General features: G+C 58.1%; 797 protein-coding genes, 3 tRNA genes, 1 other RNA gene, 20 pseudogenes and 4 riboswitches (1 of these 825 running past the window's edge). Of the genes and pseudogenes, 403 read left to right on the forward strand and 418 right to left on the reverse strand.

Annotated elements, in window-relative coordinates; translation table 11 throughout:
- Positions 1-99, reverse strand: partial view of a 3-deoxy-7-phosphoheptulonate synthase AroH gene (aroH, locus tag M2416_RS07390; protein ID WP_259222986.1) — the 5' end (the start) only. Its footprint begins 948 nt before the window's first position; only the first 99 of its 1,047 coding nucleotides appear in the window; the start codon lies at positions 97-99; its stop codon lies off the left edge, out of view.
- A 154-nt stretch (positions 100-253) separates the two neighbouring features.
- Complete coding sequence (gene ppsR / locus M2416_RS07395; RefSeq protein WP_041147670.1) at positions 254-1,087, reverse strand: posphoenolpyruvate synthetase regulatory kinase/phosphorylase PpsR; 834 nt, start codon at positions 1,085-1,087, stop codon at positions 254-256.
- Positions 1,088-1,427: 340 nt separating this feature from the next.
- Here ppsR and ppsA point away from each other — a divergent pair, with 340 nt between their 5' ends.
- The 4 genes from ppsA to M2416_RS07415 all read left to right on the forward strand — a co-directional run bounded on the left by ppsA (position 1,428) and on the right by M2416_RS07415 (position 5,519).
- Positions 1,428-3,806, forward strand: a complete 2,379-nt coding sequence (gene ppsA, locus M2416_RS07400) for a phosphoenolpyruvate synthase (protein ID WP_076947636.1) — start codon at positions 1,428-1,430, stop codon at positions 3,804-3,806.
- A 467-nt stretch (positions 3,807-4,273) separates the two neighbouring features.
- Positions 4,274-4,756 carry an Hcp family type VI secretion system effector gene (locus M2416_RS07405; RefSeq protein WP_259222989.1) on the forward strand — a complete coding sequence of 161 codons (483 nt, stop codon included), beginning with the start codon at positions 4,274-4,276 and terminating at the stop codon, positions 4,754-4,756.
- Between the two features lie 11 nt (positions 4,757-4,767).
- Positions 4,768-5,220 (forward strand): STM2901 family protein, encoded by a 453-nt coding sequence (locus tag M2416_RS07410; protein ID WP_123551553.1) that lies wholly within the window; start codon positions 4,768-4,770, stop codon positions 5,218-5,220.
- Positions 5,220-5,519 carry a DUF1493 family protein gene (locus tag M2416_RS07415; protein ID WP_254846117.1) on the forward strand — a complete coding sequence of 100 codons (300 nt, stop codon included), beginning with the start codon at positions 5,220-5,222 and terminating at the stop codon, positions 5,517-5,519. The genes M2416_RS07410 and M2416_RS07415 overlap by 1 nt, the downstream gene beginning before the upstream one ends.
- Positions 5,520-5,572: 53 nt before the next feature.
- On the opposite strand, the gene rprA is transcribed toward M2416_RS07415, so the two are convergent.
- Both rprA and ydiK read right to left on the reverse strand, forming a co-directional pair.
- Positions 5,573-5,680: antisense sRNA RprA (gene rprA, locus M2416_RS07420), an RNA gene on the reverse strand.
- 184 nt (positions 5,681-5,864) lie between these two features.
- Positions 5,865-6,989 carry an AI-2E family transporter YdiK gene (gene ydiK, locus M2416_RS07425; protein WP_076947632.1) on the reverse strand — a complete coding sequence of 375 codons (1,125 nt, stop codon included), beginning with the start codon at positions 6,987-6,989 and terminating at the stop codon, positions 5,865-5,867.
- 322 nt (positions 6,990-7,311) lie between these two features.
- On the opposite strand from ydiK, the gene ydiJ reads away from it, so the two are divergent.
- Both ydiJ and menI read left to right on the forward strand, forming a co-directional pair.
- Positions 7,312-10,368: a D-2-hydroxyglutarate dehydrogenase YdiJ gene (gene ydiJ / locus M2416_RS07430; RefSeq protein WP_259222992.1), complete on the forward strand. Its 3,057-nt coding sequence runs from the start codon at positions 7,312-7,314 to the stop codon at positions 10,366-10,368.
- Positions 10,365-10,775: a 1,4-dihydroxy-2-naphthoyl-CoA hydrolase gene (gene menI / locus M2416_RS07435; protein ID WP_041146035.1), complete on the forward strand. Its 411-nt coding sequence runs from the start codon at positions 10,365-10,367 to the stop codon at positions 10,773-10,775. Before ydiJ ends, menI begins: the two co-directional genes overlap by 4 nt.
- 54 nt (positions 10,776-10,829) lie before the next feature.
- On the opposite strand, the gene M2416_RS07440 is transcribed toward menI, so the two are convergent.
- Positions 10,830-11,018 (reverse strand): YegP family protein, encoded by a 189-nt coding sequence (locus M2416_RS07440; RefSeq protein ID WP_041146034.1) that lies wholly within the window; start codon positions 11,016-11,018, stop codon positions 10,830-10,832.
- Between the two features lie 166 nt (positions 11,019-11,184).
- On the opposite strand from M2416_RS07440, the gene M2416_RS07445 reads away from it, so the two are divergent.
- Complete coding sequence (locus M2416_RS07445) at positions 11,185-11,433, forward strand: GlsB/YeaQ/YmgE family stress response membrane protein (protein WP_041146033.1); 249 nt, start codon at positions 11,185-11,187, stop codon at positions 11,431-11,433.
- 230 nt (positions 11,434-11,663) lie between these two features.
- Here M2416_RS07445 and M2416_RS07450 read toward each other — a convergent pair whose 3' ends face one another.
- The gene (locus M2416_RS07450) at positions 11,664-11,987 is read right to left on the reverse strand and encodes a hypothetical protein (RefSeq protein WP_076947628.1); all 324 of its coding nucleotides are present in this window, start codon (positions 11,985-11,987) and stop codon (positions 11,664-11,666) included.
- Positions 11,988-12,948: 961 nt separating this feature from the next.
- Between M2416_RS07450 and sufA the strand changes: the two genes are divergently transcribed.
- The 7 genes from sufA (at position 12,949) to ldtE (ending at position 19,621) form a co-directional block, all read left to right on the forward strand.
- A complete protein-coding gene (gene sufA / locus M2416_RS07455) occupies positions 12,949-13,326 on the forward strand; it encodes a Fe-S cluster assembly scaffold SufA (RefSeq protein ID WP_259222998.1) in 378 nt (125 codons plus the stop codon).
- A gap of 2 nt (positions 13,327-13,328) precedes the next feature.
- Positions 13,329-14,816, forward strand: a complete 1,488-nt coding sequence (sufB, locus tag M2416_RS07460) for a Fe-S cluster assembly protein SufB (RefSeq protein ID WP_045858848.1) — start codon at positions 13,329-13,331, stop codon at positions 14,814-14,816.
- Positions 14,817-14,882: 66 nt separating this feature from the next.
- Positions 14,883-15,629 carry a Fe-S cluster assembly ATPase SufC gene (gene sufC, locus M2416_RS07465; protein WP_041146029.1) on the forward strand — a complete coding sequence of 249 codons (747 nt, stop codon included), beginning with the start codon at positions 14,883-14,885 and terminating at the stop codon, positions 15,627-15,629.
- Positions 15,604-16,878, forward strand: a complete 1,275-nt coding sequence (gene sufD / locus M2416_RS07470; RefSeq protein ID WP_076947626.1) for a Fe-S cluster assembly protein SufD — start codon at positions 15,604-15,606, stop codon at positions 16,876-16,878. Before sufC ends, sufD begins: the two co-directional genes overlap by 26 nt.
- Entirely contained in the window at positions 16,875-18,095 is a 1,221-nt protein-coding gene (sufS, locus tag M2416_RS07475; RefSeq protein WP_259223004.1) for a cysteine desulfurase SufS, read from the forward strand. Before sufD ends, sufS begins: the two co-directional genes overlap by 4 nt.
- An 11-nt stretch (positions 18,096-18,106) precedes the next feature.
- A complete protein-coding gene (gene sufE, locus M2416_RS07480; protein ID WP_041146026.1) occupies positions 18,107-18,523 on the forward strand; it encodes a cysteine desulfuration protein SufE in 417 nt (138 codons plus the stop codon).
- 99 nt (positions 18,524-18,622) lie between these two features.
- Positions 18,623-19,621, forward strand: a complete 999-nt coding sequence (ldtE, locus tag M2416_RS07485; RefSeq protein ID WP_076947624.1) for a L,D-transpeptidase LdtE — start codon at positions 18,623-18,625, stop codon at positions 19,619-19,621.
- A gap of 65 nt (positions 19,622-19,686) precedes the next feature.
- Here the strand turns inward: ldtE and lpp are convergent, their stop codons facing one another.
- The 3 genes from lpp to ynhH form a co-directional block, all read right to left on the reverse strand.
- Entirely contained in the window at positions 19,687-19,923 is a 237-nt protein-coding gene (gene lpp, locus M2416_RS07490; RefSeq protein ID WP_001082307.1) for a murein lipoprotein Lpp, read from the reverse strand.
- Between the two features lie 312 nt (positions 19,924-20,235).
- Complete coding sequence (gene pykF / locus M2416_RS07495) at positions 20,236-21,648, reverse strand: pyruvate kinase PykF (protein WP_076947623.1); 1,413 nt, start codon at positions 21,646-21,648, stop codon at positions 20,236-20,238.
- Positions 21,649-21,655: 7 nt separating this feature from the next.
- The gene (gene ynhH / locus M2416_RS27040) at positions 21,656-21,931 is read right to left on the reverse strand and encodes a protein YnhH (RefSeq protein ID WP_421673175.1); all 276 of its coding nucleotides are present in this window, start codon (positions 21,929-21,931) and stop codon (positions 21,656-21,658) included.
- 222 nt (positions 21,932-22,153) lie between these two features.
- On the opposite strand from ynhH, the gene fumD reads away from it, so the two are divergent.
- A complete protein-coding gene (fumD, locus tag M2416_RS07500) occupies positions 22,154-22,369 on the forward strand; it encodes a fumarate hydratase FumD (protein ID WP_041146023.1) in 216 nt (71 codons plus the stop codon).
- 23 nt (positions 22,370-22,392) lie between these two features.
- Here the strand turns inward: fumD and M2416_RS07505 are convergent, their stop codons facing one another.
- Positions 22,393-23,031: a TetR/AcrR family transcriptional regulator gene (locus M2416_RS07505; protein ID WP_041146022.1), complete on the reverse strand. Its 639-nt coding sequence runs from the start codon at positions 23,029-23,031 to the stop codon at positions 22,393-22,395.
- Positions 23,032-23,156: 125 nt separating this feature from the next.
- Here M2416_RS07505 and M2416_RS07510 point away from each other — a divergent pair, with 125 nt between their 5' ends.
- From M2416_RS07510 to M2416_RS07525, 4 genes are all read left to right on the forward strand, one after another.
- Entirely contained in the window at positions 23,157-25,010 is a 1,854-nt protein-coding gene (locus M2416_RS07510; RefSeq protein ID WP_259223038.1) for a bifunctional sugar phosphate isomerase/epimerase/4-hydroxyphenylpyruvate dioxygenase family protein, read from the forward strand.
- A 158-nt stretch (positions 25,011-25,168) separates the two neighbouring features.
- Positions 25,169-26,491 (forward strand): MFS transporter, encoded by a 1,323-nt coding sequence (locus M2416_RS07515; protein WP_076947621.1) that lies wholly within the window; start codon positions 25,169-25,171, stop codon positions 26,489-26,491.
- A gap of 15 nt (positions 26,492-26,506) precedes the next feature.
- Positions 26,507-27,343 (forward strand): shikimate dehydrogenase family protein, encoded by an 837-nt coding sequence (locus M2416_RS07520; protein ID WP_259223040.1) that lies wholly within the window; start codon positions 26,507-26,509, stop codon positions 27,341-27,343.
- A gap of 55 nt (positions 27,344-27,398) precedes the next feature.
- Entirely contained in the window at positions 27,399-28,139 is a 741-nt protein-coding gene (locus M2416_RS07525) for a substrate-binding domain-containing protein (RefSeq protein WP_076947619.1), read from the forward strand.
- On the opposite strand, the gene M2416_RS07530 is transcribed toward M2416_RS07525, so the two are convergent.
- From M2416_RS07530 to M2416_RS07540, 3 genes are read right to left on the reverse strand one after another with little or no spacing between them, the layout of a single operon-like run.
- Positions 28,123-28,872, reverse strand: coding sequence for an ABC transporter ATP-binding protein (locus tag M2416_RS07530; protein ID WP_076947618.1), 750 nt, complete (start codon positions 28,870-28,872; stop codon positions 28,123-28,125). The two genes, M2416_RS07525 and M2416_RS07530, sit on opposite strands and share 17 nt — an antisense overlap.
- Positions 28,872-29,876 carry a FecCD family ABC transporter permease gene (locus M2416_RS07535; protein WP_259223042.1) on the reverse strand — a complete coding sequence of 335 codons (1,005 nt, stop codon included), beginning with the start codon at positions 29,874-29,876 and terminating at the stop codon, positions 28,872-28,874. Before M2416_RS07535 ends, M2416_RS07530 begins: the two co-directional genes overlap by 1 nt.
- Positions 29,866-30,927, reverse strand: coding sequence for an ABC transporter substrate-binding protein (locus M2416_RS07540; protein ID WP_259223045.1), 1,062 nt, complete (start codon positions 30,925-30,927; stop codon positions 29,866-29,868). Before M2416_RS07540 ends, M2416_RS07535 begins: the two co-directional genes overlap by 11 nt.
- A gap of 190 nt (positions 30,928-31,117) precedes the next feature.
- Between M2416_RS07540 and M2416_RS07545 the strand changes: the two genes are divergently transcribed.
- On the forward strand, positions 31,118-31,849 hold the full coding sequence (locus M2416_RS07545; protein ID WP_259223955.1) for a purine nucleoside phosphorylase YfiH/LACC1 family protein: 732 nt from the start codon (positions 31,118-31,120) through the stop codon (positions 31,847-31,849).
- Between the two features lie 15 nt (positions 31,850-31,864).
- Here the strand turns inward: M2416_RS07545 and M2416_RS07550 are convergent, their stop codons facing one another.
- Together M2416_RS07550 and M2416_RS07555 are read right to left on the reverse strand one after the other, a co-directional pair.
- Positions 31,865-33,445 carry a rhodanese homology domain-containing protein gene (locus tag M2416_RS07550; RefSeq protein ID WP_259223047.1) on the reverse strand — a complete coding sequence of 527 codons (1,581 nt, stop codon included), beginning with the start codon at positions 33,443-33,445 and terminating at the stop codon, positions 31,865-31,867.
- 1 nt (position 33,446) lies between these two features.
- On the reverse strand, positions 33,447-34,043 hold the full coding sequence (locus M2416_RS07555) for a cysteine dioxygenase family protein (protein ID WP_123551542.1): 597 nt from the start codon (positions 34,041-34,043) through the stop codon (positions 33,447-33,449).
- A gap of 130 nt (positions 34,044-34,173) precedes the next feature.
- Between M2416_RS07555 and M2416_RS07560 the strand changes: the two genes are divergently transcribed.
- The 7 genes from M2416_RS07560 (at position 34,174) to M2416_RS07590 (ending at position 41,241) form a co-directional block, all read left to right on the forward strand.
- Positions 34,174-35,067, forward strand: coding sequence for a LysR family transcriptional regulator (locus M2416_RS07560; protein WP_076947613.1), 894 nt, complete (start codon positions 34,174-34,176; stop codon positions 35,065-35,067).
- Positions 35,068-35,211: 144 nt separating this feature from the next.
- Positions 35,212-36,297 carry an LLM class flavin-dependent oxidoreductase gene (locus M2416_RS07565; RefSeq protein WP_259223050.1) on the forward strand — a complete coding sequence of 362 codons (1,086 nt, stop codon included), beginning with the start codon at positions 35,212-35,214 and terminating at the stop codon, positions 36,295-36,297.
- 71 nt (positions 36,298-36,368) lie between these two features.
- The gene (locus M2416_RS07570; RefSeq protein WP_259223956.1) at positions 36,369-37,457 is read left to right on the forward strand and encodes an acyl-CoA dehydrogenase family protein; all 1,089 of its coding nucleotides are present in this window, start codon (positions 36,369-36,371) and stop codon (positions 37,455-37,457) included.
- Positions 37,458-37,468: 11 nt separating this feature from the next.
- Complete coding sequence (locus tag M2416_RS07575; RefSeq protein ID WP_259223052.1) at positions 37,469-38,443, forward strand: ABC transporter substrate-binding protein; 975 nt, start codon at positions 37,469-37,471, stop codon at positions 38,441-38,443.
- Positions 38,440-39,477, forward strand: a complete 1,038-nt coding sequence (locus tag M2416_RS07580) for an ABC transporter substrate-binding protein (RefSeq protein ID WP_259223053.1) — start codon at positions 38,440-38,442, stop codon at positions 39,475-39,477. The genes M2416_RS07575 and M2416_RS07580 overlap by 4 nt, the downstream gene beginning before the upstream one ends.
- Positions 39,458-40,453 carry an ABC transporter permease gene (locus tag M2416_RS07585; protein ID WP_135184392.1) on the forward strand — a complete coding sequence of 332 codons (996 nt, stop codon included), beginning with the start codon at positions 39,458-39,460 and terminating at the stop codon, positions 40,451-40,453. The genes M2416_RS07580 and M2416_RS07585 overlap by 20 nt, the downstream gene beginning before the upstream one ends.
- Positions 40,447-41,241 (forward strand): ABC transporter ATP-binding protein, encoded by a 795-nt coding sequence (locus M2416_RS07590; protein ID WP_259223057.1) that lies wholly within the window; start codon positions 40,447-40,449, stop codon positions 41,239-41,241. The genes M2416_RS07585 and M2416_RS07590 overlap by 7 nt, the downstream gene beginning before the upstream one ends.
- A 63-nt stretch (positions 41,242-41,304) precedes the next feature.
- Here the strand turns inward: M2416_RS07590 and M2416_RS07595 are convergent, their stop codons facing one another.
- On the reverse strand, positions 41,305-43,467 hold the full coding sequence (locus M2416_RS07595; protein WP_148250957.1) for a TonB-dependent siderophore receptor: 2,163 nt from the start codon (positions 43,465-43,467) through the stop codon (positions 41,305-41,307).
- Between the two features lie 427 nt (positions 43,468-43,894).
- On the opposite strand from M2416_RS07595, the gene M2416_RS07600 reads away from it, so the two are divergent.
- The 8 genes and pseudogenes from M2416_RS07600 to M2416_RS07635 all read left to right on the forward strand — a co-directional run bounded on the left by M2416_RS07600 (position 43,895) and on the right by M2416_RS07635 (position 51,049).
- Entirely contained in the window at positions 43,895-44,716 is an 822-nt protein-coding gene (locus M2416_RS07600) for an ABC transporter ATP-binding protein (protein ID WP_076947606.1), read from the forward strand.
- Positions 44,713-45,732, forward strand: coding sequence for a FecCD family ABC transporter permease (locus M2416_RS07605; RefSeq protein ID WP_259223063.1), 1,020 nt, complete (start codon positions 44,713-44,715; stop codon positions 45,730-45,732). Before M2416_RS07600 ends, M2416_RS07605 begins: the two co-directional genes overlap by 4 nt.
- Positions 45,729-46,781, forward strand: coding sequence for a FecCD family ABC transporter permease (locus M2416_RS07610; protein WP_076947604.1), 1,053 nt, complete (start codon positions 45,729-45,731; stop codon positions 46,779-46,781). Before M2416_RS07605 ends, M2416_RS07610 begins: the two co-directional genes overlap by 4 nt.
- Positions 46,771-47,750, forward strand: a pseudogene (locus M2416_RS07615) (ABC transporter substrate-binding protein). Before M2416_RS07610 ends, M2416_RS07615 begins: the two are co-directional and overlap by 11 nt.
- Complete coding sequence (locus M2416_RS07620) at positions 47,747-48,646, forward strand: MurR/RpiR family transcriptional regulator (RefSeq protein WP_076947602.1); 900 nt, start codon at positions 47,747-47,749, stop codon at positions 48,644-48,646. Before M2416_RS07615 ends, M2416_RS07620 begins: the two are co-directional and overlap by 4 nt.
- Positions 48,647-48,741: 95 nt before the next feature.
- Positions 48,742-49,509 carry a basic amino acid ABC transporter substrate-binding protein gene (locus M2416_RS07625; RefSeq protein WP_259223066.1) on the forward strand — a complete coding sequence of 256 codons (768 nt, stop codon included), beginning with the start codon at positions 48,742-48,744 and terminating at the stop codon, positions 49,507-49,509.
- A 66-nt stretch (positions 49,510-49,575) separates the two neighbouring features.
- Positions 49,576-50,340 carry an amino acid ABC transporter permease gene (locus M2416_RS07630; protein WP_041146000.1) on the forward strand — a complete coding sequence of 255 codons (765 nt, stop codon included), beginning with the start codon at positions 49,576-49,578 and terminating at the stop codon, positions 50,338-50,340.
- Positions 50,327-51,049 carry an amino acid ABC transporter ATP-binding protein gene (locus tag M2416_RS07635; protein WP_259223958.1) on the forward strand — a complete coding sequence of 241 codons (723 nt, stop codon included), beginning with the start codon at positions 50,327-50,329 and terminating at the stop codon, positions 51,047-51,049. Before M2416_RS07630 ends, M2416_RS07635 begins: the two co-directional genes overlap by 14 nt.
- A gap of 53 nt (positions 51,050-51,102) precedes the next feature.
- Here M2416_RS07635 and M2416_RS07640 read toward each other — a convergent pair whose 3' ends face one another.
- Positions 51,103-52,317 (reverse strand): MFS transporter, encoded by a 1,215-nt coding sequence (locus M2416_RS07640; RefSeq protein ID WP_259223068.1) that lies wholly within the window; start codon positions 52,315-52,317, stop codon positions 51,103-51,105.
- Positions 52,318-52,609: 292 nt separating this feature from the next.
- On the opposite strand from M2416_RS07640, the gene M2416_RS07645 reads away from it, so the two are divergent.
- The gene (locus M2416_RS07645) at positions 52,610-53,776 is read left to right on the forward strand and encodes a M20 aminoacylase family protein (RefSeq protein ID WP_259223069.1); all 1,167 of its coding nucleotides are present in this window, start codon (positions 52,610-52,612) and stop codon (positions 53,774-53,776) included.
- 53 nt (positions 53,777-53,829) lie between these two features.
- On the opposite strand, the gene fdhF (M2416_RS07650) is transcribed toward M2416_RS07645, so the two are convergent.
- Entirely contained in the window at positions 53,830-55,980 is a 2,151-nt protein-coding gene (fdhF, locus tag M2416_RS07650; protein ID WP_259223071.1) for a formate dehydrogenase subunit alpha, read from the reverse strand.
- Positions 55,981-56,264: 284 nt separating this feature from the next.
- A complete protein-coding gene (locus M2416_RS07655) occupies positions 56,265-57,347 on the reverse strand; it encodes a malate/lactate/ureidoglycolate dehydrogenase (protein WP_259223073.1) in 1,083 nt (360 codons plus the stop codon).
- A gap of 212 nt (positions 57,348-57,559) precedes the next feature.
- Here M2416_RS07655 and M2416_RS07660 point away from each other — a divergent pair, with 212 nt between their 5' ends.
- Positions 57,560-57,679 carry a small membrane protein gene (locus M2416_RS07660; protein ID WP_139339464.1) on the forward strand — a complete coding sequence of 40 codons (120 nt, stop codon included), beginning with the start codon at positions 57,560-57,562 and terminating at the stop codon, positions 57,677-57,679.
- Positions 57,680-57,699: 20 nt separating this feature from the next.
- On the opposite strand, the gene M2416_RS07665 is transcribed toward M2416_RS07660, so the two are convergent.
- Positions 57,700-58,665, reverse strand: coding sequence for a helix-turn-helix domain-containing protein (locus tag M2416_RS07665; protein ID WP_115192470.1), 966 nt, complete (start codon positions 58,663-58,665; stop codon positions 57,700-57,702).
- 396 nt (positions 58,666-59,061) lie between these two features.
- Between M2416_RS07665 and nqrC the strand changes: the two genes are divergently transcribed.
- From nqrC to M2416_RS07705, 8 genes are all read left to right on the forward strand, one after another.
- On the forward strand, positions 59,062-59,838 hold the full coding sequence (gene nqrC, locus M2416_RS07670) for an NADH:ubiquinone reductase (Na(+)-transporting) subunit C (RefSeq protein ID WP_259223074.1): 777 nt from the start codon (positions 59,062-59,064) through the stop codon (positions 59,836-59,838).
- A 126-nt stretch (positions 59,839-59,964) separates the two neighbouring features.
- On the forward strand, positions 59,965-61,887 hold the full coding sequence (locus tag M2416_RS07675; protein ID WP_076947595.1) for an FTR1 family iron permease: 1,923 nt from the start codon (positions 59,965-59,967) through the stop codon (positions 61,885-61,887).
- A gap of 33 nt (positions 61,888-61,920) precedes the next feature.
- The gene (locus tag M2416_RS07680) at positions 61,921-62,448 is read left to right on the forward strand and encodes an iron transporter (protein ID WP_123708245.1); all 528 of its coding nucleotides are present in this window, start codon (positions 61,921-61,923) and stop codon (positions 62,446-62,448) included.
- A 108-nt stretch (positions 62,449-62,556) separates the two neighbouring features.
- On the forward strand, positions 62,557-63,936 hold the full coding sequence (locus M2416_RS07685) for a Fe-S-containing protein (protein ID WP_259223079.1): 1,380 nt from the start codon (positions 62,557-62,559) through the stop codon (positions 63,934-63,936).
- 2 nt (positions 63,937-63,938) lie between these two features.
- Positions 63,939-65,222 carry an ABC transporter permease gene (locus tag M2416_RS07690; protein WP_259223080.1) on the forward strand — a complete coding sequence of 428 codons (1,284 nt, stop codon included), beginning with the start codon at positions 63,939-63,941 and terminating at the stop codon, positions 65,220-65,222.
- The gene (locus M2416_RS07695; protein ID WP_259223082.1) at positions 65,212-66,342 is read left to right on the forward strand and encodes an ABC transporter permease; all 1,131 of its coding nucleotides are present in this window, start codon (positions 65,212-65,214) and stop codon (positions 66,340-66,342) included. Before M2416_RS07690 ends, M2416_RS07695 begins: the two co-directional genes overlap by 11 nt.
- 4 nt (positions 66,343-66,346) lie before the next feature.
- A complete protein-coding gene (locus M2416_RS07700) occupies positions 66,347-67,042 on the forward strand; it encodes an ABC transporter ATP-binding protein (protein ID WP_076947590.1) in 696 nt (231 codons plus the stop codon).
- Entirely contained in the window at positions 67,029-67,514 is a 486-nt protein-coding gene (locus tag M2416_RS07705) for a TlpA family protein disulfide reductase (RefSeq protein ID WP_076947589.1), read from the forward strand. Before M2416_RS07700 ends, M2416_RS07705 begins: the two co-directional genes overlap by 14 nt.
- Positions 67,515-67,554: 40 nt before the next feature.
- Here M2416_RS07705 and M2416_RS07710 read toward each other — a convergent pair whose 3' ends face one another.
- Genes M2416_RS07710 through M2416_RS07725 form a run of 4 tightly spaced genes read right to left on the reverse strand, consistent with a single transcriptional unit; the run spans position 67,555 to position 71,553 of the window.
- A complete protein-coding gene (locus tag M2416_RS07710; RefSeq protein ID WP_259223083.1) occupies positions 67,555-68,286 on the reverse strand; it encodes a class II aldolase and adducin N-terminal domain-containing protein in 732 nt (243 codons plus the stop codon).
- Between the two features lie 4 nt (positions 68,287-68,290).
- The gene (locus M2416_RS07715; RefSeq protein WP_259223085.1) at positions 68,291-69,109 is read right to left on the reverse strand and encodes an ABC transporter substrate-binding protein; all 819 of its coding nucleotides are present in this window, start codon (positions 69,107-69,109) and stop codon (positions 68,291-68,293) included.
- A 24-nt stretch (positions 69,110-69,133) separates the two neighbouring features.
- A complete protein-coding gene (locus M2416_RS07720) occupies positions 69,134-70,006 on the reverse strand; it encodes a phytanoyl-CoA dioxygenase family protein (protein WP_259223087.1) in 873 nt (290 codons plus the stop codon).
- 26 nt (positions 70,007-70,032) lie between these two features.
- A complete protein-coding gene (locus M2416_RS07725) occupies positions 70,033-71,553 on the reverse strand; it encodes an amino acid ABC transporter permease/ATP-binding protein (RefSeq protein WP_076947585.1) in 1,521 nt (506 codons plus the stop codon).
- Between the two features lie 499 nt (positions 71,554-72,052).
- Here M2416_RS07725 and M2416_RS07730 point away from each other — a divergent pair, with 499 nt between their 5' ends.
- The 5 genes from M2416_RS07730 (at position 72,053) to M2416_RS07750 (ending at position 78,483) form a co-directional block, all read left to right on the forward strand.
- A complete protein-coding gene (locus M2416_RS07730) occupies positions 72,053-72,967 on the forward strand; it encodes a LysR family transcriptional regulator (RefSeq protein WP_076947584.1) in 915 nt (304 codons plus the stop codon).
- Positions 72,968-73,273: 306 nt separating this feature from the next.
- The gene (locus M2416_RS07735) at positions 73,274-74,101 is read left to right on the forward strand and encodes a phytanoyl-CoA dioxygenase family protein (protein WP_259223089.1); all 828 of its coding nucleotides are present in this window, start codon (positions 73,274-73,276) and stop codon (positions 74,099-74,101) included.
- Between the two features lie 365 nt (positions 74,102-74,466).
- Complete coding sequence (locus tag M2416_RS07740) at positions 74,467-75,555, forward strand: ABC transporter substrate-binding protein (protein WP_041145988.1); 1,089 nt, start codon at positions 74,467-74,469, stop codon at positions 75,553-75,555.
- Positions 75,556-75,638: 83 nt separating this feature from the next.
- A complete protein-coding gene (locus tag M2416_RS07745; RefSeq protein WP_041145987.1) occupies positions 75,639-77,408 on the forward strand; it encodes an ABC transporter permease in 1,770 nt (589 codons plus the stop codon).
- Positions 77,401-78,483, forward strand: coding sequence for an ABC transporter ATP-binding protein (locus M2416_RS07750; RefSeq protein ID WP_259223094.1), 1,083 nt, complete (start codon positions 77,401-77,403; stop codon positions 78,481-78,483). Before M2416_RS07745 ends, M2416_RS07750 begins: the two co-directional genes overlap by 8 nt.
- Before the next feature lie 333 nt (positions 78,484-78,816).
- Here the strand turns inward: M2416_RS07750 and M2416_RS07755 are convergent, their stop codons facing one another.
- On the reverse strand, positions 78,817-79,125 hold the full coding sequence (locus tag M2416_RS07755; RefSeq protein WP_259224014.1) for a hypothetical protein: 309 nt from the start codon (positions 79,123-79,125) through the stop codon (positions 78,817-78,819).
- Between M2416_RS07755 and M2416_RS07760 the strand changes: the two genes are divergently transcribed.
- The 12 genes from M2416_RS07760 to ccmI all read left to right on the forward strand — a co-directional run bounded on the left by M2416_RS07760 (position 79,046) and on the right by ccmI (position 89,554).
- A complete protein-coding gene (locus M2416_RS07760) occupies positions 79,046-79,789 on the forward strand; it encodes a gluconate 2-dehydrogenase subunit 3 family protein (RefSeq protein ID WP_259223960.1) in 744 nt (247 codons plus the stop codon). The genes M2416_RS07755 and M2416_RS07760 overlap by 80 nt on opposite strands.
- Before the next feature lie 2 nt (positions 79,790-79,791).
- The gene (locus M2416_RS07765) at positions 79,792-81,576 is read left to right on the forward strand and encodes a GMC family oxidoreductase (RefSeq protein WP_123708231.1); all 1,785 of its coding nucleotides are present in this window, start codon (positions 79,792-79,794) and stop codon (positions 81,574-81,576) included.
- Positions 81,577-81,586: 10 nt separating this feature from the next.
- Positions 81,587-82,930, forward strand: a complete 1,344-nt coding sequence (locus tag M2416_RS07770; RefSeq protein ID WP_259223095.1) for a c-type cytochrome — start codon at positions 81,587-81,589, stop codon at positions 82,928-82,930.
- Between the two features lie 81 nt (positions 82,931-83,011).
- Positions 83,012-83,632 carry a cytochrome c biogenesis heme-transporting ATPase CcmA gene (ccmA, locus tag M2416_RS07775; RefSeq protein WP_259223097.1) on the forward strand — a complete coding sequence of 207 codons (621 nt, stop codon included), beginning with the start codon at positions 83,012-83,014 and terminating at the stop codon, positions 83,630-83,632.
- Positions 83,632-84,291: a heme exporter protein CcmB gene (gene ccmB / locus M2416_RS07780; RefSeq protein ID WP_041145982.1), complete on the forward strand. Its 660-nt coding sequence runs from the start codon at positions 83,632-83,634 to the stop codon at positions 84,289-84,291. The genes ccmA and ccmB overlap by 1 nt, the downstream gene beginning before the upstream one ends.
- 56 nt (positions 84,292-84,347) lie before the next feature.
- Positions 84,348-85,085 carry a heme ABC transporter permease gene (locus tag M2416_RS07785; RefSeq protein WP_041145981.1) on the forward strand — a complete coding sequence of 246 codons (738 nt, stop codon included), beginning with the start codon at positions 84,348-84,350 and terminating at the stop codon, positions 85,083-85,085.
- Complete coding sequence (gene ccmD, locus M2416_RS07790; RefSeq protein ID WP_259223100.1) at positions 85,082-85,312, forward strand: heme exporter protein CcmD; 231 nt, start codon at positions 85,082-85,084, stop codon at positions 85,310-85,312. The genes M2416_RS07785 and ccmD overlap by 4 nt, the downstream gene beginning before the upstream one ends.
- Positions 85,296-85,754 (forward strand): cytochrome c maturation protein CcmE, encoded by a 459-nt coding sequence (ccmE, locus tag M2416_RS07795; protein ID WP_259223102.1) that lies wholly within the window; start codon positions 85,296-85,298, stop codon positions 85,752-85,754. Before ccmD ends, ccmE begins: the two co-directional genes overlap by 17 nt.
- A complete protein-coding gene (locus M2416_RS07800) occupies positions 85,751-87,706 on the forward strand; it encodes a heme lyase CcmF/NrfE family subunit (protein WP_259223105.1) in 1,956 nt (651 codons plus the stop codon). The genes ccmE and M2416_RS07800 overlap by 4 nt, the downstream gene beginning before the upstream one ends.
- Complete coding sequence (locus tag M2416_RS07805) at positions 87,703-88,260, forward strand: DsbE family thiol:disulfide interchange protein (protein WP_041145977.1); 558 nt, start codon at positions 87,703-87,705, stop codon at positions 88,258-88,260. Before M2416_RS07800 ends, M2416_RS07805 begins: the two co-directional genes overlap by 4 nt.
- On the forward strand, positions 88,257-88,715 hold the full coding sequence (locus tag M2416_RS07810; RefSeq protein WP_076947576.1) for a cytochrome c-type biogenesis protein: 459 nt from the start codon (positions 88,257-88,259) through the stop codon (positions 88,713-88,715). Before M2416_RS07805 ends, M2416_RS07810 begins: the two co-directional genes overlap by 4 nt.
- Positions 88,712-89,554 carry a c-type cytochrome biogenesis protein CcmI gene (ccmI, locus tag M2416_RS07815; protein ID WP_259223106.1) on the forward strand — a complete coding sequence of 281 codons (843 nt, stop codon included), beginning with the start codon at positions 88,712-88,714 and terminating at the stop codon, positions 89,552-89,554. Before M2416_RS07810 ends, ccmI begins: the two co-directional genes overlap by 4 nt.
- Positions 89,555-89,635: 81 nt before the next feature.
- Here the strand turns inward: ccmI and M2416_RS07820 are convergent, their stop codons facing one another.
- The 10 genes from M2416_RS07820 to M2416_RS07865 form a co-directional block, all read right to left on the reverse strand.
- Positions 89,636-90,094 (reverse strand): hypothetical protein, encoded by a 459-nt coding sequence (locus tag M2416_RS07820; RefSeq protein WP_259223108.1) that lies wholly within the window; start codon positions 90,092-90,094, stop codon positions 89,636-89,638.
- Positions 90,091-90,453, reverse strand: a complete 363-nt coding sequence (locus M2416_RS07825; RefSeq protein ID WP_259223110.1) for a DUF2778 domain-containing protein — start codon at positions 90,451-90,453, stop codon at positions 90,091-90,093. Before M2416_RS07825 ends, M2416_RS07820 begins: the two co-directional genes overlap by 4 nt.
- A gap of 11 nt (positions 90,454-90,464) precedes the next feature.
- Complete coding sequence (locus tag M2416_RS07830) at positions 90,465-90,956, reverse strand: Hcp family type VI secretion system effector (RefSeq protein ID WP_259223111.1); 492 nt, start codon at positions 90,954-90,956, stop codon at positions 90,465-90,467.
- A gap of 440 nt (positions 90,957-91,396) precedes the next feature.
- The gene (locus M2416_RS07835; RefSeq protein ID WP_217698331.1) at positions 91,397-91,567 is read right to left on the reverse strand and encodes a YnfU family zinc-binding protein; all 171 of its coding nucleotides are present in this window, start codon (positions 91,565-91,567) and stop codon (positions 91,397-91,399) included.
- Positions 91,568-91,734: 167 nt separating this feature from the next.
- Entirely contained in the window at positions 91,735-92,505 is a 771-nt protein-coding gene (locus M2416_RS07840; protein WP_259223114.1) for a 3-hydroxybutyrate dehydrogenase, read from the reverse strand.
- Between the two features lie 37 nt (positions 92,506-92,542).
- Positions 92,543-93,937 (reverse strand): GntP family permease, encoded by a 1,395-nt coding sequence (locus tag M2416_RS07845; RefSeq protein WP_259223115.1) that lies wholly within the window; start codon positions 93,935-93,937, stop codon positions 92,543-92,545.
- A 43-nt stretch (positions 93,938-93,980) separates the two neighbouring features.
- On the reverse strand, positions 93,981-94,904 hold the full coding sequence (locus tag M2416_RS07850; protein ID WP_259223117.1) for a 3-hydroxyacyl-CoA dehydrogenase family protein: 924 nt from the start codon (positions 94,902-94,904) through the stop codon (positions 93,981-93,983).
- Complete coding sequence (locus M2416_RS07855) at positions 94,901-96,097, reverse strand: acetyl-CoA C-acetyltransferase (RefSeq protein WP_259223119.1); 1,197 nt, start codon at positions 96,095-96,097, stop codon at positions 94,901-94,903. Before M2416_RS07855 ends, M2416_RS07850 begins: the two co-directional genes overlap by 4 nt.
- A gap of 10 nt (positions 96,098-96,107) precedes the next feature.
- Complete coding sequence (locus M2416_RS07860) at positions 96,108-96,764, reverse strand: CoA transferase subunit B (RefSeq protein WP_076948165.1); 657 nt, start codon at positions 96,762-96,764, stop codon at positions 96,108-96,110.
- A gap of 2 nt (positions 96,765-96,766) precedes the next feature.
- Positions 96,767-97,474, reverse strand: coding sequence for a CoA transferase subunit A (locus M2416_RS07865; RefSeq protein ID WP_041145964.1), 708 nt, complete (start codon positions 97,472-97,474; stop codon positions 96,767-96,769).
- Positions 97,475-97,616: 142 nt separating this feature from the next.
- Here M2416_RS07865 and M2416_RS07870 point away from each other — a divergent pair, with 142 nt between their 5' ends.
- The 5 genes from M2416_RS07870 to M2416_RS07890 all read left to right on the forward strand — a co-directional run bounded on the left by M2416_RS07870 (position 97,617) and on the right by M2416_RS07890 (position 102,999).
- Positions 97,617-98,507 carry a LysR family transcriptional regulator gene (locus M2416_RS07870; RefSeq protein WP_259223122.1) on the forward strand — a complete coding sequence of 297 codons (891 nt, stop codon included), beginning with the start codon at positions 97,617-97,619 and terminating at the stop codon, positions 98,505-98,507.
- Between the two features lie 411 nt (positions 98,508-98,918).
- Entirely contained in the window at positions 98,919-100,106 is a 1,188-nt protein-coding gene (locus M2416_RS07875) for a trans-sulfuration enzyme family protein (RefSeq protein WP_076948167.1), read from the forward strand.
- Positions 100,099-101,517, forward strand: a complete 1,419-nt coding sequence (locus tag M2416_RS07880) for a Na+/H+ antiporter NhaC family protein (RefSeq protein WP_076948168.1) — start codon at positions 100,099-100,101, stop codon at positions 101,515-101,517. The genes M2416_RS07875 and M2416_RS07880 overlap by 8 nt, the downstream gene beginning before the upstream one ends.
- Before the next feature lie 27 nt (positions 101,518-101,544).
- Entirely contained in the window at positions 101,545-101,931 is a 387-nt protein-coding gene (locus M2416_RS07885; protein ID WP_259223124.1) for a RidA family protein, read from the forward strand.
- 75 nt (positions 101,932-102,006) lie between these two features.
- On the forward strand, positions 102,007-102,999 hold the full coding sequence (locus M2416_RS07890) for a D-cysteine desulfhydrase (RefSeq protein ID WP_259223125.1): 993 nt from the start codon (positions 102,007-102,009) through the stop codon (positions 102,997-102,999).
- Between the two features lie 107 nt (positions 103,000-103,106).
- Here M2416_RS07890 and M2416_RS07895 read toward each other — a convergent pair whose 3' ends face one another.
- Both M2416_RS07895 and M2416_RS07900 read right to left on the reverse strand, forming a co-directional pair.
- Complete coding sequence (locus M2416_RS07895; protein WP_143716410.1) at positions 103,107-104,417, reverse strand: L-cysteine desulfidase family protein; 1,311 nt, start codon at positions 104,415-104,417, stop codon at positions 103,107-103,109.
- Between the two features lie 287 nt (positions 104,418-104,704).
- Entirely contained in the window at positions 104,705-104,845 is a 141-nt protein-coding gene (locus M2416_RS07900) for a hypothetical protein (protein ID WP_004862935.1), read from the reverse strand.
- A 310-nt stretch (positions 104,846-105,155) separates the two neighbouring features.
- On the opposite strand from M2416_RS07900, the gene M2416_RS07905 reads away from it, so the two are divergent.
- Both M2416_RS07905 and M2416_RS07910 read left to right on the forward strand, forming a co-directional pair.
- Positions 105,156-106,064 (forward strand): VirK/YbjX family protein, encoded by a 909-nt coding sequence (locus M2416_RS07905; RefSeq protein WP_259223129.1) that lies wholly within the window; start codon positions 105,156-105,158, stop codon positions 106,062-106,064.
- Between the two features lie 520 nt (positions 106,065-106,584).
- Positions 106,585-108,990 carry a membrane-bound PQQ-dependent dehydrogenase, glucose/quinate/shikimate family gene (locus tag M2416_RS07910; RefSeq protein WP_259223132.1) on the forward strand — a complete coding sequence of 802 codons (2,406 nt, stop codon included), beginning with the start codon at positions 106,585-106,587 and terminating at the stop codon, positions 108,988-108,990.
- Positions 108,991-109,097: 107 nt separating this feature from the next.
- Here M2416_RS07910 and M2416_RS07915 read toward each other — a convergent pair whose 3' ends face one another.
- From M2416_RS07915 to M2416_RS07965, 11 genes are all read right to left on the reverse strand, one after another.
- Positions 109,098-110,063 (reverse strand): ABC transporter ATP-binding protein, encoded by a 966-nt coding sequence (locus M2416_RS07915; RefSeq protein WP_259223134.1) that lies wholly within the window; start codon positions 110,061-110,063, stop codon positions 109,098-109,100.
- Positions 110,060-111,040 (reverse strand): ABC transporter ATP-binding protein, encoded by a 981-nt coding sequence (locus tag M2416_RS07920; RefSeq protein WP_259223136.1) that lies wholly within the window; start codon positions 111,038-111,040, stop codon positions 110,060-110,062. Before M2416_RS07920 ends, M2416_RS07915 begins: the two co-directional genes overlap by 4 nt.
- Positions 111,037-111,984 (reverse strand): oligopeptide ABC transporter permease, encoded by a 948-nt coding sequence (gene opp4C, locus M2416_RS07925; RefSeq protein WP_076948176.1) that lies wholly within the window; start codon positions 111,982-111,984, stop codon positions 111,037-111,039. The genes M2416_RS07920 and opp4C overlap by 4 nt, the downstream gene beginning before the upstream one ends.
- Entirely contained in the window at positions 111,984-112,943 is a 960-nt protein-coding gene (locus M2416_RS07930; RefSeq protein ID WP_041145957.1) for an ABC transporter permease, read from the reverse strand. The genes opp4C and M2416_RS07930 overlap by 1 nt, the downstream gene beginning before the upstream one ends.
- Before the next feature lie 45 nt (positions 112,944-112,988).
- Positions 112,989-114,692: an ABC transporter substrate-binding protein gene (locus tag M2416_RS07935; protein ID WP_259223141.1), complete on the reverse strand. Its 1,704-nt coding sequence runs from the start codon at positions 114,690-114,692 to the stop codon at positions 112,989-112,991.
- Between the two features lie 163 nt (positions 114,693-114,855).
- Entirely contained in the window at positions 114,856-115,884 is a 1,029-nt protein-coding gene (locus M2416_RS07940) for a methionine ABC transporter ATP-binding protein (protein ID WP_259223143.1), read from the reverse strand.
- A gap of 64 nt (positions 115,885-115,948) precedes the next feature.
- On the reverse strand, positions 115,949-116,725 hold the full coding sequence (locus M2416_RS07945; protein ID WP_041145954.1) for a MetQ/NlpA family ABC transporter substrate-binding protein: 777 nt from the start codon (positions 116,723-116,725) through the stop codon (positions 115,949-115,951).
- Positions 116,726-116,799: 74 nt separating this feature from the next.
- Complete coding sequence (locus M2416_RS07950; protein ID WP_374761789.1) at positions 116,800-117,465, reverse strand: methionine ABC transporter permease; 666 nt, start codon at positions 117,463-117,465, stop codon at positions 116,800-116,802.
- A gap of 10 nt (positions 117,466-117,475) precedes the next feature.
- On the reverse strand, positions 117,476-118,699 hold the full coding sequence (locus M2416_RS07955) for an SfnB family sulfur acquisition oxidoreductase (RefSeq protein ID WP_259223148.1): 1,224 nt from the start codon (positions 118,697-118,699) through the stop codon (positions 117,476-117,478).
- A gap of 225 nt (positions 118,700-118,924) precedes the next feature.
- Positions 118,925-119,566, reverse strand: a complete 642-nt coding sequence (locus M2416_RS07960; protein WP_259223150.1) for a CatA-like O-acetyltransferase, family 1 — start codon at positions 119,564-119,566, stop codon at positions 118,925-118,927.
- A 35-nt stretch (positions 119,567-119,601) separates the two neighbouring features.
- Entirely contained in the window at positions 119,602-119,985 is a 384-nt protein-coding gene (locus M2416_RS07965) for a VOC family protein (protein WP_259223152.1), read from the reverse strand.
- A 91-nt stretch (positions 119,986-120,076) separates the two neighbouring features.
- On the opposite strand from M2416_RS07965, the gene M2416_RS07970 reads away from it, so the two are divergent.
- Positions 120,077-120,847, forward strand: a complete 771-nt coding sequence (locus M2416_RS07970; RefSeq protein WP_041145949.1) for a DeoR/GlpR family DNA-binding transcription regulator — start codon at positions 120,077-120,079, stop codon at positions 120,845-120,847.
- Between the two features lie 125 nt (positions 120,848-120,972).
- Here the strand turns inward: M2416_RS07970 and fdhF (M2416_RS07975) are convergent, their stop codons facing one another.
- On the reverse strand, positions 120,973-123,120 hold the full coding sequence (gene fdhF / locus M2416_RS07975; protein ID WP_259223154.1) for a formate dehydrogenase subunit alpha: 2,148 nt from the start codon (positions 123,118-123,120) through the stop codon (positions 120,973-120,975).
- 240 nt (positions 123,121-123,360) lie between these two features.
- On the reverse strand, positions 123,361-124,806 hold the full coding sequence (locus M2416_RS07980) for a nucleobase:cation symporter-2 family protein (RefSeq protein ID WP_076946694.1): 1,446 nt from the start codon (positions 124,804-124,806) through the stop codon (positions 123,361-123,363).
- Positions 124,807-125,219: 413 nt separating this feature from the next.
- On the opposite strand from M2416_RS07980, the gene ygfT reads away from it, so the two are divergent.
- Positions 125,220-127,160, forward strand: a complete 1,941-nt coding sequence (gene ygfT, locus M2416_RS07985) for a formate-dependent uric acid utilization protein YgfT (protein ID WP_041145944.1) — start codon at positions 125,220-125,222, stop codon at positions 127,158-127,160.
- A complete protein-coding gene (locus M2416_RS07990) occupies positions 127,157-127,633 on the forward strand; it encodes a 4Fe-4S dicluster domain-containing protein (protein WP_259223162.1) in 477 nt (158 codons plus the stop codon). The genes ygfT and M2416_RS07990 overlap by 4 nt, the downstream gene beginning before the upstream one ends.
- A gap of 465 nt (positions 127,634-128,098) precedes the next feature.
- On the opposite strand, the gene ssnA is transcribed toward M2416_RS07990, so the two are convergent.
- Together ssnA and ygfK are read right to left on the reverse strand one after the other, a co-directional pair.
- Complete coding sequence (gene ssnA, locus M2416_RS07995) at positions 128,099-129,433, reverse strand: putative aminohydrolase SsnA (protein WP_259223163.1); 1,335 nt, start codon at positions 129,431-129,433, stop codon at positions 128,099-128,101.
- Positions 129,430-132,534, reverse strand: coding sequence for a putative selenate reductase subunit YgfK (gene ygfK, locus M2416_RS08000; protein ID WP_259223165.1), 3,105 nt, complete (start codon positions 132,532-132,534; stop codon positions 129,430-129,432). The genes ssnA and ygfK overlap by 4 nt, the downstream gene beginning before the upstream one ends.
- A gap of 664 nt (positions 132,535-133,198) precedes the next feature.
- Here ygfK and M2416_RS08005 point away from each other — a divergent pair.
- A pseudogene (locus tag M2416_RS08005) lies at positions 133,199-134,005 on the forward strand (XdhC family protein); the annotation flags it as partial.
- A 56-nt stretch (positions 134,006-134,061) separates the two neighbouring features.
- On the opposite strand, the gene arcC reads toward M2416_RS08005, so the two are convergent.
- From arcC to ygeW, 5 genes are all read right to left on the reverse strand, one after another.
- Entirely contained in the window at positions 134,062-134,994 is a 933-nt protein-coding gene (gene arcC, locus M2416_RS08010) for a carbamate kinase (protein WP_259223167.1), read from the reverse strand.
- A 12-nt stretch (positions 134,995-135,006) separates the two neighbouring features.
- Positions 135,007-136,413, reverse strand: coding sequence for a dihydropyrimidinase (gene hydA, locus M2416_RS08015; RefSeq protein ID WP_259223169.1), 1,407 nt, complete (start codon positions 136,411-136,413; stop codon positions 135,007-135,009).
- Positions 136,414-136,464: 51 nt separating this feature from the next.
- The gene (locus M2416_RS08020) at positions 136,465-137,676 is read right to left on the reverse strand and encodes a YgeY family selenium metabolism-linked hydrolase (protein ID WP_041145938.1); all 1,212 of its coding nucleotides are present in this window, start codon (positions 137,674-137,676) and stop codon (positions 136,465-136,467) included.
- Between the two features lie 62 nt (positions 137,677-137,738).
- The gene (gene dpaL / locus M2416_RS08025; protein ID WP_259223172.1) at positions 137,739-138,938 is read right to left on the reverse strand and encodes a diaminopropionate ammonia-lyase; all 1,200 of its coding nucleotides are present in this window, start codon (positions 138,936-138,938) and stop codon (positions 137,739-137,741) included.
- 60 nt (positions 138,939-138,998) lie between these two features.
- A complete protein-coding gene (ygeW, locus tag M2416_RS08030; RefSeq protein WP_041145936.1) occupies positions 138,999-140,186 on the reverse strand; it encodes a knotted carbamoyltransferase YgeW in 1,188 nt (395 codons plus the stop codon).
- 486 nt (positions 140,187-140,672) lie between these two features.
- Between ygeW and M2416_RS08035 the strand changes: the two genes are divergently transcribed.
- The 3 genes from M2416_RS08035 (at position 140,673) to M2416_RS08045 (ending at position 145,161) form a co-directional block, all read left to right on the forward strand.
- Complete coding sequence (locus M2416_RS08035) at positions 140,673-142,451, forward strand: sigma-54 interaction domain-containing protein (protein WP_115192509.1); 1,779 nt, start codon at positions 140,673-140,675, stop codon at positions 142,449-142,451.
- A 273-nt stretch (positions 142,452-142,724) separates the two neighbouring features.
- The gene (locus M2416_RS08040) at positions 142,725-144,374 is read left to right on the forward strand and encodes an OFA family MFS transporter (RefSeq protein WP_076946705.1); all 1,650 of its coding nucleotides are present in this window, start codon (positions 142,725-142,727) and stop codon (positions 144,372-144,374) included.
- A 151-nt stretch (positions 144,375-144,525) separates the two neighbouring features.
- A complete protein-coding gene (locus tag M2416_RS08045; protein WP_071844942.1) occupies positions 144,526-145,161 on the forward strand; it encodes a carbonic anhydrase in 636 nt (211 codons plus the stop codon).
- Positions 145,162-145,227: 66 nt separating this feature from the next.
- Here M2416_RS08045 and M2416_RS08050 read toward each other — a convergent pair whose 3' ends face one another.
- The 3 genes from M2416_RS08050 to M2416_RS08060 all read right to left on the reverse strand — a co-directional run bounded on the left by M2416_RS08050 (position 145,228) and on the right by M2416_RS08060 (position 147,989).
- On the reverse strand, positions 145,228-146,445 hold the full coding sequence (locus M2416_RS08050) for an MFS transporter (RefSeq protein WP_259223179.1): 1,218 nt from the start codon (positions 146,443-146,445) through the stop codon (positions 145,228-145,230).
- A 223-nt stretch (positions 146,446-146,668) separates the two neighbouring features.
- Positions 146,669-147,553 carry an SDR family oxidoreductase gene (locus M2416_RS08055; protein ID WP_259223181.1) on the reverse strand — a complete coding sequence of 295 codons (885 nt, stop codon included), beginning with the start codon at positions 147,551-147,553 and terminating at the stop codon, positions 146,669-146,671.
- Positions 147,554-147,746: 193 nt separating this feature from the next.
- On the reverse strand, positions 147,747-147,989 hold the full coding sequence (locus tag M2416_RS08060; protein WP_259223182.1) for a hypothetical protein: 243 nt from the start codon (positions 147,987-147,989) through the stop codon (positions 147,747-147,749).
- Positions 147,990-148,078: 89 nt separating this feature from the next.
- Here M2416_RS08060 and M2416_RS08065 point away from each other — a divergent pair, with 89 nt between their 5' ends.
- On the forward strand, positions 148,079-148,264 hold the full coding sequence (locus M2416_RS08065) for a con-10 family general stress protein (RefSeq protein WP_041145931.1): 186 nt from the start codon (positions 148,079-148,081) through the stop codon (positions 148,262-148,264).
- 383 nt (positions 148,265-148,647) lie between these two features.
- Here M2416_RS08065 and M2416_RS08070 read toward each other — a convergent pair whose 3' ends face one another.
- The gene (locus M2416_RS08070; protein WP_259223187.1) at positions 148,648-150,258 is read right to left on the reverse strand and encodes an FAD-NAD(P)-binding protein; all 1,611 of its coding nucleotides are present in this window, start codon (positions 150,256-150,258) and stop codon (positions 148,648-148,650) included.
- Between the two features lie 769 nt (positions 150,259-151,027).
- On the opposite strand from M2416_RS08070, the gene M2416_RS08075 reads away from it, so the two are divergent.
- Entirely contained in the window at positions 151,028-153,295 is a 2,268-nt protein-coding gene (locus tag M2416_RS08075; protein ID WP_259223190.1) for a TonB-dependent siderophore receptor, read from the forward strand.
- A gap of 293 nt (positions 153,296-153,588) precedes the next feature.
- Here the strand turns inward: M2416_RS08075 and M2416_RS08080 are convergent.
- The 3 genes from M2416_RS08080 to M2416_RS08090 form a co-directional block, all read right to left on the reverse strand.
- Positions 153,589-153,665 (reverse strand) — tRNA-Val (locus M2416_RS08080).
- A 3-nt stretch (positions 153,666-153,668) separates the two neighbouring features.
- Positions 153,669-153,745, reverse strand: a tRNA-Val gene (locus M2416_RS08085).
- A 4-nt stretch (positions 153,746-153,749) separates the two neighbouring features.
- A tRNA-Val gene (locus M2416_RS08090) sits at positions 153,750-153,826 on the reverse strand.
- Positions 153,827-154,380: 554 nt separating this feature from the next.
- On the opposite strand from M2416_RS08090, the gene M2416_RS08095 reads away from it, so the two are divergent.
- Positions 154,381-154,704, forward strand: a complete 324-nt coding sequence (locus M2416_RS08095) for a hypothetical protein (RefSeq protein WP_052474542.1) — start codon at positions 154,381-154,383, stop codon at positions 154,702-154,704.
- Positions 154,705-154,790: 86 nt separating this feature from the next.
- On the opposite strand, the gene ydgU (M2416_RS27045) is transcribed toward M2416_RS08095, so the two are convergent.
- From ydgU (M2416_RS27045) to M2416_RS08105, 3 genes are all read right to left on the reverse strand, one after another.
- Positions 154,791-154,874, reverse strand: coding sequence for a small membrane protein YdgU (gene ydgU / locus M2416_RS27045; RefSeq protein WP_455430947.1), 84 nt, complete (start codon positions 154,872-154,874; stop codon positions 154,791-154,793).
- 69 nt (positions 154,875-154,943) lie between these two features.
- On the reverse strand, positions 154,944-155,369 hold the full coding sequence (asr, locus tag M2416_RS08100; protein ID WP_123552168.1) for an acid resistance repetitive basic protein Asr: 426 nt from the start codon (positions 155,367-155,369) through the stop codon (positions 154,944-154,946).
- 188 nt (positions 155,370-155,557) lie between these two features.
- The gene (locus M2416_RS08105; protein WP_115192516.1) at positions 155,558-156,187 is read right to left on the reverse strand and encodes an NADPH-dependent F420 reductase; all 630 of its coding nucleotides are present in this window, start codon (positions 156,185-156,187) and stop codon (positions 155,558-155,560) included.
- A gap of 107 nt (positions 156,188-156,294) precedes the next feature.
- Here M2416_RS08105 and M2416_RS08110 point away from each other — a divergent pair, with 107 nt between their 5' ends.
- Positions 156,295-157,197: a LysR family transcriptional regulator gene (locus M2416_RS08110; RefSeq protein WP_259223198.1), complete on the forward strand. Its 903-nt coding sequence runs from the start codon at positions 156,295-156,297 to the stop codon at positions 157,195-157,197.
- Positions 157,198-157,238: 41 nt separating this feature from the next.
- On the opposite strand, the gene mdtK is transcribed toward M2416_RS08110, so the two are convergent.
- Complete coding sequence (gene mdtK, locus M2416_RS08115; protein ID WP_041145923.1) at positions 157,239-158,612, reverse strand: MdtK family multidrug efflux MATE transporter; 1,374 nt, start codon at positions 158,610-158,612, stop codon at positions 157,239-157,241.
- A gap of 217 nt (positions 158,613-158,829) precedes the next feature.
- On the opposite strand from mdtK, the gene M2416_RS08120 reads away from it, so the two are divergent.
- Positions 158,830-159,468, forward strand: a complete 639-nt coding sequence (locus tag M2416_RS08120) for a riboflavin synthase (protein WP_041145922.1) — start codon at positions 158,830-158,832, stop codon at positions 159,466-159,468.
- 183 nt (positions 159,469-159,651) lie between these two features.
- On the opposite strand, the gene cfa is transcribed toward M2416_RS08120, so the two are convergent.
- Complete coding sequence (cfa, locus tag M2416_RS08125; RefSeq protein ID WP_041145921.1) at positions 159,652-160,800, reverse strand: cyclopropane fatty acyl phospholipid synthase; 1,149 nt, start codon at positions 160,798-160,800, stop codon at positions 159,652-159,654.
- Between the two features lie 297 nt (positions 160,801-161,097).
- A complete protein-coding gene (gene punC / locus M2416_RS08130) occupies positions 161,098-162,282 on the reverse strand; it encodes a purine nucleoside transporter PunC (protein WP_259223202.1) in 1,185 nt (394 codons plus the stop codon).
- 112 nt (positions 162,283-162,394) lie between these two features.
- On the opposite strand from punC, the gene punR reads away from it, so the two are divergent.
- The gene (gene punR / locus M2416_RS08135) at positions 162,395-163,306 is read left to right on the forward strand and encodes a DNA-binding transcriptional activator PunR (protein ID WP_259223203.1); all 912 of its coding nucleotides are present in this window, start codon (positions 162,395-162,397) and stop codon (positions 163,304-163,306) included.
- A 16-nt stretch (positions 163,307-163,322) separates the two neighbouring features.
- Here punR and purR read toward each other — a convergent pair whose 3' ends face one another.
- Positions 163,323-164,348, reverse strand: coding sequence for an HTH-type transcriptional repressor PurR (gene purR, locus M2416_RS08140; RefSeq protein WP_041145918.1), 1,026 nt, complete (start codon positions 164,346-164,348; stop codon positions 163,323-163,325).
- Between the two features lie 294 nt (positions 164,349-164,642).
- Here purR and cydH point away from each other — a divergent pair, with 294 nt between their 5' ends.
- Positions 164,643-164,732, forward strand: a complete 90-nt coding sequence (cydH, locus tag M2416_RS08145; protein ID WP_041145917.1) for a cytochrome bd-I oxidase subunit CydH — start codon at positions 164,643-164,645, stop codon at positions 164,730-164,732.
- A gap of 163 nt (positions 164,733-164,895) precedes the next feature.
- Positions 164,896-166,062: an MFS transporter gene (locus M2416_RS08150; protein ID WP_259223206.1), complete on the forward strand. Its 1,167-nt coding sequence runs from the start codon at positions 164,896-164,898 to the stop codon at positions 166,060-166,062.
- 39 nt (positions 166,063-166,101) lie between these two features.
- Here M2416_RS08150 and sodB read toward each other — a convergent pair whose 3' ends face one another.
- The 12 genes from sodB to M2416_RS08210 all read right to left on the reverse strand — a co-directional run bounded on the left by sodB (position 166,102) and on the right by M2416_RS08210 (position 175,129).
- Positions 166,102-166,683 carry a superoxide dismutase [Fe] gene (gene sodB, locus M2416_RS08155; RefSeq protein WP_041145915.1) on the reverse strand — a complete coding sequence of 194 codons (582 nt, stop codon included), beginning with the start codon at positions 166,681-166,683 and terminating at the stop codon, positions 166,102-166,104.
- 120 nt (positions 166,684-166,803) lie between these two features.
- A complete protein-coding gene (locus M2416_RS08160) occupies positions 166,804-167,688 on the reverse strand; it encodes a C40 family peptidase (RefSeq protein ID WP_076946714.1) in 885 nt (294 codons plus the stop codon).
- Between the two features lie 189 nt (positions 167,689-167,877).
- Complete coding sequence (locus tag M2416_RS08165) at positions 167,878-168,945, reverse strand: tyrosine-type recombinase/integrase (RefSeq protein ID WP_178996639.1); 1,068 nt, start codon at positions 168,943-168,945, stop codon at positions 167,878-167,880.
- Positions 168,923-169,144 (reverse strand): excisionase, encoded by a 222-nt coding sequence (locus tag M2416_RS08170; protein ID WP_071844938.1) that lies wholly within the window; start codon positions 169,142-169,144, stop codon positions 168,923-168,925. Before M2416_RS08170 ends, M2416_RS08165 begins: the two co-directional genes overlap by 23 nt.
- A 62-nt stretch (positions 169,145-169,206) precedes the next feature.
- On the reverse strand, positions 169,207-169,446 hold the full coding sequence (locus M2416_RS08175) for a DUF4060 family protein (RefSeq protein ID WP_041145912.1): 240 nt from the start codon (positions 169,444-169,446) through the stop codon (positions 169,207-169,209).
- Positions 169,447-169,453: 7 nt separating this feature from the next.
- A complete protein-coding gene (locus M2416_RS08180) occupies positions 169,454-169,762 on the reverse strand; it encodes a DUF7740 domain-containing protein (protein WP_178996642.1) in 309 nt (102 codons plus the stop codon).
- Positions 169,759-170,352 (reverse strand): ASCH domain-containing protein, encoded by a 594-nt coding sequence (locus M2416_RS08185; protein WP_178996666.1) that lies wholly within the window; start codon positions 170,350-170,352, stop codon positions 169,759-169,761. The genes M2416_RS08180 and M2416_RS08185 overlap by 4 nt, the downstream gene beginning before the upstream one ends.
- A gap of 43 nt (positions 170,353-170,395) precedes the next feature.
- A complete protein-coding gene (locus M2416_RS08190; protein ID WP_132509869.1) occupies positions 170,396-171,484 on the reverse strand; it encodes a RecT family recombinase in 1,089 nt (362 codons plus the stop codon).
- A gap of 13 nt (positions 171,485-171,497) precedes the next feature.
- Positions 171,498-174,374 (reverse strand): RecE family exodeoxyribonuclease, encoded by a 2,877-nt coding sequence (locus M2416_RS08195; RefSeq protein ID WP_259223215.1) that lies wholly within the window; start codon positions 174,372-174,374, stop codon positions 171,498-171,500.
- A 137-nt stretch (positions 174,375-174,511) separates the two neighbouring features.
- The gene (locus M2416_RS08200; RefSeq protein WP_143716457.1) at positions 174,512-174,670 is read right to left on the reverse strand and encodes a YdaE family protein; all 159 of its coding nucleotides are present in this window, start codon (positions 174,668-174,670) and stop codon (positions 174,512-174,514) included.
- 8 nt (positions 174,671-174,678) lie between these two features.
- On the reverse strand, positions 174,679-174,870 hold the full coding sequence (locus tag M2416_RS08205; protein WP_076946720.1) for a DUF1482 family protein: 192 nt from the start codon (positions 174,868-174,870) through the stop codon (positions 174,679-174,681).
- A 115-nt stretch (positions 174,871-174,985) separates the two neighbouring features.
- The gene (locus M2416_RS08210) at positions 174,986-175,129 is read right to left on the reverse strand and encodes a hypothetical protein (RefSeq protein WP_178996646.1); all 144 of its coding nucleotides are present in this window, start codon (positions 175,127-175,129) and stop codon (positions 174,986-174,988) included.
- Between the two features lie 288 nt (positions 175,130-175,417).
- Here M2416_RS08210 and M2416_RS08215 point away from each other — a divergent pair, with 288 nt between their 5' ends.
- A complete protein-coding gene (locus tag M2416_RS08215; protein ID WP_259223220.1) occupies positions 175,418-175,711 on the forward strand; it encodes a DUF2622 domain-containing protein in 294 nt (97 codons plus the stop codon).
- Here M2416_RS08215 and M2416_RS08220 read toward each other — a convergent pair.
- From M2416_RS08220 to M2416_RS08235, 4 genes are all read right to left on the reverse strand, one after another.
- Positions 175,682-176,005, reverse strand: a complete 324-nt coding sequence (locus tag M2416_RS08220) for a hypothetical protein (protein ID WP_259223221.1) — start codon at positions 176,003-176,005, stop codon at positions 175,682-175,684. The genes M2416_RS08215 and M2416_RS08220 overlap by 30 nt on opposite strands.
- A gap of 401 nt (positions 176,006-176,406) precedes the next feature.
- Positions 176,407-177,306, reverse strand: a complete 900-nt coding sequence (locus M2416_RS08225) for a DUF6414 family protein (protein WP_259223224.1) — start codon at positions 177,304-177,306, stop codon at positions 176,407-176,409.
- A 183-nt stretch (positions 177,307-177,489) separates the two neighbouring features.
- The gene (locus tag M2416_RS08230; protein WP_046881258.1) at positions 177,490-177,903 is read right to left on the reverse strand and encodes a hypothetical protein; all 414 of its coding nucleotides are present in this window, start codon (positions 177,901-177,903) and stop codon (positions 177,490-177,492) included.
- 44 nt (positions 177,904-177,947) lie between these two features.
- Entirely contained in the window at positions 177,948-178,670 is a 723-nt protein-coding gene (locus tag M2416_RS08235) for an XRE family transcriptional regulator (protein WP_259223226.1), read from the reverse strand.
- A 68-nt stretch (positions 178,671-178,738) separates the two neighbouring features.
- Here M2416_RS08235 and M2416_RS08240 point away from each other — a divergent pair, with 68 nt between their 5' ends.
- The 7 genes from M2416_RS08240 (at position 178,739) to M2416_RS08270 (ending at position 183,062) form a co-directional block, all read left to right on the forward strand.
- Complete coding sequence (locus M2416_RS08240; protein WP_046881255.1) at positions 178,739-178,966, forward strand: hypothetical protein; 228 nt, start codon at positions 178,739-178,741, stop codon at positions 178,964-178,966.
- A gap of 32 nt (positions 178,967-178,998) precedes the next feature.
- On the forward strand, positions 178,999-179,538 hold the full coding sequence (locus M2416_RS08245) for a toxin YdaT domain-containing protein (RefSeq protein WP_259223229.1): 540 nt from the start codon (positions 178,999-179,001) through the stop codon (positions 179,536-179,538).
- 128 nt (positions 179,539-179,666) lie between these two features.
- Complete coding sequence (locus M2416_RS08250; RefSeq protein WP_259223230.1) at positions 179,667-180,461, forward strand: ParB/RepB/Spo0J family partition protein; 795 nt, start codon at positions 179,667-179,669, stop codon at positions 180,459-180,461.
- A gap of 17 nt (positions 180,462-180,478) precedes the next feature.
- Complete coding sequence (locus M2416_RS08255) at positions 180,479-181,360, forward strand: hypothetical protein (RefSeq protein WP_259223231.1); 882 nt, start codon at positions 180,479-180,481, stop codon at positions 181,358-181,360.
- A 2-nt stretch (positions 181,361-181,362) separates the two neighbouring features.
- Positions 181,363-182,112: an ATP-binding protein gene (locus M2416_RS08260; RefSeq protein WP_259223233.1), complete on the forward strand. Its 750-nt coding sequence runs from the start codon at positions 181,363-181,365 to the stop codon at positions 182,110-182,112.
- A gap of 7 nt (positions 182,113-182,119) precedes the next feature.
- The gene (locus M2416_RS08265; RefSeq protein ID WP_132509886.1) at positions 182,120-182,386 is read left to right on the forward strand and encodes a DUF977 family protein; all 267 of its coding nucleotides are present in this window, start codon (positions 182,120-182,122) and stop codon (positions 182,384-182,386) included.
- An 85-nt stretch (positions 182,387-182,471) separates the two neighbouring features.
- The gene (locus tag M2416_RS08270) at positions 182,472-183,062 is read left to right on the forward strand and encodes a hypothetical protein (protein WP_227697866.1); all 591 of its coding nucleotides are present in this window, start codon (positions 182,472-182,474) and stop codon (positions 183,060-183,062) included.
- A gap of 181 nt (positions 183,063-183,243) precedes the next feature.
- Here M2416_RS08270 and arsH read toward each other — a convergent pair whose 3' ends face one another.
- On the reverse strand, positions 183,244-183,942 hold the full coding sequence (arsH, locus tag M2416_RS08275) for an arsenical resistance protein ArsH (RefSeq protein WP_123552177.1): 699 nt from the start codon (positions 183,940-183,942) through the stop codon (positions 183,244-183,246).
- Positions 183,943-184,028: 86 nt separating this feature from the next.
- On the opposite strand from arsH, the gene M2416_RS08280 reads away from it, so the two are divergent.
- The 9 genes from M2416_RS08280 (at position 184,029) to M2416_RS08320 (ending at position 188,645) form a co-directional block, all read left to right on the forward strand.
- A complete protein-coding gene (locus M2416_RS08280) occupies positions 184,029-184,349 on the forward strand; it encodes a metalloregulator ArsR/SmtB family transcription factor (protein WP_259223240.1) in 321 nt (106 codons plus the stop codon).
- A gap of 45 nt (positions 184,350-184,394) precedes the next feature.
- Entirely contained in the window at positions 184,395-185,684 is a 1,290-nt protein-coding gene (locus M2416_RS08285) for an arsenic transporter (RefSeq protein WP_115192521.1), read from the forward strand.
- Between the two features lie 12 nt (positions 185,685-185,696).
- Positions 185,697-186,122 carry a glutaredoxin-dependent arsenate reductase gene (arsC, locus tag M2416_RS08290; protein WP_076946774.1) on the forward strand — a complete coding sequence of 142 codons (426 nt, stop codon included), beginning with the start codon at positions 185,697-185,699 and terminating at the stop codon, positions 186,120-186,122.
- A 370-nt stretch (positions 186,123-186,492) separates the two neighbouring features.
- Positions 186,493-186,726 carry a DinI-like family protein gene (locus M2416_RS08295; RefSeq protein WP_178996659.1) on the forward strand — a complete coding sequence of 78 codons (234 nt, stop codon included), beginning with the start codon at positions 186,493-186,495 and terminating at the stop codon, positions 186,724-186,726.
- A gap of 110 nt (positions 186,727-186,836) precedes the next feature.
- Entirely contained in the window at positions 186,837-187,085 is a 249-nt protein-coding gene (locus tag M2416_RS08300; protein WP_227503250.1) for a hypothetical protein, read from the forward strand.
- A 35-nt stretch (positions 187,086-187,120) separates the two neighbouring features.
- Complete coding sequence (locus M2416_RS08305) at positions 187,121-187,717, forward strand: DUF1367 family protein (RefSeq protein ID WP_259223249.1); 597 nt, start codon at positions 187,121-187,123, stop codon at positions 187,715-187,717.
- A complete protein-coding gene (locus M2416_RS08310) occupies positions 187,717-187,923 on the forward strand; it encodes a hypothetical protein (protein ID WP_237373411.1) in 207 nt (68 codons plus the stop codon). Before M2416_RS08305 ends, M2416_RS08310 begins: the two co-directional genes overlap by 1 nt.
- Positions 187,924-187,925: 2 nt before the next feature.
- Positions 187,926-188,222: a DUF1364 domain-containing protein gene (locus M2416_RS08315; protein WP_134526404.1), complete on the forward strand. Its 297-nt coding sequence runs from the start codon at positions 187,926-187,928 to the stop codon at positions 188,220-188,222.
- 81 nt (positions 188,223-188,303) lie between these two features.
- Positions 188,304-188,645 carry an antiterminator Q family protein gene (locus tag M2416_RS08320; RefSeq protein ID WP_134526399.1) on the forward strand — a complete coding sequence of 114 codons (342 nt, stop codon included), beginning with the start codon at positions 188,304-188,306 and terminating at the stop codon, positions 188,643-188,645.
- A 48-nt stretch (positions 188,646-188,693) separates the two neighbouring features.
- Here M2416_RS08320 and M2416_RS08325 read toward each other — a convergent pair whose 3' ends face one another.
- Both M2416_RS08325 and M2416_RS08330 read right to left on the reverse strand, forming a co-directional pair.
- Entirely contained in the window at positions 188,694-189,179 is a 486-nt protein-coding gene (locus tag M2416_RS08325; protein ID WP_134526396.1) for a hypothetical protein, read from the reverse strand.
- A gap of 26 nt (positions 189,180-189,205) precedes the next feature.
- Positions 189,206-189,865, reverse strand: coding sequence for a hypothetical protein (locus tag M2416_RS08330; protein WP_259223261.1), 660 nt, complete (start codon positions 189,863-189,865; stop codon positions 189,206-189,208).
- 510 nt (positions 189,866-190,375) lie between these two features.
- On the opposite strand from M2416_RS08330, the gene M2416_RS08335 reads away from it, so the two are divergent.
- The 5 genes from M2416_RS08335 to M2416_RS08355 are packed head-to-tail and all read left to right on the forward strand — an operon-like array spanning position 190,376 to position 192,010.
- A complete protein-coding gene (locus M2416_RS08335) occupies positions 190,376-190,696 on the forward strand; it encodes a hypothetical protein (protein WP_063267069.1) in 321 nt (106 codons plus the stop codon).
- On the forward strand, positions 190,680-191,204 hold the full coding sequence (locus tag M2416_RS08340; RefSeq protein ID WP_259223264.1) for a lysozyme: 525 nt from the start codon (positions 190,680-190,682) through the stop codon (positions 191,202-191,204). The genes M2416_RS08335 and M2416_RS08340 overlap by 17 nt, the downstream gene beginning before the upstream one ends.
- Entirely contained in the window at positions 191,201-191,590 is a 390-nt protein-coding gene (locus tag M2416_RS08345) for a DUF2570 domain-containing protein (protein ID WP_259223265.1), read from the forward strand. The genes M2416_RS08340 and M2416_RS08345 overlap by 4 nt, the downstream gene beginning before the upstream one ends.
- Entirely contained in the window at positions 191,475-191,753 is a 279-nt protein-coding gene (gene lysC / locus M2416_RS08350; protein WP_218029265.1) for an Rz1-like lysis system protein LysC, read from the forward strand. The genes M2416_RS08345 and lysC overlap by 116 nt, the downstream gene beginning before the upstream one ends.
- A 32-nt stretch (positions 191,754-191,785) precedes the next feature.
- Entirely contained in the window at positions 191,786-192,010 is a 225-nt protein-coding gene (locus M2416_RS08355) for a hypothetical protein (RefSeq protein WP_259223270.1), read from the forward strand.
- A 150-nt stretch (positions 192,011-192,160) separates the two neighbouring features.
- Here the strand turns inward: M2416_RS08355 and M2416_RS26970 are convergent, their stop codons facing one another.
- The gene (locus M2416_RS26970; RefSeq protein WP_367946732.1) at positions 192,161-192,364 is read right to left on the reverse strand and encodes a YnfU family zinc-binding protein; all 204 of its coding nucleotides are present in this window, start codon (positions 192,362-192,364) and stop codon (positions 192,161-192,163) included.
- Positions 192,365-192,958: 594 nt separating this feature from the next.
- Positions 192,959-193,132 carry a YodC family protein gene (locus M2416_RS08365; protein WP_167691608.1) on the reverse strand — a complete coding sequence of 58 codons (174 nt, stop codon included), beginning with the start codon at positions 193,130-193,132 and terminating at the stop codon, positions 192,959-192,961.
- Between the two features lie 124 nt (positions 193,133-193,256).
- Here M2416_RS08365 and M2416_RS08370 point away from each other — a divergent pair, with 124 nt between their 5' ends.
- Complete coding sequence (locus M2416_RS08370; RefSeq protein ID WP_259223271.1) at positions 193,257-194,258, forward strand: terminase small subunit; 1,002 nt, start codon at positions 193,257-193,259, stop codon at positions 194,256-194,258.
- 104 nt (positions 194,259-194,362) lie between these two features.
- On the opposite strand, the gene M2416_RS08375 is transcribed toward M2416_RS08370, so the two are convergent.
- Entirely contained in the window at positions 194,363-194,776 is a 414-nt protein-coding gene (locus M2416_RS08375; protein ID WP_259223273.1) for a hypothetical protein, read from the reverse strand.
- Positions 194,777-195,330: 554 nt separating this feature from the next.
- On the opposite strand from M2416_RS08375, the pseudogene M2416_RS08380 reads away from it, so the two are divergent.
- From M2416_RS08380 to M2416_RS08490, 23 genes and pseudogenes are all read left to right on the forward strand, one after another.
- Positions 195,331-196,548: pseudogene (locus M2416_RS08380) on the forward strand (terminase large subunit domain-containing protein); the annotation flags it as partial.
- Between the two features lie 4 nt (positions 196,549-196,552).
- Complete coding sequence (locus M2416_RS08385) at positions 196,553-197,959, forward strand: DUF4055 domain-containing protein (protein WP_259223275.1); 1,407 nt, start codon at positions 196,553-196,555, stop codon at positions 197,957-197,959.
- Between the two features lies 1 nt (position 197,960).
- The gene (locus tag M2416_RS08390) at positions 197,961-199,073 is read left to right on the forward strand and encodes a phage head morphogenesis protein (protein WP_259223276.1); all 1,113 of its coding nucleotides are present in this window, start codon (positions 197,961-197,963) and stop codon (positions 199,071-199,073) included.
- 105 nt (positions 199,074-199,178) lie between these two features.
- On the forward strand, positions 199,179-199,943 hold the full coding sequence (locus M2416_RS08395) for a DUF6651 domain-containing protein (protein ID WP_041145879.1): 765 nt from the start codon (positions 199,179-199,181) through the stop codon (positions 199,941-199,943).
- 87 nt (positions 199,944-200,030) lie between these two features.
- Positions 200,031-201,167: a major capsid protein gene (locus tag M2416_RS08400; protein ID WP_041145878.1), complete on the forward strand. Its 1,137-nt coding sequence runs from the start codon at positions 200,031-200,033 to the stop codon at positions 201,165-201,167.
- A gap of 42 nt (positions 201,168-201,209) precedes the next feature.
- Positions 201,210-201,422: a hypothetical protein gene (locus M2416_RS08405; RefSeq protein ID WP_259223279.1), complete on the forward strand. Its 213-nt coding sequence runs from the start codon at positions 201,210-201,212 to the stop codon at positions 201,420-201,422.
- Positions 201,423-201,425: 3 nt separating this feature from the next.
- A complete protein-coding gene (locus M2416_RS08410) occupies positions 201,426-201,851 on the forward strand; it encodes a protein singed (protein WP_259223280.1) in 426 nt (141 codons plus the stop codon).
- Entirely contained in the window at positions 201,838-202,071 is a 234-nt protein-coding gene (locus M2416_RS08415; RefSeq protein ID WP_143716476.1) for a hypothetical protein, read from the forward strand. The genes M2416_RS08410 and M2416_RS08415 overlap by 14 nt, the downstream gene beginning before the upstream one ends.
- Positions 202,058-202,441, forward strand: coding sequence for a glutamate 5-kinase (locus tag M2416_RS08420; RefSeq protein ID WP_259223283.1), 384 nt, complete (start codon positions 202,058-202,060; stop codon positions 202,439-202,441). Before M2416_RS08415 ends, M2416_RS08420 begins: the two co-directional genes overlap by 14 nt.
- Before the next feature lies 1 nt (position 202,442).
- Positions 202,443-202,994 carry a hypothetical protein gene (locus tag M2416_RS08425; protein ID WP_135184463.1) on the forward strand — a complete coding sequence of 184 codons (552 nt, stop codon included), beginning with the start codon at positions 202,443-202,445 and terminating at the stop codon, positions 202,992-202,994.
- On the forward strand, positions 202,991-203,383 hold the full coding sequence (locus M2416_RS08430; protein ID WP_143716480.1) for a phage tail terminator-like protein: 393 nt from the start codon (positions 202,991-202,993) through the stop codon (positions 203,381-203,383). The genes M2416_RS08425 and M2416_RS08430 overlap by 4 nt, the downstream gene beginning before the upstream one ends.
- A gap of 23 nt (positions 203,384-203,406) precedes the next feature.
- Positions 203,407-204,579: a phage tail tube protein gene (locus tag M2416_RS08435; protein ID WP_143716482.1), complete on the forward strand. Its 1,173-nt coding sequence runs from the start codon at positions 203,407-203,409 to the stop codon at positions 204,577-204,579.
- A gap of 55 nt (positions 204,580-204,634) precedes the next feature.
- Positions 204,635-205,117: a hypothetical protein gene (locus tag M2416_RS08440; RefSeq protein WP_143716484.1), complete on the forward strand. Its 483-nt coding sequence runs from the start codon at positions 204,635-204,637 to the stop codon at positions 205,115-205,117.
- Positions 205,118-205,284: 167 nt separating this feature from the next.
- On the forward strand, positions 205,285-205,452 hold the full coding sequence (locus M2416_RS08445) for a hypothetical protein (RefSeq protein ID WP_259223288.1): 168 nt from the start codon (positions 205,285-205,287) through the stop codon (positions 205,450-205,452).
- 66 nt (positions 205,453-205,518) lie between these two features.
- Complete coding sequence (locus M2416_RS08450) at positions 205,519-206,202, forward strand: putative periplasmic lipoprotein (protein ID WP_041145870.1); 684 nt, start codon at positions 205,519-205,521, stop codon at positions 206,200-206,202.
- 44 nt (positions 206,203-206,246) lie between these two features.
- Positions 206,247-206,714 carry a hypothetical protein gene (locus M2416_RS08455; RefSeq protein WP_132509916.1) on the forward strand — a complete coding sequence of 156 codons (468 nt, stop codon included), beginning with the start codon at positions 206,247-206,249 and terminating at the stop codon, positions 206,712-206,714.
- Positions 206,715-206,814: 100 nt separating this feature from the next.
- A complete protein-coding gene (locus M2416_RS08460) occupies positions 206,815-210,171 on the forward strand; it encodes a phage tail length tape measure family protein (RefSeq protein ID WP_185954959.1) in 3,357 nt (1,118 codons plus the stop codon).
- Positions 210,171-210,644 carry a hypothetical protein gene (locus tag M2416_RS08465; protein WP_143716488.1) on the forward strand — a complete coding sequence of 158 codons (474 nt, stop codon included), beginning with the start codon at positions 210,171-210,173 and terminating at the stop codon, positions 210,642-210,644. Before M2416_RS08460 ends, M2416_RS08465 begins: the two co-directional genes overlap by 1 nt.
- Positions 210,631-211,113 carry a DUF1833 family protein gene (locus M2416_RS08470; RefSeq protein ID WP_123552190.1) on the forward strand — a complete coding sequence of 161 codons (483 nt, stop codon included), beginning with the start codon at positions 210,631-210,633 and terminating at the stop codon, positions 211,111-211,113. Before M2416_RS08465 ends, M2416_RS08470 begins: the two co-directional genes overlap by 14 nt.
- A 9-nt stretch (positions 211,114-211,122) precedes the next feature.
- On the forward strand, positions 211,123-211,503 hold the full coding sequence (locus tag M2416_RS08475) for a nitrite transporter (RefSeq protein WP_143716490.1): 381 nt from the start codon (positions 211,123-211,125) through the stop codon (positions 211,501-211,503).
- Positions 211,500-214,580, forward strand: a complete 3,081-nt coding sequence (locus M2416_RS08480) for a host specificity factor TipJ family phage tail protein (protein WP_259223295.1) — start codon at positions 211,500-211,502, stop codon at positions 214,578-214,580. Before M2416_RS08475 ends, M2416_RS08480 begins: the two co-directional genes overlap by 4 nt.
- A 76-nt stretch (positions 214,581-214,656) precedes the next feature.
- Complete coding sequence (locus M2416_RS08485) at positions 214,657-216,429, forward strand: GDSL-type esterase/lipase family protein (RefSeq protein ID WP_259223297.1); 1,773 nt, start codon at positions 214,657-214,659, stop codon at positions 216,427-216,429.
- A 1-nt stretch (position 216,430) separates the two neighbouring features.
- The gene (locus M2416_RS08490) at positions 216,431-217,195 is read left to right on the forward strand and encodes a hypothetical protein (protein ID WP_259223299.1); all 765 of its coding nucleotides are present in this window, start codon (positions 216,431-216,433) and stop codon (positions 217,193-217,195) included.
- Between the two features lie 41 nt (positions 217,196-217,236).
- On the opposite strand, the gene M2416_RS08495 is transcribed toward M2416_RS08490, so the two are convergent.
- Complete coding sequence (locus tag M2416_RS08495) at positions 217,237-220,248, reverse strand: SGNH/GDSL hydrolase family protein (RefSeq protein WP_405047857.1); 3,012 nt, start codon at positions 220,246-220,248, stop codon at positions 217,237-217,239.
- 45 nt (positions 220,249-220,293) lie between these two features.
- On the opposite strand from M2416_RS08495, the pseudogene M2416_RS08500 reads away from it, so the two are divergent.
- Positions 220,294-220,434 (forward strand): annotated as a pseudogene (locus tag M2416_RS08500) (helix-turn-helix domain-containing protein); the annotation flags it as partial.
- 282 nt (positions 220,435-220,716) lie between these two features.
- Here M2416_RS08500 and M2416_RS08505 read toward each other — a convergent pair.
- Both M2416_RS08505 and M2416_RS26975 read right to left on the reverse strand, forming a co-directional pair.
- On the reverse strand, positions 220,717-220,989 hold the full coding sequence (locus M2416_RS08505; RefSeq protein ID WP_123552194.1) for a hypothetical protein: 273 nt from the start codon (positions 220,987-220,989) through the stop codon (positions 220,717-220,719).
- A gap of 67 nt (positions 220,990-221,056) precedes the next feature.
- A complete protein-coding gene (locus M2416_RS26975; RefSeq protein ID WP_218029264.1) occupies positions 221,057-221,233 on the reverse strand; it encodes a YnfU family zinc-binding protein in 177 nt (58 codons plus the stop codon).
- A gap of 153 nt (positions 221,234-221,386) precedes the next feature.
- On the opposite strand from M2416_RS26975, the gene M2416_RS08510 reads away from it, so the two are divergent.
- Positions 221,387-221,620 carry a hypothetical protein gene (locus M2416_RS08510; protein WP_095096819.1) on the forward strand — a complete coding sequence of 78 codons (234 nt, stop codon included), beginning with the start codon at positions 221,387-221,389 and terminating at the stop codon, positions 221,618-221,620.
- 19 nt (positions 221,621-221,639) lie between these two features.
- Here M2416_RS08510 and M2416_RS08515 read toward each other — a convergent pair whose 3' ends face one another.
- The 3 genes and pseudogenes from M2416_RS08515 to M2416_RS08525 all read right to left on the reverse strand — a co-directional run.
- Positions 221,640-230,222, reverse strand: coding sequence for a glycoside hydrolase family 94 protein (locus M2416_RS08515; RefSeq protein ID WP_134526374.1), 8,583 nt, complete (start codon positions 230,220-230,222; stop codon positions 221,640-221,642).
- A 155-nt stretch (positions 230,223-230,377) separates the two neighbouring features.
- Positions 230,378-230,536, reverse strand: a complete 159-nt coding sequence (locus M2416_RS08520) for a YnfU family zinc-binding protein (RefSeq protein ID WP_218029263.1) — start codon at positions 230,534-230,536, stop codon at positions 230,378-230,380.
- Positions 230,537-230,698: 162 nt separating this feature from the next.
- Positions 230,699-230,914, reverse strand: a pseudogene (locus M2416_RS08525) (SOS response-associated peptidase family protein); the annotation flags it as partial.
- 434 nt (positions 230,915-231,348) lie between these two features.
- On the opposite strand from M2416_RS08525, the gene M2416_RS08530 reads away from it, so the two are divergent.
- Entirely contained in the window at positions 231,349-231,696 is a 348-nt protein-coding gene (locus tag M2416_RS08530; RefSeq protein ID WP_041145851.1) for a Grx4 family monothiol glutaredoxin, read from the forward strand.
- Positions 231,697-231,748: 52 nt separating this feature from the next.
- On the opposite strand, the gene rnt is transcribed toward M2416_RS08530, so the two are convergent.
- From rnt to M2416_RS08565, 7 genes are all read right to left on the reverse strand, one after another.
- Positions 231,749-232,396: a ribonuclease T gene (rnt, locus tag M2416_RS08535; RefSeq protein WP_041145850.1), complete on the reverse strand. Its 648-nt coding sequence runs from the start codon at positions 232,394-232,396 to the stop codon at positions 231,749-231,751.
- A gap of 106 nt (positions 232,397-232,502) precedes the next feature.
- Positions 232,503-232,910, reverse strand: a complete 408-nt coding sequence (gene gloA, locus M2416_RS08540) for a lactoylglutathione lyase (protein ID WP_041147656.1) — start codon at positions 232,908-232,910, stop codon at positions 232,503-232,505.
- 199 nt (positions 232,911-233,109) lie between these two features.
- Positions 233,110-234,285 (reverse strand): YncE family protein, encoded by a 1,176-nt coding sequence (locus tag M2416_RS08545; protein ID WP_134526368.1) that lies wholly within the window; start codon positions 234,283-234,285, stop codon positions 233,110-233,112.
- Positions 234,286-234,355: 70 nt separating this feature from the next.
- A complete protein-coding gene (locus M2416_RS08550; RefSeq protein ID WP_259223303.1) occupies positions 234,356-236,572 on the reverse strand; it encodes a TonB-dependent receptor domain-containing protein in 2,217 nt (738 codons plus the stop codon).
- 222 nt (positions 236,573-236,794) lie between these two features.
- Positions 236,795-237,559 (reverse strand): energy transducer TonB, encoded by a 765-nt coding sequence (locus M2416_RS08555; RefSeq protein ID WP_259223304.1) that lies wholly within the window; start codon positions 237,557-237,559, stop codon positions 236,795-236,797.
- An 8-nt stretch (positions 237,560-237,567) separates the two neighbouring features.
- Positions 237,568-238,416, reverse strand: a complete 849-nt coding sequence (locus tag M2416_RS08560) for a ChaN family lipoprotein (RefSeq protein WP_405047858.1) — start codon at positions 238,414-238,416, stop codon at positions 237,568-237,570.
- A 250-nt stretch (positions 238,417-238,666) separates the two neighbouring features.
- A complete protein-coding gene (locus tag M2416_RS08565) occupies positions 238,667-239,500 on the reverse strand; it encodes an oxidoreductase (protein WP_076946786.1) in 834 nt (277 codons plus the stop codon).
- A 164-nt stretch (positions 239,501-239,664) separates the two neighbouring features.
- On the opposite strand from M2416_RS08565, the gene M2416_RS08570 reads away from it, so the two are divergent.
- A complete protein-coding gene (locus tag M2416_RS08570) occupies positions 239,665-240,597 on the forward strand; it encodes an AraC family transcriptional regulator (protein WP_076946787.1) in 933 nt (310 codons plus the stop codon).
- On the opposite strand, the gene M2416_RS08575 is transcribed toward M2416_RS08570, so the two are convergent.
- Positions 240,586-241,260, reverse strand: coding sequence for a GntR family transcriptional regulator (locus M2416_RS08575; protein WP_076946788.1), 675 nt, complete (start codon positions 241,258-241,260; stop codon positions 240,586-240,588). The two genes, M2416_RS08570 and M2416_RS08575, sit on opposite strands and share 12 nt — an antisense overlap.
- A 227-nt stretch (positions 241,261-241,487) precedes the next feature.
- Here M2416_RS08575 and M2416_RS08580 point away from each other — a divergent pair, with 227 nt between their 5' ends.
- The 6 genes from M2416_RS08580 to M2416_RS08605 are packed head-to-tail and all read left to right on the forward strand — an operon-like array spanning position 241,488 to position 248,440.
- Positions 241,488-242,348, forward strand: a complete 861-nt coding sequence (locus tag M2416_RS08580; protein WP_076946919.1) for an alpha/beta hydrolase — start codon at positions 241,488-241,490, stop codon at positions 242,346-242,348.
- Between the two features lie 12 nt (positions 242,349-242,360).
- On the forward strand, positions 242,361-243,467 hold the full coding sequence (locus M2416_RS08585; protein ID WP_076946789.1) for a C45 family autoproteolytic acyltransferase/hydolase: 1,107 nt from the start codon (positions 242,361-242,363) through the stop codon (positions 243,465-243,467).
- A 13-nt stretch (positions 243,468-243,480) separates the two neighbouring features.
- On the forward strand, positions 243,481-245,025 hold the full coding sequence (locus M2416_RS08590; RefSeq protein ID WP_259223307.1) for an ABC transporter substrate-binding protein: 1,545 nt from the start codon (positions 243,481-243,483) through the stop codon (positions 245,023-245,025).
- Between the two features lie 18 nt (positions 245,026-245,043).
- Complete coding sequence (locus tag M2416_RS08595; RefSeq protein ID WP_123708164.1) at positions 245,044-245,985, forward strand: ABC transporter permease; 942 nt, start codon at positions 245,044-245,046, stop codon at positions 245,983-245,985.
- Entirely contained in the window at positions 245,982-246,803 is an 822-nt protein-coding gene (locus M2416_RS08600; protein ID WP_259223310.1) for an ABC transporter permease, read from the forward strand. Before M2416_RS08595 ends, M2416_RS08600 begins: the two co-directional genes overlap by 4 nt.
- A complete protein-coding gene (locus M2416_RS08605) occupies positions 246,803-248,440 on the forward strand; it encodes a dipeptide ABC transporter ATP-binding protein (RefSeq protein WP_259223312.1) in 1,638 nt (545 codons plus the stop codon). Before M2416_RS08600 ends, M2416_RS08605 begins: the two co-directional genes overlap by 1 nt.
- A gap of 88 nt (positions 248,441-248,528) precedes the next feature.
- Here M2416_RS08605 and nemA read toward each other — a convergent pair whose 3' ends face one another.
- Together nemA and M2416_RS08615 are read right to left on the reverse strand one after the other, a co-directional pair.
- Positions 248,529-249,626, reverse strand: coding sequence for an alkene reductase (gene nemA, locus M2416_RS08610; protein WP_041145843.1), 1,098 nt, complete (start codon positions 249,624-249,626; stop codon positions 248,529-248,531).
- Positions 249,627-249,679: 53 nt separating this feature from the next.
- A complete protein-coding gene (locus M2416_RS08615) occupies positions 249,680-250,279 on the reverse strand; it encodes a TetR/AcrR family transcriptional regulator (RefSeq protein ID WP_076946794.1) in 600 nt (199 codons plus the stop codon).
- A 143-nt stretch (positions 250,280-250,422) separates the two neighbouring features.
- Here M2416_RS08615 and M2416_RS08620 point away from each other — a divergent pair, with 143 nt between their 5' ends.
- Together M2416_RS08620 and M2416_RS08625 are read left to right on the forward strand one after the other, a co-directional pair.
- Positions 250,423-250,662 (forward strand): DUF1289 domain-containing protein, encoded by a 240-nt coding sequence (locus tag M2416_RS08620; protein ID WP_041145841.1) that lies wholly within the window; start codon positions 250,423-250,425, stop codon positions 250,660-250,662.
- A gap of 48 nt (positions 250,663-250,710) precedes the next feature.
- Positions 250,711-251,607 (forward strand): aldo/keto reductase, encoded by an 897-nt coding sequence (locus tag M2416_RS08625; protein WP_041145840.1) that lies wholly within the window; start codon positions 250,711-250,713, stop codon positions 251,605-251,607.
- 94 nt (positions 251,608-251,701) lie between these two features.
- Here M2416_RS08625 and M2416_RS08630 read toward each other — a convergent pair whose 3' ends face one another.
- From M2416_RS08630 to M2416_RS08640, 3 genes are read right to left on the reverse strand one after another with little or no spacing between them, the layout of a single operon-like run.
- A complete protein-coding gene (locus M2416_RS08630) occupies positions 251,702-253,726 on the reverse strand; it encodes an FUSC family protein (RefSeq protein ID WP_259223314.1) in 2,025 nt (674 codons plus the stop codon).
- Positions 253,726-254,622, reverse strand: coding sequence for an efflux RND transporter periplasmic adaptor subunit (locus M2416_RS08635; protein ID WP_259223315.1), 897 nt, complete (start codon positions 254,620-254,622; stop codon positions 253,726-253,728). The genes M2416_RS08630 and M2416_RS08635 overlap by 1 nt, the downstream gene beginning before the upstream one ends.
- Positions 254,623-254,632: 10 nt before the next feature.
- Complete coding sequence (locus M2416_RS08640) at positions 254,633-254,869, reverse strand: DUF1656 domain-containing protein (RefSeq protein ID WP_076946799.1); 237 nt, start codon at positions 254,867-254,869, stop codon at positions 254,633-254,635.
- Positions 254,870-255,039: 170 nt separating this feature from the next.
- On the opposite strand from M2416_RS08640, the gene slyA reads away from it, so the two are divergent.
- Positions 255,040-255,480 (forward strand): transcriptional regulator SlyA, encoded by a 441-nt coding sequence (slyA, locus tag M2416_RS08645; protein WP_071844932.1) that lies wholly within the window; start codon positions 255,040-255,042, stop codon positions 255,478-255,480.
- A gap of 41 nt (positions 255,481-255,521) precedes the next feature.
- Here slyA and M2416_RS08650 read toward each other — a convergent pair whose 3' ends face one another.
- Both M2416_RS08650 and slyB read right to left on the reverse strand, forming a co-directional pair.
- Positions 255,522-256,877 carry a sensor domain-containing diguanylate cyclase gene (locus M2416_RS08650; protein WP_259223321.1) on the reverse strand — a complete coding sequence of 452 codons (1,356 nt, stop codon included), beginning with the start codon at positions 256,875-256,877 and terminating at the stop codon, positions 255,522-255,524.
- A gap of 223 nt (positions 256,878-257,100) precedes the next feature.
- Positions 257,101-257,568 (reverse strand): outer membrane lipoprotein SlyB, encoded by a 468-nt coding sequence (gene slyB, locus M2416_RS08655; protein ID WP_041145834.1) that lies wholly within the window; start codon positions 257,566-257,568, stop codon positions 257,101-257,103.
- 363 nt (positions 257,569-257,931) lie between these two features.
- Here slyB and anmK point away from each other — a divergent pair, with 363 nt between their 5' ends.
- From anmK to pdxY, 5 genes are all read left to right on the forward strand, one after another.
- Complete coding sequence (gene anmK, locus M2416_RS08660) at positions 257,932-259,056, forward strand: anhydro-N-acetylmuramic acid kinase (protein WP_259223324.1); 1,125 nt, start codon at positions 257,932-257,934, stop codon at positions 259,054-259,056.
- A 91-nt stretch (positions 259,057-259,147) separates the two neighbouring features.
- Complete coding sequence (mliC, locus tag M2416_RS08665; RefSeq protein ID WP_041145832.1) at positions 259,148-259,471, forward strand: C-type lysozyme inhibitor; 324 nt, start codon at positions 259,148-259,150, stop codon at positions 259,469-259,471.
- Between the two features lie 57 nt (positions 259,472-259,528).
- On the forward strand, positions 259,529-260,185 hold the full coding sequence (pdxH, locus tag M2416_RS08670) for a pyridoxamine 5'-phosphate oxidase (protein WP_076946920.1): 657 nt from the start codon (positions 259,529-259,531) through the stop codon (positions 260,183-260,185).
- Positions 260,186-260,433: 248 nt separating this feature from the next.
- Positions 260,434-261,708, forward strand: a complete 1,275-nt coding sequence (gene tyrS, locus M2416_RS08675; RefSeq protein ID WP_045858552.1) for a tyrosine--tRNA ligase — start codon at positions 260,434-260,436, stop codon at positions 261,706-261,708.
- A 61-nt stretch (positions 261,709-261,769) separates the two neighbouring features.
- On the forward strand, positions 261,770-262,630 hold the full coding sequence (gene pdxY / locus M2416_RS08680; RefSeq protein ID WP_041145830.1) for a pyridoxal kinase PdxY: 861 nt from the start codon (positions 261,770-261,772) through the stop codon (positions 262,628-262,630).
- A 46-nt stretch (positions 262,631-262,676) separates the two neighbouring features.
- Here pdxY and gstA (M2416_RS08685) read toward each other — a convergent pair whose 3' ends face one another.
- The 13 genes from gstA (M2416_RS08685) to blr all read right to left on the reverse strand — a co-directional run bounded on the left by gstA (M2416_RS08685) (position 262,677) and on the right by blr (position 274,964).
- Positions 262,677-263,282 (reverse strand): glutathione transferase GstA, encoded by a 606-nt coding sequence (gstA, locus tag M2416_RS08685; protein ID WP_076946803.1) that lies wholly within the window; start codon positions 263,280-263,282, stop codon positions 262,677-262,679.
- A 108-nt stretch (positions 263,283-263,390) separates the two neighbouring features.
- Positions 263,391-264,896 (reverse strand): dipeptide/tripeptide permease DtpA, encoded by a 1,506-nt coding sequence (gene dtpA, locus M2416_RS08690; RefSeq protein WP_041145828.1) that lies wholly within the window; start codon positions 264,894-264,896, stop codon positions 263,391-263,393.
- Positions 264,897-265,495: 599 nt separating this feature from the next.
- Positions 265,496-266,134 (reverse strand): endonuclease III, encoded by a 639-nt coding sequence (gene nth, locus M2416_RS08695; RefSeq protein WP_041145827.1) that lies wholly within the window; start codon positions 266,132-266,134, stop codon positions 265,496-265,498.
- The gene (locus M2416_RS08700) at positions 266,134-266,838 is read right to left on the reverse strand and encodes an electron transport complex subunit E (RefSeq protein ID WP_123552206.1); all 705 of its coding nucleotides are present in this window, start codon (positions 266,836-266,838) and stop codon (positions 266,134-266,136) included. Before M2416_RS08700 ends, nth begins: the two co-directional genes overlap by 1 nt.
- 3 nt (positions 266,839-266,841) lie before the next feature.
- The gene (gene rsxG, locus M2416_RS08705) at positions 266,842-267,462 is read right to left on the reverse strand and encodes an electron transport complex subunit RsxG (protein WP_041145825.1); all 621 of its coding nucleotides are present in this window, start codon (positions 267,460-267,462) and stop codon (positions 266,842-266,844) included.
- A 9-nt stretch (positions 267,463-267,471) separates the two neighbouring features.
- Positions 267,472-268,524, reverse strand: coding sequence for an electron transport complex subunit RsxD (rsxD, locus tag M2416_RS08710; protein ID WP_041145824.1), 1,053 nt, complete (start codon positions 268,522-268,524; stop codon positions 267,472-267,474).
- The gene (gene rsxC, locus M2416_RS08715; protein ID WP_259223336.1) at positions 268,525-270,909 is read right to left on the reverse strand and encodes an electron transport complex subunit RsxC; all 2,385 of its coding nucleotides are present in this window, start codon (positions 270,907-270,909) and stop codon (positions 268,525-268,527) included. It lies immediately after the preceding gene.
- Positions 270,902-271,480, reverse strand: a complete 579-nt coding sequence (gene rsxB / locus M2416_RS08720) for an electron transport complex subunit RsxB (protein WP_041145822.1) — start codon at positions 271,478-271,480, stop codon at positions 270,902-270,904. The genes rsxC and rsxB overlap by 8 nt, the downstream gene beginning before the upstream one ends.
- Before the next feature lies 1 nt (position 271,481).
- Positions 271,482-272,063 carry an electron transport complex subunit RsxA gene (rsxA, locus tag M2416_RS08725; protein WP_025710820.1) on the reverse strand — a complete coding sequence of 194 codons (582 nt, stop codon included), beginning with the start codon at positions 272,061-272,063 and terminating at the stop codon, positions 271,482-271,484.
- 78 nt (positions 272,064-272,141) lie between these two features.
- The gene (locus tag M2416_RS08730; protein WP_045858531.1) at positions 272,142-272,582 is read right to left on the reverse strand and encodes a DUF2569 domain-containing protein; all 441 of its coding nucleotides are present in this window, start codon (positions 272,580-272,582) and stop codon (positions 272,142-272,144) included.
- Positions 272,583-272,761: 179 nt separating this feature from the next.
- Positions 272,762-272,977, reverse strand: a complete 216-nt coding sequence (gene ydgT / locus M2416_RS08735) for a transcription modulator YdgT (protein ID WP_041147653.1) — start codon at positions 272,975-272,977, stop codon at positions 272,762-272,764.
- Positions 272,978-273,339: 362 nt separating this feature from the next.
- Positions 273,340-274,710 carry a GH1 family beta-glucosidase gene (locus M2416_RS08740; RefSeq protein ID WP_259223339.1) on the reverse strand — a complete coding sequence of 457 codons (1,371 nt, stop codon included), beginning with the start codon at positions 274,708-274,710 and terminating at the stop codon, positions 273,340-273,342.
- Positions 274,711-274,826: 116 nt separating this feature from the next.
- Positions 274,827-274,964: a division septum protein Blr gene (gene blr / locus M2416_RS08745; protein WP_076946809.1), complete on the reverse strand. Its 138-nt coding sequence runs from the start codon at positions 274,962-274,964 to the stop codon at positions 274,827-274,829.
- Positions 274,965-275,154: 190 nt separating this feature from the next.
- Between blr and M2416_RS08750 the strand changes: the two genes are divergently transcribed.
- Positions 275,155-276,195: an oxidoreductase gene (locus tag M2416_RS08750; protein ID WP_259223341.1), complete on the forward strand. Its 1,041-nt coding sequence runs from the start codon at positions 275,155-275,157 to the stop codon at positions 276,193-276,195.
- Between the two features lie 65 nt (positions 276,196-276,260).
- On the opposite strand, the gene add is transcribed toward M2416_RS08750, so the two are convergent.
- Positions 276,261-277,262, reverse strand: coding sequence for an adenosine deaminase (add, locus tag M2416_RS08755; protein ID WP_259223343.1), 1,002 nt, complete (start codon positions 277,260-277,262; stop codon positions 276,261-276,263).
- 277 nt (positions 277,263-277,539) lie between these two features.
- On the opposite strand from add, the gene M2416_RS08760 reads away from it, so the two are divergent.
- The 4 genes from M2416_RS08760 (at position 277,540) to metQ (ending at position 280,841) form a co-directional block, all read left to right on the forward strand.
- Positions 277,540-278,490 (forward strand): bifunctional helix-turn-helix transcriptional regulator/GNAT family N-acetyltransferase, encoded by a 951-nt coding sequence (locus M2416_RS08760; RefSeq protein WP_259223346.1) that lies wholly within the window; start codon positions 277,540-277,542, stop codon positions 278,488-278,490.
- Positions 278,491-278,724: 234 nt separating this feature from the next.
- Positions 278,725-278,940, forward strand: coding sequence for an RNA chaperone/antiterminator CspA (gene cspA, locus M2416_RS08765; protein ID WP_076946813.1), 216 nt, complete (start codon positions 278,725-278,727; stop codon positions 278,938-278,940).
- A gap of 537 nt (positions 278,941-279,477) precedes the next feature.
- On the forward strand, positions 279,478-279,666 hold the full coding sequence (gene ymcF / locus M2416_RS08770) for a cold shock small protein YmcF (RefSeq protein ID WP_071844929.1): 189 nt from the start codon (positions 279,478-279,480) through the stop codon (positions 279,664-279,666).
- A 359-nt stretch (positions 279,667-280,025) separates the two neighbouring features.
- Positions 280,026-280,841 (forward strand): methionine ABC transporter substrate-binding lipoprotein MetQ, encoded by an 816-nt coding sequence (gene metQ / locus M2416_RS08775; RefSeq protein ID WP_259223351.1) that lies wholly within the window; start codon positions 280,026-280,028, stop codon positions 280,839-280,841.
- A gap of 44 nt (positions 280,842-280,885) precedes the next feature.
- Here metQ and M2416_RS08780 read toward each other — a convergent pair whose 3' ends face one another.
- The 3 genes from M2416_RS08780 to yedE all read right to left on the reverse strand — a co-directional run bounded on the left by M2416_RS08780 (position 280,886) and on the right by yedE (position 283,045).
- On the reverse strand, positions 280,886-281,332 hold the full coding sequence (locus M2416_RS08780; RefSeq protein ID WP_259223353.1) for a GNAT family N-acetyltransferase: 447 nt from the start codon (positions 281,330-281,332) through the stop codon (positions 280,886-280,888).
- A gap of 271 nt (positions 281,333-281,603) precedes the next feature.
- A complete protein-coding gene (gene yedF, locus M2416_RS08785) occupies positions 281,604-281,837 on the reverse strand; it encodes a sulfurtransferase-like selenium metabolism protein YedF (RefSeq protein WP_041145813.1) in 234 nt (77 codons plus the stop codon).
- Positions 281,834-283,045, reverse strand: coding sequence for a selenium metabolism membrane protein YedE/FdhT (yedE, locus tag M2416_RS08790; RefSeq protein WP_041145812.1), 1,212 nt, complete (start codon positions 283,043-283,045; stop codon positions 281,834-281,836). The genes yedF and yedE overlap by 4 nt, the downstream gene beginning before the upstream one ends.
- Positions 283,046-283,309: 264 nt before the next feature.
- Here yedE and M2416_RS08795 point away from each other — a divergent pair, with 264 nt between their 5' ends.
- Both M2416_RS08795 and M2416_RS08800 read left to right on the forward strand, forming a co-directional pair.
- A complete protein-coding gene (locus M2416_RS08795; protein WP_259223356.1) occupies positions 283,310-284,338 on the forward strand; it encodes a CorA family divalent cation transporter in 1,029 nt (342 codons plus the stop codon).
- Positions 284,339-284,422: 84 nt separating this feature from the next.
- Entirely contained in the window at positions 284,423-284,782 is a 360-nt protein-coding gene (locus M2416_RS08800; protein ID WP_259223358.1) for a TonB family protein, read from the forward strand.
- A 51-nt stretch (positions 284,783-284,833) separates the two neighbouring features.
- Here the strand turns inward: M2416_RS08800 and M2416_RS08805 are convergent, their stop codons facing one another.
- A complete protein-coding gene (locus M2416_RS08805) occupies positions 284,834-286,006 on the reverse strand; it encodes a MalY/PatB family protein (RefSeq protein ID WP_259223360.1) in 1,173 nt (390 codons plus the stop codon).
- Positions 286,007-286,056: 50 nt separating this feature from the next.
- Positions 286,057-287,649, reverse strand: coding sequence for a maltose/glucose-specific PTS transporter subunit IIBC (gene malX / locus M2416_RS08810; protein WP_123708138.1), 1,593 nt, complete (start codon positions 287,647-287,649; stop codon positions 286,057-286,059).
- Between the two features lie 172 nt (positions 287,650-287,821).
- On the opposite strand from malX, the gene M2416_RS08815 reads away from it, so the two are divergent.
- Entirely contained in the window at positions 287,822-288,850 is a 1,029-nt protein-coding gene (locus M2416_RS08815) for a Mal regulon transcriptional regulator MalI (RefSeq protein WP_041145808.1), read from the forward strand.
- 26 nt (positions 288,851-288,876) lie between these two features.
- Here the strand turns inward: M2416_RS08815 and M2416_RS08820 are convergent, their stop codons facing one another.
- Positions 288,877-290,421 carry a YdgA family protein gene (locus M2416_RS08820; protein ID WP_259223362.1) on the reverse strand — a complete coding sequence of 515 codons (1,545 nt, stop codon included), beginning with the start codon at positions 290,419-290,421 and terminating at the stop codon, positions 288,877-288,879.
- Positions 290,422-290,519: 98 nt separating this feature from the next.
- The gene (manA, locus tag M2416_RS08825) at positions 290,520-291,698 is read right to left on the reverse strand and encodes a mannose-6-phosphate isomerase (RefSeq protein ID WP_259223363.1); all 1,179 of its coding nucleotides are present in this window, start codon (positions 291,696-291,698) and stop codon (positions 290,520-290,522) included.
- A 196-nt stretch (positions 291,699-291,894) separates the two neighbouring features.
- On the opposite strand from manA, the gene fumA (M2416_RS08830) reads away from it, so the two are divergent.
- Positions 291,895-293,541, forward strand: coding sequence for a class I fumarate hydratase FumA (gene fumA / locus M2416_RS08830; protein WP_259223365.1), 1,647 nt, complete (start codon positions 291,895-291,897; stop codon positions 293,539-293,541).
- Positions 293,542-293,745: 204 nt separating this feature from the next.
- On the forward strand, positions 293,746-295,146 hold the full coding sequence (gene fumC, locus M2416_RS08835) for a class II fumarate hydratase (protein WP_041145804.1): 1,401 nt from the start codon (positions 293,746-293,748) through the stop codon (positions 295,144-295,146).
- Here fumC and tus read toward each other — a convergent pair.
- From tus to rstA, 3 genes are all read right to left on the reverse strand, one after another.
- On the reverse strand, positions 295,136-296,068 hold the full coding sequence (gene tus, locus M2416_RS08840) for a DNA replication terminus site-binding protein (protein ID WP_259223368.1): 933 nt from the start codon (positions 296,066-296,068) through the stop codon (positions 295,136-295,138). The two genes, fumC and tus, sit on opposite strands and share 11 nt — an antisense overlap.
- A 73-nt stretch (positions 296,069-296,141) precedes the next feature.
- Entirely contained in the window at positions 296,142-297,443 is a 1,302-nt protein-coding gene (gene rstB, locus M2416_RS08845; protein WP_076946822.1) for a two-component system sensor histidine kinase RstB, read from the reverse strand.
- Between the two features lie 15 nt (positions 297,444-297,458).
- Positions 297,459-298,175, reverse strand: coding sequence for a two-component system response regulator RstA (gene rstA, locus M2416_RS08850; RefSeq protein ID WP_041145801.1), 717 nt, complete (start codon positions 298,173-298,175; stop codon positions 297,459-297,461).
- Between the two features lie 127 nt (positions 298,176-298,302).
- Between rstA and M2416_RS08855 the strand changes: the two genes are divergently transcribed.
- Positions 298,303-298,638, forward strand: coding sequence for a GlpM family protein (locus M2416_RS08855; RefSeq protein WP_045858494.1), 336 nt, complete (start codon positions 298,303-298,305; stop codon positions 298,636-298,638).
- Here M2416_RS08855 and folM read toward each other — a convergent pair.
- The 3 genes from folM to ydgH all read right to left on the reverse strand — a co-directional run bounded on the left by folM (position 298,635) and on the right by ydgH (position 301,908).
- Positions 298,635-299,360, reverse strand: a complete 726-nt coding sequence (gene folM, locus M2416_RS08860) for a dihydromonapterin reductase (protein ID WP_076946823.1) — start codon at positions 299,358-299,360, stop codon at positions 298,635-298,637. The genes M2416_RS08855 and folM overlap by 4 nt on opposite strands.
- A 36-nt stretch (positions 299,361-299,396) precedes the next feature.
- On the reverse strand, positions 299,397-300,779 hold the full coding sequence (locus M2416_RS08865) for an amino acid permease (protein WP_259223373.1): 1,383 nt from the start codon (positions 300,777-300,779) through the stop codon (positions 299,397-299,399).
- A 178-nt stretch (positions 300,780-300,957) separates the two neighbouring features.
- A complete protein-coding gene (gene ydgH / locus M2416_RS08870; protein ID WP_045858488.1) occupies positions 300,958-301,908 on the reverse strand; it encodes a DUF1471 family protein YdgH in 951 nt (316 codons plus the stop codon).
- Between the two features lie 521 nt (positions 301,909-302,429).
- Here ydgH and pntA point away from each other — a divergent pair.
- The 3 genes from pntA (at position 302,430) to M2416_RS08890 (ending at position 305,709) form a co-directional block, all read left to right on the forward strand.
- The gene (gene pntA / locus M2416_RS08880; RefSeq protein WP_259223378.1) at positions 302,430-303,959 is read left to right on the forward strand and encodes a Re/Si-specific NAD(P)(+) transhydrogenase subunit alpha; all 1,530 of its coding nucleotides are present in this window, start codon (positions 302,430-302,432) and stop codon (positions 303,957-303,959) included.
- 10 nt (positions 303,960-303,969) lie between these two features.
- Positions 303,970-305,358 carry a Re/Si-specific NAD(P)(+) transhydrogenase subunit beta gene (pntB, locus tag M2416_RS08885; RefSeq protein ID WP_045858484.1) on the forward strand — a complete coding sequence of 463 codons (1,389 nt, stop codon included), beginning with the start codon at positions 303,970-303,972 and terminating at the stop codon, positions 305,356-305,358.
- Positions 305,359-305,520: 162 nt separating this feature from the next.
- Positions 305,521-305,709: a YdiH family protein gene (locus M2416_RS08890; RefSeq protein WP_041145794.1), complete on the forward strand. Its 189-nt coding sequence runs from the start codon at positions 305,521-305,523 to the stop codon at positions 305,707-305,709.
- 136 nt (positions 305,710-305,845) lie between these two features.
- On the opposite strand, the gene uspE is transcribed toward M2416_RS08890, so the two are convergent.
- The 3 genes from uspE to ogt form a co-directional block, all read right to left on the reverse strand.
- Positions 305,846-306,796 carry a universal stress protein UspE gene (gene uspE / locus M2416_RS08895; protein WP_041145793.1) on the reverse strand — a complete coding sequence of 317 codons (951 nt, stop codon included), beginning with the start codon at positions 306,794-306,796 and terminating at the stop codon, positions 305,846-305,848.
- Positions 306,797-306,932: 136 nt separating this feature from the next.
- Entirely contained in the window at positions 306,933-307,685 is a 753-nt protein-coding gene (gene fnr / locus M2416_RS08900; RefSeq protein ID WP_002903394.1) for a fumarate/nitrate reduction transcriptional regulator Fnr, read from the reverse strand.
- 195 nt (positions 307,686-307,880) lie between these two features.
- Positions 307,881-308,396 (reverse strand): methylated-DNA--[protein]-cysteine S-methyltransferase, encoded by a 516-nt coding sequence (gene ogt / locus M2416_RS08905; protein ID WP_076946828.1) that lies wholly within the window; start codon positions 308,394-308,396, stop codon positions 307,881-307,883.
- A gap of 128 nt (positions 308,397-308,524) precedes the next feature.
- Between ogt and M2416_RS08910 the strand changes: the two genes are divergently transcribed.
- The gene (locus tag M2416_RS08910) at positions 308,525-308,791 is read left to right on the forward strand and encodes a hypothetical protein (protein ID WP_254846094.1); all 267 of its coding nucleotides are present in this window, start codon (positions 308,525-308,527) and stop codon (positions 308,789-308,791) included.
- A 456-nt stretch (positions 308,792-309,247) separates the two neighbouring features.
- On the forward strand, positions 309,248-309,811 hold the full coding sequence (gene smrA / locus M2416_RS08915; protein ID WP_076946829.1) for a DNA endonuclease SmrA: 564 nt from the start codon (positions 309,248-309,250) through the stop codon (positions 309,809-309,811).
- On the opposite strand, the gene M2416_RS08920 is transcribed toward smrA, so the two are convergent.
- Positions 309,808-310,614, reverse strand: a complete 807-nt coding sequence (locus M2416_RS08920; RefSeq protein ID WP_045859586.1) for an IclR family transcriptional regulator domain-containing protein — start codon at positions 310,612-310,614, stop codon at positions 309,808-309,810. The two genes, smrA and M2416_RS08920, sit on opposite strands and share 4 nt — an antisense overlap.
- 167 nt (positions 310,615-310,781) lie before the next feature.
- Here M2416_RS08920 and M2416_RS08925 point away from each other — a divergent pair, with 167 nt between their 5' ends.
- From M2416_RS08925 to pcaC, 6 genes are read left to right on the forward strand one after another with little or no spacing between them, the layout of a single operon-like run.
- A complete protein-coding gene (locus tag M2416_RS08925) occupies positions 310,782-311,468 on the forward strand; it encodes a 3-oxoacid CoA-transferase subunit A (RefSeq protein WP_041145789.1) in 687 nt (228 codons plus the stop codon).
- Positions 311,469-311,478: 10 nt separating this feature from the next.
- Entirely contained in the window at positions 311,479-312,135 is a 657-nt protein-coding gene (locus M2416_RS08930; RefSeq protein ID WP_123708122.1) for a 3-oxoacid CoA-transferase subunit B, read from the forward strand.
- A 10-nt stretch (positions 312,136-312,145) separates the two neighbouring features.
- Complete coding sequence (gene pcaF / locus M2416_RS08935) at positions 312,146-313,348, forward strand: 3-oxoadipyl-CoA thiolase (RefSeq protein ID WP_259223392.1); 1,203 nt, start codon at positions 312,146-312,148, stop codon at positions 313,346-313,348.
- Between the two features lie 9 nt (positions 313,349-313,357).
- Positions 313,358-314,710 (forward strand): 3-carboxy-cis,cis-muconate cycloisomerase, encoded by a 1,353-nt coding sequence (locus M2416_RS08940; RefSeq protein WP_259223394.1) that lies wholly within the window; start codon positions 313,358-313,360, stop codon positions 314,708-314,710.
- A complete protein-coding gene (pcaD, locus tag M2416_RS08945) occupies positions 314,700-315,464 on the forward strand; it encodes a 3-oxoadipate enol-lactonase (RefSeq protein ID WP_041145785.1) in 765 nt (254 codons plus the stop codon). The genes M2416_RS08940 and pcaD overlap by 11 nt, the downstream gene beginning before the upstream one ends.
- Positions 315,457-315,846: a 4-carboxymuconolactone decarboxylase gene (gene pcaC, locus M2416_RS08950; RefSeq protein ID WP_259223395.1), complete on the forward strand. Its 390-nt coding sequence runs from the start codon at positions 315,457-315,459 to the stop codon at positions 315,844-315,846. Before pcaD ends, pcaC begins: the two co-directional genes overlap by 8 nt.
- 51 nt (positions 315,847-315,897) lie before the next feature.
- Here the strand turns inward: pcaC and M2416_RS08955 are convergent, their stop codons facing one another.
- A complete protein-coding gene (locus M2416_RS08955) occupies positions 315,898-317,523 on the reverse strand; it encodes a mechanosensitive ion channel family protein (RefSeq protein WP_259223396.1) in 1,626 nt (541 codons plus the stop codon).
- 306 nt (positions 317,524-317,829) lie between these two features.
- Here M2416_RS08955 and M2416_RS08960 point away from each other — a divergent pair, with 306 nt between their 5' ends.
- Genes M2416_RS08960 through M2416_RS08970 form a run of 3 tightly spaced genes read left to right on the forward strand, consistent with a single transcriptional unit; the run spans position 317,830 to position 321,034 of the window.
- Positions 317,830-318,285: a MarR family transcriptional regulator gene (locus M2416_RS08960; protein ID WP_041145782.1), complete on the forward strand. Its 456-nt coding sequence runs from the start codon at positions 317,830-317,832 to the stop codon at positions 318,283-318,285.
- A gap of 24 nt (positions 318,286-318,309) precedes the next feature.
- Positions 318,310-319,488, forward strand: coding sequence for an efflux RND transporter periplasmic adaptor subunit (locus M2416_RS08965; protein WP_041145781.1), 1,179 nt, complete (start codon positions 318,310-318,312; stop codon positions 319,486-319,488).
- A gap of 10 nt (positions 319,489-319,498) precedes the next feature.
- Complete coding sequence (locus M2416_RS08970; protein ID WP_041145780.1) at positions 319,499-321,034, forward strand: DHA2 family efflux MFS transporter permease subunit; 1,536 nt, start codon at positions 319,499-319,501, stop codon at positions 321,032-321,034.
- Positions 321,035-321,593: 559 nt separating this feature from the next.
- Here the strand turns inward: M2416_RS08970 and fumA (M2416_RS08975) are convergent.
- Together fumA (M2416_RS08975) and M2416_RS08980 are read right to left on the reverse strand one after the other, a co-directional pair.
- Positions 321,594-323,243, reverse strand: a complete 1,650-nt coding sequence (fumA, locus tag M2416_RS08975) for a class I fumarate hydratase FumA (protein WP_259223402.1) — start codon at positions 323,241-323,243, stop codon at positions 321,594-321,596.
- Positions 323,244-323,296: 53 nt separating this feature from the next.
- A complete protein-coding gene (locus M2416_RS08980) occupies positions 323,297-324,808 on the reverse strand; it encodes an anion permease (RefSeq protein ID WP_076946836.1) in 1,512 nt (503 codons plus the stop codon).
- Between the two features lie 634 nt (positions 324,809-325,442).
- Between M2416_RS08980 and M2416_RS08985 the strand changes: the two genes are divergently transcribed.
- Together M2416_RS08985 and M2416_RS08990 are read left to right on the forward strand one after the other, a co-directional pair.
- Positions 325,443-328,220, forward strand: a complete 2,778-nt coding sequence (locus M2416_RS08985; protein ID WP_259223403.1) for a flavocytochrome c — start codon at positions 325,443-325,445, stop codon at positions 328,218-328,220.
- 54 nt (positions 328,221-328,274) lie between these two features.
- Positions 328,275-329,228: an FAD:protein FMN transferase gene (locus M2416_RS08990; RefSeq protein WP_259223404.1), complete on the forward strand. Its 954-nt coding sequence runs from the start codon at positions 328,275-328,277 to the stop codon at positions 329,226-329,228.
- On the opposite strand, the gene dcuR is transcribed toward M2416_RS08990, so the two are convergent.
- Both dcuR and M2416_RS09000 read right to left on the reverse strand, forming a co-directional pair.
- Complete coding sequence (dcuR, locus tag M2416_RS08995) at positions 329,209-329,928, reverse strand: two-component system response regulator DcuR (RefSeq protein ID WP_041145775.1); 720 nt, start codon at positions 329,926-329,928, stop codon at positions 329,209-329,211. The two genes, M2416_RS08990 and dcuR, sit on opposite strands and share 20 nt — an antisense overlap.
- Positions 329,925-331,544: a sensor histidine kinase gene (locus M2416_RS09000; protein ID WP_259223407.1), complete on the reverse strand. Its 1,620-nt coding sequence runs from the start codon at positions 331,542-331,544 to the stop codon at positions 329,925-329,927. Before M2416_RS09000 ends, dcuR begins: the two co-directional genes overlap by 4 nt.
- 174 nt (positions 331,545-331,718) lie before the next feature.
- Between M2416_RS09000 and M2416_RS09005 the strand changes: the two genes are divergently transcribed.
- The 3 genes from M2416_RS09005 (at position 331,719) to M2416_RS09015 (ending at position 335,689) form a co-directional block, all read left to right on the forward strand.
- Positions 331,719-332,639: an N-acetylmuramic acid 6-phosphate etherase gene (locus M2416_RS09005; protein ID WP_259223408.1), complete on the forward strand. Its 921-nt coding sequence runs from the start codon at positions 331,719-331,721 to the stop codon at positions 332,637-332,639.
- 265 nt (positions 332,640-332,904) lie between these two features.
- Positions 332,905-334,557: a malate dehydrogenase (quinone) gene (gene mqo, locus M2416_RS09010; RefSeq protein WP_259223410.1), complete on the forward strand. Its 1,653-nt coding sequence runs from the start codon at positions 332,905-332,907 to the stop codon at positions 334,555-334,557.
- Between the two features lie 205 nt (positions 334,558-334,762).
- Complete coding sequence (locus M2416_RS09015) at positions 334,763-335,689, forward strand: LysR family transcriptional regulator (RefSeq protein WP_123708110.1); 927 nt, start codon at positions 334,763-334,765, stop codon at positions 335,687-335,689.
- Here the strand turns inward: M2416_RS09015 and mdcH are convergent.
- The 9 genes from mdcH to M2416_RS09060 form a co-directional block, all read right to left on the reverse strand.
- Positions 335,679-336,581 (reverse strand): malonate decarboxylase subunit epsilon, encoded by a 903-nt coding sequence (mdcH, locus tag M2416_RS09020; RefSeq protein ID WP_259223412.1) that lies wholly within the window; start codon positions 336,579-336,581, stop codon positions 335,679-335,681. The two genes, M2416_RS09015 and mdcH, sit on opposite strands and share 11 nt — an antisense overlap.
- Entirely contained in the window at positions 336,581-337,198 is a 618-nt protein-coding gene (locus M2416_RS09025) for a malonate decarboxylase holo-ACP synthase (protein ID WP_259223413.1), read from the reverse strand. Before M2416_RS09025 ends, mdcH begins: the two co-directional genes overlap by 1 nt.
- 1 nt (position 337,199) lies before the next feature.
- Positions 337,200-338,159, reverse strand: a complete 960-nt coding sequence (locus M2416_RS09030; RefSeq protein ID WP_259223415.1) for an AEC family transporter — start codon at positions 338,157-338,159, stop codon at positions 337,200-337,202.
- A gap of 138 nt (positions 338,160-338,297) precedes the next feature.
- A complete protein-coding gene (gene mdcE / locus M2416_RS09035) occupies positions 338,298-339,098 on the reverse strand; it encodes a biotin-independent malonate decarboxylase subunit gamma (protein WP_259223969.1) in 801 nt (266 codons plus the stop codon).
- On the reverse strand, positions 339,098-339,931 hold the full coding sequence (locus tag M2416_RS09040) for a biotin-independent malonate decarboxylase subunit beta (protein WP_259223416.1): 834 nt from the start codon (positions 339,929-339,931) through the stop codon (positions 339,098-339,100). Before M2416_RS09040 ends, mdcE begins: the two co-directional genes overlap by 1 nt.
- Positions 339,924-340,223, reverse strand: coding sequence for a malonate decarboxylase acyl carrier protein (mdcC, locus tag M2416_RS09045; RefSeq protein WP_041145768.1), 300 nt, complete (start codon positions 340,221-340,223; stop codon positions 339,924-339,926). Before mdcC ends, M2416_RS09040 begins: the two co-directional genes overlap by 8 nt.
- 10 nt (positions 340,224-340,233) lie before the next feature.
- Positions 340,234-341,094, reverse strand: a complete 861-nt coding sequence (locus tag M2416_RS09050) for a triphosphoribosyl-dephospho-CoA synthase (RefSeq protein WP_259223418.1) — start codon at positions 341,092-341,094, stop codon at positions 340,234-340,236.
- On the reverse strand, positions 341,094-342,749 hold the full coding sequence (gene mdcA / locus M2416_RS09055; protein WP_259223420.1) for a malonate decarboxylase subunit alpha: 1,656 nt from the start codon (positions 342,747-342,749) through the stop codon (positions 341,094-341,096). Before mdcA ends, M2416_RS09050 begins: the two co-directional genes overlap by 1 nt.
- Before the next feature lie 205 nt (positions 342,750-342,954).
- Positions 342,955-343,989: an AI-2E family transporter gene (locus M2416_RS09060; protein WP_076946844.1), complete on the reverse strand. Its 1,035-nt coding sequence runs from the start codon at positions 343,987-343,989 to the stop codon at positions 342,955-342,957.
- Between the two features lie 267 nt (positions 343,990-344,256).
- Here M2416_RS09060 and M2416_RS27050 point away from each other — a divergent pair, with 267 nt between their 5' ends.
- From M2416_RS27050 to M2416_RS09075, 4 genes are all read left to right on the forward strand, one after another.
- Positions 344,257-344,424 (forward strand): protein YdgV, encoded by a 168-nt coding sequence (locus tag M2416_RS27050; protein WP_462442466.1) that lies wholly within the window; start codon positions 344,257-344,259, stop codon positions 344,422-344,424.
- Between the two features lie 119 nt (positions 344,425-344,543).
- Positions 344,544-344,906: a multidrug/spermidine efflux SMR transporter subunit MdtJ gene (mdtJ, locus tag M2416_RS09065; RefSeq protein ID WP_041145764.1), complete on the forward strand. Its 363-nt coding sequence runs from the start codon at positions 344,544-344,546 to the stop codon at positions 344,904-344,906.
- Positions 344,893-345,222, forward strand: coding sequence for a multidrug/spermidine efflux SMR transporter subunit MdtI (gene mdtI, locus M2416_RS09070; RefSeq protein WP_259223423.1), 330 nt, complete (start codon positions 344,893-344,895; stop codon positions 345,220-345,222). The genes mdtJ and mdtI overlap by 14 nt, the downstream gene beginning before the upstream one ends.
- Positions 345,223-345,327: 105 nt before the next feature.
- Positions 345,328-347,484 (forward strand): putative bifunctional diguanylate cyclase/phosphodiesterase, encoded by a 2,157-nt coding sequence (locus tag M2416_RS09075; RefSeq protein ID WP_259223425.1) that lies wholly within the window; start codon positions 345,328-345,330, stop codon positions 347,482-347,484.
- Between the two features lie 3 nt (positions 347,485-347,487).
- Here M2416_RS09075 and M2416_RS09080 read toward each other — a convergent pair whose 3' ends face one another.
- Together M2416_RS09080 and M2416_RS09085 are read right to left on the reverse strand one after the other, a co-directional pair.
- Positions 347,488-348,300: a trypsin-like serine peptidase gene (locus M2416_RS09080; protein WP_123552233.1), complete on the reverse strand. Its 813-nt coding sequence runs from the start codon at positions 348,298-348,300 to the stop codon at positions 347,488-347,490.
- 654 nt (positions 348,301-348,954) lie between these two features.
- The gene (locus M2416_RS09085; protein ID WP_259223427.1) at positions 348,955-349,872 is read right to left on the reverse strand and encodes a LysR substrate-binding domain-containing protein; all 918 of its coding nucleotides are present in this window, start codon (positions 349,870-349,872) and stop codon (positions 348,955-348,957) included.
- A gap of 116 nt (positions 349,873-349,988) precedes the next feature.
- Between M2416_RS09085 and M2416_RS09090 the strand changes: the two genes are divergently transcribed.
- Both M2416_RS09090 and M2416_RS09095 read left to right on the forward strand, forming a co-directional pair.
- The gene (locus tag M2416_RS09090) at positions 349,989-350,600 is read left to right on the forward strand and encodes a LysE family translocator (RefSeq protein ID WP_259223428.1); all 612 of its coding nucleotides are present in this window, start codon (positions 349,989-349,991) and stop codon (positions 350,598-350,600) included.
- Positions 350,601-350,653: 53 nt separating this feature from the next.
- Positions 350,654-350,908, forward strand: a complete 255-nt coding sequence (locus M2416_RS09095; RefSeq protein ID WP_041145758.1) for a hypothetical protein — start codon at positions 350,654-350,656, stop codon at positions 350,906-350,908.
- An 11-nt stretch (positions 350,909-350,919) separates the two neighbouring features.
- Here M2416_RS09095 and ydgU (M2416_RS27055) read toward each other — a convergent pair whose 3' ends face one another.
- The 3 genes from ydgU (M2416_RS27055) to M2416_RS09105 form a co-directional block, all read right to left on the reverse strand.
- Positions 350,920-351,003, reverse strand: coding sequence for a small membrane protein YdgU (ydgU, locus tag M2416_RS27055; RefSeq protein WP_095103248.1), 84 nt, complete (start codon positions 351,001-351,003; stop codon positions 350,920-350,922).
- A gap of 69 nt (positions 351,004-351,072) precedes the next feature.
- Positions 351,073-351,498, reverse strand: coding sequence for an acid resistance repetitive basic protein Asr (gene asr, locus M2416_RS09100; RefSeq protein ID WP_259223431.1), 426 nt, complete (start codon positions 351,496-351,498; stop codon positions 351,073-351,075).
- Between the two features lie 174 nt (positions 351,499-351,672).
- Positions 351,673-353,160 carry a carboxypeptidase M32 gene (locus M2416_RS09105; RefSeq protein ID WP_076946851.1) on the reverse strand — a complete coding sequence of 496 codons (1,488 nt, stop codon included), beginning with the start codon at positions 353,158-353,160 and terminating at the stop codon, positions 351,673-351,675.
- Between the two features lie 187 nt (positions 353,161-353,347).
- On the opposite strand from M2416_RS09105, the gene M2416_RS09110 reads away from it, so the two are divergent.
- From M2416_RS09110 to M2416_RS09120, 3 genes are all read left to right on the forward strand, one after another.
- Entirely contained in the window at positions 353,348-354,193 is an 846-nt protein-coding gene (locus M2416_RS09110; protein ID WP_259223434.1) for an AraC family transcriptional regulator, read from the forward strand.
- Positions 354,194-354,230: 37 nt separating this feature from the next.
- Entirely contained in the window at positions 354,231-354,818 is a 588-nt protein-coding gene (locus M2416_RS09115; protein WP_041145755.1) for a LysE family translocator, read from the forward strand.
- Between the two features lie 117 nt (positions 354,819-354,935).
- A complete protein-coding gene (locus M2416_RS09120; RefSeq protein WP_217698319.1) occupies positions 354,936-355,028 on the forward strand; it encodes a KPN_01571 family protein in 93 nt (30 codons plus the stop codon).
- A 33-nt stretch (positions 355,029-355,061) separates the two neighbouring features.
- Here M2416_RS09120 and M2416_RS09125 read toward each other — a convergent pair whose 3' ends face one another.
- The gene (locus tag M2416_RS09125) at positions 355,062-356,315 is read right to left on the reverse strand and encodes an MFS transporter (RefSeq protein ID WP_076946854.1); all 1,254 of its coding nucleotides are present in this window, start codon (positions 356,313-356,315) and stop codon (positions 355,062-355,064) included.
- 117 nt (positions 356,316-356,432) lie between these two features.
- Between M2416_RS09125 and M2416_RS09130 the strand changes: the two genes are divergently transcribed.
- From M2416_RS09130 to bioD, 3 genes are all read left to right on the forward strand, one after another.
- Positions 356,433-357,335, forward strand: coding sequence for a LysR family transcriptional regulator (locus tag M2416_RS09130; RefSeq protein ID WP_041145753.1), 903 nt, complete (start codon positions 356,433-356,435; stop codon positions 357,333-357,335).
- A gap of 124 nt (positions 357,336-357,459) precedes the next feature.
- The gene (gene mlc, locus M2416_RS09135) at positions 357,460-358,680 is read left to right on the forward strand and encodes a sugar metabolism global transcriptional regulator Mlc (RefSeq protein ID WP_041145752.1); all 1,221 of its coding nucleotides are present in this window, start codon (positions 357,460-357,462) and stop codon (positions 358,678-358,680) included.
- A 251-nt stretch (positions 358,681-358,931) separates the two neighbouring features.
- Entirely contained in the window at positions 358,932-359,627 is a 696-nt protein-coding gene (gene bioD, locus M2416_RS09140; protein WP_041145751.1) for a dethiobiotin synthase, read from the forward strand.
- Here bioD and clcB read toward each other — a convergent pair.
- The 5 genes from clcB to M2416_RS09165 all read right to left on the reverse strand — a co-directional run bounded on the left by clcB (position 359,589) and on the right by M2416_RS09165 (position 365,418).
- On the reverse strand, positions 359,589-360,872 hold the full coding sequence (clcB, locus tag M2416_RS09145; protein ID WP_259223439.1) for a voltage-gated ClC-type chloride channel ClcB: 1,284 nt from the start codon (positions 360,870-360,872) through the stop codon (positions 359,589-359,591). The genes bioD and clcB overlap by 39 nt on opposite strands.
- Positions 360,873-361,050: 178 nt before the next feature.
- On the reverse strand, positions 361,051-361,659 hold the full coding sequence (dmsD, locus tag M2416_RS09150) for a Tat proofreading chaperone DmsD (protein ID WP_259223441.1): 609 nt from the start codon (positions 361,657-361,659) through the stop codon (positions 361,051-361,053).
- A 43-nt stretch (positions 361,660-361,702) separates the two neighbouring features.
- Positions 361,703-362,560: a dimethyl sulfoxide reductase anchor subunit gene (locus M2416_RS09155; protein WP_259223443.1), complete on the reverse strand. Its 858-nt coding sequence runs from the start codon at positions 362,558-362,560 to the stop codon at positions 361,703-361,705.
- 11 nt (positions 362,561-362,571) lie between these two features.
- Entirely contained in the window at positions 362,572-365,007 is a 2,436-nt protein-coding gene (gene ynfE / locus M2416_RS09160; RefSeq protein ID WP_259223445.1) for a selenate/tellurate reductase subunit YnfE, read from the reverse strand.
- Between the two features lie 147 nt (positions 365,008-365,154).
- Positions 365,155-365,418 (reverse strand): DUF1161 domain-containing protein, encoded by a 264-nt coding sequence (locus M2416_RS09165; RefSeq protein ID WP_076946860.1) that lies wholly within the window; start codon positions 365,416-365,418, stop codon positions 365,155-365,157.
- 136 nt (positions 365,419-365,554) lie between these two features.
- Here M2416_RS09165 and M2416_RS09170 point away from each other — a divergent pair, with 136 nt between their 5' ends.
- Positions 365,555-366,232 carry a YnfC family lipoprotein gene (locus M2416_RS09170; protein WP_374761788.1) on the forward strand — a complete coding sequence of 226 codons (678 nt, stop codon included), beginning with the start codon at positions 365,555-365,557 and terminating at the stop codon, positions 366,230-366,232.
- On the opposite strand, the gene speG is transcribed toward M2416_RS09170, so the two are convergent.
- Both speG and M2416_RS09180 read right to left on the reverse strand, forming a co-directional pair.
- Entirely contained in the window at positions 366,226-366,786 is a 561-nt protein-coding gene (gene speG / locus M2416_RS09175) for a spermidine N1-acetyltransferase (RefSeq protein ID WP_041145744.1), read from the reverse strand. The two genes, M2416_RS09170 and speG, sit on opposite strands and share 7 nt — an antisense overlap.
- A 70-nt stretch (positions 366,787-366,856) precedes the next feature.
- Positions 366,857-367,198 carry a DUF1283 family protein gene (locus M2416_RS09180; RefSeq protein ID WP_148250013.1) on the reverse strand — a complete coding sequence of 114 codons (342 nt, stop codon included), beginning with the start codon at positions 367,196-367,198 and terminating at the stop codon, positions 366,857-366,859.
- A 148-nt stretch (positions 367,199-367,346) separates the two neighbouring features.
- Here M2416_RS09180 and M2416_RS09185 point away from each other — a divergent pair, with 148 nt between their 5' ends.
- From M2416_RS09185 to M2416_RS09220, 8 genes are all read left to right on the forward strand, one after another.
- Positions 367,347-367,673, forward strand: coding sequence for a YnfA family protein (locus M2416_RS09185; RefSeq protein ID WP_259223450.1), 327 nt, complete (start codon positions 367,347-367,349; stop codon positions 367,671-367,673).
- 222 nt (positions 367,674-367,895) lie between these two features.
- Positions 367,896-369,110, forward strand: a complete 1,215-nt coding sequence (manD, locus tag M2416_RS09190) for a D-mannonate dehydratase ManD (RefSeq protein ID WP_076946862.1) — start codon at positions 367,896-367,898, stop codon at positions 369,108-369,110.
- 10 nt (positions 369,111-369,120) lie between these two features.
- Positions 369,121-370,125, forward strand: a complete 1,005-nt coding sequence (locus M2416_RS09195) for a Zn-dependent oxidoreductase (protein ID WP_259223452.1) — start codon at positions 369,121-369,123, stop codon at positions 370,123-370,125.
- Positions 370,126-370,176: 51 nt separating this feature from the next.
- Complete coding sequence (locus M2416_RS09200; RefSeq protein WP_259223453.1) at positions 370,177-371,553, forward strand: MFS transporter; 1,377 nt, start codon at positions 370,177-370,179, stop codon at positions 371,551-371,553.
- A gap of 217 nt (positions 371,554-371,770) precedes the next feature.
- Complete coding sequence (gene uxaC / locus M2416_RS09205) at positions 371,771-373,177, forward strand: glucuronate isomerase (protein ID WP_259223455.1); 1,407 nt, start codon at positions 371,771-371,773, stop codon at positions 373,175-373,177.
- A 26-nt stretch (positions 373,178-373,203) separates the two neighbouring features.
- Positions 373,204-374,748: an MFS transporter gene (locus tag M2416_RS09210; RefSeq protein ID WP_115192600.1), complete on the forward strand. Its 1,545-nt coding sequence runs from the start codon at positions 373,204-373,206 to the stop codon at positions 374,746-374,748.
- Between the two features lie 179 nt (positions 374,749-374,927).
- Entirely contained in the window at positions 374,928-376,391 is a 1,464-nt protein-coding gene (locus M2416_RS09215) for a mannitol dehydrogenase family protein (RefSeq protein WP_259223457.1), read from the forward strand.
- Between the two features lie 292 nt (positions 376,392-376,683).
- A complete protein-coding gene (locus M2416_RS09220) occupies positions 376,684-377,115 on the forward strand; it encodes a universal stress protein (RefSeq protein WP_045858368.1) in 432 nt (143 codons plus the stop codon).
- Positions 377,116-377,168: 53 nt separating this feature from the next.
- On the opposite strand, the gene M2416_RS09225 is transcribed toward M2416_RS09220, so the two are convergent.
- Both M2416_RS09225 and ydfG read right to left on the reverse strand, forming a co-directional pair.
- Positions 377,169-377,855, reverse strand: coding sequence for a GntR family transcriptional regulator (locus M2416_RS09225; protein ID WP_041145734.1), 687 nt, complete (start codon positions 377,853-377,855; stop codon positions 377,169-377,171).
- An 89-nt stretch (positions 377,856-377,944) separates the two neighbouring features.
- On the reverse strand, positions 377,945-378,694 hold the full coding sequence (gene ydfG / locus M2416_RS09230; RefSeq protein WP_041145733.1) for a bifunctional NADP-dependent 3-hydroxy acid dehydrogenase/3-hydroxypropionate dehydrogenase YdfG: 750 nt from the start codon (positions 378,692-378,694) through the stop codon (positions 377,945-377,947).
- 194 nt (positions 378,695-378,888) lie between these two features.
- Here ydfG and dcp point away from each other — a divergent pair, with 194 nt between their 5' ends.
- The 4 genes from dcp (at position 378,889) to M2416_RS09250 (ending at position 383,710) form a co-directional block, all read left to right on the forward strand.
- Positions 378,889-380,934, forward strand: coding sequence for a peptidyl-dipeptidase Dcp (gene dcp, locus M2416_RS09235; RefSeq protein ID WP_259223459.1), 2,046 nt, complete (start codon positions 378,889-378,891; stop codon positions 380,932-380,934).
- A gap of 625 nt (positions 380,935-381,559) precedes the next feature.
- Positions 381,560-382,297 (forward strand): metallophosphoesterase, encoded by a 738-nt coding sequence (locus M2416_RS09240; protein WP_135184563.1) that lies wholly within the window; start codon positions 381,560-381,562, stop codon positions 382,295-382,297.
- A gap of 234 nt (positions 382,298-382,531) precedes the next feature.
- On the forward strand, positions 382,532-383,470 hold the full coding sequence (locus tag M2416_RS09245) for an omptin family outer membrane protease (protein ID WP_259223463.1): 939 nt from the start codon (positions 382,532-382,534) through the stop codon (positions 383,468-383,470).
- Between the two features lie 78 nt (positions 383,471-383,548).
- On the forward strand, positions 383,549-383,710 hold the full coding sequence (locus M2416_RS09250; protein WP_259223464.1) for a hypothetical protein: 162 nt from the start codon (positions 383,549-383,551) through the stop codon (positions 383,708-383,710).
- Here M2416_RS09250 and blaTER read toward each other — a convergent pair.
- On the reverse strand, positions 383,697-384,551 hold the full coding sequence (blaTER, locus tag M2416_RS09255; RefSeq protein ID WP_259223465.1) for a TER family class A beta-lactamase: 855 nt from the start codon (positions 384,549-384,551) through the stop codon (positions 383,697-383,699). The two genes, M2416_RS09250 and blaTER, sit on opposite strands and share 14 nt — an antisense overlap.
- Before the next feature lie 291 nt (positions 384,552-384,842).
- On the opposite strand from blaTER, the gene M2416_RS09260 reads away from it, so the two are divergent.
- Together M2416_RS09260 and M2416_RS09265 are read left to right on the forward strand one after the other, a co-directional pair.
- Positions 384,843-385,103, forward strand: coding sequence for a hypothetical protein (locus M2416_RS09260; protein WP_115193941.1), 261 nt, complete (start codon positions 384,843-384,845; stop codon positions 385,101-385,103).
- Positions 385,104-385,187: 84 nt separating this feature from the next.
- The gene (locus M2416_RS09265) at positions 385,188-386,276 is read left to right on the forward strand and encodes an AAA family ATPase (protein ID WP_041145727.1); all 1,089 of its coding nucleotides are present in this window, start codon (positions 385,188-385,190) and stop codon (positions 386,274-386,276) included.
- A gap of 28 nt (positions 386,277-386,304) precedes the next feature.
- Here the strand turns inward: M2416_RS09265 and M2416_RS09270 are convergent, their stop codons facing one another.
- The gene (locus M2416_RS09270) at positions 386,305-387,570 is read right to left on the reverse strand and encodes an MFS transporter (protein ID WP_041145726.1); all 1,266 of its coding nucleotides are present in this window, start codon (positions 387,568-387,570) and stop codon (positions 386,305-386,307) included.
- Positions 387,571-387,812: 242 nt separating this feature from the next.
- Positions 387,813-390,920, reverse strand: coding sequence for a beta-galactosidase (locus M2416_RS09275; RefSeq protein ID WP_259223467.1), 3,108 nt, complete (start codon positions 390,918-390,920; stop codon positions 387,813-387,815).
- Between the two features lie 221 nt (positions 390,921-391,141).
- Between M2416_RS09275 and M2416_RS09280 the strand changes: the two genes are divergently transcribed.
- The 5 genes from M2416_RS09280 (at position 391,142) to map (ending at position 395,379) form a co-directional block, all read left to right on the forward strand.
- Positions 391,142-392,206: a LacI family DNA-binding transcriptional regulator gene (locus M2416_RS09280; protein ID WP_076947443.1), complete on the forward strand. Its 1,065-nt coding sequence runs from the start codon at positions 391,142-391,144 to the stop codon at positions 392,204-392,206.
- 682 nt (positions 392,207-392,888) lie between these two features.
- Positions 392,889-393,299, forward strand: a complete 411-nt coding sequence (locus M2416_RS09285) for a Spy/CpxP family protein refolding chaperone (protein ID WP_076947444.1) — start codon at positions 392,889-392,891, stop codon at positions 393,297-393,299.
- Positions 393,300-393,420: 121 nt separating this feature from the next.
- Complete coding sequence (locus M2416_RS09290; protein WP_076947445.1) at positions 393,421-393,849, forward strand: outer membrane lipoprotein; 429 nt, start codon at positions 393,421-393,423, stop codon at positions 393,847-393,849.
- Between the two features lie 551 nt (positions 393,850-394,400).
- Positions 394,401-394,619 (forward strand): ParD-like family protein, encoded by a 219-nt coding sequence (locus tag M2416_RS09295; RefSeq protein ID WP_041145722.1) that lies wholly within the window; start codon positions 394,401-394,403, stop codon positions 394,617-394,619.
- The gene (gene map, locus M2416_RS09300) at positions 394,600-395,379 is read left to right on the forward strand and encodes a type I methionyl aminopeptidase (protein WP_076947446.1); all 780 of its coding nucleotides are present in this window, start codon (positions 394,600-394,602) and stop codon (positions 395,377-395,379) included. Before M2416_RS09295 ends, map begins: the two co-directional genes overlap by 20 nt.
- A gap of 60 nt (positions 395,380-395,439) precedes the next feature.
- Here map and M2416_RS09305 read toward each other — a convergent pair whose 3' ends face one another.
- Positions 395,440-395,772, reverse strand: a complete 333-nt coding sequence (locus tag M2416_RS09305; protein ID WP_076947447.1) for a winged helix-turn-helix transcriptional regulator — start codon at positions 395,770-395,772, stop codon at positions 395,440-395,442.
- A gap of 111 nt (positions 395,773-395,883) precedes the next feature.
- On the opposite strand from M2416_RS09305, the gene gstA (M2416_RS09310) reads away from it, so the two are divergent.
- From gstA (M2416_RS09310) to M2416_RS09320, 3 genes are all read left to right on the forward strand, one after another.
- Entirely contained in the window at positions 395,884-396,528 is a 645-nt protein-coding gene (gstA, locus tag M2416_RS09310; protein WP_259223473.1) for a glutathione transferase GstA, read from the forward strand.
- A gap of 54 nt (positions 396,529-396,582) precedes the next feature.
- Positions 396,583-396,792 (forward strand): hypothetical protein, encoded by a 210-nt coding sequence (locus tag M2416_RS09315; RefSeq protein ID WP_041145718.1) that lies wholly within the window; start codon positions 396,583-396,585, stop codon positions 396,790-396,792.
- Between the two features lie 217 nt (positions 396,793-397,009).
- The gene (locus tag M2416_RS09320; protein ID WP_167691662.1) at positions 397,010-397,171 is read left to right on the forward strand and encodes a hypothetical protein; all 162 of its coding nucleotides are present in this window, start codon (positions 397,010-397,012) and stop codon (positions 397,169-397,171) included.
- Between the two features lie 150 nt (positions 397,172-397,321).
- Here M2416_RS09320 and M2416_RS09325 read toward each other — a convergent pair whose 3' ends face one another.
- Positions 397,322-398,734 carry an aminotransferase-like domain-containing protein gene (locus M2416_RS09325; protein ID WP_259223474.1) on the reverse strand — a complete coding sequence of 471 codons (1,413 nt, stop codon included), beginning with the start codon at positions 398,732-398,734 and terminating at the stop codon, positions 397,322-397,324.
- 98 nt (positions 398,735-398,832) lie between these two features.
- On the opposite strand from M2416_RS09325, the gene M2416_RS09330 reads away from it, so the two are divergent.
- Positions 398,833-399,639: an arylamine N-acetyltransferase family protein gene (locus M2416_RS09330; RefSeq protein ID WP_259223475.1), complete on the forward strand. Its 807-nt coding sequence runs from the start codon at positions 398,833-398,835 to the stop codon at positions 399,637-399,639.
- A gap of 89 nt (positions 399,640-399,728) precedes the next feature.
- On the opposite strand, the gene M2416_RS09335 is transcribed toward M2416_RS09330, so the two are convergent.
- On the reverse strand, positions 399,729-400,976 hold the full coding sequence (locus M2416_RS09335) for a diguanylate phosphodiesterase (RefSeq protein ID WP_259223476.1): 1,248 nt from the start codon (positions 400,974-400,976) through the stop codon (positions 399,729-399,731).
- A gap of 314 nt (positions 400,977-401,290) precedes the next feature.
- On the opposite strand from M2416_RS09335, the gene M2416_RS09340 reads away from it, so the two are divergent.
- Positions 401,291-401,902 carry a glutathione S-transferase gene (locus M2416_RS09340; RefSeq protein WP_076947452.1) on the forward strand — a complete coding sequence of 204 codons (612 nt, stop codon included), beginning with the start codon at positions 401,291-401,293 and terminating at the stop codon, positions 401,900-401,902.
- A gap of 142 nt (positions 401,903-402,044) precedes the next feature.
- Here the strand turns inward: M2416_RS09340 and M2416_RS09345 are convergent, their stop codons facing one another.
- The gene (locus tag M2416_RS09345; RefSeq protein ID WP_076947453.1) at positions 402,045-402,506 is read right to left on the reverse strand and encodes a GNAT family N-acetyltransferase; all 462 of its coding nucleotides are present in this window, start codon (positions 402,504-402,506) and stop codon (positions 402,045-402,047) included.
- Positions 402,507-402,652: 146 nt separating this feature from the next.
- Here M2416_RS09345 and pdxR point away from each other — a divergent pair, with 146 nt between their 5' ends.
- The 6 genes from pdxR to M2416_RS09375 all read left to right on the forward strand — a co-directional run bounded on the left by pdxR (position 402,653) and on the right by M2416_RS09375 (position 407,228).
- Entirely contained in the window at positions 402,653-404,122 is a 1,470-nt protein-coding gene (pdxR, locus tag M2416_RS09350) for a MocR-like pyridoxine biosynthesis transcription factor PdxR (RefSeq protein WP_259223481.1), read from the forward strand.
- Between the two features lie 71 nt (positions 404,123-404,193).
- Positions 404,194-405,015 carry an aminoglycoside phosphotransferase family protein gene (locus M2416_RS09355; protein WP_076947455.1) on the forward strand — a complete coding sequence of 274 codons (822 nt, stop codon included), beginning with the start codon at positions 404,194-404,196 and terminating at the stop codon, positions 405,013-405,015.
- A 340-nt stretch (positions 405,016-405,355) separates the two neighbouring features.
- Entirely contained in the window at positions 405,356-405,541 is a 186-nt protein-coding gene (locus tag M2416_RS09360; protein WP_076947456.1) for a con-10 family general stress protein, read from the forward strand.
- 89 nt (positions 405,542-405,630) lie between these two features.
- Positions 405,631-406,131, forward strand: a complete 501-nt coding sequence (locus M2416_RS09365) for a YciE/YciF ferroxidase family protein (protein ID WP_259223483.1) — start codon at positions 405,631-405,633, stop codon at positions 406,129-406,131.
- A 41-nt stretch (positions 406,132-406,172) separates the two neighbouring features.
- Positions 406,173-406,679: a ferritin-like domain-containing protein gene (locus M2416_RS09370; RefSeq protein ID WP_076947458.1), complete on the forward strand. Its 507-nt coding sequence runs from the start codon at positions 406,173-406,175 to the stop codon at positions 406,677-406,679.
- A gap of 144 nt (positions 406,680-406,823) precedes the next feature.
- Positions 406,824-407,228 carry a YdeI family stress tolerance OB fold protein gene (locus M2416_RS09375; RefSeq protein ID WP_076947459.1) on the forward strand — a complete coding sequence of 135 codons (405 nt, stop codon included), beginning with the start codon at positions 406,824-406,826 and terminating at the stop codon, positions 407,226-407,228.
- 283 nt (positions 407,229-407,511) lie between these two features.
- On the opposite strand, the gene M2416_RS09380 is transcribed toward M2416_RS09375, so the two are convergent.
- Positions 407,512-408,441, reverse strand: coding sequence for an aromatic alcohol reductase (locus tag M2416_RS09380; RefSeq protein ID WP_259223487.1), 930 nt, complete (start codon positions 408,439-408,441; stop codon positions 407,512-407,514).
- 143 nt (positions 408,442-408,584) lie between these two features.
- Between M2416_RS09380 and M2416_RS09385 the strand changes: the two genes are divergently transcribed.
- Positions 408,585-409,487, forward strand: a complete 903-nt coding sequence (locus tag M2416_RS09385; RefSeq protein ID WP_259223488.1) for a LysR family transcriptional regulator — start codon at positions 408,585-408,587, stop codon at positions 409,485-409,487.
- Between the two features lie 27 nt (positions 409,488-409,514).
- On the opposite strand, the gene M2416_RS09390 is transcribed toward M2416_RS09385, so the two are convergent.
- On the reverse strand, positions 409,515-410,156 hold the full coding sequence (locus tag M2416_RS09390; protein ID WP_076947461.1) for an HD domain-containing protein: 642 nt from the start codon (positions 410,154-410,156) through the stop codon (positions 409,515-409,517).
- A gap of 118 nt (positions 410,157-410,274) precedes the next feature.
- Between M2416_RS09390 and M2416_RS09395 the strand changes: the two genes are divergently transcribed.
- Complete coding sequence (locus M2416_RS09395; RefSeq protein WP_310504012.1) at positions 410,275-411,234, forward strand: GlxA family transcriptional regulator; 960 nt, start codon at positions 410,275-410,277, stop codon at positions 411,232-411,234.
- A 36-nt stretch (positions 411,235-411,270) separates the two neighbouring features.
- Here the strand turns inward: M2416_RS09395 and M2416_RS09400 are convergent, their stop codons facing one another.
- Positions 411,271-411,504, reverse strand: coding sequence for a DUF6434 domain-containing protein (locus M2416_RS09400; RefSeq protein ID WP_076947463.1), 234 nt, complete (start codon positions 411,502-411,504; stop codon positions 411,271-411,273).
- 254 nt (positions 411,505-411,758) lie between these two features.
- On the opposite strand from M2416_RS09400, the gene M2416_RS09405 reads away from it, so the two are divergent.
- Positions 411,759-412,307 (forward strand): GNAT family N-acetyltransferase, encoded by a 549-nt coding sequence (locus tag M2416_RS09405; protein ID WP_076947464.1) that lies wholly within the window; start codon positions 411,759-411,761, stop codon positions 412,305-412,307.
- Positions 412,308-412,357: 50 nt separating this feature from the next.
- On the opposite strand, the gene M2416_RS09410 is transcribed toward M2416_RS09405, so the two are convergent.
- A complete protein-coding gene (locus M2416_RS09410) occupies positions 412,358-412,573 on the reverse strand; it encodes a DUF6500 family protein (RefSeq protein ID WP_076947465.1) in 216 nt (71 codons plus the stop codon).
- A 248-nt stretch (positions 412,574-412,821) separates the two neighbouring features.
- On the opposite strand from M2416_RS09410, the gene M2416_RS09415 reads away from it, so the two are divergent.
- Together M2416_RS09415 and M2416_RS09420 are read left to right on the forward strand one after the other, a co-directional pair.
- Positions 412,822-413,583, forward strand: coding sequence for a DeoR/GlpR family DNA-binding transcription regulator (locus tag M2416_RS09415; protein WP_259223494.1), 762 nt, complete (start codon positions 412,822-412,824; stop codon positions 413,581-413,583).
- Between the two features lie 14 nt (positions 413,584-413,597).
- On the forward strand, positions 413,598-414,989 hold the full coding sequence (locus tag M2416_RS09420; RefSeq protein ID WP_259223496.1) for a M24 family metallopeptidase: 1,392 nt from the start codon (positions 413,598-413,600) through the stop codon (positions 414,987-414,989).
- Between the two features lie 329 nt (positions 414,990-415,318).
- Here the strand turns inward: M2416_RS09420 and M2416_RS09425 are convergent, their stop codons facing one another.
- Entirely contained in the window at positions 415,319-415,645 is a 327-nt protein-coding gene (locus M2416_RS09425) for a gamma-glutamylcyclotransferase family protein (protein ID WP_259223498.1), read from the reverse strand.
- Positions 415,646-415,756: 111 nt separating this feature from the next.
- Here M2416_RS09425 and gcvA point away from each other — a divergent pair, with 111 nt between their 5' ends.
- Complete coding sequence (gcvA, locus tag M2416_RS09430; protein ID WP_259223499.1) at positions 415,757-416,665, forward strand: transcriptional regulator GcvA; 909 nt, start codon at positions 415,757-415,759, stop codon at positions 416,663-416,665.
- Between the two features lie 133 nt (positions 416,666-416,798).
- On the opposite strand, the pseudogene M2416_RS09435 reads toward gcvA, so the two are convergent.
- Positions 416,799-417,787: pseudogene (locus M2416_RS09435) on the reverse strand (MFS transporter); the annotation flags it as partial.
- Between the two features lie 165 nt (positions 417,788-417,952).
- On the opposite strand from M2416_RS09435, the gene M2416_RS09440 reads away from it, so the two are divergent.
- A complete protein-coding gene (locus tag M2416_RS09440; protein WP_076947475.1) occupies positions 417,953-418,549 on the forward strand; it encodes a DUF1989 domain-containing protein in 597 nt (198 codons plus the stop codon).
- A 147-nt stretch (positions 418,550-418,696) separates the two neighbouring features.
- On the opposite strand, the pseudogene M2416_RS09445 reads toward M2416_RS09440, so the two are convergent.
- The 8 genes and pseudogenes from M2416_RS09445 to M2416_RS09480 form a co-directional block, all read right to left on the reverse strand.
- Positions 418,697-418,885: pseudogene (locus M2416_RS09445) on the reverse strand (helix-turn-helix domain-containing protein); the annotation flags it as partial.
- A 349-nt stretch (positions 418,886-419,234) separates the two neighbouring features.
- Complete coding sequence (locus M2416_RS09450; RefSeq protein ID WP_259223501.1) at positions 419,235-420,248, reverse strand: LacI family DNA-binding transcriptional regulator; 1,014 nt, start codon at positions 420,246-420,248, stop codon at positions 419,235-419,237.
- Entirely contained in the window at positions 420,238-421,677 is a 1,440-nt protein-coding gene (locus M2416_RS09455; protein ID WP_259223503.1) for an inositol monophosphatase family protein, read from the reverse strand. The genes M2416_RS09450 and M2416_RS09455 overlap by 11 nt, the downstream gene beginning before the upstream one ends.
- A 54-nt stretch (positions 421,678-421,731) precedes the next feature.
- On the reverse strand, positions 421,732-422,835 hold the full coding sequence (locus tag M2416_RS09460; protein ID WP_259223504.1) for an ABC transporter substrate-binding protein: 1,104 nt from the start codon (positions 422,833-422,835) through the stop codon (positions 421,732-421,734).
- 27 nt (positions 422,836-422,862) lie between these two features.
- Positions 422,863-423,942, reverse strand: coding sequence for an ABC transporter ATP-binding protein (locus M2416_RS09465; protein WP_076947479.1), 1,080 nt, complete (start codon positions 423,940-423,942; stop codon positions 422,863-422,865).
- 1 nt (position 423,943) lies between these two features.
- Positions 423,944-425,764 carry an ABC transporter permease gene (locus M2416_RS09470; RefSeq protein WP_259223506.1) on the reverse strand — a complete coding sequence of 607 codons (1,821 nt, stop codon included), beginning with the start codon at positions 425,762-425,764 and terminating at the stop codon, positions 423,944-423,946.
- A gap of 218 nt (positions 425,765-425,982) precedes the next feature.
- The gene (locus M2416_RS09475; RefSeq protein WP_259223507.1) at positions 425,983-427,275 is read right to left on the reverse strand and encodes a histidine-type phosphatase; all 1,293 of its coding nucleotides are present in this window, start codon (positions 427,273-427,275) and stop codon (positions 425,983-425,985) included.
- A gap of 18 nt (positions 427,276-427,293) precedes the next feature.
- Positions 427,294-427,989 (reverse strand): oligogalacturonate-specific porin KdgM family protein, encoded by a 696-nt coding sequence (locus M2416_RS09480; RefSeq protein WP_259223508.1) that lies wholly within the window; start codon positions 427,987-427,989, stop codon positions 427,294-427,296.
- A gap of 84 nt (positions 427,990-428,073) precedes the next feature.
- Here M2416_RS09480 and M2416_RS09485 point away from each other — a divergent pair, with 84 nt between their 5' ends.
- The gene (locus tag M2416_RS09485) at positions 428,074-428,277 is read left to right on the forward strand and encodes a hypothetical protein (RefSeq protein ID WP_259223509.1); all 204 of its coding nucleotides are present in this window, start codon (positions 428,074-428,076) and stop codon (positions 428,275-428,277) included.
- A gap of 234 nt (positions 428,278-428,511) precedes the next feature.
- Here M2416_RS09485 and gap (M2416_RS09490) read toward each other — a convergent pair whose 3' ends face one another.
- Positions 428,512-429,522: a type I glyceraldehyde-3-phosphate dehydrogenase gene (gene gap / locus M2416_RS09490; protein WP_076947483.1), complete on the reverse strand. Its 1,011-nt coding sequence runs from the start codon at positions 429,520-429,522 to the stop codon at positions 428,512-428,514.
- 78 nt (positions 429,523-429,600) lie between these two features.
- Complete coding sequence (locus M2416_RS09495) at positions 429,601-430,581, reverse strand: GlxA family transcriptional regulator (RefSeq protein WP_259223513.1); 981 nt, start codon at positions 430,579-430,581, stop codon at positions 429,601-429,603.
- Positions 430,582-430,991: 410 nt separating this feature from the next.
- On the opposite strand from M2416_RS09495, the gene M2416_RS09500 reads away from it, so the two are divergent.
- Complete coding sequence (locus M2416_RS09500; protein WP_259223514.1) at positions 430,992-431,288, forward strand: chorismate mutase; 297 nt, start codon at positions 430,992-430,994, stop codon at positions 431,286-431,288.
- Positions 431,289-431,477: 189 nt separating this feature from the next.
- On the opposite strand, the gene M2416_RS09505 is transcribed toward M2416_RS09500, so the two are convergent.
- On the reverse strand, positions 431,478-431,960 hold the full coding sequence (locus M2416_RS09505) for a glutathione peroxidase (protein ID WP_076947486.1): 483 nt from the start codon (positions 431,958-431,960) through the stop codon (positions 431,478-431,480).
- Between the two features lie 236 nt (positions 431,961-432,196).
- Positions 432,197-433,114, reverse strand: coding sequence for a LysR family transcriptional regulator (locus M2416_RS09510; protein WP_259223517.1), 918 nt, complete (start codon positions 433,112-433,114; stop codon positions 432,197-432,199).
- A gap of 103 nt (positions 433,115-433,217) precedes the next feature.
- Between M2416_RS09510 and M2416_RS09515 the strand changes: the two genes are divergently transcribed.
- The 3 genes from M2416_RS09515 to M2416_RS09525 all read left to right on the forward strand — a co-directional run bounded on the left by M2416_RS09515 (position 433,218) and on the right by M2416_RS09525 (position 435,857).
- The gene (locus M2416_RS09515) at positions 433,218-434,417 is read left to right on the forward strand and encodes an MFS transporter (RefSeq protein WP_259223519.1); all 1,200 of its coding nucleotides are present in this window, start codon (positions 433,218-433,220) and stop codon (positions 434,415-434,417) included.
- Positions 434,418-434,715: 298 nt separating this feature from the next.
- On the forward strand, positions 434,716-435,288 hold the full coding sequence (locus M2416_RS09520; RefSeq protein ID WP_076947489.1) for a cytochrome b: 573 nt from the start codon (positions 434,716-434,718) through the stop codon (positions 435,286-435,288).
- Positions 435,285-435,857: a YceI family protein gene (locus M2416_RS09525; RefSeq protein ID WP_076947490.1), complete on the forward strand. Its 573-nt coding sequence runs from the start codon at positions 435,285-435,287 to the stop codon at positions 435,855-435,857. Before M2416_RS09520 ends, M2416_RS09525 begins: the two co-directional genes overlap by 4 nt.
- 179 nt (positions 435,858-436,036) lie before the next feature.
- Here M2416_RS09525 and mgtS read toward each other — a convergent pair whose 3' ends face one another.
- The 3 genes from mgtS to ftrA all read right to left on the reverse strand — a co-directional run bounded on the left by mgtS (position 436,037) and on the right by ftrA (position 437,587).
- Complete coding sequence (gene mgtS / locus M2416_RS09530) at positions 436,037-436,132, reverse strand: protein MgtS (protein WP_004102377.1); 96 nt, start codon at positions 436,130-436,132, stop codon at positions 436,037-436,039.
- 172 nt (positions 436,133-436,304) lie between these two features.
- Positions 436,305-436,520 carry a DUF4177 domain-containing protein gene (locus M2416_RS09535; RefSeq protein ID WP_041145651.1) on the reverse strand — a complete coding sequence of 72 codons (216 nt, stop codon included), beginning with the start codon at positions 436,518-436,520 and terminating at the stop codon, positions 436,305-436,307.
- 53 nt (positions 436,521-436,573) lie between these two features.
- Positions 436,574-437,587, reverse strand: coding sequence for a transcriptional regulator FtrA (gene ftrA / locus M2416_RS09540; protein ID WP_076947491.1), 1,014 nt, complete (start codon positions 437,585-437,587; stop codon positions 436,574-436,576).
- Between the two features lie 68 nt (positions 437,588-437,655).
- Between ftrA and M2416_RS09545 the strand changes: the two genes are divergently transcribed.
- The 7 genes from M2416_RS09545 (at position 437,656) to urtE (ending at position 445,035) form a co-directional block, all read left to right on the forward strand.
- Positions 437,656-438,048, forward strand: a complete 393-nt coding sequence (locus tag M2416_RS09545) for a rhodanese-like domain-containing protein (protein ID WP_115192670.1) — start codon at positions 437,656-437,658, stop codon at positions 438,046-438,048.
- A gap of 195 nt (positions 438,049-438,243) precedes the next feature.
- Positions 438,244-439,347: a cobalamin-independent methionine synthase II family protein gene (locus M2416_RS09550; RefSeq protein ID WP_259223527.1), complete on the forward strand. Its 1,104-nt coding sequence runs from the start codon at positions 438,244-438,246 to the stop codon at positions 439,345-439,347.
- A 174-nt stretch (positions 439,348-439,521) separates the two neighbouring features.
- Entirely contained in the window at positions 439,522-440,793 is a 1,272-nt protein-coding gene (gene urtA, locus M2416_RS09555) for an urea ABC transporter substrate-binding protein (protein WP_041145647.1), read from the forward strand.
- A 98-nt stretch (positions 440,794-440,891) separates the two neighbouring features.
- Positions 440,892-442,457 carry an urea ABC transporter permease subunit UrtB gene (gene urtB / locus M2416_RS09560; protein ID WP_135184596.1) on the forward strand — a complete coding sequence of 522 codons (1,566 nt, stop codon included), beginning with the start codon at positions 440,892-440,894 and terminating at the stop codon, positions 442,455-442,457.
- On the forward strand, positions 442,457-443,530 hold the full coding sequence (gene urtC / locus M2416_RS09565; protein WP_133599690.1) for an urea ABC transporter permease subunit UrtC: 1,074 nt from the start codon (positions 442,457-442,459) through the stop codon (positions 443,528-443,530). Before urtB ends, urtC begins: the two co-directional genes overlap by 1 nt.
- The gene (gene urtD, locus M2416_RS09570) at positions 443,530-444,327 is read left to right on the forward strand and encodes an urea ABC transporter ATP-binding protein UrtD (protein WP_041145644.1); all 798 of its coding nucleotides are present in this window, start codon (positions 443,530-443,532) and stop codon (positions 444,325-444,327) included. The genes urtC and urtD overlap by 1 nt, the downstream gene beginning before the upstream one ends.
- Positions 444,328-444,336: 9 nt before the next feature.
- Positions 444,337-445,035 carry an urea ABC transporter ATP-binding subunit UrtE gene (gene urtE, locus M2416_RS09575; RefSeq protein WP_259223534.1) on the forward strand — a complete coding sequence of 233 codons (699 nt, stop codon included), beginning with the start codon at positions 444,337-444,339 and terminating at the stop codon, positions 445,033-445,035.
- 48 nt (positions 445,036-445,083) lie between these two features.
- On the opposite strand, the gene M2416_RS09580 is transcribed toward urtE, so the two are convergent.
- Both M2416_RS09580 and ydeE read right to left on the reverse strand, forming a co-directional pair.
- On the reverse strand, positions 445,084-445,554 hold the full coding sequence (locus M2416_RS09580) for a helix-turn-helix domain-containing protein (protein WP_259223536.1): 471 nt from the start codon (positions 445,552-445,554) through the stop codon (positions 445,084-445,086).
- Between the two features lie 115 nt (positions 445,555-445,669).
- Positions 445,670-446,866: an efflux MFS transporter YdeE gene (gene ydeE, locus M2416_RS09585; protein WP_259223538.1), complete on the reverse strand. Its 1,197-nt coding sequence runs from the start codon at positions 446,864-446,866 to the stop codon at positions 445,670-445,672.
- A 195-nt stretch (positions 446,867-447,061) separates the two neighbouring features.
- Here ydeE and eamA point away from each other — a divergent pair, with 195 nt between their 5' ends.
- Positions 447,062-447,961 carry an O-acetylserine/cysteine exporter gene (gene eamA, locus M2416_RS09590; protein ID WP_259223541.1) on the forward strand — a complete coding sequence of 300 codons (900 nt, stop codon included), beginning with the start codon at positions 447,062-447,064 and terminating at the stop codon, positions 447,959-447,961.
- 43 nt (positions 447,962-448,004) lie between these two features.
- On the opposite strand, the gene marB is transcribed toward eamA, so the two are convergent.
- The 3 genes from marB to marR are packed head-to-tail and all read right to left on the reverse strand — an operon-like array spanning position 448,005 to position 449,074.
- Positions 448,005-448,211, reverse strand: a complete 207-nt coding sequence (gene marB / locus M2416_RS09595; protein ID WP_041145639.1) for a multiple antibiotic resistance protein MarB — start codon at positions 448,209-448,211, stop codon at positions 448,005-448,007.
- A gap of 30 nt (positions 448,212-448,241) precedes the next feature.
- Positions 448,242-448,622 carry an MDR efflux pump AcrAB transcriptional activator MarA gene (marA, locus tag M2416_RS09600; RefSeq protein WP_004862191.1) on the reverse strand — a complete coding sequence of 127 codons (381 nt, stop codon included), beginning with the start codon at positions 448,620-448,622 and terminating at the stop codon, positions 448,242-448,244.
- A gap of 17 nt (positions 448,623-448,639) precedes the next feature.
- On the reverse strand, positions 448,640-449,074 hold the full coding sequence (gene marR, locus M2416_RS09605) for a multiple antibiotic resistance transcriptional regulator MarR (RefSeq protein WP_041145638.1): 435 nt from the start codon (positions 449,072-449,074) through the stop codon (positions 448,640-448,642).
- A 248-nt stretch (positions 449,075-449,322) separates the two neighbouring features.
- Between marR and M2416_RS09610 the strand changes: the two genes are divergently transcribed.
- Complete coding sequence (locus M2416_RS09610; protein WP_076947501.1) at positions 449,323-449,991, forward strand: MarC family NAAT transporter; 669 nt, start codon at positions 449,323-449,325, stop codon at positions 449,989-449,991.
- Positions 449,992-450,055: 64 nt separating this feature from the next.
- Here M2416_RS09610 and M2416_RS09615 read toward each other — a convergent pair whose 3' ends face one another.
- Positions 450,056-451,252 carry a sugar transporter gene (locus M2416_RS09615; RefSeq protein ID WP_041145636.1) on the reverse strand — a complete coding sequence of 399 codons (1,197 nt, stop codon included), beginning with the start codon at positions 451,250-451,252 and terminating at the stop codon, positions 450,056-450,058.
- 201 nt (positions 451,253-451,453) lie between these two features.
- Between M2416_RS09615 and M2416_RS09620 the strand changes: the two genes are divergently transcribed.
- Positions 451,454-452,257, forward strand: coding sequence for a PhzF family phenazine biosynthesis protein (locus M2416_RS09620; protein WP_259223544.1), 804 nt, complete (start codon positions 451,454-451,456; stop codon positions 452,255-452,257).
- Between the two features lie 98 nt (positions 452,258-452,355).
- A complete protein-coding gene (locus M2416_RS09625; RefSeq protein ID WP_128878129.1) occupies positions 452,356-452,838 on the forward strand; it encodes a GNAT family N-acetyltransferase in 483 nt (160 codons plus the stop codon).
- On the opposite strand, the gene ptrR is transcribed toward M2416_RS09625, so the two are convergent.
- Positions 452,792-453,670, reverse strand: a complete 879-nt coding sequence (gene ptrR, locus M2416_RS09630) for a putrescine utilization regulator PtrR (RefSeq protein WP_076947503.1) — start codon at positions 453,668-453,670, stop codon at positions 452,792-452,794. The genes M2416_RS09625 and ptrR overlap by 47 nt on opposite strands.
- Before the next feature lie 118 nt (positions 453,671-453,788).
- Here ptrR and sad point away from each other — a divergent pair, with 118 nt between their 5' ends.
- The 7 genes from sad (at position 453,789) to M2416_RS09665 (ending at position 461,602) form a co-directional block, all read left to right on the forward strand.
- Positions 453,789-455,174, forward strand: a complete 1,386-nt coding sequence (sad, locus tag M2416_RS09635) for a succinate-semialdehyde dehydrogenase (RefSeq protein ID WP_259223549.1) — start codon at positions 453,789-453,791, stop codon at positions 455,172-455,174.
- 79 nt (positions 455,175-455,253) lie between these two features.
- On the forward strand, positions 455,254-456,180 hold the full coding sequence (gene glsB, locus M2416_RS09640) for a glutaminase B (protein ID WP_041145631.1): 927 nt from the start codon (positions 455,254-455,256) through the stop codon (positions 456,178-456,180).
- Positions 456,180-456,545, forward strand: a complete 366-nt coding sequence (locus tag M2416_RS09645) for a DUF4186 domain-containing protein (protein WP_041145630.1) — start codon at positions 456,180-456,182, stop codon at positions 456,543-456,545. The genes glsB and M2416_RS09645 overlap by 1 nt, the downstream gene beginning before the upstream one ends.
- Before the next feature lie 115 nt (positions 456,546-456,660).
- Positions 456,661-458,073 carry a GGDEF domain-containing protein gene (locus tag M2416_RS09650; RefSeq protein ID WP_259223551.1) on the forward strand — a complete coding sequence of 471 codons (1,413 nt, stop codon included), beginning with the start codon at positions 456,661-456,663 and terminating at the stop codon, positions 458,071-458,073.
- Between the two features lie 90 nt (positions 458,074-458,163).
- The gene (locus M2416_RS09655; RefSeq protein ID WP_076947508.1) at positions 458,164-458,694 is read left to right on the forward strand and encodes a GNAT family N-acetyltransferase; all 531 of its coding nucleotides are present in this window, start codon (positions 458,164-458,166) and stop codon (positions 458,692-458,694) included.
- A gap of 103 nt (positions 458,695-458,797) precedes the next feature.
- A complete protein-coding gene (locus M2416_RS09660) occupies positions 458,798-460,249 on the forward strand; it encodes a tagaturonate reductase (protein ID WP_259223555.1) in 1,452 nt (483 codons plus the stop codon).
- A gap of 300 nt (positions 460,250-460,549) precedes the next feature.
- Positions 460,550-461,602: an alpha/beta hydrolase family protein gene (locus M2416_RS09665; RefSeq protein ID WP_076947567.1), complete on the forward strand. Its 1,053-nt coding sequence runs from the start codon at positions 460,550-460,552 to the stop codon at positions 461,600-461,602.
- On the opposite strand, the gene M2416_RS09670 is transcribed toward M2416_RS09665, so the two are convergent.
- On the reverse strand, positions 461,556-462,581 hold the full coding sequence (locus tag M2416_RS09670) for a helix-turn-helix domain-containing protein (protein ID WP_259223559.1): 1,026 nt from the start codon (positions 462,579-462,581) through the stop codon (positions 461,556-461,558). The genes M2416_RS09665 and M2416_RS09670 overlap by 47 nt on opposite strands.
- A gap of 115 nt (positions 462,582-462,696) precedes the next feature.
- Complete coding sequence (locus tag M2416_RS09675; RefSeq protein WP_076947568.1) at positions 462,697-463,707, reverse strand: LacI family DNA-binding transcriptional regulator; 1,011 nt, start codon at positions 463,705-463,707, stop codon at positions 462,697-462,699.
- Between the two features lie 242 nt (positions 463,708-463,949).
- Here M2416_RS09675 and M2416_RS09680 point away from each other — a divergent pair, with 242 nt between their 5' ends.
- A complete protein-coding gene (locus tag M2416_RS09680; RefSeq protein WP_076947511.1) occupies positions 463,950-464,390 on the forward strand; it encodes a GNAT family N-acetyltransferase in 441 nt (146 codons plus the stop codon).
- 204 nt (positions 464,391-464,594) lie between these two features.
- Here the strand turns inward: M2416_RS09680 and M2416_RS09685 are convergent, their stop codons facing one another.
- From M2416_RS09685 to M2416_RS09705, 5 genes are all read right to left on the reverse strand, one after another.
- A complete protein-coding gene (locus M2416_RS09685) occupies positions 464,595-464,987 on the reverse strand; it encodes a tautomerase family protein (protein WP_076947512.1) in 393 nt (130 codons plus the stop codon).
- Positions 464,978-465,292, reverse strand: coding sequence for a carboxymuconolactone decarboxylase family protein (locus tag M2416_RS09690; protein WP_041145623.1), 315 nt, complete (start codon positions 465,290-465,292; stop codon positions 464,978-464,980). Before M2416_RS09690 ends, M2416_RS09685 begins: the two co-directional genes overlap by 10 nt.
- 151 nt (positions 465,293-465,443) lie before the next feature.
- Positions 465,444-466,208: a trans-aconitate 2-methyltransferase gene (tam, locus tag M2416_RS09695; protein WP_259223563.1), complete on the reverse strand. Its 765-nt coding sequence runs from the start codon at positions 466,206-466,208 to the stop codon at positions 465,444-465,446.
- 142 nt (positions 466,209-466,350) lie between these two features.
- Positions 466,351-466,641, reverse strand: coding sequence for a hypothetical protein (locus M2416_RS09700; RefSeq protein WP_041145621.1), 291 nt, complete (start codon positions 466,639-466,641; stop codon positions 466,351-466,353).
- Positions 466,642-466,869: 228 nt separating this feature from the next.
- On the reverse strand, positions 466,870-468,060 hold the full coding sequence (locus M2416_RS09705) for an MFS transporter (protein ID WP_076947514.1): 1,191 nt from the start codon (positions 468,058-468,060) through the stop codon (positions 466,870-466,872).
- A 170-nt stretch (positions 468,061-468,230) separates the two neighbouring features.
- Between M2416_RS09705 and M2416_RS09710 the strand changes: the two are divergent.
- The 3 genes and pseudogenes from M2416_RS09710 to M2416_RS09720 all read left to right on the forward strand — a co-directional run.
- Positions 468,231-468,845, forward strand: a pseudogene (locus tag M2416_RS09710) (LysE family translocator); the annotation flags it as partial.
- 87 nt (positions 468,846-468,932) lie between these two features.
- Positions 468,933-469,373, forward strand: coding sequence for a VOC family protein (locus M2416_RS09715; protein ID WP_259223977.1), 441 nt, complete (start codon positions 468,933-468,935; stop codon positions 469,371-469,373).
- 257 nt (positions 469,374-469,630) lie between these two features.
- The gene (locus M2416_RS09720; RefSeq protein ID WP_374761787.1) at positions 469,631-470,812 is read left to right on the forward strand and encodes a YbfB/YjiJ family MFS transporter; all 1,182 of its coding nucleotides are present in this window, start codon (positions 469,631-469,633) and stop codon (positions 470,810-470,812) included.
- On the opposite strand, the gene M2416_RS09725 is transcribed toward M2416_RS09720, so the two are convergent.
- Positions 470,809-471,651, reverse strand: coding sequence for a LysR family transcriptional regulator (locus M2416_RS09725; protein ID WP_259223565.1), 843 nt, complete (start codon positions 471,649-471,651; stop codon positions 470,809-470,811). The two genes, M2416_RS09720 and M2416_RS09725, sit on opposite strands and share 4 nt — an antisense overlap.
- Positions 471,652-471,743: 92 nt before the next feature.
- Here M2416_RS09725 and M2416_RS09730 point away from each other — a divergent pair, with 92 nt between their 5' ends.
- Complete coding sequence (locus M2416_RS09730) at positions 471,744-472,829, forward strand: NAD(P)H-dependent flavin oxidoreductase (RefSeq protein ID WP_259223566.1); 1,086 nt, start codon at positions 471,744-471,746, stop codon at positions 472,827-472,829.
- A 41-nt stretch (positions 472,830-472,870) separates the two neighbouring features.
- On the opposite strand, the gene M2416_RS09735 is transcribed toward M2416_RS09730, so the two are convergent.
- Genes M2416_RS09735 through M2416_RS09750 form a run of 4 tightly spaced genes read right to left on the reverse strand, consistent with a single transcriptional unit; the run spans position 472,871 to position 476,173 of the window.
- Positions 472,871-473,530, reverse strand: coding sequence for a methionine ABC transporter permease (locus M2416_RS09735; RefSeq protein WP_166793729.1), 660 nt, complete (start codon positions 473,528-473,530; stop codon positions 472,871-472,873).
- Positions 473,527-474,318 carry a methionine ABC transporter ATP-binding protein gene (locus M2416_RS09740; RefSeq protein ID WP_259223568.1) on the reverse strand — a complete coding sequence of 264 codons (792 nt, stop codon included), beginning with the start codon at positions 474,316-474,318 and terminating at the stop codon, positions 473,527-473,529. The genes M2416_RS09735 and M2416_RS09740 overlap by 4 nt, the downstream gene beginning before the upstream one ends.
- A complete protein-coding gene (locus M2416_RS09745) occupies positions 474,315-475,121 on the reverse strand; it encodes a MetQ/NlpA family ABC transporter substrate-binding protein (RefSeq protein ID WP_041145614.1) in 807 nt (268 codons plus the stop codon). Before M2416_RS09745 ends, M2416_RS09740 begins: the two co-directional genes overlap by 4 nt.
- 23 nt (positions 475,122-475,144) lie before the next feature.
- Positions 475,145-476,173 (reverse strand): isopenicillin N synthase family dioxygenase, encoded by a 1,029-nt coding sequence (locus tag M2416_RS09750; RefSeq protein ID WP_076947519.1) that lies wholly within the window; start codon positions 476,171-476,173, stop codon positions 475,145-475,147.
- Between the two features lie 289 nt (positions 476,174-476,462).
- Between M2416_RS09750 and M2416_RS09755 the strand changes: the two genes are divergently transcribed.
- Positions 476,463-476,750 carry a VF530 family protein gene (locus M2416_RS09755; RefSeq protein WP_259223571.1) on the forward strand — a complete coding sequence of 96 codons (288 nt, stop codon included), beginning with the start codon at positions 476,463-476,465 and terminating at the stop codon, positions 476,748-476,750.
- Between the two features lie 44 nt (positions 476,751-476,794).
- Here M2416_RS09755 and M2416_RS09760 read toward each other — a convergent pair whose 3' ends face one another.
- The 3 genes from M2416_RS09760 to M2416_RS09770 form a co-directional block, all read right to left on the reverse strand.
- Positions 476,795-477,145 carry a DUF6404 family protein gene (locus tag M2416_RS09760; protein ID WP_045858188.1) on the reverse strand — a complete coding sequence of 117 codons (351 nt, stop codon included), beginning with the start codon at positions 477,143-477,145 and terminating at the stop codon, positions 476,795-476,797.
- 2 nt (positions 477,146-477,147) lie between these two features.
- Positions 477,148-477,582, reverse strand: a complete 435-nt coding sequence (locus M2416_RS09765; RefSeq protein WP_259223572.1) for a hypothetical protein — start codon at positions 477,580-477,582, stop codon at positions 477,148-477,150.
- A 121-nt stretch (positions 477,583-477,703) separates the two neighbouring features.
- The gene (locus M2416_RS09770) at positions 477,704-478,660 is read right to left on the reverse strand and encodes an AraC family transcriptional regulator (protein WP_041145611.1); all 957 of its coding nucleotides are present in this window, start codon (positions 478,658-478,660) and stop codon (positions 477,704-477,706) included.
- Between the two features lie 109 nt (positions 478,661-478,769).
- Between M2416_RS09770 and M2416_RS09775 the strand changes: the two genes are divergently transcribed.
- Positions 478,770-479,969: an MFS transporter gene (locus M2416_RS09775; protein ID WP_041145610.1), complete on the forward strand. Its 1,200-nt coding sequence runs from the start codon at positions 478,770-478,772 to the stop codon at positions 479,967-479,969.
- A 52-nt stretch (positions 479,970-480,021) separates the two neighbouring features.
- On the opposite strand, the gene M2416_RS09780 is transcribed toward M2416_RS09775, so the two are convergent.
- Positions 480,022-480,471 carry a helix-turn-helix domain-containing protein gene (locus M2416_RS09780; RefSeq protein WP_259223574.1) on the reverse strand — a complete coding sequence of 150 codons (450 nt, stop codon included), beginning with the start codon at positions 480,469-480,471 and terminating at the stop codon, positions 480,022-480,024.
- Positions 480,472-480,540: 69 nt separating this feature from the next.
- Between M2416_RS09780 and M2416_RS09785 the strand changes: the two genes are divergently transcribed.
- Positions 480,541-481,767: an MFS transporter gene (locus tag M2416_RS09785; protein ID WP_259223575.1), complete on the forward strand. Its 1,227-nt coding sequence runs from the start codon at positions 480,541-480,543 to the stop codon at positions 481,765-481,767.
- Positions 481,768-481,782: 15 nt separating this feature from the next.
- Here the strand turns inward: M2416_RS09785 and M2416_RS09790 are convergent, their stop codons facing one another.
- Positions 481,783-482,676, reverse strand: a complete 894-nt coding sequence (locus tag M2416_RS09790; protein WP_259223577.1) for a dihydrodipicolinate synthase family protein — start codon at positions 482,674-482,676, stop codon at positions 481,783-481,785.
- 50 nt (positions 482,677-482,726) lie between these two features.
- Positions 482,727-483,617, reverse strand: coding sequence for a DMT family transporter (locus tag M2416_RS09795; protein ID WP_259223582.1), 891 nt, complete (start codon positions 483,615-483,617; stop codon positions 482,727-482,729).
- Positions 483,618-483,721: 104 nt separating this feature from the next.
- On the opposite strand from M2416_RS09795, the gene M2416_RS09800 reads away from it, so the two are divergent.
- Entirely contained in the window at positions 483,722-485,056 is a 1,335-nt protein-coding gene (locus M2416_RS09800) for an aminotransferase-like domain-containing protein (protein WP_259223583.1), read from the forward strand.
- A 20-nt stretch (positions 485,057-485,076) separates the two neighbouring features.
- Here M2416_RS09800 and M2416_RS09805 read toward each other — a convergent pair whose 3' ends face one another.
- From M2416_RS09805 to nifL, 5 genes are all read right to left on the reverse strand, one after another.
- On the reverse strand, positions 485,077-485,622 hold the full coding sequence (locus M2416_RS09805) for a dihydrofolate reductase family protein (protein ID WP_259223585.1): 546 nt from the start codon (positions 485,620-485,622) through the stop codon (positions 485,077-485,079).
- A gap of 170 nt (positions 485,623-485,792) precedes the next feature.
- Positions 485,793-486,296, reverse strand: coding sequence for a nitrogen fixation protein NifQ (locus M2416_RS09810; RefSeq protein ID WP_041145603.1), 504 nt, complete (start codon positions 486,294-486,296; stop codon positions 485,793-485,795).
- Entirely contained in the window at positions 486,296-487,702 is a 1,407-nt protein-coding gene (nifB, locus tag M2416_RS09815) for a nitrogenase cofactor biosynthesis protein NifB (RefSeq protein WP_259223588.1), read from the reverse strand. Before nifB ends, M2416_RS09810 begins: the two co-directional genes overlap by 1 nt.
- Positions 487,703-487,856: 154 nt before the next feature.
- Positions 487,857-489,431: a nif-specific transcriptional activator NifA gene (gene nifA / locus M2416_RS09820; protein ID WP_259223589.1), complete on the reverse strand. Its 1,575-nt coding sequence runs from the start codon at positions 489,429-489,431 to the stop codon at positions 487,857-487,859.
- Complete coding sequence (nifL, locus tag M2416_RS09825; RefSeq protein ID WP_076947528.1) at positions 489,428-490,915, reverse strand: nitrogen fixation negative regulator NifL; 1,488 nt, start codon at positions 490,913-490,915, stop codon at positions 489,428-489,430. Before nifL ends, nifA begins: the two co-directional genes overlap by 4 nt.
- Before the next feature lie 320 nt (positions 490,916-491,235).
- On the opposite strand from nifL, the gene M2416_RS09830 reads away from it, so the two are divergent.
- Positions 491,236-491,766: a flavodoxin gene (locus M2416_RS09830; protein WP_259223590.1), complete on the forward strand. Its 531-nt coding sequence runs from the start codon at positions 491,236-491,238 to the stop codon at positions 491,764-491,766.
- 23 nt (positions 491,767-491,789) lie between these two features.
- On the opposite strand, the gene nifM is transcribed toward M2416_RS09830, so the two are convergent.
- From nifM to nifH, 14 genes are all read right to left on the reverse strand, one after another.
- Complete coding sequence (nifM, locus tag M2416_RS09835; RefSeq protein ID WP_259223591.1) at positions 491,790-492,590, reverse strand: nitrogen fixation protein NifM; 801 nt, start codon at positions 492,588-492,590, stop codon at positions 491,790-491,792.
- 2 nt (positions 492,591-492,592) lie between these two features.
- Positions 492,593-493,033: a nitrogen fixation protein NifZ gene (locus tag M2416_RS09840; RefSeq protein ID WP_041145597.1), complete on the reverse strand. Its 441-nt coding sequence runs from the start codon at positions 493,031-493,033 to the stop codon at positions 492,593-492,595.
- Positions 493,030-493,290, reverse strand: coding sequence for a nitrogenase-stabilizing/protective protein NifW (locus M2416_RS09845; RefSeq protein ID WP_080773214.1), 261 nt, complete (start codon positions 493,288-493,290; stop codon positions 493,030-493,032). Before M2416_RS09845 ends, M2416_RS09840 begins: the two co-directional genes overlap by 4 nt.
- Entirely contained in the window at positions 493,290-494,432 is a 1,143-nt protein-coding gene (gene nifV, locus M2416_RS09850) for a homocitrate synthase (RefSeq protein ID WP_041145595.1), read from the reverse strand. The genes M2416_RS09845 and nifV overlap by 1 nt, the downstream gene beginning before the upstream one ends.
- 13 nt (positions 494,433-494,445) lie before the next feature.
- Positions 494,446-495,648 (reverse strand): cysteine desulfurase NifS, encoded by a 1,203-nt coding sequence (gene nifS / locus M2416_RS09855; protein ID WP_076947531.1) that lies wholly within the window; start codon positions 495,646-495,648, stop codon positions 494,446-494,448.
- A gap of 30 nt (positions 495,649-495,678) precedes the next feature.
- On the reverse strand, positions 495,679-496,503 hold the full coding sequence (gene nifU, locus M2416_RS09860) for a Fe-S cluster assembly protein NifU (protein ID WP_076947532.1): 825 nt from the start codon (positions 496,501-496,503) through the stop codon (positions 495,679-495,681).
- A gap of 195 nt (positions 496,504-496,698) precedes the next feature.
- Positions 496,699-497,169 (reverse strand): NifB/NifX family molybdenum-iron cluster-binding protein, encoded by a 471-nt coding sequence (locus M2416_RS09865; RefSeq protein ID WP_259223596.1) that lies wholly within the window; start codon positions 497,167-497,169, stop codon positions 496,699-496,701.
- On the reverse strand, positions 497,156-498,541 hold the full coding sequence (gene nifN, locus M2416_RS09870) for a nitrogenase iron-molybdenum cofactor biosynthesis protein NifN (protein ID WP_076947534.1): 1,386 nt from the start codon (positions 498,539-498,541) through the stop codon (positions 497,156-497,158). The genes M2416_RS09865 and nifN overlap by 14 nt, the downstream gene beginning before the upstream one ends.
- Before the next feature lie 10 nt (positions 498,542-498,551).
- Positions 498,552-499,925 (reverse strand): nitrogenase iron-molybdenum cofactor biosynthesis protein NifE, encoded by a 1,374-nt coding sequence (nifE, locus tag M2416_RS09875; RefSeq protein ID WP_041145590.1) that lies wholly within the window; start codon positions 499,923-499,925, stop codon positions 498,552-498,554.
- A gap of 194 nt (positions 499,926-500,119) precedes the next feature.
- Entirely contained in the window at positions 500,120-500,782 is a 663-nt protein-coding gene (locus tag M2416_RS09880; RefSeq protein ID WP_178995004.1) for a NifB/NifX family molybdenum-iron cluster-binding protein, read from the reverse strand.
- A gap of 10 nt (positions 500,783-500,792) precedes the next feature.
- Positions 500,793-501,011 carry a putative nitrogen fixation protein NifT gene (gene nifT, locus M2416_RS09885; RefSeq protein ID WP_259223599.1) on the reverse strand — a complete coding sequence of 73 codons (219 nt, stop codon included), beginning with the start codon at positions 501,009-501,011 and terminating at the stop codon, positions 500,793-500,795.
- 39 nt (positions 501,012-501,050) lie between these two features.
- The gene (gene nifK, locus M2416_RS09890; protein WP_143967114.1) at positions 501,051-502,613 is read right to left on the reverse strand and encodes a nitrogenase molybdenum-iron protein subunit beta; all 1,563 of its coding nucleotides are present in this window, start codon (positions 502,611-502,613) and stop codon (positions 501,051-501,053) included.
- A 55-nt stretch (positions 502,614-502,668) separates the two neighbouring features.
- The gene (nifD, locus tag M2416_RS09895; protein WP_115192713.1) at positions 502,669-504,117 is read right to left on the reverse strand and encodes a nitrogenase molybdenum-iron protein alpha chain; all 1,449 of its coding nucleotides are present in this window, start codon (positions 504,115-504,117) and stop codon (positions 502,669-502,671) included.
- Between the two features lie 16 nt (positions 504,118-504,133).
- A complete protein-coding gene (nifH, locus tag M2416_RS09900; RefSeq protein ID WP_041145585.1) occupies positions 504,134-505,015 on the reverse strand; it encodes a nitrogenase iron protein in 882 nt (293 codons plus the stop codon).
- Between the two features lie 405 nt (positions 505,016-505,420).
- Between nifH and nifJ the strand changes: the two genes are divergently transcribed.
- Positions 505,421-508,936 (forward strand): pyruvate:ferredoxin (flavodoxin) oxidoreductase, encoded by a 3,516-nt coding sequence (nifJ, locus tag M2416_RS09905; RefSeq protein ID WP_259223604.1) that lies wholly within the window; start codon positions 505,421-505,423, stop codon positions 508,934-508,936.
- 91 nt (positions 508,937-509,027) lie between these two features.
- On the forward strand, positions 509,028-509,687 hold the full coding sequence (locus M2416_RS09910) for a riboflavin synthase subunit alpha (protein WP_259223605.1): 660 nt from the start codon (positions 509,028-509,030) through the stop codon (positions 509,685-509,687).
- On the opposite strand, the gene M2416_RS09915 is transcribed toward M2416_RS09910, so the two are convergent.
- The 6 genes and pseudogenes from M2416_RS09915 to M2416_RS09940 form a co-directional block, all read right to left on the reverse strand.
- The gene (locus M2416_RS09915; RefSeq protein WP_259223981.1) at positions 509,684-510,667 is read right to left on the reverse strand and encodes an NAD(P)H-quinone oxidoreductase; all 984 of its coding nucleotides are present in this window, start codon (positions 510,665-510,667) and stop codon (positions 509,684-509,686) included. The genes M2416_RS09910 and M2416_RS09915 overlap by 4 nt on opposite strands.
- A gap of 118 nt (positions 510,668-510,785) precedes the next feature.
- Positions 510,786-510,893: pseudogene (locus tag M2416_RS09920) on the reverse strand (glyoxalase III HchA); the annotation flags it as partial.
- A 349-nt stretch (positions 510,894-511,242) separates the two neighbouring features.
- Positions 511,243-512,004, reverse strand: coding sequence for an amino acid ABC transporter ATP-binding protein (locus tag M2416_RS09925; protein WP_041145581.1), 762 nt, complete (start codon positions 512,002-512,004; stop codon positions 511,243-511,245).
- Between the two features lie 8 nt (positions 512,005-512,012).
- A complete protein-coding gene (locus M2416_RS09930; protein ID WP_259223608.1) occupies positions 512,013-513,113 on the reverse strand; it encodes an amino acid ABC transporter permease in 1,101 nt (366 codons plus the stop codon).
- A 15-nt stretch (positions 513,114-513,128) separates the two neighbouring features.
- On the reverse strand, positions 513,129-514,307 hold the full coding sequence (locus M2416_RS09935; RefSeq protein ID WP_259223610.1) for an amino acid ABC transporter permease: 1,179 nt from the start codon (positions 514,305-514,307) through the stop codon (positions 513,129-513,131).
- A 65-nt stretch (positions 514,308-514,372) separates the two neighbouring features.
- Positions 514,373-515,398 (reverse strand): amino acid ABC transporter substrate-binding protein, encoded by a 1,026-nt coding sequence (locus tag M2416_RS09940; protein WP_041145578.1) that lies wholly within the window; start codon positions 515,396-515,398, stop codon positions 514,373-514,375.
- A gap of 611 nt (positions 515,399-516,009) precedes the next feature.
- Here M2416_RS09940 and M2416_RS09945 point away from each other — a divergent pair.
- From M2416_RS09945 to M2416_RS09995, 11 genes are all read left to right on the forward strand, one after another.
- A complete protein-coding gene (locus M2416_RS09945) occupies positions 516,010-516,612 on the forward strand; it encodes a DJ-1/PfpI family protein (RefSeq protein WP_167691725.1) in 603 nt (200 codons plus the stop codon).
- A 372-nt stretch (positions 516,613-516,984) separates the two neighbouring features.
- On the forward strand, positions 516,985-517,725 hold the full coding sequence (locus M2416_RS09950; protein ID WP_076947545.1) for an amino acid ABC transporter ATP-binding protein: 741 nt from the start codon (positions 516,985-516,987) through the stop codon (positions 517,723-517,725).
- A 10-nt stretch (positions 517,726-517,735) separates the two neighbouring features.
- Positions 517,736-518,434: an ABC transporter permease subunit gene (locus M2416_RS09955; protein WP_076947546.1), complete on the forward strand. Its 699-nt coding sequence runs from the start codon at positions 517,736-517,738 to the stop codon at positions 518,432-518,434.
- 9 nt (positions 518,435-518,443) lie between these two features.
- The gene (locus M2416_RS09960) at positions 518,444-519,199 is read left to right on the forward strand and encodes an amino acid ABC transporter permease (protein WP_076947547.1); all 756 of its coding nucleotides are present in this window, start codon (positions 518,444-518,446) and stop codon (positions 519,197-519,199) included.
- Positions 519,186-520,031 (forward strand): transporter substrate-binding domain-containing protein, encoded by an 846-nt coding sequence (locus M2416_RS09965; RefSeq protein ID WP_259223982.1) that lies wholly within the window; start codon positions 519,186-519,188, stop codon positions 520,029-520,031. The genes M2416_RS09960 and M2416_RS09965 overlap by 14 nt, the downstream gene beginning before the upstream one ends.
- Positions 520,032-520,053: 22 nt before the next feature.
- Entirely contained in the window at positions 520,054-520,575 is a 522-nt protein-coding gene (locus tag M2416_RS09970) for an L-2-amino-thiazoline-4-carboxylic acid hydrolase (protein WP_259223617.1), read from the forward strand.
- A complete protein-coding gene (locus M2416_RS09975; protein ID WP_076947550.1) occupies positions 520,575-521,327 on the forward strand; it encodes a VOC family protein in 753 nt (250 codons plus the stop codon). Before M2416_RS09970 ends, M2416_RS09975 begins: the two co-directional genes overlap by 1 nt.
- A gap of 13 nt (positions 521,328-521,340) precedes the next feature.
- Positions 521,341-522,144: a pyrroline-5-carboxylate reductase family protein gene (locus tag M2416_RS09980; protein WP_076947551.1), complete on the forward strand. Its 804-nt coding sequence runs from the start codon at positions 521,341-521,343 to the stop codon at positions 522,142-522,144.
- 21 nt (positions 522,145-522,165) lie between these two features.
- Positions 522,166-523,053: an alpha/beta fold hydrolase gene (locus tag M2416_RS09985; protein ID WP_259223620.1), complete on the forward strand. Its 888-nt coding sequence runs from the start codon at positions 522,166-522,168 to the stop codon at positions 523,051-523,053.
- Between the two features lie 235 nt (positions 523,054-523,288).
- On the forward strand, positions 523,289-523,837 hold the full coding sequence (locus tag M2416_RS09990) for a hypothetical protein (RefSeq protein WP_254846115.1): 549 nt from the start codon (positions 523,289-523,291) through the stop codon (positions 523,835-523,837).
- A gap of 360 nt (positions 523,838-524,197) precedes the next feature.
- On the forward strand, positions 524,198-525,559 hold the full coding sequence (locus M2416_RS09995) for a YncE family protein (RefSeq protein ID WP_310504011.1): 1,362 nt from the start codon (positions 524,198-524,200) through the stop codon (positions 525,557-525,559).
- Positions 525,560-526,044: 485 nt separating this feature from the next.
- On the opposite strand, the pseudogene M2416_RS10000 reads toward M2416_RS09995, so the two are convergent.
- Positions 526,045-526,473, reverse strand: a pseudogene (locus tag M2416_RS10000) (transposase); the annotation flags it as partial.
- A gap of 245 nt (positions 526,474-526,718) precedes the next feature.
- Here M2416_RS10000 and M2416_RS10005 point away from each other — a divergent pair.
- The 9 genes from M2416_RS10005 to M2416_RS10045 are packed head-to-tail and all read left to right on the forward strand — an operon-like array spanning position 526,719 to position 536,473.
- Entirely contained in the window at positions 526,719-528,293 is a 1,575-nt protein-coding gene (locus tag M2416_RS10005; RefSeq protein ID WP_259223626.1) for an arylsulfatase, read from the forward strand.
- A 48-nt stretch (positions 528,294-528,341) separates the two neighbouring features.
- The gene (locus M2416_RS10010) at positions 528,342-529,637 is read left to right on the forward strand and encodes an anaerobic sulfatase maturase (RefSeq protein ID WP_259223628.1); all 1,296 of its coding nucleotides are present in this window, start codon (positions 528,342-528,344) and stop codon (positions 529,635-529,637) included.
- Positions 529,634-530,632 (forward strand): AAA family ATPase, encoded by a 999-nt coding sequence (locus tag M2416_RS10015; protein ID WP_259223630.1) that lies wholly within the window; start codon positions 529,634-529,636, stop codon positions 530,630-530,632. The genes M2416_RS10010 and M2416_RS10015 overlap by 4 nt, the downstream gene beginning before the upstream one ends.
- Positions 530,632-531,537, forward strand: a complete 906-nt coding sequence (locus M2416_RS10020; RefSeq protein ID WP_259223632.1) for a DUF58 domain-containing protein — start codon at positions 530,632-530,634, stop codon at positions 531,535-531,537. Before M2416_RS10015 ends, M2416_RS10020 begins: the two co-directional genes overlap by 1 nt.
- Positions 531,538-531,978, forward strand: a complete 441-nt coding sequence (locus M2416_RS10025; protein WP_259223634.1) for a DUF4381 domain-containing protein — start codon at positions 531,538-531,540, stop codon at positions 531,976-531,978.
- Positions 531,971-532,948 carry a VWA domain-containing protein gene (locus M2416_RS10030; RefSeq protein ID WP_259223636.1) on the forward strand — a complete coding sequence of 326 codons (978 nt, stop codon included), beginning with the start codon at positions 531,971-531,973 and terminating at the stop codon, positions 532,946-532,948. Before M2416_RS10025 ends, M2416_RS10030 begins: the two co-directional genes overlap by 8 nt.
- A complete protein-coding gene (locus M2416_RS10035) occupies positions 532,945-534,468 on the forward strand; it encodes a tetratricopeptide repeat protein (protein WP_259223637.1) in 1,524 nt (507 codons plus the stop codon). Before M2416_RS10030 ends, M2416_RS10035 begins: the two co-directional genes overlap by 4 nt.
- Complete coding sequence (locus tag M2416_RS10040) at positions 534,465-535,481, forward strand: oxygen tolerance domain protein (protein WP_259223639.1); 1,017 nt, start codon at positions 534,465-534,467, stop codon at positions 535,479-535,481. Before M2416_RS10035 ends, M2416_RS10040 begins: the two co-directional genes overlap by 4 nt.
- Positions 535,478-536,473: an HAD family hydrolase gene (locus M2416_RS10045; RefSeq protein ID WP_259223641.1), complete on the forward strand. Its 996-nt coding sequence runs from the start codon at positions 535,478-535,480 to the stop codon at positions 536,471-536,473. The genes M2416_RS10040 and M2416_RS10045 overlap by 4 nt, the downstream gene beginning before the upstream one ends.
- Position 536,474: 1 nt before the next feature.
- Here M2416_RS10045 and M2416_RS10050 read toward each other — a convergent pair whose 3' ends face one another.
- The 9 genes and pseudogenes from M2416_RS10050 to M2416_RS10090 all read right to left on the reverse strand — a co-directional run bounded on the left by M2416_RS10050 (position 536,475) and on the right by M2416_RS10090 (position 551,827).
- A complete protein-coding gene (locus M2416_RS10050; protein WP_259223643.1) occupies positions 536,475-536,741 on the reverse strand; it encodes a helix-turn-helix domain-containing protein in 267 nt (88 codons plus the stop codon).
- Between the two features lie 473 nt (positions 536,742-537,214).
- A pseudogene (locus M2416_RS10055) lies at positions 537,215-538,351 on the reverse strand (ISNCY family transposase); the annotation flags it as partial.
- Between the two features lie 221 nt (positions 538,352-538,572).
- Positions 538,573-538,917: pseudogene (locus tag M2416_RS10060) on the reverse strand (GNAT family N-acetyltransferase); the annotation flags it as partial.
- Positions 538,918-539,254: 337 nt separating this feature from the next.
- Positions 539,255-540,148 carry a transglutaminase family protein gene (locus tag M2416_RS10065; RefSeq protein ID WP_041145530.1) on the reverse strand — a complete coding sequence of 298 codons (894 nt, stop codon included), beginning with the start codon at positions 540,146-540,148 and terminating at the stop codon, positions 539,255-539,257.
- Complete coding sequence (locus tag M2416_RS10070) at positions 540,145-542,691, reverse strand: circularly permuted type 2 ATP-grasp protein (RefSeq protein ID WP_259223647.1); 2,547 nt, start codon at positions 542,689-542,691, stop codon at positions 540,145-540,147. The genes M2416_RS10065 and M2416_RS10070 overlap by 4 nt, the downstream gene beginning before the upstream one ends.
- A gap of 24 nt (positions 542,692-542,715) precedes the next feature.
- Positions 542,716-546,060 carry a transglutaminase family protein gene (locus M2416_RS10075; protein ID WP_259223649.1) on the reverse strand — a complete coding sequence of 1,115 codons (3,345 nt, stop codon included), beginning with the start codon at positions 546,058-546,060 and terminating at the stop codon, positions 542,716-542,718.
- Positions 546,057-547,007, reverse strand: coding sequence for an alpha-E domain-containing protein (locus M2416_RS10080; protein ID WP_220432865.1), 951 nt, complete (start codon positions 547,005-547,007; stop codon positions 546,057-546,059). The genes M2416_RS10075 and M2416_RS10080 overlap by 4 nt, the downstream gene beginning before the upstream one ends.
- A complete protein-coding gene (locus M2416_RS10085) occupies positions 547,007-548,458 on the reverse strand; it encodes a circularly permuted type 2 ATP-grasp protein (RefSeq protein ID WP_041147625.1) in 1,452 nt (483 codons plus the stop codon). Before M2416_RS10085 ends, M2416_RS10080 begins: the two co-directional genes overlap by 1 nt.
- Before the next feature lie 603 nt (positions 548,459-549,061).
- The gene (locus tag M2416_RS10090) at positions 549,062-551,827 is read right to left on the reverse strand and encodes a LuxR C-terminal-related transcriptional regulator (protein ID WP_310504010.1); all 2,766 of its coding nucleotides are present in this window, start codon (positions 551,825-551,827) and stop codon (positions 549,062-549,064) included.
- Positions 551,828-552,081: 254 nt separating this feature from the next.
- On the opposite strand from M2416_RS10090, the gene M2416_RS10095 reads away from it, so the two are divergent.
- The 4 genes from M2416_RS10095 to lpdA are packed head-to-tail and all read left to right on the forward strand — an operon-like array spanning position 552,082 to position 556,998.
- On the forward strand, positions 552,082-553,041 hold the full coding sequence (locus tag M2416_RS10095) for a thiamine pyrophosphate-dependent dehydrogenase E1 component subunit alpha (protein WP_259223985.1): 960 nt from the start codon (positions 552,082-552,084) through the stop codon (positions 553,039-553,041).
- 11 nt (positions 553,042-553,052) lie between these two features.
- Entirely contained in the window at positions 553,053-554,072 is a 1,020-nt protein-coding gene (locus tag M2416_RS10100; RefSeq protein ID WP_041145526.1) for an alpha-ketoacid dehydrogenase subunit beta, read from the forward strand.
- A 3-nt stretch (positions 554,073-554,075) separates the two neighbouring features.
- The gene (locus M2416_RS10105) at positions 554,076-555,611 is read left to right on the forward strand and encodes a 2-oxo acid dehydrogenase subunit E2 (protein ID WP_259223656.1); all 1,536 of its coding nucleotides are present in this window, start codon (positions 554,076-554,078) and stop codon (positions 555,609-555,611) included.
- The gene (gene lpdA / locus M2416_RS10110) at positions 555,601-556,998 is read left to right on the forward strand and encodes a dihydrolipoyl dehydrogenase (protein WP_259223659.1); all 1,398 of its coding nucleotides are present in this window, start codon (positions 555,601-555,603) and stop codon (positions 556,996-556,998) included. The genes M2416_RS10105 and lpdA overlap by 11 nt, the downstream gene beginning before the upstream one ends.
- A 198-nt stretch (positions 556,999-557,196) precedes the next feature.
- Here lpdA and M2416_RS10115 read toward each other — a convergent pair whose 3' ends face one another.
- The 12 genes from M2416_RS10115 to M2416_RS10175 all read right to left on the reverse strand — a co-directional run bounded on the left by M2416_RS10115 (position 557,197) and on the right by M2416_RS10175 (position 570,390).
- Positions 557,197-558,210: an alpha/beta hydrolase family protein gene (locus M2416_RS10115; protein ID WP_259223661.1), complete on the reverse strand. Its 1,014-nt coding sequence runs from the start codon at positions 558,208-558,210 to the stop codon at positions 557,197-557,199.
- 454 nt (positions 558,211-558,664) lie between these two features.
- Positions 558,665-559,363 (reverse strand): GntR family transcriptional regulator, encoded by a 699-nt coding sequence (locus tag M2416_RS10125; protein ID WP_259223662.1) that lies wholly within the window; start codon positions 559,361-559,363, stop codon positions 558,665-558,667.
- Positions 559,364-559,381: 18 nt separating this feature from the next.
- Entirely contained in the window at positions 559,382-560,608 is a 1,227-nt protein-coding gene (locus M2416_RS10130) for an amidohydrolase (RefSeq protein ID WP_259223663.1), read from the reverse strand.
- A complete protein-coding gene (locus M2416_RS10135) occupies positions 560,601-562,091 on the reverse strand; it encodes a chlorohydrolase family protein (RefSeq protein ID WP_259223664.1) in 1,491 nt (496 codons plus the stop codon). Before M2416_RS10135 ends, M2416_RS10130 begins: the two co-directional genes overlap by 8 nt.
- A complete protein-coding gene (locus M2416_RS10140; RefSeq protein WP_259223665.1) occupies positions 562,091-563,281 on the reverse strand; it encodes an amidohydrolase family protein in 1,191 nt (396 codons plus the stop codon). Before M2416_RS10140 ends, M2416_RS10135 begins: the two co-directional genes overlap by 1 nt.
- A complete protein-coding gene (locus M2416_RS10145; RefSeq protein WP_259223666.1) occupies positions 563,282-564,316 on the reverse strand; it encodes an ABC transporter ATP-binding protein in 1,035 nt (344 codons plus the stop codon).
- Positions 564,313-565,296 carry an ABC transporter ATP-binding protein gene (locus tag M2416_RS10150; protein ID WP_041145518.1) on the reverse strand — a complete coding sequence of 328 codons (984 nt, stop codon included), beginning with the start codon at positions 565,294-565,296 and terminating at the stop codon, positions 564,313-564,315. The genes M2416_RS10145 and M2416_RS10150 overlap by 4 nt, the downstream gene beginning before the upstream one ends.
- A gap of 11 nt (positions 565,297-565,307) precedes the next feature.
- Complete coding sequence (locus tag M2416_RS10155) at positions 565,308-566,276, reverse strand: ABC transporter permease (RefSeq protein WP_143967140.1); 969 nt, start codon at positions 566,274-566,276, stop codon at positions 565,308-565,310.
- Positions 566,277-566,285: 9 nt separating this feature from the next.
- On the reverse strand, positions 566,286-567,248 hold the full coding sequence (locus M2416_RS10160; RefSeq protein ID WP_259223667.1) for an ABC transporter permease: 963 nt from the start codon (positions 567,246-567,248) through the stop codon (positions 566,286-566,288).
- A 120-nt stretch (positions 567,249-567,368) separates the two neighbouring features.
- Positions 567,369-568,952, reverse strand: a complete 1,584-nt coding sequence (locus tag M2416_RS10165) for an ABC transporter substrate-binding protein (protein WP_259223989.1) — start codon at positions 568,950-568,952, stop codon at positions 567,369-567,371.
- 64 nt (positions 568,953-569,016) lie between these two features.
- Complete coding sequence (locus M2416_RS10170; RefSeq protein ID WP_076947111.1) at positions 569,017-569,421, reverse strand: nuclear transport factor 2-like protein; 405 nt, start codon at positions 569,419-569,421, stop codon at positions 569,017-569,019.
- A 69-nt stretch (positions 569,422-569,490) separates the two neighbouring features.
- The gene (locus M2416_RS10175; protein WP_115192769.1) at positions 569,491-570,390 is read right to left on the reverse strand and encodes a polysaccharide deacetylase family protein; all 900 of its coding nucleotides are present in this window, start codon (positions 570,388-570,390) and stop codon (positions 569,491-569,493) included.
- Between the two features lie 199 nt (positions 570,391-570,589).
- Here M2416_RS10175 and M2416_RS10180 point away from each other — a divergent pair, with 199 nt between their 5' ends.
- From M2416_RS10180 to M2416_RS10190, 3 genes are all read left to right on the forward strand, one after another.
- Entirely contained in the window at positions 570,590-570,760 is a 171-nt protein-coding gene (locus M2416_RS10180) for a type 2 periplasmic-binding domain-containing protein (protein WP_259223672.1), read from the forward strand.
- 195 nt (positions 570,761-570,955) lie between these two features.
- Positions 570,956-572,326, forward strand: coding sequence for an MFS transporter (locus M2416_RS10185; RefSeq protein WP_259223674.1), 1,371 nt, complete (start codon positions 570,956-570,958; stop codon positions 572,324-572,326).
- Between the two features lie 13 nt (positions 572,327-572,339).
- The gene (locus M2416_RS10190) at positions 572,340-573,602 is read left to right on the forward strand and encodes a gallate dioxygenase (RefSeq protein ID WP_076947114.1); all 1,263 of its coding nucleotides are present in this window, start codon (positions 572,340-572,342) and stop codon (positions 573,600-573,602) included.
- Here the strand turns inward: M2416_RS10190 and M2416_RS10195 are convergent.
- Complete coding sequence (locus M2416_RS10195; protein ID WP_076947115.1) at positions 573,599-574,825, reverse strand: LysR family transcriptional regulator; 1,227 nt, start codon at positions 574,823-574,825, stop codon at positions 573,599-573,601. The genes M2416_RS10190 and M2416_RS10195 overlap by 4 nt on opposite strands.
- Before the next feature lie 129 nt (positions 574,826-574,954).
- On the opposite strand from M2416_RS10195, the gene galB reads away from it, so the two are divergent.
- From galB to M2416_RS10215, 4 genes are read left to right on the forward strand one after another with little or no spacing between them, the layout of a single operon-like run.
- A complete protein-coding gene (gene galB / locus M2416_RS10200; RefSeq protein WP_259223678.1) occupies positions 574,955-575,695 on the forward strand; it encodes a 4-oxalmesaconate hydratase in 741 nt (246 codons plus the stop codon).
- The gene (locus tag M2416_RS10205) at positions 575,692-576,405 is read left to right on the forward strand and encodes a 4-carboxy-4-hydroxy-2-oxoadipate aldolase/oxaloacetate decarboxylase (RefSeq protein WP_259223680.1); all 714 of its coding nucleotides are present in this window, start codon (positions 575,692-575,694) and stop codon (positions 576,403-576,405) included. Before galB ends, M2416_RS10205 begins: the two co-directional genes overlap by 4 nt.
- Before the next feature lies 1 nt (position 576,406).
- Positions 576,407-577,492, forward strand: coding sequence for a 4-oxalomesaconate tautomerase (locus tag M2416_RS10210; protein ID WP_259223682.1), 1,086 nt, complete (start codon positions 576,407-576,409; stop codon positions 577,490-577,492).
- Positions 577,489-578,367 carry an NAD(P)-dependent oxidoreductase gene (locus M2416_RS10215; RefSeq protein ID WP_259223685.1) on the forward strand — a complete coding sequence of 293 codons (879 nt, stop codon included), beginning with the start codon at positions 577,489-577,491 and terminating at the stop codon, positions 578,365-578,367. The genes M2416_RS10210 and M2416_RS10215 overlap by 4 nt, the downstream gene beginning before the upstream one ends.
- A 215-nt stretch (positions 578,368-578,582) precedes the next feature.
- On the opposite strand, the gene M2416_RS10220 is transcribed toward M2416_RS10215, so the two are convergent.
- Positions 578,583-579,482 (reverse strand): LysR family transcriptional regulator, encoded by a 900-nt coding sequence (locus tag M2416_RS10220; RefSeq protein WP_076947120.1) that lies wholly within the window; start codon positions 579,480-579,482, stop codon positions 578,583-578,585.
- A 267-nt stretch (positions 579,483-579,749) separates the two neighbouring features.
- Between M2416_RS10220 and M2416_RS10225 the strand changes: the two genes are divergently transcribed.
- Entirely contained in the window at positions 579,750-580,961 is a 1,212-nt protein-coding gene (locus M2416_RS10225; RefSeq protein ID WP_259223687.1) for a major royal jelly family protein, read from the forward strand.
- A 77-nt stretch (positions 580,962-581,038) separates the two neighbouring features.
- Here M2416_RS10225 and M2416_RS10230 read toward each other — a convergent pair whose 3' ends face one another.
- Entirely contained in the window at positions 581,039-581,632 is a 594-nt protein-coding gene (locus M2416_RS10230) for a TetR/AcrR family transcriptional regulator (protein ID WP_259223688.1), read from the reverse strand.
- Between the two features lie 73 nt (positions 581,633-581,705).
- On the opposite strand from M2416_RS10230, the gene bdcA reads away from it, so the two are divergent.
- The 3 genes from bdcA to M2416_RS10245 all read left to right on the forward strand — a co-directional run bounded on the left by bdcA (position 581,706) and on the right by M2416_RS10245 (position 583,460).
- Positions 581,706-582,419, forward strand: a complete 714-nt coding sequence (gene bdcA, locus M2416_RS10235; protein ID WP_076947123.1) for an SDR family oxidoreductase — start codon at positions 581,706-581,708, stop codon at positions 582,417-582,419.
- Between the two features lie 139 nt (positions 582,420-582,558).
- The gene (parS, locus tag M2416_RS10240) at positions 582,559-583,002 is read left to right on the forward strand and encodes a type II RES/Xre toxin-antitoxin system antitoxin (RefSeq protein WP_076947124.1); all 444 of its coding nucleotides are present in this window, start codon (positions 582,559-582,561) and stop codon (positions 583,000-583,002) included.
- On the forward strand, positions 582,999-583,460 hold the full coding sequence (locus M2416_RS10245) for an RES family NAD+ phosphorylase (protein WP_259223693.1): 462 nt from the start codon (positions 582,999-583,001) through the stop codon (positions 583,458-583,460). The genes parS and M2416_RS10245 overlap by 4 nt, the downstream gene beginning before the upstream one ends.
- Positions 583,461-583,517: 57 nt before the next feature.
- Here the strand turns inward: M2416_RS10245 and M2416_RS10250 are convergent, their stop codons facing one another.
- The 3 genes from M2416_RS10250 to M2416_RS10260 all read right to left on the reverse strand — a co-directional run bounded on the left by M2416_RS10250 (position 583,518) and on the right by M2416_RS10260 (position 585,202).
- Positions 583,518-583,763, reverse strand: a complete 246-nt coding sequence (locus tag M2416_RS10250; RefSeq protein ID WP_128878208.1) for a DUF2543 family protein — start codon at positions 583,761-583,763, stop codon at positions 583,518-583,520.
- A 174-nt stretch (positions 583,764-583,937) separates the two neighbouring features.
- A complete protein-coding gene (locus M2416_RS10255; protein WP_045855351.1) occupies positions 583,938-584,429 on the reverse strand; it encodes a GNAT family N-acetyltransferase in 492 nt (163 codons plus the stop codon).
- A 95-nt stretch (positions 584,430-584,524) separates the two neighbouring features.
- On the reverse strand, positions 584,525-585,202 hold the full coding sequence (locus M2416_RS10260; protein ID WP_259223695.1) for a transporter substrate-binding domain-containing protein: 678 nt from the start codon (positions 585,200-585,202) through the stop codon (positions 584,525-584,527).
- Between the two features lie 246 nt (positions 585,203-585,448).
- Positions 585,449-585,523: riboswitch (Fluoride riboswitch) on the forward strand.
- 42 nt (positions 585,524-585,565) lie between these two features.
- On the opposite strand from M2416_RS10260, the gene M2416_RS10265 reads away from it, so the two are divergent.
- Complete coding sequence (locus tag M2416_RS10265) at positions 585,566-586,525, forward strand: DHHA2 domain-containing protein (protein ID WP_259223696.1); 960 nt, start codon at positions 585,566-585,568, stop codon at positions 586,523-586,525.
- Between the two features lie 40 nt (positions 586,526-586,565).
- On the opposite strand, the gene M2416_RS10270 is transcribed toward M2416_RS10265, so the two are convergent.
- The 6 genes from M2416_RS10270 to M2416_RS10295 form a co-directional block, all read right to left on the reverse strand.
- The gene (locus M2416_RS10270; protein ID WP_259223698.1) at positions 586,566-587,849 is read right to left on the reverse strand and encodes a citrate synthase; all 1,284 of its coding nucleotides are present in this window, start codon (positions 587,847-587,849) and stop codon (positions 586,566-586,568) included.
- 173 nt (positions 587,850-588,022) lie between these two features.
- Positions 588,023-588,739 (reverse strand): ABC transporter ATP-binding protein, encoded by a 717-nt coding sequence (locus M2416_RS10275; protein ID WP_259223700.1) that lies wholly within the window; start codon positions 588,737-588,739, stop codon positions 588,023-588,025.
- Positions 588,736-589,611: an ABC transporter ATP-binding protein gene (locus tag M2416_RS10280; RefSeq protein WP_259223702.1), complete on the reverse strand. Its 876-nt coding sequence runs from the start codon at positions 589,609-589,611 to the stop codon at positions 588,736-588,738. Before M2416_RS10280 ends, M2416_RS10275 begins: the two co-directional genes overlap by 4 nt.
- Positions 589,608-590,894 (reverse strand): high-affinity branched-chain amino acid ABC transporter permease LivM, encoded by a 1,287-nt coding sequence (gene livM, locus M2416_RS10285; RefSeq protein WP_041145493.1) that lies wholly within the window; start codon positions 590,892-590,894, stop codon positions 589,608-589,610. The genes M2416_RS10280 and livM overlap by 4 nt, the downstream gene beginning before the upstream one ends.
- A 10-nt stretch (positions 590,895-590,904) precedes the next feature.
- Positions 590,905-591,819 (reverse strand): ABC transporter permease subunit, encoded by a 915-nt coding sequence (locus M2416_RS10290; protein ID WP_041145492.1) that lies wholly within the window; start codon positions 591,817-591,819, stop codon positions 590,905-590,907.
- Between the two features lie 106 nt (positions 591,820-591,925).
- Positions 591,926-592,984, reverse strand: a complete 1,059-nt coding sequence (locus M2416_RS10295; protein ID WP_259223991.1) for a branched-chain amino acid ABC transporter substrate-binding protein — start codon at positions 592,982-592,984, stop codon at positions 591,926-591,928.
- A gap of 660 nt (positions 592,985-593,644) precedes the next feature.
- Here M2416_RS10295 and M2416_RS10300 point away from each other — a divergent pair.
- The 5 genes from M2416_RS10300 (at position 593,645) to M2416_RS10320 (ending at position 598,163) form a co-directional block, all read left to right on the forward strand.
- Entirely contained in the window at positions 593,645-594,967 is a 1,323-nt protein-coding gene (locus tag M2416_RS10300; protein ID WP_259223705.1) for a glycoside hydrolase family 10-like protein, read from the forward strand.
- Positions 594,968-595,157: 190 nt separating this feature from the next.
- The gene (locus tag M2416_RS10305) at positions 595,158-595,730 is read left to right on the forward strand and encodes a peroxiredoxin (protein ID WP_076947133.1); all 573 of its coding nucleotides are present in this window, start codon (positions 595,158-595,160) and stop codon (positions 595,728-595,730) included.
- Positions 595,731-595,745: 15 nt separating this feature from the next.
- Positions 595,746-596,978, forward strand: a complete 1,233-nt coding sequence (locus M2416_RS10310) for a protein-disulfide reductase DsbD family protein (RefSeq protein ID WP_259223709.1) — start codon at positions 595,746-595,748, stop codon at positions 596,976-596,978.
- 14 nt (positions 596,979-596,992) lie between these two features.
- Positions 596,993-597,547, forward strand: a complete 555-nt coding sequence (locus M2416_RS10315; RefSeq protein ID WP_041145488.1) for a sigma-70 family RNA polymerase sigma factor — start codon at positions 596,993-596,995, stop codon at positions 597,545-597,547.
- Positions 597,534-598,163, forward strand: coding sequence for an NrsF family protein (locus tag M2416_RS10320; RefSeq protein ID WP_076947135.1), 630 nt, complete (start codon positions 597,534-597,536; stop codon positions 598,161-598,163). Before M2416_RS10315 ends, M2416_RS10320 begins: the two co-directional genes overlap by 14 nt.
- Here M2416_RS10320 and M2416_RS10325 read toward each other — a convergent pair.
- The 6 genes from M2416_RS10325 to M2416_RS10350 form a co-directional block, all read right to left on the reverse strand.
- Positions 598,160-599,479, reverse strand: a complete 1,320-nt coding sequence (locus M2416_RS10325; protein ID WP_259223710.1) for a type II toxin-antitoxin system HipA family toxin — start codon at positions 599,477-599,479, stop codon at positions 598,160-598,162. The genes M2416_RS10320 and M2416_RS10325 overlap by 4 nt on opposite strands.
- A complete protein-coding gene (gene hipB / locus M2416_RS10330; RefSeq protein WP_045855339.1) occupies positions 599,479-599,751 on the reverse strand; it encodes a type II toxin-antitoxin system antitoxin HipB in 273 nt (90 codons plus the stop codon). Before hipB ends, M2416_RS10325 begins: the two co-directional genes overlap by 1 nt.
- Positions 599,752-599,943: 192 nt before the next feature.
- Positions 599,944-600,504, reverse strand: coding sequence for an RNA polymerase sigma factor (locus M2416_RS10335; protein WP_076947284.1), 561 nt, complete (start codon positions 600,502-600,504; stop codon positions 599,944-599,946).
- Between the two features lie 5 nt (positions 600,505-600,509).
- A complete protein-coding gene (locus M2416_RS10340) occupies positions 600,510-600,944 on the reverse strand; it encodes a hypothetical protein (protein ID WP_259223711.1) in 435 nt (144 codons plus the stop codon).
- Between the two features lie 139 nt (positions 600,945-601,083).
- Positions 601,084-602,040 (reverse strand): hypothetical protein, encoded by a 957-nt coding sequence (locus tag M2416_RS10345; protein ID WP_076947137.1) that lies wholly within the window; start codon positions 602,038-602,040, stop codon positions 601,084-601,086.
- 110 nt (positions 602,041-602,150) lie between these two features.
- Positions 602,151-603,389 (reverse strand): GGDEF domain-containing protein, encoded by a 1,239-nt coding sequence (locus M2416_RS10350; protein ID WP_076947138.1) that lies wholly within the window; start codon positions 603,387-603,389, stop codon positions 602,151-602,153.
- 45 nt (positions 603,390-603,434) lie between these two features.
- Between M2416_RS10350 and M2416_RS10355 the strand changes: the two genes are divergently transcribed.
- Positions 603,435-603,623 carry a hypothetical protein gene (locus M2416_RS10355; protein WP_259223714.1) on the forward strand — a complete coding sequence of 63 codons (189 nt, stop codon included), beginning with the start codon at positions 603,435-603,437 and terminating at the stop codon, positions 603,621-603,623.
- 84 nt (positions 603,624-603,707) lie between these two features.
- Here the strand turns inward: M2416_RS10355 and M2416_RS10360 are convergent, their stop codons facing one another.
- The 3 genes from M2416_RS10360 to M2416_RS10370 are packed head-to-tail and all read right to left on the reverse strand — an operon-like array spanning position 603,708 to position 606,971.
- Complete coding sequence (locus M2416_RS10360; protein WP_041145482.1) at positions 603,708-604,814, reverse strand: DUF4056 domain-containing protein; 1,107 nt, start codon at positions 604,812-604,814, stop codon at positions 603,708-603,710.
- A 54-nt stretch (positions 604,815-604,868) separates the two neighbouring features.
- A complete protein-coding gene (locus M2416_RS10365; protein ID WP_076947285.1) occupies positions 604,869-605,828 on the reverse strand; it encodes a hypothetical protein in 960 nt (319 codons plus the stop codon).
- 15 nt (positions 605,829-605,843) lie between these two features.
- Positions 605,844-606,971, reverse strand: a complete 1,128-nt coding sequence (locus tag M2416_RS10370) for a BamA/TamA family outer membrane protein (protein WP_259223717.1) — start codon at positions 606,969-606,971, stop codon at positions 605,844-605,846.
- Positions 606,972-607,273: 302 nt separating this feature from the next.
- Positions 607,274-607,375: riboswitch (TPP riboswitch) on the forward strand.
- 65 nt (positions 607,376-607,440) lie between these two features.
- Here M2416_RS10370 and M2416_RS10375 point away from each other — a divergent pair.
- The 6 genes from M2416_RS10375 to M2416_RS10400 all read left to right on the forward strand — a co-directional run bounded on the left by M2416_RS10375 (position 607,441) and on the right by M2416_RS10400 (position 613,744).
- Complete coding sequence (locus M2416_RS10375) at positions 607,441-608,136, forward strand: TenA family protein (RefSeq protein ID WP_148249895.1); 696 nt, start codon at positions 607,441-607,443, stop codon at positions 608,134-608,136.
- Positions 608,133-608,861 (forward strand): ABC transporter ATP-binding protein, encoded by a 729-nt coding sequence (locus tag M2416_RS10380; protein ID WP_076947141.1) that lies wholly within the window; start codon positions 608,133-608,135, stop codon positions 608,859-608,861. The genes M2416_RS10375 and M2416_RS10380 overlap by 4 nt, the downstream gene beginning before the upstream one ends.
- A complete protein-coding gene (locus M2416_RS10385) occupies positions 608,858-609,598 on the forward strand; it encodes an ABC transporter permease (protein ID WP_041145478.1) in 741 nt (246 codons plus the stop codon). The genes M2416_RS10380 and M2416_RS10385 overlap by 4 nt, the downstream gene beginning before the upstream one ends.
- A 27-nt stretch (positions 609,599-609,625) precedes the next feature.
- Entirely contained in the window at positions 609,626-610,561 is a 936-nt protein-coding gene (locus M2416_RS10390; protein WP_076947142.1) for an ABC transporter substrate-binding protein, read from the forward strand.
- Between the two features lie 306 nt (positions 610,562-610,867).
- Positions 610,868-612,253 carry a diaminobutyrate--2-oxoglutarate transaminase gene (locus M2416_RS10395; protein ID WP_259223722.1) on the forward strand — a complete coding sequence of 462 codons (1,386 nt, stop codon included), beginning with the start codon at positions 610,868-610,870 and terminating at the stop codon, positions 612,251-612,253.
- A 9-nt stretch (positions 612,254-612,262) separates the two neighbouring features.
- Positions 612,263-613,744, forward strand: coding sequence for a pyridoxal phosphate-dependent decarboxylase family protein (locus M2416_RS10400; protein ID WP_175636977.1), 1,482 nt, complete (start codon positions 612,263-612,265; stop codon positions 613,742-613,744).
- Between the two features lie 110 nt (positions 613,745-613,854).
- On the opposite strand, the gene M2416_RS10405 is transcribed toward M2416_RS10400, so the two are convergent.
- Positions 613,855-614,364 (reverse strand): DUF4865 family protein, encoded by a 510-nt coding sequence (locus M2416_RS10405; protein ID WP_259223725.1) that lies wholly within the window; start codon positions 614,362-614,364, stop codon positions 613,855-613,857.
- Between the two features lie 99 nt (positions 614,365-614,463).
- Between M2416_RS10405 and M2416_RS10410 the strand changes: the two genes are divergently transcribed.
- On the forward strand, positions 614,464-615,351 hold the full coding sequence (locus M2416_RS10410; RefSeq protein WP_255313493.1) for a LysR substrate-binding domain-containing protein: 888 nt from the start codon (positions 614,464-614,466) through the stop codon (positions 615,349-615,351).
- Between the two features lie 46 nt (positions 615,352-615,397).
- Here M2416_RS10410 and M2416_RS10415 read toward each other — a convergent pair whose 3' ends face one another.
- From M2416_RS10415 to M2416_RS10435, 5 genes are all read right to left on the reverse strand, one after another.
- Positions 615,398-616,588, reverse strand: a complete 1,191-nt coding sequence (locus M2416_RS10415; RefSeq protein ID WP_259223730.1) for a cytochrome c biogenesis protein/redoxin — start codon at positions 616,586-616,588, stop codon at positions 615,398-615,400.
- 85 nt (positions 616,589-616,673) lie between these two features.
- Positions 616,674-618,035: an ATP-binding protein gene (locus M2416_RS10420; protein WP_259223732.1), complete on the reverse strand. Its 1,362-nt coding sequence runs from the start codon at positions 618,033-618,035 to the stop codon at positions 616,674-616,676.
- Entirely contained in the window at positions 618,032-618,769 is a 738-nt protein-coding gene (locus tag M2416_RS10425) for a response regulator (protein WP_041145471.1), read from the reverse strand. Before M2416_RS10425 ends, M2416_RS10420 begins: the two co-directional genes overlap by 4 nt.
- Before the next feature lie 84 nt (positions 618,770-618,853).
- Positions 618,854-619,846, reverse strand: a complete 993-nt coding sequence (locus M2416_RS10430; protein WP_076947148.1) for an alpha/beta fold hydrolase — start codon at positions 619,844-619,846, stop codon at positions 618,854-618,856.
- 169 nt (positions 619,847-620,015) lie between these two features.
- Positions 620,016-620,804: an SDR family NAD(P)-dependent oxidoreductase gene (locus M2416_RS10435; protein WP_041145469.1), complete on the reverse strand. Its 789-nt coding sequence runs from the start codon at positions 620,802-620,804 to the stop codon at positions 620,016-620,018.
- Between the two features lie 118 nt (positions 620,805-620,922).
- On the opposite strand from M2416_RS10435, the gene M2416_RS10440 reads away from it, so the two are divergent.
- On the forward strand, positions 620,923-621,477 hold the full coding sequence (locus M2416_RS10440; RefSeq protein ID WP_076947150.1) for a TetR/AcrR family transcriptional regulator: 555 nt from the start codon (positions 620,923-620,925) through the stop codon (positions 621,475-621,477).
- Here M2416_RS10440 and M2416_RS10445 read toward each other — a convergent pair.
- Positions 621,474-622,214 carry a glutamine amidotransferase gene (locus M2416_RS10445; RefSeq protein WP_259223739.1) on the reverse strand — a complete coding sequence of 247 codons (741 nt, stop codon included), beginning with the start codon at positions 622,212-622,214 and terminating at the stop codon, positions 621,474-621,476. The genes M2416_RS10440 and M2416_RS10445 overlap by 4 nt on opposite strands.
- Positions 622,215-622,405: 191 nt before the next feature.
- Between M2416_RS10445 and M2416_RS10450 the strand changes: the two genes are divergently transcribed.
- Both M2416_RS10450 and M2416_RS10455 read left to right on the forward strand, forming a co-directional pair.
- Positions 622,406-622,972: a TetR/AcrR family transcriptional regulator gene (locus M2416_RS10450; protein WP_076947152.1), complete on the forward strand. Its 567-nt coding sequence runs from the start codon at positions 622,406-622,408 to the stop codon at positions 622,970-622,972.
- A 66-nt stretch (positions 622,973-623,038) separates the two neighbouring features.
- Positions 623,039-623,785, forward strand: coding sequence for an SDR family NAD(P)-dependent oxidoreductase (locus M2416_RS10455; RefSeq protein WP_076947153.1), 747 nt, complete (start codon positions 623,039-623,041; stop codon positions 623,783-623,785).
- A gap of 36 nt (positions 623,786-623,821) precedes the next feature.
- On the opposite strand, the gene mrdA is transcribed toward M2416_RS10455, so the two are convergent.
- The 9 genes from mrdA to M2416_RS10500 all read right to left on the reverse strand — a co-directional run bounded on the left by mrdA (position 623,822) and on the right by M2416_RS10500 (position 636,524).
- Positions 623,822-625,747 carry a penicillin-binding protein 2 gene (mrdA, locus tag M2416_RS10460; protein WP_076947154.1) on the reverse strand — a complete coding sequence of 642 codons (1,926 nt, stop codon included), beginning with the start codon at positions 625,745-625,747 and terminating at the stop codon, positions 623,822-623,824.
- Between the two features lie 182 nt (positions 625,748-625,929).
- Positions 625,930-627,726: an allophanate hydrolase gene (gene atzF / locus M2416_RS10465; protein WP_259223741.1), complete on the reverse strand. Its 1,797-nt coding sequence runs from the start codon at positions 627,724-627,726 to the stop codon at positions 625,930-625,932.
- Positions 627,723-631,328, reverse strand: a complete 3,606-nt coding sequence (gene uca, locus M2416_RS10470; RefSeq protein WP_259223743.1) for an urea carboxylase — start codon at positions 631,326-631,328, stop codon at positions 627,723-627,725. The genes atzF and uca overlap by 4 nt, the downstream gene beginning before the upstream one ends.
- A 168-nt stretch (positions 631,329-631,496) precedes the next feature.
- Positions 631,497-632,132 carry an urea amidolyase associated protein UAAP2 gene (locus tag M2416_RS10475; protein ID WP_259223744.1) on the reverse strand — a complete coding sequence of 212 codons (636 nt, stop codon included), beginning with the start codon at positions 632,130-632,132 and terminating at the stop codon, positions 631,497-631,499.
- Positions 632,133-632,142: 10 nt separating this feature from the next.
- Positions 632,143-632,871: an urea amidolyase associated protein UAAP1 gene (locus M2416_RS10480; protein WP_259223747.1), complete on the reverse strand. Its 729-nt coding sequence runs from the start codon at positions 632,869-632,871 to the stop codon at positions 632,143-632,145.
- A 4-nt stretch (positions 632,872-632,875) separates the two neighbouring features.
- Entirely contained in the window at positions 632,876-633,655 is a 780-nt protein-coding gene (locus M2416_RS10485; protein WP_259223749.1) for an ABC transporter ATP-binding protein, read from the reverse strand.
- Positions 633,652-634,467, reverse strand: coding sequence for an ABC transporter permease (locus tag M2416_RS10490; RefSeq protein WP_041145460.1), 816 nt, complete (start codon positions 634,465-634,467; stop codon positions 633,652-633,654). Before M2416_RS10490 ends, M2416_RS10485 begins: the two co-directional genes overlap by 4 nt.
- A 24-nt stretch (positions 634,468-634,491) precedes the next feature.
- Complete coding sequence (locus M2416_RS10495) at positions 634,492-635,550, reverse strand: putative urea ABC transporter substrate-binding protein (protein WP_076947158.1); 1,059 nt, start codon at positions 635,548-635,550, stop codon at positions 634,492-634,494.
- A 57-nt stretch (positions 635,551-635,607) separates the two neighbouring features.
- Positions 635,608-635,706, reverse strand: a riboswitch (guanidine-I (ykkC/yxkD leader).
- A gap of 185 nt (positions 635,707-635,891) precedes the next feature.
- Positions 635,892-636,524, reverse strand: a complete 633-nt coding sequence (locus M2416_RS10500) for a LysE family translocator (protein ID WP_259223752.1) — start codon at positions 636,522-636,524, stop codon at positions 635,892-635,894.
- A gap of 19 nt (positions 636,525-636,543) precedes the next feature.
- Positions 636,544-636,624: riboswitch (ZMP/ZTP riboswitch) on the reverse strand.
- A 358-nt stretch (positions 636,625-636,982) separates the two neighbouring features.
- On the opposite strand from M2416_RS10500, the gene katG reads away from it, so the two are divergent.
- A complete protein-coding gene (gene katG / locus M2416_RS10505) occupies positions 636,983-639,160 on the forward strand; it encodes a catalase/peroxidase HPI (RefSeq protein WP_259223753.1) in 2,178 nt (725 codons plus the stop codon).
- Between the two features lie 50 nt (positions 639,161-639,210).
- Here the strand turns inward: katG and zapE are convergent, their stop codons facing one another.
- Positions 639,211-640,236, reverse strand: coding sequence for a cell division protein ZapE (gene zapE, locus M2416_RS10510; RefSeq protein WP_259223755.1), 1,026 nt, complete (start codon positions 640,234-640,236; stop codon positions 639,211-639,213).
- 126 nt (positions 640,237-640,362) lie between these two features.
- Positions 640,363-641,256, reverse strand: a complete 894-nt coding sequence (locus M2416_RS10515) for a LysR substrate-binding domain-containing protein (RefSeq protein WP_259223756.1) — start codon at positions 641,254-641,256, stop codon at positions 640,363-640,365.
- Between the two features lie 142 nt (positions 641,257-641,398).
- Here M2416_RS10515 and M2416_RS10520 point away from each other — a divergent pair, with 142 nt between their 5' ends.
- The 5 genes from M2416_RS10520 (at position 641,399) to M2416_RS10540 (ending at position 646,740) form a co-directional block, all read left to right on the forward strand.
- Complete coding sequence (locus M2416_RS10520) at positions 641,399-641,941, forward strand: sugar ABC transporter (RefSeq protein ID WP_076947163.1); 543 nt, start codon at positions 641,399-641,401, stop codon at positions 641,939-641,941.
- The gene (locus M2416_RS10525; protein WP_259223759.1) at positions 641,928-642,770 is read left to right on the forward strand and encodes an MBL fold metallo-hydrolase; all 843 of its coding nucleotides are present in this window, start codon (positions 641,928-641,930) and stop codon (positions 642,768-642,770) included. Before M2416_RS10520 ends, M2416_RS10525 begins: the two co-directional genes overlap by 14 nt.
- A gap of 178 nt (positions 642,771-642,948) precedes the next feature.
- Positions 642,949-645,066, forward strand: coding sequence for a TonB-dependent receptor (locus M2416_RS10530; RefSeq protein ID WP_259223761.1), 2,118 nt, complete (start codon positions 642,949-642,951; stop codon positions 645,064-645,066).
- Positions 645,067-645,074: 8 nt separating this feature from the next.
- Complete coding sequence (locus M2416_RS10535) at positions 645,075-646,097, forward strand: ABC transporter substrate-binding protein (RefSeq protein WP_259223762.1); 1,023 nt, start codon at positions 645,075-645,077, stop codon at positions 646,095-646,097.
- A 124-nt stretch (positions 646,098-646,221) separates the two neighbouring features.
- The gene (locus M2416_RS10540) at positions 646,222-646,740 is read left to right on the forward strand and encodes a ClbS/DfsB family four-helix bundle protein (RefSeq protein WP_076947167.1); all 519 of its coding nucleotides are present in this window, start codon (positions 646,222-646,224) and stop codon (positions 646,738-646,740) included.
- A 109-nt stretch (positions 646,741-646,849) separates the two neighbouring features.
- On the opposite strand, the gene M2416_RS10545 is transcribed toward M2416_RS10540, so the two are convergent.
- Positions 646,850-646,975, reverse strand: coding sequence for a hypothetical protein (locus tag M2416_RS10545; protein WP_259223764.1), 126 nt, complete (start codon positions 646,973-646,975; stop codon positions 646,850-646,852).
- A 175-nt stretch (positions 646,976-647,150) separates the two neighbouring features.
- On the opposite strand from M2416_RS10545, the gene M2416_RS10550 reads away from it, so the two are divergent.
- Positions 647,151-648,560, forward strand: a complete 1,410-nt coding sequence (locus tag M2416_RS10550) for an MFS transporter (RefSeq protein WP_041145450.1) — start codon at positions 647,151-647,153, stop codon at positions 648,558-648,560.
- A gap of 104 nt (positions 648,561-648,664) precedes the next feature.
- Here the strand turns inward: M2416_RS10550 and M2416_RS10555 are convergent.
- Positions 648,665-649,885, reverse strand: a pseudogene (locus M2416_RS10555) (DUF4158 domain-containing protein); the annotation flags it as partial.
- A 163-nt stretch (positions 649,886-650,048) separates the two neighbouring features.
- Between M2416_RS10555 and M2416_RS10560 the strand changes: the two are divergent.
- Positions 650,049-650,609 carry a recombinase family protein gene (locus M2416_RS10560; protein WP_259223765.1) on the forward strand — a complete coding sequence of 187 codons (561 nt, stop codon included), beginning with the start codon at positions 650,049-650,051 and terminating at the stop codon, positions 650,607-650,609.
- A gap of 64 nt (positions 650,610-650,673) precedes the next feature.
- Here M2416_RS10560 and xisR read toward each other — a convergent pair.
- Positions 650,674-650,805: pseudogene (gene xisR / locus M2416_RS26980) on the reverse strand (excisionase family protein); the annotation flags it as partial.
- Between the two features lie 687 nt (positions 650,806-651,492).
- Complete coding sequence (locus M2416_RS10565) at positions 651,493-652,932, reverse strand: colicin-like pore-forming protein (RefSeq protein ID WP_259223766.1); 1,440 nt, start codon at positions 652,930-652,932, stop codon at positions 651,493-651,495.
- 324 nt (positions 652,933-653,256) lie between these two features.
- Between M2416_RS10565 and M2416_RS26925 the strand changes: the two are divergent.
- Both M2416_RS26925 and M2416_RS10580 read left to right on the forward strand, forming a co-directional pair.
- Positions 653,257-653,672: pseudogene (locus M2416_RS26925) on the forward strand (DUF2931 family protein); the annotation flags it as partial.
- 300 nt (positions 653,673-653,972) lie between these two features.
- Entirely contained in the window at positions 653,973-654,431 is a 459-nt protein-coding gene (locus M2416_RS10580; protein WP_259223769.1) for a hypothetical protein, read from the forward strand.
- Positions 654,432-654,514: 83 nt separating this feature from the next.
- Here M2416_RS10580 and M2416_RS10585 read toward each other — a convergent pair whose 3' ends face one another.
- A complete protein-coding gene (locus M2416_RS10585; RefSeq protein ID WP_076947171.1) occupies positions 654,515-655,396 on the reverse strand; it encodes a LysR family transcriptional regulator in 882 nt (293 codons plus the stop codon).
- A 202-nt stretch (positions 655,397-655,598) separates the two neighbouring features.
- On the opposite strand from M2416_RS10585, the gene M2416_RS10590 reads away from it, so the two are divergent.
- Entirely contained in the window at positions 655,599-656,402 is an 804-nt protein-coding gene (locus M2416_RS10590) for a helix-turn-helix transcriptional regulator (RefSeq protein ID WP_076947172.1), read from the forward strand.
- An 80-nt stretch (positions 656,403-656,482) separates the two neighbouring features.
- Positions 656,483-657,103 carry a LysE family translocator gene (locus tag M2416_RS10595; RefSeq protein ID WP_259223772.1) on the forward strand — a complete coding sequence of 207 codons (621 nt, stop codon included), beginning with the start codon at positions 656,483-656,485 and terminating at the stop codon, positions 657,101-657,103.
- A gap of 48 nt (positions 657,104-657,151) precedes the next feature.
- Here M2416_RS10595 and M2416_RS10600 read toward each other — a convergent pair whose 3' ends face one another.
- The 6 genes from M2416_RS10600 to M2416_RS10625 all read right to left on the reverse strand — a co-directional run bounded on the left by M2416_RS10600 (position 657,152) and on the right by M2416_RS10625 (position 663,801).
- Positions 657,152-659,452 (reverse strand): FdhF/YdeP family oxidoreductase, encoded by a 2,301-nt coding sequence (locus tag M2416_RS10600; RefSeq protein ID WP_259223773.1) that lies wholly within the window; start codon positions 659,450-659,452, stop codon positions 657,152-657,154.
- Between the two features lie 225 nt (positions 659,453-659,677).
- Positions 659,678-660,595, reverse strand: coding sequence for a bestrophin family protein (locus M2416_RS10605; protein WP_259223774.1), 918 nt, complete (start codon positions 660,593-660,595; stop codon positions 659,678-659,680).
- A gap of 247 nt (positions 660,596-660,842) precedes the next feature.
- Entirely contained in the window at positions 660,843-661,718 is an 876-nt protein-coding gene (locus M2416_RS10610; protein ID WP_041145445.1) for an oxygenase MpaB family protein, read from the reverse strand.
- A 152-nt stretch (positions 661,719-661,870) separates the two neighbouring features.
- On the reverse strand, positions 661,871-662,302 hold the full coding sequence (locus M2416_RS10615; protein WP_076947176.1) for an OsmC family protein: 432 nt from the start codon (positions 662,300-662,302) through the stop codon (positions 661,871-661,873).
- 94 nt (positions 662,303-662,396) lie between these two features.
- A complete protein-coding gene (locus M2416_RS10620; protein WP_259223775.1) occupies positions 662,397-662,876 on the reverse strand; it encodes a GNAT family N-acetyltransferase in 480 nt (159 codons plus the stop codon).
- Positions 662,877-662,910: 34 nt separating this feature from the next.
- Positions 662,911-663,801, reverse strand: a complete 891-nt coding sequence (locus M2416_RS10625; RefSeq protein ID WP_076947178.1) for a LysR family transcriptional regulator — start codon at positions 663,799-663,801, stop codon at positions 662,911-662,913.
- Positions 663,802-663,914: 113 nt separating this feature from the next.
- On the opposite strand from M2416_RS10625, the gene M2416_RS10630 reads away from it, so the two are divergent.
- The 4 genes from M2416_RS10630 to M2416_RS10645 all read left to right on the forward strand — a co-directional run bounded on the left by M2416_RS10630 (position 663,915) and on the right by M2416_RS10645 (position 669,055).
- Positions 663,915-664,766 (forward strand): Vmh family MBL fold metallo-hydrolase, encoded by an 852-nt coding sequence (locus tag M2416_RS10630; protein WP_041145441.1) that lies wholly within the window; start codon positions 663,915-663,917, stop codon positions 664,764-664,766.
- A 158-nt stretch (positions 664,767-664,924) separates the two neighbouring features.
- The gene (sra, locus tag M2416_RS10635; protein WP_004861775.1) at positions 664,925-665,065 is read left to right on the forward strand and encodes a stationary-phase-induced ribosome-associated protein; all 141 of its coding nucleotides are present in this window, start codon (positions 664,925-664,927) and stop codon (positions 665,063-665,065) included.
- A gap of 172 nt (positions 665,066-665,237) precedes the next feature.
- Entirely contained in the window at positions 665,238-666,935 is a 1,698-nt protein-coding gene (locus tag M2416_RS10640; protein ID WP_259223783.1) for an NAD-dependent malic enzyme, read from the forward strand.
- A 407-nt stretch (positions 666,936-667,342) separates the two neighbouring features.
- Positions 667,343-669,055 (forward strand): ABC-F family ATP-binding cassette domain-containing protein, encoded by a 1,713-nt coding sequence (locus M2416_RS10645; protein ID WP_259223784.1) that lies wholly within the window; start codon positions 667,343-667,345, stop codon positions 669,053-669,055.
- Between the two features lie 55 nt (positions 669,056-669,110).
- Here the strand turns inward: M2416_RS10645 and M2416_RS10650 are convergent, their stop codons facing one another.
- Positions 669,111-669,710, reverse strand: a complete 600-nt coding sequence (locus M2416_RS10650) for an inorganic diphosphatase (protein ID WP_076947180.1) — start codon at positions 669,708-669,710, stop codon at positions 669,111-669,113.
- A 256-nt stretch (positions 669,711-669,966) separates the two neighbouring features.
- Between M2416_RS10650 and adhP the strand changes: the two genes are divergently transcribed.
- A complete protein-coding gene (adhP, locus tag M2416_RS10655) occupies positions 669,967-670,977 on the forward strand; it encodes an alcohol dehydrogenase AdhP (RefSeq protein WP_076947181.1) in 1,011 nt (336 codons plus the stop codon).
- Positions 670,978-671,019: 42 nt separating this feature from the next.
- Here adhP and M2416_RS10660 read toward each other — a convergent pair whose 3' ends face one another.
- On the reverse strand, positions 671,020-671,589 hold the full coding sequence (locus M2416_RS10660; protein WP_076947182.1) for a hypothetical protein: 570 nt from the start codon (positions 671,587-671,589) through the stop codon (positions 671,020-671,022).
- A gap of 292 nt (positions 671,590-671,881) precedes the next feature.
- Between M2416_RS10660 and M2416_RS10665 the strand changes: the two genes are divergently transcribed.
- The 6 genes from M2416_RS10665 to M2416_RS10690 are packed head-to-tail and all read left to right on the forward strand — an operon-like array spanning position 671,882 to position 678,995.
- On the forward strand, positions 671,882-673,504 hold the full coding sequence (locus M2416_RS10665) for a TIGR04028 family ABC transporter substrate-binding protein (protein ID WP_076947183.1): 1,623 nt from the start codon (positions 671,882-671,884) through the stop codon (positions 673,502-673,504).
- A 10-nt stretch (positions 673,505-673,514) separates the two neighbouring features.
- A complete protein-coding gene (locus M2416_RS10670; protein ID WP_076947184.1) occupies positions 673,515-674,459 on the forward strand; it encodes an ABC transporter permease in 945 nt (314 codons plus the stop codon).
- On the forward strand, positions 674,456-675,307 hold the full coding sequence (locus M2416_RS10675) for an ABC transporter permease (RefSeq protein WP_041145432.1): 852 nt from the start codon (positions 674,456-674,458) through the stop codon (positions 675,305-675,307). The genes M2416_RS10670 and M2416_RS10675 overlap by 4 nt, the downstream gene beginning before the upstream one ends.
- On the forward strand, positions 675,304-676,908 hold the full coding sequence (locus M2416_RS10680) for a dipeptide ABC transporter ATP-binding protein (RefSeq protein WP_259223785.1): 1,605 nt from the start codon (positions 675,304-675,306) through the stop codon (positions 676,906-676,908). Before M2416_RS10675 ends, M2416_RS10680 begins: the two co-directional genes overlap by 4 nt.
- Complete coding sequence (locus M2416_RS10685; protein ID WP_076947186.1) at positions 676,905-677,894, forward strand: putative FMN-dependent luciferase-like monooxygenase; 990 nt, start codon at positions 676,905-676,907, stop codon at positions 677,892-677,894. Before M2416_RS10680 ends, M2416_RS10685 begins: the two co-directional genes overlap by 4 nt.
- Positions 677,895-677,903: 9 nt before the next feature.
- Positions 677,904-678,995, forward strand: a complete 1,092-nt coding sequence (locus M2416_RS10690; protein WP_259223786.1) for an alkylhydroperoxidase domain protein — start codon at positions 677,904-677,906, stop codon at positions 678,993-678,995.
- Positions 678,996-679,037: 42 nt separating this feature from the next.
- On the opposite strand, the gene araJ is transcribed toward M2416_RS10690, so the two are convergent.
- Positions 679,038-680,189, reverse strand: a complete 1,152-nt coding sequence (gene araJ, locus M2416_RS10695) for an MFS transporter AraJ (RefSeq protein ID WP_259223787.1) — start codon at positions 680,187-680,189, stop codon at positions 679,038-679,040.
- Between the two features lie 338 nt (positions 680,190-680,527).
- Between araJ and ppk2 the strand changes: the two genes are divergently transcribed.
- Together ppk2 and M2416_RS10705 are read left to right on the forward strand one after the other, a co-directional pair.
- Entirely contained in the window at positions 680,528-681,346 is an 819-nt protein-coding gene (gene ppk2 / locus M2416_RS10700) for a polyphosphate kinase 2 (protein ID WP_076947189.1), read from the forward strand.
- A 147-nt stretch (positions 681,347-681,493) separates the two neighbouring features.
- Entirely contained in the window at positions 681,494-681,925 is a 432-nt protein-coding gene (locus M2416_RS10705) for a VOC family protein (RefSeq protein ID WP_041145426.1), read from the forward strand.
- 48 nt (positions 681,926-681,973) lie between these two features.
- On the opposite strand, the gene fdnI is transcribed toward M2416_RS10705, so the two are convergent.
- The 3 genes from fdnI to fdnG are packed head-to-tail and all read right to left on the reverse strand — an operon-like array spanning position 681,974 to position 686,566.
- The gene (fdnI, locus tag M2416_RS10710) at positions 681,974-682,630 is read right to left on the reverse strand and encodes a formate dehydrogenase-N subunit gamma (RefSeq protein WP_259223788.1); all 657 of its coding nucleotides are present in this window, start codon (positions 682,628-682,630) and stop codon (positions 681,974-681,976) included.
- Positions 682,623-683,507 carry a formate dehydrogenase subunit beta gene (fdxH, locus tag M2416_RS10715; protein ID WP_076947191.1) on the reverse strand — a complete coding sequence of 295 codons (885 nt, stop codon included), beginning with the start codon at positions 683,505-683,507 and terminating at the stop codon, positions 682,623-682,625. Before fdxH ends, fdnI begins: the two co-directional genes overlap by 8 nt.
- Before the next feature lie 11 nt (positions 683,508-683,518).
- Positions 683,519-686,566, reverse strand: coding sequence for a formate dehydrogenase-N subunit alpha (gene fdnG, locus M2416_RS10720; RefSeq protein ID WP_259223790.1), 3,048 nt, complete (start codon positions 686,564-686,566; stop codon positions 683,519-683,521).
- A gap of 225 nt (positions 686,567-686,791) precedes the next feature.
- Between fdnG and yddG the strand changes: the two genes are divergently transcribed.
- Positions 686,792-687,670 (forward strand): aromatic amino acid DMT transporter YddG, encoded by an 879-nt coding sequence (yddG, locus tag M2416_RS10725; protein WP_041145421.1) that lies wholly within the window; start codon positions 686,792-686,794, stop codon positions 687,668-687,670.
- Here yddG and benD read toward each other — a convergent pair.
- From benD to M2416_RS10760, 7 genes are all read right to left on the reverse strand, one after another.
- Entirely contained in the window at positions 687,667-688,440 is a 774-nt protein-coding gene (gene benD, locus M2416_RS10730; protein WP_076947196.1) for a benzoate diol dehydrogenase BenD, read from the reverse strand. The genes yddG and benD overlap by 4 nt on opposite strands.
- Before the next feature lie 9 nt (positions 688,441-688,449).
- Positions 688,450-689,466: a benzoate 1,2-dioxygenase electron transfer component BenC gene (gene benC, locus M2416_RS10735; RefSeq protein ID WP_259223792.1), complete on the reverse strand. Its 1,017-nt coding sequence runs from the start codon at positions 689,464-689,466 to the stop codon at positions 688,450-688,452.
- A gap of 9 nt (positions 689,467-689,475) precedes the next feature.
- A complete protein-coding gene (gene benB, locus M2416_RS10740) occupies positions 689,476-689,961 on the reverse strand; it encodes a benzoate 1,2-dioxygenase small subunit (protein WP_143716777.1) in 486 nt (161 codons plus the stop codon).
- A complete protein-coding gene (locus M2416_RS10745) occupies positions 689,961-691,343 on the reverse strand; it encodes a Rieske 2Fe-2S domain-containing protein (protein WP_259223793.1) in 1,383 nt (460 codons plus the stop codon). Before M2416_RS10745 ends, benB begins: the two co-directional genes overlap by 1 nt.
- 135 nt (positions 691,344-691,478) lie before the next feature.
- Complete coding sequence (gene catA, locus M2416_RS10750; protein ID WP_041145416.1) at positions 691,479-692,405, reverse strand: catechol 1,2-dioxygenase; 927 nt, start codon at positions 692,403-692,405, stop codon at positions 691,479-691,481.
- A gap of 75 nt (positions 692,406-692,480) precedes the next feature.
- Positions 692,481-692,771: a muconolactone Delta-isomerase gene (catC, locus tag M2416_RS10755; RefSeq protein WP_041145415.1), complete on the reverse strand. Its 291-nt coding sequence runs from the start codon at positions 692,769-692,771 to the stop codon at positions 692,481-692,483.
- 21 nt (positions 692,772-692,792) lie between these two features.
- Complete coding sequence (locus M2416_RS10760; protein ID WP_259223794.1) at positions 692,793-693,911, reverse strand: muconate cycloisomerase family protein; 1,119 nt, start codon at positions 693,909-693,911, stop codon at positions 692,793-692,795.
- Positions 693,912-694,214: 303 nt separating this feature from the next.
- On the opposite strand from M2416_RS10760, the pseudogene M2416_RS10765 reads away from it, so the two are divergent.
- Positions 694,215-695,050 (forward strand): annotated as a pseudogene (locus tag M2416_RS10765) (IclR family transcriptional regulator domain-containing protein).
- Here M2416_RS10765 and M2416_RS10770 read toward each other — a convergent pair.
- Complete coding sequence (locus M2416_RS10770) at positions 695,045-696,544, reverse strand: MFS transporter (protein WP_259223795.1); 1,500 nt, start codon at positions 696,542-696,544, stop codon at positions 695,045-695,047. The pseudogene M2416_RS10765 and the gene M2416_RS10770 sit on opposite strands and share 6 nt — an antisense overlap.
- A gap of 120 nt (positions 696,545-696,664) precedes the next feature.
- On the opposite strand from M2416_RS10770, the gene M2416_RS10775 reads away from it, so the two are divergent.
- From M2416_RS10775 to M2416_RS10805, 7 genes are all read left to right on the forward strand, one after another.
- On the forward strand, positions 696,665-697,252 hold the full coding sequence (locus M2416_RS10775; RefSeq protein ID WP_259223797.1) for a TetR family transcriptional regulator: 588 nt from the start codon (positions 696,665-696,667) through the stop codon (positions 697,250-697,252).
- A gap of 293 nt (positions 697,253-697,545) precedes the next feature.
- Positions 697,546-698,934, forward strand: coding sequence for a NarK family nitrate/nitrite MFS transporter (locus M2416_RS10780; RefSeq protein WP_259223799.1), 1,389 nt, complete (start codon positions 697,546-697,548; stop codon positions 698,932-698,934).
- A gap of 68 nt (positions 698,935-699,002) precedes the next feature.
- Positions 699,003-702,743, forward strand: coding sequence for a nitrate reductase subunit alpha (locus M2416_RS10785; RefSeq protein WP_076947207.1), 3,741 nt, complete (start codon positions 699,003-699,005; stop codon positions 702,741-702,743).
- Positions 702,740-704,266, forward strand: coding sequence for a nitrate reductase subunit beta (gene narH / locus M2416_RS10790; protein WP_041145409.1), 1,527 nt, complete (start codon positions 702,740-702,742; stop codon positions 704,264-704,266). The genes M2416_RS10785 and narH overlap by 4 nt, the downstream gene beginning before the upstream one ends.
- Entirely contained in the window at positions 704,266-704,961 is a 696-nt protein-coding gene (narW, locus tag M2416_RS10795) for a nitrate reductase molybdenum cofactor assembly chaperone (RefSeq protein ID WP_076947208.1), read from the forward strand. The genes narH and narW overlap by 1 nt, the downstream gene beginning before the upstream one ends.
- The gene (gene narI, locus M2416_RS10800; RefSeq protein ID WP_041145407.1) at positions 704,958-705,638 is read left to right on the forward strand and encodes a respiratory nitrate reductase subunit gamma; all 681 of its coding nucleotides are present in this window, start codon (positions 704,958-704,960) and stop codon (positions 705,636-705,638) included. The genes narW and narI overlap by 4 nt, the downstream gene beginning before the upstream one ends.
- 202 nt (positions 705,639-705,840) lie before the next feature.
- Positions 705,841-708,621 carry a UvrD-helicase domain-containing protein gene (locus M2416_RS10805; protein ID WP_259223802.1) on the forward strand — a complete coding sequence of 927 codons (2,781 nt, stop codon included), beginning with the start codon at positions 705,841-705,843 and terminating at the stop codon, positions 708,619-708,621.
- A 63-nt stretch (positions 708,622-708,684) separates the two neighbouring features.
- On the opposite strand, the gene nhoA is transcribed toward M2416_RS10805, so the two are convergent.
- From nhoA to M2416_RS10825, 4 genes are all read right to left on the reverse strand, one after another.
- Positions 708,685-709,530 (reverse strand): N-hydroxyarylamine O-acetyltransferase, encoded by an 846-nt coding sequence (nhoA, locus tag M2416_RS10810; protein WP_259223803.1) that lies wholly within the window; start codon positions 709,528-709,530, stop codon positions 708,685-708,687.
- A 79-nt stretch (positions 709,531-709,609) separates the two neighbouring features.
- Positions 709,610-711,262, reverse strand: coding sequence for an ABC transporter permease (locus M2416_RS10815; protein ID WP_259223805.1), 1,653 nt, complete (start codon positions 711,260-711,262; stop codon positions 709,610-709,612).
- A gap of 78 nt (positions 711,263-711,340) precedes the next feature.
- Positions 711,341-712,309 (reverse strand): ABC transporter substrate-binding protein, encoded by a 969-nt coding sequence (locus M2416_RS10820; RefSeq protein WP_041145392.1) that lies wholly within the window; start codon positions 712,307-712,309, stop codon positions 711,341-711,343.
- Positions 712,306-713,010: an ABC transporter ATP-binding protein gene (locus M2416_RS10825; protein WP_259224002.1), complete on the reverse strand. Its 705-nt coding sequence runs from the start codon at positions 713,008-713,010 to the stop codon at positions 712,306-712,308. Before M2416_RS10825 ends, M2416_RS10820 begins: the two co-directional genes overlap by 4 nt.
- 211 nt (positions 713,011-713,221) lie before the next feature.
- On the opposite strand from M2416_RS10825, the gene M2416_RS10830 reads away from it, so the two are divergent.
- The 3 genes from M2416_RS10830 (at position 713,222) to M2416_RS10840 (ending at position 715,225) form a co-directional block, all read left to right on the forward strand.
- Entirely contained in the window at positions 713,222-713,803 is a 582-nt protein-coding gene (locus tag M2416_RS10830; protein WP_259223807.1) for a flavin reductase family protein, read from the forward strand.
- 133 nt (positions 713,804-713,936) lie between these two features.
- Entirely contained in the window at positions 713,937-714,440 is a 504-nt protein-coding gene (locus M2416_RS10835; RefSeq protein WP_076947214.1) for a MarR family winged helix-turn-helix transcriptional regulator, read from the forward strand.
- Positions 714,437-715,225: a DNA alkylation repair protein gene (locus M2416_RS10840; protein ID WP_259223808.1), complete on the forward strand. Its 789-nt coding sequence runs from the start codon at positions 714,437-714,439 to the stop codon at positions 715,223-715,225. The genes M2416_RS10835 and M2416_RS10840 overlap by 4 nt, the downstream gene beginning before the upstream one ends.
- 13 nt (positions 715,226-715,238) lie before the next feature.
- Here M2416_RS10840 and M2416_RS10845 read toward each other — a convergent pair whose 3' ends face one another.
- Positions 715,239-716,063 (reverse strand): helix-turn-helix domain-containing protein, encoded by an 825-nt coding sequence (locus M2416_RS10845; RefSeq protein WP_259223809.1) that lies wholly within the window; start codon positions 716,061-716,063, stop codon positions 715,239-715,241.
- A 202-nt stretch (positions 716,064-716,265) separates the two neighbouring features.
- Here M2416_RS10845 and M2416_RS10850 point away from each other — a divergent pair, with 202 nt between their 5' ends.
- Genes M2416_RS10850 through M2416_RS10860 form a run of 3 tightly spaced genes read left to right on the forward strand, consistent with a single transcriptional unit; the run spans position 716,266 to position 720,904 of the window.
- A complete protein-coding gene (locus M2416_RS10850; RefSeq protein ID WP_259223810.1) occupies positions 716,266-717,837 on the forward strand; it encodes an alpha-L-rhamnosidase-related protein in 1,572 nt (523 codons plus the stop codon).
- 25 nt (positions 717,838-717,862) lie between these two features.
- On the forward strand, positions 717,863-719,245 hold the full coding sequence (locus tag M2416_RS10855) for an MFS transporter (protein WP_259223811.1): 1,383 nt from the start codon (positions 717,863-717,865) through the stop codon (positions 719,243-719,245).
- Positions 719,246-719,287: 42 nt separating this feature from the next.
- Positions 719,288-720,904, forward strand: coding sequence for a carbohydrate porin (locus tag M2416_RS10860; RefSeq protein WP_041145384.1), 1,617 nt, complete (start codon positions 719,288-719,290; stop codon positions 720,902-720,904).
- 153 nt (positions 720,905-721,057) lie between these two features.
- On the opposite strand, the gene pptA is transcribed toward M2416_RS10860, so the two are convergent.
- The 7 genes and pseudogenes from pptA to M2416_RS10895 all read right to left on the reverse strand — a co-directional run bounded on the left by pptA (position 721,058) and on the right by M2416_RS10895 (position 728,640).
- Complete coding sequence (pptA, locus tag M2416_RS10865) at positions 721,058-721,285, reverse strand: tautomerase PptA (protein WP_076947219.1); 228 nt, start codon at positions 721,283-721,285, stop codon at positions 721,058-721,060.
- Between the two features lie 16 nt (positions 721,286-721,301).
- Positions 721,302-721,439 carry a hypothetical protein gene (locus M2416_RS10870; RefSeq protein ID WP_259223812.1) on the reverse strand — a complete coding sequence of 46 codons (138 nt, stop codon included), beginning with the start codon at positions 721,437-721,439 and terminating at the stop codon, positions 721,302-721,304.
- A gap of 169 nt (positions 721,440-721,608) precedes the next feature.
- A complete protein-coding gene (locus M2416_RS10875; RefSeq protein WP_259223814.1) occupies positions 721,609-722,607 on the reverse strand; it encodes a T6SS immunity protein Tli4 family protein in 999 nt (332 codons plus the stop codon).
- Between the two features lie 117 nt (positions 722,608-722,724).
- Positions 722,725-724,347 carry a lipase family alpha/beta hydrolase gene (locus tag M2416_RS10880; protein WP_259223815.1) on the reverse strand — a complete coding sequence of 541 codons (1,623 nt, stop codon included), beginning with the start codon at positions 724,345-724,347 and terminating at the stop codon, positions 722,725-722,727.
- 3 nt (positions 724,348-724,350) lie between these two features.
- Positions 724,351-726,852, reverse strand: a complete 2,502-nt coding sequence (locus tag M2416_RS10885) for a DUF2345 domain-containing protein (RefSeq protein ID WP_259223816.1) — start codon at positions 726,850-726,852, stop codon at positions 724,351-724,353.
- Positions 726,853-727,344: 492 nt separating this feature from the next.
- Positions 727,345-727,557 (reverse strand): annotated as a pseudogene (locus M2416_RS10890) (glutathione S-transferase N-terminal domain-containing protein); the annotation flags it as partial.
- A 78-nt stretch (positions 727,558-727,635) separates the two neighbouring features.
- Positions 727,636-728,640: a LacI family DNA-binding transcriptional regulator gene (locus tag M2416_RS10895; RefSeq protein ID WP_076947226.1), complete on the reverse strand. Its 1,005-nt coding sequence runs from the start codon at positions 728,638-728,640 to the stop codon at positions 727,636-727,638.
- Between the two features lie 304 nt (positions 728,641-728,944).
- Here M2416_RS10895 and M2416_RS10900 point away from each other — a divergent pair, with 304 nt between their 5' ends.
- Both M2416_RS10900 and M2416_RS10905 read left to right on the forward strand, forming a co-directional pair.
- Complete coding sequence (locus tag M2416_RS10900) at positions 728,945-730,141, forward strand: L-talarate/galactarate dehydratase (protein ID WP_259223817.1); 1,197 nt, start codon at positions 728,945-728,947, stop codon at positions 730,139-730,141.
- Positions 730,142-730,341: 200 nt separating this feature from the next.
- On the forward strand, positions 730,342-731,652 hold the full coding sequence (locus tag M2416_RS10905) for an MFS transporter (RefSeq protein ID WP_259223818.1): 1,311 nt from the start codon (positions 730,342-730,344) through the stop codon (positions 731,650-731,652).
- Positions 731,653-731,717: 65 nt separating this feature from the next.
- Here the strand turns inward: M2416_RS10905 and M2416_RS10910 are convergent, their stop codons facing one another.
- From M2416_RS10910 to M2416_RS10950, 9 genes and pseudogenes are all read right to left on the reverse strand, one after another.
- Positions 731,718-732,584, reverse strand: a complete 867-nt coding sequence (locus M2416_RS10910; RefSeq protein WP_155397543.1) for a transporter substrate-binding domain-containing protein — start codon at positions 732,582-732,584, stop codon at positions 731,718-731,720.
- Positions 732,585-732,607: 23 nt separating this feature from the next.
- A complete protein-coding gene (locus M2416_RS10915; RefSeq protein ID WP_041145377.1) occupies positions 732,608-733,387 on the reverse strand; it encodes an amino acid ABC transporter ATP-binding protein in 780 nt (259 codons plus the stop codon).
- Entirely contained in the window at positions 733,371-734,297 is a 927-nt protein-coding gene (locus M2416_RS10920; RefSeq protein ID WP_259223819.1) for an amino acid ABC transporter permease, read from the reverse strand. The genes M2416_RS10915 and M2416_RS10920 overlap by 17 nt, the downstream gene beginning before the upstream one ends.
- A gap of 9 nt (positions 734,298-734,306) precedes the next feature.
- Positions 734,307-734,816 (reverse strand): GNAT family N-acetyltransferase, encoded by a 510-nt coding sequence (locus M2416_RS10925; protein ID WP_259223820.1) that lies wholly within the window; start codon positions 734,814-734,816, stop codon positions 734,307-734,309.
- A gap of 11 nt (positions 734,817-734,827) precedes the next feature.
- Positions 734,828-737,100: pseudogene (locus M2416_RS10930) on the reverse strand (NtaA/DmoA family FMN-dependent monooxygenase).
- 31 nt (positions 737,101-737,131) lie between these two features.
- Positions 737,132-738,253, reverse strand: coding sequence for a M20 peptidase aminoacylase family protein (locus M2416_RS10935; protein WP_259223821.1), 1,122 nt, complete (start codon positions 738,251-738,253; stop codon positions 737,132-737,134).
- Positions 738,250-739,251, reverse strand: a complete 1,002-nt coding sequence (locus M2416_RS10940; RefSeq protein WP_076947236.1) for an LLM class flavin-dependent oxidoreductase — start codon at positions 739,249-739,251, stop codon at positions 738,250-738,252. The genes M2416_RS10935 and M2416_RS10940 overlap by 4 nt, the downstream gene beginning before the upstream one ends.
- 105 nt (positions 739,252-739,356) lie before the next feature.
- Positions 739,357-739,902 (reverse strand): P-loop NTPase family protein, encoded by a 546-nt coding sequence (locus M2416_RS10945; protein ID WP_041145370.1) that lies wholly within the window; start codon positions 739,900-739,902, stop codon positions 739,357-739,359.
- A gap of 106 nt (positions 739,903-740,008) precedes the next feature.
- Positions 740,009-740,407: a (R)-mandelonitrile lyase gene (locus M2416_RS10950; protein ID WP_259223824.1), complete on the reverse strand. Its 399-nt coding sequence runs from the start codon at positions 740,405-740,407 to the stop codon at positions 740,009-740,011.
- A 109-nt stretch (positions 740,408-740,516) separates the two neighbouring features.
- Between M2416_RS10950 and M2416_RS10955 the strand changes: the two genes are divergently transcribed.
- Positions 740,517-741,404: a LysR family transcriptional regulator gene (locus M2416_RS10955; protein WP_259223826.1), complete on the forward strand. Its 888-nt coding sequence runs from the start codon at positions 740,517-740,519 to the stop codon at positions 741,402-741,404.
- Between the two features lie 188 nt (positions 741,405-741,592).
- The gene (gene ansP / locus M2416_RS10960) at positions 741,593-743,056 is read left to right on the forward strand and encodes an L-asparagine permease (RefSeq protein ID WP_259223827.1); all 1,464 of its coding nucleotides are present in this window, start codon (positions 741,593-741,595) and stop codon (positions 743,054-743,056) included.
- A gap of 57 nt (positions 743,057-743,113) precedes the next feature.
- Here ansP and M2416_RS10965 read toward each other — a convergent pair whose 3' ends face one another.
- Positions 743,114-743,335 carry a YgdI/YgdR family lipoprotein gene (locus M2416_RS10965; protein ID WP_041145366.1) on the reverse strand — a complete coding sequence of 74 codons (222 nt, stop codon included), beginning with the start codon at positions 743,333-743,335 and terminating at the stop codon, positions 743,114-743,116.
- 142 nt (positions 743,336-743,477) lie between these two features.
- Positions 743,478-744,539 carry a 7-bladed beta-propeller protein YncE gene (gene yncE, locus M2416_RS10970; RefSeq protein WP_076947241.1) on the reverse strand — a complete coding sequence of 354 codons (1,062 nt, stop codon included), beginning with the start codon at positions 744,537-744,539 and terminating at the stop codon, positions 743,478-743,480.
- Between the two features lie 260 nt (positions 744,540-744,799).
- Here yncE and pqqU point away from each other — a divergent pair, with 260 nt between their 5' ends.
- Complete coding sequence (pqqU, locus tag M2416_RS10975) at positions 744,800-746,911, forward strand: TonB-dependent receptor PqqU (protein WP_259223829.1); 2,112 nt, start codon at positions 744,800-744,802, stop codon at positions 746,909-746,911.
- A 256-nt stretch (positions 746,912-747,167) separates the two neighbouring features.
- Positions 747,168-748,103: a pyrimidine-specific ribonucleoside hydrolase RihA gene (gene rihA / locus M2416_RS10980; RefSeq protein ID WP_259223831.1), complete on the forward strand. Its 936-nt coding sequence runs from the start codon at positions 747,168-747,170 to the stop codon at positions 748,101-748,103.
- A 199-nt stretch (positions 748,104-748,302) separates the two neighbouring features.
- On the opposite strand, the gene M2416_RS10985 is transcribed toward rihA, so the two are convergent.
- The 7 genes from M2416_RS10985 to M2416_RS11015 form a co-directional block, all read right to left on the reverse strand.
- Positions 748,303-749,427 (reverse strand): T6SS immunity protein Tli4 family protein, encoded by a 1,125-nt coding sequence (locus M2416_RS10985; protein ID WP_076947243.1) that lies wholly within the window; start codon positions 749,425-749,427, stop codon positions 748,303-748,305.
- Positions 749,420-751,039 carry a lipase family alpha/beta hydrolase gene (locus tag M2416_RS10990; protein WP_259223834.1) on the reverse strand — a complete coding sequence of 540 codons (1,620 nt, stop codon included), beginning with the start codon at positions 751,037-751,039 and terminating at the stop codon, positions 749,420-749,422. The genes M2416_RS10985 and M2416_RS10990 overlap by 8 nt, the downstream gene beginning before the upstream one ends.
- Positions 751,040-751,042: 3 nt before the next feature.
- Entirely contained in the window at positions 751,043-751,261 is a 219-nt protein-coding gene (locus M2416_RS10995; RefSeq protein WP_259223835.1) for a hypothetical protein, read from the reverse strand.
- A 3-nt stretch (positions 751,262-751,264) separates the two neighbouring features.
- Positions 751,265-751,657, reverse strand: coding sequence for a type VI secretion system contractile sheath small subunit (locus M2416_RS11000; RefSeq protein ID WP_259223836.1), 393 nt, complete (start codon positions 751,655-751,657; stop codon positions 751,265-751,267).
- Between the two features lie 555 nt (positions 751,658-752,212).
- Positions 752,213-752,431 (reverse strand): DUF596 domain-containing protein, encoded by a 219-nt coding sequence (locus M2416_RS11005; protein WP_083708739.1) that lies wholly within the window; start codon positions 752,429-752,431, stop codon positions 752,213-752,215.
- 90 nt (positions 752,432-752,521) lie between these two features.
- Positions 752,522-753,559 carry an NADP-dependent oxidoreductase gene (locus M2416_RS11010; RefSeq protein ID WP_123707796.1) on the reverse strand — a complete coding sequence of 346 codons (1,038 nt, stop codon included), beginning with the start codon at positions 753,557-753,559 and terminating at the stop codon, positions 752,522-752,524.
- Between the two features lie 64 nt (positions 753,560-753,623).
- Positions 753,624-754,199 carry a helix-turn-helix domain-containing protein gene (locus M2416_RS11015; RefSeq protein ID WP_259223841.1) on the reverse strand — a complete coding sequence of 192 codons (576 nt, stop codon included), beginning with the start codon at positions 754,197-754,199 and terminating at the stop codon, positions 753,624-753,626.
- Positions 754,200-754,404: 205 nt separating this feature from the next.
- Between M2416_RS11015 and M2416_RS11020 the strand changes: the two genes are divergently transcribed.
- Entirely contained in the window at positions 754,405-754,923 is a 519-nt protein-coding gene (locus M2416_RS11020) for a GNAT family N-acetyltransferase (RefSeq protein ID WP_259223844.1), read from the forward strand.
- Complete coding sequence (locus M2416_RS11025) at positions 754,920-755,369, forward strand: DMT family transporter (RefSeq protein WP_041145360.1); 450 nt, start codon at positions 754,920-754,922, stop codon at positions 755,367-755,369. Before M2416_RS11020 ends, M2416_RS11025 begins: the two co-directional genes overlap by 4 nt.
- An 8-nt stretch (positions 755,370-755,377) precedes the next feature.
- Here M2416_RS11025 and M2416_RS11030 read toward each other — a convergent pair whose 3' ends face one another.
- Complete coding sequence (locus tag M2416_RS11030) at positions 755,378-755,611, reverse strand: YdcY family protein (protein WP_041145359.1); 234 nt, start codon at positions 755,609-755,611, stop codon at positions 755,378-755,380.
- Positions 755,612-755,628: 17 nt separating this feature from the next.
- Entirely contained in the window at positions 755,629-757,230 is a 1,602-nt protein-coding gene (locus tag M2416_RS11035; RefSeq protein ID WP_259223848.1) for an ABC transporter substrate-binding protein, read from the reverse strand.
- 269 nt (positions 757,231-757,499) lie between these two features.
- On the opposite strand from M2416_RS11035, the gene M2416_RS11040 reads away from it, so the two are divergent.
- Complete coding sequence (locus M2416_RS11040) at positions 757,500-758,933, forward strand: aldehyde dehydrogenase (RefSeq protein ID WP_259223850.1); 1,434 nt, start codon at positions 757,500-757,502, stop codon at positions 758,931-758,933.
- Positions 758,934-758,961: 28 nt separating this feature from the next.
- Here M2416_RS11040 and M2416_RS11045 read toward each other — a convergent pair whose 3' ends face one another.
- Both M2416_RS11045 and M2416_RS11050 read right to left on the reverse strand, forming a co-directional pair.
- Complete coding sequence (locus M2416_RS11045; RefSeq protein ID WP_259223852.1) at positions 758,962-759,711, reverse strand: alpha/beta fold hydrolase; 750 nt, start codon at positions 759,709-759,711, stop codon at positions 758,962-758,964.
- 72 nt (positions 759,712-759,783) lie between these two features.
- Complete coding sequence (locus tag M2416_RS11050) at positions 759,784-759,957, reverse strand: GhoT/OrtT family toxin (RefSeq protein ID WP_071844920.1); 174 nt, start codon at positions 759,955-759,957, stop codon at positions 759,784-759,786.
- Positions 759,958-760,148: 191 nt separating this feature from the next.
- Here M2416_RS11050 and yncL point away from each other — a divergent pair, with 191 nt between their 5' ends.
- The gene (gene yncL / locus M2416_RS11055; protein WP_071844919.1) at positions 760,149-760,244 is read left to right on the forward strand and encodes a stress response membrane protein YncL; all 96 of its coding nucleotides are present in this window, start codon (positions 760,149-760,151) and stop codon (positions 760,242-760,244) included.
- 51 nt (positions 760,245-760,295) lie between these two features.
- Here yncL and M2416_RS11060 read toward each other — a convergent pair whose 3' ends face one another.
- Entirely contained in the window at positions 760,296-760,589 is a 294-nt protein-coding gene (locus M2416_RS11060; RefSeq protein WP_405047859.1) for a hypothetical protein, read from the reverse strand.
- 617 nt (positions 760,590-761,206) lie between these two features.
- On the opposite strand from M2416_RS11060, the gene M2416_RS11065 reads away from it, so the two are divergent.
- On the forward strand, positions 761,207-761,329 hold the full coding sequence (locus M2416_RS11065; RefSeq protein WP_095097533.1) for a small membrane protein: 123 nt from the start codon (positions 761,207-761,209) through the stop codon (positions 761,327-761,329).
- 777 nt (positions 761,330-762,106) lie between these two features.
- Positions 762,107-762,781 carry a hypothetical protein gene (locus M2416_RS11070; protein ID WP_041145355.1) on the forward strand — a complete coding sequence of 225 codons (675 nt, stop codon included), beginning with the start codon at positions 762,107-762,109 and terminating at the stop codon, positions 762,779-762,781.
- A 56-nt stretch (positions 762,782-762,837) separates the two neighbouring features.
- Here M2416_RS11070 and patD read toward each other — a convergent pair whose 3' ends face one another.
- The 7 genes from patD to M2416_RS11105 form a co-directional block, all read right to left on the reverse strand.
- Positions 762,838-764,262, reverse strand: a complete 1,425-nt coding sequence (patD, locus tag M2416_RS11075; protein ID WP_259223859.1) for an aminobutyraldehyde dehydrogenase — start codon at positions 764,260-764,262, stop codon at positions 762,838-762,840.
- Positions 764,263-764,284: 22 nt separating this feature from the next.
- Positions 764,285-765,091: an ABC transporter permease gene (locus M2416_RS11080; RefSeq protein ID WP_041145353.1), complete on the reverse strand. Its 807-nt coding sequence runs from the start codon at positions 765,089-765,091 to the stop codon at positions 764,285-764,287.
- Positions 765,081-766,010, reverse strand: a complete 930-nt coding sequence (locus tag M2416_RS11085) for an ABC transporter permease (RefSeq protein ID WP_259223860.1) — start codon at positions 766,008-766,010, stop codon at positions 765,081-765,083. The genes M2416_RS11080 and M2416_RS11085 overlap by 11 nt, the downstream gene beginning before the upstream one ends.
- A gap of 1 nt (position 766,011) precedes the next feature.
- Positions 766,012-767,025: an ABC transporter ATP-binding protein gene (locus M2416_RS11090; protein ID WP_259223861.1), complete on the reverse strand. Its 1,014-nt coding sequence runs from the start codon at positions 767,023-767,025 to the stop codon at positions 766,012-766,014.
- A gap of 17 nt (positions 767,026-767,042) precedes the next feature.
- Complete coding sequence (ydcS, locus tag M2416_RS11095) at positions 767,043-768,188, reverse strand: putative ABC transporter substrate-binding protein YdcS (protein ID WP_259223863.1); 1,146 nt, start codon at positions 768,186-768,188, stop codon at positions 767,043-767,045.
- A gap of 300 nt (positions 768,189-768,488) precedes the next feature.
- Positions 768,489-769,907 carry an aminotransferase-like domain-containing protein gene (locus tag M2416_RS11100; RefSeq protein WP_132510554.1) on the reverse strand — a complete coding sequence of 473 codons (1,419 nt, stop codon included), beginning with the start codon at positions 769,905-769,907 and terminating at the stop codon, positions 768,489-768,491.
- Between the two features lie 158 nt (positions 769,908-770,065).
- Entirely contained in the window at positions 770,066-770,773 is a 708-nt protein-coding gene (locus tag M2416_RS11105) for a TetR/AcrR family transcriptional regulator (protein WP_259223865.1), read from the reverse strand.
- A 216-nt stretch (positions 770,774-770,989) separates the two neighbouring features.
- Here M2416_RS11105 and M2416_RS11110 point away from each other — a divergent pair, with 216 nt between their 5' ends.
- The 5 genes from M2416_RS11110 to M2416_RS11130 all read left to right on the forward strand — a co-directional run bounded on the left by M2416_RS11110 (position 770,990) and on the right by M2416_RS11130 (position 775,317).
- Positions 770,990-771,652: a DUF3313 domain-containing protein gene (locus M2416_RS11110; protein ID WP_076947260.1), complete on the forward strand. Its 663-nt coding sequence runs from the start codon at positions 770,990-770,992 to the stop codon at positions 771,650-771,652.
- A gap of 180 nt (positions 771,653-771,832) precedes the next feature.
- Entirely contained in the window at positions 771,833-772,465 is a 633-nt protein-coding gene (locus tag M2416_RS11115) for a paraquat-inducible protein A (RefSeq protein WP_076947261.1), read from the forward strand.
- A complete protein-coding gene (locus M2416_RS11120; protein WP_076947262.1) occupies positions 772,458-773,072 on the forward strand; it encodes a paraquat-inducible protein A in 615 nt (204 codons plus the stop codon). The genes M2416_RS11115 and M2416_RS11120 overlap by 8 nt, the downstream gene beginning before the upstream one ends.
- Positions 773,069-774,718 carry a PqiB family protein gene (locus M2416_RS11125; protein ID WP_259223867.1) on the forward strand — a complete coding sequence of 550 codons (1,650 nt, stop codon included), beginning with the start codon at positions 773,069-773,071 and terminating at the stop codon, positions 774,716-774,718. The genes M2416_RS11120 and M2416_RS11125 overlap by 4 nt, the downstream gene beginning before the upstream one ends.
- A complete protein-coding gene (locus M2416_RS11130) occupies positions 774,715-775,317 on the forward strand; it encodes a PqiC family protein (RefSeq protein ID WP_259223868.1) in 603 nt (200 codons plus the stop codon). Before M2416_RS11125 ends, M2416_RS11130 begins: the two co-directional genes overlap by 4 nt.
- Before the next feature lie 111 nt (positions 775,318-775,428).
- Here the strand turns inward: M2416_RS11130 and M2416_RS11135 are convergent, their stop codons facing one another.
- Positions 775,429-776,052, reverse strand: coding sequence for a TetR/AcrR family transcriptional regulator (locus M2416_RS11135; protein WP_045855221.1), 624 nt, complete (start codon positions 776,050-776,052; stop codon positions 775,429-775,431).
- A 337-nt stretch (positions 776,053-776,389) separates the two neighbouring features.
- Between M2416_RS11135 and M2416_RS11140 the strand changes: the two genes are divergently transcribed.
- The 4 genes from M2416_RS11140 (at position 776,390) to M2416_RS11155 (ending at position 779,318) form a co-directional block, all read left to right on the forward strand.
- Positions 776,390-777,787 carry a cytochrome ubiquinol oxidase subunit I gene (locus M2416_RS11140; protein ID WP_159237298.1) on the forward strand — a complete coding sequence of 466 codons (1,398 nt, stop codon included), beginning with the start codon at positions 776,390-776,392 and terminating at the stop codon, positions 777,785-777,787.
- Positions 777,787-778,797 carry a cytochrome d ubiquinol oxidase subunit II gene (gene cydB / locus M2416_RS11145; protein WP_076947266.1) on the forward strand — a complete coding sequence of 337 codons (1,011 nt, stop codon included), beginning with the start codon at positions 777,787-777,789 and terminating at the stop codon, positions 778,795-778,797. The genes M2416_RS11140 and cydB overlap by 1 nt, the downstream gene beginning before the upstream one ends.
- Positions 778,797-778,922 carry a DUF2474 domain-containing protein gene (locus M2416_RS11150; RefSeq protein ID WP_071844918.1) on the forward strand — a complete coding sequence of 42 codons (126 nt, stop codon included), beginning with the start codon at positions 778,797-778,799 and terminating at the stop codon, positions 778,920-778,922. Before cydB ends, M2416_RS11150 begins: the two co-directional genes overlap by 1 nt.
- A 162-nt stretch (positions 778,923-779,084) precedes the next feature.
- Positions 779,085-779,318 carry a DUF2554 family protein gene (locus M2416_RS11155; protein ID WP_045855218.1) on the forward strand — a complete coding sequence of 78 codons (234 nt, stop codon included), beginning with the start codon at positions 779,085-779,087 and terminating at the stop codon, positions 779,316-779,318.
- 12 nt (positions 779,319-779,330) lie between these two features.
- On the opposite strand, the gene M2416_RS11160 is transcribed toward M2416_RS11155, so the two are convergent.
- From M2416_RS11160 to M2416_RS11180, 5 genes are all read right to left on the reverse strand, one after another.
- The gene (locus M2416_RS11160; protein WP_259223877.1) at positions 779,331-781,295 is read right to left on the reverse strand and encodes a peptidase U32 family protein; all 1,965 of its coding nucleotides are present in this window, start codon (positions 781,293-781,295) and stop codon (positions 779,331-779,333) included.
- A gap of 235 nt (positions 781,296-781,530) precedes the next feature.
- Positions 781,531-782,079, reverse strand: a complete 549-nt coding sequence (locus M2416_RS11165) for a helix-turn-helix domain-containing protein (protein ID WP_259223878.1) — start codon at positions 782,077-782,079, stop codon at positions 781,531-781,533.
- Between the two features lie 49 nt (positions 782,080-782,128).
- Positions 782,129-783,010, reverse strand: a complete 882-nt coding sequence (gene araC, locus M2416_RS11170) for an arabinose operon transcriptional regulator AraC (protein WP_045855215.1) — start codon at positions 783,008-783,010, stop codon at positions 782,129-782,131.
- Positions 783,011-783,096: 86 nt separating this feature from the next.
- Positions 783,097-784,476 (reverse strand): MFS transporter, encoded by a 1,380-nt coding sequence (locus M2416_RS11175; RefSeq protein ID WP_076947269.1) that lies wholly within the window; start codon positions 784,474-784,476, stop codon positions 783,097-783,099.
- Positions 784,473-786,512, reverse strand: coding sequence for a beta-galactosidase (locus tag M2416_RS11180; protein ID WP_259223880.1), 2,040 nt, complete (start codon positions 786,510-786,512; stop codon positions 784,473-784,475). The genes M2416_RS11175 and M2416_RS11180 overlap by 4 nt, the downstream gene beginning before the upstream one ends.
- A 211-nt stretch (positions 786,513-786,723) precedes the next feature.
- Between M2416_RS11180 and M2416_RS11185 the strand changes: the two genes are divergently transcribed.
- Positions 786,724-787,890, forward strand: a complete 1,167-nt coding sequence (locus M2416_RS11185) for a benzoate/H(+) symporter BenE family transporter (RefSeq protein WP_259223881.1) — start codon at positions 786,724-786,726, stop codon at positions 787,888-787,890.
- On the opposite strand, the gene M2416_RS11190 is transcribed toward M2416_RS11185, so the two are convergent.
- A complete protein-coding gene (locus tag M2416_RS11190; RefSeq protein ID WP_259224007.1) occupies positions 787,870-788,736 on the reverse strand; it encodes a helix-turn-helix domain-containing protein in 867 nt (288 codons plus the stop codon). The two genes, M2416_RS11185 and M2416_RS11190, sit on opposite strands and share 21 nt — an antisense overlap.
- Positions 788,737-788,918: 182 nt before the next feature.
- On the opposite strand from M2416_RS11190, the gene M2416_RS11195 reads away from it, so the two are divergent.
- The gene (locus M2416_RS11195) at positions 788,919-789,815 is read left to right on the forward strand and encodes a DMT family transporter (protein ID WP_041145341.1); all 897 of its coding nucleotides are present in this window, start codon (positions 788,919-788,921) and stop codon (positions 789,813-789,815) included.
- Positions 789,816-789,900: 85 nt separating this feature from the next.
- Here the strand turns inward: M2416_RS11195 and M2416_RS11200 are convergent, their stop codons facing one another.
- Positions 789,901-790,569 carry a DUF3313 domain-containing protein gene (locus M2416_RS11200; RefSeq protein ID WP_259223884.1) on the reverse strand — a complete coding sequence of 223 codons (669 nt, stop codon included), beginning with the start codon at positions 790,567-790,569 and terminating at the stop codon, positions 789,901-789,903.
- Positions 790,570-790,703: 134 nt separating this feature from the next.
- On the reverse strand, positions 790,704-792,296 hold the full coding sequence (locus M2416_RS11205; RefSeq protein ID WP_132510582.1) for an ABC transporter substrate-binding protein: 1,593 nt from the start codon (positions 792,294-792,296) through the stop codon (positions 790,704-790,706).
- A 112-nt stretch (positions 792,297-792,408) separates the two neighbouring features.
- Here M2416_RS11205 and pepT point away from each other — a divergent pair, with 112 nt between their 5' ends.
- Positions 792,409-793,638, forward strand: a complete 1,230-nt coding sequence (gene pepT, locus M2416_RS11210) for a peptidase T (RefSeq protein WP_259223886.1) — start codon at positions 792,409-792,411, stop codon at positions 793,636-793,638.
- Here the strand turns inward: pepT and tehB are convergent.
- Both tehB and tehA read right to left on the reverse strand, forming a co-directional pair.
- Complete coding sequence (gene tehB, locus M2416_RS11215) at positions 793,635-794,231, reverse strand: tellurite resistance methyltransferase TehB (RefSeq protein WP_259223887.1); 597 nt, start codon at positions 794,229-794,231, stop codon at positions 793,635-793,637. The genes pepT and tehB overlap by 4 nt on opposite strands.
- 2 nt (positions 794,232-794,233) lie before the next feature.
- Positions 794,234-795,232 (reverse strand): dicarboxylate transporter/tellurite-resistance protein TehA, encoded by a 999-nt coding sequence (gene tehA, locus M2416_RS11220; RefSeq protein WP_076948055.1) that lies wholly within the window; start codon positions 795,230-795,232, stop codon positions 794,234-794,236.
- Positions 795,233-795,343: 111 nt separating this feature from the next.
- On the opposite strand from tehA, the gene ydcK reads away from it, so the two are divergent.
- Positions 795,344-796,330, forward strand: coding sequence for a YdcK family protein (ydcK, locus tag M2416_RS11225; protein ID WP_259223890.1), 987 nt, complete (start codon positions 795,344-795,346; stop codon positions 796,328-796,330).
- A 1-nt stretch (position 796,331) separates the two neighbouring features.
- On the opposite strand, the gene rimL is transcribed toward ydcK, so the two are convergent.
- The 5 genes from rimL to ycaC all read right to left on the reverse strand — a co-directional run bounded on the left by rimL (position 796,332) and on the right by ycaC (position 801,535).
- Positions 796,332-796,904, reverse strand: a complete 573-nt coding sequence (gene rimL / locus M2416_RS11230; protein ID WP_041145334.1) for a 50S ribosomal protein L7/L12-serine acetyltransferase — start codon at positions 796,902-796,904, stop codon at positions 796,332-796,334.
- A gap of 63 nt (positions 796,905-796,967) precedes the next feature.
- Positions 796,968-798,623: a glucan biosynthesis protein D gene (locus M2416_RS11235; RefSeq protein ID WP_076948053.1), complete on the reverse strand. Its 1,656-nt coding sequence runs from the start codon at positions 798,621-798,623 to the stop codon at positions 796,968-796,970.
- 189 nt (positions 798,624-798,812) lie between these two features.
- Positions 798,813-799,586, reverse strand: a complete 774-nt coding sequence (locus tag M2416_RS11240) for a transporter substrate-binding domain-containing protein (RefSeq protein WP_076948052.1) — start codon at positions 799,584-799,586, stop codon at positions 798,813-798,815.
- A gap of 11 nt (positions 799,587-799,597) precedes the next feature.
- The gene (locus M2416_RS11245; protein ID WP_259223895.1) at positions 799,598-800,767 is read right to left on the reverse strand and encodes a pyridoxal phosphate-dependent aminotransferase; all 1,170 of its coding nucleotides are present in this window, start codon (positions 800,765-800,767) and stop codon (positions 799,598-799,600) included.
- A 144-nt stretch (positions 800,768-800,911) separates the two neighbouring features.
- Positions 800,912-801,535: an isochorismate family cysteine hydrolase YcaC gene (gene ycaC, locus M2416_RS11250; protein ID WP_041145330.1), complete on the reverse strand. Its 624-nt coding sequence runs from the start codon at positions 801,533-801,535 to the stop codon at positions 800,912-800,914.
- 189 nt (positions 801,536-801,724) lie between these two features.
- Between ycaC and M2416_RS11255 the strand changes: the two genes are divergently transcribed.
- A complete protein-coding gene (locus M2416_RS11255; protein ID WP_259223897.1) occupies positions 801,725-802,621 on the forward strand; it encodes a LysR family transcriptional regulator in 897 nt (298 codons plus the stop codon).
- Here M2416_RS11255 and M2416_RS11260 read toward each other — a convergent pair.
- Positions 802,560-804,068 (reverse strand): carboxylesterase/lipase family protein, encoded by a 1,509-nt coding sequence (locus M2416_RS11260; protein WP_259223898.1) that lies wholly within the window; start codon positions 804,066-804,068, stop codon positions 802,560-802,562. The two genes, M2416_RS11255 and M2416_RS11260, sit on opposite strands and share 62 nt — an antisense overlap.
- Before the next feature lie 42 nt (positions 804,069-804,110).
- Entirely contained in the window at positions 804,111-805,454 is a 1,344-nt protein-coding gene (gene hglS / locus M2416_RS11265) for a 2-oxoadipate dioxygenase/decarboxylase HglS (protein ID WP_076948048.1), read from the reverse strand.
- 242 nt (positions 805,455-805,696) lie between these two features.
- Here hglS and pcaH point away from each other — a divergent pair, with 242 nt between their 5' ends.
- From pcaH to M2416_RS11280, 3 genes are all read left to right on the forward strand, one after another.
- Positions 805,697-806,437 (forward strand): protocatechuate 3,4-dioxygenase subunit beta, encoded by a 741-nt coding sequence (gene pcaH, locus M2416_RS11270; protein ID WP_259223899.1) that lies wholly within the window; start codon positions 805,697-805,699, stop codon positions 806,435-806,437.
- On the forward strand, positions 806,434-807,054 hold the full coding sequence (gene pcaG, locus M2416_RS11275) for a protocatechuate 3,4-dioxygenase subunit alpha (RefSeq protein ID WP_076948046.1): 621 nt from the start codon (positions 806,434-806,436) through the stop codon (positions 807,052-807,054). The genes pcaH and pcaG overlap by 4 nt, the downstream gene beginning before the upstream one ends.
- A gap of 171 nt (positions 807,055-807,225) precedes the next feature.
- Positions 807,226-808,149, forward strand: a complete 924-nt coding sequence (locus M2416_RS11280; protein ID WP_041145324.1) for a LysR substrate-binding domain-containing protein — start codon at positions 807,226-807,228, stop codon at positions 808,147-808,149.
- Between the two features lie 53 nt (positions 808,150-808,202).
- Here M2416_RS11280 and M2416_RS11285 read toward each other — a convergent pair whose 3' ends face one another.
- The gene (locus M2416_RS11285) at positions 808,203-808,475 is read right to left on the reverse strand and encodes a hypothetical protein (RefSeq protein ID WP_259223901.1); all 273 of its coding nucleotides are present in this window, start codon (positions 808,473-808,475) and stop codon (positions 808,203-808,205) included.
- A 38-nt stretch (positions 808,476-808,513) separates the two neighbouring features.
- Between M2416_RS11285 and M2416_RS11290 the strand changes: the two genes are divergently transcribed.
- Entirely contained in the window at positions 808,514-810,886 is a 2,373-nt protein-coding gene (locus tag M2416_RS11290; protein WP_259223903.1) for a membrane-bound PQQ-dependent dehydrogenase, glucose/quinate/shikimate family, read from the forward strand.
- A gap of 114 nt (positions 810,887-811,000) precedes the next feature.
- Here the strand turns inward: M2416_RS11290 and M2416_RS11295 are convergent, their stop codons facing one another.
- The 4 genes from M2416_RS11295 to cybB form a co-directional block, all read right to left on the reverse strand.
- Positions 811,001-812,119: an S-(hydroxymethyl)glutathione dehydrogenase/class III alcohol dehydrogenase gene (locus tag M2416_RS11295; RefSeq protein WP_041145321.1), complete on the reverse strand. Its 1,119-nt coding sequence runs from the start codon at positions 812,117-812,119 to the stop codon at positions 811,001-811,003.
- Between the two features lie 24 nt (positions 812,120-812,143).
- Positions 812,144-812,419 (reverse strand): metal/formaldehyde-sensitive transcriptional repressor, encoded by a 276-nt coding sequence (locus M2416_RS11300; RefSeq protein WP_041147608.1) that lies wholly within the window; start codon positions 812,417-812,419, stop codon positions 812,144-812,146.
- Positions 812,420-812,523: 104 nt separating this feature from the next.
- Positions 812,524-812,997 carry a GNAT family N-acetyltransferase gene (locus tag M2416_RS11305; RefSeq protein ID WP_076948043.1) on the reverse strand — a complete coding sequence of 158 codons (474 nt, stop codon included), beginning with the start codon at positions 812,995-812,997 and terminating at the stop codon, positions 812,524-812,526.
- A 110-nt stretch (positions 812,998-813,107) separates the two neighbouring features.
- A complete protein-coding gene (gene cybB, locus M2416_RS11310; RefSeq protein WP_045855179.1) occupies positions 813,108-813,635 on the reverse strand; it encodes a cytochrome b561 in 528 nt (175 codons plus the stop codon).
- Between the two features lie 433 nt (positions 813,636-814,068).
- Here cybB and M2416_RS11315 point away from each other — a divergent pair.
- Positions 814,069-814,422: pseudogene (locus tag M2416_RS11315) on the forward strand (S-type pyocin domain-containing protein); the annotation flags it as partial.
- A 149-nt stretch (positions 814,423-814,571) separates the two neighbouring features.
- Positions 814,572-814,847, forward strand: a complete 276-nt coding sequence (locus M2416_RS11320; protein WP_259223908.1) for a colicin immunity domain-containing protein — start codon at positions 814,572-814,574, stop codon at positions 814,845-814,847.
- 42 nt (positions 814,848-814,889) lie between these two features.
- Here M2416_RS11320 and M2416_RS11325 read toward each other — a convergent pair.
- Together M2416_RS11325 and M2416_RS11330 are read right to left on the reverse strand one after the other, a co-directional pair.
- Positions 814,890-815,096, reverse strand: a pseudogene (locus tag M2416_RS11325) (helix-turn-helix domain-containing protein); the annotation flags it as partial.
- A 648-nt stretch (positions 815,097-815,744) separates the two neighbouring features.
- The gene (locus M2416_RS11330; protein WP_259223909.1) at positions 815,745-816,338 is read right to left on the reverse strand and encodes a TetR/AcrR family transcriptional regulator; all 594 of its coding nucleotides are present in this window, start codon (positions 816,336-816,338) and stop codon (positions 815,745-815,747) included.
- Positions 816,339-816,479: 141 nt separating this feature from the next.
- On the opposite strand from M2416_RS11330, the gene M2416_RS11335 reads away from it, so the two are divergent.
- Genes M2416_RS11335 through M2416_RS11345 form a run of 3 tightly spaced genes read left to right on the forward strand, consistent with a single transcriptional unit; the run spans position 816,480 to position 819,354 of the window.
- On the forward strand, positions 816,480-817,535 hold the full coding sequence (locus M2416_RS11335; protein ID WP_259223911.1) for a sugar phosphate isomerase/epimerase family protein: 1,056 nt from the start codon (positions 816,480-816,482) through the stop codon (positions 817,533-817,535).
- Between the two features lie 24 nt (positions 817,536-817,559).
- Complete coding sequence (locus M2416_RS11340; RefSeq protein WP_259223912.1) at positions 817,560-818,456, forward strand: alpha/beta fold hydrolase; 897 nt, start codon at positions 817,560-817,562, stop codon at positions 818,454-818,456.
- On the forward strand, positions 818,446-819,354 hold the full coding sequence (locus M2416_RS11345) for an alpha/beta hydrolase (RefSeq protein WP_259223913.1): 909 nt from the start codon (positions 818,446-818,448) through the stop codon (positions 819,352-819,354). Before M2416_RS11340 ends, M2416_RS11345 begins: the two co-directional genes overlap by 11 nt.
- A gap of 266 nt (positions 819,355-819,620) precedes the next feature.
- Here M2416_RS11345 and M2416_RS11350 read toward each other — a convergent pair whose 3' ends face one another.
- From M2416_RS11350 to M2416_RS11360, 3 genes are all read right to left on the reverse strand, one after another.
- Entirely contained in the window at positions 819,621-820,127 is a 507-nt protein-coding gene (locus tag M2416_RS11350) for a GNAT family N-acetyltransferase (RefSeq protein WP_259223914.1), read from the reverse strand.
- Between the two features lie 146 nt (positions 820,128-820,273).
- Positions 820,274-820,819: a cysteine hydrolase family protein gene (locus tag M2416_RS11355; protein ID WP_076948035.1), complete on the reverse strand. Its 546-nt coding sequence runs from the start codon at positions 820,817-820,819 to the stop codon at positions 820,274-820,276.
- Positions 820,820-821,177: 358 nt separating this feature from the next.
- Entirely contained in the window at positions 821,178-821,324 is a 147-nt protein-coding gene (locus M2416_RS11360) for a hypothetical protein (RefSeq protein ID WP_259223917.1), read from the reverse strand.
- Between the two features lie 394 nt (positions 821,325-821,718).
- Between M2416_RS11360 and M2416_RS11365 the strand changes: the two genes are divergently transcribed.
- From M2416_RS11365 to M2416_RS11390, 6 genes are all read left to right on the forward strand, one after another.
- Positions 821,719-822,585 (forward strand): hypothetical protein, encoded by an 867-nt coding sequence (locus M2416_RS11365; protein ID WP_259223919.1) that lies wholly within the window; start codon positions 821,719-821,721, stop codon positions 822,583-822,585.
- Positions 822,527-823,438, forward strand: a complete 912-nt coding sequence (locus M2416_RS11370) for a hypothetical protein (protein WP_259223920.1) — start codon at positions 822,527-822,529, stop codon at positions 823,436-823,438. The genes M2416_RS11365 and M2416_RS11370 overlap by 59 nt, the downstream gene beginning before the upstream one ends.
- 5 nt (positions 823,439-823,443) lie before the next feature.
- On the forward strand, positions 823,444-823,602 hold the full coding sequence (locus M2416_RS11375) for a hypothetical protein (protein WP_259223921.1): 159 nt from the start codon (positions 823,444-823,446) through the stop codon (positions 823,600-823,602).
- Positions 823,603-823,689: 87 nt separating this feature from the next.
- A complete protein-coding gene (locus M2416_RS11380) occupies positions 823,690-825,570 on the forward strand; it encodes a hypothetical protein (RefSeq protein WP_259223923.1) in 1,881 nt (626 codons plus the stop codon).
- Positions 825,571-825,866: 296 nt separating this feature from the next.
- Complete coding sequence (locus M2416_RS11385; protein ID WP_259223924.1) at positions 825,867-826,439, forward strand: histidine phosphatase family protein; 573 nt, start codon at positions 825,867-825,869, stop codon at positions 826,437-826,439.
- A gap of 177 nt (positions 826,440-826,616) precedes the next feature.
- On the forward strand, positions 826,617-828,197 hold the full coding sequence (locus M2416_RS11390) for a sensor domain-containing diguanylate cyclase (protein WP_259223926.1): 1,581 nt from the start codon (positions 826,617-826,619) through the stop codon (positions 828,195-828,197).
- An 11-nt stretch (positions 828,198-828,208) separates the two neighbouring features.
- On the opposite strand, the gene M2416_RS11395 is transcribed toward M2416_RS11390, so the two are convergent.
- The gene (locus M2416_RS11395) at positions 828,209-828,595 is read right to left on the reverse strand and encodes a hypothetical protein (RefSeq protein ID WP_259223928.1); all 387 of its coding nucleotides are present in this window, start codon (positions 828,593-828,595) and stop codon (positions 828,209-828,211) included.
- A 56-nt stretch (positions 828,596-828,651) separates the two neighbouring features.
- Positions 828,652-828,972: a hypothetical protein gene (locus M2416_RS11400; RefSeq protein WP_076948031.1), complete on the reverse strand. Its 321-nt coding sequence runs from the start codon at positions 828,970-828,972 to the stop codon at positions 828,652-828,654.
- A gap of 631 nt (positions 828,973-829,603) precedes the next feature.
- Here M2416_RS11400 and gap (M2416_RS11405) point away from each other — a divergent pair.
- Positions 829,604-830,602 (forward strand): type I glyceraldehyde-3-phosphate dehydrogenase, encoded by a 999-nt coding sequence (gene gap / locus M2416_RS11405; RefSeq protein WP_045855160.1) that lies wholly within the window; start codon positions 829,604-829,606, stop codon positions 830,600-830,602.
- Between the two features lie 48 nt (positions 830,603-830,650).
- Here the strand turns inward: gap (M2416_RS11405) and aldA are convergent, their stop codons facing one another.
- The 8 genes from aldA to M2416_RS11445 form a co-directional block, all read right to left on the reverse strand.
- Complete coding sequence (gene aldA / locus M2416_RS11410) at positions 830,651-832,090, reverse strand: aldehyde dehydrogenase (RefSeq protein ID WP_259223932.1); 1,440 nt, start codon at positions 832,088-832,090, stop codon at positions 830,651-830,653.
- Positions 832,091-832,291: 201 nt separating this feature from the next.
- Positions 832,292-833,095, reverse strand: a complete 804-nt coding sequence (locus M2416_RS11415; protein ID WP_259223934.1) for a YdcF family protein — start codon at positions 833,093-833,095, stop codon at positions 832,292-832,294.
- A gap of 77 nt (positions 833,096-833,172) precedes the next feature.
- Positions 833,173-834,609, reverse strand: a complete 1,437-nt coding sequence (locus M2416_RS11420) for an amino acid permease (RefSeq protein WP_041145291.1) — start codon at positions 834,607-834,609, stop codon at positions 833,173-833,175.
- A gap of 10 nt (positions 834,610-834,619) precedes the next feature.
- Entirely contained in the window at positions 834,620-835,615 is a 996-nt protein-coding gene (gene astE / locus M2416_RS11425) for a succinylglutamate desuccinylase (RefSeq protein WP_259224009.1), read from the reverse strand.
- Between the two features lie 10 nt (positions 835,616-835,625).
- Positions 835,626-836,966: an N-succinylarginine dihydrolase gene (astB, locus tag M2416_RS11430; protein ID WP_041145289.1), complete on the reverse strand. Its 1,341-nt coding sequence runs from the start codon at positions 836,964-836,966 to the stop codon at positions 835,626-835,628.
- A gap of 22 nt (positions 836,967-836,988) precedes the next feature.
- Positions 836,989-838,455 (reverse strand): succinylglutamate-semialdehyde dehydrogenase, encoded by a 1,467-nt coding sequence (gene astD / locus M2416_RS11435; RefSeq protein ID WP_259223937.1) that lies wholly within the window; start codon positions 838,453-838,455, stop codon positions 836,989-836,991.
- Positions 838,446-839,468 (reverse strand): arginine N-succinyltransferase, encoded by a 1,023-nt coding sequence (gene astA, locus M2416_RS11440; protein ID WP_166793774.1) that lies wholly within the window; start codon positions 839,466-839,468, stop codon positions 838,446-838,448. Before astA ends, astD begins: the two co-directional genes overlap by 10 nt.
- Positions 839,469-839,486: 18 nt before the next feature.
- Positions 839,487-840,692: a bifunctional succinylornithine transaminase/acetylornithine transaminase gene (locus tag M2416_RS11445; protein ID WP_259223939.1), complete on the reverse strand. Its 1,206-nt coding sequence runs from the start codon at positions 840,690-840,692 to the stop codon at positions 839,487-839,489.
- Between the two features lie 527 nt (positions 840,693-841,219).
- Here M2416_RS11445 and M2416_RS11455 point away from each other — a divergent pair.
- From M2416_RS11455 to M2416_RS11480, 6 genes are all read left to right on the forward strand, one after another.
- Positions 841,220-842,494 carry a Glu/Leu/Phe/Val family dehydrogenase gene (locus tag M2416_RS11455; RefSeq protein WP_259223940.1) on the forward strand — a complete coding sequence of 425 codons (1,275 nt, stop codon included), beginning with the start codon at positions 841,220-841,222 and terminating at the stop codon, positions 842,492-842,494.
- 264 nt (positions 842,495-842,758) lie between these two features.
- On the forward strand, positions 842,759-843,190 hold the full coding sequence (locus M2416_RS11460; RefSeq protein ID WP_041145284.1) for a MarR family winged helix-turn-helix transcriptional regulator: 432 nt from the start codon (positions 842,759-842,761) through the stop codon (positions 843,188-843,190).
- Positions 843,190-844,842 (forward strand): MFS transporter, encoded by a 1,653-nt coding sequence (locus M2416_RS11465; RefSeq protein WP_041145283.1) that lies wholly within the window; start codon positions 843,190-843,192, stop codon positions 844,840-844,842. Before M2416_RS11460 ends, M2416_RS11465 begins: the two co-directional genes overlap by 1 nt.
- A gap of 28 nt (positions 844,843-844,870) precedes the next feature.
- Positions 844,871-845,956 carry an HlyD family secretion protein gene (locus M2416_RS11470; protein ID WP_115192911.1) on the forward strand — a complete coding sequence of 362 codons (1,086 nt, stop codon included), beginning with the start codon at positions 844,871-844,873 and terminating at the stop codon, positions 845,954-845,956.
- Positions 845,953-847,338, forward strand: coding sequence for an efflux transporter outer membrane subunit (locus M2416_RS11475; protein ID WP_259223944.1), 1,386 nt, complete (start codon positions 845,953-845,955; stop codon positions 847,336-847,338). The genes M2416_RS11470 and M2416_RS11475 overlap by 4 nt, the downstream gene beginning before the upstream one ends.
- Before the next feature lie 15 nt (positions 847,339-847,353).
- Positions 847,354-848,013, forward strand: a complete 660-nt coding sequence (locus M2416_RS11480; RefSeq protein WP_259223946.1) for an O-methyltransferase — start codon at positions 847,354-847,356, stop codon at positions 848,011-848,013.
- Positions 848,014-848,257: the final 244 nt, after the last annotated feature.

Here is an 848,257-nt window from a genome sequence, read left to right on the forward strand (position 1 = left end):
TGCCGCGACATCGGCAGATACGGGATGCCGCTGGGCCAGCTCCGCAGGCGTTACCAGGCTTTCAATGCGCGCGGTACGCAGTTCGTCTGTTTTATTCATTGGGGTCTCAAAAATCTGTTTCTTCCGCGACGAAACTGCCGGGAAGTGATGCGCATCACGATAAACCAATCCCCGCTTATTGCAAGAGCGGGGGATGATCCTGTATAGGCCACGGGTGATAGCATAAACAAATTTTCAATAATGTACTAGTGTGTTAGTACATTCTTCGATTCAGCCCCATGATGTCCATGATTTTCGTCGCGATTTCCTCTACCGAATAGTTGGTACTATTCAGGCAGGGAATTTTATTTTTGCGATACAGGGCCTCCACCTCGGTGACCTCCATTCGACACTGGCGCATCGAAGCATAGCGGCTGTTTTCCCGACGCTCTTCGCGGATCGCCGCCAGGCGCTCCGGATTAATGGTCAGACCGAACAGTTTGTGCTGGAGAGGTTTGAGCGAGGCGGGCAGGATTAAATTATCCATATCGTCGGCGATAAACGGATAGTTGGCGGCGCGGATACCGTACTGCATGGCCAGATACAAGCTGGTCGGCGTTTTGCCGCAGCGTGAGACCCCCAGCAGGATCACCTGCGCCTGATCGAGATTGCGCAGCGAGATGCCATCGTCGTGGGCGAGGGTGTAGTCAATGGCGGCAATACGCGCATCGTACTTGTTCAGGTTACCCGGCGTCAGGCCGTGGGTACGATGAGCGATCGGCGTGGGGTCGAGGCGCAGCTCCTGCTGCAGCGGCGCCACCAGCGCCTGCACGATATCCTGACAGAATCCTTCACTTTGCACGATAATGTCGCGAATTTCCGGGATCACAATGGAGTAAAAAACCAGCGGACGGATACCGCTTTGCTGATAGATCGCGTCGATTTGCTCCTTCACCGCCCGCGCCCGGCTGATGTTCTCCACGAACGGCAGGGTAACGCTGCTGATAGCGACCGGAAACTGCGACATCACCGCGTGCCCCAGCACCTCGGCGGTAATGGCTGTCCCGTCGGAAATATAAAATACGTGGCGATCTACAGCACTTTCCATTTTGACCATCCGGTATAATGAGTTTAATTACCTGAAAGCAGTTATTAAATTTAAGCATATCCGTTTATGTTTTGTCTCACTTTAAAAATGAAACGCTATTTTTATTTTTAATGAAAAGGTGGGTTCATTTTTGCCTGCTGGTTATTTTTTGTCTCTTATTGCAGCAGATTTAAGAAGAATCATTGAGTTAGCTATATCAGGTGAACTGTCCTAAAAAAGAAAAAATAATTTGCTTGAACGATTCACCGTTTTTTTCAGCCGCGTAAATATGTCAGGATAAATCCCGTAGTTGATCGTGAGTTTTTTATCACTGGTATTAAATCACAAAAGGATTGTCTCGATGTCCAACAATGGCTCGTCACCGCTGGTGCTTTGGTATAACCAACTCGGCATGAATGATGTAGACAGAGTTGGGGGCAAAAATGCCTCCCTTGGTGAAATGATCACTAATCTGTCCGGTATGGGTGTTAGCGTACCGAACGGATTTGCCACCACCGCTGATGCCTTCAATCAGTTCCTGGACCAAAGCGGCGTAAACCAGCGCATTTATGAACTGCTGGATAAAACCGACATTGACGACGTTTCCGCATTAGCGAAAGCGGGGGGACAGATCCGTCAGTGGATCATCGATACCCCGTTCCAGAGCGAACTGGAAGACGCGATTCGCGATGCCTATAAGCAGCTGTCCGCCGACAACGCTGAGGCCTCTTTTGCCGTGCGCTCCTCCGCCACGGCCGAGGATATGCCCGATGCCTCCTTCGCCGGGCAGCAAGAGACATTCCTGAACGTGCAGGGCTTCGATGCCGTGCTCGTCGCAGTGAAGCACGTGTTTGCTTCGCTGTTTAACGATCGTGCGATCTCCTATCGCGTGCATCAGGGTTACGATCACCGCGGCGTGGCGCTATCCGCCGGGGTGCAGCGCATGGTCCGCTCCGACCTCGCCTCGTCCGGCGTCATGTTCTCCATCGATACCGAATCCGGTTTCGACCAGGTGGTGTTTATCACCTCTGCCTGGGGCCTGGGGGAAATGGTGGTGCAGGGCGCGGTCAACCCGGATGAGTTCTACGTCCATAAGCCAACGCTGGAAGCTGGCCGTCCTGCTATCGTGCGCAGAACCATGGGATCGAAAAAAATCCGCATGATTTATGCGCCGACCCAGGAGCATGGCAAGCAGGTGCGTATCGAGGATGTGCCGCAGGCGCAGCGCGATATTTTCTCGTTGACCGACGAGGAAGTGCAGGAGCTGGCGAAGCAGGCGGTGCAGATCGAGAAGCACTACGGGCGTCCGATGGATATCGAGTGGGCGAAAGATGGCCATACCGGCGAGCTGTTTATCGTCCAGGCCCGTCCGGAAACCGTGCGCTCGCGCGGCCAGGTCATGGAGCGCTATACGCTGCATGCCCAGGGGCAGATTGTCGCCGAAGGGCGTGCCATCGGTCACCGCATTGGCGCGGGCCCGGTGAAGGTTATCCATGATATCAGCGAGATGAACCGCATCGAGCCGGGCGACGTCCTGGTTACCGACATGACCGACCCGGACTGGGAACCGATCATGAAGAAAGCGGCGGCCATCGTGACCAACCGCGGCGGGCGTACCTGCCACGCGGCGATTATCGCCCGTGAGCTGGGGATCCCGGCAGTGGTGGGCTGCGGCGACGCCACCGATCGCATCCAGGAAAACCAGAACGTGACCGTTTCCTGTGCGGAAGGCGATACCGGCTACGTCTATGCTGAGCTGCTGGACTTCAGCATCAAGAGCTCCAGCGTGGGCGAAATGCCCGACCTGCCGCTGAAAATCATGATGAACGTCGGTAACCCGGACCGGGCGTTTGACTTCGCCTGCCTGCCAAACGAAGGCGTAGGTCTGGCGCGCCTGGAGTTCATCATCAACCGGATGATTGGCGTTCACCCGCGCGCGCTGCTGGAGTTCGATGACCAGGAGCCTGGCCTGCAGAACGAAATCCGCGAGCTGATGAAAGGCTACGATTCACCGAGAGAGTTCTACGTCGGTCGCCTGACGGAAGGGATCGCCACCCTGGGTGCGGCATTCTATCCGAAACGCGTTATCGTGCGCCTGTCCGACTTCAAATCTAACGAATACGCCAACCTGGTGGGCGGCGAGCGCTATGAGCCGGAAGAAGAGAACCCAATGCTCGGCTTCCGCGGCGCCGGCCGCTACGTTTCCGACAGCTTCCGCGACTGTTTTGCGCTGGAGTGCGATGCGGTTAAGCGCGTGCGTAACGACATGGGGCTGAGCAACGTCGAGATCATGGTGCCGTTCGTCCGTACCGTCGCCCAGGCGAAAGCGGTAGTGGAAGAGCTGGAGCGTCAGGGCCTGAAGCGCGGCGAGAATGGCCTCAAAATCATCATGATGTGTGAAATTCCATCCAATGCCCTGCTGGCGGAACAGTTCCTTGAGTACTTTGACGGCTTCTCTATCGGCTCGAACGATATGACGCAGCTGGCGCTGGGCCTGGATCGCGACTCTGGCGTTGTTTCTGAGCTGTTTGACGAACGTAACGACGCGGTGAAAGCGCTGCTGTCGATGGCGATTCGCGCGGCGAAGAAGCAGGGTAAATATGTCGGTATTTGCGGACAGGGCCCGTCCGACCATGAGGACTTTGCTGCCTGGCTGATGGAAGAGGGGATTGACAGTCTGTCCCTGAACCCGGACACCGTGGTGCAAACCTGGCTTGGTCTGGCTGAGCTCAACAAATAACGCACCTTTGCCCATGCAAACCCCGCCGCTAATGGCGGGGTTTTTTATTTTAATAGCCTCCTGGTCAGGTATTTTGCGGTCAGGCATATAGAGCGGAAAGAACAGTTCGTTTTCCTGGTGCGCCTGTGCCCTTCCTGCCAGACAGCTATATCAAGGCTGAAAGCTTTACAGCGATGAAAAAGGAAACATAGCGTATCGGGACGTACAGAAGGAGATGACGGCCATAAGCTGTTCAACTGTGGCGAAGGAAACAAGTGATAATCAGACTAAATAACTGCGCCTTCGTAGATACAGGTAAAATGATTAAGAAAGTAAATTATGCCGCAACTTTATTCATCAAGATTATGATGGATGCGGCTTTAATTCATCGGTATGTATATTTTTATTTTTCTATAATATCTAATCCTTGAAGTTACCTTCACTTCTGTGATTTATTATGTTCTCAACTTAGGAGAGGGCTAAAAATCATGGCAATTCCTGCTTATTTGTGGCTGAAAGATGATGGCGGCGCGCTTATTAAAGGGGGCGTCGATGTTCTTAATCGAGAGTCCAGCATTGAGATTAAGGGGTTTCATCACAACTTAATGATTCCTACTGATAATGCGACAGGGAAAGTAACAGGTACACGAATGCATTCACCGATGCTGTTAGTGAAAGAGTTCGATTATTCCAGCCCATATCTTTATAAAGCGGTAAGTACGGGGCAAAATCTGACTTCAGCAGAGATTAAATGGTACAAAATTAATGATGCTGGTCAGGAAGTTGAGTATTTTAACATATTTCTTGAGGAGGTACGGATCGTCTCTATTTCTCCCTCTATGGCTTCACCAGACAACCCGAATGAGAATCATATGGAAACCCTGGAGCTTCGCTACGAGAAAATTACGTGGAAACACTGCGATGGCAATATTATGCATACTGATGCGTGGAACCAGCGTCAGACGGCGTAACGGAGGGCTGCATGGACACGACTGAAGAGCTTAACGGCACCTACTTCTATCACGGCCACGCTAATGTTGCGCGGGAAGAGCTGTTTTGGCTTATTTTTCTGGAGATTTTTGCCAGTCGTACCGGTATTGCAATAGAAACGGCTGCTATGATTTTATCCGGGCAGCCTATTTTACCTAAACCTAAAGGATTGGGTAAATCAACGTCTCGGACCAGCATTGCATCAAAAATGGCGCGCCGGATATTTAAGGACAGACGTTTTCCTGAAAATATTCGCGTAGCAACATCCGTTGGTTTTGGAAGTACAAGATATACAACTAAAATGGGTACAGTTGTCGGGCGTGCTGTTCCGTATCTTGGATATGCACAGGCTGTAGTCATTATGATGCACGTTGCTAAAGATACAAGAAACAAATATAACATGATTGCAAGGGCTGCAGATCGTATAGGATGGGCATATTTCTGATGGTTGATGAAAGAGAGATACTTCAATACCTCACCGATAAGTACAGTGAAAGAAAACAGCCTGTACAGAAAAACTGGACGTTTCAAGAGTATTTCAATTTCGTCGATGAAGAACTAGAAGAAATGCTCATGGATTTATTTACCCGATACAATATCAGGTATGATGGCTTCAATTTATATCATTACTTCGAGCCTGAACGTCCCTGGTGGAAGGGTAAGCCTCCTGAAAGAAAGCTTAAACCACTTACCGTAGAAATGATCATTGAATCTGCCAGGGCTGGTGTATGGCTCTATGAGTAAGAAAAGCGTCCATCAGGAGGCGCTCTATCGCGGTGTCACCGTTAGGATTTCAGGCAAAAAAATGCCCATCGTGGGAGATGGGCAAAGACTACACACAGCAATTCGTTGTTTCACTCAGGGGATTTCCATGCTTATAAATCAAGATGTTGATTTATAACCGTGCTCATATAGTAGACACGGGGACTTTTTGCGTCGATCGGATTCCTCTCAATAGTTAAATTGAAGTGAAGAATATGCGTGGGATATGTAGCGAAAGGTACGGTGAGGGCGTCAGGCAGGTATGAATGTATAAGATTTATTTATGTTTAAGGCGGGTTTCCCCGCCTTGATATGCGCTGTCAGTGCTTACTTGTCGCTTTTGATATTGCCGGCATTAAGCTCGGTGAGCTCGGCCAGCACCCGATCGGGGTCTTTCGGCGGCGGCGGAACTTCGTGCACCCAGGCGTCGTACAGTCGCCATGACACGGCGAGCAGGACCGGGCCGATAAACAGGCCAATCATGCCAAAGGCAATCAGGCCGCCGATAACGCCGGAGAGGATCAGGATCATCGGCAGGTCGGCACCCATGCGAATAAGCATCGGACGAATAACGTTATCCATGGTCCCCACCACGCAGCTCCACACCAGCAGCACGGTACCCCAGGTGGTATCGCCGCTGTAGTACAGCCAGATAATGGACGGGATGAGCACAATCAACGGCCCCAGTTGAACGAGGCAGGTGAAGATCATTACCACCGTCAGCAGCGCGGCGTAAGGCACGCCGGTGACCGCCAGGCCGATGCCGCCCAGTACCGCCTGAGTCAGCGCGGTAACCACCACCCCCAGCGCCACGGCGCGAATGGCCTGTCCTGCCAGCAGTACCGCGGCGTCACCGCGCTTGGCCGCCAGGCGGGTGGCGAAATAGCGGAAGCCATAGGCCACCTTTTCACCCTGCCAGTAGAGCAGGGCGCTGAACAGCAGCATCAGCCCGCAGTAGACCAGCAGTTTGCCAATGTGCGCCGCCTGTCCCACAAACCAGGTGGTGGTGGTGCCGATATAGGGCCGAATTTTGGCCATGATCGCCGCGCCCCCCATATCCAGCAGGCCATGCCATGCGGAGTAGAGTTTGCCGCCAATCAGCGGGATGCTGTTCAGCCAGGCAAAATCCGGCAGGCTCACGCTACCGGTGGTAAACATTTTAATCAGCGGCGCGCTGTTATCGACCAGGCTGTTGACCAGCAGCGCGATCGGGATAACGAACAGCAGGAATAACAGCACGGTCATGACCAGCACCGCGAGGGCGCGTTTGCCAAACAGCAGCCGCTGCAGGCGGAGAAGTACCGGCCAGGTGGCAATGACCACGGTGCCTGCCCAGGCAAATGACAGAATAAAGGGCTGTACGACCCACAGGCAGGAAACAATAATCAGGGACAAAAACAGCACCGATAGCAGAACCTGCGGTATATCCCGGGGCTGACGATCGTTAATCATAGAGAAATTTTACCTTTCCAGTGGCGCCAAAAGGCTGACGCAGCGTAATTCCATATACGGATAATAATCCCAATAATTTCACCAGCCTGATTCTGCACATAAATCTGGTGGGCGCATATGAAAAAAATGTGATAAAAAGTTGACTGCACTACGCAATCGTTTAGTTACCCACACGCAAAATCATCCAGGATACCTTGAACCGGCAGGTGAAAGCTCGCGACGTTTGCCTAAGTCAACGTTCGGCGCAGCAAAAGCGGCTGACGAAAGCGCTCCGAAGGATGAAGTTTTTACAACACAACATAGTCAGGCAGGGTCAAGCGTTATGATCCCACAAATTTCTCAAGCACCAGGCGTCGTTCAGCTGGTATTGAATTTTTTGCAGGTACTGGAGCAACAAGGTTTTACCGGCGATACCGCCACCAGCTATGCCGACAGGCTGACGATGGCGACGGATAACAGCATTTATCAGCTGCTGCCGGACGCGATTTTATTCCCCCGCTCCACGGCGGATGTCGCGCTGCTGGCGAGAGTGGCGGCGGATGAGCGTTTTAAAACGCTGGTCTTTACGCCACGCGGCGGCGGCACCGGCACCAACGGCCAGTCGCTGAACGCGGGAATAGTCGTTGATATGTCCCGCTATATGAACCGCATTATCGAAATTAACCCGGAAGAAGGCTGGGTTAGGGTCGAAGCCGGGGTCATTAAAGATCAGCTCAACCAATATCTTAAGCCGTACGGCTACTTTTTCGCGCCGGAGCTGTCAACCAGCAACCGCGCCACCCTCGGCGGAATGATCAATACCGATGCCTCCGGCCAGGGGTCGCTGGTGTACGGTAAAACCTCCGATCACGTGCTGGGCGTGCGCTCGGTACTGATGGGGGGCGATATTCTGGATACCCAGGCCATTCCCTCAGCCCTGGCAGAAACCCTGGCTAACGAGCAGTCGGCAATCGGGCGCATTTACCGCACCGTCTACCAGCGCTGCAAAGCGCAGCGCCAGCTGATTATCGATAAATTCCCCAAACTTAACCGCTTCCTGACCGGCTACGATCTGCGCCACGTCTTTAATGACGATCTCAGCGAATTCGACCTGACGCGGGTATTAACCGGTTCGGAAGGGACGCTGGCGTTTATTACCGAAGCGCGTCTCGACATCACCCGACTGCCGAAGGTACGTCGGCTGGTGAACGTTAAGTATGATTCGTTTGACTCGGCGCTGCGCAATGCGCCCTTTATGGTGGCGGCCAACGCGCTGTCGGTGGAAACCGTCGACTCGAAGGTGCTCAACCTCGCGCGCGAGGATATCGTCTGGCACTCCGTCAGCGAACTGATCGCCGACGTGCCGGATAAAGAGATGCTGGGGCTGAACATCGTCGAGTTTTCCGGCGATGACGTCGAGCTGATCGACGGCCAGGTGGCTGCGCTGTGCCAGCGCCTGGAGCAGCTGATCGCCCAGGGCGAAGCCGGCGTCATCGGCTGGCAGGTATGCGGCGAGCTGGACGGCGTTGAGCGTATCTATGCGATGCGTAAAAAGGCGGTAGGGCTGCTGGGTAACGCGAAGGGCGCGGCTAAACCGATTCCCTTTGCCGAAGATACCTGCGTGCCGCCGGAGCATCTGGCGGATTACATCGTCGAGTTTCGCGCGCTGCTGGACGCCCACGGCCTGAGCTACGGCATGTTTGGTCACGTTGATGCCGGGGTGCTGCACGTGCGCCCGGCGCTGGATATGTGCGATCCTCAGCAGGAAGTGCTGATGAAGCGGATCTCCGATCAAGTGGTCGCCCTGACGGCCAAATACGGCGGCCTGCTGTGGGGTGAGCACGGGAAGGGGTTCCGCGCCGAGTACAGCCCGGCGTTCTTTGGCGACGAGCTCTACGGCGAGCTGCGGAAAGTGAAGGCGGCATTTGACCCGGATAACCGCCTTAACCCGGGTAAAATTTGCCCGCCGGAAGGCGTCGATGCGCCGATGATGAAGGTGGACGCGGTGAAACGCGGCACTTTCGATCGCCAGATCCCTATCGCCGTACGCAGCTCATGGCGCGGGGCGATGGAGTGTAACGGTAACGGCCTGTGCTTTAATTTTGATGTTAAAAGCCCGATGTGCCCGTCGATGAAGGTGAGCAATCATCGTATCCATTCGCCGAAAGGCCGGGCAACGCTGGTGCGCGAATGGCTGCGTCTGCTGGCCGATCGGGGTATCGATCCCAATCAGCTGGAGAGCCAGCTGACGGAGAAACGCGCCAGCCTGCGCGAGCTTATCGAGCGTACCCGCAACAGCTGGCACGCGCGCAAGGGCGAGTATGACTTCTCCCATGAGGTCAAAGAGGCGATGTCCGGCTGCCTGGCCTGTAAAGCCTGCTCTACCCAGTGTCCGATTAAAATCGACGTTCCGGAGTTCCGCTCGCGCTTCCTGCAGCTTTACCACAGCCGCTATCTGCGCCCGGTGCGCGACCATCTGGTGGCGACGGTGGAATCCTACGCGCCGCTGATGGCGCAGGCGCCGAAAACCTTTAACTTCTTTATTAACCAGCCGTGGATGCGCAAGCTGTCGGAGAAGCACATCGGGATGGTGGATTTACCGCTGCTCTCTACACCGTCGCTGAAGCAGCAAATGGTCGGCCACCGTTCGGCGAATATGACGCTGGAGCAGCTTGAAACGCTGAGCGCCGAGCAAAAGGCCAAAATGGTGCTGGTGGTGCAGGATCCGTTCACCAGCTACTACGATGCGCAGGTGGTGGCTGATTTTATCCGGCTGGTGGAAAAGGTCGGCTATCAGCCGGTGCTGCTGCCGTTCTCACCAAACGGCAAGGCGCAGCATATTAAAGGCTTCCTGTCGCGTTTCGCTCGTACGGCGCAGAAAACGGCGGACTTCCTCAACCGGATGGCGCAGCTCGAGATCCCGATGGTCGGCGTCGATCCGGCCCTGGTGCTGTGCTATCGCGATGAATACAACCAGACGCTGGGCGATAAGCGCGGCGACTTCCGCGTGATGCTGGTGCATGAATGGCTGCCGCAGGCGCTGCCTGAAAACGCGGTGCAGGATAACGGCGGCGAGGCGTGGTATCTGTTTGGCCACTGCACGGAGGTCACGGCGCTCCCGGCGGCCCCGAAACAGTGGGCCGAAATTTTTGCGCGCTTTGGCGCGAAGCTGGAAAATGTCAGCGTGGGCTGCTGTGGCATGGCCGGAACCTACGGCCATGAGGTTAAAAACCATGCCAGCTCGCTGGCGATTTACGCGCTTTCCTGGCAACAGGCGATTCAGCGTTTGCCGCGCAACCGCTGTCTGGTGACCGGTTACTCCTGTCGTAGTCAGGTTAAGCGTATTGAAGGCAGCGGCGTACGTCACCCGCTGCAGGCGCTGCTGGAGATTATTGGATGATTTGGAAACGTCAGACTACGCTGGAACAGCTCAACGGCATGGGCGAGGGCAATATGGTGGGTCTGCTGGATATCCGCTTTGATGTGTTTACCGATGACACCATTGAAGCCACGATGCCGGTAGACAGCCGAACCCATCAGCCGTTCGGCCTGCTGCACGGCGGCGCGTCGGTGGTGCTGGCCGAAACGCTGGGTTCGGTTGCCGGCTATTTATGCAGCGAAGGCGAGCAAAAGGTGGTGGGGCTTGAGGTTAACGCTAACCATATCCGTTCGGTCCGCGGTGGTCGGGTGCGTGGCGTCTGCAAAGCGCTGCACGTTGGGTCTCGCCATCAGGTGTGGCAGATTGAAATATCCGACGAGCAGGGGCGTCTGTGCTGCTCGTCGCGGCTGACGACGGCGGTGGTTTAAGAGCGCGCTCGCCGCCTGAGGTGATATATGGGGGAAAGTATTCCCCCATATTCTTTATAGCGATTCATCCTTAATTGTTTCGCTCGGTCCATTCTTCTGCACCGAGGCAATTCCTTTTTTGGCCGCATCCTTCGAGGAATACATTTCACTGGTGGCGATAGTTTCGTGGTTATCGGCCTTCAGTAAGAAATACCAGGGTTGGGACACGCTCTTCTCTGATTTCTTAATGACGTAATACCCCATCTTTTACCTCTTTTGACGTTAACAGCTCCCAATGATATGTAGACCATGGCGGCTTGCGCGGCAAGTAATCGTCTAATAAACATATAATTCATGCTTCACATGCTCCGTATATGCTACTATTTAATCACTATGCACTTGCAGAGCAACAAAGAGGACGGAGTTAACCATGGGTATCATTTCCTGGATCATTTTTGGTCTTATTGCCGGTATTTTAGCGAAGTGGATCATGCCGGGCAAAGACGGTGGCGGCTTTTTCGTCACTATCATTCTGGGGGTCATCGGTGCGGTAGTGGGCGGCTGGATCAGCACCTTCTTTGGCTTTGGCAAGGTTGACGGGTTTAATTTCGGTAGCTTTGTCGTTGCGGTAATTGGCGCGCTAGTGGTGCTGTTTATCTACAGAAAAATTAAGAGCTAATAGCCCTTCAGTATTAGACTGAGTCATAAGATATAAAAGCTGCCGCTATTATTGGCAGCTTTTTTTTCGTTTGTATAATAGCCCTGCCGATGCGTCGGGTGACTAAAAAACCACATAAACCCGGCGGGAAAATCCATTTCGACCGCTAATTTATCGCGCCTGCCGGCGCCGCTCGCAGGGACTGCCAGCGTATTTTATCGTGCCTGCACGGTTTAATTAATCCGACAAAATCACAAGGGTCCGGTCGCTGCCATATCGGGTACGGCGACGACTTCGACATGGACCTCATAATGCCGGGCTTTGCTGGCAGGGATTAATGCGGTGAGCTTATTAATGGTGTCAGTCGGATTATCGCTGGCAACGGTCGCGGAGAAGAGCGCGGGCTTTCTCGGCGGCAGTGGCGGCATGGGCATGGGGCCAAACTCCGGGTTCATCTCAAACGGCGGCTGTCCGGCGTTATCCCGCGCAGGCGGCGTTTCGCTTTTATCCGCGGCGAAGGCGCTGGCGGCGGCAATAGAAACGGTTGCTAACAGGGCAATGATTGTTCTTTTCATCTTCGTTACCTCTTAAGTGTGTGGCTAAAATCTTAGAGGTTAGGTTTTGGGCCGACAATCCCACCGGGGGCGAATCCTCCAAATCTCCTTATTTATTAACGACTGTGGAGGAGCTGCAGGAGGGCGTGCGGGAAGGTAAAACCGAGGGCTGGTTTCATCAGGATACGGCTATGGCCGGCCGATAAGCGGCGAGAATCGGAACAGCGGTGGCAAAGAGTTGTGGCGCAACAGGCTTTCAGTCCAGCAGTACGCTCATCACCAGAAGAACTACCATGCACATCGACATAATACTGATATCTATCATCCGTTACGACAAAAGCTCCAGGTTATCAGCGGCTCCGACATCATGCCGAAACCTGTTGAAATTATAGACGAGGATTGTACACCAGCTTGATCATAGTGATTAAAACTTAATCCCCGCGGGACGGGCGACTTTATAACCAAAATGTCTACGTATAGCCACACAACACCCCTTGTTTTCAGATAATGCTTATAGATTAGGTGTGATATTCGTGAGGTCGGTCAATGCCAGGCGATCGGGCGAGGTTTTGAGCGGCTTAGCTGAAAAGCCGTCGCGCCTTCAGCGTCGCGCCTTCAGCGTCGGGCCGGAATAGGCCAGAGGGGACTGATAGCGCAACGGTGTGACTATATAACTCGTTGAATATCCGATAAGTCACTGAAAGCCGGATTTTTTCATCTCCTATCTCAAAAATCGGTATTTTCGATGCATCTTTTCCATTGCCGCATTTTCTGCCAACCCATATCAGATAACTTATTATTTTTCAGTCTATTAAATAGAAAAAATGAGACCTGATAAGCAGTAAAGCAGGGTCTATGCTTATAAAAAGGGCCATAAAAGAGTCTCAGGGGCGAATACCCCTTCTCCAGATGGGTTGAAGTGATAATCGTTATCACTAACATGGTGAGATGCCCTGATGGCGCCAACCAATGAGGTAGACCGATGGAAGTACAAGCAGGAACCTTTAATCCCGACGATTTTAGCTGGCGTGGCCTGATCATGACGCCCGCCGCCGCCGCCCATATTCGTGAGCTGGTGAGCAAGCAGCCGCCGATGCAGGGGCTGCGTCTTGGCGTAAAAACCAGCGGCTGTGCCGGCTTTGCCTACGTCATGGAGCTTATCGCAGAGCCCGCGAAAGACGATCTGCTGTTTGAGTTCGAAGGCGCGAAGCTGTGGGCGCCGCTGCAGGCCATGCCGTTTATTGATGGTACGGAGCTGGATTACGTTCGGGAAGGATTAAATGAAATCTTTAAGTTTCATAACCCGAAAGCGCAGCACGAGTGCGGCTGCGGTGAAAGCTTTGGGGTTCAGGCGGAGTAATTATGTCTCGTAATACTGAAACAACTGACGATGTCAAAACCTGGACCGGCGGGCCGCTGAATTATAAAGAAGGCTTTTTTACCCGGTTACAGACCGATGAGCTGGCCAAGGGCATCAACGAAGAGGTGGTGCGGGCGATCTCCGCCCGCCGCAACGAGCCGGAGTGGATGCTTGAGTTCAGGCTGAACGCCTTCAGAGCGTGGCTGGAGATGGAAGAGCCGCACTGGCTCAAGGCGCACTACGATAAGCTGGACTATCAGGACTACAGCTACTATTCCGCGCCCTCCTGCGGCAACTGCGACGACACCTGCGCCTCCGAGCCGGGTGCGGTGCAGCAAACCGGCCCCGCCGACTATCTGACCAGCGAAGTTGAAGAGGCCTTCAATCTGCTGGGCGTGCCGGTACGCGAAGGGCGCGAAGTGGCAGTTGACGCCATCTTCGACTCGGTCTCGGTCGCCACCACCTACCGGGAAAAGCTGGCGGAGCAGGGCATCATCTTCTGCTCCTTTGGCGAAGCGATCCACGATCATCCGGAGCTGGTGAAAAAATATCTCGGCACCGTGGTGCCCGGCAATGACAACTTCTTCGCCGCGCTGAACGCCGCGGTCGCCTCCGACGGCACCTTTATCTACGTGCCGAAAGGCGTGCGCTGCCCGATGGAGCTATCGACCTATTTCCGCATCAATGCCGAAAAAACCGGCCAGTTTGAACGCACGATCCTCGTCGCCGACGAGGGCAGCTACGTCAGCTATATCGAAGGCTGCTCGGCGCCGGTTCGCGACAGCTACCAGCTGCACGCGGCGGTGGTTGAGGTCATCATCCACAAAGATGCCGAAGTAAAATACTCCACGGTGCAGAACTGGTTCCCCGGGGATAACAACACCGGCGGGATCCTCAACTTCGTCACCAAGCGGGCGCTCTGCGAAGGTGAAAACAGCAAAATGTCGTGGACCCAGTCGGAGACCGGCTCGGCGATAACGTGGAAGTATCCGAGCTGCATTCTGCGCGGCGACAACTCCATCGGCGAGTTCTTCTCGGTGGCGCTAACCAGCGGCCACCAGCAGGCGGATACCGGCACCAAAATGATTCATATCGGTAAAAACACCCGCTCGACGATTATCTCCAAAGGGATCTCCGCCGGCAAAAGCCAGAACAGCTACCGCGGGCTGGTCAAAATTATGCCGACGGCGACCAACGCGCGAAACTTTACCCAGTGTGACTCGATGCTGATCGGACCGGACTGCGGGGCGCACACCTTCCCGTACGTCGAGTGCCGTAACAACAGCGCCCAGCTGGAGCATGAAGCCACCACCTCGCGAATTGGTGAAGATCAGCTCTTCTACTGCCTGCAGCGCGGGATCAGTGAAGATGATGCGATCTCCATGATCGTTAACGGCTTCTGTAAGGATGTCTTCTCAGAGCTGCCGCTGGAATTTGCCGTGGAAGCGCAAAAACTGCTGGCGATTAGCCTTGAACACAGCGTCGGTTAACAGTCTGGCCCATGCCGGCTGCGCGATGGCGCCGCCCGCAGCAGACTGCCGAATTAAGGAATATACATGTTAAGCATTAAAGATTTGCAGGTATCCGTTGACGATAAAGAGATCCTGCGCGGGTTGAACCTCGATATCCGACCCGGCGAAGTTCACGCCATTATGGGCCCCAACGGCTCCGGGAAAAGCACGCTCTCCGCCACGCTCGCCGGGCGGGAAGACTACGAGGTGACCGGCGGTAGCGTTGAGTTTAAGGGCAAGGATCTGCTGGAGCTTGCGCCGGAGGATCGCGCGGGGGAAGGGATCTTTATGGCCTTCCAGTACCCGGTGGAAATTCCGGGCGTCAGCAATCAGTTTTTCCTGCAAACGGCGCTGAACGCGGTTCGCCGCTATCGCGGGCAGGAGCCGCTGGATCGCTTCGATTTTCAGGATCTGATGGAAGAGAAAATTAAGCTGCTGAAGATGCCGGAAGATCTGCTGACCCGCTCGGTCAACGTCGGCTTTTCCGGCGGCGAGAAAAAGCGCAACGACATTCTGCAGATGGCGGTGCTGGAGCCGGAGCTGTGCATTCTCGATGAGTCCGATTCGGGGCTGGATATCGACGCCCTGAAGATCGTATCTGATGGCGTTAACGCGCTGCGCGACGGCAAGCGCGCGTTTATTATCGTCACCCACTACCAGCGGATTCTCGACTATATCAAGCCTGATTACGTCCACGTGCTGTACCAGGGACGGATCGTCAAATCCGGCGACTTCACCCTGGTCAAACAACTGGAGGAGCAGGGCTATGGCTGGCTTACCGAACAGCAGTAACGCGCTGCAGCAGTGGCACCACCTGTTTGAAGAGCAGGCGGAGCTGAGAACGCCGGAAGCGCACCAGCACCTGCAGCAGGCGCTGCGCCTGGGGCTGCCGACGCGTAAGCACGAGCACTGGAAATATACCCCGCTGGATGCGCTGCTTGGCGGCACCTTTGTTGCCCCGCAGCCCGAGGCGCTAACCGAGGCGCAGCGGGACGCGCTGGCGCTCTCCGTCGATGCCTGGCGGCTGGTATTTATCGATGGCCGCTACAGCGAAGCGCTGAGCGACGCGCTGGGCGACAGCGGTTACGAAGTGAATATCGATAACCAGCGTCAGGCGCTGCCCGACGCGCTGCAGCCGGAGCTGTTTCTGCATCTGACCGAAAGCCTGGCGCCGACGGTGACCCGCATTCGCGTGAAGCGCAACCAGCGCCCCGCGAGGCCGTTGCTGATTATGCACGTAACGCGCGGGCTGGCGGGCGAAGAGATGAACACCGCGCACTATCGGCATCATCTGGAGCTGGAGAGCGGCGCGGAGGCGACGATTATCGAGCACTACGTCAGCCTCAACGAACAGCGCCATTTCACCGGCGGACGGCTGACCGCCGCGGTGGCGGATAACGCCCATCTGCAGCATATCAAGCTGGCGTTTGAAAACGCCCAGAGCTTCCACTTTGCCCACAACGACCTCTCTCTGGGCCGCGATGCGTCGGCCTTTAGCAGCAGCTTCCTGCTCGGTGGCGCGGTGCTGCGCCAGAATACCAGCGTGCAGCTGCGGGGTGAGAACAGCAACCTGCGCATCAACTCCCTGGCGATGCCGGTCAAAAACGAGGTCTGCGACAGCCGCACCTGGCTGAACCATGACGTCGGCTACTGCAACAGCCGCCAGCTGCATAAAACCATCGTCAACGACAAAGGCCGGGCGGTGTTTAATGGCCTGATTAACGTTGCGCCGAACGCGATTAAAACCGATGGCCAGATGACCAACAATAATCTGCTGTTAGGCCGGCTGTCGGAGGTGGATACCAAGCCGCAGCTGGAGATTTACGCCGATGACGTCAAGTGTAGCCACGGCGCCACCATAGGGCGCATCGACGACGAACAGCTGTTTTACCTGCGCTCGCGCGGCATTACCCAGCAGGCGGCGCAGCACATGATCCTGTACGCATTCGCCGCCGAGCTGACGGAAGCCATCGGCGACGTGGCGCTCAGACAGCAAATTCTCGCGCGCATCGGCCAGCGTTTACCGGGAGAGACAGCATGACATTTTCTGTTGAACGAGTCCGCGCAGATTTTCCGCTGCTCGGCCGGGAGGTCAACGGCCAGCCGCTGGTCTATCTGGACAGCGCCGCCAGCGCGCAAAAGCCGGAGGCGGTGATTCGCGCCGAGGCGGAGTTTTACCGTCACGGCTATGCCGCCGTGCATCGCGGTATTCACACTCTCAGCGCAGAGGCGACGACGCGCATGGAGCAGGTTCGCCAGCAGGCGGCAACCTTCCTCAACGCGCGCTCAGCGGAAGAGCTGGTCTTCGTTCGCGGCACTACCGAAGGCATCAACCTGGTCGCCAATAGCTGGGGCAACGCCAACGTGAGGGCCGGGGATAACATCATCGTCAGCGCCATGGAGCACCATGCCAATATCGTTCCGTGGCAGTTGCTCTGCGCCCGGGTAGGCGCCGAGCTGCGGGTGATCCCGCTCAATCCGGACGGAACCCTGCAGCTGGATGCGGTGCCGGGCCTGTTTGACGCGCGCACGCGGCTGCTGGCCATCACCCAGGTCTCTAACGTGCTGGGCATTGAAAACCCGGTGCCGGCGCTGATTGCCCTGGCGCATCAGCACGGTGCCAGGGTGCTGGTGGACGGCGCTCAGGCGGTGATGCATCACGCGGTGGACGTCCAGGCGCTGGACTGCGACTTCTACGTCTTCTCCGGACACAAGCTGTACGGCCCGACCGGGATCGGCATCCTCTACGGTAAAGCGGACCTGCTGGATGAGATGCCGCCGTGGGAAGGGGGCGGTTCGATGATCGCCACCGTCAGCCTGACCCAGGGCACCACCTGGGCAAAAGCGCCGTGGCGCTTTGAGGCGGGGACGCCAAATACCGGCGGAATTATCGGGCTTGGCGCGGCGCTGGAGTACGTCAGCGCGCTGGGGCTTGCGCAGATCGGCGAATATGAACAGACCCTGATGCGCTACGCGCTGCAGGAACTGACAAAAGTGCCGGACCTTATCGTCTACGGCCCACCGCAGCGCCTCGGGGTGATAGCCTTTAATCTCGGGGCGCACCACGCCTACGACGTCGGCAGCTTCCTCGATAACTACGGCATCGCCATCCGTACCGGCCATCACTGCGCCATGCCGCTGATGGACTTCTTTAGCGTACCGGCGATGTGTCGGGCGTCGCTGGCGATGTACAATACGACGGAAGACGTGGATCGGCTGGTCGCAGGACTACAGCGCATTCACCGGCTATTAGGCTAAAGGAAGCAATCATGGCGGCGTTACCGGATAAAGATAAACTGCTGCGCAACTTCAGCCGTTGCGCGAACTGGGAAGAGAAGTACCTCTATATTATTGAGCTTGGCCAGCGGCTGGCGCCGCTGAGCGCCGAGGAGCATACGGCGCAAAATATTATCCAGGGCTGCCAGAGCCAGGTATGGATTGTTATCGAGCAGAGCGAATCAGGCGTGCTCGCGCTGCGCGGCGATAGCGATGCGGCTATCGTTAAGGGGCTCATCGCCGTGGTGTTTATCCTCTATGACCAGATGACGGCCAAGGATATCACCGCCTTTGACGTTCGCCCGTGGTTTGAAAAGATGGCGCTGACTCAGCATCTTACGCCATCGCGGTCGCAGGGGCTGGAAGCCATGATTCGCGCAATTCGCGCGAAAGCCGCAAATCTTAGCTAGAATAAACAGGTAGATTTCATTCTGTTACGTTCGGTGGGAACGCGTTTCCCGCCGATATACAGATCCTGGCGTTTTATTAGCGAAAGAAGGAATCTCAGTATGAAACGCGCGACTCTCCTCACGATATCCCTTCTGACGGCCCTGAGCGCTCAGCACGGCGCCTGGGCGGTAGATTACCCACTTCCTCCTGCTAACAGCAGGATCATTGGTCAAAATCAATTCTGGACGGTACAGGAGGGGGATCGCAACCTGCAGGCGATTGCTCGTCACTTTGATACCGCGGCAATGCTGATCCTCGAAGCTAACGATACGCTGGCGCCGGTGGAGCCTAAACCGGGCACCCAGGTGCTGATCCCGTCGCAGATGCTGCTGCCCGACACGCCTCGGGAGGGGATTGTGGTGAACCTGGCGGAGCTGCGGCTGTACTACTTCCCGCCGGGGCAAAATTTGGTGCAGGTCTATCCGCTCGGCATTGGCCAGCTTGGCCTGGAAACGCCGGAGATGACCACCCGCGTTGGGCAGAAGATCCCCAATCCAACCTGGACCCCGACGGCGGGCATCCGTGCCCGCTCGCTGGAGAAAGGGATTAAGCTGCCGCCCGTTATCCCGGCGGGGCCAAACAACCCTCTGGGACGCTATGCGCTGCGTCTGGCGTACGGTAACGGCGAATACCTCATTCACGGCACCAACGCGCCGGACAGCGTTGGCCTGCGGGTCAGCTCCGGCTGTATGCGCATGAACGCCGCCGACATTCAGGCGCTCTTTAGCCAGGTGAAGACCGGAACGCCGGTACGCATCATCAATCAGCCGGTGAAGTTTGCGGTTGAGCCGGACGGCAGGCGCTACGTCGAGGTACACCGACCGCTGTCGCAGGATGAAAGCGGCAATACCCGCACCATTGCCTATACGCTGCCGGCAGAATTCCATCAGTTTTCCGGCGATAAGTCCGTTGATGAGGCGCAGCTGAAGCGCGCGCTGTCGAGACGAGCGGGCTATCCGGTGGTGGTTTCTGGCGGTGAGCAGAGCAGTACTGGAGGGGCGGTATCGAATTTGTCGGTGCAGAATGCGCCGGTGGATGAGAGCAAAAGAGTGCAGTAAATCGGGCAGAGCAGGGCAAAAAAAAATGGCGCACAATGTGCGCCATTTCTATTACACAGGCACTATTACTTACGGTATTTAGTAGCCTGGTTGTCCAGACGCTGGTTAGCGCGTGCTGCGTCATCTTTAGCAGCCTGAACGTCGGAACGCATTGCGTTCACGTCGTTGCTCAGCTGGTCAACTTTAGCGTTCAGAGTCTGAACGTCAGAAGACAGCTGATCGATTTTAGCATTGCTGGAGCAACCAGCCAGCAGAGTAGAACCCAGGATTACCGCGCCCAGTACCAGTTTAGTACGATTCATTATTAATACCCTCTAGATTGAGTTAATCTCCATGTAGCGTTACAAGTATTACACAAACTTTTTTGGGATGAGAATATTTTTTTACGCTAATACGCCTATTTTTGATCGTTCGCTCAAAGAAACAACGAATTTGGCAGATTAGTTTAAAAAGCCGTGTGAAAACAGGACGCTTCCATCGGATTCATCTTAGATAATCTCTTATTAAATAGTAAATTCCGATTTGCATTTTTATTAAGAGTAGCTAGTGATTGAATAAAAAAAAAGCGCCTCAGGGAGGCGCCTTTAAAAAAACAGCTATTAACCTGTAAATTATTACAGCACGTGCACGGATGCGGTATTGGTTGTTCCGCTAGGAACCAGCGCACCGGAGACCATCACAACAACGTCGCCTTTACGCGCCAGACCGCTCTGCAGGGCCAGCTCTTTGCCCAGACGGTAGAAGTCGTCGGTAGAGGCCAGCTGCTCAACCAACTGCGGTACAACGCCTTTGGTCAGCACCAGCTGACGGGCGGTGGTCTGGTTGGTGGTCAGCGCCAGGATGGTGGCATCCGGGAAGTATTTACGCACGGCGCGAGCGGATTTACCGCCCTGGGTGGCGACGACGATCAGCGGCGCTTCCAGTTTTTCAGCGGTCTCAACGGCACCACGACACACGGCTTCGGTGATGCGCAGCTTGCGGTTGTCGTTGTTGAACTCCAGACGGCTGGTCATCACGCGGTCGGTACGCTCGCAGATGGTCGCCATAATAGTGACGGCTTCCAGCGGGTATTTACCTTTGGCCGATTCGCCGGAGAGCATCACGGCGTCGGTGCCGTCAAGGATGGCGTTAGCAACGTCGCCGGCTTCCGCACGGGTCGGACGCGGGTTCTTGATCATGGAGTCCAGCATCTGGGTGGCGGTGATAACCACTTTGCGCGCGCGGATACATTTTTCGATGATCATTTTCTGGGCGAAGATAACTTCTTCAACCGGGATTTCAACGCCCATGTCACCACGAGCAACCATGATGCCGTCAGAGGCTTCAAGGATTTCGTCGAAGTTGTTCAGGCCTTCCTGGTTTTCGATCTTGGAGATGATCTGGATGTTGTCGCCGCCGTTAGCCTTCAGGTGCTCGCGGATTTCTACCACGTCAGAGCGCTTACGGATAAAGGATGCGGCAACAAAGTCAACGCCTTGTTCGCAGCCGAAGATCAGATCCTGTTTGTCTTTCTCAGCCAGCGCCGGCAGAGCGATAGAGACGCCCGGCAGGTTAACGCCTTTGTTCTCGCCGAGGTCGCCGTTATTCAGCACTTTACAGATAACGTTTTTACCTTCGATGGCGGTCACTTCCATGCCGATCAGACCATCGTCAACCAGTACGGTATTGCCTACGGAGAGGTCAGAGGTAAAACCTTCATAGGTCACGGCGACGATTTCGTTGTTGCCGACCACGGATTTGTCAGTGGTGAAGGTGAAGGTCTGGCCCGCTTTCAGGGAGACGTCGTTGCCGCCTTCCAGCTTGATGGTGCGAATTTCCGGACCTTTAGTATCCAGCAGGATAGCGGCGGTTTTACCGGTTTTGCTCACCACATTGCGCAGGTTCTGGATGCGCTGACCGTGTTCAGCATAGTCGCCGTGAGAGAAGTTCAGACGCATGACGTTCATGCCCGCGTCCAGCATCTTGGTTAACATCTCTTCGGATTCGGTTTTCGGACCGATGGTGCAAACGATTTTGGTCTTTTTCATGAAGGTATTAGTCTTTAAGTTGTGAAGGATTGGGGAATCTCGCTCCGTGGGCGCAGTGCCGTGGAGTCAAACCTGTATTGCGAAAGTTGCTATGGCACGCTCTAAGGATAGGTGACAACAAAAAAGCGTGCAGAAGAATGTGTGCTGGCGGTTCAGCCCATGAAAAGAGGCAATTTTGTATGCTTTTAGTCATGCAGTCCAATGTGCTGAAACCATTCAAGAAAGATTCGGTGTGCATTATACGACGATGAAACAAAAAAGGAAAATGAAAACAACGTTTCATTTTTCGTTATACTAACGCAACAAAACTCACACCAATTACAATCTTATCTGCAACACAAATTTTCGCCAGTCGCTAAGCTAAATCGGCCCCGACGCGCGGTTTTTGCCGCGGTTTGGTTACGGAAATTCGCCATTAGCGAAGAAACGGCGGGCTGGTTTGATTTATACGGAAAACATATCAATAATGATTTGATTGATAATGATAATTTGTGAGCGAAATTCGATGGGAAACCGAGCAAAAGACGACGAGTTATACCAGGAAATGTGCCGCGTGGTGGGGAAAGTGGTGCTCGAAATGCGCGATCTTGGTCAGGAACCGAAACATATCGTGATTGCCGGCGTCGTGCGTACCGCGCTGGCCAATTCAAAAATCGCCCGCTCTGAGCTAACGCATGAAGCGATGACCCGGGTTATTCACGCCTTATCCGGGCATGAATAACGCCGACGGCCGCGCTTCAGGCTTCAGGAGATAACGAAGCGCACCACCGCTTTTACCGCGATATCGCAGTGGTGGGCGACCATCGCTTCATCGTCGATTTCCGGCAGCGGATCGTCGAGATAGAGGCTGTTGAAGGTGTAAAAGTTCGAGACCTGATAAAAGCTAAAGCTGCTAATCAGCCGATGGACGTCCCGCGCCTCAAGCCCGGCCTGAAAAATTCCCTGCTGCTGTCCGCGCTGGAGAATATCCTCGAGGATAGACAGGGCGGTTCGGTTCAGCGGTTTTAGCTGCCCGGACGCCTGCAGCCACTTCCCGCGCTGCATATTCTCCATACAGATAACGCGCATAAAGTCGGCGTGCGTCGCGTGATAGCGCACGCTCCACTTCACCAGCTGAACCAGCGCCTCAACCGGCGGAAGCTGCTCCAGCCCGAGCTGCTGCTCCGTCTCGCGGATGCGGGCGTAGACGTGCTGCAGAACCGCCTGATATAGCTGCTCTTTACTTTTGAAGTAGTAGACCACCATCCGCTTGGTAGTCTGCGCTTCGACGGCAATCTGCTCCATCCGCGCCCCCGAAAGCCCGTGTTCGGCAAATACGGCAATCGCGGCGGCGAAGATCCGCTCTTTCAGGGATTGTGCTTCATCATGAGCAACCACGGACATAACCACTCCTTTATTCTGAGAGACAAAAAATACACATAACGATCACAATTTAGCAACCTCATGTGGCGCGAATGAACCAAATGATACATATTCAGGGCTCACGTCCGCTGATGACACGAGGATCTATGCTGCGCTCAATCGCCACCGTCTCGATTTCCGGTACCTTACCTGAAAAGCTTCACGCCATTGCCGCTGCGGGTTATCAGGGCGTCGAAATCTTCGAAAACGATCTGCTCTATTATACGGGCACGCCGGCGGATATTCGTAACCTGGCGGCTGATTTAGGGCTAAAAATCACGCTTTTTCAACCCTTTCGCGATTTTGAAGGCGCCAGCCGCGCGCAGTTTGCGGCCAATCTGGCGCGCGCGAAACGAAAATTCGCGCTGATGCTCGAGCTCGGCTGCGACACCATGCTGCTGTGCAGCAACGTACAGCCGGATTGCTCCGCCGATATCGCCCTGCAGGTGGCCGACCTTCGTGCTCTGGCGGATCTGGCGGAGCAGGAGGGGATTATCGTCGGCTATGAGGCGCTGGCCTGGGGGACGCACGTTAACCTCTGGCATCAGGCCTGGGAGCGGGTAAAAGCGGTCAACAGCCCGGCAATGGGCATCGTGCTCGACAGCTTCCACATCCTCGCGCGCGGCGATAATCTGGCGCGCCTGCACGAAGTGCCGGTGGATAAAATCACCTTCCTGCAGCTTGCCGACGCGCCGCTGATGAAGATGGATGTCCTCGAATGGAGCCGCCATTTCCGCTGCTTCCCCGGCCAGGGGCAGCTGCCGCTGGTGGATTTTGCCTGCGAGCTGACCCGCTGCGGCTATCGCGGCCCGTGGTCGCTGGAGATCTTTAACGATGGTTTTCGCGCCTCGCCAAACGGCGCGACGGCGAAGGACGGCTACCGCTCGCTGCTGTGGCTGGAAGAGCAGACCCGGCGCCAGCTGGCGAGCAGCGATGCGCCGCTGTTTGACGCGCCGGAGCCCGCGCACTACGCCGGGCTGGAGTTTATTGAGTTTGCCGCCAGCCCGTCCGAGGCGAAAACCCTCGGCCAGCGCCTGGCGCAGCTGGGTTTCCAGCAGGAGGGGCTGCATCGCTCCAAGCAGGTGGCGCTGTGGCGTAACGGTGCGGCACGCGCCATCGTCAACTTTCAGCCGCACAGCTGGGCCGACCATTTCCACCAGCGCCACGGGGTTTCGCTGTGCGCGATGGCCCTCGGCGTCAGCCGCAGCGCGCCGATTATTGCCCGCGCTCGCGCCTACGGCTACGCCACCTGGCAGGGCGACGCCGGGCCGAATGAAAGCCCGATCCCGGCGGTTTGCGCCCCGGACGGAAGCCTGATTTATCTGATTGAGCACGGGGACGATATCTATGCCCGTGATTTCCACCTGCAGCCGCTTGCGGCCATGCGCGATGATTACAGCGGCATCGATCACCTGGCGCTCGGGATGGAGGCGGACAGCCGCGATAACTGGATTATCTTCTTCCGCACGGTCTTCGGCTTTACGCTCGAACACGAACAGACGCTGCCGGACCCGTACGGTCTGGTGCGCAGCCTCGCGGTGCACAGCCCGCAGGGCAACATCCGCCTGGCGCTGAATATTTCTCAAAGCCGCGCGACGCAGATTGCCCGCTCCGTTGCCTGTTATCAGGGCGCGGGGCTGCAGCACGCGGCCTTCGCCTGCCGGGACCTGCCGGCCACCCTCGATAGCCTGCCCGAGGTCTCCCTCGACGCGCTGCCGATCCCGGCAAACTACTACGAGGATTTGGTGGCGCGCTTTGGCGCCGACGAGCGCGCGGCGCAGCTCAAACGTCTGCAGATCCTCTACGACCGCGATGGTCAGGGCGGTGAATTCCTGCATCTCTACACCCGACCGTTCTCATCGGGGCGCTTTTTCTTTGAATTGACCGAAAGACGCGGCGGCTACGCGCTCTACGGCGCGGCAAACGCGGCGGTACGCCTTTCGGCGATGCAGTACGGCTAGATTGTATCAAATGGTTCATTAAGTGCGTATCACCCATACAATAACAACATTCATCTGCACCCCACGCACCGCATCATTCGCGCTGCGCTAAGGCGGCAACGTTCCTGCCGTCCGCGCAAAAGGCGCGGGTGATAAGGTGTCTATGACAGGAAACGACTATGAGTTCTTATAGCCATAACCACGCGGCGACGGCAGAGACCGCGACCACCGTTCGCCGCTCCCGGCGGCGGATCGGGATCCTTTCGCTGCTGGCCGTCGGTACGATGATTAACTATCTTGACCGCACGGTATTAGGCATTGCGGCCCCCAGCCTAACCTCCGAGCTCGGCATTGACGCTGCGGTGATGGGGATCGTCTTCTCCGCCTTCGCCTGGACCTACGCGCTGGCGCAGATCCCCGGCGGCCTGTTTCTCGACCGCTTCGGCAACAAGGTGACTTATTTTCTGTCGTTGACCCTGTGGTCGCTGTTTACCCTGTTTCACGGCATGGCGATTGGCCTCAAGACGCTGCTGCTTTGCCGTTTTGGCCTTGGGGTCAGCGAAGCGCCGTGCTTTCCGGTCAACAGCCGGGTCGTCAGCGCCTGGTTCCCCCAGCAGGAGCGGGCCAAAGCCACCGCGGTGTATACGGTGGGCGAATATCTTGGGCTGGCCTGCTTCTCGCCGCTGCTGTTCTGGATCATGGGCAGCTTCGGCTGGCGGACGCTGTTTATCAGCGTCGGCGCGGTCGGGGTGCTTTTTGCGCTGGTGTGGTGGCGCTGCTACCGCGATCCGCATGAGGATAAGCAGCTGAGCCCGCAGGAGCGCGAGCATATTGCCAGCGGCGGCGGCATGACTAACGCGACGCAGCAGCGGATGGCCTTCAGCTGGCCGCTGGTCCGCCAGCTGCTCGGCAAGCGGCAGATCCTCGGCGCCAGCATCGGTCAGTTTGCCGGCAATACGGTACTGGTCTTTTTCCTGACCTGGTTCCCAACCTACCTGGCGACCGAGCGCCACATGCCGTGGCTAAAGGTGGGCTTCTTCGCCATCCTGCCGTTCCTCGCCGCCGCCGGCGGGGTGATGTTCGGCGGCTGGGTCTCCGACAAGCTGCTGAAGGCCACCGGCTCGGCGAACCTCGGGCGCAAGCTGCCTATCGTTGCCGGCCTGCTGATGGCCAGCACGATTATCTCCGCTAACTGGCTGACCAGCGATCTGGCGGTGATCCTCGTGATGTCCTTCGCCTTCTTTGGCCAGGGCATGGTCGGCCTCGGCTGGACGCTGATTTCCGATATCGCCCCGCAGGGGCTGGGCGGGCTGACCGGCGGGCTGTTTAACTTCTGCGCCAATCTGGCCGGGATCCTCACGCCGCTGATTATTGGTTTTATCGTCGCGGCCTTCGGCAGCTTCTTCTACGCGCTGGTCTATATCGGAGGTGCGGCGCTGCTCGGGGTGGTGGCGTATCTGTTTATTCTCGGCGACGTCAAACGCATCGAGCTGGCAAAATAAGGGCAGGGGCACAACATGGTGATTAGTGGCAACACGCGGCTGATAGCGCATCTTGGCTATCCGACCGCCAGTTTTAAGGCGCCGATGATTTATAACCCGTGGCTGGCAAGCCAGCAGGTGGACGTTAAAGTGGTGCCGATGGGGGTCAAAGCGGAGGATTATGCCGCCTTTATCGCGCCGCTGTTCTCGATGACCAACATCGTCGGCGCGCTGGTCACCATGCCGCACAAGATGGCCACCTGCGACCTGGTGCAGCATCTTAGCCCGGCGGCGGCCATTGCCGGGGCGTGCAACGCCATTCGCCGCGAGGCCGACGGCAGCCTGAGCGGGGATATGTTTGACGGCGACGGCTTCGTTCTTGGCCTCCGCCGTAAGGGTTTTCAGCCCCGGGGCGCGCGGGCGCTGGTGGTCGGCTGCGGCGGCGTCGGTTCGGCGATCGCCGCGTCGCTGGCGGCGGCGGGGGTCAGGGCCCTGACGCTCTACGATAGCCATCCGCAGGCGGCGCAGGCGCTGGCCGGGCGCCTGCTGCAGCACTATCCGGCGCTGGATCTCAGCCTGATGCAGCGCGATCCGCAGGGGCATGACCTGGTGGTCAACGCCACGCCGCTGGGGATGAAGGCTAACGATCCGCTGCCGCTGGATCCGCAGCGCCTGTCGCCCGCCTGCTGGGTGGGAGAAGTGGTGATGACCCACGAAATGACGCCGCTGCTGCGGGCGGCACAGGCGCGGGGCTGCGCGATCCAGCGCGGTACCGACATGCTGTTTGAGATGATCCCCGCCTATCTGCGCTTTTTCAATTTACCGGTGGCGACGCCGGAGCGGCTGCGGGAGCTGGCGGAAATTCGCTACTGAAACGCGCTCGGGCCGGTTACCATAGCCACCATTTCCGGACTTGAGCGAGAGATCTATGACACCGCCTATCGTTCTGCTGGCGGCGGGGAGCCTGAAAGGCGCTTTTGTCCCGCTGCTGGCGCGTTTTCATCAGCTTACCGGCATTGAGGTCGAGGCGCATTTTGGCCCCGCGGGCCTGCTGCGCGAGCGAATTGAGGCCGGGGAGCGCTGCTCGGTTTTCGCCTCCGCCAACGGCCAGCATCCGCAGGCGCTGCGGCAGGCGGGTCTGGCGGGCGAGTGCCGGGCGTTTGCTGCTAACCGGCTGACGATCACCGTACGACGAACCGCCGCCGGCGAGGAGGCCGACTGGCTGACGCTGCTCCGCGACCCGCAGCTGCGGCTGGCGACCTCAACGCCGGGCTGCGATCCCTCCGGCGACTACACCTGGCAGCTGTTCGCACGAATTGAGGCCAGCTATCCGGGAGCCGGACGGCAGATGATGGCCCGCGCCCGGCAGCTGGTGGGAGGAAGAGACTCGCTAAAGGTCCCGCCGGGCAGCACGGCGGCAGCCTGGCTGATTGGCGAAGGGCTGGCCGACCTGTTCATCGGCTACGCCCACTACGCCAGCCAGATATCGGCCGGCGACGCGCTGCGCTGCGTTGTCATTCCGCCGCCGTGGAACGTGCGCGCCGACTACTACCTGACGCCGATCGACGAGAGCGCCGACGCGCAGCGGCTCTGCCGCTTTATTCTCGGCGACGAGGGGCAGGGCTTCCTGCGCGCGGCGGGCTTTTTGCCGCTCAGCGGCGGATCGTAAACTGCGGCGCCAGCAGCGGCACGGGCGAGCCGGGGTGGTCGATTTTGCGGACCGGTAAACCGTAGGCGCGCAGCAGATTGGCTTCGCTCAGCACCTCGGCGGACTCGCCCGCCAGCCATTCGCCCTCGGGCAGCAGGAGTAAGGTGTGGCTGGCTATCTGCAGGGCGTGGGTCGGATCGTGGGTGGTGAACAGCACCGTTCGCGTCTGGCGATGCGCCAGATCGCTAATCAGCTGCAGCACCACCTGCTGGTTGGCGAGATCCAGCGCCGAACAGGGCTCGTCGAGCAGGATATTCTGGCTGGCACCCACCAGCGCGCGGGCAATCAGCACCAGCTGCTGCTGGCCGCCGGAGAGCGCGCGAAAGGCGGCGGCCGCCAGATGCGCAATCCCCAGCTGGCGCAGCGCCTCCTGCACCTGCCGTCGGTCCTCGGCGCCGGGCTGGGAAAACAGATCGACGTGGCGAGCCCGGCCCATCAGCACCACCTCCTGCACCTGCCAGCTAAACGCCGGGCGAAAAGACTGCGGCACGATAGCGGTGCCGCCGATCGATTCAAACCGGCCGCCGAGCGGCGCCAGCACGCCGGTCAGCGTATCAAGCAGCGTGCTTTTTCCGCGCCCGTTAGCGCCCAGGATCGCCCAGACTTCGCCGGAGCGGCAGCGCAGGCTAAGCGGGGCAAACAGCGGCTGACGATGACCATAGAGCAGCTGCGTCAGGCTAAGGGAGACTTCCATCAGGCGGTTCCTCGGTGGCGCGAATGGAAAAGCAGCCAGCTAAACAGCGGCGCGCCGAGCAGGGCGGTGATAATCCCGATCGGGATCTCCGCCTGAGTTAAGGTGCGGGCCAGGCTGTCCACCACCACCATAAAGCCGCCGCCGAGCCAGAAGGCGGTTGGCAGCAGGCGTCGATGGTCGGCGCCGACCAGCAGGCGCGCAAGGTGCGGGATAACCAGCCCGACCCAGGCGATGCTGCCGCTGACCGCCACCTGCGCGGCCACCAGCACGGCGCAGCAGACCAGCACGCTGCGGCGCAGCGCGGCGACCGAGACGCCCAGCCCGCGGGCGTCCTTCTCCTCCAGCGCCAGCAGGTTAATCCGCCAGCGCAGCCGATAGAGCAGGGCTGCGGCGGCGATAATCGGCAGCGCCATCAGCAGCACCTTATGCCAGTTGGCGGTGGCGAAGCTGCCCAGCAGCCAGAAGACGATATTCGGCAGCGTCTCTTCGCTATCGGCCAGATACTGCATCAGGCTGACCAGGGCGGCAAAAAAGCCGCTGAGAATAATCCCCGAGAGGATCAGTACCAGGGTGTTTTCTCGCCCCTGCAGCGCGGCAATCAGGTACACCAGCATCAGCGCCAGCAGGCCAAACCCGAACGTTGAGGCCATCATCAGCAGCGTGTCGAGGCCTAAGAGGATGGCCAGGGTTCCGCCGAAGGCGGAGCCGGAGGTCACGCCGATGATATGCGGGTCGACCAGCGGGTTTTGAAAGACCCCCTGCAGGGTGACCCCGCACAGCCCCAGCGCGCCGCCGGCCAGCAGCGCCATCACCACCCGCGGCAGGCGCACCGACCAGACAATCTGCCCGGCCACGCCGTCGGCGGGCGACAGGTGGCCCAGCTGGCGAAAGACCTCGCCGAGGCTCAGCGGATACTGGCCTAAACAGAGTGAGGTCACGGCAATCAGCAGGGTTGCCAGCGCCAGCCCGCCCTGCAGCAGGGCCGGATGACGATTACTGAGCATCGGGCGTCCATTTTACGCGGTAGAAGCGCTGGTAATAGTCCTGCGCTCTGGCGTCGACGTCGACGGTGCTATAGCGGGACGGATAGAGCTTTTTCGCCATCCACAGTTCGCCGATCGCCAGCGCTTCCGGCATCGGATAGCCCCAGGCCTTGGCGTATTCCGGCATCAACCATACGCGATGGTTTTTCACCGCGTCGATTCCCTGCCACTGCGGATCGGCGATAATCTGTTTCACCACCTGCGGATAGCGGTCCTGGACAAAAATCACCTGCGGGTTCCACTGCAGCACCTGCTCCAGCGACACCTGACGCGCGCCCTTCACCGAGGCGGCCGCCACGTTCAGCGCGCCCGCGTGCTTCATCATCAGGCCGGTATACTTCCCGGAGCCGTAGGTATTGAGATCGGGGTTAGCCATATAGACCCGCACCCGCTGGCCGTCGGCAATGTCGGCCACCGGAGCGTTGGCCTGCGCCCGGGCGCTATAGGTGTAGCGAATCAGCTCTTCCGCCTCGGCCTTGCGATTAACCACCTCGCCAATCAGGCGAATACCCTGTTTCAATCCTTCGCTATAGGCCTGCTCTTCGTCGGCCATCGACGGGTTCATTTTATTCTTTTCACCGTCGGCGTCCTGGCGCAGCGACACGGCGACGACCGGGATCCCTGCATTCTGGATCTGCTGGATCATCGCCTGGGGTGCGTAGTTGGCGACGAATACCACCTGCGGGTGCAGCGCCAGCAGGCTTTCGATATTGACCTGGGTTAAATCCCCCGGCGTTGGCAGCCCTTCGATGGCGGGCATAAAGCGCGCAAAGGCCGGGCCGAGCTGCTTTTTCCAGCTGCTCATGACGCCGACAACGTCGTCGGCGGCGTTAAGCTGCACCAGCAGGTTCAGGGTCTGGTGCTGGAGCACGACGACGCGGTTAACGCGATCGGGCAGGGTGACTTCGCGCCCGGTCTGGTCGGTGAGGGTGCGATCGGCAAAGGCGTTCGCGGCGAACAGCGTGCTGGCAACCAGCGTCAGGCTGAGTAAGAAACGAGGTAGTGTGGACATAGGCGGCTCGCTTAGAGAGTAAAGAATCGTTGTGCATTAAAATATATAGCGTTGGCGGAAGCAACGCTAAACGTCGCATATACCCCTTAAGATCAAGATGTTTTGACGCATGCTCCCGCAGACGGGCCGCCTTGCGCATCCGCCGACTTTGGCATACGGTAAATCATCATTAATTCATTTTGCCGCCATCATGTCCTTTCAATCCCGGTTATTAAGCGCTATTCCCGGCATCGGCTACGCCTTCCTCGACGTGCACGAGACCGCCGCCTTTCCCTACGCCGAGATGGCGCCGGTTAAGCTGGTGCACGGCAATGTTGTCCATCACTATCGGGCCCCGTTGGCCGAACGGCCGCACGCCGACGCGGTGTTCACCGCCCTGAGCGGGCAGAAGGTGGGGGTGGTGACCGCGGACTGCCTGCCGATGCTGATGGCCTCCCGCGACGGGCGCTACGTCTGCAGCGTCCATGCCGGATGGCGCGGGGCGGCGAGCGGCATCGTCGAAAACAGCCTCGCGCTGTTCCGCCAGCATCGGGTGGCGCCGGAGGAGATAGTGGTGGCGATCGGGCCGCATATCCACGCCTGCTGCTATGAAGTCTCCGGCGAATTTTATCAGGCTCTGCTGACGATGCCGGCGGGGGAGCTGGCGCGGCAGCATAGCGACCGCCTGTTCCATCGGCGCCCCGCGCAGCCTGCCAGGGCGGAGCAGGCCCGGGGGACGGAGCCGGAGAGTTTGTGGTTCGATCTGCGGGCCTTTGCCGGGCTGCTGCTGCAGCGCGCCGGCGTGGCGGATGAAAACGTCGAGTGGCTGGGCAGCTGCACCTACTGCACGCCGCAGACGCTGGGCTCCTTCCGGCGGCGCACCCATTTCCCGGCAGCGAAAAGCTTCCAGTACTCGTGGATTATGCGTGCGCCCGCTGCGTGAACGCGGCAGCGCCGGCTAGCGCACCCTAAAGCCGTGGGTGGCGTCGCGCGCCAGCTGATCGACGAGCCCGAACTCCCAGTCCAGATAGGCCTGCATCGCCTCGGGAGAGTTATCCGTTCCCTCGTACGGGCGGCGATAGCGATCGCTGGGTTCGCTCGCCTGCCGCGTATTGCCCCGCTCCAGCGGCAGGTCCGCCGCTATCCATGCCTGCGTGCCGCCGCGCAGCAGCTCTACCGGCTTACCGGTGAGCGCCGCGACTTCGGTGACAGCGTAACGCGCAAGCAGGCTGCTGCCGCAGGTAAGCACGTAGCGCTCGGCGGGCGGGATCGCCTCCAGCGCCTGCCTGAGTTCGGAGCGCACCAGCCACCAGGCGCCGGGAATATGCCGCGCCGCGTAGTTGGCGCTGGTGGTGAAATCCAGCACCGCGGTGCCCGGTTCATTCAGCAGCTCCGCCAGTCGCTGGGGGGCTATCTCTTTCGCTACCGGGGCCGGCGGGACGCTGGCTGCCGGTACGCCGCGCTCGCTAAACGCTGCCGGATTCGTTTCGCGCAGTACCGCGACCTCCCAGCCCATCTGTGCCAGCCAGGAGGCGGTGATGGCCGCGCGAACGCCGTCATCGTCCAGCGCGACGATCCGCGCGCCGCGCACGCTGGCGTGGTGGTCGGTCTCCTGCACCAGCTGTCCGCCGGGAGCGCTAAGGCTGCCGGGCAGGTGGCCGGCGGCGTACTCCTCCGGGCTGCGGACGTCGAACAGATAGGTGGTGCGATCCTCCTGGCGCCGCCAGCGCTGCAGCGTAGTCTCATCAATAAACGTCACCCCGGCGCTTTCGGCCAGCGCGCGCACCTGCTGGCGCCGCGCCGTCGATGGCTGCTGCTCCGGGTCATAGCGCCGCTGCTGGCCGTGCTCCAGAGCGAGTCCGGCCAGCGTCCAGCCGATGGTCCCGTTGCGCAGGGCGTAGACCGGATTACGCACTCCGGCGTTGCGCAGCGACTGGGCGCCGATAATGCTGCGGGTGCGTCCCGCGCAGTTAACCACGATCGGCGTCTGCTCCGAGCCTACGAGGCCGTCAACCCGTAGCGCCAGCTCGCCGCCGGGAACGCTGATGCTGCCGGGAATGCTCATGGTCTGATACTCATCGAAGCGCCGGGCGTCGAGCACCACCACCGGCTGCGGGCCGTCAATCAGCGCCTGAACCTCCTGCGCGCTCAGCGAAGGCGTATGGCGCTGGCTCTCAACCAGCTCGCCAAACGCTTTGCTCGGGGAGTTGACGTCCTGAAACAGCTCTCCACCGCTGCGCTGCCAGCCCGCCAGCCCCCCATCGAGCAGGGCAACGTCGCGGTAGCCCCAGCCGCGCAGGCGTTCGAGAGCGACTATTGCAAGGCCTTCACCGTTATCGTAAACGGTTATCGGCGTCGTCAGGCGCGGCACCCGGCGGCTAATTTCCAGCTCCAGCTTGCTGAGCGGCAGGTTCGCGGCGAACAGCGGATGCGCGGTGGCAAAGTGCGCTTCTTCACGCACGTCGATCAGCGCCAGCTCCGTGCCGTCGAGCAGCGACTGGCGGATCTGTGCGGCCTGGCGTAGGGAGTGTTCGGGCATATTAATTATCCTTAGAGAGATCCCAGAGATTGGGTAAATGGCGGTTGGAGTAGCCGGAGATAAAGGGTTTGCTGAGTCCTTCCGGGGTATACACGGCGCGCCTGACGGCGCCGATATTGCCGCCGTAAACGTGGATGCTGATGGACACGCTATCCGCCAGCGCGTTGCTGACCCGGTGAATATCGCCGTCGCGGGCGGAGACTTTCTCGACCTCGCCGGGGGAGAGGCGCTGGGCGATACCGTCAGCCACCGGCGTGCCGGCGTCGTCGAGGCGGTAGCGCTGATTCTCCTCCGCCCCGCGCAGCATGCCGATCGCGCCCCACACCCGGTGGTCGTGGATCGGCGTCGACTGTCCCGGTCCCCAGACGAAGCTGACGATTGAAAAGCGCTGCCCGGAGTCGGCGTGCAGCAGATACTGCTGATAATGGTGGGGATGCGGCAGGGCGTACTCGTCCGGCAGCCAGTCATCCTGCTTCACCAGCGCCGCCAGCCGCAGGGCCACCGCGTCCAGCAGCGGCTCCGGCTGGCCGATCTCGCGATGCAGGACGTCAACGTCTTGAATAAAATGGCGTAATTTTTCCAGTCGGGATGTGCTCATCATCGGTTCCTGTCAGGGGGGCTGGTCAATACGCTAACAAAGGCGTTAATATTATTTAAATGCAATTTCCGCATATATTAATATGCAAAATAAACATTAAGAGCCTGGCGAGGCCGACTCTAAGGAATCTATGCGCATTGACGACATCGACGCTCTGTTAGCCACCGTGCAGTTCTCCTCCCTGAATCAGGCGGCGGAGTATCTGGGCATAACCCAGTCGGCGATCACCCGTCGCCTGCAGCGGCTGGAGCAGACGCTGAACGTGACCCTGCTGGAGCGGCAGACCCGGCCGCTGACCCTGACCGCCGCCGGGCATCGCGTCTACGAGCAGTGCCTGACCATCAAGCGGGAAACCAAAAAGCTCTACGGGTTGCTGGACCCGGAGGCGGAGCCGCGCGGGGTTCTGCGCCTTGGTCTGCCGCAGAGCGTGGCGGAAATCGGCCTCCAGCCGGCGCTGACGGCGCTGCGTCAGCAGTTCCCGCACCTCCAGCCGCAGGTGACCTGCGGCTGGAGCGGTCAGCTGCAGAAGCGTCTGGAGAGCGTCGAGCTTGACGGTGTGCTGGCGATGGGCCCGGCGCAGCAGGCCTTCGCGGAGGGCTACAGCGGGCGGCTGCTCTGTCCGCTGGATATCGTGGTGATTGCCGGCAGGAGCCTGCGCCTCTCCGCCGGGGCGCTGCGGGAGTGCGCGGCGCACGGCTGGGTGCTCAACCCCGACGGCTGCGGGCTGCGGGCGGGATTGATCCGCGAGCTGCAGGCCCAGGGGCTGCGGCTGCAGCTGAATACCGAGACCGCGGGGGCCCAGCTGCAGATTGGCCTGGTGGCGCAGGGGTTGGGATTGGGTATCGTCCCCCGGGCGGCGCTGGCGGCCAGCCCGTGGCGCGATGAGATTAGTATCCTGGCGCTGGCCGATTTCCAGCCCGCGGTCTGCCTGTGGCAAATCAGCGCCCAGAATCTGGCTAATCTCCAGCAGCCGCTGACTTTTTTTGCCGCCAAAATCGTCCAGCAGCTCGCTTTATCTGACTGAAAAATAGCTGTAATTTATCTAAATGCTTATTTGGCATATTAAGATATGATAAAAATGCATTTTGTTCATTAACCTCCGATGTATAGGGTAACGGTATTGCGCCGCCGCCGCGGCCGGCCCGTTACCCTGACCCAAGGAGTTTGTATGAGCATTCAGTTTCTCGGCATGATCGGCCACCGTCTCGCGTCCGAAACTATCGCCCCGGCAGGGCCGATTTTTGACCGCGACTATATCGTTCGTTTTGCTCAGGCGCACGAGGCCGCCGGCTTTGACCGGCTGCTGGTGGGGCATTGGTCCGATCAGCCCGATGGCTTTCTGGTTACCGCCCTGGCCGGGCTGTCGACGCAAAAAATCAGTTTTCTGCTTGCCCACCGCCCGGGTTTTGTCTCGCCCACGCTCGCCGCGCGTAAATTCGCCACCCTTGAGCACCTGCTCGGCGGGCGCCTCGCGGTGCATATTATCAGCGGCGGCAACGATGCCGAACAGCGCCGCGACGGCGACTATCTCAATCACGACCAGCGCTATGCGCGCACCGACGCCTTCCTTGAGACGGTACGCAAAATCTGGACCGCAGAGCAGCCGGTCGATATCGCCAACGAGTTCTACCAGGCCGAGCAGGCATGGTCGGCCATTCGTCCGCTGCAAAAACCGCATATTCCACTCTATTTTGGCGGCTCCTCAGAGGCCGCCATTCGGGTGGCCGGTAAGCACGCCGACGTTTTTGCCCTGTGGGGTGAATCGCTGGGACAAACCCAGGAGACGGTGAAGCGGGTGCGGGCTGAAGCGGCAAAGCACCAGCGCGAAATTGACTTCAGCGTCTCCTTCCGACCGATTATCGCCGATAGCGAAGCGCAGGCCTGGGAAAAAGCCGAGCATATTTTACACGTTGCCTCCGAGCGCGCGGCGCAGAGCGACGGCGGATTTAAGGCCAAGCCGGAGAGCGTCGGCGCCCAGCGCCTGCGGGCGACGGCGGAGCAGGGGAACGTGGTGGACAAGCGCCTGTGGACCGGTATTGCGAAGCTGGTGGGCGGCGGACATAACTCCACCGCGCTGGTGGGCACGGCGGAACAGGTTGCCGACGCGCTGCTCGACTACTACGACCTCGGGGTGCACAACTTCCTGATCCGCGGCTTCGACCCGCTCAACGATGCGCAGGAGTACGGCAAGGCGCTGCTGCCGATCGCCCGCGAAAAGGCGGCGCTGCGGGCGGCTAAGGCACGGGTATCGTGAGCACGCCTCCCCAGGCTTCGCCTCAGCTGACGGCCAGCTGGCCGCAGCGGCTGACGAATATTCGCCGGCAGATGGCGGAACGGGCGGCAGAACTTGACCAGAGCGGTGAATTTCCCCGCCATAACCTCGACCTGCTGCACCGGGAGGGCTTTCTGAGCCTGGCCACGCCGCGGGGCTACGGCGGCGCGCAGGCGGACCTGCTGCAGCTGCAGGAGGCGATTTCCGCCATCGCGTGGGGCGAGCCGGCGACGGCGCTGATCGTCTGCATGCAGTATCTGCACCATCTGCGGCTGGCGGAGAGCGAAGGCTGGGCGGAGCCGCTGCGCGAGCGGGTCTTTCGCGACGCCGTCGAACGCGGAGGGCTGATCAACAGCCTGCGGGTTGAGCCAGAGCTCGGCTCCCCGGCGCGCGGCGGCCTGCCGCAAACCGTCGCTACCCGCACCGCGCAGGGCTGGCGGCTCAACGGCCACAAGCTCTACACCACCGGCGTTGAGGGGCTGAGCTGGCTGGCGGTCTGGGCGCGAAGCGATGACCCCGACCCGCGGGTGGGGACCTGGCTGGTGCCGGCTAAAAGTGACGGTGTCACCATTATTAAAAGCTGGGATCACGCCGGCATGCGCGCCACCGGTAGCCATGAAGCACTCTTTCGCGACGTGCTGCTGGCGCCGGAGAGCGCGGTGGAGACCTGGCCCGCGGCGACGCCGCCGGGGCCGAATGCCGAACAGACGCGGCTGTTTGCCAACCGCCACGCGGCGCTGCTGGCGGCCATTTACGACAGCGTCGCCCGCGCCGCGCGCGACTGGCTGCTGGGCTGGCTGCATTCACGTATCCCGGGAAGTCTTGGGCAGCCGCTCAGCCAGCTGCCGCGGGTGCAGGAGAAAGTCGGGCAGATCGAGGGCGCGCTGCTGACCAACCGCTGCCTGCTGCAGCGGGCGGCCGAGCTGGGATTTACCACCGCTGAAGCCAATCTGGCGAAGGTGACCATCACCGATAACGCCATTTCGGCGGTTGGCCTGGCGCTGGAGCTTACCGGCAATCACGGGCTCAGCCGCCAGCACCCTCTGGAGCGCCACTACCGCAACGTGCTGTGCGGGCGGGTGCATACGCCGCAGAGCGACAGCGCCTGGCAGGCGGCGGGCAAACAGGCTTTTCAACTATAAGGATAATCACCATGCGCGAACGAAAGAGAACCCCTTTAGCCGCGGCGCTCGTGCTGCTGGCGCTGAGCGCCCATGCGGCGGTGCAGGAGCGCGTCACCCTGCGCATTGCCGATCAAAAGGGCGGCATGCGCTCGCAGCTGGAAGCCGCGAATGCGCTGCAAAACCTGAACTACGACATCAGGTGGGCGGAGTTTCCCGCCGCCGCGCCGCTGGCGGAGGCGCTGAACGCCGGTGCGGTTGATGCCGGGATTATCGGCGATGCGCCGCTGCTCTTCGCCCTCGCCAACGGTGCGCCGGTAAAGGCGATCGCCGTCGATAAAAGCAACCCCGCCGGCACCGCGGTGCTGGTTCCGCCGGGCAGCCCGCTGAAAAGCGCGGCGGACCTAAAGGGCAAACGCATCGCAACCGGGAAGGGGTCCATCGGCCACTTTGTCGCCCTCAAAGCGCTGGAGCAGGCGGGAATATCGCCCAAAGACGTGCAGTGGGTTTTCCTCGGCCCGGTGGATGCCAAAGTGGCATTGCTCAACGGATCGGTGGATGCCTGGGCGACCTGGGAGCCCTACACTACCCAGCTGGTGAAAACCGCTGAGGGGCAAATTCTGGTCAGCGGCAAGGGGCTGCTGCCCGGAAATACCTTCCTTGCGGCCACCGACGCCAGCCTTAAGGATCCGGCTAAACGGGCGGCGCTGCAGGACTATCTGCATCGCCTGGCGGGCGCCGAGCGCTGGGCTTATGCCAATCTGGACAGCTACGGCAAAACCCTCGGGGAGATCATTCGTTTCCCGCCGGAGATCGCCCGGGCGCAGTTCGCCAACCGGCAATCGCAGTGGCAGCGCCTGGACTCGCGGATCGTCGCCCAGCAGCAGGCCACCGCCGATTTTTATCAGGCCAACGGGCTGATCCGCGCCAGGCTGGACGTCACGCCGACCTTTGATGACGGCTTTACCGTCCCTGCACAAACGGCTCATCAGGAGACCACGCCATGATCGAGACCTCTTTTTCCCGCCGCCGTTTTCTTCAGCTGAGCGCCGGTACGGCATTGGCGGCGACGGCCTGGCCGCTGTGGGCGCACGATATGGCGGCGATGCCCGTCGAGGGGGAAAACCTGCCGCTGCGCCTGGCTGAACCCTACAAAATCAGGCTGGCGATCAACAAAAGCGCGGTGTGCCTTGCGCCGGTCGCGGTGGCCGAGCAGCAGAAGTTTTTCAGCAAGTACAACCTCGACGTGGAGTTCGTTAATTTTGGTAACTCGACCGACGTTCTGCTGGAGGCGATAGCCACCGGCAAGGCGGACGCCGGTGTCGGGATGGCGCTGCGCTGGCTGAAGGCGCTGGAGCAGGGATTTGACGTCAAGCTCACCGCCGGGACGCACGGCGGCTGCCTGAATCTGCTGACGGCAAAAAATTCGCCGTTTGGCGGCCTGGAGAGCCTGAAGGGACAGACTATCGGGGTGACCGATATGGCCGGCCCGGATAAAAACTTCTTCGCCATTTTGCTCAAACGTCACGGGATCGATCCGCTCAGCGACGTGCAGTGGAAGGTCTATCCCGCCGACCTGCTGAGCGTGGCGCTCGACAAGCGCGAGATTGCCGCCATCAGCGGCAGCGAACCCTTCAGCTATCGCCTGCTGGAGACCGGCAAGTATCAGCTGATCGCCAGCAATATGAGCGGGGATTACGCCAACCTGAGCTGCTGCGTGCTGGGGGTGAGCGGATCGCTGGCGCGGGACCATAAGCCGGCCGCCGCCGCGCTGACCCAGGCCATTCTGGAGGCGCACAGCTACGCTTCGGCCCACCCGGAAAGCGTGGCGCAGGCGTTTATGGCCCACGCGCTGAATACCAATGAGACCGAGGTCTCGGGGATCCTTCACGGCCAGGGCCACGGCCACCACGCCGTCGGCGAGGCGTTCGTCAAAGAGCTGACCCAGTACGCTATTGACCTGCAGCGGGTGCAGGTGATCAAGCCCGGGACCGATCCTCATCAGTTTGCGGAGAGTATTTATGCCAACGTATTCGCCTGAACAGGCGCTGTCGCGGCCGCGGGCCGGCGGTGCGCTGTGGGCTGAAGGCGCGCTGGCCGCCGCGCTGTGGCTGGCGGGCGGACTCTTTACCCTGAGGTGGCCGGATGCCGGGCGGCGCTGGCCCTACAGCGAAGGCTGGGCGATGACGCAGCTGGCGATCGCCGGCGGGCTGCTGCTGCTGGCGCTGAGCTACCGCTACTGGCGCCAGCGGGGCGGGCGCCTGCAGCATGCCGGGAAATGGCTGGCGCTGCTGCCGGTGCTGTTCGGCCTGTGGGAGTGGCTGACGGCGAAATCCGCGCTGCTGCCGGTGCCGTTTTTTGCTCCACCGCAGGCGCTGATCGAAGTCCTGTATGACGACTGGCCGCGCCTGCTCGATAGCCTGCTGCACTCGCTGGGCCTGCTGAGCCTCGGGGTGCTGCTCGGGACGTCCAGCGGCTTTATCAGCGGGCTGGCCATTGGCTGGTCGCAGCGTATCGGCTACTGGCTGCATCCGGTACTGCGCCTGCTCGGGCCGGTACCGTCAACGGCGCTGCTGCCGCTGTGCCTGTTTATCTTCCCTTCCAGCTTCGGGGCCAGCGTTTTTTTGATTGCCCTCAGCACCTGGTTTCCGGTCACCGTACTGACGTGGTCCGGGGTGGTGAGCATCGATAAAGCCTGGTACGACGTGGCGCGCACGCTGGGGGCCAGCCAGCGTTTTCTGATCCTGCGGGTAGCCATTCCCGCCGCGCTGCCGAACGTCTTCGTCGGGCTGTTTATGGGATTAGGCGCCTCGTTTTCGGTGCTGATCGTCGCCGAGATGGTCGGCGTTAAATCGGGGATCGGCTTCTATCTGCAGTGGGCGCAGGGCTGGGCGGCCTATCCCAACATGTACGCCGCGCTGCTGGTGATGGCTTTTCTCTGTTCCGGCCTGATTAGCGGACTGTTTATTTTACGCGACCGGCTGCTGAGCTGGCAGCGGGGAGGCATGACATGGTAACGACCGCGACCGCGACCGCGACCACGGCGACGTCGGCCGGTGCGGCCATCGACATCGCCCATCTGAGCCACGCCTTTGCGCTGGGCCGCCAGACGGTGCCGGTGCTGGAAAATATCAACCTGCGGCTGCGCCCGGGAGAGAGCGTGGCGCTGCTGGGGCCGTCCGGCTGCGGGAAATCCACCCTGCTACGGCTGCTGGCGGGGCTGGAGGCGCTGCAGAGCGGGCAGGTGCAGATCGACGACCGCCGCATGGGGCCCCCGGGGCCGGAGCGGATCCTGGTGTTTCAGGACCCGACCCTCTACCCGTGGCTGACGGTGCGGCAAAACGTGCTGCTCGGGCCGCAGGCGCAGGGGAGAAAAGGGCTGGAGCCAAAGGCCGACGCGCTGATTGCGCGGATGGGGCTGGAGGCGTTTAGCGCCGCCTGGCCGCGTCAGCTCTCCGGCGGGATGGCCCAGCGGGCGGCGCTGGCGCGGGCGCTGCTCAACGAGCCGCGGCTGCTGCTGCTCGACGAACCCTTAGGCAAGCTGGACTCCCTGACGCGCATCAGCATGCAGCGCGAGCTGATCGCGCTTTGGCAGCAGCAGGGCTATACCAGCCTGCTGGTGACGCACGATATTGAAGAGGCGCTGCTGCTGTGCGAAAGGGTGCTGGTGATGTCGCCGCGTCCGGGGCGAATTATTGCCGAATTTACGCTGCCGTTGCCCTTCCCGCGCCACCGCGATAATCCGCAGCTGGTCGGCCATCGGCAGGATATTTTGCGCATCCTGGGCCAGGCGGAGGACTGGTAGGATTCGCGATGGGGAGTCTCTCCCGGCGGCAACGTTCCGCTGCGCCGGGAGAGCGTCGGGTGCTTAAAAGTCCATCTTCACCGTAAACTGCACTTCGCGCGGGTCGCCAATCTGGTTGCCCAGGTTGTTGGTACCGATTGAAGAGGTGTAGTAGGTCTTATCGAACAGGTTCTTAACGTTAACCTGCAGGGTGACCGGATACTGCAGCTTCATCTTGTAGGCGGCGAACGCGTCCGCGACGCCGTACCCCGGCAGGTAATAGTCCGCGCCGTTGGTGGCGGAACGCTTGCTGACCGCGTGTCCCCCGGCGCCGAGGGTCAGGGTATTGCTGGCGTAGACGTTATGCACGTCATAGGTCATGTACAGCGAGCCGGTATGTTTTGGCACGTTCGGCATCGGCTTGCCGGCGTAGTCCGGATCGTCGAGCACCTTAGCGTCGGTATAGCCGTAGCTGGCGATGATGCTCAGGTTGTCGGTGAGCGACCCGGCGACGTCCATCTCCACGCCCCGCGAGCGCACCTTGCCCGCCGTTTTGGCAATGGTTTCATCCCCGACCGTTTCGTTGTACAGCACGTTGCGTTTATCGATATCGAACAGGGCGATATTGGCGGTCACGCCGCTGAACAGCTCAAACTTGGCGCCCAGCTCATAAGAGGTGGACTCTTCCGGCGGCAGGTTGCCGATATAGCTGGCGATGGACGACTGCGGCATAAACGACTGCGCCACGTTACCGAACAGCGAAATGGTCGGCGTCAGCTTATAAACCAGGCCAAACTTCGGCGTCCACTTCTGGTCGCTGCTGTCGGTATTGACGTTAAACGGCCGCCCCTTGCCGGCGTACTGGGTGTAATACTGGTAGCGCACGCCGGCGACGGCGATCCAGCTGTCGTTGAGGTAGAGCGCGTCCTGCACGTAGGCGGCGTAGCTCTCCTGCTGGATGCGCTGATCGCTGTCGGACGCCGACACGCTGGTGCATTTATCGACGGCGCCGTAGACCGGATTGTAGATATTGAATCCCCTGGTATTCTTACAGCGGATCATGTCGGTGCGCAGCAGATCGTAGTTCTCGTAGGCGATACCGCTGAGGATCTCGTTGTAGAAACCGCCAATCACCACGTCGCCCTGCAGATCGGCACGGGTCGAGTGCATCTTCTGGGTTGAGCCGTGGGTGGCGTCCACGCGGCGGGTCAGGTCGCCGGTGGCCGAATCATAGGCCATGACCCGCGCCTGATCGTCGTTGTAGTGATCCTGGCTGTAGCTGTAGTCAAAGCGGGCGGTCCAGGCCTCGTTAAGCCGGTATTCGGCGTTAATCTGCGCCAGATCGGAGTAGCCGTCGGTAATATTAAATGGCTCGTCGAAGCGAGTTTTACGATCGACGTTGACCGCCTTTTTGGTATTGAGATCGAAAATCGTCCCGCGATCGAACGGCGTACTGTAGTCGCGATGCGAGTAGGCCACGTTGACCGTGGCGCGGTCGCCAAACCAGGTCAGGGAAGGGGCGATAAAGCTGCTCTTCTCTTTGCCAAAGCTGCGCCAGTAGTCTTCATTCTGATATTCGCCGATGACCCGGTACGCGAGGCGCGTCCCGTCGATGGGCCCGGTGACGTCAAACTGACCGGTGCCGCCGCCAAAGCTGGTGGAGGTCGCCGAAATCGAGCCGCCGAAGGTTTTTTCCGGGCGTTTGGTCACCACGTTAATCAACCCGCCGGGATCGAGAATGCCGTACAGCGTCGAGGCCGGGCCTTTCAGCACCTCCACGCGATCGGCGGCGGCGTTGAAGCTGCGCGGCAGGACGGTGCGCAGCCCGTTGGTCATAATAGAACCGTCGCGGTTGGCGCCGAAACCGCGGCGGGTAAAGGCGTCCTGGGTGCCGCCGAGGGTATTGGTCTGCACGACGTTAGCGACGTTATACAGCGCCTCGTCAAGCGAGGTGACGTGCTGATCTTCCAGCACCCGATCGCTGACGGTGTTAACCACCTGCGGGATATCCAGCAGCGGCATTGAGGTCAGCGTTGCGGTCGCGCTGCTGAGGGGCTGATAGCCGCTGGTGGCGTTCTGCTGGCTGCCGTCGGCCACCACCGTGATGGTTTCGTCGGCGGTATTTTTATCTTTTTCCGCCGCGGTTTGCGCGGCGATAATCCCCGGAGAGGTAAAGGAACCCAAAAAAATCAGTGAAAAAAGTGCACGCCCTTTCAATGTCGTGAAAGGGACAGTTGATTGCGTCATTTGTCTGTTTCTCGTGAACGAATCCGTCCTTTGCGGACAGAAAAAGCCAATTAAATCATTGCCCTTAAAAATATTATCTATCCGTTATCCGCTATAATTTGCGCTCAGATATGTAATTGAGAATCATTCAATCACGTAGCAATGTAGTAGTAAACGTTATGTAAGATAAAAAAGCGCTGCCGGCGAAAGCGGCGTTTTGACGGCGGAATGGACAGCGAAAGTAGTATTTATCTTTCTGTTTTTAATGGCTTTAATTAAGGTTGTGTCGCTACGCCAGCCTACGGGTAGCGCCTTTTCGTTGCGCGTAAAACAGAGTATTGACTACTACATTCATTCACATCATGATCAAAAGAGAATGAGATGTATTTTTGTTTGAGTGCAGTCCGAGCGGGCCTAATGCCACGCCGCTGCGGTGCGGGAGCGAGTTATGCCACAGCGGGTGAAGCCTGCAGAGCAGGGGATTGTGCTGGATTCCCTGTCGGCCGGATACGGCCAGACCCTTATCGTCAACGATATTAATCTGACGATCCCCCACGGCAAAATGACGGTACTGGCCGGGGCCAACGGCTCCGGGAAATCGACCCTGCTATCGACCATCGCCCGAATGCTCAAGCCGCTCGGCGGCTGCGTGCGCCTTGACGGTGAGATTATCCACGAGCTGCCCACCCGGACGGTATCGCGCCGGCTGGGGATACTGCCCCAGTCGCCGCTCACCCCGGAAGGATTGACGGTCTTCGAGCTGGTGGCGCGCGGGCGCTATCCCTGGCAAGGGCTGATGCGCCAGTGGTCGAGCGACGACGAGCGGGCGGTGGAGGAGGCGCTGGCGCTGACCGGCACCGCGGAGTTCGCCCATCTGCCGGTGGACAGCCTCTCCGGCGGCCAGCGCCAGCGCTGCTGGATAGCGATGGCGCTGGCCCAGCAAACCGCCACCATTCTGCTCGACGAACCCACCACCTGGCTCGATCTGCGCTATCAGGTCGATATTCTTGAGCTGCTGCAGACCCTGACCCGCGAACACGGGCGCACGGTGGTCACCGTTCTGCACGACCTCAACTTTGCGGTGAACTATGCCGATACGCTGGTATTTCTTAAGCAGGGGCGCATTGCCGGGGTGATTGGTGAAAATGAAACCTGCACGCCGGAGCTGATTAAAACGGTGTTTGACGTTGACGTGCAGATGTCGCTGAACCCGCAAACCGGTAAACCGTTCTTTATGCCCTTTCGCGCCCGCCAGGCGGCCGGACAATGAGCGCCAGCGCGCTGATGCTCCAGCGCCGACGCGCCCGGCCGCGGCTGGCCCTTGTGCTACTGACCCTGCTGCTGGTCGGCGGCTCGCTGGTGCACCTGGGGCTGGGGGCGCGCTGGATTGCGCCGCCCACCATACTGCAGGCGCTGCTCCATTACGATCCGCACAGTTTTGACCAGCGGATTATCGTCGATTTACGCCTCGTGCGCCTGGCCGCCGCGCTGCTTACCGGCGCCGCGCTCGGCATCGCGGGCATGCTGCTGCAGACGGTGATCCGCAATCCGCTCGGCGAACCGCATATTCTCGGTCTCAATGCCGGTGCGTCGCTGGCGGTGGTGGCGACCTCGGCGCTGGGCCTCGGCGAAGCGGCGTTCGGCCGCCCGCTGACCGCCGCCTGCGGCGCAGGGCTGCTGTTTGGCGCCGTGATGCTGCTGGCTTCCTCCGGACGCGGCGGCATGACGCCGCTGCGCATCACCCTGTGCGGGGTGGCGCTCTCGGCCTTTGCGTCGGCGGTGACCGCGGCGGTCCTGATTCTGGACGAACAAACGCTGCTGGCGATGCGCACGTGGCTGGCGGGCGATCTGGCCGGGCTGAAGTGGCAAACGCTGCGCGCGGCGCTGATCCCGGCGCTGGGCGGGCTGCTGATCGCGCTCACCATCGCCCCGCGGCTTAACGTCCTGGCTTTGGGGGATAAGGTTGCCCTCGGACTGGGGGTGAAAATTGCCCAAACCCGGCTACTGGGGCTCGCCGCCATCGCGCTGCTGTGCGGTTCGGCGGTCGCCGTTGCCGGGCCGATCGGCTTTGTCGGCCTGGTGGTGCCGCACGTGGTGCGGCGGCTGATCGCCGAAGACATCCGCCTGGCGCTGCCGCTGGCGGCGCCGGTTGGCGCCCTGGTGCTGGTGCTTGCGGATATTGCGGCGCGCACCCTGGTGGCGCCCCAGGAGCTGGCAACCGGGGCGATGACCGCCCTGGTGGGCGCGCCGCTGTTTATCTTTATTGCCGCGAGATTCTTTAAATGAAAAGCGCCGCACGTCGTGCCGGATTCCGCCCGCTGGCTGCCGGGAGTCGTCATATTCTGCTGCGCCCGGCGGCGCTGAAGAGCGCCGCCGGGCTGCTCGCCGCGATCGCCATTCTCGGCGCGTTTGGCCTGACGCGCGGCAGCTTTCCGCTGCCTTCCGGGACCGTGCTGCGGGCGCTGCTGGATGCGGATAGCCTCAGCGGACAGCAGCGCTTTATTCTGTTCGATATCCGCCTGCCGCGGCTGTTTATGGCGCTGCTGTGCGGGGCGATGCTGGGGATGGCCGGCGCGGCGATGCAGAGCATCACCCGTAACGGGCTGGCGGACCCGGGGCTTATCGGCGTCAAGGAGGGGGCCAGCGTGGTGGTATTGGCGCTGATCCTGTTCTTCCCGGCGACGGCGCTGGCGTGGCGGCCGCTGGCGGGAATGGCCGGCGGCGTGCTGGTGGCGCTGCTGGTGCTGGCCCTGGCGCGCGACTGCTCGCGGCCGCGCTTTATCCTGATCGGTATCGGCGTCTCCTGGACGCTGGCCGCGGCGGTGGGCATTTTTATGACCACCGCCGACGTCCGCGACGTGCAGACGGCGATGATTTGGCTGGCGGGAAGCCTGCACGCCGCGACCTGGCCGCTGCTGGCGGTCGCCGCCTGCTGGGCGCTGCCCGGCGCGCTGATCCTGTTTCTTACCGCCCGCGCGGCGGACGTGGCGCTGCTCGGCGACCGCACGGCTATTGGCCTCGGCGTCCGGCTACAGCAGCTGACGCTGCTGCGCTTTTTTGCCCCGGTGCTGCTGACCTCCGCCAGCGTCTCCTGCGTGGGCAGCCTCGGCTTCGTTGGCCTGATGGCGCCGCATATGGCGCGCTTTGTGCTGCGCGGCGGCCAGGTCTCTCTGCTGTGCGGTAGCGCGCTGATTGGCGCTCTGCTGGTATTAGTGACCGACACCATCGGGCGGGTGGCCTTTGCGCCGCTGCAAATCCCGGCCGGGATTGTCATCGCCCTGGTGGGCTGTCCGTTTTTTATTCTGCTGCTCTGGCGTCGTCGTGATGCCCTGTAACTCTCAAGGATTGCTATGCGTTGGTTAGTTCCTCTGCTGCTTTGCGTGGCCGGTACCGCGAGTGCCGCCGCGGGTCAGACGCAAAAATTTACCGATGATTTAGGTCGGGTGGTGAACGTTCCGCTGCATCCGCAGCGGATTGTCTCGATGCACGATCTGGATATCACGATCCCGCTGATCGAGCTCGGCGTGCCGCCGGTCGCCAGCCACGGGCGTACGCGTCCCGACGGTAGCCACTATCTGCGCTCCAGCGCCCAGCTTACCGGCATCGATTTTGATAACAGCGATATTCAGTTTATCGGCACCGCGGATATCGATCTCGAAGCCGTGGCTGCGGCTAAGCCGGATCTGATTATTACCGAGCCCAGCCGCCACGTCTCCGTGGAACAGCTGGAGAAGATAGCCCCGACGGTGAGCATCGACCATCTGCAGGGCAGCGCGCCGCGCATTTACGCTAAGCTGGCGCAGCTGACCGGCTCCGAGGCGCGGCTGGCGGTGCTCGAGCGGCGCTATCGGGAGCAGATTGCCCAGCTGAAGGCGGCGGTCGATACGCAGAAGATTACCGTCTCGGTGATTCAGGCTAACGGCGGTAAAGTGACCGTCCATCACGCTTATCACGCCCTGGGGCGCGTGCTGCGCGACGCCGGCTTTCGCTTTCCGCCGCTGATTGAGCGTATTCCCGACGGCCAACGCATCGACGTCAGCGCCGAACAGCTGCCGGAGCTGGATGCCGATTTCGTTTTCGCGACCTGGCGCTCCGATACCGGCGGTAAGCCGCAGGACGAGCTGCAGGCGATGGAGACCGTGATGCCGGGCTGGTGCGACTTTATGCGCGCCTGCCGCAGCGGACGCTATATCCTGCTGCCGCGCGAGGACGTGATTTCCAACTCCTTCGCCGCCCTGAGCCTGATGGCGGCCGAAGTGCAGTCGCATATTGCCGGACGTCCGCTGCCGGCGGAGCTGAAATGAAAACGCCGGCCAAACGAGAGAAGGGGCGGGTTGACCTGTTTGGCGACCGTTTTCGCGCCCGGGCGCATCAGCTGTCGCCGCGCCTGCTGGCGGTGGTTAGCTATATCAACGATAACCGCGAGGTGGTGCTCGAGCGCACGGCGATGGAGATTGCCACCGCCACCCACACCTCCGACGCTACGGTGGTCAGGGCTATTCAGGCGCTGGGCTTTGCCGGGCTGCGTGAGCTGAAGCAGACCATGGAGCGCTGGTTCGGCCCGTCGATTACCTCCTCGGAGAAAATGCTCTCGACGGTCAATGCGCTCTCCACCGACGTCAATTCGAGCATCGATTTTGTGCTCGAGGGCCACCAGCGCGCCTGCGAGGTGCTCTCCCGCCCCGACAACCGCGCGGCGGTCGCCCAGGCGGTGGCACTGCTCACCGACGCGCGGCAGGTGGCGATTTTCGGCATCGGCGCGTCGGGGATTCTGGCGGAGTATACCGCCAGGCTGTTCAGCCGCATCGGTCTGCCTTCCTACGTCCTTAACCGCACCGGTTTTAGCCTCGCCGAACAGCTGATCGGCCTGCAGCGCGGCGACGTGCTGATCATGATGGGGCAAAAATCGCCGCACCGCGAAGGCATGACCACCCTGCGCGAGGCCCGGCGGCTCGGTATTCCGACCATTCTGCTGACCCAGGCGGTGGACTCCCGCTTCAGCCAGGAGGCGCAGGTGGTTATCGAGGTGCCGCGCGGCGGCGATAACGGGCGGGTGCCGCTGCACGGAACGGTGCTGGTGTGTCTGGAAATGATGGTGCTCTCGGTCGCCTCTACCGCCCCGCAAAAAACCATGAAATCGATGAAGCGCATCAACGAACTGCATAAAGCGATCGGTAAATCCGGCGGTAAGCGCAGCTAACGGCCAGATAAATCACCGCGGCGCAGGTTTGTGGTTGCATGCCATGCTGAGTGTGTGTATTTTTATGCAAAATAAATGCATAAAAAGGATCTGTCATGGTTAAGAAGTGGATGAAAGCGTGCTGCCTGATGGCGGCAATGATTGGCACCGCGCAGGCGGCGCAGGAAACCTACGTTGTCGGTTCCGGCGGCACCTATCGCCCGTTTGAGTACGAAAACAGCCAGAAGCAGCTGGAAGGTTTTGATATCGACATCATCAAAGCGATCGCTAAGGCAGAAAACTTTGATATCAAGCTGGTCAACACGCCGTGGGAGGGGATCTTCGCGACCCTCAACACCGGCGATCGCGACATTATCATCTCCGGGATCACCATTACCGATAAGCGTAAGCAGATGGTGGATTTCTCCGCCCCTTATTTCCCGGCCGAGCAGTCGATCGTAGTGCCGTCGGATTCGAAGGTGGCCTCGCTGGCGGCGCTGAAAAGCGAGAAGGTTGGGGTGGTGAACTCCAGCACCGGCGATATCGTGGTTTCTGACGTGCTGGGTAAAAACAGCACCGCCATTAAGCGCTTCGACAATACGCCGCTGATGCTGCAGGAGCTGTTTGAAGATGGCGTCAGCGCGGCGGTAGGCGACGTTGGAGTGGTGAAATACTACATCAAGCAGCACCCGGAGAAGCAGTTCAAGCTGGTGCCGGACGCGAAGTTTGAGCGCCAGTACTTCGGCATCGCCGTAGCCAAGGGCAACAGCGCGCTGCAGGCGAAAATCAACGCCGGCCTGCAGAAAATTGTCGCCGACGGCACCTACGCCAAAATCTACAAAACCTGGTTCGACGACAACGTCCCGACGCTGCCAGCGCAATAAGATCTATTTTTTGTCTTACTCACGGCTATCGGCTTTGACGATAGCCGTATTTTTTAGGGAAAGATTATGACGGGATTCCGTTGGGAGATCATCGAGGAGTACGGTCCGCTGTTTATGGACGGCGCCTTGATGACCATTAAATGCACCATTATTTGCGTGATCCTCGGCACCCTGTGGGGTCTGACCCTTGGGCTGGGAAGAATGGCGAAGGCCGAGCACGGGGTGTGGAAATACGTCCTGCGCTACCTGGTTCAGTTCCCGGTACGCTTCTACGTCAGCGCATTTCGCGGCACGCCGCTGTTTGTGCAGATCATGGTGGTGCACTTTGCGCTGGTACCGCTGTTTATCAACCCGCGCGACGGCCTGCTGGTCACCGGCGGGGTGATGAGCGCCGACTTTGCCCGCGAGCTGCGCTCTAACTACGGCGCGTTTCTCTCCTGCGTGGTGGCGATAACGCTCAACGCCGGGGCCTACGTCTCGGAAATTTTCCGCGCCGGCATTCAGTCGATCGACAAAGGGCAGATGGAAGCCTCCCGCGCGCTGGGGATGCCGTGGTGGAAAACCATGCGCCAGGTGATCCTGCCGCAGGCGTTTCGCCGCATTCTGCCGCCGCTGGGCAACAACGCCATCGCTATCGTTAAGGACTCCTCGCTGGCGTCGGCGATCGGCCTTGCCGACCTGGCCTACGCCGCGCGTACCGTCTCCGGCGCCTACGCCACCTACTGGGAACCCTACCTGACGATCTCTCTGGTCTACTGGGTGATTACCTTCCTGCTGGCACAGCTGGTTAACCGTCTGGAAAAGAGGTTTGGCAAAAGTGATTCACATTAACAATCTGCACAAGCGCTTCGGTGACAGCCACGTCCTGCGCGGCATCAGCTGCGATATTCAGCCGCAGGAAGTGGTGTGCATCATCGGCCCCTCCGGGTCGGGGAAAAGCACCTTTCTGCGCTGCATGAACGCGCTGGAAACCGTCAGCGAAGGCGAAGTGGCGGTCAACGGCTTTGCCGTCCACGACCGCACCACCGACCTGAACAAGCTGCGTGAAAGCGTCGGCATGGTCTTTCAGCGCTTCAACCTGTTCCCGCATATGACGGTGCTGGAAAACCTGATCATGGCGCCGATGAACCTGCGCGGCATGGCCCGGCAGGCGGCGATTGCGCTGGCGGAAGAGCTGCTGGCAAAAGTGGGATTAAGCGATAAGCGCGACGCCTGGCCCTCCAGCCTCTCCGGCGGCCAGCAGCAGCGGGTAGCGATTGCCCGCGCGCTGGCGATGGAGCCGTCGATCATGCTGTTCGACGAGCCGACCTCGGCGCTCGACCCCGAGCTGGTCGGCGACGTGCTGGCGGTGATGAAAAATCTCGCCAGCGAAGGGATGACGATGGTCATTGTGACCCATGAAATGGGCTTTGCCCGCGAGGTCGCCGACCGGGTTATCTTTATCGACGGTGGGATTATTCAGGAGCAGGGCCGGCCGGAGCAGATCTTTAGCGCCCCGAGCAACCCGCGCACCGCCGCGTTCCTCAGCAAAGTGCTATAAGAAAAGCGGCCGCCAGGGCCGCTTTATCGTATTGCTGCAGGCGAAACGGCGCGCTACTGCGCCGCTTCGCTAACCTCATCGTCCGAAACCTCATCGTTCGAAACTTCACGCTCGTTAGCCAGCAGCGTCTTCTCGTTTTTACCTAATCCCTGAATCAGCAGGAACAGCAGCCCGCTGGCGAAGAGGGTGACGATCAGACCGTCATATCCCGAAACGCCGATCGCCAGGCTGCTGATCACCGGCCCGGCAACGCTGCCCGCCGACCAGAAGAAGCCCAATAGCGCGTTTATCATGATCAGCTTCTGCCCGGAGAAGGTTTTACCCGCGCGCACCAGCGACAGGGTATAGAGCGCGCCCGCCGCCGCCCCGAGCACCAGGCAGCCGACGAGCAGCTGCATGCGCGAGCCGAGCAGGAAGGGCAGCGCCAGCAGGGCGAGGCAGAACACCAGCGCGCAGCTGAGGTGCACCCGGCGGATGCCAAACTTATCGGCAATCCAGCCGAGCGGCGCCTGGAACAGCGCGTCGCCGGTCAGTACCACCGTCACCAGCAGCACCGCCATCGACTCGTTTAGCCCCTTATCCATGCCGTACAGCGGCAGCAGCGCCAGGATGCTGGCATCGAAGAAGGAAAAGCAGAATACGCCGGAGGCCAGAACCGGCAAAAATGCGCCGAGGCTACGCCAGCTGGCGCGTCCGGCGAGGCTCTCACGGCTGCCGCTCGGCAGGTGGCGCAGCATAAGCAGGCACAGGACGGTCAGGCCGCAGATCGCCAGCAGCGCCCATGACTGATAGGCGGGGCCGGCGGAAATGAGCAGCGGCCCGGCCAGCTGGCAGCCGGTAAAGGCCGAGGCGTAAATCCCGGTCAACGTGGCGCGATTTTTACCCGCCGCCCCGCCGGTTATCCAGCTCTCTCCCAGCACGATAATCACCCCCGAGGCGAGGCCGGTCAGGAAGCGCGGCAGCAGGAGCTGCGGCAGATCGACGGTCAGGCAGGAGGCAACCGTCGCCAGGGCCAGCAGGATCAGGCTTGCGCTGAGCAGTACGCCCATCTCAAAGCGGCGGCACAGCGCGGGCGAGAGGAAGGAGGAGAGCATCATGCCCGCCGGCGGCAGCGCGGCCAGCAGGCCAACGTAGAGGGTATCAATTTGCTGCTGCGCCAGCTCCAGGCTGATAAGCGGCACCGTATAGCCGGTGATAAAGCCTACCAGCGAGGCGGCCATGATCATCGCCAGCGTGGGCGCTAAGCGATTGTGGTCTGGGTTAAACATTTTATTCCCGATAACGGAAGTCAACAGGTGGATAATCTGGCGAATCGCCAACAGCCCTGCATATTAGTTAATCATATGGCTTCTGTCACCGTTGAAATGGCTACCATTAATTGAGAAGAGGGCCGCGCCGCTCGCCAAAGGCCGCCGGGCCGAGGTTTAGCGAGAGTTGTCAGCGCGCTGGCGAAAGGATATAACTCATAGAGCAGCCCGGCGCTCGCGGGGCGCATGGATAAAATGCATACCGATAATAACCCTCGCTCAGCGCTGATGCTGTGCAGGAAAGGAGTACGACATGGCAGTATCGCCTTCATCCATCGCCGAGGCTATTCGCTGGCGACGCGATTTTCATGCTTACCCTGAACTGGGCTATCAGGAACAGAAAACCTCCCGTCGCGTCGCCGAACTGCTGGCCTCGTTTGGCCTGCAGGTGCATACGGGGCTGGCGGGAACGGGGGTGGTGGCGACCCTGGAGAACGGTCCTGGCCCGGTCATCGGCCTGCGCGCCGATATGGACGCCCTGCCGATTACCGAACTCGGCGAGGTCAGCTACAAATCCCGCAATCCCGGCGTGATGCACGCCTGCGGCCACGATGGCCATACCGCGATGCTGCTGGCGGCGGCGGCGCATCTGGCGCGGACCCGCCGCTTTCGCGGCACGGTGCATTTTGTTTTTCAACCGGCGGAGGAGAACCTCGGCGGCGCGCGCAAAATGGTCGAAGAGGGGCTGTTTACCCTGTTTCCAATGGACGCAATTTACGCGCTGCACAACTGGCCGGGGATCCCGCTGGGGCAGGTGGCGATCAACAGCGGCGCGATGATGGCCTCCCTTGATGCCTTCGAAATCACCCTGACCGGCAAAAGCTGCCATGCGGCGATGCCGGAGAGCGGGGCCGACCCGATCGTCGCCGCCGCACAGCTTATTATGGCGCTGCAGACGATTCCATCGCGGCGCCTGTCGCCGCAGGAGTCGGCGGTGGTCAGCATTACGCAGATTAGCGGCGGGGAGGCGATCAACGTCCTGCCGGACAAAGTGGTGCTGCGCGGCACCTTCCGCTGCCTGAGCAACCCGGTTCGCGAGCGGGTAAAAGGGCTGATTGAGCGCTACGTGGAGACGCAGCCGCAGGTCTCTGACGTGCAGGGGGAGATTTTCTGGTATCCGGGCTATCCGGTCACCAGGAACCATCCGGCGCAGGCGCTGAGCGTCCGCGAGGCGGCGATTGCCGCGCTGGGCGAGTCGGCGGTGAACGCTGAGGTCAGCCCGTCAATGGCCTCTGAAGATTTTGCCTGCATGCTGGAAGCGTGCCCCGGCGCCTATTTCTGGATCGGTACCGATGGCGAAACGCCGTCCAAACCGCTGCATAACGCCGGGTATGATTTTAATGACGATCTGATCGAACCCGGGGTGCTGATGTGGACGGCGCTGGTGGAAAAACTGCTGCCGCTGGCCGGTGAAGTCTGACGCCTTCAGTGACAACGTCACGTCAGGGGAGGCGCGCGCCTCCCCTGATGCTTTTAGGCGTTAGCCGCGGCTTTAAGGCGCGCTTTCATCTCGTTGTAGGCGCTGAGCGCAAACTGTTCCGCCCAGCGCTGATCGGCAATGGCCTCGACCTTCACCGCGCAGTACTTGGTCTCCGGGGTTTTCGAGATCGGGTCGAGGTTATCCTGGGTTAGCTCATTGCAGGCCCCCACCCACCACTGGTAGGTCATATAGACGGCGCCGCTGTTGATGCGATCGCTGATATCGGCGCGGGTGATAACCTTTCCGCGCCGCGAGCTGACCCACACCAGCTGCCGGTCGGCAATTCCCATCCGCTGCGCATCGGCGCGGCTAATCTGCACCCGGCCCGGCTCGTCGGCCAGCGACTGCAGCGCCGCGCAGTTGCCGGTCATCGAGCGGCACGAGTAGTGGCCGACTTCGCGCACCGTGCACAGCACCAGCGGATAGTCGGCATCCGGCGTTTCTGCCGGGGCCCGCCACGGCGCGGCGAACAGCTGGCCTTTACCCGTCGGGGTATCAAACTGGTTATCTTTATAAAGCCACGGCGTGCCCGGATGATCCAGCGTCGGGCAGGGCCACTGCACGTGGTTCATGTCGCCCATTTTTTCATAGGTTACGCCGTAGAACAGCGGGCATAGCTCGCGTATTTCGTCCCAGATTTGCTGGTTATCCGCGTAGTGCATCGGGTAGCCCATTTCGCTGGCCAGCAGGCTGATTATCTCCCAGTCGCGCTTGACGTTTCCCGACGCCGGGATCGCTTTTTCAAAGCGCTGGAAGCCGCGATCGGCGCAGGTGAACACGCCGCCGTGTTCGCCCCAGGAGGTCGCCGGCAGCAGCACGTCGGCTATCTCGGCGGTTTTGGTCATAAAGATATCCTGCACCACCACGAAATCCAGCGCCTCGATCCCCTTGCGCACCAGCCCGAGGTCGGCCTCCGTCTGCAGCGGATCTTCCCCCATGATGTAGTAGGCCTTGATCTCCCCGGTCAGCGCCTTGTGGGGCACTTCGGTGATGCGGGTGCCGACCTTATCGTCCATCAGCGCCGGGTCGATGCCCCAGGCCTCGGCAAACTTAGCCCGCACCTGCGGGTCGGTGACCTCCTGATAACCGGGGAAGAGGTTCGGCAGAACCCCCATGTCGCAGGCGCCCTGGACGTTGTTTTGTCCGCGTACCGGGCCGACGCCGACGTGTTCGCGCCCGAGGTTGCCGGTGAGCAGCGCGAGGCTGGCCAGCCCTTTGACCACGTCCACCGCCTGGCCAAACTGGGTCACGCCCATTCCCCACATAATGGTGGCCGAAGGCGCGGCGGCAAACATTCGCATCGCCTGGCGCACCTCCTGCGCCGGCACCCCGGTCAGCGCTTCAACCGCCTCGGGTGAGTAGTCCCGCACCGCTTCCCGGTAGGCCTCAAGGCCTTCGGTAAAGCGATCGACGTAATCATGATTGTAGAGGTCTTCCTCGAGCAGCACGTGCGCAAAGGCGTTGACCAGCGCCATATTGCTGCCGTTATTGAGCTGCAGGTGACGATCGGCAATGCGCGCGGTTTCAATGCGCCGCGGGTCGCAGACGATGATCTTCGCTCCGTTCTCGCGGGCTTTGATCACCCTGCGGGCCACGATCGGGTGGGAATCCGCGCAGTTGTAGCCAAAGACCAGCAGGCATTTCGAGTTTTCAATATCGCTTATCGAGTTGCTCATCGCGCCGTTGCCCAGCGCCTGCTGGAGACCGGCTACCGACGGCCCGTGACACACGCGGGCGCAGCAGTCGACGTTGTTGGTGTTGAGCACCGCGCGGGCAAATTTCTGCATCACATAGTTGGTTTCATTCCCCGTACCGCGCGATGAGCCGGTGGTCATAATGGCGCGCGGGCCGTGCTGCTGCTTGATGGCCTGCAGCTTTTTGGCGGTATAGCGGATCGCTTCATCCCAGGTTACCGGGGTGAGCTTGCCGCCTTTTTGGTAGCGAATCATCGGCTGCTTCAGGCGCGGGGTGAGCAGCTGGGTATCGTTGAGGAAATCCCATCCGTAATAGCCTTTGAGGCACAGCTGGTTTTGGTTGGTCACCCCATCGGCGGCTTCGGCGCGGATAATTTTATCGTTCTCGACAACCAGCTTAAGTTTGCAACCCGCCCCACAGTAAGGGCAAACGCTCGTGATTTTTTTCATCAGTAACAGACCTGTTAACAGTGAATGAAGATCGTCGGTCAGGCCGGGCCCGGCCTGCCATCGTCATTGAGTCCTTGCGTCACGATGCTGACGTCAGGTGTGGCTGTTAAGCAGGAAGCGTGCCAAAAAATAACATATTGATTTTTATTAGGAATTAAACCAGGGGATGCCGGGTCGTCGCGATGTCGTCACTAATGACGATGACGAGCGGCCCGGCCCGACGCCCCGGCGATGGCGGACTCGCGCCGGCCGGCGGCGCGACGGAAGGGGCGCAGGGCGGGGGATCAGGCCATTTTTTGCCGGAAGTGGGCGAGGGTTTGCGCGGCTAAACCGGCCTCCTGCGCCGCGCTGCAGATGGCCTGCCAGCTGCCTTCGTCAAGCGGAATACCCCGCGCCAGACGCTCCTCGCGGTTGGCCTGCTCCCATTCGCCGGGCACCAGAATCGGAGCGTCCGCCTCGTGCGGGGACTGCTTACACCAGTCGATAAAGGCTTCAGTCTCGCTCTGCATCTGCGGAGCATCGAAGGTTTCCGGGTCCAGAATGATGGTGGTCATGCAGTTGAAAATGGCGTCAACGCAGGTTTGCAGGCTCTGCTGGTGGGTTGTCTGCCCGCCGGATACCGCGCCGCCGAGGATCTCGCACAGCGTCGCCAGGGCGTAGCCTTTATGCTGGGCAAAGGTCAGCAGCGCGCCCAGCGGCGAGGTCTGCATCACCGCCGGGTCGTTGGTCGGCTCGCCGTGGGCATCGATTAACGAGCCGGCGGGCACCGCTTCGCCCTTGTGCCAGGCAACGCGGGTCTTGCCGAAGGCGATGGCGCTGGTAGCGTAGTCCAGCAGCAGCGGCGGCTGGCCCCTGCGCGGGAATACTACGCACAGCGGGTTGGTGCCGAAGCGGCTGTCCTTCCCGCGAAACGGCGCAACCATCGGGTCGCCAACGACGCTGACGAAGTGGATAGAGATCATGCCCGCCGCCGCGCACTGCTCGGCCCAGTAGCCTATGCGGCCGATATGGTGGGCGTTGCGCAGGGCGACAGCGGCCATGCCGTGCCGCTGTGCCTTTTCGATACCGATCTGCATCGCCTCGTGGGCGACAACCTGCCCGAACCCGGCGTTACCGTCGAGGGTCACTACCGCCCCGGCGTCCTTCATAATGCTGGCATGTCGGTTAAGCTGTAGATGCCCCGCGGCGTGGGAGCGCACGTAGCTCGGGATCATCCCGACGCCGTGCGAATCGTGGCCGGCGAGGTTGGCGGCAATCAGATGGTCGGCGACGAGGGCCGCTTCGCTGGCGGTGCTGCCGAGGTGGCTGAAAAGGGCGACGACAAACTGATGCAGATCCGTAGCCTGAAAGCGATGTCCGGTAGGCACTGAGTCTCTCCTGTGGTGGGCGGTTAGCGTAGTTATTTTGTGATGTTTGCCGATCCATGCTGCTCTCCATGCCGATGAAGATCAAGCCCTTATGGAGAGTGCTGGCGTGAGGGGCAGAGAACAGAGTTGAGGCTGTCGGGACTGGTCGCCGGAGTGAGAATCATTATGATAAAAATCATATTCTCAATGATATGGAGAAAACCATAATGAACATCAGCTCAATCATTTTAGCCCTCGTCGCCGTTGCCCTGCTGGGTATTTCCGTCTATAGCCTGCTTAGCTATATTAAAGAGCGCCGGGCAATGCGTTTTAAATCGTTTCGCCAGCGCTGAATCACAAAGCCCGCGGCTTATTAACCGGCTTTATGATAATTTTCGCGCCAGGTCTTCGGCGATGTGTGATATTTCTCGCGGAAGCTTTTGCTAAATAACGGATGGCTGATAAACCCGCAGAGCCACGAAATCTGCTCGACCCGCAGCTGAGGTGCGCTCTCCAGCAGCGCGCGCGCGGCCTCTAAACGCCGCTCTTTAAGCACCGTCATAACCGAGGTTCCCTGTTCGTTGAAGGCGCGATCGAGGCTGGATCGCGAGCAGTGGAGCGCTTTTGACAGAAGATCAGGGGAGAGATCGTGCTGCTGATAGTGCAGGGCGATAAACGATTTCGCGCTATTCACCAGATGCCCCAGCTTGCCGGAAGAGATTAATCCCTGCTGTTTCGCGATATCGCTCAGGACCAGCAGCGCCATATTATGCAGACCGTCGACAACGGTTGCCGTCTCCTTTAGCGACAGGCTCGCCGAATGGCTATCGAGCAGCATCATGTGCGATTTCAGAAACATCGCCAGAGGATGATTTTCCAGAGAAACAACCGGACTATTGAGCCTGCCGTTAAAAACCTCTTTGATTTTCTCGCTGCGCGGAATGATATAGAGCTGCTTCACGTCGTCGCACTGATACTGATAATAGTCATTGCGCTGATGAACAATCAGCATTCCGGGATTGACCTGCGCGGAGACGGATTTCTTTCTGCCGCTAATAAGCTGATGTCCCTGCACCAGCAGCGAAATATAGATCGACTGCTCCTCGACGCGATGCGGATCGAAGGTGGTCTGATTTTTCGAACCCATCGCACTACAATAGTCGCCGGAAATAGCGGATATAGTCTTATGCGTGGCAATAATCTCTGCGGGGCGGCGGTTGTTCGCCACTTCTATCCCATAGCAGCCGAGGTTTTGCGATATTTGCTGGTAACGCTCTTCCGGCGCGATATCCGCCGCGCTCAAAACGTGAGGAACGTACAGCGCAGTAGGTCTGGGCATGTTTTTCGCCTTTCTCAAGGTACTGCTGGCAGGTGAATTTTTATCCTTCGATTATAAGATTAATCCTAAGAAAAACCAGCGCCCGGCGGTTTTTTTTACGCATTTTAATCGCCCGCGCGGGCGGGCGTTCTGCCGGCCGGATGACGGGCCTCCTCTTTTCACCAGAAAATAGTTCCCCAGCGCGCTGAATGTTATTTTTGAATTTATTAATGCATATTCATTGAGCGTATAAAATATATTTACGCCGCCTGCCATAGATGAATTATTTCGCGGCTAAACGCTTTATTTAGCCAAAAAAGGCCTGACAACATCGGGCTGGACAGCGGGACGAAAATAATTGCAAGCTATATCGCAGGTAGTGGTCAACACACATCGGCTCACGGGGATAATAAGATCATGGCGAAACGTAAAATTATTGTTTTAACTTTGATGTTTTTTTGTGTTTTATTTTTTGCCGCCGCCGGCGGTTATTTTTTACTGCAGAAAGACAATTTTGCCGAACCCGATGGCGATGAAACCGCCGCCGCCGTTCTCAAAGTGGCCGGGCTCGATGAGAGCGGCCAGCGCGATCCGCAGGCGCTAAGGGTGCAGTTTCAGCGCCGGGTTAGCGTCCGTCAGCTTAATCTCGATAGCGGCGAGCTGCTGGCGCCGGGCAAGGGCCGCGCGGCGCAAAAACGCTGCGCCAGCCTGCCGGCGGCCGGCGATCCGGCGCAAATCAGGCAGCGCTGCGCCCTGGTTGATATCTACCTCGTTCACGCTAGCAACGGAACCATTCAACAAATTATTCTGCCGGTTTCCGGCAAGGGCGCGAAATCGATGATGTATGCGCTGGTAGCCATCGACACCGACGGCCGCACGGTGAAAGATCTCCTGTACTACCGGCAGAACGAGACGCCGCTGCTCGGCGCGAGGGTGGAAGACCCGCAGTGGCTGAGGCAGTGGGCGGGCAAAAAAGTACGCGACGAGCGCGGCCAGCCGGCGCTGAAGGTGACGCAGAATAGCGATGGTCGGCACGATGATTACACGGTTGACGGCATCAGCGGGGCGACCTTAACCTCCAACGGCGTTGAGAAGAGTATTAATTACTGGATGGGGGCGCAGGGCTACGGCAGGTTTCTTCAGCGCATTCAGCAGGATCCGGCGCGATTAGTCGCCGAACCCGCGCGCGATTAGCCCTGCGTTCTTTGCACTATCTGACACAAATTTTCACGGTTTGACATTTTAATGATCTGCGTCATGTACATCGACGGCAAAAATGCCAATGATAATTATTATCATTAAATTTCGATGGAAGGCGTAATGGCTGCTCCTCGTTCTCTCCTGCTGGCTCTGCTTCTTAGCCTCCTGTTCAGCGTCCCGGCGCTGGCGGAGGCCCACTATGCTTCCTACATCGCGGATATCGAGCAGCGGCTGGATAAAACGGCGCAGCTCTATCAGCAGCAGAAAAACGACGAGGCGCGTCGGGAGGTGCAGAGCGCCTACTTTGAAGTGTTTGAAAACCTCGAAGGGCCGATTCGCATTAATATTTCGGCGCGTAAAAGCTATGAGATGGAGAGCACCTTCGGCGACATTCGGCGGATGATTGCCGAGGGTAAGCCGCTGGACGCGGTTCAGGCGCGTATCGACGGCCTGAAGCGGGCGCTGCGCGAAGTCGAGCCGGTACTCGACGGCGGGCATCGGCTGGTGGCGGAGGAGCAGCATACCGCCCTATCGCGGGACGATATCGCGGCGCAGTGGCAGGAGAGCTTTCGCACCATCGACGACCGGCTGGCGCAGGCGGTGAGCGAATATCAGGCCGGCCGCTACTCCCTCGCCAGCCAGCAGATCCAGCAGGCGCACTATCAGGGTTTCAAAAACTCGGAAATGGAAATCGCGGTGCGTCAGAATCGTTCGGCGAAGGACGCGGCGGCGATTAACCAGCAGTTTACCGCGCTGATCGCGCTGACCGCGCAGCCAGGACGGCTGAACGACGTTTCGTATCAGGTCACCGCGCTGCTGCAGGATCTGGAGGACCTTTTGCCCGGCCTGCCTGGCACCCGCGACGACGGGCCGCAGGCTAACCCGGCGGCGGCGGAGGCCTCCGCGCCGAACGCCGACTGGGCCAGCGTGGCGGCGGGAATTAACCAAAGTATGGATGCCGCCCTGGCGCGCTATCAGCGCGGCGAAGCGGAGGGCGCCATTCAGGATATCCAGGATAGCTACTTCGACCGCTTCGAAGCCAGCGGTATGGAGAACAAAATCGGCTCCCGCGACGCGGCGTTCAAAACCACCCTTGAAGCCTATTTCACCCGCATGGTCAGCCTGATGAAGGCCGGCCAGCCGCAGGAGAAGCTGACGGAACAGGCCGCCGCCCTGGCGCAGGATCTGCAAAAGGCGGTCTCCCTGCTCGGGGAGGGGGAAGAGACCCGCTGGAGCCTGCTGCTCTACAGCCTGATGATCATCGTGCGCGAAGGGCTGGAGGCGCTGCTGATCGTGGCGGCTATCGTCGCCTATCTGATTAAAAACGACCAGCGCGACAAGCTGCCGCTGATTCGCCAGTCGGTGGTGGTGGCCCTCGTCGCCAGCGTGGCGACGGCGTTTATCTTCCAGCTGCTGTTCACCAACTCCGGCGCCAGCCGGGAGCTGCTGGAGGGGATTACCATGCTGATTGCGGTGGTGATGCTGTTCTTCATGAGCTACTGGCTGCTCTCCAAAGTTGAGGCCCGCCGCTGGCAAGCCTGGCTGGAGGGCAAACTCTCCCACTCGCTCTCGCGCGGCTCGCTGGTCGGGCTGTGGCTGACCAGCTTCCTCGCGGTCTATCGCGAAGGTGCGGAAACGGTGCTGTTTTACGCCGCGCTGCTCGGCGACGCCCAGGGCGTTGGCGGACACCTCGCCATCGGCGGCGGGTTTATCATCGGCTGCGCGGTGCTGCTGGTGGCCTGGCTGGTGATGCGCTACTCGGTGGTGCGGCTGCCGCTAAAACCCTTCTTCCTGTTCACCGGCGGCTTTATGTACCTGATGGCGTTCGTTTTTGCCGGCAAAGGGGTGCTGGAGCTGGTTGAGGGCAAGCTCTTCCAGCCGACGCTGGTCGGCGGCATGCCGGAAATCGGCTGGCTGGGCGTCTATCCCTACGTTGAAACCCTGATCCCGCAGGCGATATTGCTGATTGCGGCGCTGGCCGCGCTGTGGATCATGCGCCGCCGCGCTCCGGCGCCGGCGGAAGATATAAAAAATAACTTCTGACTTTTTTAATTTTAAGACGAGAGGATGTGCCAGATGAACTTTAAGCAGACCCTGATTATCAGCGCCACCGTTGCCAGCATCTTTGCCGCCCCGGCGGCGCTGGCCTTTAAGGAGTATCCGGCGGGCGAGCCGGTGACCATGAATGAGATGGAGATTGCGGCGGTTTATCTCCAGCCGATCGATATGGAGCCGCGCGGTATGGGGCTGCCGGCGGCGAAGTCGGATATTCATCTGGAAGCCGACATCCATGCGGTGGAAGGGGGCAAAAACGGCTTTGGCGCGGGGGAATGGATCCCTTACCTGACCATCGCCTATACCCTGGTCAACAGCGACACCGGCGAGAAGCAGGAGGGCACCTTTATGCCGATGGTGGCCAGCGACGGCCCGCACTACGGCGCCAATATCAAAATGATGGGCGTTGGCAACTATAAGGTGACCTACCACATCGACCCGCCGTCAAAAGCCGGGATGCACCGCCATACCGATAGCGAAACCGGCGTCGGCCGCTGGTGGAAGCCGTTTGACGTCAGCTACGAGTTTAAGTACGTCGGCCTGAACTAAGCCTGGCGTAGTCGATTTTTCGCGGCCACGGACGCCGCCGCTGTTACGCAGGACGACCCGCCGGCCATCCTGCGGTCTGTTATTTATCCGCCGTACCGAGTTGAAGTCATGAGCTATTTTTTTGTCTCGACGCTACAGGTCTTTTTCTGCATTGCGCTTCTGTCCGCCGTGCTCTGGGGACGCGGCGACGCTCCCGCGCTGCGCCCGCTAGCCTGGACGCTGCTTGCGGCGCTGGCCGTCGGCCTGCTGGCGGGGTTCTTCGTTCGCGGTAGCCAGTCGCTGCAGCTGATCCTCGTCGGCGCTGAAATTCTGCTCTCGCTGCTGTTTTTGCTCAGCTTCTGGTGGGCGTCGCAGCGGGTTCGCTACCTGTGGCAGGGGATCCTCGTTGCCGGCGCCGCCCGCCGCTGGGGGCTGGATCCGAACCTGAGCGGCCTGACCTCAACTCACGTCCTGAATACCGATCTGCTGCTGAACCTGACGGCGATCCTCCTCGCGCTGGCCACGCTCTGCCTCGCCGCCGCGCTCTGCGCGATGCTCCTGCGGCGGATGCGCTGGCTCTACTGGCCGCTGACCCTGCTGCTGATGGTGCTGCTGTGGCTGCCGCTGGGCGGAACCCTGCTGCTGCTGTTGATGAAGCTGCAGGTGGTACCGCTGCTGAAGCCGCTGCTGAGCTTTGTCGCCAAAGTGACCAACAATGCCGCGCTCTACAGCTGGGCCGCCGGCGCCATACTGCTGCTGATGAGCCTGTTCTGGCTCCCGACGCTGCGCGGCTACGCCCGGGCGGTAAAGGCCGCCGAACGGCCGATTGACCGCCGCCTGGCGCTGGCCAAACGCCGGGGCGCCGGCCGCCTGTGGCTCACCACCGTTGGCTGCGCGCTGGTGATTATCGGCGGCCAGCTGTGGTGGGAGCAGGTGGCCTCCCAGCCGCCGCGCCTATCCGAAGCGCAGCCGGTGACCCTCGCCGCCGACGGTCAGGTGCATATTCCGCTGGCGCAGGTGCGCGACGGCAAGCTGCATCGCTTCGTGTGGATAGCGGACGACGGTAAAGCGGTGCGCTTTTTTGTGATCAACCGCTATCCCGACAAGCTGCGCCTCGGCGTGGTGTTTGACGCCTGCCTGCTGTGCGGCGATCAGGGGTACGTGATGGAAGGTAACCAGGTCATTTGCGTCGCCTGCGGGGTGCACATTTTTATTCCGTCGATTGGCAAACCCGGCGGCTGTAATCCGGTGCCGATCGACGGCTGGCGCAATGATGAAACCGAGCTGACGATCCCCGGCAGCGCGCTGGCGACGGGAGTGAACTACTTCTCGACGGTGCTAACCATCAAGGTTACCGACCCGGTGGACGGCTCAAGCCTGACCAATACCGCGGCCGAATTTAAATACAGCTATGGCGGTAAGACCTGGTTCTTCGCCTCCGAAGCCAACTATGACCGTTTTCGCCAGGCGCCGGAGCAGTTCGTTGCCGACGCGGTGAAGGAGGAGTAGCGATGCTGTGGCGAATGATCTACCGCTCATGGGGGCGCAACCTGCGGCGCAAGGCGCTGGCGGTGCTGACCGTTTTTCTCGCCGCCAGCCTGATTTCGGCCCTGCTGGCGGTCTCTATCGACATCGGCGACAAGATGTCGCGCGAGCTGAAGTCCTACGGCGCCAATATCCTGATTGAGCCGGCGGGGCAGGCCGCGCTGCCGGCGCTGTTCAGCGAGCAAAGCAACCCGCTGGCCAGCGATGACTTCCTCGATGAGTCCGAGCTGCCCAATATTAAAGATATCTTCTGGCGCAACAATATCGTCGGCTTCGCCCCGATGCTCGGCGGCGAGGCGCAGGCCAAGGGCCGGGATATCCGGATTCTGGGGACCTTCTTCAGCCAGCCGGTGGCGATCCCGGATGAAGAGGGCTACCAAACCGGGCAGCGTACGGTAAGCCCCTACTGGCAGGTTACCGGGGAGTGGCCGCAGGAGCCGCCGGGCCCGCTGACGCAGACCCTGGTCGGCCACGCGCTGGCGCGCAGCACCGGCTGGAAGCCGGGCGACCGCCTGACGCTGCGGACCGCGGGGCGCGCGCTGACCGTCGAGGTGAGCGGCATTTTATCCAGCGGCGGTGATGAAGATAATCAGCTGGTGATGCCGCTGGGCGTCGTTCAGCAGCTGCTGGGCCTGGCGGGGAAAGTGCAGGCGATCCGCGTCTCGGCGCTGACGGTGCCGGAGAACGAGCTCTCGCGCCGGGCGCGCGAGAATCTCGAGGCGCTAAACGCCGAAGAGTACGACCTGTGGTACTGCACGGCCTACGTCTCCTCCATTGCCCACCAGCTGGAGGAGGCGATCTCCGGCGCCCAGGTGCGGCCGGTGTGGCAGGTTGCCGCCTCGGAAGGGGTGGTTATCGATAAAATTCAGCTGCTGATGGCGGTAGTGACCCTGGCGGCGCTGGCCGCCGCCGCGATGGGGATCGCCTCGCTGATGACCAGCACCATCATGGAGCGGGCGAAGGAGATCGGCCTGATGAAAGCGCTCGGCGCGCGGCAGTGGCAAATCCTGCTGCTGTTCTATCTCGAGGCGGCGCTCGGCGGCCTCGCGGGCGGGGCGCTTGGCTGCATGGCGGGATGGGGGCTGGCTAAGGTGATTGGCCTGATGCTGTTCGCCACGCCGCTTAATTTTGCCTGGGTGGTGGTTCCCTGCGTGCTGGTGATTGCGGTGCTGATTGCGTTAATCGGCACCTGGTTCCCGGCGCGGCGCATCGCCCGTCTTTATCCCGTGGAGGTGCTGTATGGCCGTTAAGCGCGAAATGCTGTGGCTGCTGGTGCGGCGGGCGCTGCGCCTGCGCCTGCAGCGGGTGAGCGTGGTGTTTGCCGCGCTGGCGGTGGGGGCGACCATCGTCACGGCGCTCTCTGCCGTGTGGTTCGACATTAACAGTAAAATGAGCGAAGAGCTGCGCACCTTCGGCGCCAACTTCTATATTGGCCCCGGGCACGGCACCAGCATGCCGCAGCCCGAGCTGCAGGCGATCCTCGACGGCGCGCCGCCGGGGCTGATCCACGGCGCCAGCCCGTGGCTGTACGGCACCGCGCGCACCGAGCTGGAAAAGGTGGTGATGGTCGGCGTGTGGTTCGAATCGCTGCAAAAGCTGGTGCCCTACTGGCAGGTGAGCGGCAGTTGGATCGGCGTCAGCTTTGACGATCGCAACGCGATGATCGGCGTCAAGCTGGCGCAGCGCCTGGATCTGCGCCTCGGCGATAGCCTGACGCTGGTGGCGGGGAGTCAGCGCAAAAAGCTGCTGGTCAAGGGCATCGTAGAGGCCGGCGACGCCACCGATAATATGCTGATCGTCAGCCTCGACGTCGCCCAGGGCTGGCTGCAGAAGCCCGGCGTTATCAGCCACGGCCTGCTGAGCGTCAGCAACGACCTCGGCCAGGTGGAGCGCTACGCCGGCCAGCTGCAGCAGCAGTATCCCGACCTCGAGATCCGCCCGGTGCGCAAGGTCTCGGCCTCCGAAGGCCAGGTGCTGGACAAAATCAAGGGGCTAATGGGGCTGGTCTCGCTGGTTATCCTCGCGCTGTCGTCGCTGTGCGTTAACACCACGCTGATGGCGATCGTGGGCGAACGCGCCCGCGAGTTTGCCCTGCAAAAGGCGCTGGGCGCCAGCAACGGCGATATCATCCGCCAGATGCTGCTGGAAACCAGCATTATCACCCTGGCGGCGGTGGTCTGCGGCTGGGTGCTCGGCTATCTGCTGGCGCAGCTGCTGGGCATGACCGTATTTAATGCCAGTATCTCGCTGCGCCTGCCGGTGCTGCCGATTACCCTGGCGCTGTCTTTACTGGTCGCCCTGCTGGCGGCCATTGTTCCGGTGCGGCGCGCGGTAAGCGTCGAACCGGCGAAAGTGCTGAAAGGAGAGTAACGCCATGACCGTCACGCCCCTGCGTCAGATGGCAATTGAGACCCGTCATTTATATAAGCGATTTGGCGAGGTCACCGCGCTGGAAGACATTAATCTGTGCATCGCCCGCGGCGAGTTCGTCGCCATTATGGGCGCTTCCGGCTCGGGGAAAACTACCCTGATGAACATTCTCACCTGTCTGGATACCGCCAGCGAAGGCCAGGTCATCCTAGACGGCACCGACGCGGCGGCGCTGGATGAAGAGGGGCGCCGCGCCTTTCGCGCGCAGAAAATTGGCCTCGTTTTCCAGCAGTTTCACCTGATCCCGTTCCTCACGGCGCTGGAAAATATCATGCTGGCGCAGCACTACCACAGCGTGGTGGACGAGGCCGCCGCCCGGGCGGTACTGGCCCAGGTCGGCCTTGAACACCGCATGACCCACCTGCCGAGCCAGCTGTCGGGCGGCGAGCAGCAGCGCGTCTGCATTGCCCGGGCGCTGGTCAACGAGCCGCCGGTCATTTTTGCCGATGAGCCCACCGGCAACCTCGATGAGGAAAACGAGCAGCGGGTGCTGGATCTGCTGACCGATCTGCACCGGCAGGGGCGCACGGTGGTGATGGTGACCCATAATCCGGCGCTGGGGCAGTTTGCCGACCGCATCGTGCGGCTGCAGCACGGCAGGTATTTGGGCGAAGAGGTGAACCATCATGCGCATGCCTAAGGCGATTATTATGCTGTTGCTGACGCTGCTGGTCGGCTGCAAAGAGGAGAAGCTGGCGCGCGGCGAGCCGGCCCCCGCGCTGGCGGCCTTCGATCTCCAGGACAACGCGGCCAGCCTTGAGCGCTGGCGCGGCAAGGCCATCTATCTTAATTTCTGGTCCGCCGGCTGCGGCGGCTGCCTGGCGGAGATGGATACCCTGCAGGCGCTGAGCCAGCGCTGGCCGGACAGGGTGGTGGTGGTGGGGGTAAATACCGATCCCGACAGCGTTGAGATCGCGCCGCTGCTGGCAAAGCACGGCATCAGCTACCCGGTGCTGCGCGACCGGCTGAAAATAACCCAGGAGCGCTATCAGGTGATCGGCACCCCGACGTCGGTGCTGATTGATAGCCGCGGGCGGGTGGTGGACCTGCACCAGGGCTGGCGTAAGCCGGAGGCGCTGCAGGCGGTATTCAGCGAGCTGGCGCAGCGCTAAGCGGCTCCCCCGGCGTTGCCCGGGGGAAGCCTGGGGCAGTTTAGTCCAGCAGCGAAGGATCGGCGTCGATCATCAGCTGCTTCATCTCCTCAAAATGCTGACGGGAAAAGTCGCTGATTTTTTCCCAGTCGGCGGCGGTTTTCTCCGCCACCTCATCGGATAGCACCTTCAGCGGCCGGCCGGTTGACCAGGCGGTGACCAGAATCTGGCAGGCGCGCTCGAGGGTCCAGATATCGTCAAACGCCTCGCCGATGGAGCCGGCGGTCACCAGCACCCCGTGATTGCCCATCAGCAGGCGGCGTTTATCCGCCAGCAGCCCCGCCAGCCGCGCCCCCTCGGCGACGGTATCCGCCATCCCGCCGTACAGCGTATCGACCGCCACGCGCTGAAAGTAGCGTGCGGTGTTCTGGTCGACAGGCAGGATCTGCGGATCCTCAAGGCAGGCGACGCTGGTGGCGTAAACCGGATGCAGATGCAGCACCGCCCGGGCCTGCGGCAGCCGCTGGTGAATCTGCCCGTGAATAGCCCACGCCGTGGCGTCCACGTCCGCGCGGTGGGCGTTCTCTTCATCATCGGTGTTCAGCAGCAGCAGATCGCTGGCGCGAATGCGCGAGAAGTGGCGCCACTTCGGGTTGAGCAGAAACGTTTTGCCATCCGCCGACAGGGCGGCGCTAAAGTGGTTGGCGACCGCCTCGTGCATGCCGAGGTGGGCAACAATGCGCAGCGTCGCCGCCAGATCGATGCGCGTTTGTTCTTCAAAAGAGTAGGCCACGGCGTTATTCCACTTTCGGCATCAGGTCGTTGAGGTCCGCCGCGGTCGGCGGCTGGAAGTTATACTTTTTCAGCAGGGCGGCATACTCCGGCGTGGCGCTAAACTTCTTCAGCCCCTCCTCAAGCGCGGTCTTCACTTCGCTGTTGCCTTTTTTCACCCCGAAGCCGTTGAGCACCGGGTAGATCAGCGTCGTGGAGGAGATGGTGATGCGGTCGCCCAGCTTGTCGACTACGCCGCGCGCCACCGCCGCATCGGTGATCTGCGCCTCCACCGCCCGCGACAGCAGCGCCTGGGTGGTTTGCGGGTCGGTGGCGTATTCGCTAAGCGCAATCGGCGGCAGCCCTTTTTTCACGCAGTAGTCGGCGGAGAGCTTTTGCAGCTGCGCCAGCCACGAGGTGGCGCCCATTGAGCCAATCTTATGGCCGCAAAACTCCTCCGGCGTCTTCGGCTGATAGCTGGCGCCCTTGAGGGCGAGGATCGACTCACCGCTTTTCAGGTACGGAACCATATCAATCACCTTCAGCCGTTCGGCGGTGATATACATCGACGAGTTGGTGATATCGAAGCGTCCGCCCTGCAGACCGGGGATCAGATTCGGGAAGCGGGTATCGAGGTTGACCGCCTCGCGGCCCATGGTTTTCGCAATTCCGGCGAGAAACTCGATATCAAAGCCGACGGGCTTGTTGTTCTCAATATATTCGTAGGGGAAAAAGGTCATATCCGAACCGGCAATGATTTTTCCCGGCTGCTGAAAGGCCGCCTGGGCGCTGGCTGCGCTCAGGGCGCCGACGGAGCAGAGGAGCAGGGTAGTTAAACGTTTCATAGAGATCTCCAAAGTGGGGGGCAATCACATGCTGGCAGGGTCGTTTCCGGCCTGCTGTACGAAAAACGAGGCGCCGCGCGGCTTCTGCGGCAGACGAACGTGGTTGGCGGCGCTGCGCACCAGCCCGCTCTCCGTGCCGGCGACCAGCTGTCCGGCGTGGGCGCTGGGCAGCGGGTTGTCGCCGTACGGCAGGGCGTCTTCGGCGGCGTAAACGCTGATAAACAGGGTGCGCGGCAGGTCGGTTTCATTGGGGCTGGAGGCGTGGAGCAGCCGGGTATGCATAAAGCATACCGAGCCGGACGGGCCAAAGCAGGCCTCGGGCTGCTGGCAGTGGGTCGCCACCACCTCGTCATCGACCGCGCCGGTGAAGCGCGACGCCTGCCAGTGCGACCACAGCGGCCCCTTATGGCTTCCCGGCACCACGTTCAGCGGGCCGTTCTCCGGCGTCACGTCGCTAACCATCAGCAGGGCGGTGATGATGTCGTCGTTGCTATGCGGCGTGAAGAGAAAATCCTGGTGCCATTTCACCTGGGTGGCGGTATGCGGCAGCTTGGAGTTAATTTTGCTGTGATGAAAGCGGGTGCCGCTGCCGCCGATAAGCTGGGCGGCAATCGCCGCCATCCGCGAATCCAGCGCCGCGCGCCGATAGGCGGCGGAGATCTCCGTCGGCGAGCTGACGCGGCGCAGCGACGGGTGGTCGGGGCGATGGTCGCTTTCAAGGTCGAAGCGCGGGCGGCCGTCCTCGGTCTCTCCCCAGGCCTCGCCGTGGCGGCGGCTCTCCGCCACCCAGCCGTCGAAATCCTGCTGCAGCCCGGCGATCTCTGCGGGAGAAAGCACCGCCTCAACCACCAGAAAACCCTGCTGATGAAACTGTTCGATTTGCCACTGCGCGATCATATTTTTTCCTTTCACAAACGGAGCGGTTAAGCCAAAGAGACGTCTTTGAGGAAGGCGTCAACGCGCGGGTGATCGCCGTCGCGCATCGCCTGAGGCGTGTCGTCGCAAACCACGCGCCCTTTTTCCATAAAGACAATTCGGTCAGAAACTTTGAAGGCGAAATTCATTTCGTGGGTCACGATAACCATGGTGATCCCCTCATCGGCCAGCGATTCGATAACCTGAAGCACTTCGTTGACCTTTTCCGGGTCCAGCGCCGAGGTTGGCTCATCGAAGAGCATGATTTGCGGGCGCATCATCAGGGCGCGGGCGATAGCCACCCGCTGCTGCTGGCCGCCGGAAAGCTGGTGCGGATACTTCCACGCGTGGTCGAGCATGCCGACCTTATACAGCAGCTCGCAGGCGCGCTGCCTGAGCTCCGCCTCCGCCGCCAGCCGGTGATAGCGCGGGGCCAGCAGCAGGTTGCCGAACACGGTCAGGTGCGGGAAGAGGTTGAAGCTCTGAAAGACCATGCCAATATTCAGCCGGTGCTCGGCGTTCTCCATAAAGCGCGGCTTCTGCACGCCCTGGCGTTCGAGGTGAATAAAGGGCTGGCCGTTGATGCGGATCTCGCCGTTATCGATCTGCTCCAGGCCGTTGAGCAGGCGAATCAGCGTGGTTTTGCCGGAGCCGGAAGGGCCGATAACCGACACCACTTCCCCGGGCTGGACCTGCAGGCTGACGGCGCCCAGCACCTCCACGTTGTTGTAGGCTTTATGCAGCTTCGAGGCCTGCAGCGCCGGCTGGCGGCTATCGATGACGCTGCGGGCAACGGCCGGACGGGCGGCGGTGGCCAGCGCCAGCATCTCGGCGTCGACCGGGCGGTTGGTTTTACGCTGGGTGACGTCGAGCCAGGTCTCCAGGCGCTTCAGCAGGAAGTCAAACACGGTGACGATCAGCACGTAGTAGAACGCCACCGCCGCCATGGTCTCCATCACCAAAAAGTTTTGCGAATAGAGGCGCTGGCCAACCATCAAAATCTCGGTCAGGGAGATGACGGAAACCAGCGAGCTGAGCTTAACGATCGCAATATACTCATTGGCCAGCGCCGGCAGCGCCACCCGCAGCGCCTGGGGAATAATCACCCGCCACTGCGTGCCGCCATAGCGCAGCCCTAAGGCCCGCGCGGCCTCGCCCTGGCCTTTGGCGATGGAGAGCAGGCCGCCGCGATGGATCTCGGCGACGTAGGCCGCTTCGCTGAGCACCATCGCCAGCAGGCCGGCCCAGAAGGGGTCGTTGAGCACCACCGCAAATGACGGCACCGCCTGCGGCAGGTTATAAACGAAGATCAGCAGCACCAGCAGCGGCAGGCTGCGAAACAGCCAGATATAGAGCCGGGCGGGGACGTTAAAGAGCCTGCGCGGCGACTGCTTGGCGAGGGCGAGAATAAAGCCCAGCACAATACTGCAACCCCAGGTCAGCAGACTCAGTTTAATGACGGTCCAGGTGGCCTGCCAAAAATCTGCGTCGCTGAGCAGACTTAACATGTAGTTCCAGTTAAACATCATGGGCTATTTCACTCGCCATAATTAACGGACATGAAGACGATACCGATGTTCTAAAATGGGGCATCGTCACTATTTATCGGGCAATTACACTATGCTGGTACTCTTCGCCATCAGGCAATTAGTAAATTTTTGGTCTTTAAGTTTAAAAAAACTATATAGCCAGATTAATTTCAATAAATTTAAAGCAATGTGCGCGAAACAAGAACTAAACATTAAAAAAACAATTGCTGTTATTGGTCAACGGAATCGGCCTCTAAATTGGGCGTTGTGCCACAATGGGGCGCGCTGAGGATTTATTTGGTGCAGTCTGGTTCATATTGGTGCAATTAATTCATCGGGGCTGGGGTTTTATTATTTCAGCGCGTTTAGCGAGATAAATAATTCATTCGTCCCTGCGGCAATGCGTCTCTTCGCCGGGGAGTGGCACGATGCTTGCAATCGGCCTATCAGGAAACTATGCCGTTTCTGCGAGTGACAATATTTCATAAAGGGTAAGGCTATGACGCGATTCACGCTCAAACAACTTAAATACTTCGTTACCGTTGTGGAGACCGAAAGCATCGCCGAAGCCTCCCGACAGCTGCATATTGCCCAGCCGTCGATCTCGATTGCGATAAAAAACCTTGAGGGCACCTTCGAGCAGCAGCTGTTTATTCGCCACCACGCGCAGGGCGTTTCGCTCACCCCCTGCGGGCGCCGCTTCTACGAGAAAGCCAAGGAGCTGCTGCGCCTCTCCTGGGAATTTGAACAAAACGCGCGCGCCGATAAGGAGCTGGTTTCCGGCACCATTTCGGTGGGCTGCTTTGAGTCCGTCGCCCCGCTGTATATGCCAAAGCTGGTGGCCGGATTTAAAAAGATGTATCCCGAAATAACCCTTCAGCTCTACGATGGCGAGCAGCATGAATTAATGCACGGCCTGCATCGCGGGCGTTTTGATTTAGCCCTGGTCTACGATCTGGAATTAGGCCACTCGATCAGTAAAGAGACGCTCAATGCCCCGCATAATCCCTATGCGTTATTACCGGCCAGCCATCCGCTGGCGCAAAAAAAGAGCGTTACGCTGCAGGAATTAAGCCAGGAGCCGATGATTTTGCTCGATGCGGTGCCGAGTAAAAACTATTTTATTACCATTTTTAAAGAGAAGGGCTACCACCCACAGGTGGCCTACAGTTCCCCGTCAATTGAAATGGTGCGCTGTATGGTCGGGCAGGGTTTGGGCTTCTCGGTATTAGTGACCCGGCCGCTTTGCGATATGACCTACGACGGCGAGCGGCTGGTCCAGCTGGATATTGAAGATCAAATGCCGGCCTCAACCTTAATTATGGCGCACCTCGCCAATAATGAACCTACCCGGCCAACGCAGCTGTTTATGGACTATTGTCGCAGCATTGAGCTAACCCCGGCGCTGGTGTAGCCGGCAACTTCGAGCGCGGCAAAGATATATATTGTCACGCGCCTGAGCGCCTGGCTCGAGGGCTATTTTATTTGTTGTTTTGAACCCGGGCGGCCCGGAGGCTGAGCGTAGCGAGTCAATACTCAGGTATTACGCGTACGCTCCGGTTTCTCCGCGAGCAATATCGCCCGGTGGGGCAGGCTCATAAATTTCTATGACGAGTATCGTTTTATAATAATTTACCATTCGACGCTGGCTAAATAACCTGAGTCCGCTGACGCCCGGCGTCATCAACCCAATCATTTATCCAGCACAGGACGGTTAGCTATGCACAATCAGCGTTATCCGCAGATCGACCGGCAGACGATCGATATCTACCAGACGGATGGAGTGGTGTTACTGAAAGGCGTGTTCACCCCGTGGATCGACGGCCTGGCGAAGGGCGTGGCGGAACTGATGGCCAACCCCAGCGAGTACGGGCACGCCAGAACGGTGGTGCCGAAGGACGGCTCCGCGCCCTTTTTCCAGGACTACTGCAACTGGTCACGGATCGCCGATTTTGAGCAGTTTGTCAGGCAGTCGCCGGCGGCGGAAATTGCCGCCGCCCTGATGCAATCGACCACGGCGAAATTTTTCCACGAGCACACTCTGGTCAAGCCCGCCGGCGGCAGCACGGTCACCCCCTGGCATCACGATCAGCCCTACTACTGCGTTGAGGGGCGGCAGAACGTCAGCTTTTGGATCCCGCTGGACCCGGTTGCACAGGAGATTTCGCTGCGCTGCATCCGCGGCTCCCATCTGTGGGGCGAAGAGTTCAGCCCGACCCGCTTCAACGGCTCGAAGCTCTACCAGCACGGTCGCTTTAAGGAGCTGCCGGACATTGACGCCCATCAGGAGGAGTACGATATCGTCAGCTGGGCGCTGGAGCCGGGCGACGCGATCGCCTTCCACTACCGAACGCTGCACGGCGCCAGAGGTAACGCCACGGCGCGGGCTCGACGGGTCTTCTCCGCCCGCTGGGTGGGCGACGACGCCACCTTTGTTGACCGCGGGGGCGTGACCTCGCCGCCGTTCCCGGAGCTGACGCTGCAGGATGGCGACGCGCTGGTTTCACCGCTGTTCCCGCAGGTCTGGCCGCGCGAAGCGCGGGGCTAATATCGCCGGGCGGCAATCATTAACGGCGGAAAATTATATTGCCGCTGCCGGCCTTCCGGCGGGTTAATTATTTTCCGCCGCCTCGGCGCTAAATCGGTGCCATTTTGCCGGCCAGCCGAATATTCCCGGTGCCGGCATCCCGCTACGAAAATGCCTGCTTAATGTTTTCTTAATATTTCATCTTCAATGATGCTGGCGACTATTCCGTCGACACACTTCTTATCCGTCTATATCGCGCTAAATAAGAGTTAAATTCCGTCAGCATCACAAAAGCCAGAAAAAAACCGCCCCCGGCGTTGCAAGCCGTGAACCCCTCGCTATATGTTAAATTTGTGTTTAATAAATGATGCCTAAGGGTTGGTTTTATGTATAAGAAAATTGGTGGTTTAGTGGTTTCACTGACGGCAGTCTTCTCCGGCTCCGTTTTGGCGGCGCTCCCTCAGGGCTACCCGGCTGAATACCAAAAGGTGGTTGATGCCGGGAAGAAAGAGGGCAAGGTTGTCATCTATTCAACGACCGATACCAAAGCGGCGGGGCCGTTAATTAAAGGATTCGAGGCGCAGTACCCCGGAATTAACGTTGAATATAACGATATGAACAGCACCGAGCTGTACAACCGCTACATCAGCGAGCAGGCGGCGGGCGGCGGCAGCGGAGACGTGGTCTGGAGCTCATCGATGGATACGGCGCTGAAGCTCGCCACCGACTACGCCGAAGAGTACGCCTCGCCCGAGCTGGGCAAGCTGCCAAAATGGGCGGTCTGGCAGCAGAAGGCCTACGGCACCACCTATGAGCCGGTGGTCTTTATCTATAACAAGCGGCTGATCCCGCAGGGCGACGTGCCGGACTCCCATACCGCGCTGGCGAAGCTGATTGCCGGCCAGGCCGACAAATTTAAAGGTAAGGTTACTACCTACGATATCGAAAAATCTGGCCTCGGCTTTATGCTGGCGGTGCAGGACAGCAAGGCCGACGCCAGCTATTTTAGCAACCTGGCGGGAATGGCCAAAGGCGGCCTGACCGTGCAATCCTCTACCGGCACCATGATGGAGCGCGTCTCATCGGGTGAAAACCTGATTGGCTTTAACATTCTCGGCTCTTACGCCGAAGCGCGCGCCAAAACCGATCCCTCCCTCGGCATCGCCTATCCCAAAGACTACGTGCTGGTCCTTTCCCGCGTCTCGTTTATTACCGCCGACGCCGGGCATCCTAACGCCGCGAAGCTGTGGTTCGACTACGTGCTGTCAGAGAAAGGGCAGAGCATCCTCGCCGGTCAGGCCGATATTCCCTCTATTCGTAACGATATCGAAGGCAAAAATGATATCGACGGGATGACCAAAATGCTGGGTAACGCCCTGAAGCCGATTCCGGTGGACGAAACCCTGCTGGAATATCTGGAACCGAAAAAGCGTCTGGAATTTATCAAACAGTGGCGTAGCGCGGCGGCTAAATAATCCTCCTGAGGCGCGACATCTTCCGCTGTCGCGCCCGTTAATACCCGGCAGGCTGTGTTAACGCCTGAGCAAAGGGATCGCATATGAACGTATTACGCCGAAAATGGCAGGGGCTGCCGCGCGGTATTGTGGTGCTGATCGCGGCATTGGCGATCTACGTCCCGCTGTTATTTATTGTGGTGCAGAGCTTTCTCTCGGCGCCTTTTTTTGCGCGTTCGAAAGCGTTCAGCTTTGAAGCCTTCGAATTTATCTTTACCGACCCTGATTTTTATCTGGCGCTGAGGTCCGGCTTTATTCTGGCGTTCGGCCTGGTGGCGATCGCCATTCCGCTCGGGGGGATCCTCGCCTTTTTAATGGTCCGCACCGATTTGCCCGGCCGGCGCTTTATTGAACCCCTGATTCTGGTACCCATCTTCGTCTCGCCGATGGTGCTGGCCTTTGGCTACGTGGTGGCGGCGGGGCCGGTTGGCTTCTTCTCGCAGTGGGCCGAGCGGCTGCTGGGCTTTGTGCCGTGGAACATCTACTCGATGTTCAGCATCGTGGCGATCGCCGGATTAACCCACGTCCCGCACGCCTATCTCTATATCTCCTCCGCCCTGCGCAGCGTCGGCTCCGACGTCGAGGAGGCGGCCAGGACGGTCGGCGCTTCGCCGCTGCAGGTCATGACCTCCGTCAGTCTGCCGATGGTACGGCCCTCGATCCTCTACGCCTGCGTGCTGCTGTTTTTCCTCGGCCTGGAGGTGTTCGGCCTGATGCTGGTACTCGGCGACCCCGAGGGCAACATGGTGCTGGCGACCTATCTCTATAAGCTGACCAATAAGCTTGGCACCCCCTCTTACCACCTGATGGCGGCGGTGGCGGTGGTGCTCATTTGCATCACCATCCCGCTGGTGATGCTGCAGCGTCGGCTGATGCGCACCGCCAACCGCTTTGTCACCATGAAGGGCAAGGCCTCCCAGGCGCGCGCGCTGCCGCTGGGCAAGTGGCGCTGGGTTGCCGGCGTGGTGGTGGTGCTGTGGCTGACGGTGACCATCGGCGTCCCGCTGCTTGGCGTGGCGATGCGGGCGTTTATTTCCAACTGGGGTGTCGGCGTGTCGCTATGGGACGAGCTCTCGCTGGCGACCTTCCGCAATATCTGGCAGCAGCCGAACCTGCTGCGGGCCATCGTCAACTCGATGGCGATCGGTATTTTTGGCGGCGCGCTGGCGGTCGTGTGCTATCTGTTTGTCGGGATCGCCATGCACCGCAAGCCGGACAACGTGACGCGCTTTCTTGACTACAGCGTGCTGGTGCCGCGCGCGGTGCCGGGTCTGCTGGCGGGGCTGGCGTTTCTGTGGGTGTTTTTATTCCTGCCGATGTGGCTCGATCAGTCGCTGAAAAACGGCTGGCTCTCGGCGCTGCCGATGGCCGACTGGCTGCGCGAGCATCTTATCGTGCAGCTGCGGGCGCTGCGCAACACCATTTTTAGCGTCTGGCTGGCCTATACCGTGGTGTGGATGGCCTACGGGCTGCGCCTGATCTCCTCGACGCTGCTGCAGGTGGCGCCGGAGCTTGAGGAGGCGGCCCGCAGCACCGGCGCCTCTCGCGGCCAGGTGACCCGCCACGTCACGGTTCCGCTGTCGCGCTACGGCCTGATCGGCTCGTGGCTGCTGATGTTCCTGATCTTCGAGCGTGAATACTCCACCGGGGTGTACCTGCTTTCGCCGGGGACGGAAACGATCGGCTCCATGCTGGTCTCGCTGTGGGCGGCGGGGGCTATCGATATCGTCGCCGCGCTCTCGTTTATCAATATCCTGCTGGTGGTCATCGGCCTGGGTATCGCCCTGCGCTTTGGAGTGAAATTACATGATTGAGCTATCCGTAGAAAACCTGCACCTGACCTATGGCGACAACCCGGTTCTGAAAGGGGTGTCGATGACGCTTCAGCGGGGGGAAGTGGTGTCGCTGCTCGGGCCGTCCGGCAGCGGGAAAACGACCCTGCTGCGCGCCGTCGCCGGGCTGGAGAAACCCACCGCCGGGCGGATTACCATTGGCAAAACCGCGGTCTATGACGGCAATCCGCGCAGCGAAATCCCCGCCGAGGAGCGCAATCTGGGGCTGGTGTTCCAGTCCTATGCCCTGTGGCCGCATAAGACCGTATTTGAAAACGTTGCCTATCCGCTCAAGCTGCGCAAGGTTGCCAGCGGCGAAATCGCCCAGCGGGTACAGGCGGTGCTCGACCAGCTCGGCCTGGGGAATCTCGGCAGCCGCCATCCCCATCAGCTCTCCGGCGGCCAGCAGCAGCGCGTGGCGATTGGCCGGGCGCTGGTCTACAACCCGCCGGTTATCCTGCTCGACGAACCGCTGTCGAACCTCGACGCCAAGCTGCGCGAAGAGGCGAGGGTCTTTCTGCGCGAGCTGATTATCAAGCTCGGGCTCTCGGCGCTGATGGTGACTCACGACCAGAATGAGGCGATGGCGATATCCGACCGTATCCTGCTGTTGAACAACGGGGTGATCGAGCAGCAGGGCACGCCCCAGGAGATGTACGGCAATCCGACGACGCTGTTTGCCGCCGAGTTTATGGGCAGCAACAACCGCCTGCGCGGTAAGATAACGGCTCTCGAAAACGGCCGGGCGCGCATCGAGGGCGCCAGCTGGGCGCTGTGGGGCATGGCGGGAGAGGGGGTCAGCGTCGGCCAGCAGGCGACGGCGGTGATCCGCGTTGAGCGCCTGCGTCTCGGCTCCTCCCCGGAAGACAACATGCTCGAGCTGCCGCTGCTGACCAGCATGTATCTGGGCGACCGCTGGGAATATCTGTTCCGCACCCGCGGGGATGACTTTGCCATTCGCGCCTACGGCTCGGCGCTGCGCGACGCGGAGCATTGCCATATTACGCTTCCCGCCGACGACCTGTGGATATTCCCGACGCCTCAGGTGACGGCATAAAATCGGTCGCGGCGAGAAGGGCCGACGGTCGAAATAAATAGGGCCGGGCGGCGCGGTTAATGGCTGATAACGCTCGCCCGGCACGGCGCAAATAACCGCCAGACGCCGGGCGAAAGTAAAGTAATTAATATCCGTAATTAACTAACTTAACCGCTCAAATTGTTTAATATTTGCCGACGCTGGCGTTTGCACGCCGCCAGGCAGACATGTACCATAAACAAATAATAACATTTGTGATACATATCACTCTTTTTTTGGCACGGATAAGCACTACGCCTTCGGTGATTCCGCACGAGCTTCTGCATCCAGGTTATTTAATAAACGTTCTCATTATCAAATCCCGGGAATATTTTCCCGTTTCGGCGACGGATTTTGAGAATCGACTAATATCCAAACGATAACGCGATAAATAATCACCTCGCCAACGGCGATTTTTTTGTACGACTTAATGGAATCGAACCGGCAGGTCCCGCAATGCGGAGGCTGAATGGTATCGGTTCCAGATTCGATATTGCTGGGCTTGTAACCTACAAAAGCAGCCATTTTAAATGACAGGAATGTGATAATGTCGAGTGAAAAAACTAACAGCTCGAGGCGTGATTTTTTAGTAAAATCAATGGCCTTGATTCCAACGATCGTCATCGCTGGCGGCGGCGTCGGGGCCATTGGCGCCGCGGCTGAGGCCCAGGCATCCGACGCCGCAGCGGCGGCAAAAACGCCGGCCGGCGAGGGCTGGCAGCCGCAGTTCTTCAACGAGCAGGAGTGGGCGTTTATCAATGCCGCGGTGGCTCGCCTTATTCCGGCCGACGAGCTGGGGCCCGGCGCGCGCGAGGCGGGGGTTCCGGAGTTTATCGATCGCCAGATGAATACCCCCTATGCTACCGGTTCCATCTGGTATATGCAGGGTCCGTTTAACCCGGACGTGCCGAAAGAGATGGGCTACCAGCTCCCGCTGGTGCCAAAACAGATCTACAACCTCGGGATTGCGGACGCCGACGAATGGTGCCGCAGCCAGCATCAGAAGCCTTTTGCCGAACTGACCGCCGGGCAGCAGGACGCCGCGCTGAGCCAGTTTGAAGCGGGCAGCGCCGCGTTTAAGCAGCTGCCGTCCTCGCTGTTCTTCTCTTATCTGCTGCAGAACACCCGCGAAGGATTCTTCAGCGACCCGATTCATGGCGGCAATAAGGGCATGGTCGGCTGGACGTTGATTAATTTTCCCGGCGCGCGCGCCGACTTTATGGACTGGGTTGAACGGGGTGAACGCTATCCCCTCCCGCCGGTATCAATTAATGGGGAGAGGGCGTAACGATGGCCACCGTACTGAAAAAAACCGATGTCGCGATTGTGGGCTTTGGCTGGGTTGGCGCCATTATGGCCAAAGAGCTGACCGAAGCGGGCCTCAACGTGGTGGCGCTGGAGCGCGGCCCGATGCGCGATACCTGGCCCGATGGCGCCTATCCGCAGGTGGTCGATGAGCTGACCTACAACATTCGCCGCAAGCTGTTCCAGGACCTGTCGAAAAGCACGGTCACCATTCGCCATAATAGCGCTCAGGATGCGGTGCCGTACCGGCAGCTGGCGGCCTTCCTGCCGGGAACCGGCGTTGGCGGCGCGGGCCTGCACTGGTCCGGGGTGCACTTCCGCGTTGACCCGATTGAGCTGCGGATGCGCAGCCACTATGAGGAGCGCTACGGCAAAAGCTTTATCCCGCAGGATATGATCATCCAGGATTTCGGCGTCACCTACGACGAGCTGGAGCCGTTCTTTGATAAGGCAGAAAAGGTTTTCGGCACTTCGGGCACCGCCTGGTCGGTGAAGGGGAAGGTGGTCGGGAAGGATCGCGGCGGCAACGTCTTTGCCCCGGATCGCTCGGACGACTTCCCGCTGCCGGCGCAGAAGAATACCTGGTCGGCGCAGCTGTTTGAGAAGGCGGCGCGCGAGGTGGGCTATCACCCGTACAACCTGCCGTCAGCCAACACCTCTGACTCCTATACCAACACCTATGGCGCGCAGATGGGGCCGTGCAACTTCTGCGGCTACTGCAGCGGCTACGCCTGCTACATGTATTCCAAGGCCTCGCCAAACGTCAATATCCTGCCGGCGCTGCGCCAGGAGAAGCGCTTCGAGCTGCGCACCAACGCCAACGTGCTGAAGGTTAACCTCACCCCCGACCGACAGCGGGCCACCGGCGTCAGCTACGTCGACGCCCAGGGGCGGGAGATGGAGCAGCCGGCCGATCTGGTTATCATCGGCGCCTTCCAGTTCCACAACGTGCATCTGATGCTGCTCTCTGGCATCGGCAAACCCTACGATCCGCAAACCGGCGAAGGGGTGGTCGGGCGCAACTTTGCCTATCAGAACATGACCACCATTAAGGCCATCTTCGATAAAGATACCGTCACCAACCCGTTTATTGGCGCGGGCGGCAACGGCGTCGGGATTGATGACTTTAACGGCGATAACTTCGATCACGGCGCCGCCGGTTTTGTCGGCGGCTCTCCGTTCTGGGTCAACCAGGCCGGGACCAAGCCAATCTCCGGCCTGCCGGTTCCGCCGGGCACTCCGGCGTGGGGCAGCAGGTGGAAAGCGGCGGTTGCCGACACCTATACCCACCATCTGTCGATGGACGCGCACGGCGCGCATCAATCCTACCGCCAGAACTATCTTGACCTCGATCCGAACTACAAAAACGTCTTTGGCCAGCCGCTGCTGCGCATGACCTTTGACTGGCAGGAAAACGACATCAAGATGGCGCAGTTTATGTTCGACAAGATGGCGCCGATTGCCAAAGCAATGAAGCCGAAATATATGCTCGGCAGCCCGAAAAACGCCAACAGCCACTTTGATACCACCAGCTATCAGACCACCCATATGAACGGCGGGGCGGTGATGGGCGAGAACCCGAAAACCAGCGCCGTTAACCGCTATCTGCAGAGCTGGGATGTCCACAACGTTTTCGTTATCGGCGCCTCTGCTTTCCCGCAGGGCCTGGGATATAACCCGACGGGAACCGTGGCCGCGCTGGCCTACTGGTCGGCAAAAGCGATCCGCGAACGGTACCTGAAAAATCCGGGTCCACTGGTGCAGGCATAAAGGAAGGCAAATGATGAAGATGCAATGGCTATCTGCACTGGTGCTCGGTGCGCTGAGTTTTTCCGCTTTCGCCGAGGAGGCCCCGGCCGACGGCAGCTTAATTAAACAGGGTGAGTATCTGGCGCGCGCGGGGGACTGCGTCGCCTGCCATACCAACGGTAAAGAGGGCCAGCCCTTCGCCGGCGGTCTGCCGATGGGGACGCCAATCGGCACCATCTACTCCACCAACATTACCCCGGATAAAACCCACGGTATCGGCGACTATACCTTTGAAGAGTTCGACGATGCGGTGCGTAAAGGGGTGCGTAAGGACGGCTCGACGCTCTATCCGGCGATGCCGTACCCGTCGTTCGCGCGCATCAGCGAAGCGGACATGCGGGCGATGTACGCCTACTTTATGCACGGCGTGGCGCCGGTAAACGCGGCGAATCGCGACAGCGATATCCCGTGGCCGCTCTCTATGCGCTGGCCGCTGGTGTTCTGGCGCGGGATCTTCGCCCCCGCGCCGAGCGATTTTGTTGCTAATCCGCAGGCCGACCCGCTGCTTGAGCGCGGCCGCTATCTGGTGGAAGGGCTCGGCCACTGCGGCGCCTGCCATACGCCGCGTAGCCTGACCATGCAGGAGAAGGCGCTGAGCGAAACCGAAGGCGACGATTTCCTCGCCGGCAGCAGCGCGCCGGTGGACGGCTGGGTCGCCTCGAGCCTGCGCGGCGAAAACCGCGACGGCCTCGGCAGCTGGAGCGAAGCGGAGCTGGCGGAGTTCCTGAAAACCGGCCGCAACGATAAGTCGGTGGTCTTCGGCGGCATGAGCGACGTGGTGGAGCACAGCCTGCAGTATCTCTCCGACGAGGACGTGACGGCGATTGCCCGCTACCTGAAATCCCTGCCGCCGCGCGGCGGTCAGCAGACCCCTGCGCCGGTGGAGGACAGCGTGGCGAAAGATCTGTGGAAGGGGGATGACAGCAAGCCCGGTGCGGCGCTGTACGTCGATAACTGCGCGGCCTGTCACCGTACCGACGGCGCGGGCTATAAACGCGCCTTCCCGGCGCTGAAGGGCAACCCGGTGGTGCAGACGCAGGATGCGACGTCGCTTATCCACATCATCTTGACGGGCAGCACCACGCCGGCGGTGAAAAATGCGGTCTCTAACCTGACCATGCCGCCGTTTGGCTGGCGCCTGGACGACGGGCAGGTGGCGGATGTTGTCAACTTCATCCGCACCAGCTGGGGCAACAGCGCGCCGCCGGTCACCGCCAGCGACGTGGCGAAAGTCCGCAAGGACAGGTCGATCGTGCCTGATGAGAAGGCGCTCGGCAGCGCCGACATCTCGAAGCTGCCGGTCACCGGGCAGTAGCGGCCAGGCGTGCGCCGTTCGCGCGGCGCACTCCGCGATTGCCGCTGCCGACTATGGTCTGATTTGAAAGGGCTTGCACTCATGCTGCACGCAGAACAACTCACCTGCATCTACGACGATCGGCTGCTGTTTCAGGCGCTGACGTTCACGGTTAACCGCGGCGAAATGCTGCAGGTGTCCGGCGATAACGGCAGCGGAAAAACCTCCCTGCTGCGGCTGCTTTGCGGCCTGGCGCGGCCGGAAAGCGGCGTCGTCAACTGGCAGGGCGAGCCGCTCTCGTCGGTGCGCGACGCCTTCCATCAGCAGCTGCTGTGGTGCGGGCATAGGCCTGGCGTCAAGGCGGCGCTGACGGCGGATGAAAACCTGCGCTTCTTCTTTGCGCAAACCAGCCCGCGAGCGCGGGAAGAGGCGCTGGCGGCAATGGGGCTGGCGGGCTATGAGGACGTGGCGCTGAGCCAGCTCTCGGCCGGGCAGCAGCGCCGGGTGGCTCTGACGCGCCTGTGGCTGACTTCGGCGACGCTGTGGATCCTCGACGAGCCGTTTACCGCCCTTGACGCCACGGCGGTGGAGCGGCTGACCCGACGCCTGGAGCAGCACGTGCAGGCGGGGGGCAGCGTCATTCTCACCACCCATCAGCCGCTGCGGGCGCTGGCTTGCCCCCTGCGGACGCTGCGCCTCTGCGGCGAAAGGACGGTGGGCTGATGATGCGGGCGCTGTTTTGCCGCGAAATGCGCCTCGCCTGGCGCAGCGGGGCGGAAATCCTCAATCCGCTGTGGTTTTTCCTGCTGGTTATCACCCTGTTTCCGTTCGGCGTGGGCGCGAACCCGCCGCTGCTGGCGCAGATTGCGCCGGGCGTGGTGTGGGTCGCGGCGCTGCTGGCGGCGCTGCTGGTGATGGATCGCCTGTTTCGCGATGACTGGCAGGACGGCTCCCTGGAACAGCTGCTGCTGCTGCCGACGCCGCTGGCGGCGGTGGTGCTGGTGAAGGTGGTCGCCCACTGGATAATGACCGGTCTGCCGCTGCTGATCGTCTCCCCGCTGGCGGCGCTGCTGCTGGGGATGACCGCCCACGACGCGGGCGTGCTGGCGCTGACCCTGCTGCTGGGCACGCCCACCCTGAGCTTTTTAGGCGCGGTTGGCGTGGGGCTGACGGTGGGGCTCAGGCGCGGCGGCGTGCTGCTTAGCCTGCTGGTGCTGCCGCTGTCGGTGCCGCTGTTAATCTTTGCCACCGCCGCAACGCAGGCCGCCTCTGCGGGGCTGCCGGTGGATGGCTATCTGGCGATCCTGGGGGCCTTTTTAGCCGCCAGCGCGACGCTATGCCCGTTTGCCACCGCCGCCGCGCTGCGGCTGACGGTGCAATAACCCGCTGCGGTCTTTCTGACGCGGTGATAAAAAAACAGTCGTGTGAGTAAACGTCTATGTGGAAAGCATTACATCAACTGGCGATCCCCGAACGGCTATACGGCCTGTGCGGGCGCTGGATCCCGTGGCTGGCGACGCTGAGCGCGCTGCTGTTAGCGGTAGGGCTGGGCTGGGGCTTTGTCTATGCGCCCGCCGACTACCAGCAAGGGGAGAGCTATCGCATCATGTATCTCCACGTCCCGGCGGCGATGGGGTCAATGGGGATCTATGCCGCGATGGCTGCCGCGGCCTTCGTCGGCATGGTCTGGCAGGTCAAAATGGCCGACCTTAGCGTCGCGGCGCTGGCGCCGGTTGGCGCCGTCTGCACCTTTATCGCGCTGGTTAGCGGCGCCGCGTGGGGCAAGCCGATGTGGGGTACCTGGTGGATCTGGGATGCCCGTCTGACTTCTGAGCTGGTGCTGCTGTTTATTTATGGCGGCATTATTGCCCTCTGGCACGCCTTCGACGACCGCCGCCTGGCGGGACGCGCCGCCGGGATCCTCGTGCTGGTCGGGGCGGTCAATCTGCCGATCGTTCACTACTCGGTCATCTGGTGGAACACCCTGCATCAGGGGTCGACCAATATGCAGCAGAGTATTGACCCCAGCATGCGCCTGCCGCTGCGCATCTGCATGCTCGGCCTGCTGTGCCTGGTTATTACCCTGACGCTGATGCGCCTGCGCAATCTGATCCTGCGCCAGGAACGCCGCCGCCCGTGGGTGGCCGCGCTGGTGAATAAAGGAGCCTCGAAATGAGTCCCGCTTTTTCCTCCTTCGCCGCGTTTCTGGCGATGGGCGGCTACGCGCCGTACGTCTGGCTGGCCGTCGCCGCCGCGCTGGTGGGCTTTGGTCTGCTGACGGCGCATACCCTGTGGCAGCGCCGGGCGCTGTTCAGTGAAGTTCGGCGCCAGCAGGCCCGCGACCGGCGGATTGCCGCCGCGCGCGTCCGTGACCGGGAGGCCGCAGATGCAGACGCGTCGTAAGAACCGCCTCTATATCGTGCTGGCGGTGGCGGCCGGGCTGGGGCTCGCCCTCAGCCTGACGCTGTACGCCCTGAGCGCCAACATCGACCTGTTCTATACCCCAGGAGAGATTATCTACGGCAAGACGGAAACCCATGACAAACCGCACGTCGGGCAGCGCCTGCGCATCGGCGGCTACGTTCAGCCGGGCAGCGTCAGGCGCAATGCGCAAACCCTGGACGTCAGCTTTACGCTGTATGACGCCCGCGGCACGGTTGAAGTGAGCTATCGCGGCATTCTACCGGACCTGTTTCGCGAGGGGCAGGGCGTGGTCGCCCAGGGCGAGCTGGATTCCCCCCGGCACATCATCGCCCGCCAGGTGCTGGCAAAGCACGATGAAAACTACACGCCGCCGGAGGTAAAGGACGCCATGAGTCCCGTGAATAAGGAGAGCCAGCCATGATGCCGGAGCTGGGCAACTATCTGCTGTGCCTCGCGGCGGGCCTGGCCCTGCTGCTGAGCGTCTATCCGCTGTGGGGCGCTTCGCGTCAGGATCGGCGCATGATGGCGCTGGCCCGCCCGCTGGCCTGCGCGCTGTTTTTCTGCATCGTCGGCGCCTTCCTGCTGCTGGTGCACGCCTTCGTGGTTAACGATTTTACCGTGCGCTACGTGGCGGAAAACTCCAACAGCGCGCTGCCGGTGTGGTATCGGGTGGCCGCGACCTGGGGCGCCCACGAGGGCTCTCTGCTGCTGTGGGTGCTGCTGCTGAGCGTCTGGACCTTTGCGGTGGCGCTACTGAGCCGCCGCATGCCGCTCGACGCCGTCGCCAGAGTGCTGGCGGTGATGGGGATGATTGCCTTCGGCTTTCTGCTGTTTATTCTGCTCACCTCTAACCCCTTCACCCGCACGCTGCCGCTGTATCCCATCGATGGCCGGGACCTCAATCCGCTGCTGCAGGATATCGGCATGATCTTCCATCCGCCGATCCTCTATATGGGCTACGTTGGTTTCTCGGTGGCCTTTGCTTTCGCCATCGCGTCGCTGCTGGCCGGGCGGCTGGATACGGCGTGGGCGCGCTGGTCGCGGCCGTGGACCCAGGCGGCGTGGGTTTTCCTGACCCTTGGTATCGTCCTCGGGTCGGCGTGGGCCTACTACGAGCTGGGCTGGGGCGGCTGGTGGTTCTGGGACCCGGTGGAGAACGCCTCCTTTATGCCGTGGCTGGTCGGCACCGCGCTGCTGCACTCGCTGGCGGTAACGGAAAAGCGCGGCAGCTTCCGCGCCTGGACCGTACTGCTGGCGATCTCCGCCTTTTCGCTGTGCCTGCTGGGGACCTTCCTGGTGCGTTCCGGGGTGCTGGTCTCGGTCCACGCCTTCGCCTCCGACCCGACGCGCGGGGTGTTTATTCTCGCGCTGCTGGTCATTGCCATCGGCGGATCGCTGCTGCTGTACGCCATTAAGGGCGGACAGGTGCGGGCGCGCGTCGAGCATTCGCTGTGGTCGCGGGAGTCGTTCCTGCTGAGCAACAATATTCTGCTGATTGCCGCCATGCTGGTGGTGCTGCTCGGCACGCTGCTGCCGCTGGTGCATAAAGAGCTGGGGCTGGGCAGCATTTCGATTGGCGAACCCTTCTTTAATACCATGTTTACCGCCCTGATGGCGCCGTTTGCGCTGCTGCTGGGTATAGGGCCGCTGGTGCGCTGGCGGCGCGACGCTGCGGCGAAACAGCTGAAGCGCGCGGCGGCTTCAGCTGTCGTTACCCTGCTGCTGGCGCTGCTGCTGCCGTGGCTGCTGGAGGACCGCATTGCGGCGATGGCGACGCTGGGCCTGATGATGGCTATCTGGGTGCTTATCTTCTCGCTGATCGAGGTGCACGAACGCGCTACCCACCGGCACGGATTCTGGCGCGGGTTAAGGACGCTCTCGCGTAGCCAGTGGGGGATGGTGCTCGGCCACGTCGGCGTGGCGGTGACGGTTATCGGCATCGCGTTCAGCCAGAGCTACAGCGTGGAGCGCGACGTGCGGATGAAGGCCGGCGACAGCATTGATATCCACCGCTACCACTTCGTTTTCGCGGGCGTGCGCAACATCGTGGGCGCCAACTGGACCGGCGGCGAAGGGGTGATTCAGGTCACCCGCGGCGGGCGGCCGGAAGCCACGCTGTATGCGCAAAAGCGCTTCTACAGCGCCAGCCGGATGATGATGACCGAAGCGGCGATTAGCGGCGGGCTGACCCGCGACCTGTACGCCGCGCTGGGCGAGGAGCTGGGCGACGGCAGCTGGGCGGTGCGCCTCTACTACAAACCCTTCGTGCGCTGGATCTGGTACGGCGGCGTGCTGATGGCGCTCGGCGGCCTGTGCTGCATGCTCGACCCGCGCTACCGGCTGCGTAAAAAGCTGCAGGAGGCGCAATCATGAACCGCAGATGGCTTTTTCTCCCGCTGGCGCTGTTCCTGGCGCTGGCGGCGGCGCTGTTCTGGCAGCTGATGCGCAACGCCGACGGCGATGACCCGACGACGCTGGAGTCGGCGCTGGTGGGCAAACCGGTGCCGGAGTTTCGCCTCGAGGCGCTGAACGTCCCGGGCCAGCTCTACGATCGCTCGGTGCTGGTCAGCGGCGGGCCGCTGCTGCTCAACGTCTGGGCGACCTGGTGCCCGACCTGTCGCGCCGAGCATCAGTTCCTTAACGGCCTGGCACAGCAGGGGGTACGCGTGGTGGGGCTGAACTACAAAGACGACCGCCGCAAAGCGGTGAGCTGGCTCGATACTCTGGGCAATCCTTACGCCATCAGCCTGTTCGACGGCAGCGGCATGCTGGGGCTGGACCTCGGCGTTTACGGCGCGCCGGAGACCTTTCTGATCGACGGCCGGGGAATTATCCGCTGGCGGCACGCGGGGGATCTTAATGAGCGGGTCTGGCGCGAGCAGCTGCGGCCGCTGTGGGAAAAATATCGCCGGGAGTCGGCCTCATGAAGCGCCTGCTGAGCGGCGTGATGGCGCTGCTGCTGTCGGGCAGCGCGCTGGGAGCCATTGATACCTGGCAGTTTAAGAACGAGGCCCAGGAGCAGGCGTTTCGCGAGGTGACCTCCCAGCTGCGCTGTCCGAAATGCCAGAACAACAGCATCGCGGATTCGAATGCGATGATCGCCGCCGATATGCGGCTTAAGGTCTACGAGCTGCAGCAGCAGGGGCAGAGCAAGGAGCAGATCGTCGCCTATATGGTGGCGCGCTATGGCAGCTTCGTCAGCTATGAGCCGCCGCTGACGGCGGGGACGATCCTGCTGTGGCTGATCCCCGGACTGTTTGTGATTGCCGGCGCCGGGGTGCTGGTGGCGCGCGCCAGGCGCCGCGATACCACCGATGCGGCACTGAGCGAACAAGAGCGCCAGCGGCTGGCGGCGTTACTGAAAAAAGGAAATGATGCATGACTGCGTTCTTAATCGTTGCCGCGCTGCTGCTGGCCGGCGCCCTCGCGCTGCTCTATCTGCCCTGGCAGGAGAAAGGGGCGATGGACCGGGATTGGCTAAACCGAGCGCTCTACCGCTCGCGTCTGGAGGAGCTGGAGCAGGAAAACGGCGCAACCCGCGAGGCGCTGGTGGTGGAGCTGCAGCGCACGCTGCTGGCGGATATTCCGGAGTCAGACGCCCGCGCTCCCCGGCCCCTTGGCCGCCGCGTGCTGCTGCCGGGAGCGCTGGTGCTGGTCTGTCTCAGCGGCGGCCTGTTCCTTAAAACCAGCGATTTCGGCCAGGTGCTGCTCTGGCAACAGGCGCAGCGCCACTATCCGGCCCTGCTGCAGCAGGTGCAAGACCCCGCCGCCGCGCCGCTGCGGATGGATGAGATCGCCGAACTTCGGCTGGGGCTGCGCAGCCGGCTGCAGGATAATCCGCAGGATCTCGCCGGCTGGCAGCTGCTGGGGCGTATCGGCCTGTTGCTGAACGACGGCGAGACGGCGATCGGCGCGTTTGCCCGCGCCCATCGGCTGGCGGCGGACGACCCGGCGGCGACCTTCGACTACGCCAGCGCGCTGGTGCGGGCGGGGGATAGCGGGCAGATGCGGATGGGGGAGCTGCTGCTGCGCGAGCTGCATCAGCGGCAGCCGCGGAGTCTGCCGGTGCTGGAGATGCTGGCGCTGAGCGCGGTACGGAACGAGGATTATCCTCAGGCGGTTGAGGCGCTGCAGGCGCTGCTGGGGCTGTTGCCGCCGGGGGATGCCCGGCGTCGGGCGATTGAGGGTGAGCTGGCGCAGGCGCAGGGGCGGGCGCCGTAGGCTGGCGGGGTGTCTTCAAAACGAGCGGGTATGACAACACGGAAAACTGGCCGCAGAATGACGCCGCGGCCATTCATATCCTTACTGTTTCCGGACGGTTTCCCGTTTTACCTCGGCCCAGGTCTCCTGCATATTGTCCAGGCATGCTTTAGCGGGTTTACCTGCGCTTTCAAGCGCCCGTTGGGCATGAGCAAAATAGTCTTTTAGCTGGTTTAGGGTTAAGCGGGATATGGCTGGCATACTGCATATCAGTGAGGTACCGAAACGCTGCTGTAAGGCATCCGGATACTGCTCTATGACGTTGGTTGCCTTTAGTACGTTAACCGGATCTTTGATCAGGGCCAGGCTGATAGCATACGCCAGCTCCTGCGCCTGCTCATCGCTGAGTTTATCCCCGATGCTGCGTACCCTTTCAGGCAGGAGATGAATCACGTTGCGGTTTGCATCCGCAATGCGACTCAGGTACGTTCCCCAGTCGTCAACGGATGCCTGACAGGAGATAGGCAGCGCGCAGGCCAACATAATCATCCAGCGCTTCACCGAACTACCTCAAGCGTACGATCGGAGGACATAATGACTTTTGATCGGGCGCGCGGACCCATGATAATGCAACCCTCTGATGCAAATCCGGGAGTCGCTGGTGGCTTCCTCTCACCGTGGATACGAAACAAGGAGCGCCCGAAACTTTCACCCGACGTCTGCTTCAGGATGATGGTCATCGGCCCCCTGGAATTGCTGTGCCCGGAGATATGATAAGTCCCTCGGGGAAGCGGCCCCATGCCTTTCACCTGCTGGCGGTCCGGGTTGTTTTTGTTTGTCAGATTACCTGCGTATCCGGTTCCCACCAGCTTACCCTTATGCCAGAGTTCGCCGGTACTTTGATAGTATGTCCATGCCATAATTTATCCCCTTAAGCAGCGCTGCGCTCATTCCAGCTATCTGAGTGAATGATATTTCCGTCCAGATATTTCCACGTGATTTTGTTGTAGGCCATTTCAACTGCTTCCATATGGTCGTAACGATCAAAATCAGGGTCTTTAATATCTTCCATATAAGGAACAACGCTAATAATCTGTGCCCCTTCCATGAAAATATTGAAGTATTCCTCCTCCTGTCCGGCATGGTTAATTCGAAAGAATTTCAGTTCAGCGGATTTTAAGCGCTTTCCTGTACCTGTAAACTGATAGAGATATGGGCTTGATGAATCAACAGCCTTAGTGAATACAAATGATGCATGCTCACGCGTCGCCGTGATTTTGCCGGACCAATCATCTGTTGGTATTGATACGCCATGTGCCAGCGCCGTAATCTCTATGCTCCCTTCACGCTGATGGACGTCAACCGATCCTCTGACTGCATTTCCGACGTCATCCATCAACCACAAATATACGGGTATAGCCATTTTAAATTTCCTTATTTATTTAAGAGTGAATACTCTACACCCGTGAAATTGTGATGCAATCTTAATATTATATTGCTTTGGTTTATTAATTTATTGGTTTTATAGTCTTCGTGAATGATATTTTAAAGTAAATATATATTGCGTATTACCGGAAAGCCTTCCGCCGGTGATTATTTTTTTAGTGGCCATCGAACCTGATCATCCTGGGGTGGCAACCGCGCAACCGGAAAAGTGAGGCACTTCGTCAGCCAACGGTGCTCGTTGCGGGTGACGGAAAAGTCCGCTATGCAAAGAAATACAATATTGATCTATTTAAAACCCGCCGGAGTGCGGGTTTTCTATTTGCCTGAACGGGGTAAAACCGATTGTCTCATTCGACCCAATAATAAGAATTATCTAAATAACGGGGCAAGGCACAATCAGCGTCGGGCATTTAGGGATTAGGCGGCGTTTCTGGGTGATGACTGGAAGAGTTTGTGGCAGTAAGGGCAGATGAGCTGGGCGCCTTTTTGTACTCGGCTAAAGCTATGTTCTGATTCCTGGGAGCAGTTAGGGCAGGAGCATTTTACAAGGTAATTACGGCGAGTTTTCGAGTCTTTTCGATCTGACATATGATTTTTTCCTGATGTAATGGCCTGCAACCATACATCATTCTTCTATCAATAGCTCGAAATGATTTCGTCGCGGGCAAATAAGCGCCTGATTGGTCAACGCTATTTACGCAATCCCAGCAGGGCGCGAGGACGATGCGGCAGCCGCGTCCTGCGCCCCGCGACGGTTATTGCGCGACCCAGCCGCCGTCCATATTCCACGCCGCGCCGCGTACCTGGGCGGCGGCGTCGCTGCAAAGGAATAGCGCCATCTCCCCCAGCTGCTCCGGGGTAACGAACTCGCCTGATGGCTGCTTTTCGGCCACCAGCTGCTCTCTGGCCAGCTGCGGGTCCGTGCCTTCGGCGATGCGTCGGTCGATCTGCTGCTGCACCAGCGGAGTTAGCACCCAGCCGGGGCAGATTGCATTGCAGGTGATGCCGGTTCTGGCGGTCTCCAGCGCCAGGGTTTTGGTCAAGCCGATCGCCCCATGCTTAGCCGCCACGTAGGCCGACTTATCCTTAGAGGCCACCAGACCGTGCACCGAGGCGATATTGATAATGCGTCCCCAGTTGCGTTCGCGCATGCGCGGCAGCGCCAGCCGGCTGGTGTGGAAAATGCTCGACAGGTTAATGGCGAGAATATCGTCCCATTTCTCGACGGCGAAGGACTCGACCGGCGCGACGTGCTGAATACCGGCGTTGTTGACGACGATATCGACGCCGCCAAACTCGCGTTCGGCCCAGGCGAACATCGCTTCGATTTGGCCTACGTCGCGCAGGTCGGCGTCGTGGTAGCCCGGCGCGAGCCCCAGCTGTGCAACCTCGGCGCAGGCGGCCTGGCTATCGCCAAAGCCGTTGAGGATGGTCTGCGCGCCGGCTTTCGCCAGCACCCTGGCGATCCCTAAACCAATACCGCTCGTTGAGCCGGTGATCAGCGCGACTTTACCTTGAAGATTCATCTTATTTTCCTTAGCGTTACCGGTTAAACGGTGTCAGCTACACGATACCGGTTAAATAGAAGACGGCAATCACGAACAGGACCGCCAGGCTCTTAATCACGGTGATGGCGAAGATCCCGCCGTAGGCCTGGCGGTGGCTGAGTCCGGTGATGGCGAGCAGCGTAATGACCGCGCCGTTGTGCGGCAGCGTATCCATCCCGCCGCTGGCCATTGAGGCCACGCGGTGCAGCACCTCAAGCGGAATGTTGGCGGCGTGCGCGGCGGCGATAAAGGTATCCGACATCGCCGCCAGCGCGATGCTCATCCCCCCGGAGGCCGAACCGGTGATCCCGGCCAGCACCGTGACGCTGATCGCTTCGTTCAGCAGCGGATTGGGGATCGCGGTCAGCGCTTTTGACAGCACCAGAAACCCCGGCAGGGCGGCAATGACCGCGCCGAAGCCATATTCCGAGGCGGTATTCATGGCCGCAAGAATGGCCCCGCTCACCGCCGTCCGGCTGCCTTCGGCGAGGCGGCCGCGAATGTTGCGAAAGCCGAACAGCAGCACCACTAAAATGCCGGAAAGCAGGGCGGCTTCCACCGCCCAGATGGCGGTGATTTTGCCGGTCTCGGTGATGATAGGCTTCGCCAGGCCCGGCAGGCTCAGCTCGTGGGTCGGGCCGTACCACTGCGGGATCCAGCGGGTAAACAGCAGGTTCAGCACGCCCACCAGCAGCAGCGGCGCAATCGCAATCAGCGGATGGGGAAGGTTAATATTGTCAGGCGTTTCCGGCTCATTTTGCAGATCCGTCCCGTAGTCTTCGCCGCGAGCCTGCGCCCTGCGGCGCTGGCGATCCAGCCACAGCAGGCCAAAGGTAATAATAAACAGCGATCCAATCAGCCCGAGCCACGGCGCGGCCCAGGCGTTGGTGCCGAAAAAGCTGGTCGGAATAATGTTCTGAATCTGCGGCGTGCCGGGCAGGGCGTCCATGGTGAAGGAGAAGGCGCCCAGCGCGACGGTGGCCGGGATCAGCCGCTTGGGGATCCCGCTCTGGCGGAACAGCTCTGCGGCAAAGGGATAGACCGCAAAGGCCACCACAAACAGCGACACGCCGCCGTAGGTCAGCAGCGCGCAGACCAGCACGATGACCGGAATGGCGTGACGGCGGCCGAGCAGCCGGATCGCCGCGGCGACTATCGAGCGCGAGAAGCCCGAAAGCTCAATCAGCTTGCCGAACACCGCCCCCAGCAGAAACACCGGGAAATAAAGCTTCACAAAGCCGACCATTTTTTCCATAAACAGCCCGGTAAAGGTCGGGCCTACGGCGCTCGGGTCGGTGAGCAGTACCGCGCCAAGGGCGGCGATCGGGGCGAAGAGGATAACGCTATATCCTCGGTAGGCGGCCAGCATCAGCAGCGCCAGTGCGGCCAGGGCAATCAAAACACTCATCACGACTCCTCACTCTCATTGTTATTGTTGGGTACGGTACGAGAAGTTACGGTTTCAGGGCGTGGCGCAGCAGGTGCTCCCGGCGCGACTGAATACGGGCATTGCGCGCCTCATCCCAGCGGTAAAACCCTTGCCCGCTGCGGGCGCCGGTCTCGCCCCTGGCAACTTTTTCCGCCACCAGATCCATCATCTGCGACCCGCTGGCGAGCTCCGGCAGCAGGTGCTGACAAATATCCTTGACCGTTGCCAGCCCGGTCATATCCGCGGCTTCAAGCGGGCCAACCATCGCGTAGCGGCGGCCGAGCGATGAGCGCATTACCCGGTCCACCACCTCCGGCGAGGCGATCCCGCTTTGCACGATGTGCAGCGCCTCGCGCAGCAGGGCAAACTGCAGGCGGTTGCCGACGAAGCCCGGCGCGGCGCGGTTGAGCACCACCGCCTCCAGCCCGGTGGCGGATAAAAAGTCGCTCACCTGCAGCGGCAGCTCCGGGCGGGTGGCGCTGCCGGGAACCACCTCGACGAGCGGAATAAAATGCGGCGGGTGCCAGAAATGGGCGATCAGCAGGCGCTGCGGATGCTTCATCCCCTGCGCCAGCCGATCCGGCGGCAGGCCGCTGGTATTGCTGGCAATCACCGCATCGTCGGCGATCAGCGCCTCAAGCTGCGCGTACAGGGCGTGCTTAAGCGGCAGGCGCTCCGGGATCGCCTCAATCAGCAGGGTGCAATCCGCCACGTCGCTCAGCGCGGTGGTGCCGCAGAGGTTGCCCAGCGCCGCGGCGCGGTTGGCGGCGTCGAACTGCCCGGCATCCTGCAGTTCATTAAGAATGGCGCTGGCGACGGCGGCAATTTCGGCGATCCGCGCCGGATCGGTGTCGTAGATCCGCACCCGATGGCCATGGCGGGCAAAGTGGCAGGCAATGCCGACGCCCATCAGCCCGCTGCCGAGTACCGCGATGTTTGGTTCATTCATGATGCCTCCCGTTCACGTTCAATGGTCATGGCGATGCCCTGTCCGCCACCGACGCAGAGGGTTGCCAGCCCTTTACTGACGCCGCGCCGCTGCATCTCATACAGCAGGGTCACCAGAATGCGGCAGCCGGAGGCGCCGATGGGGTGGCCGAGGGCGATGGCGCCGCCGTTGACGTTCACCTTCCGGCTGTCCCAGCCCAGCGCCTCGCCGACGGCCAGCGCCTGCACGGCGAAGGCTTCGTTGGCTTCAATTAAATCGACCTCATCCAGCGTCCATCCGGCGCGCGCCAGCGCCAGCCGACAGGCGCTAACCGGGCCGATTCCCATCACCGCCGGGTCAACGCCGGCGACGGCGGAGCTCACTATTCTGCCGAGCACCGGCAGCCCCAGCTCACGGGCTTTGTCGGCGCTCATCAGCAGCACCGCCGCCGCGCCGTCGTTTAGCGAAGAGGCGTTGCCGGCGGTGACGCTGCCGTCCTGCGGGCGAAAGGCCGGGCGCAGCTGCGCCAGCTGCTGTTCGCTGGTATCCGGGCGCGGCTGCTCGTCGTGCTCAACCCGCCGCGGCGCCTTTTTGCCCTGGCTGACGCTGACGGAGACAATTTCATCGTCAAAGCGGCCCGCTTCGATGGCCGCCGCCGCCTTTTGCTGCGAGCAGGCGGCGAAGGCGTCCTGGCGCTGGCGGGTAATGGCGAATTCGTCGGCGAGGTTTTCGGCGGTGATGCCCATGTGGTAGTCGTTGAAGGCGTCCCACAGGCCGTCCTGGATCATGCTGTCGAGCAGGGTGGTGTGGCCGAAGCGCAGCCCGGCGCGGGCGCCATCCACCAGATACGCCGCGTTGCTCATGCTCTCCTGACCGCCGGCGATGACGATTTCCGCGTCGCCGCAGCGGATGGCCTGGGCCGCCTGCTGAACGGCCTTCAGCCCGGAGCCGCAGACCAGGTTCACCGTCACCGCCGGGGTATCAACCGACAGCCCGGCCCGCAGCGCCGTCTGGCGCGCCGGGTTTTGTCCGCAGCCAGCGGTAAGCACCTGGCCGAAAATAAGCTCATCGACCGCATCCGCCGGGAGCTGGCTACGGGCCAGCAGGCCGCGCACGACCTCAACGCCGAGATCCACCGCGGAAAGCGTGTCGAAGGCGCCGCGAAAGCTGCCGACCGGCGTTCTGGCGGCGCTGACAATCACAACCTCTTGCATAGGGATATCCTCAGTTGAAGCGCATTTCGCGCACGTCGTCAGGGACGATCAGGCGGCCGGCGGTTTTGCTGACAATCTCCGCGACGCTGACGCCCGGGGCGTATTCGCGCAGCACAAATGCCCCGTCGATAATCTCCAGCAGGGCGAGGTCGGTCAGCACCCGCTGAATGCAGCCGACGCCGGTGAGCGGCAGGGTGCACTGCGCCAGCAGCTTGGATTCGCCATCCTTTGAGGCGTGGGTCATCACCACGATGATGTTCTGCGCCCCGGCCACCAGGTCCATCGCTCCGCCCATGCCCTTGACCATTTTTCCAGGGATCATCCACGAGGCAATATTGCCCTGCACGTCCACTTCGAAGGCGCCGAGCACGGTCAGGTCGACGTGGCCGCCGCGGATCATGGCGAAGGACTGCGCGGAGTCAAAAATTGCCGCGCCGACGCGGGCGGTGACGGTCTGTTTACCGGCGTTAATCATGTCGGCGTCGAGCTGCTCTTCCAGCGGAAAGCCGCCCATGCCGAGCAGGCCATTTTCAGATTGCAGCATCACGTCGATGCCGTCGGGGATGTAGTTAGCGACCAGCGTCGGGATGCCGATACCGAGGTTGACGTAGTCGCCGTCGCGCAGCTCCCGGGCGACGCGCATCGCCATTTGTTCACGAGTCAGCATAGTCAGAGGTTCCCCGCGCGCAGCGTGCGCTGCTCAATACGTTTCTCAAAGTTACCGACGATCAGCCTGTCAACGTAGATGCCGGGAGTATGAATGGTGGCCGGCGGCAGCTCGCCTGGGGGGACAATCTCTTCTACTTCCACCACCGTAATGCGCCCGGCGGCGGCCATCAGCGGGTTAAAGTTTTGCGCGGTGTGGCGATAGATAACGTTGCCGTACCAGTCGGCCTTCCAGCCCTTAATCAGGGCGAAATCGCCGCTAATGGCCTCTTCGAGGATGTAGTGCTTGCCGGCAAACTGGCGTACCTCTTTGCCTTCCGCCACCGGCGTACCGTAGCCGGTGGCGGTATAAAACCCCGGAATACCGGCCCCGCCGGCGCGAATTTTCTCCGCCAGCGTGCCCTGGGGGGTGAGTTCGACGTCGAGCTCGCCGCTCAGCGCCTGCTGGGCAAAGAGCGCGTTTTCGCCCACGTAGGAGGCCACCACCTTGCGCACCTGGCGGCTCTCCAGCAGCATGCCGAGGCCAAAGCCGTCGACGCCGCAGTTATTGGACACCACCGTCAGACCCTGCGTCCCGCGGCGCTTCACTTCGGCGATGAGGTTTTCCGGGATCCCGCAGAGGCCAAAGCCGCCCGCCAGTACCGTCATTCCGTCGGTTAATCCTTCCAGCGCCGCTTCGTAGCTGGCGACGCGCTTATCCAGTCCTGCCATGTTTCACCTCTGCTGGCTTGCGATAGGGTTATCATTGAGGGCGCAGACTGATTTGTTAATTTTGAATTTGTGACCCACTCATTTGGTTTTTTTATTAATTTATTGTTAACTAAATTTTTTCAATTAGTTAACAGGATAAAAAATGAGAATGAGTGTCAAACAGTTACGCGCGTTTTTAGCGGTAGCTCACACTCTGAATTTCGCTCACGCCAGCGAGAGGCTGAATCTTTCCCAGCCGGCGCTCAGTTTGACGATCAAGGGACTGGAAGAGGTTTTAGGCGGCCCTCTGCTGCAGCGCAGCACCCGTAAAGTGACGCTGACGCAGGAGGGCGAGATTTTTCTACCGATGGCCCGCCAGCTGCTGGCGGACTGGGATAACGCCGAAGAGGCGATGCGCCAGAGCTTTACCCTGCAGCGGGGAAAAATCTCCATCGCCGCAATGCCCTCCTTTGCCGCGAACGTGCTGCCCGAGGTGCTGAAAGCCTTCCGCGACCGCTATGCGGCGATTAACGTCACGGTTCACGACGTCATCAACGAACAGGTGATTGAAATGGTTCGCGAAGGGCGGGTGGAGATGGGCATCGCCTTTGAGCCCGCGCCGACCAACAACCTGCTTTTTACGCCTCTCGCTGTAGACCGCTTCGTGGCGATTGTGCCGAAAGCGTCCCCCTTAGCCGGCAAAAGCCACCTTTCATGGCGGGAGCTGCTGACGCTGGATTTTATTACCCTGCAGCGGCCGTCGGCGGTGCGTCTGATGCTCGAGGAGGAGCTGGCGCGCAGCGGGCGTAAGCTCGACGTGGCGCTGGAGAGCCACCAGCTGGTGACGGTGGGGCGGATGGTCGCCAGCGGCCTCGGCGGCAGCGCGGTGCCGGCGCTGTGCCGCTCGCAGATGGCGGCGCTGGGGGCGGTGTGCCTGCCGCTGGATAACCCGCCGATTGAAAAATGCATCGGGGTGATCCACGCCGGACATATGCAGCTCTCAAAAGCGGCGCAGGCGCTGCTGGACACGCTGAAGGGTTTTCTGCCCGCCTGACCGCAGGGACGGTATTTGCCGTAATGCTGACGCAGACCCGGCCTGGGGAATGAATTTCCCCGGGCAAGGGGTAAAGAGTGTGATTTTTCCCCTATTTTTTGTGATTCAAATCACCATTAATAAAAATAGTGATATTTATCAATAAATTACAAAATTACCCTTTTGGGTTTTGGAGAATAAATTTCTCCACTTTGCCCTTGTTTGGGGGAAAATAGGTAAGATTTACTTCGGGCGCTAATATATATTTTAATAGTGGTTGATTTATAAAAATATCTGTGTTGATAGCAGCGGGGTTGGCTATTTTTTTAGCGCTGCGCAGCGTTTTGGTTGCTGTTTTATTAGCCGGCGCTGATGCTGTTAGCGAGATAAATGTTCAATGCCTAATGTCGAATAATAGTTTGAGTATATCCTATGAAAAATAAATTTAAAGATATTGCGACTCTGGTTGTCCATGCCGGGAATCAAATTGATCCGGCGAATAATGCCATATTTACCCCGATTGTTACCGCCAGCTCTTTTATACAGCCGAATCTCAATGAAGGCGGCGATTTTTGCTACTCGAGGGTGTCGAACCCGACCCGTAAGGCTTATGAGTCGGCGCTTGCCGAGCTGGAGGGCGGGATTTATGCCACCGCTACCGCCTCAGGCATGGCCGCCACGAATATCGTTATGGAGCTATTGCCGAAAGACTCACATATTATTGCGATGCAGGGTGTATATGGCGGCACCTGGCGCCTATTCGATAAGCTAAAGGGTAATACAACCGGCGCCACCGTTTCCTATATTGATCTTAATGATGAAGAATGCCTGATTGCCAGTATTCAGGAAAATACGAATTTAATCTGGATTGAAACGCCGACTAATCCGCTGCTGGAGCTGGTGGATATTAATAAAGTGTGCAGTATTGCGAAAGCGCGCGGTATTTTGACCTGCGTCGATAATACCTTCGCCAGCGCCTGGAACCATCAGCCGCTGGAAATGGGTGCGGATCTGGTTATGCTCTCCACCAGTAAATATATCGGCGGCCACTCCGATTTAATTGGCGGGGCGGTGATCGCCCATAGCGAACTGCTCGCCGCCCGGCTTGATTTTATCAAAACGACCATCGGCTCTATCGCATCGCCTTTCGATGCCTACCTGGCGCTGCGTGGGATGAAAACGCTGGATGTCCGCATGCAGCGCCAGTGCAGCAACGCTCAGCGTATCGCCGAGTATCTTGAAAATCATCCGGCGGTTGCTCGCGTCTATTATCCCGGCCTGCCTTCGCATCCGCAGCATGCGCTGTGCAAAAAGCAGATGCGCTCGGGGGGCGCGGTGGTTACCGCTACCCTAAAAGGCGACCTGCAGGGCCTGAAACGCTTTATCTCCGGTCTGCGCTATTTCGTGCTTGCCGAATCGCTGGGCGGCGTGGAGAGCATGATCAATCATTCGGCATCGATGTCGCATGCCGCGATGTCAAAAGAGGAGCGGGAAGCGATAGGCGTCTACGACACCACGCTTCGATTCTCCATCGGGATCGAGAACGTTGAGGATCTGCTAGCCGATCTTGATGCGGCTTTTGCCGCCGGCGCCCGCACACAGGATGGCGATCATGCATGACTATGGCATCTGGACAATTATCACCCCGATGGTCACCATTATTTTGGCGATCCTCACCCGGCAGGTGATCCTCTCCCTGCTGACCGGCATTTTTGTCGGGTATGCGGTGATTCATCAAAGCCTGATCCAGGGCGTTGGCGGCACCCTCAACGGCATCATTGAGACCTTTGCCTCCGCGGGCAACGCGCGAACGATTATCTTTATGGTAATGATCGGCGGCATTATGCGGCTCATCGTGGTAACCGGCGGCGTGCGCAAGCTGGTCCAGTTTCTCTCTGAGAAAAACGACTTTGTCACCAATAAGAAGTCGGTTCAGCTGCTGGCGATGCTGGTCACCTCGCTTATCTTTATCGAGAGCTCGATTAACCAGCTGATTGCCGGGGCGTCGACAAAAAATCTCGCCCGGCGCTATAAGGTCTCGCCGGAAAAGATGTCCTACATCATTCAAACCTCCTGCGTATCGGTCTGCTCATCGGTGATGATCAACGGCTGGGGGGCGGCGATGATGGGGATTATCGGCGTACAGATTGCGCAGGGCTATTTGACCGGCGAACCCTTTGAAGTGCTGGCCAGCTCAATGGTCTGGAATATCATGGCCTGGTTTTCGCTGGCGTCCGTCATCTTCTATATCCTTTCCGGCTCTACCTGGGGGCCGATGAAAAAGGCGGAAGTTCGCTTTGAGTCCTGCCTGATGGAGCAAGAGCAGGAGGAGAGTGAAGCGGAGCAGGACCCGGTGATTGATCATCCGGCATGCGCCTCGCTGCTTAATTTCTTTATCCCTATTCTTTCAACCGTGCTGATGGTTCCGGTGGTGCTCTATATTACCGGCGACGGGCAGTTCTCCAGGGGCAGCGGCTCCATGTCGGTCTACTCCGGGGTGATGTTCGGTACCGTCGTCTCTTTTGCCTGGTTCAGACTACGCGGCATTTTAAACGTCGAGAATTTCTTTAAAGAGCTCTATATCGGCTACGCCAGCATGGTGAAAATTAGCTCAATTATGATCCTCGCCTTTTTGATGGGACATATTTCGGCAGAGCTCAACACCGGGCAGTATATTGCCTCCATTACCTCGGGCGTTATCCCCTCCGGATTTTCGATTGGCTTTATCTTTTTGATTGCGGCAGTCATGTCTTTAGCCACCGGGACCTCGTGGGGAACGTTCGCCATTATGATCCCAATTGGCGTGCAGCTGGGCGTTTCGCTCGGTATCGACCCTCACTTTATGATCGGTGCGGCTATTTCCGGTTCAATCTTTGGTGACATGACTTCGCCTATCTCCAGCGATGCCATCGTGGCTTCAATGGCCACCAACTGCGATCACATTGAGCATATTCGCACGCAGATGCCCTATGCGCTGGTCACCGGGTTCCTCGCGCTCATCGTCTATTTAATCGTCGGGTTTTCGATTTAACGCTCAATACTCATACAAGGATTTATCATGACCAGGATTATCTCTACGCCGCAGGCTCCGGAAGCTATTGGCCCCTATATTCAGGGCGCCCGGGCAGGGGGTTTTATCTTTACCTCGGGGCAGCTGCCGATTCATCCGTCTACCGGCGAGATCGCCGAATGTGCCGCCGGGCAGGCCCGGCAAAGCCTGGGGAATATTAAGGCTATTATTGAAGCCGGCGGATTAGCCCTCGAACATATTTGTAAGGTTAATATTTTCGTTAAGGACCTGAACGAATTTGCGGCAATTAATCAGGCCTACGCCGGGTTTTTTGACCAGCACTCGGTGCCGTATCCGGCGCGCTCCTGCGTGGAGGTTGCGCGCCTGCCGAAAGATGTCAAAGTCGAAATTGAAGCGGTGGCCTGGCAGGGCTAACGACGCCTCAGCGTTATCACAACGGTGGCCGCGTCGCGCCACCGTTTTTATTCCTTCTTATTGAGAGCAAACGTAATGCTGATAAAAAATTATCTGCAGGCGCTGCCGCGCGTTGAGCTGGTAGGGGCGGTGACGCCGATCCAGCACCTCAGACGGCTGTCGGAGTATCTGCAGCGCGATATCTATATTAAGCGAGACGATCTTTCTTATCTTGGTATGGGGGGCAATAAGCTCAGAAAGCTCGAGTTTCTCGCAGCAGATGCGCTTAAACAAGGCTGCGATACGCTGGTGACGGCAGGTGCCATTCAGTCGAATCACGTGCGCCAGACCGCGGCCACGGCCGCGCATCTGGGCCTGAAATGCGCGGCATTGCTTGAAAATCCGATCGCCACGGATGCGCCAAACTATCTCGCAAACGGTAACTATTTACTCTCCTCGATGATGGGCTGTCGTCTGGAAAACGTCGAGGCGCTTAGCGATCCTGATGCGCAGCTGCAGGCGTTTAGCGAGAGGCTCGCTCGCGGCGGAGCAAAGCCGTACGTGATCCCGGTTGGCGGCTCGAATGCGCTGGGATCGCTGGGCTACGTTGACTGTGCGCTGGAAATTGCCGGGCAGTGCGCGCGGATGGATCTCAATATCGGTTCGCTGGTGGTACCTTCGGGAAGCGCGGGAACGCATGCCGGACTGGCGGTAGGTTTTGCCCACTGCTGGCCGGATATAGCGGTGGTTGGAGTGACCGTTTCACGCCTTGCCAGCGATCAGCTGCCTAAGGTGGTAACGCTGCAGAACGAGCTCTCGGCGCGGCTCAACGTGATGACCTCTTCGCCGATAACGCTGTGGGATGACTATTTTGCGCCGCGCTACGGCACGCCGAATAGCGAGGGGATGCGGGCGGTTGAGCTGCTGGCGAGCCTCGAAGGCATCATGCTGGACCCGGTTTATACCGGCAAGGCGATGGCGGGGCTGATTGACGGCGTGCAAAAATCGCGATTCAGCGGCAGCGGTCCGCTGATGTTTATCCATACCGGCGGCGCCCCGGCGCTGTTCGCCTATTGTCCGCAGGTTTAAGCCTCACGCTTTGCCTCGATGCCCCGGCAGCCCTGTGCTGAGCGGGGCGATGATATTGTCAGCGTTCTCCCCGGCGCGGTCGCGTGCGCCGCAGCCCGGGGACGTCGCTAATAGTGCTTGTGCGCCATGATGGTAATAATCTGCCGATCGGTATGCTGCATGGCCTGCGCGGCGAGGGCGCATAAATTACGAATCGAATTTTCCACATCGCGCTCGACGATACCGTCGCTGGCGGAAACGACGGAATTATCCAGCGCCAGCAGGGTTGCTTTCCATGCGCAAGAGACGCTGGTCGAGACCTTCATTGAGCAGCTGCTGGAGGCGCCGTCGCAAATCATACCGCTGATATCGCCAATCATATTGTTGACCGCCATGGCGATATTGTCGTAACTCCCCTCCATCAGCCAGATAATCCCCGCCGCGGCGCCCATTGCGGCGGTGGTGGTGGCGCAGAGCGCGGAGAGGCGCGGAAGCTTGCTGTGGATGTAGATAGCCACGAGATGCGACAGCGCCAGCGCGCGGGTGAGCTGCTGCCGGCTGGCGCCGAGCCGTTCAGCGGCAACCACTACCGGCAGGGTGGCGGTAATGCCCTGATTACCGGAACCGGAGTTGGTCATTGCCGGGAGCGTGGCGCCGCCCATTCTGGCATCCGAGGCGGCGCTGGTACGATAGAGGATTTCGTTAAAAATATCGTCTGCGGCCAGACCCTTATCGACCTGACGCTTAAGGGTTGGCCCAATATGCAGACCCCACTCCTTCGCCAGACCTCTCTTCGAGAGGGCGTTGTTCATCTGCGCGGCGGCTAAAATAAAGTCGATCTCTTCGCAGGGAACGTCGCGAATAAAATCGAAGAGCTGGCGCAGCGAGCTGCCGGCAACCTGGGCCAGCGGCTGCGGCCGATCGCCGCCGGCGGGTTCCGCCGTTTTGACAAACACGGGTTGTCCCATTTTTTCAATCGACACCACGTTGGTATGATCACCGATGATAGTGACCGTCGCGTGCTGGTCGCCGGCATAAACCCTCGCGCGAACGTAGAGCGCCTCCTCGCAGGGCTCCTGCAGGACAATGCGCACGGCGCCGACGGTGAGCAGGGCTTTGGCCGCGGCAATTTGCCGCTGGCTGGCACTCTTAAGCACTTCAAGATTCGCCTGCGGGTCGCCGGCGATAGCGCCCAGGGCTGCAGCAATAGGCAGGCCGAGCATATCCGTGCCCGGCACGGTAACCCCCATTCCATTTTTCATTAAATTGGGCGACACCGATGCCTCAATGCGTACGATGGCCCCGGATAGCTGCCGTGCCGCAACGGCGCAGGCGAGGGCGACGGAGACGGGTTCGGTGCAGCCTAATGCCGGCTTAACCTCTTGCCTGAGGACGGTGATGAAGGCGTTCCATTTTACGCGGGTTTCCCGGTGTGGCATGACTGAGCCTCTGTTGGGTACAGGAAAAGGTCCATCGAGAGAGTGAACGAAGCGGAACCTCAACTCTCCCGGTCCTGAGCATCTCAGCCGTCAAACCAGCATTGACAGTACGGCTGGCGCTTCAGGAGGAATGTTAGCGCACCAGACAGAGAAATAGGTTGCATGTTCGCTATGTAAAAACCGACTTTTAGAGAAAAAAATACTTCTATATGCGGGGTGGGTAGATGGTTTTACTTCTCAGCGGGGAGAGGACATAAAAAAACCGGCCTCGTCGGCCGGTTCAAAAATCAGATTTTGCAGGCGTCGCCGCAATCATCATCGGCAACGATCGCCTCGGCTTTCTTATCCGCGTCTTCAAGGCGTTCAGCGTTACGCTCCTGCGCCTCTTCCAGACCGCTAAAAACCAGGTTGTCGAGATCAATTTCCATGAGTTACCCACTTTAGTTCAGTTTTGACCGTGGCCAGATTATAGGGCAAAACGGGCGAGGGGGCACCTCGTGCCGTCGTTGACAGCACGTAGCGGTAACCCGCGCCCGTTTCCCCCAGCAGGAGATGAATAATAAAGCCGACTGCTAATAATGAGAGTTGACAGGCGGGCTTAATTTAATTTCAGGTTCTACAGAATGATTACCTGGCTATTTATTAAATGAAAGGACAACGAACGGGTAACTAAGCGTTGACTTGAATGATTTATGATATTATTGCCGCGATTATGGTTGATTCTATGGATCTTGATCGATGGCTATAACAGCAGCAGTCGCCATCAAAGAATGGCGAAAAAATAATAAACTCATTTGTAATGTTAAACTCAAATATAAGAAGGTGTTACGTCGATGCAGAGAAATACCTCTGGCAGGGGGCAAATATAGGGAATACCGGGCGCTGTGTGATAAATACGTTTGCGCCAGATTAACCGGCGCCACGGAGGGGCTGGTCAGCTTTCAGGATAAACCCTTCAAAGCCTATTTAAATAAGAAGTTGTCAAAGAGAACCAAACTCGATATCGCCTACGGCTCGTTGATTTTTATGGAAAAAACATTTTCCGCAGCGATCATGCCGCAGCTGTATAACGTGACGGAGTTTGGGTTGACGGTAGCGACCGTTCCGCTGAAAAATGGTACCAGCATTGACGTTAAGCTGCTGGCATCGCCTTTTCAGGAAGAAGGGGAGCTGATGCTGTTAATGCTTCTCGATAATAGACGCATCTACAGTCTCTGTTTTTCCTGTACCGCCGACGGCCGCGCTTATATTGGCGGCATTCAGGGAGGGAAAGACGTGACCGGTGATGAAATTAAAGTCCTGACTAAGGAGCTTCACGGTATCCGACCTAAAAATTTAATTATCACGCTGCTGTACGGTTTTTTACAGCACTGTAATATTAAAGAGATCTATGCGGTTGACAGCAATTTCCACGTTAAAAGCGACAAAGTAATGACTAATTACGCTGCGCTATGGCTGGAAGTGGGCGGTGAGCAGCATCGTCGCGGTTGGTATAAGCTGCCGTCGCAGGAAATAAAGAAAAGCCTTGAAGAGGTCAAAAGTAAGCATCGCAGCCAGTTTATCAAACGTGAAAGTTTGAAGGAGCTGGCGCAGCACGAGCTTGCGGCTTCAATGCAGCAGCTTGGCGGGCGTCTTAGCGCCGGTTAATCTGCTGCGGTGGGGTTGTCGGTCAACAGGGGGCTGTTGGCCGGCAATCTCCCACCATCTCCGGCTATTTCCAGCTATTTATAAGCGTCTCCCGATATCTTCCATCATCGCCGGCTAATGCCCACTCTCTCCCGAACTCTCCCGTACTCTCCCGTACTAGCAGGCACTAGCCCGCAATCTTCCGCAGGCTGCGTATCGCTCCCTCCGGTTCGGGATAGCTTCCTGCTGCACCGGACCACTCCTCACTCTCTTTGACCATCGCGCTATCTTCCGGCCTCGCGGCGTAGTGCTTAAAACCGCTTCGTCTATCAACTTCCTTTTATAAATTAAAAAATTTTAAACATAAAATGCTGGATAGTTTTACATAAAATTTACAAACTCATATACTTTCTTACGTTCTTCGCTCCGCTCAGGAGCGTCCAACCAGTATGTTATGTGGTCTGTGCCTTAATTATGTCAATAAAGCACTGTTTAAAATAAATACATTGGTTATAACGACTAACGTCGTATGGGATGAAATATGGACGAACAACGAGGAAGCGGCAGAGGGATGTTCTTCACCGCCTGGCGCCTGCTATTTGTGTTATTGAGTTTTTGCATTGGTCTGTTCTTAGCTATCTGGGGCGGCAAGCTCCTTTCTCTTGGCGGCAGCGCCTGGTATCTGTTGGCGGGCCTGGCCTACATGGTTATCGCCGTCGGCTACCTTATCCGCAGTAAATACGTTCTCCCTTTCGCAATTATTACCTTCTTTTTGACCCTGGTCTGGGCGCTATACGAAGTCCAGCTTAGCTACTGGGGCCTGATCCCGCGGCTGGTGGTTCCCGCTCTGCTGCTGATGCTGGGCCTGTGGCTGGCCGCGACCCTGCCGCTCAAACGCGCGCAGATCCGCTACGCGAACCGCAGCGCTGCGGTGATTTTTATTGCCCTGCTGGCGACGCTGGTGTCGGCATTCTATCCGCACGGCGGCATCCATAACGGGGTCGTCAAAGCGGCGACCGACGGCAGGCCGACCGAGGCCGCGAAAAGCGATAACTGGGAGTTCTTCGGCCGTGACGCTTCCGGCACCCGCTTCGCGCCTTATGACCAAATCACCCCGCAAAACGTCAAAAATCTGAAGGTGGCCTGGACCTATCACACCGGCCGTCGCCTGACCGGCGCCGGGATTGGGGTTGATGAGAATACCCCGCTGCAGATTGGCGATACCCTCTATTCCTGCACGCCGCTCAACGTGGTGACCGCCCTCGATGCCGACACCGGTAAAGCGCGCTGGCGCTTTGACCCGCACGCGCAGACCGCAGAGCATGTTACCTGCCGCGGGGTGGGCTATTACGATGCGCAGAGCGACGCCTCGCTCAGCGCCGAAGAGAAGGCCAGCCCGTCGCTGCAGCAGTGCCCGCAGCGGATTCTGGTCTCCACCGTTGACGCCCGTCTGCTGGCGCTAAATGCGAAAACCGGTGAACTGTGCGAGGACTTCGGCACTCACGGCAGCGTCGATCTGAAGCAGGGGATGGATAATACCGAAAACAGCAAGCGCTATCACCCCACCTCAACCCCGGTGATTATGGGGCACATCGCGGTGCTCGGCGGCTGGGTTCGCGATATCGTTCACGGCGAGCCCTCCGGCGTGGTCCGCGCCTTTGACGTGCGCAGCGGTAAGGTGGTGTGGGCCTGGGACGTTGGCCAGCCGGAAAACGTGACCGATCCGCAAAAAGGCCGCGTCTACACTCTCGAAACGCCGAACGTCTGGACGGTGCCGGGCTTTGATAAAGAGCTGAACCTGGTGTATCTGCCGACCGGCAACGGTCCGCCGGATTACTGGGGCGGCGATCGTAACGAGGCCAAAGAGAAGTACGGCTCCTCGGTGGTGGCGGTCGATGCCAGCACCGGTGAAACGAAGTGGGTCTTCCAGACCGTGCATCACGATATCTGGGATTATGACCTGCCGTCCCAGCCGGTGCTGTTCCACATGAAGAACGACCAGGGTGAAGAGGTCCCGGTACTGATCCAGACCACCAAAACCGGCCAAATCTACGTCCTTGACCGCCGTACCGGCAAGCCGGTGACCCGCGTAGAGGAGCGGCCGGTGGCGCAGGGCGGGGCGGAAGGCGAGCGTCTCTCCGCGACCCAGCCGTTCTCTACCGGTATGCCGCAGCTCGGCGTCGAGCCGTTAACCGAGAAATCAATGTGGGGCGTGACGCCGTTTGATCAGCTGATTTGCCGTATCGACTTCAAAGAGTCCACCTATCTTGGAATGTATACGCCGCCGTCAGAGAAGCCCTATATCGAATGGCCGAGCCTGCTGGGCGGCATGAACTGGGGCGGCATCACCATCGATGAGCGCACCGGGACGCTGTTTGTTAACGACATGCGTATGCCGCTGAGAATGTCGCTGGTGCGCCAGGAAGATATGGCGAAATACAAGGTCTCCACCGACGAAGTCCCGGGCTTTATGGGTACCGTTCGTCCGCAGATCGCCGGGCCGTACGGCGGCGTGCGGATCGATATTCTGCAGTCCGCGCTGGGCGTACCGTGCAACACGCCGCCGTTCGGCACCATGAGCGCCGTTGACCTCAATAGCCGCCAGCTGCTGTGGCAGGTGCCGCTGGGCTCGGTCGAAGATACCGGTCCGCTGGGGCTGAAAACCCATCTGCATATTCCTCTGGGAATGCCGACCCTGGGCGGACCAACCTCGACGGCTTCCGGGCTGATCTTCTTTGCCGGTACTCAGGATAACTATTTGCGGGCGCTGGATTCGGCGACCGGGAAAGAGCTGTGGCGCGCGCGCCTGCCGGTAGGCGCAGTGGCCGCGCCGCTGATCTACAAATCGCCGAAAACGGGTAAAGAGTACGTGGTTATCTCAGCCGGCGGCGCCAGCCACTCGCCGGACGTCGGCGACGATATCATCGCCTACGCCCTCGACGAGTAGCGCCCGCGGGCTCTCCACGCCTACCGAGGATTAGCTCCCTCTGGGGAACAAAACATGCCGCTGAACGAGCGGCAGGTTTTTTTTCGCCCGCAGCCGGGCCGGACGAACTAAACGGCGTGGCAGGCGACGTGATGCCCCGCGGCGACCTCCCTGAGGACGGGGACCTCCCGGCGGCAGCGCTCGCTGGCCTGCGGGCAGCGGGAGGAGAAGCGGCAGCCGGGCGGCGGGTTTGACGGGTCAGGGATCTCGCCCTGCATCGCGACCGCCGGTTCATGCAGCGGGTCTAAGGTGGGCACCGCCGCCAGCAGCGCCTGCGTATAGGGATGCAGCGGCCGGGCAAACAGCGCGTCGCGGCTAGCGGTCTCCACCAGCTGTCCGAGATACATCACCGCCACGTCATCGCACAGATGCTCCACCACCCCGAGGTCGTGGGAGATAAACAGGAACGTGACCCCCAGGTCGTCGCGCAGGTCGGAAAAGAGGTTAATAATCTGCGCCTGGATGGAGACGTCCAGCGCCGAGATCGGCTCGTCGGCGATGATGAAATCCGGGTTGAGGATCAGCGCCCTGGCGATGCCGATACGCTGGCGCTGGCCGCCGGAAAATTCGTGCGGAAAACGGTTGTAATGCTGCGGCGCGAGGCCGCAAATCTGCATGACCGCAATAGTTCGGTCATACAGCTCCGCCTTGCTGCACAGCCCGTGCTCCAGCATCGCCTCGCCGATGGCGTCGCCGATGCGAATTCGCGGGTTCAGCGAACTGTAGGGGTCCTGAAAGACCAGCTGGATTTTCGGCCGCAGCGCCCGCATTTCGCGCGGGGAGAGCGCGCTGAGCTCGCGGCCGCGATACCTGACGCTGCCCGCGGTTTTCTCATACAGCCCGAGCAGGGTGCGCCCGACGGTAGTTTTGCCGCTGCCGGATTCCCCCACCAGGCCGAAAATGGTCCCCGGACGGATCTTAAAGCTCACGCCGTCCACCGCCCGCAGCTCGCCGGTTTGCTGCCCGAACAGCCCGTCGCGCAGCGGGAAGTGTTTTTTAAGCCCTTCGACTTCAATGACGTATTCACTGCTCATGCCACGACCTCCGCGAGCTCAGGATGAAAACAGGCGACCTGCCGGGCGTTGCCCGCCAGCGGGGGGATCCCCTGGCGGCAGCGTTCGCTGGCGCGCGCGCAGCGGTCGGCAAAGGCGCAGTACGGCGGCAGGGCGGCCAGATCCGGCACCTGGCCGGGGATCGAGTAGAGGCGGCGCCGGCGCTCGCCGGGCACCGGGCGGGAGGCAATCAGCCCCTGGGTATAGGGGTGCTGAGGATGGCGCAGTATCCCGGCCGTCGGGCCCTGCTCAACGACCCTGCCGGCGTACATCACCACTACGTGCTCCGCCATTTGCGCAATCACGCCGAGGTCGTGAGTGATCAGCATCATCGCCATCCGGCTGGCCCGGGAGCGCTCGCGCAGCAGCTGGAGGATCTGCGCCTGCACGGTGACGTCCAGGGCGGTGGTGGGCTCGTCGGCAATCAGCAGCTGCGGTTCGCAGCTCAGGGCCATCGCGATCATGATGCGCTGCAGCATCCCGCCGGAGAGCTGGTGCGGGTAGCTGTTCATCAGGCTCTCCGCCCGCGCCAGGCCGACGTCGCTAATCAGCCGCGTAGCGTGCTGCCAGGCGGCCTTTGCCGATTCACCGCGATGGCGGATCAGCGGTTCGCACAGCTGCTCGCCGATGGTGAATACCGGATTGAGCGCGCTCATCGGCTCCTGGAAGATCATCGCCAGCCGGTTGCCGCGCAGGTCGGCCATTTTGCCCGCCTTCAGGCGCAGCAGATCCTCGCCGTTGAACAGAATCTCTCCGCCGTCGACGCGCGCCGCCTGGGGCGGCAGCAGGCCCATCAGCGACATCGCGGTGACGCTTTTGCCGCAGCCGGACTCGCCGACCACGCCGACGGTTTGCCCGGCATGAATGGCGAAAGAGACCTCCTGCACCGCCCGTACGCGGTTTGTTTCGCCGGCAAAGGAGACCGAAAGCTGGTTAAAGGTGATTAGCGGCGTGCTCATTTGAGCCTCTGTTTCATTTTGGGGTCCATCGCGTCGCGCAGGCCGTCGCCCAGCACGTTAATGGCGATAACGGTGATAAAAATAGCCAGCCCCGGCGGCATCCACAGCCACGGGCGGCGCTGGAAGTCGATCAGGCTGTTGGCGGCGTCCATCATGTTGCCCCACGACGGGGTGGGCGGCACCACGCCGAGCCCGAGATAGCTCAGGGCCGACTCGCTCAGAATGGCGTTGGCGACCGCCATCGTCGCCATCACCACCAGTATCGGAATGGTATTCGGCAGCAGATGGCCAAACAGGCGGCGGCGCGCCGACAGGCCCAGCACCCGGGTGGCCAGCATAAAGTCGCGTTCGCGCAGCGACAGGCACTGGCCGCGCACCAGCCGGGCCAGCTTCGGCCACTCCAGCAGGCTCAGCATTATCACCACCATGTAGATCCGCGACTCCGGGGAGAAATCGAGCTCCGAGAGCATCGCCCCGGCGACAATCAGCAGCGGCAGGCCGGGAATGGTCATCACCAGGTCCGCCAGGCGCATGATCAGCCGGTCGGTCAGCCCGCCGGCGTAGCCGGAGACCGCGCCGAGCAGATAGCCGAGGGTCACCGACAGCAGCATGGTCAGAAGGCCGATAATCAGCGAGATCCGCCCGGCCAGCAGCAGGCGGGTATAGACGTCGCGGCCGAGGAAATCGGTACCCAGCCAGTGTTCGGCGCCGGGCGGCTTGTTGATCATCAGCACGTCGGTGGCGTCATCTTTCCACGGCGACCACAGGGGACCGAGGACGCACCATGCCGCCATCAGCAGCAGGATGAGCAGACACAGCATCGCCAGCCGGTTGCGCTTCAGCGCCTGCCAGGCCTGGCGCCAGGGGGAGGGCGCTATCTGCGCCAGCGTCGGGATCGTCGCTTTACGCAGGCGACGGTTGGTTGAAAACAGGGAACTGAGCATCAGGACCTCACTCGGATTCGCGGGTCGGCCCACGCGTAGAGTACGTCGGCAATCAGGTTGCCGAGGATCGTTAGCACCGCCAGAAACAGGGTAAAGCCCATCAGCACCGGATAGTCGCGGGCGGCCAGCGAGTCGATATGAATATGGCCCGCTCCCGGCCAGTTGAAGACTTTTTCGGTGATGATGGCGCCGGAAAACAGCCCCGGCAGCTCAAAGCCGAGCAGGGTGATAATCGGCAGCAGGGCGTTGCGCAGCGCGTGCCTGAAGATGACCGTGCGTTCGCGCAGCCCCTTGGCGCGGGCGGTGCGGATAAAATCCATTTTCACCACCTCGAGCATGCTGGCGCGAAAGTAGCGGGTCAGGCTACCGGCCTGCAGCATCACCAGCGCCAGCACCGGCAGCGCCAGATGCGCCGCTACCTGCAGGATATAGGCCCAGCCGCGATCGTCGCTGCCGGTGTTGGTCATGCCGCCCGGCGGTAGCCAGTGCAGATCGACGGCGAACCACTTAATCAGCAGCAGGCAGAGGAAAAAGGTCGGGAAGGACATGGCGGCGAAGACGGCGATGCTGACCAGATGGTCGAACAGCGAGTTGGGCTTCATGGCCGAAACGATGCCCACCGTCAGGCCGATGCCCCAGTAGAAAACCAGCGCGACGCTGGCCAGCAGAAAGGAGTTCCACACGTACTGGTTGAGCAGCTGGCTGACCGGGATCTGGTACTGCAGCGAGAAGCCCAGGTCGCCGCGCAGCAGCTGGCCCAGCCAGTGCAGATAGCGGGTGAACAGGGGCTGGTCGAGGCCGTAGATCGCCTTCAGCTCGGCGGCGCGGGCGGCGGTAAGGGTGATATTACCGTCGATAAAGTCGCCCGGAGTTTTAGCGAACAGCATAAAGATGATCAGGGAGGCCAGCAGCAGCATCGGCAGGGTCTGCAGCAGCCGTCTGAGGATAAAATTTCTCATAACATTCTCACGTTCCCCGCCGGTGAACCCCGGCGGGGACGATATTTACCTGGCGATTTTCACGTCCGGCAGGCTGCCGGTCAGACCGTTATAGATATCCGGCTTAAAGCCGCTGACCCTGGCGCTGCTGGCGGAGAGGATCTCGCGATAGCCGAGGAAGATAACCGGCGGGTCTTCCGCCAGCACTTTGTACAGCTGGTGGTAAATCGGCTTGCGCTGGTTGACGTCGAGCACCGAATTGCCCTGGCTAATTAGCTTATCGACCTGCGGATTGTGATAGCCCGACTCTTTCGCCTCGCTGCTGTAGAAGTCCCACACCCCGTCGTGCGGGTCGTTCAGCGTGCTGGTGCTGAAGGAGGCCAGATCGTAGTTACCCGATTTGCGCTGGGCCATCAGGGCGTTGAAGTCCACCACCTGCGGCTTCAGCAGGACGCCAATCTGCTGCCAGTTCTCTTTGGCGATGGGGATCAGCGCATCGTTGAGCACCTTCTTGCTGACCAGCAGCGTCAGCTCCAGGCGCCGGCCGTCTTTCACCCGGATGCCGTCCGGACCGGGCTTCCAGCCCGCCTCATCCAGCAGCTTCTTCGCCTGTGCCGGATCGTATTTATACGGATTGACGCCTTCAGCGTTGTAGGCCCAGGAGATCGGGGCGATGGGCTCAATGGCGACCTTGCCGTAGCCCTGATACACCACGTCAATCAGCTTCTGCCGGTCGAGGCCGTAAATCAGCGCCTGGCGCACTTTGACATCCTGCAGCGCCGGGCGGCGGACGTTGAATTCAACCTGGCTGTAGTCGCTGGAGCCATAGAGGTTGATGTTGGCGAAGCCGAGCATTTTCAGCTGTTCGATATCGTCCGGACGCGAGGTAAAGGCGTCGTAATCGGTCTCGCCGGTCTGGAACAGCTGGAAGTTGGTGGATGGATTGGTGACGCGATAGATAAAGCGCGGCGTCGGCGGCGTACCGCGATAGTAATGGCTGTTGGCGTGGAAGCGGATCTCCTGGCCCGGGAGATACTTATCGTAGACGTAGGGGCCGTTGCCCAGCGGCTTGCCGTGCAGCGTGCGCAGATAGTCGAGCTGGCCACGCTGATATCCCTTGCCGTAGTAAGCTTTGGAGAGCACCGGGCCGCCGATTTTGGCAAGCGTGGTGGCGCCCGGTTCGCTGGTGGTCACCTGCAGCGTCAGCGGGTCGATCACCTTCAGACCGCTCACGCTGTCTGCCGTACCGGCTTTGTATTCAGCGCCGCCGGTAATATTGGCGAGCGTGATGTCGGTATCGCCGTCGTATTTGGGGTCCAGCAGGACGGTGAGCGTAAAGGCCACGTCTTCGGCGGTAAGCGGCGAGCCGTCGCTGAAGGTCAGATTGGGGCGCAGCTTGATGGTGTAAACCTTGTTATCGGCGCTGACGGTCCAGCTTTCGGCCAGCCCAGGGACCAGGTTACCGTGGCTGTCCCAGTCAATCAGCCGCGAAAAAATGACGTTGGTGACGTTTTCGTCCCAGCCGTTAACGAAGAAATAGGGGTTAAAGATGCCCTGCGGCTCGGAAATGCCGGCGACTACGGTGTCTTTACGCAGCTTCGCGGAGGCCGGGATCTGGCTGACATCGGTAGCCGGGGTGATCCCTTCCTGTAAAATATCGTCCGCGCTGGCGGCAGAAGAAAATGCCACCGCGCCGCCAAGGAGCGCGATTTTCAGAGCCAGCGAGAATCGCGAACGTTTGGTTTTTAATCCGGGCAGTAATCTGGACAAAAGTGCTCCCTCATCAAATAATTGCGCTTAAATTTACAATTCATGACGAAAGATAAGAGCCGCACCTCCGGCTGTCTAACATCGAAACGCTATGATTTATAGCGAATTGGAATTAGCAATAATACAGCATTAAAATGCCGGATTTTAGCTAAGGTGTAGTGATTTACGCTATCACCTCCGTGCCGAGGGTGAAGCGGTCCGCTACCCAGCCGTGCTGGCGCAGCGCGGCGAGGTCCAGCGGCTGCGCCAGGCGTACCCGAATCTGGCCGATGGTTCGCCCCTGGATATGCTCGCAGCTGCTGGAGAGCAGGCTGGCCTGGGCCCCGAGCAGGCCGGCGATCTGCTGTAAATTGGGCTCCCGCCCGCTGCTGCCGTCAAAGTGCAGCGTCACCACCTGGCGACCGGCGGCCAGCGCCTCCGGCTCGCCGGGGCGCGCGGGATGCAGCGTCCCGGTCATGCTGCGGGTGACCTCGTGCTGCGGATTGCCAAAAATCTGCCACACTTCGCCCTGTTCAATAATTTTTCCTTGTTCGAGCACCGCCACCCGATCGCACAGCGTACGGATCACGTCCATCTCGTGGGTGATAAGGATAATGGTCAGGCCGAGGCGCTGGTTTATCTCTCGCAGCAGCGCCAGCACGGCGTAGGTATTCTCCGGGTCGAGCGCCGAGGTCGCCTCGTCGCACAGCAGGATCTCCGGCTGGGTGACCAGCGCGCGGGCGATACCGGTGCGCTGCTTTTGGCCGCCGGAGAGCCGCGACGGCCAGCTGTCGCGCAGGGCGCTAAGGCCCACCAGCTCAAGCATTTCGTCGACCCGCCGCCGTCTTTCGTCCCGGGGAACGCCGGCCATTTTTAGCGGCAGCTCGACGTTCTGCGCCACGGTCTTCGTCGACATCAAATTGAAATGCTGAAAGATCATCGCCACCCGGCGACGCAGATCCCGCAGCTGGGTGGGGGCATAGCGGCGGGTCGGCTCGCCGTGAATAATGATTTCGCCGCTGTCGGCGCTTTCCAGGCGGTTAAACAGGCGCAGCAGGGTGGATTTCCCGGCGCCGCTGCGCCCGATAATGCCGAAGATTTCGCCCTGGTGAATCGTCAGGTTGATATCCTGCAGCGCCCGAACGCCGTTGGGATAGGCTTTGCCGATGTGGGTTAACTCAATATGCGGTACCGCGCTGGGCGCATTGGTCACGGTATTCTCCTCCGTTAGCCAGCAAATGGCGGCAGCGGTGGCGCTGCCGGGTGGATGTCAGCGGTTAGAAACCGGGCAGAATTTTGCCCTTATAGCGGGTGAGGATGAAGTTGCGAACCGCCTCGGAGTGCAGGGCCTTCGCCAGCTTCTGGATCCCCGGATCGTTGATGTTGTCGGGGCGGGCCACCAGGTACTCGACGTACAGATCGCTGCCTTTTTCCACCAGCAGCGCCTTGTCGGTATCGATTCCGGCCTCCAGGGCGTAGTTGGCGAAGATAAACGCCAGGTCGACCTGATTCACCGCCCGCGCCAGCATCGCCCCCTCCAGCTCGCGGATTTTAAAACGATGCGGGTTATTGACGATATCCCGGGTGGCCGACTGCGGGTCCTGCGGGTTTTTCAGGGTGATGAGCCCCGCGTTGCTGAGCATCACCAGCGCGCGGCCGGTATTGACCGGATCGTTGGGGATGGCGATGGTGGCGCCGTCCGGTACCTCTTTAATCGATTTATATTTGCTGGAGTAGGCGCCAAACGGTTCGATATGGACGCCCACCACCGGCAGCAGATTGGTGTGCCGGGTCTGGTTGTAGTTATCGAGGAACGGCCGGTACTGGTAGTAGTTGGCGTCGAGGTTCTTTTCCGCCAGCTGCTGGTTAGGCTGAATAAAGTCGTTGAAGACTTTAATTTTTAAATCGACCCCTTCTTTCGCCAGCGCCGGTTTGACGAATTCGAGGATCTCGGCGTGCGGCACCGGCGTGGCGCCGACGGTCAGCGTTTCACTGGCGGCGGCCGAGAAAGAGAACAGGGCCAGCAGCCCGGCGGCGATAAGCGTTTTTTTCATCATCTTTTCCTTTCATGTTTGCGCAACGGATGCCCGTCAACCGGCTGCGGCAGCGGGAAGAGGGCGGGCATCCTTTATTTGTGGCTTATTGACCGCACGAGGCGGTCGCCGCTCATTTGTAATATCTGCACCAGGGCAATCAGCAGCAGCACGGTGACGACCATGACGTCGGTCTGAAAGCGCTGATAGCCAAAGCGGATCGCCAGGTCACCGAGTCCGCCGCCGCCAATCACCCCCGCCATTGAGGTGTAGTCCACCAGCAGAATGGCGGTGACGGTCACCGCGGCCACCAGCCCCGAACGCGACTCGGGCAGCAGGGTATGCCAGATCAGCTGCCAGGTGTTGCCGCCCATCGACCAGCTGGCCTCCACCAGCCCGTGATCGACTTCGCGCAGCGCCGTTTCGACCAGCCGGGCGAAGAAGGGCGCGCAGCCGACGACCAGCGGCGGAATGGTGCCCTGCACCCCCAGCGAGGTGCCGGTAATGAAGGTAGTGACCGGGATCATCACGATCAGCAAAATGATAAACGGCAGCGAGCGCAGCACGTTGACGGCCAGCGACAGCAGGCGGTAAAGCCGCGGGGCGTGCAGCAGCCGGGGCTGGCCGGTCAGATAGAGCACGATCCCCAGCGGCAGGCCAATCAGGACGGTAAAGCCCAGCGACCAGCCCAGCATCGTCAGGGTATCGATAGCGGCCTGCGCGACGTCGCTCCAGTCGATTTCGGCAAAAAATTCCAGCACCGTCGCCACCCTAGTTCCAGTCGTGGCGCTGCGGGCGAACGCCGTTCAGCACCCAGTTGCCCAGCAGCTGATATTTCCAGCGCACCGGGTCGTGTAGGGTATGGACGCGGGCGTTGCGCCAGTGGCGATCGAGGTTATTGCCGCTGGCGGCGGCGCGGGTGCCGCTGAGCTCAAACAGGCGGCTGGCGGCCTCCAGCGCCACTTCGGTGGTGAAGACCTTTGCGCGGGCGACGGCCACCGAAGCCAGGGCGACGTTCTCCTCGTTCAGCGCGTGGCGGTAGCGATCGAGGGTTTTCCCCGCCCGCTCCAGCAGCGCCTCGGCGGCGGCCAGCCGGCTGTCGATCTGCCCGATATGGTAGATGGTGAGCGGGTCGTCGCCGGCGCGTTCTACCCCGGCGTCAATCCACGGCCGGGCGAACTCGCGCACGAACGCCACCGTGTCGTTGAGTGCCGCCCGGGCGATGCCGGCATCGATGGCGGCGGTGGTGAGCTGCGCGAAGGGGCCGGCGAGCGTGGGGGTGGCGTAGGATTGCCACGTCGGAAACAGATGGAACGGCTGGACCGCCAGATCCTCGGCCAGCACCGTCCCGCTGGCGGTGTTGCGCTGGCCGAGGCAGGCCCAGTCGTCGACCACGGTCAGCCCGGCGCTGTCGCGAGGGACAAACGCCAGCTGCGCGTTGTCGTCGGCATCGAGCGCCAGAATGCCGATCCAGTGGGCGTAGAGCGAGCCGGTGCAGTAGCCTTTGCGGCCGTTGATATACAGTCCCTCCGCGCGCGCCTCCAGCCGGGTGCGGATATCGAGAACCGTTTTACCCCCGGTTTCTGAGAGGGCGTTGGCAAAGCGGTGCCCCTGCAGGACGAGGTTAAAGAAGAAGTCGCGCTGCTCATCGCTGCCCTGCAGGCGAATATCCTCCAGCAGGCAGTAGTGGTTCTGCGGGATTTGCCCCAGCGACGGGTCGGCGGCGGAGATAATGGCGATAACCTCCGCCAGCGTAGCGGCAGAGACTTCGGCCCCGCCCCAGCGGCGCGGCACGGTAATGCCCCACAGCCCGCTATTGGAAAAGGTATCAACGATCTCGGGGGGCACAAAGCCGCTGCGGTCGCGCTCGGCGGCGCCGGGCCGCAGCACCAGCGCTATCTCATGGGCGATGGCCACCGCTTCTTCATCGCTGCTGATAACGTATGCCCGCGGGGCGAAACGGGTGTAACTAACCGGCTGTGTGCTTTCTGGCATGCTGATCCCATCCTGATTACTGTGCTATATGCAAAAAATAGATAAATAAATAATCTATAATTCCAAAGAGTTATATAATCAGATAGCAAAGGCTGTGCCAGAAAATTAAATTTTTATTTAGCTTAAAATCAATGAGTTAGATTTTCTCCCGCCGGGGGGGATGCTGCAAATGCGGCTGGGCTGAACGCGGGCTGCTGCATTTGCGACAGCCCGCGGGCCAGTATTTCAGGGCAGCGGCCGCCATAGCGCGTCCGGATCGGCAAACCCTGCCTCTATTGCGGCGAAGAAGCGGCTGGCGTGCAGGCCGTCAACGAAGGCGTGGTTGAACTTAACCGCGACCGGTATTACGCCGTTTTTCAGTTTGCCCCAGGTGAGGGCGGGCACTGCGGCGCCGACATAATATTCGGCATGGGTGATGGCGCTGAAATGCAGCCACGGCAGGCAGCTGGCGCAGAAGAAGTGCTCCCCGTTGACGATAAGCGGCGCCGGATCGGTGGTTTTTGCCGCCTCAATGCTCGGAGTTGCCGCCCGGCTAAAGGCGGCAAAATCGGCGGCGTTGTCGCACCACACCTGGCGAAACCCCTCCTGAGCGGTCATCACCGGCGTCATTACTGCTAGCTCATCGTATTCAATAATCTCGTCGCCCAGCATCCGCTGTTTGAGCTCAGGAATCGCGTTGGCCGCCCGCAGCAGGGCGTAGAGCGCCAGCTGGAAAAAGGAGACCTGCCGGTCTTTGGCGCATTCGTACAGCCGTTGCGCTTCAAGCGGTACGCAGAGGTTAAAGCTGGGGTTGGCAAAGGTGCGATAAAATTCGAAATGCTCTCGGCGATGCCAGGTTTCCCTGTCGATAACGTGGTAGGCGGGCACGGCGCGCTCCTGGTCGGTTCGGATGTCAGAGACGACTATGCGACGATTTCAATCAGATTGCCATCGGGGTCTTTGATCACCGCTTCATAGTAGCCGTCGCCGGTGGTACGCGGCGGCGAGACTAAAATATCCTGCGCGTCGGCGCGCTGCGCCAGTAGATCAACTTTTTCTGCTCCGCCCACCGCAATGGCCAGGTGCACCCAGCCGGTGTGATTATTATCCGCCGTCCCTTCGCTGAGCCCCGGCTTGGTCATCAGCTCGATGGCAATATTGTCGCCGATCTTCACAAAGTAGGAGGCAAAGCCGTGATTCGTCTGGCTGCAGTACTTATCGTTAATCTCGCCGGCAAAGAAGTCGACCCAGAAGCGGGCCTGCTGCTCAAGCTGACGGGTCCAAAGCGCGATATGGGCTACTTTCATCGTGAATATCTCCTGACGCGTGTTGACAGAGGGAGAGCAGATGCATGATCATGCTCACTAATGCTCGATTACCTAACTAAAAGGATGTTACATGCTCGATTATGCAGCATTCCCTCAGCAGCGACAAGCGCTCATTTGCCAGATCCTGCAGGAGAACGGCAGGGTGGTTTGCGCCGAACTGGCGACCAGGCTGAACGTCTCGGAACACACAATTCGCCGTGATTTACATGAACTTAGCAAAGGCGGGTTCTGCAAAAAGGTCTACGGCGGGGCGGTGATGAACCTGCCGGAGGCCGGTGACTATAGCGAACGCAAAGATAAAAACGCGGCAACAAAGCTCAGAATCGCGCAACAATGCGCAAGGCTGGTAAAGCCCGGCGGCTGCATTTTCATCGATACCGGCACCACCAACCTGGCGATGGCCGAGGCGCTGCCCGCCGAGCTGGCGCTGACGGTGGTGACGAACTCGCCGGAAATAGCCGCCGTATTGCTAAAAAAACCGCTCTATGACGTGGTGATTCTCGGCGGACAGATACAGCGGGCGTCCGGGGGATGCGTCGGCACCTCGGCGGTGGCGCAGCTGCAGGGGATCCTCTTTGACCAGGGGTTTATCGGCGGCTGCGCGATGGCGCCGGAGTCCGGTCTGACGGGATTTGACTACGCGGACTGCGAATTTAAGAAAGCGGTTATCAGGCAGTGTAGCGAAATTATTGTTGGCCTGACGTCTGACAAGATCCCGGCGGTGGCCCGCTTTGTGGTGGTTGAAAGCGGCGCTATCGATGTGCTGGTGGTGGAAGAAAACGTCAGCCGCGAGTACAGCGCTACCTTTCGCGAGCACGACATCCGCATTTATACGGTGTAATGACCGGCCGGCGGCGGCTGAAATCCGCGTTCTTCTGAGGGCGTTCTTCGCCGGCGGCGACGCGTTCCCGACGGCCCCGCCACCGGGCAGGGCATTGACGCCGCTACCCGGGAAAGCGGTCTGACTTAGCCCATCGCGCTTTCGCGCAGGCGGGCTTTTAGCTTACTGTACTCATCAATGACGTACCGTTCGGCGGCGCGCTGGTCGGCAATCCGCTCAACGTTAACCGCGCAGTACTTGTACTCCGGCGTTTTGGTTATCGGGCTCAGGTTCTCGGTCACCAGCTCGTTGCAGGCGCCAATCCACCACTGGTAGGTCATATAGACCGCCCCTTTATTCGGCCGATCGCTAACCTGCGCGCGGGTGATGATGCGGCCCTTACGCGAGTTAACCCACACCAGCGCCTCATCCTCGATACCCAGACGCGCGGCGTCGGCGGTATTGATTTGCGCATAGCCCGGCTCGTCCGCCAGCGCCGCCAGCGCCGCACAGTTACCGGTCATCGAGCGGCACGAGTAGTGGCCGACTTCGCGCACCGTTGAGAGCACCATCGGATATTCCCCGGTGAGCCTGTCGATCGGCGCAACCCAGTCGCAGGTGTAGAACTGCGCCAGCCCGTTGGGGGTAGCGAACCTCTCTTTAAACAGATAAGAGGTCCCCTGGTCGGCGGCGGATTCGTCGCGGCATGGCCACATGATGTAGCCCAGTTCGCCCATCTTCTCGTAGGTGGCGCCGTAAAAGTCCGGACACAGATGGCGCAGCTCGTCCCAGATCTCCTGGGTGTTGCTGTAGCGCATCGGGTAGCCCATCCGGGTGGCGATCTCGCTGATAATCTGCCAGTCGGTTTTCAGATCCCACTGCGGCTCCACCGCTTTAAAGAAGCGCTGCAAGCCGCGGTCCGCCGCGGTATAGACGCCTTCATGCTCGCCCCACGAGGTGGAGGGCAGGATGACGTCCGCCGCCGCCGCGGTTTTGGTCATGAAAATATCCTGCACGATAACCAGCTCAAGTTCTTCAAAGGCTTTACGCACCGCCGAGAGCTCGGCATCGGTCTGCAGCGGATCTTCGCCCATAATATAGGCCGCCCGCACTTCGCCGTGCGCCGCCCGGTGCGGCAGCTCGCTGATGCGGTAGCCGGTGTGCGCCGGCAGGCTCTCCACGCCCCAGGCTTTGGCGAACTTCTCCCGGTTTTCCGGGAACTTAACGTACTGGTAGCCCGGATAGGTATCCGGCAGGGCGCCCATATCGCAGGCGCCCTGGACGTTGTTCTGCCCGCGCACCGGGTTGACCCCGACGCTCGGCCTGCCGAGGTTGCCGGTCATGATCGCCAGGCTGGTCAGCGAGCGCACGGTTTCCACGCCCTGATAGAACTGGGTGACGCCCATGCCCCACAGGATGGCCGCGGATTTGGCGCTGGCGTACATCCGGGCGCAGGCGCGGATCTCCTGCGCGCTGACGCCGGTTATCTCTTCCACCGACTCCGGCGTATAGCCTTCAACGATTTTGCGATACTCCCCGAAGCCTTCCGAGCGGCTGGCGACGAAGGATTTATCGTAGAGATCCTCTTTAATAATGACGTGGCCGATGGCGTTGAGCAGGGCAATGTTGGAGCCGTTTTTCAACGCAATATGCATATCGGCAATGCGCGCGGTTTCAATTTTGCGCGGATCGCAGACGATAATCTTCGCCCCGTTGCGTTTGGCGTTAATCACGTGATTTGCCACGATAGGGTGCGAATCGGCCGGGTTATAGCCGAAGATAAACACGAGATCGGTATTATCAATCTCGGTGATGGCATTGCTCATAGCGCCGTTACCGACCGACTGGTGCAGACCTGCAACCGATGGGCCGTGTCAGACGCGAGCGCAGCAGTCGACGTTATTGGTGCCAATAACGGCGCGCGCGAATTTTTGCATCACATAGTTGGTTTCATTCCCGGTGCCGCGGGAGGAGCCGGTGGTCTGGATGGCATCCGGGCCGTACTTGGCCTTAATCCCGCTGAGGCGCGTGGCAACGTAGTCGAGGGCCTCATCCCAGGAGACGGACTCCAGCCTGCCGCCGCGCTGGCGGCGGATCATCGGGGTTTTCAGGCGCGGGGTGAGGATCTGGGTATCGTTAATAAAGTCCCAGCCGTAGTAGCCCTTCAGGCACAGGGTTCCCTGGTTATTTTTGCCCATCGCCGGCTCGGCGCGGATAATCTGCCCCTCTTCGGTCACCAGCTTTATCTTGCAGCCGGCCGCGCAGTAGGGGCACACGGTGATCGCCATTTTCATTGTGACAGGACTCCTTTTAATCATGCGGCAGCGAGGTCGCGATTAAAAAAACAAAAAAAAACCAAACCGGCTGCTGATACCGAGATCGACAGCCGCTTGTATCGCCGGAAAGCTCATCATCAGCAGTAGGGTCGCGGCGAGGGTCAGGCGAAGTAGCATGGTGGTTTCTCCGCAAGCGATTGTGCTTATTGGCAAAATGAAACGCGGCAGAGGGTCACCCCGATGCCGCACCGTCCAGCGCTACTCCTCATGCTGCTGCTTTTTAACCTTGCGCATTAATAACCACATGCGCACCGTGCGCGGCGCACGATGCGCCCCCTGGGCTTCCGGCACCAGACCGGTGTGCTTGTTGTAGCCGTTGAAAAACAGGTTCAGGGTGACGGCGCTAAACGTAGCCAGCATGATCCCGCTGTGCAGCAGCGGCTGCAGTACCTCGGGGAATTTAGAGAAAAACTGCGTCGATAGCGTTGGCGTCAGGCCGACGCCAAGGCTGATGGCGACGATATAGAGGTTGTAGCGATTGGTGGAGTAGTTGATGCGGGAGAGAATACGTATCCCCGTTGCCAGCACCATGCCGAACATCACCAGCCCCGCACCGCCCAGCACGAACTGCGGGATAGAGGCCACCAGCACCGCCATCTTGGGCACCATGCCAAAGATAATCAGAATGGCGCCAGATGCCACGCAGACCCAGCGGCTATGGACGCCGGTGACGCTGACCAGGCCAACGTTCTGCGAGAAGGAGGTGTGCGGAAAGCTATTAAACAGCCCGCCGAATAGGGTACCGACGCCGTCTACGCGTAGGCCGCGAATGATATCCTGCGGCGTCAGCTTACGACCGACAATTTCGCCAAGCGCCAGAAACATCCCCATTGACTCAATGAAAACGATGATCATGACGGCGGTCATCGTGATGATTGATATCGGATCGAAGACCGGCGTACCTAACGCCAGCGGAGTGACCACGGCGAACCAGTGGGCGTCATGCAGTCCGGTGAGGTTAACCTCATTCATCATCATCGACAGGCCGAAGCCGAAAACGATGCCTAACAGCACGGCGACGTTAGACATAAAGCCTTTGGCAAAGCGGGTGACCAGCAGAATAAACAGCAGTACGGCAAACGAAATCCCCAGATAGATGGGACTGCCGTATTCCGGATTACCTTTCCCTCCGGCCGCCCAGTCGATCCCCACCTGCATAATGCTCAGACCGATGGACGTGATGACGACGCCGGTGACCAGCGGGGGAAAAAGCGGCATCAATCGGCCGATCAGCGGCGCCAGCAGGGTGGTAATTATCCCGGCCGCAATAGTCGCGCCGAAAATACCCATCAGTCCGATATCGGGATTCATGCCGATGGCCAGCATCGGCGTCACGGCGGCGAAGGTCACCGACATAATAACCGGCAGGCGAATGCCCATAAAACGTCCGACGCCGATACACTGCAGCAGGGTCACGACGCCGCAGCAAAACAGATCGGAGCTGATCAGCAGTGCGACCGTTTCCTTGCTTAGCCCCAGCCGGTCTCCAATCATTAAAGGTACGGCGACTGCGCCAGCATACATAACCAGAACGTGTTGCAAACCAAGAACGACCAGCTTCCCCGGGGATAAGACGCGATCCACCTCATCAATTGTGTGGGGGCTACCAGTGACCGATGGTGGTTGAGAATCAATGGCGCTCATAATGTATTTCTCCTTAATATCCAACGGTGGGCTTAGGAGCCAACCGGGAAGAGGGGTGAATAGAGAGAGTGCAAAGCTCGCTATTACTTATGCTTAGGCAGTGCCAGTTTTTATTCCTGCCGGAAAAATAATGTTGAAATGAGTCGACTATCACAGAAAGAGGCGGTAACGGCCGCGCGCGGTGGGAGAAAAAACGCCGTGGAGAAAATAGCGTCTCATAATGAGAGGGATATAATCATTCTGACTCACAATATGATTCTGCAGCGCGTCTCCCTGATATTTATGGCGAGTGAAGGCGATATTTTTTTGAGGCTGCTCGCAAAAATAAGTTTGCCACGATTGAGAATATAAAAATCGCCTGATTATTGCATCGCGACCCTTTGTCAATTTCGGAATAATAACAAGGGAAGCCAATGAACCGATTTATTGTTGCCGACGCTGCGAGCTGCATCGGCTGCCACGCTTGCGAAGTGGCCTGCGCTGTCGCCCACAACGAGGATTGCTGGCCGCAGCGGCGGCATGATTTTCTTCCGCGTATCCACCTGGTTTCTCACCGCGGCGTCAGCCGAGTGACCACCTGCCGTCACTGCAACGATGCGCCCTGCGTTGCCTCCTGCCCGACCCAGGCGCTCTGTTTCTCCAACGACAGCATCCAGCTTAAGCCGGCGGAGTGTATCGGCTGTAAAAACTGCGCCGTTGCCTGTCCCTTTGGCGCGATCGAGATGGTGGCCGCCGGCGAGGATGCACCGCAGCTGGCGCAGAAATGCGATCTTTGTCACCAGCATCCGTCGGGCCTGCAGGCCTGCGTCAGCAGCTGCCCCACCGAGGCGCTGCGGCTGATGGATGAATCCGGGCTAAACCAGCTGCGTCGTGAAAGGCAGGCCCGCGCCGCCGAGGGTCAGCCGGTGCGGATGCGGGGCGACGACCGGCGTTCGGCCTTCTTGCGTAAGCCGCCGCGGGTGGGAGGGCAAAAGATCGCCGCCGAGGAGCGCAAGGCGCATTTCGCGGAGATCTATCACCCACTCGGCGCCGGTGAGGCGGAATATGAGAGCGATCGCTGCCTCTACTGCGCGCAGAAAGCGTGGTGCAACTGGACCTGTCCGCTGCATAACCACATCCCGGATTTTATTCGCCTGGTGAATGAAGGAAAGATTATCGAGGCCGCAGAGCTGTGCCATCAAAGCAGCTCATTGCCGGAAATCTGCGGCCGGGTGTGCCCGCAGGACCGGCTGTGCGAAGGGGCCTGTACCATGAAGACCCAGGGCGGGGCGGTCACCATCGGCAATCTCGAGCGCTATATCACCGATAGCGCGCTGGCGATGGGCTGGCGGCCGCAGGCAGGGAATGTCAGCCCTCGCGAGGAGCGGGTGGCGGTGATTGGCGCCGGGCCGGCGGGCCTGGGCTGCGCCGATATCCTGACGCGCGCGGGGGTAAAGGTTGACGTTTTCGACCGGCATCCGGAAATCGGCGGGCTGCTGACCTTCGGTATTCCGCCGTTTAAGCTGGATAAGGGCCTGCTGGCGGTCAGAAGAGAGATTTTCAGCGCCATGGGCATTCAGTTCCATCTTAACCACGAGGTGGGGCGCGACGTGGCGTTCGCCGATCTGCTGGCCGACTACGATGCGCTGTTCCTCGGCGTCGGCACCTACGGCCTGATGGCTGCCGGCCTCGAGGGGGAAGATGCCCCGGGGGTGATTCAGGCGCTGCCATTTTTGATTGCCAGTACCCGCGAAGTCATGGGGCTGGAGGCGTCCGGGGAGTATCCGCTTACCGATATCGAGGGTAAGCACGTTGTGGTGCTCGGCGGCGGCGATACGGCGATGGACTGTCTGCGCACCGCCGTTCGACGCGGCGCGGCGAGCGTGACCTGCGCCTACCGCCGCGATGAGCAGAGCATGCCGGGTTCGAAAAAAGAGGTGGTCAACGCCAGGGAAGAGGGCGTGGCGTTTCAGTTTAACGTTCAGCCGCAGCGGATCCTCCGCGGCCGTAAAGGGGCGGTGCGCGCGGTAAGCATGATCCGTACCGAAATGGGTGAGCCGGGGCCGGACGGGCGACGTCGCCCGCGCCCGGTTGCCGGTTCCGAATTTGAGCTGGCGGCCGACGTGCTGGTGATGGCGTTTGGCTTCCAGGCGCACGATATGCCCTGGCTGCGCGGTCACGGGATCGACCTCGACCGCTGGGGGCAAATCTGCACGGGCGGCGAGGGCCGGGCCAGCACGCAGACCCGCAATGAGAAAGTTTTTGCCGGCGGCGACGCGGTACACGGTGCCGATCTGGTGGTGACCGCAATGGCCGCCGGGCGTCGGGCGGCGGAAGAGATGCTCGACCTGTTTAAGCGAAAGGAGAGCCTATGACCCGTTTTATTATCGCCAGCGCCGAGGCCTGCATCGGCTGTCGGACCTGCGAGGTCGCCTGCGCGCTGGAGCATTCCGCATCCGCAGCCATGTTTCAGCCGCGTCTGAAGGTCCAGCGTCTCGATAGCCTCAGCGTGCCGGTAGTGTGCCATCAGTGTGAGAACGCCCCCTGCGTGGCGGCCTGCCCGGTGGCGGCGCTGAGCATGGGAGAGGATCGGGTTGAGGCCGATGCGTCTCGCTGCATCGGCTGCCAGAGCTGCGCGGTAGCCTGCCCCTTTGGGGCCATTACCGTGGAGATCGTTGCCGCGCATCCGCCGCTGATTATCAAATGCGATCTGTGCGCGAGCCGCGAGGGCGGTCCCGCCTGCGTGGCGGTTTGTCCGACCGCGGCCCTGAGCGTGATGACCGGCGAGCGGCTGGCCACGCTGCTCAAACGGCGTCAGGAGGCCGCCGCCAGCGCCCCGGGGATGTAGATCGCTGTATAGAGCTGTCCCCTGGTCAGCTGAGCGGAGGTTCCGTTCACCGGACGCCTGGCAGAACATGCGGCCTCGACGCCAGGTGACCGGGTTAAGGGGAAGATAACCGTCTTCCCCTTAACAATCCCCGCGGTCCCGCACGGAAATCGGTGCTGCGCACTGCGCTCACCTCCCGGCCTGCAGCCTGCGGTCGGCTCAACTCGACCTGCTCGCCCGTTCCGGGGCTCGCTCCTGTCTCGATTCTCCTCTTGCCGCCATCCCTGGCGGCCAGCCCTTGTCTTCCGGCCTCCGGTTCGCCGATTTCAGCGGGGAGCCAGGGCCCCGCTACATGCCTTTTCGCCACCTGGACGTTCATCATTGCGGTTGAGTCAGGGGGCAAGCGTACTAGCGCAGGTAAAAAAGCCGGTCAGCGATGCTGCTGACCGGCTTGAGGCCTGGTGGGCTACCCGCTCTGACACAGCCTTAAGACAGCGCGTCCATCCGCGCCCACATCTTCATCGCTGCTTTCTGAGCCTCGGCAAAGAGCGGCTGGTGATCGAAGCTAAACCGCCGGTTCTCGTAAATCATCACGCCGTTGACCATCACGCTATGCACGTGGCTGCTGCCGAGACCGAAGGCGATATGCCCGGCGATATTCTCGGCGATAAGCGGCGTGGGCGACGGATAGTCGCAAATCGTCAGGTCGGCTTTGTATCCCGCCTCGAGGCGGCCAAAGCGGGCGTTAAAGCTGCGGGCGAGCAGCTCGTTGCCGTTGCTTAAGGCGCGGGCAAAGCCGTCCGGCCACAGCGGCCAGCCGGCGTCGCGGTGCTTAAAGAAGGCAAACTTCAGCTCTTCGAACATATCAGAGCCCAGGCCGTCGGTGCCCAGCGCCAGGTTGCGGAACTCCACCAGCCGCTGGTTATAGCCAACGTGATTGTTCATATTCGAGCGCGCGTTATGCACCAGGAACCCATCCTGAGAATTGAGGATCTCAATATCTTCATCGGAGAGGTACAGGCCGTGGGCAACCAGCGTCTTGCGATCAATCAGGTTGAATTCCGCCAGCCTGACCAGCAGGTCTTTACCGTAGCGATGATGGCTATGGCTAACGTCGTAACGGTCCTCCGCCGCATGGATATGCAGGCCGCGACCGGTGGCCTGCAGCGCCTCGCTGAGCATCGCCAGCCCTTCGTCCGGTAGGGTAAAGGGCGCGTGCGCGCCGATGTGCGCCTCAACCAGGTAGGGTTCGCGGCCCTTCTCCCGGGCGCTGTCGACTTCGTGGGCAAAGCGAATATTCTCCTCGACGCAGGCCCGGAGCTCCTTAAGCCCGCCGTTGCGGTCGGTGGTCTCAAAGCAGGTCATTCCCCGCAGGCCGACCCGCAGAAAGGCGTTGCGCAGCTGGCTGAGCGATCCGGCGATATAGCCGGGAGAAGCGTGGTGGTCAATCACCGCGGTGCAGCCGCTGCGCACGGCTTCCATGGCGCAAATCAGCCCGCTGTAGTAGAGCGACTCCTCATCCAGCGCGCGGTCGAGGCGCCACCACAGATTTTTCAGCGTCGAGATAAAATCAGGGCTGGAGGGGATAGTGGCCTGGATCCCGCGCGACAGGCCGGAATAGAAGTGGTTATGTGCGCAGACCATCCCCGGCATCACCAGCCGGCCGTGCATCTCTTTGACCGTGGCCTGGGGATAGCGTTGAGCGAGCCCCGGAGCAATATCGAGGATCGTGTCGTTTTCAATCGCGATATCGATACCTTCCATGACCTTCGCCGGATAGAGCTGCGCGGCGGTGGCATTTTTCAGAATTAAGATACTCATACTTCGACGCCTCCCAGCAGGTAGCGGTGGTTAAGATGAACGTGGCTAATGATGCGGCAAAGATCGGTAACGGCAGGGGGAACGTCAGCGATATGACCGCTATCATCGATTTTTAGCAGCCAGGTGTGCTCATTTTGCCGGACGTAGACGCTGTCGTCCTCGACGAAGAAGCCGGGGTTGCTGCTGTTGGCGAAATCCTGCGCCAGGCTAAAGACGGTAATTTTGTCTTTGTAGGGCTTGCCCTGCCACGGGCAGAACTGCGCGCAGTTGCCGCATTCGTTGCAGTAGGCGTCGAGGTGCAGCGTCTGGTAGCGGTTCTGGAATCCCGGCACGGCGATTGAGACGTTGGCGCGGTTTGGGCATACGTCCACGCATTTGCTGCACACGTAGTTACACTCCAGGCAGCGCTCCGCCTCCTGAGCCACGAACGCCTCCCGGCGATCCCTTGCCACCTCAGCGATGGCGATAGTGCCTTTGCGCTGGTAAATATCCGCCGGATCGACGTTGTTCCACCGCTTATGCTGATGGTGGTTGGCAATATTTTCTCGCGCCAGAATCGCATCCGCTGCCCGGCGGGCGTTGCCGATCGCCGAGACGATGGACGACGGGCCGCGTTGAACGTCGCCGATAAGAAATACCCCCGGCAGCGCGGTTTCGCCGGTAGGATCCGCCGCCGGCCAGCCGCTGTCGTCCAGCGGAATGCCCATCGCCGCCAGCGCCGCAACGTCCTGCTGTTCGCCGATGGCGGTAATGACCGTATCCGCCCGTAGGGTGCGGGTTTGGCCGGTAGGCAGCGGGCGACGGCGGCCTTTTTCATCGGCGTCGCCGAGCGCCATCACCCGGACGGTGAGCGTCCCGTCGGCGTAGAATTGTTCAGGATTACTGAGAAACTCGAACGCGACGCCGTCCCGCTGTGCCTCTTCATACTCTTCGCGCCATGCCGGCATCTCCTGCTGAGAGCGCCGGTAGACGATGGTTGCTTTCTCCACGCCGGGTACCCGCAGCGCGGCGCGGGCGCAGTCCATGGCGGTATTGCCCGCCCCGATGACCACCACCTGTTTCCCCAGGCTCAGCGTCTCTCCGCGATTGTATTCGCGTAAAAACTGCAGCGACTTTCGCACGTTGCGGTTGTCGCCGCCGAGGCTCACGCCGCTGTTTTTGTCGGTACCGGTGCCGACCAGCACGTAGCGATAGCCTTCGCCGCGAAGCTTCTCCACCGTCAGCTGCGGATCGCAGCCGTAGATGATATTAACCCCGTGATTGACCACAAAATCGATATCGTGCTGAATCAGCTCCCCGGGAATACGGAAGCGCGGGATGATGTTACGCACCACGCCCCCGGCGTTGGCTTCGCGTTCAAACAGGGTTACCGGGTATCCTGCCCGGGCAAGAAAGTAGCCGGCGGCAAGCCCCGCGGGGCCTGCGCCGATCACCGCCACCGGGTTCAACGAGCCGGATCCGGCCGGTTTGTGCCAGCGCCGCCGGTACTCTTCCCAACCTTTCTCGAGCGCGATTTTCTTCAGCTCGCGGATATTGAGCGAACTGTCGTAGTCGAGACGGGTACAGTTGCTCTGGCACTGATGATCGCAAATATGGCCGGTAATCGCCGGCAGGGCGTTACGCTGATAGATAAGCTCCAGCGCGTCAGCATAGCGCTGCTCGCCCATCAGGCGAATATACTCCGGGATATCCTGCTTAATCGCGCAGGCGCTCACGCAGGGCGCGACGTAGCAGTCGGTGAGCGGCAGCGGCTCTGGGACCTCGATGCGGTCCGGCGATTTCCAGTGCTTCTGGGTGTACTCCATGCTGATGGCTTTTTCGGCCAGCGCGCTGAGGCGCGGGACGTCCACCTGCTGTAAATCCCAGCCGCTGGCCTGCTCCAGCTCGCGCATGCAGGCGCTTAGCCGCAGATAGCCGCCCGGTTTTAGCAGGTCGGTGGCCATGGTAATCGGGCGGATCCCGGTTTCAAATATCTCGCGGATTGTCAGCTGGCTGGCGCCGCCGGAGTAGGAGATAGGCAGCCTGCCGTCAAATTCGCGGGACAGCAGGGCGGCAACGTTGATGGCGAGAGGGAATAGCGCGCGGCCGGACATATACATCTCATCGCCGGGCAGCGCCCCTTTGCGATTGATCGTCCCCAGAGTGTTGGTCAGCTTGACGCCGAAACCCAGCCTGCGCTCCTTCGCCAGCGCCATCAGGCGGTGCAGCATCTCCAGCGCCTGGTCGATTTTCAGATCGTGGTCAAAGGACTCTTCATTCAGGCCGATATAGCTAAAGCCGCAGGTATCGAGAATTTCGCGCACGCGGGGGTAGCCAAGCAGCGTCGGATTGAGCTTCACAAAGGTATTCAGCCCTTTCTCTTCCAGCATATAGCGGCAGATGGCCTCAATTTCATCGGGCGGACAGCCGTGCATGGTGGAGAGCGTGACGCCGCTCACCAGCCGGCTCGGGATGCGCTGGGCCAGCGTCGCCAGCTGTGGACGAATATCCTCCAGCTGATTGCCGATCACAAAGCGGTCGCTATGCGTCCAGCGGGAGAGCGTATCGCGATACTGCTCGAATTTAGGATGAAAGGCGGCATCGATCATATTGTCGATAAACTGCTGCATCGGCGGCTGCTTAATACCGTCGAGGTTATAGCCGACGCTCATATTAAAAATAAACGACTTGCCGGATTTTGACGGCGTGAAGGGGAATATCTCCTCCAGCAGGTGGAGGATAAACCAGGCTTTCAGATATTCATCCCAGGCTTTGAGTAGGGTAAATTCGGTGGACCACTCGGTGTTAAAACATTCGTCCTCGGCGTCGATACAGGGTTTTTCCAGCTCAAGGCGATCGAGGATCTGCACGGTTTTCAGTTCAATAAAACGCCCGCCGGTGAGCCATGAGGTAATGATATTTTGCGCCAGCTGGGTGTGCGGCCCGGCGGCGGGGCCGATGGGCGTGGCGCAGCACTCGCCAAATACGCTCAGGCGCCTCGACGTTACCGGGATATAAAACTGCTGTTCCGGAATGCCGAATATTGAACGGTGATGCTGGTACTCATCGAAAATACGCGTCAAAAGTTCCTCAAACGGGACGGGACGCATAATATCACCCATAACCCTCTCCTTAGATTCATGTATGCGATCAACGTTGCCGGTACGAGCGCGCTATTTTCGAGGCTGCCGTCTTAGTAGAAAATAGCGTGCGGCGTATTCATTCCGGCGGATGGGGAAAGGAACAGCAACATTCGCACCAGTTATTTAACCGGCGGCAGGATTAGGTATAAATTTGTGAAGGAACTCTAAAGTTGACGACGGTTATTGCCGCGAGATCGCCTGTTTAAATGAGAATTAAAATCACTCAGTAACGCGAGGGGAGAATAGCGTTAAAAATTATCGGCGAGCTATCACAATGATAATATTTGCTGTGCGGCTTTATTATTTAACGGGCAAACTATTCCGCCAAATGAATAACACACGCGCCGCCGGCAAATAAAACCGTCCGTCTGACCCCGCTTCCGCGACCCGGTTCACGAATCTGGCCTAAAAGCCGCGGCTGAGCATGAACCTTGCATACTCCATTCTGGCGTTAGGCCGTTGCCGTCAACGCTGTCCGCCGCTGCAGGTCCGCCGGCAGGATGTCGCCGATGGGGGGAAATCGGCAGTCTCAAAGTGAGAAAACGCGGCCAGCCCGCAGATGACCCAGCCCGCATATGACGTAGTGCAGAGCACAGGACCCGGCCCGCCCGGGCTGACCACCGGAATAGCCATTGAGGTTGTTATGAATATTTTCTCAGAAGCCGCGAGGCTTGAAGCACAGAACTGCCCGTTTGCGCTGGCGCAGATTGTCGAGAGCCGCGGCTCAACGCCCAGACACTCCGCGCAGATGCTGATCCGCGCTGATGGAACCATTGTCGGCACCATCGGCGGCGGGATGGTCGAACGTAAGGTCATCGATGAAGCGCTGGAGGCGATGGCTGAAAAGGCCTCGCGCATGTTTCACGGCCGGATGGCGCGCAGCGGCACGGATGCCGTAGGTTCCGACTGCGGCGGGGCGATGTCGGTGTTTATCAGCGTCCACTGCCAGCGGCCGCGGCTGGTGCTGGTCGGGGGCGGGCACGTCAATCGCGCCGTGGCGCAGGGCGCGGCGCTGCTTGGGTTTGATATTGTCGTCACCGATATCCATTCGGCCAGCCTCGATCCGCAGCTGTTTCCGCCGACCGCCCGGCTTGTGCATGCCGAAAGCTTTGCCGCGGCCGTTGAACGGCTGGCGGTGGGGGCTGATGATTTTGTTCTTATCGCCACGAATAATAAAGACCGGGAAGCGCTGGATAAGCTGATCGACCGGCCGGTGGCCTGGCTCGGGCTGCTGGCCAGCCGCCGCAAGGTGCAGGTGTTTTTACGCCAGCTGCGGGAAAGCGGCGTGGCGGAAGAGCATATTGCCCGTCTCCATGCGCCGGTGGGCTACAACATTGGCGCCGAAACGCCGCATGAGATTGCCGTCAGCGTCCTGGCCGAGATCCTGCAGATCAAAAACCAGGCTCCCGGCGGCCTGATGATGCCCGTATATCAGGATAGTGAGGAACAGAAAACGCTGGAGACCGCATGATGTGAACCCCTCGCGAGAGCCGCGAGGGGTTCGGGCTATCCCTCAATCAGGGTTCCCGTTTTGCCTTCTATCCCTTCCCGGGCCTTGCTCAGCATGGTGATTAAGGCTCGGCGCCCCGGCCGGGAGCGGGCAAACGCCGCGGCGGCCTCGACTTTCGGCAGCATGGAGCCTTTGGCGAAATGGCCTTCGGCAATAAAGCGGTCGGCATCGCTCAGCGAGAGCCGGTCCAGCCACTGCTGATTGGCCTGGCCAAAGTTGATGGCCACTTTTTCCACCGCGGTAAGGATAATCAGCATATCGGCATCGATCGTGGCGGCGAGCCTGGCGCTGGCCCGGTCCTTATCGATGACCGCGCTCACCCCGCGCAGGTGGTTCCCTTCGCGGACCACCGGAATACCGCCGCCGCCGACGGTAATTACCACCTGTCCGGCATCCATCAGCGCCTTCACCGTCTCTTTTTCGATAATATCGACGGGCTCCGGCGAGGCCACCACCCGCCGATAGCCGCGCCCGGCATCCTCTTTCAGCGTGTAGCCCTGGCGGGTCAGGAGTTTGGCCTCCGCTGCGCTGAAGAATGAACCGATGGGCTTGCTCGGATCGCGGAAGGCCTCATCGGCAGCGTCAACCTCCACCTGGGTGATCACCGTGGCGACCGGAACCGACATCCCGCGGGCGAGCAGCGCCTCGCGCAGCGCATTTTGCAGATCGTACCCAATGTATCCCTGGCTGAGGGCGACGCAGACCGACATCGGCAGCATCGGGGTATGGGCCTCGGTTTTGGCGGCGGCTTCGAAGGCCAGATTGATCATCCCGACCTGCGGGCCGTTGCCGTGGGTCACCACGACCTGATGCCCCTGGGCAATGAGGTCAACAATCGCCTGTGCGGTTTGCGTCACCGCCTGCATCTGTCCGGCAAGATCGTCCCCTAAGGCATTGCCGCCGAGGGTGAGAACAATTTTCTTACTCATCAATTCCTCTCTTTAAAAGCGTGCGCCGCGCGCGAAATCCGGCGCGGCTGAAAAAGGGTTACGGCGTATAAATCGGCCTTGCCCGGCGCTGCCGGTAAAGGTGCCGTGGCTGAAAATCACCCGGCCATGAGACAGCGTCTGGCTGATGGCGCCCTGGCAGATAAACCCCTCCCACGGCGAGTAGTCGGCGTTGTCGTGAAGCTGCTCGTGGCGGATGGTGGTGGTTCGTCGCGGGTCGATAATGACCACATCGGCATCCGCGCCGGGCGCCAGCACGCCTTTTCGCGGCCAGAGGCCAAACAGCCTGGCCGGAGTGGCGCTGACCAGCGATACGAAGCGCTCCGGCGAGATCCTGCCGCTCATCACGCCGTGCGAAAACAGCAGCAGCAGGCGGTTCTCTACTCCCGGCAGGCCATTGGGACAGCGGTTGAAGTCGCCGCCGGATAGCTGCTGTCGCTGGGCCATGGAGAAGGCGCAGTGGTCGGTTGCCACCACGTCAATGGCGCCATCGGCGATGCCGCACCACAGCGCGTCGTTGTGGCGGGCGTTACGCAGCGGCGGACTGAGCAGAAACTGCAGCGCGTCGTCGCGCTCGTAGCAGCGCTCGTCGAGCAGCAGATACTGCGGGCAGGTTTCGACCCAAACCGGCTGCCGGCGCGCCTGGGCAAGACGCAGATAATCGAGCCCCAGCCCGTTAGAGAGGTGCACGATATACAGCGGGGCGTTGCCGGCAAGCTGGGCCAGGTTGATCATCCTGGCGATGGCTTCGGCCTCGCACTCCGGTGGACGGCTCAGGGCGTGGTAGCGCGGCGCGGTTTTGCCGGCGGCGAGAAATTCGGCGCGCTTTTGCGCAATCACGGCATCGTTTTCCGGGTGGACGGTGGTGAGCGCTCCGGCGTGATGCAGATGCTTTAGCGCCTGAAGAACCTCATCATCGTTAAGCTTATACTGGTAGGTGAGATAGAGCTTAAAGCTGCTGATCCCCGCCTCAACCATCAGCGGGATCTCATCAAGAATGGCGTGGTTGATATGCTGGATCACGCCGTGAAAGCTGTAGTCGATGGTTGCTTTGTAGGCGGCGTAGCCGTGGTAGGCCTCAAGCTGGTGGCGCAAACGACAGCCGGCTGGCCCGAAGCCCATATGATCGATAATGGTCGTTGTGCCCCCGCAGGCGGCGGCGCGGGTGCCGGTGAAAAAATCATCGCAGCTGCGGGCGAGTCCGGTATCAATATTAAAATGCGTGTGGACGTCCACGCCCCCAGGCATCACGTAGCATCCCTCGGCGTCAATGATTTCGCAGGGCTGATCCACGGTGATGTCTGCCGCCAGCTGACTGATTAAGCCGTTTTCAATCAGCAGGTCCTGTTTTGCCTGGCCGTCAGCGTTGACGACGGTGCCATTTTTAATCAGTACGCGCATAAAAAGCTCCAGACTCCCGTCGCTGGCGGCGGGAGGTATTGCGGATAATCACTATTCTGTTGCCAGCCAGCTCAGCGGGATGGCGGCATACATTGCGGCACAGGTCACGAGATGCGATTTCCAGGTTTTTTCATTCGGGGCGTGGGCTTCCGGCTCTTTGCCGGGGCCAAAGCCGATGACCGGGATCCCGTGACGGCCCATGATCGACACGCCGTTGGTCGAGAACGTCCACTTATCGACCACCGGCGCTTTGCCAAACAGGCCCTCATAGGCGTTGCTGAGCGCCTGGACGGTAAAGTGGTTCTCCTCCACTTTCCAGGTTGGGAAGTAGCACTCTGTGGGATAGACCAGGCCGGTCCAGGAAGGGCGGTCGTAGTTGTACATCGATACCACCGCCCCCGTTTTTTGTACCGCCGGCAGGGCGCGGATCTCGTCCAGCGCGCCTTCCCAGGTCTCTCCCCAGGTCAGGCGGCGGTCGATGGAGACGGCGCAGCTGTCGGCAACCGCGCAGCGGCTGGGTGAGGTAAAGAAGATTTCCGAAACGGTCAGGGTGCCTTTGCCGAGGAAATCGTCATTGCCCAGGCGTTGGGAGAGGTCCTGCAGTTCATTAAGAATCGGCCCCATTTTGAAAATCGCGTTATCGCCGCGCTCCGGCGCCGAGCCGTGGCAGCTGATCCCCTGGACGTCGACGCGGATCTCCATGCGTCCGCGCTGGCCGCGGTATATCTGGCAGTCGGTGGGCTCGGTGCTGACCACGAACTCGGGACGAATGCCGGACTGCTCGATGATGTACTGCCAGCAGAGGCCGTCGCAGTCCTCTTCCTGAACGGTACCGGTCACCAGCAGGGTATAGTCATCCTCGAGGCCCAGGTCCTTAATGATTTTTCCCGCATACACCATCGAGGCCATGCCGCCTTCCTGATCCGAGGTGCCGCGTCCGCCGATCAGCTCGTCGGTCTCCATGCCCTCATAGGGATCGAAATTCCAGTTTTTGATATTGCCGATGCCCACGGTGTCGATATGCGCGTCCATTGCCACCAGGCGCGGGCCGTGGCCGATATAGCCGAGGATGTTGCCCATAGGGTCGATTTCAACTTTGTCGAAACCCACCTTCTCCATCTCTTTTTTAATTCGCTGGACGACGCGCTTCTCGTCGCAGCTTTCGCTGGGTATGGCCACCATATCGCGTAAAAAACGCGTCATATCCTGCTGGTAATGGTTAGCTTTTTCGAGGATCAGTTTGAATGGAATATGCTTAGCCATGGCTTGGTTCTCCGGTTCTGATTTTCCCGCCGCGCGGGATGAGTTGAAAAGTATGCTGAGGCCTATCGTGCTGCCGGGTGTTTGCCTTCCCAGACCACTTCCCGGTAGTGCTTCACGTCGGTATCGCCTTCGGTGCTGATGACCAGCACGACGGCGTTGCTGTCCAGCCTGAGCTTGTGCATCAGCGCTTCGCGCTGGGGATGAAAATGTACGGCGGCCAGCACTCCGAGCCCGACGGCGCCGGACTCGCCGGAAATCACCCGCGGATCGCCGCCGGTGGGATTACCCAGCACGCGCATCCCGAGGGCGGCGACGGCGTCCTGGCAGGAGATAAACTGGGTCGCGCAGTTGCGCAGAATTTCCCAGCCCAGCGGATTGGGCTCGCCGCAGGCCAGGCCGGCCATGATGGTGGCCATTTCGCCGCCGACGTTGACGATTTGGCCCTTAACGCCGGAGCGGTAGATGCAGTCGGCCAGTTCGGGTTCGATAATCACCGAATGCAAATTGTTGGCGCCATAGGCGTCCACGAGGTAGCCCAGCACGCCTCCCGCCATGGCGCCAACGCCGGCCTGCAGAAACACGTGAGTGGGGCGGGCAATGCCCATGGACGCGATCTGCTCGACCGCTTCGTCGGCGAGGGTGGCGTAGCCTTGCATAATCCAGGTCGGGATGCGGGTATATCCCTCCCAGGACGTATCCTGCACCACCTCCCAGCCGTTTTGCTGCGCCGTTTGCAGGGTGAAGCGCACGGTATCGTCATAGTTCATTTCGGTGACGATGCACTCGGCGCCGAGCCGCCGGATGGCGTCGACGCGCTCCTGGGCCGAGCCTTTTGGCATATAGATCACCGCGTTCTGCCCCAGCTGCTGCGCGGCCCACGCCACGCCGCGGCCGTGGTTGCCGTCGGTGGTCGTCGCGAAGGTCATTTTCTCCGTCATGCCGGGATTGAACGTGTCGAAGGAAAATTCGTTGATATCCAGGTGATATTTTTCGCACAGCAGCTGCGCAATGGCCCAGGCGCCGCCGAGCATCTTGAAGGCGTTCAGGCCGAAGCGCTGCGATTCATCCTTGACCAGAATCCGGCCGAGGCCAAAGAGGGCGGCAAGGTCGTTGAGGGCATACAGCGGCGTGGGCTTATAGCCGGCGATTTTTTGATGGAAGCAGCGCGCCTGCTGCGCCTGCTGGCGAGAAAAAAGCGGCGAACCCGTGGCGTTAAAAAACCGATTATCGGCAATATCCATTTTCAGTGAGAAAGCAGACATACTCTTTCCTTATCCTTCATGACATGAGGGGGAGAGCCGGCCAGCGGCCGGCCTGAGGGGTTATTTGACGCGTTTTTGCGCTTCGTCCAGCAGCTGCTCCAGCAGCAGGCCGGGTTTGGCATATTTACGGCAGAGGATCATCGAGGCGATGATGTACGGCTTCCAGCTCGCTTCTTTATAGGTGGCGATGCGGTATTTTTCGAAGACCGCTTCGCTGACTTCGCCCTCGGCGCAGGAGACGCCGGTGATATCGGCGGGGAGACAGTGCATATAGAGCGCGTCGCCGCCGTTCGTCTGCGCCATCATCTCTTCGGTGCAGTGCCAGTCTTTATGATTCGCGTTCTGCGCCAGGCAGGCGGCTTCCAGGGCCTTCAGTCCGTCGCGATCCTCGGCGCGCAGCAGTTCGGTGCGCTTTTCCATGACCTTGTAGGGGGCCCAGGATTTCGGGTAGACGATGTCGGCATCCTTGAAGGCCTCTTCCATGCTGGTGACCTGGCGGAAGCTGCCGCCGGAGGCCTCGGCGTTGTTTTTGGCCACTTCGATAACGTCGGGGATCAGATCGTAGCCTTCCGGGTGGGCGAGGGTGACATCCATACCGAAGCGGGTCATCAGGCCGATGATGCCCTGCGGGACCGAGAGCGGTTTACCGTAGCTCGGAGAGTAGGCCCAGGTCATGGCGACTTTTTTGCCTTTGAGTTCCTCTAGCGAGCCGAAATGCTCCTGCAGCCAGGCGAGGTCGGCCATGGCCTGGGTGGGGTGATCGATATCGCACTGCAGGTTGATAAGCGCCGGGCGCTGGGGCAGCACGCCCTGGCGATAGCCGTCGTCGAGCGCTTCGCCCACCTCGCGCATATAGGCGTTGCCGGCGCCGAGGTACATGTCGTCGCGGATGCCGATAGCGTCCGCGCAGAAGGCGATCATGTTGGCGGTTTCACGTACGGTTTCGCCGTGGGCAATCTGCGATTTACCCTCGTCCAGGTCCTGCTGCGCAAGGCCGAGCAGGTTTAGCGCCGAGGCGTAGGAAAAGCGCGTGCGGGTTGAGTTGTCGCGAAAAACCGAAATGCCCAGACCGCTGTTAAATACGTTGGTGGCGATATTTTCCGCGCGCAGGGTTTTTAATGCCGCCGCAACGTCCAGCACCTGTTTTAGCTCATCCGGGGACTGCTCCCACGTCAGCAGGAAGTCCTTCTGATGAAGATGCGAATCTAGCTTGTTGATATCCTTAATCAGGTCGTTAACAGTTTTCATTTTTTAAATCCTGGGGTGAGTGACGGCTTAATGATTGCTGTGCGGTCGGAAAAGGGTGGTGACGCAATAGCGACTGCCAGCGCTATATTTCTCCTAACAATAAGCATGCCAGTTCATCCAGCCTCAGGCGTAACAGGGGAAAAGTGGCGAGAATTATGCGAGGGTTGTCACGAAATATAGCTTCAGGTGGACAGCGGTAATAATAACTTCACGGTCTTATTCGAATGCGGGCGAAAGCAGGTTACGTCCCCGCAGAGATATACTCCCGGCGGCAGCGTAAAAAGCCACCAAAGTGATAAATACGCCGCGTCAATTCTCATATTGATATGAAAATGTGATACTTCTTACATATTTTCGTCAAGGAGTGAAAAAGAAACCTGCCTCTGTCAAATATTGTTGGCGGCTGAGTTAGTATCATGGCCGAAGAATAAGAACAATCACATATCCCAGATATCTCAGTTGGTTAGTGATATTAAAAGGTCTATTATGATGCCCTCTAACACATTTTCCGTTTTGATGCAGATTCAGCCGACCATCCAGCGCTTTGCGAGGATGCTATCCAGCGTGCTTCAGCTCGAAGTTGAAATTGTTGATAACACGCTGTGCCGGGTTGCCGGGACCGGCGTATATGCCAAATCACTGGGGCGCAAATTAAATACAGATTCGCGACTTTTGCGCTACATTATTGAAACAAAGAAAGAGAAGGTGGTCACCCATTCCCGCTTCGATCCCTTGTGTAAAGGATGTACCAGTAAAGATAGCTGTAAAGAGAAAGCTTTTCTGGGAACCCCGGTTATTTATCAGGAGCAGTGCGTAGGGGTCATTAGCCTGGTGGCATTAACCTGCGAACAGCAGGAGCGTATTAATGACAACCTGCGCGAGTTTTCCGATTATGTTCGCCACGTTTCGTCGATATTTGTTTCGCGACTGCTGGAGGATCAGGGCGGCAGCGATAATATCCAGAAAATGTTTTTAACGATGATCGAAAATATGGACCAGGGGGTTCTGGTTGTCGGTCACGATCAGAAGGTCAAATTTGCCAATCACACGGCGTTAAAGATTCTCGGGGCGAGCCAGGGGAATATGATCGGTCAGCTCATTAATTTCAGGCCACTGACCTTTGAGCATAATTTCACGCGCGGTCATATGCAGCACGTGATCTCATTCGATAACAAGACCGAAATGATTATTGGCCAGCTGCACGCTGTTCAGGATCAGTGGCTGTTTTTAATGGCCTTCCATCAATCGCACTCCTCTTCGAATTTAAGCGCCTCGGTGGAGGAGCCGCAGATTGCGCAAATGGTGGGAGAGTGTCGGCCGATGCGGCAGCTGAAAAAGCTGATCAGCCGCATCGCGCCCAGCCCCTCAAGCGTCATGATTGCCGGCGAAAGCGGCACCGGGAAAGAGGTGGTTGCCAGAGCGATACACAAGCTCAGCGATCGTCAGGCCAAACCTTTTATCGCCATTAACTGCGCCGCCATCCCTGACCAGCTGCTGGAAAGCGAGCTCTTCGGCTACGTCAAGGGCGCGTTTACCGGCGCCTCGGTGAACGGCAAGACCGGGCTTATCCAGGCGGCAAACCACGGCACGCTGTTTCTCGACGAGATTGGCGATATGCCCCTGACGCTACAGGCTAAGCTGCTGCGGGCGATTGAATCGCGCGAAATCCAGCCCGTCGGCGCCAGCCATCCGGTGCCCGTCGATATCCGCATTATTTCGGCGACTAACCAAAATCTTGAGCAGTTTATCGTGGCCGGTAAATTCCGCGAAGATCTCTACTATCGCCTCAACGTGATCCCGCTCAGACTGCCGCCGCTGCGTGAGCGTCAGGAGGATATCGAGCTGCTGATCCACTATTTTCTCCATCTGCACACCCGGCGCCTTGAGCTGGTCTACCCCGGCGTGGCGCCGGAGGTGGTTGCCATGCTAAAGGGCTACCGCTGGCCGGGAAATATTCGCGAGCTGAGCAACCTGATGGAGTATCTGGTCAACGTGGTGCCCTCGGGCGAGGTTATCGACGCCTCGCTTCTGCCGCCCAATATCATCAGCGGCGCCAGGCTTGCCGAGCGTGAGCCTGGCGCCGCCGTCCCGGTGAGCATGCCGGGAGAAGAGGAGAGCGTCACGGCGCTGGAGGAGATGGAAAGGCAGATGATCCGCGAAGCCTTAACCCGCCACAGCAATAAAAAGCAGGCGGCAGATGAGCTCGGGATTGGCATTGCCACCCTGTATCGTAAGATCAAAAAATATGAGCTGGTGGGGCTGTAGAGGCGCCGGCCGCAGGGGCTGAAAGCGCCCCGCGTATCACTCTGAGAGAGCGGTTATCAAAATCGCTACCGGGCGTCCGCTGTGTTGGCGCTATTTGATGAATTCGGGGTTGTTCGTTTTTTGAGCATAATAGCCAAAGCGATCCGCCGCCGTGCTTGCTCGCTTCAGTCGCCATTTCATGGCCTTAACGGGATGAATGGCACCGTTCTTGCCTTGTGATGTTCTCTTCGGCCGCCGTGGCGGCCGGTAAGCAAACATGATAAGGACAGGAACATGGCGCAAACCAATGACAATATCGCTCCCTCATCCGTACCCTCGCAACACGCATTTTTTTCAAAACCGCGCATTATCGCCCGACCGGGATTTAACCGCTGGCTGGTGCCGCCGGCCGCGCTGGCGGTGCATCTCTGTATTGGGATGGCCTACGGTTTTTCCGTTTTCTGGCTGCCGATGTCGCAGCTGGTGGGCGGCAGCGGCTCGCTGCAGTGTCCGGTGACGATGTCCTTCTGGCAGCAGCTTTTTACCCGCGAATGCGACTGGAAAATCTCGCTGCTAGGCTGGACCTATACGCTGTTTTTTGTCTTTCTCGGCTGCTCCGCGGCGCTGTGGGGAAGCTGGCTGGAAAAGGTTGGGCCGCGGCTGGTGAGCTTTATCGCAACGCTATGCTGGTGCGGCGGACTGCTGCTCTCAAGCGTCGCCATCTATTTTCATCAGCTCTGGCTATTGTGGCTGGGGGCAGGGGTTATTGGCGGAATCGGCCTTGGGCTGGGCTATATTTCACCGGTCTCGACCCTGCTGCGCTGGTTCCCCGATAAGCGCGGAATGGCCGCCGGCATGGCGATAATGGGCTTTGGCGGCGGCGCGCTGGTGGGGGCCCCTCTGGCAAACGCGTTGATGAATTTTTTCGCCGACGCGACGGGTAACGGCGTCTGGCAGAGCCTTCTGGCGCTGTCGGCCATCTATGCCCTGTTTATGCTCTGCGGTACCTTTGGCTATCGTCTGCCGCCGATGGGCTGGCATCCCGCCGGGGAGAAGGCGCTTAAAGTGATGAGCGCGCATTCCACCGTTCAGGTACACGTCAGCGTAGCCTGGCGCACGCCGCAGTTCTGGCTGCTGTGGCTGGTGCTGTGGCTGAACGTGACGGCGGGGATCGGTATTTTAGGGATGGCCTCGCCCATGCTGCAGGAGATTTTTGCCGGCAAGCTGCTGGCGACGACTCTGCAGTGGCACGAGCTTAACGCCGACCAGCTGCGGCGCATCGCGACCATGGCGGCAGGCTTTACCGGGCTGCTGAGCCTGTTTAATATCATCGGCCGCTTCTTCTGGGCTTCGGTTTCGGATCTTTGCGGCCGGAAAATGACCTTTGCCATGATTTTTCTCCTCGGCGCCGCGCTGTACGGCTCCCTGCCGCTGATCAACCACGGCGGCTATGTCGCCATTTTCGTCTGCGCCCTGTGCGTTATCATTTCGATGTACGGCGGCGGCTTTGCCACTATCCCCGCCTATCTGGCCGATATCTTCGGCGCGCAGATGGTAGGGGCGATTCACGGGCGTCTGCTGACGGCATGGTCCGCCGCCGGTATTAGCGGCCCGGTTTTAGTGAATTATTTACGGGAATATCAGCTGGCCCAAGGGCTTGCTCCGCAGAGGGTGTACGATATTACGCTGATGGTCCTCACCGGGCTGCTGGTTATCGGCCTGATCTGCAACCAGCTGATCCGCCCGATACCGCAAAAATATGCCATGTCCGCCCAGCAACAGCAGCAGGCGAAAGGGCTGTATACGGTGAATGAGAACGCGCAGCTCAGCTGGGAGCCTCGGCCGTCGCGGGCGCTGATGGCCTTGAGCTGGTTTGCGGTAGGGGTGCCGCTGCTGTGGGGAATAGGGACCACCTTCCAACAGGCGGTGAAGTTCTTTATGTAGCTATCCGTCAGGCAAGCGCCCACCGGGGCATCGGCCGGGTGCTTGCTAAATCGCCGGTTATCAAAATAATTCCCATTCGACCCGTCGGTGATACACTACATACTGTGATCTTTGTCATACCGTAATTAAAACAGAGAAAAGAGACACTGCTATGCAACATATCATTGAGGGTTTCCTCAACTTCCAAAAAGAGATCTTTCCCCAGCGTAAAGAGCTCTTCCGTAGCCTGGCTTCCAGCCAGAATCCCAAAGCGCTTTTTATCTCCTGCTCCGACAGCCGTCTGGTGCCAGAACTGGTGACCCAGCAGGATCCTGGACAGCTCTTTGTTATTCGTAATGCGGGTAATATCGTGCCTTCCTTCGGGCCGGAACCGGGTGGGGTCTCAGCCACTATCGAGTACGCGGTTGTTGCCCTCGGGGTGACCGATATCGTGATTTGCGGCCACTCTAACTGCGGCGCGATGACGGCGGTTGCTACCTGCCAGTGCCTCGACTCCATGCCGGCGGTTTCCCACTGGCTGCACTATGCCGATGCGGCAAGAGCGGTCGTTGACAGCAAAACCTGGGATAGTGAAATCGATAAAGTGAACGCGATGGTGCGTGAGAACGTTATCGCCCAGCTTAACAATATCAAAACGCATCCGTCGGTAGCCGTCGGGCTGCGCGACGGTGCGCTGCGCCTGCACGGCTGGGTATATGATATCGAAAGCGGCGCGATTGGTGCCCTCGATAAAAACACCAAATCCTTCGTCTCGCTCTCTGAAAATCCTGAAGTTTTCTTCGAGTAGCGCTTCTACAGGGCATGGAAGCCCTGCATCCCGCACCTCACCGTCATCCTGTTGATAAATGCCCCGCTATGCCCGCTCGGGTTTGATAGAGGCTTTGCCGATCGCCAGCAGCGCGACGCTCAAAATAAATCCCGTTCCGCTGAACAGATAGAGCGAGCCGGCGGCTCCGATAGCTTCAGCGCAGTATCCCGCGCCGAGAGAGACGATCGCCGAGACCGCCATTTGTCGCCGGTAGCTCCTGGCGATTGCGGCTGGCACCTGTTGCCGCTCGAAGTTTCTGAGCAGCGCATAGACGGCGAGGGAGAACACGACGTTAGAGAAAATATGCGCCACAAAGACCAGCGCCAGCGCCGCAGCGGGCCACGGCGCGAAGGGGATTAGCCCGTAGCACAGCAGAAAAATCGTCAGGCAGCCGATCTGCAGCCCGTTGCTGCTGCTATTTTTTTCAAAACGCGCCGGGTTGAGCAGCAGCGGCCCAACCAGCTGGCCCAGGCTGCGGGTAAAAAGCAGCGCCAGAGCGGTTGTTTGTTCCGGCGAGCCTGATGAGAGCGCCCCGGGGGCCAGCCCCGGCAGCAGCGCCATTGCCGGCGCCCCCGCCGCGGCCAGCAGGGGCAGGAGCAGCATCGCGCGGCGCTGAGAATGGGTCAGCGTTTGCCAGCGCAGCGAAGAGAGGCTCCGGACGTGCTCGACAAACGGCGCGCCGACGCGCCTTTTCGCCCGCCCGAGGAGGATGAGGGCGGCGGCGAAGCTCAGCAGATCGATAAGCAGCAGATGAGTCGCGCTCATATATCCCCGCAGGACTAATCCCAGACCAATGCCGCAGAGCACGTTGCTGGCAAAAATAAGGCTTTCGAGCGTCGTGGCGACCGGGAGTTCCTCTTCGCTCAGGCCGGTTTTGAAGAGTTGACTCAGCGCCGGGAAGGTCATGCCGGTGGTGAACGCCCCGATCGCCTGAGCCATGAGCAGCAGCGGAATAGAGTCAATCGCCACGGCGTAAAACGGCACCGCCAGCCCGATAAGGCCAAGCCCTTCGCCGAGTATCAGGATCGTAAAGGGGCTCAGGCGCTGGCAAAAGCGTTCGCCCACGATGCTACCAAGCAGTCCGGGGACGGTGGAGAGAACGTAGGCAACAGCCAGCGACGCGACGGGGGTCGAGAGGCGGATTAGCTCGCCAAACACGACGATCCAGGTGATACCGTTGCCTATCGAGGAGATCAGAAACGCGAGAGCGAGCAGGCGTAGCCACGGCTTATTCGCCATGGTCTGGAGAAGAATTCGAATCATTGTCATGTCCGTAATAAGCGAAAAATTGCTTTTCCAGCCACGGGCTAGCCGCCGTTAGCTGAAAATTAATACAACTGTTATCGGGCTTATTGTCAGGACATTACATAACCAGGGATCCGCCGGGGAGGAGTGCAAGTGTTAATTTAATATTGCATATTTGTAGCGTTGTCAACGCCGGCGCGCCGACAACGCTATCGGGTCCTCAGCCGTGCTGGCGGACGACTTACAGCACGCCATCGCCGCCGTCCGAACACCAGACCTGGCCGGAGGTGAACGAGCAGGCGTCGGAGGCCAGCGTCACGTACAGCGGGGCAATTTCCACCGGCTGCCCAGGGCGACCGAGCGGGGTATCCGCACCAAACTGGCGGACCTTCTCCTCAGGCTGGCCGCCGCTGGACTGCAGAACCGTCCAGTAAGGCCCGGGGGCGACGGCGTTGACGCGGATCCCCTTCGGACCCAGCTGTTTGGCTAATGATTTGGTGAAGGCCACGAGGCTGGCTTTAGTCTGGGCGTAATCAAAGAGTATCGGGCTCGGCTTAAAGGCCTGAACCGAGGAGGTGTTGATGATAGCGCTATGCTCTTTGAGATGGTGCAGCGCGGCTTTGGTTATCCAGAACGGCGCGTAGACGTTGGTTTTGAAGGTGGCGTCAAAATCCGCCGTCGTGAGTTCTGCCAGCGAGTCGCAGTACTGCTGACGCCCGGCATTATTCACCAGAATATCCAGACCGCCCAGCTCTCTTGCGGCCTTTTCAACCAGCGCTTCGCAGAAGGATTCGCTACGAATATCGCCGGGAATAGCCACCGCCTTGCGCCCTGCGGCCTCAATCAGAGCGATGACCTCTTCGGCGTCGGCTTCTTCCTCCGGCAGATAGTTTATCGCCACGTCCGCTCCTTCACGAGCAAACGCAATGGCCACCGCGCGGCCGATACCCGAGTCGCCGCCGGTAATCAGCGCTCTCTTGCCGGACAGTCTGGCCGAGCCAACGTAGCTTTCCTCACCATGATCGGGAACGGGCAGCATCTCTGAGGCCAGGCCGGGAGGCGTTTGCGGCTGGTCGGCAAACGGAGGGCGGGGGTATTGTGCGCTGTGTTTGGCGTGGTCGCTCATATAATTTCCTCTGTTCAGGCAAATATTAAGCATAGGTCCGATGGGCGGCAGGAAAAGGTATTTTAGGAATTAAGTCAGCGGTGGTGTCGGTATTATTATGCTGCCGCAGGGCAATATCATGCGTAATTGTCTGATTAGCCGCGATGTTTTATTTCTGCGACCGATGTGGGTCGGGTAAAATTTTAGGATTGTTCTAACGGCTGGTGCGGGGTTTATTACCTGTGGATGCGTGGGGGGAATTATTCTGCGGCCGGATGGCGTTAATTTTACGTTCTTTACAAATACGCTCAATTTTACCGCTGAAAAAATAATCCGCCACCGCTTGATGGGTTGTCCTGTTGAGGGTTAGATGGGATGGGCCGAGATGTTTAAATTTATTTCTGGCACCGTTTTTATTGGCCTGTTCCGCCGTGTAAGCGGCCCGGCGGTTTGACACAGGCTTCCTGTCACTTACTGTTAACTCTCGACGGCAATGATTTGCCATAGCGCGAATCATTTTTCATAAACCAACCGAAAGGTAACATTATGACAGAGCACAGAGGTGGATCGGGTAATTTCGCGCAAGACCGGGAAAAAGCATCTGAAGCCGGTCGTAAAGGCGGTCAGCATAGCGGGGGGAATTTTAAAAACGATCCCCAGCGCGCTTCAGAAGCCGGGAAAAAAGGCGGTGAGAATAGCCACGGCGGCGGGCGTAAATCAGGCGCCAGCTAATTCCCATGCGGTCTGGCATAAAGCGTAACGCTATCGTCAGCGTTATATATCCTGCGGGCCGCTGGCCCGCATTTTTTTACCCACAGCGTCAACGCACCGGCAACAATGCTATATATCTGCGTCGTCTGTTAAACAGTCTGCTCTTTGCGTAATAACCGCAGCCAGCAGTGGAGGATAAATACTGTGTCCCAGTCTAGCGTAAATGATCCTGCTAAACCGGCCCGCCATCCGGCAAAAGACGACCCCCGCGAACGGGGGGAAATTCCGCGTAAAAGGGATGATAGCGAAGATCGCCAAAAGGACCCCTGGCAGCCGGCTCCTGACCGACGCTAAGGGCAGGCGCGGCCTTAGCGCCGATGCCCGCCCGAAAGCGTCAATGGCGGCTAGCGCTCGATAAACGGCAGCCACCGCCGCGGGCGCGCTGCCGGCTGCGATGCGGCTTTAGCCATCGCGGCGCCAATTTCCGCGCAGACCGTAAGCCCCTGAACGAACGGGCGGTCATGCATGAGATAGGGCAGCGCCCCAAACGCAATGCGCCCGCGAACGATCTCCGGCTCCAGCAGGGTGTAGTCTTCCCCGACGTCGGGAATAGCATCCCCGGCGGCGAGGATCTGCTGGCGCAGCGTCGGGAACGGCAGGTCTTTGGTCTTCAACGGCTTCTGCCCTCTGGCATCGATAAAGACCTCAAAGGCATACCTGGACTGGCCAACGCTTATTTCCGTCAGGTTATCCTCAATGGCGATGGCGTAATCGGGCCCAAGCGGGAGAATGCTGATAACGCCGGCCTCGTGCAGCGCCAGCAGCCGGCGAATGGATTGCGACGGGATCGCCGCGTAGTTATCGATAAACACCCGTGCGAGGCCGGCGCTAAACCGCTCCTCGTCCCGTGAGTCGAGATGAGGGACGATGGCCTGGACCGCTTCATGCAGTCTGAGGATTGCGTAGCGCCAGGCCACCGTGCGCCTGTCGCGCTTGTTGCGCTCGACCTCGATGAGATTCGCCTCAGCCCAGCGGAAAGGATCGCTCTTCCTGCGCGCGGCGAACCAGGCATCGTGGAAGCTGTCGGCGTTAAGCGAGTGCAGCGCTATCTCCCGGCTCCACTGCGGGTCGGCGACGTCAATTTCCTGCGCCATCAGCGCGAAGACCCGGTCGAGCAGCCCCTCGGTTCCGGCGGCGATGTGCCGGGCAATCGCCTCGTCGCTGGCGATCGTTAAGGGTTCATAGGGAATGGGGCAGTAGAAGTCGGCTTCAGGCAGGATCCCGGAGCGGGACATCATCACCATTTCCAGCGCCTCGCTGCCGCGATCCAGCCTGAAGCTCAGCGACCGGTCCTCCGCCTCCACAAACTCCCCGTGCTGCGCGGCAACCGCCATGGCGGCATCGATGCCGCTGAGCGACGTTCCCATAATTCCGACCCGACAGGGCGCGATGCGCGCGCTCATTAGCCCCGACCACGGGCTCGGGAAGTGGGCGCGCGGGGTGCTGTCGTCGTCAGGCCAGACGTGGCCGGTGGCGATAACCGCAAGGTCAAAATGCGCGGGTTCCGCAACCCCCTGGGCGCAGAGCATCACGCCTTCGGAGGTAACGTGCAGATCCTCCACCCGGCAGGATTCATGGATCGCGACCTCAAATCCGCGCTGGCGGGCCGTCGCCACCAGCTGCAGAAACTGGTCATGAAAATATTCACCCAGCAGCAGGCGCGGCAGGAACTGGCGGACATGAAGAGACTCTTTACGCACTCCGTAGCGCGCCAGATGCTCAGCGCTCAGCCCGTGCAGCCAGTCGATATAGGTTGAGAAAATGGGGGGGATTTCGATGCTGGCAATGTTCGCCAGCATCATTCGCGCGGTGTCTTCCTTGCTATAGGGCATCCCGACGCCGGCCCGGTCGGCCTGTTCATAGATGGAGACGGCAAGCGGCACCGCGTTGTGTAAAAGGGCGTGAAAAGTATAAATTCCCGTCGGTCCGGCGCCGATAATCGCAATTTTCTTCATTGATATGGGCTCGTTGTTTTGGCGCAGCCATCCGTTATCTGGCTGACGCTGAAGGTGTAACTAAGGGCACAGAGCAAAGTATAAACGAGGGATCGCGGGGTAGCGGTAAAGTGCCTGTATCTGCTAGCGAATAGTTGGCGGAAGCGGCGGGAGCTTCCTTTCATTGAAGGGGACTTAAAATCATCTTTTGGTGCTGTCAATTGCGCAGCGTTAGCCTGCCCGGGATGCCGGTATGAGGAACTGCAAATTCTCGAAAGGAGGGGGCTTAATAATTAACGCGGACGGTATTTTCTTTGAGTGAATAAATAAACCCCGAATTTAAAGATTGTGATTATATTATGATTAAATTGTGTTTATTTAATGTGGATGTCATTCATTTAATTTTATGTGGTGTAATTAACTAACCTTGATTATATTCGTATCTAACTGTTTTTGTTGTTGTATTTTTCTTTTCTTTCTGCTTGTTAATTATGGGCTTGATAATGAATCTCATTTTTAATAACGTAGAGCGGCACAATAATCCTATTGAGCGCTGTTCGGAATACGCTATCAAAGAATAGCGTGGCGCGTTTGTCTCTTCGTTTTTCCAGGGCGGAATTTTTATTTTTTGGCGAAAAGGGTTAATTGATATCCCGATATAACATCGGGAGGCGCCTGCTTACGCCAAAACCAGAGAAGATGTTCTGTGCCTGGAGGTCGCTGCCGTTGTTTATCTGACGGATGAAGAAGGCGTGCCCCGACGGCAAAATAAGAAAACAGGGCATATTCCATGAAAAATTATTCACACTACTCGCTGGCCGTGCTGATTCATATGGCTATCTGGGGAGTGGGGTTGCCAGCGCAGGCCGCTGACGACAGCACGCCAGACGAAACGAAGAAATCCGCTGCGGCAAACGCATCGGAGAACCACGACGAAACGATGGTGGTTACCGCGGCCGCGCAGACTCTCCAGGCCCCCGGAGTCTCCACCATCACTGCCGATGAAATCCGCAAACATCCACCCGCCCGCGACGTCTCCGAACTGATTCGTACCCAGCCCGGCGTCAACCTGACGGGCAACTCCACCAGCGGTCAGCGCGGCAATAACCGCCAGGTCGATATTCGCGGGATGGGGCCAGAGAACACGCTGATACTGGTGGACGGTAAACCGGTGACCAGCCGTAACTCCGTGCGCTATGGCTGGCGCGGAGACCGCGACACGCGCGGTGATACCAGCTGGGTACCGGCGGAAATGATTGACCATATCGACGTTATTCGCGGCCCGGCGGCGGCCCGCTACGGCAATGGCGCGATGGGGGGCGTGGTGAACATCGTCACTAAACCGACCAGCAGCGAGTGGCATGGTTCCTGGAATACCTATATGAACGCCCCTCAGCACCGTAAAGAGGGCTCAACGAAGCGCACGAACTTCAGCCTGAACGGTCCGCTATCGGATGCGGTCAGCTTTAATTTATGGGGTAACCTGAGCAAGACGCAGGCCGATGCCCAGGATATTAATTCCGGCCATGAAGCGGCACGAACCGGTACCTATGCGGGATCCTATCCTGCAGGGCGCGAAGGCGTCGTGAATAAAGATATTCACGGCAAGCTGCGCTGGGAGTTTGCGCCGATGCAGGCGCTGGAGTTCGAAACCGGCTACAGCCGTCAGGGCAACCTTTACGCCGGCGACACGCAGAACACCAACACCAGCACGCTGGTGAAAAGCATGTACGGCAAGGAGACCAACCGCCTCTATCGCCAGACCTACGGCGTGACCTGGACCGGCGGCTGGGATAATGGCGTGACCAGCAACAGCTATGCCCAGTATGAACATACCCGCAACTCGCGGATGAGCGAAGGGCTGGCGGGCGGAACGGAGGGCATCTTCTCCAGCAGCGAATTCTCGGATATCGACCTCTCGGACGTGCTGCTGCACAGTGAAGTGAATATTCCGTTTACCCTCGGGGTTGAGCAGAATCTGACCCTGGGCACCGAGTGGAACCAACAGCGGATGAAGGATGGCGTGTCGACCACCCAGTCTCTCTCCTATGGCTCCATCGACGGCCTCTCGGCAACCGGGCGCAGTCCGTACTCCAGCGCCGAAATTTTCTCGCTGTTTACCGAAGACAATATCGCGCTGACGGATAGCACCATGCTGACGCCGGCCCTGCGCTTTGACCACCACAGTATTGTCGGCAATAACTGGAGCCCATCGCTGAACCTCTCCCAGGGGCTCTCCGATGACTGGACGCTGAAATTGGGGATTGCCCGCGCCTATAAAGCGCCGAATCTCTACCAGCTCAACCCGAACTACATTCTGTACAGTAACGGCCAGGGCTGCTACGCCAGCAGTTCCGCCTGCTACCTGATGGGTAATAGCGATCTGAAGGCCGAAACCAGCGTTAACAAAGAGATCGGCCTTGAGTATAAGCACGAGGGCTATCAGGCGGGGCTGACCTGGTTCCGCAACGACTACCGCAATAAGATTGAATCCGGTTACTCGGCGGTAGGCACGGCCAGCAACGGCACGACCAATATTTATCAATGGGAAAACGTGCCGAAGGCGCTGGTAGAAGGGCTGGAAGGCTCGCTAAGCCTGCCGGTGAGCGAAACGGTCAGCTGGAGCAACAACCTGACGTGGATGCTGCAGAGTAAGAACAAGACCACCGGCGATCGCCTGTCGGTAATTCCGCAGTTCACGCTGAACTCGACCGTTAGCTGGCAGGTGCGTGACGATCTCTCTTTACAGAGCACCTTCACCTGGTATGGCCGCCAGAAACCGAAGCGCTTTAACTATAAAGGTGAGGCGGTGTCCGGAAGCGAGCTAAACGAAGTCAGTCCATACAGCATTGTTGGGCTAAGTGCGACCTGGGACGTCAATAAAAACCTGAGTCTGACCAGCGGCGTGGATAACCTGTTTGATATTCGCCACTATCGCGCCGGTAATGCGCAGACCACGGGGAACTCGACAACCGGGGCTTATCTGTATGGCGCCGGCGCGGAAACCTACAACGAGTCGGGGCGGACGTTCTATGTGAGCGTGAATACGCATTTCTAAAACATCATCAATCACGGGCCGGAATAGGTTGCTACTCCGGCTTTTTTGCCGTCAGCTAAAACGGCAAAGGGCAGCTTGATGAGTTGTCCGTAACGTTTGCCGGGCGGATTGCTGGCGCTAAAGCACCTGCGGTCCGTGCCGCTGACGGAACCGATCAGGACTGGAATCTCTGGTTAGCATCAGGCGTCGGGTATTAAACGGATTTGAATATCGTGGAACAGGGGATATTGAGTAGGGCTGAACGGCTGTAGAAAGCGCTTCTTTCGAGGAAAATGCACCAGATTAAGAAAATCTGGTGCGTCCGAGTGGACTCGAACCACCGACCCCCACCATGTCAAGGTGGTGCTCTAACCAACTGAGCTACGGACGCATTTGGTGCGTTTAATTGGACTCGAACCAACGACCCCCACCATGTCAAGGTGGTGCTCTAACCAACTGAGCTATAAACGCTTTATGGTGCGTTCAATTGGACTCGAACCAACGACCCCCACCATGTCAAGGTGGTGCTCTAACCAACTGAGCTATGAACGCAATGTTGTGGTGACAACGGGGACGCATATTAGCGATCGGGAGAGGTTGTGGCAAGAGGCAAACGTCACTTTTCTTGCAGAACAGACGCGATTGCGGAAGTTTTACTCATGTTGTCTATATTTTGCTGATGATCAAGGATATTTCTTGCCCATTTTTCCCCGGAAGGCCTTAGGGAACGGCCATGAGGAGCGCTTCCACCCGCCTGGAGGGGCGCCTGTTGACGGGCGGGCGCGGTATCGTAAATCCGTTGCGGACGCAAAGGGGGACGCGGCGGATAGCCGGCGTCGGCTAACTATTCTCCTGGATGAAAATAGAAAAAAGACTCGCGCTTGTTTCATGCGATATTTATTAGTTAAATGCATTTAACCTTCGGTAATAATTTGTGTGGTCAATGTATTTGCGTGGGTTTTATTTATGGTGTAGGCATTTTCTTATATACGATATTAATATGATTATTTCCCCCGCGAGTTTAAATTTGATTTTGGTCACGAATTTATGGCTATTAACGGCGTAACGTGGTTCTCGCACTCACTAAACAATCAAGGGAAATGAAAATGAGCACACATGAAGTTCAGGATTTAAAAAACGAAGAGTTAGATGGCGCATACCCGAAGGCCTGTGTGGTGAATACCACCCGCTATCGCGTGCATGGTGAGATAAAATATGCCGCCTGCAGCACCGACAATTTTAACCTGCGGGCCGGGGCGCAGGAGTCTTTTGCCCGCGGGCTATGCCTGCTGACGCGGATTAATGCGGTAGTGCAGCTTGAAGACCGGGACGTACAGGCGAAGCCGTATACCTCAACCGGGACTTCATACAGCCAGTTCGCGGTCATTGAGGTTGCGCCAGGGGTATTTGAAGTGACGCGTCGTACTTAATAATAAGCATCGTCGTAACGCTTTTGTATTTTGATATCAACAAGGTCGCTGCTGCGGCCTTTTTTAATTAAGGAAAGCGTTGGCTGTTATTTAAATATAAGGCGAAGGGTGAAGAGGGCACAGATTATCAGCAGGATCAGAATGAGCTCAAAACGATAGCGTTGCAGCATAGTGCTCTCCTAAAAAAATCGGCGCTGAAGCAGCGCCGATTTATTACGATACCAGACGAGCCGGATTAATTATGCAGCCGGCTGTGCAGCCGGTTTAGCGGCAGCGTGGTGTTTAGCTTTGTGGTGTTTTTTAGCAGCCTGAGCTTTCTGCGCTACGGCCGGTTTTGCTGCGGCTTTGTGGTGCTTTTTAGCAGCCTGAGCTTTCTGGGCTACGGCAGGTTTAGCTGCGGCTTTGTGGTGCTTTTTAGCGGCCTGGGCTTTCTGAGCGGCAGCCGGTTTAGCTTCTGCTTTTTTGTGTTTTTTCACAGCCTGAGCTTTCTGCTCTGCAGCCGGTTTAGCGGCGGCTTTGTGATGTTTTTTGTGATGAGTGGTCTTGGCAACGGTGCTGTGAGTTGCAGCAGCCGGAGCCTGAGTGGTGCTTACTGCATCAGCAGCGAAAGCAGCAGAAGACAGACCCATAGCAGCGGCAACGACCAGAGCTAATACTTTTTTCATTCTGATATCCTCGAAAATGTTTCTTCAGTTAACCCCACTGCGGGGCTGTTGAAACAACTATATGCCGGTCATGGCGCGAGTTCAGTGAGTGTTTGGTATCGGCAGGTAACCGAATGTACGACGCAGGCTGCGGGAGGGCATAAGAGGGTTTCCGCTAACGAGGAAGCGTTAGCGGAGTAGGGACGGGCTTAGCCGCGCGTCGTTTGGGCAAGCGTCGCGGCGAGCTCCCGTCGGCTCATGGGAACGCAATAGGCGGGCGTGCCGCGTTCAAAGCGCCATCCTTCGCTCAGCGGCCCGACGTCGAGGGCATCAAAACCAAAGGCGTCGTACAGCGCGGCGGCGATGGCTTTCCCCTCCTGGTCATCGCCCGCCAGCGGCAGCGCCCGGCGATTTTCCGCCCCGGCGGCCAGGCCATCGCTTTCCAGCTGCGTCATCGGGATGGCGTTGAAGGCTTTGGTGATTCTGGCGGTGGGCAGGTTCCGCGCCAGCAGTTCGCTGGTCGTGGTTTGCCCGGAATCGAGCTCGGCAATGTCGCCGTCCCGTTGCGGGTAGTAATTGACCGCATCAATAACGTGCTTATTTTTAATCCCGGCGACCGGCAGCGCGTTGATGGCGCTGAGAGGGACGGCAATCACCACCACCTCGCCAAATTCGGCGGCCTCGTCCGCGCTGCCCACCTGGCAGCCGATCATCGGCCGCAGGCTGAACAGCGTCTGCGGCCCCCGTGAGTTGCTGAGCATCACGTCGTGGCCAGCCTGCAGCGCAAGCTTAGCGATGGAGCGTCCTACGAACCCGGCGCCTATTATTCCGATCTTCATCTTTGACTCCTGACAAATTGTCTCGTTGAGGAAATAAATTTAATTCCCTCGTCACAGAAGATAAATCGTAAGATGGTTGCATGATAAACAACTCAAATGAGTGAATCATGGATCAGCTCACCAGCATGAAGGTTTTCATCAAGGCGGCAGAAACCGGCTCATTTGCCGCCGTTGCCGAGCAGCTACAGCTTTCGCCGCAGATGGTTGCCCGCCACGTAGCGGCCCTCGAGGCGCATCTCGGCACCTCGCTCATCGCGCGAACGACGCGGCGGCAAACCCTGACCGATATCGGCCGCAGCTACTATGAGCGCTGCCGCGTGGTGCTGGACGAAGTCGCTGAGGCCGACGCGCTGGCGCTGGAGATGAAGGCAACTCCTTCCGGCATTATCAGAGTCAATGCGCCGGTTACCTTTGGTTCGCACGCGCTCTCGACGTTTATCACCGACTATCTCGCCCGCTACCCCGAGGTTCAGGTTGAGCTGACCCTCAGCGACCGCATCGTCGACCCGATAGAAGAGGAGTTCGAGGTGATTATTCGCATCGGCGAGCTGGCCGACAGCACCATGGTCGCCTGGCCGCTGCGCCCTTACCGGCTAATAGCCTGCGCCTCTCCTGGCTATATTTTGCGCCACGGCGAGCCGCAGACGCCGGCGGATCTGCAGCACCACGCTTGCCTGGTCTACGGCCACGGGTCGGCCATGAACGCCTGCCGCTGGCAGTTCACCAGGGAGGGCGCCACGGTGGAGGTTAAACCCGCCGGGCGCTTCCGTTCGAACGACTGGAAGGCGCTGATGAACGCCGCTCTCGCCGGGCACGGCATCACCCTCGGGCCGGAAGAGGTGCTGAGAGTTGAGGTTGAGGCGGGCAGGCTGGTGCAGGTTTTATCGGCGTTTTCCGGCCCTTCGCGACCGATGCACGTGCTGGTGCCGGCAGGACGCCGACGCACGACCAAAATCAAATGCTTTGTTGAGGCGCTGAGAGAGGCGCTGGGTCCGGGTGGGCCCGGCTAGCGCTGAGAAACGGCGCCCCGAAAGCGGGGCACCGCTGCCGGTTAGCGCGCTGCGCGCTGTAAAATGACGCTCGACGGCTGACGCTGGAGGAAGCGCATCCGCAGCATCATCAGGATTGCCGCAGAGGTTAAGCCGATAATGAACCCGCACCAGAAGCCGGCTGGCCCCATGCGCGGGACGACAATATCGGTTAACGCCAGCACATAGCCGCTCGGCAGTCCCAGAACCCAGTAGGCGGTAAAGGTAATAAAGAAGATGGAGCGCGTATCCTTATAGCCGCGCAGGATCCCGCTGCCGATGACCTGGACGGAGTCGGAGACCTGATATATTGCCGCCAGCAGCATCAGTTGGGAGGCCAGTACCACTACTTCCGGGTTGTCGTTGTAGAGAAGGGCGATCTGTTTGCGCATCAGGATGGTGAAAATCGCCGTGATCGCGGCCATGCAGACGCCAACGCCGACGCCGGTTCTGGCGGAGGTTTGCGCATCCAGGGTTGAACCCTGGCCGAGGCGGAAGCCGACGCGGATAGTAACCGCCGCCGCCAGCGACAGCGGTAAAACGAACATCAGCGAGCTGAAGTTAAGCGCAATCTGATGGCCGGCGACATCGATAATGCCCAGCGGAGAAACCAGCAGCGCAACCACCGCAAACAGGGTCACTTCGAAAAAGAGCGCCAGTGCGATCGGCAGCCCGAGCTGGACCAGGCGCTTGAGGACGGCAAAATCCGGCTTGCTGAACCCCTCGGCGCCCCGAATATCACGCATCGAGCGCGCCCGACGCACCCAGGAGATCATGCTGAAAAACATCACCCAGTACACGGAAGCCGTTGCCACGCCGCAGCCCACGCCGCCCAGCTCCGGCATGCCGAAATGGCCGTAGATAAAGATGTAGTTGACCGGGATATTCACCAGCAGGCCGATGAAGCCCATGACCATCCCCGGCTTGGTTTTCGCCAGGCCTTCGCACTGGTTACGCGCAACCTGGAAGAAGAGGTAGCCCGGAGCCCCCCACAGCAGCGCGCGCAGGTAGCCGACGGCTTTATCCGCCAGCGCCGGGTCAATATTATGCATTGAGCTGATGATATAGCCGGCGTTCCACAGCACCACCATCACCAGCACCGAGACGAACCCCGCCAGCCAAAAACCCTGGCGCACCTGGTGCGCGATGCGCTCACGGCGCCCGGAGCCGTTGAGCTGCGCGACGACCGGCGTTAGCGCCAGCAGCAGGCCATGGCCAAAGAGGATCGCCGGCAGCCAGATGGAGGTACCGATGGCAACGGCCGCCATATCGGTGGCGCTGTAGCCACCCGCCATGACGGTATCGACGAAGCCCATTGAGGTCTGGGCCACCTGCGCAAGGATGACGGGAATAGCCAGTGCTAACAACTGACGCGCTTCAATGAAGTACTTCTGCACCTGTACACCTTTATATTGTTGTTATTTTAAGACTAAAAAAGCCGCCGTTAATGGCAGCAAGAAGAAAAAGCAGAGGGATTAGCCAGTCTATTGTAGCGAGGATTAGCCATTAAGCCAGTGAAAAAATGGTAGGGCACGATGCGTGCTGGCAACCTTATTTACCACCTGTTATTGTTTCCGATTAATATATTGTGAGCCATTCCTGGAGGAGCAAAGCATGTTTACTGGCATTGTGCAGGGGACCGCTAAAGTGGTGTCCATCGATGAGAAGCCCAATTTTCGTACCCACGTGGTGGAACTGCCTGAGCACATGCTCGACGGACTGGAAACCGGTGCGTCGGTCGCACACAACGGCTGCTGTCTGACCGTCACCGAGATCGACGGCGCGCGCATCAGTTTTGACCTGATGAAAGAAACCCTGCGCATCACCAACCTCGGCGCCGTGCGTCAGGGGGACGTGGTCAACGTTGAGCGCGCGGCAAAGTTCAGCGATGAAATTGGCGGCCATCTGATGTCCGGCCATATTATGACCACCGCGGAGGTGGTTAAGATCCTGACCTCGGAAAATAACCGCCAGATCTGGTTCAAGGTCCAGGACCCGGCGCTGATGAAGTACATTCTGTATAAAGGCTTTATCGGCGTTGACGGCATTAGCCTGACGGTTGGCGAAGTCACGCCAACGCGCTTCTGCGTGCACCTGATCCCGGAAACGCTGCTGCGCACCACGCTGGGAGTGAAAAAGTTGGGGGATCGGGTCAATATCGAGATTGACCCGCAGACGCAGGCGGTGGTCGATACCGTTGAGCGGGTGCTGGCCGCGAAAGAAGCCGTCCAAAAGGCGACGCAAGAGTCATAGTCGCGGGCTGCTCGCTACGATGGGGCTGCCGTTTAGCTCCCGGTCGCAGCCTGCGGCTCGCCGATTTCAGCGGCGCCATTTCTCATCGCTGAACGCCCGCTGTTGCGGAAACAACTACGGGATGGGGAAAAAAAATGCCTGTCGGTGATGACACCGGCAGGCATGTTGAGTGCAGGTCAGGATCTAGCGCGCCACGCGCAGGCCGCTCTCGGCACCGCGAGAAAACACCACCTGCCATAGCTGAATATCGCGCGCGCGAAAGGCACCGGCGCAGGCGTTCAGATAATAGCTAAACATGCGCTTGAAACGCTCGGTGTAGTTATCGGCAATATCCGGCCAGCTGGCGAGGAACCGCTCGTACCAGGCCATCAGCGTGGTATCGTAATCGGCGCCTATATTGTGCCAGTCTTCCATCACGAAATGCGTTTCGCTGGCTTTTGCAATATGGCGTACCGACGGCAGGCAGCCGTTAGGGAAAATATATTTATTGATCCACGGATCGACGCTGAGGTCCGTTTTGTTTGAACCGATGGTGTGCAGTAAAAAAAGACCGTCAGCTTTCATATTCCGGTTGACGACATCGAAATAGGTGGCGTAGTTTTTCGGCCCCACGTGCTCGAACATACCGACGGAAACAATACGATCAAAACTATCATGTAAGTCGCGATAGTCCTGTAACAGGATAGTGACGTCTAATCCCTCACACCGCTGCTGGGCCATTTTTTGCTGTTCGGCAGAAATGGTAACGCCAACCACGCTAACGTGATAATTTTTTGCCATGTAATAGGCCAGACCGCCCCAGCCGCAGCCAATATCCAGCACCCGCATCCCCGGCTCCAGCTGCAGCTTACGGCAAATAAGATCTAATTTAGCCTGCTGAGCCTCTTCCAGAGATTGCGCCTCTTTCCAGTAAGCGCAGGAGTATTGCATATAGGGGTCGAGCATCTGACTAAAGAGGTCGTTGCCGAGATCGTAATGCTCTTTGCCGACAATCCAGGAACGTTTTTTACTTTGCAGATTGAACAGACGAGCAGCAGCAATACGCAGCGTATCTTTGAGATGGCGGGGAAGCTGGTTTTCCAGCCCGGCGCGCAGCACCTTGTGGAAGAAAATATCCAGACGCTCGCAGTCCCACCAGCCGTCCATATAACTTTCACCTAACCCCAGAGACCCTTCCTGCAGCACGCGCTTAAAAAAGAGGGGGTTTTTTATCCGTAGATCGGAGGGAGCGGGGCCATTAATTTCAATACCCGCACGACCGAGCAACTCAGCTGTAATTCGGTACCAGTCGTCGTTTGGTACACTTACTTCTTCTATACACGATGAACTCATAGCTTCTCCATCACGCCCAAGTGATCAGAACCTTAAAACAGCGTAGACGCTTTTTTTGGCATTGTGAGAAATCTCACGGAAAATCCGTGAAGCTGCTATCCGACGTAGAACAGAGGAAGGGAGATAACCCTTGCCGAAAGGCCTTCCATGGTGAAACGGGAGGCGTCCTGCCCCCGTTAATATCGATAAACTTTCTATTTATGTGATACGGGATCCAGTATAGGCCCCTATTTTAAGGCTTTCAATAAAAACATATTAGCAGGCTAATTACTGGACCTTAACATCACTGAAACCATTCTATGCATGTGACGACTGGGTGCTGAGACGGGCGCTCCGCAGCTGCATCGCATATCCCAGTCCGGCCAGCACGATGGAGGCCAGCATCACGCTGGTGGTGGTGAGCAGCGGAGTGGCGATCAGCGTCGACACCAGCAGGCTGGTCAGGAAGCACAGTCCGAGCTGCAGGGTATTCTGCAGCGCGGCGGCGCGACCGGTCGCCTGAGGAAACGGCCGCAGCGCCTGGGCGACGACAATCGGGTAAATGGCGCCGTTAACGATAGCCATCACGCAGAAGGGTGCCATCAGCGCGACGATGGAGACATCCTGCTGCAGGCCCACCAGCCAGGTGGCGGCAACGCTGATGGCAAAAACGACCAGCAGCCACGGCAGCAGCTGCTGTCCCTGCCATTTCTGCAGCGCGGCACGACAGCCGTATCCGCCGATTAAAAAGGCGATAGTCTGCGGTACGTAGCTCAGGCCGATGGCGGTTGGCCCGTAGCCCATGTCGTGCAGAATAAATGGCGAACCGGTCAGCCAGGCGAAAAAGCTGGCGGAGCAGGCGGCGTAGATCAGCACGTTGCCGCTGTATTCGCGCGAGCGCAGCAGCGCCAGGAAGGTGAGTTTTTTCTGCGTGCTGCTATCGGGCTTGCTCACCGACTTGAGGCGTAATGCAGGCAGCATCAGCAGCAGAGCGACGATAAACAGGGTCGCGAAGATAGCCTGCCAGTCGAAATGGGCGAGCAGCCAGCTGCCGAGCAGCGGCGCCAGGGCCGGGGAGAGGCCCACCAGCGGCATGATGGTGGCGAATATGCGGTTGGTGCGCTGGGCAGGATAATAGTCGGTGACCATCGCCTGCCAGGTGACCGCCGCCGCGCAGACGCCGATGGCCTGCACAAATCGCAGCGCCAGCATCAGGGTCGCGTCCTCGACCCACAGCATGCCAAGGCAGCCGACGGCGAAGATCGCCAGGCCGCTGAGCAGCACCGGCTTGCGCCCATAGCGATCGGATACCGGGCCCCAGAACAGCTGGCCAAGGGCGAAACCGGCGAGAAACACGCTCAGGCTGGCGCTGACCGAGGCCGCTGACGTATTCAGATCCTGTTGGATAGCCGAAAACGCCGGCAGATACATATCGGTTGCGAGGAAGCCGAGCACGCTGAGGCCCGCCAGCCAAACCAAAAATCCTTTCCCAGGTTGTTGCATAAAGTTCTCTTTCTTCTGATGCAGGTAAGATGCCGCAGAGTGTAGGGAGTGCATTCTGGCTTGTGAAACGCTAATATTTGTTACATGCGTTCAAAAAATTTGCAGGCATAATATGTGGTCCGAATACTCCCTTGAAGTGGTTGATGCGGTTGCGCGCAACGGCAGCTTTAGCGCAGCGGCTCAGGAGCTGCATCGTGTACCCTCGGCGGTCAGCTACACCGTGCGTCAGCTCGAAGAGTGGCTGGCCGTTCCGCTCTTTGAACGTCGCCACCGCGACGTTGAGCTCACCCCCGCCGGGGTGTGGTTTTTACAGGAAGGGCGTTCTGTTATCAAAAAAATGCAGATCACCCGCCGCCAGTGTCAGCAGATCGCCAACGGCTGGCGCGGGCAGCTCTCTATCGCGGTTGACGATATCGTGAAGCCGGCGCGGATGCGGCAGATGATTGTCGATTTTTATCGCCACTTTCCGGACGTCGAGCTGATTGTCTTCCAGGAGGTGTTTAACGGCGTCTGGGACGCACTGGCCGACGGCCGCGTGGAGCTGGCCATCGGCGCGACCCGCTCGATTCCGGTCGGTGGACGCTACGCCTTTCGCGATATGGGCATGCTGAGCTGGCACTGCGTCGTCGCCAGCCACCATCCGCTGGCGAAAATGAACGGCCCGCTGAGCGATGACACGTTGCGCAACTGGCCGTCGCTGGTCAGGGAAGATACTTCCCGATCGCTGCCGAAGCGCACGACGTGGCTGCTGGATAATCAGAAGAGGGTGGTGGTGCCGGACTGGGATGCCTCGGCAACCTGCCTGTCGGCCGGGCTCTGCATCGGCATGGTGCCGTCGCACTTCGCCCGCCCGTGGATCGACTGCGGCGAGTGGACGGCGCTGGCGCTGGAAAATCCGTTCCCGGACGCCGCCTGCTGCCTGACCTGGCAGCAGAGCGATATCTCGCCAGCGCTCTCATGGCTGCTGGACTACCTTGGCGACAGCGAAACGTTAAATCGGGAGTGGCTGCGGGCGCCGGAATAGCCGACGCCCGACAGGATTAGCGGCGGTAGTCGACGAACGGGCCGTCGATCACCGAGCGGCGCTCGACCAGCCGCGGGTGAACTTCGATAGACTGCGACTCTTCGCGCTTGTTGACGATGCGGTCCATCAGCATATTGAAGGCGGCTTCGCCGAGAGAGTCCTTTGGCTGATGAATGGTGGTCAGCGCCGGGCTAAAGTAGCGGGCGTTGCGCACGTTGTCATAGCCAATCAGCGAAATATCCTGCGGAACGCGCAGGCCCATTTCGTCGGCGGCGCAAATCGCTCCCATCGCCATGATGTCGCCGCCGCAGAAGATGGCGGTCGGACGGTGCTGCTGGCTGAGGATCTGCTGCATCGCGCGGTAGCCAGACTCCGGCTCGAAGTCGCCCTGAACCACCCAGCTTTCCGGGACGTTAATCTGCGCTTCTTCCATCGCTTTCATAAAACCGGCCAGACGGCCGGCGCCGGTGTTGCGCTCCAGCGGACCCGGGATCACGCCGATTTCACGGTGGCCGCGCTCAACGAGGTAACGACCGGCCATATAGCCGCCTTCAAAGGCGTTATCGATAACCGAATCGGTAAAGTCGGCCTTGGACTCACCCCAGTCCATCACCACCATCGGGATGTTGCGGTACTCTTCAAGCATGGAGAGCACCGACTGCGGATATTCGGAGCACATCACCAGCAGGCCGTCGACGCGCTTTTGCGCCATCATTGACAGGTAGGCCTGCTGCTTTTCCGGATCGTTCCAGGCGTTGCCGAGAATCAAGGTGTAGCCCTTCTGGAAGCAGCTCTTCTCAACGGACTCGATAATCTCGGCGAAATAGGCCGCTTCGCTGCTGGTGGCCAGCAGACCGATCGATTTGGTGTGATTAACCTTCAGGCTGCGCGCCACCGCACTCGGAGAGTAGTGCAGCTCTTTGATGGCAGCCCATACCGCGTTGCGCGTCTCTTCAGCGACAAAACGGGTTTTGTTAATTACATGTGAAACTGTTGTAGTGGAAACGTTTGCGCGCTTCGCTACATCTTTAATTGTTGCCATTACTTCTCTCTCCAGACCTTGACCTGATCGTCTGATTATCGATACGGAAACGTTTGCCTATACACACCCTGAGTACAATGTTCAACATTGCATCACGTCGGGAAACGACACAGAACGACAGGAAGGGGTCAATGGCCGATACGCTTTCAAATTAGCGTGGGATTTTGTCCGATCTTGCGGCAAAGGGGAAGAGTAAAAATGTGCATCACCCTAAATCTCAGAAGATTTTTATACAATATTGTGCAAAAATGAGCAGGCTCACTTTTCTTGTGGGGATAATCAGGGGGAAAATTGATGGATACAGATTTAAAGTTTTCGCTGACCACGACGATTATTGTTCTGGGCCTGATCGTGGCCGCAGCGCTGACCGCCGTACTGCACTAATTTTTTCGGGGGAGAGGCTCCTTTCCCCCTATCTCCGCGCATTATTATCAAATTCGCAAAAATCTTTTGCCATTTCGTTTACTTTTGTTTTTCTGTGATTGATGTCATGCTTTTGGCTTCTGATGAGATACCGTCGCTGAGGACGGTCTGCTGGAGTCATTGCATGAAGATCAACTTTCCCCTGTTAGCGCTGGCCATTGGGGCGTTTGGTATCGGTACGACCGAATTTTCCCCGATGGGATTACTGCCGGTTATCGCCAAAGGCGTGGATGTGTCCATTCCCGCTGCGGGGATGCTGATCAGCGCCTATGCCATCGGCGTGATGGTCGGGGCGCCGCTGATGACGCTGTTGCTGTCGCACCGCGCGCGCCGCAGCGCGCTGATTTTCCTGATGGCTATTTTTACCCTTGGCAACGTCCTCTCGTCAATGGCGCCGGATTACACCACGCTGCTGCTCTCGCGCATTATTACCAGCCTGAGCCACGGCGCCTTCTTCGGCCTCGGGTCGGTAGTGGCTGCGAGCGTGGTTCCTAAGCACAAGCAGGCCAGCGCGGTAGCGACCATGTTTATGGGGCTGACCATCGCCAATATTGGTGGCGTTCCGGCGGCGACCTGGCTCGGTGAGACCATCGGCTGGCGTATGTCCTTCCTCGCCACGGCGGGTCTTGGCCTGGTGGCGATGGTCAGCCTGTGGTTCTCACTGCCAAAAGGCAGCGCAGGGGAGCGGCCGAACGTCAAGGAGGAGCTGGCGGTATTGATGCGGCCGCAGGTGCTCTCCGCGCTGCTGACCACCGTGCTCGGGGCCGGGGCGATGTTCACCCTCTATACCTATATTTCGCCGGTGCTGCATACCATTACCCACGCTTCGCCGCTGTTCGTCACCGCGATGCTGGTGCTGATTGGCGTCGGCTTCTCTCTGGGCAATTATCTTGGCGGAAAATTTGCCGACCGCTCGGTTTCCGGCACGCTGAAGGGCTTTTTACTGCTGCTGATGGTTATCATGCTGGCGATCCCGCTGCTGGCGCAGTCGCAGGTCGGCGCGGCCATCAGCATGGTGGTGTGGGGCGCGGCGACGTTCGCCGTGGTGCCGCCGCTGCAGATGCGCGTGATGCGCGTGGCTCACGAAGCGCCGGGACTCTCTTCTTCGGTGAATATCGGGGCGTTTAACCTCGGCAATGCGCTGGGTGCGGCGGCCGGGGGGGCGGTGATTTCCGGCGGGCTGGGCTATGCATTTGTTCCGGTAATGGGGGCAATCATCGCCGGCGTGGCGCTGATGCTGGTGCTGTTCAGCGGTCGCGGACGGCCGCAAGAGGCCTTCGCCAGCCGCTAATAATCACCGCAGAAGGGGAAACCCTTCTGCGGTGCAGTTTTATGCCGCCAGATTAGCCGCGACAAACTTCCAGTTTACCAGCGCCCAGAAGTGCTCCAGATAGTTCGGACGGGCGTTACGGTAGTCAATGTAATAAGCATGTTCCCAGACATCCACGGTCAGCAGCGGTTTAGCGCTGCCGGTGAGCGGCGTGCCGGCGTTGCTGGTGGAGACAATCGCCAGGCTGCCGTCGGCATTTTTGACCAGCCATGTCCAGCCTGCGCCGAAGTTTTTCGCCGCCGCATCGGTGAACTGCGCTTTAAAATCAGCGAAGCTGCCGAAGGATTTAGCGATGGCTGCCGCCAGTTCGCCTTCCGGCTCACCGCCGGCATTCGGCGCCAGGCAGTTCCAGTAGAACGTGTGGTTCCAGACCTGGGCCGCGTTGTTAAAGACGCCGCCTTCGGAAGAACGAACGATCTCTTCCAAAGACTGGCCTTCAAAAGCGGTGCCCTTGATCAGGTTGTTGAGGTTAGTGACGTAGGCCTGGTGATGCTTACCGTAGTGGTATTCCAGGGTTTCAGCGGAAATGTGCGGCGCCAGGGCGTCTTTAGCATATGGTAATGCAGGTAATTCGAACGACATTGCTACTCTCCTTATTATATTAATGCGTGCAATAACCATGTAGTGCACAGGGAGATAGTAGCAAATTAAAAGATGTGGCAAAAGAGAGAGTTAACCTGCCGCAGGCGCGGCAGGGGGACATTAGCGGATCGTTTTAGGCGTCATCACGCGGCGGGCGCCAACGTAGTGGCGAACCCAGTAATCTTCGCTTAACGAGGTAATCTGAATATCGCGTCCGGTACGCGGCGACTGGATAAATTTGCCGTTGCCGACGTAAACGCCGACATGATCCGCCGTGCCGCGACCGCGGGTGCGGAAGAAGACCAGATCGCCGCTCTGCAGCTCGCCGCGATCGACGGGGCGAGCATCGCGCAGGTGGTACATTTCGTTCGCCGTGCGCGGGATATGAATCTTCACCAGGTCTTTATAGGCGTAATAAACCAGCCCGCTGCAGTCAAAGCCGGTGCGCGGTGAGGTGCCGCCCCAGCGATAGGGCTTACCAATTTGGTCCATCAGCTTCGACATCGCGGTGCTCTGTGCTTTTTGCACCCGTACCTTATGCGCATCGGCCAGCGTCAGCGGCACTTCTTCCTCGGCGACCGGCTTGCAGCGCTTTTTATAGCCTTTACGCACGACGCACTTCTGCTTCACGCTGGCCATCGCCCGCGTCGGCTCGATAGCGGATTTAGCCGAGGCCGCGCACTGTTTTTTATAGCCTTTGCGCAACACGCATTTTTTCGTTCCACCGGCGGCCTGACGGTTTAATGCCGTCTGGCTCGAGGCGGTGGTGCGGGTAGGGTGTTTGGCGCGGGAGGAGGTCGATGCTTTCTTGCTGGAGGTTTTGGCGCTGGATTTTGTTTTCTGAGTGGAGACTTTTTTCTTGCGTTCGCTGGTGCCCTTTGCCTGATGCGCTTTCGGCGTGGCGGAGGCGTGCGTATGCCCTGAAGCATGCGCCAGTGGTGTAAATGAGATAGATGTAAACAGTAATGCGCAGAGCGAAATCGCGATTTTGTTTAGCCGCGCCACTGAGCAATCCCCTGATTAATTACAGACATGTACACATACCTGACCATGAATGACAAAACCCAACGATTCTAATGCATAAAAACCCTGAAAGTTAATACTCTTTTGTATCTAAAGTGCATATATAATTTTCTTCATTAGAATCAATTGGTTAAATTGGTCAATTCAAAATCATTCAAAACAAACTCATAACTATATTTCGATCTTATCCCACTCCCTTCCCCTGTCATCGCGATATTTTGCTGTCATGACACCCGACTTATGCCCCAGAAGATGCTGCGCAAAGTCCTCTCCAGCCTGTTTATCGTACAATCGTGCTGACAGACTTCGTAGCTCATGAAAGCTCGGCGGCTCGCCAGAGAAACTAAGCCCGGACAGCTCGCGCGCTTTCCTGAAATTACCCGATACTGTTGCGGGTGAAAGTGCCTTACCTGCAGTCGATGAAATAATGTTTTTCCCGCCGGACAGATTGCGGCATTTCGCCAGAATTCCTTCGAGAGACACATCCAACGCATCAAGCCTCAATGCTACAGGTATCGCTAGTTTGGCCCCGGTTTTTTTCTGCTCTACGTAAAGATACCCCTCCCGCACATCCTCCCAGCTCATTGCGCATAAATCACTGATGCGCTGCCCGGTAAGTACAGCCAGATCCATCGCCAGATTTACCCACGGAGAAAGCGCCTCTGCTGCCCGGTAAATTGCCCGGAATTCGTCCAGCATCAATCGGGTGCGTTTTACCTCGAATTTAGCGGTTCTCGTTGCCGTGACGGGGTTAACCGTAATATGACCTTCCGCTATAGCCTCCCTAAAAATATCGCTTAACGTCGACCTAATCAGCTTTGCCATTGCGTTCTTTCCTTCAGCTGCATAATCGTTGAGGATCATGGCTATTTGTCTGGTGGTTATTTCCGCGATTGGGTTGTCCTGCATTCTTTCCTTTATAGACCTTAGCTTGCTCGCGTAATCGATGAGTGTTTTTGGCTTCAGCCCCCGGGCCTGAAGGATCTTTTCGTAACGCTCCAGCCATGAATGAAAAGTTACGGAATCAACCTGGCTTATTCGCGCGCTGAGAGGGATGTGGCCAGTATCCCCGAGCAACTCGATATTTGCCTGTATTGCCTCACTGACGGCAAGTCGTCGATTCCTTCCCAGACCATACTCCTTTCCGTTTCGGGGGTCGCGATAACTGTAATAGCCTTCATTTCTGACATAGAGGTTAGGAGGCAAATCGCGCCTCTCATGGTTTCTTCTTCTTCCCACTAGTCATTCTCCGTAAAAGGCCACAGGTTGATGATTGAGCCGATTCAACCTTAATGGCTGTTTCCTGAAACAAATACTCCACACCATCTTTCTTCGGGGCCGGATAAATTTTGCTTTCTCTAACCCAACGGCGAACGGTTTCAAGGCTGCGCGGCCGCGGCTGCCGATCGTTCCATTCTTTTAAAGTAATAAGGGCCATGGTTACCTCATTACCGGCCTATAAAGTAAACCAGGCCGGACTAATAAATTGATAAATCGATATCAGGAAACCTGGCCGGGTAAATTCCGGAGCCGCCGGGCGCAGTTCATGGCCGTGGCCACGTAGCTGCAATGCCGGTTCACGACCTCGACCGTAATTTTCGAACCCTGAACGATAACCGTGTAGGTGCGCTTCATTTTCTGGCGTCCATACTCACCGTAGAGCTCAACATGTTTGGCCAATGCCGCATCGCATGCCTGGCGCCCCAGCGGAGACTGCTTGCTTCGGTTTATCAGTCGCATACTCACCTCACACAAAGACGTCAACGGGATCGCCGGCGGCGCGAGCGTTGTCGTTCGCCTCTCGCCGCAGGCCGAGCACATAACCAACCGGATCCCAGCTGGACAGAATCGCGTTGAGCTCCTTCTGGCTATGCCAGGTCGTCAGACGTTTCTTCAATTCAGTGGCGCAGGCGCGCACATTCGCCCGGGTGGGGCCGGCCATCTTCATACAGAGGCAGAAGGTCAGCAGCAGATCGGAATACTCATCAGCTGCAACGCGTAATGCTGCGGGGTCAATGCTGGCTTCGAGTTCGGGTAATCGATGTTTGAGGCTCATGCGGCACCGCCTTCAACGCGTTTGAACTCAATGACCCAAACCCATGGATTGGCCTGCCAGCTTTCGGCGCCGTATATGGACAGCCATAAATCTCTATACGCGACCTCGGGACGGCAATCTCCTCGCCCGAAAGGGCCGTAATAGATAATTCCATCGTCGTTGTACCTCTCCAGTCCCTCGGCTATAGCGTCGCTCTCGCTAATGCTGTTCAACCGTTCAACGCGCACATCGGTAATTTCCAGCGTGATGCGGCTGGCCCAGCGCGGCATGTGAATTGCAGGTGTCCATCGCCCATCAAGAGGCTGGCCGTTGGCCGTGGCGCGATAGTCAGGGGAATAGCTACCATCCTCAGCATCGATGCTTTCGGGCGTCCATGTCTCCCGCACCCAAATACGATGACCCGGCTTACCAAATGCGCTATTCAAATAGTTTCCCGCCGCCAGCTCTCCAGCCAGTTCATTGCCAGCCAGCTCGCACCCAAGGGTTTTATCATGTACCGGGAGTCCCACTGGGCGGCGTGTCTGCGTCTTGCGGCCAGCAAGCAGAGCCCTCACCATCTCAGCGTTAAAAATCATTCCGCGTTCAGTAATTTTCGTCATATCGTTACCGGGAGGGCGAACCCTCCCGCCTCCCTTAGCCCACGTATTCCGGTTTCATGTCGTCCAGAGTGATGCGGAACTGGTCATACAGTTCATCACCGAGATGGCGTTTCGCGGCGGCGAGTGTGCCTTCCGCTTTAGCAAATAACTCTTCCGCCTCCGGTTCGCCGGGGTTAGGAACGGAATTAATCGCGGCTTCAACCTTGTTACGAGCATCGACCAGGTAGTAGCGCTTCACTGCCTTATTTTTCAATTCAGTGAACAGAGCAGTACCAAGCAAGGTTTTCTGTGACTCGATATCTGCACGGATAGCTTTGGCCTGATCAACGGAGCTTGCTGCATCAATACGATCGCGTATTTCGTCGGCAGCAGTATCAACGTTAGTTCCCGACTCCTGCGCACTGGCCGTAGCACCTACCGTGCTGGTGATCTCATTCAGCGTGATTTTTTCAGCCTGAGTGGGGTTTATTACCTTCTCTTCGCGCTCGTCAATTTCGTCGGCGGTATAGACCCCGAGGATCACATCTGGGCAGTACAGTCGCGCCCAACGTTTAACGGCGAGATAGGCCAGTTGCTGGCGGGGGTCAGTCGCCCACAGAGTAGAATTGCGGACTTGTGCCTGCGAAAGCATCAGGACAAGCTCGCGAGGTTCTGATTCTCCTTTGAGGGTTGCCCAGGCGCGAACGCCCACGCCAGCTTCATCTTTCAAATTCCAGCCCGGAGCGATGTACTTCTTGTTCTGGCTGCTTGTCTTCTCGACGAAGCGTCCGACGATATTTTCCCATGCGCCAAACCATTCAAAGTGAATACGGTCTTTTGTCGGAGCCATGGTGTTGATCACTGCATTAACTAGTTGCGCTTCATAACCAAGCACACCGGAGTTACCAACGATGAAAGTCTTTTGCGCTACAGCGAAAGGATCCATTCCCCAGCGCGCAGCCTGCATAACGACTGCCATGCAGGAATCAGGCTTGCCGCGGTAATGTTCAGGAACGAAATTACCGCTGTTTGCCATCACCTCAGAGATTTTCAGGAGGCGGTTGAATAATTCGCCATTCGTCAGAATAGAAATGTTGTCGATTTTCTGGGTCTGGTTGTCAGTCGTAGTCATCAAATTGGACATAGTTATTTCCCCCTTAAGCCTGTACGCGCAGCGCTTCGAGACGGCGCACATCAAAATCGTTGAGCTCTTCGGCGTAGTCTTCGGTAATTGGCGCCGGCCACTCGCCTGTGTCGAAACCGTGAGCTATGGCGCGCATCGCTTTGCGATATTCCAGCATGCCGAGTTCCAGCAGCTCTTCTGATGCCTCGATGATGGCGATCCAGTGGTAGTTCTCGTCTTTGTTGACGAAAATCCAGAAGAACTGATCGAGGGCTGCGGTTTCGCAGTACATTGCTGCGCTCAGGTGGTAGTCGCGCTCGATGATTTCCCGGTGCAGTTTGGCGCGCAGGCCTTCCTGTTTGATATTCCACATGCTGATGGTCTTCAGGTCTGCACCAATGCGCAGGCCTCCCATGTCGATCTCAAGGTCAGGGCGCACGCGGATTTCCAGGCCAGTCTCTTCATCAATACCGAAATAGCTCACCTCGACGGCGCGGCTCGGGTGTGTCAGCAACTTGCCGGCGGTCGGATGATTCAACAGTGCTTTCTGAATGGCCAGCGCAGTGCTTAGCTGCTGACGGGTAACCAGCACTTTTCCTTCCGGGTTCTCGCGCCAGGCATCCAGCAATTCGTCGGCGAATACCGCATCAGCATTAACGGATTTCACAATCTGAATGAGATCCGTTTTGGTGCCGGAGACTTTCAGCGGCTGCGGCTTCTGGGTTTCCTGTGCGACCAGGTCAGGATTAATGATTGCCAGCTGTTCCAGCAATGCGTCGCGGCTGCCGCTGGTTTTAACCGGCGCGGGCAGGGTGGCGTTGTATTCTTTGATGCAGGCCTTCATTGCCGTAGCAGTATGCTTAGTCCCATTCTCGATGCGCTGGAACTCTTCCGGTAGTTGCTCATATGACGCATAGGATTCGTCAACGGATGCCCCAAGCGGGAACGGCGCGGGCAGGGTGGCGTTATGTGCATCCAGCAATGCTTTGATATCGTCACTGCTCAACAGTGCCGGCAGGGTAGCGTTGTACTCATCGATAAAAGAGCGGATCGTCGCGGTGGTAGTGAACGCACCTTCAGGGATTTCGGGCTCGACGCTGAACTCTTTGTCCATGTCGTCAGGCTGCAGCGCCAGTGCATGCACAAGGTTGCCCATATCCAATACCGGAGAGCGCACTTTCTGAATGGTTTTGGATACGTGGCGTGCATCGAAATACATCAGGGATACTCGAGCATCCTTGACCATCGTGGAGCTGGTAGCGTTGGCTGCGTGATAAACCTCGTTCGGCAGACCTTCATAGCGCCCTGGCTCGAAGTATTCCGGCCACTCCACCTTTAACTCTTCGGCGGTCGCGCTGAGTTCAGGCTGTGCTTCCGCCGGGGTTACGGCATCTGTTTGCGCAGCAGCTGCATCAGCGCTTTCGCCTGCTGATATCGCATTTTCAACTTCGACTTTGACCGGCTGAGCCGCTTCCATCTGCACATTGCTGGTGGCCTCTTCTTTAGCGTTTGTTGGGACAGGAGTGTCCATCAGGCCTTCGATGGAGAACACGCCAGCGCCGAGATTGGCGACTTGCGGTTGTTCTGCTTTCGCCAGCTCTGCTGAGACCACATTTGGATCCGTCGGGTGGCTAACGACCTCGCCAAACTCACCGTGTTCTGTGGTCGTCTGTTTATCAACATCATCGAAGGTCTTTGTATCTGCGCTTGAATGGGCGGACCCTCGGGGGGCATCATTCCATTCCGGATAACCTTTAGAGGGTTCACCATTTTCATAGATGCCATTTTCGGTAAACCAGTTGCGAACCATCGCCCGCAGTTCTGAGGTATCTTCCTCACTGTTCCATTTAATGGCTCGGGTGACACCGAAAATGCTGTGAGCGTCGTAGTCGAGAATGTCGGTGGTTTTGCCGAGGATCTTCAGCGCTTTTACGTGAATATCCTCTTTCCGGTCTACCAGGTCCTTCGCTCCAATGAGCTGGGGGCGGCTAATTTTTCCCGGTTCGGCATCGGGATAAAGTTGAGCAATGGCGATCTCAATGCCAAGATTCGCCATGCTCTGAGTTACAGCACGTTTGTAGCGTGGGGATTCAGTAGTGGTTTGTGTCTCTTGCTTTTGAACCCTTGAAATACGATTCCCGCCAGCCCACTCTTTGACCAAAATGCCGCGGTCAATATGCGGGGTTTCTATCCAGACTTTCAGGAAATTAAGCAACAAGCCGAGCTCAGTCCGCTTATCTTCGGGAAAGACCTTTTTAACAGCGTCGGTTAATTTCCAGAGATTGGCTGTCGTGAGTTCGTCGATCTCAGGAATGCTTCGTGTCGCCAGCAACAGATTCTGGATGTAGTGGTTGTCAGTATCCATTTCCAGCGCGCCGATTTGGATACGCTGCCTCTGAGTGACATGGTGAGCAACAGCGTTGCTAATGAACTGAGAGATAATGAGTTGTGGTCTGCGAAGTTTCACGACCGGATAAAGTGTATTTTGATCGTCGTCTTCAGTGATATCGGCATTACCGGCGCTGGACTGACCAATCAGAATTTCACCTGTCGACGTGTCGACACCATCCACGATGACAGCCCCGTTGTCCTGGCTCTCTTCTTCCTGGTGGAATTCGTCGGCAGGAACTGCGCCCGCCTTCAACTGCCAGGTGCGCTGGTCGTCTGCGAGTTCGTAACGGTTGCACCATCCGAAATCGAGCACGCCTTCAGCCGGCAGGTCGTTAAATACCGGGAAATCGGTGCGGATCGGCTTATTGTAGTCATGACCACGGCCCGTTTCGATTCCCGCATCTTCCAGGTCTACTTCGAGCTGCAGGTTAGCGCGAGCTTCAGATTTCGCGGTGCGCCAGATAACGCCGTCTGGCTTACCTGATTTTTGAGTGGCCCTTATCAGATTAAAAAATTCCATGTCGTTGCCTCGATTTTGGATGTTAGAATCCACGGGCCATTGATAGCGCCCATTGTGTGTTCATTGGTTTTTGGTAATTTCCGGTGGAACTTTGGTCGGTGTCACCGGACGTACAGCCCGCTTCGGCGGGTTTTACGTTATGCCTCGTTGGCCATCTGGTCGTACTGACCGCACTTCTTAGAGCAATACGTTCTTTCTCGTGGCGCCAGCTGCGAGCCGTGAATGATGAGGATGGTCATGTTTACTTCAGTGCCTTCCTCGATCGGCATGCGGCAGTACGCGCATTTCTTTTGCATCGTGCCTCCTACATTTGCGCCGTAAATGCGGCGGGGTGCTCTTCTAAAACGCCCTTCAACGGGTAACACTCGCCCTGAATTCCTTGTTCAACAGCTGCCTTCTTACACTCCAGCTCGCTGTCGTAAACGCCGAGCAAAACATCCTGATTTCCGCCTGTTAACATGCCGACGGTGAGCATCAGCGCGAACATCGTGCTCATGACGGATCACCTTTTTGCGCGAACAGCGCAACCAGACGGCAGAAAAGGTGGCAGAAAAAAGAGCCTGTTTTTGCGATCAGATAACAAACCCTGCGAGCAAAAGCCTCGCTTTGCGTCAGGCGAACAGCCTGCTGACGAGCGGGCTGGCGAGCATAATCAACCATGAAATTACCCCTACCATTGGTTTGTAAGTGGCGGCCCAAAACAGAAGGCCGACGATTACCGAAATGACCAGAGAGCGAATGCCGTTTTTACTCATTTCAGCTCCAGCCTTAACGCGGCTAACGTTGCGTGCTGACTAACCATTAATCAGGCTTTGCAATGCGGCGCCGGGTGCCTCCCGGTGACGGTAGCCAGTTAACAACTACTGCCGACAGCTTCTTTTCCACCCCACCCGGGAAACAAGGCGGTACTGCTTTTGCTTTAACTGAGCCGCGTGCGCATAGCCGCATTCACCGCATTGCAAAGCCTGTAGTTGCCTGTCTTTTCACCACTTCAGGCTCGGTGGTATGCTGGAGTTCTCACACAGCCAGCAAGGAAAACCAAAATGACAAGATTTATCGTTCGCATCGAACTCAGAGATTCAAAGCCTGCAGATTACGAAGAACTGCATACAAAAATGGCTGAGAAGCATTTCTATAAATTTGCCAAATTTCCCGGTAACGACAACTTTCTGCGCCTTCCTGATGCTGAATATCATTTTTATAGCTCTGAAGGCCTGGACAACCCCATTTCTATAGGCTTTCTCGCTAGGTCAATTGCGGAGCAAGTCAGAGTTAACCCAAAGGTTGTTGTTGTTGAGATTCAAGACCTATTTCAGTTGGGTCTCGACGAACTTTAATTCAGCAAGAAAGCGATCATTTGTTTCCTTACCTTTTGGGGAGCGCTCCAGCTCACTCATAACTTTGCGGAGATGAGGAAATAGGCCATACAGCTTGAACTGTTTAGCTTCTTCTTCGCCCTGATATTCTTCGCAATAAAGCTCAATAAACGCTTCTCTTACCTGGCGGGCCTGGTCTTTCGCAGGCTCGTTTTTCACTGCCCCTTCCGCGAAACCTGACACGAAACAGATTTTATCTGCCAGACACTGCGCTGCGATTTCCTGCACCTTTAGGGGGAGATTTTTGAATTCCATGGGTCACCTCGTTTAGTTAGCCCTTATCGCCGGGTAGCGGAACGTTTAAACCTACTGCGCGTTGTGTTTCGCGATGAAGTGATGATGTACTATAAGTTCATTATTGTAAAGTACCAAAAGTACATTGTGTCGATATGGAAAGTTCATAAACACATAACAACATGAACTTTAAAGGGATTTATTTTTCCCGTTGAACCCGATGTGCTCAAAAAAACGCCAAAAAGCTATTGCCATGGGTTTAGGAATGGATATGGAACGAGATGAGCTATCTGGAAGATTGCGCAGCGTTAATCGTTAGCGAGATTGAAAGGGCAATACTATGTAATAGATAATGTAATGAAAAACGGAAACAAGACTAGATATTTGTAATAAATATCCCGGCTACATAGCCGGGATATGGTCTAAAGTTCATGATACATCGCTATTGGCTCAATAAAATACTCATGCGAGTCTGGTGCGCAAAAAGTCGATTCGAGATCGAATAAGGCATCATTCATATTCCATGCAGCACTTCTGATGCCATCTATGATACGTTCTTCTCTATCATCCATTTCTGGTGATTTTGGGGGTCTGGTGATAATTCCTACAACACTGAATTCAGATGCGGAGCGTCGAGAATGCAGTTTAACAAACATTTCAGGGGATATCTTTAAAAATTCTCTAATCAGAAATGATGTGAATTTTACATTGTGTAACTTTTGAGAGATCTCAATCTCAGTACCATATGCATAGTCTAAAACTAAAGATAATTTTTCAAAAAATTTTTTCTTTGTATCTGAAACCAAGTCATCAAGCTCTTTCATTAACTCAGATTGTTTTTGTTTAATAAGAGTATATTCAGATGATTTTGGTTTCAACTCCTTAAGTAATTGTGCTAATGAGTCTATATCGTCTGTTTTGTGTACATAGTTGATTGCGTAACTTATTTCTGCAAAACGCTTTGATGTGTCTTTAAGTTTTTCATAATCATTAAACTGAATTTGACATTTAACTTTCACGAAAGAACTAGGGTTTATATTTTCGAATGGAATTGAGGTGTTTATATCTGTAATTATTCCTCTGCTATAAAGCTCTTTCTCGAACTTTAAGTAATGATAATCATGTGGGTTGATTATGGTAGATAGTTTTTGAGTATCACTGCTTTCGCTTGATTTATGCTGTGCTTTAACTTCAATAGCATCGGAGTTGGATAAAGTTGACTCTTTATGTTGCAATGCCGATTGAGTTATACCCTCAAATAATTGAGAACTAAGAGAGTAAACCTTTTCATAATCAATGTAAATTATATTTTTTAGAGACATTTTTATTTCCATTTAACGAAACTTGAAATCTTCTTTTTTGTCGTTGAAGCTCTTTTTATTTTCTTCTCTTAATTTTTCGAATCGATTGATGGTTTTATTAAGATTCCTCTTTGAAATAATGGCGATAATAATCGGTATTACAATTGTTAATAAAAACATAATAATTGTAGATGATTGCATTGCTCACCCCTCCACACAGTTTTTATTCATTATAGCGCATTTGACAGAATTCTGCCCAACATACAAAGATATTAGGCAGGCTATTATAACGAATGTCTTTGTTGTGGCTGGGTTTAATGTGTTTGCTGAAATTAAACTTATTATATAGATGATAGAAAAGATCACTACAAAAACTAATGAGAATGTTGTGTTTATAATTAAGATGTTTTCAGTTTTTATATTTTGTTGCCCAATACCAAAATAAATACTTGATATTTGTATAGCAAATCCAAAGCCAACGAGTTCAGTTATATTAAATAACTCAAGGTTGTTATCTGTTAAAAAATAAGCGATTAGCCTTATGAAAATAGGAATGGCACCCACTACAACTGTGCCACACCACCACTTAAAATAATCGCTATGAATACTTTCAGTCATGACATATTGACTCCGTAAGCTATTTAAACATTCGTGAATATATATCAGCCATGCTTCCTGTATGTCTGCGGCATACTGCCGATTACTTTGCCGAAGACAAAAATTTTGTTCATCTCTTCCTTCTCAATCGGCTCCCACGGTCGATAAGTAGGGTTATCGGAGATAACCAGAAGTTTGTCTTTCATCTTCTGCAGGCGCTTTACATGCGATGTATCGTCATAGATGAAGGCGTAAATGCCGTCGCCATCAAACTGCTGAATGCTGATATCGACGAAAAGCAGATCACCAGGCTCTATCGTGCCAGACATACTGTCGCCGCGAACGTTGATGATTCGGACCTGTTCTTGCTTGCGACCGTTAAACATCTGGCGAGCATCTTCAACGGAGTATTCCACGGAGCGCAGTACCTCCACGAACTCACTGTTAATGACTCCGGGCCCCGCACTAACAGAGAAATCGAGAACATTTATACGAAATGTTTCTGTCGATTTCTGCAAGCGCCCCTCCGAGATCCCATCAGCCTCGCTGTCACCTAATAGGTAAGTTGAAGTTGTGCCAATACTCGCAGCAAGCTCTTGCAGCTTCCCGCGCCTTGGAATTGATTCCCCGTTAAACCATTTGCTTACGGCCTTTGGTGTCAACTTCATCTTTTTGGCTATCTCAGCCTGACGACCATGAACCGGTAAACCAGCTTTATCGCAGGCCAGCGCTAGCCTATGGGAAAAGTCTTTTCGCGCTTTTTCTTCCTGAACCATAGATTCAATCATAATATCTCTTGCGTGAACTATCAGTTCCGATATAGTGTGTACTCAAAGTACAAATTGAGGGTTAAAAAATGCAACCAACAAGCCTTGGCGAAATCATCAAGCTGATTCGCGTACCAGTTGTGGCCAAAGCATGCGAGCGAACTCCGCGAGCAATTTACAAATGGATTAATAGCGGATGTTTGCCTCGTACTGATTACACCGGCGAGACGGCTTATGCATCGAAAATTGCTGAAGTCTCTGGAGGTCGCTTTACCACCACCCAGATTCTTGAAATCAGTAAGCCAAAAGTGGCCTAAAGGGCCGTTCTAATTACGAAAGGGAAAGCAACATGCAATCACTTACGTTTAACCAGGATACAGCGTTTCCCGCTAACCCATTGATAAATTGTTATCAGCCAGCGCAAAGCGTATTACCTGGGAAGGTTCGAGAAGCCGTTCGCGCCTGGGCTGCAGCTGAAGGTCAGGATGCTGTTTCGACATACATCATCGATGAGTGGCGCCAGCAGGGCGGGGATGAAATTGAATTTCCCGCTGACATCAGCCGCGCCCGCCAGAAGCTTTTCCGTTACCTGGATAACGAGGTCGATTCGGAAAAGTATCGCGCGAATGTGCGTCTTCTGACGCCAGCCATCATGGCCGTTCTTCCGCTGGAATACCGCCACCGTCTATTGCCTGAAGACAGTTTTATGTCCCGTCTGGCTCGTCTGGAAAAAGAAACCAGCGAAGCAAAGGTGGCTGTTGCTATGGGAGCTCCGCACCACCAAAAACTGAAAGAACTGAGTGAGGGTATTGTCGAGATGTTCCGGGTTGATCCGGAGTTGACGGCGCCACTGATGGCAATCGTTACTTCAATGCTGGGAGCTCTGTAATGGCAGGTATCAAAAAGGCGAAAGCCGCGGTGCGGTAACACCTACGGCTTTCTATGCGAATTAACTGGATCAATTCACAGGGGCAATTATGAACACGAAATATACCAATATCAATAATGGGGGCGCCAATGGCTAAAAATTCAATCGACGCTTACGGTGCCAGCGGCAAAAGTAACGTGCTTTTTTTCGATCCGGAAAATCTGCATTTGGTAACCGATGTATCACACCCGCTATATGACGAGCGCGTACACCTGCCGCTGAGTGAATCGGTGATCCTCAACATTATGGAACTCGGTGTAATCGAACCCATTATCGTGTGGAAGGACCCTGAGTCCGGAAGAACGTGCGTGGTGGCAGGGCGGCAGCGCGTGAAGAACGCCACAGAAGCAAATACCAGGCGTAAGCGGGAAGGGCTGGAGCCCTGGCCGATACCGGGTATTGCTAAACGCGGGTCAGCAATTCAAATGGCCAAATACATGGTCAGTGAAAACGAGATAACGCAGCCAGATACGCCACTGGGCCGGGCAAAAAAAATGGTTCAGCAGATGGAGTACGGGCATGACGAAAGTGATGTTGCTCTGCTTTTCGGCTGCAGCGTTAAAACTGTCCAGGCTACCGTGGCGCTCCTGGATGCAACGCAGGCTGTTCAAACTGCTGTTGAGTCCGGGAAAGTTACGGTCACACAAGCTCGCCAGCTCGTCGATATGCCTCCGGAAAAACAGCGTGAGACAGTCAAGCAGTTAGAGGCGGCAGCAGAGGGGGTAACCGGTCATGAGAAAGCCCGTCGGCAGCGCCAGGTTCTCGGTGACACAAAGCCGCGTCTCAAATCCCGTAAGGAAATCACCCAGGCACTTCAAACCGCAAGCGGCGAATTCGCCGCGGCTTTGCTGTGGGTGCTTGGTGATGAAAACACACCAGTTTAAGCAACAACGGGGTCTCTATGCGTGATTACGGCAAGGTGCATACATCATTTTGGATTAGCGATGGAATGCGGCGGGTTTCTGATGATGCCCGGCTGCTTGCACTGTACCTGCTCACTGGTCAACACACGAACATGATTGGGTGTTTCCGGCTACCTGATGGGTATGTTTCGGAAGACCTTGCCTGGACTCCTGAAAGGGTTTCGAAAGGGTTTGATGAACTGTCGGCGAACGGTTTCGCAACGCGTGATTCGTCCTCGAAATGGGTTCTGATACGTAACTTTCTGGCCTGGAATTCGGTGGAGAACCCGAACCAGGGGATTGCAGCTCTGCGATTGTTTGATCAGGTACCGGACAAATCCTCGGTTAAGCCAGAGCTGGCGCGGGTCATGGCCTCGGCCATATCCCATATCAGCATCTCGAAACTAAAGGGTTCCGAAAGGGTTCTGCAACCCTTCCTTAACCAGGAACAGGAACAGGAACAGGAACAGGAAGAAGATAGTTCGGGGCATGGCTACGCCACCCCCCCAAGCGATCAGGGTCAGAGCGAAGGCGATAACCCTGAACAGAAAAAAACATACCCGGATGAGTTCGAACTGGTCTGGTCGATTTATCCAAAGCGTGCAGGGGGAAACAGTAAGTCCGATGCGTACAAGGCCTGGCATGCTCGCATCAGAGAGGGAACAGCTGCTGAGGAAATTTACTCAGGCGTGGAGCGCTACGCGGCTTTTGTGAAATTTGAGGGAAACCTGAACACGCAGTACGTGAAACAGGCGAAAACTTTTTTTGGTCCCGGTATGCACTTCAGCGAACCGTGGGCGATTCAGCAGGCGCCAGGCACACGAGATCCCAATCAGATCTCGGAGCCTGACAAAACCATCCCATCGGGATTCAAGGGGTAGCGATGAAAAACATTGTTGGTACCGGCAGCGCGCTGGAGCGCCTGAAACGAATTATTCCGGCGAGTGTGCAACCAAAATTCGGCACAGTCGCAGAATGGCGCTCCTGGCAAGAGTCCGAAGGGCGGAAGCGCTGCAAGGAACTGGAGCAGGAAAACCAGAAGACTCGCGCTGAGAAAATTTTTGGGCGCGCGGGTATTCAGGATCTGCACCGCAGCTGCACGTTCGCAAATTACCAAGTGAACGGCGATGGCCAGCGCCGGGCGTTAACGCTGGCAAAAAGTTACGCGCAGAACTTCGGCGACGGGTTTACCAGTTTTGTATTCAGTGGCAAGCCGGGGACCGGGAAAAATCATCTGGCTGCGGCGATCGGGAATTATCTGCTGCAGCGCGGGCATACCGTTCTGGTGGTCACAATACCTGACCTGATGCTACGGGTTCGGGAATGCTACGACACCGGAAAATCGGAAGCTGAGTTGCTGGACGACCTTTGCCGGGTTGACCTGCTGGTGCTCGACGAAGTGGGCATTCAGCGCGATAGCCGGAATGAGAAAGTCATTCTGAACCAGGTTATCGATCGCCGGCTTTCGTCGATGCGGCCGGTAGGGGTCCTGACCAACCTGAATTACGAATCGCTGGTGGAAACCCTCGGCGCGCGGATCCTCGACCGTCTCCAGATGGATAGCGGTATCTGGGTCAATTTCGACTGGGATAGTCACCGCAAAAATGTGCACCATTTGCGCGTTGTGAAGTGAGGAGATTATGGCTAACAAATCGCGCGAACAACAGCAGGCGAGCGTTCAGAAAATTATCGAACTGACTCTGGCGAGAGGCCGCCTGACGGTGAAAGAGGCCTGCGCCGAACTTCATATGTGTCGTGATTCCGTAGGAAAACATTTTCGTGCTGCGGCGCGTTCCGGAAAAGTCGTCCGCTATGGGCGTCTCGGGTTGTTTCGAGACCAACGAGCAACCATTGATTTTGATCTCAACAGATTTAGTTATCGTAAGAGCTCAGGAGCAGGCAAATGAGCAAACAACGTAAATGGCGCTTTGTCTTTGAAGGAGCTGAGCAGCGGGAAGGCGGTCATTATGTCGATAAGCCAGAGGCCAACAAATGACTAGAAACTTAACTGAAAAACGTATCGCTGAAATTCTCGCTCGCGCAGAAGTTTGCGACGACTCTGTTTTAACAGATTACGCTGATATAGCGTCAGCAATGCGCGAGCTACAGGAACGCCGCAAGGCTGAGCAGGACAGGGACCCACTAGCCTATACCGATGAGCGAAACATAGGCTATATCAACCAGGGTAGAGATACAGCGCATCTGTGGGGCGAGCAGAACTCAGAGCCAGCAGATGTCGCGCTCTACCGCCACGCGCAGCCAGCGCGGGTAGAGACCGAGGATTTATACAAACTCGCTAATCACATAGCCAGCAGCAAAAGCGGGCTGCCTGATGAATGGCTGGACTGGGCCAAGGAACTGGAAACTGATATTCGCCGCGCCGCCGTGCTTCAGGTAGGCAACTCTCTGGTAATTCCGGATTCTATCCGCGACGCTCTGCTCAAATCACTGGCCGCGATGGAATTCATGGGCGATACGCTGAATAACCTCGACGCTGTTTGTACCGAAGATGTTGGATTTGTAGCCCCAGCATTCGACGCGGTTCGTAGTGTGCTCGCAGCCGCCCAGCAGGAGGTGAAATAGTGGATCCTTTACGGGAATATGCCTGTGGTCGCAAAGATGATTATGAGAGAATAACCGAAGTCTTTTAGTGAATATTTATGTGTTGTAACTCAGATCTGAGCTAGCGCTCTTACGATACAGAGCTTAAGCTCAGCTGACAGGCAGCTTTGTGCCATAAGCGGACATTTTGAACTACCTAACGTTATATTTTCTCCTGATTGACGCGTGACGAAAGTTCCTGATGGCTCTCTTTTCGTTCGCTGTAGCGATCGGCAAGGTAACTGCTTTGCCCCTTGAACAGGAGAGTGATTTTAAATAACTCCTCGGCGACATCGACAATGCGGTCATACCAGGACGAAGGTTTCATTCGCCCGTTTTCATCGAATTCCTGCCAGGCTTTAGCGACTGAAGACTGGTTAGGAATAGTGAACATCCTCATCCAGCGGCCAAGAATTCGCATCTGGTTCACCGCATTAAAAGACTGCGAGCCGCCACATACCTGCATTACAGCGAGAGTTTTGCCTTGAGAAGGGCGGACCGCGCCTTCGCTTAACGGGATCCAGTCGATCTGGGCCTTCATCACCGCACTCATTGCCCCATGCCGCTCAGGAGAGCTCCACACCATTCCATCACACCATCTGACCAGTCCGCGCAGCTCTATGACTTTTGGGTGTGTATCCGGAGCATCATCCGGCAGGGGTAAACCTGAAGGATTAAACAGCCTGACTTCCGCCCCCATCGCCGTCAGCAGGCGACCCGCCTCTTCTGCTGCAAAACGACTGTACGAACGCTCTCTTACCGAGCCATACAGAATCAGAATGCGTGGAGATTCATTGAGCTGTAGGTGCTCAGCAATCTTTTTATCGAAACAATCAGCGTTCAGTGCAGGAAAGTGTTCCATTATTTCTCCTCCGGGATATTACGGTGATTTCAAAGCTAATGCATATGGTTTACCATATGTATATTCTGAAGGGAACGGAGTAATCAATGCTACAGCCTGTTCAGCTTTTTAAAATCCTGTCGGATGAAACACGTCTCGCCATTGTCATGCTTCTCCGGGAGTCCGGCGAACTATGCGTATGCGATATATGTGCGGTCACTACTGAGTCACAGCCCAAAATATCTCGCCATATGGCTATTCTGCGTGAAGCAGAGTTAGTGCTTGACCGCCGGGAAGGCAAATGGATTCACTACCGTCTGTCTACCCACATGCCAGCGTGGGCGGCTGAGACGATCACGACGACCTGGCAATGTATGAGAGAAGATGTGGGTGAATGGCTGTCAAAATCAGCCTGTACATCATGCTGAGAATTTTTCATCACATATACATAACCATATGCAAAGGAACCTGAAATGATTTTGGCAGGGAGTATATTTATACTGACGCTGGTCCTGGTCATCTGGCAGCCCAGAGGTCTAAGCATCGGTTGGAGTGCAAGTATCGGAGCAGTGTTGGCGCTGGGAACGGGAGTTATCCACATTCATGATATCCCTGTAGTCTGGAACATCGTCTGGAACGCAACAGCGGCATTCATTGCGGTGATCATCATCAGCCTGCTGCTCGATGAGTCCGGTTTCTTTGAATGGGCCGCGCTGCATGTTTCCAGATGGGGTAACGGGCACGGCCGCCTGCTGTTTACCTGGATAGTACTGCTTGGCGCAGCTGTTGCTGCTCTGTTTGCTAACGACGGTGCCGCGCTGATACTGACGCCAATTGTGATTGCAATGCTGCTCGCACTGGGGTTCAGCCAGGCGACGACGCTGGCCTTTGTTATGGCTGCGGGATTTATTGCCGATACCGCCAGCCTGCCGCTGATAGTTTCCAACCTGGTGAATATTGTCTCGGCGGATTTCTTCGATCTGGGCTTTACGCAGTACGCCTCCGTGATGGTCCCTGTGAACCTTGCGGCCATCGCTGCAACGCTGGCCATGCTCCATCTCTTCTTCCGCCGCGATATTCCGGCCAGATATGACGTTTCACTGCTCAAAACGCCTGCCAGCGCGATTAAAGATCCAGCGACGTTCAGGGCGGGCTGGGTTGTTTTACTGTTCTTGCTGACCGGTTTCTTTGTTCTGGAGCCGCTGGGGATCCCTGTAAGTGCGATAGCAGCAGTTGGGGCTGCGGTGCTTTTCGTGGTAGCAAAGCGTGGTCATGCCATAAATACCGGGAAAGTGCTGCGCGGTGCGCCCTGGCAGATAGTGATTTTCTCGCTGGGTATGTATCTGGTCGTTTACGGCCTGCGTAACGCTGGACTGACTGAGTCTCTTTCAGCCGTACTCAATATGCTGGCAGACAAAGGTTTATGGGCTGCTACGTTCGGTACCGGCTTCCTGACTGCGTTCCTGGCGTCTGTGATGAACAATATGCCGACGGTACTCATTGGCGCATTGTCTATAGACGGGAGCACTGCGTCCGGCATAGCCAGAGAGGCGATGATTTATGCCAATGTGATTGGCTGCGATTTAGGTCCTAAAATCACCCCGATAGGCAGTCTGGCAACCCTGTTATGGCTTCATGTGTTGGCACAGAAAAACATGACCATCACCTGGGGGTATTACTTCCGCACGGGCATAATCATGACTCTGCCCGTGCTGTTTGTCACTCTGGCCGCGCTGGCGTTACGGCTCTCCGTCACTTTGTAATGAGATACAGATATGAGCAACATTACCATCTATCACAATCCGGCCTGTGGGACCTCACGTAACACGCTGGAGATGATCCGTAACAGCGGTAACGAACCAACCATTATTTATTATCTCGATACTCCCCCGACTCGTGATGAACTTATCAAACTGATTTCAGATATGGGTATTGGAGTACGTGCATTGCTGCGTAAGAACGTCGAACCCTATGAACAGTTGGGTCTTGATGAAGAGAAATTTAGTGATGAGCAGTTGATTGATTTCATGCTTCAACACCCGATCCTGATTAATCGGCCGGTAGTCGTTACGCCGCTTGGCACTCGTCTTTGCCGCCCTTCAGAAATAGTGTTGGATATTCTACCGGAAGGTCAGAAAGGAGTGTTTACCAAAGAGGATGGCGAGAAAGTCATTGACGAAATGGGGAAACGGGTTAAGTAATCTGCCCACTTCAAAATATCGGACGCCTGTTAATGCTTTGCGGGCGTCCGCTTTTCGCTCTCAGGAGACCTACAGCGTCACGTGTTTGTCTGCTGTGTGCCAGGAGCGGACTTTACTCTCTTACATTTTACGGAATGTGAGTGCGCTACAAATGTGGATCAAGGCTCCAGATACCACGAGCCAGTGACGCGTACTACTTCGATACGTCCGGCCGTAACAAAAAATAAACCTTGTCAATTCAACCCGCTACGGCGGGTTTTTTTATGCAACTACTGATAGAAAAGTTAACAATTCGTTCTCTTAAGATATTGAACATTTATCGGCATGGGTGTACTGTTTATTTATACAGTATATCGATGTCGAGGTTACTATGAGAATTGAAATCACAATCGACCGCAAGAAGGTGTTGCCAGATGGTGCTGAGCCTGCCCTTGAAGCTGAACTGCTGCGGCGGTTCAGCCAGAAGTATGATGGCTGCAAATTATCAATTCGCCGCGCAGGGGCTGACGGATTGAGTGTTTTGGGTGGTATTGACGGCGATAAAGAAACGATTGAAGAAATCCTGCAGGAAACGTGGGAAAGCGCCGACGACTGGTTTTACTGATTCACTTTTTATGGTGGCGGGCATTTCCCAAAGTGTCGCAGTAAGCGTTGCCCTTTTTGGCTGCTACCATGCTTTTTAAATGCGTCTGCATGCCGCTCTGGGGGGGTAATGTGAGTAATGGTTTAGAGGTTCCAGATGATCATTCCTGGTATGATGTTGTCAGGAGATCAGATGGAGCTATTCTTTTTAGCTTCCCCTCCGCAGGAAGACATTTAATTTACAGGGCGAATGGAGTGGTTTCTATGCGTCCACTGCTGCCCGACGAAGAAATCTTTACGCTCAATGGATTTATGAGGTTTGCTGAACGTCTTGGCTACCGCATTATCACACCTTCTGATAATATGAAATCAACGGTCTGAACAGCCGTTAACCTACTGCGCCACGGAGAGAAACCATGGCGCAATTGCACTTAATAAAGCAGTCACAAGGCATACTGATCCCTGCAACGCAGGAGACCAGCGAATTTCTGCAATCAAAATGCAGGCTCGGCGCCGTCCTGGAAGCCGACTATAAACTCGTCCGCAACCCGGCGTTTCATCGCCGCTACTTTGCTTTACTCAATCTCGGCTTTGACTACTGGGAACCTACCGGCGGAGCGATCTCATCCAATGAGCGCAAGCTTGTGTATGGCTACGCCAGTTTTCTAGCCGCCTATGGCAGTAACGAATCCTCCCTCCTTGATGCCGCAGAACAATACCTCGATCGCGTAGCCGAGAAACGCGCCGGTAGCATCAGCATCTGTAAATCATTTGACGCCTATCGGACGTGGGTCATTGTCGAGGCAGGGCATTATGACGCCATACAACTGCCGGACGGAACGCTAAAAAAACATCCCCGTAGCATTTCTTTCTCCAGCATGGACGACACCGAATTCCATGAATTGTACAAGGCGTCGTTGGATGTTCTCTGGCGCTGGATACTCTCCCGTTCATTCAACAGCCAGATAGAAGTCGAGAACGCCGCAAACCAGTTACTGAGCTTCGCGGGGTGATGACTATGAAGAAATCATGGTTCGCACATACCGAATGCACAACAGCCCAGGCAGACGAGCTGGTGGCTAAATACCGGCAGCGGGGGATCAAGGTTGAACGCAGTTTAAACCCAGACTTTCTAACCTGGACCGTAAGCGCGCAGCTGGTGGAGGACAAGAACCCTCCGCGCCCGGATTCCCGCTGGCGTAATCGGATGTGGGAGTGATTATGGCAAACCTTCGCAAAGCGGCTCGTGGCCGCGAATGTACCGTTCGGATCCCCGGTTATTGCAACGGCAACCCGGAAACCAGTGTTCTCGCGCATTACCGTCTGGCGGGGACGTGTGGTACCGGGTGCAAACCCGATGACACCCAAGCGGCAATAGCCTGCTGCGGGTGTCATGACCTGATCGACGGCAGAAAAAAAACCACCGATTACACCCACGATGAATTACGCCTGATGCATGCAGAAGGTGTGCTCAGGACTTTGGCCATATGGAAAAAAGAGGGGCTACTGAAAGCATGAAACTCGAAGCATCACTCAAACACTTCAGCCCCCAGGGCATGCAGATTAGCGAAAGCATGAATAAAACAGGAGTACAGAACAATGCGTGATATGTATGAAGTATTAGACTGCTGGGGCGCATGGGCTGCTGCTGACGGTAACGGTGTTGACTGGCAGCCAATAGCTGCGGGATTTAAAGGCCTGCTTCCTCATGGGAAAAAATCGCGCCTGCAGTGCGATGATGATGAAGGGATCATGATTGATGGATGTGTATCTCGGTTGCGTAAGTATAAGCCTGAAGAGTATGAGTTGATTATTGCTCACTTTATAATTGGCATCTCACTACGTACCATTGCGAAGAAACGAAAGTGTTCTGATGGTACCATCCGGAAGGAATTGCAGACGGCAATGGGGTTTGTTGACGGCGTACTACATATGCTTTGATATACATAACCAAAATATACCATAAGAGAAGTAAGCTGAAGGTTTAGCTTACTTCTTATTAAATTCTCTCTTCTCTTTAAATAGTTCTTTTATTTTAAGTGGAATGAAAGTTGACTGTATAAATGAGAAGCATGTCAGGAAGGCAATTGAGTGTCCAATCACGGATTTTATATTCGATAATATTGTTGAGGTGTTTGTTTTATCTTTTGTTATTAAATAAAAGATAAAGATTAATGCCAATGTAAGTATGTAAAGTAAAAAGAGAGCATAGTATTTGTTAAAACGCATCAAGAATCTTTTTTCTTGATTAGCAGCATCCAACGCACTCATGTTGCTAAGTAATGTTGAGTTTTCACCGGACATAGTAATAACTAAAAGTAAAAAGCCAGACAGAATTGAAAATACGTTAGCTACAAGATTCAAAGCATCAGTATTGTTAGTCAAGCTACCCGTTAGGAAAACAGAGAAGCTTAAGGAGGCTATGATGTTTAGTGCTGATACAATCAGCCCTGTTGTGTTTATGTTTTTTAGCATCTTAGCCTCCATTTAATTTACTATCATTATAGCTCTTTTGTTACAAAATCCTCTAGGATTTCTTTTGCATATTTAGCATTTATAGACTTAGAACCATATGGGACTGTAAAGTATGTTCTGGTAAGCTTCAGATCGTCGCTATAAAATTTATCACCTTTTTTCGTTTCAATGTAAAAATCTCTATCAAGATCATTAACCCAGTTTGCGGTATCGTTTTCTATGGATTGAGCTAATTCGGCATTTCCTTTGGCATCGATAGTTAAGTGTCCAGATATTCCCTTAGCTCTGATTTTTGGCTCTTTATTAAAGATTGATTCTATCAACCCAGGAGCCTTAACGAAATCCGATTCTTCTACGTCAATGTTAAGATGAAGAGCCTTTAATTTGTCGTCTTTAATTTTTTGGATGACATTATTTTTCAAAATAGATGTTGGAGTTACTGATATGCCAAATCCCTTAAGGATTTTTGCAATTTTAACTTCGCACCAATTAGTTGAGATCTGCATTAATGATGCAATTCGGTTGTCCTTAATCATTAAGAATGCATGAAGGTCATCGAGGTTTTCTACATCAAGCAGATCGCTTGCTGCTTTTTTTAGCGGGGTGATTGAAACTTGCGCTTTCGGATTGTAAAGGGCTAGGTGAAGATAGTGGAGATTGTTGCTAGTTTCAAATGCCTTCAGCATGAGGTGTTTCTCTGTACTGATCTTGATAACCGCGTCGACTTTAAAGGCTGTAGACTTTGCGATTTGGTCAAAGAGAATATCAGTGGATGTTGTGTTTACTTTGAAACCCCTGACTAAACATTTTTTTGTCAGTCCATCTTTCTTAGAGTTAGAGAAATTCATAAATGACCTTAGGTTAGAATCAGTACGGGAGAATTGTAATAAATTGCTAACGCGTACGCAAAAACTATCGTAATCTGTTAGGAGTGGTCACTTCGACACACCGCCTAATCATCGAAACCCTGCCACCCGTCGGGATTTTTGCTTTTCTGGGGCTCGCATCTGCGGGCCTTTTCTATTCTGGTCGCCAGAACGTCACTCACTCTGTGTTTTGTCGTAAATCCATCTGGCGGCCATTCCATGCATAAGGCTAACGGGGAAAGAACTGGGGCAGCCAAGCTTCCAGCCCCGTGAAGCCTGACCCTTTCCTGACTACAGACAGCACCCGCTAACTACGCGAGGTGAGAGACCATGAAAATGAATAACCAGAACGAGAATATCGTTACCCATTTCTTTGCGTGGCTGGCTGCTGTTGCCTCGATGCTGGGGATTACTACCCAGGACATGGTTTATATCCTCTTTGGTTTTATCGGCGTGGTGATTTCTCTCGCGTCGTTTGTGCTGGGTCGAATGGATGCGAGGAAAGAGCGCAGCGAAGACAGTAAACGCACGCAACTGCTAGCTGATTATCTCCATGGCGCGCAGCAGAAGCCCGTACATGAGAGGCCCTCATCGGCGGAAGTCATTACCGAATCAATGAACAGGATAAACAACGATGGCGCAACTGACTAAGAGAGCCGGTACTGCCGGTGCGGTTTGTTCTGTCGGCGCGATTATCGCAATTGTGCTGAATGCCGGTAACGTGCGGACCAATGAGCGAGGCCTCGAGCTGATTGGTAATGCTGAAGGCTGTCGGCGTGATCCGTATGTTTGCCCGGCTGCCGTGCTGACTGATGGCATCGGAAATACCCACGGTGTTAAGGTCGGCGTTCGCAAAACCGACAAACAGATCGCCGCTGACTGGGAGCGAAATATCCTTGAGGCTGAGCGCTGCGTTAACACCTACAGTAATGGCCGCCGGCTAAGCGACAACACGTTTTCAGCTGTCACCTCGATAACCTTTAATGCCGGCTGCGCCAATATGCAGAAATCAACGCTGTTTGCGCTGCTGGGAAAAGGTCAGGTGACGCAGGCATGTAACCAGTTCCCTCGCTGGGTATACGGCGGCGGGAAAGTCCTCCCCGGCCTGGTGACCCGTCGAGCAGCAGAAAAACAGCTCTGTCTGGACGGTGTGAAATGAGCCGCTTAACCGCCATTATCAGCGCAGTAATTATCTGCCTGATCGTTTGTCTTGGGTGGTTGGCGATGCATTACCACAGCGCCGCTGCGGAGCAGGAAACCCGAGCTAAAACCGCAGAGCAACAGGTAAACACAGCGCAGGACATCACCTCAAACGTCCTGACCACCATGAGCATATTCAATTCCATCGCAGAGGCTAACCAGCATGCTAAAGAGCAGATCGTACTGGACGCATCGGGAGCCTCGGCTGACATCCGAGTTTCTGTTGCGAATGATGATTGCGCTCCCCGTGATATTCCTGTTAGCGCAGTTAAGCGGTTGCAGCAATACAAAGACCGTTTACGTCAAGGTGCCGGTGGTGCCACTACCGGCCAGCCTGACAGCTGAAACGCCATATCCCGACATCCCCGACAAAATGACGTGGGGCCAAAGCCTGGATTTGAACGTCAGCCTGCTGTCGGCGCTGGGCCATTGCAACCTTGATAAAGCCGACATCAGGAAGGCGGAAAAAGAAAGAGCAGCGCAAGCCGTTAACCCCACTAAGGGATAACAAACCAGCAATACCTACTCAAGGATAAAGCCATGTCAGTACGTGCAAAATTTCAATGTAACAGCATCAATAAATCGCCGGATAACTCTTCGGCTGTTGTCCACCTTATCGCGGTAACGACTGGCAGCACGGAGAACGAAACCTGGTCGAAGTATACCCCCAGCGGTCAACTTCAAATGGTCATCTCTAACCCTGCAGCAGCAGAACAGTTTGAGCAGGGTAAAGAGTATTTCATCGATATCATCCCGGCTGAGTAGGGCATTACAGAGCCACCTTGCGAGTTGGCTCGATAATGTTCTCCACAACGTATAGAGAGTGCCGGTTTAAATCTTGAAAGTGGACAGTAGTTTCGTTTACCTGAACTGAAGCCTAAGTGCCGATCAAGCTTCAGGAGAACAGTTAATCAGTTACTTAATAGGTTTACTTTCAGAGGGAAGGAAAATGTTTCCGCAGTAGGGACAGATTAACGTTACATCATTTTTTATTCTCGATAGTGTGTATGTTGACTGGCGAGAGCAGTGAGGGCAGGTGCTTTTTAAAGGTCTGAGTGTACGTATCTTGTCTTTGAGCGTCGACATGGAGTTTATCCTTAGTGAGTGATTGCTAACCATACACTATAGGACAGGGGATAGCTCACTTTATAACCTTCCTTGCCCTGTGGTTACTTGCTTTTTGTGCGAGGGATATGGCAACAAATGACTAAAGCTAATTTTGGAAGAGGAAAGGTTGTTACCGAGACCCTGGCGCGGTTTGATGCTAAGCAAAACGGCTGATGGCATTACAACAGGCTTTCACTGAGTGTCTGTGATAATGTCCGAATTACATCAGGGGCAGTTACATATTCTCATGTGATGAAGTGTAAGAGCTATGGAAGGTCAGATTTTCGGATTTTTGGGGTAAATATGATTATTCACAGCAACATCGAGGCTTACTTATTGCTTTTACTCAGCATGTGGCCAGTTTTGATAGTTCTGTGTGCCGGGATGTCATTTGCATTTTTCGGTGTGTTAATGAGGAAAACAGCAATCACGTTTATCATCATTGCAATTGTTGTTGGTGTGTTGGGCTGGTTCTATACATGACTGAGCCAGTAAGGTTTGAAAAATATACAAAGACCAAGGTCGCGGATGCGGCCTTTTTTATTGGCATTACAGAAGCCATTCCGAAGAGTGGCTTCGATAATGTAGCATTAAGATTACTGATTCTCAGTAATCAGACTTGGCGAGAGAGGTTCCGCTGAAAAAACCAGATTTCCGTTCATCTTTAACGAACCATTCGCAATAATATTGACCTCTTTCATCATCAAAGTAGCTTACGGTCATCAGTGGTCCACCAGACTTTAGTTGGACAACAGTGCCATCTTCCAATTTTTCAGACATTTAGTCCTCCATATCAAAATAATGCATGATCATAACTTACAAATTAGTGTTTCGCCGTCACTAGCATCCCATTGATTTGCATAACCAATATGTACTGACAACTTCATAAAGGCTAGGGATATTTATGGCAAAACCGGACTGGGGCGAGCTTCAGAAACGGTTCCTGTCCGATCATGCCGTAACCGGCGTATCACCGAAGGATTGGTGTGAAGCGCAGGGACTGAACTACGCTACCGCCCGTCGATATATCAAAAAACCTTCTGCGCAAACTGCGCAAAAACCAGCGCAAAAGAAATTGCGCACTGCGCAAAAGGAAAAGTGCGCAGAAGAGCTGGTGGATGATGATGGTCTCACCGCTCAGCAGCGCCTATTTGTCGCGGAATACCTGAAGGACAATAACGCCACGCAGGCCGCCATTCGCGCCGGGTACAGCAAAAAGACCGCAGAACAAATCGGTTATCAGCTGCTTCAGAAAACTTCAGTTGCGCAGGCCATTGCGCAGCAGCAGAAAGCGTCTATTGTGCGCATGCTCGGCAGCGCGGATGAAGTGCTTGAACAGATGTGGCAGCTTGCCACCTTCGATGCCAATCAGCTTTCACAATATCGCCGCGGAAGTTGTCGTTACTGCTGGGGCTTCGGTCACCAGTATCAATGGCGCGATGCGGTGGAGTATGAAGAGAAGCGGCTCGAAGCGCTTGAGCGAAAACGTCGCGAGCCATTGGATGATGGCGGCTACGGTTACGACCACACCAGCGCACCTAACCCGGAATGCCCCCGCTGCAATGGCGATGGCATAGGGCAGCCTTTCTTCGCCGATACGCGCAAACTGGCGCCTGATGCTGCGCTTGCCTATTCCGGCGTGAAGCTCGGAAAGAACGGTGTGGAGATAACCGCCATCAGCCGTGAGCGTATGTACGAGGCGGTAATGAAACGTCTCGGCTTGGCTGATAGTGAATTCGCCCAGCGTCTGCAGCTGATTGAAATTGAGCGCCGGCAGCTGGAGGTTGAAAAATTACGCAAAGAGCTGGCTGCTGACCCGGAGGATGACGAACCAACGCCGGTAGCGATCAATATCAACGTCGTGGATGCGAGAGTGGAGGGAGACGATGATATCGCCGACGCTTAACATCCCTCAGGCCCGATTCCTCGCAATGGAGCACAAATTTAAAGCCTACGTGGCCGGGTTTGGATGCTTGCGGGGAAGTACGCCTATAGTTACAGAATTTGGGATTATGCCCATTCAGGAAATAACTCGGCCAATGAGAGTTTTATCATGGTCGGCTGAGAATAATCGATTTGAGCTTTCGCTAAGTGGTGGTGCGTACCCAAAAGGTGTGGCGAATCTATACCGAATTGTGACGCAGCGAGGAGAATTTGTAGCAAGCGGACATCACCGCATTCTCTGCGCTGACGGTAGCTATCGATCTGTGGATAGTTTGGACGAATCGGTGAAGGTATTTGCATCTTCGCAAAGCCTTCTGCTGACCAGTTTGGCCTCTGTCCCGAGATCGTTGCACGCAGGTGATCAGCGTTTGAATCAAAAACTCGCAGATTGCTTGGGGCGTTATGCAGATGAAGCCCGTCGATATGGTCAACTACTTCTGTCGGCAGCAGATAACGCCCGAGTTTCTTCTCAGCAATCATACGATGCTCTGATATCAGACCGGTACGGCGCGCATGTGGATGATTCGCTGGCGCTTGAACAATGGCATACCCATCCAGATCAACAATACGGCCGCCGCGAAAGCCGTGATTTTGCTCCCCGCTTCGGGCACCTTGAGGTAGGCGGTCAGCATTGTGAACCCGGAGAACGTTTTGAACGTGCTTTTCCGTGCAACCAACCTTCTCTGCGATCTCTGCTGACGTTCTGCAGCCATCAGCAAGAGCAAGAATTTTGTCTTTCGCGCTTTCCCGCGGGGCTGGCTTCTGACGCTGTTTCAGGGTTAGTCCGTACCGAGATATACAGCGGTAAACATGGCTGCGGTCACAACCAGCTAACGCAGCCACTTCCGAAACAGTTCGGTCTGGATGTGCCAAATCGCAAATTACATGGTCTAGAGGGGTCAAAATTAAACTCCTTAATCGAAACCTGCAACATATTGAGTGTATCACGGCTGTCGAAAGCTGAGCCATATTTTGACCTCCAGGTGCTCGACAATAACTGCTACGTTACTGCTGACGGGGCGATTCATCATAACAGCGGTAAGACGTGGGTCGGCTGCGGCGGTATCTGCAAGGGGATGTGGGAACACCCTAAAATCAACCAGGGCTACTTTGCCCCGACGTATCCGCAGATCCGCGACATCTTTTATCCCACTGTTGAAGAGGTGGCCTTTGACTGGGGGCTGAATGTCAAAATCAACGAGGGGAACAAAGAGGTTCACTTCTATGCCGGGCGACAGTATCGCGGAACAACGATCTGCCGCTCGATGGAAAAACCGCAAACCATCGTGGGTTTTAAAATCGGTAACGCGCTGATTGATGAGCTGGACGTGATGCCCGCCAAAAAGGCGCAGTTAGCCTGGCGGAAAATCATTGCCCGTATGCGTTACAACGTTCCCGGTCTGCGAAACGGAATAGACGTCACCACGACACCGGAAGGGTTTAAGTTCGTCTATCAGCAGTTCAAAAAAGCGGTGCGCGATAAACCTTCGCTCTCAACGCTATATGGACTGGTTCAGGCCTCAACCTTCGACAACGAAAAGAACTTGCCGGCGGACTACATTCCATCCCTGATGGAGTCTTATCCGCCTGAGTTGATTAAAGCGTACCTGCGTGGCCTGTTCACCAACCTGACCAGCGGCACGATTTACCACCAGTTCGACCGCAAGTTGAATAACTGCAAAGAAGAAGAGCAGCCCGGCGAGCCGCTTTATATCGGTATGGATTTTAACGTGGGGAAAATGGCCGGCATTGTTCACGTTCTCCGCCTCGGGCTTCCCTGTGCAGTAACGGAAATCATCAAGGCTTATGACACCCCGGACATCATTCGCATCATCAAAGAGCGGTTCTGGCTGTATGACGGCCATGACTACCGAAAGGTGCGTGAAATCTACATTTACCCAGACGCTTCTGGCGATTCTCGGAAATCAGCTCATGCCAGCACTACGGATATCGCCCAACTCAAGCAGGCTGGTTTTAACGTGATTGTGAACAATTCAAACCCGCCGGTGAAAGACCGTATCAATTCGATGAATGCCATGTTCTGTAACGGCAACGGTGAGCGTCGCTACAAAGTAAATGTGAAGCGGTGTCCGGTCTATACGGAATCGCTCGAACAGCAGGTATGGGGCGAGAACGGGGAGCCGGATAAATCGGCCGATAACGATCACCCCAACGATGCCGGCGGCTACTTCATCGTGAAACAGTTCCCGATCATCAAACCGACAGGCAAATCAACACCACTTCGGATGTAAAACCATGCCAGATATTTCAACACCCAATCTCGATTACAACGACATGATAGAGGCGTGGGATATCAACGATGCGTTGATGGGCGGCACGCTCGAAATGCGGCGCCAGGGGGCGACGTATCTCCCTAAGTGGCCTAATGAAGACCCTGACAGCTACAAAGAACGATTAGCGGTTGCAACCTTGCTCCCTGCCTATGAAGAAGCCATTAAACAGAATATTGGGCGGGTATTTGCTGAGCCCACGGTTCTGAGTGAAGACACGCCTGAAACAATACAGGAGTTGGCGCCTGATATTGATATGGAAGGAAACAGGATCGATGTCTGGGCACAGCAATTTTTCAGTATCGGATTCCAGTATGGTCTGGTGCATGCGCTGGTGGATTTCCCGAAGGTTGACCCGGAGGCAGTAAAAACCAAAGCCGACGAAAAAGCAGCAGGCTCACGCCCATATGCCACGATGCTCAATCCCCGGCAGGTTATCGGTTGGAAGTCGAAAGTGGACAAAGGGAAGGTGGTACTGACCGACCTGCGCATTAAAGAGGTGATCGTTGTCGATGGCGCTGATTACGGGCAGACAAAGGTAGAGCAAATTCGCCATATCATGCCCCGCAAAGTCGAAATTTATCGTCGTAACAAGGGTGATAACGGCGAAAGCCAGTGGCAAATTCACGAGGAGTGGGAAACCAGCCGTGATGATATTCCCCTGGTGACGCTCTACACGAAGCGAACAGGATTTATGCGGGGCTCTCCGCCACTGCTGAATCTGGCATTGCTGAACATCAAACACTGGCAGAGCCAGAGCGAGCAAGACAATATCCTGCATGTTGCGCGAGTGCCGCTGCTGGTGGCTTACGGTCTGGCCGATAACGAAACGTTAACGATCGGCTCTTCTACTGCGACTCGTTTCGAAGACCGCCAGCGGCAGGGCTTGGAATATGTCGAACATACTGGCGCGGCCATCAGCTCCGGGAAAAACTCACTGGAAGACCTGGAAAACCAGATGCGCCAGGCTGGGGCAAAGTTGCTGCGCGCCGAAAACACCTCAACCAAATCTGATGACCAGACGCATGAAGAGCACATGCAGGAGAATTCACCTCTTTATACGATGGCAAGCTCACTGGAAGACGCACTAGATAACATCCTGCAGATCATGGCGGAATGGCTGGACGAAAAAGAGGGCGGTAATGTTGATGTGCGTACCGAGCTGGATGTTTCGGCACAGACATTCGACTCTGCGACCGCGACGGCGGTTCAGTCACTTCGGCAGGGTGGAGATATTCGCCAAATTGATGCGGTTCGCGTGCTTCAGGCACTGAAATTCATCGACCCGGACGCGAAACCGGAAGAGGTGATCGACGAACTGAGGAACCAGCAGGTGACGCTGGCCGGCGGCCTGAATAATCCAGGTGGTTGAGATGGCAACGGCGAATGAAAAACTCAGTGACGAAAGCCTGGCTCACGCGATTTGGGTGAGTCAGTACAGTACTGGCTTCGCGGACAGGATGATAAAAATCCTGAATGACAGCGACACAGAACTGACGGTCCGGCTGCTGGTGGCGATGGATACTCTCGATGCTGAAAGTTTCACGGTGTCGAGGCTCGAATCTCTGCTGGTCAGCGTCAGGGCACTAAATCGTGATGTGGTGCAGTCGATGAGCGAAAGCCTTGCCGGTGAGCTGCAGGAGTTGGCGCATCATGAGGCAGGATTTCAGTTAAGTCTCTTCCAGTTTGCGATCCCTGATGATGTGCTGGCGCTTCATCCGCTGGTGGGCATTTCCCCGGACGCCGTTTATGCCGCGGCAATGGCCCGACCGTTTCAGGGGCGGTTACTAAGCGAGTGGGCCAGCAGCCTTGAAGCCGACCGTATGACACGCATCACCAATACCGTCAGGCAGGGCTTCCTGCTGGGCGATACAACGGAGCAGATTGCGCGTAAGGTTCGCGGCCATGCTAACCGTGGCTACCAGGACGGCGCGCTGCAAATGAGCCGGTCAAACGCCGGCAGTATTGCCAAAACAGCTGTAGGGCATCTGGCGGCAACTGCGCGCCAGAGTTTTGCGACGGCGAACGACGACATTCTGAAGGGCAAGCAGTGGCTATCCACTTTGGATAACCGGACATCAAAAGATTGCCGGATTCGTGACCGCCTCAAATACACCCTGGATGGTAAACCCATCGGCCACAAAATCCCCTACCTGCAGGGGCCGGGGAAAATTCACTTTTGCTGTCGCAGCGTCGAAACGTACATCCTTAAATCTGCGGACGAGCTCGGTATTGCCGTAGGTCAAATATCAGATAGCTCCCGCGCCAGCATGGATGGTCAGGTGCCTGCGGATACCGATTATCAGGGCTGGTTCTCGCGACAATCATTCACGCGGCAGTCCCAGATTGTCGGCGTGACGCGCGCCAGGCTGATTCGTGATGGAGGCATGTCTCCTGATGAGTTCTACAACGACAGGGGCGAATGGTTGACGCTGGACCAGCTACGGGAACATGACGAAAAGGCATTCAGTAACGCCAGGCTTTAATTCTCCATACAACCTCAAACAGGCTGCTTCCAGGCGGCCTTTTTTATTGCCGCAATCCGGATGGTGAGCGGTGCAACGGTCGGATGACCCTGAAAAGGTATCAACATGAAACTGAAGACAGCAGAAGTAAACGGCAAGCAGTATGCAGAAATTGACGCGAGCGGTCTGCCCGTCTACGTCCACGACGACGGCCAGGAGGTCGGTTTTGATGCCGTCCAAGCGGTGGGGAAAATTTCAGCCCTGAATGGTGAGGCAAAATCTCATCGTGAAGCCAAAGAGGCTGCCGAAGCCAACCTGGCTAAATTTGCCAAAATCGGTGACCCAACTAAGGCTCTCGAAGCGCTCGACATGATGACTAAAATCGACCAGAAAAAGCTGATCGATGCTGGCGCCGTTGACCAGGTGAAAGCGGATATCACCGCATCGTTCCAGACTCAGCTCGATGAAGCCACTCAGCGCGCGACCACCCTTGAAGGCCAGCTCTATCAGGAAATGATCGGCGGTCGGTTCTCTGGCTCGAAATTCATCGCAGATAAAGTGGCAATTCCGTCCGACATGCTTCAGGCCCGCTTTGGTCAATCGTTCAAGGTCGAGGATGGCAAAGTCGTTGCCTACGACGGTACAGGCAACAAAATTTATTCCCGCTCTAAGCCGGGCGAGTTGGCGGCCTTTGATGAGGCGCTGGAATTCCTGGTAGAGCAGTACCCGCAGAAAGACCACATCCTGAAGTCCAGCGGGAATCAGGGTGGTGGCTCTCGCCAGTCTCAACATGCACTCGGGCAGAAAACGATGAAACGCGATGCGTTCTCCAGTCTGAGCCCGGTGGAGCAGCAATCGACCCTCAAAGACGGTATTACCGTCGTCGATTAATTCTTTTGCCAGTCGCCGGATGGCGGCTGGTGCCAGAGCTGGATAGCTCAACAACCCTAAATCTTAATCTCCAAGGAAACCATGCACATGGCTAACACGCTTACCGGGTTGATCCCGACTATCTTTACGGCTCTGGATACCGTATCTCGCGAGCAGGTCGGTTTTATCCCGGCCGTATCGCGCAATGCCAAAGCTGATGCGGCGGCGAAAGACCAGACAGTAACCGCTCCTGTTGCGCCAGCGGCAACTACTGTCGATATTACGCCAGGAGCCACGGCGCCGAATGACGGCGACCAGACGATCGGCACCGTTGATGTCAAAATCACTAAATCCAAAATGGCTCCGGTCAAATGGAACGGTGAGGAACAGCTGGCGCTGGGGCCGGCGGGTTCATACAACACCATCCTTGCGGATCAGTTCAAGCAGGCGTTCCGTGCGCTGGCAAATGAGATGGACGCGGATCTTGCAGCTCTGTACTTCGCTTCCTCCCGTGCTGTCGGTACGGCCGGTACAGCTCCGTTCGGGGTCGCAGGTGATTTGTCTGATGCGGCAAACGCGCGCCAGGTCTTGTCCGATAACGGCTCCCCGACTACGGATCTGCAAATGATCCTCGGCTCATCGGCTATCGCTAACCTCCGCGGTAAACAGTCTGTCCTGTTCAAGGTGAACGAGTCCGGCACTGATGCGCTGCTGCGTGAAGGTATCGTGGGGCGTCTGGAAGGTTTCAACATCCACGAATCTGCACATGTTAAGAAACGTGCTGCATCTCAGGCTGCCGGGTATCTGGTGAATGGTGAAAAAGCTGAAGGCGAAATCCTGATTGCGATTGATACCGGGACTGGTGCTTTTGGCGCCGGTGACATCGTGACGTTTGCCGGCGACAGCAACAAATACCTGGTTGCTGCCGCGACCGCCACGACCATCACCCTGGCAGCTCCGGGCTTACGTCAGGCCCTGGCCGATAATGCCGCTATTACTGCTGGTGGTTCCTACACCGCAAATATGGCATTTGACCGCAATGCGTTCCTGCTGGCGGCTCGTACCCCGGCGATGCCGCAGGGCGGGGATACTGCTGATGACGTAATGAACGTTACCGACCCGGTATCCGGTATCACTTACCAGGTTGCGCTCTACCGTCAGTACCGCCAGGTGCGTTACGAAGTTGGTCTGTCCTGGGGCGTTGCGGCAGTGAAAACTGAGCATTCTGTTTTGCTGCTTGGTTAACAATTATGGGGCTTCGGCCCCTTTCTTTTTTCTGGGGTAATTATGGCTGGATTAACCAAAGAACAGCGCGCAGAACGCGCAGCAGAAAAGCTTGCGACCGCGCAGGTTGATACCAATACTCCTGCACCGCAGGCACCGCAGCTGGTGGTGATGGTTACCGATTTCATAGCATTCCCCGGCGCGCCGACCACCGCAGACGTTCATCCTGACGAAGTGGAAAACTGGAAGGCGCACGGCTGGAAAGAAACGGAGTGATACATGATTACGTTCATCACCGTAGAAGCCGTCGATTCGATTCTGGGCGCCACCTGGACGGATGAAAGCAAAAAAGCCAAATCTGTGCTGATGGCTAATACCTGGATGAATGGCCTCAATCTGAAACTGCCATGCAATAATGCAACTCACGAAACCATCATTCCTGACGATGTGACACAGGCCGGAGCCTACGCAGCGCTAGCGGCCTCAAATGGCGGTCTTTATCAGCAGAAAACCGATTCTGGCGTGCTGCTGAGTAAGACAGTGGATGCCGACGATGTCAGCGTTTCGAAGACCTTCGCAGAACTCGCTACCAACAGCTCGGCATTGCTTGATTCTGATCTGCAGCTGGCGCTTGCAATGCTAAAGCCATATGGCGTTAGTCAGTCTCAGGTGCGGGTGGTAAGGGGGGGATATGCAAAATCCTGATGTGCATTATGCCGGTGATGGGCTCGGCCCTCGCGATGTGTTTGTGAATGGAAACCCGATCAATTATGTCGTTTACGCGAACCTGGTAAAGGGGGTTGTTGAGTTTGCACCTCATCCATTGCGGGCTAAACGAAATGGTGAAATCTATACCCGTAGGCTTCGCGGTTCTGTGATCGTTACATTCCGTCATAGCGGTGGTGAATGCGATGGGTATACGTGATGAGTTGCAGGGAGAAGTCGCCGCAGCATTCGATACCGACCTGCAGGATGCGGTTAAGGTGTTCACCGGCAGTTACACCGTTCGCGGTGCATGGGATCCGGTAACGGAAACCGGTAGCGAAACGGTGGTGGCCTATTCAGGGCGCGGTGTTCTGGCGCGGTACAAACTCCGCCGTATCGATGGCGTTAACATTCTTCACGGTGACCTTAAATTAACCGCCCTGGTTAACGAAGTGAACGATAAGCCGGCAGTCGGGCATTTCATCACGGCGCCGGACCCGATTACCAAGGTGCTACAGCGCTATGAAGTTATAACGGCCGCTGCCGATTCCGCCGGGGCTGCGTACTCCATTCAACTGCGGAGGGCGTGATATGGCTAAGGGCTGGAGTATCGACCCGGCGACGTTTGCCGGGCTGGTGGCCGAGGATATCAAGCTTCGCCAGCGAACTATCGCCATTCAACTGCTGAATGAAATCGTGCAACGGTCGCCGGTAGGGAACCCTGAGCTGTGGGCCATTAATGCCACCGCAGTCCAGTACAACAAAGCGGTGGGCGAGTGGAACGAATCCCTATATGCCGATCCTGCCAACCTGACGAAAACCGGGCGGCTCAGGAAGAAAGTGCAGGTTAATGATGGGATGGATATCCGACGCCCGGCAGAATACCGCGCCGGTACTTTCAGGGCGTCACATTTCGTGAGTATTGGCGCGCCTGATTATTCGGTACCGGTCGAACCTGACCCGCGAGGAACGATGACGTTTCTCAACGGAAAAAACATCATCGACCAGGCGCCGGCCTACTCGGTGATTTATATCCAGTCAAACCTCCCGTACTCCGTGCCTCTGGAGAACGGTCACTCAACACAGGCGCCGACTGGCGTCTATGCCGTTTCGTTTAATGGTGTGATTCAGGCCTACAAATGACCCTCACAGAAATCAGAAACGCTGTCATTTCCCGAATGGCGGCGCAAACCGCTATTGCCTCTGATGCAGTGGATTACCCCAATGGCCCGGTATTCGACCCCAGCGGTCGCAGCATCTGGGCCCGTCTCACCAACATATCAGGGCAGGCAGGTGCAACCGAAATCGGGGCGGGGCCGGTAGTTCACAGGACCGGTGTACTCATTATCCAGCTCTTCGTCCCGGCAGGCTCCGGAACGCTTATGACTACCCAGACGGCAGACAAATTAACCGAGCTTTTCGAGTTTCAGGACGACGGAAGGCTGAGTTATTTCGCCGTCTCAGCTGTGCCCGCCGGTGAAACCGATGGCTGGTCACAGCTAAATCTTCAAATCCCTTATCGCGCTCTGTAGCGCACAAAAAACAGGAGGCTCCTGTGAGCTCAGGTGCAAAAGTAGTATCCGCGGTAATTCGCGAGACAACCCCAGGCATCACACCTACCGCGGGCTCATGGAGTCTGCTACGCCGTACCTCGTTTGGTGTGAAGCCAACGCAGAACACCAATGATAATGACGAAATCGGCGGCGACCGCATGGCGCAGGGCGTGTCCCGCGGTACGGTAGATGTCGGCGGCGATGTTGGCACGAGGTTTCGCTGGAATCAGCACGATGATTTTCTTGCCAGTTGCTTCGGCGCTGAATGGATAAACAACGTGCTGACTATGGGCAACGGGCGCATCACTTTTTCAGTGGCTACCTATGCCGGCGACGTGGGGATCGCTCAGATTGCCCGCGGCTGCCAGGTCGGTACTTTCCAGATGGAAATCCCGGGCGATGGGGACATTACCGCGACCATCACGTTTGCCGGTCTGGACTGGGAAACGAAAGGGGATGACACCAGCTATTTCACCACGCCAGTGGATACCGCCGGCGCGCTGCGATATTCATTCAAGGAGGTCACAAATATCAGGCTGAATGGTGTTGATGGCGGTACCGGCTTCTGCGTCGATACCTTCAATATCCAGTTCAACAACAACATGCAGGTGCAGCGCTGTGTCGGCACTGGTTCGGCGTTCGCCGGCGCCAACATACAAACGACTTTTACGCCCTCCGGGCAGGTCACGCTTTCGTGGTCAAAAGCAGCCTGGGAGGTCTATAAAAAAACCTTCACCGGCGAAACGGTGCCGTTCAGCTTCACCCTGGGAAATGCTGAAGGAAAATATACCTTCGATTTTCCTGAGGTTCAGATATCCGGCGACTGGCCGGACGCTGGCAATACCGATATCGTTCAGGTTCAACTCGATATCACGGCAGCCAATACGCCGCCGACGATCACCCGCGTTCCTACCGTACCGGCAACGGCCATTAGCGTAGCGCCGGCGACGTCCTCCGGTGCTATTGCCTCCACTGTGAACCTTACCGCCACTTTAACTCCGGCGGACTCTAGTGACACCGTTGTATGGACCTCTTCGGATCCAGCGATTGCCAGCGTGGTTTCAACCGGCCAGAAAACAGCACAAGTCACGCGTAATGCTGCCGGTACCGCGACTATAACCGGCAAAGCACGGACCTTTACCGCAACCTCAGTAATTACCGTCACGGCCCCTTAATTTTCCTGACCCGTTCCGCTGAGTATCGCGGTTCGGGCTTTTTCATGGAGTTTTTATGCTGATCATCACCCCGAAAATTGACCTCAACGGCGAGCGCTGGTTTTTCCCATACAAAAAGCCTGAGGACAGCAAAAGGAAATACACCCCTGAGGAAGAGTCGTTGTTTAAACTCCGCCTGCTGGTGGCCAGTAGCGAGAATCCTCAATATCGATCACGTAACGCGCTCGTTCGCCGTCATATCGATAAAATGGACGCCGGTTATCAGGTCGGTACCAAGAATTTTGATCTCGCGTCCGTCAGCGACATCGATTCAGTTGATGATCTGCTAATCGATAACTGTGCCCGCTATTTGCTGAAAGGGTGGGAAGGCGTCGGCGAGCTGGTGGATGGTGTGGAGGTTGCGATCGACTATACACCGGAACTCGGGGCCGCCATGCTGAAACAGCACCCGGCGCTATACTGGCTGATACTGGCTGAGGCCGCAAACATTGCTCAGGGTAAAGAGCAGCAAACTCAGGAGACCGTGGGAAAGCCTTAGAGGCGCAGAAATGGTTAAGTGAGTTTGCTGGGGAAAGGGGAGATAAGGCTAAGTGGAAACGCGAAAAACTTGGCTTACCTGCCATCCCCGAACCTGAGATCGACGGTGTAACAGCAGAAGTTCTTAACGCCTACGCCATCATATCCCGATCGCGGCAATACGTCGGCATGGCTGGCGTGCCGCTGCCGCTTTCGTTGGGCGATATTGAGAGCTACCTGGCTTCGCGCGCTGTCCTGATTGACCGTACAGAGTTCGATGCTGCGATAATGGCGCTGGATGATGCCTGGCGCGATGTCTGGGCGACAGAGCAGAAGCGGCAGAGTAAAACCAAATGATCATCGCGTTGCCCAGCATAATTCATGTGTTAGGATATTTCCGATTGTAATCAAAGGAAGCATGGAATGAAAAAAATAATGGCAGTGGCATTAGGGGCGGTGCTTTTATCTGGGTGTACAACGCCGGCCCGCAACTATGTACCTCAAACTAAGCAAATCAGTATCCCGCCGTTAAACACCGTAACAACTACCTATGTTGGTGAGGATATGGTTAGGCAGGGAGTTGATGCTAGCATCGATGCAATTCATTTCAATCAGGCTGTGGTTATAGGCTCAATCGGTGTTTATACAATCCCGGCAGGGGACTACGTCAAGATTGGAGAGGATTCAAAATCCGAATTTTTCTCCAATGTAGAAAGAACATCTGGTGCAGTAGTTCCAAACCGTTTCATGGTTAATGATCCCACACAAAGCATACAGCTCATGAAGAATGGCGAAATTTGTATTGTCACGATCTACGGTGGGACCAAGTGCGATACAGGTAAGCCATTTACGAAAGTAAAATTCCAGACTGAGCAACAATCCTCCTTCCAGCAAACCCTTATCTACAACGGAAAGGTGGGTAACAAAATTAATATTGGTTATAGAGAGTTCCAAGGGGGGATGGCTCGGGCCGCTTTCTCTAATGAAGTCGAGTACGATCTTTCTGAGTCCAAAACGATACGTTATAAGGGTGCGATACTGGACGTAATGGATGCCAATAATCAATCAATTACCTTTAAACTGACGAAAAACTTTAATACAAATTAGTAACTCTGGCCCATGGTTGGGCTTTTTCTTATGGGGGAAGGGGCGTGAAAAAGGTTTTGGTGGTCGGGCTTAGTTTAATGGCATTGTTGGGCTGTGATGACAAGTTTCAAATATCAAAGTTGCTTTCCCCTAAAGATCCGCTATCTATTGCTGAGATGATAGCCACCGGTCAAGAGGAAATGGCTTCCGAATGTAAAAAAGGTGATGTTTCTTTTAACTGCGAATTTCTTACTGGCGATTTGACCGGGACAGGAAAATGGCATCATACCAAGCTGTACCTGCATAATAGTGGGCGGGCAGATATGATTATTGACGGTAATGCTTACTATCAAAGTGATATCAGCAGTAACACCTTTGCCGGCCAGGAGACCACTTCTTTCACGATGAAAGGCGTAGGTGGAGAGCATGGCAAAGTAAATGTCGTGAGATCCAACGAAGGAAAATCCTTAAATTTTGAAGCCTATAACAGAGATGATAAACGGTTTGTTATGGGAGGGGTTAAGTTGCAGTAGCTCACTCGGGGCTGTAGATAACCTTCACTGATTATCATTGCTTATACATTTCGTAACCCGCTTAATTTGCGGGTTTTTTATTGCCCGGAGAAAGGTATAAATGACAGAACAAACATCCCGTCTGGCTATTATTATCGACAGCTCAGGGGCTGAGAAAAAAGCAGACAGCCTCGCGGTTGCGCTCGATAAGATGACCCAATCCGGGGATCAGGCTGTCGCCACCATCACCAAAGTATCCCGAGCAACTGATGAAGAAAAGGAAGCTCTTAATAAGCTGCGTGCCGCTATTGATCCTATCGGCGCCGCTATCAATACCGTCGGTCGTCGTTTTAGCGAGCTAAAAAAATACTTTGATAAGGGGCTAATTGACGAAGAAGAGTTTCGCTCATTATCCAAAATGCTGAACGACACCACTGAGGAATTAAGCGGTGTAGCCCAAGCCCAGCGCGAAGCAGAAAAGGCAGGAAAATTAGCAGCCGCACAGCAGGAGGCTCAGGCGCAGGCATTCCAGCGCATGATTGACCGCATTGACCCGCTGACAGCGGCCCTTCGTAATTTAGATCAACAGCAAAGTGACCTGAACGCGGCTCTTGAGTCTGGGAAAATAAATCCTTCGCAATACGATACCTACAGCAAAAAACTACAGGAGACTCGCCGGGAGGTAAACGGGGCTGCTCAGGCGGAACGTGAAGCTGCAAAAGCTCATGACGAGCAGGTTGCCGCGCTGCGACGCCTGGAGGCTCAGATAGATCCCGTAGGGGAAGCATTTCGACGTCTGAACGAACAGCAGCGGCAGTTAGATAGCGCCAAAGCATCAGGGATGTTGTCACCACTGGCATACGATCGCCTGAACAGCAAACTTTCGGAGTCCCGTGATGCGTTGGAGAAAACCCAGACGCAACTGGGTAGGACGGGACAGTCTGCCGCTCAGACTGCCAACGCTATGCGCATGATCCCCGCTCAGATGACTGATATCGTAGTCGGCCTGTCAACCGGTCAAAGCCCGTTCATGGTGCTCATGCAGCAGGGCGGCCAACTGAAAGATATGTTCGGCGGCATTGGACCGGCGATTAAAGGTGTTGGCGGCTACGTCACTGGGCTGATCAATCCTTTCACTTTGGCTGCTGCGGCTGTAGGTGTATTGGGCCTGGCGTATTACAAAGGCTCCCAAGAACAGGATGAGTTTTATAAGTCTCTCACCATGACCGGTAATCAGGTCGGCAAAACATCCGGTCAACTGGCCGATATGGCTGCCCGCGTTGGCGTGACTACCGACTCAACTACCGGAGCTGCGGCTTCAGTCCTTAACCAACTTGTATCTGCCGGGAAAGTGGCTGGAGATTCACTGGAGCGCGTGACTACTGCCGTCGTTAAAATCAGTGATGCAACGGGTATCGCCACTGAAAAGCTTGTGGGTGACTTCAACGATATTGCTTCTGACCCGGTAGCAGCCATCACTAAACTAAACGATGAGTACCACTTTCTTACACTGGCAACGTACAACCAGATTAAAGCCCTGCAGGACGAGGGAAATCAGCAGGAGGCCGCTCGTGTCGCGACTGATGCCTACGCCAACACCATGCAGCAACGGGCAAGTGACATTCATGAAAATTTAGGTCTTCTTGAAAGCGCGTGGGACTCTTTGGGTAAAACCGCGAAAGGTGCCTGGGATGCCATGCTTAATGTCGGACGTGAGCAAACCCTCGCCGATAAGCTAGCCACCTTAAACGAAAATATCGCTGAAGCGCAGAAAGGACAGGCTGAAGGTGGGTTCTGGAATGGGTTTAATGCTCGATTTAGCAACCTTCCTGAAATGCTCAAGCAAAGGGACGCCATTCAGTCGCAAATCACAGCTGAAGATACGCTAAATGGAATATTGTCAGACCACGACAAAGCAGAACAGAAGCGCATTAAAACTCAGCAGGAGGCGGACCGTGTTAATCAGCAATATCTCAGCAATGCAGATAAACGCAACCAAGCCATCAAGCAGCAGAGCGAGTTCCTGAAGGCTGGCGCAATCACGGCGGAGCAATACGCTAAAAACGTTTCCCGCATTAACGAGATGTATAAAGACCCAAAAGCACCAAAAACGCCAAAGGGTAAATCCTACTCCGAGGACGCTGCAACCCGACTCCTTGACCAGATAAACCAGCAGACTGCCGCTATGCAGTCGCAGCTAGACGCCGGCGACAAGCTGAACAGCGCGACGCAGGCACGGTTTAAGTTCGAACAGCAGATCGCTGACCTCAAATCTAAAACGCAGCTCACAGCCGACCAGAAGTCGATCCTTTCCCGTTCTGATGAAATTTTGCAGGCCTATAAGCAGCAGGAGGCTCTGCAAAACTCTGTCAAGACGCTGGACGACTACCGGAAAATGCAGGAGCAGGTTAAGTCTAAGGATGAACAGACTAACGATCTGCTTAAAACCCGCCTTGAGCTTCTGGAGAAGGCAAAAGCAACCGGGCGGCTGAAGCCCGGTGAATACGAAAAGACCCGCGCAGATATCTATCAAAACACCGATAACCAACTGCCATCTACAGTGCGTAGCGTTGTGGGCAATGCCACACCGACCGGCGGGCAACTGTCTGGCACATTTGGAGGGATGCAACAGCAATATAGCCAACTCGATCAGGCCCAAAAAGATTTGGACGCGTGGCTTGCTCGTCAGGAAGAGGCATATGTAAAGGCCAGTGTCATAACGGCCGAGGGTGAGGCCAGGATGCAAAAAACCCGTGCTGATGCTGCAAATGCTGCTGCGGTTATAGAAGCCCAGAAAAACGCCATCATTACCAGCACTACGCAAAGCATGATGGATAGCGGGTTGAGTATTCTGGCTAATGGTTTTGGTGAGCAATCAGGAATATACAAAGCTGCATTCGCGGCCAGTAAAGCTTATGCCATTGCACAATCTGTAGTGTCTATTAACGCTGGTATTGCACAGGCTGCAAATATGCCTTTCCCATCAAACCTGATAGCAATGGCATCGGTGGCAATGGAAACCGCAAGCATTGTTTCCAATATTAAAGCCGTTGCCGATACAGGCTTTGCTGCCGGTGGCTATACCGGTCCCGGTGGTAAATATCAGCCTGCTGGTGTCGTCCATAAGGGGGAATATATCTTTGATCAGGCATCCACGAACCGGATCGGGGTTTCAAACCTTGAAGCGCTACGAAACGGGCAACCGCTTGATGCAACCTTGGGGCGCTCTGGGTACGGTACAGGCGTGCAGAACGTCAGCAATAATCAGCAAACGACTGTAATCCAGCCTACCGTTACTGTGCCGCCAATAACCATTAACGGGAACCCGTCTGATGCGACTGTGATGCTTGTACAACGGGCCGCTCGCGATGGTGCCAAGCAAGGTTATCAGCAGGTAGCTAATGATCTCGCTAAAGGGGTTGGGCAGGTACATAAGGCGCTAACTGGTGGCTATAACACTGGCAGGAGGCAGGGATAATGCCTGATATCTACTACCCCCACGATTCCCTCCCCATGCCGCTTCAGGATGGGTACGGATTCCAGCCGATCAGCCCGTTAAAACGGACTCCGCTTACCACAGGTCGTTCGCGCCAGCGCCGGGGATATACCTCAACACCTACCGAAAATAATGTTGCATGGTTTATGGAAACGGATGCTCAGGGGCTGGCATTTGAATCCTGGTTCCGGGATACGCTTTCCGATGGTGCTGCGTGGTTCATGATGAAACTGCAAACCCCTGCAGGGGTTAAGTTCTACAAATGCCGTTTTAAGGATATCTATCAAGGGCCAGTGCTGGTGCCCCCGCTTTCCTGGCGGTATTCAGCGACGCTGGAGCTGTGGGAACGTCCTCTTATTCCGGTTCCGTGGGGGAATTATCCTGAGTGGATTATTGGCAGCTCATTACTCGATATCGCGCTTAATAGGGAGTGGCCTAAACATGACGATTCTTAATCGGCTTTATGCCAGTAGTGGCTCTGAGGTCATCATTGAAACCCTGCAAATTAATATTGGTTCTACAGTCTATTTTTTCTGTAAGGGTTATGAGGATATAACAGCAACGGTTGAAAATGGTGATGTGCTTACCTTTTCTGCTGCGGGCATTGATATCGCCCTACCAGCTAGAAATAGTGACGGCACCCAGGATTTGCAGTTTGCTATCAGTAATATCGATGGCGAGGTGAGTACTGCTATTCGTAAAGCCCTCGCAAATCTTGAAATCGGCTCGCTGACATATCGGCAGTATGTTTCCACTGACCTGAGTGCGCCGGCGACTGTGCCATACACCCTGGCGATCAAATCGGGCTCCTGGACGGCAATACAGGCGCAAATCACCGCCGGCTACATGAATGTGCTCGATACCGCATGGCCCCGTTTCCGCTACACGCTGAATGAATTCCCCGGTTTACGCTACATGAGTTGAGGTCCCTCAATGTTCAACCCTGACAAATACCGTTCAGTCACCTGGCTGAAGGGCGGCAGAGTGTACCCGCAGCTCGACTGCTTTGGCATCGTGAATGATATCCGGCAGGATCTCGGATTACCCGAATGGCCAGATTTTTCCGGTGTGACGAAAGATGGTGGTGGCCTCGACCGCGAGGCGAGAAAACTGATGCTTCGCCTCGAGCGCTGCGAACCTTGCGAGGGTGCAGGGGTGGCTTGTTACTCAGGCTCCATCGTGACTCACGTAGGCGTTGTGGTGATGCTGGACAATCAGCTGCAGGTCGCCGAATGCAATCCCGGTTCAAACGTAACGTTTATGCCCGTATGGCGGTTTAAGCGCCGGTTTATCAAGGTGGAGTTCTGGCGATGACGATCCGCATTTTTCCTTCCCGGCTGCCGGGTGAGCCGCTGGAGAAGCACGAGCATGGTACGCTGACTTTGCACGATTGGATGTTGAAAAACGTCAAGGATTACGCGGAGGCAACCAAACATCCGATTGCCGTTGAATTAAATGGTAAGCCCCTTCCTCCAAATGAGTGGCCTTTGTGCCTGTTAAAGCCAGAAAGCGATATTAAAATGTTTCCGGTTCCCTACGGTACTGGCCTTGAAATTGCTGCCTGGGCAGCGATAGCCGTCGCGGTTGCTTCTGCTGCCTATTCCATTTACATGATGTCCACGATGGATAAGGGGGGAGGTTATTCATCTACAAATGGCCTTGGACTCGATTTAAACCCGGCAAAAGCAAACACCGCAAAACTGGGCGATGCGATCCGCGAGCTGTTTGGCCGCTATCGCATTTACCCTGATTACGTGGTGCAGCCGGTTACACGGTTTGACCCAAATGACCCGACTCGCATGATCGTTGAAATGTTTGTTTGCCTGGGGGTGGGTAATATCGCCTTTACAAACGGTGATATTCGCGTTGGTTCGAGCCCTGCAACCTCGCTTGGCACCAAATTCTCCTGTAACGTTTTCTCGCCTGGTGCGGACGTGTCCGGCGATCATCGTAGCGAAAACTGGTTTAACTCAACCGAAGTTGGCGGCACGTCCAGCGGTAGCGGGCTAGATATGGCCCAAACGTCGCCTGAGTCGTCTGATATTAACGCTGACAGCATGACTCTATCAGGGCCCCTGGTGTCGTTCAGCGGCCTGATCGACGACAATCCGCCATCAGGTGGAGGCATAGGGACGCTCCCTGAAACAAACACGCTTCCGGATTCATGGGTGCCTGGGGCGATAGTGACCCTCAACGCCCCGGCTAATTATCTTGTTTCGACATCTTCGGGTTATAGCGTTATCGCCAGCGATACGTTAGCCGAACTTGATCCGTATTCCGGCATGCCGGTTACTTTGGCTATCAATGGTGCAGATTACGATCTGGTTATCGCAGCGTACACGCCCCATCAAAATGCGGTCCCTGGTGTTGGTGGAACGGCGGCAAGTTTACGGGGAAACGCTGCGCCGACCACGTATGATTTTTCTGTGAGCGGGGAGACGTTCGATCTTCACTGGCAGGGAATCACTTATACCATCTCGCTGGTAGCAAACTATGGCACGATGCCAGACATGCTGGTTGCGATTAACGGCGGCCTGACGGGCTCGGGTTTGATTGCGCATGATGATGCCGGGGTAGTGCGTATCGTAGAAATTTCCAGTCCGTGGAAGGGCGGAAGCATCACGTCCTCAGCACTGCCGATTTCCGTTTTTGGTGGTGCGCCGGTATTCACTTCTGGAACGGCATCTACCGGCGGCAGTCCTGCGATAAAAGCTAACGTGACGCTGGCGTATGGCAGTGCCTCGGGTGAGGCGTTCTCAGGCATCCCTGAGGGCACACAGCGAATGTCACTGGCGCACCAGGGCGGTGAATACCAGATAATCGAGGTGGACGGCGTCTCTGCTTCGGTAGCCCGTCTTGTTGGCGGTGTTGTTGATTCATCATGGCCGGGGTTCTCAACTCGCACGATGATTGATTACAGCGCAACAGGGATCAGCGATAACGACAGCTGGATGGGACCGTTTTTAGCGTGCCCTGACAATGAAGTCGTTAACGCATTCGAGGTGAATTTTTCGTTTCCGTCAGGTATCTGCGGTTTCGACAGCAAAGGCAAAAAACGAATTCGCCATTGCGAGTGGGAAATTCAGTACCGGGTTTATGGTTCAGGAGCTGGTTGGACAAGTAAACAGGGCGTTTATGCCCTGCAGAACGTCAACGGGTTGGGGTTCACTGAACGGTTTGACCTTGAATCACCTGGCCTCGTTGAGGTCCGTTGCCGCCGGCGGAATGAGCAGGGTTCGAATAACGCCAGGGATTCGATGTTCTGGCACGCCCTGAGAGGGCGGTTGCTGGCCCGGCCATCATCCTATGCTGGCGTGATGCTGATGGCAGCCACGGTTGAAACCGGTGGCGTGCTGGCGGCACAGTCAGACAGGCGCGTTAGTGTAGTCGGCACGCGAATTTATGAAACTGGCGCAGCACGCAGTATTTCCGGCGCGCTGTATCACGTAGGCCGCTCGCTGGGACTGGTGATGGATGCTGAGGCGATCGATGTGCTGGAATCAACCTACTGGACACCTGGCAGCGAGTATTTTGATTACGCCACCGGAGACAGTATTTCTTCGCTCGAGATGCTGCAGAAAATCACTAATGCGGGAAAATCATATTTTCTGCTTAGCGACGGGCTGGCATCGGTTGGCCGGGAGGGGATCAAAAATTGGTCCGGCATTATCAGCCCCCATGAAATGACGGAAGAGTTACAAACCACGTTCTCTGCGCCGTCGGCGGATGATTACGATGGCGTCGATGTGACATACATCAACGGGACAACCTGGGCGGAGGAAACGGTGCAATGCCGGACTCCGGACAACCCGACGCCGATGAAGGTGGAGAAATATACGCTCGACGGCGTCCTGGACCCGGATCGTGCTTATCGAATTGGCATGCGCCGCTTGATGAAGTATATGCATCAGCGCCTTGGGCACACGACTAGTACGGAGCTTGATGCTCTCGTTTATCAGTTCGGCGATCGCATATTGCTCACCGATGATATTCCTGGCAATAAAACGGTGAGCTCTCTTGTCGTCGATATGACTACCGATGGCGGGCAGACCACCTTTTTGGTGACAGAGCCGCTCGACTGGTCGTTTGAAAACCCGCGGGCGATTTTACGTTACCAGAATGGTTCTGCCTCCGGTTTGCTGGTGGCCACGCGGGTAGGGGATTATGAGCTTACGGTTCCGTGGCAGCCGGCCTTTGACGATATCCTCCTGGACGATCCGTGCATCGAACCACCGAGACTGATTTTCTGTAGCTCCACGCGCAGTTACTACGACGCTATTTTTGACGAAATAGGATCGCCGTCAGACGGCACCTGCGCGATAACTGCTCGCCAATATTCCGAGATTTTCTATCAGTACGATAACGCCACCTACCTCGGCAACGTCGCGTAACACCCACTAAAACCCCCGATTAACTCTTTTCGCACAAACCCTCGTTTGCGCGAACGCTATTTTTTGGAGCAAAAACATGGCCTATGTTCCACCCGTGGGGCAGACAACAGACCCCGATATTTTCCTGGAAAACGTTAAACGGGCCGACGAACTGGTGAATGGACCGGCGGCCACCGTTCCCGATCGTGGCGGAGAGCCACTGGATACCTGGCGCGGTATGATGAAGAAGAACGACGCTTCTATTAAAGAAGCCCAGGACAGCATTACCATCTTGGGCTTGCCATTCACGACGCGTGAAGAAGCTCAGGCCGCGGCAGATGAAGGGAAAATTCCAGTTGGCGCAGTAACGTGGGCGCGAAATGCTGGCGATGCTTCGCTGGCGGACGAGCTCATCAACAACGGCGGAACGCTGGAGGCTACCGGCAGGGTGCTGATATCTCAAGGTTATGTAGACGAGCGAATCCCCGATCTAACGACCATTAGTCGGAAGGTGCCTATTATTCTGGATGACACTGCCCGCGGTGGCGTTATTGCCTGGGCTGAAGACGGATACTGGAACAGTGCCCCATTACACCCCGATTTAACCGATCCGATTGTTGCTGAGTCCCGCGATGGATTGGCTACCCAAGAAACGATCGACAAGAATTTACAGGACATCCCTACGTCATCAAAAAAAATGCCGCTTATCCTGGACAATGCCTCACCGCAGAGGGTGGCGCTCTGGTCAGAAAATGGGTTCCTGAACGGCATGCCTTTGCACCCCGATTTAACCGATCCGATTGTTGCTGAGGTATTAGATAAAATTCCTCCGCAGATGATTGGTCAAACTTTATGGCGCTACCGCGCAAAAAAAGGAAAACTTGATAGCGGCATTGCCAGTAAATTGAAAATCGGCTTTTCTGGCGATTCATGGACGGAAAAAATGGCGATCCCTAAGGTGTTTTTGAATTATTTCAAAAGCAAATATGGGAAAGCTGGAGATGGCTGGATTCAGCTGAATATAGATGGAAACAACCTGCTGGATGGTGTCAGTCTGTCACGCACAGGATGGACGGTCTACGATGCGTCCACAACCACAAGTTCGCCTGGCTTCCCAACATCGATGGACGGGCAATATATCTATGCTTCCGGGGTTGTTGCAACCCTGACACTGAGCAATGTGTTTGCCAGTTCGATACGTATTTTTTATTACGATGGTGTGGGGGGGTTCAGATATAGCGTAAATGGCGGCACGGCTGTTTCTGTCTCTGCCGGCGGGACTAACGTCATCAAGAGCGTTTTAGTTTCAGGGCTGACCATCGGTTCTGCAACGAGCCTCGCAATTGACCTGACCGGGAATGCCGGGACCGTAGTTCTCTACGGTTTCTATGCGGAGGGTAGTGGGAACGGCGTCGAGATAGAAAAAATGGGCAATGGGGGAATTACGGCAGAGCGTTATACAAAAACGTTACCGTACCTGGCGCAGACGGCAGCATTCGTTGATCCTGATCTGCTGGTGTTGATTATTGGGACAAACGATTTCCGAACCAGTGTCTCGTTGTCTGGTTTCAGAACCACGCTAACCACCTGGATTCAGGCCTGGCAAACGGCGTGTCCTGATACGGGGATTATTCTGGTCACACCGCCGCAGTGTAACGCGACAGGCGATAATCCGCTGTATGGTTTCAGGGACATCATGCAAACCGTCGCGCGAGAATTAAATATTGAATATTACTCAATGTTTAATTTCCTGAATGTTCCGTACGAAAAAAGCAACGCGCAGGGATTATGGGCAGACTCACTGCACCTGAACGATATCGGCGCTCGTTTTCTGATGAATCAAATTAACAGTCATTTTCTGGAGGTTTAATATGGCTCTGGTTGTTACAGGTGCAGATTTTTTTCGTGGACCGCCACTTAGTGAATTTATGTTATTCGATATAATGGATAGCAATCCGGCTAAAGAGGGTTTGCTTGGCTCATATTTCCTGGGGAACAGGAATGCTGACCCAACGTATAACTTTGCTAATCCGTCCCTGCCACTTCTGGCTGTCGGTGATATTCCAACCCAAAGCAAATACGCGACCCTATCCAAGTCAGGATTTTACGATACCGGAATCCCCTCAGAAACAAATATCACCCTCATTGCATTGAGCCGGCAACCATCATCTGGATCAACAGGGATTACTATTTCGTCGTACCTCAATGATGCGTCCGGGACGACAGGAGATACACTGATGGACAGATGGTCGGGAGCTGACGCTCAGGTTGCGTTCTACGCTCAGTCATCTGCAACAGCAGTAACACAAGCCGCAAGAAATACCGATGTTTCTGCAGGAGAATTCCATGTCTATGGCGCTCTCATTAGCGGGCTGGCGATAGGTGCATGGACTATGAGCGAAGTATCGGCCCCCGGACACACCGATACTCTGATGACTGGTCGAGGGGTATCCTCCAGAACATTGAGGATGGGGACTACATATTCAGAGTCAGCATTCCTGACCGCATCCATCGATCTATCTGCTGCTCTAATTTATAACGGCAATATCGGTAGCGCTAATATGACAGCAGTAATGAACTGGCTACGCAATGTTGTGGGTGTAGAGGCAGGAATATGGAGTGCACCCAAGGCGTAAAAAATCCTTTAGCGGCTATCACCATCGATAGCCGCTTATCTTTATTTCAAAAATATAGGTATCCCTAACGCTCGCGCGATTGCACCCGCGATAGCGTAGCCTCCCGTTGACGGATCAGGATGCAACCCGTCACCTATCATCCACGGTCTGGCTGAGCCAGCGGCGTAATCTTCATGATTTAAACCGAAGGACGCCTGCAGATTCAGAAAGGCCACATCACGATCATCCCGCGCAATTTTGTACATCACCTCCGCATAGGTTGTCATAGGAATTGAATTTCCCGTTGGTCGGTTATTCTCTGCCGGACAAATCAGTAAAATATCGGCAGTCGGCCGCACAGAACGCACCCGATCAATCATCGTGAGAATATTGGTACGGAATGTTGAGGCGGAGAGTTGCGCGCCCTGGTCGTTAGTTCCCAGCATTATCGTCACGAGATCGGCACCCAGATTCTCAAACGCATCAAGCCAGCGCTGATCCATCGCGTTGACCCAGTGGTTACTATGCGAGCCACTCCCCCCCATTTTATGAACTAATACACCCGACGCGGTTTGATTAAGGATATTCGCACCGTAGAGTGTTACAGGCGCAGTGATGACCGTATACGTTACTGTGCCACTACCGGTTGTCGGCAGCGCCAGCGGTAAAATCTGCATCCCCACCGGATAGCTCGAAAGGTCAATCGTGACCGGTTCACCCCCCGTAGCCTGGCACTGAATCACCCCGGAGCCGCCCTCAGCGAACAGGAACGAATCAAAGCCCAGCGCAAAATTCTGGATGTATGAAATCGTCGCACCGCTGGCGGTTGCCGTCACGGACGAAATATCAGGGCCGTGGCCGGTGTTATAGGCGCAGGTAAAACCTGATTGAGTAACAGATGTGCCGATAACATCGGTGTTATCGCCGTTTCCGTCATACCCGAATGAGCGCCAGCCGTAACCGATTGGCGGCACCGTCGCAGCAATTCCTCCATTGTTGAAATAGCGCCATAATATCTGCGCGACTTTCAGCACGTAACGCGGCGACGTTCTGGTGTAGCTGTCGCCGAACATTGCCACAACCTGACGTACAGCATCGCCAAACGTCATTTTTGTAATTCGCATATGCGTTTCGCGAAGGCGCTCAATGCCGAAAACATCAGGGATAGTCTCTGTCGCGACCTCACCGTCGATTTTCATTTTGACCGGCGTTCCGTCGGGCATCTCAGACAGGTAATAGTACGCATACTCCTCAAATGCGGTTGCGGTCGCCCCCTTCTCAACCTGAGCATCGTTATATCGGTCAGATCCAAAAGTGATCCGTGCGTACGCGATTGCTGAATCAGTCACGAATGATGTCAGCGCCTGCACAGATGATGCGTCAGCGCGGATAAACGCTTTACTGGCGTTGTAATACGCAATAAAGCGAGCGCCAACTAAGAGCGCATAGGCAGTGTTATATTCGAGCGAGATATAATCTGAATACACGTATCGTGAATCAGGGGATATGACTGTTCCCGATTCATTGATATACCCGGACTGAACGGTTTCTTTGTTAAAAAGGTTTTTCCCGAGCGCCATTAAGCCATGTGAAACAAAGTTAATATCCAGTTCATCAGCATTGACGATGTCACCAGGTATACGGACCGGAAAACCGTCAGAAAGTGATTTCCGCATGACATGCACAAACCCTTCAGCCGGTGGCAGTGCTGCTGCTTTAGCGATAAACATGGCATCTTTATTCGATAGTAGCGTCGTAACACGGATATATTCTGCTGATTCGGGGACGGTGACGCTGGTTGTTGCAGTCATGGATGAAAGATATTTTCTATTCACATCATAAAAGCCAATAAAGCGCATTGATAGGTTTGAGCGTATCCCTTCACCCGCTGCGACTTTAATATACTCAGATGTGATATAAACGGAACCACTCCCAGATGGCACCGGAAACCATGCGCCATATTCGTTTATATATCCATCTACAGACTTGTTTTTATTGAAAATATTAGTGCCTGACCCGTATAGATCATGCTCTGTTAAAGGCTGGACTTCTTCAGCAAAAATGAGCGGAGTTCCTGAAAATTCCGTTGGTGCCTTTGAGCAGTATTCTTCGAACTCCGTCGCTTTATCGTTTCTCTCAACCATAGTGACAGCTGCTACGGTTGTCGGAACTTCAATGCGCATGAAAGCCGCTGTGGGCGGTATGCTTAGCAGATTGATAGGTTTGGTGGAGTAAGTCGAATCATACTGGCGACTGATAAACATGCCTTTTGCATCATAGTATGCTGCCGCTTTCCACTGGTGATCGACACAATACGGTTGAGCAGGATCGACAGGAATATATCCTGATACGGTCATGGTGGTATCGGTGTCTGTCAGGATGGTGCCGATACTTGAAAGATGCACGCCAGGCATAGTCTCACCAGGATTAAACAAATTTTTCCCGGTAGCAAACCCCAGAGATTTATACGTATTTGTTGGCGCGCCTTTGATTTCATTCCGCAATACAGACTGGTATGTACGGTAGGGCATTTCACCCGCACCGAACGTTACCTGGTAAGCATCAATATTTACCAGAGGTACGGAAACAATGAAATATGCAGTACCAGCAGGAACAGTAAACGCCAGAACCGATGACAAATCAGATAACAAATTATCATTACTGTCAAAGCAGCTGACCACTCGGGTCAGCGTTCTGGAGGTATATACACCGCCAGCAACGGCAATGATTTTTTCCGAATAGCAATAATCTGCGTTTGCCTGGGGGACGCCGGTACCCTCAAACAGATAAAAGCCTTTAATCACCGCACCCTTGTTGAACAGGTTCACCCCAGGACCCACCAGGCTGGGAATGATGCCTTCAACCGCTCTCTGAGAAAACATACGGCGGCCGGTGGGCGTCAGCACACCACCAACATTCATGTACTCGATAGCCAGCGCGCTGCCATCTGGGCTGCGGACGTAGGTCGTCGAACCCGGAGGAATATTCGCGATATCGGCCTGAGCCTCGGGCAGGTCTTTACGCTGTTTATCCAGCGGAATGATGTTTTTCCGAACCTCATCGTTTTTCGCCATCATCTGGCGCCAGGTATCCAGTGGCTCTCCGCCACGATCGGGAACGGTGGCCGCCGGAGGGTGATGACTCCGGAGGTTGTCGAGCAGGCGCGACGAATGCTGGATAACGGCGCGACCCGGCAGCAGGTGGCCGACCTGATCGGGGTAGGTGTGAAGACCATTTACAAATATTTCCCTGCGGGGTAAGGATGCTCACCTGAGAACCGTATTTCAAGCAAAAGGACATGATTATATCTTGGCCCGGTTGCTATAGATTGATGAACCGACAGGTGTTTAACTGAAATGTCATATGTTTTTGTAATGAATTGAAATGTAATTATTTAAGAGGATGATTGGATGAATTAAGATGTGACGTTACACGACAATTTTTATAATGCTCGCACATCTAAATTTAGAAAGATAAACCAATTAATTTAAAATTTTAATAACACATTTTCAGGGAATAATCTTCGGTTTGAAGGTTATGTGTCAAGAGTTTTCAAAGAATTGTCTGATGGACTCCTTTTCACCAAGGTATTCAAAGCCGAACAAACGAATTTTAACTTGGTTGTAAAACCATGCATTATCATGCCGTTCAATTACTCCCCCGGTATGGAAGCATAACCCCGTTGCTGCCCGAATAATCGCATATTTATCATTGCTGAACCTGACTCTATGGATGCAGAAAGGTTGGTTTACGTCTCCAAGAACACGGCTGGCAATGATATCCCCTTCAATAAAAACATCTTTCCTGCTTTTCATAAACCTTCCTTCATCTCAGTGATAAGCTGTTTTAGTACTCTGTATTGTTCAAATGCGAAAGTGCTGATCAGCCACCAATACACCAACATTCTGATGGTCTGAATAATAGCCCACAGGCAGGGCACTCCAGAACCGCATTTTTCCGTAATTTACCTGCTTTCTGATCGGCCCGGTGGGCACATACCGGGCAAGCCACGTGAACGGGTCTTTCTTTAAAATGCCTGAGTCCATTTGTATAAGACATAAATTGATACTCTATGGAATGTAATATTCATTATACGCCTTTAAACAAGATTATTTAGATAATGTTATGTGGATTTATTACTAAATCAGCAAGTCAGACCCGCAGACCACCTAGGTGATTTGTGATATAATACCCTTCCGTGAGAAATTTATAATGAAATCAGAAGACATCCTCGACTGGTACCCGGCGCAATTGCCGCCAGTGAAAATTATCCTTGGTGAAGCCGTGCTGGCCGTCGGCAAACAGGGGCGCCCCATTAACACCCGGACGTTGCTTGAGTACCTGCAGGTGATGCAGGACAAACAAAAAAGAAGGGATGACAAAACCGCGATGAAGACCGCAATTGATGTTCTCCGGGACAATCAGCGCACTAACGGCAGACGTTAATGCGCACGCTAAGCCAGCGTCAGTTCTGAATGATATCAATGGTATGGAATTGTCCGTCATCCATCAGCGGAATGCTGTCATCGGGGAGGATGATGCCGTCCAGAGTGGCCTGGTATTTCCCGACGCCACGTGAAACGCTAATGTGATACTGACTGTCGCCGTACTGATATGTCATGGAAAACGACGGCCAGTTGTCCGGCAACAGAGAATGAACGGTAAGGGAAGTACCGCAACGTTTTATCCCCAGCAGCTCCTCTGTCAACAAACGGTATGCCCAGCCTGCGGAACCGGTATACCAGCTCCATCCGGCACGACCCGTATGCGGCGCGACGCTGTACACATCAGCGCTCATGACGTAGGGCTCCGCTTTATATCTTTCCACTTCACAGGCATCCAGCGTGTGGTTTATCGGGTTGATCATTGACCACAGCTGCCACGCGCGTTCTGCATTCCCCATCCGGGCAAACGCCATCACCGCCCAGATGGCGCCATGAGTATACTGCCCCCCGTTCTCCCGCACTCCTGGCAGATAGCCCTGGATATATCCCGGATTCAGCCCGTGCCCATCGAAAGGTGGCGTTAACAGTTTGATTAGCCCGGCCTCGTTATCCACCAGATGCTTATCCAGCGCCTGCATCGCCATGACGCTACGCGCCCGGCTGGCGACCCCGGACAGTACCGACCAGCTTTGCGCAATCGCATCAATTCGACAGTCTTGCGACGCTTTTGAGCCCAGGGGAGTACCGTCGTCAAAATATCCTCGCCGGTACCATTCACCGTCCCATGCCGAGGTTTCGAGATTTTTTTGCAGGCGCAGCGCCTCTGAACGACACATTGAAGCGACGCTGGCATCCTGTCGCCGATCGGCAAGCGAAGCGAAGCGTTGTAAAATATCGTACAGGAAGAAGCCCAGCCAGACGCTTTCACCTTTCCCCTCAATGCCAACCTGGTTCATCCCGTCATTCCAGTCGCCGGCCCCCATCAGCGGGAGACCGTGCTGCCCGAAGCGTAATCCATGCTGAATAGCTTTGACGCAGTGTAACCATAGCGTCTCTTCGGTGCTGCTGATGACCGGCGTGTCGTAGACGGACTCTTCACCCGGATGGAGCGGGCGACCTTGCAGATAAGGAATATTCAATTCCAGTATTTCCGTGTCCCCGATCGTTTCGACATAGTGACAGACTGCGAGCGGGAGCCAGAGATAGTCATCCGAACAGCATGTACGCACGCCGTTACCGTGAGGAGGGTGCCACCAGTGTTGCACGTCTCCCTCAACAAACTGTCGTGTTGCGCACAGCACTATCTGTTCGCGCATCCTTTCCGGGGCGGCGTGACTGAGCGCCAGCGTATCCTGCAGCTGATCGCGAAAACCAAATGCGCCGCCGGACTGATAGTAACCGCTACGCGCCATAAGGCGACTGGCTATCGTCTGGTACAGCAACCACCCGTTGACCAGTAAGTTCACGGAGGTGTCCGGGGTATTGACCACCATTTTATCGAGTACGTGATGCCAATAGCGGTGAACGTTGTTCAGCTCCTGGCGGACGGTATCCTCATTCAGATAGCGGGCCAGGGTCTCCTGAGCCCGGCTATGATTTTCATCCACGCCAAGGACAAAAATAAACGTTCTCTGGTCGCCATCAATTAGCGTGGCCGCGGATTGTACTGCTGCGCAGGGATCCAGCGCGGCCCCCGTTTTACCCGAGAGCCTGCGCAGCTTCATGGCGTCCGGATTTTGCAATGAACCGTTTCGGCCAATAAACTCGCGGCGGTCGCCCGTCAGCGAGCAGTCGGAGCCGCTGACGGCAAAAAATGCCGTGCGCTCGCCGCCGTTAGCGCCGTAAAAGTTGTTGGCCATCACCCCGCAACCGCCAGAAATGTTGACTGGATACGTAACGATATGGGAGGCCGAACGGGTTTGTAAATCCCCAAGCGTCCACTCCGCATAGCCGGTGACGGACAGTTTACGCGTTCGTCCCGAATTATTACTGAGCGTCAGGATCGCCAGTTTAACCGGTGCCTGTTCGGCGACCAGTATCGTCAACTCACTGTCTATCCCGCTCTCCCGGTGGGCAAACACGCTGTAGCCAAAACCATGACGGGTCAAATAGTCGCCGTGGCCGCGCACCGGCAGTATCGTCGGCGACCAGCACGCACCGCTCTCTTCATCACGCAGATAGAAGGCTTCACCACTGCGGTCGCTCACCGGATCGTTTTCCCAGGGCGTTAAGCGGTATTCATGGGCATTTTCATACCAGCTGTAGGCCTGTCCCGCCTCTGAGATAACGCTGCCAAAATCGGCGTTTGCCAGCACATTTGACCACGGAGCTGGCGTCGGCTCGTTTTCCCTGAGGACAATCTGATACTCCCGACCATCCTGAGAAAAGCCGCCGAGCCCATTGAAATGGCGCAGCTGATGGGTATCAGGCGTCCAGTCGGTATGTCGATTGCCCTCCGCTGCAGGGTGCGGAATTAGCAACCTGGCCTGGGGTTTTAGGGTATGAATGCGCTGGTTAAGCTGTTCACTTAGCCCACCGGCTCGATCATCAAGGTACAGGCAGGCGACGCTCATCAGAAGCTGCTTATCCTCGGCGGAGAGATGCTCGCCATTACGGACAAAAATCCCGCCTGATTTATCCAGCAGGCTGGCTCCCGACCTGGCATAAATCAAATCCATAATCTGGTTTTGCAGCGCCTGCTGGTAACCGCCAGGGCTCTCATTGAGGATCACCAAATCGACCTCCAGCCCTTTCTGGCGCCAGTATCGGTGCGCCTGAATAAGTGTTGTTACCGAGGCGATACCCTCTTCGCTGGTGATACTGAACAGCACTATCGGCAGATCGCCTGAAATCGCCCAGCCCCACAGGCCGGACTGACCTCGCCGGTTACGGCTGATAATCTGGCCGTCGGCGCGCAGCTCGTGACAGGGGTAAAGCACCGCGCTGGCGAGACGGTTAAACAGCGTGGCATCATCTTCACTGGCGTTCATCTGGCGTAACACCACCAGACTGTGGGACCAGGCCAGTTCAAAGATGCGGTCAGCGATGGGGTGATCTCTGTATTTTTCAAGCAACGCCAGGCTGTGCTGGCGGCTTTCGCTGATACCGTAAACGATATCGATAGTGACGGGCTGTCCCGGCAGTAGCGTGATAGCGTGGCGAATCGCCAGTATCGGATCAAGAACGGCCCCCGAGGTATTGCTGAGCGGTCCTTTTTTTACGCTTGTCAGCGCATTTGAAGGGGTTCTGCCGCGGCCAATAAATGCTGCCCTGTCGGTTTCAAACGAGATGCTCTTACTGTTATTGCCATGCACGACCACCATGTGAAACATGCACGGGTTCTGTTCGTCCAGCGAACGCGGGCGGCGATGGCACAGGATCGCGTCACGATCGGGGTTAATCTCGGTCTGGATGAATAAATTGCTGAATGCCGGATGGGCCCGATCGCTGGCGTCGGACGCCAGCACCACTTCGGAATAGGTTGTCAGTTCAAGGTCGCGCGGCATTCGCCCCCTGTGTACCAGCGTGAGCCTCCGTAGTTCAATATCATCTTCCGGGGAGACCACAATCTGGGTTCTGACACTCAGCGATCCGAAAGTACGCCTGTATTCAGCGCCGGCATCGGTAAAGATCGTCTCGTCGCCGTTATCGGCGTCTTTGCCGGTGGGATGCCAGGTATTGCTCCAGACTTCGCCCGTTTGCGAATCGCGGATATAGCAGAATGCTCCCCAGTTATCCCGGGTCGTATCGCTGCGCCAGCGCGTGAGGGCAATATTGTTCCAGCGGCTATAGCCACCGCCACCGGGGGTCAACATCAGATGGTAATGACTGTTGGACAACAGCTGAACTTCAGGCACCGGCGTATCTGCTCCGGTGAAAATACGCGGTTCGTAGCGAACGGGTTTGACCCTTCCTTCATGGGATTCGAAATGACGGCGCGGGCTGTAGAGATCGACCGCATCCGGCACGCGCTCCTGTAACAGCAGGCTCGCCGAGCGGAAGACGGTACTGGACATGAATCGCTCCGTCATCGGGGCGTTAAGCAGCACGTGAGCCAGCGCCTGAAATGCCATCCCCTGATGGTGCGCCATCCAGGACTGCACGACGGCATACAGCTGCCCGGTTGCGAGGCGGGAGGGAGTATAGTCCAGCGCTTCATAAAAACCGTATTCGCCGCGCGCGCCGTTTTTTTCCAGGCTGAGCAGATTCTCGCAGGCTTTCTGCGGAGAGATCGTTAGCGCCAGCAGTGTCGCATACGGGGCGATGACCATATCGTCAGCAAGTCCTCGCCGCAGACCGAGGCCCGGTACGCCAAATGCCTGATACTGATAATTGTGCTGAACATCAAAAGCATGATAACCGGACTCCGATACCCCCCACGGCACCCCACGCTCTTTGCCCCAGCGTATCTGACGCTTAACCGCGGACTGGCTCATTTCATCGAGAAGGCTACCGGGCCAGGTGGGCATCACCAGGTTCGGCATCAGGTATTCAAACATCGAACCGCTCCACGACATCAGCGCGGTTTCATGGTCAATGGTGGTGAACAACCGTCCCAGGGCATACCAGCTTTTTAACGGCAGCTGGTTAGTCGCGATGGCGAGAAAACTGGTCAGACGGATTTCAGACGGCAGAAGATCGTAATGGCTTTTATCGGGTGTGTTCGTATCACAGTTGTAGCCGACGCTGAGCAGGCTGGTCGCCTCGCTGTACAGAAAAGCAAAATCCATTCTCGCATGATCGTTCAGCCGCTGTTCAAGTTCAGTGATAATCTTCAGCCGCATGCGGGCCAGCGCCGTAGCCGATGCCGGAGGCGTTCCTTCGCCGCAATAGCTCGCGCCGGCAAGCCAGCTCAATGTCGGCAGCATCTGTTCGCTATACGTCTGAGGTATCCAGCCAAGCAAATGCGACCATTCATGGCAAAGCTGCACCAGCTGATGCTCAAGGTGTCCTGTCCAGCGCACCACAAGGCTGCTCTCCTGAGCGCACTGCGTCGTCAGATGGTTACACTGGGCGCGCATTTTTTTAAGTTCGTTGAACAGCTGCGCCGGAGGCAGCGACGCTGCGTTCAGGCAGTGCTTGCGCAGCAGTCGCAGACCGGTTGGCGCGTTCTGACCCCAGTGTTTTTCCAGAATGATTATCGTATCGTTCAGTCCGGCCAGGATCTGCTCGCTGTTCAAAACCGGCTGATGACGCATGGCGGACAGGCCTTCGCGCAATGTTAGTAAATGGCCGGCCATATTGCCGCTGTCAACGCTCGAAACATAGCGTGGGCTGAGGGGCGCGAGCGTGCGGGTGTCATACCAGTTAAAGAGATGGCCCCGGAAGTGTTCCATTTTATCCATTGAGTCGAGAGTCATCGTCACGCGCTGTAAAACCTCTCCCCCGGGCAGGTAGCCAAAATCCCAGGCGGTCAGGTTGGCCATCAGGGAAAGTCCGATATTGGTGGGGGAGGTGCGATGTGCGATGGTTGGCTGCGGTATTTCCTGGTAATTGTCCGGTGGAAGCCAGTTCTCTTTTGCCGTGGCAAAGGTTTCAAAGAAGGCCCAGATTTCGCGACTCGTCTGACGCAGCAGCTGCTTCTGTTCCTGGTTCAGCGAAATCGCCTTACGTTCAGGCTGGCGGCTTAGCCAGCTCAGCAGCAGGGGGGCCAGACACCATAGAACGCCGACGGGCAGAGCGATAGTCAGAAGCCGTGGGGAAAAATGAAAAGTCATCATCGTCAATGCCGCCCCGGCGACAACATTCAGCCACATCGCCCGATAAAAACGAATCACCGAAACGCCGGGCTGATGGCCGTCGGGGCTGTGGCTGGTCCACTGGATGAGATTGCGCTGACTGACGCCAAGACGCCAGAGCGTCACGGCAATGGCGTACAATGAGTATCCGGCCTCATGCGGCAGTATCGCAAAATTGAGCCCGATACGGGAAAACCGTTTCAGCGCCCCGGCCGCGACGAGTGGAATATGCAGCCGCAAAGGGCGACGAAGCGGTTTATGCAGAAGGTCGTGGCTGATACTCAGCGCTGAAGGCAATAACCACACCAGCGCCAGCGCGCCAAGCCAATAAAGCGGGTTGGGGACCAGCAGCAGGGAGCAAAAAAGAAGCGTCAGCAAAGACGGGCTGACCAGACTGCGGCGTAAATTGTCGAATAACTTCCAGCAGGAAAGCGCCGATAGCGGGTTTTTATCCCGGGTTCCATCCGCCTTTCTGATGTACGGGCTGAGCCAGTTAAGCAGCTGCCAGTCGCCACGGATCCAGCGGGTGCGGCGGGCAACGTCTGACAGATAGTTGTTCGGGTACTGCTCGTAGAGTAAAACTTCACTGAGTAGCCCGGAGCGAGCGTAGCACCCTTCGAGTAAATCATGGCTGAGGACCAGATTTTCCGGGCAGGCGTTGGCGGTGGCCAGGACAAAGATATCGACGTCATAAATGCCCTTACCAACGAACGATCCTTCGCCGAAGAGATCCTGATAGATATCTGAAGACATCATCGAATAGGGATTATTACCCGGCACGCTGCTGCGCATGGCGGCATAGCGTCCCTGTCCGTTGCGCGGCATTTCCTCCGCCATCCCGGGCTGTAAAATGCCGTACCCTTTGACGACCCTCTGCCGTAGCGGATCATACTCTGGCAGGTTGAGCGGATGCGCCATTGTCGCGACCAGCTTATGCGCCGTGTCGCGCGGTAACACCGTATCGCTGTCCAGGGTGATGACATATTTAATATGACCCGGCAACAGATGCGCTGGCGCATCTGCGACGCTGGAAAATTGTGCCGCGGGATGGCGCAACCAGTTGTTCAGCAACGCCAGCTTTCCCCGTTTGCGTTCATAACCCATCCATTTTTCCTGCGTGGGGGCCCATTCTGGCTGTCGGTGCAGAAGATAAAAGCGTGGGCGGCTGGCTGGATAACGGCGGTTAAGATCCTCAGTTTCCGCGATGGCCTGTCTGAGCAGCCCGCTGTTTTCTGGCGGTTTTTCAACGGCGGAATCGGCAAAATCGGTGAGAAGGGCGAAGCGGAGGTTTTCGTTCTGATTACCCAGCCAGCACACTTCCAGGCTGGTGAGGAGCTTGCTGATGCTTTCGTGACTTGTCAGCATACAAGGGACCACTACCAGGGTCGCGCAATCAGCCGGAATTCCAGCGGAAAAATCCATTCGCGGCAGCGGTCGGGGTATTCGAAAGCGAGTGGTCGCTTCGCTCAACAAATCGTTCATTAACTGACTGACCGCCAAAATAAGCGGCAATGCCAAAAGTATCAGCATCCAGCCCATTCCCTGCTGCGCGGTTTCGTGCAAAACTCCGGCCGTCACCGCTGTCGTCAGCAGGCTCAGGCTGCCAAGCCATGACAACAAGGGGATTTTGTTGAAACTATGCCGCAGGCGTATCAGCCCTGAGGTATCTGCGGAAAGCTGTACTTCCAGCAGCTCGCGGCCTCCACCGGCCAGATAATAACCAATATGATGCCCCGGCGTGCCGGGCGCATTTTCCACAGAAAGGGCCAGTACTCGGCTGGCTACCTCTGACTCGCTGAAACGACTGTCTCTGGCCAGGATCTCGATGACGTGGCGGTAATGATCCCGGGTATCAAAGTGCATACGGGAATAGGTGCCGGCAGGATCGAGACGCAATGTCTGTTCTACGACGCTGATTGCCTCGGCGAAATCAGCCCAGTTCGTTTCGCTCAGCAAACGCAAGCCCGCGATGCTGTTGCTGACGGAAAGCTGGCTGGCCGCAAGCTGTTGATTGAAGCGGTGAATGAGAACCTCGGTTGTCACGCCCTGTTCAGCAAGACGCTGGTCCACCCAGGTCAGCGGCAGAGCCAGCGCATTGCCGCGCCCCTGCAGGCGGCGTACCAGTTCTGCGACAAACGCACTGCTCAGCGGCGGCCGCGCGCGCGCCATGTCGGCGACCACCATGATTAAGTCTGCCGGAGTATTCTCGGCACATTCGAAAATCCGCGTAATCCATGTATCTGCCAGGCTGCGCTCTTGCTGGGCTTTTACTACTTCCATACTGACGCGACGCAGATTTTCGATTAGAGACAGACGCAGCATGCCCGGTAGCGCCCAGACCTCGCCTAACGTCAGCGGCGTCACCTGTTGATAGGCCGCAATATAGCTGGTCAGGCTGGCCACATCCCAGCGCCCGTCTCCGTGGGCAATAGCTTTAGATGCAATATCGTAAATGCGCGGGCAGTGGTGAGGCGATGCCAGGGACGGGAGGCCTTTGCCAAAGCTTTTTGGCAGGTGCTGGCGGACAATGCGGATTTGTTCCTCAATCAGGTAGTAATTATCAAGCAGCCACTCACCCGCGGGCATGATGCTCGATTTTTTCCCGGCATTGAGCGCATAACAGTTTTGCGTGATCGCAGCCTCATTATCCCCCAGCCGTTTAAGAAGATAGTAAGGCAGCTTGTCCGGCGACAACTTATGAGTATGCGCCAGTTTCTGGCCGTAACGTTCCATCTGAGGCGTCGAAAACAGCTCAGAGCGCAAGCTATTTTCGCTTGTTGAGTCGTTGGCAGGAGACGGCACCAGTTCAGGGGCTTTCGTAGACATACGGGAGCGGCTAAACCATGCCCGGGGATTCATTTTCATAGCGTTGCTCTGATGCGACATTAACGCGCAGGAGCAGTTGCGAAATCAGTTCAGAAACGTTCTCTCAGGATGGGCGTAAGGCATCAGGGATTTAACAGCTGCCGGTCTTTATTTCAGTATAGAACACCGATTTGTACGTGAGCCGGCGTAAGGGGTTAGCGTGGCGAGACAAAAAGGGCCTTACATCCCGGGCATAGCATTGCCTGCTTTAACCGAATCTTTGATGCAGGCTGGGGGGATTTTAAGCCGCAGATGGGGCAGGTGGCGGTGGACGTTCCACCGATGAGCTTCATTGCGTAATCGAGAAATGACATGATGATTAACCTTTCAATGAATGTTTTTTAGTCTACCATGTCTGGCTAAAATTTAATCTTTTTAATGTTGGCGCTTGCTATTTATATTTGTTATGTCATGAATGATTGTTTAACACATTGTTTTTAAGTTTTTTTTTATGGTTCTTATCTAAGGCTAGGTAATCAGCTTTGGTCTTTCATATTACTAACTGTGCGCGATACCGTATGCCAGATGAAATGTTTTGCAGACACAATTCCATCGGCGGCAATCTCCCCGGCTTCCTTACCTCCAATATCCTGTCTCATCCATTCACGAGCGGCTTCTGGAACCAGTACGAGCGGCCCGCGGTCGTGAATATCGATCAGCTCTTGGTCGGCGGTTGTAGTCACTATCCGATTTGATACTGATGGCTTTGTGGCGTAACTAAGAGGCACGGCAGGGAAAATGCTGCTGTAGGCAGGTCACAAAAGGGTCTTAAGTTATTGATAAATAGTGACTGGATTTGTGGTGCAATGTGGTGAACTGCAGTGTATTTTTTAATCTATTATTATTATAACATTATGATTTATATGCGTATTATGTGTTTTGTTTTCACTTTTGTATCTAAAGTGTCGTTTGATTAACAATTGCAAAAAAATATGCCAGACATTGACCGCCTTGTACAGAAAGTGCGCAGCGCAACGGCGCGCCAGCTGATAAAGTCATATTTATAAGGCAACTTCTGGGCACAGAAGATAAAATATAGAGAGTGAAAAAAATGTTATTATCTGTCCTGCGTTCAGGACGCTACAATGACAAATTACTGCCGTATAGAAGTTAAGGAAGCATGACAATGAGCACTACCGTAGAAAAAATCGAACGTCAAATCGCTGAAAACCCGATCCTGCTGTACATGAAAGGATCGCCAAAACTGCCAAGCTGCGGCTTTTCCGCTCAGACCGTGCAGGCGCTCTCCGCGTGCGGCGAACGCTTTGCCTACGTAGATATCCTGCAGAACCCGGACATCCGCGCGGAGCTGCCGAAGTATGCAAACTGGCCGACCTTCCCGCAGCTGTGGGTTGATGGCGAGCTGGTTGGCGGTTGCGACATCGTGATTGAAATGTATCAGCGCGGTGAACTCCAGCAGCTGATCAAAGAAACGGCGGCGAAGTATAAAACTGACGAGCCGAAAGCAGAATAATTTTGCTACCCGTAAAAAAGCGACTTCCGATGAAGTCGCTTTTTTTTGTCTCTTATTCCGCTTCAGGCAGCGGCAGCGGCCATCCGCCAAGGCGCTTCCAGCGGTTAACTATCTCGCAGAACAGCTGGGCAGTCTGGTCGGTATCGTACAGCGCAGAGTGCGCCTTGGTGCCATCAAACTCCATACCGGCGGCGAGGCAGGCTTTGGACAGCACGGTTTGACCGAGCGCCAGCCCGCTCAGTGCGGCGGTATCAAAGGTGACGAAAGGGTGGAACGGATTGCGTTTTAGCCCGGCGCGCTCGGCGGCAGCCATGGTAAAGCTGAGATCGAACGTGGCGTTGTGCGCCACCATGATGGCGCGATTACAATCGCTGTCCTTCATCCCCTTGCGGACCATTTTGAAAATAGCGTGCAGCGCGTCGTACTCGCTCACCGCGCCGCGTTCAGGGTCGTTAGGGTTGATGCCGTTAAATGCCAGCGCTTCGGGCTGCAGGTTCGCACCCTCGAAAGGTTCAACATGAAAATGCAGCGTTTCGTCCGGCATCAACCAACCCTGCTCATCCATTTTCAAGGTAATGGCAGCGATCTCAAGCAGGGCGTCGGTTTTGGCATTGAACCCGGCGGTTTCGACATCGATAACCACAGGATAAAAACCGCGAAAACGGTCGCACAGACCATTAAGTTGAACGTTCTCGGACATCAGATTCTCTTTACTGGAAAAAAGTAGCGCGCATTATGGCAAATTTTGCCGTGCCTTGCAGCAGTCAGGGGATAAAACAGCGGGCGCCGATTGGCGCCCGAAACCGTTAGTGGCCGAGGCCTTTTCCGGCGTCTTTCTCTTCGATCAGCTCGATTTTGTAACCGTCCGGATCTTCAACGAAGGCGATAACCGTGGTGCCGCCTTTAACCGGGCCGGCTTCGCGGGTGACGTTGCCGCCGTTCTGGCGAATACGCTCGCAGGCTTCTGCCGCATTATCCACGCTCAGGGCGATATGGCCGTAGGCGCTGCCGAGATCGTATTTGTCCACGCCCCAGTTGTAGGTCAGCTCGATAACCGCCGTATCGCTCTCCTCGCCGTAGCCAACGAAGGCCAGCGAATATTTATATTCGGTGTTTTCGCTGGTACGCAGCAACTTCATGCCGAGCACGTTGGTATAAAACTCGATAGAACGCTGCAGATCGCCAACGCGCAGCATGGTGTGAAGTAAGCGCATGTTTGTATACTCCTGTTTTACAACAGCCTGTTGGCCGTCGTATTTGAAAATGGCCAGAATGGCATCAGAAACGGACAGGGCGTTTCCGGCACCGGAGCACTATAACGTAAAAAGGCGGCCTTTTCAGGCCGCCCGTCCGATAAGAGGCATCATGCGCTAAAAACGAATGGCCGCCGGGCCCTGAGCGCGAGCCGGTCGGCTACGATTTGCGCAAATCGATGCGCAGGATGCGTTCCTTAGCCCCTTCGACAAATACGTCAGGATCCCAGTCGCGGTTAAATCCTTCCTTTATACCGACGTACAGAGTATCCCCGTCCGCCGATAGCACCATCTGGTTTGGATAGACCGGCGTGCGGAATTCACGGGTTACGGCATAGGTTGTGGCATCGACAACGCTGAGGGTGCCGCTGGTGAAATTGGTGACGTAGAGCTCGTTATATTTCGGGTTGTACCTTACCGCGTTGGCCCCGGCGCCGGTACGCACGTAGCCCAGCTGCCTGCCGTCGCGCAGGTCGAAAATATAGAGCCCGTCGCGGGGGCCGCTGCGGTCGTCATGGTCGAAGGCGACGACAAAGACCCTGGCGGAGTCGGCGTCTACCGCCAGATTCTGCGCGCTGGGAAGCCGCGGCTGCGTGTTCTTGAGGGCAATGGTGCGCAGCACCTGCTGCTTTTTCGCGTCGATCTCGTTGATGTAATCCCGGCCGCCAACGTAGATTTTCTGCGTTTTTTCATCGAGCGTCAGCCCATAGGCCGTGCCTTTATAAGCCTCTTTGACCTCGCCTTTGAGCGCCAGCGTGGTGCCGTCGAGCATCAGCAGCCTGTGCAGCGGCTGCGTACCCTGCGCCGTTTTCAACATATTGCTGTAGCTGACGAACAGGGTATCGGCATCCTGGCTGTAGACCATATGGCGCAGATGCTCGAAGCGAGAATCGGCGGCGTTAGGCGTTTTAAAGCTGAGCCTGTCGCTGGTTTTGGTTAGCTTCCCGGTGGCGGTATCCAGCAGGCTTATCCGCAGCGAGGCCGACTGGGTGTGGCCGATATAGAGCCGATGCTGCGGCTGATTCATCGCCAGAGAAAACGCCCGGTACGGCATCTCGTAGCGATGTTCAATTTTCAATGACGTCGGGTTAAAGGCGTATAGATAGCCTCTGTTCGCCTCGCGGTTCACGCGATCGGTTACCGCCGCAAAGACGTACTGATGGGCGTTATCGAAAGCCAGTTCGTAAATCCCTTCATCCGCCTGCTCGAGATAATTGGTTTTCAGGGCGAAGCGTGAAGTCTCGCGCGCCGGTGGATCGATGGCTAACGCCGAGGCCGGCAGGAGGGCCGCAATAAGCAGGCATCCCAGTCGTGTGCTTAAGTTGGAGCGATTCATTTTTTATTCCTGATATGAACAGTGAGGGCGCGGGACAAAACCAGGGCTTTATCCGGCACCGGGTTTTAACTCAGAACTGGATCTCCCCGCCGAAGATCCAGGTTCGCCCGCGGGCGGTGGTATTCACCGACGTCCCCTCCCGGGCGTTATCGAGGCTCTGGTTCATGCGGTTCAGCGCTTCGGCGTAATCGCGGTTGGTGACGTTCTGCACGCTGAGGCGCAGCTGGACGTTGTCGGTCGCCTGCCAGCTGCTGTAGAGGTCGATGATGGTCGGGATATTCGGTATGCCCTCTTTCGGTACGGTATTGTCGTCGCCGAATCCCTCGGTGCTCAGGCGTTTGGTTTTACCGGTGAACTTGACCAGGCTGCCGACGGTTAACCGGCGATCGAAGAGGCGGCCGCCGACGTCGAGCGTGGCGTAGCTTTCGGGCAGGTCGCTGAGGTCGCTGTAGGCAAAGCTATAAACCGTGCTGGCGATCGAGGTGGGCTGATCGGTGTGCTGCTTGCTCCAGGAGAGGTTCGCGTAGGCGAAGCCGATATCATATCCGGCCTCAATTTCGTAACCTTTGCTGGTGACCTCTGAGGTGGTGTTGACATAGACGTTGGCGTTAAAGCCGCCCAGAGAGTTGTTGAAATCCTTGCAGAGTTGACCGTTGTTGCACAGCAGGAAGGACTCGCTGTTAATGTAATCCTTAATCCGCGTGCGGTAGGCCAGCGCCTTTAGATGAAAGCTGTCCTGCTCGTGCAGCAGGCCCTGCTTATTGATATTAAAACCGGCCTCCCAGGTCTGGGCTTTTTCCGGCTTGAGGAACGGGTTCATCGAGGCGCCGCCCTCGTTAGCGAAGAAGACCTCCTGGACGTTTGGCGCGCGGGAGGAGCGGCTCCAGCTGACGAAGGGCTGCAGCCACGGGGTGACCTGGGCCGAAAACGTCGCCGAAGGATTGAGGCTGTTATCATCAAGATTGAGATGGCTCTCGCCCTGCGGGAAACACTTTTCATTGTCCGCGCAGGCGGGCTTGAAGCCTGTCACCTGGCTGCGGGTATAGTTAAGATTGAGATCCAGCTGATAAATATCCTTGTTCAGCGTCAGGCTGCTGTACAGGGCCGATATCTTTTGCTTGCCGGCGGGAGCAAAGGCGTTGTGGTCGGTTTCAGTATTCTGCTCAAAGCGCCGGGTATAGCGGGTATCCATTAACTTGCCGCCAACCTGGAATACGGTAAACAGATCCTCACTTATTTTAAATCGACTGGTGTTGCTAATATCGATAGCGTTGGATTTATTGGTGGTTGAAGAACTGTTGAAGTTATACAGCGATTCCGGCTTGTACGCCTGATTTCCGCGGCTGGTGCTGGCCAGCAGGTTTAATTCCACCAGCTCGTTCAGCGGGGCGTAATTATAGCGCAGGGCGTAATCGTCGCTGGTGATGTCGCGCCGGGTAAAGCTGTTGCTGTAATTACGGCCGGAAAACTCAATTTTATTGAACTGGTCCGGGTTAAAGTTCAGCTTATAAAGCTGGGAGCGTGGCTCCTGGCGCAAATATTTATTATCTTCGCCGATAAAATCTTCGCTGCTGCGCCCGCCGCCGTTTTTATAGGTCGCATAGGTTCGGCTACCGCTGATGCCGACCAGCGCGCCGAGGGCGCCGCCGTTTTCGAAGGTATCGGTCTTGCCGGCAACCGCCACCATACCGGTGCGGCCAAGGCCGTTATCGCCTACCGAGAAACGGGAAAGAACCCCCGTCTGGCGCCCCTCGCGCAGCACGTCATCGATGCCGATGGTGCGCATATTGGCGCTGCCTGCGAGGGCGTTAACGCCCTGAGAGCCGGCGCTGCTGCCGCGCGTCACGTCGACTTCGGCAAGAAAGTTCGGGTCGAGCGGAACGCCGGCGGCGGTGTTGGCACCGCCGTGATAGTTGGCGGGCGCCATGCCAAAGTAGGTCTGGGTCACGCCATCGACCATCGTATTCACCCGGCCCAGTCCGTTCATGCCGCGAATATTGACGCTGATCGAACCCTGCAGCGGATCGATTTGCGTATAGGTCCCCGCCATACTGCGCAGCGACGCATCCAGGCTCTGCAAGTTTTTATTTAGCGTACGCGAACTGTAGGCTCCGGGGCGGGTATAGCTCTCCTCAGAGGAGCCGACCTGATTTTTCTCGGCCAGCGGGTTATCGGTAATCGTGAGGGGAGAGAAGACCGACTCTCCCTCGGTTTCTGCCGCAAAGCTATGGCCGTGGACGATAATAAGCCCGGCCATAATCCCTTTGGCGATTTGCGATTTTTCCATAATCAAATCCTGTTTTTGTATTTTATCAACGCAGCAAATGAGCAACATTACCCGCCGCAGCCAAACGACCGCGGCGCGATAAATTGCGCATAAAAAAATAAAAGCTCCGCCACCGGCAGGGTTAATTTCCCTGCCGCGGTCGGTGATGCAGAAATGAATCAATTAAATGACGCTATTTAAATTTATTAATCGGCCGGCGGTTAATACCGGTAATGCCCAGGGTTATATTTTTAATAGCCCAAACTCCACCGGAAGCGTGACCTTCTGGACGCCGTTTCTGAGCATCTCTTTTGGCGGCGGCGGCAGCGGTCGGGCGCTTTCAAGCGCAATAAGCGCCGCCCGATCCAGCGACAGCGTGCCGGATGAGGTGACCAGCCGGGTGCTGAGTATTTCGCCGCGCTCATCGACGCTGAAGGCGATAATGGCCGTCCCGGTGCGTTTGCGCCGCCTGGCGTCGTCGGGGTAGTTGCGCATTTTGTTGATTTTGCCCTTCACCAGCGATTCCCAGCTGATTTTACTCTGGCTGATGCTGGCGGCGTCGGTATCCAGCGGCGCCGCACTGCGCTGCGTCCGCACGGACTGTACCGGCGGGGCGGCCAGGCTGGTGGTGGTCGAGTTTCCCTTCTCTTCTTTACGCTCCCGGGCCGATTTCTTCTTTCTTTCCGTTCTCTTTTTGCGCTCTTTTTGCGGCGTTGCTGCCGCCAGCTTAAGCTCAGCGTCCTCGTGCTCGCGCAGCTTCGGCAGCTCTTTATTATGGAGCGACTCGCGTTCGGTCATGGCGTCTACCCTGCGCTGCTGGCTGACGCCCGGCGGCAGCTCGGGGCGAATGAAGGAGACCTCCAGCTCGGGCGCGTATTCAATCATCACCGCGGCGGGCGTCGACTCGGGCTGCCTGAGGGAAAAATGAAGCATAAACGGCAGCACCAGCGCCGCGTGGAGCAGCACGCTGCCTGCAGCGCCCTTTATCCACGGCGCGCGTGTATTCATCGGGCTCTTCATTTTGCCGCCGGCACGGGCCAGATATAGTCAGCCTGTTTGGCCGTCAGGCTGGTGCCGTCGGTGGTGAGCATCACCACCAGCGGCTTCTCCGCGCCTAAATCGGCGAGATGCAGGGGGACGCCGACATCTTTGGCGGCATGGTAGCCGCCGGCAATCAGCAGCGCCGGGCGCGGCGCCTGGATGAGCTGTTTGGCCATAAAGCGATCGCGATTCTGCTGAATGGCCATCATCGCGGTAACCTGCTCGCCGCTGATTTGACCGTCGTGCATCAGGAAGATGATAGCCGACAGGGCTTCATGCACCTGCGGGCGAGAAGAGCGCTCTCCGCGCGGGAAAGCGGGGCGCTGATAGAGCTCGTTGACCTGCTGGCGGCTGATGTTGGCGGCCATCAGCGGCCAGGGGCCCTCGAGGGCCGTCATCACCAGGTCACGATAGAGATCCCACGGCCAGCCGCTGTTCCAGCGCATCGTTTCCGCCGCGCGGGTGGCGCTGACCGGCGCTCCGGCTGCGCTGGCCTGCTTGACCCGGTTGACCGCCTCCTGCTGGCTGATATCGATCATCTCCAGCAGCACGCTGCCCTGAGGGCGGGATTGCGCCAGATTTTTTAGCAGCCACTGCTCAATCTGATGATGGCGGACGTTGGTGTGCTCTTCGCCGACGATGACTATCGGGGCGCTGCGGATCCTGGCGATAAGCTGTGCCGGCGTCAGGGTGCTGCCGGAGGCCGTATCCACAATGCAGGTGCAGTCCTGAACCGGGGCGATAGCCGGGGCTGACGTCGTCGAGGAGGCCCCGTGGCATGCCGTCAGGGCCAGCGCGCCGCTAACAACCAGAGATTTTAACAAGCATTCCATATTAAACATAAATATCCGTTTTCTGTTTTATTGTTAGCATTTATTTTTATGCTGAGTATTTTTTCAGAATTATATGTAACAATGATAATGATTATCAAGATCATTCGTATTATCATTAATCATGTGGGTTTAGCCGAAACGTCGGGCCACGCGGCAGGGGGTTGTGCAGAGGGGCAGGAGGTGGGGAGCGTTAAACGGCGGTCGGGTTCGCGTCCTTCCCTGGACGGAACCCCGGCGTATTTTAGCCATCCGTGGAGCGGCTGATCTCCTCCCAGGCTTCGATATCGGCGCTCATCTGCTGAAGCTTCTCTTTAACAAACGTTACCGCGTCACTCCCCAGCAACAGCGACGTCGGTGGGGTCGGATGATTAATTAGCTCCAGCATTGCCCGCGCCGCCCTGCGAGGATCGCCCGGCTGGTGGCCGCTGCGCTGCATCCGCGTTTCGCGAATGGGGCCGAAGCTGCGGTCGTAATCGTCAATGCTGCGGGCTGCGCGCACCATTGAGCGTCCGGCCCAGTCGGTGCGAAACGATCCCGGCTGAACCGCCGTCACCGCGATATTAAAGGGCTTAAGCTCTTTGGTTAAGGTTTCGGAAATACCCTGCAGGGCGAACTTACTCCCGCAGTAGTAGCTGATGCCGGGCATGGTGATGAATCCGCCCATTGAGGTGATATTCAGAATGTGACCGGCGCGGCGCGCGCGGAACCAGGGTACAAAAGCTTTAATCATCGCCACCGCGCCAAATACGTTGACGTTGAATTGCGCCACGAGATCCTCGAGCGGCGACTCTTCCATGATCCCCTCGTGACCGTAGCCGGCGTTATTGACCAGCACGTCAACCGCGCCTATTTCCCGCTCTACGGCATCAACAAGCGGCGGGATGGCGGCAAAATCGGTGACATCCAGCACCCTGCCAAAGCACTGACCCGGCGACAGGGCCTCAAACTGCGCCCGGTCGCTCTCGTTTCGTAGCGTTCCGACCACCCGATGCCCGGCGCTGAGCGCCTCTTCGGCCAGAGCCCGGCCAAATCCGCTGCTGACGCCGGTGATGAAAAATAGTTTTGCTGAATGCATACGGCTTCTCCTTCATTAAATTGAGCAGGCAGAATAGGGCCGAACGGCGGTATGGCGTAGCCCCGATCCTCTTTAGTCTTTGCCTGTTCCTATGAGCCGTCTGGACGCGACGGGCTGGGAGTGTCACACTTCTCGCAGGTTCCCGCTTCTTTAACGCAGGCTTTATGACAACGACTGATGACCGGAAAATGGTGATGCTGCTGGACCGCCTGACTCCGCAGGAGGGCTACAACCTTACTGCGCTGCCCGATGTTCGCTTTTTGCGATCGAACCGACCGCTGCAGCGCACGCCGGTTTTATACGAACCGGGGATCGTTATTGTGGTGCAGGGGAGAAAGCAGGGGTTTCTCGGCAATGATGTCTATTTGTATGATGCCCGGCATTATCTGATGGTCTCCGTACCGGTGCCGTTTACCATGGAGACCGACGCCAGCGCAGCCGAGCCGATGCTGGCTATTTACATTCGCCTGGACTTCACCTTAGCCGCCGATCTGCTGCTGGAGCTTGACGGCCGCGGCACGTCGGCGGCCGCTGCGCCGCGAAGCATGATGTCGAGCCTGATGGATGAGCAGGTCGGCGGCTCGGTGTTACGCTTTCTGCAGATTATGGCTTCGCCGCTGGATGCGGAAATGCTCGGACCGTCGATGCTGCGGGAGATTTATTACCGGGTACTTACCGGCGAGCAGGGACCGGCGCTGCGCAGCGCCCTGCGGATGCAGGGCCAGTTTGGCAAGGTGGCGAAAGCGATCCGAAAAATCCATGCGCAATACGCTGAGAGCCTTGACGTTAGCGCCCTGGCAAAAGAGGTCGGGATGAGCGTTCCGACCTTTCACAGCCACTTCAAGGCGGTAACCAACACTTCGCCGATGCAGTACCTCAAATCAACGCGCCTGCATCAGGCCCGGCTGCTGATGCTGCGCCACAACCTGACCGCCTCCGCCGCCGGCGTGCGGGTCGGCTATGAGAGCATTTCTCAGTTCAGCCGCGAGTTTAAGCGGCTTTTTGGCCTGACGCCGGTGCGTGAAGTTGAGCGCATGAAGCGCAATTTTTCCCTGCCCGCCCCGGTTACGCCCTCCGCGTTTGTCTCATCGCATTGAGCCGGCCGTTGGGGCAGGCGGCGCTGCCTGGGCGTTCGTCGGCAGATCGTCGTCCTGCAGGATATGCTGGCGCAGGAGCGTCGCCAGGGTTGAAGGGTCGCCTCGTTCTATCGCCTCGACCATCGCGAAATGTTCCTGTGAAGACTGGACGATCCTCGCATGCGAGTTCCATTGCCCCAGCGCCGCGGAGGGAACCCGGCTGCGGAGTTCGAAAATCAGTTCAATCATGTCTTTGTTCGAGCAGGGGGCAAGCAGCGCGCGGTGAAAGGCGAGGTTGGATTCATACTGCTGCAGGATGGTGCCGAACTGAGTGTAGTGGTCAAACAATTCGGCGCTCTGGCGCAGCGCGGCTAGCTGTGCGGGCTGGATATGCTCGACTATATCGCTGGCCGATGCGCTCTCCAGCACCGCGCGGATGCGCGAAATATTGCGGCGCTGCTGCACGTCGGGCGAATAAACATGGTATCCGCGATTGGGAACATGCTGCACCAGCCGTTCAATGACCAGCTGATCGAGGGCGCGGCGGACATCGCTGCGCGTACACTCATAGCGTTCCGCCAGTTCGACCTGTTTCAGCCAGGCGCCTGGCTGGAAAACCCCGGTATTAATGTCCATCGCCAGCAGGTTGGCAACGTGCACCAGAGTGCTTTTACTTTGCATCATATCCTCAGCTCCTTGTCCTGGTTCCCGCGATTTTTTGCAGCCTGATAATGAACGGTTCCCGGCTTTGGCACCAGTTTAAACCGTCTGCCTATTGGCTTTTGCTCTGACCCAAAGCTGAATTGTGACATGAACCAGATCTTTTGTTAATAAATTGTTTATTAAATTGGCGCCAATTTTGGTTTTGTGTTTGAATCAATTTTGAACAGCCGATGAACGAGAAACAATTTATGCAACTATCAGTAATTAAGAATGATTCTGAGCATGCCGCCGGGCGTAGCCAGGCGCTTTACTATCGCGGCAGCACGACGATTTTTTCCAGCCGACACGATCCCCGCTTCCAGTACTGCCTGTACGTCCCGCCCGGATTCGATGGTGACAAAACCGGCTATCGCCTGGTCGTCGCGATGCACGGTACCGGCCGTTCGATGGTGCAATATCGGGATGCTTTTACCGAGTTCGCCCGCTACAACCGCTGCGTTGTTCTGGCTCCTCTGTTCCCCGTTGGGCCGCTAGGGGATGGGAATTCACACGGCTTTAAATACATCATTGAGCAGGATATTCGCTATGACCTGGCGCTGCTGGCGATGATTGATGAAGTGAGCGAGCTGCTGGATTACGGCTTTGGCAAGTTTCTGCTGTTCGGCTACTCGGGAGGCGGTCATTTCGCCCATCGATTCCTCTACATTCACCCGGAAAAGCTGCTGGGGGTCTCCATTGGCGCGCCGGGTTCCGTCACGCTGCTGGACGACAGCAAGGCCTGGTGGCCGGGGGTGCAGAACTTTGAGCAAATCTTTGGCAGGCCTCTGGATTACCGCGCCTTAAAAGAGGTGGCGGTGCAGCTGGTGGTCGGCAAGGTCGATCTGGAAACCTGGGAGATCACCCATCAGCCCGGCGGCCGGTACTATCTGCCGGGATGCAATGATGCCGGCGCTACCCGTATCGAACGTAATACCGCGCTGCTCAACAGCCTACGTGAACACGGCGTGCAGGCGGAACAAGAGATCGTGCCAAACGTCGGCCACGACGGCATGAAGGTGCTGGATGAAGTAAAAGACTTTTTCCTGCGCGTACTGCAGGCAAATCGCTGAGGAGCGAATAACGTGACGCAACCTTTTCCCTTAATCGAAATTTCCGGCACGCCGTACGAGCGGGGCTGCCAGTACGGTGAGCAGGCTAAGGCTCGGATCCACGCCAGCGTGGCCATTTACGGCGACCAGCTCAACGCCCTGCGGATCGGCCAGGAACAGCGCGATCGCCTGATTAATAGCTTCAGCGCCATCATCCGCGAGTTTGACGCAGACTATCTCGACGAAATGCGCGGCATTGCCTGCGCCTCCGGGGTTTCGCTGGAAGCGATTGTGATGATCAACGCCCGTACCGAAGTTATCGCCCAGGCGCGCAGCCTGCAGCAGTACCAGACGCCGCACGACGACAGCATAAAAGATGGCTGTACCGGCGCGGTGATCCTGCCGCAGCGCAGCCCGCACGGAAAACTGATTCATGGTCAAAACTGGGACTGGCGCGCGGAGTGCGCGGAGAGTTCGGTGGTGGTGAAAATTAAGCGTCAGCAGGGGCCGGATGTCCTGACTTTTGTGGAGGCCGGGGGGCTTGGCCGCAGCGGTATGAACAGCGCCGGTATCGCCATCACCGCGAACTATCTGCGCTGTGAGCGCGATTATCAGCAGCAGGGCGTCCCGCTGTCCTTGATCCGTCGCAAGGCGCTGGAACAGCAGCACATGGCGCTGGCGATGAAGGTGGTCGCCACCACGCCGAAGTCGTGCTCCAACAATATGATCCTCAGCACAAAAGAGGGCTTTGCCATCGATTTTGAATGCGCCCCGGACGAAAGCTTCACCCTCTATCCGCAAAATGGCCTGCTGGTGCATGCCAACCACTGGGAGAGCCTGCCCGCACGCTGCAAAGTTCGCGAAGAGGGCATCGATGCCTCGCCGGATTCGCTGTACCGCAGCTGGCGCGTCCATGAATTACTTAATGCCCATGCAAAACCGGGAGAAGAGGAGATGAAAAACGCCTTTTTCGATGACTTCGGCTCCCCCTATTCCGTATGCCGTCCGCCACGGCCGGGGTTCAGTAGCGATTTATCCGCCACGGTGGCGATGATCGTGATGACCCCCGCCGAGGGGATGATGGATGTGGTCCCGCTTCCGGCACTTAACCGCGACTTCACGCGCTACACGCTCGATTAACAGAGAGATTGGTATGAAAAAATTATTATCAGCTGTTGCCCTGTTACTGCCGGGCATGGTGGCGCAGGCGGCCGATGGCGAGGTTATCCGTTTTGCGCTGAATCAGGATATCCGCAGCAGCCAGCCGGGCGTCAACCGGGACGGAAACACCGATGATGTCCTGATGCACGTGGTGGAAGGTATGGTGGGCTACCGTGAAGACGGTACCGTGGGGCCGATGCTCTCGTCATCGTGGGACGTGAGTAATGAAGGTAAAACCTATACCTTCCATCTGCGTGAAGGGGTGAAGTTTCACAACGGCGACGCCATGACGGCGCAGGACGTGGTGTGGAGCTGGAAGCACTGGAACGACCCGAAAACCCAGTGGCGATGTTTGCGCGAGTTTGACGGCAGCGGGTTGATTCATGTCACCGACGTCAGCGCCCCGGATGCGCATACCGTGGTCATGACGCTGGAAAAACCGGTGGCGCTGTTTCTGGACACCCTGGCGCGCACCGACTGCGGCGCGGCCGCGGTTATCAGCCCTAAATCGGTTGCCGCGGACGGCGCCTGGATTGCGCCGATCGGCACCGGGCCATTCAGCTTCGGCGAGTGGAAGCATGGCGAATACGTTTCGTTGAAGCGTTTTGCCGACTACAGCGCGCTGGCGGGGAAGGCGGATGGCTTTGTCGGCGGCAAAAAGGCGCTGGTGGACGAAGTGCGCTTTATGGCGATCCCCGATGCGGCAACGGTGAAGGCGGGCCTGCAGTCGGGAGCGGTGGATCTGGCGCAGGTGAGCCCGATTGACGGCATCGACCTGAAAAAAGACCCCAATATCGCTCTGGAAGTGGCGCCGAACGCCCAGCGTCACGTGATGCTGATTCAGACCGACGACCCGCTGCTGAAAAACGTCAAGCTGCGCCAGGCGATAGCCTCTGCGCTGGACAGCGAACAGATCGCGCTGGGAACCAGCCAGAATCTGGCACAGGCGTCCAACTCCAACATTTCCGTGGCCTCAGCGTTTTACAGCAATATTCAAAAGCAGGGCTATAAGTACGATCCGGCCCGCACGGCTCAGCTGCTGAAAGAGGCGGGCTATAAAGGCGAGCCGCTGGAGATTATCGCCAATAAACGCGCGACCGTGCCGAGCTTTGACATGGCCATTATTATCCAGGCGATGCTGCAGTCGGCGGGAATTAACGCCCGCGTCACCACCATGGAGTGGGCGACCCAGCTTGAGCGCTATCAGTCAGGGCGCTATCAGATGATGACCTTCACCTACTCCGCACGCTTTAACCCGGCGCTGGCGTTTGAGCAGCTGGTGGGCGATAAAACGAAGCAGAAACGCAAGGTATGGGGCGATCCGCAGGCTATCGCCATGACCGATGAGCTGGCCACCGTCGACGATCCGGCGCGGATCCAGGCCATCACCGATAAGCTGCACCAGCAGATGATTGCTGATGTTCCGCTGATCATCTTTTATCCCGGGCTGGATATTGTCGCGCACCGTAAGGCTATCAGCGGCTATAAATCCTGGCTCGCCGCCGCTGCGCGGTTGTGGAACGTCAGCAAAGCCTGATGAGATAAGGAGACGCGCATGTTGCAGTTTCTGCTTACCCGTATTTTGACTGCTATTCCGACGCTGCTGCTGGTGACCGTGCTGGTCTTTCTGCTGACGCGCATGGTGCCGGGCGATCCGGCCCTGCTGATGCTGGGGGATATGGCCACGGAGTCCAGCCTCGCCGATCTGCGCCACAGCATGGGGCTGGATCAGGGGATCGTGCAGCAGTTCTTCATTTGGACCACAAACGTGCTGCACGGTGACTTTGGCCACTCAATCCAGAGCGGTCAGGCGGTGCTGCCTTTGATTCTGCAGCGCTTCGGCGTGACGCTAAGCGTGGTGCTGGTGGCCATCGTTATCGCCTCGCTGCTTGCGGTGCCTGCGGGAATGCTGGCGGCATGGAAACAGAACTCCTCCCTGGATACCGGGCTGGTGATGTTCTCTACCTTTCTGCTGTCGATCCCGAGCTTCTGGATGGGGCTGCTTATTCTGCTGCTGCTCGGCCTGAAGCTGGGCTGGCTGCCGGTTGTCGGCTACGTCTCATTGAGCGATGACCTGAAGGCGGGGCTGCTGTATCTGCTGATGCCGGTGATGACGCTGGTGCTGGTGGAGATCGGCGCGCTGGTGCGCATGATGCGGGCCAGTACGCTGGAGGTGCTGCGGCTGGATTACGTTTCCCACGCTCGGGCGAAGGGGCTGCGCGAGCGCGCGGTGTTAACGCGCCACGTTTTCCCGAATGCCTTCGGGCCGACGTGGACCCTGATTGGCCTGACGCTCGGCAACCTGCTTAGCGGAGTGGCGGTGACGGAAACGGTCTTCAGCCTGCCGGGGCTCGGCCGCCTGCTGGTGGACGCCATTTACGCCCGCGACTATCCGGTTATTCAGGGATGTATGCTGTTTATCGCCACGCTCTATGTGCTCACCAATCTGCTGATTGATGCGCTCTATCCACTGTTCAATCCGAGGGTTTCTGCGTGAAGAGAAAAAATATCGTCCTCGCGCCAAACGCCCTGCTGGGAATCGCGCTGATTGGCACCATCGCGCTGGCCGGCATCATCGGCTTTTTCTGGACCCCGCTGGATCCGTCGCGGATCAATATTCTGGCGCGGCTGCAGGCTCCGGGCGCGGGTCACCTGCTGGGCACCGACGAATACGGCCGCGACGTGCTGAGCCGCCTGCTGGCCGGGGCGAATGCCAGTATGACTATCTCCCTGGTAACGGTCGGCTTTGCGCTGTTGGTCGGTATTACGCTGGGGCTTATCAGCGGCTACCTGCGCGGCGCGGTGGACCGGCTGATTATGATGGTGACCGACGCGCTGCTGGCCTTTCCCGGCATCCTGCTGGCGCTGGCGCTGTTGAGCATTCTTGGCAACAACCGCTACGGCATTATTCTGTCGCTGGGCCTCGCCTACACCCCCTCGGTGGTGCGCATCGTTCGCGGGACCGTGCTGGGATTGCGCGAGGCGGAGTTTGTCTCTGCGGCCAGGGTCATGGGGCATAACGAATGGGCGATCCTGCGCCGTCATATTCTGCCCAACTGCCTGGCGCCCTTGACGGTGCTGGCAACCTCGATGCTGGGCTGGGTGCTGATTTCAGAAAGCGCGCTCTCATTTCTCGGTCTCGGCGTGCCGCCTCCGGAACCGACGTGGGGCAATATGCTGGCCGCCAGCCGCAGCTATCTCGCCCAGGCGCCGTGGCTGGCGCTCCTGCCGGGCCTCTGTATATCGCTGGCGCTGCTGGGGGTAAACATGCTGGGTGACGCGTTACGTGATTATCTCGATCCGAGGATGCAGTGATGAACAATACAACCGCCTTATTGCAGGTCAGCAACCTGCGGGTTAGCGTCGCGGGGCGAGAGGTCGTAAAAGGCATCTCATTTGCGCTCGCTTCCGGCGAAGTGCTGGCGGTGGTCGGGGAGTCCGGCAGCGGTAAAACTCTGGCGATGCGTTCTTTAATTTCGCTGCTGCCGACGGGAGTGACCAGCTTTGCCGATTCGCTAATCTTTGACGACCACGATCTCAATCACCTTACCGCGGAGCAGCTGCGCGACCTGCGCGGCGCGGGCATCGGTATGGTTTTTCAGGAGCCGATGACATCGCTAAATCCGGCGATGACCATTGGCCGTCAGCTTGATGAAGGGCTGGCATTACACACTCGCCTTAGCGAGCCCGCGCGAAGGGCAAAGATTATTGCGATGCTGGAGCGCGTCGGCCTGGCGGATGCCGGGAAATTACTAGGCGCATACCCCCATGAGTTTTCCGGTGGCATGCGCCAGCGGGTGATGATCGCCGCGGTCATGCTGCTTGAGCCGAAGCTGATCGTTGCCGATGAGCCGACCACCGCGCTGGACGTGCTGGTACAGCATGAGGTTATGGATCTGATGCTGGCGCTCACCGCCGAAAAGGGCAGCGCCGTTATTCTGATTAGCCACAATCTGTCGATGGTTGCACGCTATGCGTCGCGCATTATGGTGATGGAACAAGGCGAAATCGTTGAGCAGAACGACAGCCAGCGGCTGCTGGCCGAACCGCAGCACGCCTACACCCGGCGCCTGCTGGAAGCGCTGCCGGTACGCCAGCCGGCGCCGGACCGCCAGCGGCTGCTGGCGGCGGAAAGCGTGATTGCGCTGACGGATGTCGATATCCGCTACGTAGGCCGCAAGTCCTGGTTCCGCCCGCAAAAGGTGACGCACGCGGTCAAAGGGATCAGCTTTAACGTGCGCGCCGGCGAGACGGTGGCGCTGGTCGGCGCGAGCGGTTCCGGTAAAACCACCATCGGTAAGCTTATTGCGGGCATGCTAAAGGCCAGCCAGGGCGTGCTGGCGTTTCGCGGGCGGGCGCTCAATCCGGCGGATAAGGCGCTGATGACCACCTGGCGGCGGGAGTGCCAGATGATCCAGCAGGATCCCTTCTCCTCGCTTAACCCGCGGATGCGCGTCGCGCAAATTATCGAAGAGCCGCTGCTGCTGGTGGCAACGATGAACCGCAGCGCGCGCGAGCAGCGGGTGCGCGAGGTGCTGGATGAGGTTGGGCTGGGAGACCTGTTTATGTCCCGCTATCCTCATCAGCTTTCGGGAGGACAGCGCCAGCGGGTGGCGATTGCGCGGGCGATTGTCCGGCACCCGGCCTTTATTATTGCCGATGAGCCCACTTCAGCGCTGGATATGACGGTACAGAAACAAATTCTCGAACTGCTCAAGCGGCTCCAGCGGCACTACGGGTTCGCCTGCTTGTTTATTACGCACGATCTCGGCGCCGTGGAGCAGATAGCGGACAGGGTGCTGGTGATGGAAAAGGGGGTTCTGGTCGAGAGCGGCTGGAGTGATGAGGTTCTGGATAATCCTCAGCATGCCTATACGCAGCGGCTGCTAGGCTGCCTGCCGGTTCTTATAGCGCGGGAGCAGGGAGGCTACCAGCTGCAGCAGCCGGCATGAACGCGTCGCTAAGCGGATTGCGGGCGGGCAGATGAAAAAATAGCGGCGTCAGGCCGCCGCTATTGTTTTGTCGCTATAAAAGAGGGCGTTACAGCGTAGGGTAGTCGGTATAGCCTTCTGCGCCGCCGCCGTAGAAGCTTTCCGGACGCTGCGGGTTGAGCGCCGCCTTGTGCTTCAGACGGGCAACCAGATCCGGGTTGGCGATAAAGTCGCGGCCGAAAGCCACGGCGTCAATCAGCCCTTTGCTAATCAGATCGTTAGCCTTTTCAACCGTGTAAGCACCCGCGCCGATGATGGCGCCCGGGAAGCGGTCGCGAACCTTCTGACGGAACTCATCGCTGTACGGCTGGCCACCGGCCCAGTCCGGCTCGGACATGTGCAGATAGGCGATGCCGCGTTTAGCCAGCTCTTCAATCAGATACAGGGCGTCGGCTTCTTCGTTCGGGCCATTATCGACGTTCTGGAAGCTGCCGATTGGCGATACGCGGATACCGATGCGATCGGCGCTCCACTCTTTACTGACCGCATCAACCACTTCCAGCACCAGGCGCGCGCGGTTTTCAACGCTGCCGCCGTATTGATCGCTACGCTGGTTAGAGGTTGGTGACAGGAACTGGTGCAGCAGGTAGCCGTGGGCCGAGTGCAGCTCAACGAGATCGAAACCGGCGTCGCGAGCGTTGCCTACCGCCTGGCGGAAGTCGTTGACGATCCCCGGGATTTCATCGAGCTCCAGCGCACGCGGCATCGAGGTATCGGCGCGCACGGCGTGGCCGTTCTCATCGCGCAGCGACGTACGGGTGCCGGCGCTGATGGCGGAAGGCGCAACCGGCGCCGCGCCGCCTGGCTGCAGGCTGTTATGCGAAATACGACCGGTGTGCCACAGCTGTACGGCAATATGTCCCGCTTCGGCGTGAACGCCGGCGGTGATTTTCTGCCAGGCCGCGATTTGTTCCGGGCTGTGCAGACCCGGGGCGCCGGCATAGCCTTTAGCCTGGGCGGAAATCTGCGTCGCTTCGGAGATAATCAGCCCGGAGCTGGCGCGTTGGCGGTAATACTCGGCCATCAGCGGAGTCGGGATATCGCCGGGCTCGATGCTGCGCAGGCGGGTCAACGGAGCCATAAACACGCGGTTAGGTACGGTGACCGCACCCACTTTCAACGGGGTAAACAATTTTGATTCGGACATAATGACTCCTGAGTAGACCGGTCGTCTCGTAATTCGTTAAATAAAAACGCCTGTTAAACGCCAGGCGCGGCAATAATACTTTTGGCATGGGCAAGGGCGCTTTCAAGCGGCGTTGCGCTGCGCGTAATCTTGGCCTGCAGGTTGGCGCCCAGCCACAGAGAGTAGAGCACCTGCGACAGCGTTAACGCGTCGCCGCTGAAGACCAGGCTGCCTTCCTGACGGCCCTTTTCCAGCGCTTCGCCAAGCAGCGAAATAATCTGGCTGGCGCCTTTATCCATCTCGGTACGCATCGACTCCGACAGATCGCAAACTTCCGCCGACAGCTTCACCGTCAGGCAGCCGCTGATAATGCCCTGCTGGCAAAACTGGGTCAGCGTATGCTGATAGTAGGCCAGCAGACGATCGCGATAGTTGCCTTCGCCGTGGGCGAAATGCTCCACCAGCCGCTGCAGATAGCCGGCGTAGTGATGTTCCAGCAGCGCAACCCCGTAAGCTTCCTTCGAGCGAAAATAGTGGTAGAAAGAGCCCTTCGGCACTTCCGCCGTTTTCAGCAGCTCGCTCAGGCCCATCCCGGTAAAGCCGCGGTGCATGCACAGCTGTTCGCCGGTGGCCAGGATATGTTCGCGGGTATCGCATTCGCTATGTTTGTTCATGCCGCTCACTGTAGTAGACCGATTGGTCTAATGCAAGCGATAATTTTAAATGATGCGTGGCGCAGAGGCTGAGCAACAAAAGTTGCCAACCGCGGATGAAACGTCTTCAATGAGAGAGAGAACGAGGTGACCGGAGGCGTGAGGTGGCAGAGCAGCTGGAGTTTTTCCCGGTACAGAGTCCGTGCCGGGGAATTTGTCAGTCGGACGAACGCGGCTACTGTCGCGGCTGTTTGCGCAGCCGAGAGGAGCGTTTCGGCTGGCAAACGATGAGCGACGTACAAAAGCAGGACGTTCTGCGGCTGTGTCGTCAGCGCCTGTTGCGCAAATTACGCGCGGCTAAGGCGGAAACAGCGGAAGAACCGCAGCAACCCTCACTGTTTTAATGGCAAAAATGGGTATACTCAAAGCACTTTTTTGTTGAGGACGTTGTTATGGTTCAGCGTATTGCTATGGCCCCGCAGGGGCCGGAATTCTCGCGTTTTGTTATGGGCTACTGGCGTTTGATGGACTGGAAAATGTCCGCCAAAGAGCTGGTCGGCTTTATTGAGCAGCACCTGGATCTTGGCGTCACAACCATCGATCATGCGGATATTTACGGCGACTATCAGTGCGAAGCGGCGTTTGGTGAAGCGCTGAAGCTGGCTCCGCATCTGCGTAGCCGGATGGAGATCGTCAGCAAATGCGGCATCGCCACGATGGCGCGGGCGGAAAACACCATTGGTCACTACATTACCGATCGCGACCATATTGTGCTCAGCGCCGAGCAGTCGCTGCGCAACCTGGCCACCGACCACCTGGATCTGCTGCTGATTCATCGCCCGGACCCGCTGATGGATGCCGATGAGGTCGCCGAAGCCTTCCTTGCGCTGCACCACAGCGGCAAGGTGCGCCACTTCGGCGTCTCTAACTTCACGCCGGCCCAGTTTACCCTGTTGCAATCGCGCCTGCCGTTTACGCTGTCGACTAACCAGCTGGAAATCTCCCCGGTGCATCAGCCGCTGCTGCTGGACGGCACCTTAGATCAGCTGCAGCAGCTGCGCATCAGGCCGATGGCGTGGTCCTGCCTGGGCGGCGGTCGTCTGTTTAATGATGAAAGCTTCCAGCCGCTGCGCGATGAGCTGGCCCGGGTGGCTCAGGAGCTGAATGCCGAAAGCATTGAGCAGGTAGTTTACGCGTGGATCCTGCGCCTGCCGTCGCAGCCGCTGCCGATTATCGGCTCCGGCAAAATTGAGCGCGTCCGCTCCGCGCTGGTAGCGGAAAAGCTGAATATGTCCCGTCAGCAGTGGTTCCGCATCCGCAAAGCCGCGCTGGGATACGACGTCCCGTAAGCGCAGCCAGAGCGCTCGCGGCGCCGGTGATATGCCCGATAAACCCGGATACGGCCCGCGCCGCATCCGGGTTTTTTCTTTTAGCGCCAGCGCCTCACGCGGTTCTCTCTTCTATGGTTCCGGCAACCGGGGCCTGCTCCAGCTGCGACAGCGCGCAGTAGAGGCGCCAGATAACCGCCGCCAGCTCCTTCGCCGCCGGCTGATGGTGATGATTAAGCGTGTCGCAAATGCGCTGCAGCTCCAGCAGCGTTGACGCCAGCGGCCGCTGCTGAACGCCGCGCTCGCTCATCACGTCCCGCAGCAGGCTGATGCACAGGTCGCGCACCTGAGAGAGCGGGTCGGAGCGGGTCTCCCACTCCCGAAGCTGCCACACCACGTGCGAACAGTTAAGCAGCACAACCCCCCAGCGCAGCAGCCAGCGGCGCGCCAGAGCATCCTGGCTGTTGCTCAGCTGGCTGATATGGTGATAAACCAGAGACTCAAACTCGTGCTCGCTGTGCTGCGGATGGCGGCTAAGCTGGTCGACAAAGTGACGCCGTAACGCTTTGATGTGGCGACGGCTCTTGCGCGCATCCGAGCCCGGGCTTATCACCGCGAAGGCAAGCCAGGCAAGGCCTACGCCGATGATTTTCCCGAGGTTATCGTTAAGGAATGCGGCAAAGTCGTACACCGGCGGGTTGGTCACCGAAATAAACGAGCCCATAAATACGATCAGCTGCCCCCACAGGCCCGCCAGTTTCGGCATCTGCAGCTTGAGCAGCTGCATGGTGGTGAGCAGCGGAAAAAGAAACAGCAAAAATTGCCATAAATCGGTTATCTGCACCATCAGGCCGAACTTCACCACGAAGCTGAATAGCGAAAGCAGCACCAGGGTGCGCATCAGCAGCGTCAGCGATTTAAACGGCGAGGGCGAGACGGAGTAGAGTACGCAGCAGATGGCGGCGAGGGTGAGCGCGGCGGCGCTGGACTGCCACTGGGTGCTGATGCCCCATGCCCCGACCATCACCAGCGCGCAGAAGGTTCGCACCCCGTTCCACAGCGCTTCCGCCTGGTCGGTGTGGCGGGCCAGCGCGGGCGCCGATGGGACGTTAAATTCGGTCACCGCCGTCGCGTTTTCCACCCGCGCTATCCAGCGGCTGCTCCGCAGATAGAGGCGGCAGAAGTAGCGCAGGCGCATCCAGAACGCCAGGTGCCGATAGTCGGCGGCGGCCCCGGGCGCCAGCGGGGCAATAATGCGCGCGACGGAGTAGAGATCGGCGCGCGGGCTGGCCAGCTCGCTCAGCAGGGTCTCCAGCACCGCGCGAGTATTTTTTGGCGCATCGGGCCAGTTAACCAGCAACCGGCGCAGGCTGGAGATGACGCTGGTCATACGCAGCTGCTGGTGCAGCAAATAGTTGAGCAGCGGGTTCTGCCGGCGGAAGCGGTAGTGGCTCCAGAAGGCCTGAATGCGCAGCAGGTTCATGGTGAGGATCTGACCAATAACGCTTTCGTGGGCGGTGCGAATCGCATCGGTGGTTTCCGGCACCCACAGCAGGCTGGCGTGCTCCAGCAGGCGGGCGTGCATATTTTTCAGCGCCGTCAACAGCGTGGTGCCGTCGGAGGTGCTGGGCAGGATCATCATCATGACCCCGCCGCAAAGGATCCCGACGATGACTTCACAAACGCGCGACTGGGCAATGGTCCACAGCTCGTTGGCGTCGGTCACGTTGATGACCGGAAAGGCAATAATGGCGCAGGTATAGCCGGCAAGCTGGAAAGCGTAGGCCACGTTGTTGGTGTACATCGCGCAGGCCCAGGTGCAGACCGCGATCCACGCCGAGATGCTGAATAAGAACAGCCACGGATCGTTCAGCGTATGGCCGGCCAGCAGCAGGGCGGCGCAGGCGCCGAGCAGGCTGCCGGCGATGCGGCCAAAGCTTTTGCTGATAACGCCGCCGACGGTAGGAAAGCTGACCACCGCCGCCGAGGTCATTGCCCAGTAGGGTTCGTCCAGGTTCAGCCAGTAGGCAACGCTCAGCGCCAGGCACATGGCAATGCCGTTGCGCAGGGCGTATCGCCACTGCGCCCGGCTGGCCTTAACCCACGGAAGCGCCCGCCACGACAGGGCCTGCACCTTCACTATGGTCGGCCAATGGAGACGGTGCAGGTGGTACCGGAGATAAGCGTTATCTCCGGCGGCAGGCCGCTCAACTCGATGCGTACCGGCACCCGCTGGGCCAGGCGAACCCAGGGAATATTTGGCTTAATATCCGCCACCAGCCCGGTGCCGCTTTCAACGCTTTGGTCAACAATGGCGCGGCCAATGCTGGAAACGTGACCTTGTAACTTTTGCTTGCTGCTATACAGAATAACCTCGGCGCTATCGCCGGCGCGGATATGGCGCAGCTTGGTTTCTTCAAAATAGCCAATAACGTAGAACGAATGGCTGTCTACCAGCGCGAACAGAGGGCGGCCAACGGAAGCGTAGTCGCCCACGCGGGTGGAGAGATTGGTGACCCAGCCGTCAACCGGCGCCTTAATCACGGTCTGGCTGAGCTGCCACTGGGCGTGTTCGAGGCTGGCCTGGGCGACGCCGGTTACGGCTTTGGCCGCGTCGAGGACCGCGTTCGCGGTACTCAGCGCGGTGCCGGCGCTTTCAAGATCTTCGGCGGAAATCACGTTGCGCGACAGGTCCCGGCGGCGGGCGGCGTCGCTGGCGGCCTTCGACTGCGCGACCTTAGCTTTTGCCAGCTCCGCGCGGGTTTTGGCCAGCTGCGCCTGGGCGTCGAGTAGGGCAATACGATAGGGCGTGTCATCGATCGTAAACAGCACCTCCCCGGCTTTTACCAGCTGGTTATCGCGGACGTTGAGCTGCAGGATGCTGCCGGAGACCTGAGGCGTGATGCCGACCTGCTCGGCGCGCACCTTGCCGTCGCGGGTCCACGGCGATTGGGTGTAGTAGTTCCAGACCAGCCAGGCGGCAATAATCGCCAGCGCAACAATCAGTAAAGTTGAGAAGTATTTTAGTTTTTTCATTGAGTTAACATTACCAGACGGTCAACAGAACCAGTGCAAGACACACTGAAAGCGCAAACAGGGAGAGATCCATCAGCAGCGGATGCCAGATGTCGCCGGCGTACATCCAGTCGCGCAGCTGACGATGTAGTATCAGCCAGAGAAAGAATCCCAGCAGGACGGCTTTAAACAAGGGAGGGAAATAGATAGAAGCGCCAAACACCAGGTCCTGGAGCGACAATCCGCAAGCGTTAAGACTCAGTTTCACAAGCAAAAATCCTTTGCCGTTGCAGGGAGAATGTCAGGTAATGCTATTATTTGCATTGTAAATCATTGTTTTCATATTAGTGAATCAGGTAATTCATTTGTTTTGATTATTTAAATGCTGCACACTATTCTAAAATCAGTATAATAACTTAGCAAGCTAATTATAAGGAGATGAAATTGGAATCGCCACTGGGTTCTGATCTGGCACGTTTAGTGCGCGTCTGGCGCGCGCTGATCGACCATCGCCTGAAACCTCTGGAGTTAACGCAGACGCACTGGGTCACGCTGCATAACATCCATCAGCTGCCGCCCGAGCAGTCGCAGATTCAGCTGGCGAAAGCCATCGGAATTGAGCAGCCCTCTTTGGTGCGTACGCTGGATCAGCTGGAGGAGAAAGGGCTCATTTCTCGCCAGACCTGCGCCAACGACCGGCGGGCGAAGCGTATTCGGTTGACGGAAAAAGCGGAGCCGCTGATCAATGAGATGGAAGAGGTTATCAGCAAAACGCGCGATGAAATTCTGGCCGGCGTCTCGACGCAAGAGGTTGAAATGCTGCTCGGTTTGATTCGCAAACTGGAACACAATATTCTGGATCTCCAGGCAAAAGATTAACCTGTCCAGGGCCTTGATCTCTCAAGGCCCTTCATCTTTTTTTACTTCACCTCACTCCACACGACGACGCGGTTGCGTCCGCCGCTTTTCGCTTCATACATTGCCGTATCCGCCCGCTTCACGCACTCCTCGGCGCTCAGGCTGCCGTCAACGGCGGTAAATACCCCGGCGCTGATCGTCATTCTTTCCGGCAGGGCGTCCTGTCGCTCGTTGACCGCGAGACGGATGCGCTCGGCGATAGCGCCGGCGTCCCCTGGACCGGTATTCACCAGCAGCAGGGCGAACTCTTCGCCGCCAATGCGGGCGGCCACGTCCTGCGGACGAACGTTTTTTTGCAGCACGTCGGCGGTAAACTGAATGACTTTGTCCCCCTGCACGTGCCCGTAGCTATCGTTAATGCGCTTAAAGTAATCGAGATCGCTGACAATCACCGACAGCGGCTGGGATGCCGAGGCTTTTGTCAGCTGTGCGTTGAGGGCGTCGTAGAAATAGCTGCGGTTATGCAGGCGGGTCAGCGGGTCGCGGATTGAGTTTTGGTAGGACGTCAGGTATTTATCGTTGGAGTGACGGTACAGCGTAAAGACATCACACAGCAGGACAAACAACATAAATAACGTGCTGATGGCTTCGAACGTCCGCGCGTGATACCACGAATACAGCATGTCGCTCTGCGGCATGAGCACCAGCAGCGTGAATATATAAGCCGAACAAAAGAATGCGCCGCTATACCAGAATATATTTTGCAATTGGCTTATATAAATTAACAGCGTCAGCGTTATTAGCCAGCTGACGACTAAAATTCGCCCGATAAAATTATGCCAAAGCGGGGAGAACTGATGGCTTAAATTGTCGACCAGCGCGATATTCAATAGCGGATGATTGCTTGAATAAAGCCACGACAGAGTAATTATCAGGATGGTAAAACTCAGGCAGCCCGTCAGAATAAGCGCATGTACCCTTTTGGTGAGACGCGGGCTATGGCGAAAGCGATATAAAACAATCGCGATAGTGAAGAGTATTACCATCATCGCGTTGCGGAAGGTAAAGAAAATCAGCGCGTCGTTGGCGTTAGGCATGGGGCCCTGGCTGCAGAGAAACCAGCCCGTGTGGCCGCTTAGCGTTCCCAACATCAGCAGCGCCGACCCGGCGAAGGCGCAGGCAATGGCGGTCAGGTACAGGCGCTCCCGAACGCACCAGTACTTCATTATCATGAAGCAGGAAATCGTGAGATGTAATATCAATAAAAATATTGTTAGCACCGGCAATAGCACCGGGCTGGCCGTAGATGTACGACTAATTAATGAGGAGGCAAATAAATGTATCAGACCGGTGGCAATAATACAGATAAGTAAATAGAGTAACACCTTGTTTAATAAAGGCCGTGAGTTAATTAGCATCTTCTTCATCCCTGGAAAATAATACGGCACGGAGCGACGTCATTGTCGCGCATGATGATGTGGGGCAGGGGTTATAATAAGGCCACGCGTGCGCTTAATATTGCGCCAGCGCAAATCTCCGTTCGTTAACGCCGCGGCGAGCTGAATCCAAAAGGAGAAAAAGTGGGGTCAATAGATTGATATTTGGGAATAATGCGGCCCCGCAGGGCCGCATGAAAAAAGATTAACGCGGGGAAACGGTAACCTGGCTGCCGCTGCCGGCAATCGCCACGCGCTGACCGATGGAGAACGGGGTGCTGCCCTGTTTCTGGACCACCAGAATGGTGTTGCCGTCGTCCTTACGGATTTCCAGCTCAACGCCCTGGGTTTTATTCATTGCGCCCTGCACGCCCTGACCGGCTACGCCGCCCGCCACCGCGCCTGCTGCCGTTGCCAGCGAACGGCCCGTGCCGCCACCGATGGTATTACCGAGGAATCCACCCAGAACTGCGCCGCCGATAGCACCGATGGCGTTGCTGTCATCGCCGCTTTGGATCTGTACCGCGCGGGTATGCACGATGGTGCCGTAAGTCACGCTCTGGACCTGTTTGGCTTCGGATGCGGAGTAAACATCACCGGAAAGGCCGCTGCTGCTCACGCAGCCCGCAAGAGTAAAACCAATCATCGAGACAGCCAAAACACGTAAAATCATTTATGAATCTCCTTCACCAAATAGTGTTCTGTTGAACTTCCATGTGGTCAATTATATGGCATTTAAGCGTCAGCTGGCATAGCTTCCGCGTGGACAATACAAAAAATAATAAGCACAGACGTCTTAACCATAGCTAAACGTACGCGCTTTACGCGAAACGCCGCGTTGATAACCACGAGGCTTCGGGCTTCTCTGCTCAGGCTTTGGCGCCGTTTGAAAGCGGCTAAAACCTGATTATCTGACAGCGGGAATGATTTAAGGTTTATCCGTTTTCGTGTTAAAAAAAATTATTGTCCCATAGCAATGACCCCGTCTTTATGATGGAGTGTCGCTATACCAGAGTCATGGAATGAAGGAAGGCGTATGAAATCAGGTCGCTATATTGGCGTAATGTCCGGCACCAGCCTGGATGGCATCGACGTTGTTCTGGCGGTAATTAATGAAAGTATTGTGGCCCAGCAGGCCAGCCTGTCCTATCCCATCCCTGTTGCTATAAAAGAAGAGATTCTGGCCATCTGCCAGGGACAGACGCTCACTTTATCGCAGCTGGGGCAGCTTGATACGCGCCTCGGGCGGCTGTTTTCCGATGCGGTGCGGGCGTTGATGCGCCAGGAAAATCTGCAGGCCTCGGAGATTGTTGCGATTGGCTGCCACGGGCAGACGGTCTGGCACGAGCCGATGGGCGATGCGCCTAATACCCTGCAGATCGGCGACAACAACCAGATTGCCGCCCATACCGGCATCACGGTGGTGGGGGATTTTCGCCGTCGCGATATGGCGCTTGGGGGCCAGGGCGCGCCGCTGGTTCCGGCCTTTCACCACGCGCTGCTGGCCCATCCGGTCGAGCGCAGGATGGTGCTAAACATTGGCGGCATCGCTAATCTCTCGCTGCTGGCGCCCGGCCTGCCGGTACGCGGCTACGACACCGGTCCGGGCAACATGCTGATGGACGCGTGGATCTGGCGCCAGTGCGGCAAGCCTTACGATAAAGATGCGCAGTGGGCCAGCGAAGGCAAGGTGCTGCTGCCGCTGCTGCAGGAGATGCTCAGCGATCCGTGGTTCGCGCTGCCCGCGCCGAAGAGTACCGGTCGCGAATACTTCAACTACGGTTGGCTGGCGCGGCATCTGGCGCGCTATCCCGGCGTTAGCGCGCAGGACGTTCAGACCACCCTGACGGAGCTTACCGCGGTGACGATCGCCGAGCAGGTGCTGCTCAGCGGCGGCTGCGAACGCCTGCTGGTGTGCGGCGGCGGGGCCCGTAATCCGCTGCTGATGGCGCGGCTGGCGGCGCTGCTGCCGGGTACGGAGGTCTCTACCACCGACGCGGCGGGGATCAGCGGTGACGATATGGAAGCGCTGGCCTTTGCGTGGCTGGCGTGGCGGACTATCTCCGGGCTGCCCGGTAACCTGCCGTCGGTGACCGGCGCCAGTGAAGCCTCCGTTCTTGGCGCTATTTTCCCGGCGAATGCGCCGCAGAATCAGAGTTAACTGAACTCGCTCTATTTTATTAACCGGTAAACTGGATGAAGTGAGTGGAGGGTCAACACCCTCCCGGACCGGGAAAGTCGAAGGCAACCAAATGAAAAAAATCCTTATCGCAGTGATCCCTTTTATGCTCGCAGGCTGCAGCTATTACAATCAGTTTGCCGAGCGCATGCAGACCGATACGCTGGAGTATCAGTGCGATCAGAAACCGCTGACCGTTCATCTCAATAACGTCCGCCAGCAGGTGAGCTTCATTTACGATAACCAGCAGCTGAATCTGCAGCAGGGGCTCTCGGCGTCGGGGGCTCGCTACACCGACGGCGTCTACGTCTTCTGGTCAAAAGGCGACGGGGCTACCGTCTACAAGCACGACCGCGTGGTGCTGGAAAACTGCCAGCTGCAAACCGCCAAACGTTGAGATTTCCGTCCCGGGGGCGCACAATAACGCCACCCGAAGACTCTTTTCTCAATGGCCATGTCAGACAACGACGAATTGCAGCAAATCGCGCATCTGCGCCGAGAGTATACCCGTGGCGGCCTGCGTCGCCACGATCTTCCCGCCGAACCGCTGGCGCTGTTTGAGCGCTGGCTCCGACAGGCCTGCGATGCCCGCCTGGCCGACCCCACGGCGATGGTGGTGGCCACCGTTGATGAAAGCGGCCAGCCCTACCAGCGCATCGTGCTGCTAAAGCACTATGACGAAAAGGGGCTGGTGTTTTATACCAACCTCGGCAGCCGTAAAGCGCACCAGATCGAAAAAAATCCCCGCGTCAGCCTGCTGTTTCCGTGGCATATGCTGGAGCGCCAGGTGATGGTCACCGGCAAAGCTGAACGTCTGTCGACGCTGGAAGTGGTGAAGTACTTCCACAGCCGCCCGCGCGATAGCCAGATCGGTGCCTGGGTCTCCCAGCAGTCGAGCCGTATTTCTGCCCGCGGCATCCTTGAAAGCAAATTCCTTGAGCTGAAGCAAAAGTTCCAGCAGGGCGAAGTGCCGCTGCCGAGCTTCTGGGGCGGGTTCCGCGTCAACATCGAGCAGATGGAGTTCTGGCAGGGCGGCGAGCATCGTCTGCACGATCGTTTTCTGTACCAGCGGCAAAACGCAGGCTGGCAAATCGACCGTCTGGCGCCATAAAGGACGCAAAATGTTGTTTTAAGCGCTGGTGCTACGTTCCCCGGCGCTTTATTCTATAGGCTTCATTTTTCACGCTGCATCGTAGCCATCCGTGCCTGCTCGCTCCGGTAGCTTACCCGCGTAAGCGCCAGAGGATCCCCACGCGTGCCGCTGTGATGCAGCCTGAATCATTTTGTGCAGTATTTTTTCGCGTCTGGCGAAAAGTCGTGTACCGGCAAAGGTGCAGTCGTTTATAGATGGAGAATTTGATGGCAAGCAGTAACTTGATTAAACAATTGCAAGAGCGGGGGCTGGTAGCCCAGGTGACGGACGAGGAAGCGTTAGCAGAGCGACTGGCGCAAGGCCCGATCGCGCTCTATTGCGGCTTCGATCCTACCGCCGACAGCTTGCATTTGGGGCATCTTGTTCCATTGTTATGCCTGAAACGCTTCCAGCAGGCAGGCCATAAGCCTGTGGCGCTGGTGGGTGGTGCGACCGGTCTGATTGGTGACCCGAGCTTTAAAGCCGCCGAGCGTAAACTGAACACCGAAGACACGGTGCAGGAGTGGGTTGATAAAATTCGCAAACAGGTCGCGCCTTTCCTCGACTTTGACTGCGGTGACAACTCGGCTATTGCCGCGAATAACTACGACTGGTTTGGCGGCATGAACGTGCTGACCTTCCTGCGTGATATCGGCAAGCATTTCTCCGTCAATCAGATGATCAATAAAGAAGCGGTTAAGCAGCGTCTGAACCGTGACGATCAGGGCATCTCCTTTACCGAGTTCTCCTACAACCTGCTGCAGGGCTATGACTTCGCATGCCTCAACGAACTGCACGGGGTTGCGCTGCAAATCGGTGGTTCGGATCAGTGGGGTAACATTACCTCCGGTATCGACCTGACCCGTCGCCTGCATCAGAACCAGGTATTTGGTCTGACCGTTCCGCTGATCACCAAAGCGGACGGCACCAAGTTCGGTAAGACCGAAGGCGGCGCGGTATGGCTGGATCCGAAGAAAACCAGTCCGTACAAATTCTACCAGTTCTGGATCAACACCGCGGATGCCGACGTCTATCGCTTCCTGAAGTTCTTCACCTTTATGGAAATTGACGAGATCAATGCCCTCGAGGAAGAAGACAAGAACAGCGGCAAGGCGCCGCGCGCGCAGTACGTGCTGGCGGAACTGGTTACGCGTCTGGTTCACGGTGAAGAGGGCCTGATCGCCGCTAAACGCATTACCGAGAGCCTGTTTAACGGCAACCTGAGCGAGCTGAGCGAAGCGGACTTCGAGCAGCTGGCGCAGGACGGTGTGCCGATGATTGAAATGGAACAGGGCGCCGACCTGATGCAGGCGCTGGTGGATTCCGAGCTGCAGCCATCCCGTGGCCAGGCGCGTAAAACCATCGCCTCCAACGCGGTGACCATCAACGGTGAAAAACAGGCCGACCCGGAGTACGTCTTCGGCGATGGCGACCGTCTGTTTGGTCGCTATACCTTACTGCGCCGCGGTAAGAAAAATTACTGTCTGGTCTGCTGGAAGTAATTGCGTAAAGGCAGGGGCGTGGGAAACCACGCCCCTTATTTTTTGCTGTCAGGTATCCAAGATGAAGAATATCCTCGCCATCCAGTCCCACGTTGTGTTTGGCCATGCCGGCAATAGCGCCGCCGAGTTTCCGATGCGCCGTCTTGGCGCCAACGTCTGGCCTCTCAACACCGTGCAGTTCTCAAACCATACCCAGTACGGTAAATGGACCGGCTGCGTTATGCCGCCGGCGCATCTGAGCGAAATCGTGCAGGGCATCGCTGATATTAATCAGCTTCAGCGCTGCGACGCGGTGCTCAGCGGCTATCTGGGATCGGCGGAACAAGGCGAACACATTCTCGGGATTGTTCGTCAGGTGAAAGCGGCCAATCCGGCGGCAAAATATTTTTGCGATCCGGTGATGGGCCATCCTGAAAAGGGTTGCATCGTCGCGCCGGGCGTGGCCGAGTTTCACGTGCGCCATGCGCTGCCTGCCAGCGACATTATTGCGCCGAATCTGTTGGAGCTGGAAATTCTCTGCGAGCATCCGGTGGCGAACGTCAGCGAAGCGGTAGCCGCCGCGCGCGAGCTGATTGCTCAGGGGCCGGAAGTGGTGCTGGTGAAGCATCTCTCGCGCGCCGGGATTAGCATGGATCGTTTTGAAATGCTGCTGGTGACGCGTGACGAAGCCTGGCATATCAGCCGTCCGCTGGTGGACTTTGGCCTGCGTCAGCCGGTAGGCGTCGGGGATGTGACCAGCGGACTGCTGCTGGTGAAGCTGCTGCAGGGGGCCAGCCTGCGCGATGCGCTGGAGCACGTTACCGCTGCGGTATACGAAATTATGCTGGCGACTAAAGGAATGCAGGAGTATGAGCTGCAGGTCGTGGCGGCGCAGGATCGCATTGCGCAGCCGGAGCATCTCTTCAGCGCCACGCAGCTCTAGGCGCCGATAGCCTGCCCGGAATCGCGTCCGGGCAGGGACATCAATCTTACTTCAGACCTTCCGCTTCCAGCGCAGCCGCCACCGACGGGCGTGCGGCGATGTGCTTCATCCACGCCTCGATATGACGATAGCCTTCCATATTCAGCTTCACCGCGTACGCCCAACGCAGTACGGTAAACAGGTAGCCATCGGCGATGGTGAAGCGATGGCCGTTAAGCCACTGCTTATCCTGCAGCGATTCGTCAATGTACTGCAGCTTCTTCGCCAGCTGCGCGCGTACCGTCGGTTTGTAATCCTCCGGCGTATCCGGACGAAACAGCGGGGTGAAGCCTTTGTGCAGCTCGGTGGCAACGTAGTTGAGCCATTCCAGAGTCTGGTAGCGGGCAACGGTGCCCACCGGAGCCAGCAGCTGCCGGTCCGGGACGCGATCGGCAATGTACTGCATAATCGCCACCCCTTCCGTGAGCAGCAGTTCGTCGTCAAGCAGCAGCGCCGGAACCTGGCCTTTCGGGTTAATCAGCAGGTAATCATCCCCGTTTTCAAGGCGTTTTTTCATCACGTCAACGCCCTGTAAGGTGAAGTCCAGCCCGCTTTCGCGCAGGGCGATATGCGAAGCAAGAGAACAGGCGCCGGGTTTGTAGAACAGTTTCATCGGTAACTCCTCGTGGCTGCAGTTTTCTGTATGTTAGTCCGCCCAGGGGCAAAAAAAAAGCCGCTAACGAAAGGTTAGCGGCTAAATTAAAGGGTTTTCCCGGCGCGATTAGGCGGTTGCTGTCTCGCGCTCTTTCGCGACGCTATCGTCGTCCAGAGTCATACGATTCAGCTTCGGCGCCGTCAGCAGCATCAGCGCGGCGATAACCGCCGTCACGATACCAATCTGCATGAAGACGTGGCCGTAAACGTTCAGAGAGACCAGCGGGTCGGTCACGTTTTCCGGAACGGCCATCAGGTTAGCAATCTTACCGGCAATAATTGCCGCACCCGCGGTGGTCAGGAACCAGCTGCCCATGATGAAGCCCATCAGACGCTGCGGAACCAGCTGGGCAACCATTGCCAGGCCGAGGCCGGAAATCATCAGCTCACCGATACTCTGCAGCGCATAGCTCAGGATCAGCCAGTTTACCGACACGATACCGGCATCGCTGGCGAACTTGGTGCCCAGCGGCAGCACCAGGAATGCGCCAGAGCACAGGATCATCCCGATAGCGAACTTGTGCGGCATCGGCAGACGGTCGCCCATCTTGTTATAGATGGCGGCCAGAATCGGGCTACCAACCATGATCCAGAACGGGTTCAGCGCCTGGAACTGCTCCGGCTGGAAGCTGATGCCCATAATCGCGTGCTCAACGTTGCGGATAGCGAAGAAGTTCAGAGAGGTCGGCATCTGGCTGTAAAGGACGAAGAAGACGATCGCCTGCACCATCAGAATGAAGGCGACAATCATCTTACGACGCGCGGCGCCCTTCATAGCGATAGCTTCTTTGGCGAAGATGATGACGATACCCAGCGCGACCACGCCCAGAACCATACGGGCGATGCCCTGGTTATGCAGCAGCCAGGTGGCAATCACTACCAGAATAACCACGCCCACGATAGTCGCCAGCAGTTTGCCGTAATGAACCGGTGCGAAGTCGGGTTTAGAACCGTAGTTTTTCACCCATTTCTTGCAGAACATAAAGTTCACAAGCGTAATCAGCATGCCGACAAAGCTCAGGGAGAAGGCGATACTCCAGCCGAACTTCGCTGCCAGCCACGGAGTAGCCAGCATAGAGAAGAACGAACCGATGTTGATGGACATGTAGTACATGGTAAATGCACCGTCCAGGCGCGGGTCGTCTTTCTCATAGCAGGTAGAGAGCAGGGAGGACGGGTTCGCCTTAAACAGGCCGTTACCGACGGCGATTGTCGCCATACCCATATAAACGATAGCGGCGTCGTGTCCGGAGTACGCGACCAGCGCGTAGCCGATAGCCAGGACGATAGTCCCCAGCATAATGACGCGCTTGGTGCCGAGCACTTTATCGCCCAGCCAGCCGCCGATAGCCACGAGGCCGTAGACCAGCGCGCTGAAGGAGGAGAAGAGTGTAATAGAATCCGCTTCTGACATACCCAGCTGTTTGACCAGGTAAACGGCCATGATCCCTTGCAGGCCGTAATAACCAAAACGCTCCCATAATTCGATCGAGAAGATCAGATAGAACGACTTCGGCTGTTTGAAAGCGTTCAAACTCACGCTTTCTGCTGGTTTATTGTTTGCAGTTGACACATATACCTCTTTTTTTACATCCCATATTAACGGGGGGTGTTCGGGGCGCAATCTTCGATGACCGCCGCCTTTATAGTTATTCTGGAGGGAAAACGGCAGGTAATGTTCACTATCCTGACCGTTCAGGCAATACCTTTGTAATAATCTGTTACACATAACCAATGCATTATAATGCGCCGGTCATTCAAATGTTATGCAGAGTTAAACTTCACCGATTTGCTATTGGTGATATTTTTATCTGTCTGCATCCGCAGGATGACGCATAAAGGCGATATATTCTGCTGATTAGCCTTGAACCTAGTGATATAGGCCATAATCCTAAAAAATGATGGGGTATTGTCCTGATAAGCAGGGCTGCGCTATGGCAATTGCTGGCTTTCGTTATCAAGTGAGCAACAACAAATTAACATTAAGTTGCGCAGATGATCTGGATCACAAATGTATAGAAATTTTTTCTTCGTAAAAAATGATTAACCTGGCTGAGCGTTATATAAGCAGATGATCGCCCTGTTAACTGGCGAAATTATGGCGAAAGTGGCAGGGTGGAAAGGGGCTTAACAGTACCATTACCCCAGGCAGGGTAATGGTATTGTCGAGTTTCAGGCTGCGTAGACTTTTTCTTTGAACTCGCAGAGGTCTTCGATCAGGCAGGAGCCGCAGCGCGGCTTGCGGGCAATGCAGGTATAGCGCCCGTGGAGAATAAGCCAGTGGTGGCAGTCCACCTTAAATTCGGCGGGAACCACCTTCAGCAGCTTCTCTTCGACCTGCTCGACGTTCTTACCCGGGGCAAACTGCGTCCGGTTGCACACGCGGAAAATATGCGTGTCGACCGCAATCGTCGGCCAGCCGAAGGCGGTATTGAGCACCACGTTGGCGGTTTTGCGCCCGACGCCGGGCAGCGCTTCCAGCGCGGCTCTGTCCTCCGGGACTTCGCCATTATGCTGCTCCAGCAGGATCCGGCAGGTCTTAATGACGTTTTCGGCCTTGCTGTTAAACAGGCCGATGGTTTTGATATATGACTTAACCCCGTCGACGCCAAGGTCGAGCATCGCTGCCGGAGTATTGGCGACCGGATAGAGCTTTGCCGTCGCCTTATTGACGCTGACGTCGGTCGCCTGCGCCGAGAGCAGCACCGAGATCAGCAGCTCAAACGGCGAGCTGAAGTTGAGCTCGGTGGTGGGATGCGGATCGTTATCCCGCAGGCGGGTCAGAATTTCCAGACGTTTACTCTTATTCATCAGGCTTTCCCTGCGGCATCAGAGGGCGCGACGACCGGGGCTTCGGCAACTGCCGCCCGGGCCTTGCGCTGTTTGCTGCGCTCATCGATGAGATATTTGACCGCCAGCATCATCCCGAGGCCGATAAACGCCCCCGGCGGCAGCATCGCCAGCAGGAACGGGGTGTCGGTATGGAAGACTTCGATGCGCAGCGCTTTTGCCCAGCCGCCGAGCAGGCTATCGGCGCCGTCAAACAGCGTACCGTTACCAATGATTTCACGCAGCGAGCCGAGGACAAACATGGCGCAGGTGGCCCCCATGCCAATCGAGAAACCATCCAGCGCCGAAAGGGCCGGCCCCTTTTTCGCCGCGAAGGCCTCGGCGCGACCGACGACAATACAGTTGGTCACAATCAGCGGGATAAAAATCCCCAGCGACTGATAGAGGCCGTAGGCGTAGGCGTTAATCAGCATCTGCACGACGCTCACCACCGAGGCGATGATCATCACGTAAATAGGAATACGGATCTCGGCCGGCGTCCAGCGGCGCAGGCTGGAGATGGTCAGGTTGGTGAGGGTCAGCACCAGAGTGGTTGCCAGCCCTAGCCCCAGCGCATTGGTGGCGGTGGAGGTCACGGCGAGCAGAGGACACATCCCCAGCAGCTGGACCAGCGCCGAGTTGTTTTTCCACAACCCCTGGACAATAACGTCTTTTACTTCGCTCATGGTCTAGTCTCCACAGGCGGTGAATTCGGGAATCTGCGTTGGCAGCGTTTGTGCGTACAGGCCGGCGCGCTTAACCGCGTTGACGACCGCGCGCGGCGTAATGGTCGCACCGGTAAACTGGTCAAAATCGCCGCCGTCTTTCTTAACCGCCCAGCGGCTGTCGCTCTGTCCATGAATAACTTTGCCGGCAAAATGGGTGATCCAGTCAGAAAGACGCAGCTCAATTTTATCCCCGAGGCCCGGCGTTTCGTGATGCTCGGTGACTCGGGTGCCGAGGACGGTGCCTTTAAAATCTGCGGCAACCAGCAGCTGAATCGCCCCGGAGTAGCCGTCCGGCGCGGTGGTTTCCATGACCGCGCCCACCGGGATGTCGTTATTTTTAGCGATCCAGATCTTATGCTGCCCTTTGCCCAGAGCCGGAGCGGAGGCCAGATAGCAGCTCTTCAGCAGATCGTTATTATACAGCTCTGCCGGCAGCACCTGGTCAAAAAGCGCCTTTTGCTGTCGGGACGCCTGATCTTCAATCGTCGATTTGGTCAGCTCATTGATAGCCGCCGTCAGGCCGGTGGAGCCGGCGGCGAAAAGTGCCAGCGTGATGCCGTGTTTGCGCATGCTTTTTAACATGACGGGTCCTCAGCGGTGGCCGTACACGCGGGGCCGCGTGTAGTAATCAATCAACGGAACGGTAATATTCGCCAGCAGCACGGCGAAGGCTACGCCGTCAGGATAGCCGCCGAAGCTGCGAATCAGCCAAACCAGCAGGCCCGCCAGGGCGCCGAAAATAAGGCGCCCGCGGTTGGTGGTGGAGGCGGTTACCGGATCCGTCAGAATAAAGAACGCGCCGAGCATGGTGGCGCCGGACAGCAGATGTATCTGCGGCGCGGCCAGGCTCTGCGGTGAGAAAAACCAGCCGAGCGTGGAGCAGACGGCCAGGCTCAGCAGGAAGCTGAGCGGGATATGCCAACGGATCGTCTTCTGCCACAGCAGGAACAGCCCGCCGACCAGATAAGCAATATTCACCCACTGCCAGCCAAGCCCTGCCAGAGCGCCGCCAAAAATCGGGTACTGGAGGATCTCCTTCACCTCGTGGCCCGCGTGCAGCGAGGTTTTAAAGGTGTCCAGCGGCGTGGCCTGGCTGATACCGTCGACCCCGAGACGCAGGGCGTTCATATCGCCACCGGCGGCGGTGTGGCCGGTGAAAATGACCCGCAGCGCGTCGCTAAAGCCTGGAATGTGGGCCGCAATCTCCTGCGGCGGCAGCCAGGAGGTCATCTGCACCGGGAAGGAGATCAGCAGCACCACGTAGCCAATCATGGCCGGGTTAAAGGGGTTATGCCCCAGCCCGCCGTACAGCTGCTTGGCGATGATCACGGCAAAGGCGGTACCCAGTACCACCATCCACCAGGGGGCAAGGGGCGGAATGCTGACGGCCAGCAGCAGGCCGGTCAGCAGCGCAGAGTTGTCGGCCAGAATGGCGGCAACATTTTGCTTGCGCAGCTTGAGGATAGCGGCTTCGGTGCCCCAGGCGGTTAAGGCGGCGAGAATAAGCTGCAGCACGGTGCCCCAGCCGAAAAACCAGGTCTGCACCACGATGCCGGGCACGGCGGCGAGCAGCACCAGCAGCATAATCCGCGAGGTCTGACGCTGGTTGTGGGTATAGGGAGAGCTTGCGATTCTGAAAACCATTTAATCCTCGTTAACTGCCTGCCGGGATGCTTTCCTGGCCTGAACTCGGGCGATTGCTTCGGCAACTGCAGCCTTGCGCGGATCGTCATTGGCGGCGGACCCGACGTCGGCCGCCTGCTGCTCGGCCTTGCGGGCCTTGGCGCGGGCGATCGCGGCTTCTACTGCGGCCTTACGCGGGTCGACGGCTTCGGCTTCCGGGGCGACGGCAGTGGCCTCTGCCTGCTGCTGTTCGGCCTTGCGGGCCTTGGCGCGGGCGATAGCGGCTTCTACCGCGGCCTTGCGCGGGTCGACGGCTTCGGCTTCCGGCGCGACGGTAGTGGCCTCAGCCTGCTGCTGCTCGGCCTTGCGGGCCTTGGCGCGGGCGATGGCGGCTGCTACCGCGGCCTTGCGCGGGTCGACGGCTTCGGCTTCCGGAGCGGCAGCGGTGGCCTCCGCCTGCTGCTGTTCGGCCTTGCGGGCCTTGGCGCGGGCGATAGCGGCTTCTACCACGGCCTTGCGCGGGTCGACGGCTTCGGCTTCCGGGGCGGTAGTAGTGGCCTCCGCCTGCTGCTGTTCGGCCTTGCGGGCCTTGGCGCGGGCGATAGCGGCTTCTACCGCGGCCTTGCGCGGGTCGACGGCTTCGGCTTCCGGGGCGGCAGTAGTGGCCTCCGCCTGCTGCTGCTCGGCCTTGCGGGCCTTAGCGCGGGCGATGGCGGCTGCTACCGCGGCCTTGCGCGGGTCGAGATCTGCGTCGGCCGACGGCTTGGGCGCGGACTCAGCCAGTTCGTTTTTACGGGCGCGCGCCTGCGCTTTACGCGCTTCGCGCGCGGCGATGGCTTCACTATTGTCCGGCTTAGCGCCCGCCTGAATGACGATCGGCTGCGCCGCGTCCTGCTGTTTTTCACGCACGCGGGCGAGGGCGGCGTTAATCGCCGCGCTATCTTTGGCGGCGGGCTGCACGGCGGACTGTTTATGCCGCTCGAGGCGCGCGGCCTTATCGCGCTCCAGACGCGCCTGGCGTGCTTCAAAACGAGCCTTGGCTTCCGCCGCACGCTTCTCTTCCAGGCGAATCTCCGCGATCTCGGCCTTCTCCTGACGGAAGTACTGCACCAGCGGAATATTGCTCGGGCAGACCCAGGCGCAGGCGCCGCACTCAATGCAGTCGGCCAGGTTGTGGGTCGTGGCCTTGTCGTGCTGCTGGCCTTTGCTAAACCAGTACAGCTGCTGCGGCAGCAGATCGGCAGGGCAGGCATCGGCGCAGGCGCTACAGCGAATGCAGCCCTTTTCCTCTTCCGCTTCGCCCATTTCACTGGCCGATGGGGCCAGCAGGCAGTTGGTAATTTTGACCACCGGCACGTCGAGCCACGGCAGGGTAAAGCCCATCAGCGGGCCACCCATAATCACCATCGGCTCAGCGCTGGGGCAAAAACCGGCATCATCCAAAAGATGGCGTACCGGCGTGCCCAGCCGGGCCCAGACGTTGCCCGGGCGCGAAACCGCTTCCCCGGTTAAGGTCACCACGCGTTCGGTCAGCGGTTCGCCATCGATCACCGCGCGTTTAACCGCGTAGGCGGTGCCGACGTTTTGCATCAGGATCCCGATATCGGAAGAGCGGCCGCCGTGGGGCACCTGCTTTCCGGTGAGGATCTGCGTCAGCTGCTTCGCGCCGCCGGAGGGATATTTGGTTGGGATCACGCGCAGGGAGATGCCGTGCGCATCGCTCAGTACCGCACGCAGCATGGAGATTGCCTGCGGCTTGTTGTCTTCAATGCCGATCAGCACCTGGCTCGGCTGTAAAATATGGGCCAGGATGCGAATGCCGTCGATAATCTGCGCCGCACAGTCCTGCATCAGACGATCGTCGGCGGTAATGTAGGGCTCGCACTCGGCGGCGTTAATAATCAGGGTGTCGATTTTGTCGCCGCCGCCGCGCAGCTTGATGCCGGTCGGGAAGCCGGCGCCGCCCAGCCCGGCCACGCCGAACTGGTGGATGCGCTCGATAAGCTCTTCGCGGGATTTGCTCTGGTAGTCACTCCAGCCGTCGCGTTCAATCCAGCGGTCTTCACCATCGGCATCAATGATAACGCTCATCTCCGCCAGCGCGGAGGGGTGCGCCGTCGAATGCGGAGCGATGGCGCTGACGATACCCGACGTCGGGGCGTGAACGGGCAGCATTTTTCCCCAGCCGCGGGTAAGCGGCTGGCCGCGCAGGACGCGATCGCCGGGCTGCACGCAAAGCTCGCCCTCTGCGCCAATATGCTGCTTAAGCGGAATAACAAACTGCTGCGCAAGGGAGACCTGGCGCAGCGGCGTACCGTTTGACTGGTTTTTCATCTCCGGGGGATGAATACCGCCGTTGAAATCCCAGACCTTGTCTTTTTTGAACGCGGAAAATAGCTTAAACATGTTGTTCCACAGGAATGATGCGCACCGGGATGGTGTGTAGATCCCACTTCCAGGTTTCAGTGGTCGCCGCAACCGGAACCATCTCTATACACTGCGTCGGGCAGGGCGCGACGCAAAGATTACAGCCGGTACAGAGGTCGCTCATCACCGTATGCATCGCGCGGGTCGCGCCAACAATGGCGTCAACGGGGCAGGCCTGGATGCATTTCGTGCAGCCAATACAGTTCTTTTCGTCGATGACCGCCAGCATACGCGCGGGCTCAGCCTCCTGAGCATCGCCGTCAGCAGGCTGCGGGTCGACGTTCAGCAGGGTGGCAATTTTTAACATCACCGCTTCGCCGCCGGGGGCGCAGCGGTTGATTTTCTCGCCCTGCAGGCCGACCGCTTCCGCATAGGGGCGACAGCCGGGGTAGCCGCACTGGCCGCACTGGCTTTGCGGAAGAAGTTCGTCGATCTTCTCAACGACCGGATCGTCCTCCACCTCAAAGCGGCGGGAGGCGTAACCCAAAATTAAGCCGAAAATCAGCCCGAGAAGGCTGATCGCAACGACGGCTATCCAGACAGCGCTCATATTACAACTTCACCAAACCACTAAAGCCCATAAATGCCAGCGACATTAAACCTGCCGTCACCAGCGCAATGGCGTTACCGCGAAACGGCGCCGGGACATCAGCAACCACCAGACGCTCGCGAATGGCGGCAAACAGCACCATTACCAGAGAGAAGCCGACCGCCGCCGCAAAACCGTACAGCGCGGACTGCAAAAAATTATGCCCAAGGTTAATATTCAGCAGCGCAACGCCGAGCACGGCGCAGTTGGTGGTGATCAGCGGCAGGAAGATACCCAGCAGGCGGTACAGCGCCGGGCTGGTTTTGCGCACCACCATTTCGGTGAACTGTACGACCACCGCAATGACCAGAATAAAAGCCAGCGTGCGTAAATAGACCAGATTCAGCGGAATAAGAATCCAGGTATCAATCAACCAGGCGCAGATAGAGGCCAGGGTCATCACAAACGTGGTGGCCAGCCCCATTCCCATGGCGGTCTCCAGCTTTTTGGAAACCCCCATAAACGGACACAGTCCAAGAAACTTCACCAGCACGAAGTTGTTAACGAGGACGGTACCAATAAAGAGCAGTAAATAATCAGCCATCAATTCGACCTGAAACGGAAAAAGCCGCCTATTATCGAATAAAACGATACCGGCGACAACAGGTTAACTGTGGGGTTATTACGGATTGACGAAGGTCCGCTTAACCCGTTCGGAGCGCTTGAAGTAAGGAACCAGCAGCGCGGCAGCAAGAAGAGGGAACAGCAGCTGGCGCAGGGCCAGAACGTCCGATATTGGCGAAAAGGCAAAAGCTTTAATCGCCAACAGCAGAGAGATCAGCAGCCAGATAATATAGTGCTTCGGCACCACCTTCCGCCGTTTGAAAAAGGCCAGCGTCAGCCACAGGGTGTAGTACCACATGGCGACGGCGAACAGCAGGGATGCAATCCACAGGATAAGATTCCCGGCGCTCATTGCGCTCAGCAAGGAGAACGTTTGGGGCGCCATGAGCGCGTTGGCAAAGATAAGCAGCGATAGCGAAGCGCTTAACAGCGCAACCAGTAGCCACGCAAGCGGCCCCAGCAGCCATCCGCCAATTCGTTCTGCAGAGTCAGAGGACATACTTTCTCCCGGATTTAACGCCAGTGAAATACCCGTTGAGCGTCAGGCTGCGCGCGCATGCCTGCGCAAGCGTCTGTACATTCGCGCTGCTCGCCCGGCGGGCCGGCGCTCAACCTGTTCAGGTACGGATCAAAATCAAGGGCGGGAGTATAAGCAACTGGCGTGCTTCAGAACAGTTTTTATTGCACGTAACGCCAGACGGACTTGGGAACCTGGCCAATATCGAACAGTTTACCGCCAGAAACCAGCTCGGCCCGGCGATGGTCAGCGGCGCGGTACATATTAACAATCTCTTCGTTATCGGTCAGGGAGTAGTTAAGGTGGTCAAAAAGCTTTTCCAGACTTTCCAGCGAGCTGATTTTACGAAATTTTAATAAATAGTCCTGAACGGTCATTTGCGTATCCATTTTATAATCGGAATAAATATGAGCCTGTCCCATTAGGTTATTTGATTTGCCATTTTGGCCCAGGGCCGTGCTCACATCCTCACGCACTTCGCGCGCGCTGCGGTTGTTCCACGCTCCCGGTATCACAAACAGCGGCACCGTTACCCGGCGGGATCGCCTCTAAGTCGAATATTACCAACTTTCAGTAAACCTGCTCTAAACCAGCGGCACCTTATTAGCGGTGCCTGGGCGGAATTATTTCGGTTGTAAATACTAAAGACAAGAACTGATTACATTCCTGGTGTAGTAACAAGAAATTTAAGAATATTCTAGCGCTGAATCAGGCGCCGGACGGCGCCTGGAGGAGAAGATTAACGCTGTTGGCCGCGGCTGGCAATAACGTTTTGATACCAAAAATAGCTCTTTTTCCGTTTGCGGGCGAGCCCCTGCTGATGGTCGACAAAAACGAAGCCGTACTGTTTCTGATAGCCGTTCAGCCAGCTCAGCAGGTCGATAAATGACCAGGGATAATAGCCGCGTACGTCGGCGCCGGCGTCGATCGCTTTTTCCAGCGCACTAATGTGGGCGCTGAGATAGTCGATACGCGGATCGTCGACAATTTCGCCGTCAATAATCGGATCTTTGGCGCCCAGGCCGTTTTCGGTGATGTAAATCGGAATATCACCGTAGCGCTCCTTGATCATCATAATGCCGTCCGTTAACCCCTGGGGCCAAATTTCCCAGCCCCATTCGGTATAGGTGCTTTGCGGATTACGCACGAAGTGGAACAGCCCCTCAACGCCAGGCTCGCCGCCGCTTAATCCTTCCTGCGGATGGGCTGAAACGGTTTCGCGGCGATAGTAGTTCAGGCCGATAAAATCGCTGTGGTTTTCACGCAGCAGCGCGTCATCGCCGGGGGCAAAGCGCGGCACGCCCCACAGCGCCTGGGTTTGCTGCAGCAGCCCTTCGGGATAGGTGCCTTTTAACACCGGATCGTACAGCCAGTGGGTATGGATAGCGTCAGCCATCTCGGTCGCCAGGCGATCCTCTTTGCTATCGGTGAGCGGCGTATGCGGCTGCAGAACGTTGACGAAGCCAATCTCACCCTTAATACCCATTTCACGAAACGCTTTAATCGCCATCGCGTGGGCCACAAAGACGTGGTGACAGGCCTGAATGGCGCGGGCCGGATCGCGCACCGCCGGCGGATGGCAGCCGTTAATGTAGCCATGACCAATAAAAACGATGGTCTCGTTAAAGGTGGCCCACAGCTTGACCCGAGAACCGAAACGCGTGTAGCACAGGCGCGCGTATTCGGCGAAGGCCTCCGCCGTGCTGCGGGCTTCCCAGCCGCCCTCATCCTGAAGCGCCTGCGGCAGATCCCAATGGTACAGCGTGATCATCGGCTCGATATTGTGCGCCAGCAGCTCGTCGATCAGATCGCTATAAAACTGAACGCCGGCTTCGTTGACCTCGCCGCGGCCGCCGGGCAGCAGGCGCGGCCAGGAGATGGAGAAACGGTAGCTCTGCAGGCCCATTTCGGCCATCAGCGCGACGTCTTCGCGAAAGCGGTGGTAGTGATCGACGGCGACGTCGCCGTTGGTTCCCTGGAAAGTAGCGCCCGGCTGGTGAGAGTAGATGTCCCAGATCGACGGCCCTTTCCCGTCGGCATCGTGGCCGCCCTCAACCTGATAGGCTGCGGTAGCGGCGCCCCATAGAAAATTTTGCGGAAATGCGGCCATGAGAAAAGCTCCTTAGCAAATGATAAGGAGAGTGTAATAAAGGGTTATACGGAGATGCAACCGGTTTCAGAAACCGGTTGCATACTTGCGAAGCGGGTCACTCTTTAGCGTTAACGCTATTTTGTCTGCACAACATTAGCGGGAGGCGGGGATTGGTAGTTATCAATGTGATGCGCGATAACCAAAAGCAGGGCCGAAACGCCAAGAACAACCCAACCTATAAGCTCTACAATTCTGCTGAAAACGGCTGACATAATTCTGCTATTTAAAGTTAAAACAGAGCTAAATGTTACTAAATGCCGCGAACAACGCAAGCATTAGCTGGCGAAGTTTTCACGACTGGTGCAAGAGTGAGCGGTCGATAATGCATAAGCAAAGCTAATAAGACGTTTGGGTCTTATAGTTATGGTGAATTCCCGAACTTTTCGCCAGAGAGGTTGCAAGATGAGTGACAATATTCGCGTCGCAATAATTGGCTACGGGTACGCCAGTAAAACGTTCCATGCGCCGCTGATAAGCGGTACGCCGGGAATGACGCTTGCCGCGGTGTCGAGTAGCGATGAAGGTAAGGTGCGGATCGATTGGCCAGCGGTGCCGGTTGTGGCCGAACCCCGCCAGCTGTTCGACGACCCCAACATCGACCTGATCGTGATCCCTACGCCGAACGATACCCACTTTCCGCTGGCAAAGGCCGCGCTGGAGGCGGGAAAGCACGTGGTGGTGGATAAACCCTTTACCGTGACACTGTCACAGGCCCGGGAGCTGGATGCCGTTGCCAGGAGCCGGGGACGGCTGCTTTCGGTGTTCCACAATCGCCGCTGGGACAGCGATTTTTTGACCGTTAAATCATTGATTAACGAAGGGCTGCTGGGGGAAGTCTGCTATTTCGAATCGCACTTCGACCGCTATCGTCCCCGGATACGCGACCGCTGGCGGGAGCGGGGCGGCCCGGGGAGCGGGATCTGGTTCGATCTTGGCCCCCATCTTCTCGATCAGGCGATCTGCCTGTTTGGCCTGCCGGTCAGCATGACCGTTGATCTCGCCCAGCTGCGCCCGGGGGCGCAGTCTACCGACTATTTCCATGCGGTGCTGGTTTACCCGCAGCGCCGGGTGATCCTCCACGGCACTATGCTGGCGGCGGCGGAAACGGCGCGCTTTATCGTGCACGGATCGCGGGGAAGCTATATCAAATACGGCCTCGACCCGCAGGAAGAGCGGCTAAAAAACGGCGAGCGCCTTCCGCAGGAGGACTGGGGGTACGATATGCGCGATGGCATTCTGACGCGCGTTGACGGGGAGGATCGCAGCGAGGAGAGCTGGCTTACGCTGCCCGGCCATTATCCGGCGTACTATGCCGCCATCCGCGATGCGCTAAACGGGAATGGCGAGAATCCGGTACCGGCGAGTCAGGCTATTCAGATTATGGAGCTGATTGAGCTGGGGATTGAATCAGCAAAGCATCGGGCGACGCTATGTCTGATTTAACAGGCCTGATTTAACAGGTCTGATTTAAGATGAGACGCCCGGCAGGATTGCTGCCGGGCAGGAACCTAGACGCGCTGCACGCGCTGGATCAGCGCCGCTTTTTCCTCCGCGCTGAGGAAGGAGAGCGCCAGACCGTTGATTTGCGCCTGGCGGATTTGCTCGCGGCTGAGACCCGCAGCCGGGGCGGCAACGTTATATTCATGAATAATATCGACGCCCTGTACCGCCGGATCGTCGGTGTTAATCGAGGCCAGCACGCCGTGCTCGAGGAAGGTTTTTAACGGATGCTCGGCCAGCGACGCGACGGTGCTGGTCTGAATATTCGAAGTCAGGCAGGATTCAATCCCGATACGCTGCTCGGCTAAAAAGTCCATCAGCGCCGGATCCTGCACAGCCTTGACTCCGTGTCCGATACGCTCAGCGCCCAGCTCACGAATGGCCTGCCAGATGCTTTCCGGGCCAGCGGCTTCTCCGGCGTGGACGGTAATGCGCCAGCCGGCGTCGCGGGCCTGGGTGAAGTGTTGCATAAACAGGGTACCCGGGAAGCCGAGCTCATCACCGGCCAGGTCGAGCGCGGTAATGCCGTCGCGATGGGCAAGCAGCGCGTCAAGCTCCTGCTGGCAGGCGGCCTCGCCGAAGGTGCGGCTCATAATACCAATCAGCCGCGCTTCAACGTTAAAATCGCGGCTCCCGTCGCGCACGCCGGCAATGACCGCCTCAACCACGCCGTCGACCGGCAGCTGGTGGGTCATCGCCATATAGCGCGGGGAAAAGCGCAGCTCAACGTAGTGCAGGCCGTTGCGCGCCGCGTCTTCTACGTTTTCATACGCGACGCGACGGCACGCTTCCAGCGAGGCGAGCACCTTTACGCCCCAGTCAAGCTTGGCAAGGAAGCTCACCAGATCGGGTTCGTTGCTGGTGACCTGGACATGAGGACGAAGGGTATCGAGGGTGGTTGCCGGGAGCGCGATGTTAAACTGGCGGCCAAGATCGAGAATCGTTTGGGCCCGGATGTTGCCGTCAAGATGGCGATGAATGTCGGTTAATGGCAAAGTTGAATCAATCATGGTCGCACTCATTTTTTAGTAAAAGTGCACATCATTATACAACAGGGTTATAACTGTTTAAAAGTATTGAAAAAATCCTGTCTATACAAGCATCTGGCGGCGCTGTGGGAACCGCTGGCTCTGTTTAAGATCCCGCATGGCGATTTTGTCCCCGCCTTTGCCGCGCGTCTATCTCTGCCTGCGCGCGCATTTTCAGCAATCGCGGCGCCGGTGAGGGCGTTGACAGCACGCTGGTGATTATGGTTGTATTGTACAACTATGTTGTCAGGGCGGTTTTATGAATACTGAAATGCAGATCGTTGAAGAGATACGCGTGGCTTCCCGGCAGATGGTGCGGGAGCTCGGATTCATGAACAACACTCTGGCCGCGAGCCCATACTCCCCCTCGATAGTGCATACTCTGCTCGAAGTGCATGCGCAGGGCCAAATGACGGCGGCGCAGCTGGTGCAGATTCTGGGGCTTGAGAAGTCCAGCGTTAGCCGCATGTTGGCAAAACTGGTCAGCGCCAACGAGCTGGAAGAGGTGCCGTCGACGAAGGATGCGAGGGTCAAACACCTGGGCCTGACGGCAAAAGGCCGGGAAACGGTGGCGAAAATTAATCAGTACGGTAGCGAACGGGCGATCGCCGCGCTGAAAAAAATGAATCCCCATCAGCAGCAGACCGTGTCACAAGGGCTTAAATACTACGCCAGTGCCCTGGCCGCCTGTCGCGAAAACAGCGAGATCGCTGCCCGGGATTCGCTTGAAATTATTACCGGCTATCACCCCGGCACCATCGGGCGCATCGCGGAAATGCACGGTAGCTACTATGCCAGAGAGCACCATTTCGGCGTTTTCTTTGAATCCAAAGTTGCCGCTGGCCTGGCTGATTTTGCGGGCCGTCTGGATAAAGCCTGTAATCAGATATGGCTGGCCGTGTTGAACGGGCGCATCGTGGGCTCTGTGGCGATTGACGGCGAGGATCTTGGCAACGGCGAAGCGCATCTGCGCTGGTTCATCCTCGATGACGGATGCCGCGGCAGCGGAGCGGGCAGAAAACTTATCGCCGAAGCGATGAGGTTCTGTGAAGAGAGCGGCTTCAGTTCCGTTCAGCTCTGGACCTTCAATAAGCTTGCGGCCGCGCGTCGGCTATATGAATCGTTTGGCTTTACGCTGGCCAAAGAGTGGCAGGGCGATCAGTGGGGAAGCCTGATCATCGAGCAGCAGTTTACCTGCAGGTTGCGTTAAATATTCATGGCTTCTCGGTGGGAACAGAAAATAATGCTTGCTATCAATGGTTATCTATGTGATCAATAGCAGGTCGGTTTGGTACACAGAACCAATAAAGCGGTTTAGTAAAGCAGTCCTCATCTCAAGCGTTATTCCTAAATAATCCTTTTTTCGAGCCTCCTTATCGTTATTAATTAATTTCTGTGATGCGAACTTTTTCGCCGCAAGGCTTTGAATATTGGGATAATACTTATGTCTGGTAAGATGATTGGTTTAGTAAAATGGTTTAATGAAAGTAAAGGTTTCGGCTTTATTTCTCCAGTAGACGGCAGCAAAGATGTTTTCGTGCATTTTTCTGCGCTGCAGGGTGATGGCTTTAAAACTTTATTTGAAGGGCAGAAGGTCGAATTCACTATCGAGAGCGGCGCCAAAGGTCCTGCTGCCGGTAATGTCGTTCTGCGCGACTAATTAATTTTGCGTTTTTATGAATCTGCGATAACGATGACGGTGTAATCCCGAGTAGTCAGATTGATAAAAAATGCGAGCGGTTGAGCTAAGTCGGCAGTATCTGCTGGCTTTAATCGATGCGGTAGATTGGTTTTTGTCTGAAATTTCAGCAGGCTGAATGCCGTATGTTGTGCTGTAGCGTGAAGAGTTCTGTGGGCTGATGCAACTTAATCATCACCCTGAGCTAACGTACGTAAAAGGAGTGACCGCCTCCTGAAACAGGACACTGTTTTACATTGTGTAAATTTTTGTATTTCGTACGCCTGCGGGCAAATTAAAAACTAACAACATCCAAAATAATCGCTGATAAAGTAACATGGTTTGATCTGAAGTGATTTTCAGATTTATCGTTAAGAAATAATGACAATGACGTCTTTGTTTTACCAACCATTCGAACAGTGATTTCCGCTGTCATTGAAGGTCAAGAAGAACCTTCAGTTAAATATGGCTAAATGCCCCTGCGGTAGTGAATGTTGTAGCAAATAAAAGGCTAACATCATGACTGACCACATTCATTTCAGGTGCCCATGCTGCCATGGGTCACAGTACAGAACATCAAACTATGATGTATCTGAAAGCAATCCATTCGGTGCGAAATGTATCTTTTGTAAATCTTCGATGATTACATTTGATAATATTGCCCCCTATATTTCGGCAAAAGCCGCCGTATCTGGATTACGCAATTAATCAAAAGGCCCCGCAAGGGGTCTTTTAACATCTGTGCGACGGTGCCAGCTTCCACCACGGCAGGATTCAAATGCTCGCTGGGCGCTTATGCTCGCGCATCTGGCAGTCTTCAGTGCGAACCGCAACCGTACATCCAGCCCCGGCCATCGCCGGGGTTTTGCTATTTTAGCGTTTAGCGTTCAGCGTCGGCCGCGCCGCAGAGCGTGTGGGCCAACGGCAGTCTGCCTTCCGCGCTCATAGCAAAACGCTATTAATCATAGTGAATCAGTATTTAATTTTGGCGATGGGATTTTCTATAGTTCCAGGTGCTACTTTTCCTGCAATGAATGGCAGGCTATTTTAAAAAGGACTCTGGGACTATGGTATTCACGCTAAAAAAATTTGCTGTTTCGCTGGCCGTTGCCGGCTCTCTGCTGCTGACCGCCTGCGGCCCCGCGGGAGGGGATCCTAATCATATCAAGGTGGGGATCAGCGCCGGTATTGACCAGCAGGTGTGGTCGGTGGTGCAAAAGGTGGCGAAAGAGAAGTACAACCTCGACGTCGAAGTGGTGACCTTTAACGACTTCGTCCTGCCGAACGAGGCGCTCAATAATGGCGATCTCGACATCAACGCTTTTCAGCATAAGCCGTATCTGGATAAGCAGATTCAGGAGCGCGGCTATAAGCTGGTCGCGGTGGGGAACACCTTCGTTTACCCCATCGCCGCCTATTCGAAGCAGATTACCGCTATCGACCAGCTGCCGGACGGCGCGCAGGTTGCCGTGCCGAACGATCCGACTAACCTTGGCCGTTCGCTGCTTCTGCTGCAAAAGCAGGGGCTGATTACCCTTAAAGAGGGCACCGGCCTGCTGCCGACGGCGCTGGATATCGTCAACAATCCGAAGCGCTTAAAAATTGTTGAGATTGAGGCCCCGCAGCTGACGCGCGCGCTGGACGACAGGCAAATATCCCTCGCGATTATCAACACCACATTTTCCAGCCAGGTTGGACTGTCGCCGAGCCGTAACGGGCTGTTTGTCGAAGACAGGCACTCGCCGTACGTCAATATTTTTGCCAGCCGCATCGATAATAAAGACAGCGAGAAGGTGAAAAATTTGGTCAAGGCGTATCAAACCGATGAGGTGGCGGCGGCTGCAGAGGAGCAGTATAAAGGCGATGCGGTTAAAGGCTGGTAATCTCTTTTTCGGTATCAGGGCCACGCCCTGATACCGAATGTCGCTTATTTATTGAGCATTTTATTGTAGACAAAAAAGTCCGTATCGCGCACGAAACCGTTGCGTTCGTACAGCGCCTGCGCCGGAGCGTTGTCGGTGGCGGTACTGAGCATGATAAAGGCTGAGTCTGTTTCCTTCGCCAGCTGCTCTGCGCGCTCGATAAGCTTCTGCGCGACGCCGTGCTTGCGCGATTTGCCATCGACGTAGAGATCGTACAGCAGCCAGATCCTCTTCATTTCTAATGAGCAGAACAGCGGATAGAGCTGCGCGAAGCCGGCGGGCTGGCCGTCAACTTCCGCGAAAAAGATAACTGATTCATTCAGCTCTAAACGTTTGAGAATAAACTCACGGGCCTGAACCGGCTGGGCTTCTACCTGATAAAAATTACGATAGCCAAGATACAGCGGCAGAATTTTATCGACATCCTGGGGCTGGGCCTGAAATATGTTCATTACGTACCTCCTACTAAAAGTAGGATAATTGTATTACAAATAGCTTTCAGGTAAACCGCGGGGGAACGGGGACGGGTCGCTGTACGGCGAGGTTGCCGCACGCGTGGCGTCTTATTGACGTCCGTTCGCCAGGCGAATTACCCTGCGGGCGAAATAATGCGTGGGAATCGCGATCGAAATCATATCGTAGCCAAAAAATAGCCGCTTATCCTTCTGGCCTCGCTGCTTTGTTGGCCGAACGGCAGGCCGGCGACCTGCCGTTTTTACCGACCTATTTCTGAATCAGATAGCGGATGGTCGGCCCGTCCTGCTGAATATCCAGAACGGTGTAGCCGTAGTTTTTCGCATCGTGCGGAATATTGTTGATCGACTGCGGGCAATCGCTGACCACTTCGAGAATTTCCCCCTTCTTCAAGGACGGCATTGCTTCAAGCGTCGCGACGGCAGGATAGGGGCAGGGCTCGCCGACCATATCGAGGCGGTAATCAGGAACGATAGTTTTCATGCGGTGTCCTTAGCGCCGGCAAGGGCGGCGGATTTTTGACGGAAAAAGCGTTTTTCCCAGGCAATGACCAGCATCAGGGCGATAAACAGCAGGAGATAGGTGACCAGCAGGCCGCCGAAAGGACCGAAGGTGGTCAGCAGATTGACCTTATCCCAGCGGGTGGCCAGCGCTGGCGACAGGTCGTCCCAGAAGTAGGCCAGAATGGTTGAACCGATAACGTTGCCCAGACCGACCCACCAGTAGTGAACCTGGCCTTCAACGGCGCGATACATCCAGCCGGTTTCACAGCCTCCGGCGAGAACGATCCCAAAGCCGAACAGCAGACCGCCGATGACCGCATTGGGGCCGGCCCACATGATCTTCGGTTCCATTCCGAGCTGCACGTAGCTAAAGATGCCTATTGCGCTGGCGGCCATGCCGAAAATAATGGCTTTGGCCATATAGGTCCGGCCGGTTATCCACATATCGCGAAACGCCGAGGTGAAGCAGATCTGCGCCCGTTCAATAAGCAGGCCAAAACCGACGCCAAAGAGCATAGCCAGCCCCAGCTTCGGCCGGTCGACCGCGGTCAGCAGACCCCAGGCTATCATGGCGAAAAAGACCAGCATACCGAGGCGAAAACGGCGCCGGGCCTGCTGAGGCTTTTGGGTTAACGGCGAGGCCGCGGAGACTTTCTGCATCCTGACCGGAATGCGAAAAATGGGCAGCAGGGTGAAGCGGGCGCCAAACCAGGTGCCGATAGCGGTGGCGATAGCGAAAAACCAGGCGTGCAGAGAGAACTGGGGGATCCCGGTGAAAAAGGCCGCCAGATTACAGCCCATCGCCAGACGGGCGCCAAAGCCGGCAATAATACCGCCAGCGACGGCCTGGATAATGCGGATTCGGCTACGCGGCATGCGCAGCTTAACGTTATTCGCCCACAGCGCGGCGGCAAAACAGCCGCCGAACATGCCGATAATCATCATTCCGTCGATGCGGGTTAACGGCGTTCCCTCAAGATGGATGAGCTTATAGTAGCCCCACTGCTCGCTGTGCACGCCGGCAAGCTGCAGCAGCTGCCCGCCCCAGCGGGTAAATTCGCCGGTAACGGCCCAGAAGGTGCCGGTAATACCAAAGTAATAAGTCGAAAGAATACCTGCGGCAATAACCGCCGGAGCGGGTGCCCAGAATTTAATCAGGTAGGTTTGTTTGAACTGCTGCCATGTCATAGAGAGGCCTCTGAACTCAGAAGGTAAATCACCCCCGACGGGGTTTAAGAGCAGGGGATAATACGCTGGTGGTCATGACAAAACGCTCGACGGGATCAAAAGGCCTATTTTTCCTGCTCACAATTAGCGCCCGCGGGATAAAGAAAATATGTCATTCAGGCTACCGTTTTATGACCAAATCATTAACCTTGCCAAGGTGGCTAAAATAGCGAAAGATGACCGCGTTCGGGCCCGAATACTGCTCAATGAGATCCTGAGGGATATATGAGTCAAGACGTTACGTTAAAAATGTTAAAGCCCGATTTTGATATGGAAGTGTCCGGGTTGGTTTATGGCTATCTGTTCCGTGAAGATAACGCGCCGCGAAAAATATCCTCGAATGAGGTCTGCGCCGAATATCATGAGCTGGTGGGCGAAAATGATTTCGTCTGGCTGCACCTCAACCTGAATCATGCCACTGCCGAAAAATGGCTGATGGCGCATTTTCCCGTCGACGACTTCTTCTTTGAGGAGATCCGCGATGGTTCCCACACCACGCGCATCGAACGCCAGGGCGACAGCCTGTTTGCCGTTCTCAACGACGTGCTGTTTAACCCCAAAGAGACCACCTCTGAAACATCAACGCTGTGGCTCTACTGCAGCCAGAAGCTGGTGGTGACGGCGCGCTATAAGCCGCTGCGCTTTATTGAGTGGATGCTGCCGCGACTGGCAGCGCTAAAGGTAAACTCCTCTACCGAGCTGCTGGCCTTTTTGCTGGAAGAGCAGGAGGAGGTGCTGGAGCAGGTGGTCAGGCAGGCCAGCCGCCACGTTGATGCCATCGAAGAGCGGCTGCTCAGCAACCACGTTCAGCGCAACCGTGCCGATCTGGCGCGCCTGCGCCGCATGCTGCTGCGCTTTCAGCGCCTGCTGGCGCCGGAACCGGCGGCGATGTTCCGTCTGCTGAATCGCCCTCCGGCATGGATTGACCGGGCGGTAGTTCAGGAGTTTCGCCAGTTCACGGAGGAGTTTACCGTGGTGCTGAATGATTTATCTGGCCTGATTGAGCGCATCAGCCTGCTTCAGGAAGAGATTACCGCCAGGCAAATGGAGCAAAGCAACCGCACGCTGTATACCCTGACGGTGATTACCGTCCTGGCGCTGCCGATTAACATCGTGGCCGGCTTCTTTGGCATGAACGTCGGCGGCATCCCGCTGTCGGCCAACCATCATGGCTTTATGCTGCTGGTGCTCATTGTCGGCATCTTTACGGTCGGCGCCGGGTATCTGGCCTTTCGGCGGCGGGACGATCTTTAGACGTCAGCTATTATTTTCGGTAGAAGACCGCCGCGCCGGCCTGCGCTATCTTATTGAGAGGGATTCTCAATAAGGAGCTATGGAATGACGAAACTCAGCGCACTGCTGGTACCGGGCCTGCTGCTGTTGCTGCTGTCGGGTTGCGCGACCGACGGCGTTAAAAAGCCATTAGCGCAGCCGAAACTGCTGAAAAAGAGCCAGCCGGTCTATCCGATTGTGGCTTACGCCAACCGTCTGACGGGCTACGTTCAGGTTGTCTATGATGTCAACGCGCAGGGCAAAGTTGAGGAGCTGCGGATTACGGATTCACAGCCCCGCTATCTGTTTGACGAGGCGGTGGTGAAGGCGATGGCGCAGTGGGAGTTTGAAAAGAATAAACCGTACAACAACATGGAGATGCGCTTTCGCTTCAGCTTCGCGCCGGTTAATCTACAGGGCCTGTGAGGTCGCGTGGATGAGCGTTACGCGGCGCCTGGCGTAACGCTTCGTGAAGCGCTACGTCAGCGAACGCAGGGCGGCAATCAGCCCCTGAACCCCTTTCTCAAGCTTCACCCGCGGACACCCGGCGTTGAGGCGCACAAACCCCACGCCCTCCTCGCCGTAGGTCGAACCCGGCATGATGGCAATCTTTTGCTCGTGGATTAACGCCTGCTGCAGGGCGCTGTCGTCAACCTTGAGCGCCCGTAGGTCAATCCACGCCAGATAGGTCGCCTCCGGCGGCTGCCAGTTCAGCTGCGGGAAAGCCTGATTCAGCTCGCGGGCAATATAGCGCAGATTTTCCTGCAGATAGGCCCGCAGCGCGTCCAGCCAGCCGGTGCCTTCGCGATAGGCGGCAATATGGGCAACCAGCGCCGGGACGCAGGGCGAGGAGAGGCCATCCCGCGATTTCAGCGCGTTGAGGTAGCCCTCGCGGGTAGTAACGTCGTCAATCAGGCCATAGGCGCCGGTCAGCGCCGGAATATTGAAGCTTTTTGACGCAGAGGTAAACAGCGCCCACGGGCCGCGGGCGACGTCGCACCACGGCGTATGCCGGTGGTTTTCCCAGGTCATATCCATATGGATTTCGTCGCTGATAACCTTGACGCCGTGCTTTTCGCAGAGCTGGGCCATCGTCGCCAGCTCGTCGCGGCTCCACACCTTGCCGGTGGGATTATGCGGGCTGCAGAGCAGCAGGATTTTATTGCGCGGCTCGGCCAGCGCCCGCTCCAGCTCGGCCATATCGCAGCGCCACTGGCCGGGGTGAGCGACGAGCGGGACCGGGACCAGCCGGCGCTGGTTGCCGGCAATGGTCTTATAGAAAGCATCGTAGGCCGGCGTATGCACCACCACGCCGTCGCCGACCTCGGACCACTGGCGGAGGATTTCCGCCACCATATAAATCACCGATGGCCCGTAGACGATGGCATCGCTCTCGACAGGGCTCTGAAAACGACTGGCGAACCAGTGGCTAACGGCGCCGAGGAACTCGTCGTTTTTCCAGCGGCTGTAGCCAAAAACGCCGTGGGCCAGGCGCTGGCTGACGGCGTCAAGAATGCAGGGCGCGGTGGCAAAATCCATGTCGGAGATGGTAAAGGGCAGCAGGTCGGCGGTGCCGAAGCGGTCGGCGACGTAATCCCACTGCGTACACCAGGTACCGTGGCGATCGACGGGCGTTGAGAAATCAAACATCGGAACTTCCTTAATCTGAAACCCCCTCCTGACGGGAGGGGGCGCGGCGTTTATGCCTGGACGGTATTCATCAGGACGCTCATCTCATCCTTCACCGACTGGACCTGCGGCCCAATGACCACCTGGAGATTATGCTGATTAAGCTGAACGACGCCAATGGCGCGGTTGGCCTTCAGCGCGGCGGCGTCGACTTTGCTCATGTCGCTGACCGACAGGCGCAGGCGGGTAATACAGTTATCCAGGGAGGTGATGTTCTCTGCGCCGCCCAGCGCGGCAAGGATCGCCGGCACGTTATAGCCGGACTTGCCGACGCTACCGGCGGTGGCTTTCTCAAAGGCGGCGCTGTTTTCGATATCGCGACCCGGCGTTTTGAGGTTAAAGCGGGTGATGGCGAAGCGGAAGATGCCGTAGTACACCGCGAACCAAACGGCGGCGACCACCGGAACCAGATACCACTTGGTCGAGAGTCCGTGCAGGATGCCGAAGACCACGAAATCAATCACGTTGCCGTCGGTATTGCCGATGGTTACCCCGAGCACCGCCATGATGGTGAAGCCGAGGCCGGTCAGCAGGGCGTGGATGAGGTACAGCGCCGGAGCGACGAACAGGAACAGGAACTCCAGCGGCTCGGTGGTGCCGCCAATGACGCAGGCAATGACGCCGGAGATCAGCAGACCCTTAATTTTGTGGCGATTTTCCGGGCGTGCGCAGTGGTACATGGCCAGCGCCGCGCCCGGCAGGCCGCCGAGGAACGCCGGCATTTTGCCCTGGGAGAGGAAGCGGGTGGCGCTTTCGGAGAAACCGTGGGTTTGCGGGCAGCTCAGCTGCGCCTGGAAGATAGTCAGCGCGCCGCTGACGCTGTGGCCGCAGACGTCCATGGTGCCGCCCGCTTCGGTAAAGCGGATCAGCGCCACCAGAATATGCTGCAGGCCGAAGGGCAGCAGCAGACGCTCGCCGGTGCCGAAAATCATCGGACCAAAGTTGCCCGCGCTGTTAATGACGTTGCCCAGGGCGTTGATACCCATCGCAAAGATCGGCCAGACCAGCGGGATGGCGAGGCCAACCAGCCCCATCACCACGGTGGTCGCAATAGGCACAAAGCGGGTGCCGCCGAAGAAGGCCAGCGCATCCGGCAGGCGGATATTGTGAAAACGCTCGTGCAGCATCCAGATAATAATCCCGGCGATCACCGCGCCGAGGATCCCGGTATCGATCGACTGAATGCCGATAACGTTCTGGATATTGTTGGCTTTAAGAATGGCCGCATCGGTGGTCGGCAGAATGCCTTTCGCCGTCAGCCAGAAGTTGACCGCAAGGTTCATTACCGCATAGCCGACGAAGCCGGCAAAGGCGGCGACGCCTTTATTTTCGCGCGCCAGGCCCAGCGGAATGGCGATACAGAACATCACCGGCAGGAAGCTGAAGGCGAAAGAGCCGATCTTGCTCATCCAGACGAATACCGCCTGCAGCAGCGGGGTGTTGAGCCACGGCTGGAGGGTCAGTACATCATGGCTGCTCAGGGAGCTGCCGATGCCCAGCATGATCCCACAGAATGAGAGCAGGGCCACGGGTAGCATAAAGGTTTTCCCTAACTGCTGGAAAAATTCCCACAACGTAATTTTTGGGGCTGTTTTCGCCGTCATAACACGAATCCTGCTGCTGAGGTTATTGGTAGGATGTAACGTCATGGGAAGATAAAACGTTTTACCAATTTTTAGTGCGATAAAAATCACATAATCACGCGATAATAACGTTTATAAAGGTCACTCATTGATAAAACGTTTTATCGACAGCCACAGGGAGTCGGTTGCAGGCATGGCTATCGCAAGAAAGATCACCATTAACGATGTGGCCCAGGCTGCGGGCGTTTCGGTCAGCACGGTGTCGCTGGTGCTGAGCGGTAAAGGCCGCATCTCGTCCGCCACCGGCGAACGCGTCAATCAGGCCATTGAGCACCTGGGCTTTGTCCGCAACCGCCAGGCGGCCTCGCTGCGCGGCGGGCAGAGCGACGTGATTGGCCTCATCGTCAGCGACCTCTCGAAGCCCTTCTACGCGGAGCTTACCGCGGGGCTGACGGACGCTCTTGAATCCGCAGGCAAGATGGTCTTCCTCACCCAGGGCGGGCGTCGGGGCGAAAAAATGCTCCAGCGTTTTGAAACCCTGGTTTCGCAAGGGGTCGACGGGGTGATTATTGCCGGCGCTATCGACCAGGGCGGCGAGCTGCGCGACCGGGCGGCAGAGGTCGGCATGCCGCTGGTGTTTGCTTCCCGGGCCAGCTACCTCGAGGATATTGATTTAATCCGCCCGGATAATATGCAGGCCGCGCAGATGGTCACCGAACATCTTATCCGCCGCGGGCATCAGCGTATTGCCTGGCTGGGCGGGCAAAGCTCGTCGTTAACCCGCGCCGAGCGGGTGGGCGGCTACTGCGCGACGCTGCTGAAGTATGGCCTGCCGTTTCATAGCGAATGGGTGGTGGAGTGCGAGTCGAGCCAAAAGCTGGCGGCGGAGGCGATGGCTTCACTGCTGCGGCAAAATCCGACCATCACCGCGGTGCTGTGCTACAACAGCGTCATCGCCACCGGCGCGTGGTTTGGCCTGATGCGGGCAGGGCGCCAGAGCGGTGAAGACAGCGTGGAAAGCTATTTTGAGCAGCGCATTGCGCTGGCGGCGTTCGCCGAAGTGCCGGAGGCCGCGCTGGATGACGTGCCCTTAACCTGGGTGACCACGCCGGCGCGAGAGATGGGCAAAAGCCTCGCCGGGTGTATTCTGCGTCGTCTTGAAAAGGGGCCGGAGTCCGCGCGCAACCAAATCATGCCGCCGCGGCTGGTGACCAGAAAATAGCCCTCCGGAGAGGGCTGTTTCGCGTCTTACTGCTGCGGCGTCACCGGCGGGACCAGCTCTTCCGGCTCCGCGCTCTGCGGCGCGGAATCTGGCGCCGCGGGAACCGACAGGCCGAACATCCCGGCGAACTCATCCAGCGGCATTTTCTGTCCGTTCAGGGTGACCTGGCCTTCGGCATACTGCAGGCTGGAGGTGATGGCGTTATTCTCCATGGCGGTGATGCGGAACATCTGTCCCATAGCCGCCAGGCCTTTGACCTGCTGATCCGCAAGCTTGGCTGCGTCAGCCGGCTGATAGCCTTCCAGACCCGCAATCTGGGTCATAAATTCGGTCGCCATCTCTACCGGAACGACCAGCTTGCCGTCCAGAGATTTCACGCTGCGGTCAATCTCGTCGGCCAGGGTTTGCGCCGGAGCGGTTACCACGGTCGGATCTTTCAGCAAAATTGACAGATTAAAGGTGCTTTCGCCCTTCGCGTTGCGCCAGCTCAGCGGGGCGATGGTCAGCGACGGGCTGCCCTTCAGCAGCACCGGCAGCGCCTTAAAGAAGGTCTCGGTCAGCGCCTGCTGGTAAAGCTCCGGATTCTGCGCCAGCTCCGGCTTCGCCATCAGCGCCTGCGCTTCGCTATTGTACTGCTGGCTAAACTGGTGCCACGCCTGGCCGTCGAGATTATCCAGCTTCACGGTCAGCTTGCCGCTGCCCAGATCCTTGTTCTGCAGCTTGAGGCTGTTAACGGTGTAATCAAGCTGGCTGTTGATGCCCTTGCCGTCTTCGGTCAGCGTCGATTTGCCGTCGATATTCATCCCTTCCAGCAGGGCCAGCTCTTTGCCTTCGACGCCAATCGCCAGCTTCTCAAGCGACACTTTTTGCTTGCCGATGCGCTCGTTAAAGCTGGTCATCTCGGTGGCGCCGTCGGTTTTTAGATTGCTGAAGTTCAGCTGCACTTTCTGATTGTACTCGTTGACCGCGTTGATCTGGCCGCTGCCCGCTTCACCGGTCAGCGCGATCGCCTTGCCGTCACGATCGGCATTGAGCTGGAACTGGCCGCCGCTAAAGGTGACCTTTTCGTCGCCTTTACTGTAATCCAGGGGCTGCAGATCGATAGCCGACCGGCTGTCGCCGCTGTAGGCAATCAGGGTGTCAATGGTAAACGGCGTGCTGCCTTTAGCGATATCAAACAGCGCCTTACTGGCTTCGTTATTGACCAGGGTGGTTTTGACCGACGCCATCGACGGGCCAAAGTGGCCGCTCTTCAGCGCCGCCAGCGGGAACGGCCCGTGGCTGACGACTTCGTCAAAAACCAGGGGCTGTCCGGCAGCGAGCCAGCTGCTCTCTTTGCCCGCGGCCGGCTTCACAACCAGCTGCAGGTGGCTGCTGAACAGGCCGCGCTGATAGTTCTGCCAGCCCAGTTCCAGCCCGGCTTCCGGGGCGCTGTTTTGTAGCTGAGCGTTGGCCTGCTGTACCACCTCGGCGATCCGGCTTTCCAGCTGCTTGCCCGTATACCAGGAGCCTCCGGTCCAGACCACGCCCAGGGCCACGATAATTCCTGCTGCGACCAGCGATTTCTTCATAGTATTTGTCCATAAATAAAACCAGGCGCAAGAAGCCGCCTGGTTGTGCTGTCATGATGGGTCAAAGTCTAGCAAGAGCGGCTAAAAACTTCAGTAACTTACTGGAGCTTATTAAAGACGCGCGCCAGGCGGCCGCTGCCGCTTACCGCAACCGGCGATTCATCGCTGGCAATAAACGCCGACTCGCCGGGCTTCAGGATCAGAGCCTGCTCGCCTTTGCGGATCGTCGCTTCGCCTTCGACGCAGAAAATAATCGCGGCGCTCTGCTGGGCGAGAGTAGATTCCTGTGCCGACAGCGCGTGCAGGGAGAAGGCAAAGTCATCGACCGGGATTGGGAAGTCCAGCTCGGCGCCGTGCTGATGCGGCTGCGTCAACAGCTCGGCGGCCGGTTTGGCTTCGAACTTAACGTTGGCAACCAGCTCCGGAATATCGATGTACTTCGGCGTCAGGCCGGCGCGCAGCACGTTATCCGAATTGGCCATCACTTCCAGCGCCACGCCCTGCAGGTAGGCGTGCGGCGTTTCCGCAAACAGGAACATGGCATCGCCAGGGTTCAGCTTCACCACGTTAAGCAGCAGGGGAGAGAACAGGCCGCTATCGTCCGGATAGAACTCGGCGATCAGGCGAATGGTCTGCCAGGGTTCGCCCTGTTCGGCGTCGAGCGCAGACTGCAGGACGCTTAAGGCGTGAGATTTTTCTTCGCCCTGCATATTCAGCAGGCTGGCGAACAGCTGGCTTAAGCGTTCAGCATCCGGGCTGCTGAGGAACTCGCCGATCGCCGGATGGGCGCTGGCAACCGGCTGCAGAAGCGCGGCGATTTCCGCAAATTCACGGAAGGCGTTCATGGCCAGGAACGGCGTCAGGGCAAATACCAGCTCCGGCTTGTGGTTCGGATCCTTGTAGTTGCGCTCTGCGGCATCGAGTGGGATCCCGGCGGCATTCTCTTTGGCAAAGCCGATTTCAGAGGCCTGCTTATTCGGGTGCACCTGAATCGACAGCGGCTGGGCGGCGCACAGCACTTTAAACAGGAACGGCAGCTCGCCGAAGCGCTCGGCGACCTTGCTGCCGAGCAGGCTGGCTTTATCGCTCTCGATAAATTCGCGCAGCGAGCGCGGGCTGCCGCTGGCATCGAGGATCTGTGAACTACTTTTCGGGTGCGCGCCCATCCACAGCTCCGCCATCGGCAGATTGTTGGGGTTAGCAATTCCATAAAGTTCGGTTAATGCGGTGTGACTTCCCCAGGCATAGTTCTGTACTGAGTTAACGAGCTTCTGCATTCTCAATCCCTGTTTCCACTTGATAGTAATCGCTCTATTAAACCAGTAAACGCCTGAGAATCAACTGCTGAAAGAAAAAGTCGACCTTGTCTCAGTTTTTGTTAAAAAATTGTGTAAAATCGATCGACTCGCTTTTCTACAGGCAAATGGAGTGTCTGCCTGAAATATAATCAGCCAAGCAGTAAGTGAGAGCACAATGTCGAATAAACCGTTTGTTTATCAGGATCCTTTTCCCCTCAAAAAGGATGACACCGAGTATTATCTCCTCAGCAGTGACTACGTCTCCGTTAGCGAATTCGCCGGTCAGGAAGTCCTTAAAGTTGAACCCCAGGCGCTAACCCTGCTGGCCCAGCATGCCTTCCACGACGCCTCCTTTATGCTGCGCCCGGCGCATCAGCAGCAGGTGGCCGATATCCTCAGCGACCCGGAAGCCAGCGAAAACGACAAATACGTCGCCCTGCAGTTCCTGCGTAACTCTGATATCGCCGCTAAGGGCATTCTGCCGACCTGCCAGGACACCGGCACCGCCATTATTACCGGCAAGAAGGGCCAGCGGGTGTGGACCGGCGGCGGCGATGAGGCCGCGCTGGCGCAGGGCGTCTACAACACCTACATTCAGGACAACCTGCGCTATTCGCAGAACGCTGCCCTCGATATGTATAAAGAGGTCAATACCGGCACCAACCTGCCGGCGCAGATTGACCTCTACGCCACCGACGGCGAGGAGTATAAATTCCTCTGTATCGCCAAGGGCGGCGGTTCGGCCAACAAAACCTACCTCTACCAGGAGACCAAGGCGCTGATCACCCCGGCGAAGCTGAAGGACTACCTCGTCGGGAAGATGCGCACCCTCGGCACCGCCGCCTGTCCGCCGTACCACATCGCTTTTGTTATCGGCGGGACCTCTGCGGAATCGACGCTGAAAACCGTGAAGCTGGCCTCCACCCACTATTACGACGGTCTGCCAACGGAGGGCAACGAGCACGGCCAGGCGTTCCGCGACGTGCAGCTCGAGCAGGAGCTGCTGCTGGCCGCCCAGGAACTCGGCCTCGGGGCGCAGTTCGGCGGCAAGTACTTTGCTCACGACATCCGCGTTGTGCGCCTGCCGCGCCACGGCGCCTCCTGCCCGATTGGGATGGGTGTCTCCTGCTCCGCCGACCGAAACATTAAGGCCAAGATCAACCGTCACGGGATCTGGCTGGAGAAGCTGGAAAGCAATCCGGGCAAATATATTCCGCAGGCGCTGCGCCAGGCGGGTGAAGGTGAGGCGGTGAAGGTTAACCTCAACCAGCCGATGAGCGAGATCCTGGCGCTGCTGTCGCAGTATCCGGTGTCAACGCGCCTGTCGCTGAGCGGCACGATTATTGTCGCCCGCGATATCGCCCACGCGAAGCTCAAGGAGCTGCTGGATAACGGCGAGGCGCTGCCGCAGTACGTTAAAGATCACCCGATCTACTACGCGGGTCCGGCCAAAACGCCGGACGGCTACGCTTCCGGTTCGCTGGGGCCGACAACCGCCGGGCGCATGGACTCCTACGTCGATCTGCTGCAGTCGCACGGCGCGAGCATGGTGATGCTGGCAAAAGGCAACCGCAGCCAGCAGGTGACCGACGCCTGCCACAAGCACGGCGGCTTCTACCTGGGCAGCATCGGCGGCCCGGCGGCAGTGCTGGCGCAGCAGAGCATCAAGAGCCTCGAGTGCGTGGCCTGGCCGGAGCTGGGAATGGAAGCTATCTGGAAAATTGAAGTAGAAGACTTCCCGGCGTTTATTCTGGTGGATGACAAAGGCAACGACTTCTTCCAGCAGATCCAGACCTCGCAGTGCGCGAGCTGCGTGAAATAAGCGTCCCCGCCTTTGGCTGAGTGCCTGCCGGTTAATCTGCCGGCAGGCACCGCTTACCCGCCGCTGTTGTGCTCCTCGGTGCGGTTATTTATGCCGCTTAGCGGCACGAACGACTAAAACAAATTATAAATCTGACCAATACTTAACGCTTTTAAGCCAGTGGGCTTTGTCGTAATTACCTACTTTTGATTCAAGGAGACAGTAATGACAACGCATCGCAGTGAAAAAGACTCTATGGGCGCGATTGATGTTCCTGCCGACAGGCTATGGGGCGCGCAAACCCAGCGTTCGCTGGAGCATTTTCGTATCTCAACGGAAAAAATGCCGGGCGAACTTATCTACGCTCTGGCGTTAACCAAGCGCGCGGCGGCGAAGGTGAATCAGGATTTAGGCCTGCTGGCCGGCGAAAAAGCGCAGGCCATCGTCGAGGCCGCCGATGAAGTGCTGGCGGGAAAGCATAGCGCAGAGTTTCCGCTGGCTATCTGGCAGACCGGCTCCGGCACCCAAAGCAATATGAATATGAATGAGGTTCTGGCAAACCGGGCCAGCGAGCTGCTGGGCGGCGTGCGGGGCATGGAGCGCAAGGTGCATCCGAACGATGACGTCAACAAGAGCCAAAGCTCCAATGACGTCTTCCCGACGGCGATGCACGTGGCGGCCATTATCGCCCTGCGCGAGACGCTCATTCCCCAGCTTAACGTGCTGAGAAAAACGCTCAGCGATAAATCCGCCGCGTTCAGCGATATCGTTAAAATCGGCCGTACGCACCTGCAGGACGCCACCCCGCTGACGCTGGGGCAGGAGTTCTCCGGCTGGGTCGCCATGCTCGAACATAACCTCCGCCACCTCGAGCTAAGCCTGCCGCATCTGAGCGAGCTGGCGCTGGGCGGTACGGCGGTGGGAACCGGACTGAACACCCATCCCGAATACGCGGTGCGGGTCGCGGCAGAGCTGGCGCAGAGTAGCGGCCAGCCGTTCGTTACCGCGCCGAATAAGTTTGAGGCGCTGGCAACCTGCGACGCGCTGGTCCACGCCCACGGCGCGCTGAAGGGGCTGGCGGCGTCGCTGATGAAAATTGCTAACGACGTGCGCTGGCTGGCCTCGGGCCCGCGCTGCGGTATCGGCGAAATTGCGATTCCGGAGAATGAGCCGGGTTCATCGATCATGCCGGGCAAGGTCAACCCGACGCAGTGCGAAGCGCTGACCATGCTGTGTTGCCAGGTGATGGGCAACGACGTGGCGCTGAATATCGGCGGCGCTTCCGGCAACTTCGAGCTCAACGTCTATCGTCCGATGGTTATCCATAACTTCCTGCAGTCGGTGCGGCTGCTGGCCGACGGCATGGAGAGCTTTAACGAACACTGCGCGGTGGGGATCGAACCCAACCGGGAGCGCATCAACCAGCTGCTCAACGAGTCGCTGATGCTGGTGACGGCGTTGAATACCCATATCGGCTACGACAAAGCGGCGGAAATTGCCAAAAAAGCGCATAAAGAGGGGCTGACGCTGAAGGCCTCGGCGCTGGCGCTCGGCTACCTGACGGAAGCCGAGTTCGACAGCTGGGTGCGTCCGCAAGAGATGGTCGGCAGCATGGCTACTCGCTAGCCAGCCACAGGTGCAGGCGCGGGATCAGCAGACGAAGCGCCTGCGCCTGGGGTTTATAGCGATACTGCACGTTGTCGGCATCGTAATTCAGTAACTCGCCAATATCCGGTACGCTGACCCCCTGAGTGCCGGATATCAGCGTAATCAGCGGCCCGGGGCAGGCGTACTGCACCTGCTTTTGCTCGCCGGCGTACCAGACGCGGGCGATAGGCTGGACTTTCACCGGCCGCTTAATCTTCAGCTTTGCCCGCTGCGGCAGGGCGGCGATATCCTGATACTCCCTCTCCAGCTTGCTCTGCCACTGCTCGCGCGTCCACGGCGGCACCGCGCGCGGCGACTGCAGGCTTTTTTCCAGCTGCATCAGCACCTCATCGCGGGTTAAATTCTTAATCACGTGCTTATTGGCCCAGCCAAAGCGGATGGTGCTGGGATCGAACAGCGGCGTCAGCGTGCGGTAGGCGCTAAGGGTGATTAATCCTGGCAGATGGCGATGCACCCACTCAAAGCGGGCCGCGGCGGGGAGGGCGGAGTCGACGGTAATGATTTTTTCGAAGGTGGCCTTTAGCGCGTTGATGCTGGCGATTTTTTGCCGCAGGTCGGCCTGCTCCTCGGCGCTGGTTTGCAGGCAGATAGTCCCGGGAAGGCGCACCGCGGCCTTGCTGCTGCGGCTTTCCGATTGCTGCTGGATAAACAGATGGCCGTAGTGCGTGAGGGCCATCTCCAGCGCCGTTTTACCGATATGCTGCACGACCTGAATCGTCTCAAGCGGATCGTGTTCGGCGTCTTTACTCACCGCCGGGAGCTCAAATACCCGCGCGGCAAGCAGGCGACAGCGGCTTAGCGCCAGCTTCAGCTCCTGCAGCTCCCGCTCAAGCTGGCGAAAGGTGCCATTGAGTCGTTCAACGAGGTCATAATTTGCCATCTGCGCCACCTTAGTTACAACATACTAATCGGTTTTTAACTATACGCAGGCCGCAGCGCCTGCGCAAGGGGGGTCAGCCAGAGGTAAAATTCGGCAGCTGGTGGTAGATAGGCCAGCTAAAGCTGAAGCAGGCGCCGCCCAGCGGGCTGGTGCGGCAGCTCACCTCGCCGGACATCGCCTGGGCGATGCTGTGGACGATAGCCAGCCCGAGCCCGCAGCCGCCGGTGGCCCGATCGCGGCTGGGGTCAAGCCGGACAAACGGCTCGAACACGCGCTCGCGCTCGGCGGGGTCGATGCCCGGACCGTCGTCGTTGACCTGCAGCGTCGCCCGCGATCCCGCCAGCGTCAGGCTAACCTGAATTCGCTGGCTGCTGTAGCGCAGCGCGTTGTTAACCAGATTATCAAGCACGCGCTCCATCAGGCGCATATCCAGCGCGCCGTAGTCGCCGGCCACCACCTCGTGAAGGGTCACCTCGCGCTGCGGGTTTACCATCTGAATATCTTCCACGTGGGCCTCAATCCAGGCCGGAAAGTCGGGGGTGGTCAGGCTCAGCTCGTTTTGCGGCCGGTCAAGGCGGGCGTAGGTTAACAGCTCTTCGATAAGGGCTTCCAGCTGGCCGATATCGCGGTTCAGGGCCTGTGATTCGGCGGCGGTGAGATTTTCACTCATCTCAAGGCGATAGCGCAGGCGAACCAGCGGCGTGCGCAGCTCGTGGGCAATGCCGTCGATCAGCTGCTTTTTGCTGGCGATCAGGGCGTTGATATTATCGGCCATCTGGTTAAAGGCCACGCCGAGCCGCTCAAAGCTGGACATGCTATCGAAATGGATGCGCTCGCTAAAATGCCCCTCGCCGAAGCGCTGGGCGGCGGTCTCGATGCGCAGCATATCCTGCCAGTGCGGGCGCATCCAGATGAAGACCGGGAACGCCAGCGAAATGGCGATAAAGGCCATCAGCGCGACGTCCAGCAGGCGCATCTCATGCAAAAAGTAGAGATAGGGGACCGGACCTACCGACAGCACGTAGTGGCTGCGCGGAATGCGCTGAATAAAGGTGTACTCATCATCGAGGGCGACGATATCGCCGGCGCGCAGATGCTGCATTGAGCTCTCCGCCAGCTTGAATTTGCTCAGCGGTTCAATATGCAGATCGAACGACAGATTGAGGTCCAGCTCTTTGAGCGTTTTGCTCCAGTCGCGCGGCGGAATTTCCCGCAGCTCGCTGCGCATCAGATAGAGCGAGCTTTTCATCAGATCGTCCAACGACTGGCGGCCCGCACGCTCGGCGGTAAATTTATATACCAGGCCGACCAGCATGGTCATAACCAGAAAGCAGACGAACAGCAGGAGGTAAAACTGCACAAACAGCTTTTTCATAGCCGGACCCGTTAATTAATTGTCCCAGGCGTGGGGGGCAAACAGATAGCCTTTGTTGCGCACCGTTTTGATACGGTAGGGTTCTGTTGCGCTATCGAGAAGCTTTTTACGCAGGCGGGAAATTGCCACGTCGACGCTGCGGTCCATACCGTCGTAGGTGACGCCGCGCAGGTTTTTCAGCAGCGCATCGCGATCCATAATTTGTCCCGCGTGGGTCGCAAGCTCCCACAGCAGTTCGAAATCCGCCGTAGAAAGCGCGACGCTGTCGCCGGCGAGCAGCACCTGGCGGTTCACCGGGTCGATGGAGAGTGAGCCAAAGGCGATGGTTTTATGCGGCGTCAGCGAGGTGGGCGCGGAGGTGAGCGGAACGGCAACGTGCTGACGCAAATGCAGGCGCAGCCGTGCCAGCAGCACGGCGGGTGGGGTGGTTTTGAGGATATAATCGCTCGCGCCCATCTCCAGCGACAAAATATGGTTCATATCGCTATCAAGGGAGGTCAGCAGCACGATGGGGCCCTGCCACTGCCCGCGCAGGTCGCGGCAAAGTGTCATCCCGTCCTTGCCCGGCAGCATGATATCTAATAGCACCAGATCGGGTTTTTCTCGCGCAATAACCTCTTCCGCCCGGTCGCCGCGTGGTTCAACCACCACGTCCATATCATGCTTACCCAGATAGGCGGCGATCAGCGCGCCAACTTCCGGATCATCCTCAACGAACACGATCTTATTCATATTTTATATGTATATGTAAAAGGTTTAACATACACCGCCAGCAAATTGCCTGCCATTACTCTTTTATAAACAAATGTTCTTCCGCTATGCTGGCGTAACTTGTTGTTTAAATGTAAAGGCAAAAGGCATGGGGCTGTTGATTAAAGCGCTGCTCGGGGCGCTGGTGGTGGTACTAATTGGCGTACTTTCCAAAACCAAAAATTACTATATTGCCGGGCTCATTCCGCTATTTCCAACATTCGCCCTGATCGCTCACTATATTGTCGCCAGCGAGCGCGGGATTGAAGCCCTGCGCACCACCATCGTATTTGGGATGTGGTCAATCATTCCCTATTTTATCTACCTGCTGTCGCTCTGGTACTTCACCGCAACGATGCGCCTGCCTTACGCGCTGGCGGGCGCCGTTGTGTGCTGGAGCCTGTGTGCCTGGCTGCTGATCCTCGGCTGGAGCCGTTTCCACTAGCGCAGGTGGCGGCCACCGTCGACGGCGAAGGAGCGGCCGGTGACGAAATGGCTGCTGAACAGATAGTCGAGCAGTTCGATAATTTCCGTTTCGCCTGCGGTGATTTTCATCAGCGATTTATCCAGCGCCTGCAGGCGATATTCGGCGTCGTCGCCTTCATTAAACATAATAAGCGAGGGGGCGATGGCGTTGACCTTTATTTCCGGCGCCAGCTTGCGGGCGAAGGAGCGGGTCATATTATCCAGCGCCGCTTTACTGGCGGCATAGGCGATGTGCTTATCGCTGCCGCGCTCAACCACGTAGTCAGTGATATGAATAATATCGCTGCCCGCATGGCCGTGGCCACGCAGCAGCGCTTCCAGGGCGTGATTGAGCAGATAGGGCGCATTGACGTGAATTTGCATCATGCTGGCAAGCACCGTGCTGAGCGGCGTCCCCGGCTTTTCCGCCATCCAGCCGCTGGCGTTATGGATAACGGCGCGCAGGCCGCCGCTGGCGTGGGACTTCACCGCTTCGGCGAAGGTTAAAATCCCGTCGTCGGTGCTAAAATCTGCCTCCAGACAAACGGCGCCGGCCGTACGCAGCGCGTCAATAGCCGGATAGTGGGTTCGATAGCTAACGATGACGGGCTGCTGTTGCTGAAGAAAATGCTGTGCCAGAGCGAGGCCGATTCGGCGACCTCCTCCTGTAATCAGGACCGGGCGAGGCTGTAGTTCAGCCATGGGTATCTCCTTTGAGTTCCGCGGCGGGGCGACCGCTTACCCCACCAGCATCCACGTTGCCGGTACGGCGGCAACCAGCAACAAACCAATTAAGGCTAATTCACGGCGTTTAAGCATGCGATCGTGCTGGTGCGTACGGCGGGCGTACAGGAAAACCAGAAGACCCGGAGCGTAAAGTATCACCGACAGCAGTAAATGCACAGGGCCCGACGCATATAATAACCATAAGCCATAAGCGCACGCCCCGATACCTACAGCCTTATGCAGCGGGCGTACGGCAATTTTCAGCAGGAAGGCGCCGACGAGCAGATAGGGAACGAGGATCATCTCGGAGGCGATGGTGAGCAGGGTACCGTAATCCGAGCCGGTCAGCCAAATCAGCACCAGCGAGGCCTGGACGCTAATATTGGTTAGCCACAGCGAAGCAGACGGCGCATTGTGGCGATTTTGCCGGGCAAACAGACGCGGAAACGCTTTGTGGGTAGCGGCCAAATAAGGAACTTCCGCCGCCATGATGGTCCAGCTCAGATAGGCGCCGCAGACGGAAACGATCAGCCCGGCGGCGATGATCACCTCGCCCCAGGAGCCCATCATTCTGACCATCAGCCCGGCCATCGACGGATTACGCATTTCCGCCAGCTCCGGACGGGCGACAACCCCCAGCGAGAGCAGCGTGACCAGAAGATAAACCACCAGCGCTGAAAGTACGGCCAGCAGCGTCGCGCGGCCAACGTCGCGCTTATTTCGCGCGCGCGCCGATACAACCACCGCGCCCTCTACGCCGATAAACACCCACAAGGTGATCAGCATCGTATTCTTCACCTGCTCCCACACCGGCACGCCGAGCGCCAGGCCGCTGAAATCAAGCGTGAAGGTCTCTAAACGGAAGGCCATCGCCGCGAGAACGATAAAAGCGCCGAGCGGAATAAGCTTCGCCAGGGTGGCGACCAGGTTGATGCCCGCCGCCGTTTGCACGCCGCGCAGGACTAAAAAGTGGACCACCCACAGCAGAACCGATGCCCCGACGATCGCCTGCCAGGTATTGCCGTTGCCAAAAATGATCGAACCGGGCGCGTCGGTGAAGAAGCTCAGCGCCGCAAAGACGATAACCAGGTAGGAGACGTTGGCGATGACCGCACACAGCCAGTAGCCCCAGGCGGAGCAGAAGCCCACCAGTTCGCCAAATCCTTCGCGCGCATAGGTAAAAATACCGCCGTCGAGATCGGCGCGAATGCGGGTTAGCAGGAGCATGGCGAAGGCGAGGAATAAAATGCCCACGCCGGTAATGGCCCAGCCGATCAGCAGGGCGGACGGGCTGGCCACGGCGGCCATATTTTGCGGCAAACTGAATACGCCTGCGCCCAGCATTGAGCTGAGAACCAGGGCGGTCAGGGCGCTAAGGCCCAGTCTCTTTTCCATTGCAATCCCGAAGTGACAACCGTGAAGTAAAGAATATTTATTTGGCTAAATCGCATAAAATGGACGATTACGCTAAGGCGCGGGATTTTACGGAGTGTCTTGTGCGCATGCAATGGCGGCGGATGAAAAAAAGCAAAAAGGCGGCAAAGCGCCGCCTTTTTGTTCAGCTGAGGTGTCGTTATTTATACAGGTCAGCGCTGATGGTCATGTTACCACCGCGTTCCTGCCACTGGCGGGTGATGTGGTAATACTTCGCGCCTTTCTTCGCCGCACGTTTGGCCACCTGGTAAGAAACTTCGGTCATATTGCCGTAGTTACCGGTGAACTTAATGCTATCGAACGGGGCCATCTGCGCCGCGGTGATCTTGTTCACTTCTTCAATCTTTGTGCCGTCAGGAAGCGTGACAGTGTAACGCCCACCTTTAGAGGACTGCGTTTCGAAGAAGCGGCCTACGCCGGTACCTGAGCCAACGGCTGCGGTGGTTGCCACGCCGGGGATTTCCACGTTTTTAGCCGCGGCGCCGCCTTCAGCCAGCGCTGCGCGCCCGGCTTGAGAATCGGCAGGAATCGCGTCAGGACTTTGCAGAACGCGTTTTTTGGCATCGGCTTTATAAACATAAGCGGTGATGCGCTGATTGCCGCCCTGGTTAGCATCCACCTGACGAACAATGAAGAAAGAGGCCGCGCCTTTTGCTTTCGCCGCTTTGGTGATGGCATCGTTGACTTCAGGCTGGCTGCGATAGAAGCCCTGCACGGTCACGGTATCAAACGGTTCCAGCTCAACGGCCTGGTCTTTCGGCAGCTCCATGATCCCATTAATCATGCGATTTTTTGGGGCATCGGCCTGCTGAGCGTTGTCTTTATAAAGATCTGCCGTTACGCGCCAGTTACCGCTGTTGCCATAGTCTGAGGTGTCGACAACATAAAAGGAGGCTGCGCCGTCTTTGTCGGCCTTGCGGGAGACTGCCTTAACCGCATCGCCAATCGCAGTAAAACGGCCGGTGATGACCACGCGATCGTAGGGCTTCAGCGCCGCCGCCTGCTCCGGAGTCAGCTCGGTCGCTGCATGGGCAGACAGCGCAGTCGTAGCCAGGAGAGCAGACGCCAGGAGTGAGTTCTTAAGATTCATAAAAATAGTCCTTTGCCTTGCGCAAACCATGTACAGGTATTGTTGTTGACTGAAAACGCTCGATTATTGCATTTAAAAGGAGTGACTGTCTGCGTCAATTTTTGCTAACCGCCCGAAACGCGCGTCACAATAATATAACATTTTCCGATATGTTGAAAAAACAGCCTCTTGACCAGCAAAATCGATAATCGATATCGCTTTAATAAGTTAATGTAATGTTAATGCGATGTTCTGGCAGGCGATTAATTGCGTATTACGGCTTAAGCTAAGCGAATTATCAGGCTCGCTTATAAATTTAAGGTAAATATTGCTGCCTGACGCAGTTTGTCGCGCGTTTTACCAATAAAATCAAAAATTCTGTTTTATCGCAGTAGATCACAATCGGTATTTTCAGTAGGTTATAAAAAGTTTGTTACTGTTTCATTTTTTTCAGTCGAATATCTGAGCCGGCGCGTTTTGCCGGCGGATTGTCGGCTGTCAGAAGAGAAAACCATCATCAAAAACCGATGAAAGGGAAAACTATGCGTATCGGGGTACCAAAAGAACGGTTAGCCAATGAAACCCGCGTAGCGGCCACGCCGAAAACGGTGGAGCAGCTGCTCAAGCTGGGTTTTACCGTCGCAGTTGAAAGCGGCGCGGGCCAGCTGGCAAGTTTCGATGACGAGGCGTTTGCTCAGGCAGGCGCTGAGGTTGTGGACGGCGCCGAAGTTTGGCAGTCGCCCGTTATTCTCAAGGTGAATGCGCCTGACGAGAGTGAAATTGCTTTACTGAATCCAGGCACCACGCTGGTGAGCTTTATCTGGCCGGCGCAGAACCCGGAGCTGCTGGCAAAACTCTCTGCCCGCAAGGTAACCGTGATGGCGATGGATTCGGTGCCGCGTATTTCGCGCGCCCAGTCGCTGGATGCCTTAAGCTCGATGGCCAACATTGCCGGCTATCGCGCCATCGTCGAGGCCGCGCATGAATTTGGCCGCTTCTTCACCGGGCAGATCACCGCCGCGGGCAAGGTTCCGCCAGCCAAGGTGATGGTGATCGGCGCCGGCGTTGCCGGCCTGGCCGCGATTGGCGCCGCCAACAGCCTGGGGGCGATCGTTCGCGCGTTCGACACCCGTCCTGAGGTCAAAGAGCAGGTGCAGAGCATGGGCGCTGAGTTCCTTGAGCTGGACTTTAAAGAGGAGGCGGGCAGCGGCGACGGCTATGCCAAAGTGATGTCCGAAGCCTTTATTAAAGCCGAAATGGCGCTGTTTGCCGCCCAGGCAAAAGAGGTCGATATCATCGTCACCACGGCACTGATCCCCGGCAAACCAGCGCCGAAGCTGATTACCCGCGAAATGGTTGACTCGATGACTTCCGGCAGCGTGGTGGTCGATCTGGCCTCGCAGAACGGCGGCAACTGTGAATACACCGTGCCTGGCGAAGTGGTGACCACCGCCAACGGGGTGAGAATCATCGGCTATACCGATCTGCCAGGCCGCCTGCCGACCCAGTCATCCCAGCTCTACGGCACCAACCTGGTCAACCTGATCAAGCTGCTGTGCAAAGAGAAGGACGGCAACATTGCCATCGATTTCGACGACGTTGTGGTACGTGGCGTAACGGTTGTTCGCGACGGGGAAGTGACCTGGCCGGCGCCGCCGATTCAGGTCTCCGCCCAGCCGCAGGCCGCTGCGAAGAAGGTTGAAGCGCCTGTTGAACCGAAAAAACCGGTTTCGCCGTGGCGCAAATACGCGCTGATGGCGCTGGCGATTATCCTGTTTGGCTGGCTGGCTAACGTGGCGCCGAAGGAGTTCCTCGGCCACTTTACCGTCTTTGCGCTCTCCTGCGTGGTCGGATACTACGTGGTGTGGAACGTGTCGCACGCGCTGCATACGCCGCTGATGTCGGTCACCAACGCCATCTCGGGGATTATCGTTGTCGGGGCGCTGCTGCAGATAGGCCACGGCGGCTGGGTCAGCGTGCTGAGCTTTATCGCGGTGCTGATCGCCAGCATTAATATTTTTGGTGGTTTCACCGTCACTCAGCGCATGCTGAAAATGTTCCGCAAAGGATAAGGGGTAACAAATGTCTGGTGGATTAGTTACAGCTGCATACATTGTTGCCGCGATCCTCTTTATTTTTAGTCTCGCAGGGCTGTCAAAACACGAGTCCTCTCAGCAGGGCAACTACTTCGGCGTTGCCGGGATGGCGATCGCGCTGATCGCCACCATTCTGGGGCCGGACAGCAGCAACGTCGCGTGGATCCTGCTGGCGATGGTTATCGGTGGCGCCATCGGTATCCGTCTGGCGAAGAAAGTCGAAATGACCGAAATGCCGGAGCTGGTGGCGGTGCTGCACAGCTTCGTCGGCCTTGCGGCGGTGCTGGTGGGCTTTAACAGCTACCTGCAGCATGAAACCGGCATGGAGCAGATTCTGGTCAATATTCATCTGACCGAAGTGTTCCTCGGCATCTTCATCGGTGCGGTGACCTTTACCGGCTCCATCGTGGCCTTCGGCAAGCTGTGCGGCAAGATGTCCTCCAAGCCGCTGATGCTGCCGAACCGTCATAAGCTGAACCTCGCGGCGCTGGTCGTCTCTTTTGTGCTGCTGGTGGCCTTTGTTCGCACCGATAGCACCGCGACGCAGGTTCTGGCGCTGCTGGTGATGACCGTTATCGCTCTGGCGTTTGGCTGGCACCTGGTGGCTTCCATCGGCGGGGCGGACATGCCGGTCGTGGTATCGATGCTGAACTCCTACTCAGGCTGGGCGGCGGCGGCGGCGGGCTTTATGCTGAGCAACGATCTGCTGATCGTCACCGGCGCGCTGGTCGGCTCTTCCGGTGCGATTCTGTCCTACATCATGTGTAAGGCCATGAACCGCTCCTTCTTCAGCGTCATTGCCGGCGGATTTGGTACCGATGGTTCCTCGTCCGGCAGCGATGATGAAGTGGGCGAGCACCGTGAAATTAGTGCAGAAGATACCGCTGAAATGCTGAAAAACTCGCACTCGGTGATCATTACCCCGGGCTACGGGATGGCGGTAGCCCAGGCGCAGTATCCGGTTGCGGAAATCACCGAGCGTCTGCGTGCTCGCGGTATCAAGGTGCGCTTTGGTATTCACCCGGTTGCCGGTCGTCTGCCTGGGCATATGAACGTGCTGCTGGCGGAAGCCAAGGTTCCGTACGACGTGGTGCTGGAAATGGATGAAATCAACGATGACTTCACCGACACCGACACCGTGCTGGTTATCGGCGCCAACGATACCGTTAACCCAGCCGCGCAGGACGATCCGAAAAGCCCTATCGCCGGTATGCCGGTGCTGGAAGTCTGGAAAGCGCAGAACGTGGTGGTCTTCAAACGGTCGATGAACACCGGCTACGCCGGCGTGCAGAACCCGCTGTTCTTCAAGGAGAACACCCACATGCTGTTTGGCGATGCCAAAGCCAGCGTGGATGCGATTCTGAAAGCGCTGTAAGGCCTGAAGAGCGCGGACGAAAGTCGCTATAAAACGTTTGCTTCTGAAGCCGTCTCCGTTGAGACGGCTTTTTTATATAGCGCGCCAGCCCACTTATTGCTCATAAATTAATCGCCTCGGGGTGCTATAATAGGGACGTTTTTTCAACACACTGAGGATATTATGGATACCGAATTAACCCCCGCGCAAATGGCCATCGAATTTCTGCGTCGTGACCCTACCGCTTTAACCCCCGCGCAGTACCTGAAAAAATTTAAACTTCTCGAGCTGGAATTTGCCGATTTAATGTCGCTCTCCTCCATTGAACTGAAAGAAGAGATCGACCACGCCTGGCGCTTAGGTATCCATTAAAAAGTATCGCTTCAGCTGATATGCATCGCTGATGAAGGGGCCGGAAGGCCCTTTTTTACGCTCTGTGAGAGGCGGCGGGCAAAAAAATCCCCCGCGGTGGCGGGGGAGTTGGCGACGACGGCGGGGCTACCAGAGATCAGTCGTCGTCTTCGTCGTCCAGTTCAACCGGCGTTTTGTACTGATCCGGTTTCAGCACCAGCAGATCGCAGCGCAGATGGTCGATCACCTGCTCGGCGGTGTTGCCGAGGAAGGCCGCCGACAGCCCGGTACGCCCGATGGTGCCCAGGACGACAATCCCTGCCTGCAGATGCTCCGACAGATCGGGAATAACCTCTTCCGGCAGACCCTTTTCGACGTGGGTGCGGCTCTCGTCAATCGCAAACTTTTGCCGCAGCGTTTTCATCGCCAGCAGGTGCTGGCCGCGAATGGCGTCGTTGTAGATGCTGGGATCGAAATCAGGCAGCTCAATGGCGATATTGATAGGCGTAACCGGATAAGCGCCCACCAGGTGGACCTCGGTGTGGTTAACCTGTTCCGCCAGCTCAAGCGTCTCTTTGACCAGTTTCTCATTCAGGGAGTCGTGGTAGTTTTCTTCGCTGGCAAGGTTGACCGCCACCAGCGCTCTGCCGCCCTCTGGCCACGGCTGGTCTTTAACCATCCACACCGGGCACGGGCATTTACGCAGAAGATGCCAGTCGGTAGGAGTGAAGATGACCGCTTCCAGCCTGTCGTGCTGGTGCGCCATTTTCAGCACTAAATCATGCTTGTCGCTGAGGATTTCCTGGATAATGGCTTCGAAGGGGCGGTTGTGCCATACCACCTTGATGTCAATTGGGATCCCGGACTCGATATAGAACCGGGCCTGCTCTTTGATCCAGGCGCTGCGTTGGCTGATCACGCCCTGGCGCATAGCCGTTCGCTCGTCTGGCGACAGCAGGGTCGTCATCTCATATGAGAAATCATAGATCGGCAAAAAGGCTTTAATGCGGCCACCAATCCGTTGGTGTAGGTATACCGCGCGCCGCAGTGCGGGCTGGTCGTCCTGGTTAGGATCGATTACTACCAGCATGTTCTGATACTTCGCCATACAGGGTCTCCTTACAACTGTAACTGCAGTCTGTAATTAAAAAGATAACCTATATAGATGAATTGAAACAGGGGATGACCCTGGCCAGATCAACAAATAAGAAAAAAATTAGCGATCTGGCGAAGGGATCGGGCTATCAGGCGACGTTGCGCGCCTGACCAGCCAGCTGAGCGAGGAGGTCGCTGTTTTCGATGGTGATGTATTTACCTTTAACCGCCAGCATGCCGCTTTTCTGGAAACGACCCAGCAGGCGGCTGATGGTTTCTACGGTCAGGCCGAGATAGTTCCCGATATCGCCGCGGGTCATGGTCAGACGGAACTCACGAGGCGAGAAGCCGCGCTGGGCAAAACGACGAGAAAGATTGTAGATAAAGGCCGCCAGGCGCTCCTCGGCGTTCTTTTTGGAAAGCAGCAGGATCATATCCTGATCGCCTTTGATCTCGCCGCTCATCAGGCGCATCATCTGCTGACGCAGATTCGGCATCTTGCCTGAGAGGTCGTCCAGGGTTTCGAAGGGAATTTCGCAGACCATTGAGGTTTCCAGCGCCTGAGCAAAGCTCGGGTGGAGACCGGTGCCGATCGCGTCAAAACCAACCAAATCCCCCGCCAGGTGGAAGCCGGTAATCTGCTCGTCGCCCTGTTCGGTAATGGTGTAGCTTTTGATGGTGCCTGAACGAATGGCGTACAGCGACTTCAGCTCATCGCCGGCTTTGAACAGGGTCTGTCCTTTCTGGATAGGCTTTTTTCGCTCGATGATATTATCAAGCTGATCAAGCTCGTGCTCGTTCAGAGTAAAAGGGATGCAAAGCTGGCTGATGCTGCAATCCTGACAATGGATTGCACAACCGCCAGACTGAATGCGTCGTATAATTCTCTTTTCCGGGATCATAAGTCTGCTCAAGCCTTAATTGATATTGGTCAATTTTAACATCTTTTTGGTGAGCAGGTAAGCCTCGAACCGATGAAACACGTAATATTAAAAGGGGAAAGCGATTACCCCCTTTATCTCATTGATAAGAAATAAGATGTCTGAGCATATTTGATTGTAAAGTTGCCGGATGCTTCCGATAAAAGGCACTTACGGTCAAAGAAGCAAATACCCCTCATGGCGCAATAACCACTCTTTACGCTGCACGCCGCCCGCGTAGCCGGTCATGGTGCCGTTACGTCCGATGACGCGGTGGCAGGGCACCACGATACTGACCGGATTAGAGCCGTTGGCCGCCCCGACAGCCCGCGCGGCGCCAGGCCGACCTAATGCCTCCGCCAGCTGACCGTAGTGCATAACCTGGCCGCAGGGGATGGTACGCAGCGTTTTCCAGACCTCGCGTTGAAACGGGGTGCCCGCCGTCGCCGTCGGCAGCGTTTCGATAACCGCAAGGTCACCGGCGAAATAGTCGCCAAGCCTGCTGCTCAGCCCGCCCGGGTTATGAGAATCCACGCGCTGGTACCCTTCATGACGATAGTGCAGCTCCAGCAGCTGCTCCATCCGCGCGCTGTGCTCCTCCCACTCAACGGCTCGCAGATGAAACTGCTCGTCGCAAATGATCCATAGCGGCCCGACCGGGGTATCGATTTTGTCCTGAAGCAGTATCAGCATCGTTTTTCCTTATTACCTGATTCAAATGATTATTACTGCACCCTGAACACAAGATATCACGTCATCCTGATGGGCAACTATACTCCATAAAGGTGAACGGCGAGCGGCGTGGCTGAAGGGGCGAATCTATGAATATGTTTTCCATTTTGCAGCTGCCTGCAGGGCAGAAGCAAAACCAAATCGCAGCGGGTCCCGCGATATTTAATTTTGTATTAATTACGCCGCGCGGGTGTGAATGGATTTTGCTACTTTCTCCGGGCGGTAAATTCCCCTATGCGGAGGAGCGTTCAGTTCATCTCTCTATGCAGTTTGTCATACGCACGCGGATTAGTTTGAACTGGCTAATTCATCGGGAGGCACCCGACGCCGCAATACACTATACAGGCATTCCTTGAGTCAATTATTTGCCAGCACGTTAGTGCTGGCTTTTTTTTGTTAACGTGAAAGGTGATGGTATGCAATATATGCTAACTGGCGTTTTGATATTGATTATCAGTGGTTTGCTGTTAAATGCTGTCTCTCTTATGATCGAGTCGCTTTATAAGCTAATGAAAGATATGCACTTAAAGAAAAAACATTTTTAGGTGCCTCAGCAGGTCCGGCAAGCGTATTGACAGCGATCGCTTGCCGACCTGTTATTCCCCTCCCTCATACACCCGTTCAGCAATCCGGCCCTTATTTTCAGGCACTTTTTTTGGCATCACGTATATTCACCGCGGCGATCGCGCGGGCTGAGTGCAGGTGGCTACGGGCGCGGGATGCGCCACCGCTGCCGTGACCGGCGACAAACGCGTTGAGGGCGCGCGGTGCGACGGCTATAGTAGCCTCCGATAGTCGCCGGAGGAGTGCTGATGAACCTTGATGACAAATCGCTATTTCTGGATGCCATGGAGGATGTCCAGCCGCTGAAGAGCGGCAACGACGTGCTGTGGCATCCCGAGCGCCACGCCCGCACCCCGCAGCGCATCGACGCACTGCAGCTGGATAACTTTTTGACCACCGGCTACCTCGACGTGCTGCCGCTGGCAACGCCGCTGGAGTTCAGGCGCGAGGGGTTACAAAGCGGCGTGCTGGACAAGCTGCGGCTGGGGAAATACAGCCAGCAGGCGAGCCTCAATCTGCTGCGCCAGCCGGTCGAGAAGTGTCGGCAAATGCTGTTTGCCTTTGTGGTCCAGGCGCAGAAGGAGTCGCTGCGCAACGTGCTGATTGTTCACGGCAAAGGGCGTGACGACAGCGCTCATCCTAATATTATCCGCAGCTACCTGGCGCGCTGGCTGGAAGAGCTTCCCGAAGTGCAGGCATTTTGCGTCGCATCCGCCCATCACGGCGGCAGCGGAGCGTGCTACGTCGCCCTGCGCAAATCGGCCGAGGCAAAGCAGGAAAACTGGGAGCGCCACGCCAAACGCAGCCGCTAGCGCAGCAGCAGCGTCAGCTCCCGGGCCGCTTTTTGCAGCTCTGGCAGCACCCGATCCAGCATTTCGCGAGTTGAAACCTGCCCGGCATGGACGCCGACGTTCAGCGCCGCCTGAACCTGTCCCTGCGGGTTAAACAGCGGCACCGCCAGCGAGCGCAGCCCCATCTCCAGCTCCTGATCGTTCAGCGCGTAGCCCTGCTGGTGGACGCGCCTGAGCTCGGCGCGCAGCTTATTCACCGAATCCACCGTTTGCGGGGTGTAGCGAATCATCGTCACCCGGCCCAGCATATCGTTCAGCTTCTCCTCCGGCTGATGGCTCAACAGCACCCGGCCCATCGAGGTGGCCCAGGCCGGCAGCCGGCTGCCAATATCCAGATCGATAGTCATAATGCGTGAGCTGGAGGCGCGGGCAATGTAGAGAATATCGTCGCCGTCGAGGGTGGCGATGGAGCAGGACTCGTTAAGCATTTCGCTCAGATGCTTGAGCACCGGCTGGGCCGAACGCGCCAGCGGGGTTGAGGCCAGCCAGGCGTGGCCGAGGGCGAGGATGCGCGGACGCAGCTGAAAATTCTTGCCATCTTCAGCATAGACAAACCCCAGCTTGCCGAGCGTATAGAGGCAGCGGCGCACCGCCGCGCGCGGAATACCGGTCTTCTGGCTGATCTGTGAGATCGACAGCACCGGGCGCTGCGGGGTGAAGGCCTGAATCACCTCCAGCCCGCGGGCCAGCGAGGCCATAAAGTTCGGGTCGCCCTTAAACGGGTCGCTATCGCCGGTCAGTAAATCGTCTGGATGCTTCTCCATTTTGTTCTCCATATTTGCCATCGATCACATTCTTTCGCTAAAGATATACGATGTTCGATTATCGCACCATATTTCGATTATCGCCCTTGACCAACATCGTTAAGCGGGTCACATTTTGTGCGAACAACGTATATAAGTGCGATTACCGCACATAAAGGAGCGACCTGATGATTGATAAAAGCGTGTCGACGCTAAGCGATGCCATCGCCGGGATCCACGACGGCGCGACCATCATGATCGGCGGTTTTGGTCCCGCCGGTCAGCCAACGTACCTGATTGATGCCCTGATTGAGCAGGGCGCCCGCGACCTAACCATTATCAACAACAACGCGGGCAACGGTGAGGTGGGCCTGGCGGCGCTGCTGAAGGCCGGACGGGTGAGCAAGATGATCTGCTCTTTCCCGCGTCAGGTTGACTCGCAGATTTTTGACGACCTCTACCGCCGCGGCAAGGTCGAGCTGGAGCTGGTTCCGCAGGGCAATCTGGCGGCCAGAATCCAGGCCGCCGGCGCCGGACTGGGGGCGGTATTTACCCCGACCGGCTACGGCACGCCGCTGGCGGAAGGCAAAGAGACCCGCGAAATCGACGGGCGCCATTATGTTCTTGAATATCCGATTAAGGCCGATTTTGCGCTGATTAAGGCTCATCACGCCGACCGCTGGGGCAACCTGGTGTACCGCAAAGCGGCGCGCAACTTTGGCCCGATCATGGCAACCGCCGCCAAAACCACCATCGTTGAGGTCTCCCGCCTGGTCACCCTCGGCGAACTGGACCCGGAAAATATCATTACTCCGGGGATTTTTGTCCAGCGCGTCTTCTCGCTGGAAAACACCGTTACCGCACAGAGCGCCTGAGGAGCCAGCGATGCAAAAATTAACTCGTGATGAGATGGCCCAGCGCGTGGCGCGCGATATCCCGGAAGGGGCCTATGTGAACCTCGGTATCGGTTTACCGACCCGCATCGCCAACTATCTGCCCGCGGATAAAGAGGTGTTCCTGCACAGTGAAAACGGTCTGCTGGGCATGGGCGGCAGACCGCAGCCCGGCGAAGAGGATCCGGAGCTGATTAACGCCGGGAAAGAGTACGTCACGCTGCTCAAAGGCGGCTGTTTCTTCCACCACGGCGACTCCTTTGCCATGATGCGCGGCGGCCACCTCGATATCTGCGTGCTGGGAGCCTATCAGGTCTCTGCCCGCGGCGATCTGGCCAACTGGAGCACCGGCGCGCCGGACGCGATCCCGGCCGTGGGCGGGGCGATGGACCTGGCTATCGGCGCGCGTCAGGTCTTCGTGATGATGGATCATCTGACCCGCGACGGCGAGTGCAAGCTGGTGGAGCACTGCAGCTATCCGCTGACCGGCGTTGGCTGCGTCAGCCGAATCTACACCGACCTCGCGGTTATCGATATCACCCCCGGCGGCCCGGTGGTGCGGGAAATCTTCAACGGCCTCTCTTTTGAGGAGCTGCAGCGCATCACTCCGGTGGCGTTGACCTTCGAACATCTGGCGAAAAGCGCGTAAGGAACCTATGATGAATCAGGCATTTATCTGTGATGCGGTGCGTACACCCTTCGGTCGTTTTGCAGGCACCCTGGCGCCGATGCGCGCCGATGATTTAGGCGCGCTGCCGCTCAAGGCGCTGCTGGAGCGCAATCCGGGACTGGATCCTTCGCGCATCGATGACGTGATTTACGGCTGTGCAAACCAGGCCGGCGAAGATAACCGCAACGTCGCGCGCATGGCGCTGCTGCTGGCCGGACTTCCGGAAACGGTTCCGGGCAGCACTATTAACCGCCTGTGCGGCTCGAGCCTTGATGCGATCGGCGTCGCAGCGCGGGCAATCAAAAGCGGCGAGACTCAGCTGATGATTGCCGGCGGAGTAGAGAGCATGTCGCGCGCGCCCTTCGTCATGGGCAAGGCCGAAAACGCCTATAGCCGCAGCATGCAGATTGAAGATACCACTATCGGCTGGCGCTTTATCAACGCGCGGATGAAGGCGCTGTATGGCGTTGATTCGATGCCGGAAACCGCTGAAAACGTGGCCGCTGATTTTGCGATTTCGCGCGCGGACCAGGACGCCTTCGCCCTGCGCAGCCAGCGGCGAACCGCCGAGGCGCAGGAGGCCGGGCGCTTTGCCGATGAGCTGATTGCGGTCTCGATCCCGCAGCGTAAGGGCGATCCGCTGCTGTTTACCCGCGATGAACACCCGCGCAGCACCTCGCTGGAGGCGCTGGCGAAGCTAAAAGGCGTGGTGCGCGCCGACGGTTCGGTGACCGCCGGCAACGCTTCCGGGGTCAACGATGGGGCCTGCGCGCTGCTGCTGGCCAGCGAGCAGGCGCTGATGGTGAACGACCTGCAGCCGCTGGCGCGCGTTGTCGGCGTGGCGACCGCCGGGGTCGCGCCAAGAATTATGGGCTTCGGTCCGGCTCCGGCAGTACGTAAAGTGCTGACGCTGACCGGGCTGACGCTGGCGCAGATGGACGTGATTGAACTGAACGAAGCCTTTGCCGCCCAGGCGCTGGCGGTGACGCGCGATTTAGGCCTGGCCGACGACGCCGCGCACGTTAACCCCAACGGCGGGGCGATTGCCTTAGGCCATCCGCTGGGCGCCTCCGGCGGGCGGCTGGCGATGACCGCCGCCTATCAGCTGCGGCGCACCGGCGGGCGCTACGCGCTGTGCACCATGTGTATCGGCGTCGGCCAGGGAATTGCGCTGATTATTGAACGTGTTTAAGGAGCCAAAATGAGTTTGCTGACCCCGATGATGCGCAGCAGCCCGCTGACCGCCTGGTTTAGCGACGCGCAGCGGGTACAGGGGATGCTGGATTTTGAAGCGGCGCTGATCCGCGCCCAGGCCGCCTGCGGGATAGTGCCCCAGGCGGCCGTCGCGCCGGTGGTCAACGCCTGCCGGCATTCGCTTATCGATTTCTCCGCGCTGGGAGAGGCGGCGGCCGACGCCGGGAACCTGGCGATCCCGCTGGTCAGGCAGCTTACCGCCTGCGTTAAGACTTCGGACCCGCAGGCCGCTCGCTACGTCCACTGGGGAGCCACCAGCCAGGATGCTATCGACAGCGGTCTGGTTCTGCAACTGCGCGGCGCGCTGGCGGAGACCGATTCGCTGCTGCAGCGCCTGATGGCTGAATTTGCGCAGCAGGCGCAGCGGCATCAGCATACGGTGATGCCGGGGCGTACCTGGATGCAGCACGCGCTGCCGGTGACCTTTGGCCTGAAGCTGGCGGGCACTCTCGATGCGCTGCTGCGCTGGCAGCAGCGGCTGCGCGAAATGCGCGCCCGCGTGCTGGTTCTGCAGTTTGGCGGCGCGGCGGGCACCCTCGACTCGCTAAAAGGGCACGCACCGGAGGTCGCCGGGCGGCTGGCGGCCGAGCTTGGCCTGGCGCTGCCGGACACCCCGTGGCACAGCCAGCGCGATCGGCTGCTGGAAGTGGGGGCCTGGTACGCCGGGGTCTGCGGGACGCTGGGTAAATTTGCCAATGACTTTTCGCTGCTGATGCAGACGGAAGTTGCCGAAGTTGCGGAGCCGGTCGCGGAGGGCCGCGGTGGTTCGTCGACGATGCCGCACAAGCGTAACCCGGTCGGCTGCGCGGCGATCCTGACGGCGGCTCAGCGTACGCCGGGCCTGGTGGCCTGCCTGTATGCCGGCCAGGTTCAGCAGCACGAGCGCGCGCTCGGCGGCTGGCAGGCGGAGTGGGAGACGCTCCCTGAGCTGATCACCCTCGTCGGCGGCGCGCTGGAACAGAGCGTCGAGCTGGCGCGCGATATGCAGGTGTTCGCGCAAAAAATGCGCGCCGATCTCGATATGACCCACGGCCTGATTATGGCCGAAGCGGTGACCCTGGCGCTGGCGGAGTTTATCGGTAAGGCCGACGCTCATCATCGGGTCGAGGCGCTGTGCCGCCAGGCGATTGACCAGTCGCGCCCGCTGCTGGCGCTGCTGGAAAGCGACCCTCAGGTCAGCCAGCATCTTAGCGTAGCCCGTTTAACCCAGCTGCTGGACCCGACAACGGCGACCGGCAGTGCGGAAATTTTTGTGCGCCAGGTCGTGGCGCGTTACAAGGAACAACATGATGAACCTTGATTACCAGATTGACGGCCCGGAAGGTGCGCCGGTTATCGTTCTTTCCAACTCGCTGGGCACCACCCGGTCGATGTGGCAGCCGCAGCTTGGCGCGCTAACCGCGCGGTTTCGCGTGCTGCGCTACGACACTCACGGTCATGGTCAGACCGCTAAAAGCGGTAAAGTGACCCTCGCCCAGCTTGGCGAAGACGTTATTACGCTGCTCGATCATCTGCAGATAGAGAAAGCCTGGTTTTGCGGGATTTCGATGGGCGGACTGACCGGACTGTGGCTGGGACGCTTCGCTCCAGAGCGGTTTTACGCCATTGCGGTGGCCAATACCGCCGCGCGAATTGGCGACCAGGCCAGCTGGCTCTCGCGGGCGCGGGCCGTCCGTCAGGAGGGGATGGACGTGGTGGCCGCCGGCGCGGCGGACCGCTGGTTTAGCCACGCCTTTCGCCAGAAGGCGCCGGAGGTGGTCGCATCCCTGTGCCATCAGCTGACCCATAGCGATGCCGAGGGCTATGCCGCCTGTTGTGAAGCGCTGGCAGCGGCCGACCTGCGCAGTGAAGTCGGGCACATCAGCCTGCCAACCCTGATAATCGCCGGGGAAAGTGACCCTGTCACGACGGTGGCGGATGCCAACTTTCTCCATCAGCAGATCCCCGCCTCGCAGGTGGTGGTGGTCTCCGCATCGCATCTGTCTAATATCGAAGCGGCGGGCGCATTCAGCGCCGCATTACTGGGATTCTTCCGGGGAGAGCAGCATGGATGACAAGGCGCGTTATCAGCAGGGAATGGCGGTACGCCGTCAGGTGCTGGGCGATGCCCACGTCGACCGCACGCTGGATAAGCTGACCCCGCTCAATGAAGAGTTTCAGGACTTTATTACCCGCTACGCGTGGGGCGAAACCTGGACCCGACCGGGGCTGGAACGCCATACTCGCAGCATGATCACCATCGCGATGCTGATCGCGCTTAATCGCGAAGCGGAGCTCAAAATGCATCTGCGCGCTGCGTTTAATAACGGCGTGACCCGCGATGAGCTCAAGGAGCTGATTATGCACTCCGCGCTCTACTGCGGCCTGCCAGCGGCCAACGCCACGATGCACCTGGCGCAGCAGGTGTTTGACGAGCTGGACGGCAAGTCAGTTTGACCCTAACTGAGCTGGCCGGCAACGTTACGTATGACCGGCCAACGCATACGGTCACGTCCCTTTCTGGTCCCGGTCCTGCGGCGCTGCCGCCGGTTCGGCATACCAGTCCTCTTTCGCCACCACTAGCGCTCCCTTCGGCTGCATCACAAAATTAGGTGACATGATCTGCACGCCAAATTCATTAAACACATCCTGAATATTGCTATGCAAAGTGGTGCGGCCAACGGCCAGCGCAGTTTCAGGCAGCAGTCGGACCTGCAGCTCATACGAAACATACCAGTCGAGCAGGCCCAGCTGCCGCACCAGCGGCGGCTGGCTATGATCGATCCCTTGCGACCGGTGCGCCGCCAGCTCCAGCATCGCCTGCACCTGCCGCCACGGCGTGTCGTAGCCGATGGTGACCCCGGTCGTCAGGTTGACGCCAGAGCCTTGATTTTGCGCGCTGAGGTTGGTGATTTTCCCGCTGACCACCACCGCGTTCGGCACGGTGACGATATAGTTTTCCCGGGTGATGATTTTGGTCGCCAGCATGCCAATTTCGCTGACCTTGCCCTCGTTGTCGGCGATGCGGATCACGTCCCCTTTATGCAGGGCGCGCGAGTAAATCAGTACCAGCCCGCTCATGGCATGGTTCATGACGCCCGCGGAACCCAGGGTCAACATTAGGCCGAAAAAGACGCTAATTCCCTTAAAAGCCAGTGAATTAGCGCCGGGCAGGAAGGGATAGGCTGCCGAAAGGGCAAACAGCCAGATCGCTACCGAAATCAGCTTGCGGGTGGCGCCCACCGTCTCCGGGTGCAGCCCGGGAACCTGCAGGCGTCCGGCCTCCACCTGGCTGAGGAGCAGCTTGACGAGGCGGATAATAAACCAGGTAATCAGCAGAATAATCAGCACGATCAGCAGGCCTGGCAACGAGGAAGCCATCGACAGGGCAATGCCCTGCAGCACGCGTAGCGACCAGTCGCCTAACGATTCACTCCATATCCGTGTCCATGGGAACAGTCCAAAGGCCCAGCTCAGCCATGCGTACAGTACCATTATCCCCAGAAGAATCATCAGCAGGGCATACAGTTTGGTTTCAATATTGCCGAGAAAACGGCGCCAGCTTTGCGGGATCCAGCTGCGCTTTTCGAGGATGCGGCGATGAAAAAATCGGCGCACCAGTCGCCAGGAGCGGTATGTAGCGTAATACAGCGTGGCCAGTACCAGCGTCGCGGCGACGACCTTCACGATAGCCAGCGCCAGATAGGGCTTGTTGTACTGCTCCCGAAGGGAGGTCCGCTGCGTCTCCATGCGGGCGAGGACCCGCTGTGCCGCCTGATCGAGGGTCAGATCGTCGCCCTCATCGAGGTCGGCCTGGCTCAGCAGCATAATCGGTTTCCCGTTCATGATGAACAGTCGTCCCGGCAGGTTGTAACGGGTGACTGGAACCACCTGGAGCGGCTGGCTGATATCCGCCTCGGTAAAGGCGCGCAGGGTATTACGGATGCGCAGCACGCGCTCTTCCGGTGTGGTCTGGCCGAAGGTCGCCTGCAGCATCACTATCGGCTGGTGGAAAATTTTTACCGTGCGAGCCTGTTCACGCTCCGTCGGCTGCTGGCGAGGTTCCGCCGCCGAAAGTGGGAAAGCCAGACACAGCGCGAGCCATGTCAAACACAACGCCTGTATCCTGTTCATATTTGGCACCCGAAAATAGGGAATTATTGTTATTTTTCAGGTGGTCAATAGCACATTCTGACCTGACCCTGCTTTGAGCATAGACCAGCAATAAGCGAATTCAAGAGGCGCCCGGCGCCAGAGAGCGGCGGCAGCGCCAGCTGGAGGGTTGTGCGGGCAAAAAGGGACGGCTCCGGCGTGTGCGGAAAGTCAGGCGATGCTGCACCGACGCTCGCGCTGACAAAATGTGCGATCTTCTTGACACAGCATTGACAAATAAATGCCTGGTCAGTAATTTCATTTGTAATTATTGACCAGGCAAATATCATGAATAAGCATCCGGGTATTATCAATAACAAGTTCCATCTGGGTTTATTAATCCATCTGGCAAACCAGTATAAAGATCAGCTTATTAGCCAGTACTTCTCCGGCATGGATATCACGGCCGCGCAGTTTAAGGTGCTGATCAGCATCTATAAGGGCGTCACCAGTCCGGTTGAGATCAGCAAAAATCTGGTCATGGACGCCGGGGCGATGAGCCGCATGGTGGATCGGATGGTCAAGCGCGATCTCATCAGCCGTTCGCCTAATCCGCAGGATAAGCGGCAGGTCGTGCTGGCGCTGACCGGCAAAGGCGAGCTGATTTGCGAGCGCTTTGTTAATGAAGCGCTGGCGTCAATCATCAGCGACCTTACCGCCCGACTGACCCCCGACGAGTCTCGTTTACTGGTAGAGCTAATGACAAAAATGCTGCCAGACGAAATTGTTGCTCCTCATCGCTAACGTATTCAAGAAGGTCCGCACAAGATGGAAACCACACCTGCACAGCACGCCGAGCGCGGCAGCAAGCGCAAACGCAACTTTATTATTTTACTGATTATTCTGCTGCTTGCCGCCGGCGGCGGCGTGGCATGGTATCTGCTGTATGCCCGCTACTATGAATCGACTGACGATGCCTACGTTAACGGCAACCAGGTGACGCTCACTCCGCAAATCGGCGGCACGGTGACCCAGGTCACGGTGGACGAGGGGGATTTTGTGCAGAAGGGGCAGCCGCTGGTGCTGCTTGACCCGAGCGATACCGAAATTGCGCTGCAGCAGGCGGAAGCCAATCTGGCCAACACCGTGCGCCAGGTTCGCGGGCTCTACAGCACGGCGGATAACTACCGCGCGCAGGTTGCGGCGAAAAGGGTCGCCCTGCAGACGGCGCAAAACGACTACGCCCGGCGGCAGAAAATCTACCAGAGCGGCGCCATCGCTGCGGAAGATCTCTCCCACTATCGCGACGCGGTCACCAGCGCGCAGAGCGACTTAGCCGCCGCTCAGGAGGCGTTACGCACCAACACCGCGATGGTTGATGACACGGTTATCGACAGCCATCCCGAAATTAAAAGCGCGGTAGCCACGCTGCGTCAGCGCTATCTGGATAATTCGCGCAGCACCATCGTTGCGCCGGTCAGCGGTTTTGTCGCCAAACGCGCGGTCCAGCTCGGCATGCGCGTCGATTCGGGAACTACCCTGATGGCTATCGTGCCGCTGAATGAGGTGTGGGTCGATGCCAACTTCAAAGAGAGCCAGATGAGCGCGATGCGCCTGGGGCAGAAAGTGACGCTGAGCGCGGACCTCTACGGCGACGACGTGGAGTACCACGGCACCATTGAGAGCCTGGGCATCGGCACCGGCAGCGCGTTTTCGCTGCTGCCCGCGCAGAACGCCAGCGGCAACTGGATCAAAATCGTCCAGCGTCTGCCGGTGCGCATCACGCTGGACCCGCATGATATGCAGAAAAACCCGCTGCGCGTGGGGCTGTCGATGAACGTTCGCGTTGATATTCGCGATACCGACGGCCATCTGCTGCCGCAGCAAACCGTTAGCGCCCCGCGTTTCACCACGGATGTGTATCAGAACCCGCTGGAACAGGCGGACCAGCTGGTGGCTAAAATCCTTCATGACAACAGCAAAGCGGTAGCCGCCGGCGCCCGTTAAGAGAGACGTTATGCAAGATAAGGCCGCATTTACGCCGCCCAATATGTGGCTGGCGGTGCTCGCGCTGTCGCTGGCCACGTTTATGCAGGTGCTGGACTCCACGATTGCCAACGTGGCGCTGCCGACGATCGCCGGCAACCTCGGGGTGAGCGCCGATCAGGGGACGTGGGTTATCACCTCGTTTGCGGTGTGTAACGCCATTGCGCTGCCGCTGACCGGCTGGTTTACCCGGCGCTTCGGCCAGCTAAAGCTGTTTATCGGCTCGGTAGTGCTGTTTACCCTGACCTCGTTCCTGTGCGGGTTTGCCCACAGCATGACCGAGCTGATTATCTTTCGCGCCCTGCAGGGCTTCTTCGCCGGGCCGATGTTCCCGATGTGCCAGACGCTGCTGCTGGTTATCTTCCCGTCGAGCAAGCGCAGCATGGCGCTCGCGCTGCTGTCGATGGTGACGGTCGTGGCGCCGATTGTTGGCCCCATAACCGGCGGCTGGATCACCGATAACTACTCCTGGCCGTGGATTTTCTACATCAACGTGCCGATCGGCATCTTTGCCGCGATTGTGGTCTGGACGCAGATGCGCGAGCGTGAAGAGACCACCACCCACGCGCCGATTGACTACATCGGCATTGCGCTGCTGGTGCTTGGCGTCGGGCTGCTGCAGGTGGTGCTGGATAAAGGCAACGACCTCGACTGGTTCGCCTCAATCCATATCGTCATTATGTCGGTAATTTCGGCGATATCGCTGGTTTCGTTCGTTATCTGGGAGCTGGGCGAGCGTCATCCGATAGTTAACCTGCGGCTGTTTAAGGACCGTAACTTTGCTATCGGTACGATCTCACTGACCCTGGGCTACGCGGCGTTTTTTGCCATCAACATTATTCTGCCGCAGTGGCTGCAAACCCAGATGGGCTACACCGCCATCTGGGCCGGGCTTGCCGCCGCGCCGATGGGCGTGCTGCCGCTGGTGATGACGCCGATTATTGGCCGCTACGCCAATAATTTCGATCTGCGTATTCTGGCTTCGCTCTCGTTCCTGACCATGGGAGCTTCCTGCCTGATTCGCGCGCAGTTCAACACCGACGTCGATTTCCGCACCATTGCCGAAGTGCAGCTGTTTATGGGGATCGGCGTGGCGTTTTTCTTTATGCCGATCACCACCATTGTACTGTCGAACCTCAGCGGGGCGGAGGTGGCGGAGGGTTCCGGTCTGGCAACCTTCTTCCGCGTGCTGGGCGGCTCGTTTGCCTCCTCGCTGACCACCTGGATCTGGTCGCGGCGGGAGGTGTTCCACCATGCCAACCTGACCGAAAGCGTCTCCGCCTATAATCCGGCGGCGGTGGACTATGTGGAGAAGATGGGCGGAGCGACCCAGCAGCATATGGCGCTGATCGATAAAACCATCGAGCAGCAGGCCTATATGATGTCGACCATCGACTATTTCTGGGTGTTAGGCTGGGGCTTTATGGCGCTGATCGTGGTTATCTGGTTTGCCCGTCCGCCGTTCAGCCGCGCCGGAGCGCCGGGCGCCCCCTCGGCCGGTCACTAGCCGTGCGGGGCCGAAAGGCGGGTCTGCTGGTCTGGCGGTGTTCCGCTCACCGAACACCTGGCAGAACATGCGGCCTCGGCGCCAGGAGGCTGTAGATCGCTGTGGAGCGATCCCCCTGGCAAACTGAGAGGGGGTCCGTTCACCGGACGCCTGAGGCGATAAAAGCGGACTGTCCGTATGGTCACCGCATGGTTTCAATCATTGTTGCTATCCGCAACGATGGACGCCAGGTGGCGAAAAGGCATGCAGCGGGGCCCTTGCTCCCCGCTGAAATCGGCGAACCGAAGGCCGGAAGACAAGGGCTGGCCGCCAGGGATGGCGGCAAGAGGCGAATCGAGACAGGAGCGAGCCCCGGAACGGGCGAGCAGGTCGAGTTGAGCCGACCGCAGGCTGCAGGCCGGGAGGTGAGCGCAGTGCGCAGCACCGATTTCCGTGCGGGACCGCGGGGATTGTTAAGGGGAAGACGGTTATCTTCCCCTTAACCCGGTCACCTGGCGTCGAGGCCGCATGTTCTGCCCAACGTTCGGTGAACGGAATACCTCTTAACTCATCGACGAATCTAGCGCCGGGCGCAGCCGCTGCACTGCTGGTTCTGGATCTGCTGGAAGAAGTCGTTGCCCTTGTCATCCACCAGGATAAACGCCGGGAATTCTTCCACCTCGATTTTCCAGATAGCCTCCATACCCAGCTCCGGCCAGGCCACGCACTCGAGGCTCTTGATGCTCTGCTGCGCCAGCACCGCCGCCGGGCCGCCGATGCTGCCCAGGTAGAAGCCGCCGTGCTTGTGGCAGGCGTCGGTCACCTGCTGGCTGCGGTTGCCTTTTGCCAGCATCACCATGCTCGCGCCGTGCGACTGCAGCAGATCGACGTAGGAATCCATGCGACCGGCGGTAGTCGGCCCCAGCGAACCGGAAGCGTAGCCGTCCGGCGTTTTGGCCGGACCCGCGTAGTAGATCGGGTGATCTTTGACGTACTGCGGCAGCGCCTCGCCGTTATCCAGCAGCTCCTTGAGCTTCGCGTGGGCGATATCGCGGGCGACGATAATCGTGCCGCTCAGTGACAGGCGCGTTGACACCGGATGGGCGGAAAGCTGTCCGAGGATGTCGCTCATCGGCTGATTGAGGTCGATGTTGACGACCTTGCCTTCACCCTGCTGGCGCAGCGCCTGCGGAATATATTTGCCCGGATTGCTTTCCAGCTTCTCAATCCAGATCCCGTGACGGTTGATCTTAGCCTTAATGTTGCGGTCGGCGGAGCAGGAGACGCCCATCCCAATCGGGCAGGAGGCGCCGTGGCGCGGCAGGCGAATCACGCGAATGTCGTGAGCAAAGTACTTGCCGCCGAACTGCGCCCCGAGGCCGAGATCCTGGGCGGCCAGCAGCAGCTCCTGCTCCAGCTGCACATCGCGGAACGCCTGGCCATGCTCGTTGCCCTCCGTTGGCAGGCCGTCGTAATAGTGGGTGGAGGCCAGCTTAACGGTTTTTAGCGTCGATTCCGCAGAGGTCCCGCCGATAACAAAAGCGATGTGGTACGGCGGACAGGCGGCGGTGCCGAGGGTGCGCATCTTCTCGACGAGGTAGTCCTTCAGCTTCGCCGGAGTGATCAGCGCCTTGGTCTCCTGGTAGAGATAGGTTTTGTTGGCCGAGCCGCCGCCTTTTGCCATGCATAAGAATTTGTATTCGTCGCCGTCAACGCTGTAGAGGTCGATCTGCGCCGGCAGGTTAGTCCCGGTGTTGACCTCTTTATACATATCGAGGGCGGCGTTCTGCGAATAGCGCAGGTTATCTTCGGTATAGGTGTTGTAGACCCCGCGCGCCAGCGCGGCCTCATCGCCGCCGCCGGTCCATACGCGCTGGCCTTTTTTACCCATGATAATCGCCGTGCCGGTGTCCTGGCAGGTGGGCAGAATGCCCTTGGCGGCAATCTCGGAGTTACGCAGGAACTGCAGGGCGACGTACTTGTCGTTTTCGCTGGCTTCCGGGTCCAGCAGGATTGACGCCACCTGCTGCTGGTGGGAGACGCGCAGCATAAAGGCCGCGTCGTGGAAGGCCTGCTGGGCCAGCAGAGTGAGCGCTTCAGGCGCAACCTTGAGGATCTCCTCGCCCTCGAACCCGACGACGCTGACGTGCTCTTTGCTCAGCAGATAGTATTCAGTCTCATCTTTCGCCAGCGGAAACGCTTCCTGATAAACAAACGGTTTAGTCGACATTGTTTAAGCTCCCTAAGAGTAAAACCGCCGGGAGTGACCCCGACGGTTGTGAATCAGAACATCATGGACATCCACGGATAGCCAATCAGCAGCAGGGCGGCCAGGAAGATGGCGCCGAAGATGGTGCCGAGGCGCCAGTAGTCTTTGGTCGGCAGATAGCCGCTGCCGTAGTAGATCGGGCTTGGGCCGGTACCGTACGGGGTGATGATCCCCATAATGCCCAGCGAGGTGACCATCAGCAGCACGAACACCTGCATATTGATCCCCGGAATGGTGGCGGCGATGGTCAGCATCGCCGGCAGCAGCGCGGTGGTGTGGGCGGTGGTGCTGGCAAACAGGTAGTGCAGCAGGAAGAACGCCAGCAGCAGGACGACCGTCGCCACGCCCGGTGAGATGCCGCTCATCAGCGCGCCGCCCTCTTTACCCAGCCAGGCGATAAAGCCGGTAGAGGAGAGGCCGTCCGCCAGCGCCACCAGGGTGGCGAACCAGACGAAGGTATTCCACGCCGCTTTATTATTGGTGATATCGTTCCAGGACAGGACCCCGGTCCACAGCATCAGAACGATAACCAGCAGGGCCGCCAGCGCCGGCTCAATCCACTCGGCGGCGAAGATCCACATCGTCAGCGCGAAGCAGACAAACACCAGCAGCAGAATCTCATTACGCGACAGGCGGCCGAGCTTTTCCAGCTCGCGCGCGGCCCACAGGGGCACTTCATCATTGACCTTCACCTCCGGCGGATAGAACCAGTAGGCCAGCAGCGGCATCACCGCAATCAGCAGCACGCCCACCGGCAGGAAGGCGATAAACCAGGTACCCCAGGAGATATTGATACCGACGATACTTTTCACCAGCGCCAGCGCCAGTAGGTTAGGTGCCAGCGCCGAAAGGAACATCGAGCTGGTAATACAGGCGGCGGTAATGGCGACCCACATCAGATAGGAGCCGATGCGGCGGGCGCTAGGGTCGTTAGGCTTAGAGCCATACAGCGGCGGCAGGTTGGCGATAATCGGGTAAATGGTCCCGCCGCTGCGGGCGGTATTCGACGGCGTGAAGGGCGCCAGCAGCAGGTCAGCAAAGGTGATGGCGTAGCCCAGCGTCAGGCTGCGGCGGCCAAGGTACTTCACCAGAATCAGCGCCAGGCGGCGCCCAAACTGGGTTTTATCGTAGCCCGCGGCAAACATAAAGGCGCCGAAAATCAGCCACACGGTAGAGTTACCAAACCCGCTGACCGCCCACTTAAATGAGGCGCCGGCCAGCTTGAATTTAGGGTCCGCCAGCTGTGCCGGGTCGAACAGCAGCCACTGGCTGCAGAGGGCGATAACGACTACCCCGGTGATGCCGATCACCGCCCCGGGGAGGGGTTCGAAAATCAGGCCGACGATCACGCCAACGAAAATGGCAAAGTAGTGCCAGGCATAGGGCGGCAGGCCGTCAGGCACCGGGACGAAGAGCAGCATTACGGCCACGATAATGGGCAGCGCCATCATCAGCAGACGACGCTTATCAGCAGCCTTAGGACTGGCTGCGCCGGCAGGCGATATGGTTGTCTTTTTCTCTTTCATAATGAGTATCTGCAAGTAGTTAAAAATAAGGTTGAGCCATCGGTGATTTTTCGCTTTCTTTAATTTCAAAACTTTCTTTAGTTATTAATTGTTGGTTTTATTATCACCGAGACGGTTATTTAACGCATTTTTTAGGGCGCTAAATTAAATCTGTTTGTTATTTATATATTGCTCTTTGATGTCGAATTGCAATTGATTGAGATCAATAAATCCAGGGGTCTGGCGTTTTTTTTATTTTTCGCAATAACCCCTGTGGAGAGGGTGGTTATTTGTATAAAATACTGCTAGATGTTAAATTTTAGTCGATTTTTAGCGTTTATCTGACAAGGCTATTTTATTTAACTAATTGATTTATTTGAGCTTAAATGAAAAATGGTGATTTTATTTTTATTAACAAAGGTGTCTTATTTGTTATCAATATTATGCTTTGTGTAAACGTTGTATTTTAAAAAAATAATACAATGGGAGTAGTGATGTTATTGTTGGTATTAAATAGTTTTTTAACTAACGTAAGTGATTTGGTAACTAAAAAATTCGCTATATTATTAACATGACAACAGGGATTAAAAACACAACCAAAAATAAATTCCTTAGCGAATTCTGAATTTCAATATTTAAAATCTGGAGTGTTACTATGACCAGTAATCAACGTATTTTGCAGCCCTTTACCTTACCAAACGGAACTGAGCTAAAAAACCGCCTGTTTATGGCGCCGATGACCACCTGTACCGGCTATTATGACGGTTCGGTCACCAGCGAGCTGGTGGAGTACTACCGCGCCCGTGCGGGCAGCATCGGGACCATCATCGTCGAGTGCTGCTTTATCGATAACTATGGCCTGGCTTTCCCTGGCGCCATTGGTATCGACAGTGATGAAAAAATTGCCGGCCTTGCCAAAATTGCCGAAGCCATCCAGGCGGAAGGGTCGAAGGCCATCCTGCAGATCTATCACGGCGGCCGCATGGTCGATCCGCAGCTTATCGGCGGCCGCCAGCCGGTCGCGCCGAGTGCGCTGGCCGCCCCGCGCGACGGCGCCGCGATGCCGCGCGCGCTGAGTACAGAGGAAGTCGAGGAGACCATCGCGAAATTCGGTGACGGCGTTCGCCGGGCGATTCAGGCCGGTTTTGACGGCGTCGAAATCCACGGCGCCAATACCTACCTTATCCAACAGTTCTACTCCCCGAACTCTAACCAGCGCGACGACTGCTGGGGCGGCAGCCGCGACAACCGCGCCCGTTTCCCGCTGGCGGTGCTGGAGATCGCCCATAAAATGGCCGGCCAGTACGCTGATGACGCTTTTATTATCGGCTACCGCTTCTCGCCGGAAGAGCTGGAAGAGCCGGGCATCCGCTTTGACGACACCCTCTACCTGCTGGAAAAGCTGGCGGCGCGGGGCCTCGACTATCTGCACTTCTCGGTGGGCGCTTCGCTGCGTCCCTCCATCGTTGATACCCGCGATCCGACGCCGCTGATTGAAAAATACTGCGCGCTGCGCTCCGCCAGCCTCGCGCAGGTTCCGGTGATGGGCGTTGGCGGGGTTGTCAACGCCGCGGACGCCGAGCAGGGGCTGGATCACGGCTACGATCTGATCGCCGTCGGACGGGCCTGCATCGCCTACCCGGACTGGACCGACCGCGTTGCCGATGGTGAAAACCTGGAGCTGTTTATCGACAGCACCCGCCGCGAAGCGCTGCATATTCCGGAGCCGCTGTGGCGCTTCTCGCTGGTGGAAGCGATGATCCGCGATATGAGCATGGGCGACGCGAAGTTTAAGCCCGGCGTTTTTGTCGAAAGCGTACAGGATGAGGCCGGAGAGCTGGTGATCCACGTCAGCCTTGAGAACGACCGCATCGCTGACGTTGAGCTGGCCTCTGCCGCGGTACAGACCGTGGAGTTCACCACCAGCTTTGAAGAGATCCGCGAGCGTATTTTGACCGCCAACACCCCGCACGTTGACGCCATCTCCGGCGCCACCAGCCAAAGCGAAGCGGTGAAAAAAGCGGTATCCAAAGCGATGCTGAAATCGAGCAAAGCGCTGGCAGTTGAGGAAGGCGGCGCCGATCGGGCGGTGAAAAGCTACGATGTGGTGGTGGTTGGCAGCGGCGGCGCGGGTCTGGCAGCGGCGATTCAGGCCCACGACGAAGGCGCCAGCGTGCTGATCGTTGAAAAAATGCCGACTATCGGCGGCAACACCATTAAAGCCTCTGCCGGGATGAACGCCGCGGAAACGCGCTTCCAGCGGGTAAAAGGGATCGTCGACAGCAAAGAGCTGTTCTTTGAGGAGAGCCTGAAGGGCGGGCATAACAAAAACAACCCTGAGCTGCTGCGCCGCTTTGTGGAGAACGCCCCCGAGGCGATCGAGTGGCTGGCCCGTCGCGGGATCATGCTGAACGACATCACCACCACCGGCGGGATGAGCATTGACCGAACCCACCGTCCGCGCGACGGGTCGGCGGTCGGCGGCTATCTGATCAGCGGCCTGGTGCGCAATATCAGCAAACGCGGGATTGACGTGATGCTGGATACCTCGGTGGAAGAGATCCTGATGGCCAACGACGAGGTGAGCGGCGTGCGTCTGCTCAACGATGAGCAGGAGCGCTTCGACGTGCAGACGAAGAGCATCGTGGTTGCCACCGGCGGCTTCAGCGCCAACAGCGCGATGGTGGTGAAGTACCGTCCGGATCTCGCCGGTTTTGTCACCACCAACCATAAAGGGGCCACCGGCGGCGGCATCGCGCTGCTGGAGCGCATCGGCGCCGGCACCGTGGATATGGGTGAAATCCAGATCCACCCGACCGTTGAGCAGAAGACCTCCTACCTGATTTCGGAGTCGATTCGCGGCGGCGGGGCGATTCTGGTGAGCCAGCGCGGTCAGCGCTTCTACAACGAAATGGCGACCCGGGATAAAGTCTCGGCGGCGATTATCGCGCTGCCGGAGCAGTACGCCTGGATCGTCTTCGACGAGCACGTGCGGGCAAAAAACAAGGCGGCCGATGAATACATCGCCAAAGGGCTCGCCACCAGCGCCAGCTCTCCGCGCGAGCTGGCGGAGAAGCTGGGGATGGATTACCATGCCTTCCTTGCCACCCTTGAGCGCTACAACGGCTTTGTTGAAACCCAGCGCGATGAGGATTTTGGCCGCACCACCGCGCTGCGGGCGCCGATTAACGAAGGGCCGTTCCACGCGATCCGCATCGCCCCGGGGGTTCACCACACCATGGGCGGGGTGACGATTAATACCGCGACCGCGGTGTTAAACACCGCTCAGCAGCCGATTCCGGGCGCCTACGCCGCCGGAGAAGTGGTCGGCGGCATCCACGGCGGCAACCGCATCGGCGGCAACGCGGTGGCGGATATCATTATCTTTGGTACCCTGGCAGGCCACCAGGCGGCAGTACGCGCCAGAGGATAACGTTTAGCGATCTGCCCCGGCCGCGCGCCGGGGCCATCCACAGGAGCTGCAACCATGTCCGACGACAGCCGCGTCTATAGCTACTCCGCCGTGTTAATGGGCTCGCCCATTCTGCTTAAGCTCTGGCGTCACGATGACGCGCTCGCCTCCCGTACCTTCCAGTTAATCAAACGCTACGAAGACCTGCTTACCGTCAACCGCGCCCACTCCCAGGTCATGGAGATTAACCATGCCGCCGGCCGCCATGGGGTTACCGTCAGCCGCCCGGTGTTTCAGCTGATCCAATGCGCGAAGGCCGCCAGCATGGTGCGGGATAGCGCCTTCAACCTGGCGATTGGCCCGCTGGTCAAGCTCTGGCGCATCGGCTTTCAGGGGCGCAGCGTGCCGGCGGCGGCGGAGATTGCCGCCCGCCTGCCGCTGACCCGACCGCAGGATGTGATCCTCGATGAGGCGGCGGGCAGCGTGTTTCTTGCCCAGCCGGGCATGGAGATCGATCTTGGCGCCATCGCCAAAGGCTATATTGCCGACCGGGTGCGCGATGACCTGCGGCGCCAGGGCGTCGACGCGGCGCTGATTAATCTCGGGGGGAACGTGCACACCCTCGGGGAGTGGTCCATTGGGCTGAAAAAACCCTTTGCCGCCGCCGACCAGCTGGTGGGCACGATTGCGGTGAGCGGCCAGTCGGTGGTGACCTCCGGCGTCTATGAGCGCTATTTCGAGCAGGACGGCAGGCGCTGGCACCATATTCTCGACCCGCGCAGCGGCTATCCGCTGGATAACGAGCTGGAGAGCGTGACCATCATTTCTGACGACTCCCTCGACGGCGATATCTGGACTACCCTGATCTACGGCCTGGGCGTGGAGAAGGGGCGCGCGGCGCTGCGTCAACGGGAGGATATTGAAGCGATTTTTGTGACTAAAAATCGCGAAGTGATCCTCTCATCGCAGCGCCGCTTTCGCTTTCAGCTGCTGGATAGCGGCTATCGGCTCACTGACTGTACTGCTTGAGCAGGCCGTACTGCTCGGCGACCAGCCGATAGCGGTAGACCGGGCGGCCGGTGGCGCCGTAGTGAATGCTGGTGTAGAGGATATTAATCTGCGCCAGCCAAATCAGATATTTGCGACAGGAGACGCGGGAAATATTCACCGCCACCGCCAGCTCGTCGGTGGAGAACTCGGTCGCCGGGTGGGCATCGATCCACTGACACAGCGTGCGCAGCGTTTGCGAGGTGAGCCCCTTCGGCAGCTTGCGCGCGTCGGTGGCTTCCGGCGCGTCGCCGTGCAGCAGGCGGTCAACGTCAGCCTGCTCATAATATGTCTGTCCAGTCATCAGCTTTCTTTTCTCGCGCCAGGCGGTTAACGCCTCCTCAAAACGCGGGAACTGGAAGGGCTTAATCAGATAATCGATAACGCCGTAGTGCATCGACGTTTGCACGGTTGCGGCATCGGCGGCGGAGGTGATCATAATCACGTCGATGGCGCGGCCGGAGGCGCGAATGGTCGGCAGCAGATCCAGGCCGCTATCATGCTGCATATAGACGTCGAGCAGCACCAGATCGATCTCCAGCTCGCCGTCGTTAATCATCTCCCGGGCCTTATTCAGCGTCGATGCGGTGCCGCAGCAGCGGAAACCGGAAATCCTCGCCACGTACAGGCGGTTCAGCTCGGCGACCATGGCATCGTCATCAACAATTAATACATTTATCACGCACTGTTCCTTTTACTATCCCAGGGAAGGTGAACAAAAAATTGGGTAAATACGCCGGGTTCGGACTCGACGGCAAGCGTCCCGCCCAGTTCGCGCAGCTGCTGGCTGGCAAGAAACAGGCCGACGCCGCGATTCTCGCCTTTGGTGGAGAAGCCTTTATTAAAGATGGCGTCGATATTGGCCTCCGGGATCCCCGGGCCGTCGTCGCTCACTTCGCCGCTTAGCCAGCCGTTTTGATAGTGTAGCAACAGGCTGACTTCGCCCTCGTGCTGGCCGCTCATGGCGTCCAGCGCGTTCTCAATCAAATTGCCCAGCACGGTGACCAGCACGGTAATCTGCTTTTCGTTCGGGCAGTCGGGGACGAGGCTCTCTTCCGCGAGGCTAAGGCTAAACCCGCGCTCTTTAGCGCGCTGGATTTTACCAATCAAAAAGCCGGCGACCACCGGAGATTTGATGCGATGCTGTATTTCGCCAATGTCCGCCTGATAATTATGGGCGGTTTGTAGCACGTACTCCTCCAGCTTGTCATAGCTTTTCATATTCAGCAGGCCGAGGATCACGTGCAGCTTATTCATAAACTCATGGGACGTGGTGCGCAGCGCATCCACATAGTTGACCATGCCGTCGAGGCGCTGCAGCAGCTGGCTGACCTCGGTTTTGTCACGGAAGGTGCTGATGGCGCCGACGGTAGCGTTCTGGCTGCGCACCGGCACGGTGTTGCTGATGAGCAGCAGGCCGTTGCAGCCGAGCTCGCGGTCGTAAATGGGCCTCCCGGTGCGCAGGACCTCCTGCAGATCGGCGAGCAGCGGCGTATGGGCGAGGGTTTTATCGGGGCCGCTGAATAGTATTTCGCGTGCGGCGGGGTTGATCAGGGTCACCCGTCCTTCGGTATCGACCGCCACCACGCCCTCTTTTAACGAATGCAGCATCGCCTGGCGCTGCTGGAACTGGGTGGAGATCTCCTGCGGCTCAAGGCCGAGCAGCACGCGCTTGAGGCCGCGAACCAGGCTCCAGGTTCCGATACCGCAGACCAGGGCGCTGAACAGCACGGTAAAGAGGACGTCCCAGCGGCTGTTGGCGATCTGGGTATCGACCTTGCTGAGCGAAATCCCGATCGCCACCACGCCAATTTGCCGATGGTTCGCGTCAAAGACCGGCGTAAAGGCGCGCAGGGCGGGGGCCAGCACGCCGTGGTTGACGGCAACGTTCTCCTTTCCCAGCAGGGTGGGATTAATGTCATCGCCGATAAACCGCTTGCCGATGATCTGGCCGTTGGGGTGCGAGTAGCGAATACCCTGCATATCGGTAACCACCGCGAACAGCAGATCGTTGCGCCGAACGATCGCCTGCGCCAGCGGCTGAATAATATTGCTGTCCGCCGGCAGGGTCAGGCCGCGCTTCACTTCCGGCATATCGGCCAGCGTTCGTGCCACCGCCAGGGCGGTGTCCTTCAGCCCGTCGCGGGTGGTATCACTGATTTGGATAAACCACAGCGCGTACACCAGCAGCAGCACCGACCCCAGCACGCTGCCAATCATCAGCGTCACGGCGGTACTCAGCTTCATGCTCTTACGGCGCCTGCGTGCGGGCGGTTCCTGCTCCGCTAACTCGTTCATAACAACCCCAGGGTAAACAGCGAAGGCCTATTATCGCTGAAGGTGTGAATTTCTTAAAGGCATGTAAAAAAGCAATAATCCCGCCGCCGGGAGCCGGGAAGCGTGACCCCACTCGCAGGAGGCGAGGTTAAATATCCCTATAGTAAATACGGAGTTATTTAAATGGAGGTTTTTATGAGCAGTAAGCCAACCGCTTCAATGACGGAACGACGCCACCCGGATACCCGCCGCATCGATAGTCTCACCACCTATGACATGCTCACGCTGCTGCACGCAGACGGCCGGCAGATTGCCAACGCCATCGACGCCTGCCTGGAAGACATGACCCGCCTGGTCGATAACGCCGCCGCAACCCTGAGCCGCGGAGGGCGGCTGGTGATCGTCGGCGCCGGCGCATCCGGCCGCGCGGCCCTGCAGGCGGTCAGCGAGTTTGCGCCCGAGGAGAAACACTCCCTGGTTGGGCTCATTGCCGGCGGGCCAGCGGCGGCGCTGCAGGAGATGGAAACGGCCGCTAACGACTACGATCTCGGCGCCCTTGAGCTGCAGGCGCTGCGGTTCAGCGATAACGATATGCTGCTGGCGCTGACGGTCAGCGGCAAAACGCCGTGGGTGTGGGGCGCGATGCGCCACGCCTGGTCGCTCGGTGCGCCGGTGGCGGTGCTGACCCAGCAGGCGGATAGCGAAGCGGCGCAGCTGGCGGATATTATCGTTGCGCCGCAAACCGGCCCGGAAGCGGTGGCGGGGTTTGGTAACCCAAAAGCGCAGCTGGCGCAGCGGCAGCTGCTCAACATGTTGACCACCGGGCTGGCCATTCGCGGCGGCAGGGTCTTCAGCAACCTGCGGGTCGATCTGCAGGCCACCAGCCCGCGCTGGGCTGAACGGCAAATTGCCATCGTTATGGAGGCCGCCGGCTGTTCGCGCAGCGAAGCGAAAGCCGCGCTTGCCGCCTGCAACCAGCACTGTCGAACGGCGATTCTGATGCTGCTCGCCGGGCTTGACGCGTGGCAGGCGCGGGAGCTGCTGATGGAAAACAACGATCATCTGCGCATTGCGTTACGCAATAAAACGCATCAGCTGGCAGAGTCGCAGCGTTAATTATCAGCGGCGCGCGATAATTCCGCGCGCCGCTATTTTTGCCTTATGTAACTAAATAAACCGGCGCATGTGCCGCCAGCCCTCTAATTATCGCCCTGCGTTGACCCGTTTTAATTTCATTAATCATTTTCTGGTTTTTTAAGTTAAAAAAGTGAAATCAAATAATTGATTAACTGTGCGGAAAATGTAAATGATATTTTAAAATATAATGAAAGTGCGTTAACATGTTTACACTTATTTCATTATGCTATGCGATAATTCTATTATGCCTGCAATAAAAAACTCGATCTTATCCCTCACCGCGCTGGCGATGTTCGTCAGTACGGCAACCTACGCAAATACCGACGCCGCAAAGAAAACTGATTTTCTGCTGATTGGTGGCGGGATCATGAGCGCCTCGCTCGGGACCTGGCTGCAGGAACTTCAGCCGGACTGGAAGCAGGTGATGGTAGAGAAGCTTGACGGCGTGGCGCTGGAGTCCTCGAACGGCTGGAACAATGCCGGTACCGGCCACTCGGCAAACATGGAGCTGAACTACACGCCAGAGCGTGCGGACGGCTCTATCGACGTCAGCAAGGCGCTGGATATCAACGAGCAGTTTATGATCTCCCGTCAGTTCTGGACGGCGCAGGTCAAGCGCGGCATTTTGCGCGACCCGCACTCCTTTATTAACTCCACCCCGCACATGAGTTTCGTCTGGGGCGATAACGTGGATTATCTGCAAAAGCGCTATACCGCGCTGCAGCAAACCGCCTTATTCCAGGGAATGAAATTCTCCACCGACCATGCGCAAATTAAACAGTGGGCGCCGCTGGTGATGGAAGGGCGCGATCCGCAGCAAAAGGTAGCGGCCACCTGGACCCCGGTCGGGACCGACGTCAACTACGGCGAAATAACCCGTCAGCTGATCGGCAGCCTGAAGAAAAGTAATAACTTCTCGCTGCAAACCTCCTCTGAGGTTACCGCCTTTAAGCGTAATGCCGATAATTCGTGGCACGTGACGATTAAGAACGTTAATAGCGGCGACGAGCAGACGATTGACGCGAAATATGTCTTTATCGGTGCCGGCGGCGGCGCGCTGAAATTACTGCAAAAGACCGGCATTCCGGAAGCTGACAACTACGCGGGCTTCCCGGTGGGCGGCTCCTTCCTGATGACCGAAAACCCGGCGGTGACCAAAGAGCATCTGCAAAAAGTTTACGGCCAGGCCTCGGTCGGCGCGCCGCCGATGTCGGTTCCGCATCTTGACGCCCGCTTCATTGACGGCAAGCGCGTGGTGCTGTTCGGGCCGTTCGCCACCTTCTCGACTAAGTTCCTCAAAAATGGTTCGATCTTCGACCTGCTGAGCACTACTACTACCGATAACGTTCTGCCGATGACCCACGTCGGTCTCGACAACTTCGATCTGGTCAAATACCTGGTGAGCCAGGTGATGCTCAGCGACGACGACCGCTTTGCGGCGCTGAAAGAGTACTATCCGGCTGCGCGTAAAGAGGACTGGAAGCTGATTCAGGCAGGCCAGCGCGTGCAGATCATTAAAAGAGACGCCGAGAAGGGCGGGATCCTGAAGCTGGGGACCGAAGTGGTGGTTGACGAGCAGAAAACCATCTCCGCGCTGCTTGGGGCTTCCCCGGGCGCCTCTACCGCCGCGCCGATTACCCTGAACGTGCTGAAGCAGATGTTCCCGCAGCAGTTTAGCTCCGCAGAGTGGCAGAGCCGCATCCACGCGATCGTGCCGAGCTATGGCCAGAAGCTGAACGACAGCCCGGCGCTGACCCAGCAGGTGTGGGACGATACCGCCGCAACGCTGCAGCTGACCAGGCCGCCGGTGATTGATATGACCCACTCCCAGGCCGCCGCCGCGCCGTCTGCCGAGCTTAAGCCTGCGGAATCTCCGCAGCACGATATGGCGCTGTAGCCGCCGTATTAACTCCGCCCGCACGTCATGCCGGTCAGCTCAGCAGCTGACCGGCATTTTTTTGCCTTGTCCGCGCCAGCACCGCCTCACGCCCCGTTCGGCAATTCCTTGCTCTGCGTTAAAGCATTTACCGGCGTTACGGTTATACTGGCTTGAATTCACTCGAGAAATAGTGAGCCGCGGCGGAAATAGGGAGTGCAGCGCAGTGAAAGACGACATTAGCCAGGATATTACCTTCCGTAAGCTGGCGGTATTTATGATGTTTATGGCCAAAGGCAATATCGCCAGAACCGCCGAAGCGATGCAGCTCAGCGGCGTCAGCGTCCACCGGGCCCTGCATACCCTCGAAGAGGGGGTGGGCTGCCCGCTGTTTGTGCATAAGGGACGCAACCTGCTGCCGCTGCCGGCGGCCTGGACGCTGCTGGAGTATTGTCAGGACGTTACCACGCTGATGACGCGCGGGCTGGAGGCGACGCGAAAGGTCGCCGGCGTCGGCCAGGGACGGCTGCGGATCGGCACGCTCTATTCGCTCACGCTGGAGACGGTCCCGCGGATCATCATGGGAATGAAGCTGCGGCGGCCTGAGCTGGAGCTGGACCTGACGATGGGCTCCAACCAGATGCTGCTGGATATGCTGGAAGACGACGCTCTGGATGCGATCCTTATCGCCACCAACGAGGGGGAGTTCAGCGACACCGCGTTTGACGTGGTGCCGCTGTTTGAAGACGATATTTTTCTCGCCGCGCCGGCGGCCGAACGGCTGGATACCGCAAAACCCGCCGACCTTCGCGACTATGCCGACCGTAAATTCGTTTCGCTTGCGGAAGGATTTGCCACCTACGCGGGCTTCAGGGAGGCCTTTCAGGTTGCCGCCTTCGAGCCTGAAATCGTCACCCGGGTCAACGACATCTTTTCGATGATAAGCCTGGTGCAGGCCGGCGTCGGCTTTGCGCTGCTGCCCGGGCGGATGAAAAAGGTCTACGAAAACGACGTGCAGCTGCTAAAGCTGGCGGAACCCTATCAGATGCGCCAGCTGATCTCGATTGTCTATTCCCACCATCGTGAACGCGACGCGGACCTGCTGGCGCTGGCGGCGGAAGGGAGGATGTACGCCCGCAGCCTCAACGGCTGAGGCGCTTCGCCAGGTGCAGCGCCACTTCAACGCTGTTTCGCTCCATGCAGATGGCGTCGCCCTGCCAGCCTGAGAGGTAGGTCAGCCCGGTCAATACGCTGCCGGGCGGCATCTCAATCGCCAGCCGCGCGTCGCGCTGATTGGCCGCTACCATGGCGTCCTGCCACTGTACGGTGCGCGCCATGTTGAAGGCTAAATCTGCGGCGATTTTCTGCGGTTCCCACAGCACGCGGCCGGTGGATCCGCTAAGATACGCCCGCGATGGTCGTGACAATGTCACGGATTCAAACGCCTGAGCTAATTCTGCCGCCGGCTTATCCAGCAAAGCACAGTGCGACGGTACGCTTACCGCAAGCCGGGCCGCCTTGCTGGCTCCGGCGGCCAGCGCCTTTTGCGCAACCTCCGCCATATCCTCATCCCGGCCGGCAATCACTATCTGCGTTTCGGCATTGAGGTTGGCAATGAAGGTACCGCTGCCCGCCATCAGTTTTTCAAGCTGATTCAGCGTGAGACCAATAATAGCCGTCAGGCCGTAGCCCTGCGGATACGCCTGCTCCATTAACTCCCCGCGCAGGGCGACGAGGCGCAGCGCGTCGTGAAAGTCCAGCGCGCCGGCCACTACCGCTGCCGGGTAAGCGCCAATCGACAGGCCGCTGACAATATCCGGTTTGACTTCGTGGCGAATAAGCTCTCTGGCCCACGCCACGCCGGCAATCAGCAGGCAAAGCTGCACCGCGCGGGTATGTTTCAGCGCGTCGGCAGTGTCGAGCAAGTTGGCTTCATCGCCAAGTACGGCGCGGACTTCGGCAAGAACGGCCTCGCCGTCGGGCAGGTTTTGCAGCATTCCCGGGCGCTGGGTGCCCTGGCCGGGAAAGGTAAAGAGGATTTTCATCATGACTCCCTGTGCCACGGCGTCGCGGTGAGCTGCGGCCCGGTGGCGGTTTTCAGCAGAACGCGTCCTTCGCGCAGCCATTCGTTGAGCGCAAACGCGCCAAAGGGCGTTTCAATCTGGGTGTCGGCGCGGCACGGCAGCTTTTCCACCTGCGCCTGCCACTGCCGCAGTTCGTCGTCGGTCAGCGGTTCAGGAGCGCGAATCAGCAAATCGAGATCGCTGTCGGCGTGCAGCACGGGAATTTCGGTGGCAAGGGCATAGGCCGTACTGCCGGTAATGCCCCAGATCCACGGCCACGCAAAGGTGGTCAGTAAAATAGCCGCCTGAACGGGCGGCTGGGAAACAAACGGCGAGTGCAGCAGCCGCTGGCGTTCGACCAGCGCTTCCGGCGTGACGATGTGGGCAACGGACTCGGCTTTTACCCATCCGGCCGCGCGCTGTTCGCGCTTTATGCCGCGCACGCCGACCGGGATATCGCCGCTGTCATTCACGTCGCGCCGCACCACCACGGGCAGGCCCGGCTGCCACTGGCTGGCTACCCACGCCTCCTCGACGTTGAGCAAGGCGTCGCGGCTTTTCAGCCACAGCAAATCGTGAGGGCGCGAGGTGAATGTCATATCAAATGCCTGAAGTTAAGGTGATGAACAGCGGTAGCGACAGGATACACAGAACCGAGCTCAACAGCAGCACCGCTTCCGCATCCGGCGACTGTACGCCAAAGCGGTTACCGAACACCACGCCGAAGAAGCCCGCGGACAGCGCGATCATCAGGATAGCGGTGATCGCTACGGAGCCGTGCAGGCCGAAAGCCACAACGATAGCCCACGCGATAAACGGCTGGATCAGCAGCTTGGCGATGGTCGCAATGCCCACCATGGCGTTCAGCTTCAGCTTACGGGCAGACAGAATCACACCGGTCAGGAACAGCGCCGCCGCGGTGGCTGAGAGGCCAAGCGGTTTGATTGCCGCCAGCAGTAGGTCCGGCATTTTGATGCCAATTGCCGAAAGGATCACGCCGAGCAGCGGGCCCATCACGATCGGTTTTTTCAGCGAACGCCACATCAGCACCGGCAGCATCGCCAGCGTAGAACCGCTGTTTTCACCGGCGGCGCGGGCTTTTTCACGTTCCAGAATCAGCAGACAGAACGGCGTCATCAGCACGGAACCGCAGGCGATGGAGACGGCCACGGAAAGCGACGTCGCGGAGCTTTCACCCAGCACGCTGCCGAGAATCGGCAGGCCAAGCGCGGCATAGTTCGGCAGCGCCACGGTGAGGGTCAGTACGGCGGCATCCTGCGGGGTCTTTTTAAAGACGCCGGTGGCCAGGAAGTAGATCGCCGCATAGGTGATCCACATCGCGCCGGTCAGCACCACAATCAGCGGTGACTGGGCGACGATGCCGGCCCACGGGGTCTGCACGGTGGCGCTGAACAGCGCGGCGGGCAGGGCAAAGTCCATTACGAAGATATTGAGCAGCGACACGTTTTTGTTGTCGACCATTTTGGCTTTGCCGGCCCAGAAGCCCAGCAGCATGATCAGAAAAATCGGCGCAAGGGCATGAACAATTACATAAGTCATAGATCACCTGTAGTAAGAAAAATAGAGAACATTTGCGATGTTTATAATTTTCTAAAAGCGGCTTGCCGTGGGCGCTATGCTGCGCCCGACGGTTGCCGCTTTCGGCAGGTCTTTTTTTACGTACTTCGATGTTGCCCGTTACCAGCTGGCGCGCATCCGTTCGCGAACCAGGGCAGAGCTGCGGCGATTTTCCGCGCCGAGACGGTTTTTCAGCGTTGGATCTTTACGTGCATCGGAGATGGCTTTCTGCACGGTGAGCTCCACCAGCGCCAGGTCAGCATCGGACGGCGCATCCGGGTTGCTGAGGTTCAACAGATCGGAGAGCAGGCCGAGGGTGGCGTAGCTGCTGACGTCATAGGCCATTGGCGGAATGGTCGCCGCCAGTTTTTCCAGCGCATCGACGGTACGCAGGGTGATACGCGCGGCGGATTCTTTGCCCATCGCATGCACCAGTACGCCTTTATCGTTGATGGCAATCAGGCGATTAGCCTGATAACCGTGCGCCAGAAACGCCCCGGACATCGCCTTGCCGACGATAAGACCGATCACCGGATGGCCCGCCAGGCGCGCTTTCGCGTAAGCCCCTGCGGCACCTGCGAGCGCCTGATGAATGCCGAACGCTTCTTCACGGCGACCGTAGGCCTGGCTTGGGACGTCGATCACCGCCACAATCGGGCGCTTCACGTCGCGGTTCGCGTCGGCATCGATGGTTTCATTCACCACTTTTGCCAGCGTCCAGCCTTCCAGCAGGCCCACTTCGCCTTTCGCGGCGCGCGGATAGTGGTTATTGGCATCGGGCACCACGGCAATGAAGCGCACGACCTCATTGTTCAGTTCACCGTCGGCGACCTGTACTGAAGGGCACAGGCCAGCCATGCGCGGCGCGTTGGGCGCCAGTTTTTCCAGCCACAGGGCTCCACGGCTATTGGACTGAGTCATCATTTCACCTCCCCGGCGAAAAGCTGTTTGATCTGTGCGGTATCGGCCTGCTGACGAGTGTCAAAGTTGCTCAAACGGGTCAGGAAGTCGGCATATTTGTCGCTGCGGTTTTGTGCCGGAACGCCTTTGGCGATGGCGTCGTTCATAGCGGTTTTCACCGCGTTGACGCCGTCATCGACCAGCGCATCCACCAGGCCGCTGGCATAGCGGATTTCGCCGCCGGTCATGCTCCAGATAAACGGCCGATCGCGGGAGTCATACTCTTCGATCCCGGCTTCCTGCTCGATAACCTGCGGGCCGTTGAGGCCAAGACGCGCTTCGCGGGTGACGATCAGGTAGCTGCAAAGGGCGGCGGCAATGGACATCCCGCCGAAGCAGCCAACGGTACCGGTAATGATGCCGACCACCGGCGTGTAGCGGCGCAGATCGACAATCGCGGCGTGGATATCGGCAATGGCTGCCAGGCCAAGGTTGGCTTCCTGCAGGCGCACGCCGCCGGTTTCCAGGCACAGCACGGCCTGGGTCGGAATGCCGTTGCGGTTATCTTCTGCCGCCAGCTCGAGCGCGGCGGCCATTTTGGCCCCGGAGACTTCGCCCATGCTGCCGCCCTGGAAGGTGCCTTCGATGGCAATCACCACCGCCGGCTGGCCGTTAATGGTGCCTTTCGCCACCACCATGCCGTCGTCGGACTGCGGCAGAACGCCCTGCGGCGCGAGCCATGGCGACATAATGCCTTCGAACGGGTCCAGCAGCTCGCGGTAGCTGCCGTCATCCAGCAGGGTTCTGGCACGTTCGCGGGCCCGTAATTCGATAAAGCTGCGATCGTTACGCATGAGCCACCTCTTCAAATACCTGTTCGATACGAATGCGTGCCACGCCGGGCGTTGCGCCGAAGTCGTGAATGATCAGCTTGCCGGCCGGCAGGCCGTTGATCAGATTCAGGCGATCGAACAGCGCATTCCAGCGGCGGGTGCTGTTGTCCACGGAGGTGGTGATATCAATACTGAGGGTTTCCCCGGCGGCTGCGGTGAACAGTACTTCCATATCACCGGAGCCTACGACGCCTGCCAGAGCTTTACCGCTGAAGGTGCGGCTGGCAGGAAATGACAATGTAATGTGTTCCATAACATCCTCTTTAAATTGAGCAAGACGCGGGCTGGCTGACCCTGTCAAGAAACAGCGTGGCGGCGAGAAGATCCGCGGCACCACCGGGCGAAGCGTTAAGGGCGAGCATCTGAGCATCAAGCACAGCGAGCGCTTCGCGGCCTTGTGCCGTGGCGCAACCGCCGGCGTTCAGTACCGCGCGGGCGCCTGCCTGCATCGTTTCCAGACCGGGCATACCGGCTCGTGAAAGCACACAGGTATCGCTGAGCGAGGTCATGATCGCCATCAGCGCGTCAAGGCGGGCTTCGCTCTCGTTCGCCCCCTTTGCACGGCTGCGTAACAGCTGCGGCAGCGCGAGCTCCATCACGTGCGGAAACGCCTGCTGCGCCTCTTCACGTGCACCCGGCACCCGGTACTGATGCGTGGCTTTCAGCCCTTTACTGAAGGTCTTTGGTGCGGCACCGTCCGGCAGGCGGGCGAGCAGGGCAGCGGATTGTGCAATCTGCTGCGCGCCTGCGTTACCGCCATACATCGCTACGGCGCTGACCAGTAACCCGAGCGCCCAGATGGCGCCGCGGTGGGTGTTCACACCGCGGGTGGCGACCATCATCTGCTGCTCGCCTTCGCGCCCTAAGCGGCCAACGGTTTCGCGCAGGGCGATGTCGGCGGGGCGCTGCCAGCTTTGCTGGGCCAGCTGCAGAAACGTTGGGGCCAGGCTGTGCGCCGAGCGCTCCATCAGCGCCAGGGTGAGGTCGTGATGGGCACCGTTTCCCCGGCTGTCCACCAGACCCGGCTTCGGGCTTAATCGCGCTTCGTCGATCAGACAGTCGCGGGCGATGAACGCCAGCTCTTCTGCCTGCACCTCGGCATAAGTCTGTGACAGGAGTTTCATTACCAGCTCCGGAATTTTGCCGGTGGGTTATAGAGTCCGTCGGACCACTCCACCAGGTCGGCTACGCTGCCGGCGGCCAGCAGGGAGCGGGTCGCGTCGCTGCGGCGAATGCCGATATCTTCCGGATAAACCACCTTGCCGCTCTGGCGCAGCGCGGCAACGCGCTTCGCGTCGACGCCAAGGCCGATGTCGGTGATCCCGGCGACCGCCGCCACCATCGCCCGGCGTTCTTCCAGGCTTTCGGCGCGGTAGAGGTAGGCAATGCCTTCTTCGGTGAGCACGTGGGTAACGTCATCGCCGTAGATCATCACCGGCGCCAGCGGCATGCCGGAGGCTTTCGCCACCTCGATAGCATCGAGTTTTTCGACGAAGGTGGGCTTCACGCCGGCCTGGAAGGTTTCGACCATCTGCACCACCAGCTTTTTACCGCGCTGCATCGGATCCGGTTCGGTGATCATGTTCAGCCAGGCTGGCGTAGCATGACGGCGACCGTGAGGATCGTGACCCATATTCGGCGCGCCTCCGAAGCCGGACAGCCGGCCGCGTGTCACCGTTGACGAGTTGGCGAGGCCGTCAACCTGCAGGGTTGAGCCGATAAACATATCGACCGCATATTGCCCCGCCAGCTGGCAGAAGGCGCGGTTCGAGCGCATGGAGCCGTCGGCGCCGGTGAAGAACACGTCCGGACGAGCGCGAATGTACTCTTCCATTCCCAGCTCGCCGCCGAAGCAGTGCACGCTCCCCACCCAGCCGCTTTCGATGGCGGGGATCAGCGTCGGGTGTGGGTTGAGCGTCCAGTGCTTACAAATTTTGCCCTTCAGGCCGAGGCGTTCGCCGTAGGTCGGCAGCAGCAGCTCGATAGCGGCGGTGTTGAAGCCGATGCCGTGGTTCAGGGACTGCACCTGATGCTCAGCGTAGATGCCTTTAATCGCCATCATCGCCATCAGGATATGCTCCTGCTTGATCAGGCGCGGGTCGCGGGTGAACAGCGGTTCGATAAAGAACGGCTTATCGGCGACGACCACGTAATCAATCCACGAACCCGGAATATCGACGCGCGGCAGGTCGCACTCGTCGTCAACCAGTTCGTTCACCTGGGCAATCACGATGCCGTCGTGGAAGGCCGCCGCCTCAACCAGTGCCGGGGTGTCTTCGGTGCTCGGCCCGGTATAGAGGTTGCCTTTGCGGTCCGCTTTATAGCCGGCAATCAGCGCGACGTTCGGCGAAAGATCGACGTACAGGCGGGAGTAGAGCTCGATATAGGTGTGAATGGCGCCGATCTCCAGCAGACCATCCTCCAACAGCTGCGAAATGCGCAGGCTCTGGGTGCCGGAGAAGGAGAAGTCGAGCTTGCGGGCGATGCCCTTTTCAAAAAGGTCCAGATGCTCGCTGCGCCCGACGCTCGGCATGATCATATGCAGGTCGTGGACTTTTTGCGGGTTCACCTCCGCCAGCATGCGGGAGAGAAAGTCGGCCTGCTTCTGGTTATTGCCTTCCAGCACCACGCGATCGCCGGGGGCGAGCAGGTGCTCCAGCGCGTCGACCAGCTGTTCGCTGGGGATAACCTTACCGGAGACGTTGGCGGCGGCCAGTCGCCGCTGCTTTTCCGTCCGGCGGCGGTTCCAGACCCGTCCCGTCGTTTGTTCGGCATTCATTATTAACCTCCTGATTCGACAAATCGTTTTGACTGTCATGGTGTGGAAGTTAGTGTGCGACGCGAGGCGCAGGGCATCAATTAAGCCCGCGGGCAGATTGTTAGCATAAGAGTAATGAATGACGGACGCGGGATGTGACGAGGATCAATAATGCTAAAGGAGTAGTGGTCTACGGGCCGGCTGGCCCGTAGTGGAAGTAGGGAGGTTAATCCTTGCTGAGGTCGCTCAGCAGGAAGGCGATGCTCTGTCCGCTCTCGCTCTGTTCAAGGGCAATTTTGACAATGATGGTCAGCGGCACCGACAGCAGCATCCCCACTGGCCCCAGCAGCCAGCCCCAAAAAATCAGCGACAGGAACACCACCAGCGTTGAGAGCCCGAGCCCGCGACCCATAATCCGCGGCTCGAGAATATTGCCGAACACCAGGTTGATCACCAGATAGCCCGCGAGCACGATCAGCGCGTCATACAGGCCGCCGAATACCAGCACCTGTAAAATAGGCGGAATGGCCGCCAGCACCGAACCGATATTGGGAATATAGTTGAGCGCGAAGGCCAGCAGCCCCCACACAAAGGCAAAGCGCACCTCCAGCAGCACCAGCATGCCCCAGACGACCAGCCCGGTGACCAGGCTAATGGCGGTTTTCAGCACCAGATAGTGCGAGACGCTGTCGAGCGCGCGCTGGATTGCGCCCATGCCTTCAACCGGGCGGGTCATCAGCTGCTGCAGCTTGGCCGGCAGCTGCGGCACCTCCAGCAGCATAAACACCACCGTCAGCAGCAGCAGGAAGATCGACGACATGGCGTTAGAGAGCTGAGTGAGCAGGCCGGTGACCATCGTCATCACTGCGTTGGGGTCAATATATTTGTTCAGCTCGACGACGGAAACGGTAAAGCCGAACCTTTGCAGCCACGGGGTGACGGTCTGCACCGGTTCTGATAGCGAGGCGCGATACTGCGGCAGGGTGCGCGCCAGCTCGTTCAGGGAGGTGCCCAGCGAGGCCAGCAGGACTATCGCCAGCATCACGATGGCGCTGATTAAGAGTGAGATCGCCAGCACCCGCGGGACCCGGCAGCGCACCATCAGCTGCACCAGCGGGTTAAGGACCACCGCGAGAAACAGCGCCAGAACGAAGGGGACGATAATATCCGCGGCGAAGCGGATGCCGGTAAGGATGATGACCAGCATGCCCAGCATGATGACAATCTTTAATCCGTTAAGAGTGATGATGGGTTTGGCCATACGAATCCCTGAAAATAGAGCCTGTTTTCCTCACATTGTAGACGCAGATGCGGATAAAAAATCACGACTTTTTTGCGTGTACAGCGTGGAGTATTTGTCCGTCACGTCTCTGCCGCCGGCGATAAAATCATCAGGCGACAAAATTAAAATAACGGCGCGCCATCATAATGGCGATCGGCATCAGAAAAAACTAATCTAAATCAAATAGCCGAGGTAAAGAAATGCAAAGGCTTTGAGTATAATGTAGCATTATGCTACAAATTAGCTGTGTATAACTACCGAGGACAATTTTCATCCGCAATGACGAGAAGCAATACCGCGGATAATTGTAATTTTATGGACAATCAGTTCAGTATCTATATTTGTTATCTCCCTTCGCTTTCCCGCACAAACTCACGCTTTGCTGGCGAACAGCACTGGCGTTCAGCGCTTTAGATCCCTCTCTCTGCCTGAGCTGGCGCAGCCTTGCGCACGGCTAAATCTACGTCAGAATTTTTCGGTTTACCTTTGCTGTAGACCGTCATGGATTATATTCTCAAGCAGGAGAAGGGATCATGTTTTATTGGATTTTATTAGCACTTGCTATCGTAGCAGAAATTACCGGGACTCTTTCGATGAAATGGGCGAGCGTCAGCGGCGATCGCACCGGTTTTATTTTGATGCTGGCAATGATTGCGCTTTCCTATATTTTTCTGGCCTTCGCGGTTAAAAAAATTGCCCTCGGCGTGGCCTACGCCCTGTGGGAAGGTATCGGTATTTTGCTGATCACGCTGTTCAGCGTCCTGCTGTTTGACGAGACGCTCTCGGTGGTCAAAATGGCGGGTCTGGCGACGCTGGTGGTCGGGATTGTTCTCATCAAGTCCGGCACCAAAAAGGCGGTGAAGCAGCCAGAAGAGAGGACCCATGCAACAGTTTGAGTGGATCCATGCGGCCTGGCTGGCGCTGGCCATCGTGCTGGAGATTGCCGCTAACGTCTTCCTGAAGTTTTCTGATGGCTTTCGCCGCAAGTTCTACGGCGTGATGTCACTGCTCGCCGTACTGGGCGCGTTCAGTGCGCTATCGCAGGCTGTGAAGGGGATTGAGCTCTCGGTAGCCTATGCGCTCTGGGGCGGCTTCGGTATCGCCGCGACCATCACCGCCGGCTGGGTCCTGTTCGGCCAGCGTTTGAACAGCAAAGGCTGGATCGGCGTGATGCTGTTGATCATCGGGATGGTGCTAATAAAACTGGCCTGATTGAACGCCGCCTGCCTGCGCAGGCGGCAAAATCTGTTCTCTGTATTACTCTTTAAAAAAGAGTATATTCGGTGCGTTTTTTCCCAGCCGCGATGAGGACAGATAATGGTTAACTTGCCTGGTTGGCGTCATCTTCCTTCGGCCAAAACGCTTGCGGTCATTATTCTCCTCGCCGGAACAGGCCTGATCGCTTCCGTTATTTCTCTGCTCTATCTGTCGCAGCACCTGATTGGCATCAAGGCGAACGAGATCGACCGTCACCGCTCGGTGCTTTCGGTTAACGGCGCGGTGCAGACTTCGGTGAACCGCGTAATGTCGCTGGTGCTGGATAACTCCATCTGGGACGACGCCGTTAAGCAGACCTATGCCCCAACGCTCGACACCAAATGGCTGTTTGATTCCTGGGGTTCGGGCTTCAAAATAAATAACCTCTACGACGGTACCTTTGTCCTCGATCAGCACTACCGGGTGCTGTGGGGATCGTTTCGCAGTCAGTCCTTTAATGAGTCGGATATCGGCTTTTTTGGCCGCGGGCTGCAGTCGATGATCGCCGAGCACGGCGCGGCGCTGCGCGACGGAACCAGCGCCTGGGCCGGGATAACCCGAACCCGGGAGGGGATTGCCTTTATCGCTATTGGCCTGATACGCCCGACCATGGGCCGCCTGCAGGTGTACGACGATACGCGGCGCTATCTGGTGATTACCCGACACATCAACCCCGATATGCTGCAAAAGCTCGGGGATACTTTTCAAATTCATCATCTGCACACCACCGAAACCAGCGGCGACTATAGCGTGGCGCTGCGCACCAACGGCGGGGAGATTATTAGCTACCTCAGCTGGCAGCCGCGGCTGCCGGGGGCGGAGGCGGCTCAGGCGGCATCCGGCAGCATTCGCCTGATCGCACTGGTGGCCGCCAGCCTGATCCTGCTGTTCATCCTCTTTAGCTGTCTGGGGCTGTATAAGCTGGCGCGTGGGGAAAAGCTGGCGCGCACCATCGCCATGACCGACTGGCTGAGCCGGTTGCCCAACCGGCGGGCGCTGATTGAGCGGCTCAACGTGGTGTGTGAACGATCGCAGCACGAGATGCAGAGCGTGGTGTTTATCGACCTCGACGGCTTTAAAGACGTTAACGATAACTACGGGCACGACGTCGGCGATGCGCTGATTACCCACGTCGCCCGCGAGCTGCAGGAGAGGGTGCCCGCCGGAGGGATGCTGGCGCGCATGGGCGGGGATGAGTTTGCCATGACCGTCGGCGGCGAGCAGGCGATAAGTCAGGCGTCGGCGTTCGCCTGGGCGGTGCTGGAAATGCTGAAATCGCCGATTGACCTGAGCGATCGCAAAATCTATATCAGCGCCAGCCTCGGGATTGCCAGCGGAGCGCCGGCCCAGTGCTCGAGCACCGAGCTTTTCCGCCGCGCCGATATCGCCATGTATCATTCGAAGAAGACCGGAAAGGGGCGCACAACCTGGTACGACGAGGCGCTGAGCGACGCCAGGCAGTATCAGCTGAATCTGGAAAACGGCATTCGTCAGGGGCTTGAAAACGACGAGTTTGACGTCTGGTATCAGCCGATAGTCAACGCCGGAACCCTGACCATCGAAGGCGTGGAGGCGCTGATACGCTGGCCGCGGCGGCCCCAGGGCGCGCTGCCGCCTGACGCCTTTATCAGCGTCGCCGAGAGCAGCGGCCTGATTTACGCGCTCGGCCAGTTTGTGCTCCATCGCGCCTGCTGCGATCTGCAGCCGATGGGGGACCTGATGCTGTCGGTAAATATCTCCCCGGCGCAGTTTCGCGACCCGGAGTTTGAGTCGCGGGTGGTGCAGGTCCTCGCCCACTGCCATTTTCCGGCCCGCCGCCTGCAGGTTGAAGTCACCGAGAGCTACGTGATGGAGAACCCCGAACGCGCCCGCGCGGCCATTGAAAACATGAAGGCGCTGGGGGCGGCCGTCGCGCTGGATGATTTTGGCATCGGCTACTCCAGTATTGGCTATCTGCGCAGCTTCAGTTTTGACACGCTGAAGATCGATAAATCGCTGGCCGGGCTGGTCGACACCGATCCGCAGGCGGCGGAGCTGGTACGCGGTACCGTGCGCATCGCCGGCGCGCTGGGCATGACGGTGGTGGCGGAGGGAGTGGAAAATCAGCAGCAGCTGGCGCTGCTGCGTCGTGCGGGATGCGACAAGCTGCAGGGCTACTATTTTAGCGAGCCCATGCCGATTGCCTCTTTGCTTCAGCTGCGCCAGCAGCAGGGGTAGCGGTTACTCGCCGGCCAGCGTCTCCAGCTTGTCGCGAAAACCGGTCACCGAAATGGCCCGATTGTCCGCGCGCCAGCGATCCTTCGGCCCCGGCGCCGAGCTCTGGACGGCAATCACCTGCCAGCCGCCTTCGGTTTTTAACAGCAGCGGTGAACCGCTATCGCCGGGTAAGGTATCGCACTGGTGCGACAGAACCGAGGTCTGGGCCCAGCCGGTCACGATGCAGTCCTGATGGTTGTACAGGTTATCGAGGTGATCTTCCGGGTAGCCGGACTGAGTCACCTTGCGCTCGGCGACCTTTAGCGCGGCGGTCAGGTCGGCCTTACTGCCGGGAAACAGCGGGATCGGGTCGATGCCGGAAGGCGCATAGCGCAGCACCACTAAACCAAAGTCCGAAGGCGCGGCGGCGGAGGGGACGATCCAGCCGTCACCGTCGGCCTTCAGGCGCCGGCCTAATGACGGGTCCACGCGACCCTCGACGCCGTGAATTTCGTAAACCCAGCCGTTTTTGCGCGAGATAAAGCGCAGGGCGACGACTTTATCCGGCTTGCCCTTCGGCGGCGTCAGCAGGCAGTGCCCGGCGGTCAGCGCCAGGTTGGGGGCGATAAGGGTGGCGGTGCACAGATTGCCGCTGGCCGTTTCCAGCTGGCCAATGGCGTCCCACGGGGCTTCGGCGGGGTTGCTTACCGGCTTGCGGTCATCATGACCAAAAAACAGGGTCTTGATATCTTTCGCGCTCATGCCGTCATCGTCAGCCTGTGCAAACAGAGGAAACAGGCAAAATGAACACAGTAATAACAGTACGTCTCTACGCATATCACTCTCTGAGGAGATAATTATACTCACCATCCTGCTGGCCACCCGAGTGCGCCGGGGATGATTTTGGCTATATTGAAAGTAGCAGGAGATTTAAGTTTATGAAAGTTAACAGTAATTTTAATTAAATCAGCACACCGTCAGCCCCCGGTAAAATTGCCGCTTTGAACGCAAAGAAGGTCGATAACTCAACCAGTTAGCGCGCATTTTTTGCTGCTGTCATTTCCGCAGAAACCGGCCCTGGAAGCAACAGATATCGGGTTACAGAAAGTACCAAAAAGAGGGCGCCATCTGCGACCGGACATGATGCGTTTTTCCGGCGTTTGTTAATAAAAATCGTTAGAGTAATGCTATATAAAACAGACAACTTCACAAAAAACTGTCCTTTTTTACACCATTTGTGCTTACTTGCAAAACGAAACATTTTCTCACTCAAAAGGCTGTTATTGATAGCAGCCGTTGAGCAAGCAGAGATGTTGTCCCCGCGATGATATCGGTGATTTCTGGCTCCAGTCTCGGGAGGACGTATGTCGAAAAAAGGTATTCGTGCGTTGGTTTATGTCTCCGTTGTGTCCGTCTTTATCTGGGGCGCTGCGGGGTATCTGGTGGCGCAGGCGGTCAGCGTTTTGTAAGCCATCACTACATCGCTGCACGTCATCGCGGGGCTTTTCCCCGCCGAAGGATCCCGTCGGGAAAAGGCCCCGGGACGTGAGCGAGCAAAAACGCCTGCAGCAGAGCAATCGGCTGCGGGCTGAGCGTATTTGCAGACCACACCAGATAGTATCCCTCACCGGTAGCGACGGCCTGCGAAAACGGCAGCGTCAGCAGTCCCGCCCGCAGCGCCTGCTGGCTAAGCAGCAGATCGCCCACCGAAACGCCGTGACCGCTCATGGCCGCCATATTGCCCTGTTCCAGGCTATCGAAAACCAGCCCCTGGGAGAGATCTACCGCCGGATGCTGCCCGCTATGCTGCAGCCAGCGCCGCCAGTCCCGGCGGTCGGTGGTCGGGTGAATCAGCGGGCAGGAGGCTAAATCTTCCCGCGCCGCCGGGGTCATTGCCGGCGCGCAGACCGGGATCAGCCACTCGGCGAACAGCAGCGTTTGGCGCTTATCCGCGCCAAAGTTCCCGTTGCCGAGGAGGATTGCGCAGTCGTACGGCTCCCGCGCAAAATCCACGCTGTCCTTATCCATCCATACGCTGCTGAGCTCGATTTCAGGGCGCTGATGCTGCTGGCGAAAACGCTGCAGTACGTCCAGCAGCCAGCGCATGGTTAGCGTTGAGGGAGCCTTCAGCCGCAGCTTTCCCGCCTGTCGGCGCAGCGAATGACAGGCCCTGTCGATGGCCGAAAAGCTCTCCTCCAGCGCGTTTGCCAGCTGCCGCCCGGCATCGGTGATGATCACCTTTGGCCCCTGACGAATAAACAGTCGGCACTCGAACCACGCCTCCAGGGTAGCGATATGCCGGCTGACTGCGCCGGGGGTGACGTGCAGCGCGGTGGCGGCCCGGCTAAACGAGCCCAGACGCGCGGCGGTTTCAAACGCGCGCAGGGCGTAGAGGGGAGGCGTCGACATCGTCATGGATCTCTATTGTGAGTCATACTCACATTCAAACTCACCATTTCTCGTTTTTCAACCTGTTAATCAAAGAACAGAATGCAGAACTCTAAATCATTGAGTGAGTTATTATCATGAACTACATGCTGGTGGCGGGATATTGTCTGACGGTCGTGGCCCTGATTGCGACCCCGGGGCCGGTGGTGCTGCTGGTGACCGGGACCGCGGCGCGGGAGGGTTACGCCCGGGCAGTACGGACGATGATCGGCGGCAATCTGGCCTCGCTGCTGCTGATTGCCGTCGCCGCAGCAACGCTGACCGGCGCGCTGCACCTCGACCCGCAGGCGCTGACGCTGGTGGCGATCGGCGGATCGCTGTACGTTGCCTTTCTGGCGGTAAGCATGCTGCGCGAAACCTCGGCCGCTCGCCCGGCGGCCCGGCGCGGCGGGCTGACGGTGGGATTTATCACCGCGCTGGGTAATCCCAAAGACATTCTGTTTTTTGTTGCGTTTTTTCCGCAGTTTATTCATATCACCGCCGATACCGGCACGAGCCTTGGGATCCTGACCGCGCTGTGGGTGGTTATCGACCTCAGCGTACTCTCATTTTATATTCTCGCCATTCATCGCTGGCTGACGCCGGCGCACACCCGGCTGTTAACGACGATGTCGGCCGCTTTCCTGCTGGTCTTAGCCCTCTACGGCCTTGGCTACAATCTCTGGCAATTCATCGGGAGCCGGGCCTAGGTCCGCGTAAAGAGGCTATGGTTGAAGGGAGCTACCGGTAAGGAGAGTTAACGATGATCGAGAATGACGCGCTGCGCGCAGCGGCGAACGGTGAAAGAGACGATATTGCGCCCGCGCTATTCGCCGCCGAGCTTCTGGCTGCCCGGGAGAGAATTACGCAGCTGGAGCGGCAGCTGGCAACGCCGGTGAGGCTGCCGGTGTGCTGTGCGAGTCCGGTCTGTGAGATTGAAGCAGGTTATGCGGCAGGGGTCAGCGATTGTCGAAATGCGATACGTCAGGCGGGTTATCCGATCGAAGGGGATGATTAAGCGGTTCCGCGTTAGTAGAGAAAAAAGCGGGTCGCAACCAGCGCACAGATAATCAGCAGGATCAGAATGAGCTCGAAACGGTAGCGCCGCAGCATAGTATCCTCCAGAAAAAAACGGCGCTGAAGCAGCGCCGATTTATTACGATACCAGACTAACCGGATTAATTATGCCGCCGGCTGTGCAGCAGGTTTAGCCGCAGCGTGGTGTTTAGCTTTGTGGTGTTTTTTAGCGGCCTGAGCTTTCTGCGCTACGGCAGGTTTAGCAGCGGCTTTGTGGTGTTTTTTCGCAGCCTGAGCTTTCTGCGCTACCGCCGGTTTTGCTGCAGCTTTGTGGTGCTTTTTAGCAGCCTGGGCTTTCTGAGCGGCAGCCGGTTTAGCTTCTGCTTTTTTGTGTTTTTTTGCAGCCTGAGCTTTCTGCTCTGCGGCCGGTTTAGCGGCGGCTTTATGGTGTTTTTTGTGATGAGTGGTCTTGGCAGTGGTGCTGTGAGTTGCAGCAGTCGGAGCCTGAGTGGTGCTTACTGCATCAGCAGCGAAAGCAGCAGAAGACAGACCCATAGCAGCGGCAACGACCAGAGCTAATACTTTTTTCATTCTGATATCCTCGAAAAGGTTTTTTTCATTCAACCCCACTGCGGGGCCGGTGAAAGAACTATATGCTTCTCTTTTCGAGCTTTCCGTGAGTGTTTGGTATCGGCGTGTAACCGAATGTACGACGCGGTTCATCATGCAGAAATAATGCGCCGGGACGTTGCCCGGCGCGGAGTTTTACAGATAGCGGGAGGTCAGATGCTGGCGGAAGTAGTCGCTGTTCAAATCTTCCCCGGTGGCGTTGTGAATCAGCTGGGAAGTGGTGAAGCGGCTGCCGTGCTGCCAGATGTTCTGCTGCAGCCAGTCGAACAGGCTGGAGAAGTCGCCGCTGGCAATCTGGCTCTCGAGCTGCGGCAGGGCGCGTCTGGCGGCCGCCATCAGCTGCGCCGCGTACATCGCTCCCAGGGTATAGGAAGGGAAGTAGCCAAAGCCGCCGTCGGTCCAGTGAATATCCTGCATACAGCCGTTGCGATAGTTACCGGTGGTGGAGAGTCCCAGCCAACTCTGCATTTTTTCATCCCACAGCGCCGGGATATCGTCAACCTCGATGTCGCCATCGATCAGCGCTCGCTCAATCTCATAGCGCAGAATAACGTGCGCCGGATAGCTGACCTCATCGGCGTCCACGCGAATAAACCCGGGCTTAACGCGCTGATTCCAGGCAACGAAGTTCTCGCTGCTGAACGCCGGCTGCTCGCCGAAACGCTGGCGCACGGCGGGCAGCAGACGGTTTAAAAACGCGTCGCTGCGGCCGAGCTGCATTTCGAAAAACAGACTTTGTGATTCGTGGATCGCCGTCGAGCGGGCGAGGGCGACCGGCTGATCGATCCAGGTGCGCGGCAAATTCTGCTCATAGCGGGCGTGGCCCGTTTCGTGGATAACGCCAAACAGCGCGCTCAGCAGATCGTCTTCGTTGTAGCGGGTGGTGATACGCACGTCCTGCGGCACGCCGCCGCAGAACGGATGGGCGCTGATGTCCAGACGCCCGGCGTTGAAGTCAAAGCCCAGCACGCGCATCGCTTCCAGCCCAAGCTCGCGCTGATCGGCAATGGGGAACGGGCCCTGCGGCGCGATGAGCGGATGCTGGGCCTGTTTCTCAACCACGTTCGCCAGCAGCGACGGCAGCCAGGACTTGAGGTCGGCAAACAGTACGTCCAGCCGGGCGCTGGTCATATCGGGTTCAAAAATATCCAGCAGGGCATCGTACGGCGAACAGCCCTTAGCTTCGGCGCGCAGGGCCGCCTCCTGGCGGCTCAGCTTGACGACTTCGCGCAGGTTATCGGCGAAGCCTTCCCAGTCATTGGCCGGACGCTGGCTGCGCCAGGCGTGCTCGCAGCGGCTGCCGGCCAGCGATTTAGCCTCAACAAGGCTCTCCGGCAGCAGGGCCGCCTGGGCGTGCTGGCGGGTCATTTCGCGCAGGTTGGCCTGCTCAACGTCGTTAAGATCTTCCTGCAGGGCGTTGTGCAGCGCCTGAGCCACGCTCTTATCGGTCAGGATTTGGTGCTGCAGCACGCCCAGCTCCGCCAGCGCCGCGCCGCGCGCCGCGCTGCCGCCAGGCGGCATCATGGCGAACATATCCCACCCGGCGATAGCGCCCAGATGTGAAAAGCGCGACAGACGCTGGAAAGTATGGGTAAGCTGCTGATAGTTTTTGTTTTCTGCCATAGTAAATTCTGACCTGTTGCAAGTGAACGAGAGGCATAGCCTGTTGACCCCTACACTATCCTGATCCTCCGGACGGGTCGAGTGACGCGAGTGAATTGCCTGCCGGGATTGGCGATGCGCTGAACTGCACAAATCTTCCAGACAGACGTAAAAGGATAGACAATGCTGATGGCGTGGGGGAGAGATTATGACAAACGACTGGCTTGAGCTGCGACAGCATGCAGATTCGGGAATTGAAACCATCAAGGCGCACTTCGAGGGGCACGCCTACGATCCGCACTGGCACGACAGCTATCTGGTGGGGATAACCCTGTCCGGGACCCAGCAGTTTTCCTGCCGCCGGGAGCGCCATCGCAGCCATCCCGGCGACGCCTTCCTGCTTGAGCCCGGCGAGATCCACGACGGCGACGCGCCGGTGGCGGGGGGCTTCACCTATCTGACCTTCTATCTCGACGAACGCTGGCTGACGCACACCCTGCAGGGCCTCTACGAGTCGGTTCCCGGCAGCTACTCACTCCATTTTCCCCGCACCCTGACCCGCGAGCCGCGGCTGGTTCGGGCTATCGGCGAGACGTTTTCGACGCTGCACGGCAATGAGATGCGCATCGTGCAGCAGAGCCGTATGGATGACCTGCTGGCCCAGCTCACCGCGCACTGCAGCTGGCGGAAGAAGCTGCCGTCGCATATCCAGAGCGCGGCGGTGGCGCACCGGGCGCGGGATTATCTGTATGCGCATATGGGCGACAATATCGGTCTTGCCGACCTGGCGGCGGTCACCGGGACCGATCGCTTTACCCTGACTCGCTGTTTTAAGCGCGAGTTTCACCTCGCGCCGCACGCGTGGCTTATCCAGCTGCGGCTGGCGAAAGCGCGCCAGCTGCTGGCCTGCGGCGAGCTGCCGGTGGACGTCGCCGCCGCGACGGGGTTTGCCGATCAAAGCCATCTTGGCCGCTGGTTCCTGCGTTCGTATCGGCTCACCCCGGCCCACTATCGGCGCCTGTGCACAAACCTTCCAGACGTTTCCAGAAAATAGCCGCACAGTGGTGGCTCCTGACAACAAGGAGTCACCTGTGGATCTGCTGCCCTATCTGCTGTTTGCCTTCGTCGCCTCCATTACCCCCGGGCCGACGAATATCCTGATCCTCACCAACAGCCAGCGCTATGGCGTACGCGCGACGCTCTCCGCGGTGGCGGGGGCCTGCGTCTCGGCCAGCGTGATTGTATTGATATCCGGCGCCGGTGCCGGGGAGCTTCTGCATCAACATCCGCTGGTCCGCCAGCTGATGAGCTGGACCGGCGCGCTGTGGCTCAGCTGGCTTAGCTGGCAGCTGTTCAACGCGCCGGCGCCGAATTTGCAAACGTCCACGGCGGCACGCTTTACCGCCCGCGCGGCCGCGCTGCTGCAGATAGTTAATCCGAAGACGTGGATGATGGCGCTGGCGGTGGTTGGCCTGTTTGCGCCCGCCGGCGACGGGGCGATATGGAGCATTGCGCGGATGGCGGCGTGGTTTTTAGTGATTTCGCTGCTGTGCCTGGCGGCGTGGGCGTGGCTGGGGCAGATCGTCAACCGGGTCTTTCGCACCCCCGCGGCTCTGGTTCGCTTCCAGCGCGCGATGGCGCTGCTGCTGCTGATTTCCGCGTGGGCGGGAATGCTATAGCAATCCCGCGACGGCGGCGGTCATCATAATGTCATCATGATGTGGCCAGGATAGCAGATTCTTTCTCAGCCAGCGGCTAAACTCATAGGGAGCCAGGGCCGCTGATGCGGGGTTAATATGAATCCGTTCACCTTGCTGTTTATCGCACTCCTTTCAATCGACGCCGTCAGAGAGCTGCTGGGGGCCTCATCGATACTGGGTATGTGGTGAGCAGCGTGGCCGTGAAGGCCACGTGATTACTCGCTATTTCAGACGCCTGTGCAAACAGGCGCCGGTAACGAGTGCTGCCGTTAGCATCAGGGCAATAAAGCCGCCAACGCCATTCCAGCCGTAGTTATGCCAGAACACCCCGCCTAAGGTCCCGGCAATGCTGGAACCCAGATAGTAGCTAAACAGATACAGCGATGATGCCTGGCCGCGGGCGCGGCGGGCGCGCGGGCCAATCCAGCTGCTGGCGACCGAGTGCGCGGCAAAAAAACCGGCCGAAAAGAGCAGCATGCCGCTGAATATCAGCCACAGCGAGGGGAAAAGCGTCAGCAGCAGGCCGCCAAGCATCACCGCGATAGAGACCAGCATTACCGGGCCGCGTCCGTAGCGGGCGGTCATGGCCCCGGCCTTCGGCGAGCTCCAGGTTCCGGTCAGATAGGCGACCGAGAGCAGGCCGACCACCGCCTGGTTCAGCGACCACGGCGACATCATCAGACGATAGCCGATGTAGTTAAACAGCGTCACGAAAGCCCCCATCAGCAGGAACCCTTCGAGAAAGAGCAGCGGCAGGCCGCGATCGCGCCAGTGCAGGCGGAAGTTAATCAGCAGAGATTTTGGCCGCAGCGAGGTCGGGCGGAAATGGCGCGACTCCGGCAAAATTCGCCAGAACATAATGGCCGAAGCGAGGGCAAAGCAGCCGATCGCCGCCAGCGCCACGCGCCAGCCGAAGAAGTCGGTAAACACCCCGGTGAGCAGGCGTCCGCTCATGCCGCCGATCGAGTTGCCGCTGATGTACAGCCCCATCGAGAAGGCTACCACGCTGGGGTGGATCTCCTCGCTCAGGTAGGTCATGCCAACGGCCGCCACGCCGCTAAGCGACAGGCCGATCAGCGCGCGCATGATGAGGATCCCGTGCCAGGTGGTCATGACCGTTGACAGCAGGGCGCAGCAGGAGGCCAGCACCAGCGCGGTGACCATCACCTTTTTGCGCCCGATGGCATCCGAGATGGGACCGGTAAACAGCAGCCCGACGGCGAGCATGGCGGTGGAAATCGACAGCGAAATACTGCTGCTGGCCGGCGTGATGCCGAACTCGCTCGACAGCACCGGCAGGATCGGCTGCACGCAGTAGAGCAGGGCAAAGGTGGCGAGACCGGCAGAGAACAGCGCCAGGGTGACGCGCATAAACTGAGGTGTACCGCGTTTAATAAACTGATTTGGCTGGGATACCACATTATTGTCGATGACTTCGCTTGCCGGCGCGATGTCAGCGGTAGTTGTACGACTCACGGAAAATCCTTGCTGAGAAACTCGGGGTTAGGTGACCTTACAGATCACATTTTTAGAGTATGAAAATGTAAATATTCTGTCTAATATATTAATAATCTCAAATAAGACGTTTTAAATATGAATATCGAGCTGCGCCACCTGCGCTACTTTATTGCCGTCGCCGAAGAGCTCCATTTTGGCCACGCGGCGGCGCGGCTGAATATCTCCCAGCCGCCGCTGAGCCAGCAGATTCAGATCCTCGAGCAGCAGATCGGCGCCCGGCTGTTTGCCCGCACCAACCGCAGCGTCAGCCTGACGGCGGCGGGAAAGCAGTTTCTTGCCGATAGCCGCCAAATCCTCACCCAGGTTGAGGATGCCGCCGCCCGGGCGGGGCGCCTGCACCACGGCGAAACCGGCGAACTGCATATCGGCTTTACCTCCTCGGCGCCGTTCATTAAGGCCGTCTCCGATACCCTGTCGACCTTTCGCCGCCGCTATCCGGACGTGCATATCCAGACCCGGGAAACCAATACCCGGGAACAAATTGTGCCGCTTAACGAAGGGGCGTTAGACCTCGGGCTGATGCGCAACACCCGGCTGCCGGAAACGCTGGTGTGGCAGTGCATTCTGCGCGAACCGCTGCTGGCAATGGTGCCCAGCGATCATCCGCTGGCGCGCCAGGATGCGGTCAGCCTGGCGGAGCTGGCGCGTCAGCCGTTCGTCTTTTTTGACCCGCACGTGGGTACCGGCCTGTACGACGATATTCTCGGCCTGATGCGCCGCTACGGCCTCACGCCGACGATTGCTCAGGAGGTCGGCGAGGCGATGACGATTATTGGCCTGGTGTCGTCCGGGCTTGGCGTATCCATTCTGCCAGCCTCTTTTAAACGTGTTCAGCTCAATGAGATGCGCTGGCTGCCGATCGTCGAGCAGGACGCCGTTTCCGAAATGTGGCTGGTCTGGTCGAAGCATCGCGAGCAGGGACAGGCGGCACAGCGCTTCCGGGAGCAGCTTCTTCACGCCGCTTTGATGCACAATTAGGACAAAATCAGCTCAAAATTGTGCGGTAAATCACAAGGCTAAGCAAAAATTTGACGTGCACCGTCGAAGTGCTTCACCATAGCTGAAAGTTTATTTCGAAGCGCGAAAATAAAGGGAGTCAACGGTGGTAGCGGATAGTCAGCCTGGCCATATCGATCAAATAAAGCAGACCAATGCAGGAGCAGTGTATCGCCTGATCGATCAGCTTGGCCCGGTATCGCGCATCGATCTCTCCCGTTTTGCCCAGCTGGCGCCGGCCAGTATTACCAAAATTGTCCGCGAGATGCTGGAAGCGCATCTGGTGCAGGAGACGGAAATCCAGGATCCGGGCAGCCGCGGGCGTCCGGCGGTGGGCCTGATGGTGGAAACCGAGGCCTGGCACTATCTTTCCGTGCGTATCAGCCGGGGTGAGATTCACCTCGCGCTGCGCGACTTAAGCAGCAAGCTGGTGGTCGAAGAGCAGCTCGAGCTGGCGCTGCAGCACGAACAGCCTTTCCTGAGCCGGGTCGTTGAGCATATCGACCGCTTTTTTATTCGCCATCAAAAGAAGCTGGAACGCCTGACGGCAATCGCCGTGACCATGCCGGGAATTATTGACACCGAAAATGGCATCATCCATCGGATGCCGTTCTATGACGACGTGAAGGATCTGCCGCTTGGCGAAGTGCTGGCCAACCATACCGGTGTTTCGGTTTATATTCAGCATGATATCAGCGCCTGGACCATGGCGGAGTCGCTGTTTGGCGCCTCCAGAGGGGCGAGGGACGTGATTCAGGTGGTGATTGACCATAACGTCGGCGCCGGGGTGATTACCGACGGCCGCCTGCTGCACGCCGGGAGCAGCAGCCTGGTGGAGATCGGCCATACTCAGGTCGACCCTTACGGCAAGCGCTGCTACTGCGGCAACCACGGCTGTCTGGAAACCATTGCCAGCGTCGAGAGCGTGCTGGAGCTTACTCAGGTACGGATGACCAAATCGATGAGCTCAATGCTGCACCAGCAGCCGCTGAGCGTTGAGTGGCTCTGTCAGGCGGCGCTGCAGGGTGATTTGCTGGCTCGCGATATTATCAGCGGCGTCGGCCAGCACGTCGGACGAATTCTGGCGATCATGGTTAACCTCTTCAATCCGCAAAAAATTCTTATCGGCTCTCCGTTTAGCCTCGCGGCGGATATCCTGTTTCCGGCTATTTCTGACTGCATTCGTCAACAGTCGCTGCCGGCCTATAGCCGACACATTACCGTCGAAAGTACCCAGTTCTCCAACCGTGGAACTATGGCCGGCGCCGCGCTGGTTAAAGATGCCCTCTATAACGGATCGCTGCTGATACGACTGTTACAGGGTTAACATTTTTTCATAGTCACACTAAAAATTGCGCTATCTCAAGCTGGCATTCGCCGGCTTCGCGTAGACTTTTCCCACAGTTTTCTATCCATTTTCTGTATATATCCGCACGATTCGCGCAGCCGGAAGGCCGCAACGCAGGGAATCCCGACGCCTTACTTCGCTAAGCGTTCAGGGTGAGCGAAGAGCCTAACCGCTATGCCGCCTGAAGCATGACGGGTATATATTTCATCAACATAACTGTGGGGTTAGTGATGTTTAAGCGTTTCTTTATAACAGGTACTGACACCGCCGTCGGGAAGACGGTGGTTTCTCGCGCGCTGCTGCAGGCACTGGCCGCTGAGGGCAAAAGCGTCGCCGGATACAAGCCTGTGGCCAAGGGCAGCAAAGAGACGCCGGACGGGTTGCGTAACAAAGACGCGCTGATTTTACAAAGCGTGTCGACGCTGGCGTTACCCTATGATGCTGTCAATCCCATAGCGTTAAGCGAAGATGAAAGCAGCGTGGCGCACAGCAGCCCCATCAACTACGGGCTGCTGACGGACGGACTGCAGCGCCTGAGCGGCCAGGTCGATCACGTGGTGGTTGAGGGAACCGGCGGCTGGCGCAGCCTGATGAACGATCTGCGTCCGCTTTCCGAATGGGTGGTGCAGGAGCAGCTGCCGGTGCTGATGGTGGTGGGCATTCAGGAGGGCTGTATCAACCACGCCCTGCTGACCGCGCAGGCCATTGCCAATGACGGCCTGCCGCTTATCGGCTGGGTCGCCAACCGCATTAATCCGGGTCTGGCGCACTACGCTGAAATCATCGACGTCTTAAGTAAAAAACTGCCGGGTCCGCTGATCGGCGAATTGCCCTATCTGCCGCGCGCCGAACAGCGCGAGCTGAGCCAGTACATTGACCTGGCGCGGCTAGGTGAGGTGATGGCGGTAGATCGAGTCCTGGCGTAGCGTTCGCGACAGCACCGATGCCAGCACGCTGGCAATCAGCAAGCCGGGCAGTAGCGCATATTGCCCGGTCATTTCACAAATCATCAGGGTCGACATAATCGGCGCGTGCGTTGTTGCCGCCAGGAACGTCGCCATTCCCGCCAGACCCAGCATAATCGCCACCTCCGAACCGTGCAGCCACAGGCCGGTGAAGCTGGCGAACAGCATGCCCATTGCCAGCCCGACAAACAGCGTCGGCGTAAACACGCCGCCGGGCGCGCCCGAGCCGCTGCTGGCCAGTACCGCAAGTAGCTTACAGGCGAATACCGCGGCGATTGCCCCCAGCAGCGGCGGCGACTGGAGATAGCTCTGCACCGTGCTGTAACCGTTCCCCCACACCGCTGGCGTCAGCAGCGACAGCAGGCCAACGACGGCGCCGCCGAGCGCCAGCTGCCAGGGCGGCGAGAGGCGCAGGCGCAGAAAGCCGCGATGGCTCCAGCCCATCAGCCAGACGAAGAGCGGCCCGCAGAGCCCGGCCAGCAGTCCGGTCGCCAGCATCAGCCCGTAGTGAACGGCGGTGAGGGGAAGGCTGAGCGTCACCTGGTAAAGGGGCTGCTGGCTGCCGTTTAGCAGATGGCTGACCAGCAGCGCAACAACCGCTGAAATAACCACCGGGCCGAGCGAGGCCAGCATCAGCGTACCGAACAGAATCTCGGCAATAAACAGACTTCCGGCCAGGGGAGCGTGATAGGCGCTGGCCATCCCGGCGGCAGCGCCGCAGGCAACCCATAATTTCCACTCCTCTTTTGGCGTAAAGCGTCGGGCGAACAGCGAGGCCGCCAGCGCCGCCAGCAGGATCATCGCCCCCTCGCGGCCAATGGCGCTGCCGGTGGTCACCACCAGCAGCGAGGCGCAGGATTTTATCAGGCTGGCCGGCGTATCGAAGCGGCCGTCGCCGGTTTCCAGCGCCTCCATATAATCGGTCGGCGCATGCGGACGCTGGCGGGTGCGGCGCTGCCAGAGCCAAAGCAGGGTGCCGGCGGCAAATCCGCCGGCCGCCGGCGTCAGCAGCCGTCGCCACCACGGCAGCGATTCGGCTGCGTTGACCAGGCTTCCGCTCCGATTGCTGAGGAGCAGCGCCTCCAGCAGCCCCATCGCGGCATGAAAGAGCGCCACGGCGAGCGCCGCCAGAATACCGATCAGCGTGGCGACCAGCAGGCGGCGAAACATGACCTGAATATCAGGATAAGCAGGCAAACGATGCATCGGACATTACGCGTTGCGGGAATGAGTGCCTTATTGTGCAGGGGAATAACGTTATAAGCAAAAGCGATAAGTGCCTCCTTTGCCGCCGCGCAGCGGAGAAAAGGAGGAACGGAAGACACTTTATGTGACGTTGTCACTCGCAGGCTGGACATCCGAGTTCCGCGACATGGCGACGAGGCTAGCGATAGAGCGGTTTGTCGGCGACGACAAGAGTCAGCGTGTCTTGCCACTCCGCCAGCGTGGCCTGGCTTAGCTGACCCAGGGCCTGGTAGAACGGATGCCCGGCTTCGCTGACGAAAACCGCCAGGAAGCGGCCCGACCAGGGCAGCAGATGCCGGGCCAGCAGCTGCGAAAAGGCCTCATCCTGCCCGGACTCGCATAGCCAGGCGGCCAGCAGCAGCAGGGTGCCAAAGCTATCTTCCGGATCGTTGTTCTGCGCGGCGCGGGCGATGCCGTTCTGCCGCATCCACTCCCTGAGCTCCAGCGTCGAATCGCCGAACAGGACATTCTCTTTATCCAGCCAGACGGAGCCCCACGGCGGCGCCGGCAGGGCCCAGGGGCCGATAAACAGACGCTGCCACGCCTCGGCCAGCGGCTCGTCGTTGTGTTCGGTGAAGCGGACAACCACCTCAGCGGGCACCGCAAAGGGCCACTGGGCCTGCCAGCTTCCGTCGCGCAGGGCGCTGACCAGCGGGGCGGCCTGCTCGCTTTGCGGGGCAAACGAAAATAGCGCGCCGAGGGTGCGGGCGCTTAGCGCGACGGCGTCGCGGAATGGGGGTTGCATCATGCTTATATTCCTTACTGCGGCGCGGCTGTCCGCGCACGAAAAATTAACCGGCAACTGCCGTGCCGACGGTCATATGCAGGCCATAAAACAGGCTGCGGCCAATCAGTTCTCCGGCCAGCACCAGCAGCAGCCCGAGGCATAACCCGCCGGTACGCGGGCGGATGTCGCGAATGAGCGGGCACAGCCAGCAGCCGAGACCAAGGGCCAGCAGCGCGATGCGCCAGGTTTGCCAGAACCCGTACCCCGGAACCAACGCGCCGGCGCGCTGCACCGAGCTGTGAATATCGCCGAGGCCAAAACCCTGCAGCACGACGATGGCAATGCTGGCCAGCAGCGCCAGAACGCTCAGCGAGGCGAAGACGCTGCCGTTAAACGACACGTTGGCTGCACGCAGCAGCAGTGCGGCAAACAGCGGCCCGCAGAGCAGCATGGTCAGAAAAAAGGCGCCGGTGGTATAGCCATTATACCATGTCGGAACGGTATCAATCTGGTAAACCCGGGTCATCGCAAAGACAAAAACGCCCCCCAGCAGCATGCTCGCGGCCAGCCACGGCGCGCTCAGCGCGGCGGGCATTTTGCTGGTGACTGCCAGCAGCCACCACAGCCCGCCGACGGCAAAGAAGATGATGCCGCTGGCGATTTCGTTACTTAGCGCCGACTCGCCGAGGCGATTGAGCGAATTGAACGCCCGCAGCGGTGAACCAAGGTGCAGCGTGGAGGCGAGAAAGCCGACCCCCATCAGCAGCCAGATAGCGATCATGCTGCGCACCAGGCGCTGCCGGGCTTCGGAGTTATTTTTCAGCGACAGCCAGCCCAGGCCGCTGACGATGAGCGCTCCCGCCGCGCACTGGCCCAGCACCGTAAACAGCACCAGCGGCCATTCATGCCATCCGTTTCCCATGCTCGTTCTCCTTAAGCTTTGGCAATTTCAACCAGGTTGGTGTGCTGAGGATTGCCTTTCGCCAGCGGCGACGGACGGTGGGTGGTCAGCGTATTAATGCAGGCGCCGCGGTCGACACGATCCCCGTCCATATTGGCGTCATGCCACGCGCCCTGGCCCATCGCTGAGACGCCGGGCATAATGCGCGGCGTCACTTTTGCCGGAATGCGCAGCTCGCCGCGCTGGTTAAAGACGCGCACCATATCGCCGTTTTTAATCCCGCGCCGCTCGGCGTCCAGCGGGTTAATCCACACCTCCTGGCGGCAGGCGGCCTGCAGAATATCGACGTTACCGTAGCTCGAGTGGGTGCGCGCTTTATAGTGGAAGCCAAAAAGCTGCAGCGGAAACTGGCTGCGCAGCGGATCGTCCCAGCCTTCGAAGGTGGAGGCGTACACCGGCAGCGGGCTGACGGTTTCATCCGCCGCCAGCTGCCAGCTGGCGGCGATATCGGCCAGCCGGCTGGAGTAGATCTCAATTTTACCGGAGGGCGTTTTTAGCGGATTGGCGAGCGGGTCGCGGCGGAAATCGCGATAGGCGACAAAATGGCCCGCGGGATCCTTACGCTTATAGATCCCCATCGCTTTAAGCTCGTCGTAGGCGGGCAGCGCGGGGTCTTTCGCCAGCATTAGGGTGTAAAGATGCTGCAGCCACTGCTCCTGAGTGCGTCCTTCGGTAAACTTTTGCAGGACCTCATCGCCGAGGCGTTTGGCCACTTCGCTGAGGATCCAGTAGATCGGTTTGCGCTCAAACTTCGGCGAGGTGGCGGGCTGAATAAAGATCAGGTAGCCCATATTGCCGGCGTAGTCGTTGGGGATAATATCCTCCTGCTCGACGGTCATCAGGTCCGGAAGCAGGATGTCGGCATATTTAGCCGATGAGGTCATAAAGTTATCGATCACCACGATGGTTTCGCACCTGCTGTCGTCCTGCAGGATTTCGTGGGTCCGGTTGATGTCAGAATGCTGATTGATAATGGTATTCCCGGCGTAGTTCCACAGGAACTTGATCGGCACGTCCAGCTTATCCTTGCCGCGTACGCCGTCGCGCAGGGCGGTCATTTCGGGCCCGCGCGCGATGGCGTCGGTCCAGCTAAAGCAGGAGATGGCGGTTTTCACCGGGTTAGTCAGCACCGGCAGGCGCTCGATGGTGATGGTATAGGTTGATTCGCGCGCGCCGCTGTTGCCGCCGCTAATTCCGACGTTGCCGGTCAGAATCGGCAGCATGGCGATGGCCCTGGCGGCCAGCTCGCCGTTGGCCTGGCGCTGCGGCCCCCAGCCCTGACAAATATAGGCCGGCCTGGTGCTGCCGATCTCTCGCGCCAGCTTGACGATGCGGTCGACCGGAATGCCGCAAATCCGCGACGCCCACTGCGGCGTTTTAGCGGTTCCATCATCTCCTTCGCCAAGGATCCAGGCCTTATAATGGCTGTTTGCCGGCGCGCCTGCGGGCAGCGTTTTTTCGTCGTAGCCTACGCAGCAGGTATCAAGAAACGGCTGGTCGACAAGGTTTTCCGTTATCAGCACCCAGGCGATGCCGGCCACCAGCGCCGCATCGGTGCCGGGGCGAATGGGGATCCACTCGTCTTCGCGGCCGGCGGCGGTATCGGTATAGCGCGGATCGATAACGATCATTCTGGCGTTGGAGCGCTCGCGAGCCTGTTCGAGATAATAGGTAATCCCGCCGCCGCTCATGCGGGTTTCCGCCGGGTTATTGCCGAACATCACCACCAGCCTGCTGTTTTCGATGTCGGAGGTGCTGTTGCCCTCGTTGCTGCCGTAGGTGTAGGGCATGGCGCAGGCAATTTGGGCGGTGCTGTAGGTACCGTACTGGTTTAAAGAGCCGCCGTAGCAGTTCATCAGGCGGGTTACCGGGGAAGCGGAGGGTGACGAGCGGGTCATGTTGCCGCCGACGATCCCGGAGGAGTAGTTGATGTAGACCGCTTCGTTACCGTACTCTTTAACGATCCGCTGCAGGCTGCCGGCAAGGGTGTCCAGCGCTTCGTCCCAGCTGATGCGGGCAAACTTTCCTTCGCCGCGCTTACCGATTCGTTTCATCGGATAGTTCAGGCGGTCAGGGTGGTTGATACGCTGGCGGATAGAGCGGCCGCGCAGGCAGGCCCGCACCTGATGATCGCCATAAATATCCTGCCCGGTGTTATCGGTCTCAACCCACACCACTTCGTCATCGCGCACGTGCAGACGCAGCGCGCAGCGGCTGCCGCAGTTCACCGAGCAGGCTCCCCACACCACCCGTTCTTCGCCCTGGGTGGCCTGCTGAACGGCCGCCGCCGCGCCGCGCAGGCTAAACGGCAGCGACACTGCGCCGGCCGCTAACGCCAGTGAACCGATCGCTGAGGATTTAATTAGCGTGCGACGGCTGAGGCCGCCGTCATATTCCGGATAAGACATTACTCACTCCCTGATTGTTATTATGATGACATTCCGCCGGGTTCTGCATTTGAGCGGATGGGAGAGTCATAATACTTATATAGAGGTAGATGAATATTATCCCTGGTCAACCCAGGGATAATATCCTTCACTTGCAGCAGGGGCGGGTTACTGCGCTTCGCTGTCGGTGCCGGCGCTGCGGGTATAGGTGATTTTATAGGTGTCGTTGGCGCAGTGTCCGACAACCTGAGCGCCGGGCTGGTCAGGCTGGTCGCTGGGGACGATGCTCAGGCTAAAGCCCGTCGCCGGCACGCCGTTATTGATGATTTTCTGCTGAATATCGTTTTTTACCCGTTCGCAGGAATCCGGTGCGGCAAGCGCTGATGTCGAACCCAGCAGCAGAGCCGCGCAGAGCCAGGGGGATATTTTCATCATAAACTCCTTATTGACGTCATCCAGATTTAAGCATAGCAGAACTGGTGTAAACAATTGTATTTGCTAATATGATTGCATAGGGACACAGAAGGAATCGGGCGTGAACAAACTGTTTTTACTGGTTTTGGCGACCATGGCGCTCAGCGCCTGCGATAATCAATCCGCGCCGCAGGCCTTTACGCCAGAAATGGCGAGTTTTTCCAACGAATTTGAATTTGACCCGCTGCGTGGCCCGGTGAAAGATTTCAGCCAGACGCTGCTCGATGAGCATGATGAAGTGGTGAAACAGGTCAGCGGGCGATTATCCAGCGAGGGCTGCTTCGATCTGCTGGCTTTCCAGGATCGCGAAAATAACACCGGCGCCACGCTGCTGCTCGACGCGAACTACTATCTCGATGCGCAAACGCGTGAAAAGCGCCTGCGCCTGCAGGGAAAGTGCCAGCTTGCCGAAATGCCGTCGGCGGGCGTGAGCTGGGAAACGGATGACAATGGTTTTGTGGTGACCGCCCGCGGCAAAGAGACCACGGCCAGCTACCGCTATGATGACGAAGGCTATCCGCTAGGCAAAACCACCACCGCCAAAGACGAGCGCTTTACGGTGGTCTCAACGCCGGCGGCCGATCCGCGGAAAAAGCTGGACTACACGGCGGTGAGCACCTTCAACGATCGCGAGCTAGGCAGCGTGCGGCAGACCTGCGACTACGACAGTCACGACAACCCGGTGAAGTGCGAGCTGCAGGTTATCGATGAAAGCGTGCAGCCGCCGTTAACCCGCCATTACACCATCAAAAATAGCATCGAATACTACTGAGCCGTTGGCTTCAGCAGCGTCGGGCCCTGCGGGCGGTGTTCGCTAAGATACTGATGCTGGAACAGGCACATCCGAATAGTATTGCGGTATTCGCCGTTAATGAAAAACTCGTGAATGAGCTCGCCCTCGACCATAAACCCAAGCTTGCGGTAGATGTGGATCGCTTTTTCATTTTCGCTGTCGACGATGAGGTACAGCTTATAGAGGTTGAGTACGGTAAAGCCGTAGTCCATTGCCAGTTTAGCGGCGCGGGTCGCGAGACCTCGCCCCTGATAGTCCGGGGAGATAATAATCTGAAACTCGGCGCGGCGGTGGACGTGGTTAATCTCAACCAGCTCGACCAGACCGGCTTTTTCCCCGTCGCACTCAATCACAAACCGGCGCTCGCTCTGATCGTGAATATGCTTGTCATAGAGGTCCGAGAGCTCGACAAAGGCCTCATACGGCTCTTCAAACCAGTAGCGCATTACGCTGGCGTTGTTATCGAGCTGGTGAACAAAACGGAGATCTTCGCGCTCTAGCGGGCGCAGCTTGACGGTATGAGCGTCGGTCATGGGTGTTCCTGTGCAGCAATGCTGGCGATAATAATGAATTATGGCGCCCGCAGGCGCCATGCGTGACGGGTTACGGCGCTACGCTACGGCCGGTGCGGCGATCGAGGCAGCGCAGGGTATTCGGCTCCCAGTAGGCGTTGACGTTCGCGCTTTTCTGGCAGTTATCCTGGGCATCAAAAGCGACGTCGGCCTTATCCCATTCTTTCTCGGTGCGCGTGTTGACCTTATGGCGCAGAGTGCGGGTGTCGTTCCACTGCTCTTTTTCCATGGCGGCGTTCTGGCGGCTCTGCGCGCTATCGCCGGATTCAATCACCAGCGTGTCGGTTTTAGCAAAAGACGAGGCGGTGAAGGCCACGGCGCTTAGCGCCAGCATGGCGGTCAGGCACCAGCGTTTGTTCAGTGTCATTTTCATCACGGTTTCCTTTGAGTGATAAAAAGGGATAGCCCTTAACATGAGTTTACTACATCTCTTTTCTACGGCATACCCGACAAAAGGAAGTGGGAGCGGGGCAATTATCGCGTAGAATGCCGCCACTCTCTGCGCTATTTACGTATCTTTAATGCTCAAAACCACTCTGCTCTTTTTTGCCACCGCCCTGTGCGAAATCCTCGGCTGTTATTTACCCTGGCTCTGGCTAAAGCGGGGCGCCACGCCGCTGCTGCTCCTGCCCGCCGGACTCGCGCTGGCGATGTTCGTCTGGCTGCTGACCCTGCACCCGGCAGCGAGCGGACGCGTTTACGCCGCCTACGGCGGAGTCTACGTCTGCACCGCGCTGCTGTGGCTGCGCTTTGTTGACGGCGTAAAGCTTAGCCACTACGACTGGGCCGGCGCGGCTATTGCGCTGTGCGGAATGCTCATTATCGTCGCCGGGTGGGGCCGCGCCTAGCTAACCTTCCGGGCGCAGCTCGGGGCAGACGATGCGTCGGCCGCGCGGCATCGCGCCTGTTTCCACCTCTGTTTACCGCTTTTCTTCAGCCAGCGGCCGCCGCGTCAGGCCCGGGCATTAATGTGACCAATAGCATCTTTTTCGATCGTTATACTTGTATGGTAGTAGGTCTGATGATTTAATTTTATGCACTAACCGCAGAGATGTAAGGAATAAAAAAAGATGAAGATCGTTGCCGCTGAAGTTTTCGTCACCTGTCCCGGACGTAACTTTGTCACCCTAAAAATCACCACCGATGACGGCATCGTCGGGCTGGGGGATGCCACCTTAAACGGTCGCGAGCTCTCCGTCGCATCGTACCTGCAGGATCACCTCTGCCCGCAGCTTATCGGCCGCGACGCGCAGCGTATCGAAGATATCTGGCAGTTCTTCTACAAGGGAGCCTACTGGCGCCGCGGGCCGGTGACCATGTCGGCTATCTCTGCCGTCGATATGGCCCTGTGGGATATTAAAGCGAAGGCGGCGGGGATGCCGCTGTATCAGCTGCTGGGCGGGGCATCCCGTGAAGGGGTGATGGTTTACTGCCACACCACGGGCCACTCCATTGACGAAGTGCTGGATGACTACGCTCGCCACAAAGAGATGGGCTTTAAGGCCATCCGCGTGCAGTGCGGCATTCCGGGGATGAAGACCACCTACGGGATGGCAAAAGGCAAAGGGCAGGCCTACGAGCCGGCGACCAAGGGCCTGTGGCCGGAAGAGCAGCTGTGGTCGACGGAGAAGTATCTTGATTTTACCCCGCAGCTGTTTGCCGCCGTGCGCGAAAGATTTGGTTTCAACGAGCACCTTCTGCATGACATGCACCATCGCCTGACGCCGATCGAGGCCGCGCGCTTTGGCAAGAGCATCGAGGAGTATCGTCTGTTCTGGATGGAGGATCCGACGCCGGCTGAAAATCAGGAGTGCTTCCGCCTGATCCGCCAGCACACCGTGACCCCCATTGCGGTCGGGGAAGTCTTTAACAGCATCTGGGACTGCAAGCAGCTGATAGAGGAGCAGCTGATTGACTATATCCGCACCACCGTGACCCACGCCGGCGGGATCACCGGCATGCGCCGTATCGCCGATTTTGCCTCGCTTTATCAGGTACGCACCGGCTCGCACGGCCCGTCCGACCTGTCGCCGATCTGCATGGCGGCGGCGCTACACTTTGATCTGTGGGTGCCGAACTTCGGCGTCCAGGAGTACATGGGCTACTCCGAGCAGATGCTCGACGTTTTCCCGCATAGCTGGACGTTCGATAACGGCTATATGCACCCAGGCGAAAAGCCGGGGCTGGGAATTGAGTTTGACGAGAAGCTGGCAGCGAAATATCCGTACGATCCGGCCTGCCTGCCGGTGGCGCGGTTAGAAGATGGCACTTTGTGGAACTGGTAAGGAGAACAAAATGAAAAGTATCGTTATCCGCCAGCCCAATGAGCTGGTGATTGAGGAGCGCGCGCTGCCAGAGCCTGCCGCGGGAGAAGTTCGGGTCAAGGTGCAGCTGGCGGGAATATGCGGTTCGGATAGCCACATCTATCGCGGACACAACCCGTTTGCAAAATACCCGCGCGTTATCGGCCACGAATTCTTCGGCACTATCGATGCGGTTGGCGCCGGGGTGACGGATAAAACCGTGGGCCAGCGGGTGTGCGTGGATCCGGTTATCAGCTGCGGACGCTGCTATCCCTGCTCGGTAGGCAAACCGAACGTCTGCACCTCGTTGGTGGTTATCGGCGTGCACCGGGACGGCGGCTTCAGCGAGTATGCGGTGGTGCCGGCGAAAAACGCCTGGCAGGTACCGGACGGCGTGTCGGACAGGCATGCGGTAATGGTGGAACCCTTCACGATCGCCGCCAACGTGACCGGGCAGGTGACGCCGACCGAGCAGGACGTGGCGCTGGTTTACGGCGCCGGGCCGATGGGCTTAACCACTATCCAGGTCCTTAAGCAGGTCTACAAAGTCGGCCAGGTGATTGTGGTTGACCGAATCGATGAACGTCTGCAGATGGCCCAGCGCAACGGTGCCGACCGCACGATCAATAACGGCGAGCACTCATTAGCCGAGGTGTTAGAGGTGAAGCCGACGCTGATTATCGACGCCGCCTGTCACCCGACAATATTACAGGAGGCGATTACGCTGGCTTCACCGGCGGCCAGAATTGTCCTGATGGGATTCTCTACCGAGCCGTCGCAGGTGGCGCAGCAGGGGATTACCGGTAAAGAGCTGTCGATATTTTCCTCGCGGCTAAACGCCAATAAATTCCCGATTGTTTTGCGCTGGCTGGAACAGGGGTTGATTAATCCGGAAATGTTAATTACCCATGCCTTTGACTATCAACAGGTCGCTGAGGCAATTGAGCTGTTTGAAAATGACCGTAAGAGTTGCTGTAAGGTGTTATTAACCTTCTGACAGCCAATACAACGCCAGACTCTATATCCTACACAATTAGAGATTATAAAGATGACGACAGTAAAGAATGAGAGAACAACCTCCGATCTCATCCGCGCGGCTGTATCCGGTTGGTTAGGTACCGCGCTGGAGTTTATGGATTTCCAGCTTTACTCTTTAGGCGCCGCGCTGGTATTCCATGAAATATTCTTCCCCGAACAGTCTGCGGCGATGGCGCTTATTTTAGCCATGGGGACCTACGGCGCAGGATATATTGCCCGCATCGTCGGGGCGTTTATTTTCGGCAGAATGGGCGATAGCATCGGCCGCAAGAAAGTTCTTTTTATTACCATCACCATGATGGGCATCTGCACGACGCTGATCGGCGTTTTGCCCACCTATGCCCAGGTGGGGATCCTTGCGCCGGTGCTGCTGGTCACCCTGCGCGTGATTCAGGGGCTGGGCGCTGGCGCGGAAATATCCGGGGCCGGAACGATGCTGGCGGAATATGCGCCGAAAGGTAAGCGCGGCATTATCTCTTCGCTGGTGGCGATGGGAACCAACTGCGGCACCCTCAGCGCTACGGCAATCTGGGCGGTGATGTTCTTCCTGCTCGACCGCGAGCAGCTGGTGGCGTGGGGCTGGCGTATTCCGTTCCTTGCCAGCGTAGTGGTGATGATCTTCGCCATCTGGCTGCGCTTGAACCTCAAGGAAAGCCCGGTATTTGAAAAAGTCGCCGAGGGCGGCAGCCGGCAAAGCGCCGCCAGCAGCCAGGAGAATAGCTTTGGCGCAATGCTGAAGAGTAAATCATTCTGGCTGGCAACCGGCCTGCGCTTCGGCCAGGCGGGCAACTCGGGGCTGATTCAGACCTTCCTTGCGGGCTATCTGGTGCAAACCCTGCTGTTTGATAAAGCGATCCCGACAGATGCGTTAATGATTAGCTCGGCGATCGGTTTTATCACTATTCCGCTGCTGGGCTGGCTTTCAGATAAAGTAGGGCGGCGCACGCCGTACATTATCGTCAATATTTCGGCGATTATTTTAGCCTATCCGATGCTGGCAATTATCATGGATAAAAGCCACAGCGTGAGCACCATTATGGCATCGTTGGTTGTTATTCATAACGTGGCGGTACTGGGCCTGTTTGCGCTGGAAAATATTACCATGGCCGAGCTGTTTGGATCGCGTAATCGCTTCACCCGCATGGCTATCTCAAAAGAGATGGGGGGGCTGGTTGCCGTGGGTTTCGGCCCGGTGCTGGCGGGTATTTTCTGTAATATGACCGACTCGTGGCTGCCGGTGGTGGTGATGCTGATTTGCTATTCGGTGATCGGCTTACTGGCCGCCATCCTGATGCCAGAAGTGCGCGACCGCGACCTGAGCCTGGCAAACGATGCTGCCGATACGGTTCCGCTGCCTAAAGACGAAAAATCCGGTCAGTATATTTAAAAAAAGAGTCTGACTCTGCGCCATTATCATCTCTGCTGATGGCTGAAACGTATTTATTGATTTTTAAAATGGCCTCCCGGTCGCGCTGATTATTTTCTCCGGCGCCGGCCCGGGAGCCCTGATCCTATTTGACATATTACACAGAGAGTCAGGTGCCGCTGCGGATATATTCTCTGCATCTTATTGAACAATGGACGTGATTGTTAAGAGGGGAGTTATGCCATTAATTAATGAACGCTTTATGATTAGCAACGATCGTGGGGTGAAGTTATACAATGATATTGCTAAGGATCTGCCGATTATTGACTATCATTGTCATCTCGAGGCCAGAGATATTTATGAGAACAAGGCCTTTGCTAATATAAGCGAGCTTTGGCTGGCCGGCGACCATTATAAATGGCGGGCCATGCGGGCTAACGCTATTGATGAACGTTTTATTACCGGCGACGCCGCTGCCGAGGAGAAATTCCAGGCGTGGGCGGAGACGGTCGAATCATGCTTTGGCAACCCGCTTTATCACTGGACTCATCTTGAGTTGCAGGCCTATTTTGACTGCGACGAAGCGCTGAATCGCCAAAGCTGGCGCCGAATTATGAACCACTGCAACGCCCGGCTGCGGGAAAAAGCATTCACGCCTCGCCAGCTGATCCTGCGCTCGAATGTCGAGACGATCTGCACCACGGACTCGCCGCTGGATACCCTGCATTACCATAAGCTCCTGAAGAGTGATGACGGATTTCCGGTGAAGGTGCTGCCAACCTTTCGCCCAGACGGTTTCTTCGAAGAGAACCCGCAGGCGTTCTTCATCTTTATGCAGCAGCTCGCGGCCATAACCGATTTGCCGATCGCCACGCTGGATGATTTTGAAAGGGCGCTAGCCAATCGCGTCGACTATTTCCACGATGCCGGATGCCGTATCTCCGATCACGGTTTGCAGGCTCTGGTCTGGCGAGAGGTATCTCAGTCGGAAGGTGCAAGGCTCTTTGCGCAGAAGCTCAGTGGCCAGGAGCTAACCGCCGATGAGCAGCATGGCCTGAATAGCGCTATTTTTGTGCTGCTGGCAAAGCACTACCGGCGCTGCGGCTGGGCGATGCAGATTCATTTTGGCGCCATTCGCAACAACAACAGCCTGATGCTGGAGCAATCAGGAATTAACTCTGGCTTCGACTCCATTGCCGATCAGCCGGCGCTTGCCGGCAGTTTGAATCAGTTTCTCGACGGCCTGAGCCGGCGCCATGCGCTGCCGAAAACCATCGTCTACAACCTGAATGCGGCCTACAACGACGTTGTGGCATCGGCCATTGCCAACTTTCAGAGCGCAGAGCACGGCGTTAAATCGCCGATCCAGTTTGGCTCCGGCTGGTGGTTTAACGATACCCGGCGCGGCATGGAGAGTCAGCTAAATACGCTGGCCGACCAGGGGCTACTGATGAATTTTATTGGCATGCTCACCGACTCCCGCAGTCTTATTTCGTATCCTCGTCATGATTATTTTCGCCGTATTCTTTGTAATTTAATTGGCGGCTGGGTGACGCGCGGCGAAGTCCATGATGATGAAGTGATATTAACCAGAATGATAAAAAACATCTGTCACGATAATGCGCAAGCATATTTTAAATTTTAATATTCGTCCTGACGTGAGGATTTGATATGGCTCGGAGTAATAAGAAAATTACCATCCCGGTAAGTATCGGATATGGTATGACCGATATTATGGGAGGCGGAGCGTTTACCGTAATTGGTGCCTGGCTGCTGTTTTTTTACACCACCTTTGTGGGCCTTTCGCCCATTGAAGCCGCCTCTATTGTGGCCATCGCGCGCATTGTGGATGCCATCGTTAGCCTGTTTATGGGCAGCTTTACCGACCACTTTTATAAGAATTACTTAGGTAAGAAGTTCGGCCGCCGGCGCTTTTTTCTGCTGATCGGCGCGCCGCTGATGCTGGTCTATGCGCTGCTGTGGCTGGATGGCATGAGCTACGGCTTCTACCTTGCGGTATATCTGGCGTTTGAGATTATTGCCGCCATGGTCTTAATTCCCTGGGAAACTCTGCCTTCGGAAATGACCAAAGATTTTAATGCGCGTACCAAGCTTTCAACCTGCCGCATGTTTCTCTCCGCTTCCGGAACTTTTCTCGCAACGTTTATTCCCGGCCTGCTGATTAATCACTTTGGCGAAAATGACGCCAGCGCCTATTTCATCAACGGGGTGGTGTTTGCGGTGCTGTTTATGCTCTGCGTGTTTATCTCGTGGAAGGTAACCTGGGAACGTGAGCTGACGCCGGAAATGCAGGCAGAGTTAGAAAGTAAAGCCGTGGAGAAGACCTTTGCCGAGAAGATGAGGTCTTTTGGTCATCTATTTAAGGAGTACGCTTCGACCCTCAAGGTTCGCGCGTTTCGCAAGCATCTGGCTATTTATCTATTCTCGTTCACCGCGAAAGATGTCTATAACACGGTGTTCGTCTTTTTCTGCGTCTACTGCCTGAACGTCTCATCTTCGCTGGCGGGAACGCTGCTGTCGATGAGCATCGTGGGCCTGCCGGTTACGCTGGCGGCCGGGGTCGCCATTATCAAGTACGGTCCGTCGCGTCTGTACGTCTTCGCCTATTGCCTGATGATGCTGTGCCTCGGCGGGCTGTTCCTCGTTTATCAATTCCCGACGGACAATAAGGTTCTGCTGCTGCTGATCCTTGCCGGCGTGTACCAGGTGGGGCGCTGCGTCCTTGAATTTACGCCGTGGAACGTTTTCCCGTTTATCCCGGATATCGATGAAATGATCACCCGCCAGCGTCGGGAAGGCCTGTTCGCCGCCGTGATGACGTTTTCGCGTAAGACGACGGTGGCGATCGCCACGTTCGCGGTGGGGCTGCTGCTGCAAAGCGGCGGTTTTGTGAAGGGCAGCGTCAATCAGCCGCAGGAAGCCATTGATACCATCGCCATACTGCTTTTCGCCGGTACCGCAGGGCTGCTGCTGATCGCGCTGTGGCAGGCGCTGACCTTCCACCTCAACAAGCAGACGCACAAGATCTTTGTCGATGAGGTCGATCGCCTGAAGGCCAACGGCCTCAAGCAGAACGTCACCCCCGAAGCGCGGCGCATTGTTGAAGACCTCACCGGCTACGACTATGACCAGCTGTGGTGCGATATCCCGGCGGAAAAACGTCGCCCAGAGCCGGCACCCTCGGCGCAAAGTTAAGCAAACCTGTGTGATAGCTTCTGGTGAAAAACAAAAAAATGCCAGACCTGTCACACAACATTGTATTTATGTCGTACCAATCGCCCGTTAATTAATGCAAATCAAAACATAGGCACTCACGGGCGGTAATCTGGTATGGCAGTCAACACTCATACCGTTTCTATACAGCGAGTCTAAAGATGCAAAACACGCTTTTAACAGCCAGAGCAACGCTTCCTTCTTACGATCGCAGCACCCTTATTTCCCGTATCGTTCACCTCGGTTTCGGCGCCTTTCACCGCGCGCACCAGGCGGTCTATGCCGATATTCTGGCCGCGGAACACGGCAGCGACTGGGGGTATACCGAGGTAAACCTGATTGGCGGCGAGCAGCAAATTGCCGATCTGCAGCAGCAGGACCTGCTGTATACCGTCGCCGAAATGTCGGCGGAAGCCTGGACCGCGCGGGTGGTCGGCGTCGTTAAGCAGGCGATGCATGCGCAGGTTGCGGGGCTGGAAAGCGTGCTGGCAAAAATGTGTGAACCGCAGGTGGCGATTGTTTCGCTGACCATCACGGAAAAGGGCTACTGCCATTCACCGGCCAGCGGTGAGCTGCAGCTGGATCATCCGCTGATTGTTGCCGATATACAGAATCCGCATCAGCCGAAGTCTGCGCCAGGCGTTATCGTGGAAGCGCTGGCGCGCCGTAAAGCTGCCGGTTTACCGGCATTCAGCGTGATGTCCTGTGACAATATGCCGGAAAACGGTCACGTATTACGTAACGTGGTCTGCGCCCTGGCGCGGGCTATCGATAGCGAGCTTGCCGACTGGATCGCCGAAAGCGTGACCTTCCCGTCAACGATGGTCGATCGCATCGTTCCGGCAGTGACCCCCGAGACCCTGGATAAAATCGAACAGCTGACCGGCGTGCGCGATCCGGCCAGCGTCGCCTGCGAGCCGTTCCGTCAGTGGGTCATTGAGGATAATTTTGTCGCCGGGCGCCCGGAATGGGAAAAGGCGGGCGCCGAGCTGGTGGCCGACGTTGTGCCGTTTGAAGAGATGAAGCTGCGTATGCTCAACGGCAGCCACTCCTTCCTCGCTTATCTCGGCTACCTTGCCGGGTATCAGCACATTAACGACTGTATGCAGGACCAGAACTATCTTCGCGCCGCCCGCAGCCTGATGCTCAACGAACAGGCGCCGACGCTGAAAGTGCAGGGCGTCGATCTGGCTCGCTACGCCGGGCTGCTGATCGAACGCTACAGCAATCCGGCGCTTCAGCACCGGACGTGGCAGATTGCGATGGACGGCAGCCAGAAGCTGCCGCAGAGAATGCTGGATTCGGTACGCTGGCATCTGGCGCAGCGCAGCGATTTTAGCCTGCTGGCGCTGGGCGTAGCCGGCTGGATGCGCTACGTTGGCGGCGTCGACGACCGGGGCGAAGCGATTGAGATTTGCGACCCGCTGCTGCCGGTGATTCAGCAGGCCGTGCGCGCGAGCGCCGATGGCGAAGCGCGGGTGAACGCGCTGCTCGGTATCGAGGCTATCTTTGGCGCCAGCCTGGCGCAGGATCCGCGCTTTGTCGAAGCGGTGACTCAGGCCTATCTCTCGCTGCAGCGCCGGGGGGCTAAGGCGACCGTTGCGGCCTGGGCGCTGGCGCAGTAATCGTGCTTCAATGCCGCCGGCTCCGGCGGCATTAACGCGGCTTTGGCGAACGGCGTTCGCCAGCGCGTCTTACCCGTACGTCATTCCGCCGATCTTCACTCTTTCTGCAATAAATATGATCCGGGCCATGGAATATACATAACTATAGCTATCCACAGTTAAATAAATATAAGCGGTGTTTGTTTTAATGGCTTATGTATTTATTAGGCCGATTGTTTGTTCTCCATTTAGAATGTTTATGGCATAGTGAAGCCTCTGGAATACACTTCCTCAGGAAAAAGGAGAGCGGGCTATGTACAAAAAAATTTTATTGCCTGTAGATGTTTTTGAAATGGACTTAAGTGATAAGGCGGTACGTCACGCTGAATTTTTAGCCTCAGCGGAAAACGGCGAAATTACGTTATTAAACGTCCTGCCAAACAGCGGTCGTTCTATTCTTCGCGGTTTTGCGGCCGATATTCATAAATTCGAAGCCTTTATGAAAGAGGAGTCGGAGAAAAAGATGAAGACCCTCTCGCGTCTGTTTTCAATCCCGCCAGAGCGTCTTCATACCCGGGTCGTGTTTGGCAACGTGCGCGATGAAATATTAGCTATCAGCAATAGCGATGAGTATGACGTGATTGTTGTCGGCTCGCGCAAACCGGGTATTTCCACCCATCTGCTGGGCTCTAACGCCGAGTCTATTTTACGCTACGCTAAAATACCGGTGCTGGTGGTTCGATAACGGCCCCGGTCTGCATCTTTAGCGGCAGGAGAGTGCGCCTGCCGCTAGCACTACTACTCTTCGCTAAACCAGTCGCGGTTTTCCTGGCGAATTAATAGTACCGACTCGCTAATTTCGTGCAGGTGCAGATGCATCGCCGCGTCTACCGCGTCGGCATCGCGATTTTCCAGCGCTTTGAAAATTTGGTGATGCTGACGCAGCAGCATTTCCGGCGAGCTGATGTGATCGAGGCTCATATAGCGTACCCGGTCAATCGTCGCCTTAATATTCTCCACGGTGTCCCAGGCAAGCTGGCAGTCTGCAATGAGCGATAGCTTCTGATGAAACTCGTCGTCCAGCTGGAAGAAATCATTGAGCTGCTGGCGTTCAACCGCCGTGCGCTGCTGATTAAGATTTTGCTCAAGCTGATAAATTTGCTCGCTGTTGACCATTCCCGCCGCCCGACGCACCACCGCACACTCGATGGCCTGGCGCACGAAGCAGCCGTTGCGGACCTGCGACAGGGATATTTTATTGACGTAGCTGCCGCGCTGCGGACGGATTTGGATCAGGCCATTTTCCGCCAGCTTAATAAACGCCTCGCGCACCGGCTGACGGGAAACGTCAAAGCGCACGGAGACTTCCTTTTCAGACAGCGGCGTGCCGGGTGGGATCAGACAATGGACGATATCCCGGCGGAGGATCCGATAAATCTGCTGATTTACCGGCTGTGTTGGATTGAGCTGTGATTCTGCGGCCATTGATGGTTACTTTTTAATGGATTATGTGCGCTATTTTACGCGTTTTTTGCCTTTGAGCCCATACCCGGCCCGTAGGCCGGGCAAGGGGATTAGCCCTGACGGTGCACGCTGAGGCCGGCGAAGCTTTGGCTAACCGGCATCATTTCCAGGGTATTAATATTGACGTGTTTCGGCAGGTTGGCGACCCACCACACGGCTTCCGTCACGTCGTCCGGCGTCAGCGCCTGGGTATTTTCGTAGGCTTTGCCGGCTTTCGCGTCGTCGCCTTTAAAGCGGACGTTGGAGAACTCGGTGCCGCCCACCAGCCCTGGCTCGATGTCGGTGACGCGAATCGCCGTGCCGTGCAGGTCGGTGCGCAGGTTGAGGCTAAACTGACGCACGAAGGCTTTGGTCGCCCCGTAGACGTTACCGCCCGCATAGGGCCAGTTGCCGGCGGTTGAGCCGATATTGATAATATGGCCGCGGTTGCGCTCAACCATCCCCGGCAGCACGGCGCGGGTCATATAGACCAGCCCCTTGTTGTTGGTATCGATCATATCTTCCCAGTCTTCAACGCTGGCCCTGTGCGCAGGCTCCAGCCCCAGCGCCAGACCGGCGTTATTGACCAGCACGTCGATGGCCTGCCATTGTGCAGGCAGGCCGGCCATCATCTCTTCGATGGCCGCGCGATTACGGACGTCGAGCTGGGCTGTATAAATGCCGTCGCCAAGCTCGTCTTTCAGCGTTTGCAGACGTTCTTCACGACGTCCGGTGGCGATCACTTTATGCCCATTCTCGACAAAGCGGCGGGTCATACTCTCACCAAAACCTGCTGTTGCTCCGGTAACCAGGATAATCATCTTACTGTTCCTCAACGCTTTTGTGTCGTCATACCATAGCATGCGTTAACGCGGACCGGTAACGGAAATCACCGCGCCTGGTGTGGTTACAGGCGATGAAAAATGAGGCACAGCCAGGCGGCACTTCGAGAATTGATTGCGGTCAATCAATGAGTTGCCTAATCTAACCTGATGCCCGCAGCCTGGAGATAATAATGTCGGAAAATAACCCCTTTTTAAGCGTCAGCCTGCTGCCCTATCAGGCGCCGCGTTTCGATCTGATCGAGGATGAACACTACCGCCCGGCCTTCGATGAAGGCATGCGGCGCCAGCGCGAAGAGATTGCCGCGATAGTGAATAATCCGGCGCCCGCGGATTTTGCCAATACGGTGGTGGCGCTGGAGCTGAGCGGACAGCTGCTGTCTCGCGTGACCCGGGTCTTTTTTGCGATGGCCGGGGCGCATACCAATCCGCTTCTGCAGCAGCTTGATGAGCAGTTTTCCGCCGAGCTTGCGCAGGCGGGCAACGATATCTGGCTTAACACGGCGCTGTTTGAACGCGTGCAGCGCGTGTGGGAGGATCGTGAGCATCTGCAGATCGATGCGGAGTCCCGGCGCCTGCTTGAGGTCACCTGGCAGCGGTTTCTGCTGGCCGGCGCGCGGCTGGCGGAAGCGCAGAAATCGGTGCTGCGGGCGCTAAATACCCAGGCCGCGGCGCTGCAGAGCCAGTTCCAGCAGCGGCTGCTGAGCGCGGCAAAATCCGGTGGCCTGGTGCTTGATTATCTGCACCAGCTGGACGGGCTGAGCGCGGAGGAGATCGCCGAGGCCGCAAAAGCGGCGGCTGAAAAAGGTCTCCAGGACCGCTGGCTGCTGCCGCTGCTCAACACCACGCAGCAGCCGGCGCTGCTGTCACTGCGCAGTCGTCAGACCCGGGAAAACCTGTTTGCCGCAGGCTGGACGCGCAATCAGAAAGGCGATGATAACGATACCCGCGAACTGCTGCTGCAGCTGGTGGCGATCCGGGCGCAGAAAGCGGAACTGCTGGGCGCGGCTGACTACGCCAGCTGGTCAATGGCCGATCAGATGGCGGGCGCGCCTGCCCAGGCCTTTGAGTTTATGCGCCGAATTGCTCCGGCCGCGCGAGCAAGGGCCGAGCAGGAGCTGGCGGATATTCAACAGGTTATTGATGATGAAGGCGAGGATTTCACCGCCGCCGCCTGGGACTGGCCGTACTATGCGGAGCAGGTGCGGCGCGCCAGGTTCGCTATCGATGAGGCGCAGCTAAAACCCTATTTTGCGCTCGATCGCGTACTGCTGGACGGCGTATTCTGGACCGCATCGCAGCTGTTTGGCCTGCGCTTCGTCGAACGTTTCGACATTCCTGTCTATCATCCAGACGTGCGGGTGTGGGAAATTTTCGACGCTAACGGCGCCGGTATGGCGCTATTTTACGGCGACTATTATGCGCGAGATTCAAAAAGCGGCGGCGCGTGGATGGACGTGTTCGTTGAGCAGTCCACGGAGCTGCGGCAGCAGCCGGTTATCTACAACGTCTGCAACTATCAAAAGCCCGGCTCGGGCCGCAGCGCGCTGCTGTCGTGGGATGAAACCATCACCTTATTCCACGAATTCGGCCACGCGCTGCACGGTCTGTTCGCCAGCCAGCGCTATGCCAGCCTGTCGGGAACCAATACCCCGCGCGATTTTGTCGAGTTTCCGTCGCAAATCTTTGAGCACTGGGCCAGCGAGCCGCAGGTATTTGCCCACTATGCGCGTCATTATCAAACCGGAGAGGCGATGCCCGACGCGCTGCGCGAGAGTATGTACCGGGCGGCGAAGTTTAATAAAGGCTACGACATGAGCGAGCTGCTGGCGGCGGCGATGCTGGATATGCACTGGCATAGCCTGGCGTCGGCGACGGTCCCGCAGGAGGTGGACGCCTTTGAAGCTGCGGCCCTGCGCGCGGAGAAGTGCGATCTCGCCGCCGTACCGCCGCGCTATCGCAGCAGCTATTTTTCACATATTTTCGGCGGCGGCTACGCCGCGGGCTATTACGCCTATCTGTGGACGCAGATGCTGGCGGACGACGGCTACCAGTGGTTTGTTGAGCAGGGCGGCCTGAGCCGTGAAAACGGCCAGCGCTTCCGCGACGCGATTCTGTCGCGCGGCAATAGCACAGATTTAGCTGAACTTTATCGCCAGTGGCGCGGGCACGATCCTAAGATTGAGCCAATGCTAAAAAATCGCGGGCTAAGCGAGTAGGCGATTTTGCCAGGCAAAAGAGAGCCGGGCGTGGAGCCCGGCTTATTGCGTGAAATTCATCTTGCCGAAAAGTCTGCAAATTTCTTCCAGGCGATTGAGTTCAATAGCGGCCGATGTGACCGCTGCTCGATCTGTACCGAGACTCATTGATTACCGGTCAGGGGATAGACCGGTGGTTTATTGATTATGGTATCAACGCAGGCCTGGCCCATGAAAATGTCCGCCGCCCGGCCCGCCACCAGGTCCACCCCCCGGCCCTCCAGGCGGAAGAATACAGCCGGAAAGAGACATCGCCCCGCAGAGCACAAAAACTAAAAGCACAATTTTTTTCATAAAAACTTCTCAACAGCCAGGAGGCTAATTTCAAAGCATAAATGTGAATATTTAATGGAGGACCTTAAGCTTCCTCTCGCCATACGGATTAAATAGGATTAATCCGCGGCAAAACCGGACAGGGCGAGGGTTCCTGCACGCTATGAGCGCGCTGACGAAGATGGCGCGCGAATGAATAGCCATAACGCGCCCGCGTGCGGGGCTCGTGGCGACAGGAGCATGGGGGTGTATCGCCGGGTTCCGTCACCGTCGAATGCGGTCGCTTTTTAGTTTTCTATATCAGGAGACTTAAATGATAATTGCTCAAATTTCAGATATTCACGCAGGCCCGGATAATAGCAATCTCAGCCGATTTGATAGCGCGTTAAAATGGCTCGATGCGGTTGAGCCGGACGCTTTAGTTCTCACCGGCGATCTGATTGATAACAGCTGGTTCGAAGGCTATGAATCCATTTATTCCCGTCTGGACATCCGACGTTTTCCGACGTTTATCCTGCCCGGTAACGCTGATAATAAGTCACTAATGCGCAGAGTATGGGGCGAACGCTTTTGGTCCGTAACTCCCTTCGCAGAAGGTCTTCATTTTGTTGCAGATATGGGCGAACTGCGCCTTATCGGATTAGATAGCACGATCCAGGGATCGTCTGAGGGCGCAGTGGGTAATCATCTAGCGTGGTTAGAAAAAAGCTTATCGTATGAAGATGATGCTCCCTCTATGCTCTTTTTACACCATCACATAATCCAAAGCGGTATTCCTGCTATGGATCACATCATGTGCAAAGATCACGCCCAGCTTGGCGAGTTTTTACAAAATAGTTCTCGTCAACCCATTGCCATCGCAACCGGACACGTGCACCGTCCGATAGCTGGTTTTTTTTCCGGTATCCCGGCATATATCTGCGGATCAATTTGTCCTGCCAACCCTTTGTGGTTTGGCACAGAAATCGTTCCCCCCGTTAACGATCCCCCGTCATTAATGATTCACCGTTTTATTAACCACGCCTTAGTTAGCCACCACGTCTCGATTTAAATTATCAGGCTTGCGCGAGCCCCCGTTACTGGGCTCAGGGCAACGCGCGCTCAGGGGATGCTGTTATAAGCATGGCGAAAGGCCTCTTAAAGGGAATGGCATATATACCGAATACTTCGAGGGTAAATAGTTTCAGCGTGTATTAATGACAAAAATTGACAGTTGTTCGATATTTGTATGAGTTTTAGACTTTAGCCGCAACTTATGGATTGTTCTTTGATTATGGGAATAAAAATGAAAAAAAGTACCGTTGCGGTAATGATGATGGCCACTGTTTCAGGGACGACTTATGCGCAGTCAGCGCAGTTCACTCCGAATTTCTCGCCAGAAAGTTTTACTGTATCGACTTCCGCCGGGATGCTGAGTGGAAAATCTCATGAGATGGTTTATGACGCAGATACGGGGCGTAAAGTTAGCCAGCTGGACTGGAAAATAAAGAACGTCGCTATTCTGAAAGGCGATATAGCCTGGGATGCCTACTCCTTCCTGACGCTGAATGCCCGCGGCTGGACATCTTTGGCTTCTGGATCTGGCCATATGGATGATTACGACTGGATGAACGACAGTCAGTCCGGATGGACGGACCACTCGTCCCACCCCAGCACCACCGTCAATTACGCCAATGAATACGATCTTAACGTGAAAGGCTGGATATTCCAGGACGATAACTACAAAGCTGGCGTCATCGCAGGCTATCAGGAAACGCGTTTCAGCTGGACGGCAACCGGCGGCGCTTATAATTATGATAACGGTGCCTACACCGGCAATTTCCCGACAGGTGAACGTGGTATTGGCTACAGCCAGCGATTCTCCATGCCCTACGTGGGCCTCGCGGGTCAGTACCGTATTAATGACTTTGAATTTAATGCCTTGTTTAAATTCAGTGATTGGGTCCGGGCGCATGATAACGATGAGCACTATATGCGCGATCTGACCTTCCGGGAAAAAACGACGAATTCACGCTATTACGGTACGTCAGTGGATGCCGGATATTACATCACGCCGAAAACCAAAGTTTTTGCCGAATTCACCTACAGTAAATATGAAGAGGGCAAGGGAGGCACTCAGATTATTGATACTAACAGCGGCGAATCAGCTTCAATCGGCGGTGATGCAGCGGGCATTTCGAATAAAAACTATACCATCACCGCCGGGCTGCAATATCGATTCTAAGTTTACTTCAGGAGCGCTCGCAGAGGCGGCATCACCGATGCTCGCCTCGTGCGTAGAGAATGCCGCAGGGAATATAGTGTGAAGGGAACTCTGCGCAGAGTTTTACCCGTTATTCTCGCCGCCGCGCTGATCAGCACCTGTACCGATACGCCTGGGCAGAACAAGCTGACGTACCGGGCCGGTGACGACCTCAATTCTGCCGCCGCCGCGAACGACAGCACGCGCCTTACCAGTGCTTAACCAGCGTCTCACCAATCTCGGCAATCTGCCGGTTCCGCTCTTCCATTGAGGCCTCGGTGCCGGTTAAATAAATAATTACGATGCGCGCGGGCTGCCCGTCCGGGCCGAGGGCGGCGATAATACCGCGCGACCCGCGGTTGCCCGCGCCGGTTTTGTCAGCGATAAACCAGCCGTGCGGCAGCGCCGAGCGCAGCAGCGGGCCGGCAACCTTATCGTCAACCATCCAGCTGCGCAGCTGCTGTCGCGATGCGGCGGAAAGCACGCTGCCGGTGAGCAGATTGCGCAAGGTTTTGGCCATCGCCTGCGGCGTAGTGGTATCACGCGCGTCGCCGGGCAGGGCCTCGTTAAGCTCGGTCTCCCAGCGGTCGAGGCGCGAAGTCTGGTCTCCGCTGCGACGCAGGAAGACGGTCAACCCCTGCGGGCCGCCGACGCTCGCCAGCAGCAGGTTAGCGGCGGTGTTATCGCTAAGGGTGATTGCCGCAGCGCACAGCTCGGCTACCGTCATGCCGTCGGCAAGGTGCTTTTCGGTCACCGGGGAGTATTCAACCAGATCCTGCTGACGGTAGCGGACGCGGCGATCGAGCTTCTCCTCTCCGGCATCCACGCGCGCCAGTACCGCCGCGCAGAGCGGCACTTTAAAGGTGCTCATCATCGGGAAACGCTCGTCGGGGCGATAGCTTGCCAGCAGCCGTCCGCTGGCTAAATCCAGCTCCGCGTAGCCTACTCTGGCCTCGAGCTGGCGCTCAGCGGCTTTGACCTGGTTTACCGTCGCCTCATGCGCCCAGGCGGGCAGGGCGAACAGGGCGAGCAGGAGGATCGGGGCAAAAAGAGAGTGGCGCATTCCGGTGACTGTTCCTTCGTTTTTATTTCTTCACGCCGCTATGGGTAAAGCCCGGCGACGCCCGCCCCTGAAAATAATGCGAAATAAGAGTTGTGAAGATTCACAATTTCTCTTTTTTCCTTCATCATTCGTCAGCTTTTAGTCGTAATAATCAGTGCTTAGCTCAGTATAAGAAAGAGTTTTTTTATTTAGGGCCGGTATGAACTATAAGAATGTACTGAAGGTAGCGCTATTGCTACCAGCGGTCGGCTATCGAACGTTAATCATTGACCCCAATCCGGGAGGAACATGGTGGACCTGCTAATTAAGGTCATGCTGGTGGGGGGGAAGGCGGATGGCCTGCTGGTCAGCGTCGCCGATACCGCGACGGAACTTTCCGTCACCGCCGCGCAATATGGCGCGAAATCCGGGCAGCCGCTGAGTTATCGGATCGTGTCGCAGACAATCGATAATGAGCGTTACTTTTTTGGCGTGTTTAGCGATACTCATGACGACACGGATAAACTAACCAGAGTTGCGCTGACCCGGGGTATGAAGAAATCGCTGTGCTGAGCCTGTGACGGACGGCAGACCGCCGTCCGCTCAGGTGGCGTTTCCCCGGCGACAGCAAATGATTTCGCGATCTTAGGGAGCACCATGATCCACCATCTCCGCATACAAAATTTCAGGTCGGTAAGGGATATCGAGCTGGATCTGGGGGCGCTGAATATCGTCTTCGGGCCGAACGGCTGCGGCAAGTCCAATATCTACAAGGCCATCCATCTGCTCACCGCCTCCGCGGACGGTAAATTCTCCAGCTATATCAGCGATGAAGGCGGCCTCGAAAACATCATGTGGTCCGGTAAGAGCGCGCCCACGGCCCGCTACCCGAAGCGGCTGCAGATCGCCTGCCTGACGGAACAGTTCGACTATGAGCTGCAGGTTGGGTTTCCGGAAAAGCTGCCGTATCCCACCCAGTTTATGCTCGATCCGATTGTGAAAGAGGAGTCTATCTGGCTGGCCGGCTTCTCCCGCCGTCCCTCGGCCAGAGTGCTGCAGCGGAAAAATCAGGCGGCGTTTCTGATTGACGTGAACGGCGAGAAAAACACCTTTACCGAAGCTATCTATGAGAACGAGTCGATCTTCGGCCAGCTTGGCGAACCGCACCGCTTCCCGGAAATATCCCGGGTCCGGGAGACCATGCGCCAGTGGCGCTTTTATCACGAATTTAATATCGGCCGCCACTCCGCGCTGCGCCATCCGGCGGTGGGCTATCGCTCGCCGGTACTGGATAGCGACGGGCACAACCTGGCCGCCGCGTTTCAGACCATTGTCGAAATTGGCGCCGTGGAGCTGCTGCACGAAATCCTCGAGAGCGCCTTTCCGGAGTGCCGTTTCTTCTGTGAAAATGAGAATTCGCGCTTTTCGATAAAGATGCGCCGCGAAGGTATTTACCGGCCGCTGCTGGCGGCGGAAATGTCGGACGGCACCCTGCGCTTTCTGTGCCTGGCGGTGGCGCTGCTGAGCCCAAGACCGCCGGCTTTTCTGGCGATTAACGAACCGGAAAACAGCCTGCACCGGCAGATGTTTCCGGCGCTGGCGCGGCTGATCGTTGAAGCATCGCGCTATAGCCAAATCTGGCTGACCAGCCACTCGGCGGAGCTGACCGAACTCATCTCGTCGCTGGCGGAAAGCCAAATTTATGAGCTGGAAAACAGCGGCGGTGAGACCCGAATCAGGCGCTGAAAGCCCGCCGTGCGGCGGGCGTTATGCCTCAGACGGCGTTGTTATATCCCGGAGCCGGCAGCAGCGTTTTGCTGCCTTTGAGGGTAAACAGCGAAATAAGCGTAAAGCACAGCGTAATCGATCCGAGGATCAGGTAAGCCTGATGGAAGCCCACCGTGTCGTACATGCGTCCCACCCACGCCGAGAGCACGACGCCGGAGAGCTGTTTCGATAAGTTGAAGCCAATCAGGAACAGGGTGGCAGAGAGCTTCGGGTTAAAGGCGGAAGAGATATATTTGAAGGTGCCGACCAGCAGGAACGGAACTTCAAACATATGCAGCATTTTTAATATCACCACTTCAACCGCGCTGGTGGCGAATGAGGAGCCGAGAATGCGCACCGACATAATTATCCCCGCGGTCAGCAGCGCATTTTTCGCCCCGATGCGGTTAACAATCGCCGGAGCGCAGAACATCACCAGCGCATTCAGCAGCTCGCCGCCGGTGGTGACAAAACCAAAGACTTCGGTTCCGCGCTGCGGGCTGGAGAAGAAGCCTTTAAAGAAGTTAGCAAACTGCTGATCGAAAACGTCATAAACGCTGGCAACGCCGACCACGTAGATAATAAATCCCCAGAACCGCGGCATGCGCAGCAGCTCGGCGGCAACGCGCAGCGAGAAGGCCTGGCGGTTGGCACCCAGCGCGTCCATCACCTGGGCGCTATTGCTGCTTTCCGGACGAGAAAACCACAGCAGCACCCCGAGCGCCAGCGCGAAGCCGGAGGCAATCCAGAAGGTAATATTCGGGTCGATGCCAAATAGGATCCCGGTAATCGACGCGCAGATAGCCCAGCCGACGCAGCCGGCTACGCGCACCTTGCCGTATTCAAAACGGTTGGCGCGGCTGACACGTTCGATATAGGCCTCGACCGCCCCGGAACCGCTGGAAAAGACGATCCCCAGATAGACGCCGCCCACCAGCGCCCCCAGAATAATATTCATCTGCAGCAGCGGTGAAAAGACGAATATAAAGAACGGGGCGAACAGAATTAATAGCACCACGATCGTCCACAGCAGATGCTTGCGCAGCCCGAGCTTGTCAGAGATCAGGCCAAATATCGGTTGGCAGATAATGGCGAACAGCGAAATTGAGGAGAAGACGATCCCGGTTTCCGTTTTGGTTAAATGGTTAACGTCCGCCAGCCACACCGGGAAAAAGGGGAAATAGGCCGACATAATGAAGTAATAGAAGAAAAAGAACAGCATGAAATAGATAAAGTTATGCCGTTCTCGCGGCGCGAGCTCAGAGAATTTCATAGAGAGGTTCCATTTTTATTATGCCTGTAGGGTTGGGGGTGTGACGCCCCGTTTATACCGCTCATACTTCAGGTTGCATGTGCGCTGCTTTTCCTCGCTCACCCCGGCCTGACGTCAGTAAGCCGTCGGGTTTCCTGCCTGCAACGCGAATTATTCCGGGTTTATACCGTCATGATCCAGGCGGCCGGCGGGCGATTCGTTTGCTGAATCACCCGCGGCGTAGCCCGATTATTCCGGGTTTATTACTGGAAATGAATGCTTACCTGATACTGCCACTGCGTCTCCTGAAGCAGCCACTGCGGCAGCACGCTCGGAGTCCAGGAGTCATCGCCGCCGACGCCCATATGCTGGCCGTCGAGGGTGATCCAGACGCCGCTCTCCGGGCGCATCAGGTGCCAGTGGTCGGTTGCCATCAGCTGCGCGGTACCGTAGGGCTGCACCGAGAAGTGGAAATGGCCCGCGACGTGCCAGCGACCCCAGTCCAGCGCGGTGCTATCGCAGCGCAGGCCGTTTTCGGTTGGGAAGATGTACGGCGTGCTCATCTCCGCAAGGGGCAGCTGCCAGCGGGAGAACTCCGCGCTGCTGCGGCGATCCGGGTAGTTTTCATGCGGGCCGTAGCCCAGCCACGAGACCGGCTGCTGCTGATCGGCGACCTGGAAGTTGAGGCCGACTCGCGGCAGCGGCGGTAGGGTACCGGCGCGCTCGCCGTCCACCGCCAGGTGTAGGCGGCCTTCGCTATCAAAGGTCATACGCCAGCGGCTGACGATGACCACCTCATCGCCGCGCAGATAGTGCCAGCGGCTGTCGATAACCACCTCATGGGCCAGACGCTGGGCTTCGCAGCGAACGCAGCGCGCTTCAAGGTCGTACAGCCCGGCGCTTTTCCAGCGCTCAACCCAGGCGTTAGGGTCGATGCGCTCCACTTCGCTGACGCCGATATCGTTATCCAGCGGGGCGCGAACAAACTGGTCGCGCAGCGGGGTTAGCAGCTGCTCCACGCCGTCGGCGCGCCACTGGCTGAGCAGGCCGCTTTGCCGATCGACGGTCCACTGCTGCGATCCCAGGCTAACGACATAGAAAGACTCATCGATCTCCAGCGTCGGTGCGCTACCGGCAGGCGCCGGTTTGGCGAGCGCCAGCGGGGCGGCGAGGGCAAACTGCTGCCAGGCGACGCGGTGTTCGGCCGGCGACCAGGCGGTAGCCTGCGGCTGAACCACCTCCAGCAGCAGCCAGACCTCTTTCGCTCCCTGAGGCAGGGTCAGGCTATCGCACAGCGTCAGCTCCGCCTCGCCCTGCGGAATGAGATCGAGGGCGGTGCTGCCGCTGGCGACGGTTTCGCCCGCTGACTGTACCTGCCAGCGCAGCTCTTCATTATTGGTCGCGCGGAACAGATATTCGCTATTGACGCTAACCCGCAGCGGCGACTGCGCCAGCAGCGTGAACTGGAAGAACTGCTGGGCGTGTTTGGCCTCGATGAGCGACGGATGCGGGCGGCGATCGGGGAAAACCAGCCCGTTCATGCAGAACTGACGGTCGTTGGGTTTATCGCCAAAATCACCGCCGTAGGCCCAGCCGGTGCTGCCGTCCTCGAAGGTTTTGCTAATAGCCTGATCCGCCCAGTCCCAGATGAATCCGCCCTGCAGGCGCGGATATTCGCGAAACGCCTGCCAGTAGTCGGCGAAGTTGCCCAGGCTGTTGCCCATGGCGTGCGCGTATTCGCAGAGGATCAGCGGGCGCTGCTCGCCCGGCAGGCTGATCCACTTTTTGATGCCCCATTTCGGCACCGCCGGAATGAGCTGGTCGCGCTCAACGCGGGCGTACATCGGGCAGATAATATCGGTGGCGCTGCTGTCCGCTCCGCCGCCCTCATACTGCACCGGACGTGAAGGATCGTTGCGCTTGATCCAGTGGTAGAGGGCTTCATGGTTGTCACCGCCGCCGGATTCATTGCCCAGCGACCAGATAATAATCGACGGATGGTTACGGTTGCTTTGCACCATGCGCGTCACGCGGGCGCTAAACGCCGGCAGCCACGACGGGTCGTCGGAAAGGCGGTTCATCGGCACCATACCGTGGGTTTCGATATTGGCCTCATCGACCACGTACAGGCCGTAGCGGTTGCAGAGTTCGTACCAGCGGGAGACGTTCGGATAGTGCGAGCAGCGCACGGCGTTAAAGTTGTTCTGCTTCATCAGCAGGATATCCTGCAGCATATCCTCCTCGGTCACCACCTGGCCGCGCTGGTGATGGTGCTCATGGCGGTTAACGCCGCGGATCAGCAGCGGTTTGCCGTTAAGCAGCAAAAGCCCGTTGCTTATCTCGACCCGGCGGAAACCGATATCCCAGGCTTCCGCTTCAATCAGCCGATCGCCTTGCCACAGCGAGACCACCGCGCGGTAGCAGTGCGGCGTTTCGGCACTCCACAGCGCCGGGCGCTCGACCGCCAGGGTTAAACTGGTGCGCTCGGCATAGTTACCGCGCTCGTCAATGACCGGCGAACCGGGACGCTGGCGGATGCTGGCAACCTGTTTATCCCCCTGCCACAGGCTGACCTCGGCGGTCAGCGCGTCGAGCTCCCCGGCTGGCGCGGCGATGGTCAGATCGACCGCCAGCTCGCCGTCGCGGTAGAGCGCGTCCAGGCTGGGGGTGATTTGCACGTCGCTGAGGTGCTGATGGGGCTTATTGAGCAGCCACACCGAACGGAAAATGCCGCTCATGCGCCACATATCCTGATCTTCCAGCCAGCTGCCAGCGCTCCAGCGCATCACCATCACGCACAGGCGGTTATCGCCCGGCTGCAGATACGGCGAGAGGTCAAACGCGGCAGGAAGGCGGCTGTCCTGGGAGTAGCCGACCCACTCGCCGTTGCACCACAGGTGGAAGGCCGAGTTGACGCCGTCGAAGATCGCCTGGGTCTGGCCTTCCGCCAGCCACTGCGGATCAACGGTAAAGGCCAGCGAGTAGCAGCCCGTCGGGTTATCTTCCGGCACGCGCGGTGGCGTGGTGTCGATGGGATAGCGGACGTTGGTATAAATTGGCGCGTCGTAGCCTTCCATTTGCCAGTTTGAGGGAACCGGCGTGCTGCGGCTGTCCGGCAGATCGGCGTCGATCCAGCTGGCGTCAACGGCAAACGGGCTGCGGGCGTAGGAAAACTGCCAGCGTCCGTCCAGTAGACGACGGCGATCGCCGGGCAGATTGTCGCGCGCGTCGGCGATATTTCGCCAGCTGGCAAAGGTCGGGTGGGCCGCCAGGCGGTTAAGGTGAGTAATGGTCTGGTTTTGCCAATCTTCACGCGCCAGCACTTCGTGGAACAGCGGAGAGCGGGCGGCGGTTGAGTCGTGTTGTTGCATACGCATACCTGACGGATAAGTGAAGGAAATGTCATTCGCTAGACAAGAATGAACGTGTTATCAGATATTTTTCCTTGTGCCGCAATATCATTGGAAATGAAACCCATTGACGATCACGAAATGCCGGAATTAGAGCTGATTTTTGTCGTTAATTAGACATAAAATGTTAGCGTGAGACATTTAACCAATACCTACTGAATTTTGGCGACCAGGAGAGGACTATGCAGCGGCGTTCGGCAACCTTAGATGATGTGGCGCAAGAGGCCGGAGTCTCCCAGCAGACTGTCTCCCGGGTGCTGAATAATCCGGACGTGGTCTCTGACCGCACTCGCGACAAGGTGATTCGCGCGATGCAGGCGCTGCACTATGTCCCTAACCGTTCCGCCCAGCTGCTGGCGGGGAAGGCGGCGCCGTCCATAGGGCTTATCACCGCCTCCTTAACCCTGCATGCGCCATCGCAAATTGCCGCGGCGGTGAAGCTGCATGCCGGCATGCACCGGCTGGAGGTGTCGATCGCCATGCCGGAACAGACCGACTATGCGTCGCTGCAGGCGCGGCTGGACGAGTTTCGCGCCCAGCATATCCGCGGGGCTATCGTCAGCCTGCCGCTGGAGAGCAGCACCGCCGAGCGCCTGGCCGCTGAAAACCCCGATATCTCCTGCCTGTTTCTCGACGTCTCTCCTGAAACGGACGTCTCCTGCGTGCGCTTCGATCACCGCGACGGCTGCGGTGCCTGCGTGCGTCATCTGTGGGAATCCGGGCATCGGGAGTTTGGCCTGCTGGCAGGGCCGGAGAGCTCTATTTCTGCGCGAATGCGCCTCGGCAGCTGGCGCGAGGCGCTGCATCGTCTGGGCATCAGCCGGGAGGTGACGGTCTTCGGCGACTGGAGCGCGGCCAGCGGCTGGCAAAAGACCTTTGAACTGCTGCACCTTCAGCCGCGGATCAGCGCTATCGTGGTAGCCAACGATCAGATGGCGCTGGGGGTGCTCAGCGCGCTGGCGCAGCTTAACCGCACCGGCAGCAGCGCCATCTCGGTAACCGGCTACGACGATACCGCCGATAGCCTCTACTTCCAGCCGCCGCTGACCACCGTCGCGCAGAATTTCGATCTGCTGGGGAAAAGGGCCGTGGAGCTGCTGGCTCAGCAGATGGCGACGCCGCAGATGCGGATCCGCGAACTCCTGCCCACCACGCTGATTGTGCGCCAGTCCACCTGGGCTTACGGCGCCGAGCCGGCCCGCGATCCGCTGATTGCTCAGCTAAAAACGCTGGTGGAAAAGCTTTAAGCCGGTTGGTTTAAGCTTCATTGAAGTAGAGGGTGCTAAGGTGCGCGACAGGCGTAAAGAAAGATGGACTCTTTTTTTGCGTACAATGCAAAACACAATCTATCCATGCAAGCATTTATTTACCGCCATTTCACTGGCGGTTTTTTTTCGCCCGCACTTTGCCCACGCGATGCCCACGTCGTCCGGGCGTATTTTATTTAACGCTACCATTTGCATGCTTATTAGCCGTTTATCGGAATAAACACGCTGTTTTTGCAGCAGGTGGTGCGCCGACCTTCCCGGGCGAGAGTTTTCAACCCAGCATAAAATGCTGGGAGGCCATGTACGGCCGGGAAGGCTGGCACGCTTCCCTCTGCGGCTATCCTGGCGGCTGCTGCGGGCGAGCGACAATATAGCTGGGGCTGAATGGGCGAATCTTCTATTCTGCCGCCCTCGCAGGGTTAAATACCGCTTCGACGATAATTGCATAATATCTGTACTCTTAACGGGCGAAAAAAAGAACGGCGCCGTCTGGCGCTCAAGCGCGCGGTTGCGGAATTCATAATTACCATCAATAGATGCAGTATAATTAATATAATAAAATAATTAATTGTCCAAATTTAAATTTAACTCTTTGTTACAGCTGGAGTTTATTATTCAGGTGATAATTCAGGTTCTTTTACAACATTAAGGATAATCTTTCGTGAATAAATTTGTGCGTAATACCCTGATTGCCGTTGCCATCACCACCGGTTTCTCCGCTGCCGCTCAGGCTGCCAGCGCGAGCGACGTTCCGCCGATATCTCAGGACCCGGTGGTTCAGCATCTTAAATTAAGCAATGAGCAGGTGACTAAAATAAAGGCGCTGCATCAGGAATTTGAAACCAACGTGAATAATATCAAAATTGACGGTTTCAAAGAGGGCGCGCTGGTGGAGACCATTCAGTCCGGGAAGTGGGACGATGCGAAAGTGAAGCAGCAGCTGGCGGCCTTTGGTCAGCTCGATCAGCAGGTTCGCTACTACCGCGTAAAATACTATTTTGGCGTCAATCAGATTCTGACGGCGGAACAGCGCACCCAGGTTAAAAAAGATCTCAGCGAAGCGCTTAATTAATCCGCTCCCGTCGGCAGCGGCGGGACCCCTGCGGGGAAGGATTGCCAAAACGGCGCCGCAATAACGCTTTGCGGCACGCCCCCTTGAGGCACTCTCTTTTGAGGCAAATGTTTGAGGCACTATGAAGAAATTCACGCTCGTCGCGCTTAGCCTGCTTGCCTTCACCAGCCTGCCGGGCTTTGCCGGCAGCAAAACGGTGGTGGAGTATGGCGTTGTGCAGCAGAGCCAGATTATCAGCAGCCAAACGCGCTCCCACCCTCTGCGTACCGTCGCCGCCGGGGCGCTAGGGGGTGTAGTGGGCCATCAGTTTGGTAACGGTAAAGGACAAACCGCCATGACCGCCGCGGGCGCGGTGGCCGGAGCCGGGGTTTCTCGCCATCGGCAAAGCCAGCAGCAGGCCGTTCAGCAGCTTGAGCTGACGATCAAAATGCAGTCGGGACAATTAATTCAGGTCGTTCAGCAGGTTGATGGCGGCCTGACCTTTAGTCAGGGCGATAAGGTTCGCGTTTTGACGTCCGGGAGCCATACCCGCGTCGATAAATCCGTTTAGTTAACGGTCCGGGCGGTCGCCCGTGCGTAAAAAACGTCCTCTGGTGCCGGCAGCAGAGGGCGGCTTCAGGCCTTCGCTCGTCGGGCCGTTAGCGTTTTTCCTGGCAGGCTAAAATCCACCGAACCCGCTCTATTCGTTGCTAACCCTATCTGTTTACTCGATTAACCAGGGGATGGATGTGCCCGACCGCGCCATGCTGTTTGCTCAGGCAGGTCAGCATCACGCTATCGGACCACTGGCATTGACTGCGCCCGCGATGGGTTGACGATGAGTTAAATAAAGCGCTGATAAGAAACCCGACAAAAAGGGTGAGCAGTGGGAATGCGAGCGAGGTTTTCACTTTATAACGGTCCTGGCGGTCAATGCGATTTTCAGTACCCTACACTAAAAATGTGACAGTTATCCCATTTATGTTTTGTATGGCCGACCCGGTCACCGGGAATGACGACCCTTCAGCCAGCGGCCAACGATCCCAACGGGCGCGTCGAACCGCGTGACTTTAGCGGCCAGAAAGCATACGATACGTATATGTTTTATTACGGTATATATATATGGGAATTGTAAAAATTTCAGATCTGCTGCATGACGATATCCGCGACGCCAGCCGGGCCATGTCGCGGTCGGTGAACGCTCAGGCCGAATACTGGATCCGCGTGGGAATGATGAGCGAGCTCTATCCCGAGCTTAACCATCAGCAGATCAAGCTGCTGATGCTCAAATCAGGGTCTGACCGTCTGCTGGAGGTGATTAATGCCATCCATTCCCATTAAGACCGCCGAAGAGCTGGCTCTACAGCGCCATGCCGGGGAACTGTTAGCAGCCGTTTTTGACATGCTGGACGCATTTATCCAGCCGGGCGTCACCACGATGGAGATTAACAATCGCGCCGAGGATTTCATCGTCAATCAGCTGCACTCCCGGCCCGCCAGCAAGGGGCAGTATGATTACCCCTACGTGCTGAACACCTCCATCAACGAGGTCGTGTGCCACGGGATGCCGAAGGAGACGGAGCACCTGAAATCAGGGACGATTGTTAACGTCGATATTACGCTTGAGAAGAACGGGCTGATTGCGGACTCCAGCAAAATGTACCTGATCGGCGACGTTTCTCCGCTCGCTCGCCGGCTGGTGAAAACCACCTATGAAGCGATGTGGAAGGGGATTAAGCTCGTGAAGCCCGGCGCCACGCTGGGCGATATTGGCCATGCGATTCAATCCCATGTTGAGAAGAATGGCTACAGCGTCGTCCGGGAGTACTGCGGCCACGGCGTGGGCAAAGAGATGCATGAAGACCCGCAGGTGCTGCACTATGGTAAACCCGGCGAAGGGGTCGTTTTGCAGCAGGGAATGGTCTTTACCATCGAGCCGATGGTCAACCAGGGCGACAGCAAAACGAAGCTCAAGAAAGATGGCTGGACGGTGGTGACCCGCGATAAGAAGCTCTCGGCGCAATGGGAGCACACCATCGCGGTGACCGACACCGGCTTTGAGGTCCTGACCCTGCGCCAGGGGGAAGAGCGGCAGCTTTGACAGGCCCGCTCCGCCGACCGCCTCATCGACAAGAGACGGTCGGCGAGGAGCAGGATCCCGTCAGCAGTGCGCCGGATCCTGCTGTTGCTTCAGCCACAGCCCCAGCTCCTTAACGACCTCGACCACTTTTACCAGCCTGAGACCGTCGGCCGTCAGGTTGTAAACAACCTTAACCGGCACTTCGGGATAAACGGTACGCTGCACGACGCCGGCCTCTTCTAACGCCCTGAGATCCATGGTGAGCATCCGCTGAGATATGGCCGGGATATCGCGACGGAGGTCGCTAAACCTTTTCGGCTTTTCCAGCAGGTACGACACAATAAGTAAACGCCAGCGGCCGCCAATGAGATTCATCGCAACTTCGACGGAACAGCCGGAGATAACGTCTTTCATGTTAATACTCAGTATAATTTATGTACCTACACTACAATAATGTGCCTTCTTTAAAGTATCAACTAACTTTGTTAACCTCGCGCTATACTTAAACGGCGAGGGTGTTATTGCATGAAACTTTATTATTCTCCGGGCAGCTGTTCGCTTTCTCCCCATATTGCCTTACGTGAAGCGGGTCTTGATTTTGAGCTTATTCGCGTCGATACCAAAACCCATACCTGGGGCGCCGGTAATAACTATTATGATATTAATCCGCTGGGCTATGTCCCCGCCTTAGAGACCGCCGGCGGGGATATATTCAGAGAGGGCGTCACGCTTATTCAATATATTGCCGATTTAGTCCCCGACGCCGGGTTGGCTCCCGCCAGCGGGACGCTCGCGCGCTATCGCCTTGAAGAGTGGCTGGTTTTTTTTAATAGTGAAATTCATAAAGCCTTTATTCCCCTCTTTTATAGCGAGCACGGCGGGGCCTATATCAATATTGCGCGCGAGAAGCTGCTTTCGCGTTTTGCGTGGCTCGACCAGCAGCTGGCGGATAAAGCATTTATCACCGGAGCGCAGTTCTCGATTGCCGATGGCTATCTGTTCGCGCTGGTTGGCTGGGCGCAGGCGGAGTGGCTGATATCGGTTTATAACCTGGATATTGACCTGACGGATTATAAACACATTGCCGCATGGTATCAGCGGGTGCTGGCGAGACCGGCGGTCCGCCAGGCGTTAAAGGAGGAGGGCATCGACTTCCTGCCTCTCATATAATACCGCCCAGTTGTGCTATTATGGCGCTCCACCAACGCTTATAGGGATGAAAGGATGTTAGAAGAATATTTTGGTAATGCTGCCACGGCAGAAGAGAAGAAACGACTCCTTGCCGTCCAGGCCGCCTTAGAAATCTCGAAAGCCGCCGTCTCTTCATCAACCGCGAATTCAGGGATCCGCAGCCAGATGGATCTGCGCAACGTGGCGCAGGAAGTGGCTTCATTAGCTGACGCTATTCAGGATGCGCTCGAAGAGAGCGAGTAAACGCAGAGTGGGCTAAGCAGCCCTCAAGGCATAAGCCCCCTGGCGTATTGGCCGCAGGGGGCCTTCACAACAGCACGCCGCCTGCCCACAAGAAAGCAGCCCTCGCCGTCATGACTTGATTAAAATCAATTTTTTTGTCAAAATCCCGCCTCAAGCATCAAGTATTTTGAAGTTCACACGGATGAACAGAGCCACAGAACGAGCACAGGGACCCGGAATGAAGTATCTATTTGCAGTTATGTTGAGTATGACCTTATCAGGATGTACGGCCGGCGATTGGATTGACGCGGCGGGTGGAATAATGCAGGCGAAAGACCAGCAGCAAAAAGACGATCGAACCAAACGTATTAAAGCTGCCAATAAAGCCGCTGGCTATTAATCACGCAAAATAATAGCCGCTGGGCCGCCGCATATTATTTATCCTGACGCTACGTCCTCCTTATTTCCAGGCGCGGAAGAGGTCAGGCAACCGGCGGCGGCCAATCCGCCGCCGGTACTGCGCAATATCAATAACGCTCCCGCCAGGCTATTAATTCTTATTATCCGCATGCTGACAAATCTCGCCGAGCTTTATTACCGCCGCTATCAGCTGTGGCGTAGGTTCGCAGGCGCAATTAAGCCGGAGATAATGGGTCATATCCTGGCGCGGGGAAAAAAGCTGGCCCGGACTGACGCCAATTCCGGCGTCAAGCGCGGCGCGGTGTACGTCCAGCGCGTTAATGGATTTAGGCAGCTCCACCCACATTAGAAATCCGGCCTGCGGAATGACCACCCGGGTTTGCTCGGGAAATTGAGCCGCTACCGTGCGGGATACGATGTCGACGCTTTTTTTGATCCTGCTCTTCAGGCGTAAAAGGTGACGATCGTAGTCCCCTCGGGACATAAAATCGCTTACCGCCGCCTCCGTCAGCGGCGAGCCGGCCCAGTCGCTGGCCAGGCGAATTTTCATCACCTCTTCATAGTAGCGGCCCGGCGCGATCCAACCTGTGCGCCAGCCTGGCGTCAGCGCTTTCGACACCGAGGAGCAGTACAGTACGGAGCCGCTGCGATCAAATGCCTTACACGCCGGCGGACGGGCGGCATCCCCGACCAGGTCGCCATAGACGTCATCTTCAATCAGCGGAACGCCGTGTCTCTCCAGCATCGAAACCAGCTCCCTTTTGGCGGCTACCGGCATCACGGCGCCCGTTGGGTTCTGCGCGCTGGGAGAGACCAGCACCGCGGCAGGGCGATAGTTGACGATGGCCTCATTCAGCGCCGGAAGGGAGATGCCTTCCTGCGGATCGGTGGCGATTTCCAGCGCCTTGAGGCCCATTGACTCCAGAAGCAGCAATGCGCCGAACCAGGCGGGACGTTCGATCGCCACAACATCCCCGGCAATGCAGACGGCCTGTAGCGCCAGGCGTACGGCCTGAGTGGCCCCGCCCGTGACGATCAGTTCGTCGGGGCCGAAGGTCGCGCCCCACTGGACGGCCCTGCGGGCTATCTGATAACGCAGATCGGCTCTTCCCGGCGGCATGCTGTAGGTCTGCCCGCAGGCCTCCAGACGCCGGCTTGCGGACTGCAGAACCCGCTGCAGCCGGGTCGCCGGCAGCCAGGCCGGATCGGGCTGCGCGGCACCGGGCGGAACCAGACGACTCTCCTGACGGCTAAACAGCGTTCTGGCGAGGGTCGACATATCCACGGAGACCGGCGCGGCGTTGGGGACCGCGCCAGATGTGGCCGCGGAGGCGACGAGGTTGACGTAGTACCCGGAGCGCGGGCGGGCGACGATCAGCCCTTCGGCTTCCAGAAAACGCAATGCTTCCTGGGCCGTCGGGATGCTGACCTGCTCCCGTTCAGCCAACTTGCGTACTGAAAGCAGGCGGTCGCCGGGATGAAGCGCGCCGGCAATGATGGCCTGTTGGAGCGAAAGGGCAATGCGCTGATAGCGGGGAAGCATGGGATCTGTACAGGCTGGTTTTCAATAAATCTGAATATATCCCCTTAGCGCCCGTAACGCTATTCTCGGCTGCAGATGACGAAACCACGGAGATTGCCATGAAAGCTAAAAATTTTGACCTTGCCGCCTATTTTCAGCGCATTGATTATCACGGGTCGGCACGGGCGGATGCCGCAACGCTGCATGACGTTATGCAGAAACAGCTCTTTTCAATTCCGTTTGAGAATATCGACGTGCGGAACGGGAAAGGCGTTTCGCTGCTCGCGGAAGATATTGTCGAAAAACTGATCGGACGGCAGCGGGGCGGATATTGCTACGAAGTTAACGCACTGTTTGCCATGGCGCTTGAAGCGCTGGGGATCCCTTACCAGTTTGCCGCCGCGCGCCCGATGTTCTATCCAGCCCGTCGCCCGCGAACGCATATGGTGGTCATTGCTTTTGTCGACGGCAGGCGCTGGCTGTGCGATCTCGGGTTTGGTCATTATGGAATACGGGCGCCCGTTGACCTCGCCATTCTTGATACTGAACAGCCGCAAAATCCGGATACCTTCCGTCTCAGCCTCGATGCGACCGGCGTGTATACGCTGCAGGCGTGGGTTGATAGCGGCTGGCACAACCAATACAGTTTCGATCTCTCGCGCCACGAGCTGATCGATTTTGAGCCCGCCAACTATCTGAATTCCACCCACCCGGACACCGTGTTTGTCAGGCAATTAGTGGTCGTGTTACACCATCCCGACGGCAGAGATATTCTCTCCGGCCAGGCGCTTAAGACGATCCGCAGCCAGGAGACGCGCCAGCGGCAGCTCTCCGATGACGAGCTCCCGCAGGTACTGCGCGAGACGTTCAGGGTGACGGTGCCTGAGCCTGCTTCAGCGCCGGCGGATAAATCGCTCGTCAGCTGATTATTTGTCATCAGCGGCGGAGATTATTCGGCCTCTGCCGCTGGGCACGAGTGCGCTGATGGCGGCGTTAACGGGGAATTGACCGCCGCTTATGGCGCCAGTGTGGCCGCTGGCAGCCCTTTGCCGGGGAGTCTGACCGGCCAGCGGACTTCTCCGACGCCGTTCAGCTGGGGTCGGGAGAATAAAAAGCCCTGGAAAAGACGAATTCCGATGGCGTGGAGCCAGCACCACTCAGCAATGCTCTCCACGCCCTCGGCGACGACGGCGATCCCGAGGTCTTCGCAGCATCTGACCACGGACACCACAATCGCCTGCTTGGCTCCGCTCATATGAATATTGCGCACCAGCTCGGCGTCGATCTTAATTTTATTCGGCTGGAAGCGGGTCAGAAGCGAAAGTCCAGAATAGCCGGCGCCAAAATCGTCAATGGCCAGGCTCATGCCGGCTACGCGAATATCCTTCAGCACCTGCTGAAACTCGGTAAAACCGGAGATAACCTCGGTTTCGGTGACTTCTATTATAATTTGCTCCGGCTTTAGCCCGGCGTCGCGGATTTTATCCAGTAAAAACGCCACCGAGCCGGAGCGGTTATACAGCGAGCCCGGCAGCAGGTTAACCGCCAGCCGCTGCTCGCCGAGATTAATGCTGCCGGCAAGCGAAAAGGCGTAGGCTTTGGTTTCGAGATCGAAATCGTAGCGCTTCTTTTCCGGCACCGAAGAGAACATCTCCGCCGGTGAGCCGCCAGATGGGCTGCGGATCAGCGCTTCAAACGATGAGATATGGCCGCTTTCCGGCTCGACAATCGGCTGAAGCGCGAACTGGCAGGGCTGCCCGGGAGACAATCCCGACAGCGGGCAGAGCGAAGGGGTGCCACGGCTCTCCATAGTCCACAGCGCGGGATTGAGTCCTTCCGGCAGAATATAGCGCCCGCCGTGCGCGATAAAGGCCTTGATAAACTTGAACATCCGGTCATCCGCAGAGAGCGTGTTTCTGAACTCACCTAAATGGAGGATCTGTTCCGTCAACGCCCCCGGCTTGTTTAGCTGCAAATCAAACAGATGCATACCGATATCGCGAAACCGCCGGTAGGCAGAGTAATCGCGCATCAGCTCCACCACGTCGGTGTGGCGCGGGTCGTTGCGGATCTGGCTGAATAGCGTATCGACCACCTGCTCATCGCCCTCGAGGACCTGAAAAAACTGCGACCCACTAAAAATCAGGATACCCGTGACGTGGAGGTTTGTGTTTTTCTGTCGTGCCCGGCTGACGAGAGTGCCCAGGCCGGTCGGCTGCCAGGCGGGAGCTAACTGACTCCGGTAGATCAGTGTGGTCAGCATATATTTCCTTGTTGGATCGGACTAATGGGTGCCAGTCTGCGCGAGGGAATAAGTCCTGGCCCGAGGTCCTCTGACCTAAGCGGGTACGGTGTTCATGCCTTTGCCAATTATCAGGGCGTGACGCCGGTCTTTTCGCATATCGCTATCACGCTGAGAGTCGCTTACTTTACCCTGAACGGCGCGCTATTCCATGTTTATCTTAGTTTTGACGGGCGTTTGCGGAAAACGCTCTCTGCCAGCTCGTCCGCTGGTGCATAAAGCGTGCCTGCGCGAGCGTAATAACTTTTGCATCGACAAATTAACGAGGAGTGGTCATGAAACTGATTGGCATGCTGGATTCACCCTATGTGCGGCGCGTAGCAATATCGCTGGCGGCTTACGGCGTGGCTTTTGAACACCGGCCGCTGTCCGTGTTTAGCGACTATGCGGCCTTTGCCGAGCTCAATCCGGCGGTGAAAGCCCCAACCCTGCTGCTGGATGATGGCACGGTGTTAATGGATTCCACTCTGATATTGCACTATCTGGAAGCGCAGGCGGATGCCGCCGCTAAGCTTTTGCCCGCGGATATTGCGGCGCTGGCGGAAGATAGCCGCCTGCTTGGGTTGGCGCTCGCGGCGAGTGAGAAGGCGGTGCAGCACGTCTATGAGCATCGCCTGCGGCCGGAGGAGAAACGGCACCAGCCGTGGATAGACCGGGTCACCCGGCAGCTGCTGGCGGATTGCGCCGCATGGGAGGCCGGGCTGCAGCATCGTCAAATCAACGACGCCAGGCTGGATCAGGTCGCTATTACCAGCGCCGTGGTGTGGGGGTTCATTCAGATGATGATTCCAGAGGTGGTCAGCGCCGGCGACTACCCGCGCCTGCAGGCGATCTCTCAGCAGCTTGAGGCGCTGCCGCTGTTGGCGAAATTTCCCGCGCAAAGCTGAGTGCTGAGGCGGGGTATCGTTCTTTGTTCGCGATCGCGGCGTGGCGTTCACTCTCGGCCCGGCGGGTCGGCATCGACTGCCGCCGGACGTTATCGCTGCGCTATGCGCAGGGCAGGGAAGAGGCCGCCGCTCCCGCGCGGGTCTACCTCAGCGGCATACGGTATTCGATCATCCCGCTTTTGCTGGCGATCCAGTCGTAAAGCCGCTGCCCGCGCAGGTTCGTTTCATGCGTATGCCAGTAAAGGTGGGCGCAGTGCCGCTTTCTCGCCTGCCGCTGAACGTGCTCGATAAGCCGCTTACCAATCTGTTTGCCCCGCACATCGGCGCTGACAAAAAGGTCCTCCAGATAGCAGTAATCCGTGTCGGCCCACGTCGAACGGTGAAACAGGTAGTGCACCAGCCCGACGACGGTTCCGTTCTCTTTTGCCACCGCGCAGTACACCGGCTCGATGGGATTAAAGAAACGGTTCCAGGTTAGCCGGGTGGTGCTTTGCGCAATATCGACGCGATAAAACGTCTGATAGTTTTTCCATAATGCTAACCACTGCGGGTAATCATTTTCGGCAACGGTCTCGACGGTAATATTGTCCGGATCGCCGGTCATTGCTGCTCTGTGCATTGCTTTTCCTTGTTTGTGTTATGACCCGATTGTCTCTGTGCCGGCGATGTTAGGGGGATTTTTGGTTCCAGGTAAGTCACGCTTTTTGTATATTTATAGGATCCACTTTTACCAAAAGGACGTGGGCGCCTGTGAAAAAAACCATTTCTCCTCTGTTTCAGGATCTGCTGTTAGAGAGCGGGACCATCAAGGATCAGGTCTATCACGCTATTCGCCGCGCTATTCTCGACGGCCGCCTGGTCGCAGGCGCAAAAATTCCCTCCAGCCGCGCGTTGGCCGAAGTGATGGGGATTTCGCGTAACTCGGTGATTGCCGGCTTTGAGCGCCTGAGCGATGAGGGCTATCTGGTCACGCGGGAGGGAGCGGGGACCTTTGTGGTCACGCATATCCCCGACTGGCTTATCCATACGGACGGCGCGGGTGGCGGGCAGGTTGACGGTCCGCCGTCGGTCGGGTCGCTTAATCCGGATATCACCGGGCTGCGGCCCCTGTGGTCAGAAAGCCAGGCCGGTGGCGGCGCAAACCGCCTGTTTGCCGTGGGCGTCGGCTGCACCGATCTCTTCCCCTACGATCTCTGGGGCCGCCTGCTGGGGAGAGTCTGGCGGCAGTCGCGCCGCGAGATTGGCCTTCACGCCAGCCCCAATGGCTATCAACCTTTGCGGCGGGTGATATGTCAGTACATTCAGTCGACGCGAGGGGTTAACTGTACGGAGGATCGCGTGATTATCGTCAACGGTATCCAGCAGGCGCTGGATATCACCGCGCGCTCGCTGCTTTCGCGCGGGGATGAGGTGTGGCTTGACGATCCCGGCTATAACGGAGCCCGCGGCGCTTTTGCCTCGGTAGGGGCAAGGGTCAGGCCGGTGAGGGTCGATAGCCAGGGAATGGACGTTGAGTACGGAATGACGCATTATCCTCACGCCCGGCTGGCCTATACCGCACCCTCGCACCAGTTCCCGCTGTGCGCCACCCTTAGCCTCGCGCGCAGGCTGGCCCTGCTGGAGTGGGCCGAATCCCGGCAGGCCTGGATTTTCGAAGACGATTACAATAGCGAGTTTCGCTACGCCGCGCGTTCATTGCAGGCCCTGCAGGGGCTGGATAAGCATAATCGGGTTATTTACGCCGGGACGTTCTCGAAGATGATGTATCCGGAGTTTCGCCTCGGTTTCCTGGTCGTTCCCGGTCATTTACGCGAGCAGTTTGCCACGACGAAATACTTCTCCGATCTGTGCAGCGGCTATCTTGAGCAGGCGGTGCTGGCCCGTTTTATTGCAGAAGGCCACTACGCCAGCCACGTTCGTCGGGTCCGCAAAGCCTGCTATGAGCGTAAGCTGGCGCTGGCCGCCGCGGTTGAGCGCTATCTGCCGCAGAAAATGACCGTTCATCCGACGGATTCCGGCGTGCATCTGGTGTGCTGGCTGCACGGCGGCCTGACGGCAGAATACGTAGTGGACAGAGCCCGCGAACTGGGGATGGGGATCCAAACCTTTGCCCGCTACTGCCAGCGGCCAATGGAACGAGAGGGGGTATTGCTGGGCTTTGCCAACCATTCGCCCGCAACGCTCGAGGAGGGTATTCGCCGCCTTGCGCAGGCGCTGTGATGCTGGCCCGATGAAAATGGATAAGCCGTTTGATAAAATGTGCCGATCTGCGCAGAGACAGAGGAAAATCGATGTTTAGTCCCTGGCTGAGCCGCTGGGCTCTTATTCCTGACGGTGAGCCGGTCATGACCCATACGTCGCAGCTTTTGCCGGTGGTGACCGTCAAAGAGGGCCTGAAAGCGATGCTCAAGCTCACCGCCGATAGCAGTGAGCGAACCGGCTGCGAGCTGATGGCGTGGTGGGACGGGCGGGGAGCAGCGCAGGCGCTGGCCCATGAGCCGGGGGCACTTCTATTAGCGCGAGCGACCGGCGAGGCGTCGCTGTCCGTCATGTCGATAGCGGGGGAGGATGAGAGGGCCTGCCGGATCGTTTGCGAAGTCGCCAGCCGTCTGCACGTCCCGCCAGCGGCGGCAATGCCGAAGCTCACGCCCCTGGAGAGCTGGTTTGGCGATCTCGAACCCGCCGCGCGAACTCATGGCGGCATACTGACCCGCTGCGCGGCGGTGGCGAAGGCGCTGCTGTCCGCTCCCCGCGACGTTGTCGTCCTACATGGCGACCTGCATCACGGCAATATTCTCGATTTCGCCGCTTGCGGGTGGTTGGCCATTGACCCTAAGGGCTTAATTGGCGAGCGCGGCTTTGATTTTGCCAATCTATTTACCAATCCCGATCTGGCGGATCCCACGACGCCGGTCGCCGTCAGGCCTGAGATATTTCAACAGCGGTTGCGCGTTGTGACGGAGCAGGCAGCACTCGATCGCCAGCGCCTGCTGATGTGGATAGCCGCCTGGTGCGGCCTCTCCTCCGCGTGGTTTCTTGATAGCGGAGCGCCCGCCCCGGTCACGTTGCGCGTTGCGGCGCTGGCGCTGGCCGAGCTTGAGCGACAGGCATAATATTATCGCTATTGTATCAACCGCTACGCTTATTTTGCGCAGCGCCGTCTGGCTATTGTATTAACTTTACACTCCCGGTATTTCTTTACAAAAACTAATTATGGCGATGAGTTTTCTCTCACGTCGCGCTTCCCGCTTCGTTTATTTCATAGCCTTAATAGTCACTTGGCCTGAAAATATTTTTTGCTGCCGCTGCGTTATTTTCCATTAAATATTTTAAGATGCCTTGCGTAAAGTTATTAATAATTTGACTCTCGCGCTCAGCGTCCTAACCTTAAATCTCGAAGGCGATGATTTGCAGGTCCGAATCATTATTAAGTAATCACCTGGAGATAAAATTATGACAGAGCACAGAGGCGGTTCAGGTAATTTTGCCGAAGATCGGGATAAAGCATCTGAAGCCGGTCGCAAAGGTGGCCAGCACAGCGGGGGGAATTTTAAAAATGACCCTGAGCGTGCTTCCGAAGCCGGTAAGAAAGGCGGGCAAAATAGCCACGGCGGCGGCCGTAAATCTAGCGACAGCTAAGCCGTAAAGGACCATATTGCACCGCGTTCAGAATATTAATAGTCCCTGCGGGTCAGCTGACCCGCATCGTTTATTTACAAGGTTACCCCATGAAAATTCAAAGCATTGAAGACGTATTTATCCATTTATTATCGGATACCTACAGCGCCGAAAAACAATTAACTCGCGCGCTCGGTAAGCTGGCACGGGAAGCGAGCTGTGACGAGCTAAAAACCGCCTTCAGCCAGCACCTCGATGAAACCCACGGCCACGTCGAGCGCATTGATAAGCTGCTGGAAGAAAATAGTAATATCAAAGTTAAAAGGATTAAATGTCTGGCGATGGAGGGGCTGATAGAAGAGGCCAAAGAGGTTATTGAGAGTACCGACAAAAATGAAGTGCGTGATGTCGCACTGATCGCCGCGGCACAAAAAGTGGAGCACTATGAAATTGCTGCCTACGGCACGCTGTGTACGCTGGCAAAACAGCTGGGATATAATGCCGCCGGAAAATTGCTTGCCGCAACCCTGGAGGAGGAAAAAACGACCGATATGAAATTAACCGATCTGGCCCTTAGCCATATTAATCAGGATGCCCAGCAGGCCGTTTAATTTTATTCCAGCAATAACCCCTACAGCATTAAGAGGTTTTTATGACCGACGTTGAGAATTATCACGACTGGCTGCGGGATGCTCACGCTATGGAAAAACAGGCTGAGTCGATGCTTAAATCAATGGCGAAACGCGTCAATAATTATCCGGAATTAGGCACGCGTATTGAACAGCATCTTTATGAAACTCGCCAACAAATTACGCTGCTTGAAGGGATTATTTCGCGTAATCAAATCTCCCGCTCGGTATTAAAGGATTCAATGAGCAAAATTGCGGCCTTAGGACAATCTATTGGCGGCATGTTTCCGGAAGATGAAATTGTTAAAGGCGTTATTAGTAGCTACGTTTTCGAGCAGTTCGAAATAGCCTGCTATACCTCTTTGATAACGGCAGCGGAAAAGGCCGGTGATGCTCACTCTATTCCCGAGCTGCAGAGTATTCTTGCTGAGGAGCGAGGAATGGCGGATTGGCTGCTGCACCATATCCCTGATATCACAGAACAGTATATTCTGCGCTCGCAAACGCCCGGGGTTGACGCTAAGAGATAATCCTCGAAGGGGCTATTCGTCGTCTCAGTATTAGACGGCGGCTTTGTCAGCCGCAGCCGGTGGGGAAAGTACCGCACGCGTATCGCAGTATCCAATCATTAGAGCGGTGGGCGAGCAGGCCATCTTAAATTTCTCGGGGGCGTGATGAAAATAATACCGATTTTAATTATCTCTTTATTAGCAACGCTGAACGCACATGCGGATGAGAAGGGCGGATTTAACGGTAACGCGGCGCCGCCGCCGCCGCATAAGCTGGATGACGGGTATCGCGGCATGGAGGACGCCAGGATAATGACCGTGGAGCATGCGAAAACTATGCATGATGGCGCCACTATCTCGCTGCGCGGTAATCTTATCGAACGTCAGGGCGATGACCGCTATATTCTGCGGGATAAAACGGGAGAAATTGCGGCGATAATCCCGGCCGCCGTTTTTACCGATCAAGAAGTGAAGCCTGACCATCTGGTTAGCATCAACGGTAGCCTGGATACCAAAATGACGCCGCCCGTCGTGCGGGTCGACAGGCTGCAAAAGCAGGCGCCAGAGTAAAGCCGGAACGCGCGGGCGGGTTTATTTGACGCGGCTCACGTTCAGGCTTATTGCGATTTTCACCTATTCTGGTTATCCCCCGGGGCGCGTGGAAAAGGTAAGCGCTATCGCTCCAGCTGCACCGCACCGGCGTTGCGGCCGGACGCGGCGGTTCAGCCTGTTCCAACGTATCGCCGGCGGCGATAACCGCGTTGGTAAATACGCAAAATGGCAGAATGAGAGAGATAAACAAAGCCGACACTCATATCTGCAATGTCGGCAGCGGCTCCCGAGTGACGAGTAATCAAATCGATGCCTTCAGCCAGCCGGCAACATCCTCGGTGGCGATATTGTTTTTCGCATTAAACGTTTCGCTCATTGGCCACCACGTGCCGACTCCTCGCGCAAACGCGGCACGGTAGCGAAGCATCCGATCGTCGGGGTCAGCACGAAGCGCATCAAGCAGCGCCGGGAGGGTTAAGACGTCCTTCCTGAAGGATTGCTGCGTCACCTGCTCTACCGTCGAAGCGAGCTCCGCCCAGGAGAGGGTTTCACCGGCCACGAACACCACTTCGTTTCTGATACGCGGCTGATGCAAATAGATGGCGGTCGTCAGGCGGCCAATATCGGTGGGTGAGGTGACCGTAACCCGGGTATCCCAGCTCCCGAGGGCGTTAACTGTTTTTTCGGCGAGATTAACCACGTTAAACGCCGGTTCAAACAGAAAGCTGGTAAACATGCCGGTTGAAACAATGACCCATTCGGTTGCCTTTTGCCCGCGCAGCAGGCTTCTGACATCGTACTGCTCATCCCACACCGGTTGGCCGCTTCCTTTACCGACAACATCATAGTTAACGCCGAACTGCCAGGGGAAGTAGCGCGTCACCTTCGCGTCGAGAACGGCCTGCGCGATCTTCAGCTGCGTGCCGGCGCCGGCGACAAAGCCCATGCAGTTTATGACGGTGTCATACCCGAGGAATATTTCCCGCAGCGACGCCGTTGTGGCGACGGCCATATCCAGCGAAATGAATTTGGCGCCCGCCGCCGCGTGCTTTTGATGACTTTCATAGCGCAGGCGGCCTTGTGCATCCCGTGACTCAGGGGAAACGACGACCGTCACTGATCCCCTACGCTGCGCCACGGCAGGCACCAGCGCGCTGAGCAGGGCATCGCCCAGTTGTCCCGCTCCCAGCACCAATACTTTCTCTGGAGAAGTGAGTTTACGATCTTGCATGTTGATTCCTCAGCCTGTTAAACAGCGAATTTACTGCACTGAGGGCAAGTTTACTGAGGAGAGAGTCATTCGATAAGTCTACGAATACAGGTTAAACTGTTAGTAAAAATGGAATAGTTGCATGTCAGGGCGAGGGTGAAATGATGGATAAGCTGGATGCCATGCAGGTTTACGTCCACGTGGTGGATACGCACAGTTTCGCCAGGGCAGCGGAGGGGCTGGGCCTGCCGCGATCGACCGTTTCTCGCGTCATCAAGGAGATGGAAACCTATCTGGGACTTCAGCTTTTACAGCGAACCACGCGAAAGCTGAGCGTCACGGCCGACGGACGCCGCTACTACGAAGAGTGCAAAAGGATCCTCGCCGATATCGCTACCGTGGAGTCGTCTTTCCCGGGGAGATCGGGCCAGCCGAGAGGGCGCTTTAAAGTGGCGATGCCTCAGTCCCTGGCAAGGCATAGCTTTATTCCCAGGCTGCACGAATTTTTAGACCGCTACCCTGAGCTGGAGATGATCCTTTGCTCGAGCGATAGCATTGAGGACCTGGTTCAGGAAGGATATGACTGTGCGATCAGAGCGGGCAGGGTCGAAGACTCAACGACCCTGGTTGCCCGTCCGCTCGCCAGGTTTACATGGGCGGTGGTGGCCTCGCCGAACTATATCGCCGCGCATGGAAAGCCTGAATCGCTGGACTGTCTGGAGAACCACCGGGCGGTGGGGTTCCTTAATCACCGAACCGGGCGCACCACGGAGTGGTTATTTACGCTGGAGGGCGAAGAGCGGGCGGTTCGCCTGCGGGAAAGTCTGGTCGTTGATGATACTGATGCCTATATACAGGCCGGTCTTGCGGGCGCGGGATTAATTAGAGTGGCCAGCTATCTGGCGGCTCCCTATTTAAAAAAGGGAACCCTGGTCTCCTGCCTGAACACACTCTCCTTCGATTTACCCCTGTTTCTGGTCTACCCGCAGAACCGCTACCTCCCTCCCGCGGTGCGCGCGTTCTATGAATGGAGCAAAGCGGTTCTTAATACCCCGGACAACCGTTGATATTGCTCGGGTAGCGCCGGAAGAGGATTAGCCTTTCCAGGGCGACTGGCGAATGATGCGGCAGAAATCAAACGGCGCAAAGCCGGGGTCTTTGTCCTTCAGGACATCCGCCTTCACGTTGCCAAACGTCGTTTCGGGGCGGTGCTTGATGCCATCGTAGAAGGCCTGGATAATCTCCTCCTTGAAGTTGTCAGGGCGCGGATGCTGGTGAACGACGGCAGCTCTCTCCGGATCCTCGAAGGTATCGTAGCCGATGCCCAAAACATCCATCTCCACGCCGGCGGTAACAAGCGCAATTTCCGGGGCCATAAATTCCGGGATGCCGGGCGTCGTGTGCAGGGCAATAGCGGTCCACACTTTATCAATATCTTGCTGCTTGATCCCATAGCCTTGCATAAATTCGCGGGCCGCATTCGCGCCGTCCACCTCAAAGCGCTTATCACAGCTGCAGTGCTCATGCGTTAAACCGATGTCGTGGAACATGCATCCCACGTATAAAAGTTCATGATCGACCTTTACGTCCCGCCTGCGGGCTGCCAGGGCCGCCCAGTAGTAGACCCTGCTGGAGTGGTTGAAGAGTAGATCCGATTCAGTATCACGGATGAATGCCGTGGCATCACGGGCCATCTGCGTGTCGGGTATACGAATACCCTGGACGGTAAATTGCATGATTAATCTCCTGTGGAATGTTTCGCCACCATTCTAAGAGATCCCGCTTATGGCTATAATGGTAATATTCATACAATTTAGGACATTCGGTTAAATCCGGACCTGGGGAGAAAAAATAGTGCACAGTATCGTTATTCTGGCCGTCCCCGGCGTGCAGCTGCTTGACGTCGCAGGGCCGCTGGACGCCTTCGCTGAGGTTAACCGCATCCTCCGTCGGCAAATATACCGGTCGGTTGTTGTCTCTCTTGATGGGGAGACGATTCACGCGTCTTCCGGAGTTAGCCTGCGCGCAAACGGCGCGCTTGCCGACTACTCCGCCAGCGGGCCGATGTCGTTTCTTATCGCCGGATCGCCGGAGATGGCCGAACGCGAACTCTCTGAACACCAGCGCCAGGCGGTAGCGGCGCTTTGTCGGCTCAGCTGTCGGTACGGTTCAGTCTGTACCGGCGCGCTACTGCTGGCGCAAACCGGGCTACTCAATCACCGTCAGGTCACCACCCACTGGTCCGTCGCCGGAGAGCTCTCCAGACGTCATCCCGCAATAGAGGTTAATGCCGATGCTCTGTACGTTGCTGATGGTCCGGTGAGAACGGCCGCCGGTGTCACTTCGGGTATGGATCTGGCCCTGAGATTTATTGAAGAAGACGTTGGGCGCGAAACTGCGCGAGATGTCGCGGCGAACCTGGTAATGTTTTTCCGTCGCCCCGGCGGACAGGGGCATTTCACGCGCAAACAGCAGGTTTCAACCACCGGCCGGGCGGCCCTGCAGGATTTGCAGCGCTGGGTGCTGACGAATCTGGATACCACAGGTACCGCCGCGGAGATGGCGAATCATATCAACCTCAGCGTTCGCCATCTGAACCGGGTATTTCAGCAGGAAATGGGCGTGAGTACGGGCGAGTGGCTGGAGCAGGCGAGAATAGCCCGTGCGAGGGAGCTGCTTAGCGAACGGCTACCGATTAAATCGGTGGCCGCAATGTGTGGATACAGCAGCAGCGACGTCATGCGCAGGGCGTTTGTCAAAGTGACGGGAATGAGCCCGGCGATGTACCAAAAAATTTATGCCGCCGGCAAATAAAAAACGGCCACGCTGCACCGGCGATCAGCAAATCAGTCAGCGGAGGCGGGCGCTCTCTTTCTGGCGTCGCTGCCTGCGCTTCCACTCATCGACAACGTCACCCAAACTTTTGGCGACATCGTTACGGATCCATGTCATGAATTCACGGTCAAACCGAAAATCCTCCCCACACTCCCTGAGCATAAAACGGCGGACGTTTTGCGTATTCTTGTACTCTTTATCAATAACGGTATTACGCGTGAGTAACTCACTATGCCAGTCAATTTTCATCTTTCCCGCTCCCGTGGTTAGCCATCGCTAAGACGCCGTGCTACAACTTAACCCAACCGGCGGCAATATTGAATATCCGCTTCTCGCGTAGAGACGGCCTCTAAGGAATATCTGACGCCGCGGTAATTAACGCGCATGCTGCATGGCTGCGCAAAGAATCGGTGAGAAACGCAAAAAGAGAATGAGAATTTCCCCATAATGGGCATCATGCTATTAATCGTTGAGCCTCTTATTTACTCGTTTATGGATGACATATGAAAACGCCTAAGCTGGAAACTTCACGTCTTTATCTTCAACCGCTTCAGGCCGAAGATGCCCTCCAGATTCAGCAAGTATTTCCGCAATGGGAGATTGTTCGTTATCTTGCCGCCGGCTTTCCGTGGCCTTTTCCGCAGGATGGCGCCAGCCGTTATGTTAACCAGATTGCGCTGCCGGCTTCAGAAAAAGGCACGGCCTGGTACTGGACAATCAGGCGCAAGGAAGAGCCGGCGGTCATTATTGGGCATATATGCCTCTCGGACGAGCAGGACAACAATCGCGGATTCTGGCTGGTGCCGGAGTGGCAACGCCGGGGCTATATGACCGAAGCCTGCCGTATCGTGACGGATTTCTGGTTTAACTCTCTTAACCGGGAGGTCCTGCGAGCGCCGAAGGCCAGCGGAAACGATGCCTCCAAAAAAATATCCCTGCATGCCGGGATGCGCCTGATTCAAACCGGTAAGAAACAGTATATAGAAGGGGAGCTGGACTCCGAATTATGGGAAATAACCAGAGAGGAATGGAACCGTCAGAGCCGAGGCTGAGCGGCCTCAGCCGTAAGCTAATACACGTGAGCAGCAGCCCGAACCGTTCGTCACGTATCTAAAACGAGGGCTTTTATCTTTTCTGCCTTTTCAAAATGGTCCAGCTTCATCTCTATGATCCACCAGTGCGCAACCTCCATCAGCAGCTCAGGGTCATCATTTTTATTGGCAAAAAAGGCGTAGAACGAAAGCCCCACGTTACTGCCCTTAGCCACGATTTTTGCCTCACAGGTGGTGATGATTTTTTCCTTCATTGCTGCCCGCACGTGCTCTCCTTTTTACTCATCAGACCTAAGACTATTTAAAATAACATCCGCCGACGCGGCAGGCGATACGGACACCGTATTCAACCAGCGCCGGCTGTCGCCGCGGCGCCTGGACTCAGGTCATGACAGAGTTGAATAGAAATTTTCCGCATCGAAATGCATTGTTTTGCATTAAATGATGCTATTTCGATCTAAATATTGCAAACTAATGCAGGGCATGCCAGTCTGTTTGCATCGAGGAGGTCGCGATGTTCATTGAAGATCGTTTAAACAAAATTAAAAAAATCATTCAGGAGAACAAAAGTGTCTCGATAGAAACACTTGTCTCGCGAACGGGAGTGTCTAAAGACACCATCAGGCGCGACCTGATCAGGCTCGAACAGGACAACGTCATCAAGCGGACTCATGGCGGGGCGGTGATCAACAGCCGTGATGCCCTGATTTTTGATTACAGCCAGCGCTCGGGAACTCTTAACCCGGTTAAAGAAAAGATTGCTAAAAAAGCAGCGGAGTTAATCCAGGACAACGCCAGCGTCATCTTTGATGCGTCAACTACGGTCGAAGCCGTTATCCCTCAACTTGCTGATAAGCACATCCTGGCAATAACTAACTCTTTAACCAATGCCAACCGACTGGCTAAAAACGCCACAACCGATGTGAAGCTTTTGCCTGGGAAGCTGCACAAAGAGCAGCTCTTTTTGTTCGGCAGTGAAACCATTCAGAAATTAGCTGAATATCACGTTGACTATGTTTTGCTGGGAATTTTCGCCATTTCTGAAAAAGGCGTTTTCATTCATACCGAAGAAGAAGGCCTGGTGAAAAGGCAGATGGTCATGCAGGGAAGCAGGGTCATAGCCCTGGCAGATAACAGCAAAATTAATACCACAGGCTTTTTCAGGGTGTGTGACCTGTCTCTGATTGATTGCCTTATTACGGATATACGTCCTGACGACAGTTTTATTCAGGCGTTGCAGGAAAGCGACGTTGAACTGATTCTGACTGCTACTTGATTGCGAGGTAAATTATGTACTCTAAAGATATCCAGCTGCAAACTGCCGAACCCCCGCGTAAATTCACTGATGTCTCGCCTGTATTTTTAAGCGACGCAACTATGCTCGAACGAAAAAATAAAGTTCTGGCGAGAATGAATGAGGAAGGTTTCGATGCGCTCGTTATCTATGCGGATAAAGAGCACGGGGGTAACTTTGAGTACCTGACAGGGTTTGTTCCTCGGTTTGAGGAGGGCCTGCTGATCCTCGAAAAATCAGGTAGCGCAACGATTATTCTGGGGAATGAGAACCTGAAAATGGCTAACTATTGCCGTATTCCGGTCACCCTGAAACATTGTCCATATTTCTCTCTGCCTAATCAGCCAATGGATAATGAAAAGTCGCTCGAAGCGCTGTTCATTGAGTCGGGCTTGCACACCCGGTCTAAAGTTGGCCTGGTCGGCTGGAAAATGTTCACATCTACTCTGGCCGATAATAAGGCCTATTTCGATCTGCCTTACTTTATCGTTGAGGCTGTTAAAAACAGCGCCGCTGCAAACGTGGTTCTCGAAAATGCCGCCCATCTATTTATTCGCGGCGATAAAGGCGCCCGAAGCACAAATAATGACAACGAAATTGCCCACTATGAGTACGGCGCCAATCTGGCTTCCAACGCTATTCTGGATGCCATGAACGCGGTAGAGCCGGGTATTCGTGAAACTGAACTCGGCGCGCTGTTGGCCGCAGAAGGGCAGTATCAGACCGTGGTGACCATTGCAGCCGCCGGTCAACGTTTTGAAAAAGCGAACTTCTACCCGACATATAAAAAATTGGAGCGCGGCAATCCTCTTTCACTGACCACCGGCTTTAAAGGCGGGCTATCCAGCCGCACCGGCTTCGTGATAGCAGACGAGAGCGAGCTCCCTGAAAAGCAGAAAGATTATCTGGATCGTGTGGCAAAACCGTATTTTGCGGCAGTCGTCAGCTGGCTGGAAAACATCAAAACAGGGATGCCTGGCGGCGAATTGTACGATCTGGTTGAGTCAGTTCTGCCGAAAGAAAAATACGGCTGGCACCTCAATCCGGGTCACCTCAGTGCTGATGAGGAGTGGATGTCCTCTCCCGTCTACCGTCATTCAGAGGAAACGCTGAAGAGTGGAATGATTATGCAGATCGATATTATTCCCTCTGTCGCGGGCTATACCGGAGTCAGCGCAGAAGAGAGCGTGGCATTAGCCGATGCCGCGCTGCAGAAAAAAATCCAGGCGTCTTATCCTGAACTGTGGGCACGTATCGCCGCTCGCCGCGAGTATATCCGTAATGTGCTTCATATTAATATTGCGGATGAGGTGATCCCGCTGGCGAATACGGTGGCGTATCTGCGGCCGTTCTTGCTGGCGAAAGATAAGGCTTTTGCTGTTCAATAACGTCTCCCCCCAAACGGGGAGGCGCACTTTTGTGATGGAAGTCATATAATAACGCCCGGTTATTGTGATGTTGTTTGCATTAAATGGATTTTGCACAATTGAATCAGCCCGCCATATCTCTGCGGTTTTTTTTTCGTCCAGCGTGCCCCGAACGAAGATACCGGTCGATTGTCAGGCTGCCGCGCTTTGCGTCAGAGGCGGTCTCGCCGCGCTGCCGGTGAGACAGAGCCTGAGGCTGACGGCTCTGAGAATCGTGCATGTACGCTAATGAGCGATTGGTACAGGATGTCTTAGCCCTTGTGTAACCCGCTCGCAGCGGGCCTTGTTGTTTATGCTTTGAGCATATAGATGTATGATTTTACTGTCTCACCGGAAAATATAGTTACCTCTACCGTTACCCGCTCATAGTCATAACCTTCGAACTCATCGAGTAGGTGCCAATGATTAGGCAAATTCTCCGACGTGAAAAGAAATCCTTGTACACGATTACCTGAATCATCCAATACAACTCCCGGATAACCCATCTCTGCACCCCAACCTTTATCCGATAAAGAACCACCAACGTGGCCTTCCTGCCATGTGCCGCCGATATGCTCAAGAATATGAGCATTAGGTCGACCTGGACCGAGCGTCCCGTAAACAAACAAACTGCCCATCACTCCTCCGATTTTCGTTATGGAAATGAAAAACATTCCTGGCGTAAATTTTGATTATCGGACGCTGGCCTGACAAATCATTTGTTCTCACAGCATGCGTGAATTATTATCATGCGTATGATATTTGATCGCCTCCCCCCATTGCAGACTCTGCGTGCTTTTGAAGCCACAGCCCGTCTCTCCAGCATGACACTGGCAGCGGCGGAGCTGCACGTAACGCATGGTGCGATAAGTCGGCAAATCCGCAAGCTCGAAGAGCATCTGGGGTTAAAACTATTTCTCCGGCTCACCCGACAGATAATACTGACGGAGGAAGGGGCTGAATTTCATCGTACCGTTATCCGTCTTCTGAGTGAGCTAATGAGGGAATCCGAGCATCTGCGCGGAAGGAGCCTGGCAAAGAGTTTACGTATCAGTACAACGGTTTCATTTGCCAGTAAGTGGTTGGCCCCGCGTCTTAGCCGGTTCAGACAGCGATATCCTGAATTTGATCTTCAGCTGGATGTTACTGACATTAATGTGGATCTTAATGATGGGCAGGTAGATGCTGCAATTCGTTACGGCCTTGGCCATTATCGCGACGTTTCGTCTGAGCGTATCTTCGATGAAACCGTCACCCCTGTCTGTAGTCCAGGTTTTCTTGCGCAACATAATGGTCTGACAGAGATTAAGGCGCTTTCAAACTGCGTTCTTCTTCATGAGTACAGAATACTGGCGAACTGGGAGGCATGGTTTGCAATGGCCGGAGATAAAAATTTCCGCTGCCATCAGGGGCCCTTATGGACCCTCGGCAGCATGGCGACTGACGCCGCTCTACGTGGGGAAGGCGTGGCTCTGGGACGCAGTATTCTGATTGCAGATGATATAGCCGCGGGAAGGCTTGTTGCTCCGTTTCCGCAGCACAGACTTAAGGCTGAGCGGGGGTACGATTTAGTTTACCGTTCAGATAATCAGGATTCATTGAAAATACGAATGCTCAGGCAATGGCTCTCTGAAGAAATGAGCTTGCTGGGGGATTAAATGGCGATCTAAAAATAGTCCGCTCCAGGCTCACGGCGGACCTCCTGTGGCAAATATGACGCCTGCCAGGAGGCTCCTTTATTTGTTATTTGTCGGTTATTGCCCTTCTAAAAAGGGTGGCGTCGCTTCAGCATTACCTCAGCCTTGTCGGGCTTTTCAGCATCCCAATCAGTGCCATACTGCAGACCATGACCGCCGCTGCCAGTAACGCCATTGTCTGAAGGCCAACTCTCGTCGACACCAGGCCTCCGACAAGCGCGCCCGTACCGATTGCGGCATTGAAAATAGCGACGTAGACGGCTGATGCGGGCTGCGCCGTATTACCCGCGCTACGCAGCAGCCAGGTTTGTAAGCCAACGAACACGATGGCCATTCCTGCTCCCCAGATTGCAAGCAGCGTACCGGTGAACCCGATCGGAAGCGATGATCCACTCTTCATGCCCAGCATTCCCAGCGCGCCTGCGCTTAGCAGCAGTGACGTCATAATCAGTATCTTGAGATGTCGATCGATAAGTTTTCCGGCAATGATATTCCCCAGTAGGCCGGCGAGTCCTGAAATAAGCAGCAGAGCTGAAATGGTTGCCGTCGCTATCCCATGGGTCTGAGTCAGCAAGGGCTCAAGATATGTGAAGGCGGCAAAGTGGGCGGAAATAATGCAGGCCGTGGCGCCGAAGAGTGAAAGCAGCAGCGGATTTTTAAAAATCCCGACGTAAATCCTCAACCTCAGCGGCTGCGGCGACGCCAGCGCCGGCAGCGTCCAGAGCAACGCCACGGCGGTAGCCAATGAGAGCAGGGCTATCGCGGTAAATGCCAGCCGCCATCCAGCCTGGTTGGCAATAAAACTCGATAGCGGAACACCCAGTACGCTGGCCGCTGAAACGCCGGAAAAAATAACTGAGGTGGCAAGCCCCAGTCTATCGGCCGGAACCAGCTGTATCGCCACGGTGCCAATTAATGCCCAGAAAGCGCCGTGTGCGACTGCTCCTGTCATCCGTGCCGTCATAAACGTCGGCATGGTGTGTGACTGCGTCGCCGCCAGGCAGGAGAGCGCCAGAATCAGCATTAGCGCAATCAGCAGCGCCTTGCGTGAAAACCGGAGGGGATCGCACCGGCCAGTAAAGCGGTGTGAGTTCAACGGGTCGATGCAACGCTATCCTTGATCAAGGGGGACGTTTTGAAGGCAAATTCGTTTTTTTGCCTGGCTGGTTTTTTACCTCACCATTCATTAGGCATGCCACATCAGTTTTGTTAATCTTTCACGCTTATAACCAGAATGGATCTTAGAAAATGAGTGAGCAGTTAAAGATTGATATTCCAGCACAGGAAGGTCGGGGCTTTTGGGTTGCTAAGGGCCAAACGTTTCGTGTTATTGATCCAGAAGGTCAGCAGGTTGCTGACTTGTGGGCCATTTCTGTCGATGCTGGAGAAAAAGACTGGCTCAGCACATCACAGACACGAGACATAACGGAGCGATTATTTCCCGCCACCGGGGAATCTTTTTATAGCGAGAAAGGCAGACCCTTTCTTACCTTTGTGCAGGATAATTCACCGTGCCCGCACGATATGCTTTTTCCAGCGTGTAACCCTGGTCTGTACGAACGTGCTGGCCTCCTCGATCATCCCAACTGTCACGACAACATGCTTTCAGCACTTCAAAAGGCGGACATTGCGCTTCCTGTCGTCCCGGACCCGGTTAATTTTTTCCAGCGTTCTGAACCGCAGGCAAATGGTAAACTTGAGGTACTGGCTTCTGACAATCCCCCGGGAGGGAATGTGATATTGCTGGCAGAAACTGATCTATATGTCGTGGTTACAGCCTGTGCTGTTGACTTCCATCCGACCAACGGGGGCCATTGTACTGGCATCCAGATTATTGTCGATTGAGCTCCAGATAGTTCATTACAGAGCATGTACCTGCTTTTATACTATGCAGTTAGAATGCAAGTAGCCTTAGAGGCGCAATCATTCGAGGTCAACTGTGGAATTAATTCCTTATTTTCTATTTGCCGGTGCTCTCTTTTTAAATGCAGGGTTGGCTAAACGACTAAGAATAGTTGCGCTGGGGCTGGAGGCGCCTCGCTCAACTTTGCTAATCATGGCCTGACTGACGCCCGATCGTTGGGCAAGCTCCGTTACCGTCAAGCTGCGGGCCTTTCTGTGTTTAAGCAATAAACGCGCAATGTCGCTATCTACTATCTGATTTTTAGATGTTTTATCCATTTTTACCCTCACTTTTGCCAGTCTGATTATGCCATCACATAAATTGGGCTGAAATTAATGATTTTGTCAGTCTAAAAATTCAGGCTGTCAGGTCCGCTATCAGCAGAGGTTATGCGATGGTTCATGAGCGAGCATCCTGAAACCACATTTTATTGATTTCACCACTTTATGTGGAGGATGGCGATTTTCAGGAAGGAGTCGGGACGCGGGAAGTTGACCGGTAGTTGAAAAAAATACTACCGGGGGGCAATTCAGTTCTGGTCCACAGATCGCCAGACACTCACGCGTGTAGAGGTCGATGATCGTCAGCAGACGAAGCCGGAGGGGCTTTATCAGCAAGCTGACGGCGCTAGCGCAGCGTATTACGTCTCACCAGGCGCGCATCAAAAAGCTGGCTCCCCGGTTTTTTCCCGCAGGGAGAGAGCAGCCGTTCACAGGCGGCTTCCGCCATCTCGGCCAGCGGCTGTGCGAAGGTGGTGAGCTGATAGCCCAGCCAGCTGGCCTGCTCGATATCATCGAAGCCGATAACGCAGATATCTTGCGGAATATTCAGACCAAACTCGTGGCGAGCAGCGTCAATAAAGCCGCAGGCAATAAGGTCGGTGACGCAGAATATGCCGTCGGGGCGGTTTTCCTGGTTTAACAGTTCACGCGCGGCGAGGACTCCCGTCTGGTAGCTGGTATTGCCGGGGCGGATTAACGTCACCTCGCTACCGGCCTCTTCGGCAGCCTCAAGAAAGCGGGTTTCACGGACCACCATACTCGGCGAACGGGCGGCGGAGGAGACAATCGCCAGGCGCTGACATCCCGCCGTTATCAGATGATTAAAAGCTTCCTTCATAATTGAGCTGTAATCGAGATCGATATTTTCCGCATGAGGAAACTGGCCCAGGCGGTTGATCAGAATCACCTGCTGCCCGCTTTGCAGGCAGCGCTCAATCAGCGAGACGGGCGGCTTGCCCGACAGCACGATAGTCGCGGTAGAACGATAGTTCAGCGTTTTCTGCAACGCCTCTTTTGCGCTGGCTTCACCGTCATCGGTGTTGATCACCATCACCGCGCGCCCGGCTTTGTGCAGGCGCAGGGTCAGATGTTCGAGCAGACGCGATTGATAAGGGGAGGAAAGGTTGCCGCCGAGAATACAAACCGGGCGGCTGGCCTCCTTGGAGAGGCCGCGCGCCAGGTGATTGACGTGATAGTTCAGCGCCTCTGCGGCCGCGAGCACCTTGCTCCGGGTTTCGTCTGACACGCTTCTGCCGGGCGTAAACGTGCGCGACACCGCTGACCGGGAGACGCCCGCCAGGCACGCCACCTCGGTGGCGCTGGCGAAACCAGAATTTTTACTTTGGCGGCTATTGCTCATGGTGCTGTTCCGCTGTGGCGATGGCTCGTTCACGTATAATGGCATACTCGGCCAGGCGGGTTAGCGACGGCTTCGGCGTTTCATACCACTCTTGCGGATGGAGCTGGCGCTTATCGCGGATCAGGGCGATAGCGTCGTCGAGAGTGGGGAAACGTTGCGGGCACTCCAGGTGCATAAATAGCGCCACCAGCGCCACCGAGCGGCTGCGGCCGCCGCGACAGTTGACGAGAATATTGCCCCGTTTACGGTTGCGATAAGAGGCCTTGTCCGGGATCTGCTGTAGCAGCGCCGAACGCATTAGCTGATACCCCGCGTGGAGCATCTCCGGCGCGTTGCCGTCGCCGTCGACAAGCCCGAGCTTATAGTAGCGAACCGGGCCCGAACCGTGGGCGAGCTGGTGCGCCGCCACGCCGGGTTCAGGCATCGTGACCCAGTCGATATCGAGGTTTACCGCACAGTTAAGGACGATGCCGATATCATGCTCTGCCAGCTGCGCCGTGTCGCTCACGCCTTTGGAATCACCTATATAGATATTCATCCCCCAGCCGGGAAAATCTTCCGCGATCAGGCTGACTGGCGGACGCGGATAGCGCGCCTGCGGCGACTTTTCGGCCGCCGCAGGCAGCGGCGCGCCGGCGAGCGGAATGCCCGTCGCATGGGACAGTTTGTCAGCAATGCCTGGCGCGGCGGCCAGCACGGGAATACCGCGGAAAATGGCCTCGGCGTTATCGGGAAGGTTGCCGGTCTGGCCGCCTGCTTCGCGCACCAGCAGCAGCCCGGCCAGGCAGTCCCAGGCGTTCATATGAATTTCGGCGTAGCCGTCGGTGCGGCCTTCGGCTACCCAGGCCAGCGCCAGCGCGCCGGAACCGCCGCGGCGCACGCTGGCACCAAGATTAAGAATCGCAGCCATGACGTCCAGGTAGTGGCGCTGGCCGTGGCGAGAAGACCAGCCCAGCTCCACGCAAGCCTGCTGCGCGTCGGTAATGGCGTTACAGCGCAGCGGCTGGCCGTTTTTCAACGCGTAATGGCCGCGGCGAGCCAGGTAGAGCTCCTGGCTTACCGGGTTATAAATAGCGCCCAGCTCGGTGATGCCGTGGTGAACCCAGGCGATGCAGACGCAAAAATGGGCAATACCGCGGGCAAAGTTGGCGGTGCCGTCGATCGGATCGACTACCCACAAACTCTCCGCGCTGGCGGGCTGGCTGGCGGTCTCTTCGCCGAGGATCAAATCGTGAGGGAAGGCTTCATTAATCTCATCTGAAATCAGTGCTTCAACGAAGGTGTCCGCCTCGGTCAGGATATCCTGATGACCCTTCAGTTCATATTCGCCCGCTTTGCGGGTCTGGAAGAAGCGCAGGGCGGTATCTCCGGCTTCGACGATAATACGTTTGAGAGTCGCTGCGCGCTGTTCAATATCAATAGTGGTCAAGGTGTGCTGCCCGTTATAAATGAATGAGGTGTTGCCCGGTTAGGTTGTCTGAACCTATTTCTTGTAGTTCAGGCTCCAGAGATCCTGCCAGTCCTGGCGGCTATCCCAGTCTTCTTGTACCGTGGTGGTCAGGTACACCATTAGTTCGCCGCGATATTTTTCAATGCCGGATGCCTCATCGGCCGGCAGTTTTACCTGCTGGTTGGTGGACATTTTGCCGTCTACGCCCTGCGGCGCGATCCCGTCGGCGCTCAACAGATAGTGGATAAACAGCTTCGCGCTATTCGGGCTTTTGCTGCCGGTGGCAACCACGCCGAGGCTCGGGTAATTCCAGCCGATAAACGGTTTCAGTCCATTACACAGGCCCAGCTTCGTGCCCTGCTTGTTGTCGCGGAATTTGGCTGTGGACACCAGGCCGACAAAGTCGGTTTTACTGTCTGGCGCGCCGATGGCGGAAGCAGCGTCGTTATCTGAATGAGTCAGCAGTACACCGTTGCCCGCCAGCGCTTTGACAAAGGCTGCCGTGGCAGATTTTTCATCGGTTTGTAGCGGCTTGCCGAACTCCTGCTGATAGGCGTCACGAATCTGCTGGTCGTAGTGGGTTTCCATCTGGCTGAACCAGTCGGTGTAAGCCGGTTTGCCCGTCGGGTCCTGCATTGCTACGCGTCCGCGCCATTTAGGTTCCGTCAGCTGCCAGAGGTTGGTAATCGGGCAGGTGGCGTGATGTTCGGTGTTATAGGCGAACACGTTGGGGGCTAACACGACGGTCAGCGGGTTTTGGTTGCGGGCGGCAATGCTGCCCTTGAGATCGTCCGGTACCCAGCTTTGCACATAGCCTTTATTCAGCAACTGAACCATTCCCGCAGGGGCATCCTCAATGATGGCAACGTCGGTCCGCACGTTTTTGGCCTGCGCCTCCCGGCTCATAATTTCAATAATCTGCGGGGCATCGGCTTTTACGCCGCTGGCCTTTAGCCCATATTTTTCGCTGAAGGCCTTCGCCTGCTGCACGATCTTACCGGTGGAGGCGTAAACCGTCATCGGCTGCTCCTGCTTTGCTGCGGCGATCAGCGCCTGCAGATCGAAGGTGTCGGCCTGGGCGAGGGGGCTGCTTACTAGCGCGGCGGCAATCGAAACGGCGGCCAGATTATGCTTCATGGTAGTTCCTCAAAAGTCAGTATGCGGTTAATTCATGGAGAAATCGTGACGCAGCCCGTTGCTATTAAAGAAGTGCAGGGAGGCGGTCGGGAGCTGGCAGTGAACCTGCTGGCTAACCTGCCAGCGCGGGCGCAGCTGCGTGGAGTGGAACAGACGATCCTGTCCGGCAATCAGTTCAATCACCCAGCTTCCGCCGGTAGGCATAATGTTATCGATGGTCATCGGGATACCGTTGTTATCGGGTTCCTGGCTGAGAACGATCTCTTCCGGACGAATGCCGCAGTGCCGGGTTTGTTCATGGAGGGTGAAGCGCTGCTGTAGATGCTGCGCCAGCCCGCTGGATGGCTGATGGAGCGGGATCATATTCAGGCGTGGCGTCCCGATAAACTCGGCCACAAAGCGGTTCGCCGGGGTCGCGTAAATCTCATCCGGCGTACCGACCTGCTGCATATGTCCGGCGCTCATCACCGCAATGGTGGTCGCCAGGGTCATGGCTTCCCACTGATCGTGGCTGACAAACACAATGGTGGTGCCAAAGGTTTCATGCAGACGGCGCAGCTCGGCGCGCATCTCCAGGCGCAGCGCAGCGTCCAGGTTGGAGAGCGGTTCATCCAGCAGCAGCACGCCGGGATTAACCGCCAGCATGCGGGCGAGGGCGACGCGCTGCTGCTGGCCGCCGGAGAGCTGTGCCGGATAGCGCCTGGCGTAATCGGCGATGCGCAATTTTTCCATCACATCCTGACAGCGGGCGATGCGCTCTTTGGCGGGAATTTTCTGCAAACGCAGGCCAAAATCAACGTTCTGCTCCACGGTCATGTGCGGCCAGAGCGCATAGCTCTGAAAGACCAGGCCGATCCCGCGTTTTTCCGGCGGGACGTAGATGCCGTAGGCTAGTGAGTCAACAATCTTATCGCCAATAGCAATCTCCCCGCCGCTGGCGTGCTCAATGCCGGCAATCATGCGCAGGATCGTGGTTTTTCCGCAGCCGGATGGCCCCAGAAGGCACATAAACTCGCCGTCTTTTACCGTCAGGTTGATACTATTTACCGCCGGGGTATCGCTGCCCGGATAGGTTTTTGTCAGATTATTTAAGTGAATCGTCGGCATTTTATTTCTCCAGACCCTCAGCAAGACCGGTACCGGTGATCTTCTGGATCATCAATGTGCCAGCCCATGAAATCAGGGCGATCATCAGCACCACGGCATTGGCCGCCTGCTGGTAGTTGTAGTCAATCAGGCGCAGGGACCAGGTGGTCAGGACATCCGTTGCGGGAGTCGCGAGGATGACGAACAGGCTGACACCCTTGATGCCTGAGATAAACGGCAGCAGTATTCCTGTTGCCAGCGGTGCGGCCTGAATAGGAATAACGATGCGGCGGATACGGGTGAACCATCCGGCGCCGGCAATGCGCGCGGCTTCCTCGGCTTCTTTACCTAGCTGGGTCATCGCGGCAATACCGGAGCGGCTGGCGTACGGCATTTTTTCCGCAATCAGCGCCAGTACCAGCAGCAGCGGCGTGCCGTACAGCGCCGGAACCGGCCCGCGAGCGACCGCAAACAGCGACAGAAACGCGGCGGCAAAGGCGATGCCCGGTACAAGATAGGGCAAAAAAGTCAGCTGGCGCAGGAAGGAAGAGAGCCAGCGGAAGTGGCAGCGCATCACCGCGTAGCCAACCAGCAGGCCGAGAATACCGCAGACGATGGACGCCGAGCCGACGATCAGCAATGTATTCCATACCGTCTGCCAGAACTCGGCCGTAAGCAGAATGCCGTTACGCAGGGCCACGGTATCGAGGTCATGACCAATCCAGTAGGCGAGGGTGAAGTTATCGGCGGTAAAGCGGCCGGGCAGCGTCATTATCGTTGACAGGAACAGGGTCAGAAGCGGAATCGCCACGCCCAGCAGGACGAACAGCAGCGGTAGCCCGGCAGCGGCGATGCGCCAGTGTCCCAGGCTGCGGCGGCGCTCCATGGTGCCCTTGCCGCCCACCGTAACGAAACGACGGGCCTCGCGCAGCATTTTCATATCCAGCATCAGGGTCAGCATCCCCATCAGCATAATCACCGTGGCGATCACCGCCGCCACGCCGGATTGGCGGGTGCCAATCGCCCGGTACAGTCCGGTGGACAGCGTATCGAAATGCACCGGCAGGCCGAGGATATAGGGCAGGGCGAACTCGCCGACGCAGTCGGCGAAAATCAGCAGGGCGGCGGAGAGCAGCGCCGGACGAACCAGAGGGATAATAATTTTAAAGGCAATAACGTGACGTGAAGCGCCAAGTACCTGGGCGCACTCTTCCATCTGGCTGTCCATGCGTTTTAGGGCGTTGCCGACGATCAGAATAACCAGCGGCGTGTAGTGGAGGATCATAATGACGACGATCGGGAAGTAGCCATAGGCCATCCAGTCCGGGGTCTGCACGCCCATCGCTTCCAGCCATCCCGGCTGTCCCCCGATGGCGTGGTTTTTGAAAATGGTGCTCCACGCCAGCGCGAAGGTCCAGGAGGGCAGCATAAACGGCACGATCAGCAGGGTAGAGAACCCTTTTCTGCCGGCGATATCGGTACGGTTGATGAGCCATGCCAGCGCGATGCCGATGACCAGCGCGCCGGTCACGGTCGTCAGGGCGATGGCCAGAGTGTTGAGCAGCGGGGTCCAGAGCAGCAGATCGGACATGCGTGAAGTCAGCGTGCGCAGCAGGTACCAGGAGGTCAGCGCGCCTTCCGTTGTCCCGGTACGGCCCTCATCGCCGCTTTGCACCAGGACCGCGTTCAGCAGCACGGAAACAACGGGTGCCAGGATTATCCAACTGAATAAAATCAGCAGCAGTACGGCCAGCAGATTGGCGGGTTCCTGGCTGACGATCGACAGTTTGTGGCGGAGTTGAGGCCATGCGGTATGGCGGCGAGCTTCGGGTTGGTAAGCCACGGGGTTATCCCTTGCAGTGAAAGACTGAGTGGAATATATCGGCGAAATGTTACAGTTTTGCGAATTTCTTGCACCTATGTGCAAATATTTTCGCGTTTATTTTATCCCCCCGAACGTGACGGGGGGATTGAGTACTTCAGACATTTTTCCGTGCCATCAGCGGAATTTACGACTGTCGGTAAGAGGCGGGAGAGTGCATTTTTCAGGTGAATTGCGCGTTACCGGAATACGGCTAAATCCTTGCCGTCATCGACCAGGTTTTTCTCTGCCAGCTGGATGAATTTATTCAGCGGACACAGCTCACCAATAGCGGTTTCATGGCATTCAGAGGATTTAAACTCAGCTGTCGGCAGCGGGTTCTGCGCGTTCAAGGGTGAAAGTTGACGCCACTGATCTAATGTTCTGGCGCTAAAGGTCAGGTGCACCATTTTTTCGCCGGTCAGTTTATCAAGATAACGTTCCATAATCAGACTGCCGCCTGGCGGAATATCATTGCGCGGATAAACCGGTAGCTGCCAGTTAAATCCAAGCATGGTTTGAATTTGTGAGATATTGCTGTCATGGCCGACCAAAATAACCAGCGGGCTTTTCAGTTCGATACTTTTTGAACCTTCGCTATTATCAGCCAAAGCTCCAATTAGCTGGCGCATTAACAGCGAGCCGCCGTGGCTGGCATATTCTGGGGTGTTGCTGACCAGATTGTATTTTTCCGCATGCAGGGCCATTAAATTACTCACCTCTTGCGCATTTTTCGCATGCCCGAATGCCACCTGAGATAACGGCAGGTTTTCGCTATATTGCAGACGAATAGTTTCGCCAATCGAAGAGCCTTTTGATACCGGGCCGCTTAATTTCGCTTTGCCTTTGTCATTTATTTTAACGACCCACTCTTGATCCAAAAATTCGCAGCTTTTACCGTCTTCAGCGCACACCGCGCGGCGTAAATCCGCCACCGCTTGTGCGTGCGTTTTTTGCGCCTGCTGCGAAGAGCCGGTTCTTTCTCTTACCTGCTGATAGATGAGCTGCTCATTCGGTTTGGCGATGCCCATTTCAATGGTATCAAATAATGGGTCGAACTTATTCGCCGAGACGTGAGTGACCATTCCGCAGCCGGGGAACATCCCGTCAAGCAGCGCCGCTCCGGTTGCTTTAGTTCGCTGATCCGGTGCCGCCCAGAGCCATACTTTTCCCGATTCCGGGCAGGCCGAACCAGCGCCGACCGGCAGGCCGCGAGATTGCCATTCAGCCAGCTGGTAAGCGCCCTGCGTCAACATTCCCGCATAGCCATGGCCGGTTAAAAAGCCGTCAGGTACGTTCCATTCGGGCCATTTTTTCCCTGTGGCTTCCTCCAGGCTGGCGGTATCCGTTTGCGGGCGAACGCCGTGACGGCTAAGCATCACCACCTTTTCCAGCGTGTAGCGAGCGCTATCCGGTGATGCGGCGTGGGAGGCGGGAATCAGGCTGAGAGTTATGCTCGCCAGCAGCAGATTCAAGGTCAGTAATTTTTTCATTTTAGCTCCTGGAGATGATTAAAATTTGTAGTTCATGCCGACGATATATTCTGTCTGGCGTTCGGATGAACTTTTCGATACAGCCTCGTTTTTAACCCCAATATAGGGTGAGAAATGTTTGGTAAGCTGATAGCTAACTTCGACTTCATGCTCGGTATTATAGCGTTTTTTATTATATAAATTCTCATTGCCATGATACCAGGTGAGCGTATAGCCCAGATCGAACTTGCCAATTTTTTGCGATATTTTGCCTTCAACACGGTCAACGCGCTTGGTTGGTTTCTCATCCCGATCGCTTATTTCCTTACGGTAGCGAAGAGACAGTTTTGTTTTATCAAACAGGCGATGCTTAAATTTAATCGAAGGTTTGTATTTTTCCTCATCATCTTTAATGGTGAAAGACATGCCCGGTTCAATGCTAAACCGATCGGTAATGTCCTGGTTATAGTTAATTTTGAATTCTTTTTCGCTAAGCTTTCTTTTGTCGAAGAAATTACCCGCGTCGCCGTTAGCCTTCTCAATAGGGTGAAATTTAAGCTTGGTGCCAATTCCGATACCTGATTCGAAATCATGAGATATTTCAAGTTCGTCCGTGTGCTCTTTGGAAATATCCTCGTATTTATGTTCGTAGTTTAACTCCAGGGCAAGCGCGGAGTGTGATGTCAAAATGAATCCCGCGCCTGCCATAACAGGTAATATAAGTTTATTAAACATGGTATTTCTTTTTTTAGTTAACCAGGGAAGCCCGAAATTTACGGAGGGTATGTTTCATTTAAATTTCAGTTTTAATCAACTTTTGTGTCAGTAATTATTTTTATAAATGCTTTTGGTATTTGTCAGGCAAAAAAACAGATGATGATATTTGCAAGGTATTTGCGTACGGTGAAATATATTGCACACCATCAACCATCATCAGAGCAGCAGAAGATTGTGACAGACGAAAAATTGGCAAAAAAAGTGGGGCATCGCCCCATTTTTCTTCCCCTGTGGCAGACCGATTAGCCAAAGCCCATGTGATAAATGCCCTTAACCTGGTCGTCTGGTGCTTGTGAGGTGGGTAGATGATATTCATCTCAACCGGGGTCTGGACCATTCTGGCAGGATGAGTTCCAGCTCGTCGTGGTTGAAGATGTAAGCTGCAGGAGTGCTATCCGGTCGTTTTCTCTCAACAACAATAAACAGAGATAAAAAATCCACGCCAGGCGTGGATTTTAAAGAAAGCTGCAGAGCAGGGGGTTAGCGTTCACGCCTTGCCATCAGCAGCGCCAGGTCGACGAGGCGATTAGAGAATCCCCACTCATTGTCGTACCACGCCAGAATTTTGACCATATTGCCGCCAATCACCAGCGTTGACAGACCGTCGATAATGGAAGAGCGCGGATCACCCTGGTAGTCGCTTGAGACGAGGGGTTCATCGCTATAGCCGAGGATCCCTTGCAGCGGTCCCGCGGCGGCGGCTTCGCGAAACGCATTATTGACCTCCTCTGCCGTCACATCCCGCTCAAGCGTTACGGTCAGGTCGACAATGGAGACCACCGGAACCGGTACGCGCAGCGAGTAGCCGGTTAAGCGGCCATCGAGCTCGGGAATGACTTTGCCGAGCGCCTTCGCGGCACCGCTGGAGTAAGGCACAATCGACAGTGCCGCAGCGCGGGCACCACGAAGATCTTTTTCCGGCTGGTCGTGCAGCGCCTGGCTGTTGGTGTAGGCGTGGGTGGTATTCATCAGGCCATGCTTAATACCGAAATGCTGGTGCAGAACCTGCGCGGCAGGCGCCAGACCGTTGGTGGTGCAACTGCCGTTGCTGACCACGTAGTGCTTATCCGGGGAGTAGAGGCCGTCGTTAACGCCCATCACGATGGTTAAATCATCATTTTTACCGGGGGCGGAGATAATCACTCGCTTTGCGCCACCGCTATGGATATGCACCGCCGCCTTGTCGCGATCGGTGAAGAAGCCGGTGGCTTCAATGACGATATCGACTTCACTCTGACGCCACGGGATGTTGGCCGGGTCGCGTTCGCTGAACACGGTAATGGGATTACCGTCAACCACAAGCTGCCCCTCACCGGCGATGACATCGGCGTCGAGCTTGCCGAGCAGCGAGTCGTATTTCAGCAGATGCGCCAGCGTTTTACTGTCCGTCAGATCGTTGATTGCCACAATCTGAATATCCGGATTACCCAGCGCGGCACGCAGTACGTTGCGTCCGATACGGCCAAAACCGTTAATACCGACCTTTACCATGATCAACTCCTTATCTGTTGTCTCTGCAGGTAATGTAGGCCGGTCGCCAGTTGGCGTAAATGACAAAAAAGGATCACTTTACGCCATTTTACGGCAGTGAAAGCGCTGGCGATATTCACCCGGCGTCAGGTGAAGCTGTTTTTCAAATAGCCGTCGCAGGTTAATGCTGCTGCCAAATCCGCATTGTTCGGCGATGCGATCCAGCGTCTCGTTGGTCTGCTCCAGACGCTGGCGGGCAGCGGCCAGGCGGGCCTCGGTGACGTAGCGCGCCGGCGATGCGCCGGTTTCCCGGGTAAACACGCGGGTGAAGTTACGCGGGCTCATGGCGACTCTTGCCGCCAGCTTTTCCACGCTGAGGTCGGCGGTGAGGTTCTCGAGAAGCCAGGCCAGCAGATCGTTAATCGGGCCCAGGGTGCTGGTCTGCTGAAGGTTGTAGCGGCTAAACTGCAGCTGGCCTCCGGGACGCCGCAGGTACATGACGAAGTCCTGGGCGATGTCGCGCGCAAGGCTGAAGCCGTAGTCCTCTTCAACCAGCGCCAGGGTAAGGTCAAAGCCGGAACTGACCCCGCCTGATGTCCAGATATGCTCGTCCTGAACGTACAGCGGACCGCCTTCGACGCGCACCTGAGGAAATTCTGTCTGCAGGGTTTCCAGTAGCTTCCAGTGGGTGGTGGCTCGTCTGCCGTCCAGCAGCCCGCTTTGCGCCAGCAGCATCGCCCCGCCGCAAATGGATGCAATGCGGCGGGCATGGGGGGCGGCAAGGCGCAGCCAGTCCACCACCGCAATCCCTTCCTGCGGGTTTTGACCTCTGCCGGTGATAATGATGGTATCGAGAGGCTCGCGAGGGTCTATCTCATGCAGGCGATGATCCGCCAGTAGATTTAAACCCGACTGACCATGGATAACCTGATGCGGCTGGGTTGTCGCTAACTGAACCTGGTAACAGGCGTCCGTAGCGCCTTCCTGATGCAGGCGGTTGGCCTGCATCAGGATGTCGGCAATACCGGCGGATTCAAACAGCATGCCGCCATCGGGGACTATAATGAGTATCTTCTTCATGTCCTGAAAAGTAATCCTTTTACAGAATAAGTCAACAGAACATATTGAGCTGATACCGCCCGGTAGTACATTAGCCTCTATCAATATTGAAGCCGTTATCGGCATAAGCGCGGCGGGGATGGGCATTTTTGTGCACTATGGGCCGCCAGACGCCACCTCTCTTCGAGAATACGCTGCTTTGTCGATTTCCTCGCCGAAAACTGGACGAAGTGATCCAGCTTTCAATCGCTCTGCGCGTATCGTTAAGTCAATTTCGCAGGCTGGCATGACAGGAAGCGTTGAGCCAGAAGCAGGCATTATCTATCGAAGGAAAGAACCGTCGGCCTTTCATTAATTCATTCCCGGAGCTGGAATCAATTGAGATTTGATCTATTATGTCGAACTCATGTACTAGCTCAAGGGTTTGTAAAGTGACTTTTTCCAGCATTCAAGATGTCAGGGGTCGTATCGATCGGATAGATAGCGAATTGGTCAAATTGATTGCTCAACGCGCAGAATGTGTGAAAGCAGCAGCCGCGTTTAAAAGCGATCGCTCTGCCGTTCGTGCTCCGGAACGGGTGCAGCAGGTTATCGATCGGGTTCGCGAGAAAGCGACTGAGGCAGGGCTTCCTGAAGTGATTATTGAGAAAGTCTATCGGAGCATGATAGACGCATTCATTGAATATGAGCTTGAGCAACATCGCCAGTTACAACAGCATAAGAACTGACGTTACGCGACAAGGATCCGTGTTGAAGCAACGCTATCGATATAAATATTGCGCTTTTATCCGCGGCGGCAACCGCACTCTACCTGCGTCGGCGAAGACATCGGTTGAACCTGCCGCGAGCGGCGGACGTTAACCCCATACCGATCACGGAAGTGCTCCAGATGTGGAGGACGCTGATTACCGGAATGCTTAGATTTCAAGTGCAGCAAGGATTGCGGCCTCCATTTTCTCTGGGGTGGTGAACGGAGCAAAACGTCTGAGCGGCTTACCGTCGCGTCCAATCAGGAACTTAGTGAAGTTCCACTTGATCCGCCCTCCCAGCACGCCCGGCAATTGGTCTTTCAGGTAACGAAACACCGGATGCGATGCGGCGCCGTTGACCTCCACTTTCTCAAACATTGGGAAGCTCACGCCGTAGTTGATGTGACAGGTCTGCGCTATTTCGTCAGCGTCGCCGGGTTCCTGCTTACCGAACTGGTTGCAGGGGAAACCAAGCACCACCAGACCACGGGCGGCGTACTTCTTGTAGAGCGCTTCAAGCCCAGCGTATTGTGGCGTAAAGCCGCAATGGCTGGCGGTATTAACCACCAGAATCAGCTTGCCAGCATAGTCGGCCATAGAGATGCGCTGGCCGCGCAGGCTGGTGGCAGTCAGTTGATAAAAGGGGGTCATGGCGAAATTCCTCATAGCCGCACCCATTCGACGTCGACGCTGCCATGTAGCGCATGGCTACAGGGGCGCGCGGCGCGGGTCGCGGTGAACAGAGCCTGATTAAAACGCTATTATACGAACAATATATGCTTCTCGCATCAGGCAGCCACACGCGACGACCTGGGACGGCTTTGAGTTGTGTGTTAAGGCGAGTTTCATTATGCCAGCCGGACTCTCTGCGGCTATTCCACGCTGCCCTATGTTGCAAAGGATATATTGCTCAACTGCTGATGCATGAAATCAATTAGCGCTCTTGTTTTAGCAGGCAAATAGCGCCGGTCTGAATAAATGGCGAACAACTGCAGTGGGGCTACCGATTGTTCAAACTTAATCTCGATTAACCGACCATCGCTAATATAGGGCTGGCAGGCTTGTTTAGAGAGAATGGCAAAACCGACGCCTGAGACCGCGGCTCGTCCTGCCATCTCGCCGCTGTTTACCCGATAATGACCTCTGACCTTAATGGTTTCGAATCCCCCCTTTTTATTGACGAACTGCCAGGGCGCGCCTTTCAGCGCACTTACCGTTGTAATACAGGGTAATTCTTCAAATTGCTGTATACGAGAAGGGGTGCCGTACCGCTGAATGAGGCTGGGGGCTGCCACGATGGTGCAGGGGATCGTCAGCAGATGACGGGCGATGTAGTCACAGTCATCCATCTGACCGCGGCTGACAATGACCGCTAAATCCAGATCCTCGCGCAGGGATTCGAAACCTGACAAATTGGTGACGCAGCTGATCTCCAGCTCCGGATGCTGACAGGCGAAATCGGCAACAACAGAACCCAGCAGCGCAGGCCCTATTTCATTGGGAATGCAGATACGTAATGGGCCCTTGAGCTGCATTTGCCGCAACGTCAATTCGGTCTCAGTCTGCTCAAGCGCCTCCAGCAGTGGCTTCGCTCGGGTATAGAGTAGCTGCCCCGTCTGGGTGAGTTTCATATGCCGGGTGCTGCGCTCAATGAGCTGAAGATTCAGTTTGTCTTCTAACTGAGAAATACAACGACTCACGTTTGAGGTCGGCATTGCAAGGAGTTTCGATGCCCCCACAAAACTTTCTCTTTCAACCACGGCAATGAACACTTTCAGGGAATTAAAATCAAGAGCCGGACGCATTAACTATCCCAAATATGATAATAATGAGTGCCACTTTTACCATCTAATGAATATTTTTGATAGGGGTTAAACTCGGATCTCTTTCATCCACAGGCTGCTTGCTATGTCACTGGTCACACCGACGTTTAATCATAAAGCCCTCATGCGGATAGCCGCTGTAATGGCTTTTATCCAGTTCGCTAATGCGCTGGAATATATGATGTTCAACCCTATTTTTGCTTTTATGGCAGCCGATTTCGCCGTACCCGTATCCTTCTCAGGCTACGTGTCCGGTATGTACACCGCGGGTGCCGTCCTTTCGGGAATTATCGCCTTTTACCGGATTGGTCGTTTCAATAAGAAACGTTTTTTAATTGCCAATATGGCGCTGTTAGGCCTGCTGACATTTTTGACTACCTTCACCGCCAGTTTTAGTCTTCTGCTGACGCTACGATTATGTGCAGGATTTGTTGGAGGGACGACAATGGGGGTGGGTATAAGTATACTGATAAACAACGCCCCGGCGCATTTGCGCGGAAAGATGCTGGCGACGGTCATTACGTCATTTTCGCTGGTAAGCATTGTAGGCATGCCCACGATCTTATTTTTGTGTGCGCATTATGGCTGGCATGTCGCTTTATGGTTAATAAGTACGCTTTGTTTGTTGGCATTGCCGCTGATTGTATTCATCATACCCCGGGAGCCCGTCTCTTTCGACCGGCTCCCCGCGCAGCCTCTCGATGCGGATACTTTACTGTTTGCCTCCAGTAATGCGCTTGCGCAGTTTAGCCCCATGCTGGTGGTTCCTGTTCTGGTACCCTTAATGACTCAGCAGCTGGGCGCTTCGCAAGACCTGTTGCCCTGGCTGTTCTTCGCCGGAGGGGTGACAGGTTATCTGTCTACAAAAATTACCGGCGCGCTAACTTCCCGTTTTTCCGCTTTGACGCTGGCTAGCGGGTCAACCATCGTCTTTATACTGAGTTTGCTAATACCCATTCTCGGCTATCAGCATGCGGCGTTATTTATGACGTTATTTCTCGGTGCATCCTACAGTCGCCTGGTTTCATCTTCGGCGGTGGCGATTCAGTTTCCTGATGACGGGCAGCGCGCTGGATTCTCTTCATTACAGACATCAATAATGTATCTGATTACAACCGGCGCATTTTTCCTGTCCGCTCTGTTATTACCTGAGCATGGCATGGCGCCACAAAATATGAACAAGCTGCTGGTGACATGTGCAATTTCCGCAGCAGGGTTGCCAATTATCGTTATCATTTTACAAAAGAAACTGGCTAAACGGACTCTCCGGCCTGACCTCCTTTGAACGGCGCAAATGTTTATGTCTGTCTCGCCGCTTCCTGGCTGTGAAACGCTCTCCGGGCTTAAAAAAAGAAATGAATGTTTTCTTGAGTTTATGTAAACGTAATTTACGTAAATAAATAAAAGATTAAAAAGAAAGCATCTTCTTTAATTGCGCATGCGGAATATTTGTAGGAGTAACTCAGGTTTGAGCAATAAATTTGAATGCCAATAAAAATTCACATTTATGTTAACTTAATGATTGATTTATTAATTGAATGAAGTCATTTTGTGTTTTTTGTTACATGAAAGAGTCTGAGTAAATGCGTCTGGTAAACTCACAATCAGCTTATGGTTTTATATCCATAACCCTGCACTGGCTCACGGCTGCTGTGGTGTATGGGATGTTCGCGCTCGGGCTGTGGATGGTGACCTTAGGATATTATGATACCTGGTACCATAAAGCTCCGGATATCCATAAAGGGATCGGTATCCTTTTAATGATGGGGCTAATCATCCGGGTGTTGTGGCGGTTTATATCCTCTGCACCTCAGCCGTTAAAAAGCTATTCAAAGATAACTCGCCTGGGTGCCGGTTTCGTTCACGCGTTACTTTATCTGGCTCTTTTCACTATTGTCATTAGCGGCTACCTCATATCAACAGCCGATGGCAAACCGATAACCGTCTTTGGCTGGTTCTCTGTACCCGCGTTCATATCTGACGCCGCGATACAGGCTGACACTGCGGGCGTAATACACCTGTGGGTTGCATGGGGCGTCGTGGTGGTATCCATTCTTCACGGCCTTATGGCAATTAAGCACCATTTTATTGATAAAGACGCAACGCTGCTCAGAATGCTGGGTAAAACGTCAATACACTCTGGAGTAAAAAAATGAAAAAACACCTGCTGGGACTTTCGCTGTTTACCGCTCTGTTCGTTTCAGGTTCTGCTTTAGCGGCGGATTATAAGATTGATAAAGAGGGCCAACATGCATTTGTAAACTTCAAAATAAAACATCTTGGCTATAGCTGGCTGTATGGGACATTTAAAGATTTTGATGGCACCTTCACCTATGACGAAAGTAACCCCTCGGCCGATAAGGTTAATGTTAAAATTGCTACCGGCAGTCTGGACACCAATCATGCTGAACGTGACAAACATCTGAGAGGGGCCGATTTCCTCAATACGGGCAAGTTCCCTGAGGCGACGTTTGTATCGACGGCGGTCAAAAAGAGCGGTGAGAAGCTGGCGATTACGGGTGATTTGACGCTGAATGGTGTTACCCGGCCTGTTGTTCTGGATGCGAAACTCATTGGTCAGGGCGATGACCCGTGGGGTGGCAAACGTGCCGGATTTGAGGCTACAGGCAGCATCCACCTCAAAGACTTCAATATTAAAAGCGATCTGGGCCCGGCCTCACAGGACGTCGAGCTTATTATCTCCGTAGAAGGCGTCCAGCAGTAATTGAATAAATCCCGGATATAACAAATCCGCTATAGCTAAAATGCGCCGGGAAGACGCTGGCCCGGTGCTATCAACGCCGCTTTCGTTCAGGGCGGTATTCGGCATAGCGCAATAAAGCAGAACGCCCCTTGATGCATCAGCAGCAAGGGGCGTTTAAGGGTGGGGATTATCGTCGTTCATCAGTCATCCCATTTGTGGCTTAGGTACGCGGCAAGAAAACCAAAGAACAGAATTGTTCCCAGAACTGCCATAAATACATGCATATTTCCCAGCATGATTAACCTCCATCGAGTTTTTATTTGCGCTAAGGTTGTCCTTATTGAACAGGGTGTACGGTTGTTGCAGCTATAGTAGCCCGCGCAACTTCAACCGGATGTTAACAAAAGGTATTCTTTAAGATCTCAATAATGACGCCCGCGGCGCAAGCGGGCGGGCGAAGAGGGGGGATCAGAGGGCGCGTTCAAGTACGAAAAGATAGGCTTCCCGTGACCAGAAAAGGCCGGTGCGGCGCCTTTCCACGGACATCGTTTTCACTTCCCAGCCCTGCATGGTGTATTCATTCAGGAAACGGCTCATCTTATCGGGGTCGGCTTTAGCCTCGCCGAAAAACATACTTCCCAGTATCCCTTCCTTATAAAGCACCACGCGACACTCTTTTTTCATTGGAACCAGCTCCTTGCGTTAGATAAACAAATTAAAGCTATTGTGCTCTGCCGCTACGGTTTTACAACCGCGGGGGCAGAAAACTTCTTGCGATACTGTAACGGGCTGAGGGCAAACTGCTGGCGAAAATGATGGCGCAGGGCACCAGCATTGGCAAAGCCGCAAAGCTCGGCGATCCTCTCCACGCTAAGCCGGGTGTCGCTGAGGTGCTGCGTGGCGCGCAGCAAACGCTCATCCAGCAGCCAGCGCGCCGGGGTTTTGCCGGTTGCCGCCTCAAAGCGGCGTAAAAAGGTCCGCGGGCTCATGCCGACGCGCTGCGCCAGCGAGGCGACGCTGTGGCTGACCGCCAGCTGCTGATGCAGAAAATCAAACAGCAGCCCCAGACGCTGGCTTTCCCGCGCCTTCGCCACCGGGCGGACAACCTGCTGGGCCTGGGCGCCGTCGCGGTGCGGGGAGATAACCAGCCTGCGGGCAACCGTATTCGCCGCATCAATGCCGTAGTCTTCGCGCACCAGATGCAGACATAAATCAATCCCGGCGGCGCTGCCTGCCGATGTCATCACGTTCTCGTCGCCGACGTACAGCACGTCGTCGATGACCTCTATCTGCGGATAGCGCTGGCGCAGCTGGTCGGTATAGCGCCAGTGGGTGGTTGCCCGGCGTCCGTCGAGCAGGCCAGCGGCGGCGAGCACGAACACGCCGGAGCAAATCGAGATGATGCGACAGCCGCGGGCGCGGGCGGCAACCAGCGCCGCGCAGAGCGCTGCGGGTACCGGGGCATCAATTCCGCGCCAGCCGGGGACCACAATGGTCTCCGCGCTGCTGAGCAGATCCATGCCGCCATCGGCCATCAGCCGTATACCGCCGGTCGCGCGAAGCTCGCCGCTGTCGACGGCCGCTACCGCAAACTGATACCAGCCGGCGCCCATTTCAGGACGCGGCAGGCCGAAGATCTCGACCGCCACGCCAAATTCAAAGGTACAGAGGCCGTCGTAGGCCAGCGCGACCACCCGGTTAGGTGACAACGTCACGGTGGAGGTTGGCATGATTTCAGCGTTTTCTGTCATGGTTGCCAGCGGATAAGTGAGTGAAGGTGACATTAAATAAGTGGTATCACAGACAAGGAGAATACGCCATGAGTGTTGTTACCGAATTTACCCCTGCCGCACCCGCCGAAGCCGCCGCCTGGTTCGGCAAAAAGCTGGGTCTTGAAACAGATTGTGCTGACGTCCACCGGGCGATGAGCGAAGGCGAGGCCGATTTCGTCCTGCTGCACGTCGTCGGCAGTGCGGAAACTTTTGCCCGCCGCCATCTCCCCGGGGCGCTGCATATTCCGCACCGGCACATTGATGCCGCCAGAATGAGCGAATGGCCGATGGAGACGCTATTCGTGGTTTACTGCGCCGGTCCGCACTGCAACGGCGCGGACGTCGCGGCGCTGCGGCTGGCGCTGCTGGGAAGACCGGTGAAGATGATGATCGGCGGCCTGACCGGCTGGCAGGATGAAGGGCTGCCTTTCGCCGACTAAGCCGGGCGGCGGTCAGCCTCCGGAGAGTAAGCTGACCGCTGGATGAAAATATTTCATCAGCCATGAAATTTTCTCGTTTGCCGATCGGCATGCCGCGTGCCAGTATTTGGACATATAGCCATCCAGAAGTCTACAAATTCAAATAATGAACTATCACGGTGGGCAACTAAACCGGCCTGCCGCTAAGGAGACACCATGCAACGCTCACAGGCCCCGTTCCGCGCTGATATTGTCGGCAGCTTCCTCCGTCCAGACGCCATCAAGCTGGCGCGTCAGCAGTTTACCGAAGGTGCTATCGATGGCGTGCAGCTGCGCCGGGTGGAGGATGAAGCGATTCGCCAGCTGGTGCAGCAGCAGTGCGACTGCGGCCTGCACGTGGTGACCGACGGGGAGTTTCGTCGCGCGTGGTGGCACTTTGATTTCTTTGACGGCCTGCAGGGCGTCGAGCGCTACGATTCGGACCACGGCATCCAGTTCAACGGCGTGCAGACCCGGGCGCACGGCATTCGGGTGACCGGCAAGCTGGCGTTTGGCGAACATCCGATGCTGGAAGACTTCCGCTTTCTGCAAAGCATCAGCGGCGACGCGCAGCCAAAAATGACCATTCCCAGCCCGAGCGTGCTGCATTTCCGCGGCGGACGCAAAGACATTGACGCCACCGTTTATCCGGACCTTGCCGACTATTTTGCCGACCTGGCGACCACCTGGCGCGACGCGATCCGCGCGTTCTATGACGCCGGCTGCCGCTATCTGCAGCTGGACGATACCGTCTGGGCCTACCTGTGCTCCGACGAACAGCGCCAGCAGGTGCGCGACCGCGGGGAAGACCCTGACGAGCTGGCGCGGATCTATGCCCGGGTGCTCAACCAGGCCCTCGAAGGCAAGCCGGAGGATTTAACCGTCGGTCTGCACGTCTGCCGGGGCAACTTCCGCTCCACGTGGATCTCCGAAGGCGGCTACGAGCCGGTCGCGGAAGTGCTGTTCGGCAGCGTTAATATCGATGCGTTCTTCCTGGAGTACGATAACGACCGCTCCGGCGACTTTGCGCCGCTGCGCTTTATCCGCCCGGGTCATCAGCAGGTGGTGCTGGGGCTCATTACCACCAAAAACGGCGAGCTGGAAAATCCTGAAGGGGTGAAGGCGCGGCTGGCGGAGGCGGCGCAGTATGTTTCGCTGCAGCAAATTTGCCTCAGCCCGCAGTGTGGCTTCGCCTCGACCGAAGAGGGAAATGCGCTGACCGAGTCTCAGCAGTGGGATAAAGTCCGCCTCGTCACCGGGGTCGCCGCTCAGGTCTGGTAACCTCTCTTCTTAGCGCAGCGTTGCACCGTTTTGAGGCAACGCCGCGCCTCCCTTTATACGCTCCCGCCGCGCGCCGCACGTTCAGGTTGTTTTTCAACCTGGCATCGTTTTTGCCTTATCACTTCCGGTTAGTCGTTAATTCATATTTTGTTTTTGCGATATTCAGGAGTGAACATGCAGCGTCGAACACTATTAAAAGCTTTTGCACTCTCCGCCTCTGTCATCAGCATGGGCTACACTTTTCCGGCTTTTGCCGCCGACACCATTAAGGTCGGCATTATGCATTCTCTCTCCGGGACCATGGCCATCTCCGAAACGCCGCTCAAAGACGTCGCGCTGATGGCGATCGACGATATTAACGCCAAAGGCGGCGTGCTGGGCAAAAAGCTCGAACCGGTGGTGGTTGACCCGGCCTCGAACTGGCCGCTGTTTGCGGAAAAAGCCCGCCAGCTGCTGACTCAGGACAAGGTGGCGGCGGTCTTCGGCTGCTGGACCTCGGTATCGCGTAAATCGGTTCTGCCGGTCTTCGAGGAGCTCAACGGGCTGCTGTTCTACCCGGTACAGTACGAAGGCGAAGAGATGTCGCCGAACGTCTTCTATACCGGCGCGGCGCCAAACCAGCAGGCTATCCCGGCGGTGGAGTACCTGCTGAGCGAGGACGGCGGCGGGGCGAAACGCTTCTTCCTGCTGGGGACGGACTACGTTTATCCGCGCACCACCAACAAGATCCTGCGCGCCTTCCTGCACGCCAAAGGGATTCAGGATAAGGACATCGAAGAGGTCTACACCCCGTTCGGCTACAGCGATTACCAGACCATCGTCGCCAATATTAAGAAATTCTCTGCCGGCGGAAAAACCGCGGTGGTTTCGACCATCAACGGTGACTCCAACGTTCCGTTCTATAAAGAGCTGGCGAACCAGGGACTGAAGGCTACCGATGTCCCGGTGGTTGCCTTCTCGGTGGGGGAAGAGGAGCTGCGCGGCATCGATACCAAGCCGCTGGTCGGCAACCTCGCGGCGTGGAACTACTTTGAGTCGGTCGATAACCCAACCAACAAACAGTTCGTTGCCGACTACCGCGCCTATGCAAAAGCCCACAAGCTGCCGAACGCCGATACCGTGGTTACCAACGATCCGATGGAAGCCACCTGGGTTGGGCTGCACATGTGGGCTCAGGCGGTGACTAAGGCCGGTACGACCGATGTGGACAAGGTTCGCGCGGCGATGGCCGGGCAAACGTTCAAAGCGCCGTCCGGCTTTACCTTAACCATGGATGCCACCAACCATCATCTGCATAAGCCGGTGATGATCGGTGAAATCGAAGGCAACGGTCAGTTCAACGTCGTCTGGCAGACCGACGACGCGGTGCGCGCCCAGCCGTGGAGCCCGTGGATCGCCGGTAACGATAAGAAGCCCGACCATCCGGTAAAAACCGTCAGCAACTAAACGTCACTTAGCGTCACCTTCCCGGGCGACGGCCCGGGCGGGTGGAACGTGCATTAACGAGCGTACGGGCGACCCGGAACGCCACAAGGAGAGCAATCATGAAGGCGCTGCGCATCATGGGTTACTACTTCGCGCTGCTGGTGATGATTTTGCCGTGGCGCGCGCAGGCGGCGGACGCGGATGATTTCGTGACGGCCAATCGCAGCCAGCAGGCGCGACTGCTCGAACAGTGGGCCGCCGCTCCGCAGGCCCAGCGTCTGCCGCTGCTGCGCGCCTTAGCAGCGGAAACGCTGCAGGTTGATAGCAGCGGTCACGCCTTTAGCAATCAGCAGGCGCTGGGCGCGGCGGCGGAACCTTCAGGCACCCCCAAACCGGTGCGGCTCACCAACCGCCTGCGCAACCTGGCCGCCGGCGCGCTGGCCACGCACCTGCTGGTGAGTGACAGTGTCACTGAGAGGGCGGCGGCGGTGAAGATCCTCCAGCGGGAAGCCACCCCGGAAATGAGCGGCCTGCTGCAGCAGCGGCTGGCGGCAGAAACGGATGACGGAGTCAAAACGCAGCTGGAGATGGCGCTGGCTCGCCTTCAGCTGAGCAGCCCTGCCAGAGAGCAGCGGCTGGCGGCGGTTGAGCGACTGGGCCACTCCTCCGACCCCGAAACGCAGGCGCTGCTGATGCCCTTTACCGATGCGCAGCATGAGCCTGATGCCGGCGTGCGCAGCGCGGCGGCCGACAGCCTGAGTCAGATTAAGCAGCGGCTGCTGCTCGGCGAAATTCTCGGCCAGGCCTTTATGGGGCTGTCGCTTGGTTCGGTGCTGCTGCTGGCGGCGCTGGGGCTGGCCATCACCTACGGGCTGCTGGGGGTCATCAATATGGCCCACGGCGAAATGCTGATGATCGGCGCCTACAGCTGCTGGCTGGTGCAGCAGGCGCTGTCCCAGTTCGCCCCGCAGTGGCTGGCGCTCTATCCGCTGATTGCGCTGCCGGTGGCCTTTCTGGTCACCGCCGGGATCGGCATGGCGCTGGAGCGTACCATTATTCGTCATCTCTACGGGCGCCCGCTGGAAACGCTGCTGGCGACCTGGGGGATCAGCCTGATGCTCATTCAGCTGACGCGGATGCTGTTCGGCGCGCAAAACGTCGAGGTGGCGAACCCGGCGTGGCTCTCCGGCGGCATGCAGGTGCTGCCCAACCTGATCCTGCCGTGGAACCGGCTGGCGGTGCTCGGCTTTGTGATCCTCGTTCTGTTCTTTACCTGGCTGATTCTGAATAAAACCCGTCTGGGCATGAACGTGCGGGCGGTGACGCAGAACCGGGCCATGGCCGCCTGCTGCGGCGTGCCGACCGGGCGGGTCGATATGCTGGCGTTTGGCCTCGGCTCCGGGATCGCGGGCCTGGGCGGCGTCGCGCTGTCGCAGCTCGGCAACGTCGGCCCGGAGCTCGGCCAGGGCTATATCATCGACTCGTTTCTGGTGGTGGTGCTGGGCGGCGTCGGCCAACTGGCGGGCAGCGTGGTGGCGGCATTTGGCCTCGGGATCTTTAACAAAATCCTCGAACCGCAGCTGGGCGCAGTGCTGGGCAAAATTCTGATCCTGGTGCTGATTATTTTGTTTATCCAGAAACGCCCGCAGGGGCTGTTCGCGTTAAAAGGCAGGGTGATTGACTGATGAGCCAACCGATGACCTTACGACTTGCGCGCAACGCGCCGCGGCCGCTGCGCTGGCTTGGGGCGCTGGTGATAATAGCGCTGCTGAGCATGCCGTTTCTGGCGCTACTGCCTCAGTCGCATCCGCTGGCGGTGCCGACCTGGCTGCTGACCCTGACCGGCAAGATCCTCTGCTACGCCGTCGTCGCGGTGGCGCTGGACCTGGTGTGGGGCTACGCCGGCATGCTGTCGCTGGGCCACGGCATCTTCTTTGCGCTGGGCGGCTATGCGATGGGCATGTATCTGATGCGTCAGGCGGCCGGCGACGGTCTGCCGGCGTTTATGTCCTTCCTGTCGTGGACCGAGCTGCCGTGGTTCTGGTGGGGAACCCAGCACTTTGCCTGGGCGATGCTGCTGGTGGTACTGGTTCCCGGGCTGCTGGCGCTGGTGTTCGGCTGGTTTGCCTTTCGCTCCAAAATCAAAGGGGTCTACTTCTCGATAATGACCCAGGCGCTGACCTACGCCGGCATGCTGCTCTTTTTCCGCAATGAGACCGGCTTCGGCGGCAACAACGGTTTTACCGGCTTCACCACGCTGCTCGGCTTCTCCGTCACCGCGACCGGCACCCGCGCGGCGCTGTTTATGGCGACGGTACTGCTGCTGCTGTTAACGCTGTGGATAGGCTTTCGCCTGGCGACCAGCAAGTTCGGCCGCATTCTGACCGCGGTGCGCGACGCCGAAAACCGGCTAATGTTCTGCGGCTACGATCCGCGCGGCTTTAAGCTGCTGGTGTGGACGCTCTCCGCCGTGCTGTGCGGGCTGGCGGGGGCGCTGTACGTCCCGCAGGTGGGGATCATTAACCCAGGCGAAATGTCGCCGACCAACTCGATTGAGGCCGCCATCTGGGTGGCGCTCGGCGGTCGCGGAACCCTGGTCGGCCCGGTGCTGGGCGCAGGGCTGGTCAACGGCGCGAAAAGCTACTTCACGATGGCGATCCCGGAGTACTGGCAGCTGTTTCTTGGACTGATTTTTATCATCGTCACCCTCTTTTTACCGCGTGGGGTGATTGGCCTGCTGCGTAAAGGAGACCGCTGATGCAACCGGATGACGGCCTGTTTACCCGCCAGCTGCCGACGGATCGCTTTCGCGAGCAAACCGACCCGGTGCTGCAGCTGGAAAAGATTAACGTCAACTTCGACGGCTTCCAGGCGCTAACCGACCTCTCGCTGCAGATTGGCGTGGGCGAGCTGCGCTGCATTATCGGGCCCAACGGCGCCGGAAAAACCACCCTGATGGACGTGATTACCGGCAAAACCCGGCCGCAGAGCGGCAGGGCGCTGTACGATCAGTCCATCGACCTGATGTCCCTTGACCCGATAGCCATTGCCCGCCAGGGGATTGGGCGCAAGTTTCAAAAGCCGACGGTCTTTGAAGCGCTGACGGTGGCTGAAAATCTCGAGCTGGCGCTGAAAAGCGATAAGTCGGTCTGGGCCAGCCTGCGCGCGCGGCTAAGCGGGGAGCAGGAGGATCGCATCAGCGAGACCCTGCGCCTGCTGCGCCTCGATGGCGAGCGCGGGCGGCAGGCGGGGCTGCTGTCGCACGGGCAGAAGCAGTTCCTTGAAATCGGCATGCTGCTGGTGCAGGAGCCGCATCTGCTGCTGCTGGATGAGCCCGCCGCCGGCATGACCGACGCCGAAACCGAATACACCGCCGAGCTGTTCCGCACCCTCGCCGGAGAGCACTCCCTGATGGTGGTTGAACACGATATGGGATTCGTTGAAACGATTGCCGACCGGGTAACCGTGCTGCATCAGGGGCAGGTGCTGGCGGAAGGCTCGCTGCGCGAGGTGCAGGCCAACGAACAGGTGATTGACGTTTATCTTGGACGCTAAGGAGCGCCGATGCTGCAGGTTAACCAGTTACATCAATACTACGGCGGCAGCCATATTCTGCGCGGCGTCGATTTTGCCGCCCGGCCGGGGGAGATTACCTGCCTGCTGGGGCGCAACGGCGTCGGAAAAACCACGCTGCTGAAGTGCCTGATGGGGCTGGTCCCGGCGCGCAGCGGCGAGGTGATATGGCAGGATAAGGCCATCACGGCGCGTAAGCCTCATCAGCGCGTACAGGCCGGGATCGCCTATGTCCCGCAGGGGCGAGAGATCTTTCCCCGCCTCACCGTGGAAGAGAATCTGCTGATGGGCCTGTCGCGCTTTTCCGCCCGCGACGCGCGTCAGGTTCCGGAGGAGATCTATCAGCTGTTTCCGGTGTTAAAAACAATGAAGCAGCGGCGCGGGGGCGATCTCTCCGGCGGTCAGCAGCAGCAGCTGGCGATTGGCCGGGCGCTGGCAAGCCGGCCACAGCTGCTGATCCTCGATGAGCCAACGGAGGGCATTCAGCCCTCGGTGATTAAGGAGATCGGCGAAGTTATCCGCCAGCTGGCAAACCGCGGCGATATGGCGATTCTGCTGGTGGAGCAGTTCTATGATTTTGCCGCTGCCCTTGCCGATCACTACCTGGTGATGTCGCGAGGGACTATTATTCAGCAGGGAAAGGGCGCGGATATGGCAGCCGAGGGCGTGCGCGGAATGGTGGCTATCTAAGCCGCAATAATCATTCAGCGCGACGCCTGACGTCGCGCTGAACGAAGTCTATTTACGTAACAATCGCTGCAGCCGGGCCTGGCGCCAGCTGCGGGTCATTCCGCCGAAGACAAACAGCCGGGCAGCTCTCACCAGCAGCAGCGCGCCCCAGATGGCGGCGACCCACGCTGACCAGTCGCTTGCGGGGCTGTTGACCCGGTTGAGTACCGCCAGCAGGACGCAAACCACCACCGCGACCGACAGCGAGCGAAAGAAGCGGCTCTCCTGATGGACCCGCTCTTTGGCTTCCTCAATGCGTAAATCGAGCGACTCTTCGTGACCGACGGGGGCGTCGTCGCTCAGACAGGCCACGTTAACCTCAAATACGGCGGCGAGGGCGCTGAGCGTTTCGAGGCCCGGGCGATCGCCGTTTTCGATGCGCTGAATGGTGCGCACGCTGACGCCGGCCAGTTCGGCTAACTGCTCCTGAGACCACGCGCGCTGCAGACGTAACTGTTTAACCTGATTAATACCGTTCATTTTTCTATCTCCGGATGAAACCTGAGATGAAGCCTGCAGGTTTGCGCCGTCGGCCGCCACGATCCTCTCCCGACACTAACCCGACACCGACCCGACAGCCCCGTGGCGGCAGGCTTCAGGCGCTGGCCACCGGACAACCTTTTTGCCGCGGGGGATTGTTCATGCCGCGGAAAATCATCAGCCACGCGGCGATAATCGCCACCATCAGCACCACAAACAGCGACCAGTGCGGCATATGGGTCAGAATCGCCCCGGTGATCATCGGATTAAACGCGGCGCCAAGCCAGCCTAACGACTGGGCGGAAAAATAGCTGGCCTTCATGCCCGCCGGCGCAATATTGTCGATCAGCATATATTCTCCTGGCGCATAGATAACCTCGCCAAGGGTAAAAATCGCCGCCGACAGGCCCCACAGCAGCAGGCTGCTGCCGGAAAGAATAAACCCGCCCAGCCCGATGACAAAGCATAGCGTACCGAAGGTCATCAGCGGGCGGATATTGCGCGCGTTCAGCCTGCGCCCGACGGCGTACTGCAGCGCCACCACCACCGCGGCGTTGACCGGCAGAACGACCGCCACCACTTTCTCGGCAAAGTCGCTGTCGGCGACCACCAGCACGTACTGAGAAATGCACGAGGCGAAAGAGCCGCCGACAAACGACGCCAGCAGCCCGGAGAGCGTAAACCACATTAGCGCCCGATCGCGCAGCAGCACCGAGGGCGACCACGGGCTGGCGCTATCCGCAGCGATTGCCGCCGAGGTCCGCTGGACGAAGAGCTGGATAAACACCAGCGGAAACGCGGCGCAGGCCGCAGCCAGCCAGAACGGCAGGTTAATGCTGTGCATCACCAGCAGGGTGCCGAGCGGGGGGCCGACGGTCCAGCCGATATTGAGAAAGGTATAGTTGAGCGAGAAGATCCGCGCCTTCTTTTCCGGCGTCAGCACGTCGGCAAACCACGCCTTCAATACGGTGGAGAAGACGGAATAGGCGCAGTTGATCAGGGCGAAGAAAAAGACCACCAGCGGGACGCTGTTTACCAGCGGGATCGCCACAAACCCGCAGATAAAGGCGGTCACGGCGACCAGCATATAGCGCTTTTTATCGAACTTATCGGCCAGAATGCCGAACCCCATGCTGAACACCACCCCAACCGTCAGGGCGATAGACATGGCGTAGCCGATTTTATCCACCTCCAGCTGATACTGGCGGGTAAGAAAGATGGTCATAAAAGGGAGCGTCGCGCCGCGGCCGATGGTGAGCAGCAGCGATGAAGCCAGCAGCGCTATCGTTGAGCGCCTGAGGGTCGGTATCATTTTTTCCTTGCCTGATAAATGTTATTTTTTTTGTTGTACTGCTCACAAATAACATGGTCTTTCAGGCTTGTATAGCATTCCCCTATGACAAAAGGGGCATAGCGGCCCTGCTAAAAATAATGATCTTTCCGAATGAGGATTTTTCCGTTACTTTGATTTCATTGATAAAAATTCGCGTAATGGCCGGGACAGGGTATGACACGTAAAGACGGACTGCTGGCGCTGCTGGTGGTGGTCGTTTGGGGGCTTAATTTTGTGGTGATTAAGCTCGGGCTTCACAACATGCCGCCGCTGATGCTGGCGGGGCTGCGTTTTTTACTCGTCGCCTTCCCGGCGCTGCTGTTCGTGGCGCGGCCAAAAATTCCCCTGCGCCTGCTGCTGGGCTACGGCCTGACGATAAGCTTTGGGCAGTTCGCCTTTCTGTTCTGCGCCATCGGCCTCGGCATGCCCGCAGGGCTGGCGTCGCTGGTGCTGCAGGCGCAGGCGTTCTTCACCATTATTCTCGGCGTGTTTACCTTTGGTGAACGTCTGCAGGGCAAGCAGCTGGCCGGCATCGCGCTGGCGATTTTCGGCGTGCTGGTGCTGGTAGAGGCGAGCCTCGGCGCGCAGCATGTGCCGGTGGTCGGGTTTATGCTGACCCTGGCGGCGGCGCTGAGCTGGGCCTGCGGGAATATCTTCAATAAGAAAATCATGTCGAGGCAGGAGAAGCCGCAGATCATGTCGCTGGTGGTGTGGAGCGCGCTGATCCCGGTGCTGCCGTTTATGCTGGCCTCATACCTGCTCGATGGCCCGCAAAAAATGGTCGCCAGCCTGGTGCAGATCGATCTGCTGACCGTGCTTTCGCTGCTCTACCTGGCGTTTATCGCCACGATTGTCGGCTACGGGATTTGGGGCTCGCTGCTCGGGCGCTACGAGACCTGGCGGGTGGCGCCGCTCTCGCTGCTGGTGCCGGTGGTGGGGATGGCCAGCGCCGCGCTGCTGCTTGGCGAAACCCTGAGCGGGCTGCAGCTCACCGGGGCGGTGCTGATTATGGCCGGGCTCTATATTAACGTCTTTGGCCTGCGGCGGGTTCGCGTCAGCGCACCGCGGGGATAAAAAAAGCCCCGCAGTGCGGGGCTAAAAGACCGGAGTCGTGCGGTTAATTGTAGTACGGCACGCCTAGCTCATCTGACTTGTCGCTACCGGCAGCCATATGATTAAAATCAAACGGCGAATCGTTATGTTCGGAAGGCATTATCATCGCATCGCGGTGGTTATGGCGAACCGGGGTCGTGGTTTGCTCCGCATAGCTCTGGCCTGAAGCCAGGGCGACCAGCACAAGGGCGGCGGCAGCGAATAGTTTCATGATTTCCTCAATACGTCTTTTTGCAGGCGATTAACAACAGTTGTTCAGTGGCATTAGATAGCGGGATTCACCCGGCATATTTGTCATGCGATATTTATGCGGCGGAACGTCGAAATAGTTTTTAAAGGTTCGGGTCAGCGTTTGCTGTGATTCAAATCCGTAGCGCTCCGCCAGGTAGAGAATCGGCTCGTTGCTCTGCTTGAGCTTCTGGGCGATCTCGGTCAGCTTGCGGCTGCGGATGTACTGGCCTAAGGAGTGACCGGTCTCTTTCTTGAACATTCTTTGCAGGTGCCATTTAGAGTAACCTGAGCGCTCAGACACTTTCTCCAGCGACAGCGGCGATTCCAGGTTATCTTCGATCCACGACAAAATACTATGGATAGTGATGGCGTCGTTATTGCGTCTGGACATCATCTTACCTCTTCTTATTACGGCAGGACTTTCTTGAGTAAATACTCAAGGGTGACCACTTCATCCGCCGACAGATTTTTTGTTAATTCCTGGTGCAATTTCTGACCCACAACCTGATGACATTGCTCACATAGCGCCGCGCCGTCTGGCGTTAACTGCACCAGCACGCCGCGTTTGTCAGTGGGGTTGGGTAACCGTTCAATCCAGCCTTTACAGACCAGGCGGTCGAGCATGCGCGTCATTGCGCCTGGGTCGACCGAGAGCACGGTTTTCAGCTCAACGGGGGTAATGCATACTTCGCAACGAATGGAACAGAGCACCCGGAACTGGGTGGAAGTGATATCCATCGGAGAGAGGTACTCGTTGAGCAGGCGATCTTTTTTCTGGTTAACCATCTGGATCAAGCGACCGAGGGGGATCATTTCGTTAAACAGGTCACTTGTGCTTTTCACAATGGTTGCCCAGGCAATTATTTAATTGCTGTGGATATTATTGCCCAGGCAATCATAAGTCAACCTGATGAATTAGCTGATGACACGATTTGCTAAAGCGGCAATAAATAGCGCCGATAGCGGGGGCGAGACGGCGCTGGCGCGGCGGCAGAAGCAAGATAAGCGCTGGCAAGACCAACGGCATAAAAGCTATACTTGCGCCGGGAAACTTTTTTAATAGTGTAATATTAACAGGGCCTTAATTAATCATGATCGAACTCTTTAAAGCGATAGGGTTAGGGTTAGTGGTGATATTGCCGCTGGCAAACCCGCTCACTACCGTGGCCTTGTTCCTCGGGTTAGCGGGCAACATGAACAGCGCCGAGCGTAACCGACAATCGCTGATGGCTTCGGTGTATGTGTTCATTATTCTGATGGTCGCATGGTACGCCGGTCAGGTGGTCATGAGCACCTTTGGCATTTCGATACCCGGGCTGCGTATTGCCGGAGGGCTGATTGTCGCCTTTATCGGTTTTCGGATGCTTTTCCCGCAGCACAAAGCGCACGATTCGATGGAAGCGAAGATGAAATCGGAAGAGCTGGTCGATGAGCCGAGCGCCAATATCGCCTTCGTGCCGCTGGCTATGCCGAGTACGGCAGGTCCGGGGACCATTGCGATGATCATCAGCTCGGCGTCGACGGTGAAACACGGCGTTGATTTCCCCAACTGGGTGGTGCTGGTGGCGCCGCCGATTATCTTCGCCCTGGTAGGGATTATTCTGTGGGGCTGTCTGCGCAGCTCCGGGGCGATTATGCGTATGGTCGGGAAGGGCGGCATCGAGGCGATCTCCCGCCTGATGGGCTTCCTGCTGGTATGCATGGGCGTGCAGTTTATTATTAACGGGGTGCTGGAAATCATTACCACCTATCATGCCTGACGGGTAAACAGCCGATCAAAAAAGCCGGACAGCGTAGCGCTATCCGGCTTTTTTATTGCCGCTATCAGGAGTGGTGGGGCTGCTCTTCCAGCGACACCGGCCAGCGGCGGAAAATCATCACCGCCCAGACCAGCGCTACCAGCGCCGGAATGGCTCCGACGTAGCCGATAGAGGCCATCGACAGCTGGGTGCTCACCTGGCTACCGACCAGCGCGCCGGCGCCGATACCGATATTAAAGATCCCCGAGAACAGCGACATCGCAACGTCGGTTGCGTCCGGGGCCAGCGCCAGTACCTTAACCTGCATCCCGAGGCCGATAATCATAATCGCCACGCCCCAGAAGATGCTGAGCAGCATCAGGTGGTTGGCGTTTTGCGAGGCCGGCAGCAGCAGCAGCAGACAGGCCAGCAGCAGGCCAATCGCCATGTTAATCAGCCCCGAAGCGTGCTTATTGCCCATCTTGCCGAACAGCACGCTGCCGATAATCCCCGCGCCGCCGAGCACCAGCAGCAATACGGTGGCGAAATTACCGCTCATACCGGCCACCGTCTGCACAAACGGCTCAATGTAGCTGTACGCGGTGTAGTGCGCCGTCACCACGATAGCGGTCAGCAGATAGATGCTGAGCAGCGCCGGGCGGCGAAACAGCAGCGGCAGGCTTTTCAGCGAACCAGAGTGCTCGCTTGGCAGCTTCGGCAGCAGCTTGTAGAGACACACCAGCGTGACCAGCGCGCCAAGACCGATGACCAGGAAGGTGGTGCGCCAGCCGAAATACTGACCAACGATGCGGCCGATGGGAATACCAAAGACCATCGCCAGCGCGGTGCCGGTGGCGATCAGGCTCAGCGCCTGGGCGCGTTTTCCCGGCGGCGCCATGCGGATCGCCAGCGCCGAGGTAATGGACCAGAACACCGCGTGGGCGAAGGCGATACCGATACGGCTGATCACCAGCACGTTAAAGCTCCACGCAAAAAACGACAGCACGTGGCTGGCAATAAACAGAATAAACAGGCCGATCAGCAGGCGGCGGCGCTCCATCTGGCTGGTGAGCAGCATAAACGGCAGCGACATCAGGGCCACAACCCATGCGTAAATAGTCAGCATCATGCCGACCTGGGCGGTTTCCATCCCGAAGCTGCCGGCAATATCGGACAGCAGGCCGACCGGCGCGAATTCGGTGGTATTAAAGATAAAAGCGGCGATCGCCAGCGTGACTACCCGAAGCCACGCGACCCTGCGTGAAACCGTGTTTGTAATCATAGGTTTTGAACTGAGTGCTTAGAGGAAGAAGAGAAGGCGATCTTAAAACGATTGCTGCTGAAAATACAATCATTTTGTGATCTGCATCTCATTTTCCCGTTGCGGTGATAAACGAGCTAACAGATTAATTTCTCTCTGGATCGTGTGCACATCGCGCTTTTATGTCATGTTGAGGATAAGTAATAAAAAAGGACTATAGCGATGCAGGAAATTGATTTTTATCTGGTAGATGCTTTCAGCGATCGTAACTTTGGCGGTAACGCCGCGGCGGTATGCCCGCTCACAGAGTGGCTGCCTGACGAGACGCTGCTGAAAATGGCGCAGCAGCATAATCAGTCGGAGACCGCCTTCTTCGTGCGCACCGATGAAGGCTATGAGCTGCGCTGGTTCACCACGCAGTATGAGATAAACCTGTGCGGCCACGCGACGCTGGCGGCCTCGCACGTTATTTTTGAATACCTTGACCATCCGTCCGCCACGATTGTATTCAGCACCCGTTTTGTCGGCGAGCTGCGGGTGACGCGCAACGGCGACTGGCTGACTCTCGACTTCCCGGCGTGGTCGACGACGGAAGTTGCCAACCCGCCCGCCGAGCTGTTGGCCGGGCTGGGAATTAGCCACGCGCTGGAGGTGCGGGTCGGGCGTGACTATCTGGTGGTGCTGGCGGATCGTCAGCAGGTTGAGGCCGTCCGTCCGGACATGCACCAGCTCCAGCGGCTCGGCAAGATGGTCTGTATCAGCGCGGCGGACGAGGAGTACGACTTCGTTAGCCGTTTCTTCTGTCCCGGCGAGGGCGTAGCCGAAGATCCGGTCACCGGCTCGGCCCACAGCATGCTGATCCCTTACTGGGGCGAGAGGCTTGGCAAAACGCAGATGCAGGCGCGTCAGGTATCGGCCCGCGGCGGCGACCTGCGCTGTCAGTGGCAGGGCGAGCGGGTGCTGATTGGCGGTCAGGCGGTAACCTACCTGATTGGCAAAGTTGCTCTGCGCCAGGTCAACGCGTAAAAGAGCGCGCCGCTCAGGAAGGAGCGGCGCGATAAGTTAATGCTATGAACGACCGGCCTACGCGTGCGCTACAGTGGCTCAAAAAAAAGGAGCCAGCAATGTACACCATCGCCCCAACCTCGTTGTCCCATCCCGATCTGACCGCCCTGATTGCCCAACTGGATGCTTTTCAGGAATCACTCTATCCCGCAGAGAGCAACCACCTTGTCGACCTGAGCCAGCTAAAGGCGGAGTCGGTTATCGTGCTGCTGATCAGGGATGACAACCAGCAGGCGGTGGGCTGCGGAGCTATCGTCCTTGACGACGATGGCTTTGGCGAAATGAAGCGGGTGTTTATCGATCCTAATCATCGCGGGCAGATGCTGGGCGAACGGCTGCTGGAGGCGCTGGAAAGCGAGGCTCGCCGCCGCGACTGCCACACCGTGCGCCTCGAAACCGGCATTTACCAGCAGGCCGCCGTCAGGCTCTATACCCGCAGCGGCTATCAAACGCGCAGCCCCTTTGCCCCCTATCAGGAAGACCCGCTGAGTCTGTTTATGGAGAAACTGCTCGTTGCCGATCTTCGTTCAGCAGCGCTATAAACGCCTCCAGCTGGCGGGTTTTCGCCCCGCGCCGCCACACCAGCCAGGTCGTTAGCCAGCGCCACTCTTCGGCCAGCGGCCACGCGGAAACCTGATGATGGCCGGGCATGCTCTCCAGCATGCTGCGCGGGATCAGCGCCAGCCCGGCGCCGGCAATCACGCACGCCAGCATGCCGTGATAGGACTCCATCTCATGGATCCGCCCGGGGGTGGCGCGATCGGCGTGAAACCAGCTTTCAAAATGGCGCCGGTAGGAGCAGTTGGCGCGAAACGCGTAAACGTTGACGCCGTTCACCTCGCTGGCGCGCGTAATCGGCGCATGGCCCACGGGGGCGACGATCATCATCTCTTCCGGGAATACCGGCAGGCCTTCGAGGCCAGGGTGCACCAGCGGTCCGTCGATAAATGCCGCGCTCAGGGTGCCCTCCAGCACGCCGTCGATCATATTGCCGGAAGGGCCGGTTGACAGCGCCAGGTGGATTTTCGGGTAGCGCTGGTTATAGAGCGCCAGCGCTGAAGGGATCCTGACCGCGGCGGTACTCTCCAGCGACCCGAGCGAAAACAGCCCCTGCGGCTCATCGCCGGTCACCACCATTCTTGCCTCATCGACCAGCGCCAGGATCTGCTGGCTATAGCGCAGAAAGCTATGGCCGGCGGGAGAAAGGCGCAGGCGCTGGTTCTCGCGGATAAACAGCTCTACGCCGAGGTCGGCCTCCAGCTGGCGAATGCGGGTGGTGAGGTTCGAAGGGACGCGATGCACCTTCTGCGCGGCCTGGGTAATGCTGCCGGTGGCGGCGACGGCGTTGAACATCTCAAGCTGGGTCAGGTCCATAGTATTCTTCTTTTGTGAACGGGTTGCTTAATATTATTCATTTTCAATGAATGGAAGCGTAAGCCAGAATGAGGTCAGTTCGCAATCAACATTCGCCATCAATACAGAGAGAATAACGATGAATTTATCTGCAACTCATGCGGTTTCCGTGAACCCGACCACCGGTGAAATTGTGTCGTCTCTGCCCTGGGCTACTGAGCAAGAGGTCGATGCGGCGATTGGTCTTGCGGAGCAGGGCTATCGCCAGTGGCGCGCCGCCAGCGTAGGCCAGCGCGCCGATGCGCTGCGTCAGGTCGGCAGCGTCCTGCGCAGCCGGGCGGAAGAGATGGCGCAGATGATAAGCCTCGAGATGGGCAAGCCGATTGCCCAGGCCCGCGGCGAAGTGACCAAATCGGCCAATCTCTGCGACTGGTATGCCGAGCACGGTCCGGCAATGCTGGCAACCGAAGCTACCCAGGTCGAAGAGAATAAGGCCGTTATCGAATACCGCCCGCTGGGCGCCATTCTGGCGATTATGCCGTGGAACTTTCCCCTGTGGCAGGTCCTGCGCGGCGCGGTACCGATCCTGCTGGCGGGCAACAGCTATCTGCTCAAGCACGCGCCGAACGTGATGGGCAGCGCGGCGCTGATCGGCGATATCTTCGCTGAGGCCGGGCTGCCGGCCGGCGTATTTGGCTGGGTTAACGCCACCAATGACGGCGTATCGCAGACCATTAACGATCCGCGTATTGCCGCGGTGACGGTAACCGGCAGCGTGCGCGCCGGGAAGGCCATCGGCGCCCAGGCCGGTGCCGCGCTGAAGAAGTGCGTCCTCGAGCTGGGAGGGTCGGATCCGTTTATCGTGCTCAACGACGCCAGCCTCGACGAAGCGGTGAAGGCGGCGGTCATCGGACGCTACCAGAACACCGGGCAGGTGTGCGCGGCGGCGAAGCGCTTTATTGTTGAAGCCGGAATCGCCGCTGCGTTTAGCAAAAAATTCGTTGCCGCCGTTGAAGCGTTAAAAATGGGCGATCCGCGGGATGAGGCCAACTATCTTGGGCCGATGGCGCGTTTCGACCTGCGCGACGAGCTCCATCAGCAGGTGACGGCGACGCTGGCGGAAGGGGCGACCCTGCTGCTCGGCGGCGAAAAGCTTGCCGGTGCCGGTAACTACTATGCGCCGACGGTGCTGGGTAACGTGACCGCAGAAATGACCGGTTTCCGCCAGGAGCTATTTGGCCCGGTTGCCACCATCACCGTGGCTCGCGACGCCGCGCACGCCCTCGAACTGGCTAACGACAGCGAATTTGGCCTGTCGGCCACCGTCTTTACCGCCAGCGTCGAAGAGGCCGACCGCTTCTCCCGCCAGCTGGAGTGCGGCGGTGTCTTTATCAACGGCTACAGCGCCAGCGACGCGCGGGTGGCCTTTGGCGGCGTGAAGAAAAGCGGCTTCGGTCGTGAGCTCTCGCACTTTGGGCTGCATGAGTTCTGTAACGTGCAGACCGTATGGAAAGACCGCCGCTAATCGACGTTAGCGCCTGACGCCCGTCGCCGCGCTCTGCTATACTCGCAGCCCGAATTTGGATGTGGGCAAGGAGCCGGGTGTGGCGACGGTCATCAATAATGCAATGCTGGATGCAATTCTGGCAGAAATCAGGCCGCTGATTGGGCGCGGCAAGGTGGCGGACTACATTCCGGCGCTGGCCAGCGTGAGCGGCAATAAGCTTGGTATCGCGATCTGCACGGTTGACGGGCAGCACTATTTTGCCGGTGACGCCCATGAGCGTTTTTCCATTCAATCCATCTCTAAAGTGCTCAGTCTGGTGGTGGCGATGAACCACTATCAGGAGGAGGAGATCTGGCAGCGGGTGGGGAAAGATCCCTCCGGCCAGCCGTTTAACTCGCTCCTGCAGCTGGAAATCGAACAGGGAAAACCGCGCAATCCCTTTATTAACGCCGGAGCGCTGGTGGTGTGCGATATGCTGCAAAGCCGCCTCAGCGCGCCGCGCCAGCGGATGCTGGAAATTGTCCGACGCCTGAGCGGCGTGGCGGATATCGCCTACGACCCGCTGGTGGCGCGCTCCGAGTTTGAGCATTCGGCGCGCAATGCGGCGATTGCCTGGCTCATGAAGTCCTTCGGCAATTTTCATAACGACGTCGCGACGGTGCTGCAAAACTATTTCCACTACTGTTCGCTGGAGATGAGCTGCGTTGAGCTGGCGCGGACCTTTCTGTTCCTCGCCGATCGCGGCATGGCGCCGCATCTCGATACGCCGGTGATCGCACCGATTCAGTCGCGCCAGGTCAATGCCCTGATGATGACCAGCGGGATGTATCAAAACGCCGGGGAGTTTGCCTGGCGCGTCGGGCTGCCGGCAAAATCGGGCGTAGGCGGCGGGATTGTGGCGATCGTTCCCCAGGAGATGGCCATTGCGGTATGGAGCCCGGAGCTGGACCAGGCCGGAAATTCGCTGGCCGGGATCGCGGTGCTGGAGAAACTCACGCAGAAGGTGGGAAGGTCGGTATTCTGATGGATACGTTCAACGGTTTATTTAGCCGGCTGCAGCGGTCGGCCTTTCGCTCCCGCTTTAAGCTGGGAATAAAAGAGCGGCAATACTGTTTCGATAAAGGCGCGGAGACGATTGACCAGCACGCGGCGGATTTTATTGCCCGCCGACTGGCACCGGCGAATATCCCGAATGACGGCAAGCAAACGCCGATGCGCGGTCATCCGGTATTTATCGCCCAGCACGCCACCGCCACCTGCTGTCGCGGCTGCCTCGAAAAGTGGCACGCGATCCCGCCAGGCCGGGCGCTGAGCGCCGACGAGCAGCGCTACGTTGTGCAGGTTATTCACCATTGGCTGGTGCTGCAGATGAATTCTCCCGGCCATTGATAGTGAGCAACAATCAGGCATATGTATGCCTGATAAATATTCTCATGCTATGATAATCCGCTAACTAATTATTAACATAATAATTGCCTGAAACAATTAGACGGATAATTACTGAATGTCTTCACTGTCGATTCGGTCATTCACGCTGTTTCGTGAGGAGCAGCCCGTGCGTGATGCGCTGGTGTTATTCACGTTAACGCTGCTGCTTCATTTCTTTGGCGCCATGCTGCGCCTGGTGCAGGAACTTTCGTTTTTCTGGCCGCTGAATGCCGTGATGGCAGGGATCTTCGCGCGTTACGTCTGGCTAAACCGCAGCTATTTTTACGCGGTTTGCTTTGCCGCGATGCTGGTTTATGACGGCTTAACCTCGCGCTGGGGAATGGGCTTTGCTTCGCTGCTGATTAATTTCTCCAATATTGTCTTTATTGTGACCCTGGCACAGCTGGTGCTGTGGGATAAACGACGCGCTGATTCTATGCCCGGGCCAATTAATGCGCTGAGCCTGTTTTGCTATTGCCTACTGGCGGCGCTGCTGTGCGCAGCCGTCGGCGCGCTGGGTTCGGTGGACGTCGAGCGCGCCACCTTTATTCCTCAGCTGGCGGACTGGTTTAGCGAGCAGTTCTCGACCGCGGTGCTGATCCTGCCGTTTATTCTGACGCTGACGCTGCCTTCCGCGCTCGGCACCTTCCGTTTCCGCCAGCTTCTGCCGGTTATCGCGCTGGTACTGTCTATTATTCTCGGGGTTAGCGTGGGCGGAGCAGGGAGCATTACCTTCCCGCTGCCGGCGCTGATCTGGTGCGCCATTCGCTATCCGCTGCCGCTGACCTGCCTGCTGACGTTTATAACCGGCATCAGCGAAATTCTGCTGGTGGCAAACTCACTGATTCATCTCTCTCCCGACGCGCGGATGCAGCCGTGGCAGCTCTTCTCCACCCGTCTTGGCATCGCCGCGATGCTGATTAGCCCGGTGATCGTCGCCTCGAGCGTGGAAGCCATTAATAACCTGGTGAAACAGCTGGCGCTGCGCGCCGATTTTGATTTCCAGACGCGCGTTTACTCGCGCTCCGGACTCGGCGAGGCGCTGAAGCGGCAGCCGCTGGCGGAAGGGCAGCTATTGACCGTAATGGTGCTGGATATTGACGGCTTTAAGCGGGTCAACGACAGCTGGGGGCACGAGTGCGGCGATTGCGTTCTCGCGCAGTTTGCCCAGCAGGTGCGCCAGCTGGCGGGCGAGCAGGGAATGGTGGCGCGCATCGGCGGGGAGGAGTTCGCCGTGGCGACCCTGACCTCATCGATGCAGGAGAGCCAGGCGCTGGCGGAGAAAATCCGCCAGGGCGTTGAGGCGCAGACCTTTGTCTGGGGACAGAATCAGATCCGCCTGACCGTGAGCATGGGGCTGGAGTCTCGTCCGGTAGGAAACGAGCGGATAACCGAGCTCTTTAATCAGCTGCTGATGGCCGCCGACGACTATCTGGTGAGCGCCAAGAAAGCGGGGCGCAATCGCGTTTGTACCCCCGGACTGGCCTGAAGGCGGTAATAAGAAAAAACGATAGTGATTTTGCTTGTGTTAAATTTAGGTTAAAAACATAGTGATGTGGTCAATTTTAAGGAACTTATCATGACCACATCCTTTTCCCTGCGCACGCTCTCGCGTGAAGAAATCCTCGACCAGATTCAACCGTTAACCGACATTCTGACCAGCTGCGTGAACGGCGGAGCGTCGGTCAGCTTTATGCTGCCCTTCTCCGCGCAAACGGCCAGCGACTTCTGGCAGCGGACGGCGCAAAGCGTTGCCGCCGGAGAGCGTATTGTGGTGGTGGCAGAAAATGAACGTCATCAGATTGTCGGTACCGTCCAGCTTATTGTCAGCCAGCCGGAAAACCAGCCACACCGTGCGGACGTGGCTAAACTTTTGGTTCACCAAAATGCCAGGCGGCAGGGGCTTGCCAACGCGCTGATGAACTATCTGGAGGAGGTCGCCCGCGACCAGGGCAAATCTGTGCTGGTGCTGGATACCGCAACAGGCAGCGGCGCCGAGCGCTTCTACGTTCAGTGCGGCTGGGAAAAAGCCGGGGAAATTCCACGCTATGCGCTGATGCCGGACGGAAAGATGACCGCCACCTCGTTGTTCTATAAGTTCCTGCAATAACCGCCGATGGTTTGATCAAAACGGGGTTTTAGTCGTAGAGAAAGCTGATAAGTTATTACACCAATTACCCAGGTTGTATGACTACTCTATGAGGGAACCCATTGTGAAAGCACTAAATCGTCGCGATTTTCCCGGCGCGCAGTATCCTGAACGCGTTATCCAGTTCGGCGAAGGTAACTTCTTACGCGCCTTTATCGACTGGCAGGTCGATCTGCTCAATGAGCATACCGACCTGAACGCCGGCGTCGTCATCGTGCGCCCCATTGAGAGCGAGTTCCCGCCGTCGCTGAGCGTACAGGACGGCCTCTATACCACGATTATTCGCGGGCTGAACGAGAAGGGCGAGGCGGTTAGCGATGCGCGCATGATCCGCAGCATTACCCGGGAAATCAGCGTCTATGCGGACTATGCCGAATACCTGCGCCTGGCGCACAACCCGGATATCCGCTTTGTGTTTTCCAATACCACCGAAGCGGGTATCAGCTACCATGCGGGAGACCGCTTTGACGATGCCCCGGCGGTAAGCTATCCGGCTAAGCTGACGCGCCTGCTGTTTGAGCGCTACAGCTGCTTCTCCGGCGCCAGCGATAAAGGCTGGGTCATTATTCCCTGTGAGCTTATCGACTATAACGGCGAAGCCCTGCGCGAGCTGGTTCTGCGCTACGCCAAAGAGTGGGCGCTGCCGGAAGCCTTTAGCGCCTGGCTGGATGAGGCGAATACCTTCTGCTCAACGCTGGTGGACCGCATCGTCACCGGCTATCCGCGCGATGAAGCGCTGCAAATCGAACAGCAGCTCGGCTACAAAGACGCCTTCCTGGCGACCGCCGAGCACTTCTATCTCTTCGTTATTCAAGGGCCTAAATCGCTGGCTGCGGAGCTGCGCCTCGATAAGCTGGCGCTTAACGTCCTGATTGTCGACGATATTAAGCCCTACAAAGAGCGTAAAGTGGCGATTCTCAACGGCGCGCATACCGCGCTGGTGCCGGTTGCCTTCCTGGCAGGGCTGGATACCGTCGGGGAAGCGATGAACGATAGCCAGATCTGCTCGTTCGTCGAAAAGGCGATTTACGAGGAAATTATTCCGCAGCTGGATTTACCCCGCGAAGAGCTGGAGACTTTCGCCAGCGCGGTAACCGGGCGCTTCCGCAACCCCTATATTAAGCATCAGCTGCTGTCGATTGCGCTCAACGGCATGACGAAATACCGCACCCGCATTCTGCCGCAGCTGCTGACGGGGCAGGCGAAAAACGGTAAACTAGCCCCCCGGCTGACCTTCGCGCTGGCGGCTTTAATGGCGTTCTATCGCGGCGAGCGCAATGAGCAAAACTATCCGCTGCAGGACGATGCCGAATGGATGGAGCGCTACCGGGCGCTGTGGTCCGCGCATCGTGACGCGCAGCTGAGCAGCAGCGAGCTGGTGAAAGCGGTGCTGTCGGTCGAGGCGCACTGGCAGCAGGATTTGAGCCAGGTTCCCGGCCTGGTGGAGCAGGTAACCCTCGACCTCGATGCCATCCTGCTCAAAGGCATGCGCGAGGCGGTTAAGCCGCTCTGCTGATATCCCGTTCAAAACGTTGACCCGGCGATTGCCGGGTTATTTATCCCCTTAAAATAGTTACAACATACATTAGGTCGCCGATAAAATTGAGCGAGCAGACCTGATGCTTCTGCGCCGCTTCGTTCCGCAGAACGGGAAATGGCGCATTCTCCGCGCCTGAATCCGAGGGCGCGGTCTCCTCCTGATGCTGAAAACTAGCGTAAATGTGCAAATTCACGGCCTCGATCGCGTTCCGGGACGCCCTGACGCCGCGGCTCATCTATAAATGGGCCTCAATTCAGCACAGCAGGAGTCATCATGATGTTCAGAAGAGGGTTTCTTTTATTACCGGCTTTACTTATCTGTATCCAGGTTCACGCCGATCCGGGGTTTCGCCAGCTGGCGTTGACCGACCCGCAGGGGAAAAGCCTGGACGTGGCGGTATGGTATCCAACGTCTGCAGAAGGAAAGACGGAAAATGTCGGCGCCAATCCCGCGTTCGAAGGGGTCGCCGTTATCCGTAATGCGCCTGCGCGGCCCGGAGCGCACCCTCTGCTGGTTATCTCTCACGGCTATAACGGCAACTGGCGCAATTTATCGTGGATAGCGGCGGCCATGGCCGCGCAGGGATATATTGTCGCGGCGCCGGACCACCCCGGAACCACCACCTTTAATCAGGATCCGCGCGACGCGAAGCGCCTGTGGCGACGTCCGCAGGATCTCAGCCAGGTGATTGACTTCACTCTGCGCTCTTCCTCGCTGGTCGGGGAGGTAGACGCCGGTCGAATTGCCGCTTTAGGTCACTCTCTCGGCGGATGGACGGTGATGTCGCTGGCGGGAGCCCGCTTCGATTCCGCCCGCATGCTGAGCGACTGCCGGCACCATGCGCAGCGAGGCGACTGCCGGCTAACGCAAAAGCTCGGTATCGATGGCGCCCGCTCGCAGGATGCGCGCTTTGCGGACCTCAGGGATGCCAGAATCAAGGCGGTGGTCTCTCTGGATCTCGGCTTCGCCCCCGGCTTTACTCCGCAGAGCCTGCGCGCGCTCGGCATTCCGATACTGATCCTTGCGGCCCAGGCGGACAAGCTCGCGGACCTCAATGCCGGGCAGGAGTCAGGCTATCTTGCGGCCAACCTGGATCCGCAGCGCAGGCAGTATGAGGTCGTTGAAGGCGCCACTCATTTCAGCTTCATGCAGCTGTGCAAGCCTGGCGCCGAGGCGCTTATTGAGGAGGAGACGCCCGGTGACGGCATCGTTTGTCGCGACGGTAGCGGAGGAGACCGCGCCGCTATTCACCAGGCGCTGATACCTAAGATCGGCAGATTTCTTAATTCGGCACTGGATTACCGCCCGCCTGCTGACGAAACGAAGTAGGCGACAGGCCGCAAATGCGCTGAAACTCGCGGTTAAAATTGGACTTGGTGGTAAATCCGCACTCGAACATGATTTCGGTAACGGGCAGCGGGGTGCTGAGCAGCAGCGCCTGTGCCCGTTCAATCCTTAAACCGTTAATCCACTGCGAGACGTTACACTGGCTGATAGCATTGACCGCCCCTGAGAGCTGGCGTGCGGGGATCCCGGTTTTTCTGGCGAGAAGGCTCAGCGTCAGGTCGGGATTGAGATAGAGCTCCGTCTCCCGCACCTGCTTCTCGAGGCCGGCGTAAACGTTTGCCAGCTCTTCCGCTGGCGGCGCGGCCCGCGTCGGGAGCGCGGCTTTACTCTCAGCTTGCGCAACCGCAGCTGGCCGTCCGGCGATGACGATAGCCGCCGCAATCAGCGGAAGGAGGGCGGCCTGAAAACCCATCACGATCGCCGGCGCCAGCCTGCCGCCGGTCAGGCTGAAGTCAAACGTCACGGCAAGATCGGTCAGCGCCGATAGACAGAGAAAACAGCCGGCAAAAAAGGCCATTTTCGTGGTCTGCGGCGACTCGCTGAGACGGCTGAGGGTGAAGCGGTGCTCCCCGCGCCATGCGAGGCGCAGCAGGCTGCACCCGTAGCCGGCAAAAAGTAAAAACAGGACCGGATCCGTCGCCGGCGGCCAAACAATCCTGATAATGAGAGCGAGAGCGGCGGGGGCGAACAGCAGCAGCAGGTGACGCCGCCGGCCGATCTCCGTCAGCGAGACAAAACAGTGCCAGGCCAGCGGCGGCAGCATTATGGCCAGCCCGGACTGGATATTGCGCAGGATGCTGGATTCATATTCCCAGCGCAGCGTGCTGACGGCAACCAGCACGATACAGGCAAGCACGAAACGCAGAGTGCCCGCGTGGCGCTGTTTTTGCGCAAACAGGGCCGTTGCCAGCAGGATAAGCAGGGCGGATAAGGTAATAAGCGGAAAAGGAACTGAAAGCATGTCAGCCGGACCAGAACGGAAAGTTAGCAGGAATGATTACCGGGAATAGTTACACATATCCCGGCGGGCTGTCGCCTCCGACGTGCTGTTCTGCAGGCAGGCGTTTATTGAGAATTTATTCCCGAGTGCTGGAGGCTCTGACCTTTAGCCGGCCGGCCAGCATCACGTGCGTCGCCGCATCTTCCTGATTACACAGATACTCCACCGCCAGTCGCCCTAATTCGCTGTAGGGCAGCTGAATACTGGTGAGCGGCGGGGTGAGTTGTTCCGATATTTTCTGATCGTCGTATCCCGCCAGCAGGATATCCTGCGGTAGCCGGACGCCGTTGACCGCCAGCGCCTGATAGCAGCCGATCGCCAGCCAGTCGCTGGCGCAGAATATGGCGTCCGGGCGATCCTGCTGCTCCAGTAGAGAGCAGGTGGCGGTGAAGGACTCGCTGAACTGCCAGTTGGTCCGTCGCACCAGGCGCTCATCGTACGCCTGTCCGGCCTGCTCCAGCGCCGCCTGATACCCCGCCAGCCGCTGGCGGGTTGCCTCCATCCAGCTTTCACCGGTGATGTGCGCAATGCGCGTCGCGCCCATGGAGATCAGATGACGGGTCACCTGAAACGCGTTGGCGTAGTCGTCGGGAACAAACGAAGGCAGCAGCGGCGAATCCGGGTCGCGCTGGTTGAGCAGGACCAGCGGCAGGCGGGTGCAGTCCTGAAAATCGGTCATATCTACAAGCGTGGTCACCGGGGAGGCGAGAATAATGCCGATACAGTTACGCTGTTCCAGCTGACGAATAATATTAATCGCCAGCTCGACGTCGTCGCCGTAGTCATAGACGGTCAGCAGCACTTCATTGCGCCAGGCCGCTTCCCGCGCCTGGCTGATGGCGTCGATAAAGGGATCGTAGCTTTGCAGGGTGCTGACCAGCAGCGCCACTTCTTCCTGATTTCGCGGGGCGTGAATCGCCGGAAGGCGGTCGTAGCCGAGCTCGGTCGCGACGGCGATCACCCGCTGACGGGTCTCCTCGCTCAGCTTGATATTCCGGGACTGATTAAGGACCAACGATACCGTTGCCTGTGACACACCCGCCGTACGGGCGATATCGTTCATTGTGACTTTGTTTTTCCGCTTCATCATCCCTCTCCCCTTGAGAAACCGCATTATACCTTAACGACCCGGCACATAGGCAGACTAAAGCGCTGCCGTTGACCTTTCCTGCGGCTCATCGGGCACGGTTTGTGACCCTCATCGCTTTTAGCAGCCACAGGAGTATTTTCGCCACCGAGGGCCGGCAGTGGCAAATTGCGCCGGTAGCGCTTGAAGTAATCGTCTTCGAGGAAAATAATGGCCTATTCACATTGAGGTGGGAGAGTACGATGGTCATCAATATTCGCGAGCTGCAGCCGCAGGACAAGTTGCAGTGGCTAGGGTTGTGGGAGGGCTACACCTGTTTTTACGGCAGCCCGCAGCCTGACGATGTGACGCAATACACCTGGCAACGCCTGCTGGACGGCGCATCTCCGGTTATCGGCCGGGCGGCGGTCGTCGACGGCCGGGTGGTTGGCTTCGCTATTTGCGTCCTTCACGAAGGAACATGGGTGAAAACGCCCGTTTGCTATCTGGAAGATCTGTTCGTTGACCCGGCAATGCGCGGACGCGGAGTCGCCAGAGCGCTGGTGCAGGCGCTGCATGCGGAAGGGAAAGCGAAAGGGTGGTCGCGCCTCTACTGGCATACGCGTGCTGATAATCCCGCCCGTAAGCTGTATGATGAGTTCACCCCGGCGGATGAGTATGTCCGCTATCGGGTAATGCTCTAAGCCGCCAGCGATAAGCAGTTGTTAAGATTTTCCCTGTCTAATAGCGGAAAACGACTCAGGAGAATCAAAAATGGAAAAACGCATCGAGACGACCGTTAATTTGATCATCTTTCTTTCACTGCTGGCTACCGCCTGGGATCTCTCCCTGGTGCACCATCTCCCCTGGTAAATCCGGCAGTACGGCGCCCGCTGCGGCGCCGTTAGTTAGCCCTCAACCTGTCCCGCCAGCATCTCACCGCGGCTAAAGCTCCAGTCGTCGGTATGATTAAACTGAATCACCACCATCACGTCATCGGGGGCAATGCCGAGCTCTGCCTGCAGCCGGTCGCACAGTCGTCGATAGAGGCGCTTTTTCTGCTGCGCGCTGCGCGGCTTGCCGGCAAAAATATGAAACAGCACAAAGTCTGCGCTGCGCCCACCGCTGAGGTAGTGCGGATCGACGATGCGCCGGGCGTCGGGCAGAACGTCGATAAACTGAAATTTATCCGCCACGGGGACCGCAAACTCGTCCACCAGAGTTTGATGAAATAGCGCGGAAAGCCGCGCAGTCCACTCATCGTCATAGCCGGCACGAATCGTTATTCGGGTCAAAGGCATGCTGAATCCTCCGGCGGTATGCAGGAGAGCGCGGTGACGGCCGCGGGCCAGCCGGCATAAAAGGCCAGGTGGGTGAAGACCTCGGTTATTTCAGCGCGGGTCAGGCCGTTGCTCGCCGCGAAATCAATATGCCACGGCAGCTGTTTTTCTCTGCCCAGCGCCGTCAGGGCGGCAAGGGTGATCAGGCTTCTCTCTCGCGGCGACAGCTCGCTGCGGGCCCAGATATCGCCGAAAAGCACCTCTTCGGTCAGCTGGGCGAGCTTCGGCGCGATCCCGGCCAGGTTATTGCGGTTAGGTGATGCCATCGTTCATATCTCCGGTTGTCATAAGAGGATGAACAGAGAGTGGCACAGGGAAATACTTCTTAATATCGCAACATTTTTGATAATCAATCCTGAAAATCGGGATGATTGGCGATGCAGGCCGGGCGACATTGCGCGCGCCCGGCAGACGCTATCAGCCAGCGGCCCGGCGTCGGGCGACGATAAACAGGCGAGGGAACAGCAGTAGTACTTTCCCGTTACACTGTAACGGATAGTGTTCCTGCAGCAGCGTCAGATAGCGGTTGAGAAAGGCGTCGCGCTGGCTGTCGTCGAGGCGCTGCAGGTAAGGACGCAGCCCCGTCGACTGCAGCCAGTCAATAATCGCCTGATGAGAATCGAGCTGATGGTAATAGGTGGTGCGCCAGATATCGACCTCGCAGCCGCTGGCCGTCAGGATGTCGTAGTACTGCCGGGCGGTGGGAAGCGGGTGGCGTCCGCTCTCCGGATGCCCAAGCTCCTGAGCGACCTGACGCATCAAAGTATGTGACGGCTCCTGCCAGTTATCCGGCATCTGCACCGCCAGAATGCCGTTATCCGCCAGCTGCGCAACGAGCTGCGGGAACAGCGTCTGGTGGTCGGTAAGCCACTGCAGGGAGGCGTTGGCGTAAATCACATCCGCCGCACGCTCGGGCCGGTACTCGCGGATATCGGCGGTGACGAAATGACACGCCGGCAGCGCCCGGGAGGCCTCTTCCAGCATCGCCGGCGAATTATCCACGCCGATCACCGTCGCTGTGGGCCAGGCATGATGCAGCAGCGCGGTACTGTTCCCCGGCCCGCAGCCAAGGTCCACGGCGAGGGTAACGGGATGGTGGACGATACGGGCGAGCAGTTCGGCTGCGGGGCGCGTACGCTCGGCGCCGAACTGTAGGTATAACGAGGGATTCCAGTCTGCCATTGATGACTCCGGGTTAGATAAACTCGTTCATCAGCATAGATGGCATTGACCGTGGGTAAAATGATTTTACCCATTTTTATGCTTTACGTGACACCGTCACGTAAAGCGGCGGCGGGTGAAAGCCTTACGTGCGTTCGCCGGCTTAATCGGCGTCCTTTAGCGACTCCGCGCGTTTAGCGGTGGCATAGACAAAATCCAGCATCGGCTCAAGATCGGTATCGTATCCGGCCTGGATTATTTTCCCCCGCAGCCACTCAATCTCGCTGGTAATATCCGGGTGGAAAATATTGTTGTCCTGCGCTTTACGCAGCCATTTCAGCAGGAAGTTATTTTTTCCTCTGATCCCGCCCGCTTTCTTAGATTTTCCGTGTATTTTCAGCGCGATTAATATGCAGTAATAGAAATGAACCCGCTGATTAAAACTTTGATGCATGTATGTATTTCCCGCCAGACTCAGGAATTCACCGTCGAGGTCAGTGATTCGGATTGGCCATGATAACGGGCACGGATCGTTTATTATTCGATCTCTGATATCTCACCCGTATCGCCAGTACGCCCGTTGCCGGGCGTTGAGCGGATGGTGTCACGGATGCCGAATAACAGTCAATTCTTGATTACTTTTTTACCTTTTTCGGCGGGGCGGCCCGCCGAATACAATTCCTCAGGCCCGCCGCAAAGCGGCGCGTTGTTGCAGGTATACGCGGAATATCAAGATAAATGCCATCACCACAACCGCCGCCGCCAGCAGATAAATAGTTCCCAGGCTGTAATACCCGGCAACCCAGCCGGCAACGGGGCCGGTCAGGCCGAGAGCCAGATCGAGGAACGCCGAGTAGGTGCCCAGCGCAGTACCCTGGTTCTGCTCCTCAACCTGTTTCACCGCCTCGACGCCCAGCGCCGGGAAGACCAGCGAGAAACCGGAGCCGGTCAGGAACGCGCCGATCCCGGCCACCCACGCAGACGAAGCCTGCCAGATAATCAGCAGGCCGATGCACTCGATAACAAAGCAGGCCAGCGACACCGGCACGCCGCCGTAGCGGGTGATGGTGTTGCCGAGCACCAGACGAATGCAGATGAAACCGACGCTGAACAGCGACAGCGTAAACGCCGCGCCCTGCCAGTCGTGGGCGGAGAAGTAGAGGGTAATGAAGGTGGCTATCACCCCGAAGCCTACCGTCCCCAGCGCCAGCCCCAGGCCGTAGGGCCAGATTTTGCGCACCACCACGTGAAAGGGCGCGCGAACCCCGCCGCTAACGCTGACGTCCTGGCGCGTGCGGGCAAAAAGCAGCCCGATAAAGGCCACCGCCACCACCACCACGGCAAAACCGCTAATGCCAAAATAGCCGTTGAGCAGCACCCCCAGCGGGGCGCCAACCGCCATCGCTACGTAGGTGGCGACCCCGTTCCAGGAGATAACCCGGGAAGTATGGATCGCGCCGACGGTTTTAATTCCCCACAGCGTCGCCCCGGTGGCGGTAAAGCTCTCGCCCACGCCGAGGAAGATTCGGCCAACCAGCAGCGCGGCCACCGCCAGCAGCGGAACGGATTGCAGCAGCACCGCAGCCAGCGTAAAGACCCCGCTCAGCAGGCAGCAGACGATCCCGAGGCTGACGACTTTTTTCGGTCCCCAGATATCGGCGTAGCGCCCGGCGTGCGGCCGGCTGAGCAGGGTGGCGATGTACTGCAGACTGATCACCACGCCGGCAATAAAGGTGCTATAGCCGAGCTGATAGTGAATGTAGCCGGGTAAAACGGCGAGCGGCAGGCCGATCGACAGATAGCAAATGCAGGTAAAAACCACGATCGAAATGATGCGTAGGTTGAGCTGAGTCTGAGTGGCAGCAGGTGTCATAACGTCAGGTATTTAAAACAAAAGGGGGACTAGCATAGCGCAGACCCTGCGGCCAGCACGAGCCCAGGATGTGATTTCCGCACGTTTCACTTAAACCGCCGCAAGATGAAATTTATGCCGTTGCCGCTGCCGCCAAATTTCTCCAGAATCCACTCTTTCGGAGAAAGAAAATGTCCGTCACCGATTCCCTTCTTGCCTTTTCATTCGCTGCGCTGCTCCTGACGTTAACCCCGGGCCTCGATACCGCCCTCATTCTACGAACCTCCGCCGCGGAAGGCGGTAAAAAAGCCTTTCAGGCCGCGCTGGGTATCGACGCGGGATGCCTGATCTGGGGGGCGCTGGTCGCCCTGGGCTTAGGCGCGCTGCTGGCGGCATCGGAGCTGGCCTACAGCCTGTTAAAATGGTGCGGCGCCGCCTGGCTGTGCTGGCTGGGCCTGCAGCTGATCCTCCGGCCGCGTCGCGCCTTTGATGCCGGAACGGCGGCGCCCGCTGCCGGTAACTGGTTCTTAAGGGGGATGTTAGGCAACGTGCTGAACCCTAAAATGGGCGTCTTCTACGTCTCGTTTCTGCCGCAGTTTATCCCGAGCGGTCACTCCCCGGTGGTCTGGACCTTCCTGCTGGTCGGCATCCACGTGCTGCTGGGCACCCTGTGGTCCTTAACCCTGATTATGGCTACCCGCTATGCGTCGGGCCTGCTGAAGGCGCCGGGATTTATCCCGTGGATGGACCGGGCAACGGGCGGCGTATTTATGCTCTTCGCCGCGCGGCTGGCGCTCAGCAGCCGCCAGGCCATTTGCTGGTCTGATTGCCTGGGCAGCGGGGCCAATTCGCGGTATATATCTCATCTCGTATATCAACGTCCAGGAGGGAGTATGACAGCCGATTTAGCCGGAATTGAGGTGCTGTTCGTCGCCGGGTTTGGGCCCGTTACCCGCAGCGCCGAAAGCAGCCGATCGTTTTACGCCGAGGCGCTGGGTTTGCCTTTGAAGGCGATGGAGGGTAACCCCGACTACCTGCTCACGGAGCAGGACGCGCTGGCCGGGGTGAAGCACTTTGCGCTGTGGCCGCTGGAGCAGGCGGCGCAATCATGTTTTGGCGTTGACCGCTGGCCGGCGGATCTCCCGCAGCCCCAGGCCTGGATCGAGTTTGAGGTGCGCGATATTCAGGCGGCCAGCGACGGCCTGCTGGCGAAGGGTTACCGCCTGCTTATCGCCAACCGCGTGGAGCCGTGGGGGCAGACGGTGACGCGTCTGCTGAGTCCGGAAGGGCTGCTGACCGGCATCACCATCACGCCGTGGCTGCGCGGCGAGTAGATGCTTTCCGTCCTTGCCTCTGCTGCACGACGGCTTGCGCCGGCAGCGGAGGCGGGGCGTTTCCCACTTAATATCCTGCATATTTCGTTGACCGACGAAGCATTTCCCGGCGTTTTCCTCTAGTTTCCCGTTCTGACGATCCGCGGCGCCGATCCAACGCCGCTTGCCTGTCCGTCAATTTATAATCATACTAATTTGAGAATTTAAAATATAAATAATTCTCTATTTGAGATTAATTATTGAAAGGAGTGCGCAACGTGACTGAATACAGGCCAGAACTGAAGGCTTTCCTGCTGGCGCTGGCCGGTTCGGTGGTGCTGATCGTCGGGATGGGGTACGGGCGCTTTGCCTTTACCGGGATCCTGCCGCTGATGCTGGATGAGCATATTTTAACCCTGCGTGAAGGCAATCTCGCGGCCTCGGCGAACTACGCGGGCTATCTGCTGGGGGCGCTGATGCTGGCGAAGGCCAGGCCGGGCGATGCGAAGTGGTTAAACCTCGCGTCGGTACTCTTAACCCTGCTGTGTCTGGCGGCGCTCGGCTGGCTACGCTCGCCGCTGGCCATTATTGCGGTCAGGGGCGCTGCCGGCGTGCTGAGCGCGGTCACCCTGATCGCCGCCTCGCTGTGGCTGCTGCAGCATATGAAGCATCACAACGGCGCGCCGATCCTCTATTCGGGCGTCGGAATGGGCATTTTTCTCTCGGCGGAGTTTATTTCGCTCGCCAAAAGCCACGCCTTGACCAGCCAGCAGATCTGGCTGATCTGCGCCGCCAGCGCCGCGCTCCTGTTTTTGCTGGTCCTGCGCCTGCTGCTCAGCCCGTCGGACTACCTCGTGGACTGGAAACCGACGGTATCGGCTCAGGCAGCAGGTGCAGAAGGCCAGCGCGGAGAAGCATGGAAGCTATTGATTATCTACGGCTTAGCCGGATTCGGCTATATCATCACCGCGACCTATCTGCCGCTGTTTCTCTCCGGCTCGCTCACCGATATCGACCCGGTGCAGCTGTGGGCGCTGTTTGGCCTGGCGGCGGTTCCGTCCTGCTTTGTCTGGCACCGGCTGGCGCTTAAGCTCGGCTACCGGCGGGCGTTTACCCTCAACCTGATGGTGCAGGCGACCGGCGTGATCCTCCCCGCCTGGAGCCACTCCCTGGCGTTTTGCATGCTGAGCGCTCTGCTGGTTGGCTTCACCTTTATGGGCACCGTGACCCTGGCGCTGCCGGAAGGCAGGCGCCTGAATCACCTGGTGACGTTCAATATGATCGCCGCCATGACCGCCACTTACGGCATCGGGCAGATTATCGGCCCGCTGGCGGCCGGCGTTCTGCACGCGCTGACCGGCTCCTTCAACGCCGCTCTCGGCGCCGCGGGCGGGGCGCTGTTCGTGGCTGCCGTACTGGTGACGCTCGGCAAACCCGCCGGGCAAAGGCGGGAGCGCTAAATATCGGCCGCCAGCAGCAGCAGCTGGCGCATGGCATCCAGCGCCGGCGAAGCGTAGCCTTTGCGCCACACCAGCTGGGTTATCGCCGTGCCGACCGGCTGCGTCTCGCAGCCTTCGGGTAGCGTCATGAGCGCCAGCACGCTCTGCGGCACGATCCCGGCATATCCCCCCGAGGCAATGCAGGCAATCACGGCGTGATACGAGCCGATCTCCTGGACTTCAACGTTTTTCACGGCGGATAAAAATGCTTCCCCGCGCTGGCGATAGCTGCAGCCCTGGGCAAACGCCGCCAGCCTGAACGCTTCCTGTCCGGCAGGGGTTATCAATACCAGCTCCTCGGCAAAGAGAGGCAGATACTCCAGCGCCGCCGGACACTCCGGCTCGCCGCTGGCGTCCGGCGGCAGGCTCACCAGCGCGCAGTCGAGCGCAGCGCTCAGCACGTGTTCGACCAGCTGCCGGGTAGGCATGGTTTGCAGGGTGAGGGCGACCGCCGGGCACTGCTGATGAAAGCGCGGCAGAATTGAGGTTAAGCGGCTGGCGGCAGCGGCCTCCATCGCCCCCATCCGCAGGCTCCCGGCGGGCTGCGTCGGATGCAGCGCCTGCTTCGCCTCTTCGGCCAGGCTGAGGATCCGCAGCGTATAGTCAAGAAAGCGCTCCCCGGCGGCGGAGAGCAGCATCTTTTTATTACCGCGCACGAACAGCTCGACGTCGAGCTCCTCCTCAAGCTGCTGGATGCGCGTGGTGATGTTCGATTGCGCGCGTCCCAGCCTCTTAGCCGCCCGGGTGACGCTGTGCTCCTGGGCGACAATTTTAAAGATTTCCAGCGTGCTGTGGTTCATGTTTTTCTTCTAAATATGGAATTAATATTGATCTTAGCATCTCGAAAAGAGATGTTAAGCACTGAATATCACAAATCTACGCAGGATCAATCATGAGCAACCGCCTGTTGCAGCAGCTTGATATCGTTTATCCCATTATACAGGCCCCGATGGCCGGCGTGTCCACGCCCGAGCTGGCGGCGGCGGTCAGCAACGCCGGCGGCCTGGGCTCGCTGGGATTGGGCGCCTCTTCGGTTTCTCAGGCGCGGGCGCTGATCGACAAAACGCGGCGGCTCACCGACAGAGCGTTTAACGTGAACCTTTTTTGCCACCTTCCGGCACCCAGAGACGAGCAGGTTGAAGCCAGGTGGCTTGAGCGGCTGCGTCCGGCTTTTGCCCACGCGGGGAGCCAGCCGCCGGCGGCGTTGACGGAGATTTATCAAACTTTCCTCGGGCACGAGGCTATGCTTGAGCTGCTGCTCGAACTGGCGCCGCCTGTGGTCAGTTTTCACTTCGGCATTCCGTCCCGGGAGGTTATTCTCCGCCTGCAGGAGAGAGGCATCGTCACCATGGCCACCGCCACCAGCGTTGAGGAAGCCCGGCAGATCGAGGCGCAGGGAGTGGATATCGTGATTGCGCAGGGCTACGAGGCGGGCGGCCATCGCGGGATCTTTGACGAACGCGGTGACGACCAGCAGCTGAGCACCTTTACGCTGGTCCAGAGTCTGAAGCGAGCGGTGGGCCTGCCGATTATTGCCGCCGGCGGCATTATGGACGGCGCGGGAATTTGCTACGCCATGAGCCTCGGCGCCGAGGGCGCGCAGCTGGGGACCGCATTTCTGCTGTGCCCGGAATCGGCGGCTGACAGCGGCTATCGTCAGGCGATTAAAGCCGGTCCCGACCCGCAAACCGCACTCACCGCGGCCATTTCCGGCCGCCCGGCGCGCTGTATACACAACGGCTGGCGCGCGCTGGCGCACCAGGTTGCGGCCTCAGAGATCCCGGCCTATCCGCTGGCCTATGCTGCCGGTAAGGCGCTGGCGACGGCGGCTAAAGCGGGAGGGGACGAGCGCTACGGCGCCCACTGGGCGGGACAGGGCGTGGGCCTGATCCGCGAGCTGTCGGCGACGGAGCTGATGGAGACCTTAATTCACGAGTGCGGCTTGTGCCAGAGGCGAGAAAAAGAGCAGGAGAGATAAAGATAAAGGGCGGCGCCGTCAGGAGATCGCCCTTGATGAACCTAACGACGGTGCGCCAGGCGGCGAACCAGGCGGTCACCGGTCATCTGCACGCCCTGGACCATCGCCACCAGAATCAGTACCGTGCCCACCATCACCTCGTTATTAAAGCGCTGGTAGCCGTAGCGGATCGCCAGGTCGCCCAATCCGCCACCGCCGATCACCCCGGCCATCGACGAAAAGCCAATCAGCATAACGATAGTCAGCGTCACGCCGGCCAGCAGGGTCGGCAGCGCTTCCGGCAGCAGAGATTTAAATATCACGTGCCAGATGTTGCCGCCCATCGACAGAATCGCCTCAATCCGCCCGTAGTCCACCTCATCCAGCGCGTTTTCCGTCAGCCGGGCGAAGAAGGGAAAGGCGCCGATGGTTACCGGCACCACCGCGGCGGTGCTGCCGAGGGTGGTGCCGATAATCAGGCGGGTAAACGGGATCAGCGCAATCAGCAGCACAATAAACGGCAGCGAACGGCCGAAATTGATCGCCGCCCCCAGCAGCGCGTTGAGTTTTGGCATCGGCAGCAGGCCGTTTTTGCGCGAAATAAACAGGATAATCCCGGTCGGTAGCCCGAGCAGAACGGTAAAAAATGTCGCCAGGCCGACCATATAAAGGGTGTCCAGAGTGCCGTCAACCAGCAGCGGCCAGAGATCTTCCCAGCTCATGCTACTCCGCATAAAGGCCTCTCGTGAAAGCCGTGACGAGCGAGAAAGTCGCGCTCCGTTTGCGGGTCGTGGAGCAGCGACTGGCGCAGTTTTGACCACGGTGCCACCAGCAGATCGGCAATTTTTCCGCTTTCAACAATCTCTCCTTTTTCCAGCAGCGCGGCGTGATCGCACAGGGTTTTAACCACTTCCAGCTCGTGGGTGATCAGCACGATGGTCAGATGAAGACGCTGATTGATATCCGCCAGCAGCGCCAGCACCGAAGCGGTGGTTTCGGGGTCCAGCGCGCTGGTCGCTTCATCGCACAGCAGCACGTCGGGCCTCGCGGCCAGCGCGCGGGCGATCCCCACGCGCTGCTTCTGCCCACCCGAAAGCTGGGAGGGAAAGGCCTCGGCCTTATCGCTGAGCCCCACCAAATCGAGCAGTTCCTCTACCCGGGCCCGCCGGGCGGCCTTTGCCATCCCGGCTATTTCCAGCGGCACCGCAACGTTGTCGGCGACGCTGCGCGCATGGAGCAGATTAAAATGCTGGAAGATCATGCCGGTGCGCAGGCGATAGGCGCGCAGGGCCGATTTATCCATCTGCGTAATATCATGCCCGTTCACAATAATGCGGCCCGCAGTGGGCCGCTCCAGCAGATTCAGACAGCGTATCAGCGTACTTTTGCCCGCGCCGCTGCGCCCGAGGATGCCGTAAACGGCGCCCTTAGGGACATGCAGCGAGACATCGTTAAGCGCCGGTCGGCCCGTTCCGGCATAAGTTTTACTCAGCCCCAGCACCTCAATCATGACTGCGGCGCGACCGGTATCACCGAGCCGTTGTACTGTTTGCGGATAAATTCCGCCACCTGCGGCGACGTCAGATCCTTCGCCAGCTGCTTGATCCGCGGATCGTTGGCCAGGGACGGATTGGTGACGAGGATATTGGCGTAGGGGTTATGCGCCGCGCTTTCCAGACCCAGCGCATCTTTTGCCGGCGTCAGGCCCGCTTCCAGCGCATAGTTGCCGTTAATCACCGCCAGGTCGACGTCGTCGAGCGAGCGGGGGATTTGCGGGGATTCAATTTCAAGAATTTTGAGATGCTTAGGGTTCTCCACAATATCCTTCGGCGTTGCCAGGGTGGTGGCCGGGTCGGTAAATTTCGCCGCCAGCTTAATCAGCCCCTGACTTTGCAGCAGGAACAGCGCCCGGCTCAGGTTGGTGGTGTTATTCGGCACCGCAACGGTGGCATTTTCCGGCAGGGATTTGAAATCTTTGTGTTTGCGCGAGTAAATACCCAGCGGTTCAATATGCACCGTCGCCGCCACGGTAAAGGTTTTACCCAGCGCTTTTTCCTGATCTTTCAGATAGGGAACGTGCTGGAAATAGTTGGCATCCACGTCGCCGTTAGCCAGCAGCTCGTTGGCGTTCACGCCGCTGGTGAGCTCAACGATCTTCAGATCGAGGCTCGGATCGATTTTCTTGATGTAATTCAATATCTCGGCATGTGGTACCGGGTCAGCGGCGACGCGCAGCGCGGCGGCCTGCGCCGAGGTCCATGCCAGAGAAAGAGACAGTGCTACCCCTGCCAGTTTGAAAGCGGCATTTTTCATGGTGTTTTCCTTTATTGTTATGTTTAAACGATCAGTTGTTCGGCGCGTTCGCGAAACACATCCTGGTAGTAGCGTTCGGCAACGTCCGGATGCGAGCGCAGGCGCCCCTTCAGATAGTTCCAGCCCACCTCCCGCAGCAGCGGATTCTGCGGATCGCTATCCGGCCCGAGCGCCTCCTGCGCCAGTTCAGGCGGCAGGGTGTAGACCGGAACCACGGCGTCCAGCTGCGCGCCGAGGAAGAAGGCGATAGAGAGGCGCTGCTGGTCCGCCGGCGGCGAAACGACGCGATGCACCGTCGCACGCAGATAGCCATTGGTCGCTAGCTCAAGAAGTTCGCCAATATTGACCACAAAGCTGCCGGCCAGCGGGGTTGCATCGATCCAGCGGCCGGGCGCGACTTCAACCTGCAGCCCTTTTTGTTCATCCTGGAGTAAAAAGCTGAGGAACCCGGAGTCCTTATGCGCGCCAACGCCCTGGGTGCTTTGCGTCTCCTGCTGGCCGGGGTAGCGGATCAGTTTGATATGCTCGTTAGGCTGCTGGCCGTAGAGGGTATCAAAGGCGTCATTGGGTAAATTCAAGGCTTCGGCAAAGGCGCGCAGCACGGTAATACCCACCTGCGTCATCGCGCTTTGCCAGCGCAGTAGCGTTGGTTTCAGCTCAGGCAGCGCGTCCGGCCACAGGTTAGGTCCCTGCAGGCGCTGCCAGCGCGGCGCATCGTCGCCGAGGATCAGAGCAGGGCGCTCGGCGCCAATATCGAACTGTTCGCGCCAGTCCGGCTGCCCGCGGGTCAATTCCGACGCGGCGCGGTTATAGCCGCGAAAGTGCGGGGAGTGGATCATGGCGACCGGCTGCTTTTGCGCATCGGCCAGCGAAAAGAAGCGGCGGGAGAGCTGCTGCACGCTGTGCTGCAGTTGGTCATCCACTCCGTGATTGATCAGGTAAAAGAAGCCGATATCGCGCGCGGCATGGCGCAGGTCGGTGAGAAAAGCGGATTTCTCAGCGGGATCTGCGTAGCGGGCAAGATCGAGAATCGGCAGGGTGGTTGCGTTCATTGTGTTCTCCGAAGGCGGTATGCGTATATTTTCGGGTGTTCAGATTCAGGGTTCGGGGACAACAACAGCGCATAATCATTTCCTCAGTCAGGCGGTCAAACACAGCTTGCCCTAAGCGAAAATAATCAACCAATAACCTTCTTTTCTAATTTATGTCCGTCGGGGGTTCAGTGCTTTTGCGAATAGTAGATAAGGGCGATAGCGCGCTAAGTCCGCCTCGCGAGTTGCGCGGGGCGAAAGGAGTCAGTATGGTGTGCGCAATTTCTCAGGTATTTCAGGACAGGACATTATGCAGCCTTCAAAAGATCCCCTCCACGGCGTCACGCTTGAGGCGTTACTCAACGCACTGGTGGCGAAATATGGCTGGGCGGAGCTGGCAAAGCGTATCAATATTAACTGCTTTAAGAGCGATCCCAGCGTCAAATCCAGCCTGAAGTTTTTACGCCGGACGCCCTGGGCGCGCAAGGAAGTGGAAGAACTCTATATTGATAGCCTGGAAGATAGTGCCGATGAGCGGGAGGATATGCCGACCGACGGCCCGTGGGCAAACTGGCAAAGTAAGAAAGAACAGCAGTAGCCTGCCGCCGTTCCCGCCCTGCACTGAGGGGGAACGGCGCGATCTCAGACCAGCTTATTCCAGCCCGGCAGCCTATTCGCTTTGCGGCGTATAAAATGGTGGCCGGCATCCAGCAGGCCATAAATCAGCCCCATCTGCAGGCAGTTACGCAGAATTTGCGGCCACTCATCGGGTACGCTGCGCCAGTTCAGGAGCAGCATAATCGGGATGATGAGCAGGCTAAAGCCCGCAGCGGAAAGCAGGAAGTTGCTCCAGAACGGGTTGAATACCGGCGGCGGGACCTTCCAGCCGGCTTTCCATAACAGGCGGTATAGCGGGGGAACGTACTCACTTCGCCTCATATTTCGCTCAGCCATGAGCGCGAAGGCGCGGCTTTTTTTCTCATCAAAGTTCATTGTTATTCCTGCTGATAGACGACGTCTGCCTGCCTGCGCATCTGCCGCCACTTCACGGTGTGATAAATAAAATAGCCGGCGGCTAAAGGCAGCGTCAGCGGCATGACGATAAAAAGATATAGCGCGCCAATTCGGTAGCCATCAATAACCTCAAACACGCGCGCTGAGGTCAGGTGGAGCAGCGTATCGTCAGCCCCTTTTTTGGCAAAGGGATACAGCAAAATAGAGACCCAGCCGAGCGCAATAAACGGCCAGCTGACGTTATCGTATAAGCCGTAAATAAAAAACCCGAAGAACAGCGCGCCACACGCCAGCTTGCCGATAAACTCCGGACGCTTAATAAAAAGCAGCGCCGGATGCGCGATGTGGACCTTACTCTGCCGCGGCCTGCGGCTTCCCGTTTTCCGCGATCGGCGGCGGCTGTTTTTTCTGCTCACTTCCTGTTAATTATCCTGCTTAGCCGGGATGCAATAGCGCATACGCCATAGTGATATTTAGCGGCGAATTGAGCAAATATAATTCAGCCGCGCTGCCAAAAAAGGCGGGCGGATATTCTGCCTATATCTCTTCGCCAGGTGAAATAGCGCGCAGGGCGCCCGGCGCCTTGCCGGTAATACGCTTAAACGCGCGGCTAAATGCGGCATGGGAGCTGTAGCCCAGCTTAAAGGCCACCTTCTCCAGGGCCTGGCCCTCATGGGAGATGTACTGAACCGCCAGCCGCATGCGTAATTCGGTCAGATAGCGCGCGGGCGTCGTGCCGGTCGCCGCCAGAAAGCGCTCGGCAAATACCGAACGCGAAGTTCCGGCCTCGCGGGCTAAATCCTCAACCTTCCAGTTCACCCCGGGCTGCTGATGCATCACGTAGATAGCTCTCGCCAGCTTCGGGTCGCGCAGCACCTGCACCCAGCCGGTGGCGTTGCCGCAGCCGCACTCAACCCAGCCGCGAACGATCAGCGCCGCCACCACGTCCGCCAGCCGCGCGAGGATCCCCGCATAGCCCGCCTGGCGGGTGAGGGTTTCTCGCTCCATCGCCGCCAGCAGAGGCTGGATCTCCGGGCGGGTATTCAGCAGGCTGCTGACCATCATCACCTCCGGCATCGCCTTGACCAGCGGCTGCATCCCGCCGAGCTCAAAATCCATACAGCCGCTGAAAATAATGGCGTTGTCCTGCGCCGGCTGCGGGCCCTCGTTTTTGATGCAGCACACCGTACTGCACACCGGCTCGGTAGGCAGCTGCTGTACGTTGACGATCTGCGCCCCGACGTCGGACATCAGCGCGTGGCCGTCGCCGTTGGGGATAAACAGCGCATCGCCGCTCTCGAGAGCCAGCTGCTGGCCGCTGGCCATGCGCAGCACAACCGGGCCGCGGCTGATGAAGTGAAACTGCGCCTTGCCTGGCACATAGCTGAAGGCTACCCCGAACGGGCGGCCGGACTCAATGCGCCGGTAGTTGACGCCTGAAAGACGCATGCCGCGCAGCAGTTCGCTGGTGAGATCGATGGCCTGATGGGTCATAACGCTATTCCCGGACGAATAATCAATAATGGCAGAGTATGCATCATAGATCGTCCGATGAGAAGTTTCTAAGCTGTGTCGGATTGTTAACTGTTCTGGAGAGATGTATATGAGTTCCTGCATTGTAGCCGATGAGAGCCAGCTAAACGCCAAACCCGCATGGCGGGCCGTTTATGCGCTGGCGCTGGGCGTTTTCGGCCTGATTGTTGCAGAGTTTCTTCCCGCCAGTCTGTTAACGCCGATGGCGACAAGCCTGGGCGTAAGTGAAGGGATGGCGGGGCAGGCGGTGACCGCGACGGCACTGGTGGCGCTGGTTACCGGGCTGCTCATTACCCCGGCGACCAAAAATATCGATCGCCGCTGGGTGCTGATGTTTTTTTCGGTGCTGCAAATCATCTCCAGCATGATGGTCGCCTTTGCGCCTTCGCTGGAGTTTTTACTCCTCGGCCGCCTGCTGCTGGGGATTGCCATCGGCGGGTTCTGGTCAATGTCCACCGCGACCGCGATGCGCCTCGTGCCCGCCGCGTTTGTACCCAAAGCGCTGGCCATTATCTTCTCCGCCGTATCGGTAGCGACCGTCGTGGCCGCGCCGCTGGGCAGCTATTTAGGCGGGATGATCGGCTGGCGCAACGTGTTTATCATCTGCGCGCTGCCGAGCCTGGTGGCTCTGTTCTGGCAGCTGTGGGTTCTGCCCTCCATGCGTCCGGAAAGCGCAGGCAGCTTTGCGACGCTGTTTAAGGTTCTGCGCCGGCCGGGGATGCTGGGCGGCATGCTGGCAACCATTTTGATTTTCAGCGGCCATTTCGCCTTCTTTACCTACCTGCGGCCGTTTCTGGAAACCGTCGCCCAGGCGAGCGTGGAGGGGGTTTCCCTGATCCTGCTGGGCTTTGGGCTGGCGAACTTTGTCGGGACCTCTATTGCCGGACATTTACTGGCCCGCAGCCTGCGCATGACGCTGGCGCTGGTGCCGCTGGTGATGAGCATTCTGGCGCTGATGATGGTGACCTTCGGCCATCTGGCGCTGCTTGACGGTCTGATGGTGGCCATGTGGGGCTTCGCCTTTGGCCTGGTGCCGGTGGGCTGGTCAACCTGGCTTGCCACCACGGTGCCGGATGAGGCCGAAAGCGCCGGGGGGCTGCTGGTTGCCTCCATCCAGCTGGCCATCAGCGCCGGGGCGGCCGGCGGCGGGGCGGTGTTCGACATCACCGGCGCCAGCGGCGTCTTTACCGGCAGCGGTCTGCTGCTGCTCAGCGCGATGGTCATTGTCCTGGTCGGCGTCCGGGTAAAACCGGTCCCGAGCGGAGAGTAAAAATAAAAGCGCCTGCGGGCGCTTTTTTCGTTTTTCGTTTTTCGTTTAGCCGTTAGCCGGGCCGCTTCAGCGATCGGCCGCTCGGCGCTTTTTTCTTTGCCGCCCTGGCGCCGCTTTTCCCCGCCAGCTCAACAAGACGCCTGAAGGTCGGGCACTCCATATGCGAAGGCGCCGGGCAGTCGGCGACGTGGCGAAGCGTGTCGCGCAGGGCGGTGAGCTGCTGGATCTGGCGGTCGATGCGGTCGGCCTGCTGGTGCAGCCCGGCTCGCGGAAGGTCGGGAGAACCCTGCTTGCCGAACATGCTCGCGATCTCATCGAGCGAAAAGCCCGCCGCTTTGCCCATGGTGATGAGCTTCAGATGCAACAGCACGTCGTGCGGAAACTGTCTGCGCAGCCCGTGGCGTGAAATTGACGCGATCAGGCCGATCTCTTCGTAGTAGCGCAGCGCCGAGGGCCTGATCCCGCTCTGGGCCGAAACTTCACCGATATCCAGAAATTTCATGCTTGACCTCAATTCGACTTGAAGTCGTAGCATGCTCCTGAACCGAATTTCCGGCAAGAGGGCAATGCGATGACACAGGTGGAATTACCGAACCCGACACACAAACAGGCGGCAATAACGACGGCGCTCGCGCTCTGTATGCTGCTGGCCTCGCTCGGCACCAGCATCGCTAACATTGCGCTACCCACGCTGGCCGCGGCCTTTTCCGCCCCTTTCCCGCAGGTGCAGGCGGTGGTCACCGTCTATCTGGCGGCGCTGACGATCTCGGTGCTGGTTGCCGGTCGCCTCGGCGATAGATGGGGACTGAAGAGCATGCTGATGGTCGGCCTCGGCCTCTTTATCCTGGCCTCACTGCTCTGTAGCCTGGCTGCCAGCCTGTGGTTTTTAACCATGGCGCGGGCGCTGCAGGGGGCGGGAGCCGCTTTCCTGATGACGCTGAGCATGGCTCTTATGAGACAGGCCGCCGGGAAGGATCGCATCGGCCGGGCGATGGGGCTGCTGGGAACCACCTCGGCGCTGGGCACGGCGCTCGGTCCCTCCTTCGGCGGGCTGCTGATAGCCTGGGCGGAATGGCGCAGCATTTTCTGGGTTCAGCTGCCGATCGCCTGCCTGGCGCTGCTGCTGGTGTTTATCGTCCTGCCTGCCGATCGCCGCGCGCGCGCCGAGTCACGAATAAGCCAGCGTCCGGCGCCGATCGGCCCTCTGGCGCCCTGGCTGCTGGCCAATCTTTTGGTAGCCGCGGTGATGATGGCCACCCTGGTGGTGGGGCCGTTCTATCTCGGCAGCGCGCTTAATCTGAGCACCGCGGAAGTGGGCTTTGTGATGGCTATCGGTCCGGTGGTCTCTATCTTTTGCGGCGTGCCTGCCGGCCGCCTGGTTGACGGCTGGGGAACCCGCCGCACGCTCTACGTGGGGCTGATCCTGCTGACGGCAGGGGCCTTTATGCTGGCAGAGCTGCCGAACCGGGCGGGCATTATCGGCTACGTGCTGTCGGTCATGGTTCTGACCCCCGGCTACCAGCTTTTTCAGGCCGCCAACAATACCGCCGCGCTGCTCGAGGCGATGCCGGGCCAGCAGGGCACGGTCTCAGGACTGCTCAGCCTTGCGCGGAATATGGGGCTGATCGCCGGCGCGGCGGTCATGGGAAGCGTTTTTTCGTTTGCCGCCGGCACGCAGGACCTCGTTCACGCTCCGGCGTCGGCCATTGGCGGCGCCATGCGCTTCACCTTCCTGCTTGCCGGCATCATGATGACCGCCGCTATCGGCATCGTGCTCGCCGGGCGCCTGAAAAAATAGCCCTGCCGCTGCCGGTCAATCCAGCCCCGGCAGCTGGCCGAGGATCTGCTCCAGGGCGCGTCGTTCCTGGCCGCTCAGCGTCTGCAGAGGGAACGGCAGGCACGGCGCCGGCGCGATGCCAAGGATCTCGGCGACGGTGGCGATCGCGCGCAGGCTTCCGTGGCGGTGATAGAACGCCCACAGCGGCGCAAGGTCTGCGCTAAGCCGATGCGCCTCGCCGTCATCTCCGCGCTGGGCCGCCCGGGTCAGGCGCAGCGCGTAGCGGGGAAAGAGTCCGCCGAGGACGGAGTACCAGACGCCGCAGCCGGCAATCAGGCCCGCCGCGGCGCGGGCGTCGCCGCTGATGCCGAGCGTGACCGGCCCGGCGATCCGCTGCTTCAGGACCGCGATGCGCTGCGAGGCGGCGCGCCACTCTGCCGGAAGGTCGCCGAGTTTTATCGAAGCGACGTGATTGAGGTTCGCCAGGGCGACCAGCAGATCGTCGGAAAAGTGAAACCCGGTGGTTGCCGGATTATCGTAGACGCACAGCGGGACCGATAGCCCGGCGGTGACGCGCTCATACAGGCGAAACGCTTCATCGGCGCTCAGTTTCTGATACGACAGCGGCGCCAGCAGCACGCCGCTAACGCCGGCGTTTTGCGCATCCTCCGCCAGCCTCATGACCTCATCTGCGCTGATGTTGCTGATGCTGGTCATCACCGGAGTACCGGACGCGGCGTCGACGGCGAGGCGGGTAACCCTGAGCCGCTGCTCCCGGGTCAAATAGGCGTAGCTCCCGGTGGAACCCAGCGCGCCTATGGAATCCACGCCGGCATCGACAAGGTTTTCAATCAGTGACACAAACGACTTCTCATCGATCTCCGCCCCCGCCAACGGGGTGAGAGGGAATGCGCTCAGGCCAGTAAACATCATTGATTCCTTTTTAAAAAAATGGGAGTAACCCAGGCGACCGTTGCGTTTTAGCGGGCAAACTTTCGCGATCCGCTCACGCACAGAATAACGCCTAAAGTGACGAAAACCATTACCGGACTGACCGTTTCATGCAGCAGGACCGCCGACAGCGCCAGGCCAAAGAACGGCTGCAGCAGCTGGAGCTGGCCGACGGCGGCAATCCCGCCGATTGCCAGCCCTTTGTACCAAAAAATAAAGCCGATCAGCATACTGAAAAGCGATACGTATCCTAACGCCGCCCAGGCCGGGGCGCTAATGCCGCTGAAGGTCGCCGGCAGGGTTATCACGGTGGCGATCAGCATGAAAGGCAGCGAGATAATCAGCGCACAGCCGATCGTCTGCCAGCCGCCGATAGCGCGGGTCAGCTTTGCGCCCTCGGCGTAGCCCAGGCCGCAGACAACGACGGCGGCCAGCATCAACAGATCGCCGGTTAGCGACGCCGAGGCGCTTTGCGCGAGCGCGAAGCCCACAACCAGCAGGCTGCCGATGACCGAAAAGATCCAGAAGGCCGTTTTGGGGCGTTCACCGCCGCGCAGAACGCCGAAAATGGCCGTGGTCAGCGGCAGAAGTCCGAGAAACACGATGGAGTGTGCGGCGGTGACGTGCTGCAGCGCGAGGGCGGTCAGCAGCGGAAAACCCACCACCACTCCCAGAGATACGATGGTCAGCGCGACGAGGTGCGAGGCGTGGGGGCGCCGCTGGCGAAAGCACAAAATCAGCGCGCAGGCCACTATTCCGGCAATAGATGCGCGCAGAAAGGTCAGAAAAAAAGGGGCCATCTCCAGCACCGCCACGCGTGTGGCGGGCAAAGAGCCGCTGAAAATAATCACGCCGAGCAGGCCGTTGAGCCAGCCGGAAACGGCGCCGGGGTCGGCTTTATGTACCGCTGAATTCACCACTGTAACCTCATCTGTTTGTTCACGTTTCCGGGCTTGAGCCTGGGGTCAGCGGATGGTAGCCTCACCAATCTAATACAATCAAATTATTGTCATGGATACATTTGATGAAAGCCCGCTACAAAGGCATTGTTGATCAATTCGCGGAGGCGATGCGAAACGGCGAGATAGCGCCGGGAACCCGCCTGCCGACGCACCGGCAGCTCTCCGCACGGGAGCATATCTCTTTGGCGACCGCTACCCGGGTCTACAGCGAGCTGGAGGCGATGGGGCTGGTGAGCGGCGAAACCGGGCGCGGCACCTTTGTCAGAGAGCGGTCGCTGCCTGCGGGCCATGGCGTCGATCAGCAGACGGTGGCGACGGACGTGCTCGACCTGAATTTTAACTATCCGGCGCTGCCGGGGCAGGGAGAGATACTGCGCGACGCGCTGCGGCAGCTTTCGGCGGCCGGTGACATCGAGTCGCATCTGCGCTATCAGCCCCACGCCGGCAGGCTCGGTGAGCGCGAGATGATGGCCGGGCACTTTTGCCGGCACGGATTTCGGCCGACGGCGGACAACCTGCTGATCGTCAACGGCGCCCAGCACGGGCTGACCGTCACGGTGATGGGGCTACTGAGGCCCGGCGATGTCGTTGCCGTGGATGCGCTGACCTATTCGGGGTTTAAAGCGCTGGCCGAGCTCTACCATCTTGAGCTTATCGCCATTCCGTCCCTCGCTGATGGCCCGGATTTAGCGGCCCTCAGGCAGATCTGTCAAAAAAGACGCGTCCGGGCGGTCTACGTCATGCCGACGCTGCACAATCCGCTGGGCTGGGTACTTAGCCACCGTCAGCGCAAGGCGCTGGCCGAGATTGCCCGCGCCCACAGTCTGCTGATTGTCGAAGATAGCGCCTACGCCTACCTGGTGCGACGGCCGCCGCCGCCGCTGGCGTGCTATGCGCCAGAGCGCACCGTCTATATCAGCGGATTTTCAAAAAACGTGGCGACCGGCCTGCGGGTCGGGGTGGTTATCTGCCCTGAAAGCTATCGTTCCGCGCTGGAGAGAGCGATTCGCGCCACGACCTGGAATACCCCCTCCGTACTGACGGCGCTGGTCTGCGGCTGGATCCAGGACGGCACCGTCAGCCGCGTTGAAACGCTAAAAAGAGCCGATGCGCGCCGGCGGCAGGCGGTGTTAAGAGAGGCGCTGGGCGATCTTCCCTGCGTGAGCCATCCGGACTCCTATTTTGCCTGGCTGCCGCTGCCGGATGAGGCGAGGGCGGATCGGGTGGTCAAGGCGCTGATGGACGACAATATTTCCGTTTCGACGGCGGCGCCTTTCTGCACCGCGCAAACCGTCCCCCAGGCCATCCGGCTGGCGCTGGGATCGGTCTCGACGGAGAGTTTGCGGCCCGCGCTGGTTAAGGTTCGCGAGGCGGTGGAAGCAGAACGCTATCGCTAGCAGCAGGGCGGCCCGCGAGTCTATGCGGCTTGTGGCGTCAGCCGATAGTGCGACTGCACCAGGCCCGAAGGGAAGCTGCGGCTTGATAGCAGCGTCAAATCGATATCCTGGGGCAGAGATCCGAACAGCGGCTTGCCCGAACCGAGCAGGACGGGAACGGTCGTGATAATAATATCGGCGACCAGCCCTTCGCGCAGGAACGACTGGATCAGCTGCCCGCCGTCGATATAGACACGATGCGCATTCTGCGCCGCCAGGTCGGCCAGCACCTCCTTCGGCGCGCGGCGGGAGAACTGCACTTTACCCTTCAGCGCCTCGGGCACGGGGGTATCGGCCAGCTGGCGGGAGAGCACCAGCACGGGCCGGTCATAGGGCCATTCGTCGAAGGCCAGCACCTTCTCATAGGTTCCCCGGCCCATCACGATCCAGTCTTTGTCCGCGATGAACGCCATGTAGCCGTGATCTTCCGTCGGATCGTCGCGCTGCAGCAGCCAGCCGATATCGCCATCCTGCCGGGCGATGTAGCCATCAAGGCTGGCCGCAATAAAAACGTGTGTGGTGACCATCGGGCGCTCCGTATTCAGGCTGCAGATAGTAAGTTGAGTTTAGCGGCCCTGATGACGCAGGCATAAACGCAGAGAAAAACGCAGGCCTAAAAGTACGGAAAAATTCCGCCGAGGACAAGACGCTAAAATCGGTACTCAAGGGGCTAATTTGCGACGGCCCGTCCGGCCACTTACTCAAAACAGGCGCTGCGCTCATAGCACTCGTCGCAGCTCGGCGAGCGGCAAACGACCTCTCCCTGCTGAAGCAGGCAGCGCTGGCGGTAGAAGAACTTTTTCCAGCGCATATTGTGTTCGTTCATCACCACCAGCTGCGGAAAACAGTCGCTCATCAGCAGGCGCAGCTCGGCCCGTGACGCCAGGCCAAGATCCTGCCAGAGATGATTATAGGCCAGAGAAACTTCGGCGACGATCTGCGCCATCGGGCCGGCATCCTGCTGCATCCACCCCGCCAGCCACGTAGCGAGCTGCCTGCGCTCCTCTTCGCGGGTGGCGTTCAGCTCCGCCATCAGGCGGCGGCGGGTGAGCGCCTCGCCGTCCAGCGGCGTTTCGACCTGAGCCAGGCGCTGACCTAATGCCAGCCAGTCGCTCTGGCTGAGCCCCATCCGCAGGGGAAAGCTGCCTCTCCCCGCGTGATAGAGCAGCCACAGGCGATTTAGCCAGTCGCGCGGTGGCATCAGGCGACCCCCTGCTGCGCCCGCGCGGCGGGCCAGCTGCCCCGACGCTGCTGCCACCAGTCGGGGAGCACCTCGGAAACCGGCCGCCATGCCCCCTCGACGCAGGGCTCAATGCCCGCCTGCTCCAGCTTTTGCCACGGCGCATGGCCGATGCGCACGCAGAATACGGCTTTAACGTCCGCCAGCAGCGCAAGGATCGCCGCAAACCTGGCGTCGTTATCCTGCGGCTCGCAGCCGCCGCTGCCGTGGCAGTATTTCGGCGTAAACCGCTCATTGACCAGCACCATGCCGGCGGCCGACAGGCTGTAGATGTAGAAACGGTCGGCGTGACCAAAATGGCTGTCAATCACGTCTCCGCGGCCTGAGGCAACCGCAACCAGGCAGGCGTCGTCGGCCTCGGACTCGCCGCGGGTGGCGATGCTGGCATGAAGCTGGGCGCGCTGATGGAGAATCGGCAGCCAGGCGGGGAGGCTTGCCGCGGCCGGCAGCTCGGTAAACTGCTGGCTGCGATCCTCCCCCAGCATACCGATAGCGTCGGCGCGGCACTGATGGCAGTGGGTCATCTGCGGCATCACTTCGCCGCAGCGGCTGCGGGTGGCAGCGAGCATTTCGGCATCCGGCTCCGGCTGGCCGTTAAGGCCAAAAACTGTGCCGTGCTCCGGTCTGGCGATCAGCGGCATAATATTGTGAATAAAAGCGCCGCTGGCCTGCAGCCGACGGCTAACGTCGGCCATGCCGCTGTCGTTAATCCCCGGGATCAGCACCGAGTTTATCTTCACCAGCACCCCTTTGGCGGTCAGCCGGCTCACGCCCTCCAGCTGGCGGGCGATGAGGATCTCTCCGGCTTCGCGCCCGCTGTAGCGCTCGCCGTCGAGCCAGAGCCAGGCATAAATTTGCGCGGCAACATCGGCATCCAGGGTATTAATGGTGACCGTGACGTGATCAACGCCGACATCCAGCAGGCGATCCACCGCGTCGGGCAGCATCAGGCCGTTGGTTGACAGGCACAGCTTCAGGTCCGGCAGCTGGTCGCGTATCAGCTCGAGGGTGCGGAAGGTGCGGGTGATATTGGCGAGCGGGTCGCCGGGACCGGCGATCCCGACCACGGAAAGCTGCGGGATGGCCTCGGCGACCTGGCGTACTTTGAGCACCGCTTGCTCAGGCGTCAGCAGCGTTGAGGAGACGCCGGGGCGGGATTCATTGCTGCAGTCGAACTTGCGGTTACAGTAGTTGCACTGCAAATTGCAGGCGGGGGCGACCGGCAGATGCATCCGCGCAAAGCGGTGATGCCCGCTGCGCGAATAGCAGGGATGCGCAGCGGCCTTATCGGCAACGAAAGGCGTTAACGCGCCGCTGTCCGCAGAGTGACAGGCTTTACCGGCAGGGAAAGAGGAGCAGGAAGTCATGGTCGTACCTTCATGGTTGGGCGATACCTTCCTGCTGCAAATGCTGTACCAAACGCCAATTCACTAACAAACTGAAAATTAAAGATAATATTAGGCAGTAAATTGTCGCAATTCCGCCCGATTGCTGACAATGTCCTGAACCTCACACGACGAGTCAGATTCGCGGCATGGTGATGTCCATAATCTGGATCCGATAGGCGACCTGGCGCGGCGTCATCCCGAGCAGGCGCGCCGCTTTGGCCTGCACCCAGCCGGCTTTTTCCAGCGCGGCGATCAGCCGCTGGCGCTCGTCGAGCGTATTATCGAGCCAGCCATCCTCTGAAGGGCCGCTGGCGGGGAGCGCTTTCGGCATCGTGTCGTAGTGATTGAATAAAATCACGTCCCGGTCGATCAGCCCGCTCTCCGACATCACCGCCGAACGCTCAAGGCAGTTTTCCAGCTCGCGCACGTTTCCCGGCCAGCTGTACTCCATTAGCAGGCGGATCGCGCCGTCGCTTATTCGCAGCGACCGCCCCTGATTGTGGGCGATTTTACGCACCAGAAAATGCGCCAGCTCGGCGATATCCTCCTGGCGCTCGCGCAGCGGGGGCAGGGCGACAGGCATCACGTTGAGGCGATAGTAGAGATCTTCGCGGAAATGCCCCAGCCGCACCTCTTCTTCCAGATGGCGGTTGGTCGCCGCGATGATGCGCACGTTTACCCGCAGGGTTTCATCGCCGCCCACGCGCTCCATCTCTCCCTCCTGCAGGATGCGCAGCAGCTTGGCCTGGAATGAGGCGCTGCTTTCGCCAATCTCATCAAGAAACAGAGTGCCGCCGTCCGCCAGCTCAAAGCGGCCCTTGCGCTGGCGCACCGCCCCGGTAAAGGCGCCTTTCTCATGACCAAACAGCTCGCTCTCCAGCAGGGTGTCCGGCAGCGCCGCGCAGTTAAACTTGACGAACGCGGCGGCGGCGCGCGGCGAATTATGGTGAATGGCATTGGCAATCAGCTCCTTGCCGGTTCCGCTCTCGCCGCGCACCAGCACCGTGGTATCCCAGCGGGAGACCTGACGAATAATCTCCATAATCTGGCGCATTGCCGGGCTTTTACCGACCATCGTGTCGAGGCCAAAACCGCGCGCAGGCGCGCAGGTGCGCGGCCGCTCGGCCCTGGCGAGGGGCTGAGCTGGCTGCTGCGCGGAAGTCGGGAGGATCATCAGGCGAATGGTCTGGGCTATCAGGTTAGCCACGGTTTCAAGAAACCGCGTGCAGGCCGGGAGCCGCTCGTCCTGACGCACCATCGGCTGCGCCGACAGCACGCCAATGGGCTGAGCGTTGGGCCCCATCAGCGGCACGGCGATAAACGGCAGATCGTAATCATAGAGGCTGAGGCGGTCGAGAAAGCGCCGATCGTCGGCGACGCGCGGCAGCACCAGCGACTGGCCCCGCGCCAGCACGGTGCCGACCAGTCCTTCCCCCGGCCGGTAGCGGATCTGCGTACTGCCAGGCAGCGTCTGACCATCCGTCTGCTGTAGCGCTTCGATGCTGAGAATTTCCTGCTCGCTATCGTAAAGGCAGATCATGCCGTGCTGCATAAAGGCGTCGTTGTACAGCACGCTCAGCACCTCCTGGAGCGTCTTGCTGGCCTCGGTGGCGCGGCTCAGCACCACGCTGATGCGCTGCATGGCGGTGAACTGCTGAGAGAGGTCAAAGCGCCTGACGGTGGTGTCTGAGTCGGGTTTGTGGGTCATAGCTCGCCTCCGTTCAGGGTGTTAAAGAGGGGGAAGCGCAGCACAAGGCAGGTTCCCCCCTGCGGGCGGGAAGTCAGTTCAATGGCGCCGCGATGGTGGGCGACCAGGGTCTGGATGAGCCGCAGCTCCATCCCCTTGCCGGGAGAGTTTAAGGCGTCGGGGGAGTGGGTATAGCGCACCTGCAGCAGCGGCACATTGTCGTTGAGGTAGAGCGAAAGCCAGCCCTCGTCCTCTTCGGCGTAGAGCTGCATCTCCAGCGGCACGGAGGGCAGCTCGGCGGCGAGGGCCAGCGTGCGGTCAAACCACAGGCTTAAGCAGGCCAGCAGCTGCGTGCGCTGGCCGAAGCCGATCAGGTGCGGGGAGGCCATATCGACCAGCAGCACGCCGCGATCCTCGAAGCGGGTGCGGTAGAGCGCGCACAGATCGTCGAAGAAGGGCTGCAGCGGCCAGGCGGCGTTGCTCTCCAGCTCCAGGGAGGGCCGGCAGCGCTGCAGGCGGGCCATCGCCTCTTCGCCTTCGCGCCACGCGGCCTCCAGCGCCACGTTACCGCCGCCTTCGCCGTTGAGCCGGCGCGCCGCCGCCAGCATGTTGATCGGACAGTTAAGCTGGATTAGCGCCGCGTCGAGCGACTCGCGAATGGCGGCCAGCAGCTTACCGGCGGTCATCTGCTGCTTGAGCCGGTCGAGGCGACCCTGCTCGTGCTGCTGGCGCTGCTGCGAGCAGTCGGTGATAACGACCAGCGTCCGCGCCGGGGCGCTATCGACGAAATAGCGGCTGGCTTCTTCGCTGACGCCGGGCAGCGCCCAGCTGGTCACCGACAGCCAGCGTACCGCGCCGCGCACCGCCAGCGGCAGAATTTGCTCCGCGCCGGGTCCCATTTTACGCGGCGAAACCTGCAGTTCGACCAGCAGCTCTTTCCCGCCGCAGTCGGCGCAGAAGGTTTTGTAGGCGAGGTTATCCATCACCACCCGATCCTGCTCGTCGACCACCACTACGGCGGCGGGAATATTATTGAGCACGGCTTCCATCAGGGTCATGTGATTGCGCAGGCGCTGCTCGAGGGTGTAGCTGACGCTGATATCCCGCTGCATCGCCAGATAGTGCTCCAGCTCGCCCTGGGGGTTGAGTACCGGCGTGATGTCGATATCCACCAGATAGAGCCCGCCGTCGCGGCGCTGATTGATCAGCTGGCCGCGCCAGGGCTGGCGCTGGAGCAGCGTTTGCCACATCTGCTGGTAAATTTCGCGCGGCGTCTGGCTGCTGGCCAGCAGCCGCGGGTTCTGGTTCAGCAGCTGCGCCAGCGAATAGCCGGTCTGGCGGCAAAACGCCGGATTGGCGTAAATGATATTGGCTCTCGCATCGGTCAGCGAAATCGCCACCGACGCCTGTTCTACCATGGTAAAAAACAGCCCCGGATGTTGTTGAGTCAGCGCGCCGGCAATCGCCTCCGGCACGGCGTTATCGAGCATCATATTCAGGGTCATCGCAAACTCCTGTGTCGCAGTTATGACAATTTGTCCGACACCGCGACGCCAACGCCGCGGTGTTATTCGCATCCTGATAACCATGCAAACCGTGCGCCCTTATCAAAGCGACCTGATGAAACATTGATCCGACAGCGGAAAATCGCGCTATTTTTGCGTTGTTGCGGCCCGGACGGGCCCGCTGCGGGCGGAAGAAGGGCGAAGGGGCGATCGTTATGGGGCAGGCCTGGGCCGCGGTGGTGCAAAAAAACCTGGCACAGCCTTCGCAATACCCCTGGCGATAACTGGTGTTTTAATCCCCATCCCGACAGGAGCGTAACATGGCGAACATTGGCATTTTCTTTGGCACGGATACCGGCAAAACGCGCAAAATTGCGAAGCTGATCCACAAGCAGCTGGGCGGCGTAGCGGATGCCCCGGTCAACATTAACCGCACGACGCTGGAGGCGTTTTTGGCCTATCCGGTGCTGATTCTGGGTACGCCGACGCTGGGCGACGGGCAGCTGCCGGGCCTGGCGGCCGGATGCGAGAGCGAATCGTGGAGCGAATTTATCCCGGCCCTTGACGGCATCAGCCTGAGCGGTAAAACCGTGGCGCTGTTCGGTCTCGGCGATCAGCAGGGCTATCCGGACAACTTCGCCAGCGGAATGCGCCCGCTGTATGACGTCCTGAGCGGCTGCGGGGCGCAGATTATCGGCAGCTGGCCGAATGAGGGATACGAGTTCAGCGCCTCATCGGCGCTGGAGGGAGAGCGGTTTGTAGGACTGGTTCTCGACCAGGATAACCAGTTCGATCGCAGCGAAGAGCGCCTGAGCCGCTGGCTTGAGGAGATCAAACGCGTGGTGCTGTGAGTTTTCGCGGGTAGCCGCCAGGGCTACCCGCACAGCCCCGGCTGGCGCGAGATTGAATCCTGCAGCCACCGGCGCTGATGGCGCTGCTGGCTTTGCTGCCACAGATAATCGCGGGCGCTCTCCAGCGCCTGCTGCTGCTCCATCGGCACGGCGGGGCGAATCGCTTCGCACCACAGCAGGTGCCATCCCAGCTCGCTGGCGACCGGCGGGCTCAGCGCATTCTCCGTGAGCGAAAACAGCGCCGTCTCCAGCTGCGGATAGAGCAGTCCCCGGCTAATCCAGCCTAAGCGTCCGCCCTCCAGCGCGCTCGGGCACTGGGAATAGCGCTGCGCCAGCGGCGCAAAGGCATCGCGGGAGATGCTGATTTTCTGATGCAGCCCGAGGATTTGCCGATGAACCGCCTCAAGGTCGCCATCGACCGTCAGCAGCAGGTGGCGGGTCAGGCGCTGCTCCGGGCGCATAAAATGCGCCTGATGGTGAAGATACCAGGCCTGCACCGTTGACGGATCCGGCTGCGGCACCTGCTGCGCCAGTTCGGCAAAGGCGATCTCCAGGCGGGTGTGATGCAGCACGATGGCCTCGCGCTCCTCGGGGGTAAAGCCGCCGTCGCTAAGCCAGATCCCAAGCGACGCGGCCACGCTATCCCTCAGCTCTGGCGCAATATCGTGCGCCGGCGCCAGGGTGACGATAGCCAGCTCCATCTGACGCTGGCGCTGCCAGGCCTGCTCAAAGACCTCGCTGTCGGCGGCGTTTAATGCCGCCGGTTCACTGTTCCAGCGGCTGCGCGCCAGGCGCTGGCGGCCAAACCGTTCCCATGCGTTCATGATTATCTCTCCTCGACGAGGCTGATGGCCCCAACCGGCACGGTAAACCAGCGGCCGCTAAAGTCGACGGTATAGCTGTCGCCGCGCTCGCCCCGATCGGTTGCCTCGATGCGCCCCTGTTGACCAACGTTAACCACCACCTCACCGTTGACGGCCAGCGGCATCCGGCAGGTGACGGTATCGCCATACTGCAAATTTCCGGCCAACCACGGCTGGGCGATGGGGATCAGCTCCTGTTCGCGGCAGCCGATGACCCGGTCTCCCTGCGGAAAGTGGATCTGGTAAATAATCTGATCCTGTAAAAAGACGCCCCAGTCGCGGACAAAGCCGGTGCTGCCGCGCCTGACCAGCAGCTCGCCGGGGGCGAAGCCCGCCACGGTGCCATCGTTACGGATCGCGCGCACCACCCGCACTTCGTCGCTGAAGGTGAATTTTGGCCTCATTCTTCCTCCTCCTGAAACTGCTGCCGGTAGCTTTCAGCAAGCAGCCGTCGCGCCAGCAGCCACGAGGCGCGGGCGTTTTCTTCCAGCCGGTTCTGCAGCGGGACTTCGGCGCGCAGCTTGCGGTGAAAGGTCGTCAGCACCGGCAGGCAGCAGCGGCCGAGCCGCTCCGGCTGATAGGGTACGGCGAAAAACTGAAAGAAAGACTCGGCGGAGCTCAGCTCGTCCACGCCGGGAATTTGATAAAACCACTCCATGATTATCCCCCTGTTCGCAGCGCGGTCGCGCCGTAGAGTTCGTCATATATCGCGACCAGCTCATAGTCCCGCGGGCTGCGCTTGCCGTGCTCGGCAAAGCGGCGGATGGCGGGCAGCAGCTGGTTAATTTGCGCTGAGCTGAGGTGATAGCCCATGGCGTCGAAAATGCCGTTCACCGCCTGACGCCCGGAGTGTTTTCCCAGCACCAGCCGGTAGCTGCGGCCGACCAGCGCCGGGTCGATCGCCTGATAGCTCTCGCGATCGCGCAGCAGCGCCGCCACGTGGACGCCCGACTCGTGGGTAAAGACCAGCTCGCCGACCAGCGGCTGCTGCGGGTCGATGGGGCGCAGCGCCGCCGTCGCTACCTGCTGGCAAAGCGCGGGGAGGGCCGGAAAATAGACGCCGGTTGCAACGCCGAGGCAGCGCTCAAGGCCCAGGGCGACGGTTTCCAGCGCCGCGTTGCCCGCGCGTTCGCCGAGGCCAAGCACGGTGGTATTGACGCTGGAGGCGCCGGCGCGCACCGCCGCCAGCGTATTAGCGGCGGCGAGGCCGAGATCGTTATGGGCATGCATCTCGATGTCGCCGGGCCAGACTTCGCGCAGGGCCGAGATGTGCTCGAAGGTGGTAAAGGGATCGAGTATGCCAACCGTATCGGCGTAACGGAGGCGGGCCGCGCCGGCGTCCTGCGCCACCCGGGCAATATCGTGCAGGGTCTGGCCGCTGGCGCGGGAGGCATCTTCGCAGCCGATGCACACCTGCAGGCCAAGGGTCCGCGCAAGCTGAATAAAGGTCGCCAGCCGCTCCAGCAGCAGCGCCAGCGGTTCGCGCAGCTTGTACTGCCGCAGCTTATCCGAGGCCGGAATGGAGATATCCACCCAGTCGATGCCCAAATCGGCGCTCTGGCGGATCTCCTGTGCGTTCATCCGACACCAGGTCATCAGCGTGGCGTGGGGAAGCTGGCGGCGCACCAGCTGGATCCGCGCAAGCTCCTCATCCCCCATGGCCGGGGTTCCCACCTCCAGCGCCGTAATTCCCGCCGCATACAGCGCCTCGGCGATGGCCACCTTCTCGCTGGGGCGAAAGGCCACGCCGGGGCTCTGTTCGCCGTCGCGCAGCGTGGTGTCGTTGATCAGCACGCGTCTCATCGTCGTCTCCGCCTTAGCCATAAACCGGCGTAAATGCGTCCGCCGTCGGATGCGGCCTGCCGTCCTGCCAGTAGGGCGACAGCGCCCGCAGGCGTTCAACAATCGGCGGCAGCATGGCAATGACGTAATCCATCTCTTTTTCCCGGGTGTAGCGCGAGAGGGAGAAACGGATGGTGCCGTGGGCCGCGGTGTAGGGAATATTCATCGCCCGCATCACGTGCGAGGGCTCCAGCGAGCCAGAGGTGCAGGCGCTGCCGCTGGAGGCGGCAATCCCGACCTGATTCAGCAGCAGCAGGATCGCTTCACCTTCAATAAACTCAAAGGCCAGATTCAGCGTGCCGGGCACCCGCGGCTGGCCGCCGCCCATCACCATGACCGATGGGACGCAGGCCTGCAGGCGCCGTTCGAGGCGATCGCGCAGCAGGCCGGTTTGCGCCATGCCCGGCAGATGGATCTGCGCCAGCTCGCAGGCCGCGCCCATGCCGACGATCCCGGAGATGTTTTCCGTTCCGGCCCGCCGCCCGTACTCCTGATGGCCGCCGCGCAGCAGCGGGCGAAAGCGCGTTCCCCGCCGCAGATAGAGGCAGCCGACGCCCTTCGGGCCGTGAAACTTATGCGCCGAGCAGGAGAGCATGTCGATGGCGGTTTTGCCGACCGCTATCGGCAGCTTGCCCACCACCTGCACCGCGTCGCAGTGGAACAGCGCGCCCTGTTGATGGGCCAGCTCCGCCAATTCGACCACCGGGAAAATGACGCCGGTTTCGTTGTTCGCCCACATCACGCTGACCAGCGCGACCCGGGGAGTGAGCGCCGCCCGGAACTGCGCCATATCCAGCGCGCCGTTGCCGTCAACCGCGATACGGTGGATCAGATAGCCCTGGCGTTCCAGGTGCTCACAGACCGCCAGCGTCGCCGGATGCTCAACCGCGGTGGTGACGATCTCCCGGCGCTCCGGCATCAGGGCCACCGCCGAGGCGATGGCGGTGGCGGTAGCCTCGGTGGCGCAGGAGGTAAAAATTATCTCACTGGGATACTCCGCCCCGAGCAGCGCCGCTGCCTGCTGATGCGCCCGCTCCAGCGCCGCCTGGGCCGGAATGCCAAAATCATGAATGGACGAGGGATTGCCGTAAAAATCGGTTAAAAAGGGCATCATCGCTTCGAGAACCATCGGGTCTAACCGGGTGGTGGCGTTGTTATCGAGATAAACCTGTTTCATCTTGTCCCCCTTGGGTCAGTTAACCGCGGCCTATGCCGCCACCACTTCCATATAACAGCCGGTACGTTCCATCAGCTTTTGCTGCAGCCAGGCCAGGGTCATGTCGGTCATCATGCAGCCGCTGCAGCTGCCGGAAAGGCTGACGGTGACCTGGTGGTTGGCGACGTTGAGCAGGGACATATCCCCGCCGTCGGCCTGAATATGCGGGCGCAGTTCGGCGATGGTATCGACCACGCTCTGCCAGTGCGGATCTTTGCCGCTGGCGACGGGGAGGGGCTTCTGCGGCCGTTCGGCGAGGATCGCCGCCAGCGTCAGCTCGATCTGTTCATGGCAGGAGGTGCAGCCGCCGCCGGCTTTGGTGTAGTTAATCACCTCCTCAAGCGTGGTCAGGCCGTTGTTGAGCACCGCGCGGCGGATATGCCCTTCATCGACGCCGAAGCATTTGCAAATCAGCCGACCCTCTTCATGCTCTTCGTCGAGGCTCTCGCCGCGAAAGTTGGCGATGGCGGCACGCAGCGCCTCCTGGCCCATCACCGAGCAGTGCATTTTCTGCGGCGGCAGTCCGTCGAGGTAGTCGGCGATCTGCTGGTTGGTGACCTCTCCGGCTTCGGCCAGCGTGCGGCCGACGATCAGCTCCGTCAGCGCGGAAGAGGAGGCGATCGCGCTGCCGCAGCCAAAGGTCTGGAACCCGGCTTCCTCGATAATTTCAGTTTGCGGGTCAACGCGCAGCATCAGGCGCAGCGCGTCGCCGCAGCTCAATGAACCGACATCGCCCACCGCGTTGGCGTTGTCCACCACGCGCGCGTTGCGGGGATTAAAAAAATGGTCTTTCACTTTCTCGGAGTAATTCCACATGCTGTCAGCTCCAGGGATGATGACGGAAAACGCCGGGGCGCGTTCCACCGCGGAAAGCGCGGTGGTAGCTATCAACAAGCAAATGCAGTACCAATGCGTAAATGCGTTTATTTTTAAATAGTTAGAATCAAAATCTGACAATGCCGCCCGACAGTGTCGCTATTTTTTGTGGGGTTTGTCACAGAAACGACAGGGCTAGCCGCGCGGCTCGCGGTCCTCCCGCCACTCCTGCTCCTCGAGCAGCCGGGTAAAGCGCTCCGGGTCGCGCCTGCGGGCGCTTTTGCGCTGCTCTTTGGCGTACCAGTAGAGCTGGATCTCCTGCAGTAAATCGACAATTTTGGTGTCAGCGGGCACGCGTTCTGCGCGCACGCCAACCTGCAGCAGCTGGCGAAAAATCGCATCGCCGATGGCGACGCAGAACAGGGTGACGCAGTCCTCAAGAGCGTGGATCCGCGGGCCGATCCTCTCCGCCTGATGGCCGCTTTCGACCGTGAAATCAACCACCCTGATCAGGGTGACCCGATCCGCCTTGACGCCATACACCACCAGCCGCGGCGTGGCGCCAAAGTGGCGGTCGACGTGGCGATAGTCGGAGCTGGCAAAGGCGACCTTCATGGACCACTCGTCGGAATGGACCATGTCAAACTGGCGGTTAATGGGCGGCATAATCGGCTCCTGGGGTGAAGGGCGGTTCGGCGTTCTGGCGCAGCGGCGAGCGGTAAAGGGCGACGTGGCGGTGGCGCTCGCGCATCAGGTTGGCCAGTTCAAACAGCGTATCGCGCATCCCGCTGTAGCCCTGTCGCACCCGGCGGAACTCGCCGAGGCGGTCAAAGAGAGGGAAGCCGGCGCGGATCAGCGGTAGCGCGAACTGTTCTGCCAGGTCGCAGGCGTGAGAGTTGGCCACCAGCAGGTCGGCGGGCTGGGAACAGAGCAGGGTTTGCAGATCCTCCAGATCTCCCGGCACCACGCGTTCGACCGGCAGCTGGCGCAGGCTGGGATGGCCGGTGGGGGCGACCAGCGGACCTGGGCGCATTCCCTGGCTGGCGGCAAAATCGCACCACGCTGCCAGCAGATCGCCTTCTGCCGCCATCGCCATGCGCTGGTCCTGGAGCCACATGTGGCAGTCGATCATCGCGTCCTGGAGCTGTCCACGCTGGCGCTCAATCCACTGTGGAACGCCGCGCCCGGAAATCTTCGCCAGCTGATGGATGAACGTATCGCAGTGCTCGAGGGTCATCAGGTGCGGCAGGGCGATAACCTCGCCGTGGCTGCGCCGGGCCAGCAGCGAGGAGGCCCGGCTCAGCGAGGCGCCGATGGCGAAGCTGCACAGGCTCTGCCCCATCTGCTCTATCTGGCGCAGCGGCGTCCCGCCCTGGGTGACCGGCGAAAAATCCCCCTGCGCGAGATGCCCGTCCATCGATTGTGCGAGGTCCGGCAGGATCGTCGCCTGCAGGCCGAAGGCCTCCACGTAGCGGCGCAGCAGCTCGATATCGCCGGGAGAGCAGAGGTGGCTCACCAGCAGGTTGACCCGGCGATTTCGCTGGCCGGCGCGCGGCGTCGGCGCGACCCACTGCTCAATGACGCTCTCCAGCACGGCGCTGAAGCCGTTTTCCATCGAGCCATAAAAATCAGGACTGTTGACCGTCAATATCGCCACCCCTTTATGCCGGGGATACTCCTCGCGAAACTGGCGCACGACCCGGGACATGTCGCTGCCCTGGGCCTCCGACAGCCCGGTGCTGAGCAAGACGATGGCCTGCGGAGTGTTGCGCTGGCACAGGGTGTCGAGGGCGGTAAAGATATTGCCGTCCGCGCCCATAATCGTCGAGGTCGGGTCCATCGCCGTCGACTGCAGAGGCACCGGGTCATGGAAGTGCTGAATAAAAAAGACCTTGGCGAAGGCGCTGCAGCCCTGCGCGCCGTGGACCAGCGGGATGCAGTGTCCGATCCCGAGGCTGGCGAGGATTGCGCCGAGCGGCTGGCCGGTTTTAACCGGACTGACCGCCAGCGGTTTATCGGTGCGAAAAATTTCTGCCATGCTGTGCTCCTTAGTGCCAGGGGGCGCGGGAATGGGTTTGCGGCCAGACCGGGCTATTGATGGTCTGACAGATCTGACGGGCGAGGGTGACGATACCCTGATAGCCGGCGAAAGCGTGCTCGCGTTCCTGATTGATATCGAGAAACGGCAGCCGGGCCTTGTAGGCGGTGTACATATTGCGCCCGCCGGCGATCATCAGGTCGGCCTGGTAGCGGTAGACCACGTCCAGCAGGGTGCGGGCGTTGCCTTCGTCGAGCATGACCGCCTCTTCGCCCATCAGTTCGCGGATCCGCTGTTTATCTTCCTCGGTGGATTTGCGCGTGCCGGTCGCCACCACGCTCATCCCCAGATCCTGCAGCGCCGACACCACCGACCAGGATTTAACGCCGCCGGTGTAGAGCAGCGCTTTGCGCCCGCGCAGCTGCTCGCGCCACGGCCTGAGCGCCAGCTCCGCCGCCTGCTCCTCGCGCGCAATCAGCGCCTCGGTGCGGCGGCACAGGTCGTCATCGCCCAGCAGGGCCGCCAGTTGACGCAGGGCGTCGGAGGTCGCGCGGATACCGTAGAAGCTGCCTTCGAACCACGGGGTGCCGTAGCGTTGTTCCAGCGATCTGGCGACGTTAATTAACGCCCGCGAGCAGACCAGCATATTGGCCTGCGCCCGGTGCATGGTCTGGATTTCAGCAAAGCGGCCGTCGCCGGAGAGGCTGCCGAGCACGCGGATCCCCAGCTCATCGAGCAGCGGCTGAATGTGCCAGAACTCCCCGGCGATATTAAATTCGCCGATCAGGCCAACGTCGTGGCGATGCTCCGGGGCGAACGGGGATGCCTCCGGCCAGGGGGCCGGTTCGCGCTGGCCGATAACTCGCTTGACCATCACCTCGCCGGCCAGCCGGTTGCCGAGGTTTTTGCTGCCGTAAAAACCGGCGGCATCGATGGCGATAACCGGCACGCCGGTGGCGGTCTGCGCGGCCTGGCAAACCGCCTCCAGGTCGTCGCCCTCCATTGCCGGCACGCAGGTGTTGTAGATAAAGACCGCCGCCGGGCGGTAGCGGGTGACGATATGGCGAACCGCGTGAAACAGGCGGCGTTCGCCGCGGCCCATGATCACATCCTGCTCATTAAGATCGGTGGTGAACCCCAGCCGGTTTATATTCGGCCCGGAGCTCATGCTGCCGCGGTTATCCCATGAGCTGCCGGCGCAGCCGATGGGGCCGTGCACCAGATGCGCCACGTCGGCGATGGGCAGCAGGGTTATCTGGGCGCCGTCGAACGCGCAGCCGCCGGCGGTGGCGCCGGGTTTTGGCGCGCTACAGCCGGACTTCTGTTTATGGTTATGTTCGCAGGCGGGCTCATCCAGCAGCGCCAGAATTTCATTTCCCTTCATAGTGACCTCGTTGACCGTGGGGGATGATGATGGAAATGCAATTCGCGATCCACACGGTGAACATTGATTTTTAAAGAGAAAGTCTTGTGAGCTTTGCGACAAAGCCCACAATCGAACGAGAATGTTGTGGGTCGTGGAGCGGGGCGAGAAAAAAAGCCCGCGGGGTCGGCGGGCAACGGGCAAATAACAGGGGGTTAAAAGACGCGCTCCTGTAGCGGGTTATCCCTGTGAAGTCGCTTCGCCAGCCACGGCGGCAGGCGCCCGGCCAGCAGGGTGTTGATGGCCTCGCACTGGGCCTGAATAGCGGTGCCGGGCGGCGCTTTCATCGGATGGATCTGGTGGCGGATCAGCCGGGCGGCGGCGGGACCGCCGATCTCCTGGCAGAACAGCAGCTGGCAATCGTCAACCAGCCGGGCGCGCACTTCGCTGGCCTCCTGGTGGTCCGGCGCTGACGGATAGCGGCGCAGATCGTGCAGCCAGCCGCCTTGCTCATCAAAGGCATAGATAAAGAACAGGCGCCCCTGGCCGAAGTGGCCGTTAATGAGCAGGCCGTCCTGGGAGCAGAATGCGGCCAGCAGCTGCGGCGTCCGCTGCGCGGGGCGGGCGATGCTCAGATGAACGGGCAGCGCGCCCCGCAGGCAGGCCATCACCCGCGACCAGCGGGCGGGGGACATCACGGCGGTGGTTGACGGAAAGGCGGCGGCGAGGCGCGGCTGCGTTAAGGTGGCCAGGCGCTCCGGGGTCAGGGTCTCGCCGCTCTCCTGCGCCAGCCAGTCTAAGATTTGCGCCGGCGGCAGATCCGGCAGCGTCTGGAACAGCGCCAGCAGGCGCCAGAAAAGGGTATCGTTGTCGGACATCGCCGGCTCCTTATATCAGCGTAGTGCGGGTGGCCCGCAGGCTTATCGGGAAGGTGGGCCGCTCCGGCTGCGGGCTGACGTAGTAGCGTCCGCCGCCTTCCAGCGAGATTGCGCCGCCCCAGCGGTCAACGTCGTTATGCTCAATCTGTATCACCCGCGCCTCCAGATCCCGCCTGGCGATATAGGCATACAGATCCGCGCCGCGCTCACGAAAAATCACGATGGCCATAGGCCCCTCCAGGCCCCGCTTGCGCGGGGCGGCTAATGGTTAACGGACGAGGTCGAAGCTATAGTCGGTTTTGCCTAACTGGCTGGTGTCGTTATCCAGCTTCTCCAGCACGGCGTTTACCAGCGTGGTGACGATGTTCATCGCACCTTCATATCCCCAGGTGGTCTGGCGGTGCAGATGATGACGGTCGAACAGCGGAAAGCCGAGGCGAATAAGCGGAACTTCAAAGGCTTTGCCCTTCGCCAGGGTGTCGCGCTGGATAAATTTGCCGTAGGAGTTGCCTATCATAAAGTCCGGCTGACGGGTGAACATCAGCGAACGGAAGTGCCACAAATCGCAGTTGATGAACACTTCGCTGTCGCGGCCGTAGGGCGAGGCCTCCAGCATTTTCTTCATCGCCTTCAGCCAGCGTTTGTTGGCGTTATGGCTGAGGATAACCGTTGGCTCGCAGCCGAGCTCCAGCAGGAAGCGGGTCAGCCCCATCACAAAGTCAGGGTCGCCGTAGAGGCCAAATTTCTTGCCATGCAGCCAGGTGTGGGAGTCGAGCATCATGTCGACCAGCCGTCCGCGCTCAAGGGTGAGGGCGTCGGTAATCGGCTTACCGCTGAGCTGGCTGACGGTCATCAGCAGCTCGTCGGTGGCGGCTAACCCCAGCGGGACCGCCACGTCGGTCGCCGGCTGGCGCCACATCTCCTGCACCACTTTTTTGCTTTTCAGCAGCTGCCACGGCTGCAGGAGCAGCGTATCGATGGCATCCGGGGCCTCCTTCATCTCCTGCTGGGTGGTGCCGCCGGCATACATCCGATAGTGGCCGTCGGCGGGGGTATCAAGGACCTCCGACGGGTCGGAGAGCAGGCTGCACGGCACCGCCATCTGCGCCATCATCCGCTTCAGCACGCGGAAGTTGCCGAGATAGGTCTCAAAGCCGGTCACCAGGTTGAGCTTTTGCAGCTTGCCCGGCTGCCCTTCATAGCCGGCGGTAAAGGTTTTGGCGAACCCTTCGAACATATTGTCCCAGCCGGTGACGTGGCTGCCGATAAAGCTTGGCGTATGGGCGTGCGGCACGGCAATGCTGCTATCGACAAAACCGTCCTTTTTGGCGTTGGCGATAAACGCCTGCAGATCGTCGCCGATAACCTCCGCCATGCAGGTAGTAGAGACCGCGATGATCTCCGGTTTGTAGAGCGCGCTGGCGTTCTGCAGCCCGAGATTCATATTGTTGTTGCCGCCGAAGACCGCCGCGTCTTCGGTCATCGAGTCGGATACGCAGGCGATCGGCTCTTTGAAATGGCGGTTAAAGTAGGTGCGAAAATAGGCCACGCATCCCTGGGAGCCGTGAACATAGGGCAGGGTGTTGGCAAACCCCAGCGAGCAGAGCACCGCCCCAAGGGGCTGACAGGCTTTCGCCGGGTCAACGGTCAGCGCCTCGCGCTGAAAGTTCAGCGCTTCATATTCGGCGGTGGTGGTCCAGGCGAAAACCTCCTGCACGCGCTGCGCATCGTGCGCCTCTTCCAGTACCCGCTTGCTGCGGAACATCTCCTGGTATTCGTCCTGTTCAAATAGCGGATAACAGCTATCAATTTTATCAATCGTTTGGCTCATGGTGTTCTCCTCCCGCGCCACAAATCGGTGAACTAACGGGACAGTAAATGGGCAATCACGCAGACTTCAGCCACGGGGCGATCAGTTCATTCCACGCCGGGTTGTTAAGGGTCATATCCATATCGCGGGCAAAAATGGCGAAACCATCGTAGCCGTGGTACGGGCCGGAGTAGTCCCACGAGTGCATCTGGCGGAACGGAACCCCCATTTTCTGGAAGATATATTTCTCCTTGATCCCGGAGCCGATAAGGTCGGGCTTCAGCGCTTTGACAAACGCCTCCAGCTCGTAGCTGCTGGCGTCATCGAACAGCAGGGTGCCTTCCTTAAGGTCCGGCAGGGTACGGTCGTAGTCGTCGTTATGGGCAAACTCATAGCCGGCGGCGACGATCTCCATGCCGAGGTCTTCATAGGCGCCAATGACGTGCCGCGGACGCAGGCCGCCCATATAGAGCAGCACCTTGCGCCCCTCCAGCCGCGGGCGATATTTGGCGATAATCGCCGCCATTTGCTCCTCGTATTTGGCGATCACCTTCTCGGCGTTGGCGCGAATGACGTCGTCAAACTGGTCGGCAATTTTGCGCAGCGATTCGGCGATTTTGGTCGGGCCGAAGAAGTTGTACTCCATCCACGGGATCTGATGCTTTTCTTCCATGTGCCGGGCGATGTAGTTCATCGAACGGTAGCAGTGGACCAGATTCAGCTTAACGAAAGGGGTGTTTTCCATCTCAACCAGGGTGCCGTCGCCGGACCACTGGGCGACCACCCGCAGGCCCATCTCTTCGAGCAGAATGCGCGAGGCCCAGGCGTCGCCCCCGATGTTGTAATCACCGATGATCGCCACGTCGTAAGGGGTTGAGGCAAACGGCTGCCCCTCACGATTATTGAGCACCCAGTCGCGAACCACGTCGTTGGCGATATGGTGTCCCAGCGACTGCGATACGCCGCGAAATCCTTCGCAGCGCACCGGGATCACCGGCTTATCCAGCGCCTTGCTGCTGGCGTTGGCCACCGCGCTGATATCATCGCCGATAAGCCCCACCGGGCACTCCGACTGGATGGTGATGCCCTTGGTGAGCGGGAACAGCAGCTCCATCTCTTCAATCAGCTTAGTGAGCTTTTTATCGCCGCCGAAGACGATGTCGCGCTCCTGAAAATCGGAGGTGAAGTTGAGGGTGCCGAAGCTGTCGACGCCGCTAACCCCGGTGAAGTAGTTGCGACGCCCGGCGCGCGAGTACTGCCCGCAGCCGACCGGCCCGTGGGAGATATGGGCCATATCCTTAATGGGCCCGAATACCACCCCTTTGGAGCCGGCGTAGGCGCAGCCGCGCACGGTCATCACCCCGGGCTGCGATTTACGGTTAGAGATAATGCACTTGCCGACGCTCTCCATTTGCGGATCGCTGACCATCATGTGCTTTCTGCGCTCTTTACGCGCGGTTTCGGGAAAGACTTCCAGGACCTCCTGGATTAGCGCGAGATTACGTTCGCCTGTTGCGTTGGTCATGATGATTGTCCTGTGCTCAGGCCGCGTTTTCTTCGGCGGCGGTTTTACCAATGATGCTGGTGTCTTCTTCTTCCATGATGCCGAACTCCATCAGCAGCGACTCCAGTTCATCCATGGTGCAGGGCGTCGGCACCACCTTCATGGTGTTGTTGACGATCTTGTTGGCCAGGGTGCGGTACTCATTGGCCTGCTGGCAGTTCGGGTCGTACTCGATAACCGTCATCCGGCGAATTTCCGCGCGCTGCACGATGTTGTCGCGCGGCACGAAGTGGATCATCTGGGTGCCGAGCTTCTCCGCCAGCGCCACGATCAGCTCATCTTCCCGGTCGGTCTGACGCGAGTTACAGATCAGGCCGCCGAGGCGGACCTTGCCGGATTTGGCGTACTTAACGATCCCCTTGGAGATGTTGTTGGCGGCGTACATCGCCATCATTTCGCCGGAGCAGACGATATAGATCTCCTGGGCCTTATTTTCACGGATTGGCATCGCGAAGCCGCCGCAGACCACGTCCCCGAGCACGTCATAGAACACGAAGTCGAGATCGTCCTCGTAAGCGCCTTCCTCCTCGAGGAAGTTGATTGCGGTGATCACCCCGCGACCCGCGCAGCCGACGCCTGGCTCCGGGCCGCCTGATTCTGCGCAGCGCACGTCGCCGTAGCCGATTTGCAGGACATCTTCGAGCTCGAGGTCTTCCACCGAGCCCACTTCCGCGGCCATCTCCATAATGGTGTTCTGTGCTTTAGCGTGCAGGATCAGGCGGGTGGAGTCCGCCTTCGGATCGCAGCCGACGATCATCACTTTCTTACCCATCTCCGCCAGGGCGGCGACGAGGTTCTGAGTGGTGGTGGATTTGCCGATACCGCCTTTACCGTAGATAGCGCATTGACGCATGGTCATGGTGACTTCTCCTGTTGTTGAGTGTTTGCCATCAGATAAGTGCAGGGAACATACCAGCCGTGCCAATCAATTTAACCAATTGATAAATAATCAGTTAATTTTTATCGGCCGCGGCGGACGTAAAACAAAACGGCACAATAGGGCCACCAAATGTGCGAAACAGAACAATTCCGCTCAGCCAGCTGATAAGAGGAGGCTTTGTCGGCTGTTCAACAGCTTGTCGCGCGCTGTGTCTTATTCCACGCAATCTCTTCGCGTCATCGCGCGCTTCCTGGCACCTAATCCGCTGAATTAACACAAACTATTCCGCTATACGCGAGCTGGCACGGGCTGTGCTTGAGGCACAGACAGGGTTTGCCGCCAGCTGATGCGGCGAAGATGCCTCTCACCTTCGAGGAATGAACAATGTCCGGAAAAATGAAAACAATGGATGGCAACGCTGCGGCGGCCTGGATCTCCTACGCCTTTACCGATGTGGCGGCTATCTACCCGATCACGCCCTCCACGCCGATGGCGGAAAACGTCGATGAATGGGCGGCACAGGGGAAAAAGAACCTGTTTGGCCAGCCGGTGCGCTTGATGGAGATGCAATCGGAAGCCGGCGCCGCGGGGGCGGTGCACGGGGCGCTGCAGGCCGGGGCGCTCACCACCACCTATACCGCGTCGCAGGGGCTGCTGCTGATGATCCCCAACCTCTACAAAATTGCCGGTGAGCTGCTGCCGGGGGTTTTTCACGTCAGCGCCCGGGCGCTGGCGACCAATTCGCTCAATATCTTCGGCGATCATCAGGACGTGATGGCGGTTCGCCAGACCGGCTGCGCGATGCTGGCGGAGAACAACGTTCAGCAGGTGATGGACCTCTCCGCCGTGGCGCACCTGGCGGCGATAAAGGGGCGTATCCCGTTCATTAATTTCTTCGACGGCTTTCGCACCTCGCACGAAATTCAAAAAATCGAGGTGCTGGAGTATGAGCAGCTGGAAACGCTGCTTGACCGGCCCGCGCTGGAGAGCTTTCGCCGTAACGCGCTGCATCCGGATCATCCGGTCATTCGCGGCACCGCGCAAAACCCGGACATCTACTTTCAGGAGCGGGAAGCGGGGAACCGCTTTTACCAGGCTCTTCCCGAGCTGGTAGAAGGCTATATGGCGCAAATCAGCGCCATTACCGGACGGGAGTACCATCTGTTCAACTATTCCGGTGCGGCGGATGCCGAACGGGTGATTATCGCGATGGGATCGGTGTGCGACACCGTCCAGGAGGTGGTGGAGACGCTGAACGCGGCGGGAGAGAAGGTCGGCTTGCTCAGCGTGCACCTGTTCCGCCCCTTTTCGCTGGCGCACTTCTTTGCTCAGCTGCCGACATCCGTCCGGCGCATTGCCGTACTCGATCGTACTAAGGAGCCCGGGGCCCAGGCCGAGCCGCTGTGTCTGGAGATTAAAAACGCTTTCTATCAGCACGACGATCCGCCGCTGATTGTCGGCGGCCGCTATGCGCTGGGCGGGAAGGACGTTTTGCCCAACGATATCGCCGCCGTGTTTGACAATCTCAACAGGCCGCTGCCGATGGATGGCTTCACGCTGGGGATTGTCGATGATGTCACCTTTACCTCATTGCCGCCGCGCCAGAAGGCGCTGGAGGTTTCTCACGCCGGCATCACCGCCTGTAAATTCTGGGGGATGGGCTCGGACGGCACGGTTGGGGCGAATAAAAGCGCGATCAAGATTATCGGCGACAGGACCGATCTCTACGCGCAGGCCTATTTTTCCTACGACTCGAAAAAATCCGGCGGCATTACCGTGTCGCACCTGCGCTTCGGCGACCGGCCAATTACCTCGCCCTATCTGATCCACCGGGCGGATTTTATCTCCTGTTCGCAGCAGTCCTGGGTTGAACGCTATGAGCTGCTGGATGGGTTAAAGCCGGGTGGCACCTTTTTGCTCAACTGCAGCTGGTCCGATGCCGAGCTTGAGCAGCACCTGCCCGCCGGGTTTAAGCGCTATCTGGCGCGGGAAAATATCCGCTTTTACACCCTCAACGCCGTAGATATTGCCCGCGAACTGGGGCTGGGCGGGCGCTTTAATATGCTGATGCAGGCGGCGTTCTTTAAGCTGGCGGCGATTATCGATCCGCAGACCGCCGCGAACTATCTCAAGCAGGCGGTGGAAAAGAGCTACGGTAACAAGGGGGCAAGCGTCATTGAGATGAACCAGCGGGCAATTGATCTCGGCATGGCGTCGCTGCATCAGGTAACGGTTCCGCCGCACTGGGCGACGCTGGATGAACCGACCCCGCAGCTCTCGGCCCTGATGCCGGACTTCATCCGCGACATCCTGCAGCCGATGAACCGCCAGCGCGGCGACCAGCTGCCGGTTAGCGCCTTTATCGGCATGGAGGACGGCACTTTTCCGTCGGGTACCGCCGCATGGGAGAAGCGCGGCATTGCGCTGGAGGTGCCGGTCTGGGATCCCGACGGCTGTACGCAGTGTAACCAGTGCGCCTTCATCTGCCCTCACGCGGCGATCCGCCCGGCGCTGCTGAGCGGCGACGAGCTGGATGCGGCGCCGGCGGCGCTGTTGAGCAAGCCCGCTCAGGGGGCGAAGGAGTACGGCTACCATCTGGCTATCTCGCCGCTGGACTGCTCCGGCTGCGGTAACTGCGTCGATACCTGTCCTTCACGCGGCAAGGCGTTGAAAATGCAGCCTCTCGATAGCCAGCGCCGAATGGCGCCGGTCTGGGACTACGCGCTGGCGCTGGCGCCGAAAAGCAATCCGTTTCGTAAAACCACGGTTAAAGGCAGCCAGTTTGAGACGCCGCTGCTGGAGTTTTCCGGCGCCTGCGCCGGCTGCGGGGAGACGCCCTATGCGCGCCTGATCACCCAGCTTTTTGGCGACCGGATGATGATTGCCAACGCCACCGGATGCTCCTCTATCTGGGGGGCCAGCGCGCCATCCATTCCCTATACCACCAACCATCGCGGCCATGGCCCGGCGTGGGCAAACTCGCTGTTTGAAGACAATGCCGAGTTTGGCCTCGGCATGATGCTCGGCGGCCAGGCTATCCGCAAACAGATCGCCGATGATATGACCTCGGCGCTGGCGCTGCCGGTGAGCGAGGCGCTTAAAGCGGCGATGAGCCAGTGGCTGGCGCAGCAGGATGAGGGGGAGGGAACCCGCGAGCGCGCGGACCGGCTAAGCGAACAACTGGCGCAGGAGAAAGAGCAGTCTCCGCTGCTCGAGCAGCTCTGGCAGAACCGGGACTACTTTACCCGACGCTCGCAGTGGATATTTGGCGGTGACGGCTGGGCGTACGATATCGGCTTCGGCGGTCTCGATCACGTGCTGGCCAGCGGGGAGGACGTCAATATCCTGGTGTTTGATACCGAGGTCTACTCCAATACCGGCGGGCAGTCGTCGAAATCGACCCCGACGGCGGCTATCGCCAAATTCGCCGCCCAGGGCAAACGCACCGGTAAGAAAGACCTCGGCATGATGGCGATGAGCTACGGCAATGTCTACGTCGCGCAGATTGCGATGGGGGCCGATAAAGATCAGACCCTGCGCGCGATTGCCGAAGCCGAGGCCTGGCCGGGACCGTCGCTGGTGATTGCCTATGCCGCCTGCATCAACCACGGGCTGAAGGCCGGGATGAGCTGCAGCCAGCGGGAGGCGAAACGCGCGGTGGCGGCGGGATACTGGCATCTGTGGCGCTATCATCCGCAGCGCAAGGCGGAAGGCAGGACGCCGTTTGTCCTTGATTCCGAAGAGCCTGAAGAGAGCTTCCGCGACTTTCTGCTCGGCGAGGTGCGCTATGCCTCGCTGCACAAAACCACGCCACATCTCGCGGACGCGCTGTTCGAACGGACGGAGGAGGATGCCAAAGAGCGGTTCAGGAAGTATCAGTCGCTGGCCGGGGACGAATAACGCCGAGCCGCAGAGTCGGGATGAAAGGAGACAATGCAGAGGGATTTGCTCTTTAACGACTTTCCGTAACCAATGTTGACAGGGGAACGCTATGTTTACCGGTATTGTCCAGGGGATGGCGAAAGTGCTGTCCATTGAAGAAAAAAGCCATTTCCGCAGCCACTCCGTAGAGCTGCCCGCGGCTATGCTGGCGGGGCTCGAACCCGGCAGCTCGGTGGCGAATAACGGCTGCTGTTTGACGGTCACGCGTATTGACGGCGCGCGGGTGAGCTTTGATTTAATGGACGAAACCCTGCGGGCGACCAGCCTCGGGGCGCTCAGGGAAGGTGACAGCGTGAACGTTGAGCGCGCCGCCAGATTCAATGACGAAATAGGCGGGCACCTGATGTCCGGCCATATTATGACCACCGCCGAAGTGGTGCAAATCGTGGCCTCTGAGCACAACCGTCAGATGTGGTTTAGGCTGCGGGACCCGGCGGCCATGAAGTATATCCTCTACAAAGGCTATATCGGCGTGGACGGGATCAGCCTGACCGTGGGTGAAGTGCTGCCGCTGCGTTTTTGCGTGCACCTGATCCCGGAGACGCTGCAGCGCACCACGCTGGGGGCGAAAAAGGTCGGTGAGCAGGTGAATATTGAAATCGATCCGCAGACTCAGGCGACGATCGATACCGTGGAGCGCGTGCTGGCCGCCGTCGCCGAAGAAAAGGGGCGCCAGGTCGCCCCGTTTGCTGCCTGGCCGCACCCTTAGCCTGTCACCTGGAGCACAATTTTGCCTATGTGATCCCCGCGCTCCATCCTGGCGTGCGCCAGCGGGGCATCCTCAAGGCGGAAAACCTGATCAATGACGGGCCGACACTGGCCCGACGCCAGCAGCGGCCAGACCTGCGCGCGGAGCTCAGCGGCGATGCGCGCCTTCTCCTGCGCGGTTCTTGCCCGCATGGTTGAACCGGTAATGGTCGCGCGCTTCAGCGCCATGGCCTGCAGGTCAACGCCGTCTGCGATGGCGCCGCCGAGGAAGCCGATCACCACCAGGCGGCCGTCGCGCGCCAGCGCGGTCAGATTCGACTTGAAGTAGGAGGCGCCCATGATGTCGAGAATAATATCGACACCGCGTCCCCGCGTCTGGCTGAGGATGGCGGCGGCAAAATCATCGGTACGATAGTTGATGGGTTGCCCCCCGAGGGCGGCAACGGCGGCGCATTTATCCTCCGAGCCTGCGGTGGCAAAGCACTCGATCCCGAAGGCTGCGCACAGCATCAGCGCGGTGGTGCCGATGCCGCTGGTGCCGCCGTGGATGAGGACCCGATCGCCGCGTTTGGCCTTAGCCATTTGAAACAGATTGGCCCACACGGTAAAGAACGTTTCCACTATCGCGGCAGCCTCGATCATGCTCACGCCCGTCGGGACCGGCAGGCACTGCGTCGCGGGTAGCAGGCAGTATTCCGCGTAGCCGCCGCCGTTGGTCAGGCCGCACACCTTGTCGCCGATTGCCCAATCAGTGACGTTGTCACCTATCGCCACAATATTCCCGGCCACTTCAAGGCCGGGTACCGGAGTGACGCCGTCGGGCATAGGGTACTTTCCCTGCCGCTGTATCACATCCGGACGGTTTACGCCCGCAGCGGCAACCTGCACCAGCACCTCATCGGGGCCGGGCAGCGGCAGGGGCGCTTTGCGAACCCGGAGCACCTCAGGTCCACCCGGAGCGGTTATTTCAACCTCGTTCATATATTCAGGTAATGGCATCGTTGTTCTCGTTGTCAGATTTCCGATTCACCGCGGCAGGGCGACTTAGCCTCGCCGGCGGCGAGTGCGGTTGAAAAGGGTTCATCCGCATTGGCGCCGTTCATCGCGTCGCGACGTCGGCAAGCAGCGTTTCTGCGGCCAGCTTGCCGGGATTGTTGGAGGCCAGCGGGCTGTCACCGGTCAACAGGCGCCGGTCTTTGTGGACTTTATCTTCAGCGGGATGACGATCGTCGGATGGTGAGCCGGTCATGATGATCTCCTTATGGGCGATTTACATTACAACTTTAGCTTAGGTAAACCGGCCACAGGCCGCAATGAGGGATAGCTTTCAGCGGCTGACTCCCGGAATCTTCTGGACACGCGGGTTAACGGCTGGAGATGAGGGCGGCCCGTTGTTGATGGCAGAGCAACGCTCGCCCTAACGATTGCGGTAGATCTGCCGCGTGATTGCTCTCCTGATTGACCGTGACGCGATAAAACGAACGCTTAAATACCCGCTCTGCCGCCGCTGAGGGGTATTTAAGCCGTGACGTCCTTTCAGGTTTAGTGATTAAGGTTTAGTGAATAACCTGCGACAGAAACGCGCGGGTACGTTCTGATTTTGGATGGGCGAAGAACTCCTGCGGCGGAGCCTGTTCGACAATCTCGCCGCGGTCCATAAAGATAACCCGGTCAGCGACCGTGCGCGCAAAGCCCATTTCATGGGTGACGCACAGCATCGTCATGCCGTCTTCCGCCAGGCCAATCATGGTATCGAGCACCTCTTTGACCATCTCCGGATCAAGCGCTGAGGTAGGTTCATCAAACAGCATGATTTTTGGCTTCATGCACAGTGAACGGGCAATGGCCACGCGCTGCTGCTGACCACCGGACAGCTGCCCCGGGAACTTATGCGCATGCTCAGCAATACGGACTCGCTGCAGATAGTGCATTGCCAGCGCTTCCGCTTCCTTCGTTGGCATCTTACGCACCCAGGTCGGCGCCAACGTACAGTTCTGCAAAACGGTCAGGTGAGGAAAAAGATTAAAGTGTTGAAATACCATGCCAACTTCAGTTCGCACCCGTTCTATGTTGCGGACATCATCGTTGAGATGAATGCCATCAACGACGATACGCCCTTGCTGATGTTCTTCCAGGTGATTGATGCAGCGGATGGTTGTCGATTTACCCGAGCCGGAGGGGCCGCAGAGTACAATCCGCTCGCGGGGCTTCACCTGCAGGTTAATATCTTTCAATACGTGGAACTGACCGTACCATTTATTCACATTTTCGAGCGAAATCATCATCGCTTCAGCAGAATTAGTCATAGAGTGTGTCATGTAAAACCTCAGTGCGATGTACGCCCGGTGTGAAAGCGCTTTTCCAGATACTGGCTGTAGCGCGACATGCTAAAACAGAAAATCCAGTAGACGAGAGCGGCAAAAACGTAACCCTCCGTCGACATGCCAAGCCAGGTGGGGTCAACCGTTGCCTGCTGTACGCTGCTGAAAAGATCGAACAGGCCGATGATGATCACCAGGCTGGTGTCTTTAAACAACGCGATGATGGTGTTGACCAGACCGGGAATAGTGAGCTTGAGCGCCTGGGGAAGAATGACCAGAAACTGTGTTTTCCAGTAACCCAGCGCCAGCGATTCAGCCGCTTCATACTGCCCTTTGGGCAGCGCCTGTAATCCGCCGCGCACCACTTCCGCGATGTAGGCCGACTGGAACAGAATAACCCCGACCAGCGCGCGCACCAGCTTATCGATGGTGGTACCTTCGGCCATAAACAGCGGCAGCATCACCGATGACATAAACAGCACGGTAATCAGCGGCACGCCGCGCCAGAACTCGATGAAAATCACCGACAGCGTGCGAACGACCGGCATGGTTGAACGACGTCCCAGCGCCAGCAAAATGCCCAATGGCAGCGCCCCGGCAACCCCGACAGAAGCGATAATCAGCGTCAGCGTCAGACCACCCCACTGGCGGGTCTCGACGCGATCGAGGCCCAAAAAACTGCCGTACAGCAGGACCCAGACGAGGATGGGATAGGCCAGCGCCCAGCAGGCGATATAGCGGCCCCGGCGCGGCATGGATTTGATAAACATAGGAATGATGGACAGCAGGCCAATCACCAGCGCGAGGTTGATGCGCCAGCGGAGCTCGTGCGGATAGAGCCCGTACATAAACTGGCCAAAGCGGGCGTGGATAAACACCCAGCAGGCGCCTTCTTTGGTACAGTCGGCGCGGGTTGTACCCAGCCAGTTTGCCTTGAACACCAGCCAGTTCAGAGCCGGGGGGATCAGGGTGCAGATAATCCACAGGCACAGCAGCGTCAGCAGCGTATTGAACCCGCTGGAGAAGAGATGCTTCCGTGCCCAGGCCCAGGCTTTACTCGCCGGGTTGGTGGGGACCGGGGGTGTTTCATGTGTGCTAACAGACATAGTCATTCCGTTCTCTTAACGCTCAACCAGCGCGATTTTGCGGTTGTAGATGTTCATCAGCAGCGAAATTATCAGACTGATGATCAGGTAGACCGCCATGGTGATGGCAATGGTCTCGATAGCCTGGCCGGTCTGATTCAGCACCGTACCGGCAAACAGCGAGACCATATCCGGGTAGCCGATCGCCGCCGCCAGCGACGAGTTTTTCACGATGTTGAGATACTGACTGGTCAGCGGTGGAATGATGACCCGCATTGCCTGGGGGATGATCACCTGCCGCATGGTCACCGGATTCGGCAAACCTAGCGAGCGGGCCGCTTCACTCTGTCCATGCGGGACCGACTGGATACCGGAGCGAATCACTTCAGCAATAAACGAAGAGGTGTAGATCGACAGCGCCAGCGTCAGCGAAGCCAGCTCCGGGATCATGACGAACCCGCCACGGAAGTTAAATCCACGGAGCTGCGGGACATCCCAGTGGGTGGCGGCGCCAAACAGCATATGCGCTATCAGCGGGAAGACGACGATTATCGCTGCGGCTATCGGCCATGTGCGGCGCAGCTGACCGGTCTTCAACTGGTGTTGGCGGTTGTAATGCCGTAATCCAATGCTGCCGGCGATCGCCAGCGCCAGGGCGATAACGAATGGCCAGCTGCCAGGCGCATAGGTGGGCCACGGGATGTAAAGACCGCGGTTGCTGACAAACGCCAGATCGAATGCGCTTAATGCCTCGCGTGGGCCAGGGAGATTACGCAGTACGGCGAAATACCAGAAGAAAATCTGCAACAACGGCGGAATATTGCGGAACGTCTCGATGTAAATGGTCGAGAGCTTGCGCAGCAGCCAGTTATCGGACAGACGCGCGAGACCGATAAAGAATCCGAGAATGGAGGCAAAAACAATGCACAGCGCGGAAACCAGCAGGGTATTGGTTAACCCCACAAGGAAGACGCGCGCGTAGGTGTCACCTTCAGTGTAATCAATCAGGTGTTGGATGATGCCGAAACCAGCACTGCGCTCAAGAAAACCAAAACCGGATGTAATACCGCGATTGGCCAGGTTGATCACCGTGTTGTGGATCAGATATCCCACAACGGCAAACACGGCGACAATGGCGACTATCTGGTAAAGCCAGGCGCGAACCGTAGGATTACCGAACGAAAAATCCCTTTTTACGGTTGGGCGTTGAGACATGTTGAAACCTCAATGAAAAAATCGCACCGGGTACCGCAGGGTGCGGTACCCAACTGGAAGGCAGATTAGCGTACCGGCGGTGCGTACTGGATGCCGCCCTGGTTCCAGAGCGCATTCTGGCCGCGCGCGATTTTCAGAGCGCTGTCTTTACCGACGTTGCGGTCAAAACTCTCCTGGTAGTTACCGACCTGTTTAATAATGTTGAACGCCCATTTATTGTCGAGCTTCAGGTCTTTGCCAAAGTCGCCTTCAGAGCCCAGCAGGTGAGCGATGTCCGGGTTGGACGGTTTTGCCGCCATCTGATCGACGTTTTTCGAGCTGATCCCCATTTCTTCAGCGTTGAGCATGGCGTACAGCGACCATTTAACGATAGTGAACCAGTCGTCATCCCCGCGGCGCACGACGGGCCCCAGAGGCTCTTTCGAAATAACTTCCGGCAGAACGATAAACTCATCCGGTTTGCCCAGCTTAATACGCAGCGCGTACAGCTGAGACTGGTCGGAAGCCAGGGTGTCGCAGCGGCCGCTGTCGAGCGCTTTCGCTGATTCGTCAGAGCGGTCGAAGGTCACCGGCGTATATTGCATTTTGTTGGCTTTGAAGTAATCGGCTACGTTCAGCTCGGTATCCGTACCGGCCTGGATGCAGACGGTGGCGCCATCCAGCTCTTTCGCGCTTTTGAGACCAGCCTTTTGATGGGTCAGGAAGCCGATGCCGTCATAATAGTTGACGCCCGCGAATATGAACCCCATACCGCCGTCGCGTGAAGAGGTCCAGGTGGTATTACGCGACAAAATATCCACTTCGCCGGATTGCAGGGCGGTAAAGCGCTCTTTTGCCGTCAGCGGGGTGTATTTAACCTTGCTGGCATCGCCAAACACCGCCGCCGCAGTCGCGCGACAGACGTCGACATCAATCCCGGTGAATTTGCCGTTCGCATCGGCGTAAGAGAAGCCCGGCAGACCATCACTGATGCCGCATTGAACAAACCCTTTCTTCTTAATTGCATCCAAAGTGGTGCCAGCATGTGCCTGCTGTGCGACCGCGAGCAGAGAGGCCGCGGCGACAAGGGTGGAGAACATTATCTTTTTCATAAATCATCCTGTGTGGATAAATCGTGTTGTTATGTGGTTGTGTTGAGCACTGTACCGTGCGTATTTTCCAGTGGCGGTCCGCCGTTTTCGTTAAGGCAATTTTGATGCCATGTTTATAGATCGCTGAAATTCATAGGAAGAGCGCTTTGTTATCTGAATCATCAGCAAAGTTACGGTTACGCATGAGCACTAAAAGGGAACAACACGAGTCATGGTGGGCAAAATGAGTGCAAAAGTTTCACGATAAGAAAGCAGCGTGCGCGACGAAGAAGGGCACATGCTGACGGGAGCGCGAGATTTACCGCTAAAACCTCAGCGTATTAACTGCAACTATCGTTACCATTAAGGGGGGTGCTGTTTCATTCGTTGCGAATGCAAAGGTGGCAAAACGCCAGGTATCATCCGGGATAACCGGCATCAGTTCATGCTGAAGATGCCAGGGTAATGTTTAATTCGTATTGGCAACATTCAGCCCCGACTGATAATAATATCGTGAGTTTAAAGCACCGTGCGGAAGCTCGGTTAGAATTGCCGCTTTTAGCCTGACGCTGATATTCGTTGGCGCGATAACTATTTTTCCTGTTTCTACGCACTATCGAGGGAGTTAATCTATGTCGATACAGGTCGGGATCTATATTTTTGATAATGTTGAAGTCCTCGATTTTGCCGGGCCTTATGAAGTCTTCACCTGTGCCTCCAGGGTTCATCGGGGCGAGATACCGTTGTTTAACGTCTTTACGGTAGGCGAAACGCGGGAAACCATACGGGCACGCGCAGGACTGCAGCTTTCCCCTGAAGCCACGATAGATAATCATCCCCCCATAGATTGCCTGATTATCCCCGGCGGGATTGTCGATGCGGAGCTGGCAAAGAGTGGCGTCATTGAATGGATATACCAGCAGTCGTTAAAAACGGTAATTACCGCCTCAGTGTGTACCGGCTCTTTTTTGCTCGCTAAATCCGGCATTTTATCCGCTAAATCCGCCACCACGCACTGGGAGGATATTGCAGATTTCCGCATGATGTTTCCACAAGTCTTAGTAAAAGAAGGATTGCGCTGGGTAGATGAGGGCGCCATTGTCTCCTCCGCCGGGATTTCAGCGGGTATTGATATGAGTCTACATTTAGTCGAACGTTTTTCTGACAGAGCGCTTGCGGAGCTTACCGCGAAACAGCTGGAATTTGACTGGACCGAGAACAAACCGACGATTTAGGGTGCTGATAGCCTCCAGCCTCCAGCCTCCAGCCTCCAGCCTCCAGCCTGCAGGTTCTTTGCTGGGCTAATGGCCTTAGCCGGCGCCGGGTGACCATAGCGGGCGCAGCAGTGAGCGGCTAAAAAAAGGATGTCACGCACGATCCGCGCCGATAAATAGCGGATCGTTCTTCTCTTCGCCTTTTATATCCTCGCAATAGTCTGAATATGCTATTTTCAGCAAAAATGGCAGACGGCGGAAATCTGTTTTTCAACTTTCGATATGTTTTTTTCTTGTTTGTCTTGATGGCCTTCGCGGCAATATAGTTTTCGAAAAGAAATAAATGCCACCGTTGCGCATTTATCAGGGATAGCTCGCTGCGAAAATAAGATAATGATTGCTATTAATAAAATCAGTAAAAGTTTTACTGGCGAACCCATACTAAAAGAGGTGTCGCTTTCCATTAATACCGGGGAAGTTATCTGCATTATTGGCCCGAGCGGCTCAGGAAAAACGACATTATTGCGCACGCTGAATTTTCTTGAGCCCGCCGATAGCGGGAAAATAGAGATCGATGATGCGGTTGTCGACTGCGCGAAAGCCGGAAAAAAAGAGATTGAAAAAATACGCGCGAAAACCGCAATGGTTTTTCAGTCCTGGAATTTGTTTCATAATCTCACCGCGTTGCAAAATATCACCGAAGGCCTGATTTATGCGCAAAAACGACCTCGTCAGGAGGCGGTGGCGGTCGCCGAACGTCTGCTAAAACAGGTCGGGCTATGGCATAAAAAAGACCATTATCCAAACAGCCTTTCTGGCGGGCAGAAACAGCGTATTGGCATTGCCCGCGCGTTGGCAATTAACCCGGCGGTGCTGTTGCTGGATGAACCGACTTCAGCCCTCGATCCGGAAAAAGTGGGCGAAGTCCTGACGCTTATCCAGGATATTGCCGCCAACGGGCAAACGATGATTATCGTGACTCATGAAATGGCGTTTGCCCGGCAGGTCGCCTCCAGAGTGGTGTTTATGGAAAATGGCGAGATCGTGGAGCAGGGGCCGCCTGAGCAGATTTTTGGGGCGGCGTTGCACACGCGGACGCAGGCGTTTTTGGCCCGATTACGTTTCCACGCCTGAGGTCAACGCGATGAATCCACAGCCGCTATTTACTCTCGACGATCTGCTGTTCATTGTGCCGAAATTACTGGAAAACCTGCCGGTCACGCTGGGTATTACGCTGGCCTCTCTGCTGCTCGGCCTGGCGCTTGGGCTGGTGGCGGCGGTCCTGCAGTTTAGCCGTTCATCGCTATTGAGCTGGCTGGCGAAAGCCTATACCGATGTGCTGCGCGGGGCGCCGCTGGCTCTGTTAATCCTGCTGTTCTTCTTCGGCGGCAAACTGATTCTCTCAGCACTTGAGCTGCCGGCATTACTGATTAGCGATATGACCTTTGCCATATTATCTATCTCGGTTGGCATTAGCCCCTATTTTGCAGAAATGCTGCGCTCGGCATGGAACGCCGTAGATCCAGGACAAAAAGAGGCGCTACGGAGTCTGAATATTCCCTGGTATATTGGCATCGCGCATGTCATTTTTCCGCAAGGACTCATTATCGCCATTCCCAACTTTGGCAATCTTTTAATCAACCTCGTAAAGATGACCTCGCTGGTTAATATTATTGGCATTGTCGATATTTTTGGCCGGGCACAGAAAATATCGCAGAACAGCTATGGTGCGAAGCAGGTCGCGGCATTTATTAGCGTCATTCTTATTTACTGGTTGCTTAACGTTATTATCTTTTATCTCACTACCCGCATTGAGAAAAAGTATCAATATTTACTGGAGTAAAACACGACTATGTTTAGCATCGATTTTATCCGGGATAATTTCACCTTTATACTCAGCGCACTACCGATAACCTTGCTGATTACCTTTTTATCGTTAATTTTCTCGACGCTGTCAGGAGCTATTCTGGCCTGGGTGATGATCCGCGACGTGCCTTACGTGAAATATCTGGTCACGGTGTTTATCTCTTTTGGCCGCTCGATCCCCATGCTGGTGATGCTCTATTTTGTTTTTTACGTCTGGCCGTGGCTTGCCAACGGGCTTTTTGGCGGACCGCAGGATACGCCGTTCAGCTACAAGCTCTCGCCGCTGGTGGCCGCCGTAGCCGCTTTTTCAGTGGTGTTTAGCGCGTACTTCGCAGAGACGTTTCGTTCGGCGTGGAATTCGGTTGAAAAGGGGCAGCGAGAGGCAGCATGGTCGATAGGCCTGACCGGTTTTACCCGGTTTCGGCGCATTATTTTCCCGCAGGCGGCGGTCTCCGCTTTACCCAACTACACCAGCGTCCTGATTGACCTGATCAAGGATACGTCGCTGGTTTATACCATCACGGTGGTTGATGTGATGGCAAAGGCGAATATTGCTGCGGCGCGTGGTTTTCATTACGTGGAGGCCTACTGCATCGTCCTGATTATTTATATTGCGCTCTGTCTGGTGCTTACCCGGATATTGCGACATATCGAGGAGTATCTCAGTAACCGGTGGAAAAACCATGCGCCAAAAGTGGTTCCATCTCACTCATTTTGGGGAAAGAAGTATGTTCAAAAATAAGGTGTTAATGTTGGGTTCGCTGCTGTTGGCAATGCAGGTAACGATGGCCCAGGCGGCCGAAAAAAGCGCGAATGCGCAAACCGTTGAGGTGGTGGTTAATGCGAACGGATTCCCGTTCAGCTTTGTGGATGATAATAACAATATTACCGGCTACGACGGTGAGTTATTAACAATCATCGATCGGCAGCTCACCAACTATAAGTTCCATTTTAATGCAGTCTCCCGGGATGCGATGATCGTCGGTTTGTCCACCGGCGCCTATACCCTCGCAGCGGATCATTTTTATCTCACGAAAGAGCGCGCGGCACAGTATGCGCACTCTGGCCAGCCTTCGGGTATCAGCGACCTGCGTTTAATTGTGCGTAACAACGAAAATGATATTCATACGCTGGGAGATCTTGCCGGCGGTAAGAAGAAACTGGTGCCGATTCATACATCTGATGCGCGCTATACCGTTATCGATAACTACAACAAAAAGCACCCAGGCCAGCAAATCAATCTCCAGCCGAACGGCGAGCAATCTGCCGCGGACATTTTCAAAGCCGTTGCCTCCGGAGAGTACGATGCGGCTATTTACCCGATTGGCGCATTATTGGCGTTAAACAAAGCCCTCAATCTTAATCTGAAAGCCTCTGAGTCCGTCGGCTTGTTCCCCAACGTCTATTTATACAAAAAGAATGCTGACCCGAAACTGATCGAAGCCATCGACAACGAGCTTGCCGCCCTCAAAAAAGACGGCACGCTCGCCGAACTGTCCCGCAAGTGGTACGACGAAGATGTTTACGCTTTACCGGGGGCGGAAAACGTCAAAGTGAACACCGACTGGGAATGATTTTTTAGGGGAGTGCTGCCTGATGAATACACAACAGCCCGCTTCGGGGCACAACGCGCCGAGCCTGGACGACGAGGTTACCCTTGCGCTGCGTGCGATCACCGAAAAGCGCGCCGCAACGCTTGGCTATTTGCTTGATGAATCCCGGCAGCGCAATCAGCCCGACGATTATGCGCGCGACGCTATCCGCCGTTATGGCCGTGATATCGGGCATTCCGTCCGCGCGAAGATGCGTCGCGGCAACGATTTGCAGGAGTTTGCCGCTCTTTTTACCCGCGGGCTGGAATCGCGGGTTTACGAAATGGAGACCGTTTCGGTCAGCCCGTCAGAGTTTATTGTGCTGTTCCATTATTGCCCTTACGTCAACTGCTGGCGTCAGCAGGGGCGCGATGCCCGCCAGATTGAGACGCTGTGTGATATCTGCATGGCAGGGGATCATGCGTTAACCGATGCATTCGAGAGCATGCAGTTAGCGGTTGAGGCCACGCTGGCACGGGGTGATGCTGCCTGCCGCCTGCGTTTTTCCCAGACTCAGGAGGCGTAATGACAACATTAAAATGGGATCACGCCGTTCAGTTTGTCAATCAGCCGAACGAAGCGATTGCCACGTTTGCCGGCCACAAGCTCAGCGCACTTGCCGGCGGGCGTCACCCCGGCTGGGGGACCTGGAATGCGCTCAGCTATTTCGGACTGACCTATATCGAATTTCTCGCCATCTACGATCGTGCCGAGCTGGCGTCGGCGCAGGCCGATTTTTTGCTCTCCCGCGACGCGGCACAGCTGCTGCCGGAAAACCAGGCGCTGCATCGGGTGGCGCTGCGCACGGATGATATTGACCAGACGCATGCGGAGTTGCGCAGCAAGGGGCTGAATGTCTCTCCGATTGTCGACGGCCAGCGTAACGATCCGCAGGGCAATATCATTAGCTGGCGTATTTTCACCGTCGATGGGGATTTTAACGGCCTGCCGTATCCCTTTATTCTGCAGTGGGGAGAGGGCGATGACGCACGGCTGACGCGGCTACGTGCTCAGGGGCTCGACGGGCCGCATCCCGCAGGCGAGGTCACATTGCAGAGCGCAGTTTTTGCGGTGCAAGACCCGCAGGCCGCGCGCGCGCACTGGCACGCGCTTTTCGGGTTCAATGAGCTGCCGGAGGGGCTGGCTGTCGGTCAACAGCGCTTTGTTTTTCTCCAGGGGCAGGACAACCGGCTAGTCGAACTGGTCTTTAACGTCTCTGACCCGGCGCTGAAAGGCCAACGCTTTCGCGTCGGTAACGGCGAATATCGCTTTCAATAAGGAGTCACTGCGCATGGCAAATGTACATTTTATTGGTGCCGGACAAATGGCGGAGGCCATTATTCGAGCCTCGCTGGCGGCGGGGACGCTTCGCGCGGAAGAGATTTCGCTGGAGGATATCGATCCTGACCGTATCGCTGCGCTCGCTGAACGCTATGGCCTGGCGCGGAAACCGCCGCAAGAGGATGCGCTGCGCGAGGCCGAACTGGTGGTGCTGGGGATCCGCCCGCAGGACAATTTGTCGAGCGTGGCCGAACGTATTCGGCCCCACCTTTCTGCCGCAACGACGACGATCTCGCTGATTGCCGGGGTGACGCTGCACAAACTCGAAACCGTATTGGGGGCGGAAAACCCCATTGCCCGGGTTATCCCTAATACGCTTACCGATACCGGCTTTGGCTACAGCGGGGTGGTTCTGAACGCGCAGGCAATTCCCGAACGGGTGGCGCCTTTTCTCAGCGGTTTTGGCAAGGTGCTTTACCTGCCGGAACGGCTTATTGATATCTTTACCGGCTTCGGCGTCGCCGGGCCGAACTACATTTATTACTTTATCGAGTCGTTTACCGATGCAGGCGTGCTGGCCGGCCTGTCGCGCGCGCAGGCAACTGAGGTGGTTCTGGAAAATCTGCAGGGGGCGATAGAGATGCTGCGCCTAAGCCAGAAACACCCGAGGCAGCTACTCGATATCAACAACTCCCCGGCTGGCGTCGGGATCCATGGGCTGTATGAGCTTAACAACAGCGATTTCGCTGCAGGTCTGCAACGCAGCGTGCTGGCGGCGGTGAAACGCACCCGTGAGTTGGGTGAGGCGCAGTAAACGTTATCAGGAGCGATCGCTATGAAGAGAAAAAACACGCTATTCCTCGCCGGACTCCTCTGTGTGATGGGGACGTTGGGCAGTTCTGCGGCCTGGTCGGTGACCCCGCAATCCCCGCTAGCCTGGGGGGAGCGCTGGAAAAATTTGCCGCCAACGCCAGCACCTGTCGCCGCGCTAAAACCCGCGTATGCCAGCGTAAACGGAATCCAGCTCTATTACGCCACCACCGGAGAGGGTGCACCGGTGGTTTTGCTCCACGGCGGGCTGGCGAATTCCGATTACTGGGGTCAACAGGTTGTGGCGCTGGCGAAACATCATAAGGTCATCGTGGTTGATAGCCGGGGCCATGGACGCAGCACGCGTGACGAGCGCCCTTACAGCTACGACTTAATGAGTGATGATGTGGTGGCGTTGCTCGATCATCTGAACATTAAGAAAGCGGATATTGTCGGCTGGAGCGATGGGGGAATTATTGGTATCGATTTGGCTATTCGCCATCCGACCCGCGTGAACCGCATTTTCTCCTTTGCCCCCAATACGAAAACCAGCGGCGTCAAACCTGATACCGAAAAGAACCCGGTCTTTGCCAGCTATATCGAGCGGGCCGGGAATGAATACCGCAAGCTGTCAAAAACGCCCGACCAGTACGATGCCTTTGTCGAACAGATAGGCCATATGTGGGCCACACAGCCGAACTGGAGCGATGACGATCTCAAGAAAATCACGGCTCCGGTGCTGATTGTTGATGGCGATCGTGACGAGGCCATTGTGCGGGAGCATCTGGAATATATTGCTAACACCATCCCGAATGCCGGGTTGTTGATTTTACCCAATACCAGCCACTTCGCGTTTATTCAGGCACCGAAAGAGTTCAACGAGGCTATCCTGAACTTTATCGATTACAAGTGAGATGCATGGCGGTGAAAAGAGTACCGCGAAGTAAAAGCTGAAATGAGCGAAAGGGTGTTAAAGACGATAACGATCCGGCATGGACGCCGTTTCGTGGCGCAGAATATGCGGCTGAACTGCGCTGTACAATCCGTATCGTGCATCTCCCGGGCGTGCTGAATATGCTAAAATTTGTACAGCTAAAAGCCCAGGACAAGCAGTCATCATACCAGCACTGTCGTCAATGTGAGGGAATATGGATAATGCGCGCTATAAACAGGATCGCCGGCAACGATATCCCACATGGCTGTGGTGCGGAAGTTTATTTCTGGCTACATGGCACTGTTCTGCGGATGAAATAAACCTGTACTCACTCAATACGGGCTCATACGTATATCATTTAACCAACAACCACGGGCAGTATACTGAGAATTTTGAAAATAACTTCATCTCCGTGGAGCGTAAATTCTCAGATGATTCAAAATATAGTTTTGTGCTGGGTACGATGAAAAACAGCTTTGATGACCGATGCCTGGCTGCCGGCGTAAGAAGAGATTGGGTAGGGTGGGATACCGGCTGGGTTTTCAAAGGAATATATGGCTACGTGGGTGAGTTTTTCTTTGATGCTTTCAGTGATTGCGGCGATCATGGGTCTTATCATGATTTTAAAAAAGCAACAGGAATAGGCTTTTCTCCCTATATCTATCATGGCTTTCAGTATAATTTTACCTCTTATTTTGGGATGGACGTTGGCATCATCATTCCATCCGTATTTGTCATTACGGCGCAGTGGAGCTTTAGGTAAAACCGGCGGCCTGCCATGCCTACAGGTAACCGGCGATTTCAATCTCGCGAATCGCAGCTGAATCAGTCAACTCATCGTATCTTTCAACGTAGACGCGCGCGGTAACGGCATAGGCGGGCGCGCAATTTTCGAACCTGCAGCGAATAACAACCATCAACCAATCCGGCCGCCCGAGCTTCCGACTTTACCCCCTGCATAAATCACATCACCATAAATAAGAATAATAATTATTTCCGTTAAGTAGTATGTTGTACTCGCTCTTGACGATAAATATTTCATCATGGCGGAACATAAGACTACGAGTGGGCGCCGACGCTACCTGTGCTGAGGTGCTGCATCAATATAATTTATGGGGATAAAATGATAAGAATATCAGTCCGCGCAGTGCTGTTGGCGTCCGCCGTTGCGATGTCAACCGCCACAACCGCATTTGCCGCCAGCCATTGGGAAACCGCGGATACGACCTTTCCTGGCAGTATCCGCGCCGGTTCAAGGGAAGTCCCTGTTAAGCCAGGCGATAAAACCGAAGTCACGATTAAGAACCTTCCGGCGGGGGCAACCGTCACCTTGCTGAATGGTGCTGAAGCCCTGACTCCGCAACCACTGACCGCCGACGGGGCGGGAACGCTCAATATTCCGCTGACCGTTCCGGCCACTGCCGAGATTGGCCTTCATCCGCTCACCGTTATCACGCAAAACCCCGCGAGCGTCTCGCAGGTCATGTTGAAGCTGTCCAAAATTGTTCCCCCGAAAAACGCCGATACCTTCAGGCTGCAAACGGTCCCCGTCGGCGAACGGGCGTACCAATCAGCCGTTTCAGCCGATGGGAAGCTGTTCGTGACCTCTGCGCGCGGGCCCAAGGACGGTAGCCGTCTACTGAGATTGAACGCCGGAACGCTGGCTGTCGAAGCGGAGGCCGTGCTGCCAAAAGATGAAAAGGGCAAACAAATTGGCGTCTTCGGCGTCGGTGTTGACAATGCCCATAAGCATGTCTGGACGACGAACACCCTTGCCGGGACGGTGACCGTGTATGACGCGAAGACGCTTTCCGTCGTCAAGGTCTTTCCGGAGGGTTCGGTCGCGCATCCACGCGATGTGATTATTGATGAAGCCCACAATCGGGCCTATGTCAGCGCTGCGCTGACCGGTTTTATCGAGGTATATGACACCAGCACGCTTGAGCACATCGGTCAGCTGGAGTTCGTGGCGGACCGTGGCCGCGACCTGTTTTACAGTACGGATCTGGCCCTCGACAGCAGCGAAGGGAAGCTCTACGGCGTCAGCCGCGATACGCCATGGGTAGGCTGGATTGATCTCAAAACGGGCAAGAGCACGACGGTGAAAGTACCCCAGGCGCAAGGTGCAACGGATATCGCTCGCGATCCGGCAACCGGCCGTCTGTATATCGCTTCCCAGGAGACGAACAACGTCGTGGTGCTTGATGCGAACGGCAAGCTTCTCGCTGATACCTATATTGGCGCCGGGGGCGTATCCGTCGTCTGGGATGCGGTGACGTCGCAGGTATTCGCCGCGACGCGCGCGGGTGGAACGGTTGCGGTTCTCGATCGGGACGGCAAGCTGGTCGCCAATATTCCGATGGACGATACGCCAAACAATCTGACCGTCGCGCCTGATGGCGCCGTTTATCTGGTGTCTATGTATGGCAGCGTCGGGGATAAGGTCCAAACGGGCTCGGTGACGAAAATCACGCCCAGGCAGTGACGGCATGAAGGCTGCGTGACGCGTGGCTTGGGGGGCCCCACCAGGTCCGGCATAATAATGAATCCCCAGCCGTCTATGGGCTGGGGATCCATCCGCGACCTCAAGTGACCAGACGGCCCTCGCTGTATTATTAAAGCAAGTACGTCTTAGGGAGCCTGTAAAATTAGTGGATGCAAATGGTGGGAGAGGCGATCCACGGTGATTTCGGGCGTTGCAAAAGCTCAGCGGGCGTGGCGATGCGCTCGCAGCTTCGACGACTGCGTGCGCGCTAACACCAGTTTTCCGCACAGCTGCGGGTCATGCGGTCATTACGATTGGAAGAAGACGATGCCTACAACTTTGCCGCGCCGCGCTTCGATGGCATAACACATGACAATTGAGAACTTCAGCAGTGAGTTGCTGAACGACGCGGAGTCCTGGCTGAATCGGTTGAAATAACTACAGGCAAAATAGAATACTGCACATCAGGCTCAGATGATAACGGAGTAACGAATGCGGGTTTCTGCAATCTCCCGTATCCGCTGCGTAATGGCCCGGTCATCGCGGCAGCTGCGGTAGTTGTAGACCGTGCGGCTCTGCATCATCAGCCGCCCCGATGCGGTACGCCGCCAGCAGATACTCCACCGCTTCGCGTTTCTGCACCGGCCTCAGAACTTTTTTCGGATGACGTCCTGCAGCATTTCCTTGTCCAGACTGAGATCGGCGACCAGCCGTTTCAGGTGGTGATTCTCTTCCTCCAGCTGGCGCAAGCGGCGCAGTTCCGTCACGCCCATGCCGCCAAACTTCTTCTTCCAGTTGTAAAACGTGGCCTCGGAAATCCCCATCTTTCTGCAGACTTCCTCCACCCGCGTGCCTGTTTCCGCCTGCTTCAGGGCAAAAGCAATCTGTTCTTCGGTATAACGGGTCTTTTTCATGCCGGATGACCTCATTTATTCAGGAAAAGAAAGGCCGGAAAAAACCACTTTACGCCGGTACTGAACAAAGGGAAGGGATCATTTTAGCGTCGTTCATTTTTGAGACCTCGTCTTTCTTTCGTATTGTGATTGAAATACACATCAGTCACATTCAATAGCTGGTTAACTTATCTTTTTAATTAAAAACATCAAATTATTAAATTGTTTCCTATAATTTTTTTACCTCTAACACAAGGAGTTCAACCATGCTCAAAACCGTTCCATTTAAACGGACAGTGCTGGCCAGTATGCTCACACTTGCATCAAGTGCCATCACTGCAGCTTATGCAGCGCCCGCTACAACGGCCCCAGAACAAAAGAGTTCAAAACCTAATATCGTTGTCATTTTTGGTGATGACGTGGGTTATTGGAATTTAAGTACTTATAACCAGGGAACAATGGGATATAAGACACCAAATATTGACAGTATTGCCAGTGAAGGCGCTAAGTTCACCTCCTATTACGCCGAACAAAGTTCGACCGCCGGGCGTTCCTCATTTATTACCGGACAAATGCCGTTCCGAACGGGGATGAGCAAAGTTGGTATGCCGGGGGCTCCGCAAGGGTTGAGCAAAGATGACCCAACCATCGCTAATATCCTCAAGCAACTGGGATATGCCACCGGACAATTTGGTAAAAACCACCTTGGCGACCGGGATGAATTTCTGCCGACTGCACACGGTTTTGATGAATTCCTTGGCAACCTTTATCACCTGAACGCAGAAGAAGAGCCTGAAAACCCGGATTATCCGAAAGACCCAGCCTATCGTAAACAGTTTGGCCCTCGCGGCGTTATTAAGAGCAGCGCGGACGGTAAAATTGAAGATACGGGCCCCCTGACCATTAAGCGTATGGGCACCGTGGATGATGAGACCCTCGCCGCCAACAACGATTTTATGGAGCGTCAGGTTAAAGCCGGTAAGCCATTCTTTACCTGGTACAACACAACCCGAATGCATAATAAAACTCACCTGAAAGATGCCAGTATTGGAGCAACGGGTCTTGGGACTTATGCCGACGGCATGGTTGAGCATGACAAAACGGTTGGTGAGGTGCTGAAAAAAATCAAAGATCTCGGCATAGAAGATAACACTATCGTGCTCTATACCACCGATAACGGTCCCATGCTTGCAACCTGGCCTGACTCAGGGATGACGCCATTCCGCGGTGAGAAAAATACCGGCTGGGAGGGCGGCTTCCGCGTACCGGCAATGGTCAAATGGCCTGGTCATATTAAACCAGGCACAATGATTAACGATATCTTCGCTAGTAATGACTGGTTCCCAACACTGGTCGCCGCTGCTGGCGTTCCGGATATCAAACAGCAACTGTTAAAAGGCTACAAAACACCTTCTATCACATACAAAGTACATCTTGATGGCTACAACCAGCTTGATTTCCTGCAGGGTAAAGGCGAGGACCCACGTAAAGAATTCTTCTACTGGAGCGATGACGGCGATTTACTGGCAATTCGCTATGGCCGCTGGAAGGCGCACTTTATGATTCAGGAGCATACGGGAATGGATGTCTGGCGTTATCCGTTCACCAAGCTTCGCGTTCCGATGATTTTCGATCTGGAAATAGATCCGCTTGAGAAAGGCGATACTGGTATGGACTACAACAGCTGGTTCTACAGTCGTCTGTTCCTGCTGGGTGGAGCACAGAAATATGTCGGCGACATGCTGCAAAGCTTCCAGGAGTTCCCACCTCGTCAGAAACCAGGGTCATTCACCGTCTCCGATGTTCAATCGCTGATTGAGCAAGGCGCGAAGAGTAATTAATAGCTGTCATTATCCGGGTGGGCAACCACCCGGTAACCAGGGGGCGCGATGAAGTACAGCACGACTTTGCCTGTTAAAGCGTTACCGTCTGCGGAAAAGTACGACGGCACGGGGCCAGAATATAAACGACGCTTTCACGTGATGGCGAAACCAACTGGCTCCACCTGTAATCTCGATTGTTCATACTGTTTTTATCTGCATAAAGAAGAGTTACTGCATCAGGACCGTCACACCGGAATGAGTGATGAAGTGCTGGAAAACTTTATTCACCAATACATCGATGGTCAGGATGGTGACCAGGTTGTTTTCTCCTGGCAGGGTGGAGAGCCCACCTTAATGGGGCTGGAGTTTTTTGAAAAGGTCGTCAAATTCCAGAAGCAGTATCAAAAATCCGGCCAGCGCATCGAAAATGACTTACAAACAAATGGTGTGCTGATAAATGATAAATGGGCCGAGTTTCTTAAAGAACATCATTTTCTGGTGGGTCTGTCGATTGATGGTCCCCGGGAACTGCACGACCGCTACCGCGTAACGCGTAGCGGCAAACCAACGTTCGACAAAGTGATGAAGGGCGTTGAAGCGCTGAAAAAATACCAGGTACCGTTTAACGCGCTGGTCACGGTCAACCGTACCAATGCGCGATTCCCGCTGGATGTGTACCGTTTTGTCACCCGCGAGCTGGGCGCAACCTACGTGCAGTTTAACCCATGCGTAGAACCCGTTGATTTTAAGGTCACTGCGCCCCAGTTCTGGCGTGATGAAACCATCCCGATGACCGGTTCGCGCCGCGCAAAACCGGGCGATTTAGACTCTATTGTCACCGACTGGTCGGTTGATCCAGAAGACTGGGGCACGTTCCTGAAGACGGTCTTCGAAGAGTGGGTGAATAACGATTTAGGCCGCGTGCAGGTGAATCTGTTTGAAACGGCGGTGGCGCAGACCATGGGGATGCCCGCGCAAATTTGTACAGCATCTGAGTTCTGTGGAAAAGGCCTGGCGGTGGAAAAAAACGGAGATATCTATTCCTGCGATCATTACGTCTACCCGGAGTACCAGATTGGCAATATTGCCGACACCAAACTGGCACATATGGCGTTTTCAGAGCGTCAAAAAGCCTTTGGTTTAGGAAAAAAAGAGACGTTGCCGGAATACTGCAAACAGTGTCCGTATCTGAAGTTGTGTTGGGGCGAGTGCCCGAAAAATCGTATTGTCCGCACGCCGGACGGTGAAGCGGGTCTTAACTACCTCTGTCCAGGTATTAAAGCTTTCTTCAACTACGCCGAACCGATCCTGGTCGGTATCTCTACGCTACTGAAACGCGACTTTGCAGGATTGCGCAAATGACGAACAGAGAGAAACTACTTGAACTTGAGCAACGTATGAATCAACAGGTACTGGGCCAGGAGTCGCTGGTGCGCATGTTGATTATCGCTCTGCTCTGTGACGGTCACGTGCTGCTAGAAGGTTTGCCGGGGCTGGCGAAAACCCGTGCGGTACGTGAGCTTGCCCGTCATGTAGAGGGTGATTTCCGCCGTATTCAGTTCACCCCAGATCTGCTGCCATCGGACATCACCGGCAGTGAGATTTACCAGCAGAATGCCACCCGTGAGGAAGATCAGTTCCGCTTTCGTCCCGGTCCCGTATTTGGCAACATCATTCTGGCCGACGAGATCAACCGCGCCTCGGCGCGCGTTCAGTCAGCATTGTTGGAGGCGATGGAAGAGCGTCACGTGACCGTCGCCGGAAAAACCTGGCCATTGCCTGGCGTTTTTATGGTGCTGGCCACGCAGAACCCGGTGGATCAGGAAGGTACCTGGCCATTACCGGAAGCTCAGCTTGATCGATTTTTGATGAAGGTACTGGTGGACTATCCGTCAAGCGAGAATGAACAGAAAGTGATGCAAATGGTACGCGCAGAGCAGCAGCAGAAATATCAGTCTGCAAGCGAGGTGCCCGTCGTCGATTCGGCTGAAACACTGATGCTTTCTCAGCAGGAAATCGGTACCTGCTGGCAGGAAATCGCCGCCATTTACGTTGCACCGACTGTAGAAAGATATATCGTTAACCTGGTAGAGATGACCCGTCATCCGCAGGCCGTAAGCGATACGCTTGCCGGGTATATATCTATTGGCGTCAGCCCTCGTGGAACCCTGGCGCTCGACAGATGCAGCCGCGCGCTGGCGTGGCTTGATGGGCGTAATGCGGTGAACCCTGAAGACGTTCAGCGCGTCGCCCCAGCAGTATTGCGCCATCGTCTAATGTTGAGTTATCAGGCCAATGCCGACAGCTGCTCGCCAGATGATGTCATTCGTATGCTACTCAACGCCGTGGTTGCGTAATGAAAGGCGTACTGAAGGTAGAACGAGATACGCTGCTGGCACTTGCCGGCGAGGCGCGGCTGCTATCGAACCCGCCGGGGCAAATCCCTCCAGGGGCTCTGGCCGGGGAGCGAGTCTCACGACAGCAGGGGCGTGGGCTTAATTTTGACAGTCTGCGTCGCTATCAACCCGGAGATGATGTGCGCTTAATCGACTGGCAGGCTACAGCTCGTCTGCGTTCGCCGTGGATCCGTTTGTATAACGAAGAACGTGAGCGACCGGTGTTTCTGATTGTCGACCAACGTTTGGATATGTACTTTTCCACCCGCGGGCAAACCAAATCCGTTGCCGCTGCGAAAATTGCCGGACTGCTGGCCTGGCGAAGCTGGCATGATGGCGACCGTATTGGCAGCATCGTTTTCAGCGACGAAAAATTAAGCCTGCAAAAATGTCGCTCTCCTACCCGCAATCTACCCGTCGTGCTGGATGATGTTCTTCTCTACAACCAGGCCTTACCTGCACGCTATCCCAACGAAGCGACAGCATCCGTTACGCTCACCCACGTGCTGCAGCGAGCCAGTCAGCTTATCCCCAGCGGGGCCTGGGTGGCTATTGTCAGCGATTTCCATGACCTGGATACGGCCAGCGAAGCGCTGCTCGCAGCCCTGAGAAGACGCTGCGAAATCAGTGCATTTGTCACCCTGGACGATCTCCACCTAAGGCTCCCGGCGCATGGTGATTTGGCTGCCAGTTATCAGGGGCGTGATGCCGCCTTTTCGCTTTCGCCACAGCTGAAAGATGACATTCAGCACAGTATTACTTCCCGGTTGGCTCGACTTGAAAACCGACTGACGCGTCTTGGAATTCGGGTTAATCAGATAGTGGTCACACAGGACCTTATCAAACAGTTACAAAAGGGAGTCTGAATGCTGGAGAAAGGATTTAGCGTACCGGAGCTATTACTTCCGGCGCTACCCCAGAGCATTTCCTGGTTTCCGTTACCACCCGGCTGGTGGGGACTGGGCGCGGTATTGTTGGTTGCGCTGGTTATCTTTTTGCTGTTCCGCCTGGCGCGCTGGCGGCGCAACGCATGGCGTCGGGAAGCACTGTCCTCCCTGCAGCACACGCACAGCGTGGATAGCTGGATTTCCTTGATCAAACGGATCCTGCTGATGCATCAGCCTCGGGCCATCGTCAGTCAGACCCTCTCTCCCGAACAACTTCTAAAGCAGGTGGATATCGAGCCAGATTTACGTGAACAACTGAACGCAAAATATTGCCAGCCCGATAATCAGCTTGATGCCAACCACAACGCTCGATTGCAGGTTCAGCTAAAAAACTGGCTGGAGAGACTGCCCTATGTCTGAGTTTCTGAGTCGCATTGATTTCGCCTGGCCTTGGGCAGGATTACTGATTTTTCTGCCGCTGATCGGGCGCTATTTCTTGTCGCAGGATCGTGAAGTTAAAGAGCAGGTCCGTGTGCCATTTCTACCCGAACTGATCGATGAGTTGAAGCTCAACAGTCAGCCGGTACGCGCCAGCAAGTTATCCAGCCTATTTTTCTGGCTGGTGTGGGTCTTGCTGGTTGTCGCGCTTTGTCGCCCGGAGTATCTGACGCCACCGCAGCATATCCAGAAGCCGATGCGTGACGTGGTATTGATTCTTGATGTATCCGGCTCAATGGCGAAAAATGACATTCAGGGCGGCGTTACCCGTCTGCAGGCCGTTCAGGACTCTGTGCGTAAGTTTGTCGCCGCACGTGAGACCGACCGTATCGGACTGGTGATATTTGCCAGTCAGGCATGGCCTTTTGCCCCGGTCAGCGAAGATAAGCAGGCGTTACAAACGCGTATTAACCAACTGGCCCCGGGCATGATTGGTCAACAAACGGCGATTGGTGATGCGCTGGGTGTTGGCGTGAAACTGCTCGACGGTACCGCTAACAAAGATGCCAGCAAGCTGGCAATCCTGCTGACCGATGGCAATGATACGGCGTCGCAGCTGGCTCCGTCGCTGGCGGCGCAGCTGGCGGCGGCGCATCATGTCCAGGTGCATACTATCGCCTTTGGCGATCTGGACAGCACTGGAGACGACAAAGTCGATCTGCCGCTGATGCAGAGCATTGCGCAGATCACCGGTGGGAAATCCTGGACAGCCGCCAACACCGGTGCTGCTCTCGATAGCGTGTGGAAAGAAATTGATGCTATTACGCCGGTGCAGGTGAAATCGATAGGTTGGTCTTGGCATGTACCGCTATTTCAGTGGCCGCTGCTGTTGGCTCTGGGGCTAATGATATTACTCGCGGTTGGGCGCTTTATCCGGGAGAAAACGGAATGAGTGAGTTTCATTTTATCCATCCCTGGTGGTTGGTTGCGTTGATCCCGTGCGCTCTGTTGTGGTTCGTGGCGAGCGGTCAGCGTAGCGCCTGGCATCAGATTATGGACAAGCCCTTTGCCAGAGCGTTGATCGTCGGGCGCAAAAAGCGGATTACGCGGGTATTACCATGGCTTTGTGCACTGGGCGTGCTCGCGTTGGCTGGCCCTACATGGCAGCGTGAATTACCTGCCGCGCTGACGCAGCAAAGTAATTTGATGGTGGTACTGCAACAAGACCCGGCGATGTACGCCCAGGACCTCGCGCCCAGCCGCCATCAGCGGATGCAGAGCAAAATTATGCAGCTGATGGAAAAATCAGCGGGGAATCATTTTGGGCTGGTGGTTTATAACGCCAACGCCTGGCTTACTACGCCGCTAACCAATGACCCGTCGTTTTACTCGCTGTTTTTACATGCGCAAAGCCCAAATCTGTTGCCCGAAGGGGAAGGCTCCGGACTGAAGCGGGCCATTGCGCTAGCGATGAAAAATATGCCGGAAGTGCCCAATGCACCCCGCAATATTTTACTGATTGCCGATAACGTCTCTGCCCAGGATGCCAAATGGCTTGCGCAACTCAACGCACCGCTGCAGGTCTGGGTACCGGGAACGGCTCGTGGCGGAGAACTACCGGAAATCTATGCGCAACGCGGGATTGATACGCGCCTGAACGTCGAGCGTTTCAGCAGTATTCGTGATAGCGGTATTCCGGTCACCCTGGTCACCAGTGACGACAGCGATGTAGCGGTTATTACCAGCCATATTCAACAATCGGTAGCGTCACAGAATAACGCGCGAGGTGATCTGCACTGGAAGAACAGCGGCTACCTGCTGACGCTCCCGATGCTGATATTACTACTTTTCGGTCGTCGACAGTTGATTTGCTGGCTTGTGGTTCTGATGCCGCTGCTGTATGCACCGCAAATCCACGCAGCCTGGCAGGATACGTGGATAAGCCCCGATATGCAGGGACAGATTGCCTTCAGCAGCGGAGACTACGTCAAAGCCGCGCAGCGCTTCCAGGATCCGCTTTGGCAAGGGATAGCTTTTTACCGCGCCGACGATTTTGTCGCTGCTGCCTCGGCGTTTCGCCAGGCTCCGCAGACCGCCGAAACTCAGCTTTGGCTTGGCAACAGTTATGCGCAGCAAAAACAGTGGCAGCAGGCGTTGAATAGCTACGATCGCGCATTGAGCCTGAGTCCTGATTGGGAGATGGCACATAAAAATCGTGCTGCGGTTGCGAAAATTATCATGGCGTTACGCCAGAAAGAGCGAGACCGCCAGGCCGCACAGGGTAAAGAGCAGGATTATAAGCCGGATGAAATTAAACACGATTTGAAGAAGGGGCAGGGTGTGAATCAGCAGGATATTCAGCCGAAAGCCAGCAGCAGTCCCCAGATAAATCAGTGGTTTGAGAACCTGGAAGTCTCGCCATCCGGTCTGCTTGAAAATCTCTATCGCGCCAATACCCAGGAGGAACCATGAAAGTCTTGCTCTTTCTGCTGTTGCTTACGGTATTCCCTGCGTACGCTGCGATGGATATCACGCGAGAACTGGATGCGCCTGAGCAGGTTACTCCGGGTCAGCCAGTGCGGATTGCGGTTACCTTCTGGACAGATAGCTGGTTTAACCCACCACCAGAATGGCCAGAATTCGAGATTAAAAACGGGTCGTTAATGACGACACCGTTGCCAAACCAACTGCTGAGTCGCCAGAAAAATGGCATCAGCTGGAGCGGAGTGCGGCTGGAAAGACAGGTTATCGCCTGGGATCAGGGAGAACTGCGGCTGCCGGCCACGGAAGTCACGCTCTTATCTGCCGGCCAGCCTCCGGTTACGGTGCAACTCCCTGAGCTGAAAACAACCGTCTTCTGGCCCAAAGGCGTGGAACAGCCCGATCGCTTCCTGCCTGCCAGCAACCTCGCATTAAGCCAGAAAATCACCCAGTATCATGCCAGCAACGACAATACGCTCCACGCCGGAGATGTGGTTGAACGCACCGTGACGGTGAAAGCCAACGGCATCATGGCCACTCAGATACCACAGCTCCTGTACGCCATTCCGGGTACCGATACGCAACGCCTGACGCCGGAAAACACGTTGTTGAAATCAGGCCGTGGCGAGATTGAAGGCGCTCAACGAGTCGAAACACTACGCTATCTGCCTTCACTGGCGGGCAATATCTCGTTACCTCCAGTCAAATTACGCTGGTGGGATACGGCACATCAGCAATGGCAGGTCGCTGAATTACCCGGTTCAACACTGCCGGTCGCGGCCGCGCGTGCAGCGGGTAGCGAATCCGTGCTGCGAGGAACCACTGACGAAAATCGCTGGCAAACCGCGCTGGTTATTGCGGGTATTGTCATTATTGCCGTTGTTATCTGGTTTACTCGCCGCATGTTGTGGCGAAGCCTGCACTATTTCTATCATCTCTGGCGACATTTCTGGACACCGGTTCCGCTACCTGAACTGACGCCAGGAAAAAGGAGTAAACGATGAAGCATAAATTTATTATCGGTGCGTTTCTGTTCAGCGCAACCTGTGCTGCACAGGCTGCAGATCCGCTTTCGGAATGGAATGATACTTCGGCGAAACGCGCTATCGAGCAGTGGGTGCAAAATGCGACTAATCACGACAGAGCAACCTATATACCTCCTGAGAATCGTTACGTGGTGTTTGATAATGATGGCACGCTGTGGCCTGAAGCGCCGCTGACATTCCAGCTACAGTTTGCAGTGGATGAAATCAAACGACTTGCGCCACAGCATCCTGAGTGGAAAACCGATCGATTGATGAGTGCCGTGTTGAATAACGACTTAAAAACGGTTGCCGCTTCCGGTGAGAAAGGGCTGATGCAATTACTGGAAGCTACCCACAGTAATATGACCACCGATGAATTCACCCAGCGCGTCAGTCAGTGGGTGGACAGTCAGCGAGATAAGCGCTTTGGCTGCCGCTACGACACAATGGGCTATCTGCCGATGAGACAACTTCTGGATTATCTGCGCGAGAACGGATTTAAAACCTGGATTGTCTCCGGAGGCGGTATTGATTTTATGCGTGTACTGACAAAAAAAATGTACGGCATACCGCCTGAGCAGGTAGTGGGTTCGTTCGCCCTGAGCGAATTTTCGCTGACCGATAACGGCACCCAGTTGCGTAAGACAATGAAAGGAGCCTTCAACGATGATGCTGCCGCCAAGCCGGTCGCCATTCATCTGTTTATGGGGCAACGTCCGGTGGCGGCGTTTGGCAACAGTGATGGCGATTTAGCGATGATGCAATACACAGCTGCCAATCCGGACTTTAAAACCTTTGGGTTATTAGTTCATCACACGGATGATAAACGAGAATATGCCTATGACAGTCATCCTTCTGCGAGTGGAAAGCTGGTGGACGGTCTGAGTGTGGCAAAAGAGAAAGGCTGGACGGTAGTGGACATGAAACAGGACTGGAAAACCGTCTTCGATCGTGAGAAGTGCGCCCCATAAATCATCGATCGCCATCGATTGAAAATAAGCCAGGATTAGTTAATGACGTGGGCAACAGGCGGTTTCCGGGGCGACCGCGACTCTTGTTATTCATGCCAAGCGGACCGGACTGACGATAACGTTTCAGCAGACGGCTACAATGGCGCGGTGTAATGCAGAGCATGTCCGCTGCCTGACCAGGACGCAGGTTGCGGTCGATGACATCCTGAAGAATTTTGAGGCGGTTGATTTCTTTCACTGTGAACATCCCGGTGTCATGTATAGCCACAGAAAACTCCTCATCAGGAAAAGTGAGTTGTTGACCAGGCATACAGGTTTGAAAACTATAACCTGGACATTCCAATGAGCCACAAATAGACATTAATATTGAGCCTCTACATATAAATTAACCGTATTCTATTTTGAACTCATTAGCTCAAGCCGCATGGCTCTCCTACGGAGGGCTATGATTATTATAAAGGGCAGGGCATTCAGACCTGATAAACTATTACATCATCATGCCCATCCTTGTTGCTGTCCAAAACCAAAGAATCCCTCGAACGTAGTGAGAGCTTAGCTGGAGACCTCCTCATTAGCGGCTTTGCCGCGATTCTGAACCAGAGGGCGCAAGATAATCCAACTGTTATGCGAACTAACGACTGCACCAGTCTGGCTACAAATCTCGTTACCTGACGTTTGTCTGGGCTGTTTCTGAAGGTCCGCCTTACAGCTAAATTAAGATGTCCGCCTGTGGGTTATGTTTCAGCTCTTGCCGAAGATGTCTTTGCTCCGGGTCTGGAGTTGCTGCAGGGCTTCCAGCATGTCGTTATGGTCCAGACTTCGTTGTGATTTCTTGCCGGGTTGTTTCTTTCTGCGTGAGGTCTGGCCGTCCAGTGATGGCAGGGCCTGTGAGCGGGTGTTGTCCCGTTTGTCCTGCACCAGTTTTATCATCTCCAGAGCGCGTCCCAGACGCTTGTTGTCAACGATGGCGCCCTGGTCCAGTTCTCCAAGCCGGTCGTAAGTGGTAAAGGGCAGGGAAGTGCCACTGGCCCGGAGCTCAATGTTACCATCCGGGTATTGCCATACCTCGATGTACTTCCCCTGAAAACGCCGGTTTTCTTCATTATCTTCAAGCAGATAAAGCTTTTTATCATACTGTAATGTCAGGTTTTTCGAGACCTTACGCCGCTCGCGCCAGGTGAATGTTGCCTGCAGGTTTTCGCCATTATCCAGCTGGCGATGTACGTCAAAATCGTGGCGTGGCGGCTTTGCAAACCGACGGTTGTAATCTGCCATGAATTCATCAGCAAAGGCGTTTGCATCCTCAGGTGTGCTGATACCGCGGAGACGCAGTTCCTTGACCTGGCGGTCCTGTAATGTCAGGTGAGCCCGTTCAACCCGTCCCTTGGCTGAACTGGTGTTGGCACAGATACCAGTAATATTCAGCTCGTTCATGGCACGACCAAACTGAGTCTGGCCATCTCCGCCGGTGGCCTGCTTGTTGTTGATCCTGAAGACGCTGGCTTTGTCGCTGTAGAATGCCAGAGGCTTACCGTAACGCTCCAGATAGCCCCGGGCGGCTTCAAAATAGGTGAAAGTGGACTCAGAACTGACGAACAGAAGCTGCATCAGCCGGCTCGTTGCATCATCAACGTAAACGAGAAGTGTACACGCCGGACCACGATCCTCGAACCAGCGATGCTCACAGCCATCAATCTGGATGAGTTCTCCGGTACAGGCCCGACGCGGGCGTGGCTGATGTACACGCGGCGGCCGCAGCTTGCGGGGGATCCATAAACCGGCCTGTGTCATCAGCTTGCGTACCGTCTCTTTGGCCAGGTACAGCCCATGAACCTCGCCGAGCTTCTCACAGGCTAAAGTTGGACCAAAATTGAGAAAAACTCCGTTCCGTCTGCCGTCATGAGTCTCATCCTTTGAAAGCAGTGATCGCTGTGGTGAGACTGTAGCGCGGACATGTCTATTTGGTCAGAGACGGACATCTCAATTTGGCTACTACAACGTTAGTGCGCATAATGTATATTATGTTAAATTAAATAAATAAAAAAATAATAATCAATTTGTTACAATGACAGCAGCTACTTTCCCACTCCAGTAATCAGTCATGGAAGCTTAAGGAACAGAGTTCGTTCATGAGTTTGCGATGCCTTAAATCCGTGGTGAGTATAGAAACCTTTGGCTTCTTCAGAAAGCGCATGAACCATTATCGCACGAACGCCAATATTCTCAGCTACGCGATAACAGCGTAGAACCGCATCGTGAAGTAAATCGGCGCCCACCCCTTTTCCGCGCAATGAGACATCAACCACCAGGCGAGCGAGTATGATTACCGGTATAGGATCTGGCATGTTACGCCGAAGACTACCAGTGGCTACCGTATGATTAACGCTGCCGGTGGCCAGAGAGTAAAAACCAGCTACTTGCTTCGTGCCTGTCTTGCAAACAACAATAGCGATGTGACGCAATCTGCCTGGATTGTGAACCGAATATGACGGTGGCGCTCAGCCCCACGATCTGGCGGTTGCTATCGTGCGGCAGTATCTGTCGTCAGTAAGCGAGATAGTGGCGACGTTCTCGGCGGCCATGCTGGCCAGATTCTTAACCGCGGTTCGCGTCGTGATTGCCAATCGTTGGCTTGCACTGGCGCTGTACCTATTGATAACGAACTGTTTTCTTTGTTTTTTTACGGCTGCCGTCCGGTTTTTTACCGGCTGAGGACCAGAAAGACCGCGCAAATGGCGGTTAGGTCAACTCGCCCCTCGGTGCACTGAGGGGCGGTTTCGGTCAGCCAGATGAATCCTGACGCTGCACATCAACCGCCACTTCCAGAGCCAGCGTTGCCCCGCCATCGAAAATAACGCCCTGTAACGGAGTCACATCGGCATAATCCCTTCCCCACGCCGTGACGATATGCTGCCCCTGAGGCATCAGATCGTTGGTCGGATCAAACTCCAGCCAGCCGATATCAGGGATAAAAATGGCAAACCAGGCATGTGACGCATCGGTTCCGACGAGTTTTTCCTGCCCCTCTGGCGGCAGCGTTTCAATATAGCCGCTGATATAACGCGCGGGTAAGCCGACAGAGCGCAGGCAAGCGATCGCCAGATGGGCAAAATCCTGACAGACGCCGCGCTTTTCCTCTAAAACCTGCTCGGGTGGTGTTGTGACGCTGGTCGCAACCGGGTCGAAAGTAAACTCCGTAAAAATACGATGCGTGAAGTCCATCGCCGCCTGGATCACCCCTGCATTGTCGTGAAAAATATCGGCAGCATAGCTGGCCAGCCGTTCGGAACGGAGGATTAAACCGGAATCGAGCAAATACTCTTTCGCCATTCGCAGGTCCGCTGTCCCGGACTCCTGCAGCAATCGACGATACTCACCGCAGGTGAGCGGGTGGTCATATAGCAGGTTCGCGTGGTTTATTTCATCAATATCAAAGTAGCTTTCCATCTCAATGGTTAGCTTGTCGTGCGGAACCTGGATCGAGAAATAAAACGTCAGATTGCCGAAATAATCACTCCCCTCGCTCTGATAAACGGGCATCGGCGTCACCGTAATCCGACGCAGTAAACAGCGTTGATTTGCCGTATCGCGCGGCAGAAGATGCGTCATGTTGTAGCATAACGTCACGGGTGAATTGTACTGGTACTCCGTCAGATGACGTACCCGGTATTTCATAAGTCAGTCTTCCATTGCGCATTAATCAACTGCTGGGGTCCATCTGCATGATCGAAATACTTGTCGCTCAGCAGGGTCGTAAACTGCTCCACTTGGCTGATTATCTGCGTCATGAGCGTATCCAGCTGTCCACGCAGCTCCGTTTGTTCATCGACCTGCGCCAACATGTCCAGCTCGGCCAGCTGAATATCGGTCAGTGATTTCATTATCGGGCGCATGTCGGATGTCAGGCTGGAAGTCTGACCATCCTGTCGCGGTAGTTCGAGGAGGTATTTGCGCAGTCGATCGATCTGATAAATCAACGAACGCGGGTTGCTGGCGTCCAGCATCAATAAATCCAGACCAGAAATGATGTTCATGCGTCCGCGATAGCGGCGACGAAAAGAGATCAGTGCCTCTACGCTCATCAGTACCGATTCTAAAATTTGCTGTTGCTGTAAACCAGGAAGAGCGTGGGTCAGCGTGTGTTTGAGTAAAATGGCGGTTAGACGCGCCCGCTCCGCACGGCGGCCAATCTCCTGAAACCGCCAGTCCATTCCACGCAGCATGCTTTCATGATTCAGCCCGGACAAGGCCAGTAAAGAGGTGACCAGATTGTCCAGTGACTCTTCCGGCAGTTCCGGCAGCCCATCCTGATAGGCCACCTCCACCGCCCGAATACAATCGCGTAACTCATTGAGAATAATTCGGGTATCGGCCGAGAGCATCTCTTTTACCTGCTCGCCGCAGGTCAGCATGCTTTGGATATTAAATTTAATCGAGCCGGCGCGTTGGCCATCACAAACCAACGAAGAAAGCTCATGATTCTGGTCAGCGCCCGCGTCCGTTTCAGGCAACGTGCCGGTGAGCGGAAATAATGCCCCCAGCAGGACATCGCGGCTCTCAGGCATAAACAACTCAACTCCGTTAAGCTGTTTGAAAAGAGTGCGTATCACGCGCAGGCTCATTTCAGCGCGTTCCGCATAGCGGCCAAACCAGAACAGGTTCTCTATAACGCGGCTGGGCAGATTTCCCTCATCACGAGGGATGGAATCCGTCAGCGGCTGCTGCGCTATATCGGGTTTTTCCCCCAGTATCCACGTATCTTTACTGCGTGCGCCGGACAAATCGCTAACAATAAATTCATCAGCGGACTCAGCTACCCGTGATAGCGTTCCGGGCATGACGCAGTACCCCTCCGGGGTGGCGACGGTAAACGCGCGGAAAATACCGGGCCGATATTCAATTTGTTGATTATCCCAGACCGGTACGCGCGAGCCGGGTATGTATACCTGAGCCACGTAGTTGTGCGGGTTGGCGGTGATTTGCTCAATGGTGAGCATCCGATTGCGCTCATCCAGGCTATGACCGTAAATGCTTTTGCTATCAAAACTACGCCAGGACGGTTTGATTATCAGGTGCTCAAGGTTACGGATCACAAAATCGCGATCCTCAGCGCGACCGCACCACCAGGTCTTAACCGTCGGGATCAATAGCGGTTCGCCAAGCAAACACTGACTAATTTCTGCGAGAAACGCCAGCAGCGCCGGCGCTTCAAGAACCCCTGAGCCCAGAGGATTTGCCAGCACGACGTTACCGCTGCGTACCACTTCAAGCAGCCCCGGCACGCCTAGCCGCGAGTCGGAACGCAGTTCCGTTTGGTCGCAATAAGTATCATCCATACGGCGCAAAATCACATCAACTTCCGACAGGCCATTAAGGGACTTCAACCATACCCTGCCGTTACGCACGGTCAGATCGCCTCCCTGAACCAGCTGAAAACCGAGATAGTTCGCGAGATAAGCATGCTCAAAATAGGTACTGCTGTATGCGCCGGGCGTCAGCACCACGATCCGCGGGGTCTCTGTTTTGTGACTGGCAAGACCGGCTAACGTATGCCGCAGTGCGTGAAAGAAGCCGGAAAGCCGCCGGACATTGCTGTTGCGAAACAGCGACGGCAGCACGCGAGAAACGGCGATTCTGTTTTCAAGAACATAACCGGTACCGCTCGGCGCCTGGGTACGATCGCCAATAGCCACAAACTCTCCATCACCGCCGCGAACGAGATCGACTGCGTGGAAGATGAGATTATGCGCGCCCGGCAGACGTATACCGTGGCACTGACGCAGAAAGCCTGGATGAGAGAAAACGATTTCTGACGGGATAACGCCCTCTTTCAGCAGCCGCTGTTCACCGTAGAAATCTTTAAGTATCAGGTCGAAAAGCAGCGAGCGCTGCGCCAGGCCACGTTCAACGGTTAACCACTCGTCCTCCGCCAACAGATTTGGAATGATGTCCAGCGACCAGACGTTCGGCGACAGCGGATCGCCATTGAGGTTATAGGTTGCGCCATCATCGCGCAAAATACGCCTTGCCTGACGAAGACGGTTTTCCATCCCTTCTATACCCATCTCGCCGACGCTGTTCATGACCTCAGTCCAGTGTGGGCGGAAGGTGCTCGCCGGATCGCAAGCTTCGTTATAGACGTCTGTCGTAGAGGGATCGACAGAGAAAGACGCCGGCTCACAGGCCGGCGTGATTGATTCAGAAAAAGAAGCTGTCATGTATTCTGATTACCCGGCTCAAAGCTAAATCCTAGTATACTTCCTGCGGAGATCCAAAGTATGCGGGTATTCATCGCCCGGTTCTTCTTCCGGAGGAGCCATTGGGCGTGGAACCTGCTCATGCTCATAGAATGTCCTTAACGCGCTGAATGCTGGAGGAGGCGTCAAGACGCCCTGGGTGAAGCCATGATCCCAGAATCGATTGACGCGCCTTGCCTCAGCTTCATTGCTGTTGACCGGTAGCGTCTCATAGTGACGTCCGCCCGGGTGGCTGACGCGATAGCTACAGCCACCAATGGAAAGACCGTTCCAGGTATCAATCAGATCAAACACCAGGGGGTTATTCACCCCAAGAGTCGGATGCAGCGCCGAGGTTGGCGCCCAGGCGCGATAGCGCACCGCCCCCACCATCTCCCCTTTCTTTCCGGTCGCTCGCAGCGGTACGCGGCGGCCGTTGCACGCCAGCACATAGCGTCCTTCAGTCAAACCGGACAGGCGCACCTGCAGGCGTTCGACGGAGGAGTCAACGTAGCGAGAGGTCCCGGACTGCGTCACTTCTTCGCCCAGGACATGCCACGGTTCGATCGCCCAGCGAAGCTCGAGCTCAATATCATCAATTTGCTGGCGACCGTAGTGCGGGAAGCGGAACTCTTCAAACGGCAGCAGCCATGACAGTTTAAAGGGATAGCCATGCCGCTGCAGGTCATCCACCACTTCTTTTACGTCCTGCCAGACGAAATGCGGCAACATAAACTTATCGTGCAGCTGGGTGCCCCAACGGACCAGCGGCTTGTGATACGGCTGGTTCCAGAAACGCGCCACCAGGCAGCGGAGCAGCAGTAATTGCACCAGCGACATGCGGGCATGCGGCGGCATTTCGAATCCGCGGAACTCCAGCAGCCCCAGACGGCCGCTACTGCTGCCTGCCGCGTACAGTTTGTCGATGCAAAATTCTGAGCGATGGGTATTACCGGTGATATCCACCAGCAGGTTGCGCATCAGTCTGTCCACCAGCCATGGGGTATCAACCAGCCCTTCCGGCATGTTCTGGAAGGCTATCTCCATTTCGTAAAGCGCTTCATCCCGTCCTTCATCCGGACGCGGGGCCTGACTGGTTGGGCCAATAAACATTCCTGAGAATAAGTAGGAAAGCCCCGGATGGTGCTGCCAGTATATCACCAGGCTACGCAGGAGGTCGGGACGCCGCAGTAGAGGGCTGTCGGCAGGAGTGGCCCCGCCTAAGGTCACGTGGTTACCGCCTCCGGTACCGGTGTGACGGCCATCAAGCATAAACTTCTCGGCCCCCAGTCGGGTCTGTTGCGCCTGCTCGTAGAGCGTTTCAATATTATGGACCAGCTCATCCCAGTGGCTGGCCGGGTGAATATTGACCTCGATAACCCCAGGGTCGGGGGTTAACAGCAGCTTCTGCAAGCGAGCATCTTTTGGCGGCTCATAACCTTCTATCACCACCGGTAGCTGCAACGCGCTGGCCGTCGCTTCGACGGCATGAATCAGGGCAACATAATTCTCCAGATGGGTGACTGGCGGCAGGAACAGATGGAGCTTGCCCTCGCGCGGTTCGAGGCACAGCGCGGTGCGGACCACTCTTTTACTGCCGTTAACTGCCGATTTTTGTTGCTGCAACGCCTGCTGGGCAACGGTGGTAGCCGCCTCTTCCCCGATCGCAAAAACCGGCAGCGGTTCGCGAGGCTCGAAAGGATCGCGTTCGACGACGCGCTCATCTTCGGTGAGCGGCGGCAGCGAATTGAGCGGCAGACGGTAACCCATGGCGCTGTCTCCGGGGATCAGCGTAATCAACCCTCCCCGCATCGGCCAGCGGCTACTCCGCCACTCTTGACCATCAAACTCGACGGGCAGAATGTAGCCCGTTGGGCTTTCCATACCGCGGCTGAGCAAGCTGGCCAGCCGGCGCCGTTCAAGGTCATCATCGAGACTCGCCTTTCTCGGGTCGGCCCCTTCCGGCAGCGCGCGCTCGAGCCACAGGTAGTAGAGCGCGTCTTCATACCCGGGTTGCAAATAGCCGGCGTCGACGCCTAACTGCTGACACAGCGTCTGACCAAAGCGCTCCGCATCAGCGATGCCGTGGCCGTAATCCCGATCGACGCGGGCAACCAGCTCCGGGTCGTGCCACAGCGCCTCTCCGTCGGTGCGCCAGAAGCACCCCAGCGCCCAGCGCGGAACCTCCTCTCCCGGATACCACTTACCCTGACCATAGTGCAGCAGTCCCCCGTGACTGAACTGAGCTTTTAACCGCAGCAGCAGGTCTTTCGCGAGACGTAATTTGTCCTTGCCCAGCGCCTCGGTGTTCCACTGCGCGGAGTCCATATCGTCGATGGAGATAAATGTCGGTTCGCCCCCCATGGTCAGGCGCACATCATTGGATTGCAGCTCAACGTCTACGGCGCGGCCCAGCGCGTTGATGTTCAGCCACTCATCTTCGCTGTAAGGCCGCGTGACGCGCGGATCTTCATGAATGCGTGTGACAATGTTGGTATAGCTGAACTCACATTCGCACGGGTCGGTTGCGCCGGTAATCGGTGCCGCAGACTGCGGGTCCGCCGTGCAGGCTAAAGGAATATGCCCTTCGCCGGCAAACAGGCCGCTGGTCGGATCCAGCCCCACCCAGCCAGCGCCGGGGAGATAGACTTCACACCAGGCGTGCAGATCGGTGAAATCCTGTTCCGGGCCTGACGGACCGTCGAGCGCTTTCACATCGGCAGTCAACTGCACCAGATAGCCGGAGGCAAAGCGGGCTGCCAGCCCCAAATGACGCAGGATCTGCACCAGCAACCATGAGGTATCCCTGCACGAGCCTTTTTTCAACGCCAGCGTTTCCTGACAGCTCTGCACGCCGGGCTCCAGGCGAATTCCATAGTCAATTTCGTTGGCCAGGCGGCTATTGAGCTGCACCAGGAAGGTCACGATGTGCACCATTTCCTCGCAATCAACGGTATCCAGCCACGCGTCAAGTTCAGGGCTCTGCTCGGTGATCTTAAGGTAAGGAGCGAGTTCTTCCTGCATCAAAGAATCATAAGCAAAGGGAAAATGCTCGGCATACTCTTCAATAAAGAAGTCAAACGGGTTGATCACGGTCATGTCCGCGATCACCTCCACCGCGAACTCCAGGCGTTTCGTTTTCTCAGGAAACACCAGCCGCGCCTGATAGTTGCCGAACGGATCCTGCTGCCAGTTAATAAAGTGGTCCTCGGGCGTCACTTTCAGGGAATAGCCATGTATATGGGTACGTGAATGCGGCGCTGGGCGCAGGCGCAAAATATGCGGCGCCACGTTGATCAAACGATCGAATTCATAAGTCGTTGTATGTTGAATCGCAACCCGGATGGTCATACGGCATCCCCCTGCAGGAAATGAAACCAGTTATCGGTAATCAGGTGATGAAGCGCAATCAGGCTGAGCTGAACCTCATTGAGGTAGAGACTAAATTCGCGGTTCAGATCGTGAGAATTATCGACGCCCCGGGTTGCAAGCAGAAGACTGTCAATATGATCCGATACGGCCGACGCCCGCGGCAGCTCAGCGGCAGCCAGCTTGATTTGCTGCAGACAATAGCGCTGCGAGCGAGGGAAATGCCCATCCGTCAGGAGCAGCGTGACCACCAGCGAGCCTTTAATCGAACAGCGCATTACCCGGCGAAAGCTGAGATAGGCGCTTTGCGATTTCAGGACCTTAGACCACACCACCTGGCCTAACTTGATGCTCTCTTCCTCACGCGCCTGCATCATCAGGGAATTTGCCGCGTCAAGAATGCGCGTATTCATATCGGCGCGCTCCAGATAGCGCCCCATGTTCAGAAAATGCCAGCCGGCATCGCGGCTCATCGACCCGGTCAGCAGGCCGATAATTTTCTGGCATCCTTCAATGACGTTATTGAGATACGTATGTCGTTCAGAGCGGTTGATCCCCTGGCGGATGTTCTGTCTGGCGTACAGATCCAGTTCATTGATCAGCTCCCACATCTCTCCCGGAACCACATCACGGCTGGTACGGATATTTTCACGGACCATTTTTAATGACGACAGCAGAGAGTCTGGGTTGCTCTCGTCGGCCAGCATAAACTTCAGCACATTGCGTTCGTCTTTAATTTTATAGCGCTGGCCAAACAGGGCGACGCCGCTGCTAATTTCGATCAGGTTATACCAGGAAACAGCGATATCCCGTGGCAGATCGTAAAGCAGATCGTCATACACGCTGACTAACCGCGCGATATTCTCCGCGCGCTCCAGATAACGCGCGCTCCAGTACAGGCGCGCAGCAACTCTTGATAGCATGTTCATTATTTTTTGCTCTCCACGATCCAGGTATCCTTACTCCCGCCGCCCTGGGATGAGTTAACCACTAATGAGCCTTTTTTCATCGCCACCCGCGTCAACCCACCGGTTGTCACGTAAGTCTCTTTGCTTTGCAAAATGAAGGGGCGTAGATCGAGGTGGCGCGGCTCCAGATAATCTTTCGCGATAAGCGCCGGTGCGGTAGAGAGCTTCAACGTCGGTTGAGCAATATAGTTGCGAGGATTCGCCTGGATCAGTTCGGCAAACTGCTGCTGCTCTTTTTTGGTCGAGTGCGGCCCGACCAGCATGCCATAGCCGCCGGATTCGTTAGCCGGTTTCACCACCAGCTTATCCAGATTCTGCAGAACGTATTCCCGTTCATCATCATTCTGGCAAAGGAAGGTTTCCACGTTCGGCAGAATAGGCTCTTCGTCCAGATAGTAACGAATCAGTGCCGGAACATACGCATAGACGACCTTGTCATCCGCCACCCCGGCGCCAGGCGCATTGGCCAGCGCCACGTTTCCGGCTTTCCATGCCCGCATCAGGCCACGCACCCCGAGAACAGATTCGGGATCAAATACTTCCGGGTCGAGGAACATATCGTCAATGCGTCGGTAAATGACGTCCACCCGCTCCGGGCCGTAGATCGTTTTGGTGTAGACGCAGTCGTCGTCGCCAACAAACAGATCGGCTCCTTCCACAAGCTCGACCCCCATTTGCTGGGCCAGAAAGGCGTGTTCGAAGTAGGCAGAATTATAAATTCCCGGGGTCAGCACCACGATTTCCGGGCGTTCAATCTGCCGGGGCGACAGGGCCGCCAGGGTTTCCAGCAGCTGTGCCGGATAGGCGTCAATGGGTTTGATATTCTCGCGTTCAAACAACTCCGGCAGAACGCGCTTGGTGATGGCTCGGTTTTCCAGCATATAGGAGACGCCGGAGGGAACCCGCAGGTTATCTTCCAGGACGTAGAACTGCCCGGTTTCATCACGGACTAAATCGGTCCCGCAAATATGCGCCCAGACGCCATAAGGTGGCGACATCCCGACACACTCGGGGCGAAAATTTTTCGACTCCTTAATGATATATTCGGGAATGATGCCATCTTTGATGCAATGTTGTTCATTGTACAGGTCATTGATAAAGCGGTTCAGCGCGGTAAGTCGCTGCTTCAGCCCGGTTTCGGCTATCGTCCAGTCCTGAGCATCAATGGTGCGGGGAATAATATCGAATGGCCAGATCCTGTCGATATTTCCTTTGTCGGTATACACCGTAAAGCTAATTCCCATTTCCTGTATTGTCGCCTCTGCCGTCAGGCGACGCTTTTCAAGTTCATCCGGCGCAAGCGAATCCAGACACTGAATCAAACTCTGTGCTGAACGGCGGGGATTGCCCTCATGGTCGATCAGTTCGTCGAAATAGACGTCGGCTTTGTAGTTTTTTATGAGTTTATGCATCAGCATTGTATCCGTGTTAAATCGCCGATCGTGGCAATATATGCTTCACCTACACAGAACTAAGCCTTTTCATTTTCCATAAAATGAATGTGGCTTTTTACCAGGTGTCATATCAACACCAGTGAGTAAATTAGGTTATCGTCAATAGAGACTGATATGTTCTGTCAATTAAACTATGCGGGTATATTGTGATTCAGGCATCCTCTTAAAAAACACGGCAAATATGAATATTGGAATCGACGTAGAACTAACTAATGACAGCGTTGATTATCCACTCCTCGCCTACAATAATATCTGCACTGCGTATGGCCCCCACAAATTGGCGGTGATGCGCTTAGATGTTTATTCCTTCATCTAAGTATAAGCATAAAGCATGCCACTAATTAAATTGTTAAATATCAATGTGATGGGGTAAATATTGCTATATACATCGATTCATGATGCCTCACGATGATGCAGGCTTATTTTTGTGGGGCACCAAAATGAAACATTACCATTGCGTTTATTCGAGGGTTTCAATTATCGTGCATCTTAAATAGACAACATTCGCAAAGTTCATCATCGAATTTCAACGCAGGGGTTATGCGTATACTATCCACAGGGTTAATCCAGCAGTTTCATTTCCAGCGCACGGCTCATTGCCTGAGTGCGACTGTTGACTTTGAGCTTGCTGTAGATGTTCTTGAGGTGCCATTTCACCGTCTCAACAGAAATAGCCAGGGAACGCGCAATTTCTTTGTTCATCTGGCCGTCGGCGACGAGGTGTAATACCTGAAGCTCTCGCTCACTGAGCGCCCAATGAACATCATGGCTTTCGCTCTGACGCGGTATTCCTCCGCCCTGAACACCCTGCTCTACCCTGTAAATCTGTGTTGCGCCCTGCTCTTTGCAGGCCGCAGAGGATTCGTCCATATAGGTAAGCAAAGGTTGCAATGTCTCGCCGGCATCAAGAAAAATACGCTGGAGATTCTGTTGCTCAGCCAGGTGCAGGACTGGCTGCAATGCAGTCCTGGCCGCCGCGTTTTCGCCGCTCTTCCACAAGGATAACGACCATAGCGTACGCAGACGCGCTGCGGATAGCCAGTCACCCCGACGTTCCTGCTCAGTAACCAGTCCGGCCAGTAGAATGCTGGCTTGCGGCGCCTGGCCTGACGCCAGAAGAAGGCGGCTGCGGCTGACGGCTGCATGTTGAGCGATCGCACGTTGACAAGGATGTTCGGCATCAATTCTGCTATGGGCCGCCAGTTGCTCGAGTTGCCGCTGCCGTTGCTCTGCGCCGGGATAATCCCCGCACTGCAGGCGCACTCTAACCTGCTCGGTTAACAACAAAGCCTGCAGCCGCTGCCACCCGCGAGAGATCGCAAGTCGCTGCGCATGTTCCAGGAGTCGTTCCGCCTCATGCGGCATGTCGTCATGCAAAGCCTGACGCGCAAGATAGGTATAGCAACGACTCAATGCATCGGGTGGACTGAACCGATCGATGAGTTCGAGTCTATCTGCTAATAGATTATCGAGTGAGTCAAGGCTCCGCTGTTCGTAAGCAATTTCCGCCAGCAGCGGTGCCAGCGTTGCGCCGCTGGTCGACTGGGAGCCGGTATAACGCTCAGCCTGACGCAATGCACTTTCGGCATACCGCCCGGCGTTCTCCAGCTCGGCCTGGCAAAGGTGGCACTGGGTGATGATAAAAGCACGGTAAACCGAGACAAACAGATTATCCAGGGGGCTTTCCGGGCAGGGCATATACCGTTGAACCTCCAGGGCCTCAGCGTAACGCTGGTTAACCACGTGGCAGTAGCTAAGAATATTGCATATCAGGCCATCAACCCAGGTGTCTCCGCAGGGCACTTCGGCCAACAGCGGCTGAACAATAGCCATACTCTGCGGAATATTTTCGGCGAAGGCTTCGCAAATCGCGCGCACAACACGCAATTTAAGCCAGGCGCTGCGGGTCATACTCTCACGGTGATTAACGACCATTTGGTCGAGATTATCGAGCAACCTTCTCGATTCATCAAAGCGGAAATAGTGCGCCAGGGCCCAGGCCAGATTGATTTGGAGGTCAATACGCGAAGGGTCATTGCAGTCGGGTAAATGATGCATCCAGGAAACCAGGGTATCTATATCCCCTTCTTCCGCCAGTGACTGCGCGCTGGCACCATCCTGTCCGGGGCTATGAACGGGCTTGCCCACGGCGAGTGCATGGCGTACCGCCTCGGACCACAATCTCTGCTCAACGAACCAATGACTGGCTAGTTCATGTAACTGTTTGGGGTAGATATCGTTGCTCTGCTGCAATATCGTCCGCAGGGTCTCCTGCAAAAGAGGATGGTAGCGAAACCAATAGCCTTGTTCATCAAGGGCTGACAAGAAAAGATTGTGTCTCTCAATCCATGCCAGCATGGCTTTCCCATCGTCACGTCCTGTAACCGCATTGCATAACCCGGCATTTACACGATTGAGGAACGAAGTTTTCACCAGAAAATCGAGCACCTCCTCCGGCAGAGGGTCAAGTACCACCTCTTTCAGATAACGGGCGATGGAGCGTGTTCCTCCACGAATGTTGCGCAGCAGATGTTCTGGATCATTCTGCAATGCCGGGGACAATGACGCGATCTTCATACCCGCAATCCAGCCCTCTGTCGCGGACAGCAGCCGCAGCGCATGCTGATTGCTAAGCGGTACGGCAATCGTCTGGCTGAAATATTTTCGCGTCTCTTCGAGCGTGAACTGCAGGTCTCGATCATAGATTTCCACCAGCTGGTCCTGCGCCTGAAGCTGACTCAGGGACAGACTCGGGTGGATACGGCTGCCGATGATCAGATGTAACGCGGCAGGTGCATGCCTGAGCAAATAGCCCAAGGCTTCATATACACCAGCATCATTAATCATGTGGAAGTCATCGATGATCAGATACAGGTCGTGCGGACAGTAATGTAGCTGGTTAATCAACCCGGCCAGCAGCTGTTGAGAATTAGCGGGCTTCTGTTCTTCTATGTTGCGCCAAAAATCGGCGTCCCAATCGCCATAGAGCGGACGCAATGCTTGCAGCAGATAAGGTATGAACTGCCAGACGTCATCATCCTCCTCATCGAGGCTAAGCCAGGCAACACGTTCACCCTGGTCGATCATTTGCTGATGCCACTGGGCTAATAGCGTGGTTTTACCAAATCCAGCCCCAGCGCAAACGATGCCCAGACGGCGCCACTGAATTTGATCGAGGAGTTGAAGAAGCCGTGAGCGCTGTAGCAGCGGGATAGAGGAGCGTGGCGGGACGAATTTGGTCAGGATGAGCGGCAAGCCTCTCGTCAGCCGCAATGGTCCAGAGACCAGTGATGTTGATTGGCGACCTGCAAAATCCGATGGCTTCATCCGTGGTTGTCTGCTCGTATTGTTTTTATCAATTGTACGCCACTGCTCGGGATGACATGGGACTGCCCTTCTGGATAACTACACAAAATTTATAAAGTTTGACCTCAAGCATGAAAACCCCCACCAACCCACCCATGAAGGTGGCTTCGCACTCTCTGCTGGCGCTCGTAGATTCATTGCATTGGTGTGGTTAGGGTGCACCCACCCTGTCAAATAACCCCGCCCGGCCGACCTTTATTGAGGAGACTTAAATGATGCTTAGCAAAGAGGCGTTGCTACAGGCTTACCGTAAGATGCGCGAGATCAGGACATTTGAGGAGCGTTTGCATCAGGAAAACACCAGCGGTGATATTCCAGGCTTCATCCACCTTTATACCGGTGAGGAGGCCATTGCTGTGGGAGTTTGCGAAAATTTAACGGACGCTGATTTCATCGGTTCTACACACCGCGGACACGGCCACTGTATTGCCAAAGGCTGCGATATTCACGGCATGATGGCTGAAATATTCGGTAAGGACAGCGGATTATGTCGCGGCAAGGGGGGCTCGATGCACATTGCCGACCTCTCAAAAGGCATGCTGGGTGCGAACGCTATCGTTGGCGGAGCGCCTCCGTTAGCCATTGGCGCTGCGCTGACGGCCAAAACCCTGAAGACCGGCAACGTCGGCGTCTCTTTTACCGGTGACGGCGGTTCTAATCAGGGCCTGGTTTTTGAAGCGATAAACATGGCAGTCGTGCTCCAGCTTCCTGCGATTTTTATTTTCGAGAACAACGGTTATGGCGAAGGTACCGGTCATGACTATGCCGTCGGCGGTCGTGATATCGCCAGGCGCGCCGCCGGCTTTGGCTTACCGGCAGTGACGGTTGATGGCACCGATTTCTTTGCCGTTTACGAGGCCACCGCAGAGGCGGTCAAGCGCGCCCGCGAAGGAGGTGGTCCGAGCGTGATTGAGGCCAAAGCCTTCCGTTGGCACGGCCACTTCGAGGGCGATCCAGCCCTATATCGTGCTGAGGGTGAAGTTCAACGTCTGCGTGAACAACATGATCCGCTGAAGATTTTCACCGCCAGGGTCAAGCAACATGTCACCCAGGAAGAACTGGCGGCGATCGATGCGGAAGTTGAAGCGCAGGTCGACGATGCCGTACTCAAAGCCCGCGCCGCTGCTTATCCGGCTCCGGAAGACCTGTTGACCGACGTTTATGTCTCTTACTGAGGGTGATAACAATGACTATAAAAACCTATCGTGAAGCGGTGAAGGAAGCCCTGGCCCAGGAAATGGAGCGTGACGAACGCGTGGTACTCATCGGTGAAGACCTGCGTGGCGGCCACGGCGGAAATGCGCCAGAAGAAGCGAGGATAGAAGCCTTTGGCGGTGTGCTCGGCGTAACTAAGGGGCTGTGGACGCAGTTTGGCTCTGACCGGGTGATCGATACGCCAATTACAGAGTCGGCGATCGTCGGCATGGCTGCCGGCGCCGCGGCAACCGGTCTGCGGCCGGTGGCGGAGTTGATGTTCATGGACTTTTTCGGCGTTAGCCACGACGCACTGTACAACCAGGCTGCCAAATTCCGCTACATGTTTGGTGGCAAGGCCAAAGCACCACTGGTCATGCGTGGCATGATCGGTGCGGGTTTCTCTGCAGCGGCCCAGCATTCGCAGTCACCCTATAATATCTTTGCGACCACGCCGGGACTGAAGGTGGTGGTGCCGTCGACGCCTTATGACGTCAAGGGGCTGCTGATCCAGTCGATTCGTGACGACGATCCGGTGGTGTTCTGCGAGCATAAAATGCTTTATGACCTCAAGGGCGAGGTGCCGGACGAGATTTATACCATCCCGCTTGGTGTAGCCAACTATACCCGCGAAGGAGACGACGTCACCATCATCGCGCTGTCGGCAATGGTACACAAAGCAAATCAGGTCGCCGACAAGCTGGCCAGGGAGGGGATCTCGGTTGAGGTGGTCGATCCACGCACCATCTCGCCACTGGACGAAGAAGGTATTCTGGAGTCGGTGGCCTCCACAGGCCGCGTGGTGATTGTCGACGAATCAGCGGCGCGTTTTGGCTTTGCTCATGATGTCGCCGCGCTAATTGCTTCCCAGGCATTCCATTTCCTCAAGGCGCCGATTGTACTGGTGACACCACCGCACACCCCAGTGCCGTTCTCCCCTGCCCTCGAAAAGCTCTGGATCCCTGACGTCGGGCGTATCGAAGCAGCCGTCCGCCAAGTGCTGGAGGATTAAGTCATGAGCGATATCAAGACGCTTGAAATGCCGAAGTGGGGTCTTTCAATGGAGGAAGGTTTGCTCGCTCGGTGGGCCATCCAGGAGGGTGAAGACTTCACCAAAGGCCAGGAAATCTGTGAAATTGAGACCAGCAAAATCGTCAATGTGCTGGAGGCTCCCTTCGCCGGTACGCTACGTCGGATACTAGCCCGACAGGGAGATACCCTCCAGGTAGGCGCAGTTTTGGCGCTGGCAGCTGACTCTTCAGTCAGCGAGGCTGAGCTGGACGCCTTCGCTGCCAGTCTGGCTACGGTGCCGCCAACGGCCCCTGTCACCCAGGCTACCGAGCCTGCTGTCGCGGCTATCGCCATCGGGAAGCCACCTGGCGTTGTCCCGGCCCCATCCAACAAGCCCCTGGCATCCATTGGGCAAACCGAGGTACCCGTCAGCCTGCGAGGCACGACCAATGCGGCTCAGGTTAATGCCACCCCCCATGCGTTGCGTCTGTCTGCACGGTGGGGTGTCGACCTGCAAAAGGTCCGCGGTAGCGGGCGTGACGAGCGTATCTCTGTCGCTGACCTGGAGAGCGCGATCGTTGCGGCCGGAGGCCGTATAGCCTCACCGAAGCCGCCAGTGCGTTCCAGCAAAGCACCTCGCTCCCATGCCGACGATAGCCAGGTATCGGCAACCCCGCTGGCGCGTCGTCTGGCCGGGAAAATGGGGATCAACCTGCACGACTGTCGCAGCAGCGGTTCACACGGGCGAGTCAGTCGCGATGATGTGCTGGCAGCCGCTTTGCTGCTCGATGGTCTGCCGCAAGCCGGAGCGGTTCAGACGGCGCCACCGGCAGCCTTCGAGACTTTGCCGCTGTCCGGTATGCGGCGGGCGATCGCTGCTCGCTTGCAAATGTCCAAGCAAAATTCACCTCATTTCCGTTTGACTGCCGATCTCGATCTGGAGCGACTATTAGCGTTGCGTAAGGAAATCAACAGCGCTGTGCCCGGCGTCAAGATATCGGTTAACGATCTGCTGGTTAAGGCCTGTGCCCTGGCGCTGGTGGCTGTGCCGGATGTTAACGTACAGTTTGACGAGGCAACCCAGAGCATCCGCCGTTTTGCCAATGCCGATATTTCGGTGGCCGTTGCGCTGCCAGACGGGTTAATTACCCCTATCGTACGTTCGGCCAACAGCAGATCGGTAAGCGAGATCTCCAACGAAATTCATTCTCTGGTCACCAAAGCCAGGGCGGGCACGCTCAAGCCCGAAGAGTTCCAGGGCGGCACCTTTAGCTTGTCAAACCTGGGTATGCTCGGAGTACGGCAGTTTGATGCCATCATAAATCCACCGCAAAGCGCGATCCTCGCCATTGGCGCTGGCGAGCTCCGGGCGGTGGTACGCGACGGACAGATCGTCGCACGCCATCAACTGACCGTATCGCTGTCCTGCGATCACCGGGTAATCGATGGCGCGCCAGGCGCAGCTTTTCTCCAGCAGCTCAAGCGACTGGTTGAAACACCGACCCTGCTGTTGATCCAGGAGACGAGCGATGCACGATAAATACGATGTACTGATAATCGGCGGTGGACCCGGGGGTTATGTCGCCGCCATCCGTGCCGGCCAGCTAGGGCTTCGTACGGCCCTGGTGGAAAAACAGCACCTGGGAGGTATCTGCCTGAACTGGGGCTGCATTCCAACCAAGGCGCTGCTGCACGGCGCAGAGGTGGCGCACAGTATCACCCATGCCAGCCAGCTGGGTTTCACTTTCGGCGAGGTGAATTTCGATCTGCAGAAACTGGTGCAGTTTAGCCGCTCCGTATCGCAACAGCTGACCGGCGGGGTTGAGTACCTGTTGAAGAAGAATGGCGTCACGGTGATAGACGGCACTGCCCGGTTGCGTGGTAAGGGACAGATAACGATAGCCGATGCCAGAGGAGAAGAGCACGACTACCGTGCCGACCACGTTATCCTTGCAACAGGTGCCCGCCCGCGAGCGTTACCAGGCGTAGTGCCGGATGGTGAGCGTATCTGGACCTACTTCGAGGCGCTGCAGCCCAGGTTCTTGCCTAAATCTTTATTGATCATCGGTTCAGGCGCCATCGGCGTCGAATTCGCCAGCCTTTATAACGATCTTGGCAGCGACGTGACGCTGGTCGAGCTAGCCGCGCAGATACTGCCGGTTGAAGACGCCGAAGTGTCCGCCGTGGTGCGTAAATCATTCGAGCGGCGCGGCATTCACGTGCATACCCGGACTCTCGTGACGCAAGTGCAGGTCACCGATACCGGGGCGCGCTGCACCTTGAAAAACGCCGACACCGAACAACTGCAGGAGGTCGAACACGTGCTGTTGGCGACGGGCGTGCAGCCCAATGTTGAAGGTCTCGGGCTGGAAGCCCTCGGAGTCGTGTTGGATCACGGTTTTATCAAGACGGATGCTGCTTGCCGCACCAACGTATTCGGCCTTTACGCCATCGGCGATGTAGCCGGTCCACCCTGCCTGGCGCACAAGGCCAGCCACGAAGGAACAATTTGCGTCGAGACGCTGGCTGGCGTCGAAGGCATACACCCTCTTGACCGCGACTATGTACCCGGTTGCACATATGCCCGGCCACAGGTTGCCAGTCTGGGCTTGACTGAGGAGACGGCACGGGCCAGAGGACGGCCGATCAAGATAGGTAAGTTCGCCTATCAGGGCAATGGTAAGGCGTTGGCCAGCGGTGAGACGGAGGGTTTTGTTAAGACCATTTTCGATGCCGAAACCGGCGAGCTGCTAGGGGCGCATATGGTTGGCGCACAGGTCACCGAACAGATCCAGGGTTTTGGTATCGCCCATCACCTGGAGGCCACACATGAGAGTCTGTTATCGATGATTTTTGCCCATCCGACGCTTTCAGAAGCCATGCATGAATCGATCCTCGCGGCCATCGGTCGGCCGCTGCATCAATAAGTCAATAAAGAAGGCCGCGATAGCTTCGTTGAATGAGGTTACGCCCTTCTGGTTTAAATGTGTTATTTGGTCAATCAGCGGGTTTCTTATGCTCGTTGCAGGCAGAGCTCCCTCCAGCCATCTACTCATCTAAGCGGCTGGGGGGCGTTTCTCCTGAGAACAGGGAGCCTTCCCCGCGCTATGGCATAAGAATGAAATTTATTGCCCACATTTTTGATTCAGGATCCATGATGAGACGGTATTGAGCGCCCCTGGGGAATATGAGTATTTCCTGGACAACAGAAACAACCCCTGTTTCCACAACGGCCACTGAGAGGTAAGCTGATAATCAAACCATTCGCTGCGTAAAAGTCCGTGAGTCGCCCCCGGCAGCTGCATAATACAACGCGGTGTGTCCAAAGGAAGTGCTTTGGTCCAGACAGCGACAGTGTCATCAGGGTCTACATTCCGGTCATCCTTACCCATCAGAATTAATACCGGAGTCCGCATGACGGAAATATATTTCGTCGCATCAGCCCGGGAATTTCTGCGCTCGAAGTCCTGACGCGTACACTGGGTGTTACAGGGGAGAGACGCCGCTTCTTTTGTAAACTGGCGGTCAAAAAGTACGGCTTCATGTTTTTTAGCAGCCAGCACATCAGTCACGGAGTGACCCTCAGCTTTAAGCCGTTGTCCTGTATAGTATATGCCCTGATTCCGCCAGTTTATCGCAGCGCCTATCAGCACGGCAAAGTCAGCTGCTGCCGGTTGGCTTGCCGGAGGTACGACCCAGCCAGCCTGCGAGAACCCAAGATAACCTCCGCGACTGTTTTTCAGTTCTGGCTGTTCTCTCAGTTTTTGTAACGCTAAAACGGCCTCCTCGGAGCGATCTGACATTGTCTGTGCCAACCAGTTACCTGTACTTTGACCCACGCCTGGTTTATCCCATGAAAAAACGGCAATTCCCTGCGAGATAAGGAAGTTAACCAGCGGAATATATCCGCCTTCTGACCAGCGATCCTGCGGCCCGTCGCCATGAATGAGAAGCACAACCGGGGGCGACATCTTGCCAGGAGGCATAATTAACGACCCCTCCAGGAGATCCTGATGATGCTCGAAAGATATAATACGTTGCTGACCGGAATCTGAAATATCGAACCCGGATAACCGACTTAAAAAAAACATAACAAGAGCAATAATAACAATTAAAAATGACACGACATATTTAAGCATACAAAGCTCTTTGGTTATTTGTACATTTAAAAAAAGTTCGGTCCTTTAATGGCTTATGAAAACTATGAGTGTACAGCAGATCCCGTTAGCAATGAACCAGTCGGAACCGCTGCCAGCGGTAGTTAAGATGGTTTACGGCTTTTTTACGGGCAAACAAAACGGCGAAATCAGCAGCTAAATCTGCAAGAGAGTGAATATCATCTGCAATTAATCCCTGAGCGCCGGGAAATGGGCTATCCAGCGCAGGGAACCGCTGGATAGCCGCGACAAAAGATTATCTTCTACTCTAACCAGCCGGCATCGCTCTCATCGGGTCGACAGGCCCTCTTCACCGGAAAGCTATCTCCTCTGCGTCATTTTTAATGGCAACCCGAAAATTTAACCCCATATATTTAAGCCCGGACTTATAGAGATCATTTTCAACAGCAGGCAAACGACATTTAATGAGTAATACTTACTCGCTCATTTCATTCAATGCCTGGGACAATGTCATCAGATTCGGTGGCGTTTCATTCAGGTTCAGTTGCTGCAGGAGAGCATGCAAGTGATCGCTCATGAGATTCTGCGCTCGTTGAGTATCCCCCTCCTGTAGCGCAGCAATAATATTTTTGTGTTCATCACACTGGCAGTGCGTGGTGACATCCTGCTGGTAAAGCATAACTATCAGCGAACTCAGTATCATCAGATTATCGAGGATACCGCGCAGGACGTCGTTACCGGCGATCCGCGCCATAAGCTCATGAAACGCGCCGAGTTCGTAGACAATGCGCCGACGATCCTGAGCATGAAACGACTGGTGCTCGTTATGCTGCTGGCGTGCTATCTCTTCCGCGAAAAGCGCCATTTTCTCCGGCGTGATGCACGAAATGATGGCACACTCAATGGCGCTACGGGCAATAAAGACTTCGTGAGCCTGTTTTGCCGTTGGCCGGGCAACCATTGCACCGTAGTTGGGTTCTATGATGACAATCCCCTGACCCGCCATGCGCTGTAGCGCAGTTTGCACATGATTGCGGTTTGCCTGTAGCGCCTCGACGATTTGCGCCTCAATTAATCGCGTTCCCGGACGTAGCTTATGCTGCCCGATAGCCTGGGTGAGCGCTTCCACCACCCGGTTAACTTCACGCTGCTTTGGCGTCAGTTTTTCACTCATTGCGTTCTCTACCCTGATTTATTCTCTGGTCCAGACCCTTTTCCCACGAAAATAGACTGCCTCAACGGCAGGCAAACGCGCAACTACTTGTGCCGAACAGGCTGCATTCAGCAAGATAAAACTGGCCTCATCGTTCACTTTCGGCCAGGCCCTGTCGCCACTGTCTGTGAGTGGCAGGCAATTCCCGGTGGCGATGGCCAGCGCCCGACTCAGCTCAAACTCGCTACCGCGCGTATAGAGCCGCGCCCAGTCGTGCGCTTTATCCAGCATACTGGCGGAGCCAAACGGCGACCAGTGATCGATAACGCTATCGGTACCGCTGAGCAACCGCACGCCGCGTTCGCGTAAATACGGTAGCGGCATAACGCCCTTGCCTAACGGCAGACAGGAGGCCAGCGATACCCCAAGCTCTGCCATCTGCCCCGCCAGCTCGCTCAGCTCCGCTGGTTCGATTTGCGCCAGACAGTAGGCGTGACTCAACGTCAGCTTCCCGCGCAGCGTCGGCTCCCGTTCCAGCGCATCCAGTAAATAGCGGATACAGGCAATACCGGTGGATTTATCCTCATGCAGATGGTAATCAATGCCCTTTCCTGCTTCGACGGCCAGTTCCAGCGTCGCTTCCAGCGAACGGACCATATCACCGTCCACTTTTGACGGATCCAGGCCGCCGACCCACTCACAGCCCAGCGCCAGGGCTTCACGCATCAGCGACAGCGAACCCGAGCGCAGCAGTCCGTGCTGCGGAAAAGCCACGATCTCACACTGGAGCTTCTCCCGCCAGGGCGCCAGGGCCTCCAGCAAATGCAGCAGGCTTTGCAGACCGCTTACCGGCTCGATATTACAATGGCTGCGAACGTACGTCGTTCCCTGCTGCTGCACCAGCTGCAATAGCGCGTGCGTGCGCTGCACCGAGGTCGGCAGCAGCGTGGGCAGAATCTCCTGTTCAAGGTCGATCATTCCAAAGATGTCCTGTGCCCCGCTCTCCCGCGCCGCACGCCAGGGACCGCCGTAAAAGGTTTTATCCAGATGAATATGCTCGTCGCGGGTGGCCGGGAGCATCAGATATCCCCCGGCATCTAGCCAGGCGACGCCCGGCAGAAGCTGGGTACCGGCGTAGATAGCGCTAATTCTGCCGTCCACAATATCGAGGGTAAACTCCGCACACTCGGTTCCCTGCACCACGCCCTGTCGGCGAATGAACCCCTGCTCCAGGCGGACGTTAGTCAACAAATAGCGTTCACTCATCGGCGTTTCCCCGACTGCAGAGTGGAAAAGAGGAAGGCACAATCTCTGCGAGCGGAGGATGATTAACCGTGCGTTCCGGATAGCTGCGCAGAATATGGGCGAACACGTTCTGCGACTCTGCGTGCAGTTCCGCGAGGTCGTAACCGGCCTGTACCATGCGTCCTTCCCAGTAGACCTTACGCCCGGCAACGATAGTACCGGTGACATCGCGTCCGTTGCCGCTGAGCACCAGCGCGGCGATAGGGTCGAATATCTGCCCCAGCGCAGGTTGATTAAGGCTCACCACGATCATATCCGCCTGGCAGCCCGCTGCGAGTCGCCCCAAATCGTCGCGCCCCAGCGCCTTCGCCCCGCCGAGGGTGGCCATGCGGTAATAATCCGCGCTGCTGGCGGCGGCGATATCGCCGGTCACCACCCGGGTAAGGATCGTGCCCAGATGCATATTGCTGAACATATCCGGCGGGAAGGTATCGGTACCGAGCGCCATATTGACGCCTGCGGCCCTGAGCTGTGGATACTGTTCGAGATATTTCGCGTGACGACCGGACACCATCGGACAGGAGACCACCGTCGCCCCGGAACGCGCCAGGCGATCGATATCCTGCGCTATTCGCTGTGGGTCAGGCCGCTCGCCGCCCAGAAACTGGCCATGCGGTAGCAGCATCCGCCGGTTTAGCAGCCCGACGTCTTCAAGCACCTCCAGCGAACTCTTGCCATTATAACGACGGGCGATTTCGCCGATCTCCAGCTCGCTTTGGCAACAGTGCAAGCGGGTTGGACAGGCCAGCTCCGCCACCAACGCGGCCAGTTCGGCGAGCCACTGCGGATCGCCGCCTTCAATTCTGTCCGGCGCCAGCATCCCGCTTAACGTCGGCACACCGCGCTGTCGCAGACGCTGGAAAAAGCGCTGCGCGTCATCCAGGCCGCGGCGGGCCTGGGCTCTGTCCTCGCGGCGGCTAAAGCGCCCCGAAGCGTCGGTAACATAATATCCGGCCATAAACGCCGGGCCTAGCCAGGCTCGTGCGCCGAGGGACTCCGCGACGTCCGCAGCGTAGAGATATTCATCGAAGTCTTCTGCCCACTGGCGATAGAGGATCGAGGTTATCGGGGCAAAACTAGTGATCCCGTTACGCAGCAGCTGGCTATAGGCATAACGCTTGGCAAAGTCGAGCTGTTCCCGGCTATACAGATCGCGCCGCAGCCAGTCATCGGCAACGATCCGCCCTTTTCGCCAGCCCGGCTGGTTGTCGAATGCCAGCACGGTGGTGTCTAAATCGCCCAGCGCATCCAGGTCGATAAAACCAGGGCCAACCAGGCTGTTACCCGCGTTAATCTCTTCATCAATATGGCCCGGATAATCGTGACCGACAAAGAGGATTTTATCCCCCTGATAGACCACTTCGCCGTCGGCATACAGACAGTGGTCGCCCTGGCGGTAGCCCACCACCCAGGCGGCACGAATGCGCGTTGTTTTATCAGTCATTAAAAGAGGCACTCCCCGTTGTTCGCCACCAGCACACCGCCTTTAAACACCTTCCGCTCGACCGGAACCTCCACCAGCGCTTCCACCATACTCCGTCCGGGGATCAGAACCAGATCGGCGCGGCAGCCTGGCTCAAGACCATAGTTTTCGAGCGCCATCACTCGCGCCCCGCCGTGCGTGACGGTGCGCGTTGCGCGCATAATTTCGCTATCTTTACGCCAGCGATAGCGCAGGCCCATTGTGACCGCACGCTGGATCATGTCGCCGTTGCCATAGGGGCTCCAGGTATCGCGCACCCCATCATTTCCAGCGCAAATTGCCACCCCGGCACGGTCGAGGATCTCCCAAGGCGGTACGGCGATATCTGCGGGCGCGGTCGTCGCGACGCTCACGCCCAGCTCCGCCATCTCTTCGGCAAAGCGCTGCTGCCGGGCAGGATCCAGCATCCCCAGACAAAAACCGTGGCTAACGGTCACGGCATGCTGTTTCTGATAGCGGCGGGTAAATTCCAGGATCAGTTCAAGGCTAAATGCGCCCAGCTCGCCGCGTTCGTGCAGATGAATATCGATTTTTTTATTATGTCGACTGGCCAGTTCAAAAATAATCTGCAGGTGGCGCTGCGGGTCGCGGTCAAAAGAACACGGATCCAACCCGCCGATCAGCTCAGCCCCCATTTCCAGCGCCCGCTCCAGCAAGGCTTCGCTGCCGGTATTTTGCAAAATACCGCTTTGTGGAAAGGCGACAATCTCGATATCTACCTGCTGCGCCAGGCGTCGGCGCGTCTCCAGCACCCCTTCCAGATTGACCAGCCCAATCTCATTATCAATATCCACGTGAGTACGGATAAAAGAGGTGCCAGCCGCAATGCCGCGCCGGGCGATGCGCTCAGACTGAAGCTGTGCATCGGGGACCTGTTCATGGCGGTAGGTGCGTTCGTTGGCAATAATTGCCGCCAGATCGCGCGGAACATCATTGATATACCACTCGCGGCCCAGGAGCGTTTTATCGAGGTGGGCATGACCGTCCACCAGGCCGGGAAAGGCCTGAAAACCACGGCCATCAATCACAGTGGCATGCTCAGGCAGAGCCAACGCTCGCGCTCTGGCCGCAATCTTCCCGTCCTCAAGCAGCAGGTCAACGGGTGAAGAGGAATCAAAAGGCGTTACGCCTTTAAGCAAAATGGCGGTCATTTACGATACCTTCGCTAACGGAATAGAGGTGGAACAGGCCATCACTTCAACCGGGAAATGGCACTCAAGCTGATGATTATCGCTGAGGTTGTGCGCCGGCGGCATCGTCTGGTGGCACAGCGGTTTGGCATAAGGGCAGCGCGGCGCGAATGCGCAGCCTGGCGGTGGCGCCAGCGGGCTGGGCGCTTCGCCACGAATCGGTTCCCGGGCGATGGCGGGCGTATCAAACTGTGGGATAGCCGCCATCAGCATCCGCGTATAAGGATGCGCGGGACGAGCGAAAATCTCCTCGACGCTGCCCTGCTCGACCAGTCTGCCGAGATACATGACTCCGACCCTATCGGAGATATGGGAGATCACCGCCATATTGTGGCTGATAAAAAAGTAGGTGAGCCCATTTTCTCGCTGTAACTTGCGCATCAGATTAAGCACCTGAGCCTGAACCGATACATCCAGCGCCGAGGTAGGTTCATCGCAGATCAAAAAACCCGGTTGCGTCGCCAGCGCACGGGCAATCGAGATACGCTGACGTTGACCGCCGGAGAATTCATGAGGAAATTTATCCAAATCCCCGGCGGCAAGCCCGACCTGCTCCAGCAGCTCGCCGCAATACTCTCTGGCCTGGCGGGTGGTGCCCACCTTTTTCGCCAGCAGCAGCGGTTCTGCCAGCGTTCGACCGATGCGCCAGCGAGGGTTCAGGCTGGCATAGGGATCCTGGAAGATCATTTGCGTGCCGTTTTGCCCCGCTGAACCGGATATTTGCGCACTGCGCCAGGCGTAGTTTATCTCGCCGGACGAGGGCTGATAGAGCCCGGCCAGCGCGCGGGCAACGGTCGATTTACCGCATCCCGATTCACCTACGATGCTGAACGTTTCTCCCTGGCGAATGGTAAAGCCGATGCCGCGGACCGCATGCAGCTCCTTTTTCGCCGCCGGGCGAAAGAGCGACGTTTTTTTCTCCCGCCCCAGATTAAAGCGAATATGCAGGTCGCGGATGGTCACAACTTCCGGGGCAAGGCCCGATGGCTCGTTCATAGCGATTCTCCTTGCGGATGAAAGCAGGCCAACTGGGCCGCGTGTCGGTGGTGCATCAAGGGCTGCTGTTCGCGGCATTGTGCGCTGGCATGCGGACATCGAGGGTTAAACGCGCACCCTTGAGGTAGCGCGTTCAGCCGCGGCATCGCGCCATCAATTTGCTTGAGATACTCATGCCGTTCGCTCATTGACGGAATGGACTGAATCAACCCGCGGGTATAAGGATGTTGAGGATGCCTGATAACCTGCGCGACTGGCCCGGTTTCGACAATGCGTCCGGCGTACATCACCGCCACTCTTGAACACACTTCCGCGACCACCCCCATATCATGCGTGATCAGCATCACCGCCGTACCATGCTGTTCGCATAACCGGCGCAGCACTCCCAACACCTGAGCCTGCACCGACACATCCAGCGCCGTAGTGGGTTCATCGGCAATCACCAGCTGCGGGTCGACGCACAGTGCCAGCGCAATCACCACCCGCTGGCGCATTCCGCCGGAGAGTTGGTGCGGATACTGTTCGATGCGCTGGAGCGGGCTGTTAATCCCGACTTCCGTCAACAGCGAAACCGCCCGCTCCCGCGCTTCGTTAGCCGACAAGGGAAGATGCGTACGGATGGTTTCAATGAGTTGCTGTCCAATGGTCAGCACCGGATTAAGGCTGGTCAGCGGGTCCTGGAAAATACAGCTGATTGCTTTGCCGCGCAGTTGACGCCGGGCTTCATCGTCCAGATTATCGATACGCCGATCGCCAAACCAGATTTCGCCGCCCCGAATGCGCCCAGGGGTTTGTAACAGCCCGGCGATAGCCGCACCGGTCAGGGATTTACCCGCACCTGATTCGCCGACCATCCCGAGGATCTCACCCGGCTGCATCGTCAGCGTCAAATCGTGAATCGCCTGCAGGTTGCCTTTGCGGTGCAGGAACTCAATGCTCAAATTTTTTACTTCCAGTAACGCCTGTAGAGAAGCCGTCATCATCTTTCCTCTTAGCGCAGCTTAGGGTTGAGGGCGTTGAGCAGCCAGTCGCCCAGCACGTTAAACGCCAGCGAAAGAATGACCAACAGCGTGGCCGGGAACAGCACAATCCACCACTGCCCGGAAAAGAGATACTGGTTGCCTTCATTGATGAGCGTTCCCAGCGACGGCTGGTCCGGCGGCATACCGACGCCGAGGAAGGACATCGTGGCTTCGGTGAGAATGGCGACGCCGAGGTGCAGAGTCGCCATCACCAGCACCGGGCGCATCACGTTAGGCACAATGTGCGCCAGCATGATGTGCAAGTGGCTACCGCCGCTGATTTGCGAAGCCATGACGTATTCCCGGCCCTTTTCCAGCAGCGTCAGGCTGCGCACCGTGCGGGCGTACTGCATCCAGCCCGTCAGGGCAATGGCGCCAATCAGAATAGCCGGCGCAAAATGGCCGATATACTCTTTCGGAATGGCGACGCGCGCGACGCCGCTGACCAGCAAGGTAAACATAATGGTGGGGATGCTGAGCATGGCGTCGGCAAAACGCATAATCAGCGTATCCACCACGCCGCCGAAATAGCCGCTCAGTACCCCTAACGCCACGCCAAGAGCGACGGATGCCAGGACGCTCAGGCCGCCGATAATCAGCGAGATATTCAGGCCATAGAGCATCAGGGAGAGAATATCTCTCCCCTGAACATCGGTGCCCAGCCAAAAGCGCGGGTCGCCGCCCGTCATCCACGCGGGGGGTAATTCAGAATCCATTAAATCAAAACCAGCGGTATCGAAAACATTATGCGGCGCGATCCAGTGGCTGAATAAAGAACAGAGTAGAATCAGCGCACAGCAGGTAAAAGCGACCACGGCACTTTTACTTTGCCAGAATAACCATAAAAAATCGCTATCAAGAAATGTGCGCCAGCGCGCCACAATGCGGGTGACAAAATTTTGCCCGGCCGCCGTATCTGAATAATGACGAGGTTGCATCACAACTCCTTATTGCGCACGCATACGTGGGTCGATCAGGTAATACAGCAGATCGACGATGGTATTAATCACAATAAATATCAGGGCGATAAATAACAGATATCCGGATAGCACCGGGACATCAACATAGTTAATGGACTGAATTAACAGCAGCCCCATCCCCGGCCATTGAAAGACGGTCTCAATAACAATCGCGAATGCGATTAGCCCGCCAATTTGCAAACCAATCACTGTGACCACCGGCAATAATGCGTTGCGCAGCGCATGGCGAAACCAGATGCGATAATTCTCGATGCCGCGGGCGCGGGCAAATTTAATATAATCAGCCTTCATCACTTCCAGCATTTCCGTGCGCACCAGGCGCATAATGATGGTTATCATCGACAGAGCCAGCGAAAGCGCCGGTAGTACGATGGAACGCCAGCCGGATGCGGTAAGCAAACCGCTCGACCAGAAACCAATCTTGATGGTTTCGCCGCGGCCGCTGGAGGGGAACCATCCCAGCCATACCGAAAAGACGATAATCAGCATGATGCCGATAAGAAACCACGGCAGTGAGACGCCAATCAACGAGAGGATCTGCACACTCTCGCGCAGGATTTTATTGCGCGTGATGGCGACCCAGACCCCAAGCGGAAAGCCGACGGCCAGCGAAATCACCACCGCGACAAACACCAGTTCCAGAGTGGCAGGAAGTCGTTCCATAATCAGCTGGAATACCGACACCTGGTTGTAGTACGAGATGCCGAAATTACCGTGCAGCAGACGGGAAATGTAATGTAAAAACTGGATAAACACCGGGTCATTTAATCCCAGGCTGGCGCGCAGCTGCATTCTTTCCACTTCTGTGGCGCTTTCCGGCAGCATATTTGCCACCGGGTCGCCAAGATACTGAAACAGAATAAAAGAAATCAGCGCCACCCCGGCCAGTAACATCGCGGCCTGAAAAAGCTTGCGCAATAAAAACAGCATATTGCCTCCGGGCAAGAATAAAAGCCTGCACTAATAAATGGGGACCGACGCCGCCGTATTCCCCACGCGGGTAGCCCGAAGATGTTTATCCCCAATAATAATCTGGCAGCAGACAATAAATTATGGTGTAACGCTACCGTACCAAAGCCGCTGTACGTTATCTGGCGTCTGCTTTAATTGTAGATTTTTACTCATGGCCCACACCACCGGTTCGAAATGCATCGGTAAGAACGGCAAATCTTTATTGGCAAGCGCCACCGCCTGGCTGAGTAAAGCAATACGCCTGGTATTATCGAGTTCACCGACCGATTGGTCGATAAGCTTATCGGCGTCTTTGTTGCTGTAGCGCGGAATATTAAAGGTGCCTAAGTTTTTACCGTCGTTGGTATGGAGCAGCTGTACCGCGACGCTGTAGGGATCCATAATCGGCAGGTTCGCCCATCCCAGCACGCCGACGTCGGTGCGACCGTTGACCAGAATCGGATCATAGACGCTGGCCGGATGCACGTTGAGGTTGGTTTTCACGCCAATTTTTGCCCAGAAGCTTTGTACGGCCTGGCACCATTGGGCCGCATTGATATAGGTTCCTTCCGGGCAATCAAAGGCCAGATTGAAGCCGTTCGGGTAGCCTGCTTCAGCCAGCAACGCCTTCGCTTTTTGCGGATCGTACTGGATATCCGGGCTGCTGGCCGCGCTGTATCCGGGGATCTCCGGCGCCAGATAGTTATTGGTTGGCTTCGTCAGGCCGCGCATCACCTTCTGAGTAATCGCCTCGCGGTTGATCGCCATCAGCAGCGCCTGGCGCACGCGCAAATCTTTCAGCGGATTCCCGGCCTTTTCATTTTTAGCGTTAAGATTATCGCGCATATTCAGGCTTAAATAATCCACCCGCAGCGAGGGGCTGATCTGCATATTGATCCTCGGATTACTCTGCAGGCGCGGAATATCCTGTAGCGGCACCGAGGTCACCAGATCGTATTCCCCCGCCAGCAGCCCTGACAAGCGTGTGGCATCAGATGTCACCGGTTTAAACACAATTTTATCGATGTTGCCGCCATGGGCCGCATTCCACCAGTTGGGGTTGCGTACCAGCACCATCTGGGTGTCGCGCTGGCGGCTTTGCAGAATAAACGGCCCGGTTCCGTTAGTGTTGTTGGTGGCGTAACCTTCCGTTCCCTGGCTGATATCGGTAGGTTTAAGGGCGTTGTGTTCCGTCAGCCACTCCTTATCCATTATCATCACGCCGGTCAGCTCATTTAGCGCGATACCTGTTTTCTTAACCAGATGAATATCGACAGTATATTTGTCTACCGCAACAGCGTCCTTGATTGTCGATGCATTAGCACGGATACCCGAGGCCGGATCGGTCACGCGGGCGACAGAAGCCACCACATCGTCGGCGGTGAAGTCGTTGCCGTTATGAAATTTGACGCCTTCCCGCAGCTTAAAACGTAGCGTCGTATCGTCAGTTTGTTGCCAGCTGGTCGCCAGCCAGGGCTGAATTTTAAGATTGTCATCACGCTGTACCAGCGCTTCATAAATATGATTCTGGAAAGTTAATGCCTTCGTCGAGGCATAGGCATCCGGATCCAGCGTAGGAATATCAGCGTCCGTCGCCCAGCGAACCACATTTTCTGCACTAGCCTGCTGACACACCAGCCCGAGCACACTTCCCACAAGGAGCGATAGCACTAATTTTTTCATCATTCACCACTCAGATTATTTGCTAGTAACATTGCTAGCAATTGCAATAACGATGCCAGGTTGTCTATTTTTGATTCAATTCAGGTTCAAGGATCCATTCGGCACTGTCGTTCCAGACGTCCATCATCGTTATCACCCCTCCCTGCACTTCATAGCGGTCGAGATAGCGGTTTCCTGCAAACTCACGCCCGTCAGGCCAGCTGCCGTAGAGCGTGCCGGTGCAATAGATAACCGTATGATTGTCGCCTTTTGCCATCCATTCGAAGTCTCCGGGCTGCTTCTTGACCCAACGATAGCGGTCGGCATTAAACGCCGTTACCTCGTGGACGCGGGCCATACGCCGCTTACCGGTAAAGGTTATCTGGACGTTTTCCGCCATCAGCGCGGCGGCGCGGTCAGGATCCGGCGCCATTGATGCCTCCAGGAAGGCTTTAACTATCGATACGGCCTGTTCATGTACGGTTGTCATCTTGTTTATCCTCGAGTAAGTGCACTGCTTAGGTTCAATAAATGTGTTTACGGTGCAGACCCTGCTTCTTTATGAGGCCTGGGACAGATAGCGCGCGGCGATTTCCCCCGGCGTGGTAAGCCAGACGTCATCACACTGTGCGACCAGCCGCGCAAGGGTCTGCTTAAGGTGATAAAAGCGAAAAGGCTGGCCGACGATATAAGGGTGCAGCGCAATGCCCATCACCTGCGGCTGCTGGCGGCTACGTTGAGAGAGTTCACTGAATTGATCTTCGATCATCCTGCAGAAGGTCTCGATCGAGACGCCATTGGGAATGATGGTCGGGATATCGTTGATTTCCTGCGGATAAGGTACCGACAGCAGTGTACCGCTGGCGGTTTGCATCGGGGTCGGCAGGTCGTCATGCGCCCAGTTCAGGTTATAGCGGAACCCCTGCCGGTGCAGAAAATCGGGCGTTTGCTGGCTTTCTGAAATCCACGGCGAAAGCCAGCCGGCAACCGGTTTACCCTGGAGTTCACTTAGCCGCTGCTGGCAGTAGCCAATCAGGCGCTCTTCATCCGCCGGGGCGAGAGCGCCCTGTCGTTGTGAGTTCGTGTGGCCATGAGCAATCAGTTCGCTTCCAGGGATTGAAAGCCAGCGTTCAAGCAGGTCCGGACAGTAATCCAGAATCGAGGTATTGCAGATCACCGCCGGCGGAATGGCCAATTCGGCAAACAGGTCAGCCAGATACCAGGCCCCGACCCGGTTGCCATAATCACGCCAGCTGTAGTTAAGAATATCGAGTGGGTTTGCCACCTGAGAGAGCTTCGCTCCCTCCGAACAGCCAAAAGCAAAATGTTCCAGATTGATGGCCACATACAGTGCCAGCCGCTTCCCTTCCGGCCAGGAGATAGCCGGAGTCGCGGCAGGGGAACGCCAGGGGAAACGTTGGTGATCCTTTAATTCCCAGATAATTTCAGGTGTTGACATTGTAACTCCTCTTGTCCCGGTTCGGGATTCCTGACAGACAAGAGCAACTTTCGTACCAAACTAGCATCATTGCTAGCAATAAAGGCGTTCAATAGTGCTTCAGAGAACTCGCTCAGGCTGTATTGCTCGCGACCAATTTCTGTTATGGAAGCTTAAGGAACAACGGCCGCTCCTGAGATGGCGAAGCCAGAAAGCTATAGTGGATATACAACCGTCCCGTCTGTGTCCGGACGTATCACTCGACAGCCCTTTGTCTTACTACCTGGCGTATCGCCCAGGCGGTGACGGCCTGGCGAAAATGGGTTACTTCCGCGAGTGGGTGAGCGGGCAAGCCGGGAAATTTAATAATGCGCCAAAAGAGGCTCAGTAAACCGCGCCGCTGCCAATAAGTCATGTCGTTCAAGGCCTGATTTTCGCCATGCCCATCACATTATAAATAGAACTCATATCCGCGGCCGGTTTTTTGAACCAGACACTTGCGCACGCCTGCCTTAAGTTGGATGCGAACGTTCAACACATAACGCTAACCAGAACATTCGTACCGCCTGCTAAAGGAAGTCATCCTATGAATCAAAGAAACATCGTCGATGTAAAGGCGTGGATCGATGCCCGACCGATATCACGCTTTCAATGGCACGTTCTATTGCTCTGCTTTCTCATCATCATGCTCGATGGCTATGACGCTGCGGTAATGGGGTTTATCGCCCCCGCGCTGATTGAAGACTGGGGCATTAGCCGTGCTCAGCTGGGACCGATCCTTGGCGCCGCCATGTTCGGCGTTGCCATCGGCGCACTGGTCGCGGGGCCGCTGTCGGACCGCTATGGTCGCAAGCGGATCCTGCTGTGGTCGGTCGCCTTTTTCGCCCTTTTCAGCCTGGCGACGGCGGCGGCGCAAAGCCCGTTACAGATGGCGCTGCTGCGTTTTTTAACCGGGCTCGGGCTGGGTGCGGTGATGCCAAACTGCGTAACGCTGGTAGCAGAGTATATGCCTGAGCAACGTAAAGGATTAATGATAACCCTGATGTATAGCGGATTTAACGTCGGCTCAGGTCTCGGCGGTTTTATCGCCGCCGGTCTGCTGTCGCATTACAGCTGGCATTCGGCGCTCATCTTCGGAGGCGTTCTGCCGCTGGTGCTGCTGCCGGTGATGATCGGCCTGCTGCCGGAGTCTGCTTTGAGCATGGTTGCCCGCCGCGTGCCGACGGCAAAAATCGTCCACGTGCTGAACCGCCTGGGCGGCAGCTTCACGGAAAATACCGTTTTCACCCTTAACGCCCCGGAAATATCCCGCCACAGTAAGGTAGTACAGCTGTTCCGCAACGGCTACGCTCGGGGCACGGTCGCGTTGTGGCTGACCTACTTTATGGGCCTGTTTGTGATTTATCTGCTTAACGGCTGGCTGCCCACTATCCTGCGTTCCGGCGGGCTTTCTCTGCAACAGGCGGCGATCATCACCGGCTTGTTCCAGCTCGGCGGTCCGCTGGGCGGCATCATCGTCGGCTATATGATGGACAGAACCGCCGCGAAAAAAGTGATTGCCCTCACCTACTTCCTCGGCTGCCTGTGCCTGCTTTCACAAGGGTTAATGGATTTTGGCTCCGTGGCGCTGGCGGTGCTGATCTTCATCAGCGGCATGTGCATTAACGGCGCGCAAAACGGGCTTCAGGCTTATTCCCCCGCCTATTATCAGACGGAAATTCGCGCCACTGGCGTGAGCTGGATGCACGGCATCGGCCGCACAGGGGCGATTCTAAGCTCTACGCTCGGCGGCGTCATCATGCTGGCCGTTCCCGGGCACTCGTCTATTTTTCTGGTACTCGCATTGCCGGCATGTCTGGCGGGCTTCGCCATTTTGTTGCACCGTATGAACCGTAAAGAGCCTCGGGCAACAGAGGCAGATTTAAGCGCACTGTCGCAAACCTTACATAACCGATAACTGGAGTTTACCCATGGCCCGAATTCTTGGCGGCATTGCCGTCTCGCACACTCCGACGATTGGCTTCGCCGTCGATCACCACAAACAACAGGATCCGGCGTGGTCACCTATTTTTCAGAGTTTTGGGCCGCTACAGCGCTGGCTGGATGAGAAAAAACCCGACGCACTGGTCTATATCTTTAACGACCATGTCACCGCCTTTTTCTTTGATCACTACTCCGCGTTTACGCTCGGAATCGATCATCACTATGACGTAGCGGACGAAGGCGGCGGCCCGCGCAATCTGCCGCCGGTAAAAGGTGATGCGGCGCTCTCTCGACATATTGGCGCCAGCCTGATGGCTGACGAGTTTGATATGTCCTTCTTTATGAATAAAAAGCTCGATCACGGCCTCTTTTCCCCACTTTCCGCACTTCTCCCCTGGCAGGAAGCGGAGGGCTGGCCGACAAAGGTAATACCTTTACAGATCGGCGTACTGCAGTTTCCGGTTCCCAGCGCGAAACGCTGCTACCACCTTGGCCAGGCGTTGCGCCGGGCTATCGAAAGCTATCCGGAAGATATTGACGTGGCGATAGTGGCGACGGGAGGCCTGTCGCACCAGGTTCACGGGGAACGCTGCGGATTTAATAATACCGACTGGGATGCGCAGTTTGTTGACATGCTGGTCAACGATCCGCAAAAACTCACCGAAATGACCATCGGCGAATATGCGACGCTGGGAGGCATGGAGGGTTCAGAGGTGATCATGTGGCTGGTGATGCGCGGAGCGCTTTCGGCTAACGTGACGGAAACCTGGCGCGACTACTACCTGCCTTCGATGACCGGTATCGCCACCCTTATTCTGGAAAATAATGCCCGAACGCCGCCGGTTGATACCCTAAGCCGACATCGTCAGCATATGGCGCAGCAGCTGGCCGGGGTAGAGAAGTTGCCTGGCACCTATCCCTTTACGCATGAACGCAGCCTGAGCGGCCTGCGGCTGAACAGCTTCCTGCATAAGCTCACTCAACCCACATGGCGAGAGCGATTCCTGAGCGCGCCTCAGGAACTGTACGATGAGGCGGGACTGAGCGTTGAGGAGCAACGTCTGCTGGCGGAGCGCGACTGGCGAGGCCTGATCCAGTATGGGGCAAGCTTCTTCCTACTGGAGAAAATGGGCGCGGTGGTCGGCATATCGAACCTGCATATTTACGCCGCAATGCGCGGACAAACGCTGGAAGAGTTCCAGAAAACCCGTAACCAGCAGGTCACCTATTCTGTCGCCGGTAGCCGTTAGTCCTTTGCAACCTGGCTGTGGATAAAAGCCAGCAGCGCCTGCGTCGCGGGCGACGGCAGGCTCCCCTCACGGAAGGTTAGCCCGATACTGCGGGTGGTATCGGGCAGGCGAACCGGCAGCACGGTGAGCAGGTTGTTATCGGTCTCGAAGCGCATCTGGCTGGCAGAGACTGCCGCCAGCATATCGGAATGCTGTAGCAGGCCGCGAACCATCGCCGCATCCCCCGTCTCGACGCAGGGTTGCGGCATCGGCAGGCCTAAGGTGACAAAAGCATTGTCCAGCAGCTGACGCGCCGGGGCGTTGGAGCGAGGCAACACCCACTGCGCCTGCGCCAGCTTGCTGAGGGGATCCGGGTCCCGGAGTAAAGCGTGATCGTTACGCAGCAGAATGCACATGTCTTCTTCAAACAGCGCCTCGCTCGTCAGATCGGGGAGATCCTCATCCTGACGGAGGGCGCCGATGATAAAATCAATATTTCCCGCGCGCATGTCCGAAACCAGCGACTCATAGGGGCTTTCGTTGGTCATAATACGGATGCCAGGATGGCGCTGTAAAAAGCCGGCGATTGCGCCGGGGAGCAGCATTGTTCGGCTGAGGGGCAGCGCGCCGATGCGCACGTTGCCTTCCAGCACCCCGCGACGGGCGGCGAGATCGCTCCAGATGTTATCCAGTTCATTCAATGCCCGGCTAATGTGAGGATAGAGCACATCAGCCGCCGGCGTCGGGCGAACGCCCTCCGGCGTTCGGCGAAATAGCGCCGTATCCGACCCTTTCTCCAGAATTTTTAGCGCTGCACTCACCGCAGGCTGCGTCACGCCAAGCTGAGTGGCGACGGTCTGGGTGTGGTTGACGTGGTAAAGCTGAATAAAAATCTCCAGCCGTCGGGTGTGAAATAGCCAGCCCGCGTCCGGCAGCGCGGTGGCCGCGCTGGCGCGGAGTTTAAGCTTTTGCATCACCGCGGGAACGGCCTGCAAATCCTCTACTGCCCGCCTGGCGCGAGGCAAAATGCATTTACCATACTCTGTCGGCACCATGCCGCTGTAGTGGCGCTCAAACAGGACCACCCCGAGCGTGGCTTCGAGATCGCGGATTGCCCGGGTAATGGCTGACTGAGTGCGAAATAAATCATCGGCGGCACGAGAAACGCTCCCCCGCAGTGCGACCTGACAGAAAAAACGTAGCTGCATGATATTTACTGCATTATCTCGTCTTCTCTTTTGCATACTTCGTCTGGCCTCACAGGATGAATGGAACAACAACATAAATAAAAATCATAGCGTTCACAAGTTAACGAATTACCTCCCCCGCTTGCGGGCATGACAAGCTGACAAAAAACAACAGAGGAAGCCATCATGTCCCAACCGATTCGTGAAAAAAGTGCCCTTGTCGTTAGCGCCCATTCCGCTGATTTCGTCTGGCGAGCGGGCGGCGCGATAGCCCTGCACGTCGAACAGGGCTATCAGGTGCATATCGTTTGCCTCTCTTTCGGCGAGCGTGGGGAGTCTGCCAGGCTGTGGCGCAAGGGGAATATGACCGAAGAGACGGTTAAGCAACAGCGCCGGAAAGAGGCGCAGGCTGCCGCCGATATTCTGGGCGCCAGCGTGGAATTTTTTGATATTGGCGACTATCCGCTGCGTGCCGACAAAGAGACCCTGTTTCGCCTGGCTGACGTCTATCGCCGTGTACAGCCACACTTTGTCCTGACCCACTCGCTGCAGGATCCTTATAACTACGACCATCCGATTGCGTCGAACCTGGCGCAGGAAGCTCGCATTATCGCGCAGGCCGAAGGCTATCGTCCCGGCGAAGCGGTGGTGCAGGCGCCACCGGTCTACTGTTTTGAACCCCATCAGCCAGAACAGTGCGGCTGGAAGCCGGACGTTCTTCTGGATATTACCCGCGTGTGGGAGAAAAAATATCAGGCAATCCAGTGCATGCAGGGTCAGGAACACCTGTGGGAATACTACACCCGGGTGGCGCTGCAGCGTGGCGTGCAGGCGAAACGTAATATCGGGATCGCTTCCGCGCGCGACATCGTGCATGCAGAAGGCTTCCAGAGTATCTTCCCGCGCGTAACGGAGAATCTTGCATGAACCTGCTGAACCGAAAAGGCGTGGTTATCCGCTCTCTTCCCCGCCACGACGACGCCGTACTGCGCCAGTTCAGCGCGGCGGGGGTGGCAACGCTCCACGAAGCTTACGACCGACAAGGGCTTATGGCGCCGCACATCAGGCCCATTCAGCAGGGTATCTGCCGGGCCGGAAATGCGGTCACCGTACTGGTTACGCCGGGGGATAACTGGATGTTCCACGTTGCCGTAGAGCAGTGTCGGCCAGGAGACCTGCTGGTGGTATCCCCGACCTCACCCTGCGGGGATGGATTCTTCGGCGATCTGCTGGCCACTTCGCTACAGTCACGCGGCGTGGTGGGCCTGGTCGGTGATATCGGTATTCGGGACTCGCATACCCTGCGTGAAATGGGCTTCGCCGTCTGGTCCCGGCAGGTTTACGCCCAGGGTACGGTGAAAGAGACGCTGGGCTCAGTTAACGTGCCTGTTATCTGCGCAGGCCAGCTGGTGACGCCCGGAGATGTGGTAGTGGCTGACGACGACGGAGTGGTGGTGATCCCGCACGCCCTCGCCCGCACGGTGCTGGTAAAAGCCGAAACGCGCATGGCGAACGAAGAGACAAAACGTGAGCGGATGCGCAGCGGCGAGCCAGGGCTGGATATCTATGCCATGCGTCCGCGCCTTTCTGAGAAGGGGCTGCGCTATTACGACAGCGCGGACGATGTGGAGGGTTAACATGGCGCAACGCAAAATTCCCTGCCTGCTGATGCGCGGCGGCACCTCAAAAGCGGCCTGCTTCCTGATGGACGACCTGCCGCAGGACCCCGGGCAAAGAGACGCGGTCTTGCTGGCGGTGATGGGGTCGCCGGATGCACGGCAAATTGACGGAATTGGCGGTGCCGATCCGCTGACCAGCAAGGTGGCGATCCTTCGCCGCTCGGCGCGGCCAGATGCCGATGTCGATTATCTTTTTGCCCAGGTTAACGTCGACCGTGCGCTGGTCGATTATGGGCAAAACTGCGGCAATATACTGGCTGCCGTCGGGCCATTTGCGATCGAACGCGGCCTGGTTGACTGCGCTGCACCGCTAACGCGGGTGCGCATTTTTATGGAAAATACCGGCCAGCTTGCGGTTGCAGAGGTACCCTGCAGCGCACACGGCGTCGAGTATGCGGGAGATACCCGCATTGACGGCGTGCCCGGCTCGGCCAGCAAGATCGTACTCAATTTTGTCGATGTGGCAGGTTCAAGCTGCGGCGCCCTGCTCCCCACAGGACAGGCAAGCGATCGTGTTGACGGTATCGATGTGACCTGTATCGACAACGGTATGCCGGTTGTCCTGCTCCGTGCCAGCGATCTGGGGCGCACCGGCTATGAGACCCGCGAACAGCTCGACGCTGACGAAGAGCTGAAACAACGGCTGGAGTCGATTCGACTGCAGGCAGGACCGCTAATGAACCTGGGTGATGTGGCGCAGCGTAGCGTTCCTAAAATGACGCTGATCGCTGAACCACGCGCGGGGGGCGCCATCAGCAGCCGCACCTTTATTCCGCATCGCTGTCATGCCTCAATTGGCGTATTCGGTGCGGTAAGCGTTGCCAGCGCTTGCCTGATACCCGGCTCGGTCACGCAGGGGCTTGCGGACCTTGCGCGCGCGCCGGAGCTGAGCGTTGAGCATCCGACTGGCGAATTTAGCGTGGCGCTACGCCTTGACCATGACTGCCAGCTGGCAGGCTGCGGCTTACTGCGAACCGCGCGGCTGCTGTTCGCAGGTGATGTGTACATTCCGGACCGTATCTGGCCACGTGAGGAGCAATCATGACGACAATAACGTTTATTGGCTATGGCGAGGCAGGCGGCATTCTTGCCGATGCGCTGGCAAAGGCGAACCCCGTCACCGTCTGGGATCTGAAGTTCAATGGTTCAGATCGCGATCGAATGGTGAGCAAAGCGCAGCGCGGCGGCGTGCGGATGGCCGCCTCGCTTGCTGACGCGCTAACAGGCGCCGAGCTCGTCTTTTCCACCGTCACGGCGGGATCCGCGCTGGAGGTAGCCCGGCAGGCGGCACGGCTAATGTTGCCTGCCCAGCGCTTTCTCGATCTGAACTCGGTCGCCCCGCAGACCAAGCGTCATGCTGCCGAATTTTTCCAGCCGGGCGCATACGTGGACGTGGCCGTCATGGCCCCAGTGCCGCCTGCGGCACTCCGAACGCCTCTGCTGACGGGAGGGCCAGAGGGTGAAACCATCGCCACGTTGCTGACCGAGCTGGGGTGTCATGTCCGCTACGGGGGGAACGATGTGGGGTGCGTTTCGGCAATAAAGATGTGCCGCAGCGTAATGATCAAAGGGCTGGAGGCACTGACGACCGAATGCCTGTTCGCCGCCCGCGAGTACGGCGTGGAGGACGCCGTACTCGCATCGCTGCACGCCAGCTTCCCCTCAATGGGCTGGGACAACGCCTTCCCCGGCTATCTGATAAGTCGCGTGGCCGAGCATGGTATTCGGCGTAGCGAAGAGATGGAGGAAGTGGTCAAAACCCTGCGCGACGTAGGTGAAAATGGTGGGATGAGTCTGGCCACGGCGCTGGCTCAGCGCCATCTCCCGCAGCAAATGGCCGCGAACGGCATAAGCTACTCGCAGCGTGAACCGTTCGACTGGAAAGCGCTGGCCGCAAGGCTCAAAGCGCCCTCGATGTAAGTCACCGTGGCTAACGCTATCCGACAGTCTCTGTATACGGCTGTCGGGTAGATAGCCTATCAGGAGCACCGACTATCCGCTTTCCCCGTCCGCAGAGATTAATCCCGCCGTTTACCGTAAGCCACGGGCGATGCCTTCCCCTTCCCTTTAAGCCGATAAAATACCTCGTTTATTTGCCAATCCCCCGGCAAACCCCGGCGCCCGCGCGCCTCCTTTCATCCGGCTGAGGTCAGAAGGTCAATCATGGCCCGGGTTGCCGCCGATTGATGGCGGTGCGGCGCATAAATCACGGAAAAAGGCCGCGATCGTCCGCGATATTGTGGTAACACCTCGATCAGCTGACCACGCTGCATTCGTTCGCGGACGATAAATTCGTAGCTCTGGCAGATACCCATCCCCCGTTCAGCCAGCGATACCACCCCGAGTACGTCATCCGACGTTTTTATCGAAGAAGCGGGTAGCCAGTCGACATCAGCCCCGCCATCACGAAATACCCAGGGCGCAAGGCGGCCGGTGCGCGGCATGACAAAGGGCAAACAGAGGTGCCGCTGCAGCTCTTCCAGCGTCCGGGGCGTCCCCATTCGCTGGAGATAATCGGGCGAGGCGACCAGCAGCAGCGCGGCATCCTCTAGCTTACGCGCGACCAAACCGCTGTCTGGCAACTGACCCAGGCGAATAGCCAGATCGAAGCCCTCAGCCACCAGGTCAACGTTGCGATTGGTAATGTTCAGCTCCACCTGAACCTGCGGGTACTGCCGGGCAAAGCGTGCCAGCAATGGCGGCAGGCGGTAGTGCCCGTAGGTGGTCGGCACGCTCAGCCGCACGCGGCCGGTCAGCTCCCCTTCCTGGCCCTGTGCATCGCGCCCGGCCTCATCGAGCAGGGAAAAGGCCGCGCGCGCCTGCTCCAGATACAGCCGCCCGGCCTCGGTCAGACTAACGCGGCGGGTGGTGCGCTGCAGGAGCTGTCGCCCGAGACGAACCTCCAGACGGGAGACCGAGCGACTTAACACGGAGGGGGTGGTCGACAGGGCGACGGCGCCAGCGGTAAATGAGCCGTGCTCAACGACGGCAATAAAGACTTCAACATCGCCCAGATAATCAAATTTCCGGCTCATTTTGCTCTTCCGGGAACAAATGTTTTTCAATTTCGCTAATTTATCTCCACTTTGGCGATGAGTAAAGTGACGGCAATTCATCACCGGGAGCGCAGCACTATGAGCCACGCCTTTTTCTCAGCCGCCATAAAACCTGCCCCACGGGCATCGGTAAACTCTGGTGACCGACAGGCTAACCGGCTGTTCCCGCGCGGATGCATCAGCGACGCATGCTCGACCCTGCTGACGTCTCGATTTCCTGACTTATTCATTCAACGGAGCACATTTATGCCTAACCGTACCCGGAGTATGTCCGCCATTGCGATGGCGGCGCTGTTCTCTTTTGCCAGCGTAGCCAGCGCGGCAAATTTGGCCTCACCAGAACGCTGGCGCAGCTATGCTGGCGTAAGCTGGGATACCCCACAGGACGGGGCTATTCCGGCGGTTTTCTCCGGATCGGTTAATGCCCCCATCGCCGGTATCCATTTTGACGCGAAAGGCACGGCCTTTGTCAGCACGCCGCGCCTGGTGTCAACCGAGGCGCCGGCCACCTTAAGCATCCTCGATACCCAATTCCAGTCGGGTCCGGCACGCCTGACCGCCTTCCCGTCTCTGCAGGGAAATGCGGTGAATTCCGCTGCCGATAAGAGCCTGCGCAACGTACTCGGCTTCTATGTCGACCGCCACAACGGCTGGCTGTGGGCGCTGGATATGGGCTTCGTCGCAGGCGAAACTGAATCACCGGTGGGGGCCCAGAAGCTGATGGTTCTGGATCTGAAGTCTGGCCGCACGGTTAAAAGTATCGCCCTGGACGGCGTGGCGGACCGCAAGGCGAGCTTCCTCAACGACGTCGTCGTCGATGAGAAGCGCCGCATCGCGTACATCTCCGACAGCGGAACCCGCAGTGCTCCCAACAATCAGGTAGGTCTCATCGTCGTCGATTTCGCCACCGGCGCGGCGCGGCGGGTGCTCGATCGCCACCCGGACCTGCAGATTGAAGCGGGGGTAAAAGTTGTCTCGCACGGGGCCGATGTCTGGCCGGGTAATCCGCTGCTGATCGGTATCAACGGCATTGCGCTCTCTCCGGATGCCGGCACGCTGTACTGGACGGTGACCACCGGAACCCGGGCGCATGCGCTGCCGACGGCAGTTCTGCGTCAGAGCGGCTCAACCGATGCGCAGATTGCTGACCAGATCCAGTATATTGGCATGGTGGGAGGCAACACCGACGGTATCGTGACCGACGCCGGAGGCAATCTCTACATCACTGATGTCACCCGTAACGGCATCGTCAAATACGACCCCAGAACCCAATCAATGTCGCTGCTTGCTTCCAGCGAGGGGGTACATTGGCCCGACACTCCGACAATCCGACCTGAGGGGGACCTGATATTCACTTCAAGCAGCCTGAACGATCATTTCGCCGGAGCGGTAAAACCGGGGCATGAACGCTACGAGCTGTGGCGTTTGCGCCTGGATGCGGCTAACGACAGCAACTGAGCGAGGAATATGCCACGAAAATGCGCCGCGGCCGTTTCCGCAATTCACGCCCTTCCCCCTTCGTACAGGGTCTGGCCTCAGCGAGGCAGCAGCTGCTCGAGCGCCAGACCCGCCAGGCGTACGGTTTCCTCAAGCCGCTCCAAACTATCCCCCGCCCGCGCTTTTGCCGAAAGGCCGGCCATCAGCGTGCTGACAAAGTCGGTCAGCCGCACGGCATCCTGCGGATAGCGCCGGGCGATATAGGCCCGAATATTATCCTCCGCGGCGGTATGCAGTTCGCTCGCGGCCTCGCGCGCAGGCCGGTCGTTGCAGTGGATCCCCTCCAGCACCAGGCATCCGGCGGCCGTCGGGTCGGCAACGTAGCGCCTTGCCGCCTCGTGCAGCACGGCCATCAGACACTGCGTCACCGGACGGTCATCGCGCAGAAGCTCCGCAAAGGGAATCGCCCCGGTGCGGCTATAGCGATCCAACACGCGGTTATAGAGGCCGAGCTTGCTGCCAAACGCGGCGTAGAAGCTGGGCGGATTGATGCCGAACGCCTTTGTCAGGTCGGCAACGCTGACCGCGTCATAGCCCCGAGAGTGAAAAAGGTGCTGCGCGACTTCAACGGCCTGCAGCGGATCGAACTGACGCGGGCGTCCCGGGGTGCGGCTCTGTTTTGTAGTACTCACTACATTACTCCTTGACAGCGTGATTTGCCGAAGCATATTGTAATCCTCACTACAATATCATGAGGAACGAGCTATGACTGCATCACAACGGAAATCGGTACTGGTTTTGGGCGGGAGTCGCGGTATTGGCGCGGCTATCGTGCGGCGCTTTGCTGCAGACGGCGCCTCGGTTGTCTTTAGCTACGCCGGATCGGCGGAGGCGGCGGCTACGCTGGCGGCAGAAACCGGCAGCATCGCGGTGCAGGCGGACAGCGCCGATCGCGAGGCGGTGATTGCGCTGGTGCGCGACAGCGGGCCGCTGGATCTGCTGGTCGTCAACGCCGGGATCGCCCTCTTCGGCGATGCGCTGGAGCAGGACAGCGATGCCGTCGATCGTCTGTTCCGTATCAACATTCACACCCCCTACCATGCTGCGGTCGAGGCGGCGCGTAAAATGCCGGATGGCGGACGCATTATTGTTATCGGCTCGGTGAATGGCGATCGCATGCCCATCTCAGGAATGGCTTCCTATGCCGTCAGCAAATCGGCGCTGCAGGGGCTGGCGCGCGGCTTAGCGCGTGATTTTGGCCCGCGCGGGATTACGGTCAACGTCGTTCAGCCCGGCCCTATCGATACCGATGCTAACCCGGAGAGTGGCCCGATGAAGGAGCTGATGCACAGCTTTATGGCCATTAAACGGCACGGCCGTCCTGAAGAAGTGGCGGGCATGGTTGCCTGGCTGGCAGGCCCCGAGGCTTCCTTCGTCACCGGCGCCATGCACACCATCGACGGCGCGTTTGGCGCATAGGCCGATAAAGGCCACCGCGGGTGGCCTGTTCCCCCTTCCCTGAGAGTTGTTGACGTTCCGGCGCGCGAAATGTGGGTCGGCACCGCTGGCCGAACGCATTCCATATGGTATAATTTTTGTACCAAATGGGAGGTTTGCCATGAAAGTCTATTCCCCGACCGAGAACACAGAAAAAAATCTTAGCCCCTGGCACGCCATCGGCCTCGACGCCGAGGACGGCATTGCGCTGATGGGTAAAATTAGCCACGGGCTGGAAGGTTCCGTCGCCCGGCAAATTTCCGCATGGGCGGAGATCACCCCTGCCGAACTACGCAAAATGTCAGGCATTGCGAATACCACCTTTAACCGCAGCATTAAATCGCGCTTTTCCGCTGACCAAAGCGAGCGCCTGGTGCGCATTCTTCGCGTTATCGAGCGGGCGGTGGAGCTGTTCGAGGGTGATAAAGAGGCGGCGCAGAAGTGGATGAATGAACCCAACCGCGCGCTCGGCTGGAAAACGCCGGCCGAGGTGGTCTCTTCTGAAACCGGCGCGCTGGAGGTGATGCGCCTGATCACGCGCGTGGAGCACGGGGTCTATTCGTGATCCTCTACCGCCTGACTAAAACCCGCTTTCTGACGACCGCCTGGTCTGGTTTTGGCGCGAAAGAGGCCGGCGGCCGTTGGAACAACGTTGGCACGGCGATGGTCTATTTGTCGGAAGCCGCCTCGCTGACCATGCTGGAAACGCTGGTGCACATCAATGCTCCGCAGCTGCTGGATGATTTCACGCTGCTGAGCATTGAGGTACCGGACGACCAGGTGCTGACCGTCGATGCGGACTCACTCCCCGCGGACTGGGCCCGCGAGGATGCGCCAGCCCGGCTGGCACGCTACGGTGACGAGTGGGCCGCGAGCGCGGCATCAGCGGCATTACGCGTACCGAGCGCCCTGTCGCCGGTGGAGTATAACTATCTATTCAATCCTCAACACCCTGCCGTTTTCGATCTGCTGGCAAGCGTAAAAAGGATCCCCTTCCGCTTTGATACTCGTCTTAAGGCGTAATAAACCGCATCCCGCAGTCGCTCCCGCGCTATACGGTACAGACATCACAGAGAGCGGCTACTCGTTGCCCCATTGATTGAGAAATTCCGCAATATCATCGATCCGCGATTCCGCTATCCCGGCCTCGGCGGCCAGCTCTTTCTGCGCGTCTTCGCCGATCTCTTCGTTAGCCATCAGGCGGGTGATCAGCGCCTGGAAATAGGCGGCAAGCGAATCGCGTTCGGACTCGCTGACCGGTTTGGCTGATTCAGTCGCATACTCATCCACGATGTCATAAAACTTCAGCGGTATTTCATTGGTCATTACGTCTTTCCTCATGGGTTGATCTTGATTGACTGAACGCCCGACGCGTAAACCGGCCTCTTTTACCCGGCGCAGGGTTACGCCCCGTCGGACGATTCTACCCTATAATTCAACGGCGCACGCCCTTCTCTCTGCACATCAGCCGCAATGTTAACCGCCGGGGGACAATAAAGATTAAAGCGTAAGCATCATTTCGTGCCACGCCATGCCGCCATGATCGGAGGCCGACGGCTTGATGTACTGAAAACCGAAGTGGGCGTAGAGATCGACGTGACGGTCCTTGCACATCAGATGAACGGTCTTCTTATTCATCGACCGCATCTGCGACAGAAATTCGCGCATCAGCAGAGACGAATAGCCTTTACCCTGGAAATCGGGGTGCATTACCACCGACATAATCACCACGTTGGGCGCCGCGGCATCGTGCCCAACCAGCTCCTTAAACTCCTCATCGGACATCACCACCTCCCAGGCACAGCCGGCGTTGATGAAGCCGACGATTTCACCCGCGATCTCCATGCACAGGAAGCCCTGCGGATACCGCGCGATGCGGGTCGTGATTTTTTCTAACGTCGCGGCTTCATCGCCCTCATAAGAGGTGATTTCAATCGCATAGCAGCGGCTGGCATCGGCGAGCGTCGCCTGGCGTAAAACGGGGGTAGTCATGGCCTGAACCTCTTTATACTCATGTGGTTGCGAGCATAATACGCTGCAGGCGGCCGCTTTGCGCGGCATTCTCGATGCCACAGCGTTATTCGGGCCTACTGCTCGGCCAGATGCCGGTCAATCATTCGCTGCACCGAGCCGTCCTGCTGCCATTGCGTCAGCAGAGCAACCAGCCGTTGATAGGACCCGTCCCTGCGTCGAGGAACGCAAATCGCCTGGTTTATCTGAACGAAACTGTCGGCCAGCACGCGAAAGTCGGCGTGCCCGGCGGCGGCGCGTTCGAGCGGCTGGCGGATGCCGGCGGCCATATCGCCTTCGCCGCTGATAAATGCATCGATGGCCGCCTGCGACGAGGCCAGACGGTTAAGCGTGGCGAAGCGCAGCTGCCGCGTCAGGTGCAGATCGTAAGCCGCGCCCTTGCCGACGTTAATCACCACGCCCTCTTTGTCCATCTCGGCGACGCTCTGCCACGGGCTCTGCGCCTTGACCAGCACGGTCCCCTGAATAGTGATATAGGGCTGGGTGAAGCGCAGCGTCTCTTCGCGCGCAGGATCGATCGCCAGAAAGGCAATATCCCAGATATCATTTTGCGCATCGTCCACCACCTTACCCGCCGCCGGATAGGTGACAAACTGCGGCGTCGCGCCCAGCGCTGCCGCAATACGCCCGGCAATCTCCGGCGTAATCCCACCCGGCTGCCCGTCCGCCAGGGTCTTTGCCAGAACGGCGTTGCCGAGGTTAATCGCGAAACGTAGGGGGTTGGCGGCGTTCATGTACTCTCTCCCGGAAGCGATAATATTGAGGGGCTGAATTGCACCGGCTGCCCGGCCTGACGCGCGAAGACCCGGCAGCCGGCGATGCTAAATACGCTTAGCGTCCCCAAAATATAGCGTCTTTTGCGCACGCCGTGCAGAGCCACAGTCCGACTATTTCGCCTGAAAAGCGCGGATCGGCGTGCTGGATCGCTTCCAATTCATCATCGACGGTTATTGCTCTCTCTTTCCGCCTCGGATAAGGTTTGCCGACAAGGTGATGGTGTTCCACCTTTCCCAACCGCCGCTTCTGTCGAACCGGATGATGACGCCTGATATACAATTATTTCAGTTCCCCCACGGAGACGTATGTCAGGAGCTGCTATGCACAATCAAACCGCTTTTTCCGTCCCGCCTGGCGCCGCGCAGGCGTCGATTATTCACGTCTTTGGTCATCGCAATCCCGATAGCGACACGATCTGCAGCGCGCTGGTTGTCGCCGACTGGCTCAACTATACCGCCAGGCCGGCGCGCCCTTTCCGCCTGGGAGAGTTAACCCCGGAAACGCGCTATATCCTGCAGTCAGCGGGAGTCGCGCCGCCGGATTTACTCCACGACGACCTGACCGATAAAAAGGTGTGGCTGGTTGATTTCACCGACGTTGAACAAGGTCCGCTAACGCTCCCCGACAGCGATGTGATCGGTATTATAGACCACCATCGCGTGGGAACCCTGGTGACCAAAAATCCGCCGGACGTTTGGATCCGCGCGGTAGGATGCTGCGCGACGGTTATTCTCACCATCCTGACTACCGAGAGCCCGATGCCGCTCAACGCGGCCCAGGCTACCCTGCTGCTGGGGGCCATACTCAGCGATACGGTTGCCCTCAGCGGCCCCACTACCACGGCGCGGGACCGCGAGGCGGTGGCGATGTTGCGCGACATGGCCGGCGTTGATTACGACGCCTTCGTCGCCGGGCTGCTGGCGGCGAAGACCTCTCTGGCGGGCCAGTCCGCCGCGCAGCTGCTCCATCGCGATGCAAAAAATTACCGGATCCACGGCGTCTCTCTGCTGCTCGCGCAGATTGAGGTGCGCGACATGGCGGATATCAGCCCGCAGTTACCCGGGCTGAAGCAGGAGATGGAGCGCGCCAGGCTCGACCTGGGGCTGGAGATGGTTGTGCTGATGCTAACCGACATTACCCGTCCCCATTCCGTCCTCTACTTCACGCCCAACAGCCTTATCCCCAGCCAGCAGGTTTCCCTCCCGGGCATGACCAGCAGGAAAAAAGAAATTCTGCCCTGGCTGACCGAGCGCCTGGCCGCAGCGGATGAGCGATCGTGATATTTAATGGACGCCGCCCCGCTCAGGAGGCGGCTTGGGATTATGCCTCGCGGCGGGAGACGTAATCTCGCGGGGCTTCGCCGGTGTAGATCTGCCGCGGGCGATAGATATTCAGCGGCGCTTCGTGCATCTCATTCCAGTGGGCCACCCAGCCCAGCGTGCGGCCAACGGCGGTCACCACCACAAACATTGATGAAGGTAGCTTCATCGCCTTCAGGATCACCGCCGTATAGAAATCGACGCTGGGCGACAGGCCGTTCTCCACAAAATAGGGGTCGGTCAGCGCCACCTCTTCAAGGGCCATCGCCACCTGCAGCAGCCGATCCGACATTCCCAGCTCGGCAAGCACCCGGTGACAGGTATCGCGCAGGATCGCGGCGCGCGGGTCCAGGTGACGGTAGCGCGAGTTACCGAAGCCGAGGCGACGGAAGGCCTGCGGGTCGCGCTTCGCCTTACTCAGGAACACCGGCACCTGATCCACGGTTTCAATCTCTTCCAGCATCCGCATGCTGGCTTCGTTGGCCCCGCCGTGCATCGGCCCCCACAGGGAGGCCAGTCCTGCCGCCACGCAGGCAAACAGGTTCGCCCCGGAGGAGCCGGCGGCCCGCACCGTGGTGGTGGAGGCGCACTGGCCGTGATCGGCATGCAGTACCAGAATCTGGTTCATCGCCTCCTCTATAATCGGATTCACCACATACTTCTCCGCCGGCACCGCAAACAGCATATGCAGGAAGTTCCCCGCATAGGAGAGATCGTTGCGCGGATAGGGCGCGGGCTGCTCGATGGCGTATTTATAGCTCATGGCCGCCAGCGTCGGCATTTTTGACAGCAGGCGCGTGGCCGTCAGGGCGCGGTGTTCAGGGTTTTCTACGTCCAGTACGTCATGGTAAAACGCCGCCAGCGCCCCGACCATCGCGCACATCAGGGCCATCGGGTGAGAGTCGCGACGAAAGCCGCTGCACATCCGCGACATCTGTTCATGGACCAGCGTGTGGCGGGTGATCGTATTGCGGAAAGCCTGATAGCTGGCTTCATCCGGCGCCTCGCCCCGCAGCATGATATACGCCACCTCGAGGAACTCGCACTGCCGCGCCAGCTGATCTACCGGGTAGCCGCGGTGCAGCAGCGTGCTGTTATCAGTATCAATATAGGAGATAGCCGACCGGCAGCCGGCGGTATTGGTAAAACCCGGGTCGAAGCTGCAGAGCTCCGAATGATTGAGCGCGCGGATATCAATCCCCACGCGGCCCAGCGTCCCGGAGACCGTCTCCAGGGGAATAGGCTGTTGCCCAGCGAAAGAAAGCGTTAGCGGTTTAGTGGCCATCCTGTAAAGTTCCCCCTGTACAACAAACGAGTCATCAACCTGAATCGATTCTCCAGGCACAATCTTCAACATAGCCGCAGCGCGGCCGCTATTCTTTGATATGAATAGCTAAAAGGGGTAATTATTGCCGCCATCAATCAATAACCGCCGCGGATACGTGACGGCGTCACCAATCAAACCATCCCCAGATAGGCGTTCCTGACCTCCGGATTGTCGAGCAGTTCCCTCCCGGTACCGCTGAGGCGGATCTGGCCGTTGACCATCACGTACGCCCGGTCAGAGAGCTTCAGCGCGTGGTGGGCGTTTTGCTCCACCAGAAAGAGCGTCATCCCCTGCGCCGTCAGCTCGCGCAGGATCTGAAAGATTTGCTTCACCACCAGCGGCGCGAGGCCGAGGCTCGGCTCGTCGAGCAGCAGCAGCTTCGGCCGGCTCATCAGCGCCCGGGCAATCGCCAGCATCTGCTGCTCGCCGCCGGAAAGCGTCATCGCCCGCTGCGTCCGCCGCTCTTCAAGGCGGGGAAACAGCTGATACATGCGGCGCTTATCCTCTTCCTGATAGCGGCTGCCAATCGGGATGGTTCCCATCAGCAGGTTCTCTTCGACCGTCATATCCGCAAAAATCCGCCGCCCCTCCGGCGCCTGCGCGATGCCGTTGCCGGCGATAAAATGGGTGGATTTGCGGCTGATATCCTCCCCGCGATAGAGGATCTGCCCCTCGGCAATGCGCGGCTGACCAAAAATAGACATCAGCAGCGTGGATTTACCGGCGCCGTTGGCGCCGATCAGCGCCACCGTCTCGCCCTCATTGACCGTCAGCGAGACCTGGTTCAGCGCCTGAATCTGACCGTAAAAGACGTCCACCTGGCGAAACTCAAGCATCGGCTGATTCATACCGCAATCTCCTCTTCATCCGCGCCCAGATAAGCGGCTATAACGCTGATATTCGACTGGATCTCCTGCGGGGCACCGCGGGCAATCACGTCCCCGCGGTCGAGAACGATAATATGATCGGAGATCTCCATCACCATCCCCATATCATGCTCGATCAGCAACACGGTGATGCCGTGATGCTGGCGCAGGAAGCGGATAATTCGGCTCAGGGCGTGCGTCTCTGCAGGGTTCAGCCCCGCGGCGGGCTCGTCGAGGCAGATCATCTCCGGGCCGGTGCACATGGCGCGGGCGATCTCCAGCCGCCGCTGCTGGCCGTAGGAGAGCGTGCCGGCCAGCCGGTTGGCGCAGTCCACCAGATCCACCACCTCCAGCCAGTAGAAGGCGCGGTCGAGGGCCTGATTTTCGGCCTTACGATAGCCGCGGGTGTTGAGGATGCCGGCCACCAGGTTGCGGTTTACCTGCATATGCTGGGCCACCAGCAGGTTTTCGATAACCGACATCTCGCGAAACAGGCGGATATTCTGGAAGGTCCGCGCCAGTCCGGCCCGGTTCACCAGATGCGTGCCGCCGAACATTTTGTAGTAGATCCTCGACCCCAGACGCGCCGGGTGCAGAAAATCATCGGGACGTATTTTTTGCCCGAGGACCTGAATCACGTCGGTCATCGCGGCGCGGGCGTTGAGCACAATCGCCCCGCCGGTGGCGCGATAAAACCCGGTCAGGCAGTTGAATACCGTGGTTTTCCCCGCGCCGTTCGGGCCGATCAGCGCGGTTATCGATCCCCTTTCCACGTCGAGGTTGACGTCGTTAAGCGCCTTGATACCGCCAAAATGCATCATCAGATGCTCTACCCGCAGAATGCTGTCGCTCATGGTGCCACTCCCTTGCGCACGGAAACCCCCGTGCGGCTGGTGCGCACCAGCCCGCGCGGCCGCCAGATCATCATCAGTACCATCAGCACGCCAAACAGCAGGACCCGATACTCATCGAAGCCGCGCAGCAGCTCGGGCGCAACGGTCAGCACAAAGGCCGCCAGCACCACCCCCAGCGTCGAACCCATGCCGCCCAGAACGACAATGGCCAGAATCAGCGCGGATTCAAAAAAGGTGAACGACGTCGGGTTAACAAACCCCTGGTAGGTGGCGAAAAAGACCCCGGCGATACCGGCGGTAGAGGCGCCGAGCATAAAGGCCGAAAGCTTCACCAGGACGTGGTTGAGTCCCATCGCGCGGCAGGCAATTTCGTCCTCGCGCAGCGCTTCCCACGCGCGGCCGATAGGCATCCGCGTTAGGCGATGTTTGATAAACAGCACCAGCACCACCACCAGACACAGCACGCCATAGATAAAGATAAACTTGAGGTTGGGGTTGTAGCTAACGTGGAGAAACTCATGGATTGGCACCCCGCCGTCCTTCGCCCGGCGTCCGAACTCCAGCCCGAACAGCGTTGGCGCCGGCACGGAAATGCCGTTCGGCCCGCCGGTAAAGCTGACCCAGTTGTTCAGCACCAGGCGAATAATTTCGCCGAACCCGAGGGTGACGATCGCCAGATAGTCCCCGTGCATGCGCAGTACCGGAAAGCCGAGCAGCGCCCCCGCCAGCGCCGCCATGATGGCCCCCAGCGGCAGCATCGCCCAGAACCCGAGCCCCAGATACTGGTAGCCCAGCGCCAGGCCATAGGCGCCAATCGCATAGAACGCCACGTAGCCCAAATCAAGCAGCCCGGCGAGCCCCACCACGATATTCAGCCCGAGCCCAAGCAGCACGTAAATCAGCCCGAGAATGGCCACCGTCAGCAGATACTTGGTGGCGATAGCCGGAAAGATGAGCGCCGCCAGCAGCATCAGCGGCATAATCCAGCGCAGCCGCGAGCGATAGCCGACCGGACGAACGTACACGCCGTCATCGGCTCCTTCAAAACGGGCGATAAATTTGCGTCCGCCGCGGCTTTGCAGCAACAGGCTCAGCAGCAGCCTCCCCACCATCACCACCGCGACGATGACCGCCACCCGCCGGGTGGAGAGTTCAAAACTGTAACCTTTCAGCACAATGCCGACGATCGGTCCAAACACTATCAGCGCACACAGCCCCGCCAGCACGCTATCAATCAGGCTTTTTTTAATATCCAGCCCTTGCCTGCGCGATACTTCACCCATGTTTTACCCCTTAAACCTTTGCGACCATCGGACGACCCAGCAGCCCCTGAGGGCGAAAAATCAAAATTGCCACCAGCAGAGCGAAGGAAAACACGTCTTTGTAATCAGAGTTCACCATCCCGGCAAACTGGGCCTCAGCCACCCCCAGCAGCAGGCCGCCGAGCATCGCGCCCGGCAGGGAGCCAATCCCGCCCAGCACCGCGGCGGTAAAGGCTTTAATGCCGATGATGAAGCCGATATAAAAATCGAAGGTGCCGTAATTCATCGTCACCAGCACGCCGGCCAGCCCGGCCATCGCGGCGCCGATCATAAAGACCAGCGAGATAACCCGGTCGGTGTTAATGCCAAGGATGGCGGCCATGCGCCGATCCTGCTGCGTCGCGCGGCAGACGCGCCCCAGCCGGGTATGGTTAATGACCCAAGAGAGGATCAGCATCCCCGCCAGCGCGGCAACGAGAATAAATATTTTGGTCCACGTAATTTGCACCACGCCGTCGCCAACCTCGAAGCGCAGCACCCCCGTCAGCAGGGTCGGGATCCCCTGCTGGTTCGGCCCCTGGCTGATTTGCACATAGTTCTGCAGGATAAGCGACATGCCGATTGCCGAGATGAGCGGCGCCAGGCGGGTGGAGTTGCGCAGCGGCCGATAGGCGATACGCTCGATCGTCCAGCCGTAGACGCCGGTCACCACGATGGTGAACACCAGGGTGCCGAAGATCAGCAGCGGAAAGGAGTGAATGCCGAACCACGAGAGCAGCGCCAGGCCGATGGCGCAAAGGTAGGCGGAAACCATATAGACTTCGCCGTGGGCGAAGTTTATCATCCCGATAATGCCGTAAACCATGGTGTAGCCGATGGCAATTAATCCGTAAACGGCTCCCAGCGTCAGCCCATTAATCAGTTGTTGCAGAAAAAACGCTTCCATAGAAACCATCCTGCCAGTAAGCAGGCAGCGACCGGCAGGCTCCCGCCGTGCGCTGCCTTCAGTAGTACGACGCCCTTTTTACAGGGACAAATAGTTCAGCAAACGGCTAAAGCTGGTGATACTTGCCCTTGTCATCCCATGCGTAGACCACATAATCCGACACCTTCAGATCGCCTTTACCGTCCCAGGCCTTTTTGCCCATCACCGTATCGACGCTATGACTTTTCAGCCACTCGCTGGCCTTGGTGTTGTCGGCGCCCACCGCGTTATAGGCCGCAGCGATAGCCTGGATCGAGGCATAGGCGTAAAGGGTATAGCCTTCCGGTTCGAAGCCGCTGGCGCGGAACTTCTCAATCACCGTTTTGCCCTCAGAAATGGTGCGCGGATCCTTACCAAACGTCATCAGCACGCCGTTGGTAAACTGCGGGCCACCGGCGGTGGTCACCAGCTCCTCGGTTACGACACAGTCGCCGGAGAAGAATTTCGCCTGCAGCCCCTGTTCCCGCATCTGCCGCACCAGCGGGCCGGCTTCCGGATGACAGCCGCCGAAATAGACCACGTCAGGCTTCAGCGCGCCAATTTTGGTGACCAGGGCGTTGAAGTCCTTCTCACCCCGCGACAGCCCTTCGTACAGCACCTCTTTGGTGCCGCGTTTTGCCAGCGCCGCGCGGGTGGCGTCGGCGAGTCCCTGACCGTAGGTATCCTTGTCATGAATGACGGCTATTTTCTTCGCCTTCAGCACGTCAAGCATATAGTTCGCCGCAATCGCTCCCTGCTGATCGTCCCGGCCGCACATGCGGAACATATCCTTCATCCCGCGCTCGGTGATCAGCGGGTTTGTTGACCCCGGCGTAATCGTCAGGATCCCCGCCTCGTCGTACACTTCGGATGCCGGCATCGTCGACGATGAGCAGAAGTGTCCGACAACCGCGGAAACCCCCGACTCATCAACCAGACGGTTGGCTACCGCTACGGCCTGCTTCGGTTCACAGGCATCATCCCCCTGCACCAGCACAATTTTTTCACCCTTAATTCCTCCCGCCGCGTTAATGTCTGCTACCGCCTGCGACGCCCCTTTCCAGTACTGGGCGCCATAGGAAGCATTGGGTCCGGTGAACGGCCCGGCAACGCCAATCTTCACATCCGCCTGTGCGCAAAATGCCACGCTCATACAACCTGCAATCGCAAAATGAAGAGTCAACTTTTTAAGTTTCAGAGACATTCAGATATTCCTCAGCGATTTATAACCTGGCGCCATTAAATGACGCGGAAAATATCACTTACCGTTTTGTTTGCCGAAGGCCGTTATCCAGCCGCAGCGGCTAAAGGTGGAAGAAGCAAAAACCCCGCCAGGAAGAAATGACATGACAGATCGCTTACTAATAGATGAGAGCAACGCGTAACAGCCGCGGTCACCGCCACCGACCAACGTGCATTTCAGGACAAGTCAGGAGATAGGTTGCCATCACGTGGCGAATTGAGGACTGCGGCATCCGTTCCGACCCGCGTGCTAAACATAGTTGTTCCTGGCAGGCGTTGCGCACCGGGCTGGTGCAAAAGTGCGAAAACGATCATGGCCGTGAAAAATTTTGTTGCAATATTGTGAACAAGCTAGCAAGAGCGATCGTTTCGCCCCGCGGTTGCCCTACGTAATGCAAAAAATAGATTACGCGTGCCCAAACCGCAGCTGATTTAACGCAGACCTAAAAAGCTAAAGGCCGACGCCGACGGCGGGCCCGGATAATTCCCCACATAAAGGATTGACTTAACAACGCATAATACGAAAATGCTTCTTTTACGCGACCAACAGAATAAGCCCACGTCTATGATTATCCGCTCCCGTCGCTTTTTTATCGCTACCCTCGCCGCATCCGCCGCGGCGGTGGCGACCGCCTTTATCCTCGCCAGCTGCAGCAGCCAGCCGCCCCGTTCGCTGGTCACGCCGCTGCCGCCGGCGGTTAAACAGGCGGCGCTGCCAAAAACGCACGAGCCGGTACGCGGCGTCTGGCTGACGACGGTCTCGCGCCTCGACTGGCCACCGGTGGGATCGATCATTGCCAGCAGCCCGGAGAGCCGGATTAGCCAGCAGAAGGTGGCGCTGATTGCCAAGCTCGATAATCTGCAGCGCCTCGGGATTAACACCGTCTTCTTTCAGGTCAAACCCGACGGCACCGCGCTGTGGCCGTCAAAGATTTTACCCTGGTCAGATATGCTGACCGGCGCCATTGGCGAAGACCCGGGCTACGATCCGCTGCAGTTTATGCTCGATGAGGCGCACAAGCGCGGGATGCGGGTTCACGCCTGGTTTAACCCCTACCGCGTGTCGGTGAACACCCGCCCGAAAACCGTCGCCGAGCTCAACCGCACGCAGTCGCAAAGCCCGGCCAGCGTCTTTGTCCTGCACCGCGACTGGATCCGCACCGCCAGCGACCGCTTTGTTCTCGACCCCGGTATTCCAGAGGCTCGCGACTGGATAACCCGTATCGTCGCCGAAGTCGTCGAGCACTACCCGGTCGACGGGGTGCAGTTTGACGACTATTTCTATACCGAAACGGCGGGCTCGGCCCTTAACGATAGTCAAACCTTCCGGCAGTATGGTCAGGGATTTGCCAGCAAGGCGGACTGGCGCCGGCACAATACCCAGCAGCTGATTGAGCAGGTGTCGCGCACCATCAAGCAGATTAACCCCAGCGTGGAGTTTGGCGTCAGCCCGGCCGGCGTGTGGCGCAATATGTCCCACGATCCCGCCGGCTCAGACACCCGCGGCGCGGCGGCCTACGACGAGTCCTACGCCGATACCCGCCGCTGGGTACAGCAGGGGCTGCTCGACTATATCGCGCCTCAGCTCTACTGGCCGTTTGCGCGCGACGCCGCCCGCTATGACGTACTCGCGAAATGGTGGGCGGAGGTCGTCAAGCCAACCCATACCCGGCTCTATATCGGCGTGGCGCTGTACAAAGTCGGCGAGCCGTCAAAAAATGAACCCGACTGGATGGTCAACGGCGGCGTGCCGGAGCTGAAAAAACAGCTCGACCTCAACGATGCGATCCCCGAAATTCAGGGCACCATTCTGTTCCGCGAAAACAATCTCAACCAGCCCCAGACCCGCCAGGCCGTCAACTATCTGCAGAGCCGCTGGGGAAATTAACCTCTGCCGCCTGCGGAACCCGTTTCGCAGGCACTTCCTCTCCACTTCCTCGGCCCCGTGCATCGCACGATGAGCCGGGCGCACTTTTTTTTCACCTGCGCGCAACTTTTTCCCCCTCTGCGGCGAACTGAATAGCTGAGATGAATGAGTTTGGCCAAACCGGCACTCCCCCAAATCGCAGGAGCAGATAATGACACGCATCAAAAACCTCATCCGTACCCTGACCGTAACCGCCGCCCTCGGCCTCTCCGTCACCGCGTTCAGCGCCAGCGCGGCGCTGCCCGTGGGCGCGAAAGCCCCGGATTTTAAGCTGCAGGGCGCGCTCGCCGGTAAGCCGATGACTTTCTCCCTGCAGCAGGCGCTGCAAAAAGGGCCGGTGGTGCTCTATTTCTTCCCGGCGGCCTTTAGCGCCGGCTGCACCATTGAAGCTCATGACTTCGCGGAAGCCACCGACAGCTTCACTAAAATGGGGGCCACCGTGGTTGGCGTGACCGCGGGGAACACCGACCAGGTCAGCGACTTTTCTAAGCTGGAGTGCCGGGATAAGTTCGCCGTCGCGGCGGACCCGGGCGCTAAGGTCGCCGCCCAGTACCAGACGCTGATGGAGATGAAAGGCAAAACGCTTTCCGATCGCACCTCGTACGTGATTGCGCCGGATGGCAACATCCTGCTGAGTTACACTGATAGAAACCCGGATGCACATATCGAGAAGACGCTCGCTGCCGTCAAGCAGTACGATGCCTCTCACCCGAAAACTCATTAAGTAAAGAGGCCAGCGATGTTAACCGCGATGCTGGCCGCCTTTATTGGCGGCATCATTCTCAACTTTATGCCCTGCGTTTTTCCGGTGATCTCCCTGAAGGCGCTGGGGCTGCTGCGTCACGCCGATAACGCCGCCAGCGCCCGCCGCGAAGGCCTGGCGTTTTTGCTCGGCGTCGTGATTACCATGATGGCGCTGGCGGGCATTCTGCTGGCGGTGCGCGCCGGCGGCACCGCGGTCGGCTGGGGTTTCCAGCTGCAGTCGCCGCTGGTGATCGCGCTGCTCTCCCTGACGATCCTCGGCGCGGCGCTCAATCTGCTTGGCGTCTTTGAGGTCGGGCTGACGGCGCAGCGCGTCGGCGGGCTGGATATCGGCCGCGGCGCGTTTATCCGCTCGGCGCTCACCGGCGCGCTGGCGATCGTCGTCGCCACCCCCTGTGCCGCGCCCTTTATGGCCAGCGCGATTGGCTACGCGCTGGTCCAGCCGCCGGCGGTGTCGTTAACCATCTTCCTCGCGCTGGCGTTCGGCTTCGCCGCGCCCTTTACCCTGGTGTCGCTCTTTCCGCCGCTGGCCAAAATACTGCCGCGCCCCGGCCCGTGGATGGATATCCTGAAACGCGCGCTCGCCTTTCCGATGTTTGGCGCCTGGGCCTGGCTGGTGTGGGTTCTGGCGCAGCAGGCCGGCAGCGCGGCGCTGGCCGCCCTGCTTGCCGCCTCGGTGGTGCTCAGCTTCGCCGCCTGGCTGTACGGCATTGCGCAGCGTCGCGCATTCCAGGGCAAGGGGCACCGGGCCCTGTTTGCGCTAACCGCCGCGCTGGTTGTGGCGGTTGTTGCGCCGCTGCCGGGGCTGGTTAAGCCCGCGGCGTCGTTCCCGGCCGCCGGGCAGACGGCGGAGGTATCATCCCAGCGCTGGACGCCGCAAACCGTCGCCGCCCAGCGCGGTCACGGCAAGGCTATCTTTGTCAACTTTACCGCCTCCTGGTGTATTACCTGCCAGGTGAATGAAAAAACGTCGCTCTCCACCCAGGCGGTGAAAGAGGCGCTGGTAAAAACCGATACCCTTTATATGGTCGCGGACTCGACGAAATTTAATCCGGACGTCGACGATGCGCTCAACCAGTTCGGCCAGGGCGGACTGCCGCTGTACGTGGTTTATCCGGCCGACGGCGGGCCGCCGAAGGTCCTGCCGCAGGTGCTGACGCCGGGGATTGTGGTCAATGCCCTGACCCAGGCCGCCGGCAAAAAAGCGTAATAACAAGGCGGACTATGCAAACAAACGATAGCGCGCGCGAAAGCTGGCCCGCGCTAATGGAGCAGGCGCAGGCGGGCGACAGGCTCGCCTACACCCGGCTGCTCAAGGCGCTGGTGCCGACGATCCGCTCGCAGGTGCGCAAACGGATCGCCGATGAGGCGCTGGTGGAAGACGTTATCCAGGATGTGCTGCTCAGCCTGCATCGGGTACGTCACACCTACGATCCGGCCTTTCCCTTTCTGCCCTGGCTGCTGGCGATTATCTCGGCCCGCACCGTGGACGCCCTGCGGCGGCGCGGGCGCTATCAGCACTGGGAAATTTCTGACGAGTCGCTGCCCGAGGCGGCCGCCGCCGACCCGCCGCGCCAGGAGAGCCGGGAGGAGCTGGCGGGCTACCTGCGTCAGCTTCCCCTGCGCCAGCGCGAAATTGTCGAGCACGTTCATCTGCGCGAAATGAGCCTGGCGGAAGCGGCTACCCATAACAATCTCAGCGTGGCGGCGGTGAAATCGCTGCTGCATCGGGCGTTGAAAAACCTGCGCCGATTTGGAGCCCACCATGACCGATCATAATCTGCTTATTGAAAAACTCGGCCGCGAAATGCGCCCGGTCAAACGTCCGTGGCCGACCGGCTGGCGCGTCGCCGGCTGGCTGGCGCTGGCCCTGCCGTGCGCCTGGGCCGCCAGCCTGCTGGTACCGCGCGGCCTCACCGACTGGTCGCAGCCCGGCGCGCGGCTGGCGGTGGTGCAGCTGGTGCTGGCATTTCTGCTCGGAACGTTAACCATTCGCCGCGCCTTTACCATGAGCATTGCCGGGCGCCGGAGCATCAGCTGGAAGGCCCTGTTGCCCATCGCCCTGATGTGGCTCGGCCTGAGCATCAACAGCATTCCCGGCGACGCGCCGCCGCTGCACGATGACGACAGCGTCAGCTGCTTTACCTTTCTGCTGGTCGTCAGTACGCCGATGATGGTGCTGATGATCGCCAGCCTGCGGCGCACGCGGGCGCTCTATCCGGCGCGCAGCCTGGCGATGGCCGGGCTCGGCGTTGCCAGCCTGGCGGTGAGCCTGCTGGCGTTTTGCCATCCGGTGCATCTGCACCTGCTCGATTTTGCGCTGCACCTGGCGGCAATCGTCACCATCGTCGCGCTGACGGTGATGGTTGGCAGGCGTTGGGTTAGCGTGAGCTAACCCGCTAGCCCGCTCTGCAGGCGGGCATGGTTTCTGAGGGTGTGCGAGATAATGGCCTGGTAAACCGTCGGGGAAAAATCCTCCGGCAGCGACGCGCTGACCGTCTCGACCGCCCGCGGCAGGTTATCGGCAAAATAGCGCAGGATCTCCAGCATCTGCTGCTGCGCAAATCCCACCTCTTTTGCCGTGGCGAGGAAATGACGCGGGTAGATGGTCTGAATCTCCGTTTTCCGCCCTTTCGACGCTTTCAGGCTCATCGACAGCTTAAGGTCGCTGATATGCAAACCCGCGCCGCCGAGCAGCGGAAACGCCGAGATAATGTCGTAGAACGGCGTCAGGCGGTAGCTACCGCCGGGCTGCAGGAAAATGGAAAAATTCTTCGCATGCCCGTCGGTGGCGCCGATCAGCCATTGAAAAACGACGAACTTCATAAAATCGGCGCGATCCTTCAGCGCCTCGCTGGAGCCGAGCAGAAACGTCATGATGCTGGCGATCCCCGGCCCGCCGTCCGACTCGTACTTCATCGAGGAAGAAATGCCGAACGCCTGGCACAGATCCTCCTGCGGCAAGCGCAGCAGCCGCGTGTTTTCCTGCGCCCAGCGGCGGTCAAAGCGCTCAACGGCCAGCGCCCGGATGCTGCGGGTGGTGATAATTTCAGCCTCCGGCACGGCAAAGCCCAGCGCCCGCGCGAGGGCCAGACAGAGATATTCGTTATCGACGCTTTCGCTGAGATCCAGCACCGCGTCCGGCTGCCTTATCTCGCCGATCGGCAGTTTAATAATATGCGTCGTCGGCGTTGTCGCCGTCGGTATGCACCAGCGGTCGTCCATCTTCAGCAGCGCCGTTTTCTCCTGGGCGCCGGCGACCGATATTCTGAACTCCTCCTGGCCGTTAATCATGCCCAGCGGAATATCCGCGCGGTAGGCCGTCAGCAGCGCGTCAAGCCTGGCGTCGTCGAGCGCTTCCCAGGTCAGGGCACCGGTGGCCGGAGCGGCGCCCTCGGGCAGAAGAGTGACCGCCCCGACGCTGTCGCGCCCCACCTCGGCCAGCAGGTCGAAGGGCTGCTTTGAGCGAGCCTGATAGCGCTTAACAATGCGGTCACGCACCAGCGGGCTGTCGGGCAGCAGGTTGTCGAAGTAGTTAAACACCGCATCCGAAGTGATGTTGCCGAACTGCAGCGGCAGCGACAGGGAGAGCGGGCGGGCGCGCGGGTTTTGCAGCCAGCGCGGGTCATAGCGGAACTGATGCGCGCCGTTGCCCAGCTTGACCAGCTCCCCGACGCGTTCATTGTTCATCCACGTCACGAGCGTTGCCATTACCACTCCAGATCCCGCTGGCTATCCTGTTGCTCAGGACCCGACGTGGCGCCCTTTTCGCACACCACCATCGTCATTTCAAGAGATTGTAAAATCTTAAACAGCGTGGTGAGGGTGGTTTTGTCCGGATGGTTTTCGAAGTTCGAGATCGTCGCCTGCTTAATGCCTATCCGGCGGGCCAGATCGCTTTGTGTCCATTGGTTTTTTTGCCGCACCAGCTTGATATGGTTTGCCAGCTGGGCCGGGCTGTAGATCGTCGGAGGCGTTATCATGGTCTTATCTATCCTCTTGTGGGGATAAGACCCTGTTTATACCCTGGTGAGGATAATGTCAACTTTTGGCCGGGATATCCCCAGAAGAGGATAAAGACGTTGATATCCTCTGGTGGGGATAAAACGTCAGGTATCCCCTGTTAAGGATAATGCGTGCGGCCCGATCGCCGCGCTCGGCGATCGGGCGAGGATCTACCCGCTCATCAGCTCATCATAGAGGACGCGCAGGCGCGTACGCAGGTAGAGCACGGCCTTATGCTTGCGCGATAGCAGGGCCTGCTCGCTGGCCCCGCACTCTGCGGCCAGCTCTTTGTAGCTGTAGCCCAGCAGCTCGGTCTTTTCAAAGACCTCCCGCTGGGCGGCAGGCAGTTCGGCTAGCGCCTGGTTCAGCTCCTCCCACAGCAGATCCTTCAGGTACTCGTCCTCCGGCGTTTGCGGCACTCCGAACAGGGTCTCCGCCAGCTCATCTTCCGGGAACTCGCCCTCCTCATCCCCGGAGAAGTAGTCCGCCAGCGGCAGCTCGCGCTTTTTGCGCGCCCGGTCGGTCATTTCGTTGCGCGCGGCGCGGAACAGCCAGGCGGCAACGTTCTCTACCGGCTGCTCGACCGTCATCAGCTGCCAGGTCACTTCCTGCAGAATATCGTCAGCCTCGTCGCGTACCGACGTGCGGCCGCGAATAAAGGCCTTCAGCCGGGATCGGCAGGCGTTGAGCGCCGAAACAAGCAGTGACTCCCCCGCCGCTGCGCCTTTCATTTCGCTCACTCGCTCGGCGTCGTTTTAGACGCATCGTCTGCCTGCTCTGCGGGTTCATTGCGGCGATCGCGCCAGCCGCAGTGCCCGCGATGGTCGCGGCGGTCGCGGTGACCAAAGCGCTGCATAAACTCTTCGCGCTGCTCGGGATTCATCTGCATCCAGCGTTCATGCATGCGCCGGCGCTCGCGTCCCATGCCGAACATTCCCGGGCGGAAGCCAAGGCCGCCGAAGAGGATCCGCGACAGCGCCAGCAGGCCTAAGGCCTGCCAGAAGCCGATACTTTTAACGCCAATAATCGCCGGCAGCAGCGCGTTCCACAGCGACATCACCACCAGCCCGAGTAGCGCGACGATCGCCACGCCAACGATCAGCGGTTTGCCCATCCGATGGTGGCCAAAGCCGTAGTGACGACGGTTTTCATGCCTATCAAAATCTCTCATCCTGTTGCTACCTCATGATTGTCGTGAATAGGGACTGCTGATGAGGTAGACGAATGAGCCGGAGAAATATTGCTAACAATTTTAAAAAAGCGGCTAAATATATTCATGCGCTGAATTTTGGGCAGCGAAGTTGCGCGCGCTAAAAGCTCATCGCCAGGCCAACGCCGTAGCCCTGGGTATTCTCACCAAACATATAGCGCGCCACGAGGCGGGTGCGGCTGATAAAAAAGTCATACTTGCTGCTATCCAGCTCCAGACCGATCCCCAGCGAGCTGAGGCCGTTGAAGCCCAGCTGCCCGCGCTGATCGCCCAGATACTCGGTATGGGCCCCTTCGAGAACGTAGCGCACCGGACTTTTCAGCAGCGTCCAGTCGGCGATGGGTGCCCGACGACGAACGTAGAGCCCGAGGTTTTCGGCGCTCGCCTGACCGCTGACCGCCTCGGGCGTATTGCCGAAAGTCTGCAGGCTCATGGCCGAGTAGCGAAGTTCGATATCAATATCCTGGGCGGGAGAAAACAGCTCGTAGTCCAGCATCAGCGACCCGCCCAGGCCGTAGGCGTTGAGCCTGCCGCCGTCGAGGAATTGAAAATCGGCGTCCCTGCGCCGCTCAATCGCCCAGCTGCCGATACGTACGTCGCTGGCCATCGTGCCCAGCATCACGTTAACGATGGGCCGCAGCACCAGGCTGCCGCCCCACCGGTCTTTATACAGCCGGAAATCCCAGCCGACGCCGCCGGTGGCGGTGAGGCTGTTCCAGCGGGTCGGTATTTTGCGGCTGTCGCTGCCGTCGCTGAGCACAAACTGCGGATCGTAGCGGCTGTAGCCCATCGTGCCCTCAAGGTAAATCGGGACGCTTTCGCTCATCGTCGCGCCGCCGCCGAACTGGGTAATCGACAGCTTGTTCTTCTCGTTGGTGCCGGAGCCGATATTAAGATCGCTGGCGGTAACGTCGGGAACGACGGTATAGCTCATCAGCATCAATACCGCGTTCGCCCGCTGCTTTAAATGGCCGCCGTCGACGGCGAAGGCAGGCAATGAGGCCAGCGCCAGAGCGGCAGCCAGCGTGGAGAAGATGCGGAATAAGGAAACGCTCATAGCTTAATGGTCACCTCGTCCGCCGATTAGCGATTAGCCTGACCCAACGGGCCCGTTTGCTATCCAGTATAGCGGTACTCCGGCACCGCCGGGCGGTATTGCGCCACACCTCAATATTTTTCAACCAGATACAGCCGCACCTGGTTTCGTCCCTCTTTCTTCGCCGCATACAGCGCCTTATCGACGCGATTGAACAGCTGGTCGATCTCTTCGTCATCCTGATGGTCGGCAACGCCAATGCTGACGGTCACCGGGCCGGGGTGATCCGCCAGCTGATAGCCGCTGACCGCGAGGCGAATGCTCTCCGCCATCTGCAGCGCCATCTCAATGGACCGCTCCGGTAGAAATAGCAGAAACTCCTCGCCGCCCCAGCGATATATTTTGTCCTGATGCGTCACCGTCGATTCAAGGATCCGCGAAATTGTCAGTAAAACCTCATCGCCTTTCTGATGACCGTAGCTATCGTTAATGGCCTTAAAATTATCGACATCAACCAGCAGCAGGCAAAAGCCGGTGGGTTTAAACGCGGCGGAATCCACGATGCGATAAAATTCACGCCGGTTGAGCAGGCCGGTGAGCGGATCGTGCGAGGCGGAAAACTCGAGCTCTCTTCTTAAATGCACCTCTTCGGTCACGTCGTGCACGATGCAGAGCATCAGGCGAATATTGTAGAGCACCACCGGACCGGCGTAGGTTTGAACGTGGCGAATGGAGCCGTCAGCAAGAATATGGGTGAAGTTGAGCGGCTTATGGCCGCCGGGCAGGCTTGCGACGTTGCGCATGATAGGAAGAACGTCCCGGCCGAGAGTATTAATTTGCCAGGTGTGCTTTGCCCGCATCTCATCGGCGGTGTAATTATAAAAGCGCAGCGCGGCAATATTCGCATCAATAATTCTGCCGTCGCGGTGAGGATCGATTAATAGCATGGGGGCAGAGTTAGTCATAAAAAAGCGTGAGAAAAAGCCGTTGCTACGCCGCTGATAATGCCGGGAGGCGGTATTGATAGATTCATTTTGCTCAAGCAGCTTTACCGCCTCGAATAGAATCAGGGTGTCATACTCTTCTGATTTAATCAGCGTGGTTTTACAATAAATCGAGGTCTGGCCGTCGAGGGAATTAATTGTCCAGACTTCAAAAATCTCGGCAATATTTTTGAAGTAATAGAGATAATTCTGCAGGCTGACTTCCGGACAGGTTGAGAATGTCCCTTTGCGCATCTGGTCCAGCGACATATCGCCGCTGAGGGCTCTGGAGGCCGGATTGCCGTAAAGTATGCGCTCTTTAAAAGGATGAACCACCCAAACAGGGGTGGCTAACAGGTCGAAAATAATTAATTCTTTTAATAGCATGCCGCCCTCCACCCGCCATACATCGTCAATCTGAAATCCAGTCACATGAGCATTCATCGCCTGCTGGCGAAAATAAAGCAAATTAATCAGAGAGTTCAACGGGATGACGCAGAAGCGCCAATTATAGCCGCATTTTTAATAGCAAACGGTGTCTGCGCCAGCAAAAAACGCTATTCAGCGCGGCTGACCGACACAAACAACTATTATTCAATCCATTTCAAACAGATAGAATAAACTAGCAGAGTTGGTAGTTTCTTTTTCATCCGCGCTATGCGGGTCACGGCCCTCTTCCCGCAGGTATTTTCTCTCGCCGGGCGCCTATTTTTCTATGCGCTCAAGCTGGGTTTTATCCGCCTGCGCGGCGCTTTCCGCCAGCCCCTGAAACTGCTCCGGCGTATAGAAGCTCTGCGGAACCGGCAGCGACTGCATATCATGCCCGGGGTGGATCTGCAGCTGCCCGAGGTCGGCAAGCGCAAACCCGGCCACCTTCTCCGGCATCGTCAGCCGATAGGGCTCGGCGCGCTCGAAAGGCACCGGCGTGGGCAGGCGATTGGCGCGCAGATCGTAGTTACGCTTTAACACCAGAAACTTATCCGGCACCCGGCGATGGCTGTTCCACCAGTCGCCGTCGAGCTGGCGGAACATCTTCTCCGTCTCGCTCCTCGGTGCGACCATCAGCTTAACCAGCACCTTTTTCAGCGCGTCGGTCATCGCCCGGTTGTAGTCGTCAACCGACCCGGCGTGCCCCTGCAAAATGACGTCGATCGCCAGCCGCGCCCCGAGAAGATTGGAGTAGAGATCTTCCGGCGAAAATGCGGAAATCTCCTCCGAAAAGCCGGGCACCGACTGGAAGCCGTACCACTGGGCGATCTCATGCCACTGGGCAATTTCATACGCCAGATGTCCCGCCAGCCAGGCGGCGATCGTGACCCGCGCGGAAACTGACGCCGGCGGCATAAACGCGTTGAGCTGCACGCGCCTGACGCCAAGCTCCTCGCTGTAGAAAATGCGTCCGGACTGCCCGAGGTTAGGGTAGATCCGGCTGTAGAGATAGAAGGTGTAGTCGGCGGTATCGCGAACGTGGGCGATATCAATAAAGCCGCCGCGGCGGGTATAGATCAGCCCGTTTTTTTCCTCACTCAGGCCCACCAGGTTTTTCACGGCGCCCAGCGCGCTATCGTTATAGTGATGCTCACCGAGGGTATCGAGAGTCAGCACATTGCCTATCTGATAAACCGGGATCGGCACGCCAATGGCCCTGACCTGCAGGTCGTAGCCAAACGCGCAGCAGGGTCGCAGAGACTCCGGCGGCGCCAGCTGGCCCGCTACCGGCGTCACCCGAGGATGGGTGATGGTCGGCAGCAAAGGATCTTTCGCGCACACGGAGAACGCCGCCGCCAGCAAAAACAACCAGCCATTACGCATTAACATCGTCTCCAGAACATAAAGCACGCTCGCGGCAAGCGGCAGGTTGAGAGGCTAAAAACGGTACTCTCCGGCAATAAAGAAGCTATTGCGTTCGTTGAAACCAATCTCGGTTAACAGGTTAAAATTCTGCGTAATCTCATACTGGGCGCCTATCAGCATGTTCCACGGCGAAGAGAGGCGCTGCTTAACGTCGAACTTGCCCTGGTCATCTTTATTCACTGCGGCAATCAGCGGCTGCAGCTCGGGCGGCATATGCAGATCCGACAGGTTGCCCTTAAACTCCTGCTGCACGTCCTGATACATGCTGCCGACCCAGATGCTCAAATTCGAGGGTCCGGCAATCCCCTGCATGCTGAAGCGATAGCCCACCCGCGGCGATACGGTGATAGCCGAGATCTTGCCGTCGAGGATATCGAAATCGGTGCGGGTATAGTTGGTGTCCACCAGGCCAAACCAGTTGCCGTATCCTCCGGCCAGCGTAAAGCCGGTGCCCCAGGTGGTGCCTTTAAAGTCGAGTGCAAAATCGATGTTCTGCAGCTGGCCGCTGTCGTGCAGGCGGTGGACGGAGCCGGCAATGATTCGGTCGATGCCGGTGTACTTTGACGGGTCGGCATCCACCGAGACGTTGGAAACCGACGAGCCGCGGGTGTGGCCGGCAATCCCGTAGATATTTAAAAAGGGAAAGACCCACATATCGAGACGCAGATTCTCGGTCTTACTTTTCTGCCGCGTGTGGCCGGCATCAATAGCAAACATATCGCTCGGAATAAGGTGATTGCCGAGCTTGAGCCCGGAAAAGCTGATGCTGTCGACCAGGATATCCTGGCGAATATTCATATAGCTCAGGTTGATCCCAAACGGCAGCGGGATCGCGTATCCGCGCGCCCTTGCCTCATCGCCCCAAATAGGAAAGTAGCTGTCGCCGTCGCCGGAAGCCGCGTCACCGCCGCTGGCTCCCCAGGCGCTGCCGGAGGTCAGCAGTAGCGTTATTATGGCTTTAGTCAATCTCATTTTTTTCATCTGACCTTAAAGTCCGGAACCCACATTAAAATAGACCGCCTGCTGGTGCTCGCTGAAGGCGACGTCAATGCCCGTATGTAAGCCGTACTGCCGCGCTATCAGGTAGCGAAACCCCGTCCCCCACGCGGTTTCCGTTTGTTCCCACAATCCGTGCGCTTCATCGGCGGCGCTACCGATACCGACAAACCCCTGTAGGATCCAGCGCGGCTGAAACTCCCAGGCGAGCTGAGTTTGCACCGTGCTGACATAGTCGCCCTGATAGCGATAGCTGGCGATCCCGCGTAGCGCAATATAGGGACGCGCCATCGGGGTGAGATGGCGGTCATGGTGCGTGAGGGACTGATAGTCCCCCGCAAAGGCCAGGGTTAGCGTCCGGCTCAGCGGCATAAAGTATTTACCGTTGAGTGAAAACTGGTTGTACTGATAGTCACCCCCGAGCATGGAACGGTAAAAACGATACTCGCCCTGCAGCGATAACCCCTTCTTAGGGTAGAAAAAGTTATTGGTAGTGTCATATTCCGCCACCACGCCCAGCGCCGACGAGGTGCTCTGCTGGCCCAATACCCGCTGCCAGACCCGATTGACCAGCGGGCTGTCGGTGGAGATATCGGTTTTGGCGTAGACCTGCGACGCGCCGACAAAAACCGGGGAGTCGCCGACGCGGAACAGCAGCTTTTGCAAGCCGCCGTAGCCTTTGGTCCGCGTACTGATGCTGCGGTTTTGGCTAAATCCCGCCACATCGCCGGAGTAAATATCGAGGTTGATATCGGCATAGCCGAGCATCACCAGGTAGCGAATATGGTCGTGATTCCAGCTATGACGGTGGCCGCCGCCGACAAACCAGGTGCCGTTCTGCGTCCCGCCGCCGCCAAACGCCGTCATCGGCGGCGGAATGTAGTTCTCGCCTTCGCGGGTGCCTTTACCGTGCAAAAACAGGCCGAATAGGCCCCCGCCAAAGCCCACGGCAGGTTCGGTAATCACCAGCGGTACCGGCAGAAATCCGTAGGGGTTGTCCTGCAGATACTGGCTCATATCCAGCATGCTATCTTCAGGATCGAAAAAGTCCCCCGCCGTGGCGGGCGCGGCAAGCGGCACGATCAGCGCCAGCAGCAGTTGGGGGGGGAACGGCTTCATGCACTCTCCAGGCGATAAGGGGTTTTAATACCCAGGTCACTGAAGAATAATGACTTTCAGCTTATGCAAATATAGAGTACGCGCCGCGGAAGTACCAATTGCCGGCGGCCGATTTTTTCCTTAATTTTGGATAAAAAAGCGTGCTAAATCACACTAATTACCTATAAAAATTTCCCGGATCCTGCTCGCCGTTCGCTTTTCAGCCAGACTTCTCGTGACACCGTCACTTAAACTGCACCAGCGCCCCCGAAGCAATGAGCCGCGGCCGGGATTGTAATCAAAAAGTGAATGTCGTATAACATGGCCCTACCGAGGGGTGTCCCGTGAGGGCTGAGATGGCGTAAGCCGAACCCTTTGAACCTGATCTGGGTCATGCCAGCGAAGGGACGGGTCGGCAATTTTGCCAGTTTTCCGCCATTGCCTGTTCATACTTCTGCACGCCCGGATCTCCCCTTATTCAGGAGGTCCTGTGATTCTTCCCGCATTTACCCAAGGCATCTACGGTCGTCTGCGCCAGCAGGCGGGACGCGACTGGCAGCACTACGTCGCGCATCCCTTTTTACACCAGCTGGCTGACGCCACCCTGCCCGAACCCGCATTCCGCCGCTACCTGACTCAGGACTATCTGTTTTTGATCCACTTTGCCCGCAGCTATGCCCTGCTGGTCAGCAAGCTGCGCACGCTGCCGGAGATGCGCGCCGCGGCGGCATCGATGAACGCCATCCTCAACGAGCTGCCGCTGCACGTCGGCTACTGCGCCGACTGGGGGCTGGATGAAGCCACCATGGCCGCCGAGCCGGAAGCGGCTGAGACGGTCAACTACACGCGCTACGTGCTGGATATCGGCCATTCCGGCGACGCGCTGGATCTGCTGGCCGCGCTGATGCCCTGCGTGGCCGGCTACGCGGAAATCGGGCTCGGGCTGCTGCACGGTCCGCAGACTCGTCTGGACGACAACCCCTACGCCTCGTGGATCCGTAACTACGGCGACGAAGGCTATCTCAACGGCGTCAACGCGGCGATCGCCCTGCTGGAAACCCTCTGGCAGCAGCGCGGCGGCGAGTCGAGATTCGCTGAGCTCAGCGCCATCTTCACCACCGCCACGCGGCTGGAGGCCAACTTCTGGCAGATGGGGCTGAACGCGGTAACGGAGGCGTCGGCGTGACGCCCCCGGCGATCCACGTGCGGGAACTGGGTTTGCGCTTCGGCTCACGGGTTGTTTTTGCCGATTTGTCATTCGATATCCCCGCCGGTCAGTGGATCTCTCTGCTGGGCGCCAGCGGTGCCGGAAAGACCAGCCTGCTGCGCATCATCGCCGGCCTTGCGGCGCCCACCTCAGGCCAGGTGTACGCCAGCGACGGGCAGCCCGTCGCGAAACGGCTGGCGTGGATGGGCCAGAAGGACCTGCTCTATCCGTGGCTGAGCGTGCGCGATAACGTAGCCCTCGGCGCGCGCCTGCGCGGGGAGCGCGTCGACCGCGCGCGCGTGACAACCCTGTTGCGTCAGGTGGGGCTGGAGCAGTGCGCCGACGATCGCCCGGCGTCGCTCTCCGGCGGCATGCGTCAGCGCGCGGCGCTGGCCCGCACGCTGTATGAAGACCGCCCCGTGGTGTTAATGGATGAGCCCTTCTCCGCCCTCGACACCATCACCCGCACGCGTATTCAAACCCTGGCGGCTGAACTGCTGGCCGAGCGTACCGTGGTGCTGATTACCCACGATCCGATGGAAGCCTGCCGCCTGAGCCACCGCCTGCTGGTGCTTTCTCCGTCTGCGGGCGGGATCGACGACTCGCACCATCTGAGCGGCCTGCCGCCGCGCGCGGCGGACGATCCCGCGCTGCTGACCAGCCAGGCGGAGCTGCTGCAGCAGCTAATGAGGGCCGACGGATGAGGGGCAAACTCTTTCGCGGCGCGGTGGTGTTTAGCGGCCTGCTGCTGGTCTGGTGGCTGGTGACCCGCAGCGGGATCCCCGCCTTTCTGCTGCCTTCTCCCTCGGCGGTCGCCGGCGCCCTGTGGCTCAACCGGGCGTATCTCGGCTGGCATACCCTGGTGACGCTGAGCGAAATTGTCAGCGGGCTGCTGCTCGGGGTGCTGCTCGGCGTGGTGCTGGCGCTGTGCATGATTATCTCGCCGCGGCTGCAGCGCTGGCTAATGCCGCTGGTGCTGACCAGCCAGGCCATCCCGGTGTTCGCGCTCGCCCCTCTGCTGGTGCTGTGGTTTGGCTTCGGGATGAGCGCCAAGGTGATGATGGCGGTGCTGGTGATCTTCTTCCCCGTCACCTCCGCGTTCTTTGACGGCCTGCGGCGGGTCAATCACGACTATCTCGATCTGGCCCGCACCATGGGCGCCTCCTTTGGCGCCCAGCTGCGCCACGTGCGGCTGATGGCCGCGCTACCGGCGCTGGGATCCGGCCTGCGGATGGCCGCCGCCGTCGCGCCGATTGGCGCCATCATCGGCGAATGGGTGGGCTCTGCAGAAGGGCTCGGCTACGTCATGCTCAACGCCAACGCCCGGCTGCAGACCGATATCTGCTTTGCGGCCCTCTTTATTTTAGTGCTGCTGACCGTCCTGCTGTGGCTGGCGGTTGACGCTTTCTTGCACCGGCTGATCGACTGGACGCCGGAATAATGACCTGTACGGATAATAAGGAATACCATGAGTAAACGTATTTTTGCCGGGATGGCCCTTAGCGCGCTTATCAGCGGACACGCCGCGGCGAACGAGAAGCTAACCCTGGTGCTGGACTGGTATATCAACCCGGATCACGCGCCGATTATGGTGGCGGAACAGATTGGCGCCTTTAAGGAACAGGGCCTCGACGTCAAAATCATTCCGCCATCCGACCCGGCGCTGCCGCCGCGGCTGGTGGCCGCTCGCCAGGCCGACCTCGCCATCACCTATCAGCCGCAGGTGCATTTTTTCGCCGATGAGGGGCTACCGCTGGTGCGCGTCGGGACGCTGATTAACTCGCCGCTCAACACCATTATTGCGCTGGACAAGAACATCAAAACCCCTGCTGACCTGAAGGGGAAAAAGGTGGGCTACTCGGTGAGCGGCATCGAGCAGGCGACGCTGGCAACCATGGCGCAGTCGGCGCATATCGACCCGCAAAGTATCAAGCTGATTAACGTTAACTTCCAGCTGACCAGCGCCCTGCTTGCCGGCCAGGTTGACGCGGTTATCGGCGGCTATCGCAATATCGAAGCGCTGGAGCTGAAGCTGCAGGGCAAAGATCCGCAGGTCATGAACGTCGAGGATTACGGCGTGCCGGCCTACGACGAGCTGGTGATTGTCGCCAACCGCGATGAAGCGCACGCGGAGAAGATCAAAAAATTCCTCGTCGCGCTGCAAAAAGGCGTGACCTGGCTGCGCGCTCACCCGCAGGAGACGTGGCAGGCCTTCGCCGCCGCTCACCCTGAGCTCAATACCGAGCTCAACAAGCAGGCGTGGCTCAAAACGATCCCGCTGTTCGCCAGCGACCCCGCGGCGCTGGACAAGCCGCGCTACGAAGCCTACGAACAGTTTTTATTTAACAACAAGTTGGTTAAAAAAATCACACCTTTATCGCAGTACGCTATCGAACTGCATTGAGTAACCTTACTGCCGGCGGAACTATTTCCGCCGGCAGCATCAACGAAGCGGTAATAAAACAAGGCATAAATCCACACTAATAATTACACTTTTTATGGTTTTGTGAAGGTTAAAATAATCGCTATTAATCAATAAATTAACATTAAATTTAACAATGTAAAAATAGCGTAAAAATAGCGCAATAAATAAAACATTGAATGCGGATTTAAAAAGCCATATATTGTGCGCGCTTTATGAATGGCGATTCATTTTCTTAAACCAATTATTCAACCAGAGTTCAACCGTAACCCTGGTTGTGGGAGTGATATGATGACGGATAAAGTCCGTATTGATACTTTAAGTGCAGATTTATTGGACGCAAACAACGAAACCTTTTTGGCCCGTCAGGCCGAATTCGAATCGAACGTCAGAAGTTACCCGCGCAAGCTGCCGCTCGCGATTACCAAAGCGGAAGGCGTATGGCTGACCGATGCGGATAACAAACAGTACCTTGACTGCCTTGCCGGTGCTGGAACCCTGGCGCTTGGTCATAACCATCCTGACGTGCTGCAGAGCATCCAAAGTGTCATTACCAGCGGCTTGCCGTTACATACTCTCGATCTGACAACTCCGTTAAAAGATCGCTTCTCCGAATACCTGCTCTCTTTATTACCGGGCGAAGGTAAAGAATACTGCCTGCAGTTCACCGGCCCGTCCGGTGCTGACGCCGTTGAAGCGGCGCTGAAGCTGGCGAAAAAATACACCGGCCGTTCTTCGGTGATCAGCTTCTCCGGCGGCTACCACGGGATGACCCACGGCGCGCTGTCGGTGACCGGTAACCTGTCGCCGAAAGAAGCGGTTAACGGCATGATGCCGGAAGTACAGTTTATGCCGTACCCGCATCAGTACCGCTGCCCGCTGGGTATCGGTGGTGAAGCCGGCGTGAAGGCGCTGACCTACTACTTCGAAAACCTGATCAACGACGTTGAAAGCGGCGTACGCAAGCCGGCGGCGGTGATCCTTGAAGCCGTTCAGGGCGAAGGCGGCGTGAACCCGGCGCCGGTCGAGTGGCTGCAGCGCATCCGTAAAGTGACTCAGGAACACGGCATTCTGCTGATTATCGATGAAGTCCAGGCCGGCTTCGCGCGTACCGGCAAGCTGTTTGCCTTCGAGCACGCGGGCATTGAGCCGGACATCATCGTGATGTCAAAAGCCGTCGGCGGCGGTCTGCCGCTGGCCGTTCTCGGTATCAAGAAGCAGTTTGACGCCTGGGAGCCTGGCCACCACACCGGCACCTTCCGCGGCAACCAGCTGGCAATGGCAACCGGCCTGACCACCCTGCGTCACCTGAAAGAGAACGACATCGCCGGTAAAGTCGCGGCACAGGGCGAGTGGCTGAAAGGCAAGCTGGCCGACATGCAGAAACGCTACCCGGTCATCGGCCACGTTCGCGGCCTGGGTCTGATGATCGGCATCGAAATCGTTAAGCCGAACGAAGCTCAGGATCATATGGGCTGCTACCCCGCGGACGGCGCACTCTCTGCTCTGCTGCAGAAAAAATGCTTCGAAGCGGGCCTGATCCTTGAGCGCGGCGGCCGTAACGGCTGCGTCCTGCGCCTGCTGCCGTCGCTGCTGATCAGCAACGCGGAGCTGGAAATTTTCTTCGACAAATTTGAACTGGCCCTGCTGGCCGCCGGCGTAAAACCGGTCTGAGTGGAGTAAGTGACCGCCATGTCCCAATTGAATCCGATCCTTGCCGGTTCGCCGCAGAGCATTGAGGCGTACCAACAGGTTATCGCTCAGACCAGCCAGGCCGTCGCCCAGTGGCTCAAGCAGCCTGAGATGTATCAAGGCAAAAGCGTCGCCGAACTGCGCGAGCGCATTACCCTTGAGTTTACCGAACAGGGTCTGGGCAACCAGGCGGCGATTGAACGTGCGATCGAGTACTTCCTGAAAGACAGCCTGTCGGTGCATCACCCGCAGTGCGTGGCGCATCTGCACTGCCCAAGCCTGGTGGTAAGCCAGGCGGCGGAAGTGCTGATTAACGCCACCAACCAGAGCATGGACTCCTGGGATCAAAGCCCGTCGGCCACCATCATTGAGATGAAGCTGATCGAGTGGCTGCGCGCCCGGGTGGGCTACCGGGCAGGCGACGCTGGCGTATTTACCAGCGGCGGCACCCAGAGCAACCTGATGGGCCTGATGCTGGCGCGCGATGCATTCTTCGCCCGCCAGGGCCACTCGATTCAGCAGGATGGTCTGCCGGGCGATATTCGTAAGTACAAAGTGTTCTGTTCTGAAAACGCCCACTTCTCGGTGCAGAAGAACATGGCGCTGATGGGCCTCGGCTACCGTTCGGTCACGCTGGTCAAAACCGACCGCTTTGCCCGCATGGACGTCGAAGACCTGAAGGCGAAAATTGCCGAAGCGCAGGCCAACGGCGAGCAGATCATGGCGATCGTGGCGACCGCGGGCACCACCGACGCGGGGGCTATCGACCCGCTGCGCGTGATTGCCGGCATTGCGGCGGAGCATCAGATCTGGCTGCACGTGGACGCGGCCTGGGGCGGCGCGCTGCTGCTTTCCGAGCACTACCGCGATTATCTGGACGGCATTGAGTGCGTGGACTCCATCACCCTGGACTTCCACAAGCAGTTCTTCCAGACCATCAGCTGCGGCGCGTTCCTGCTAAAAGACGCGCGCCACTACGAGCTGATGCGCTATCAGGCGGCCTACCTGAACTCCGAGTTCGATGAAGAAAACGGCGTACCGAACCTGGTGTCCAAATCGCTGCAGACCACCCGCCGCTTCGACGCCTTGAAGCTGTGGATGGCGCTGGAAGCGCTGGGGCAGAAGCAGTACGCGGCAATTATCGATCACGGCGTGACGATGGCGAAAAACGTCGCTGAATACGTTGCCAGCCAGCCGACGCTGGAGCTGGTTATGGAACCGCAGCTGGCAAGCGTGCTGTTCCGTTCTCGCCCGCAGCAGACCGCGGGCAGCGACGATGCCGCCATCGCCCTGCTCAACCAGCGCATCGGCGACGCGCTGCTGGACTCCGGTCGCGCCAACGTCGGCGTCACCGAGCACAACGGCGTCACCTGCCTGAAGCTGACGCTGCTGAACCCAATCGTCACCCTTGATGACGTGAAGGTGCTGCTGAACCTGGTTGAACGCACCGCCCAGGAAGTGCTGGCAAAGTAAGCTGAACGCCCGGATTACGGCGCCTGCGCCCGATCCGGAGTTCCGCCCCTTGCCGCCCCGCCCGGGACGTTAGCCTCAAGAAAGCCGATAACTCACCTTATCGGCTTTTTTTACGCCTCTCCTCGCGCTACGTAGCCGATGCGATAGCTCTCTCCCGCAGCCGACGGCGCATCGCCAACGCTCACCTCCATCAGCCGCCAGCGGCTCACGTCCCACGCGCAGAGCGGCCCCTGCAGGTCGAGGTTTGCCAGATCGCTGAACGGCGCAATGGCGCGTTTTTTAACGCTCAGCCACGTCTTATCCATCACATCCGCAACCTCCGGGACCCGCAGCGCCAGCCAGGTTTCAATGTGCGGCCAGCCAAAGTCCTCGCACAGGCGGGCAAAACCGGGACTCTGCAGAAAGCGCGCCATCGCCCCGGCGTTTTGCCAGACGTACAGCGGCGCGTAGCGGTTCTCCGCCGCGGGCATCGCACGGTCATCGCGGCGGGAGTAGAGATAGATTTTAAATACCAGGCCGGGAAAGCCGTCCAGCTTTGCGCCGCCGTCGGCAATGCGGCGCTCAATAATCGACATGTCGTAGTCGGCGGGCAGCGTAAAACGGTATTGCATAACGATCATGGTAGCTCCGGAAGGTAATATTGACGTTGGGGCCAGTGTGGTGCCACAGTACCTTCCTGAAAATCGAATAATTCAGGAGCCATCGTCCTGAATAAGAGGATGATTATGGAAAAGCTCACGCCGGCGCTGGATCTCGATGCGCTACGCACCTTTGTGACCGGGATCGAATGCGGCAGCTTTGCCCAGGCGGCGCTGCGCCTGTCGCGCTCCACCTCGGCGGTCAGCGCTCAGCTTAAGAAGCTGGAGATGCAATGCGACGCCGGGTTGGTGGTGAAACAGGGCCGCCACCTGGCGCTCACCGCCGAGGGCGAAAAGCTGATGGGCTATGCCCGGCGCATGCTGGAGCTCAACGATGAGGCCCTGCGCGCCCTCAAAGGCGAACGGCTGAGCGGCGAAATCCGCATCGGGATGCAGGAGGATTTTGGCGAATCCCTGATGCCGGGGATCCTCGGCCAGTTTAAGCGCCACCACCCGCAGCTGCGGATCGTCGCCAGGGTGGACCGCAACCTTCCCCTGCGTCAGGCGCTGGCGGAGCGCGCGCTGGATATGGCGCTGCTATGGCAAACCGACAACGCCGGGCACACCTTAGGCCAGTGCCCGCTGGAGTGGATTTATCATCCGGACCTCGACGTCGCCGCCCTGCTGGCCGCCGGCGAACCGCTGCCGCTGGTGATGTTTGAAAGCCCGTGCCTGATGCGCTCCAGGGCCATCGCGGCGCTCGATGCGGCGGCCATTGCGTGGCAGGTGATGTTTGTAAGCCATAGCCTCAGCGGGGTCTGGGCGGCGGTGCAGGCCGGATTAGGGCTGACGGTGAGAACCAAAATCGGCATGCCGCAGAACCTGCGTTCCGCCGGCGGGCTGCTGCCATCGCCCGGCAGCCTCGCCATCGGCCTCGAAGAGAACCCGCTGCAGGCGCGCAACGCCCCCGCCTGCACGATGCTCGGACAGCTGATGGCGGAGGCGCTGAGCGGGTTGACGAACAGGTGACAACGTCACATGCTCATGACCACTGGCGTGTTGTTTGCGGTTTAATTCAGGTTCTCGCCTCGCGCAACAGCTGCTGGATCACCTGCTCCTGGCGGGCGTAATCCCCTTCACCAAAGGCGGTGTAGCGCAGCTGGCCGCGGGTATCAAAGATGTAGTGCGCGGGCCAGTAGCGGTTGCCGAAGGCGTTCCAGATGGCGTAGTTATTATCCGCCACCACCGGATACGGCAGCCGCCATTTCGCCACCGCCTCCCGCAGCGCCGGAAGCGAGCGCTCCCACGGATATTCCGGGGTATGCACGCCGATCGTCACCAGCCCCTGCCCGCGATACCTGTTCGCCCAGTCGCGCACGTACGGCAGGGTATGCTGGCAGTTAATGCAATCCCGGGTCCAGAAATCGATGAGTACCACCTTCCCCTTCAGCGCTTCCCCGTTCAGCGGCCGGGAGTTAATCCACGCCGTTCCCCCGGCCAGGGAGGGCATTGCGCTGGTTGGCTGCGCGGCGACGATCGGCCGCAGAACGGTTTTTTGCGGCGGCTGCGGCAGCGCGGCGCTCAGCCGCTGTTCAAGGCGATTGGTCAGGCTGCTGGCGCCCTGCAGATAGCTATCCGCGCCGCTGGCGATCAGCGCCACCGAGGCCAGAATGCCGGCACCGGCAAGCTGGCGCAGGCGCTGGGTTAAGGCCAGCCCGCTGCGCAGGCGGGTAGCCAGGCGTGAGCCAAACAGCCACAGCAGCGCCATCATCAGCGCGCAGCCGCTGCCGTAGGCGGCCAGCAGCAGGCCGGTCGTTGCCGGGCTGGCGCTCAGAACGGCGAGGCTGAGGATCGCCCCGAGTACCGGCCCGGCGCAGGGCGCCCACAGCAGGCCGATGGCGAGACCGGCGAACAGCGGCGCGGCGCCTGCGCTACGGCGGTAGCTGTGGCCGTTGAGGCGGTTCCCCAGCGCCACCAGCGGCGACGTCAGGCGCTGCGCGACGCGCGTCGACAGCAGGCTCAGGCCCACCGCGGCGAGGAATACTAGCGCCAGCCAGCGCCCGGCGATGGTCAGGCTCACCACCTGCTCATTCGCCACCGTGACCAGCAGCGACACGCCGGTAAACATCAGCACCATCCCGCAAAGCATCAGCGCCAGATGGCCGGGCCTGCCGCGAACGTTTGCGAAAATCAGCGGGATAACCGGTAAGGTACAGGGGCTCAGCAGCGTCAGCATGCCGGCAATAAAAGCAATCAGGACGGACATCATCATTCTCCTTGTCGTGCGATAGCGGCCAACGGCGGCAGCAAACGCATTACAACAGGCGAATGTATGGGCAACGTGTCGGGAACTAGGGGGTTTTGTCAGCCAGATTGTCGGCGGCGGCGTCAGATACACAGGCATACAAAGCCCCGGCATCGAGAATAAGGGAAGCCATAAGCCCGCCCCGCTCGCCGTTGCGTAACTGCAACTTCCCCTGCATCTGCGCCGCCAGCTGAGCGGCGATCGCCAGCCCTAAGCCGGTTCCACCGCTATCGCGGTTGCGGGAGTTCTCCAGGCGATAGAACGGCTGCAGCACCGCCTCCAGCGCCTCCTCCGGGATCCCGGGCCCGTCGTCCCGCACCTGAATGCAAGCGTCGCCGCTTTCCCGAAATTCAAGGGTAATCTCTACGCTATCGCCGAACTTAAGTCCGTTATCGATAAGGTTAGTCATGATGCGTCGCAGCGCCTGGGGCTGGATCAGCAGCGTATCGGCGCTCGCGGTGGGCTTAAAAGTGACCGGACGGCCGACGTCGGCATAATCGCAGGCAATGCTGTCGAGGAACGCATTCAGGCTCAGCCGCTGGCGCTTCTCCTCCAGCGGCTGAGCCGAACGGGCAAAGGCGATCCCCTCCCTGACCAGGCGGGTCATGTTATCAAGGTCCTGCAGCAGCTTGTCGCGCAGCTCCGGCACATCCGCCATTTCAACCCGCAGCTTCATCCGCGTAATAGGCGTTTGCAGGTCGTGCGAAATCGCCGCGAGGATCCGCGCCCGCTCCTCGAGATGATCGCGGATCCGCGTCTGCATGGCGTTAAAGGCGCGGGCGGCATGCTGCACCTCCACGGGCCCCTTCTCCTCCAGGGTTCCGGGGACGTTTGCCGTCGGCTCAAGGGCGTCAATGGCGCGGGTAAAGCGGGTCATCGGGCGCACCACCTGGCGAACCGCGTACCAGGCGCAAAACAGCAGCAGCAAAAACTGGATAAGCAGCACCGCCGGCAGCCAGCGGGCAATCACCGGCAGGCGCGGCCAGAGGTCGATGCTCAGCGGCGCGCCGTCGTGGAGAGTGATGTGGGCCTGAATATGCTCTCGCGGACCGGGTACGGCGATGATGCTCAGCGGATAGCGGCCGCCCAGGGTCTCCTGCAGCGAGCGCACCGCGTCGCGGGAGCGCCAGCTGGTAGGCCAGGCCCCGCTTTCGCCTGCCGCCAGCCGGTAGCGGTAGTTGCCGCGCGCCAGCCGGGCCAGCCATTTCGGGCGCTCGGCGGCCGGCAGTCGGTCAAGAATCGCCACGCTGGTGGCGACATCGTACTGCAGGTTGCCCAGCATCACGCTGCGGGCGCTGCTCATTCGTTCATAGAACAGCAGCGAAAAGGTGAGCGCGTTAGCCAGCAGTAAGGCAAAGAAAATCATCAGCATCAGGCGGGACTGCAGCGAGCCGGGCCAGAGCTTCACTCGCGCGCCTCGCGGATAGAGACCGGCACGGAGAGCACGTAGCCTTCGCTGCGCACGGTTTTGATATAGGCCGGCTCGCGCGCGTCTTCACGCAGCCGCTGGCGCAGGCGGCTGACCAGCAAGTCGATGGAGCGCTCAAACAGCTCCGCATCGCGGCCCTGGGTCAGATTCAGCAGCTGGTCGCGGTTCAGCACCCGCTGCGGATGGTCGAGAAATACCCGCAGCAGGCGGTATTCCGCACCGCTCAGCGCAACGAGGGTACCGCTGTCGTCCAGCAGATGGCGCGCGGAGGTGTCCAGCAGCCAGCTGCCGAAAGCGATAAGCCGACCGGCCTCGGTAATTTGCAGATTAGGCGGCAGCGCCCGCGTGCGGCGTAAAATGGCCTTAATGCGCGCCAGCAGCTCGCGGGCGACAAAAGGCTTCACCAGATAGTCGTCAGCCCCCATCTCGAGGCCGAGTATCCGGTCGCTGTCGTCGGTGCGGGCGGTCAGCATCAGCACCGGAATATCCTGCCGCCCGCCGCGGAGCTGGCGGCAGAGAACCAGTCCGTCGTCGCCGGGCAGCATAATATCCAGCACGATCAGATCCACATGTTGGGCCTGCAGGACCGCCCACATCGCCTTGCCGTTGGCCGCCCCGGTCGCCCGATATCCCGATTTATTCAGATAGGTGGTAACCAGCTCGCGAATGTCGCGATCGTCATCGACAACCAAAATATGGTCAATATGTTCCACTGCAGGCTCCGCTAAGAATGGATTCAACTCAAAAATAATATGCGCTGGCGCCGGAAGCGCAAACCACACTTTCCGGCGCCCGGCCTACAGGCGATCGGCGTCAATGACCGCCTGCACGAAATGAGTCGGATCCTCCTGCGGCGGATTGTGGCCGATATTGCCGGTAAAATCGCGGTGCTGATACCTGCCGCTAAATTTTGCCCGGTAGCTTGCTGCCGCCGGATGCGGCGCGCCGTTATTGTCACCTTCGATAGTGATGGTCGGGACGCTGATGGCGGGCAGCTGCGCCAGCTTTTGCTCATAGGCGGCGTACTTCTGCTCGCCCTTCTCAATACCCAGCCGCCAACGATAGTTGCTGATAGTCACGGCAACGTGATCCGGGTTATCCAGCGCCCGGGCGCTTTTCTCAAACGCGCTGTCGCTAAACTTCCAGCCGGGAGAAGCCTGGCGCCAGATCAGCTTTGCGAAGTCATGGGTGTTCTGACGGTAGCCCTGCTGGCCGCGCTCGGTGGCGAAGTAGAACTGATACCACCACGACAGCTCCGCCTGCGGCGGCAGCGGTTTTGCGCCAATCTGCTGGCTACTAATCAGATACCCGCTCACCGAAACCAGCGACTTCACCCGCTCCGGCCACAGCGCGGCAACGATATCCGCCGTGCGCGCGCCCCAGTCAAACCCGGCGAGGTCGGCCTGTTTGATTTTTAACGCGTCCATCAGATGCACGATGTCGGCCGCCATGGCGGAAGGCTGGCCGTTACGCGGCGTCTCCGGCGAGAGAAAGCGCGTGGTGCCGTAGCCGCGCAGATACGGCACAATCACCCGAAATCCTTTTTGCGCCAGCGCCGGTGCGACACGGGCATAGCTTTGAATATCGTACGGCCAGCCGTGCAGGAGGATAACCGCCTGACCATCGCGCGGCCCGATATCGACATAGCCAATGTTCAGATCGCCGGCGTTGATTTGCCGTAGGGTGTCAAAGCCGCCGCTATCTTCTGCAGCACAAACGCTTGCGGAGACCAGCGCTGAGGCGGCCAGCGCCAGCGCCGCACAGTGACGGGTGAAAGGTGTGGTGTTCATCAGAATGCCTCTTGTGTGTTGAATGACGTACACAGCAAAACACGGCGATGTATCTGCTCTATACGTCAGACAAGGCGCTTTTGTCTCACCCTGTATCGCCGGACGGCTCTGATACACGGTGATACAAAAGTCGCGACAAGAGGCGAAGGAAAAAGGCCGTAACGGCGTTTTAGCCGCGGGAGAGGTAGCGCGGCGCCGGTTCCGACTGCGCAAAGCCGGGCAGCATCGTCAGGCGCGCGGCGTTGAGGGCGTTCCACTGCGCTTCATCGTGCAGCGGCGGAATGGTGACAAATTCACGGCGATCGAAACCCGCCAGCGCCGCATCCACCAGTTTATCGACCTCCATCACGCCGGGAATAGCATCCACGTCTTTGCCGCTATGCTGCCAAATCTCGGTGCGGGTCGCCGCCGGCAGCACTGCCTGGACGTAGACGCCCCTGGCGGCCAGCTCGACGTTGAGCCCCTGAGAGAGAAACAGCACAAAGGCTTTGGTTGCGCCATATACGGTGAGGCCCATTTCCGGAGCCAGTCCGACAACCGAGGCAATGTTGACAATCGCCCCTTCGCCCGCGGCCGCCAGTCGGGGCGCGATAGCATGAGCCAGCCGGGTCACCGCCGTCACGTTGAGGGCGATCAGTCGGGCGATCTCCTCGCTGCTTTGGCTGAGGAAGTCGCCGGGAATCGAGGTGCCGGCATTGTTGATCAGCACGCCGATGCGCGTATCTTCCCGCAGACGCTGCTCGACGGCGGCAACGTCGTCATTGTTGGTCAGATCGGCGGTTAAAATGTCCACCTGCACCCCGGTCTCGCTGCGCAGACGCTGGGCCAGCGCGGTAAGGCGTTCGGTATTGCGCGCGACGAGAACCAGATCGTGGCCGCGTTGGGCAAAGCGTTCGGCGTAGACTGCGCCAATCCCGGTCGATGCGCCGGTTACCAGTACGGCTGATTTGCTGCTCATTCTGTACTCTCCTGGATTTATACATGATTGTCGTCATGAATAATGTCACAGGCTGGGTATGCTGTAAATAATGTTATATGATGGTCATCATAAATAATTTTCAGCGCGGGATAACGCCATGAGAGTGAGCAGAAAACAGGTCGAAGAGAATAAGCAGACAATCCTTGCCGCCGCCGGTCGTCTGTTTCGCGAGCGGGGTTTTGATGCGGTCACGGTCACCGATATCATGAAATCAGCGGGCCTTACCCACGGCGGATTTTACGGCTACTTCAAATCAAAGGATGAGCTGATCGCCGTGACCCTGGCGGAGCTGAAGGCGGCGAGCGGCGCCGTTGAAAACGGCAGCCCGCCACAAATCGAACGCTACCTCTCCCCTGAGCATCGGGACAATTTTGCCAGCGGCTGCCCGCTGGCGGCGCTGGCGGCCGACACTATCCGCCAGTCAGAGCCGGCCCGGAGCGAAATGACCGCCGGGCTGAAGCAGCAGATAGCCAATCTGAGCAGGACCGTTAACGGGGAAGATGACGCGGCGAGGCGCCGCGCGGCCGTTGGCAGCTGGTCGGCGATGGTCGGAGCGGTGATTCTGGCGCGAATGACCAGCGATCCGGCGCTCTCGGACGAAATACTTCGCGAAACGGCGGCCTGGCTGCAGGAGAAAGCGCCGCAGGCTTAAGCCGTTCGGCGATCCGGGGTCAGATAGTGCGCGACAAAGCGGGTCAAAATCGCTGAGGCTACCGGGCTCTCCTCAACCGCACCGCTCAGCCTGTCCGGGTCAATCCCCTCACTGCGCAGCACCGCCTGGCGGTAGTAAATCAGCGAGCGGGCAATCTCCGGGGTGATTTCGGGGTGGAACTGGGTCGACAGCGCGTGGGCGCCGTAGCGAACGATCTGATGCGGATCGTGCTCGGACGAGGCCAGCACCGTCGCGCCCGGCGGCAGTTTGGTCACCGTTTGCAGGTGCGTCAGGTGGGCGCTGAAGGGCTCGGGATGCCCGGCAATCAGGCTATCGTCAAGGCCAGCGGCCGAGAGCGAAATGGTTTTGCTCCCGGTTTCGCGCCCTGCCGGATGGTAATCCACCTCGCCGCCCAGCGCGTGGGCCATCAGCTGATGACCGTAGCAGACGCCAAACAGCGGCATCTCGATGGTCATCGCGGCGCGGATCCACTCCGCGGTCATCTCGCTCCACGCCAGGCGATCCGTCACCATATCCCAGGAGCCGGTGATCACCGCCAGCGTATCGTTATCCGGCGCCGGAAGCGGCTCGCCGGCAAATACGCGCACCGCGCTGATCTGCTCCCGCCACGGCGCCAGCAGGTCGGCGAACCATCGCGGCAGGTCGCCGTGATCGGCGACAATCTCCTGCGGCGGCGTGCCGGTCTGCACAATAAGCAGCTTGTTTCTCAATGCCATTACCTTTTTCCCTCAATGCTTACCCGACGCTTCACTATGGAGAAAAGCGGCGGTTTCGGCAAATAACCAATATCTATGAGCCACGCCGTGCGGGAATAAAGGTGGCGGATAGCCTACCCCAACCGGAGCCGCACAAAACGGCAAATCATCATTCTTGACTGTTCAGTCCGGAAAGAACTACAGTGGCGGCTATGGCGAGAAATAAAGCATTCGATGAACACGAGGTGCTGGAGCAGGCGATTAAGGTATTTGCCGATCGCGGATTCAGCGGAGCCTCTACAGATACCCTGCTCAAAGCGATGGGCATTAGCCGTCAGAGCCTCTATGACACCTTTGGCGACAAACGTCAGCTCTATCTGCGGGCGCTCTCACGCTATACCGACGATAGCGTGAGCAACATTATCCGCAGCATGGCGCAGGTGACGTCGGCAAAGGCGGCGTTGGCCCATGCGCTGATGACGTTCGCCCGGCGTCCGGCTGAAGAGGGCTGCCTTGGCGTCAGCGCGATCTGCGAATTTGGCATCAGCGACCCGGACATCGTGGCCACGGGTGAGTTGGCCTCGCGCCGCTTGCTGGCTGCGCTGGAGGCGCGGATCCATCAGGGGCAACAAAGCGGTGAGATCGACGCTCATCTTGCGCCGGATGCTGCAGCCCGCTATCTGGGCACCCTGTTGAACGGTCTGAAGGTCAGCGCCCGCGCCGGCGCGCCCGCGGAAAGCCTGCGACAAATCATCGATATCGCCCTGCGGAAGCTGTAACCGCTCCCCTGCAGGGAGCTTTTTTTGGCCCAATTCCGGACTAATCAATCCAGAAAGGAGTAAGTGATGAAAACAGCAGCACTCAGCGGCAAAACGGCGCTGGTCATTGGCGGTTCACGCGGTATTGGCGCCGCCATCGTAGAGAAGCTGGCTGCCGACGGCGCCGCGGTCGTCTTTACGTGGATTACCCCTTCCGCGCAGGTTGAGCAGCGGCTGGCGGATTTTCAGCGGGCGGGGAACAACGTGCAGGCTCTGCAGGCCGACAGCGCCGACCCGGCCGCGCTCGCCGAAGCCGTCAATCGCGCGGCGGCGATCCTCGGCGGGCTGGATATTCTGGTGTACAACGCCGGCATGTTGAAAACCGGCACCATTGACGACTTTTCGCTGAGCGATTTTGACCGCATGTATGCTGTCAACGTTCGTGGCCCGTTCGTGGCAGTGAAGGCCGCCCTTGCCCATCTGCGCCGCGGCGGGCGCATTATCACCACCGGCAGCATTGCCGGCGAAAAAGCCGGGGCGCCGGGCTCAACGGTCTACGGTTTGACCAAAGCGGCGGTGGCGCGCATGGTCAGGGGGCTGGCGTGGGATTTAGCCGAACGCGGCATTACGGTGAATGACGTCCAGCCAGGGCCGATTATCAGCGATATGACGCCGGGTACCGGCGCTATCGGCCAGTGGCTGCGCGACGCGAGCCCACAAAAACGGCTCGGCACCCCGGAGGAAGTGGCAAATCTGGTCAGCTGGCTTGCCGGCCCCGGGTCCTCCTACGTTAATGGCGCCGGACTCAAAGTTGACGGCGGCTTTACCGCCTGAAGTCGCGCCCGACCGCCGCAGCGGCCGGGCCCTGTCCTACTGCGCGTCGGCGCTATCGACCTGAGGGACGTTAGCCTGCGCGCCGCCCTCTGCCGCCGCCGGCGCGTTAGCCGGGTCGAAGATATGATCAAGAATGGCGCGCGCCGTAGGTCCTGCCACCACGCCGTCGCCGCCGCCGTTCTCAAGGATCAGCGCCATCGCCACCCGCGGATGCTGATACGGGGCAAACAGGGTATAGAAAATGTGGTCACGCAGCCTGACCGGGATCATTTTCGCATTGTAGGTCTGGTTCTCCTTCAGGCTGAAGACCTGCGAGGTCCCGGACTTCGCGGCAATCTGATACGGCGCGGTGTGGAACAGCTTGTAGCCAGTGCCGTTTGGCAGGTTGGCCATGCCGTACATCCCGTTGCGCACAATCCCCCAGTACGGCGATTTTGGATCGCCCACCTGCGGCGCGTTTTGCGGCGGCTGATAGCGCTCAACCTTATTGCCGCGCTTCATGGAGTAGAGCAGATGCGGGTTCTTCACCTTGCCGTTGTTGATCAGCGTCGTCAGCGCTTTCACCATCTGGATCGGGGTGGCAATCCAGTAGCCCTGGCCGATGCCGACTGAGATGGTATCCCCTTGATACCACGGCTTCTTATGGATCCGCTGCTTCCACTCGCGGCTCGGCAGCACCCCCGAATACTCTTCATTGAGGTCGATCCCGGTTGGCTGGCCGTAGCCAAACTTGCTCAGCCAGGTGTGAATCCGGTCGATCCCCATCTCAAACGCCACCTGATAGAAGAAGGTATCCGCCGACTCTTCAATGGCCTTGGTAACGTTGAGCATGCCGTGACCGGTTTTCAGCCAGTCGCGGTAGCGGCGCTGGGTGCCGGGCAGCGTCCAGGTCGGCGCGCCGAAGAAGGTGGTGGTGGGCGTAATGACCCCGGCCGAGAGCGCCGAGAGCGCCATATAGGGTTTAACCGTCGACGCCGGCGGGTAGAGCCCCTGGGTGACGCGGTTAATCAGCGGCCGGTCGGCGTTATCAAGCAGCGAACGGTAGGCCTTATAGCCAATGCCTTTCACAAAGGGATTGGGATCGTAGCTCGGGCTGGAAACCATCGCCAGCACCCCGCCGTCGCGCGGGTCGACCGCCACCACCGCCGCGCGCTGCCCCTTGAGCACCGATTCAATGTACTGCTGGAGGTGCAGATCGAGCGTCAGATAGATATTTTTGCCGGCGACCGGCGGCACCTCTTTCAGCAGGCGCACCACCCGCCCGTGGTTATCCACCTCGACCTCCTGGTAGCCGGTGGTACCGTGCAGCTCCTGTTCGTAATAGCCCTCAATGCCCTGCTTGCCGATATTGTGGTCGGCGGCATAGTTCTCGGCCTCGCCGTTTTTGGTCAGCCGCTGCAGATCGCTATCGTTAATTTTCGAGACGTAGCCAACAACGTGCGCCAGCTCGGCGCCGTAAGGGTAGTCACGCTGCTGGTAGTTCTCCACGGTGACGCCGGGGAAACGGAACTCGTTGACCGCAAAGCGCGCCACTTCGACGTCGCTGAGCGCGGATTTTAGCGTCACCTCTTTGTAGCGGCTGTTGTGCAGCATATCGTCGCGGAAGCCGGCGATATCATCGGGGGTTAAATCAACGATCGGCGTCAGCTGCTGGAGCAGCGCCTTCATGTCGGCGATTTTGCTGGGGATCACCTGCAGGCGATAGAGGGTGATGTTCTGGACCAGCGGAACGCCGTTGCGATCGAATATCAGCCCGCGGCTCGGCGCGATAGGCAGCATTTTAATATCGTTCTGGTTCGAGCGGGTCTGATAGAAATCGTGCTGCCTGACCTGGAGGCGATAGAGGTTGACGATCAGTATGCTAAAGCAGACCACCACCAGGATAAAAGCCACCACGGCCCGGCGAATAAACAGCATCTCTTCCGCTGAGTGATCGCGAATTTCATCTCTCAATAGAGTCATTGGCGGTAATTCACCTGAGTTTCAATAAGAAGCAAAAAATTAAAAGCGGGGAAGGATAGCCTTATCGGCGCGGGAGCCCTACGGAAAGGTTGCTAATGAATTGGCAGAAATGTTTCAGCATGTGAGCAGCGCCAGCCCAGGGAGGGCCGACGCTATTTTTTCAGAATATGTGACACCGTCACCTAGCACGCCAGCCAGGCCCGCCATCCGCCGTAGGCCGTAATATCGGTCGCCCCCTGCAGGCCGTACTCCTCGCAGATAAAGCCGCTGAGCCAGCGCCCGTCCGCCAGCTCCACTTTACCCAATCCTAGCGGAGCCGGGATCGCCGCCAGGAGCGATCCCAGCTCGGCGGAGGGCAGCTCCCACACCTCCACCGCAATGGCCGCCCCGCCGCTCTCGTCCCGCACCATTCCCGGGCGCCTGCCGTCGGCCAGCGCGTAGAGCCGATAGCAGGCCGCGCTTTCCGTCGCCGCCAGCAGGCGTCCGCCCCGCTCCCGCAGCTGTCCGTTTAGCGCCAGCCCGTCGAGATGGGCACCGCAGACCACCAGCGCCTGGCGATCGTGGCAGGCGCTAGCCGCCGGCGGCTCGGGGGCTATCAGCGCCCCGCCAGGCAGCGACAGCGGCTGCGCCCGCTGGAAGGCATCGGCCAGCCCGAGCAGGTACTGGTCGGTGAAGGCCCGGCCAAAGAGCGTCACGCCGGAAGGCAGACCGTTCGCCAAAAAGCCCGTCGGCACGCTGACGGCCGCATAGTCCAGCAAATTCATAAAGTTGGTGTAATAGCCCAGATCGGCGTTGCGCTTCACCGGCTCGGCTTCCAGCTCCGCCAGGGTGACCGGCCGCGGATAGGTCGGCGTCAGGACGCACTCCACGCCGTCGAGCAGGGCATCACACTGCGCCTTATAGGCCTGCAGCTGATACATCGCCTGAAAGGCGGCGACTGCGTCGGTTTGCGGCGCCTTCGCCAGCACGTCGCGGATCACCGGCAGGACCGCCTGCGGTTCCCGTTCAATCAGCGGCCCCGCCACCGCGTAGCGCTCCGCCACCCACGGCCCGTCATACAGCAGACTGGCGGCGGCGAGAAACGGCGCCATATCGATACTCACCGCCACGCCGCCCAGGGCCAGCAGCCGCGCTTTGGCCTGTAAAAACAGCGCTTCACTCTGCGCGCAGCCGAGGAAGTTGAGCGTCTGCGGAACGCCGAAGCGAAAGCCCGGCGCGGGGACCCCGAAGGCCTGCGCCGCGTTCCACTGCGGATTACGGCGGCTGTAGGCATCCCGCGGATCGACGGCGGCGGTCAGCGCCAGCAGCCGGCTCGATTCGGCGGCAGTGGCGGTGAAAAAGGTCGTGCAGTCGAGCGTCCGGCAGGCCGGTACCACGCCGGCGGTAGAGATCAGCCCTTTGCTGGCCTTCAGCCCAACCAGGTTGTTTAGCGATGCCGGAACTCGCCCGCTGCCGGCGGTGTCCGTACCGAGCGCAAAGCTGGCGACGCCGAGCGCCACCGCCAGCGCCGAACCGGCGCTTGAACCGCCCGACGGATACGCCGGGTGCACGGCGTTGCGGCAGCGCCCGTACGGCGAGCGCGTGCCGTTGAGGCCGGTGGCAAACTGGTCGAGGTTGGTTTTACCGACCGGAACCGCGCCCAGCGCAATCAGCTGAGCCACAATCGTCGCGTCCCGCTCGGCGGTATAGGCGAACGCCGGACACCCGGCGGTGGTGACGATCCCGGCAAGATCGATATTATCCTTAATGGCAAACGGCACGCCGTACAGCGGCAGGGTCTCCGGCGAGACGCCGTCCAGCGCCGCCAGCCAGGGCTCCTGCTCCTCTGCCGTCAGAATATGAATAAACAGCTGATACTCTGGATTCAGCGCGCTGGCCCGCTGGCGCAGCTCCGCCATCAGCGCCCGGGGCGTCAGACGACCATCGCGATAGCCCGTCGCCAGGGTACTCAGGCGTAGGTCAAAACTGTGCTGATTCATACGTTTTCCTCCATTATTACCGCCACCCGTTGCCCGGCGCGAACCGAGGCCCCCGGCTGGACGTTCACCTCGGCAATCACCCCATCGCAGGGGGCCAGCAGCGGGATCTCCATTTTCATCGACTCCAGCACCAGCAGAACGTCTCCGGCGCGAACCCGGCTGCCCGGCGCGGTTTGCACCTGCCACAGGTTGCCGGAAACGGGGCTTTCTACCCCCTGCTGCCCGCTCTGCAGCGGCGCATCTGCGCCCTCTTCAACCGCCGCCTCCTGGCTCTCGAAATGCGCCTGACCGCTGGCTATCCAGCGCTCGCGCTCCTCGTTAAACGCGCGCTGCTGGTGCTGGCGGAAGGCGTCGATGCTCGTGGCCTCGCGCTCAAGGAACTGCTGATACTCCGCCAGCCGCAGGGTGCTGTGCTCAATGCGCAGCGGATAGCGGCCGAGCGGAAAATCACGACGGATCTGCAGCAGCTCTTCGGCGGAGACCGGATAGAAGCGCAGCTGATCGAAGAAGCGCAGCAGCCACGGCTTGCCGGCAAAATCGGCCACCTCGTGATAGCGATTCCACATCTGCAGCGTGCGGCCGACGAACTGGTAGCCGCCGGGGCCTTCCATGCCATACACGCACAGGTAGGCACCGCCAATCCCGACCGAGTTTTCCGCCGTCCAGGTGCGCGCCGGGTTGTATTTGGTGGTCACCAGCCGGTGGCGCGGGTCGAGGGGAGTGGCCACCGGCGCGCCGAGATAGACATCCCCCAGCCCCATCACCAGGTAGCTGGCGTCAAACACCGTATCCCAGACCGCGCGTTCGTCGGGCAGATCGTTAATCCGCCGGATAAACTCAAGATTGCTGGGGCACCAGGGCGCGTCGCGGCGAACGGTGGTCATATATTTATCGATAGCCTTGCGGCAGGCCGGGTCGTCCCACGACAGCGGCAGGTGCACCACGCGCGTGGGAACCTCGAGATCGTCGCTGACGCACACCGTCGCCCATTCCGCGCGCACCCATGCCAGCAGCGCCTCCAGGGTCAGGGTTTCCGGCTGGAAGTGAACCTGCAAAGAGCGGATCCCCGGCGTCAGGTCGATGACCCCCATCCGGGCCTGCGCCTCCAGCGTCTGCATCAGCGCGTGGATACGAAAGCGCAGAACCAGATCCAGCTCCGCCTCTCCGGCCTCCAGCAGCAGATGGGTATCGCCGGAGAGCCGCGCCACCAGGCGTTTACTGCCTTCCCCGCAGCTCATCACCACCGGCGACGCCAGCGGCGCCGGCTGCCAGCCGATAGCCGCCGGTTCAAGGGTCGCCAGCTCCTCGCGGCGGCCCTGCGCCAGACGACGGGCGGTGGCTAAATCGACCGCCGCAAAGCGCACCTTATCCCCGGCTTTCAGCTGCCCGAGCTGCCACAGGTCGGCCTCAATCACCGTGACCGGGCAGACAAATCCGCCGAGGCTTGGGCCGTCCGGACCGAGGATCACCGGCATATCGCCGGTAAAATCGACCGCCCCGACAGCATAGGGATTATCGTGAATATTCGACGGATGCAGCCCCGCCTCACCGCCGCTGTCGCGCGCCCACAGTGGTTTCGGGCCAATCAGCCGCACGCCGGTACGGCTGGAGTTGAAATGAACCTCCCAGTCGGTGGCAAAAAAGGTAGCGATATACTCTGCGGCAAAGAATTCCGGCGCGCCGTGGGGGCCGTAGATCACCCGCAGCGTCCGCACCGCATCCAGATGGGTCTGCAGCGTAACCGGGAGCGTGGCGCCGGCTTCTGCGCCGGGCGTCGGCGCGAGGTGCAGAACGTCGCCGCTGCGCAGCGCGCGTCCGGCGTGGCCGCCAAACTGTCCGAGGGTAAAGGTGCTTTTACTGCCTAAATAGTCCGGCACCTGAATGCCGCCGCGCAGGCAGAGGTAGCTGCGCACCCCCGCGCCGCTGACCGGGCCGATTTTCAGCGTCGCGCCGGCGGGAATCGTAAAGACGCGGTTCATCGGCTGGGCCACGCCGTCGAGGGTTACCGCCACCGCTGCGCCGCATATCGCCGCCTCGGCGAGGCAGTTAAACTTCAGCGTTGGTCCGCTGAGGGTGATTTCCAGCGCCGCTTCGCCCTCCGGGTTCCCAAGCAGCCGGTTGCCGAGGCGCAGCGCCCGGTCGTCCATCGGCCCCGACGGCGGAACCCCCACCGCCCAGTATCCGAGGCGCCCCGGATAGTCCTGAACGCTGGTCTGGGTCCCGGCACTCAGCACCTCAACGGTTGCCGCCCGATAGCTCAGCTGCTCGAGGCAGCGGGTCCAGGGTTCACCCTCGGTAAAGGGGGCGAAAGCCAGAATCTGCTGCAGGTAGAGACGATTGGTTTCCACGCCGTACAGCCGGGTTGCCGCCAGCGCTTCGCTGAGACGGGCGATAGCCCGCTCGCGGTCGGGCTGCCAGGCGATCGTTTTTGCCAGCATCGGGTCGAAGAACGGCGGCACCTCGCAGCCGGCCTCCACCCAGCGGTCAATTCGCAGGGTTTTCCCATCCGCCGGCGGGAAGGTCGCTTCGCTGAGCAGCCCCGGCGAGGGCTGGAAGTGGCGGCCGGGATCTTCGGCGTAGATCCGCGCCTGAATCGCATGGCCGCGCGGCTGCAGATCCGCCATCAGCCGGGACAGCGGCGGCAAATCCCCCGCCGCCAGGGCGACCATCCAGCGCACCAGGTCGACGCCCCAGACCTGCTCGGTCACGCCGTGCTCAACCTGCAGGCGGGTGTTGACCTCGAGAAAATAGAAGCGCTGCGCCAGGCTGTCGTAAACAAACTCCACCGTCCCGGCGCTGCGGTAGCTGACCGCTTTACCCAGGGCGATGGCCGCGTCGCAAAGCGCCTGCGCCATGCCCGCGGGCAGGTTGGGGGCCGGCGTCTCCTCGATAACCTTCTGGTTACGGCGCTGAATCGAGCAGTCGCGCACGCCGAGGGCGATAACTTCCCCCTGCCCGTCGCCAAAGATCTGCACCTCAAGGTGGCGCGCGCGGGAGATATATTTTTCAACGAACACGCCGGCATCGCTAAAGTTGTTCTGCCCGAGGCGGCGGACGGTCTCAAAAGCCTCCGCCAGCTCGTCGGCATCGTGACACACCCGCATGCCGATCCCGCCGCCGCCGGCGGTGCTTTTGAGCATCACCGGATAGCCAATCTCCTGCGCGGCGCGGCACGCCTCGGCGCTATCGGCCAGCAGCTCGGTTCCTTCCAGCAGCGGCAGCCCCTGCGCTTTAGCCAGCGCCCTGGCGGTATGCTTAAGGCCAAAGGTCCGCAGCTGCTGCGGCGTCGGGCCGACGAATACCAGTCCGGCGGCTTCGCAGGCTTCGGCGAAGGCGGCGTTTTCCGAGAGGAAACCGTAGCCGGGGTGGATCGCCTCGGCGCCGCTTTGCCGCGCGGCGGCGATAATTTTCTCCACCACCAGATAGGTATGCGCCGCCGGGCCGTCGCCAAGGCTAAGCGCTTCATCGGCTTCGCGAATATGCAGGCTGCTGAGATCGGCATCGGAATAGACGGCGACGCCTTTAACCTGCATATCGCGCAGCGTGCGCAGAATTCGGCAGGCGATGGCGCCACGGTTGGCAATAAGTAGCGTATTGAACATAAGCGGGACTCACATCAGAGCGGGTCGTCCCGCAGCAAAATAGCGTTCTTCCCGGGGTCGTCCCCGGGGCGCGTCGGCGTCAGGATTTGCGCGACGGCGTACTGTTCAGGCGATCGGCGCGTACGGCAAACAGGCGATAGGCCATCAGCCGCCAGCGCTGCCAGCGGGTCAGTTCCATACCAGCACCTCCGCCGGGGTTGGATTCCAGCCGTTGCACGGGTTATTGAGCTGCGGGCAGTTGGAGATCAGCACCATGGCGTTACACTCCGCGCGCAGCTCGACGTATTTCCCGGCGGCGGAGATACCGTCTTCGAAGGTCAGCCCGCCTTCTTCCGTCACCGGCACGTTCATAAAGAAGTTGATGTTGGCGCCGATATCACGCTTGTGCAGGCGGCCGTCGTGCAGGCAGGCGCAGAGGAAGTTGTCCCGGCAGCTGTGCATATAGCGCTTATCGGCGGCATAGCGCACGGTGTTGCTCTCCTGAGCGCAGGCGCCGCCGAGAGTGTCGTGGCGGCCGCAGGTATCGGCAACGATGGTCAGCAGCGGCCGGCCAAGATTCGAGAACAGCACGCTGCCGGTGGTCAGATAGACGTTCCCCTGGCGACGCAGCGTGCGCTGCGGATCGTAGCGTTCGCGCGGGTTATCGGCGTTATAAAACAGGGTGTCGATAGCCTGGTTGCCTTCAAGATCGAGCAGCCGCAGGGTTTGTCCTTTCTTCACTTCGAACAGCCAGGGTTCGCCCGCCGGGATCACGTGACGATAAACGGCATCAGCCGGGTTGCGGGGACTGGTAACAAGGCTCATGGTCGGCTCCTCAGAGGGCAAAAAGTTGGGTATTGGCAAACGCGCGCTGGTTTTCATCGCGGGTGAGCAGCGAGGCGACCGCCGCCCCGGCATCGTCGGCGTCGAACCAGCTCAGCTGGACCGGACGCGGGGCATACTCCGTAGCGGGGTCCTGCGGATGCGGCAGCGCGGTAAGGACGATCAGCACGTCCATCGGCGCAAACAGCTCGACGTAGCGCCCGGCGCTGGAGGGCGCGGCACAGAAATGGAAGCTGCCGTCGGCGGCGACGGTGACCTTGCTGAAGAAGTTGACCACCATCAGCAGATCCTCCAGGCCCAGATCCCATTTGCCCATCTCAACCAGCAGGTTATCGACGCCGTTGCGGTAGTAGCCGTTGCGCAGCTCCTGGTAGCGCCCTGCGCCGTACTTTTCTAAGGTCTCTTCGGCGTTGAGCACGCCGCCAAAGGGATCGTGCCAGCCGCTGCTATCGGCGACGATCCCCGCCAGCACGCGGCCCATATCGGAGTAGAAGCAGTGCCCGGCGGTCAGGCGCGCGGTGTGCTGCCCTTTCAGGGTATCCGGCAGATTCAGGCGTTCGCTCTTTTCATGCGGATTGAGCATCATCATGCTGACGTTAGCCTCGCCGTCGATATCGGTCAGGCGCAGGATTTGCCCGCGGCGCAGAATAAACGAGGTATGGCCGCCGCCCGGGACAAACTCTTCGCGCAGGCTCGGTGCGGAGTGAAAAAGTGGCTTCATCTGACTATCTCCTTAATGCATAAACGTTGTTATCGCTGCCGGTGCCGAGCATCTGCGACATGCGGGCTTCGTTAAGCGGTATGTCGTAGGTCACGCGCGCGCCGTAGGCGTTGGGCGCCTGCGGGTCGTGGCGCACCTTGTCAAAGACCAGCAGCCGGGTTCCGAGATTGAAGCCTTCGGCCAAATCGTGGGTGACCATAAAGACCGTCATCCGCGTTTCGCTCCACAGCTGCAAAAGCAGCGCGTGCATATCCTTGCGGATACCCGGGTCGAGGGCGCCAAACGGCTCATCAAGCAGCAGAATACGCGGCTGCATCACGAAGGCCTGGGCGATAGCCAGCCGCTGCTGCATGCCGCCGGAGAGCTGCGCCGGATACTTATCGAGCGCGTGGGAGAGGCCGACTTTCTCCAGCATCTGCACCGCCCGTTCGCGGGCGAGCCGTCTGCGGGCGCCAAAAAGGCGGCCAAGCAGCGGCGAGGCCGGCAGCTCGAGGCCAACGGCCACGTTATCCAGCACGTTGAGATGCGGGAAGACCGAATAGCGCTGGAACACCACGCCGCGGCTGCGGTCCGGCTCGGCGGCCAGCGGCTGGCCGTCAAGGGTGATGGCGCCCCGGGTCGGCTTCTCCTGGCCCAGCAGCAGGCGCAAAAAGGTCGATTTCCCGCAGCCGGAGGCCCCGACCATCGAACAGAACTCCCCCTCCCTGACCTCGAGATTGATGCGCTCCAGCACCACGTGGTCGCCGTACTCCTGCCAGATATTTTTAATGGCAATGAAACTCATGCCCGGCCTCCTTCCGCCCACGGGAAGCAGGCTTTATGCAGCTGCCGCAGAGCCAGATCCATCAGCCAGGCCAGCAGGGTTATCCAGATGACGTAGGGAATAATGACGTCCATCGCCATGTAGCGGCGGACAAGGAAAATGCGGTATCCGAGACCGGCGGTGGCGGAAATGGCCTCCGCCGAGATCAGAAACAGCCACGCCGAACCCAGCAGCAGACGCAGGGAGATAATCAGGCGCGACAGCAGCTGCGGCAGCACCACCCGCAGCACCAGCGTCCAGCTGTTGGCGCCGAGGGTCTGCGCTTTAATAAACAGCTCCGCCGGAATTTCCCGCGCCCGCTGCTCGAGATCGCGCGCCAGCATGGGCGTCACCCCAATAACAATCAGCATCACCTTGGAGAGCTCATCGAGACCAAAGACGATAAACAGCACCGGCAGGATCGCCAGCGGTGGGATCATCGAGATCACGGTCATCAGCGGCGACAGCGCCGCGCGGTAGAGCGGGAAAACCCCGGCGGCGATACCGATGCTCAGCCCGATCAGCGAGGAGAGCGCCAGCCCGGTCAGCAGGCGACTCAGGCTGATCAGGGTGTCGGCCCACAGCAGGTATTCGCCGCTGCGTTTGTCCGGCGTGAACGCCATCCGCTCGACGGCGGCGACCATTTGCGTCAGTCCGGGCAGCAGCTTGTCCTGCGGATTGGCCTCCAGCCGCAGCGCAGAGCCGATAACCCAGGCGGCGATCAGCAGCACAAAGGGCATCAGCATCAGCATCATTCGCATGCCCTGCTGTGGATGGCGGTTAATTTGTCGCATGGCGTTGACTCCCGTCAGAAATCATTACAGCTGGCCCGCGGCGGCCATCTTCAGGTAGCTATCGTCGAAGCGCAGCTTGACGTTGCCCGCGTCGCCGACGGTGACGTTGCCCGGGAAGCCCATGCCGATAAAGTCAGCGCTCTGGGCGCCCTCGCCCAGCAGCCCTTTGTCAAAGGAGAACTGCGCCACGCGCTGCATGGTTTTGGCCAGCTCCGGGGTGGAGATAAATTTGAGGGTCTCGTCGGGAGTCCAGAACAGATGGGTGGTTTTCAGCTGCGCCTCGTAGCCCGCGAGGTCGGTGCCGGAATCGGCCGCCATGGCGCTCAGCGCCGGCTTATCCCCGGCCTGCATTTTGCTCATCATCTCAAACCACGCGCCGGTCAACGCCTTGCCGAGCGCCGGGTTGTCCTTCAGGGTTTGGCTGTTGACCACCATCATGTCGATAAGCTCTCCGGGCACCTGGGAGGAGCTAAAGACTTCGCTGGTTTGTGGGGTCTTTTTGATAACCGACAGCTGCGGGTTCCACGCCACGGCGGCGCGCACGCTGCTGGTGCCGAAGGCCGAGACAATATCGGCGTCAGAGGTATTGACCACTTTGACGTCTCGCTCCTGCAGTCCGGCCTTTTCCAGTCCGCGAACCAGCAGATAGTGCGAAACCGAGAGCTCCGGGAGGTAAACCTGCATTCCCTTGAGGTCGCTCAGCTTTTTGCCCGCGCCCTTCAGCACCACGCCATCGTTGCCGTCGGAGTAGCTGCCGGTGATCAGCGCGGTGGTATCCACCCCGCCTGCGGCAGGAATGGTCAGGGCATCCATATTGGTCATGGTGCAGCCGTCGAACTGGCCGGCGGTATACTGGTTAATCGATTCGATGTAGTCGTTGAGCTGCACGATATTGATCTTGATACCGTACTTGCTGGCCCATTTATCGATGATTTTTTCGTTGCTGATGGTGCCCCAGGGCATCCAGCCGGCATAAATCGTCCAGCAGATGTTGAACTCTTTTTTCACCGCGGCAAAAGAAGGGAAACTGGCCAGCAGCGCCAGGGACAGGACAAAAGAACGGAGTAGTGGCGATCGCTTCATGATGAACCTCTGGTTGGCACAAAAAACAGGAGCAGCGCGACACCTACTGGTGCTGCTGTCTCCCGGGCTTTTGTCCCGCCGTGTAACCTCGCAGAGGTCGCCAGCTCTCGGACCAGTCATTCACCTGCGTGAACCGGAACCCTAGCCAGCTATTTGATCGTCTAAATTGTATGGTGCGCTGCCTTCTGTTTTTATCTTGCAAAGCATATGCCAAAATAATAATTAGCATAAAATCAACATGATGGAATATTTACCGCCGCCAACACACCAGGATGGGGAGTCGTTTTGGGGCAACGCGTAGATTTGGTGCAGAGGGAGGCAGGCTCGCGCCTGCCGGGGCGTTATTTGCGCGCTTCACAGGCGATTTTAACCGCCATTCCTGCCAGCACCGTCGCCATCAGCCAGCGCTGAAAGCGCTGCCAGAGCGGGCGACCGGTAAGAAACCGCGACACCTCGCCGGCCATCAGCACAATCAGCGCGTTGACCGCCACGCCGATTGATGCCTGGGTGAAGCCGAGCACCAAAGACTGGCTGAGAATGCTGCCGTGGCCGGGGGAGATAAACTGCGGTAAGAGCGACAGATACATAATGGCGATTTTAGGATTCGCCAGATTGGTAATAAAGCCCATCAGAAAGAGCTTACGCCCGCTGTCTGCCGGCAGGTCGCGCACGGCAAAGAGCGAACGACCGCCCGGTTTTATCGCCTGCCAGGCCAGGTAGAGTAAGTAGACGACCCCGCTGATGCGCAAAATATCGTAGGCATAGGGCACCGCAAAAATCAGCGCGGTAATCCCCAGCGCCGCGCACAGCATATAAAAGACGAACCCCAGCGCCACGCCGCCTAATGAAATCAGGCCGGCGCGTTTACCCTGGCAGATCGAGCGCGAGGTCAGGTAGATCATATTCGGCCCGGGGGTCAGCACCAGCCCCAGGGCAACGAACGCGAATGTTATTAACGAACTCAATTCAGGCATAGTTTATCTCCACCAGACAAAGTTATGCCCAGGCGCGCGGCGGTCGCGACCATGCTCCCCGACAGTATTCTGTCTCAAGGCGCCAGTTACATGGCCGTGAATAGTAATAGCCTGTCGCTCACCGCTCAGCAACCCCTCAAATTTCGCCGCTTATGCCCGGCTTCGCCTTATGGGTAATGCCGGTGTTGCCCGCCGCCGCTGGTGCATAAGATTTTTCCTGGTGGACTGGCGCTTTTATCGCCAAACGTGCCGCGGCGATTTCCTAAACTAATACGTTAATACTATGGTTAGTAAGTCGCTTTTACGTATTTCGGAGCTTAACCACAAATAACATATGGATTTCTTTATCACCCGCTGTTAAAAGGATATAACTATTAATTCCGTAGATTTATTCGAGTATCACTTATTGAAAGCAGTGTATATCGTAATGGCATTCACAAAAGTAAACGGAGCCTGATATGAGCACGTCTAACGATTCATCTAACAACGCGTCCGCAGGGAAGTGTCCTTTTCATACCGCGGCGCCCACGCAAAGCGCCGGCGGCGGCACAGCTAACCGAGACTGGTGGCCAAACCAGCTGCGTGTGGATCTGCTGAACCAGCACTCCAGCCGCTCGAATCCGCTGGGTGAAGAATTTAACTACCGGGAAGAGTTTAAAAAGCTCGATTACTCCGCGCTAAAAGCCGACCTGAGAGCCCTGCTAACCGACTCCCAGGAGTGGTGGCCGGCAGACTGGGGCAGCTACATTGGGCTGTTTATTCGTATGGCCTGGCACGGTGCCGGTACCTACCGTACCGTTGACGGGCGCGGCGGCAGCGGCCGCGGTCAGCAGCGTTTCGCCCCGCTGAACTCCTGGCCGGACAACGTCAGCCTGGATAAGGCCCGCCGCCTGCTGTGGCCGGTCAAACAAAAATATGGCCAGAAAATCTCCTGGGCCGACCTCTACATGCTGGCGGGGAACGTGGCGTTGGAAAATGCCGGTTTCCGAACCTTCGGCTTCGGCGCCGGACGTGAAGACGTGTGGGAACCGGACCTCGACGTTGACTGGGGTCATGAAAAAGCCTGGCTTGAGCACCGTCATCCGGAAAGCCTGGCGCAGCAGCCGCTGGGCGCCACCGAAATGGGCCTGATTTACGTCAACCCGGAAGGCCCGAACGCCAGCGGCGAGCCGCTCTCCGCGGCGTCGGCGATTCGCGCCACCTTTGGCAACATGGGGATGGACGATGAAGAGATCGTGGCCCTGATTGCCGGCGGCCATACGCTGGGTAAAACCCACGGCGCGGCGGTCACCAGCCACGTAGGCGCCGAGCCGGAAGCCGCCGGCATTGAGGCTCAGGGTCTCGGCTGGTCCAGCACCTACGGCAGCGGTGCTGGGGCGGACGCTATCACCTCGGGCCTTGAGGTTGTCTGGACCCAGACGCCGACCCAGTGGAGCAACTACTTCTTCGAAAACCTCTACAAATATGAGTGGGTACAGACCCGCAGCCCGGCTGGCGCCATTCAGTTTGAAGCCAAAGACGCACCGGACCTGATCCCCGACCCGTTTGACCCGGAGAAAAAGCGTAAGCCAACGATGCTGGTTACCGACCTGACGCTGCGCTTTGACCCGGAATTCGATAAGATTTCCCGCCGCTTCCTCAACGATCCGCAGGCGTTTAACGAAGCCTTTGCCCGCGCCTGGTTCAAGCTGATTCACCGCGATATGGGGCCAAAATCCCGCTACCTCGGACCGGAAGTCCCGAAAGAAGATCTGATCTGGCAGGACCCGCTCCCGGCTGCTGTCCACAGCCCGAGCGAGGCGGATATAGCCACCCTGAAAACCGCCATCGCCGATGCGGGCCTGTCGGTGAGCGAACTGGTTTCCGTTGCCTGGGCTTCGGCTTCCACCTTCCGCGGCGGAGATAAGCGCGGCGGAGCCAACGGCGCGCGTCTGGCGCTGGCGCCGCAGAAAGACTGGCCGGTCAACGCCATCGCGGCGAAGGTTCTGCCAACCCTGCAGGCAATTCAAAAAGCCTCCGGTAAAGCATCGCTGGCCGATATTATCGTGCTGGCAGGCTCGGTCGGCGTTGAGCAGGCCGCCGCTGCCGCTGGCGTATCGGTCACCGTGCCGTTTGCGCCGGGCCGCGTGGACGCCGGTCAAGATCAGACCGATATCGAATCCGTCGCTTTACTGGAGCCGCTGGCGGATGGTTTCCGCAACTATCGCCGCATTGAAGGGGGCGTGTCTACCGAGACGCTGCTGCTGGACAAAGCCCAGCAGCTGACGCTGACCGCGCCGGAGCTTACCGTGCTGGTCGGGGGTTTACGCGTGCTGGGGGCCAACTTTGACGGCAGCCAGCACGGCGTCTTCACCGACCGCCGGGGCGTTCTCAGCAACGACTTCTTCGTCAACCTGCTGAGCATGGCGACGGTCTGGAAAGCCACCGACGAAAGCGGTGAACTGTTTGAAGGCCGCGATCGTAAGAGCGGCGAGAGCAAATTTACCGCCACCCGCGCCGACCTGGTGTTTGGTTCCAACTCGGTGCTGCGCGCGCTGGCAGAAGTTTACGCCAGCCAGGATGCGCAGCAGAAGCTGGTCACCGACTTCGTGGCGGCCTGGACCAAAGTGATGAACCTCGACCGTTTCGATCTGTAATCTCCCACCCCGGCAGGCTTCTCGCCCGCCGGGGCTTCTCCCTTCCCGCCCTATCCTTGCTGCAGCTGCTGCAGCCGACTGTAGGTTCGCTGAATATCTTCCCGCTCAACTCCCGCGACCAGCTCGGGTAATCCGCATTCGCTCACCAGCACCAGCCGACACTGCTTCTCATAGAGCACATCCACCAGGTTGATAAACCGCTGCTGCGCCGCCGGTCCCGCGTGACCTAAAGGCGGTACCGCGTCCAGCAGCCAGCAGGAATGGCTTTCGCACAGCGTCAGGTAGTCCATCACCGACGTCGGGCCCTGGCACAGCTGGCTGAAGGTAAAATGTAAAAAAGCCGCCGGCGCGGAGGCCACCTCAAGGGTGCGATACCCGACCGGCAGCGTCAGCGCCCTGGCGGCGGGCTCGGGTAAAGCATGCCGCCTGCGGGTGTGGTCCGACGGCTGGATCAGCAGCAGCCCCTGGCAAAACGGGCTCTCCGCCGGCGCGTGGCGCGCCCGGTAGTCCTCTTCACCGTCGAGCGCGACTACCGTCATATGCTGTTTAATTAACGCAATCGAAGGCAAAAAGCGCGCATGGTATAGCGGATCTTCCAGCAGCCGTTCCGGAGGGTAGTTGGAGGTTGCCATCAGGACGACGCCGCGCTGAAACAGCTGCGCCAGCAGCGGCTTAACCAGCATCGCGTCCGCCGGATCGTGGAGATGGAACTCGTCAAAACAGATCAGTCGGCAGCCGTCGGTCATCTGCGCGATAACCGCAGGCAGCGACGGCGAGGTGGGCGCGTTCAGGCGCTGATGCAGTTCGCGAAAAAAAGAGTGGAAGTGCACCCGGCGCTTAGCCGCCAGCGGCAGGCCAGCAAAGAAGCTATCGACGAGCAGGCTTTTGCCGCGCCCGGTGCGCCCCCAGACGTAAAGCCCTTTGCCGGGAGCGGCGCTTTGCGCCAGCAGCCTCTGCCCCAGCGCATCAAGCTGCGCAACCAGCGCCTGCTGGTCGCTATCAAGGCTCAGAGCCAGCTCCCGAGCCCGCTGCGCCATCAGCGCGATAAAACTAAAATCGCTCTTTCCTTGCGTCATGATTCTCTCCTTTCTGGGTCAGCGGCGGTGGTTCAACGACGGCAGTGTAGGGACAATTGCTTGCCTTGACCACACCCAGGCCAGCCGGAGAGCGTTAACCGCACCGGCGGCAAAAAACGGCGTCCGCTATGCCGGTTCGCCGCTGATTTCCGCCACCAGCCAGCGCTCAAAATCCTCTAATGCGCTCTCGTTAATCCCCGTTTCAACCGGCTTGACCAGGCAGAAATTTTTGTTCAGCCGCGCGGAAACCGGCCAGGGGGCAACCAGCGCCCCGCTGCTGAGCTCGTTTTCGACGTACACCTGCGGCAGCAGCGCAACGCCAAGCCCGGCCTGCACGGCGGAGATGGCCATTTCATGCAGATCGTAGCGCACGCCCCGGGACGGATTGTCCAGCGCGATGCCGCTCTCCTCGGCGTAGCGCTGCCACGCATCCGGATTTTGCCGTCGGTGAATACGCGGCAGCGCGTTCAGCTGCTCGCCGCTGTCCCGCGCGGTCAGCAGCGAGGGATGGCACACCGGGACCAGCTTTTCCTGGAGCAGAAAGCGGATACGCATTCCGGCCCACGCCGGGTGCTCAAAATGAACCGCCGCGTCAAACCCGCTGCCGGTCAGAATAAAGGGGTCCGTATGGGCCGCAATATTCAGCGTGATATCCGGGTACCGGCAGTTAAAACCGCTGAGGCGCGGGATCAGCCAGCGGCTGGCGAAGGTCGGCAGCACGGCGATTTCGAGGCTACGGCTGCCATCGGCCATTCCCGTCAGGTACTGGGTGTCCCGGTCGAGGCGCTCAAGCGTTTCGCGCACGCGGTGGGCGTAGCGCGCGCCGTTCGGGTTCAGCCGCACGCGGGTTCCGGTGCGGTCGAATAATCGGCAGTTCAGCAGGGCCTCAAGTCGCCCAATCTGCCGGCTGACGGCGCCTTCGGTCAGGGAGAGCTCCTCCGCCGCGCGGGCAAAATTACCGTGCCTTGCCGCCGCTTCAAACGCCTGTAACGACGCGCTGCTGGGCAGTTTTCTTCGCATGATAGCGCCCCTGGATATGAGTACCTTTAGTGACGAAATGTCACTACACGATGAGATAATATCGATTCAGGCGGCTAAATACAGCCAGTAACATGATGAAATATCAGCAATGCGCTGTTCACCTTCATGCAGAGGCCCGTTTATGCTTTATACCGTTGAATGCACCTATACCGACCCGACCAGCGAAGCCGAATGGAATGATTTTTACACCCGGGTGAAGCTCCCGGCGCTGCTGAGCGTTGACGGCTTCAGCACCTCCCAGCGCTTCAGGGCCCTCACCCCGGGCTGCCCGGCCTGGCTGGCCATTCACACCGTTCGCGATGCCGCGGTCCTCGCCGGCGCGGAGTACCGCCTCAAGGGCGGCGGTAGCTTTGCGCAGTGGCAGGCCAACATCGGCGACTGGCGTCGTGGTCTTTATCAGTGTGCGGAGCCAGCTCCGGCGGTGGCCGCAGAGCAGATCCTGCTGCTCACCGGGCAACCCCTCGACTTTATTGACCACGAGCTGGGCTACCGGCCGTGGCTGCTGCGGGCCGCCGGTCTGGATAGCGCCTCTGAAGACCGGCTGGCATACGTGATTCCGGCAGACAAAGCCCGCCTGCTCGCCGCTGCGGCGGATATCTGCCTGTATCGGCCGATAACCGACCAGCTGTATCCCCAACAAGGAGGCATTCATGAGCATAATTAAACCCATCAGTCGTCGGGTTGGCGATTATCAGGTGACCGCGTTGAGCGACGGGAATATGTCCGTCAGCCTCGGCATCCTCTCCGGCATTGATCCGGCAGAAGCGGACGAAAGGCAGCGCGCGGCCGGGGTAGCTGACCCGCAGGCGTTGCATATCAACGCCTATCTGATCCGCGGCCGAGGGCGCACGATCCTCGTCGATTCCGGCACCGGCGGTCGGAATAACGCCGGAGGTCAACTCCCCGCGCGCCTTCGCCAGTTGGGCATCGCGCCAGCCGACGTCGATACGATCCTGCTGACGCACGGTCACCCCGACCATATTGGCGGACTGCTCGATGCCGACGGCGAAGCCGTCTATAAAAATGCGCGGCTCTATCTGCACCCCCGCGAGATCGCATACTGGCAGGATGACGTTCTGATGATGCGGGCCAGCGAGCGGGTTCAGGGTAACTTCGCGCTGTTTCGCCGCACCCTTGCGGCCTATGAGGAGCGGGTAAACCTGCTAACGGACGATGAGGTACTCCCCGGCATTCGCCCGGTCTGGCTGCCCGGGCACACGCCGGGTCACAGCGGATTTCGTATCGCTGCCGGCGATAAACCCCTGCTGATCTGGGGCGACATTGTGCATTTCCCGCATATTCAGTCGGCCCTGCCGGCCGTCGCAGTCGCCTTTGACGCCGACCCCGCCGAGGCGGCAGAGACCCGGAGACGTATTCTGGCGCAGGCGGCAGGCGAGCAGTGGCTGATTGCCGGCATGCACCTCGCCAGCGCCGGCTTTGCCCGGCTTAAGGCCGTCGACGACGGTTACCGAATGGTCTATCAGCAGGCCTGAAAATCGGGCGACATTCTGCCCGGCCTCGTTTTTATTAAGTAAAGAAACCATTCGTTATATATTGACATATATAGCGAATGGTTCTATTTTTTTGTCATACAAATAAAAACCGTACCCTTCAGACAGAGGCGAGATCTTTCCTGCCTCATTCCGTTTTCATTCGTCTGAAATTAAATCAATGCGCTCATATAAACTCGTTCTATTAACCGGGATGATCCCCTGTTCCTCTCTGCTGATGACCCTGCCGCTTCAGGCCGCAGAAACCATGGTCGTCACCGCTGCTACACCGACCGAAACGCTGGATAACGCCACGCCCGCCGCCGAACAGCAGGCGACGCTTGGCAGCCTCGGTAAACGCAGGCTGCTTGACGTCCCGTGGTCGGTACAAACTCTGTCGGATTCGCTCACCCGCCAGGTCCAGGCCGGCAGCGTGAAGGATATCTATCGCTACCTGCCCTCGGTTCAGGGCGATGGCGTTCGTCCGCAGACCCGCGGCATGCAGGGCAGCGTGGTGCAGAACAGCACCATCGACGGACTGAACGTAGTCTCCACCACCGAGTACCCGGCCGAGCAGTTTCAGCGCGTTGAGGTCCTGAGCGGGATGGCCGGCGCGCTGTACGGCCCGGCAAATCCGGCGGGCATGTTTAACCTCGTCTCTAAGCGCGCCACCGACGTGCCGCTGCGGCGTGTCACGGTGGGCGGCGGAACCGGCTCCGGCCCCAACGCCGCGCTGGATCTCAGCGGCCCGCTGGACGCCGGTGACCGGGTAAAATATCGCCTGAACCTGATGAGCCAGGACGGCAACGGCTACACCCACGGCAGCCGTCAACGCAACCAGTACGCGGGTCTGGCGCTCGATTTTCAGCTCACCGACCAGACGGTTCTGGAGAGCAATTTTAGCTACTATCACTTTTATCAAAAGGGACTGCCCGGCTCCTTTGCTTTAGCCAAAGGCACCCGTTTCCCGTCGCCGCTTGATCCGACCAAAAGCAAGTACGGCCAGTATTACGCCGGCAACGACGACGCCACGACCACCGGCAGCCTGCATATCAAACACGACTTTGACGGCAACTGGCTGCTGGACGTTGGCGTCCTGCGCCAGATTGCGGATCGCGAATCCACCACCGTCACCAACACCTTAACCGATAATAACGGCAGCTATACCACCACCACCGCAAACTCCGCCGCCAGCCGCTTTACCATCAATAGCTATCTCGCCAACCTGACCGGCAGCGTTGACACCGGCTGGCTGCAGCATGACCTGGCGATGGGGGTACGCGGCTTCGTGTGGAAGAACTACAACCCCCGCGATGGCGGGACGCAAAAGCTCGGCAGCTCGACCCTCGACGACAGCCCTGACTACGAGCGCCCGGATTACCCGGACTTCACCGATCGCTATCATTCAGCGACCACCACCCAGCACGTCTTTCTGCTCAACGATACCCTGACCTTCAGCCCGCAGTGGAGCCTGCTGCTCTCCGGCAGCGAAAGCCTGTTTAGCGTCGACAACTACGGCAAGAGCAGCCAGCGCAGCAGCAGCCACGATGACCGCGGTACCAGCGGATCCGCCAGCCTGATGTATAAGCCGGTCGATAATCTGACGCTCTACACCACCTGGGCCAACAGCATGCAGCAGGGCGACACCGCCCCGGCCGGCGCCAATAACGCCGGCGAGGTTCTCAATCCCTACCGCAGCCGCCAGCTTGAAGCCGGGGCCAAGTACGCGGTGCATAACGATCTGCTGCTCACCTCGGCGCTGTTCCAGGCCGAGCGCCCGTTTGCCTACACCAACGACAGCGGTGATTTCGCCGAAGACGGAACGCAGAAAAACCGCGGGCTGGAGCTGATGGCCGATGGCCGCATCACGCCCGCTCTGCGCGTGTTCGGCGGCGGCACCTGGCTCGACCCGCGCCTGCACAATACCGCCAGCGCTGACGGCAAACAGGTGGTCGGCCTGCCTCGCTTCACCGCCAATATGCTGGTGATTTACAGCATCGATGCGCTTCCGGGGCTGGACATGAACAGCAACGTTCGCTACGTCGGCCGCCGGGCCACCGATAGCGCCAACGACGGCTGGGTCGGCAGCTATACCACCGTGGATGTCGGCAGTAATTACCGCACCCGGCTGTTCGGCACCGACACCACCTTCCGGTTAGCAGTCACTAACGTGACCAACCGCCGCTACTGGACCAATATCGTTCCGGGCGCCCTTACCGGCTACACCGGCGCCGGCTACGCCAGCGCGCAGATCGGCGCGCCGCGCGAAGCGACGGCCTCGGTACAGTTTGATTTCTAAGGATCATCATGAAAAAAATCGCTGCCGCCGTACTCTGCGCCTGGCTCGCGTTTCCGGCTCTCGCCAGCCGCCAGTTGACGGACGACGCCGGGCGTAGCGTCACGCTGCCGGATCGCGTTGATCGTATCGCCGAGGGGTGGTTTGCCCACCACTCGCTGCTGATGACCCTCGGCGCGGGCGATACCATCGTTGCGACGGTAAATCGACCGGACAGCCGCCCGTGGATGTTTCACCTCACTCCCCGCCTCAACCAGGCGCTTATCAGCCGCGGCCCGCACTTCACCAGCGAGGCGCTGCTGGCGCGCGGGGCCGAGGTGGTGTTTGTCGCCCGGGGCAACGGCGATGCCGAAGCGTACCGCCAGGCCGGTCTGCCGGTCATGGAGATGAGCTTTACCGATTACCCGTCGCTGGCGCGTTCCGTCACCACCACCGCCGAGGTGCTCGGGACGCGGCAGGCGCTGGCCAGAGCCGAGGCCTACAACCGCTATTTACAGCAGGCTATCACGCGTATCGGCCAGCGCACCGCCGCACTGAGCGACGCCGAACGCCCGCGCGTGCTGCATATCCAGTCGCTGAAGCCGCTAAAGGTCGACGGCGGTCATACGCTGATCGACACCTGGATCCGCCTGGCCGGCGGGCAGAACGCGGCCGTCGGGATCGAAGGCAATATGCAGGAGATTTCGCCGGAAAAGGTGCTGGCCTGGCAGCCGGATGTGATTATCCTTGGCGCAGGATGCGGTGATTTAGCCCACTCCGCCTATCGTGACCTCTTCTCCACCCTGCGGGCGGTCAAGAATCACCGGGTGCTGCAAAACCCGGCGGGGGTTTTCCCCTGGGATCGCTACGGGACCGAAAGCGCGCTGCAAATTCAGTGGGCGGCAAAGCAGCTCCAGCCCCAGCGCTTCGCCGATATTGATATGCTCGCGGTCACCCGCGACTTTTATCAGCGCTTTTTTGACTATCCGCTGAGCGAAGCTGAGGCCCGCAGAATACTGCAGGCGCGCCCTCCGCAGCGAGAGGACGCAAAATAGGCCACAGCGCCCGGGGAAAGAAAGGTACGGCATTGACAAATGCGTGACCTCAGCGTGCGCCTGGGCTCATTTTCAGCGCTACTATTTGCGCGTGTACCGAACCTGACGTGAGAGGGAATTCTTTATGAGCGTGCCGCAAACAAAATCTGAATTACTCAGCGCTATCGATAAAAACTTCGACAAATTAATCGGCTACCTGCATGCCATACCGGCAGAACTTACCGCAGAGCGCACAATGGATGGGCACGCCAAAGGCAGCCAGATGAGCGTTCATGACCTTGTTTCGTACCTGCTGGGCTGGAATGCGCTGGTCGTAAAATGGATCGTTTCTGATGCTAAAGGGCTCGCCGTCGATTTTCCGGAGACCGGCTATAAATGGAATCAGCTTGGCCTTCTGGCGCAAAAATTTTACTCAGACTACAGGGGCTTAAGCTACGACTCGCTAATCGCTGAGCTGCAGACGGTAAAAAATGAGATAGTCCAGCTGATTGATGAGCGCAGCGATGACATGTTGTACGCTAAACCCTGGTACACAAAATGGACGATGGGGCGAATGATCTCATTTAACACGTCGTCACCTTATGCGAATGCCTGCGGACGCTTAAGAAAGTGGGCGAAAGAGAATGATATCCGCTTAAAGTAAACGCCTGGGCGCAATGAGTACGGAGGAGTCATCCCCCGTCCGTCGCCGGCCAGGCCAACGCCGTCGTAGATCTTACTCTAAAGCGCGCCCCGTCCGCCGCCGGCGGCGGTTACGCCGGGGCGTCATCGATAGTGACATTGATAACGACATCGATAACGACATTGATACGCTTCGCGACGCTAATCCCCTCTCTCATCTTCGCCACTCGAACCTGCTCCTGCGGCGCGTTAGTCATTTCATTCAAATCCACGGCGCTCGTTCGCGAAAAACCAGCGTATTCCACAACTCCTGAGAAAATTAACCAGATATCCATCTGAAGAATGGATATAGAGCGGGCGATTAAAAATTTAATACTATTAACAATCAATTAACATTAGCAGGCAAACATTTTATCTGAGGAAAATAATAATATGTCTACCACCCACGTTCTGGGGGATGCGCCCTTTGCCCCCGCAGGACAGCCCCACTCCAGCCTGACCAGCCGCATCGATGCCCTGCCTGCCTCCTTCGGCCTGTGGTCATTTATCACCCTGCTGGCGCTCGGTGGTTTCTTCGAGCTGTACGATCTTTTTCAGACCGGGTACATCAGCACCGGCCTGCTGGCGGAGAATATCTTTCACGTCGGCGAGCAGGGCATTTTCGGCATATCGGATCAGGCCGCCTTCGCCTCGGCGACCTTTTTCGGCCTGTTTATCGGTGCCAGCCTCCTCGCGCCGCTGGCGGATAAGCTCGGCCGCCGCCTGACCTTTATGTTTGCGCTCGCCTGGTACGGCGTATTCTCGCTGCTGATGGCCTTTCAGAGCAGCGCGGAGGGGGTTATTTTCTTCCGTTTCCTCGTCGGCATTGGCCTCGGAATTGAGCTGGTCACCATCGACACCTACTTAAGCGAATGGGTGCCCACCCACCTGCGCAACAAAGCTTTCGCCTTTGCCTTTTTCATTCAGTTTCTCTCGGTGCCCGCCGTGGCGCTGATGTCATGGATGCTGGTGCCGATCACCCTGTTCGGCCTGAGCGGCTGGCGCTGGGTCATTATCTTCGGCGCGCTCTGCTCGCTGGTTATCTGGGTCATTCGCAAGAAGCTGCCGGAATCGGCCCGCTGGCTGGAAGTCAAAGGCCGCAACGACGACGCCCATGCGGTGATGTGTGAGATGGAGCAGCGCTGCGGTATTGCCCCCTCGCCGCAGCACCGGATCCAGGCCGGGACAACGAAAACGCAGACCGGTACCTTTAAGGAGATTTGGGCGCCGGAGTATCGCAAACGCACCATCATGCTGATGGTCATGAACTTCTTCCAGGCGATCGGCTTTTTTGGCTTCGGCAACTGGCTGCCGGCGCTGCTGTCAGGCCAGGGCGCGAGCATAACCCACAGCCTGCTGTACGCCTTTTTCATTACTCTCGCCTATCCGATTGGCTGCCTGTTCTGCACCCGCTTTGTTCACCGCTTCGAGAACAAATGGCAGATCGTCCTCTCCGCGCTGATGACGGTGGTGTTCGGCACCCTTTTCGCCCTGCAAAATAGTCCGGTAATGCTGGTTATCTGCGGCTTTATGATCACCTGGTCCAACGCCTGGCTGACCATCAGCTATCACGCCTATCAGGCCGAGGTGTTCCCGACCCACATTCGTGCCCGGGCGGTCGGCTTCTGCTACTCGTTCAGCCGCCTCTCGACGGCCATCACCAGCATTCTGATCGGCATCATTCTGCAGTACGCCGGTGCGCCGGGGGTGATTAGCTTTATCGTGGCCAGCATGCTGATGGTGATGCTCTCGGTCGGTATTTTTGGGCCTAAAACCCGCGGTATCAGCCTCGAAAAAATCTAGCCACACGCCTTGCCGCCGGATCACTTCCGGCGGCAACGGCGAAGCCTGTGTCGGGGTTTGAGGGCCAATGGAACGAAAACGTACGTTAAGGAGATAATTCATTATTTAAAATGCAGGTCCCGCAATACCGCAGGAAGAAAACGCTTAACCCGGCCGTACTGCTCCACCATTTCGTCATGGAAGTTATTGTCCTGAGGGCGGGCAAGTTCATTAACCTTGCTGACGGATTCTGCCAGCCTGCTTTTCGGTACGCAGCTAAAGATGGTCTCCCTCAGTTCAGCATCGTCAGCCTGCTCATCCAGCAACAATGAACATGCTCGCGCCAGCAGTAGCGCAGCACGGTCAAGATCTTTAAGCGTCCTGAGCCGCTTTTTCTGCCCCGTTTTCTTCGCCTCGCGGGTGATGTCCAGTATCAGCATATCGAGCACATCAACGGCCTCATCCAGCGCTGTTATTTCCTGAGCTTTAACAAATGCTGTGAGTACGGCCAGTTTTCTTTGCTCTGGCATGCGTGCGATATATTTTACCGATGCCATACCTGCGTAACGCGCCAGATTACGTAGCTGTATAGCGGGCAGGCCGGTAAAATTCAGCCGGGAAAACTCAAGGTTTCGCAGCCGGACATACCGCTTCAGCGCTTCTGTAAATGCCGGGCCGCTGACGGTGACTGGTCCCTTTTTCAGTTGTTCCAGCGGTGAAATTCTCTGCCCCTCAGGAATGTCCAGCAGTTCCGTCACGCGGGCGGTCTGCCAGCTGTCCGGCAACGCGGCCAGTTTCTTCCACAGCCGCTGATTTGCCCGTTCGCGTATTTCACTGACGAGACGAACAAGTGTGGTTGCTCCGGGCAGCAGGACCTTACTCTGAAGCAGCCACGCGGTGGCAAAATCAAACATCAGGCCGGGTCGCTCATTACTGAGCCATGCCCGGGTGTACAGCAGGCGCTTCAGGCGGAAAGACCAGGGAAAATCGCCAAATTCATGGTAACCGTAATATTCCTTAATCAGCGCAGTATGCTCTCTGAGTGTGGTATCCCGTTCAGCGTAACGGGAAAGGACTTCCGGACGGCGGATATTAAGCTGCACCGCAACAAATTGCTGAACACCCGGCAGAACCCGGGTTAAATCTGTCAGAAAGGTGCCCAGAAAACGGGCGCTGGTAAGCTGAAGCGCTATTCCCAGCCGGTTATGCCTTCCCCGCCGCTGGTTAATGAAAGCAAGATCCCGTTCATCAAGATGAAAATAGCGCGCCAGCTGCACGTCATTGGGTCCCGCAACGTAGCGACCATAATTCAGTTCCTGCTCGGTGGTCAGAAAATCGACGGGCATACCAGCCTCCCTGCCTGATGGTTATAAATTAACAACTTTGCAACCGTCCGAAATGTTATAAATTCTCGGACACGCAAAATCAGCGCCATATGTATGTCCATTAAATCGTTTTTTTGTTATAACAGACACGGATTGTCCGATATTTGATTTAGGATACATTTTTATGCGACTTTTTGGTTACGCTCGGGTCTCAACCAGTCAGCAGTCTCTCGATATTCAGGTCCGGACGCTCAAAGACGCTGGCGTGAAAGCAAACCGTATCTATACCGATAAGCCATCGGGTAGTTCTGTTGATCGGGAAGGGCTGGATTTGTTGCGAATGAAGGTGGAGGAAGGGGATGTCATTCTGGTGAAGAAACTCGACCGTCTTGGCCGCGACACAGCCGATATGATCCAGCTGATAAAGGCATTTGACGCTCAGGGCGTGGCAGTCCGGTTCATTGATGACGGGATCAGCACCGACGGTGAAATGGGGCAGATGGTTGTCACCATCCTGTCAGCCGTCGCTGAGGCCGAACGACGCAGAATACTGGAGCGTACCAACGAAGGCCGGCAGGAGGCGAAGCTCAAAGGCATCAGGTTTGGCCGTAGGCGCACTATCGACCGTAACGCAGTGCTTGCGCTTCGTCAGGAAGGTAATGGTGCTACAGCTATAGCCAGGGAGCTAAGCATCGCCCGCTCTACGGTATATAAAATACTGGAAGACGATAATCTCACACAGTAGAACCTGTTTTTTTAAAGTTAAGATAATGATAAAAATCACTTTTTATACGTCAGGTGGCACTTTTCGGGGAAACGTGCACGGAACCCCTTTTACGAGCTGCCTCGATAGTTCCCGAGCGAAGGCCGGTAATCTCGACGAGCTTTTCTTATGTTACCCAGTCGTTGAGCACGATTAAGGCATGGGTGTCTCCAGGCAAAAAGAAGCCCGGCGCGTGGCCGGGCAAAAGGGATAACGGAGCAGTGCTTTCGCACCCAATAGCCCGCTCATAACTGGCTATCAGTTGCGTCAAAGTAATAATCCCGATAAGTAGTTAAAACTCTAAAGACTTTCTCGGTCCTATTCGCTGTCGCCATTCCATATTTTTTGGTATCAGTAGTCTGGAACTGGTAGCCACTTCCAGACTCTCACCCTTTACGCGGAGACCATGCTCAGTCTGGAATTGAAAGCGTTTTGTGATGTCTAGCGCTCTTTATAAAAATCCTGTTCATGCTTCCATCAATTAATCTGGCTACCAGTAAAGTGGGTATGATAATATTGTGGGAAAGGATAATTGATTTTGTGATAATAGGAGAATGGTAATGAACAAATACCTTGCTGACTTTTTTTTATGTATATGTTTCTACATACTTGTGTTTGTTATAGTTCTTGTAAGCTCAAACCTTAATTTAATGGAAAGTCTAATATTGATTGCATATTTCACATTAAGCAGTTTGTTTTTCCCTTTTGTTGCGAATTTTTTCCGTGGGATTAAAAAGAGAGAGATTCCTCTCCAGTATTGGAATAACGGTGTTTTCACATTGTGCTTAGTTTTGTCATTACCTTTGGGGCTTTTTTTGATGTTATACAAAATGAGCAAGAGATAAGTAATCTCTTGCTCTGCGTATTAAAGGCTAAGGATGAATTTATTTAAATCCTCAAGCGCTTTGTCTGTAATCAAAGCAGCTGTTATAGCGAGGATTGCCGAAAAACCTATAATTCCGATTGGAGTTGTTGCTATGACGGCATATGCAGTAACAACTAATAAAGATGCAAGTTTTGTTGCTGAAATTTTTTCACCAGAAATGATCGCATCGTTCCAGTTGCCTGTTCGAAAACCTTTTACGACCCCATTCACAAAAGCTCCCCAAGCTATTGCTTCGCCAACTACACCGAACATCTTACTAAATTTCTGTAACTGTGCAGCCATCGTGGCTTTGTCTAATGACTCTAGGGCTTTTGCAATTGCGTTTCGGTCAGCCACGCTGAATTTTTTGTTAAGGTTACCTTTATATTTATCATATGCAGCTATCGCTTCTGATGCATTTCGTAATTTTTTACCTTTTGCCAATGCCTCTAGCGCTTTAGACTCCTTTGTTAATTTATCCCCAAATTTTTCTGTTAATGCTTTATAAAAATCGGAAGCTATGCTGATAGCATTAGTTGGAAAAGAACTGAACAAATCCTGTGCGCTTTGTGAAGCTTTTTGCTTTCTCTCAGGATCTGTCTTAGCAAAATCAAGCTCCGGGAACATTTCTCCTGGTTTCTTTTTATTTGTTTTTGCCACCGCTACCTTGAGATTTTCAGCTTTCGTGTAGGGACGATCAGCTATTTTAGTAGTTGAGATTACTGTTCCTTGCTCGTTTAATTTCACCGCGTATCTAAAGCCTTCAACATAAACATCAAAAGTTCTAATATTAGGGGGCAATGTTTTCCAAGATGTTTCAGCTTCTTTTTTTGCCTTGGCCTGTCGTTCTGGTTCTCCTTTAGAAAAATCAAGTTCTGGATATAAATCACCGGGTTTTTTATTCTGTGATTTTGCGACTGCAACTTTCAAATTTTCAGCTTTTGTATATGGGCGGGGTGCTGTTTGTGTAGCTGAAGTAGCTTTACCGAATTGATCTAATTTCACTTTATATTTGAATTGATCAACTGTCGTATCGAATTCATCCGGTAATTTGCTCCAATCCCCTGGTTTGATACTCCATCCTCCTGGAGCAACAGAATCGTTTGAACTTGTTGATCCGCTGCTATTGCTTCCTTTGCCCGCAGAGGTTAATACACCTGAAAATCCGCCCACGGTGTTAGAAGTTCGACTGCCAGTTTCAGAAGAAACAGTGTTATTCTGTCCCTGTATATTCGCTGTATAACCCCCAGATCCGTCACTTTTAATATTCGAGACTTGCGATGCTGTAATTTGTGTTCCACCGTAACTATTGAATTGAGAAGCAATATCGGCAGGTGAAGGTGCTCGCATACCTCCACTACTGCCTCCAATACTACCGGAGCTGTCTCCACCGCTGTGAACACCATCTGACCAACTTCCACCGAAACCAGTCCAAGCCATATATATATCCCTTATAAGTTTACGGTTAAATCATTTAAAAACTATAGCAAGTGTATTTTTTAGTCAAGCCTGTTTATTTCTCTCCTTTAGCAGATAGAGCATGTTTATTTCTAAAATGTGATGATGGTTATATATGCCATTCTAGCGAGATATTATTTCGTTGATGTGCTTTAATTTTAAATTAAAGACCGTACAAATGTGTTACTGTCGAGTTTATATCTAACCACATTGCGATTGGCGTAGCTGCCGGACCAACTAAGATAACTTCCGCCACATCATTTCCTGAGAGCACTCAAGCAGTGATAGTCTGCTCTCCTACTGGCCTGGAACAGCAGAACGGATGACAGGCGGATCCAGTTCAACAAGGTCCGGCATCCACCGGCACAGATGCTGTTCTGCTGGGATTCTATCATCGATAAAAAGACCTACGAGACGCGTATCAACTTTTCATCGGCCCTTCGGGAAAAATGTCGGTTCCAACCGGCAGGGACAGAAGAGGTAATACGGCCTAGTATAAAACATTACTGTTTGGACTGGCGCCAGAGGGTAAAGTCCGTATCTGGCTTCAAAACAGCGCGGGAGGCGACAACCTGCCGGTTGAGCCGGTAAAAATTACCACGCTGTCCGGGAATAAACTGGATGCCTGTAAAGGGATTACGCAGAGTGACTTTTCTTATGGGTATGATCCGGACATAAAGGATTTTATCAAAGGAAAAAAATATCCGTACGGCAGCGGGTAGGTGTTGGTAGCGGTAAAAAAGCTCCACCTAGGATCCTTTTTTAGGATTGCATAATCAGGATCCAATAGCGTAAATTTTCATTTCGCTAAGTTCTGGCAATTTAAAAATCAATATTAACAATAAATTAGCTTCTTAGCGTACGTTTTCGTTCCATTGGCCCTCAAACCCCGTGTCTTGATTTATAAAAAATCCTCCGCCACCAATATAATAAAAACCATACATTCACTGACCTAATAAATATGAATGGCAGAACGGATAATTAACGCTATTCATTGATCGCTATTTTTTCACGTGCTATAGATGTCCAATGAAATTATTTATGGCTCAAGCCCGATGCTTAAAAAATCAAGACTCATTATACGATTACTTATTACGCTATTAATAGCTTGCTCGGCTGCGTCAGTCAGCGCGAATATTGAATTACCTGATGCTGTAAAAACGATCGCCAGCGCGCAGTATTTTTCCACCGGTTATAACGGCTTTATCGCGCATAAAAGCGCCGGGGAACAGGCGCTAAGAACGGTTGCCTCGTCTCCGGACGCTACGGGGAAGCTGCTCGATATCGCTCGTTCCCCATCAACAACGCTGGCAGGCAGGCTGTATGCAGCCTGCGGTTTAAACCAGCAAGAATATAACGACATGGATATCATCTTCACGCCGTTCTTTCATTTTACCGTTTCGGTGCTGCGGGGTGATGTACTGACGCAAGAGTCGTTCCAGGATCTTTATGGCAGAATAGTCGCCTACGGCTGTAATTAATTACGCAACGATTTTGCAATGATATTAATTAACGCCCCAGCCTCCCCGGAGCGTTAATTAATACATTATATTCTGCTAAAGAATTAGCCAAATATCGCCTGCGCGTCGGCAAAGCATTTTTCCGCCAGCGACGACACCGGCTCTTGATTACGCATAATCAGCGCCAGCATCGAATCCACTGCCGTTTCGGCTATCGGGATAATCTCCAGGTTGTCGCTCAGCGCCTCCAGACCGTTGTTGAGCGGCATAATGGCGCAGCAGATGCCCGCCTGCACCGCCTGTATGATCTGGAACGTGGAGTCGCTTTCAAAGACGTATTTCGGCGTCAGCCCTTTGCCCTTAAAGCTCATTTCGATCGATTCGCGGTAGTACATCCCTTTGGTGAGAAAGCCGAGCGGCAATGCGGCCAGCGTCTCCCAGTCGGGGATCCCCGCAGCGAACTGAAAGTGTCGCCTATCGTGCAGCAGCCCCATCCGGGTCGCCGGGAGCCACTGCACGTTGAAAAGCTGACTATCGACGTGGTGCAGATAGCAGATCCCGAGGTCGAGCTGGTTACGGCTCACGCCATCGATAATCTGCTCCGAGGTCAGCGACAGCAGGCTAAACTGCAGCTCGGGATACTTCTCGCTCAGGGGCTTAATCAGCTGCATCGGGTTGAGGCTGGCCAGCGGCACCATGCCGACCCGCAGCTGGCCAACCATCTGCCCGCGGCAAATGGCCGCCTCCGCCTCCAGCCCGTCGTGGGCGGCGAGCAGCGCCCGCGCCCACGCCAGAATGCGTTCCCCTTCGGGAGTAAAGCCCTCGAAGCGCTGCCCGCGCTGGATCAGCACGAGACTCAGCTCCTCTTCCAGGCTGCGAATGCGCATCGAGAGCGTCGGCTGGGTGATATGACAGGCCGCCGCCGCCTGGCCAAAATGGCGGGTCCGGTCGAGGGCGATCAGGTACTTGAGCTGTTTAATATCCATGATTGATCCACTTATTTGCGCCCGCGCGTAATGGTGCGCCGGCGCGATACAGAGCGCTAGTGTAGCCCAAATATGTTAGCTAAATGTTATTTTAAGGCCGAAAAATGCCCGCCGCCGGCGCCGCCAAACGCCCCGCGCGCTTGATTTCAGGGCTGAGGCTGCCAAACTGGGTACAGGGCTATCGGTAAACGGAGGGGGTAAGGTGAAGCGCTATGTACATCAGGTTGAGCAGCACAAAGTTCCGGTCGCCGGGCTCGAAGCGCTGTCGCTATTGACCGAGCACAGCTTCTCCCGCCACTCTCACGACCGGTTTGGCATCGGCGTGTTTACCCACGGCGCCCAGCGTTCGTGGAGCCATATCGGCAAAGTTGACGCCGCTGCCGGCAACGTCATTATGGTCAACCCCGGCGAAATTCACGACGGCGCGCCGCTGCACGGCCCTCGCGGCTGGCAGATGCTGTATATCGATCCCCATTTAGTTGAGCAGGCGCTCCCCGAGGGCGCAAAGGCGGAGGATATTATCCTGCGCCCGGTGGTTGAGGATCCTCGGCTGAACGGGCTGATGGCGCGCATGTTCAGCGAAATCCGCGCCGCGTCCCCCGACGGCGGCGCCGTAGAGGAAGCCTTTCTTCTCTGCCTGATGCAGATCTCCCGCCGCCACCTGCTGGTGAAGCCGCCGGGAGAGCCCGGCTCGCCGGGCATCGCTCTGGCAAAAGAGTATCTCGACGATGCGCCGGAAAATAAGATAACCCTCGAGCATCTCGCCGCGCTTTGCGGTATCAGCCGTTTCCAGCTGATACGCGGCTTCGCCCGCGCAACCGGGATCACCCCGCACGCCTATCTGATCCAGTCCCGCGTGCGGCTGGCCCGCAGGCTGCTGGCGGAGGGGAACGGCCTGGCCGAAGCGGCGCTGATGGCGGGCTTCGCCGATCAGAGCCACTTCACCCGCGCCTTCCTGAAGCAGTCCGGGATGACGCCGGGATACTACCTCACCGCAATCGGCTAGCCTGCCTGCAATTTTGTTCAATACGCGCCGGCTTCGCTGCGAAATACTCAGGCTCTTTCCCCTCAAACGAAGAGCATGCTATGTCGCTTATCACGCCTGAATTTCTTATTACCTCCCTGATCGTTGTCGTCGCCCCCGGCACCGGGGCGCTCTACACCATTGCTACCGGACTCTCCGCCGGCAGCAGAATGAGCTACGCCGCCGCACTGGGCTGCACGCTGGGGATTATTCCTCATATGCTGGCGGCGGTAACCGGACTGGCGGCCATTCTCCACGGCAGCCCGCTGGCGTTTGAGGGCGTGCGCTATCTCGGCGTCGCCTGGCTGCTGTATCTGGCGTGGATAACCCTCAGGCAGCGCGGCTCGCTGCGCCTCGACGCGGCAGACACCGCGCGGAGCGCGGGTAAAATCGTCACCCACGCGGTATTGATAAACCTGCTTAATCCCAAGCTTCCGCTCTTTTTTCTGGCGTTTTTACCGCAGTTTATACGCAGCGATTCCCCCTCGCCGACGGAAGATATGCTGCTGCTGAGCGCCATTTTCATGCTGATGACCCTGCTGGTGTTTATGCTCTATGGCGCCTTTTCCGCCGCCATGCGCCGCCACGTCCTCACCCGCCCGGCGATCCTTCGGGGTTTGAACCTGACCTTTGCCGTCGGTTTTGTGGCGCTAGGCATCAGGCTTATTCTGACGCCGCGCTGATGCGGGGCCTCGCCGCCGGCGGCTACCGACGACGAGGTGCAGGAGGCGTTAGCGTAGGCCCGCGACGGGGAGGATCTCTTTCGAGCGCAGGGTCAGGCGAATCGGTACTGATTTGTAGGACGGCGTCCCGCTCTCCTGATCAAGATAGTTGAGCGGAACCAGAACGTTAGCCTCCGGGTAATAGGCGCCCACGGTGCCCGGCGCGATGCTGTAGGCCACCAGCGTAATGTCCTCAAGACGCTGGTGGCTGTCCGGCAGCGCGGTACTGATATCTACCCGGTCGCCGTGCTCCAGCCCCATATTTGCCATGTCCTGCTCGTTCATAAACAGCACGTCGCGGCGGCCAAAGACACCGCGATAGCGGTCATCGAGCGCATAAATCGTGGTGTTGTACTGGTCGTGGCTGCGCAGCGTCACCAGGCGCATCACGTCCTCGCCGTCCACCTGCACGTTTTCATGAACGCCGTGGAAAACCGAGAACATCGCTTTGCCCGTTGGCGTCGGCCAGACTCGCTCGGTGGGCGGCAGCGGCATGCGGAAGCCGCCCGGATGACGAATGCGCTGGTTGTAGTTTTCAAAGCCGGGAACGGTGCGTTCAATCAGCTCGCGGATGCGATCGTAGTTTGCCACCAGCGCCAGCCAGTCAACTTTGGTGTTCGCCAGCGTCGCCATCGCCATCCCGGCCACAATCGCCGGCTCGGAGCGCAGCTGCGGTGAGGCCGGCTTCAGCTTACCCGACGAGGCGTGGACCATCGACATCGAATCCTCAACGGTAATCGACTGGCGGCCGCTTTGCTGGAGGTCGAGCTCGGTTCGTCCCAGACAGGGCAGAATATAGGTCTCTTTAGCCACCAGCAGATGCGAGCGATTGAGCTTGGTGCCAACGTGTACGCTCAGCTCCAGCCCCTGCATCGCCGGGAAGGCCTGCTGACGATCGGGCATGGCGACGGCAAAGTTGCCGCCGAGGCACAGCAGCGCCTTCGATTTGCCCGCAATCATCGCCTCCAGCGCCTTCACCGCATCGTGGCCATGCGTCTGCGGCGGAACAAAGCCGAACTCACGCTGCAGGCTGGCGAGGAAGCTGGCGCTCGGCTTTTCGGTGATCCCAACGGTGCGGTTGCCCTGCACGTTGGAGTGCCCGCGCAGCGGACAGATCCCGGCGCCCGGTTTGCCAATATTGCCGCGCATCAGCAGCAGGTCGGCGATCAGGCGCACGTTTGAGGTGCCCTTGTTATGCTGGGTGATCCCCATGCCGTAGGTGACGATGGTGGCGTTGGATTTAGCATAGGCCTCGGCGACGCGCTGCAGGTCGTCGCGGGTCAGGCCCGATTCGCGCTCGATGTCGTGCCAGCGGGTCAGGCGCAAATCATCGGCAAAGGCGGGAAAGTTCTGCGTATGTTCGGCAATAAAAGCGCTGTCGAGGACATTATCCAGATCGTCATCCATCTGCAGCAGCGCCTTGGCAATGCCCTTCAGCGCCGCGGCGTCGCCGCCGGCCTTGACCTGGAAATAGGTCGAGGCGATGTTGGTTGAGCTGTAGGTCGCCATTTCGATCACGTTCTGCGGGTCGGCAAAACGCTCCAGCGCCCGCTCTTTTAGCGGATTGAGGACAATTATCGGCACCCCGCGCCGCGACAGCTCGTGCAGGGTACCCATCATCCGCGGGTGGTTGGTTCCCGGGTTGTGGCCGATGGAAATAACCAGCTCGGTTTGCTCAAAATCATCCAGCGAAACCGTCCCTTTGCCAATGCCAATCGACTGCGGCAGCCCGACGCTGGTTGCCTCGTGGCACATATTGGAGCAGTCAGGGAAGTTGTTGGTGCCGAGCTCACGGGCGTAAAGCTGGAACAGCCAGGCGGCTTCGTTGGAGGCGCGGCCGGAGGTGTAAAACTCGACCTCATCCGGCTGCATGCCGCTGACAATCTCGCCGATTCGCGCAAAGGCGCGCTCCCAGGAGACCGGGCGCAGGGTGTCGCTGGCGCGATCGTAGACCAGCGGATCGGTTAAGCGACCGTAGCCCTCGAGCTCAAAATCGCTTTTCGCCAGCAGGGAGCTGACCGTATTGGCCGCCAGAAACTCGGCGGTGACGCGCTTGCTGGTCGCTTCCCAGGTCACCGCCTTGGCGCCATTCTCGCAAAACTGGAAGGTCGACTTGTGCTCTTTGTCCGGCCATGCGCAGCCCGGGCAGTCGAAACCGTCCGGCTGGTTGGTGCGCAGCAGCGTCGCCGGGGCATCGAGGGCATCCATCTGGGTGCGAACGGCGATGGCGGTGGCTTTCAGCGCGCCCCAGCCGCCGGCCGGGCCGTCATAGGGATGAACCCCCGGCACTGCGCGTCTTTTCTTGTTCATGCTAGCTCCTGAATGCACCGTCGATAAGCAGGTAAATGCGTGCGTCAGACCGCCTTATCAGAGCGATCGGCACTGTTTTTGGCCGCTCGCCGGTGCGGGGCGAATATCCGCCGCCGGCGAGGGTTTTGTTAACGAAAGAATAACAATCGAGGCCGAAGCTGTATAATCAATGTTATCTATCACGCATTAGATTTAACTTATTTAACATTAGCAGCGCGGCGGGGATCAGGTCAGGTTGTAGTACCTGTCGGGCTGAACTTTTTCCGGCAGCGGATGCTGTCCGGTCATGTCCAGCAGATTGCGCTCGATGGTATTGCACATTGCGTTGAGCGGCAGATCGTTGGCGGCAATGCCGAACGGATCCTCCAGCTCTTCCGCCAGCGAATCCCATGACAAAAAGGTGTAGGAGATAAAGACCGAGACAAACGGCGTCATGTAGTGCAAATCGCCGACCAGCGCAAACGGCAGCAGCGTGCAGAACAGGTAGACGGTGCGTTGTAAAATCAGGGTGTAGGCAAATGGCACCGGCGTGGTCGCTAAACGTTCGCAGCCGCCCAGCACGTGCGCCAGCTCGTCCAGCTTATTGTCCATCAGCCCGTAGGTGATGTCGCTGACCTTCCCCGCTTCGCGCAGCTGGCCTAGCTCATGCCCCACCAGCAGCAGGATGCGGTTAGTCGGCATCGAGCTGGCGATAATTTCCGCCACCGCATCGCGCGGCAGCAGGCGGTAAAGATCGGCGCTGGGATCGGTTTTTCGCAGCTGATGCTTCAGGCTCCAGCTAAAGGCAATCAGGTAGCTGGCTATTTTTTTATGCGTTTCTGCGGCGGCCGGCAGAATATTTTTCAGCTGGCGCATCAGCGTGCGCTCGGCAATTAATACCGTTCCCCACAGATTGCGCGCCTCAACGAAGCGGTTATAGCTGGCGCTGTTGCGAAAGCCGAGAAAGATCGCGATGGCGATACCCAGCAGGCTAAACGGCGCAACGGTTAAATGGATCCCCAGCTGTTCATACCACTGATAGCTAATAATCGCGATAATCGACATCAGCACGTTGAGCAGCAGGCGAAAGACTATTTTTGACAGCACCGAACCGTGCCAGTCAAACAGACGAAGGAACCAGTGTTGTTCTGGTCGGATAATCATTGTACTACTTCCTGATGAGCGCCATTGCGCATGGCTTAATATTATCTATTACGCCATTGGCTTATTTTATTGAGCACTAACACGACAATGCGTTAATTGCGTTAATTATTGACCACTAATAAGAGAGGGATTAATGGCCCGTTAATTATGGTCTCTTTTTATTTATCCGGCAATACGCGGATCCCGACGGTAATAAAACGCCGGATCGGTTACCCCCTCTTTTATCAGGGCTAACCGGGCGGCAGGGTTACAGCACGCCGCCGTTCATCCGCCGCATCGCACAGTGCCAGGCACCGTTACGCACCGAGGCGCGCAGCACGCGGGCAATGCCGTGCACCGCCAGGCGGGTGGCCTGCCGCTGCAGGGGATTCATCCTGAGGGAGAGCATCTCCTGCGCCCAGGGCGGCAGCAGATCGACCCCCGCGCGCATCATCAGCTGGCCCACGGGCTGGCTCAGCCGCCCGGGCAGGCGGGTAGCAAACAGCACCTGGGCGACCTCCAACGTGCGTTCGTCGCAGCGCAGGCGCGGACGCATATCCTGCAAATACTCCGCTACCTGTCGCGGAGTGAGCGGAATATCCCGCGCGCCGAGGCGGCGGGCAATCTCTCCGGCTTCGGCAAAATACTGCGCCTGGCGTGCCTCGCTCACCACCGTTCGCCGGTAGCGCAAATGCGAGGCCATAAAGCTGCTGCACTCGGCCACGTGTACCCAGGTTAATAGCGCCGGATCGCTGGCTGCGTACGGCGTCCCGTCGCGGTCCTGCCCGCTGACCCGCAGATGAATCCCCCTGATCTTCGCGATCAGCCGCTCGGCGTCATCGGTGGTGCCAAAAGTGGTGGCAGAAATGAACTGGCTGGTGCGCCGCAGGCGGCCAAAGATGTCTTCGCGGAAGTTTGAGTGATCCCAGACGCCGGCCAGCGCCAGCGGGTGGAGCATCTGCAGAAGCAGCGCGCTGATGCCGCCGCAGAGCATTGAGGTAAAGTCGCCGTGCACCGGCCAGATAGCCGAGCGTGGGCCAAACAGCCCGGGCTCGCCGAGCGGGCGTTCAAAATCAATCTCTTTTAGCGCCATGCCGGTTAAACCCAATACCTGCGCTTCAATCATACCGCGTATGCTGGTCATTACTGTGCCTGCTCCTTTTCGTCACAGGCAAAACATACCATTAATTGGCGGCGGACTCATTTGCCGGCAGCGGCTTTTAGGCACAACGCGCGGTGCCCGCAGGCTGCGGGCACGCGGTGGCGTCAAGCCGGGAATAGCACAGGGATGGGCGTTTACGGATTGAGCTTATATTCCAGGCTCACTTCGGCATTGAGCACCTGCGAAACCGGGCAGCCCGCTTTCGCTTTGTGAATGATGCTTTCAAACGCCGCATCGGCAATGCCCGGCAGCACGATCTGGCTCTGGAGCGCCACCTTAGTGATGGCGAAGCCGCCGGCGGATTTATCGAGGGTCACCACGGCCACCGTATCAATCGAGGTTGGCGTATACCCTTCTTCACCCAGCATCAGCGAGAGCGCCATCGAGAAGCAGGCCGCATGGGCCGCGCCGATGAGCTCTTCCGGGTTGGTGCCCTTCACGCCTTCAAAGCGGGTATTGAAGCCATAAGGTTGCTGGTTTAGCGCCCCGCTCTCCGTTGAGACGGTTCCTTTACCGCTTTTCAGATCCCCTTCCCAGTGCGCTTGACCTTTCTTATGAATTGCCATGGATTCGCTCCTTTTTTGACGTTAAAGGAGTAAGTATAGGAGCGGATAGCGGATTCGGCCTGCACCATTTACCCCGGGAGGTGATTTTGCCCCGCTACCCGGCGTCGATATTTTTACTCATATTGATACCGGTGACCCCAAAGCCGCTGGCCTCGTACAGGCGGCGGGCGCGCGCGTTATCCCCGGCGACCCGCAGCTTTATCTGCGCAAAACCCTGCTGCCGAAGATCGTTTTCCAGCGCCGCCATCGCCTGTTTGCCCAGCCCCTTCCCCTGACTGTCGGGGTGAATATAGAAGTCGCAAATAAAGGCGGAGCGCATTTTGGCGTCCGGCTTGTACCACAGGTAGCCAACCTGCCGCTCCGCGTCGCCGACGCGTTCAATCAGGCAGAGTAAAACCTGGCCCGGCGTGCCCGCGCCTTCAGGGAGGCTCTCGGCAATCTCCTGCTGCGCCTGGGCACGGGCGGCCGGAGCGGAAAGGCGGTAGTTATCCGCAATTTCAACGGCGTAATCGGGGATAAAATAGGCGAGCCAGGCCGCATAGTCGGCCTCCTGCATCGGTCTGAATATCATCATTGTTCCATTCCTTTAGTGACGTGTTTAACGGCTGCTAGCCGTTCGCGGGCTGCGCCAGTCGCTGCTGTATATCGTCGAGAAACAGCTGCAGCGCGCTGGGCTGGTAGTCGCGCGAGAGGTAGAGGCCAAAAACGCTCAGCGGCTTCGGCGTCCAGCCCGGCAGTATCGACTTCAGCGCTCCGCTGCTCAGCGCGCGCTGCGCCTCAAGCTCGGGGAGCATCGCGATGCCGCAGCCGGCCACCGCGGCCTCCAGCAGCAGGGAGGAGATCCCGGCGCTTAAATTTCCCGATACCGCCACCGCCGCGCTCTCCCCCTCGGGGGAGATAAACTGCCAGGTCTGGGTGGCGAAGTGGCTGTAATGCAGGCAGTTGTGCTGGCTCAGGTCGTCGGGGGTCTGCGGCTGCCCGTTCAGCTGCAGCCAGCGCGGCGAGGCGCAGAGCACCGACCGGCAGACCCCCAGCCGGCGGGCGATGGCCCCCGGCTCCGGGTTATCGGTGATGCGGATTGCCACGTCGATGCGTTCGCCGATCAGGCTGACCGGATGGTTGTTGATATCCAGCTCAAGACGCAGCTGCGGATAGCGGGCGAGAAAATCCGGCAGCAGCGGCGAAATAAGCTGCATCGCCGTAAAGTGGGCGCAGGCCACCCGCAACGTACCGCTGGGCACCGCCCGCTCGGTTTGCCCGGCAATTTCGTCCGACAGCTGCGTCAGGCTGCGCGTCTTTTGCAGCACCTTCTCCCCGGCGGCGGTGAGCGTTAGCCGGCGCGTAGAGCGGTGGATCAGGCGGCTGCCGGCCCAGTGCTCCATCTGCTCAAGATAGCGGCTGACCATCGGCCGCGACATGCCCAGCGCCCGCGCGGCGGCGCTGAGGCTGCCCAGCTCGCAAATGCGGATATACACCCTGGCGGCGATAATTCTATCCATACGTCGTTTCCATCTGCACGTTTTATGAAACTCAGCATCTCTTTTTTCAGGAATTTTCGCAAATCAGGAAATACGTAAAATAGCGTTATTCACCCGACATTGAGAAAACAATCATGAAACTTTCGACCCTTGCCATCGCCACCGCCCTGTTCAGCAGCGCCGCCTTCGCCGCGCCGCTGCAGCTGCAAACCTACAACCCGCAGGATAAAGGGATTTTCGCCGTCAACTCAACGCTGGCCTCCGGCCCTCACGAAGCGGTGCTGTTTGACGCCCAGTTCAGCGTCAAGGACGGCGAGAAGCTGGTGGAGATGATCCGCAAAAACGGCAAGCCGCTGAGCCGGATTGTGATCACCTCCGGCGATCCGGATTTCTACTTCGGCCTTGAGCCGCTGGTTAAAGCCTTCCCGCAGGCCAAAATTGTCGCGACGCAGGAAGTGGTTAATCACATTAACGCCACTAAAGCCGCGAAGCTGGCCTACTGGGGACCGCAGATGAAAGACGGCGCCCCGCAGCAGGTCTATGCTCCGCAGGTGATTGAAGCCCACACCTTTACCATCGACGGCGAGAAGGTCGAAATCCGCGAGCCGGATAGCTACGCCGCCTTTGTGTGGATCCCGGGTAACAAGGCCATTCTCGGCGGTACCGGTGTCGCATGGGACATGCACGTCTGGACCGCCGATACCCAGACCGCTGAAAGCCGCCTCCAGTGGCGTAAAACCCTCGACGATATGGCCGCGCTACATCCGCAGCAGGTGATTCCGGGGCACTATCTCGGCACGCCGCCGGCAGGCGACCGCGCAATCGTCTTCACCCGCGACTACCTGCAGCAGTTTGAGCAGGCGCTGCAGAACCATAAGGATTCCGCCGGCGTGATCAAAGAGATGAAGCAGCGCTGGCCGAAGCTGGCGGAAGAGAGCTCGCTGGAGCTGAGCGCAAAGGTCAACACCGGCGAGATGAAGTGGTAGCCGCAGACTGTTCCTAATCCGCGCACATGAGGTTGCCATTGGTGAAAATATAGACCACCATAGAGTGCGCGGTTCGGTTAACGGGCCGCCGTTAGGGTTATATTTCGTCCGGTTTCGCCGGGCTTGTCCTTGAAACAGAAGTGGATTAAGGAGTAAGAATGAAATCGAACCATCAGGCACGTCATCTTCTCGGTCTGAACTATAAGCTGTCCCAGCAGAAAAAAGTGGTGCTGGACGGCGATGTGGAAACCACCATCAACCACGCTCATGCCACCGGCCGCAAACGCCGCGCGGGCTAATTTCTCGACTGAGTGATGATAAAAACACCGTCCTTTTGCCAGGATGGTGTTTTTTTAACGCTATCCCCCCTCTTTAACAGCAACTGCTCTATACTCTGCCCGCAGCATTCCCTGCCAGCCCGCTCGTCTATCGCCGCGCCGGGCCTGAAGCGAATATCAAGGAGTTAGTGCGATGCAATTCACCCATAAAAAAAACCGTTCCCTGTACATCCCCTACGCAGGCCCCGTCCTGCTCGAGTTCCCGCTTCTCAATAAAGGTAGCGCCTTCAGCATTGAAGAGCGCAGCAGCTTCAACCTGCTGGGCCTGCTGCCGGAAGTGGTTGAAACCATCGAAGAGCAGGCCGAGCGCGCGTGGATCCAGTATCAGGGGTTCAAAACCGAGATCGACAAGCACATTTACCTGCGCAATATTCAGGACACCAACGAAACCCTGTTTTATCGCCTGATTGGCAACCATCTTGAAGAGATGATGCCGGTCATCTATACCCCGACGGTCGGCGCCGCCTGCGAACGCTTCTCCGAAATCTACCGCCGCGCCAGGGGCGTATTTATCTCCTACCAGAACCGACATAACCTCGACGATATCCTGCAAAACGTGCCTAATCACAACGTTAAGGTAATCGTGGTTACCGACGGTGAGCGTATCCTTGGTCTTGGCGATCAGGGCATCGGCGGAATGGGCATCCCTATCGGGAAGCTATCGCTGTACACCACCTGCGGCGGGATCAGCCCGGCCTACACCCTGCCCGTTGTGCTGGACGTCGGAACCAACAATCAGCAGCTGCTCGACGATCCGCTGTATATGGGCTGGCGCCACCCGCGTATCACCGATGACGAGTACTATCAGTTCGTTGATGACGTTATCCAGGCCATTAAGCACCGCTGGCCGGACGTGCTGCTGCAGTTTGAAGACTTTGCGCAGAAGAACGCCATGCCGCTGCTTAACCGCTACCGGAATGAAATCTGCTCGTTCAACGATGATATCCAGGGCACCGCTTCGGTCACCGTGGGTACGCTGATCGCCGCCAGCCGCGGCGCCGGCAGCCAGCTGAGCGAACAGAAAATTGTCTTCCTCGGCGCCGGTTCCGCCGGCTGCGGTATCGCCGAGCAGATCGTCGCCCAGATCCAGCGTGAGGGCCTGAGCGAGGAGGCCGCGCGCCAGCGCGTCTTTATGGTCGATCGCTTCGGCCTGCTCACTGACGCGATGCCGAACCTGCTGCCGTTCCAGAGCAAGCTGGTGCAGAAGCGGGACAATCTGCAGCAGTGGGATACCACCAGAGACGTCCTCTCTCTGCTCGACGTGGTGCGCAACGTCAAGCCCGATATTCTGATCGGCGTTTCCGGCCAGCCGGGACTGTTCACCGAAGAGATTATTCGCGAGATGCATAAGCACTGCCCGCGGCCGATCGTCATGCCGCTGTCGAACCCCACCTCCCGGGTAGAGGCGACGCCGCAGAACATTCTTAGCTGGACCGACGGCGAAGCGCTGGTTGCCACCGGCAGCCCGTTTGCGCCGGTGACGCTGAAAGGCAAGCAGTACGTGATTGCCCAGTGCAATAACTCCTACATCTTCCCGGGCATTGGTCTCGGGGTGATCGCCTCCGGCGCTTCGCGGGTCACCGAGGATATGCTGATGGCCGCCAGCGAAACCCTGGCGAAGCACTCGCCGCTGGTGAACAACGGCGAAGGCCCGGTGCTGCCGGAGCTGAAGGATATTCAGACCGTGTCGCGCGCCATCGCCTTTGCGGTAGGTAAAGTGGCTCAGGAACAGGGCGTGGCGGTGAAAACCTCCGCTGAGGCGCTGCTGCAGGCGATAAGCGATAACTTCTGGCAGCCGGAGTATCGCAACTACCGCCGGACGTCGATTTAATTGCTATTCGACTGAACAAGCTATCCGGATAAGCATCTGGATAACGGCGAACGCGGCGGGCCTCAACGGGGCCCGCTTTTTTTGCTCACCGCTTTTGCCCTGCCTTCCTTTACCCGCCTCCCTGCCATTTTTAGCCGCTGGCTAAATCGACGATCTCCCTCTACACTGCCTGCACCCATCAACTAACTGAATAGAAAAGGAGGACCCCATGCCGTACTGTGAAATGTTTAATTTTTCACATACATTTGGCGATCGCACCCCCTCAAGCGTTATCGGTATCGTGCTGCGATAACTTTAGCTTGAGCGAAGAAACCAAACCTTAGTCCCCTTCCCTCGGGCTTACCGGGTTATCGTCAGCGATGTTTGACGAGGCATTTCCATGCCTGTAACTCTTGAGTAAGTTCACAATGAGCACATTCTTAACCGCACAATCTCTGTACGTTGAAACGGCATTTGGCCCCTTATTCAACGATCTCTCCTTTACCCTCAAAAAAGGCGACCGCATTGGCCTGATTGGCTATAACGGCTGCGGAAAAAGTACCTTACTGCAGGTGCTCGACGGCACGCTTACGCCCAATTCCGGCCGCGTGGCGCTGGCTAACCACTGCCTGATGGCCCGCGTGGAGCAGCATCTGCCGCAGACGGTATTAGCACAATCGCTGGTGCAGGCGGTACTCGCTCGCCTCCCCGCTGCGGGTCGCGAAAACCATCGCTGGCAGGCGGAGCGCCTGCTGGCCGAAATGGGCTTTGGCGCCGCCAGCTTCGGGCAGCAGGCGGCCAACCTCAGCGGCGGCCAGCATACCCGGCTGCTGCTGGCGCGGGCCCTGATTCAGCAGCCCGATCTGCTGCTGCTTGATGAACCCGGCAACCATCTCGACCTGCCAACCCTGCTGTGGCTGGAAAGCTTCCTGCAAACCTGGCAGGGGAGCTTCGTCGTGGTGTCGCACGACAACCTCTTATTGGATGCTGTAACTAATAGCAGTTGGATCCTGCGCGACAGCAGCCTGCACGCCTTCTCTCTTCCCTGCAGCGCCGCTCGCCAGGCGCTACAGGAGCAGGACGAAAGCGACGCCCTGCGCCATAGGGCCGAGCAAAAGGAGATCGACCGCGTCACCGCCAGCGCCAGGCGGTTAGCCACCTGGGGCCAGGTCTATGACAACGAAGATCTCTCGCGCAAAGCCAAACAGATGGAAAAACAGGTACTGCGTCTGCAGGAGAGCCAAACCAGCGTGACCGCCGGAACACCGTGGCGGCTGGCGCTACACGGCGACGCGGTGCAGGCCGACCGGCTGCTGGAGATGGAAGGACTGCCGGTCCCGCCGGCGCCGGGCCTGCCCGCCCTCTTTACCACCGGGCTGGCGCGGCTGAAAAGCGGGGATCGGGTCGCCATTATGGGGCGCAACGGCGGCGGAAAATCGTCGCTGCTGCGCCTGCTGTGGCGACAGCTGCAGCAGCCGACGCCGGATGTCGGGCTGCGCCTGCATCCCCGCCTCAGCCCGGGTTATTATGACCAGACGCTGCATCAGCTGGATGATAATCACAGCCTGCTGGAGGCGCTTGAGGCCTTCGCTCCGGCGCCGGAGGCGCGTAAACGCGCGCTGATCTCCGCCGGCTTCGGCTGGGCTCGTCACGGGCAGAAAGTCAGCACCCTCAGCGGAGGCGAGCGCTCCCGCCTGCTGTTTGTCGGGCTGTCGCTGGCGCGCTATAGCCTGCTACTGTTAGATGAGCCCACCAACCATCTTGATATGGAAGGCAAAGAGGCGCTGGCGGATACGCTGCGGGACTACCCCGGCGGCCTGCTGCTGGTCAGCCATGACCGCCAGCTGATCGCTCGCAGCTGTAACCGCTTCTGGCTTATCGACGACCAGGGTCTTAGCGAATGGCACGACGTTGACGAGGTCTATGTCCAGCTGAGCAATGAGACCGGCCGCAGCGAACGGCCAGCGCAGGCACCAGCGGCGCTAACGCACATGGAGGAGAGCGACGCGCTGCTGGAACGGTTGATTAGCCTGGAGCAGCGCCTGGCCGAGGATATGGCGCGCAAGCCTAAGCATCAGAAACCGCAGCAGCAGGCGCGGTGGCAAGAGGAGATCGCACAAATCAATGCCAGACTGAGTTAATACCCAACCCGCCCGGCCCACGGCGTTAAGCCTGGGTCGGGCGGCGGGTGGCAGATTACTGCGGCTGCTTCGCTTTCCAGGCATCCCATGCCTGTTTAATTTCCTGCTTCGCCGCCGCGGCATCGTTAAAGCCGTTCAGCTCGACCTTTTTGCGGCCCTCCGGCAGCTGCTTATAGACCCGGAAGAAGGCCTGCAGACGCTCCTGCTCCATTTTCGGCAGATCGCTGATGTTCTTAATATCATCATAGGTCGGGTCAATTTTGCTGGCCGGAACGGCGATGATTTTATCGTCCTTCTCACCGCCATCGATCATCTTCAGTACGCCAATCGCCCGCAGTTTAATCAAGGTGCCCGGCGCCATCGGCGCACGGGTATAGAACACCACGTCAAGCGGATCGCCATCGCCGGCCAGCGACTGGGTCAGCGAGCCGTAGTTGGCCGGGTAAGCCACCGGCATCGACTGGAAGCGATCGGCGATGATAAACCCGGTTTTGGCGTCAGTTTCATATTTGATAATGCCACCGGTCGGAATTTCGGTAACCGCATAAAACTCCTCAGGATTGTTTTCCGGCTGCGGGAAATCCAGCACGTTGTGGGCCTGAGCGGCGGCGGAGAGGAGCAGCGTTGCGGCGAGGATGCTTTTTACCAGATGCATTGGGTTATCACTCTGTTGTTATAAGAAATTGTCCGCTAACAGCCTGCCGGTCGGCGATGAAAGGAATATGACCAATTCATGACGCAAATATTAACAGCCATAATATTGACTAAAAAACGAGCCTTTTGCTATCCGTGCTGGTTGATACCACATTTTTCACTATCAAACTTGCATTGCGCGGCATAAGCGTTAATCCTTAATGAGTATTATTCACCAAGAACGCGACGTAATTTGTCACTAATATCAAGGAGAAAACATGAAAGCTGCCGTTGTCACTCACGATCATCAGGTCAATGTAACGGAAAAAACGCTGCGCCCCCTGCAACATGGCGAAGCGCTGCTGAAAATGGACTGCTGTGGCGTCTGCCACACCGACCTGCACGTCAAAAACGGCGATTTTGGTGATAAGACCGGCGTCATCCTCGGACATGAGGGCGTCGGCGTGGTTCTGCAGGTCGGCCCCGGCGTCAATTCGCTGAAACCCGGCGATCGCGCCAGCGTGGCATGGTTCTTTGAAGGCTGCGGCCACTGTGACTACTGTAATAGCGGCAACGAGACGCTCTGCCGCTCGGTAAAAAATGCCGGTTATACCGTTGACGGCGGTATGGCTGAAGAGTGTATCGTCACCGCCAACTACGCGGTCAAAGTGCCGGATGGCCTCGACTCCGCGGCGGCCAGCAGCATCACCTGCGCCGGCGTCACAACCTACAAAGCGGTGAAGGTCTCCCACATCAAGCCGGGCCAGTGGATTGCGATTTACGGCCTCGGCGGCCTGGGTAATCTGGCGCTGCAGTATGCGAAAAACGTCTTCAATGCCAAAGTTATCGCCATCGACGTCAACGACGAGCAGCTGAAGCTGGCCGCAGAGATGGGCGCCGACCTGACCATCAACTCCCGCAGCGAAGATGCGGCGAAGGTGATTCAGGAGAAGACCGGCGGCGCCCATGCCGCGGTGGTCACCGCCGTCGCGAAGGCCGCCTTCAACTCCGCCGTTGACGCAGTGCGCGCCGGCGGCCGCGTGGTGGCCGTTGGCCTGCCGCCGGAAGCCATGAGCCTCGACATTCCGCGACTGGTGCTGGACGGCATCGAAGTGGTGGGTTCGCTGGTCGGTACCCGTCAGGACCTGATTGAGGCCTTCCAGTTTGCCGCCGAAGGGAAAGTGGTGCCGAAAGTGACGCTGCGCCCGCTGGGCGATATCAACGCCATCTTTAAAGAGATGGAACAGGGGCAGATCCGCGGCCGGATGGTTATCGACTTCCGCCGCTAGCCCTTGCGCCTCTCCCGAATTGGGGAGAGGCGTCTGCTCAGGCTATACGCACGGCCCCGTCGCGCACCCGTACATCATGACCAGCGGGAACAGCGGCACCAGCGGGATCAGCGCGATGGTCCCGAGAGTAGAAAGCGTTTGCGTCCGATCGTTTATCGAAACGACCACCGGGCTGGAGAGCCGCCAGGATTCTTCCAGCTCGTTCGGGTTCCCTGCCGTCCAGTAGCCGCTCGCTTTAAACAGCACGCCGAGATGTTCACTATCCAGCGCCGTCGCTTTATATTCCCTGGTTAATATCGTCTGCTGCGCCGCGTCCAGTTTACGCTTATCAAGCACCACCAGATATTCCGCCACCACCTCATGCTGCTCAACCGCAAAGTTTACCCGCACGCCCGAGGCGACTTTATTAAAACGCTGGTAGAAGCTACTGTAGCGCTGATACTCCTGCGGAGCGCCGGCGCGATAAAAGCGATAGGTGTATTTATTGGACACCGCAATAACACCGGCCGAGATTGGCTTAACTTTCGTTATGGTATCGGTCGGCGGTAAATTCGGCGCCGCGGTGCAACCGGTCAATACCGCCACCGCCAGCGCCAGTAAATATTTCAGCATTACCCTTTTCCCGTTTAGCGACATTCATTTGTCAGCCATTAATCTATCAACCTTAAGTATCATCTCAATCTTTTTATTAAATTATGGGATGAGTGCCAGCCGACAAAATAAAAAATCCTTAACGTATTCACCCCGCAGTTAAGCGGCAAAAGAGGATCCCGCCAACGCGGCGTCATTTGAATACTGAAGCGTATTAATGCTTTTTACGCACATGCTTAGCGCAATTCCTTCGTTCCTTTGTCAATAACCGCGCCGGATGATGACAACACAATAGATAACAAAGGAATTCACCATGCAAAGCCGTTTTCGCCTGCCCGCGCTGGCAGCACTCTTTTTATCAGGCGCCTTTTCCGCCTGGGCCGCCGAAACCCCGGTTAAAGGCGGCACCCTGATCTATCTTGAGCAGCAGCCGCACACTAACCTTTATCCGCCCGCCGGGGGCTTCTACCCCAACGGCGGGATCCTCAACCAGATCACCGATAAGCTGACCTGGCAGAATCCCAAAACCTTAGCGGTCGAGCCGTGGATTGCCGAAAGCTGGACCACCAACGCCGACAAAACCGAATATACCTTCAGGCTGCGCCCCGGCGTCACCTTCTCCGACGGCACCCCGCTGGATGCCAACGCGGTGGCGAAAAACTTCGATACCTACGGCCTGGGGAATAAAGCCCACCGCCTGCCGGTCTCGGAGGTGATAAACAACTACGATCGCAGCGAGGTCATCGACCCGCTGACGGTAAAGTTCTATTTCAAAAAGCCGTCGCCGGGCTTCCTGCAGGGCACGGCGACCATCGGCTCGGGGCTGGTATCGCTTAGCACGCTGCAGCGCAACTTCGAAGAGCTCGGCGACGCGCGCAATATTATCGGCTCCGGGCCGTTCAGCGTTAAAGATGAAAAGCCGGGCCGCGAGCTGACGCTGGTTGCCCGCAAGGATTATCAATGGGGGCCCAAAAATCTGCCGCAGCAGGGGCCGGCGAACCTCGACGGCATTACCTTTATCGTAACCCCGGAAGATAGCGTGCGCATCGGCGCCCTGCTGGCGGGCCAGGCCGACTTTATCCGCCAGGTGCAGGCCTACGATGAAAAGCAGACCACCGACCAGGGCTTTACCATCTACGCTGCGCCAACGCGCGGAGTGAACGATAGTCTCAGCTTCCGCCCGGACAACCCGCTGGTTTCCGACCTGCGCGTGCGTCAGGCGCTGCTGCATGCCACTAACGCAAAGCAGGTCGTTGATACCCTGTTTTCCGCCAACTACCCGCAGGCCACTTCGGCCATCGCCAGCTCGGCGGCGGGCTATGTTAACCTCAGCGACAGGCTCACCTTCGACCCGGCTAAGGCCAACGCCCTATTGGACGAAGCGGGCTGGAAGGCGGCCGCCGACGGCATCCGCGCTAAAGATGGTCAGCGGCTGGCGCTGACGGTCTACGAATCGCTGCCGCAGCCGCAAAATAAAGAGGTGCTGCAGCTGGTTGCTCAACAGTGGCGCCAGGTCGGCGTGGCGCTCAGCGTCAAGGCCGGAGACGCCGGCAGCCGCACCCTCGATAGCCTCGATCCGCTGAAAACGCCGCTCACCGTGTCTGAAGTCGGCCGCGCCGACCCGGACGTGGTGAAAAGCATGTTCTTCCCGGGCAACCGCGATGCCCTGCTGCAAAAAGGCGGCTCCAGCGATAAGGTGCAGAGCTTCCGCGACGATAAGCTCAACGCCCTGCTCACCGCCATCTCCGCCGAGGTTGACGCGCAAAAGCGCCTGCAGCTGACCGGCGACGCCCAGCGCTATCTGCTGGATAACGCCTACGTGATCCCTATCTTTGAGGAGCCGCAGGTCTTTGCCGGAGCGAAATGGGTGAAAGGCGTCAGTTTTGAAGCGGTTGGCCGCCCGTCGTTCTACGGCGCGTGGCTCGACAAGCGCTAAGGAGCCGACGATGAGCCACTATCTTCTCAGCCGGCTGGGCCAGGGTGTTCTGGTGCTGTGGGCGGCGTTCACCCTCTCCTTCGTGCTGCTGCAGGTTCTGCCGGGGGATGCGGTGCTGATCAAGTTCCAGAATCCGGACCTTGGCCTCAGCCCGGCGCAAATCGCCGAAATGCGCCTCGCCTACGGCGCCGATAGCCCGCTGTGGCGGCAGTACCTGCACAGCCTGCTGGCGATGCTGCGCGGAGATTTTGGCTACTCGCTGCAGGCGGGGATCGCGGTCAACGCCCTGCTCGCCAGCAATCTTCCGCAAACCCTGAGCCTCGCGCTGCCGGCCTTTATCGCGGCGATCGCGCTGGCGTTTACCCTCGCCTTCGCCGCCCGGCTGCCGGGGCTACGCTGGCTGAGTAACGCCCTGCAATCGCTGCCGGTGCTGTTTATCTCCCTGCCCACCTTCTGGCTCGGCATCGCCCTGATTCAGCTGTTCTCCTTCCAGCTGCGCTGGGTCCCGGTGATCAACCCCAGCCCGCTACAGGGGCTGATCCTGCCGATTATTGCCGTCGCGGTGCCGATCTCCGCGCCGCTGGCGCAAATACTGCTGCGCAGCATGGACCAGGTTGCTGCCCAGCCCTTCGTCGCCGTCGCCCGGGCCAAAGGAATGAGCGAAACCGGCGTGCTGTGGCGACACGTCATCGGCAACGCGCTGCTGCCGGTGCTGAACATCGCCGGCCTGCTGCTGGGCGAGCTGATCGCCGGAGCGCTGATTACCGAAACCGTATTTGGCCGCGGCGGCCTCGGGCAGCTCACCCAGCAGGCGGTGAATAATCAGGATATCGCCGTCCTGCAGGCGGTGGTGATGATCTCAGCCCTCGGCTTCGTGCTGATTAATCTGCTGGTCGATCTGCTGATGCCGCTGTTCGATCCTCGTCTGAAACCGCTTGCCGGAGGTGCCCTATGAGCCTGGTCGATTACGCTATCGCCGCCCGCCGTCGGACGTTTAGCCGGCGCACCCTGCGCCTGCAGCCGGGTCTATGGCTGGCCTGGGCGGTCATCGTTACCGCCGTGCTGCTGGCCGTCGCGCCGCAGCTCTTTACTCCCTATAGCCCGCTGGAAGGGATACCCGGCGCCCAGCGCCTGGCGCCGCAGGCCGGACACTGGCTCGGCACCGACCAACTGGGTCGCGACCTGTGGGCGCGCATTGTCTACGGCGCCGTGCACTCCCTCAGCGCGGCGCTGGCGGCGGTCGCCATCGGGCTGATCGTCGGCAGCGCGCTCGGCACCCTTGCCGGCGCCGCCGCCGGACGCGTGGAGTCGGTGGTGATGCGGCTGGTTGACGTCCTGCTGGCGATCCCTTCGCTGCTGCTGTCGCTCACGGTGATCATCATCCTCGGCTTCGGCACCGTTAACGCCGCCGTGGCCGTTGGCGTCGCCGCGATTGCCAGCTTTGCCCGCCTGGCGCGGGCGGAAGTGGTCCGCGTACGCCATAGCGATTACGTCGAGGCGGCTTACGGCAGCGGCGGGACCTTCTTCGCCGTCTTCTGGCGGCATATTCTGCCGAACTCGCTGACCGCCGTGCTGGCTTTCGCCACCCTGCAGTTCGGCCAGGCAATCCTCGCGCTCTCGACCCTGAGCTTTCTCGGCTACGGCACCCCGCCGCCGGTCCCGGAATGGGGGCTGCTGATTGCCGAAGGGCGTAACTATCTTTCAACCGCCTGGTGGCTAACCACCTTCCCCGGCGTGGCGGTCGTGGCGGTGGTGCTCGCCGCCAACCGCATCAGCCGTCAATTTAGCGGAGAACGCGCATGAACGTATTAAGCGTTGAAAACCTGCGTATCAGCTACCGATCCCGGCAGGAGTGGCGCGAGGTGGTGCACGGCGTCAGCTTTAGCATCAGGCGCGGCGAAATGCTGGCGTTCGTCGGCGAGTCCGGCTCCGGCAAGACCACCACCGCCCAGGCGATTATCGGCCTGCTGGCGGATAACGCCCGCCGCGACGGCGGGAAGATCGTCATTAACGCGGAGGATATCAGCGGCTGGTCGGGTAAGCGGCTCGATAGCCTGCGCGGCGCGCGCATCAGCCTGGTGCCTCAGGACCCGGGCAACTCGCTGAACCCGGTGCAGACTATCGGCGCCCAGGTCGGGGAGATCCTGCGTCTGCATCAAAAGCACAGCGCCGCCGAGCGCAAGAGTCAGGTGCTGGCCCTGCTGGAGAAAGTCGGCCTGAGCCATCCGGAACAGCGCTTTAACCAGTATCCGCACCAGCTCTCCGGCGGCATGAAGCAGCGGGTGCTGATCGCGATAGCCATTGCCCTGAAGCCAGATTTAATCATTGCCGACGAGCCCACCAGCGCCCTCGACGTCACGGTACAAAAGCGCATTCTCGACCTGCTCGATACCCTGCGCCGCGAATCCGGCACCGCGGTGCTGTTTGTGACCCACGATCTGGCGCTGGCGGCGCAGCGCGCCGACCGCCTGCTGGTGTTTCGCCACGGCGAGATTCAGGAGCACGGCGCTACGGCAGAGGTGATCCGCACGCCGCAGCACGCCTACACCCGCCAGCTGCTCAGCGACCTGCAGGGGCAAAACCTCACCATCGCCCCGGCGGGCGGGCGCGGGCTGGCGACGCCGGCTATTCGCCTGGAAGGCGTCAGCAAGCGCTTCTCGCTGGGCCATTCGCACCTGCAGGCGCTGGACAGCGTGAGCTTCGAGGTGCGGCGCGGCAGCACCCACGCGCTGGTCGGCGAATCCGGTTCAGGGAAAACCACCCTCGCGCGGATCCTGCTCGGCTTTGAGCGCGCCGACAGCGGCGAGATTGCCATTGACGGCATCAATGCCGGACATTTAAGCCGCGAAGCGCAGCGCCAGCTGCGGCGCAAAATTCAGTTCGTCTACCAAAACCCATTCGCCTCCCTCGACCCGCGCCAGACGCTGCAGGAAATTATCGAGGAGCCGCTGAAAAACTTTGACCGACTCAGCCCGACCCAGCGGCGCGCCCGCGTCGAGGCGGTTGCCGCCAGGGTCGCCCTCGCCCCCGAGCTGCTGGGGCGAACCGCCCGCGAGCTCTCCGGCGGCCAGCGCCAGCGGGTGGCGATTGCCCGCGCGCTGGTGCTGGAGCCGACCATTCTGGTGCTGGATGAAGCCACCTCAGCGCTCGACGTCACGGTGCAGGCGCAAATTCTTGCCCTGCTGCAGCAGCTCCAGCAGCAGCTGGGGCTGACCTATCTGTTTATTACCCACGATCTGGCCACGGTGCGCCGCATCGCCCACAGCGTGACGGTGCTGCGCGCCGGCCTGGTTGTCGAGCACGGCGAGGTTGGCCGCCTGTTCGCCGCGCCGCAGCACGATTACACCCGCGAGCTTATCGCCGCTATTCCCCACTTTTCCACCTCAAGCAAGGAGGTTGCATGACGCGTAAACGTCTGGGCTTTTTCACCCGTCTGCTGGACGACGCGGCGCCGAAGGAGCGCTATCGCCTGGCGACCGAGCAGATCCGCCACGCCGAACGACTCGGCTTCGATAGCGCGTGGATTGCGCAGCACCATTTCCATGAGCATGAGGGCGGCCTGCCGTCGCCGCTGGTGTTTCTCGCCCATGCCGCCGCGCATACCGAGCGTATTCGCCTCGGTACCGCCATCATTACCCTGCCGATGGAGGATCCGCTGCGCGTTGCCGAAGACGCGGCGGTGCTGGACCTGCTCGCGGACGGGCGGCTAGAAGTGGGCTTTGGTTCGGGCGGCACGCCGACCTCGTTTTTACCCTTTGGCCTCACCAGCGAACGGCGGGGGGAGGTTTTTGCCGAACACCTGCATCTGATCCAGAGCGCCTGGCGCGGCGATTCGCTGGCCCATCCGGATAACCATCTCTACCCGCCAGCGCCGCAGCTCGCGGAGCGCATATGGATTGCCACGTTCTCCGCCGAAGGGGCTATCCGCGCGGGCCAGGCCGGGCACGGACTGATGCTCTCCCGCACCCAGCCGCGCCCTGTCGGCCAGCCGCAGCTGGCGCTGGACGCCATTCAGAATCCGATTATCGACGCCTACCTCAGCGCGCTCCCGGCGGGGGTCACACCGAGGATCCTCGCTTCACGCACCGCGTTTGTTGCCGACAGTCGGCAGTACGCCCTGCAGGTGGCGGAGCCGGGCCTGCGTCGTCAGGCGGCGGCGCACCGAGCTGCCGGACATCAGCTTACTGGTGACACTGTCACAGATTATCTCTCTCAGCTGGATGCGCACGTCGGCGATGTCGAACAGGTGAAGGCTTCGCTGGCGCAGGATAGCGTGCTGGCGCGGGTGACCGATATTTCGTTCCAGGTCCACTCCGTTGAACCTTCGCATCGCGACACGCTGCGCTCCATCGAGCTGATCGCTCAGCATATTGCCCCGCAACTACAGTAAGGAGTCACCATGACACTGAGTCAGGATATTTTGGCTGAGCTGGCCGATATTGCCCCGAATTCCGCATTGGCCGAGGCCCGCGCGGTGCGCGAAGCGGCCACCCGCCATGCCCAGGGCAGCTATGAAACGCTGTTCGGTCAGGAGGAGGAGGATTTTCCGCTGAGCGAGCGCTTCGCGGTGGCCGCCAAGGTGGCCAAGCTGCACCAGGCAGACGCCCTCGCCGCCCATTACGCCGGATTCGGTCTTGCCGATCCAACGTCGCCGCGGCTGATCCCGGCCCTGGGATTTGCCCGCCTGCTGACCTTTACGCCAATCGAGGCCACGCCGTCGGCGCTGCAGGCGTTAACCCACGCCGGCTGGAGTCTGCGGGCGGTGGTCACCCTCGCCCAGCTCATCGCCTTTGTGAGCTTCCAGAGCCGGCTGATCGCCGGTCTGCGGCTGCTGAACGGTAAGTCGGCGGCCAGCGCGGAGACGCCGGTGGTTGCCGGCTTCTGGCATACCGCACCGCAGACGGCCAGCGGCAGGCGTGCGCCGGTGCACTTCACCCGCGACGAGCTGAGCTGGGAGCCGTGGATCGCCGCCAAACCGCTGGAGGAATTCAGCGAGGAGGAACGCAACATCCTGGCGAAATATGGCCACAGCGACTCGCCCTATTTTCGCCTGCTGGCGCGCAACCAGCCGCTGCTGGAGCAGCGCACGCTGACCGACAAGGGTATTTTCTATACGCCGGGCGGGCTGCCGCGCGCCGAAAGGGAGCTGGCGGCGACGGTGGCCAGCAAAATTAACGGCTGTATTTATTGCGCCTCGGTGCACGCCCGCAAGGCGGCCCAGCTGGCAAAAGAGGAGACGGCGGTGGAAACCCTGCTGGCGGTGACGCCGGGAGATAACCTCAGCGACGGCCAGTCGGCGCGCTGGCAGGCGGAAATTGATTTTGCCGCGGCGGTCTCGGTCACTCCGTCGGCGCTCAACGCTGCCCATCTGGCCGCCGTTGAGCGTCAGGGGCTCGATACCCTCGCCCAGCTCGACCTGCTGCAATCCGCGGCCTTTTTCGCCTGGGCAAACCGCCTGATGCTGACCCTCGGCGAGCCGTTTACGGATTGACTCTGCGGCCCCGCGCGCCGTTCCAGGCGCGGCGCGCGGCGGCTAGCGGAGGCTGCGCTGATAGCGAGCGTAAATCAGCAGCGAGCTCATGGCGAGGAAGGAGAGCCCGGCGGCAGGCAGCGCAACCGAATTCCAGCCAAAGCCCCAGGTCAGCATCATTCCCCCGCACAGGGCGCCAATCGCGCTGCCGAGGTTAAAGGCAATCTGTCCCCCCGCCGCCCCCAGCATCTCTCCGCCGCGGGCGTTTTGCAGCAGCAGGATCTGCAGCGGCGCTGCGAGCGCAAACAGACCGGTACAGCAGATAAAGGCCAGCAGCAGCGCCGCCGGCTGACGATCGCCGAAGATAAACATCAGCAACAGCACCACGGCAATCATGCCGTCGGTGGCGGCGGCAATGCGCAATGGGCTAAAGCGGGCGGAAATTTTGCCGCTGAGCACGTTGCCCAGCACCATTCCCAGACCCACCAGCATCATAATAAAGACGATCGCGCCTTCGGAAAAACCGGCAACGTTAATCATAAACGGCTTGATATAGCTGAACCACGCAAATACGCCGGCGTTACCAAACAGCGTCGCGGCAAATATCAGCCACGGCGCCGGTGATTTTAAAAAGTAAAACTGTTCGCGCAATCGCGTCGTCGATTTATCAAACAGCGTCGGCACCCAGCGGATAATTGACAGGAAGACCGCGATGTTAAACAGGGAGAGGGCCATAAAGGTGTCGCGCCAGCTAAACTGGTGCCCGAGCCAGGTTCCGGCAGGCACGCCGATCAGATTGGCCACCGTCATCCCGCCTATCATCCCGGCGACCGCCGCGGTGACTTTTCCCGGCGGGGCTATTTTCGACAGGATAATCGCACCGACGCCAAAAAAGGCGCCGTGGGGGAAGCCGGAGACCAGCCGACTGACCGCCAGCATGGCGTAGCTCGAAGAGAAGGCAAAAATGGCGTTACCGATAACGGTAAGCGCGGCGAGAAATAGCATGATCGATTTTAACGAAAAGCGGCTCGAAATCAGCGCCATCACCGGCGCGCCGATCACCACTCCGCAGGCGTACCAGGAAATCATATTGCCGGCGACGGGGATCGAGATCCCCACGTCGTGGGCCACTTCCGGCAGTACGCCCATGATGCCAAATTCCGCCATTCCCAGACCAAAGGTGCCAAGCGCTAACGAAAAAATCGTCTTTTTCATACTTCTGAACCTTAAATAACGCAGGCCTGCCCCGGCCGCAAACGGGCGCGACGGCAGGCCGGGCAACGTGGCAAACAGGTCAATCCCGGGCGGTATAACCCTTTGTTTTTACTTTCGGTCGGCATTATTGACCATTCGGCAACCGCAGGCCAGACAAAAACGTGAAGTGACCTGTTTATCCATATAACGGCGCGATCGCTGCATGAATATCGCTTCTGCCGCTTAATTCGCGGGCAGCGCGGCGGCGGGGAATGAATATTTTCCGCCGTACGCTGGCGCTGTTATTACACTTCATAGTAGAGCGCTGACCCGGCGCGATACACGACGGAGAAGAGCCCATGGGAAATAAGAAAAAGAGCAAAGCCATCGACAGCGTCGGTAAAACCGAGCCGCTCGGCGAAAAAGAGTATCAAAAGGCGCTACGCAAGCTGCACGTTGAGCTGGTCAAGCTGCAGCTGTGGGTCGTCAGCCAGGGGCTGAAGGTCTGCATCGTGTTTGAGGGGCGCGACGGCGCGGGGAAAGGCGGCACCATCAAAGCCATCACCGAGCGGGTTAGCCCGCGCGTGTTTCGGGTTATCGCCCTCCCGGCCCCCACCGAACGCGAGAAGAGCCAGCTCTACTATCAGCGCTATATTCCCTTTTTACCCGCCGCCGGAGAGATAGTGATCTTCGACCGCAGCTGGTACAACCGCGCCGGCGTCGAGCGGGTGATGGGCTTTTGTACCCCCGAGCAGACGGATAAATTCCTTGAAGGCGCGCCGATGGTTGAACGGGCGATGGTCGAGTCCGGGATCATTTTGCTGAAATACTGGCTGGAGGTGACTCCGGAGGAGCAGGAGCGCCGCCTGCGCGACCGCATCAACGACGGGCGCAAGATCTGGAAGCTGTCGCCAATGGACATCAAGTCGTTTAACCGCTGGGACGACTACACCGCCGCCAGGGACGCGATGTTTGCCGCCACCGATACCGCCTGGGCGCCGTGGTTTGTCGCCCGCTCGGAGGAGAAGAAGCGCGTTCGCCTGAACATCATTACCCACCTGCTGGCGCAGATCCCCTACAAGAACCCGCATATCGATCCGGTTAAATTGCCCAAGCGCAAAACGGGCAAGAGTAAATTCAGCGAGTACCCCTTCCGTTTTATCAAGGAACATTTCTAGCCTCTCCCGCCGGCTCCCGCATCGGCGGGAGCCTCTTCGCCCTGGCCATTTTGGCGATCGCCAATGGCACAATTCGCGCTTTACCTCAAGTTAACCTGAGGTATTACCGTTGTCGGCAGAATAAAACGACCTTACAGGAGCAGCATGATGCAGGAAGTAGACAGCGGTTTTACCCACGTCGCCTTTATGGTGCGCGATCTGCAAAAAAGTATCGATTTTTATACCCGCTACACCGCCATGCAGGTGATCCATCGGCGCTCGCCCGATCTGCCCTCCGCGCGCCACGTGGCGTGGCTGAGCGACCGCACCCGCCCGTTTGCGCTGGTGCTGGTGCAGACGGATAGCCACACCGATACCCCGCTTGGGCCCTTCGGTCACCTCGGGGTAGCCTGCGCGACGCGCCAGGAGATCGATGAAAAAACCGCGATAGCGCGCCGCGAGGGCGTGCTGCGCAGCGAGCCTGAACAGCTCGGCGAGCCGGTGGGCTACTACGTGTTCTTTGCCGACCCGGACGGCAATACCCTCGAGCTCTCTTACGGCCAGCGGGTGGGGCTGGAGGTCCTGCGCGGCGAAGGCTAAAAAAAATGGCGCGACATCGGTCGCGCCATGCAGAATTCCGCGGCAGGCCTATTTTATCCCCTGCGAACTCTCTTTCTTCGCCTCCAGGCGCTCGACGTCGCGGTACCAGCGCGGGTGGTGTTTTTTCGCCCAGCGGCGGCTCACCTTGCCTTCAATCATGCCCTTAATCGACCCCTTCACCCAGAACGCCATATACATATGGATCAGGATGGCGTGGATCAGCACAATCGCCGACGCCGCATGGATCAGCAGGCCGTAGCGGATGACCTGAATCGGGAAATAGTGCGCAAACCAGGGCCGCCAGATAATTACCCCGGTCACCAGCAGCACAAAAATCATGCTCATGATGGTCCAGAACATCATCTTCTGCCCGGCGTTATATTTCCCGACGCGCGCCACCTTATGCTCGTTGCCTTTCAGCACCTCAACAATCCCCTTCAGCCACGGAATATCCTGCTTGTCGGGGATGTTATGCTGCACAAAACGGACGAACATAAACATCAGGGCGATAAAGATAACCACCCCGAAGAAGGGATGCAGAATGCGCCCCATCTGCGGCGTACCGAAGGTTTCTGTCAGCCACTGCAGAGTCGGGAAGAAGAACGAGATCCCGGACAGTGAAACCAGAAAGAAGCAGATAACCACCGTCCAGTGACAGGCGCGGTCGATAAACTTCGTGCGCACAATCATCTTCGATTTACTCATCATGTTCCTCCTCATCGTCATCCACTTCCTTGTTCGGTCCGATACCGATGTAGTGATAGATAAGCCCGGCAAAGGTGGCGACAAAGCCCAGCGCCGAGAGCGGCTTCAGCGCCCCTTTCCACAGATTGATGCTGGTATCGATTTTTGGATCGTTCGGCAGCTTGTGGTACAGCTCCGGCTGGTCGGCGTGATGCAACACGTACATCACATGCGTACCGCCCACGCCCGGCGGGTTGTACACCCCGGCGTGCGGATAGCCGCGCGCCTTCAGCTTGTTGACCCGCTCCTGCGCCACCTCCAGCATCTCTTTCTTGCTGCCGAAATGAATCGCCCCGGTCGGGCAGGTTTTCACGCACGCCGGCTCCTGACCGACGCTGACGCGGTCGACGCAGAGCGTGCATTTATAGACCCGGTTATCCTCTTTATTGAGGCGCGGGACGTTAAACGGACACCCGGCAATGCAGTAGCCGCAGCCAATGCAGTTTTCCTGCTGGAAGTCGACGATGCCGTTCGCGTACTGAATAATCGCCCCGGCGGAGGGGCAGGCCTTCAGGCAGCCCGGATCTTCGCAGTGCATGCAGCCGTCTTTACGGATCAGCCACTCCAGCCTGCCGTTCTGTTCAGTTTCGCTAAAGCGCATCACCGTCCAGGATTTGGCGCTGAGATCCGCCGGGTTATCGTAAACCCCGACGCAGTGCCCCACCTCATCGCGGATATCGTTCCACTCGGAGCAGGCCACCTGGCAGGCCTTGCAGCCCACGCAGGATGACACATCGATAAGCTTGGCGACTTCCGCCTTAAAGTCCCGCGCGCGGGGCGCGGGAGTGATAGGGTTCGTCGCGGAGCGTTTAATTATGTCCTGTGTTTCCATCGCCATTGAATCGCCCCTTACGCTTTCTCGATGTTGACCAGAAACGCCTTATACTCCGGCGTTTGCGAGTTGGAATCGCCGACGTTCGGCGTCAGGGTATTGGCGATGTAGCCTTTACGGGCCACTCCTTCAAAGCCCCAGTGCAGCGGGATCCCGACGGTTTCCACCTGCTGGCCGTTGACGTTAAGCGTCTGCAGGCGCCGGGTCACTACCGCCACCGCGCGAATAAAGCCGCGCATGCTGCTGACCGTCACGCGATCGCCGTTGGCAATCCCCTTGGCTTTCGCCAGCCCCTCGCTGATTTCGACGAACTGCTCCGGCTGCGCGATGGCGTTAAGCAGCGCGTGCTTGGTCCAGGTGTGGAAGTGCTCGGTCAGGCGATAGGTGGTGCCGACGTACGGGAACCTGTCTTTCTTACCTAAGCGCACGGCATCCTCTTCGTACAGACGCACCACCGGACTGGAGATAACGTTCGGGTGCAGCGGGTTGGTCCCCAGCGGCGTCTCCATTGGCTCGTAGTGCTCAGGGAACGGACCTTCCGCCAGCTTATCCAGCGCAAACAGCCGGCCGAGGCCCTCCTGCTGCATGATAAACGGACCGGTTTTGCTCCCCGGCGGCGCGGTGTTGAAGTCCGGAATATCGTTCCCGACCCACTTAGCGCCGTTCCACTGGATCAGCATCCGCTTCGCATCCCACGGCCTGCCGTTGATATCCGCCGACGCGCGGTTATAGAGCACCCGGCGGTTTAGCGGCCACGCCCAGGCCCAGCCCAGGGTGTTGCCGAGGCCCGACGGATCGGCGTTGTCGCGGTTAGCCATCTGGTTGCCCTGCTCGGTCCAGCTGCCGGTATAAATCCAGCACGAGGATGAGGTTGAGCCGTCGTCGCGTAGCAGCGCGAAGCTGTTCAGCAGCTGGCCTTTTTTCGCCACCAGCGCGCCGTTGGCGTCGTAGAGATCCGCCAGCGCGTAGCCGTTGTTCTCTTTCGCCACCTCTTCCGATTCCGGATGGTCCGGCCGCTTGTAGTCCCAGCCCATCTTCAGCAGCGGCTCGACGCCCTTGCCGCCCTCGGTGCGGTACATTTCGCGCAGACGGTGGTAGATCCCGGCAAGGATTTCGCCGTCGTTGCGCGCTTCGCCCGGCGCATCCTGGCCCTTCCAGTGCCACTGCAGCCAGCGTCCGGAGTTGGCGATGGAGCCATCTTCTTCGGCAAAGCAGGTGGACGGCAGGCGGAAGACTTCCGTCTGGATCGCCGCCGGGTCGACGTCGTTGGACTCGCCGTGGTTTTGCCAGAAGACGGAGGTTTCGGTCACCAGCGGATCGATAACCACCATGTACTTCAGCTTGCTGAGGCTGCGCACCACCTTGTTTTTGTCCGGGAAGGACGCCACAGGGTTAAAGCCCTGGCAGATGTAGCCGTTGACTTTGCCGCCATCCATCATGTTGAAGTACTTGATAACGTCGTAGGCCTGATCCCATTTTGGCAACCAGTTAAAGCCCCAGTCGTTCTCTTTTTGCGCCGCGTCGCCGTAGAAGGATTTCATCAGGCTGACGAAGAACTTAGGATAGTTGCTCCAGTAGTTCACCTGCTCGTCCAGCGTCGCTTTTGGCGTGTTGGCCTGCAGATAGCTGCGCAGGTCCGCCTGTTTTTCCGCCGGCAGCGTCAGATAGCCGGTCAGGCTGGTCGACAGCAGCCCGAGGTCGGTCAGCCCCTGGATATTGGAGTGGCCGCGCAGCGCGTTGACCCCGCCGCCCGCCATCCCCATATTGCCGAGCAGCAGCTGGATCATCGCCATGGTGCGGATGTTCTGCGCCCCGACGGTGTGCTGCGTCCAGCCCAGCGCATAGAGGAAGGTGGTGGTGCGATCCGCCGCGCTGGTGGAGGCCAGCACTTCGCACACCTTGAGGAAGTCCGCTTTTGGCGTCCCGCAGATGTTCTCCACCACGTCCGGCGTATAGCGGGAGACGTGCTGTTTCAGCAGGTTCCAGACGCAGCGCGGATGGGTCAGGGTTTCATCGCGTTTGGCAAAGCCGTTTTCATCAAACTGGTAGTTCCAGGAGGACTTATCGTACTGGCGTTTTTCAGCGTCGTAGCCGCTGAACAGGCCGTCATCGAAGGCAAAATCATCGCGCACCAGCAGGTTAGCGTTGGTGTAGTGCCTGACGTATTCGGCGTTAATTTTGTTATTTTCAATCAGGTACAGCAGTACCCCCGACAGGAAGGTAATGTCGGTGCCGGAGCGGATCGGCGCATAGATATCGGCCACCGATGCCGTACGCGTAAAGCGCGGATCGACGACGATAAGCGTCGCATCGTTGTTGTTCTTCGCTTCTAACGCCCAGCGGAATCCCACCGGATGTGCTTCAGCGGCGTTGCCGCCCATCACCATCACCACGTTAGCGTTTTTGATATCAACCCAGTGGTTGGTCATCGCACCGCGACCAAATGTTGGAGCAAGACTTGCTACCGTTGGTCCGTGTCAGACGCGCGCCTGGTTGTCTACCGCCAGCATGCCGAGAGAGCGCACAAACTTCTGCGTCAGCATGCCGGTTTCATTACTCGCCGCGGACGCGCACAGCATCCCGGTGGAAAGCCAGCGGTTAACCGTTACGCCCTGTTCGTTGTTGTCAATAAAGTTGGCGTCACGGTCGGCTTTCATGAGTCTGGCAATGCGATCGAAGGCCTCATCCCAGGAAATACGCTGCCACCTGTCGGAGCCCGGCGCGCGGTATTGCGGGTAGCGCAGGCGGTTTTCGCTGTGCACGTAGTCCAGCAGGCCTGCCCCTTTCGGGCACAGCGCGCCGCGGCTCACCGGGTGATCCGGGTCGCCTTCGATGTGATAAATTGCTTCTTTTGCGTTCTTCGCGCCGTCGCCGAGGCTATACATTAATAGCCCGCAGCCCACGGAGCAGTATGTGCAGGTGTTGCGGATCTCTTTGGCGCGCAATAGCTTGTAGTTACGCGCCTGAGCCAGCGCCATTTTGGGTGCAAAACCCAGGGCAGCAGCTGTTGTTCCGGCCATACCGCCTGCGCAGATTTTGAAAAACTTTCTGCGGCTGACGTCCATTGATTTTCTCCATGCAGGAATTTTGTTCATCGCGGGGGGGAAACTAACAGCAATGTCCCTGTTTTTATTGCGTCAAATCAATGTCGAAAACGCTCGCCCCCTTAATAGTCAGGCCCCGCAGCTTTAATTACTCCCTTAGGATTAACGGCTGACGAAAATATCGTCCGGGCGGAATAGAAAAGTGTTATAAATCGAAGCTGAATTCGTATTGGCATCAGGTTTAAGATGGAAAAGAAAAAGGCAACGTTAACCGGACTGGCGGCTATTGTGCTGTGGAGCACCATGGTCGGTTTGATTCGCGGAGTGAGCGAAGGGTTAGGTCCGGTAGGCGGCGCGGCAATGATCTACAGCCTCAGCGGTATATTGCTGGTGTTTACCGTTGGCTTCCCGCAGCTGCGGCAGATTCCGCGCGCCTATTTACTGGCCGGCAGCCTGCTGTTTGTCAGCTATGAAATCTGCCTCGCGCTCTCTCTGGGCTTTGCCGGCACCCGCCAGCAGGCGATCGAAGTGGGTATGGTCAACTATCTGTGGCCCAGCCTGACGATTTTATTCGCCATTCTCTTTAATCAGCAGAAAAGCACCTGGCTGGTTATTCCCGGCTTATTTATTGCGCTGTTTGGCGTCGTTTGGGTATTAGGCGGTGAGCATGGCCTGAATATTGATGAAATTATCAGCAACGTCGTCTCCAGCCCCCTGAGCTATATTCTGGCATTTGTCGGCGCCTTTATCTGGGCGGCCTATTGCACGGTGACCGCCAAATATGCGAAGGGCAAAAACGGTATCACCCTGTTCGTATTATTAACGGCGCTGACCCTGTGGCTGAAATTTCTGTTCAGCGAGCAGCCGCCGATGATCTTTAGCTGGCCGGTGGTTATCAAGCTGGTGATGGTCGCGGTGGCCCTGGGGCTGGCCTACGCGGCGTGGAACGTAGGGATCCTTCACGGCAACGTCAGCCTGCTGGCGGCGGCATCGTACTTTACGCCGGTGCTCTCCTCGGCGCTGGCGGCGGTACTGCTGAGCGCGTCCCTGTCGTGGTCGTTCTGGCAGGGAGCCGGCATGGTGTGCGCCGGCTCCCTGCTCTGCTGGTACGCGACCCGACGCTAGCCGAGATCGCCCCCGGCCACCGGCAGCGTAACGCCGGTGATATAGCTTGCCTCATCGCTGGCAAGAAACAGGATCGCGTTTGCCTGTTCCGCCAGCGTCCCGTAGCGATGCATCAGGCTGCTCTGCACCGTTTGATCGACCACCTGCTGATACCATCCCTGCTCCTGCGCCGTCGGCGTCTCGCGATTGCGCGGCGTCAGGCGCGCCGGGGCCTCGGTGCCGCCGGGCGCTACCGCATTGATGCGAATGCCGCTGTCGCTGTACTCCATGGCAATCGAGCGGGTCAGCGCGTTGACCCCGCCCTTGGCCGCAGAATAGGGAACCCGGTTGACGCCCGCGGTCGCCACGGACGAGACGTTAACGATAGCGCCCTTGCCCTGGCGTAGCATCCACGGCAGCGCCGCCCGGCAACCCCACAGCGTCGGAAACAGCGACCGGCGGATCTCCTGTTCAATCTGCTGCGGCTGATATTCGGCGAAGGGCCGCGCCCAGATGGTGCCGCCAATATTGTTGATCAGCACGTCGAGGCGGCCGAAATGGGCCACGCCTTCGGCAAAAACCTGCTCGGTGCTCGCCCACTGCTCAAGGTCGGCCTCCAGCGCCAGCACGTCGCAGCCGGACTCCGCCAGCGTCGCCGCCAGCTCGTGTACGTAGCGGGAGCGGTCGATCAGCAGCAGCCTCGCGCCCTCGCGCGCCGCCTGCTCAGCCGTCTGCCGGCCGATCCCCTGGGCCGCGCCGGTGATCGCCACTACCTTATCCTGAAATCGCATGCTCTCTCCTTATGCCGCCGCGCTCTGGCTGGCGATAAATTTTTCATACCAAAAACCGGCCGGCTCAACGCCGCGGTCGCGAAGCGCGGAGGAGACCGCGTTAACCATCGGCGGCGGACCGCAGAGGTAGATATCAACCTCCCCGGCGTTAAGCATGGACTCATCGAGATGGTCGGTGACAAACCCACGCTGCGGACAGCCGCTTTGCGGGTCGGCCACCACCGGCAGCCAGCGGTAGCCGGAGAGCTGGCCGACGAAGGCGTCCAGCGCCTCAGTTTTGACCAGATCGCTATCGCGGGTAACGCCGTACACCAGGATCACCGGGCGGGTGCTGCCCTGCTGCACGAGGGTGTGCAGCATCGACAGCAGCGGCGCCAGGCCGGTTCCGCCGGCGAGCATCAGCAGCGGACGCTCGCCGCCGCGCAGATAAAAGCTGCCCATCGGCCCGCTGAGGATCAGCCGCTCGCCGGGCCGCGCGCGCTGCGTCAGCCACTGGCTCATGATGCCGCCGGGCACGTTGCGGATCAGGAAACGGCCCTCACGCGCCCCGGAAAGGGAGCTAAAGGAGTAGGCGCGCACGTGGGGGGTACCCGGCACCTGAATATTGATGTACTGCCCCGGCAGAAACGCCAGCGCTTCGTCAAGCGCGACCACCAGCTCAAGGGCGCTCTCCGACAGGGCGTTCACCGCCACCACCGCCGCGCCGACGCTGGCCAGCGCGGTTTTGCACTGCGCCGCCGCCACCGGCACGTCAATCACGCAGTCGCTGGTCGGGATCATCTGGCAGGTCAGCACCTGGCGCGCGGCGGCCTCCTCGTCGCTCAGCGCCTCTTCAAGATAGTCATCGCCCAGGGCGTAATCACCGCTGGCACAGCGGCATTTACAGGTGCCGCAGACGCCGTCCGAGCAGTCCATCGGCAAATTCACCTTCTGCCGATAGGCGGCATCCAGCACTTTCTCCCCGGGGTTGCAGTGGATAAAGCGGGTGATGCCGTCCTCAAAATTGAGCGCAATATTAAAGGTCATAAGCCCCTCTTAAATATGGTAAACGTCGATGACCTGACGGATGTAGTCGTTGTTCAGGCGCACGGTTTTGCGCACAATCTGCGGCCTGCCGTCTTCGACGGTAAGGGTGCAGCAGGTCGAGCCAAAATAGGCATCGGTCTGCTGGTAGCGATGGCTCCAGGTCACCCAGCTGTAGCGCACCTCCAGGCCCTGCTCGCCTTCGCCCGTCAGCTCCACGTTGCTGATCGTGTGCGTGGTCCGCGGCTCCGGGGTGCTGGCGCCGGAGCGTTCCGTTTTGATGCGGTACACCCGGTCCTCAAGCCCGTCGCGGTTGGGGTAGTAGATCAGCGAAATCTCGCGCTGCGGGTCGCGGGTGAGCCGGTCGTCATCGCCCCACGCCGGCATCCAGAACACCACCTTCGGGCTGTAGCACGTCAGCCATTCGTCCCACTGGCGATCGTCAAGCAGGCGGGCTTCGTAGTAGAGAAACTGGCGAACCTGTTCAAGCGTCAACATTACGCCACCTCCACGCGCTGGGTGATCGACTGGTCGTAGCGCTGCTGCTCTTTATCAAGCGCCGCCAGCATCAGGTTCTGCCAGTGGTGGTGATGGGCGATGTACAGGGCTTCATCCTCCGACTTGACTCCGCTCAGCAGCGGCGTAAATCCGGCGTGCCGGGCGTGCTCATCCGCGCCATCGACCCAGTGCAGCGCGCCGCGGCTGAGGTCGCTCCACGCCAGGCTCTCGCCGAGGTAGCCGCGCTGGCAGGCGCTGAACTCTTCGAGGTCATCCGGGGTGCCCATTCCGCTGACGTTAAAGAAATCCTCGTACTGGCGAATACGCAGGGCACGGGCCTCGTCGGGCTCCCCTTTTGGCGCAAAGCACCAGATGGTCACTTCGGTTTTGTCGACGGCGATCGGGCGGATCACGCGGATCTGAGTGGAGAACTGATCCATTAAGTAGACGTTAGGATAGAGGCACAGGTTGCGGGTTTCGTTGACCATCTGGTCGGCGCGCAGCTCGCCAAACTCCGCCTGCAGGCGCGCCCGGTGCGCGTAAACCGGACGCACCTCCGGATTGAGCGCGCGGGTCCACAGCAGCATATGGCCGTTTTCAAAGCCGTAGCCGCCGCCGAGGCTTTTCGACCAGCCGTTGGCGTCCACCGAGTGCGTCCCTTCCGCTTCGTAGTTGCGCCGCGACATCGTTGAGGCGTAGTTCCAGTGCACCACGCTGACGTGGTAGCCGTCGGCGCCGTTTTCCGCCCCCAGCTTCCAGTTACCCTCATAAACGTAGCTCGAGGAGCCTTTGAGAACCTCCAGCCCTTCGGCCGCCTGATCGACCATCAGATCGATAATCTTCAGGGTCTCGCCGAGATACTGCTCCAGCGGCTGCACGTCGTCGCTGAGGCTGCCGAACAGAAAGCCGCGGTAGGACTGAAAGCGCGGGAGCTTTTTCAGGTCATGGGAGCCCTCGTGCTTAAACGTCTCCGGGTAGCCGCCGGTGCTCTCGTCTTTCGCTTTTAGCAGCTTGCCGCTATTGCCAAAGGTCCAGCCGTGGAACGGACAGGTGAAGGAGTTTTTATTCCCGGTTTTGCGCCGGCACAGCATGGCGCCGCGGTGCGCACAGCTATTAATAAGCGCATGGAGCTGGTTCTTTTTATCCCGGGTAATAATCACCGGCTGGCGTCCGAGGGTCAGGGTATAATAATCGCCGGCCTCGGCAATTTGACTTTCATGGGCGAGGAACGCCCAGTTGCCTTCGAATATATGCTTCATTTCAAAATCAAATAGCTGGCTGTCGGTAAATATTGAACGATGACAGCGATAAATATGCTTTTCACGGTCAACAATTAATGCGTTGCTAATTTTAGCTTTTAACGTTGCGTACGTTTTTTGCATGAGTCAGGTCCTCCTGCATGATTCAGGATTAAAAGGCGGTGGCGAGATGACGACGACGCGGTACGGATTAATTAAGGCGATGGTACCGGTAGCCCGGACAGGGCGCGACGCCGCAGTCCGGGTTAAAAGAGCGGCTTACTCCTGCGCGCGCAGGCGGGTGCCGCGCTGCTCTTCATCGGCGTTTAGCGCCGGGCAGAGGGTGAAATCAAAGCACACTTCGGTATGCGCGCCGTCGAGCTTACGCTGCTGGATAAGCTCGCGATCGGTGATTTTAACCGGGTCGGCGATCAGCCCGTCGCGGGTAGCAAATGCGAAGTCGTCCCACAGGTATTTATCGCCATTGAGGTTAATCTGACTGGTTAAATGCCTGTGGCCCGGAGCCGAAACGAAGAAGTGTATATGCGCCGGGCGATTGCCGTGACGCCCCAGCTGGTCAAGCAGCTTCTGGGTCGGGCCATCCGGCGGGCAGCCGTAGCCGGAAGGCATGATGCTGCGCACGCTGTAGCGGCCGTCGGCGCCGGTACGAATGCGGCGGCGCAGGTTATATTCCCCCTGGCTCTGGTCGAAGAAGGAGTAATTCCCGAGGGTGTTGGCGTGCCAGATATCGACCACGGCGTTCGCTACCGGGCGCCCCTGGGTGTCGCAAACCTGGCCATGTAGCCACATGACCTCTCCCGCATCTTTGCCGTCATCCATCCGCGCGTGGCCGTCGCTCAGCGGCGCGTTGGCGACGTATAGCGGCCCCTCAATGGTGCGCGGGGTGCCGGTTTCCCGGTGCTGGGCGGCTTCGATAGCGTCCTGGCGCAGGTCGAGGAAGTGCTCAATTCCGAGGCCCGCCGCCAGCAGCGCCGCCTCCTGACGCCCGCCCAGCTCGTGGAGATAGTTCACCGCGTGCCAGAACTCTTCCTGGCTAATATTATAATCATCGATCAGGGTGCACATATCTTCGAGGATGCGGTGGACGATAGCTTTAAAGCGCTCGTTGCCGCCGGGAACGTTCAGGCCGGCGCTTTCACGTAATAATTTCTGCACGGCTTCTTGTTGTACGAAAGAATTTTTCATCACGATTCTCACTTATTGCTTGCAGCTTATTTGTAGGGTTTACGCCGATATAAACCGGCGCGAGGTTAATTATTATTATTTATCGTCTTCACGAATCGATGATGGATGACGGCAGAGCGCCTCCACGCGTATTTCCATAAACGGGTACAGCGGCAGCCCCATTAATATCTGATGCAGCTCTTCGGCGTCCCGCACGTCAAAAATACTGACGTTGGCATACAGCCCGGCGACGCGCCAAATATGCCGCCATTTACCTTCCCGCTGCAGCTGCTGCGAGTAGGCCTTTTCGCGCTGCTTGATCTCCTCAATTTCAGCGCCGGGAAACCCCAGCGGAATATTGACGGTCATATCCACTTTGAACAGCATGTCTCTCTCTCCTGTGTGCGCTTACGCTTTACGGGTATAAAACTGCAGCTTATCTTCATCGAGCTCGACGCCGAGCCCCGACGTCTGCGGCAGAACGACCTGCCCCTCGGCGAAGGTCAGCGGCACGCTGATGATGTCGTCCTTCAACAGCAGCGGGCCAAACATCTCGGTTCCCCACTGCAGCGGCAGCGTTGACCAGGCGTGCAGCGACGCCACCGTGCCGACGCTCCCTTCCAGCATGGTGCCGCCGTACAGGCCAATGCCCGCCGCCTGCGCCACCCGCGCGAGGGCCAACACGCTGGCTGGACCGCCGGCTTTAGCAATCTTCAGCGCGTAGGCGCCGCTGAATCCCTGCTGGGCCAGGCGGTAGCCGTCATAGTGGGTAGCGACGGCTTCATCCGCCAGGATCGCGGTCTCGACGCGGTGGCTAAGGCGCACCAGGGCGGCGTTATCCTGCGCGCTAACCGGCTGTTCGATAAGGTCGACCCCCATCGCCGCCAGCTCGCGGCAGCCCCAGGCCGCGGCGGTGGCGTCCCACGCCTGGTTGACGTCAACCCGGATGCTGGCCCGGTCGCCCAGCGCCTCGACGATCGCGCGGGTGTGCCTGAGGTCGGTAGCCAGATCCCGGGCGCCAATTTTAAGCTTGAACGCCTGATGGCGGCGTTCGCTCAGCAGCCGTTCGCCTTCGGCAATGTCCTTCGCGGTATCGCCGCTCGCCAGCGTCCACAGCACCGGCAGCGAGGTCTGCAGCGCCCCGCCCAGCAGCGCCGAAACCGGCAGCCCCAGCGCCTTGCCCTGGGCATCGAGCAGCGCGGTCTCAATCGCCGATTTGGCAAAGGTATTGCCTTTAACGGCGCCGTTCATGCGCTCGGTGAGCGCGTTGAGGTTATCCGCCGGCTGGCCCTTGAGCAGTGGCGTCAGATAGTGGGTAATGGCGGAGACGATGGCCTCCGGGCTTTCGACGCCATAGCTCAGGCCACCAATGGTGGTCGCCTCGCCGATCCCACAGATGCCGTCGGAGCGCGTGAGGCGAATAATCACCAGCGTCTGGCAGCCCATGGTGGCCATTGAGAGTTTGTGCGGACGAATGGTCGGGACATCAACCAGCCAGCTTTCAATGCGTTCTACGGTCGCGGTCATCTTCTGTTCCCAATCGTGAAATAGCCGGACCCGGGATCGTTCGCGCAGCGCCCGCTGCGGCTCCGGTAAGATGGCCAGGCGCGGCGGCTGCATAGTCGATATCGGGTATAACTTTTTGTGCCCCCAACCATAACGGGAGGTGACGATGCCTTTGACAATAGGGGGCAGCCACCGGCACGGTCAACGGCGATAATCGAAATGTTGTGCGATTATCGACGCGCTTGTTAAATTGAGGTTAATAATGTGATCCGGGTGGGAAAACGCGCACATTCCGCCGCCGCCCGCTATGCGCAGGGTATAGTGATGCCCGCGAGCTTTGTCTTCGAATGGAGAGGAATTCAATGAGCGATAGATCCCCAACCACCCTCAGCGCCAGGCAGGCCGAACACGACCCAAACTTTATGCTGTCGCTGGCGCGCGGGCTGGAGGTACTCAACGCCTTTACTCCCCAGCGCCAGCGGCTGACCATTTCGCAGCTCAGCCAGAAAACGCAAATTTCTCGCGCCGCCGTGCGCCGCTGCCTCTATACCCTGGCGGCGCTGGGGATGGTACACAGCCCCGATGGCCGCAGTTACGAGCTGCTGCCGCGCGTGCTGGCGGTGGGCCACGCCTACCTTGCCGGTACTCCGCTGGCAAAAGTGGCGCAGACCGCGCTGGACACGCTGGGCAAAACGCTGGGCGAGTCCTGTTCGGCCGCCACCCTGGATGGGGATAACGTGCTGTACATCGCCAGAGCCGCGGTCAACAACCTGCTCAGCGTCGACATCGGGCGCGGCAGCCGCCTGCCCGCCTGGGCCACCTCGATGGGCCGGGTGCTGCTCAGCGCGCTGCCGGAAGAACAGCTCGAGGTGACGTTGTCACGAGCCGTGCTAATGCGCTACACCCCGTATACGGTCTGCGATCTGCCGGGATTGCGCGAGGAAATTGCCAAAGTCCGCATGCAGGGATACGCGCTTGCGGACAGGCAGATTGAGGTTGGGCTGTGTTCGCTGGCGGTGCCGCTGCTGTCGCGCGGCGGCCAGGTGGTGGCGGCGCTCAACGTCGGCGTGCCTGCGGCCGCGATGAGCGCCGGAGCGCTAAAAGAGCTGGCCCTGGCGCCGCTGCGCCGGGCCGCCATGGAGCTCTCTCTCCAGCTATAGGGCGTCACTCACCGGCGGCACCCTGGCGAGGCTGCGCCAGATCCCCATTGCCAGCAGCAGCAGCAGGACGCCAGCCGTCGCCAGGACGATGCTGTGGGCGCTGATAAACGCCGTTTTGGCCGCCTCAACCAGCGCATGGGCCGGAATAGCGGGCATCGACTGGGCCAGATTTATCGCCTCGCTGATGGAAGATGCGGCCTGCTCCGCCGCGCCGCCGTCAATACCGTTCGGTAATACAATTGACGAGCTGTAGCTGCGGGTCAGGATCAGGCCAAAGAGCGCTATACCCAGCCCGGCGCCGAGCTCATAGGCCATCGTTTCAATCGCTCCCGCCGCGGCCGCCTTCTCTTTTGGCGCGGCGGCCATAATCGCCGAGCTTGAGGCCAGCAGCGCGCTGGCAACGCTGAAGCCCAGCATCGTCATTAGCCCCCACGCCAGCCACGGCTGGCTGCTAAAGTCGGTCATCGACAGCCCAAGGAAGCTGAACGCGCTGAGCAGCATCCCACCGGTGGCGACCTGACGCAGGCCGAGGCGCGAAACCATCATCCCGGCGATCGGCCCGCTAAACCCGCTGGCCACCATCAGCGGCAGCATAAATAGCCCGGCCTCAAACGGCGTTTTACCGTGCACAAACTGCAGCTCCTGCGCCATCAGTAGTTCGAAACCCACCAGCGTAATCAGCGCCGTCATTGCCATCATCACGCCGCTTAGAATAATGCGGTGCGTGAAGAGGCGCATATCCACCATCGGCCTCGCCGATGAGAGCTGCCGGCGCACGAAGGAGAACAGCATCCCCGCGCCGGCGAGGGCTACCAGTCCGGTGATCCACAGCTCAAGCTGCCCTTTGAGCGCCGTTTTGGCGCTAAAGACCAGCATCAGGATCGCCGTAATCAGCATCAACGCCTGCAGCATATTCAGCGGCTGCTCGCGTCGCGCGGGCTGTCGCGGCACCATTCGCGCGCTGAAGGCCATAACCACCAGCACGATGGGAACGTTGAGCAGGAAGACCGATCCCCAGTAGAAGTGCTCCAGCAGCATTCCGCCCACCAGCGGACCGAAAGCCGCGCCGCCTGAGCCAATCGCCGCCCACAGGCCCAGCGCCATGTTGCGGTGGCGGGCTTCGGCAAAGGTGTTACGAATGCCGGCCAGCGTCGCCGGGACGATCATCGCTGCCCCGATGGCCAGCAGCGCCCGGGAAGCAATCAGCGCCATCGCGCTGGGGGAAAAGGCCGCCGCCAGCGACGCAACGCCGAAAATCCCGCTGCCGAGCAGCAGCAGGCGCTTAAAGCCGATTTTGTCGCCGAGCGCGCCCATCGGCAGCACCATACCGGCCATCACTAATGAATAGATATCAATGATCCACAGCAGCTCGTTGCTGCTGGTTCCCAGCGATACGCTAAGCGTTGGCGCCGCTACGTGCAGCACCGTGGCATCGATCGCCACTGGAAGATAAACCAGCAAAATCGCTATTAGCGTTAACCATTGCCGAGACATACTACATTTCCTCAATTAACTAAATTGGACACGCGTCCAGGAATGCGATCCTGCCGGATTGTTGAACGACTGTCCAACTTTTTGTTACTATCGATGAAAACCACTGTGCGGCGGAAGCATATGAACTATTTAAGTCGGGAAGATCGGCGGGAAGTTATCCTGCAGGCGGCGATGCGCGTGGCCCTGCGCGGCGGGCTTGGCGCAATGACCGTTCGGCAGATAGCCGGCGAGGCCGGCGTGGCCACCGGGCAGCTGCACCACCACTTCACCTCCATCGGCGAGCTGAAGGCCCACGCCTTCGTCCAGCTGATTCGGGATATGCTAGCCATCCAGCTGGTTGACGATGCGGCGAGCTGGAACGAGCGCCTGTTTTCTATGCTCGGCAGCGAAGATGGCCGGCTGGAGCCCTACATTCGCCTGTGGCGCGAGGGGCAGCTGCTTTCCAGCAGCGATAGCGATATCAAAGCGGCCTACCTGCTCACCATGAGCCTGTGGCACGAAGAGACCGTCAACATTATTCAGCGCGGAACCGCGGCCGGGGAGTTTCATCCCGCCGATAGCGCGGAGAATATTGCCTGGCGGCTCATCGCCCTCGTCTGCGGCCTGGACGGCATCTACGCGCTGGGAATGAAGGAGATTGATGACGCCGCCTTTAGTCGATATATAAACCATTATATAACACTAGAGCTTTTACACCTTCCTGAATAATCCCTGGCCTCTCACGCCGCCGCCCCCGGGAGGCGGCTGACACCGTTCTCGCGGCGCGGCCCACCTGCGGATAGGGCCGGCAGCCCCCTTTTGCCTTACAGATTATTTACATTTTGTAACAAATAACAACCCTCTATTCACAGCGTGTTTTCTTCTACCGCGCTTTTTTTATCTATTCTTTCAAACATTACAATAATTAAAACGACCAGCCTGCATAACAAACGCTGTTTTATTTTCTATTTTCCCCTTTTCCGATCTCTATTTTCTTTGGTTACGGTGCAATCGAGGGCAATATGCCAACACAAAATGAGAAAGATAATCATTACCTTTTGAAAGGCTGGAGACCCGAGAATCCGGCATTTTGGGAAAACAAAGGCAAAAAGATTGCGCGAAGAAACCTTTGTATTTCAGTTGCCTGCCTGCTACTCGCCTTCTGCGTCTGGATGTTATTTAGCGCCGTAGCGGTAAATCTCAATAAAGTCGGATTTAATTTCACTACCGACCAGCTGTTTTTATTAACCGCCCTTCCTTCACTTTCCGGGGCAATATTACGCGTGCCCTATTCGTTTATGGTGCCAATATTTGGCGGACGCTACTGGACGGTGATCAGTACTGTTATATTGACGATCCCGTGCCTGTGGCTCGGTTTCGCGGTGCAGAACCCGGCGACGCCGTACTGGATATTTATCGCCATCGCCCTGCTGTGCGGTTTCGCCGGCGCCAACTTTGCCTCCAGCATGGGCAATATCAGCTTTTTCTACCCGAAGGCTAGGCAGGGCAGCGCGCTCGGCGTTAACGGCGGGCTGGGCAACCTCGGGGTCAGCGTGATGCAGCTGCTGTCACCGATTTTCGTGTTCCTGCCGCTGTTTACCTTCCTCGGCGTGCGCGGCACCGAACAGCCGGACGGTTCGATCCTCTGGCTCGGCAACTCGCCGCTGATCTGGGTTCCCCTGCTGCTGATTGCCACCGCCGCCGCCTGGTTCGGCATGAACGATATCGCCGGTTCCAAAACGTCAATTCGCGACCAGCTGCCGGTGCTAAAACGGCCGCATATGTGGCTGCTGAGCCTGCTGTATCTCGCCACCTTCGGCTCGTTTATCGGCTTCTCCGCCGGCTTTGCGATGCTGGCAAAAACGCAGTTCCCGGACGTCAATATCCTGCAACTGGCCTTCTTCGGGCCGTTTATCGGCGCCCTGGCCCGCTCGTTTGGCGGCATTATCTCAGACCGCCTCGGCGGGGTTAACGTGACGCTCGCCAACTTTGTCCTGATGGCGCTGTTTACCGGCCTGCTGTTTCTCACCCTGCCGGGCTCCGGCTCCGGCAGCTTCCTCGCCTTTTACGTGGTGTTTATGGGGCTGTTCCTCACCGCTGGCCTCGGCAGCGGCTCCACCTTCCAGATGATCGCCGTGATCTTTCGCCAAATCACCGTCGATAGCGTCAAAAAACGCGGCGGGACCGACGAACAGGCCCAGCATGAGGCGGTGACCGATACCGCCGCCGCGCTCGGCTTTATCTCCGCCATTGGCGCCGTTGGGGGCTTCTTCATCCCCAAAGCCTTTGGTACCTCGCTGGCCATGACCGGCTCTCCGGTCGGCGCCATGAAGATCTTTTTTGTGTTTTACGTGGTTTGCGTGCTGGTGACCTGGCTGGTCTACGGGCGCCGCAAGCCGGCAACGAAATAAACAGAACAAGAAATACATGTTGAGCAGTGTAACCACGGGGGCGCAATCCCCCGTCAGGAGATAATGTCATGAGCAAACTACTGGATCGCTTTCGCTACTTTAAGCAAAAAGGCGAAAGCTTTGCCAACGGCCACGGCCAGGTGTACAACACCAACCGTGACTGGGAGGATAGCTACCGTCAGCGCTGGCAGTTCGATAAGATTGTCCGCTCCACGCACGGCGTAAACTGTACAGGCTCATGTAGCTGGAAGATCTACGTTAAAAACGGGCTCGTCACCTGGGAAACCCAGCAGACCGACTATCCCCGCACCCGCCCTGACCTGCCGAACCACGAGCCGCGCGGCTGCCCGCGCGGCGCCAGCTACTCGTGGTACCTCTACAGCGCCAACCGCCTGAAGTACCCGCTGGCGCGCAAGCGGCTGATTGAGCTGTGGCGCGAGGCGCTGACGCAGCACCCGGACCCGGTGAACGCGTGGAACAGCATCATGCAGGACCGGCAAAAATGCCTGAGCTACAAGCAGGCCCGCGGCAAAGGCGGGTTTATTCGTTCGACCTGGAAAGAGCTCAACCAGCTGATCGCCGCCGCCAACGTCTGGACCATTAAAAACTACGGCCCGGACCGCGTGGCCGGCTTCTCGCCCATTCCGGCGATGTCGATGGTCTCCTACGCCGCCGGCACCCGCTATCTGTCGCTGATCGGCGGAACCTGCCTGAGCTTCTATGACTGGTACTGCGACCTGCCGCCCGCCTCACCGATGACCTGGGGCGAGCAGACCGACGTTCCGGAATCCGCCGACTGGTACAACTCCAGCTACATTATCGCCTGGGGCTCCAACGTCCCGCAGACCCGTACGCCGGACGCCCACTTCTTCACCGAAGTGCGATATAAAGGCACCAAAACCATCGCCATCACCCCGGACTATTCGGAGGTCGCCAAGCTCTGCGACCAGTGGCTGGCGCCCAAACAGGGTACCGACAGCGCGCTGGCAATGGCGATGGGCCACGTGATCCTCAAGCGCTTTCACCTCGATAACCCCAGCGATTACTTCCTCAACTACTGTCGCCACTACACCGATATGCCGATGCTGGTGATGCTCGATCGCCGGGACGACGGTACCTGGGTACCCGGGCGCATGCTGCGCGCTTCGGACCTGCTGGACGGACTGGGCGAAAGCAACAACCCGGAGTGGAAAACCGTCGCCTTCAACGCCGAAGGAGAGCTGGTGGCGCCCAACGGCTCGATCGGCTTTCGCTGGGGTGAGAAAGGCAAGTGGAACCTCGAGCAGCTGGCGGCCGGTAACGCGACCGAGCTGCGTCTCTCCCTGCTGGATATCAAGGATTCCGTCGCCGCAGTGGGCTTCCCCTACTTTGGCGGTAACGAAAACCCGCACTTTCGCAGCGTGAAGCAGGATCCGGTGCTTATCCATCAGCTGCCGGTGAAGCAGCTGGCGCTGGCAAACGGTGAAAGCGGCCTGGTGGCGAGCGTTTACGATCTGGTGCTCGCCAACTATGGCCTCGATCGCGGCCTTGATGACGCCAACGCGGCGCAGGATTTTGCCGATCTTAAAGCCTACACCCCGGCCTGGGCCGAGCAGATCACCGGCGTGTCGCGCCGACACATCGAGCAGATTGCCTGGGAGTTCGCCGATACCGCGCATAAGACCCACGGTCGTTCGATGATTATCCTCGGCGCCGGCGTCAACCACTGGTATCACATGGATATGAACTACCGGGGGATGATCAACATGCTGGTGTTCTGCGGCTGCATCGGGCAGAGCGGCGGCGGCTGGTCGCACTACGTGGGTCAGGAGAAGCTGCGCCCGCAAACCGGCTGGCTGCCGCTGGCCTTCGCCACCGACTGGAACCGCCCGCCGCGCCAGATGAACAGCACCTCCTATTTCTACAACCACTCCAGCCAGTGGCGCTACGAAAAGCTCACCGCCCAGGAGCTGCTGTCACCGCTGGCCGACGCCAGCCGCTTTAGCGGCCACCTGATTGATTTTAACGTCCGCGCCGAGCGCATGGGCTGGCTGCCGTCGGCGCCGCAGCTGAGCGTCAACCCGCTGACCATTAAGCAGCAGGCCGATTCCGCCGGACTCTCTCCCGCCGACTTCACCGCCCAGGCGCTGAAATCCGGCGATATCCGCTTTGCCAGCGAGCAGCCGGATAACGGCAAAAACCATCCGCGAAACATGTTTATCTGGCGCTCCAACCTGCTGGGCTCGTCCGGGAAAGGCCACGAGTACATGCTCAAATACCTGCTGGGCACCGACAGCGGTATTCAGGGCGATGAACTGGGGGCAACGGACGACGTTAAGCCGGAAGAGGTGGAGTGGCAGACCGCCGCCATTGAGGGCAAGCTCGACCTGCTGGTGACCCTCGATTTTCGCATGTCGAGCACCTGCCTGTTCTCCGATATCGTCCTGCCGACCGCCACCTGGTATGAAAAAGACGATATGAATACCTCGGATATGCATCCGTTTATCCATCCGCTCTCCGCCGCCGTTGACCCGGCCTGGGATGCGAAAAGCGACTGGGAAATCTACAAAGATATTGCTAAAGCCTTCTCCGAGGTCTGCGTCGGCCACCTTGATAAAGAGACCGACGTGGTGCTGCTGCCGCTGCAGCACGACTCCCCTGGGGAGCTGTCGCAGCCCTTTGACGTCTTCGACTGGCATAAGGGCGAGTGCGATCTTATCCCCGGGAAAACCGCCCCGACCATCGCGGTGGTTGAGCGCGACTACCCGGCGACCTGGGAGCGCTTTACCTCCCTTGGCCCGCTGCTCGACAAGCTGGGCAACGGCAGCAAGGGGATTTCGTGGAATACCCAGGATGAGGTCGATTTCCTCGGCAAGCTGAACTACGTCAAGCTCGACGGTCCGGCCAAAGGTCGTCCGCGCATCGATAGCGCGATTGACGCCAGCGAGGTGATCCTCAGCCTGGCGCCGGAGACCAACGGTCAGGTGGCGGTGAAGGCCTGGCACTCCCTCGGCGAATTTACCGGGCGCGATCACACCCACCTGGCGCTCAACAAAGAGGATGAGAAGATCCGCTTTCGCGATATCCAGGCCCAGCCGCGCAAAATTATCTCCAGCCCCACCTGGTCCGGCCTCGAGAGCGAACACGTGTCGTACAACGCCGGCTATACCAACGTGCATGAGCTGATCCCATGGCGCACGCTTTCCGGCCGCCAGCAGCTCTATCAGGATCACCCGTGGATGCGCGCCTTTGGCGAGAGCCTCGTGGTCTATCGACCGCCGATAGATACCCGCAGCGTCAGCCATATGAAGGAGATCCCGCCCAACGGCTTCCCGGAAAAAGCGCTGAACTTCCTGACGCCGCACCAGAAATGGGGCATCCACTCCACCTACAGCGAAAATCTGTTGATGCTGACCCTGTCGCGCGGCGGGCCGATCGTCTGGCTCAGCGAAGCCGACGCGAAGGAGCTGGGAATTGAGGATAACGACTGGATTGAGGCGTTCAACGCCAACGGCGCCCTCACCGCCCGCGCGGTGGTCAGCCAGCGCGTGCCCCCCGGAATGACCATGATGTACCACGCCCAGGAGCGAATCATGAACATTCCGGGCTCTGAAGTCACCGGACGGCGCGGCGGGATCCATAACTCCGTCACCCGTATCTGCCCGAAACCGACCCATATGATCGGCGGCTACGCGCAGCTGGCCTACGGCTTTAACTACTACGGCACCGTCGGCTCTAACCGCGATGAGTTCATCATGATTCGCAAAATGAAAAACATTAACTGGCTGGATGACGAAGGTCGCGATCAGGTACAGGAGGCGAAAAAATGAAAATACGCTCACAGGTCGGAATGGTGCTGAACCTCGACAAATGCATTGGCTGTCATACCTGTTCGGTCACCTGTAAGAACGTCTGGACCGGGCGCGAAGGCATGGAGTATGCCTGGTTTAACAACGTCGAAACCAAGCCCGGCATCGGCTATCCGAAAAACTGGGAAGATCAGGAGGAGTGGCAAGGCGGCTGGATCCGCGGGATCACCGGCAAGCTCACGCCGCGCCTCGGCAGCCGCGTCGGCGTGCTGTCTAAAATCTTCGCCAACCCGGTGCTGCCGGGGATCGACGACTATTACGAGCCCTTTACCTACGACTATCAGCATCTGCACTCCGCCCCCGAAGGCCAGCACCTGCCCACCGCCCGCCCGCGCTCGCTGATCAGCGGCAAGCGGATGGATAAAATCACCTGGGGCCCCAACTGGGAGGAGCTGCTCGGCGGCGAGTTTGAAAAGCGCGCCCGCGATCGCAACTTCGAGGCGATGCAGAAAGAGATGTACGGCCAGTTTGAAAACACCTTCATGATGTACCTGCCGCGCCTGTGCGAGCACTGCCTCAACCCGAGCTGCGCCGCCACCTGCCCGAGCGGCGCCATCTACAAGCGTGAAGAAGACGGCATCGTGCTGATCGACCAGGACAAGTGCCGCGGCTGGCGCATGTGCATCAGCGGCTGCCCGTACAAAAAAATCTACTTCAACTGGAAAAGCGGCAAGTCAGAAAAATGCATCTTCTGCTATCCGCGCATCGAATCCGGCCAGCCGACGGTCTGTTCGGAGACCTGCGTCGGGCGTATCCGTTATCTCGGGGTGCTGCTGTACGACGCGGACCGCATCGAAGAAGCGGCCAGCACCGAGCATGAAACCGACCTCTACGAGCGTCAGTGCGACGTGTTCCTTAACCCGCACGATCCGGCGGTGATTGAGGAGGCCCTGAAGCAGGGGATCCCGCATAACGTCATCGATGCCGCGCAGAAATCACCGGTCTATAAGCTGGCGATGGACTGGAAGCTGGCGCTGCCGCTGCATCCGGAATACCGCACGCTGCCGATGGTCTGGTACGTGCCGCCGCTGTCGCCGATCCAGTCGGTTGCCGACGCCGGCGGCCTGCCGAACAACGGCAGCATTCTGCCGGCGGTCGAAAGCCTGCGTATTCCGGTGCAGTATCTGGCTAACCTGCTGAGCGCGGGCGACACCGGCCCGGTGCTGCGCGCCCTGAAGCGCATGATGGCGATGCGCCACTACAAGCGCTCCCAAACCGTAGAAGGCGTTACCGATACCCGCGCCATCGAGGAGGTCGGCCTCAGCGTCGAGCAGGTGGAGGATATGTACCGCTACCTGGCGATCGCCAACTACGAAGACCGCTTCGTGATCCCCACCAGCCATCGCGAAATGGCGGAGGACGCCTTCCCGGAAAAAAACGGCTGCGGCTTCACCTTCGGCGACGGCTGTCACGGCTCGGATACCAAATTCAACCTGTTTAACAGCCAGCGCATCGATGCGATCAACATCGGGGAGAGAGACTAATGCGCATCCTCAAGGTAATCGGTCTGCTGCTGGAGTACCCGGACGCCGTGCTGTGGGACAACCGCGAGGAGGCGCTGGCGCTGGTCAGCGCCGATGCGCCGGCCCTGCTGGCGTTTGTTGAACCGCTGCTGGCCGCGCCGCTGCTCGACCGTCAGGCCGAGTGGTGCGAAGTCTTTGAACGCGGGCGCGCCACCTCGCTGCTGCTGTTTGAGCACGTGCACGCGGAGTCCCGCGATCGCGGCCAGGCGATGGTCGACCTGATGAATCAGTACGAGCAGGCCGGCCTGCAAATCGACTGCCGCGAGCTGCCGGACCATTTACCGCTGTATCTGGAGTATCTCAGCACCCTGCCGCCGGAGGGCAGCCGCGAAGGATTGCAGAACGTCGCGCCGATTCTGGCGCTGCTCGGCGGGCGGCTGAAGCAGCGCCAGTGCGAGTATTATCAGCTATTTGACGTGCTGCTGGCGCTGGCAGGCAGCAAACTCAACAGTGACAGTGTCACGAAGCAGGTGGCGGGTGAAAAGCGCGATGATACCCGCCAGGCGCTGGATGCGGTGTGGGAAGAGGAGCAGGTGAAATTTATCGAAGATAAAGCCACCGCCTGCGACAGCTCCCCGCTGCAAAACTATCAACGACGCTTTAGCCAGGACGTCGCGCCACAGTACGTCGACGTCCGTGCCGGAGGCCCGAAATGATACAGTACCTCAACGTCTTTTTTTACGATATCTACCCCTACCTCTGCGGCACGGTGTTTCTGCTCGGCAGCTGGCTGCGCTACGACTACGGCCAGTACACCTGGCGCGCCTCCTCGAGCCAGATGCTCGACAAGCGCGGTATGGTGCTATGGTCAAACCTGTTCCACATCGGCATTCTCGGCATCTTCTTCGGCCACCTCTTTGGCATGCTGACGCCGCACTGGGTCTACTCGTGGTTCCTGCCGATGTCGCAAAAGCAGCTGATGGCGATGATCCTCGGCGGCGCCTGCGGCGTGCTGACGCTGATCGGCGGCGCGGGCCTGCTGGTCCGCCGCCTGACCAACCCGCGCATTCGCGCGACCTCGTCGACGGCGGATATTCTGATCCTCAGCATCCTGCTGATTCAGTGCATTCTTGGCCTGACGACGATCCCCTTCTCCGCCCGGCACCCGGACGGCAGCGAGATGCTCAAACTGGTGGACTGGGCGCAGGCGGTGGTGACCTTCCACGCCGGCGCTTCGGCGCATCTTGACGGCGTGGCGATTATCTACCGCGTCCATCTGGTGCTGGGGATGACTATCTTCCTGATCTTCCCGTTCACCCGGCTGGTCCACGTCTGGAGCGCACCGGTCGAGTACCTGACCCGCCGCTACCAGGTAGTGCGCTCAAGGCGCTGAGTCTCTTCCTTTGCGCAATACGGCTGGGCCTGTTTGCGACAGGCCCAGCGTGTAGGTCATCACCGCTCATATCTGCTCACAAGTTACTACATAAATAACGTGGTTATTACGCCACGACATCTTTATCCTTGCCACATAACCCTGTCCTGTAAAAACCGCAGCCGCTCTGACCGCTGCGGCTGCAACGTATTCTGAGAACAGCATGGCAAATCAATGGGCTCCCTCATTTTGGGGCCGAAAACTGACGCGGTCATCGCGGTGGCGCCTCAGTTTGCAAGAGACGGTACTGTCGCTTTCCCTCAATGGTTTAATTCATCAGATTGATATCAACGATAAAAGCAGTTGCCATTTCCATACCGGGCTGTTGTGGACGGATATCACCTTCCACGATGCTCATGCGCAGAAAATTGTCATCGATGGACTCCCGAATGCTCAGGCGGCGCAGTTGCGGCGCGCGCTCGAGGAAATATCTGCAGCGGCGCAGCGGCTCACCGAGCTCGCCTTTATTCATCAGAGCATCAGCAACGTCAATGACTGGCTGGCGCGCAAAGCACGGCGGGAAGAGACCGCAGCGCAGCAGCGGCGATGGCTCACCCACGAAATGCAGATCGACCTGGAGTCAGCCAAACCGCGCATTGACGACGGGCGTATTGCACACCTGCTGCAACAGCCACTGCTTATTGCCGCACTGGAGGCTGAAGTCCCGGATATTTTGCGCGCCCTCAAGCTGTGGAAAATGGACTACCGTCCGGCCTGGAAAACGATAAACGCTGACCATACCGAGCGGGAGCTTAAGGCCTGTAAATCCCTGTTTGACAGGATTGAAAGCCAGCCGCTTACCGTTGAGCAGGCGAAAGCGGCGATCTGTTTTGATAACCGGGTACAGGTGATTGCCTCGGCGGGTTCAGGGAAAACATCTACTATGGTCGCCAAAGCGGCCTATGCCATCGACCGGGGCATAGTCGATGCGCAGGAGATTATTATCCTCGCCTTTAATAAACAGGCGGCAAACGAATTGGGCGAACGGTGCAAGACCGCTTTTACCCGTGCAGGATTTCAGGGCGCAGCGGTTGAGACTTCGACCTTTCACGCGCTGGGTTTAACCATTCTTGGGAAGGCTACCGGGAGAAAGCCAAACGTTCCGGTTTGGGCAATCGATCAAACGGCGGGAATTCTTAAGCTCCGCGCCATCGTCGGACGCTTAACGGCGAGCTCAACCGCTTTCTTCGTCCAGTGGAATATCTTTCGCTTCGTTTTTAATCGTGATTTACCTGCTTTCGGCGTCGCTGAAGCGGCGAACGCGTGGGATGCTCAGGGAAACAGCTTCATTCTTACCATCGACAACCACCGCGTCCGCAGTCAGGAAGAAGCCGCTATCTGCAATTGGCTTTTCCTGAACGGGGTTAACTATCGCTACGAAGCGCCCTATGAATTTGACACAGCCGATGAAAATCACCGTCAGTATCACCCGGATTTTTACTATCCCGATATCGGCCTTTACCACGAGCACTTCGCCCTCAACGCCAGCGGGCATCCCCCAGAACATTTTACGGATTATCTCGCCGGCGTTGAGTGGAAACGAGCGCTGCATAAAGCGCGCGGAACCACGATGATCGAGACCACCTCCGCTCAGCTCCGCTCCGGCAACGCCTTTGAGCATTTAACCCATGAACTGACCTCGCGTGGTATCACGCTTAATCCGGACCCTCACCGCGAAGCGCCGGGAAACGGCGAACAGCCGATGAAGCAGGATGAGCTCCTGGGCCTGCTGCGGATGTTTATTAGCCACGCCAAGAGTAATGTTCTGAGCATCAACGATATTCGCCAACGGCTTAGCGCGAGCCCGTCCCTTCTGCTTCATTATCGCAATCAGCTGTTCCTCAATCTGGTTGCCCCTGTCCTTAGCGAATGGGACGCCGAACTGGCGAGCGAAGGCGGTATTGATTTTGAAGATATGCTGAATATGGCGGCAGAGTCTCTTGAAAGCGGTCGCTACGCATCCCCTTTTGCGCTGGTGATGGCAGATGAATTTCAGGATGCCTCGTACGCCCGAGCGCGTTTATGCCGCGCGTTGACGCAAAAACCAGGGCGGTTTTTATTTACCGTCGGCGATGACTGGCAGTCGATTAATCGCTTTGCCGGTGCAGATCTGTCGGTCATGAGCGCCTTTCACAGCTGGTTTGGCGACGGGCAAACGCTCAAGCTTGAGCGGACCTTTCGCTGCCCGCAGCCGCTGTGCGATATCTCGAGCCAGTTTATCTCACGCAATCCCAACCAGATTGGCAAACACGTATACTCGACGGCACCGCAGCTGGGGCCAGTTATGCAGGCCTTTCAGGTCGAGCACAAAGACGGCCTCGCCAGCGCCATCGATGAATTCATTATGAAGCTGGCTAAAGGCGTGCAGAACGGCGAGATCCCTGCGGGAATAAAGGGCAAGGTCTCGGTATTTGTTCTGGGCCGCTATAACGCTGACAGGCAGTACCTGCCTGAGCGCTCGTTCCGTTTTAGCGAATGGCTTGATGTCTCATTTTTGACCATTCACCGCGCTAAAGGAAGCGAGGCTGACTACGTCATCCTGCCGGAGATGGTGACGGTGCGTAAGGGCCGTAGTTTCCCAAACACCCGCTACGACGATCCGGTACTCACCCTGGCAATGCCGGAAGGTGACCGTTTCCCTCATGCCGAAGAGCGTCGGCTATTCTATGTCGCCCTGACGCGCGCGCGACGCAGCGTCGCGATGTTTACGGTCAAAGGTCGGTATTCTGTTTTTCTTGAAGAGCTGCTGCACGAAGGGGCCTTGTCCATCATCGATGCGCAAGGAAAGGCTGTTGAGGAGTCGCGCTGCCCGGCCTGTCAGCAGGGAGCGATCGTGCTGCGAAAAGGCCCACACGGTAGCTTTCACGCCTGTTCAAACTACCCGGACTGCTGCTATAAACCCGCCAGGTTGGCGTCAACGCACACCTTCGCTGCCGCCCGCTAACCGGCGAGTTCTCTCGCGCTTGCGCTAAGGGAGAACCCGCCTGGCCAGAGGCGTCAGGTCGAGCTATTTACCCGCATCCGGATGGGTATCGAACGCCGCCATCACCGCCGCGAGGTCCGCCTCGCTGAAGCCGTGCTTCGCGTCATTCACCCCGAGGCCAAATCGCGTTTGCAGCGTTTCATACAGCGCCGCCACGTCGGGTAAATCAACCTTCTCCACCACCCGGCTGCTATCCCAGTGGGTAAAGTGGAAGTTGGTTAAGGTCATCTTCCCGCCGTCAGCCAGGTGGCGGCACAGCAGCAGATGGTGGCGAAAATGCGACTGCGGCCAGTGGGCGGACCAGAAATTGCCCATCACGTAATCGGCGGCAAACTGACAGCCTAAATCGAAATGATACATCGATTGCCAGTGCTCGTGATGGCTGAACTGCAGCGTCCAGCGCTCGCCTTCGTGCAGCAGGCGATAAACCCCGTGCGGGGTCTGCTGCTCAACGTCCGCCAGCAGCCTGATGGGCGCCGTCAGCGTTTGCCCGCCGAAGCCGACGTCGGCAATCCAGCGCTCGCCCTCCGCCTCAACCAGCAGCAGGCGGTGGGTTCGCGGCGGCATCTGCGGCGGATTCGCCAGCACCACGCGCCCCAGCAGGCTGCGTACCGGGAAGCCAATCTCGCTCAACGCCCGCTCGAGCAGGCCGTTCTGCTCGAAGCAGTAGCCGCCGCGGCGGGCGTTAATCAGCTTGTCCTCCAGCGACCGATCGTCCAGATGGATCTCCCGCGGCAGCAGAACGTCGAGGTTCTCAAACGGGATCGCGCTGTTGTGGTGGATATGCAGCGTCCGCAGGGTGTTAATCGAGGCATCAGGGGTTCCCGTCCAGCCCAGACGAGAAAAATAGGCGCGTAAAAATGGGCTCATCAATGTCTCCAGCATTCGGTGTGCGTCATTTATAGCGTATTTTTCCCGCCTCACCGGTATTTTTGTGCGGTCGTGCGGCTCAGCGCGCGCTGCGCTGCATCAGCGCCAGGGCGCTCAGCATCAGCGTCAGGCCGGTGAGCAGGGTCAGCGTCGCCATCGCCATGCCCTGTCCCGCTGAACCTTGCTCAAACTGACGCCAGATAAACACCGCCACGGTCTGGGTGCCCGCCGGAGCCAGCAGCAGGGAGGTCACCAGCTCGCGCGAGGCGACCGCAAACACCATCAGCATCGCCGCCAGCAGCGCCGGAAACACCAGCGGCAGGACGATCAGGCGCAGCGCCTGCAGCGGCGAAGCGCCGTGCACCCTCGCCGCCGGCTCCAGATTATTACCGAGCTGGCGCAGGGCGCTGCCCACGTAGCGCACCGGCCACGGCAGCAGCAGACAGCAGTAGGAGAGCAGCAGCATAAACCAGCTGTTATACGGCGAAACCGGCCAGAACGGGCGGTTCCACAACAGAATGAGCCCCACCCCGACCACCACGCCGGGCAGCGCCGCCGGCATCAGCGACAGCGCATCGATAATCGCGCTGCCGCGGATTTGTTGGATCAGCACCAGCCACGCCGCCACCAGCCCCAGCAGGCCAACAATCAGCGCCGAGGCCAGCGCCAGCGAAAGGCTGGTCCCCAGCGCCGAAAGCGCATCGCCCTGCTGGTTAAACAGCGCAATAAAGTGGTTAAAGGTAAAATTATCCGCGCCGATCCCGCCCGACAGCGTGCCCATCAGGCTGGTGACCACCGTCGATGCCACCGGCAGCACCACCGCCAGCCCGGCGACCGTCGCCATCAGCAGCAGCGCCGGGAGAGTAAACCAGCCCGCCGTCGCCCCGCTGTTCTCGCCCGGTTTGCCGGTCACGCTGGTCACTTCTTTATCCCCCACCAGCCGGCGCTGCAGCCACCAGGCCAGCAGCGCGACAACGATCAGCAGCAGCGAGAGCAGCGACGCGCCGTTGAGATCGATGGGCCAGTCGGCGAGCTTCTTCTCGATTCCGACGGTCAGCATCACCACGCCCGCCCGGGAGCCCAGCGCCGCGGGAACGCCGTACTCCTCAATCGCCAGGGTAAACGCCAGCAGCATGCCCGCCGCCAGCGCCGGAGAGAGCATCGGCAAGGTGATATGCCAGAAGGCGCGCCAGGCGCTGGCGCCGTGCACTCGCGCCACGATAGCCAGCCGCTGCCCGCTCGCCAGCAGGCTGCGGGAGACGGCAAAATAGACCACCGGGAAAATATTCAGCGCCATCACCAGCACGATCCCGCTGCGGCTGAACAGCAGGTCGTTGAGATCCCAGCCGGTGAGCTGCTGCAGATAGCCGTTGCTTTGCAATACCAGCATCCACGACAGCGCGGCGATATAGGGCGGCGTGAGAAAAGGAATTAAGAACAGCAGGTCCCAAAGGCGCGGCAGCGGCAGATTGAACAGCCCGCGCAGCACGCCGAGCGGGAGCCCGATGGCGACGCTGACCAGCGCCACGCCGCAGGCGATCCACAGGGTGCCGCCGAGCATTGCCGGCAGATGCGGATCGGCAAGCAGCGGCGCGACGCCGCTAAACGCCCCGGCCAGCGAACCGGAGCTGAAGTGGGGAAATATCGCCTGTAAGACGATAAAAAACAGCGGCAGCGCCACCAGCACCAGCAGCGCCGCTAGCGTGGCGCCAGAAATAAGTTTTTGATTCACCGTATTTTCCTGCAAGCGAGGGCTCCCCCCGCCGCGCGCAGGCCAACGTCAGGCCGCCGCGGCGAGGGGTAAGGCAGATTACTGCGCGAAGAGCGTGTTGAAGCGGGCCAGCACCGCGCGGCGTTCGCTGCTGCCGTCGCCGCTGGTCGGCAGAACCTTCAGCTCGTTAAGCAGCGGGCGCTTCGCCGGGACGTCGGACCGCGCCGGCATCAGCCAGGCATCGGCCACCATCGCCTGGCCTTCCGGCGACAGGACGTAGTCGACAAAGGCTTTGGCATCGTCAGCGTGCGGGGTAGTTTTCAGGATCATCATCGGGCGCGGCGCAATCACCGTTCCGCTGGCCGGGAAAATAACCTTCAGCGATTCGCCCTGGCTAATATTGCCGTAAGAGACGTAGTCCACCGCGCCGAATACCGCCGCTTTCGCGCCCTGCATCACCGGCGTCACCGCCTGCGCATTCGGCCCGCTGACCACCATTCCGTTCTTTTTCAGCGCATCGAACAGCGCCCAGGCCTTATCGCCCATCCCGTTCTGCAGCCCGATCAGCAAATCCAGGGATGCGCCGGACAGCGCAGGGTCCGGGGTGGTCACCTTATCCTTAAACGCCGCTTCCGTCAGGTCGCGCCACTCCTTCGGCTCCGGGGTGCCGCTTTTGCTGTTCCAGACGATCCCCAGCGCCGAAATGCCCTGCGCCACGTAGTCAGCCGATTTCAGATTGGCCGGGACCTTATCGGCGTTGGCGCTTTGATAGGCCAGCAGCCAGCCGCGAGCGTGCAGATCTTCCGCGGTGTCCCACGAGGCGGAGATCAGCACGTCCGCCTGCGGGTTGGCCTGCTCGGCCTCAAGCCGCGCCATCACCTTGCCGGTGGTGGCCTGGAAGATATTGACCTTAACGCCGGTTTTCTTTTCGTAACCGCTGGCGAGGCCTTTCGCCAGGGTGCCGGGACCGGCGGTGTAAACAGTTAGCGCGTGGGCGCTGGAGATCATCGTGGCCGACAGCATCATCGCGAGCGCTGCTCCTTTCTTAAAGGTCATAACGGATTTCATGCGGATTCCCCTGAGGATGAAGTAACAATGCGGACAGCAGCAACGCTGCCCGCCGATAAATGCACAATGCGGTCAGCCAGCAGCTCTGCTTCGCGGCGGTCGTGGGTGACGTAGACGGCAGTGATGCCAAGCTGGCGCAGCAGACGGCTCATCTCGATGCACAGCGATTCGCGCAGCTCGCTGTCAAGATTAGAGAGGGGTTCGTCAAACAGCAGCACGCGAGGTTCGGCAACGATGGCCCGCGCCAGCGCGACGCGCTGCTGCTGGCCGCCGGAGAGGCCGGAGGGTTTACGCTCGGCAAAGCCGGTCAGCCCGACCCTCACCAGCGCGGCGTTGACCCGCGTCTGGCGTTCGCCGCGAGGCACCCCGCGCATGCGCAGCGGAAAAGCGATGTTTTGCGCCACGGTCATGTGCGGCCACAGGGCGTAATCCTGGAAAACCATGCCGATATCGCGCTGCTCCGGGGCCATACCCCAGCCGGCTTTCGCCACCAGGCGGTCGCCAAAGCGAATCTCGCCGCTGGCGGGTACGGTGAGCCCGGCCAGCAGGCGCAGCAGCGTGCTTTTGCCGCAGCCGGATGGCCCCAGCAGCGCGACGATGCTGCCCGCTTCGATATGCAGATCGATATTATTGAGAACGGTATTGGCGCCGAAAGCGAAGGAGACGCTATCAAGCTTGATGCCGGTAAGCGCGCGCATTATCGCCCTCCCCGTTGGGAAAGCGATACTCTACCGACGGTCAAAAACCGCCGGGCCGCGCCCACCTGCGATAAATACAGGGGAGCTAACATGTTGTTATCCTCTTTGGGACTTAGTGCCGCCAACTATAGGGAGCCTGGATGACGTATTGATTACATTTTCATTGCGGCTTAACGTGTTGTCTGGCATCAGACCCATTTACCAAGGAACGCATATGAGCCGCTTTCGCCACGTCGAACTTCAGTACGCCAGTCGCCTGCTCAATCACGGCCCCACCATTATGATAACCAGCTATGACGCGCAATCCGGACGCCGCAACGTGATGGCCGCCGCGTGGTCGATGCCGGTGGAGTTCGCGCCGCCCCGCGTCGCCATCGTGGTCGATAAGAGCGCCTGGACGCGGGAGATAATTGAGCGCAACGGGACCTTCGGCATCGTGGTGCCGGGCGTGGCAGCCGCCAGCTGGACCTACGCGGTCGGCAGCATCAGCGGGCGCGATGAGGATAAGTTCAACGCCTACGGCATTCCGGTGGTTAACGGCCCGGAGCTTGGCCTGCCGCTGATTGAGGAGAAGTGCATGGCGTGGATGGAGTGTCGGCTGCTGCCGCCCACCGCCGCTCAGGAGCAGTACGACACCCTGTTCGGCGAAGTGGTTTCCGCCGCCGCCGATGAGCGGGCTTTCGTCACCGGACGCTGGCAGTTCGACGATGATAAGCTCAACACGCTGCATCATCTCGGCACCGGTAACTTTGTCGCCAGCGGCCGGCACGTTCGGGCGAACACGCCGGAAGAGTAGCCCACCTGCCGCAGCGGGCGGGTTAATGCTGGCCTGCTTATCCACACCGATGCCGGGAGCCCGCCCTTTTAGCGTTGACCTTGCCCTGGCCCGATCATATAGTTAGGCGCCATACTACATGTCGGAGGCCGCAATGGAGCTTGAACAAAAATACCGCGCTCTGCTAGAGGAGGCTGAACGCCATCAGCTTGCCGATCTCGACAATATTCGCCTTTGCTTTCAAACCCTGTCGCTGGCGGCCGCCATCGATCGCGATTGTGCCGCGCTGCTGGCGCCCTGGGGTCTTTCCGAAGGCCGCTTTGTGCTGCTGTTTCTGCTCAACGCCGCGCCGGAAGGTCTGGCGCCCAACGTGCTGGCGGATAAGGCGGGAGTTACCCGCGCAACCATTACCGGCCTGCTCAACGGTCTGCAGCGCGATGGCCTTATTGAACGCCATGCCGACGCTCTCGACGGTCGGGCTGTGCGGATTGGCTTAACGGTCCAGGGTAAGCAGATCATCGATAGCGTTTTTGCCCGGCATAGCCGCTGGATTAGCGGACTCTTTGTCGGTCTCTCGGCCGAGGAGCGGACCCTGCTCGCCGGGCTGCTGAACAAAGTCGCGGCCGCTACGCTGACGGCACAAGGAGCAACGTCATGAGCGAAAATGAGAAACGTAAAGGAGCAACCCGCGTCGCGGATATTCCTGCCGGGATCCTGCAGGCCCTCTCGCGAGGCGAGTTAGCGAGTGCTAACCTGACGGAAGTTCTGGCGCTAAGCCAGTCGAGGCTGCTGCGTGCGGTTTTCCCGGCGCTGCCGCCGTCGGCGCTGGCCGCGGCGGAGAGCCTCGATGCGCAGGGTATTGTGAAGCGCATGGCGGGCATCGCGCACCTGCTGTTGAGTGAGGCCCAACCTGCGGCCCTACAGCGCTGCCTGGCGCACCCGGCGGATACGGTTCGCGGCTGGGGCTGCTTTATGCTCGGCGCACGGTCCGATTTGACGCTCTGCGAGCGCTTGGCGGCAATTCGCCCGCTGGCCGATGACGCCCATTTCGGCGTACGCGAATGGGCGTGGCTGGCCGTGCGCCCGCGTCTGATACCGGAGCTGGATCTGGCCATCGCCGAGCTGGCAATGTGGACCGCTTCGCCTTCGGATCGCATTCGCCGCTTTGCCAGCGAGGCCCTGCGTCCGCGCGGCGTCTGGTGCGGACATATCGGCGAGCTCAAACGCCAGCCGCAGCGCGCGCTGGCGATCCTCTCCCCGCTGCGCGCCGACCCCTCGCTCTACGTGCAGGATTCCGTCGCCAACTGGCTCAATGACGCGGGGAAAGATAGCCCCGACTGGGTGCAGACGCTCTGCGCCCGGTGGCTGTGCGAATCACCGTCCCCGGCTACTGCGCGTATTTGCCAGCGCGCGATGCGCAATTTATCCCACGCCAGCCGCTGACGCAGCGGCGGCCTTAGCGCTGCAGCCGGCGCCGGTCTTCGCTGGGAGTGAGGCCAAAAACCTTTTTATAGAGGGTGGTAAAGTGGTTGCTGTTGGCGAAGCCGCATAAATAGGCCACTTCGGTAATGGTCATATCGGTTTCACGCAGTTTTACCCTCGCTGAAACCAGGCGCAGGCGTTTTATATAATTATCCGGGGTTAATCCGGTCGCCTCTTTAATATGGCGAAAGGCGGTGCGGGTGGTCAGGTGAAATTTATCGGCCAGCAGCTGCCAGTTATGCTCTTCAAAACAGTGGTCCTGCAGCCAGGTGAGTAATTTATGTAATTTATATTTTGTGTTGCTATATTCCGCTTCACTTTCAGCATGCAGTATCGTCGTCGCCAGCTGAAAGAAAGTCGCCTCGCGCAGCGCGCTGTTTTCACTGCGCTGAAAATCCGCCGAGAATATCTTCTCAACCAGCCCCTTACAGATATGGCGGGTATCAGGGGCCAGCCAGCCGTAGCAGGAAGCCTGCTGTGCGGAGAATTTGCGTAATAGCGCATCAACATTCTGCAAATAATCAAATTCAACGAAAGGGTTAATCAGCACGTTGATTAACTTGAGCGTTCCGAGCTCATCATAATAATGCACGTCCCCCGGCTGCACGTAAAAAACGTCCCCCTGCTGAATATACAGCGGTCGGCCGTTAATAACGTGCAGACCATGCCCGTGCTCGACGATCACCAGTTCAGCAAACTCGTGGCTATGTTCATGGCTGTTATCTTCGGGGTCGCTGGCGTACATCGCCAGCTTGTCCTGCGGATGGGTGAAATAATACTCAACGGTCAGTGTCATCATTAACGAAGTCCAAACGGCATACGGCGCAGGGGCAAGATAATGCATTTTACCGGCGCTCACGAGCCAGATTTATGGAATTGTGATCGCCAACCAGCCCATCACACCATCAGTGCCATTTCCCGCGGCGCGTTGGCATTGCCAGAGTGGTTGACGCGGGCGGCGGCGTCTTATGCTGCGGATAAATAAACGTAGAGGACGCAGTATGTCACAGGCTATCCAGCACAACTCTGAGGTCACGATGACCCGCCACGAGGACTTTTTACGCGCCGCCGAGGCGCTCAGGCCGGCGCTCAGCAGCCGGGCTTACCCACCGCAGGCGGTTATCGACGCCCACGTCGATCCGCAGGCCATCTTTGGCTGGCGGGCGCAGCCGGTCAGCACGCCCGAAGCGCTTTATCAGCGCGAGCTGACCAGCGGTGACAGCTTTATCATTGATTTCGGCAGCCACTACGTCGGCTACCTCTCTTTCGCCTGCTCCGCCGTCGGCAGCCCGCCGGATGCCCCGGCCCATCTGCACTTTACCTTCGGCGAAACCCTCAGCGAAGTCTGCGAACCGTTCAGCGAATATCAGGGCTGGCTGAGCAGCAGCTGGCTGCAGCAGCAGGACCTGTGGCTCGACGTGCTGCCCGCAGAGGTTAACCTGCCCCGCCGCTACTGCTTTCGCTACCTGAAGGTGGAGGTGAAGGCCGTATCGCAGAAATTCCGCCTGCGGGTTGGACAAATTCGGCTGAATGCCGTGACCTCAGCGAGCGAAACCTGCCTGCCCGGTACCGCGACGGACCCGCAGCTACAGGCTATCGACCGGATCTCGGTAGTGACCTTGAAAAACTGTATGCAGGAGGTTTTCGAAGACGGGCCTAAACGCGACCGCCGCCTGTGGCTTGGCGATTTACGCCTGCAGGCGCTGGTTAACGACGTCACCTTTACCCACCACGACCTGGTTCGCCGCTGCCTGTACCTCTTTGCCGGCCATACCCGGGAGGACGGCATGGTCTCCGCCAACGTCTTTGTCCAGCCAGATGTTATCGCCGACGATACTTTTCTCTTTGATTATTCGCTCTTTTTCGTAGATGTTCTCTATGGCTATCTGCAAAGCACCGGCGATAGCGCCACCGCTCAGCAGCTGTGGCCAACGGCGCGCCGCCAGGTTGAGCTGGCGCTGACCCGCTGCGATGACGCCGGTCTGGTGCGCGATAGCGACGACTGGTGGGTCTTTATCGACTGGCAGGCATCGCTGAATAAACAGGCCGCGGCGCAGGGCGTGCTGATTTACTGCCTGCAGCGCGCTATCTGGCTGGCAGAACGTTTTGAACCCGAGCTGGCAGCTGCGCTCAGCGATCGTCTGCAGGTGCTAAAAGCGGCGGCCCAGCGCGAGCTTTGGGACCCGGAACGGGGCTTTTTCGTTAGCGGCACCGGGCGACAGGTGTCCTGGGCCTCGCAGATCTGGCTGGTGCTGGCGGAAATCGGCAGCGCAGAGCAGCGCCGGGAAATAATGCGCAATTTACGGGAAAATCCCCCGGCCATCGCCATGAATACCCCCTATCTGCGCCACCACTATGTCGCCGCCCTGCTGCAGTGCGGGCTACGCGACGAGGCCATCGCGGAGATCAAAGCCTACTGGGGGGCGATGGTCGATTACGGCGCCGACACCTTCTGGGAGATTTTTGACCCGGCGCAACCTGACTTTTCCCCGTATGGCAGCAAGCTGATCAACAGCTATTGCCATGCGTGGAGCTGTACCCCGGCCTGGTTTATTCGCCAGTACGGACTTTAACAACAACAATAAGCGAGCATATTTTATGGCAGAAACAACCTTTAGCCTGTGGCGGCAGCGCCTGGGCTACGGCATCGCCGACCTCTCCTGCAACCTCGTGTGGCAGCTTATCTCTCTGTATCTGATGTTCTTTTACACCGACGTAATGGGGCTTCCCGCCTATTATGTCGGCCTGATGTTCCTCGTGACCCGCCTGGTGGATGGCGTCGCCGACGTGCTGATGGGGCTGGTGATTGATAACACCACCACCCGCTGGGGGCGCTGTCGTCCCTATCTGCTGCTTGGCGCAGTCCCCTTCGGGCTGCTGTGCGTTTTGGCCTTCTACGTGCCGGATTTCGGCACTACCGGCAAGCTGCTTTACGCCTTCATCACCTATCTGTGCCTGTCGTTTCTCTATACGTTGGTCAATATTCCGTTCTGCGCGATGCTGCCGTTCCTGACCAGCGATTCGCGTGAGCGAACCACCCTCTCGGCGGTGCGAATTCTGCTGGGCTCCCTCGGCGCCACGATTGTTGCCGTAGCGACCCTGCCGCTGGTTGGCGCGTTGGGCAAGGGCAGCCAGGCCCACGGCTTCTTCTATACCGCGGTCATTTTCGGCGTCATTGCGACGTTCTTCCTGCTGGTGAGCTTCCGCAACGTTAAGGAGAATATCAGCATTACCCAGGAACGAATGACCCTGAAACGCGCCTGGGTCAGCCTGCGCGCCAACCGTCCATGGTGGGTATTCGCCAGCAATATCTTCCTGATGTGGGGGGCGTTCTTCTTCCAGACCGGCGCGCTGGTTTACTTCTTCCACTACTACGTGGGCAACAACGATCTGACGGCCATCGTCGCCGGGATCTCCACCTTCGTTCCGCTGCTGGGCACTCTCACCGTGCCGCTGCTCGCCAGGCGGATGAAAAAGCGTCACGTCTACCTGATTGCCAGCGCCATTAACCTTGTCGGCATGGGCATGATGATGGCTGCGGGCGTCAATAGCTGGGGGCTGATTGCCGGGGCGATTGTTCTGTCCCTGGGCGCCGGCCAGCGTACCGCCATTTACTTCTCCATGCAGGCCGATCCGGTGGATTACGGCGTGTGGAAAACCGGCATCAACACGGCGGGAATTTTAACCTCAATCAACGGCTTCTTCGGCAAAGTTGCCATGGCCGGTGCGGGAGCGATTACCGGCGTACTGCTCTCTTCCGGCGGCTACGTCGCCAATCAGGTGCAGAACGAGAGCGCGATGCTGGCGATTAAAGCCTGCTATCTCTACATCCCGGCGCTGCTGATTGTCGCGTCGATGCTGTGGATTGGCCGCTTCTATCGTCTCGACGATAATTACGAGCAGATCCGCGCCGACCTCGACGCCGGTCGCCGTGCGCCGCCGGAAAGCCCGTCGGCCGGCGGCGAAAATCACGCCATGTAAGGCGTCCCCACCTCTTTACCTCTGAAAGAAATAAGGATTCTCATGCGTATCTCTGTGATTAGCGCAGCGGTTTGCTGCGCCCTTTTTTCGGCCTACGGCGTCTGCGCCGCGCCGCTGACCATCGAACAACGGCTGGCGCAGCTCGAAGCCCGGCTCAATCATGCGGAGCAGGAAGCGGGAGACGCCAACCGCCGCGCGCAGCAGTCAGAACAGCGCACAACCGCGGCGGAACAGCGCGCAGCAGCGGCGGAGAAACAGGTGCAGGCGCTCAGCCAGCGGACCGCCGCCAGCGAGCAAAAGCAGCAGGTCACCAACCAGCAGATCAATAGCCAGCTGGCGAAAACCTCGCCCGGCGACGGCTTTGAGTTTAACGCCTACGCCCGCTCCGGCATGCTGGTGGATAGCCACGGCAAAGGGGCGCGCGGCGGCCCGGGGATCTCCCCTGCCAGCTCGCTCAACGGCGATGCCCACGTTGGCCGTCTCGGCAACGAGAAGGATAACTACGTGGAGCTCAGCTTTGGCAAGAAAATGACCTTTAGCGACGGCTCGTGGGCGCATTTCAAAACCATGCTTGCCGATGGCGCCACCAACCCGGACCCGTGGGTCCAGGATAACGACAGCCACCATCTGAACGTGCGCCAGCTGTACGTCGAAATGGGCGGCTTTGCCGATTTTTCCGGACCCTTTGAGAAGTCCTCTATCTGGGCGGGCAAGCGCTTCGATCGCGACAATTTCGATATTCACTTTACCGACAGCGACATTATGTTCCTCGGCGGTACCGGCGGCGGCATCAACGACGTCAGCTGGGGCAGCCATCTGCGCGGCGATTATTCGGTCTATGCGCGCAACTTTGGCGATCTGGGTAGCGATAATTATGAAGATAACGATATTCAGAACCTGATGTTCACCGCTAACCACTTCTGGAACAACTGGCAGCTGATGACCACCGCGATGACCGCCCAGGGCAACGATTCGCTGAAAGATAACACCTCGACAACCGGCAGTTATGCCCTGCGCAGCGACAATACCGCGAAGAACGGCTACTACGCGATGCTGGCCTATCACGATAAGCAGCAGTTCTTCGGCCTGGCGCCGGGGGTATCCGAAAGCGCCTTACAGTACGGTGGCGGCCTTGGGGCCGAAGCGCGTCAGCCCGGCAGCGATGGCGATCTCACCGAGAATGCAAAATCCTTGCGCTTTGCGTCATACGGTATTTTGCCGCTGGGGAAAAACTGGGAGCTGGCGCCGTCAGTTATCGCCCAGCATAGCGAAAGCCGCTATCGCGACGGCGACCGCTACGACTGGGCGACCTTCAACCTGCGGCTTTCTCAAGGCATCACCCGCAATTTCGCGCTGCTGTACGAGGCGTCGTGGCAGTATATGGACCTGAACCCCAACGGACGAACCTATCGCTACAACGACGAAGTCCATCAGTATCAGGCGGTAAGCGGTGATTTTTATAAGCTGACCTTCGCCCCGACCTTTAAGGTTGGCGACGTGTTTGATATTAAAGCGCGGCCGGAGATTCGGTTCTTCGTGACGTGGATGAACTGGGATAAGGCGCTGGATCGCTACGCCATTAACGATGATTTCGGCAGCAAAGGCTTTACCGCCGGCGGAAACTGGAACTTCGGCGTGCAAACCGAGATTTGGTTCTAAGGCGTGAGTCCCGGGTAAGCGGTGAACCGTTCTGCCCGGGTGACAAAAAGCACCGGCTTTTGTCGCCCGGGCAGGCGCTGAGTGCCGCCTTCGGAATTTGAGTATTCTCGTCACCCGGATAAATCACGGCCCCGATCCGAGAAAGCTCCAGCGCTACATGCTGTAACCGGGTTTCTTAATCAGCTGCTCCATCTGCGGGGCGATTTCACTGTCCCATACCTGCTGCCAGTCGCTCGGGTCAACCTGCTTCAGGGCCACGCTCACCGAGCTGTCCTTACTGTTGAGGTGACGCACTAATACGGCGGAGATATCGGCGGCCAGCGCCGCTTTTTGCTCATCATTCAGCTCGCGAGGAAAACACTTAATATCAACATGCGGCATAGCAGACTCCTTATTGTCAGAACGATAAAACTACCACAGCCCGGGCACGAGGGTTTTCATTTTGTGCCACATTGTTTTTTTGCATTGCAGTGTCGCTATAGCACAGGGTTACATCTTCGATAAGGAGTTTCATTTCAGCGTTTATCTTGTTCATAGCTTCCTGCTGTGAGGGTGCCAGTGTCTACGATGATGGGTTATAAGGACGAAGATACTGATATACCCCGCCCCCCAGCGCGACCAAAACAGCAAAAATAATGACGTTCCGTTTTATTTTATCCATTGTGAAGCCTCCCTGTTATTTACCCGCCATCCTTTCCGACCGGTCAAAACGCGCCAGGGCGAACACGCACGCTACGGCTGATCGTGTCCCAGAAGGCAATAATTTCCTCCTGGCTGTAGGAGGTCGGCGGCATGGAATCATTCTCCAGGGTCAGAATAAAATTGGGGGTCTTGTAGCTGGCCGTCATTTCATTGATGAACATATCAAAGCCGTAACGCGGCTCGTCTTGAGATGCCTGTAACCCCGTTGCCAGAAACTCCTGCGCCTGCAGCCCGTTCACACTAAAAGCCCCTTTTCTTTCCACGTGGCCACGGTACAAGTTACTCTCTATCTCACCAGCTCTCTCCAGCACCGTGTCTTTTTCACGCGTAAAGTTATCAGTGGAGAGAATAATTCTGATATGTTCCAGCGTCTTACTTCCAAGCCACACGGAGATATCCTCCCGATCTGCTGCCGTCGGGTCGGTGGCAATAAACGCATGGGTGATACAAGAGCCAGGCTTTGTCGGAATGACGTCATTACCCCTGCCGCGGATCCTCGCCATCAGCGACTGCATCTGACTGACATCTCTTGCGACGTAGTTCTGAATTGGATCACCATTGCGTTGCCTTTCATAACGTGAAGATGAATCATTGACAGTTTGCTTCTGTAGCTTGATAACCACGCCGTTGGTATACAGATACCCTTCCAGAATACGCATTGCATCCGAAGCGCTTTCATTCTTATTTCTTTCAAAAATCACACCATCCAATCCATTTTGCAATTGCCAGGTTTTTTTCAAAAATGGCATATTCTCACTTCTGATAGCATGGCCTTCACGTAACACCCTCTCCCGTCTCGCCAGCAACTGTACAAAACCAGGACGATACATTTTCTTTGTCGCCAGGTAGGTTTTATACATGTCTTCTGGTCTGGATATTATCGCCGCCCAGATATTTTTATCCAACGGTGCCGTTTCACTGTAGGCCGCAAAAGAGGATGGCAGATCGAGCAGATAGCGCCCGACGCAGTAAGGTTTCATTTCCGCGTTTATCTTGTTCATAGTTTCCTGCTGTGAAGGTGTCAGTGTCTGCGGTGATGGGTTATAAGAGCGGAAATATTGATACAATCCATACCCCGCTACGATGAAGGCAGCCAGGATAATTGCTTTTTTTTTATATTATTCATGGTAAGCAAGCCCTGTATTTTTCACCTGCTGCGCAATTCTTATAATTGAGCGCAGAGTAAACCAACGCGCATCCATGGTGTTGTCAGATTTGTACGCCCCCTCGTGGTCAACGCCCACACCGAGCTGGGCCTTTAACTTCGGAGAATTGAGCGCTGCCGCTCTGACCGGCACAGTGCCGTCGCCGTCCTCCACAGGAGGCAATAATTCATATTTGCGGATAACATAACCCTGGTCGGGTATCCCCAGCGTTGCATAGCGGATGGTCTGATTAAATTTGTCCGCCGGGTAGAAGATTTCCCCCTGTTCACTGACCTGAGAGCGGTAGGCTTCCGGGGCATATTTTCCGCTTACGTCCTTCCAGTGCAGTTCTGCATATGAAGGGTACTTCTTCCCGTCATTACCATAAAAGGCAAAGGTATTTTCATGATAATGACCATTAAGATCCTCCACGAAAGTCTGGACATCTATCAAAAGAATGTTTTTAAAGGACAACCAATCCTTATCAAGTTGAACTTTATCCATATCTTTATTTTCTGGATTAATAAAACGTTCCTCGCATAATCCCCACCACTCCGATCTCTTAGTGTAGATATCAGCGAACGGATCAGTCTCAGGCAAAGGCTGCTTAAGGCCCTCGATGTGAAACCACCCCATACCGTACTCCTTGCCAGGTAGAAGCTGTAGAGGGCCCGGAGATTGTGCCAGCACAGGGGTCATTTCAGCACCGTCACGGCCAATCACTAAACCGGTTATTCCTGCCTCACCCGCTTTCATGCGCTTATAGGCTATTGGGGCACCGCGGTCCGGCATCACCCCATGCACAATACCCAGGATATTTTTCTGCCCGTAATTACCTTCCAACAGTTCCGAATAGTAGCGGGAGACGAGTCCTCCCATCGAATGGGTCACCAGAATGACCTTTTCGCATTTGCGCCCGCTGGCTTTGTAACTGTTAATGATCTTCTCAATACGATCGGCCAGTGCTTGCGCAGACTCCACATTCGACTGCAACCAGTTATAGCCGACCGCATGAACCGGAAAGAGATACTGATAGCTCAAAGCCACTTCATCCGGGGTCAGATTACTCTCACCGATTTCTGCCCCCAATAGTTTATCCAGCAGCCTCTCACGCAAGGTGAGTCGACCATTTTTGCTGGTCTTATTTTTTAACATTGTCTGGTTATCGTTCAGCGCCTCCTGGAGCCAGGGCAGGAAGGTGCCGTAGCTCATCGCCCCCACTTCACCCCAGCCCCTCTCCCGGCGAGATTTAAAAAGCAGATACTCTTCCGGACTTTCGGTCTCAATTTTCCCGCTGGGATCGACAACGGTTTTGGTGGGATCCAGTAATTTTTTTCTTTTCGCTGGCCCTCTTCCCATCCAGGGTAACATGCTTGCAGCCCCGTTGACGGTCCAGACTGGCTTACTATCATCGGGGTTCATCAAATTACTCCCCATCACCCCCGGTAAAAACACCACCGGGATGACTCTGTCCGGCATCTTATAAAGTTTGAACCATTGCTCCTTGTCTTTCGGCGTGGCAATGACCTTATAGAGGAGGTGACCAAACTTGTCGTAGCCCAGCAGGACGTTATTGTTTTCGGTGGTCTCACTCATCCGTTAGTCCTCATCCTTCAGGTTTATCTGTATTGACGCAGGATCCATTACGCTCTGTTTTTCCCCACGACCAGATGCAGAGGTCATTAACTCCTGCACGCTGCCATCGCTGTACGTCAGGCTGATTTTCTGACCTGCAACAGGTTTATCAGAATAGGGCCACCGTACTTCAGGACCCATTTCAAATTCGCTGCTCTCCCAGATCTGTATCGCCTGGCTCATACTCTGCCCACCAAACTTCTGCCACACAGCCGCCCGCTGGATGATTTTGTCCGGTGCCGCGCACTCCACGACACCATCCGCAATACGGATATAGCCGCCTCCGCTGGTGAGAATAATTTCCTGCTTCGCGCTGATAACCAGCTTTCCTTCGCTGCTGCTGATGCGGATATCTTTCAGCGCGTCCAGCGTCATCTCATCGCCCTGCGCCTGTATCTCCACCTTCCCTTTGCTGGCAAAAATTTTGATACCCAGCTTTTGCGCAAACAGACTCACCCTCTCCCCGGCCGCCACGGTGAATCTTTTCAATGCGCTGAAATCAGTGTGTTTGCCGCTGGTGCTGATAACATTTTCACCCGCTGACAGCTGCAGGCTTTCCGGCGTGGTCTGGGCAATACCCGCCGGGGCTGAGAGCAATAACGCCGACCGTTTCAAATCAGTCAGCGCCTGCTCCAGTAACGCCTTCTGAGTCTGAATATCGGCCAGTTCAGCTTTGGCCGTTTCAACTGCACTGCTCAGGGCTTCGGCCTGGTTCAGTGCCTGTAGCAGCTGGCTCAGGGCAGCCCCCATCTCCAGCACTTCCCCCTGCGCCTTCGCCTGCCCGTCAGCACTGATGAATATCCCTTTCTGCGCCCGGATGGCACCCCATGAATCCGTACGCAGCTCAAAGCCTTCCCCGCGCTGTTGCTTCTCGCTGTCGACAAGATGGCCCAGGTTCAGCTGGCTCTTGCCGCCGTACTCCGTCGAGACCTTGATATGCTCTTTGCCGCGCTCATCGTCGAGGCGGATTTTATTATTCGCAGGCGTCCGCAGGACGTTACGTTTGTAGTTACGGATGGTGACATGGTCGCCGTGGGCCGAGTCGTGCAGCACGCCGGCGATATACGGCCTGTCCGGGTTACCGTCCTCAAAGCTAATTGCCACTTCGGTACCCGCCAGCAGCGGCAGGTGCAGGCCGTAAGTGTCGCCTGCGTACGGGCGGGACTGGCGCACCCACAGGCTTTCGAATCCGCTCTCCCAGCCGTCGCGGTCGAACAACATGTTGACCCGGTAGCGACCGTCTTTATCGATATGTCCGTAGGTGTCATTTTCGGTGGTACTGGTCACGCGGGCAGGCAGCGTACCGGCCATCACCGGGCACGAGCCGGGTTCGGAACGGAAACCAAAATCGACGCTGTCCGGGATACCCTCAAAGTTAACCCCAAAGTCTTCATCACGGCGGGCATGCGTATGCATTGCGGTGACGACCACGCCCTGGCAGAAGGTCTCCGCCACCTCATAGCCGCCGGTCACCTTCAGCACCTGACCCGGAGAGAGCGTCGGGCAGCTGGTCATCGCCCGGATCCGCGTCTGGCCGTTCAGATAGCGTTCATGGCGGATACGGGCATAAAAGGCACCGGATTCCGCGGCCGGGCTGCGGTCGTACGCGCTGCCCGGCGTGAGATAATTGTCCGCATAGCGATAGGCATCACCGTAGGTCGTGCTATCCCCGCGGGTGGCATCCACCTGCGCATTCATGTCCTCATTAGCCTGACGGTAGTTGTAGTCGCGGGTGCTGACCTGCTGCTGCACCACGCTGTGATGACATTCCATCTCCCAGACCGAGTCCACCCCTTTCGAATGCTGGCCCGACAGCGGTACCGATGGCAACGTCAGGTCTTTCTCGTAGCCCTGCTGGCTGTCGTAAAATGCCACCACGTCGATGTTCAGGCGCGTGTCGGTGGTGAAGCGAAACCAGATCCCCACTTCGCCCAGCAGGCGGGTAATGAAATGCAGGTCGTCCTCAGCGTACTGCATCACCTGCTCCCGGCGCGGGTACTCTTTGCTCAGCGAGAACAGAAAATCCTGCCCTTTGAAGCCATGGCGTTCGCGCAGAATTTTTTCGACGATCTGTGGGACCGACATATCCTGGTAGATGGCGTTCTGGTGCGAACGATCGAGCAGCGCCAGACGCGGCTGGAGCGTCAGCGCGTAGTGGGTTTCATCCGCGGAAGTACTGAGGCGTTCAAAGCCCGTCACTACGCCCTGAATCACCCGCACCGGCTGCTGCAGCTTAACGCCGAAGCCCTGATCGACCGGGGCCTGCAGCGTCAGGGAGCCGGGTTTCATCAGCATCATCTCTTTGCTGATGGCATGCTCGGCGCTGGTGAACTCAATGCGATAGCTGAACGGTCTGCTCAGGGCTTCCTGGCCTTCAAAAGCCAGCACGTCCAGCGCTGGCTTACATCCCTTAATCGCCAGCTGGTGGTGGTTATGGCCAAATCTTATCGGGGGATTGTTGCTCATGCATTCACTCCTTGTGTCCGGTCAAATTCCAGCCCTCGGCTCTTTTTTCACCCCACCGGTACGCAGGTCAAGCTGTAGATTAATACCTGCCTTTGACACCTTATTCTGAAAACTATCCGCCATCTCATCATCCCTCTGCTTATCGCCGTATACACCTTTTACACTACGATGACTCACACGAAATATAGAATAATGATCCATAAAAAATCAAATTTACGATAATAAATCTCAAATTATAAATTTATTAAGAATTTTCCACCAATTATTAATATCGAAAAGCACTACCATACCAGCAATGTGAACTATCACTCCGCGCGATAAGCGAACGTTTATGCCTAAAAGGTCAAAATGCACGGAGTGTTGTTAACAAAACGCTCCTGGATTGATTTTAATCAAGATACAAACTTTGAGAATGTCTATCCCTTATCAAGGATAGGGTTTCAGTGCAGCAGAAAGGAGAAGAAGTGGCTAATACAAAGAATGCAAGGGAAAGCTTATCGCGGCAGATTCGCTCATCACGCTGCCGTCCGCCAGCTTAAGGGTGGGTACCTGACACAGCGGGTTTATCTGCATCAGGCTGTCACGCTGTGGTCCGGGTTTATCAAAACCCTCAACGTTAACAAAGTGGTACGGGATTTCGGCCAGCGTCAGCATCAGCTCGCTGATTGCCGACCCCCAGCCCGGTACGCCATAGACGGTGATCATGTTCGGCCTCCACGGTAAACGTCGGGTGTCGGGTGAAAGCCGGAAAAAATGTCCGTCGCGCGCTATTTAACGGCGTGCCTACGCCGACTCTCGCTCCAGCAAATGATAGCCCAGATCGATAATTGCTTCCCCTTCCCCCACGCCTTCAATGCGGTCGGCGAGGAGGGTTGCCGCGCGTTCGCCAATCGCATGGCGATCGACGCTGACGGTGGTAATCGCCGGTCGGTTGCTGGCGGCAAAATCCAGATCGCCGAAACCCATCACCGCCAAATCCTTCGGCACGCGCAGGCCGCGGCTTTCGGCCTCCATTATCGCCCCCTGCGCCAGGGTATCGGAACTGCAGACGATAATATCGAACTCGCCGGCGTCAAGCAGCTGGGCCAGGCCGCTGCGTCCCAGCGCCAGCGAGGCGGGAAGCGGCACCGCCACCTGATGCACATCGCTCATACCGCCTTTGACCAGCCGGGCGCACAGCCCCTGCTTACGCAGCGCCGCTCGCGCGTCCCCTGCCCACAGCAGCCCCGGGCGTCGATAGCCCTTGTGCAGCAAAAAATCGCCTATCGTCTCGCCAACTTTCTCATGTGAAAAGCCCACCAGCATATCCAGCGGCGTCGGGGTCAGATCCCAAATCTCCACCACCGGGATGGCGGCGTTAAGGATGGTTCTCTTTAACGCCGGCGCATGCTGAATGCCGGTCAGCACGACCCCGTCCGGGCGACGGGAGAGCAGAGTGGCCACCAGCTCAGCTTCGGTCTCCCGACTGTAGCCCGCGACGCACAGCAGCATATGGTAGCCGCGCGCCGCAAGGGTATCGCTCAGCGCCTGGATGGTGTCGACAAACATATTGTTGTTAATTTGCGGAACCACGACGGCAATCAGCCGGCTGCGGCGTGAAGCCAATCCGCCGGCCAGCGCATTGGGAATGTAGCCCGTGGCCTGCACCGCCTGCAGCACCTTTTCCACCGTTTTAGGCCGCACCAGCTGCGGCGTATTCAGCGCCCGACTGACCGTCATTGATGATAATCCCGCCGCGCGGGCAACATCATCCAGCGTCGGCACGCGCGTCGGTTTTCTGCTTTTCACGGCTAAGCCCCTGTGTTGAGTCGTTCCCAGCGGGCATTATTGATGATGACCCAGCCAATTGCCAGCACCCGCCCGCACATCCGCATGAGAATCAACAACCTGAGAGATAGAATGTTATCGCTATCATTATTAGTTGTGCTATTTCACAGACTGTTTTGGATCGTGATGTCACCTGCATAATTTTACCACTAATAATCTGAAGTTGTGATCGTTTGTACAAATTAAACGCACTCATGTGGTCGAAATGCAAAAGCTGGATTAAAAATGTTAGCGCAAACATTTTATAACTCATAAGGAACATGCTATGACCACCAGCGCCAATTCCAGCTCCGTGACCTACGCCAAAACCACCGGCGTCAAAACCGCCGCCGAAACCGGCGACCGCATTGAGCACGTTAAGCTCTCCCTGGCTTTTCTCCCCTTAGCCACGCCGGTCAGCGATGCCAAAGTCCTCACCGGGCGGCAAAAACCGCTCACCGAAGTCGCGATTATTATCGCCGAAATCCGCTCCCGCGACGGTTTCGAAGGGGTAGGCTTTAGCTATTCCAAGCGCGCGGGAGGCCAGGGAATTTACGCCCATGCCAAAGAGATTGCCGATAACCTGCTCGGCGAAGACCCCAACGATATCGACAAGATCTACACCAAACTGCTGTGGGCGGGCGCCTCCGTCGGGCGCAGCGGCATGGCGGTACAGGCCATCTCTCCGCTTGATATTGCCCTGTGGGATATGAAAGCCAAACGAGCCGGACTGCCGCTGGCGAAGCTGCTCGGCGCCCATCGTGATTCGGTACAGTGCTACAACACCTCCGGCGGTTTCCTGCATACGCCGCTGGATCAGGTGTTGAAGAACGTCGCTATCTCCCAGGAAAACGGCATCGGCGGGATCAAGCTGAAAGTGGGCCAGCCAAACACCGCCGAGGATATCCGTCGCCTGACGGCCGTGCGCGAAGCGCTGGGACCCGATTTCCCGCTGATGGTTGACGCCAACCAGCAGTGGGACCGGGAAACCGCCATTCGCATGGGGCGCAAAATGGAGCAGTTTAATCTGATCTGGATTGAAGAGCCGCTCGACGCCTACGACATCGAAGGCCACGCGCAGCTGGCCGCCGCGCTGGACACGCCAATTGCGACCGGGGAGATGCTGACCAGCTTCCGCGAACACGAACAGCTTATCCTCGGCAACGCCTGCGACTTCGTGCAGCCGGATGCCCCGCGCGTCGGTGGTATCTCCCCCTTCCTCAAAATTATGGATCTGGCGGCGAAGCATGGCCGCAAGCTGGCCCCGCATTTTGCAATGGAAGTGCATCTGCACCTCGCCGCCACCTACCCGCTCGAGCCCTGGCTGGAGCATTTCGAGTGGCTAAACCCGCTGTTTAACGAGCAGCTTGAGCTGCGCGATGGGCGGATGTGGGTTTCTGAACGCCACGGGCTGGGCTTCACCCTGAGCGAACAGGCGCGCCGCTGGACCCAGCACAGCTGCGAGTTTGGCCAGCGCCCCTGACGCTTGCGCCGGCTATTTCCCGGGCCGGGAGCGAAAACGCCGGGTCCGGGCTGGGGGATAAGCGCATCCCCCACCCTTGCGTAGTCCGGTCAGCTTATGGCCGGGGATAGGTTCTTAACGATCGGCGGATATCACTTTATCACCCCTCCCGCCCCTGACTTGCTGTACCCACATCACCAACCCTGAAACGGAGTTGCAAAGTGAATACACAATTAAAACGCAGCAACGTGCGTTACGGTATTTTATTATTTCTTTTTTTGGCCACCGTATTTAATTATGCCGACCGCGCCACGCTGTCGGTCGTCGCACCGATTATGAGTAAAGAGCTCGGGTTCGATCCGGAGGCCATGGGCCTGGCTTTTTCCGTGTTCGGTATTTCTTATGTGATAATGCAAATCCCCGGCGGCTGGCTGCTGGATAAATACGGCTCGCGGCTGGTGTACGGCTGCGCGCTGATCGGCTGGTCGGTGGTGACCATGTTCCAGGGGACGATCTTTCTGTTTGCCAGCCCGCTGGTGGTGCTGGTTATTCTGCGCCTGATGATGGGCGCGATAGAAGCCCCGGCCTTCCCCGCCAACAGCCGCCTCAGCGTGCAGTGGTTCCCGAATAAAGAGCGCGGGTTTGTCACCTCGGTATATCAGGCGGCGCAGTATATTTCGCTGGGTATTATCACACCGCTCATGACGATCATTCTGCATAATTTAAGCTGGCACTATGTTTTCTATTATATTGGCGCCATCGGGGTGGTCCTGGGGATATTCTGGCTGGTTAAGGTGAAGGACCCGTTACATCACCCGGAAATAAATCAGCAGGAGCTTGAATATATTCGCGAAGGCGGCGGCGAGCCGGAGCTAGGCTGCAAAAAAACGCAGCACAAGTTAACCCTCGCGCAGATTAAAAGCGTCTGCGTAAACCGCATGATGATCGGCGTCTATATCGGCCAGTTCTGCGTTACCTCCATTACCTGGTTCTTCCTGACCTGGTTCCCGACCTACCTTTATCAGGCTAAGGGAATGTCGATGCTGAAGGTCGGTTTTGTCGCCAGTATTCCGGCCATTGCCGGGTTTATCGGCGGCCTGCTCGGCGGGCTGTTTTCCGACTGGCTGCTTAAACGCGGCCACAGTCTGACCACTGCCCGCAAGATACCGGTCATCTGCGGCATGCTGCTCTCCTGCGTCATCGTCGTCGCTAACTATACCGCTTCTGAGGTCGTGGTTATCGCCGCCATGAGCCTGGCCTTCTTTGCAAAAGGCTTTGGCAATCTCGGCTGGTGTATCCTCAGCGATACGTCGCCCAAGGAGATGCTGGGTATCGCCGGCGGGGTCTTCAATATGTGCGGCAACCTCGCGAGCATCATCACGCCGCTGGTCATTGGGGTCATTATTGCCAATACCCACTCGTTTGATTACGCCATTCTCTACGTCGGCTCGATGGGCGTGCTCGGCCTGCTCTCCTATCTGTTTATCGTCGGGCCGCTGGATCGTATCAACCTGACGCCTCGCGCGGCCTGATTATCAAACCTGGCGAGAGTTCGCCCCCGCTGTTTCGCAACACACTCCTGCGAAACAGCGGCTTTTTAGTAGGTAATCCCCGGCGGATTGACCACCGACTGCGTTACCGCCTCCCCCTGTTCCCCCCAGCGCGCCAGCACCTGCTGGTATTCGCCGCGGGCTATCGCCCCGTCCAGCGCCGCCTGCAGCGCGTACACCAGGCCGCTGCCCTTTTTGGTGGTGGTGGCAACGTAAGCCTTTTTCGGCCCCAGGCCGACGACTTTGGTCGTGCCGGTCAGCGCCGCTTTGTAGGCCGCCACCGACTGCGGGCCAAAGAACACGTCGGCGCGTCCGGACTGGATATAGAGATTACCCGAGGCGTCGTCGGTGAGGTACACCGGCAGCGCCGGCTGGCGCCCCGCCGCTTCGTTCTCGGCGTTCCAGCCGAGCAGAATACGCTCCTGGTTAGTGCCGGAGCCGACGATCACCTTCCGCCCGGCAAGATCCGCCGCGCCGCTCACCCGGTCTATCGGGCTGGTGGATTTAACGGAAAAGGCCAGGGAATCGACGCGATAGGTGGCGAAATCGAATTTCTGCTTGCGCTGCTCGGTCACCGCGATATTCACCAGCGCCACGTCGTAACGCCCGGAGGTGATGCCCAGCGGCCAGTCCTCCCACGCCGTCGGCACCAGCCGGAGCCGGAGCCCCAGGCTGCCGGCCAGCAGGCGGGCGATATCCGGATCGCTGCCGATGCGCGTGCGGTTATCGCTCGCCAGCAGCGCCAGCGGCGGTGAATTCAGCGCCGAGATAGCCACCGTCAGCGTCCCGGGCTCAACGAAGCGATAGTTCGCCGGGATCTGCGCAATCGCCCGGCTGTCCGCCGTCACCGGCAGCGGCCGCTCGTTGGCCCGCAGGTCAATCTCCGCCTGCGCCCCCGCCGGAATAATACCCATCATTAATGCCAGAAGTCCTTTTCTCATGCCGGAAGCACCTTCGATAAAAATTGCCGCGTGCGCTGATGCTGCGGATGGTTAAGGACCTCATCGCTGCTGCCCTGCTCAATGATTTTACCATCGACCATAAAGACCACCTGATCGGCGACCTCACGCGCAAAACCAATCTCATGCGTCACCACCACCAGCGTGGTGCCGGAGCGCGCCAGCTTCTTGATAACGTCAAGCACCTCGCCCACCAGCTCAGGGTCCAGCGCCGAGGTTGGCTCGTCAAACAGAATCACCCGCGGCTTGAGGGCCAGCGCCCGGGCGATGGCAATGCGCTGCTGCTGACCGCCGGAGAGATGCCGCGACCAGGCATCGGCTTTGTTGCGCAGCCCCACCACGTCGAGCAGATCGTAGGCCTGCTCGATGGCCTCCTTGCGGCTGGCCCGTCCGTGGGCAATCGGCGCCTCAATCAGGTTTTCCAGCACCGTCAGGTGCGGGAACAGGTTGAAGTTTTGAAAAACGTAGCCGACGTTCACGCGCTGGCGGAGGATCTCTTTTTCCTTCAGCTCGTACAGCCTGTCGCCCTGGCGGCGATAGCCGATATAGTCGCCATCAATTTGGATAAAGCCCTCATCAACCCGCTCGAGGTGGTTAATGGCCCGCAGCAGAGTGGATTTCCCCGAGCCGGAAGGCCCGAGGATCACCGTTACCGTGCCGGGTTCTATCTCCAGGGAGACATCGTCCAGCGCCTTATGGCGGCCAAAATATTTGCTGACGCCGGTAATCGAGATGTGGCCGTTATGAGAGTTGGGCATGGACGGGCTCCTGCGGCTGCGGTGAACGAGAGGCTTCGGCAACGCGAGTGCGGCGCGGGCTGTTTACCGCCGAGCGGCGCTCGCTGCGCGCCAGCGCGCGTTCAACCAGATATTGGATAAGCGACAGGACGCTGGTGATCGCCAGGTACCACACCGCGCCGACCATCAGCAGGGGGATCACTTCCTGGGTGCGGTTGTAAATCATCTGGATGGTGTAAAACAGCTCCGGCATCGCCAGGACGTAGACCATCGCCGTCCCCTTGGCGAGGCTGATAATTTCATTGAAGCCGGAGGGTAAAATGGTGCGCAGCGCCTGCGGCAGAATAATGCGCAGGGTGCGCCGCCACGCCGGCAGGCCGAGCGCCGCCGCCGCTTCATACTGACCGTGATCGACGCCGAGGAAGCCGCCGCGAATAATTTCCGCGGTATAGGCGCTCTGCACCAGCGTCAGCCCAACTACCGCGGTGGAGAACTGCCCCAGCACGTTGATGGTTTGATAGCTGCCCCAGCTGATGCTGGTAAAGGGAACACCGAGCGACAGCGTGTCGTACAGATAGGAGAAGTTGTAGAGAATAATCAGCACCACGATCAGCGGCAGCGAGCGGAACAACCAGATATATCCCCACGAAAGGCTGCTCAGCAGCCACGAGGAGGAGAGCCTGGCCAGCGCCAGCAGTCCGCCAAAGATCACGCTCAGCACGGTACCGAGCAGGGTCAGCAGCAGCGTTTGCCCAAGCCCTTCGAGAATAACCGGATCAAAGAACCAGCGCGCGAAGACCGCCCACTCCCAGCGGGGGTTAAAGGCCACCGACTGCACAACGACGGCCAGCACCAGCAGCGCCAGCACCGCGCCGACGGCGCGCAGCGGATAGCGCGCGGGGATAACTTTTATCGTTTCAGATGTTTTCATCGTTGCTCCTCAGGCGCTCTGGCCTAGCGCGCTAACCGCCAGCGCTTTGCTAAACCGCAGCCGTCCGTCATAGGGCGGCTGGCTGTACTCTTCCGGGTTGCGGTCGAGGTCGAACTGCGGCTCATAGCCCCGGCTCAGATAGAGCTTCACCGCCTCCGGCTGACGAAAGCCGGTGGTCAGGTAGATATGGCTGTAGCCCGCCAGCACCGCCCGACGCTCCAGCTCCTGCACCACCTTCGCCGCCAGCCCCTGCTGGCGCAGCGCGTGGTGGGTCCAGATGCGTTTAATTTCGGCGGTGTTGGCGTCTTTGGGCTTGTAGGCGCCGGTGGCGATAATCTCCCCCTCGCGCTCGAGTACGATAAACAGCCCCTGCGGCGCCAGATACCATTCGGTTAGCTCAACTTCGGCATCGCGGGAAAAATAGTCCCCGTAGCGCGAAGCGTACTCGGCAAACAGGCCGTCAATAACCGGCTGCAGCTCGGGGGCTTCGGGTGAAACATCGCGGAATACGTCGCTCATACTGACTCCTGTTAATCGCCCAGTCCGGCCGGATTAATCTCTGACTGCGGGATGCTCTCGACGCCTTCCCCCCAGCGGTTAAGCACTTTGGCGTAGTCGCCGCTCTGGATAGCGCCGTTCAGCGCCGTCTGCACCGGAGTGACCAGGCCGCTGCCCTTTTTCACCGTCACCGCGATATGCGCCGCCTTCGGCCAGCCGCCGTCGACGCTGCCAACCAGTTTGGTTTTGCCGGTGAGCGCCGCTTTCCATGCGCCAATCACGTTGGGGCCAAAGAAGGCATCGGCGCGACCGGACTGCAGGGCGAGGGTCAGCGCGGCGTCATCCTTGGTGTAGATCGGGGTAAAGGGCTTCAGCCCTTTCTTCAGATTCTCCGCGTTCCACGCCAGCAGAATGGCCTCCTGGTTGGTGCCGGAGCCGACGATAATGCGCAGGCCGGCAATCTCCTCCGCGGTGTCAATTTTGTTCAGCGGGCTGGTGCTCTTGACGTAGAAGCCCAGCGAATCCTTGCGGTAGGTGGCGAAATCAAACTTCTCTTTGCGCTCTTTGGTCACCGTAATATTGCTGATCGCGGCATCATATTTGCCGGAGACCACGCCGAGCGGCCAGTCCTCCCACGAGGTCGGGACCACGTTCAGCTGCAGACCGAGGCTATCGGCCACCAGGCGGGCGATATCCACCTCGCTGCCGAGCAGGGTTTTGTTATCGTCAGAAAAGACGGTGAGCGGCGGCGAGTTCAGCGCCGCGACCGCGACGGTGAATTTTCCCGGTACCGCAAGGCGCAGATCCTTCGGCAACTGGGCAATCGCCTGCGGATTTTTTGCCGTATGCACCGGCGCTTTGTTGGCTTCGAGGCTGACCCCGGTGCCGTTGATATTGACGTTCTGCGCCCACGACGAAGCGCTTGCGGCCAGGGCGAGCGCGAGGATAAGTGACTTTTTCTGCATAGCGGGTGTTCTCTTATTCTTGTTTATTGTTGTTGGAATTGATTGACCGGCTCGGCCAGCCCTAAGCTTGCACGCAGGGTGGTGCCGGGATACTCCTCGCGGAACAGCCCCCGCTGCTGCAGAAGCGGCACCACCTGGTCAACAAAGCGCGGGAAGGCGTCCGGCGTGCCGCCCTGGATAATAAAACCGTCGGCGGCCCGCTGTTCAAACCACTGCTGCAAACCGTCGGCGACCTGCTGCGGCGTTCCGGAAAAGCGCGGACGCGGGCTGGCGGCTTCCAGCGCCACCTGGCGCAGGGTCAGGCCGCGCTCGCGGGCGCTGCGCTTGATCTCATCCGTGGTGCTGCGAAAGCTGTTTTGTCCGAGATCGCCGATGTCCGGGAACGGCGCATCAAGCGGGTACTGCGCAAAGTCGTGATGTTCGAAATAGCGTCCGAGGTAGTTCAGGGCATCCTCAATCGAGACCAGCGCGGCGGTAGTCTGATACTGCTGCTCCACGTCTTCGGCGCTGTCGCCCACGATGACGCTGACGCCCTGGAAAATATGCAGCGAATCTTCCTGACGGCCGTACGCCGCGAGCTGGCCTTTAACATCGCGATAAAATGCCTGCGCCTCCTCAAGAGAGTCCTGATGGGTAAAAATGGCGTCAGCATGGCTCGCCGCCAGCTTTTTCCCATCATCAGAAGCGCCTGCCTGAAATATAATGGGGCGCCCCTGCGGCGTGCGGGCAATATTCAGCGGACCGGCAACCTTAAAAAAGTCGCCATGATGATCGAGGGCATGCAGCTTATTTTTATCAAAGAACTGGCCGCTGGCCTTATTGCGCACGAAGGCGTCCTCTTCCCATGAATCCCACAGCCCTTTAACCACCTTTAGATATTCATCCGCGATGCGATAGCGCAGCGCATGGTCGGGATGCTGAGCGCGGGAGAAGTTTTTTGCCGAGCCCTCCAGCGGGGAGGTGACGACGTTCCAGCCCGCCCGGCCCTGGCTGAGATGGTCGAGGCTGGCGAACTGCCGCGCGGTGGTAAAGGGCTCGCTGTAGGAGGTTGACAGCGTACCTACCAGGCCGAGGTTGCGGGTCACCGCCGCCAGCGTGGAGAGCACCGTCAGCGGCTCAAAGCGGTTTAAAAAGTGCGGGATGGATTTCTCATTAATATACAGGCCGTCGGCGACAAATATAAAGTCGAGCTTACCCTCTTCGGCTTTTAACGCCGTTTGCTTAACAAACTCAAAATTAATGCTGGCATCCGCCTGCGCTAACGGGTGACGCCAGGCGGACATATTTCCCGAGGCGCCGTGTAATATGGTGCCAAGACGCAGCTGTCGTTTTTCAGACATAGTTCACCCTTCCCTTGCCGGTAATTAAAATTTAAATTTGCTGTAAGGCCCGTTCCGCCAGGGTCGCAAAATAGCGCGCCGCCGGGGCGATTAAATTCTCATCCGGATTAAATCCGGGATGGTGAAGACCGAATTCGCTGGCGCTGCCGATGCTGACAAAGGCGCCGGGAATATGCTGCAGGTAGACGGCAAAATCTTCCCCGCCCATATGCAGGTCCGCGTGATGGGTACGGTAGCCGACGTCGTCGGCAACCTCGCTGGCAAACGCCGCCCAGCGCTCATCGTTCACCAGCGCCGTTGGCCCGGAGTACCAAAAAACGTCGATCTGCGCGCCGAAGGCGCTGGCAAAACCGGCGGCGATTTCGCTTACCCGCGCCTTCACCTGCTGCTGCACTTCGCTGCTGTGGGTGCGCAGCGTCCCTTCCAGCTCCACGCTCTCCGGCAGAACGTTCCAGGTGTTACCGCCCTGGATCCGCGTCACGCTCAGCACCACCGAATCAAGGGTATTAACCTCCCGGCTGGCAACGCTCTGCAGCAGGGTGACCAGCTGGCTGGCAAGCAGGATGGCGTCTTTGCCCTCGTGCGGTCGCGCGGCGTGAGCGCCTTTGCCGGTGACCTTAAAGACGAAGCGATCGACGTTGGCATAAAAGGCGCCGCCGCGGGTGGCGAACTCTCCTACCGGCAGCCCCGGCTCGTTGTGCATCCCGAAAATGGCCGTCACCCCTTCCAGAGCGCCGGCGCGGATCAGCGTTTTGGCGCCGCCAAAGCTCTCTTCCGCCGGCTGGAACAGGATCCGCACCCGGCCCGGCAGCTGCGCTTCGCGCTCTTTGAGCAGCAGCGCGGCCCCCAGCATCACGCTGGTGTGGATGTCGTGGCCGCAGGCGTGCATCACGCCTTCGTTTTGCGAGCGATACGCGAGGCCAGTCGCTTCTTCGATCGGCAGCGCGTCAATATCCGCCCGCAGGGCTATGAGCTTTTCACCGCTGCCTACCTCCACCACCAGGCCGGTTTTCAGCTCGTAGGGCAGCAGGCGCAGGCCGCCGCTTTGCAGCCAGTCGCGGATGCGCGCGGTGGTAGCCACCTCCTGCAGGGAGAGCTCCGGGTACTGGTGCAGCTCGCGCCGCCAGCGGATCAGCTGTTCAGCAAAGCTCATGGCAGCACCTCCGCACCCTGATGGGCCTGGGCCAGCAGGCGCAGCGAGTTGAGCCGCGCCTCACCTTCGGCGACCGGCGTATCGATGATGAATTCGTCTATGCCCCACTCCGCGTGCAGGGCGTCCAGCTGCGCTTTGACCTCCTCGGCGGTACCGGCCAGCAGGGAGGATTCGCGGCGGGCGATGCGCGTCGGGGCGCTCCCCGCCTGGCGGGCAAAGGCGATCCCCTGAGCCTCGCTGCCAACGGTCACCCGCTGGCCGTTTTCCAGCTCGACGCCCCAGACCTCAACCTGCCGCGCGAGATCCCGCGCCGCCGCGCGATCCTCAGCGACGATCGCCTGCACGGCGATAATGGCATCCCGGCGGCTCAGCGTGCGCCAGCGGGTCAGCACCTCGCGAAGCAGTGCTTTATCGCCGTTAAGGTGGGCGGCAAAGACAAAGTTCCAGTCAAGCTGGGCGGCGAGACGAGCGCTCTCAAGGCTGGCGCCGAGCAGGAAGCCGTCCGCCCGCCGCGGCGGAATAGGCGTCGCCCGCACGCTCTCTTCACCTTCAGCCTCGGTCAGCGACAGCCAGTTATCAAGCTGGGCCAACTGGTCGGCAAAGGTGCCTTTATCTTCCTGATTCAGCCCCTGCTGCAGCGCGCGGGTGGAGAGCGGCAGGCCGCCGGGCGCTTTGCCGACGCCAAGATCCACCCGGCCCGGCGCAATAGAGGCCAGCAGGTTGAAGTTTTCCGCGACTTTATAGGGACTGTAGTGCTGGAGCATCACCCCGCCGGACCCGACGCGAATCTGCCGGGTCTGGCCGAGGATCCAGGCGATCGCCAGCTCCGGCGACGGGCTGGCTAATTGATCGGTATTATGGTGTTCGGCTATCCAGAAGCGATGATATCCCCAGGCCTCAGCCTGTTGCGCAAGGGTTAAAGTTCGGGTCAGCGCCTGAGCGGCCGTTTCCCCAGCCGCAAGCGGACTTTTATCCAGAATACTGATTCGATAAGACATTTCGCAGACTCGTATTAACTAACGTGTCTGCATTATTAGAATCTGGGGAGGCGACTGAGAAACAATTTATTTACATGTGCTCTGCCGGAAAATAGATATACGGGCTTAATGCTGAGCAGGCTGCGCTGTCAACTGGCGGAGAAAATCCTCCGTCTGACGCCGGTTACGCAGGCGCACAAAGCGGATATGCTGCCAGGCCGGGTCGGCCATATCGGCAAGGTAGCGCTGGCGATTGTGACGCCAGGTTTTGATGGTCCACCAGATAATGGATTCGCGGCTAAAAAAGGAGCGACGGAAGCTTTCGCAGTTGCCGGTACCGGGCCATAGCTCCTGATGGCGGCTGGCGCGGGCGGCGGCGCGACACACCGCCTGCCGCAGCGTGCGGCAGAATCCGTAGTCGAGCCAGACCACCAGATCGACATCGCGCCATTTGATCTGCCGGCTGCGGTTATAGTTGCCGTCCAGCACCCAGCCCGGCGCGGCGGTAGCGGCGGCTAATTTGGCGAAGAACGCTTCGTCCGGCGTGCCCTGCCACTGCGGAAGCCAGTAGAGCCGATCCATTTCGATACAGGGAAGCGCCAGCTGCCGGGCAATCCGCCGGGCGAGAGTCGATTTTCCGACGCCGCTGGTCCCTACTACGTTTATTTTCATCCTGCGCTCTCAGCCGTCCTTTGGGGTAAGAATATTAACCCACAAACGGCCGCGTCGGGGATGAAAATTCGGGCTCAGCGCCTGCGCTACCCGGCTACGGTCGCGTTTAGCAGCCCTGGTACTGCTCGTCGCTGACGTGCTCCTGCCAGGTCACCGGGCTGCCGTTCTCCGCTTCGGCGATGGCAATATGCACCATCGCGGTGGTGCTGCTGGCGCCGTGCCAGTGCTTCACGCCCGGCGGGATCCACGCGATATCGCCCGGGTTCAGCGCCTGCGGCTCTTTGTCCCACTCCTGCAGCCAGCCGCGTCCCTGGACCACAATCAGCGTCTGGCCCAGCGGATGCGTATGCCAGGCGGTACGCGCGCCGGGCTCGAAGGTGACCGTCGCGCCGCCCACTTTCGCCGGCTCGGTGGCCTGAAAAGGCGCGTCGATACGCACGTCGCCGGTAAACCAGTCTGCGGGACCTTTTCGTGATGGCTGTGAGCCGCTGGGGCTAATATTCATGATGCTCTCCTCTTAGGTGTTGCACTAAAGATAGCGCAAGCCGCGGGCCGCGATTAGACTGCAAAATAAGAAAGGAACCATGAGCCAAATTCATTAATCCGGAATAACGATGCTTAAAGATAATATTAACGACCTGCTGTCGTTTATGGTGGTGGCCCGCGAGCGCAGCTTTACCCGCGCCGCCGCCCAGCTCGGCGTTTCCCAGTCGGCGTTGAGCCACGCCATGCGCAATCTGGAGGCCCGGCTCGACGTGCGCCTGCTGACCCGCACCACCCGCAGCGTCGCGCCAACCGAGGCCGGCGAAAGGCTGTTTCAGCGCCTCGGCCCGCATCTGCAGGAAATTGAGCAGGAGCTCAGCGCCCTGCGCGACACCCGTGAGCATCCGGCCGGCAATATCCGCCTTACCGCCGGCGAGCACGCCGCCAGCGCGGTGCTCTGGCCGACGTTGAAACCCTTTATGCTGCAGTATCCTGACATTCATATCGAAATTACCGTTGATAACGGCCTGACCGATATCGTCGATGGGCGCTTTGACGCCGGGATCCGCCTCGGCGAACAGGTGGCGAAGGATATGATTGCGGTGCGTATCGCCCCCGATATGCGCATGGCCGTCGTCGGCTCTGCGGACTACCTTGCGCGCTACGGCACGCCGCAAACGCCCTATGAGCTCGACCGCCACCGCTGCATTAATATGCGCTTACCGACCCTCGGCGGCATTTATGCCTGGGAGTTTGCGCAGGAGGGGCGCGAAGTGCGCGTCCGCGTTGATGGACAAATCACGCTAAACAGCCTTCCGCAGCGCATAGATGCCGCCGCCGCGGGCCTCGGACTGGCCTATGTCCCGGAGGATTCCGTTGCCGAAGCTCTCGCCGACGGCCGGCTAGTGCGGCTCCTCGAAGCCTGGACTCCCTCCTTCACCGGCTACCATCTTTATTACCCCAGCCGCCACCAGCACACCGCCGCTTTTTCCCTGCTCGTGGACGCGCTACGACGCTGAACCCATTGATATATAAGCAAGTGCGGTGCAGACATGTTTTACGTGCGTCACTATCACGTTGCGTGTAGGATGCTGCGCCATGCTCTGCTTATCTCCTACGCCAGAATGATGAGAAAGCCAGCATAACGTGCTGCCAGTCGGCGGTGCGGGGACCACTCATGGACATTGACAGGAAAATGGGTACATCAATGAATACAAAACACAACGCCGCGGCCGAGCATCAGGCCGCAAAACGTCACTGGCTCAACTCGCAGGAGTCGGGTTACCACAAGGCAATGGGCAACCGTCAGGTGCAGATGATCGCCATCGGCGGCGCAATCGGCACCGGTCTGTTCCTCGGCGCAGGCGCGCGCCTGCAGATGGCGGGGCCCGCGCTGGCCCTGGTGTATCTGGTCTGCGGCCTGTTCTCCTTCTTTATCCTCCGCGCGCTGGGCGAACTGGTGCTGCACCGGCCCTCCAGCGGCAGCTTCGTCTCCTACGCCCGCGAATTCCTCGGTGAAAAAGCGGCCTACGTTGCCGGCTGGATGTACTTTATCAACTGGGCGATGACCGGCATTGTCGACATCACCGCCGTGGCGCTCTATATGCACTACTGGGGCGCCTTCGGCGACGTTCCGCAGTGGGTCTTCGCCCTCGGCGCGCTGGCGATCGTCGGCACCATGAATATGATCGGCGTGAAGTGGTTTGCCGAAATGGAGTTCTGGTTTGCGCTGGTCAAAGTGCTGGCGATTGTTGCATTCCTCGTGGTCGGCACCATTTTTCTCGGCAGCGGAAAACCGCTGGACGGCAACGCCACCGGCTTCCACCTGATTACCGATAACGGCGGCCTGTTCCCACACGGCCTGATGCCGGCGCTGGTGCTGGTGCAGGGGGTGGTGTTCGCCTTTGCCTCCATCGAACTGGTCGGCACCGCCGCCGGGGAGTGCAAAGAGCCGCAGACCATGGTGCCGCGCGCGATCAACAGCGTGATCTGGCGTATCGGCCTGTTCTACGTCGGCTCCGTGGTGCTGCTGGTGCTGCTGCTGCCGTGGAATGCCTATCAGGCGGGGCAAAGCCCGTTCGTCACCTTCTTCTCGAAGCTCGGCGTGCCGTACATTGGCAGCGTGATGAATATCGTGGTCTTAACCGCGGCGCTCTCCAGCCTCAACTCGGGCCTGTACTGCACCGGGCGCATTCTGCGTTCGATGTCGATGGGCGGCTCCGCGCCGCAGTTTATGTCGAAGATGAGCCGTCATCAGGTGCCTTACGCCGGGATTCTGGCGACGCTGGCGGTCTACGTCATCGGCGTATTCCTCAACTATCTGGTGCCGTCGCAGGTCTTTGAGATCGTGCTCAACGTGGCTTCGCTGGGGATTATTGCGTCTTGGGGCTTTATCGTGGTTTGCCAGATGCGGCTGCGTAAAGCGATTAAGGAAGGTAGAGCGGCGGAGGTGAGCTTCAAAATGCCTGGCGCGCCGTTTACCTCCTGGCTGACCCTGCTGTTCCTGCTCAGCGTGCTGGTGCTGATGGCCTTCGATTATCCAAACGGCACCTACACCATCGGTTCAATTCCGCTGATTGCGGTGCTGCTGGTCGCCGGCTGGTTTGGCGTTCGTCGCCGGGTGGCGGCGATTCATAGCACCGCGCCGGGCGCGCAGACGGCGCAAAAATAGCGCGATTGCGGTTTGGCCGAAACCGGTCAAACCGCACTTTTCAACGACGATCCAGGCTTAGTTATCTTTCACCAGCTGCGAAACGTCGCTGCTGTTAATTTGACGCTGGTTGCCCGATTCGTCGGTGTAGCTGGTCATGCCAGTATCTTTATCCAGCTGTGGCTTGCCGTGGGTCACAATGGTCTGCCCACTTTTCGTTGTCATCACGTAGTTTGACGTACAGCCCGCCAGTAAAGCCAGCATCGCGCCGGCGCACAGAACCATAAATGGCTTATTCATATCGTCTCCAGAATGATTACCACTCTCCCGCAGCAGGCGGGAAAGCACTGATTATAAAGCCATTAGGTTAATACGGCTAACAGGTGATTGTAACAGAGGGTGATTCAGGCGAGCAGGAGGGGTCTCCCCCTCCGCTACATCTTTACAGCGCGATGCGGATAACGTCATCCGGCTGAGTGGCTTCTTTCTGACGGGTTGATTCCTGCTTCACGCTGACGTACAGCGTTTTACCGTCGGCGGAGAGCGCGAGGCTGTTAGGATAGGTTGGCGTTTTGATGGTTTTGACGACCTTGTAGGTTTTACCATCGATCACGCTGACTTCGCCGGCCTTACGGTGGGTCACGTAGGCTTCATTGCGGGTTGGGTTGAACAGCACCGCCAGCGACTCCGGCGCGGCGATTTTCTCCAGCACCTTGCCGTCGCGCAGATCGACAACCAGCACTTCCGGCTGCTTGCCGTCGGTGACAAAGGCGCGATGGCCCGCGGTGTCGAGGCTCAGGTTCAGGTAGAAGTGCTCCTTACCGTCATCCTGCAGCTTTTTACGGCTCAGAATTTTGTTGCTGTCGCTGTCGATAGTCAGCAGCTCGCCGTCGGCGTTGGTGGTGTAAATGCGCTTCGCGTCAGCATCAACCGCCAGCCCGGTCGCCATCGCGCCGGTGTTGGTAATGGTCTCTTTCAGGGTCAGCTTGTCGCCATCAACCACCCAGATAACGCTCTCTTTACCCAGCCCGGTAATATAAACGGTGTTGGTCTTCTCATTCACCGCCAGCTCGCGCGGCGCCAGCGGACGCACGGTTTCGCTGCGCTTGCGGGAGTCAAGCACCAGACGGCCTTTCACGGCGCCGGTTTTGGCGTCAATCGCGGTGACGGTGCTGTCGGTGGTGTTGCCAAACCACAGCGTCTGGGTAGCGTTGTTGATCGTCGCCCCGAACGGCTTGAGGTCGTTATGGATAACCTGAGTGACCTCCAGCGTCGTCGGGTCGAGGCGATAGACGATCCCGCCTTTATCCAGTGAACGACTTTGCGAAGTCGCGACCCATAGCGCATTTTCCTGCTGGCTATAAGCCATCTCGTATGCGCCCTTTCCAACCGCCTTGCGCAGCATTTCTTCCGCCGCGTGAGCGCTGAAGCTCCCCGCCAGCAGCAGTGAAGTTAACAACAGTGAACGGCGCAGACGCGGCGTGGACAGATGACGTAATGACATGACGACTCCCTTTGATAAAACAAATATGTGCCTGCTCGACAGTGCTTCCGTGACGTAAAGTCATGGCTTTACGCTATTTTATAAATGCGAATAGTAATCATTATTTAACACAAAGTGGAGCGTTAATTGCGCTCGCGGGCGAAAAAAATAGCCAATAGTTGCCATTATTTAACTAAACTTCCGTTAATAATTTTCAAAAAATTACAAAAGAGTTAACATATAGAGATATGTTCCGTTTGGTTCGTTTTGCGAGTGTTTCCATGAAAATCCTTTCCGTGCGCACGGTTGCGCTTCCCGCCCTCCTTTTGCCGCTGGTCGCTATGGCTCAGTCCAGCCCAGAAGGCGAACAGACGATGGTTGTTACCGCTGCCCCAACGACGGTCTCCGAACTCGATACCCCCGCCGCCGTCAGCGTGATTGACGGCGACGACATGCGCCGCGCCGCGCCGCGGGTCAACCTTTCCGAGTCGCTGGGCGCGGTGCCCGGCCTGCAGGTGCAAAATCGGCAGAACTACGCTCAGGACCTGCAGCTCTCGATTCGCGGCTTCGGCTCTCGCTCCACCTACGGCGTGCGCGGGCTGCGGATCTACGTTGACGGCATTCCGGCCACCATGCCCGACGGCCAGGGGCAAACCTCCAATATCGATATCGGCAGCGTAGAGTCGCTGGAGGTTCTGCGCGGTCCCTTCTCCGCGCTGTACGGCAACTCCTCCGGCGGGGTGATTAACGTCACCAGCCAGAGCGGCAGCCAGCCGCCGACCATCGAAGCCAGCAGCTATTACGGCAGCTTCGGTACCTGGCACTACGGCATGAAGGCCACCGGCGCCGTCGGCGACGGTACTCACGCCGGGGACGTCGATTACATCGTGTCGACCAACCGCTTCACCACTCACGGCTATCGCGATCACAGCGGCGCGCGGAAAAATCTCGCCAACGCGAAGCTCGGCGTGCGTATCAACGACGTCAGTAAGCTGACGCTGCTGTTCAACAGCGTGGATATCAAAGCCAACGATGCCGGCGGCCTAAGCTACGACGAGTGGCAAAGCAACCCGCGCCAGTCGCCGCGCGGCGATCAGTACAACACCCGCAAGTCGACCAAACAGACCCAGGCCGGTTTGCGCTACGAGCGCCAGCTAAGCGAGCGCGACGACCTGAGCGTGATGATGTACGCCGGGGAGCGTGAAACCACGCAGTATCAGTCGATTCCACGCGCGCCGCAGCTTAACCCGAGCCACGCGGGCGGCGTGATTGACCTCACCCGCCACTATCAGGGCATCGATACCCGCTGGACCCACCGCGGCGAGCTGCTGGTGCCGGTGACCTTCACCACCGGGCTTGATTACGAAACCATGAGCGAGCGCCGCAAAGGGTTTGAAAACTTCGTGATGGCCAACGGCGCGCCGCAGTACGGCGAAGAGGGCAACCTGCGCCGCAACGAACGCAACCTGATGTGGAATATCGACCCTTATCTGCAGACCCAGTGGCAGCTGACGGAGAAACTGACTCTCGATGCCGGGGTGCGCTACAGCTCGGTGTGGTTCGATTCAAACGATTACTACATTACCCCGGGCAACGGGGACGATAGCGGCGACGCCAGCTACCACAAATGGCTGCCGGCGGGTTCACTGAAGTATGCGCTGACCGATGCGTGGAACGTCTACGCTTCCGCGGGCCGCGGTTTTGAAACGCCGACCATCAACGAGCTCTCCTATCGCTCCGGTAACCAGGGCGGCCTGAACTTTGGCCTGCAGCCCTCAACCAACGAGACGTTTGAAATCGGCAGCAAAACGCGGATCGGCAACGGCCTGTTCACCGCCGCCCTGTTCCAGACCAATACCGATAATGAGATTGTCGTTGACGCCAGCAGCGGCGGACGCACCAGCTATAAAAACGCCGGCAAAACCCGCCGTCAGGGGATGGAGCTGGGGCTGGATCAGCAGTTCGCTGAGAACTGGCGCCTGAAGGCCGCCTGGACCTGGCTGGACGCCACCTACCGGACCAACGTCTGCGATGACGCCAGCTGCAACGGCAACCGCATCCCGGGGATCGCCCGCAACATGGGCTACGCCTCGTTTGGCTATCAGCCGGATCGCGGCTGGTACGCGGGCAGCGATATTCGCTACATGAGCAATATCATGGCTAACGATGAGAACACCGCTAAGGCGCCGTCGTGGACCGTCGTTGGGCTCACCAGCGGCTATAAGTGGAGCTACGGCAACATGGATATGGACGTTTTCGGCCGTATCGATAATCTGTTTGACCGCAGCTACGTCGGGTCGGTGATCGTCAACGAGTCCAACGGCCGTTACTACGAACCGGCACCGGGACGTAACTACGGCGTTGGCCTGAACCTCGCATGGCGATTTGAGTAATACCCAGCCGCCGCCCGGAGAGTCACGCCGGGCGGCGGCGTTAACGCGCCGCTCCGGCTACGACCTCATCGTCCCTCTTCGCCCCGGCAAGCACGGACCAGGCGGCAAGCCTACATACGCCAGCCTGTAGTCGGGAGATTCGTCTTCCCCCATCATCATAATGCGGCGTGCATCACGCTTTGTTTTATCCTCCCTCGTCTGTTGTGCTCCCTGGCGTTACCCTTATCACAAATATCGCCCATAAAAAGGAGCCGCTATGGCACTGCCAATCATCCTTGATTGCGACCCGGGTCATGATGACGCCATCGCTATCGTTCTCGCCCTCGCCTCACCCGAACTGGACGTCAAAGCCATCACCTCCTCCGCCGGTAACCAGACGCCGGAGAAAACCCTGCGTAACGTGCTGCGCATGCTGACGCTGGTGCAACGCCAGGATATTCCGGTGGCCGGCGGCGCGCGTAAGCCGCTGATGCGAGAGCTGATCATCGCTGACAACGTTCACGGCGAAAGCGGGCTTGACGGCCCGGCGCTGCCGGAGCCTGATTTTGCCCCACAGAACTGTACCGCCGTCGAGCTGATGGCCAAAACGCTGCGCGAAAGTCCGCAGCCGGTGACGATTGTCGCCACCGGCCCGCAAACCAACGTCGCCCTGCTGCTGAACGGCCACCCGGAACTGCACGATAAGATCGCACGCATCGTGATGATGGGCGGCGCGATGGTGCTCGGCAACTGGCAGCCCGCCGCCGAGTTTAATATCTACGTCGACCCGGAAGCGGCGGAGATCGTCTTCCAGTCGGGTATTCCGGTGGTGATGGCCGGGCTGGACGTCACGCATCGGGCGCAGATTCATGACATGGATATCGAACGTTTCCGCCAGGTCGGTAACCCGGTAGCCACCATTGTTGCCGAGCTGCTCGACTTCTTTATGGAGTATCACAAGGATGCTAAATGGGGATTCACCGGCGCCCCGCTGCACGACCCCTGCACCATCGCCTGGCTGCTGAAGCCGGAGCTGTTCACCTGCGCTGAGCGTTGGGTGGGCGTGGAAACCCAGGGGAAATACACCCAGGGCATGACGGTGGTCGATTATTACTTCCTCACCGGTAATCAGCCGAATACCACGGTGTTGCTGGATGTCGACCGGGAGGGTTTTGTCGACCTGTTAGCCGAGCGGCTGGCGTTTTATGGCTGAATCAGGGGTCTGCGGGACTTTGAGAACTGCGATACTGCCTTCTGGATAAAGACGTGCCGACAGGAAGCGTCGGCAGTTTGCAGCGTATCAGGCGATGAGTTTGTCAGAGTCAGGGCATTTACACAGAATCGTGTACAGGGTCAGAATAACGTCTTTATCTTATTCTCTCTGTTACTTTTCTGCCTTACTTTCCGAACGGTCAAAAGTCGCCAGGGCGAACACGCACGCTACGGCTGATCGTGTCCCAGAAGGCAATAATTTCCCCCTTGCTGTAAGAGGTTGGCGGCATGGAATCATTCTCCAGGGTCAGAATAAAATTGGGGGTCTTGTAGCTGGCCGTCATTTCATTGATGAACATATCAAAGCCGTAACGCGGCTCGTCTTGAGATGCCTGTAAACCCGTTGCCAGAAACTCCTGCGCCTGCAGTCCGTTCACACTAAAAGCCCCTTTTCTTTCCACGTGGCCACGGTACAAGTTACTCTCTATCTCACCAGCTCTCTCCAGCACCGTGTCTTTTTCACGCGTAAAGTTATCAGTGGATAGAATAATTCTGATATGTTCCAGCGTCTTACTTTCAAGCCCCACGGAGATATCCTCCCGTTCCCTTGCCGTCGGGTCGGTGGCAATAAACGCATGGGTGATACAGGAGCCGGGCTTTGTCGGAATGACGTCATTACCCCTGCCGCTGATCCTCGCCATCAGCAACTGCATCTGACTGACATCTTTTGCGACGTAATTCTGAATTGGATCACCATTGCGTTGCCTTTCATAACGTGAAGCTGAATCATTGACGGTCTGCTTCTGTAGCTTGATAACCACGCCGTTGGTATACAGATACCCTTCCAGAATACGCATTGCGTCCGCAGCGCCTTCGTTTTCATTCCTTTCAAAAATTAAACCATCCATACCCCCTGGCAACGGCCAAACTTTTTTCAAAAAGGGCATATCCTGAGCATCAATAGTTTCGCTTTCTCGCAGAGCATTTTCACGTAATGCTATTAACTGCACAAAACCCGGATGATACATCTTCTTCGTCACAAGATAGGTTTTATACATGTCTTCTGGTCTGGATATTACCGCCGCCCAGATATTTTTATCCAGCGGAGCAGAATCATTATAAGCCGTAAAGGATGATGGCAACTCGAGCAGATAGCGCCCGACGCAGTAAGGTTTCATTTCAGCGTTTATCTTGTTCATAGTTTCCTGCTGTGAAGGTGTCAGTGTCTGCGGTGATGGGTTATAAGAGCGGAAATATTGATATAATCCATATCCCGCTACGATGAAGGCAGCCAGGATAATTGCTTTGTTTTTTATATTATTCATGGTAAGCAAGCCCTGTATTTTTCACCTGCTGTGCAATTCTTATAATTGACCGCAGGGTAAACCAGCGCACATCCATGGTGTTGTCAGATTTATACGCTCCCTCATGGTCAACGCCCACACCGAGCTGGGCCTTTAACTTCGGAGAATTGAGCGCTGCCCCTCTGACCGGCACAGTGCCGTCACCGTCCTCCACAGGAGGCAATAATTCATATTTGCGGATAACATAACCCTGGTCGGGTATCCCCAGCGTTGCATAGCGGATGGCCTGATTAAATTTGTCCGCCGGGTAGAAGATTCCCCCCCGTTCACTGACCTGCGAGCGGTAGGCTTCCGGGGCATATTTTCCGCTTACGTCCTTCCAGTGCAGTTCTGTATATGAAGGGTATTTCTTCCCGTCATTACCATAAAAAGCATAGGTATGTTCATGGTAATGCCCATTAAGTTTCTCTATAAACGTACTGACATGATTGTTAATAATATTTTTGAAATATTTCCAATCTTGTTCCAGCAATACCTTATCCCCGCTTTTATTTTCTGGATTAATAAAACGTTCCTCGCATAATCCCCACCACGCCGATCGCTGGATGTAGATTTCCGTGTACGGGTCAGTCTCCGGCAAAGACTGCTTAAGGCCCTCGATGTGAAACCACCCCATACCGTACCCCTTGCCAGGTAGAAGCTGTAGAGGACCCGGCGATTGTGCCAGTACAGGGGTCATTTCAGCGCCGCTGCTGCCAATCACCAAACCTGTCGTCCCCGCCTCACCGGCTTTCATCCGCTTATAGGCCATTGGGGCACCGCGGTCCGGCATCACCCCGTGTACAATACCCAGGATATTTTTCTGCCCGTAATTACCTTTCAGCAGTTCCGAATAGTAGCGGGAGACGAGCCCCCCCATCGAATGGGTCACCAGGATAACCTTTTCGCATTTGCGCCCGCTGGCTTTGTAACTGTTAATGATCTTTTCAATACGATCGGCCAGTGCTTGCGCAGAATCCACATTCGACTGCAGCCAGTTATAGCCGACCGCATGAACCGGAAAGAGATACTGATAGCTCAAAGCCACTTCGTCCGGGGTCAGATTACTCTCACCGATTTCTGCCCCCAATGGTTTATCCAGCAGCCTCTCACGTAAGGTGAGTCGATCATTTTTGCTGGTCTTATTTTTTAACATTGTCTGGTTATCGTTCAGCGCCTCCTGGAGCCAGGGCAGGAAGGTGCCGTAGCTCATCGCCCCCACTTCACCCCAGCCCCTCTCCCGGCGAGATTTAAAAAGCAGATGCTCTTCCGGGCTTTCAGTCTCAATTTTCCCGCTGGGATCGACGACGGTTTTAGTGGGATCCAGTAATTTTTTTCTTTCCTCAGCGCCCCGCACTAACCATGCTTTTATGCTCCATGTTCCATCGACCTTCCAGATAGACTTGCCGTCAGAACTCATTAAGTTACTCCCCATCACCCCCGGTAAAAACACAACCGGGATGACTCTGTCCGGCATCTTATAAAGTTTGAGCCATTGCTCCTTGTCTTTCGGCGTGGCAATGACCGTATAGAGGGGGTGACCAAACTTGTCGTAGCCCAGCAGGACGTTATTGTTTTCGGTGGTTTCACTCATCCGTTAGTCCTCATCCTTCAGGTTTATCTGTATTGACGCAGGATCCATTACGCTCTGTTTTTCCCCACGACCAGATGCAGAGGCCACTAACTCCTGCACGCTGCCATCGCTGTACGTCAGGCTGATTTTCTGACCCGCAACAGGTTTATCAGAATAGGGCCACCGTACTTCAGGACCCATTTCAAATTCGCTGCTCTCCCAGCTCTGTATCGCCTGGCTCATACTCTACCCGCCAAACTTCTGCCACACCGCCGCCCGCTGGATGATTTTGTCCGGTGCCGCGCACTCCACCATCCCGTCCGCTAACGCCCATGCCCTCCACCTGGAAGTGCGGAATATCAAACTGACGCTGTTTTGGCCACCGCCGTCAAAGAGGGTATTTTTAACGATAACTTTCCTTTTGGGGAGATATTCGTAAAGGACTGCGCCGAAGCTATTTTTATTAACATTGAACATTTCTCCTCCGGATAATGGCGCAATCATCTGACCGTGATTTAAATATTCTGGAATCATTAATTCAATGGATAACCCCGTATTCTTTATCGTCCTGAATGAATGAAAGCCAATGCTTATATTCATGCACGAGTCTGGCACCTCACCCTGGAAACGTTCAGTCATCCAACCATCCCTCTGCTTATCGCCATGCACGATTTCACGCTTCGATTATCTGGAGGTGATAATAGAACAACGACTATTAAAAGATCAAAGATAAATACAATTAAACCAAAACAATAAAACCCTAGGGCTTTTCGCTTAATTATTAATAATGAATTAAGCTAGAGTATTAGAAAAACAAACCATCACCACCCAAAATAAACAATCATTTATATCGAAGAAGAAAACACAGTCAGAGCATTGTTAAAAATAATATTTTAGATTGATGTAGGTCAATGTTTTAAAAACAAAAATACCGATTAATAACAAAGAGCAATATATGAAGAGTGAGATATTCAAAAGAGAGATGAAACATGGAATAAACGGATTTGACACCTTAAAAATATGATCGTAGGCCCTGTCTGTCCGTTCATCAATGACCATTCATTTGGTCTGTCCGGGTTGGTTCGATCAGAGGCAGGCAGCACCGTTAATTTCAGTCGCATGACTGACATACACCGTTTATACAGGAAAATATTCAAGGATAACGGATCCAAGAGCCGTTATGACTACTGGCTATCAAGTCCAGTCTTCATAGCCATTGTCATGGATCCAGACTATGCCGCCAGGGCATTTTTCCGTCAGAAACCAAATGCCATCAAAAGCATCCTCTTCCATCTCTTCCTGACTTCTGGGGAATTTTTCACGATACAGGGAAATTTGCTCGTCGATACTTCCGTCCAGATATTCACCTCGACTTGCGAATTTTATCTTTCCTTCCAGAACAAGGCGCCCCATAACTTCAAAAATATATATAACAGTGAGTTACGTGATTTATGAACCTTGCCGACCCTCGCCCCGGCGCGCGGCGGCGCCGGGGCATAAGCGTTACTCGTCCGGCGAAACGCGGACAACGACTTTACCGAAGTTTTCACCCTTCAGCAGGCCGATCAAAGCGCGCGGGGCGCTCTCCAGTCCGTCGATTTGCTGCTCGCGGTACTTGATTTTACCTTCCTGCACCCAGCGCCCCATCTCCTGCTGGAACTCGGCGATACGGTGGCCGTAATCCTGGCCAATAATAAAGCCCTGCATCCGAATCCGCTTTTTCAGCAGCGTGCCCATCAGCAGCGGCAGACGGTCCGGCCCGTCGGGCAGCGCGGTCGCGTTGTAGCCGCTGACCAGGCCGCACACCGGCACCCGCGCCGAGGTATTGAGCAGCGGCAGCACCGCATCGAACACCTTGCCGCCGACGTTTTCATAATATACGTCAATGCCCTGCGGGCAGGCCTGCGCCAGCTGTTCGGCAAAATCAGGTGCCCGATGGTCGAGGCAGACGTCAAAGCCCAGCGTCTCGACCGCATAGCGACATTTTTCGCTGCCGCCGGCAATCCCGACGGTGCGGCAGCCTTTAAGCTTAGCAATCTGCCCTACCGTCGCGCCCACCGGCCCGGTGGCGGCGGCGACCACCAGCGTCTCGCCGGCCTTCGGCTGTCCAATATCCAGCAGCCCCATATAGGCGGTAAAACCGGGCATGCCCAGCAGGCCGAGCGCCCAGGACGGATGCTCCGGCTGCGCGCCCAGCTTCACCAGTCCGCTGCCGTCAGACAGCTCATAATCCTGCCAGCCGCCGTAGCCCAGCACCCACTCCCCGGGCGTAAAGTCAGCATGATTTGACGTCACAACCCGGCTCACCGTGCCGCCCACCATCACCGCGCCGATGGCGACAGGCGGCGAGTAGGACGGCGCATCGCTCATGCGGCCGCGCATATAGGGATCTAAAGAGAGAAACACGGTGCGAAGCAGCACCTGTCCCGGGCCCGGAGACGGCACATCGCCCTCTTCCAGACGGAAATTTTCCCCGGTCGGCTCGCCGTGTGGACGAGAAGCCAGCACCCAGCGACGGTGACGTTGCGAATTAAAAGCCATAGCAAACTCCTCTTTTAAAGACCTGTACTGAGGCTAGCCGCAATTACCGCCGCCTGCATTGGCATTATGAGGCAGATTGATTCAGCCTGACGACCAGATAGATGCAGGAGGAGGCGGATTCATTGATAAAGCGGCAATCGTTCGGCGGCCCCAGCTCCAGGCAGTCCCCCGCCTGCATTTCATGGCGCGTGGTGCCTTCGACAAACACCAGCTCGCCCTGCTGCAGCCAGATCAGCTGGCGCGCCAGCGCATAGGAGGCCGCGGGCATCGGAACATCGCTGCCGGCGGGAAGTTCCACCTGCACCAGATCGATAGGCAGGTCGCTGCGCGGCGAGACGTGACGGCGCAGATAGTGGCTCTGCGGATCGCGCCACACCGGCTGGTTGGCAAAGCGCAGCAGCTTACCTTCCTGCATCTCCGCCCGGGCGATCAGCGTCGACATGCTGATGCCAAAGGCGCCGGAAAGACGCCCGAGCATTGATGCCGTCGGGCTGCTCTCAGCGCGTTCGATTTTGTGGATCATCGCCCGCGACGCGCCGGCCCGTTCCGCCAGCTCGCTCAGGGACCAGCCTCGGGACTCTCGTTCGATCCGAATGCGGGCGCTGATACGCTGATTGATATTGTCTTCGATAGTATTCATAGCGTAGCACTATAGTGTATGGCAGGCGGCGTAACAAGGTGATGAAAGCTAAGGCGTTTGCACGGCTCTGATTCACGCCTCTTCGCCTGAGGCCGCGCCGGCCAGGGCCGCATAGCAAAAAATTATGCCTAAAACAGATGACAGCGTCGCGTACATTATTGTAATAATATCGTACTACTATAGTGTACAAAACTTGAGGTTTGCTATGACCATCCGCTATGCCTGTAAAGAGGATTGTGCGGCAATTGCCGGGATCTACAACCATGCGGTGCTGCACACTGCCGCTATCTGGAATGATAAAACCGTCGACACCGATAACCGCATTGCCTGGTTTGAAGCGCGTCAGCTGGCCGGTTTCCCGGTGCTGGTGAGCGAAGAGAACGACGTGGTGACCGGCTATTCATCCTTTGGCGACTGGCGCGCCTTCGACGGCTTTCGCCATACCGTCGAGCATTCGGTCTACGTACACCCGGATCATCAGGGAAAAGGGCTTGGCCGCACCCTGCTTGTGGCGCTGATTAATGAGGCCCGCCGCCTGAAGAAACACGTGATGGTCGCCGGCATTGAGGCGCAGAACCACGCGTCGCTGCACCTCCATGAAACCCTCGGTTTTGTGACCACCGGCCAGATGCCACAGGTCGGCACCAAATTCGGCCGCTGGCTGGACCTGACCTTTATGCAGCTCCAGCTCGACGATCGCCGCGATCCGGATCCCGAGGCATGAATCAGTCGCTGACGCTGGCCTGCCTTATCGCCGCCGGGATCGGGCTGGTGGTGCAGAATACGCTGATGGTGCGCATTACCCAGTCCGCCTCCACCATCCTGATTGCGATGCTGCTTAATTCGCTGGTCGGGATTGTTATTTTCGTCACTATATTGCTCCTGCGCCACGGCGCGGCGGGCTTTCATGAGCTGGCGGTTAGCGTGAAGTGGTGGACGCTCATTCCGGGCCTGCTGGGGTCGTTTTTTGTCTTTGCGAGCATCAGCGGGTATCAGAACGTTGGCGCGGCGACCACCATTGCGGTGCTCATCGCCAGCCAGCTGGTCGGCGGCCTGATCATCGATTTAGTGCGCGCCCACGGCGTGCCGTTTCGCGCACTGGTGGGGCCGTTTTGTGGAGCGGTCATGCTGGTGATTGGCGCCTGGCTGGTAGCCAGACGCCAGTTCTGATGCGGATATCAGAGGATAGCGCCACCCCTGGTCAACTGCTCACGCCGCCCCTCCTGCTCTTCCTGGTGCTGGCGTCCGTGATGAGCAATGGTGGTACGTAGACGCTGCTGCTGGGTATAGCGATCGTCGCGATCGAGTTCAGCATCATCGCTCAGCTCGATCAGCAGCTCATTCATATGGGTAATCACCCCTTCGGCAATCGCCGCGTCTACGCGGGCGATAACCTCATCCAGATGTGCCATCCTGCTCTCCTTGTGGCTTAATTCAGTTTTACCTTCGAAAAATCGCTGCCCATCAGGCTCACGCTATAGCCGCTGACGTTGCTGCGCGTGGCGTAGAAGGTTTTGCCCGTTGCCAGGGTAATCCACGGCGCCTGCTGATAAAAAATCTCCTGCGCCTGGCCGTACAGCCTGGCTCGCGCCTGCGGATCGCTGACCAGCAGCGCTTTTTTCACCAGCGCGTCGTAAGACTTATCGCACCAGCGGGCAACGTTAGAGCCGGTTTTGATGTTATCACAGCTTAAAAGCGTGCCGGCAAAGTTGTCCGGATCGCCGTTATCCGACATCCAGCCAAACAGGGCGCTGTCGTGTTCTCCTTTACGCATCCCGGCGAGATATTCACCCCACTCGTAGCTGACGATTTTAGCCTTGATGCCAACCTTGCTCCAGTCGCTCTGAATCATCTCCGCGATGCGGCGGGAGTTCGGGTTATACGGCCGCTGAACCGGCATCGACCACAGGGTGACCTCTGCGCCATTTTCCAGCCCGGCCTGCTTGAGCAGCGCTTTAGCCTTCTGCGGATCGTAGTCGTAGTCCGGGAGATCTTTCTTATAGCCGAGCATATTGGCCGGCAGCGGCGATTTCGCCACGGTGCCGGAATCGAGGAACACCGCTTTAACGATCGCCTGCTTGTCCGTCGCGTAGTTCAGCGCCTGACGCACCAGCAGGTTATCGAACGGCTTTTTCTCGGTGTTAAACGCCAGATAGCCGACGTTCAGCGCCTCAACCGAGTGTAGCGCCAGATCCTTATTGCCTTTGATGACCGGGAACTGCACCGGTGAAGGCGCCGGAATGATCTGACACTCGTTGGTTTGCAGCTTCGCCAGCCGCGTCTCAACGTTTGGCGTGATTGAGAAAATCAGATGCTTTGTTGGCACCTCGCCTTCCCAATAGTGCGGATTGGCAATATAGCGGATCTGGGAATCCACCTTATACTGCTGCAGCGCGTACGGGCCGGTACCGATAGGCCAGGTGTCGACGTACTCCGGAGTGCCCTTTTTCAGCATCGCGTCGCCATACTCCGCGGAGAGAATGGAGGCGAAATCCATCCCCCAGTCGGCGAGAAAAGCGGCATTGGGCTCAGCCAGCACGAACTGGACGTGATAATCGTCGAGCTTTTTCACCTCTTTGATCAGCTTATCCAGCCCGACGTCATGGAAGTACTCGTAGCTGCCCTGGGAAACGTTATGGTACGGGTGTTTTGCATCCTGCTGGCGCAGCACCGAGAAGAGCACGTCGTCGGCGTTGAAATCGCGGGTCGGCTTGAAGTATTTATTGCTGTTGAACTGAACGCCTTTGCGCAGGGTAAAGGTCCAGGTTTTGCCATCCGGCGAAACGGTCCAGTCGGTGGCCAGCGAAGGAACAGGCGTATTTTTCTGCGGATCGAAGGTAATCAGGCGGTTGTAGAGCACCTGCGAGCTGGCCACAAACGAGGGGCCGGAGCTGGCTATCTGCGGGTTGAAGGATTCCGGCGAGGCTTCGGAGCAGTAGACCAGCGTATCGTTACCGGCCGCCGAGGCCACAGCGGCCGGCAGCAGCAGCGCGCTCAGCGCCAGAGCAAGGCGAGTTTTCCCTGTAGACATGGTTATAAACCTTATTAATTTGTTATATGCCCTCTAATAACAGCACAGCAGGAATCAACCGGCAAATAATCAATCGGTATCAGGTTATGCTGAAAACGCCGTTTTCGCCGATTTATTCAACACTCGCCGCCTTTTTGCACCGTTTAATCGGCTGAAGTTGTGAACTGCCTAAAAAGCTTGAAAAATAGCGTGCGATAACCGCCCTCTCTGCCCCGCGAAATCTCCCCGCCCGGTACACTCGGAAAAACGCGAAAAGATGAGGTTTCCCGATGAGCTTAACCTGCAGCCTGTACACCAACGGCCGGTGGCACGACGCCGACGGCGGTGCCACCTTTACCCGCAGCCATCCGCTGAACGCAGAGGCGCCCTCCACCGCTGCCGCCGCGAGCCTCGCCGACGCCCGGCGCAGCGTTGAGGCCGCGGCCGCGGCATTTCCACAATGGCGCGATACTCCCCCTGGCGAACGCCGCCGCCTGCTGCTGAGCGCTGCCGAACAGATGCTGCTGCGCGAAGCCCGCTTTATCGCCGCTATGGCGGCAGAAACCGGCGCAACGGCGCACTGGTCCGGCTTTAACGTCCATCTGGCCGCCGATATTCTGCGCGAAGCCGCCGCGCTCACGACCCAGATTGAGGGACAGATAGTGCCGTCAAACGTGCCGGGAAATCTGGCGATGGCCGTGCGCCAGGGCGCCGGCGTCGTGCTCGGGATGGCGCCGTGGAACGCGCCGCTGATCCTGGCGACGCGGGCGATTGCCACTCCTCTGGCCTGCGGCAACACGGTGATCCTCAAGGGCGCCGAGCTGTCGCCCGCCTCTCAGGGATTAATTATTGAGGCCCTCGCCGCTGCCGGCTTCCCCGACGGCGTGATCAACTACCTGACCTGCGCGCCTGAGGATGCGCCGGCGTTGGTCGAGTCGCTGATTGCCCATCCCGCGGTGCGGCGGGTCAATTTTACCGGCTCCACGCCGGTGGGCAGGATCGTTGCCCGCGCCTGCGGCCAGCATCTGAAGCCCGCGGTACTTGAGCTGGGCGGAAAAGCCCCGCTGCTGGTGCTCGATGACGCCGATCCTGAACAGGCGGCGGCGGGCGCCATATTTGGCGCTTTCGCCAACGCCGGTCAGATCTGTATGTCAACCGAACGCATTATCGTCGACCGCGCGATTGCCGATAAGTTTGTCGCGCTCATCAGCAGCCGCGCGGCGAACCTGCCCGCCGGTTTGATCGGGCCGGTCGTCGATATGAAGACCGTGACGCGCTGCAATGCGCTGATTGACGATGCGCTGACAAAAGGCGCCAGGCTGCTGTGCGGCGGTAAAGCCACGTCGGTGCAAATGGATGCCACCCTGCTGGACGGCGTCACCCGCGACATGCGCATCTGGAGCGAGGAGTCGTTTGGGCCGGTGAAAGCGATTATCCGCGTCAACGGTGAAGAGGAAGCCCTGGCCGTCGCCAATGAGAGCGAATACGGGCTTTCATCGGCGGTATACAGCCGGGACAACGCCCGGGCATGGAACGTCGCGCAGCGCTTACAAACGGGGATTTGCCACATTAATGGCCCCACCGTTCACGATGAGGCCCAGATGCCGTTCGGCGGCTGTAAATCCTCCGGCTACGGACGCTTCGGCGGGCGCGCAGGCGTTGACGAGTTTACCGAACTGCGCTGGATAACCCTGCAAATGCAGCCCCGCGAACTGCCGTTTTAACCCATTCCGCCGGCTGGCGTCGATCGCCTCAGCAGCTGCTGGCGATCGCGGCCGCCAGCGCGGCAGGATTTTCCCAGGCCATCGAGTGCCCGGCGTCGGGCACAACCCGCAGAGCGATCCCTTCAGCAACGGCGTCCTCGGCTTCCTGTGCCGGGAGCGACAGCTCGCCATAGATGAGCGTCTTTGGACAGGAGAGCCGGCAAAAAAGGGTAAACCACGATGGCGTTACGCCGCACACCAGGCTACTTGCCCCTCTCCAGACGGCCCAGGAGGCGCTGTTCTGCAGACACCCGGCCCAGGGCGACGATTCCGTCGCCAGCATCTCGCCATAGCCGGCGGCGACAAACTCCGCCTCAGTCTGCGCGGCAATGGTCCGGCTGTACACCCCGCCGCCGGCGTACAGGTTGGGCTCGGCCACCAGCAGCGCAAGCACGCGTTCACCTAAGCGTTCAGCCGCCTCGATGGCAATACTGCCGCCCATGCTATGGCCGTACAAATAGCAGCGCGACAGCTGCAGGTGGTCAAGGAGTTCGACCACTACCCGCGCCTGTTCCGTGGTGCTGTAACCAAACTCAGCGGGTTTATCGCTGTAGCCGTAGCCCGGCAGATCGATAAGCACGACCCGCCGCCCGCTCAGCGCGGGATCGGCAGCCACTCGAGGATAATCGTACGAGGAGGCGCACCCCAGACCGTGGATAAACACGATCGGGTCGCCACCGCCGGGCAGATCGAACCAGCGCACGGTGGCGCCGGCCAGAGAGGAGAAGAAACCGTTCATAGAGAAGCTCCCGTCAATTAATACTGTTTTTTTATACAGTATTAATTGACGAATGCCAACGCTTACTTCATCTCAGAAGAGCGAAACGAGGAGCGCGGTCGGGAAGCTAAACGGCCAGGTGGCGCCGATCAGCAGCGCGGCCAGCAGGCGAATAAGACGGCTCTCTTTGGTTAAAAACCAGCTGATAACGGCGCAGATAAATCCCATCACCGCATAAAAAATCAGCATCTTTTGATATAGGGTCATTCTTAGTCCTTCCCTGAACACGTCTTTATGACGCGCCTCTTTCAACAGCGGAAAGCGGATCAGAGATTAATGCATGACAAAGTAAAAATACTGCGGGTAGCCGACAGAAAACGCCCGATTCATCCTTGTCTGATAGCACATCCTTTAACCTCGTACTATACCTGTAGAGGCTTACTCATAAAGGTGGCGTTATGGATGTTTCCAGCAAAACCGTAATTCTGATTAATGTCGGCGCAGCATTTGCGCTTATTAGCCTGTTATCCGTTCGTTTTGGTTGGTTTTACTGATTTTTTCCTCAGCAAAGAAACCTAAAAAAGCAGCCTTCAAGGGCTGCTTTTTTACGATTTGATAGCGACCGTATGGGCGGCTTCCGCCTGCGAGGTAGCCTGCAGCACAGCCATAGCCTTGAGGTTCTCAGGGTTATACGCCGGCAGCGGATTGACCTTCTCGCTATCCCATTCAGCGGAGAGACAGACGGCTTCACTTGCCCCCTGCTTTTCACAACCTAAAACGCGCTGAGCGGGCAGGTTGCCATAGAGAATGGCGCTGGCGCAGGCCACCAGCAGAAAAAATGCTATGTTTTTCAAAACAAAATCAACTTCAAAGTAACAAATTATGACAAATTTTCGCATGGCCTCCCCGTCAAAGTCAAACGCCAAACGGCCGCAAACATTTAATAGATACAAACTTGATCTAACCATTAACATTAATTAAACATTAACTTTAATTAATAAAGTCGTTGCTAAGAAATAAATCTGAAATACATTTCGGCAATACTGCTGATACGCTGAAAAAAAGAGTCCGGGTCGGAGCATGGGCTGGCAAATAGCATTACAAAAAGAATGGATATAGAAAGTCAGGACGCCAGGGAAATAAATTAACCGCACTTTTTCAGAAAAACGATCCTCCTCAACCAGAGATCCGCCGTTTGCCGTCAGGAAGTATCAGATTATGCTTAAAAAATCAGCATAAACTCACGTCTAAAGATAACTAACAATAATGTATGACGAAGCGTTCTATTAGCGGAAAATGCGATACTTCTTAAATCTCGTTTTGCTGGCGGAGCGACAACTATGCCGACAACCTCAAGGTTGGTGCGGCCTTAAGCCGATCCTCGGCGTCCTGACCTGCCGGCGCTTCATTTGAAACGGAACAAATACTATTTGCGTTATCTCAAGGATGAATTTACATTCATAATCATTGGTTATGAATACTTTTCCAGTTGCTCATTTTAAATTTGAGGTGGTATATGTCCGGGATTGCCGTGCTTATAGTGGCGTTAATATTGCTGGTTATCGCAGTCTACAATCTTATTTCTTACGTACGCGAACGCCGTCAGTCAAGCCTGCCGAGTAAGAAGAATAAACGCTAGGCACATGGATTTACCTGCCTGAATAGTATCGGCAATAGCGAACACTTTATTTACCCTGCCCTTTTGTGCGTATTAGCTCGCGCGCTTAGCTGCGTGAGAGCGTTGCGCCGCTGCACCCTCTTTCAGACATGGATGGTGTAGACCGCCCCTTCCCTGCTCCCGCTGCCCGTTTTTATATTTCCCGCGCTAGCGCTGCCGCCTGCTGAGTATTGCAAAGTGGCCTCTGGGTTACGCGCATCGGGAAAACGGCGAGAACGCAGACGCCCATCCAGCACCGTCTTCCAGGGCAAAAGACCGGGCGCGTTTTGAACGACGTTCACTTCAGCCCGCAGGGACAAGCCCCTTGAGGGGAAGCATATGGCGGCCAGCGAGGCCGGTTGGGACGAAGGCGCAAAAAAAGCCCCTGCACCGTTAATGCAGAGGCGAGGATATTTGCGAGCCCCATCCGGCGCTTATCTCCGGCACTCATCATGGCTTAGCTCTTGAAGGGGCGTAAGAATAATCTCATATCACTGCGCCATTTGTCTTAGCAATTCCTGCCATTGATGACTATTAGCACGCTAACATGATTGCAGGGTGATTATTGCGCGCCCGCGCCTGCGGTTTGCCGCCGCCACGCCTGACACCAAAACCCGGCACAACCGCCCGGCGTTCCTGTTCACTTATCAGATCCTGTGCCATCATTCTAAGAGGCTAATAAATAAAGCGCCATTAATGGCTTAAGCGCGACAGACAGCCGTTTCCCATCCGTTTGCGTACCACCACAAGGAGTCCTGCATGACGAATAGTCAATATCTCTATGAGCATGTTGCGCCGAATGATCCACGCCTGCTGCAGTTCGCAGAACAGCTCAACCCCTCCTCTCAGCCGATTCTGGTCCCGGTGATAGACGCGCCGGGCCCGGCAGGAAACGCTTACTGGAACGTAGAGGCTGCGATAAAAAAAGTTGGCGGTAAGATGCGCCTCGGCTGGGATATTCATCTGTGGCGGGGATGCTTCATGGTCGCCACGCATCATGCGGTACTGCAGACCGCTGAAGGCGAGTTTTTCGACGTCACCCAAAGGCCGCCGGTTTCCGGCTCCCCCTCCCTGACGACCTTTATTGCCGATGATTCCGTCAGCATCAGCCTGGATAAATCCCCGGCGGTAGCGTCGCGGTTTCTGCTGCTGAACGAAAGCCCGGAAATCGCCGGCTATATCCGCGCCTATGAGAATCTCAACCAGTTCGAAAAAAGAATGAGCGATGCGCTCTATGAATACGGCTATCGCTGCGAAACCAACCGAACGATGGCGACAGGCGTGCCGGGCGCGAAAGCCAATCTCATCAACGTAGATGAAGCGAAAGTCAGCGAAATCAGGGATAAAATTGCCGAGCTGAGCTGGATAATGAAAGATAAGATCATCAAGCTAAAACGCTATTCTGATTCGATTAATGGCCTGACGCGCCACTGATTAGAATTACCGCCGCCGACGGGCCTGAACGGGCCCCGTCGGCGGCGTGCTGCTCATTAGTGCTTGATCATCACATGGCGCACGACGGTGTAGTCCTCCAGGCCATACATCGACATATCCTTCCCGTAGCCCGACAGCTTTTGCCCACCGTGCGGCATTTCGCTCACCAGCATAAAGTGGGTATTCACCCAGGTACAGCCGTACTGCAGGCGCGCGCTGAGGCGATGGGCTCTGCCGACATCCCGGGTCCACACCGACGAGGCCAGACCATACTGCGAATCGTTGGCCCACGTCAGCGCCTGTTCCTCATCGCTGAACGCGGTGACGCTGACCACCGGGCCAAACACCTCGCGCTGGACAATATCATCCTCCTGCTTCGCCCCGGCCAGCAGCGTCGGCTGGTAGTAGTAGCCTTTCCCCGGCGCCCTGCTGCCGCCGGTCACCACTTTGATATGCGCCAGCGCGCGCGCGGCGTCGACGGCGGCGCTCACCCGCTCGAGGTGCGCCTGCGAGCTGACCGGCCCCAGCTCCGTCGCGCCATCCTCCGGCGGGCCGATTTTCAGGCTGGCAACGGCGGCCCCCAGTTTCTCCACCAGCTGGTCATAAATGCCCTGCTGAGCGTAGATGCGGCAGGCGGCGGTACAGTCCTGGCCGGCGTTATAGAAACCGAAGGTCCGCACGCCCTCCACCACCGCGTCAATATCCGCATCGTCAAAGACGATAACCGGCGCCTTACCGCCCAGCTCCATATGCGTACGCTTAATCGAGGAGGCCGTATGACCAATGATATGCGCGCCGGTAGCTATCGACCCGGTCAGCGAGACCATCCGCACCTTATGATGGCCGGTCAGCGGATCGCCAACGGTTTTGCCCCGGCCAAACAGCACGTTGAGGACGCCGGCCGGGAAGATGTCTTTTGCCAACTCGGCCAGCTTGAGCGCAGTTAGCGGCGTAATCTCCGAAGGTTTAATCACCACGCAGTTCCCCGCCGCCAGCGCCGGGGCCAGCTTCCAGGCCGCCATCATCAGCGGGTAGTTCCACGGCGCGATGGAGGCCACCACCCCAACCGGATCCCGGCGGATCATCGAGGTATGCCCTTCAAGATACTCACCGGCGGCCATTCCGGGCAGGCAGCGCGCGGCGCCGGCGAAGAAGCGAAACACGTCCGCCACCGCCGGCAGCTCGTCGTTAATCACGCAGTGCAGCGGCTTGCCGCAGTTCAATGACTCCAGTTTGGCGAGGGTATCCGCGTGGGCGGTAATCACGTCCGCCAGCTTGAGCAGGCACTCAGCGCGGGTTTTCGGCGTGGTCTGGCTCCAGCCGACAAAGGCCAGGTCCGCCGCCTCCACGGCCGCATCCACCTGGGCCGCCGTCGCCTCCGCAATCTCCAGCAGAGCTTCGCCATTAGCAGGATTGAATACCGGCACCAGTTCGCCTTCACCCGCCACTAATTCGCCGTTGATCAAAAGGTTATGTTGCATAGTATGATCCTGTACACGTCAGTTATTTGCCGTTTTCAGCGCTTGTGTCGCCGTCACGGGTTAGCCACCAGGCTCCTAAAATCGGAATGGTCGTCACCAGCATCACCAGCAGCGCGACAACGTTGGTTATCGGCACATCGCGCGGACGTCCCAGCTGATTCAGCAGCCATAGCGGGAGCGTCCGCTCGTGTCCGGCGGTAAAGGTGGTGACGATAATTTCATCAAACGATAGCGCAAACGCCAGCATTCCTCCGGCCAGCAGCGCCGACCCCAGATTGGGCAACACCACGTAGCGGAAGGTCTGCCAGCCCGTAGCGCCTAAATCCATCGACGCCTCCACCAGGCTCCAGGAGGTCCGGCGAAAGCGGGCGATCACGTTGTTAAAGACCACCACCACGCAGAAGGTGGCGTGCCCGACAACGATGGTAAAGAGACCCGGTTCGAGGTTAACCGCCTTAAACGCCGTCAGCAGCGCCAGGCCGGTAATGATCCCCGGCAGCGCGATGGGTAACAGCAGCAGCAGGGACACGGCATTCTTGCCAAAAAAAGCGCTGCGCCATAGGGCTCCTGCAGCCAGCGTGCCAAGTACCAGCGCAATAGCGGTCGATAGCGCGGCAATTTTCAGTGACAACGTCACTGATTCGATGATATCGCCCCGCCCGGCCGCTTCGCTAAACCAGCGCAGCGTCAGGCCCTGCGGCGGAAAGCTGAAGGCAGCGTCTTCGGTGTTAAAGGCGTACAGGGCGATGATCAGCAGCGGAAAGTGCAGGAAGATAACCCCGCCCCAGGTCGCTATTTTCAGGAGCAGCGGCGCGCGTTCAGAGTGCATCAAACGCTCCCAGGCGTTTAACAAACGCCAGATAGAGGGCAATCAGGACAATCGGCACGAGGGTAAACGCCGCCGCCATCGGCATATTGCCAATCGCCCCCTGCTGGGAATAGACCATATTGCCGATAAAAAAGCCCGGCGGCCCCACCAGCTGCGGCACGATAAAATCGCCCAGCGTCAGCGAGAAGGTAAAAATCGACCCGGCGGCAATACCGGGAATGGCCAGCGGCAGCACCACGTGGCGAAAGGTTTGCCGCGGCCGGGCGCCGAGGTCGGCCGACGCCTGCAGCAGCGACGCCGGTATACGCTCCAGCGCAGCCTGCACCGGCAGGATCATAAACGGCAGCCAGATATAGACGAAGACCAGGAAGCGGCCCAGCCCCGAGGTCGACAGCGTATTGCCGCCCACCGCCGGGATCGTCAGCAGCAGATTCAGCGCGCCCTCCAGCCCAAGGTGGCGAAGAAACCACTGCGCCACGCCATCCTTTGCCAGCAGCAGCGTCCAGGCGTAGGCCTTAACGATATAGCTGGCCCACATCGGCAGCATGACGGCGATATAGAAAAATGCCTTCATCTTGCCGCTGGTGTAGCGCGCCATATACCACGCCATCGGCAGCGCCAGAACCGCGCTGGCCAGCGTGACCGCCAGCGCCATCCCCAGCGTGCGGATAATAATGTCGTAGTTGGCCGGGTTAAACAGCGCCTTGAGATTAGCCAGCGTCAGGTCGGTAGTGACCGACATGGTGAAATCGTCGAAGGTGTAGAAGCTTTGCCACAGCAGCGTTAGCAGCGATCCCAGATAGACGATACCAAACCACATCAGCGGGCCAAGCAGCAGTAAAAACAGCCCCAGCGAGGGCCGGCGCCAGAATAGTCCTGACAGGCGGCCGGAAGGCGCGTTGGCGATGAGCGTTGCCATATCAGCCACCGTTATCCAGAGAGACCATCGCCGCGCGCGACCAGGAGGCCAGCACCCTTTGCCCCGCCTGCGGCGCGCTCAGCGCAGCAGCACCGTCGCTATTGGCCTGGCTCACCAGCAGCCTGCCGCCCTCCGCCAGCTTGAGCTCGATTCGCGTTGCCGCGCCCTGATACTGCACCGCCTGCACCACGCCCTCGACCTGAACCTCGCCACCGCCGTTGAGCCGGATATGTTCCGGACGCAGCGACCAGCTGCCCGCCATGCCGCACAGCCGGGCCGAGAGCTCGGCGTCAAAGACGTTGGCCGTGCCGACGAACCCGGCGACGAAGGCCGTTTTCGGCCGCAGGTAGAGATCGTGCGGCGCGTCGACCTGCTCGATGCGCCCGTGATTAAACACCGCCACCCGGTCGGACATCGACAGCGCTTCGCCCTGGTCGTGGGTGACAAAAATAAAGGTGATCCCCAGCGCCTGCTGCAGCTTTTTCAACTCCAGCTGCATCTGCTCGCGCAGTTTTAAATCCAGCGCCCCCAGCGGCTCATCCAGCAGCAGCACCCGCGGCTCGTTAACCAGCGCGCGGGCAATCGCCACCCGCTGGCGCTGGCCGCCGGAGAGCTGGGAGGGTTTGCGCGCGTGGACAAAGCCGAGGGCCACTTTTTCCAGCGCCTCCTGCGCGCGGCGGTGGCGCTCTTTTTTGCCAATCCCCTTCACCATCAGCCCGTAGGCGACGTTATCGAGGATCGACATATGGGGAAACAGCGCGTAGTCCTGGAAGACGGTATTGACGTCGCGCTGCCACGGCGGCAGCTCGCTGGCCTGCTGGCCAAAAATGGCAATCTCCCCGCCGGAGAGCTGTTCAAAACCGGCAATCAGCCGCAGGCAGGTGGTTTTGCCGGAGCCGGACGGCCCCAGCATCGAGAAAAACTCGCCGTCGCGGATGGCAATGCTTACGCCATCCACCGCGCGCACGTCGCCATACAGCCGCGAGACGTTATGGAACTCTACCGCATACGTCATTTCACGCCTCCGGCCGCTCAGCGGCCGCCCATAATCGCGATATAGTCCTGAGTCCAGCGGCTGTAAGGGACGAACTTGCCGCCTTCCGCAATCGGGGTTTTCCAGAAGGCGATTTTGGCGAACTGATCATAGCCGTTGGTTTCGCAGCCTTTTTCTCCCAGCAGCGCGCTGGCTTTACAGCCCTGCGGCACCACCGGCAGCGAACCGAACCACGCCGCTACGTCGCCCTGAACCTTCGGCGTCAGCGACCAGTTCATCCATTTATAGGCGCACACCGGGTGCTTAGCGTCGCTGTGCAGCATGGTGGTATCCGCCCAGCCGGTCACTCCCTCTTTCGGGAAGACGGTGGCGATAGGCTGGCCTTCAGCCTTGAGGCCGTTGGCCTGATACGGCCACGCGCTGGAGGCGACCACGCCTTCGTTTTTGAAGTCGCTCATCTGCACGGTGGTGTCGTGCCAGTAGCGGTGAATCAGCCCGCGCTGATCGCGCAGCACCTTCAGCACCGCCTGGTACTGCTCCTCGGTAAGCTGATAGGGGTCGGTAATACCGAGCTGCGGCTGGGTGGCCTTGACGAACAGCGCCGCGTCGGCGATATAGATCGGGCCGTCGTAGGCCTGCACCCGGCCCTGGTTGCTTTTACCGTCGCTAAGATTTTGTTTTACAAACACCACGTTCCAGCTATCCGGCGGGGTCGGGAACACTTTGGTGTTGTACATCAGCAGGTTTGGTCCCCACTGGTAGGGCGTACCGTAGACTTTATCGCCCACGTTGAACCACGCGCCTTTCTCCACCCGCGGGTCGAGGGTCTTCCAGTTGGCGATCAGTGCCGGATTAATCGGCTGCACGCGTTTGCCCATAATCAGGCGCAGCGACGCATCGCCGGAGGCGGTCACCAGGTCATAGCCCCCTTTCGCCATCAGGCTGACCATCTCATCAGAGGTGGCGGCGGTTTTTACGTTGACCTGGCATCCGCTCTCTTTTTCAAACTGGGTAACCCAGTCGTAGTTTTTATCCGTCTGACCGCGTTCGATATATCCCGGCCAGGCGATGATATCGAGCCGGCCTTCGCCTTTGTCCAACGACGTCGGCGGCTCGGCGGCCTGGGCGGTCAGGAAGGCCATACCCAGCACACAGAGGCTGCCACGGGCAATTTTTTTGCTCATCGGGTGTTACTCCTGTCACAACAAAATTAGCGGCAGCCGTGCCGTAAAAATATCTCCCTTAATAACAGTAGACGGCGCGCTATGCCCCTCACGGGAAATTTATTCAGGTTGTGACAAGGGGCGCATTCCGTAAAACTCGGCAAAAGCTGAACAACAATATGGATTATAGACAAGGAGTTAGGAGCAGAGAATGGGTATGCGAATTTCCTATGATCGATACCGGTAAAATAATGACCGGTATCGTTGGATGATAATATTTAGTTATTTTCCGCGGGGCGTTAAGTCGTAGAAAAAATAAGTCTAAGGTTCAGCCAGCAGCTCGCGAATAAGCTCGCCCAGGCGTTTAACCCCCTGCTCTTCTCTCTCCCCCCAGCCCCAGGCGGTGTTGAAGCGGAAAAATGAGGTCCAGCTGGCGGTGGTGGAGAACATTTTCCCCGGCGCAATGCTGATGTTGTCGCGCAGGGCGCGCGCGCTCAGCTCCCCGGCATCGGCGCCCGCCGGCAGCTCAAGCCAGAGAAAGTAGCCGCTGTCGCTATGGTGGATTTTAACTTCCGCGGGCAGATGGCGCAGCAGCGCTTGCCAGGCCTGCTGCTTGCGCTCGGCCAGCTGACGGCGCAGGCGCCGCAGATGGGCGTCGTAGCGGCGGGTCGACAGATAGTCCACCAGCGCCATCTGCATCGGCGAGCTGGTCGACAGCGTGCTCATCAGCTGCAGCTGCTGAATGCGCCGGGCGTGTTTGCCGGCGGCCACCCAGCCGATGCGAAAGCCCGGCACAAGGCATTTGGAAAAGGAGCTGCAGTGGAGCGTCATATCCTGGCGGTCCCAGAATTTGGCGGGCAGCGGCTTCTCGCGGCCAAAATAGAGCTCGCTGTAGACGTCATCTTCAATCAGCACCACGCCGTAGCGCGCCAGCAGCTCGACCAGCCGCGCCTTTTTCTCCGCGCTGAGGGTAAAGCCGAGCGGATTCTGGCCGTTGGTCATCAGCCAGCAGGCCTTCACCGGATAGCTTTGCAGCGCCTGCTCCAGCGCCGCCAGATCGATCCCCTCTTTAACGTCCGTCGCCACCGACAGCGCCTTCAGCCGCAGCCTTTCCAGCGCCTGCAGCGCGCCGTAGAAGCAGGGATTTTCCACTACCACCCAGTCGCCAGGCTCCGTAACCGCCTGCAGGCTGAGGTTGAGCGCCTCCAGCGCGCCGGCGGTGATCACTATCTCATCCGGTGAAATGTTCATCCCCTGCAGCGCGTAGCGGCGGGCAATCGCGTGGCGCAGCTCGTCGTTACCCGGCGGCAGGTTTTCAATCACGCTCATCGCCGTTGCGGTTTTGCTGACCTGGGCCAGGGAGCGGTTTAGCTGCTGGAGCGGAAACAGGCGCGGGTCGGGAAAAGCGGAGGCAAAAGGCAGCATCGAGGCCTGACGGCTGGCCTGTAGCACCTCAAAAATGTAGGTATTAATGTCCACCGATTCATGGCGGGTCACCTGCGCCGGCGGCGCCGGCTGGCGCGACTTAACCGGCCTGGGCGCAACGTAGTAGCCCGACTGCGGACGGGCGATGATCCGCCCCTGACTCTCCAGCAGCTGATAGGCGTGGCTGACCGTCATAAAACTCATTCCGCTGCTGACCACCTGCTCGCGCAGCGAGGGCAAGCGGTCGCCGGGCTGCCAGACGCCGAGCGCAATCTGTTCGGTCAGCTGCTGTGCCAGCTGTTGGTACTTTTTCATAGGTGAATCCGCGGATGAACGTTGTGGCCTATAGTATAACAGCTGATAAATAATGGCAGTTTATAAAAACTGTTATAGATGTATCTAAAGCGCCGCCTCGCTATCAGCGACCGCCGCGCAATCCGGCATGGAGGAGGTAGATTGCCAAAAGCACGTCGTTATTTGTCCCCAGGACCGGCGCTATCGCCCGAATGGCAACCGTTGCTGAACAAGGCGCCCGAAGCAGCCGTGTGTTCGGCCGAATATTTCTCTTTTGCCCTTAAAGCCAGCGCTCCGTCGAGAAACAGATCTACCGACGCCCTGGCTGATTTCCGTATCTGGCACACGCTGACGTGCGGCTTCTCTTTTAACAACAGATTAATTGCGATGATATTATTCAGCAGTGCAAAATACTGACACGACAGCAGGCCGGGATCGCCAAAGCGAATCTCGCGATGCTGCATGGCGCTATCAATAACATCCGTCAGGATCTCATGCACCTGCCGCAGACCCGCCTCAAAGAGAAGAGCCCTCAATCCTCTGCCGGGAAGCTCGCTTACCGTGCGACGAAAAATATCCAGCACATTTTCGTCATTGCGTAAAACCAACAGCATCTGTACGGCGAAACGCATAAGTCGCCTTCTGATACTACAGGCATCCGTTTTGAGCAGCACGGATACCGCCCTGTGGAGATGGCCGTAAGCATAGATGCGGATAATTTCGCTCAGGAGCGTCTCGCGATCCCGGAAATGATAACAGAGCATTGTTTGCGGGCAGTTTATCTTCAGGGCGAGCAGCCTGAAAGAGAGCGCATCATATCCGGCCTGACCAAAAACGGCGGCAGCTTCGCGGAGAAGCCGTTCGCGACTTCCGTTCTCAGATCCCATATTTCCCCCTCGTCACTCATAAGCCAATACGCAATGTCTTATCGGGAAACATTTTCTTGACATGACATTCACGCCGGATCAAAACTATACCGTACAGTTCAGAAATAAACAAAACCTGACTTGACGACCCGCTTTAGAAACAGGTCCGGATTTCTGCGCTACCGGCAGCCTTACCCGAGGCTTAAGTCATAAACGTCTTATTTTAAGGATACTCAGATGACCACTTTCTCACGGGCAATACGCCTGACTTTTATGGCTGCGGTCGCGCTGCTTGCGGGCTGCGCGAGCAACGATCCCGTTCGTTATGCTGGCCTCGACTCATCCTCGCACCTGACCCCCAACACGGGCGACGAGTCCGATCGTATCCCCTTCCGCTACGGCCCCGGGGTAGACTGGAAAAAATACGACAGCATCATTATTGACCCCGTCACTATTTATCAGGGACCTGACAATCAGTTTGGCGATATGCCGCAATCTGACCGGCAGAAGCTGGCCAGCGACATGCAGGAGAAATTTTCTGCGGCATTACGTCCCCGCTTTCGTGAGGAGGCTACCGCCTCCCCAACAACCCTCCGTCTGAAGCTGACGCTCACCGGCGCGGATACCACCACCCAGTTTGTCGGAACCGTTACCAAATTTGACCTCGCCGGAGGTCCGTACAATATCGTTCAGGCTATCCGCGGCGGACAGGGCATGCTGAGCGGATATGTGAACTATGCCGTCGAAATTTATGACGCCTCAACCAACAAGCTGCTGCACGCCTATGTGGCAAAACAGTATCCGAACGCGATGAATATCTCCGCCACCTTCGGCTCACTGAGCGCGGCGGAGGTGGGGATTGAAAAAGGTGCGCAAGAGCTGGCGGAAACCCTGAAATAGCCGCCGTCAGCTCAACGCCTCTGCGGGTGAGATCGGACATGGCGCCGGGATGTGGGTCTGGCTTCAGCTGCTGCGTTTACCGGCCTCTCCAGCGACAGCGTCAGATAACATCGCTTGTCGATTAAAGGCGGCGGCCTGCAATATCGGCCGCCCCGTAACTTAACGCTGCTGATAAAACCCATGAAAATATACCCTCATCTTATCGTTTGTCCGCTGTGCAGCGCCCTCTACCGCTATCGTTCTGACGGTTCGGGCACTACCGCATGCTGCGAACGCTGCCATACGCTGCTGTGGCAGAACAGAAGCCCCGCCCCCCTCCTGCTGCTGCCGCTGACCCTGGCTGCGCTTATCACCTTTTCACTGGCATGCCTTTATCCGGTCATGATGATTAGTTTTCATGGCGCCAGGAATGAAATCACCCTCTGGCAGACCGCATGGGCGCTGACGCAGGCGGGGAGCTTCCCGCTGATGGCGATATTAACGGCCTTTCTGCTGATTATGGCCCCGCTGATGCAAATCCTGCTTCTGCTGTGGCTGCTCGCGTTTGCCCATTTCAGACGGCGGGCGCCGGGTTTTATCTCGATGATGAAAACCCTCAGCTGGCTTCGCCCCTGGAGCATGGCGGATGTTGGCGTGCTGGGCTTTTTGATTGCTGCGATTAAGCTATCTTCGCTGCTGGACGTGGCTCCCGGAGCCGGCGGCTGGGCGCTGGCCGCCTCCGTAGTACTGATGATTATCGTCAACAGCTACGACCTGCGGCCCTTATGGATAGTGTGTCGGGCGGCGGCTTCAGCAGAGAGGGGCTATGCGTAGAGTCCTGTTTGCCCATCAGGCCGGGGTTACCGGCTGCCGCTGTTGCCGTCTGGTGTTTCGCCCAACGCCGGAAACCACGCAATATTGTCCTCGCTGCGGTTCGCAGCAACGCCCTCCTGACAGAAAGAGCCTTGGTCGCTCATGCGCCCTACTCATCGCCGCCGTTATTGTTTACGTTCCGGCAAACGTTTTGCCCGTGATGTTTACCCGCCTGCCTGGAGGTGGAAAGGAAAGCACGATTATGGAAGGGGTGGTGGATTTCTGGCATGCCGGTTCGTACGGAATTGCCGTGATTATCTTTATTGCCAGCGTGGCGATCCCGTGCATGAAGTTTTTTTCCATCGCCGCGCTGCTGGTCAGTTCTGCAATCCGCAGTCCGTGGGCAAGAAGAGAGCGAACCCGGCTTTATCATATTACGGAATGGATTGGCTGCTGGTCGATGCTCGACGTCATTGTCGTCGCGGCCGTCAGCGGACTGGTTCAGTACCCCACCCTGAGTGAAGCAGAACCTCGGGCTGGGATCCTGTTTTTTGGTCTGGTCGTGTTTCTGACGATGCTATCCGCCTTAAGTTTTGACCCGAGATTAATCTGGGAAGGTGATGAATGAAGCAAATGCTGCCGGGCGAACCCGCGTTTATCCGCCACAGCTGGCGCAATGTTCTGATATGGCTGGTGCCGATAATCGCCTTGCTGACGGGCCTTTCCATGCTGCTGCAAACAAAACTCACCGAGGGGCCGGAGATCGTCATTTCTTTTCGCAGCGCTGCGGGCCTCGAGGCAGGAAAAACGACGGTCAAATATAAAGATGTCAGCGTCGGGACGGTCAAAGAAATTATCCTCAGCGCCGATAGTTCAGAGGTGCTTGCGCGCGTTCAGCTGGCAAGAAGCGCTGAGAGCCTGATCCGCAAAGATACCCGCTTTTGGGTGGTCAGGCCGCGTGTCGGTATCAGCGGCGTCAGCGGCATCGATACGCTTCTGTCAGGCCCGTATATTGGCATGGACAGAGGGAAATCAACCGAAAGCGAGCGTGAATTTCGCGGGCTTGAAACGCCTCCCACAATCATCAGCGATGTTCAGGGCAGCCAGTTCATTATTGACGCCGCCGACCTGGGGTCACTCGATATTGGTTCACCGGTTTACTACCGCCGGGTGCAGGTAGGCCGGGTAGCGTCATACCATCTGCGGGAGGACGGGGCCGGCGTCACTCTTAACGTTTTTATTGACGCGCCCTATGACCGGTTGGTCACGGCTGATACGCGGTTCTGGAACGTCAGCGGGATTGACCTTTCTGTGGGCGCTGACGGCGTGCGCCTGAAAACGCAAACCGTGGCCACCATTATGGCAGGGGGTATTGCATTCGCATCCGTCGCTGATGGCGATCCTCAAGGCGCCGGGGAAAAGGTCCGCTACGCTCTTTTCGCCGACCAGGCAAGCGCGCTGGCTCAGCCGGATGGTCCTGCCATTGCGTTCAAACTGCGCTTCGAACGCTCTCTTCGCGGCCTTGCCGTCGGCGCTCCGGTACAGTTTTCCAGCGTGGTGGTTGGTCGGGTAACCTCTATCGATCTCGATTACGCTCCGACGGGCTATCGCTTTCCGACTATCGTCGGCATTAACGTCTATCCGTCCCGCATTGGTCCGCTTGTGAAAAAATTGCCCCATCCGTCGGGAACTGAGGATATGGAGCGCGTCGCAGCGCTTTTCGTCCGCGATCTGGTCGCGCAGGGCCTTCGCGCGCAGGCGGTTCCCGGCAGTTTACTGACCGGCCAGCTTTTTATTACGTTCGATTTTATCCCCGATGCGCCGAAGGTCGCCTTCGATCTGGCCGCTCGCCCCCTTCAGCTTCCTACCGTCAGCGGCGGCCTCGATAAAATTCAGGATCAGGTCGCCGGAATTGTCGCAAAAGTGAATCAGCTGCCGCTGGAGTCTATCGGCAACAATCTCGACACCACGCTCGCCGGGCTCAGTAAAACGCTTCGGATCGTTAACGGCGAGACGCTGCCGGTGGCCAACCGACTGATGAAACAAACGCAAAATACGACCGCAGACGTGCAGGACCTGATAGCTGAGGACTCCCCCTTGATGGCCAACCTGATGCAGGTACTTCAGGAGACCGGCAGGACCTTAAGGTCGCTACGCGGCCTGACAGACCAGCTCGACCGTCATCCGGAAGCCTTGCTGCGGGGAACGCCGCAGGATCCTGAGCCTGAGATTCCGGCGAAAACCGCTGATTTTAACCAAGGGAAAAGCCAATGAAACTGCTGCCGTTTTTTTTCACACTGGCGATGATTTTCGCCATCAACGGCTGCTCCTCCCCGCCGATCGGGAACCACACGCTACAGCTGCCCGCGCCCCCTGCCGGCCCGGCAAAAAGAGCGGCCTTTGTCGTTGAGCTTCTGCCGATTGGCGTTCCGGCGCCGCAGGATATCAAGCAGGTCGTGATACGTCAGAGCGACAGCTCAATGCTGGTGCTCGATAATGACCGCTGGCTGAGTCCGTTGAGCGAGGAGATGCACTCCGCCCTTTCGCCCCAGATAGCCCAGCGGCTCGGCACTCTGGATGTTTCTGGCTTGTCGAAGACGGATGAACAGCAGCGGGTGAGGATACAGATACAGATTCGCCGTTTTGATCTCTGGCCGGGGAATCGGGTTCGTCTTGATGCAGACTGGAGCCTCTCAGCAAGGAGCGGCGACCAACGGCGACGACTCCTCTGCCAGAGCCAGCTAACCCTGAGCGCGCCCGATGACTATTTACAGCTTTTCCCGCTCGCCCAGCGGCTGGTCAATCAGCTCGCGATCGCGATTGCAGACACGGCTGAAGAATGGGCCGACTCAGCGCGATCGACCTGCAGGTAACATGACGCGAAGGGGCGTAAAAGCGGCTTAATCCGGGGGGATCCCGCGCTGATGCCTTGCGGGACCGGAACGTGAACGCGCCGATTCCGTAAGGCCGCCAGACTGTTTCGCTTAATCATTTCGTGGAAGAGCGCCATAAAGAAACAGGTGCACCCCGTTTCTGACCATCTGGTTGATTTTGGCGGTACTATAGTGCGGTAAATCGCGTTTGAGGATCATGGCATCGGCCTCGGCTTTTACCAGGGCGGTGAACTGAGCAGCCCTTGTTACGGGGTCGCCTTCCGTCAGCTCCCCCTTACTCATCGCTTCCGCCAAAACCACAGAAAGCGTCCCCATGCTTTCGCTGACCCCTGATTCGATAAAAAGGGAGCCAATGTCAGAATGCCCGGCCTCGCCGATGACCACCCGGTAAATCTGTAGCGCCTGGTTATCTCCGGCAAGCACCTGCAGCATGCGCTCGCCAAACCGGATGAGCTTTTGCTCAAGCGTCAAACCGGCATTTTTAGCATCGAGGAGATCGCTTGCCGCCTCGCTCAGAAAACGCGTGCTGTAGGTACGAACCACCGTTTCAAATAGCTCTTCTTTCGAAGAGAAGTAGTTGTATAGCGTCGCCTTAGAGCCGCCAACGCGTTTTGCAACTTCGTTCATCGAGGCACGCTCGTACCCCATCTCCTGAAAAATAGCGGATGCGGCATTAATTATGGCTTTTCTTCGCTCTTCGGTCAGCGTTCTCATCTTTTCCCCTCGCATAAGTAAACCGATGTGTTCAGTTATTAGAGCGACAGTAGCATAAAATCAGACCGCAATAAAATTTTTCATAGCCCGCTGATTATTATAAATTCGCGCTATTTATCCCCAATCTTCCCCTGCTGCCAGCCTGGCAAACCGCGCATTGCGCATCTTCGGCACACCGTCGGCTGCCCACACTCTCAAACGCAGCAGCGCTATTCCGCGCGGAAAAATCCATAACAGTCACCCGACTGTTATGGGAAAAAACAGCCTTTCTGCCTCTGCAACCAAAGGCAGGCGACGCCTAAAATTGCGCTGAATCAATTTTGTTGCGGAGCACTGCATGTTTGGTCTTGATGCATTCCACCTGGCGCGAATTCAATTCGCCTTTACCGTGTCGTTTCATATTATCTTTCCCGCCATCACCATCGGGCTTGCCAGCTATCTGGCGGTGCTGGAAGGGCTGTGGTTAAAAACTAAAAATCCCGTCTGGCGATCGCTATACCACTTCTGGTCGAAAATTTTCGCCGTCAACTTCGGCATGGGCGTCGTCTCCGGGCTGGTGATGGCCTATCAGTTCGGCACCAACTGGAGCGGATTTTCTGAGTTCGCCGGCAGTATTACCGGGCCGCTACTGACCTATGAGGTGCTGACGGCCTTCTTCCTTGAAGCCGGGTTCCTCGGCGTGATGCTGTTCGGCTGGAATCGCGTCAGCCCCGGCATGCACTTCTTCGCCACCTGCATGGTGGCGACCGGGACCATAATCTCCACCTTCTGGATCCTCGCCTCCAACAGCTGGATGCAGACGCCGCAGGGCTTTGAGGTAGTCAACGGCCAGGTGGTGCCCGTAGACTGGTTTGCGGTGATCTTCAACCCCTCATTCCCCTACCGCCTGCTGCATATGTCGGTCGCGGCCTTCCTCAGCAGCGCGCTGTTCGTCGGCGCCTCGGCGGCATGGCATCTGCTGCGCGGCAATCAAACCCCGGCCATTCGGGCGATGTTTTCGATGGCCCTGTGGATGACGCTGATCGTCGCCCCCATCCAGGCGATGATTGGCGATATGCACGGCCTGAACACGCTCGAGCATCAGCCGGCAAAAATTGCCGCCATTGAGGGGCACTGGGAAAACCGGCCGGGGGAACCGACGCCGCTGCTGCTGTTCGGCTGGCCGGATATGCAGCAGGAACGCACCCGCTACGGCCTCGAAATCCCGGCGCTCGGTAGCCTGATCCTCACCCACAGCCTCGATAAACAGGTGCCGGCGCTGAAGGAGTTTGCGCCAGAGGACCGCCCCAATTCGACCATTGTATTCTGGTCATTTCGCCTGATGGCCGGCCTCGGCATGCTGATGATCCTGCTCGGCGCGCTGGCGCTGTGGCTGCGCTACCGCCGGCGGCTCTACCACTCGAAGCCCTTCCTGCGCTTTGCGCTTTGGATGGGGCCATCGGGGCTAATCGCCATCCTCGCCGGCTGGGTGACCACCGAGGTAGGCCGCCAGCCGTGGGTTGTCTATGGCGTGCAGCGCACCGCCGACGCCGTTTCCGCCCACGGCGACCTGCATATGACCATCAGCCTGCTGACGTTTTTCGTGGTCTACAGCTCGGTCTTTGGCGTCGGCTATAGCTATATGCTGCGCCTGATCCGCAAAGGCCCGCAGGAGGTCAATCCGCCGGTAAGCGGCACCCCGGCGCGTCCGCTTTCCGCCGCCACCGGCCATATTGAGCATAAGGAGTCCCACTAATGGCTATCGACCTGTCGGTAATCTGGTTTGCCATCATCGTTTTCGCCACCCTGATGTATATCGTCATGGACGGCTTCGATTTGGGGATTGGCATTTTATTCTGCACCATCCGCGACCCCGAGGATCGCAACGTGATGGTGAACAGCGTGGCCCCGGTGTGGGACGGAAATGAGACCTGGCTGGTGCTCGGCGGCGCGGCGCTGTTCGGCGCCTTTCCGCTGGCCTACGCGGTCATTATCGACGCGCTGGCGATCCCGCTGACGCTAATGCTGGTTGGCCTGATCTTTCGCGGAGTGGCCTTCGAATTTCGCTTCCAGGCCACGCCGTCGCACCGGCCTTTCTGGGACCGCGCTTTTCTTGGCGGCTCCCTGCTGGCGACCTTTGCCCAGGGCGTGGTGGTTGGCGCGGTCATTAACGGCTTCCCGGTCAGCGGCCGCGCCTTTAGCGGCGGTATGCTCGACTGGCTTACGCCGTTCACCCTGTTTTGCGGCCTGGGGCTGACCATCGCCTACGCGCTGCTGGGCGCCAGCTGGCTAGTGATGAAAAGCGAGGAGCCGCTGCAGGAAAAAATGCGCGGCGCGTCGCGGGCCCTGCTGCTGGCGCTGCTGGCGGTGATTGCCGCGATCAGCCTGTGGACCCCGCTGGCGCAGCCCGCTATCGCCGCGCGCTGGTTCAGCTTACCGAACCTCTTTTTCCTGCTGCCGGTTCCGCTACTGGTGCTGGCACTCAGCGTCTGGCTGTGGCGGGCGTTAGGCAGCCGCGACCATCACGCGCGCCCTTTCCTGCTGACGCTTGGGCTGGTGTTCCTCGGCTTTAGCGGACTGGGGATCAGTATCTGGCCGCATATTATTCCGCCGGCCATCACCCTGTGGCAGGCCGCCGCGCCGCCGCAGAGCCAGGGATTTATGCTGGTAGGCGCGGCGCTGATTATTCCGGTGATCCTCGGCTATACCTTCTGGAGCTACTACGTATTCCGCGGCAAAGTGCAACACGGTGAGGGGTATCATTGATGAATCGATTATGGCTTAAGCAGATAGTCTGGATGGTTGCGCTGTGGGGCGGCAGCGTGCTGGCGCTGGCGGCGGTGAGTATGGGTTTTCGCCTGTTAATGACCGCAGCCGGGCTAAAAGTCTAGCCTTTTATCTTAACCGTCCATCAACCGGCAGCGCATCTGCCGGTTTTTTTATCTTCCGTCAGCCGGCGCTGACAGAGCCTTTTCCCTTCTTTGACTGAGGCAGAAAAAAGCTCAACAATCGGCAGGCATAGTGGCTGCACTCGCCCCCATACGGAACAGGATATGATCAGGAGATGCGTTTCGACCTTACTGCTGCTGTGCGCGCTCTTTTCCGGCCACCTGCTGGCCCGCCAGCAGGGACACGACTACTTCCCGGTCCCCAGCCTCGAACAGCGGCTGCTGCACGAGGCCGATTGCGACGAATTACGCAGCCAGTACGACGATGCGGCGTCGAACCTGCGCGAACAGCACCGCTGGCAGAACGCCCGCCGGGCTAAAACCTATTCCCGCAGCTAGTCCCGGCGTCGATCAGGCGCCTTTGCGTTTGGGTAAGGTTTTCAGCAGCTCGTCCGGACTGACGGAGGCGACGATGCTCCCCGGAAGCGGCATTTTCAGAATATGGTTCTTCATTTTGCCCACCACGTGCATTTCGCAGGGACGGCAGTCAAACTTCAGCGTCAGCACCTCGTCGCCGTGAATCAGCTGCATCGGCGTAGCTTTCCAGCTCTTAATCGAACCTTTAGCCTGTTTCGGGCACAGGTTAAAGGCAAAGCGCAGGCAGTGCTTGGTGATCATCACCGGCACGTCGCCTTTCTCTTCGTGCGCTTCATAGGCGGCATCAATCAGCTGCACGCCGTAGCGCTGATAAAACTCGCGCGCCTTGTGGTTATAGACGTTCGCCAGGAACGAGAGATGGGTTTCAGGATAGACCGGTGGCGGCACGGACACCGCCTTGCGCTGGCCGCGAGGCGCGGCGTCCAGGCGCGCCCGATCGAGACGCTCTACCGTTTCACGACGCAGCTGATTGAGCAGGCCGTTGGGCACAAACAGCGCGCCGGGCAGCGCTATTTCAACGTTGCGGGCGAAATAGATGGTCTGGCCTAATTTCGCCACCCCGTCGCGCAGGTTGGCCAGCGCCTTATCGGCCTGGGTCGCTTCGGCAAACTCGCCGTCGAGGGTGTGGGACACGCTGACACCATCCTCGCAGGTCATCGTCAGCACCAGCTGTTCCTGCCAGCCGCTGAGGGTGATATCTACCGCAATCCGCCGCTCGCTGGAGGTCTTTTGCAGCGCCTGCTGCCAGTTGTGGTCAAGATTGCGGTTCAGCGCCTGATGCGGGCGCGCCTTATAGAGATCCGCCGGCATTTCGTTTGGCCATACGCGGTAGCGGTTTTCACCGGTTTTCTCTACCGTATTGGCGCGAAAACCGACGATTTCGCGCTTGATCATCACGTTCAGACCGTCGCCGTTGGTCAGCGCTTCGCTCACCTCGACGTCAAGATGGTCTTTACCCACCTTCAGCACTTCGCCCACCGGCAGGCCGATAAACTTCGGCGAATCGAACGCGCCGATATCCCCTTTACGCGCGTTAACGAAATAGTCGGTGCTGCCGCGATGGAAGGTTTTATCCGTGGACGGCACGAAGAAATGCTCGGTACGTCCGGCAGAGGAGCGCGCAAGATCGCCCCGGTCTTCAATGATTGCGTCCAGCATCTGACGATAGTGGGCGGTGATGTTCTTCACGTAGCTCATGTCTTTGTAGCGGCCCTCAATCTTGAAGGAGCGCACGCCAGCGTCGATCAGCTGGGCCAGGTTGGCGGTCTGATCGTTGTCTTTCATCGACAGGAGGTGTTTCTCGTAGGCCACCACCCGGCCCTGGTCATCTTTCAGGGTATACGGCAGGCGGCACGCCTGAGAGCAGTCGCCGCGGTTGGCGCTGCGGCCGGTCTGCGCGTGGGAGATATTGCACTGCCCGGAGTAGGCCACGCACAGCGCGCCGTGAATAAAGAATTCAATCGTCGCGTCGGTGTGTTCGTAGATGGCCTTGATCTGCTGCAGATCCAGCTCGCGCGCCAGCACTATCTGGCTGAAGCCGACGTCGGAAAGAAACTTCGCTTTTTCAACGCTACGGATATCGCACTGGGTGCTGGCATGCAGCTCAATCGGCGGGATATCCAGCTGCATCACCCCCATATCCTGCACGATCAGCGCATCAACGCCGGTTTCATACAGGTCGGTAATCAGGCGCTGCGCGGGCTCAAGCTCATCATCATGCAGGATGGTATTCAGCGTCACAAAAATCTTCGCACCGTAGCGATGGGCGAAAGGCACCAGTTCGGCGATATCGCTGAGGCTGTTGCTGGCGTTGTGGCGCGCGCCAAAGCCCGGTCCGCCGATATAAACCGCGTCCGCACCGTGTAAAATAGCTTCACGGGCGATCCCGGCATCGCGGGCGGGGCTAAGAAGTTCAAGATGATGGTTTTGCAGGCGCATACGATCGTCGTTATCCGTTATAGGGGGCGAAATGGCGGCTATTGTAGTCAGAAGTAGGCAGAGACCAAAACAATTTCCACCGCCGCCGCGGGGCGAATTTTCAGATTCTGGCAAAGCATTGAAGGAAAAGGTATTTCCCAGCGAAAACGGCGCAGGGTAAAGTCACCGCGTATTCCGGATTTTCCTCGTCACGTTGTGGATTGTTTTATCATCAGTCATCTTGATTGGCCGCCGGCTAACCCCCGGCGGCTTTTTCTTTGGGGTAGTGAATGAGCGAATGAAAATGGGCCGTCTGCGCGCCGCTGTTGCGATAGGCATGCGCGAGGTCGCCGGCAAAGCGCCGCCCTTCCCCCGCCTGCAGGGTGTGCCACTGCCCCTCAAGGCACAGCTCCAGCGCTCCGCTTATTACCACCACGTGCTCAATCACCCCTTTTTCATGCGGCGTTGACTCGCTGAGCGCGCCGGGAGCGAGGGTGATAGAAAAATGGTCAAAACGCAGCTGCGGATCCCACGGAAAAACGGGCGTCACCACCATCGCCTGCTGCTGCGGGTCGAAGGCGGTAGGCGCGTCGGAAGCATCGGCGACGATAAAGGTCGAGAAGGCCACGTTCAGCCCGGTGGCAATTTTCCACAGCGTCGCCACGGTCGGGCTAGATTCGTTGCGCTCAATCTGCCCGAGCATCGCCTTCGACACCCCGGTCTCCTCCGCCAGGCGCGACAGACTCCAGCCGCGCTGTTGACGCAGCGTTTTCAGGGTTGCCGCAAGATGTTGCGCAATATTCATTCCACCTCCTGATTTTCTCAGCGGAAATTATACGCGTATTAATATGATTCTACAGGGCGTTTAATTGCGAAAAGCGCCTGCGGTACTCCCGGGGGCCCACGCCAAACTGCTGATTGAACAGGCGGGAAAAATAGAGCGCGTCGTCGTATCCCACCAGCTGAGCGATATGCGCAATCGTCAGCTGCGCGTGCTGTAACAGCAGCGACGCGCGGTTCATGCGCTGCTTTTCTCGCCAGGCGAAAATCGTCATTCCCGTCTCCTGGCGAAACAGGTGCGCGAGCCGCGACGGTGAGAGAAACGCCCGCGCCGCCAGCGTGTTGACGGTGATCTTCTCCTCGAGATGCTCATCCAGGTACTGACAGATGGCGATGATGCGCGGGTCAAGCGACAGGCAGTTGCTCCCCGGCTGCAGCTTAAAACAGTGGAGTAAAATCTTTTCCAGGCAGTTTACCGCCAGAATCGCGTCCAGCCGGTCCGCCGAAGAGTAAAGGCGAATCACCTCTTTAAAATCGCTCTTCAGGCGCTGAATAAAATCAGCGTCGCTGCTCTGGGTTATGCCGACGTCGTGCCATTGGCGATCCCATTTCAGCCAGTCAATCCAGTACGGGCGCGGCATAAAGTAGATCCACAGGTGCTCCCAGCAATCGCTTTTCGCCTCGCGGCCATAATGATGAGGGCAGCCTGGAGGAAACAGCACGACGTCGTTGGGACGACAGATAAAGGTTTCGTTATTACGATGAATCACCCCTGCGCCACGGAGAGTGATATTAATAATGTACCCCTTCATGCCCCGCTCGCGCTGAATAAAGGTATCCAGCCTGTTGCCCGGAAAAATGGGCGTATAGCCGGCAACCAGCCAGGCGTTAAAGGTAAAACTGCGCATTAATGGCGAATAGATAATCAGATCATCATCCATCGTCTCTGTATTCATTGTCGGCAACCACATCGCTCTCTAACCCATTTCCCGTATTCTGCCTGCATTAAAACGGGGCGCAACCGTGAGATTGCGCCCGCAGATTACTCCGCCAGTTTTCCCTGCGAAAGGTCAGCCTCGACCTGCTCGTAGAGCGTATCGAGGCGATAGAAATACATAATCGCCATATTGATAAGCGCCAGTCCAAAGGGAAACGCGATGAATAGAAACTCAATCATCGCTACCACCTGCGGCGACTGCACGGCGTTACCGCCGCTGATAAACCCAGCCGCACCCAGCATCCAGCCGACGCTTGCGCTGCCCAGCCCCATTCCCAGCGTCTGTCCGAGGGTCCCGGCGCTGAAGAGGATGCCTTCAATTCGCAGGCCGGTTTTCCACTCGCCGTAATCGATGGTATCGGCGAGGAAGGCGAACATCGTCGCGCCGATACCGCAGAATCCGACGCTGCGTACGGCGGTCGCGAGGATGATAAACAGCGAGTTGGTTTTATCGAATAGCGGCAGGAGATAGGCGATGCTGCACACCGTGAGCCCCAGCAGCGCCAGGTTGCGTTTGCCAAGGCGCTTGATAAGCCAGGGAATTACCAGCAGCGTAATCAGCCCGGGCGTATATTGTGCGAGGCTGATCCACGACATCAGCGACAGGTCCTGCAGGATATAGCGCGAGTAATAGACGCTAACCGTTGATAGCGCCGTCAGGCTGGTAAAGGTGATCAGCAGATAAAAGAAGATCATTAACCAGTAGCGGTTGCCGATTATCGAACGCACCACTTCCCGCGTTTGAATATGATGCCGGTTTTCCTTATTCACCGGTTTAATTCGCTCACGGGTCCAGGCGCCGGTCAGCAGCAGGCACAGGGCGGTGAAGAAACCAAATATCGCAAAGACCACGATCCACGACGTCTGGCTATTGCCGAGAGCCGCCACCATCGGCAGGGTAAAGACGCCGACGGTCAGCGATCCGCAGGTAGAGAGCCCTTTGCGAAAGACGCTCAGGACGCCGCGTTGCCAGGTATCGCGGGTGATTAGCGCCAGCAGCGAGCCGTAGGCGATATTGTTGGCGGTGAAAAAGATATTCGCCAGCAGGTAGGTCACGCACACGTAGATTATTTTACCGTTGTCGCCAATGTCGGGCACGGTGGCCATCAGAAATGCCGACAGGCCGAAAGGCACCGCCGTCCAAAGCACCCACGGCCGCGCCTTGCCCAGCCGGGTTTCTGTTTTATCGATACGGATCCCGACAAATACGCAGATTACGCCATCCACCACTCGGGCAAAGAACATTAAAGAGCCTATCAGGGCCGCGGAAATTCCGACAACATCGGTATAAAACCATGCCAGAAACGTCACCATCATCGTATAGGTGAGGTTCGTGCCGTAATCCCCTAAACCAAACGCCAGGCGCTCGCGGAAGCCAGGCCGATCGTCAGCGGAGGGCTCCCGCTCAATGGATAAAGTACTCATGGTTGGTTCTCCAGCAGAATAATTTGCACATCCCAATCGCCTAAATGGATCTCATCCCCGGCATGGATATTTTCGCCGCTAAATAAGTTGCGTCCGGCGGGCGGACTGAATTTAACGCGCTGCGACTCTGCGCTGTAGTTAAAGTAATAAATCAGCTGCTGGTTATTCTCGGCAAAGCCCTGACGCATAATTACCGGGAAGGTTATATTCTCATCAGCAATTCCGGCGAGCGCGGTCTCAGCCAGCGCGTGACGGAATATTTCTGCTAAGACCTCGGCAGATAGATGACAGCCGATATAGGTTGCGCTCCCCTGTTCAAAACGATTAAAGGTTACCGCCGCATATTTATGCCAGTAAGGATGATCGTAGCGGGCTAATACCGTCGCGCCCGGCTCCGGCTCCAGCAGTTCTATCCAGTCATGTACCCGGGTATCAAGCCCCGATAACGACAGGCGGCTCGATGTCAGCCCGGTGCGCTGCGGCTCAACAAAAAGCTGATAGCGGGCGCCGACGGCCGAAGAGATAATCCCCGGTTGCGCACAGGTGCGCACCTGCATATTTTCATCAGCGAATGCGGACTTAAATGAGAAAATGGCATGGCCGCCCTGGCTGATATAGTCGTTAATCTGCCGGAGCTTTTCATCGCTCACCGTATAAAGCAGCGGGAAGATCAGCATCTCGTATTGAAATATTCGCGGATCGTCGACCGCCAGAATATCCACTTCAATATTCATTCGATACAACGTGTCATAGTACAGACGGAAAATGTCATTGTACTGATGCTGCGCATCACGGGAGAACTGATGCCCGCGCCACGGATGCCAGTCGATTGCCGTCAGGCATTCGTTACTGACCACCAGGGCAATGCGGCTTTTGCGCGAATACGCCAGCACTTGCGGCGCGAAATCGCGCAGCTCAGCCCCGGTCTGGCACACTTCCTGATACACCGGGTTGGGCTGCAGATCGTGGCTTAAAATCCCCTTCCAGTAGGTTTCGTAAGCGTTATGCAGCGAATGCCAGTGCCAGTAGCCAATCAGCCCGGCGCCGCTGGCAACGTGGCTCCAGGCCTGCAGCCGCAGCTGTCCCGGGAACGGCGTCCACTCCTTGAAGGCCTGGGCCTGAGTCTCCAGAACCAGATAGCGGCGATCTTTGGTCACCCGCGCAATATCACCGGCAAAGGCGATTTCCGCCCCCGTTAAGCTAAACTGGCTGGGGTGATAAACATCTACCCCGGTAATATCGACAACCGCGGAGGTTTTAAAATGGTCGACCTCCGCACGGATCCCGTACGACCAGTTGCGCCAGTCAAAATCAAAGTTGTGGGTGATAAACTGGCGGTCGCTTTTATACTCCCTCACCAGCTCTGCCTGCCAGCCGAGAAAGCGGGTGACCAGCGAACGTTGAAAGGCGCTAAACGCGCTGCCGAGGCTGGCGTTAATCGTCCCGGTCAGCGACGGGAAATCCTCCCAGGCGTCAATGCGGTTGCTCCAGTAATCCAGGCCGAAGGCGCGGTTCATTTCAGCCAGATTATTATTAAAGCGTTTTTTCAGATGCTTGATAAATTCAATCTGCACATTTTCAGAACAGCTGTCGTAATATTTTGTTTCGTTATCGATCTGAAAACCGATCGTCGCCGGGTGAGCGGCCGTTACCTTTAATAGCTGGCGAATAATTCGTTCGGCATACCATAAATAGGCGGGATGGGTAATATCCATTTTTTGCCGATGGCCGTAGCTATTTTTTCCCTGAGGGGTAGTCGCCATCACCTCCGGGTGTTTTTTCGCCAGCCATGCGGGAATAGCGTAGGTTGGAGTACCGATAATCACCGCAATATTATTTTCATGCATGGCGTCGAGAACCGTGGTGACCGAACTGAAATCAAACTCCCCTTCCTGCGGCTCAAAGGTACTCCAGGTACTTTCCGCAATCCGCACGTAATTAATACCCGCCGCTTTCATCAGGGCAATATCTTCCTGCAAGCGTTCCTCTGCTAAATATTCACGATAATACGCTACGCCGTACCAGAATTTTTCCATTTCTCACTCCTCTTTGTTACCGGAAACATATCGCATAATCCTGAGAAGCGGATGAAATTAGCTGCTGGCAACATAGAGCAATCTGCTATCGCCGCCGGGAGTCGATAGCGATCACATTTCTGCAGAGGCAGGCGGAACCGATCGCTGCGCTTGTGCGCTATAGCGCACAGTGATACATTTCACCGGATGTTATAACGCACAAGAGGTGATCATGCGCTCGTTCTCCCTACCGCTGCCGACGCTGCTCGCCGGCTTTATCGCGGTGCTGGTCGGCTATGCCAGCTCTGCGGCCATTATCTGGCAGGCCGCCGCCGCCGCGGGGGCCGATGCCGGACAAATCGCCGGCTGGATGACGGCGCTGGGTTTGGGCATGGGGGTCAGCACCCTCGCGCTGACCCTGTGGCGTAAGGTGCCGATCCTCACCGCGTGGTCCACCCCCGGCGCGGCGCTGCTGGTCAGCGGGCTGCAGGACGTGACGCTGGAGCAGGCGGTCGGGGTGTTTGTTTTCGCCAACGCCCTCATCGTGCTCTGCGGGGTGACCGGCCTGTTTGCCCGCCTGATGAAGATTGTGCCCCACTCGCTGGCGGCGGCGATGCTGGCCGGGATATTGCTGCGTTTTGGCCTGCAGGCCTTCTCCAGCCTGCAGGGTAATCTGCTCCTGTGCGGCGGCATGCTCGGCGCCTGGCTTATCTGCAAGGCCCTGCTCCCGCGCTTCGCGGTCGTGGCCGCCCTGCTGGTGGGGGCCGCCATCGCCTGGGTCAGCGGCGAGGTGAGCGCTGAACATCTCAGCCTCTCTTTCGTTGCGCCGGCCTTTATCGCCCCGCAGTTTACCCCCTCCCTGCTGCTCAGCGTCGGGCTGCCGTTCTTCCTCGTCACCATGGCGTCGCAAAACGCCCCCGGCTTCGCCACGCTGCAGGCCTCCGGCTATCCGGTGCCGGTGTCGCCGCTTATCGTGGCGACCGGCGGCCTGGCGCTGCTGCTGTCGCCGTTTGGCGTTTACTCCATCTGCATTGCCGCGATCACCGCCGCGATCTGTCAAAGTCCGGACGCTCATCCCGAGCCTCAGCGCCGCTGGCTTGCGGCGGCGGCGGCCGGCGGTTTTTATCTGCTGGCGGGCGTTTTTGGCGGTTCGATTACCGCGCTGATGTCGGCCCTGCCGGTTGCGTGGATCCAGATGCTCGCCGGGCTGGCGCTGCTGGGCACCCTCGGCGGGAGCCTGTTTCAGGCGCTGAATCATGAGAGCGAGCGCGATGCGGCGGTGGTGGCCTTTCTGGTCACCGCCAGCGGGGTGACGCTGGCGGGCATTGGTTCCGCCTTCTGGGGGCTGCTGCTGGGCGGGGTGAGCTACGCTCTGCTATCAGCGCTGCGCCGCGCGTAGCTGCGACGGCGTCAGGCCGGTGGCGCCTTTGACGCGGTTGCTGAAATGGCTGGCGGAGCTGAAGCCGCAGGCCAGGGCGATATCGGTCAGCGAACGAGCGCTATGGCAGATAAGCTCCTGCGCGCGGAGCATGCGCCGCTGCATGACGTACTGATGCGGCGCCATTTTCATCGACTGGCGGAACATGCGCGCAAAGTGATATTCGCTGAGCGCCGTTTCCTGGGCCAGGTCGGCCAGCGTCAGCGGCTGGTCAAGGTTCTCTTCGATCCACGCCAACAGCGTGCGCAGAACGTGCGGCGCCAGGCCGCCGGTAACCGTTGGCAGGCGCCACTGGACGTTCGAATAGTGCTGGATAAGGTGGGTCAGCAGCAGCGTGCTGGCGGAGCTCAGGGTCAGCTGGTTGGCCTGCTGCTGCCAGTCGTAGTCGAGGAGAAACTGACGATAGACCACGGTGATTTTATCATCCCGGGAAAAGGTCTGTTCCTGCAGGCTAAACGAGGCCGGGCTGCGGTCCCAGACCTGTTCCCCGACGCGTCGCAGATGCGCATCGGTGCAGTAAAGGTGGACAAAAGAGAGGTCGCCGCGGATATCCCAGGTACTCTCCGCCCCCTTTGGCATCAGGCAAAAGCGATCCGGCCCGCCGCCGTTTTTCCAGCCCTGCGGCGTTTTCTGATAGCTTTCGTAACCGTCGGCAACGTACAGGCTCAGCGTGTGGTGGTCGCTACGTACCGTCACCGTATCGAGGTTGTTGTACCACGCCGCCAGCTGAATGCCGGAGTTCAGCTCAACCGTTTCCCGCAGTACGGCTTTTTGTTGACGTAATGTTTCGAAAGTCCCGTAAGCCATAGCCTTCACAAATCAGATTCCGCAAACCCGTAGTCTATGAAGAGTCGACGGCGGATACCAGACCTCGCGGTCTCCTGAAGCAAAATAAGCGCAAGAATTTGCAAGTCAGCAACAAGATGGTGACAGCGGCGCGGGCCAAAAGCGGCCACACTGCCCGGGAGTGTTCTTACGGGAGAGATATTTTGAACGCATTACTCTATGGGCTGGTCGTCGTTATCTGGGGCACCACGTGGATTGCCATCTTTCTACAGCAGGGGCCGGTCGCCGCGCCGGTATCGATTTTTTGGCGCTTCGCCGTTGCCAGCCTCACCATGCTGGCGATCCTGCTGGTTACCCGCCGCCTGCGCCCGCTGGCGTGGCGCGATCATCTGTTCTGCGTCCTGCAGGGCTGCTGCGTGTTCTGCTTTAATTTCTGGTGCTTTTATACCGCAGCGGCGCATATCAACACCGGGCTGGAATCGGTGATTTTTTCTATGGCGGTGCTGTTTAACGCCATCAACGGCTTTATTTTCTTCCGCCAGCAGCCGCCGGGTCGTTTCTGGCTCGCCGCCGCGCTGGGCCTCGCCGGGATCGTGACGCTGTTCTGGGACGATCTGCTGCAAAACGGTCTGAACGCCTCTCTGCTGTGGGGCATTGGCCTTAGCGCGCTGGGAACCTACGGCTTTTCGCTGGGGAATATGCTCAGCATCCGCCACCAGCGCCGGGGTCTGGAAACGCTGACCACCAACAGCTGGGCGATGCTCTACGGAACTCTGGTGATGGGTGCCATCGCCCTGATACGCGGCGATGATTTTTCGCCCCAGTGGACGCTGAGCTACATGGGCGCGCTGCTCTATCTGGCCCTCTTCGGTTCCGTTATCGCCTTCGGCGCCTACTTCACGCTGGTCGGGCGAATCGGCGCCAGCAAGGCGGCCTACAGCACCCTGCTGTTCCCGCTGGTTGCGCTGACCATCTCGACCTTTTATGAAGGCTACGTCTGGCACGGCAATGCCATCGCCGGACTGGCGTTGATTCTGGTGGGTAATCTGGTGATGTTCGCCCGGCCGGAGCAGTTTTTCCTGCGCCGCAGGCTGGCGTAAACGGCGGTCGCTATCCGCGCTTCCCGGCGGCGCGATACCGCCGGGAAGACGATCGTTCGCGCCGTCGACGGACGGCGCGGCGGGCTTATCTCTGCGTCGAGTCGAATTTCACCGCGTCGATAGCCATGTCGTCGATAACCTGCTTCAGGGTATCAATGGTCATCGGCGTATTTTCGTTGGCCAGGTCTTTCCCCTCACCTTTACGCACCACTTTGATCACCGGCTTGTTGGTGGCGGCATCAATCAGCTCGCCTTCAAAGTAGAGGCTGGTATCCATCGTACGGTGCCCGGTTGCCATTTCGGTCCCCGCAACCACCATCGCCACCGGCACCACTTCATAGAACTGCAGACCCTCTTTGCTGGAGTCCACGCCGGTGATCGCGCCGCGGAAGATCAGGCTGCGCGGGCCTGCGGTGGTCGCCAGCGGTTTACGCTCGGCAATCGCCTGCTTCATCTGCTTATTGGTGTAGTTAAGGATATCGCTCAGCGCTTTGGCCCCAACCTGGGTGGAGGGTTTCGGGATCGGGTAATAGGTGATTGGGTTGTAGACCACGTTATCGTAGTTTTTCGGATTGTAATCCGGGGAGATCCAGCGCAGTTCCGGTTTACCGGACGCCGAGGTGGTCTCTTTTAATTTGGAATAATCTTTTAAAAACCCTGAATACCGATCGGGTTGGGCAATTTTAGCCGCACAGCCGGTTAAGGCTAACAGACCAGCAAGAGCGGCAGCTTTAAATATAAAATGAGTACGCATGATGAATCCCTGTAAATGCAGTTGTCGGCAAGGTTTATAGCAAAATAGCAGAATAAGTGTTGTGACAAAAAGGGTGAAATGCCAGAGGCTGAGAAAAATAAATCCGCCACGGTGGGCGGATTGAGATAAGCGCTTTATTTTATATCAACCTGATAAAAAATATGCTTGCCAAACGGGTCAATCTCGTAGCCGGAGACATCTTTACGCACCGGTTCAAAAATAGTCGAGTGGGCAATCATGACCGCCGGCATTTGATCGTGCATCATCTGCTGGGCCTGTTTGTAGAGCGCCTCGCGCTGCGGACGATCGCTTATCGCTTTCGCCTCGCTAATCAGCTTGTCGAACGGCGGATAGCACCACTTCGCCGAGTTGGAGCCGCCGTTGGCCGACTGGCAGGTAAACAGCGGGCCGAAGAAGTTATCCGGATCGCCGGTTGCGGTCGTCCAGCCCATCAGGGCCGCCTGATGCTCGCCGTCTTTAACGCGCTTGAGGTATTCACCCCACTCATAGGTCGTGATTTTGGTCTGTACGCCAATTTTCGCCCAGTCCGCCTGAATCATCTCCGCCATGCGCTTCGCGTTGGGGTTATACGGGCGCTGGACCGGCATCGCCCACAGGTCGATGGTCAGGCCGTTGGCCATCCCCGCTTCCTGCAGCAGCGCCTTCGCTTTCTGCGGGTCATAGTCATAATCTTTCAGCTCGGCATCCGCGCTCCATACGCCCGGCGGCAGCAGATTTTTCGCCGCCGTCCCGGTGCCGTGGAATACGGCTTCAATAATTGCCGGTTTATTAATCGCCAGCGCCAGCGCCTGGCGCACTTTGACATTATTCAGCGGCGGCTTTTGGGTATTGAACGCCAGGAATCCGGTATTCAGACCCGCCTTACTGAGCAAATTAATATTGTTATTTTCCTTCATTCTCGGCAAATCCGCCGGGTTAGGGAACGGCATAACCTGGCACTCGTTCTTTTCCAGTTTGGCATAACGCACCGACGCGTCCGGGGTAATGCTAAATATCAGGCGGTCGAGCTTCGCCTTGCCCTGCCAATATTCCGGGAAGGCAGTATAAAGAATGCGCGAATCTTTTTGGTACTGGGCGAGCTTAAACGGCCCGGTGCCGATCGGATCGTTGTCGACGCGCTCAGGGGTTCCCGCTTTGAGCATCGCATCCGCGTACTCCGCCGACAGAATCGAGGCGAAATACCAGCCGAGATCGGCCACAAACGGCGCTTCCGGATGGGCTAAGGTAAAGCGCACCGTATATTCATCAGGCTTATCAATTGCGGTGATCAGCTGACCAAATTCGAGGCTTTCGAAATTGGAATAGTTGCCGTTGGAGACGTTGTGGTAAGGATGCTGCGGATCCTTTTGCCGCATAAAGGAGAAGATAACGTCATCGGCATTAAAATCCCGCGTGGGGGTAAAGTACTTGTTGCTTTGAAACTTCACGCCCTTGCGCAAATGGAAGGTGTAGGTTTTACCATCCTCGCTGACCTCCCAGCTTTCGGCGAGGCTCGGCTGCAGCTCGGTGGTGCCGACCTTAAAATCCACCAGCCGGTTATAGACCGGGACCGCGCTGGCGTCGACGCTGGTGCCGGAGGTGTAGAGTTGAGGATTGAAGTTCTCCGGCGATCCTTCGGAGCAGTAAACCAGCGTTTTGCCCGCAACGGTGGAACTGACCGTCAGAGCGGCGAATGCCAGGGCAAGCGTTGTGAGTTTGCGTTGCATCGGGTTTCCTTTTTAATTTGTCAGCTAATGAATAGCTTGTTGTTTTCTTATCCATACATAACACTAAAGCCTGATTGCAAACACCTGAAAAAATAATAAATAAGGAACCTCTATGTCATCTCCACTCGCCGAACGGCTCACCCAGCGCTTCTTCCGCTATCTCGCGATTAGCAGCCAAAGCGACCCGCGCGCCACCACGTTGCCAACCACCCCAGGGCAGCACGAGATGGCGCGCGAACTGGCGCAGGAGCTGCGTCAGCTGGGACTGGACGATATCGAAATTGACGAACACGCGACCGTCACCGCGGTGAAGAGAGGCAACGTTCCCGGGGCGCCGCGGATCGGCTTTATCACCCATATCGATACCGTCGACGTCGGGCTATCGCCGGACATCCACCCGCAGATCCTGCGCTTTAACGGTGAAGACCTGTGCCTGAATGCGCAAAAAGAGATCTGGCTGCGGGTTGCCGAACACCCGGAGATCCTCGCCTATCCCGGAGAGGAGATTATTTTCAGCGACGGCACCAGCGTACTGGGGGCCGATAATAAGTCGGCGGTGACGGTGGTGATGACGGTGCTGGAAAGCCTGACCCCGGAGCATCGCCACGGCGATATCGTGGTGGCCTTTGTCCCGGATGAGGAAGTCGGCCTGCGCGGCGCGAAGGCGCTCGACCTGAGCCGTTTCGCCGTCGATTTCGCGTGGACCATCGACTGCTGCGAGCTGGGGGAGATTGTCTATGAGAACTTCAACGCCGCGGCGGCGGAAATCCGCTTTACCGGCGTCACCGCGCATCCGATGTCGGCGAAGAGCGTGCTGGTCAACCCCCTGCTGATGGCCACCGAGTACATCAGCCACTTCGATCGCCAGCAGACCCCCGAACACACCGCCGGACGCGAAGGCTACGTGTGGTTTAACGGCATTCAGGGGGACCAGAGCAGCACCCTGCTGCAGGCCAGCATTCGCGATTTCGACCTCGACGGCTTTAACCGCCGCAAGCAGCAGATTGGCGAGGTGGCGGCCAAAATCGCCGCGCGCTACCCAACGGCAAAAGTTGACTATCAGGTGAGCGATACCTACAGCAATATCAGCAACGCGCTGGGCGAGGATCGCCGGGCCATCGACCTGCTGTTTACCGCGATGGAGAGCCTTGGGATCGAGCCAAAACCGACGCCAATGCGCGGCGGCACCGACGGCGCGGCGCTGTCGGCAAAAGGCCTGCTGACGCCGAACTTCTTTACCGGCGCGCATAACTTCCACTCAAAGTTCGAGTTTCTGCCGCTGCGCGCCTTTGAGGCCTCTTACCACACCGCGTTCGCGCTCTGCCTGCTGGCGGCGCGCTAGTCCGCCTTACGCGCCAGCATGGTGGCGAAGCGCAGCTTGATACGATGACCGTTGGCGTCGGTGCGGTGCAGCTCACCGACCTCTTCGTTGTACTTGAGGAACGTCCAGCCGGCGTAGTAGCTACGCAACTCTTCCGGCTTAAAGGCAAACGGGAAGCCAACGGTGCACGGATAATCTTCGGTATCCATCGCCGCCACGATCAGGTTATAGCCGCCCGGTTTAGTGCAGCGCTGCATGTTGGCGATAAGGCCGGGGATGGTTTTCGCTTCGAGAAACATCATCACCACGGTGGAGAGAATAAAATCGTACTCCCCGTCAAAGCTCAGGGTATTGAGGTCCTTGATTGCCGACTGCAGGTTAGCAATCCCTTCCTGCGCGCGGATCGACTCCAGATTATCAATGCTCGTCGGATTTTTATCCCAGGCGGTGACCTCAAAACCGTTGGCCGCCAGATAGAGGCTGTTGCGCCCGTTTCCGCAGCCGAGATCGAGGGTTTTGCCCGGCTGCATCAGCGTCGCGGCGTGGACCACTTCGGAGTGGGTGCGGGTCATGCCATATTTTTCAGTAAAGTAGTTTTCGTCACGGATAGTCATGCTTAATCCTTATTTTTTAACAGAGTGGCGCGCTCGACGCGGATCAGCAGCTTACCGCGCACCAGCAGCAGGAAAGTGCGAATCAGCAGCAGCCCGATAATCAGATTGGTAAAGACGAACAGCGGGATAGCCAAAAAATGGAAAAAACCGTTTGGCTGGCTATGCCCAAGATGCAGCCCGGTGGTCGCCAGCGCCGAGATGCCGAACGAGAAGCTCCAGAATGAGGCGTTAAACGGCTGCTGCAGATACCACGGCATCAGCCGCAGCATAAACAGCAGCTGCAGCAGGCCGTAGCCGAACAGCAGCTTAGCGAAGGTGTCCGCCTCCCCGCCGTTGACGCTCAGCCAGGCGCTGCAGGCCACCAGCGCGGGCGCCAGCTGAATGCCCAGCGAGGTGCGCAGCGCGGCAGGCAGCTCGCCATCGCTGCGCAGCCGCTGCAGAATAACCGGCTCCAGGCTCAGCCAGGAGAAAATCCCGGCGCCAAGGAACACCAGTCCGGCATCGTTAAAGCCCAGCGCGCCGCAGGCCATGGCGCTGATGAAGTTATTGGCGACCGTCGGCAGATAGAGGCCCGGCGTCGTCGCGTCGCTGGGGTGATTGCCGCGCCACAGCCCGGCGCTTTGCCAGGCCGAATAGGCGAGCTGCAGCGCCACGCCGATGATAAACAGGCCCAGCGAGAGCGGGCGGCACCACGGCACGAAGCCGATGGAGACCAGCATGGTGGTTGCCGGAAACAGGCTGACGAAACTGCTGGCGACCGGGTGGCGCATCTCCTGGCGAACGCTCCACGGAAAGCGGATCGCGCGGGTGATAAACGCGACGGCCAGCAGCGCCCATATCGTGGCCGCCAGCACCACCAGGCCATCGCCAACGCTGCGGCTTACCGGCCAAATGGTGCTGGCATAGCGCCAGGCAAAGCCCATTCCGATAATACCCAGCACCATCCCAAAATAGCCCGCGGGTAGATTCAGCACCCGCTGCCCCGACTGTTGTTTATTCATTTTATTTAATTTTTCAATTTATCTTTAAGGTGTATTTTAAAAGAACCTTCAAAAACGCGCTACGGAGATTTTTGCTATGTTTATGTTAACCAAAAGTAAAGGGAGCCGCAGATGAACAAATATTGCCTGGGCGCGCAGGTTCGCCAGTTTCACTATCAGGAGGACGGGGTTAAACATAGCGTAAATCTGCGGCAAATTGTGGCCTTACGTGATTTCGCCGACGTCAAAGCGGGCAGCGAAGGCGGCTGGCTGGACGACGAGGCCGCCCTGAGCCAGGAGGGTGAGTGCTGGATTGACGATGCCAACAGCGCCGTTTTCGCCGGGGCGCGGGTTGAAGGCAACGCGCGGCTCAGCGGCGCCTGCACCGTCAGCCATCAGGCGATTATCGGCGGCAACGCCCGGCTGGAGCGCGCCGACGTCAGCCACCACGCCCATATTAGTGACAACGTCACCGTTACCGATTCACAGGTGCGCGGCCGCTGCCGGCTGGCCGACGAGGCGCGGATCCTCCCCCGCTGCCTGATTATCGCCGCCCAGGGTCTTACCGACGACGGCGACAAAATCCTGCAAATTTACCAGCGGGCTACGGTCAGCGCCTCGCGGATCGTCCATCAGGCGCAAATCTACGGCGACGCCTTTGTCGAGCGGGCCTTCGTTGAGCATCGGGCGGAGATTTTTGACCACGCCCGGCTGGAGGGCAACGAGATTAACGACGTCTGGGTTTGCGATAATGCGCGGGTATATGACCACGCGCGGCTGATCGCCGGGCGCGAAGAGGATGCCATCCCGACCCTGCGCTACAGCTCTCAGGTCGCGGAAAATGCCGTGGTTGAGGGCAACTGCCTGCTTAAACATCGGGTGATGGTCGGCGGTCACGCCCGGCTCTGCGGCGGCCCCATTCTGCTGGATGACGAGGTGCTGATTCAGGGCCACGCCCGCATCAGCGGCGACCTGGTGATCGAACATCAGGTGGAAATAACCGATAACGCGCTGATTGAAGCCCTTAACGGGGAGGCCATTCACCTGCGAGGCCGCAAGCTTATCAACGGCGACGAGCATATTACCCGCACGCCGCTGGCCGGCTTCCTGTCACCGTGAATCACTCCTCGCCGGCGCGATAGTCGATAATCCGCCCGTAGATATTCTGGTCGTCATAGGCGCCGTTGAGATACTCCGCCTGCTGCAGGCAGCCTTCGAGGGTAAAGCCATTGCGCAGCGCCACCTGGTTACTTTTGTGGTTGGCAACCCGGCACTTAATCACAAAGCGGCGAACGATACCGCTGCGCGCGTAGTGGTCGATAAAGGCCTGCAGCGCCTGCGAGAGCAGCCCCTGGCCCTGGTGGCTTTCGTCAATCCAGTAGCCGATATAGGCCGTTTTGTTGATTGGTTCAATCTGGTTAAACGACAGGACGCCAACCATTTCATCCTGCAGGAACAGCAGGAACATTTTGGCGTAGCCGCGCTGATGGAGCATGACGTTGCCCTGCACGTGGCGTCGGGTTTCATCTTCGCCGCTCACCGCCGCCGGCCAGCTCAGGGAGTTCTGCAGCCAGCGCTGGTTTTTTTCCACCAGCCGGTGCAGGACGGTGACGTAGCGTTCATCAACGGCGCGCAGCACCAGCCCGTCGTTAACGACGATCTCTTCCGCTGCGGGGGTATTTTCTGTGGTCATAGCACTCTCTCACTACGCGCAGGCCGACCCGGGCGCATTCGTCCAGGTCGGCCTGCCGGGCGGTTACTTCATCACCCGGTCATCGACGTAACGACGCTCGTCCGCGGCCGGTGGGAAATACTGATACAGCCAGGTTTCGCTGATCGCATCGCCCTGGCAGCGCAGGAACATGCGCATCTCTACCGGGTCGGTGGAGTCGTTAGTCGGGTACCAGTCAAAGAGGATCCGGTAGCCGTCAAAGGGTTCAACGTAGAGGATCTCTACCTGCTTCGCCTCACCGCTGGAGAGGGTGATCACCGGCTCGATGCCTCTCGGCGCCGCGGCCTTCAGGTCGCCGCCGACAAAATCAATCGCAAAGCGGCGGGCCCACTTGTCCGGATAGTGCTCGCCAGGCGCCCAGCCTTCCGGGAAGCCGCCCATACCGGTGCGGGTTGCCAGCACGCGGGCCAGCGGTGAACGGACCGGCGGCTGCGCGCTCCAGTAGAGGCGGTAGCTGAAGTCCAGCTCATCCCCCGCCTTGATCGCCTTTTCCGGCTGCCAGAAGCAGACGATATTATCCAGCGTCTCGCCGGTGGTTGGGATCTCCATCAGGCTGACCGCGCCCTTGCCCCACTGGTTACGCGGCTCGACCCACAGGCTTGGGCGCTTGTTGTACCAGCCCATAATGTCCTGATAGTGCGAGAAATCGCGGTCGAGCTGCAGCAGGCCAAACCCGCGCGGGTTTTTATCCTGGAAGGCGTTGAACTGCAGCTTCTGCGGGTTATTCAGCGGACGACACACCCACTCGCCGTTGCCGCGCCACATGGCGAGACGATCGGAGTCGTGAATTTGCGGGTGGATGGTATCGCAGGTCCGCCGCTCGTTGTTGCCGCAGCTGAACATGCTGGTCATCGGCGCGATGCCGAGCTGCTTGATATCCTTGCGGGCGTAGATGTGGTTCTCCACATCCATGATCACCTGCGTCTCCTGGCAGTTGATGACAAACTTGTAGGCGCCGGTCACGCTCGGGCTGTCGAGCAGCGCGTAGACGGTAAAGACGGTGGCGCCCGGCTTGACGGTTTCAAACCAGAACGAGGTAAAGTCCGGGAACTCTTCCGGCGTGTCGGTAAAGGTATCCACCGCCAGGCCGCGGGCGGAGAGCCCGTACTGGTAAGTGCTGTCCACCGCGCGGAAGTAGCTCGCGCCGAGGAACGCCACGATATCGCGACGCGCCAGCTCCGGCGCTTTGAAGGCGCGGAACCCGGCGAAGCCGAGGTCGGTCTGCCCGACCAGCTGTTTGGTGTCTACGCCGGCATCGTTGTAGTTAAACAGCTCCGGACGGAAGTGAATTTCACGCGCCTGGTGGCTCTGCGTATCCAGCGAGAACATGCGCACCCGGCGACGAAAGCCCATGCCGACGTGGAAGAACTGGATGTCCAGCTTGCGATCTTCGATATTGTTCCACAGCGAGTGCCCGGCATCGTACTGGATGCTGTTATAGGCCTGCGGGGTCAGATTCGCCAGCGTCGGCGGCAGGTCGCGCGGAGCGCCGCCCCAGGGCTGACGGGAGAGATCGTGGGCCATCCCTTGTAACACGGAGAAGTCAAAGCGGCGCGTCAGCCCATCGGCAATGCCTGATTCTTCAGCAAGCGCGGCTTTTGAGAAAAGAGAGGCGACTCCTGACGTTCCGCATACGGCGGCAACTGCCATGGAAGATTTAAGAAAACGTCTGCGGTTCATGCCTGAGAAAGCGTCCTTCTGTTGTGCCAATTGGGAGGCAACGCGACAAACAGATGCGTCGTGAATTTCGCTCACTCTAGACAAAAACGATTAATAATCCAATTGTTGGCGACAGAAAAAGCGTGAAAAAAATATGTCCACCGGACCAGACCGAATTCCCCGCCGGAGAAACCGGCGGAGAATGACGCATTATTTGACGCTAACGTCGATGCCCGGGAAGTATTTCGCCGCCAGCCGGGTGATGGTGCCGTCGGCGCGCACTTTATCAATCGCCGCATCAAGCTGCTTTTTCGTCGCCTCATCGCCCTTGCGCAGGCCGTAGCCAATCCCGCTGCCGAGGATGGTATCGTCAGCCACCGGCTTGCCGATAAAGCCAAAGCCTTTCCCCTGCGGCTTGCTGAGGAAACCGGCCTGCCCGGCGGCGGACATCACCAGCGAAGCGTCGATCCGCCCGTTGAGCAGGTCGGCCCACGCCATATTCTGATCTTTATAGGAGACCACGCTGACGCCGTGCTTCTCCCAGTGCTCTTTGGCGTAGGTCTCCTGAATTGAGCCCTGCAGCACGCCGATGGTTTTCCCCTTCAGCCCTTCCGGGGTCGCCTGCATACCGCTGTCGGCTTTACCGACCAGCTGCGACGGGATGCGGTAGATAGGCTGGGTAAAGTCGATGCTCTTGCGCCGCTGCTCGGTAATGTTCATCGCCGAGTTAATGGCGTCGAATTTCTTCGCCACCAGCCCCGGGATCAGCGCATCAAACGAGGTCTCCACCCAGCTGCACTTGAGCTGAGCGGCCTGGCAAATCGCCATCCCCAGATCGATATCGAAGCCTTCGAGCTCCCCGGCCGAATTACGGCTTTCGAACGGCGGGTATTCCGCTTCCACGCCGTAGCGTAATTCGCTGGCGGCGAGCGAAGAGAAGGTGCAAATCATCCCCAAAGCGAGGGTAAGGGCTTTTATTTTCATCGTGTGGCTCCTCAACGCGGCTTAACGTGACACAGCGCCTGCGCGCCGGCCCGTAACGTGGCTTCATCTTTAGCAAAAGAGAGACGTATCAGTTTGTTATCAGTACCATCCGCGTAAAACGCCGACAGTGGAATAGTGGCGACGCCGTAGTCGACGATCAGCCTCTTCACCATTTCGCTGTCGCTTTCGTCGCTGAAATGGCTGTAGTCCGCCAGCATGAAGAAGGAGCCGGCGCTCGGCAACAGGCGGAACGGCGAGTCCGCCAGCTGCTGGCGCAGCAGATCGCGCTTTTGCTGATAAAAAGGCGCCAGTCCCAGCCAGGATTGCGGGTCGGTCATCTGCTCAGCAAACGCGTACTGCATTGGCGTATCGGCCGAAAACATCAGAAACTGATGCACCTTGCAGATTTCCTCCATCAGCGCCGCCGGCGCAACGCAGTAACCTACCCGCCAGCCGGTCACGTGGTAGGTTTTACCGAAGGAAGAGACGATCACGCTGCGCTCTGCCAGCTGCGGATGGGTGGCCATCCCGTGGTGCTGCGCCCCGTCGAAGACCACGTGCTCATACACCTCGTCCGACAAAATAACGATATCGGTATTGCGGGTCAGCGCCGCCAGGCGGGCTAAATCGTCGGCGGAGAGCACCTGGCCGCTGGGATTGTGCGGCGTATTGATAACGATCATCCGCGTCCGCGGCGTGATGGCGGCGGCGACTTCGTCCCAGTTGATGGCAAAGTCGGGCACCGTCAGCTTGATCGCCACCGGCGTGGCGCCCTGCAGGCGTACGATCGGCCCGTAGCTGTCGAACGCCGGTTCGAAATAGATAACCTCATCGCCGGGATGCACCAGCCCGCCGATGGCGGAGTAAAGCCCCTGGCTGGCGCTGGCGGTAATCAGCACTTCGTCGTCAACGTCGTAGCGGGTGCCGTAGAGCGCGGCGATTTTCTCGGCGATACGCTCTTTCAGCACGCGCAGCCCGGTCATCGGCGCATACTGGTTATGCCCTTCGGCCATCGCCCGCGTCACCCCCTCAACCAGCCGGGTATCACAGGCAAAATTGGGCGCGCCCTGAGAAAGGTTGATCGCATTATGCTGCGCGGAGAGCTGGCCGATGACGCTAAAAATGGTCGTGCCGACATCGGGTAGTTTGGAGCGGGTGGTCAGCGGAGAAGTGAGGCGCATGGTTAATCCTTTCTCATTATATTTGCATAACCATTCAATCTAAAGGGACCGGCGGCGACAAACGAATTGTTGTCATAGTAGCCATGATCGCCGATCATGGCTGAGGGAAAAAGAGGGCCAGCCGCAGGCCGGCCGCGGCAGGAATTACTTGCTGGTTAAGGTGTTAAAGCTGGTCATCAGATTGCGATAGTCCGGGATGTGGTTCGAAAACAGCGTCCCCAGCCCTTCAACATCATTTCTCCAGTCGCGATGCAGCTCACAGGCTGCGCCAAACCACGACATCAGCTGCACGCCGGCCTGCGACATCCGATCCCATGCCGCATCGCGGGTAATCGGGTTAAAGGTCCCCGAGGCGTCGGTTATCACGAAGACATCGAACCCCTCTTCGATGGCCGACAGCGCCGGAAACGCCACGCACACCTCGGTGACTACCCCGGCGATAATCAGCTGCTTCTTGCCGGTCGCCTTTACCGCCTTAACGAAATCTTCGTTATCCCAGGCGTTAATGTTCCCCGGTCGGGCGATATAGGGCGCATCCGGGAACTGCGCCTTCAGCTCGGGTACCAGCGGGCCGTTGGGGCCATTTTCAAAGCTGGTAGTCAGGATGGTTGGCAGGCCGAAGTACTTAGCCATATCGCCAAGGGCAAGGACGTTGTTCTTGAATTTATCGGGGTCGATATCGCGTACCAGCGACAGCAGCCCGGCCTGATGATCGACCAGCAGCACGGCTGCATCACTCTTATCCAGACGAACGTACGGTTTAGCCATGACCTTTTCCTCATATCAACAACGGGTGATCCCACCGGAACGGGCGCTCCGGCAGCTGTTTTTGCAATAGGGCTGATAATAGTTTAAGCGCGGGCCGCTGATTAGTCGGTGAAAGTGCAACGCATTGTCCCATTCCCGGAACGAAGCGTGGCATACTGCCTATGATCAAAATGCATAGCTGGAGACGACATGTCGCGGAGCGCCCTGCCTTTTAATACCGTCGAGACCTTTCTGGTGACCGCCAGACACCTCAACCTGACCCACGCCGCGCGCGAGCTGTGTCTGACCCAGGGCGCGGTGAGCCGCCAGATTGCCGCGCTGGAGGGCTGGTTCGGTTTCCCCCTTTTTGAACGCCACGCGCGCGGGCTGCGCCTGTCGCCCCAGGGCAGCGCCCTCTATCCGGAGCTTCAGTCGGCGTTTGGCCGCCTGGTCACCGTCGCCGAGCAGGCGCGTCAGCAGCAAACGGTGGTGCGCCTGAAGGCGCCAACCTGCGCCATCCGCTGGCTGGTGCCAAAGCTGGTGGCGATAGAGCAGCGCCACCCGGAGCTGCAGATAGCCCTGACCACCACCACCGAACACAGCGTTAACTTCAAAACCGAGCCCTACGACGCGGCGATCGTTTTCGGCACCCATCACAGCGCCGGCGATCTGCTGTTCGAAGAGGCGCTGACGCCGGTCATCAGCGGCAGCACGCCCTGCGACGCCCGCCTCGACGGCGCGACGTTTTTACATCCGACGCGGGATAAAACCGACTGGTCGCTGTGGCTGACGCACTTCTCCCCCGATGCGCCGCTGGCGATGCGCAAAAACCAGCACTTCGATACCATGGATCTGGCGATCACCGCCGCCATGCAGGGGCTGGGGATCGCCATCGCCGATGCGACGCTGGTGGCGGAAGACCTGCGGGTTGGCCGCCTGGTGCGCCCTTTCGCCCTGAGCGTGAAAACCGGCGCCAGCTACCGCCTGCTGGTGCGGGCATCGCAGAGCAAAGCCGATGGCCTGGCGCGGTTTCGCGAGGAGCTGGTTAATCCAGCGTCACGTGATGGCGCATCACCCGGCGGAACAGCGCCAGCCGCGCGCGCATAAAGCGGTTCTCCAGCTTAAACCCCACCCGTTTATGCAGCCCGATACGCAGCAGCCGATCGCGACCGCGCCGGCAGGCCAGCCAGCGCACCGGACCCGGCAGCTCGCTGCAGCCGCTGCCTGCGAGGCGGGCGAAGCTGGCCCAGTAGTCGGCTATCTGCCCGGCAAAGGCTTTATCGCCCTCATCGGCGTAGCCGCGCACCGGCTCGGCGAGCGCGAGGGTATCAAAGACGTAGGGAACCTCGTCCCCGTGCCACGCGCCGTGCGGATAGGCCTCATCCGCAGCCTGCGGAACGTAGTCGAACCAGTAGCGCCAGCAGGGCTGTCCGACCCGCTGCTGGGCCTGCATCACCACGTAGCCAAGGGTGGTGAACGCCATGTCCCGGCACACTTCGCGGCCGAGCGCCGCGTCGCCCTTCACGCCGGGATAGAGCAGCTTAATCAGGCCGAGACCGAAGCGCCGCTCGCGGCGCAGCTTCTGGATCTGCCCGGCGATATCAACGCCGAAGACCGCCATTACGCTGGCCTCGTCGCTGTTCGAGCCGATCATCACCGGCATGGGATGCTGACGGCCGGCGAAGAAGGTCTCCAGCATCGGCTGCGGCAGCACCGCGTCGCCGACGATGGGCGCCGGGCCAACGCTCAGCGGCGCGGTCAGCGCCCAGAAAGCGTCGGCGGGGATCGCCCGCAGCTGCTCGGCGCTGGCGTCCGGCAGCGAAAAATGCGCCGCCAGCAGCCGCCCTTTCTCCAGCGCCCTGGCGCGCGGAAGGTCCGGCAGCGTATAGCCGCTTTGGACGATCGCTTTATGGAATAGTCCTTTGGCCTTCGGCGAGGCCATCAGCGACAGCACGCTGCGCGCGCCGGCCGATTCGCCAAACAGGGTGACGTTTGCCGCATCCCCGCCGAAGGCGTGAATGTTCTCCTGCACCCACTGCAGGGCGGCAATTTGATCGAGCAGCGCGAAGTTATATATCCGCTCGCCCTCCTCGCCCTCCAGCGCCGGGTGCGCGAAGAAGCCGAGATGCCCCAGCCGGTAGTTCACCGTCACCACCACGATGTCCCGGCCCGCCAGCCCCTGCCCATCGTACGGCGGCAGGCTGCCGGCGCCGATGGTAAAGCCGCCGCCGTGCAGCCAGACCATCACCGGCAGCGGCTGGGTGCGGGCGGCAGGTGCCCAGACGTTGAGATAGAGGCAGTCTTCCGAGAAGCGCCCGGGATCGCCGCCCCCCAGCTCGCGGCAGTACTCAATGTCCTGCCAGCTGGCGGCGGAGAAGGCGTCTGCCCGGCGGACGCCCTGCCAGCGCGCCGGCGGGCGCGGGGCGCGCCAGCGCAGTTCGCCAACCGGCGGCGCGGCGAAGGGGATGCCGCGCCAGATGTGGATCCCCTGCTCGGCGATCCCGGATAACGTGCCCTGGCGGGTTTTCACCAGCGGCGTAGACGGATTCTGCATGACCTGCTTCCTTTTACGGTTTATGCCAGCAGAGTACCGGTTTCAGAGCAGACCGCAACGCCGTTTACTGCGTTCCTCCGCCTGCTGATAGAGCGCAAACTCGTCGAGCACCGGGCAGCCGAGGGCCGTTTCGAAGGCGTCGCGGCTGGCGTTGCCGTGGCTGCGGGCCTGCGTTTCGTTACCCAAATTAGACTGGAAAATCCCCGCCGCGCTCACCGGCAAAAAGTCTTCGTAAATAATCGGTTGGGCAATCAGCCAGCCGCGCTCGATCAGCGGCTGCGGATCGTCGCCGGGGCCGAAAGCCTGGCGATGGGCTTCTCCCGCCGGCGTCAGCCGATAGCGGAACCACGCCAGCCCCTGCTGGCGCAGCAGAAACTCACTGTCCGGAAACTGGCTGAACACATCCTGCAGGTGGCGCTGATGATGGAGGTTGTCTTTACCCACTCCGGCCTCGTTGAGCAGGCGATCGTACAGCGCCCGCCCCTTCGGCGTCAGCGCGATCCCGCGCTGCTCGATTTCGCCGAAACGCGCGCTGTGGGTGCCTTTATGCTCCCCGGCGAAGATCACCGGCTCCTCCAGCGCCTTAAAGCTGGTCTGGCGCAGCAGGATCGGCACCTCCCGGCGCGGCGGGCCTTCAATCAGCGCCTTCGGCACGATGCCGCACTCCGGCATCAGGGCCTGAACCCGGTCGATATCCAGCGTGCGCGGCGTCAGGTGATTGATATGGCAGCCCGGGAAGCAGACCACGTCGGCAATCAGCCGGTGCTCGTTCTGCAGGGCGTGATAGGTTTCATCATCTACCGTAGCGTGGCTGTGCCAGCGGAAGGTCTCCAGCGCCTCGCGCACGAACTCCCGCGCTTCAGCGGGCGTGAAGGCGCCGCGCTCTTCGTACTGCGCAATCAGCTCCCGACAGCGCGGGGTAAAAATATCGCGCTTAGCCAGAATCTGCGCCGCCCGCTGACGCAGTTCGTCGCTGGCGATCAGCTCGAGGCGCAGCAGCGAGGTGAAGATACGGAACGGATTGCGCGCCAGGGCGGCGTCGTCAACGGGACGAAAGGCGGTGGAGTGGACCGGCACCCCGGCCTGGGAGAGATCGTAATAGCTCACGGGGAACATCCCCATGATGGCAAACATGCGGCGCAGCGTCGCCAGCTCTTCGGCGGTGCCGACGCGGATCGCGCCGTGGCGCTCAACGTTCAGCCGGGCCAGCTCATCGGCGTTCGCCAACTGCTCATGCAGCCTGGGGTTGTTCTCCAGCACCGCCAGATTGACGTCCGCGACCAGCTCGAGGAGCGTCCCGTACTGCGGAACTTCCTGCTGATACATCGCCGACATAGCCTGTGAAAATTGTTCCCGAATCTCATCAGCCGTGATGGTGTTCGCCATGATGTCTTACCTCCAGTGAATACTTCCTGGAGTGTAGAGAAGGCCTCCCACGCCAGCAGGAAGAATTTACAAACTGTGATGCGGGTAACCTGCCCCTGCCCTTTGCCCCGCGCGGGACATAACCCTGAGTTATGGAATAGACCCTTTAATTTCACTTTAAATTAACAAAACATTTACACACACTGTTTCTGGCGACATTAAAACAACAAGCCCTGTACCGAATAAAACGGAGTACGTACCCTATGAACGATAAATGGTCCCCGCGCGAGGTGGTTCATCGCGACTACAGCAGCCATCCTCCCGCTTACGCTCCTGGCTACAAAACCAGCGTGCTGCGCTCGCCGCGCAATGCGCTGATCTCCCTGCAGAACTCGCTTTCTGAAATTACCGGCCCGGTGTTCAGCCACGATGACCTCGGGCCGCTGGATAACGACCTTATCCTTAACTACGCCAAAGAAGGTCTGCCGATCGGCGAGCGTATCATCGTCCACGGCTACGTTCGCGACGGCTTTGGTCGGCCGATGAAGAACACCCTGGTGGAGGTCTGGCAGGCCAACGCCGGCGGCCGCTACCGGCATAAAAAGGATAGCTATCTGGCGCCCATTGACCCTAACTTTGGCGGCTGTGGCCGGGTACTGACCGATGAAAACGGCTACTACTGTTTTCGCACCATCAAGCCGGGGCCCTACCCGTGGCGCAATCAGGTCAGCGACTGGCGTCCGGCGCATATTCACTTTTCCCTCTCCGGGGACGCGTGGGCGCAGCGCCTGATCACCCAGATGTATTTTGAAGGCGACCCGCTGATTAAGCAGTGCCCGATCGTCAAAACCATCAATAACGACGATGCCGTGCGCACCTTGATTGCCGAACTGGATACCCATGCCGCCGTGCCGCTGGACTGCCTGGCGTACCGCTTTGACCTGGTGCTGCGCGGCCACCGCGCGACGCTGTTTGAAAACCGCACTCAGGGGGCCGCCCGATGAAAGACTATTTACCCGAAACCGCCTCGCAAACCGCCGGCCCCTACGTCCACATCGGGCTGGCGCCGGATGCCGCAGGCTTCCACATTTTCGAGAATAACTTTGGCCCGCAGCTCACCGCTGCGGATACCGAAGGCGAGCGTATTACCATTGAGGGACGGGTTATTGACGGCTCCGGCACGCCGGTGCGCGACGTGCTGCTGGAGATCTGGCAGGCCAACGCCGCCGGGCGCTACGCGCACCCCGACGACCGGCAGGCCGGCAAACGGCGCGACCCGGCGTTTCGCGGCTGGGGCCGCAGCTGCTCCGACTTCGACACCGGGATCTGGCGCTTTGAAACCATCAAGCCGGGCGCGGTTGTCGGCCGCGACGGCCGGATGATGGCGCCGCACGTCAACCTGTGGGTGGTGGCGCGAGGGATTAACATTGGCCTGAATACGCGGATGTACTTTGCCGACGAAGAAGAGGCCAACCGGGCCGATCCGGTGCTCAATCTGATCGAGTGGGAGGTTCGCCGTCAGACGCTGATTGCCCGGCGCGAGGTACGCGGCGGCGAAATTGTCTATCGGTTCGATATTCATCTGCAGGGCGAGAACGAAACCGTCTTTTTCGATCTTTGAGACCATTACGCTCCCGCATGCCCCGGTTCAGCACGGGGCATCGGCTTTTTGGCGTCAGGTAAAATTATTTGTAATATAACAAGATTAAATGTTAATAATATTTTGCCATTGGGTTATCAGATTTAAACAATATCGCTTGTCACTCATACCGCTCTGTTTTTAGTATCAATTATGGAAAAAAACGCTCTCTTTAGTCAGCGCATTCGCTTGCGCCATCTACACACCTTCGTGGCCGTCGCTCAACAGGGAACGCTGGGGCGCGCGGCTGAAACACTTAATCTTAGCCAACCCGCTTTATCAAAAACGCTCAACGAGCTGGAGCAGCTGACCGGAACGCGGCTTTTTGAGCGCGGACGGCTGGGCGCGCAGCTGACGCTGGTTGGGGAGCAGTTTCTCACCCACGCGGTGAAGGTTCTCGACGCGCTCAACACCGCGGGTCAGGCGCTCAACCGCAAAGAGGGGATGAACCCCGACGTGGTGCGCATCGGCGCGCTGCCGACCGCCGCGCTCGGCATTCTGCCGACGGTAATCGGCCAGTTTCACCAGCAGCAGAAAGATATCACTCTGCAGGTCGCCACCATGAATAACACCATGCTGCTGGCGGGTCTGAAATCGGGGGAGATTGATATCGGCATCGGGCGCATGTCCGACCCGGAGCTGATGAGCGGCCTCAACTATGAGCTGCTGTTTCTGGAGTCCCTGAAGCTGGTGGTTCGCCCCGGCCACCCGCTGCTGCAGGAGACGGTAACCCTCAGTCGGGTGATGGACTGGCCGGTTGTCGTTTCACCGAAGGGGACCATCCCCCGCCAGAATGCCGAAACGCTGCTGCAAAGCCAGGGCTGTAAAATTCCCGCGGGCTGCATAGAAACGCTCTCGGCTTCGCTATCGCGCCAGCTGACCGTCGATTACGACTATATCTGGTTCGTCCCCTCCGGGGCGGTGAAGGACGATCTGCGGCGCGGCCTGCTCAGCTCGCTGCCGGTACCGACCCAGGGCGCCGGGGAACCGATCGGTATTCTGACCCGGGTTGATGCCACCCTCACCTCCGGCGCGCAGACCCTGCTCAGCGCGATTCGAAAATCGATGCCCGCCTGAGCCTCAATTCCGGACGGAGCGCCGCCTCCCGGCGCCTCTTCCGGGCAAACCTGTTACCCCTTCCGGCATCCGTAGCCTCCCGGCCGCTCCCGGTTTGACTCCCGCCAGGCCCGGCGGCGCCCGAGCGCGGATATCGCCGCTTGCTTAGCAGCGTAATCAATTAGTGCGAAATTATTTATTAACAATTGCGCAAACTTCGGTAACAGATTTATCATTGCCACGATTTCACCATATGGTTCACATGAAATCAAAATTAGCAAAAAATCCTCTTTCATGAAGCCATTTATCGCTTCACTCAAAAGATACAGATTTATTTTTTGATTCATTTGGTTCACACCTGACAACGGGTGGTTAAGGAGACAACATGACAACGGGTCACGCGCCACGAGGATTCCCCCGGATCCTGAAGTGGCTTCTCGCCGGGCTGATGCTGATAATCGGTCTGGCCATCGGTATTCCTGGCATAAAGCTCGCCACGCTCGGCGGCAGCCTCTATTTCAGCCTGATGGGGCTGGCGATGGTTATCGCCTCCGTACTCATCTTCCGCAACCGTCGCAGCGGCATCCTGCTGTACGCGCTGGCGTTTGTCGCGTCCATTATTTGGGCCATCAGCGATGCCGGATGGACCTTCTGGCCGCTGTTCTCGCGCCTGTTTGTCTTCGGCGCGCTGGCACTTCTTTCGGCCCTCGTCTGGCCGTACTTCTCGGCTAAAGCGACCGCCAAAGGCCCGGCCTTTGGCCTCGCCGCGGCGCTGGCCGTGGTGCTGGTCGTCAGCTTCGGCTGGATGTTCAGGGCGCAGCCGCTGGTGAGCGCCAGCGAAGAGGTGCCGGTTAAGCCGGTTGCCGCCGGCGAGCAGCAGAAAAACTGGGAGCACTGGGGCAATACCACCCACGGCGATCGCTTCGCTGCGCTGGATCAGATTAACAAGCACAACGTGAATCAGCTGCAGGTGGCGTGGGTCGCCCACACCGGGGATATTCCGCAGAGCAACGGCTCCGGCGCGGAAGACCAGAACACCCCGCTGCAAATCGGCGATACGCTGTATGTCTGCACCCCTTACAGCAAGGTGCTGGCGCTGGACGTTGATAGCGGCAAGGAAAAATGGCGCTACGATTCAAAAGCCACCGCGCCGAACTGGCAGCGCTGCCGCGGACTCGGCTATTACGCGGACGGTGTGGCCCAATCGGCCCCGGCGGCTGACGTTCAGCCCGCCGCCTGCTCCCGTCGTCTGTTCCTGCCGACCACCGACGCGCGCCTGATCGCCATCGACGCCGATAGCGGCAAACTCTGTGAAGCCTTTGGTGAACACGGCGTTGTTGATCTGAGCGTTGGGATGGGTGAAATTAAAGCGGGCTACTACCAGCAGACCTCGACGCCTCTGGTGGCGGGGAACGTGGTGGTGGTCGGTGGCCGCGTGGCGGATAACTTCTCCACCGGCGAGCCTCCGGGCGTGGTGCGCGCCTACGACGTCCACAGCGGCAAGCTGGCGTGGGCGTGGGATCCGGGTAACCCAAGCCTGACCGGTCTGCCGCCGGAGGGCCAAACCTACACGCGCGGTACGCCTAACGTCTGGTCAGCCATGTCTTATGACGCGAAGCTGAACCTGATTTATCTGCCGACCGGCAACGCCACGCCGGACTTCTTTGGCGGCGAGCGCACCGCGCTTGACGATAAGTACAGCTCGTCGATCGTCGCCGTAGATGCGACTACCGGTCGGGTACGCTGGCACTACAAGACCACCCATCACGATCTGTGGGATTTCGACCTGCCGTCGCAGCCGCTGCTGTACGACCTGCCGGATGGCAAAGGCGGGACCACCCCGGTGCTGGTACAGACCAGCAAGCAGGGCATGATCTTTATGCTCAACCGCGAAACCGGTGAGCCGGTAGCCAAAGTGGAGGAGCGCCCGGTTCCGCAGGGCAACGTGGCGGGCGAGCGCTACTCGCCAACCCAGCCCTACTCCGTCGGCATGCCGATGATCGGTAACGAAACGCTGAAAGAGTCTGATATGTGGGGCGCCACGCCGGTCGACCTGCTGATCTGCCGCATTGCCTTTAAATCCATGCGCCATGAGGGTATTTTCACCCCGCCGGGTGAAGACCGTTCATTGCAGTACCCGGGCTCGCTGGGTGGCATGAACTGGGGCAGCGTATCGGTCGACCCGAATAACGGCCTGATGTTCGTTAACGATATGCGTCTCGGCCTGGCAAACTATATGGTGCCGCGCGCCAAAGTGGCAAAAGACGCCAGCGGGATTGAGATGGGTATCGTGCCGATGGAAGGTACGCCGTTTGGCGCAATGCGCGAACGCTTCCTGTCGCCGCTGGGCATTCCGTGCCAGAAACCGCCGTTCGGTACGATGTCGGCGGTGGATCTGAAAAGCGGGAAGCTGGTGTGGCAGGTGCCGGTCGGCACCGTTGAGGATACCGGCCCGCTGGGGATTCGGATGCATATGCCAATTCCCATCGGCATGCCGACCCTCGGCGCGTCGCTCTCGACTCAGTCCGGCCTGCTGTTCTTCGCCGGTACCCAGGACTTCTACCTGCGGGCGTTTGACACCGCCAGCGGCAAGGAAATCTGGAAATCTCGTCTGCCGGTCGGCAGCCAGTCCGGTCCGATGACCTACGTTTCGCCGAAAACCGGCAAGCAGTACATCATCATTAATGCGGGGGGCGCGCGTCAGTCGCCGGATCGCGGGGACTATATCATCGCCTACGCGCTGCCTGACCAGCAGTAAGCGCGGCATCCTGTAAAAGTCATACCTGCCGTGAAGCCACCGGCAGGTATTTTTTTGCCCAGGCGAAGCGCCTCGGCGTCGACGGTAGCAGGCCGCGATGCCTGCCAGCCGTGATTACTGGTCGCCGAAATGAATAACGGTACGAATTGATTTACCTTCGTGCATCAGGTCAAACGCTTCGTTGATCTGATCCAGCGGCAGGCGATGGGTGATAAACGGATCGAGGCGAATTTTGCCCGCCATCGCGTCCTCAACCATGCCCGGCAGCTGGGTGCGCCCCTTCACGCCGCCGAATGCAGAACCGCGCCATACGCGACCGGTTACCAGCTGGAACGGCCGGGTTTTAATCTCCTGACCCGCACCGGCCACGCCGATAATCACGCTCTCGCCCCAGCCTTTATGGCAGCACTCCAGCGCCGAACGCATGACGTTGACGTTGCCGATACACTCAAAGCTGAAATCCACTCCGCCGTCAGTAAGCTCAACGATGACGTCCTGTACCGGCTTTTCGTAATCACGCGGATTGATAAAGTCGGTCGCGCCCATCTCTTTGGCGAGGGTGAACTTATCCGGATTAGTATCGACTGCCAGAATGCGCCCGGCTTTCGCCTGTACCGCGCCCTGAATCACCGCCAGACCGATTCCACCGAGGCCAAATACCGCCACCGTATCGCCCTCTTTTACCTTCGCGGTGTTGTGAACGGCACCGATCCCGGTGGTCACGCCGCAGCCCAGCAGACAGACTTTCTCCAGCGGCGCCTGAGGGTTTACTTTCGCCAGCGAAATCTCCGCACACACGGTGTATTCGCTGAAGGTGCTGGTGCCCATATAGTGATAAATCGGCTCGCCGTTATAGGAGAAACGGGTGGTGCCATCCGGCATCAGGCCTTTGCCCTGGGTGGCGCGAACCGCCTGGCAGAGGTTGGTTTTGCCGGATTTACAGAATTTGCACTCGCCGCACTCGGCGGTGTACAGCGGAATAACGTGGTCGCCCGGCTGCAGGCTGGTCACCCCTTCGCCGACTTCAACGACAATACCGCCGCCTTCATGCCCCAGCACCGCCGGGAATACGCCTTCCGGATCGTCGCCGGAAAGGGTAAAGGCATCGGTATGGCAGACGCCGGTGTGGGTGATTTTGACCAGCACTTCGCCTTTTTTCGGCGGCGCGACGTCAATCTCAACGATCTTCAGCGGCTGGCCCGGGCCAAACGCGACTGCTGCACGTGATTTCATAAGGGTCTCTTCCTTCGTCGTGATTTATTTTAAGTAGGATCGTAGCAGATGGCCGACTTCCGCCATTCTTATCGCTCTCTGGTCGGGGGTGGTTTCGCCGCTTACCAGCTCATCCTGGAGATGAATTTCCACCATCTCCCCCATCAAACCGTTGGTTGCGCCGCGAATTGAGGCGATCTGCTGGAGGATTGTCATACAGGACTCGCCGGACTCCAGCGCGCGCTCAAGCGCCTCGACCTGCCCGCGAATACGGCGCACGCGGCTCAGCGCGCGTTTTTTGTCTTCAGGTGAATGTGGCACGGTGACGCCCTCCATATCATATAGGGGGGTATACTATATTTAATTACGCCAGCTGGCAAATTGAAACGCCGCTTTAACCGTAGCACAGCGGCGCCGTTTTAGGCTCAGTTCAGCTCCAGCGCCATATCCACGCAGCGCAAATCGGCGTTAGCCAGCTTTGATGGCAGCCATTTTTCACCGAGCGCGACAAAGCCGTGGCGCAGATAGAAACCGGCGGCGTTGGGCGTGGCTTCCAGCGTGATCCGCGTCAGCCCCCGGCGGCGCGCTTCGGCGATTATCGCCGTCACGATGAGCCCGGCGTAGCCCTTACCGAAGCACTCCGGGCGGGTAAAAATCGCCTCCACGCTGCCGGCGCGCAGGTCGAGATAGCCGGTGGCGGCCGTTCGCCCGCCCTCCTCTTCAATCACGTAAAAGGGGTTGTCGCGCACCGCATGACGATAGCCTTCCGGCATCATATCCGGCGTCCAGGCCCGCAGAACCTCAGCCTCATAGCTTTCACGACAGCCGTGGCGTATCGCCTGATTGCGGATCTCCCATAGCGTCGGCGCTTCGTCCGGCGCGGCAAGTCTGACTCTCATCTTCATTCCCCTTTTCCCGTGGATGCCATCAGATGTATCACAGTCTGCGGCAAAAGAGCTAAAAAAAAACCCGCACGAGGCGGGGTCTGAAGGTAGAGAGCCAACGGGCGCTAGCGTCTGCGCGGCATCATGCGCAGTAGCGTATTGTCTTTCCACAGATAGTGATGCATCAGCGCCGCCAGCGCATGGAGGCCAACGACAAAGTAGCCGGTATTCGCCAGCAGGCTGTGTACGCCCTTCAGCGTGTCCACCAGCTCAAAATTACTTTGCGCCGCATAGGGCATCGTCAGGCCAAACGCATACCATGGGTTGCCGCGGTTATACATCATGACCATGCCGACGATCGGCAAGGCGATAAACAGCAGGTAGATAACCAGATGCCCGAGGTGCGCGAAGCCGGTCATCATCGGCGAGGGCTTCGGCACAATCGGCGGCGCGGGCGACTTCAGGCGCACCAGCAGGCGCACCACCATCAGTACGCAGATGGAAATGCCGCAGGAGACATGGATCATATTGATCAACGGCCGGTCGCTGCGGGGGAAAAAGCCCCGCAGCTCCATGGCGGCATAGGCGCCAACCACTAATAAAAATACCAGCCAGTGGATGCCTATCTGCAGGCCGGAGTATTTATCGCGCATGGAAAACCCTTAACAAAACTGTGATGCCGACAACATAACGACCTTTTATTAAAAATTCATTAACTTTTACGTAGTTAGAAAAAACAATCGCAACGAATCAGGCGTTGACTGGCAATACAAGGAGTTAGGTTGTGCGGTTAGCGGACGTATGCGGTCTTTTTAATGCCCCCCTAAAAATACGGCGTGTTTTCTCCATTAAATTGACGCGTTCCAGGTAGGCTTTATGTTTGAACACAGAACATCATTCGAAGTGAAATCACGATATTTGTCCATCATCAGGCATGAACATCTTGTGCAATTCTCTTAGCCAGCCTATTTCCTCTACTTAAGGCTCATTCACATTTTACTGCGGGGGAATCATACGTGGATGCTTTGCTCAATCACAAACCCGAGAAGAGTGTAAGTATCCCGTTTACCGGTAGGACCCGCAGCGCCGTCACATACCGGCAACAGTACACCTGTTCCGGTGACACCGGTACACACCGGGACAGAGGTGAAACAGGCGGACAGTATCGTCACCACCACGTTCCCGGCCGAAGACATTCCGCCACTGCAGGACTTCATCTACTGGCAGCCCGATGCGACCGGGACGGGCGTCGAGCCCATCTATGTTATGCTGAATGATCCGCTGGATTCGGGCCGTTTTACCCGCAAACAACTGGATAGAAAATACAAGCATGCTGCTGATTTTAGTATCACCGATACAAATAAAAACAGTGAAACGTTAACTAAATTCAGGGATGTAGTTGAGGCTCACCTGGCTGATAAAAACACTGTAAAAAAATGAAATTACCGACGAGAGAAGGGCTCTACAGTTTACTTCAATCCAGCGACTATGAATGTTGTCATTATTAAGGCTAATGGCGAGTGGTTATCAGGATGGAAAATAAATCCTGATGCTGATAATGGCAGAATTTATCTAGAAACAGGTGATTTATGAACAAAATGGCAATAATTGAGTTGGCTAAAAGTTTTTTGACTTCAAAAGTTACTGCTTTGCAGTTTTCTGAAAATATATGTATTGAAAGGAGAAATCTGTACGGTGTGAAGGAACAGGAAAAAAATATTGTAAATTGTGGCGAAGAACTATTTATGGTTGCCGAATTATTTAATCCAGATTCTGATAAAGCGGATTATGAACTCGACGAACAGGGATTAAGAAAAGAAGTTAAAGCTACTCTGAAAAAATTCCATCTTCTCTGGTTGAATTAGGGCACCGCCCCTCGGCTACGGTCAAGGGGCTTTCACTGCTTATCATTTTTCCGCAGGAAAATATTTGTAAATCGTCTTCACCTCTACCCCGGTCACCTCGGCCAACTGTTGCCGGGTGGCGCCATTATCCAGCATCCTGCGTGCCCGCTCGACAAACACCAACATCATTATTCGCCGACGACCGCCGATTCTCCCCTGCTCTCTCGCAGCTGCTAAACCTGCCCGCATTCGCTCCACGCTCAGCTCTCGATAGTGCGCTCGATAACTTTCAGGAAGCCGCTCGCGAATGGATAAGACAGGATATCGGAGGTAAATGCCACTATCGCCATTTTTTCCATAGCCAGTTTTCGATAACGGCGCAATGCTTCAACTGCTTGCTGGTACCGCCACCTCACTCTCCCCCTCGGCACTGAGGTAAACGCTGAGGTAAATCTTAAATCCTTTACCGGGTGGGAGTTTTAATATTTCGGCCATATCTTAAATGGTAAAATTCGCGCCGGTTGTAGACCCCCTATGACCAAGGTCCGCCCTTGTGCTCTGGCACAGGGATCCCGGGCGGGCCACCTCATCACGCCCCGGCATCGAACCGGCATGTCGTGCGAAATGTAACCGGGACGGTCAACGTGCACCGTCGCATGCGAAGCGCAACAAATAGCGGCACCTGGGCTGTGTCAACCCAATGATCTGGCAGTTGCCTGCCGCGGCTTCAATAAGCATGGTTCATCGCGCTGGTAGCCTCATGCATTATCAACTGGAACCTGTCGGCCAATCTTAAGAAGCCGAGCCGCCCTGCTTAACCGCATCGTACCCGGCACGCCATCGGTATTTACCAAGCCGCAGCGACGTGAAGAAAACGTTGCCGCAGGCGGGCTTCACGTCGTTGCCGGCGAAAATCCATTAACCCGCAAGCGGTAGCGCGGTCAGCGCCACGTTAACCGCCGCCAGCAGCCGCGATTGCGCAACGCCGTCGCGAGCCTGAACCGACAGCCCGTGCAAAAAGGCGGCGAAATAATCACCCAGGCCGTCAGCGTCGGTCGCGGCTGGCAGCTCGCCGCTTTGCACCGCCTGCCGCAGACGGTCGATAATCTGCTGCGTGCGCTGAAGACGATGCTGGGCCAGCCAGGTTTTGATGTCGTCATTGTCCGCGCTGACGCTGGCCGCGGAGGCGACCACCATACACCCCTGCGGCAGATCCGGCTGGCAGTACAGATGCACAGCATCCATCAGCAGCGTTTCAATTGCCTGGCGCACGCTGTTCCCGGCGGCAAAGGCGCGATCCGCGAAGCCCCCTTCCCGCTGTTCATAATCCGCAATTGCTTCCCGAAAAAGCTGTTCTTTTGAACCGAACGCCTTGTAAATACGCGCGGAGGCGATACCCAATTCGGCCACCAAATCCGACATTGACGTCCCTTCATAGCCCTGTCGCCAGAATAGATTGCGCGCTTTCAAAAGCGCCAGCTCACGATCGAATTCGCGCGGTCTGCCTGCCATTACGTTGCTCCAGTTTGCCCGATATTGAGTGCGACAGGATCGCCTAAATCATTGAGATTACCAACGCATTTATAATTTTCGCTTGCGGTTATCCGTTTTTACTCCTATTGTTTGTCAATCGACAAACAATAGGAGTTTACGATGAGAACCCTCAAAGGTCCATCCCTGCACCTCGCTCAGTTCAGCGACGAGGTTGCCCCCTTCAACAGCTTACCTGCGATTGCCCGGTGGGCCGCGGAAACCGGCTTTAAGGCATTGCAGATCCCGGCATGGGATCGGCGTCTCTTCGACGTGGCCACCGCGGCGGAAAGTCAGACCTACTGCGACGATATTACCGGCATGCTGGCGGAACACGGCCTGGTGGTCAGCGAACTGACCAGCCATATTTTCGGCCAGCTGATGGCGGTACATCCGGCCTACGACAGCTTATGCGACAGTTTTGCGCCGCCAGAAGTACACGGCAATCCGCAGGCCCGCGGCGAGTGGGCCCGACAACAGCTGCAGATGGCCGTCAAAGCCTCCTCACGCCTTGGCCTCAGCGAACTGGGTACGTTTTCCGGCTCACTGGCCTGGCCTTATCTCTTTCCCTTCCCGCAGCGTCCGTCCGGGCTTATCGAAACCGCTTTCGACGAGCTCGCCAGACGCTGGCTGCCGGTGCTCAACGCCTGCGAGGATTGGGGGATTAATCTGTGCTATGAAATCCACCCCAGCGAAGATCTTCATGATGGCGTGACGTTCGAAATGTTCCACCAGCGGGTGGGCGAACATCCCCGCTGTCGGGTGCTTTTTGACCCTAGCCATATGGTGCTACAGCAGCTCAACTACCTGGAGTTTATTGATATTTATAAGGACGTGATCGGCATGTTCCACGTTAAAGACGCCGAGTTTAATCCCACCGGTCGTCAGGGGATCTACGGCGGCTATCAATCATGGATCGATCGCGCGGGCCGCTTCCGCTCACTGGGTGACGGTCAGGTTGATTTCAAAGCCATTTTCGCAAAGCTTGCGCAGTACGATTACGCCGGCTGGGCAACGCTGGAGTGGGAGTGCTGCCTGAAGAATCCGCTGGACGGTGCCCGCGAGGGGGCGGAGTTCATCCGCAGCCACATTATTCACATCACCGATAAGGTATTCGACGACTTCGCCGGCGCGCCGGTAAATCCTCATCAAATCAAAAAATTACTCGGCATTCTCTAGGCCAGAACATTTCAAGGACCCCTAATGGAACAACAATATGACGAGATCCTCTACGCGGATCTTGAGGCACAGCACGTCTATCCGAAGGTCAACGGACAGCGCATTCACTGCGTCGTGGCGGGAAAAGGGCAGCCGGTACTGCTGATACCCGGCTGGCCCCAGACCTGGTATACCTGGCGCTACGTCCTCCGCGCGCTTGCCGACGCCGGTTTTCAGGCGATCGCAGTTGATCCTCCCGGCATCGGCGATTCCGATAAGCCTCTCGGCGGTTACGACACCGGCAGCGTTGGCACCGTGCTGCACGCGGTCATGGCGCAGCTGGGGCATCAGCGCTACAGCCTGGTGGGCCACGATATTGGCATGTGGATTGGCTACGCCATGGCGAGCGATTTTCCGCAGGCGATTGAGCGACTTGTGCTGACTGAAGCGGTGATCCCGGGGCTGGCCCCGGCCCCGTCGATTTTTGTCGCGCCGGAGGAGAATATTTTTCTTTGGCACTTCATGTTCAATCAGTTGGCTGATTTACCGGAAACCCTGACCTACGGCCGTGAATCACAGTATCTCAGCTATATATTCAACCGCTGGTCCCATCGCCGCGATCGGGTAGCCGCGGAGGTTTATATCGCCGCTTATTCTGCGCCAGGCGGGCTGCGCGCGGGCTTCGATTACTATCGAGCGATCCCGGAGACTATTCGGCAGAACCAGCTCCGAGCGAAAACGGCCTTAACGATGCCGGTGCTGACGGTGGGAGCTGAATATGCAACGGGTGATGCGCCGCTGACGACCCTGCGCGGAAATGCCCACGATCTGCGCGGCGAGACGGTAGCCGACTGCGGCCATTTTATTACCGAAGAGCGCCATGAGGCGTTTATCGGGCTGATCGTCCCCTTTCTGTCAGAGGAAACTCACTATGCCGCTTGATCCGCACATCGCCGACTTTCTCACCGCGTCGTCGCAAGCGGGCACCCCGCCGCCCGCCACGCTGGCCGAGATGCGCGCGGCCAGCGAAGCCGGTTTGCTTCAGCTGCAGGGGGAGATGGAAACCAGCGATGGCTACAAAGACTATGTCGCTACCGCTGATGATGGTCACGGTATTGCCCTTCGCGTCTATACGCCAACCGGCTCAAACACAGAAGTCGCGCGGCCGGCGATGCTGTTTGCTCACGGTGGCGGCTGGTGTCTGGGATCGCTGGCGCTGTACGATCGACCCTGTCAGGCGCTGGCCAATGCTACCGGACGGGTAATCGTGTCCGTGGATTACCGACTGGCGCCCGAGCATCCGTTTCCACGACCGTTAGAGGATGTTTACCAGGCGCTATGCTGGGTCTACGAGCAGGCGCAGCGTTTAGGCATCGACAGCCGCCGCCTGGCGGTAGGCGGCGATAGCGCTGGCGGAAACCTGGCAGCGGCGACCGCGCTGCTGGCGCGGGATCGCGGCGGCCCTCGCATCGAACATCAGCTGCTGCTGTATCCGGCGTTAAGTCGCGATATGGCAACCGAGAGCTATCGCGAGTTTGCTGAGGGCTACTATTTAACGCGCGATGTGATGGCGTTTTGCTGGCACAGCTATCTGGGAGAGCGTCGTCATCCTTACGCCGAACCGCTGCACGCGGCTTCACTGCGCGGTTTGCCGCCGGCAACCATCCTGAGCTGCGAATACGATCCGCTGCGCGATGAGGCCGAACGATATGCGCTTCGGCTTGAGGAGGCCGGGGTGAAGGTACGTGGCGAACGACTGCCGGGCATGGTGCACGCCTGTATCCATATGTCAGGGTTGGCTCCGGCGGCGCGTCGGCTGTTTGAACTGGCACGCAGCTAAGCAAGCCTGACGGCACGTCCCCGACGCCTGTTATCAACGATGGCCCGGTTCAGCCAGGCCGCTATTGGTGATAAAAATCACGGACGTGCCGCTTGCCCGCAGCAGCGGCTCGATGAAGGTTCTCAGATTGATTCGGCCGCCTCTGCGCGCGGCGTATCGTCAGAATTGCCCGATAACTCTCGGTCAAAATAGCGGATCGCGGAAGATCCTTGCGAAACGATTACCACCAGGAGATTACGGGCCGTCGACGATGCCGATCGCCATCTCTACCGGTTGTTATCGATCGCCCCGCGTGCTTGTGCTTCAGCCTCCGCTCTACCCGTGACTAATACCTTCGAGAAACAGACTGCCTCTTCTCGGCCGATATAGGGGCCGTAGTTTTCAATCCGCGCGTAACCATTTTTCTCATAAAAACGAACCGCCCGCTGGTTAACTCGCCGGGTCTCAAGCCAAAGCTCGCGATATCCCATACCTTTTGCCGATGTCTCCAGCAAAGCGAGTAAGGCGTGACCAATACCATGAGCGCTGCGGTCGGAATACATCCTTTTCAGCTCGGCAATATCCTGCGTTAAGGGCCGGATCGCGCCGCATCCTACGGCATCACCGCGCGTATTTCTTGCCAGAACCCAGAGCGTTCGCTCCCCGTCCATTACGTCAACGGTGAAATGGCTCTTGCCACTGTCGCCGGTGATCGCGGCAAGTTCAGCGGACAAAGACTCAATTAAACCACAGGATTCAGGCGAAAATGGATCCGCTTTCTCTACTGTTATCATGGGAATAGGTCCTTTATCAAAGCGTTGGTCAGCATAGAGAATGCTGGCGGAAAAGGCATCATCCTCGAGTCGATAATAAATCCCGAAGGCAGCCTTACCGGCTGCCTCGATGGATGGCGTTCGCGATGTCCTGACGCATACGGCACTCACCTGTCAGAATCAAAGTTCCAGTTAGCAGCGGTCGAAAGCGTTACAAACGGGCCCGCCAGCGTTCTGTTGTGGTGGCCAATAATTTCGTTTGCCGATAAATGCGGATTATCCATTGTGGTATGCGCATCTGCAATCAGCACGGTGCTGAAGCCCAGCTCCGGCGCTGCCCGGCAGGTGGTGTCGACGCAAAACTCTGTTTTCATTCCGGCGATAACCAGCTGCTTGACGCCTCTGTAGCTGAGCTGAAGCTGCAGTTCGGTATCGCGAAAACAGCTGGGATGTTTTTTAGTCAAAACGATGTCCCGCTCGGCGTCCACGTCGAGTTCGGGTATCAGCTTTGTTAGCGGGCCGTGCTCTGAGAAGGGGGAATCGTCAGGCCCAATGTGGCGAACAAAAAAGACCGGCACCTGAGCACGCCTCGCCTTGGCGATGAGCAGACGGATATTTGACAGAACCGCGTCTGCACAATGCGGAGCAGCCGGGCCCCGGAAGAGCCCCTCCTGCATATCGATAACGATTAGCGCTTGTTCAGAGGAAATCATGATGTGTCTCCATTCAAAATGTGATGAACGGAGAGCCGTGCCTCCCCGTCCGGACTGGCGGGGAGTAGGGTTCTGTTTTGTCAGGAGCCGCTCACAGATACGCCCACGCCGCCGCAGGTTGCGGTGGTGGTTGTGGTACGCGTTGTTGCTGGCTGAACTGACTGAATCATTTTCCGACCTTTACTTATTCGTTAAGCGGTAATAACCAGAAATAGCAGGCATCACTCAAAAGTACTCTCATCTTATAGCACCGCTTAAATACCAAATTCAAGAGAGGAGCACGGCCCTACCCGCCCTCTTTTTTTCGCACCAGACTGGCATGCCGGCCACGGTTTTTGGCTCTCAGCCCGACCTGCGCCTAACCTGGACCCCAGGCGGATGCTATTCCGTGCTTCGCCTCATGATAGCTGCCGCAATCCGCCCCGTCGACGATGCCGCCGAGAGAGGAACAGTTTACGATGATGCCGCTTCCCTGCTTACGCATCTGCTGCAGTTCATACTTCATACATCCCCATACGTCACGAGGCTCCCTCCCCCAGGCCAGGACGGGCCTCGCCGCGCACCTCACGAACGGTTCACTCCTACAAGGCATTGAAATGCCTTCGCATTACATGAATATCCGTATACGTCAGCCGCAGCAAGGTTTTGATCTCCATAGCCTTCCGTTTTCTCATACGCCGCAGGGAGCCCAGAATTTGTCTACTGACAAGCAGGCCACTGGCGCCTTCTCCAGATTAGATAAATCAGTAATACCCCCATACACCGCAGTCATCTGCGCTGGCGCCTGCTCACGTCATCATTTTCATCGCCGAAGAAGCGCAATGGAAAGCAAAAAACAGCCTTGACACTGTATAAATATACAGTATAAATAAAGTGGACAACAACAGCGGAGAATATGAATGGAAATTTCAACAAATGATGATGACCTTCGTGCAGATTTAGCTTCAACAGCGATTGATAAAGGAGCTTCGTTAGTTGCTCTCGAACAAGGAGGTACAGTTCAACAAGCAATAAATTTTGTCATGCCAGAATGGTTTGGTGCACAAGGAAACGGCATTGATGATGATTCAATTGCATTTACGCTCGCGGCTAAAACAGGGAAAAACATCTCTCTAAGATCCGATGCAAGGTATTTAATTTCCTCACCTGCGGTATTGGCTTTCGTGCCAGGGTTTATCGATGGTTCACGACGAGACATACTTGGTAACGGTGCGACGATTATCACCACCGGTCCCTATGAGCCGTTTCATCAATATACAGACGAAACCAATACGGCCACTACGGTCATCAAGTATGGCTGGAATTATTATTCTTTAAACTTTGAAGGTTATACTGATAAAGACGGAGTATGGTCCATTGTTAACAAGTCTATTGGCTTATCCTTTGGATTTGGTCGCGCAGAGAAAATCACTGGGAAAGGTCTATGCAATGTAATACGGGCGTATGGTAAAACGCTAACACGAGATATTTATGGGGACAACCTTAGAAATGCCCTCTATAGTTGCTATACCTATCCTGATGATAATGTCACTGGAGAAAATCAACTATTTAATGCCCGCATTGGATGGTGCTCTGGGGATGGACTGGTATTAAAAGGACGCAATGTTCAGGTCGATAATTTTTCTTATGAGTATGCAGGTTGCATCACGCCACAGAATGCCGATGAGATATCCAGAAAAGCCGCAGGTAAGGCTGGAGAGCCTCGCGGTGTTGCAATTTCAATTGGAGCTGATGAGATCCAGGGGGGGAGATATAGTCATAACTAACGTCACCGGTAAGTACTACGGTGCCGGAGCATTCAGTTTTAATGGTGACAACATCACCTTAGGCGGAGTGTTGAATGTTGGCAGCCATTATAAAGAAAACTTTATCGCAAGCTTAAGCGGTAGCGTAGCCTGGTTTAATATTCAGAACTCCTACATTGGTTTTATTCATGCGAAGGATGTTTACTCGGGTTTCGGTATAAACGCCGGAAGCGAAAACTTTCATTTTGAGGGCATCTCGATAAGAAGCAAGATGGCTATAAATGGTGCTGTATTGTGTTCTGCCACGGACTCCAGCACTTCTTCCATTACGCGCGGTTCCGTTGGTCCAGTTTACCTCCATGGTGAAAGCACAGTTAATAATGATATTTATTTAAACACCGCCGGCATTGTTTTTGACGGTTTCTATATTGTGCAAATGAACAACCAGCAGGGCGGAGTTTCAGTAGAATTCGCAAAAGCCTGCCGGGTACATAAACTTGATTTAATCGCTACAACATCAGCCGCCACTAATACATGGGTACGTTTTTCAGCTAACGCGCGGGTCGATCAATACAACTCTGAGCGGGCATTCGGTACGGCTTTATTGGTGCGTGATGGTGCCGTGCCGTCAATTGGTAGTATAAATCTGAGGAATAAACTTGGAAATAGCGCCCCTATAATTATCCAGGGGGATGGGACAGCCATTCATAATTGGTCTACCTGTATCATTACTGGCTCAACAACCGGCAGGCCTGCTATTTCAGGGAACCTGATTATGGAAGGTTATAGCGGGCCAGCCTGGAAATTAGCCGCTTCAGGAATAAATGGCAGCGTATCATATCCAGATAAAACAACCAAAATTCTGACGGAGTAATACTGATGACTATCACAGAGAAAGTAGTTAGGCTTTATCTGAAAGTCGTAAGCGTTGATGAAAATGGTACAGAAGCTGAGCACATTGATGTTGTCGAATCACAGCAATATGCCCTGTATGCCATGGGATGGCGATTGTTAAATGAGGAAGAGACACCAACCTAAATAACGCCCCCTGTCAAATACCAACCAGCGCTGTATCTACACGGTTATAACATTCTATTTGCCAACCATAAAGAATGGAGGTTTAATTTGAACACTTGTTCTGATATTACAATACTTCGTGCAACCATACCAGATTCCAATGGTGATGTAATCTATCTTAAATCTTATTATTCAGATCAATTCCCCGCTCAGGGCGGAGGTTTATTTATTGCCAGACAGGATAGCACAACAGCAGATGATAGCGGCATCGTTATTCGTTCAGCAGCAAATTGGATATGGATACGTTCTTTAGAAAAATCAGGTACTGTTTCACCATATATGTTTGGAGCAAAAGGGGACGGTATAAACGATGATATTTTATCCATCCAAAAGGCTCATAACTATGCAAGATCTCAATCAACGCTGAGTGGTAATAGATTAATTAAAAACGGCATGCTCTCATTTGGCACTGGCCACTTCAAATGCAGATCCTCTCTAAAACTCGATCTTAAAACCATCGATTATGATTTTTCAGGGGCTTTATTAGATTTTACGGAGATTCCAGCAGGCGTCAGTGAAACAGAAAGAAATGTTGCAATTCAATGGCAAAATGATAGTGGATATACTCAAGGTAATTTAAGTGTTAACAATTTAAGGATGATTGGTCCGGGCTTAGATTCCTATGTTGATGGCATGACCTTTTCAACATCATTGTCCGGTAGTTACCCACGAAACTCGTTAACATTCTTTGGTGGAGGGATGGACAATTTCGCATATGGCTTAACCGGGACCAAAAATTTTTACTTTCTGCGGATGTATGGGTTTACCTTCAATCATTGTGATGTCTGTTATTACTTCCCTGATGGCGCTCAAGATTCAGGCGAGGAGATGAATTTTCATAGTTGTGTTTTCACGCAAAGCAACTGCGCCGTAAAACTACATTCAGGTTTCAGCTACTTCTTCAATTGCTCTTTTGATTATATTTATGGCAACAAGGGTCAGCAAAACCCCACTGGGCACGAAGGGAAGTATATTCATATTGAAGGCGGACAGCACATTTTCCGGGATTGTCACGTTGAAGGATATGGTCCTCAAAACTATATTATCAACATCCCTGACGATAAAATATGCAAAGTGAATTTTTCCGGTGGATTATTTTCGTTTAGGGCTGGCGCAGATCAGCTCAAATATCCTACAACATCCAATCCATTCTACTGTGGAAATAAATCTCGGGTGGTTTTTGAGAAAGTTAATCTTGGAGAAATGCAAGCCTTAGGAGATGCTAATGTTACGGGATGGTTTGATGGGAGCGGTTATGTTTCGTTACGTGATACTCAACTTTCTCCCTTTTGGCCAAATTTACTGACGCAAGTTAGAACCACGCCTACAGTTCAAGACAACTGGCTTGATAGTTCTTGCTACAACGGTGGGCCAGAAAATGTTAAGTGGACAGAGGAAGTTTGGGTTTTACCACCAGGCGGCACTAATAATGTCAGAAAATCCAGATATGGCTGGGGGACAGATGTCAGCACGAATTTTAGTATAAACAGGAGTAACGGCTATATCTCTTTGGGGCGCAATAGCGCCGCCGGTGAAGGAACATTTCAGGCAATTCTTGGCACTATAAAACTTAAAGGTTATGGAAGTGTAATCCATCATATTAAGGCCAGCACCTATGCTGGCACGGATCAGTCTTGTCAAATAAGAATTATTTGGGCGAAATTAATCGGACACGGACCAAACCAGGATAGAGAGCCTCAAATAACGCTTCAGCAGGACGGTCATATTTATGAATATAAATTCAGTGGTACTAACTCGACTCTAAAAAAAGTCGTTATGCCCGGCCAAATGCAAGGGGAAATTAACCAACCTCCGAGTATTGACAGAGCACCGGACTGGGCCACTCATGCGTTTATTCTGATAGATATTTCAAAAATTGCATATGAGTTTGATTTACGTATTACTGATGTTTACATGCGGCAAGTTTAAGTCATCAATCAAAATAGCGGCTATTGTCATCGATGGCCGCTTTCAATCAATGAAAGTGCCGATGGCTGCAGAGACGGACTCAGTTTTGGGAGTAAGAGGAAAAACAGGCATCAGCTAGCCTGCGTTTTATCGAGTTTTTCCTCAAGCGACTCCACGGCAGAGAGATGTACGGCTCGTAGCAAACGGCACTCATCGCTTTACGATAGCCCCCTTCGGCCCTGCTCATGCCGCCGATAGCGCGTAATGAGCGGTATGTTATATTGCCTCTACTTATTTCATTACCAGACTGTACCAATATGGACATTACCTTAATGCGGCACGGGAAGCCTGAAATCGCAGCCCGCCGCGGCGGGCGCTGGCTTAGCGCCCGCGAAATGCAGGCCTGGATAGCGGATTACAATGCGGCCAGGGTAGCTGAAATACCCTGCCCGAGGACAAAATCCGCCTGCGAGGCCGCCGACTATATCGTGTCCAGCCCCCTGCCGCGCGCGCTTACATCTCTAGCTGCGCTGGGTGCAAACCCGAACGCTATCCTCCACGAACTCAGCGAAGCGCCGCTGCCGGTTATCCAGGTTCCGCTGATAAAATTCCCCTCCGGCATCTGGCTGATACTGTTCCGCCTGCTCTGGCTTGCCGATCTTGCGCGCGGTTCTGAAGCCAAAGCTGAAGTCCGGATGAGAGCCGCCAGAATGGCGCGGGAGCTGATCGACGCGGCGACGCGATACGGCCACGTGGTCAGCATGGGTCACGGCATTTTAAACAGATTTATTTCGCTGGAATTAACGCGGCTGGGCTGGATAAAAATTGTGAGTACCGGTTCAGGCTACGGGAGCTATGTCTCCTGGCGTTCCCCAACGGGGACGCTCTGACCGCCCCTGATATCACACGAGCTGCTGCGATTAGCACCCCGCATAGCGGTGCACCATAATAGCGGGCGGCCGCCTTTGTCAGAACCTGCAATCAGCCGACGGAGCGGCAGAAGCGGCTTATGTTCTGCGCTAAAAAACTGATAAAATGCGCAAAATTTTTGAGATACGTGAAAACCTATGCCAGGAAAAAAACTGCATCTGCGCACTCTCATGCTGATGTTGTCCGTCGGAGGGATCCTGCTGACATCAATGCTGCTGCTCAGCGCCCTGACGCTTTTCCAGAAGGGCAATATTGAGAACCGGCTGCTTGAGAACAACCTCGCTTATGCCCGTAAGCTGGCGGATACCACCGACCGCTACCTGGTGACGGCGCAGCGGGAGCTGGCCTACAGCGCCGGGCAGATAAAAGCCCTTAACGACCCCCTGCAGCTGAAGAACGAAGCGGACAGGCTGCGCCTGCAGTCCGGCTTTTTCAACTCGGTGGTTATCGTTAATTCCGACGCCGTTATTGCCGCCGCCTCCCCGGAGAGCCTCAAGCTGGTGGGAGTAAAACTGCACTCGAACGCCAGCCGACAGGCCATTACTTCAAAGAAGCTCTTTATCTCTGAACCCTTCATCTCGGCGGCGGGTAATTACGTGGTGTTTGTCTCGCAGCCATTATTTAGCCCCGGCGGCGACTATCTCGGCTATATCGGCTATATCGGCGGCAGCATCTACCTGCAAAAAGAGAGCATGCTCAGCGATATTCTCAGCATGCATTTCTATGAAAATACGACGGACGTCAGCGTTATCGATAATGACGGAAAAATCATCTTTAATCGCAATCCGGCGCGCGTGGGAGGCGAGTTTCGCTCCACTCCCGGCCTGCAGGAGCAGATTATTAACGCGCAAAACGGCCACTTTTTTGGCGATGACAAAAGCGCAGACAGCCTGGTCGGCTACGCCAGCCTGAAGCAGGCCGACTGGAAGATTATCATCTCGGGGGCCTCGGAAAGCGTATCGCGTATATTAATGCAGACGGTGGTTAACGCCTTCTGGTTCACGCTGGCGATCATCTTCCTGACGGTGACAACCGTGACGATTTTTGCCGCCATCATTTCGGCCCCGCTGGAGAAGCTCGCCGAATTCACCCGCGCGGAAAACAACGCCTCCACGCGCAAAAAGCTGGCCAACATTAACGTCTGGTACAAGGAAGCGGAGCGCCTTAAAGAGGCGTTCAGCCAGCATCTGCAAATCATGGCCCGGCGGGTCAACGCCCTCAGCGATGAAACGATGACGGACCCGCTTACCGGACTCTATAACCGCAAAGGGTTCAGCACGCTGCTGAAACAAACCCCTGCCCGGGCCGAGCGCTGCGTCATTGCGATTGATATCGATCATTTCAAAAAGATTAACGATCTGCACGGGCATGACGGCGGCGACGCGGTGCTGGTCACCTTCAGCGAGAAGCTGCGCAACCTCTGCGCCAACGGGCAGGTTGCCTGCCGGTTTGGCGGCGAGGAGTTTGTCGTATTCCTCCCGGATACCGGCCTGACCGCGGCGGCCGAAGTGGCGGAGCGCATCCGGGAGGGGATTGAAAATGCCGATTTCCCGCACGCCGATAGGGTAACCATCTCCCTCGGCGTTGCCGGGTTCAGCGATAGCGTAAACGACGTTTACAGCGTCCTGCGCAAAGCTGATTTAGCGCTCTATGAAGCCAAACGCTCCGGCCGCAACGCCGTGGTTATCGCCGACGCCGAAGGCTTTTCCCGCATCTGAACGGCCGCGAATTACTGCGCCACGCAGGTGCCATAATGCTGAGAGGCAAAAATGCCTCCCGGCATAACCATATTGCGGCTATGCACTGAATCACCGCTGCGCGTCATTGTCGTCACGGTGACGTTGCCCACCTCCGTTGTTTCAATAAAGGAGATGCCGTCTACGCCATTAGGCACGATGGTCAGCTCGGCCGAACCGACGTTTCCGGCGATATAGGCCTTATTCGTTCCGCTATCGATAATAAACGTAAATACCAGCGGATTTTTAGCCACATGATTGCCGCTTTGGTCGCTGTAGGTCGGATAAGAACACTTAACCGACGTTGTTTTCGCCGTTGCCGCAAACGAGGCGCTACACAGCGTCAATACGGCCAAAAAGCAGCCGCCCGGTATATTCATTACTATTCCCTTTTATTCATAGCGTTACCAGAGGCGGATAACGCGATCGTTGCGCGCTAATCAGCCGTCCGGCCGCGCCATTTCTTATGCGCTAAGGCAATTTTTTCTGTCGCAACCGAATCAACAACGCCCTCTTCAAATCGGCGCGCGTTGGCGAATGTTAAATCCTGTGCCGCCTTTTCTTCCTGCTCCCTCAATGACGGGGCGTTCAACGCCCCGCTTTTCAACAGCCGCAGTTTAATTGCCAGCTGTCGTTTTGCTTCCACTCTGTTGCGGGGTGGGATTTTCAGCGCCTCGATATCCGCCTGAAGTTCAGGCTTCACGGGGGGCGTTTTCCCTGCCGCAATCAGCCGTCCGATCCTACGCTTTTTTGACATCGCTTTGATCCTTAATCAACGTCGCAGACGCCATCTATTCAGATTATCCGCGATAATGCCCCTCCTGAGGCCCGCGACGCCAGGTCTAATTCATTCATCATGCAAATATATTCCTCAGCATTCACAGCCACCATCGCACCGTCAACATATGGAATGATTGGCGCCCACTTTTCAGGAGGCGTTATGTCAGCTTACTCTTCATCTTTACCCCATTGCCCTGCTTGCAGCTCAGCGTTAACCGCGGCAATCCCCTGGGGAGATTTTCATATTTTAACCTGCCCCAATCATGGAACCTTCACCGTAACGGACACCGCCGTGGCCATGGCAAACGCCAGCCAGAAGCATAAAGCCGCTCTGGCGGTAAAAGTGGCGGAAGGGAGCGGTGCGGGAAGCACGGCGATGATTTGGTCAGGCGATCTGGAGAGCGCCTGAGCCCGGCAGGATCAGACCCGCAAACTCGCTTTTAGCGGCCAGCTTCCGCCCTCCCCGCGATGAGCAAACGCATGAATGTTTCTGTCGCGTTTTTTCAAAAGCTTAGCCGCCCGGTCGATTTTGCGGGTTGCCCAAATCGACCGACTGGAGTATGCCTGTATGAGTTTTACCCTCTAACCGACTCACCAGGAGATTTTCCATGAGCAAGCTTGGAATTAATGGATTTGGTCGTATCGGACGTCTGGTATTACGCCGTTTATTGGAAGTTAACAGCCCGCTGGAGGTCGTAGCCATTAACGACCTCACCTCGCCAAAAGTGCTGGCCTATCTGCTAAAACATGACTCTAACTACGGCCCCTTTCCGTGGAGCGTCGACTTCACCGACGACGCCCTGATCGTTAACGGTAAGAGCATCACCGTCTACGCGGAGAAAGAGGCCCGGAACATTCCGTGGGAAAGCGCGGGCGCGGAGCTTATCGTTGAGTGCACCGGCTTCTATACCTCGACGGAAAAAGCCCAGGCCCACCTCAGCGCCGGGGCGAAAAAGGTCCTGATCTCCGCTCCCGCCGGGGAGATGAAAACCATCGTCTACAACGTCAATGACGACACCCTCACCGCGGACGACACCATTATCTCCGTCGCCTCCTGCACCACCAACTGCCTGGCACCGATGGCGAAAGTGCTCCACGATGCGTTCGGCATCAGGCTCGGCACGATGACCACCATTCACGCCTACACCGGCACCCAGTCGCTGGTGGACGGCCCGCGCGGTAAGGATTTACGCGCCTCGCGCGCGGCGGCGGAAAACATCATCCCGCACACCACCGGGGCGGCGAAGGCGATTGGTCTGGTGATTCCCGAGCTCAGCGGCAGGCTGAAGGGCCACGCCCAGCGCGTGCCGACCAAAACCGGATCGGTCACCGAGCTGGTATCGATTCTGGAGAAAAAGGTCACCGCCGAAGAGGTCAATCAGGCGATGAAAAACGCGGCGGCGAATAATGAATCCTTCGGTTATACCGAAGAGGAGATTGTCTCTTCCGACGTAATTGGCAGCCACTTTGGTTCGATTTACGACGCCACCCAGCTCGAAATCGCCGAGGCCGGCGACGTTCAGCTGGTCAAAACCGTGGCGTGGTACGACAACGAATACGGCTTCGTCACCCAGCTCATCCGCGTGCTGGATAAGTTTGCTAAATAGGTTCACGAAAGCGGACGGCCGTCGGCTGTCCGCGTCTTCACCCGCCGCTTAGGCCTGCAAATAGACCACCTGGGTCTGCAGGTACTCGTTCAGACCGTGGCGACCGTCGGCGCCGCCGATGCCCGATTTGCGCCAGCCCGCATGAAAGCCCTGCATGGCCTCAAAGTTTTCGCGGTTGATGTAGGTTTCGCCGAACTTCAGTCCCTTAATCGCCTTCATCGCTACGTTCAGGTCGCGCGTATAGATGGACGACGTCAGCCCGTAGTCGCTGTCGTTGGCCATCGCCAGCGCCTCCTCAAGCGTGTCAAATGCCACCACCGGCAGCACCGGGCCAAAGGTTTCTTCGTGGACAATATCCATCTCCTGGCGCACGTCCAGCAGCAGCGTCGGCGGATAAAAATAGCCGCGACCGCCGGTTGCTTTGCCGCCGAGCGCCAGGCGCGCGCCCTGGGCCAGCGCTTTGGCTACCTTCTGCTCGACCCGCTCCAGGGCGGCGGCGTTGATCAGCGGCCCCATAGCGATATCATCCCGCTGCGCCGGGTCGCCAAACTGCACCGCTTTCAGCGCTTCGCCGAGGCGGTTAACGAAGCGGTCGTAGATCCCCTTCTGGACGTAAACGCGCTCGACGCAGTTGCATACCTGCCCGCTGTTGATCACCCGCGAATCGACCACCGCCCGAACCGCCAGCTCGAGGTCGGCATCATCCATCACAATCGCCGGCGCCTTGCCGCCCAGCTCGAGGCACACTTTGGTGATATTTTTCGCCGCGGCGGCCATGATTTTTTCACCCGCGCCCACGCTGCCGGTCATGCTCACCATCGCCACTTTCGGGTTCGCCGCCAGCTCCTGGCCGACGGTCTCCCCGCGGCCCAGCACGAGGTTAAACACCCCTTTCGGCAGGCCGATATCGTCGACAATCTGCGCAAAGGCGACGGCGTTATTGGGGGTGAACTCGCTCGGTTTAATCACAATGGTATTGCCGGTCAGCAGCGCCGGGGCGAGCTTGCGGGCAATCAGGAAGAACGGGAAGTTCCACGGCAGAATGCCGGTGGTCACGCCGAGGGCGCGTTTGAACACGAGGATGTTTTCACCGGGACGGTCGCTTTGCACGATTTCACCTTCGTAGCGCCGCGCCCACTCGGCCATATAGTCGAGATAATCGGCGGTAAAGGAGACCTCCACCGCCGCCAGCTGCTGGGTCTTCCCGCCCTCGGCAACGATAAGCGCCGCAATCTCACCGGCACGCTCGCGGATCCCGACGGCGATTTTACGCAGCCAGCCGGCGCGCTCGATAGCCGGCAGCGCCTCCCAGCCCGGCTGCGCGCGTTCTGCGGCATCAATGGCCCGCTGCGCGTCTTCGGCGCTGCCGTCGGGAATGCGGGAGAGCAGCGCTTCGGTGGCAGGATTAAGCACGTCAATCCAGGCGTCGCCGCGCCCGGCAATAAACTGACCATCAATATACATCGGGTGCTGAACGGGTGCTGTCATAGCCTGCTCCTGTGGATTTATTGTTTTTAACAAGTGATTTATTTGTTAAAAATCTATCCATAACGGGCAGCAGGAGCAGTGCATACGCGTGATTATGTGAATTACTTCATAGAATCGGGCCCGAAGCCCGGAGAAAACGTTACATTCAGGTAACACAAACTGCCCGTTTGCGGCAAATCCGGCGCAAACGGGCAAAAATCATCAGCCTAAGGTGCGATCCCCGAGAGCGTGGGTCAGGAGGCTATCTTCACGCAGCTGGCGCCATGCGCTGACAATCCGCGGAGGCGTATCAACGTGGGCAATAAAATCTTTGCCCAGCGGGCCGTATCCCTGGGGGCTGTCCTGCAGGCGCGGCAGCTCGCCAAGGAGTAGCGCCAGATAGCGCCCCACCGGCCACAGCCCCTGCGCCGCGCCGCTGAACGCGAGTCCGCTCTCCGCCGTATTGTGCAGCTGCGGCACGTAGCCCGGGTAGCTGTACCAGCGCGGGAGCGGATCTTCTCCCTGCCAGACGCGGGCGAAGGTGGCCATCGTGCGCCGCTGCATGGTCGGGTCCTGGATAACCACCCCGACGCGGTGCGCCAGCCCCTCGGCCTCAAGCACCTCGCGGCTAAAGCGCGCGTTCTCGCCGCAGTTGGTGGAGCGCGCTTCCGCGACAATCCGCTCGCGCGGTATGTGCCAGTGCTGATGGGCGATATCGGCAAGAATATGCGCCTCGGCGCGCCCCTCAACCGGCAGCGAACCATAGCGCGGGTCGTTGCGTACCGCCTCATAGAGAAACGACGTTGAATGGCCAATTCCGCCGCTTATCAGCAGCGGAACCTCGGCCTCGGCCGCCAGCCGGCAGGCGGCATCAATGGTTGTGATCACCGCGTTGCCCGCCAGTACCACCACCTCAAACGGCGGCTTCTGCGCCAGGGTGGAAAAATCGTCCTGCGCCAGCCATGCGCCGACGAGGTTCGCTGCCGCCAGCGTATCGGCGGACAGCGCCGGGAAATTATCTGACATACTCTCTCCTTTTCAATTTGCGCGGCGACAACGTCCCGCTTTATCGCCGCGCAGCCGATTAGGCCGATTGTATCCCGTCAGGCGTTAAGTTTCTCCAGCCGCGTTTGCCCTTCTCGCTTCTGCTTTATCTTCCAGCACAGCCACAGCGCGATAAACCACAGCGGCGTGGCGATCAGCGCCTTCAGGGTATCGGGGTCGAAGATCATGATAAAAATAGCGAAGGCAAAAAACAGCAGGCTTAGCCAGCTCATCGCCACGCCCGCCGGCATCTTAAAGGTCGAGCTTTCATGCAGGTCCGGGCGCTTTTGCCGATACACCAGATAGGCGACGAGGATCATGCCCCAGCTGAAGACCACCATGATGGCCGCCAGCGTCGAGACGATGGTGAACAGGGTCATCACGTTCGGCACGAGGAACAGCAGCAGCGTGCCGCTGAGCATGCAGAAACAGGAGAACAGCAGGCTGCGCACCGGAATGCGGGTGTGGCGCGACAGGATGCGGAACTGCCCGTGAGCATGCTTCTCAACCGACAGGCCGTACAGCATGCGGGTGCTGGAGTAGACCCCGCTGTTGGCCGACGACATCGCCGAGGTCAGGGCCACAAAGTTAATCACCGCCGCGGCGGCGGGCAGGCCGGCTTTGGCAAACAGGGTCACGAACGGGCTGGCATCGGGCGACACGCCCGGCCACGAGGCCACGGCAATAATCACCACCATCGACAGCAGATAAAAAATAATGATCCGCAGCGGCAGCGCGTTGATCGCCTTAGGTAAAATCTTCTGCGGATCGCGGGTCTCGGCGGTCATCGTCCCGAGCAGCTCAATCCCGGTGAAGGAGAAAATTGCTATCTGGAAGCCGGCCAGGAACCCGGTGACGCCGTGGGGCATAAAGACCGTCGGGTCGGTGATATGGTGCAGCGAGGCCTTCACGCCGTCCGGCGAGGTCCAGCCGATGGCAATCATCCACGCGCCGGTCACAATCAGCGCGATAATCGTAATCACCTTGATCAGCGCAAACCAGAATTCAGCCTCGCCAAACATCTTCACCGACAGCAAATTAAACAGGAACAGAATGCCGAGGGTGCTCAGCGCCGGCATCCACGCCGACATCTCGGGAAACCAGTACTGCATATAGCTGCCGCACACCACCACGTCGGCGATACAGGTCACCACCCAGCTCAGCCAGTAGGTCCAGCCGAGGTAAAAGCTCGCCTGCGGCCCCAGATAATCGCCGACGAAATCGGCGAAAGAGCGGTAATCCAGGCGGGTGAGCAGCACTTCGCCCATCGCCCGCATTACCATATAGGTAAAAAAGCCCACCAGCAGGTAGATCAGCAGGATCGAGGTCCCCGCCACCGCAATATTTCGTCCCGCCCCCATAAACAGGCCGGTACCGATAGCGCCGCCCAGCGCAATCATCTGAATGTGCCGGGCACCAAGGCCGCGTTTGAGCTGCGACGGGCACTCCCCGTCGATGGCAGGATGCTCCTGCCCCTCGCGTTGATGTTGAGTCATGTCGATTCCTTCAGAAAGGCAAAGAAAGGCATGGCGCGGCAGACTTCAGCAGCAAACCGGCGCGTTGCCCGCGAGCCACTCCCGCATTCGGAAACAGGATATAGGGAGCCTGGGCATCGATAACCCACGTCTTCTCCGCCTGGCGGGCAATGACCTGCCCGGCGGCAAGCGCGGTGAAGTTTTCGATTTTAGGATCGAGGTGCAACGTGAAGCGATCGTCACCCTTGATGATGCTCTCCTGAACCACAAAATGGTGCATCGGCTCCTTAAGGCGCGACGGCAGCGCCCCGCCGCCGATTGTCGCCCGCAGCGCCGCCTCAGCGGCGGCAAACAGGCTCAGATCGTTCTCACCAAAGGGCATCACCTTGCCCAGCTCGAGGGTCGCGCTTTCGGCGGCAAACGCCTCGCCGGTAAAGTGGGTAAAGGTCCCGCCGGGTTCGGTATGCCGCACCACCGCGTCCATGCCGCTGGCGGCGAGCAGCCGATAGAACTCGGCGCTGTACTCCCCCTCCCGCGCGGGCAGAAGCGCAAACTGGCGGTAGCGCGAGCCGCGGATGGCGGTATGCAGATCGAGATGCGCTCTGGCGACGGGGCCGTGCGCGTCGGCCGCCGTATAGAACGCCAGGGTCGCCGCCTCCAGCTCCGCCGCACGCCGGGACTCGTTGCCCGGCGCCGCGCGCAGATGACGCCCGCCGAACAGGCGGTTGAGATCGTTATGCAAATAGCGGCGGGAGGCGCGGATCGCCGGCAGGTTGCCGAAGACGATCAGCAGCGCCTGCGACAGCGGCTGCCGGCCCTGGCTCAGCGCGTGCACAACCTCCAGCAGCAGCTCTATCGGCGCGGTTTCGTTGCCATGGATCCCGGCCGAAACGATCGTCGCCTGCCGCCACGGCTTCTGCGGCAGCAGCTGCAGCACGCCGTCCGCCAGCCAGCGCGCCTCGATTTCTGCGGGGAACGCCCACTCTGTCAGCCGGCAGTGCAGCAAATCATTCACCTTGTCGTCCATTCCCGGCCCCTTAGCGCTGGAAGTCATAGATGCAGCCCAGGCGCAAAATCTGCGTCAGTTCATCAAGGGCCCGATAGACCTCGTTCAGGAGCTGCGGGTCGGCCAGGTCGCGGGCGTGGAGGCGATCGCGGTAGTGCTTCTCAACCCACTGCGTGAGCTGCAGATAGCGCGCGTCGTCCATCAGGCTGTGCGGATTCACCGCCGCCAGCTCGGCGTGGTTCAGTACCACCCGCAGGCGCAGGCAGGCCGGGCCGCCGCCGTTGCGCATGCTTTCGCGCAGATCGAATACCGCCAGCTCGTCGATCGGCGAGGCGCTGTCGCTCACCAGCCCGCTCAGGTAGTGCCAGACGTTCTCCCGCTGGCGGCACTCTTCCGGCACCACGATCAGCATTTTGCCGTCCGGCTTGCTCAGCAGCTGGCTGTTGAACAGGTACGAGGCGACGGCGTCGTTGAGCCCCACCTGCGCCTGCGGAACCTCGACGCTGACAAACGGAATATCCAGGCGGGCCGCTTTTTCCCGCAGGGTCTCCAGCAGCGCCTGCTGCTGCACAAAGGCCTGCTGATGATGGAACAGCACGTGGCGATTGCTCACCGCAATGACGTCGTTATGGAACACGCCGCCGTCAATGGCCGCCGGGTCCTGCTGGGCAAAGACGGTATATTCCGGGTTCAGCCGATGCAGCCTCGCCACCGCCTGGCTCGCCTCGAGGGTCTGGCGCGCCGGATATTTTTGCGGGGCCACGCCGCCGCTGGCGCGCCTGCCGTAGACAAACAGCTGCAGCCCCTGACGGCCGTAGTCGTAGCAGAAGCGGTTGTGGTTTGCCGCCCCTTCATCGCCCAGATCGCCGTGCTGAGCGAGGGCATGGTGATGGACGAAATAATTTTCGTCGGCAAAAGTCGCGCGCAGAATCGCCGCGGTGGTGGGCGCTTCCTGGGAGCGGTGCAGCTTATTGGTCAGGTTGGCGACCGTAAAGTGCAGCCTGCCGTCGGCGCTGTCGGCGGATGGCGATACCGTTGCCGCGTTGGCGGTCCACATCGATGACGCGGAGCTAAAGGCCGAGAGCAGATGCGGCGCGTCGGCGGCGGCGCGGGTAATCACCTGCTCATCGCTGCCGTAAAAGCCCAGACCGCGCAGGGCGGCGATATTCGGCCGCGGCTGCGGCGGTAAAATCCCCTGAATAAAGCCCCTGTCGGCGAGGGCCTTCATTTTGCATAAGCCCTGCAGCGCCGCCTTCTTCGGGTTGGATACGCCGTCGCGGTTATTTTGCGAGGCTTCGTTACCGACCGACAGCCCGGCGTAGTGGTGCGTTGGCCCAACCAGGCCGTCAAAATTAGCTTCAAAACCAGACATAGTGTCCTCACAGAATCCGTTGTCAGAATGGCAGGCCGGGCGACGTTGCCGCCGGCAGCGTCAGCGTTTCGCTAATCAGCGAGGCCATCGGCCAGGCGCAGTAGTCCGCCGCGTACCAGGCCGACGCCCGGTGGTTGCCGGAGGCGCCCACGCCGCCAAACGGCGCTTTGCTCGAGGCGCCGGTCAGCGGCTTGTTCCAGTTGACGATCCCGGCGCGCGCTTCGTCGCTGAACCTGGCGAACAGCGCCGGGTCGGCAGAAATCAGCCCCGCCGCCAGCCCGTAGCGGGTGTTGTTCGCCATGCGGATCGCCTCATCAAACTGCTCATAGCGCGCCACCGTCAGCAGCGGGCCAAAATACTCTTCGTCGGGCACCTCGATCCCGGTGACGTCGATAATCCCCGGCGTGAGCAGCGTGGAGTTCGGGTCCGGCTGGGTCATGCGCAGCAGCACCTTGCCGCCGAGGCGTTCCAGCTTGTCCTGCGCCGCCAGCATTGCCTGCGCCGCCTGCAGCGAGATAACGCCGCCCATAAACGGCTGCGGTTCGGCATCCCAGCGGCCGGCGCGAATACTGGCGCTGGCGGCAACCAGCCGCTGCAGCAGCGCGTCGCCCTGCTCCCCGTGTCTGACCAGCAGCCGCCGGGCGCAGGTGCAGCGCTGTCCGGCGGAAATAAACGCCGACTGGATAATCACGTGCAGCGCCGCGTCGATATCGGCCGCGTCGGCGACGATCAGCGCGTTGTTGCCGCCCATCTCCAGCGCCAGCATCTTCTCCGGTTGGCCGCCGAGATAGCGGTGGAAGTGGGTGCCGACGGAGGCGCTGCCGGTAAACAGCACCCCGTCGATATCACGGTTTTCCAGCAGCGCCTGGCCGGTCTCTTTGCCGCCCTGAATCAGGTTGATAACCCCTGCCGGGATCCCCGCCTGCTGCCACAGCTGAACGGTCAGCTCGGCGGTTGCCGGGGTCAGCTCGCTGGGCTTAAAGACCACCGTGTTGCCGGCAATCAGCGCCGGAATAATATGACCGTTCGGCAAATGGCCGGGGAAGTTGTAGGGGCCGAAGACCGCCATCACCCCGTGCGGCCTGTGGCGCAGCAGCGCTTTGCCGTCCGGCATCGCCGATTCGCGATCGCCGGTACGCTCGGCGTAGGCGTCGATGGAGATCGCCGCTTTACCGATCATCGCCTGCACTTCGGTGCGGGTTTCCCACAGCGGCTTGCTGGTTTCGCGAGAAATCATCTCCGCCAGCGCCTCTTTATGCGCATCCAGCAGCGCGGCAAAGCGCTGCACGCAGGCAATACGCTCCGCCAGCGCAAGATGAGACCACGCATAAAAAGCGCCGCGCGCCGCCGCGCAGGCGGCCTGCACCTCCGCCGCTCCCGCGCTGGCTGCCTGCCACAGCGGCGCCTGGTTTTCCGGCGCCAGCTTGGTTAACGGCGCGCCCGAGCCCTGCCGCCACTGTCCCGCTATAAAATGTGCGTTTATCGCCATGATGTTCTGCTCTCCGGATTGAGTGTTACCGCATGAACCCGGTCAGTCTCGCTAACCTCGAGGGCGTCCAGCGCGGCGTGTTCGCATTGGTGATTCTCTTCCGGGGTCAGCAGCACCGCGCGGAAGCGTTCAAACTGGTTATTGGCGACGATGATCGGCGCCGCCCGCTGCGCCATGACGTGCATGGCCGGGATAAACTGGCTCTCGCCGATCGCTCTGATGCTGTCGGTTTGCGCTTCAAGCACCGGGCCGGCGTCAAAAATGTCGACCGACCCGCGCCAGCTGAAGCCCTCTTTTTCGAGGATCGCCCGCGCCGGTGAGGTATTGGCATGCACCTCGCCAATCGCCTGGCGGGCGTTTTCCGGCAGCAGCGAGACGTAAATCGGATACGCCGGCATCAGCTCGGCAATAAAGGTTTTCATGCCGGTGCCGGTCAGCCGGTCGGCGTCGGCAAACGGAATATCGAAGAAGTGGTGGCCCAGCGCATCCCAGAACGGTGAATTGCCCTGCTCATCGCTGCGCCCGCGCAGCTCGGCGAACAGATGCGGCGAAAACAGCTCCCGGAAGGCGGCGATAAATAAAAACCGCGCTTTGGAGAGGAACAGGCCGTTGCGGTTTTTTTGATACTCCGGGTCGAGAAACAGGGTGCAGAGCTCGCTGTGGCCGGTGTGGTCGTAGCTCAGGTTCAGCAGCTCCTGATTTTTATAGACCCCCAGCTCCTTCGAGGCGCGAACCGTGCGCTGCAGGCGGAAATTGTAAAAGGGTTCGTCGAGCCCTACCGCCACCTCAATGGCGCTGACGCCTACCGCCCGCGACAGGTCGGTATCCTCCAGCACAAACAGGAAGCCCTGCTGCCCGCGAGGGAGCCTGCCGGCAAAGGTGTCAACGCTGCGCTGGATCCGCGCGGCCAGCCGCGCGGGATCGTTGGGGAGCGACGTCATGCCAACCCCCGCCCGTGAGGCGAGGCGGATGATGTCGTCGAGATCGTTTTCCCTGACGGGACGAAATAGCATCATAAACCGTCTCCCGTATTAGCGCGTCAGGCGGGCGACGGCACGATCGAGGCGCGCGAAGGCTTCCTCAATGTCCGCCAGCGGAATATTGAGCGCCGGGGCAAAGCGCAGGACGTCGGGTCCGGCAATCAGGGCAATCAGCCCCTCCTGCGCCGCGAGGTTGGTCAGCGCTTTGGCCTGCCCGCGCAGGCGGCTCGCCAGCTCGGCGCCAATCAGCAGCCCGACGCCGCGCACCGCGCTGAAGAGATCGTACTTCGCGTTCAGCGCATTCAGCCCCGCGACGATCGCGTCGTGGCGCTCGCCAACCCCGGCCAGCAGGGCATCATCGAGCTGTGCCAGAACGCCGTTGGCCGCCGTCGCCGCCAGCGGATTACCGCCGAAGGTGGTGCCGTGGGTTCCCGGCTGGAAAACCTGCGCCCACGCCTCTTTCACCAGCATGGCGCCAATCGGGAAGCCGCCGCCCAGCCCCTTGGCGCTGGTGAGGATGTCCGGCACCACGTTGTAGTGCTGATAGGCGTAGAGCGCGCCGGTCCGTCCGGCGCCGGTCTGCACTTCGTCAAAAATCAGCGTGACGTCATGCCGATCGCACAGCTCGCGCAGCGTGCTGAGAAACGCCGGGTCGGCGGGAACCACCCCGCCTTCGCCGATGATCGGCTCAACGATAACCGCGCAGGTGCGCGCTGAGATGGCGGCGGTGAGCGCCGCGATATCGTTATACGGCAGATGGGTAATATCCGGCGGCAGCGGCGCGTAATCGCAGGAGTACTTCGGCTGTCCCCCGACGGATACGGTAAACAGCGTGCGGCCGTGGAAGGCGTTGTTGAAGGCAATGATTTCGCTTTTATCGGCGCCGAACTTGTCGTGCGCATATTTGCGCGCCAGCTTCAGCGCCGCTTCGTTGGCCTCCGCCCCGGAGTTGCAGAAGAAAACCTTATCGGCAAAGGTGGCGTTAACCAGCGTTTTAGCCAGCTGCAGCACCGGCTCGTTGGTATAGCCGTTGCCGATATGCCACAGGCTGTCGAGCTGCGCCTTTAGCGCCTCCACCAGCGCCGGGTTGCAGTGCCCAAGAGCGTTAACGGCGATACCGCCCGCCAGGTCGATATACTCTTTACCCTGCCGATCCCATACTCTCGAACCCGCCGCTTTCAGCGGAATAAACGGGGCCGGAGCGAAGCAGGGAACCATATAAGAATCAAAATCTTCACGAGTAATACTGCCTGACATAACACTTCTCCGGAACAATGGTTGTCAATAATTAAATTTGTCAGTTGTGGATATTTGAAATTAACAATTGCCGGCCGCCGTTTTTATTGCGAGCGAATCCGTTGCGCGGCGGTGAAATTCAGCGCAGGAAATAAAGTCCTTATCAACGCAGGGGTAATTGTTAAGTCACGGTTAACACCTTGTGTATTGCGTGCTCTCATGCTGGGGCCTGTTGTGCCGTAAAGTCAATACGGCATAACGGCATTTATTCACTTTTTGAAGATCATCAAGATAATGAAAAATATGGATAATTAATTTTTATATTCACTAATTTGCATAAAATTCGCATATTAATGCACTGCATGAGGGGGCTTTTCAGTGCTTAGTTATTCACTCAAAAAATAAAATTTCTAACAAAAATTTAAAATTCGCCATGGCCGTCAAATACTGCTTTATAAAATTGGTGATATTATTCTTCACACAGAGTTTACTGCTGTACCTATTCCACGGTTTCACACGATATAAATAACATTGAGAACAGGACTCTTATGGAAAAGTTATCTTACGCATCTGAAAGTAGTGCATCTCCATGGACCACCTATCTGCGCCAGATCGACCGCGTAGCGCCTTATCTGGGCGACCTTGCCTACTGGGTGGAAACTCTGCGTCACCCGAAGCGCGCGCTGATCGTCGATATCCCGGTGCAGATGGATGACGGCACCATCCGCCATTTTGAAGGCTATCGCGTACAGCACAATCTTTCGCGTGGCCCGGGTAAAGGTGGTGTTCGCTACCATCCGGACGTTGACCTCAACGAGGTGATGGCGCTTTCTGCCTGGATGACCATTAAGTGCGCGGCGGTCAATATTCCTTACGGCGGTGCGAAAGGCGGCGTTCGCGTTGACCCGTTCAGCCTGTCGGAAGGCGAGTTGGAGCGTCTGACCCGCCGCTACACCAGTGAAATCGGCCTCATCATCGGACCGCAAAAGGATATCCCGGCGCCGGACGTCGGCACCAACGGCAAAGTGATGGCGTGGATGATGGATACCTACTCCATGAATCACGGCACCACCATCACCGGCGTGGTTACCGGTAAGCCAATCCACCTCGGCGGTTCTCTCGGTCGCGAAAAGGCCACCGGCCGCGGCGTGTTTATCACCGGTCGCGAAGTGGCTGGCCGCTTCGGAATTGAAATTGAGGGCGCGAAAGTTGCGCTGCAGGGCTTTGGTAACGTGGGTAGCGAAGCGGCCCGCCTGTTCTCCGAAGTTGGCGCTCGGGTGGTGGTGATTCAGGACCACACCGCGACGCTGTTCAACGAGGGCGGGATTGATATGGCCGCCCTGACCGCATGGCAGGCGGAGAAGAAGCAGATTGCCGGCTTCCCTGGCGCCCGCGAAATTGAGAAAGAAGCCTTCTGGACCACGCCGATGGATATTCTGATCCCGGCGGCGCTGGAGGGTCAGATCACCCGCGAGCGCGCGGAAAAAATCAGCTGCAAGCTGGTGTTGGAAGGCGCGAACGGCCCGACCTACCCTGAGGCCGATGACGTGCTGGCCGAGCGCGGCGTGATCGTGGTGCCGGACGTTATCTGTAACGCCGGCGGCGTGACCGTCAGCTACTTCGAGTGGGTGCAGGATATGGCGAGCTTCTTCTGGAGCGAAGAGGAGATCAACGCCAAAATGGACCGCATCATGACCGATGCGATCGTCCACGTCTGCGAGAAAGCCTCCGAGAAGGAGTGTTCTCTGCGTACCGCGGCCTACATCGTTGCCTGTGAGCGTATTCTGATGGCGCGCAAAGATCGCGGGATCTATCCGGGCTAAGGCTCAACGACGATCGCCAAGACAGCCCGGGCCCTGGTCCGGGCTTTTTTTTCACGGGTGAACGGCACGGGACGTTTCGCGCCTCCCCGTGCCCCCGGCATTGCGCTGAAAATGGCCGCTGCGCGGTACCGTTTCAGCATCCAACTCCCACCGCCGCCCCGTACATTTTACGTACAGACCATTAACAATTTTTCTATTTCACCTTGAATTCGCCAATCCGTCGGGCATAAACTCATTAGAGCTCTAATGACTTTGCGGAAGATTATGGATAACCGACAGCTCACCTTTTCCCATTTACTCTACCTCACCGCCCATCACTGGCGGCTGGCGGTCAACCGCCGGCTCAAGGACCTCGGCATGAGCCAGGCCAGCTGGGTCGCGGTCTCGGCGATTGCCCGCAACGAGCAGCCGCTGTCGCAAAGCGAGCTGGCCCAGGAGCTGGGCGTAGAGAGCGCCACCATCGTCCCGCTGATCAACCGGCTGGTGGAGCTGGCGCTGGTGGAGCGCGTAAAAACCGACAGCGACCGGCGCAAGCGCCTGCTGGTTGCCACCGACAAAGGCCTTGAACTCTATCTGCAGGTCAAAACGGTGGCCGATGATTTACGCGAAGAGATCTTAAGCGCCATTAGCCCCGAAGAGCGACAGCAAACCCACCTGGTGCTGGAAAAGCTGCTGCGCGAGGTGGAGAAAAAGTAATGCCTCGCCGTCCTGAAAACCCCTACGTGCCCCATGACTGGGCGCCGCATGAGAAGCCGGCGATCCTCGGTTCGCCGTCGACGCCGATTCACTCTACGCCAAAGCGTATCGCCTACGGCATCGTCGGGCTGCTGGTCTGCCTGACCGGCGCGCTGGGCAATGCGGTGGTCACCGCCAACCTGCAGAACCTGCAGGGAACCTTCGCCGCCTGGTCGACGGAGATCGCCTGGCTGCCTGCGGTCTACGTTATGACCAACGTCTCGATCAACCTGCTGCTGGTAAAATTTCGCCAGCAGTTCGGCCTGCGCGCCTTCACCGAAGGCTTCCTGGTGCTGTACGTGCTGGTGACCTTTTTCCACCTCTTCGTCAACGATCTCAGCTCGGCCATGATGGTTCGCGCCGCGCACGGCATGGTGGCGGCGGCGCTCAGTTCGCTGGGCATTTATTATCAGGTGCAGGCGTGGCCCGCCCGCCACCGCCTGAAGGCGCTGACCATCGGGATAACCGGCTCATCGCTGGCGATTCCCCTCGCCCGCCTCTTCTCCACGGAGCTGCTGCAGCTTGACGAATGGCGCGGCCTCTACTTTTTTGAACTGGGGCTGGCGCTGGTCTCACTCGCCTGCGTGATGGTGCTCAAGCTGCCTCCCAGCGATCGCAAGAAGGTGTTCGAGAAAAAGGACTTCATTACCTTTATTCTGCTGGCCCCAGGCATGGCGCTGGTCTGCGCCGTCCTCTCGCTGGGCCGTCTTGACTGGTGGTTTGAGGCCCCGTGGATCGGCTGGGCGCTGGCGGGCGCGGTGGTGCTGATTGTGTCGGCCATCGCCTTCGAGCACAACCGCAGCAACCCGCTGCTCAACACCCACTGGCTCTCCAGCGGCAGTATCCTGCGCCTGGGGTTAATTATGCTGCTGATGCGGATCGTGCTGGCGGAGCAGAACACCGGAGTTATCGGCTGGCTGCAGTACGTCGGGCTCCAGAACGAGCAGATGACCCAGCTGGCGTGGTCGATTTTCGCCGGGATCCTCTGCGGAATTATCGCCAGCTGCCTGACGCTGAACCCGCAGCGGCTCTACTGGCCCACCGCCACCGCGCTGGCGCTGATCATGGTAGCCTCGCTGCTCGACAGCCAGTCGACCATCCTGACGCGTCCCGAGCAGCTGATGTTCAGCCAGTTCCTGCTCGGCTTCGGCAGCGCCTTCTTCCTGGCGCCGGCGATGCTGGCCGGGATCGGCGGGGTCATTGCCGACCAGCGCAACCTGGTGAGCTTTTCGGTGCTGTTTGGTATGAGCCAGAATATCGGCGGCCTGCTGGGGTCGGCGATCCTCGGCACCTTTCAGACCTGGCGGGAAAAGTTTCACTCCAGCCAGCTCGCCGACCAGATAACCACCCTGAATCCGCTGATTGCCGAGCGTCTTCAGCAATACAGCCAGATGTATCAAAGCCAGATTGGCGACAGCACGCTGCTGAACGTTCAGGCCAGCACGCTCTTGCAGAACGCCTCAACGCTGCAGGCCAATATTCTTGCCTACAATGACACCTATCTGCTGACGGCGATGATTTCCGCCGGCACGCTGATCTGGGTGTTCTGGCGCCTGATAAGGCTGCGTATTACCGCTCGCATTGCGCTTAAACGCGCGACGGGAAACAAATAACAAAGATAATTTTTACTCTGGAGTCGTTATGAGTCAGCAGGATGCCGCCAGGCAACAGGCCAATACCCGCAATAATATTCGCGTGGTCTCTATTTTTACCGCCGCCGCCATTGGCCTCGTTGGAGTGCTGGTGATTTTATACGCGTGGCAGCTGCCGCCGTTTACCCGCCACAGCCAGTTTACCGATAACGCCTACGTGCGCGGGCAGACCACCTTTATCAGCCCGCAGGTCAGCGGCTATATTACCGCCGTCAACGTTCAGGATTTTGCCCAGGTTAAGCCCGGGCAGACGCTGTTCCAGATTGACGACCGGATCTACAAGCAGCGCGTCCATCAGGCGCAGGCCACCCTGGCGATGAAGGAGTCGGCGCTGAAAAATAACCAGCAGCAGCGCAGAAGCGCCCAGGCGGTCATCGCCCGCAACGAGGCCGCGCTGCAAAACGCCCGCGCGCAGAATCAGAAAACCCAGGCCGATTTAAAGCGCGTGCAGGATTTGACCGCCGACGGCTCGCTGTCGATTCGCGAGCGCGACTCGGCAAGGGCCAGCGCCGCGCAGGGCGCCGCCGATATTGAGCAGGCGAAAGCCACGCTGGAAATGTCGCGTCAGGATCTGCAATCCACCATCGTCAACCGCGACGCCCTGGAGGCCGACGTTGCCAGCGCCAGGGCCGCGCTGGAGCTGGCGGATATCGATCTGCAGAACACGCGGATCGTTGCGCCAACCGACGGACAGCTGGGGCAAATTTCCGTCCGGCTCGGCGCCTACGTCAGCGCCGGTACCCACCTGACGTCGCTGGTGCCGCCGCAGCACTGGGTGATCGCCAATATGAAAGAGACCCAGCTGGCGCACATTCGCATTGGCCAGGCCGCCACCTTTAGCGTCGATGCGCTCAGCGGCGAGAAGTTCAGCGGCGTCGTCCAGAGCATCTCCCCGGCCACCGGGGTTGAGTTCAGCGCCATTTCACCGGACAACGCCACCGGCAACTTCGTCAAAATTGCCCAGCGCATTCCGGTGCGCATCGCGGTTGATGAGGGGCAGAAAAATAGCCAGCATCTGCGCCCCGGCATGTCGGTGCAGGTCACCATCGATACCCGTGAGGGAGAGAAGCCATGATGCGCCGGCTCTCCCTTGCGCTGGCGCTCGGCGTCGCGCTGGCCGGCTGCCGGTCGGCAGACGTGCCCCCTGCCGCGCCGTCGCTGCAGATCCCCGCCGCCTGGCGCGCCGATATCGGCCCCGCCAGCGCGCTTGAGGGCTGGTGGTGGCGCAATTTTCACGACAGCCAGCTCAATCAGTACGTGGAGCAGGCGCTGCGCTATAACAGCGATGTGCTGATCGCCCGCGAGCGGGTGAATGAGTATCAGGCGCGGGCCTACGCCGCCGACAGCAGCCTGTTTCCGTCGCTTGACGCCTCGTTGACCGGCAGCCGCGCCCGCGCGCAGTCAGCCGCCACCGGCCTGCCCGTCCACAGTACGGTCTATAAGGGCGGGCTGACCGCCAGCTATGACGTCGATATCTGGGGAGCCAACCGCAGCGCCGCCGACGCCGCCGAGGCCACTCTTGAGGCGCAGAAGGCCGCCGCAGCCGCAGCCGATCTGACCGTCGCCACCTCGGTGGCGGCCGGCTACCTGACGCTGCTCTCTCTGGATGAGCAGCTGCGGGTCACCCGGCAGACGCTGAAATCCCGCGAGGACGCCTACAACATGGCTAAGCGCCAGTTTGAGACCGGCTACACCTCGCGCCTCGAGCTGATGCAGGCCGATTCGGAGCTGCGATCTACCCGGGCGCAGATCCCGCCGCTGGAGCATCAAATTGCCCAGCAGGAGAACGCCCTTAGCGTGCTGATCGGCAGCAATCCGCAGGCCATCAGCCGCCAGGACTTTGCCCATTTGACGCCGCTGGCGCTGCCGTCGCAGCTGCCCTCCAGCCTGCTGAACCGCCGACCGGATATCGTGCAGGCCCAGCGCCAGCTGCTCGCCGCCGATGCCACCCTTGCCTCTTCTCAGGCCCAGCTGCTGCCATCGATCAACTTAACCGCCACCGGCAGCATGCAGGACCGTACGCTGCCCGACCTGCTCGATAACCCGCTGCGGCTGTGGAGCCTCGGCGGAAGTATTCTCGCCCCGCTGCTTAACCGCCAGGCGCTGAACGCCCAGGTTGACGTCTCGATGGCCCAGCGTAACCAGGCGCTGTACGGCTATGAGAAAACGGTGCGCGGCGCGTTTCGTGAGGTCAACGATAGCCTGGACGCCATCACCCGCTACGGCGAGCAGCTGACGGAGCTGCAGGATCAGGAGGCGGTGGCGCAGGAGACGCTGCGGATAGCCGGAAACCGCTATCGCAACGGCTACTCCTCTTATCTCGACGTTCTTGACGCCCAGCGCACCCTGTTCTCGACGCAAACCAGCGTCGTACAGGTGAAAAATAACCTGCTGCTGGCGCAGGTTGATTTATATCGGGCGCTGGGAGGCGGCTGGTCTGTTTCATCAGGGACGTAATACAGGAAATTGTGCATGCAACAACAATGGTCTGCTGTAGATAGTTATCTTGTTGAATCGCTGATCCCGTCCGACCCGCTCTTGCAGCAGGTGCTGGAGAATAACCAGCTCGCCGGCCTTCCGGCCCACGACGTTGCCGCCAATCAGGGCCAGTTTCTGGCGCTGCTGGTGCGCATCACCCGCGCCCGGCGGGTGCTGGAGATCGGTACGCTAGGCGGCTATAGCACCATCTGGATGGCGCGCGAGCTGCCGCCGGACGGCGAGCTGCTGACCCTGGAAGCCGACCCGCACCACGCGCAGATCGCGCGGCAGAATCTTCAGCTGGCGGGGGTGGACGATCGGGTTGTGCTGCGCGAAGGTCCGGCGCTGGAGACCCTTGAGAGCCTCGGCGATCGCCCCGCGTTTGATCTGATTTTTATCGATGCCGATAAGCCCAACAACCCGCACTATCTGCAGTGGGCGCTGCGCTACTCCCGTTCGGGAACGCTGATTATCGGCGATAACGTGGTGCGGGATGGGGAAGTGACCAATCCGCACAGCGCCGATGAGCGAGTCCAGGGCGTGCGGCGGTTTATTGAGATGATGGGCAGCGACCCGCGCCTGACGGTGACGGCGCTGCAGACGGTGGGCAGCAAGGGCTGGGATGGGTTTACGCTGGCGTGGGTCAACGGATAGCGTTTGTACGGTTCGGGTCGGGCTTAGCTGATGGATCGCCGTGAAACGGTGGTTTGGGCGAAGGCTGCTTTTTAAGTTCCGTTCATATTCCGTGGAATGTTCCGTTCACCATTGGTCCCGCATACTTCTGTTTACTGCGGCATAGGTGGACGGCCCAGGGCCGGTTTCGCCCGGCCCTGGGGACCCGGCATCCCGGCAAGAAAAATCGTCGCTGCGCGATACCTTCGTCTCCGCCGTCTGGCTA

Origin of the sequence: Klebsiella sp. BIGb0132, assembly GCF_024810075.1 — a bacterium.
Taxonomy (GTDB): domain Bacteria; phylum Pseudomonadota; class Gammaproteobacteria; order Enterobacterales; family Enterobacteriaceae; genus Klebsiella; species Klebsiella terrigena.

Coding starts and splice junctions, on each gene's coding strand:
- ftrA (WP_076947491.1), bottom strand. CDS start 437,587: ATGACAGAAAACGCTGAAATCATGCCAACCTCCACCGTGACGTTGTCA.
- M2416_RS07730 (WP_076947584.1), top strand. CDS start 72,053: ATGACGCGATTCACGCTCAAACAACTTAAATACTTCGTTACCGTTGTG.
- M2416_RS10955 (WP_259223826.1), top strand. CDS start 740,517: ATGCTTAAAGATAATATTAACGACCTGCTGTCGTTTATGGTGGTGGCC.
- M2416_RS11130 (WP_259223868.1), top strand. CDS start 774,715: ATGAAACTGCTGCCGTTTTTTTTCACACTGGCGATGATTTTCGCCATC.
- fdhF (WP_259223071.1), bottom strand. CDS start 55,980: ATGAAAAAAATCACGAGCGTTTGCCCTTACTGTGGGGCGGGTTGCAAA.
- M2416_RS08575 (WP_076946788.1), bottom strand. CDS start 241,260: ATGATGCAAAGTAAAAGCACTCTGGTGCACGTTGCCAACCTGCTGGCG.
- gap (WP_045855160.1), top strand. CDS start 829,604: ATGAGCAAGCTTGGAATTAATGGATTTGGTCGTATCGGACGTCTGGTA.
- M2416_RS10260 (WP_259223695.1), bottom strand. CDS start 585,202: ATGAACGCCGCCAACCCCCTACGTTTCGCGATTAACCTCGGCAACGCC.
- gloA (WP_041147656.1), bottom strand. CDS start 232,910: ATGCGCTTACTTCACACCATGCTGCGCGTTGGCGATCTGCAGCGTTCT.
- M2416_RS09440 (WP_076947475.1), top strand. CDS start 417,953: ATGAGTGAGCAGTTAAAGATTGATATTCCAGCACAGGAAGGTCGGGGC.
- M2416_RS10880 (WP_259223815.1), bottom strand. CDS start 724,347: ATGAGTGAGACCACCGAAAACAATAACGTCCTGCTGGGCTACGACAAG.
- M2416_RS10600 (WP_259223773.1), bottom strand. CDS start 659,452: ATGAACAAGAAAAGACGCGCAGTGCCGGGGGTTCATCCCTATGACGGC.
- M2416_RS11025 (WP_041145360.1), top strand. CDS start 754,920: ATGAATCAGTCGCTGACGCTGGCCTGCCTTATCGCCGCCGGGATCGGG.
- M2416_RS08335 (WP_063267069.1), top strand. CDS start 190,376: ATGAAAATGAATAACCAGAACGAGAATATCGTTACCCATTTCTTTGCG.
- sad (WP_259223549.1), top strand. CDS start 453,789: ATGAATTTATCTGCAACTCATGCGGTTTCCGTGAACCCGACCACCGGT.
- M2416_RS07880 (WP_076948168.1), top strand. CDS start 100,099: ATGCATGACTATGGCATCTGGACAATTATCACCCCGATGGTCACCATT.
- uxaC (WP_259223455.1), top strand. CDS start 371,771: ATGCCATTAATTAATGAACGCTTTATGATTAGCAACGATCGTGGGGTG.
- M2416_RS08340 (WP_259223264.1), top strand. CDS start 190,680: ATGGCGCAACTGACTAAGAGAGCCGGTACTGCCGGTGCGGTTTGTTCT.
- M2416_RS08235 (WP_259223226.1), bottom strand. CDS start 178,670: ATGATTGAATCTATGGTTCAGGAAGAAAAAGCGCGAAAAGACTTTTCC.
- M2416_RS07625 (WP_259223066.1), top strand. CDS start 48,742: ATGGTTAAGAAGTGGATGAAAGCGTGCTGCCTGATGGCGGCAATGATT.
- M2416_RS10135 (WP_259223664.1), bottom strand. CDS start 562,091: ATGACTGATAAAACAACGCGCATTCGTGCCGCCTGGGTGGTGGGCTAC.
- M2416_RS08055 (WP_259223181.1), bottom strand. CDS start 147,553: ATGAGCGACCACGCCAAACACAGCGCACAATACCCCCGCCCTCCGTTT.
- marB (WP_041145639.1), bottom strand. CDS start 448,211: ATGAAACTATTCGCTGCCGCCGCCCTTGTGCTGGTCGCCCTGGCTTCA.
- M2416_RS10645 (WP_259223784.1), top strand. CDS start 667,343: ATGAGCACATTCTTAACCGCACAATCTCTGTACGTTGAAACGGCATTT.
- M2416_RS09180 (WP_148250013.1), bottom strand. CDS start 367,198: ATGAAAATGACACTGAACAAACGCTGGTGCCTGACCGCCATGCTGGCG.
- M2416_RS08245 (WP_259223229.1), top strand. CDS start 178,999: ATGCAATCACTTACGTTTAACCAGGATACAGCGTTTCCCGCTAACCCA.
- benD (WP_076947196.1), bottom strand. CDS start 688,440: ATGCGATTTCAGGATAAGGTAGTGGCGATCACCGGCGCGGCCCAGGGG.
- M2416_RS07595 (WP_148250957.1), bottom strand. CDS start 43,467: ATGACGCAATCAACTGTCCCTTTCACGACATTGAAAGGGCGTGCACTT.
- M2416_RS07570 (WP_259223956.1), top strand. CDS start 36,369: ATGGCGGAACGGGCGGCAGAACTTGACCAGAGCGGTGAATTTCCCCGC.
- M2416_RS11160 (WP_259223877.1), bottom strand. CDS start 781,295: ATGCGCCTGCAAAACCATCATCTTGAACTTCTTAGCCCCGCCCGCGAT.
- M2416_RS07910 (WP_259223132.1), top strand. CDS start 106,585: ATGGACGAACAACGAGGAAGCGGCAGAGGGATGTTCTTCACCGCCTGG.
- rstB (WP_076946822.1), bottom strand. CDS start 297,443: ATGAAAAAGCTGTTTGTGCAGTTTTACCTCCTGCTGTTCGTCTGCTTT.
- M2416_RS10445 (WP_259223739.1), bottom strand. CDS start 622,214: ATGGCATTGAGAAACAAGCTGCTTATTGTGCAGACCGGCACGCCGCCG.
- M2416_RS11185 (WP_259223881.1), top strand. CDS start 786,724: ATGCGCTCGTTCTCCCTACCGCTGCCGACGCTGCTCGCCGGCTTTATC.
- M2416_RS09915 (WP_259223981.1), bottom strand. CDS start 510,667: ATGAACGAGGTTGAAATAACCGCTCCGGGTGGACCTGAGGTGCTCCGG.
- M2416_RS09450 (WP_259223501.1), bottom strand. CDS start 420,248: ATGAGCAATAGCCGCCAAAGTAAAAATTCTGGTTTCGCCAGCGCCACC.
- M2416_RS09830 (WP_259223590.1), top strand. CDS start 491,236: ATGGCGAACATTGGCATTTTCTTTGGCACGGATACCGGCAAAACGCGC.
- M2416_RS08490 (WP_259223299.1), top strand. CDS start 216,431: ATGGCTCTGGTTGTTACAGGTGCAGATTTTTTTCGTGGACCGCCACTT.
- M2416_RS07445 (WP_041146033.1), top strand. CDS start 11,185: ATGGGTATCATTTCCTGGATCATTTTTGGTCTTATTGCCGGTATTTTA.
- urtC (WP_133599690.1), top strand. CDS start 442,457: ATGAGCCAACCGATGACCTTACGACTTGCGCGCAACGCGCCGCGGCCG.
- M2416_RS11445 (WP_259223939.1), bottom strand. CDS start 840,692: ATGTCAGGCAGTATTACTCGTGAAGATTTTGATTCTTATATGGTTCCC.
- M2416_RS07955 (WP_259223148.1), bottom strand. CDS start 118,699: ATGCCAGAAAGCACACAGCCGGTTAGTTACACCCGTTTCGCCCCGCGG.
- M2416_RS09080 (WP_123552233.1), bottom strand. CDS start 348,300: ATGCGTAGAGACGTACTGTTATTACTGTGTTCATTTTGCCTGTTTCCT.
- M2416_RS11045 (WP_259223852.1), bottom strand. CDS start 759,711: ATGAACGGTTTCTTCTCCTCTCTGGCCGGCGCCACCGTGCGCTGGTTC.
- M2416_RS07855 (WP_259223119.1), bottom strand. CDS start 96,097: ATGCAAGAGGTTGTGATTGTCAGCGCCGCCAGAACGCCGGTCGGCAGC.
- nifE (WP_041145590.1), bottom strand. CDS start 499,925: ATGAAGGGAAATGAAATTCTGGCGCTGCTGGATGAGCCCGCCTGCGAA.
- M2416_RS09910 (WP_259223605.1), top strand. CDS start 509,028: ATGTTTACCGGTATTGTCCAGGGGATGGCGAAAGTGCTGTCCATTGAA.
- M2416_RS10855 (WP_259223811.1), top strand. CDS start 717,863: ATGGCAGAAACAACCTTTAGCCTGTGGCGGCAGCGCCTGGGCTACGGC.
- M2416_RS08970 (WP_041145780.1), top strand. CDS start 319,499: ATGCAAGATAAGGCCGCATTTACGCCGCCCAATATGTGGCTGGCGGTG.
- gstA (WP_259223473.1), top strand. CDS start 395,884: ATGAAACTTTATTATTCTCCGGGCAGCTGTTCGCTTTCTCCCCATATT.
- M2416_RS09510 (WP_259223517.1), bottom strand. CDS start 433,114: ATGCGTCCGGCTCTTGATTTTAATTCCCTGAAAGTGTTCATTGCCGTG.
- M2416_RS26975 (WP_218029264.1), bottom strand. CDS start 221,233: ATGTCTTATACAAATGGACTCAGGCATTTTAAAGAAAGACCCGTTCAC.
- M2416_RS08320 (WP_134526399.1), top strand. CDS start 188,304: ATGCGTGATATGTATGAAGTATTAGACTGCTGGGGCGCATGGGCTGCT.
- M2416_RS07575 (WP_259223052.1), top strand. CDS start 37,469: ATGCGCGAACGAAAGAGAACCCCTTTAGCCGCGGCGCTCGTGCTGCTG.
- ygfT (WP_041145944.1), top strand. CDS start 125,220: ATGAACCGATTTATTGTTGCCGACGCTGCGAGCTGCATCGGCTGCCAC.
- M2416_RS07605 (WP_259223063.1), top strand. CDS start 44,713: ATGAGCGCCAGCGCGCTGATGCTCCAGCGCCGACGCGCCCGGCCGCGG.
- M2416_RS11240 (WP_076948052.1), bottom strand. CDS start 799,586: ATGAAAATAAAAGCCCTTACCCTCGCTTTGGGGATGATTTGCACCTTC.
- M2416_RS08390 (WP_259223276.1), top strand. CDS start 197,961: ATGGCAACGGCGAATGAAAAACTCAGTGACGAAAGCCTGGCTCACGCG.
- M2416_RS11020 (WP_259223844.1), top strand. CDS start 754,405: ATGACCATCCGCTATGCCTGTAAAGAGGATTGTGCGGCAATTGCCGGG.
- slyB (WP_041145834.1), bottom strand. CDS start 257,568: ATGATTTTACGTGTTTTGGCTGTCTCGATGATTGGTTTTACTCTTGCG.
- M2416_RS08225 (WP_259223224.1), bottom strand. CDS start 177,306: ATGTCTCTAAAAAATATAATTTACATTGATTATGAAAAGGTTTACTCT.
- M2416_RS10175 (WP_115192769.1), bottom strand. CDS start 570,390: ATGTCAACACCTGAAATTATCTGGGAATTAAAGGATCACCAACGTTTC.
- M2416_RS08545 (WP_134526368.1), bottom strand. CDS start 234,285: ATGAATCGCTCCAACTTAAGCACACGACTGGGATGCCTGCTTATTGCG.
- pcaF (WP_259223392.1), top strand. CDS start 312,146: ATGAATCAGGCATTTATCTGTGATGCGGTGCGTACACCCTTCGGTCGT.
- M2416_RS09320 (WP_167691662.1), top strand. CDS start 397,010: ATGAAGTATCTATTTGCAGTTATGTTGAGTATGACCTTATCAGGATGT.
- ccmD (WP_259223100.1), top strand. CDS start 85,082: ATGAGTCCCGCTTTTTCCTCCTTCGCCGCGTTTCTGGCGATGGGCGGC.
- astD (WP_259223937.1), bottom strand. CDS start 838,455: ATGGCGATAAACGCACATTTTATAGCGGGACAGTGGCGGCAGGGCTCG.
- M2416_RS09355 (WP_076947455.1), top strand. CDS start 404,194: ATGTTTAGTCCCTGGCTGAGCCGCTGGGCTCTTATTCCTGACGGTGAG.
- nemA (WP_041145843.1), bottom strand. CDS start 249,626: ATGTCCGAATCAAAATTGTTTACCCCGTTGAAAGTGGGTGCGGTCACC.
- nifA (WP_259223589.1), bottom strand. CDS start 489,431: ATGACCCACAAACCCGACTCAGACACCACCGTCAGGCGCTTTGACCTC.
- rnt (WP_041145850.1), bottom strand. CDS start 232,396: ATGTCCGAGAACGTTCAACTTAATGGTCTGTGCGACCGTTTTCGCGGT.
- M2416_RS10990 (WP_259223834.1), bottom strand. CDS start 751,039: ATGAGTGAAACCACCGAAAACAATAACGTCCTGCTGGGCTACGACAAG.
- M2416_RS07525 (WP_076947619.1), top strand. CDS start 27,399: ATGACACCGCCTATCGTTCTGCTGGCGGCGGGGAGCCTGAAAGGCGCT.
- M2416_RS09980 (WP_076947551.1), top strand. CDS start 521,341: ATGGCAAATGTACATTTTATTGGTGCCGGACAAATGGCGGAGGCCATT.
- M2416_RS09380 (WP_259223487.1), bottom strand. CDS start 408,441: ATGCAAGATCGTAAACTCACTTCTCCAGAGAAAGTATTGGTGCTGGGA.
- M2416_RS09700 (WP_041145621.1), bottom strand. CDS start 466,641: ATGCATCAAAGTTTTAATCAGCGGGTTCATTTCTATTACTGCATATTA.
- tyrS (WP_045858552.1), top strand. CDS start 260,434: ATGGCAAGCAGTAACTTGATTAAACAATTGCAAGAGCGGGGGCTGGTA.
- yncE (WP_076947241.1), bottom strand. CDS start 744,539: ATGTCATTACGTCATCTGTCCACGCCGCGTCTGCGCCGTTCACTGTTG.
- M2416_RS10315 (WP_041145488.1), top strand. CDS start 596,993: ATGCAAACAAACGATAGCGCGCGCGAAAGCTGGCCCGCGCTAATGGAG.
- M2416_RS09290 (WP_076947445.1), top strand. CDS start 393,421: ATGAAGAAATTCACGCTCGTCGCGCTTAGCCTGCTTGCCTTCACCAGC.
- catA (WP_041145416.1), bottom strand. CDS start 692,405: ATGAAAAATTCTTTCGTACAACAAGAAGCCGTGCAGAAATTATTACGT.
- M2416_RS07645 (WP_259223069.1), top strand. CDS start 52,610: ATGGCAGTATCGCCTTCATCCATCGCCGAGGCTATTCGCTGGCGACGC.
- M2416_RS10190 (WP_076947114.1), top strand. CDS start 572,340: ATGGCCCGAATTCTTGGCGGCATTGCCGTCTCGCACACTCCGACGATT.
- M2416_RS10830 (WP_259223807.1), top strand. CDS start 713,222: ATGAGCCGCTTTCGCCACGTCGAACTTCAGTACGCCAGTCGCCTGCTC.
- M2416_RS09465 (WP_076947479.1), bottom strand. CDS start 423,942: ATGCCGACGATTCACTTAAATAATCTGACAAAAACCTATCCGGGCAGC.
- M2416_RS09325 (WP_259223474.1), bottom strand. CDS start 398,734: ATGCTTCCCCGCTATCAGCGCATTGCCCTTTCGCTCCAACAGGCCATC.
- M2416_RS08505 (WP_123552194.1), bottom strand. CDS start 220,989: ATGAAAAGCAGGAAAGATGTTTTTATTGAAGGGGATATCATTGCCAGC.
- M2416_RS08495 (WP_405047857.1), bottom strand. CDS start 220,248: ATGGCGAAAAACGATGAGGTTCGGAAAAACATCATTCCGCTGGATAAA.
- M2416_RS10620 (WP_259223775.1), bottom strand. CDS start 662,876: ATGATGATATTCAGACCGATGCAGGAGGCCGACTATGCGGCCTGGCTC.
- ccmB (WP_041145982.1), top strand. CDS start 83,632: ATGATGCGGGCGCTGTTTTGCCGCGAAATGCGCCTCGCCTGGCGCAGC.
- map (WP_076947446.1), top strand. CDS start 394,600: ATGCCATCCATTCCCATTAAGACCGCCGAAGAGCTGGCTCTACAGCGC.
- parS (WP_076947124.1), top strand. CDS start 582,559: ATGAAAGTCTATTCCCCGACCGAGAACACAGAAAAAAATCTTAGCCCC.
- M2416_RS07980 (WP_076946694.1), bottom strand. CDS start 124,806: ATGAGCGCCATTGATTCTCAACCACCATCGGTCACTGGTAGCCCCCAC.
- M2416_RS11245 (WP_259223895.1), bottom strand. CDS start 800,767: ATGCGCCTCACTTCTCCGCTGACCACCCGCTCCAAACTACCCGATGTC.
- M2416_RS09990 (WP_254846115.1), top strand. CDS start 523,289: ATGGATAATGCGCGCTATAAACAGGATCGCCGGCAACGATATCCCACA.
- lpp (WP_001082307.1), bottom strand. CDS start 19,923: ATGAATCGTACTAAACTGGTACTGGGCGCGGTAATCCTGGGTTCTACT.
- M2416_RS10345 (WP_076947137.1), bottom strand. CDS start 602,040: ATGAGCGTTTCCTTATTCCGCATCTTCTCCACGCTGGCTGCCGCTCTG.
- nifH (WP_041145585.1), bottom strand. CDS start 505,015: ATGACCATGCGTCAATGCGCTATCTACGGTAAAGGCGGTATCGGCAAA.
- M2416_RS07965 (WP_259223152.1), bottom strand. CDS start 119,985: ATGAAAGTAGCCCATATCGCGCTTTGGACCCGTCAGCTTGAGCAGCAG.
- M2416_RS11255 (WP_259223897.1), top strand. CDS start 801,725: ATGTCGCGGAGCGCCCTGCCTTTTAATACCGTCGAGACCTTTCTGGTG.
- M2416_RS09085 (WP_259223427.1), bottom strand. CDS start 349,872: ATGTCGACGCCTCCCCTCTACGCCCTGCGCGCGTTTGAAACCGCCGCG.
- mdcA (WP_259223420.1), bottom strand. CDS start 342,749: ATGAATGCCGAACAAACGACGGGACGGGTCTGGAACCGCCGCCGGACG.
- M2416_RS07770 (WP_259223095.1), top strand. CDS start 81,587: ATGATGAAGATGCAATGGCTATCTGCACTGGTGCTCGGTGCGCTGAGT.
- M2416_RS07715 (WP_259223085.1), bottom strand. CDS start 69,109: ATGAAACGTTTAACTACCCTGCTCCTCTGCTCCGTCGGCGCCCTGAGC.
- yedF (WP_041145813.1), bottom strand. CDS start 281,837: ATGAAAACTATCGTTCCTGATTACCGCCTCGATATGGTCGGCGAGCCC.
- M2416_RS09210 (WP_115192600.1), top strand. CDS start 373,204: ATGGCTCGGAGTAATAAGAAAATTACCATCCCGGTAAGTATCGGATAT.
- M2416_RS08565 (WP_076946786.1), bottom strand. CDS start 239,500: ATGCATTCAGCAAAACTATTTTTCATCACCGGCGTCAGCAGCGGATTT.
- cybB (WP_045855179.1), bottom strand. CDS start 813,635: ATGCGCGATAAATACTCCGGCCTGCAGATAGGCATCCACTGGCTGGTA.
- yddG (WP_041145421.1), top strand. CDS start 686,792: ATGGAAAAGAAAAAGGCAACGTTAACCGGACTGGCGGCTATTGTGCTG.
- M2416_RS10150 (WP_041145518.1), bottom strand. CDS start 565,296: ATGACGGCTTCTCTACAGGCGTTACTGGAAGTAAAAAATTTGAGCATT.
- astA (WP_166793774.1), bottom strand. CDS start 839,468: ATGCTATTTCGTCCCGTCAGGGAAAACGATCTCGACGACATCATCCGC.
- M2416_RS09880 (WP_178995004.1), bottom strand. CDS start 500,782: ATGTCCGACAACGATACCCTTTTCTGGCGCCTGCTGGCGCTGTTCCAG.
- M2416_RS07545 (WP_259223955.1), top strand. CDS start 31,118: ATGTCCTTTCAATCCCGGTTATTAAGCGCTATTCCCGGCATCGGCTAC.
- nifB (WP_259223588.1), bottom strand. CDS start 487,702: ATGACTTCCTGCTCCTCTTTCCCTGCCGGTAAAGCCTGTCACTCTGCG.
- ydfG (WP_041145733.1), bottom strand. CDS start 378,694: ATGATTATCCTGGTTACCGGAGCAACAGCAGGTTTTGGTGAGAGTATG.
- M2416_RS10020 (WP_259223632.1), top strand. CDS start 530,632: ATGAAAGGCGTACTGAAGGTAGAACGAGATACGCTGCTGGCACTTGCC.
- M2416_RS10325 (WP_259223710.1), bottom strand. CDS start 599,479: ATGGCAACGCTCGTGACGTGGATGAACAATGAACGCGTCGGGGAGCTG.
- tus (WP_259223368.1), bottom strand. CDS start 296,068: ATGGCAAATTATGACCTCGTTGAACGACTCAATGGCACCTTTCGCCAG.
- M2416_RS09165 (WP_076946860.1), bottom strand. CDS start 365,418: ATGAAAATATCCCCCTGGCTCTGCGCGGCTCTGCTGCTGGGTTCGACA.
- M2416_RS10745 (WP_259223793.1), bottom strand. CDS start 691,343: ATGCAAAAAACGTACGCAACGTTAAAAGCTAAAATTAGCAACGCATTA.
- uspE (WP_041145793.1), bottom strand. CDS start 306,796: ATGGCGAAGTATCAGAACATGCTGGTAGTAATCGATCCTAACCAGGAC.
- M2416_RS09620 (WP_259223544.1), top strand. CDS start 451,454: ATGCAGGAAATTGATTTTTATCTGGTAGATGCTTTCAGCGATCGTAAC.
- M2416_RS10630 (WP_041145441.1), top strand. CDS start 663,915: ATGAAACTTTCGACCCTTGCCATCGCCACCGCCCTGTTCAGCAGCGCC.
- M2416_RS08355 (WP_259223270.1), top strand. CDS start 191,786: ATGTCAGTACGTGCAAAATTTCAATGTAACAGCATCAATAAATCGCCG.
- marA (WP_004862191.1), bottom strand. CDS start 448,622: ATGTCCAGACGCAATAACGACGCCATCACTATCCATAGTATTTTGTCG.
- mdtJ (WP_041145764.1), top strand. CDS start 344,544: ATGTTTTATTGGATTTTATTAGCACTTGCTATCGTAGCAGAAATTACC.
- M2416_RS10805 (WP_259223802.1), top strand. CDS start 705,841: ATGGCAAATCAATGGGCTCCCTCATTTTGGGGCCGAAAACTGACGCGG.
- anmK (WP_259223324.1), top strand. CDS start 257,932: ATGAAATCAGGTCGCTATATTGGCGTAATGTCCGGCACCAGCCTGGAT.
- M2416_RS26970 (WP_367946732.1), bottom strand. CDS start 192,364: ATGGTTAGCAATCACTCACTAAGGATAAACTCCATGTCGACGCTCAAA.
- M2416_RS09775 (WP_041145610.1), top strand. CDS start 478,770: ATGAGTTCCTGCATTGTAGCCGATGAGAGCCAGCTAAACGCCAAACCC.
- pykF (WP_076947623.1), bottom strand. CDS start 21,648: ATGAAAAAGACCAAAATCGTTTGCACCATCGGTCCGAAAACCGAATCC.
- M2416_RS10885 (WP_259223816.1), bottom strand. CDS start 726,852: ATGAGCAACAATCCCCCGATAAGATTTGGCCATAACCACCACCAGCTG.
- araC (WP_045855215.1), bottom strand. CDS start 783,010: ATGAATACAGAGACGATGGATGATGATCTGATTATCTATTCGCCATTA.
- M2416_RS07585 (WP_135184392.1), top strand. CDS start 39,458: ATGCCAACGTATTCGCCTGAACAGGCGCTGTCGCGGCCGCGGGCCGGC.
- M2416_RS07680 (WP_123708245.1), top strand. CDS start 61,921: ATGAACTTTAAGCAGACCCTGATTATCAGCGCCACCGTTGCCAGCATC.
- M2416_RS08650 (WP_259223321.1), bottom strand. CDS start 256,877: ATGCTAATTAACTCACGGCCTTTATTAAACAAGGTGTTACTCTATTTA.
- M2416_RS08305 (WP_259223249.1), top strand. CDS start 187,121: ATGGCGCAATTGCACTTAATAAAGCAGTCACAAGGCATACTGATCCCT.
- pcaH (WP_259223899.1), top strand. CDS start 805,697: ATGAACGATAAATGGTCCCCGCGCGAGGTGGTTCATCGCGACTACAGC.
- M2416_RS09415 (WP_259223494.1), top strand. CDS start 412,822: ATGTTCATTGAAGATCGTTTAAACAAAATTAAAAAAATCATTCAGGAG.
- M2416_RS07785 (WP_041145981.1), top strand. CDS start 84,348: ATGTGGAAAGCATTACATCAACTGGCGATCCCCGAACGGCTATACGGC.
- M2416_RS10875 (WP_259223814.1), bottom strand. CDS start 722,607: ATGAACAAGATAAACGCGGAAATGAAACCTTACTGCGTCGGGCGCTAT.
- M2416_RS10985 (WP_076947243.1), bottom strand. CDS start 749,427: ATGAATAATATAAAAAACAAAGCAATTATCCTGGCTGCCTTCATCGTA.
- M2416_RS10065 (WP_041145530.1), bottom strand. CDS start 540,148: ATGAAATACCGGGTACGTCATCTGACGGAGTACCAGTACAATTCACCC.
- M2416_RS09270 (WP_041145726.1), bottom strand. CDS start 387,570: ATGAAATTCTCTGAGCTCGCGCCGCGAGAACGGCATAACTTTATCTAT.
- M2416_RS09240 (WP_135184563.1), top strand. CDS start 381,560: ATGATAATTGCTCAAATTTCAGATATTCACGCAGGCCCGGATAATAGC.
- mrdA (WP_076947154.1), bottom strand. CDS start 625,747: ATGACTCTATTGAGAGATGAAATTCGCGATCACTCAGCGGAAGAGATG.
- ynfE (WP_259223445.1), bottom strand. CDS start 365,007: ATGTCTTATCCGGAATATGACGGCGGCCTCAGCCGTCGCACGCTAATT.
- M2416_RS08375 (WP_259223273.1), bottom strand. CDS start 194,776: ATGATTGCTGAGAAGAAACTCGGGCGTTATCTGCTGCCGACAGAAGTA.
- M2416_RS09675 (WP_076947568.1), bottom strand. CDS start 463,707: ATGAAGCGGAAAAACAAAGTCACAATGAACGATATCGCCCGTACGGCG.
- M2416_RS08555 (WP_259223304.1), bottom strand. CDS start 237,559: ATGAATACACGCGCGCCGTGGATAAAGGGCGCTGCAGGCAGCGTGCTG.
- ycaC (WP_041145330.1), bottom strand. CDS start 801,535: ATGGCTAAACCGTACGTTCGTCTGGATAAGAGTGATGCAGCCGTGCTG.
- M2416_RS11035 (WP_259223848.1), bottom strand. CDS start 757,230: ATGTCTACAGGGAAAACTCGCCTTGCTCTGGCGCTGAGCGCGCTGCTG.
- M2416_RS11090 (WP_259223861.1), bottom strand. CDS start 767,025: ATGACGTATGCGGTAGAGTTCCATAACGTCTCGCGGCTGTATGGCGAC.
- asr (WP_259223431.1), bottom strand. CDS start 351,498: ATGAAAAAAGTATTAGCTCTGGTCGTTGCCGCTGCTATGGGTCTGTCT.
- M2416_RS11105 (WP_259223865.1), bottom strand. CDS start 770,773: ATGGGATCTGAGAACGGAAGTCGCGAACGGCTTCTCCGCGAAGCTGCC.
- M2416_RS07750 (WP_259223094.1), top strand. CDS start 77,401: ATGATTGAGCTATCCGTAGAAAACCTGCACCTGACCTATGGCGACAAC.
- M2416_RS10500 (WP_259223752.1), bottom strand. CDS start 636,524: ATGCCTGAATTGAGTTCGTTAATAACATTCGCGTTCGTTGCCCTGGGG.
- nifJ (WP_259223604.1), top strand. CDS start 505,421: ATGTCCGGAAAAATGAAAACAATGGATGGCAACGCTGCGGCGGCCTGG.
- pcaC (WP_259223395.1), top strand. CDS start 315,457: ATGGATGACAAGGCGCGTTATCAGCAGGGAATGGCGGTACGCCGTCAG.
- M2416_RS10140 (WP_259223665.1), bottom strand. CDS start 563,281: ATGACCGCCATTTTGCTTAAAGGCGTAACGCCTTTTGATTCCTCTTCA.
- M2416_RS08205 (WP_076946720.1), bottom strand. CDS start 174,870: ATGAGCACGATGTTCGCGCTGATGCTCACCGTCGGCATGTTAACAGGC.
- M2416_RS10350 (WP_076947138.1), bottom strand. CDS start 603,389: ATGCTATTAAAAGAATTAATTATTTTCGACCTGTTAGCCACCCCTGTT.
- M2416_RS07405 (WP_259222989.1), top strand. CDS start 4,274: ATGGCAATTCCTGCTTATTTGTGGCTGAAAGATGATGGCGGCGCGCTT.
- M2416_RS09030 (WP_259223415.1), bottom strand. CDS start 338,159: ATGACTTATGTAATTGTTCATGCCCTTGCGCCGATTTTTCTGATCATG.
- M2416_RS07990 (WP_259223162.1), top strand. CDS start 127,157: ATGACCCGTTTTATTATCGCCAGCGCCGAGGCCTGCATCGGCTGTCGG.
- M2416_RS10920 (WP_259223819.1), bottom strand. CDS start 734,297: ATGAAAACATCTGAAACGATAAAAGTTATCCCCGCGCGCTATCCGCTG.
- M2416_RS10940 (WP_076947236.1), bottom strand. CDS start 739,251: ATGTCTTATCGAATCAGTATTCTGGATAAAAGTCCGCTTGCGGCTGGG.
- M2416_RS08625 (WP_041145840.1), top strand. CDS start 250,711: ATGGTTCAGCGTATTGCTATGGCCCCGCAGGGGCCGGAATTCTCGCGT.
- M2416_RS09335 (WP_259223476.1), bottom strand. CDS start 400,976: ATGCTGACCACACTGATCTACCGGAGTCAGTTAGCTCCCGCCTGGCAG.
- M2416_RS08070 (WP_259223187.1), bottom strand. CDS start 150,258: ATGAAGAAAATTGCGATTATCGGCGCCGGACCGACGGGAATTTATACT.
- adhP (WP_076947181.1), top strand. CDS start 669,967: ATGAAAGCTGCCGTTGTCACTCACGATCATCAGGTCAATGTAACGGAA.
- M2416_RS10540 (WP_076947167.1), top strand. CDS start 646,222: ATGAGCGTGCCGCAAACAAAATCTGAATTACTCAGCGCTATCGATAAA.
- pdxY (WP_041145830.1), top strand. CDS start 261,770: ATGAAGAATATCCTCGCCATCCAGTCCCACGTTGTGTTTGGCCATGCC.
- urtE (WP_259223534.1), top strand. CDS start 444,337: ATGCTGCAGGTTAACCAGTTACATCAATACTACGGCGGCAGCCATATT.
- M2416_RS11365 (WP_259223919.1), top strand. CDS start 821,719: ATGGAAATTTCAACAAATGATGATGACCTTCGTGCAGATTTAGCTTCA.
- M2416_RS07640 (WP_259223068.1), bottom strand. CDS start 52,317: ATGTTTAACCCAGACCACAATCGCTTAGCGCCCACGCTGGCGATGATC.
- M2416_RS10685 (WP_076947186.1), top strand. CDS start 676,905: ATGACGCGTAAACGTCTGGGCTTTTTCACCCGTCTGCTGGACGACGCG.
- M2416_RS08295 (WP_178996659.1), top strand. CDS start 186,493: ATGAGAATTGAAATCACAATCGACCGCAAGAAGGTGTTGCCAGATGGT.
- M2416_RS08280 (WP_259223240.1), top strand. CDS start 184,029: ATGCTACAGCCTGTTCAGCTTTTTAAAATCCTGTCGGATGAAACACGT.
- narI (WP_041145407.1), top strand. CDS start 704,958: ATGATACAGTACCTCAACGTCTTTTTTTACGATATCTACCCCTACCTC.
- M2416_RS10355 (WP_259223714.1), top strand. CDS start 603,435: ATGAGCATTCATCGCCTGCTGGCGAAAATAAAGCAAATTAATCAGAGA.
- M2416_RS11385 (WP_259223924.1), top strand. CDS start 825,867: ATGGACATTACCTTAATGCGGCACGGGAAGCCTGAAATCGCAGCCCGC.
- M2416_RS08910 (WP_254846094.1), top strand. CDS start 308,525: ATGAATATGTTTTCCATTTTGCAGCTGCCTGCAGGGCAGAAGCAAAAC.
- fnr (WP_002903394.1), bottom strand. CDS start 307,685: ATGATCCCGGAAAAGAGAATTATACGACGCATTCAGTCTGGCGGTTGT.
- ygfK (WP_259223165.1), bottom strand. CDS start 132,534: ATGGGTGATATTATGCGTCCCGTCCCGTTTGAGGAACTTTTGACGCGT.
- M2416_RS10605 (WP_259223774.1), bottom strand. CDS start 660,595: ATGATTATCCGACCAGAACAACACTGGTTCCTTCGTCTGTTTGACTGG.
- arsC (WP_076946774.1), top strand. CDS start 185,697: ATGAGCAACATTACCATCTATCACAATCCGGCCTGTGGGACCTCACGT.
- M2416_RS08510 (WP_095096819.1), top strand. CDS start 221,387: ATGAAATCAGAAGACATCCTCGACTGGTACCCGGCGCAATTGCCGCCA.
- speG (WP_041145744.1), bottom strand. CDS start 366,786: ATGACCGACGCTCATACCGTCAAGCTGCGCCCGCTAGAGCGCGAAGAT.
- M2416_RS08570 (WP_076946787.1), top strand. CDS start 239,665: ATGACAACGACTGATGACCGGAAAATGGTGATGCTGCTGGACCGCCTG.
- punR (WP_259223203.1), top strand. CDS start 162,395: ATGTGGTCCGAATACTCCCTTGAAGTGGTTGATGCGGTTGCGCGCAAC.
- M2416_RS10275 (WP_259223700.1), bottom strand. CDS start 588,739: ATGAATCAGCCGATGCTTGAGTTTCGCCAGGTGGACGTCTTTTACGGT.
- M2416_RS09040 (WP_259223416.1), bottom strand. CDS start 339,931: ATGCGTAACGATCGCAGCTTTATCGAATTACGGGCCCGCGAACGTGCC.
- ppsR (WP_041147670.1), bottom strand. CDS start 1,087: ATGGAAAGTGCTGTAGATCGCCACGTATTTTATATTTCCGACGGGACA.
- M2416_RS07860 (WP_076948165.1), bottom strand. CDS start 96,764: ATGCTGACTCGTGAACAAATGGCGATGCGCGTCGCCCGGGAGCTGCGC.
- rstA (WP_041145801.1), bottom strand. CDS start 298,175: ATGAATAAGATCGTGTTCGTTGAGGATGATCCGGAAGTTGGCGCGCTG.
- M2416_RS07890 (WP_259223125.1), top strand. CDS start 102,007: ATGCTGATAAAAAATTATCTGCAGGCGCTGCCGCGCGTTGAGCTGGTA.
- M2416_RS09280 (WP_076947443.1), top strand. CDS start 391,142: ATGCAGCGGCGTTCGGCAACCTTAGATGATGTGGCGCAAGAGGCCGGA.
- blaTER (WP_259223465.1), bottom strand. CDS start 384,551: ATGCGCCACTCTCTTTTTGCCCCGATCCTCCTGCTCGCCCTGTTCGCC.
- M2416_RS07970 (WP_041145949.1), top strand. CDS start 120,077: ATGCTCGATTATGCAGCATTCCCTCAGCAGCGACAAGCGCTCATTTGC.
- M2416_RS10340 (WP_259223711.1), bottom strand. CDS start 600,944: ATGAGAGATTTTGATAGGCATGAAAACCGTCGTCACTACGGCTTTGGC.
- M2416_RS10615 (WP_076947176.1), bottom strand. CDS start 662,302: ATGGCAATTCATAAGAAAGGTCAAGCGCACTGGGAAGGGGATCTGAAA.
- M2416_RS08035 (WP_115192509.1), top strand. CDS start 140,673: ATGATGCCCTCTAACACATTTTCCGTTTTGATGCAGATTCAGCCGACC.
- M2416_RS08385 (WP_259223275.1), top strand. CDS start 196,553: ATGCCAGATATTTCAACACCCAATCTCGATTACAACGACATGATAGAG.
- M2416_RS08210 (WP_178996646.1), bottom strand. CDS start 175,129: ATGAGTAAAAACGGCATTCGCTCTCTGGTCATTTCGGTAATCGTCGGC.
- M2416_RS09400 (WP_076947463.1), bottom strand. CDS start 411,504: ATGAAAATTGACTGGCATAGTGAGTTACTCACGCGTAATACCGTTATT.
- M2416_RS10010 (WP_259223628.1), top strand. CDS start 528,342: ATGAAGTACAGCACGACTTTGCCTGTTAAAGCGTTACCGTCTGCGGAA.
- M2416_RS09535 (WP_041145651.1), bottom strand. CDS start 436,520: ATGAAAAAAGAGTGTCGCGTGGTGCTTTATAAGGAAGGGATACTGGGA.
- M2416_RS08255 (WP_259223231.1), top strand. CDS start 180,479: ATGCGTGATTACGGCAAGGTGCATACATCATTTTGGATTAGCGATGGA.
- M2416_RS10900 (WP_259223817.1), top strand. CDS start 728,945: ATGACCACCAGCGCCAATTCCAGCTCCGTGACCTACGCCAAAACCACC.
- M2416_RS08855 (WP_045858494.1), top strand. CDS start 298,303: ATGGGGCTGTTGATTAAAGCGCTGCTCGGGGCGCTGGTGGTGGTACTA.
- M2416_RS10255 (WP_045855351.1), bottom strand. CDS start 584,429: ATGACTACCCCCGTTTTACGCCAGGCGACGCTCGCCGATGCCAGCCGC.
- aldA (WP_259223932.1), bottom strand. CDS start 832,090: ATGACAGCACCCGTTCAGCACCCGATGTATATTGATGGTCAGTTTATT.
- M2416_RS09745 (WP_041145614.1), bottom strand. CDS start 475,121: ATGAAAAATGCCGCTTTCAAACTGGCAGGGGTAGCACTGTCTCTTTCT.
- pdxH (WP_076946920.1), top strand. CDS start 259,529: ATGTCAGACAACGACGAATTGCAGCAAATCGCGCATCTGCGCCGAGAG.
- M2416_RS11280 (WP_041145324.1), top strand. CDS start 807,226: ATGGAAAAAAACGCTCTCTTTAGTCAGCGCATTCGCTTGCGCCATCTA.
- benC (WP_259223792.1), bottom strand. CDS start 689,466: ATGACCTTTAATATTGCGCTCAATTTTGAGGACGGCATCACCCGCTTT.
- M2416_RS11290 (WP_259223903.1), top strand. CDS start 808,514: ATGACAACGGGTCACGCGCCACGAGGATTCCCCCGGATCCTGAAGTGG.
- M2416_RS10565 (WP_259223766.1), bottom strand. CDS start 652,932: ATGGCTTGGACTGGTTTCGGTGGAAGTTGGTCAGATGGTGTTCACAGC.
- M2416_RS07840 (WP_259223114.1), bottom strand. CDS start 92,505: ATGAATCTTCAAGGTAAAGTCGCGCTGATCACCGGCTCAACGAGCGGT.
- M2416_RS08955 (WP_259223396.1), bottom strand. CDS start 317,523: ATGAACAGGATACAGGCGTTGTGTTTGACATGGCTCGCGCTGTGTCTG.
- M2416_RS11460 (WP_041145284.1), top strand. CDS start 842,759: ATGGATAACCGACAGCTCACCTTTTCCCATTTACTCTACCTCACCGCC.
- M2416_RS07850 (WP_259223117.1), bottom strand. CDS start 94,904: ATGAATGAACCAAACATCGCGGTACTCGGCAGCGGGCTGATGGGCGTC.
- M2416_RS07810 (WP_076947576.1), top strand. CDS start 88,257: ATGAAGCGCCTGCTGAGCGGCGTGATGGCGCTGCTGCTGTCGGGCAGC.
- ccmA (WP_259223097.1), top strand. CDS start 83,012: ATGCTGCACGCAGAACAACTCACCTGCATCTACGACGATCGGCTGCTG.
- narW (WP_076947208.1), top strand. CDS start 704,266: ATGCGCATCCTCAAGGTAATCGGTCTGCTGCTGGAGTACCCGGACGCC.
- M2416_RS09495 (WP_259223513.1), bottom strand. CDS start 430,581: ATGAAGAAGATACTCATTATAGTCCCCGATGGCGGCATGCTGTTTGAA.
- M2416_RS08175 (WP_041145912.1), bottom strand. CDS start 169,446: ATGCGACTGATAAACCGAAGCAAGCAGTCTCCGCTGGGGCGCCAGGCA.
- M2416_RS10290 (WP_041145492.1), bottom strand. CDS start 591,819: ATGGAAGCGTTTTTTCTGCAACAACTGATTAATGGGCTGACGCTGGGA.
- urtA (WP_041145647.1), top strand. CDS start 439,522: ATGCAGCGTCGAACACTATTAAAAGCTTTTGCACTCTCCGCCTCTGTC.
- mdcC (WP_041145768.1), bottom strand. CDS start 340,223: ATGGAACACATTACATTGTCATTTCCTGCCAGCCGCACCTTCAGCGGT.
- mqo (WP_259223410.1), top strand. CDS start 332,905: ATGCCTGCAATAAAAAACTCGATCTTATCCCTCACCGCGCTGGCGATG.
- M2416_RS07765 (WP_123708231.1), top strand. CDS start 79,792: ATGGCCACCGTACTGAAAAAAACCGATGTCGCGATTGTGGGCTTTGGC.
- dmsD (WP_259223441.1), bottom strand. CDS start 361,659: ATGATGCAACCCCCATTCCGCGACGCCGTCGCGCTAAGCGCCCGCACC.
- M2416_RS09690 (WP_041145623.1), bottom strand. CDS start 465,292: ATGGCATCACCTAACCGCAATAACCTGGCCGGGATCGCGCCGAAGCTC.
- M2416_RS11175 (WP_076947269.1), bottom strand. CDS start 784,476: ATGAGTACTTTATCCATTGAGCGGGAGCCCTCCGCTGACGATCGGCCT.
- ydgU (WP_455430947.1), bottom strand. CDS start 154,874: ATGCTGCAACGCTATCGTTTTGAGCTCATTCTGATCCTGCTGATAATC.
- M2416_RS10820 (WP_041145392.1), bottom strand. CDS start 712,309: ATGAAATCCGTTATGACCTTTAAGAAAGGAGCAGCGCTCGCGATGATG.
- M2416_RS08920 (WP_045859586.1), bottom strand. CDS start 310,614: ATGGAGAAGCATCCAGACGATTTACTGACCGGCGATAGCGACCCGTTT.
- ccmI (WP_259223106.1), top strand. CDS start 88,712: ATGACTGCGTTCTTAATCGTTGCCGCGCTGCTGCTGGCCGGCGCCCTC.
- M2416_RS08445 (WP_259223288.1), top strand. CDS start 205,285: ATGGCTGGCGTGCCGCTGCCGCTTTCGTTGGGCGATATTGAGAGCTAC.
- M2416_RS07590 (WP_259223057.1), top strand. CDS start 40,447: ATGGTAACGACCGCGACCGCGACCGCGACCACGGCGACGTCGGCCGGT.
- M2416_RS09525 (WP_076947490.1), top strand. CDS start 435,285: ATGAAAAAACACCTGCTGGGACTTTCGCTGTTTACCGCTCTGTTCGTT.
- M2416_RS10410 (WP_255313493.1), top strand. CDS start 614,464: ATGATTATGGAAAAGCTCACGCCGGCGCTGGATCTCGATGCGCTACGC.
- M2416_RS08400 (WP_041145878.1), top strand. CDS start 200,031: ATGGCTAACACGCTTACCGGGTTGATCCCGACTATCTTTACGGCTCTG.
- M2416_RS09580 (WP_259223536.1), bottom strand. CDS start 445,554: ATGAACGGTATTAATCAGGTTAAACAGTTACGTCTGCAGCGCGCGTGG.
- M2416_RS10535 (WP_259223762.1), top strand. CDS start 645,075: ATGAAAAAAATCGCTGCCGCCGTACTCTGCGCCTGGCTCGCGTTTCCG.
- M2416_RS09650 (WP_259223551.1), top strand. CDS start 456,661: ATGTCTTCACTGTCGATTCGGTCATTCACGCTGTTTCGTGAGGAGCAG.
- M2416_RS11190 (WP_259224007.1), bottom strand. CDS start 788,736: ATGGCTTACGGGACTTTCGAAACATTACGTCAACAAAAAGCCGTACTG.
- M2416_RS10610 (WP_041145445.1), bottom strand. CDS start 661,718: ATGACCAGCATACGCGGTATGATTGAAGCGCAGGTATTGGGTTTAACC.
- purR (WP_041145918.1), bottom strand. CDS start 164,348: ATGGCAACAATTAAAGATGTAGCGAAGCGCGCAAACGTTTCCACTACA.
- rsxB (WP_041145822.1), bottom strand. CDS start 271,480: ATGAGCGCTGTCTGGATAGCCGTCGTTGCGATCAGCCTTCTCGGGCTG.
- M2416_RS11125 (WP_259223867.1), top strand. CDS start 773,069: ATGAAGCAAATGCTGCCGGGCGAACCCGCGTTTATCCGCCACAGCTGG.
- uca (WP_259223743.1), bottom strand. CDS start 631,328: ATGTTCAATACGCTACTTATTGCCAACCGTGGCGCCATCGCCTGCCGA.
- M2416_RS08325 (WP_134526396.1), bottom strand. CDS start 189,179: ATGCTAAAAAACATAAACACAACAGGGCTGATTGTATCAGCACTAAAC.
- sufS (WP_259223004.1), top strand. CDS start 16,875: ATGACATTTTCTGTTGAACGAGTCCGCGCAGATTTTCCGCTGCTCGGC.
- bioD (WP_041145751.1), top strand. CDS start 358,932: ATGTTTAAGCGTTTCTTTATAACAGGTACTGACACCGCCGTCGGGAAG.
- M2416_RS09050 (WP_259223418.1), bottom strand. CDS start 341,094: ATGAAACTCCTGTCACAGACTTATGCCGAGGTGCAGGCAGAAGAGCTG.
- clcB (WP_259223439.1), bottom strand. CDS start 360,872: ATGCATCGTTTGCCTGCTTATCCTGATATTCAGGTCATGTTTCGCCGC.
- M2416_RS09480 (WP_259223508.1), bottom strand. CDS start 427,989: ATGTTTAATAAACTTATATTACCTGTTATGGCAGGCGCGGGATTCATT.
- M2416_RS11420 (WP_041145291.1), bottom strand. CDS start 834,609: ATGACTCAACATCAACGCGAGGGGCAGGAGCATCCTGCCATCGACGGG.
- M2416_RS07875 (WP_076948167.1), top strand. CDS start 98,919: ATGAAAAATAAATTTAAAGATATTGCGACTCTGGTTGTCCATGCCGGG.
- M2416_RS11350 (WP_259223914.1), bottom strand. CDS start 820,127: ATGATAACAGTAGAGAAAGCGGATCCATTTTCGCCTGAATCCTGTGGT.
- M2416_RS08550 (WP_259223303.1), bottom strand. CDS start 236,572: ATGGAAAAATCGCAAATCGCCAAAGGGATTATGGCCGGGCTTATTATC.
- ydgU (WP_095103248.1), bottom strand. CDS start 351,003: ATGCTGCGGCGCTACCGTTTCGAGCTCATTCTGATCCTGCTGATTATC.
- M2416_RS08285 (WP_115192521.1), top strand. CDS start 184,395: ATGATTTTGGCAGGGAGTATATTTATACTGACGCTGGTCCTGGTCATC.
- M2416_RS08780 (WP_259223353.1), bottom strand. CDS start 281,332: ATGAACATATTTCAGGCCCAGCCCCAGGATGTCGATAAAATTCTGCCG.
- M2416_RS10035 (WP_259223637.1), top strand. CDS start 532,945: ATGAGTGAGTTTCATTTTATCCATCCCTGGTGGTTGGTTGCGTTGATC.
- M2416_RS08480 (WP_259223295.1), top strand. CDS start 211,500: ATGACGATCCGCATTTTTCCTTCCCGGCTGCCGGGTGAGCCGCTGGAG.
- M2416_RS11470 (WP_115192911.1), top strand. CDS start 844,871: ATGAGTCAGCAGGATGCCGCCAGGCAACAGGCCAATACCCGCAATAAT.
- gcvA (WP_259223499.1), top strand. CDS start 415,757: ATGCGTATGATATTTGATCGCCTCCCCCCATTGCAGACTCTGCGTGCT.
- M2416_RS10780 (WP_259223799.1), top strand. CDS start 697,546: ATGCCAACACAAAATGAGAAAGATAATCATTACCTTTTGAAAGGCTGG.
- M2416_RS10690 (WP_259223786.1), top strand. CDS start 677,904: ATGACACTGAGTCAGGATATTTTGGCTGAGCTGGCCGATATTGCCCCG.
- M2416_RS09655 (WP_076947508.1), top strand. CDS start 458,164: ATGACCACATCCTTTTCCCTGCGCACGCTCTCGCGTGAAGAAATCCTC.
- M2416_RS07725 (WP_076947585.1), bottom strand. CDS start 71,553: ATGATGTTTAACTGGAACTACATGTTAAGTCTGCTCAGCGACGCAGAT.
- malX (WP_123708138.1), bottom strand. CDS start 287,649: ATGACGGCGAAAACAGCCCCAAAAATTACGTTGTGGGAATTTTTCCAG.
- M2416_RS09770 (WP_041145611.1), bottom strand. CDS start 478,660: ATGACCCATCAGGCCATCGATCTCACCAGCGAACTGCTGCGCGGCATG.
- yedE (WP_041145812.1), bottom strand. CDS start 283,045: ATGACATGGCAGCAGTTCAAACAAACCTACCTGATTAAATTCTGGGCA.
- M2416_RS09995 (WP_310504011.1), top strand. CDS start 524,198: ATGATAAGAATATCAGTCCGCGCAGTGCTGTTGGCGTCCGCCGTTGCG.
- ydeE (WP_259223538.1), bottom strand. CDS start 446,866: ATGATACCGACCCTCAGGCGCTCAACGATAGCGCTGCTGGCTTCATCG.
- M2416_RS10835 (WP_076947214.1), top strand. CDS start 713,937: ATGGAGCTTGAACAAAAATACCGCGCTCTGCTAGAGGAGGCTGAACGC.
- M2416_RS07550 (WP_259223047.1), bottom strand. CDS start 33,445: ATGCCCGAACACTCCCTACGCCAGGCCGCACAGATCCGCCAGTCGCTG.
- mdcE (WP_259223969.1), bottom strand. CDS start 339,098: ATGACTCAGTCCAATAGCCGTGGAGCCCTGTGGCTGGAAAAACTGGCG.
- fdxH (WP_076947191.1), bottom strand. CDS start 683,507: ATGGCGATGGAAACACAGGACATAATTAAACGCTCCGCGACGAACCCT.
- M2416_RS11355 (WP_076948035.1), bottom strand. CDS start 820,819: ATGATTTCCTCTGAACAAGCGCTAATCGTTATCGATATGCAGGAGGGG.
- M2416_RS11200 (WP_259223884.1), bottom strand. CDS start 790,569: ATGCGTACTCATTTTATATTTAAAGCTGCCGCTCTTGCTGGTCTGTTA.
- pcaG (WP_076948046.1), top strand. CDS start 806,434: ATGAAAGACTATTTACCCGAAACCGCCTCGCAAACCGCCGGCCCCTAC.
- M2416_RS07720 (WP_259223087.1), bottom strand. CDS start 70,006: ATGATCGCGCAGTGGCAAATCGAACAGTTTCATCAGCAGGGTTTTCTG.
- M2416_RS08990 (WP_259223404.1), top strand. CDS start 328,275: ATGTCCGACGACAGCCGCGTCTATAGCTACTCCGCCGTGTTAATGGGC.
- bdcA (WP_076947123.1), top strand. CDS start 581,706: ATGACTGCATCACAACGGAAATCGGTACTGGTTTTGGGCGGGAGTCGC.
- galB (WP_259223678.1), top strand. CDS start 574,955: ATGTCCCAACCGATTCGTGAAAAAAGTGCCCTTGTCGTTAGCGCCCAT.
- M2416_RS08150 (WP_259223206.1), top strand. CDS start 164,896: ATGAAGATCAACTTTCCCCTGTTAGCGCTGGCCATTGGGGCGTTTGGT.
- M2416_RS10390 (WP_076947142.1), top strand. CDS start 609,626: ATGAGTAAACGTATTTTTGCCGGGATGGCCCTTAGCGCGCTTATCAGC.
- M2416_RS10560 (WP_259223765.1), top strand. CDS start 650,049: ATGCGACTTTTTGGTTACGCTCGGGTCTCAACCAGTCAGCAGTCTCTC.
- M2416_RS10365 (WP_076947285.1), bottom strand. CDS start 605,828: ATGAGATTGACTAAAGCCATAATAACGCTACTGCTGACCTCCGGCAGC.
- M2416_RS11135 (WP_045855221.1), bottom strand. CDS start 776,052: ATGAGAACGCTGACCGAAGAGCGAAGAAAAGCCATAATTAATGCCGCA.
- M2416_RS07515 (WP_076947621.1), top strand. CDS start 25,169: ATGAGTTCTTATAGCCATAACCACGCGGCGACGGCAGAGACCGCGACC.
- M2416_RS07800 (WP_259223105.1), top strand. CDS start 85,751: ATGATGCCGGAGCTGGGCAACTATCTGCTGTGCCTCGCGGCGGGCCTG.
- nifL (WP_076947528.1), bottom strand. CDS start 490,915: ATGACCCTGAATATGATGCTCGATAACGCCGTGCCGGAGGCGATTGCC.
- M2416_RS10360 (WP_041145482.1), bottom strand. CDS start 604,814: ATGCGTAATGGCTGGTTGTTTTTGCTGGCGGCGGCGTTCTCCGTGTGC.
- M2416_RS08265 (WP_132509886.1), top strand. CDS start 182,120: ATGGCTAACAAATCGCGCGAACAACAGCAGGCGAGCGTTCAGAAAATT.
- M2416_RS11345 (WP_259223913.1), top strand. CDS start 818,446: ATGCCGCTTGATCCGCACATCGCCGACTTTCTCACCGCGTCGTCGCAA.
- M2416_RS09965 (WP_259223982.1), top strand. CDS start 519,186: ATGTTCAAAAATAAGGTGTTAATGTTGGGTTCGCTGCTGTTGGCAATG.
- M2416_RS10680 (WP_259223785.1), top strand. CDS start 675,304: ATGAACGTATTAAGCGTTGAAAACCTGCGTATCAGCTACCGATCCCGG.
- M2416_RS10075 (WP_259223649.1), bottom strand. CDS start 546,060: ATGACCATCCGGGTTGCGATTCAACATACAACGACTTATGAATTCGAT.
- cspA (WP_076946813.1), top strand. CDS start 278,725: ATGTCTGGTAAGATGATTGGTTTAGTAAAATGGTTTAATGAAAGTAAA.
- M2416_RS10040 (WP_259223639.1), top strand. CDS start 534,465: ATGAAAGTCTTGCTCTTTCTGCTGTTGCTTACGGTATTCCCTGCGTAC.
- M2416_RS08020 (WP_041145938.1), bottom strand. CDS start 137,676: ATGGCTAAGCATATTCCATTCAAACTGATCCTCGAAAAAGCTAACCAT.
- M2416_RS08615 (WP_076946794.1), bottom strand. CDS start 250,279: ATGAACAAACATAGCGAATGCGATACCCGCGAACATATCCTGGCCACC.
- M2416_RS11155 (WP_045855218.1), top strand. CDS start 779,085: ATGATCAGGAGATGCGTTTCGACCTTACTGCTGCTGTGCGCGCTCTTT.
- M2416_RS08425 (WP_135184463.1), top strand. CDS start 202,443: ATGGCTAAGGGCTGGAGTATCGACCCGGCGACGTTTGCCGGGCTGGTG.
- slyA (WP_071844932.1), top strand. CDS start 255,040: ATGAAATTGGAATCGCCACTGGGTTCTGATCTGGCACGTTTAGTGCGC.
- M2416_RS10305 (WP_076947133.1), top strand. CDS start 595,158: ATGACACGCATCAAAAACCTCATCCGTACCCTGACCGTAACCGCCGCC.
- M2416_RS07740 (WP_041145988.1), top strand. CDS start 74,467: ATGTATAAGAAAATTGGTGGTTTAGTGGTTTCACTGACGGCAGTCTTC.
- M2416_RS08460 (WP_185954959.1), top strand. CDS start 206,815: ATGACAGAACAAACATCCCGTCTGGCTATTATTATCGACAGCTCAGGG.
- M2416_RS07915 (WP_259223134.1), bottom strand. CDS start 110,063: ATGAGCAGTGAATACGTCATTGAAGTCGAAGGGCTTAAAAAACACTTC.
- ptrR (WP_076947503.1), bottom strand. CDS start 453,670: ATGGACCTGACCCAGCTTGAGATGTTCAACGCCGTCGCCGCCACCGGC.
- M2416_RS08110 (WP_259223198.1), top strand. CDS start 156,295: ATGGATCAGCTCACCAGCATGAAGGTTTTCATCAAGGCGGCAGAAACC.
- ogt (WP_076946828.1), bottom strand. CDS start 308,396: ATGCTGATACTGCTTCAGGACAAAATCGATACCCCGGTCGGGCCGCTA.
- M2416_RS11180 (WP_259223880.1), bottom strand. CDS start 786,512: ATGGAAAAATTCTGGTACGGCGTAGCGTATTATCGTGAATATTTAGCA.
- ygeW (WP_041145936.1), bottom strand. CDS start 140,186: ATGAAAACTGTTAACGACCTGATTAAGGATATCAACAAGCTAGATTCG.
- M2416_RS09155 (WP_259223443.1), bottom strand. CDS start 362,560: ATGGGAAACGGATGGCATGAATGGCCGCTGGTGCTGTTTACGGTGCTG.
- M2416_RS09245 (WP_259223463.1), top strand. CDS start 382,532: ATGAAAAAAAGTACCGTTGCGGTAATGATGATGGCCACTGTTTCAGGG.
- M2416_RS09930 (WP_259223608.1), bottom strand. CDS start 513,113: ATGTCTGTTAGCACACATGAAACACCCCCGGTCCCCACCAACCCGGCG.
- M2416_RS08180 (WP_178996642.1), bottom strand. CDS start 169,762: ATGAGCCTCAAACATCGATTACCCGAACTCGAAGCCAGCATTGACCCC.
- M2416_RS11065 (WP_095097533.1), top strand. CDS start 761,207: ATGTCCGGGATTGCCGTGCTTATAGTGGCGTTAATATTGCTGGTTATC.
- M2416_RS09950 (WP_076947545.1), top strand. CDS start 516,985: ATGATTGCTATTAATAAAATCAGTAAAAGTTTTACTGGCGAACCCATA.
- M2416_RS08730 (WP_045858531.1), bottom strand. CDS start 272,582: ATGTCCTCTGACTCTGCAGAACGAATTGGCGGATGGCTGCTGGGGCCG.
- M2416_RS09645 (WP_041145630.1), top strand. CDS start 456,180: ATGGATACGTTCAACGGTTTATTTAGCCGGCTGCAGCGGTCGGCCTTT.
- M2416_RS11110 (WP_076947260.1), top strand. CDS start 770,990: ATGACCACTTTCTCACGGGCAATACGCCTGACTTTTATGGCTGCGGTC.
- M2416_RS10840 (WP_259223808.1), top strand. CDS start 714,437: ATGAGCGAAAATGAGAAACGTAAAGGAGCAACCCGCGTCGCGGATATT.
- M2416_RS10490 (WP_041145460.1), bottom strand. CDS start 634,467: ATGCGACAAATTAACCGCCATCCACAGCAGGGCATGCGAATGATGCTG.
- gap (WP_076947483.1), bottom strand. CDS start 429,522: ATGGTAAAGGTCGGTATTAACGGTTTTGGCCGTATCGGACGCAACGTA.
- M2416_RS08310 (WP_237373411.1), top strand. CDS start 187,717: ATGACTATGAAGAAATCATGGTTCGCACATACCGAATGCACAACAGCC.
- cydB (WP_076947266.1), top strand. CDS start 777,787: ATGGCTATCGACCTGTCGGTAATCTGGTTTGCCATCATCGTTTTCGCC.
- M2416_RS09385 (WP_259223488.1), top strand. CDS start 408,585: ATGGATAAGCTGGATGCCATGCAGGTTTACGTCCACGTGGTGGATACG.
- hipB (WP_045855339.1), bottom strand. CDS start 599,751: ATGATAACGCCTCCGACGATCTACAGCCCGGCCCAGCTGGCAAACCAT.
- M2416_RS11360 (WP_259223917.1), bottom strand. CDS start 821,324: ATGAAGTATGAACTGCAGCAGATGCGTAAGCAGGGAAGCGGCATCATC.
- hydA (WP_259223169.1), bottom strand. CDS start 136,413: ATGCGCGTACTGATTAAAAATGGCACCGTCGTCAACGCTGACGGCCAG.
- M2416_RS07805 (WP_041145977.1), top strand. CDS start 87,703: ATGAACCGCAGATGGCTTTTTCTCCCGCTGGCGCTGTTCCTGGCGCTG.
- M2416_RS09110 (WP_259223434.1), top strand. CDS start 353,348: ATGACAAACGACTGGCTTGAGCTGCGACAGCATGCAGATTCGGGAATT.
- M2416_RS10115 (WP_259223661.1), bottom strand. CDS start 558,210: ATGCTTAAATATGTCGTGTCATTTTTAATTGTTATTATTGCTCTTGTT.
- M2416_RS09780 (WP_259223574.1), bottom strand. CDS start 480,471: ATGAAATTTCTGGATATCGGTGAAGTTTCGGCCCAGAGCGGGATCAGG.
- nifM (WP_259223591.1), bottom strand. CDS start 492,590: ATGAACGCATGGGAACGGTTTGGCCGCCAGCGCCTGGCGCGCAGCCGC.
- M2416_RS07450 (WP_076947628.1), bottom strand. CDS start 11,987: ATGAAAAGAACAATCATTGCCCTGTTAGCAACCGTTTCTATTGCCGCC.
- M2416_RS11395 (WP_259223928.1), bottom strand. CDS start 828,595: ATGAATATACCGGGCGGCTGCTTTTTGGCCGTATTGACGCTGTGTAGC.
- M2416_RS08965 (WP_041145781.1), top strand. CDS start 318,310: ATGGAAACCACACCTGCACAGCACGCCGAGCGCGGCAGCAAGCGCAAA.
- M2416_RS09735 (WP_166793729.1), bottom strand. CDS start 473,530: ATGAGCTGGGAAGATCTCTGGCCGCTGCTGGTTGACGGCACTCTGGAC.
- mgtS (WP_004102377.1), bottom strand. CDS start 436,132: ATGCTGGGAAATATGCATGTATTTATGGCAGTTCTGGGAACAATTCTG.
- M2416_RS07675 (WP_076947595.1), top strand. CDS start 59,965: ATGGCTGCTCCTCGTTCTCTCCTGCTGGCTCTGCTTCTTAGCCTCCTG.
- M2416_RS10675 (WP_041145432.1), top strand. CDS start 674,456: ATGAGCCTGGTCGATTACGCTATCGCCGCCCGCCGTCGGACGTTTAGC.
- fumA (WP_259223365.1), top strand. CDS start 291,895: ATGTCGAATAAACCGTTTGTTTATCAGGATCCTTTTCCCCTCAAAAAG.
- M2416_RS09810 (WP_041145603.1), bottom strand. CDS start 486,296: ATGCCACCGCGCGACTGGCTAAATCGCCTGTGGCTGCTCTATCACGCG.
- M2416_RS11330 (WP_259223909.1), bottom strand. CDS start 816,338: ATGGCAGGCAGACCGCGCGAATTCGATCGTGAGCTGGCGCTTTTGAAA.
- M2416_RS08485 (WP_259223297.1), top strand. CDS start 214,657: ATGGCCTATGTTCCACCCGTGGGGCAGACAACAGACCCCGATATTTTC.
- M2416_RS09665 (WP_076947567.1), top strand. CDS start 460,550: ATGTTCAGAAGAGGGTTTCTTTTATTACCGGCTTTACTTATCTGTATC.
- M2416_RS08190 (WP_132509869.1), bottom strand. CDS start 171,484: ATGTCCAATTTGATGACTACGACTGACAACCAGACCCAGAAAATCGAC.
- M2416_RS08240 (WP_046881255.1), top strand. CDS start 178,739: ATGCAACCAACAAGCCTTGGCGAAATCATCAAGCTGATTCGCGTACCA.
- M2416_RS08925 (WP_041145789.1), top strand. CDS start 310,782: ATGATTGATAAAAGCGTGTCGACGCTAAGCGATGCCATCGCCGGGATC.
- M2416_RS07900 (WP_004862935.1), bottom strand. CDS start 104,845: ATGGAAATTGATCTCGACAACCTGGTTTTTAGCGGTCTGGAAGAGGCG.
- M2416_RS10640 (WP_259223783.1), top strand. CDS start 665,238: ATGCAATTCACCCATAAAAAAAACCGTTCCCTGTACATCCCCTACGCA.
- fumC (WP_041145804.1), top strand. CDS start 293,746: ATGACAACGCATCGCAGTGAAAAAGACTCTATGGGCGCGATTGATGTT.
- M2416_RS09750 (WP_076947519.1), bottom strand. CDS start 476,173: ATGAACGCAACCACCCTGCCGATTCTCGATCTTGCCCGCTACGCAGAT.
- sufB (WP_045858848.1), top strand. CDS start 13,329: ATGTCTCGTAATACTGAAACAACTGACGATGTCAAAACCTGGACCGGC.
- M2416_RS08605 (WP_259223312.1), top strand. CDS start 246,803: ATGAACAATACAACCGCCTTATTGCAGGTCAGCAACCTGCGGGTTAGC.
- M2416_RS08980 (WP_076946836.1), bottom strand. CDS start 324,808: ATGAAAGAGAAAAAGACAACCATATCGCCTGCCGGCGCAGCCAGTCCT.
- manA (WP_259223363.1), bottom strand. CDS start 291,698: ATGCAGAAGCTCGTTAACTCAGTACAGAACTATGCCTGGGGAAGTCAC.
- menI (WP_041146035.1), top strand. CDS start 10,365: ATGATTTGGAAACGTCAGACTACGCTGGAACAGCTCAACGGCATGGGC.
- M2416_RS08750 (WP_259223341.1), top strand. CDS start 275,155: ATGAGTGACAATATTCGCGTCGCAATAATTGGCTACGGGTACGCCAGT.
- rsxG (WP_041145825.1), bottom strand. CDS start 267,462: ATGTTAAAAAGCATGCGCAAACACGGCATCACGCTGGCACTTTTCGCC.
- pntB (WP_045858484.1), top strand. CDS start 303,970: ATGTCTGGTGGATTAGTTACAGCTGCATACATTGTTGCCGCGATCCTC.
- M2416_RS10085 (WP_041147625.1), bottom strand. CDS start 548,458: ATGCATAAACTCATAAAAAACTACAAAGCCGACGTCTATTTCGACGAA.
- M2416_RS08430 (WP_143716480.1), top strand. CDS start 202,991: ATGACCCTCACAGAAATCAGAAACGCTGTCATTTCCCGAATGGCGGCG.
- M2416_RS09375 (WP_076947459.1), top strand. CDS start 406,824: ATGAAAATAATACCGATTTTAATTATCTCTTTATTAGCAACGCTGAAC.
- M2416_RS09615 (WP_041145636.1), bottom strand. CDS start 451,252: ATGATTACAAACACGGTTTCACGCAGGGTCGCGTGGCTTCGGGTAGTC.
- M2416_RS09460 (WP_259223504.1), bottom strand. CDS start 422,835: ATGAAGCATAATCTGGCCGCCGTTTCGATTGCCGCCGCGCTAGTAAGC.
- M2416_RS08985 (WP_259223403.1), top strand. CDS start 325,443: ATGACCAGTAATCAACGTATTTTGCAGCCCTTTACCTTACCAAACGGA.
- arsH (WP_123552177.1), bottom strand. CDS start 183,942: ATGGAACACTTTCCTGCACTGAACGCTGATTGTTTCGATAAAAAGATT.
- ydgT (WP_041147653.1), bottom strand. CDS start 272,977: ATGACCGTTCAGGACTATTTATTAAAATTTCGTAAAATCAGCTCGCTG.
- M2416_RS10670 (WP_076947184.1), top strand. CDS start 673,515: ATGAGCCACTATCTTCTCAGCCGGCTGGGCCAGGGTGTTCTGGTGCTG.
- M2416_RS10385 (WP_041145478.1), top strand. CDS start 608,858: ATGAGGGGCAAACTCTTTCGCGGCGCGGTGGTGTTTAGCGGCCTGCTG.
- M2416_RS10070 (WP_259223647.1), bottom strand. CDS start 542,691: ATGACAGCTTCTTTTTCTGAATCAATCACGCCGGCCTGTGAGCCGGCG.
- nifK (WP_143967114.1), bottom strand. CDS start 502,613: ATGAGCCAAACGATTGATAAAATTGATAGCTGTTATCCGCTATTTGAA.
- M2416_RS07930 (WP_041145957.1), bottom strand. CDS start 112,943: ATGAGAAATTTTATCCTCAGACGGCTGCTGCAGACCCTGCCGATGCTG.
- M2416_RS10530 (WP_259223761.1), top strand. CDS start 642,949: ATGCGCTCATATAAACTCGTTCTATTAACCGGGATGATCCCCTGTTCC.
- M2416_RS09295 (WP_041145722.1), top strand. CDS start 394,401: ATGGGAATTGTAAAAATTTCAGATCTGCTGCATGACGATATCCGCGAC.
- M2416_RS09705 (WP_076947514.1), bottom strand. CDS start 468,060: ATGACACCTGCTGCCACTCAGACTCAGCTCAACCTACGCATCATTTCG.
- ynhH (WP_421673175.1), bottom strand. CDS start 21,931: ATGAAACGTTGTTTTCATTTTCCTTTTTTGTTTCATCGTCGTATAATG.
- M2416_RS09610 (WP_076947501.1), top strand. CDS start 449,323: ATGATCGAACTCTTTAAAGCGATAGGGTTAGGGTTAGTGGTGATATTG.
- M2416_RS09220 (WP_045858368.1), top strand. CDS start 376,684: ATGTACAAAAAAATTTTATTGCCTGTAGATGTTTTTGAAATGGACTTA.
- M2416_RS10030 (WP_259223636.1), top strand. CDS start 531,971: ATGTCTGAGTTTCTGAGTCGCATTGATTTCGCCTGGCCTTGGGCAGGA.
- M2416_RS09120 (WP_217698319.1), top strand. CDS start 354,936: ATGAATCCGTTCACCTTGCTGTTTATCGCACTCCTTTCAATCGACGCC.
- M2416_RS10770 (WP_259223795.1), bottom strand. CDS start 696,544: ATGTCTCGGCAATGGTTAACGCTAATAGCGATTTTGCTGGTTTATCTT.
- M2416_RS10515 (WP_259223756.1), bottom strand. CDS start 641,256: ATGCGAAGAAAACTGCCCAGCAGCGCGTCGTTACAGGCGTTTGAAGCG.
- M2416_RS11235 (WP_076948053.1), bottom strand. CDS start 798,623: ATGAACCGCAGACGTTTTCTTAAATCTTCCATGGCAGTTGCCGCCGTA.
- M2416_RS11335 (WP_259223911.1), top strand. CDS start 816,480: ATGAGAACCCTCAAAGGTCCATCCCTGCACCTCGCTCAGTTCAGCGAC.
- sodB (WP_041145915.1), bottom strand. CDS start 166,683: ATGTCGTTCGAATTACCTGCATTACCATATGCTAAAGACGCCCTGGCG.
- M2416_RS08105 (WP_115192516.1), bottom strand. CDS start 156,187: ATGAAGATCGGAATAATAGGCGCCGGGTTCGTAGGACGCTCCATCGCT.
- M2416_RS10480 (WP_259223747.1), bottom strand. CDS start 632,871: ATGAAGCCACTTTTTCACTCCGCACCGAGCCTGCGCGAAGAGTTTGTC.
- ldtE (WP_076947624.1), top strand. CDS start 18,623: ATGAAACGCGCGACTCTCCTCACGATATCCCTTCTGACGGCCCTGAGC.
- M2416_RS08270 (WP_227697866.1), top strand. CDS start 182,472: ATGACTAGAAACTTAACTGAAAAACGTATCGCTGAAATTCTCGCTCGC.
- M2416_RS08075 (WP_259223190.1), top strand. CDS start 151,028: ATGAAAAATTATTCACACTACTCGCTGGCCGTGCTGATTCATATGGCT.
- M2416_RS10310 (WP_259223709.1), top strand. CDS start 595,746: ATGTTAACCGCGATGCTGGCCGCCTTTATTGGCGGCATCATTCTCAAC.
- M2416_RS10485 (WP_259223749.1), bottom strand. CDS start 633,655: ATGAGTTTCATTGCCATTAAAAATATCTGGCAGGAGTACGGCGACCAC.
- M2416_RS11080 (WP_041145353.1), bottom strand. CDS start 765,091: ATGCACTCTGAACGCGCGCCGCTGCTCCTGAAAATAGCGACCTGGGGC.
- M2416_RS08260 (WP_259223233.1), top strand. CDS start 181,363: ATGAAAAACATTGTTGGTACCGGCAGCGCGCTGGAGCGCCTGAAACGA.
- M2416_RS08530 (WP_041145851.1), top strand. CDS start 231,349: ATGAGCACTACCGTAGAAAAAATCGAACGTCAAATCGCTGAAAACCCG.
- M2416_RS08420 (WP_259223283.1), top strand. CDS start 202,058: ATGGGTATACGTGATGAGTTGCAGGGAGAAGTCGCCGCAGCATTCGAT.
- fumD (WP_041146023.1), top strand. CDS start 22,154: ATGGGAAACCGAGCAAAAGACGACGAGTTATACCAGGAAATGTGCCGC.
- M2416_RS09095 (WP_041145758.1), top strand. CDS start 350,654: ATGATCGAGAATGACGCGCTGCGCGCAGCGGCGAACGGTGAAAGAGAC.
- M2416_RS09505 (WP_076947486.1), bottom strand. CDS start 431,960: ATGACCCCCTTTTATCAACTGACTGCCACCAGCCTGCGCGGCCAGCGC.
- araJ (WP_259223787.1), bottom strand. CDS start 680,189: ATGAAAAAGACGATTTTTTCGTTAGCGCTTGGCACCTTTGGTCTGGGA.
- M2416_RS10850 (WP_259223810.1), top strand. CDS start 716,266: ATGTCACAGGCTATCCAGCACAACTCTGAGGTCACGATGACCCGCCAC.
- M2416_RS08800 (WP_259223358.1), top strand. CDS start 284,423: ATGACGAAACTCAGCGCACTGCTGGTACCGGGCCTGCTGCTGTTGCTG.
- M2416_RS11030 (WP_041145359.1), bottom strand. CDS start 755,611: ATGGCACATCTGGATGAGGTTATCGCCCGCGTAGACGCGGCGATTGCC.
- M2416_RS07630 (WP_041146000.1), top strand. CDS start 49,576: ATGACGGGATTCCGTTGGGAGATCATCGAGGAGTACGGTCCGCTGTTT.
- M2416_RS11455 (WP_259223940.1), top strand. CDS start 841,220: ATGGAAAAGTTATCTTACGCATCTGAAAGTAGTGCATCTCCATGGACC.
- M2416_RS09075 (WP_259223425.1), top strand. CDS start 345,328: ATGGTTAACTTGCCTGGTTGGCGTCATCTTCCTTCGGCCAAAACGCTT.
- sufE (WP_041146026.1), top strand. CDS start 18,107: ATGGCGGCGTTACCGGATAAAGATAAACTGCTGCGCAACTTCAGCCGT.
- M2416_RS07870 (WP_259223122.1), top strand. CDS start 97,617: ATGAGAATGAGTGTCAAACAGTTACGCGCGTTTTTAGCGGTAGCTCAC.
- M2416_RS09390 (WP_076947461.1), bottom strand. CDS start 410,156: ATGCAATTTACCGTCCAGGGTATTCGTATACCCGACACGCAGATGGCC.
- tam (WP_259223563.1), bottom strand. CDS start 466,208: ATGGCAGACTGGAATCCCTCGTTATACCTACAGTTCGGCGCCGAGCGT.
- M2416_RS10130 (WP_259223663.1), bottom strand. CDS start 560,608: ATGAGTGAACGCTATTTGTTGACTAACGTCCGCCTGGAGCAGGGGTTC.
- add (WP_259223343.1), bottom strand. CDS start 277,262: ATGATTGATTCAACTTTGCCATTAACCGACATTCATCGCCATCTTGAC.
- M2416_RS09060 (WP_076946844.1), bottom strand. CDS start 343,989: ATGGCCAAACCCATCATCACTCTTAACGGATTAAAGATTGTCATCATG.
- M2416_RS09865 (WP_259223596.1), bottom strand. CDS start 497,169: ATGCCGCCCATTAACCGCCAGTTTGACATGGTCCATTCCGACGAGTGG.
- M2416_RS10550 (WP_041145450.1), top strand. CDS start 647,151: ATGTCTACCACCCACGTTCTGGGGGATGCGCCCTTTGCCCCCGCAGGA.
- M2416_RS10270 (WP_259223698.1), bottom strand. CDS start 587,849: ATGGCCACTAAACCGCTAACGCTTTCTTTCGCTGGGCAACAGCCTATT.
- M2416_RS08195 (WP_259223215.1), bottom strand. CDS start 174,374: ATGGAATTTTTTAATCTGATAAGGGCCACTCAAAAATCAGGTAAGCCA.
- astB (WP_041145289.1), bottom strand. CDS start 836,966: ATGTCTGGTTTTGAAGCTAATTTTGACGGCCTGGTTGGGCCAACGCAC.
- M2416_RS11060 (WP_405047859.1), bottom strand. CDS start 760,589: ATGCGAAAATTTGTCATAATTTGTTACTTTGAAGTTGATTTTGTTTTG.
- M2416_RS08050 (WP_259223179.1), bottom strand. CDS start 146,445: ATGATTCGAATTCTTCTCCAGACCATGGCGAATAAGCCGTGGCTACGC.
- M2416_RS08890 (WP_041145794.1), top strand. CDS start 305,521: ATGGATACCGAATTAACCCCCGCGCAAATGGCCATCGAATTTCTGCGT.
- M2416_RS10545 (WP_259223764.1), bottom strand. CDS start 646,975: ATGACTAACGCGCCGCAGGAGCAGGTTCGAGTGGCGAAGATGAGAGAG.
- livM (WP_041145493.1), bottom strand. CDS start 590,894: ATGGGTGAAGTATCGCGCAGGCAAGGGCTGGATATTAAAAAAAGCCTG.
- mliC (WP_041145832.1), top strand. CDS start 259,148: ATGAAAAAAATCCTTATCGCAGTGATCCCTTTTATGCTCGCAGGCTGC.
- M2416_RS07755 (WP_259224014.1), bottom strand. CDS start 79,125: ATGACGATCGTTGGAATCAAGGCCATTGATTTTACTAAAAAATCACGC.
- M2416_RS10995 (WP_259223835.1), bottom strand. CDS start 751,261: ATGAGCCAGGCGATACAGAGCTGGGAGAGCAGCGAATTTGAAATGGGT.
- M2416_RS09200 (WP_259223453.1), top strand. CDS start 370,177: ATGACGACAGTAAAGAATGAGAGAACAACCTCCGATCTCATCCGCGCG.
- nqrC (WP_259223074.1), top strand. CDS start 59,062: ATGGCGAAACGTAAAATTATTGTTTTAACTTTGATGTTTTTTTGTGTT.
- M2416_RS08635 (WP_259223315.1), bottom strand. CDS start 254,622: ATGAAAAAACTAAAATACTTCTCAACTTTACTGATTGTTGCGCTGGCG.
- astE (WP_259224009.1), bottom strand. CDS start 835,615: ATGGACGACAAGGTGAATGATTTGCTGCACTGCCGGCTGACAGAGTGG.
- ydiK (WP_076947632.1), bottom strand. CDS start 6,989: ATGATTAACGATCGTCAGCCCCGGGATATACCGCAGGTTCTGCTATCG.
- fumA (WP_259223402.1), bottom strand. CDS start 323,243: ATGTCGACTAAACCGTTTGTTTATCAGGAAGCGTTTCCGCTGGCGAAA.
- sufC (WP_041146029.1), top strand. CDS start 14,883: ATGTTAAGCATTAAAGATTTGCAGGTATCCGTTGACGATAAAGAGATC.
- M2416_RS11475 (WP_259223944.1), top strand. CDS start 845,953: ATGATGCGCCGGCTCTCCCTTGCGCTGGCGCTCGGCGTCGCGCTGGCC.
- metQ (WP_259223351.1), top strand. CDS start 280,026: ATGGTATTCACGCTAAAAAAATTTGCTGTTTCGCTGGCCGTTGCCGGC.
- M2416_RS07620 (WP_076947602.1), top strand. CDS start 47,747: ATGAAAACGCCGGCCAAACGAGAGAAGGGGCGGGTTGACCTGTTTGGC.
- punC (WP_259223202.1), bottom strand. CDS start 162,282: ATGCAACAACCTGGGAAAGGATTTTTGGTTTGGCTGGCGGGCCTCAGC.
- M2416_RS09345 (WP_076947453.1), bottom strand. CDS start 402,506: ATGACCGGCGATCCGGACAATATTACCGTCGAGACCGTTGCCGAAAAT.
- M2416_RS08315 (WP_134526404.1), top strand. CDS start 187,926: ATGGCAAACCTTCGCAAAGCGGCTCGTGGCCGCGAATGTACCGTTCGG.
- ydgH (WP_045858488.1), bottom strand. CDS start 301,908: ATGAATCTTAAGAACTCACTCCTGGCGTCTGCTCTCCTGGCTACGACT.
- M2416_RS07565 (WP_259223050.1), top strand. CDS start 35,212: ATGAGCATTCAGTTTCTCGGCATGATCGGCCACCGTCTCGCGTCCGAA.
- M2416_RS07945 (WP_041145954.1), bottom strand. CDS start 116,725: ATGAAAAAAACGCTTATCGCCGCCGGGCTGCTGGCCCTGTTCTCTTTC.
- M2416_RS10525 (WP_259223759.1), top strand. CDS start 641,928: ATGAGCATAATTAAACCCATCAGTCGTCGGGTTGGCGATTATCAGGTG.
- M2416_RS10965 (WP_041145366.1), bottom strand. CDS start 743,335: ATGAATAAGCCATTTATGGTTCTGTGCGCCGGCGCGATGCTGGCTTTA.
- M2416_RS09840 (WP_041145597.1), bottom strand. CDS start 493,033: ATGAGGCCAAAATTCACCTTCAGCGACGAAGTGCGGGTGGTGCGCGCG.
- M2416_RS08470 (WP_123552190.1), top strand. CDS start 210,631: ATGACGATTCTTAATCGGCTTTATGCCAGTAGTGGCTCTGAGGTCATC.
- M2416_RS10950 (WP_259223824.1), bottom strand. CDS start 740,407: ATGAATATTAGCCCCAGCGGCTCACAGCCATCACGAAAAGGTCCCGCA.
- M2416_RS08365 (WP_167691608.1), bottom strand. CDS start 193,132: ATGTCTGAAAAATTGGAAGATGGCACTGTTGTCCAACTAAAGTCTGGT.
- M2416_RS07600 (WP_076947606.1), top strand. CDS start 43,895: ATGCCACAGCGGGTGAAGCCTGCAGAGCAGGGGATTGTGCTGGATTCC.
- M2416_RS09515 (WP_259223519.1), top strand. CDS start 433,218: ATGTCACTGGTCACACCGACGTTTAATCATAAAGCCCTCATGCGGATA.
- M2416_RS09740 (WP_259223568.1), bottom strand. CDS start 474,318: ATGATTGAGGTGCTGGGGCTGAGTAAAACTTATGCCGGAACGGGCCGA.
- M2416_RS10395 (WP_259223722.1), top strand. CDS start 610,868: ATGATGACGGATAAAGTCCGTATTGATACTTTAAGTGCAGATTTATTG.
- M2416_RS10265 (WP_259223696.1), top strand. CDS start 585,566: ATGCACAATCAAACCGCTTTTTCCGTCCCGCCTGGCGCCGCGCAGGCG.
- M2416_RS07745 (WP_041145987.1), top strand. CDS start 75,639: ATGAACGTATTACGCCGAAAATGGCAGGGGCTGCCGCGCGGTATTGTG.
- M2416_RS09215 (WP_259223457.1), top strand. CDS start 374,928: ATGCAAAACACGCTTTTAACAGCCAGAGCAACGCTTCCTTCTTACGAT.
- M2416_RS09715 (WP_259223977.1), top strand. CDS start 468,933: ATGACAGCCGATTTAGCCGGAATTGAGGTGCTGTTCGTCGCCGGGTTT.
- M2416_RS07530 (WP_076947618.1), bottom strand. CDS start 28,872: ATGGAAGTCTCCCTTAGCCTGACGCAGCTGCTCTATGGTCATCGTCAG.
- M2416_RS11015 (WP_259223841.1), bottom strand. CDS start 754,199: ATGAATACTATCGAAGACAATATCAATCAGCGTATCAGCGCCCGCATT.
- M2416_RS11480 (WP_259223946.1), top strand. CDS start 847,354: ATGCAACAACAATGGTCTGCTGTAGATAGTTATCTTGTTGAATCGCTG.
- M2416_RS10155 (WP_143967140.1), bottom strand. CDS start 566,276: ATGCAACCTCGTCATTATTCAGATACGGCGGCCGGGCAAAATTTTGTC.
- M2416_RS07695 (WP_259223082.1), top strand. CDS start 65,212: ATGGCCGTTAAGCGCGAAATGCTGTGGCTGCTGGTGCGGCGGGCGCTG.
- nhoA (WP_259223803.1), bottom strand. CDS start 709,530: ATGAGCCCATTTTTACGCGCCTATTTTTCTCGTCTGGGCTGGACGGGA.
- M2416_RS09625 (WP_128878129.1), top strand. CDS start 452,356: ATGTACACCATCGCCCCAACCTCGTTGTCCCATCCCGATCTGACCGCC.
- nifD (WP_115192713.1), bottom strand. CDS start 504,117: ATGACCAACGCAACAGGCGAACGTAATCTCGCGCTAATCCAGGAGGTC.
- M2416_RS11285 (WP_259223901.1), bottom strand. CDS start 808,475: ATGAATCAAAAAATAAATCTGTATCTTTTGAGTGAAGCGATAAATGGC.
- tehA (WP_076948055.1), bottom strand. CDS start 795,232: ATGAATAAACAACAGTCGGGGCAGCGGGTGCTGAATCTACCCGCGGGC.
- M2416_RS09550 (WP_259223527.1), top strand. CDS start 438,244: ATGCAACGCTCACAGGCCCCGTTCCGCGCTGATATTGTCGGCAGCTTC.
- M2416_RS08045 (WP_071844942.1), top strand. CDS start 144,526: ATGCAACATATCATTGAGGGTTTCCTCAACTTCCAAAAAGAGATCTTT.
- atzF (WP_259223741.1), bottom strand. CDS start 627,726: ATGAATCAGCACAGTTTTGACCTACGCCTGAGTACCCTGGCGACGGGC.
- M2416_RS08120 (WP_041145922.1), top strand. CDS start 158,830: ATGTTTACTGGCATTGTGCAGGGGACCGCTAAAGTGGTGTCCATCGAT.
- blr (WP_076946809.1), bottom strand. CDS start 274,964: ATGTCAGCCGTTTTCAGCAGAATTGTAGAGCTTATAGGTTGGGTTGTT.
- M2416_RS09305 (WP_076947447.1), bottom strand. CDS start 395,772: ATGAAAGACGTTATCTCCGGCTGTTCCGTCGAAGTTGCGATGAATCTC.
- M2416_RS07520 (WP_259223040.1), top strand. CDS start 26,507: ATGGTGATTAGTGGCAACACGCGGCTGATAGCGCATCTTGGCTATCCG.
- M2416_RS07540 (WP_259223045.1), bottom strand. CDS start 30,927: ATGTCCACACTACCTCGTTTCTTACTCAGCCTGACGCTGGTTGCCAGC.
- M2416_RS09725 (WP_259223565.1), bottom strand. CDS start 471,651: ATGAACCACAGCACGCTGGAAATCTTTAAAATTGTCGCCCAGGAGCAC.
- M2416_RS10210 (WP_259223682.1), top strand. CDS start 576,407: ATGGCGCAACGCAAAATTCCCTGCCTGCTGATGCGCGGCGGCACCTCA.
- pqqU (WP_259223829.1), top strand. CDS start 744,800: ATGAAAATCCTTTCCGTGCGCACGGTTGCGCTTCCCGCCCTCCTTTTG.
- M2416_RS11115 (WP_076947261.1), top strand. CDS start 771,833: ATGAAAATATACCCTCATCTTATCGTTTGTCCGCTGTGCAGCGCCCTC.
- katG (WP_259223753.1), top strand. CDS start 636,983: ATGAGCACGTCTAACGATTCATCTAACAACGCGTCCGCAGGGAAGTGT.
- M2416_RS10005 (WP_259223626.1), top strand. CDS start 526,719: ATGCTCAAAACCGTTCCATTTAAACGGACAGTGCTGGCCAGTATGCTC.
- M2416_RS10125 (WP_259223662.1), bottom strand. CDS start 559,363: ATGAGTGAAAAACTGACGCCAAAGCAGCGTGAAGTTAACCGGGTGGTG.
- yncL (WP_071844919.1), top strand. CDS start 760,149: ATGGATGTTTCCAGCAAAACCGTAATTCTGATTAATGTCGGCGCAGCA.
- M2416_RS09420 (WP_259223496.1), top strand. CDS start 413,598: ATGTACTCTAAAGATATCCAGCTGCAAACTGCCGAACCCCCGCGTAAA.
- M2416_RS10250 (WP_128878208.1), bottom strand. CDS start 583,763: ATGACCAATGAAATACCGCTGAAGTTTTATGACATCGTGGATGAGTAT.
- M2416_RS07410 (WP_123551553.1), top strand. CDS start 4,768: ATGGACACGACTGAAGAGCTTAACGGCACCTACTTCTATCACGGCCAC.
- zapE (WP_259223755.1), bottom strand. CDS start 640,236: ATGACGCAAGGAAAGAGCGATTTTAGTTTTATCGCGCTGATGGCGCAG.
- fdnI (WP_259223788.1), bottom strand. CDS start 682,630: ATGAGTAAATCGAAGATGATTGTGCGCACGAAGTTTATCGACCGCGCC.
- pcaD (WP_041145785.1), top strand. CDS start 314,700: ATGAACCTTGATTACCAGATTGACGGCCCGGAAGGTGCGCCGGTTATC.
- M2416_RS07440 (WP_041146034.1), bottom strand. CDS start 11,018: ATGGGGTATTACGTCATTAAGAAATCAGAGAAGAGCGTGTCCCAACCC.
- M2416_RS10665 (WP_076947183.1), top strand. CDS start 671,882: ATGCAAAGCCGTTTTCGCCTGCCCGCGCTGGCAGCACTCTTTTTATCA.
- M2416_RS08215 (WP_259223220.1), top strand. CDS start 175,418: ATGACAAGATTTATCGTTCGCATCGAACTCAGAGATTCAAAGCCTGCA.
- M2416_RS11050 (WP_071844920.1), bottom strand. CDS start 759,957: ATGACCCTATATCAAAAGATGCTGATTTTTTATGCGGTGATGGGATTT.
- M2416_RS07895 (WP_143716410.1), bottom strand. CDS start 104,417: ATGCCACACCGGGAAACCCGCGTAAAATGGAACGCCTTCATCACCGTC.
- M2416_RS08345 (WP_259223265.1), top strand. CDS start 191,201: ATGAGCCGCTTAACCGCCATTATCAGCGCAGTAATTATCTGCCTGATC.
- M2416_RS07885 (WP_259223124.1), top strand. CDS start 101,545: ATGACCAGGATTATCTCTACGCCGCAGGCTCCGGAAGCTATTGGCCCC.
- M2416_RS08815 (WP_041145808.1), top strand. CDS start 287,822: ATGGCTATCGCAAGAAAGATCACCATTAACGATGTGGCCCAGGCTGCG.
- M2416_RS10320 (WP_076947135.1), top strand. CDS start 597,534: ATGACCGATCATAATCTGCTTATTGAAAAACTCGGCCGCGAAATGCGC.
- urtD (WP_041145644.1), top strand. CDS start 443,530: ATGCAACCGGATGACGGCCTGTTTACCCGCCAGCTGCCGACGGATCGC.
- M2416_RS08410 (WP_259223280.1), top strand. CDS start 201,426: ATGATTACGTTCATCACCGTAGAAGCCGTCGATTCGATTCTGGGCGCC.
- M2416_RS08940 (WP_259223394.1), top strand. CDS start 313,358: ATGAGTTTGCTGACCCCGATGATGCGCAGCAGCCCGCTGACCGCCTGG.
- M2416_RS09975 (WP_076947550.1), top strand. CDS start 520,575: ATGACAACATTAAAATGGGATCACGCCGTTCAGTTTGTCAATCAGCCG.
- M2416_RS10205 (WP_259223680.1), top strand. CDS start 575,692: ATGAACCTGCTGAACCGAAAAGGCGTGGTTATCCGCTCTCTTCCCCGC.
- M2416_RS09925 (WP_041145581.1), bottom strand. CDS start 512,004: ATGACACACTCTATGACTAATTCTGCTGAAGCGATGATGATTTCGCTC.
- nifT (WP_259223599.1), bottom strand. CDS start 501,011: ATGGCCATCGTGATTTTTCGTGAGCGCGGCGCGGATCTGTATGCCTAT.
- M2416_RS09170 (WP_374761788.1), top strand. CDS start 365,555: ATGGCGCTCAGCGCCTGCGATAATCAATCCGCGCCGCAGGCCTTTACG.
- M2416_RS07735 (WP_259223089.1), top strand. CDS start 73,274: ATGCACAATCAGCGTTATCCGCAGATCGACCGGCAGACGATCGATATC.
- M2416_RS10455 (WP_076947153.1), top strand. CDS start 623,039: ATGAAAACAGCAGCACTCAGCGGCAAAACGGCGCTGGTCATTGGCGGT.
- ssnA (WP_259223163.1), bottom strand. CDS start 129,433: ATGAGTATCTTAATTCTGAAAAATGCCACCGCCGCGCAGCTCTATCCG.
- M2416_RS07555 (WP_123551542.1), bottom strand. CDS start 34,043: ATGAGCACATCCCGACTGGAAAAATTACGCCATTTTATTCAAGACGTT.
- M2416_RS11400 (WP_076948031.1), bottom strand. CDS start 828,972: ATGTCAAAAAAGCGTAGGATCGGACGGCTGATTGCGGCAGGGAAAACG.
- M2416_RS09360 (WP_076947456.1), top strand. CDS start 405,356: ATGACAGAGCACAGAGGCGGTTCAGGTAATTTTGCCGAAGATCGGGAT.
- M2416_RS11320 (WP_259223908.1), top strand. CDS start 814,572: ATGAACAAAATGGCAATAATTGAGTTGGCTAAAAGTTTTTTGACTTCA.
- sra (WP_004861775.1), top strand. CDS start 664,925: ATGAAATCGAACCATCAGGCACGTCATCTTCTCGGTCTGAACTATAAG.
- pntA (WP_259223378.1), top strand. CDS start 302,430: ATGCGTATCGGGGTACCAAAAGAACGGTTAGCCAATGAAACCCGCGTA.
- M2416_RS09005 (WP_259223408.1), top strand. CDS start 331,719: ATGAGCAGTAAGCCAACCGCTTCAATGACGGAACGACGCCACCCGGAT.
- M2416_RS10405 (WP_259223725.1), bottom strand. CDS start 614,364: ATGATCGTTATGCAATACCGTTTTACGCTGCCCGCCGACTACGACATG.
- M2416_RS10045 (WP_259223641.1), top strand. CDS start 535,478: ATGAAGCATAAATTTATTATCGGTGCGTTTCTGTTCAGCGCAACCTGT.
- M2416_RS07415 (WP_254846117.1), top strand. CDS start 5,220: ATGGTTGATGAAAGAGAGATACTTCAATACCTCACCGATAAGTACAGT.
- M2416_RS11010 (WP_123707796.1), bottom strand. CDS start 753,559: ATGGCTTTTAATTCGCAACGTCACCGTCGCTGGGTGCTGGCTTCTCGT.
- mdtI (WP_259223423.1), top strand. CDS start 344,893: ATGCAACAGTTTGAGTGGATCCATGCGGCCTGGCTGGCGCTGGCCATC.
- M2416_RS09195 (WP_259223452.1), top strand. CDS start 369,121: ATGAAAAGTATCGTTATCCGCCAGCCCAATGAGCTGGTGATTGAGGAG.
- M2416_RS07865 (WP_041145964.1), bottom strand. CDS start 97,474: ATGGCAGGACTGGATAAGCGCGTCGCCAGCTACGAAGCGGCGCTGGAA.
- nifN (WP_076947534.1), bottom strand. CDS start 498,541: ATGGCAGAAATTTTTCGCACCGATAAACCGCTGGCGGTCAGTCCGGTT.
- M2416_RS08065 (WP_041145931.1), top strand. CDS start 148,079: ATGACAGAGCACAGAGGTGGATCGGGTAATTTCGCGCAAGACCGGGAA.
- M2416_RS10910 (WP_155397543.1), bottom strand. CDS start 732,584: ATGGGTATTATTCCGGCGGGGGCGCAGGCGGAGATTGACCTGCGGGCC.
- M2416_RS09785 (WP_259223575.1), top strand. CDS start 480,541: ATGACACAGGTGGAATTACCGAACCCGACACACAAACAGGCGGCAATA.
- M2416_RS09945 (WP_167691725.1), top strand. CDS start 516,010: ATGTCGATACAGGTCGGGATCTATATTTTTGATAATGTTGAAGTCCTC.
- folM (WP_076946823.1), bottom strand. CDS start 299,360: ATGGCTGAACTACAGCCTCGCCCGGTCCTGATTACAGGAGGAGGTCGC.
- M2416_RS09365 (WP_259223483.1), top strand. CDS start 405,631: ATGAAAATTCAAAGCATTGAAGACGTATTTATCCATTTATTATCGGAT.
- M2416_RS11085 (WP_259223860.1), bottom strand. CDS start 766,010: ATGGCAACGCTCATCGCCAACGCGCCTTCCGGCCGCCTGTCAGGACTA.
- M2416_RS08415 (WP_143716476.1), top strand. CDS start 201,838: ATGCAAAATCCTGATGTGCATTATGCCGGTGATGGGCTCGGCCCTCGC.
- lysC (WP_218029265.1), top strand. CDS start 191,475: ATGATGATTGCGCTCCCCGTGATATTCCTGTTAGCGCAGTTAAGCGGT.
- tehB (WP_259223887.1), bottom strand. CDS start 794,231: ATGACTATCCGTGACGAAAACTACTTTACTGAAAAATATGGCATGACC.
- M2416_RS09340 (WP_076947452.1), top strand. CDS start 401,291: ATGAAACTGATTGGCATGCTGGATTCACCCTATGTGCGGCGCGTAGCA.
- M2416_RS08590 (WP_259223307.1), top strand. CDS start 243,481: ATGAAAAAATTATTATCAGCTGTTGCCCTGTTACTGCCGGGCATGGTG.
- M2416_RS11305 (WP_076948043.1), bottom strand. CDS start 812,997: ATGAGAGTCAGACTTGCCGCGCCGGACGAAGCGCCGACGCTATGGGAG.
- M2416_RS09955 (WP_076947546.1), top strand. CDS start 517,736: ATGAATCCACAGCCGCTATTTACTCTCGACGATCTGCTGTTCATTGTG.
- M2416_RS10495 (WP_076947158.1), bottom strand. CDS start 635,550: ATGAAGCGATCGCCACTACTCCGTTCTTTTGTCCTGTCCCTGGCGCTG.
- M2416_RS10585 (WP_076947171.1), bottom strand. CDS start 655,396: ATGGATATTAAACAGCTCAAGTACCTGATCGCCCTCGACCGGACCCGC.
- M2416_RS10845 (WP_259223809.1), bottom strand. CDS start 716,063: ATGATGACACTGACCGTTGAGTATTATTTCACCCATCCGCAGGACAAG.
- smrA (WP_076946829.1), top strand. CDS start 309,248: ATGAACCTTGATGACAAATCGCTATTTCTGGATGCCATGGAGGATGTC.
- M2416_RS10090 (WP_310504010.1), bottom strand. CDS start 551,827: ATGAAGCCATCGGATTTTGCAGGTCGCCAATCAACATCACTGGTCTCT.
- M2416_RS10870 (WP_259223812.1), bottom strand. CDS start 721,439: ATGAACAAGATAAACGCTGAAATGAAACTCCTTATCGAAGATGTAACC.
- M2416_RS11120 (WP_076947262.1), top strand. CDS start 772,458: ATGCGTAGAGTCCTGTTTGCCCATCAGGCCGGGGTTACCGGCTGCCGC.
- M2416_RS10105 (WP_259223656.1), top strand. CDS start 554,076: ATGAGCGATATCAAGACGCTTGAAATGCCGAAGTGGGGTCTTTCAATG.
- M2416_RS10915 (WP_041145377.1), bottom strand. CDS start 733,387: ATGCCCAACTCTCATAACGGCCACATCTCGATTACCGGCGTCAGCAAA.
- M2416_RS09425 (WP_259223498.1), bottom strand. CDS start 415,645: ATGGGCAGTTTGTTTGTTTACGGGACGCTCGGTCCAGGTCGACCTAAT.
- M2416_RS07580 (WP_259223053.1), top strand. CDS start 38,440: ATGATCGAGACCTCTTTTTCCCGCCGCCGTTTTCTTCAGCTGAGCGCC.
- ydcS (WP_259223863.1), bottom strand. CDS start 768,188: ATGAGCAAAAAAATTGCCCGTGGCAGCCTCTGTGTGCTGGGTATGGCC.
- M2416_RS09960 (WP_076947547.1), top strand. CDS start 518,444: ATGTTTAGCATCGATTTTATCCGGGATAATTTCACCTTTATACTCAGC.
- catC (WP_041145415.1), bottom strand. CDS start 692,771: ATGCTGTTCAAAGTGGATATGACCGTCAATATTCCGCTGGGGTTTCCC.
- M2416_RS10860 (WP_041145384.1), top strand. CDS start 719,288: ATGCGTATCTCTGTGATTAGCGCAGCGGTTTGCTGCGCCCTTTTTTCG.
- M2416_RS07510 (WP_259223038.1), top strand. CDS start 23,157: ATGCTGCGCTCAATCGCCACCGTCTCGATTTCCGGTACCTTACCTGAA.
- narH (WP_041145409.1), top strand. CDS start 702,740: ATGAAAATACGCTCACAGGTCGGAATGGTGCTGAACCTCGACAAATGC.
- M2416_RS08395 (WP_041145879.1), top strand. CDS start 199,179: ATGAAACTGAAGACAGCAGAAGTAAACGGCAAGCAGTATGCAGAAATT.
- M2416_RS11260 (WP_259223898.1), bottom strand. CDS start 804,068: ATGCAGAATCCGTCTACGCCGCTGGTGAAAACCCGCCAGGGCACGTTA.
- M2416_RS09520 (WP_076947489.1), top strand. CDS start 434,716: ATGCGTCTGGTAAACTCACAATCAGCTTATGGTTTTATATCCATAACC.
- M2416_RS11465 (WP_041145283.1), top strand. CDS start 843,190: ATGCCTCGCCGTCCTGAAAACCCCTACGTGCCCCATGACTGGGCGCCG.
- sufD (WP_076947626.1), top strand. CDS start 15,604: ATGGCTGGCTTACCGAACAGCAGTAACGCGCTGCAGCAGTGGCACCAC.
- M2416_RS09000 (WP_259223407.1), bottom strand. CDS start 331,544: ATGAACGAGTTAGCGGAGCAGGAACCGCCCGCACGCAGGCGCCGTAAG.
- M2416_RS08095 (WP_052474542.1), top strand. CDS start 154,381: ATGAGCACACATGAAGTTCAGGATTTAAAAAACGAAGAGTTAGATGGC.
- M2416_RS09970 (WP_259223617.1), top strand. CDS start 520,054: ATGAATACACAACAGCCCGCTTCGGGGCACAACGCGCCGAGCCTGGAC.
- M2416_RS08930 (WP_123708122.1), top strand. CDS start 311,479: ATGCAAAAATTAACTCGTGATGAGATGGCCCAGCGCGTGGCGCGCGAT.
- M2416_RS07700 (WP_076947590.1), top strand. CDS start 66,347: ATGACCGTCACGCCCCTGCGTCAGATGGCAATTGAGACCCGTCATTTA.
- nth (WP_041145827.1), bottom strand. CDS start 266,134: ATGAATAAGAGTAAACGTCTGGAAATTCTGACCCGCCTGCGGGATAAC.
- M2416_RS10415 (WP_259223730.1), bottom strand. CDS start 616,588: ATGTCCGTCCTGATTGCTTTTATTGCCGGCATGCTGACGCTGCTGAGC.
- M2416_RS09545 (WP_115192670.1), top strand. CDS start 437,656: ATGAGTGTTGTTACCGAATTTACCCCTGCCGCACCCGCCGAAGCCGCC.
- M2416_RS10650 (WP_076947180.1), bottom strand. CDS start 669,710: ATGCATCTGGTAAAAAGCATCCTCGCCGCAACGCTGCTCCTCTCCGCC.
- M2416_RS09985 (WP_259223620.1), top strand. CDS start 522,166: ATGAAGAGAAAAAACACGCTATTCCTCGCCGGACTCCTCTGTGTGATG.
- M2416_RS08440 (WP_143716484.1), top strand. CDS start 204,635: ATGCTGATCATCACCCCGAAAATTGACCTCAACGGCGAGCGCTGGTTT.
- M2416_RS08595 (WP_123708164.1), top strand. CDS start 245,044: ATGTTGCAGTTTCTGCTTACCCGTATTTTGACTGCTATTCCGACGCTG.
- ymcF (WP_071844929.1), top strand. CDS start 279,478: ATGACTGACCACATTCATTTCAGGTGCCCATGCTGCCATGGGTCACAG.
- M2416_RS09800 (WP_259223583.1), top strand. CDS start 483,722: ATGAAAGCCCGCTACAAAGGCATTGTTGATCAATTCGCGGAGGCGATG.
- M2416_RS09680 (WP_076947511.1), top strand. CDS start 463,950: ATGGTCATCAATATTCGCGAGCTGCAGCCGCAGGACAAGTTGCAGTGG.
- hglS (WP_076948048.1), bottom strand. CDS start 805,454: ATGGCGAACACCATCACGGCTGATGAGATTCGGGAACAATTTTCACAG.
- M2416_RS09760 (WP_045858188.1), bottom strand. CDS start 477,145: ATGAACTTTGATGAGAAAAAAAGCCGCGCCTTCGCGCTCATGGCTGAG.
- M2416_RS08865 (WP_259223373.1), bottom strand. CDS start 300,779: ATGGAAAAGAGACTGGGCCTTAGCGCCCTGACCGCCCTGGTTCTCAGC.
- M2416_RS09790 (WP_259223577.1), bottom strand. CDS start 482,676: ATGTTTACTGGCCTGAGCGCATTCCCTCTCACCCCGTTGGCGGGGGCG.
- M2416_RS09130 (WP_041145753.1), top strand. CDS start 356,433: ATGAATATCGAGCTGCGCCACCTGCGCTACTTTATTGCCGTCGCCGAA.
- cydH (WP_041145917.1), top strand. CDS start 164,643: ATGGATACAGATTTAAAGTTTTCGCTGACCACGACGATTATTGTTCTG.
- M2416_RS10520 (WP_076947163.1), top strand. CDS start 641,399: ATGCTTTATACCGTTGAATGCACCTATACCGACCCGACCAGCGAAGCC.
- M2416_RS10935 (WP_259223821.1), bottom strand. CDS start 738,253: ATGAGCTTTGCTGAACAGCTGATCCGCTGGCGGCGCGAGCTGCACCAG.
- M2416_RS08960 (WP_041145782.1), top strand. CDS start 317,830: ATGAATAAGCATCCGGGTATTATCAATAACAAGTTCCATCTGGGTTTA.
- M2416_RS10625 (WP_076947178.1), bottom strand. CDS start 663,801: ATGGATAGAATTATCGCCGCCAGGGTGTATATCCGCATTTGCGAGCTG.
- M2416_RS11070 (WP_041145355.1), top strand. CDS start 762,107: ATGACGAATAGTCAATATCTCTATGAGCATGTTGCGCCGAATGATCCA.
- M2416_RS09685 (WP_076947512.1), bottom strand. CDS start 464,987: ATGCCTTTGACCCGAATAACGATTCGTGCCGGCTATGACGATGAGTGG.
- M2416_RS07920 (WP_259223136.1), bottom strand. CDS start 111,040: ATGAGCACGCCGCTAATCACCTTTAACCAGCTTTCGGTCTCCTTTGCC.
- M2416_RS09730 (WP_259223566.1), top strand. CDS start 471,744: ATGAGCAACCGCCTGTTGCAGCAGCTTGATATCGTTTATCCCATTATA.
- M2416_RS10435 (WP_041145469.1), bottom strand. CDS start 620,804: ATGAGCAGCAAATCAGCCGTACTGGTAACCGGCGCATCGACCGGGATT.
- M2416_RS08805 (WP_259223360.1), bottom strand. CDS start 286,006: ATGTTTGATTTCTCAACGCCCGTCGATCGCCACGGTACCTGGTGTACG.
- lpdA (WP_259223659.1), top strand. CDS start 555,601: ATGCACGATAAATACGATGTACTGATAATCGGCGGTGGACCCGGGGGT.
- M2416_RS09940 (WP_041145578.1), bottom strand. CDS start 515,398: ATGAAAAAGATAATGTTCTCCACCCTTGTCGCCGCGGCCTCTCTGCTC.
- M2416_RS07690 (WP_259223080.1), top strand. CDS start 63,939: ATGCTGTGGCGAATGATCTACCGCTCATGGGGGCGCAACCTGCGGCGC.
- rsxC (WP_259223336.1), bottom strand. CDS start 270,909: ATGTTTAAGCTATTTTCCGCGTTCAAAAAAGACAAGGTCTGGGATTTC.
- M2416_RS09185 (WP_259223450.1), top strand. CDS start 367,347: ATGCTCAAAACCACTCTGCTCTTTTTTGCCACCGCCCTGTGCGAAATC.
- M2416_RS08700 (WP_123552206.1), bottom strand. CDS start 266,838: ATGAGCGAAGTAAAAGACGTTATTGTCCAGGGGTTGTGGAAAAACAAC.
- M2416_RS08820 (WP_259223362.1), bottom strand. CDS start 290,421: ATGAAGAAATCGCTGGTCGCAGCAGGAATTATCGTGGCCCTGGGCGTG.
- M2416_RS10705 (WP_041145426.1), top strand. CDS start 681,494: ATGCAGGAAGTAGACAGCGGTTTTACCCACGTCGCCTTTATGGTGCGC.
- M2416_RS09935 (WP_259223610.1), bottom strand. CDS start 514,307: ATGTCTCAACGCCCAACCGTAAAAAGGGATTTTTCGTTCGGTAATCCT.
- M2416_RS09475 (WP_259223507.1), bottom strand. CDS start 427,275: ATGAAAAAATTACTGACCTTGAATCTGCTGCTGGCGAGCATAACTCTC.
- M2416_RS11040 (WP_259223850.1), top strand. CDS start 757,500: ATGAGCTTAACCTGCAGCCTGTACACCAACGGCCGGTGGCACGACGCC.
- M2416_RS10430 (WP_076947148.1), bottom strand. CDS start 619,846: ATGAACACCACACCTTTCACCCGTCACTGTGCGGCGCTGGCGCTGGCC.
- ansP (WP_259223827.1), top strand. CDS start 741,593: ATGAATACAAAACACAACGCCGCGGCCGAGCATCAGGCCGCAAAACGT.
- M2416_RS10450 (WP_076947152.1), top strand. CDS start 622,406: ATGGCGAGAAATAAAGCATTCGATGAACACGAGGTGCTGGAGCAGGCG.
- rsxD (WP_041145824.1), bottom strand. CDS start 268,524: ATGGTTTTCAGAATCGCAAGCTCTCCCTATACCCACAACCAGCGTCAG.
- M2416_RS11140 (WP_159237298.1), top strand. CDS start 776,390: ATGTTTGGTCTTGATGCATTCCACCTGGCGCGAATTCAATTCGCCTTT.
- ccmE (WP_259223102.1), top strand. CDS start 85,296: ATGCAGACGCGTCGTAAGAACCGCCTCTATATCGTGCTGGCGGTGGCG.
- rimL (WP_041145334.1), bottom strand. CDS start 796,904: ATGACCACAGAAAATACCCCCGCAGCGGAAGAGATCGTCGTTAACGAC.
- M2416_RS09090 (WP_259223428.1), top strand. CDS start 349,989: ATGAACTACATGCTGGTGGCGGGATATTGTCTGACGGTCGTGGCCCTG.
- M2416_RS09105 (WP_076946851.1), bottom strand. CDS start 353,160: ATGGCAGAAAACAAAAACTATCAGCAGCTTACCCATACTTTCCAGCGT.
- M2416_RS08170 (WP_071844938.1), bottom strand. CDS start 169,144: ATGGCCCTTATTACTTTAAAAGAATGGAACGATCGGCAGCCGCGGCCG.
- M2416_RS11000 (WP_259223836.1), bottom strand. CDS start 751,657: ATGACTGAACGTTTCCAGGGTGAGGTGCCAGACTCGTGCATGAATATA.
- M2416_RS11415 (WP_259223934.1), bottom strand. CDS start 833,095: ATGTCAGATAATTTCCCGGCGCTGTCCGCCGATACGCTGGCGGCAGCG.
- M2416_RS09755 (WP_259223571.1), top strand. CDS start 476,463: ATGCAGCCTTCAAAAGATCCCCTCCACGGCGTCACGCTTGAGGCGTTA.
- M2416_RS09315 (WP_041145718.1), top strand. CDS start 396,583: ATGTTAGAAGAATATTTTGGTAATGCTGCCACGGCAGAAGAGAAGAAA.
- M2416_RS10475 (WP_259223744.1), bottom strand. CDS start 632,132: ATGAGCCTTGTTACCAGTCCCCGCAACCCGGCTGATGCCGTTTATCGT.
- sufA (WP_259222998.1), top strand. CDS start 12,949: ATGGAAGTACAAGCAGGAACCTTTAATCCCGACGATTTTAGCTGGCGT.
- M2416_RS11295 (WP_041145321.1), bottom strand. CDS start 812,119: ATGAAATCACGTGCAGCAGTCGCGTTTGGCCCGGGCCAGCCGCTGAAG.
- M2416_RS10015 (WP_259223630.1), top strand. CDS start 529,634: ATGACGAACAGAGAGAAACTACTTGAACTTGAGCAACGTATGAATCAA.
- M2416_RS10775 (WP_259223797.1), top strand. CDS start 696,665: ATGAACTATTTAAGTCGGGAAGATCGGCGGGAAGTTATCCTGCAGGCG.
- M2416_RS08330 (WP_259223261.1), bottom strand. CDS start 189,865: ATGCTGAAGGCATTTGAAACTAGCAACAATCTCCACTATCTTCACCTA.
- M2416_RS11390 (WP_259223926.1), top strand. CDS start 826,617: ATGCCAGGAAAAAAACTGCATCTGCGCACTCTCATGCTGATGTTGTCC.
- eamA (WP_259223541.1), top strand. CDS start 447,062: ATGACACGTAAAGACGGACTGCTGGCGCTGCTGGTGGTGGTCGTTTGG.
- M2416_RS09225 (WP_041145734.1), bottom strand. CDS start 377,855: ATGGCCGCAGAATCACAGCTCAATCCAACACAGCCGGTAAATCAGCAG.
- M2416_RS10170 (WP_076947111.1), bottom strand. CDS start 569,421: ATGACAACCGTACATGAACAGGCCGTATCGATAGTTAAAGCCTTCCTG.
- M2416_RS10945 (WP_041145370.1), bottom strand. CDS start 739,902: ATGAAAATAAACGTAGTAGGGACCAGCGGCGTCGGAAAATCGACTCTC.
- M2416_RS10225 (WP_259223687.1), top strand. CDS start 579,750: ATGCCTAACCGTACCCGGAGTATGTCCGCCATTGCGATGGCGGCGCTG.
- ydcK (WP_259223890.1), top strand. CDS start 795,344: ATGAACAAATATTGCCTGGGCGCGCAGGTTCGCCAGTTTCACTATCAG.
- M2416_RS08760 (WP_259223346.1), top strand. CDS start 277,540: ATGAATACTGAAATGCAGATCGTTGAAGAGATACGCGTGGCTTCCCGG.
- M2416_RS08515 (WP_134526374.1), bottom strand. CDS start 230,222: ATGAAAATGAATCCCCGGGCATGGTTTAGCCGCTCCCGTATGTCTACG.
- M2416_RS08250 (WP_259223230.1), top strand. CDS start 179,667: ATGGCTAAAAATTCAATCGACGCTTACGGTGCCAGCGGCAAAAGTAAC.
- ppk2 (WP_076947189.1), top strand. CDS start 680,528: ATGGGAAATAAGAAAAAGAGCAAAGCCATCGACAGCGTCGGTAAAACC.
- M2416_RS07705 (WP_076947589.1), top strand. CDS start 67,029: ATGCGCATGCCTAAGGCGATTATTATGCTGTTGCTGACGCTGCTGGTC.
- M2416_RS10165 (WP_259223989.1), bottom strand. CDS start 568,952: ATGAAAAAATTAGTGCTATCGCTCCTTGTGGGAAGTGTGCTCGGGCTG.
- ydiJ (WP_259222992.1), top strand. CDS start 7,312: ATGATCCCACAAATTTCTCAAGCACCAGGCGTCGTTCAGCTGGTATTG.
- mdcH (WP_259223412.1), bottom strand. CDS start 336,581: ATGAAAATCCTCTTTACCTTTCCCGGCCAGGGCACCCAGCGCCCGGGA.
- M2416_RS07825 (WP_259223110.1), bottom strand. CDS start 90,453: ATGGCATGGACATACTATCAAAGTACCGGCGAACTCTGGCATAAGGGT.
- benB (WP_143716777.1), bottom strand. CDS start 689,961: ATGTTGACGCTTGAACAGGTTCGCCAGTTTCTCTACTACGAAGCCCGC.
- urtB (WP_135184596.1), top strand. CDS start 440,892: ATGAAGGCGCTGCGCATCATGGGTTACTACTTCGCGCTGCTGGTGATG.
- M2416_RS07535 (WP_259223042.1), bottom strand. CDS start 29,876: ATGCTCAGTAATCGTCATCCGGCCCTGCTGCAGGGCGGGCTGGCGCTG.
- M2416_RS07835 (WP_217698331.1), bottom strand. CDS start 91,567: ATGTCAGATCGAAAAGACTCGAAAACTCGCCGTAATTACCTTGTAAAA.
- M2416_RS10580 (WP_259223769.1), top strand. CDS start 653,973: ATGTCCAATGAAATTATTTATGGCTCAAGCCCGATGCTTAAAAAATCA.
- M2416_RS08200 (WP_143716457.1), bottom strand. CDS start 174,670: ATGCAAAAGAAATGCGCGTACTGCCGCATGCCGATCGAGGAAGGCACT.
- M2416_RS08580 (WP_076946919.1), top strand. CDS start 241,488: ATGCAACTATCAGTAATTAAGAATGATTCTGAGCATGCCGCCGGGCGT.
- rsxA (WP_025710820.1), bottom strand. CDS start 272,063: ATGGCTGATTATTTACTGCTCTTTATTGGTACCGTCCTCGTTAACAAC.
- M2416_RS09370 (WP_076947458.1), top strand. CDS start 406,173: ATGACCGACGTTGAGAATTATCACGACTGGCTGCGGGATGCTCACGCT.
- M2416_RS07665 (WP_115192470.1), bottom strand. CDS start 58,665: ATGCCCAGACCTACTGCGCTGTACGTTCCTCACGTTTTGAGCGCGGCG.
- M2416_RS10440 (WP_076947150.1), top strand. CDS start 620,923: ATGAGAGTGAGCAGAAAACAGGTCGAAGAGAATAAGCAGACAATCCTT.
- M2416_RS08370 (WP_259223271.1), top strand. CDS start 193,257: ATGGCAAAACCGGACTGGGGCGAGCTTCAGAAACGGTTCCTGTCCGAT.
- M2416_RS10595 (WP_259223772.1), top strand. CDS start 656,483: ATGTCGCTTATCACGCCTGAATTTCTTATTACCTCCCTGATCGTTGTC.
- M2416_RS08220 (WP_259223221.1), bottom strand. CDS start 176,005: ATGGAATTCAAAAATCTCCCCCTAAAGGTGCAGGAAATCGCAGCGCAG.
- M2416_RS09805 (WP_259223585.1), bottom strand. CDS start 485,622: ATGGTCACCACACACGTTTTTATTGCGGCCAGCCTTGATGGCTACATC.
- M2416_RS10025 (WP_259223634.1), top strand. CDS start 531,538: ATGCTGGAGAAAGGATTTAGCGTACCGGAGCTATTACTTCCGGCGCTA.
- cfa (WP_041145921.1), bottom strand. CDS start 160,800: ATGAGTTCATCGTGTATAGAAGAAGTAAGTGTACCAAACGACGACTGG.
- M2416_RS09265 (WP_041145727.1), top strand. CDS start 385,188: ATGATCCACCATCTCCGCATACAAAATTTCAGGTCGGTAAGGGATATC.
- M2416_RS11100 (WP_132510554.1), bottom strand. CDS start 769,907: ATGAAAAAGTACCAACAGCTGGCACAGCAGCTGACCGAACAGATTGCG.
- M2416_RS08795 (WP_259223356.1), top strand. CDS start 283,310: ATGAGTCAAGACGTTACGTTAAAAATGTTAAAGCCCGATTTTGATATG.
- M2416_RS08475 (WP_143716490.1), top strand. CDS start 211,123: ATGTTCAACCCTGACAAATACCGTTCAGTCACCTGGCTGAAGGGCGGC.
- M2416_RS08040 (WP_076946705.1), top strand. CDS start 142,725: ATGGCGCAAACCAATGACAATATCGCTCCCTCATCCGTACCCTCGCAA.
- M2416_RS09025 (WP_259223413.1), bottom strand. CDS start 337,198: ATGACATTCACCTCGCGCCCTCACGATTTGCTGTGGCTGAAAAGCCGC.
- M2416_RS10220 (WP_076947120.1), bottom strand. CDS start 579,482: ATGAGCCGGAAATTTGATTATCTGGGCGATGTTGAAGTCTTTATTGCC.
- M2416_RS10185 (WP_259223674.1), top strand. CDS start 570,956: ATGAATCAAAGAAACATCGTCGATGTAAAGGCGTGGATCGATGCCCGA.
- M2416_RS11165 (WP_259223878.1), bottom strand. CDS start 782,079: ATGAATATTGCGCAACATCTTGCGGCAACCCTGAAAACGCTGCGTCAA.
- M2416_RS09670 (WP_259223559.1), bottom strand. CDS start 462,581: ATGCTTTCAGTTCCTTTTCCGCTTATTACCTTATCCGCCCTGCTTATC.
- M2416_RS10195 (WP_076947115.1), bottom strand. CDS start 574,825: ATGCAAAAGAGAAGACGAGATAATGCAGTAAATATCATGCAGCTACGT.
- M2416_RS07685 (WP_259223079.1), top strand. CDS start 62,557: ATGAGCTATTTTTTTGTCTCGACGCTACAGGTCTTTTTCTGCATTGCG.
- M2416_RS07560 (WP_076947613.1), top strand. CDS start 34,174: ATGCGCATTGACGACATCGACGCTCTGTTAGCCACCGTGCAGTTCTCC.
- M2416_RS08405 (WP_259223279.1), top strand. CDS start 201,210: ATGGCTGGATTAACCAAAGAACAGCGCGCAGAACGCGCAGCAGAAAAG.
- M2416_RS10335 (WP_076947284.1), bottom strand. CDS start 600,504: ATGAAAGGCGCAGCGGCGGGGGAGTCACTGCTTGTTTCGGCGCTCAAC.
- M2416_RS10095 (WP_259223985.1), top strand. CDS start 552,082: ATGCTTAGCAAAGAGGCGTTGCTACAGGCTTACCGTAAGATGCGCGAG.
- asr (WP_123552168.1), bottom strand. CDS start 155,369: ATGAAAAAAGTATTAGCTCTGGTCGTTGCCGCTGCTATGGGTCTGTCT.
- M2416_RS07505 (WP_041146022.1), bottom strand. CDS start 23,031: ATGTCCGTGGTTGCTCATGATGAAGCACAATCCCTGAAAGAGCGGATC.
- nifU (WP_076947532.1), bottom strand. CDS start 496,503: ATGTGGAATTACTCCGAGAAAGTGAAAGACCATTTTTTTAATCCCCGC.
- gstA (WP_076946803.1), bottom strand. CDS start 263,282: ATGAAACTGTTCTACAAACCCGGCGCCTGTTCTCTTGCTTCGCATATC.
- M2416_RS08230 (WP_046881258.1), bottom strand. CDS start 177,903: ATGACTGAAAGTATTCATAGCGATTATTTTAAGTGGTGGTGTGGCACA.
- dpaL (WP_259223172.1), bottom strand. CDS start 138,938: ATGTCTGCTTTCTCACTGAAAATGGATATTGCCGATAATCGGTTTTTT.
- M2416_RS11375 (WP_259223921.1), top strand. CDS start 823,444: ATGACTATCACAGAGAAAGTAGTTAGGCTTTATCTGAAAGTCGTAAGC.
- M2416_RS08450 (WP_041145870.1), top strand. CDS start 205,519: ATGAAAAAAATAATGGCAGTGGCATTAGGGGCGGTGCTTTTATCTGGG.
- M2416_RS10145 (WP_259223666.1), bottom strand. CDS start 564,316: ATGAACGAGCCATCGGGCCTTGCCCCGGAAGTTGTGACCATCCGCGAC.
- manD (WP_076946862.1), top strand. CDS start 367,896: ATGAAGATCGTTGCCGCTGAAGTTTTCGTCACCTGTCCCGGACGTAAC.
- M2416_RS09330 (WP_259223475.1), top strand. CDS start 398,833: ATGAAAGCTAAAAATTTTGACCTTGCCGCCTATTTTCAGCGCATTGAT.
- M2416_RS08520 (WP_218029263.1), bottom strand. CDS start 230,536: ATGTCATTTCTCGATTACGCAATGAAGCTCATCGGTGGAACGTCCACC.
- M2416_RS11340 (WP_259223912.1), top strand. CDS start 817,560: ATGGAACAACAATATGACGAGATCCTCTACGCGGATCTTGAGGCACAG.
- M2416_RS10215 (WP_259223685.1), top strand. CDS start 577,489: ATGACGACAATAACGTTTATTGGCTATGGCGAGGCAGGCGGCATTCTT.
- M2416_RS07610 (WP_076947604.1), top strand. CDS start 45,729: ATGAAAAGCGCCGCACGTCGTGCCGGATTCCGCCCGCTGGCTGCCGGG.
- nifS (WP_076947531.1), bottom strand. CDS start 495,648: ATGAAACAGGTTTATCTCGATAACAACGCCACCACCCGGTTAGACCCG.
- nifV (WP_041145595.1), bottom strand. CDS start 494,432: ATGAGACGCGTGCTGATCAACGACACCACGCTGCGCGACGGCGAACAG.
- M2416_RS10160 (WP_259223667.1), bottom strand. CDS start 567,248: ATGCTGTTTTTATTGCGCAAGCTTTTTCAGGCCGCGATGTTACTGGCC.
- patD (WP_259223859.1), bottom strand. CDS start 764,262: ATGCAACATAACCTTTTGATCAACGGCGAATTAGTGGCGGGTGAAGGC.
- M2416_RS10760 (WP_259223794.1), bottom strand. CDS start 693,911: ATGACCGCGACCGTAGAACGCATTGAAAGCTGGCTGGTTGATGTCCCG.
- M2416_RS10660 (WP_076947182.1), bottom strand. CDS start 671,589: ATGCTGAAATATTTACTGGCGCTGGCGGTGGCGGTATTGACCGGTTGC.
- pptA (WP_076947219.1), bottom strand. CDS start 721,285: ATGCCGCATGTTGATATTAAGTGTTTTCCTCGCGAGCTGAATGATGAG.
- M2416_RS11205 (WP_132510582.1), bottom strand. CDS start 792,296: ATGCAACGCAAACTCACAACGCTTGCCCTGGCATTCGCCGCTCTGACG.
- M2416_RS11150 (WP_071844918.1), top strand. CDS start 778,797: ATGAATCGATTATGGCTTAAGCAGATAGTCTGGATGGTTGCGCTGTGG.
- dcp (WP_259223459.1), top strand. CDS start 378,889: ATGTCGGAAAATAACCCCTTTTTAAGCGTCAGCCTGCTGCCCTATCAG.
- M2416_RS10080 (WP_220432865.1), bottom strand. CDS start 547,007: ATGAACATGCTATCAAGAGTTGCTGCGCGCCTGTACTGGAGCGCGCGT.
- M2416_RS09405 (WP_076947464.1), top strand. CDS start 411,759: ATGAAAACGCCTAAGCTGGAAACTTCACGTCTTTATCTTCAACCGCTT.
- M2416_RS07905 (WP_259223129.1), top strand. CDS start 105,156: ATGGCTATAACAGCAGCAGTCGCCATCAAAGAATGGCGAAAAAATAAT.
- M2416_RS08740 (WP_259223339.1), bottom strand. CDS start 274,710: ATGGCCGCATTTCCGCAAAATTTTCTATGGGGCGCCGCTACCGCAGCC.
- M2416_RS10785 (WP_076947207.1), top strand. CDS start 699,003: ATGAGCAAACTACTGGATCGCTTTCGCTACTTTAAGCAAAAAGGCGAA.
- arcC (WP_259223167.1), bottom strand. CDS start 134,994: ATGAGTAAGAAAATTGTTCTCACCCTCGGCGGCAATGCCTTAGGGGAC.
- pepT (WP_259223886.1), top strand. CDS start 792,409: ATGTCATCTCCACTCGCCGAACGGCTCACCCAGCGCTTCTTCCGCTAT.
- opp4C (WP_076948176.1), bottom strand. CDS start 111,984: ATGCTCAGTTCCCTGTTTTCAACCAACCGTCGCCTGCGTAAAGCGACG.
- M2416_RS10280 (WP_259223702.1), bottom strand. CDS start 589,611: ATGAGCGACAGCATTCTGCGGGTAGAGCATCTGATGATGCATTTTGGC.
- rihA (WP_259223831.1), top strand. CDS start 747,168: ATGGCACTGCCAATCATCCTTGATTGCGACCCGGGTCATGATGACGCC.
- M2416_RS10100 (WP_041145526.1), top strand. CDS start 553,053: ATGACTATAAAAACCTATCGTGAAGCGGTGAAGGAAGCCCTGGCCCAG.
- M2416_RS10370 (WP_259223717.1), bottom strand. CDS start 606,971: ATGAAGCCGTTCCCCCCCCAACTGCTGCTGGCGCTGATCGTGCCGCTT.
- M2416_RS09275 (WP_259223467.1), bottom strand. CDS start 390,920: ATGCAACAACACGACTCAACCGCCGCCCGCTCTCCGCTGTTCCACGAA.
- M2416_RS08465 (WP_143716488.1), top strand. CDS start 210,171: ATGCCTGATATCTACTACCCCCACGATTCCCTCCCCATGCCGCTTCAG.
- M2416_RS10300 (WP_259223705.1), top strand. CDS start 593,645: ATGATTATCCGCTCCCGTCGCTTTTTTATCGCTACCCTCGCCGCATCC.
- M2416_RS10925 (WP_259223820.1), bottom strand. CDS start 734,816: ATGAGCGACGTATTCCGCGATGTTTCACCCGAAGCCCCCGAGCTGCAG.
- M2416_RS11005 (WP_083708739.1), bottom strand. CDS start 752,431: ATGGGGCGCCTTGTTCTGGAAGGAAAGATAAAATTCGCAAGTCGAGGT.
- ppsA (WP_076947636.1), top strand. CDS start 1,428: ATGTCCAACAATGGCTCGTCACCGCTGGTGCTTTGGTATAACCAACTC.
- M2416_RS07830 (WP_259223111.1), bottom strand. CDS start 90,956: ATGGCTATACCCGTATATTTGTGGTTGATGGATGACGTCGGAAATGCA.